Origin of the sequence: Sphingomonas sp. (assembly GCF_017744835.1) — a bacterium.
Taxonomy (GTDB): domain Bacteria; phylum Pseudomonadota; class Alphaproteobacteria; order Sphingomonadales; family Sphingomonadaceae; genus Sphingomonas.
In genome coordinates this window covers 113,357-1,020,863 of record NZ_JAGIAM010000003.1, presented here as the reverse complement: position 1 = coordinate 1,020,863, position 907,507 = coordinate 113,357, and the positions used below count along the sequence as shown (strand labels likewise).

860 protein-coding genes, 13 tRNA genes, 1 other RNA gene and 3 pseudogenes (2 of these 877 cut by a window edge) are annotated in these 907,507 nt (G+C 67.9%); 428 read left to right on the top strand and 449 right to left on the bottom strand.

The genetic code is table 11. The features are described from left to right. The 3 genes in view from J7500_RS12770 to J7500_RS12760 are tightly spaced (each overlapping or abutting the next) and all read right to left on the bottom strand, a layout consistent with a single transcriptional unit that may run on beyond the window. Window positions 1-667: the 5' portion of a hydrolase 1, exosortase A system-associated gene (locus tag J7500_RS12770; RefSeq protein WP_294062091.1), read on the bottom strand. The gene continues 125 nt to the left of window position 1, outside the view; the window shows 667 of its 792 coding nt (coding positions 1-667); it begins with the start codon at window positions 665-667; the stop codon falls past the left edge of the window. Beyond that, window positions 655-1,350 (bottom strand): hypothetical protein, encoded by a 696-nt coding sequence (locus tag J7500_RS12765; protein WP_294062090.1) that lies wholly within the window; start codon window positions 1,348-1,350, stop codon window positions 655-657. Before J7500_RS12765 ends, J7500_RS12770 begins: the two co-directional genes overlap by 13 nt. Next, on the bottom strand, window positions 1,347-1,625 hold the full coding sequence (locus tag J7500_RS12760; RefSeq protein WP_294062089.1) for an acyl carrier protein: 279 nt from the start codon (window positions 1,623-1,625) through the stop codon (window positions 1,347-1,349). Before J7500_RS12760 ends, J7500_RS12765 begins: the two co-directional genes overlap by 4 nt. Window positions 1,626-1,680: 55 nt before the next feature. Between J7500_RS12760 and J7500_RS12755 the strand changes: the two genes are divergently transcribed. From J7500_RS12755 to J7500_RS12700, 12 genes are all read left to right on the top strand, one after another. After that, entirely contained in the window at window positions 1,681-3,189 is a 1,509-nt protein-coding gene (locus J7500_RS12755) for an acyl-CoA ligase (AMP-forming), exosortase A system-associated (protein ID WP_294062088.1), read from the top strand. Between the two features lie 148 nt (window positions 3,190-3,337). Further along, complete coding sequence (locus J7500_RS12750) at window positions 3,338-4,513, top strand: pyridoxal-dependent decarboxylase, exosortase A system-associated (RefSeq protein ID WP_294062178.1); 1,176 nt, start codon at window positions 3,338-3,340, stop codon at window positions 4,511-4,513. Window positions 4,514-4,660: 147 nt separating this feature from the next. Next, window positions 4,661-5,257 carry an XrtA/PEP-CTERM system exopolysaccharide export protein gene (locus J7500_RS12745; protein ID WP_294062177.1) on the top strand — a complete coding sequence of 199 codons (597 nt, stop codon included), beginning with the start codon at window positions 4,661-4,663 and terminating at the stop codon, window positions 5,255-5,257. 12 nt (window positions 5,258-5,269) lie between these two features. Continuing rightward, a complete protein-coding gene (locus tag J7500_RS12740) occupies window positions 5,270-6,766 on the top strand; it encodes an XrtA system polysaccharide chain length determinant (protein ID WP_294062087.1) in 1,497 nt (498 codons plus the stop codon). A gap of 4 nt (window positions 6,767-6,770) precedes the next feature. Continuing rightward, window positions 6,771-7,751, top strand: a complete 981-nt coding sequence (locus J7500_RS12735; protein WP_294062086.1) for an AAA family ATPase — start codon at window positions 6,771-6,773, stop codon at window positions 7,749-7,751. Further along, window positions 7,748-9,352 carry a hypothetical protein gene (locus J7500_RS12730; protein ID WP_294062085.1) on the top strand — a complete coding sequence of 535 codons (1,605 nt, stop codon included), beginning with the start codon at window positions 7,748-7,750 and terminating at the stop codon, window positions 9,350-9,352. Before J7500_RS12735 ends, J7500_RS12730 begins: the two co-directional genes overlap by 4 nt. A gap of 13 nt (window positions 9,353-9,365) precedes the next feature. Continuing rightward, window positions 9,366-10,493, top strand: a complete 1,128-nt coding sequence (locus tag J7500_RS12725; RefSeq protein WP_294062084.1) for an AAA family ATPase — start codon at window positions 9,366-9,368, stop codon at window positions 10,491-10,493. Further along, complete coding sequence (locus tag J7500_RS12720) at window positions 10,493-11,341, top strand: XrtA system polysaccharide deacetylase (protein ID WP_294062082.1); 849 nt, start codon at window positions 10,493-10,495, stop codon at window positions 11,339-11,341. The genes J7500_RS12725 and J7500_RS12720 overlap by 1 nt, the downstream gene beginning before the upstream one ends. Beyond that, window positions 11,338-12,414, top strand: coding sequence for a FemAB family XrtA/PEP-CTERM system-associated protein (locus tag J7500_RS12715; protein WP_294062081.1), 1,077 nt, complete (start codon window positions 11,338-11,340; stop codon window positions 12,412-12,414). The genes J7500_RS12720 and J7500_RS12715 overlap by 4 nt, the downstream gene beginning before the upstream one ends. Next, window positions 12,414-13,655, top strand: coding sequence for a TIGR03087 family PEP-CTERM/XrtA system glycosyltransferase (locus J7500_RS12710; protein WP_294062176.1), 1,242 nt, complete (start codon window positions 12,414-12,416; stop codon window positions 13,653-13,655). The genes J7500_RS12715 and J7500_RS12710 overlap by 1 nt, the downstream gene beginning before the upstream one ends. Then, window positions 13,652-15,187, top strand: a complete 1,536-nt coding sequence (xrtA, locus tag J7500_RS12705) for an exosortase A (protein ID WP_294062080.1) — start codon at window positions 13,652-13,654, stop codon at window positions 15,185-15,187. The genes J7500_RS12710 and xrtA overlap by 4 nt, the downstream gene beginning before the upstream one ends. Window position 15,188: 1 nt before the next feature. After that, the gene (locus tag J7500_RS12700) at window positions 15,189-17,081 is read left to right on the top strand and encodes an XrtA/PEP-CTERM system amidotransferase (protein WP_294062079.1); all 1,893 of its coding nucleotides are present in this window, start codon (window positions 15,189-15,191) and stop codon (window positions 17,079-17,081) included. 3 nt (window positions 17,082-17,084) lie between these two features. Here J7500_RS12700 and J7500_RS12695 read toward each other — a convergent pair whose 3' ends face one another. Continuing rightward, the gene (locus J7500_RS12695; RefSeq protein WP_294062078.1) at window positions 17,085-17,519 is read right to left on the bottom strand and encodes an MAPEG family protein; all 435 of its coding nucleotides are present in this window, start codon (window positions 17,517-17,519) and stop codon (window positions 17,085-17,087) included. Between the two features lie 127 nt (window positions 17,520-17,646). Between J7500_RS12695 and J7500_RS12690 the strand changes: the two genes are divergently transcribed. Further along, on the top strand, window positions 17,647-18,144 hold the full coding sequence (locus tag J7500_RS12690) for a hypothetical protein (RefSeq protein WP_294062077.1): 498 nt from the start codon (window positions 17,647-17,649) through the stop codon (window positions 18,142-18,144). Window positions 18,145-18,153: 9 nt separating this feature from the next. Here the strand turns inward: J7500_RS12690 and J7500_RS12685 are convergent, their stop codons facing one another. Together J7500_RS12685 and J7500_RS12680 are read right to left on the bottom strand one after the other, a co-directional pair. Beyond that, the gene (locus J7500_RS12685) at window positions 18,154-19,140 is read right to left on the bottom strand and encodes an alpha/beta hydrolase (protein WP_294062075.1); all 987 of its coding nucleotides are present in this window, start codon (window positions 19,138-19,140) and stop codon (window positions 18,154-18,156) included. Window positions 19,141-19,201: 61 nt separating this feature from the next. Continuing rightward, complete coding sequence (locus tag J7500_RS12680; RefSeq protein WP_294062074.1) at window positions 19,202-20,359, bottom strand: aminotransferase; 1,158 nt, start codon at window positions 20,357-20,359, stop codon at window positions 19,202-19,204. Between the two features lie 97 nt (window positions 20,360-20,456). Here J7500_RS12680 and J7500_RS12675 point away from each other — a divergent pair, with 97 nt between their 5' ends. Further along, window positions 20,457-20,705 (top strand): hypothetical protein, encoded by a 249-nt coding sequence (locus J7500_RS12675; protein WP_294062073.1) that lies wholly within the window; start codon window positions 20,457-20,459, stop codon window positions 20,703-20,705. Between the two features lie 9 nt (window positions 20,706-20,714). Here J7500_RS12675 and J7500_RS12670 read toward each other — a convergent pair whose 3' ends face one another. Together J7500_RS12670 and J7500_RS12665 are read right to left on the bottom strand one after the other, a co-directional pair. Next, the gene (locus J7500_RS12670; RefSeq protein WP_294062072.1) at window positions 20,715-21,212 is read right to left on the bottom strand and encodes a type II toxin-antitoxin system VapC family toxin; all 498 of its coding nucleotides are present in this window, start codon (window positions 21,210-21,212) and stop codon (window positions 20,715-20,717) included. Further along, window positions 21,212-21,448: a type II toxin-antitoxin system Phd/YefM family antitoxin gene (locus J7500_RS12665; protein WP_294062071.1), complete on the bottom strand. Its 237-nt coding sequence runs from the start codon at window positions 21,446-21,448 to the stop codon at window positions 21,212-21,214. The genes J7500_RS12670 and J7500_RS12665 overlap by 1 nt, the downstream gene beginning before the upstream one ends. A gap of 202 nt (window positions 21,449-21,650) precedes the next feature. Between J7500_RS12665 and J7500_RS12660 the strand changes: the two genes are divergently transcribed. Beyond that, the gene (locus J7500_RS12660; RefSeq protein WP_294062070.1) at window positions 21,651-23,015 is read left to right on the top strand and encodes a cation:proton antiporter; all 1,365 of its coding nucleotides are present in this window, start codon (window positions 21,651-21,653) and stop codon (window positions 23,013-23,015) included. Between the two features lie 39 nt (window positions 23,016-23,054). On the opposite strand, the gene J7500_RS12655 is transcribed toward J7500_RS12660, so the two are convergent. The 6 genes from J7500_RS12655 to J7500_RS12630 all read right to left on the bottom strand — a co-directional run bounded on the left by J7500_RS12655 (window position 23,055) and on the right by J7500_RS12630 (window position 36,529). Continuing rightward, a complete protein-coding gene (locus tag J7500_RS12655; protein WP_294062069.1) occupies window positions 23,055-24,587 on the bottom strand; it encodes a tryptophan halogenase family protein in 1,533 nt (510 codons plus the stop codon). 41 nt (window positions 24,588-24,628) lie between these two features. Next, window positions 24,629-27,952 carry a DUF4450 domain-containing protein gene (locus J7500_RS12650; RefSeq protein ID WP_294062067.1) on the bottom strand — a complete coding sequence of 1,108 codons (3,324 nt, stop codon included), beginning with the start codon at window positions 27,950-27,952 and terminating at the stop codon, window positions 24,629-24,631. Window positions 27,953-27,954: 2 nt separating this feature from the next. Continuing rightward, a complete protein-coding gene (locus tag J7500_RS12645) occupies window positions 27,955-30,204 on the bottom strand; it encodes a glycoside hydrolase family 88 protein (RefSeq protein ID WP_294062066.1) in 2,250 nt (749 codons plus the stop codon). 66 nt (window positions 30,205-30,270) lie between these two features. Beyond that, on the bottom strand, window positions 30,271-33,006 hold the full coding sequence (locus J7500_RS12640; protein ID WP_294062065.1) for a TonB-dependent receptor: 2,736 nt from the start codon (window positions 33,004-33,006) through the stop codon (window positions 30,271-30,273). 161 nt (window positions 33,007-33,167) lie between these two features. After that, a complete protein-coding gene (locus tag J7500_RS12635) occupies window positions 33,168-34,517 on the bottom strand; it encodes an oligogalacturonate lyase family protein (RefSeq protein WP_294062064.1) in 1,350 nt (449 codons plus the stop codon). Window positions 34,518-34,531: 14 nt separating this feature from the next. Continuing rightward, complete coding sequence (locus J7500_RS12630) at window positions 34,532-36,529, bottom strand: hypothetical protein (RefSeq protein ID WP_294062063.1); 1,998 nt, start codon at window positions 36,527-36,529, stop codon at window positions 34,532-34,534. On the opposite strand from J7500_RS12630, the gene J7500_RS12625 reads away from it, so the two are divergent. From J7500_RS12625 to J7500_RS12615, 3 genes are all read left to right on the top strand, one after another. Then, window positions 36,529-36,789 (top strand): hypothetical protein, encoded by a 261-nt coding sequence (locus J7500_RS12625; RefSeq protein ID WP_294062062.1) that lies wholly within the window; start codon window positions 36,529-36,531, stop codon window positions 36,787-36,789. The genes J7500_RS12630 and J7500_RS12625 overlap by 1 nt on opposite strands. A 219-nt stretch (window positions 36,790-37,008) precedes the next feature. Further along, on the top strand, window positions 37,009-38,310 hold the full coding sequence (pelA, locus tag J7500_RS12620; protein ID WP_294062061.1) for a pectate lyase: 1,302 nt from the start codon (window positions 37,009-37,011) through the stop codon (window positions 38,308-38,310). A gap of 78 nt (window positions 38,311-38,388) precedes the next feature. Then, entirely contained in the window at window positions 38,389-41,724 is a 3,336-nt protein-coding gene (locus J7500_RS12615) for a TonB-dependent receptor (protein ID WP_294062060.1), read from the top strand. A 100-nt stretch (window positions 41,725-41,824) separates the two neighbouring features. Here the strand turns inward: J7500_RS12615 and J7500_RS12610 are convergent, their stop codons facing one another. Then, the gene (locus tag J7500_RS12610) at window positions 41,825-42,178 is read right to left on the bottom strand and encodes a hypothetical protein (RefSeq protein ID WP_294062059.1); all 354 of its coding nucleotides are present in this window, start codon (window positions 42,176-42,178) and stop codon (window positions 41,825-41,827) included. 640 nt (window positions 42,179-42,818) lie between these two features. Between J7500_RS12610 and J7500_RS12605 the strand changes: the two genes are divergently transcribed. Further along, window positions 42,819-43,841 carry a histidine kinase gene (locus tag J7500_RS12605; protein WP_294062058.1) on the top strand — a complete coding sequence of 341 codons (1,023 nt, stop codon included), beginning with the start codon at window positions 42,819-42,821 and terminating at the stop codon, window positions 43,839-43,841. 1 nt (window position 43,842) lies between these two features. On the opposite strand, the gene J7500_RS12600 is transcribed toward J7500_RS12605, so the two are convergent. The 7 genes from J7500_RS12600 to J7500_RS12570 form a co-directional block, all read right to left on the bottom strand. Beyond that, on the bottom strand, window positions 43,843-44,490 hold the full coding sequence (locus tag J7500_RS12600; protein WP_294062057.1) for a response regulator transcription factor: 648 nt from the start codon (window positions 44,488-44,490) through the stop codon (window positions 43,843-43,845). 271 nt (window positions 44,491-44,761) lie between these two features. After that, a complete protein-coding gene (locus tag J7500_RS12595; protein ID WP_294062056.1) occupies window positions 44,762-45,064 on the bottom strand; it encodes a hypothetical protein in 303 nt (100 codons plus the stop codon). Window positions 45,065-45,192: 128 nt separating this feature from the next. After that, window positions 45,193-45,576 (bottom strand): hypothetical protein, encoded by a 384-nt coding sequence (locus J7500_RS12590; RefSeq protein WP_294062055.1) that lies wholly within the window; start codon window positions 45,574-45,576, stop codon window positions 45,193-45,195. 161 nt (window positions 45,577-45,737) lie between these two features. After that, on the bottom strand, window positions 45,738-46,295 hold the full coding sequence (locus tag J7500_RS12585; protein ID WP_294062054.1) for a DUF308 domain-containing protein: 558 nt from the start codon (window positions 46,293-46,295) through the stop codon (window positions 45,738-45,740). A gap of 54 nt (window positions 46,296-46,349) precedes the next feature. Beyond that, window positions 46,350-46,811, bottom strand: a complete 462-nt coding sequence (locus tag J7500_RS12580) for a hypothetical protein (protein ID WP_294062053.1) — start codon at window positions 46,809-46,811, stop codon at window positions 46,350-46,352. Window positions 46,812-46,836: 25 nt separating this feature from the next. Further along, on the bottom strand, window positions 46,837-47,190 hold the full coding sequence (locus J7500_RS12575; protein ID WP_294062052.1) for a hypothetical protein: 354 nt from the start codon (window positions 47,188-47,190) through the stop codon (window positions 46,837-46,839). Beyond that, window positions 47,171-47,653, bottom strand: a complete 483-nt coding sequence (locus J7500_RS12570) for an META domain-containing protein (RefSeq protein ID WP_294062050.1) — start codon at window positions 47,651-47,653, stop codon at window positions 47,171-47,173. Before J7500_RS12570 ends, J7500_RS12575 begins: the two co-directional genes overlap by 20 nt. 319 nt (window positions 47,654-47,972) lie before the next feature. Between J7500_RS12570 and J7500_RS12565 the strand changes: the two genes are divergently transcribed. Together J7500_RS12565 and J7500_RS12560 are read left to right on the top strand one after the other, a co-directional pair. Continuing rightward, window positions 47,973-48,587, top strand: coding sequence for an HdeD family acid-resistance protein (locus J7500_RS12565; protein ID WP_294062048.1), 615 nt, complete (start codon window positions 47,973-47,975; stop codon window positions 48,585-48,587). Window positions 48,588-48,624: 37 nt separating this feature from the next. Then, entirely contained in the window at window positions 48,625-49,740 is a 1,116-nt protein-coding gene (locus J7500_RS12560; protein ID WP_294062046.1) for a trypsin-like peptidase domain-containing protein, read from the top strand. Between the two features lie 10 nt (window positions 49,741-49,750). On the opposite strand, the gene J7500_RS12555 is transcribed toward J7500_RS12560, so the two are convergent. Together J7500_RS12555 and J7500_RS12550 are read right to left on the bottom strand one after the other, a co-directional pair. Further along, window positions 49,751-51,337: a PQQ-binding-like beta-propeller repeat protein gene (locus J7500_RS12555; RefSeq protein WP_294062045.1), complete on the bottom strand. Its 1,587-nt coding sequence runs from the start codon at window positions 51,335-51,337 to the stop codon at window positions 49,751-49,753. A 42-nt stretch (window positions 51,338-51,379) separates the two neighbouring features. Next, window positions 51,380-51,456, bottom strand: a tRNA-Arg gene (locus tag J7500_RS12550). A gap of 57 nt (window positions 51,457-51,513) precedes the next feature. Here J7500_RS12550 and J7500_RS12545 point away from each other — a divergent pair. From J7500_RS12545 to J7500_RS12535, 3 genes are all read left to right on the top strand, one after another. Then, window positions 51,514-52,260, top strand: coding sequence for a queuosine precursor transporter (locus J7500_RS12545; RefSeq protein ID WP_294062044.1), 747 nt, complete (start codon window positions 51,514-51,516; stop codon window positions 52,258-52,260). Further along, window positions 52,257-52,577 (top strand): hypothetical protein, encoded by a 321-nt coding sequence (locus J7500_RS12540; RefSeq protein ID WP_294062043.1) that lies wholly within the window; start codon window positions 52,257-52,259, stop codon window positions 52,575-52,577. The genes J7500_RS12545 and J7500_RS12540 overlap by 4 nt, the downstream gene beginning before the upstream one ends. An 86-nt stretch (window positions 52,578-52,663) precedes the next feature. Further along, window positions 52,664-53,989, top strand: coding sequence for a methyl-accepting chemotaxis protein (locus tag J7500_RS12535; RefSeq protein ID WP_294062041.1), 1,326 nt, complete (start codon window positions 52,664-52,666; stop codon window positions 53,987-53,989). 11 nt (window positions 53,990-54,000) lie between these two features. On the opposite strand, the gene purQ is transcribed toward J7500_RS12535, so the two are convergent. The 6 genes from purQ to J7500_RS12505 all read right to left on the bottom strand — a co-directional run bounded on the left by purQ (window position 54,001) and on the right by J7500_RS12505 (window position 57,651). Then, window positions 54,001-54,666, bottom strand: a complete 666-nt coding sequence (gene purQ, locus J7500_RS12530) for a phosphoribosylformylglycinamidine synthase subunit PurQ (RefSeq protein ID WP_294062040.1) — start codon at window positions 54,664-54,666, stop codon at window positions 54,001-54,003. Further along, complete coding sequence (purS, locus tag J7500_RS12525) at window positions 54,663-54,893, bottom strand: phosphoribosylformylglycinamidine synthase subunit PurS (protein WP_294062039.1); 231 nt, start codon at window positions 54,891-54,893, stop codon at window positions 54,663-54,665. The genes purQ and purS overlap by 4 nt, the downstream gene beginning before the upstream one ends. Before the next feature lie 109 nt (window positions 54,894-55,002). Beyond that, a complete protein-coding gene (gene purC / locus J7500_RS12520; RefSeq protein WP_294062038.1) occupies window positions 55,003-55,782 on the bottom strand; it encodes a phosphoribosylaminoimidazolesuccinocarboxamide synthase in 780 nt (259 codons plus the stop codon). A gap of 141 nt (window positions 55,783-55,923) precedes the next feature. Beyond that, a complete protein-coding gene (locus J7500_RS12515) occupies window positions 55,924-56,697 on the bottom strand; it encodes a DUF4349 domain-containing protein (protein ID WP_294062037.1) in 774 nt (257 codons plus the stop codon). Between the two features lie 305 nt (window positions 56,698-57,002). Continuing rightward, a complete protein-coding gene (locus J7500_RS12510) occupies window positions 57,003-57,224 on the bottom strand; it encodes a hypothetical protein (RefSeq protein WP_294062036.1) in 222 nt (73 codons plus the stop codon). A gap of 106 nt (window positions 57,225-57,330) precedes the next feature. Next, window positions 57,331-57,651, bottom strand: a complete 321-nt coding sequence (locus J7500_RS12505) for a UrcA family protein (protein ID WP_294062035.1) — start codon at window positions 57,649-57,651, stop codon at window positions 57,331-57,333. A gap of 114 nt (window positions 57,652-57,765) precedes the next feature. On the opposite strand from J7500_RS12505, the gene gcvA reads away from it, so the two are divergent. From gcvA to J7500_RS12490, 3 genes are all read left to right on the top strand, one after another. Then, entirely contained in the window at window positions 57,766-58,662 is an 897-nt protein-coding gene (gene gcvA, locus J7500_RS12500; RefSeq protein ID WP_294062034.1) for a transcriptional regulator GcvA, read from the top strand. 98 nt (window positions 58,663-58,760) lie between these two features. After that, on the top strand, window positions 58,761-61,013 hold the full coding sequence (gene parC, locus J7500_RS12495) for a DNA topoisomerase IV subunit A (RefSeq protein WP_294062033.1): 2,253 nt from the start codon (window positions 58,761-58,763) through the stop codon (window positions 61,011-61,013). Window positions 61,014-61,075: 62 nt separating this feature from the next. Beyond that, window positions 61,076-62,791, top strand: a complete 1,716-nt coding sequence (locus tag J7500_RS12490) for a bifunctional diguanylate cyclase/phosphodiesterase (protein WP_294062032.1) — start codon at window positions 61,076-61,078, stop codon at window positions 62,789-62,791. On the opposite strand, the gene J7500_RS12485 is transcribed toward J7500_RS12490, so the two are convergent. The 4 genes from J7500_RS12485 to J7500_RS12470 are packed head-to-tail and all read right to left on the bottom strand — an operon-like array spanning window position 62,767 to window position 65,691. Next, window positions 62,767-63,975, bottom strand: a complete 1,209-nt coding sequence (locus J7500_RS12485; protein ID WP_294062030.1) for a CCA tRNA nucleotidyltransferase — start codon at window positions 63,973-63,975, stop codon at window positions 62,767-62,769. The two genes, J7500_RS12490 and J7500_RS12485, sit on opposite strands and share 25 nt — an antisense overlap. Next, complete coding sequence (locus J7500_RS12480; protein ID WP_294062029.1) at window positions 63,963-64,556, bottom strand: CoA pyrophosphatase; 594 nt, start codon at window positions 64,554-64,556, stop codon at window positions 63,963-63,965. Before J7500_RS12480 ends, J7500_RS12485 begins: the two co-directional genes overlap by 13 nt. Beyond that, the gene (locus J7500_RS12475) at window positions 64,553-65,119 is read right to left on the bottom strand and encodes a DUF1285 domain-containing protein (RefSeq protein WP_294062028.1); all 567 of its coding nucleotides are present in this window, start codon (window positions 65,117-65,119) and stop codon (window positions 64,553-64,555) included. Before J7500_RS12475 ends, J7500_RS12480 begins: the two co-directional genes overlap by 4 nt. Before the next feature lie 47 nt (window positions 65,120-65,166). Then, window positions 65,167-65,691, bottom strand: coding sequence for a GNAT family N-acetyltransferase (locus J7500_RS12470; protein ID WP_294062027.1), 525 nt, complete (start codon window positions 65,689-65,691; stop codon window positions 65,167-65,169). 161 nt (window positions 65,692-65,852) lie between these two features. Between J7500_RS12470 and J7500_RS12465 the strand changes: the two genes are divergently transcribed. Next, on the top strand, window positions 65,853-66,224 hold the full coding sequence (locus J7500_RS12465; RefSeq protein ID WP_294062026.1) for a dihydroneopterin aldolase: 372 nt from the start codon (window positions 65,853-65,855) through the stop codon (window positions 66,222-66,224). A 45-nt stretch (window positions 66,225-66,269) separates the two neighbouring features. On the opposite strand, the gene J7500_RS12460 is transcribed toward J7500_RS12465, so the two are convergent. Then, entirely contained in the window at window positions 66,270-66,728 is a 459-nt protein-coding gene (locus J7500_RS12460) for a hypothetical protein (protein WP_294062025.1), read from the bottom strand. Between the two features lie 600 nt (window positions 66,729-67,328). Here J7500_RS12460 and J7500_RS12455 point away from each other — a divergent pair. The 5 genes from J7500_RS12455 (at window position 67,329) to J7500_RS12435 (ending at window position 70,404) form a co-directional block, all read left to right on the top strand. Then, window positions 67,329-68,003, top strand: coding sequence for an energy transducer TonB (locus J7500_RS12455; RefSeq protein ID WP_294062024.1), 675 nt, complete (start codon window positions 67,329-67,331; stop codon window positions 68,001-68,003). 62 nt (window positions 68,004-68,065) lie between these two features. Then, on the top strand, window positions 68,066-68,860 hold the full coding sequence (locus J7500_RS12450) for a MotA/TolQ/ExbB proton channel family protein (RefSeq protein ID WP_294062023.1): 795 nt from the start codon (window positions 68,066-68,068) through the stop codon (window positions 68,858-68,860). Window positions 68,861-68,947: 87 nt separating this feature from the next. Further along, window positions 68,948-69,427, top strand: a complete 480-nt coding sequence (locus J7500_RS12445) for a biopolymer transporter ExbD (RefSeq protein WP_294062022.1) — start codon at window positions 68,948-68,950, stop codon at window positions 69,425-69,427. Between the two features lie 26 nt (window positions 69,428-69,453). After that, window positions 69,454-69,882 (top strand): biopolymer transporter ExbD, encoded by a 429-nt coding sequence (locus tag J7500_RS12440; protein ID WP_294062021.1) that lies wholly within the window; start codon window positions 69,454-69,456, stop codon window positions 69,880-69,882. Between the two features lie 171 nt (window positions 69,883-70,053). Next, window positions 70,054-70,404 carry a tetratricopeptide repeat protein gene (locus tag J7500_RS12435; RefSeq protein WP_294062020.1) on the top strand — a complete coding sequence of 117 codons (351 nt, stop codon included), beginning with the start codon at window positions 70,054-70,056 and terminating at the stop codon, window positions 70,402-70,404. A 76-nt stretch (window positions 70,405-70,480) separates the two neighbouring features. On the opposite strand, the gene dcd is transcribed toward J7500_RS12435, so the two are convergent. The 5 genes from dcd to J7500_RS12410 form a co-directional block, all read right to left on the bottom strand. Then, on the bottom strand, window positions 70,481-71,032 hold the full coding sequence (gene dcd / locus J7500_RS12430; protein WP_294062019.1) for a dCTP deaminase: 552 nt from the start codon (window positions 71,030-71,032) through the stop codon (window positions 70,481-70,483). A 59-nt stretch (window positions 71,033-71,091) separates the two neighbouring features. Then, a complete protein-coding gene (locus J7500_RS12425) occupies window positions 71,092-73,050 on the bottom strand; it encodes a sialate O-acetylesterase (RefSeq protein ID WP_294062018.1) in 1,959 nt (652 codons plus the stop codon). Between the two features lie 55 nt (window positions 73,051-73,105). Then, window positions 73,106-73,546 (bottom strand): cytidine deaminase, encoded by a 441-nt coding sequence (locus tag J7500_RS12420; protein WP_294062017.1) that lies wholly within the window; start codon window positions 73,544-73,546, stop codon window positions 73,106-73,108. A gap of 80 nt (window positions 73,547-73,626) precedes the next feature. Further along, on the bottom strand, window positions 73,627-73,794 hold the full coding sequence (locus tag J7500_RS12415; protein WP_294062016.1) for a hypothetical protein: 168 nt from the start codon (window positions 73,792-73,794) through the stop codon (window positions 73,627-73,629). A gap of 51 nt (window positions 73,795-73,845) precedes the next feature. Further along, window positions 73,846-74,328, bottom strand: a complete 483-nt coding sequence (locus J7500_RS12410) for a UPF0262 family protein (protein ID WP_294062015.1) — start codon at window positions 74,326-74,328, stop codon at window positions 73,846-73,848. Window positions 74,329-74,408: 80 nt separating this feature from the next. Between J7500_RS12410 and J7500_RS12405 the strand changes: the two genes are divergently transcribed. Continuing rightward, window positions 74,409-75,905: a replicative DNA helicase gene (locus tag J7500_RS12405; RefSeq protein ID WP_294062014.1), complete on the top strand. Its 1,497-nt coding sequence runs from the start codon at window positions 74,409-74,411 to the stop codon at window positions 75,903-75,905. A gap of 401 nt (window positions 75,906-76,306) precedes the next feature. Here the strand turns inward: J7500_RS12405 and J7500_RS12400 are convergent, their stop codons facing one another. From J7500_RS12400 to J7500_RS12390, 3 genes are read right to left on the bottom strand one after another with little or no spacing between them, the layout of a single operon-like run. Further along, window positions 76,307-76,930, bottom strand: a complete 624-nt coding sequence (locus tag J7500_RS12400) for a DUF4893 domain-containing protein (RefSeq protein WP_294062013.1) — start codon at window positions 76,928-76,930, stop codon at window positions 76,307-76,309. A 26-nt stretch (window positions 76,931-76,956) separates the two neighbouring features. Further along, entirely contained in the window at window positions 76,957-77,742 is a 786-nt protein-coding gene (locus tag J7500_RS12395; RefSeq protein ID WP_294062012.1) for a 3-hydroxybutyrate dehydrogenase, read from the bottom strand. A gap of 11 nt (window positions 77,743-77,753) precedes the next feature. Then, the gene (locus J7500_RS12390; RefSeq protein WP_294062011.1) at window positions 77,754-78,893 is read right to left on the bottom strand and encodes a patatin-like phospholipase family protein; all 1,140 of its coding nucleotides are present in this window, start codon (window positions 78,891-78,893) and stop codon (window positions 77,754-77,756) included. Between the two features lie 122 nt (window positions 78,894-79,015). Between J7500_RS12390 and J7500_RS12385 the strand changes: the two genes are divergently transcribed. The 9 genes from J7500_RS12385 (at window position 79,016) to J7500_RS12345 (ending at window position 86,410) form a co-directional block, all read left to right on the top strand. After that, window positions 79,016-79,930, top strand: coding sequence for a neutral zinc metallopeptidase (locus J7500_RS12385; RefSeq protein WP_294062010.1), 915 nt, complete (start codon window positions 79,016-79,018; stop codon window positions 79,928-79,930). An 85-nt stretch (window positions 79,931-80,015) separates the two neighbouring features. Then, a complete protein-coding gene (locus tag J7500_RS12380; protein ID WP_294062009.1) occupies window positions 80,016-81,092 on the top strand; it encodes a YjgN family protein in 1,077 nt (358 codons plus the stop codon). Then, window positions 81,076-82,152, top strand: a complete 1,077-nt coding sequence (locus J7500_RS12375) for a M48 family metallopeptidase (RefSeq protein WP_294062008.1) — start codon at window positions 81,076-81,078, stop codon at window positions 82,150-82,152. The genes J7500_RS12380 and J7500_RS12375 overlap by 17 nt, the downstream gene beginning before the upstream one ends. A 40-nt stretch (window positions 82,153-82,192) precedes the next feature. Beyond that, the gene (locus tag J7500_RS12370; RefSeq protein ID WP_294062007.1) at window positions 82,193-82,924 is read left to right on the top strand and encodes an alpha/beta hydrolase; all 732 of its coding nucleotides are present in this window, start codon (window positions 82,193-82,195) and stop codon (window positions 82,922-82,924) included. Beyond that, window positions 82,906-83,664, top strand: coding sequence for a tetratricopeptide repeat protein (locus J7500_RS12365; protein ID WP_294062006.1), 759 nt, complete (start codon window positions 82,906-82,908; stop codon window positions 83,662-83,664). The genes J7500_RS12370 and J7500_RS12365 overlap by 19 nt, the downstream gene beginning before the upstream one ends. Window positions 83,665-83,730: 66 nt before the next feature. After that, entirely contained in the window at window positions 83,731-84,186 is a 456-nt protein-coding gene (locus J7500_RS12360) for a VOC family protein (RefSeq protein ID WP_294062005.1), read from the top strand. After that, the gene (locus J7500_RS12355; RefSeq protein ID WP_294062004.1) at window positions 84,183-85,238 is read left to right on the top strand and encodes a nitronate monooxygenase; all 1,056 of its coding nucleotides are present in this window, start codon (window positions 84,183-84,185) and stop codon (window positions 85,236-85,238) included. The genes J7500_RS12360 and J7500_RS12355 overlap by 4 nt, the downstream gene beginning before the upstream one ends. After that, window positions 85,238-85,972 (top strand): hydroxyacylglutathione hydrolase, encoded by a 735-nt coding sequence (gene gloB / locus J7500_RS12350; RefSeq protein ID WP_294062003.1) that lies wholly within the window; start codon window positions 85,238-85,240, stop codon window positions 85,970-85,972. Before J7500_RS12355 ends, gloB begins: the two co-directional genes overlap by 1 nt. 36 nt (window positions 85,973-86,008) lie before the next feature. Next, the gene (locus tag J7500_RS12345; RefSeq protein ID WP_294062002.1) at window positions 86,009-86,410 is read left to right on the top strand and encodes a hypothetical protein; all 402 of its coding nucleotides are present in this window, start codon (window positions 86,009-86,011) and stop codon (window positions 86,408-86,410) included. Between the two features lie 24 nt (window positions 86,411-86,434). Here J7500_RS12345 and hslU read toward each other — a convergent pair whose 3' ends face one another. From hslU to yajC, 8 genes are all read right to left on the bottom strand, one after another. Then, window positions 86,435-87,730 carry an ATP-dependent protease ATPase subunit HslU gene (gene hslU, locus J7500_RS12340; RefSeq protein ID WP_294062001.1) on the bottom strand — a complete coding sequence of 432 codons (1,296 nt, stop codon included), beginning with the start codon at window positions 87,728-87,730 and terminating at the stop codon, window positions 86,435-86,437. A 128-nt stretch (window positions 87,731-87,858) separates the two neighbouring features. Further along, complete coding sequence (gene hslV, locus J7500_RS12335) at window positions 87,859-88,413, bottom strand: ATP-dependent protease subunit HslV (protein ID WP_294062000.1); 555 nt, start codon at window positions 88,411-88,413, stop codon at window positions 87,859-87,861. A gap of 53 nt (window positions 88,414-88,466) precedes the next feature. Beyond that, window positions 88,467-89,513 (bottom strand): glycosyltransferase, encoded by a 1,047-nt coding sequence (locus J7500_RS12330; protein WP_294061999.1) that lies wholly within the window; start codon window positions 89,511-89,513, stop codon window positions 88,467-88,469. Then, window positions 89,510-91,942, bottom strand: coding sequence for a DegT/DnrJ/EryC1/StrS family aminotransferase (locus tag J7500_RS12325; RefSeq protein ID WP_294061998.1), 2,433 nt, complete (start codon window positions 91,940-91,942; stop codon window positions 89,510-89,512). The genes J7500_RS12330 and J7500_RS12325 overlap by 4 nt, the downstream gene beginning before the upstream one ends. A 121-nt stretch (window positions 91,943-92,063) precedes the next feature. Beyond that, a complete protein-coding gene (locus J7500_RS12320) occupies window positions 92,064-92,435 on the bottom strand; it encodes an MTH938/NDUFAF3 family protein (RefSeq protein WP_294061997.1) in 372 nt (123 codons plus the stop codon). Between the two features lie 3 nt (window positions 92,436-92,438). Next, on the bottom strand, window positions 92,439-93,404 hold the full coding sequence (gene secF / locus J7500_RS12315) for a protein translocase subunit SecF (RefSeq protein WP_294061996.1): 966 nt from the start codon (window positions 93,402-93,404) through the stop codon (window positions 92,439-92,441). Between the two features lie 14 nt (window positions 93,405-93,418). Continuing rightward, window positions 93,419-94,999 (bottom strand): protein translocase subunit SecD, encoded by a 1,581-nt coding sequence (gene secD, locus J7500_RS12310; protein WP_294061995.1) that lies wholly within the window; start codon window positions 94,997-94,999, stop codon window positions 93,419-93,421. Further along, window positions 94,999-95,340, bottom strand: a complete 342-nt coding sequence (gene yajC, locus J7500_RS12305) for a preprotein translocase subunit YajC (protein WP_294061994.1) — start codon at window positions 95,338-95,340, stop codon at window positions 94,999-95,001. Before yajC ends, secD begins: the two co-directional genes overlap by 1 nt. Before the next feature lie 140 nt (window positions 95,341-95,480). Between yajC and J7500_RS12300 the strand changes: the two genes are divergently transcribed. Continuing rightward, window positions 95,481-95,557, top strand: a tRNA-Pro gene (locus J7500_RS12300). A gap of 58 nt (window positions 95,558-95,615) precedes the next feature. On the opposite strand, the gene J7500_RS12295 is transcribed toward J7500_RS12300, so the two are convergent. From J7500_RS12295 to J7500_RS12275, 5 genes are all read right to left on the bottom strand, one after another. Then, window positions 95,616-95,798 carry a hypothetical protein gene (locus J7500_RS12295; RefSeq protein ID WP_294061993.1) on the bottom strand — a complete coding sequence of 61 codons (183 nt, stop codon included), beginning with the start codon at window positions 95,796-95,798 and terminating at the stop codon, window positions 95,616-95,618. A gap of 57 nt (window positions 95,799-95,855) precedes the next feature. Next, entirely contained in the window at window positions 95,856-96,383 is a 528-nt protein-coding gene (locus tag J7500_RS12290; RefSeq protein WP_294061992.1) for a hypothetical protein, read from the bottom strand. Between the two features lie 59 nt (window positions 96,384-96,442). Then, window positions 96,443-96,643, bottom strand: a complete 201-nt coding sequence (locus J7500_RS12285) for a hypothetical protein (protein ID WP_294061991.1) — start codon at window positions 96,641-96,643, stop codon at window positions 96,443-96,445. A 73-nt stretch (window positions 96,644-96,716) separates the two neighbouring features. Next, window positions 96,717-97,913: a glycosyltransferase gene (locus tag J7500_RS12280; RefSeq protein WP_294061990.1), complete on the bottom strand. Its 1,197-nt coding sequence runs from the start codon at window positions 97,911-97,913 to the stop codon at window positions 96,717-96,719. A 55-nt stretch (window positions 97,914-97,968) separates the two neighbouring features. Continuing rightward, window positions 97,969-98,325: a glycine zipper 2TM domain-containing protein gene (locus tag J7500_RS12275; RefSeq protein ID WP_294061989.1), complete on the bottom strand. Its 357-nt coding sequence runs from the start codon at window positions 98,323-98,325 to the stop codon at window positions 97,969-97,971. Window positions 98,326-98,435: 110 nt separating this feature from the next. Between J7500_RS12275 and J7500_RS12270 the strand changes: the two genes are divergently transcribed. Beyond that, window positions 98,436-98,864, top strand: coding sequence for a cupin domain-containing protein (locus J7500_RS12270; protein ID WP_294061988.1), 429 nt, complete (start codon window positions 98,436-98,438; stop codon window positions 98,862-98,864). A gap of 749 nt (window positions 98,865-99,613) precedes the next feature. Then, window positions 99,614-100,012: a low affinity iron permease family protein gene (locus tag J7500_RS12265; RefSeq protein WP_294061987.1), complete on the top strand. Its 399-nt coding sequence runs from the start codon at window positions 99,614-99,616 to the stop codon at window positions 100,010-100,012. A 54-nt stretch (window positions 100,013-100,066) separates the two neighbouring features. Here J7500_RS12265 and J7500_RS12260 read toward each other — a convergent pair whose 3' ends face one another. Together J7500_RS12260 and J7500_RS12255 are read right to left on the bottom strand one after the other, a co-directional pair. Next, window positions 100,067-100,492, bottom strand: coding sequence for an OsmC family protein (locus J7500_RS12260; RefSeq protein ID WP_294061986.1), 426 nt, complete (start codon window positions 100,490-100,492; stop codon window positions 100,067-100,069). An 87-nt stretch (window positions 100,493-100,579) separates the two neighbouring features. After that, a complete protein-coding gene (locus J7500_RS12255) occupies window positions 100,580-100,999 on the bottom strand; it encodes a glycine zipper 2TM domain-containing protein (protein ID WP_294061985.1) in 420 nt (139 codons plus the stop codon). Between the two features lie 162 nt (window positions 101,000-101,161). Here J7500_RS12255 and J7500_RS12250 point away from each other — a divergent pair, with 162 nt between their 5' ends. The 11 genes from J7500_RS12250 (at window position 101,162) to J7500_RS12200 (ending at window position 109,366) form a co-directional block, all read left to right on the top strand. Further along, on the top strand, window positions 101,162-103,492 hold the full coding sequence (locus J7500_RS12250; protein WP_294061984.1) for a chemotaxis protein CheW: 2,331 nt from the start codon (window positions 101,162-101,164) through the stop codon (window positions 103,490-103,492). After that, the gene (locus J7500_RS12245) at window positions 103,492-103,935 is read left to right on the top strand and encodes a chemotaxis protein CheW (protein WP_294061983.1); all 444 of its coding nucleotides are present in this window, start codon (window positions 103,492-103,494) and stop codon (window positions 103,933-103,935) included. The genes J7500_RS12250 and J7500_RS12245 overlap by 1 nt, the downstream gene beginning before the upstream one ends. Window positions 103,936-104,001: 66 nt before the next feature. Further along, entirely contained in the window at window positions 104,002-104,367 is a 366-nt protein-coding gene (locus J7500_RS12240; protein WP_294061982.1) for a response regulator, read from the top strand. A gap of 64 nt (window positions 104,368-104,431) precedes the next feature. Continuing rightward, window positions 104,432-105,472, top strand: coding sequence for a chemotaxis protein CheB (locus tag J7500_RS12235; protein WP_294061981.1), 1,041 nt, complete (start codon window positions 104,432-104,434; stop codon window positions 105,470-105,472). Between the two features lie 11 nt (window positions 105,473-105,483). Next, the gene (locus J7500_RS12230; RefSeq protein ID WP_294062174.1) at window positions 105,484-106,320 is read left to right on the top strand and encodes a protein-glutamate O-methyltransferase CheR; all 837 of its coding nucleotides are present in this window, start codon (window positions 105,484-105,486) and stop codon (window positions 106,318-106,320) included. A 45-nt stretch (window positions 106,321-106,365) separates the two neighbouring features. Continuing rightward, on the top strand, window positions 106,366-107,067 hold the full coding sequence (locus J7500_RS12225) for an N-acetylmuramoyl-L-alanine amidase (RefSeq protein WP_294061980.1): 702 nt from the start codon (window positions 106,366-106,368) through the stop codon (window positions 107,065-107,067). Continuing rightward, entirely contained in the window at window positions 107,064-107,648 is a 585-nt protein-coding gene (locus J7500_RS12220; RefSeq protein WP_294061979.1) for a hypothetical protein, read from the top strand. The genes J7500_RS12225 and J7500_RS12220 overlap by 4 nt, the downstream gene beginning before the upstream one ends. Window positions 107,649-107,733: 85 nt before the next feature. Continuing rightward, the gene (locus J7500_RS12215; protein WP_294061978.1) at window positions 107,734-108,045 is read left to right on the top strand and encodes a hypothetical protein; all 312 of its coding nucleotides are present in this window, start codon (window positions 107,734-107,736) and stop codon (window positions 108,043-108,045) included. A 43-nt stretch (window positions 108,046-108,088) separates the two neighbouring features. Continuing rightward, window positions 108,089-108,454, top strand: an RNA gene (gene rnpB / locus J7500_RS12210) — RNase P RNA component class A. A gap of 52 nt (window positions 108,455-108,506) precedes the next feature. After that, window positions 108,507-109,043 carry a J domain-containing protein gene (locus J7500_RS12205; RefSeq protein ID WP_294061977.1) on the top strand — a complete coding sequence of 179 codons (537 nt, stop codon included), beginning with the start codon at window positions 108,507-108,509 and terminating at the stop codon, window positions 109,041-109,043. Continuing rightward, on the top strand, window positions 109,040-109,366 hold the full coding sequence (locus tag J7500_RS12200) for a (2Fe-2S) ferredoxin domain-containing protein (RefSeq protein WP_294061976.1): 327 nt from the start codon (window positions 109,040-109,042) through the stop codon (window positions 109,364-109,366). The genes J7500_RS12205 and J7500_RS12200 overlap by 4 nt, the downstream gene beginning before the upstream one ends. Here J7500_RS12200 and J7500_RS12195 read toward each other — a convergent pair. The 9 genes from J7500_RS12195 to pspA all read right to left on the bottom strand — a co-directional run bounded on the left by J7500_RS12195 (window position 109,357) and on the right by pspA (window position 112,803). Further along, the gene (locus J7500_RS12195) at window positions 109,357-109,761 is read right to left on the bottom strand and encodes a SufE family protein (RefSeq protein WP_294061975.1); all 405 of its coding nucleotides are present in this window, start codon (window positions 109,759-109,761) and stop codon (window positions 109,357-109,359) included. The two genes, J7500_RS12200 and J7500_RS12195, sit on opposite strands and share 10 nt — an antisense overlap. Window positions 109,762-109,835: 74 nt before the next feature. After that, window positions 109,836-110,018, bottom strand: a complete 183-nt coding sequence (locus tag J7500_RS12190) for a hypothetical protein (protein WP_294062173.1) — start codon at window positions 110,016-110,018, stop codon at window positions 109,836-109,838. An 82-nt stretch (window positions 110,019-110,100) separates the two neighbouring features. Then, complete coding sequence (locus tag J7500_RS12185) at window positions 110,101-110,370, bottom strand: hypothetical protein (RefSeq protein ID WP_294061974.1); 270 nt, start codon at window positions 110,368-110,370, stop codon at window positions 110,101-110,103. 163 nt (window positions 110,371-110,533) lie between these two features. Continuing rightward, window positions 110,534-110,806, bottom strand: a complete 273-nt coding sequence (locus tag J7500_RS12180; protein ID WP_294061973.1) for a hypothetical protein — start codon at window positions 110,804-110,806, stop codon at window positions 110,534-110,536. An 11-nt stretch (window positions 110,807-110,817) separates the two neighbouring features. After that, complete coding sequence (locus tag J7500_RS12175; protein WP_294061972.1) at window positions 110,818-111,129, bottom strand: hypothetical protein; 312 nt, start codon at window positions 111,127-111,129, stop codon at window positions 110,818-110,820. Between the two features lie 28 nt (window positions 111,130-111,157). Further along, entirely contained in the window at window positions 111,158-111,403 is a 246-nt protein-coding gene (locus tag J7500_RS12170) for a hypothetical protein (protein WP_294062172.1), read from the bottom strand. A 78-nt stretch (window positions 111,404-111,481) separates the two neighbouring features. After that, window positions 111,482-111,856 (bottom strand): PspC domain-containing protein, encoded by a 375-nt coding sequence (locus J7500_RS12165; protein WP_294061971.1) that lies wholly within the window; start codon window positions 111,854-111,856, stop codon window positions 111,482-111,484. Between the two features lies 1 nt (window position 111,857). Beyond that, entirely contained in the window at window positions 111,858-112,130 is a 273-nt protein-coding gene (gene pspB, locus J7500_RS12160) for an envelope stress response membrane protein PspB (RefSeq protein ID WP_294061970.1), read from the bottom strand. 4 nt (window positions 112,131-112,134) lie between these two features. Next, a complete protein-coding gene (gene pspA / locus J7500_RS12155; RefSeq protein ID WP_294061969.1) occupies window positions 112,135-112,803 on the bottom strand; it encodes a phage shock protein PspA in 669 nt (222 codons plus the stop codon). Between the two features lie 399 nt (window positions 112,804-113,202). On the opposite strand from pspA, the gene pspF reads away from it, so the two are divergent. Both pspF and J7500_RS12145 read left to right on the top strand, forming a co-directional pair. After that, complete coding sequence (pspF, locus tag J7500_RS12150) at window positions 113,203-114,237, top strand: phage shock protein operon transcriptional activator (protein ID WP_294061968.1); 1,035 nt, start codon at window positions 113,203-113,205, stop codon at window positions 114,235-114,237. Between the two features lie 104 nt (window positions 114,238-114,341). Then, entirely contained in the window at window positions 114,342-114,962 is a 621-nt protein-coding gene (locus J7500_RS12145) for a superoxide dismutase (RefSeq protein WP_294061967.1), read from the top strand. 152 nt (window positions 114,963-115,114) lie between these two features. On the opposite strand, the gene ispZ is transcribed toward J7500_RS12145, so the two are convergent. From ispZ to mtaB, 3 genes are read right to left on the bottom strand one after another with little or no spacing between them, the layout of a single operon-like run. Continuing rightward, on the bottom strand, window positions 115,115-115,729 hold the full coding sequence (ispZ, locus tag J7500_RS12140) for a septation protein IspZ (protein WP_294061966.1): 615 nt from the start codon (window positions 115,727-115,729) through the stop codon (window positions 115,115-115,117). Between the two features lie 11 nt (window positions 115,730-115,740). After that, window positions 115,741-116,688: a signal recognition particle-docking protein FtsY gene (ftsY, locus tag J7500_RS12135; protein ID WP_294061965.1), complete on the bottom strand. Its 948-nt coding sequence runs from the start codon at window positions 116,686-116,688 to the stop codon at window positions 115,741-115,743. Beyond that, a complete protein-coding gene (gene mtaB, locus J7500_RS12130) occupies window positions 116,685-117,911 on the bottom strand; it encodes a tRNA (N(6)-L-threonylcarbamoyladenosine(37)-C(2))-methylthiotransferase MtaB (RefSeq protein ID WP_294061964.1) in 1,227 nt (408 codons plus the stop codon). Before mtaB ends, ftsY begins: the two co-directional genes overlap by 4 nt. On the opposite strand from mtaB, the gene J7500_RS12125 reads away from it, so the two are divergent. Beyond that, window positions 117,911-118,489 (top strand): DUF924 family protein, encoded by a 579-nt coding sequence (locus tag J7500_RS12125; RefSeq protein WP_294061963.1) that lies wholly within the window; start codon window positions 117,911-117,913, stop codon window positions 118,487-118,489. The genes mtaB and J7500_RS12125 overlap by 1 nt on opposite strands. Window positions 118,490-118,505: 16 nt before the next feature. Here J7500_RS12125 and arr read toward each other — a convergent pair whose 3' ends face one another. The 3 genes from arr to J7500_RS12110 form a co-directional block, all read right to left on the bottom strand. Further along, entirely contained in the window at window positions 118,506-118,919 is a 414-nt protein-coding gene (arr, locus tag J7500_RS12120; protein ID WP_294061962.1) for an NAD(+)--rifampin ADP-ribosyltransferase, read from the bottom strand. A 94-nt stretch (window positions 118,920-119,013) separates the two neighbouring features. Next, complete coding sequence (locus tag J7500_RS12115) at window positions 119,014-120,084, bottom strand: trypsin-like peptidase domain-containing protein (RefSeq protein ID WP_294061961.1); 1,071 nt, start codon at window positions 120,082-120,084, stop codon at window positions 119,014-119,016. Window positions 120,085-120,354: 270 nt separating this feature from the next. Next, window positions 120,355-121,986, bottom strand: a complete 1,632-nt coding sequence (locus J7500_RS12110; RefSeq protein WP_294061960.1) for an EAL domain-containing protein — start codon at window positions 121,984-121,986, stop codon at window positions 120,355-120,357. Between the two features lie 280 nt (window positions 121,987-122,266). Here J7500_RS12110 and ffh point away from each other — a divergent pair, with 280 nt between their 5' ends. The 6 genes from ffh (at window position 122,267) to J7500_RS12080 (ending at window position 127,488) form a co-directional block, all read left to right on the top strand. Continuing rightward, a complete protein-coding gene (gene ffh, locus J7500_RS12105) occupies window positions 122,267-123,748 on the top strand; it encodes a signal recognition particle protein (RefSeq protein WP_294061959.1) in 1,482 nt (493 codons plus the stop codon). A 34-nt stretch (window positions 123,749-123,782) separates the two neighbouring features. Beyond that, window positions 123,783-124,250, top strand: coding sequence for a 30S ribosomal protein S16 (gene rpsP / locus J7500_RS12100; RefSeq protein WP_294061958.1), 468 nt, complete (start codon window positions 123,783-123,785; stop codon window positions 124,248-124,250). A 57-nt stretch (window positions 124,251-124,307) separates the two neighbouring features. Then, entirely contained in the window at window positions 124,308-124,457 is a 150-nt protein-coding gene (locus J7500_RS12095; protein WP_294061957.1) for a hypothetical protein, read from the top strand. Between the two features lie 54 nt (window positions 124,458-124,511). Then, complete coding sequence (gene rimM, locus J7500_RS12090; protein WP_294061956.1) at window positions 124,512-125,060, top strand: ribosome maturation factor RimM; 549 nt, start codon at window positions 124,512-124,514, stop codon at window positions 125,058-125,060. A gap of 83 nt (window positions 125,061-125,143) precedes the next feature. Then, window positions 125,144-126,661: a serine hydrolase gene (locus tag J7500_RS12085; protein ID WP_294061955.1), complete on the top strand. Its 1,518-nt coding sequence runs from the start codon at window positions 125,144-125,146 to the stop codon at window positions 126,659-126,661. Between the two features lie 101 nt (window positions 126,662-126,762). Then, window positions 126,763-127,488: a metallophosphoesterase family protein gene (locus tag J7500_RS12080; RefSeq protein WP_294061954.1), complete on the top strand. Its 726-nt coding sequence runs from the start codon at window positions 126,763-126,765 to the stop codon at window positions 127,486-127,488. 242 nt (window positions 127,489-127,730) lie between these two features. Here the strand turns inward: J7500_RS12080 and J7500_RS12075 are convergent, their stop codons facing one another. Next, window positions 127,731-128,642: an NAD(P)/FAD-dependent oxidoreductase gene (locus J7500_RS12075; protein ID WP_294061953.1), complete on the bottom strand. Its 912-nt coding sequence runs from the start codon at window positions 128,640-128,642 to the stop codon at window positions 127,731-127,733. Between the two features lie 36 nt (window positions 128,643-128,678). Here J7500_RS12075 and J7500_RS12070 point away from each other — a divergent pair, with 36 nt between their 5' ends. From J7500_RS12070 to J7500_RS12050, 5 genes are all read left to right on the top strand, one after another. Continuing rightward, window positions 128,679-129,059, top strand: coding sequence for a PIN domain-containing protein (locus J7500_RS12070; RefSeq protein ID WP_294061952.1), 381 nt, complete (start codon window positions 128,679-128,681; stop codon window positions 129,057-129,059). Beyond that, entirely contained in the window at window positions 129,056-129,379 is a 324-nt protein-coding gene (locus J7500_RS12065) for a hypothetical protein (RefSeq protein WP_294061951.1), read from the top strand. The genes J7500_RS12070 and J7500_RS12065 overlap by 4 nt, the downstream gene beginning before the upstream one ends. Further along, on the top strand, window positions 129,376-130,107 hold the full coding sequence (trmD, locus tag J7500_RS12060; protein ID WP_294061950.1) for a tRNA (guanosine(37)-N1)-methyltransferase TrmD: 732 nt from the start codon (window positions 129,376-129,378) through the stop codon (window positions 130,105-130,107). Before J7500_RS12065 ends, trmD begins: the two co-directional genes overlap by 4 nt. A 2-nt stretch (window positions 130,108-130,109) precedes the next feature. Then, on the top strand, window positions 130,110-130,499 hold the full coding sequence (gene rplS, locus J7500_RS12055; RefSeq protein WP_294061949.1) for a 50S ribosomal protein L19: 390 nt from the start codon (window positions 130,110-130,112) through the stop codon (window positions 130,497-130,499). Window positions 130,500-130,682: 183 nt separating this feature from the next. Beyond that, window positions 130,683-130,865: a hypothetical protein gene (locus tag J7500_RS12050; RefSeq protein WP_294061948.1), complete on the top strand. Its 183-nt coding sequence runs from the start codon at window positions 130,683-130,685 to the stop codon at window positions 130,863-130,865. Window positions 130,866-130,869: 4 nt separating this feature from the next. Here the strand turns inward: J7500_RS12050 and J7500_RS12045 are convergent, their stop codons facing one another. Then, the gene (locus J7500_RS12045; protein ID WP_294061947.1) at window positions 130,870-131,247 is read right to left on the bottom strand and encodes a VOC family protein; all 378 of its coding nucleotides are present in this window, start codon (window positions 131,245-131,247) and stop codon (window positions 130,870-130,872) included. Between the two features lie 90 nt (window positions 131,248-131,337). Between J7500_RS12045 and soxR the strand changes: the two genes are divergently transcribed. Next, entirely contained in the window at window positions 131,338-131,805 is a 468-nt protein-coding gene (soxR, locus tag J7500_RS12040; RefSeq protein WP_294062170.1) for a redox-sensitive transcriptional activator SoxR, read from the top strand. Here soxR and J7500_RS12035 read toward each other — a convergent pair whose 3' ends face one another. Further along, the gene (locus J7500_RS12035; protein ID WP_294061946.1) at window positions 131,806-132,456 is read right to left on the bottom strand and encodes a hypothetical protein; all 651 of its coding nucleotides are present in this window, start codon (window positions 132,454-132,456) and stop codon (window positions 131,806-131,808) included. A 147-nt stretch (window positions 132,457-132,603) separates the two neighbouring features. Here J7500_RS12035 and J7500_RS12030 point away from each other — a divergent pair, with 147 nt between their 5' ends. The 4 genes from J7500_RS12030 to J7500_RS12015 all read left to right on the top strand — a co-directional run bounded on the left by J7500_RS12030 (window position 132,604) and on the right by J7500_RS12015 (window position 137,979). Further along, on the top strand, window positions 132,604-134,790 hold the full coding sequence (locus J7500_RS12030; protein ID WP_294061945.1) for a DPP IV N-terminal domain-containing protein: 2,187 nt from the start codon (window positions 132,604-132,606) through the stop codon (window positions 134,788-134,790). A gap of 251 nt (window positions 134,791-135,041) precedes the next feature. After that, entirely contained in the window at window positions 135,042-136,070 is a 1,029-nt protein-coding gene (locus J7500_RS12025; RefSeq protein WP_294061944.1) for an aspartate-semialdehyde dehydrogenase, read from the top strand. Window positions 136,071-136,077: 7 nt separating this feature from the next. Continuing rightward, entirely contained in the window at window positions 136,078-136,512 is a 435-nt protein-coding gene (locus J7500_RS12020) for a GFA family protein (protein WP_294061943.1), read from the top strand. 78 nt (window positions 136,513-136,590) lie between these two features. Next, on the top strand, window positions 136,591-137,979 hold the full coding sequence (locus J7500_RS12015) for a DUF418 domain-containing protein (RefSeq protein WP_294061942.1): 1,389 nt from the start codon (window positions 136,591-136,593) through the stop codon (window positions 137,977-137,979). On the opposite strand, the gene J7500_RS12010 is transcribed toward J7500_RS12015, so the two are convergent. Genes J7500_RS12010 through J7500_RS12000 form a run of 3 tightly spaced genes read right to left on the bottom strand, consistent with a single transcriptional unit; the run spans window position 137,903 to window position 141,051 of the window. Further along, on the bottom strand, window positions 137,903-139,504 hold the full coding sequence (locus J7500_RS12010; RefSeq protein ID WP_294061941.1) for a DHA2 family efflux MFS transporter permease subunit: 1,602 nt from the start codon (window positions 139,502-139,504) through the stop codon (window positions 137,903-137,905). The genes J7500_RS12015 and J7500_RS12010 overlap by 77 nt on opposite strands. 1 nt (window position 139,505) lies before the next feature. Further along, entirely contained in the window at window positions 139,506-140,612 is a 1,107-nt protein-coding gene (locus J7500_RS12005) for an HlyD family secretion protein (RefSeq protein ID WP_294061940.1), read from the bottom strand. Continuing rightward, window positions 140,605-141,051, bottom strand: a complete 447-nt coding sequence (locus tag J7500_RS12000) for a MarR family transcriptional regulator (RefSeq protein ID WP_294061939.1) — start codon at window positions 141,049-141,051, stop codon at window positions 140,605-140,607. The genes J7500_RS12005 and J7500_RS12000 overlap by 8 nt, the downstream gene beginning before the upstream one ends. A gap of 85 nt (window positions 141,052-141,136) precedes the next feature. Between J7500_RS12000 and J7500_RS11995 the strand changes: the two genes are divergently transcribed. From J7500_RS11995 to J7500_RS11985, 3 genes are read left to right on the top strand one after another with little or no spacing between them, the layout of a single operon-like run. Beyond that, window positions 141,137-141,580 (top strand): GFA family protein, encoded by a 444-nt coding sequence (locus tag J7500_RS11995; protein ID WP_294061938.1) that lies wholly within the window; start codon window positions 141,137-141,139, stop codon window positions 141,578-141,580. Next, window positions 141,561-142,322: an alpha/beta hydrolase gene (locus J7500_RS11990; protein ID WP_294061937.1), complete on the top strand. Its 762-nt coding sequence runs from the start codon at window positions 141,561-141,563 to the stop codon at window positions 142,320-142,322. The genes J7500_RS11995 and J7500_RS11990 overlap by 20 nt, the downstream gene beginning before the upstream one ends. A gap of 57 nt (window positions 142,323-142,379) precedes the next feature. Beyond that, window positions 142,380-144,206 carry a M2 family metallopeptidase gene (locus J7500_RS11985; protein ID WP_294061936.1) on the top strand — a complete coding sequence of 609 codons (1,827 nt, stop codon included), beginning with the start codon at window positions 142,380-142,382 and terminating at the stop codon, window positions 144,204-144,206. A gap of 25 nt (window positions 144,207-144,231) precedes the next feature. Here the strand turns inward: J7500_RS11985 and J7500_RS11980 are convergent, their stop codons facing one another. From J7500_RS11980 to J7500_RS11965, 4 genes are all read right to left on the bottom strand, one after another. Continuing rightward, complete coding sequence (locus tag J7500_RS11980) at window positions 144,232-144,372, bottom strand: hypothetical protein (RefSeq protein WP_294061935.1); 141 nt, start codon at window positions 144,370-144,372, stop codon at window positions 144,232-144,234. Window positions 144,373-144,417: 45 nt separating this feature from the next. Further along, a complete protein-coding gene (locus tag J7500_RS11975; protein ID WP_294061934.1) occupies window positions 144,418-145,857 on the bottom strand; it encodes an AMP nucleosidase in 1,440 nt (479 codons plus the stop codon). Window positions 145,858-145,946: 89 nt separating this feature from the next. Further along, window positions 145,947-146,207, bottom strand: a complete 261-nt coding sequence (locus J7500_RS11970) for a hypothetical protein (RefSeq protein ID WP_294061933.1) — start codon at window positions 146,205-146,207, stop codon at window positions 145,947-145,949. A 72-nt stretch (window positions 146,208-146,279) separates the two neighbouring features. Beyond that, a complete protein-coding gene (locus tag J7500_RS11965; RefSeq protein ID WP_294061932.1) occupies window positions 146,280-146,762 on the bottom strand; it encodes a peroxiredoxin in 483 nt (160 codons plus the stop codon). A gap of 96 nt (window positions 146,763-146,858) precedes the next feature. Between J7500_RS11965 and J7500_RS11960 the strand changes: the two genes are divergently transcribed. The 4 genes from J7500_RS11960 to J7500_RS11945 all read left to right on the top strand — a co-directional run bounded on the left by J7500_RS11960 (window position 146,859) and on the right by J7500_RS11945 (window position 150,690). Beyond that, on the top strand, window positions 146,859-147,419 hold the full coding sequence (locus J7500_RS11960; protein ID WP_294061931.1) for a YqgE/AlgH family protein: 561 nt from the start codon (window positions 146,859-146,861) through the stop codon (window positions 147,417-147,419). Window positions 147,420-147,498: 79 nt separating this feature from the next. Beyond that, window positions 147,499-148,707 carry a glycosyltransferase family 4 protein gene (locus J7500_RS11955; protein ID WP_294061930.1) on the top strand — a complete coding sequence of 403 codons (1,209 nt, stop codon included), beginning with the start codon at window positions 147,499-147,501 and terminating at the stop codon, window positions 148,705-148,707. 43 nt (window positions 148,708-148,750) lie between these two features. Further along, a complete protein-coding gene (locus J7500_RS11950) occupies window positions 148,751-150,274 on the top strand; it encodes a hypothetical protein (RefSeq protein WP_294061929.1) in 1,524 nt (507 codons plus the stop codon). Beyond that, window positions 150,271-150,690 carry a DUF1810 domain-containing protein gene (locus J7500_RS11945; RefSeq protein ID WP_294061928.1) on the top strand — a complete coding sequence of 140 codons (420 nt, stop codon included), beginning with the start codon at window positions 150,271-150,273 and terminating at the stop codon, window positions 150,688-150,690. The genes J7500_RS11950 and J7500_RS11945 overlap by 4 nt, the downstream gene beginning before the upstream one ends. 7 nt (window positions 150,691-150,697) lie before the next feature. Here J7500_RS11945 and J7500_RS11940 read toward each other — a convergent pair whose 3' ends face one another. Continuing rightward, the gene (locus J7500_RS11940) at window positions 150,698-152,278 is read right to left on the bottom strand and encodes a hypothetical protein (protein WP_294061927.1); all 1,581 of its coding nucleotides are present in this window, start codon (window positions 152,276-152,278) and stop codon (window positions 150,698-150,700) included. Window positions 152,279-152,469: 191 nt separating this feature from the next. Between J7500_RS11940 and ahcY the strand changes: the two genes are divergently transcribed. From ahcY to trxA, 11 genes are all read left to right on the top strand, one after another. Beyond that, the gene (gene ahcY / locus J7500_RS11935; protein ID WP_294061926.1) at window positions 152,470-153,885 is read left to right on the top strand and encodes an adenosylhomocysteinase; all 1,416 of its coding nucleotides are present in this window, start codon (window positions 152,470-152,472) and stop codon (window positions 153,883-153,885) included. 199 nt (window positions 153,886-154,084) lie between these two features. Continuing rightward, window positions 154,085-157,066 carry a TonB-dependent siderophore receptor gene (locus J7500_RS11930; protein ID WP_294061925.1) on the top strand — a complete coding sequence of 994 codons (2,982 nt, stop codon included), beginning with the start codon at window positions 154,085-154,087 and terminating at the stop codon, window positions 157,064-157,066. A gap of 163 nt (window positions 157,067-157,229) precedes the next feature. After that, window positions 157,230-157,475 (top strand): hypothetical protein, encoded by a 246-nt coding sequence (locus J7500_RS11925; RefSeq protein ID WP_294061924.1) that lies wholly within the window; start codon window positions 157,230-157,232, stop codon window positions 157,473-157,475. 3 nt (window positions 157,476-157,478) lie between these two features. Then, a complete protein-coding gene (locus J7500_RS11920; protein WP_294061923.1) occupies window positions 157,479-157,739 on the top strand; it encodes a hypothetical protein in 261 nt (86 codons plus the stop codon). Window positions 157,740-157,830: 91 nt separating this feature from the next. Next, on the top strand, window positions 157,831-160,170 hold the full coding sequence (locus J7500_RS11915) for a PAS domain-containing sensor histidine kinase (RefSeq protein ID WP_294061922.1): 2,340 nt from the start codon (window positions 157,831-157,833) through the stop codon (window positions 160,168-160,170). After that, window positions 160,170-160,613: a tRNA (adenosine(37)-N6)-threonylcarbamoyltransferase complex ATPase subunit type 1 TsaE gene (gene tsaE, locus J7500_RS11910; RefSeq protein ID WP_294062169.1), complete on the top strand. Its 444-nt coding sequence runs from the start codon at window positions 160,170-160,172 to the stop codon at window positions 160,611-160,613. Before J7500_RS11915 ends, tsaE begins: the two co-directional genes overlap by 1 nt. Further along, window positions 160,610-161,584, top strand: a complete 975-nt coding sequence (locus J7500_RS11905) for a phosphotransferase (protein WP_294062168.1) — start codon at window positions 160,610-160,612, stop codon at window positions 161,582-161,584. Before tsaE ends, J7500_RS11905 begins: the two co-directional genes overlap by 4 nt. Next, window positions 161,581-162,342, top strand: a complete 762-nt coding sequence (locus tag J7500_RS11900; RefSeq protein ID WP_294061921.1) for a nucleotidyltransferase family protein — start codon at window positions 161,581-161,583, stop codon at window positions 162,340-162,342. The genes J7500_RS11905 and J7500_RS11900 overlap by 4 nt, the downstream gene beginning before the upstream one ends. A gap of 124 nt (window positions 162,343-162,466) precedes the next feature. After that, window positions 162,467-165,406 (top strand): double-strand break repair protein AddB, encoded by a 2,940-nt coding sequence (gene addB, locus J7500_RS11895; protein ID WP_294061920.1) that lies wholly within the window; start codon window positions 162,467-162,469, stop codon window positions 165,404-165,406. 146 nt (window positions 165,407-165,552) lie between these two features. Then, window positions 165,553-168,981, top strand: coding sequence for a double-strand break repair helicase AddA (addA, locus tag J7500_RS11890; RefSeq protein ID WP_294061919.1), 3,429 nt, complete (start codon window positions 165,553-165,555; stop codon window positions 168,979-168,981). A gap of 55 nt (window positions 168,982-169,036) precedes the next feature. Beyond that, on the top strand, window positions 169,037-169,357 hold the full coding sequence (trxA, locus tag J7500_RS11885; RefSeq protein ID WP_294061918.1) for a thioredoxin: 321 nt from the start codon (window positions 169,037-169,039) through the stop codon (window positions 169,355-169,357). Between the two features lie 157 nt (window positions 169,358-169,514). Here the strand turns inward: trxA and J7500_RS11880 are convergent, their stop codons facing one another. Both J7500_RS11880 and argJ read right to left on the bottom strand, forming a co-directional pair. Beyond that, window positions 169,515-169,928 (bottom strand): GFA family protein, encoded by a 414-nt coding sequence (locus J7500_RS11880; protein WP_294061917.1) that lies wholly within the window; start codon window positions 169,926-169,928, stop codon window positions 169,515-169,517. 2 nt (window positions 169,929-169,930) lie between these two features. Beyond that, window positions 169,931-171,160, bottom strand: coding sequence for a bifunctional glutamate N-acetyltransferase/amino-acid acetyltransferase ArgJ (gene argJ / locus J7500_RS11875; RefSeq protein WP_294061916.1), 1,230 nt, complete (start codon window positions 171,158-171,160; stop codon window positions 169,931-169,933). A gap of 167 nt (window positions 171,161-171,327) precedes the next feature. Between argJ and J7500_RS11870 the strand changes: the two genes are divergently transcribed. The 5 genes from J7500_RS11870 (at window position 171,328) to secA (ending at window position 175,915) form a co-directional block, all read left to right on the top strand. Beyond that, window positions 171,328-171,531, top strand: a complete 204-nt coding sequence (locus tag J7500_RS11870; protein ID WP_294061915.1) for a helix-turn-helix transcriptional regulator — start codon at window positions 171,328-171,330, stop codon at window positions 171,529-171,531. Then, entirely contained in the window at window positions 171,509-171,925 is a 417-nt protein-coding gene (locus J7500_RS11865; RefSeq protein WP_294061914.1) for a hypothetical protein, read from the top strand. Before J7500_RS11870 ends, J7500_RS11865 begins: the two co-directional genes overlap by 23 nt. Before the next feature lie 160 nt (window positions 171,926-172,085). Beyond that, the gene (locus J7500_RS11860; protein WP_294061913.1) at window positions 172,086-172,655 is read left to right on the top strand and encodes an energy transducer TonB; all 570 of its coding nucleotides are present in this window, start codon (window positions 172,086-172,088) and stop codon (window positions 172,653-172,655) included. A gap of 136 nt (window positions 172,656-172,791) precedes the next feature. Next, window positions 172,792-173,052, top strand: coding sequence for a hypothetical protein (locus J7500_RS11855; RefSeq protein ID WP_294061912.1), 261 nt, complete (start codon window positions 172,792-172,794; stop codon window positions 173,050-173,052). Window positions 173,053-173,167: 115 nt separating this feature from the next. Next, on the top strand, window positions 173,168-175,915 hold the full coding sequence (secA, locus tag J7500_RS11850) for a preprotein translocase subunit SecA (protein ID WP_294061911.1): 2,748 nt from the start codon (window positions 173,168-173,170) through the stop codon (window positions 175,913-175,915). Between the two features lie 77 nt (window positions 175,916-175,992). Here the strand turns inward: secA and J7500_RS11845 are convergent, their stop codons facing one another. The 3 genes from J7500_RS11845 to J7500_RS11835 all read right to left on the bottom strand — a co-directional run bounded on the left by J7500_RS11845 (window position 175,993) and on the right by J7500_RS11835 (window position 178,245). Then, complete coding sequence (locus J7500_RS11845; protein WP_294061910.1) at window positions 175,993-176,580, bottom strand: hypothetical protein; 588 nt, start codon at window positions 176,578-176,580, stop codon at window positions 175,993-175,995. 130 nt (window positions 176,581-176,710) lie between these two features. Next, complete coding sequence (locus J7500_RS11840) at window positions 176,711-177,232, bottom strand: phosphoribosyltransferase (protein WP_294061909.1); 522 nt, start codon at window positions 177,230-177,232, stop codon at window positions 176,711-176,713. After that, window positions 177,229-178,245, bottom strand: a complete 1,017-nt coding sequence (locus tag J7500_RS11835; protein WP_294061908.1) for an adenosine deaminase — start codon at window positions 178,243-178,245, stop codon at window positions 177,229-177,231. Before J7500_RS11835 ends, J7500_RS11840 begins: the two co-directional genes overlap by 4 nt. A 56-nt stretch (window positions 178,246-178,301) precedes the next feature. On the opposite strand from J7500_RS11835, the gene J7500_RS11830 reads away from it, so the two are divergent. After that, window positions 178,302-178,511, top strand: coding sequence for a KTSC domain-containing protein (locus tag J7500_RS11830; protein ID WP_294061907.1), 210 nt, complete (start codon window positions 178,302-178,304; stop codon window positions 178,509-178,511). Between the two features lie 172 nt (window positions 178,512-178,683). On the opposite strand, the gene J7500_RS11825 is transcribed toward J7500_RS11830, so the two are convergent. Further along, window positions 178,684-179,787 carry a LuxR family transcriptional regulator gene (locus J7500_RS11825; RefSeq protein WP_294061906.1) on the bottom strand — a complete coding sequence of 368 codons (1,104 nt, stop codon included), beginning with the start codon at window positions 179,785-179,787 and terminating at the stop codon, window positions 178,684-178,686. 141 nt (window positions 179,788-179,928) lie between these two features. Here J7500_RS11825 and pnuC point away from each other — a divergent pair, with 141 nt between their 5' ends. The 6 genes from pnuC (at window position 179,929) to J7500_RS11795 (ending at window position 187,903) form a co-directional block, all read left to right on the top strand. Beyond that, window positions 179,929-180,507 (top strand): nicotinamide riboside transporter PnuC, encoded by a 579-nt coding sequence (gene pnuC, locus J7500_RS11820; RefSeq protein ID WP_294061905.1) that lies wholly within the window; start codon window positions 179,929-179,931, stop codon window positions 180,505-180,507. A gap of 33 nt (window positions 180,508-180,540) precedes the next feature. Further along, window positions 180,541-181,767 carry a hypothetical protein gene (locus tag J7500_RS11815; protein WP_294061904.1) on the top strand — a complete coding sequence of 409 codons (1,227 nt, stop codon included), beginning with the start codon at window positions 180,541-180,543 and terminating at the stop codon, window positions 181,765-181,767. A gap of 77 nt (window positions 181,768-181,844) precedes the next feature. Continuing rightward, window positions 181,845-184,886 (top strand): TonB-dependent receptor, encoded by a 3,042-nt coding sequence (locus J7500_RS11810; RefSeq protein WP_294061903.1) that lies wholly within the window; start codon window positions 181,845-181,847, stop codon window positions 184,884-184,886. A 79-nt stretch (window positions 184,887-184,965) separates the two neighbouring features. Next, the gene (locus J7500_RS11805) at window positions 184,966-186,591 is read left to right on the top strand and encodes an alkaline phosphatase D family protein (protein WP_294061902.1); all 1,626 of its coding nucleotides are present in this window, start codon (window positions 184,966-184,968) and stop codon (window positions 186,589-186,591) included. Between the two features lie 38 nt (window positions 186,592-186,629). Continuing rightward, complete coding sequence (locus J7500_RS11800; protein ID WP_294061901.1) at window positions 186,630-187,103, top strand: low molecular weight protein-tyrosine-phosphatase; 474 nt, start codon at window positions 186,630-186,632, stop codon at window positions 187,101-187,103. Next, the gene (locus tag J7500_RS11795) at window positions 187,100-187,903 is read left to right on the top strand and encodes a fructosamine kinase family protein (RefSeq protein WP_294061900.1); all 804 of its coding nucleotides are present in this window, start codon (window positions 187,100-187,102) and stop codon (window positions 187,901-187,903) included. The genes J7500_RS11800 and J7500_RS11795 overlap by 4 nt, the downstream gene beginning before the upstream one ends. 9 nt (window positions 187,904-187,912) lie before the next feature. On the opposite strand, the gene J7500_RS11790 is transcribed toward J7500_RS11795, so the two are convergent. From J7500_RS11790 to J7500_RS11780, 3 genes are all read right to left on the bottom strand, one after another. Beyond that, a complete protein-coding gene (locus J7500_RS11790) occupies window positions 187,913-189,169 on the bottom strand; it encodes a DUF2264 domain-containing protein (protein ID WP_294061899.1) in 1,257 nt (418 codons plus the stop codon). 22 nt (window positions 189,170-189,191) lie between these two features. Further along, window positions 189,192-190,037: a DUF4861 family protein gene (locus tag J7500_RS11785; RefSeq protein WP_294062167.1), complete on the bottom strand. Its 846-nt coding sequence runs from the start codon at window positions 190,035-190,037 to the stop codon at window positions 189,192-189,194. Window positions 190,038-190,117: 80 nt separating this feature from the next. Then, window positions 190,118-193,345, bottom strand: coding sequence for a glycoside hydrolase family 2 TIM barrel-domain containing protein (locus J7500_RS11780; protein ID WP_294061898.1), 3,228 nt, complete (start codon window positions 193,343-193,345; stop codon window positions 190,118-190,120). A gap of 103 nt (window positions 193,346-193,448) precedes the next feature. Between J7500_RS11780 and J7500_RS11775 the strand changes: the two genes are divergently transcribed. The 4 genes from J7500_RS11775 to kduI all read left to right on the top strand — a co-directional run bounded on the left by J7500_RS11775 (window position 193,449) and on the right by kduI (window position 199,499). Then, window positions 193,449-194,210, top strand: coding sequence for a FadR/GntR family transcriptional regulator (locus J7500_RS11775; protein WP_367112978.1), 762 nt, complete (start codon window positions 193,449-193,451; stop codon window positions 194,208-194,210). A gap of 200 nt (window positions 194,211-194,410) precedes the next feature. Then, complete coding sequence (locus J7500_RS11770) at window positions 194,411-197,359, top strand: TonB-dependent receptor (protein WP_294061896.1); 2,949 nt, start codon at window positions 194,411-194,413, stop codon at window positions 197,357-197,359. Window positions 197,360-197,500: 141 nt separating this feature from the next. Further along, entirely contained in the window at window positions 197,501-198,652 is a 1,152-nt protein-coding gene (locus tag J7500_RS11765; RefSeq protein ID WP_294061895.1) for a glycoside hydrolase family 88 protein, read from the top strand. A 10-nt stretch (window positions 198,653-198,662) separates the two neighbouring features. After that, entirely contained in the window at window positions 198,663-199,499 is an 837-nt protein-coding gene (gene kduI, locus J7500_RS11760; RefSeq protein ID WP_294061894.1) for a 5-dehydro-4-deoxy-D-glucuronate isomerase, read from the top strand. A 7-nt stretch (window positions 199,500-199,506) separates the two neighbouring features. Here kduI and J7500_RS11755 read toward each other — a convergent pair whose 3' ends face one another. The 11 genes from J7500_RS11755 to J7500_RS11705 form a co-directional block, all read right to left on the bottom strand. Next, on the bottom strand, window positions 199,507-199,917 hold the full coding sequence (locus J7500_RS11755) for a hypothetical protein (protein WP_294061893.1): 411 nt from the start codon (window positions 199,915-199,917) through the stop codon (window positions 199,507-199,509). 41 nt (window positions 199,918-199,958) lie between these two features. After that, the gene (locus tag J7500_RS11750; RefSeq protein WP_294061892.1) at window positions 199,959-201,410 is read right to left on the bottom strand and encodes a hypothetical protein; all 1,452 of its coding nucleotides are present in this window, start codon (window positions 201,408-201,410) and stop codon (window positions 199,959-199,961) included. Window positions 201,411-201,535: 125 nt separating this feature from the next. Beyond that, complete coding sequence (locus tag J7500_RS11745; RefSeq protein ID WP_294061891.1) at window positions 201,536-202,453, bottom strand: DUF6683 family protein; 918 nt, start codon at window positions 202,451-202,453, stop codon at window positions 201,536-201,538. Window positions 202,454-202,532: 79 nt separating this feature from the next. After that, window positions 202,533-203,168: a hypothetical protein gene (locus J7500_RS11740; protein ID WP_294061890.1), complete on the bottom strand. Its 636-nt coding sequence runs from the start codon at window positions 203,166-203,168 to the stop codon at window positions 202,533-202,535. Window positions 203,169-203,321: 153 nt separating this feature from the next. Continuing rightward, complete coding sequence (locus J7500_RS11735; RefSeq protein ID WP_294061889.1) at window positions 203,322-203,711, bottom strand: helix-turn-helix transcriptional regulator; 390 nt, start codon at window positions 203,709-203,711, stop codon at window positions 203,322-203,324. Further along, window positions 203,708-204,535: a type III secretion system export apparatus subunit SctT gene (gene sctT / locus J7500_RS11730; protein ID WP_294061888.1), complete on the bottom strand. Its 828-nt coding sequence runs from the start codon at window positions 204,533-204,535 to the stop codon at window positions 203,708-203,710. Before sctT ends, J7500_RS11735 begins: the two co-directional genes overlap by 4 nt. Continuing rightward, complete coding sequence (gene sctS / locus J7500_RS11725; protein ID WP_294061887.1) at window positions 204,532-204,798, bottom strand: type III secretion system export apparatus subunit SctS; 267 nt, start codon at window positions 204,796-204,798, stop codon at window positions 204,532-204,534. Before sctS ends, sctT begins: the two co-directional genes overlap by 4 nt. A 12-nt stretch (window positions 204,799-204,810) precedes the next feature. Further along, window positions 204,811-205,506, bottom strand: coding sequence for a type III secretion system export apparatus subunit SctR (gene sctR, locus J7500_RS11720; RefSeq protein ID WP_294061886.1), 696 nt, complete (start codon window positions 205,504-205,506; stop codon window positions 204,811-204,813). Then, a complete protein-coding gene (locus tag J7500_RS11715) occupies window positions 205,503-206,444 on the bottom strand; it encodes a FliM/FliN family flagellar motor switch protein (RefSeq protein WP_294061885.1) in 942 nt (313 codons plus the stop codon). Before J7500_RS11715 ends, sctR begins: the two co-directional genes overlap by 4 nt. Continuing rightward, complete coding sequence (gene fliO, locus J7500_RS11710) at window positions 206,441-206,758, bottom strand: flagellar biosynthetic protein FliO (protein WP_294061884.1); 318 nt, start codon at window positions 206,756-206,758, stop codon at window positions 206,441-206,443. Before fliO ends, J7500_RS11715 begins: the two co-directional genes overlap by 4 nt. Before the next feature lie 28 nt (window positions 206,759-206,786). Next, on the bottom strand, window positions 206,787-207,965 hold the full coding sequence (locus J7500_RS11705; protein WP_294061883.1) for an EscU/YscU/HrcU family type III secretion system export apparatus switch protein: 1,179 nt from the start codon (window positions 207,963-207,965) through the stop codon (window positions 206,787-206,789). A 605-nt stretch (window positions 207,966-208,570) separates the two neighbouring features. On the opposite strand from J7500_RS11705, the gene J7500_RS11700 reads away from it, so the two are divergent. The 12 genes from J7500_RS11700 to J7500_RS11645 are packed head-to-tail and all read left to right on the top strand — an operon-like array spanning window position 208,571 to window position 219,196. Next, window positions 208,571-209,332, top strand: coding sequence for a lytic transglycosylase domain-containing protein (locus J7500_RS11700; protein WP_294061882.1), 762 nt, complete (start codon window positions 208,571-208,573; stop codon window positions 209,330-209,332). 2 nt (window positions 209,333-209,334) lie between these two features. Next, a complete protein-coding gene (locus J7500_RS11695; RefSeq protein WP_294061881.1) occupies window positions 209,335-211,299 on the top strand; it encodes a flagellar biosynthesis protein FlhA in 1,965 nt (654 codons plus the stop codon). After that, window positions 211,296-213,137 (top strand): type III secretion system outer membrane ring subunit SctC, encoded by a 1,842-nt coding sequence (sctC, locus tag J7500_RS11690; RefSeq protein WP_294061880.1) that lies wholly within the window; start codon window positions 211,296-211,298, stop codon window positions 213,135-213,137. Before J7500_RS11695 ends, sctC begins: the two co-directional genes overlap by 4 nt. Continuing rightward, entirely contained in the window at window positions 213,134-214,354 is a 1,221-nt protein-coding gene (locus J7500_RS11685) for a hypothetical protein (protein ID WP_294061879.1), read from the top strand. The genes sctC and J7500_RS11685 overlap by 4 nt, the downstream gene beginning before the upstream one ends. Continuing rightward, window positions 214,351-214,659: a hypothetical protein gene (locus J7500_RS11680; RefSeq protein WP_294061878.1), complete on the top strand. Its 309-nt coding sequence runs from the start codon at window positions 214,351-214,353 to the stop codon at window positions 214,657-214,659. The genes J7500_RS11685 and J7500_RS11680 overlap by 4 nt, the downstream gene beginning before the upstream one ends. Window positions 214,660-214,661: 2 nt before the next feature. Next, complete coding sequence (locus J7500_RS11675; RefSeq protein ID WP_294061877.1) at window positions 214,662-215,081, top strand: hypothetical protein; 420 nt, start codon at window positions 214,662-214,664, stop codon at window positions 215,079-215,081. Beyond that, the gene (sctJ, locus tag J7500_RS11670) at window positions 215,078-215,824 is read left to right on the top strand and encodes a type III secretion system inner membrane ring lipoprotein SctJ (RefSeq protein ID WP_294061876.1); all 747 of its coding nucleotides are present in this window, start codon (window positions 215,078-215,080) and stop codon (window positions 215,822-215,824) included. The genes J7500_RS11675 and sctJ overlap by 4 nt, the downstream gene beginning before the upstream one ends. Beyond that, complete coding sequence (locus tag J7500_RS11665) at window positions 215,821-216,294, top strand: hypothetical protein (RefSeq protein ID WP_294061875.1); 474 nt, start codon at window positions 215,821-215,823, stop codon at window positions 216,292-216,294. The genes sctJ and J7500_RS11665 overlap by 4 nt, the downstream gene beginning before the upstream one ends. Then, window positions 216,291-216,881 (top strand): FliH/SctL family protein, encoded by a 591-nt coding sequence (locus J7500_RS11660; protein WP_294061874.1) that lies wholly within the window; start codon window positions 216,291-216,293, stop codon window positions 216,879-216,881. The genes J7500_RS11665 and J7500_RS11660 overlap by 4 nt, the downstream gene beginning before the upstream one ends. Next, window positions 216,878-218,206, top strand: a complete 1,329-nt coding sequence (locus J7500_RS11655; protein WP_294061873.1) for a FliI/YscN family ATPase — start codon at window positions 216,878-216,880, stop codon at window positions 218,204-218,206. The genes J7500_RS11660 and J7500_RS11655 overlap by 4 nt, the downstream gene beginning before the upstream one ends. Continuing rightward, window positions 218,196-218,648, top strand: a complete 453-nt coding sequence (locus tag J7500_RS11650; RefSeq protein ID WP_294061872.1) for a hypothetical protein — start codon at window positions 218,196-218,198, stop codon at window positions 218,646-218,648. The genes J7500_RS11655 and J7500_RS11650 overlap by 11 nt, the downstream gene beginning before the upstream one ends. Further along, window positions 218,645-219,196 (top strand): hypothetical protein, encoded by a 552-nt coding sequence (locus J7500_RS11645; protein WP_294061871.1) that lies wholly within the window; start codon window positions 218,645-218,647, stop codon window positions 219,194-219,196. Before J7500_RS11650 ends, J7500_RS11645 begins: the two co-directional genes overlap by 4 nt. Here J7500_RS11645 and J7500_RS11640 read toward each other — a convergent pair. Both J7500_RS11640 and J7500_RS11635 read right to left on the bottom strand, forming a co-directional pair. Further along, entirely contained in the window at window positions 219,160-220,056 is an 897-nt protein-coding gene (locus tag J7500_RS11640) for a DUF1521 domain-containing protein (RefSeq protein WP_294061870.1), read from the bottom strand. The genes J7500_RS11645 and J7500_RS11640 overlap by 37 nt on opposite strands. Next, on the bottom strand, window positions 220,053-220,517 hold the full coding sequence (locus J7500_RS11635) for a hypothetical protein (RefSeq protein WP_294061869.1): 465 nt from the start codon (window positions 220,515-220,517) through the stop codon (window positions 220,053-220,055). Before J7500_RS11635 ends, J7500_RS11640 begins: the two co-directional genes overlap by 4 nt. A gap of 117 nt (window positions 220,518-220,634) precedes the next feature. Here J7500_RS11635 and J7500_RS11630 point away from each other — a divergent pair, with 117 nt between their 5' ends. Further along, window positions 220,635-221,027: a hypothetical protein gene (locus J7500_RS11630; RefSeq protein ID WP_294061868.1), complete on the top strand. Its 393-nt coding sequence runs from the start codon at window positions 220,635-220,637 to the stop codon at window positions 221,025-221,027. Here J7500_RS11630 and J7500_RS11625 read toward each other — a convergent pair. From J7500_RS11625 to J7500_RS11610, 4 genes are all read right to left on the bottom strand, one after another. Continuing rightward, window positions 221,021-221,335: a hypothetical protein gene (locus J7500_RS11625; RefSeq protein WP_294061867.1), complete on the bottom strand. Its 315-nt coding sequence runs from the start codon at window positions 221,333-221,335 to the stop codon at window positions 221,021-221,023. The genes J7500_RS11630 and J7500_RS11625 overlap by 7 nt on opposite strands. Further along, the gene (locus J7500_RS11620; protein ID WP_294061866.1) at window positions 221,332-222,663 is read right to left on the bottom strand and encodes a phage tail tip lysozyme; all 1,332 of its coding nucleotides are present in this window, start codon (window positions 222,661-222,663) and stop codon (window positions 221,332-221,334) included. The genes J7500_RS11625 and J7500_RS11620 overlap by 4 nt, the downstream gene beginning before the upstream one ends. Window positions 222,664-222,749: 86 nt before the next feature. Next, window positions 222,750-223,616, bottom strand: a complete 867-nt coding sequence (locus J7500_RS11615; protein WP_294061865.1) for a hypothetical protein — start codon at window positions 223,614-223,616, stop codon at window positions 222,750-222,752. Window positions 223,617-223,713: 97 nt separating this feature from the next. Continuing rightward, complete coding sequence (locus tag J7500_RS11610; protein ID WP_294061864.1) at window positions 223,714-224,637, bottom strand: Mbeg1-like protein; 924 nt, start codon at window positions 224,635-224,637, stop codon at window positions 223,714-223,716. Window positions 224,638-224,813: 176 nt separating this feature from the next. Here J7500_RS11610 and J7500_RS11605 point away from each other — a divergent pair, with 176 nt between their 5' ends. Together J7500_RS11605 and J7500_RS11600 are read left to right on the top strand one after the other, a co-directional pair. Next, the gene (locus tag J7500_RS11605) at window positions 224,814-225,665 is read left to right on the top strand and encodes a DUF1521 domain-containing protein (protein ID WP_294061863.1); all 852 of its coding nucleotides are present in this window, start codon (window positions 224,814-224,816) and stop codon (window positions 225,663-225,665) included. A 112-nt stretch (window positions 225,666-225,777) separates the two neighbouring features. Beyond that, window positions 225,778-226,218 carry a universal stress protein gene (locus J7500_RS11600; protein ID WP_294061862.1) on the top strand — a complete coding sequence of 147 codons (441 nt, stop codon included), beginning with the start codon at window positions 225,778-225,780 and terminating at the stop codon, window positions 226,216-226,218. 17 nt (window positions 226,219-226,235) lie between these two features. Here J7500_RS11600 and nagE read toward each other — a convergent pair whose 3' ends face one another. The 4 genes from nagE to J7500_RS11580 all read right to left on the bottom strand — a co-directional run bounded on the left by nagE (window position 226,236) and on the right by J7500_RS11580 (window position 235,379). Next, the gene (gene nagE / locus J7500_RS11595; protein WP_294061861.1) at window positions 226,236-227,876 is read right to left on the bottom strand and encodes an N-acetylglucosamine-specific PTS transporter subunit IIBC; all 1,641 of its coding nucleotides are present in this window, start codon (window positions 227,874-227,876) and stop codon (window positions 226,236-226,238) included. Beyond that, complete coding sequence (gene ptsP / locus J7500_RS11590; RefSeq protein ID WP_294061860.1) at window positions 227,873-230,344, bottom strand: phosphoenolpyruvate--protein phosphotransferase; 2,472 nt, start codon at window positions 230,342-230,344, stop codon at window positions 227,873-227,875. The genes nagE and ptsP overlap by 4 nt, the downstream gene beginning before the upstream one ends. Next, window positions 230,341-232,611, bottom strand: a complete 2,271-nt coding sequence (locus tag J7500_RS11585) for a family 20 glycosylhydrolase (protein ID WP_294061859.1) — start codon at window positions 232,609-232,611, stop codon at window positions 230,341-230,343. Before J7500_RS11585 ends, ptsP begins: the two co-directional genes overlap by 4 nt. Window positions 232,612-232,715: 104 nt before the next feature. Next, on the bottom strand, window positions 232,716-235,379 hold the full coding sequence (locus J7500_RS11580; RefSeq protein WP_294061858.1) for a TonB-dependent receptor: 2,664 nt from the start codon (window positions 235,377-235,379) through the stop codon (window positions 232,716-232,718). Between the two features lie 210 nt (window positions 235,380-235,589). On the opposite strand from J7500_RS11580, the gene J7500_RS11575 reads away from it, so the two are divergent. Genes J7500_RS11575 through nagA form a run of 3 tightly spaced genes read left to right on the top strand, consistent with a single transcriptional unit; the run spans window position 235,590 to window position 238,521 of the window. Then, the gene (locus J7500_RS11575) at window positions 235,590-236,333 is read left to right on the top strand and encodes a GntR family transcriptional regulator (RefSeq protein ID WP_294061857.1); all 744 of its coding nucleotides are present in this window, start codon (window positions 235,590-235,592) and stop codon (window positions 236,331-236,333) included. 2 nt (window positions 236,334-236,335) lie between these two features. After that, a complete protein-coding gene (locus J7500_RS11570; protein ID WP_294061856.1) occupies window positions 236,336-237,367 on the top strand; it encodes an SIS domain-containing protein in 1,032 nt (343 codons plus the stop codon). Next, window positions 237,367-238,521, top strand: a complete 1,155-nt coding sequence (gene nagA, locus J7500_RS11565) for an N-acetylglucosamine-6-phosphate deacetylase (protein WP_294061855.1) — start codon at window positions 237,367-237,369, stop codon at window positions 238,519-238,521. The genes J7500_RS11570 and nagA overlap by 1 nt, the downstream gene beginning before the upstream one ends. 11 nt (window positions 238,522-238,532) lie before the next feature. Here nagA and J7500_RS11560 read toward each other — a convergent pair whose 3' ends face one another. Together J7500_RS11560 and J7500_RS11555 are read right to left on the bottom strand one after the other, a co-directional pair. Continuing rightward, complete coding sequence (locus tag J7500_RS11560; RefSeq protein ID WP_294061854.1) at window positions 238,533-240,185, bottom strand: MFS transporter; 1,653 nt, start codon at window positions 240,183-240,185, stop codon at window positions 238,533-238,535. A 109-nt stretch (window positions 240,186-240,294) separates the two neighbouring features. Continuing rightward, window positions 240,295-240,648 (bottom strand): response regulator, encoded by a 354-nt coding sequence (locus J7500_RS11555; protein ID WP_294061853.1) that lies wholly within the window; start codon window positions 240,646-240,648, stop codon window positions 240,295-240,297. A 179-nt stretch (window positions 240,649-240,827) separates the two neighbouring features. Here J7500_RS11555 and J7500_RS11550 point away from each other — a divergent pair, with 179 nt between their 5' ends. From J7500_RS11550 to epsC (J7500_RS11535), 4 genes are all read left to right on the top strand, one after another. Then, a complete protein-coding gene (locus J7500_RS11550; protein ID WP_294061852.1) occupies window positions 240,828-242,051 on the top strand; it encodes a threonine synthase in 1,224 nt (407 codons plus the stop codon). Between the two features lie 122 nt (window positions 242,052-242,173). After that, complete coding sequence (locus J7500_RS11545; protein ID WP_294061851.1) at window positions 242,174-243,499, top strand: dicarboxylate/amino acid:cation symporter; 1,326 nt, start codon at window positions 242,174-242,176, stop codon at window positions 243,497-243,499. 11 nt (window positions 243,500-243,510) lie between these two features. Then, window positions 243,511-244,152: a peroxiredoxin gene (locus J7500_RS11540; protein ID WP_294061850.1), complete on the top strand. Its 642-nt coding sequence runs from the start codon at window positions 243,511-243,513 to the stop codon at window positions 244,150-244,152. 6 nt (window positions 244,153-244,158) lie between these two features. After that, a complete protein-coding gene (gene epsC / locus J7500_RS11535) occupies window positions 244,159-245,115 on the top strand; it encodes a serine O-acetyltransferase EpsC (RefSeq protein ID WP_294061849.1) in 957 nt (318 codons plus the stop codon). A 215-nt stretch (window positions 245,116-245,330) separates the two neighbouring features. On the opposite strand, the gene J7500_RS11530 is transcribed toward epsC (J7500_RS11535), so the two are convergent. After that, complete coding sequence (locus J7500_RS11530) at window positions 245,331-246,002, bottom strand: isochorismatase family protein (protein WP_294061848.1); 672 nt, start codon at window positions 246,000-246,002, stop codon at window positions 245,331-245,333. Between the two features lie 260 nt (window positions 246,003-246,262). Between J7500_RS11530 and J7500_RS11525 the strand changes: the two genes are divergently transcribed. After that, the gene (locus J7500_RS11525) at window positions 246,263-248,755 is read left to right on the top strand and encodes a PAS domain S-box protein (protein ID WP_294061847.1); all 2,493 of its coding nucleotides are present in this window, start codon (window positions 246,263-246,265) and stop codon (window positions 248,753-248,755) included. A gap of 123 nt (window positions 248,756-248,878) precedes the next feature. Here the strand turns inward: J7500_RS11525 and J7500_RS11520 are convergent, their stop codons facing one another. From J7500_RS11520 to J7500_RS11510, 3 genes are all read right to left on the bottom strand, one after another. Next, the gene (locus tag J7500_RS11520) at window positions 248,879-249,499 is read right to left on the bottom strand and encodes a response regulator transcription factor (protein ID WP_294061846.1); all 621 of its coding nucleotides are present in this window, start codon (window positions 249,497-249,499) and stop codon (window positions 248,879-248,881) included. A gap of 65 nt (window positions 249,500-249,564) precedes the next feature. Further along, entirely contained in the window at window positions 249,565-249,933 is a 369-nt protein-coding gene (locus tag J7500_RS11515; RefSeq protein ID WP_294061845.1) for a response regulator, read from the bottom strand. Continuing rightward, the gene (locus J7500_RS11510) at window positions 249,930-251,375 is read right to left on the bottom strand and encodes an ATP-binding protein (protein ID WP_294061844.1); all 1,446 of its coding nucleotides are present in this window, start codon (window positions 251,373-251,375) and stop codon (window positions 249,930-249,932) included. The genes J7500_RS11515 and J7500_RS11510 overlap by 4 nt, the downstream gene beginning before the upstream one ends. Before the next feature lie 275 nt (window positions 251,376-251,650). Here J7500_RS11510 and J7500_RS11505 point away from each other — a divergent pair, with 275 nt between their 5' ends. From J7500_RS11505 to J7500_RS11470, 8 genes are all read left to right on the top strand, one after another. After that, entirely contained in the window at window positions 251,651-253,156 is a 1,506-nt protein-coding gene (locus J7500_RS11505; protein ID WP_294061843.1) for an ATP-binding protein, read from the top strand. After that, the gene (locus J7500_RS11500) at window positions 253,149-253,793 is read left to right on the top strand and encodes a response regulator (RefSeq protein WP_294061842.1); all 645 of its coding nucleotides are present in this window, start codon (window positions 253,149-253,151) and stop codon (window positions 253,791-253,793) included. The genes J7500_RS11505 and J7500_RS11500 overlap by 8 nt, the downstream gene beginning before the upstream one ends. A 160-nt stretch (window positions 253,794-253,953) precedes the next feature. Next, the gene (locus J7500_RS11495) at window positions 253,954-254,328 is read left to right on the top strand and encodes a response regulator (RefSeq protein WP_294061841.1); all 375 of its coding nucleotides are present in this window, start codon (window positions 253,954-253,956) and stop codon (window positions 254,326-254,328) included. Between the two features lie 227 nt (window positions 254,329-254,555). After that, on the top strand, window positions 254,556-255,434 hold the full coding sequence (locus J7500_RS11490) for an alpha/beta hydrolase (protein WP_294061840.1): 879 nt from the start codon (window positions 254,556-254,558) through the stop codon (window positions 255,432-255,434). Next, window positions 255,431-256,204: an alpha/beta fold hydrolase gene (locus tag J7500_RS11485; protein ID WP_294061839.1), complete on the top strand. Its 774-nt coding sequence runs from the start codon at window positions 255,431-255,433 to the stop codon at window positions 256,202-256,204. The genes J7500_RS11490 and J7500_RS11485 overlap by 4 nt, the downstream gene beginning before the upstream one ends. Window positions 256,205-256,446: 242 nt before the next feature. Then, window positions 256,447-257,142 carry a dienelactone hydrolase family protein gene (locus J7500_RS11480; protein WP_294061838.1) on the top strand — a complete coding sequence of 232 codons (696 nt, stop codon included), beginning with the start codon at window positions 256,447-256,449 and terminating at the stop codon, window positions 257,140-257,142. Between the two features lie 119 nt (window positions 257,143-257,261). Further along, complete coding sequence (locus tag J7500_RS11475) at window positions 257,262-258,092, top strand: alpha/beta hydrolase (protein WP_294061837.1); 831 nt, start codon at window positions 257,262-257,264, stop codon at window positions 258,090-258,092. An 82-nt stretch (window positions 258,093-258,174) separates the two neighbouring features. Continuing rightward, window positions 258,175-258,984 carry an alpha/beta hydrolase gene (locus tag J7500_RS11470; RefSeq protein ID WP_294061836.1) on the top strand — a complete coding sequence of 270 codons (810 nt, stop codon included), beginning with the start codon at window positions 258,175-258,177 and terminating at the stop codon, window positions 258,982-258,984. A gap of 80 nt (window positions 258,985-259,064) precedes the next feature. Here J7500_RS11470 and J7500_RS11465 read toward each other — a convergent pair whose 3' ends face one another. Next, a complete protein-coding gene (locus tag J7500_RS11465; protein ID WP_294061835.1) occupies window positions 259,065-260,066 on the bottom strand; it encodes a LacI family DNA-binding transcriptional regulator in 1,002 nt (333 codons plus the stop codon). A gap of 125 nt (window positions 260,067-260,191) precedes the next feature. Here J7500_RS11465 and J7500_RS11460 point away from each other — a divergent pair, with 125 nt between their 5' ends. From J7500_RS11460 to J7500_RS11410, 11 genes are all read left to right on the top strand, one after another. After that, window positions 260,192-261,439 (top strand): MFS transporter, encoded by a 1,248-nt coding sequence (locus J7500_RS11460; RefSeq protein WP_294061834.1) that lies wholly within the window; start codon window positions 260,192-260,194, stop codon window positions 261,437-261,439. After that, window positions 261,436-262,494 (top strand): sugar phosphate isomerase/epimerase, encoded by a 1,059-nt coding sequence (locus J7500_RS11455; RefSeq protein WP_294061833.1) that lies wholly within the window; start codon window positions 261,436-261,438, stop codon window positions 262,492-262,494. The genes J7500_RS11460 and J7500_RS11455 overlap by 4 nt, the downstream gene beginning before the upstream one ends. 5 nt (window positions 262,495-262,499) lie before the next feature. After that, a complete protein-coding gene (locus J7500_RS11450; protein ID WP_294061832.1) occupies window positions 262,500-263,648 on the top strand; it encodes a Gfo/Idh/MocA family oxidoreductase in 1,149 nt (382 codons plus the stop codon). Then, the gene (locus tag J7500_RS11445; RefSeq protein WP_294061831.1) at window positions 263,645-264,034 is read left to right on the top strand and encodes a c-type cytochrome; all 390 of its coding nucleotides are present in this window, start codon (window positions 263,645-263,647) and stop codon (window positions 264,032-264,034) included. The genes J7500_RS11450 and J7500_RS11445 overlap by 4 nt, the downstream gene beginning before the upstream one ends. 13 nt (window positions 264,035-264,047) lie before the next feature. Next, complete coding sequence (locus J7500_RS11440; protein WP_294061830.1) at window positions 264,048-264,959, top strand: TIM barrel protein; 912 nt, start codon at window positions 264,048-264,050, stop codon at window positions 264,957-264,959. 26 nt (window positions 264,960-264,985) lie between these two features. Then, window positions 264,986-265,789, top strand: coding sequence for a DUF1080 domain-containing protein (locus J7500_RS11435; protein ID WP_367112982.1), 804 nt, complete (start codon window positions 264,986-264,988; stop codon window positions 265,787-265,789). Continuing rightward, complete coding sequence (locus J7500_RS11430; RefSeq protein ID WP_294061828.1) at window positions 265,786-266,346, top strand: gluconate 2-dehydrogenase subunit 3 family protein; 561 nt, start codon at window positions 265,786-265,788, stop codon at window positions 266,344-266,346. The genes J7500_RS11435 and J7500_RS11430 overlap by 4 nt, the downstream gene beginning before the upstream one ends. Next, window positions 266,346-267,188: a sugar phosphate isomerase/epimerase gene (locus J7500_RS11425; RefSeq protein ID WP_294061827.1), complete on the top strand. Its 843-nt coding sequence runs from the start codon at window positions 266,346-266,348 to the stop codon at window positions 267,186-267,188. The genes J7500_RS11430 and J7500_RS11425 overlap by 1 nt, the downstream gene beginning before the upstream one ends. Before the next feature lie 20 nt (window positions 267,189-267,208). Then, on the top strand, window positions 267,209-268,882 hold the full coding sequence (locus tag J7500_RS11420) for a GMC family oxidoreductase (protein ID WP_294061826.1): 1,674 nt from the start codon (window positions 267,209-267,211) through the stop codon (window positions 268,880-268,882). Window positions 268,883-269,318: 436 nt separating this feature from the next. Next, complete coding sequence (locus J7500_RS11415; RefSeq protein ID WP_294061825.1) at window positions 269,319-271,091, top strand: hypothetical protein; 1,773 nt, start codon at window positions 269,319-269,321, stop codon at window positions 271,089-271,091. A 230-nt stretch (window positions 271,092-271,321) separates the two neighbouring features. Continuing rightward, entirely contained in the window at window positions 271,322-272,632 is a 1,311-nt protein-coding gene (locus J7500_RS11410; protein ID WP_294061824.1) for an NAD(P)/FAD-dependent oxidoreductase, read from the top strand. A gap of 275 nt (window positions 272,633-272,907) precedes the next feature. On the opposite strand, the gene J7500_RS11405 is transcribed toward J7500_RS11410, so the two are convergent. The 5 genes from J7500_RS11405 to J7500_RS11385 are packed head-to-tail and all read right to left on the bottom strand — an operon-like array spanning window position 272,908 to window position 277,896. After that, window positions 272,908-274,320 carry an efflux transporter outer membrane subunit gene (locus J7500_RS11405; RefSeq protein ID WP_294061823.1) on the bottom strand — a complete coding sequence of 471 codons (1,413 nt, stop codon included), beginning with the start codon at window positions 274,318-274,320 and terminating at the stop codon, window positions 272,908-272,910. Beyond that, a complete protein-coding gene (locus tag J7500_RS11400) occupies window positions 274,320-275,201 on the bottom strand; it encodes an efflux RND transporter periplasmic adaptor subunit (RefSeq protein ID WP_294061822.1) in 882 nt (293 codons plus the stop codon). The genes J7500_RS11405 and J7500_RS11400 overlap by 1 nt, the downstream gene beginning before the upstream one ends. 4 nt (window positions 275,202-275,205) lie before the next feature. Further along, entirely contained in the window at window positions 275,206-275,433 is a 228-nt protein-coding gene (locus J7500_RS11395) for a DUF1656 domain-containing protein (protein ID WP_294061821.1), read from the bottom strand. Continuing rightward, window positions 275,430-277,439, bottom strand: coding sequence for an FUSC family protein (locus tag J7500_RS11390; protein ID WP_294061820.1), 2,010 nt, complete (start codon window positions 277,437-277,439; stop codon window positions 275,430-275,432). The genes J7500_RS11395 and J7500_RS11390 overlap by 4 nt, the downstream gene beginning before the upstream one ends. 4 nt (window positions 277,440-277,443) lie before the next feature. Beyond that, window positions 277,444-277,896 carry a MarR family transcriptional regulator gene (locus J7500_RS11385; RefSeq protein WP_294061819.1) on the bottom strand — a complete coding sequence of 151 codons (453 nt, stop codon included), beginning with the start codon at window positions 277,894-277,896 and terminating at the stop codon, window positions 277,444-277,446. A gap of 137 nt (window positions 277,897-278,033) precedes the next feature. On the opposite strand from J7500_RS11385, the gene J7500_RS11380 reads away from it, so the two are divergent. Further along, window positions 278,034-279,227, top strand: coding sequence for a serine hydrolase domain-containing protein (locus tag J7500_RS11380; protein ID WP_367112977.1), 1,194 nt, complete (start codon window positions 278,034-278,036; stop codon window positions 279,225-279,227). Window positions 279,228-279,374: 147 nt separating this feature from the next. Here J7500_RS11380 and J7500_RS11375 read toward each other — a convergent pair. After that, window positions 279,375-279,685, bottom strand: a pseudogene (locus J7500_RS11375) (KUP/HAK/KT family potassium transporter); the annotation flags it as partial. A gap of 303 nt (window positions 279,686-279,988) precedes the next feature. On the opposite strand from J7500_RS11375, the gene J7500_RS11370 reads away from it, so the two are divergent. The 10 genes from J7500_RS11370 to J7500_RS11325 all read left to right on the top strand — a co-directional run bounded on the left by J7500_RS11370 (window position 279,989) and on the right by J7500_RS11325 (window position 290,606). After that, window positions 279,989-280,270, top strand: a complete 282-nt coding sequence (locus J7500_RS11370; RefSeq protein WP_294061817.1) for a hypothetical protein — start codon at window positions 279,989-279,991, stop codon at window positions 280,268-280,270. A gap of 106 nt (window positions 280,271-280,376) precedes the next feature. Then, the gene (locus J7500_RS11365) at window positions 280,377-280,466 is read left to right on the top strand and encodes a potassium-transporting ATPase subunit F (protein WP_294061816.1); all 90 of its coding nucleotides are present in this window, start codon (window positions 280,377-280,379) and stop codon (window positions 280,464-280,466) included. Between the two features lie 10 nt (window positions 280,467-280,476). Beyond that, window positions 280,477-282,180, top strand: a complete 1,704-nt coding sequence (gene kdpA / locus J7500_RS11360) for a potassium-transporting ATPase subunit KdpA (protein ID WP_294061815.1) — start codon at window positions 280,477-280,479, stop codon at window positions 282,178-282,180. 11 nt (window positions 282,181-282,191) lie between these two features. After that, window positions 282,192-284,207 (top strand): potassium-transporting ATPase subunit KdpB, encoded by a 2,016-nt coding sequence (kdpB, locus tag J7500_RS11355; RefSeq protein WP_294061814.1) that lies wholly within the window; start codon window positions 282,192-282,194, stop codon window positions 284,205-284,207. A 133-nt stretch (window positions 284,208-284,340) separates the two neighbouring features. Continuing rightward, window positions 284,341-284,925 carry a potassium-transporting ATPase subunit KdpC gene (gene kdpC, locus J7500_RS11350; protein WP_294061813.1) on the top strand — a complete coding sequence of 195 codons (585 nt, stop codon included), beginning with the start codon at window positions 284,341-284,343 and terminating at the stop codon, window positions 284,923-284,925. Window positions 284,926-284,931: 6 nt separating this feature from the next. Next, window positions 284,932-287,610, top strand: coding sequence for a sensor histidine kinase KdpD (locus tag J7500_RS11345; protein ID WP_294061812.1), 2,679 nt, complete (start codon window positions 284,932-284,934; stop codon window positions 287,608-287,610). Next, window positions 287,607-288,290: a response regulator transcription factor gene (locus J7500_RS11340; protein ID WP_294061811.1), complete on the top strand. Its 684-nt coding sequence runs from the start codon at window positions 287,607-287,609 to the stop codon at window positions 288,288-288,290. The genes J7500_RS11345 and J7500_RS11340 overlap by 4 nt, the downstream gene beginning before the upstream one ends. A 149-nt stretch (window positions 288,291-288,439) precedes the next feature. Then, on the top strand, window positions 288,440-289,288 hold the full coding sequence (locus J7500_RS11335) for a CmcJ/NvfI family oxidoreductase (protein ID WP_294061810.1): 849 nt from the start codon (window positions 288,440-288,442) through the stop codon (window positions 289,286-289,288). A gap of 116 nt (window positions 289,289-289,404) precedes the next feature. Continuing rightward, a complete protein-coding gene (locus tag J7500_RS11330; protein ID WP_294061809.1) occupies window positions 289,405-289,995 on the top strand; it encodes a hypothetical protein in 591 nt (196 codons plus the stop codon). Window positions 289,996-290,240: 245 nt separating this feature from the next. Then, window positions 290,241-290,606 carry an endonuclease domain-containing protein gene (locus J7500_RS11325; RefSeq protein WP_367112981.1) on the top strand — a complete coding sequence of 122 codons (366 nt, stop codon included), beginning with the start codon at window positions 290,241-290,243 and terminating at the stop codon, window positions 290,604-290,606. Window positions 290,607-291,560: 954 nt separating this feature from the next. Here J7500_RS11325 and epsC (J7500_RS11320) read toward each other — a convergent pair. The 6 genes from epsC (J7500_RS11320) to J7500_RS11295 form a co-directional block, all read right to left on the bottom strand. After that, entirely contained in the window at window positions 291,561-292,496 is a 936-nt protein-coding gene (epsC, locus tag J7500_RS11320) for a serine O-acetyltransferase EpsC (RefSeq protein ID WP_294061808.1), read from the bottom strand. 66 nt (window positions 292,497-292,562) lie between these two features. Then, window positions 292,563-294,800, bottom strand: a complete 2,238-nt coding sequence (locus J7500_RS11315; protein ID WP_294061807.1) for a TonB-dependent receptor — start codon at window positions 294,798-294,800, stop codon at window positions 292,563-292,565. Between the two features lie 119 nt (window positions 294,801-294,919). Further along, a complete protein-coding gene (locus J7500_RS11310) occupies window positions 294,920-296,458 on the bottom strand; it encodes a sulfatase (RefSeq protein ID WP_294061806.1) in 1,539 nt (512 codons plus the stop codon). 13 nt (window positions 296,459-296,471) lie between these two features. Then, on the bottom strand, window positions 296,472-297,725 hold the full coding sequence (locus J7500_RS11305) for an MFS transporter (protein ID WP_294061805.1): 1,254 nt from the start codon (window positions 297,723-297,725) through the stop codon (window positions 296,472-296,474). Then, window positions 297,722-298,474, bottom strand: a complete 753-nt coding sequence (locus J7500_RS11300; RefSeq protein WP_294061804.1) for a phytanoyl-CoA dioxygenase family protein — start codon at window positions 298,472-298,474, stop codon at window positions 297,722-297,724. The genes J7500_RS11305 and J7500_RS11300 overlap by 4 nt, the downstream gene beginning before the upstream one ends. A gap of 3 nt (window positions 298,475-298,477) precedes the next feature. Beyond that, window positions 298,478-299,557: an LLM class flavin-dependent oxidoreductase gene (locus J7500_RS11295; RefSeq protein WP_294061803.1), complete on the bottom strand. Its 1,080-nt coding sequence runs from the start codon at window positions 299,555-299,557 to the stop codon at window positions 298,478-298,480. Between the two features lie 62 nt (window positions 299,558-299,619). On the opposite strand from J7500_RS11295, the gene J7500_RS11290 reads away from it, so the two are divergent. Further along, on the top strand, window positions 299,620-300,699 hold the full coding sequence (locus tag J7500_RS11290; protein WP_294061802.1) for a Gfo/Idh/MocA family oxidoreductase: 1,080 nt from the start codon (window positions 299,620-299,622) through the stop codon (window positions 300,697-300,699). Between the two features lie 62 nt (window positions 300,700-300,761). Here the strand turns inward: J7500_RS11290 and J7500_RS11285 are convergent, their stop codons facing one another. The 7 genes from J7500_RS11285 to J7500_RS11255 all read right to left on the bottom strand — a co-directional run bounded on the left by J7500_RS11285 (window position 300,762) and on the right by J7500_RS11255 (window position 307,079). Further along, entirely contained in the window at window positions 300,762-301,088 is a 327-nt protein-coding gene (locus tag J7500_RS11285) for a hypothetical protein (RefSeq protein WP_294061801.1), read from the bottom strand. A 161-nt stretch (window positions 301,089-301,249) separates the two neighbouring features. Further along, window positions 301,250-301,325 (bottom strand) — tRNA-Lys (locus J7500_RS11280). A gap of 115 nt (window positions 301,326-301,440) precedes the next feature. Then, entirely contained in the window at window positions 301,441-302,577 is a 1,137-nt protein-coding gene (rodA, locus tag J7500_RS11275; RefSeq protein WP_294061800.1) for a rod shape-determining protein RodA, read from the bottom strand. Further along, window positions 302,577-304,556, bottom strand: coding sequence for a penicillin-binding protein 2 (gene mrdA / locus J7500_RS11270; RefSeq protein WP_294062166.1), 1,980 nt, complete (start codon window positions 304,554-304,556; stop codon window positions 302,577-302,579). The genes rodA and mrdA overlap by 1 nt, the downstream gene beginning before the upstream one ends. 55 nt (window positions 304,557-304,611) lie before the next feature. Then, the gene (mreD, locus tag J7500_RS11265; protein WP_294062165.1) at window positions 304,612-305,115 is read right to left on the bottom strand and encodes a rod shape-determining protein MreD; all 504 of its coding nucleotides are present in this window, start codon (window positions 305,113-305,115) and stop codon (window positions 304,612-304,614) included. Between the two features lie 5 nt (window positions 305,116-305,120). Then, complete coding sequence (gene mreC / locus J7500_RS11260; protein ID WP_294061799.1) at window positions 305,121-306,020, bottom strand: rod shape-determining protein MreC; 900 nt, start codon at window positions 306,018-306,020, stop codon at window positions 305,121-305,123. Between the two features lie 18 nt (window positions 306,021-306,038). Next, window positions 306,039-307,079, bottom strand: coding sequence for a rod shape-determining protein (locus tag J7500_RS11255; protein ID WP_294061798.1), 1,041 nt, complete (start codon window positions 307,077-307,079; stop codon window positions 306,039-306,041). A gap of 152 nt (window positions 307,080-307,231) precedes the next feature. Between J7500_RS11255 and mutL the strand changes: the two genes are divergently transcribed. Both mutL and J7500_RS11245 read left to right on the top strand, forming a co-directional pair. Further along, a complete protein-coding gene (gene mutL / locus J7500_RS11250; RefSeq protein ID WP_294061797.1) occupies window positions 307,232-309,034 on the top strand; it encodes a DNA mismatch repair endonuclease MutL in 1,803 nt (600 codons plus the stop codon). Window positions 309,035-309,286: 252 nt separating this feature from the next. Then, a complete protein-coding gene (locus tag J7500_RS11245) occupies window positions 309,287-309,547 on the top strand; it encodes a hypothetical protein (protein WP_294061796.1) in 261 nt (86 codons plus the stop codon). 13 nt (window positions 309,548-309,560) lie between these two features. On the opposite strand, the gene J7500_RS11240 is transcribed toward J7500_RS11245, so the two are convergent. The 5 genes from J7500_RS11240 to J7500_RS11220 all read right to left on the bottom strand — a co-directional run bounded on the left by J7500_RS11240 (window position 309,561) and on the right by J7500_RS11220 (window position 312,574). Next, entirely contained in the window at window positions 309,561-310,256 is a 696-nt protein-coding gene (locus J7500_RS11240) for a CAP domain-containing protein (protein WP_294061795.1), read from the bottom strand. A 418-nt stretch (window positions 310,257-310,674) separates the two neighbouring features. Beyond that, window positions 310,675-311,268 carry a 50S ribosomal protein L9 gene (gene rplI / locus J7500_RS11235; RefSeq protein WP_294061794.1) on the bottom strand — a complete coding sequence of 198 codons (594 nt, stop codon included), beginning with the start codon at window positions 311,266-311,268 and terminating at the stop codon, window positions 310,675-310,677. A 12-nt stretch (window positions 311,269-311,280) separates the two neighbouring features. After that, on the bottom strand, window positions 311,281-311,505 hold the full coding sequence (gene rpsR, locus J7500_RS11230; RefSeq protein ID WP_010543816.1) for a 30S ribosomal protein S18: 225 nt from the start codon (window positions 311,503-311,505) through the stop codon (window positions 311,281-311,283). A 14-nt stretch (window positions 311,506-311,519) separates the two neighbouring features. Continuing rightward, on the bottom strand, window positions 311,520-311,915 hold the full coding sequence (gene rpsF, locus J7500_RS11225; RefSeq protein WP_294061793.1) for a 30S ribosomal protein S6: 396 nt from the start codon (window positions 311,913-311,915) through the stop codon (window positions 311,520-311,522). 311 nt (window positions 311,916-312,226) lie between these two features. Next, window positions 312,227-312,574 (bottom strand): RcnB family protein, encoded by a 348-nt coding sequence (locus tag J7500_RS11220; RefSeq protein ID WP_294061792.1) that lies wholly within the window; start codon window positions 312,572-312,574, stop codon window positions 312,227-312,229. A gap of 367 nt (window positions 312,575-312,941) precedes the next feature. Between J7500_RS11220 and fabD the strand changes: the two genes are divergently transcribed. The 7 genes from fabD (at window position 312,942) to mltG (ending at window position 318,434) form a co-directional block, all read left to right on the top strand. After that, window positions 312,942-313,877, top strand: coding sequence for an ACP S-malonyltransferase (gene fabD, locus J7500_RS11215; RefSeq protein ID WP_294061791.1), 936 nt, complete (start codon window positions 312,942-312,944; stop codon window positions 313,875-313,877). Between the two features lie 40 nt (window positions 313,878-313,917). Then, window positions 313,918-314,313: a GxxExxY protein gene (locus tag J7500_RS11210; RefSeq protein WP_294061790.1), complete on the top strand. Its 396-nt coding sequence runs from the start codon at window positions 313,918-313,920 to the stop codon at window positions 314,311-314,313. 47 nt (window positions 314,314-314,360) lie between these two features. Beyond that, window positions 314,361-315,101, top strand: coding sequence for a 3-oxoacyl-[acyl-carrier-protein] reductase (gene fabG, locus J7500_RS11205; protein ID WP_294061789.1), 741 nt, complete (start codon window positions 314,361-314,363; stop codon window positions 315,099-315,101). A gap of 24 nt (window positions 315,102-315,125) precedes the next feature. After that, complete coding sequence (locus J7500_RS11200; protein WP_294061788.1) at window positions 315,126-315,659, top strand: hypothetical protein; 534 nt, start codon at window positions 315,126-315,128, stop codon at window positions 315,657-315,659. A 102-nt stretch (window positions 315,660-315,761) separates the two neighbouring features. Continuing rightward, window positions 315,762-316,010, top strand: a complete 249-nt coding sequence (locus J7500_RS11195; RefSeq protein WP_294061787.1) for an acyl carrier protein — start codon at window positions 315,762-315,764, stop codon at window positions 316,008-316,010. A 167-nt stretch (window positions 316,011-316,177) separates the two neighbouring features. Next, window positions 316,178-317,437: a beta-ketoacyl-ACP synthase II gene (fabF, locus tag J7500_RS11190; protein ID WP_294061786.1), complete on the top strand. Its 1,260-nt coding sequence runs from the start codon at window positions 316,178-316,180 to the stop codon at window positions 317,435-317,437. 67 nt (window positions 317,438-317,504) lie between these two features. Continuing rightward, complete coding sequence (gene mltG / locus J7500_RS11185) at window positions 317,505-318,434, top strand: endolytic transglycosylase MltG (RefSeq protein WP_294061785.1); 930 nt, start codon at window positions 317,505-317,507, stop codon at window positions 318,432-318,434. Window positions 318,435-318,568: 134 nt separating this feature from the next. Here the strand turns inward: mltG and eda are convergent, their stop codons facing one another. From eda to J7500_RS11145, 8 genes are all read right to left on the bottom strand, one after another. Next, window positions 318,569-319,159, bottom strand: a complete 591-nt coding sequence (gene eda / locus J7500_RS11180; protein ID WP_294062164.1) for a bifunctional 4-hydroxy-2-oxoglutarate aldolase/2-dehydro-3-deoxy-phosphogluconate aldolase — start codon at window positions 319,157-319,159, stop codon at window positions 318,569-318,571. Between the two features lie 14 nt (window positions 319,160-319,173). Beyond that, window positions 319,174-320,142, bottom strand: a complete 969-nt coding sequence (gene glk / locus J7500_RS11175; RefSeq protein ID WP_294061784.1) for a glucokinase — start codon at window positions 320,140-320,142, stop codon at window positions 319,174-319,176. Window positions 320,143-320,244: 102 nt separating this feature from the next. Continuing rightward, the gene (edd, locus tag J7500_RS11170) at window positions 320,245-322,068 is read right to left on the bottom strand and encodes a phosphogluconate dehydratase (RefSeq protein WP_294061783.1); all 1,824 of its coding nucleotides are present in this window, start codon (window positions 322,066-322,068) and stop codon (window positions 320,245-320,247) included. Beyond that, window positions 322,068-322,775 carry a 6-phosphogluconolactonase gene (gene pgl, locus J7500_RS11165; RefSeq protein ID WP_294061782.1) on the bottom strand — a complete coding sequence of 236 codons (708 nt, stop codon included), beginning with the start codon at window positions 322,773-322,775 and terminating at the stop codon, window positions 322,068-322,070. The genes edd and pgl overlap by 1 nt, the downstream gene beginning before the upstream one ends. A gap of 48 nt (window positions 322,776-322,823) precedes the next feature. After that, window positions 322,824-324,281, bottom strand: a complete 1,458-nt coding sequence (gene zwf / locus J7500_RS11160) for a glucose-6-phosphate dehydrogenase (RefSeq protein WP_294061781.1) — start codon at window positions 324,279-324,281, stop codon at window positions 322,824-322,826. Between the two features lie 121 nt (window positions 324,282-324,402). After that, window positions 324,403-325,344 (bottom strand): N-acetyl-gamma-glutamyl-phosphate reductase, encoded by a 942-nt coding sequence (gene argC / locus J7500_RS11155; protein WP_294061780.1) that lies wholly within the window; start codon window positions 325,342-325,344, stop codon window positions 324,403-324,405. Next, window positions 325,341-325,610: an SH3 domain-containing protein gene (locus J7500_RS11150; RefSeq protein WP_294061779.1), complete on the bottom strand. Its 270-nt coding sequence runs from the start codon at window positions 325,608-325,610 to the stop codon at window positions 325,341-325,343. The genes argC and J7500_RS11150 overlap by 4 nt, the downstream gene beginning before the upstream one ends. 43 nt (window positions 325,611-325,653) lie before the next feature. After that, window positions 325,654-326,004: a MarR family transcriptional regulator gene (locus tag J7500_RS11145; protein WP_294062163.1), complete on the bottom strand. Its 351-nt coding sequence runs from the start codon at window positions 326,002-326,004 to the stop codon at window positions 325,654-325,656. Window positions 326,005-326,394: 390 nt separating this feature from the next. On the opposite strand from J7500_RS11145, the gene secG reads away from it, so the two are divergent. From secG to J7500_RS11130, 3 genes are all read left to right on the top strand, one after another. Next, complete coding sequence (gene secG, locus J7500_RS11140; RefSeq protein ID WP_294061778.1) at window positions 326,395-326,799, top strand: preprotein translocase subunit SecG; 405 nt, start codon at window positions 326,395-326,397, stop codon at window positions 326,797-326,799. 106 nt (window positions 326,800-326,905) lie between these two features. Beyond that, window positions 326,906-328,537 (top strand): CTP synthase, encoded by a 1,632-nt coding sequence (locus tag J7500_RS11135; RefSeq protein WP_294061777.1) that lies wholly within the window; start codon window positions 326,906-326,908, stop codon window positions 328,535-328,537. 9 nt (window positions 328,538-328,546) lie between these two features. Further along, the gene (locus tag J7500_RS11130; protein ID WP_294061776.1) at window positions 328,547-329,209 is read left to right on the top strand and encodes a peptidylprolyl isomerase; all 663 of its coding nucleotides are present in this window, start codon (window positions 328,547-328,549) and stop codon (window positions 329,207-329,209) included. Window positions 329,210-329,292: 83 nt separating this feature from the next. On the opposite strand, the gene J7500_RS11125 is transcribed toward J7500_RS11130, so the two are convergent. After that, window positions 329,293-329,760, bottom strand: a complete 468-nt coding sequence (locus tag J7500_RS11125) for an Hsp20 family protein (RefSeq protein ID WP_294061775.1) — start codon at window positions 329,758-329,760, stop codon at window positions 329,293-329,295. A 249-nt stretch (window positions 329,761-330,009) separates the two neighbouring features. Here J7500_RS11125 and J7500_RS11120 point away from each other — a divergent pair, with 249 nt between their 5' ends. The 8 genes from J7500_RS11120 (at window position 330,010) to J7500_RS11085 (ending at window position 343,596) form a co-directional block, all read left to right on the top strand. Continuing rightward, window positions 330,010-332,439: a TonB-dependent receptor gene (locus J7500_RS11120; RefSeq protein WP_294061774.1), complete on the top strand. Its 2,430-nt coding sequence runs from the start codon at window positions 330,010-330,012 to the stop codon at window positions 332,437-332,439. Between the two features lie 463 nt (window positions 332,440-332,902). Beyond that, on the top strand, window positions 332,903-334,153 hold the full coding sequence (locus J7500_RS11115; protein ID WP_294061773.1) for a lipoprotein-releasing ABC transporter permease subunit: 1,251 nt from the start codon (window positions 332,903-332,905) through the stop codon (window positions 334,151-334,153). Next, a complete protein-coding gene (locus tag J7500_RS11110) occupies window positions 334,146-334,820 on the top strand; it encodes an ABC transporter ATP-binding protein (protein WP_294061772.1) in 675 nt (224 codons plus the stop codon). The genes J7500_RS11115 and J7500_RS11110 overlap by 8 nt, the downstream gene beginning before the upstream one ends. Further along, window positions 334,817-335,413 carry a GNAT family protein gene (locus tag J7500_RS11105; protein ID WP_294061771.1) on the top strand — a complete coding sequence of 199 codons (597 nt, stop codon included), beginning with the start codon at window positions 334,817-334,819 and terminating at the stop codon, window positions 335,411-335,413. Before J7500_RS11110 ends, J7500_RS11105 begins: the two co-directional genes overlap by 4 nt. Then, complete coding sequence (locus J7500_RS11100; protein ID WP_294061770.1) at window positions 335,410-335,892, top strand: glutathione peroxidase; 483 nt, start codon at window positions 335,410-335,412, stop codon at window positions 335,890-335,892. The genes J7500_RS11105 and J7500_RS11100 overlap by 4 nt, the downstream gene beginning before the upstream one ends. Window positions 335,893-336,292: 400 nt before the next feature. Then, complete coding sequence (dnaE, locus tag J7500_RS11095) at window positions 336,293-339,772, top strand: DNA polymerase III subunit alpha (protein WP_294061769.1); 3,480 nt, start codon at window positions 336,293-336,295, stop codon at window positions 339,770-339,772. Between the two features lie 69 nt (window positions 339,773-339,841). Beyond that, window positions 339,842-341,425: a long-chain fatty acid--CoA ligase gene (locus J7500_RS11090; protein ID WP_294061768.1), complete on the top strand. Its 1,584-nt coding sequence runs from the start codon at window positions 339,842-339,844 to the stop codon at window positions 341,423-341,425. 62 nt (window positions 341,426-341,487) lie between these two features. Then, on the top strand, window positions 341,488-343,596 hold the full coding sequence (locus J7500_RS11085; protein ID WP_294061767.1) for an SGNH/GDSL hydrolase family protein: 2,109 nt from the start codon (window positions 341,488-341,490) through the stop codon (window positions 343,594-343,596). 4 nt (window positions 343,597-343,600) lie between these two features. Here the strand turns inward: J7500_RS11085 and J7500_RS11080 are convergent, their stop codons facing one another. Then, a complete protein-coding gene (locus J7500_RS11080) occupies window positions 343,601-344,671 on the bottom strand; it encodes a PA0069 family radical SAM protein (RefSeq protein ID WP_294061766.1) in 1,071 nt (356 codons plus the stop codon). 104 nt (window positions 344,672-344,775) lie between these two features. Here J7500_RS11080 and J7500_RS11075 point away from each other — a divergent pair, with 104 nt between their 5' ends. After that, complete coding sequence (locus J7500_RS11075; protein ID WP_294061765.1) at window positions 344,776-345,303, top strand: YbjN domain-containing protein; 528 nt, start codon at window positions 344,776-344,778, stop codon at window positions 345,301-345,303. Window positions 345,304-345,313: 10 nt separating this feature from the next. Here the strand turns inward: J7500_RS11075 and moaB are convergent, their stop codons facing one another. The 3 genes from moaB to J7500_RS11060 are packed head-to-tail and all read right to left on the bottom strand — an operon-like array spanning window position 345,314 to window position 348,382. Continuing rightward, the gene (gene moaB, locus J7500_RS11070; protein WP_294061764.1) at window positions 345,314-345,841 is read right to left on the bottom strand and encodes a molybdenum cofactor biosynthesis protein B; all 528 of its coding nucleotides are present in this window, start codon (window positions 345,839-345,841) and stop codon (window positions 345,314-345,316) included. Then, a complete protein-coding gene (locus tag J7500_RS11065; protein WP_294061763.1) occupies window positions 345,831-347,645 on the bottom strand; it encodes a lytic transglycosylase domain-containing protein in 1,815 nt (604 codons plus the stop codon). Before J7500_RS11065 ends, moaB begins: the two co-directional genes overlap by 11 nt. A 2-nt stretch (window positions 347,646-347,647) precedes the next feature. Further along, on the bottom strand, window positions 347,648-348,382 hold the full coding sequence (locus J7500_RS11060) for a uracil-DNA glycosylase family protein (protein WP_294061762.1): 735 nt from the start codon (window positions 348,380-348,382) through the stop codon (window positions 347,648-347,650). A gap of 130 nt (window positions 348,383-348,512) precedes the next feature. Here J7500_RS11060 and J7500_RS11055 point away from each other — a divergent pair, with 130 nt between their 5' ends. The 9 genes from J7500_RS11055 to J7500_RS11015 are packed head-to-tail and all read left to right on the top strand — an operon-like array spanning window position 348,513 to window position 358,687. Continuing rightward, the gene (locus tag J7500_RS11055) at window positions 348,513-350,168 is read left to right on the top strand and encodes an electron transfer flavoprotein-ubiquinone oxidoreductase (protein WP_294061761.1); all 1,656 of its coding nucleotides are present in this window, start codon (window positions 348,513-348,515) and stop codon (window positions 350,166-350,168) included. A gap of 43 nt (window positions 350,169-350,211) precedes the next feature. After that, window positions 350,212-351,741 (top strand): tetratricopeptide repeat protein, encoded by a 1,530-nt coding sequence (locus J7500_RS11050; RefSeq protein ID WP_294061760.1) that lies wholly within the window; start codon window positions 350,212-350,214, stop codon window positions 351,739-351,741. Next, window positions 351,738-352,559, top strand: coding sequence for a 4-(cytidine 5'-diphospho)-2-C-methyl-D-erythritol kinase (locus J7500_RS11045; protein WP_294061759.1), 822 nt, complete (start codon window positions 351,738-351,740; stop codon window positions 352,557-352,559). Before J7500_RS11050 ends, J7500_RS11045 begins: the two co-directional genes overlap by 4 nt. Further along, on the top strand, window positions 352,556-353,293 hold the full coding sequence (locus J7500_RS11040) for an enoyl-CoA hydratase/isomerase family protein (protein ID WP_294061758.1): 738 nt from the start codon (window positions 352,556-352,558) through the stop codon (window positions 353,291-353,293). The genes J7500_RS11045 and J7500_RS11040 overlap by 4 nt, the downstream gene beginning before the upstream one ends. Then, window positions 353,290-354,006 (top strand): N-formylglutamate amidohydrolase, encoded by a 717-nt coding sequence (locus J7500_RS11035; protein ID WP_294061757.1) that lies wholly within the window; start codon window positions 353,290-353,292, stop codon window positions 354,004-354,006. The genes J7500_RS11040 and J7500_RS11035 overlap by 4 nt, the downstream gene beginning before the upstream one ends. A gap of 29 nt (window positions 354,007-354,035) precedes the next feature. Then, window positions 354,036-355,757 carry a dihydroxy-acid dehydratase gene (ilvD, locus tag J7500_RS11030; protein WP_294061756.1) on the top strand — a complete coding sequence of 574 codons (1,722 nt, stop codon included), beginning with the start codon at window positions 354,036-354,038 and terminating at the stop codon, window positions 355,755-355,757. Continuing rightward, window positions 355,738-356,094, top strand: coding sequence for a hypothetical protein (locus J7500_RS11025; protein WP_294061755.1), 357 nt, complete (start codon window positions 355,738-355,740; stop codon window positions 356,092-356,094). The genes ilvD and J7500_RS11025 overlap by 20 nt, the downstream gene beginning before the upstream one ends. Further along, window positions 356,091-357,494, top strand: a complete 1,404-nt coding sequence (locus J7500_RS11020) for an NAD(P)H-hydrate dehydratase (RefSeq protein WP_294061754.1) — start codon at window positions 356,091-356,093, stop codon at window positions 357,492-357,494. Before J7500_RS11025 ends, J7500_RS11020 begins: the two co-directional genes overlap by 4 nt. Continuing rightward, window positions 357,485-358,687, top strand: a complete 1,203-nt coding sequence (locus J7500_RS11015) for a class I SAM-dependent RNA methyltransferase (RefSeq protein WP_294061753.1) — start codon at window positions 357,485-357,487, stop codon at window positions 358,685-358,687. Before J7500_RS11020 ends, J7500_RS11015 begins: the two co-directional genes overlap by 10 nt. Here the strand turns inward: J7500_RS11015 and truA are convergent. Together truA and fmt are read right to left on the bottom strand one after the other, a co-directional pair. Beyond that, window positions 358,678-359,418, bottom strand: a complete 741-nt coding sequence (gene truA / locus J7500_RS11010) for a tRNA pseudouridine(38-40) synthase TruA (RefSeq protein WP_294061752.1) — start codon at window positions 359,416-359,418, stop codon at window positions 358,678-358,680. The two genes, J7500_RS11015 and truA, sit on opposite strands and share 10 nt — an antisense overlap. Next, entirely contained in the window at window positions 359,415-360,332 is a 918-nt protein-coding gene (gene fmt, locus J7500_RS11005; protein ID WP_294061751.1) for a methionyl-tRNA formyltransferase, read from the bottom strand. The genes truA and fmt overlap by 4 nt, the downstream gene beginning before the upstream one ends. A 53-nt stretch (window positions 360,333-360,385) precedes the next feature. On the opposite strand from fmt, the gene recR reads away from it, so the two are divergent. Continuing rightward, on the top strand, window positions 360,386-360,982 hold the full coding sequence (gene recR, locus J7500_RS11000; protein WP_294061750.1) for a recombination mediator RecR: 597 nt from the start codon (window positions 360,386-360,388) through the stop codon (window positions 360,980-360,982). A gap of 215 nt (window positions 360,983-361,197) precedes the next feature. Beyond that, window positions 361,198-361,725 (top strand): peptide deformylase, encoded by a 528-nt coding sequence (gene def / locus J7500_RS10995; RefSeq protein ID WP_294061749.1) that lies wholly within the window; start codon window positions 361,198-361,200, stop codon window positions 361,723-361,725. Here def and J7500_RS10990 read toward each other — a convergent pair whose 3' ends face one another. Further along, complete coding sequence (locus J7500_RS10990; protein ID WP_294061748.1) at window positions 361,726-362,202, bottom strand: hypothetical protein; 477 nt, start codon at window positions 362,200-362,202, stop codon at window positions 361,726-361,728. It abuts the gene before it with no gap. Next, complete coding sequence (locus J7500_RS10985) at window positions 362,199-362,594, bottom strand: four-helix bundle copper-binding protein (protein WP_294061747.1); 396 nt, start codon at window positions 362,592-362,594, stop codon at window positions 362,199-362,201. Before J7500_RS10985 ends, J7500_RS10990 begins: the two co-directional genes overlap by 4 nt. A gap of 110 nt (window positions 362,595-362,704) precedes the next feature. On the opposite strand from J7500_RS10985, the gene J7500_RS10980 reads away from it, so the two are divergent. Beyond that, window positions 362,705-364,114: a DNA recombination protein RmuC gene (locus tag J7500_RS10980; protein WP_294061746.1), complete on the top strand. Its 1,410-nt coding sequence runs from the start codon at window positions 362,705-362,707 to the stop codon at window positions 364,112-364,114. 63 nt (window positions 364,115-364,177) lie between these two features. Then, window positions 364,178-364,873, top strand: a complete 696-nt coding sequence (locus tag J7500_RS10975) for a tetratricopeptide repeat protein (protein ID WP_294061745.1) — start codon at window positions 364,178-364,180, stop codon at window positions 364,871-364,873. On the opposite strand, the gene J7500_RS10970 is transcribed toward J7500_RS10975, so the two are convergent. From J7500_RS10970 to J7500_RS10935, 8 genes are all read right to left on the bottom strand, one after another. Continuing rightward, the gene (locus J7500_RS10970) at window positions 364,839-365,588 is read right to left on the bottom strand and encodes an META domain-containing protein (protein WP_294061744.1); all 750 of its coding nucleotides are present in this window, start codon (window positions 365,586-365,588) and stop codon (window positions 364,839-364,841) included. The genes J7500_RS10975 and J7500_RS10970 overlap by 35 nt on opposite strands. Window positions 365,589-365,657: 69 nt before the next feature. Beyond that, window positions 365,658-367,280: a pectate lyase gene (locus J7500_RS10965; protein WP_294061743.1), complete on the bottom strand. Its 1,623-nt coding sequence runs from the start codon at window positions 367,278-367,280 to the stop codon at window positions 365,658-365,660. 105 nt (window positions 367,281-367,385) lie between these two features. Then, window positions 367,386-367,598 carry a hypothetical protein gene (locus J7500_RS10960; protein ID WP_294061742.1) on the bottom strand — a complete coding sequence of 71 codons (213 nt, stop codon included), beginning with the start codon at window positions 367,596-367,598 and terminating at the stop codon, window positions 367,386-367,388. Window positions 367,599-367,657: 59 nt separating this feature from the next. Beyond that, window positions 367,658-368,920 (bottom strand): N-succinylarginine dihydrolase, encoded by a 1,263-nt coding sequence (locus tag J7500_RS10955; protein WP_294062162.1) that lies wholly within the window; start codon window positions 368,918-368,920, stop codon window positions 367,658-367,660. Beyond that, on the bottom strand, window positions 368,917-369,930 hold the full coding sequence (locus tag J7500_RS10950) for an arginine N-succinyltransferase (protein WP_294061741.1): 1,014 nt from the start codon (window positions 369,928-369,930) through the stop codon (window positions 368,917-368,919). The genes J7500_RS10955 and J7500_RS10950 overlap by 4 nt, the downstream gene beginning before the upstream one ends. Further along, window positions 369,927-371,135 carry a hydrolase gene (locus tag J7500_RS10945; RefSeq protein ID WP_294061740.1) on the bottom strand — a complete coding sequence of 403 codons (1,209 nt, stop codon included), beginning with the start codon at window positions 371,133-371,135 and terminating at the stop codon, window positions 369,927-369,929. Before J7500_RS10945 ends, J7500_RS10950 begins: the two co-directional genes overlap by 4 nt. 500 nt (window positions 371,136-371,635) lie before the next feature. Continuing rightward, window positions 371,636-372,526: a YdiY family protein gene (locus tag J7500_RS10940; RefSeq protein ID WP_294061739.1), complete on the bottom strand. Its 891-nt coding sequence runs from the start codon at window positions 372,524-372,526 to the stop codon at window positions 371,636-371,638. Window positions 372,527-372,585: 59 nt separating this feature from the next. Next, complete coding sequence (locus J7500_RS10935; protein WP_294061738.1) at window positions 372,586-373,080, bottom strand: RNA pyrophosphohydrolase; 495 nt, start codon at window positions 373,078-373,080, stop codon at window positions 372,586-372,588. Window positions 373,081-373,242: 162 nt separating this feature from the next. Between J7500_RS10935 and J7500_RS10930 the strand changes: the two genes are divergently transcribed. From J7500_RS10930 to J7500_RS10915, 4 genes are all read left to right on the top strand, one after another. Further along, on the top strand, window positions 373,243-375,195 hold the full coding sequence (locus J7500_RS10930) for a 2-oxoacid:acceptor oxidoreductase subunit alpha (protein ID WP_294061737.1): 1,953 nt from the start codon (window positions 373,243-373,245) through the stop codon (window positions 375,193-375,195). A gap of 23 nt (window positions 375,196-375,218) precedes the next feature. Further along, complete coding sequence (locus J7500_RS10925) at window positions 375,219-376,253, top strand: 2-oxoacid:ferredoxin oxidoreductase subunit beta (RefSeq protein ID WP_294061736.1); 1,035 nt, start codon at window positions 375,219-375,221, stop codon at window positions 376,251-376,253. A gap of 244 nt (window positions 376,254-376,497) precedes the next feature. Further along, window positions 376,498-377,739, top strand: coding sequence for a cyclopropane-fatty-acyl-phospholipid synthase family protein (locus J7500_RS10920; RefSeq protein WP_294061735.1), 1,242 nt, complete (start codon window positions 376,498-376,500; stop codon window positions 377,737-377,739). Beyond that, entirely contained in the window at window positions 377,736-378,920 is a 1,185-nt protein-coding gene (locus J7500_RS10915) for a serine hydrolase (protein WP_294061734.1), read from the top strand. Before J7500_RS10920 ends, J7500_RS10915 begins: the two co-directional genes overlap by 4 nt. 12 nt (window positions 378,921-378,932) lie before the next feature. On the opposite strand, the gene J7500_RS10910 is transcribed toward J7500_RS10915, so the two are convergent. After that, window positions 378,933-379,643: an SDR family NAD(P)-dependent oxidoreductase gene (locus tag J7500_RS10910; RefSeq protein ID WP_294061733.1), complete on the bottom strand. Its 711-nt coding sequence runs from the start codon at window positions 379,641-379,643 to the stop codon at window positions 378,933-378,935. Window positions 379,644-379,667: 24 nt separating this feature from the next. After that, window positions 379,668-381,125, bottom strand: coding sequence for an amidophosphoribosyltransferase (purF, locus tag J7500_RS10905; protein ID WP_294061732.1), 1,458 nt, complete (start codon window positions 381,123-381,125; stop codon window positions 379,668-379,670). Window positions 381,126-381,297: 172 nt separating this feature from the next. On the opposite strand from purF, the gene hisI reads away from it, so the two are divergent. From hisI to J7500_RS10885, 4 genes are all read left to right on the top strand, one after another. Beyond that, window positions 381,298-381,660: a phosphoribosyl-AMP cyclohydrolase gene (gene hisI, locus J7500_RS10900; protein ID WP_294061731.1), complete on the top strand. Its 363-nt coding sequence runs from the start codon at window positions 381,298-381,300 to the stop codon at window positions 381,658-381,660. Next, a complete protein-coding gene (locus tag J7500_RS10895; RefSeq protein WP_294061730.1) occupies window positions 381,657-382,157 on the top strand; it encodes a hypothetical protein in 501 nt (166 codons plus the stop codon). The genes hisI and J7500_RS10895 overlap by 4 nt, the downstream gene beginning before the upstream one ends. Window positions 382,158-382,516: 359 nt before the next feature. Next, window positions 382,517-382,942, top strand: coding sequence for a MerR family DNA-binding transcriptional regulator (locus tag J7500_RS10890; RefSeq protein ID WP_294061729.1), 426 nt, complete (start codon window positions 382,517-382,519; stop codon window positions 382,940-382,942). A 23-nt stretch (window positions 382,943-382,965) separates the two neighbouring features. After that, window positions 382,966-384,768, top strand: coding sequence for an acyl-CoA dehydrogenase C-terminal domain-containing protein (locus tag J7500_RS10885; RefSeq protein WP_294061728.1), 1,803 nt, complete (start codon window positions 382,966-382,968; stop codon window positions 384,766-384,768). A 194-nt stretch (window positions 384,769-384,962) separates the two neighbouring features. Here J7500_RS10885 and J7500_RS10880 read toward each other — a convergent pair whose 3' ends face one another. From J7500_RS10880 to J7500_RS10870, 3 genes are all read right to left on the bottom strand, one after another. Beyond that, window positions 384,963-386,357 (bottom strand): cell wall hydrolase, encoded by a 1,395-nt coding sequence (locus tag J7500_RS10880; protein ID WP_294061727.1) that lies wholly within the window; start codon window positions 386,355-386,357, stop codon window positions 384,963-384,965. Between the two features lie 190 nt (window positions 386,358-386,547). Then, window positions 386,548-387,468, bottom strand: a complete 921-nt coding sequence (gene cysK, locus J7500_RS10875; RefSeq protein WP_294061726.1) for a cysteine synthase A — start codon at window positions 387,466-387,468, stop codon at window positions 386,548-386,550. Next, window positions 387,465-388,787, bottom strand: a complete 1,323-nt coding sequence (locus J7500_RS10870; RefSeq protein WP_294061725.1) for an MFS transporter — start codon at window positions 388,785-388,787, stop codon at window positions 387,465-387,467. Before J7500_RS10870 ends, cysK begins: the two co-directional genes overlap by 4 nt. 199 nt (window positions 388,788-388,986) lie before the next feature. On the opposite strand from J7500_RS10870, the gene J7500_RS10865 reads away from it, so the two are divergent. After that, a complete protein-coding gene (locus J7500_RS10865; protein WP_294061724.1) occupies window positions 388,987-390,006 on the top strand; it encodes an HWE histidine kinase domain-containing protein in 1,020 nt (339 codons plus the stop codon). A 28-nt stretch (window positions 390,007-390,034) separates the two neighbouring features. Here J7500_RS10865 and J7500_RS10860 read toward each other — a convergent pair whose 3' ends face one another. Next, complete coding sequence (locus J7500_RS10860) at window positions 390,035-390,574, bottom strand: glycine zipper 2TM domain-containing protein (protein ID WP_294061723.1); 540 nt, start codon at window positions 390,572-390,574, stop codon at window positions 390,035-390,037. Between the two features lie 201 nt (window positions 390,575-390,775). On the opposite strand from J7500_RS10860, the gene J7500_RS10855 reads away from it, so the two are divergent. Next, window positions 390,776-391,129: a WYL domain-containing protein gene (locus J7500_RS10855; RefSeq protein ID WP_294061722.1), complete on the top strand. Its 354-nt coding sequence runs from the start codon at window positions 390,776-390,778 to the stop codon at window positions 391,127-391,129. Window positions 391,130-391,389: 260 nt separating this feature from the next. On the opposite strand, the gene J7500_RS10850 is transcribed toward J7500_RS10855, so the two are convergent. The 6 genes from J7500_RS10850 to J7500_RS10825 form a co-directional block, all read right to left on the bottom strand. Then, window positions 391,390-391,785 carry an STAS/SEC14 domain-containing protein gene (locus tag J7500_RS10850; protein ID WP_294061721.1) on the bottom strand — a complete coding sequence of 132 codons (396 nt, stop codon included), beginning with the start codon at window positions 391,783-391,785 and terminating at the stop codon, window positions 391,390-391,392. Between the two features lie 54 nt (window positions 391,786-391,839). Then, window positions 391,840-392,031, bottom strand: coding sequence for a hypothetical protein (locus J7500_RS10845; RefSeq protein ID WP_294061720.1), 192 nt, complete (start codon window positions 392,029-392,031; stop codon window positions 391,840-391,842). A 28-nt stretch (window positions 392,032-392,059) separates the two neighbouring features. Next, complete coding sequence (locus J7500_RS10840; RefSeq protein WP_294061719.1) at window positions 392,060-392,269, bottom strand: type II toxin-antitoxin system Phd/YefM family antitoxin; 210 nt, start codon at window positions 392,267-392,269, stop codon at window positions 392,060-392,062. A gap of 57 nt (window positions 392,270-392,326) precedes the next feature. Then, the gene (locus J7500_RS10835; RefSeq protein ID WP_294061718.1) at window positions 392,327-392,593 is read right to left on the bottom strand and encodes a hypothetical protein; all 267 of its coding nucleotides are present in this window, start codon (window positions 392,591-392,593) and stop codon (window positions 392,327-392,329) included. A gap of 141 nt (window positions 392,594-392,734) precedes the next feature. Next, a complete protein-coding gene (locus tag J7500_RS10830; RefSeq protein ID WP_294061717.1) occupies window positions 392,735-393,553 on the bottom strand; it encodes a MerR family transcriptional regulator in 819 nt (272 codons plus the stop codon). Between the two features lie 151 nt (window positions 393,554-393,704). Continuing rightward, window positions 393,705-396,014, bottom strand: a complete 2,310-nt coding sequence (locus J7500_RS10825) for an ATP-dependent helicase (protein ID WP_294061716.1) — start codon at window positions 396,012-396,014, stop codon at window positions 393,705-393,707. A gap of 102 nt (window positions 396,015-396,116) precedes the next feature. On the opposite strand from J7500_RS10825, the gene J7500_RS10820 reads away from it, so the two are divergent. Beyond that, window positions 396,117-396,518 carry a GFA family protein gene (locus tag J7500_RS10820; protein WP_294061715.1) on the top strand — a complete coding sequence of 134 codons (402 nt, stop codon included), beginning with the start codon at window positions 396,117-396,119 and terminating at the stop codon, window positions 396,516-396,518. A gap of 40 nt (window positions 396,519-396,558) precedes the next feature. Then, entirely contained in the window at window positions 396,559-396,741 is a 183-nt protein-coding gene (locus tag J7500_RS10815) for a hypothetical protein (protein ID WP_294061714.1), read from the top strand. Window positions 396,742-396,747: 6 nt separating this feature from the next. Here J7500_RS10815 and J7500_RS10810 read toward each other — a convergent pair whose 3' ends face one another. Then, window positions 396,748-396,924, bottom strand: coding sequence for a hypothetical protein (locus tag J7500_RS10810; RefSeq protein WP_294061713.1), 177 nt, complete (start codon window positions 396,922-396,924; stop codon window positions 396,748-396,750). A 181-nt stretch (window positions 396,925-397,105) separates the two neighbouring features. On the opposite strand from J7500_RS10810, the gene J7500_RS10805 reads away from it, so the two are divergent. Beyond that, window positions 397,106-398,389 (top strand): MFS transporter, encoded by a 1,284-nt coding sequence (locus tag J7500_RS10805; protein WP_294061712.1) that lies wholly within the window; start codon window positions 397,106-397,108, stop codon window positions 398,387-398,389. Here the strand turns inward: J7500_RS10805 and J7500_RS10800 are convergent. Both J7500_RS10800 and J7500_RS10795 read right to left on the bottom strand, forming a co-directional pair. Then, a complete protein-coding gene (locus J7500_RS10800; protein WP_294061711.1) occupies window positions 398,386-399,402 on the bottom strand; it encodes a glucokinase in 1,017 nt (338 codons plus the stop codon). The genes J7500_RS10805 and J7500_RS10800 overlap by 4 nt on opposite strands. A gap of 85 nt (window positions 399,403-399,487) precedes the next feature. Further along, window positions 399,488-401,257, bottom strand: coding sequence for a chloride channel protein (locus tag J7500_RS10795; RefSeq protein WP_294061710.1), 1,770 nt, complete (start codon window positions 401,255-401,257; stop codon window positions 399,488-399,490). 65 nt (window positions 401,258-401,322) lie between these two features. Between J7500_RS10795 and J7500_RS10790 the strand changes: the two genes are divergently transcribed. After that, window positions 401,323-401,730, top strand: coding sequence for a MarR family transcriptional regulator (locus J7500_RS10790; protein ID WP_294061709.1), 408 nt, complete (start codon window positions 401,323-401,325; stop codon window positions 401,728-401,730). A 6-nt stretch (window positions 401,731-401,736) separates the two neighbouring features. Here J7500_RS10790 and rsmD read toward each other — a convergent pair whose 3' ends face one another. Both rsmD and J7500_RS10780 read right to left on the bottom strand, forming a co-directional pair. Beyond that, window positions 401,737-402,276, bottom strand: coding sequence for a 16S rRNA (guanine(966)-N(2))-methyltransferase RsmD (rsmD, locus tag J7500_RS10785; protein ID WP_294061708.1), 540 nt, complete (start codon window positions 402,274-402,276; stop codon window positions 401,737-401,739). A 458-nt stretch (window positions 402,277-402,734) separates the two neighbouring features. Next, window positions 402,735-403,403 (bottom strand): annotated as a pseudogene (locus J7500_RS10780) (pseudouridine synthase); the annotation flags it as partial. Window positions 403,404-403,555: 152 nt separating this feature from the next. Here J7500_RS10780 and J7500_RS10775 point away from each other — a divergent pair. After that, the gene (locus J7500_RS10775) at window positions 403,556-403,987 is read left to right on the top strand and encodes a response regulator (protein WP_294061707.1); all 432 of its coding nucleotides are present in this window, start codon (window positions 403,556-403,558) and stop codon (window positions 403,985-403,987) included. 16 nt (window positions 403,988-404,003) lie between these two features. Here the strand turns inward: J7500_RS10775 and J7500_RS10770 are convergent, their stop codons facing one another. Next, complete coding sequence (locus J7500_RS10770) at window positions 404,004-404,144, bottom strand: hypothetical protein (RefSeq protein ID WP_294061706.1); 141 nt, start codon at window positions 404,142-404,144, stop codon at window positions 404,004-404,006. A 173-nt stretch (window positions 404,145-404,317) separates the two neighbouring features. On the opposite strand from J7500_RS10770, the gene J7500_RS10765 reads away from it, so the two are divergent. Further along, entirely contained in the window at window positions 404,318-405,709 is a 1,392-nt protein-coding gene (locus tag J7500_RS10765) for an MFS transporter (RefSeq protein ID WP_294061705.1), read from the top strand. A 13-nt stretch (window positions 405,710-405,722) separates the two neighbouring features. Next, window positions 405,723-406,217 carry a DUF2939 domain-containing protein gene (locus tag J7500_RS10760; protein WP_294061704.1) on the top strand — a complete coding sequence of 165 codons (495 nt, stop codon included), beginning with the start codon at window positions 405,723-405,725 and terminating at the stop codon, window positions 406,215-406,217. Here the strand turns inward: J7500_RS10760 and J7500_RS10755 are convergent. The 20 genes from J7500_RS10755 to purM all read right to left on the bottom strand — a co-directional run bounded on the left by J7500_RS10755 (window position 406,214) and on the right by purM (window position 420,800). Beyond that, window positions 406,214-406,639 (bottom strand): DUF6628 family protein, encoded by a 426-nt coding sequence (locus J7500_RS10755; RefSeq protein ID WP_294061703.1) that lies wholly within the window; start codon window positions 406,637-406,639, stop codon window positions 406,214-406,216. The genes J7500_RS10760 and J7500_RS10755 overlap by 4 nt on opposite strands. 82 nt (window positions 406,640-406,721) lie before the next feature. Next, complete coding sequence (locus J7500_RS10750; RefSeq protein ID WP_294061702.1) at window positions 406,722-408,038, bottom strand: folylpolyglutamate synthase/dihydrofolate synthase family protein; 1,317 nt, start codon at window positions 408,036-408,038, stop codon at window positions 406,722-406,724. A 120-nt stretch (window positions 408,039-408,158) separates the two neighbouring features. Further along, the gene (accD, locus tag J7500_RS10745; protein WP_294061701.1) at window positions 408,159-409,019 is read right to left on the bottom strand and encodes an acetyl-CoA carboxylase, carboxyltransferase subunit beta; all 861 of its coding nucleotides are present in this window, start codon (window positions 409,017-409,019) and stop codon (window positions 408,159-408,161) included. Continuing rightward, window positions 409,016-409,801, bottom strand: a complete 786-nt coding sequence (trpA, locus tag J7500_RS10740; protein ID WP_294061700.1) for a tryptophan synthase subunit alpha — start codon at window positions 409,799-409,801, stop codon at window positions 409,016-409,018. The genes accD and trpA overlap by 4 nt, the downstream gene beginning before the upstream one ends. Beyond that, window positions 409,798-409,995 (bottom strand): hypothetical protein, encoded by a 198-nt coding sequence (locus J7500_RS10735; protein WP_294061699.1) that lies wholly within the window; start codon window positions 409,993-409,995, stop codon window positions 409,798-409,800. The genes trpA and J7500_RS10735 overlap by 4 nt, the downstream gene beginning before the upstream one ends. Continuing rightward, window positions 409,992-411,236: a tryptophan synthase subunit beta gene (gene trpB, locus J7500_RS10730; protein WP_294061698.1), complete on the bottom strand. Its 1,245-nt coding sequence runs from the start codon at window positions 411,234-411,236 to the stop codon at window positions 409,992-409,994. The genes J7500_RS10735 and trpB overlap by 4 nt, the downstream gene beginning before the upstream one ends. A gap of 84 nt (window positions 411,237-411,320) precedes the next feature. After that, window positions 411,321-411,950, bottom strand: coding sequence for a phosphoribosylanthranilate isomerase (locus J7500_RS10725; RefSeq protein ID WP_294061697.1), 630 nt, complete (start codon window positions 411,948-411,950; stop codon window positions 411,321-411,323). After that, on the bottom strand, window positions 411,950-412,459 hold the full coding sequence (locus J7500_RS10720; RefSeq protein ID WP_294061696.1) for a GNAT family N-acetyltransferase: 510 nt from the start codon (window positions 412,457-412,459) through the stop codon (window positions 411,950-411,952). The genes J7500_RS10725 and J7500_RS10720 overlap by 1 nt, the downstream gene beginning before the upstream one ends. 42 nt (window positions 412,460-412,501) lie before the next feature. Next, the gene (pyrF, locus tag J7500_RS10715) at window positions 412,502-413,176 is read right to left on the bottom strand and encodes an orotidine-5'-phosphate decarboxylase (RefSeq protein WP_294061695.1); all 675 of its coding nucleotides are present in this window, start codon (window positions 413,174-413,176) and stop codon (window positions 412,502-412,504) included. Next, window positions 413,173-413,496 (bottom strand): LapA family protein, encoded by a 324-nt coding sequence (locus tag J7500_RS10710; RefSeq protein ID WP_294061694.1) that lies wholly within the window; start codon window positions 413,494-413,496, stop codon window positions 413,173-413,175. The genes pyrF and J7500_RS10710 overlap by 4 nt, the downstream gene beginning before the upstream one ends. A gap of 76 nt (window positions 413,497-413,572) precedes the next feature. After that, the gene (locus J7500_RS10705) at window positions 413,573-413,983 is read right to left on the bottom strand and encodes a DUF1801 domain-containing protein (protein WP_294061693.1); all 411 of its coding nucleotides are present in this window, start codon (window positions 413,981-413,983) and stop codon (window positions 413,573-413,575) included. Between the two features lie 52 nt (window positions 413,984-414,035). After that, window positions 414,036-414,449 carry a VOC family protein gene (locus tag J7500_RS10700; protein ID WP_294061692.1) on the bottom strand — a complete coding sequence of 138 codons (414 nt, stop codon included), beginning with the start codon at window positions 414,447-414,449 and terminating at the stop codon, window positions 414,036-414,038. Further along, complete coding sequence (locus J7500_RS10695) at window positions 414,428-414,928, bottom strand: helix-turn-helix transcriptional regulator (RefSeq protein ID WP_294061691.1); 501 nt, start codon at window positions 414,926-414,928, stop codon at window positions 414,428-414,430. Before J7500_RS10695 ends, J7500_RS10700 begins: the two co-directional genes overlap by 22 nt. Next, window positions 414,925-415,344, bottom strand: coding sequence for a DUF1801 domain-containing protein (locus J7500_RS10690; RefSeq protein WP_294061690.1), 420 nt, complete (start codon window positions 415,342-415,344; stop codon window positions 414,925-414,927). The genes J7500_RS10695 and J7500_RS10690 overlap by 4 nt, the downstream gene beginning before the upstream one ends. A 43-nt stretch (window positions 415,345-415,387) precedes the next feature. Beyond that, complete coding sequence (locus J7500_RS10685; protein WP_294061689.1) at window positions 415,388-417,670, bottom strand: patatin-like protein; 2,283 nt, start codon at window positions 417,668-417,670, stop codon at window positions 415,388-415,390. After that, a complete protein-coding gene (locus tag J7500_RS10680) occupies window positions 417,670-418,365 on the bottom strand; it encodes an endonuclease/exonuclease/phosphatase family protein (protein WP_294061688.1) in 696 nt (231 codons plus the stop codon). Before J7500_RS10680 ends, J7500_RS10685 begins: the two co-directional genes overlap by 1 nt. A gap of 43 nt (window positions 418,366-418,408) precedes the next feature. After that, on the bottom strand, window positions 418,409-418,609 hold the full coding sequence (locus J7500_RS10675; RefSeq protein WP_294061687.1) for a hypothetical protein: 201 nt from the start codon (window positions 418,607-418,609) through the stop codon (window positions 418,409-418,411). A 122-nt stretch (window positions 418,610-418,731) separates the two neighbouring features. Beyond that, complete coding sequence (locus tag J7500_RS10670) at window positions 418,732-419,115, bottom strand: MmcQ/YjbR family DNA-binding protein (RefSeq protein WP_294061686.1); 384 nt, start codon at window positions 419,113-419,115, stop codon at window positions 418,732-418,734. Beyond that, window positions 419,100-419,621: a phosphoribosylglycinamide formyltransferase gene (gene purN / locus J7500_RS10665; protein ID WP_294062160.1), complete on the bottom strand. Its 522-nt coding sequence runs from the start codon at window positions 419,619-419,621 to the stop codon at window positions 419,100-419,102. The genes J7500_RS10670 and purN overlap by 16 nt, the downstream gene beginning before the upstream one ends. An 84-nt stretch (window positions 419,622-419,705) precedes the next feature. After that, window positions 419,706-420,800 (bottom strand): phosphoribosylformylglycinamidine cyclo-ligase, encoded by a 1,095-nt coding sequence (gene purM / locus J7500_RS10660; RefSeq protein ID WP_294061685.1) that lies wholly within the window; start codon window positions 420,798-420,800, stop codon window positions 419,706-419,708. Window positions 420,801-420,864: 64 nt separating this feature from the next. On the opposite strand from purM, the gene J7500_RS10655 reads away from it, so the two are divergent. From J7500_RS10655 to J7500_RS10640, 4 genes are read left to right on the top strand one after another with little or no spacing between them, the layout of a single operon-like run. Beyond that, the gene (locus J7500_RS10655; protein ID WP_294061684.1) at window positions 420,865-422,157 is read left to right on the top strand and encodes a heavy-metal-associated domain-containing protein; all 1,293 of its coding nucleotides are present in this window, start codon (window positions 420,865-420,867) and stop codon (window positions 422,155-422,157) included. Next, window positions 422,154-422,768 carry a DnaA/Hda family protein gene (locus J7500_RS10650; protein ID WP_294061683.1) on the top strand — a complete coding sequence of 205 codons (615 nt, stop codon included), beginning with the start codon at window positions 422,154-422,156 and terminating at the stop codon, window positions 422,766-422,768. Before J7500_RS10655 ends, J7500_RS10650 begins: the two co-directional genes overlap by 4 nt. Further along, window positions 422,765-424,942, top strand: a complete 2,178-nt coding sequence (locus tag J7500_RS10645; protein WP_294061682.1) for an RNA degradosome polyphosphate kinase — start codon at window positions 422,765-422,767, stop codon at window positions 424,940-424,942. Before J7500_RS10650 ends, J7500_RS10645 begins: the two co-directional genes overlap by 4 nt. A gap of 2 nt (window positions 424,943-424,944) precedes the next feature. Then, window positions 424,945-426,444 carry a Ppx/GppA family phosphatase gene (locus tag J7500_RS10640; RefSeq protein ID WP_294061681.1) on the top strand — a complete coding sequence of 500 codons (1,500 nt, stop codon included), beginning with the start codon at window positions 424,945-424,947 and terminating at the stop codon, window positions 426,442-426,444. A gap of 6 nt (window positions 426,445-426,450) precedes the next feature. Here J7500_RS10640 and J7500_RS10635 read toward each other — a convergent pair whose 3' ends face one another. Continuing rightward, window positions 426,451-426,750, bottom strand: a complete 300-nt coding sequence (locus tag J7500_RS10635) for an I78 family peptidase inhibitor (protein WP_294061680.1) — start codon at window positions 426,748-426,750, stop codon at window positions 426,451-426,453. Beyond that, window positions 426,747-427,919, bottom strand: coding sequence for a ribonuclease D (rnd, locus tag J7500_RS10630; RefSeq protein WP_294061679.1), 1,173 nt, complete (start codon window positions 427,917-427,919; stop codon window positions 426,747-426,749). Before rnd ends, J7500_RS10635 begins: the two co-directional genes overlap by 4 nt. Before the next feature lie 95 nt (window positions 427,920-428,014). Between rnd and aspS the strand changes: the two genes are divergently transcribed. The 3 genes from aspS (at window position 428,015) to J7500_RS10615 (ending at window position 431,760) form a co-directional block, all read left to right on the top strand. Beyond that, window positions 428,015-429,811, top strand: a complete 1,797-nt coding sequence (gene aspS / locus J7500_RS10625; RefSeq protein ID WP_294061678.1) for an aspartate--tRNA ligase — start codon at window positions 428,015-428,017, stop codon at window positions 429,809-429,811. Between the two features lie 137 nt (window positions 429,812-429,948). Continuing rightward, entirely contained in the window at window positions 429,949-430,965 is a 1,017-nt protein-coding gene (locus J7500_RS10620; RefSeq protein ID WP_294061677.1) for a 2-hydroxyacid dehydrogenase, read from the top strand. 12 nt (window positions 430,966-430,977) lie between these two features. Further along, on the top strand, window positions 430,978-431,760 hold the full coding sequence (locus J7500_RS10615) for a polyphosphate kinase (protein ID WP_294061676.1): 783 nt from the start codon (window positions 430,978-430,980) through the stop codon (window positions 431,758-431,760). Here the strand turns inward: J7500_RS10615 and J7500_RS10610 are convergent. Continuing rightward, window positions 431,757-432,386 (bottom strand): carbonic anhydrase, encoded by a 630-nt coding sequence (locus J7500_RS10610; protein WP_294061675.1) that lies wholly within the window; start codon window positions 432,384-432,386, stop codon window positions 431,757-431,759. The two genes, J7500_RS10615 and J7500_RS10610, sit on opposite strands and share 4 nt — an antisense overlap. Before the next feature lie 92 nt (window positions 432,387-432,478). On the opposite strand from J7500_RS10610, the gene lipA reads away from it, so the two are divergent. Together lipA and J7500_RS10600 are read left to right on the top strand one after the other, a co-directional pair. After that, window positions 432,479-433,411 carry a lipoyl synthase gene (gene lipA / locus J7500_RS10605; RefSeq protein WP_294061674.1) on the top strand — a complete coding sequence of 311 codons (933 nt, stop codon included), beginning with the start codon at window positions 432,479-432,481 and terminating at the stop codon, window positions 433,409-433,411. After that, window positions 433,411-433,911, top strand: a complete 501-nt coding sequence (locus J7500_RS10600; RefSeq protein ID WP_294061673.1) for a type II toxin-antitoxin system RatA family toxin — start codon at window positions 433,411-433,413, stop codon at window positions 433,909-433,911. The genes lipA and J7500_RS10600 overlap by 1 nt, the downstream gene beginning before the upstream one ends. Here J7500_RS10600 and J7500_RS10595 read toward each other — a convergent pair. Next, entirely contained in the window at window positions 433,833-434,372 is a 540-nt protein-coding gene (locus tag J7500_RS10595; RefSeq protein WP_294061672.1) for a CinA family protein, read from the bottom strand. The genes J7500_RS10600 and J7500_RS10595 overlap by 79 nt on opposite strands. Window positions 434,373-434,438: 66 nt before the next feature. Further along, complete coding sequence (locus tag J7500_RS10590) at window positions 434,439-435,575, bottom strand: bifunctional 2-C-methyl-D-erythritol 4-phosphate cytidylyltransferase/2-C-methyl-D-erythritol 2,4-cyclodiphosphate synthase (protein ID WP_294061671.1); 1,137 nt, start codon at window positions 435,573-435,575, stop codon at window positions 434,439-434,441. Between the two features lie 84 nt (window positions 435,576-435,659). Between J7500_RS10590 and dusB the strand changes: the two genes are divergently transcribed. The 8 genes from dusB to J7500_RS10550 all read left to right on the top strand — a co-directional run bounded on the left by dusB (window position 435,660) and on the right by J7500_RS10550 (window position 445,538). Continuing rightward, window positions 435,660-436,658, top strand: a complete 999-nt coding sequence (gene dusB, locus J7500_RS10585) for a tRNA dihydrouridine synthase DusB (protein WP_294061670.1) — start codon at window positions 435,660-435,662, stop codon at window positions 436,656-436,658. Further along, the gene (locus tag J7500_RS10580) at window positions 436,634-437,728 is read left to right on the top strand and encodes an ATP-binding protein (RefSeq protein ID WP_294061669.1); all 1,095 of its coding nucleotides are present in this window, start codon (window positions 436,634-436,636) and stop codon (window positions 437,726-437,728) included. The genes dusB and J7500_RS10580 overlap by 25 nt, the downstream gene beginning before the upstream one ends. Then, the gene (gene ntrC / locus J7500_RS10575; protein WP_294061668.1) at window positions 437,725-439,167 is read left to right on the top strand and encodes a nitrogen regulation protein NR(I); all 1,443 of its coding nucleotides are present in this window, start codon (window positions 437,725-437,727) and stop codon (window positions 439,165-439,167) included. The genes J7500_RS10580 and ntrC overlap by 4 nt, the downstream gene beginning before the upstream one ends. A gap of 61 nt (window positions 439,168-439,228) precedes the next feature. Further along, on the top strand, window positions 439,229-441,535 hold the full coding sequence (locus J7500_RS10570; RefSeq protein WP_294061667.1) for an ATP-binding protein: 2,307 nt from the start codon (window positions 439,229-439,231) through the stop codon (window positions 441,533-441,535). Then, on the top strand, window positions 441,532-442,911 hold the full coding sequence (locus J7500_RS10565) for a sigma-54 dependent transcriptional regulator (protein ID WP_294061666.1): 1,380 nt from the start codon (window positions 441,532-441,534) through the stop codon (window positions 442,909-442,911). The genes J7500_RS10570 and J7500_RS10565 overlap by 4 nt, the downstream gene beginning before the upstream one ends. A gap of 125 nt (window positions 442,912-443,036) precedes the next feature. Further along, entirely contained in the window at window positions 443,037-443,528 is a 492-nt protein-coding gene (gene hfq / locus J7500_RS10560; protein ID WP_294061665.1) for an RNA chaperone Hfq, read from the top strand. A gap of 7 nt (window positions 443,529-443,535) precedes the next feature. After that, on the top strand, window positions 443,536-444,825 hold the full coding sequence (gene hflX / locus J7500_RS10555) for a GTPase HflX (protein ID WP_294061664.1): 1,290 nt from the start codon (window positions 443,536-443,538) through the stop codon (window positions 444,823-444,825). 2 nt (window positions 444,826-444,827) lie between these two features. Next, window positions 444,828-445,538: a hypothetical protein gene (locus J7500_RS10550; protein ID WP_294061663.1), complete on the top strand. Its 711-nt coding sequence runs from the start codon at window positions 444,828-444,830 to the stop codon at window positions 445,536-445,538. 4 nt (window positions 445,539-445,542) lie between these two features. Here J7500_RS10550 and mazG read toward each other — a convergent pair whose 3' ends face one another. Then, complete coding sequence (gene mazG, locus J7500_RS10545) at window positions 445,543-446,298, bottom strand: nucleoside triphosphate pyrophosphohydrolase (protein WP_294061662.1); 756 nt, start codon at window positions 446,296-446,298, stop codon at window positions 445,543-445,545. Window positions 446,299-446,450: 152 nt separating this feature from the next. Between mazG and J7500_RS10540 the strand changes: the two genes are divergently transcribed. Further along, window positions 446,451-447,467, top strand: coding sequence for a family 43 glycosylhydrolase (locus J7500_RS10540; protein WP_367112976.1), 1,017 nt, complete (start codon window positions 446,451-446,453; stop codon window positions 447,465-447,467). A gap of 30 nt (window positions 447,468-447,497) precedes the next feature. Here the strand turns inward: J7500_RS10540 and J7500_RS10535 are convergent, their stop codons facing one another. Continuing rightward, entirely contained in the window at window positions 447,498-447,905 is a 408-nt protein-coding gene (locus J7500_RS10535; protein WP_294061661.1) for a hypothetical protein, read from the bottom strand. Between the two features lie 393 nt (window positions 447,906-448,298). Between J7500_RS10535 and J7500_RS10530 the strand changes: the two genes are divergently transcribed. Next, window positions 448,299-449,885: an ABC-F family ATP-binding cassette domain-containing protein gene (locus J7500_RS10530; protein WP_294061660.1), complete on the top strand. Its 1,587-nt coding sequence runs from the start codon at window positions 448,299-448,301 to the stop codon at window positions 449,883-449,885. Here the strand turns inward: J7500_RS10530 and J7500_RS10525 are convergent. Together J7500_RS10525 and J7500_RS10520 are read right to left on the bottom strand one after the other, a co-directional pair. Next, window positions 449,787-452,633 (bottom strand): winged helix-turn-helix domain-containing protein, encoded by a 2,847-nt coding sequence (locus tag J7500_RS10525; protein ID WP_294061659.1) that lies wholly within the window; start codon window positions 452,631-452,633, stop codon window positions 449,787-449,789. The genes J7500_RS10530 and J7500_RS10525 overlap by 99 nt on opposite strands. Before the next feature lie 98 nt (window positions 452,634-452,731). Then, window positions 452,732-453,574, bottom strand: a complete 843-nt coding sequence (locus J7500_RS10520; protein ID WP_294061658.1) for an oxidoreductase — start codon at window positions 453,572-453,574, stop codon at window positions 452,732-452,734. Between the two features lie 207 nt (window positions 453,575-453,781). Between J7500_RS10520 and J7500_RS10515 the strand changes: the two genes are divergently transcribed. Together J7500_RS10515 and J7500_RS10510 are read left to right on the top strand one after the other, a co-directional pair. Continuing rightward, complete coding sequence (locus tag J7500_RS10515; RefSeq protein ID WP_294061657.1) at window positions 453,782-454,195, top strand: organic hydroperoxide resistance protein; 414 nt, start codon at window positions 453,782-453,784, stop codon at window positions 454,193-454,195. Between the two features lie 17 nt (window positions 454,196-454,212). Then, entirely contained in the window at window positions 454,213-454,989 is a 777-nt protein-coding gene (locus J7500_RS10510; protein WP_294061656.1) for an alpha/beta hydrolase, read from the top strand. 114 nt (window positions 454,990-455,103) lie between these two features. On the opposite strand, the gene J7500_RS10505 is transcribed toward J7500_RS10510, so the two are convergent. The 3 genes from J7500_RS10505 to J7500_RS10495 form a co-directional block, all read right to left on the bottom strand. Continuing rightward, on the bottom strand, window positions 455,104-455,628 hold the full coding sequence (locus J7500_RS10505; RefSeq protein ID WP_294061655.1) for a cytochrome P460 family protein: 525 nt from the start codon (window positions 455,626-455,628) through the stop codon (window positions 455,104-455,106). A 15-nt stretch (window positions 455,629-455,643) separates the two neighbouring features. Beyond that, a complete protein-coding gene (locus tag J7500_RS10500) occupies window positions 455,644-456,681 on the bottom strand; it encodes an alpha/beta hydrolase (RefSeq protein WP_294061654.1) in 1,038 nt (345 codons plus the stop codon). Between the two features lie 204 nt (window positions 456,682-456,885). Then, a complete protein-coding gene (locus tag J7500_RS10495) occupies window positions 456,886-457,602 on the bottom strand; it encodes a hypothetical protein (RefSeq protein ID WP_294061653.1) in 717 nt (238 codons plus the stop codon). Between the two features lie 369 nt (window positions 457,603-457,971). On the opposite strand from J7500_RS10495, the gene J7500_RS10490 reads away from it, so the two are divergent. The 4 genes from J7500_RS10490 (at window position 457,972) to J7500_RS10475 (ending at window position 462,606) form a co-directional block, all read left to right on the top strand. After that, window positions 457,972-458,499, top strand: a complete 528-nt coding sequence (locus J7500_RS10490) for a spore coat U domain-containing protein (protein WP_294061652.1) — start codon at window positions 457,972-457,974, stop codon at window positions 458,497-458,499. A 12-nt stretch (window positions 458,500-458,511) separates the two neighbouring features. Further along, window positions 458,512-459,255, top strand: a complete 744-nt coding sequence (locus J7500_RS10485) for a molecular chaperone (RefSeq protein WP_294061651.1) — start codon at window positions 458,512-458,514, stop codon at window positions 459,253-459,255. A 124-nt stretch (window positions 459,256-459,379) separates the two neighbouring features. Beyond that, window positions 459,380-461,650 (top strand): fimbria/pilus outer membrane usher protein, encoded by a 2,271-nt coding sequence (locus J7500_RS10480; RefSeq protein WP_294061650.1) that lies wholly within the window; start codon window positions 459,380-459,382, stop codon window positions 461,648-461,650. Continuing rightward, window positions 461,641-462,606: a spore coat U domain-containing protein gene (locus J7500_RS10475; RefSeq protein ID WP_294061649.1), complete on the top strand. Its 966-nt coding sequence runs from the start codon at window positions 461,641-461,643 to the stop codon at window positions 462,604-462,606. Before J7500_RS10480 ends, J7500_RS10475 begins: the two co-directional genes overlap by 10 nt. On the opposite strand, the gene J7500_RS10470 is transcribed toward J7500_RS10475, so the two are convergent. From J7500_RS10470 to J7500_RS10435, 8 genes are read right to left on the bottom strand one after another with little or no spacing between them, the layout of a single operon-like run. After that, entirely contained in the window at window positions 462,603-463,286 is a 684-nt protein-coding gene (locus tag J7500_RS10470; RefSeq protein ID WP_294061648.1) for a TIGR02281 family clan AA aspartic protease, read from the bottom strand. The genes J7500_RS10475 and J7500_RS10470 overlap by 4 nt on opposite strands. Next, entirely contained in the window at window positions 463,283-464,050 is a 768-nt protein-coding gene (locus J7500_RS10465; RefSeq protein WP_294061647.1) for an MBL fold metallo-hydrolase, read from the bottom strand. Before J7500_RS10465 ends, J7500_RS10470 begins: the two co-directional genes overlap by 4 nt. Window position 464,051: 1 nt before the next feature. Next, window positions 464,052-464,831 carry a TatD family hydrolase gene (locus J7500_RS10460; RefSeq protein ID WP_294061646.1) on the bottom strand — a complete coding sequence of 260 codons (780 nt, stop codon included), beginning with the start codon at window positions 464,829-464,831 and terminating at the stop codon, window positions 464,052-464,054. Further along, window positions 464,828-466,330 (bottom strand): methionine--tRNA ligase, encoded by a 1,503-nt coding sequence (gene metG / locus J7500_RS10455; protein WP_294061645.1) that lies wholly within the window; start codon window positions 466,328-466,330, stop codon window positions 464,828-464,830. Before metG ends, J7500_RS10460 begins: the two co-directional genes overlap by 4 nt. A 37-nt stretch (window positions 466,331-466,367) precedes the next feature. After that, a complete protein-coding gene (locus J7500_RS10450; protein ID WP_294062159.1) occupies window positions 466,368-467,345 on the bottom strand; it encodes an AAA family ATPase in 978 nt (325 codons plus the stop codon). 43 nt (window positions 467,346-467,388) lie between these two features. Beyond that, window positions 467,389-468,549 (bottom strand): D-alanyl-D-alanine carboxypeptidase family protein, encoded by a 1,161-nt coding sequence (locus J7500_RS10445; protein WP_294061644.1) that lies wholly within the window; start codon window positions 468,547-468,549, stop codon window positions 467,389-467,391. A gap of 30 nt (window positions 468,550-468,579) precedes the next feature. Next, window positions 468,580-469,434: an SPOR domain-containing protein gene (locus J7500_RS10440; protein WP_294061643.1), complete on the bottom strand. Its 855-nt coding sequence runs from the start codon at window positions 469,432-469,434 to the stop codon at window positions 468,580-468,582. Next, window positions 469,418-470,464 carry a lytic transglycosylase domain-containing protein gene (locus J7500_RS10435; protein WP_294061642.1) on the bottom strand — a complete coding sequence of 349 codons (1,047 nt, stop codon included), beginning with the start codon at window positions 470,462-470,464 and terminating at the stop codon, window positions 469,418-469,420. Before J7500_RS10435 ends, J7500_RS10440 begins: the two co-directional genes overlap by 17 nt. A gap of 126 nt (window positions 470,465-470,590) precedes the next feature. Here J7500_RS10435 and J7500_RS10430 point away from each other — a divergent pair. Then, window positions 470,591-470,680: transfer RNA gene (locus J7500_RS10430), tRNA-Ser, on the top strand. A 10-nt stretch (window positions 470,681-470,690) separates the two neighbouring features. Here the strand turns inward: J7500_RS10430 and J7500_RS10425 are convergent. The 12 genes from J7500_RS10425 to pyrH all read right to left on the bottom strand — a co-directional run bounded on the left by J7500_RS10425 (window position 470,691) and on the right by pyrH (window position 481,140). After that, complete coding sequence (locus J7500_RS10425; protein WP_294061641.1) at window positions 470,691-471,188, bottom strand: hypothetical protein; 498 nt, start codon at window positions 471,186-471,188, stop codon at window positions 470,691-470,693. 220 nt (window positions 471,189-471,408) lie between these two features. Continuing rightward, entirely contained in the window at window positions 471,409-471,639 is a 231-nt protein-coding gene (gene rpmE, locus J7500_RS10420) for a 50S ribosomal protein L31 (RefSeq protein ID WP_294061640.1), read from the bottom strand. Window positions 471,640-471,706: 67 nt separating this feature from the next. Then, a complete protein-coding gene (locus J7500_RS10415) occupies window positions 471,707-471,925 on the bottom strand; it encodes a hypothetical protein (protein ID WP_294061639.1) in 219 nt (72 codons plus the stop codon). A gap of 4 nt (window positions 471,926-471,929) precedes the next feature. Next, window positions 471,930-472,409 (bottom strand): 3-hydroxyacyl-ACP dehydratase FabZ, encoded by a 480-nt coding sequence (gene fabZ, locus J7500_RS10410; RefSeq protein WP_294061638.1) that lies wholly within the window; start codon window positions 472,407-472,409, stop codon window positions 471,930-471,932. Then, window positions 472,406-473,143 carry an OmpH family outer membrane protein gene (locus J7500_RS10405; protein ID WP_294061637.1) on the bottom strand — a complete coding sequence of 246 codons (738 nt, stop codon included), beginning with the start codon at window positions 473,141-473,143 and terminating at the stop codon, window positions 472,406-472,408. The genes fabZ and J7500_RS10405 overlap by 4 nt, the downstream gene beginning before the upstream one ends. Next, the gene (gene bamA, locus J7500_RS10400; RefSeq protein ID WP_294061636.1) at window positions 473,143-475,869 is read right to left on the bottom strand and encodes an outer membrane protein assembly factor BamA; all 2,727 of its coding nucleotides are present in this window, start codon (window positions 475,867-475,869) and stop codon (window positions 473,143-473,145) included. The genes J7500_RS10405 and bamA overlap by 1 nt, the downstream gene beginning before the upstream one ends. Before the next feature lie 112 nt (window positions 475,870-475,981). Beyond that, window positions 475,982-477,115 carry an RIP metalloprotease RseP gene (gene rseP, locus J7500_RS10395; protein ID WP_294061635.1) on the bottom strand — a complete coding sequence of 378 codons (1,134 nt, stop codon included), beginning with the start codon at window positions 477,113-477,115 and terminating at the stop codon, window positions 475,982-475,984. After that, window positions 477,112-478,269, bottom strand: a complete 1,158-nt coding sequence (locus J7500_RS10390; RefSeq protein ID WP_294061634.1) for a 1-deoxy-D-xylulose-5-phosphate reductoisomerase — start codon at window positions 478,267-478,269, stop codon at window positions 477,112-477,114. The genes rseP and J7500_RS10390 overlap by 4 nt, the downstream gene beginning before the upstream one ends. Beyond that, window positions 478,266-479,036, bottom strand: coding sequence for a phosphatidate cytidylyltransferase (locus tag J7500_RS10385; RefSeq protein ID WP_294061633.1), 771 nt, complete (start codon window positions 479,034-479,036; stop codon window positions 478,266-478,268). Before J7500_RS10385 ends, J7500_RS10390 begins: the two co-directional genes overlap by 4 nt. Continuing rightward, on the bottom strand, window positions 479,033-479,767 hold the full coding sequence (locus J7500_RS10380; RefSeq protein ID WP_294061632.1) for an isoprenyl transferase: 735 nt from the start codon (window positions 479,765-479,767) through the stop codon (window positions 479,033-479,035). Before J7500_RS10380 ends, J7500_RS10385 begins: the two co-directional genes overlap by 4 nt. A gap of 69 nt (window positions 479,768-479,836) precedes the next feature. Then, window positions 479,837-480,394, bottom strand: a complete 558-nt coding sequence (frr, locus tag J7500_RS10375) for a ribosome recycling factor (protein ID WP_294061631.1) — start codon at window positions 480,392-480,394, stop codon at window positions 479,837-479,839. Window positions 480,395-480,408: 14 nt separating this feature from the next. Continuing rightward, window positions 480,409-481,140, bottom strand: coding sequence for a UMP kinase (pyrH, locus tag J7500_RS10370; protein WP_294061630.1), 732 nt, complete (start codon window positions 481,138-481,140; stop codon window positions 480,409-480,411). A 188-nt stretch (window positions 481,141-481,328) separates the two neighbouring features. Here pyrH and J7500_RS10365 point away from each other — a divergent pair, with 188 nt between their 5' ends. Continuing rightward, complete coding sequence (locus tag J7500_RS10365; RefSeq protein WP_294061629.1) at window positions 481,329-482,396, top strand: transcriptional regulator; 1,068 nt, start codon at window positions 481,329-481,331, stop codon at window positions 482,394-482,396. Between the two features lie 230 nt (window positions 482,397-482,626). Here J7500_RS10365 and tsf read toward each other — a convergent pair whose 3' ends face one another. The 4 genes from tsf to J7500_RS10345 all read right to left on the bottom strand — a co-directional run bounded on the left by tsf (window position 482,627) and on the right by J7500_RS10345 (window position 486,443). After that, complete coding sequence (tsf, locus tag J7500_RS10360; protein WP_294061628.1) at window positions 482,627-483,556, bottom strand: translation elongation factor Ts; 930 nt, start codon at window positions 483,554-483,556, stop codon at window positions 482,627-482,629. A 78-nt stretch (window positions 483,557-483,634) separates the two neighbouring features. Then, on the bottom strand, window positions 483,635-484,468 hold the full coding sequence (gene rpsB / locus J7500_RS10355; RefSeq protein ID WP_294061627.1) for a 30S ribosomal protein S2: 834 nt from the start codon (window positions 484,466-484,468) through the stop codon (window positions 483,635-483,637). Window positions 484,469-484,929: 461 nt separating this feature from the next. Beyond that, complete coding sequence (gene pssA, locus J7500_RS10350) at window positions 484,930-485,718, bottom strand: CDP-diacylglycerol--serine O-phosphatidyltransferase (RefSeq protein WP_294061626.1); 789 nt, start codon at window positions 485,716-485,718, stop codon at window positions 484,930-484,932. Then, window positions 485,715-486,443 (bottom strand): phosphatidylserine decarboxylase, encoded by a 729-nt coding sequence (locus J7500_RS10345; protein WP_294061625.1) that lies wholly within the window; start codon window positions 486,441-486,443, stop codon window positions 485,715-485,717. Before J7500_RS10345 ends, pssA begins: the two co-directional genes overlap by 4 nt. A 238-nt stretch (window positions 486,444-486,681) precedes the next feature. Between J7500_RS10345 and J7500_RS10340 the strand changes: the two genes are divergently transcribed. Together J7500_RS10340 and J7500_RS10335 are read left to right on the top strand one after the other, a co-directional pair. Next, window positions 486,682-487,299, top strand: a complete 618-nt coding sequence (locus J7500_RS10340; protein ID WP_294061624.1) for a methyltransferase domain-containing protein — start codon at window positions 486,682-486,684, stop codon at window positions 487,297-487,299. Between the two features lie 77 nt (window positions 487,300-487,376). Then, on the top strand, window positions 487,377-488,597 hold the full coding sequence (locus tag J7500_RS10335; RefSeq protein ID WP_294061623.1) for an NADP-dependent isocitrate dehydrogenase: 1,221 nt from the start codon (window positions 487,377-487,379) through the stop codon (window positions 488,595-488,597). Between the two features lie 60 nt (window positions 488,598-488,657). Here J7500_RS10335 and J7500_RS10330 read toward each other — a convergent pair whose 3' ends face one another. After that, window positions 488,658-491,768, bottom strand: coding sequence for a TonB-dependent receptor (locus J7500_RS10330; RefSeq protein ID WP_294061622.1), 3,111 nt, complete (start codon window positions 491,766-491,768; stop codon window positions 488,658-488,660). A 579-nt stretch (window positions 491,769-492,347) separates the two neighbouring features. On the opposite strand from J7500_RS10330, the gene J7500_RS10325 reads away from it, so the two are divergent. After that, window positions 492,348-494,132: a cation:proton antiporter gene (locus tag J7500_RS10325; RefSeq protein ID WP_294061621.1), complete on the top strand. Its 1,785-nt coding sequence runs from the start codon at window positions 492,348-492,350 to the stop codon at window positions 494,130-494,132. A 68-nt stretch (window positions 494,133-494,200) separates the two neighbouring features. Further along, window positions 494,201-494,716: a hypothetical protein gene (locus J7500_RS10320; RefSeq protein ID WP_294061620.1), complete on the top strand. Its 516-nt coding sequence runs from the start codon at window positions 494,201-494,203 to the stop codon at window positions 494,714-494,716. A 12-nt stretch (window positions 494,717-494,728) separates the two neighbouring features. Here the strand turns inward: J7500_RS10320 and J7500_RS10315 are convergent, their stop codons facing one another. From J7500_RS10315 to J7500_RS10300, 4 genes are read right to left on the bottom strand one after another with little or no spacing between them, the layout of a single operon-like run. Further along, window positions 494,729-495,238, bottom strand: a complete 510-nt coding sequence (locus J7500_RS10315) for a hypothetical protein (protein ID WP_294061619.1) — start codon at window positions 495,236-495,238, stop codon at window positions 494,729-494,731. Between the two features lie 18 nt (window positions 495,239-495,256). After that, window positions 495,257-497,917 carry an alanine--tRNA ligase gene (gene alaS / locus J7500_RS10310; protein ID WP_294061618.1) on the bottom strand — a complete coding sequence of 887 codons (2,661 nt, stop codon included), beginning with the start codon at window positions 497,915-497,917 and terminating at the stop codon, window positions 495,257-495,259. Window positions 497,918-497,976: 59 nt separating this feature from the next. Continuing rightward, complete coding sequence (locus J7500_RS10305; protein ID WP_294061617.1) at window positions 497,977-498,879, bottom strand: diacylglycerol kinase family protein; 903 nt, start codon at window positions 498,877-498,879, stop codon at window positions 497,977-497,979. Then, window positions 498,876-500,126: a Xaa-Pro peptidase family protein gene (locus tag J7500_RS10300; RefSeq protein ID WP_294061616.1), complete on the bottom strand. Its 1,251-nt coding sequence runs from the start codon at window positions 500,124-500,126 to the stop codon at window positions 498,876-498,878. The genes J7500_RS10305 and J7500_RS10300 overlap by 4 nt, the downstream gene beginning before the upstream one ends. Window positions 500,127-500,224: 98 nt before the next feature. Between J7500_RS10300 and J7500_RS10295 the strand changes: the two genes are divergently transcribed. After that, complete coding sequence (locus tag J7500_RS10295) at window positions 500,225-501,556, top strand: dicarboxylate/amino acid:cation symporter (RefSeq protein WP_294061615.1); 1,332 nt, start codon at window positions 500,225-500,227, stop codon at window positions 501,554-501,556. Here the strand turns inward: J7500_RS10295 and J7500_RS10290 are convergent. The 3 genes from J7500_RS10290 to recA all read right to left on the bottom strand — a co-directional run bounded on the left by J7500_RS10290 (window position 501,547) and on the right by recA (window position 504,251). Then, window positions 501,547-502,173: a glutathione S-transferase gene (locus tag J7500_RS10290; protein WP_294061614.1), complete on the bottom strand. Its 627-nt coding sequence runs from the start codon at window positions 502,171-502,173 to the stop codon at window positions 501,547-501,549. The genes J7500_RS10295 and J7500_RS10290 overlap by 10 nt on opposite strands. After that, window positions 502,170-503,000: a trans-aconitate 2-methyltransferase gene (locus J7500_RS10285; RefSeq protein WP_294061613.1), complete on the bottom strand. Its 831-nt coding sequence runs from the start codon at window positions 502,998-503,000 to the stop codon at window positions 502,170-502,172. Before J7500_RS10285 ends, J7500_RS10290 begins: the two co-directional genes overlap by 4 nt. Window positions 503,001-503,180: 180 nt before the next feature. Then, the gene (gene recA, locus J7500_RS10280; protein WP_294061612.1) at window positions 503,181-504,251 is read right to left on the bottom strand and encodes a recombinase RecA; all 1,071 of its coding nucleotides are present in this window, start codon (window positions 504,249-504,251) and stop codon (window positions 503,181-503,183) included. 372 nt (window positions 504,252-504,623) lie between these two features. Here recA and J7500_RS10275 point away from each other — a divergent pair, with 372 nt between their 5' ends. The 4 genes from J7500_RS10275 to J7500_RS10260 all read left to right on the top strand — a co-directional run bounded on the left by J7500_RS10275 (window position 504,624) and on the right by J7500_RS10260 (window position 507,555). After that, complete coding sequence (locus J7500_RS10275; RefSeq protein ID WP_294061611.1) at window positions 504,624-505,412, top strand: hypothetical protein; 789 nt, start codon at window positions 504,624-504,626, stop codon at window positions 505,410-505,412. Beyond that, window positions 505,396-506,124: a metallophosphoesterase gene (locus J7500_RS10270; RefSeq protein ID WP_294061610.1), complete on the top strand. Its 729-nt coding sequence runs from the start codon at window positions 505,396-505,398 to the stop codon at window positions 506,122-506,124. Before J7500_RS10275 ends, J7500_RS10270 begins: the two co-directional genes overlap by 17 nt. A gap of 145 nt (window positions 506,125-506,269) precedes the next feature. Next, window positions 506,270-506,986 (top strand): MOSC N-terminal beta barrel domain-containing protein, encoded by a 717-nt coding sequence (locus J7500_RS10265; RefSeq protein WP_294061609.1) that lies wholly within the window; start codon window positions 506,270-506,272, stop codon window positions 506,984-506,986. A gap of 101 nt (window positions 506,987-507,087) precedes the next feature. After that, on the top strand, window positions 507,088-507,555 hold the full coding sequence (locus J7500_RS10260) for a hypothetical protein (protein ID WP_294061608.1): 468 nt from the start codon (window positions 507,088-507,090) through the stop codon (window positions 507,553-507,555). A 33-nt stretch (window positions 507,556-507,588) separates the two neighbouring features. Here J7500_RS10260 and J7500_RS10255 read toward each other — a convergent pair whose 3' ends face one another. The 7 genes from J7500_RS10255 to dapA form a co-directional block, all read right to left on the bottom strand. Next, window positions 507,589-507,942: a response regulator gene (locus J7500_RS10255; RefSeq protein ID WP_294061607.1), complete on the bottom strand. Its 354-nt coding sequence runs from the start codon at window positions 507,940-507,942 to the stop codon at window positions 507,589-507,591. A 39-nt stretch (window positions 507,943-507,981) separates the two neighbouring features. Beyond that, entirely contained in the window at window positions 507,982-510,369 is a 2,388-nt protein-coding gene (locus tag J7500_RS10250; RefSeq protein WP_294062158.1) for a response regulator, read from the bottom strand. 76 nt (window positions 510,370-510,445) lie between these two features. Continuing rightward, a complete protein-coding gene (locus J7500_RS10245; protein ID WP_294061606.1) occupies window positions 510,446-512,527 on the bottom strand; it encodes a M13-type metalloendopeptidase in 2,082 nt (693 codons plus the stop codon). 46 nt (window positions 512,528-512,573) lie between these two features. Further along, on the bottom strand, window positions 512,574-513,146 hold the full coding sequence (locus tag J7500_RS10240; RefSeq protein WP_294061605.1) for a DUF2062 domain-containing protein: 573 nt from the start codon (window positions 513,144-513,146) through the stop codon (window positions 512,574-512,576). After that, window positions 513,139-513,621 carry an SsrA-binding protein SmpB gene (smpB, locus tag J7500_RS10235; protein WP_294061604.1) on the bottom strand — a complete coding sequence of 161 codons (483 nt, stop codon included), beginning with the start codon at window positions 513,619-513,621 and terminating at the stop codon, window positions 513,139-513,141. Before smpB ends, J7500_RS10240 begins: the two co-directional genes overlap by 8 nt. A gap of 103 nt (window positions 513,622-513,724) precedes the next feature. Then, window positions 513,725-516,040: a TonB-dependent receptor gene (locus J7500_RS10230; protein ID WP_294061603.1), complete on the bottom strand. Its 2,316-nt coding sequence runs from the start codon at window positions 516,038-516,040 to the stop codon at window positions 513,725-513,727. Window positions 516,041-516,201: 161 nt separating this feature from the next. Then, window positions 516,202-517,083: a 4-hydroxy-tetrahydrodipicolinate synthase gene (gene dapA / locus J7500_RS10225; RefSeq protein ID WP_294061602.1), complete on the bottom strand. Its 882-nt coding sequence runs from the start codon at window positions 517,081-517,083 to the stop codon at window positions 516,202-516,204. 66 nt (window positions 517,084-517,149) lie between these two features. Here dapA and J7500_RS10220 point away from each other — a divergent pair, with 66 nt between their 5' ends. The 12 genes from J7500_RS10220 (at window position 517,150) to J7500_RS10165 (ending at window position 527,809) form a co-directional block, all read left to right on the top strand. After that, window positions 517,150-519,141: a lytic transglycosylase domain-containing protein gene (locus J7500_RS10220; RefSeq protein ID WP_294061601.1), complete on the top strand. Its 1,992-nt coding sequence runs from the start codon at window positions 517,150-517,152 to the stop codon at window positions 519,139-519,141. Window positions 519,142-519,178: 37 nt separating this feature from the next. Next, window positions 519,179-519,655 (top strand): transcription elongation factor GreB, encoded by a 477-nt coding sequence (greB, locus tag J7500_RS10215; RefSeq protein ID WP_294061600.1) that lies wholly within the window; start codon window positions 519,179-519,181, stop codon window positions 519,653-519,655. A 111-nt stretch (window positions 519,656-519,766) separates the two neighbouring features. After that, the gene (locus J7500_RS10210; RefSeq protein WP_294061599.1) at window positions 519,767-520,045 is read left to right on the top strand and encodes an acylphosphatase; all 279 of its coding nucleotides are present in this window, start codon (window positions 519,767-519,769) and stop codon (window positions 520,043-520,045) included. Between the two features lie 51 nt (window positions 520,046-520,096). After that, the gene (locus J7500_RS10205; RefSeq protein ID WP_294061598.1) at window positions 520,097-520,339 is read left to right on the top strand and encodes a hypothetical protein; all 243 of its coding nucleotides are present in this window, start codon (window positions 520,097-520,099) and stop codon (window positions 520,337-520,339) included. 240 nt (window positions 520,340-520,579) lie between these two features. Continuing rightward, window positions 520,580-521,062: a nuclear transport factor 2 family protein gene (locus tag J7500_RS10200; protein WP_294061597.1), complete on the top strand. Its 483-nt coding sequence runs from the start codon at window positions 520,580-520,582 to the stop codon at window positions 521,060-521,062. Then, complete coding sequence (locus tag J7500_RS10195) at window positions 521,059-521,379, top strand: DUF3088 family protein (RefSeq protein ID WP_294061596.1); 321 nt, start codon at window positions 521,059-521,061, stop codon at window positions 521,377-521,379. Before J7500_RS10200 ends, J7500_RS10195 begins: the two co-directional genes overlap by 4 nt. Further along, window positions 521,376-523,295, top strand: coding sequence for an acetyl/propionyl/methylcrotonyl-CoA carboxylase subunit alpha (locus tag J7500_RS10190; protein WP_294061595.1), 1,920 nt, complete (start codon window positions 521,376-521,378; stop codon window positions 523,293-523,295). Before J7500_RS10195 ends, J7500_RS10190 begins: the two co-directional genes overlap by 4 nt. Further along, window positions 523,292-523,717 (top strand): GFA family protein, encoded by a 426-nt coding sequence (locus tag J7500_RS10185; protein ID WP_294061594.1) that lies wholly within the window; start codon window positions 523,292-523,294, stop codon window positions 523,715-523,717. Before J7500_RS10190 ends, J7500_RS10185 begins: the two co-directional genes overlap by 4 nt. Beyond that, the gene (locus tag J7500_RS10180; protein ID WP_294061593.1) at window positions 523,718-524,566 is read left to right on the top strand and encodes a DUF817 domain-containing protein; all 849 of its coding nucleotides are present in this window, start codon (window positions 523,718-523,720) and stop codon (window positions 524,564-524,566) included. Between the two features lie 62 nt (window positions 524,567-524,628). After that, entirely contained in the window at window positions 524,629-525,201 is a 573-nt protein-coding gene (locus J7500_RS10175) for a CHAP domain-containing protein (RefSeq protein WP_294061592.1), read from the top strand. Window positions 525,202-525,235: 34 nt separating this feature from the next. Beyond that, complete coding sequence (locus tag J7500_RS10170; protein WP_294061591.1) at window positions 525,236-526,621, top strand: hypothetical protein; 1,386 nt, start codon at window positions 525,236-525,238, stop codon at window positions 526,619-526,621. Window positions 526,622-526,630: 9 nt separating this feature from the next. Further along, a complete protein-coding gene (locus J7500_RS10165; RefSeq protein WP_294061590.1) occupies window positions 526,631-527,809 on the top strand; it encodes a VWA domain-containing protein in 1,179 nt (392 codons plus the stop codon). On the opposite strand, the gene J7500_RS10160 is transcribed toward J7500_RS10165, so the two are convergent. Continuing rightward, window positions 527,806-528,099: an Hpt domain-containing protein gene (locus J7500_RS10160; protein ID WP_294062157.1), complete on the bottom strand. Its 294-nt coding sequence runs from the start codon at window positions 528,097-528,099 to the stop codon at window positions 527,806-527,808. The genes J7500_RS10165 and J7500_RS10160 overlap by 4 nt on opposite strands. A gap of 170 nt (window positions 528,100-528,269) precedes the next feature. On the opposite strand from J7500_RS10160, the gene J7500_RS10155 reads away from it, so the two are divergent. After that, a complete protein-coding gene (locus J7500_RS10155; RefSeq protein WP_294061589.1) occupies window positions 528,270-530,498 on the top strand; it encodes a hypothetical protein in 2,229 nt (742 codons plus the stop codon). Between the two features lie 112 nt (window positions 530,499-530,610). Here the strand turns inward: J7500_RS10155 and J7500_RS10150 are convergent, their stop codons facing one another. The 22 genes from J7500_RS10150 to ndhC form a co-directional block, all read right to left on the bottom strand. Then, a complete protein-coding gene (locus tag J7500_RS10150; protein ID WP_294061588.1) occupies window positions 530,611-530,877 on the bottom strand; it encodes a DUF1467 family protein in 267 nt (88 codons plus the stop codon). 1 nt (window position 530,878) lies between these two features. After that, window positions 530,879-532,513, bottom strand: a complete 1,635-nt coding sequence (locus tag J7500_RS10145; protein ID WP_294061587.1) for a ribonuclease J — start codon at window positions 532,511-532,513, stop codon at window positions 530,879-530,881. Window positions 532,514-532,635: 122 nt separating this feature from the next. Then, window positions 532,636-533,418 carry a type III pantothenate kinase gene (locus J7500_RS10140; protein ID WP_294061586.1) on the bottom strand — a complete coding sequence of 261 codons (783 nt, stop codon included), beginning with the start codon at window positions 533,416-533,418 and terminating at the stop codon, window positions 532,636-532,638. A gap of 11 nt (window positions 533,419-533,429) precedes the next feature. Then, window positions 533,430-534,164, bottom strand: coding sequence for a biotin--[acetyl-CoA-carboxylase] ligase (locus J7500_RS10135; protein ID WP_294061585.1), 735 nt, complete (start codon window positions 534,162-534,164; stop codon window positions 533,430-533,432). Beyond that, window positions 534,131-535,576 carry an NADH-quinone oxidoreductase subunit NuoN gene (gene nuoN, locus J7500_RS10130; RefSeq protein WP_294061584.1) on the bottom strand — a complete coding sequence of 482 codons (1,446 nt, stop codon included), beginning with the start codon at window positions 535,574-535,576 and terminating at the stop codon, window positions 534,131-534,133. The genes J7500_RS10135 and nuoN overlap by 34 nt, the downstream gene beginning before the upstream one ends. Continuing rightward, on the bottom strand, window positions 535,576-537,141 hold the full coding sequence (locus J7500_RS10125) for an NADH-quinone oxidoreductase subunit M (RefSeq protein WP_294061583.1): 1,566 nt from the start codon (window positions 537,139-537,141) through the stop codon (window positions 535,576-535,578). The genes nuoN and J7500_RS10125 overlap by 1 nt, the downstream gene beginning before the upstream one ends. Then, window positions 537,138-539,240: an NADH-quinone oxidoreductase subunit L gene (nuoL, locus tag J7500_RS10120; protein ID WP_294061582.1), complete on the bottom strand. Its 2,103-nt coding sequence runs from the start codon at window positions 539,238-539,240 to the stop codon at window positions 537,138-537,140. The genes J7500_RS10125 and nuoL overlap by 4 nt, the downstream gene beginning before the upstream one ends. Beyond that, on the bottom strand, window positions 539,240-539,545 hold the full coding sequence (gene nuoK / locus J7500_RS10115; protein ID WP_294061581.1) for an NADH-quinone oxidoreductase subunit NuoK: 306 nt from the start codon (window positions 539,543-539,545) through the stop codon (window positions 539,240-539,242). The genes nuoL and nuoK overlap by 1 nt, the downstream gene beginning before the upstream one ends. Beyond that, on the bottom strand, window positions 539,542-540,153 hold the full coding sequence (locus J7500_RS10110) for an NADH-quinone oxidoreductase subunit J (RefSeq protein WP_294061580.1): 612 nt from the start codon (window positions 540,151-540,153) through the stop codon (window positions 539,542-539,544). Before J7500_RS10110 ends, nuoK begins: the two co-directional genes overlap by 4 nt. Before the next feature lie 33 nt (window positions 540,154-540,186). Then, window positions 540,187-540,672 (bottom strand): NADH-quinone oxidoreductase subunit NuoI, encoded by a 486-nt coding sequence (nuoI, locus tag J7500_RS10105; RefSeq protein WP_294061579.1) that lies wholly within the window; start codon window positions 540,670-540,672, stop codon window positions 540,187-540,189. Further along, window positions 540,669-541,721 (bottom strand): NADH-quinone oxidoreductase subunit NuoH, encoded by a 1,053-nt coding sequence (gene nuoH, locus J7500_RS10100; RefSeq protein ID WP_294061578.1) that lies wholly within the window; start codon window positions 541,719-541,721, stop codon window positions 540,669-540,671. The genes nuoI and nuoH overlap by 4 nt, the downstream gene beginning before the upstream one ends. Then, window positions 541,718-543,739: an NADH-quinone oxidoreductase subunit NuoG gene (gene nuoG, locus J7500_RS10095; protein ID WP_294061577.1), complete on the bottom strand. Its 2,022-nt coding sequence runs from the start codon at window positions 543,737-543,739 to the stop codon at window positions 541,718-541,720. The genes nuoH and nuoG overlap by 4 nt, the downstream gene beginning before the upstream one ends. Continuing rightward, window positions 543,739-544,425: a hypothetical protein gene (locus tag J7500_RS10090; protein WP_294061576.1), complete on the bottom strand. Its 687-nt coding sequence runs from the start codon at window positions 544,423-544,425 to the stop codon at window positions 543,739-543,741. Before J7500_RS10090 ends, nuoG begins: the two co-directional genes overlap by 1 nt. Next, a complete protein-coding gene (locus J7500_RS10085; protein WP_294061575.1) occupies window positions 544,422-544,700 on the bottom strand; it encodes a hypothetical protein in 279 nt (92 codons plus the stop codon). Before J7500_RS10085 ends, J7500_RS10090 begins: the two co-directional genes overlap by 4 nt. After that, window positions 544,697-546,001 carry an NADH-quinone oxidoreductase subunit NuoF gene (nuoF, locus tag J7500_RS10080; protein WP_294061574.1) on the bottom strand — a complete coding sequence of 435 codons (1,305 nt, stop codon included), beginning with the start codon at window positions 545,999-546,001 and terminating at the stop codon, window positions 544,697-544,699. Before nuoF ends, J7500_RS10085 begins: the two co-directional genes overlap by 4 nt. Continuing rightward, the gene (locus J7500_RS10075; RefSeq protein WP_294061573.1) at window positions 546,001-546,669 is read right to left on the bottom strand and encodes an NAD(P)H-dependent oxidoreductase subunit E; all 669 of its coding nucleotides are present in this window, start codon (window positions 546,667-546,669) and stop codon (window positions 546,001-546,003) included. The genes nuoF and J7500_RS10075 overlap by 1 nt, the downstream gene beginning before the upstream one ends. Beyond that, window positions 546,669-547,028, bottom strand: coding sequence for a nuclear transport factor 2 family protein (locus J7500_RS10070; RefSeq protein ID WP_294061572.1), 360 nt, complete (start codon window positions 547,026-547,028; stop codon window positions 546,669-546,671). The genes J7500_RS10075 and J7500_RS10070 overlap by 1 nt, the downstream gene beginning before the upstream one ends. Continuing rightward, window positions 547,021-547,173 (bottom strand): hypothetical protein, encoded by a 153-nt coding sequence (locus tag J7500_RS10065; RefSeq protein WP_294061571.1) that lies wholly within the window; start codon window positions 547,171-547,173, stop codon window positions 547,021-547,023. The genes J7500_RS10070 and J7500_RS10065 overlap by 8 nt, the downstream gene beginning before the upstream one ends. A 23-nt stretch (window positions 547,174-547,196) precedes the next feature. Then, a complete protein-coding gene (locus J7500_RS10060) occupies window positions 547,197-548,432 on the bottom strand; it encodes an NADH-quinone oxidoreductase subunit D (RefSeq protein WP_294061570.1) in 1,236 nt (411 codons plus the stop codon). Continuing rightward, a complete protein-coding gene (locus J7500_RS10055; RefSeq protein WP_294061569.1) occupies window positions 548,429-549,337 on the bottom strand; it encodes an NADH-quinone oxidoreductase subunit C in 909 nt (302 codons plus the stop codon). Before J7500_RS10055 ends, J7500_RS10060 begins: the two co-directional genes overlap by 4 nt. Further along, a complete protein-coding gene (locus J7500_RS10050; protein ID WP_294061568.1) occupies window positions 549,334-549,891 on the bottom strand; it encodes an NADH-quinone oxidoreductase subunit B family protein in 558 nt (185 codons plus the stop codon). The genes J7500_RS10055 and J7500_RS10050 overlap by 4 nt, the downstream gene beginning before the upstream one ends. Continuing rightward, the gene (ndhC, locus tag J7500_RS10045) at window positions 549,861-550,235 is read right to left on the bottom strand and encodes an NADH-quinone oxidoreductase subunit A (RefSeq protein WP_294061567.1); all 375 of its coding nucleotides are present in this window, start codon (window positions 550,233-550,235) and stop codon (window positions 549,861-549,863) included. Before ndhC ends, J7500_RS10050 begins: the two co-directional genes overlap by 31 nt. Before the next feature lie 162 nt (window positions 550,236-550,397). Here ndhC and J7500_RS10040 point away from each other — a divergent pair, with 162 nt between their 5' ends. Next, window positions 550,398-550,886 carry a YbjN domain-containing protein gene (locus J7500_RS10040; RefSeq protein WP_294061566.1) on the top strand — a complete coding sequence of 163 codons (489 nt, stop codon included), beginning with the start codon at window positions 550,398-550,400 and terminating at the stop codon, window positions 550,884-550,886. A 12-nt stretch (window positions 550,887-550,898) separates the two neighbouring features. On the opposite strand, the gene J7500_RS10035 is transcribed toward J7500_RS10040, so the two are convergent. The 7 genes from J7500_RS10035 to thiE form a co-directional block, all read right to left on the bottom strand. Further along, window positions 550,899-551,714 (bottom strand): inositol monophosphatase family protein, encoded by an 816-nt coding sequence (locus J7500_RS10035; RefSeq protein WP_294061565.1) that lies wholly within the window; start codon window positions 551,712-551,714, stop codon window positions 550,899-550,901. Continuing rightward, complete coding sequence (locus tag J7500_RS10030) at window positions 551,715-552,032, bottom strand: AraC family ligand binding domain-containing protein (protein ID WP_294061564.1); 318 nt, start codon at window positions 552,030-552,032, stop codon at window positions 551,715-551,717. Continuing rightward, entirely contained in the window at window positions 552,032-552,595 is a 564-nt protein-coding gene (gene efp / locus J7500_RS10025; RefSeq protein ID WP_294061563.1) for an elongation factor P, read from the bottom strand. The genes J7500_RS10030 and efp overlap by 1 nt, the downstream gene beginning before the upstream one ends. After that, a complete protein-coding gene (locus J7500_RS10020) occupies window positions 552,592-553,143 on the bottom strand; it encodes a GFA family protein (protein WP_294061562.1) in 552 nt (183 codons plus the stop codon). The genes efp and J7500_RS10020 overlap by 4 nt, the downstream gene beginning before the upstream one ends. A 40-nt stretch (window positions 553,144-553,183) precedes the next feature. Further along, entirely contained in the window at window positions 553,184-553,720 is a 537-nt protein-coding gene (locus J7500_RS10015) for a M23 family metallopeptidase (RefSeq protein ID WP_294061561.1), read from the bottom strand. A gap of 70 nt (window positions 553,721-553,790) precedes the next feature. Further along, on the bottom strand, window positions 553,791-554,807 hold the full coding sequence (locus J7500_RS10010) for a L,D-transpeptidase (protein WP_294061560.1): 1,017 nt from the start codon (window positions 554,805-554,807) through the stop codon (window positions 553,791-553,793). 85 nt (window positions 554,808-554,892) lie between these two features. Beyond that, window positions 554,893-555,585 (bottom strand): thiamine phosphate synthase, encoded by a 693-nt coding sequence (thiE, locus tag J7500_RS10005; RefSeq protein ID WP_294061559.1) that lies wholly within the window; start codon window positions 555,583-555,585, stop codon window positions 554,893-554,895. Between thiE and J7500_RS10000 the strand changes: the two genes are divergently transcribed. Next, window positions 555,584-556,333 carry a DUF72 domain-containing protein gene (locus J7500_RS10000; protein ID WP_294061558.1) on the top strand — a complete coding sequence of 250 codons (750 nt, stop codon included), beginning with the start codon at window positions 555,584-555,586 and terminating at the stop codon, window positions 556,331-556,333. The two genes, thiE and J7500_RS10000, sit on opposite strands and share 2 nt — an antisense overlap. A gap of 4 nt (window positions 556,334-556,337) precedes the next feature. Here the strand turns inward: J7500_RS10000 and J7500_RS09995 are convergent, their stop codons facing one another. The 11 genes from J7500_RS09995 to J7500_RS09945 all read right to left on the bottom strand — a co-directional run bounded on the left by J7500_RS09995 (window position 556,338) and on the right by J7500_RS09945 (window position 569,436). Further along, a complete protein-coding gene (locus tag J7500_RS09995; RefSeq protein ID WP_294061557.1) occupies window positions 556,338-556,739 on the bottom strand; it encodes a putative quinol monooxygenase in 402 nt (133 codons plus the stop codon). Continuing rightward, on the bottom strand, window positions 556,736-557,641 hold the full coding sequence (locus J7500_RS09990) for a fructose bisphosphate aldolase (RefSeq protein WP_294061556.1): 906 nt from the start codon (window positions 557,639-557,641) through the stop codon (window positions 556,736-556,738). Before J7500_RS09990 ends, J7500_RS09995 begins: the two co-directional genes overlap by 4 nt. Before the next feature lie 143 nt (window positions 557,642-557,784). Then, window positions 557,785-558,336 carry a GNAT family N-acetyltransferase gene (locus J7500_RS09985; RefSeq protein ID WP_294061555.1) on the bottom strand — a complete coding sequence of 184 codons (552 nt, stop codon included), beginning with the start codon at window positions 558,334-558,336 and terminating at the stop codon, window positions 557,785-557,787. Further along, complete coding sequence (gene hemB, locus J7500_RS09980) at window positions 558,333-559,319, bottom strand: porphobilinogen synthase (RefSeq protein ID WP_294061554.1); 987 nt, start codon at window positions 559,317-559,319, stop codon at window positions 558,333-558,335. The genes J7500_RS09985 and hemB overlap by 4 nt, the downstream gene beginning before the upstream one ends. Window positions 559,320-559,336: 17 nt before the next feature. Continuing rightward, window positions 559,337-560,782, bottom strand: coding sequence for an MATE family efflux transporter (locus tag J7500_RS09975; RefSeq protein WP_294061553.1), 1,446 nt, complete (start codon window positions 560,780-560,782; stop codon window positions 559,337-559,339). A gap of 76 nt (window positions 560,783-560,858) precedes the next feature. Next, on the bottom strand, window positions 560,859-563,534 hold the full coding sequence (locus J7500_RS09970; RefSeq protein WP_294061552.1) for a valine--tRNA ligase: 2,676 nt from the start codon (window positions 563,532-563,534) through the stop codon (window positions 560,859-560,861). A gap of 88 nt (window positions 563,535-563,622) precedes the next feature. Continuing rightward, window positions 563,623-564,207 carry a hypothetical protein gene (locus J7500_RS09965; protein WP_294061551.1) on the bottom strand — a complete coding sequence of 195 codons (585 nt, stop codon included), beginning with the start codon at window positions 564,205-564,207 and terminating at the stop codon, window positions 563,623-563,625. 141 nt (window positions 564,208-564,348) lie between these two features. Continuing rightward, the gene (locus J7500_RS09960; protein ID WP_294061550.1) at window positions 564,349-566,403 is read right to left on the bottom strand and encodes a S9 family peptidase; all 2,055 of its coding nucleotides are present in this window, start codon (window positions 566,401-566,403) and stop codon (window positions 564,349-564,351) included. 259 nt (window positions 566,404-566,662) lie between these two features. Next, the gene (locus tag J7500_RS09955) at window positions 566,663-567,124 is read right to left on the bottom strand and encodes a DUF2497 domain-containing protein (RefSeq protein WP_294061549.1); all 462 of its coding nucleotides are present in this window, start codon (window positions 567,122-567,124) and stop codon (window positions 566,663-566,665) included. 39 nt (window positions 567,125-567,163) lie between these two features. After that, window positions 567,164-568,735: a TolC family outer membrane protein gene (locus J7500_RS09950; protein WP_294061548.1), complete on the bottom strand. Its 1,572-nt coding sequence runs from the start codon at window positions 568,733-568,735 to the stop codon at window positions 567,164-567,166. 17 nt (window positions 568,736-568,752) lie between these two features. Then, window positions 568,753-569,436, bottom strand: coding sequence for a protein-L-isoaspartate O-methyltransferase (locus J7500_RS09945; protein ID WP_294062156.1), 684 nt, complete (start codon window positions 569,434-569,436; stop codon window positions 568,753-568,755). A 227-nt stretch (window positions 569,437-569,663) separates the two neighbouring features. Between J7500_RS09945 and J7500_RS09940 the strand changes: the two genes are divergently transcribed. Further along, window positions 569,664-569,957 carry a hypothetical protein gene (locus tag J7500_RS09940; protein WP_294061547.1) on the top strand — a complete coding sequence of 98 codons (294 nt, stop codon included), beginning with the start codon at window positions 569,664-569,666 and terminating at the stop codon, window positions 569,955-569,957. Here the strand turns inward: J7500_RS09940 and J7500_RS09935 are convergent. After that, on the bottom strand, window positions 569,954-570,454 hold the full coding sequence (locus J7500_RS09935; protein ID WP_294061546.1) for a hypothetical protein: 501 nt from the start codon (window positions 570,452-570,454) through the stop codon (window positions 569,954-569,956). The genes J7500_RS09940 and J7500_RS09935 overlap by 4 nt on opposite strands. A gap of 166 nt (window positions 570,455-570,620) precedes the next feature. Between J7500_RS09935 and J7500_RS09930 the strand changes: the two genes are divergently transcribed. After that, window positions 570,621-570,694: transfer RNA gene (locus J7500_RS09930), tRNA-Cys, on the top strand. A 73-nt stretch (window positions 570,695-570,767) separates the two neighbouring features. On the opposite strand, the gene J7500_RS09925 is transcribed toward J7500_RS09930, so the two are convergent. After that, on the bottom strand, window positions 570,768-571,160 hold the full coding sequence (locus J7500_RS09925) for a glycine zipper 2TM domain-containing protein (RefSeq protein WP_294061545.1): 393 nt from the start codon (window positions 571,158-571,160) through the stop codon (window positions 570,768-570,770). 127 nt (window positions 571,161-571,287) lie between these two features. Between J7500_RS09925 and J7500_RS09920 the strand changes: the two genes are divergently transcribed. Further along, a complete protein-coding gene (locus tag J7500_RS09920; RefSeq protein ID WP_294061544.1) occupies window positions 571,288-572,766 on the top strand; it encodes a glycerol kinase in 1,479 nt (492 codons plus the stop codon). 13 nt (window positions 572,767-572,779) lie between these two features. Here the strand turns inward: J7500_RS09920 and J7500_RS09915 are convergent, their stop codons facing one another. Genes J7500_RS09915 through J7500_RS09905 form a run of 3 tightly spaced genes read right to left on the bottom strand, consistent with a single transcriptional unit; the run spans window position 572,780 to window position 575,071 of the window. Next, the gene (locus tag J7500_RS09915; RefSeq protein ID WP_294061543.1) at window positions 572,780-573,103 is read right to left on the bottom strand and encodes a type II toxin-antitoxin system RelE/ParE family toxin; all 324 of its coding nucleotides are present in this window, start codon (window positions 573,101-573,103) and stop codon (window positions 572,780-572,782) included. Then, window positions 573,100-573,330, bottom strand: coding sequence for a type II toxin-antitoxin system ParD family antitoxin (locus J7500_RS09910; RefSeq protein WP_367112975.1), 231 nt, complete (start codon window positions 573,328-573,330; stop codon window positions 573,100-573,102). Before J7500_RS09910 ends, J7500_RS09915 begins: the two co-directional genes overlap by 4 nt. A 55-nt stretch (window positions 573,331-573,385) precedes the next feature. After that, the gene (locus tag J7500_RS09905; RefSeq protein WP_294062154.1) at window positions 573,386-575,071 is read right to left on the bottom strand and encodes a class I adenylate-forming enzyme family protein; all 1,686 of its coding nucleotides are present in this window, start codon (window positions 575,069-575,071) and stop codon (window positions 573,386-573,388) included. A gap of 201 nt (window positions 575,072-575,272) precedes the next feature. Between J7500_RS09905 and J7500_RS09900 the strand changes: the two genes are divergently transcribed. From J7500_RS09900 to J7500_RS09880, 5 genes are all read left to right on the top strand, one after another. Beyond that, complete coding sequence (locus J7500_RS09900) at window positions 575,273-576,502, top strand: serine hydrolase (RefSeq protein WP_294062153.1); 1,230 nt, start codon at window positions 575,273-575,275, stop codon at window positions 576,500-576,502. 316 nt (window positions 576,503-576,818) lie between these two features. Continuing rightward, complete coding sequence (locus J7500_RS09895; protein ID WP_294061541.1) at window positions 576,819-578,849, top strand: 3-hydroxyacyl-CoA dehydrogenase NAD-binding domain-containing protein; 2,031 nt, start codon at window positions 576,819-576,821, stop codon at window positions 578,847-578,849. After that, window positions 578,842-580,005 carry an acyl-CoA dehydrogenase family protein gene (locus J7500_RS09890; RefSeq protein ID WP_294061540.1) on the top strand — a complete coding sequence of 388 codons (1,164 nt, stop codon included), beginning with the start codon at window positions 578,842-578,844 and terminating at the stop codon, window positions 580,003-580,005. Before J7500_RS09895 ends, J7500_RS09890 begins: the two co-directional genes overlap by 8 nt. Before the next feature lie 40 nt (window positions 580,006-580,045). After that, entirely contained in the window at window positions 580,046-581,152 is a 1,107-nt protein-coding gene (locus J7500_RS09885) for an acyl-CoA dehydrogenase family protein (RefSeq protein WP_294061539.1), read from the top strand. A 117-nt stretch (window positions 581,153-581,269) separates the two neighbouring features. Then, window positions 581,270-582,154, top strand: coding sequence for an acyl-CoA thioesterase II (locus J7500_RS09880; RefSeq protein ID WP_294061538.1), 885 nt, complete (start codon window positions 581,270-581,272; stop codon window positions 582,152-582,154). A gap of 606 nt (window positions 582,155-582,760) precedes the next feature. On the opposite strand, the gene J7500_RS09875 is transcribed toward J7500_RS09880, so the two are convergent. Then, complete coding sequence (locus J7500_RS09875) at window positions 582,761-583,963, bottom strand: serine hydrolase (RefSeq protein WP_294061537.1); 1,203 nt, start codon at window positions 583,961-583,963, stop codon at window positions 582,761-582,763. Window positions 583,964-584,094: 131 nt separating this feature from the next. Between J7500_RS09875 and J7500_RS09870 the strand changes: the two genes are divergently transcribed. Continuing rightward, window positions 584,095-584,874 (top strand): DUF1080 domain-containing protein, encoded by a 780-nt coding sequence (locus J7500_RS09870; protein WP_294061536.1) that lies wholly within the window; start codon window positions 584,095-584,097, stop codon window positions 584,872-584,874. Window positions 584,875-584,901: 27 nt separating this feature from the next. On the opposite strand, the gene J7500_RS09865 is transcribed toward J7500_RS09870, so the two are convergent. The 5 genes from J7500_RS09865 to J7500_RS09845 all read right to left on the bottom strand — a co-directional run bounded on the left by J7500_RS09865 (window position 584,902) and on the right by J7500_RS09845 (window position 589,651). Beyond that, a complete protein-coding gene (locus tag J7500_RS09865; RefSeq protein WP_294061535.1) occupies window positions 584,902-585,336 on the bottom strand; it encodes an NIPSNAP family protein in 435 nt (144 codons plus the stop codon). 41 nt (window positions 585,337-585,377) lie between these two features. Next, a complete protein-coding gene (locus tag J7500_RS09860; protein WP_294061534.1) occupies window positions 585,378-586,163 on the bottom strand; it encodes an SDR family NAD(P)-dependent oxidoreductase in 786 nt (261 codons plus the stop codon). A 109-nt stretch (window positions 586,164-586,272) separates the two neighbouring features. Further along, entirely contained in the window at window positions 586,273-587,289 is a 1,017-nt protein-coding gene (locus J7500_RS09855) for a phosphotransferase family protein (protein WP_294061533.1), read from the bottom strand. Beyond that, window positions 587,286-588,371, bottom strand: a complete 1,086-nt coding sequence (locus J7500_RS09850) for a Zn-dependent alcohol dehydrogenase (protein WP_294061532.1) — start codon at window positions 588,369-588,371, stop codon at window positions 587,286-587,288. Before J7500_RS09850 ends, J7500_RS09855 begins: the two co-directional genes overlap by 4 nt. Further along, entirely contained in the window at window positions 588,368-589,651 is a 1,284-nt protein-coding gene (locus tag J7500_RS09845) for an acyl-CoA dehydrogenase family protein (RefSeq protein ID WP_294061531.1), read from the bottom strand. Before J7500_RS09845 ends, J7500_RS09850 begins: the two co-directional genes overlap by 4 nt. Before the next feature lie 153 nt (window positions 589,652-589,804). Here J7500_RS09845 and J7500_RS09840 point away from each other — a divergent pair, with 153 nt between their 5' ends. Then, on the top strand, window positions 589,805-591,046 hold the full coding sequence (locus tag J7500_RS09840) for a TetR/AcrR family transcriptional regulator (RefSeq protein WP_294061530.1): 1,242 nt from the start codon (window positions 589,805-589,807) through the stop codon (window positions 591,044-591,046). Window positions 591,047-591,112: 66 nt separating this feature from the next. On the opposite strand, the gene J7500_RS09835 is transcribed toward J7500_RS09840, so the two are convergent. The 3 genes from J7500_RS09835 to J7500_RS09825 all read right to left on the bottom strand — a co-directional run bounded on the left by J7500_RS09835 (window position 591,113) and on the right by J7500_RS09825 (window position 596,411). Further along, window positions 591,113-593,839: a TonB-dependent receptor gene (locus J7500_RS09835; RefSeq protein ID WP_294061529.1), complete on the bottom strand. Its 2,727-nt coding sequence runs from the start codon at window positions 593,837-593,839 to the stop codon at window positions 591,113-591,115. Window positions 593,840-594,005: 166 nt separating this feature from the next. Continuing rightward, window positions 594,006-595,079 (bottom strand): acyl-CoA dehydrogenase family protein, encoded by a 1,074-nt coding sequence (locus J7500_RS09830; protein ID WP_294061528.1) that lies wholly within the window; start codon window positions 595,077-595,079, stop codon window positions 594,006-594,008. A 111-nt stretch (window positions 595,080-595,190) separates the two neighbouring features. Further along, complete coding sequence (locus J7500_RS09825; protein WP_294061527.1) at window positions 595,191-596,411, bottom strand: acyl-CoA dehydrogenase family protein; 1,221 nt, start codon at window positions 596,409-596,411, stop codon at window positions 595,191-595,193. A gap of 151 nt (window positions 596,412-596,562) precedes the next feature. Between J7500_RS09825 and J7500_RS09820 the strand changes: the two genes are divergently transcribed. From J7500_RS09820 to J7500_RS09795, 6 genes are all read left to right on the top strand, one after another. Then, a complete protein-coding gene (locus tag J7500_RS09820) occupies window positions 596,563-598,056 on the top strand; it encodes a class I adenylate-forming enzyme family protein (protein ID WP_294062152.1) in 1,494 nt (497 codons plus the stop codon). Further along, entirely contained in the window at window positions 598,053-598,826 is a 774-nt protein-coding gene (locus J7500_RS09815) for a thioesterase family protein (protein ID WP_294061526.1), read from the top strand. Before J7500_RS09820 ends, J7500_RS09815 begins: the two co-directional genes overlap by 4 nt. A 115-nt stretch (window positions 598,827-598,941) precedes the next feature. Continuing rightward, the gene (locus J7500_RS09810) at window positions 598,942-599,721 is read left to right on the top strand and encodes a hypothetical protein (protein WP_294061525.1); all 780 of its coding nucleotides are present in this window, start codon (window positions 598,942-598,944) and stop codon (window positions 599,719-599,721) included. A gap of 83 nt (window positions 599,722-599,804) precedes the next feature. Next, window positions 599,805-600,524, top strand: a complete 720-nt coding sequence (locus J7500_RS09805) for a response regulator (RefSeq protein ID WP_294061524.1) — start codon at window positions 599,805-599,807, stop codon at window positions 600,522-600,524. A gap of 8 nt (window positions 600,525-600,532) precedes the next feature. After that, window positions 600,533-601,894 carry an ATP-binding protein gene (locus J7500_RS09800; RefSeq protein WP_294061523.1) on the top strand — a complete coding sequence of 454 codons (1,362 nt, stop codon included), beginning with the start codon at window positions 600,533-600,535 and terminating at the stop codon, window positions 601,892-601,894. 31 nt (window positions 601,895-601,925) lie between these two features. Then, entirely contained in the window at window positions 601,926-602,534 is a 609-nt protein-coding gene (locus J7500_RS09795; protein WP_294061522.1) for a hypothetical protein, read from the top strand. Here the strand turns inward: J7500_RS09795 and ndk are convergent. Together ndk and J7500_RS09785 are read right to left on the bottom strand one after the other, a co-directional pair. Beyond that, the gene (gene ndk, locus J7500_RS09790; RefSeq protein WP_294061521.1) at window positions 602,531-602,953 is read right to left on the bottom strand and encodes a nucleoside-diphosphate kinase; all 423 of its coding nucleotides are present in this window, start codon (window positions 602,951-602,953) and stop codon (window positions 602,531-602,533) included. The genes J7500_RS09795 and ndk overlap by 4 nt on opposite strands. Window positions 602,954-603,046: 93 nt before the next feature. Beyond that, on the bottom strand, window positions 603,047-603,487 hold the full coding sequence (locus J7500_RS09785) for a DNA polymerase III subunit chi (protein ID WP_294061520.1): 441 nt from the start codon (window positions 603,485-603,487) through the stop codon (window positions 603,047-603,049). A gap of 232 nt (window positions 603,488-603,719) precedes the next feature. Here J7500_RS09785 and J7500_RS09780 point away from each other — a divergent pair, with 232 nt between their 5' ends. From J7500_RS09780 to rsmA, 4 genes are all read left to right on the top strand, one after another. Then, window positions 603,720-605,951: an LPS assembly protein LptD gene (locus J7500_RS09780; RefSeq protein WP_294062151.1), complete on the top strand. Its 2,232-nt coding sequence runs from the start codon at window positions 603,720-603,722 to the stop codon at window positions 605,949-605,951. Window positions 605,952-606,053: 102 nt separating this feature from the next. After that, complete coding sequence (locus tag J7500_RS09775) at window positions 606,054-607,406, top strand: peptidylprolyl isomerase (RefSeq protein ID WP_294061519.1); 1,353 nt, start codon at window positions 606,054-606,056, stop codon at window positions 607,404-607,406. Between the two features lie 16 nt (window positions 607,407-607,422). Next, window positions 607,423-608,430, top strand: coding sequence for a 4-hydroxythreonine-4-phosphate dehydrogenase PdxA (pdxA, locus tag J7500_RS09770; RefSeq protein ID WP_294061518.1), 1,008 nt, complete (start codon window positions 607,423-607,425; stop codon window positions 608,428-608,430). After that, complete coding sequence (gene rsmA / locus J7500_RS09765) at window positions 608,427-609,242, top strand: 16S rRNA (adenine(1518)-N(6)/adenine(1519)-N(6))-dimethyltransferase RsmA (protein ID WP_294061517.1); 816 nt, start codon at window positions 608,427-608,429, stop codon at window positions 609,240-609,242. The genes pdxA and rsmA overlap by 4 nt, the downstream gene beginning before the upstream one ends. A gap of 88 nt (window positions 609,243-609,330) precedes the next feature. Here the strand turns inward: rsmA and J7500_RS09760 are convergent, their stop codons facing one another. The 5 genes from J7500_RS09760 to J7500_RS09740 form a co-directional block, all read right to left on the bottom strand. After that, window positions 609,331-609,837 (bottom strand): tetratricopeptide repeat protein, encoded by a 507-nt coding sequence (locus tag J7500_RS09760; RefSeq protein ID WP_294061516.1) that lies wholly within the window; start codon window positions 609,835-609,837, stop codon window positions 609,331-609,333. A gap of 29 nt (window positions 609,838-609,866) precedes the next feature. Further along, window positions 609,867-611,054 carry an RsmB/NOP family class I SAM-dependent RNA methyltransferase gene (locus J7500_RS09755; RefSeq protein ID WP_294061515.1) on the bottom strand — a complete coding sequence of 396 codons (1,188 nt, stop codon included), beginning with the start codon at window positions 611,052-611,054 and terminating at the stop codon, window positions 609,867-609,869. Between the two features lie 27 nt (window positions 611,055-611,081). Next, window positions 611,082-612,539: an IMP dehydrogenase gene (guaB, locus tag J7500_RS09750; protein ID WP_294061514.1), complete on the bottom strand. Its 1,458-nt coding sequence runs from the start codon at window positions 612,537-612,539 to the stop codon at window positions 611,082-611,084. A gap of 62 nt (window positions 612,540-612,601) precedes the next feature. Continuing rightward, window positions 612,602-613,009, bottom strand: coding sequence for a hypothetical protein (locus J7500_RS09745; protein ID WP_294061513.1), 408 nt, complete (start codon window positions 613,007-613,009; stop codon window positions 612,602-612,604). Between the two features lie 79 nt (window positions 613,010-613,088). Continuing rightward, a complete protein-coding gene (locus J7500_RS09740; protein WP_294061512.1) occupies window positions 613,089-613,904 on the bottom strand; it encodes a CoA ester lyase in 816 nt (271 codons plus the stop codon). A 51-nt stretch (window positions 613,905-613,955) separates the two neighbouring features. On the opposite strand from J7500_RS09740, the gene J7500_RS09735 reads away from it, so the two are divergent. From J7500_RS09735 to J7500_RS09725, 3 genes are read left to right on the top strand one after another with little or no spacing between them, the layout of a single operon-like run. Continuing rightward, a complete protein-coding gene (locus tag J7500_RS09735; protein WP_294061511.1) occupies window positions 613,956-614,933 on the top strand; it encodes an SPFH domain-containing protein in 978 nt (325 codons plus the stop codon). A 4-nt stretch (window positions 614,934-614,937) separates the two neighbouring features. After that, the gene (locus J7500_RS09730; RefSeq protein WP_294061510.1) at window positions 614,938-615,399 is read left to right on the top strand and encodes an NfeD family protein; all 462 of its coding nucleotides are present in this window, start codon (window positions 614,938-614,940) and stop codon (window positions 615,397-615,399) included. Window positions 615,400-615,416: 17 nt separating this feature from the next. Then, window positions 615,417-617,231, top strand: coding sequence for a DUF885 family protein (locus J7500_RS09725; protein WP_294061509.1), 1,815 nt, complete (start codon window positions 615,417-615,419; stop codon window positions 617,229-617,231). A gap of 54 nt (window positions 617,232-617,285) precedes the next feature. On the opposite strand, the gene J7500_RS09720 is transcribed toward J7500_RS09725, so the two are convergent. From J7500_RS09720 to J7500_RS09705, 4 genes are all read right to left on the bottom strand, one after another. Further along, the gene (locus J7500_RS09720; RefSeq protein WP_294061508.1) at window positions 617,286-618,683 is read right to left on the bottom strand and encodes an efflux transporter outer membrane subunit; all 1,398 of its coding nucleotides are present in this window, start codon (window positions 618,681-618,683) and stop codon (window positions 617,286-617,288) included. A 102-nt stretch (window positions 618,684-618,785) separates the two neighbouring features. Further along, on the bottom strand, window positions 618,786-621,983 hold the full coding sequence (locus J7500_RS09715; RefSeq protein ID WP_294061507.1) for an efflux RND transporter permease subunit: 3,198 nt from the start codon (window positions 621,981-621,983) through the stop codon (window positions 618,786-618,788). 77 nt (window positions 621,984-622,060) lie between these two features. Then, the gene (locus J7500_RS09710) at window positions 622,061-623,317 is read right to left on the bottom strand and encodes an efflux RND transporter periplasmic adaptor subunit (protein WP_294061506.1); all 1,257 of its coding nucleotides are present in this window, start codon (window positions 623,315-623,317) and stop codon (window positions 622,061-622,063) included. Further along, a complete protein-coding gene (locus J7500_RS09705) occupies window positions 623,314-623,718 on the bottom strand; it encodes a hypothetical protein (protein WP_294061505.1) in 405 nt (134 codons plus the stop codon). Before J7500_RS09705 ends, J7500_RS09710 begins: the two co-directional genes overlap by 4 nt. Window positions 623,719-624,127: 409 nt before the next feature. Here J7500_RS09705 and J7500_RS09700 point away from each other — a divergent pair, with 409 nt between their 5' ends. From J7500_RS09700 to J7500_RS09675, 6 genes are all read left to right on the top strand, one after another. Beyond that, entirely contained in the window at window positions 624,128-625,003 is an 876-nt protein-coding gene (locus J7500_RS09700) for an NAD(P)-dependent oxidoreductase (RefSeq protein ID WP_294061504.1), read from the top strand. Between the two features lie 31 nt (window positions 625,004-625,034). Continuing rightward, a complete protein-coding gene (locus tag J7500_RS09695; RefSeq protein ID WP_294061503.1) occupies window positions 625,035-625,301 on the top strand; it encodes a DUF6356 family protein in 267 nt (88 codons plus the stop codon). Between the two features lie 4 nt (window positions 625,302-625,305). Further along, window positions 625,306-626,652 carry an FAD/NAD(P)-binding protein gene (locus tag J7500_RS09690; protein ID WP_294061502.1) on the top strand — a complete coding sequence of 449 codons (1,347 nt, stop codon included), beginning with the start codon at window positions 625,306-625,308 and terminating at the stop codon, window positions 626,650-626,652. A gap of 335 nt (window positions 626,653-626,987) precedes the next feature. Further along, window positions 626,988-628,028 (top strand): 4-hydroxyphenylpyruvate dioxygenase, encoded by a 1,041-nt coding sequence (hppD, locus tag J7500_RS09685; RefSeq protein WP_294061501.1) that lies wholly within the window; start codon window positions 626,988-626,990, stop codon window positions 628,026-628,028. Between the two features lie 280 nt (window positions 628,029-628,308). After that, entirely contained in the window at window positions 628,309-629,586 is a 1,278-nt protein-coding gene (gene hmgA, locus J7500_RS09680) for a homogentisate 1,2-dioxygenase (protein WP_294061500.1), read from the top strand. Between the two features lie 32 nt (window positions 629,587-629,618). Beyond that, the gene (locus tag J7500_RS09675; RefSeq protein ID WP_294061499.1) at window positions 629,619-629,972 is read left to right on the top strand and encodes a Rieske (2Fe-2S) protein; all 354 of its coding nucleotides are present in this window, start codon (window positions 629,619-629,621) and stop codon (window positions 629,970-629,972) included. Here the strand turns inward: J7500_RS09675 and J7500_RS09670 are convergent. Next, on the bottom strand, window positions 629,962-631,374 hold the full coding sequence (locus J7500_RS09670; RefSeq protein ID WP_294061498.1) for an amino acid permease: 1,413 nt from the start codon (window positions 631,372-631,374) through the stop codon (window positions 629,962-629,964). The two genes, J7500_RS09675 and J7500_RS09670, sit on opposite strands and share 11 nt — an antisense overlap. A gap of 106 nt (window positions 631,375-631,480) precedes the next feature. Here J7500_RS09670 and J7500_RS09665 point away from each other — a divergent pair, with 106 nt between their 5' ends. After that, window positions 631,481-632,632 (top strand): isovaleryl-CoA dehydrogenase, encoded by a 1,152-nt coding sequence (locus tag J7500_RS09665; RefSeq protein WP_294061497.1) that lies wholly within the window; start codon window positions 631,481-631,483, stop codon window positions 632,630-632,632. Here the strand turns inward: J7500_RS09665 and J7500_RS09660 are convergent. Next, window positions 632,629-633,816 carry an SGNH/GDSL hydrolase family protein gene (locus J7500_RS09660; RefSeq protein WP_294061496.1) on the bottom strand — a complete coding sequence of 396 codons (1,188 nt, stop codon included), beginning with the start codon at window positions 633,814-633,816 and terminating at the stop codon, window positions 632,629-632,631. The two genes, J7500_RS09665 and J7500_RS09660, sit on opposite strands and share 4 nt — an antisense overlap. 101 nt (window positions 633,817-633,917) lie before the next feature. Next, on the bottom strand, window positions 633,918-635,990 hold the full coding sequence (locus J7500_RS09655) for a M13 family metallopeptidase (RefSeq protein WP_294061495.1): 2,073 nt from the start codon (window positions 635,988-635,990) through the stop codon (window positions 633,918-633,920). A 123-nt stretch (window positions 635,991-636,113) separates the two neighbouring features. On the opposite strand from J7500_RS09655, the gene J7500_RS09650 reads away from it, so the two are divergent. Beyond that, window positions 636,114-637,715 (top strand): carboxyl transferase domain-containing protein, encoded by a 1,602-nt coding sequence (locus J7500_RS09650; RefSeq protein ID WP_294061494.1) that lies wholly within the window; start codon window positions 636,114-636,116, stop codon window positions 637,713-637,715. A gap of 96 nt (window positions 637,716-637,811) precedes the next feature. Then, window positions 637,812-639,266, top strand: coding sequence for a M48 family metalloprotease (locus tag J7500_RS09645; RefSeq protein WP_294061493.1), 1,455 nt, complete (start codon window positions 637,812-637,814; stop codon window positions 639,264-639,266). A 43-nt stretch (window positions 639,267-639,309) separates the two neighbouring features. Here the strand turns inward: J7500_RS09645 and ettA are convergent, their stop codons facing one another. Continuing rightward, entirely contained in the window at window positions 639,310-640,989 is a 1,680-nt protein-coding gene (gene ettA, locus J7500_RS09640; RefSeq protein ID WP_294061492.1) for an energy-dependent translational throttle protein EttA, read from the bottom strand. A 150-nt stretch (window positions 640,990-641,139) separates the two neighbouring features. Here ettA and J7500_RS09635 point away from each other — a divergent pair, with 150 nt between their 5' ends. From J7500_RS09635 to J7500_RS09620, 4 genes are all read left to right on the top strand, one after another. Then, a complete protein-coding gene (locus tag J7500_RS09635; protein ID WP_294062150.1) occupies window positions 641,140-642,513 on the top strand; it encodes a M28 family peptidase in 1,374 nt (457 codons plus the stop codon). Between the two features lie 182 nt (window positions 642,514-642,695). Continuing rightward, complete coding sequence (locus tag J7500_RS09630; RefSeq protein ID WP_294061491.1) at window positions 642,696-642,929, top strand: hypothetical protein; 234 nt, start codon at window positions 642,696-642,698, stop codon at window positions 642,927-642,929. 228 nt (window positions 642,930-643,157) lie between these two features. Then, a complete protein-coding gene (locus tag J7500_RS09625; protein WP_294062149.1) occupies window positions 643,158-644,444 on the top strand; it encodes a dicarboxylate/amino acid:cation symporter in 1,287 nt (428 codons plus the stop codon). A gap of 122 nt (window positions 644,445-644,566) precedes the next feature. Then, on the top strand, window positions 644,567-645,574 hold the full coding sequence (locus J7500_RS09620; RefSeq protein WP_294061490.1) for a transferrin-binding protein-like solute binding protein: 1,008 nt from the start codon (window positions 644,567-644,569) through the stop codon (window positions 645,572-645,574). 12 nt (window positions 645,575-645,586) lie between these two features. Here J7500_RS09620 and J7500_RS09615 read toward each other — a convergent pair. The 4 genes from J7500_RS09615 to J7500_RS09600 all read right to left on the bottom strand — a co-directional run bounded on the left by J7500_RS09615 (window position 645,587) and on the right by J7500_RS09600 (window position 648,776). After that, window positions 645,587-645,663: transfer RNA gene (locus tag J7500_RS09615), tRNA-Pro, on the bottom strand. 66 nt (window positions 645,664-645,729) lie between these two features. Next, window positions 645,730-645,805, bottom strand: a tRNA-Ile gene (locus J7500_RS09610). Next, window positions 645,796-646,863: a polysaccharide deacetylase family protein gene (locus tag J7500_RS09605; protein WP_294061489.1), complete on the bottom strand. Its 1,068-nt coding sequence runs from the start codon at window positions 646,861-646,863 to the stop codon at window positions 645,796-645,798. The genes J7500_RS09610 and J7500_RS09605 overlap by 10 nt, the downstream gene beginning before the upstream one ends. 2 nt (window positions 646,864-646,865) lie before the next feature. Then, window positions 646,866-648,776 (bottom strand): histidine kinase dimerization/phospho-acceptor domain-containing protein, encoded by a 1,911-nt coding sequence (locus J7500_RS09600; RefSeq protein WP_294062148.1) that lies wholly within the window; start codon window positions 648,774-648,776, stop codon window positions 646,866-646,868. Window positions 648,777-648,950: 174 nt separating this feature from the next. Between J7500_RS09600 and J7500_RS09595 the strand changes: the two genes are divergently transcribed. Then, the gene (locus J7500_RS09595; protein WP_294061488.1) at window positions 648,951-649,412 is read left to right on the top strand and encodes an Lrp/AsnC family transcriptional regulator; all 462 of its coding nucleotides are present in this window, start codon (window positions 648,951-648,953) and stop codon (window positions 649,410-649,412) included. A 54-nt stretch (window positions 649,413-649,466) separates the two neighbouring features. Here the strand turns inward: J7500_RS09595 and J7500_RS09590 are convergent, their stop codons facing one another. Continuing rightward, a complete protein-coding gene (locus J7500_RS09590) occupies window positions 649,467-650,720 on the bottom strand; it encodes a tetratricopeptide repeat protein (RefSeq protein WP_294061487.1) in 1,254 nt (417 codons plus the stop codon). A gap of 257 nt (window positions 650,721-650,977) precedes the next feature. Between J7500_RS09590 and gyrA the strand changes: the two genes are divergently transcribed. Both gyrA and J7500_RS09580 read left to right on the top strand, forming a co-directional pair. Continuing rightward, entirely contained in the window at window positions 650,978-653,737 is a 2,760-nt protein-coding gene (gyrA, locus tag J7500_RS09585; RefSeq protein WP_294061486.1) for a DNA gyrase subunit A, read from the top strand. A gap of 176 nt (window positions 653,738-653,913) precedes the next feature. Further along, on the top strand, window positions 653,914-654,261 hold the full coding sequence (locus J7500_RS09580) for a DUF952 domain-containing protein (protein ID WP_294061485.1): 348 nt from the start codon (window positions 653,914-653,916) through the stop codon (window positions 654,259-654,261). Here the strand turns inward: J7500_RS09580 and J7500_RS09575 are convergent. After that, window positions 654,251-655,189, bottom strand: coding sequence for a hypothetical protein (locus J7500_RS09575; RefSeq protein ID WP_294061484.1), 939 nt, complete (start codon window positions 655,187-655,189; stop codon window positions 654,251-654,253). The two genes, J7500_RS09580 and J7500_RS09575, sit on opposite strands and share 11 nt — an antisense overlap. 103 nt (window positions 655,190-655,292) lie before the next feature. Here J7500_RS09575 and J7500_RS09570 point away from each other — a divergent pair, with 103 nt between their 5' ends. The 4 genes from J7500_RS09570 (at window position 655,293) to chrA (ending at window position 660,064) form a co-directional block, all read left to right on the top strand. Continuing rightward, window positions 655,293-655,700, top strand: a complete 408-nt coding sequence (locus J7500_RS09570; RefSeq protein ID WP_294061483.1) for a hypothetical protein — start codon at window positions 655,293-655,295, stop codon at window positions 655,698-655,700. Window positions 655,701-655,751: 51 nt separating this feature from the next. Next, window positions 655,752-657,725 (top strand): TonB-dependent receptor, encoded by a 1,974-nt coding sequence (locus J7500_RS09565; protein WP_294061482.1) that lies wholly within the window; start codon window positions 655,752-655,754, stop codon window positions 657,723-657,725. 114 nt (window positions 657,726-657,839) lie between these two features. Next, the gene (locus tag J7500_RS09560; protein WP_294061481.1) at window positions 657,840-658,661 is read left to right on the top strand and encodes a sulfurtransferase/chromate resistance protein; all 822 of its coding nucleotides are present in this window, start codon (window positions 657,840-657,842) and stop codon (window positions 658,659-658,661) included. Beyond that, window positions 658,658-660,064, top strand: a complete 1,407-nt coding sequence (chrA, locus tag J7500_RS09555; RefSeq protein ID WP_294061480.1) for a chromate efflux transporter — start codon at window positions 658,658-658,660, stop codon at window positions 660,062-660,064. Before J7500_RS09560 ends, chrA begins: the two co-directional genes overlap by 4 nt. 18 nt (window positions 660,065-660,082) lie before the next feature. On the opposite strand, the gene J7500_RS09550 is transcribed toward chrA, so the two are convergent. Next, window positions 660,083-661,135, bottom strand: a complete 1,053-nt coding sequence (locus J7500_RS09550) for a phytase (RefSeq protein ID WP_294061479.1) — start codon at window positions 661,133-661,135, stop codon at window positions 660,083-660,085. A 70-nt stretch (window positions 661,136-661,205) separates the two neighbouring features. Here J7500_RS09550 and J7500_RS09545 point away from each other — a divergent pair, with 70 nt between their 5' ends. Then, window positions 661,206-663,470 (top strand): TonB-dependent receptor, encoded by a 2,265-nt coding sequence (locus J7500_RS09545; protein ID WP_294061478.1) that lies wholly within the window; start codon window positions 661,206-661,208, stop codon window positions 663,468-663,470. A 176-nt stretch (window positions 663,471-663,646) separates the two neighbouring features. Here the strand turns inward: J7500_RS09545 and J7500_RS09540 are convergent, their stop codons facing one another. Beyond that, window positions 663,647-665,329: an MFS transporter gene (locus J7500_RS09540; RefSeq protein WP_294061477.1), complete on the bottom strand. Its 1,683-nt coding sequence runs from the start codon at window positions 665,327-665,329 to the stop codon at window positions 663,647-663,649. A 147-nt stretch (window positions 665,330-665,476) separates the two neighbouring features. On the opposite strand from J7500_RS09540, the gene J7500_RS09535 reads away from it, so the two are divergent. Continuing rightward, window positions 665,477-665,641: a hypothetical protein gene (locus J7500_RS09535; RefSeq protein WP_294061476.1), complete on the top strand. Its 165-nt coding sequence runs from the start codon at window positions 665,477-665,479 to the stop codon at window positions 665,639-665,641. 18 nt (window positions 665,642-665,659) lie between these two features. Here J7500_RS09535 and J7500_RS09530 read toward each other — a convergent pair whose 3' ends face one another. From J7500_RS09530 to J7500_RS09490, 9 genes are all read right to left on the bottom strand, one after another. Further along, entirely contained in the window at window positions 665,660-667,696 is a 2,037-nt protein-coding gene (locus tag J7500_RS09530) for an acetyl/propionyl/methylcrotonyl-CoA carboxylase subunit alpha (protein WP_294061475.1), read from the bottom strand. 397 nt (window positions 667,697-668,093) lie between these two features. After that, entirely contained in the window at window positions 668,094-669,086 is a 993-nt protein-coding gene (gene bioB / locus J7500_RS09525; RefSeq protein WP_294061474.1) for a biotin synthase BioB, read from the bottom strand. Continuing rightward, complete coding sequence (locus J7500_RS09520; protein ID WP_294061473.1) at window positions 669,083-669,433, bottom strand: hypothetical protein; 351 nt, start codon at window positions 669,431-669,433, stop codon at window positions 669,083-669,085. Before J7500_RS09520 ends, bioB begins: the two co-directional genes overlap by 4 nt. After that, a complete protein-coding gene (gene scpA / locus J7500_RS09515; protein WP_294061472.1) occupies window positions 669,430-671,562 on the bottom strand; it encodes a methylmalonyl-CoA mutase in 2,133 nt (710 codons plus the stop codon). The genes J7500_RS09520 and scpA overlap by 4 nt, the downstream gene beginning before the upstream one ends. A gap of 105 nt (window positions 671,563-671,667) precedes the next feature. Then, window positions 671,668-672,453, bottom strand: a complete 786-nt coding sequence (locus tag J7500_RS09510) for an enoyl-CoA hydratase-related protein (RefSeq protein WP_294061471.1) — start codon at window positions 672,451-672,453, stop codon at window positions 671,668-671,670. After that, entirely contained in the window at window positions 672,450-672,875 is a 426-nt protein-coding gene (locus tag J7500_RS09505; protein ID WP_294061470.1) for an NUDIX domain-containing protein, read from the bottom strand. Before J7500_RS09505 ends, J7500_RS09510 begins: the two co-directional genes overlap by 4 nt. Continuing rightward, a complete protein-coding gene (gene mce / locus J7500_RS09500; RefSeq protein WP_294061469.1) occupies window positions 672,865-673,290 on the bottom strand; it encodes a methylmalonyl-CoA epimerase in 426 nt (141 codons plus the stop codon). Before mce ends, J7500_RS09505 begins: the two co-directional genes overlap by 11 nt. Beyond that, the gene (locus J7500_RS09495; RefSeq protein ID WP_294061468.1) at window positions 673,287-673,520 is read right to left on the bottom strand and encodes a hypothetical protein; all 234 of its coding nucleotides are present in this window, start codon (window positions 673,518-673,520) and stop codon (window positions 673,287-673,289) included. Before J7500_RS09495 ends, mce begins: the two co-directional genes overlap by 4 nt. A gap of 148 nt (window positions 673,521-673,668) precedes the next feature. After that, window positions 673,669-675,195, bottom strand: coding sequence for an acyl-CoA carboxylase subunit beta (locus J7500_RS09490; RefSeq protein ID WP_294061467.1), 1,527 nt, complete (start codon window positions 675,193-675,195; stop codon window positions 673,669-673,671). A gap of 179 nt (window positions 675,196-675,374) precedes the next feature. Between J7500_RS09490 and J7500_RS09485 the strand changes: the two genes are divergently transcribed. Further along, window positions 675,375-676,142 carry a class II aldolase/adducin family protein gene (locus tag J7500_RS09485; RefSeq protein WP_294061466.1) on the top strand — a complete coding sequence of 256 codons (768 nt, stop codon included), beginning with the start codon at window positions 675,375-675,377 and terminating at the stop codon, window positions 676,140-676,142. 140 nt (window positions 676,143-676,282) lie between these two features. On the opposite strand, the gene J7500_RS09480 is transcribed toward J7500_RS09485, so the two are convergent. Then, window positions 676,283-677,083: a class III extradiol ring-cleavage dioxygenase gene (locus J7500_RS09480; RefSeq protein ID WP_294061465.1), complete on the bottom strand. Its 801-nt coding sequence runs from the start codon at window positions 677,081-677,083 to the stop codon at window positions 676,283-676,285. Window positions 677,084-677,254: 171 nt separating this feature from the next. Here J7500_RS09480 and J7500_RS09475 point away from each other — a divergent pair, with 171 nt between their 5' ends. The 3 genes from J7500_RS09475 (at window position 677,255) to J7500_RS09465 (ending at window position 679,588) form a co-directional block, all read left to right on the top strand. Further along, a complete protein-coding gene (locus J7500_RS09475; RefSeq protein WP_294061464.1) occupies window positions 677,255-677,773 on the top strand; it encodes a (2Fe-2S)-binding protein in 519 nt (172 codons plus the stop codon). A 109-nt stretch (window positions 677,774-677,882) separates the two neighbouring features. Continuing rightward, the gene (locus J7500_RS09470) at window positions 677,883-678,743 is read left to right on the top strand and encodes an RcnB family protein (protein ID WP_294061463.1); all 861 of its coding nucleotides are present in this window, start codon (window positions 677,883-677,885) and stop codon (window positions 678,741-678,743) included. Between the two features lie 122 nt (window positions 678,744-678,865). Further along, window positions 678,866-679,588: a 2OG-Fe(II) oxygenase gene (locus J7500_RS09465; RefSeq protein ID WP_294061462.1), complete on the top strand. Its 723-nt coding sequence runs from the start codon at window positions 678,866-678,868 to the stop codon at window positions 679,586-679,588. 11 nt (window positions 679,589-679,599) lie between these two features. Here the strand turns inward: J7500_RS09465 and J7500_RS09460 are convergent, their stop codons facing one another. Together J7500_RS09460 and J7500_RS09455 are read right to left on the bottom strand one after the other, a co-directional pair. Next, window positions 679,600-680,808 (bottom strand): family 16 glycosylhydrolase, encoded by a 1,209-nt coding sequence (locus J7500_RS09460; protein ID WP_294061461.1) that lies wholly within the window; start codon window positions 680,806-680,808, stop codon window positions 679,600-679,602. Window positions 680,809-681,400: 592 nt separating this feature from the next. Further along, a complete protein-coding gene (locus tag J7500_RS09455) occupies window positions 681,401-681,793 on the bottom strand; it encodes a hypothetical protein (protein WP_294061460.1) in 393 nt (130 codons plus the stop codon). Window positions 681,794-682,085: 292 nt separating this feature from the next. Between J7500_RS09455 and recJ the strand changes: the two genes are divergently transcribed. The 3 genes from recJ to J7500_RS09440 all read left to right on the top strand — a co-directional run bounded on the left by recJ (window position 682,086) and on the right by J7500_RS09440 (window position 684,777). Beyond that, window positions 682,086-683,849, top strand: a complete 1,764-nt coding sequence (gene recJ, locus J7500_RS09450) for a single-stranded-DNA-specific exonuclease RecJ (protein WP_294061459.1) — start codon at window positions 682,086-682,088, stop codon at window positions 683,847-683,849. 53 nt (window positions 683,850-683,902) lie between these two features. Continuing rightward, window positions 683,903-683,977: transfer RNA gene (locus J7500_RS09445), tRNA-Glu, on the top strand. Window positions 683,978-684,126: 149 nt separating this feature from the next. Continuing rightward, window positions 684,127-684,777 carry a dihydrofolate reductase family protein gene (locus tag J7500_RS09440; RefSeq protein WP_294061458.1) on the top strand — a complete coding sequence of 217 codons (651 nt, stop codon included), beginning with the start codon at window positions 684,127-684,129 and terminating at the stop codon, window positions 684,775-684,777. On the opposite strand, the gene J7500_RS09435 is transcribed toward J7500_RS09440, so the two are convergent. The 4 genes from J7500_RS09435 to J7500_RS09420 form a co-directional block, all read right to left on the bottom strand. Next, window positions 684,774-687,839, bottom strand: coding sequence for an efflux RND transporter permease subunit (locus J7500_RS09435; RefSeq protein ID WP_294061457.1), 3,066 nt, complete (start codon window positions 687,837-687,839; stop codon window positions 684,774-684,776). The two genes, J7500_RS09440 and J7500_RS09435, sit on opposite strands and share 4 nt — an antisense overlap. 4 nt (window positions 687,840-687,843) lie before the next feature. Next, window positions 687,844-688,977, bottom strand: a complete 1,134-nt coding sequence (locus J7500_RS09430; RefSeq protein ID WP_294061456.1) for an efflux RND transporter periplasmic adaptor subunit — start codon at window positions 688,975-688,977, stop codon at window positions 687,844-687,846. Further along, window positions 688,974-690,455, bottom strand: coding sequence for an efflux transporter outer membrane subunit (locus J7500_RS09425; RefSeq protein WP_294061455.1), 1,482 nt, complete (start codon window positions 690,453-690,455; stop codon window positions 688,974-688,976). Before J7500_RS09425 ends, J7500_RS09430 begins: the two co-directional genes overlap by 4 nt. A gap of 213 nt (window positions 690,456-690,668) precedes the next feature. Further along, on the bottom strand, window positions 690,669-691,442 hold the full coding sequence (locus J7500_RS09420) for a hypothetical protein (protein ID WP_294061454.1): 774 nt from the start codon (window positions 691,440-691,442) through the stop codon (window positions 690,669-690,671). A 65-nt stretch (window positions 691,443-691,507) separates the two neighbouring features. Here J7500_RS09420 and J7500_RS09415 point away from each other — a divergent pair, with 65 nt between their 5' ends. Next, entirely contained in the window at window positions 691,508-694,246 is a 2,739-nt protein-coding gene (locus tag J7500_RS09415; protein WP_294061453.1) for an HAD-IC family P-type ATPase, read from the top strand. 263 nt (window positions 694,247-694,509) lie between these two features. Then, the gene (locus tag J7500_RS09410) at window positions 694,510-695,529 is read left to right on the top strand and encodes a LysR substrate-binding domain-containing protein (RefSeq protein ID WP_294061452.1); all 1,020 of its coding nucleotides are present in this window, start codon (window positions 694,510-694,512) and stop codon (window positions 695,527-695,529) included. Window positions 695,530-695,546: 17 nt separating this feature from the next. Here the strand turns inward: J7500_RS09410 and J7500_RS09405 are convergent, their stop codons facing one another. The 6 genes from J7500_RS09405 to J7500_RS09380 form a co-directional block, all read right to left on the bottom strand. Then, window positions 695,547-696,509, bottom strand: a complete 963-nt coding sequence (locus tag J7500_RS09405) for a hypothetical protein (RefSeq protein WP_294061451.1) — start codon at window positions 696,507-696,509, stop codon at window positions 695,547-695,549. Continuing rightward, entirely contained in the window at window positions 696,509-697,285 is a 777-nt protein-coding gene (locus J7500_RS09400) for a hypothetical protein (RefSeq protein WP_294061450.1), read from the bottom strand. The genes J7500_RS09405 and J7500_RS09400 overlap by 1 nt, the downstream gene beginning before the upstream one ends. Before the next feature lie 26 nt (window positions 697,286-697,311). Beyond that, window positions 697,312-697,719, bottom strand: a complete 408-nt coding sequence (locus tag J7500_RS09395; protein ID WP_294061449.1) for a DUF6152 family protein — start codon at window positions 697,717-697,719, stop codon at window positions 697,312-697,314. 11 nt (window positions 697,720-697,730) lie between these two features. Next, complete coding sequence (locus J7500_RS09390) at window positions 697,731-699,044, bottom strand: SMP-30/gluconolactonase/LRE family protein (RefSeq protein ID WP_294061448.1); 1,314 nt, start codon at window positions 699,042-699,044, stop codon at window positions 697,731-697,733. 170 nt (window positions 699,045-699,214) lie between these two features. Further along, window positions 699,215-700,045 carry a DUF6644 family protein gene (locus tag J7500_RS09385; protein WP_294061447.1) on the bottom strand — a complete coding sequence of 277 codons (831 nt, stop codon included), beginning with the start codon at window positions 700,043-700,045 and terminating at the stop codon, window positions 699,215-699,217. Beyond that, on the bottom strand, window positions 700,042-700,671 hold the full coding sequence (locus tag J7500_RS09380) for a DUF6644 family protein (RefSeq protein ID WP_294061446.1): 630 nt from the start codon (window positions 700,669-700,671) through the stop codon (window positions 700,042-700,044). Before J7500_RS09380 ends, J7500_RS09385 begins: the two co-directional genes overlap by 4 nt. 304 nt (window positions 700,672-700,975) lie before the next feature. On the opposite strand from J7500_RS09380, the gene J7500_RS09375 reads away from it, so the two are divergent. After that, complete coding sequence (locus tag J7500_RS09375) at window positions 700,976-703,639, top strand: TonB-dependent receptor (protein ID WP_294061445.1); 2,664 nt, start codon at window positions 700,976-700,978, stop codon at window positions 703,637-703,639. Continuing rightward, on the top strand, window positions 703,639-704,163 hold the full coding sequence (locus J7500_RS09370; RefSeq protein ID WP_294061444.1) for a hypothetical protein: 525 nt from the start codon (window positions 703,639-703,641) through the stop codon (window positions 704,161-704,163). The genes J7500_RS09375 and J7500_RS09370 overlap by 1 nt, the downstream gene beginning before the upstream one ends. 1 nt (window position 704,164) lies before the next feature. On the opposite strand, the gene J7500_RS09365 is transcribed toward J7500_RS09370, so the two are convergent. From J7500_RS09365 to manD, 11 genes are all read right to left on the bottom strand, one after another. Beyond that, on the bottom strand, window positions 704,165-704,416 hold the full coding sequence (locus tag J7500_RS09365; protein WP_294061443.1) for a hypothetical protein: 252 nt from the start codon (window positions 704,414-704,416) through the stop codon (window positions 704,165-704,167). Beyond that, the gene (locus J7500_RS09360; RefSeq protein WP_294061442.1) at window positions 704,413-705,804 is read right to left on the bottom strand and encodes a putative sulfate exporter family transporter; all 1,392 of its coding nucleotides are present in this window, start codon (window positions 705,802-705,804) and stop codon (window positions 704,413-704,415) included. The genes J7500_RS09365 and J7500_RS09360 overlap by 4 nt, the downstream gene beginning before the upstream one ends. A 116-nt stretch (window positions 705,805-705,920) precedes the next feature. Beyond that, window positions 705,921-707,483, bottom strand: coding sequence for a cellulase family glycosylhydrolase (locus tag J7500_RS09355; protein ID WP_294061441.1), 1,563 nt, complete (start codon window positions 707,481-707,483; stop codon window positions 705,921-705,923). Then, window positions 707,480-709,021 carry a tryptophan halogenase family protein gene (locus J7500_RS09350; protein ID WP_294061440.1) on the bottom strand — a complete coding sequence of 514 codons (1,542 nt, stop codon included), beginning with the start codon at window positions 709,019-709,021 and terminating at the stop codon, window positions 707,480-707,482. The genes J7500_RS09355 and J7500_RS09350 overlap by 4 nt, the downstream gene beginning before the upstream one ends. Next, window positions 709,018-710,580: a tryptophan halogenase family protein gene (locus J7500_RS09345; protein ID WP_294061439.1), complete on the bottom strand. Its 1,563-nt coding sequence runs from the start codon at window positions 710,578-710,580 to the stop codon at window positions 709,018-709,020. The genes J7500_RS09350 and J7500_RS09345 overlap by 4 nt, the downstream gene beginning before the upstream one ends. Before the next feature lie 55 nt (window positions 710,581-710,635). After that, window positions 710,636-713,668 (bottom strand): TonB-dependent receptor, encoded by a 3,033-nt coding sequence (locus J7500_RS09340; RefSeq protein ID WP_294061438.1) that lies wholly within the window; start codon window positions 713,666-713,668, stop codon window positions 710,636-710,638. A 303-nt stretch (window positions 713,669-713,971) separates the two neighbouring features. Then, window positions 713,972-714,799: a glycoside hydrolase family protein gene (locus tag J7500_RS09335; RefSeq protein ID WP_294061437.1), complete on the bottom strand. Its 828-nt coding sequence runs from the start codon at window positions 714,797-714,799 to the stop codon at window positions 713,972-713,974. Window positions 714,800-715,216: 417 nt separating this feature from the next. After that, window positions 715,217-717,511 (bottom strand): PAS domain S-box protein, encoded by a 2,295-nt coding sequence (locus J7500_RS09330; protein ID WP_294061436.1) that lies wholly within the window; start codon window positions 717,509-717,511, stop codon window positions 715,217-715,219. A 239-nt stretch (window positions 717,512-717,750) separates the two neighbouring features. Further along, on the bottom strand, window positions 717,751-719,142 hold the full coding sequence (locus J7500_RS09325) for a glycoside hydrolase family 28 protein (RefSeq protein ID WP_294061435.1): 1,392 nt from the start codon (window positions 719,140-719,142) through the stop codon (window positions 717,751-717,753). 4 nt (window positions 719,143-719,146) lie between these two features. Then, the gene (locus tag J7500_RS09320) at window positions 719,147-722,206 is read right to left on the bottom strand and encodes a sugar-binding domain-containing protein (RefSeq protein WP_294061434.1); all 3,060 of its coding nucleotides are present in this window, start codon (window positions 722,204-722,206) and stop codon (window positions 719,147-719,149) included. A gap of 43 nt (window positions 722,207-722,249) precedes the next feature. Next, entirely contained in the window at window positions 722,250-723,461 is a 1,212-nt protein-coding gene (gene manD, locus J7500_RS09315; RefSeq protein ID WP_294061433.1) for a D-mannonate dehydratase ManD, read from the bottom strand. A gap of 179 nt (window positions 723,462-723,640) precedes the next feature. On the opposite strand from manD, the gene J7500_RS09310 reads away from it, so the two are divergent. Beyond that, entirely contained in the window at window positions 723,641-724,381 is a 741-nt protein-coding gene (locus J7500_RS09310) for a FadR/GntR family transcriptional regulator (protein ID WP_294061432.1), read from the top strand. 197 nt (window positions 724,382-724,578) lie between these two features. On the opposite strand, the gene J7500_RS09305 is transcribed toward J7500_RS09310, so the two are convergent. Continuing rightward, window positions 724,579-724,974, bottom strand: coding sequence for a MerR family DNA-binding transcriptional regulator (locus tag J7500_RS09305; RefSeq protein WP_294061431.1), 396 nt, complete (start codon window positions 724,972-724,974; stop codon window positions 724,579-724,581). Continuing rightward, complete coding sequence (locus J7500_RS09300; RefSeq protein WP_294061430.1) at window positions 724,971-726,641, bottom strand: long-chain fatty acid--CoA ligase; 1,671 nt, start codon at window positions 726,639-726,641, stop codon at window positions 724,971-724,973. Before J7500_RS09300 ends, J7500_RS09305 begins: the two co-directional genes overlap by 4 nt. A gap of 142 nt (window positions 726,642-726,783) precedes the next feature. Here J7500_RS09300 and J7500_RS09295 point away from each other — a divergent pair, with 142 nt between their 5' ends. The 5 genes from J7500_RS09295 (at window position 726,784) to J7500_RS09275 (ending at window position 733,992) form a co-directional block, all read left to right on the top strand. After that, entirely contained in the window at window positions 726,784-727,917 is a 1,134-nt protein-coding gene (locus J7500_RS09295; RefSeq protein ID WP_294061429.1) for a thiolase family protein, read from the top strand. After that, a complete protein-coding gene (locus J7500_RS09290) occupies window positions 727,918-730,245 on the top strand; it encodes a 3-hydroxyacyl-CoA dehydrogenase/enoyl-CoA hydratase family protein (protein ID WP_294061428.1) in 2,328 nt (775 codons plus the stop codon). It abuts the gene before it with no gap. An 11-nt stretch (window positions 730,246-730,256) separates the two neighbouring features. Next, window positions 730,257-732,053 carry an acyl-CoA dehydrogenase C-terminal domain-containing protein gene (locus tag J7500_RS09285; protein ID WP_294061427.1) on the top strand — a complete coding sequence of 599 codons (1,797 nt, stop codon included), beginning with the start codon at window positions 730,257-730,259 and terminating at the stop codon, window positions 732,051-732,053. 165 nt (window positions 732,054-732,218) lie between these two features. Continuing rightward, a complete protein-coding gene (locus J7500_RS09280) occupies window positions 732,219-732,626 on the top strand; it encodes a DUF2147 domain-containing protein (RefSeq protein WP_294061426.1) in 408 nt (135 codons plus the stop codon). A gap of 64 nt (window positions 732,627-732,690) precedes the next feature. After that, a complete protein-coding gene (locus J7500_RS09275) occupies window positions 732,691-733,992 on the top strand; it encodes an OmpP1/FadL family transporter (RefSeq protein WP_294061425.1) in 1,302 nt (433 codons plus the stop codon). A gap of 111 nt (window positions 733,993-734,103) precedes the next feature. Here J7500_RS09275 and J7500_RS09270 read toward each other — a convergent pair whose 3' ends face one another. The 6 genes from J7500_RS09270 to otsB form a co-directional block, all read right to left on the bottom strand. Then, the gene (locus J7500_RS09270) at window positions 734,104-735,783 is read right to left on the bottom strand and encodes an SDR family oxidoreductase (protein WP_294061424.1); all 1,680 of its coding nucleotides are present in this window, start codon (window positions 735,781-735,783) and stop codon (window positions 734,104-734,106) included. Window positions 735,784-735,803: 20 nt separating this feature from the next. Then, a complete protein-coding gene (locus tag J7500_RS09265) occupies window positions 735,804-736,229 on the bottom strand; it encodes a thiol-disulfide oxidoreductase DCC family protein (RefSeq protein WP_294061423.1) in 426 nt (141 codons plus the stop codon). Window positions 736,230-736,385: 156 nt separating this feature from the next. After that, complete coding sequence (locus tag J7500_RS09260) at window positions 736,386-736,787, bottom strand: endonuclease domain-containing protein (protein WP_294061422.1); 402 nt, start codon at window positions 736,785-736,787, stop codon at window positions 736,386-736,388. Between the two features lie 249 nt (window positions 736,788-737,036). Further along, a complete protein-coding gene (locus tag J7500_RS09255) occupies window positions 737,037-738,428 on the bottom strand; it encodes a trehalose-6-phosphate synthase (protein ID WP_294061421.1) in 1,392 nt (463 codons plus the stop codon). Next, window positions 738,425-740,221, bottom strand: coding sequence for a glycoside hydrolase family 15 protein (locus tag J7500_RS09250; RefSeq protein ID WP_294061420.1), 1,797 nt, complete (start codon window positions 740,219-740,221; stop codon window positions 738,425-738,427). The genes J7500_RS09255 and J7500_RS09250 overlap by 4 nt, the downstream gene beginning before the upstream one ends. Further along, on the bottom strand, window positions 740,218-740,973 hold the full coding sequence (gene otsB / locus J7500_RS09245; protein ID WP_294061419.1) for a trehalose-phosphatase: 756 nt from the start codon (window positions 740,971-740,973) through the stop codon (window positions 740,218-740,220). Before otsB ends, J7500_RS09250 begins: the two co-directional genes overlap by 4 nt. Window positions 740,974-741,185: 212 nt before the next feature. Here otsB and J7500_RS09240 point away from each other — a divergent pair, with 212 nt between their 5' ends. Continuing rightward, the gene (locus tag J7500_RS09240; protein WP_294061418.1) at window positions 741,186-741,416 is read left to right on the top strand and encodes a hypothetical protein; all 231 of its coding nucleotides are present in this window, start codon (window positions 741,186-741,188) and stop codon (window positions 741,414-741,416) included. 4 nt (window positions 741,417-741,420) lie between these two features. Next, window positions 741,421-741,945, top strand: coding sequence for a gamma carbonic anhydrase family protein (locus J7500_RS09235; protein WP_294061417.1), 525 nt, complete (start codon window positions 741,421-741,423; stop codon window positions 741,943-741,945). A gap of 3 nt (window positions 741,946-741,948) precedes the next feature. Here the strand turns inward: J7500_RS09235 and J7500_RS09230 are convergent, their stop codons facing one another. Then, on the bottom strand, window positions 741,949-742,116 hold the full coding sequence (locus J7500_RS09230) for a hypothetical protein (protein WP_294061416.1): 168 nt from the start codon (window positions 742,114-742,116) through the stop codon (window positions 741,949-741,951). A gap of 194 nt (window positions 742,117-742,310) precedes the next feature. Here J7500_RS09230 and J7500_RS09225 point away from each other — a divergent pair, with 194 nt between their 5' ends. Then, window positions 742,311-743,252: a nitronate monooxygenase family protein gene (locus J7500_RS09225; protein ID WP_294061415.1), complete on the top strand. Its 942-nt coding sequence runs from the start codon at window positions 742,311-742,313 to the stop codon at window positions 743,250-743,252. Between the two features lie 119 nt (window positions 743,253-743,371). Here the strand turns inward: J7500_RS09225 and J7500_RS09220 are convergent, their stop codons facing one another. Further along, a complete protein-coding gene (locus J7500_RS09220) occupies window positions 743,372-743,830 on the bottom strand; it encodes a DUF1465 family protein (RefSeq protein WP_294061414.1) in 459 nt (152 codons plus the stop codon). 63 nt (window positions 743,831-743,893) lie between these two features. Further along, window positions 743,894-744,091, bottom strand: a complete 198-nt coding sequence (locus J7500_RS09215; protein WP_294061413.1) for a DUF465 domain-containing protein — start codon at window positions 744,089-744,091, stop codon at window positions 743,894-743,896. A gap of 169 nt (window positions 744,092-744,260) precedes the next feature. Between J7500_RS09215 and J7500_RS09210 the strand changes: the two genes are divergently transcribed. Continuing rightward, window positions 744,261-744,413, top strand: a complete 153-nt coding sequence (locus J7500_RS09210) for a YdcH family protein (protein ID WP_294061412.1) — start codon at window positions 744,261-744,263, stop codon at window positions 744,411-744,413. A 257-nt stretch (window positions 744,414-744,670) separates the two neighbouring features. Here the strand turns inward: J7500_RS09210 and J7500_RS09205 are convergent, their stop codons facing one another. From J7500_RS09205 to J7500_RS09190, 4 genes are all read right to left on the bottom strand, one after another. After that, window positions 744,671-745,048: a PilZ domain-containing protein gene (locus J7500_RS09205; protein WP_294061411.1), complete on the bottom strand. Its 378-nt coding sequence runs from the start codon at window positions 745,046-745,048 to the stop codon at window positions 744,671-744,673. Window positions 745,049-745,188: 140 nt separating this feature from the next. Further along, entirely contained in the window at window positions 745,189-745,656 is a 468-nt protein-coding gene (gene dksA / locus J7500_RS09200; protein WP_294061410.1) for an RNA polymerase-binding protein DksA, read from the bottom strand. Window positions 745,657-746,143: 487 nt separating this feature from the next. Next, the gene (locus J7500_RS09195; protein WP_294061409.1) at window positions 746,144-746,863 is read right to left on the bottom strand and encodes a hypothetical protein; all 720 of its coding nucleotides are present in this window, start codon (window positions 746,861-746,863) and stop codon (window positions 746,144-746,146) included. Window positions 746,864-746,907: 44 nt separating this feature from the next. Beyond that, a complete protein-coding gene (locus J7500_RS09190; protein ID WP_294061408.1) occupies window positions 746,908-747,366 on the bottom strand; it encodes a host attachment family protein in 459 nt (152 codons plus the stop codon). Between the two features lie 95 nt (window positions 747,367-747,461). Here J7500_RS09190 and serS point away from each other — a divergent pair, with 95 nt between their 5' ends. From serS to J7500_RS09150, 8 genes are all read left to right on the top strand, one after another. Next, window positions 747,462-748,742, top strand: coding sequence for a serine--tRNA ligase (gene serS / locus J7500_RS09185; RefSeq protein ID WP_294061407.1), 1,281 nt, complete (start codon window positions 747,462-747,464; stop codon window positions 748,740-748,742). Further along, window positions 748,742-749,506 carry a 5'/3'-nucleotidase SurE gene (surE, locus tag J7500_RS09180; RefSeq protein ID WP_294061406.1) on the top strand — a complete coding sequence of 255 codons (765 nt, stop codon included), beginning with the start codon at window positions 748,742-748,744 and terminating at the stop codon, window positions 749,504-749,506. Before serS ends, surE begins: the two co-directional genes overlap by 1 nt. Window positions 749,507-749,511: 5 nt before the next feature. Further along, on the top strand, window positions 749,512-750,645 hold the full coding sequence (locus tag J7500_RS09175; protein WP_294061405.1) for a M23 family metallopeptidase: 1,134 nt from the start codon (window positions 749,512-749,514) through the stop codon (window positions 750,643-750,645). Continuing rightward, window positions 750,645-751,655, top strand: coding sequence for a TrkA family potassium uptake protein (locus tag J7500_RS09170; protein WP_294061404.1), 1,011 nt, complete (start codon window positions 750,645-750,647; stop codon window positions 751,653-751,655). Before J7500_RS09175 ends, J7500_RS09170 begins: the two co-directional genes overlap by 1 nt. Before the next feature lie 30 nt (window positions 751,656-751,685). Continuing rightward, window positions 751,686-752,048, top strand: coding sequence for a DMT family protein (locus J7500_RS09165; protein ID WP_294061403.1), 363 nt, complete (start codon window positions 751,686-751,688; stop codon window positions 752,046-752,048). A gap of 41 nt (window positions 752,049-752,089) precedes the next feature. Continuing rightward, complete coding sequence (gene rimO / locus J7500_RS09160) at window positions 752,090-753,424, top strand: 30S ribosomal protein S12 methylthiotransferase RimO (protein ID WP_294061402.1); 1,335 nt, start codon at window positions 752,090-752,092, stop codon at window positions 753,422-753,424. Window positions 753,425-753,607: 183 nt separating this feature from the next. Beyond that, window positions 753,608-754,285: a hypothetical protein gene (locus J7500_RS09155; RefSeq protein WP_294061401.1), complete on the top strand. Its 678-nt coding sequence runs from the start codon at window positions 753,608-753,610 to the stop codon at window positions 754,283-754,285. Between the two features lie 91 nt (window positions 754,286-754,376). Then, window positions 754,377-755,276, top strand: coding sequence for a hypothetical protein (locus tag J7500_RS09150; RefSeq protein ID WP_294061400.1), 900 nt, complete (start codon window positions 754,377-754,379; stop codon window positions 755,274-755,276). A gap of 2 nt (window positions 755,277-755,278) precedes the next feature. On the opposite strand, the gene J7500_RS09145 is transcribed toward J7500_RS09150, so the two are convergent. After that, the gene (locus tag J7500_RS09145) at window positions 755,279-756,139 is read right to left on the bottom strand and encodes an aldo/keto reductase family oxidoreductase (protein ID WP_294061399.1); all 861 of its coding nucleotides are present in this window, start codon (window positions 756,137-756,139) and stop codon (window positions 755,279-755,281) included. 95 nt (window positions 756,140-756,234) lie between these two features. Between J7500_RS09145 and J7500_RS09140 the strand changes: the two genes are divergently transcribed. Beyond that, a complete protein-coding gene (locus tag J7500_RS09140) occupies window positions 756,235-757,152 on the top strand; it encodes a LysR family transcriptional regulator (protein WP_294061398.1) in 918 nt (305 codons plus the stop codon). Here J7500_RS09140 and J7500_RS09135 read toward each other — a convergent pair. Further along, window positions 757,134-759,527: a membrane-bound PQQ-dependent dehydrogenase, glucose/quinate/shikimate family gene (locus J7500_RS09135; protein ID WP_294062147.1), complete on the bottom strand. Its 2,394-nt coding sequence runs from the start codon at window positions 759,525-759,527 to the stop codon at window positions 757,134-757,136. The two genes, J7500_RS09140 and J7500_RS09135, sit on opposite strands and share 19 nt — an antisense overlap. A gap of 172 nt (window positions 759,528-759,699) precedes the next feature. On the opposite strand from J7500_RS09135, the gene J7500_RS09130 reads away from it, so the two are divergent. Continuing rightward, window positions 759,700-761,094, top strand: a complete 1,395-nt coding sequence (locus J7500_RS09130) for a M17 family metallopeptidase (RefSeq protein ID WP_294061397.1) — start codon at window positions 759,700-759,702, stop codon at window positions 761,092-761,094. Between the two features lie 34 nt (window positions 761,095-761,128). Here J7500_RS09130 and J7500_RS09125 read toward each other — a convergent pair whose 3' ends face one another. The 3 genes from J7500_RS09125 to tpiA form a co-directional block, all read right to left on the bottom strand. After that, window positions 761,129-761,731: a DUF937 domain-containing protein gene (locus J7500_RS09125; protein WP_294061396.1), complete on the bottom strand. Its 603-nt coding sequence runs from the start codon at window positions 761,729-761,731 to the stop codon at window positions 761,129-761,131. A gap of 163 nt (window positions 761,732-761,894) precedes the next feature. After that, window positions 761,895-763,826 (bottom strand): EAL domain-containing protein, encoded by a 1,932-nt coding sequence (locus tag J7500_RS09120; RefSeq protein WP_294061395.1) that lies wholly within the window; start codon window positions 763,824-763,826, stop codon window positions 761,895-761,897. An 82-nt stretch (window positions 763,827-763,908) separates the two neighbouring features. After that, on the bottom strand, window positions 763,909-764,661 hold the full coding sequence (gene tpiA, locus J7500_RS09115; RefSeq protein ID WP_294061394.1) for a triose-phosphate isomerase: 753 nt from the start codon (window positions 764,659-764,661) through the stop codon (window positions 763,909-763,911). Window positions 764,662-764,776: 115 nt separating this feature from the next. Between tpiA and J7500_RS09110 the strand changes: the two genes are divergently transcribed. Then, window positions 764,777-766,723: a peptidylprolyl isomerase gene (locus J7500_RS09110; protein ID WP_294061393.1), complete on the top strand. Its 1,947-nt coding sequence runs from the start codon at window positions 764,777-764,779 to the stop codon at window positions 766,721-766,723. A 1-nt stretch (window position 766,724) separates the two neighbouring features. Continuing rightward, window positions 766,725-768,230: an anthranilate synthase component I gene (gene trpE / locus J7500_RS09105; RefSeq protein WP_294061392.1), complete on the top strand. Its 1,506-nt coding sequence runs from the start codon at window positions 766,725-766,727 to the stop codon at window positions 768,228-768,230. 148 nt (window positions 768,231-768,378) lie between these two features. Here the strand turns inward: trpE and J7500_RS09100 are convergent, their stop codons facing one another. Further along, window positions 768,379-768,783, bottom strand: coding sequence for a hypothetical protein (locus J7500_RS09100; RefSeq protein WP_294061391.1), 405 nt, complete (start codon window positions 768,781-768,783; stop codon window positions 768,379-768,381). A gap of 106 nt (window positions 768,784-768,889) precedes the next feature. Between J7500_RS09100 and J7500_RS09095 the strand changes: the two genes are divergently transcribed. The 10 genes from J7500_RS09095 to lexA all read left to right on the top strand — a co-directional run bounded on the left by J7500_RS09095 (window position 768,890) and on the right by lexA (window position 778,511). After that, the gene (locus J7500_RS09095; RefSeq protein ID WP_294061390.1) at window positions 768,890-769,474 is read left to right on the top strand and encodes an aminodeoxychorismate/anthranilate synthase component II; all 585 of its coding nucleotides are present in this window, start codon (window positions 768,890-768,892) and stop codon (window positions 769,472-769,474) included. A gap of 366 nt (window positions 769,475-769,840) precedes the next feature. Further along, window positions 769,841-771,181 (top strand): choice-of-anchor tandem repeat GloVer-containing protein, encoded by a 1,341-nt coding sequence (locus J7500_RS09090; RefSeq protein WP_294061389.1) that lies wholly within the window; start codon window positions 769,841-769,843, stop codon window positions 771,179-771,181. Window positions 771,182-771,579: 398 nt separating this feature from the next. Further along, on the top strand, window positions 771,580-772,575 hold the full coding sequence (trpD, locus tag J7500_RS09085; protein ID WP_294061388.1) for an anthranilate phosphoribosyltransferase: 996 nt from the start codon (window positions 771,580-771,582) through the stop codon (window positions 772,573-772,575). A gap of 10 nt (window positions 772,576-772,585) precedes the next feature. Beyond that, window positions 772,586-773,356 (top strand): indole-3-glycerol phosphate synthase TrpC, encoded by a 771-nt coding sequence (gene trpC, locus J7500_RS09080; protein ID WP_294061387.1) that lies wholly within the window; start codon window positions 772,586-772,588, stop codon window positions 773,354-773,356. 163 nt (window positions 773,357-773,519) lie between these two features. Then, window positions 773,520-773,993 (top strand): cyclic pyranopterin monophosphate synthase MoaC, encoded by a 474-nt coding sequence (gene moaC, locus J7500_RS09075; protein ID WP_294061386.1) that lies wholly within the window; start codon window positions 773,520-773,522, stop codon window positions 773,991-773,993. Between the two features lie 2 nt (window positions 773,994-773,995). Beyond that, on the top strand, window positions 773,996-774,655 hold the full coding sequence (locus J7500_RS09070) for a glutathione S-transferase family protein (RefSeq protein WP_294061385.1): 660 nt from the start codon (window positions 773,996-773,998) through the stop codon (window positions 774,653-774,655). Window positions 774,656-774,735: 80 nt separating this feature from the next. Then, entirely contained in the window at window positions 774,736-775,686 is a 951-nt protein-coding gene (locus tag J7500_RS09065; RefSeq protein ID WP_294061384.1) for a PilZ domain-containing protein, read from the top strand. 139 nt (window positions 775,687-775,825) lie between these two features. Next, complete coding sequence (locus J7500_RS09060) at window positions 775,826-776,557, top strand: 2OG-Fe(II) oxygenase (RefSeq protein ID WP_294061383.1); 732 nt, start codon at window positions 775,826-775,828, stop codon at window positions 776,555-776,557. Window positions 776,558-776,603: 46 nt separating this feature from the next. After that, the gene (gene glp / locus J7500_RS09055; protein WP_294061382.1) at window positions 776,604-777,788 is read left to right on the top strand and encodes a gephyrin-like molybdotransferase Glp; all 1,185 of its coding nucleotides are present in this window, start codon (window positions 776,604-776,606) and stop codon (window positions 777,786-777,788) included. Window positions 777,789-777,845: 57 nt separating this feature from the next. Continuing rightward, entirely contained in the window at window positions 777,846-778,511 is a 666-nt protein-coding gene (gene lexA / locus J7500_RS09050; RefSeq protein ID WP_294061381.1) for a transcriptional repressor LexA, read from the top strand. A 102-nt stretch (window positions 778,512-778,613) separates the two neighbouring features. Here lexA and J7500_RS09045 read toward each other — a convergent pair whose 3' ends face one another. Both J7500_RS09045 and J7500_RS09040 read right to left on the bottom strand, forming a co-directional pair. Next, the gene (locus tag J7500_RS09045) at window positions 778,614-779,882 is read right to left on the bottom strand and encodes a hypothetical protein (protein WP_294061380.1); all 1,269 of its coding nucleotides are present in this window, start codon (window positions 779,880-779,882) and stop codon (window positions 778,614-778,616) included. Between the two features lie 101 nt (window positions 779,883-779,983). After that, entirely contained in the window at window positions 779,984-782,098 is a 2,115-nt protein-coding gene (locus J7500_RS09040; protein WP_294061379.1) for a ComEC/Rec2 family competence protein, read from the bottom strand. Window positions 782,099-782,177: 79 nt separating this feature from the next. On the opposite strand from J7500_RS09040, the gene gltX reads away from it, so the two are divergent. Next, window positions 782,178-783,608, top strand: coding sequence for a glutamate--tRNA ligase (gene gltX, locus J7500_RS09035; protein ID WP_294061378.1), 1,431 nt, complete (start codon window positions 782,178-782,180; stop codon window positions 783,606-783,608). 27 nt (window positions 783,609-783,635) lie between these two features. After that, on the top strand, window positions 783,636-784,919 hold the full coding sequence (locus J7500_RS09030; protein WP_294061377.1) for a citrate synthase: 1,284 nt from the start codon (window positions 783,636-783,638) through the stop codon (window positions 784,917-784,919). 425 nt (window positions 784,920-785,344) lie between these two features. Here J7500_RS09030 and J7500_RS09025 read toward each other — a convergent pair whose 3' ends face one another. Further along, window positions 785,345-785,932 carry a hypothetical protein gene (locus J7500_RS09025; RefSeq protein WP_294061376.1) on the bottom strand — a complete coding sequence of 196 codons (588 nt, stop codon included), beginning with the start codon at window positions 785,930-785,932 and terminating at the stop codon, window positions 785,345-785,347. 544 nt (window positions 785,933-786,476) lie between these two features. Between J7500_RS09025 and J7500_RS09020 the strand changes: the two genes are divergently transcribed. Next, window positions 786,477-786,773: a hypothetical protein gene (locus J7500_RS09020; protein ID WP_294061375.1), complete on the top strand. Its 297-nt coding sequence runs from the start codon at window positions 786,477-786,479 to the stop codon at window positions 786,771-786,773. A gap of 55 nt (window positions 786,774-786,828) precedes the next feature. Here J7500_RS09020 and J7500_RS09015 read toward each other — a convergent pair whose 3' ends face one another. From J7500_RS09015 to J7500_RS09005, 3 genes are all read right to left on the bottom strand, one after another. Further along, complete coding sequence (locus tag J7500_RS09015) at window positions 786,829-787,152, bottom strand: PilZ domain-containing protein (protein ID WP_294061374.1); 324 nt, start codon at window positions 787,150-787,152, stop codon at window positions 786,829-786,831. Window positions 787,153-787,231: 79 nt separating this feature from the next. After that, complete coding sequence (tyrS, locus tag J7500_RS09010) at window positions 787,232-788,458, bottom strand: tyrosine--tRNA ligase (RefSeq protein ID WP_294061373.1); 1,227 nt, start codon at window positions 788,456-788,458, stop codon at window positions 787,232-787,234. 34 nt (window positions 788,459-788,492) lie between these two features. Next, window positions 788,493-788,852, bottom strand: a complete 360-nt coding sequence (locus tag J7500_RS09005; protein ID WP_294061372.1) for a helix-turn-helix domain-containing protein — start codon at window positions 788,850-788,852, stop codon at window positions 788,493-788,495. Between the two features lie 105 nt (window positions 788,853-788,957). On the opposite strand from J7500_RS09005, the gene J7500_RS09000 reads away from it, so the two are divergent. The 6 genes from J7500_RS09000 to J7500_RS08975 all read left to right on the top strand — a co-directional run bounded on the left by J7500_RS09000 (window position 788,958) and on the right by J7500_RS08975 (window position 795,398). Continuing rightward, on the top strand, window positions 788,958-789,704 hold the full coding sequence (locus J7500_RS09000; protein ID WP_294061371.1) for a glucose 1-dehydrogenase: 747 nt from the start codon (window positions 788,958-788,960) through the stop codon (window positions 789,702-789,704). A gap of 102 nt (window positions 789,705-789,806) precedes the next feature. After that, a complete protein-coding gene (locus J7500_RS08995) occupies window positions 789,807-790,433 on the top strand; it encodes a DOMON-like domain-containing protein (protein WP_294061370.1) in 627 nt (208 codons plus the stop codon). Then, the gene (locus J7500_RS08990; protein ID WP_294061369.1) at window positions 790,430-791,626 is read left to right on the top strand and encodes a DUF1343 domain-containing protein; all 1,197 of its coding nucleotides are present in this window, start codon (window positions 790,430-790,432) and stop codon (window positions 791,624-791,626) included. The genes J7500_RS08995 and J7500_RS08990 overlap by 4 nt, the downstream gene beginning before the upstream one ends. 12 nt (window positions 791,627-791,638) lie before the next feature. Beyond that, complete coding sequence (locus J7500_RS08985) at window positions 791,639-792,838, top strand: hypothetical protein (RefSeq protein WP_294061368.1); 1,200 nt, start codon at window positions 791,639-791,641, stop codon at window positions 792,836-792,838. A 35-nt stretch (window positions 792,839-792,873) separates the two neighbouring features. Beyond that, window positions 792,874-793,989: a DUF2336 domain-containing protein gene (locus tag J7500_RS08980; RefSeq protein WP_294061367.1), complete on the top strand. Its 1,116-nt coding sequence runs from the start codon at window positions 792,874-792,876 to the stop codon at window positions 793,987-793,989. Next, entirely contained in the window at window positions 793,986-795,398 is a 1,413-nt protein-coding gene (locus tag J7500_RS08975; protein WP_294061366.1) for an ATP-binding protein, read from the top strand. The genes J7500_RS08980 and J7500_RS08975 overlap by 4 nt, the downstream gene beginning before the upstream one ends. Before the next feature lie 35 nt (window positions 795,399-795,433). On the opposite strand, the gene recG is transcribed toward J7500_RS08975, so the two are convergent. Both recG and J7500_RS08965 read right to left on the bottom strand, forming a co-directional pair. Then, the gene (gene recG, locus J7500_RS08970; protein WP_294061365.1) at window positions 795,434-797,485 is read right to left on the bottom strand and encodes an ATP-dependent DNA helicase RecG; all 2,052 of its coding nucleotides are present in this window, start codon (window positions 797,483-797,485) and stop codon (window positions 795,434-795,436) included. Between the two features lie 41 nt (window positions 797,486-797,526). Further along, complete coding sequence (locus J7500_RS08965) at window positions 797,527-797,730, bottom strand: hypothetical protein (RefSeq protein ID WP_294061364.1); 204 nt, start codon at window positions 797,728-797,730, stop codon at window positions 797,527-797,529. A 176-nt stretch (window positions 797,731-797,906) separates the two neighbouring features. Here J7500_RS08965 and J7500_RS08960 point away from each other — a divergent pair, with 176 nt between their 5' ends. The 5 genes from J7500_RS08960 (at window position 797,907) to J7500_RS08940 (ending at window position 803,527) form a co-directional block, all read left to right on the top strand. Beyond that, window positions 797,907-798,173, top strand: a complete 267-nt coding sequence (locus tag J7500_RS08960; protein ID WP_294062146.1) for a succinate dehydrogenase assembly factor 2 — start codon at window positions 797,907-797,909, stop codon at window positions 798,171-798,173. Window positions 798,174-798,273: 100 nt separating this feature from the next. Beyond that, window positions 798,274-801,729: a transcription-repair coupling factor gene (gene mfd, locus J7500_RS08955; RefSeq protein WP_294061363.1), complete on the top strand. Its 3,456-nt coding sequence runs from the start codon at window positions 798,274-798,276 to the stop codon at window positions 801,727-801,729. A gap of 212 nt (window positions 801,730-801,941) precedes the next feature. Continuing rightward, entirely contained in the window at window positions 801,942-802,559 is a 618-nt protein-coding gene (locus J7500_RS08950; RefSeq protein ID WP_294061362.1) for a VTT domain-containing protein, read from the top strand. A 175-nt stretch (window positions 802,560-802,734) separates the two neighbouring features. Beyond that, window positions 802,735-803,046 carry a helix-turn-helix domain-containing protein gene (locus J7500_RS08945; protein ID WP_294061361.1) on the top strand — a complete coding sequence of 104 codons (312 nt, stop codon included), beginning with the start codon at window positions 802,735-802,737 and terminating at the stop codon, window positions 803,044-803,046. Further along, entirely contained in the window at window positions 803,030-803,527 is a 498-nt protein-coding gene (locus J7500_RS08940; RefSeq protein WP_294061360.1) for an SRPBCC family protein, read from the top strand. The genes J7500_RS08945 and J7500_RS08940 overlap by 17 nt, the downstream gene beginning before the upstream one ends. 315 nt (window positions 803,528-803,842) lie before the next feature. Here J7500_RS08940 and J7500_RS08935 read toward each other — a convergent pair whose 3' ends face one another. Continuing rightward, entirely contained in the window at window positions 803,843-804,253 is a 411-nt protein-coding gene (locus J7500_RS08935) for a hypothetical protein (RefSeq protein ID WP_294061359.1), read from the bottom strand. Further along, window positions 804,250-806,232 carry a bifunctional diguanylate cyclase/phosphodiesterase gene (locus tag J7500_RS08930; RefSeq protein WP_294061358.1) on the bottom strand — a complete coding sequence of 661 codons (1,983 nt, stop codon included), beginning with the start codon at window positions 806,230-806,232 and terminating at the stop codon, window positions 804,250-804,252. The genes J7500_RS08935 and J7500_RS08930 overlap by 4 nt, the downstream gene beginning before the upstream one ends. A 91-nt stretch (window positions 806,233-806,323) precedes the next feature. Between J7500_RS08930 and moaA the strand changes: the two genes are divergently transcribed. The 4 genes from moaA (at window position 806,324) to J7500_RS08910 (ending at window position 808,355) form a co-directional block, all read left to right on the top strand. Beyond that, window positions 806,324-807,337 carry a GTP 3',8-cyclase MoaA gene (gene moaA / locus J7500_RS08925; protein WP_294061357.1) on the top strand — a complete coding sequence of 338 codons (1,014 nt, stop codon included), beginning with the start codon at window positions 806,324-806,326 and terminating at the stop codon, window positions 807,335-807,337. Further along, window positions 807,334-808,101 carry an NAD kinase gene (locus J7500_RS08920; RefSeq protein ID WP_294061356.1) on the top strand — a complete coding sequence of 256 codons (768 nt, stop codon included), beginning with the start codon at window positions 807,334-807,336 and terminating at the stop codon, window positions 808,099-808,101. Before moaA ends, J7500_RS08920 begins: the two co-directional genes overlap by 4 nt. Window positions 808,102-808,152: 51 nt before the next feature. Further along, a tRNA-Asn gene (locus J7500_RS08915) sits at window positions 808,153-808,227 on the top strand. Between the two features lie 53 nt (window positions 808,228-808,280). Beyond that, window positions 808,281-808,355: transfer RNA gene (locus J7500_RS08910), tRNA-Asn, on the top strand. Between the two features lie 172 nt (window positions 808,356-808,527). Here J7500_RS08910 and J7500_RS08905 read toward each other — a convergent pair. Both J7500_RS08905 and J7500_RS08900 read right to left on the bottom strand, forming a co-directional pair. Then, complete coding sequence (locus J7500_RS08905; RefSeq protein WP_367112974.1) at window positions 808,528-809,487, bottom strand: amidohydrolase family protein; 960 nt, start codon at window positions 809,485-809,487, stop codon at window positions 808,528-808,530. 135 nt (window positions 809,488-809,622) lie between these two features. Next, window positions 809,623-810,435: a helix-turn-helix transcriptional regulator gene (locus tag J7500_RS08900; protein WP_294061354.1), complete on the bottom strand. Its 813-nt coding sequence runs from the start codon at window positions 810,433-810,435 to the stop codon at window positions 809,623-809,625. A gap of 444 nt (window positions 810,436-810,879) precedes the next feature. Here J7500_RS08900 and J7500_RS08895 point away from each other — a divergent pair, with 444 nt between their 5' ends. The 3 genes from J7500_RS08895 to J7500_RS08885 are packed head-to-tail and all read left to right on the top strand — an operon-like array spanning window position 810,880 to window position 813,028. Then, entirely contained in the window at window positions 810,880-812,103 is a 1,224-nt protein-coding gene (locus J7500_RS08895; protein WP_294061353.1) for an acyltransferase family protein, read from the top strand. Further along, window positions 812,100-812,735, top strand: coding sequence for a hypothetical protein (locus J7500_RS08890; RefSeq protein ID WP_294061352.1), 636 nt, complete (start codon window positions 812,100-812,102; stop codon window positions 812,733-812,735). The genes J7500_RS08895 and J7500_RS08890 overlap by 4 nt, the downstream gene beginning before the upstream one ends. Continuing rightward, window positions 812,732-813,028 (top strand): transcriptional regulator, encoded by a 297-nt coding sequence (locus J7500_RS08885; protein WP_294061351.1) that lies wholly within the window; start codon window positions 812,732-812,734, stop codon window positions 813,026-813,028. Before J7500_RS08890 ends, J7500_RS08885 begins: the two co-directional genes overlap by 4 nt. A gap of 74 nt (window positions 813,029-813,102) precedes the next feature. Here J7500_RS08885 and J7500_RS08880 read toward each other — a convergent pair. Next, window positions 813,103-813,178, bottom strand: a tRNA-Glu gene (locus tag J7500_RS08880). A 174-nt stretch (window positions 813,179-813,352) separates the two neighbouring features. Then, on the bottom strand, window positions 813,353-813,718 hold the full coding sequence (locus tag J7500_RS08875) for a hypothetical protein (protein WP_294061350.1): 366 nt from the start codon (window positions 813,716-813,718) through the stop codon (window positions 813,353-813,355). A 176-nt stretch (window positions 813,719-813,894) separates the two neighbouring features. Between J7500_RS08875 and J7500_RS08870 the strand changes: the two genes are divergently transcribed. Continuing rightward, a complete protein-coding gene (locus J7500_RS08870) occupies window positions 813,895-814,290 on the top strand; it encodes a DUF3597 domain-containing protein (protein WP_294061349.1) in 396 nt (131 codons plus the stop codon). Here J7500_RS08870 and J7500_RS08865 read toward each other — a convergent pair. Both J7500_RS08865 and J7500_RS08860 read right to left on the bottom strand, forming a co-directional pair. Beyond that, complete coding sequence (locus J7500_RS08865; protein ID WP_294061348.1) at window positions 814,280-814,771, bottom strand: hypothetical protein; 492 nt, start codon at window positions 814,769-814,771, stop codon at window positions 814,280-814,282. The genes J7500_RS08870 and J7500_RS08865 overlap by 11 nt on opposite strands. Window positions 814,772-814,809: 38 nt before the next feature. Next, window positions 814,810-816,423 carry a phosphoenolpyruvate carboxykinase gene (locus J7500_RS08860; protein WP_294061347.1) on the bottom strand — a complete coding sequence of 538 codons (1,614 nt, stop codon included), beginning with the start codon at window positions 816,421-816,423 and terminating at the stop codon, window positions 814,810-814,812. A 180-nt stretch (window positions 816,424-816,603) separates the two neighbouring features. Here J7500_RS08860 and J7500_RS08855 point away from each other — a divergent pair, with 180 nt between their 5' ends. The 7 genes from J7500_RS08855 to J7500_RS08825 all read left to right on the top strand — a co-directional run bounded on the left by J7500_RS08855 (window position 816,604) and on the right by J7500_RS08825 (window position 821,843). After that, window positions 816,604-817,311, top strand: coding sequence for a response regulator transcription factor (locus tag J7500_RS08855; protein ID WP_294061346.1), 708 nt, complete (start codon window positions 816,604-816,606; stop codon window positions 817,309-817,311). Then, window positions 817,280-818,854: a stimulus-sensing domain-containing protein gene (locus J7500_RS08850; protein ID WP_294061345.1), complete on the top strand. Its 1,575-nt coding sequence runs from the start codon at window positions 817,280-817,282 to the stop codon at window positions 818,852-818,854. The genes J7500_RS08855 and J7500_RS08850 overlap by 32 nt, the downstream gene beginning before the upstream one ends. Beyond that, window positions 818,854-819,288: an HPr kinase/phosphorylase gene (locus J7500_RS08845; RefSeq protein ID WP_294061344.1), complete on the top strand. Its 435-nt coding sequence runs from the start codon at window positions 818,854-818,856 to the stop codon at window positions 819,286-819,288. The genes J7500_RS08850 and J7500_RS08845 overlap by 1 nt, the downstream gene beginning before the upstream one ends. Beyond that, window positions 819,285-820,205, top strand: coding sequence for an RNase adapter RapZ (gene rapZ, locus J7500_RS08840; RefSeq protein ID WP_294061343.1), 921 nt, complete (start codon window positions 819,285-819,287; stop codon window positions 820,203-820,205). The genes J7500_RS08845 and rapZ overlap by 4 nt, the downstream gene beginning before the upstream one ends. A 17-nt stretch (window positions 820,206-820,222) precedes the next feature. Continuing rightward, a complete protein-coding gene (locus J7500_RS08835; protein ID WP_294061342.1) occupies window positions 820,223-820,630 on the top strand; it encodes a PTS sugar transporter subunit IIA in 408 nt (135 codons plus the stop codon). Continuing rightward, window positions 820,627-820,899, top strand: coding sequence for an HPr family phosphocarrier protein (locus J7500_RS08830; RefSeq protein ID WP_294061341.1), 273 nt, complete (start codon window positions 820,627-820,629; stop codon window positions 820,897-820,899). Before J7500_RS08835 ends, J7500_RS08830 begins: the two co-directional genes overlap by 4 nt. Before the next feature lie 140 nt (window positions 820,900-821,039). Then, the gene (locus J7500_RS08825; protein ID WP_294061340.1) at window positions 821,040-821,843 is read left to right on the top strand and encodes an RNA methyltransferase; all 804 of its coding nucleotides are present in this window, start codon (window positions 821,040-821,042) and stop codon (window positions 821,841-821,843) included. 168 nt (window positions 821,844-822,011) lie between these two features. Here the strand turns inward: J7500_RS08825 and J7500_RS08820 are convergent, their stop codons facing one another. The 3 genes from J7500_RS08820 to J7500_RS08810 form a co-directional block, all read right to left on the bottom strand. Beyond that, window positions 822,012-822,779: a DUF72 domain-containing protein gene (locus J7500_RS08820; RefSeq protein WP_294061339.1), complete on the bottom strand. Its 768-nt coding sequence runs from the start codon at window positions 822,777-822,779 to the stop codon at window positions 822,012-822,014. A gap of 44 nt (window positions 822,780-822,823) precedes the next feature. Next, window positions 822,824-823,354, bottom strand: coding sequence for a dihydrofolate reductase family protein (locus J7500_RS08815; protein ID WP_294061338.1), 531 nt, complete (start codon window positions 823,352-823,354; stop codon window positions 822,824-822,826). Window positions 823,355-823,515: 161 nt separating this feature from the next. Further along, a tRNA-Arg gene (locus tag J7500_RS08810) sits at window positions 823,516-823,592 on the bottom strand. 83 nt (window positions 823,593-823,675) lie between these two features. On the opposite strand from J7500_RS08810, the gene J7500_RS08805 reads away from it, so the two are divergent. After that, window positions 823,676-824,167 (top strand): hypothetical protein, encoded by a 492-nt coding sequence (locus tag J7500_RS08805; protein ID WP_294061337.1) that lies wholly within the window; start codon window positions 823,676-823,678, stop codon window positions 824,165-824,167. Window positions 824,168-824,171: 4 nt separating this feature from the next. Here J7500_RS08805 and J7500_RS08800 read toward each other — a convergent pair whose 3' ends face one another. The 4 genes from J7500_RS08800 to tkt form a co-directional block, all read right to left on the bottom strand. After that, a complete protein-coding gene (locus tag J7500_RS08800) occupies window positions 824,172-826,397 on the bottom strand; it encodes a hypothetical protein (protein WP_294061336.1) in 2,226 nt (741 codons plus the stop codon). A gap of 165 nt (window positions 826,398-826,562) precedes the next feature. Then, complete coding sequence (pgk, locus tag J7500_RS08795; RefSeq protein ID WP_294061335.1) at window positions 826,563-827,750, bottom strand: phosphoglycerate kinase; 1,188 nt, start codon at window positions 827,748-827,750, stop codon at window positions 826,563-826,565. Window positions 827,751-827,888: 138 nt separating this feature from the next. After that, window positions 827,889-828,896: a type I glyceraldehyde-3-phosphate dehydrogenase gene (gap, locus tag J7500_RS08790; protein WP_294061334.1), complete on the bottom strand. Its 1,008-nt coding sequence runs from the start codon at window positions 828,894-828,896 to the stop codon at window positions 827,889-827,891. A 56-nt stretch (window positions 828,897-828,952) separates the two neighbouring features. Next, a complete protein-coding gene (gene tkt / locus J7500_RS08785) occupies window positions 828,953-830,938 on the bottom strand; it encodes a transketolase (protein ID WP_294061333.1) in 1,986 nt (661 codons plus the stop codon). A 207-nt stretch (window positions 830,939-831,145) separates the two neighbouring features. Between tkt and J7500_RS08780 the strand changes: the two genes are divergently transcribed. The 4 genes from J7500_RS08780 (at window position 831,146) to J7500_RS08765 (ending at window position 832,865) form a co-directional block, all read left to right on the top strand. After that, the gene (locus J7500_RS08780) at window positions 831,146-831,337 is read left to right on the top strand and encodes a hypothetical protein (protein ID WP_294061332.1); all 192 of its coding nucleotides are present in this window, start codon (window positions 831,146-831,148) and stop codon (window positions 831,335-831,337) included. After that, window positions 831,337-831,639: a cell division protein ZapA gene (locus tag J7500_RS08775; protein WP_294061331.1), complete on the top strand. Its 303-nt coding sequence runs from the start codon at window positions 831,337-831,339 to the stop codon at window positions 831,637-831,639. Before J7500_RS08780 ends, J7500_RS08775 begins: the two co-directional genes overlap by 1 nt. 465 nt (window positions 831,640-832,104) lie before the next feature. Further along, window positions 832,105-832,659, top strand: coding sequence for a 5-formyltetrahydrofolate cyclo-ligase (locus J7500_RS08770; protein WP_294061330.1), 555 nt, complete (start codon window positions 832,105-832,107; stop codon window positions 832,657-832,659). After that, on the top strand, window positions 832,641-832,865 hold the full coding sequence (locus J7500_RS08765; RefSeq protein ID WP_294061329.1) for a DUF2842 domain-containing protein: 225 nt from the start codon (window positions 832,641-832,643) through the stop codon (window positions 832,863-832,865). The genes J7500_RS08770 and J7500_RS08765 overlap by 19 nt, the downstream gene beginning before the upstream one ends. 67 nt (window positions 832,866-832,932) lie before the next feature. Here the strand turns inward: J7500_RS08765 and J7500_RS08760 are convergent. Together J7500_RS08760 and J7500_RS08755 are read right to left on the bottom strand one after the other, a co-directional pair. Beyond that, window positions 832,933-833,009 (bottom strand) — tRNA-Asp (locus J7500_RS08760). Window positions 833,010-833,055: 46 nt separating this feature from the next. Then, entirely contained in the window at window positions 833,056-834,165 is a 1,110-nt protein-coding gene (locus J7500_RS08755; protein WP_294062145.1) for an AI-2E family transporter, read from the bottom strand. Between the two features lie 336 nt (window positions 834,166-834,501). Between J7500_RS08755 and J7500_RS08750 the strand changes: the two genes are divergently transcribed. Both J7500_RS08750 and J7500_RS08745 read left to right on the top strand, forming a co-directional pair. After that, window positions 834,502-834,729, top strand: a complete 228-nt coding sequence (locus J7500_RS08750; RefSeq protein ID WP_294061328.1) for a hypothetical protein — start codon at window positions 834,502-834,504, stop codon at window positions 834,727-834,729. Window positions 834,730-834,800: 71 nt separating this feature from the next. Beyond that, window positions 834,801-835,076 carry a hypothetical protein gene (locus tag J7500_RS08745; protein ID WP_294061327.1) on the top strand — a complete coding sequence of 92 codons (276 nt, stop codon included), beginning with the start codon at window positions 834,801-834,803 and terminating at the stop codon, window positions 835,074-835,076. A 48-nt stretch (window positions 835,077-835,124) separates the two neighbouring features. Here J7500_RS08745 and J7500_RS08740 read toward each other — a convergent pair whose 3' ends face one another. Genes J7500_RS08740 through J7500_RS08725 form a run of 4 tightly spaced genes read right to left on the bottom strand, consistent with a single transcriptional unit; the run spans window position 835,125 to window position 837,875 of the window. After that, window positions 835,125-835,919, bottom strand: coding sequence for an SDR family oxidoreductase (locus tag J7500_RS08740; RefSeq protein ID WP_294061326.1), 795 nt, complete (start codon window positions 835,917-835,919; stop codon window positions 835,125-835,127). 13 nt (window positions 835,920-835,932) lie between these two features. Further along, window positions 835,933-837,117 carry a zinc-dependent alcohol dehydrogenase gene (locus J7500_RS08735; protein WP_294061325.1) on the bottom strand — a complete coding sequence of 395 codons (1,185 nt, stop codon included), beginning with the start codon at window positions 837,115-837,117 and terminating at the stop codon, window positions 835,933-835,935. A 27-nt stretch (window positions 837,118-837,144) separates the two neighbouring features. Then, window positions 837,145-837,696 (bottom strand): SRPBCC family protein, encoded by a 552-nt coding sequence (locus tag J7500_RS08730; protein WP_294061324.1) that lies wholly within the window; start codon window positions 837,694-837,696, stop codon window positions 837,145-837,147. Then, on the bottom strand, window positions 837,693-837,875 hold the full coding sequence (locus J7500_RS08725) for a hypothetical protein (RefSeq protein ID WP_294061323.1): 183 nt from the start codon (window positions 837,873-837,875) through the stop codon (window positions 837,693-837,695). Before J7500_RS08725 ends, J7500_RS08730 begins: the two co-directional genes overlap by 4 nt. Before the next feature lie 167 nt (window positions 837,876-838,042). On the opposite strand from J7500_RS08725, the gene cysS reads away from it, so the two are divergent. From cysS to J7500_RS08695, 6 genes are all read left to right on the top strand, one after another. Further along, a complete protein-coding gene (gene cysS, locus J7500_RS08720; protein WP_294061322.1) occupies window positions 838,043-839,485 on the top strand; it encodes a cysteine--tRNA ligase in 1,443 nt (480 codons plus the stop codon). Between the two features lie 75 nt (window positions 839,486-839,560). Next, window positions 839,561-840,367, top strand: coding sequence for a hypothetical protein (locus J7500_RS08715; RefSeq protein WP_294061321.1), 807 nt, complete (start codon window positions 839,561-839,563; stop codon window positions 840,365-840,367). 143 nt (window positions 840,368-840,510) lie between these two features. Further along, on the top strand, window positions 840,511-841,071 hold the full coding sequence (locus J7500_RS08710; RefSeq protein ID WP_294061320.1) for a hypothetical protein: 561 nt from the start codon (window positions 840,511-840,513) through the stop codon (window positions 841,069-841,071). 329 nt (window positions 841,072-841,400) lie between these two features. Then, entirely contained in the window at window positions 841,401-842,336 is a 936-nt protein-coding gene (locus tag J7500_RS08705) for an NAD(P)-dependent oxidoreductase (RefSeq protein WP_294061319.1), read from the top strand. A 322-nt stretch (window positions 842,337-842,658) separates the two neighbouring features. Further along, on the top strand, window positions 842,659-844,032 hold the full coding sequence (locus J7500_RS08700; protein ID WP_294062144.1) for a class II 3-deoxy-7-phosphoheptulonate synthase: 1,374 nt from the start codon (window positions 842,659-842,661) through the stop codon (window positions 844,030-844,032). A gap of 172 nt (window positions 844,033-844,204) precedes the next feature. After that, window positions 844,205-845,725 (top strand): PAS domain S-box protein, encoded by a 1,521-nt coding sequence (locus J7500_RS08695; RefSeq protein ID WP_294061318.1) that lies wholly within the window; start codon window positions 844,205-844,207, stop codon window positions 845,723-845,725. Here the strand turns inward: J7500_RS08695 and J7500_RS08690 are convergent. The 4 genes from J7500_RS08690 to J7500_RS18540 all read right to left on the bottom strand — a co-directional run bounded on the left by J7500_RS08690 (window position 845,722) and on the right by J7500_RS18540 (window position 850,376). After that, window positions 845,722-847,158 carry an amidohydrolase family protein gene (locus J7500_RS08690; protein WP_294061317.1) on the bottom strand — a complete coding sequence of 479 codons (1,437 nt, stop codon included), beginning with the start codon at window positions 847,156-847,158 and terminating at the stop codon, window positions 845,722-845,724. The genes J7500_RS08695 and J7500_RS08690 overlap by 4 nt on opposite strands. Before the next feature lie 158 nt (window positions 847,159-847,316). Continuing rightward, window positions 847,317-848,237, bottom strand: a complete 921-nt coding sequence (locus J7500_RS08685) for a restriction endonuclease (RefSeq protein WP_294061316.1) — start codon at window positions 848,235-848,237, stop codon at window positions 847,317-847,319. Then, window positions 848,234-849,211: a ParB/RepB/Spo0J family partition protein gene (locus tag J7500_RS08680; RefSeq protein ID WP_294061315.1), complete on the bottom strand. Its 978-nt coding sequence runs from the start codon at window positions 849,209-849,211 to the stop codon at window positions 848,234-848,236. The genes J7500_RS08685 and J7500_RS08680 overlap by 4 nt, the downstream gene beginning before the upstream one ends. Continuing rightward, window positions 849,198-850,376, bottom strand: a complete 1,179-nt coding sequence (locus J7500_RS18540) for a DNA adenine methylase (protein WP_367112980.1) — start codon at window positions 850,374-850,376, stop codon at window positions 849,198-849,200. The genes J7500_RS08680 and J7500_RS18540 overlap by 14 nt, the downstream gene beginning before the upstream one ends. Before the next feature lie 163 nt (window positions 850,377-850,539). Between J7500_RS18540 and J7500_RS08675 the strand changes: the two genes are divergently transcribed. Beyond that, a complete protein-coding gene (locus tag J7500_RS08675) occupies window positions 850,540-851,322 on the top strand; it encodes a hypothetical protein (protein WP_294061314.1) in 783 nt (260 codons plus the stop codon). 89 nt (window positions 851,323-851,411) lie between these two features. Here J7500_RS08675 and J7500_RS08670 read toward each other — a convergent pair whose 3' ends face one another. Together J7500_RS08670 and J7500_RS08665 are read right to left on the bottom strand one after the other, a co-directional pair. Further along, on the bottom strand, window positions 851,412-851,843 hold the full coding sequence (locus J7500_RS08670; RefSeq protein ID WP_294061313.1) for a DUF488 family protein: 432 nt from the start codon (window positions 851,841-851,843) through the stop codon (window positions 851,412-851,414). Further along, on the bottom strand, window positions 851,840-852,487 hold the full coding sequence (locus tag J7500_RS08665) for a lysoplasmalogenase family protein (RefSeq protein WP_294061312.1): 648 nt from the start codon (window positions 852,485-852,487) through the stop codon (window positions 851,840-851,842). Before J7500_RS08665 ends, J7500_RS08670 begins: the two co-directional genes overlap by 4 nt. A gap of 75 nt (window positions 852,488-852,562) precedes the next feature. Here J7500_RS08665 and trmFO point away from each other — a divergent pair, with 75 nt between their 5' ends. Together trmFO and J7500_RS08655 are read left to right on the top strand one after the other, a co-directional pair. Continuing rightward, window positions 852,563-853,906 carry a methylenetetrahydrofolate--tRNA-(uracil(54)-C(5))-methyltransferase (FADH(2)-oxidizing) TrmFO gene (trmFO, locus tag J7500_RS08660; RefSeq protein ID WP_294061311.1) on the top strand — a complete coding sequence of 448 codons (1,344 nt, stop codon included), beginning with the start codon at window positions 852,563-852,565 and terminating at the stop codon, window positions 853,904-853,906. 39 nt (window positions 853,907-853,945) lie between these two features. Next, window positions 853,946-854,509 (top strand): hypothetical protein, encoded by a 564-nt coding sequence (locus tag J7500_RS08655; RefSeq protein ID WP_294061310.1) that lies wholly within the window; start codon window positions 853,946-853,948, stop codon window positions 854,507-854,509. Between the two features lie 3 nt (window positions 854,510-854,512). On the opposite strand, the gene J7500_RS08650 is transcribed toward J7500_RS08655, so the two are convergent. Then, window positions 854,513-854,983, bottom strand: coding sequence for an EF-hand domain-containing protein (locus J7500_RS08650; RefSeq protein WP_294061309.1), 471 nt, complete (start codon window positions 854,981-854,983; stop codon window positions 854,513-854,515). Between the two features lie 62 nt (window positions 854,984-855,045). Then, window positions 855,046-855,711 (bottom strand): squalene/phytoene synthase family protein, encoded by a 666-nt coding sequence (locus J7500_RS08645; RefSeq protein WP_294061308.1) that lies wholly within the window; start codon window positions 855,709-855,711, stop codon window positions 855,046-855,048. A gap of 117 nt (window positions 855,712-855,828) precedes the next feature. Between J7500_RS08645 and J7500_RS08640 the strand changes: the two genes are divergently transcribed. From J7500_RS08640 to J7500_RS08630, 3 genes are read left to right on the top strand one after another with little or no spacing between them, the layout of a single operon-like run. Beyond that, window positions 855,829-857,910 carry a TadE/TadG family type IV pilus assembly protein gene (locus tag J7500_RS08640; RefSeq protein ID WP_294061307.1) on the top strand — a complete coding sequence of 694 codons (2,082 nt, stop codon included), beginning with the start codon at window positions 855,829-855,831 and terminating at the stop codon, window positions 857,908-857,910. After that, window positions 857,907-858,563, top strand: a complete 657-nt coding sequence (locus J7500_RS08635) for a TadE/TadG family type IV pilus assembly protein (protein WP_294061306.1) — start codon at window positions 857,907-857,909, stop codon at window positions 858,561-858,563. Before J7500_RS08640 ends, J7500_RS08635 begins: the two co-directional genes overlap by 4 nt. Continuing rightward, window positions 858,560-859,252, top strand: a complete 693-nt coding sequence (locus tag J7500_RS08630; RefSeq protein ID WP_294061305.1) for a pilus assembly protein — start codon at window positions 858,560-858,562, stop codon at window positions 859,250-859,252. Before J7500_RS08635 ends, J7500_RS08630 begins: the two co-directional genes overlap by 4 nt. Window positions 859,253-859,295: 43 nt before the next feature. On the opposite strand, the gene J7500_RS08625 is transcribed toward J7500_RS08630, so the two are convergent. The 4 genes from J7500_RS08625 to eno all read right to left on the bottom strand — a co-directional run bounded on the left by J7500_RS08625 (window position 859,296) and on the right by eno (window position 863,718). After that, complete coding sequence (locus tag J7500_RS08625; protein WP_294061304.1) at window positions 859,296-860,717, bottom strand: pyruvate dehydrogenase complex E1 component subunit beta; 1,422 nt, start codon at window positions 860,715-860,717, stop codon at window positions 859,296-859,298. A 1-nt stretch (window position 860,718) separates the two neighbouring features. Beyond that, window positions 860,719-861,768 (bottom strand): pyruvate dehydrogenase (acetyl-transferring) E1 component subunit alpha, encoded by a 1,050-nt coding sequence (gene pdhA, locus J7500_RS08620; protein WP_294061303.1) that lies wholly within the window; start codon window positions 861,766-861,768, stop codon window positions 860,719-860,721. A gap of 149 nt (window positions 861,769-861,917) precedes the next feature. Beyond that, window positions 861,918-862,235, bottom strand: a complete 318-nt coding sequence (locus J7500_RS08615; RefSeq protein WP_294061302.1) for a septum formation initiator family protein — start codon at window positions 862,233-862,235, stop codon at window positions 861,918-861,920. Between the two features lie 208 nt (window positions 862,236-862,443). After that, the gene (eno, locus tag J7500_RS08610) at window positions 862,444-863,718 is read right to left on the bottom strand and encodes a phosphopyruvate hydratase (protein ID WP_294061301.1); all 1,275 of its coding nucleotides are present in this window, start codon (window positions 863,716-863,718) and stop codon (window positions 862,444-862,446) included. Window positions 863,719-863,862: 144 nt separating this feature from the next. Between eno and J7500_RS08605 the strand changes: the two genes are divergently transcribed. From J7500_RS08605 to J7500_RS08585, 5 genes are all read left to right on the top strand, one after another. Then, window positions 863,863-864,423: a hypothetical protein gene (locus J7500_RS08605; RefSeq protein ID WP_294061300.1), complete on the top strand. Its 561-nt coding sequence runs from the start codon at window positions 863,863-863,865 to the stop codon at window positions 864,421-864,423. Between the two features lie 15 nt (window positions 864,424-864,438). Next, window positions 864,439-864,780 (top strand): phage holin family protein, encoded by a 342-nt coding sequence (locus J7500_RS08600; protein WP_294061299.1) that lies wholly within the window; start codon window positions 864,439-864,441, stop codon window positions 864,778-864,780. Continuing rightward, window positions 864,777-865,139, top strand: a complete 363-nt coding sequence (locus tag J7500_RS08595) for a hypothetical protein (RefSeq protein WP_294061298.1) — start codon at window positions 864,777-864,779, stop codon at window positions 865,137-865,139. Before J7500_RS08600 ends, J7500_RS08595 begins: the two co-directional genes overlap by 4 nt. Continuing rightward, window positions 865,136-865,489, top strand: a complete 354-nt coding sequence (locus J7500_RS08590) for a hypothetical protein (protein WP_294061297.1) — start codon at window positions 865,136-865,138, stop codon at window positions 865,487-865,489. Before J7500_RS08595 ends, J7500_RS08590 begins: the two co-directional genes overlap by 4 nt. A gap of 235 nt (window positions 865,490-865,724) precedes the next feature. Continuing rightward, entirely contained in the window at window positions 865,725-865,940 is a 216-nt protein-coding gene (locus J7500_RS08585) for a DUF4170 domain-containing protein (protein WP_294061296.1), read from the top strand. A 97-nt stretch (window positions 865,941-866,037) separates the two neighbouring features. Here the strand turns inward: J7500_RS08585 and J7500_RS08580 are convergent, their stop codons facing one another. From J7500_RS08580 to carA, 5 genes are all read right to left on the bottom strand, one after another. Next, on the bottom strand, window positions 866,038-866,661 hold the full coding sequence (locus J7500_RS08580) for a rhomboid family intramembrane serine protease (RefSeq protein WP_294061295.1): 624 nt from the start codon (window positions 866,659-866,661) through the stop codon (window positions 866,038-866,040). A gap of 5 nt (window positions 866,662-866,666) precedes the next feature. Continuing rightward, on the bottom strand, window positions 866,667-867,143 hold the full coding sequence (gene greA / locus J7500_RS08575) for a transcription elongation factor GreA (protein ID WP_294061294.1): 477 nt from the start codon (window positions 867,141-867,143) through the stop codon (window positions 866,667-866,669). A gap of 168 nt (window positions 867,144-867,311) precedes the next feature. Further along, a complete protein-coding gene (gene carB, locus J7500_RS08570) occupies window positions 867,312-870,641 on the bottom strand; it encodes a carbamoyl-phosphate synthase large subunit (protein ID WP_294061293.1) in 3,330 nt (1,109 codons plus the stop codon). Then, a complete protein-coding gene (locus tag J7500_RS08565) occupies window positions 870,641-871,051 on the bottom strand; it encodes a hypothetical protein (RefSeq protein WP_294061292.1) in 411 nt (136 codons plus the stop codon). The genes carB and J7500_RS08565 overlap by 1 nt, the downstream gene beginning before the upstream one ends. After that, window positions 871,048-872,223: a glutamine-hydrolyzing carbamoyl-phosphate synthase small subunit gene (gene carA / locus J7500_RS08560; protein WP_294061291.1), complete on the bottom strand. Its 1,176-nt coding sequence runs from the start codon at window positions 872,221-872,223 to the stop codon at window positions 871,048-871,050. Before carA ends, J7500_RS08565 begins: the two co-directional genes overlap by 4 nt. 137 nt (window positions 872,224-872,360) lie before the next feature. On the opposite strand from carA, the gene J7500_RS08555 reads away from it, so the two are divergent. The 5 genes from J7500_RS08555 to J7500_RS08535 all read left to right on the top strand — a co-directional run bounded on the left by J7500_RS08555 (window position 872,361) and on the right by J7500_RS08535 (window position 878,150). Further along, window positions 872,361-872,813, top strand: a complete 453-nt coding sequence (locus tag J7500_RS08555) for a GatB/YqeY domain-containing protein (protein WP_294061290.1) — start codon at window positions 872,361-872,363, stop codon at window positions 872,811-872,813. 1 nt (window position 872,814) lies between these two features. After that, window positions 872,815-873,423, top strand: coding sequence for an endonuclease domain-containing protein (locus J7500_RS08550; protein ID WP_294061289.1), 609 nt, complete (start codon window positions 872,815-872,817; stop codon window positions 873,421-873,423). Beyond that, window positions 873,420-875,291, top strand: a complete 1,872-nt coding sequence (gene dnaG / locus J7500_RS08545; protein ID WP_294061288.1) for a DNA primase — start codon at window positions 873,420-873,422, stop codon at window positions 875,289-875,291. The genes J7500_RS08550 and dnaG overlap by 4 nt, the downstream gene beginning before the upstream one ends. A 41-nt stretch (window positions 875,292-875,332) precedes the next feature. Continuing rightward, the gene (gene rpoD, locus J7500_RS08540; RefSeq protein ID WP_294061287.1) at window positions 875,333-877,360 is read left to right on the top strand and encodes an RNA polymerase sigma factor RpoD; all 2,028 of its coding nucleotides are present in this window, start codon (window positions 875,333-875,335) and stop codon (window positions 877,358-877,360) included. Between the two features lie 154 nt (window positions 877,361-877,514). Then, window positions 877,515-878,150 carry a DUF3606 domain-containing protein gene (locus J7500_RS08535; RefSeq protein ID WP_294061286.1) on the top strand — a complete coding sequence of 212 codons (636 nt, stop codon included), beginning with the start codon at window positions 877,515-877,517 and terminating at the stop codon, window positions 878,148-878,150. Between the two features lie 150 nt (window positions 878,151-878,300). Here J7500_RS08535 and J7500_RS08530 read toward each other — a convergent pair whose 3' ends face one another. Continuing rightward, window positions 878,301-879,194 (bottom strand): LysR substrate-binding domain-containing protein, encoded by an 894-nt coding sequence (locus tag J7500_RS08530; protein WP_294061285.1) that lies wholly within the window; start codon window positions 879,192-879,194, stop codon window positions 878,301-878,303. Between the two features lie 98 nt (window positions 879,195-879,292). Here J7500_RS08530 and J7500_RS08525 point away from each other — a divergent pair, with 98 nt between their 5' ends. Next, on the top strand, window positions 879,293-880,180 hold the full coding sequence (locus J7500_RS08525) for a PhzF family phenazine biosynthesis protein (protein ID WP_294061284.1): 888 nt from the start codon (window positions 879,293-879,295) through the stop codon (window positions 880,178-880,180). Window positions 880,181-880,791: 611 nt separating this feature from the next. Here J7500_RS08525 and J7500_RS08520 read toward each other — a convergent pair. After that, window positions 880,792-881,748 carry a toll/interleukin-1 receptor domain-containing protein gene (locus J7500_RS08520; protein ID WP_294061283.1) on the bottom strand — a complete coding sequence of 319 codons (957 nt, stop codon included), beginning with the start codon at window positions 881,746-881,748 and terminating at the stop codon, window positions 880,792-880,794. A gap of 145 nt (window positions 881,749-881,893) precedes the next feature. Here J7500_RS08520 and J7500_RS08515 point away from each other — a divergent pair, with 145 nt between their 5' ends. Both J7500_RS08515 and J7500_RS08510 read left to right on the top strand, forming a co-directional pair. After that, on the top strand, window positions 881,894-882,370 hold the full coding sequence (locus J7500_RS08515; protein WP_294061282.1) for a hypothetical protein: 477 nt from the start codon (window positions 881,894-881,896) through the stop codon (window positions 882,368-882,370). A gap of 457 nt (window positions 882,371-882,827) precedes the next feature. Beyond that, entirely contained in the window at window positions 882,828-883,430 is a 603-nt protein-coding gene (locus tag J7500_RS08510) for a hypothetical protein (RefSeq protein ID WP_294061281.1), read from the top strand. 55 nt (window positions 883,431-883,485) lie between these two features. Here J7500_RS08510 and J7500_RS08505 read toward each other — a convergent pair whose 3' ends face one another. Beyond that, complete coding sequence (locus J7500_RS08505) at window positions 883,486-885,456, bottom strand: TonB-dependent receptor (protein WP_294062143.1); 1,971 nt, start codon at window positions 885,454-885,456, stop codon at window positions 883,486-883,488. 262 nt (window positions 885,457-885,718) lie between these two features. Between J7500_RS08505 and J7500_RS08500 the strand changes: the two genes are divergently transcribed. Then, window positions 885,719-886,930 (top strand): serine hydrolase, encoded by a 1,212-nt coding sequence (locus J7500_RS08500; RefSeq protein ID WP_294061280.1) that lies wholly within the window; start codon window positions 885,719-885,721, stop codon window positions 886,928-886,930. On the opposite strand, the gene J7500_RS08495 is transcribed toward J7500_RS08500, so the two are convergent. The 3 genes from J7500_RS08495 to J7500_RS08485 all read right to left on the bottom strand — a co-directional run bounded on the left by J7500_RS08495 (window position 886,872) and on the right by J7500_RS08485 (window position 890,734). After that, window positions 886,872-888,596: a hypothetical protein gene (locus J7500_RS08495; RefSeq protein ID WP_294061279.1), complete on the bottom strand. Its 1,725-nt coding sequence runs from the start codon at window positions 888,594-888,596 to the stop codon at window positions 886,872-886,874. The two genes, J7500_RS08500 and J7500_RS08495, sit on opposite strands and share 59 nt — an antisense overlap. Window positions 888,597-888,789: 193 nt before the next feature. Continuing rightward, a complete protein-coding gene (locus J7500_RS08490; protein ID WP_294061278.1) occupies window positions 888,790-890,211 on the bottom strand; it encodes a terminase family protein in 1,422 nt (473 codons plus the stop codon). Further along, window positions 890,198-890,734, bottom strand: a complete 537-nt coding sequence (locus J7500_RS08485) for a hypothetical protein (RefSeq protein ID WP_294061277.1) — start codon at window positions 890,732-890,734, stop codon at window positions 890,198-890,200. The genes J7500_RS08490 and J7500_RS08485 overlap by 14 nt, the downstream gene beginning before the upstream one ends. Window positions 890,735-891,123: 389 nt before the next feature. On the opposite strand from J7500_RS08485, the gene J7500_RS08480 reads away from it, so the two are divergent. From J7500_RS08480 to J7500_RS08440, 9 genes are read left to right on the top strand one after another with little or no spacing between them, the layout of a single operon-like run. Next, window positions 891,124-891,795, top strand: coding sequence for a hypothetical protein (locus J7500_RS08480; RefSeq protein ID WP_294061275.1), 672 nt, complete (start codon window positions 891,124-891,126; stop codon window positions 891,793-891,795). A gap of 41 nt (window positions 891,796-891,836) precedes the next feature. After that, window positions 891,837-892,685, top strand: coding sequence for a MoxR family ATPase (locus J7500_RS08475; protein WP_294061274.1), 849 nt, complete (start codon window positions 891,837-891,839; stop codon window positions 892,683-892,685). Then, window positions 892,682-893,155, top strand: coding sequence for a GNAT family N-acetyltransferase (locus J7500_RS08470; protein WP_294061273.1), 474 nt, complete (start codon window positions 892,682-892,684; stop codon window positions 893,153-893,155). The genes J7500_RS08475 and J7500_RS08470 overlap by 4 nt, the downstream gene beginning before the upstream one ends. Beyond that, window positions 893,155-893,610 carry a MaoC family dehydratase gene (locus J7500_RS08465; protein WP_294061271.1) on the top strand — a complete coding sequence of 152 codons (456 nt, stop codon included), beginning with the start codon at window positions 893,155-893,157 and terminating at the stop codon, window positions 893,608-893,610. The genes J7500_RS08470 and J7500_RS08465 overlap by 1 nt, the downstream gene beginning before the upstream one ends. 21 nt (window positions 893,611-893,631) lie before the next feature. Beyond that, on the top strand, window positions 893,632-894,855 hold the full coding sequence (locus tag J7500_RS08460) for an NAD(P)/FAD-dependent oxidoreductase (protein ID WP_294061270.1): 1,224 nt from the start codon (window positions 893,632-893,634) through the stop codon (window positions 894,853-894,855). Window positions 894,856-894,912: 57 nt separating this feature from the next. Next, the gene (locus tag J7500_RS08455) at window positions 894,913-895,119 is read left to right on the top strand and encodes a ParD-like family protein (RefSeq protein WP_294061269.1); all 207 of its coding nucleotides are present in this window, start codon (window positions 894,913-894,915) and stop codon (window positions 895,117-895,119) included. Between the two features lies 1 nt (window position 895,120). Next, window positions 895,121-895,900: a type I methionyl aminopeptidase gene (map, locus tag J7500_RS08450; protein WP_294061268.1), complete on the top strand. Its 780-nt coding sequence runs from the start codon at window positions 895,121-895,123 to the stop codon at window positions 895,898-895,900. A gap of 49 nt (window positions 895,901-895,949) precedes the next feature. Then, a complete protein-coding gene (locus tag J7500_RS08445) occupies window positions 895,950-896,408 on the top strand; it encodes a DUF4279 domain-containing protein (protein WP_294061267.1) in 459 nt (152 codons plus the stop codon). A 41-nt stretch (window positions 896,409-896,449) separates the two neighbouring features. Continuing rightward, the gene (locus tag J7500_RS08440) at window positions 896,450-896,842 is read left to right on the top strand and encodes a GFA family protein (RefSeq protein WP_294061265.1); all 393 of its coding nucleotides are present in this window, start codon (window positions 896,450-896,452) and stop codon (window positions 896,840-896,842) included. 120 nt (window positions 896,843-896,962) lie between these two features. Here J7500_RS08440 and J7500_RS08435 read toward each other — a convergent pair whose 3' ends face one another. Both J7500_RS08435 and J7500_RS08430 read right to left on the bottom strand, forming a co-directional pair. Then, window positions 896,963-897,568 carry a YdeI family protein gene (locus tag J7500_RS08435; RefSeq protein ID WP_294061264.1) on the bottom strand — a complete coding sequence of 202 codons (606 nt, stop codon included), beginning with the start codon at window positions 897,566-897,568 and terminating at the stop codon, window positions 896,963-896,965. A gap of 105 nt (window positions 897,569-897,673) precedes the next feature. Continuing rightward, complete coding sequence (locus J7500_RS08430) at window positions 897,674-898,369, bottom strand: helix-turn-helix transcriptional regulator (protein WP_294061263.1); 696 nt, start codon at window positions 898,367-898,369, stop codon at window positions 897,674-897,676. 96 nt (window positions 898,370-898,465) lie between these two features. On the opposite strand from J7500_RS08430, the gene J7500_RS08425 reads away from it, so the two are divergent. Together J7500_RS08425 and J7500_RS08420 are read left to right on the top strand one after the other, a co-directional pair. Further along, the gene (locus J7500_RS08425) at window positions 898,466-898,795 is read left to right on the top strand and encodes an NIPSNAP family protein (protein WP_294061262.1); all 330 of its coding nucleotides are present in this window, start codon (window positions 898,466-898,468) and stop codon (window positions 898,793-898,795) included. Beyond that, the gene (locus tag J7500_RS08420) at window positions 898,792-899,148 is read left to right on the top strand and encodes an antibiotic biosynthesis monooxygenase (protein ID WP_294061261.1); all 357 of its coding nucleotides are present in this window, start codon (window positions 898,792-898,794) and stop codon (window positions 899,146-899,148) included. Before J7500_RS08425 ends, J7500_RS08420 begins: the two co-directional genes overlap by 4 nt. Here J7500_RS08420 and J7500_RS08415 read toward each other — a convergent pair. After that, window positions 899,136-900,028 (bottom strand): annotated as a pseudogene (locus J7500_RS08415) (LysR family transcriptional regulator). The gene J7500_RS08420 and the pseudogene J7500_RS08415 sit on opposite strands and share 13 nt — an antisense overlap. Before the next feature lie 156 nt (window positions 900,029-900,184). On the opposite strand from J7500_RS08415, the gene J7500_RS08410 reads away from it, so the two are divergent. Continuing rightward, window positions 900,185-901,237, top strand: a complete 1,053-nt coding sequence (locus J7500_RS08410; protein WP_294061260.1) for an NAD(P)-dependent alcohol dehydrogenase — start codon at window positions 900,185-900,187, stop codon at window positions 901,235-901,237. A gap of 27 nt (window positions 901,238-901,264) precedes the next feature. On the opposite strand, the gene J7500_RS08405 is transcribed toward J7500_RS08410, so the two are convergent. The 3 genes from J7500_RS08405 to J7500_RS08395 form a co-directional block, all read right to left on the bottom strand. Next, window positions 901,265-902,569: an erythromycin esterase family protein gene (locus tag J7500_RS08405; RefSeq protein WP_294061259.1), complete on the bottom strand. Its 1,305-nt coding sequence runs from the start codon at window positions 902,567-902,569 to the stop codon at window positions 901,265-901,267. Window positions 902,570-902,640: 71 nt separating this feature from the next. Continuing rightward, entirely contained in the window at window positions 902,641-904,107 is a 1,467-nt protein-coding gene (locus tag J7500_RS08400; protein WP_294061258.1) for an NAD(P)/FAD-dependent oxidoreductase, read from the bottom strand. A 108-nt stretch (window positions 904,108-904,215) separates the two neighbouring features. After that, on the bottom strand, window positions 904,216-907,507 hold the 3' portion of the coding sequence (locus tag J7500_RS08395) for a translocation/assembly module TamB domain-containing protein (RefSeq protein ID WP_294061257.1). It continues 965 nt past the right edge of the window; the window shows 3,292 of its 4,257 coding nt (coding positions 966-4,257); the start codon falls outside the window, past its right edge; its stop codon occupies window positions 904,216-904,218.

Genomic DNA, 907,507 nt, shown 5'->3' with positions numbered 1-907,507 from the left:
CACGATAGGCGTGGAGGAAGGCGACGGCCGTATTGTCCTGCTCGGCGATAAGGAGGGTGATCGGCACTCTGGCCTCGGCGAAGGCCGCGGCAACGCGTGCGGCGAGGCTCGAAACTTGTGAATCTATCTTCGAAGCCTTCGACAAACCTTTGACGAGTTTCCGTAAATTCACCTGTCCTCGGAGCAGCCGCAGCCATTCCCGAGGATCGCGCACGCGGCTCGCGTAGCGGGCGCGGATCGCGGCGGGGGAAGGGAGGCCGTCCTCGTCCTCGACGATCCAGGGATTGGCGAGCAGCAGCACGTCGATGCCTGCGGCGCCATGGAACAGCGCCAGCGCGGTCGCCGCGTCGCAATTGCCATAGGCCAGAATGCGGGTGAGGTGGGGAGCCTCCTGCCGGAAGGCACGGACGGCCGCCGCGATATCCTCGGCGCTGCTCTCGAACCCGCCATTCGCGCCGGTGGAGTCGCCGATGCCGCGGCGGTCGAAGCGGAAGACCGGATACCCCGCCTCGGCAACGCGCTGGGCGAGCAGCGCCATGCCGCGATGCGCCCCGATGCGGATCTCGTTGCCGCCCGAGACGATCAGCAGCCCCGTGGTGCCGGGGGCTTCGTCGAGCGTGCCCGCCAGCGTCTCGCCGGCGCAGGGGAAGGCGATCAGCCTTCGCACGAGCGGACCCAAGCGGCGATGTCGTCGGCGAGCAGCTCTGCGAGGGTGGGATCATTGCCGGGCTCGGCGCGGCGCCACAGGGGGGCGCCGGGAAACTTCGCATTGGCTTCCCCCGGATCGCTTTCGAGACGGGTCAGGCGATTGGGAGTCGCGCGGTCGGGAATCGCGTGGACAAGGGGATGGAGCAGGTCGACGGAAAGGCCGGTACCAGCAGCCTCGGTCCGTGTCCCGGCCGGTGCGGTCGTGGCGAGATCGATAAGCAATGGCGCATTGGGCTGGGTAATCTGGCGCGCCCGCTGAAGGTCGCGCACCAGTGTACTTCCATCTACCGGCGCGAAGACCCAACTACTCTTTCGCCGCGCGCCAAGCGTGACCAGCGCACCGCCCCGGATCGCCACCGTGTGGGGATTGCCAAGCCAAGCCGCCGCCGCGCCGAAGGCCTCCTGCCAGTCCGCTAGTGTAACCTCTTCCGTTGGCACGACACTCTCGCCCTGGCCCGGCAGGTCGGGCAGCGCGCTCGCGATCCCGCGCTCCGCCAGCGCGCGCAACATCGTCACCACCAACGCGCGCGTGCGATTGGCTTCCTCGAACAGCGGCAGCGCCGCGACTACGACCGGGCCGGTGTCGGGACCGAAGCGCAGCATCGCCTCGCGTCCCCCCGCCCAGTCATAGTGATCGATCACCCGAGCGCCTTGCCGGCCGCGAAGCGGGTGAGGGCGCCGAAGCTCTCGAGCATCTCGCCGTCGACCTCGTCGTCTTCGATCAAAATGCCGAGCCGGTCCTCGATCTCGGTCAGCACGCCCGCCACCGCGAGCGAATCGAGCTCGGGCAGCGCGCCGAACAGCGGCGTGGACTCGTCGAAGGCAGCGGCACGCGCCTCGCTCAGTCCCAGCACGTCGCGCAGCACCGCGCGCACCGTGTCCTCGACCTGATCATAGTCCTGACGCTGCAATTCCATTCCCCTGCGACGTTTTTTCGCTCCCGTAAGGGTTGGCGGGTGCGCTGCCAAGTATATGGGTATGGATGTGATCGCGCTCGACCCCGTTCCGTATCCGATCGATACGCTGCCCCTGCGCGGTGCGCCGGACGCGATTGCGCTAGAGGACAAGCGCGGGGCGCTGGACTTTGCCGCGCTGGAAGCCGCAGTGGGTGGGCTGGCGCACTGGCTCTCGCGGCTGGGGCTGGCACCGGGCGAGCGAGTGGCGACCTGGCTCCCCAAGACGCGCACTGCCTGCCTGATGCCGCTCGCAGCGCCGCGCGTCGGGCTGGTGCATGTGCCGATCAACCCGATCCTCAAGCGCGCGCAGGTGGCGCACATCCTCGCCGACAGCGGCGCGCGGCTGCTGGTGACTCAGGCGGCACGCACCGCCGCGCTCGAGCACGGCGACGTTCCGCCCGCGTGCCGGCTTGCCACCGAGGATGAACTCGAAGCGACCGACGCCCTGCCGCCGTCGCGTGCCGACACGGATGCGCTGGCCGCGATCCTCTACACGTCGGGCTCGACCGGCCGGCCCAAGGGCGTGATGCTGAGCCACGCAAATTTATGGCTCGGAGCCATCAGCGTGGCACATTATCTTAAGATCAAATATGAAGATCGCGTGCTCGCCGTGCTGCCGCTGAGCTTTGACTATGGCCAGAACCAATTGCTCTCGACCTGGGCCGCGGGCGCGCGCGTGGTGCCGCTCGACTATCTCACGGCGCGCGACGTGGTGAAGGCCGTCGAGCGCTTCGGCGCGACCACGCTGGCGGGCGTGCCGCCGCTGTGGGTGCAACTGCTCGAGGCCGAATGGCCCGCGGATACCGCGGCGAAGCTCAGGCGGCTGACCAACTCCGGAGGGGCGCTGACGCCGCGGCTGGTGCGCGGGCTGCGCGAGCGTTTTCCGGGTGCGGATCTCTATCCGATGTACGGCCTCACCGAGGCGTTCCGCTCGACCTATCTCGATCCCGCGCTGGTCGACGCGCAGCCGGATTCGATCGGCCGCGCGATCCCCTTCGCCGAAGTGATGGTGGTGCGCCCCGACGGCAGCCGCGCGGCGCCGGGGGAGGCGGGTGAACTGGTCCATGCCGGCCCGCTGGTCGCGAAGGGCTATTGGCAGGATGCCGAGCGGACCGCGCAGCGCTTCCGTCCGGCGCCGTTATTCGCCACAAGCAAGGGCATGGCGGTCTGGTCGGGCGATACGGTGGTGGAGGGCGCGGACGGGCTGCTGCGCTTCGTCGGCCGCGACGACGAGATGATCAAGAGCGCGGGCAATCGCATCAGCCCCACCGAGATCGAGGATGCCGTGCTGAGCGGCGGCGAGACGGCCGAGGCCGCTGCGTTCGGCGTGCCCGACGAGCGGCTTGGGCAGGCGATCCTGGTGGTGGCGCGCGGCGACGGCTCGCGCGAGCACGACTTGCGCGATCGGCTGCGGCGCGAGCTGCCGAGCTTCATGCAACCCACGCGCTATGACTGGCGCGAGACGCTGCCGCGCAACGCCAATGGCAAGCTCGACCGCACTGCGCTGAAGGCGGAACTGGCATGAGCAGGGCTTTTGTCATCCCAGCATTCTTTTTCGTCATCCCCGCGAAGGCGGGGACCCAGAGCCACGAGGGATGCTGCCTGCGATTCCTGGGCCCCCGCCTTCGCGGGGGTGACGGAGGATGAGCGTGCAAGCCAAACCCCACGGCCCGATCCCGCCCGAGTTCGCGGCGCTCGACGCGCTGCCGTGGCTCGGCGAGGCGACGCCGGCCTATGTCTATGACTTCGCGATCGTTTCCGCCCGGATCGCGCGGTTGCGGGCGGCGCTGCCCGCGCGGGTGGCGGTGCATTATGCGATCAAGGCCAACCCTTTCCCGCCGCTGCTCGCCGCGATCGCGCCGCTGGTCGACGGGATGGACGTCGCCTCGGCGGGCGAGCTCGACAAGGCGCTTGGCGTCATGGCGGAATCGCAGATCAGCTTCGCCGGACCGGGCAAGCGCGATTCCGAGCTGGAAGCGGCGATCCGCGCGGGCGTGACGATCAACCTCGAGTCCGAGAGCGAGGGCCAGCGCGCACTGGCGATCGGCGGGATGCTCGGCGTGACGCCCCGGCTGGCGGTACGGGTGAACCCGGACTTCGAGCTGCGCGGTTCGGGGATGAAGATGGGCGGGCGGGCGTCCCCCTTCGGCGTCGAAGCACAGCATGTGCCCGGGCTCGTCCGCCGCCTGATCGCGGGCGGCGCCGAGTGGCGCGGCTTCCACATCTTCGCGGGATCGCAGTCGCTCGACACCCAGGCAGTGATCGAGACGCAGGCGGCGACGGTTGCGCTCGCCGTCCGCCTCGCCGACGAAGCCGGAGTGGTCCCGCCGCTGGTCAATCTCGGCGGCGGCTTCGGCATTCCCTATTTCCCCGGCGACGCGCCGCTCGACGTCGAGGCGATCGGCGCCGCGCTCGAAGCGCCGCTGGGCGCGCTGCCGCACACCCAATTCGCGATCGAGCTCGGCCGCTGGCTGGTGGGGGAGGCGGGCGTCTATCTCGCCCGCGTGGTCGACCGCAAGGTGAGCCAGGGCGAGACCTTCCTGATCGTCGACGGCGGGCTCAACCACCATCTCGCCGCCACCGGCAATTTCGGCACCGTCGTGCGCCGCAACTATCCCGTCGCGCTCGCACACCGGATGCAGGACCCGCCCGAGGAAGTGGTGAGCATCGTCGGCCCGCTCTGCACTCCGCTCGATCGACTCGCCGACCGCGTCGCGCTGCCGGCCGCCAAAGTGGGTGACGTCATCGCGATCTTCGCGTCGGGAGCCTATGGCGCCAGCGCCAGCCCCGCGGCCTTCCTGGGCCACCCGCCCGCACGCGAGCTGCTCGTCAACGCCCCCGACGCCTAACCGTATCTTTACCTATACTGCCGCATAGCGACGCCAGGACCCGCATGTGTCCGCGGCCGAGACGTCGGCTGCCCAGGGGCGCGTGCGGCGGGGAGCTCGGGCATGAATTTCGATCGGTATTCCAGGATTTTCGCCGCTGTTGGCGTCATGGCGACAGCGCTCGGCGGGTGCGGCGAGGGTGGCCGTCCCGAACTGCCGGCAGCCACTGCCGTCGCCAGCCGCGAGGCGCCGAGCGACGAGTATGTCATCGGCCCGATGGACCAGCTCAACGTCTTCGTGTGGCGCAACCCGGAGCTGTCGGCGAAGGTGCAGGTGCGCCCCGACGGCCGGATCACCACGCCGCTGATCAGCGACATGCCCGCCGTGGGCAAGACGCCGGCGATGCTGGCCGACGATCTCAAGCTGGCGCTCAGCGAGTATATCAAGGACCCGATCGTCTCGGTGATCGTGGAGAATTTCTCGGGCACCTACAGTCAGCAGGTCCGCGTCGTCGGCGCGACCGAGAAGCCGGCATCGCTGCCCTATCGCGCCAACATGACGGCGCTCGACGCGATGATCGCGGTGGGCGGGCTTTCCGAATTCGCCTCGGGCAACCGGGCGCGGCTGGTGCGCTACGATCGCCAGACCGGCAAGCAGCGCGAATACAAGGTCCGCCTCGGCGACCTGCTCAAGAACGGGGATATCTCGGCGAACGTCCGGCTCGAGCCGGGCGACGTCATCATCATCCCCGAAAGCATGTTCTGAGGAGCGCCGGCGATGGGGGGCCTCTGGGAAGAGTTTCGCGCGGCGTTGCACGCGGTGTGGATGCGGCGCTGGATCGCGCTCGGCGTGGCCTGGGCGCTGTGCCTGGCCGGCTGGTTCGTGGTCGCGCAGATCCCGAACCAATATGAATCGCGGGCGCGCATCTTCGTGCAGCTGCGCCAGATCCTGCCGAGCGACGGCGTCGCCGCCGCGCAGCAGCAGAAGGACATCGATCGCGTCCGCCAGACGCTGACCTCGGCGGTCAATCTCGAGAAGGTCGTGCGCGGCACCGACATCGGGCGCACCGTCACCAGCGACCGTGACGTCGCGGACCGGATCGGCGGGCTGCAGAAGGCGATTAAGCTCACCGCGCAGCAGGACAATCTGTTCGAGATCAGCGTGACGGCGCCCAGCGGCAAGCTCGCGCGCCAGATCGCGCAGAAGCTGATCGACATCTTCGTCGAGGAGAACCTCGCCGACAATCGCGACCAGAGCAGCCAGTCGCTCGGCTTCCTCGACCAGCAGCTCGACGAGCGCCAGAAGCAGCTCCAGGAGGCCGAGGCCAAGCGCGCCGACTTCCAGGCGCGCTTCCTCGGTTCGCTGCCCGGTACCGGATCGCTCAACGATCGGATCGGCGCCGCTCGCACCCAACTCCAGCAGGTCCAGTCGGACCTCGCCGCGGCGCAGAGCGGCCTCAATGCCGTCAACGCGCAGATGGCGGGGGCGGGCGGCGGCACCACTACTGTGGTGGCGGGGCCGGCACGCGCGCGCCTCGCCGCGATCCAGGGCCAGATCGCCGAGGCCCGCACGCGCGGCTGGACCGACAACCACCCCGACATGATCGCGCTCCGCAACCAGCTCGCCGCCGCGCAGGCCGCTGCGAAGAGCGAGCCGCTGGGGGCGGGCGGGGAGAGCGGCAATCCGCTCTATCTCAGCCTCAAGTCGATGCAGGCGGACAAGTCGGCGCAGCTCGCCGCGCTGGTCGAGCGCCGCAACCAGATCGAGGGCGATCTCGCCCAGCTTCAGGCCAAGCTTGCCGAGGAGCCCGGCGTCGCCGCCGAGCAGGGGCAGATCGAGCGCGAGTATCAGGTGCTCAAGGACCAATATGACAAGCTGCTCGCCGACCGCGAGCGCGTGAAGATCACCAGCCAGGCGCAGAATGTCAGCGATTCGGCCAAGTTCAACGTCGTCGACCCGCCGACGCAGCCACGCGCGCCGACTTCGCCCAATCGTCCGCTGCTGCTCGTCGGCGTGCTGATCGCGGCGCTGGGAGCGGGCGTGGGCGCGGCGTTCGCGCTGGCGAAGCTCACCACCACTTTCTCCACCGCCGCGCGGCTGGAGAAGGCGAGCGGGATGCCGGTGATCGGATCAATCGGCGAAGTGCTCACCGCCGCGCAGCTGGCGACGCGCCGACGCGACCTGCGGCTGTTCGCCGGCGGCGCGGCGGCGCTGGGCGTCGCCTTCGTAGCAATGCTGGGGCTCGAGTTCGTCCAGCGCGGAATGGGGGCCTGAGGCGATGAACGACGAAACGCCGCGCCGGTACCGGGGCTCGCTGATCGAGCGTGCGGCCGAGCAGTTCCACTTCGCTCCGCAGCCGGTCCAGCCTGCTCAGCCGACGGCAGTCGATCCCGAGATCGTGCAGCCTGACATCGCGCCGGTGATGGAGCCCATCGCCGAATGGACGGCCGAGCCGGTCGAAGCCTGGGCGGACGAGCCTGGCTTCGTCCCCGAATCCGTCCTGCAGCCGATCGAAGGCATCGCCGCGATCGACCGCGAGCTGCTGCGCGAGTCCGGCATGCTGCTTCCCGGTGGGCCGGTCACGCCGCTGGCGGAGGAATTCCGCATGGTGAAGCGCCAGCTGCTGCTCACCGCGCGCGCCGTGGCGGCGGGCAGCGACGCCAAGGCCGCGGACCGCGCGCGGATGATCCTCGTCTGCTCGGCCAAACCCAATGAGGGCAAGACCTTCTGCGCGATCAACCTCGCGCTCTCTATGGCGGCCGAGAAGGACATGGAGATCCTGCTCGTCGACGCCGATTTCGCCAAGCCGGACGTGCTGGCGCGGCTCGGCCTGCCGAAGGGGCCGGGGCTGCTCGACGCGCTTTCGGGCGCAGTGGACGACGTCGAGGACTGCATCGTCGAGACCGACGTGCCCCAGCTGTCGGTGCTGCCCGCGGGCACGCGCACCAACAGCGATACCGAGCTGCTGGCGAGCGACCGCGCGCGTGCGATCCTCGACGGCCTCGCCGCGGCCAATCCGCGCCGCATCGTGATCTTCGATTCGCCGCCCGCGCTCGCCGCCTCGCCCGCATCGGTGCTGGCGCTGCACGTCGGCCAGGCGATGCTGGTCGTTCGCGCCGATGCCACCAGCGAGGGCGACCTGCGCGAGGCGGTGCAGCTGCTCGACGGCTGCGAGCATATCCAGCTCGTGCTCAACTCGGTTTCCTTCCAGCCCGGCGGCCGCCGGTTCGGAAGCTATTACGGCGAGATGGACGCGTGACGCGGCTGCGCTTCCTGCTGGCCGCAGTGGCGCTCGCCGGCGCGGCGCAGCCCGCCGTCGCCCAGCACGCGCAGGTCTCGCCCTATATCGAGGCGACCCAGGTGCTCGCGGCCGATCTCGGCGACGGCAGCGACGTGTTCACTTATACGACCGTCGGTGCAGGCATCGATGCGGCGCTCGATTCGCGCCGCGTGCAGGTGCAGGTCAGCTACAAGTACGAGCATCGCTTCTCCTACGACAAGCAGCTCGCCGACGAGGACATGCACACCGGCCTCGCCCAGGCCCGCGCGACGGTGGCGCCGGGCCTGACGCTCGAGGCGGGCGCGATCGCGGCGCATGCGCGCGCGGACGTGCGCGGCGACGCGTCGCTGACGGGGCAGGGCAATGTCCGAAACCGCAGCCAGGTCTTTTCGGCCTATGCGGGGCCGAACCTCGCGACGCATGTCGGTCCCGCCTTCGTCAACGCGGCCTATCGCTTCGGCTACACCAAGGTGGAAGCGCCTGACGCGACCGGCGTTCCCGCCGGCCAGCCCGCGCTCGACCGCTACGACGATTCCAGGGTCCATGTCGCGACCGCCAGCGTCGGCGTGAAGTCGGGCCAGGTGCTGCCGGTCGGCATCACTGCCAGCGGCTCCTACACGCGCGAGGACGCCGGCCAGCTCGACCAGCGCTTCGAGGGCAAGTTCGGCCGCGGCGACGTGGTGCTCCCGGTCGGCCGCGGCTTCGCGCTCACGGCGGGCGTCGGCTATGAGCAGATCGAGATCAGCCAGCGCGATGCGCTGCGCGACGGCGCGGGCAATCCGGTGGTGGATCGCAACGGCCGCTTCGTCACCGATCCGGCCTCGCCGCGCCGCATCGCCTATGACTTCGACGGCATCTTCTGGGACGCGGGCGTGATCTGGCGCCCCAGCCGCCGCACCTTCCTCGAGGCGCGCGTCGGCCGCCGTTACGACAGCTGGAGCTACACCGGTTCGTTCAGCTACCAGATGGGCCGCGGCAGCGGGATCCAGGTCGGCGTCTACGACAATGTCCAGACCTTCGGCCAGCAGCTGAGCGGCACGCTCGCGACCTTGCCGACCAGCTTCATCAGCACCACCGACCCCTTCGGCAACCAGTTCGGCGGCTGCATCTACGGCACGACTGGGGCGGCGGCGGGCGGCTGCCTCAACCAGGTCTTCGCTTCGACGGTGACCACGGCCTATCGCGGGCGCGGCATCGTCGGCGTGGCCGTGGCCAACACCGGGCGCAGCCGCTTCGGCATCGGCGCGGGCTATTCGCGCCGCACCTTTATCGCGCCTTCGACCGCGAGCGTGGGCGGCATCCGCATCGATGGCTCCTCCGACGATGCGCTGTTCGCGCAATTCTTCGCGTCGGAGGACGTCGGCACCAGCGGTGTGCTCAGCACTGCGGTGTTCGGCAGCTGGTACAACAGCAGCCTGCCGGGCGCCGAGGGCATCCTCGGTTACGGTGCGAACACCAGCTACACGCACAATTTCGGCCCACTTGGCGCGACTGCGTCGCTGGGCGTGTTCGGCTTCGAACGGGACGGTGACAGCAGCGCGCAGGCGCAGGCGCTCGTCGGCCTTCGCTACGGCTTCTAGGCGGAAACGGCATATGTACGACGATCAATATGGACTGACCGGGCGGCCCTTCCAGCTGACCCCCGATCCGCATTTCTGGTTCGATACCGCCACCCACCGCAAGGCGATGGCCTATCTCGGCTATGGCCTGAGCCAAGGCGAGGGCTTCGTGGTGATCACCGGCGATCCCGGCGCGGGCAAGACCACGCTGGTCGGGCATCTGCTGAGCGAGATCGACCGCGAGCGGCTCAACGTCATCAAGATCGTCTCCAGCCAGATCGGCGCCGACGATCTGCTGCGCATCGTGTGTGCGGGGCTGAACGTCGATGCCACCGGCGCGTCCAAGGCCGCGATGCTGGCCGCGATCGAGCGCGGACTCCATGCCATCGCGCGCTCGGGCCGGCGCACGCTGCTGATCGTCGACGAGGCGCAGGCGCTGCCCGTGGACAGCCTGGAGGAGCTGCGCATGCTCTCTAATTTCCAGGCGGGCGGCTATGCGCTGCTCCAGATCTTCCTCCTGGGCCAGCCGGAGTTCCGCCTGGCGCTGCAGGAGCCGCGGCTCGACCAGCTGCGCCAGCGCGTCATCGCGATGCACCATCTCGAGCCAATGGAGGCAAGCGAAGTCGAGCCCTATCTGATGCACCGCCTGTCGTGCGTCGGCTGGCGTGGCAGGCCGCGCTTCGCCCCCGACGCGATGGCGGCGATGCACCGCTGGTCCGGGGGTATCCCGCGTCGGCTCAACCAGCTCGCCAGCCGCGTGCTGCTGTTCGGCGCGGTCGAGGGGATCGACACGTTCGGCGGCCCCGAAGTGGCGGCGGTGATCGCAGACATGGAAAGCGATCTGCGTGCCGGCGCACGGCCGGCTCCGGCCCCGACGCCCGCACCGGCTCCTGCGCCGATGCCAATTTCGATGCCGGCGCAGGCCGCGCCCGAGCCCTATGAGCTACGCGACGTGGCACCCCCGGTACCGCAGCCGGTGCGCGCCGAGGCTTCGTTCCGCGAGCGCCGCGCTGTCGACCGCCGTATCGTCGAGCTCGAGCACCAGCTCCAGCAGCAGGACGAGGCGCTGCGTCGCGTGCTGACCGTGCTGGTCGACTGGGTGGAGTCAGGCGAACCCGGCCGCCGCCCGGACATCTCGCGGATCCGTGATACTGCGGGGTGATGAAGGTGCTCGTAAACGCCCTCTCGGTGGACGTCGAGGACTGGTTCCAGGTCGGGGCGTTCGAGACGACGATCGCCCGCGACGAATGGGACGGGCTCGAGCACCGCGTCGAGGCGAACACGGATCGGGTGCTCGCGCTGTTCGACGGGGCAGGGGTCAAGGCGACCTTCTTCACGCTGGGCTGGGTGGCCGAGCGCTATCCCGCGCTGATCCGCCGCATCGCCGAGGCGGGCCACGAAGTCGCCAGCCACGGCTGGGACCATGCGCGCGTCTTCACGCTGGAGCCCGACCAGTTCCGCGCCGACCTCGCCCGGTCGCGCAAGGCGCTGGAGGATGCCGCGGGCACGCCCGTCACCGGCTATCGCGCGCCGAGCTTCTCGATCGACCGCCGCACGCCCTGGGCGCACGCGATCCTGGCCGAAGAGGGCTATCGCTACTCGTCGAGCATCGCGCCGCTCCGCCATGACCATTACGGCTGGCCCGACGCGCCGCGCCGCGCCTTCCGGCCGCTGGGCGACGCCGAGCTGATCGAGCTGCCCATCACGCTCGCGCGCGTGCTGGGGCGCGAGATCACCGCCGGCGGCGGCTTCTTCCGCCTGCTCCCCAATGCCGTGACCGACGGCGCCGTGCGCGCCGCCAATGCGGACGAGGCGCCGGCGATCTTCTATTTCCACCCCTGGGAAGTCGATCCCGCCCAGCCGCGCGTGGCCAACGCGCCGCTCAAGTCGCGGCTGCGCCACTATGCGCGGCTCGGCGCGATGGCGGGCAAGCTCGAGCGGCTGATCGCCAGCCACAGCTGGGGCCGGATGGACGCAGTCGCCGCGCGCGAAGCGGAGCGGCTCAAATGAACGCGCCGCTGCTCGCGCGCCCGCTCGGGCTGCGTGCCGCCGACCTGTCCGATCCCGCCGAGTGCGCGCGCATCGCCGCCTGGGTCGGCGAACATCCCGAAGCGACACCCTTCCACTTGCCCGAATGGAGCGTCGCGGTCGCGCACGGCTGCCGCCAGCACAGCCATTACCTGCTCGCCCAGACGGGCGACGGCAGCATCGCCGGCGCGCTGCCGCTCACCGCGGTCCATTCCCCGATCTTCGGGCGGGCGCTGGTTTCCTCGGGCTTCGGCGTCGGCGGCGGGATCCTCGCGAGCCACAGGGACGCCGCGCCCGCGCTCGCCGATGCCGCCTGGACGCTCGCGGCGCGGCTGAGCTGCCCCGGCGTCGAGCTGCGCGGCGGCGCGCTTCCCGGCGAGGGCTGGCACGCGAACGACACCACCTATCTCGGGTTCGTCCGCGATCTCGCCGCCGATGCCGATGCCGAACTCCTCGCCATTCCCCGCAAGCAACGCGCCGAGGTTCGTCGCGCGCTCGATAACGCCGACCTCGAGGTCGAGACCGGCACCGACGGCGACCAGCTTCGCGACCATTACGGCGTCTATGCCGAGTCAGTCCGCAACCTGGGCACGCCGGTATTCCCCGCGCGGCTCTTCGCCGAGGTCGTCCGGAAATTCGGCAGCCATGCGGATGTGCTCATCATCCGGCACCGGGGGGTCGCAGTGGCAAGTGTGCTCAGCCTGTACTGGCGCGGTACCGTCTATCCCTATTGGGGTGGAGGCACTCGGGCTGCGCGCGCGCTGCGTGCCAACGACCTGATGTATTTCGCGCTGATGGGCCATGCCCGGGCACGCGGCTGTACGCGCTTCGACTTCGGTCGCTCGAAGGCCGGGACGGGCGCGGCGGCGTTCAAGAAGAACTGGGGATTCGAGGCCCGGCCGCTCGCCTATTTCACGCGCACCGCCGACGGCGCCGCCCCGCGCGCGGTCAACCCGCTCGATCCGCGCTACAGCCTGCAGGTGCGCGCCTGGCAGCGCATGCCGCTGTGGCTCGCCAACCGGATCGGCCCGTGGATCGCGCGAGGGCTGGGCTGATGGGCGACATATTGTTCCTAGCGCACCGCGTTCCCTATCCCCCCGATCGCGGCGACAAGATCCGCGGTTTCCACATCCTCAAGCGGCTGGCGCAGCACCACCGCGTCCACCTTGTCGCCTTCGCCGACGATCCGCGTGACCTGAAGGAGAAGAAGGGGCTCGCCAGATACCTCGGCAACCGCTCGATCGTGTGGCGCTCCAAGTCGCAGCTCAAGGCGGGCATCGAGGCGATCTTCTCGCGCCGCCCCTTGTCGCTGACGGCGTTCGACAATGTGGCGTTGCGCCAGTCGGTCGAGAACATCCTCGCGCGGCACCGGATCGACACGATCTACGTCTTCTCGAGCCAGATGGCGCAATATCTGCCGAGCAAGCCCCGCCAGCGCGTGATCATGGACTTCGTCGACATGGATTCGGCCAAGTTCGCGGCCTATGCGAGCGCGTCGCGCGGGCCGATGGGCTGGATGCTCCGCCGCGAGGCGAACCTGCTGCTCCAGCACGAGAAGTCGGTCGCCGCGCGCGCCGATGCCAGCCTGTTCGTCAGCGAGGCCGAGGCCGAGCTGTTCCGCAGCCGCTCGCGCGCCGATCGCGTCCATGTCGTCGAGAACGGGATCGACATCGATTATTTCGATCCCGGGGCCAGCTTCAAGCGCGTCGATGCGATCGGCTCGCTGATCGTCTTCACCGGGCAGATGGACTATCGCCCGAACATCGAAGGCGTGACCTGGTTCGCCGAGGCGGTCTTCCCGCAGATCCGCGAGGTCCATCCCGACGCGCGCTTCGTGATCGTCGGCCGTAACCCCACCGAGGCAGTGAAGGCGCTCACGCGCCATCCCGGCGTGATGGTGACGGGCGAAGTGGCGGATGTGCGCGGCTGGCTGGCGTCGGCGGCGGTTGTGGTCGCGCCGCTCAAGCTCGCGCGCGGCATCCAGAACAAGGTGCTCGAAGGCATGGCGATGGCGCGGCCGGTGGTCGTCTCCGAAGCCGCCGCGCAAGGCATCGACCATGGCGGCACGATCGAGGTCGGCGCGACCGAGCAGGGCTTCGCCGAGGCCGTGACGCGGCTCCTTTCCGATCGATCTGCAGCGGCCGAGCTGGGCGCGGCGGCGCGCCGGCAGGTGCTCGCGCATTACAGCTGGGACGCCAAGCTGGCCGCGCTCGACGAGGTGCTCCGCCTGCCGCTCCGCCCCGAGAAACAGGAACGCACCGCGCGCGCCACCAGGCCGCCGGCGCCCACGGCATGAGCGTCGCGCTTCCCGGCGCGGCGTTCGCGCCCGCGCAGCCGCGGTTCGATGCGCGCTGGCGGCTCCACGCCGCGCTGCTCACCGGCACCTGGGCGGTGCTGCTGCTCCTCTTCCGCCGCGACGTGGCGGACCTTGCCGCGATCTACTGGACCAACACCACCTTCGGGCACTGCCTATTCATCGCGCCGGTGATCGCCTGGCTCGTCTGGCAGCGCCGCGCCGGGCTGGCGCTGGTGGACCCCGCCGCCTGGTGGCCGGGACTGGCGCTGGTCGGGGCAGGGGGCTTCGGCTGGCTGCTCGGCGATGCCGCGGGAGTCGCGCTGTTCCGTCATGCCGGGCTGGTGCTGATGCTGCAGGGCGCGGCGGTGACGTTGCTCGGCCCCAATGTGGCGCGCGCCTTGCTCTTCCCGCTGGCGTACATGGCCTTCCTCGTCCCCTTCGGCGACTTCCTCGAGGCGCCGTTGCAGGCCGCCACCGTCGCGATGGTGATGCCGCTGCTGCACCTCTTCGGCGTGCCCGCGAGCGTGGACGGCGTGCTGATCGCCATTCCCAACGGGCTGTTCGAAGTCGCGGAGGCCTGCTCGGGCGCCAAGTTCGTGATCGCCATGGCAGCGTTCGGCGTGCTCGTCGCCAATGTCTGCTATGTCTCGTGGCGCCGCCGCGCCGCTTTCCTGGCGATGGCGCTGGTCGTGCCCGTGCTCGCCAACGGGCTGCGCGCCTTCGGGACGATCTACGCTGCCTGGTGGACCTCGGTCGAGCAGGCGACGGGCATGGATCATATCGTCTATGGCTGGGTGTTCTTCGCGATCGTGATGGCCGCCGTCCTTGCGATCGGCTGGAAATGGTTCGACCGTGATCCTGACGCTGCCTGGTTCGATCCGCTCGCGCTCCAGACGCCGGTCAGGCGGCGGATCGACGCACCCGTCGCGGCGCTGCTGGTGCTGGCAGTCGCGAGCGTCTTCCCCGGCTGGAGCAGCCTGATCGCCGCTCGCGCGACACCGCTCGCCGCCACGGCCGAACTGCCGCAGGTGCCCGGCTGGCACCGCATCGGCCCCGCCACGCCCGCTTGGTCACCCAATTTTCCCGGCGCCGACCGTTTCCTCGCGGCGCGCTACGCCGATGCGCAGGGCCGCACGGTGGACCTTGTCGTCGCGGCCTATGCCAGCCAGCGCGAGGGCCGCGAGCTGGTCGGCTTCGGGATCGGGGCGATCCGCGAGAATGATCGCTGGGTGCGCGTCGCCGACCTGCCACCCTATCGCGGCGGCCACGCATTGCGCATGACCGGCCCGGGCCGGGTGGAACGCGTCACCGTAACTTGGTACCGGATCGGCGACACGCTGACCGGGAGCGAAAAGCGCGTGAAGCTCGAGACGTTGAAGACCAGGCTGTTGGGCGGAAACCAGGCGGGGGCGGCGGTGCTGCTGTCGGCCGGGCAGGGCGCCGACGGCCATGCCGAAGCGGCGATCGTCGACTTCCTCGACGCGCTCGGCCCGGTCGAGGCGCTCGCCGACACAATCTCCGGCGCACGCTGACATGTGTGGCATCGCGGGGCTCTATTACCCCGCCATAGCGAAACCTGTGGACCCCGCCCGCGTCGCGCTGATGAGCGACGCGCTGGCGCATCGCGGGCCCGACGGTTCGGGGGTGTGGACCGCCCCCGGCGTGGGCCTGGGCCACCGCCGGCTCGCGATCATCGACCTGGAGGGCGGCGTCCAGCCGATGGCGACGCCCGACCAGCAGATCGTCACTGTGTTCAACGGCGAGATCTACAATTTCCGCGAGGTCCGCGCCGAGCTGGAGCGCAAGGGGCTGCGCTTCCAGACCGACAGCGACACCGAAGTGCTGCTCCACGGCTGGCGCGCCTGGGGGCCGGCAATGCTCGAGCGGCTCAACGGGATGTTCGCCTTCGCGCTCTACGACGTGCAGCGGCAGAGCCTGTTCCTGGCGCGCGACCGCTTCGGCGTGAAGCCGCTCCATTACGTCCAGCTCTCGGACGGCGCGATCGCCTTCGCTTCCGAGCTCAAGGGCCTGCTCGCGCACCCGTTGTTCCGCCGCGCCCCCGATTTCCGTGCGGTCGAGGATTACCTGGGCCTCGGCTATGTCCCCGACGACGCGTCGATCGTCGCGGGCGTGAAGAAGCTCCCTGCCGGCCATTTCCTGCTGCTCGAGCGCGGCCGCGCCGTGCCGCAGCCGAGCCGCTGGTGGGACATCGACTTCTCGAAGCGCGCCACGGGCAAGCGCCGCGATCTCGAGGCCGAGCTGATCGACCGGATGCGCACCGCGGTCCGATCGCGGATGATCGCCGACGTGCCGCTCGGCGCCTTCCTCTCGGGCGGCGTCGACAGCAGCGCGGTGGTCGCGCTGATGGCCGAGGCGAGCAAGTCCGCGGTCAAGACCTGCACGATCGGCTTCGACGAAGCCGACCACGACGAGACCGCCTATGCCCGCGTCGTCGCCGAGCGCTTCGCCACCGCGCACCGCACCCGCACGCTGATCGCCGAGGATTTCGCGCTGATCGACACGCTGGTCGCTGCCTTCGACGAGCCCTTCGCCGACGCCTCGGCGCTTGCCACCTATCGCGTCTGCGAGCTGGCGCGGGAGGGGGTAACCGTCGCGCTCTCGGGCGACGGCGCCGACGAGGCCTTCGCCGGCTATCGCCGCCACCGTTTCTTCGCCGCCGAGGAGCGCGTGCGCAGCCTGTTGCCCGAAGGGCTGCGCACGGGGTTGTTCGGCACGCTCGGCCGCCTCTATCCCAAGGCCGACTGGGCGCCGCGCCCGTTCCGCGCCAAGACGACGCTGCTCGCGCTCGCCGAGAACGGCGAGTTCGCCTATCCCAAGGCCGTGGGAGTCACCACGCCCGAGCTGCGGGCGCGGCTCTACACCAGCGCCGCGCGGCACACGCTGGCCGGCCACACCGCCGAGCAGCGCTATGTCGATGCGATGCGCCAGGCGCCCGCGCGCGACGCGCTCGACCGCGCCCAATATGCCGACATCCGCCATTGGCTTCCCGGCGACATCCTCACCAAGATCGATCGCACCAGCATGGCGGTGAGCCTGGAAGCGCGCGAGCCATTGCTCGACCACCGGCTCGTCGAGTTCGCCGCCACGCTGCCGCCGTCGCTCCGTATCCGCGCGGGGCAGGGCAAGTGGCTGATGAAGAAGGCGCTCGAGCCCTATCTGCCGAAGGAGATCCTCTATCGGCCGAAGATGGGGTTCGTCACGCCGGTGAGCGCCTGGTTCCGCGGCGCGCTCGCCGATCAGGCCGCCGGGCTGGCGCGCTCGAAGCAGCTCGCCGCCAGCGGCTGGTTCGATCTCACCGCGATCGAGAAGCTCGCCGCCGAGCACAAGTCCGGCCGCGCCGAGCACGGCCGGACTTTATGGCAGCTGCTGATCCTGGAGCGGAGCCTGGCCCGGCTGTTCGGCTGACGCTCAGCCGCCATGGACGAGCGCCATGCCGGCGTGGAGCGTCAGCGCCATCAGCACCAGCGTCGAGAGCACGAACAGCGAGAAGCGCACCGCGACCTTATTGAAGGTCGCTTGGACGATGCTGTGGAGCACGCGCAGGCCGACATAGGCCCAGGCCAGCGCAAGGTTGAACCCGCCGCCCTGGTCGAGCAGCGCGAGCGCCACGCAGATGGCGTAGAAGAGCGTCGGCTGCTCGACGAGGTGGATGTAGTTGTGCGCCGGCCACTGCTTCTTCTCGTCGAGCATCGTGTCGAGGATGCCCGGCCGTCCGCCACGCGCGCGCGACATGTCGATCCCCGCCTGCTTGAGCGCGGGCAGGCGGATCGCCATCAGCCACACCAGCATGACCAGCGTCCACGCCACGAGCGCCACCATCGGCGCCAGGATCGGGCTGTGCATTCGATTTCCCCCTTTTCGATTTGCGGCACGAAGCTGCGCCCATCAGTTCGGAAACGCAACCGAGTTGGGTGCCGGCGGTTCACCACTGGCGAACACTCGTCTAGGGAGGGGCGCACAGGAGATGGAAATGTTCGTTCTCGCCATGGCGCTCGCGGCCCAGGACGTTACCGAGGAGGTCCGCGGCTGGACCGTTACGACCGGCCTGGAGAAGGCCGACTGCACCATGTCGGCCAAGCTCGCGAGCGGCGGCGCGATCAGCTTTCACTGGCGGCCCCGCAAGCAGGTGGGCGTGATGGTCTACCGCGCGCCCGACTTCAAATCGGTCGAGCAGGGCAAGCGTTATGAGATCGAGGTCGGCTTCCTGAAGGGCAAGAAGCTCGACAACGGCTGGGGGAAGAAGAGCGCGACGGGCGACGTGGGGCCGGACGGCATGCAGGGGCTGATGATCACCTTCAGCGGCAAGGAGATCCTGGCCGACTTGGCGGCGAGCAACAAGATCGGCTTCTGGTATCGCGACAAGCTCGCCGGCGTCGTGCCGCTGGACGGCTCGGGAAAGGCCGTAGCGGCGCTGCGACGCTGCGAGGCCGCGGTGTTGCAGAACCCGCGCGACGTCTTCGAGGACTGAGGCTGGCGCTCAGGCCCTGACGGTTGCCGTCCAGCGCGCGAACACGTCGGGCCACAGGCGGCCGGGCGCGTCCGCCGGCAAGTGCAGCGCGCCGAAGCCGTGCCCGCCCTGTTCGAGCAGATGCGCCTCGACCGGCACCTTGGCTGCCCGGCACTTGTCGATGGTCAGCAGGCTCTGCGCGATCGGCACGGTGCCGTCGTCCATTGCGTGGACGAGGAAGATCGGCGGGGTCTGTGCGGTGATCCGGTCGGCGGGCGTGTGGCGGGCGAGGATGGCGGCGTCGCGATTGTCTCCGAGCAGCATCGCGGCCGACGCCGGCTCGAACCCGGCGGTGACGAACGAGACGACCGGATAGACCAGCCCGGCATAAAAAGGTCGCGCGCTCAGCCGGTCGGCGGCGTCTATGGGCGTGTAGACCGGGTCGGCATGGCCGGTGGCGAGGTCGGCGCCCAGGTGCCCGCCGGCCGAGAAGCCGACGATGCCGAGCTTTGCGGGGTCGATGCCGAACTCCGAGGCACGCGAGCGGATCAGCCGCATCGCGCGCTGCGCGTCCTGCAGCGGCACGTCCCATTGGTTCGCCCAGCCTTCGCCGGGGAGGCGATAGGCGAGGACGAACACGGTGATGCCGTGCGGCGTCAGCGCCTTGGCGACGTCGATGCCTTCGTTCTCGATCGAGACGAAGCGATAGCCGCCCCCGGGGATCGACAGCACGGCGCGGCCGTCGGGCCTGGCCGGGCGATAGACGGCGACCATCGGCTCGGAGACGCCGCGCAGCCACAGCTCGCGGAACTTGCCGTTGACGGTGAAGTCGTTCTTCGGAAGCGGGTTGGGAGCGCCCGGCGGGGAGCCCGGCCATAGCTTGAAGTGCTCGCGCGGCGGCCAGGCGGCAGTGCCGGTGCCGAGCACATAGGGAGTGGGAGCGTCCTGCGCGCGCGCCGCCGTTGCCATGGCCATGCCTATCGTCCCCCCAATCAGCGTGCGGCGGTCGATCGTCATCGGCGGCTCCTCTCGTGGTTTTTCATGATCCTAGCGGCCCATTCGGTTCGCGCCAGCCCGACTATCGTTCTAGTGCCGCCCGCGCGCCCGCGATCCGCTCGATCGCTGTGTCGAGCACCGAATCCTCCTTTGCGAAGCAGAAGCGCACCACGCGGGTCATCGGCCGTTCGGCATAGAAGGCGGAGACCGGGATCGCCGCCACGCCCGCCGCGTCGATCAGCCGGTCGCAGAAGGCGACATCGTCGAGTTCCACGCCCGAGGCGGCCAGGTCGACCGACAGGAAATAGGTGGCCGCGCTGGGCAGCACTGCGAAGCCCGCGCGCTCGAGCCCGGCACGCAGCCGGTCGCGGCCGTGCTGGAAGCGATGCCGCGCCTCCTGCACCCAGCCGTCCTGCGTCGCCAGCCCCTCCGCCACTGCCCATTGGAGGTTGGGCGGCGTAGTGAAGGTGAGGAACTGGTGTGCCTTGGCGAGCACGCGGGCGAGGGGAGGGGCCGCGCACATCCAGCCGACCTTGAAACCGGTCAGCGCGAAGATCTTGCCCGCCGACCCGATCTTCACCGTGCGCTCGCGCATGCCGGGGAAGCCGATCAGCGGCAGGTGCCGCGCGCCGTCGAAGGTGACATGCTCCCACACTTCGTCGCACACCGCGATCAGGTCGTGCGCCACGCAGAAATCGGCGATCGCGGCGAGCTCACCGGCGCTGCACATGCTCGCGGCCGGGTTGAGCGGATTGTTGAGCAGCAGCAGCCGCGTCCGCGGGCTCGCGACTGCCGCCAGCGCGGCCGCGTCGACCCGCCAGTGCGGCGGCTCGAGCCGGACGAAGCGCGGCACGCCACCGGCGCGGCGCACCAGCGGCACATAGGCGTCGTAGAGCGGTTCGAAGAGGACGACTTCGTCGCCCGGCTCGATCAGCGCCAGCAGCGCCGCGGCCAGCGCCTCGGTGGCGCCCGAGGTGACGATCACTTCATCCGGCGCAAGGTCGAGTCCCTGGTGGCGGACATAATGGTCGGCCACGGCCCGGCGGAGCTCGGGCAGGCCCGGCATCGGCGGATATTGGTTCGACTTCTCCAGCACCGCGCGAGCCGCGGCTTCCAGCACCGCCTCCGGGCCGCGGCCGTCGGCGAAACCCTGGCCGAGGTTGATCGCCCCGGTCGCACGCGCACGTGACGACATGGCCTCGAAGACGGTCGTGCCCATGGCTGCGTAGATCGGGTTCATCGCGCTCCTTGTGCCGTGCGCCTCGCGCCGCTTGCAAGTGCAGGCGAAACCCGCGCATTAGCGGGACGTTCAGTGCATCGGCCCAAGAAGGAAGACCATGAGCAAGCAGCCGCCCGTTCCAGCCGAGAACCAGTCACCCTTCCCGATCGAGGAACCGCCGCACGATCATGCCGTGGACAATGAGACGGTGAAGGCAGTCAAGGAAATGGCAGCCGCCAAGGCGCGCCGCGGCGGCGGCCCCAGCGCCCGCCAGCTCGGCATCGGCGCGGCAGTTGTCGGCGTCGGCTCGGCCGCGATCGTCGCGGGACTGCTCTACTGGCGCGGCAACCGCAAGGAAGGCAAATAAGCCGGCGCCTCAGCCGCGGATGAACAGGTTGCGCAGCCAGAGCGATCCGGTGCGCGCCGCGGTGCGCCAGTCGGCGTCGTCCTCGCCGGCGGCCAGCTCATAGCCGGTCGGATCGAAGAGCCGGACGCGCGTTCCCTTGAACGCCGCCTTGTCGCGCGTGACCAGAGTCAGGCCATGCTCCAGTGCCGTGGCGGCGAGCAGCGCATCGCGCGTGTCGGGCAGCGCCAGCTCGCCGCGCCGCCGCGCGACGGCGGCGTCGAGCGCCAGGACATGGCCGTCGAAGGCGGGAAGCACCTGCTGGTCGATCCACCCGCGTAGTGCCGCCCCCTCGGCCTTGTCGGCGCGCGCGGCCCTTGTCACCGCCGCCTCCAGCTCGACCAGGCTGATCGCCGACAGGAACAGCCGCTCGCGCGCGACTTCCGCCGCCCAGGCGGTGAGCCCGGGATCGGCCTGTCCCGCGCGCGCCTTGCGCAGCTCGAAGACGATCGGCGTGTCGAGCAGGTACATCAGCGCCGTTCCAGCCGATCCCAGCGCTCGGGCGCCAACTCGGCCTCGCCCGAATCGGGGAGGGCGAGCAGATCGACGATGCTCTCGCGTTGGCCGCTCAGCTGGCGGAAGGCCTGGATGCTCATCAGCACGTGCGTCGGCCGGCCGCGGTCGGTGACGAACACCGGTTCGAGCCGCGCGAGTCGCTTCGCGGCGCTCACGTCCTGATTGAATTCGCGGCTGCTGACGACCTTCATGGCGTGTCCATATCGCTGAATGTTCGCGCTACCATGTAGGTACGTTACTACTGTGTGTGCGACACGCAACAGAAACGAACCGCCAGGCCGAAAAATGCAGGTCTCTGCATGAATGGGAGTTGCGCAGCCGCCGAACGCCACGCTTCCTCTGGGGCGCGAGAGGCGAAACGATGCCCCGCGATGACATCATGGGGGAGGCTAGATGCTCGATTTGTTAGACAGTGCCTGGTTCGCGCTGACCGACGTGCTCAATCCGCACGGCCCGGCAATCAATGCCGCCAAGAGCTACGCGCCGGCGGATTACAGCGTTCATTTCTTCCTCCAGCTCGCGGTGATCATTCTCGCCTGCCGCGTCGTCGGCTGGCTGGGGCAGAAGCTGTTCAGGCAGCCGCAGGTCGTCGGCGAGATGGTTGCCGGCGTCGTGCTCGGGCCGTCGCTGCTCGGACTGCTCTTTCCCGATCTCCAGCTCGCGATCTTCCCCAAGGAAACGCGCAACGTCCTCTACGTCGGCGCGCAGCTCGGCGTCGGGCTCTACATGTTCATGGTCGGCCTGACGCTGCGGCTCGATCATTTCCAGTCCAAGGCGAAGAGCGCCGCGACCGTCTCGGCCGCGGGCATCGTCGCCCCATTCATCCTCGCCGCGCTGATCACGCCCTTCCTGCTCACCGTGCCGGGGCTGTTCACCGACGGGATCAGCCAGGCGAACGCGACGTTGTTCATGGGCGCGTGCATCGCGCTGACCGCCTTCCCGATGCTGGCGCGCATCATCAACGAGAACGGCCTCGCCAACTCGTCGCTGGGCACGCTGACGCTCACTGCCGGCGCGTTCGACGACGCGGCGTCGTGGTGCGTGCTCGCGCTGGTGCTGGCGACCTTCGGCTCCGGCCCGGGCGTCGCGGTGATCGCGATCGCGGGCGCCGTGCTCTACACCGGCTTCATGATCCTGTTCGGCCGCAAGCTGCTCGCGCCGCTCGGCCGCGCAGTCGAGGCGCGAGGCGAGATGAGCACCCAGGTGCTCGCGATCACGATGCTGCTCTTCTGCCTCTCGGCCTTCCTGATGGACGCGATCGGCATCCATGCGATCTTCGGCGGCTTCCTGATGGGCGTGTGCATGCCGCGCGGGCTGTTCGTCGAGGAGTTGAAGCGCAAGGTCGAGCCGATCGCGGTCGTGCTGCTGCTGCCGATGTTCTTCACTTATTCGGGGCTCAACACCCGGATCGACATGGTGAATTCGGTGTCTCTGATCCTGATTGCGGCCGGCATCCTCGTCGCCTCGATCCTCGCCAAGTTCGGTGCGTGCTGGGCCGCGGCGCGCGCGATGGGCGAGGACAACCGCACCGCGCTCGGCATCGGCGCGCTGATGAACTCGCGCGGGCTGATGGAGCTGATCATCATCAACATCGGCCTGCAGAAGGGCATCATCGGCCCGACGCTCTTCTCGATGCTGGTGCTGATGGCGATCATCACCACGGTGATGGCCACTCCGCTGTTCGAGGCGGTCTACGGCAAGAAGGCCCGCGAAACCGGCGAGCTCGACCAGCTCGACGGCCGCCTCGCCGCCGCCTGAGTTGCCCCCGGTGCCCGTCCCTGGGTCGTGGGACGGGCACTACCCCGCCAGCGACAGGCCTTCGTTGATCTGGCGGATGAGCGCGCGGTGCGTCGGCAGTTCCTGCGTGGCCTGCTCGCCGAAGTTGCGGATGCGCGCGAACTGCTTCTCGGCGGCGCCCATGTTGGGAAAGTCGTCTCGTGCCGCGCTCAGGTCGGTGCGGAATCCCATCCCGTAGAGGATGTACTGGTAGTTGAAGAAGGCGAAGCTCTCGAGATCGAGGATGAAGTCGAAGCGGCTGGGCGGGCGATAGCGCCACTGGCGCAGCAGTTCCTGCAGCCCCTCGGGGATCGACGCCGGGTCGACATTGTCGCGCCAGAAGGGCTCCTCGCGCCGGCTGAGGCAATAGTGGAGCTTCAGGAAAGCGATGATGTTCTCGTAGCGCGCGGCCATCAGCGCATTGAAGCGCCGCGCCGGGGCATCGGCCGGGCCGTTGTGCGGGAAGAGCTCGGCGATCATCGCCACCGCCGCCTCGATCAGCACCACACCGGTCGATTCGAGCGGCTCGAGGAAGCCTGCCGACAGCCCCACGGCGACGCAGTTCTTCACCCACTGCGCCTCGCGGTAGCCGGGCTCGAAGGGGATGATCCTGGCCGAATAGTCGTCATGGCCGATGTAGCTGCGCAGCAGCTCGGCGGCGCGATCGTCGCTCATGTGCGCGGCGGAATAAACGCAGCCGATGCCGCGCGCCTCCTGGAGGCCGATGTCCCAGGTCCAGCCCGCCTCGTGCGCGGTGGCGACGGTGAAGCTCTCGATCGGCGCGTCGGGGCGGTCGTACGGGATCTTGCAGGCGATCGCGCGGTCGGTGAACAGCTGGTGCTTCACCGAACGGAACGGGACGCCAAGCGCCTTGCCGATCAGCTCGGCGCGGAAGCCCGAGCAATCGACGTAGAGGTCCGCCGCCAGCGTTCCGTGCCCGCTGGTATGGACGCGGGCGATCTCGCCGTCCTCCCCCAGCTCGACGCCGGTGAGCTGACCCTGAAGGTGCCGCACGCCCAGCTCGACCGCGCGCGCGCCGATCACTTCGGCCAGCCGCGCGGCGTCGAAATGATAGGCGTAGTTGAGCGGCCCGCCATAATCGCCTTCGCCCGGCCGCTTGGGCGCGCGGCGCGCCTCGGCGACGCGGTTCTGGATCGTCATCGCCTCGGCGAAGGGCGGGCGGCTCGCCTCGTCCTGGAGCAGCCAATAGGGGACCAGGCTCGCCCCATCGGTGTAGAAGGGGGGCTCGAACGGGTGGAGATAATGGTGCCGCGCGCCGTCCGGGCCGGGGGCATGCAGCCAGTCGTTGAAGCGGATCCCCTGCTTGAACGTCGCCGACGCGGTGCGGACGAAGCGGGTCTCGTCGATGCCGAGGAACTGGAGCGTCGAGCGGATCGTGGGGAAGGCGCCTTCGCCGACGCCGATCACCCCGATGTCGGGCGCCTCGAGCAGCGTGACGGCGATCCGCCCCTCGAAGACGCGCGACAGATAGGCCGCGGTCAGCCAGCCCGCGGTGCCCCCGCCAACGATCAGTACTTCGCGCTTCCCCGCCATGCGACGGTGCTAGCGCACCAGCGGCGGCACGGGAACCTGCCTCATCGCACCAGCGTCATGCCGAGCGTGCCGATCACCACTTCCTGCGCGATCGCGCGGACCGTCACCGAGCGCAGCGGCCGCGCCGGATCCAGCGGCAGGCCGAGCACCGTCGCCGCGCCGCCGTCGATCGTCTTGCCGTCGCCCGAAGGGCTGCGCACCGCACCCGTCTTGAGGTCGACGCGGAGCGGCCGTTCGCCCGGCGCGCGGAACTGGTAATCGTCGATCAGATAATCCTGCTCGATCGGCCACCAGCTGGTGGGGTTGTGCAGCGGCAGCCGGGCGGTGCCGCCGTCGCGATAGGTGACGACCACCTCGCCATTGTCGATCCGGCTCTGCATCGGGTTGGTCGAGCCCGCCATCAGCAGCCGCAGGTAGCGCGCCTTGCCGGCGAGCGGCACGGTGACTTGGCGTGGATAGTTGCTCCACTGCGACACGAAGGCGGTGTCGGGTGCGTCAGCGGCGGCGAGGCGGAAGCTGCCGCCGTCGGGGAGGGCGAATATTCCGCCATGCTCCGCGGCGACGTTGCGCAGTCCGCTGTCGTCGATCGTGGCGGTGGCGTTGACGTGCCCGGCCCAGGCGCCGATCCCCTGCGCCGGCAGGCCAAGCGAGACGCCGGGCGAGCGGGGGCTGCGGTACTTGCCCTTGGCGAAGATGGCGGTCAGCCGGTCGTTGAATGCCCCGCGCAGGTCGACCGGGTCCTGCTTGCCCGCGGGCGGCTGCTGCGAGGGCAGCGCGGTCTCCGTAACCGCAGCGATGGACCCCGTCGGCACGCGATAGGCGAAGGCGCCGGCACGGGCCGGGACCAGCTTGCCGTCGCGCTCGACGGGCACGATCTCCCTGCCGGCCCAGCGCAGCACCAGCTCGGTGCTTGCCGTGGCCGGGAGCTCGATGGTCAGCGCGGGATGGCCGATCGCCTCCGGGGCCGCCGTCCACGCCACCGGCTTGCCTGCGACGGTTGCCGAGACGAGCGTCTCGCGCCGCGCGGGCAGGCGCAGCACGAAGCGATCGAAGCGGTGCTGCGGGTCGCCCAGCGTGTAGTGCTCGACGTCGCCCTCGCGCCGCCAGGCGAAGCGCGCACCGGGATGCGCGATCGAAGCATGGTCCCAGTCGCGCGGCAGCCCGGGCTCGATCCGCAGCGTGCGCGCGAGCGCGTCGGGACGCAGGCCGAACAGCCCTTCCACGAGCGCGCGCGAGAGCACGCCCGCGCCGTCGGCGAAGTCGCGCTGCGCCTCGCGGCGATAGACGTCGAGATAGTTGAGCGTCCCGACGTTGCCCGGAGTGATCCCCATGAACATGCTGGCAAGGATCGAGCTGCGGGCGAGCGTATAGGCGGATTCGGACCAGCCCGCCTGCCACAGCCCCAGCGCGGCATGGGCATTCTCGCCCATCACGACATTGTTGACCGACCAGCTGTAGGGCATCCAGTCGGTCGACGAGAGCATCGCATGCGCGCGGTCGCCTGGCACGCCGGGGCCGGTCACCGGCAGGCGCGGCATCTCGCGCAGCATCGCGCCGGCCATGCGCCACGCTTCCTCCGGGTTCGGCACGCCCGAATCGACGACATGGTAGAAGCTCCACAGCCCCGCCGAGGGATGCACCGCCTGCGCACCCAGCGTGTCGCGATATTCGGCGAAATGGCCGCGCTCGGGCAGCCACAGATAGGCGCGCATCGCCCGGCCGATGCGGTCGGCCTCCGCAGCATAGGCGCTGCCGTCCTTGCCGAGCAGCGTCGCCAGCCGCGCTGCCTGGCGGTTGGCGTAGAGGTTGTAGGCCGAGGCATAGGCTACCCCGCCGCCGCCATAGCCGATGTCGTCGCTCGCCCAGATCTGGGCATAGGCCTCGTAGAGCGGCAGCTTCTCGGGGCCCATCGGGCGGCGGAACAGCCGCTGCTGCCATGCCAGGTGCCGCTCGATCACCGGCCATGCCTCGCGCGCCAGCGCCCTGTCCCCGGTCCATTCGAGATGGCGCAGCAGCGCGTCGATGAAGACCGTGTTCATGTCGTAGTGCGAGCGCGACAGGTCGCCGTTCGAGTGGAGCGCCTTCTCACTGCGCGCGAGGTTGGCGTCCTCGTCGGGCGGCGGGATAGTCGCGGGGATCGGCTCGACATTCTGGTTGGGCAGCCAGCCGCGGACGTTCGCCGCCGCGCGGTCGTGCCAGCCGAGCGCGTCGAGCGCATAGGGCCCGCGCCAGCCGAGCAGCCGGGTGCGCCAGGCGATCGCGCCGTGCATGATCGACTTCTGCGGACCGTCCCACACGGCGTCGGCGGCGACGTTGAGCGCGGCCATGGCCGAATTGAGCCAGGGATCGGGCGTGTCGATGCGCACTTGCCCGCGCAGCGCGGCGAAGGCGGCACGGGTTTCGTCGAAGCGCCTGGCCAGCTGGTCGGGCGCGATCCGGGGGAGGGAGGCGGTCTCGGCGACCCTGGCCGCCGGGCCCTTGGTGACTTCGCTGTAATCGGCCAGCTCGCGCGTCGCGCCGCGCCCGATCACCTGCAGCGACAGATACGCCGGCTTGCCGCCCAGGTTGAGCGTTCCGGTGGCGACGGGGCGCGTGCCGGGGGCCACACCGGCCGAGAAGATCCGCTCGGCGCTGTCCCAGTCCTCGGCACTGGCGATCGGACCGACGGTACCGTTTGCGACGGCGCCGCTGAGGGTCGCGGGCCTGGCGGTGAGCGTGAAGCCCGCGCGATCGGCCGCGATGCGGTTGCCCTCGGCGAACTCGGGCTTGAGCGCGAACCACTGGCTGATCGGCACGGCCTCGGTGCCGATGTCGCCGTCGCGCTTGCCGCGCTGGCCGTTGACGCCGCCATAGGCCCAGCGCAGCGCCGTGCCCCTGGGTGCGTTCTTCGCCTCGGCGCGGAGCACCAGCCCCTCGGCATCGCGCCACGCCAGCACCGCCAGCCGCAGCGTCGCGCCGCCCAGCCGGGGATCGCGGATCTCGTACTGCAGCTCGCCGGGAAGATAGCGCGTGACGATGCTCGCGGCGTCGTGGAGCCACCAGCGCGGCTGACCCGGCCGCTCGACCGCGAGCCGCAGATTGCCGCCGCGCCCCGGCAAATAGAGCACGAACTCGGGCTTGTCGCCGCCGTCGACGCGGAAGGCAGTGTTGCCGCCGTAGAGCGGCCGGTTGAAGCGCTCGGCGCCGTTCTCGATCACGAACCCGCCCTCGCCATCGGGACGATAGCGCAGCGTGCCCGCGATCTGACCTGCGCGATTCGGGTGGATGCCGTCGGTCGCGGCGAATTGCGCCGTGGCTTGCACGGGGAGCAGCATCAGCCAGGCCAAAGATGCCGTCGCCAGCGCACGGGCCCCGCGGTTCGCCATGGTCAGAACGCGAACTTCTGTTCGGTCACATGCTTTTCCCACGCCTCGCGGTTCGCGAAATCACCGCCCCGGCTCCATGCCGAGCCGGTGTAGTAAGTGAACGGTTTGCCCGGCTCGACGCGCACCAGCATCAGGTAATTCTCGGCATCCTCGGCGAAGCCGACCACCATCGCGGGATCGGCCACCACCGCGATGCCCAGCTCGCCATGCTCGGGATCGGTCGGCTGCCAGTAGAGCATCCGGCCATGTTCCTTGTCGCGCGTGATCGCGCCCTTGGCACCGACGGGCACCTTGCCGATGCCGATGCCGACGATCAGCGGCTCCTTGCTGTCCGACGAGAGCGTCGAGCGCATCCGCGTGAAGTTGGAGCCCATCGGCAGCGCGAATTCGCGTTCCTCCCATACCTTGCGCACCACATCGACCGGCCAGGGCTTGTAGGTGACCGAGAAGCGCGCGGTGTCGCCGCCGGTCTCGAGCACCTTGTGCTCGGCATAGTTGCGGCTGGTCCACAGCTTGTTGTCGTACCAGATGCCCAGCCCGCCTGCGCCGCGGCTGCGGCCGACGTCGTAGAAGTCGAGCCCTTCGCCTCTGTCGACATGGTAGTTGGGGAATTTGAGCTGGCGGTCCATGAACGGCCAGCGCACGCGCTTCGCCCAGACGTCGATGCCCGAGCCCGAGGGCGGCTCCTTCGCTTCCAGCGCCGGGCCGTAGATGCGGTGCGCGACCCGGTCGTTCTCCCACAGCATGTCGTCAAGCCGATCGGGCGCGAAGCGTGCGACCGCGCGCGGGCGGCGCTGCTCCTCGGTCGGCGGCGCGATCTTCTCGATCGCCGAGGGACGGGCGAGGGTGGAAGGGTCGTAGGACAGGCTTTCGGTCGCCCGCATCTCCTGTGCGCGCCGGGCGACTTCCTGCGGTCCCACGACCGTGGGCGGCGGAGGGGGGACCGGCGTGGTCGCTGCGATCCGGGCGGGCGCGTCGGGCGCCGGCTCGGCATGAGGCAGCGCCTTGGCCGGCGCGCTCAGGTCGGCGATCTCGAGCGCGGCGAGGACATAGGCGCCGCTGGCATAGGGACCGGTCTCCTGCGGCTCGGTATGCACCGGCTGGTCGCCGGTCTTCTGCGCCGCGCCGAGCATGCCGCTCGGCAGCACCTGGCGGTTCAATCCCGCCCAGCCGCGCAGCACGTGGGGCAGATAGGTCTTGCGGTCGAGCAGGCCATGGTTGATCCCCCAGGCCAGCGCATAGACGAAGAAGGCCGATCCGGAGGTCTCGGGCTCGGGATAGGTCTCGGGCGCGAGCAGGCTGGTCGCCCACAGGCCGTTGGGCCGCTGCAGCTCGGCGATGCGCGGCGCCATCGTCCTGAAGGTGTCGACGTAGAAGCTGCGCCCGGCGAAGTCCGCGGGCATGGATTCGAGCAGCCGGGCCAGGCCGCCCATCACCCAGCCATTGCCGCGCGCCCAGTAGATCGGCTTGCCGTTGGCCTCGGTCCGGCCGGCGAAGCGCGCGTCGCGCAGGAACAGCCGGTCGCCCGGCACCCAGAGCCGCTCGGCGGTGCGCCGCCATTCCTTGTCGGCGGCGATCAGATATTTGGGATCGCCCGTGATCGCGGACATGCGCGCCAGCACCGGTGGGGCCATGAACAGCGCGTCGCACCACCACCAGATCAGCGCCGGCGTGTCCTCGGCGCGGGCGAGGTGGGGGACCTGCCAGTCGAGCCGCTGGCGAAGCGGCATCAGCACGCCCTCCTGCTGGCGGCGCGAATAGAGTTCTTCGTAGAGGTCGCCGATCGCGATGTCGTCGGCGTTGAGCATCGTCTTGCCCGAGCGCGCGCCGCGCAGGGAATAGTTGAAATGGTCGGCGACCATGGTGAGGAAGCGCAGCGTGCGTGGGTCGTCCGAGACGCGCGCCAGCCGCGCCGCGCCGACATAGAAGGCCGCCGAGACCCAGTTGGCCGAGATATGATCGAGCACGCCGCCATTCGCGGCCGGAATGGGCTTGCGCGCCATCGAGGCGATCTGCGCCGAGGAGACATATTCCGCCGCGGCCAGCGCCTCGGCCCGGGTCGGCAGGTGCTTCGGATCGGTGCTCAGCGCGGGGCGCGGGGTAGGGGTGAGCCACACCGGATCGATTCCCGCGACCGGTCCCTGCACCACCACCGGTGCCTGGGCCAGTGCCGCGGCGGGAAGGCCGAGCGCCGCGCCCGCGAGGAGCAGGGGAAGGAGCCTGGAGGAACGGCCGTTCGGAAGCAGGTTCAAGTCACTCTCCTCGAGTCATCGGCGCGATGCGGTGGGCCCGCGCGAACGGGCCCACCGTGCAAGGGGTCAGAAGTTGGCGCGGAACCCGAACAGGATCTCGCGGCCGAAGTGGCGGTAGTTGGACACGCGATCGGTGATGTCCACGTACCGGTCGTTGTACTCGTCGGTCAGATTCACGCCCTGGATCGAGAGCGTGATGTTCTTGGTGAGGTTGTACGAGAGCGACGCGTCGATGTTCAGCGTGCCGTTCACGCCTTCCTCGGTGTTGCCGTTGCCGCCGGGGAAGGAGAGCAGGTACTTGCCGCGATAGGCTCCCGAGACGCGGGCGCTGATCTTCTTCGTCTCGTAGTAGATCGTCGCGTTGTAGGCATGCTCCGACTGGCCGGTCAGCTTGTTGTGGCCGGCTGCGCCATAGTCCACGTCCGAGGTGACGTAGGTGTAGTTGCCGATGAAGCCCATGTGGCGGAGCGGTCCGGGCAGGAAGCTGAACGGCTGCTGGTACTGGACCTCGATGCCCTTCAGCGAACCGCCCAGACCGTTGATCTTGCGGCTGACGTCGAAGTCCATGTCCGGGCTCGAAGGCGTGCCGACCAGCAGGCTGTCCGGAAGGCCCAGGCTGCTCCACGGCACCGTCTCGGTCACAGACGAGGTGAACGATTTGATGTCCTTGTAGAAGGCCGCGACCGCGATCAGCGATTCCTTGGCGAAGTACCATTCGACCGACACATCGTAGTTGGTCGCGCGGAACGGATCGAGCAGCGGGTTGCCATAGGTCACCTTCTGCGTCGGCGTCGACAGCGATCCGCCCGGAGTCAGGTCGCCCAGCGAAGGACGCGACATCACCTTGGCTGCGCCCAGGCGGACGGTCACGTCGTTGGTGGGTTCGATCGCCAGGTTGAACGACGGCAGCCAGTCCTCGTAGTCGTTCTTCACCGTCACATTGGTGTTGGCGTTGCCGATCGCGAGATAGCCGGTCGAATCGACCGACGTGTGCGCATAGCGCAGGCCGATGTTGCCGCGCGCGGTCATCCCCGCGATCGTGGTGTGGAAGTCGGCCTGGACGAAGCCGCCGGCGTCCTTCTCGTTGACGCGGCGCGTGCCGTTGTAGGCCGGCACGAGCGGGTCGTTGTACATGCTGACGAAGCCGGCCAGCTTGTCGATGTCCGGCACCAGATAGGCCATGTCGGTCCCGGCCGGGATGTCCATGCTGCCGTTCAGATCGACGACCTTGCCCAGGTTGGTGACGTCGGTCGGCGCATTTGCGCCGCTCAGCTTGGTCACCGCGGCCTGGAAGCCGAAAGTGTCGAAGCGATAGGTGTGGTATTCGCCGCCGGTCTTGATCGTCAGCCCGTCGGTCAGGTCATATTCGAGCGCACCGCTCATGTTGGCCAGGCGGAAGTTGGTCCCGCTGCGGCTCTTGCTCCACTCGGTGAGCGCGAAGTTGCGCCCGTCGGTGACGTCGAAACCATAGGCGATGACCGGCAGCCGGTCGTTGCCGCGGAAGTCGAACATATAGCCGTCGCGGTCGTTCGCATCGAACTTGTACGCGACCGAGAGCGGGGTCCGCGCGCGGGTCTCCGATTCACCCACCTTCAGGCGACCGCGGAAGCGATCGGTGAAGTCGTGGCGCATGTTGAACGACACCTGGTGGAAGGTGCTCTCGTTGCGCTCGAAGCCGTTCTCCGAACGGATGTCGACATTGTCGAACACGCCATAGGAGAGGATGTTCTTGGTCGGATCGACTTCATATTCGTTGACGATCGTGTCGCGCACGCCGCCGGCGGCGCGGCTGAAGCCGATCGCCTCGATGTTCGGGCTCTCCGCCTCCTGGTTGAAGCGCGCATAGAGCACGTCGAGCGTCACGTCGGTGTGCTCGTCCGGGCGCCACTGGACCGAGCCGGTCAGGCCCAGCCGATCGATGTCGACTTCGCCGAAGGTGTAGCGCGGGATGCGCGGATAGGCGGCCGAGAGCAGCTCGCTGCGCTGCGCATCGGTGGTGCAGCTGAGACACCCGGCGAAATTGTTGCCCGCGCCATAGGGCTGCGAGGGGTCGCCGGCCTGCCAGCGCGTGGTGTTGAAGCTCTCGCTGATCGGGTTGCGCTTGCTGTAGGCGGCGGAGAAGAGCACGCCGAAAGTGTTGTCGGCATTGGCCCAGCTCACCAGCCCGGCGAGGCGCGGCTGCACGTTCTTGGCAAGGTCGTTGTACGATCCCTGCGCCGACACGGCGAAGTGGGTGCCCGAGCCGAAGTCGAGCCCGCGCCCGGTCTGGAGGTCGACGGTCGCGCCGAGCGAGCCCTCTTCGAGCTCCGCCGACTGGGTCTTGTTGACCTTGATGCTGTTGAACAGCTCGGACGCGAACATCGAGAAGTCGAAGCCGCGATTGGTGTTCCCGCCATAGGCGGCCTGGGTCTCCATGCCGTTGATGCGGACCTGGGTGAACTGCGAGCCGAGCCCGCGGACGCTGATCGTGCGACCCTCGCCGTTCTCGCGGTCGATCGTCACGCCCGGCAGGCGCTGGATCGATTCCGCCAGGTTGAGGTCGGGAAACTTGGCCATGTCCTCGGCCAGGATCGCGTCGACCTGGCCCGCCGAGCTGCGCTTGATGTTGAGCGCCTGGCTAAGGCTGGAACGGAACCCGGTGACGACGATCTCGTCCGCGCCGGCTTCCTGGGGCGCCAACTCGTCCGTGGAGTCTGCGGCCGGGGCCTCGGTCGTCGATGCCGGCGGGGTGGTCTGTGCGGCGGCGTTCGAAGCCGCCAGCAATGCGATCATCGATACGCCAAGCACTGAAGCGGTACGCACGTAAAACATCTAACTTCCTCTCCGAACAAATGATACCGGTGTCATATTCTTTAAAATTGTGGATATTCTCAGACGTTCAAAAAGTATTCCCCGAAGCTATTCATCAAATTTACTTACTCATATTGTCAAACGATCAGAGGTAGCGGCGCGGCGTTTCCGCACTATGTCCGCTGCGCCTTCGCCACCTCCACGGCATAGACATGGTTCTTCCCGTGCATGTTCGAGACGAAGAAGATCCACTTCCCGTCGGGGCTGAAGCTCAGGTTTGGCTCGAGCCGATAGTCGTGCGCGGACAGGTCGACGAGGCGCTCGGGCACCATCAGCTGCGTCGTGATCAGCTCGTCGCGATAGTTCGCCGGGTCGGCGTCGGGCACGGTCTCGGGGCGGAGCAGCACCAGCCATTTGCCGTCGGGTGCATGCGCGACCATGTCGGCGTCGCCGCCGTCGCCGGCGAACAGCGTCCCGTCGGGCGAGACGTTGAAGTGCACCGACCATTGGTCGCGCTCGACGCGGCGATAGACACGCCGCCCGGTCTCCAGATCAACCGAGGCGACCCAGAACACCTGCCCGCGCGGGGTCTGGAGGTCGTAATGCACCTGCCGTCCGTCCGGGCTGAACCATTCGTGCCCGAAGATCTCGAAGTTCATCGTCCGCTGGTGGAGTTTCCGGAGCCCGGTGCCGTCGGCGCGGATCGCCCACATCCGGTCGACGCGGTCCCACGGTCCTTCGTGCGAGAAGATGATCTGCATCGGGTCGGTCGGCGAGAATTGCGTGTGGCCGATCCACTCGTTGGTCTTGTGGATCACCCGTCGCTCGCCGGTGCGCGTGTCGATAGTGAAGATCTCCATCGGGTAGCGCGCGGCCCAGCGCTGGAGCATGCGCACGCCCTTGGCCTTGGCGAAGTTGAGCGGTTTCCCGTCGGGGCCGAGCGCGGCATATTCGGCCTGGTCGAAGCGCCGGTTGCGCGGATCCGGGACGTTGGGCTGGAGCGGCTTTGATCCATAGGCGACGAAGCCGAGCAGCAGCGTGTCGTCGGCGTTCAGCGAATTGAACTGACCATTGGGGATGCGGCACACCTTGCGCGTCCTGCCGCTGTCGGCATGGACCGCGAACACGGTGCGCGGCCGGTCCATCGGCTGCGCGTCGCCGGGATCGCTGATCGAGTAGTAGATCTCGCGCGATCGCCGTGCCGCGAACATCAGGTCGGCGCGCTCGTTCTCCACCAGCACGCGCGTACGGAAGGTCTTGAGGTCGACCAGCCCGATGCCTCCGGGCACCGAGATCGCCATCAGATCGCCCTCGGGCGTCCAGGCATTCTTGTAGAAATACAGCTTGCCGCCGCCGCCATCGGGGCTCACGCGCACGATACGGTGGCCGGTGCGGCGGTCGACCCACTCGCGCGGCGCCGGGCCCGCCGATTGCGCTGCGGCCGGGGTCTGGGCGAGCGCCGCGCCGGCGACCGATCCGCCGACCAGCCCCTTCAGCACTCCGCGCCGCGTCTCGATGGTCATTGCTTGCTCCCGCTTCATGGCGCCGGCGTCACTCCCTCGACGCGCACTTTCCAGCCCTGGCTCGGGAAGCCGGGCGCATGGCCCTTCGCGCCGTCCCAACCTGCCGCCATCATGCCCACCGCCATCAGCAGCGCGCCGTTCGAGGGGAAATAGGTCTCGGCCGCGCGGCGATAGCCCGGTCCGTCGGGGTTGACCGCCATCGCGACGCCGCCCGCGCCGCCCGAGACCGGCACCAGCTCGTTGGCATGCGCGTCGAGATGGACGCGCGGCGTCATGCCGGTCACGCCCCATTGGTTGTTCTTGCGGTCCGCGAACAGCCAGTCGACTGCCTTGTCGGGCTCGCCGAGCCGCGCCGCGGTCATCGCCATCATCGGGAAATCCCAGCCCCAGGTCTGGCGCAGGTCCCAGTTCGCCTCGACCGCATCGAAGGTGCGGCGCATCGCGGCCGGATCGATCCGCGCGCCCGGGATGAAGCCATAGGCCATCAGGAACGAAGGGTGGTCGCGGTTCGCGCATTGCTCCGCGGTCGCATCGCCCCGGCACGCGTCGGACTGCGCGACGGTCCAGAAGTCGGGGACCGACTGCGCCGGCAGATAGAGCCCGTCGCGCATCGCAGGCCTGGCGAGCCGGGCGAGCGTGCGGTCCCATTCGGGATTGCGCGGCCGGCCCTGCCGCTCGCGCCATTGCTGCGCCGTGGTCAGCGCCCAGCGGAAATATTCCAGCTCGAAGGTCGGGTTCTTCGTGCTGAGCGGCGGATAATTCTCCTGCGCCGGGATCATCGGCGGCCCTAGGTTGCGCTGCCCGTCCGCCTCGATCGGCCAGGAGGCGAGCAGGTCTGCGGTCGCCTCGACGACGTCGCCGTAGCGGGCGAGCACCGCGCGATCCTTGCGCGCGCGCCACACCAGCTCGGCGAGCAGGATCGGGTGCGGCTGCTGCCACATCAGGAAGGGCGAGACGAGGCTGGGGCTGTTGCGCCCCTCGGGCCCCACCATCTTGGGCCACCAGGCGCCCTTGACGCGGTGCCGCGCGGCCTCCTCGCGCGCCTTGGGAAGATGCTCGACGTACCAGTGCAGGCTGCGTTCGAGCAGGTCGGCATGGCCCCACATCGCCTGCCAGGCGGCGTGCCATGGGTGCATCTCGAGGTGGAACTTGCCGAACCAGCTGTTCGAGAACAGCCCTTCCTCCTGCGGCGGCAGCTCGCCGGCGCCATTGATCGCGGAGAGATATTGCGAGAGCACCACGCGGCGCTCGAGCTCGGGTGCGCGGGGATCGGTGCTGCCGGTGAAGTCCACCGCGCCGCCACTCGTCCAGAAGCGCCGCCAATGGTCCGCCACCTGCGTCGCTGCCGCGGCGGGGGAGGGCAGGCGCGGCGCCGCGGCGTTGCGGTCGAACGACAGGATCAGCGTCAGTCGCTCGCTTCCGCGTCCCTGCGCGCGAAGCTCGGCGGGGCCCGTCTCGCTGATCCGGCCGTTGGTGACCGCCGTCGACCAATAGCGAGTCGCGTCGAGCGTGCGGAGCAGATGGATGCGATCGGGCTGGCGCTCGAGCACCGTGGTCGTGCCGCCGCCGTCCCAGCGCGCGGGATCTGGATTGATCCTGGGATCGACCCCCGGATAGCGCGCCGCCAGCCCCAGCCGGCCCGAGGCGACCAGCGGCGAGGTTACTTCGACGAATACCGCGTCGTTGCCGGGCAGCACCCGGGTGACGACGCGGACCGGCTGGCCCTGGTAGCGGAAGCTGCTGCTGAGCGTCCCGCTCCAGAGGTCGAGCGTCTGGCGAGTCTGCGACACGTTCGCGAAGCTCGGCGCGGCGCCGTCGATCGTCATCGCGATCCGGCCCAGCGAGATGCGGTGCGGATTGGCGCGCAGCCAGTTGAGCGCGGGGTTGGTGTCCGCCGCGGCCCAGGATTCCATCCAGGCATAGGGCTGCTCGCCGCGTCCCGGCACGGCCACCTGCACCAGCCCGTCGCGCTCGGTGAAGCCCTTGGGATTGGGCAGGCTGTGCCACGCCATTGCGCCATGGTCAGCAGCGGCGCGAGCTCGGAATAGCGATCGGGAAAGGTCTGCAGCCCGGTGATGTCGGCGGTGAAGCCCAGATTGCCGTTGCCGAGCATGACGGGCGCGTGCGGATCGACTTTCTCCAGCACGACATTGTGCCGGCGTACCAGCGCCTCGCGATCGATCCGCTCGGCCGGCTGGGCGAGGGCGGGCGCGGCCGTGATGCCGAGGGCGAGCGCGGCCCACAACGCCCTGGATCCCGGCGAGGCTATTGAAATCACTGCGCGCATCCTCTTTCCTTGCGTCCCGCCCGAGCCGTGCGAATCACACGAATTTTTACGTGTGAATGCCTCTTTTACAAATGATCGTATAGTGCTATTTAGAACATAGTCCCGCATAATGGGAATGTGGCAAGGGGGCAAATTGCCGCGCGCTGATCAGAAACCGGTGTCATGGGCGGGCGCGCAGAATCGAACGAAAAGGAAGTGGAGCGGATGAGAAAGGCGTATCTCGTGGCGTTGCTGGTGGCGTGCACCGGCCTTACGGCATTGCCGGTCGCAGCGGGCGTGATCGGGATCAACCAGCCGGCGCTGCCCCTTACCGAAGGCCGTATCTCGACCCTGCCCGACGCCCAGCAGGCGCCGTGGCTCGCCTATCTCAAGCGCTCGCAGGCGCAGCACCTCGCCGATCGCGCCGCGCTCGCGGCCGAGCTCAAGCCCGGCCAGCCCGCGCCGCCGCCGCCCCAGGCCGTCGGCCCCGGCTCGTACAACATGCCCACCGACAAGCCGGACGCCTGGTACCGCACCGCCGAGGCCCGGCATGTCGCCGACACGATCCTGAGCTTCCAGACGCCCGCGGGCGGCTGGAGCAAGAACCAGAACCGCGCCGGCCCCGCGCGGCTTCCCGGCCAGCGCTTCTCGAACGACGCCGAGACCATGGCGCAGGACCCATGGAACTTCGACGCGCCCTATGACCGCTTCTGGACCTTCGTCGGCACCATGGACAACGGCGCGACGATCACCGAGATGCGCTATCTAACCCGCATGGCGAAGGTACTGCCCGGCGAGGCCGGCGAGCCCTATCGCGAGTCGATCATCCAGGGCGTGCGCTATCTGCTGGCCGCGCAATATCCCAACGGCGGCTGGCCGCAGATCTGGCCGCTGGAGGGCGGGTTCCACGATGGAATCACCTTCAACGACGATGCCATGTCGGAGGTGTCGATGCTGCTCGACGACGTGGCGCGCGACCCGGTCTACCGGTTCGTCCCCGGCCAACTGCGCCGCCAGAGCGCGGCGGCCGTCGAGGAGGCGCTGAAGCTGATCCTGGCCGCGCAGGTGAAGCGCGGCGGGCAGCTCACCGGCTGGCCGCAGCAGGTCGATCCGCTGACGCTCGAGCCGATCTCGGCGCGCAACTACGAGCCCCGCTCGGTCGCGAGCGCGGAGACCACCGACGTGCTCATCTTCCTGATGCGCCAGCAGCACCAGACGCCAGAGGTCCGCGCCGCGGTCGAAGCCGGCGTGGCATGGCTCAAGTCGGCTGCGGTCACGGGCTATGCCTTCACGCGCACGCCCCAGGGCCGCAAGCTGATCCCCCAGCCGGGGGCAGGGCCGCTCTGGTCGCGCAACTACGACATCGTCACCGGCAAGCCGATCTTCGGGGACAAGGACCGGACGATCCACGACGACGTCAACGATCTCTCGGAGGGACGGCGCAACGGCTACAGCTGGTGGGTCACCGTGCCCCAGCGCGCCCTCGATCGCTACGCCGAGTGGCGCAAGTCGTCAGCGGCGGGCTGAACCGCGGCCGCGGCACCAAAATACAAGAAAATTTCAGGGCGCCGGCAATGAATCGGCGCCCACCAAAAGGAGAGGAAAATGCAGAAAGTAACGGGGGTTACCAAGAGATTCATGCTGGGCGCCTCGATCGCTACCCTGGCGGTGGCGTCGAGCTGGGCGGGGCAGGCACGGGCGCAGGGCACGCCGTCGCAGCCTGACACCGGTGCCACGCAGGCGGCGCCGGGAGACGAGCAGGAACTGATCGTCACCGGCGTCCGCCAGGCCGAACAGTCCGCGATTCAGCGCAAGAAGCGCGCCGCGACCGCGCAGGACTCGATCGTCGCGGACGACGTCGGCCAGTTCCCCGACAAGAGCGCGGCCGAGGCGATCGCGCGCATCGCCGGCGTGGCGCTCGACGTCGACGACGCGGGCCAGCAGGGCGGCTTCACCATCCGCGGCCAGGCGGCCGACCTGATCCGCGTCGAAGTGGACGGAATGACCGCGCTGCCGACCAACGGCGACCAGGGCGGCCGCGCGGTCGGTATCGGCGACCTGTCGTCGGACCTCATCAAGAGCGTCGACGTGGTCAAGGGCCAGACTGCCGACATGACGCCGGGCGGCGTGGGCGGCACGGTGCGGATCGAGCAGCGCACCGCGCTCGACTTCAAGAAGCCCTTCTACCGGCTCAACCTGCAGGGCCAGTACAACACGCTGTCGGACCGAGTGACGCCGCGCATCAACGCGATCGCCGCGCACAAATTTTTCAACGACACCTTCGGCATCCTGCTCAACGCGACCTACGAGAACCAGCGGACCACGACCGACTTCGCGCGCGTCTCGGACAAGCAGTCGGGCTACGTCCCGATGGGCGACCTGGATAATTCGCCCGAGAAGAGCTTCACCACGCCCTATGATCCGATCGCCGCGGCGGTGACGACCAAGGCGGGTTGCGCTGCGCTGCCGACGACCGGAATCAACAGCAGGCTCAACTGCTATGCGCAGTGGGAAGACTTCGTGCCGACATTGCCGCGCTTCGGCCGCGGCGTGCGTGGCGACGAGCGCTTCTCGGCGCAGATCCGGGCGGACTGGAAGCCCGACGACCGCGTGTCGATGTTCGTCTCGTACAATCCGAACATCCGCCACTACAGCTCGCAGGACTATAACCTCAGCATCGCCAGCCCGACGGGATCGACCAATGCGAGCGGCGTGCTCGCCTCGAACATCACCAACGCAGTGGTGAACGAGAACCACTATGTCACCAGCTACGACATGGTGCGCGGCACCGGCGTTGGCACGGTGGGCTCGCTCAACTGGACGAACCAGGTCCGCGACATCTATCGCAACACCGCGCAATATTACACCCAGGCCGGCGTCGACCTGTTCCTGGGCAAGTGGACGACCAAGGCGCGCGTCCAGTACAGCCTCGCCAAGGCCTCGCGCGAGGACCGGGCGTTCAGCTTCAACGCCGCGCTTCCGTCCGCCTCCTTCTCGATGATCCCCGAGAACGGCCTGTGGACCTTCGCGCCGCCGAGCAGCGTCGATCTCTCGAGTCCGGCGGCCTATTATCCGCAGGTCGGCGCCAACGGGATCAGCGCCAACTCGCAGCTCGAATATACGCCCGAGGACAATCGCTCGAGCGAGTGGAACTACCAGCTCGACGTGACGCGCGAGTTCGACGATTTCGGGCCGCTCAAGTCGCTCAAGTTCGGTGCCCAGCGCCGCAAATACTTCAACACCGCGTATCGCTACAACGGCTTCCAGATCGCGCCGGGCGTGACTCTCGCCCACGCGCGAAGCCTGGACCTCATCCAGTTCTGCTCGCCGGCGCTGGCTCCCGCGAGCGCGCCCTGCCAGTTCGGCGAGACGCGCCGCAACACGGCGGCTAACACCACCGAGCTGCTCTACAAGGTCCATACGCTGACCGAGGCGCAGTATCAGGAGGTCATCAACAACAGCCTGATGCGGCTCCCGGGCGCGAACTTCTTCAGCGGCCTGCCCGATCGCGGCAACCTGCTGAACTCGTGGATGGGCTATGATTTCGACAAGTTCTGGAACACGCTGGGCAAATACGCCGACCTCAGCGACATGAACCTCGACTGCCTGTACGAATGCATCGCGTCGGACGGGAAGACCTATACCCGGCCGACGTACAAGACGTCGGAGATCAGCACCTCCGCCTACGCGATGATCGACTTCGAGCAGCCGATCCTGGGCATGACGCTGATCGGCAATGCCGGCGTGCGCTACCAGAAGGTCACGGTGCACGCGCAGCCCGTGATCGACTTCAGCGACCGCGTCGCGATCGCCGGCACCGACGCCAACGGGCTGCCGACCTACACGATCCAGAACAACTTCATTCGTCGAGAGATCGGCCAGGTGGACCGGACCAGCGAGGACTGGCTGCCCAGCCTCAACCTCGCGCTATGGCCGGTCGATGGCGTGCTGGGCCTGCGCTACTCGATCGGGCTGCAGCGCGCTCGCCCGAGCATTCTCCAGCTGACCGGCAATGCGACAGTGAACTGCGGCAAGGTCAACGAGGCGGATCGCGCGGCGCTCGAGGCGTTCCTCGCATCGCATCCCGGCGCGATCGACGACGGCGATCCCGCCACCGACGATGCCGATGAGGCGAGCGGGATCATGACCAGCTTCGTCAACCGCTGCTCGGGCCGGATCGGCAACCCCGAGCTCAAGGGCTATGGCGCGCTGACGCAGAACCTGTCGCTCGAATGGTATCCCAACCGCGACACCCAGCTCAGCGCGGCGGTCTATCAGATCAACGTGCGGTCGGGTCGCCCGGAAAGCGTGAGCTTCGGCAATTACGAGCTCGGCGGCGACGAATATGAAGTCGACACCTATCAGGACGGGCCGAGCGGGCTGCGCACGCGCGGCTATGAGATCGCGGGGCGCACCGCATTCACGTTCCTGCCCTGGATCTTCAAGCACACCGGTGGCGGCTTCAATTATTCGTACACCAAGTCGAACGAGCAGAACACCGCGATCGACCCGCTAACCGGCACGGCGCTGCCGCCCAAGGCCGAGTCGAGCTATTATTACAACGTCAATTTCTGGTACGACGACGGGCGGCTCAACGCGCGCGTCGCCTATCAGGCGCGCGACATCTACTATGACCGGACCGAGGCATCGAGTCTCAACCGCACGCCCACGACGCCGGGCGTCAGCGGGACGAACACCACCTCCTACTACAAGGTCGTGACTCCGATCTTCAAGGACTCGACCAACTCGCTCGACGCGCGCGCGTCCTATCGGCTGAGCGACATGTTCCAGCTGTTCGTCGAGGGGAAGAATCTCCTCAACGACAGCATGTCGCGCTTCACGCCCGATACGTACCGGACGATCGGCGGCGGTACGCCGTACATCTTCGATACCTATTACTCGGGTCGCACCTATTACGCGGGCGTGATCGCGACCTTCTGAGCTCGGGCCCCCTCCCGGCCCTATGGCCCGGTTCCCGCCAGCGGGGGCCGGGCCTTTTTTTGCCCGACCCCGCATGCGGGGCCGGGCAGGGAGGAAGGCGTCAGCGAAGGATGCGCAGCGTCCGCGGGTCGAAGCGTACCACTTCGAACACGTTCGCCGCCCGGCGCAGCACCACCGTGCCGCGGGGGAAGTCGACCGCGACGACGGTCAGCGCGCGCCCCGGATGGCGGGCCCCGGTCTTGTAATAGTTGTTGAGCAGAATGGTGCCCACGACGTTCGAGACGGTATTGCCGGCGACGGCACGCCGCTCGACTTCGGCGCGGGTCGGCCCGTCGAGCTGCGCGAGCAGCGCGGCGTCGAGGGAGGAACGGCCCTGGGCCGCTGCGGGCGTGGCCAGCACCGTGAGGCTCAACAGGATCGGGGCGGACCAGGCAACTGCACGACTGAGGTTCATCTTCCTATTCCTTCCGTGAAGGGCGAATGGAAAGGCGCTTCGTCGGAGGCAAGCCGAGGCGACGCAGCCCCAGAAGGTCTAAACGAGCGGGCAGGGGCGCTCCATCGGTGGCTATCCCTAGGAACCCCCCGGTCGCTCCCTGAGAAATACCGGGGCAAACCCCCTGCCGCGCGGATGCTGATCCCTCCGCAAGATGCCCCGCATCTCGTTCCAGATTGTAGGAGTTATACAGAGTTGTACCCAGTACGGATCCGTAACGAACGCCTTACGCGCTGTAATAGTGATGCGGTTGGATCGATGGATTCGTGAAAGTCCGGCCCTAACGCGCGGAATTGATTTGCCCCGCTGGTGCGATTGAGCGCTTTCATGAAGACAGGCCGATATTGAGAGTGTATGTTCAACAAATCGACTCTTGTTCAACAGGTGGCCCATTTTCCCGGTGGAAGATCTATTTTGACCTTCCGGAAACATGGAGTGGAACGGAGTGGCCGAGGTGAAGGTAAAGGGGCAGGTGCCGTCGCGGCGTGACGACGCTGGCCCCCCGGTTATGCCTGATATTGCCGACTGGCGGGGGCTCATCCTTTCGGCAGCCGCTCCAGCGCAACCCGCTCGCTCCCCGCACATCGGGTCCGAAACCGACATGCTGAACCTGATCGAGCTGATGCCGATGCCCATGGGCGTGGTTGACGGGGAGCTCACCACGGTCTTCGCCAATCGCGCCTGGTTCGAAGCGCTCAACCGAAGTGAGGCGCGCGACTCCGGGCATCTTCGCGACCTGCCCGAATGCTATCGCGTCGCCGCGTGCAGCGAGCATGGGCAGAAGGCGATCCGCGACGGAATCGAGCAGCTCCTGGCGCAGGACACGCACAGCTTCGTCCACCGCTACATCGCGATGCGGGGCACCCGGGCACCCACGGTGCTCCAGGCGCGGCGGCTGATCGGCGCCAAGCCGCACATCCTCTTCTGCTTCCACGAGACCGCCGAGCCGCCCAGCGAGACGCTGTTGCGCGGGCAGCAGGCGGCGATCCTGCGCGCCGAAGAGGAGGAACGGCGCCGTATCGCGCGCGAGCTCCACGACGAGACCTTCCAGCAGCTCGCGCTGATCCGCTTCGGGCTCGAATCGGCACGCACCGCGCGGCAGGAGCAGGAGTTCGAGACCGCCTTCGTCGCGATCGAGACCGCGCTCGCCGCGGTCCAGTACCAGGTCCGCACGCTGAGCTATGTGCTCCACCCGCCCGAACTGCACCGCGGCGGTCTCCCGTCCGCGCTGGAGAGCTTCATCCGCGGCTTCGGCCGGCGATCGGGGCTCGAGGTCGAGTTCCACGACGAGGCGGGCTTCGTCGAGAGCGCGCCGGACGTCGAGCTGGCGCTCTACCGCGTCGCGCAGGAGGCGCTCGCCAATGTGCTCAAGCACGCCCAGGCGTCGTGCGTGACGGTACGGCTGCGGCGCGAGGCGCGGCGGCTGGTGCTCGAGATCTGCGACGACGGAGTCGGCATTCCGCTCCGCGTCGTGCATGGCGAGGAGCCGCTCATCCTCGGCGTCGGCCTCGCCAGCATGCGCGAGCGGATGGAGGCGCTGTCGGGCGATCTCAGCGTCAGCCGACTCGATCCGGGCACGCTGGTCCGCGCATCGGTCCCGCGTCGCCGCCGACGCTCGCGCTGATTCAGGGCTCCACGATGTGGTTGCGCACGGCGTAGCGCACCAGCTCGGCGGTGGTGCGCAGCTTGAGCTTGTTCATCGCCGTCGCGCGGTGCGTCTCGACCGTCTTGACGCTGATGTCGAGCAGGTGCGCGATCTGCTTGTTGATCTTCCCCTCGGCGATCAGCTGGACGATCTCGCGCTCGCGCAGCGTCAGCGTCGATGCGCCGCTGTCCTCGTGGCTGTGGACGAAATGGTCGAGCAAGGTCTCGGAGATCTCGCTCGAGAAATAAGGTTTGCGCAGCGCCAGCGCCTCGACCGCGGCGACCAGGTTGGTGCCTGAATCGGACTTGAGGACATAGCCCCGCGCCCCGGCGCGCAGCACGTCGACGATCAGGTCCTCGCGCTCATGCATCGTGTAGATCAGTATCTCGATCCGCGGCAGCTCGTGCTTGAGCACGCGGGTGAGCGCCAGCCCGTTCATCAGCGGCAGCGAATAGTCGATGACGGCGATGTCGGGCTGCATCTCGCGCGCCAGGCGGAGCGCGGTGTGTCCGTCGGCCGCTTCGCCGACGACTTGCCAGTTGGCGTGCGCGGCGAGGAGGCTGCGCACCCCTTCGCGCATGGCCTGGTGATCGTCGACGATCAGGATACGGCGGGTCGGACTCGACATAGACCTCTCGCTCAGAACCCCGCTTTTCCGGCCGTCCGTGCCGGCCTTTACGCGGAACCGCGCCGGCCTGTCGGTGGCCCTTGCATCATTGCCTAACTGTGGCGGTACGCAATCGGGAATTTCCCTGTCTTCGCACCTTCCAAGGCTGACCTCGCAGCTCCGTCTCCGGCCCGCCGAGGTGTTCGGGGGGACATGGCGGACCGGAGACGGGCCGGGGCCCGTTGCTGCGTTGCAGGCCCGGCTCTGGAGTGCCCAGCAGGCAGCGGTAGCGTCAGCGCCTGCGGGCGCGCTTCTTGGCCTTCATCCCGCGCTCGTGGACCTGCAGGCACCCGTCGGTGACTTCGCGCGTGCAGGGCGGATAATTGCCGGCGCTCGGCTTGGGCGTGAGGTCCTGGGGCACGTTGCGCGTGGTGACGGTCCCGTCGGGCGCGCGCACCGTCTCGGTCAGCCCGCCCGGAAGCGGATTCGAAGTGACCGGATAGCCGCGCGCGTCACGCGCCGGCTCGGACTGGGCCATCGCCTGGGCGGGAAGCACGATCGCAGCCGCCACGATCAGAAGCCTGAGAGTTCGCATGTTCCATTTCTCCCTCTGTTGGCGGACCCCAGGGCGAGCGGGAGCCGGGGCGCCCGATGGACGCCCGGGAAAACCCGCTTCGGCTGCGGTCCATGCGGTCGCGCCGGATTGCGACGCGACCATTGCTGTCACCGCGCCTCGAAACGGATGACGGGGCGGGTGCCGTGCCGTAGCCGCACGAAATCCAGCCATACCGTCCGGATGCTCTGCGGTGCGCGGCGCAGGTTGGTGATGGCGGAGCAGGTGCCCGGGCGCAGGCGCATGCGCACCGGGACCCATTGCTCGCCGCCGCGAAGGAAGCCGACGCGATAGCTGTTGATGAACACCGTGTTCCGGGACACGCACAGGCGAACCTGGCGGTGGCGGCCGGAATTGCGGACGCGGATCGAGTCGTGATCCAGGCCGAGCCCGACGGTGGTGGAGCCGAGGGTCACCCAGCGGCGCTGGGCCTCGGCGGGGCTGCTCGTCAGCGCCAGGGCGGCGCCGGCGAGAAGGAAGACATACGCACGCATCGCTTTCCTCCATTTTCGTCAATGCTGCGGACGGATGGGAAGGCGATGGGGCCCCGCCACGCGGCTTTGCTCCGATTGTCTCGGATGGCGGGAGCTTAGGCGCGCGGGCTCTTGCCGCTCATAGAGAAAAACCCGCGTCGGAACCCGGGAAACTAAGGAGATTATGCCACCGGATTCCCGCGCGGTGCGCGCACTGCGGTGACGATCCAGACGACGCCGTGGACGAGCAGGTCGATCCCCAGCACCGCGGCCACGAAGCGGACCTCCGCTCCCCCCTCGGCGAGCAGGATCGCGGCGCCGCCGATCGCGCCCACTGCGCCCGACAACGGCAGCCAGCGATAGGCCCGGCGCGCCACGCCCAGCCAGATGCGCAATATGCCCGAAGCGACCAGCGCCGCGGCGAGGGCGAGCCTCAGGAACGCCGCCTGGAACTCCGGCCGGTAGATCAGCAGCAGCCCGAAGCTGATGTAGAGGATCCCGAGCGCGAGTCGCCACAGCAGCGATCCCCAGGAGCGGGTCGTCGCGCGCTGGAGCATCGTCACCAGCCCCGCGATCATGGCCAGGCCGGCGATCGCGATCACGCTAATCGTCGCGACCAGCGCTATGTCGGCGAGCACCAGCGCGCCGGCGATCAGCAGCACCGCGCCGAGCAGCAACTGGCCCTTGTTCCAGGCGCGCGGCGTTTGGCCGGGCTCGCGGAACCGTGCAAAGTCCGTCATGGCTTCCTTCCCCCTGGCGCCCTCTACGGGCGAGGCGTGACTCGGCCGCAGTGCCTAGCGGCGTACCACCCGCGCATTCTCGGCGGTGCCGATCACGCGAACCCGTTCGCCGACGCGGAAGTCGCGGGGATTGCCGGGCTGGATCACCGCCACGGCCTCGCCCGAGTCGAGTTCGACCGTCAGCTCCACGCCCTGGGTGCGGCCCGCACCGGCGAGCGTGCCGCCCACCGCGCCGCCCGCCACCGCCCCGGCGGTCGCGCCGATCACGTTCTGCGCGGTGTTCCCGCCGATCGTGCTGCCCGCCGCGCCGCCGATCACCGCGCCGGCGAGCGCCCCCAGCCGGGTCTGGCCTGCCCGGATCTCGACCCGGCGGACGCCCGCGACCGTGCCGAAGGCGACCGGCTGGCCGCGCATCGCCTGTTCGTCGGGGAAGCTGTGCGTCGATGCGGTCGGCATGCACCCGGTCACCATCGTCGCGGCGGCCAGGCACAGCAGCATAGTGGAAGTGGTTTTCATCACGACCTCCTTGAGGGCCCCGGCGTCACTCGTGCCAGCCCGGGGGAATGCGTCGGCCGCGCTCGCGGCACTGGATCGGGACCATCCGGCCGATGGTGAGCGTCAGCTGCGTGCCGCGCAAATGCGCCGACCGGGTGGGGGATTCGAACGCGAAGGTGCCGCGTGCGCGCCGCTCGAGCACCATCGGCCCGCCCTGGGCCCCGACGACATGCGCGGTGTTGCCACGGAAGATGACGACCACGCCGTCGCCGCGATCGCACGAGAAGAACACCCGCTCCTCCGGGTAGCGGTGATAGACGCAGCCGGTGAGCGCCACCGTCGCCGCGGCGGCGAGCGCCAGCGCACCGGCCCGGCGCCGCTTATTGGGGCGTCCAGACATAGTCGCCTCCGTCCATCATCAGGTTGAGATGCAGGCGGCCGTCGCGGATCACGAAGGTGCGGACGTTGGCCAGGTCCCGCGAAACCCGCTCGAGCGGCGAGGGGAGGCAGGCCGCCATCGTCACTGCCTTCAGGTTCAGCGACACGCTGCCCATCGTCTTGTCGATATCGGGCGAGGTCCAGCTGCCGGTGCCGCGGTTGCAGTAGAGCTGCGCGACCAGCGTCCCGTCGGGATCGAGGCGGATCGTATAGACTTCCTCCGCCCGGGGGCGGATCGTGCCGATCGCATCCTTGGGGGAAACGAACTCGACCAGCCGCCATTCGGTGCCGGTGAGCCGGGGCTCGGTGGAGGCCTCGGCATAGCGCTCGCCGGTGGTCGCGCAGGCGGCGGCGGCCAGCGCCAGCCCGCTCATCACGAACGCGCGTATCCGCCGCGCTCGTGCCGCGCCCGTCGTAGGGGACATGATTCCAGCCAATGGCCCGTTGCCTGCCATCGTTTCTCTCCCATCTACTGGCTATTCGATAGAAGTCAGATCGAGTTTTACTTTAGATGCAAAGATCCGTTGCCAGATAATCTAAGGGATTATTGGCGCGTCCCGATCGTGCGGACCGACGATCTCTGAACGTTGCATCAGGTATAGGTATCGCATGCCTGCAGCCATCGGGATTAATCCCGATACCTCCGCGAACTAATCCCAATTAGACCGGCGCGTCACCATAGGGCATCCCGCCCCCTGCGGCGGTTTGCCGTACGCGGCTGTGGGAGTTGGCATGAGCGCAACAATGAAAGCATCGCGTCTGGGCGGCCTCGAATACAACCCGAGGTACCGGCCCGGCTTCCTGGTCCTCGGCGTCATCCTGATGCTCTGCGGGATCTTCGCGGTCATGGCGCCGCTGCTGTCGACGCTGGCGGTGACGCTTGCGGTCGGCGTCTCCGCCGCTGTGGCCGGCATCGCGCAGGTCGTGCAGGCCTTCCGGGCCTCGGCATGGAAGGGCTTCTTCCTCAACCTGCTCATCGGCCTCGCCTTCCTGGCCACCGCAGTGATCTTCCTGCTGTGGCCGCCCAAGGGCGCGCTCGCGATCACGATCACCGTGTCCTGGCTGCTGCTCATCGCCGGCATCGGCGAGGTCGCGCTGGCCTTCCGCGTGCGGCCGGAGCGGGGCTGGGGATGGCTTGCCATCTCGGGGCTTGTGGCGATCGCCGCGGGCCTTTGGCTGATGTACCGCATTCCGGTGACCGGCTTCTTCGTGCCCGGCGTGGCGCTCGGAGTCGCACTGCTCTTCGAAGGTGCGGCCTTTGCCGCCATGGCCATCGCCGGGGGCGGGCCCGTGGTCGACGAAGCGCGTTTCGACGGCGCACCCGGGGTGCCGCCGGACCGCGAGCCGCCCGTGCTCTGAGGCGCGCCGCGACCGTTCGCGGCACAGGAGGCCGATCATGCGCCTGCCCACAGCGACGGTTCGCGCCGCCACCACCATCCTCGCGCTGGCCCTGCTGACGGGCGCCTGCCGCTCGGGGGAAGGCAATCAGCAGGAGCAGCGCGCGCCGCTCCCCACCGCCGAGCGTCAGCCGGTCGCGGCGGGGGGCGGCAACGACCCGACAAGCTTCGCCCCGCTCGTTCGCCACGCGGCGCCGGCGGTGGTGAGCATCGCCGTCGTCCAGGCGTCGCCGGACCAGCAGAATCCGCTGTTGCGCGACCCCTTCTTCCGCCGCTTCTTCGACGTTCCCGAGCAGGCGCCCCAGGCGCGCCTCTCCTCGGGATCAGGGGTGATCGTCGATGGCGCGCGCGGGCTGGTCATCACCAACCACCATGTCGTCACCAACGCCCGGATCATCGAAGTCGTGCTTCCGGACCGCCGCCGCTTCCAGGCCGAGCTGCTCGGCAGCGACGAGGCCGCCGACGTCGCGCTACTGCGGCTGCGTGGCGCGAACCTGCCCCAGCTCGCGCTCGGCGATTCCGACCGCGTGGAAGTGGGCGACCGCGTGCTCGCGATCGGCAATCCCTTCGGGCTTGGCCAGACGGTGACCTCGGGCATCGTCAGCGCAGTGGGGCGGGGGGTCAGCCGCGAAGGCTATGAGAGCTACATCCAGACCGACGCGCCGATCAATCCGGGCAATTCGGGCGGTCCGCTGATCGCGATGGACGGCACGGTGATCGGCATCAACAGCGCGATCTTCGGGCCAGGCGCCAACATCGGGATCGGCTTCGCCGTGCCTTCGGCGACGGTGCGCTTCGTCACCGACCAGATCTTGCGGCACGGCACGGTGCGCCGCGGGCGGATCGGCATCGGCTTCGCCAATCCGGCGATCGTTCCCGCCAATGCGACCATTCCGGCGGGCGCCCCGGTCGCCTCGGTCGAGCCGGGCTCCGCCGCCGCGCGCGCGGGCCTGCGCACCGGCGACGTCATCCTCACCGCCGGCGGCCGACCGACCCCCACCGGGGCCGAGGTCCGCAACATGGTCGGCCGCACCGAAGTCGGAGCCAGGCTCACGCTGCAGGTACAGCGCGGCGCGAACCGGTTCGACGTCCCGGTGGAGGTCGAGGCGCGCTGAGGGCGCTTCCTCAGTACAGACGATAGGCGACCAGGGTGCTGGGCATCACGGTGCCCGGGCGCTGGTTCGCGACGATCAGCATGCCGTCGGCGGTGATCGCCATCTCGCCGCCCGTCGGAGCCGTCCACACCGGCGCATGATTGCTGCCTTGCGTCGGAAGGGCGTAGATCGCCTTGTCGGTGCTGACGAAGACCAGGTTCTTGGTCGCCACGGTATTGAAGATGAATTGCTCGCCGGCTGGTGGCGTCCATGACCACTGGATCGCCCCCGTCGCCTCGCTCAGCGCGTCGAAGCGACCTGGGTTGTTCCGCGCGAGATACACCATACCCCCGGCGACCGCCGGCGAGGTCGTATAGGTGTCGGCGCTGCGCCAGGCATAGGCGCCGTTGGCGATCGACCAGTCGACCAGCACGGAAGACGAGGCCGACCCGCGCTGCCCGGAATAGGCGAGGACATTCCCGTTCGATCCCAGGATCGGCGCGCCGTAATAGCTGTATCCATTGGACTGGAAAAACGGATCGGGGATGCTCTTCTTCAGCGCGCCGCTATTCCTGTCGATGACCTGAAGCGCCGCGCCGGAATAGTAATAGACATTGTCGGCGTCGACCGCCGGGGTTTCCCCATCCCAGATCGAGCCGTTCGCGTCGAAGCTCCAGTACTGCAGCTTGGCGTAGTCGAAGCCATAGACAACGCTCCCGAAATAGCCGGCCGACATGTAGAGGCCTTGATCATAGGCCGTAGGAGGCAGGAAGAACGACCACTGCGACGCAAAGGGCGCGGTGGGGCCGGCGAACTGGCCCGTCTCGGCATCGAGCGCGATGATCGAGTTGTTCGACGACGACGACACCATCGAGGTGACGAACACCTTGCCGTTCGCGGCTGCCGGCGCGCTGGTATAGGAGGTCTGCCCGACGTTGTAGAACCAGCGCTGCTCCCCGGTGGAAGTCGCCAGCGCCCTGACGGTCGTCGTGCCGTCGCTTCCGAAGGTGGTCACATAGGCCCGATCGCCGGACGATGCGACGGTGGTGATGCGGGTTACCCCCGCCGGCACATAGTCCCACGCCTTCTTGAAGGCGGCGGGGTCGAAAGCGGCGCGGACATAGCCATCGTGCCCGGCGTTGCGCTGGAAGGTCTTCCAGTCGCCCAGTCGCACCGTGAGCTGATAGGTGAACGTCTTCGCCGATCCGGCGTAGACGTTGGAGCATGCGGCATCGCCGCACAGGCGAAACGTTACCGCTCCGCTGTAATTGCCGGGCTCCAGTGTCGCGAGCGGCTGCAGCCGAACCTGGTAGACTCCTCCCGCCCCCTGGGTGATCGTGCCCCCCTGCAGTGCCAGTTGGGTATGGTCGAATTGCGCATCCGCAATCACGGTCGTCGCCGGCAAGCCGGTCACCGTGGCATCGAACGCGATCGGCCCCCCGGATCCGTCCTCGGTCATCACCACGCTCTGCGAATCGACCGATAACGTGACCGCGACACTCGGTGTCGGGGTAGGGCTGGGCTGTGGCGTCACGACGCTCCCGCCGCCACCGCCGCTGCAACCGGCCAACATCCAGCAGAGCGCCGCCAGCGCGCCATTGCCTGCCCACTTCGACACGAATGTTTTCTCCCCCTTCGCGGCTCCCCTGCCGCTCGTGCTTGGCGCGCCCGGCAGGGCTCGAACCTGCGACCCCAAGCTTAGAAGGCTCGTGCTCTATCCAGCTGAGCTACGGGCGCGCGCGGGCCTCCCTAACGCGGATTGCGCCGCGGCGGAACCGCGATCATAACGCCCGCATGATCGAGGGGGAAAGCCGGCCGGCGCCAGTCGTCGCGCGCGAGATCGAGCGCGGACATTTCCGCTATTACGACTTCGTCATGGCGGCCTTCGTCGCCATCCTGCTGCTGTCCAACGTGCTCGGCGCGGGCAAGGTCGCCGAGGTCTGGCTGCCCGGCGTCGGCTATTGGCCGTTCGGCGCGGGCATCCTCTTCTTCCCCGTCTCCTATGTCATCGGCGACGTGCTGACCGAGGTCTATGGCTATGCCCGCGCGCGCCGCGTTATCTGGGCGGGCACCGTCGCGGTGCTGTTCATGGCGCTGATGTCGTGGGTGGTGGTCGCGCTGCCGCCGGCACCCAGCTGGAGCAACCAGCACGCCTATGAGACGATCTTCGGCCAGGTCCCGCGGATCGTCTTCGCCTCGATCTGCGCCTTCTGGGTCGGCGAGTTCGTCAACAGCTATGTCCTCGCCCAGATGAAGCTGTGGACCAAGGGTCGGATGCTGTGGACGCGCACGATCGGCTCGACCGTGGCGGGGGAGGGGATCGACAGCCTGATCTTCTACCCGCTCGCCTTCCTCGGTGCCGAGGGCTGGACGACGGCGCTTGTGATCCAGGTTCTCTTCACGCAATGGGCACTCAAGGTCGCTTGGGAAGTTGTGCTGACTCCCGTCACCTATGTGGTGGTCGACTTCCTGAAGCGGCGTGAGGGCGTGGACGTGTACGACGAAGGCACTGATTTTACTCCGTTCGCGACGCGCGTGTGAGCAGCTGGCAAGACGTAAAGGCCTGGGTGGGGCTGACCACCGGCCTTCCCGATTCGACGCTCCATGTGATCGGCGGCATGCTGCTGCTGCTCGGGGCCTCGGCGGTGCTGCGCCGGGTCTTCTGGGACTGGCGGCCGTGGCTCGTCGTGCTCGTGCTCGAGCTCGTCAACGAGACCTACGACATGCTCAACCCCGCCAGCGGCGAGAACCGGCTCGGCGCTTCGCTGCACGACCTCTGGCTGACGATGCTCTGCCCGACGCTGATCCTGCTTCTCGGCGGCTGGCTCGTGCGCCGCGCGGCGGGGAAATCGCGCTAATCCAGATTATTCAAAGGGATGGATGACCAGGCGCGTCGGGCCGCGTCTATAATACGGGCGGGGGATCTTCAGTCAGAGGCTTCGCCATGCGCTGGTTTACCGCGACCGCTCCCATTCGTCTCAAACTCCTCGTCGCGTTCGGATCGCTGGCGGCGCTGACCGCGGCGACGCCGCTCGCGCTGCTGGTTGCGCCTTCGATCGCCGGCTGGGTCGGCGCCGCCGCCGTCGCCGCCGCGATCCTGCTCGGCGGCTGGTACCGCCACGCGATCGCCACCCCCTATGTGGCCACCGTGGTCCGCATGGAGGCGCTCGCCGCCGGCGACCTTGCGGCCCCGATCGCGCACACCGATTTCCGGGACTGCGTCGGCCGGATGACCAAGGCGATGTTCGCTTTCCGTGACGCGGCGCAGGCGCAGATCCGCCAGAACCAGGAAGCGGAAAGCCATGGCACGATCGTCCGCGGGATGACCGCGAACCTGCGCCGGCTCGCCGAGGGCGACCTCACTGCCGACATCGTCGAGGACTATCCGGGAAGCTATGCGGAGCTGCGCGCCAACTTCAATGCCGCGCTCGCCTCGCTGCGCGCGCTGCTCGGCGCAGTGACCGAAAGCGCCGCCACGATCCGCACCGGATCGGGCGAGATCGCCCAGGCCTCCGAGGATCTGGCGCGGCGCACCGAAGCCAATGCCGCCAGCCTCGAGCAGACCTCGGCCGCCATCGCCCAGATGGACCAGCGCCTGCGCGCCACTGCAGAGGCCGCCGGCCGCACGGTCGAGCGTGCCGACGGCGCGATCGCGACCGTGTCGGGCGGGCGCGGCATCGCCGATGAGGCGGTGCAGGCGATGGCGCGCGTCGCCGATGGTGCCAAGGGCATCGACAGCGTGATCGAGGGCCTCGACAAGATCGCCTTCCAGACCCGCGTTCTCGCGATGAACGCCGCGGTCGAGGCGGGCCGGGCGGGCGAGGCGGGCCGCGGCTTCGCGGTGGTCGCCGATCTCGTCTCGGCGCTCGCGATGCGCGCCGAGGAGGAAGCCGGCCGCGCCCGTGACCAGCTCACCGCCACCCAGACCGACATCGTCGCGGCAGTGGAGATGGTTGAGAAGGTCGACGGCGCGCTCGCCGGAATTTCCGAGGGCGTGGGCGAGGTTCACACCCTGCTCGGCCAGATCGCGACCGACAACCAGGCGCAGGCCGCCGCGGTCGGCGAGATCCGGGCTGCGGTCGGCACGATGGACCAGGCGACCCAGCAGAACGCCGCGATGGTCGAGCAGACCTCGGCGGCGGCGCGCCACCTCAGCGCCGAAGTGGTGCAGCTCGCCGGCCAGGCCGCGCAGTTCACCATCGGCGCTCCGGCCAGGCGGCGTGCCGCTCCGGCGCGCGAAAATGTTGGAGCTGCCGTCTCGCTACATTGAGCGGGACGGGCTCAGCCCACGGCTTCGAGCAGACCTTCGAACAACCGACGCCCATCGGTGCCGCCGTGCGCGGCTTCGATGCGGCGCTCGGGGTGGGGCATCATGCCCAGCACATTGCCGGCCTTGTTGAGCAGTCCGGCGATGTTGCGTGCCGATCCGTTGACGTCCTCGGCATAGCGGAAGGCGACGCGGCCCTCGCCCTCGATCCGGTCGAGCGTCTCGGCGTCGGCGAAGAAATTGCCGTCGTGGTGCGCCACCGGAACGGTGATCGTCTCGCCCGCGTCATAGCCGCTGGTGAAGATCGACTGGCCGTTGTCCACCGTCAGCGCGACGTTGCGGCACACGAAGTTGAGCCCCGAGTTGCGCATCAGCGCGCCGGGCAGCAGCCCGGTCTCGGTCAGGATCTGGAAGCCGTTGCAGATGCCGATCACCGGCACGCCGCGCTCGGCCGCCTCGACCACGGCGCGGACCACCGGCGAGCGCGCCGCGATCGCGCCGCAGCGCAGGTAATCGCCATAGGAGAAGCCGCCGGGCAGCGCGATCACGCCCAGTCCCTCGGGCAACTCGCTCTCGCCGTGCCACACCATGTGCGGCTTGGTGCCGGTCACGTCCTCGAGCGCCACCGCGATGTCGCGGTCGCAATTGGAGCCGGGGAAGACGATGACCGCGCTCTTCACTGCTTTTCCACCCGGTAGTTCTCGATCACCGTGTTGGCGAGCAGCTTGCGGCACATCTCGTCGATCGCCTCGTCGGGCGTGCCGTCGGCCACTTCGAGCTCGAAGATCTTGCCGGCGCGGACGTCCTGGACGCCATCGAAGCCGAGACCGGCGAGCGCATGCTGGATGGCCTTGCCCTGGGGATCGAGCACGCCGTTCTTGAGGGTCACGATGATGCGGAGCTTCATGGGCAGGCCCTATGGCCCCGGCGGCGCGCCGCTGCAAGGCGAAAGCTGCCCGAAATCGCGTCTGGTCCCCGGTCTTTGCCGGGGAGCGGACGGCAGGAGCGACCGGAGCCTATTTGCCCCGGCGCTTGCGATGGCTCTCCAGGTCGAGCACCGCCGAGTCCGCGCCCTCGGGGAACAGCCCCAGCCGGCGCGCGACTTCCTGATAGGCCTCGACTTCGCCGCCCAGGTCGCGGCGGAAGCGGTCCTTGTCGAGCTTCTCGCCCGAGGCCATGTCCCACAGCCGGCAGCCGTCCGGGCTGATCTCGTCGGCCAGGATGATGCGGGCGTAGTCATTGTCCCAGATGCGGCCGAACTCGAGCTTGAAGTCGACCAGCCGGATGCCGATCCCGGCGAACAGCCCCGAGAGGAAGTCGTTCACGCGGATGGCCATGTCGGCCATGTCGTGCAGCTCTTCCTGACTCGCCCAGCCGAAGCACAGGATGTGCTCGTCGGTGACCATCGGGTCGCCCAGCGCGTCGTCCTTGTAGTAATATTCGATGATCGTGCGCGGCAGCGGCGTGCCTTCCTCGATCCCCAGCTTCTTGGCGAGGCTGCCGGCGACGACGTTGCGCACCACCACTTCGATCGGCACGATCTCGACCTGGCGGATCAGCTGCTCGCGCATGTTGAGGCGGCGGATGAAGTGAGTCGGGATGCCGATTCCGCCGAGCAGCGTGAAGACATGCTCGCTGATGCGGTTGTTGAGCACGCCCTTGCCGCTGATGGTGCCCTTCTTCTGGGCGTTGAAGGCGGTCGCGTCGTCCTTGAAATATTGGATGAGCGTGCCGGGCTCGGGACCCTCGTAAAGGATCTTGGCCTTGCCTTCGTAGATTTGCCGGCGGCGTGCCATGTCGGCTCGTGTCCCTGAAAAGCGTCGCCCCGGCGGCGCGGGGTCCGCGCAAGTGCCGGGGCTCTGGAAAGGACTGCGCCTATACCGGATGGGGGACGGGGGCGCAATCACGCTTAGGATGCGCCCTCCGTCCCCTTCGGATCAGCCCTGTCCGGCAGACTCGCGCTGCTTGCGCAGGGCCCGCATCGCGAGCACCGGCAGCGCCAGCAGCATGAGCCAGGGGAGCAGGTAGATCAGCAGCGACAGCAGCGCATCGAGCCCCATCAGGAAGACCGCGCCCGAGCCCTGCACCGCCTCGCCCAGCCGCACGCCGAGGCCCTGGGCCGTGGCGCTCGGGGCGATCGCCCCATAGCGTATCTCGAAGTCCGACATGGCGACACGGCCCTTCAGCTCGCCCAGCCAGCTGCGCGCACGATCGAGCTCCTCCTGTGCCTCGGTGACGCTGCGTTCGGCGGCGACCAGCTGGGGCGGCGTCCCGGCGCGAGTCCGCAGCGCTTCGGTGAGGCGCGCGACCAGCAATTCGCGCTGGCGGATCCGCGCTTCGGTATCGACGATCTGCTTCGATACTTCCTCGGTGGCGATCTTCGCATTTTCGGTGCGGCCGCCGGCTTCGGCGACGTCATGATCGAGCAGGATCTGGAAGCGTCGGGCCTCGGCGGTTGCGACGCGCATCTTGAGCAGCGCCTCGCCCCCGCGGTCGGTGCCGACGCCACGCTCCAGCGCCAGAAGCTGGCAGCGCGCAGGGCCCATTTCTTCGCACAGCAGGCGATGCTTGTCCTGCACCACGGGAATGCCGTCGTTCGGGAGGAGATAGGAGAGGCTGTAGGAATAGGCGAGCTGGGGCAGGCTGAGCTGGAGGCGCCCGGGGGCATCGCCAGCCGCCTTGACGGCGGCATCGGGCGCGACCCTCTCCACCTCCGCCGGAGCCGAGGCGCCTCTTTGAGGCATATCCTCGGCACTCGAACAGCCGGCAAGCATGATCAGGGTAGCAAGAGCAGCACGCACGCGCATGGCATCATCTCCCTCTTGAGGAGACATAATCCCATCATGGGCGTGGGAGATCGTAAAGACACAATTTGGCCATAATTAAGGCCAAATTGAGGCATTCCGATTTTATAGTCAGCTCAAAGAGTTAGGGTTGCTCCGCGCCGGGGATGCGGCGTCTTGGGCACGCCGCACCCTCTGGGGCGGATCGCCGCGGGTCCCGCGCGGCGGGGGGTTCAGCGGAACGTCGCCGCGCGCCCGATGCTCGGGTCTTCCGGGTGGTGCCGGTACGCAAGCGTATCGCAGGCGCGCTCGGCCTCCTTCTGCCAGGGCGCGTCATATTCGATCGCATTCAGCCGTCGGAAGGCGCCGGCGATGTCGTCGAACAGCTTTGCGAGGCCAGAGCTCACATGCTGATGATGGTCGGCCCATACGGCGTCGTCATAATCACGTGGCATGAGGTTTCTCCTTGGCAGGAGCGGCGCGGATCGTCCGCGGGCTCATCAGGATTCCTTGTTGAAAAGGCGGGCGGCACGAGGCCGCCCGCAGGGTCCGCCGAGCGAGTTATCGGGAGTCGGCGGCGAGGTTGGATGTCGTGGCGCTAGCGATTGCGCGGCTGCGCTGGAGCTGGGCGCTCGCCTTGGCCGCGGCCAGGCAGCGCACCGCTTCGACGGAGCGCGTCAGCTGCCCGGTCGGCACGAGCGGCGGGCATAGTTTTTCGGCAGCGCGCGTGACTCGCCGGTCGAGGATCTTGCGGTCAGCCGGCCGGGCGAGATCGAGATCGGCGTACGAGACGCGGGCCGCCGCGGACGTCTGGGGCGCCGCCACCGACGGCGTCGCCGCGGCCGCGGCTAGAAAAGCAAGGGCGATCAAGGGCTTCGACATGGCTCGTCTCCTGAGTTCGTGCCATCTGCGGCAGCCGTGCCGATGTGCGCCCGAATGCATTTCCGCGCCAACAAATCGTTGGACTTGGATAACAAGTAGAGCTTATGATTGGCCATGCGCCAGATTCCGCCGCTCTCCGCCGTCCGCGTGTTCGAGGCCGCCGCCCGGCACGGCAATTTCACGCGCGCCGCGGAGGAGCTGGGGATGACCCAGGCGGCGGTGAGCTATCAGATCAAGTTGCTCGAGGAGCGGCTCGGCACGTCGCTCTTCCGGCGCGAGGGGCGCCGCATTGCGCTCACCGATGCGGGCACGCGTGCTGCGCCGCAGGTTTCGCGCGCCTTCGACGCGATCGACTCCGCCTTCGCGCAAGTGCGGGCCGAGGACGAGAAGCTGCTCACCGTCTCGACCTCCAACACGTTCGCCAACGCCTGGCTCGCCTGGCGGCTCGGCAGCTTCCAGATGGGGCATCCCGAGATGGCGGTGCGGCTGGAGGCCACCGACAAGGTGGCCGATCTCTCCGCGGGCGAAGTCGATTGCGCGATCCGCGCCGGTCGGGGCGGCTGGGACGGGATGGTCATCGACAAGCTGCTGGAGATCGATTTCACGCCGATGATGAGCCCGGAGTTCCTCGCGCGCCACGGGCCGCTCGTTCCCGCCGACCTGCTGCGCCTGCCGCAGATCAGCCCGCACGATCCCTGGTGGGCGCATTGGCTGCGCGAGGCCGGCGTCGACGTGCCCGACGGTCCGCCCCGCCCGGGCGTGCGCCTCGACAGCCAGGCGCACGAGGGGCATGCCGCGATCGCGGGGCAGGGGGTGGCGATGCTGACGCCCTTCTTCTGGCGCCGCGACCTGGCCGAGGGGCGGCTGACGCGGCCCTTCGATCAGGTCTCGACCCGCGGCTACGCCTATTGGTTCGTGGTCCCCGAGACCCGGCGCAACCTCCCCAAGATCAAGCGCTTCCGCGAATGGCTGCTCGAGGAAATCGGCCGCGAACGCCCGCAGGGGGTGTGAGGGGAGGGCCGGCGTAACCGGGACCGCTTTCCCCAACCGCCTGGAAACCATCCGCCCCCGTGGCGCAGCGCGTCCGTGGCTGCTATCGCGGTGATCCGATGAGTCTCGATACCGAAACGCTCGACCCTGTTGGCGAACCCTCCGGCGCCTCCGACGTCCCCTTCGATAGCGCGCTTTCCGAACGCTATCTCGTCTATGCGCTGTCGACGATCACGGCGCGCTCGCTCCCCGATGTCCGGGACGGGCTGAAGCCGGTGCACCGCCGGCTGCTCTGGGCGATGCGGCTGCTGCGGCTCGATCCGGCCTCGGGCTACAAGAAGTGCGCGCGCGTCGTCGGCGACGTGATCGGCAAATACCATCCGCACGGCGACCAGTCGGTCTATGACGCGATGGTCCGCCTCGCCCAGACCTTCGCGCTGCGCTATCCGCTGGTCGACGGGCAGGGCAATTTCGGCAACATCGACGGCGATAACGCCGCGGCCTATCGCTACACCGAGGCGCGGCTGACCCAGGTCGCGATCGACCTGATGGCCGGGCTCGACGAAAATGCCGTCGATTTCCGCGCGACCTACAATGGCGAGGAGGAAGAGCCCGAGCTTTTCCCGGGTCTCTTCCCCAATCTGCTCGCCAATGGCGCCGCGGGCATCGCGGTGGGCATGGCGACCTCGATCCCGCCGCACAACGCCGCCGAGCTGATGAATGCCGCGGTGGCGCTGATCGACAACCCGCAGGCGAACGTCCTCGACTATGTCAGCGGCCCGGACTTCCCGACTGGCGGCATCGTCGTCGACAGCCCCGCCGCGATCGCCGAAAGCTATGCCACCGGCCGCGGAAGCTTTCGCGTACGCGCGAAGATCGAAAAGATCGTGGAGAAGGGCGGGGGCTGGCACCTCGTCGTCTCGGAGATCCCCTATGGCGTCCAGAAGGGCAAGCTGATCGAGGGGATCGCCGAGCTCATCAACGAGAAGAAGCTGCCGATCCTCGGCGACGTGCGCGACGAATCGGCCGAGGATATCCGCATCGTCGTCGAGCCGCGCAGCCGCACCGTCGATGCCGACACGTTGATGGAGAGCCTCTACCGCCTCTCCGACCTCGAAGTGCGCGTGCCGCTCAACCTCAACGTGCTCGACAAGAACCGCACGCCGCGGGTGATGAGCCTGGCCGAGGCGCTCGCGGCGTGGGTCGAGCACCAGTTCGTGGTGCTGCGCCGCAAGTCCGAGCACCGGCTGGACAAGATCGCGGACCGGCTCGAGCTCGTCGGCGGCTACATCATCGCCTTCCTCAACCTCGACCGAGTGATAGAGATCATCCGCACCGAGGACGAGCCCAAGCCGGTGATGATGGCCGAGTTCGCGCTGACCGACCGCCAGGCCGAGGCGATCCTCAACATGCGGCTGCGCTCGCTGCGGCGGCTCGAGGAGATGGAGCTCAGGCGCGAGCAGGACGCGCTGCTCAAGGAACAGGCCGAGCTGGAGACGCTGCTTTCGTCCGACGCGCGCCAGCGAACGCGGATGAAGCGCGACCTCGCCAAGATGATCGAGCGCTACGGCCTCGATACGCCGCTGGGCGCACGCCGCACCGCGATCCGCGAGGCGGGGCCGACGCGCGAGATCCCGCTCGAGGCGATGATCGAGCGCGAGCCGATCACCGTGATCCTCTCGCAGCGCGGCTGGATTCGCGCGATGAAGGGCCACGTCGAGCTGGCGTCGGCCGATACCGCCAAGTTCAAGGAAGGCGACGGCCCGCTCTTCGCCTTCCACGCGCAGACGACCGACAAGCTGCTGCTCGCGGCCGACAATGGCCGATTTTACACGCTGGGTGGCGACAAACTGCCCGGCGGGCGCGGCTTCGGCGAGCCGGTGCGGCTGATGGTCGATCTCGAGGGCGAGCGTCACATCGTCGCGCTGCTGCCCGCCAGTGCCTCGGAGAAGCTGCTGGTGGCGGCGAGCGACGGGCGCGGCTTCGTGGTCAAGACCGAGGATGTCGTCGCCGAGACGCGCAAGGGCAAGCAGGTGGTGACTCCGCGCCCCGGCGCGCAGCTCAAGCTGGTCCGCCCGATCGCGCCCGAGGACGACATGGTCGCGGCGATCGGCGACAACCGCAAGATGCTGGTCTTCCCCTTGTCCGAAGTCGCCGAGCTGGCGCGCGGGCAGGGGGTGCAGCTCCAGCGCTACCGCGACGGCGGCCTGTCGGATGCCAAGAGCTTCCGCATGGCCGACGGCCTCAGCTGGGCCATGGGCGGCGAGACCGGGCGCACGCGCACCGAGGCGGACCTCACCCCCTGGCGCGCCGCGCGCGGCGCCGCCGGCCGCATGCCGCCCACGGGCTTCCCGCGCGACAACCGTTTCTGAGGGGAACCAATTGTCGGAGGATTTCAGCGGGTTTTAACGAATCGGAGCTAGCTGTGCGGTCGATGGCGTTCCGGAAGTACAGCTCGGCCCGGCTCGCGTCCGTGGAGCCTGCTCCGCAGACGGCGACTGGCTGCGCCTTCGGTCCGGGGGAGTCGGCGGTGGTGCTGGACCTGCTGCCGGTCCCGGCTGCGCTGGTCGAGCTCGAAGGCAGCAAGGTCCATTTCGAGGCCGTCAACAAGGCCTTCCGTCAGGCCGGGCTCGGTACGATCGCCGCCGAATCGCCGCTGGTCCGGCTGCTCGGCAACCAGCTCCGCAATTTCCTCGACAGCGACGAGACTCGCCACGACATCGCCTGGCAGTTCGGCGACGAAGTCGATTGCCGTTATTTCCGCGTCACCTTCGCCCGCCGCGCCGCCCAACGCGCCACGCGCAAGTGCCTGGTGACGCTGGTCGACCAGACCTCCGAGCTGCGCACCGAATATAGCCTGCGCCGAGAGATGGCGACCGACAGCCTCACTGGCCTGCCCAACCGCTCGGGCTTCGGCGACGCGATCGAGGCCGCGATCGGCCCCGGCGACTGCCACGGTTTCGCGGTGCTGGTGATCAACCTAGACCGGTTCAGCCGCGTCAATGCCTGCATGGGCGGCCTCGCCGGGGACGAGTTGCTGATCTCGGTCGCACGACGTCTCAAGGGCGCGCTGCGGGCGCGCGACGTGCTGGGCCGGCTTGCGGGCGACGAGTTCGGCGTGCTGCTCCACCTCGACGACGGCGCCGAGGACGCGCTCCAGGTCGGCCGGCGCATCCACGCCGCGCTCGCCACTCCGTTCCGGCTCTCGGACTTCGAGATCCGCGTCGACTGCGCGATCGGCATCGCGATGGGCGCGGACAATGAGGGCGATCCGGAGGACCTGATCCGCAACGCCCAGTTCGCCGTCAAGCGTGCCAAGGCGAGCGGGCGCACCGAAGTCTATCACACCCGCGCCTTCGACATCGCCCGCGAGCAGTTCGGCATCGAGACCGAGCTGCGTCGCGCGATCGAGAACGGCCTGATGAACCTGGCCTATCAGCCGATCCACGATCTCGCCTCGGGCCGCATCACTGCGTTCGAAGCGCTTGCGCGCTGGACGACCGAGGACGGGACCAAGCTCTCGCCCGACGAGTTCATCCCGGTCGCCGAGGAATCGGGGCTGATCGTCCCGCTCGGCCGCTGGGCGATGGACGAGGCGATGAAGACGCTCGCCGCCTGGGATGCCGCGGCCGGCGGCGACTGCGGCGTCAAGGTGGCGGTCAATCTCTCGGCGATCCAGCTCCAGCGCGACCGCATTCCCGAGATGGTCAGCGAAGTGCTCGGGCGCCATTCGGTGGCCGGCTCGCGGTTGACGCTCGAGCTCACCGAAAGCGCGATCGTCAGCGATCCGGACCGGATCAGCCAGACGATGCTCGCACTCCGCGAACTGGGCGCGACGCTGGCGATGGACGACTTCGGAACGGGCTATTCGAACCTCGCCTATCTCCAGAAGCTGCCGATCGACGTGCTCAAGATCGATCGCAGCTTCGTCTCGGGCATGCTCGCCGATCGTGACAAGGTGGCGATCGTCCGCGCGATCCTCAGCCTCGCCCAGGCGCTCGGCATGCGCACCACGGCCGAGGGTATCGAAACCAACGAGCTCGCCCAAACCCTCGCGGCGCTGGGCTGCACCTATGGCCAGGGCTTCCTCTACGCCCAGCCGCTCAAGGCCGACGACGCGTACCGTTATCTGGCCGAGCGCAACGCCTGAGCCACGACTTCGTCGGCGATCGCCTCGGCGCGCGCCGCATCGGGAAAGCCCTCCGCCAGCCAGCGATCCTCGACCTGGCGGAGTGCGCGCGCGACTTCCGGACCCTTGCTGAGCCCTCGGGCCACCAGCGCCCCGCCCGACAGCGGCAGCGCCGGCGGTCGCCAGCCGGTCAGCTCGGCGACTGCAGCCTCGACCGGTCCGGCGCTCAGCAGATAGCGGTCGATCGCCTGCTCCACGCCGATTCGATAACCAAGCGCCCGCGCACCTTCGCTGCCGACGGGCTGGGTCGCGCTCTCGAGCCGCTTGCGCTGCGCGTTGGAGAGCTTGAGTCGCGCGCCGACGCTCTCCGCCACTCCGGGTTCTAACGGCAGCACCGCGGCGAGGCGGCGGATCGCGTGGGGCGGGGTTCCGGTCCCGGCTTCGCGTGCGGCGAGCGCCTCCAGCCGGGCGGCGCCCTCTGCGGTTATCTCGGGCAGCACGGGCTCGAAGATGCCGCGCTCGACCATCAGCTTCACCACCGCCACCGCGTCACGCGCGACCAGCAACTTGAGCAGCTCGTCGGCGATCCGCTCGCGCGACAGCGCCATCAGGTCCTTGGCGCGCGCGGTGCAGGCCTCGATCCCCTCGGGATCGGGGGTGTCGCCGAATCGGGCGAGGAATCGAAAGAAGCGCAAGATGCGAAGGTGGTCCTCGGCGATGCGGCGATAGGGGTCGCCGATGAAGCGCACGTGGCGCCTGCCCAAGTCGGCGAGCCCGCCGAAATAATCGAAGATCTCGCCGCTGAGCGGATCGGCGTAGAGCGCGTTCATCGTGAAGTCGCGCCGCGCCGCATCCTCGCGCCAATCGTCGGTGAAGGCCACGGTGGCGCGGCGGCCGTCCGTAGAGACGTCGCGCCGCAGCGTGGTGACTTCGACCGGGCCGCTCTCGAGCACCGCGGTCACCGTGCCATGTTCGATGCCCGTCGGCACCGCCCGGATCTCCGCCGCGCGCAGCAGCTCCAGCACCTGCTCCGGCGCATGGCGAGTCGCGATGTCGATGTCCGACACCGCCACGCCGAGCAGCGTATCGCGCACCGCACCGCCGACGAAGCGCGCCGTGCCCTCGCGCGCGCCGAGCACCTCCGCGAGCCGTACCAGCCCCGCGCGATGGCGCCATTCGACATCGGGCAGCGTCATGCGGTCCATCGCAGTCGTCGCGAGAGATTGACGATCATGGCCGCTGTCGCACCCCAAATCCGGTGATTGTCCCATAGGATCTCATAATAATGCCGCTCGCGCCCCTGATAGAGCGCGCTCGCCTGGCGGTGATTGGCGTGATCGAGGAGGAAGGAGAGCGGCGCTTCGAAAACCGCCGCCACCTCGGCCTCGGAAGGGACGAGCTGCAGATCCGGCGGCACTACGCCGACCACGGGAGTCACGTCATAGCCGGTAACGGTGCGATAGCGGTCCGCGGTGCCGACGACTTGGACCTGCGCGCGCGGAAGCCCGACCTCTTCCTCCGCCTCGCGCAGCGCGGCGTCGATCGGCCCTTCGCCCGGATCGATGCGCCCGCCCGGAAAGGCGACCTGGCCAGCATGGCGGCGCAGCGTCTCGGTCCGGCGTGTCAGGATCACGCCCGGATCAGGCCGATCGGTGACGGCAATCAGCACCGCCGCGGGGCTGCCGCGCACTTCGGGATCGAAGTCGAAATGGTCGCCGGGGAGCAGCACCGGTCCCTCCGCATGCGCCGCGTCGAGCGCGACGCGTAGCCGCTCGGCGAGCGTCATGCCTCGGGCTCCAGCGGGAAGAAAGCGCCGTCGCTCCACACGCCCGGCGGCGTGCTTCCATTGGCGAGGGCGATCTCGGCCAGCTCGTAATAGACGCTGCGCGCCACCAGCGCCTCGAGCCCGCGGCGGACGTGGAGATAGGGGCGAGGACCGTCCTCGCGCTCCTCGAAGCGAAGCGCGTGCTCGGGTCCCGCAGTCACCAGGTCGCCGGTGTTGAGCCGGAAGCCGAGGCGCATGCCCGCGCCTTCACCCTCGGCCTTCATTTCGACGGCGACGAAGGGTGCGTCCTCGACGTCGATGTCGAGCTTCTCGACCGGGGTGACCAGCACGAAGCGGCCATCGGGCTCGCGACGCAGGATCGTCGAGAAGAGCCGCACCATCGCGGGACGGCCGATCGGCGAGCCCTGGTGAAACCAGCTGCCATCCCGCGCGATTCGCATGTCGCTGTGCCCGCAGTGCTGCGGATTCCAGCTTTCGACGGGGGGCAGCCGGTTCTCCTCCGCCAGCCGCGCGATTTCGGCGAGCGACAGGCTGGCGAAATCGGGCGGGGGCGGGGAGGGCATGCGCAGTCCCTTAGTCGGATCGGGCCCGGTTTGTCGAAATCTGATCGTCAGGCTGCCGGTCGCGCGAGGCGAGGGCCCAGCATGCCGGCACAATCGGGCACCGCGTCGCCGCGCGCGAGCAGCCGCCGCGCTTCGAACGGACCCGGAAGGCGCCAGCCGGCGGTGCGTTCGGCGGTGAAGGCGAAGAAGCGGCCGTAATATTCGGGGTCGCCGACCAGCATCAGCTTGTCGGCTCCTTCGACGCCGCCCGCCGCCACCGCGTCGAGCATCCGGTCCATCAATGCGCGCCCGATGCCACCCTGCTGACGCCCTGGCTCGACTGCGACCGGGCCGACCATCACCATCGGCACCCGCGCGCCGTCGTCGCAGGCGAGCTCGACCGGCCAGCACTGGATCGCGCCGATCAGGCTCTCGTCCTCGTCGACCGCGGCGAAGCTCAGCTCGGGTACCGGTTCCAGGCCCTCACGCACGCGATAGGCCGTGCGCGTACGTCGATCCGGTCCGAAAGCATGGTCGAGCAGCGTCTCGACAGCTTGAGGGGAGACGTTCGCGAGCGGCACGAGTGCGATCAACGCATATGATCCTTGCGCAATTGTCCGGCGGGACTGCCGGGGTCGCGCGCTTTATCCGCGATCCGCGATCATGCAAGAGAGAATCGCGGAAAGACCGGGCGCGGCTTTCCCCCGCGGCGGCTTCTGCTATGGGGCGCCGGATTCCACGAAAGGCCCAAGATTTGCCCGATCTCCTCCAGCTCCAGGTCCATGACCTCGAGGTTCAAGTCCTCACCGGCATCTATTCCGAGGAGACGCACCTGCCGCAGCCGCTGCGCATCTCGGTGACCGCGGACCTGGACATGCCCGAGCGCTTCGACCCCGAGACGCCGCTCAGCGCGTCGAAGAGCTATATCGATCTCAAGCACGCCGCGACCACTGCGCTGCCCACCGACGTGCACTTCACGCTGATCGAAGCGGTCGCCGAGCACATCTGCGACACGCTGTTCGTGTCCGATGCGCGCGTGCAGCGCGTCGAGGTGCGGATCGTTAAGCTGGCGATCGCCGAGCATGGCGAATCGATCGGAGTGACGCTGGTCCGGAACCGGCGATAGGCGTCAGCGCTCCCCTCCCTCCCTGCAGGGAGAGGAATCGGCAGTTCAGGCGCACGGCCCCAGCGCCTTCAGGACCATCGCATAATCCTCGCGCGCGATCGCGGCGTTGGCGGGATTGTCCGATTCGATGCTGGTCGCCGGCAGCTCGCGCGGCAGACCGCAGGCGAGGCGATACCAGAGCAGCGTGTCGCGCGCCGGCGGGCCCGCCGATTCGTCGACGATGTCGCCCAGCGACACCGACCAGCGCGGTGTCTCCCCGGGTCGGCGCAGAATCTGGAGCGACACGGGAGCATTGTTCGCGGTCTGGAGGAAGACCTGGGTCTCGCCCTCGCCGGGAAGCGACCCCGGCACGTGGAAGGCATTGCCAGCTCCGGTGATGGCGGGAGGCGCGTTGGCGGCGATGACGTCGCGCGTGATCGCTCGGACCTGGGCGTCGAGCTCGGCCGACCAGATTCGCTGGCCGTCGAGGCCGGTGAGCTGCACCTGATCGGCGCGTCCCTCCACGGGACGTGCGAAAAGCAGGACGCGCTGCTTCTTGAGCTTGGGCTCGCGCCCGCGCGCGGCGAGCGGCAGGTCGGCCAGATATCCGATGCGCGCGGGGAGGGGATTCGCGCCGCGAATCAGCGCGAGAACATCGGCTTCTATATAGAAGCGCGCCCGGCCGGCAGGGACGTTTGCGGCCTCCGGGCCCTTGATTCGCGTCGCGCTGCGGATGCGCGCATCGATGATCGCGGGTGCGCCGATGACCTGCCCCGCAATAGTGGCGTAGCCGGGTAATACAGTTGTTGGTGCCGCCGAACTTTGTGTTGATTCTTGGGCAAAAACTTGAGGAGTCGTTAACGAGAGGGCGCAACAAAACGCCATAAAGAGTACGCGGATCATGCTTTTCGTTACCCCATGAGGGTGGCCTTATATAGAAATAATTCGGTCATGTGGCGGCGATAGGGCATTAATGTCCGACAAAGCGTTTGCGTACGCCGGATCGCCACGATAGAGACTCGCGCTCTGCCGAACGGGCGCATTAGCAAGCGCACGGCGGGCGGGCTTGTGCGCGTGGAACACCACCGCCCAGGGTCGCAGGTTTTAGAGGAGTGACGTTGCCGAATGGCTTACGCTGACCGGAATGTAAGTGGCAGCCGGTTCGTTGCGATCATCCTGGTCGCAGTGATCGTGGCTGGCATGGGTTATGCCTTCGTCACGGGTCTGGCATACCAATATATCAAGAAGAAGGCGGAAGAGCTTAAGACCTTCGAGGTCGAAGAGCCGCCGCCCCCGCCCGAGGAGGTGCCCCCGCCGCCGCCGCCGCCGGATACTCCGGTGCCGCCGCCGCCGACGCAGATCGTGACTCCGCCGGCACAGGTGCAGGTGCAGGTCCCGTCGCCGCCGATGCAGACGACGCAGACGATTCCGCCGCCCCCGCCGATCACCCCGCCGGCTCCGCCCGCGCCGCCGGCTCCGCCTGCGCCGCCGGCTCCGCCGCGCGTCAACAAGCAAGCCGGCGCCAAGGGCGATCCCGCGCAGTGGATCACCCAGGACGACTATCCCCCCGCGTCGCTTCGCAACGAGGAAGAGGGTACTGTCCGCATCGCGTGGGACATCAGCGAGCAGGGTCGCGTGGAGAATTGCCGCGTCACCTCTTCGAGCGGCCACCCGGCTCTCGACCAGGCGGCGTGCCGCGCGCTCACCCGCAAGGGCCGGTACTCGCCGGCGCTCGACCAGAACGGAAATCCGATCCGTTCTTCCTCGTCCCGCTCGGTGCGGTGGCAAATTCCGAAGTGATCAGTCCTGCCGGCCTTCAGGCCGGGGCTTAGGCAGCAACTCTCAATAGGAAAGACAAACCGATGTTCACGACCATTCTCGCCGCTGCGGCGCCCAAGGGCGGCAATCCGTACGGCCTGCTCCCCGCACTCCGCGAAGGCGGTCTCATCTCGCAGACCGTGTTCGGCATCCTCGTGCTGATGCTCTTCGTCTCGCTCTACATCCTGTTCACCAAGCTGTTCGAGCAGCAGAAGATCATCAACCAGGCGAAGCGCGTCCGCGCCAGCTTCTGGTCGTCGACCAGCCTGCGCGAAGGCGCTGCGAAGCTCGAGAAGAACTCGGCCTATCGCCAGATCGTCGACGACGGCATCGAGGCCCAGGAGCAGTACAAGCTGCTGACCGATCCGGTCGAAGCGCACGACTGGCTGCACGGCTCGCTGAAGCGCTCGGAAGACGCGATCAACTCGTCGCTCAACGGCGGCCTGGCGTTCCTCGCCACGACCGGCGCGACCGCGCCGTTCATCGGTCTGTTCGGTACCGTGATCGGCATCTACCGCGCGCTGATCAAGATCGGTGCGGCTGGCCAGGCCTCGATCGACGCCGTCGCCGGCCCGGTTGGTGAAGCGCTGATCATGACCGCGCTCGGTCTGGTCGTCGCCGTTCCGGCGGTGCTCGCGTACAACTTCCTGCAGCGCCGCAACAAGGCGATCGCCGAGAACCTGAACGCGTTCTCGAACGACGTGCTCGGCTACCTGGCTTCGGACGGCAAGGTTCGCCCGGCCGCCAACGCCGCTGCCAAGAAGGCTGCGCCGGTCGCCAAGCCGGCCGGGACCACCACGACCGCCGGCCAGGCCGGTGGCGTGCAGACCCGCGCGTAAGCAGAACGGAAAATGGGCCGCGCCGGTCGCGCGCGGCCCTGCCTCCGGCAATGTCCGGCGGCAGTTAGAAGGATAGGATAACGCCCAATGGCGATGAGCGTAGGCGAAGGCGGCGACGAAGCCCCGATGTCGGACATCAACACCACGCCCCTCGTGGACGTGATGCTGGTGCTTCTGATCATCTTCCTGATCGCCGTTCCCGTGGTGATTCAGACTGTCGATCTGCAGCTTCCCAAGGTGCAGTTCGAGCCGACCACGACCAAGCCCGAGAACGTGTCGCTTTCGGTGACCGGATCGAACGGCCAGTGCCAGGTCTTCTGGGGCATGACGCCGGTTTCGAGCAAGGAGCTGCTCGACCGCGCGGTCGCGAAGCTCAAGGCCGAGATCGACCGCCAGGGCGGACCGAACGCGGCCGGGCTGGAGCTGCCCGAAGTGCATATCCGCGGCGACGTGAACACGCCCTATCGCTGCATCGGTGGTACCATCTACACGATGCAGATGGCCGGGTTTGCCAAGGTCGGCTTCATCTCGGAGCCCGAGGCAGGTTCCGCCAACGTCCGGCTGTGACGCGCACCGTTTGAGGAGTTTTTGAAATGGCAATGAGCGGTGGCCGCGACGACGGCGAACCGATGATGGAGATGAACACGACGCCGTTGATCGACGTCATGCTCGTGCTCCTCATCATGTTCATCATCACGATCCCGATCCAGACGCATGCGGTGAAGGTTGACCTGCCCCAGAGCAACAACCCCACCCCGCAGACGCCGATCGAGCCCGAGAAGAACAAGCTCTACATCGACGCGAACGGCAACATCTTCTGGAACAGCGTGCAGATCGACGAGCTGACCCTGCGTCAGTATCTCGACGCATCGCTCCAGCGCGATCCGGAGCCCGAGCTGCACTTCCAGCCCGATCCGAACGCCCGCTACGATGTGGTCGACAAGGTGCTTGCGATCGTGAAGCGCGCGAACGTGACCAAGCTCGGCTTCGTCGGCAACGAGCAGTATCGCAACGACTTCTGATCGGCCGCGCTTCGGCGCAGCCTAGGGAATTCGGAAAGGCGGTCCTTCGGGACCGCCTTTTTTTTGTGCCCGGGTCCAGGCAGCCTTGCTGCGGAGAAACAAAAGTGTCACACAGGAGTCATGGAAATGTCACGAGAATGAAATCGTGACGTAATGGATCGAGAGGTTGCCATGCGTATCGCTCTGCTACTTCTTGCCGCCGCGCCGCTGGCGGCAGCCCTGCCGGCCCAGGCCCAGGAAAGCACTGCGGCTCGCGAGATCGTGGGCGGCGCCTATGACAAGGCCGAGCTCAAGCTGGCCTCCGAGCTGCGCGCGCGCCCTGACCAGCCCGAGCTGCTGCTCAACCTGGCTGCGGTCTATTCGCAGACCGGCCGGTCGGCCGAGGCACGTGCGGTCTACAACAAGGTGCTGGCGCAGGACGAAGTGCTGCTCGACCTCGCCTCGCGGCGGACCACCAGTTCGCACGCGATCGCGCGCGCGGGCCTCCAGCGCCTCCAGACGGTGCAGTTCAGCGCGCGCTGACGCACCCGCCGGGAAGGCAAGGCAAGCGGCTGCGCATGCGGAATGCATGCGCGGCCGTTTGCGTTTTTGACGGGCTTCAGAGCCGCGGCAGCGTCACGCCGCGCTGGCCCATGTACTTGCCGGCGCGGTCGGCATAGCTCGTCTCGCAGGGCTGGTCGCCCTTGAGGAAGAGGAACTGGCACGCGCCTTCGTTGGCGTAGATCTTCGCCGGCAGCGGCGTGGTGTTCGAGAATTCGAGCGTGACGTGCCCCTCCCATTCGGGCTCGAGCGGAGTCACGTTCACGATGATCCCGCAGCGCGCATAGGTCGACTTGCCGAGGCAGATCACCAGCACGTCGCGCGGCACGCGGAAATATTCGACCGTCCGCGCCAGCGCGAAGCTGTTGGGCGGGATCACGCACACGTCGGTCTTGCGATCGACGAAGCTATTCGCGGCGAAGTCCTTGGGATCCACCACGGCGCTGTCGACATTGGTGAAGATCTTGAACTCGTCCGCCACGCGCGCGTCATAGCCGTAGGAGGACAGGCCGTAGCTGATGCATCCCTCGCGCCGCTGCGCCTCGACGAACGGCTCGATCATGCCGTGGTTGAGGGCCTGCTCGCGAATCCAGCGGTCGGAAAGGATCATTCGGGGCTCCGGACGGATGAGGAGAGTCGTTTCGCGGGAAGCGCGGCGCTCCGCAAGGCCTAACGGACCGGCAGCTCGAACGGCGTCGCCGGCAGGCCGGTCCCGTCGTAGAGGTTGCAGATCGGGCTGTCGCCCCAGCAGAAGCGCACGCGCTCGGCGGGCCCTGCTCCGGCGGCGACCAGCACGTCGGTGCCCGAAAGCACCGCCGTGGCGAAGCGGCAGCTGCCGGGCGCGGCGCCGCAGAGCTCGAAGCCGATCGGCTGCGCGGCGCTGTAGGTCACCAGCCCCTTGTCCGCGCCGGTGAAGCGGACGCGGATGACCGATCCCTCGTAACGCGCCTCGACCGGCCAGGGGCCCGAGGGCGATGCCTTGCCGCCATAGGTCAGCGCCTCGGCGCCGCGGGCGAGGCGATGGCCGACGTCGAGCTTGTTGGCCGGGTGGATGTCGACGACGTCGCCGAGATCGATCGTGACCGCGAGCGCGGCATGCGGATCGGCGGCGACCGCGCGGCGCTGCTCGTCGCGGATTTGCGCGAAGCCGCTCTCGACCGGCTGGGGCACGCGCGGTCCCCAGCCCGAGAGCTGGGCGACGAGGAAGGGCATCCGCGCATTGCCGAACTGGCTGCGCCACGCCGTCATCATGCTGCCGAGCTTGCCGGCATAGCCGCCGGGCGATCCGGCGTTGGCCTCGCCCTGGTACCAGGCCGCGCCGCGCAGGCCATAAGGGCCGATCGGCGCGATCATCGCATTGTAGATGCCCGAAAAGCCCGCGATCGCTTCCCAGGGCGCGTGCGGCGGCTCGCCGATGCCATCGGGCGCGCGGCGCCAGCGCCAACCCTCGGGCCCGGCGAGCGGCACGCTGGTGCCGTCGGCAAAGCGAATCGCACGCTGCTCCGGCGTGCCGGTCAGCCCGCCTTCGCCCCAGGTGTCGAGCACGCCCACCGCGATCACGTTCCGGCCGGCCTTGAGCGTGCCCGGTGCGAGCGCATAGTTCCGCGGCTCGCCCCAGGCATAGGTGACGCCCACGGGCACGCCATTGACGAAGCTCGCGTCCATGTCGTCGGCGGGGCCGAGCGCCAGCGCGGCGCCTTTCGCGGCCTGCTCGGCGGTCAGCGTCACTTCGGTGCGGTACCAGAGCATGCCGTTGTATTGAGCGAGCTCGGCGACGCCCCATTTCTCCCAGGCTTCGAACGAGGGCAGGGGGCGCCATTCGCCGGGCGCGTCGATCTGCCACGGCTCGGTGCCCGCCGCATCGCCCGTCTTGCCGCGATACCAGGCCATCCAGCGCTGGCCGAACAGCGCGCTCGCCCGCGCAGGATCGGCGCGATAGGTGCGCAGCAGCTCGAGATCGGCCTGCGCGCCCGGATCGGTGGCGAGGGCGCTCTCGGGCCGCCAGGCGTCGATTGCCGTGCCGCCCCAGCTGGCGTCGATCAGCCCCATCGGGACTTTCTGCGAGGCACGCAGGTCTCGCGCCATGAAATAGCAGGCCGCGGAGAAGTCGCGCACGCTCTCCGGCGTGGTCGGCTGCCACTGGACCGGTGCTGGGAATTGGCGCTGCGGCGTGAGGGCGGTCTTCTTCTCCACGGTCATCAGCCGCAGTTCGGGGTCGTTCGCCCGAGCGATCTCGCCGGCCGCGCCCAGCACGCCGCTCACCGGGAATTCCATGTTGGACTGGCCCGAGCAGAGCCAGACGTCCCCCAGCATGACGTCCTCCGCGCGTTGGGTCTTGCCGCTGCCCGTGGTCACCGCAAGCGTGTAGGGGCCGCCGGCGCGCATCGCGGGCAGGTCGACGCGCCAATGGCCCGCCGGATCGGCGCGCACCTGCGCCTTGCGCTCCCCCAGCGTCACGCGCACCGTCTCTCCCGCCGGCGCATCGCCCCATATCGCAATCGGGCGGTCGCGCTGGAGCACGGCATGATCCTGGAACATCGGATGGAGCAGCGGCGCTGCCTCCTGCGCGGCGGCGGGATGGGCGAGCAGGATCGGCAGCGCGAGCGCGCTCCAGCGTGGCGTTTTCATGGAATCTCCTCCCTGCCGCCACAAGAGCATGGCGGCGAAGCGCTTGGCAAGCCGCTCAGGCGAGGCCGAGATCCGCGGGGCCGAAGGCGTGGGGGAGGAGTTCGGAGAGGCGATAGACGGCGATTTCTTCGCCGGCAGCGCCGCCGCAATAGACCGGGATGTCGCGCCCGCCGAGCTGCGCGGCCTCGTTGATGATCTGGCGGCAGCGGCCGCAGGGGCTCACCGGCGCGGTGTCGGCATGGCCCATGCGTCCGCCGATCACGCCGATCGCGACCACTTCCTTGAGCCGGCCCTCGCTGCTCGTCTTCGCCAGCGCCACCGTCTCGGCGCAGAGCGACAGGCCGTAGCTGGCGTTCTCGAAATTGGCGCCGGTGACGACGCTGCCGTCGCTGAGCAGCACCGCTGCGCCCACGGCGAAGTTGGAATAAGGGGCATAGGCGTTGCGGGCAGCCGCGCGCGCCGCATTGATCAGTGCCTTCGCGCCTTCGTCGATCATCGTGTCGTCATGTCCCTGCGCCGCGGATCGGCGGAAGGGCGACGCCTGCCACATCGCGAGGTCAGGAGCCAGAGCTTCGCTCAGGGCGCGGGCGCGGCGGCGTTCTCGGTAATGAGCTCGTTCTTCAGTGCCCGGTCGTGGGAGAGGTTGAAGGTGATGAAGATCACCACGACGATCGCCACCACGAGCACCGCGATGATGGTTGCTGCGCGCCCGAGGCGCCGGTCGCTGGGTCTTGGCTCGGCCATGGGTGTTCAATGTCGGGGCGGCGGAGTCGTTCCGCCACGTGAGCGCGGGCTTCACCCCTTGATGTGCAGCACGCAGACCAGAGTGAACAGCCGCCGCGCGGTGTCGAAATCGACGTCGATCTTGCCTTCCAGCCGCTCCTTGAGCAGCTCGGCGGCCTGGTTGTGGATGCCGCGGCGGGCCATGTCGACGGTCTCGATCTGCGCCGGGGTGGCGTTGCGGATCGCCTGGTAATAGCTGTCGCAGATCGCGAAATAGTCGCGGATCGGGCGGCGGAAACGGGCGAGGCCGAGCACCAGCGTCTCGAGGTGCGATCCGTCCTCGCGGCGGATCTCCATCGCCAGCCGGCCTTCCTGCACGCTCAGGTGGAGCTTGTAGGGACCTTCATAGCCGTCGGGATGGCGGCGCTGCGGGGCGAAGCGATTCTCCTCGAGAAGGTCGAAAATCGCGATCCGGCGCTCCTGCTCGATGTCCGCCGAGCGCCACAGGATCGTGCGCTCGTCCAGCGTGACGTCGATGATCCGCGGATCGGCCATGCACGGCTCCTATCCGTTCATGCCCATTATCCACAAGGCTATGGAGTTGCTGCCGAGCCCGGGTTGCGCGACAAGGGGGCATGGCACAGCCGATACCGTTTCCCGCCCCGGAGCAATCCGAGGGCGTCACCCTTCCTGCCAATGTCGAGGCGGAAGCCGCGCTGCTCGGCGCGATGATGATCGACAACCGCGTGGCCGAGGACGTGCTGCAGAAGCTGCGTCCCGAGCATTTCTTCGAACCGCTCCACGGGCGGATCTATGAGACGATCGCGGCGATGGTCGGCGACAACCGGCTGGCGACGCCGGTGACGCTGCGTCCGCTGTTCGCCAACGATCCGGCGATGAAGGAGCTGGGCGGACCGGCCTATCTCGCGCAGCTCACCGGCAACCCGGCGAGCCTGATCGGCGCGCGCTCGTTCGCGGACCAGATCTACGACCTGGCGATGCTGCGCGCGCTGGTCAGCGTCGGCCGCGACCTGGTCGAGGGTGCGCTCGACACGAGCCAGGACATCAATCCGGCCAAGCAGATCGAGCAGGCCGAGCTGAAGCTCTACGAAGTCGCCGAGAAGGGCGAATCGGACAGCGGGCTCAAGTCGTTCACCCGCGCGGCGACGCTGGCGGTGCGCCAGGCCGAGAAGGCGATGAACTCGGGTGGCGGCATCTCGGGCATCACCACGGGCCTGACCGACCTCAATGCCTCGACCGGCGGGTTCAACCGGTCCGACCTGCTGATCCTCGCCGGGCGCCCGGGCATGGGAAAGACCTCGCTCGCGACCAACATCGCGTTCAACGCCGCCAAGCGCTGGGCCGACGATCTCGAGGCGGGGATTCCGGAAGAGAAGTCGATCGGCGCGCCGGTGGCGTTCTTCAGCCTCGAAATGTCCGCCGACCAGCTGGCGATGCGTATCCTCTCGGAGCAGGCCGAAGTCGTCTCGGAGAAGCTGCGCACCGGACAGATCAGCCATGCCGAGTTCCAGAAGTTCGCGCGCGCGGCCGGCGATCTCGAGCGGCTGCCGCTCTACATCGACGACACGCCGGGCCTGACCATCGCCGCGCTGCGCACCCGCGCGCGCCGGATGAAGCGCCAGCACAAGATCGGCATGGTCGTGGTCGACTATCTCCAGCTGCTGACCGGCAGCGCCAAGGCCTCGGGCGACGGGCGCGTGCAGGAAATCTCGGAGATCAGCCGCGGCCTCAAGACGCTCGCCAAGGAATTGAACGTGCCGGTGCTCGCGCTGTCGCAGCTCAGCCGCGGCGTCGAGAGCCGCGAGGACAAGCGCCCGCAGCTTTCCGACCTTCGCGAATCGGGCTCGATCGAGCAGGACGCCGACATCGTGCTGTTCGTCTATCGCGACGAATATTATCACGACTTCAAGGCGCCGACGAAGGTGCCCGACGGCACCGAGACCGCCGAGGAGCGCATCGCATACGAGCAGTGGCAGGCGCGCCAGCTCGAGGTTGCGAACAAGGCGACGGTGATCATCGCCAAGCAGCGCCATGGCGCTACCGGATCGGTGCACATGCGCTTCGACCGCCAGTTCACCAAGTTCAGCGACCTGGCGCCCGAGGGGTATTGAGTGCGGACCCGGGGCTGAATGGCGATACGTCCTGAGGCCAAGAAACCGTCCGGCCGCACTGAGACGCTATTGCGCCGCCCCGCGCATCCCGCGCGACCAAAGGTCACACCAAGGTCACACTATCGCGGCGGTTCGAGCGGGCCTGACCATCGGTCGATCCGGCGGCGCGATGCCGGAAGTGGACACGGCGGAAGTGGACAAAGCGGACACCCCAACGCGGGCGCATGCGCGTGCGTACGTGCCTGCGCGCGTGCGTGTGCGCGCGAGACGCCGATTATATTCAGATTGAGAAAGATCGTTCCCGTTTTGTTTCAGGCCAAATCCTATTTTGCAAGCGGCAAGATCGTGCGGCCTGGGTTGTATCGACATTCCTCTCCCCTTCCTTTCACGGAGGGGGGAAGTCAGGCCGGCACAAGCTCCACGACGTCGAGGATCGATTCGAACCGCGGGCGCGGGAAGACCAGCCGCCAGCGGCTGGTGTCGATCCGCTCGATATAGCCGATCAGGTCGCGGGTATCGTCGAGGCCGTAGCGCAGCGGCGCATTCTCGTCGCCGAGCACCAGCGTGCCGAGGAAGATCGCGCGCGACTCGCTGTCCGGGAAGATCAGTCCGGTCGGGCGCTGCGAGCCGGTGCGCTTGTGCAGGCTCTTCACTTCGCCTTCGTCGGCGATGACGCATTCGAACCAGGGATAGGCCGTGAACTCGCGCATCGCCGGGCCGGCGGCGCCGAGCTTGAAAGTGCGGCAGCGGTAGCGGCCCGGGGGCGGGGTGGCGCCGGCGAGCGCGCGGTCGGGATCGAAGAGCTTCGGGTCGGCCGCGATCGCGCCGTCATCGGCCTTGCGCGCGCGCGGCAACGCCTCGTCCCAGGCGCGGCGCCACTGGCGCAGCCGATCGCGGTCGGTGTCGGTCGCCACGCGCTGCCAGCGCACGCCCTCGGGCAGACTCGTCGAGGTCGCTTCGCGATAGACACTGCAGCCGGTGAGGCCGATCGCCAATAGCCCCAGGACCGGCAGCATGCGCTTCATCTTCATCTTCCCCTTGAAGCGGGTCTTCAGGCCGCGGTCCAGCCCCCGTCGATCGTATAATTGGCGCCGGTGATCGCGGCCGCTTCGTTCCGGCAGAGAAATAGCGCGAGGGCGGCCACTTGTTCCGGCTGGACGAACTCCTTGGTCGGCTGGGCGTCGAGCAGCACGTCGTTGATCACCTGCTCGCGCGTCATGCCGCGGGTCTTCATCGTGTCGGGGATCTGGTTCTCGACCAGCGGGGTCCAGACATAGCCGGGCGAGATGCAGTTGACAGTGATGCCGTGGGTCGCGACTTCGAGCGCCACGGTCTTGGTGAGGCCGGCGATGCCGTGCTTGGCCATCACATAGGCGGACTTGTTGGGGCTCGCGACCAGGCTGTGCGCCGAGGCGGTGTTGATGATGCGACCCCAGCCCTTGGCCTTCATGTGCGGGATCGCCGCGCGCGTCATGTGCCAGGCCGAGGACAGGTTGATCGCGATGATCGCGTCGTATTTCTCGACCGGGAACTCGTCGATCGGCGCGACATGCTGGATGCCGGCATTGTTGACGATGATGTCGACCGATCCGAGCTCGCTCGCCGCACGCTCGATCATCGCCGCGATCTGGTCGGGCTTGGTCATGTCGGCGGCGTCGTAGAGCGCCTTTGCGCCGCTGGTCGCCTCCAGTCCGGCGCGCTCGGTCTCGATCGCGGCGGCGTCGCCGAAGCCGTTGATCACCACATTGGCGCCCTCGGCCGCGAAGGCCTTGGCATAGGCGAGGCCGATGCCGGAGGTGGAGCCGGTGACGATCGCGGTCTTGCCTTTGAGGAACATGGTCTACTCCCTTAGCGCCGAGTGAGGTCGAAGGCGGCGGTCTTGCCGTCGAGGATGTTGCTGGCGACGAGCTGGGCATTGGCCATGGTCTCGGCCACGGCGAGCTGGCCCGCCTGCCAATGCTCGCGCATCGAAAGCTCGGAGAATTCGAAGTCGCGCGAGCCGCGCTCCCAGGTGTTGGCGCGGTAGATCAGATGGACGAGCGACAGCGGCTGCTCGGCGGCCATGGCCTCGAGCCGGCGCACATCGGCATCGTCCTTGAGCTCGGGCGGCAGCTTGTCGAGCACCTTGCGGATCGCCTCGCGTTCGCGGCGCAGGCGCATGCGCTCGTCGGTTATGGTCCGCGTGCGGCTGGAGTAGCGGATCTCCTTCTCGCGCGCGAAGACGTCGGTGAGCGTACGCGGCCGATCGCCCGCGGCGGCGAAGAGGTCGACCTGGAAGACGAGCAAGGGCTCGACCTGGTTGTCGAGGACATGGGTGAGCGGCGTGTTGGAGACCAGCCCGCCGTCCCAATAGAGCCGCCCGTCGATCTCGACCGGCGGAAGCCCCGGCGGAAGCGCGCCCGAGGCCATGACGTGGCGCGCGTCGAGCCGCTCGTGACGCGTGTCGAAATAGCGGAAATTGCCGCTCTCGATGTCGACTGCGCCCACCGCCAGCCGGATCGGGCCGTCATTGAGCAGGTCCCAGTCGATCAGCGCGTCGAGCGTGCCGCGCAGCGCGGCGGTGTCGTAGAAGCTCAGTGCCTCGGGGCTGCCGGGGAGCGCGAAGACGGGCGGGAAGATTCGCGGCGCGAAGAAGCCGGGCACGCCGGCCCAGAGCACTGCGGCGGCGGAGGCCTCGTGCGCCCATTCGCGGGCATGGTCCTCGAGCGGGATCGGCAGCGAGGGCAGCGCGCTCGACACTATGTTCCAGAACTGGTGGAGCCGCTCGATCCGGCGCCCGGGCGGATTGCCGGCGACGATCGCGGCGTTGATCGCGCCGATCGAGATGCCGGCGATCCAGTCGATCTCTATCTCGGCCTGGCCCAGCGCCTCGATCACGCCGGCCTGATAGCTGCCGAGCGCGCCGCCGCCCTGCAGCACCAGCGCCACGCAATCGGGCAGCGGCATGCCGCGCGCGCGGCGCGGGCGAGTCGATTCGGCATCGGCCATGCGCGGGGGTTTGCGGTAGCGGCGCGACAGTGGCAAGGCAGAGCGCGCGGGGAAAAAGGGGAATGCAACGCTATGCCCGATCGGGCATTGTTGCGAAGCACGAACGATGAGGAAGTCCCCCGATGCGTCTCGACGATTTCGATCCCAATATTAACGTCGAGGACCAGCGCGGCCGCGGCGGCGGCATGTTCGGCGGCGGGGGAGGCCTGGGCGGCGGGGGCATGTTGTTCGCCTTCCTGCCGATGGTCTTCAGTCGCTTCGGTTGCCTGGGCGTGGGCGTGTTGCTGGTCGTCGCGCTGTTCTTCAGCGGCGGGCTGGGGATGCTCGGCGGGCTCGGCACGCAGCAGGGGGCGCCGACCCAGGTTTCGCAACAGTCGGGGACCGACGCGCAATCGAGTTGCGCGGTCAACGCCGAGAGCAAGGCGTCCTGCAACGCCTTCAGCTCCGCCCAGACCACCTGGGCGCGGATATTCCAGGCGAGCAACGCGCGTTTCCAGGCGCCCAAGCTGGTGTTCTACAGCGGCCAGGGCCAGTCGGGCTGCGGCGCCGCGCAATCGGCGATGGGCCCCTTCTACTGCCCGACCGATCAGGGCATCTATCTGGACACCGACTTCTTTCAGGAACTGTCGCAGCGCTTCCATGCGCAGGGCGATTTCGCGCAGGATTATGTGATCGCGCACGAGTTCGGCCATCACATCCAGAATCTCCTTGGCACGTCGGACCAGGTGGCGCGGATCCAGCGGCAATCGAGCGAGCGCGAGGGCAATGCCGCGTCGGTGCGGCTCGAGCTGCAAGCCGATTGCTATGCCGGCGTCTGGGCCGCGGCGAACAAGGATCGGCTCGAGGCCGGCGACGTCGAGGAAGGCATGACCGCCGCCAATGCGATCGGCGACGACACGCTCCAGCGCGAGGCGCAGGGCAGGGTGGTGCCCGACAGCTTCACCCACGGCAGCTCGGCGCAGCGGATGCAATGGCTGAAGCGCGGCCTCGAATCGGGCGATCCGTCCGCCTGCGATACCTTCGCGGATGCGCAGTAGAAACGCAGTTAATCCCGATTTGGTAACAGCTTGATACTTGACGCTCCCCTTTGGCTCGGCTGAGCTGAGCAAAAGGGGGGCAATCATGGACAGTGAAACGACGAACGCGCGCGCGTTCGCATTCGACGGCAATTGGCGCGAGTTCGCGCCGATCGCCTTTACCAACCTGCTGCTCAGCGCGGTTACGCTGGGAATCTACGCTTTCTGGGCCAAGACGCGCGAGCGGCGCTATCTGTGGAACCGGACGCGCTTCATCGACGACCGGCTCGAATGGACCGGCACCGGGCTGGAGCTCTTCATCGGCTATCTGATGGCGATGGTGCTGTTCGCGATTCCATTGGGCCTGCTGCAGTTCGGCATCCAGGCGCTGGCGATCCGCGGCCACGGCGGCACTGCGGTGCTGCTCGTGCTCGGCCTCTACCTGCTGCTGATCTATCTGGTCGGCGTCGCGATCTTCCGCGCGCTGCGCTACCGGCTGAGCCGAACCTATTGGCACGGCATCCGCGGCGGGAGCGACGATCAGGGCTTCCGCTATGCGCTCTCGCACCTGTGGAAGACGATTGCGGGCGCGGCGGTGTTCGGCCTGCTCGTGCCCTGGTCGATGGTCGAGCTGTGGAAGGAACGCTGGAACGCGATGAGCTTCGGCCCGCATCGCTTCGAGGCGGGCGGCAGTGCCTCGCCGCTGATGATGCGCTACCTGCTCTACTATCTGCTGCCGATCGTGCTGATCGTGGGCGGCGTCATCGCCGCAGCCTTCGTCGGGCCGGAGCTTGGCGGTTCGCCCGAGGACATGCAGGTCCGAATGCTCGGCTTCGTGATCGTCGGCTATGTCGTCTTCTTCGTCCTCGCCGGGCTGATCGCGCTGATCTTCTACGCGGCCTATTTCCGTGAGGTGGTCAGCAACCTGTCGCTCGGCGACCTGGAGTTCGGCTTCACTGCCGGCACGATGGACTGGATCAAGCTGACGCTGGGCAACATCGCGCTGGTGGTGTGCACGCTCGGCGTCGGCTTCATCTTCATCGGCTATCGCAACTGGTCGTTCTTCATCGGCCACATGCACGCCTATGGCACCGTCGCGGTCGACGAGCTCACGCAATCGACCACCCGCGCGCCGCGCCAGGGCGAGGGGCTGCTGGATGCCTTCGATGTCGGAGCGATCTGACGCTGCGGCCGTCTGGCACTATGACGGGGCGAGCGGCCTGCGCCGCGAACCCCTGCTGGTGGCGGACGGCAGCGGCTTCGAGCTGGTCGAGGGCGATCGGCGCGAGGGGCCCTATGCCTTCGCCGACCTGATCGCCCAGGCCGCGCCCGGCGACCCGCAGTTCGGACTGCGCGGCCGCCCGGGCTGGCGGATCGGCTTCGGCGAGGGCGTGCCGGCGGCGCTCGCCGATCGCCTGCCGGGCGCGCGGCGCTACGGCGGGTGGATCGACCGCATCGGGCTGTGGCCCGCGGCGGGTGCCTTCGCGCTGCTCTCCGCGCTCGTGCTCTTCCTGCTCGCGACGACGCCGGCGATGCTGGTGCGTGTGATACCGCGTTCGGCCGAGGCGCGGATCGGCGACCTGATGGTGGGCGATTTCGGCGGCCGGATCTGCAGCACCGACGAGGGCGATGCCGCGGTGGCGGCGCTCAAGGCGCGGATGGGGCCGCCGGCGATGCTCGCCGACGTGCGCGTGGTCGACATTCCCATGGTCAACGCAATCACGCTGCCCGGCGGCCATGTGCTGATCTTCCGCGGGCTGCTAGACCAGGCCGCTTCGCCCGACGAAGTCGCGGGCGTGCTGGCGCATGAGCTCGGGCATGTCGAGCATCGCCACGTGCTCCAGGCGCTCTTCCGCCAGCTGGGGCTGAGCGTGGTGCTCGGCGGGCTCGACGGCAATGTCGGCGGCTATACCAACGTGCTGCTCTCGGCGAGCTATTCGCGCTCGGACGAGGCGCAGGCGGATGGCTATGCGATCGATGCGCTCGACAGCGCCCGGATCTCGCCGATGGGCGTCGCGGGATTCTTCGACCGCCTGTCCAAGGTGGAAGTGAAGGCGAAGGGCGCCGCTGCGCTGATGGGCTATCTCGCGAGCCATCCGATGTCGTCCGAGCGCAAGGCGCGCTTCGCTGCAGGCGCCAAGGGAAGCTATTCGCCTGCGCTCGACGCTGCGCAATGGGAGGCTCTGCGCGAGATCTGCGGGGGCCGGCCCGCGGAGGACTGGAAGGACGCTTTCGCGCTTTGAGGCGCTTTCCATGCGCGGCGGCGGACACTATCCCCGCCGCATGACAGAACCGCGCCCCAAGCTTGCCCATCACCACACGCCCGGCCGCGGGCCGACGGTGGTGTTCCTCTGCGGCTATGCGTCGGACATGAACGGCACCAAGGCGCTGGCGCTCGAGCAATGGGCGCAGCGTAGCGGCCAGGCCTTCCTGCGCTTCGACTATGCCGGCTGCGGCGAGAGCGAAGGGCGGTTCGAGGACCAGACGCTTGTCGACTGGCGCGACGACGCGCTGCGGATCATCGACGACGTGATCGACGGGCCGGTGGTGCTTGTCGGCTCCTCGATGGGCGGGTGGATCATGCTGCTCGTCGCGCGCGCGCGGCCCGCGCAGGTGAAGGGGCTGGTGGGCATCGCCGCCGCTCCCGACTTCACCGACTGGGGCTATAGCGCGGAGGATAAGCGCCACCTCGCCGAGCATGGACGGCTGGAGCAGCCTTCGGACTATTCGGACCAGCCGACGCTCACGACGCGGGCTTTGTGGGAATCGGGACAGGCCAATCTGATGATGACCGGCCCGATCGCGTTCGACGGGCCCGTGCGGCTGCTGCAGGGGCAGCGCGACGCCGAAGTGCCATGGGAGCGCGCCCCGGCGCTCGCCCAGCTTTTCCGTTCAGACGCGGTGCAGACTTGGCTCGTCAAGGACGGCGATCACCGGCTCTCGCGCGAGGCTGACATCGCGCTGATCCTTCGGGCCGTCGAGGATGTACTGACCCTATGTTCGTCTCGCTGCTGATCCTGGGCCTGCAGGCCGCGCCCGCTGCGGCCAAGCCGCAGGCCGCCGCCGAACCGCCGCGCTATGCCCAGTGCATGGACCTCGCGACCGGCGACCCTTCGACCGGCGTGACCAACGCCACGCGCTGGCACATGGAAGGCGGCGGCATGTGGGCGCGCCAGTGCCTGGGCGTCGCCTATGCCAACCAGGGGCGCTGGGCTGCTGCCGCGAGCGCGTTCGAAGAGGCGGCGCGCGAGGCCGAGCGCGCGAAGGACGGGCGCAGCGCCAATTACTGGGCGCAGGCGGGCAATGCCTGGCTCGCGTCGGGCGACGTGCCCAAGGCGCGCGCGGCGCTCGACGCGGCGATGGCGACGGGTGCGCTGTCCGGCCTCGCGCTCGGCGAGGCGCGGCTCGACCGCGCGCGCGTGCTGGTGGCGCAGGGCGACATGCCGGGCGCGCGAACCGACCTGGACCGGGCGCTGGCAGATGCGGGCAAGGACCCGCTGGCCTGGCTGCTCTCCGCCACGCTCGCGCGGCGCATGAACGACCTGCCGCGCGCGCAGACGGACATATTGCAGGCGCTCAAGCTCGCGTCGGACGATGCCTCGGTCCACCTCGAGGCCGGCAACATCGCCGCGGCGGCCGGCGACGGCGAGGGCGCGCGTGCGGCCTGGTCCAAGGCGGCCGAGCTGGCGCCCGGCAAGCCGGCCGGGAATGCGGCGCAGAAGGCGCTGGCGCAATTCTCGGAAGTCGCGAAGTAGCGCAGGGCTGGCGGGACGAAAGCCACGCGCCTATCTGGGCCTCCGAAGCTTTCAGCGGAGTCCCCCATGCAATATCTCCACACGATGATCCGCGTCTCGGACCCGGACGCGACGGTGCGTTTCTTCGAGCTGCTGGGGCTGAAGGAAGTGCGGCGGATGGAGAATGAAAAGGGACGCTTCACGCTGATCTTCCTCGCGGCGCAGGAAGACATGAACGCGCCCGGCGCGCGCGCCAATGCCGAGGTCGAACTCACCTATAACTGGCCCGCCGAGGACGGCAGCGCGCCCGAGCAATATTCGGGCGGGCGCAATTTCGGGCACCTCGCCTACCGCGTCGACAATATCTACGAGACTTGCCAGCGGCTGATGGACGGCGGCGTGACCATCAACCGTCCGCCGCGCGACGGCCATATGGCCTTCGTGCGCACGCCCGACGCGATCTCGATCGAGCTGCTCCAGGCCGGCGACCCGCTGCCGCCCGCAGAGCCCTGGGCGTCCATGCCCAACACCGGCAGCTGGTGAGCGCGCCGGGGGCCCGCTTCCGGGAGCTGACCGGCGCGGCGCTGCCGATCGTGCAGGCGCCGATGGCGGGCGCCGCGGGCGTGCCGCTGGCGGTGGCGGCGATGCGGGCAGGCGCGCTCGCCTCGCTACCCTGCGCGATGCTGGCGCCCGAGCAGGTCCGCGAGCAGGCGGGGCAGGTGCGTGCGAGCGGGGAGAGGCCGCTCAACCTCAACTTCTTCTGCCACACGCTGCCCGAACCGCCCGACGAGCGCGAGTGGCGCGCGTTGCTCGCACCCTATTATGCCGAGGAAGGCGTGGCGCCCGGCGAGCCCGCGCCGCTGCGCCGTCCGTTCGATGCGGCGATGGGCGCAGTGGTCGAGGCGCTGCGGCCCGAAGTGGTCAGCTTCCATTTCGGGCTGCCCGAGCCCGCGCTGCTGGCGCGGGTGCGCGCGAGCGGGGCGCGCGTGTTCGGCAATGCCACCACGCTGGAGGAAGCCGTTTGGCTGGCCAAGCGGGGCTGCGACGCAGTGATCGCACAGGGTGCCGAAGCCGGTGGCCATTCCGGCTGGTTCCTGGACGGACATCGCCCCGTGCCGCTCGCCGAACTGCTGCGGCAGATGGTGGCTGCGGCTGCGGTACCGGTGATCGCCGCGGGCGGCATCGTGGACCGCGCGAGCGCCGCGGCTGCCTTTGCCGCGGGCGCTGCGGCGGTGCAGGTGGGGACGGCCTTTCTGGCCACTCCCGAAAGCGCGATCTCCACGGCGCACCGCGCGCTGCTCGGAACGGAAGCGGCAGGGGATGCGGCCTTCACCAACCTCTTTTCGGGCCGCGAAGCGCGCGGGATCAGCAACCGGCTGATGCGCGAGCTCGGCCCGATCCGCGACGAGGCGCCGGCCTTTCCCTATGCCTCCAACGCGCTCGCGCCGCTGCGGGCCAAGGGGGAGCGCGAGGGGCGGGGGGATTATTCGCCGCTCTGGGCGGGCGCGGGCGCGGCGCGGGTCCGGACGACTTCGGTGGAAGCGCTGGTGGCGGAATTGGCGGCGGTGCTAGAAACGACGCGAGGAGAAGGCTGATGGCAGAGCTCGAGATCGTCCGCATCCCTGCGCTCAGCGACAATTACATCTGGCTGGTCCATGCGCCCGAGAGCGGCGAGACAATGGTGATCGATCCCGCCCAGGCCGAGCCCGTGCTCGTCGAGGCCGAGCGGCGCGGCTGGCACATCTCGGCGATCTGGAACACCCACTGGCACCCCGATCACACCGGCGGCAATGCCGAGATCAAGGAAGCGACCGGCGCCACGGTGATCGCGCCGGCGGCCGAGGCTGCGCGCATTCCGACGCTCGATTTGGGCGTGCACGAGGGCGACGAAGTGCGGCTGGGCGGCCATGTCGCGCGCGTTTGGGAAGTCCCGGCGCACACCGCCGGGCACATCGCCTATCATTTCGCCGAGGATCGCGTGATCTTCGTCGGCGACACGCTGTTCGCGATGGGCTGCGGGCGGCTGTTCGAAGGGACGCCCGAGCAGATGTTCGCCAACATGCAGCGGCTCGCCGCGCTGCCGCCCGAGACGCGGGTCTATTGCGCGCACGAATATACGCTGTCGAACGGCCGCTACGCCCGCGTCGCCGAGCCCGACAATGCCGCGGTCGCGGCGCGGCTGGAGCAGGTCGAGCGCGCCCGTGCGGCTGGCGAGGCGACGGTGCCGACGACGATCCGAGAGGAGCTGGCGACCAACCCGTTCCTGCGCGCCGATAGCGCGGAAACGCTGGCGGAGCGCCGCGCGGCCAAGGATGCGTTTCGCGGCTAGAAGTGCTATATCCGCGCCGCAATCAGGAGAGACAGGATGCGGCTCGCGATCATCATGAGTCTGGGTGCGCTCGCGCTGGCGGGATGCACGGGCAACGAGGAATTCCGGCAAACGCGCCAGGCGCGCGCCGAGCGCGATCTGGCGGCGGCGCTCAAGGGCCGCGTCCCGGGCGAGCCGCGCGACTGCATCAGCAATTTCGGCCTCAGCGGCCCGCAGATCATCGACAGCCGCACGCTGCTCTATCGCGAAGGCCGCCGCGTGTGGCGCAACGACCTGGCGGCGGACTGTCCCGGAATGTCGCCGGGCGACATGCTGATCGTCGAGGTCCACGGCTCGCAACTCTGCCGCAACGACCGTTTCCGCGCAGTATCGCCCGGAACGCGGATTCCGGGCGCTTTCTGCCTGTTGGGCAGGTTCACGCCCTACGAGAGGAAGTGACCGGCGCGCTTCGAGGCTTGAAGGTCAGAGTACGTAGCGGCTGAGATCGGTGTTGCGCGCCACAACGGCGAGCTGCTTCTCGACATAGGCGGCGTCGATCGCGAGCGTGGTGCCCGAGCGGTCCTCGGCGTCGAAGCTCACTTCCTCGAGCAGCTTCTCCATCACCGTCTGAAGCCGGCGGGCGCCGATGTTCTCGATCTCTGCATTAACCTCTGCGGCGATTTTTGCGACGGCACGGATGCCGTCCTCGGTGAAATCGATCTGCACGCCCTCGGTCCCGAGCAGCGCGGCATATTGCTGCACCAGGCTGGCCTTGGTGTCCGAAAGGATCGCGACGAAATCCTCCTCCGTCAGCGCCTTCAGCTCGACGCGGATCGGCAGGCGGCCCTGGAGCTCGGGGAGCAGGTCGCTCGGCTTGGCGACATGGAAGGCTCCGCTCGCGATGAAGAGGATGTGATCGGTCTTCATCGGGCCGTATTTGGTCGCGACGGTCGTGCCCTCGATCAGCGGCAGCAGGTCGCGCTGGACGCCTTCGCGGCTCACCGAACCGCCGCGCACGTCGCTCACCGCGATCTTGTCGATCTCGTCGAGGAAGACGATGCCGTTCGCCTCGGCGTCGGCGAGCGCCTGACGGCTGACTTCATCCTGGTCGAGGCGCTTGTCGGCCTCTTCCTCGACCAGCTTGTCCCACGCGGCGCGAACATTGAGCTTGCGGCGCTTGAGCGGCGCTCCGCCGCCCAGACCCTTCATCATCTCGCTGAGATTGATCATTTGCATCGGCGCACCCGGAATCTCGAAGGGTGCGGTCGGGGCCTGCTCCACTTCGATTTCGATCTCGGTATTGTCGAGCACACCGTCGTGGAAGCGCTGCTTGAACGCCTCGCGCGTCGCAGTGGAGCTGTCCTTCCCGGTGAGCGCGTCGAGCAGCCGGCTCATCGCCGCTTCCTCGGCCTTGTCCTTCACTGCGGCGCGGCGGCGCTCCTTTTCGAGCCGGATCGCTTCCTCGACCAGGTCGCGCGCGATCTGCTCGACGTCGCGGCCGACATAGCCGACCTCGGTGAACTTGGTCGCCTCCACCTTCACGAAGGGCGCATCGGCGAGCTTGGCGAGGCGGCGGCTGATCTCGGTCTTGCCGCAGCCGGTCGGTCCGATCATCAGGATGTTCTTGGGCGTGACTTCGTCGCGCAGATCGGCGCTGAGCTGCTGGCGGCGCCAGCGGTTGCGCAGCGCGACCGCTACGGCCTTCTTGGCGTCGTGCTGGCCGATGATGTGCGCGTCGAGTGCTGCGACGATGGCTTTAGGGGTGAGGTTGTCGTTCATTTTCTTCTCTAAGCCCCTCCCCTTCAGGGGAGGGGTTGGGGGTGGGGCAGTGTTGGCCTCGCAGAGACCGGTGTGGGTGGAGAGTCCCCCACCCCAACCCCTCCCCTGAAGGGGAGGGGCTTTTGAGCTCAGGTAGCGCTGTCGAGCGTCTCCACGGTCAGCCGGTCGTTGGTGTAGACGCACAGCTCGCCGGCGATCGCCATCGCCTTGCGCGCGATCTTCTCGGGATCGTTCTCATAGTCGACCAGCGCGCGCGCGGCGGCGAGGGCGAAATTGCCGCCCGATCCGATCGCGGCGACCCCGCCTTCGGGCTCGAGCACGTCGCCGTTGCCGGTGACGACCAGCGTCACTTCCTGGTCGGCGACGATCAGCATCGCCTCGAGGTTGCGGAGGTACTTGTCGGTGCGCCAGTCCTTGGCGAGCTCGACCGCGGCGCGCATCAGATGGCCGTTGTGGCGTTCGAGCTTGGCCTCGAGCCGCTCGAACAAGGTGAAGGCGTCGGCCGTGGCGCCCGCGAAGCCCGCGATCACCTTGCCGTCGCCCAGGGGTCTAACCTTGCGGGCATTGGGTTTCATCACGGTGTTGCCGGCCGAGACCTGGCCGTCGCCCGCGATCACCACCTTGCCCGATTTGCGCACGGAGAGAATGGTCGTGCCGTGCCACGCGCTGGAGTTTCCGCTCATCGCCAGCGCATATGGGATGGGCGAGCCGCCGTGCAAATCCCCTGCGGCGAAATCTAGTGGGCGGCGCCGATCCGCAGAGCCCGGGCCTGACCCACGACGGCGGAGAGGAACTGGTCGGTTCTCGCCGGAGCGGCGCCCGCGGGCCGCGTCGCAAGCGCGTGACGCAGGCCGATCGTGCCGCGACGGATCGCGGGCCGGGCGACCAGCCACCAGAGGCGCGCATGCTCTCCGTCGATCCGCGCGCGCGTCTCCGGGTCGAGATCGCGCGTGGCGACGAAATGGCGATGAAGCGCAGCGAGCGTGTCGGCGAGCCGTTCGAGCGTCGCGCGATCGGGAACGGGATCGCGCGCGAAGAAATGGCGGACGACCAGCGCGGCGCGGGAAGGGGCCTCGTCGCCGAAGACCGGGGCGTAATGCTCCTCCAGCACCCGCGCGGCGCTGGCGCCCATCGTTTCGCGGTACTTCTGCGAGGCGCCGCCCGGATGGCAGCGATAGAGCAGCAGCTCCTCCTCGATCCGGTCGAGCGTGCCGAAGCGGCGGAGGCGGTGGTAGAGGTCGAAATCCTCGGCGTAGCGAAGCTCGGGCCGCTCGAACGGATCGAGCCGGCGCGCGGCGTCGGCGCGGAACATCACCGAGGACCAGACCAGCGGGTTCTGGACCAGCATCAGCCAGTCGATCATCGCCGACGTGAGGTCGTCGGGGCCCGGCCAGCGCGCCGTCTCGCCATCCTCCAGCAGCAGCGCGCGCGAGCCGACGAGCACCGTTTCCGGATGCGCGTCGAGCCAGGCGATTTGGCGCTCGAAGCGGTGGGGGAGGCAGATGTCGTCCTGGTCGAGCCCGGCGATGTACCGCCCGCGCGCTTCGGCGAAGGCGCGGTTGCGGGCGTGGACCGGCCCCTGGTTCACTTCCGCGGCGATGACGCGGATGCGCGGATCGTCGAAGCGGGCGAGCACCGCGCGCGTGTCGTCGGTCGAGCAATCGTCGACGACGATCAGCTCGAAATCGCCGAAGCTTTGCGCGAACAGGCTGTCGATGGTCTCCGTGACGAAGGCGGCGCCGTTATACGCCGCCATGATTACGCTGACCGCAGGCGCGCTCATGCGGCCTGCCGGGCCCGGGCGTCGAGCAGCTGGCCGACGATCCGCTGGCCAACGTCGTTCTGCCACAGCCACAACCCGTTGGCCTTGCCCTTGAAGCTCGGCTCGCCGCCCAGCGCGCCTTCGGGGACGAAACCCGCGGCGAGGCCGATGCCATAGGCCCCTGGGAGTGGGCGACCCTCGGCATCGATCACGCGGCACTGCTGGTCGACCAGCCGCGGCCGGCCGGGCCCGTGGGCGGAGAGCGCGATCCGCTCGCCCGCCTCGTCGAGCAGCGGCAGCGCATGCGGCCGATAGCCGAGCGCGCCGATGACCAGGTCCGCACCGTCGAGGATGCGGCCGGCCTCGGCATCGTCGGCTCCGGCGATGCGGTGCAGGCGGAAGCGCGGATCGGGCGCGCGGCCGCCGACGCCGAGCATCCGCAGCACCAGCTCGCGCGCCTCGAGCCGGAAGCCCGCGAGACGATAGACGAAGCCGCTGACCGGGCAGATGTCGTCGGGTCCGAAATCGGTGAAGCCGTCGGCATGCGCGGCCTCGACCGAATGGTAGAAGGGCCGCAACGGCTCGCGGTGGAGCAAGGTCAGCGCGCCTTGGCCGAGCGGCAGGCCCGACTTGAGCAGCAGCGCGGCGGCGGCCATCGCGCTGGTCGAGGCGCCGATGATGGCGATGCGCGGCGCGCGGACCTCGGCAAGGCGCACGCGCAGGCGATCGATCCCGCCGAGGCGCAGCGCCTCGTCCGACAGGATCAGCCGGCTGCCGAGTCGCTCGCCGAGCGGGCGCCCGGCGACCACCGAGGCGGCGACTTCGCTCGGCGACTGATAGCCGCCCGTGGCGATGACGATGTTGTGCGAGAGGATGTCGCGCTCGGCACCGGTCGCGCATTCGCGGACGCGGGTCTGCCACAGCCCGGCGGCGGTGCGGCGCGATTCGACGACTTCGTGACGCGTGAGCAGGCTGCCGCCATTCTCGGCGACGACCTGCCCGACGCGCGCGCCGATCGCTTCGAGGAAGGGCCCGGAGCGGGCGAGCGGCACGCCGAGCGCGCCGATGTACTCGGCGATCTCGCGGCCGGTAGGGTGGTCCATCAGCTCGGCGATCGGCGCATGGACATTGTCCTTCACCGCGCTGAGGAAAGTCTCGGCGGTGCTGTCCGAGGTGATAGCATAGGAGCCGAGCTCGCCGCCGCCCAGGCTCGCGCTGCGCTCGACCACCACCAGTCCGGCGCGGGCGAGTTCGGCGAGCCGTTCCTGCTTGCTGGCCGAGATCAGCATCGCGACTCCCGCGGGGCCGCCGCCGACGAGCAGGGTCGAATGGATCGGCGGCGTAGCGCGCGCGGCGGCGCGGGCAGGGTGGGCGGCCGTGCAGGCGCTGGCGAGCGCGTCGCACACGGTCTCGACGTCCTCGGCGGTCATCCGGTCGGTGACGGGAAGCGACAGCATCCGCGCGCCGATATCGTCGGCCACCGGGGTCGGGTTCAACAGGCAGGTGCTGCGGAAATAAGGCTGCTCGGCCAGATGCGGGCTGAAATAGCGGCCTGAGCCGATGCCGCGCGCAGCGAGCGACGCCCCGATCGCGTCGCGCTCGCTCGCCAGCTCGCGCGGCAGCAGCAGCGGCAGGAACTGGGCGTTGAGCCGCGTCGCATGCACTTTCTGCAGGGTGAAGCGGCCGCCGAGATAGTCGCGGTACAGCGCGTTGAGCGCGGCGCGATGCTCGGCCACCTTTTCGATCTCGTCGAGCTTGGCGAGCGCGAGCAGGCCCGCGACTTCGGAGAGCTTGGCGTTGAGCCCCGGGCCCATCGCCGATCGGCTGCCGGCAAAGCCATAGTTGCTCATCCGCCGCATCGCCTCGATCGCTTCCGGATCGGCGCTGTAGATCAGCCCCCCTTCGCCGGTGGCGAAGGGCTTGGTCGCGTGCATCGAGAAGACCGTGGCGAAGCGCGCGCCGGTGGCAAAGCCCCGGCCACTGGCGTCGAGCGTGCCGAGCGAACTCGCCGCGTCGACCACCACGCCCGCGCCATGACGGTCGGACAGGCGCACGTAGCGATCGAGGTCGATTGCCGTGCCGAAGGTGTCATAGGGAACGATCACCGCGATTTCGCCGCGATGGCGGGCGAGGGCTTCCTCCTCCGCCGCGGCCGAGGCGGCCCAATCGTCGGGATCGCTGTCGACGAGCAGCGGCGTGAGCCCGGCCCAGATCGCCGCATGCGCGGTGGCCGCGAAGGTGAAGCTGGGCATCAGCGCATAGCGGCCGGTGCGGCCTTCGCGCGCATGGCGGATCGCGACCATCAGCCCAAGCGTCGCGCTCGGTACGGTGAGGCAGGCGCCGACGCCGCCGAACATCTGCCCGGTCGCCGCGGCTTCGAAGCGGCGGACGATCGGCCCATGGTTGGTGAAGATCCCCGACGCCTCGAGCGCCCGAAGCTCGTCGATCATGGTGCTGAGCCGCGGCGGGCAAGTCGAAATCAATGGCAGTTTGTGCATGTTCGCGGCGTCCGCTTCCCCCAGACTGGGGTGCGGTCATGGCACGATGCGTCCTAAGATTTGGGTAACGGGCTCAGCCCAGCGGGTAGAGTGCGCCTGCGATCCAGCGCAGCTCGGCGCGGAGCACACCCCAGGCGCGCGCGGCGGCGCGGCTGTCCATCGCTTCGACGCCGATGCCGCGTGCGCCGAGCGCCCTGGTCAGCGCCAGCGGCGGGCGCACCAGCGTGTTGCCGGTGCCGAGCAGCAGGAATTCGGGCTGCGGATCGAGCGCGAGGAGCGGCGCAAGGTCGGCCTCGCTCAGCTCGGCGATCGGGGGAGGGGACCAGCCGTCGGCGCGCAGGGGCGTGATCAACAGCCCCTCGTACACGCCCTCGTCGACCTTGAACCCGCGCCCCGAGAAGCCGGAGATCACCGGCCCCTCGGCGCTGCGGCGTTCCATCTTCATGGCTCAGCTACGCGGCTGGATGCGCTCGGCGTTGCTCTCGGCCGCTGCCTTGCGGTCCTCGCGGAAGCCGGGCTTGAGGCCGAGCGTGATCAGCAGCGACGACGAGACGTAGATCGACGAATAGGTACCGACGACGATGCCGAGCATCATCGCCGCGGTGAAGCCGCGCAGCACGTGCCCGCCCCAGATCAGCAGCGCCGCGAGCGCGAGCATGATCGTGACCGAGGTCATCACGGTACGCGGCAGCGTCTCGTTGACCGACAGGTCGATCAGGTCGCCCATGTCCATCTTGCGGTATTTGCGCATGTTTTCGCGGATACGGTCGTCGATCACCATCTTGTCGTTGATCGAATAGCCGATGATCGTGAGCACCGCCGCGATGATGTTGAGGTCGAACACCAGCTGGGTGAGCGCGAAGAAGCCGAGCGTCATCAGCACGTCGTGGATGATCGCGACCGCGGTCGAGACGCCGAACTGCCATTCGTAGCGCAGCCACGAGAAGATCGCGATGCCGATGATCGCGAGCAGCACGGCGAGCGCGCCGTTCTGGATCAGCTCGCCCGAGACCTTGCCCGACACGGTCGAATAGTTGCTGAAGGTCGCGCCCGGGAACTCGGCCGCGAGCGCCCCCTTGACCTGCTCGACCATGCGGTCGGTCGCGCCCGGATCGTTCGAATCGGGAAGCGGCAGGCGGATCGTGACGGTGTCGGCGCCGCCGAGCTGCTGCAGCGTCGCCTCACCCAGGCCGAGCCGGTTGACCGCGGCGCGCACCTTGTCGAGCGGCGGCGTCGAGGTGAATTTCTCCTCGATCGAGACGCCGCCGACGAAGTCGACGCCCATGTTGAGCCCGCGCGTGAACACGAGGGCCAGCGCGGCGATGGTGAGCAGCAGCGTTACGCCAAAGGCGATGTGGCGGATGCGGACGAACCCGATGTTCGTGTTGTCCGGGATGATCTTGAGGAGCCGCATGGTTCGGGCGTCCCTTAAATGTGGATTTCGCTGGGCCGGTTACGGCGCAGCCAGATCGTGACGAGCATGCGCGTGAAAACCACGGCAGTGAACACCGAAGTCGCGATGCCGATCAGCAGAACGACCGCGAAGCCGCGCACCGGGCCGGAGCCCAGGATGAGCATGATCACGCCCGCGATCGCGTGGGTGACGTTGGCCTCGAAGATCGTGCGGCTGGCTTCCTTGTAGCCGAGCTCGACCGACTGCATCACGCTGCGGCCGCGCCGCCGCTCTTCGCGGATACGCTCGTTGATCAGCACGTTGGCGTCGACCGCGGTGCCGATGGTGAGCACGAAGCCCGCGATGCCGGGCAACGTCAGCGTGGCGTTGAGCATGCCCATCACTGCCAGGATGACCAGCACGTTGATGACCACCGCCATCGTCGCATAGATGCCGAAGCGACCGTAGGTGAGGATCATGAAGGCGATCACGGCCACCACGGCGATGATCGACGCAGTGATGCCGGCCTTGATCGAATCGGCGCCGAGCTCGGGGCTGACGGTCGATTCCTGGACGACGCGGAGCGGCACCTTGAGCTTGCCCGAGCGCAGCGCGATCGCGAGCTCGTTGGCGCTCTGGACGGTGAAGCCCCCGTTGATCACCGCGCTGCCGCCGAGGATCGGCTCGTTGATGCGCGGTGCCGAGATCACGACATTGTCGACGATGATCGCGAAGGGCTTGCCCGAATTCTCCTGGGTGACCTTGGCGAAGCGGCGCGCGCCGGCGCCGTCGAGCTGGAGCGTGACCGAAGGTTCGCCGGTCTGCGGATCATAGGTCTGCGACGCGTTCACCAGCATGTCGCCGGTGATCATCACTTCGCGGTGCACCGCGACCTGGCCGCCCGCCGCATAGGGGAGCAGCTCGGATCCCGGCGGGGCGACGCCCGGCTGGGTGGCGGTGGTGTCGACGAGGCGGAACTCGAGCTTGGCGGTCTTGCCTAGCAGGTTCTTGAGCGCGGTCGGATCGTTGAGGCCCGGGACCTGGACGACGATGCGGTTGCCGCCTTCGCGGACCACGGTCGGTTCGACCGTGCCGAGCGCGTTGATGCGGCGCTCGACGACTTCGCGCGCGTCGCTCATCGCAGTGTCGATCGCCTGGTTCAGCCCCGCCTGGGTGGGGGTGAGGACGAATCGGCTCGTGTCGACGACGGCGATGTCCCATTCGCGCTGGCCGGTGGTGCCCACGCCGCTACCGGTGATGGTCAGCAGCTTCTCGCGCGCGGCGTCGACCTTCGAGGGGTCCCGCACCATGAAGCTCAGCCGCCCGCCCTGGACCGAGATGTCGCCGATCTCGATCTTGGGATCGCGGCGCATCTCGGCGCGAACCTGGTCGCGCATCTGCTCGACGCGCGATTCGGCGACGTCCTTGGTATCGCCCTCGAGGAGCAGATAGGAACCGCCGGCGAGGTCGAGGCCGAGGTTGATCGCGGGAGTCGGGATCCACGAAGGCCAGGTCTCGCGCACGCTCTTGGGCACGAAGCTCGGAATCGAGAGCGCGATCATCACCGCCAGGAAAAGGCTGATGGAGACGATCTTCCAGCGCGGGAAATCGAGCATCAGTCGTTCGCAGGCTTGCCGCCCAGCGGGCGGACTTCGGTGAGCGTCGCCTTGACCGCGCGCACCTTCACGTTCGGGCCGAGCTCGAGCTCGACTTCATGGTCCTCGACCTTGGTGACCTTGCCGATCAGCCCGCCGCCGGTGACGACGGTGTCGCCCTTCTTGACCGCCGCGACCGCGTCCTGAAGCGACTTCATGCGCTTCTGCTGCGGACGGATCATCAGGAAGTAGAAGACGACGAAGATCAGGACGAGCGGCAGCAGCGAAACGATCGCGCCGGCCGGGCTTCCGCCCTGGGCGGCCGCGCCTGCGGCCTGTGCATATGCTGGGGTGGCGAACATGGGTTCCCGATAGCCTGGATCGGGGGCCGGAAGAGGCCCCGTTCAAGCGGCGCGCGCTAACATGCGTTACCGGGACGTGCAACTATTGTCAGAGTGGCTTGCATCCCGCGCCGGACGCGCCTAAGTGCGCCTCCCTCGGTCGGGGCGTAGCGCAGCCTGGTAGCGCATCACACTGGGGGTGTGGGGGTCGCAGGTTCGAATCCTGTCGCCCCGACCAGCCACACCCAAGTCCGCACAAGGCGGACTCCTAATCCCCAGCACGCACGAATCGCCGCTCAGTCGGTGGGGTTGCCGCTCGGCGTGGCTTTGCCCGCGTCCTCCGCCGGATCGAAATCCTTGGCCCAGTGCGCGGAGTCGTTGGGGCTGTCGAGCGTGTCCTCGGGGCGCTTGGCGTCGCCCTGCTTCTGATGCTCGGTCGAGAGATTGTGCGGGCTGGTGCCCGTATCTGCGTCTGCCATGGAATCAGCTCCTGCTATCGCGACCATCAACGGATGGCCGCGCCGGCAGGTTGCGCTTCATTCGGACGGAGCGGGGGCCTTGGGCGGCTGCGGCTTCTTGGGAGTGGGACGACGCGCCGCGCGCGGCTTGGCGGGAGCAGCGCCTTCGGCCCTGGGCTTGGAGCTGGTTTTGGCGGCCCCGTCCGGCTTGGCGGCTGCCCGGGCCGGCGCCGGAGGCGGGGAAGCGACTGCCTTGCGCACGCGCTTCACCACCGGCTTGGCGACCGCGATGGCGATCTCCGCAGCGGCCTGGGCGATGTCCTCGCCGGTCTCTTCGACCTTTTCCGCACCCTCGGCAGCGGCGTCGCCCAGATCGGCGGCGGCCTGCTTTACCTTGGGTTCCTTCTTGAGCCTTGCCGCCAGCGCGACGAGACCGGCTGCGAGCAGATCGGCGACGATCGGATGCCTGGCGAGATCGAGCAGCTTGCGCCGTGCTTCCTTGGGAATCTTGGAGCCCGCGATGTCCTTGGGCAGCTTCAAGCCCTTCTTGCCCTTCGCGTCCTTCTTCTTGCCTGCCATCGTGCCGGTCTCCGCGCTGGATTCCATCAGTGTCGCGGAGAAGCGCCGCACATGTCAACGCGGCGCCTTTCCGGCCCTGGCGCGGTTCAATGTGCCCCGTACGGATGCGGTTCCAGCTCGAACAAGATTTCGAAGCCGCCGTCCTCGTCCAGCGCGTCGTCGAAGTCGTCGCATTCGGCGGAAGGCGGCGGGCTGGTCGCCTTGTGCGTGTCGTTGGCGGCAGTTTCCGGGCGCGGTGCGGCATCGGCGTCGCGGCCAACGATCGACTTGTGCTGGCGGTCGTCCATTATTTCTCGTCTCCGTCGCCCGCCCATGCGGTCCGAACGGGTGGAGCGTCGCCTGCGTTCCGGCGCGCGCGGCCTAGGCGGCAGTACGGTCGCCCGCTGCGGCGCGGCGATCGACCAGTTCGCGCAGGAAGCCGTGCAGCGCGACGCTGTTCGCCGACCAGGTGAACGGCTCGGCCGCGGCGCGCACCATCCCGGCTTCCGGAGGTGCCGCGATCAGCGCGCGAATCGCCTCGGCGAACGCCTTTGGCTCGGGATCGACGATGCGCCCGGCCGCGGGGCCCCGCACCACCTGGCGGGCGCCACCGACATCGGTGATCACCACCGGCGTCCCGCTCGCCAGCGCTTCGAGCCAGGCGTTCGCCAGCCCCTCGAATCGCGATGCGAGCGCCATCACGTCGGCGGCGGCGAGGAGCGGGGGCAGGGCATCGTGCGCGACCGGGCCGAGCAGCCGCACGCGGTCGCCGACACCCAGCCGCGCGATCTGCGCCTCGAGCCGCGGCCGCTCGGGCCCTTCGCCGGCGATGTGGAGATGGACGCCGGGAAGCGCGGCGACGGCGTCTATGACGATCGCATGGCCCTTGCGCGGGATCAGCGCGCCAACCGACGCGATCAGCGGGCCGTCGATTCCCAGCGCAGCCTTTGCTGCCGCGCGGTCCGCCGGCGCGAAGCGAGTCAGGTCCACGCCGGTGTAGATGCATTCGATCCGCTCGCGCGGCATGCCGAGCGCGGCCATGTCATCGCGCAGCGCCTGCGAGACCGAGAGCAGCCCGTCGGCCCGGTTGGCCGCGGCGACCACCTGCGGCCCGGTGACCGGGCTGCGCGCCCAATGGTCGATGTCCGAACCGCGGGCCTTGATCGCGACCGGCACGCCGAAGCGCCGGCCGAGCTCGACCGCGGCGACGCCGTCGGGGAAGAAATATTCGGCGTTGATCACGTCGAAGGGAAAGTCGCGGCGGATCGCGGTGAGCAGCGGCACGAGCGCGCGCACGAGCATCGCGGCGTGGTGCCGTCCGCCGGTGCCGGGGAAATTGGCGAAGCGCGGGCGGTGGACCGTCAGGCCCTTCCATTGCTCCTGCGCGGGCAGCGCGCTCAGGCTGCGGTAGTGGCCGAAGCTGCCGAGCGGCCAGGGCGGAATGCCCAGCGGCGCCACGACCTGCAGCGCAACATCCTCGCGAGCGGCGAGACCCAGGGTCTGCCGCTCCACGAAAACGCCGAAATTGGGGCGCGACGCGTCCGGAAACAGCGTCGAAAGAATGAGCACGCGGAGCATGGGCGTGCTTCTAGCGACTAGAAGTTAACTCCATGCTCCGCGGATCGGTCAGGCCTTAACGGCAGCGACGGCCGCCGCGGTCGCTGCGCTCGAGCTCGCGGCCGGCGAGACCGCCGACCACGGCGCCGAGCACGGTGCCCGCCGCGCGATCACCGCGGGTGTCGATCGTGCGGCCGACCAGCGCACCGGCGACGCCGCCGACGATCAGGCCGGTCGTGCCGTCGGGCTTGCGGCAATACATGCGGCCGTCGCGGCCGCGCCACTCGCGATAGGCATACTGGCGATGGCGGCGACGCTGGTCGCTGTCCTTGTAGGAAGAATAGCTCTTCGCTTCGGCCTTGGCGGCGGGGAGGGCAGCCACCGTGGGGATCGCGAGCGAGATCGCCGCGGCGGTCAGGAACAGGTTACGCATTATCAACTCCCGTCATTATCGTGGACAAAAAGGGTCGGAACCGAAACGTCCCCCGGCTAAGCTGGGTTGCATGAACCTGAAATTACAATTTGCTCATCGGAGAGACAGGTTTGGACGAGGCGCGCAGGATCATCGAGGCACTGGGGCTTTCGCCGCATCCCGAGGGCGGCTGGTACCGCGAGACCTGGCGCGCGGACGCGGCTGAAGGCGCACGCGCCGGCGGTACCGCCATTTATTTCCTGCTCGAGAGCGGGCAGCGTTCGCACTGGCATCGTGTCGATGCCGACGAGATCTGGCTGTGGCACGCCGGCAGTCCGCTGGCGGTGCTGGTCGAACAGGAATCGGGTGAAATCCGCGAGTTGGGGCTTGGCGGCGACGTGACCCGCGGCTATGCGCCCCACGTCCTGGTGCCGGCGAATCGCTGGCAATCCACCGAGGCGCGGTCCGGCTGGGCGCTGGTGAGCTGCGTGGTGGTCCCGGGCTTCCGGTTCGACGGATTCGAGCTCGCACCTCCCGGCTGGACGCGAGGCGCGGCATAGCGCCGCTTTGTCCCCGTTATCCACGTTATCAACAGGCACGAAGCCCCATTTCGTGCTTTGCGCGACTCGCGATCGGTGAGAGCATCCAACCTGTAAGAAGGCGGTTCGGCAGAGGGAAACCTAAGCAGGATCAAGGGCTTACACGGATAGATTAGAGCGCTGGTGCCTTCGGGAAACCGCAATCCGATCCATCCGGGGATGCCAAGGGCTTTTGTGGTTACGAGGCAATGCGACGCCCGCGTCGCGACGCTTCGAGAGACGCAGGAGCTGCCGTTCCGGACCGAAGATCGGCGCGCAAGCGCAGGACGAAGGCGAGGGAAGGCCGGGAGCGATCCCGACGCTCTGTCGCCGCGCAAGCGGCAGCACGGCGCCAGGGTCACGCTCGATGGACGAGCAGGTTGCTTTCCCGCGCAAGCGGCGGAGCTGATCTGGTTCGAACCGGGTATCCAGCAAGGCTTCGTTGCGCTGCCCCCTGGTGGCGATCACGACGAAGCGGGTCATCGCGGAGCGGAAAGCGTCTGGGTTCCCCGGAATCCGGATGTGGACCACCGAGATGACTGACGCAAAGCTCGCATGCCCTTGCCGGCGCGAGCGGAGCATGCCGCCGAAACCAGGCCCGACGATCCGCCCGGATCCAGGGCCGTAGTCCGGCGACACGGGGGCTGGCAGCAATGCCGGCCCCCTTTTGCGTTTTCCACGCTCTCTTCTCCCGCTAGCAATGGCGCATCGAAAAAGGAGGGGAGTGGCGGATGGGCCGGATTTTCGAGCATTTCGCGCAGCAGGTGGCCGGCTGGGCGGGGCGTCCGCCGGCCTTCATCATCGCGCTTGCGGTGGTCCTCGGCTGGGGGATCAGCGGACCGCTGTTCCATTGGTCGGATACCTGGCAGCTGGTGATCAACACCGGCACCACCATCGTCACCTTCCTGATGGTGTTCCTGATCCAGAATGCGCAGAACCGCGATGCCGCCGCGATGCAGGCCAAGCTCGACGAGATGATCCGTGCGCTCAGCGATGCGCGCAATGCCTTCATCGGCATCGAGCATCTCGGCGAGCATGACCTGATCGATATCCGTGAGCGGCTGGAGCAGGAATTCGGCCGCGACGATCCGCGGCATCAGGGGATCGGCCGAGTCATCCTTCGGCGATAGAAGTCAGATAGCAAGGCGGCCGATCCTCCCCGGGGGAGGACCGGCCCGCGGCATTTACGCCAGCTTGTGCTCGAGCGTGATCTCCGCGTTGAGCAGCTTGGAGATCGGGCAATTGGCCTTGGCGCCGGCCGCCAGCTCGGCGAACTGCTCGGGCGAGATGCCCGGCACCTGCGCTTCGAGCACCAGGTCGGATCGCGTCACGGCGAAGCCTTCGCCCTGCTGCTCGAGCTTCACCTTGGCGGTGGTCTCGAGGCTGCCCTCGCTGAAGCCGGCGCGGGCGAGCGCGAAGCTCAGCGCCATGGTGAAGCAGCCGGCATGCGCGGCGGCGATCAGCTCTTCGGGGTTGGTGCCCTTCTCGTCGCCGAAGCGCGTGTTGAAGCTGTAGGGCGTGGCTTCGAGCACGCCCGAAGGCGTGGTGAGCTGGCCCTTGCCCTCCTTGCCGAAGCCTTCGTAGCGGGCGGTGGCGGTACGGGTCGTCATGGGCATTCCCTTTCGGCAAAAAAATCGGTGCGGCGCCGAAATGGGTGCCGCACCGCCAGGTTCAACCTGTACTCGCGTATATCCCGCTCAACGGCAGCGGATATTCCGATCCTTGCGATCGGCCTCGCGTTCGATCGCGGTGCCGGCGACTGCGCCCGCGACTGCCCCGAGCACCGTGCCGAGCGTCTCCGAGCCGCCGGGCGCAATGATGTTGCCGAGCACGCCGCCTGCCACTCCGCCGACGATCAGCCCGGTCGTTCCGTCCGACCGGCGGCAATAATAGCGGCCGTCCTGCCCGCGATAGATCCGGTCGTTGCGTGAGAGGGTTCGCTCGCTGTAGCGCCGGTCGTCGCGATAATAGCGATCGGCATAATAGCCGCCGTAGGACGGATCGGGGCGGTTCCAGTCATAGGCCGAATAGCCGTAGCCGCCGCCGAAGCCGCTGCCGTAATCGGTGCATCCGGCGAGTGCCGTCGCTGCCGTCAGGCCGAGGACAAGCGCGCGCATCGTTTCTCTCCTGTAATTTCGTGGCTGCTGGGGGGAATGCGCGAACCGCGGCAAAGGTTTCGCTGCCGGCCCGAGCCGCGGACCGGCCGGCGGCGTTCGCTAAACGCCCTTTTAACCCTCTCGCGCGCATGGTGCCGGTGCAAATCCGTACCTTGGGGCCCCATGGACGACCTGATTCAGGAATTCATCGCCGAGACGCGCGAGACGCTCGAGGCGCTTTCGGGCGAGATCGTCGCCTGGGAAGCCGAACCCGGTGACCGGGCGCGGCTCGATGCGATCTTCCGCTTCGTGCACACCGTCAAGGGAAGCTGCGGCTTCCTCGACCTGCCGCGCCTCGGGCGCCTCAGCCATGCGGCCGAGGACGTGCTTGCGCAGGTGCGGGCCGGCGAGCGCGTTCCCGATCGCGCGCTGGTCAACGCCGTGCTCGCGGTGGTCGACCGCATCGGCGAGCTGGTCGAGGCGATCGATTCGGGCACCAGCCTCGACGACAGCGGCGACGAGCTGCTGATCGCCGCGCTGGCCGAAGGCGCGGAAGAGATCAGCCAGTCGCTCGGCAACGGCGGCACGCGCGCCGCGTCGCGCAGCGTGCGCCTCAACGTCGACCTGCTCGACCGGATGATGTCGGGCATGTCGGACATGGTGCTTGCGCGCAATGAGCTCGCGCGCCGGCTGCGCGGCGGCGACATCGATCCGACGATCGAGGCGGCGCTCGAGCGGCTGTCGCTCACCGTCGGCGAGATGCGCGACACCGTCACGCGCACGCGCATGCAGAAGATCGACGCGCTCTTCTCCGCGCTGCCGCGGATGGTGCGCGATACCGCCGCCGGGCTTTCCAAGTCGGTGCAGCTCCACGTCGAGGGCGCCGACGTCGAGCTCGACCGCGAGATGATCGAGATGATGCGCGATCCGCTGGTCCACATCATCCGCAACGCGATCGACCACGGCATCGAATCGCCGGCCGAGCGCCGCGCCGCGGGCAAGCGCGAGACCGGCCGGCTCAGCGTCTCGGCGCGCCAGTCGGGCAACCAGATCATCATCGAGATCGTCGACGACGGCCGCGGCATCGATACCGAGAAGCTGATCCGCAAGATGGCCGCCATCGGCCCGCGCTCCGAGCGCGAGCTGCGGGCGCTTTCGGAGCGCGCCAAGCTCGACCTCGTCTTCCAGCCCGGGCTTTCGAGCAAGGACGAAGTCACCGAAGTCTCGGGCCGCGGCGTCGGCATGGACGTGGTCCGCGCCTCGATCGAGCAGATCGGCGGCCGGGTCGATCTCGACAGCACGCTCGGCAAGGGCCTGCGCATCGCGATCCATGTGCCGCTGACGCTGTCGATCATCTCGGCGATCGTGGTCGGCGCCGGAGGGCAGCGTTTCGCGATCCCGCGCCAGGCGATCGAGGAAATCGTCACCGATCGCAGCGACGCGATCCGCATCGACACGCTGGGCGCCACCCCGATCGCGACGGTGCGCGAGCGCCGCATGCCGCTCATCGACCTCGGCGATATCCTCGGGCTCGAGCGCGGCGGCGAGGGCGGGCCGCAGATGCTCGCGATCGTCAGCGTGAGCGGCGGCAGCTATGCGCTGTCGGTCGATACCGTGCTCGATAACGAGGAGCTGGTGATCAAGCCGGCGTCGCCCGCAGTGATGTCCACCGGCCTCTACGCCGGCCAGACGCTCCCCGATTCGGGGCTGCCGATGCTGCTGCTCGACTGTGCGGGCATGGCGAGCGTCGCCGGGCTCAACTTCAATCGCGATGCCAACCAGGGATTCGAGGTGGAGGAAGCCGAGCAGGAGGAGACGGGCACGCCCGCGCTGCTGTTCCGCGACCTCGACGGCGTGCGCCGCGCAGTGCCGCTGGTCGCAGTCGACCGCGTCGAGCAGGTCGAGGCCGCTGCCGTGCGCTTTGCCGGCGGCCGCTTCCGCGCGACGATCGACGGGCGCATCCTGCCTGTCGCCGCGCAGGGCGAGATCGAAGGCCGCGGACGGCTCAACGTGCTCCGGCTCAAGGACGGCGCCAACGAAGTCAGCTACGCGATCGACGAGGCGCTCGACATCATCCTGCTGCCCGAGGAAGTCGTGGCCGCGCGCGAGCCCGGCCCGGTTGCCGGCGTGGCGCTGGTCGGCGGCGAGCAGATCGAGCTGCTCGACGTCTTCTGGGTGTTCGACGAACATGCCGACCGCGAGGAGGACGACGACGCCGAGGCGCCGCTCTGCCTGATCGCGGATACGACCGACGGCTGGATGGCCTCGTTCGTCCGCCCGCTGCTCGAATCGGCCGGCTATCGCGTCACCGCGCAGCTCGCGCCGGGCGAGTCGCCGGCGATCGTGCTGTCCTCCGACGAAGCGCCGCCGGAGCTTGCCGAAAAGGCGCCCGTGGTGCGCCTGCGCCGCCGCCGTGCCGCGAGCGGGGCAGGGGACGACAGCGTCTATCGCTATGATCGCGTCGGGCTGCTCTCCGCGCTCGAGGCCCGCATGTCGAGCCGGGGAGGCCGCTGATGACGCATCTCTATCTGATCGCGCAGGTCGCCGGTCGCCCGGTCGCGATCGATTCGGACCAGGTCGAATCGGTGGTCGACATCGGCGAAGTAACCGCAGTGCCGCGCGCCTGCGCGCACGTTCGCGGTCTTGCCGCGCTGCGCAGCCGCGTGGTGACGGTGGTCGACACGCAGTCTGCGCTCGGCCTCGAGCCCGCGGCGCAGGCGAAGCGCGCAGTGATCACCATGGTCGACGGGCATCATTATGCGATGCTGGTCGACGCGCTCGACGATGTCGCGCCCTTCGACCTGCTGCCGATGGCCGCGGGCGTCGCGCTCGATTCGGTGTGGGAGGATGCGGGCCGCGGCGTGGTCGAGCGCGACGGCGAGCCGATCCTTGCGATCGATCTTGCATCGCTGGTGCCCAGCTATGCGTCTGCGGCCGAAGCCGCGGTCGCCAATTAACGCGAAGCTTACACCTTCCGTGCAGATTGCGCGGCCTAGACACCTGGCTATCGGGGAACAGGGGAAATGAAGACTTGTCTCGTCGTTGACGACTCGAAGGTGATCCGCAAGGTCGCCCGCCACATTCTCGAGACGCTCGATTTCCAGGTCCGTGAGGCCGGAGACGGGCGCGAGGCACTCGATTCGTGCCTGGAGACGCCGCCCGACGTGATCCTGCTCGACTGGAACATGCCCGTGATGAGCGGCATGGACTTCCTGCGCGCGCTCAAGGATTCGGGGCTGCCGCAGCGCCCCAAGGTGGTGTTCTGCACCACCGAGAACGGCATGGCCTATATCCGCGCCGCGATCGAGGCGGGCGCCGACGAATATGTCATGAAGCCGTTCGATCGCGAGACGCTGGAAAGCAAGCTGCAGATCGTCGGCGTCGCCTGAACCGCGTGTAGGAGGCGCAGCGGTGGCGCGCACTGCAACCCTGAACGATACGGGGACAGCCAGGATGCCACCTGCGCCGGCGCACGTGCTGATCGTCGACGATTCGGTGGTCGCCCGATCGGTCCTCGGCCGCATGGTCGAGGCGACGCGGCGCTTCCGGGTCGCCGCGGCGGTGCCCGATATCCGCGCGGCGCTCGACTATCTCCATATGCACCGCGTCGACGTGGTGCTGCTCGACATCGACATGCCCGGTATCGACGGGCTCACGGCGCTGCCCGACGTCATTGCGGCGGGCAACGGCGCCAAGGTGCTCGTCGTCTCCTCCGCGGTGGATGAGGGTGCGGCGGTCACCGTCCAGGCGCTCGCGCTCGGCGCGGCGGACACGCTCGTCAAGCCCGGCACCGGCGCCTTCGGCGGCCGCTTCGCCGGTGTGCTCGAGGACCGGCTCTCCCGGCTCATCGAGACCGTGGCGGAAACCGGGCCGCACCATCATCACGCGACCAGCTTCGGCCCGGTCACTGCGCCAGACGACTTCGACATTGTCGCGATCGGCGCCTCGACCGGCGGCATCCACGCGCTGAGCCAGCTGCTCCGCGCGATCCCGGCGAGCTTCCGCGTGCCGATCCTGGTGACGCAGCATCTGCCGCCCGCCTTCATGACCTATTTCTCCACGCAGCTCGCCGTGCTCGGCAGCCGGCCGTGCGACGTGGCGTGCGATCGGATGCGCCTCCAGCCGGGCCGCATCGTGGTCGCGCCGGGCGACGCGCACATGCGCGTGGTGCGAACGGCGGACGGGACGGCGATCCGGCTTACGCGCGAGCGATCGGTCAGCGGCTGCCTGCCCTCGGTCGATCCGATGTTCGAATCGGTCGCCGATGTCTTCGGCAATCGCGCGCTCGGCGTCGTGCTGAGCGGCATGGGCCGCGACGGGGCCGAGGGCGCCGGCCGCCTGATCGACGTCGGCGCGCGGATCTTCGTGCAGGATCGCGGCACTTCGGTGGTCTGGGGCATGCCCGGCTCGGTCGCGAACGCCGGTCATGCGAGCGCGGTGCTGCCGCCCGACGAGATCGGCCGGCTGATCGCACGTGGGCGGAGGGGCGCATGACGCGGCTCTCCATGACAGGTCTCGCGGCCCCTTCGGGCGCGATGAACATGATCGCGGCGCTGCTCGAGCAGCGCACCGGTCAGCAGATTGCGGCGAACCGCGCCTGGCGCATCGAGACGGCACTCAAGCCGCTGCTGCGGGCGCACGGCCTTTCCACGCTCGACGAGCTGGTGAGCCGGCTGATCGCGGCACGAACAGGGGAGTTGGCGGATCAAGTGGTGGACGCGCTGTTGAACCAGGAGACGAGCTTCTTCCGCGATGCGGCAGTGCTCGATACCCTCGCCGAGGCCGCATTGGAGATGCAGGCCGAAAATCCCGATCGCAAGGTGCGGATCTGGTCCGCCGGCTGCTCGACAGGCCAGGAGCCTTTGTCGCTCGCGATGCTCTTCGCTGAGAAGGACGCCGCGCCCGAGATCGTCGCAAGCGACATCTCGCCCGCCGCGATCACCCGGGCGCGGGCCGCACGCTATTCGCAGTTCGAGATCCAGCGCGGGCTTCCCGTGCGCCGGATGATGCTGTGGTTCGACAGCGCCGGCGGCGACTGGGTCGCCCGGCCCGAGCTCGTCCGCCGCGTCCAGTTCCGCCAGCACAACCTCACGGCCGACGCGCCGCCGCCGGGTCGGTTCGACATTATCCTGTGCCGCAACGTGCTGCTCTATTTCTCGCTCGACCTGCGGCGCCAGGTGTTCGAGACGCTCGCCGCGGCGATCCGGCCGGGCGGCGTGCTCGTGCTCGGCGCGGGCGAGACGGTGATCGGGCTCACCGATCATTTCGTGCCCTGCGAGAAGTTGCGCGGCTTCTACCGCGCGGTGGAGCCCAAGCCCCAGGCGCGCCTCGCGGTCGGCTGATCGCGCGCTTGCCGGGGCGGGCGGCCTCCCTCTAAACCTGCGCCCATGCCCAGCGACCTGCCCATGATCGACGCGCCGTCGCCCAATTTCGACACGCGCGCGCTGCCGGTCTCGATGATCGTGCTCCATTATACGGGCATGGAGAGCGGCCAGGCCGCGATCGACCGCCTCCGCGATCCCGAGGCCAAGGTCTCGGCGCATTATCTGGTCGAAGAGGACGGCAGGATTTTCCACATGGTCGACGAGGGCAAGCGCGCCTGGCACGCCGGCCGCTCGCACTGGCGCGGCATCACCGACGTCAACTCGGCCTCGGTCGGCATCGAGATCGTCAACCCCGGCCATGAGTTCGGCTATCGCCCCTTTCCCGAGGCGCAGATCTCCGCGCTCATCCCGCTCGTCGCCGAGATCAAGGAACGCCACGGCATCACGCGGGGCAATGTCGTCGGCCATTCGGACGTCGCGCCCGCGCGCAAGCAGGATCCGGGCGAGCTCTTCCCCTGGGGCAGGCTCGCGCGCGTCCGCCTCGCGCTGCCGCGCCCGACCAGGAACCTCGTCGATCCCGGCTGGCCCGACGCAGGCTTCATGCTCGCGCTCGAGCGCTTCGGCTATGACGTGAGCGATGCCGAGGCCGCCGTGGTCGCTTTCCAGCGCCGCTTCCGCCCGGAGCTGGTCGACGGCGAGATCGACATGGAATGCCGCTGCCTGCTGCTCGCGCTGCTGCTCCCCAAGCCGCAAGGCGACGAGTGAGCCTGCTCGACTTCGATCGCTCGCCGTGGCGGGAATTGCGCGGCGGCCTCGTTCTGTTGTTGCTCTTGCCGTTCTTTGTGCTCTTCCTGCTGATCAAGCTGGTGCTACTTCCGTTCGAGCGCCCATCGCATCGGCCTGCCGAGGACATCGCCGAAGCCCTCCGTCATACCGTCGACAGCACGGGAAGCGGATGGGAGTTCGATGACTTTATTTCGGTTCCGCTGGCCGATCCCCGTCTGGAATCGATCCGCGAAAGAGCCTTGCAATGGGATGGCGGCGAGGACGTGCAGGAATTGGAGGTGCTCGCGGACGAGGCTGAGGCCATAGCTTTGGCGGACAGGACGAGCCTTGTCGAATTGCTCGACCGCGCCCTCTCGCCAGAGAATGTCGTTCCTGAGGATCTGGATAGCGCGATTCCATACCCGCGTTCGTTGGGGAGGCTGGAGACGAAGGCGTTCGAAGCGCTTTCGCATTGGCTCGATGATGGAGACATCCGCGCGCGCGATGCTGCCTATGCCTCGCGGCAGCGCGAGGGGTTGCTGCGGTGCCTTGATCCGCTGCGGGCCGAGGTTCGCCGCTGATTAAGATAGGTTGCCGATTCCTTCACCAACTCCGGTTACGCCCCGATAGCCGTGTGGGTTTTAGCCTCCGCCGCGGAGGACGCGCATGTCGAGCAGCGGAATAGGGCATTCGAAGATCGAGCTGGGGCCGGTGCGCGCGCGCCTGGCCGGTATTGCACGCGCCGATGAGGCGGGCGAGGAGATCCCGTCGCTCGCGACGCCCACCGTCGCCGAAGCCACCGAAGTGCTCAACCGTACTGCCCGCGTCTCCGGCGCGGACGCTGTCGAACGCATCGGATCGGACTATCGCCGCACCATGCTCGCCTCGGGGCTGACTCCGCAGATCCTGGTCGAGGTCCAGGCCTGGGGCACCGCAATCCGGCATGCGGCGGACCCGGAGAAGCCCCGCGAAGACTGATTGCCCTTGTCCTTGGCGCATCCTGCGCTAGATCGGGCGCATGCCAGAGGGTCGGGCGGCCGCGGGTGCGCAAGCACGCGAGGAAAGTCCGGGCTCCACGGAACGACGGTGCCGGGTAATGCCCGGCGGGGGCGACCCCAGGGAAAGTGCCACAGAGAGCAGACCGCCTAAGCCCCTCGGGGCCGGCAAGGGTGAAAGGGTGCGGCAAGAGCGCACCGCGCGACCGGTAACGGAAGCGGCATGGTAAACCCCACCGGGAGCAAGACCGAATAGGGACGGCACATGGGCCTCGTTCCGGCCCGTCGTCCGGGTTGGTTGCTTGAGCGGCGGAGCGATCCGTCGCCTAGAGGAATGGTCGCCCATCCCCGAAAGGGGTGGACAGAACCCGGCTTACAGACCCTCTGGCATACGACTTCTACTTACTGGCGGAATCCAGCCCGCCACCCTATCTGCGAGCCTCTATGCCACGTCCGACCCGATCCTCCGACTGGGGCTTCCCCCGCTGGCGCGCCTATGGCGCCGAGCGCGAGGCCGTGAAGGTGCGGCTGTGCGACCGGCACGGCTGCGAGGAGCCCGGCGACCGGCCCGCGCCCAAGTCGCCCAACAGCCGCGAGCGCTGGTATTTCTGCGAGACGCACGCGGCCGAGTACAACCGCAACTGGAATTATTTCGAGGGCCTCAACGCCGAGGAAGCCGCCGCGCGCGAAGCCGAAGAGCGGCGCGACGCCTCGGGCTTCGCCCAATCGAAGCACAACAGCTGGGCCGGTCCGGGCGACGGCAGCCGCTCGCGCGACGAGATGCGCGCGCTCGAAGTGCTCGATCTCGAGACCGACGCCGATTTCGACAGCGTCAAGCTCGCCTGGCGCCGCCTTGCCAAGTCGAACCACCCCGATGTCCGCCCTGGCGACGCCGAGGCGGCCAAGCGCTTCCAGGCGATCCAGGCGGCGTACGAGGTGCTCAAGGCCGCCGAGGAGCGGCGGACGTGGAAGCCCGATTGAAGACCGTTCGCTCGAACTGGTCCGACACCGTCCTGGTCTGCGCGAAATGCTCGAAGAAGCTCCACGGCGGCTTCGGGCCCAAGGGCAAGACCCCGCTCGCCAAGGCGCTGCGCAAGCATCTGGGCCTCAAGAAAGGCCGCAAGGGCGGGGCGGGGATCGTCGAAGTCAAATGCCTGGGCGTCTGCCCAAAGGCCGCAGTAACGGTGGTCAACGGCGCGCAGACGCGCGAGTGGCTGATCGTGCCGGAAGGGGCTGATCTCGATTCGGTCGCTGAGGAGCTGGGTTTGGGCAGCAATCCGGCGCGAGCAGCCTCTCAGGCGTAGCGCCGCGCCGTCTCGCGGATCAGTGCGATCATGTTGGGGATGCCCTGGGTCCGGTTCGAGCTGAGCTGGTTGCGCAGGTCGAAGGGTGCGAGCGCGGCTTCGATGTCGGTGGCCAGGATCTCCGCCGGGGTGCGGTCCTGCACGGCGAGCAGGACGAGCGCGATGATGCCTTTGGTGATCGCGGCGTTGGAATCGGCGAGGAAGTGGAGCGTGCCCGTATTGGCGCGGGTCGGATAGACCCAGACCGACGCCGAGCAGCCGCGGACCAGCGTCGCATCGGTCTTGAGCGCTTCGGGCATCGCTTCCAGCGCGCGACCCAGGTCGATCAGCAGCCGGTAACGGTCGTCCGCGTCGAGGAATTCATATTCGTCCTGCAGGTCGGCGATGCTGGTCATGCCGGGCGCTATAGCGTGCTCCGCCGCCAAGCCAACCTCGTCACCCCCGCTTTCGCGGGGGCGACGGTGAGAAGTCAGAGATCCACCCCCGCGGCGATCGCTTCGAGCTTGCGGATGCGCTCCTTGAGATCGGCGATCTCGATCCGCGAGCCCGCGGAAGCGACCGGGGTGGTGTCGGCGGTGTCGCGGCGGTCGAGCTCGCGGCGCTTGAGTTCCAGCCATCCGCGCCAGCCCGAGAGGCCGGCCGCCGTCACCATCGCCAGGCCGGCGAGGCCCGAGACGGAGAGGGTGATGTAGAGATTGGGATCGATGGTCACGTCATGCCTCCCTGGTCAGACGTTATTTCCGGTCGCGCAGCGCTTCGATCTCGCGTTCGAGCTGGGCGCTGCTGGCGTTGCTGTCGGTGATGACGCGTTCGAGCACCTGGACGCGCTCCTTGAGCGAGCGAACCTCGTCGCGGAGCCGGGCGTTCTCGGCCGTCGCGGCATTGTCTCCGCCGCGATAGACCTCGTTGCCCTGATTGTCCTTGTGGATGCCGTAGCGGGCCTTGAGGACGCCGCCGATCGTCACCACGACGATGATCGCGACAACCATTTCGAACGGGTTCATTCCCTCTTACTCCCTCGATGCGTTTTGTTCAGTTGCCCTGGACGCCCTGGGCCAGTCGCTCCGCGCGGCGGCGGGGTCGATCCCGGCATTCGGCGAGGACAATACCTCCCACGCACAGTGCCGTCAGCACTGCGAACACGATGATCATGGCGATTTCCTTTTCTTAGTTCAGCGGCGCGTCGCGCAGCTTCTCGATTTCTTCCGCGACTTCGGCGCCGCCGTTGGTGACGATCCTTTCGAGCACCCGGACCCGCTGCTCGAGCCGCTCGACGTGCGATGCATATTGCGCGGCCTGCTCGGCGGTCTGGGCGGCGACGACCTGGGTCATCGCTTCCTTGTGCTTGAGCCAGCGCTTGAACATCTCCAGGCCGATGCCGAGGACGATTGCGATGATGCCGGCGGCGATGCCCAGCACGGGAATGGCGATCGGGTCCATCGTTCTGCTCCTCAGTTGTTCTTGCCGCGCAGCTGCTCGATCTCGCGGTCGAGCGTCAGCGAGCTGTCAGTGACGATCCGCTCGACATTGGCGAGCCGGTCCTTGATCGCGCCGAGCTCGGCGCGGAGCTGCGCATTCTCCTGGCTCAGGAGCTTGATCCGCTCCATCGCCTCGTCGTTCTTCTGCGGATAGATCGCCTGGCCCCAGGCTCCATCGAGCGGGTAGCCGTGCTTGATCCGCATCCAGGTGGTGAAGATCCACCCGGCCACCGCGGCAAGGCCGACCAGGGCTGCCACCGGTGCGAAGGTCTCGAACAGAAACATCCCTCTTCTCCCTCTTCCTCGACCGTGCTCAGCGCAGGCTGTCGATCTCGCGGGCCACCCGCTCGGCGGGATCGGTCGCGATCCGCTCGAGCACTGCAATCCGCTCTTCCAGCCGGCTGATCTGGCCGGTGAGCCGCTCGTTCTCCGAAGAGAGCAGCGCGATCTTGCGTTCGGCTTCCAGGTCGCCGCCGGCGTGGCTGTGGCGGCCGCGGCGGTCTTCCATCGGATAGCCGTGCTTGGCGCGGACCCAGGTCTGGAAAGCCTTGGAAGCCATGATCGCCGAGACGATCAGCACCGGCACGAGCCAGCTCAATTCCCTCATTGTCCAATCTCCCCGTTGGACGCCTGCGCCTCAGCGCAGGCTGTCGATTTCGTCGGCGAGGCGCGTGTTGCGGCTCGTATAGTACATCTCGATGTCGGCCAGGCGACGATCGATGTCGCGGAACTTCGAGCGGACCTCGGCGGTCGAGCGGCTCGGGTTCGAGCGGACGCCCTGCCAGAACTTCGCTTCCTCCGGGCCGTCGTACAGGCCGGCCGGGCGGCTTGGCGCCATCCAGGCGATCAGCAGGTAGCCGATCAGGCCCATCGGGAAGGTCGTGAAGGTGAGCAGGGCGACGCCGACACGGAGCCAGATCACGTCGATCCCGGTGTAATCCGCCAACCCCGAGCAGACGCCCAGCCACTTGGCATTGGCCTTGTCGAGGTAGAATTTGGTGCGGACGGACATCTCAGTTCCTCCTGGAGAGATCGTAAGGGCTCGGCTCTTGGCGCTGGGTCGAGAGCGGCCGGAAATCGGGGTTGTCGGCGGCGATGATGCGTTCGACGGTGACCAGCCGCTCCTCGAGCTGCCGGGCGGTGTAGTAGAGCTCGTCGAGGAGCTTCTCGTCCTCGCCGGTGATCGTCGCGGCGGTCTTCCACCGGGTGATGTAGTGCATGATCACCCAGGGGAGGCCGACGAACAGTATTCCGACGATGACGATCGGAAGGAAGACTTCCTCCATCGCCTCAGGCTCCCTTGCTCATGCGCGCCTTCAGCGCTTCCAGCTCGGCATCGACCTTCTCGGACGAGCGCAGCTCGGCGATCTCTTCCTCAAGCGTCTTCGGCTGGCCGCCCAGGCCCGCTGCATCGGCGCGGCCCTCGGCCATGTCGACCCGGCGTTCGAGGACGTCGAAGCGCGAGAAGGCGTCGTGCATCTTCGAGCCGTTCGTCATCTCGCGAAGGCGGGCGCGGTTGTTGGCGCTCTCCAGCCGGGCAACGATCGAGTTCTGGCGGGTACGCGCCTCGCGCAGCTTGTTCTGGAGCTTGGTGATGTCCTCTTCGGACGCCTTCAGCGTCTCGTCGAGCACCGCGATCTCCTGGCTCAGCTGCTCGCACATGTCGGCGGCCTTCTGCTTCTCGACCAGCGCGGCCTTGGCCAGGTCCTCACGGCCCTTGCTCAGCGCCAGCTCGGCCTTCTCGGTCCAGCTCTCCTGGAGCTTTTCGAGCTTGGCGATGTGGCGGCGCATTTCCTTCTGATCGGCGATGGTGCGGGCGGCAGAGGCGCGAACCTCGACCAGCGTCTCCTCCATCTCGAGGATGATCATGCGGATCATCTTGGCCGGGTCCTCGGCCTTGTCGAGCAGGTCGGTGACGTTGGCGGCGATGATGTCGCGGGTTCGCGAGAAGATACCCATTCTAACACTCCTTCGTAGTGGGGATCCGCCGGGAGGGAGCTAGGGGGTGAACCCTCCCGGCGGGTTTCCGCTCGCCGGGGCATTGGCGAGCGGGGAGACCAAGTGGCGCCTCAGGCGATCGCCGGGCCCACCGCGCCGGCCATGAAGACCGTGCTGGCGAGGAGGGCGAAGGCGGCTGCGACAAAGGCATTGCGGACATTTGCGAACTGGTAGGTCATTGTCTGTGTTTCCCTGAACCTTGGTGTTGTTTCCTGCCCGATTGCCGGGCTTGCCAATGTCTCAGCAGGATGCGTGCCAAATTAAAAAAGTGGCGGTTTTCCGCCGTTTTCCGCGTTCATCGGGCATTCAGTCGATGATTGTGGCTTGCCAAGAGTTGGGAAAATACGCCAAGCATTCGGCATGGAGCGCACTACCCAGGTCATCGGCCAGTCCGGCGCCTTTCTCGACGCGCTCGAGCGGGCCAGTCGCGCCGCGGCGCTCGACCGTCCGGTGCTGGTGATCGGCGAGCGCGGCACCGGCAAGGAGCTGGTTGCCGAACGCCTCCACCGCCTCAGCCCGCGCTGGGACCAGCCGCTCGTCATCATGAACTGCGCCGCGCTCCCAGAGACGCTGATCGAGGCAGAGCTGTTCGGGCACGAGGCGGGCGCCTTCACCGGCGCCACCAAGGCGCGCGCCGGGCGCTTCGAGGAGGCAGACGGCGGCACGCTGTTCCTCGACGAGCTCGGCACGCTCTCGATGGCCGCGCAGGACCGGCTCCTGCGCGCGGTCGAATATGGCGAAGTCACGCGCATCGGCTCGTCGCGGCCGCTGCGCGTCGACGTGCGCATCGTCGCCGCCACTAACGAGCATCTTCCCGAGCGGGTGGAGAAGGGCGGCTTCCGCGCCGACCTGCTCGACCGGCTCTCGTTCGAAGTCGTGACGCTCCCGCCCTTGCGCGCGCGCCGCGGCGACATCGAAGTGCTCGCCGAATTCTTCGGCCGCCGCATGGCCGCCGAGATCGGGCTGGTCGAATGGCCGGGCTGGGGCCCCAACGCGCTCGATACGCTCAACAATTACGACTGGCCCGGCAATGTCCGCGAGCTGCGCAACGTCGTCGAGCGCGCGGTCTATCGCTGGGAGCAGGAAGGGCCGATCGACCATATCGAGATCGACCCGTTCAATTCCCCCTATCGCCCGCGCCCGATGCCGGGCGCCGCACGGGGCGCCGATGCTCCCGCGCCGTCTACACCCGCCGAACAAACGACAGTCCCCGTCTTCGAACCCAGCGGCGGCGACTTCAAGTCGCGTGTCGCGGCCTTCGAGCGCCAGCTCCTGTCGCGGGCGCTCGCCGAGCATCGCTTCAACCAGCGCACTACCGCCGAGGCGCTCGGCCTCACTTACGACCAGCTCCGCCACGCTCTCAAGCGCCACGAGCTGCTCGGCGCGGGCGGCTGACCGCACGATCGCTTCATTCGATCAGGCCCCAACAAAAATTGTTGCGGCGTCGACTCGCTCCATGCGTTAGGCGGGCGGAGCATAACACCCCCATGGAGGATGACATGGCCTTCGAACTTCCCGCACTTCCCTATGCCCCCGACGCGCTCCAGCCGCACATGTCGGCCGAGACGCTCGAATTCCATCACGGCAAGCACCACAAGGCCTATGTCGACAACACCAACAAGCTGGTGGCCGACATTCCCGATCTCGCTGGCGCCAAGCTGTCGGACGTGATCAAATATGCCAAGAAAAGCGGCAACAAGGGGCTGTTCAACAACAGCTCGCAGGTGTGGAACCACAGCTTCTTCTGGCAGTGCCTGTCGCCCACGAAGCAGGCCCCCTCGGGCAAGCTTGCCGAGCTGATCACCGCCGGCTTCGGCAGCCATGAGGCGCTGCTCGAGAAGCTCAAGACCGAGTCGGTCGGCCATTTCGCCAGCGGCTGGGGCTGGCTGGTGCTCGATCAGGGCGCGCTCAAGGTCACCTCGCTCCACGACGGCGATTCGCCCGTCGCGCACGGCATGACGCCGCTGCTCACGATCGACGTGTGGGAGCACGCCTATTACATCGACTATCGCAACGCCCGCCCGGTGTTCGTCGACACCGTGCTCAACAACCTGATCAACTGGGACTTCGTCGCCCAGAACCTCGACGGCCAGGGCGTCAGCCGCGCCGATCAGGGCTGATTTCCAGAACTCCCTCTCCCCTTGTGGGAGAGGGAGGGAGCCGACTTTAGTCGGCGGAAGGGTGAGGGTGAGGGAGTCTCAGTCCCCCTCATCCTTCCCACGCCCTCGGCGTGGGCCCCTTCCTTCTCCCACAAGGGGAGAAGGAAATCCGCTCATCCCTCGGGCGGAATCGGCGTGTCTTCGGGCTTGTCGAGCTGGAGCCCGTGCTTGAGCAGCATCGGGATGTTCAGCACCGCGAAGAGCAACGTCAGCGGGATCACTGCCCAGGTCTTGAAGCTCACCCACTGGTCCCAGTTGAGCACCTGGCGCATCACTTCGTTGAGCACCGCCATCGCGACGAAGAAGCCCGTCCAGTTGATCGTCAGCAGCCGCCAGCCCTTCGCCGACAGCCCGGGATAGGCCTGTTCGAGCAGCATCTGGAGCAGCGGCTTGCCGGTCACCAGGCCATAGGCCAGGATCACCGCGAACATCGTGTAGACGATCGTCGGCTTCATCTGGATGAAGCTCTGGTCGTGGAAATAGATGGTCAGCGCGCCGAACGGCAGGACCAGCGCTGCGGTGATCCACAGCATCGGCGAGATGTGCCGCGCCTTCCACCACGAGAGCAGCATCGCGGCGACCATCGCGACCATGAATGCCGCGGTGGCGGTGATGACTCGCTGGATCTGGATTCCCGGCGCGAAGCTGTTGACTGCGAAGAACACCGCCAGCGGGCCGAAATCGATCAGCATCCGCAGGCCGGGGGAGAGGGGACGGGGTTCGGACATGGTTGCTCCGTTCAGCGCGTGCGCGGGGAGACGAGCGCGTCCACCCCGGCGATGATCCGCGCGACTTCCTTGGCATCGAAGGGGCGCAGGTCGTCGACCTTCTCGCCCACGCCGATCGCATGGATCGGCAGCCCGTATTTCTCGGCAGCGGCGACCAGCACGCCGCCGCGCGCGGTGCCGTCGAGCTTGGTCATCACCAGCCCGGTCACGCCCGCGACTTCCTTGAACACCTCGATCTGGTTGAGCGCGTTCTGGCCGGTGGTCGCGTCGAGCACCAGCACCACGTCGTGCGGTGCCGCCGGGTTGAGCCGACCGAGCACGCGGCGGACCTTGGCCAGCTCGTCCATCAGCTCGCGCTTGTTCTGCAGCCGCCCGGCGGTGTCGACGATCAGCACGTCGATGCCCTTGTCGGTCGCCTGCTTGACTGCCTCGAACACGATCCCCGCCGCGTCGCCGCCTTCGGGCCCCGAGACGATCGGCACCCCGATCCGCTCGGCCCAGGTGCGCAGCTGGCCGATCGCGGCGGCGCGGAAGGTGTCGCCCGCGGCCAGCATCACGCCATAATCCTGCTCGAGCAGGCGGTTGGCCAGCTTGGCGATCGTCGTGGTCTTGCCCGATCCGTTGACTCCGATGACGAGGATCACCTGCGGCCGCGGAAAGGCCTCGATCTCGATCGGCTTGGCGACGCGCTCGAGGACCTTCTCGATCTCCTCGGCGACCACCAGCCGGATGCCGAGCTCCTCCATGTTGCGCTCATACTGCCCCTCGGCGAGCCGGGTGCGGACGCGCGCCGCGGTCTCCGGCCCCAGGTCCGAGGCGATCAGCGCCTCCTCGATCTCGTCGAGGGTCGCGTCGTCCAGCCGTGCGGCGGAAAGGCCGGCGAGGTTTCCGAGCAGCCGGTCCGAAGTCTTGCGGAAGCCGCCCAGCAGCTTCTCGTGCCAGGAAGGATTGGTGCTCATGCGATCAGCTTTCCGTCCTGCACGCCCTTGATGTTCACGCTCACGATTTCTCCGACTGGATGGGAGGCGAGGCGGACCTCGGCGAAATTGCCGGCATGGCCGCGGTCGCCCGGGCGCTCTACCAGCACTTGCTGGCTGCTGCCAACGAGGCTGTGCAGCCAGGCCGTGCGCCGCCGCGCCGCCGCCTCGCGCAGCCGGCCGGCGCGGGCCTTGACCAGCTTCGGCGCGACCTGCGGCATCCGCTCGGCCGGGGTGCCAGCACGCGGGGAATAGGGAAAGATGTGCGCATGGACGATGTCGCAATCGTCGATCAGCGCCAGCGTGTTGGCGAACATCGCGTCGCTCTCGGTCGGGAAGCCCGCGATCAGGTCCGCACCGACTGCGATCTCGGGCCGCGCCGCCTTGAGCCGCTCCACCAGCGTTACGGATTGCGCGCGGCTGTGACGCCGCTTCATCCGCTTGAGCACCAGGTCGTCGCCGGCCTGGAAGGATAGGTGGACGTGCGGCATCATCCGCGGCTCCTCGGTGAGCAGCGCGAACAGCCGGTCGTCGACTTCGATCCCGTCGAGCGAGGAAAGCCGCAGCCGCTTCAGCCGCGGCACGTGCCGCAGCACGCGCTCGACCAGCTGGCCGAGGCTCGGCCCGCCGGGCAGGTCGGGGCCGTAACTGGTCAGGTCGACGCCAGTCAGCACCACTTCGGCATGGCCCGCATCGACCAGCTGCGCCACGCGATCGACCACTGCGCCCGCCGGCACCGAGCGGCTGTTGCCGCGGCCGAAAGGGATGGCGCAGAAGGTGCAGCGGTGGTCGCAGCCGTTCTGCACCTCGACGAAGGCGCGGGCGTGGGTGGAGAAGCTCGCGGCGAGGTGGGGCGCGGTGTCGCGCACCGCCATGATGTCCTGCACCACCACGGGCTCGGGCGCGGACCAGGCCTCTGGCCGCAGCTTCTCGGCATTGCCGATCACCCGGTCCACCTCGGGCATCGCCGCGAAGGAGGCGGGGTCGATCTGCGCTGCGCAGCCCGTCACCACCAGCTCGGCGCCGGGCCGTTCGCGGCGTGCGCGGCGGATCGCCTGGCGCGTCTGCTTGACGGCTTCGTTGGTCACGGCGCAACTGTTCACCACGACTGTGTCTCGACCGGACAGCAGCGCACGGATCGTCTCGCCCTCGGCGAGGTTGAGGCGGCAGCCCAGGTTGACGACATGCGGCGAGGAGAGAGCCATTGACGCGCGATCTAGGAGCGGCGGCACCGGAAGTCCACGCGAAGGCGAAGGAAGTCCTCGGCTTCTGGTTCGACGGACTGATGTCCGAGCAATGGTTCGCGCATTCGGATTCGGTCGACGACGCGATCCGCGACCTCTTCACGCCCCTGCTCGAGGAGCTGAAGGCGAGCCGCGCCGAAGGGTGGCAGGACGACCCCGAGACGCTGCTCGCCGCCGTGATCGTGCTCGACCAGTTCTCGCGCAACATCCACCGCGGCACTGCCGAGGCCTTCGCCGCGGATCCGCTCGCCCGCACCCTGGCGCTGTCCGCCCTCGACCGCGGCTGGGACGCACGGCTCGCGGTCCAGAAGCGCCACTTCCTCTACATGCCGCTGATGCACGCCGAGGATAGCGAGCTGCAGACGCTCTGCCTCAAGTGCTTCGACCAGCCGGGGCTCGAACAGGGCCTCGACTTCGCCCGCCAGCACGCCGAGGTCATCGCCCGCTTCGGCCGCTTCCCCACGCGCAACGCCGCGGTGGGGCGCGAATCCACTGCCGAGGAGCAGGCTTATCTCAGCCAGCCGGGCGTGGGGTGGTGAGGGAAGGGACATTCCCTCAGTCGATGATCGCGGCGCCCTCGGCGCTCAGACGGGCAATGCCGCCTTTCATTTCCTGCAGCCGCTCGGGCGGGTGTCCTTGCCACCCCGTCACCTCCGCGATGACTCGTAGCGGATCGCGGGAGCGATAGGATAATGTGGGGTTACCGGGGAACTTCTTGTCCGTGAGGTTGGGGTCGTCCTCGACCGGTCCGGTCGGCTCCACGACATAAATCCGTTCGCGCCCGCCGCCCGCGGCCAGTTCGGCGCCCCAGATCGCAGCGTCCAGCGTGCCTGAGAAATAGACCCAGGACAGCGGCTTGGCTTCCGTGAAGTTGGACTGGTAGCCCACGACGATCAGGTCCCCGGGCTTCAGATCGGCCTTGGTCCCGTGGAAGAAGGATTGCGAAAACATGCTGGCGATCGCCGACATGGGCTTGCGGCTCCTTTGACGTAAGTCGTGGTCCTGGGTGGATAATGGCAAGAGTGGCGCAGTGGCTACCGGACCGGTCGCGTGCCCCAACCCCTCACGTACCGTCCGGCCGCTGCGCCGCAACGACCGTCACGTCGGAGGTCTGCCCGCCGCGGAGCACGCGCAAGTCGAGCCGCGTGCCGGGCCGGGCCGACGCGATCGCGCGGGTGAGGGTGCCGGCACCTTCGACTTCGGTGCCGTTGACCGCCACCACGACATCGCCCGGCCGAAGCGCGCCCGCTGCGGGTCCGGTCGGCGAGACGGTGGAGATCACCGCGCCGCGCTGCCCGCGCAGGTTCATCCGTGCGGCCAGCGCAGGCGTCAGGCCCTGGACGCCGACGCCGAGATAGCCGCGGACCACGCGGCCGCTGCGGATCAGCTCCTGCGTGATCTCGTTCGCCAGGTCGGCAGGCACAGCGAGGCCGATGCCGACAAAGGCGCCGCTGGGCGAGATAATCGCGGTGTTGACGCCGACGACATGGCCCTGGAGGTCGAACGACGGGCCGCCCGAATTGCCCGAGTTGATCGGGGCGTCGATCTGCAGGAAGCCGACATGCGCCTCGCCGATCTCGCGGCCCTGGGCGGATACGATGCCCGCCGTCGCTGTGCCGCCGAGGCCGAAGGGATTGCCCACGGCGACCACCCAGTCGCCCACATCGGGCTGCGCCGCGCTCGAGAAGCTGACGAAGGGCACGCCGCTGGCCGCCACCTTGAGCACCGCCAGGTCGGTCGGCGCGTCCCGTCCGACCAGCCGCGCCGGGAACTGCCGGCCGTCGCCCATGCTCACGGTGATCTCGCGCGCGCCGTCGATCACATGGTTGTTGGTCACCACATAGCCGTCGGCGGTGATGAAGAAGCCCGATCCCGCGCCCATGCGCACCGGCGTCGCCAGCCCGGCCACCGTGCCTTGCGGAGTCTCCTGGATCCAGGGCACTGGATCGCCACCGGGCCGGACCGTGTCGATCGAGACGACGGCCGGAGAGACGCGTCTGACGATCGGAGCGAAGGAACTGGGCGCGGCGCCCGATGCGGAAGTCACCTGGCCGGTCGCGGTCCCCGTGGCGGCGCAGGCCACCAATATGGGGGAAATGCTCGTAAGGACGGACAACGAAAGGAGTCGCGACATGATCGCCTCCGATTCTTGCAGCACGTCAGCAAAGCACAAATGGCGATTTCTCTCCACTGCCGAGGTGGATTTGCCGATATTTTCGCGATCAATGGGTGAACTGGCCAAAATCCCTCTCCCCTTGTGGGAGAGGGAGGGAGCCGACGCAGTCGGCGGAAGGGTGAGGGGGAGTGAGTCTTGAGTCCCCCTCATCCTTCCCACTCGCTGCGCGAGCGGGCCCCTTCCTTCTCCCACAAGGGGAGAAGGAGCTAAGCAACGATCTTCGTTATTCTAACCCGCGAAACGCTGCCCCGCGTTGTCCGGCGCCTGCGCCGGCTCTGCGTCCTGGGCCAGCTGCGCCTGGAGCAGCCTGCGCTCGGCCAGCAGGCGGCGCGCGCCCGTCACCGACAGCGGCTTGCCATAATACCAGCCCTGCGCCTTGGCGCAGCCGATCGCGCGCAGCCGCTCCTCGATCGCGGCGTCCTCGACGCCCTCGGCGGTGATCGGCAGGTTGAGGCTCTCGCCGAGCCCGACGATCGCATTGACGATCGCCGCGGAATCGGGGTTCTCGTTGAGCGAAAGCACGAAGCTCTTGTCGATCTTGATCCGGTCGAATGGTAGCGCGCGCAGGTGCGCGAGGCTCGAATAGCCCGTGCCGAAGTCGTCGAGCGCCAGCCGCACGCCCTGGTTCTTGAGGCTGCCGACGATCGACTGGGCGAGCGCGAGATTCTCGAACAGCGAGCTTTCGGTGATCTCCACTTCCAGCCGGCTCGCGGGGAAGCCGGTCTCGGTCAGCACCTTGATGATCTTCTGCGCCAGCCAGGCGTCGCGGAGCTGCCAGGGCGAGATGTTGATCGACAGGCTGAGCGACGGGTCCCAGTCGCGCGCGGCGAGGAAGGCCTGGCGCATGATCGAGAGCGAGAGCTCGGCGATCATTCCGGTCTCCTCCGCGATCGGGATGAACAGCTCGGGGCTGATCAGCCCGCGCTGGGGATGCTCCCAGCGCGCAAGCACCTCGAACCCGTGGAGCCGACCGGTGGAGAGGTCGATCTGCTGCTCGAAATAGGGGACGATCTCCTGGCGCGGGATGGCGAGACGCAGCCCGCTCTCCAGCTCGTTGCGCGCCTGGAGCTCGCGCTCCATCGATTGGTCGAACCAGGCGAAGCGGTTCCGCCCCGCCTTCTTGGCTTGGTACATCGCGATGTCGGCCGAGCGCATCAGCGCCTCGATGCCCGCGCAGTCGAAGTCCGAGCGCGCGATCCCCAGCGAGCAGCTGATGTGGAGCTTGAAGCCCTCGGCGTCGAAGGGCTGGGCCATGCGGCTCACCAGCTTCTCGGCGATGCGCTCCACCGTCGCCGGCTCGGCGGGGTCGAACAGGAAACCGCAGGCGAATTCGTCGCCGCCCAGCCGCGCGGTGATCGAGACGGGGGGCATTACCGCGGCGATCTCGGCCGCCACGCCGCGCAGCAGCGCGTCGCCCACGGCATGGCCGTGCATGTCGTTGATCGTCTTGAAATGGTCGAGGTCGAGCATGATCAGCGCCATCGCGCGGCGGCGGCGCTGGGCGCGCACGAACATCGCCGCGCCTTCCTCGGAAAGGCTGCGGCGGTTGAGGAAGCCGGTCAGCGGATCGCGGCTGGCGAGCTGCTGCGCGCGCTCCTCGGCGGCGGCACGGATCTGGACTTCCTGGCTCAGCTCGCGGTGGCGGCGCCACCCGAACAGGATCAGCGCGACGTTGAGCAGCAGCGCGATCACCAGCGACCGGTCGGCAGGCTGTCCGCCCGCGAAGTAGAAGGCCAGCGTCTTGGAAAGCACGCCGCTGCCGGTGCCCACGAACAGCAGGATCGCCGCGACGCTGACTGCGCCCGCGAGCAGATTGGTGCGCGGCTGCGCTTCGCCGTTGTTGTCTGAGTCCAGAGGCATGGCCTGGACGAGCTCCCTCAGTGCATCGCAGGCTTTCCCACGCGGATAGTGTAGATCAGGTTAAATACGGAGCTTTCCAAAACCTTGCATGCGACGGGCGGCGGGCGTGGGCCAGGGGAGGTTGCGCATCGCGCGGTTCGTCGCTATGTGCCCGCCCGACCGTTCTTCGCAGAACGCGGAACTTGGACGCCCCAAGGGGTGACGCCGGCCGACGAGGTTTCGTCCGCCGGCGCGTTTTGCGTTTGGCGAGTCGCGGCCGGAATGGAGTGATGTTGGTCCCATGTTCGAGAGTCTGAGCGATCGGCTAGGCGGCGTCTTCGAGCGCCTGCGCGGACGTGGTGCGCTCAATGAGGGCGACGTCCGCACCGCGATGCGCGAAGTGCGGATCGCGCTGCTCGAGGCCGACGTCGCGCTCCCCGTCGCGCGCGAGTTCGTCGACAAGGTCACCGAGCAGGCCGTCGGCCAGCAGGTGCTGCGCTCGGTCACGCCGGGCCAGCAGGTGGTCAAGATCGTCCACGACGCGCTCGTCGACATGCTCGGCCCGGACACTGCCGAGCTCGCGATCGACGTGACGCCGCCCGCGGTGATCATGCTCGTGGGCTTGCAGGGCTCGGGCAAGACCACCACCACCGCCAAGCTCGCCAAGCTTCTCAAGAAGCAGGGCAAGAAGGTGATGATGGCGTCGCTGGACGTGAACCGTCCGGCCGCGCAGGAGCAGCTCGCGGTCCTCGGCACTCAGACCGAAGTCAACACGCTGCCGATCGTCGCCGGCCAGCAGCCGGTCGACATCGCCAAGCGAGCGCTCCAGTCGGCGAAGCTCCAGGGCTTCGACGTGCTGATGCTCGATACCGCCGGCCGACTCCATGTCGACCAGGCGCTGATGGACGAGATGAAGTCGGTCGCCGACATCGCGCGGCCGCAGGAAATCCTGCTCGTCGTCGACAGCCTCACCGGCCAGGACGCCGTCAACGTCGCGTCGAGCTTCTCCGAGCAGGTGCCGCTCACCGGCGTGATCCTCACTCGCATGGACGGCGACGCCCGCGGCGGCGCGGCGCTGTCGATGCGCGCGGTCACCGGCAAGCCGATCAAGTTCGCCGGCATGGGCGAGAAGCTCGACGCGATCGAGCCCTTCCATCCCAAGCGCGTCGCCGGCCGCATCCTCGGCATGGGCGACGTGGTGTCGCTGGTCGAGAAGGCCGCGCAGGCGATCCAGGAGGAAGACGCCGAGCGCATGGCGAACCGGCTCGCCAAGGGCCAGTTCGACATGAACGACCTGCGCGCGCAGCTCGCCCAGATGCGCCGCATGGGCGGCATCGGCGCGCTGGCCGGCATGCTCCCGGGCATGAAGAAGGCCCAGGCCGCGGTCGACCAGGTCGGCGGCGACAAGGTGCTGCTGCGCATGGACGCGATGATCGGCTCGATGACGCCCAAGGAGCGCGCCAAGCCCGAGCTGCTCAACGCCAAGCGCAAGATCCGCATCGCCAACGGCAGCGGGACCACGGTGCAGGAAGTCAACAAGCTCCTCAAGATGCACCAGGAAATGCAGACCGCGATGAAGCGGCTGAAGAAGATGGGTGGCCTCAAGGGCATGCTGGGCATGCTCGGCAAGGGCGGCCCCGGCGGCGGCATGGGCGGCATCGGCAATGCGCTCGGCGGCCCCGAGATGGGCGAGATGATGGGCAAGGTAGGCGGCGGCCTGCCGGGCCTGCCGGGCGGGGCGAACCTGCCTCCCGGCTTCGAGAATTTGCTGAAAAAGAAGTAACTTGTAACCGAATTGATAAGAAGGAAGTGAAGTAATGGCTCTCTCTATGCGTCTTTCGCGCGGCGGTTCGAAGAAGCGCCCGTACTACCGGATCGTGATCGCCGACGCGCGCAGCCCGCGTGACGGCAAGTTCATCGAGAAGATCGGCACCTACAACCCGCTCCTCGCCAAGGATTCGCCCGAGCGCGTCAAGCTCGACACCGAGCGCGCCAAGCACTGGCTGAGCGTCGGCGCGCAGCCGACCGATCGCGTCCTGCGCTTCCTCGACGTCCTCGGCGTCAAGGAGCGTGCGGCCCGCAACAACCCGAAGAAGGCCGAGCCGGGCGAGAAGGCCAAGGAGCGCGCCGAGGAGCGTGCCGAGAAGGCGAAGGCCGCCGAGGAAGCCGCTGCGGCCGCCGCGGCTGCTCCGGTCGTCGAGGAAGCTCCGGCCGCCGAAGAGGCTCCGGCCGAGGCGCCCGCCGAGGAAGCTCCCGCCGCTGCTGAGGAAGCTTCGGAAGCCTGAGGCAATTGGCGGCCGTCATGCGTTCCCTCGGGCAGACAACAGCCAGAGGAGCGCATGATGGCCAGCCGACCCCCGAGCGGACCGGACGATATCGAGCGTGAAGAGCCGGGTGACACCCAGACCAATCCCAGCGGCGCCTCGACCGAAGAACCGGCCGAAGGCGACGAGGACTCTGCGCCCCGTCAGCCCGATTCGCCGCAGGGTTGAGATGTGCCTTAGCCCCTCCCCTTCAGGGGAGGGGTTGGGGTGGGGGACTCTCCAATGAGCACCTCGCCCGGCAACTCTGCCCCACCCCAAACCCCTCCCCTGAAGGGGAGGGGTTTTGACAAGCCCGTCACCCTGGCAGTGATCATCGGCGCGCACGGTATCGCCGGCGAAGTGCGCCTCAAGGTCTTCGCCGACGACCTTGCCAGCTACAAAAGCTTCAACGCCGGCGCGCTCACGCTCAAGGGCCTGCGCAGCGGCTCCAATGGCGCGATCGCGCGCTTCGCCGAGGTCGCCGACCGCAACGCCGCCGAGGCGCTGCGCGGCACCGAGCTCACCGTCCCGCGCTCGGCGCTCCCGCCGCTGGGCGAGGGCGAATATTATCACGTCGACCTGCTCGGCCTCCCTGCCGTCTCGGCCCAGGGCAAGCCGCTGGGGCAGGTGATCGCGGTCGACAATTACGGCGCCGGCGACGTGCTCGAGATCGAGCGGCCGGCCGATGAAACGGGGCGCAGCAAGCGCTTCATGGTCCCGATGCGCCCCGAAGCGGTGCCCGAATGGGATGCCGATCGGCTGGTGATCGCCGAAGCCTTCATCGAAACCTGAAAGATCCTTCCCAGCGTGCTGGGGAAGGATTTTAATTACCGCCGCAAACCGCCATGCTGAACCCGTTTAATCGGGGGGAACACATGGCCCGGCTCTTCACTGCGATCGTCGCCGCAATCGTCTTCACCACGGCGCCCGCCGCCGCGCAGACCAGCGCCGCGCAGCTCGCGCCGCAGTTCGACGCGATCGACCGCCAGTTCGAGGCCTTTCAGCACGACACCCCCACGCCGGGGCTGGTCTATGGCGTGGTCGCCGAGGGGCGGCTCGTCCATGTCCGCGGCTTCGGCGTGAAGGACCTCAAGAGCCGCCGCCCGGTCACGCCGGACACGCTGTTCCGCATCGCCTCGATGACCAAGGCCTTCACGGCGCTCTCGATCCTCGCGCTGCGCGACGCCGGCAAGCTGTCGCTCGACGATCTCGCCGAGAAGCATGTGCCCGAGATGCGCGGCTGGACCTATCCCACTGCGGACAGCCCGCGCATTCGCATCCGCGACCTGCTCTCGCACGTCGCCGGCTTCGTCACCGACGATCCCTGGGGCGACCGCCAGACTCCGATGCCCGACGCCGAGTTCACCCGCATGCTCCAGGCCGGCGTGCCGTTCAGCCGCGCGCCGGGCATGGCGCATGAATATTCCAACTTCGGCTATGCGCTGCTCGGCCGGATCGTCGCCAATGCCTCGGGCATGCCCTATCGCACCTATGTCGAGCGCACGATCCTGAAGCCGCTGGGCATGACGTCAAGCGGCTTCGAGGTCGCCGAGGCCCCGGCCGAGAGCCGCGCGATCGGCTATCGCTTCGAGGACGGCGCCTGGGCCGAGGAACCGACGATGCACCACGGCGCCTTCGGCCCGATGGGCGGGCTCCAGGTGAGCGCCAACGACTATGCCAAATGGATCGCCTTCCTGCTCTCCGCTTGGCCGCCGCGCGACGCGCCCGACACCGGCCCGGTCAAGCGCGCCACCGTCCGCGAGCTGGCGCAGGGCCTCAACTTCGTGCGCATGACGCCGCGCATCGGCGCCTCGGCCCAGGGCGGCTGCATGCAGGGCACCGCCTATGGCAAGGGGCTGCGCGTGTCGCAGGATTGCGAGCTCGGCATGATGCTCCACCACGGCGGCGGCTATCCGGGCTACGGATCGCACATGCTGCTGCTGCCCGAGGCGGGAGTGGGCATCTTCGTCTTCACCAACCGCACCTACACCGGCGCCTCGGGCACCGCCTGGGATGCGATGTTCGCGCTCCACAAGGCCGGCGCGCTCCATTTCGCCGAGACTTCGGTCAGCGCCGATCTCGCGGCCGCGCAGGAGACGGCGCGCGCCGTCTACAAGGCGGGCGACATCATGGTCGCGGGGCCCGGACTCGCGATGAACATGCTGCTCGACCGCTCCGCCGACGGCTGGCGCCGCGACCTCGCCGCCCTGCGAGCGCAGCTCGGCGCCTGTGAAGGCCCGGTCGAACCGCTTCACGCCACCGGAGCGCTCTCGGGCGGCTTCCGCTGGCAATGTGACAAGGGCAGCCTCGAAGGCACGCTCCTCCTCGCGCCGACCCGCCCCGTGACGATCCAGGCCCTGCGCTTCCGACCCGTCCCCGCAGCCCGGCCCTAGGTCGGACCGACCTTCACTCAATACACTCCCCTCCCTTTCAGGGAGGGGAGATAGATATCGACACTTGGCACGCACGCGATCGACCCGATAATCCCACTGGCATGCGCACCGCGATCCTCTCCGACGTCCACGGCAACCTCCTCGCGCTCGAGGCAGTGATCGCCGATGCCGAGGCGCGCGGCTGCACGCGCTTCGTCAATCTCGGCGACATCCTCTCGGGCCCGCTCTGGCCCGCCGAGACCGCCGAGCTGCTCATGGCGCGCGACTGGCCGACGATCGCCGGCAATCACGAGCGCCAGGTGCTCACGCTTGCGCCCGAGCGGATGAGCGCCACCGACGCCTTCACGCGGCCCCGGCTGTCCGACGCCCAGCTCGCATGGATGGCCGCGCTGCCGGCGACGCTCACCCTCGACGCCGTCTTCCTCTGCCACGGCACCCCTGCCAGCGACGTCGAACCCTTCCTCGAAACGGTCGAACCCGCCGGCCTGCGCCGCGCCACCCAGGCCGAAGTCGCCGAACGCCTCGGCGACCGCCCCGAGCCGCTGACCCTCTGCGGCCATTCGCACCTGCCCGGCCGGATGCAGCTGCCCGACGGCCGCACCGTCGCCAATCCCGGCAGCGTCGGCCTCCAGGCCTTCGACGACGACCGCCCCTTTCCCTACATCGTCGAGACCGGCGACCCGCACGCCCGCTACGCGATCCTCGAAGCCGGCACGCTCAGCTTCCACGCCGTGGCCTACGACCACGCCGCCGCAGCCGCCAAGGCAGCCGACGAAGGCCGCCCGGACTGGGCGCATGCGCTCGCGACGGGCGGGGTAGGGCACTGATCGCGCCACTTTACTTGTAGGATTTGTTCTGTAAATGTTCTAAAATGCGCCTGTGCCTGCCCCTTGCTCCAGCACACCGCTCCGGCGGAGCAGAAGGGCGCGACGAATTTTCGCGTGAATCCGCGTTTCGTGTCCACTTCCAGACCGCCATTTTCACCGAAACCCGCAGGAATCCGCGCTTTTTCATTCAACCAAAGGGTTTGGCGTCGCGCCCCGCTAACCCAATGGTTGAATGTCGCTTCTCACCGCCACAGTGGGCGCTGTTCGTTGAGCATGTTGCGGATCGTCGTCGCCGCGACGCCCGCCTCGCCCATCGCATGGCTGATCTGGTCGAGTCCCTTGGCGACGTCGCCCGCAGCGAACAGCCCGGGGACCGAGGTGCGCTGGTGCGAGTCCACTTCCAGGCACCCGTCCTCCGCCGCCCGCGCGCCGGCCTGGATCGCCAGCCCCGATCGGATGCGCGAGCCCAGCGCCGGATAGATGCTGTCGAACGCCAGCCGCGTATCGTCGGTACCCGCGCGCACGCTGATCCGCTCGTCCTCGACTCGATAGTCGCCGCACGCGCCATCGACGCGCACGACTCCCGCCTCGTCGAGCTCGGCGATCATCGCCGGTTCGAGCGCGTGCGGTCCCTCGGGCGCGATCAGCGTCACGTCGCGGGTGAAGCCGCGCAGGAACAGCGCCTCGCGCGCGGCATGGTCGCCGGTGCCGATCACGCCCACGCGCTTGTCCGTCACTTCATAGCCGTCGCACACCGGGCAATAGCGGATCAGCCCCTGCGCCAGCGCCTCGTCGTGGATGCCCTCGGCCATGTCGGGGCGGTTGTTGACCACGCCGGTGGCGAGCAGCACCGAACGCGCCGGATAGTCACGCTCGCCGACGCGAACGACGAAGCCGTGATCGGCGCAGCGCAGCCCGGTCACTTCGGCCAGCTCGCGCACCGCGCCATATTTCTCGGCCTGGACCAGCATCAGCCGGAGCAGCTCCTTGCCCGCGATGCCGTCGGGATAGCCGGCGTGGTTGTGCGTGCACGGGATCAGCGCCGCGCGGCTCGATCCGCAGTCGAACAACCGGATGCTCAGGTGATAGCGCGCGAGATAGATCGCGGCGGTCAGTCCCGCCGGCCCGGCGCCGATGATGATGCAGTCGTCCATCCGTGTCCGAAAGCCGCGGGACGGCGCCGGGTTCCGTTGCGCGCGCGCGCCGCCTATGGCGGACAGGTGATCCGCTACCTGCTCGACGCCAATGTGTGCATCCGCATCGCGCGCAACGCCGAGTGCCGCGTCGCGCATCGCGTGCGGCGGCAGGCGTCGGGCAGCGTCGCCATTTCGGCAGTCGCGCTGGCCGAGATCGCGCGGCTCGAATCGCTCGACGCGCTGATCGAAAGCATCGGCGTCGTCCCGTTCGACACGGCAGCGGCGCGCGCCTTCCCGGCGGCGGCGCGGGCGCGTGGAAAGTTCGACCGGCTGATCGCCGCGCACGCACTGGCGCTCGGCGCGACCCTGGTCACCAGCAACACCCGCGACTTCCGGGACGTGCCCGGGCTTCGCATCGAGGATTGGACGTTATGAGCGCGATCGAGTGGCTCGAGGTTCTCGCGCTGGGCGTCGTACCGGCGGTGCTGGCAAGCCTGGGTCTCCACTGGTGGCGACCGGGCTGGTCGCGCACCCGCAAGACGTTGATCGCCGCAGCGATCGTGCCAGGAGCGATAGTCGCTTTATGCGCTTTCGTCTTCTTCAACGCCGCGATGAGCTCGGCTGAGTCATGCGGGGTTGATGCGTGCGGCATGGCAATAGGGGCGGCGATGTATGTCGCCTTCGCGGCGGGAATCGCATTTCTGCTGGGTTGGGCTTGCGCTTACGGCCTGCTCCGGCTGATGGACCGCCGATGACTTTCTCTGCCACCGTCCTGACGCTCTACCCGGAGATGTTCCCCGGCCCGCTGGGCGCCTCGCTCGCCGGCCGCGCGCTTCGCGAAGGGCTGTGGAGCCTCGACACCGTCCAGATCCGCGATTTCGCCACCGATAAGCATCGCTCCGTCGACGATACGCCCGCGGGCGGCGGGGCGGGGATGGTGATGCGCGCCGACGTGCTCGCCTCGGCGCTCGACAGCGTGCCGGCGGGGCGACCGGTGCTCGCGATGACGCCGCGCGGGCGCCCGCTGGCGCAGGCCCGCGTCCGCGAGCTTGCCGGAGGGCCGGGAGTCACGATCCTGTGCGGCCGGTTCGAGGGGATGGACGAGCGGCTGTTCGAGGCGCGCGACATCGAGCAGGTGTCGATCGGCGACTATATCCTCTCGGGCGGCGAAATGGCGGCCCTGGTGGTGCTCGACGCTTGCATTCGCCTCGTTCCCGGAGTAATGGGCGCGCCTTCCAGCGGCATGGACGAGAGCTTCGAAACGGGGCTGCTCGAATATCCGCAATATACCCGACCTGTCGAATGGGAAGGGCGCACGATCCCCGAAGTGCTGCGATCGGGGGATCATGCGAAGATCGAGGCCTGGCGACGCCAGCGAGCCGAGATCGACACACGGTCACGGAGGCCGGACCTTTGGGAGCGCCATGAGGGCGCTCGGGTCCAGTCTCCCTCTGGCGCGCGGCGACGTAAACAGGACGATTGAAAATGAACCTGATCCAGACGCTCGAAGCCGAGCAGATCGCCAAGTTCAACGAGGCGGAGAAGATTCCGACGTTCCGCCCGGGCGACACGCTCAAGGTCGGCGTGAAGGTCGTCGAAGGCGAGCGCACCCGCGTCCAGAACTATGAGGGCGTGTGCATCGCGCGCTCGAACAAGGGCATGGGCTCGTCGTTCACTGTCCGCAAGATCTCGTTCGGCGAGGGCGTCGAGCGCGTCTTCCCGCTCTATTCGCCGAACATCGAGTCGATCGAAGTGGTCCGCAAGGGCGTCGTGCGTCGCGCGAAGCTCTATTATCTGCGCGGCCGCACCGGCAAGTCGGCCCGCATTGCCGAGCGCCGCGACGTGCGCCCGACCGAGGTCGCTGCTGCCGAGTAAGCCTCTGGCTTTTCGAGACAAAAAGGGGCGCGGTGGCCAGGCTGCCGCGCCCTTTTTCTATGCAATGTGGAATGCGCGAACGCGCGCGGACCCGCCGCCGGCGAAAAGATTCACGGGCGCGATGCTCCAGCCTCCGTATCTGCACCTATAATGGTGAATAAGATGCTAACGAAAGGCGCGCCCATGCTCGAAGCGACGATTTCCCGGCCCCGGACCCTCAGCCGCCGCGCCGCAGCCAGGATGCTGCGCGACGAGCTGAAGCATTTCGAGCGCTGCCCGATGTGCGGCCAGGTGATCGACCGGCGCGACATCCACGCCGTGATGCACCACCTGCCTGTCGGTCATCAGCCGACGCCGCGGCACTGAGGCGTCAGGCGTAGCTGACGATCTCGAACTCGGTTCCGTCATAGTCGAGGAAGTAGAAGCGCCGGCCCGGATCATAATCGGCGTGGGCGAAGGGCACGAGCCCCGCCGCCACCACCCGCCGCTCGATCTCGTCGAGATCGTCGACGAGGATCCCGACATGGTTGAGCGGACGGCCCTTCGCGAACGTATCGGCCTCAGGGGCCTCCGGGGGCGTATAGACCGCCAGATAGGTGCGCTCGTCGCCGATGTGGATCACGCGACCGTTGTCCCGGGCAGGTCCTTCCCAGCGGACGTGCCAGCCAAACAGGCGATGGAGCAACTGCGCCATCCGCTCGGGATCGCTGACGGTCAGGTTGACGTGCTCGATATAGGGCTGCGGCATGGGTTTCCTTTCGCATTTGGATGCCATGCCGCGAGCAGCTACAACCTCAACCAAGGTTGAGGTCAAGCGCGATTTTGAGGAGGTGCGATGCTGCGCGGGAACGAGCTGCTGACGATCGGCGAGCTGGCGGCGCGCACCGGGCTGTCGGTCTCGGCGGTGCGCTTCTACGAGCGCAAGGGGCTCGTCCATCCGATCCGCACCAGCGGCAATCAGCGGCGCTTCCTCCGCTCCGACATTCGCCGCATCTCCTTCGCGCTGATCGCCCAGCAGCTCGGCTTCACGCTGCCGCAGCTCGCCGAGGAACTGGCGAAGCTGCCCGAGGGGAGGGCGCCCACCGCCGCCGACTGGCAGCGGATCAGCGCGAATTTCCGCAAAGTGATCGAGCAACGCGTCGCGCAGCTCCAGCGCACGCTCGACGATCTCAACGGCTGCATCGGCTGCGGCTGCCTCAGCCTTAAGAAATGCGCGCTCTACAACCCCGACGACCGCGCCGGGCTCAACGGCGTCGGTCCGCGCTTCATCCTCGTCTCGCGCAAGGTCGCGCTCGGACTCGATTGATCAGCGGAACGAGAAGTTGGCGGGGCGGATGGTGTCGTGGTTGCCGTCGAACGCCTTGTCGGCGAACCGCCCGCCGCGCTCGACCCAGTGGAGGAAGAGGTGCGCCGACCAGCCATTGGGGTTGGGGGTGATGCGGCCGTGGCGGCGGTGGACGCCCTGGTAGAGCACTGCATCGCCGGGATTCATCGCAATCGAGGCGAAGGGGGCGTCGCCGAAATCCTCCTGCGTCGAGGCATTGGGCTCGGTCGGCTCGCGTGCGACTTCGAGCGGCCAGGGCACGCCGTCGCTATAGTCGAGCGTCAGCGAGACGCTGTGCTCGCACGACAGCCGGTCGCTGTGGACCAGGCAGACGTCGCCTTCGCGGTAGATGCGGAAATAGCTGTAGCTCGGCATCAGGTCGCGCCCGGCAAGGCTCGCGATCGTCGGCGTCAGTCCCCAGAGCAGCGTCAGCATCGGCGGGAAGTGATAGCCGTACATCTCGACTGCCTCACGGCGGAGCAGGTGGTTGGCACGGGCCAGCTTGGACAGCGGGGTGCCGCTCTGCTGGACCGCGGCCTGGAACTGGTTGAGGAAGGCGTTGCACACTTCGGGGGCGAGCAGGCCGCGGATCACGGCATACCCGTCGGTTTCGTAATTGCCGCTGGTCTGCATCCGCCCTGCATAGGCAGGCGATCCGCGCCGAACAAGCTGGCCCTTTACCCGCGCCTTTCGCGCCGCGATAACGCACCCCCAAGGAGATAGATGGGTATGCGCAAATGGTTGGTTGGGCTTGCTTTAATTTCGTCAGTGATGCCGGTCATGGCCGTTGACGCCGTGGCGCAGCCGCAGGATCTGACGCTGGAGCGGGTCTTCGCCAGCCCGGATCTCAACGGTCTTCAGCCGCGCAAGATGACGCTCTCGCCCGACGGCAAATGGCTGACCCTGCTGCGCAACCGGCCCGAGGAGAAGGAGCGCTTCGACCTGTGGGCGATGGACACCGCCACGGGGCAGTGGCGCGTGCTGGTCGATTCGAAGAAGGTCGGCAGCGGCGCCGAGCTCTCGGAGGCCGAGAAGATGCAGCGCGAGCGAGCGCGCATCGGCGGGACCAAGGGCATCGTCGCCTATGACTGGTCGCCTGACAGCAAGTCGATCCTGGTGCCGCTCGAGGGCGATCTCTACCTCGCGACGCTCGACGGCAGCGTGCGCAAGCTTCCGGCGGGCGCCGGCGCCAAGCTCAACGCGAGCGTGAGCCCGGGCGGGCGCTTCGCCAGCTACGTGCTCGACCAGAATCTGGTGGTGATGGAGCTGGGCTCGGGCAAGGGCGAGCGCGTCACGCAGGACGGCGCCGACACGGTGCACTGGGGCGAGGCCGAGTTCGTCGCACAGGAGGAAATGGACCGCTTCAACGGCTATTGGTGGTCGCCCGATGACCGACGCATCGCCGTCGAGCGCTTCGACGAGGCGCAGGTCGGCGTGGTCACCCGGGCGGCGATCGGGGCCGAGGGGACCAACATCTACCAGCAGCGCTATCCCAAGGCGGGGACTCCCAACGCGCTGGTCGAGCTCTATCTGATGGATCCCAACGGTGCGAACCGCGTCAAGGTGGACCTGGGCAGCGAGATCGACGTCTATCTCGCCCGCGTCGACTGGTCGCGGGATGGCAAGACGCTCTACGTCCAGCGCCAGAACCGCGACCAGACCGTGCTCGATGTGCTCAAGGTCGATCCGGCCACCGGCAAGTCGGCGGTGCTGTTCAGCGAGAAGTCAGGGCCCAAGAGCTGGGTCAACCTCTCCAACGCGCTCACCCCGCTGGCGGACGGCAGCCTGATCTGGTGGTCCGAGCGCGACGGCCACGGCCATCTCTATCGCTTCAAAGCGGGCAAATGGACGCAGCTCACCAAGGGCGACTGGGAAGTCACGCCTGACGTGGTCGGCGTGGACGAAGCCGCGGGCCGCATCTTCTTCCTCGGCAACAAGGACGGCGTGCTCGAGCGGCACCTCTATTCGACGAGCATCGCCAATCCGGGCACGGTGACGCGCCTCACCGAGGCCGGGTGGTGGAACATGGCGACGATGGACGATGCCGCGCACCGGATCATCGTCACGCGCTCGAACGTGAACCAGCCCGCGCAGGCCTATCTGGCCGATGCAAAGGGCAAGCGGATCGCCTGGGTGAACGAGAATGCCGTCACCGCGGCCGATCACCCCTATCATCCGTACCTCGCCAGCCACCGCGAGCGCAGCTTCGGCACGCTCACCACCAAGGACGGGGCGGTGCTCCACTGGGAAATGGTCACGCCCAAGCTGGAGCCCGGCAAGCGCTATCCGGTGTTCTTCCAGCATTATGGCGGCCCGCACAGCCAGACGGTGAGCCGCGCCTGGGGCGGGGCGCTCCAGCAATATCTGGTCGACCGCGGCTATATCTGGTTCCAGATCGACAATCGCGGCTCGCCCAACCGCGGTAAGGCGTTCGAGGACGCGATCTGGCACGCGATGGGCTCGATCGAAGTGCAGGACCAGGTCGAGGGTGCGAACTTCCTCAAGACGCTCGACTTCGTCGATCCGAAGCGGATCGTCACCTATGGCTGGTCCTATGGCGGCTATATGACGCTGAAGATGCTCGAGGCGGCGCCGGGGACCTTCGCCGCTGGAGTTGCCGGCGCGCCGGTGACCAAGTGGGAGCTGTACGACACCCATTACACCGAGCGCTACATGGGCGATCCGAACAAGGTGCCCGATGCCTACAGGACCTCGGACACCATTTCCGACGCAGCGAAGATTTCCGATCCGCTGCTGATCCTGCACGGCATGGCCGACGACAATGTCGTTCTCGAGAACACCACGGCGATGGCGGCGACGCTGCAGCAGCAGAAGGTGCCGTTCGAGATGATGCTGTACCCGGGTCATACCCACCGCGTCGGTGGGCCGGGGATCAGCGAGCATCTGTGGGGGACGATCCTGGACTTCCTCGATCGGCGCGCCGGCGGCGAGGCCGGGCAACGCTGAGCTAGGGTAAGGCGAGCCCGCTTTCGCAATTTTTCGCGAAACGGGCTCGCCACGCAGCTTTTGTTCTGTTAACGGCCGCCCATGCTTCGAAAACCGCGCACCACTACGCGAATTACGACCCGCGCCTGACCAGGGCGCGTGAAGCAACGCTTTGCTTCGAAGCAACAGGAATGCGCTGGCATTCCGCAACATCCACCACCAAATGCACTCTTCGTCGCCGTGCGCGCGACGATCCTGATGGAAGGACGGAAATGGGCTACCGTGTCGTCGTCGCAGGCGCCACCGGCAATGTCGGGCGCGAAATGCTGAACATCCTCGCCGAGCGCGAATTCCCGATCGACGATCTCGCGGTCGTTGCCTCGTCGCGCTCGACCGGTGACATGGTCGACTTCGGCGAGACCGGCAAACAGTACAAGATCCAGAACATCGAGCACTTCGATCCCACCGGTTGGGACATCGCGCTGTTCGCGATCGGATCGGACGCGACCAAGGTCTATGCCCCCAAGTTCGCCGCGGCGGGCTGCACGGTGATCGACAACAGCTCGCTCTACCGCATGGACCCGGACGTGCCGCTGATCGTGCCCGAAGTGAACCCCGAGGCGATCGACGGATACACGGCCAAGAATATCATCGCGAACCCGAACTGCTCGACCGCGCAGATGGTGGTGGCGCTGAAGCCGCTGCACGACGCCGCGAAGATCAAGCGTGTGGTCGTGGCGACCTACCAGTCGGTCTCGGGCGCCGGCAAGGCGGGCATGGACGAGCTGTTCGAGCAGAGCCGCAACATCTTCGTCGGCGACCAGGCCGATCGGGTGAAGTTCACCAAGCAGATCGCGTTCAACGTGATCCCCCACATCGACAGCTTCCTCGAGGACGGCTCGACCAAGGAAGAGTGGAAGATGGTGGTCGAGACCAAGAAGATCCTCGATACCAAGATCAAGGTGACCGCCACCTGCGTGCGCGTGCCGGTGTTCGTCGGCCATTCGGAAGCGATCAACATCGAGTTCGAGGACGAGATCTCGGCCGAGCAGGCGCAGAAGATTCTGCGCGAGGCGCCGGGCGTGATGCTCGTCGACAAGCGCGAGGACGGCGGATACGTCACCCCGGTCGAGTGTGTGGGCGAATACGCCACCTATGTCAGCCGCGTGCGCGAGGATTCGACCGTCGACAACGGCCTGTCGCTCTGGTGCGTCTCGGACAACCTGCGCAAGGGCGCGGCGCTCAACGCCGTGCAGATCGCCGAGCTGCTCGGCCGGCGTCACCTGAAGAAGGCGGCGTAAGCACGTGATGGCGGGCGGCTGCCGCTGCGGCGCCGTCCGCTACACGGTCTCGGTGGAGGAGACTCCGCCGATTTATTGCTGCCACTGCCTGATCTGCCAGACCGGATCGGGAAGCGCGTTCGCGATGCAGGCAATGGTCGCGGAGGAAGCGCTGCAGGCGAGCGGCCCGATCGAGGCCTATCGCCTGACAGCGCTCTCTGGCGCAGAGGCCGCGCACATGGTGTGCGGCACCTGCCACACGCGGCTGTGGAACGTGAACAGCGCGCGGCCGGGACTGGCAATCCTCCGCGCGGGAACACTCGACGCGAGCGACACGCTGGTGCCGCGCGCGCATATCTGGACGAGGCGCAAGCAGCCCTGGATCGTCATCGCCGACGATGTGCCGCAATATCCGGAAAATGCTCCCGTGGCGGAACTCGCCGCGCTGCTGTTTCCGCGCTGACCGCCGCGCGCGCCTTTACCGGGCGTTGACTGATCGCCGTTAAGCTGGCCTCCTCTTCCGGAGGGTGGCTGCGTTAAAATGGTCGGGTCGAGCAATGCCGCACTGGCGCCGGTGGCCGGCCGCGCGCGCATCGACGTGCTCGACGTGCTTCGCGGCATCGCGATCCTCGGCATCTTCTACATCAACGTCCCCTATATGGCGGCGAGCGTCGCCAGCTTCTCGGCGGACATCAGGCTGATCGGTTGGACCCCGGCGGACCGCGGGGCCTGGGTGCTGGTCAACCTCTTCCTGGCGGGCACGCAGCGCGGCCTGCTCCAATTCCTTTTCGGCGCCGGCATGATGGTGATGGCGCGCAAGGCGATGGAGCCCGACGGCCCCGTAGCGGTCGCCGATCTCTATTACCGCCGCAACTTCTGGTTGCTCGCCTTCGGGCTGTTCGACGTGTTCGTGCTGCTGTGGCCGGGCGACATCCTCCACATCTACGCGCTCGCCGCGCTGTTCCTCTTCCCCTTCCGAAGGTTGAGTCCGCGGGTGCTCGTGACGCTGGGGCTCGGCTGGGCGGTGCTCACCGGGATCGGCATCCCCGAGCATGGTGCACGCGAATATGCCGAGCGCACCGTGCTCGCGCGCCAAGTGGCGGCTGCCGAGGCGAGCGTTCATGCAGGCGCCACGCTCTCGCCCGAGGAGGCCAAGACGCTGGCCGAATGGCGCAAGCACCAGATCCATGCTCCGGACGCTGCGCTGCTCGCGCGCGAGCATACCGCGCATCAGGGCGGCTGGCGTCCCTATGCCGCACTGGCGTGGAGCAGCTGGAACCGAGTTACCGACGAGTGGCTGTTCTGGAACGTGCTCGAGGCCTTCTGCACGATGCTGATCGGTGTCGCGCTGTGGAAATGGGGCGTGATCCAGGGGCTGCGGACTGCTCGCTTCTATTGGTGGCTGCTGGCTGCGGGCTATGGCTTCGGTCTCACCGCGCGCGTGATCGGCGTTGCGGAGACGCTGAGCTTTGCACCCGGCCCGCGCAGCCTGTGGATCACCGGCGAGTTCGCGCGGCTCGCGATCGCGCTCGGCCATCTCGCACTGGTCAATCTCGCGGTCAGGAGCCGGCTGGGCAATGCGATCCTCGCGCCGTTCAAGTCGGCGGGGCGCATGGCCTTCTCGCTCTATTTCCTGCAGCAGTTCGTCGGCATGTACCTGGTCTTCGCCCCTTGGGGGCTCAACCTGTGGGGGCGGTTCGGCTGGGGCGCGATGGCCGCGGTCTCGACGCTGGGCGTCGTCCTGCAGCTGGTTCTTGCCAATCTGTGGCTCCGTCGCTTCGCCAGCGGCCCGCTCGAATGGGCGTGGCGGAGCCTCGCTTATGCGAAGCTCCAGCCATTCCTGCGGCCCGGGATCAGTGCCCCGCTGCTGCCGGATCGTTCTCCATCCGCGTCCGGGGCTTTTGCAGCAGCAGCACAAGCGGAACGCTGATCGCCGTCACGATCGCCATCAGCCAATAGTCGTTGATATAGGCGATCATCGCCGCCTGGCGGTTCACTTCGGCGTCGATCATTCCCGTCACCGCCGCGCCTTGCACACCGAGCGCCTGCGCCACGGCGCCGAGCCCGTTCATCGTCGACGTAGTGACGTGCTCGCCAAGATACTGATGGCTGCGCTGAATGTTCTGAGCGAGAATCGCACTGACCGCCGAGATGCCCACCGATGCGCCGATGTTGCGCGTGAGGTTGAGCAGGCTCGACCCCTCGGTGCGATAGTGCGGCGGCAGCCCGGCGAAGGCGAGGCCGTTGAGCGGCATGAACACCAGGCCCAGACCGAGGCCCTGGACGAAGCCCGAGATGATGAAGGGCGTACTACCCATCACCATCGTCCAGCCGGACATTTCCCACAGCGACACCGCCGCGATGGTGAGGCCGACGCCCACCGACCAGCGCGGATCGAGCCAGCCGCGCTGGATCAGCTGCGCGCCGACGAACATCGTCAGCACCACGCCGAAGCCGCGCGGCATCAGCAGCATGCCGGTCTGGAACACCGAATAGCCGTAGAGATTCTGCAGCATCGGCGGGAGCAGCGCCATCGTCGCCATCATCACCAGGCCGATCACCAGCATGAAGAAGATGCCGGTCACCAGGTTGCGGTGGCGCCACAGCTCGCGCTCGAACATCGGGTTCTTGCCGGTGAAGAGGTGGACGACGAACATCCACAGCGCGATCACCGCGACCAGCATCTCGATCCAGATCTCGATCGAGGAGAACCAGTCCTGGTCCTGGCCGCGATCGAGCATGAGCTGGAGCGCGGCAATGCCGATGGCGAGCAGCGAGAAGCCGAACACGTCGAACTGGCGCTTGCGGATCGGGCGGCTGGGCAGCAGCCACCAGAGGATTGCGAAGCAGATCACGCCCACCGGCAGGTTCACGTAGAACACCCAGCGCCAGTCGAAATTGTCGGTAAGATAGCCGCCGATCAGCGGGCCCATGATCGGGCCGACCATGATGCCCATGCCCCAGATCGACATCGCCTTGCCCTGGTCCTCGGGCTTGTTGATGTCGAGCATCACCGTCTGGCTAAGCGGATTGAGGAAGGCGGCCGAGATGCCCTGAAGGATGCGGAACAGCACCATTTCCTCGAGCGTCTGCGCGGCGCCGCACAGCGCCGAAGCGACGATGAAGCCGACGGTCGCGATCAGGAAGAGCCGACGCGAGCCGATCCGGTCCGAGAGCCAGCCGGTGATCGGGATCGCGATCGCCGAGGCGACGATATAGCTCGTCAGCACCCAGTTGATCGTATCGCGCGTGGCGCCCAGCGACGCCTGCATATGAGGGATCGCGACATTGGCGATCGTGGTGTCGAGGATCTGCATGATCGTCGCCATCATGACGCCGAGCGTGAGCAGGCCCTTGTACTTTACCGGGAGCGCGGCGCCCGTTTGGGGGCGGGGAGGCGAAGGGGGCGACGCCTCACCCGCCCGGCTGGCGCGGCCGGGGGCAGCCGTCGCCATATCAGTTGCAGCTTCCCTGGAACTTCACTTCGACGTCGGCCGAGAGGCCGGCGATCATCTCGCGCGGGCTCTTCTGGTCGATCGCGATGCGCACCGGGACGCGCTGGGTAACCTTCACCCAGTTGCCGTTGGCGTTCTGCGCCGGGAGCATCGAGAACTCCGACCCGGTGCCGGCGCCGATCGATTCGACATGACCCTTGAGCTTCATGTCGGGATAGGCGTCGAAGCTGACGATCGCGCACTGGCCGACGCGCATCTTGTCGAGATCGGTCTCCTTGAAGTTCGCGTCGATCCAGGCCGGCTTGTCCGAGACGATCGTCACGGCGGCAAGGCCGGTGATCATCTGCTGGCCGACCTGCAGGCTCTTGGTCTGGCTGACGATGCCGCTTACCGGCGCGCGCACTTCGGTGCGCTGCAGGTCGAGCAGGGCCTTGTTCAGCTGGACGCGCGCGGCGGCGATCGCGGGATTCTCGCCGGGCACCGCGGCACCGGTGGCGAGCTTGGCGCGTGCCTCGGCGGCATCGGCTTGGGCGTTCTGCAGTTGCGCACGTGCCTGCTCCAGCGCGTGCTCGGCGGCCTGATAGTTGGCTCGCGTGGTGAAGCCGCGCTTCATCAGCGCCGCCTGGCGCGCGAAATCTTCGTTCGCCTGGGCGATGCGGTCACGTGCGGCCTGAATGTCGGCGCCCGTACCCTGGAAGCTCACCTTATCGGTGTTGAGCTGCACCTGCGCGGCGGCGATCGCGGCCTGCGCCTGCGAAACGGCGATGCGATAGGGCTCGGGGTCGATGCGGAAGAGCAGGTCGCCCGCCTTGACCCTCTGGTTCTCCTTGACGCCCACTTCGACAATGCGCCCGGCGACATCGGTCGAGACCGAGGTCTTGTCCTGCTGGACATAGGCGTTGTCGGTCGACACGCTCTTGCCGCCGGTGAGATAGAAATAGCCGGCAACCGCGACGATGAGCAGCGGTACGCCGAACATCAGCAGCGGTCGCAGCAGGCTGCGCTTGGGCTTGGCCGGCACCTCCGGCGCCTCGGGCGTGGGGGCGGCTTCGGGCTGGACCGTGATCTGGTCCTCCGCCTTCTGAATCTTCGGATCTGCGTCAGCCATGTGCGGCCTCTTTCCCCTCTGGAACGCTGGTAAGGTTCGACCGGATCGTCTGAAGCGATTCGATCAACTGCTCGCGCTGCTCAGGGTTCAGCCCCTGGAGCGCGTCTTCGATCATTTCGCCGGCCAGCTTGTGCAGGTCGGCGAGCACCGGGCTTGCGGTGTCGGTCAGATGGATGCGCCACGCCCGGCGGTCGGCGGGATCGCGGCGGCGCTCGACCAGCCCCGATTCCTCCAGCCGGTCGATCATGCGGCAGCACGAGATCGGCTCGACCTCGAGCAACTCAGCGATCTGGCCCTGATTTAGGCCCGGCTGACGCTGGAGGATCTTGAGCACGCGCCACTGCGCCACGCTCGCGCCGCTCTTGCGGGCGCGTTCGTCGAAGCGACGGCGCATCAGGCGCGATACATCGCTAAGGAGGAAGCCCAGACTCTCGGTCATTTGCGCGCACATAATAAGTAGGCTTATTGATTGCAATCTGGGACTGAGTTGCATTGTGCGTCGCGGCAGTTGCAGGAGAAGCAAGATGAGCGAGGAAGTGACGGGTGGGTGCCAATGCGGGCGGATCCGCTATCGTGCCACCATCGAGGATGACGATGCCTATCTCTGCCATTGCCGGATGTGCCAGCGCGCGACCGGCGGAGTCTCGATCGCCTTCAAGAACCTGCCCAAGGAGGCGGTTCACTGGGAGCGCGAGCCCGACCGTTATGCCTCGTCTCCCATCGCGCAGCGTGGGTTCTGTGCGCACTGCGGCACGCCGCTCACCTATGAGGCGCACGATCATGACCGCATGGACCTGACGGTCGGCAGCTTCGACGATCCCTGGCGTTTTCGCCCCACCGAGCATTCGGGTTGCGAGAGCTGGCACCGCGACTGGCTTGACACGAGCCATCTGCCCGCCTCACGGACCGACGAGAACCCGAGCATGGTTCGCCGCTGGATGGATAAAGTTGGCAGACTTCCCGACTGAGACGCACCGCTTCCAAAGCTTCGACGGCGTCGAGCTGGCATGGACCGAGATGGGGGAGGGCAGGCCCGTGGTGCTAATCCACGGCTATTTCTCCACCGCCCAGGTCAACTGGATCAAATATGGCCATGCCGCCAAGCTCGCCGCGCGCGGCTTCCGCGTGATCATGCCGGACCTGCGCGCGCATGGCGAAAGCGGCAAGCCGCACGATCCCGCGGCCTATCCGCCCGACGTGCTGATGCGCGACGGCATGGCGCTGATCGAGCATCTGGGGCTCAGCGACTATGACCTGGGCGGCTATTCGCTCGGTGCGCGCACTACGGTCCGGATGCTCGCCAACGGCGCGAGCCCGCGCCGTGTGGTCCTTTCCGGCATGGGGCTGCAGGGCCTGCTCCATACCGACGGACGTGGGCAATATTTCCGCCGGGTGCTGACCAATCTGGGCAGCTTCGAACGCGGCAGCTCCGAATGGCTGACCGAGGCCTTCCTCAAGACCACCAAGGGTGATCCCGAGGCGCTGCTGCTGATCCTCCAGACCTTCGTCGACACGCCCCAGGCGGCAGTGGCGGCGATCGTCCAGCCCACCGAAGTGATCTCCGGCGTTGACGATTACGACAACGGCTCCGCACAGCAAGTCGCCGACCTTCTGCCGCACGGCCATTTCGTCGAGGTGCCGGGCAATCACATGAGCGCGGTGACGCGGCCGGAGCTGGGGGATGCGATCGCGGCCTTCCTCGCCGCTTGACGCACCAAGAACCCCGCGCGACTGTCGCGCATCCAAAAGTTCAGGGGTTCCTACACCATGATCCGCACCGGCATTTCGATGCTCGCGCTCGTCTCGTTCCTCGCGGCACCCGCGATCTCGCAGACTGCGCCGACGGCCAGCGCCACGCCCACCGCCGCAGAGGCGCAGGCGTTCCTCGATCGCGCGCAGAAGGAAGTCACCGAGTTCAACCTGATCAGCCAGCGCGTGGCTTGGGTGAACGCGACCTTCATCACCGACGACACCGACGCGCTCGCCTCCGAATATGGCGCGCGCGGCACCGAGATGGCGGTGCGCTATGCCAGCGAAGCCGCGCGCTTCCAGAAGGCGCCGGGGCTGAGCGCCGAGCAGCGCCGCCAGCTCGACATGCTGCGCACCGCGATCACGCTGCCCGCTCCGACCACGCCGGGCGCCGCGACGACGCTCGCGGAGCTCTCTACGCGGATCGGCTCGATGTACGGCAAGGGCAAGGGCACGCGCGGTGGCCAGCCGATCAGCGGCAGCGACATCGAGGCCGCCATGGGCGAGAGCCGCAACCCTGACGAGCTCAAGGAAATGTGGGTGAGCTGGCACGACCAGGTCGGCGCGCCGATGCGTGGCGACTATGCCAAGATCGTCGGTCTCGCCAACCAGGGCGCTACCGAGCTGGGGTTTGCCGACACCGGAACGATGTGGCGTTCCGCGTACGACATGCCGCCCGAGGAGTTCGCCAAGCTCACCGACCGGCTGTGGAACGAAGTGAAGCCGCTCTATGTCGCGCTCCACACCTATGTCCGCCGTAAGCTGAACGAGAAATACGGCGATGCCGTCCAGCCGAAGACCGGTCCGATCCGCGCCGACCTGCTCGGCAACATGTGGGCGCAGGAATGGGGCAACATCTATGACGTCGTCGCGCCGCCGGGCGCGGGCGACCTCGGCTACGACATCGGCGAGCTGCTCAAGGCCAAGGACTATGACCATCTCAAGATGGTGAAGGCCGGCGAGAATTTCTATTCATCGCTCGGCTTCGCGGCGCTGCCCGATACCTTCTGGACGCGCTCGCAGTTCCTCAAGCCGCGCGACCGCGAAGTCCAGTGCCATGCCTCGGCCTGGAACGTCGACGAGAAGGACGATCTGCGCATCAAGATGTGCATCAAGGTGAACAGCGACGACTTCGTCACGATCCACCACGAGCTCGGCCACAATTATTACCAGCGCGCCTACAAGGATCTGCCGCAGCTCTATCGCAACGGCGCCAACGACGGCTTCCACGAGGCGATCGGCGACTTCGTCGCGCTTTCGATCACGCCGGAATATCTCGTCCAGATCGGCCTGCTCGATCGTGCGCAGGTGCCGAGCGCCGACAAGGACACCGGGCTGCTGCTGCGGCAGGCAATGGACAAGGTGGCGTTCCTGCCCTTCGGCCTGCTGGTCGACAAATGGCGCTGGGGCGTGTTCGACGGATCGATCCCGACCGGCGGCTATCAGGCGGGCTGGGACAAGCTGCGGCTGCAATATCAGGGCGTGGTCGCGCCGGTGGCGCGCGACGAGAGCAAGTTCGATCCCGGCGCGAAATACCATATTCCCAACAACGTGCCCTACGCGCGCTACTTCCTCGCGCGGCTGCTCCAGTTCCAGTTCTACAAGGCGGCGTGCGAGCAGGCCGGCTGGAAGGGGCCGCTCCACCGTTGCTCCTTCTACGGCAACAAGGAAGTGGGTGCGCGGCTCAACAAGATGCTCGAGATGGGCGCCTCCAAGCCCTGGCCCGACGCGCTGCAGGCCTTCACCGGGACCCGCGAGATCTCGGGCAAGGCGATGGTCGAATATTTCGCGCCGCTGAAGAAGTGGCTCGACCAGCAGAACAAAGGCCAGCCGCAGGGCTGGTGAAGGGCGCCTCCCGAAGTGGCTGCGGCTACTCCGGGATCTGGTCCGGGATCATGTTCTCGTCGGCGATGTTCGCGTCGAGCTGGGCCGAGGAATCGGTGCCGTCGGGCTGGTGCGCGTGGGCGCCTTCCTCGGTTTCCAGCTCTGGCTGCTTTTCCGGATCGGTCATGCGGGGTCTCCTTCAAGGCGCCAACGCATGACCGTCCGTGGTGGCTCAGCGGAAAGGCGGCTCGTTGAACGCGCGCAGTTTCCGCGAGTGGAGCTTGGCGCCTTCGCGGCGGAGCTCCTCGACCGTCTCGATGCCGATCTTGAGGTGCTCGGCGATCGCTCGCTCGTAGAAGCGGTTGGCCTGGCCGGGCAGCTTCAATTCGCCGTGGAGCGGCTTGTCCGAGACGCAGAGGAGGGTGCCGTAGGGGACGCGAAAGCGATAGCCTTGCGCGGCGAGCGTGGCGGACTCCATGTCGATGCCGACGGCTCGGCTGAGCGAGAAGCGGAGTGCGGATTTGGAGTAGCGCAGCTCCCAATTGCGGTCATCGGTGGTGACGATCGTGCCGGTGCGCAGCCGCTGCTTGAGCTCCTCGCCCGACTGGCCCGAGACCGTCTCGGCCGCCCGGGCGAGCGCGAGTTGGACCTCGGCGATCGCCGGGATGGGGATCTCGGGCGGCAGCACGTCGTCCATGATGTGGTCGTCGCGCAGATAGGCATGGGCGAGGACATAATCGCCGATGCGCTGGCTGGGGCGCAGCCCGCCGCAATGGCCGATCATCAGCCAGGCTTCGGGGCGGAGCACCGCGAGGTGATCGGTGATCGTCTTGGCGTTCGACGGGCCCACGCCGATGTTGACCAGCGTGATGCCCGTGCCGTCCTCGGCCATCAAATGATAGGCGGGCATCTGGTGCCGGCGCCAGGCGCTGTCGGTCACCAGCCGGTCCATCTCGGCCGGATCCTCGATCACGATGCCGCCCGCGCCCGACACGCCGGTGTAGCGGCTGCCCGGCCCGAGCTGGCTGCATGCCCAGCGGACGAACTCGTCGACGTAGCGGTGATAGTTGGTGAAGAGGATGTACTGCTGGACGTGCTCGGTCGGCGTGCCGGTATAGTGGCGCAGCCTGGCGAGCGAGAAGTCGGTGCGCAGCCCGTCGAACAGCGCGAGCGGGCGCGTGCCGTCGTGCGACAGCCACAGACCGTCGGCGATCTCGTCGCCGATGTGCGCGAGCTCGGTCGCGGGGAAGTGGCGGGCGAGGTCGAGCACCGACACCTGGTCGAGGCTCAGCGCATGGCCGGGATCGAGGACATAGGCGAAGGGGATTTCCTGCCGTCCCTCTCGCGCTTCGACCTCGACGTCGTAATCCTCGACGAGGAAGGTCAGCTGCTCGGTGAGATAGTCGGCGAACATCGCCGGCTTGGTGACGCTGATGCGATATTCGCCGGGTTCGACCAGCCGGCCGAACGAGCGGCGCGGCGTTCTGGCGCGGCCGGTGCCGCCGGCATAGCGTACGACGATTTCGGGATAGGCGAAGGAGCCGTCGGTACGGCTCTTCGGGTCCGGCGGCGTGCCGTCGGTGAGATAGCGGGTGAGCGCGGCCTGGAGGCGGTCGACCGAGGCGCGATAGAGGCGATCCAGCTCGGCGACGATGTCGGATGCTTGCGTCATCCTCCGCCGCTAAGCCCGGCGACCGCGGCTGGCAAGATGCCTCGCGGGAAAAGCCCCTCCCGCCGGCGAACCGGGGAAGGGGCGCGAGGTTATTTCTTGCTGCTGCTCTTGCTGCTGCTGCTGCCGGAGTCGTTGCCGCGCAGCTGCGTCGCGGCATAGACCGCGCCGCCGACTGCGGCCGCGGCGCCCGCCGCGATCGCCGCCGCGGCCACCGGATGCTCCTTGGCCGCGCCGACGGTCGCATTGAATGCGCCGCCGAGCGTCTCCTGGGCAGACGCAATGAACGGCCGGCCCGCTTCCTGGTTCTGGTTGGGGCTTCCGCCCTGACTGGTGCTGTTGTTGTTGGCCATCACGGTTCCTCTCGAAAACTCCGGGCGATTCAACTCCATCGCGCCGCCGCAGGTTCCGTTACGGCTCCGGCGTTACAGCCGGTCGAGCAGATAATCGGCCGAGCTGACTTCGAACTGGCCGGGCGCCTCGACGTGGAGCTGCTCGACGACGCCGTCGTTCACAACCATCGAATAGCGCTTGCCGCGCGTGCCCAGGCCGAAGCCGCTGCCGTCCATCTCGAGGCCTGCCGCCTTGGCGAAGGCGCCATTGCCGTCGGCGAGCATCGTGACCTTGCCGTCGACGTTCGAGGCCTTGCCCCACGCCGACATCACGAACGCGTCGTTGACGGCGGTGCAGGCGATCTCGTCGATGCCCTTGGCCTTCAGTTCGTCGGCCTTCTCGACGAAGCCCGGCAGGTGCTTGGCCGAGCAGGTGGGAGTGAAGGCGCCGGGGACCGAGAAGAGCGCGACCTTGCGGCCGGCGAAGAAGCTTTCGGTATCCACTTGCTCGGGACCGTTCTCGGTCACCTTGACGAGCTGCGCCTGCGGAATGCGATCGCCAACCTGGATGGTCATGTTTCTCTCCCGATATGAGTCCCGCCTCCAATCGGCGCGGACGATGACATTTTCAAGCGTGGCGGAGCCGAAATGCCGTCGGTATGTTGTCCGGGCATGGATTCGGCGCAGTATCTCACCGGTCAGTTTCTTCTGGCGATGCCGGGCATCGGCGACCCGCGCTTCGAGCGCGCGGTGATCGCGATGTGCGCGCACGACGACGCCGGCGCGCTCGGCATCGGGCTGGGCGAGACGATCGAGGGGCTGAGCTTCCACGACCTGCTGCGCCAGTTCGAGATCGAGACCGAGGACGCGCCCGACGCGCCGGTGCATTTCGGCGGACCGGTCGAGCCGCGGCGCGGCTTCGTACTCCACTCGACCGACTGGAGCGGACAGGACACGATCAGCGTCGGCGGGCGCTGGTCGCTCTCGGGCACGATCGACGTGCTGCGCGCGATCTCCGAGGGCAAGGGGCCGAGCCGCTGGCTGGTCGCGCTGGGCTATGCCGGCTGGGGCGAGGGGCAGCTCGACGAGGAGCTGCGCCATCATGGCTGGTTCAGCACCGAAGGCGACACGCGGCTGCTCTACGACGTCGCGGCGCAGGAGCGCTGGGCCAAGGGCTTCACCACCGCGGGGATCGACCCGCGGCTGCTGGCGAACAGCACCGGCACCGCCTGACCGGGAGGGTGTAGCGAAGGGACATCGTCGACCTGGTTCGGCATTGGTGGGGTGACTTCTATCATGGTAATCGAAGAACATGACCGCCGCTCCTATCGATTATCCTGTGAGCATTCAGGACGAGAAGAGCCATAAGTTCGGCTTCAAGTCGCTCGCGCTAATTTCGGTCGATGCATTCTGCTTTCTCAACTATCGCGCCGAGTTCATCCGGTCGCTAGTGAGTGAAGGGGTGCGCGTTTATGCAATCGGACGCTTCGACGACGTGGGGCATGCCCGAGTTGCCGAACTAGGCGCGGAGCCGATCCATCTGGATATTCAATCCACCGGAATGAGCCCAATCGAGGACTTGCGTTACGTCGTTCGTCTGAAGAGCACCCTCGAGCAATTGCGACCTGACGCTACCTTTGCTTTCTTCACCAAGCCGCTCGTCCTGGGCAGCATCGCCGCGCGTGCCGCCGGCATTCCCCGGCGATTCGCCATGGTCAGTGGCGCTGGCTATGCCTTCACTGCCGACGGACCGCGCCAGCGTATTGCACGATGGGCTTTGACGTCGGGTACCCGGTTTGGTTTGCGCCATTGCCATCGGGTGATCTTCGAGAATGACGATGATCTGGTCGCCTTCGTCGCGCGGGGATCGGTGCGCGCCGGCCGGGCTTCGCGTGTCAGCGGATCGGGCGTGAGCTTGGAGCGCTTCGAGCCGGCCCCTTTCCCCGAAAGCCCGCTGTTCCTGATGCTTGCCCGTCCTCTGGTCGAAAAGGGAGTCCGCGAGTTCGTCATCGCTGCACGCGCCGTCCGGAGGGCGCATCCGGGGACGCGCTTCGTGTTGCTTGGCGGAACGACTGGAAACCCAGGTTGCTTGTCCGCAGACGCGCTGGCAGATGTCGCGCCCGTCGAGTGGCCGGGCCATGTGGACGATGTTCGTCCCTGGATCGCGGCCGCCACTACCGTGGTCCTCCCGTCCTATCGCGAGGGTCTTCCTCGCTGCCTTCTGGAAGCCATGGCGATGGCCCGTCCAGTCATCGCCTCGGACATAGCAGGATGCCGAGACGCGGTTTCGGACGGCGAAACGGGAATCCTAGTTCCTGCGCGCGATCCGCGCGCGCTGGCAGCGGCGATGTGCTGGCAGCTCGAAAATCCCGAACGAGCGAAGCGAATGGGTTTGGCCGGTTTGGCTCGTGTCCGCGACCGCTTTGACGTTCATTCTGTCAACGCCGCGATCTTTCGAGCCATAACGGCGGAGGAACCGCGCAAAGCGCAGCCCCTCGCTCAATATTTCGGCCGGCGTTAGGCTGCGGTGTGCCGGACTTCGGTTCAGGACGCGGAGAGGCCAAATGAAGCAGCGGATCGCGATCTGTGCACTGGTGCTGGCGCTGGCGGGAACACCGGCGGCGGCGCAGACCGTCGGCAGTTTCGCCAACCATGCCGACATCGGGGCGACCGCGACGGCCGGCACCGCGGTTCACGATGCCGGCCGCTACCGGGTCACTGCGAGCGGGGCCAACATCTGGGGGAGTGAGGACGCCTTCCACTATGTCTGGACGCAGCGTTCGGGCGACCTGCACATAGCGGCCGACATCGCGTGGGAAGGGCAGGGAGTCGATCCGCACCGCAAGGCGGGGCTGATGATCCGGCAGAACCGCACGCCGGGTTCGCCCTATACCGATGTGATGGTGCACGGTGACGGGACAGTGGCGCTCCAGTACCGGACCGAGCAGGACGGACCCACCCACCAGATCGTCTCCGCGGTCGCGCATCCGCGCCGGGTGCAGCTCGAACGCGAAGGGGATTTCGTCTATTTCTCCGTGGCGGGCGCGGACGGGAAGCTGCGCCACGCCGGCGGGAGCTATCGGATCGCGTTCCAGGCGCCGTATCTCGTCGGGCTTGCGGTATCAGCGCACAACAACACAGTGACCGAGACCGCGGTCTTCTCCAATGTCGAGATGGCGGTGCCGCGCCTCGCTTACGTGCCCGACACCGGCTACGCGGCCAAGGTCGAGAGCACATTGGAAGTGATGGACGTGGGCGGAATCCAGAGCCGCCGCGTTGTCCGCCATTTCGACGGCAAGATCGAGGCGCCCAACTGGACGCGCGACGGCAAGGCGTTGGTCTACAACGCCGATGGCCGGATCTGGCGGATCCCGGTGGAGAGCGGCGAGCCCACAGCGATCGATACCGGCAGGCATGTGAAGAACAACAACGATCACGGCCTTTCACCCGACGGCACCCAGCTGATCATCTCGGACCAATCCGAGCCGGACAATCTCTCGCGCATCTTCGTGCTGCCGCTCGCCGGGTCGAAGGCGCCGCGCGAAGTAGTGAGCGACCCGCAGGCGCGCTCCTATTGGCACGGCTGGTCGCCCGACGGCAGGACGATCGCCTATGTCCGTGTCGGCACCCGGGACGACAGCTACGACATCTGGGCGAAGGACCTGGCGGGCGGGCCGGCGCGGCCCTTGATCGTGGCGCCGGGATCGGACGACGGGCCCGAATATTCGCCCGACGGGAAGTATCTCTATTTCAACTCCACGCGATCGGGCGCGATGCAGATCTGGCGGACGAACGCCGACGGCACCAACCCGGTGCAGCTCACGCACGATCCCGATCGGCGCGACTGGTTTCCGCACCTTTCGCCCGACGGCAAGTCGATCGTGTTCATCTCCTTCGGGCTCGACGTGGCGGCGACCGACCATCCGCCCAACCGCGAGGACGTGGTGCTCAAGATCATGCCGGCCGACGGCAGCGCGCCGCCCAGGGTGTTGACGCGGCTGTTCGGCGGGCAGGGGACGATCAACGTGCCGAGCTGGTCGCCCGACGGGACGCAGATCGCGTTCGTCAGCTATCGACTGGTGCGGTGAACGCGGCGCTCGAGCGGTTCGTCGGGGCGCAGGCGCCCGTCTATGCCACGGTGCTCGCCGAGCTGTGCGCCGGGCGCAAGCGGACGCACTGGATGTGGTTCGTCTTTCCGCAGCTTGCCGGGCTAGGCCGCAGCGAGACGGCGCGCTTCTATGCGATCGGCTCGATCGAGGAGGCGAGGGACTATCTGGCGCATCCGCTGCTCGGGCCGAGGCTGCTGGAATGCACCGCCGCGGCGCTTTCGAGCGGCAGGGCGGCGGAGGCGCTGTTCGGCTATCCCGACGACCTCAAGTTCCGATCGTGCATGACGCTGTTCGAGCGTGCGGCCGCGGATGCGCACCCGTTCGCGGAGGCATTGGCCCGGCTTTGCGACGGGGAGCGTGACGCCGTCACGCTCCGCCTTCTCGAAGCCGGCTGAGGCCGCGCTATTTGGTGCGCGCGGCTTTGCGGGCCTTGAGCGTCTCCGGATCGGGGAAGAGGGGCGACAGTTCGGCGATCACTTCCGCGGCATCGTTGAACAGCGGCTCGCTCATCCCTGCATCGCCACGATTGCCGGTATGGATCATCGCGCCGATCACGCCGCTCGCGATGAGCGGCGTGATCACGAAGCCCTGGTGCCCGCGCGACCGCGCGAGCAACGCGGCGTGCAGCGTATAGGCCTCGAGCGCGATGTTGGGGCTGACTGCATAGAGGTAGAGCGTCTCCATGCTGGTCGCGCGCTTCTCGGGGTCGCCTCCCTTGAGCAGGATCTGCGACTTATCGGTGCGCCAGACCTGCTTCGATACCGCCTCATAGGCCGAGGCGCGGTGATAGGCGGGCAGCAGTCCGAACAGCGTGCGATTGTCGGAGTCGTTGGCCAGCGCCACTGCGGTGCGGGCTGCGGCCCGGTCGCTCCACAGCGTTGCCGGATCGCGGGCGAGGCCGCCGATCAGGTCTGCCGCGGGCGCACCCTGCCGCAGGCGACGTGCCATCTCGACGACGCATCCGAACGAGGCCGCGACCCATTCCGACCGCGCGGCAAACAGCCGACGCGCGCCTGCGGCGTCCCCGTCGGCGGTCATGCGGACGATCCCGTAGAGGTCCATAAGCTCGACATATTCGGCGGCGTTTGCCTCGGGCTTGCCCTCCGCCTTGCGCTTCTCGAAATTGGCGCGTGCATCGGCGGCCAGCGTCGCGGCGCGATCGGCGTTGCCGGCGATGGCGTTGGTCACGGCGGCCTCGGCGAGCCAGATCGAAGAGATGTTCTTGGTCGAGACCGCCTTGTCATGGGCGACGAGCGCCTCGCGGACTTCGGCGGCCCTGGCGAACTCGCCGAGCTCCTCGAGCCGCTCGGCCTCCAACCCGCCGATCACCACTGCCGAACGCGTCCGGCGTCGCAGGAATTCGCGCTCGCCCGGCGTCTCGCTCGCCGTGGTGAACAGATAGTTCGGCATCGTGAGCCCGAGCAGCGAACGGTCGCCACTGCCGATGCTGCGCAGCGCGGCGACGCGCGCCTCGTCGGGCTTGCCCATGCGGTGCAGCGCGGTGGCTTCGACCAGATCGAACGCGCGCGTCTGCGAGTGGGCGTAATAGGCATCGGCGAGCAGGCCCGCCGAGGCCGCCTCGGAGCGGGCACGCTGCACGTCGGCGAGCGCCGCCGCGTAGTCCTTGGCCTCGATCTGGTGGACGGCGCGGCCCAGGATCAGCCGCACGCGGCGCTCCGGATTGCCTTCCTTCTTGTCGCCGTCGATCAGCCCCGTGCAGGCGGCGACGCCGTCGGCGGCCAGCTTGCGCTTCGAGCTGTCGGCAGATTCGACGCGCGGTGCAAACAGGCCGAGCAGGGTAACGGCGCCGAGCAGGCGCGCCGCCGTTTCGCCGCCGGTCATGTTGTTGGGCTCGCCGTCGCACTGGAGATAGAGCGAGCCTTCCTTCTCGGCGCCGGGCGCCGCCTGCGCGGTCTGCGCGCAAGCCATCGCAAGCGCCGCGAATGCGCAGCCGGCAAGGCGCGCACGAATAGTCTTCGGCATGATTTCCCCCCTCATTGCCCCACTGTCAGGCTTAGTGGGGGTGCAAACGAAGTCAACGACGCCCGCCGCGACGACATATAAAGATATCTTTATATCCGACTTGCGCGTTCCCATCTGAGGCTGTAGGGCGCCCCAATCGCGGCCGGCGATTCCGGCGCGCTGACCCTTTTACACTGCTGGAGATGCAGCCCGTGGCTACCGTGCTCGACAAGAACGATTACGTCATCAAGGACATCAGCCTCGCCGATTTCGGCCGCAAGGAAATCGAGATCGCCGAGACCGAGATGCCCGGCCTGATGGCGCTGCGCGAGGAGTTCGGCGCGTCGCAGCCGCTCAAGGGCGCGCGGATCACCGGCTCGCTCCACATGACGATCCAGACCGCGGTGCTGATCGAGACGCTCGTGGCGCTCGGCGCGCAGGTGCGCTGGGCGACCTGCAACATCTTCTCGACGCAGGACCATGCCGCCGCCGCCATTGCCGCTGCGGGCATCCCGGTGTTCGCGGTGAAGGGCGAGAGCCTGGCCGAGTACTGGGACTATGTCGGCGACATCTTCAACTGGGGCGCCGATGGTGACGGCACCACCGCGAACATCATTCTCGACGACGGCGGCGATGCGACCATGTTCGCGCTGTGGGGCGCCAAGCTCGAGGCGGGCGCGACGCTCGGCGAGCCGGAGAATGACGAGGAAGTCGAGTTCCAGCGCGCGCTCAAGGCGTTCGTGGCCAAGTATCCGGGCTATCTGACCGAGACCGTCAAGAACCTGAAGGGCGTGTCGGAAGAGACCACCACCGGCGTCCACCGCCTGTACGAGATCGCCAAGAAGGGCGAGCTGCCGTTCCCGGCGATCAACGTCAACGACAGCGTCACCAAGTCGAAGTTCGACAATCTCTATGGCTGCAAGGAGTCGCTGGTCGACGCGATCCGTCGCGCCACCGACGTGATGCTCGCCGGCAAGGTCGCTGTGGTCGCCGGCTTCGGCGACGTCGGCAAGGGCTCGGCCCAGTCGCTCCGCAATGGCGGCGCGCGCGTGCTCGTCACCGAGATCGACCCGATCTGCGCGCTGCAGGCGGCGATGGAAGGCTTCGAGGTCGTGACGATGGACGAGGCCGTGAAGCGCGCCGACATCTTCGTCACCGCGACCGGCAACGCCGATGTGATCACTGCCGATCACATGAAGGCGATGAAGCCGATGTCGATCGTGTGCAACATCGGCCACTTCGACAGCGAGATCCAGATCGCGGCGCTCAGCAACTATGAGTGGACCGAAGTGAAGCCGGGCACCGACCTGGTGAAGTTCCCCGACGGCAAGCAGATCATCGTGCTCGCCAAGGGCCGCCTGGTGAACCTGGGCTGCGCCACCGGCCACCCGTCGTTCGTGATGTCGGCGTCGTTCACCAACCAGACGCTGGCGCAGATCGAGCTCTTCACCAAGGGCGAGAACTACAAGAACCAGGTCTATGTGCTGCCCAAGCACCTCGACGAGAAGGTCGCGGCGCTCCACCTCGAGAAGCTCGGCGTCCAGCTCTCGAAGCTCAGCCAGAAGCAGGCTTCCTACATCGGCGTGCCGGTGGAAGGGCCGTTCAAGCCGGACCACTACCGCTACTGAGGCATTTCTGCATCAGAAGGAAAGGCCGCGTCTCCCCTCGGAGGCGCGGCCTTTTTCGTTGGGTCCTCTCCGTACAGTGTTGCGTCGGTGCCACACCAGTCGCAAAACCGCCACGTCATGTTGCGCTGCAGCGGCGTTGGAAACATAGTGGAAACGTAATCCGGAAAAGCCCTCTCGATTGTTTCACGAGGAAATCGCCATGGCGTATTCTGTTGTTCGTTTCCCGCGGCCGGCTGGTCGCGCCCGTCTTGCCTTTGCATCGTCGCTGCTCGCCATGACGATCGCCGCGCCCGCCTATGCGCAGGATGCTCCCGAGGCCCAGGCGACCGAGGTGCAGGATGCCCCGGACACCGAGATCGTCGTCACCGGTTCGCGCATCGCGCGTCCCGAGCTCTCGTTGCCGAACCCGGTCCAGGTCGTCACGAGCGAGAACATCGAGCAGTCGGGCAAGGTCAACCTGACCGACTTCCTCGTCAACAATCCGGCGCTGCTGGGCTCGCAGAGCAGCATCTTCTCGGCCGGCTCGAACCTCGCCAACGCACAGAGCACCGGCATCAACCTGCTCAACCTGCGTAACCTCGGCACGCAGCGTACGCTGGTGCTGGTGGACGGTCGCCGTCACGTCGCCGGCGTGCCGGGCATTGCGGCGGTCGACATCAACACGATCCCGACCGACCTGGTCGAGAAGATTGACGTGCTGACCGGCGGCGCCTCGGCCATCTATGGCGCGGACGGCGTCTCGGGCGTGGTCAACTTCATCCTCAAGAAGGACTTCGACGGCCTGCGCGTGCGCGGCCAGACCAGCATCTCGCAGCGTGGTGACGCGGGCGAGCGCTACCTCGCGGTGACGGGCGGCAAGAACTTCGCCGACGGCCGCGGCAACGTGACGCTTGCCTATGAATACAACCAGACCGACCGCTTCAGCCAGAGCGATCGTCTGAACTATGGCAAGACCGGTCCGTCCTACGCCTTCGTGCGCAATCCGGCCGATTTCCCCGACGATCCCAATGTTCCGGACCGTCTGCTCTTCACTAACCTGCGCTGGGCCGACAGTTCGCCGGGCGGCGCGATCGACCTCGACGGCGACGGCGTTCCCGATCGCACGGGCGAGGGCGGCATCTACGATCTCGGCACCTATCTGCCCGGTTCGGCCTACACGATCGGCGGCTCGAGCACGCCGCGCGAGAGCTATTACGGCGACTTCACGCCCTATTCGGAACGCCACATCGCCAATGTGATGGCGCACTACGACTTCAGCCCCGCGTTCCAGCTCTATGCCGAGGGCAAGTACGTCCGCTCGAAGGCCTATACCTTCGCGCAGCCGACCTACGACTTCTACACCGAACTCGCTCCGGACAATGCCTATCTGAGCCAGCGTTTCGGCGCGGATGCGGCGAACGGCGCGTTGTTCAGCCGCGACAATTTCGACTTCGGCATCCGCCGCTACGAGATGGAGCGCGAGCTGTTCCGCACCGTGGTGGGCGCGAAGGGCGATATCGCGTCGAACCTCAGCTATGACGTGTCCTACGTCTTCGGTCAGTCGACGCAGGAGAGCACCAACCGCAACGACCGCATCACCGACCGCTATTATGCGGCGCTCGACGCGGTGTTCGATGCGTCCGGCAACATCACCTGCCGCATCAACCTGCCTGGCCAGACCAGCGTGCAGGGCAACAACTATGGCGGCCAGCCGGTCTTCAACGGCGCTCCGGTCACCTTCGCGCCGGGCCAGTGCGTCCCGCTCAACATCCTGGGCCAGGGTTCGCCCTCGCAGGCGGCGCTCGACTTCGTGACCGTCGATCACAGCGACTGGGCGCGCATCAAGCAGCACGTCGTCACTGCGGCGCTGTCGGGCAACACCGGTGCGTTCTTCAACCTGCCGGGCGGCCCGGTCGGCTTCGCGATCGGTGCGGAGTATCGCAAGGAAAGCAGCGACTATATCCCGTCGGACTACAGCCTGGCCGGCCAGCTGATGGACAATGCCCCGGCACGCCGCGACAAGGGCAGCTTCGACGTCAAGGAAGCCTTCGCCGAGATCAACCTGCCGATCCTCGCCGACACGGCGTTCGCGAAGAATCTGTCGATCGGCGGCGCAGTCCGTCTGTCGGACTATTCGACGGTCGGGCAGACCACTACGTGGAACGTCAACGGCAGCTACTCGCCGGTTCGCGACATCACTTTCCGCGGTACCTATTCGGAAGCGGTCCGTGCGCCGAACATCACCGAGCTGTTCGCCGGCGGCAGCGGCACCTATGAGTTCATCACCGATCCCTGCGGCCCCGAGCGGATCGCCGAAGGCACGCAGTATCGCGCCGCCAACTGCGCCGCGGTGCTGAGCGGGCTGGGCGTCGATCAGGCGACCTTCGATCCGGCGAACGACTTCACTTCGCCGGCCAACAGCAGCCTGCTGGGCTTCCAGGGCGGCAACCCCACCCTGCGCGAAGAGACGGCGAAGACCTGGACTGCCGGCGTCGTGTTGCGCCCGAGCTTCGTACCCGGGTTCAGCCTGTCGGCCGACTGGTACGACATCCGCCTGAAGCAGGCGATCCAGTACTCGACCGCGCAGGACGTCGTCGACCTGTGCGTCGACCAGCCGGACCTCGACAACATCTATTGCAACGTCATCGACCGCAGCCCGACCACCGGCTTCGTTTCGTTCTTCACGATCATTCCGGAGAATGTGGCGTCGTTCGAGACCGCGGGCCTCGACGTCGAACTCAATTATCGATTCGAGCCGTTCGACAATGCCGGCACGTTCAACATCAAGCTGGTCGGCAACTACCTGAACAAGCTGCAGTTCGTGCCGACCGCGGGTGCGGATCCGGAGAACGAGCTGGATTCGTGGGAATATCCGGCACCCAAGTACAGCGCCAACTTCGACCTCACCTGGGTCAAGGGGCCGCTGACGATGAACTACGGCATCAACTGGCAGACCAAGACCCGCCGCGTGACCCGCGAGCAGGAAGCGGCGAACGCCGACTACGTGCCGGCGGGCTATTTCTGGTACAAGGAAAAGTGGGAGCACGAGTTCTACGTCAGCTATGACGTGAACGACCAGTTCAACCTCTATGCCGGCGTGAACAATCTGTTCGACTCCAAGCCGGACGTGGGTGCGGTCGCCTATCCGATCAGCGCGGTGGGCCGCTCGTTCTTCCTCGGCATCAAGACCAAGCTCTTCTGAGGCGCCGCGGGCCGAGCGAGCAAGCTGCCGTTCGGTTCGAGGTTCTGGAAGACAGGCGAAAGGGCTCGGCAACCGCCGGGCCCTTTTTCCTTTCGGCTCAGGGTAGTAGTCGGAACGCGCCTCCCCTGCCGCTCGTTGATGCGGCAACAGGGGAGACGAGAGGATGCGACGCGAGCTTGTGGCCAAGCTGGCGCTGGGATGCGCCGTCATATGCATGGGAGGCAGCCTGCTGGGGCTGGAGCTCGCCAACTATGCTACGTCCGGCTCGTTCGACTTCTATCGCGACGCGAGCCTGCGCCAATGGACGGCGCGATCGGACGATCTCCGTCCGTCGGACTTCCCCATCGAGGCGGCCGTCGTTCCGCCCCTGGACGGGGCCTTGCTGCAACGCGCGGCATTCGGGCCGTGAACCATGGCGCCGGCGCGCGAGCCTCCTCCCGAAACGGATCCGGTCGGCGCCCGCGAACGGCTGGCCGTGGCATTGCGCGAGGCATTGTACGGCACGGAGGACGCTCCGCTGGAGGAGGAAACGCAGCGGCTCATGCTCCACCTGGCGATCGAGCCCTATGAACGGCCGCTGCTCGCCGAAGCGCCCTCGGTCAAAGCCCCGCGTCGGCGGCGATCGCTGCTGCGGCGCCTGTTGAGACGAACCGCCCCGCACGCGCGGGCCTAGCCTTCGCGCTGCCGCTCTATCCGCTTCCCGATCGGCCGCGCTTTGCCTAAGGGATGGCCATGATCGCGCAGCGCGGCCGCGGAGGGGCGGCTTGATCGAGATTCCGCAATCCGCGGCCGTGGCGGCCGGCGCGATCGTCGCGCTGCTCGTCATCGCCGCGACCTGGGTGCTGCTCGCTGGGCTGCGCGCCCGTGCGGCCGGCCGCGAATTCGCCGAGCGCGATGCGCGGCTCGCGGCGCTTGTTCGCGAATCGCCGGCCCAGGCAATGGTGGTGCGCGCCGATGGCCGCATCGAGCTGTCGCGCCGGCTCGGCGACTGGCTGGGCTTGGCCGAGCTTCCGCGCATGCTCGACGGTCTCGCCGGCGAGGACGAAGGCCTCAGGATCGAGGATCTGGAGGCGCTGGCTGCGCACGTCACCGCAGCGCAAAAGGCGGGCCAGCCCTTTCGGCTGCCGGTCCATGCGCAGGGATCGGACCGCGCGCTGCTGGTGGTCGGCGAGCGCGCGCCGGACGCGCTGCAGGCGCCCGGTGGCGTGCTGCTCTGGTTCCTCGACGCTACCGAAAGCCAGGGCGAGATCGTGCGGCTGCAGCGTGACGGGAGCCGGCTGCGCGCGGCGTTCGACGCGCTGACCGCGCTGATCGAGGCGGCGCCGATGCCGATGTGGTATCGCGGATCCGACCTCAGGCTGCTGATGGTCAACAGCGCCTATGTCGAAGCCGTCGAGGGCAAGGACAGCGAGGATGTGGTCGCGCGCGGCCTCGAACTGGTCGAGGGCGCGGGGCTGGGCGGGCCACTCGCCAATGCCGCGATCGCGCGCGACACCGGCGAACCCCAGACGGCGGCGATGCCTGCGACGATCGGCAGGGCGCGGCGGATGCTGCGCCTCCATGACGTGCCGCTCCCGACGGGCGGTGTCGCCGGCTTCGCAATCGACATCGAGGATCTCGAGCAGGCACGCGGCGGGCTGAAGCGCTTCGCCGAGGCGCAGCGCGCGATGCTCGACCGCGTCTCCGCGGGCGTCGCCCAGTTCGGCGGCGACCGCAGCCTGGCCTTCTGCAACCAGCCCTTCCGCCGCATGTTCGCGATGAAGACCGAATGGCTCGCCGACCGGCCCGAATTCGATCGCGTGCTCGATCGCATGCGCGAGGCGAACCGGCTGCCCGAGGTTCGCGACTTCCCGGCGTGGAAGGCCGAGCGGCGCGAATGGTTCACGGCGCCCGACGCGGTCGAGGAGACCTGGAGCGTCGGCGGCACCCATCTGCGCGTCGTCGCCCAGCCGCTGCCCGAAGGCGGGCTCCTGCTGATGTTCGAGGACCGCACCCAGCAGTTCGAGCTGCAGCGCGAGCATGGCGAGATGCAGCAGGTGCGCACCGCCACGCTGGAGAGCCTGGCCGAGGCCGTCGCGGTGTTCGGCAAGGGGCGGCTCCAGATCTGGAACCGCAAGTTCCGCCAGGTCTGGGGCTTCGAGGACGGCTTCCTCGACGCCCATCCGCAGATCGCTTCCCTGGTCAAGGCAGTGGGATCACGGCTCGCCAATCCCTCGCGCGCCGAAGTGCTCGGCGACCTGATCCGCATGGCGGCGAAGGACCGCCAGCAGCGCGGATCGAGCGTTGCCTTCAAGGACGGCCGCCATTTCGACGTGACTGCGGTGCCGCTGCCCGACGGCAACGCGCTGGTCACGATGCTCGACACGACCGACCATCACCGCGCCGAGCGCGCGCTCAGGGATCGCAACGAGGCGCTGGAAGCCGCCGATCGAGTCAAGACGGCCTTCGTCGCCAACATGAGCTACGAGCTGCGCACCCCGCTCACTTCGATCAAGGGCTTCGCCGAGATGCTCCACGGCGGCTTCGCGGGCGAGCTGACGCCCAGCGGATGCGAATATGCCGAGGCGATCCTGGCTTCGGTGGAGCGACTGAGCGGACTGGTGGACGACGTGCTCGACCTGACCCAGAGCGAAGGCGCACCGCTCGAGCGCGTGCCGGTGGATATCGAACTGGTCGCCAACAACGCGGCCGAGGCGATCGCGCCGCTGGCCAAGGGCAAGTCGATCGAGCTGGTGGTCGAGGATACGGGCACCGCGGGCACCGTGCAGGGCGATCCCCGCCGGCTGCGACAGGTGATCGAGCATCTGCTGCGCCATGCGGCGACGGGCACGCCCGAGAAGGGCAGGGTGCTGCTCCACCTCGACGGCAATGCCAAGGTCGCGCGCGTGATCGTCTCCGACAACGGGCCGGGGATGAGCCGTGAAGCCGCCGCCCGGGCATTCGATCGCTTCGCCCAGAGCGACGCTGCGCGCGGGGATCAGCGCGCGCTGGGCCTGGGGCTGCCGCTCGCCAAGCAGTTCGTCGAGGCGCACGGCGGCCGCATCGAGCTGATCTCCGAACCCGGTGAGGGAACGCTGATCACCGTGGAATTGCCGCGCAAATGATGCGGCTGGAAAGCGTCGAGGACAATCTGGCGCTGGGCGCGCGGCTGGCGGGGCTCGCGCAGCCGGGCGACGTGATCGCGCTCTCCGGCCCGCTTGGCGCGGGCAAGACGAGCATCGCGCGCGGGCTGCTCGCCGCGCTGGGGCTGGAAGGCGAGGCTCCCAGTCCAAGTTTCGCGATCGTCCAGCCTTACGACTCGCCCGAAGTGCGCTTTCCCGTGCTCCACGTCGATCTCTACCGGATCGAGGAACCCGAGGAGGCGGAGGAGCTGGGGCTCGATGACGCACGCGGCGAGGCGCTGCTGCTCGTCGAGTGGCCCGAGCGGCTGGGGGCGGAGTACTGGCGTGACGCCCTGTGGCTGACCCTGGAAGTGATGCCGGACGGCGCGCGCGCCTTGACAGCGCAGGTGCCGGCGGCATGGAAGGACCGATGGCCCCCGACATGAACCCGCCCGCTGCGGCGCCCGATTTCCTGATTGCCGCCGGATGGGAGGGAGCCGAGATCCGGCCGCTCGCCGGCGACGCCTCGTTCCGGCGCTATTTCCGCGTCGTCCACCATGATCGCAGCGCGATCCTGATGGACGCGCCGCCGCCGCACGAGGATCCGCGGCCCTTCATCAAGATCGCGCGCTGGCTCACCGAGCGTGGCTTCGCGGCGCCCGAGATCTTCCACGAGAACCTCGAGCACGGGCTGGTGCTGATCCAGGACTTCGGCGACGCGCGGCTTCGCGAGACCGTCGACGCGGCGCCCGAGAGCGAACTCCGGCTCTATGCGGAGGCCGTCGATCTGCTGATCCGGCTGCGCGACCATGCGGCGGCGGACGTGCGCCCCTATGACCTGCCCGAATATCACCGCGAGGCGGCGCTGCTGCCCGAATGGTATTGCCCGGCGGTGGGGCTCGATGTGGACGCGGCGGGCTATACGGAGGCATGGAACCGCGTGCTGGCGCCGGTGCTGGACGGTCATATGCCGGTCACGGTGCTGCGCGATTACCACGCCGAGAACATCATGCTGATCGAGGGCAGCGAGAGCTTGGGCCTGCTCGACTTCCAGGATGCGCTGGCGGGGCATCCCGCCTACGACCTCGTCTCGCTGCTGCAGGACGCGCGGCGCGACGTGGCCGCGGAGCTGGAGACTGCGATGCTCGATCGCTACAAGCGGATCACCGGCACCGGGGACGCTTTCGACGTGGCCTATCATGTGCTGGGCGCGCAGCGGAACGCCAAGATCATCGGCATCTTCACGCGGCTGTGGAAGCGCGACGGCAAGCCGCGCTACCCGGGCATGTGCCCGCGCGTCTGGGCCTATCTGGAGCGCGACCTCGCACACCCGGCGCTCAAGCCGGTGGCGGACTGGTTCGATGCGAACGTGCCCGCCGAGCTGCGCGGCGACCCGCTGGCGATTACGGGCGAATGAGCAGCAGCACCACCTATTCGCTGCGCCCGCAGCCGGAGGCCGCAGTGCCGGAGACGGCGATGGTGATGGCCGCGGGGCTGGGCAAGCGGATGCGCCCGCTCACCGCGACGCGTCCCAAGCCGCTTGTAGAAGTTGCCGGCAAGCCCTTGATCGATCACGTCTTCGATCGGCTGCGTAGCGCGGGCATCAAGCGCGCGGTAGTCAACGTCCATTATCTCGCCGACCAGATGGAAGCCCATCTGAGGGCGCGGGTGAAGGATATCGAAGTGCTGATCTCCAACGAGCGCAAGCAGCTCATGGAGACGGGCGGCGGGTTGGTGCAGGCGCGCACGCTGATCGGCGACAAGCCTTTCGTCTGCGTCAACAGCGACAATCTCTGGGTCGACGGGCCGGTCGACGCGATCCGCCAGCTCGCCGAGCAATGGGACGACGATCGCATGGACGCGCTGCTGCTGGTGGTGCCGCTGGCGCGCGCCAACAGCCACAAGGGGCAGGGCGACTTCCGCCTCGATCCCGCCGGGCGCATCGTCGAGCGCCGCAAGCCGGGCCGGCTCGCGCCCTTCGTGTTCACCGGCGTGCAGATCCTCTCGCCGCGCGTGATCCGCGACTGGCCCGAGGGACCCTTCTCGACCAACCTCTTCTGGAACCGCGCGATGGAGGCCGGGCGCCTGTGGGGCGCGGTTCACCAGGGGCTGTGGTTCGACGTCGGCTCGCCCGATGCGATCAAGGCGACCGAGGCGGTGCTGGCGGAGATGTGACTGCCTGGTTCCTCCCTTCAGGGGGAGGGGTTGGGGTGGGGCACTCTTTTCAAAGCCCGCCCTCTGTGAGACTCTTCCCCACCCCAAACCCCTCTCCTGAAGGGGAAGGGGCTTTAGAGTTCCGATGCCCGAACGCCTTCACCTCTACACCATCCCCCCGCACCGCGCCTTTGCCGATGCGCTGGCGATCGGGCTGATCCGGCGCTTCGGGGGCGATCCGATGCGGTTGGCGCGCGGGCTGGTGCTGGTGCCCAACAATCGTGCCAAGCGGTCGATCCAGGAGGCGTTCGTGCGTGCGAGCGGCGGCGGCCTGCTGCTGCCGCGGCTGGTCGCGGTCGGCGATCCCGAGCTCGACGAGACGCTGGGCGCGGTGTTCGATCCTGCCGGCGACGGCGATCCGGTGCCGCCCGCGGTCGCCCCGCTCCAGCGGAGGATGATCCTCGCGCGGCTGATCGGCGAGGCGGGGGCGCAGGCAGACGCTGCCGAGGCGGTGCGGCTCGCGGGCGAGCTGGGGCGGACGCTCGACCAGCTGCTCGTCGAGGAAGTGCCGCCGCGGAAACTTCGCGAGCTGGAGCTGAGCAAGGAGCTGTCGGCGCATTGGGAGCGCTCGCTAGCGTTGTTCGAGCTGGTGCTGTCGCGCTGGCCCGGTGAGCTGGAGCGGCTGGGGCGGATCGACCTGGCCGAGCGGCGGCGGCGCCTGCTTGACAAGGTCGCGGCGCATTGGCGGCACAATCCGCCCCAGGGCTTTGTCTGTGCGGCGGGCATCACCACTTCGGCGCCTGCGGTCGCGCGGCTGCTGCGCGTCGTCGCCGAGCTGCCGCAGGGGATGGTGGTGCTGCCGGGGCTCGCGACCGGAATCAGCGACGCCGAATGGGATCTGCTCGGGCCGCATGCGCCCGACCCCGTCACCGGACGGCGGCGGCGCAGCATCGAGACGCACCCGCAATATCATCTCAAGCTGCTGCTCGACCGGATGGGCGTGCATCGCAGCGAGTTCGATCCGTGGCGTGCGACGAGCGAGCACGATGCGCCGCCGGCGCGCAGCAAGGCGATCGCATCGGCGATGGCGCCGCCCGAGCTCACCCACGGCTGGACCGCGCTGCCGGCGGCCGAGCGGCGGCTCGACAAGGTGCGAGCGCTCGACGTCGCGACGCCGGCCGAAGAGGCGCAGGCGATCGCGCTGGCGCTGCGCGAGGCGCTCGAGACGCCCGGCCGCACCGCGGCGCTGGTGACGCCCGACCGCGCGCTCGCCCGGCGCGTCGCGGCGCATTGCGCGCGCTGGGGACTGGCGATCGACGACACCGCGGGCCAGCCGTTGTCGATGCTACCGCCGGGCACGCTGCTGCTCGCGCTGGCCGATGCGGGCGCGCAGGGCTTTGCGCCGCTGCCGCTGCTCGCGCTGCTCAAGCACCCGCTGGTGATGCCGGACACGCGGCCCGAATGGCTCGAAGGCGCGCGCGCGCTCGACCGGGCATTGCGCGGGCCGCGGCCCGCGGCGGGGCTGGCGGGGATCGACCGGCATCTCGCCGAGCAGGAGGGACGCGAAGGACCGATTCGCCGTGCGGCGCAGCGCTGGTGGGGCGAGGCGCGCGTGCTGCTCGCGCCGCTGGAAACCGTGTTCGGGGGTGGCGCCCGGCCGATCCCCGAGCTGCTCGCCGCGCTGCGCGAGACGGCGCAGGCCCTGGGTGGCGACGCGTTGTGGAGCCGGGCCGACGGACGCGCCGCCGCGGACCTGCTCGATACCCTCGAACGCGAAGCCGAACATGGGCCGCCGTGCGCCGAACCCGCCGCGCTGGTGCCGATGCTGCGCACGTTGATGGACGAGGCTGCGGTGCGCCCGCCGCAGGGCGGGCATCCGCGGCTGGCGATCCTCGGCCTGCTCGAGGCGCGGCTGCAGACCGCCGACCTGATGATCCTCGGCGGGCTCAATGAAGGCGTGTGGCCGGGCCTGCCCGCGCCCGACCCGTGGCTGGCGCCGCGCATCCGCGCCGAGCTGGGACTGCCGGGGCTCGAACGCCGGATCGGGCTCGCCGCGCACGATCTTGCCGGGGCGCTGGGGGCTCCCGAGGTGCTGCTCACCCGCGCGCGGCGGGACGCCAGCGCGCCGACGATCGCTTCGCGCTTCTGGCTGCGGCTCGAGGCGCTGTCGGGCGGGCTGGAGCGGGCAGGGGAGCTGGAGGCCTGGCTTCGCGCTGTCGACGAAGCTGGAAAGCCCAAGCCGAGCGACCGGCCCGAACCGTGCCCGCCAGTGGCGCAGCGGCCCAAGGCGATTTCGGTCACCGAAGTCGACCGATTGAAGGCCGATCCTTACGCCTTCTACGCGCGGCGAATGCTGCGGCTGATGGCGCTCGACCCGGTCGATGCCGATCCGAGCGCGGCGTGGCGGGGCACGGCGGTACATGCCGTTCTTCAGAAATGGTTCGAACTCGACGATTGCGCGCCCGAGAAGCTGCGCGCGCGCGCGGAGGCGATGCTGGCCGACGAGCGCACGCACCCGATGATGCGCGCGCTGTGGCAGCCGCGGCTGATGGAGGCGATCGACTGGATCGCGTCCGAGATCGCCGCCGATCCTGCGCGAAAAGTGCTGGCGGTTGAGAAGCGCGGGGTGATCGACTTCGCCGGCGTCGAACTGAGCGGCACCTTCGACCGCATCGACCGGCTGAGCGACGGCAGCCTTGCGATCGTCGACTACAAGACCGGCAAGCCACCCAGCCTCGCGGCGGTACGCGAAGGGTTCAGTCTTCAGCTCGGACTGCTCGGGCTGATCGCCGAGCGTGGCGGGTTCGACGGTATCGAGGGGCGCGCCAACGGGTTCGAATATTGGTCGCTCTCGCGCAACCGCAGCGGCGGCTTCGGCTATGTCGAGAGCCCGTGCGATCCCAAGCGCCGCGACCATCTGCCGGCCGACGATTTCGTAGATCGGGCAGTCGACGAGTTCGGGAAGGCGGCGAGCCGGTGGCTGACGGGTGAGGAGCCTTTCACTGCCAAGCTCCACCCCGATTACGCGCCTTACGCCGAGTATGACCAATTGATGCGCCGCGACGAGTGGTACGGTCGTGAGTGACGCCCAGGCTGCCTTTTTGCAGTCCTGTACCCCGGCGAAGGCCGGGGCCCAGTTTCTGCTCGGGTTCGAGAGCCGCACTGCGCCTCCGCGAGCGCGCCGCAGCTGGGCCCCGGCCTTCGCCGGGGTACTGATGGGGCCGGAAATCCATGGCTGAGCTTCGCCCCCTCCACCCGCTCAAGGGCAACCAGCGCAGGGCCAGCGATCCCGCGCGCCATGTCTGGCTCTCCGCCTCGGCGGGCACCGGCAAGACGCAGGTGCTGGCGGCGCGCGTGTGGCGGCTGCTGCTCGCGGGCGTCGATCCCGGCGCGATCCTGTGCCTTACCTTCACCAAGGCGGGCGCGGCCGAGATGTCGGAACGGATCACCGGGCGGTTGGCGCGCTGGGTGCGAGCAAGCGACGCCGAACTCGTCGCCGATCTGGAGGCGCTGGGAGAGAGCATTTCGCCCGACGGCCGCGCGCGCGCCCGCACGCTCTTCGCCAAGGTGCTCGACGCGCCGGGCGGCGGCATCCGCATCCAGACGATCCACAGCTTCTGCCAGTCGCTGCTCGCCGCCTTCCCGGTGGAGGCGGGGCTGGTGCCGGGCTTCCGCCCGCTCGACCAGCGCGAGGAAGCGGTGCTGGCGCGCGAGGCGCTGGCCGAGATGCTCGTCACCGCCGAGCGCGAGGGGCGCGAGCATCTGATCGACGCGGTCCGCGCGCTCAGCATCCGGCTGGGCGAAGGCAAGGCCGAGGCGTTCCTCAAGGCCTGCGCCGGCGCTGCCGAGGCGATGGAGGCGCTGCCCGGCGGCGTCCAGCCGTTCCTCCGCCGCACGCTCGACCTGCCAGACGGCGATATCGGCGCCGAGATCGAGCGCTGCTGCGCCGACGATGCGTTCGACCTCGCCAGCCTTCGCCAGATCGCTGTGATGAACGCCGACTGGGCCACCACACGCGGCCTCGAACGCGCCGATATCGTCGCGGCCTGGCTCGGCCAGTCGCCTGCCGAGCGTGCGGCCCGGCTCGCCGAGCTCCACCTCGTCTGGGCCACCGCCAAGGGCGACCCGCGCTCCTTCGCCAAGGGGCAGGCGCCGCAGGATGCCGCCTACGCCGACTTGGCGATGCGGCTCCACACCCGCTGCGACGAGCTGCTGGCGATGAAGGTCCGGGCCGACTTCGCCGACCTGCTCGCCCAGGGGCTGGAGGCGGGACGCGCCTATGCCGACACCTATGCGCGCGCCAAGCGCCGCACCGGCGCAGTGGACTTCAACGACCTGATCCGTCGCACCGTCGAGCTGCTCGCCGAGCCGGGCATGGGCGAATGGGTGCGCTACAAGCTCGACCAGGTGACCGAGCATGTGCTGATCGACGAGGCACAGGACACCAACCCCCAGCAATGGGCGATTGTCAGCGCGATTGCCGACGAGTTCTTCTCGGGCGAGGGCGCGCGGGGACAGGCGATCCGCACGCTCTTCACCGTAGGCGACTACAAGCAGGCGATCTTTGGCTTCCAGGGCACCGACCCGATCTATTTCCGCGCCGCCTTCGAGCGCTTCCGCGAGCGCGCGCGGGTGCGGGCCGAATATGAGGTCGATGCGCGGGGGCTCGAGTCGCTTTCGCTCACGCACAGCTTCCGATCGACGCGGCCGGTGCTCGAATTCGTCGACGCGGCGATCGGGGCGCTGCCCGAGCCGGGCATGGGCGCGTTCAGCGACGCCGAGGAACATGCCAGCGAAGTGCCTGGCCCGGGCACCGTCACGCTCTGGCCGCCGGTAGTCGAGGGCGGCAGCGACGAGGATGAGGAAAGCTGGGTCAGCGACGCCACGCGCAAGCTTGCCGGCAACATCGCCCGCGAGATCAAGGGCTGGCTCGGCCAGGGGCTGATGCTCGAGAGCAAGGGCCGGGCGCTGCGGCCCGAGGATGTAATGATCCTGGTCAAGCGCCGCGGCGAGCTCGCTTCGCTGATCGTCGCGCGGCTCTATGCCGAGGGCGTGCCGGTCGCGGGGGTCGACCGGCTGCGGCTCAATGCGCCGCTTGGCGTTCAGGACCTGCTCGCCGCGGTGCGTTTTGCGCTCCAGCCTGAGGATGACCTGTCGCTCGCGTCGCTGCTGGTCTCGCCACTGATCGGCTGGAGCCAGGACGAGCTGATGGCGGCGGCCCTGCGCGAGCGCGGCGGGCTGTGGCGGCACCTGCGGGCCACGCAGCCGGAGGAGCGGCTCGCCCCGCTCCACGCGCTGCTCCGCCGTGCCGATATCGCGACGCCCTACCGTTTCCTCGAGGAGATCCTCTCCGGACCGATGCAAGGGCGGCGCAAGCTGCTCCACCGGCTCGGCGAGGAAGCGCGCGATCCGATCGAGGAACTGCTCAACGCGGCGCTCAACTTCGAGAGGGTCGCCACGCCCTCGCTCCAGCGCTTCCTCGACTGGTTCGATCGCGGCGATGTCGAGATCGTGCGCGACGCTGCCCAGCCGCAGGCGGCGGTGCGGGTGATGACCGCGCATGGCGCCAAGGGCTTGCAGGCGCCGCTGGTGATCCTTGCCGACGCCACCGTCGATCCGACGCGCAACCCGCGCGACATGCTGCTCTGGGCGCCCGAAGGGCATGACGGCCCGGCCTTCCCGATCTTCCGCCCGCGTGCCGCCGAGCGCGGCGGGCAGCTCGACACGCTGGTGGCGGCGCAGGACGCGCGCGAGCTCGAAGAGCATTGGCGGCTCTTCTACGTCGCCGCGACTCGCGCCGAGGAACGGCTGGTGGTCGCGGGCGCGCTCGGGCCGATGGCCAAGGGCGTGCCGCCGGCGAAGAGCTGGTACGCTGCGAGCGCTGCGGCGCTTGATGCGTTGGGCGTGGAGCAGGGCGAGGGCGTCCGCGAGTTCCGCGGGCGCATTCAGGCGGCTCCGGTAGCCGCGAAGCCGCAGCTTCGCCTGGCTGAGACGCCGCACCAGCCGCTTCCCGACTGGGCGGGGCGGCCCGCGCCCGTGGAGGCGCGTCCGCCGCGTCCGCTCGCACCGTCGTCGCTCGGCGAGGACCTGGTCGCCGATCCGCCGCCCACGCCGGCGATGCGCCTCGCCGCCGAGCGCGGCCGCCTGCTCCACGCGCTGTTCGAGCGCCTCCCCGCGGTCGAGCCTGCCGCGCGCGCAGGTGCTGCCGAGCGCTGGCTGGCGGGGGCAGGGGGCGTCGCCGATGCCGGGCTGCGCGCCGCGCTGGTCGCCGATGCGCTGGCAGTGACCGAGGACCCGCGCTTCGCCGAGCTCTTCGGCCCCGATGCGCTCGCCGAGGCGCCGATCGCCGCAGTGGTCGAGGGCGGGCATGTCGTCTCGGGCACCGTCGACCGGCTGGTGGTGCTGCCCGATCGCGTCCGCGTGGTGGACTTCAAGACCGGCCGGCGCGCGCCTGCGGATCTCGACGCCGTTCCGCCCTATCACCTGCGCCAGATGGCCGCCTATGCCGCGGCGCTGGCAGTGATCTTCCCCGGCCGCGCGATCGAGGCAGGGCTGCTCTACACCGCCGGGCCGGTGCTCCATATGCTGCCCGATAGGCTGCTGGCTGCGCACAAGCCGGGCTTCGCAGCGGCGGAGCAAAGCTTGGCCTCGGGCGCTTGAGCAAGGCGCACTGGCCACATAAGTAAGGCCTCAAGACACTTCAGGAGACACTGCCATGGCCACCTCGGCTGTTACCGACGCAAGCTTCGAAGCGGATGTGCTGCGCGCCGACAAGCCCGTGCTCGTCGACTTCTGGGCCGAGTGGTGCGGGCCGTGCCGCATGATCGCGCCGGCGCTCGAAGAGCTGGCGGCCGAGCTGGGCGACAAGGTCGAGATCGTGAAGATCGACATCGACGAGAATCCCGATGCTCCGACCAAGTACGGCGTGCGCGGCATCCCGACGATGATCCTGTTCAAGAACGGCCAGCCCGCCGCGACTCAGGTCGGCGCGATGCCCAAGAGCGGCATCAAGCAGTGGATCGAACGCGAGCTTTGATGCAGCGCTAGAACAAGACTGTGCCTGTTCCCCGGCGAAGGCCGGGGCCCGGGTGCCATCCTTCGCGGCTCCAGCCGGGAAGGGCATCTCGAAAAATTATCGCAACTGGGCCCCGGTCTCCGCCGGGGTACAGCTTTGGTTCGAGCGAATCCTTCTGTCAGCTCAATCCGCGCGTGTCCGGCCGGAACCGTTCGTGCCGCGGCAGTTCATCGCCCGGCTCGGCCCAGGGAATGCGGCTGGCGTAGAAGATGTGGAACCCGGGCACGACTTTCGCCGGCTCGTCGAGCGTGGCGATGCTGAAATCCAGCGTCTCGGGTTGGTGGTTCACGCGCATGTAGAGCGGCGTGCCGCAGCGCGTGCAGAAGCGGCGGTGGCCGAACTCGCTCGACGCCACGCTGCCGACTAATGCCTCGCCGTCAATGAAGACGAAATCGCCCAGCGGCACGGTGGCGAAGGCCATCGCCGGGCTGCCCGAGTTGAGCTGGCAGGTGCGGCAATGGCACCAGCCTGCGTCATAGGGTGCCGAAAGCAGCCGGTAGCGCACCGAACCGCAGAGGCACCCGCCCTCCATGCTCAGCTCCGATAATCGGCGTTGATCGAGATGTAGCCGTGGGTGAGGTCGCAGGTCCACACCGTGGCGCGGCCTTCGCCCAGCCCCAGGTCGACCCCGATCTCGATCTCCCGGCCCTTGAGATGCGCGGCGACCGGCGCTTCGTCATAGCCCTCCACCGCAAGCCCGCCCCGCGCCACCTGCGTCGCGCCGAAGCGAATTCCGAGCCGGTCGCGCTCGGCGGGCTCGCCGGCCTTGCCGACGGCCATCACGACGCGGCCCCAGTTCGCGTCCTCTCCCGCGATCGCGGTCTTCACGAGCGGCGAATTGGCGATCGACATCGCGATCCGGTGCGCGCTGCGGTCGCTCTCGGCGCCCTCGACGGTGATCTCGATGAGCTTCTGCGCGCCTTCGCCGTCGCGCACGACGAGCAAGGCGAGCTGGTGGCAGAGATCGGCGAGCGCGGCGCAGAAGGCGTCGGCGCCGGCATCGTCATCGTTCGCCAGCGGCGCATTGCCTGCCTTGCCGGTGGCGAAGGCGAGCACGGTATCGCTGGTCGAAGTGTCGCCATCCACGGTGATGCAGGAGAAAGTCTTGCCGTTGGCGTCGCTTAGCGCACGTTGCAGAAACTCGGGCGTAACTGCGGCGTCGGTGAAGACGAAGCCGAGCATCGTCGCCATATCGGGCGCGATCATCCCCGAGCCCTTGATGATGCCGACGAGGTTGACCGTGCGCCCGTCGACCACTGCCTGCGTCACCGCCGCCTTGGCGAAGGTGTCGGTGGTCATGATCGTCGCGGCAGCGTCCTCCCAGCCGCAGGGCTCGGCCGTGAAGGCGGCGGCGAGGCCGGCCTCGCTCTTGTCGATCGGCAGTGGCACGCCGATCACGCCGGTCGAGGCGAGGAAGACGTCCGAAGGCTCGCAGCCGAGGTGCTGCGCCGCCTTGGCGGCGAGATTCTCCACCGCGGCGCGGCCGCGGGCGCCGGTGAAGGCGTTGGAATTGCCCGCGTTGACGACCAGTGCGCGTGCCCGGCCGAGCACCAGCGCCTTGCGGCACCATTCGACTTCGGGGGAGGGGCAGCGGCTCTGCGTCAGCACGCCCGCGACGCTGGTGCCTTCGTCGAGCGTGACGAAGGTCAGGTCGCACCGATCCCACGTCTTGTACCGCGCGCGGGCGACGCGAAGCGTCACGCCGGGGATGGCGGGCAGGGCGGGAAAGGCGGCGGGGGCGAGCGGGGAGCGGGTCTCGGACATCGCGTCCGGATAGGCGCAGAGCGCCGCCAAGGGAAGCGGCAGGTTGGTCAGCTATGGCTGACGAATTGTCAGGTGTTATTGACATCGCGCGTGCTGAGCCGCACAGATGTCACGCTCACCTGACATCGAGTCGCGTGAGCCTGACGGCGGATGGAGGCAGCTGAGGGATGAAGAACCGGCTCAAGGTGCTGCGCGCGGAACGGAAATGGAGCCAGGCCGAACTGGCCGGGCGGCTCGACGTGTCGCGCCAGGCGGTCAATGCCGTGGAGACGGGCAAGTTCGATCCCTCGCTGCCGCTGGCGTTCAAGATCGCCCGGCTGTTCCAGCTCCCGATCGAGGAGATTTTCGATGACGAGCACGCGGATGACTGACGAGAATTGGGGTGAGCGGCGGGCAGCAACCCGTCGGCGGCGGCAACGGACTGTCCATATCGCGCTGGTGGCAGCGGCGATCGCTTTCGGCGTCTTCGCGCCCAGGTTTGTGCCGCCTGGCCCGGGCGCGGCGCAAACCAAATTAATCCTGGCGCTGGGCTATATGGTAGTGATCGCCTTCGGTGCCGGGATGCTGTGGCGCCTTTCGGACGAACTGGAGCAGCGCAGGACCCGCAACGCCTTCGCCGCGACGGGTGTCGTGACCTTCTTCGCCGGGGTGGCGGTGCCGCTTGCGGTGCCCGTGCTCGGGATTGCCTATCCGCTGATGACTGTCTGGGTGCTCGGGCTGGCGGCGTGGGGTATTGCCTATCTCGTCCAGTGGCTGCGCGGCTGAGGCTCCCGCCTGGGGAGCGGGTGGGGGCAATGTATTTTCTGGTGAAGGGCCTTTCGATTGCTGCAGCAGTCCCGGCTTTGCCGATGCAGATCGACTGTGCAAGCTGCGTACTCGACGATTGCCTCGCGTTTCGCCGCTGGCATTCCTTCAGGGGGAATTGATGACGATCGATCCGGACGAGAATGGACCCGAAAACCGTGCCGGCCCCGGCGTGCTTTGGGGAGATAGCCCGGCGCTGCGCAATGCAGTGATCGTCTTGATGGGACTGCTCTTGGGGGTGATCCTCTACGGCGCTGGCATGGCGGTGATGGTGATCGGCAAGCGAGCCTCCGCGAGATGGGGCAGCCTGACCAAAATTGCTGAGAAATTCACCGAAACTGCCGAGGAAGCGCCCCAACGGGTCGAAATCGACCCGGTGCCGGCAGACCTGACCGCTCTACCTCCGGCTCGGCCGCAGGGTGACCCCGCGACATGGTTCTCGACGGACGACTATCCGACAGCAGCGCTGCGGCATGGAACCCAGGGAACCGTGGCATTCGGTGTCGAGGTGGATCGGAGCGGCAATCTGACGCGCTGCTTCATAGTGAAGTCGAGCGGGTCACCGGTACTGGATTCGGCAACCTGTGCGATCATGAGGGAGCGCGCGCGTTTCGCTCCCGCGATCGATTCCGCCGGGCAGCCGGTCCGCAGCCGCTATCTCAGCCGCGTCCGCTGGCAAAGTCCAGAATAGCCGGGCCCTGAGAATGTGGCATCGCCGCCACATTTGTCGGCGAAGTGGAGCTTTTGATTAGACGAAGCGTCTACCAGTCACTATGTCCGCTTCGGTCGCGCTTCGGGCGCGATGCAAGTGGAACGCCGGAGCCGAATTGAACCTGCTTCTCCTCCTGACTGCGCTCTTCGCGAGCCTCACCGGTGCCGGTGCGGGCGATGGCGCAGTGCGTCAGGCGCAGGGCGTTGCAGTGGTGCAGGCGGCCGAAGTCGCGCACGCGGCGGTCGATCCGGCGCGGCGGGCGATCCCGGCGCTGGCGGCTCCGGCCGCTGCGCGCGTCGAGCGGAGCATCCTGCCGGCGAGCGCCGCGCAGCCGCTCGTTGCAACCTATCTGCCTTTCGAGCGTCGGCTCGAATAAGGCCCGGCGCGGCCCGCCGAGGCGCGGCCGCCCTCCCATTCGTTTTTCGCGAACCGCGGGCGCCGGCCAAGGCTGCGCCTGCCCGACCAACATTCAGATACGACAGGAAACACCCATGTTCGGCGGCCTGGCCAAGACCATTTTCGGTTCCTCCAACGAGCGTTACGTCAAGTCGCTCGGAACGATCGTCCAGAAGATCAATGCGTTCGAACCGACCATCTCGGCGATGGACGACGCGACTCTGGCGAACCAGACGGCGGTGTTCCGCGAGCGGCTCGCGAACGGCGAGAAGCTCGATTCGATCCTGCCCGAGGCCTTCGCCACGGTGCGCGAGGCGGCCAAGCGCACGCTCGGCCAGCGTCACTATGACGTGCAGATGATCGGCGGCATCGTGCTTCACCGCGGCGAGATCGCCGAGATGCGTACCGGCGAGGGCAAGACGCTGGTGGCGACGCTCGCCACCTATCTCAACGCGCTGCCGGGGCAGGGCGTGCACGTGGTGACGGTCAACGACTATCTCGCCAAGCGCGACGCGGAATGGATGAGCCAGGTCTATGGCTTCCTGGGCCTCACGACCGGCGTGATCATCCCGAACCTAACCGATCAGCAGCGCCGCGACGCCTATGCCGCGGACATCACCTATGGCACGAACAACGAGTTCGGCTTCGACTATCTGCGCGACAACATGAAGTACGACCGCGCCTCGATGGTGCAGCGGCCCTTCAACTTCGCGATCGTCGACGAGGTGGACTCGATCCTGATCGACGAGGCGCGTACCCCGCTGATCATCTCGGGCCCGACCGACGACAAGTCCGAGCTCTACATGGGCGTGGACGCAGTGGTGAAGCAGCTTCGTCCGGAGGATTACGAGAAGGACGAGAAGCAGCGCACCGTGGTGCTGACCGAGGACGGTACCGAGAAGATCGAGCGTATGCTCGAAGCGGCCGGGCTGCTCGTCGGTGCGAACCTGTACGACTTCGAGAACACCCAGGTCGTCCACCACCTCAACCAGGCGCTGCGCGCGAACGTGATGTTCAAGCGCGACATCGATTACATCGTGAAGGACGGCAAGGTCGTCATCATCGACGAGTTCACCGGTCGCATGATGGACGGGCGCCGCTGGTCCGAGGGCCTGCACCAGGCCGTCGAGGCCAAGGAAGGCGTCAACATCGAGCCCGAGAACCAGACGCTCGCCTCGATCACCTTCCAGAACTATTTCCGCATGTACCCCAAGCTCTCGGGCATGACCGGAACGGCCGCCACCGAGGCGCCCGAATTCTACGACATCTACAAGATGAACGTCGTCACCATCCCGACGAACCTGCCGATCAGCCGCGTCGACGAGGAAGACGAATTCTACAAGACGACCGAGGAGAAGTTCGCGGCGATCGCCAAGAAGATCCGCGAGCATTCGGCCAAGGGCCAGCCGGTGCTGGTGGGCACGGTATCGATCGAGAAGTCCGAGCTGCTTTCCGAATTCCTCAAGAAGGAAGGCGTTGAGCATGCCGTGCTCAATGCCCGCCACCACGAGCATGAGGCCCATATCGTCGCGCAGGCGGGCCGCCTCGGCGCCGTGACGATCGCCACCAACATGGCGGGCCGCGGCACCGACATCCAGCTCGGCGGCAACCTCGAGTTCCGCGTCCATGACGAGCTGGACGGCATGGAGGAAGGCCCCGCGCGCGATGCCGCGATCGAGCAGATCAAGGCCGAGATCGCCGCAGAGAAGGAGCGCGTGAAGGAAGCGGGCGGCCTGTTCGTGCTCGGCACCGAGCGCCATGAGAGCCGCCGCATCGACAACCAGCTGCGCGGTCGCTCGGGCCGCCAGGGCGATCCGGGCCTCAGCCGTTTCTACCTGAGCCTCGACGACGACCTGCTGCGCATCTTCGGTTCGGACACGCTGTTCGCGCGCATGATGCGCTCGAACATCGAGGACGGCGAGGCGATCGGTTCGAAGTGGCTCACCAAGGCCATCGAGACCGCGCAGAAGAAGGTCGAGGCGCGCAACTACGACATCCGCAAGCAGGTCGTCGAGTATGACGACGTGATGAACGACCAGCGCAAGGTCATCTACGAGCAGCGCGCCGACATCATGGACGCCGATGCCGTGGGCGAGGTCGTCGAGGACATGCGCCACGAGACGGTCAATGCGATCGTCGGCGAAGCCTGCCCGCCCAACAGCTATCCCGAGCAGTGGGACGTGGCCGGGCTCAAGGACAAGGCTGCGCTGATGCTCGCGGTGGAAGTGCCCATCGAGGAGTGGATCGCCGCCGAGGAAGCGATCGAGCCCGAAATGGTCGAAGAGCGCATCCGCGTGATGGCCGACGAGCTGGTAGCCTCCAAGGCCACGGATCTCGAGCCCGAAACCTGGACGCAGATCGAGAAGTCGATCCTGCTCCAGAACCTCGACCATCACTGGAAGGAGCATCTCGCGATGCTCGACGCGCTGCGCCAGGTCATCCACCTGCGCGCCTATGCGCAGAAGACGCCGATCAACGAATACAAGCAGGAGGCGTTCGCGCTGTTCGAACGGATGCTCGCCAACATCCGCGAGGATGTGACGCGCACGCTGGCGCATGCCCAGTTCCGCATGGCGCCGCCGCCCGATCTCCCCGAGTTGCCGGACTTCCTGACGACGCACATCGATCCGCTGACCGGCGAGGACAACAGCGGCGACTACGACGCCGCCGCGATGGGCCTGATCGCCAACACGCTGCCGCAGATGGGCATCCCCCAGCAGCCCTCTCCCGAGGAGCTGGGCAGCGATCCGGCGCAGTGGGAAGGCCTGGTCAGCCGCAATGCGCCGTGCCCGTGCGGCTCGGGCCGCAAGTACAAGCACTGCCACGGTGCGCTGACGGCATAAAAAACCTCCCCCGGCGAAGGCTGGGGGAGGCGGTATTTTCGGACGTCCTCCCCGAGCGAACTCGGGGAGGAGCCGTATCAGCGCGACGACGGCATCTGGATCTGCGGACCGAGCCGGTTGAGCACCTCGCGTGCGTCGAAGGCACGGACGTTGTCGCCCGGCTTGGGGCCATGGCCCAGCACGATCTCGGCGACGGCCTCATATTGCCGCACGGTGCGATAGTCCCAGTCGCGGTCGCGCCAGAAGGGATCGTCCCAGAAGGGATCCCAGCTGCGCCAGCCCCAGCGCGGACGATAGAAGCGCCAATAGGGGCTCCAGCCGCCCCACGGTCCGGGTCCGAAGGCGCCGGGCGTACGATAGGTCTCGGTGCGGGTCTCGGTGTCGCGGCTGACCAGGATGAAATGGTCGAAGCCGTGCTGCACGGTGAGCTCAGCGGCGCGGTAGAGCAGATAGCGCTCGACCGTCTCGCGCGCCGTGAGCGTGTTGCCGGCGAAGCTGACGCGGAAGCGGTTGCTTTCGATCTGCTCATCCCAATAGCCGAGCCGCGAGGCGGCGGTCGCGGGCTGATAGGGCGTGGCGGTCATGCAGCCTCCCAGCGCCGCGCTGCCCGCCAGGGCCGCTGCGAGCGCCGCGAGGCGGGGACGCCTGATGATGGCTTTCAGCATGGTTCCTCCGATAATTAGGCGAGGGGCGGGTGCCGATCGCCGAACGAACGCGCGCAGGTGGCCGTTGGCTCCCGCGAGCTGTACGGTAAAGCGTGCTCCTGGCGCGATTGACCGCGCGTGAACAGGGTCTTCACGCGATCCTTTCCGGCACCTCCATCGCGTCTTCGGCCTGTTTTTCAGGGGAGGCCATGGCCTCCCAGGGGAAGATGAACCAGTCCTTCATTACATGGCGGTCGATCTCGCGGAAGTGATAGTCGACGCGCTGCTCCGAGCGGATATTGTCGAGCAGTACGGCGAAGCGGATGTTCGCCGCCTCCGCACCCTGCGCCGCCAGCGCGCCGCGGATCTCGCCGATCGTGCGCCCGCTGTCGTTGATGTCCTCGACGAACAGCAGCCGGTCGCCCGCGCGGGTCCGCGCCGCGAGCACCGTCACCAGCTCCTCGCCGAACTGCGCGATGCGCGCCGAATGATCGATCGAGACCAGCGGCAGGTCCATGCGGTGCGAAAGATACACTGCCGGCGCCAGCCCGCCGCGCCCGACGCCCACCAGCAGCGAAGGGCGCCAATCATCGCCCTCCATCGCCGCGGCGAGCGCGTGGATTCCCTCCACCATCGCATCGTGGGTGAAAGGCGTGAAGACGATGTCGGTCATGCGTGCGCTTCCACATAGGCGTCGAGCCTGGCGAGGTGCGCGGCGACCGCCTCGTCCGGCAGGAAGGAGCCGAGGAAGCTGTTGCGTGCCAGCGTGACGAGCGCGTCGCGCCCAAGCCCGCGGCCCCGTGCGGCGGCGCGATAGTTGTCCGCCACATAGCCGCCGAAATACGCGGGGTCGTCGGAATTGATCGTGGCGCGCAGGCCCAGCGCGAGCATCCGGTCGATCGGGTGCTGTTCCATCGAGTCGACGACGCACAGCTTGAGGTTCGAGAGCGGGCAGACGGTGAGCGTCATCGCCGAGCGCGCGAGCCGGGCGACCAGCCGGGAATCCTCGAGGCTGCGGTTGCCGTGGTCGAGCCGGTCGACATGGAGCAGGTCGAGCGCCTCGTGGACATATTCGGGCGGGCCCTCCTCGCCAGCGTGCGCGACTCGCTTGAGGCCCATTGCCGCGGCTGCCGCGAAGACGCGCTCGAATTTGGAGGGCGGATGGCCGACTTCGGACGAATCGAGCCCCACGCCTTCGATCCGGTCCGACCAGGGCTGGGCCTGGCTCAGCGTCTTGAACGCGTCCTCCTCGTCGAGATGGCGCAGGAAGCAGAGGATCAGCTTCGACGTGATGCCGTGCTTCGCCTCGGCCTCCGCCATGCCGGCGAGCAGGCCATTGGCGACGACGCCGAAAGGCACGCCGCGGTGCGTGTGCGTCTGCGGATCGAAGAAGATCTCGGCATGCACCACGCCGTCGGCCGCGACGCGGTCGAAATAGGCGAGCGCGAGGTCGCGGAAATCCTCTTCGGTGCGCAGCACGTTGGCACCGGCATAGTAGATGTCGAGGAAGTCCTGGAGATTGGAGAATTGATAGGCGGCGCGGACCTCCTCGACCGAGGCGAACGGGATGTCCACGCGGTTGCGCCGGGCGAGCTCGAACATCAGCTCGGGCTCGAGGCTGCCCTCAATGTGAAGGTGCAGCTCGGCCTTGGGCAGGCCGGTGATGAAGGCGTCGAGGTCGCTCATGGTCCGAACATCGCAGGGGCGCCGCGCGCGTGCAAGCGGGAGCACGGGGCTGCTGCGTGCGTTTTCGCCATATGCCTTCAAGCGTGATCCGCAACTGGGACTATGACGCGGCAGCGCACCGCCTCGACATCACCTTCGTCAGCGGCAAGCGCTACAGCTATCACGAAGTCCCGCCGCGCATTGCACAGGGAATGCGCCAGGCGACCTCCAAGGGCGGCTATTTCAACCGCCGCGTGCGCGACCATTTCGCCTTCACGCAGCATTGACGCGCGGACAGCGAAAGGGCCGCACCGGGGCAAGCAGTGCGGCCCTTTCTTTCCGTGAGGACATCCCCCGAAGGCGGGCGGCTTTCCCCTCGTCGCCCGCTCCCTCCCGGAACCGGCTTCGAGATACTGCGCGCGCTGCAGCGAGTCATATCCCATTCGGGGTATGCGGAACCTAGGGCGCCAGCTTCGGGAGGTTGAGCACCGCGCGGACGATCTCCGACTGGCGGCTGACGTCCATCTTCGCGGCGATCGATTTTATCTGGACGCGGATCGTGCCGATGCTGGTCGCGCGCTGCTCCGCCACCTCGGTGGGGGAGAGGCCGCCCGCGAGGAGCGTCGCGATCCCCGCCTCGGCTTGGCTGAGGCCGTATAGCGCGCGCAGATTCCGCTCGGTGCGCGGGCCGCGCTGTGCCGCATCGCTGACCACGAGCACGAGCTGGCGCGCGCCACCGCTCCACACCGGCATCAGCACCGCCGAGCGCCAGCGCCCGTCCGTTCCGCCCAGGAGCAGCGCGCCGCTGTCGGGCTTCGCGCCGACTGCGGCTGCGATCGCATCGGAGAGCTTGGATTCGTCCGAAACGGAAAGCGCGTGGAGGCGTCCATGACGCACCCGGAAAAGCACGCCGCCATCGACCATCGTCTGGGCGAGCCGATTCATGTGCAGGATGCGACCGTTCGAAGCGAGCGTGAAGGTGGCATCGCCGACCTGGTCCAGCGCGTTGGCGGCGGCGTCGCTCCGGCCCGCGCGCAGCTTGCGCCGAACGAGGATCATGCGCCGGATGGGCGAGATGCAGCGCGTCAGCTTCGCGAGCGCCTCCGCATCGAACGGCTGCTGGGTTCGCCCGCGATGGACGGCGATGTCGATACGGATCTCGGGCGTGCGGATCGCTGCGGCGAGCGCATGCATGGTGTCGTCACCGATCCCCCGGATCCACTCGTTGTAGATGCGGCTCGCCTCGAAGCGTTCTCGCGGCACCAGCGTTTCGAGAGTCCAGACCCGGTTGTGCGCCTCGGGCCGCTCGACCGCTGCCGCCCATAGATCGTCGCGAGCGAAATCGCCTTCGAACCGCGCCATGTCTTCGGGGGAGAAATGCCCCGAATAGGAGATTTCCTGCTCCTCTTCGTCGTCGGGCAGGCTCCAGTGCAGCACGCCCGAACGCGCCCCGAGATTATGGGCAAGCCTGGTGGATAGCCGCTGGAACTGCGCGTCGTCGTCGACAGCGTCGAATATCTCTTCGAGAAACAATCCCGCGAACATCATGGGCTTGTACCGCAATGTCGTTGCCTGCGCGAGCGGGGAAAAGACCGGGCTGTTTGGATACGAGACAGGGCTTCGGGTGGAGTCCGGCGTCCTTCCCTTGCTATAATGGGGCGTGGTGGAAGCCGGGGCTTCCCCGGGGCTTGGGGGCTGCGTGGCGTGACGGCGATCGAAGGCGCGGGCGTGATTGCCGTGATCCTTAATCTCATTCTGATCGAGCGGCGCAGCCTGTGGAACTATGCGTTCGGCATCCTGGCATCGGCGCTCTACCTGTTCGTCTTCTACCAGGCGAAGCTCTACAGCGGTGCGCTGCTGCAGCTGATCCTGATCGGGCTGCAGATCTGGGGCTGGTACGACTGGCGCAATGCGCGCGAAGCGGAGAGCGGCGAAGTTCCCGTCGACAACATGGGCAATCGCGCGCGCGTGCTGTGGCTGTGCGGGATCGTGCTCGGCTCGCTGCTCTGGGGCAGCGCGGTCGCGGTGCTGACCGATGCGAGCTTCCCGCTCGCCGACGCGCTGCTCTCGGGCCTCAGCATCGCGACCCAGGCGCTCGTCTCGCAACGCAGGGTAGAAGGACTGCTGCTGTGGGTGGTCGTGAACCTGGGCGCGATCGCATTGTTCGCGGCGCAGGGCCTCTATGCCACCATGGGCCTCTATTTCGTGCTCCTCGGCCTGTCGCTGCATGCGCTTCGGAGCTGGGTCCGTGCGCGTCATACATCCGTCATCGCCGTGCCCTAGCCGCCGCGGCCACGCGGAAAAGGGAGAGGCGCGATGTCGAGCGTGATCAGGAACATCCGTGGCGCCTTCCTTCTCGCCACTATGCTCCCCGCAAGTCCCGCGCTCGCCCAGCCGGCGCCGCTGCCGCTCACGCAGAACGGCGGTACGTGGGACTCGGGCCATGTCCAGGGGATCGCCGTCGACCTGAAGGGCGGCTACATCTATTATTCCTTCACCAACTTGCTCGCCAAATATGACTTCGGTGGGAAGCTCGTCGGTACGCTGGTCGGCTGGACCGGCCATCTGGGCGACCTCGACTTCAACGCAGCCGACGGCAAGGTCTATGGCTCGCTCGAGTACAAGAAGGACCGCGCCTTCTACATTGCCGTGATCGACGTGCGCCGGCTCGACCGCGTCGGCATGGAGGCGGGCAAGACCGACATCTTCCGCACCGTCTATCTTGCCGAGGTCGCGAGAGACTATGCCGCCGATGTGAACGGCGATGGCCGGTTCGACGGTGACGACGGCAAGTTCAGCGGGGATGCGGCCCTCTCTCCCGACCACCGCTACGGCTGCTCTGGAATCGACGGCGTCGCCTTCGGTCCGGCGTTCGGCAGTACAGGCGGCAAGCGCTATCTGACGGTCGCCTATGGCATCTACGGCAATGTCGCGCGCGGCGACAACGATCACCAGGTGCTGCTCCAATACGATGTCGCCGATTGGGCGCGCCATGCCCGTGCGCTCATCGAGGCCGCTCCGCACCATCAGGGACCCGCGGCGGTGCACGGCAAATATTTCGTCGGCACCGGCAACACGACCTACGGCGTGCAGAACCTTGCCTATGACGAGGCGCAGCGGCGCTGGTTCATGGGCGTGTACCGGGGGAAGAAGCCGGGCTTTCCCAATTATGGCCTGTACGCGGTCGACGCCCGGACGCGGCCGGTCCTCGGCCGGCTGACGGGGGTGCCGGGCTCGGGCGGGAAGGGCTGGGAGCGGGGACTGGTGCTCGCGCTTGCCGACGACGGGCTCATAGACCCCGCGACGGGCATCCGGGGGTGGAACCAGAAGGCCGACGTGGGCCTCCAGCCCATAGGCGGCGGCCTCCATTATGTGGCGGCCAATTCGGGCGGGAAGGGGCACCAGACTGCCGACCTGACGCTGATGCGCTGGACGGGCGATGCGCAGACGCCGTTCGTTCCGGTCAAGCCCGGCGAGTTGGCGCGAGTTCCTGTCACCGGTGTCACGGAAGAGTCGCCAAAATTGCCGGGAAGTGCCTTCTAACTGTCTCGGCCGATACGCGTTCGCTTCACAAAGGCCCCCTACCGCGCCTCCCAACATTCAAAAGGGGGGCGCAAAAAATGCACATTCGGCAACAATTCTATGCTCGTACGTCGGCGCTGGCGATCGCGGCGCTGGCCGCATCCTGCGCGCCCGCGCTGATCGCGGCGGCGCAGGCGCAGACCGTCGGCACCGGCAGCGTGCGCGGTCGCGTGGTCGATACAACGACGGGCGAATATGTCCGCAACGCCGAGATCCGCGTCGAAGGCACCACGATCGCAACCTATTCGGAGGATGGCGGCAACTTCCGTCTCACCGGCGTTCCGGCGGGCCCGGTCACGGTCGTGGTGAAATATACGGGCCTGCAGGAGGCGCGGGCGACTGCCACGGTCACCGCGGGCGAGACGGCCACGCTCGATTTCGCGCTCGAGGCGCCCTCCTATGCGGACGCGGGCCATGACGGTGCCGACGCATCGATGATCACCGTCACTGCGTCGCGCGGCGGACAGGCGAGCGCGATCATGGAGCGCCGTGCCGCGCTCAACGCCAAGAACGTCGTGCCCGCGGACAATTTCGGCGCGCTCACCATGGGCGATGTCGGCGAGTTTATGAAAAACATGCCGGGCCTGTCGATCGACTATACCGAGGTGGACGCCACCGCGGTGCGCATCGGCGGCCTCGATCCCAAATATTCGACCTTCACGACCGACGGCGCGCGCATGGCGACCGCCACCTCGAACAACAACAACGGCCGGCAGAACTCGTTCGAGCAGATGTCGATCACCGGCATCGCCGCGATCGAGCTCAACAACACGCTGACTGCGAGCATGGACGCGGATTCGCCCGGCGGCAGCATCAACCTGCGCAGCAAATACGCGTTCGAGCGCGACGGCCGGCAGCTCCGCTTCCAGCTCGGCGGCGTGGGCACGTCGGATTCGGGGCTTTCCTCGGCCTATTTCCCCGACGACAAGAAGCACGCGCGCATCTACCCCTCGGCGCAGATCGGCTATGCCGACGTGTTCCTCGACGGGCGGCTCGGCATCTCGTTCAACGCCAGCTACAACGCCAACTACGTCCAGCAGGACCGGCTCCAGGTCGACTGGTCCTACCTCACCAACGGCAGGGTCATTCCCTATCAGGTGATGTGGCGGCCGGGCCCAAAATTCACCCACCGCATCGCCGCCAACCTTGCGACCGACTACAAGATCACCGACGATCTCACCTTGTCGCTGCGGGGCAGCTATTCCTTCTACGACGTCGAATATTTCAACCAGTACACCTATCTGATCTTCGGCACGACCACGACGACGCGCGCCACGGCGGACTCCTCGCCGACACATATCGTGGTCAACCCGAACGGCACCAACACGCGGCTCCACACCCAATATTCGCACCGCTATGCCGGCACGCCGGCCAAGCTCGTGGCGCCGAAGCTCGAGTATAAGGGCGAGACCTGGGAAGCGGCGCTGCGCGGCAGCTATTCGACGTCGGAGTTCAACTTCCGCGACAACAGCAAGGGCTTTTTCCAGCGTACCGACAGCTGGCTGACGCGCATCGGCTTCACGCTCGACCGCGCGTCGGCGGATTCGACCGAGTGGTATCTCACCCAGACCGCCGGCCGTTCGTGGAGCGATCCCGCCAACTTCAATCGCGACGACGACATCGGCAACAACGTCCGCACGTCCGAATCCGACGCGCGCAACGTGATGTACGGCGGCAACCTCGACCTCAAGAAGAAGCTCGACATCGACAGCGCGCGGATCACCCTGATGGGCGGGCTCGGCGCGCGGAGCAACGACTGGAAGACCAACGAGGGCTCGTACGACCAATTCCAGTACGTCGGCCCGTCGGGCAATCTCGCGCAGACCGGGGCCGACGCGGTCATTCCCTGGACGCAGAATTACGATTTCCAGATCCTCGGCTTCGATGCGGGCAACCTGAATGCGCAGGGATGGCGCGCCGACAGCAACTACGCGATGTACGACATCTACAAGGCGCACCCGGAATATTTCGTGGCGGACGAGCTGGGAAACCTGAAGCGCGACCTCGACAACAACAAGCGCGTCAAGGAAGACATCTATTCGGGCTATCTCGAATTCCAGACCCGGATCGGCGCGGCCGCGTTCGACTTCGGCCTGCGCTACGAGAAGACCAAGACGGCGGCGCAGGTCGCCGACACGCGCACGATCGCGGAAGTGGCTGCGGCCGGCTTCGGAGTGAACGCCGCTCGTACCGCGGCGACCACCGTCGACGGGCTGCTCTACCAGTATAACGGCGGCACCTACACCACCCGTCGCGGCGAATATGACGACTGGTTCCTCAGCGGCGGGATCAAGTACGACATCACGGAAAACCTGGTCGCGCAGTTCGCCTACAGCCAGTCGATCCTGCGGCCGGACTACGGCAATCTCGGCGGCGTCGTCTCGATCAACGACGACTCGCTGACCGTCACCGTGCCCAACCCGCAGCTCAAGCCCGAGCACTCGACCAAGTTCTTCGGGCGGCTCGAATATTTCCTCGAGCCCTCGGGCATCGTCGCGGTGTCGGCGTACAAGCTCGACATCAAGGACATGCAGGTCACGGGCATCACCGTGAACCCCGAGGACGTGGGCTACGACCCCAACGACTATGCCGGCTACGTCTTCCGCAGCGCGCAGAACGCACCGGGCATCAGCACCAACAACGGCGTGATCCTGGAATATGACCAGCAGCTCACCTTCCTGCCCGGCGTGCTCAAGGGGCTGGGCCTGCGCGGCTCGGTGACCTTCGTCGATCCGGACGGGGAGCGGGTGAACATGCCCAAGACCGCGGCCAATTGGGGCCTGCGCTACCGCCGCGGCCCGGTGGACTTCCAGCTCAGCGGCAACTGGCAGGGGAAGTATCGCACCAGCGCGCTGAGCAATACCGCCACCACCGCCAACAACGGCATCCTCTACCACGCCGATCGCGAGCTGTGGAACGTCAGCGCCAGCTACAAGGTGAACCGCAACTTCGAAGTGATGCTCGCCGGCCGCAACATTTTCAACGCGCCCGACGTGATCTATTCGAACGTGCCCGATCGGCTGCAGCAGTACAGCATCTACGGATCGATGTGGAACCTGGGGGTCAAGGGCGTCTTCTGATCGCCGCCTGACCCCGACCCCGCGGCCGCGCACGAACACGCGGCCGCGGGGCACTCCCTCCTGCGTCAAGGAAAAGCCGATGGCTCTCAATATCGATCGTCGCAGCCTCATTCTGGGGGGCAGCATGGGGCTGGGCGCGCTCATGCTTCCTGCCGGCCGCGGCCTGGCCGCCGAGCTGCTCGGCGCGCGCGGATTCACGCACAATGTGGCGAGCGGCGAACCCGGCGCCGACACGATGCTGTTGTGGACGCGCTATGTGCCCGCGGCGGGCGACGGCGAGATCCGGCTCGACGTCGAAGTAGCGCTGGATCCCGAATTCACCCGGCGCGTGTCGGGCGGTAGCGTCCGCACCGGCGCACATCGCGACTGGACCGCCAAGATCACGGTCGACGGGCTCAAACCGGGCACGGTCCACTGGTACCGCTTCATCGCGCCGGACGGCACCAAGTCGCCGGTGGGCCGCACCAAGACGCTGCCCGAAGGGGAGGCGCCCAGCTTCAAGCTCGCGCTCTTCTCCTGCGCCAACCTGCCGATCGGCTGGTTCAACGCCTATGGCCATGCCGCGCAGCGCCAGGACCTCGACCTGTGGCTGCACGTCGGCGATTATCTCTACGAATATGGCACCGCTTCCTATCACGACCGGCTGGTCGCGGGGCGCGTGCTCGAGCCCGATCACGAGATGATCGCGCTTGCCGACTATCGCCTGCGCTTCGGCTGCTATCGCTCGGACCCGGACCTCCAGCGGCTGCACCAGATGGCGCCGATGGTGGCGCTGTGGGACGATCATGAATCCGCCAACGACAGCTGGGAAGGCGGTGCGCAGAACCACCAGCCCACTACCGAAGGCGAGTGGAACACGCGTCGCGCCGCCTCGATGCAGGCCTATCGCGAGTGGATGCCCGTCTCGGACGAGCCGTGGAAGGCCTATGCGCTGGGCAATCTCGCGACGCTCTATCGCACAGAATCCCGGCTGCTCGCCCGCACTCGCCAAGCCGATCTCGCAGCGGTCTTCCAGGCCGCCAACCCCGAGGCCGCACTCAAGGCGTTCCGCGACGGGGCCTGGCAGGATCCTTCGGCCACGATGCTCGGCACGACGCAGGAAAGCTGGCTCGCGCATGCGTTCAAGGCCAATGCGCGCTCGACCGCCTGGCAGCTCGTCGGCATGGGAACGATCCTCGGGCGCACGGTGATGCCCAGGGACGCGCTCGGCTGGCTTCGCCCCGAGACCAACGCGCGCACCGCCGAGCGCTTCCGCAACGACATTCGCGCGGCGGCGCAGGACGTGCCGATGTGGATGGATCGCTGGGACGGCTATCCGGCGGCGCGCTCGCGGCTGCTCAAGGCCGCGCAGGCGGCCGATGCGGACTTGGTGATGCTCTCGGGCGACAGCCACAATGCCTGGGCCTATTCGCTCGCCGAGGACGGGCGCCCCGCCGGCGTGGAGTTCGCCGGGCAGGCAGTCACTTCGGGCGGGATGGAGGGCAGCTTCGCCGCCGATCCGCGGACCGTGGCGCAGGGCTTCGTCGCCGCGAACCCCGAGCTGAAATGGGCCGACACCAGCCGGCGCGGCTATATGACGCTCGAGATCACGCCCCAGCGCGTGACCGGCGAGTGGCTGTTCCTGCGGACGATCCAGGCGCGCGACACGACGATCGCGGATACCCATCGCATGCACGCCGAGCGCGGGCGGCGGGCGTTCGCCTGACGTTGCGAGGCTTGGGCATCGATCCTAGGGTCCAGCCCATGCCGACTTCGTCCAAGCCCGCCGTCCTGTTCGTCTGCCTCGGCAACATCTGCCGCTCGCCGCTGGCCGAGGGCGCCTTCCGCGCCCGCGCGCAGGCGGCGGGGCTCGACGTCGATGCCGATTCCGCCGGGACGGGCGAGTGGCACGTCGGCCACGCCCCGGACCGGCGCGCGCAGGCCGTCGCGCGGCGGCACGGGATCGACATTTCCGGCTATCGGGCGCGCCAGGTCGAGGCTGCGGATTTCCTGCGGTTCGACCATATCCTCGCGCTCGATCATTCGAACCTTTCCAATTTGCGCGCGCTCGCGCCGGCCAAGGCACGCGCCCGGCTGGGCCTGCTGCTCGACCTCGTGCCCGGGATGGAGGGACAAGCCGTCGCCGATCCCTATTATGGCGGAGAGGAAGGCTTCGAGGCGACCTGGGCGCAGGTGGACCTGGCCGCGCAGGCGCTGGTCGAGCAATTGTCGCGGTGAGCCGGATCGCCCGCGACGCCGAGCGCCTGCTGGGCGCCAGCGTCGTCGCGGCGCGGCCGCTGGCGGGCGGCGATCTGTCGAGCGTGTTCGAACTCGAGCTGGCCGGGGGCGAGCGGCTGGTCGCAAAGCCCGGGCCGGCGGCCGAGGCGGAGGCCGCGATGCTCGCAGCGATCGCCGGTGCCGGTGCTCCCGCGCCCTCGGTCGTCGCAGTGGGACCCGAACTTCTCCTGATGGAGCGGCTGCCGTCCGGGGGCCGCCTCGTGGGAGCATGGTCGGATCTCGCAACGGTCCTCAACCAGCTCCACGGTCGCCGGGCGGACCGGTTCGGCTGGGACACGGATCACCGCTTTGGTGCCGTCACGGTCCGCAACGGCTGGAGCGACGATTGGCCAGCGTTCTGGGCCGAGCGCCGGCTGCGCTGCCATCTCCCGCATGTCGACACCGAGCTCGGTCGCCGGATCGAAAGGCTGGCCGGCGATCTGTCCGGCCGGCTTCCGGCGCACCCGCCGGCGTCGCTGCTGCACGGCGATCTGTGGGGCGGCAACATCCTGGTCGAAGACACGCGCGTCAGCGGGCTGATCGACCCCGCCTGCTATCATGGCGATCGCGAGGTCGACGCCGCCATGCTGACGCTGTTCGACCATCCGCCGCCGGGTTTCTTCGACGCGCTCGGGCTGGAGCCCGGCTGGCGCGAGCGGCAATCCATCTACCGGCTCTGGCCGCTGCTCGTGCATCTGCGGCTGTTCGGGCGCGGCTATGCCGGATCGGTCGCGGAGGCGCTGGCGGCGCTGGGGGTCTGAGCCGCGCGGCTAGTAGTTCGCATAATAATCCTTGGGGAAAGGCTGGCCGCCGAACGCCTTCCGGGTCGTCCAGGGCAGGGCGGGGACGATCCAGTAGCTGTCCTGCGCCGGAAGGCCGAGGGCGATCAGGCTCTCCGCCGCGATATACATGCTTCCGGCGTTGGAATAGATGTCGCCCAGCGTCGCCTGATGCCCGGCGAAGCCGATCGTAAGATAGCCTTCGGGCGTGAAGTTCGAAGGATTTCGGAAGATCGCGCGCTGCGCCGCCAGCGTCGCCGCGCGGACCTGACCCTCGGGCAGCGACTGGGGCAGCTTCTTGCGCCAGGCGAGCAGCCCCAGCGGCTGGAACACCGCGGTGCGGTAGGTGAGCGAGCGGCCGATCGGGGCATAGGCGCCGTCGGGGCCGATCAACCGCTCGAGATGCTCGCCGAAGCGCTGCATCCGCTTGGTCGCCTGATCGAGCAGCTCCGGCGGGTTGAGCGCGTTGAACTTGGCGCCCGTCGCGACGAGCACTTCCAGGATTTCCACCAGCATCGGCTGGATCACGTAGGAATTGTAGTGATCGAAGTGGAAGTGCGGCCCGTCGGCATACCAGCCGTCGCCGACGTACCATTCGTTGATCTTGCGCACCGCCAGGTCGATGCGGATCGGGTCCCATTGCTCGCCGATCGAGAGCAGGAACGCCTCGTTCATCGCCGCGAAGAGCAGCCAGTTGGTGTAGGGGGGCGGTACGCGGCGCAGGCCCTTGATCTCCTCGACCACGCGTTTCTTCGTCGTCGGGTCGAGCGGGTCCCACAGCTGCTTGGGCGCGCGCAGGAAGGCATTGGTGAAATAGGCCGAATCGACCAGCGGCTGGCCTTCGGCGCGCCACAGCAGATAGTCGGGGCTCGCCGGATCGACCGAATGGGCATAGCTCGCCAGAGCCTGGCGGCGCAGCTTCGCACGGAGCTTGCCCTCGGCGCTGTCGTCATCGGGAAGCGCGAGCCACGGCGCGATGCCCGAGATCAGACGGCCGAACGCCTCGAGATAGCCGACCTTGGGATTGCGCCCGTCCCAGGTGGGGCTGAGCTCGGGCTTCCAGCCGGCCTGGAGCCTGCCCTCGGACATCGGTCCCAGCACCGGCGCCGCCATCTTCTCGAGCAGGTCGACCATGTAGCGGCGGTCGGACGCGCCCTCCGCAACCGGAGCGCGGGCAGCGGCGGGCGCAGCCGCGATGGCGGCGGTGCCGGCGCCGAGCGCCGACGCGAGGAAATGGCGGCGTTCCATCGGAAGTCTCCGTCCAGGTCGGTCAGCGGGGAAGGGCGAAGTCGAGCTTCGCGGTGGTGGCGTAGCGATCCCAGGCTTCGCGCGTGCGGAAGCCGCCATTGCCGAGGTTCCAGGCCGAGCCCGAGTAATAGACGAAGGGCTTGCCCGGCGTGACCTTGAGCAGCACCAGGTTGTTGTCCGCGTCCTGCCGGATCTCGGCGATCATCGCGGGATCGACGCGCAGCGCGATCGCCATGCGGCCGTGGTCCGCGCTCTGCGGCCCCCACCAGGAGAGCAGCCCGCGCGCGCGATCGACGGTCAGTTCGCCGCCGTCCCCGGCGGTGCGCTTGCCGATCCCGATGCCGACGAGCAGCTCGCCCGGCTTGTCCGAGCTGATCGTCGAGACGAGGCGCGTGAAATGGGTGCCCAGCGGCAGCGTGAAGCGGCGCGTCTCCCACACCTTGCGCTCCACATCGATCGGCCACGGGGCATAATCGACCTGGAAGTCGGCGACGTCGGGACCGTTCTTGAGGATCCGGTAGCTGCGGTAGTTGCGGCTGGTCCACAGCTTGTTGTCGAACCAGATGCCGAGGCCGCCGGCGCCCCGGCCGGTGCCGACATTGTAGAAGTCGAGCCCCTCGCCATGATAGCCGTGCTGGTCGCCGCTGCGCAGCTGGCGATCCATGAACGGCCAGGCGACATTCTTGCCCCAGCTGTCGATGCCCGAGCCCGATGGCGGCTCATAGGCTTCGAGCGCGCGGCCATAGATGCGGTGCGCGGTCTTGTCGTTCTCCCACAGGAGATCGTCGTAGCGATAATCGGCGAGCATCACCGTCGCCCTGGGCGTCTTGTCGGCCGCCGGAGGCAGCGGCTTGTCGATCGCGGGCATCCGCTCGGGCGCCGGTGCGTCCTGCGCGAGCACGGGACCGGCAAGCAGGGCGACAGCGGCGGCGGCGTAGAGGCGGATGCTCACATCAATTCTCCTGCGGCAGCGGGCTTGGCGCGATCGGGCGTGGTGCCGTCGCCCGAAAAGGGTCGGAGCGTGAAGCCGTAGCGGAGCGGCTTCAGCGGCACGCGATATTGCGGCAGCGGGCGGCCACCGGCGTCCCAGGCATTGTCTCCGCCGACGCCCGACTGGATGGCGTCGATCATCAGCGAACCCTCGCCGTGCGGGACGATGTCGGTGCTCCGCCGCGTGCCCGGCGGGCGGCGCGAGAGGTCGTCATAAGGGAAGGCGAGCGCATTCATCGAGAGCGGGGCATCGCCATCGACACGCACCCCGCCGCGGCCGGGCTGGAGCAGCTCCATCCAGCGTACGTCGACCTTGTTGCCGGTCTCCTGGGGTCGCATGTAATCATGGTTCTGATCGGCGATCCGGCCGCGCCACAGGCCGAGCGCCGCGCTGGTCTTGCGGTCCTGATAGCTTTCGTGCGGCCCGCGCCCATACCATTCGAGCGTGTCGATGCGCGCGGGCATCGAGAAGGCCAGCCCCACGCGCAGCGGCTCGGGGATACCGGTCTTGAGCGGAGTGAAATCGCCCTCGACGCGCACCGAGCCGTCGCCGGCCATGCGATAGCGCGAGACGAAGGTCGCTGCGCCGCCGCCTACCGAATAGCGCACGGTCACTTCGGCGCCGTCCCCGGTTCGGCGTGCCTCGACGCCCTGTACGGTGCGTTCGGCTGACGCCTGTTTCCAGATGCCGTGCGACTTCTCGACGCCGGTGCCGATGTCGTTGTCGGTGACCGCGCGGTAGAAATTGGGCGCGCCGCCCCGAAGCAGCATCTCGCCGTTCGCGGCATAGCGTTCGACCAGTCCCGACTTGCGGTCGAGCACCAGCTCGGCGCTGTGCGCGGCGAGGCGGATCTTGCCGCCCTTGTCGGAGAGCGCGACTTCGCCCGAGAGTTCGGGCGCCGTGGCGGTTTCGCGGCCGAGCACGAACTGCTCCCAACCGACCACCGTGCCCGCGTCCACCGCCGGGATCGTACCGGCCCTGGCGCGCGCGCTGACGGTGAGCACATATTCGGCACCGGGCTTGCGCGCGAAGGCGGGGAGGGGGAGCGCCACCGTCTCGCGGCCGTGCGCCGCTGTGTGAAGCGCGGGAAGCTGGCCGCTCGCCACCGCCACGCCGTCCTCCAGCACCTCGAAGCCGAAGTCGTAGCCCGAGAGATCGGTGAAGTCGTGGCGGTTGATCACCGTCAGCCTGCCCGCCGCCGGATCGAAGCCCGCGAACTGGATCGGCGAATAGACCTTGCGAACTTCGAACAGATGCGGGTTGGGCGTGCGATCGGGCTGGTTGAGCCCATCGCCGAATTCGATGTCGCCGCCCGGATTGGGGCCGTATTCGCCGCCGGTGCCCCAATAGCGCCGCCCGTCGGCGGTGTAGCGGTACATCGACTGGTCGACCCAGTCCCAGATGAAGCCGCCCTGCAGCTTGTCCGGATGCGCGTAGATCGCGTCCCAATATTCCTTGAGGTTGCCGCCCGAATTGCCCTGCATATGGGCATATTCGCACTGGATCATCGGCTGGCGGAACGCCCAGTTCTCGGCATAGTCGACCAGCTTCTCGACGCTGTCGTACATCGGCGCATAGATGTCGGCGTAATCGTTGGGCTTGTGGTCGTGCACGCCCGGCCAGGTGCCCCAGCCGAGATAGCTGACCAGCCGGCCCGGGTCGCGCGCCTTCACTGCCGCCGCGGCCTTGTTGAAGGTCGGGCCGATCCCCGCCTCGTTACCCAGCGACCAGAAGATGATCGAAGGGTGGTTCTTGTCGCGCTCGACCATGTTGAGCACGCGGCTCTTGTGCGCCTCTTCCCAGGCGGGGTCGAAGCCGAGCTGGTACTTGCCGCGCAGCTCGGGCCGCCTGTTCGACCAGTCCATGTAACCGTGGCTCTCGATATTGGCCTCGTCCATCACATAGAGGCCGTATCGGTCGGCGAGGTCGTAGAGGCGCGGGTCGTTCGGATAGTGCGAAGTGCGCAGCGCGTTGATGTTGGCGCGCTTCATCAGCTGGATGTCGCGCTCCATCGATTCGAGCGAGATGACGTGGAAGGTCTCGGGGTCGTGCTCGTGGCGATTGACGCCGCGGATCGTGATCGGCTTGCCGTTTACCGTCACCAGGCCGTTCCGGATCTCGACGGTACGGAAGCCGATCCGGCTGTAGGTCGACTGGAGGATCTTGCCGTCGGCGCCGTAGAGCTCGACCAGCAGCATGTAGCGGTTGGGCGTTTCCGCGGTCCATTGCTTAACGCCAGGGACGGTGCCGGTCAGGGTAGCTGAGCGCTCGGCATCGCCCGGCTGGACGCGCTGAGAGAGTTCGAGCACCTGCCGGTCTCCGTCGAGCAGCACCGCGCGGGCGGTGGTGGCGCTCTTCGAAGGCGTCACCGCCACATCGACTGCGAGCTTGCCGTCCTTGTACGCTGCGTCCAGCCCGGCACGGACGAAGAAGTCGCGCACCCGCGTCCTGGGTGCCGCCATCAGGAACACTTCGCGCTCGATGCCCGAGACGCGCCAGAAATCCTGGTCCTCGAGATAGCTGCCGTCGGACCAGCGATAGACCTGGATCGCGATCGTGTTGCGCCCCGGCCGCACGAAGCGGGCGACGTCGAATTCGGAAGGAAGCTTGGAGTCCTCGGAGTATCCGACCTTCTGCCCGTTGACCCAGACATAATAGGCCGATCCCGCGGCGCCGATGTGCAGGATCACGTCCGATCCGCTCCAGTCCGCCGGCAGCTCGACGTCGCGGCGGTACGAGCCGACCGGGTTAGTCGCGTGCGGGATCAGCGGGCGGTTTGCGGGGAAGGGGTAGGTGATGTTGTTGTAGCGGGGCTGGTCATAGCCCTGGGTCTGCCAGTCGGCGGGGACCTGGATCTCCTTCCAGCCCGATACGTCGTATCCGGGCTGCTCGAAGCCGGCGGGCAGCTTGTCCGCGTCGGGAGTGAAGGCGAACTTCCACGCCCCGCTCAGCAGCAGGAAGCGCGCGGACTTGGTGCGGTGCCCCGCAATTGCCTTTTCGCGCGATTCGAAGGGGAAGCCGGTCGCCCGCGCCGGCTCCTTGCCGATCGCGAAAACGGCGGGGTTCTCCCAGTCGGGACGATCGGGGGAGACCTGCGGCTGGATCGGCGGCGCGACTCCCTGGGCGAAGAGCGCCGAGGGCGCACAGGCAAGCAGCAAGGCCGAAACGCCCGTAAGTGATCGCATAAATCCCCTCTTCGCCGGTCTTGCGCCGGATCGACTGTTCCCTTCGCGGATGATAGAGGAGTAGCCATCGGAGATTCGTATGACAAGTCGGCAAGATGCGTTGGTGACCGGGACTCGCTCGAGCGGAACGGAAGAGCCCGCGCGCAGCGGGTCGCTCACCGACGAGCTGTTCGCCAAGCTCGAGGAGCAGATCCGCACCGGCCAATTGCCGGCCGGCGCGCGCCTGCCGTCGCAGAAGGAAATCGCGCTCTTGGAGAATGTCAGCCGCACCGTGGTGCGCGAAGCAGTGGCGCGGCTTGCGGCGCACGGGCTGACCGTGTCGCGGCAGGGCGCCGGGGTGTTCGTGGCCGAGACCGCCGAATATCGCGCCTTCCAGATCACGCGCGACGAAGTCCAGGAACTCGCCGACGTCATCAAGCTGCTCGAGATGCGCATGGCCGTGGAGACCGAGATGGCCGGCCTCGCCGCGGCGCGGCGCACGACCGACGACATCGCCGCGATACAGGACGCGCTTGCCGAGATGATCGCAGTGGGCGACGATCCGATGGCCGCGGCCAATGCCGACGCGGCCTTCCACATGGCGATCGCCCGTGCGACCCAGAACGAATATTATGCGCGCTTCGTCGAGTTCCTGGGCCTGCGCCTCGTGCCCTCGCGCAGCCTCTATCTCGGCGACAAGCCACATGAGGCGCACCAGGCCTATGCCGCCAAGGTGCTCGCCGAGCACGAAGCGATCGTCGATGCGATCATCCGCATGGACTCGGCGCGCGCGCGCGAAGCCGCACGCCAGCACATGCACGAAAGCCTGACGCGGCATTCGACGCTGAGCGCCAACCTGCGGATCCGCAAGCGCGCAGAGGACTGAGCGAGTTCGGTTCTACTCCGCGAATCTATCGTACCAATTTTTCAATCCGTTCGGCGCAACTTAGCACCGCTCTACCATATGGCGGTGGGAAGTCGCTGGAATCGCTGAAACAAGTCAGACAATTGACGCTCGGTGGAAAACTTATCATACAAGCTGCGCACTGACGGCAAAAGCCGCGAACGTGAACTGGGAGAGGGAAAATGGGGAAGACGATTCTCGCGTCGGCGGTTTCGGCCGGCGCGCTCACATGCATTCTCGCCGCGGCGCCCGCCTATGCGCAGGCCGCCGGCTCTACCGAACCCGCTAGCCAGAACGCGCCCTCCGACAGCGCCCAGGCGGAGGGCGCGGCGGAGCAGGAAATCGTCGTCACCGGCTTCCGCGGAAGCCTCAGCCAGGCGATCGAGCTCAAGCGCGACTCGATCGGTTTCCGCGACTCGATCGTCGCCGAGGACATCGGCAAGTTTCCCGAAGCCAATGTCGCCGACTCGCTCCAGCGCATCCCCGGCGTGATCCTGTCGCGCGACGGCGCGTCGAACGAGGGACAGCGGATCAGCATCCGCGGCCTCGGCTCCGAATTCACCGTCACCACGATCAACGGCGCGCCGGTGCGCACCACCTCGGCGATGAACGTCGGCGGCTCGAGCCGCGACTTCAACTACGACGTCTTCCCGTCCGAGCTGTTCGGCCGTGTCGACGTGTACAAGTCGCCGCAGGCCAATCTCGAGGAAGGCGGGATCGGCGGCAACGTCGACCTGCAGACCCCGCGTCCGTTCGACAACAACGGCCGAGTGATCCGCTACAGCGCGCAGGCCAACTACAATACCCAGTCCAAGGAATGGCGCCCGCGCGGCTCGCTGCTGCTCAGCGACACCTGGGGCAATTTCGGCGCATTGTTCGGCGTCGCTTACGCGCAGAACGTCAACGAGCGCTCAGGCTTCCAGTCGACCGGCGGCGGCACCAGCGGCTACAACAGCTCGGCGCTCGGCCGCCGGCCATATTATGGAACGGTCCCCGCCAACACGAGCGGCCCGTTCAACTTCGAGCTCAACCTCGACAGCCCGCTCGCCAATTTCAGCGGCCTCACCCGATCGCAGATCGAGAACGCCTATCTGCCGCGCTTCTATCGCGTCTTCGCCTCGAACAACGAGCGCGAGCGCCTGGGCTTCGTCGGCTCGCTCCAGTACAAGAGCGACCGGTTCGAGGCGAGCATCGACGGCATCTACTCCGAGCTGACCGACCAGACCGACGAGTTCACCTTCGGCGTGCCGGTGCGCAACTCGCGCACGGTCTCGGGCAGCACTTCGGCACCCGGCACCGGCACCAATTCGGGCCTGATCCCACTCGACGTGCACATCGACGAGTTCAACAACCTCTACGGCACGTTCGGGAATTCGAGCCTGCTGACCGAGAGCTTCTACCGGGACTCCCACACCAAGTTCAAATACGGCATCGTCCGCGCGGCCTATGACATCACCGACACGCTGAAGCTCTCCGCGCAGGGCAACATCAGCGAGAGCACGGCGGTCTATTCCGAGAACCGCATCGTCTCGAACATCTACAGCGTCACGACGACCTTCGATCCGTCGGACAACATCACCTATCCGACGATCAGCTCGCCGGTCGATTTCACCGATACCTCGCTCTATCGCGCCCCGTCGCTGGGCTTCGCGATCAACGACGAGTTCGACCGGGAAAAGACCGCGCGGGCGGTGCTCGACTGGAAGCCGGTCGACGGCGGCGACCAGATGCTCGCGCTCAAGCTGGGCGCCAGCTATGTGTCGACCACCAAGCGGGTCCAGCGCCAGGACGGCAGCAGCATCGCCACCAACACGCACGCGCTTCCGAGCGGCGGAACCCTGGCGACCAACCCGCTGGGCGTGTTCGCCTATATGGACCCGTTCGTGCAGTTCGGCGAATTGGCGAACGGCGGCAACTCGGGATACCCGTCGCAATTCGCGACCTTCTCGCGCGATTTCGTGATGGACGTGCTCGACGCGAACGGCGCGAACCGCGCGGCGACGCCGGCGCTCAACCAGGCCTTCACGGCAGAGGAGATCGTCAAGTCGGCCTTCTTCGAAACCAGCTTCAAGATCCCGATCGGCAGCCACGCGCTACGCGGCAACTTCGGAATCCGCTATTCGGACACCAAGACGCTCATCAACAACTATCAGTCCGCCCCCGGCGGCGGGTTCACTCCCGCCGAGCGCGAGGGCGGCTATTCGGATCTCCTTCCTTCCGCGAGCTTCGCCTTCGACATCACGCCGAAGCTGGTGCTGCGCGGATCGGCGGGCCAGACGATCACGCGCGGTTCGCTGGCGACGATCGCCGCCGGCACGCGGGTGCCGAACATCTTCAATCCCCAAGTGACCGTCGGCAATCCGGACCTACGGCCGCAGCTCGCAACCACCTTCGACGCGGCCCTCGAATGGTATTTTGCGCCGGGCGGGCTGCTCAGCGGCGGCGTGTTCCAGAAGAATATCGTCGACCGGCCGTTCTCGGTCACCGAGCAAGTGCCGTTCGGCACGCTGGGGCTGCCGTCCAATCTCTTCAACTGCGCTTCGCTCGGCGCGGGAGCGTGCCCGCCGGCACTCGGCGGAAGCACGATCGATCCCAACTTCCTGTTCGACCGCACGATCACGGTGAACCAGAACGAGCTCAAGCTTAAGGGGCTGGAGCTCGCCTATCAGCAGAACTTCACTTTCCTCCCCAAGCCGTTCGACGGCCTCGGCATCACCAGCAGCTTCACGCTGATCGACCAGGAGGGCGACGACTTCGTCCTGACGACCGGTGACCGCATCGCGATGCAGGGCGTGCCGGACTATACGTACAGCGTGACCGCCTTCTACGAGAAGGGGCCGCTCTCGATCCGCGGTTCGTACAACTATCGCGCGAAGACCGGACAGAACTCGACGAACACCGGCAACAACCAGGTCCCCTATCTGGCGCCGCAGGCGTTCCTCGACGGCACGATCAGCTACAAGGTCAACGACCTGATCGAGCTGCGCATCGATGCGCTGAACATCACCAACGAGAACGTCTATTTCTATTACGAGGACCCGACCGGCCCGGACGGCAACGGGCAGAGCCGGCGCGACAACTCGTTCTTCAACGGCACGACAATCTCGTTCGGCGTTCGCGGACGGTTCTGACCTCCCTGGGGGGCGCTCGGGTTCGACGGGCGCCCCGTTTTTTGCCGGAGCCGGCACGCTGGCTCAACGGCGTTCGGGCATATAGCCTCGGCGATCCGCCGCGGCGCGAGCCCGGTTCGAATGATCTGGAGTAGGGCAAAAATGAAGCATCTCGCCTTGGCATCGGCATTGCTGGTCGCGACGCCGACCGCGGTTCTCGCGCAGGGCCCGGTCGCGGCGAAACCTGCGTCGTCGCCGATGGAGGCGGCGGCGCGGCTCGCCGACTGGCAGCTCAAGCAGATGCACGGCGGCACCGTCTCGCGCGCGACCGGCGAGACGCGCAACCCGCGCGCCTGGGAGCAGGCGGCGTTCTGGGTCGGGATGACGGCGCTCGCCGACGCTGGCGGCCCGCCGCGGATCCGCAAGGCGATCCTCGACATGGGCGCCGCCAACCAGTGGCTGCCCGGCGAAAAGCCCTATTTCGCCGACGATCACGCCATTACCCAATCCTACCTCTGGGCCGCGCGGAATGGCGCCGGAGAGGCGGCCCGGATCCCCGCGCAGCGCACCTTCGATCGCGTGATCAACGAGCCCGCCGTCACCTCGCTCGCCTTCTTCGTGCCGCCCCAGGGCTATGGCGCGGCCGAGTGCCTGAAGCGCTGGTGCTGGTGCGACGCACTGTTCATGGCGCCCGCCGCGTTGGTCGACTTGTCGCTCCAGACCGGCGACCCGCGGTACCGCGATTTCGCGATGCGCGAATTCTGGGCGACCACCGATTTCCTCTACGATCCCGCCGAACGCCTCTTCTATCGCGACAGCCGCTTCTTCGAGCGCCGCGACGCGCAGGGCCGCAAGGAATTCTGGAGCCGCGGCAACGGCTGGGTGTTCGCCGGCATGGCGCGGACCATCCCGCTGCTCGCCAGGGGCAGCGCCGACCGGGTCCGTATGGAGGGGCTGTTCCTCCAGATGGCGAGCCGGCTCAAGGCGCTGCAGAAGCCCGACGGCTATTGGTCGCCCTCGCTGCTTGCTCCCGAAGGCTCCCCGCCCGAGACGAGCGGTACCGCCTTCTACACCTATGGTCTCGCGTGGGGGATCAACAACGGGCTGCTGCCTCGGGGCGAATATGAGCCCGCAGTCCGGCTCGGCTGGGCGGCGCTGCAGCGCGCGATCCAGCCCGACGGACGGCTCGGCTATGTGCAGCAGGTGAGCGATCGTCCCGAGAAGGTCGACCCCGGCGACACCCAATATTATGGGGTCGGCGGCTTCCTGCTCGCCGCCACTCAGGTCGCCGCGCTCGACAAGAACGCGCGCTGAGGCCGTCGGCTTGTTCGAGAAGATCTATCACGCCGCGCATCCGGAGATGATGGACGGCGCCTCCAACCAGGCGCTGCGCGACCGTCACCTCGTCTCCGGCCTGTTCCGCCCGGGCGAGTTGGTGCTGACCTATTCGCACGGCGAGCGGTTCGTGATCGGCGGTGCGGTGCCCGCGGGCGCGGAGCTGCCTCTGCCGGTCCAGACCGAACCCGAGAGCGCCGCGGGCCATCCGCTGCTCGAACGCCGCGAACTTGGGGTGGTGAACATCGGCGAAGGCGAGGGTACCATCACCGTCGATGGCGAGGCGATCCGGCTCACCAAATATGAAGCGCTCTACGTGCCGATGGGCTCGCGCGACGTGCGGTTCGCGGGCGAGGGCGCGCGCTTCTATCTGCTCTCGGTCCCGGCGCACGCGGCCTTTCCGCTGCGCAAGATCACCGCGGCCGATACCAGTCCGATGCGGCGAGGCAGCCTGGAGACTTCCAACGATCGCACGATCTACCAGCTCATCCTGCCACACGTCTGCCAGAGCGCCTCGCTGTGCCTTGGCCTGACGCGGCTCGAGCCCGGCAGCGTCTGGAACACCATGCCGCCGCACGTCCATGAGCGACGCTCGGAGATCTACCTCTATTTCGACCTCGAGGAGGACGCGCGGCTGTTCCACTATATGGGTCGCCCCGACGATCTGCGTCACATCGTGATGCGCAACGAAGAAGTGGTGATCTCGCCGCCCTGGTCGGTCCATATGGGCGCGGGCACGCGCAGCTACAGCTTCATCTGGGCGATGGCGGGCGAGAACCTCGACTATAACGACATGGACGTGATCGACGTCTGCCAGCTGCGCTAGCGAACGATCAGCGGTCGAAGCGGACCACGTTGACCGGAACCGCTGGCGAGTCCGTCCTGGGCGCGATCCAGACTACGGCGAACGCCGAACTCCCGGAGCTGTAGGCGATCGCATTCTCCCTTAGCGACAGCACACCCTGCACGTCGCCGATCGCCTGCCAGCCCGCGGCATTCGCCCGCGCATCGTAATAGGTTCGCAACTGGCCGAGGTCCGCACCGGCGCGCGCTACGTAGCGCGTCACCTGCGGGCTGCCGTAGCGCGGCGCCAGCAGGTCGATGACATGCGCCAGCGCAGCTTGATCGGCGGCGGCGATCGTGTCCCCGAAGCCATATTCGGCGGAGCTGGCCAGCATCGCCGGAGGCTCGGGCACCTGGGCCGGGGAGGGCGCGCAGGCGCCGAGCATCGGCGCCGCCAGCATGGGCGCGCGCCACCGCCATGCCGAAGCGGGCGCCGCCCGCCTCAAGGCTGGGCGGTCCGCTGCACGGTGCTCAGCGTCGTGTTGAATGCGTTGCGGATGTCGTCGCCCACCGCGAGCTCCTGCGTGCTCGGATCGACCGGCAGCGCCGCGCGCTCGAGCCGCTGCGCCGGTGCCAGGCCATGATCCTCGAGCGCCCAGCGGATCGCATAATGCGTCCATTCCTTGGCGACGCTGGCGGTGGTGCCCACCGCGGTGGCGGCCGGCCCGCCGATCTTCGCCTTGTCGACGAGCGTCAGCGTCGAATCGAGCACCGAGGTCATCAGCTCCTGCTGCTTCTTCACGTCGGTCGACCAGGATTGCGCGCCGGCATAGGTCGCCCCGACGAAATAGCCGAGCGCGCCCGCGTTCTCGCGGCGGTCCTGCGAGCCGCCGTTGGCGACCTTTACCTGGCTCACCTGGTCGAGCCGTGCGGCCGGATTCTCATTCAGTCCGTTTCCGAGCTGGAGCTTGGCCATGATCTCGCCCAGCTTCTTCTCCTCTCCGCCCTCCATCAGCGCCCGCGAGTAGGTGGCGAGATCGGAGCCGTCGAGCGTCTCGCTGTTGTAGGCGAGCTCGCGGACCACGCCGGTGGTATCGCTGTCGAGGATCTTGGTTAGGCTGTCGGCGATGGTTTTCATCGTCTCGTCCTTGCCGCTGATGACCGGCTGTCCCATGAAGCCGCTGGTCTCGCGCACGCCGCGCAGCGTGTCGGCGCCGGCATCGAAGATCCGGGCCTTGATGTCGGGGTCGGAGATCGACGCGGCGGCGTCCATCAGCCCGGTGAACTTCTCGGCATTCCAGCTGACGCTGGGCGATCCCATGCCGGAGGTCATCGTCTCGTCGATCGATGCCGACATCACTGCGCGCAGTTGGTCGGGGCTCAGCGTCTTGAAGGCATCGCCGGCATAGGCGCTGCCCTTCAGACTGGTGAGCACCTTACCCACCGCCGCCGCTTCGGGATCGGCCTTGTGGCTCTCGGTGCTGAAGACATGGCTCTCGATCCAGTCCTTGCCGCCGGTGACCTTGGCCTTCATCGCCTCGACATATTGGACCTTGTCGTAGCTTGAGGCGTGCGTCGCCACGGCGTCGGCCAGCTCGCCGACGCGATTGAAACCGTCGGTCCCGTCATCGGTCCTGGCGAAGGCGTCGCTCACTGCCGCCAGGCTCTGGCCGTCGAGCTTCTGGGCGAGGTCGGTGAAAAGGTCGCGCCGCTCGTCCGCCGAATAGCCGCCGTTGCCGAACCAGTCGCCGTCGACCGCTTCGCTCGCGAACTTGTCGAGCTGGCCCTGGCGCTGCAGCTCGTCGATCACGGCGTCGGCGTCGCTGGCGGAGAGGCCTTGGAGCTTGCTCCGGATGTCGTTCATCTCGCCATGACTGGTCGTGTTGAACCAGCCCGAGCTGTCGAGCTTTCCCTTGATATAGTCGACGGCGGCCTGTTGGACGGGGCTAACCATGGTCTTCTCCTCGCGGGAACGCACCGGAGCGGCTCCGGCATCGCCCCTTCATGACCTTGGTCGAGCCCCGGGGCCCTCCACGATTCGATTAGACCGCCTAAACGATTCGATTAGTGCGCCAGGCGTCAGCCGCGCCCGCGCGTGAGCCAGATAAGGCCGCCGACGCCACCCAGCGCGGCGAGGGCAGCAGGTGCGTAGAGGAGCGTCGTGGCGTCGGACCCGAAGGCTGCCCGCGCCTTCCTTGATTCGCCGGGCAGCGCAGGCGCGACAGTGCTGCCCGCGCTGGCCGGAACGAAGCCATGCTCGGTCAGGGCCATCGTCGTCAGATCGATGCCCATGCGCTTGGCGCCCTGGTTCACGGCCGCGCCGAACTGTTGCATGCGCCCGGGATTGCTCCTGTTCTGGTCGACCGCGGCGTCGACCAGCGCCGTCTGCACCAGCAGCGCCTCGGCAAGCTCCTGTTTCGCCGCATCATTGGCGGAAGCTATCTCGCGGGCCGAGCCCAGCGCCCGCGCCATCTGCGCGCGCACAGCCTGGGCCGTGCCCCGGCTGGGCGTGTCGTTGCGTCCCTGGGTGGCATTCCAGGCGCTGATCATCCAGATCGCATAGGCGTCGGCAACATTGTCCACGCCTAGTCCGAGCGGCGCGAGGGACTTGCCCAGTCGCTCGATGAAATCGCCCTGCGCGAACAGCCGTTCGAGATCCTGCGCGTTACCGGCGTCGATCTTGCGGGTCTTGCTGACGAACTGCGCCAGGTTCGCGGCGCGGCGCGACTTGGATGGGCTGAAGCGCAGCTCTGCCAGGTCCGCCGCCGCCGGCGCTCCGGTCGGCGCAGCGAAGAAGCGTTGCTGCTCCTGCGCGCTGCCCCGTCGCCGTGCCTCGCCGCGCGGCGCATCCCCGCGCATCTGGTCGCGCAGACGCAGGCCCAGCGTATCGGTTCCAGTCACCGAGGGAATGATCGTGCTCCAGCCCATGTCCTGTGCCGAGGCCGCCGCCGGCCAGAGCAGCGTCAGGCCGAGCAGGAGTGAGAGCGCGCGCTTCATGGGACCCTCCGTTCAAAAACGAGTGGGGAGGGCGAGTATAGACCCGCCCTCCCGGTACGTGAAAGCTTGGGATCGAATGTTACTGTTTGCGGGCCATGCTGCTGAGGCCTTCGCCGATCGTCTTGATGACCGTGCTGCTGGCGTTCATCAGATAGGAGAATTCCTGGCCGGCGACCTGCAGGTCGGTGGAGGCCTTGACCGACTTGTTGCTGCCCTGCTTGTCGAGCGCCTGGGCCATCTTGTCCATGTCCTCGACCTTCTTGTCGAGCGCCTCGGCCATCGAGTCGGCGATGACCTGCAGCCAGCTGCGTTTGCCGCCCGCCGCAGCCTTCTTGGCCTCGGCCATGTCGTGGCCGCTCTTGAAGGCATCCGCGAGCTGCTGGAACATGTCCTTCGAGTCCTGCTCGGCGGCGCGCTGCAGCTGGCCCTGCTGGGCGGGGGTCAGGTTGCCGGACTGCGCGAGCTGCGACACCGCTTCGGCGATCGAGGCCGGGCCGCCGATCGTGCCGGTCGAGGCCGAGAAGGCGTTCTGCGCCAGGTTGATGACGCCCTGCGGGAGGCCGAGCTGCTGTCCAAGCTGGCCGATGACTTCCTTCATGATCGCCGCGCCCAGCGTGCGCGTCGCCAGCGCTGCCCAGCCGCCGGGCCCCGTCAGCGCCAGGCCGAGGTTGACAGGATTGAAGAGTGAACTGCCGATACCGAAGATGCCGCTCATGACGCTTCCCTTCCGCTGAGAATTTCGGGCTCCTCGCGGGGAGCCGGCCGGTTGCGGCTTCCCACCGCGACAGTCGGAAAAGTGCCGCAGAGCTCGCGGCGGCGCGCTCGACGATTCGTTTAGGTCGCCTAAACGATTCGCTTAGGGAGGCGCTCATTCGAGCGGCAGGAAGAGCAGTCCCGCCAGGCTGTTGAGTTCGCGCACGCCGTCGAGATCCAGCTTGCGGATCGCATTGTTCATGTGCGTGCGGACCGTGTTCTCGGTCATGTTGAGCAGCGTGGCGATGTCGCCGTTGGCGCGGCCCCAGCCGAGGAAGCGCAGCACCGCCGCCTCGTTGCGAGTGAGCGTCTGGAGGCCCGTCAGGTGGAGCAAGGGCACGCGCCATCCGGCAACGACGAACTCCCCGATCGTGATCTCGCGCGCATGGGCGTCACGGCGCGCCTCGGACTCTCGCAGCAGCTCCACGAGCCGCGCAAGCTCCTCTGCGTCGGTCGGCCCTTCGGGCGCGCCGAGCGCCGGCCGCGGGGCCTGCGCACCGCTCATCGCGGCTGCCCGGTGCGCTGGAGCACGCCGCCGGCGATCTCCGCGCGCGTGCCGAGCTCGGCGACGATCGCCTGACCGAGCAGCGGAAGCGTCAGGATGATCACGAACACCGCCGCCGCGGCCTTGATCGGCATCGCCATGGCGAAGACGTTGAACGACTGGGCGAAGCGGTTGAGGAAGCCGAGCGCCGCGTCGATGACGTAGAGCACGGTCAGCACCGGCGCGGCAAAGATGAAGGCGAGCGCGAACAGCCGCCCGAACTCGCCCTCGAAGAACTGCACTGCGCGCATGTCCACTGCGATCCCGCCGGGCCCGAGTGGCCAGACGATGTAGCTCGCCATCACCGTGCCGACGAGCAGTGTCAGCCCGCCCGCCGTGACGAACACCACTTCCGCAAAGCGCCCGAGCAATATGCCGGTGAGCGAGGTGGTGGTGCCGCTCAGCGGATCGATCAGCTGTCCGATGGTCGCACCCACCTTGGTGTCGATGATCTCGCCCGCGGCGCCCATCGCCCACATCACCGTGCCGAAGAACAGGCCGATGATCCCGCCTGCCGCGGCTTCCTTGAACAGCATCCGCACCCAGTCCATCGCGCTCAGCGTGCCGGGTGCGAAGTCCGGCTGGACCGCGAGCGCGACCAGCCCGAAGGTGACGATGATGCTGTTGCGCACCGTCCCCGGCATCACTTCGCGCGAGAAGATCGGCACGAACACGAAGGCAAAGGCGAAACGTGTCGCCGCCACCCCGACGGTGAGCAGCTGGTCGAGCCAGGGCATCGCCGCGAACAATGGGATGCCGACTCCGTGGGGCGCCGCCTCGATCATCGGCCGACTCCGGCCAGGCCCGAGAAGATCGAGTCGGCATAGCCGTAGAGCGTGCCTGCCATCAGGCTGGCGGTGACGAAGATGCTCACCACGATCGCGAAGAATTTGAGCGTGTACTGGAGCGTCTGCTCCTGGAGCTGGGTCGCCGCCTGGACGACCGCGACGAGCAGGCCGACCACCGATGCTGCGATGATCGGCGGCGCCGAGAGCAGCAGCACCAGCCAGAGCGCCTGAGTCGTCAGCGTGACGATGTCGTCGCTCATCGTGCGCCTCCGTCAGGCATAGGACAGCACCAGCCCGTGGCTGAGCTTCACCCACCCGTCGACGAGCACGAACAACAGGATCTTGAACGGCAGCGAGATGGTGACCGGCGAGAGCATCATCATGCCCATCGCCAGCAGGATGTTCGAGATCACCATGTCGATGACGAGGAAGGGCAGGAAGATCAGGAAACCGATCTGGAAGGCGAGCTTGAGCTCCTTGACCACGAACGAGGGGATCACGATCACGAAGTCGCTCTCCTTGAGCTCGTTCGCCTTGGCCGGATCGCCGATGCGCTGCTGGGTGCGCAGGAAGAAGGCCCGCTCGCGCGGGTCGCTGTGCTTCATCAGGAACTCGCGCAGCGGCTCCTTGGCGCGGTCGGCGGTGGCGAAGATGTCGCCGGTGCTCTCGATCGGATTCTCCACGGACTGCGGCTCGCCGGGCATGGTCGGCGTCGCCGGGCCCTGGATCGCGGCGGCGGCCTGCATCTTGCCCAGCGTCGGGTACATCACGAACAGGCTCAGGATCAGCGCCAGGCCGTTGAGCACCAGGTTCGGCGGCACCTGCTGGAGGCCGAGCGCGTTACGGACCAGGCTCAGCACCACGACGATCTTGGTGAAGCTGGTGACCATGACTGCGAAGAACGGCGCCAGCGCGATCAATATGACCGTGATCAGCGCCGAGCCGGGAGTGAATTCGGCCAGGTTCACGCTTGCGCCTCCGCCCCATCGACTTCGACTTCGATTGGCCGGGCATCCACGTCCTCGATCCCGGCGCGTTCCTCGATCAGCACCGCGAACCTGTCGCCCAGCTGGACCAGTTCGCCGCGCGCGAGCAGTCGGCCCGCGACCAGCAGCTCGACCGGCATTCCCTCGGTGATCGGTCCTAGCGGCAGCGCGGTGCCGGGACGCAGCGTGGCAAGGCTTGCGGCGCTGGTCGCCCGTTCGGGCAGGCGCACGGTGAGCGGCACGGCGAAGTCGCGCGGAGCAGCGGAGTCGGCAGCCATCGGGTTTCCTTCGGGATGCAGAGTGAAGCTTCCGGAGAAGAGATCGAGCTGGCCGGTCCGCGCCGCGCCGTCGCTCGCCTCGATCGTCGCGCCCGGGCGGGCGCCGATCAGCACCAGATCGCCCGCGGCGAGCGCGCCGGCCTCGTCGACGCCGATCCGCGGGCCGGCGACGAGCAGCCGCAGCACCAACGGGAGCTGCGACTCGGCGGGGCGCAACGCGCGCGCCTGGGCTTCCCATTGCGGGCCGGCACGGTGATCGAGCGGAAAGGCGATCGTCACGCCGACGTCCTCGGCCGCGAGCGAAAGGATGAGGCCCGGCTCGGGCTCGCCGTCGTCGACTGTCTCGGGTTCGAACGTGACGCCTAGCGCGCGCTCGATGCGCATAAGCAGCGGGTCAGCGCGGTCGAGCAGCGCCACCGCATCGCCCACGCGTTCGGGTGCGAGCGCCGGGCCTCCGGGAACGCGGAAGCGCACGCCGTCGGGACAGGCGAACCAGGGGCCGGCAGGGGCATCCCGAACGATCGAGGCGCCGATACCGTCGGCCTCGAGCAGCGCGACCAGCGCCTCGGCAAGCGCGGCGCTGCCCGGCGCGACTCGCGGCAAGGCATGGAGCGCTTCGGGGCGTAGCACGGTCGCCATCATGGCCGCACCCGCCGCAGCTCGTCGGGCGGCGGCGATCCGCCCGGCCAGCGCGCGAGCAGGGTGATCGAGCCCGTCGTCACGCCGACGAGCATCGTCTCGCCGCGCGCCTCGATCAGCACCACTCGCTCGCGCTGGCCGAGCGGCATCGAACGCAGGAAGCGGATCGGCTGCTCGCCCTCGCCATCGGCGCGCACGCCGAGCTGGCGGTCCTGGAACTTCTTGAGCAGCCAGATCACGCCCCACGCCATGCCGAGCACCAGCGCGAGTGCCAGCACGACGGCCAGGATCGACGAGACTACGGCTCCGATACCCATGCGCTTCTCGATCTCCTTGCTTTGCGGGTCAGTGCGCCGGGGCGGCGGCAGGGACAGGTGGTGCCGGGTTCGGCCGTGAGGGACCGTCCATGTCGTGCCACATCGGCGCCTCGCCTCCGCGCGCCTTGGTCGCCCAGAGGATCACGGCGGCGATCGCGTCGAACATGTCCTCGGGCACGATCTCGCCGATCTCGCCGCGGGCCCATAGCGCGCGCGCGGTCTTGACGTTGCGGATGATCGGGACGCCCGCCTGCTCGGCCTCGGCGCGCATCGACGCAGCCAGCGCGCCAGCGCCCTTGGCGGCGATCACCGGGACCGGGCAGGTTTCGCGATCATAGTCGAGCGCGATCGCGATATGGGTGGGATTGACCAGCAGCGCGGCCGATCCGCGCGTGGCGCCCAGCATGTTCTGGCTTGCCCATTCCTGGTGCAGGTCGCGACGCATCGACTTGATCTGGGGATCGCCCTCGTCCTCCTTGTGCTCCTGTCGGATGTCGCGGCGGCTCATCTTCATCTTCTTGATGAAGCTGTGCTTGGCGTAGATTCGGTCGGCGACTGCGACGAACAGGAAGACGGCGACTGCCATCGCCAGCATCCGGATCGTGAGCGACCAGGTCTGGCCCAGCGTTGCCATGGCCGCAACCGGGCCCGAGTCGTCGATCGGCGATGCGCCGGCCAAGCGGATGATCTGGCCCGAACCCGCGACCGCGCTGCGGAACACGGCATAGCCGATCGCGCAGATCAGCGCCGCTTTCACCAGCGTCTTGGCGAGCTCGAACAGCCCGTCCTTGCCGAACATCCGCTTCAATCCCTCCATGGGATTGAGCTTCTCGAGCCCGAACTTCATCTTCTCGGTGGTGAGGACGGGGCCGATCTGGAGGAATTCGGTGATCGTCGCGATGGCGGCGATCGGCACCAGCGTCACGAAGGTGATGCGCACCAGCGTCTCGGCGGCGTCACGGCCGATCGCCGTCGCCGCGCTTTCGAAGGGGAGGGTGGTGGCTCCCTCCAGCGCGCTCGAAGCCAGCCGCGCGATCTCGCCGGCCGCATAGCCCGACACGCCAAGGAAAACGATCAGCCAGGCAAGCGTGAGCAGTCCAGTGCCCAAGTCCTTGGACTTGGCGACATCGCCCTTCTTGCGCGCGTCGCGCAACTTCTTGGGTGTCGGAAGCTCGTTCTTGTCCCCGCCGTCTTTGCCTTGGGCCATGCTTGCGCATTCTCCCGCGTCGACATCCGCCAACGGCAGTAAAAGCCGCGGCATGATCTCGTCAGCCCGAGCAGGACTATGGATGACTGCCCGTGGGGCGGGACAGCCAAGCTCCTATTACTTCCCGCAGGCACGGCACTGCGGTCAACCGCTGGAATCGTGCGCCGAGTCGATCAGGCAAAGTCTAAGCCATTGTAAAATATGGTTAACAAGTGATTCGCCGAAGATGAACCGTGCATCGAACGCGTTGGTCGGCCCGTCGATTCTCGTTTCGAATACGTAATAAAAAAAAGTTCCGGCCGTTTTAGCGCAATTCATCGTGACACGAACACAACTGACCGCGATATGCGCGATTTCAAAAAAACCCAATCAATGACTTGAAACTGAAAGAAAAGACCGACAGGCTTTAAGTGTTCCCGGACGGGCAGGACGGGGGCTGTGGGGCATCGTGCTGAGACAATTGTCGGCCGCAAAGGTCGACAGGTGGTTCGGGGAGCGATGCAACTATGGTGTCTGCGTTCGGTAAAGCGTTTGCCCTTGGGCTCGTCACCGGAATTGCCGCGCTGCCGGCGCCGGCGAGCGCGCGGGACGATCCCCCGCCACCCATGCCCTGTCCCCTGACCGCGCCGCTTCGCGTGCCCGACGGTGCGTCGGTAGCGGGCCTGCGTACCTTGAGCCAATGCTCGGCCATCCTAGTCGCGCCAGCGACTCCAGGCGAGGTCGCGCCGCTCGAGGACAGGCGGATCAGCCCGGAGGCGCCGACGCTGCGCCGTAGCAGTGGCGCCCGGCTCGCCGCGGTCGGCGGCGGCGTACCGGTTCCCGCCGAGCCTGCCGCGAAGGGCCCGATGCGCGTCGCGGCGATCGCCCCGACCAAGCCCGAGCCGGTCGATCTCGGCGCCGCGCTCGGCCCGGTGAGCGGCGAGTCGATCCTGGCGATGCGGCCGGTTTCCTACACCACGCGCTATGACGCTATGATCAGCCGCGTCGCGGCGAGGCACCGGATCGATCCGCTTCTCCTCCACGCGGTGATCGATCAGGAATCGCGCTACCAGGCCAATGCGACGAGCCCGGCGGGCGCCCGCGGGCTGATGCAACTGATGCCCAGCACCGCCCGGACGCTGAATGTTCCGGGCGCCGCGATCGCGGATGCCGAGGCGAACGTTGACGGCGGCGCACGGTTGCTCCGCCACCTCCACGGCCGCTTCAACGACTTCAATCTCACCCTTGCGGCGTACAACGCAGGCGAAGGTGCGGTGCGCAAATACGGGAACCAGGTGCCGCCCTATCCCGAGACGCAGAACTATGTCCGCAGCGTGATGACCCGATACGAGCGGCTCGTCGCCGAGCAGGCATCCGGAAGCCGCTGATCGTGATCCGCGGCATCCCCCTCCAACGCATCGGCGCGTTGCCCATCCGGGTGGCGGACATCTTGCTTGTCGGCGTGCTGGTCACGGTCGTCATGCTGATGATCGTGCCGATGCCGCCGCTGGCGCTCGACCTGCTGATCGCGACCAACATGACCGTCGGCATCCTGCTGCTGTTGAGCAGCATGTACGTCGCGAAGCCGCTCGACTTCTCGACCTTCCCGACGGTGCTGCTGCTCTCGACGCTGTTCCGGCTGGCGATCAGCATCTCGACAACGCGGATGATCCTCACCGAAATGAACGGCGGCCATATCGTGCGCCAGTTCGGCGAGATGGTCGCCGGCGGGAATCTCGTCGTCGGGCTCGTGGTGTTCCTGATCATCACGGTCGTGCAGTTCATCGTCATCTCGAAGGGCGCCGAGCGCGTCGCCGAAGTCGCGGCGCGGTTCAGCCTCGATGCGATGCCGGGCAAGCAGCTCTCGATCGACAGCGATTTGCGGTCGGGCATCCTCAGCAAGGACGAGGCGCGCGAGAAGCGCCGCACGCTCGAGCTGGAGAGCAAGCTCCACGGCAGCCTCGACGGCGCGATGAAGTTCGTGAAGGGCGATGCGATCGCCTCGATCGTGATCGTGCTGGTCAATCTGATCGGCGGCCTGGCAGTGGGGATGCTCTACCACGAGATGTCGGCGACGGAGGCTGCGGCGACCTTCTCGATCCTGACCATCGGCGACGGGCTGGTGGCGCAGGTGCCCGCGCTCTTCTCGGCGATGGCGGCGGGCCTGCTCGTCACGCGCACCACCGACGAGGAGCGCGACCGCGACCTGGGGCCGGCGATCGCCCGCCAGATCTCGGGCAAGCCGCACGTGCTGATGATCGCCGGCGGACTCGCGATCCTCCTCGGGCTGGTGCCCGGTTTTCCGACGCTCGTCTTCTTCACGCTCGCAGCCGCACTGCTCGCCGGCGGTATCGCCAGCCACCCAACCTCGGGCGCATGGGTGCGCGCCAAGCTTGGCCTCGTGCCTGCCGGCAGCCCGATGCTTTCCGGCGAGACAGTGATCGAAACGCGTGCGCTCCCCGCGCTTGACGCGCTGCGCCTGACCGTAGGCATGACCGCCGACCGTCCGGAGTTCCGTGCCCTCGCCGAGCTCGTCCGCACGCGGATCGCGGCGCTCCAGGAACGCAGCGGCATTCCAATCCCAGATCTGCGGATCGTCTCCGGACCGGCGGCCGGGCACGAGGGAAGTTGGGCGCTCTCCGCGCACGATGCCCCGCTCGGTGCCGGTGTGGTCGAGAGCGGCGATCCGGCGACGACGATCGGCACGCGCGTCGAGCAACTGCTCGATCGCAATCTGGTGCTGTTCCTGGGACTGCAGGAAGTCACCGATCAGCTCAACCGGCTCGGCGAGAGCCATCCCGAGGTGGTCAAGGAAGCCGTGCGCGCCGTACCCACCGGCCGTATCGGCGAAGTCCTGCGCCTGCTCGCCGAGGAGCGCGTGCCGCTGCGCAACTTCCGTGACGCGATCGAGGCGATCGGCGAGGTCGGCCAATATGAGCGCGAGGCCGTCGCCATGGCCGAGCGTGTGCGGATCGCGATGCGCCGCCATTTGATCGCACCGCTCTGCGATCAGGGCCGGCTGCGCGTGCTGATCGTCGGCGCCGAGCTCGAGGACATCATCCGCCAGACGCTCACCCCGGTCGACGGCCAGATGCGGCTGGCGATCAATCCGCACCAGATGCGCGCGCTCAACATGCTGCTCGCCGAGCAGATAGCCGCCTCGAACGCTCGCGCCGTGCTCACCGCACAGGACCTGCGCCGGCCGCTGCGCCTGCTGATCGCGGGCGATCTGTTCGACGTGCCGGTGATCTCCTTCAACGAACTGAACCCGGCGGTGCCGCTGGACATCGTGGGCGAGCTAAATTCCGTCCCCGAGAGCCTGGCGAACCAGCTGCAGGACGAGCTTGCTCTATGACGATCCGGCCAATGCATTTCTGGACGATGCTCGCCTGCGCGGCGCTGGCGGCGGCCTCCGCGCCTGCCTCCGCCGAAGTGCCGCCGTTCCCCGAGAAGACGATCACGCTCACTGCGCGCAACCAGCGCGTCGACGCCGCCGTGACCGACCTGTTCGGCCAGGCGGGCCTCAAGGTGAAGGTCAGCTCGGCGGTGTCTGGCAAGATCAACGGTGTCTTCGTCGGCAGCCCGCGAAAGATCTGGGACCAGCTTTCGCGCGCCTTCAATCTGGTCGCCTATTATGACGGCGCGGTCGTCCGTATCTATTCGAGCAGCGAGATCCAGTCGCGCAGCTTCAACGCCGCCGATCCTTCGGGCGTGGTGCGCAACGCGCGCAAGATGCGCATCCTCGACGGCGCCAATACCGTCATTGCCGCGTCGAACGCCGTGAGCGCCACCGGCGTGCCCGCGTTCCTCGATCGCGTGGCGCAGCTCGCCGGCATGACCCAGCCCAATCCCGCGATCATCCAGGCCTCGACCACGCCGTCGGACGCCGCGGTGATCTCGCCGCTGCTGGGTCCGGCGCCGCTCGGCACCGTCAGCAGCGCGCCGATGCGCTCGCGCGTGCTGAGCGGCGCCAGCACGCGGTCGCCCTATGAAGTGCGGATCTTTTATCTCCGCTATGCGCGCGCCGACGACACCATCCAGAAAAGCTTCGACCGCACCGTCACCATCCCCGGCGTCGCCTCGATCCTGCGCGGGATGATGGGGGACGGGCGCCCGTCGGAGACCGTCTCGACGAGCGGCGCCAATTTCGACGTCCAGCGCCAGTCGTTGCCGCGGCTCGGCGGGCGCGGGCTCAACGCCATCCCGCCGGACGAGTCGCAGCGCAGCTTCGATCAGCAGGGCACGCCGGGGCTCGACACGGTCGTGGTCAAGGAAGCGCCCGTGCGCGACGTCAACGGCCCGCGCGTCGAGGTCGATCCGGCCAACAACGCCGTGCTGATCCGTGACCGGCCGGAGTCGATGGGCGTCTATGAAGACATCGTCCGTGCGCTCGACGTCGAGCCGCGCGGCGTCGAGATCGAGGCGACGATCCTCGAGCTCGACACCACTCGGCTCAAGGAGCTGGGGCTCGACATCGGTCTGCGCGTCGGCGGCTTCGCGGCGCTGTTCGGCGGCAAGGCGAGCAACCCGGCGGAGAATTTCTCGAGCGGGAACGCCGCGGCCGCCTATCTCACCGGTTCGCTCGACCTGTTCGCAGTCCGTATCACTGCGCTGGAGAAGAGCGGGGCGCTGCACGTCGTCTCGCGCCCGCGGCTCAGCACGCTCAACAACATCCCGGCGGTGTTCAACAACCAGGTCCAATATTATGTCCGCGTCGCCGGCGACCGACAGGTCGATCTCTTCCCGGTGACCGCGGGTATGGTGATGCGCGTCAATCCGTCGATCCTGTACGACGGCGGCGAGCTGCGCACGCGCATGTCGATCGAGATCCTCGACGGCTCGCCGACCGGCATGGTGGTCGACGGCATCCCGGCCGTGAAACAGTCGAGCATCAACACCAGCGCCGTGGTCAAGCAGGGCGAGAGCCTGCTGATCGGCGGGATGACGATCGACACCCAATATGACTTCAAGTCCAAGACCCCGGGCCTAGGCGACATACCGGTGCTCGGCCAGGCGTTCCGCAAGCGCAAGAAGGGCGGGCAGCACCTCGAGCGGCTGTTCCTGATCACCCCGCGCATCCTGTCGCAGCGCTCGCAGGTCGCCGCCCAGCCGACCTCGACCACGCCGATCCCGCTCGATCAGCTCCAGGCGATCGCCGAGAAGGGCAGCAAGTCGCACAGGAGGCGGCGGTGAACGCGCCCTTCCTCTCGCCCACGGTCGGCACGCCGGTGCTGCGCGTGCTCAGCGGCCGGCTAAGCGGCGCCGAGCACCGGCTGCACTCGGGCAAGTTCGTGCGCATCGGCCATGGCTTCGACCATGACATCGTGCTGCGCGACGCGACCACGCGCGGCCTCTCGATCGAGCTCGACCTGGGCGAGGAGATGGCCAATGTCCGCGTCGTTGCGGGGCAGATCGGCCTGCTCGGCCGGCCGGTCGCGGCGGGCGAACAGGTGGCGCTGCCCGCCTATGTGCCGATGATGCTCGGCGGCTTCGCCGTCGCGATCGGCGACCCCGCATCCGAACGCTGGGAAGAGGCGGCGCGGCTCTCGACGATGATCGCCCCGGCGGGCGAGCCGCAGGAGATCGCGGCCCATGCGCATGCGGCGCTCGGCGAGCGCGTGGCGACGCGGCTGTACCCGATGCGCGGCGCGCTCGCGCTCGACCGCCATTGGCCGGTGTACGCGCTGTTCGCGGCGGCGTTGCTGCTGCTCCTGGCGCTAGCCGGCCCGGCGACCAAATGGGTCTCGAGCCAGTTCCACGACGGCGCCGCCGATCAGTCGGTGCTCGCCGCTGCCGGCTTTGGCGGCCTGACCATCACCGAAGGACCCGCGGGGCCGGTGATCAAGGGGATCGTCAAGGACGATGCTGCGCTCGCCCGGCTGCGCCTGCTCGTCGCGCAGCGCATCGGCGCCGCGACGCTCGACGTCGACACGATGGACGGGCTCGCCGCCGCTGCCACCGATCTGCTTCGCGCGCAGGGCGTGGACGGGGAGGCGGTGCCGCGTCGCGGCAATGCGCTGCTCGTCACCGCCGAGTTCCTGCCGGCCGATCGCCAGGCCGAGCTCGCGCGGCTGATCCGCGAGGACGTGCCGGGAATCACCCGCGTCCAGTTCGCCGCCGATCCCGCGCGCGGCGACCGCGACCTGCAATATTTCTTCTCGGGCTCGGAATATGGCCTCGCGACCTTCGTCGACGGCGATCCGGGTTACATCACCACTGCCGATGGCACGCGCTGGTTCGCCGGCGCGCAGGTGCCGACCGGGCACCGGATCATCGCCATTGGCAACGGCCGCGCCAGCTTCGAGCGCAACGGCCAGATCGAGGAACTCGTCCTGGGGCCGCAGACGCCGCCCGCCCCGGGCCAGCCAGTCGCAAAGGGTGGCGCAGCAAGCGAAGGGACGGAGTCATGACCAATCCGATCAACAGCGCGTCGCTGGGCACGCTCATCTCGCTCGGCAACATGGGCACCACCGAGACGCGCACCGGCAAGGGCAATTGGTTCGAGGCGTTCGGCGAGGCCTGGGGCAAGGCGCTCGACAATCAGGCCGATGCGATCACTGCCCAGTCCGACGTCGTCTCGCAGGGCGGGGACAAGCCCTCGGACATCACGCAGCTCACCACCGAATCGATGCGGATGAGCTTCATGGCCAACAGCTCGCACAGCTCGATCGACAGCGTTTCCAAGGCGCTCGAGACCATGGCACGGAAGAACTGATCATGAGCATCGAATCCATCGGCGCGCTCGTCGCCTCCGTCGCCGGTCCTGCCGGCGCGGGGCCGACCAGCGGGCGCGCGTTCGACCTCCTGCCGCCGGGGGAAGCCGGATTGAGTCCCCGGCTTGAGGGCCGCTTCGAAGCCGCGCTTGAACGCGCCGGCGGCATCGAGGCGACCGTACCCGCCGGCCCGATCCCGCCAGCGCTCAAGGGCATGTTCAATGCGCTCGACCAGGTGAACGTCCAGGCCCGCTCGGTCTCGCGCTACGCCCAGGCGGCGGAGGCGAGCGGCGGCCAGCTCACGCCGGGCGAGATGGTGCAGCTCACGATGAAATGCTCGGAGTTCATGTTCCAGGCGCAGCTAACTTCCAACATCGCCAACCGCAGCTCGGACGGCGTGCAGCAACTGTTCAAGCAGCAATGACGCGCTGGCAGGCCCGCGCCGCGCCGCTATTGCTGCTGCTCGCTGCGGCCGGCCTGGGAGGCTGCGGCAGGCAGGAAGTCTATGGCAAGCTGAGCGAGGCGAGCGCCAACGAGATGATCGCCGTGCTCCACCAAGCCGGCATCTCGGCGAGCAAGGTCGCCGGCGAGAAGGAGACGTGGAGCATCGCGGTGGCGCAGAGCGACTTCGCCCGCGCGGTCGAGACGCTCCGCGCACACGGGCTGCCGCACGAGGAATATGATTCGCTGGGCTCGGTGTTCAAGAAAGAGGGCTTCACCTCCACGCCGCTCGAGGAGCGCGCCCGGCTGATCTATGGCCTGTCGCAGGAGCTCAGCCGCACGATCAGCGACATCGACGGCGTGGTCCAGGCGCGCGTGCATTTGACCATGCCCGAAGCCGATCCGCTCTCGCGCGAGGCCAAGCCTTCGGCCGCGTCGGTGTTCGTCAAGTACCGCACCGGCTTCGACCTGCGCAGCCAGACCGGCGCGATCAAGGCGCTGGTCACCAACGCGATCGAAGGGCTAACCTACGACCGTGTATCGGTGGTGATGGTGCCCGCCCAGACGCTGCCGATGCTTCCGCAGGACCAGGGCATGGTCTCGGTCACGACGCTGGTCCGCGGCCTGGCGGCGCTCGCCGCGCTGGTCGTGCTCGGCTTCGCGGGCAGGGCGCTGTTGCGGATGCGGCGAGTCAAGCGCGGCCTTCCGGATACGGTGCGGTCATGAGGGGCGAAGCGCTGCGGCAGCGCCATGCGATGCTGGCGGCGCTGGCGCCCGATACGCGCGGCGAGCGCTTCGCCCGGCGCGTCGCAGGGGAGGCGGGGCCGAGCTTCGCCGATCTCGCCAAGCTCCCGGACTGGCTCTGGGCCGGCCCCGAGCAGCGCCGACGGATCGCCGCGCTCGCTGCGCTCCTCAAATATCGCGCCGCGATCGACGCCGAGCTCTCCGGCCCACGCCTCGCCCGGCTCGCCGAAACCGTAGGCGAGGATCTGCTCGACGCTGCCTGCGCAGCCGAACCCCCGGAGGAGAGCGCCACTACACTACCTCCGCCCGAGCAACTGCTTGCCGCCGGCGAGTCCCTGCTCGAGGCCGGACTGCCCGCCTGTCTCGCACCCTGCTTCCCCGGCGCCCGCGACGAACCCCGCGCCCGCGCGCTGGCAGCACAAGCGAGCGCGATCGCCGAGGCACTCGCATGACCTTCCACCTCATCCACACCGACGGCGCCACGCTGCTGGGCAGCGACACCCCGGTGATCAAGTGTGCCGAGCGTTCGGACTTCCGCAACGCGATTGCGCTTTTCCAGGCCGCCGCCGCAATCCGCGACCAGGCCTCCGCCGCCGTCGAAGCCGCCCGACTCAACGCCCGCGCCGAAGGCCTCGCCGAAGCACGCGCCGCCGTCGACGCTGCGTTTACCGAGCAGATCGCAACCTTTGCCGAAGCAATTGAGCGGCACGAGATAGCTCGCCGCGCCGACATCGCCGCCGCCGCGCTCGCCGCCGTCCATGCGATTCTCGGTACCCTCGAAGACGAGACGCTGATCGCCGGCATCGTCGAGCGCACGCTGGCGCGCTTCCCGGCCGAAGGGTTGGTCACCGTGCAGGTTGCGCCTGCGACGGCCGAGCCACTCGCCGCCGGGCTGGCGGGCCTCTCGCATGTCGTCGTCGCCGCCGATCCCGCGCTCGGTTCTACCGACTGCGTGCTGCGCACCAGCGCCGGCCAGGTCATCGCCAGCCTCTCGGTCCAGCTCGACGCGCTCGCCAAGCGCTGGGGCCTCGCCGCATGACGCGCCCCGCCGACACGCTTGCTTTGGTCCGCGCGCTCGATGCCGCGCCGATGTTCGAGCAGCACGGCCGTATCACCGGCGCGCTCGGCACCACGCTGCGTGTCACTGGCGTTCGCGCGCGGATCGGCGAGAGCTGCGAGATCGTCGACGCCGAGACCGGCTATGCGCTGTGGGCCGAAGTCATCGGCCTCGCCGAGGGCGGAGCAATCCTGACTCCGCTCGGCGACTTGCGCGGCCTCTCGCTCGACAGCGATGTGATCCTGCGCAGCGGCGAGGACCGCACGCCGTACGGCGCCGACATGTTCGGCCGCGTCCTCGACGCACGACTCCAGCCGCTCGACGGGCTCGGGCCGGTACGGCGCGGCGCCGACCGGCCGATCCACGGCGTCGCCCCCAATCCGATGCACCGCCGCCCGGTCGACCGCGCTATGGAAACCGGCATTCGCGCGATCGACGGGCTGCTCACCATCGGCGTCGGCCAGCGCGTCGGCATCTTCGCGAGCGCCGGCGGCGGCAAGTCGACGCTGCTCGCTAATCTCGCCCGCCAGGCGAAGTGCGACGCGATCGTGATCGCGCTGATCGGCGAGCGCGGCCGCGAGGTCCGCGAGTTCATCGAGGAGACTCTCGGCGAGGAAGGGCTCGCCCGCTCGGTCGTTGTCGTCTCCACCTCCGATCGCCCGGCGATGGAGCGCGTCCGCGCTGCGCACGTCGCCACCGCCATTGCGGAGGGGCTGCGTGACGAAGGCCGGCACGTGCTGCTGCTGATGGACAGCGTCACTCGTTTCGCCCGCGCGCTGCGCGAGATCGGGCTGGCGGCCGGCGAGCCTGCGGTCCGGCGCGGCTTTCCTCCTTCGGTCTTCGCCGAGCTGCCGCGGCTGTTCGAGCGCGCCGGCGCCTCGGCCGAAGGCGCGATCACTGCGCTCTACACCGTTTTGCTTGAGGACGAGGAAGGCGATCCGATCGGCGAGGAAGTCCGCTCACTGCTCGACGGGCACATCGTCCTGTCGCGCAAGCTCGCGGCGCGCGGCCATTATCCGGCGATCGACGTGCTCGGCAGCCTCTCCCGGCTCTTCCCTCGGCTTGCCACCACCGGGCAGCAGCGCGCCGCGGCGGGGCTGCGTGCGATGCTCGCCAAGCTCGACGAGATCGAGCTGCTCGTCCAGCTCGGGGAATATGCGCCAGGTAGCGACCCGCTCGCCGACCGCGCGCTCGCCGAGCGCGGCGCTATTCAGGCCTTTTTGCGCCAAGCCCGCGACGATGTCGCGCCGCCCGCTCAGACCGTCGCCCGCCTGCGCACATTCGAGGAGATCGACCATGGCCGTTGACCGCCAGGCAGCAACATTGGCGCGCGTCGCGGAAATACGCGGCACACGGCTCGCGCGCGCCGCCGGCGAGACCAGGGCAGCCGCGGACGAGACCGCCGCCGCTGCCGAGCGTGCCCGGATGCAGCGCGCCGCCGCCGCCACGGCGCGGGACGAGGCGCGCCAGGCCTTCGTCGCCACGCCGACCTGCAGCCAGGCCCGGCTGTGGCTCGATCGCACCATCGCGCTCGAAGCCGGCGCCACCGCCGACATGGCGGACCGGGCGGCACGCGCGGAACTGGCGCGCGAGGCGCATGACGCTGCGCTGGCTGCCGTCGGCCGGCACCAGGTCCGCAGCGACACGATCGCCAATCATCACCGCGCGCTGCTGCGCACCGAGGCGCGCCGCGCCGAGGACCACGTCGAGGCCGAGGCGCCGATGCCGCTCGGCACGAGGATATTGTGAACGACGCCCCGCCGCCGCGTCTCGCCTCCCGGCCAGCGCCGCAGCCGCGCCGAGCCGAGAGCGCGCCGGCCGAGCCCTCGCCCAATCATCGCCGCGCCTTCGCCGAAGCACTCGCGCGACACGACGGCAAGCCGCGCGGCAGGAATCCCTTCGAAGATACGTCCCCAGGGCTCGCCGCGCTGGCCATCCCGCGCGAGTTCGCTGCCGCCATGCTTGCCGAGGCGCGGACGATCCCCGGCGAAGTCGACCCCGCCTTCCATGCCCAGCTCGACCGCATCGCCGCGGCTATCGCCGAGTTCGCCGCCAAGGGCGCCGAGCCCGAAGTCCATCTCCAGCTCCCGCTCGGCGGCTACAAGGTGGAGGGGGCGGTGCTCGGCCGCGATCTCGCTGGCCAGCTCAATGTGCTGCTCATCCCGTCGAGCGCGGTCCCGCCTGCGCTCGCCGCGCAGTGGAGCGAGCAGCTTCAGGAGCGGCTGGTCCGTCGCGAGCTGCGCGTCGGCAAGGTCGCGGTTCAGGCTGGCGCGCGGCGCGCGGTCGCGCCTGCATAGAGCGCGAGCTGCCGCTGGATCTCGGCCCCGGCGCGGCGGCCGCCCGTGTCCACTCGGTTGCGGCCGATCGTCAGCATCAACGAGTCGATCTGGTTGTAGGTGACGAAGCTCGTGATCGCCCTGGAGATCTCGCCCAGGCTCAAAGTCCGCTTGCCCGGGCCATATTGCCGCCCGGGCGCGGTCTGGTCGAACACCGCCTGGGTGACATCATTGCCATATTCGTCGCTCCAGCGGCCGGTGAGATCGTTGACGATCGTCAGCCCGTCGCGCGTGGCGGCATCGACTGCCTCGCCGTCGAGGCTCTGCGCCACCGCCAGATCGCCGAGCACGGTCTCGGCGATGCCCGTGATCACCATTGCCCGCGTGTCCCTGGTGACCGTCAGCCGGTCGAGCCGGAACAGGTCGGCGACCGCGGCGTCTGCGACGGTCTCCATCGTGATCTTGGTGCCGTTGCCCAGCTCGACGCTGGTGGTGCCCCAGAAGCGCGCGGCCTGCGCGCCGTCGAGCGCGATCATCGCCGCGCCCCATACCAGCATCGTCTCGCCGGTCTCGCCATTGGCAACGAACACTGCCGATTGCGCCTCGTCGATCGAAAGCGAATAACCGTCGCCCAGATCGAAGAGCACGCTGCCGATCGCGATTGCCTTCACTTCGAACGCCGGCTCGCCCGAAATAGCGGGAAGGCCCTCCGCGGGCGCGACGAAGATCGCGACATCGGCGGTCTGGGGCAGCAGCGCGGCGCTGTCGGCAGGGGCGGCGATGGGATCGACGAGCACCACTTCCGCCACCAGCAACGTCGCGTCGCCAGGCAGCTGTGCCGGGATGCTGTCGACCGCCGCGGACGCGACGGGCGCGGTCACGCTGGGATTTCCTCGCGCAGGCGGAAGATGCCGGCCTCGATCGCCGCGAAGGCGTAATCGGCATCGGTCGAGCCCGGCCGGCCGTCGTGGTCGACTAGGTTGAAGTGCAGCCCCGCTACCGCGCCTAGGACCGAGCTGCGCGGCTTCGCCGCGAGCAGCGATGCCGCCTCGCTGGTGAATTCATGGAGCGCGCGCGCGATACGGCCGGCGTCGGCGGGGGTGCAGCCCAGCGCGCTGGTCAGCTCGCGGGAGATCTGCTCGACTCCGTACAGGTCGCCGGTCAGCCCGCCGGAGCGGCCGCGGCCCTGGCCGGTCAGCCCGAGCTCCTTCGCAAGCGTGGTTGCGACGCGGCTCGCGAGCGTGGTCATCGCGGTCGCCGCCAGTTCGCCGGGGGGCGCTACGCTGCCGGTGGCGCCAAGCGAGGCGCCCTGGACGCGGCCGGCGCCGATGGGCTGGATCATCTCGGATACTCGTCGGGCAAGTGGAACATGTCGTCGTAGATAGCGCTTCGGGCTACTTCGCGCGCTCAACGAATCGCTTAGGCAGAGTTACGGAACCTCGAGCCACGGAGCTGCCCGATGATCGTCACTCTGGTCGCGAGCGTTGCAGCCAGTCTCGCCCAGGGCGGGCCGGTGGATCGCGTCGCGATCCTCGACAGCGCGCGCGCTCCGGCGACCAAGCGGCTGGGCAAGCCGGTCAAGTTCAAGGTGCGCACGATCCGGCGCGAAGGCGATTGGGCATTCGTAATTGCCGCGATGGTCGACGCCGCCGGGCGCCCGATCAGCTATGCCGGCACGCCGCTCGCCTCCGCCGAGGCCGAGGGCGCGGTCTCGAAGGATTTCGTCGCGTTGCTGCGACTTTCGGGCGGGCGCTGGCGCGTCGTGGATCATGCGCTGGGGCCGACTGACGTCGCTTGGATGGACTGGGCGGACAAGCACGGAGCGCCGCCGTCGCTGTTCGATCTTCAGTAGCTGCCGTGCTCGTTGCCGCGCGTCCAATATTGGAAGCTGCGGTCGAGCGCTCGGGTCGAGAAGACCACGTTCCCGCGGTTGAGTTCGCGCCCCATCGCCTGCGCACCGTCGAGTGTGCCGGACCACCAGCCCGAGTTGCGCCGGCCGACGAAAGTCACGCGCTTGCCGCTGCGTCCGCGCGCCACCATCCGCGTGTTCCCGCGATCGACCGTGAAGACGATCTCGCACGGCTCGGGCGGCGCAGTGTCGAACACGCAGGTCGCGCTCTCGGCCGCGAGCATCCCCGCCAGGAACAGGAAGGCACTCACCGCTGGAAGATCGTGTTCGCCAGTTGCGCGCGATGCGCCGAATCATCGACGATGTCCGCCGGCCGCTCGTAATAGCGGCACACGATCGCGGCGGCGTCGCCGGCGCTGCTCGACTGGCGCAGCCGATTTCCGGCGCCGCTTTCGGAGGTGGTCAGCTCGTGCTGGATGAAGCGAAGCTGCTCCTGGAAGGTCGAGCTGCGGATGTCGTGCCCGGCCCAGGCGGCGAAGTCGGCCTGGCGCGGCCCTTCCCATTGGGCCAGCCCATAGCCGGGGCCGCCGCCATGCTGGCGGATGCCGGCATCCATCCCGCTCTCGGCGTCGAGATTGGCGACGATCCCGGCCGCCTGGGCGCGCGTCCAGCCCTGGCTCTGGAAGAAGGTCATCGCCTGGTCGATGCGGCCCTGGCGCGACGCTGCGGGGGCACCGACCTTGCCGCTGTCGTTGGCGGCCGCTGGCGTGCTCGTCTCGCGCACGCTGGCCGGCGCGCGCAGGATCTTGCCGCCGTTCGACAATGCCCAGGACAGGCTGCCATAGCTCACCTTCTGGGTGCCGTCGGCATTGCGGTTGTTCGATCCGATCGTCTGGCCGTTGCCGGCATAGAGCACGGTGTGCGAGACGCCGCCGCCCTGGATGATCACCACGTCGCCGGGCCGCGCATCGGCGGCGCTCACTTCGGTCCAGCCGCGCGAGCGCAGCGTGGAATTGAGCTGCGAGACCGAGTCGGTGTGGAGGTTGCCGGGGAGCTGGCCCGACTCGGTCAGCACCGCCGAGACGAAATTGGCACAGCAGACGTTCGCCGGCACATTGGCGTTCATCGGGAGATTGTCGCTCCGGTCGCCGCGCAGGTCGGTGGCATCGCGTCCGAGATATTGTTTCGCGACATCGGCCGGGTTGCGGCCGTTGCTCGATCCCGCGCGCGTGCTGCCCTCTACGCCGCCCGTGCCGTTGCTCCCGCGCGTGGAGGGGCCGCTGAGGCGGATCGTCTGGCCGGCAAAGATCAGATTGGGGTTGGCGAGGCCATTGTCGAGCGCCAGGTCGTGCCAGTCCAGCCCATAGCGCGCGGCGATGCCCGACAGCGTGTCGCCGGGTTTTACGGTGTAGCTGCCCCTCGCCGCGCCGTTTCCGCCGGTGGGGATGCGCACTTCCTGGCCCGGAAAGATCAGGTTCGGATGGGTGATCTGCGGATTGGCCACGAGCAGCGCACTCAGCGAGACGCCGTTCTGGGCGGCGATCTGCGACAACGTGTCGCCGCGCTTCACGACGTGCGAACCCTGGCCCGTGCTGCCGCCGATCGGCTGCGCCCGCGCGGCCGTAATCGATTCGACCATTTCTGCCTCCATCGATCCTCGTGCCTTGGCTCTCACGGAGGTGCGTCCTTGTCTCTCAACGATTCGTTTAGGGCCGGCGGCGAGCCTCAGTCCGCCCCGCGTATCGCCTCGAGCACCGACGCGGAAACGGTCATCCCTTCGCTCGCCATCGCCGCCGTGGGCCAGGTGCCGGCGGCGACCATCTGCTTCACCGTGGCGCGGTCGGGCGGCGGCCAGGGCAGGCCGCTCGCCTTCGCCCGCTCGATCAGGCGCGCGCGCGCCGCCTTCATCTCGGCCGATCCGAACACTGTCGGTTGGCCCAGCAATTCATGCACCGCCATGCTGCCGTCGCTCGCCACGCTCCACAGCGTCCCGCCCTTCTCGACCAGCAGCTCGGCGATGTCGGCCTGCTCGGCATCGAGCGCCAGCCGGACGCGGTCGATCCCGAAGGCGTCTTGCCATCGCGGATCGGCGCCGTGCCGCAGCAGCGTCATCACTGCGCCGGCGTGCGAGAAGGCGATCGCCGAGCGCATTGCATCCTCGTCACCCTGCTTCTGTGGATCGGGCGACGCGCCGGCGCCGAACAGCCGCTCGGCAAGTTCGGGCGTGTCGGCGAGCACCGCCAGCGCCAGCGCATTGCCGCGCTTCACGCCGTCGGGCGGCATCCCCGCTGCAAGCAGCATCGCCACTGCCTCTCCGTCGCACCGCGAAACCGCGAGCGTCAGCAGGTCGCCATATTGCCCCGCCGGGGCCTCCGGCATGCGCGGGTCATGCGTCACCACCGTGTCCATCAGGCGGGGATCGCGCGCCAGCATCGCCCGTGCTTCCTCGATGCGCCCGTCGAGCAGCGCCTCGGCGATCGCGCGTCCCGAGGCGCCGTTGGTGACATTGGCCAGTACCCGGTTGCGATCTGGAAGCACGACCGAGGGTCGCTTGGTGAAGCAGCGCGCGTCGGCGCGAGTGTTGGCGGCCATGCATCCCCCGATAGGTCCGATCGCCAGCATCGCTGCGATGCCGATGAGCAGGCGGCGTGTCATCTAGGTGGGATGTACCCAGCGGGCGCGGCGGGGGTCAATTGACCGGAAGGCTGCTCAGCACCCAGTCCATGCCGTGGCGCGCGACGGGATTGTCCTGATACCAATGCTGCCCCTGCGGCCGCACCGCGTCGAGGGCGGTGCGGTCGCCATAGGCCTCGGGCGCATCGGCAAGCACGCCGCCGAGCGGTCCGCCGAAGATGGCGCCCAGCACGCGGTCTCCGCCGTCCTGCACCGCCGAGAGGATCTCGCCGCGGACATAGAAGGCAGCGATCTCGGGGGCAGGGGCGTCGGTCGTGTCGCGGATCGCCTCCGCCCGCTCGATCGTCGCGTCGCTGAGCCCCGCGGCGTTAAAGGTCGTCGCGTCGCGCCCGCTCGCCAGCGCCGCGGCCGACGCGAGCCCGCCGCCCAGCGAATGGCCGGTGATCGTCACATTCGCCTCGGGGTGCCGCCCTAGCGCCTTGGCTACCATCAGCGCGCGCGCATATTGGTCCGAGGGCAGGCCCAGCGCCTGCTGCGCATTGGCCTTCCAGTCGCTCGCGTCGGTCGAGCCGCGGAAGCTCACCACATATTGTGTACTCGCGCCTTCGCCGCGCAGATAGACGCGGGCGCGGAAGGCGCTCTGCGGGGACGACAGGTCCTGCGGCGACAGGCCGATCCGCGCGAGGTCGGGGTCGGTGGCCACGCAATAGCCGGGGGGCGGGGCAGGGACGTCGTTGTAGACGTCCTGCGCCAGCAGCGCGAGCTCGCGGGTGGCAGGTGCATCGATGCTGCCGGTAGTCAGCGGCGTGGGTGCCACCGGAGCGGTCTGCACCGGGGGAGCCGGCTGCTGCCACGCCAGCGCCTCGCGCGCCGGGATCAGGTGCGACTGGAACTCGTCGCTCACCGCCTCGCGCAGGCGCGCGCTCACTGCACTGGAAGGCGCTATGCCTGCCGATCGCACGGGGTCTGCGAAAGTCATCCTGTCCTCGCGCACTGGTCCGCAGCCTCGATGCCATCGCGGAGCAGGCCTGTACCTAGACGATTCGTTTAGGCGCTCTAAGCGATCCGCTGAGTGCGGTCGCCGCCCGGCCGTGAGACCTGTTGCAGCAAGGAAGGCCGATCTCCGGCCCCGACCAGCGCAAGAGGAGCAAGGGCATGACCTCGATTTCCGCCAACGCGACCCTGGTGGCCAACGGCAGCGCTCTGATGATGGTGGCGGGGATGCTCGCCGGATCCTTCCGCCCGCTCGGCGCTGGCCCGCTCGCCTTCGCCGCGCTTCCCTCCGCGTTCGCCGTTCGCCTGGGGCTGCTCGCGCAAGGCTCTTCGCTCGGCCAGCTCCAGCAGACCGCCGGCTTCACGGCGCAGGTGACCGGCCAGAACACCGCCAAGATCGACCTCGGCGACGGCTATCGTCTCGAGATCGACGAACGCAACAGCCAGATGACGATCTTCAACGAGAAGACCGGCCAGAGCACGCGCGTGTGGGGCGATCCGCACGTCGAGGTGAACGGCAAGCACCAGTTCGACTTCTACGGCACGACCACTTTCGAGCTCGACAATGGCACCAAGCTCACGATCAACACCGAGCCCTGGAGCCAGAACCCGAATGCCTATGTCGCGAGCCAGGTGGTGATCACGCGCGGCGACAATGCGGTGGTTATCGACGGGATCAGCCAGAACCAGCTCGGCGACCTGTCCGTGAGCGTCTCGACCAACGGCTACGCGCTCGATGCCGCGACGCGCGACGGCTTCACCGTCCACGAAGATGCGGCCGGCTGGCAGACCGAGTTGGGCCAGACCGTCACCCAGGCACAGGCCGATATCACCCGACCCGGCCATCTCTACGGCCCCGGCAGCGAGGCGCTGAGCCTTGCCGAGGCAGGTACTACGATCGGCAACTTCCTCTTCTTCGGCAGCCTCCTCGGGTTGAGCTTCGAAGCGGCGGCGCGGGCACCGGCACGCGAGCTCCAATCGACCAACATGCTGCGCTCGCTCCTGCTGGCCTGAGGGCCGAGCACCCACCGGCCGGGGATCGCTCGGCCGGCCCGCTCGGTGAAAACCCCGATATTCGTGGCGTCTTGCGGCGCTACGCTGGGGCGAACATCGGCGAGGGGTGCGCATGTACCAGCATATTCTGATCTCCACCGACGGGTCCGAAATCGCGCAGAAGGGGCTCGACCACGGCCTCGATCTCGCCAGGACGATCGGGGCCGCGGTCACGCTCGTATCGGTTGCCGAGGGCGTGATGCCCTATACCAGCGACGACATGGGCCTGAGCATGTCGGTGTACCTCGAATATGCGACGAACCAGAAACGTGCGGCCGAAAAGATCCTGGCCGATGCCAAAGCGTCTGCGGGCCTCGTCGGCGTGGCGGTCGACACGGTCTGCCTCGACAATGTCCTGCCGGCCCAGGCCATCGTCGATACCGCCGGCGAGCGCGGCTGCGACCTGATCGTCATGGCATCGCACGGGCGCCGCGGGATCCGCCGGCTGCTCCTCGGCAGCGTGACTTCGGAGGTGCTCGTGATCAGCACGGTTCCGGTGCTGGTGGTGCGCTAGAGCGGCGAGCGTGCTGGCTAGGCCGCCGATGGGCCGAGGATCAGATGGAGCTTCTCGCCGCGGCGGATCGCCCGCACGCCCGCTGCCCGAAGTGCCGCCTCGTCGAGCGGCGCTTCCGGCGGCAGATCGGCCAACAGGCGCGTGCCTCTTGCGGATATCTGGCGAGCACCTGCAGCTTGCAGCAGCGCGTGTAGGGCCGTCAGGTCTGCAGTGGGAGAGGGGGCCAGTGCCGAGGAAAGCTCCGTGCGTATCTCGCCGGCGACCTGGTCTGCAATCGGACCCAGGATCACTTGCAGGCCACCGTTCGCGAGATGGAGCACGCCGCGGGCGCCCTGCGCTTTGAGCGCGGCATCGTTCACCTTGCCCGGCTCGGCGACTTCGAGCCGCAGTCGCGTGGTGCAGGCGCCCACCGAGCGGATGTTGGCGCTGCCGCCGAGCGCCGCGACCAATGCGGTGGCGCGGGTCCCGGCGCTGGAGGTCGGCGCGGCGCCCGGTCCTTCGGCGTCGCGCCCCGGCGTCTTGAGGTCGAAGCGGCGGATGCACCAGCTGAAGGCGAAATAATAGATCGCGAAATAGGCGGCGCCGACGGGCAGCAGCACCCAGGCGCGCGTTGCCAGCCCATAGTTCAGCACATAGTCGAACAGCCCCGCCGAGAAGCCGAACCCCAGCTTCACGCCCAACGCGTCCATCAGCACCATCGACAGGCCGGTGAGGACGGCGTGCACGAGGTAGAGCAGCGGCGCCAGGAACATGAAGGTGAACTCGATCGGCTCGGTCACCCCGGTGAGGAACGATGTGAGCGCAAGGCTCGCCAGCAGTCCGCCCACTGCCTTGCGTCGCCCGGGAGGCGCGGCGCGGTACATGGCGAGGCACGCGGCCGGCAGCCCGAACATCATCACCGGGAAGAAGCCTGCCATGAACGATCCCGCGGTCGGATCGCCCGCGAAGAAGCGGGCGATGTCGCCGGTCGTGCCGTGATAGTCGCCGAGCAGGAACCAGGCGATGTTGTTGATGATGTGATGCAGCCCGGTGATCAGCAGCAGCCGGTTGAGCAGGCCATAGGCGAACAGCCCGAAGGGCCCCGCGCCCAGCACCCAGTGGCTCAGCGTGTCGACCCCGGCCTCGATCCAGGGGAAGCCGAGACCGAAGAGCAGCGCACCGACGAGACCCGCGAAACCCGCGACGATCGGTACGAAGCGCCGTCCCGCGAAGAACGCGAGATAATCGGGCAGCTTGATCGCGTGGAAGCGGTTGTAGAGCAGGCCGCCCACGATGCCCGCGGCGATGCCCACCGGAACGCCCAGCTTGACGATCTCCTTGGCGCGCCAAGCGGCCTGGTCTGCGGGAGTCAGCACATCGGCGGGCACGTGCAGCAGCACCTTGGCGCCCTCGGTCGCGACAAGATAGGCGACCACCCCGGCGAGCGAGGCCGCGCCATGGTTCTCGCGCGCCAACCCCACGGCCACGCCCGCCGCGAAGATCAGCCCCAGGTTGGAGAAGATCGCGCTGCCCGCCGCCGCGACGAAGGGAATGTCGAGCATGTCGGCCTGGCCGAGGCGAAGCAGCAGCGCCGCGATCGGCAGCACCGCGACCGGGAGCATCAGCGCTCGGCCGAGCGGCTGGAGCCGCGCCAGCGCGCGGGAGAACAACGCGCTCATCGGACGATCTCCCGGGCAATCACGCGCACGGCTTCTGGCGATTCCGCATCGCAGGCGCGTGCCGCGACCTCGGTGCATGTCGCCATGTCGAGCCCGCGCACCACGGCCTTGAGCCGCGGGATCGCGGCAGGCGGCACCGAAAGCTCGGCGATACCGAGCCCGATCAGGATCGGTGCCGCGAGCGGATCGGCGGCGAGCCCGCCACACATCCCCGCCCATCGCCCCGCCTTGCGCGCGCCGCGGCCGACCTCGCGGACCAGCCGCAGCACCGCCGGATGCATCGCGTCGATCCGCTGCGAGACGCCGGCATTGCCGCGGTCCGCGGCCAGCGCATATTGGGTGAGGTCGTTGGTGCCGATCGAGAGGAACGCCGCCTCGCGTGCGATCTGCCCGGCGAGCATCGCGGCGGCGGGCGTCTCGATCATCACCCCCAGCGGCGGCGGCGCAAGGCCCAGCTCGGCCGCTGTCTCATCAAGCAGTACGCGCGCCGCGCGATAGTCTCCAAGATCCGCCACCATGGGCAGCATGATCCGGCATTGGAGGGCGGGCACGCCGCGAAGCGCTGCGCGAAACTGGAGCCGCAGCAGGTCGGGCCGCGCCAGGCTCAGGCGGATGCCGCGCACGCCCAGCGCCGGATTCTCCTCGGCGGGCATGGGCAGATAGGGGACGGGCTTGTCGCCGCCGATGTCGAGCGTGCGCAGGATCAGCGGCCGGTCGCCCAGCGTCGCTGCGATCCGCGCATAGCAGTCGCGCTGCTCCTCCTCGTCGGGCGCGGTTTCGCGGTCGAGGAACAGGAATTCGGTGCGCAGCAGCCCACAGCCCTCGGCGCCTGCGCGCACCGCCGCCGCCGCATCGGCGACCGATCCGAGATTGGCGAAGACTTCGATCCGGATCCCGTCGGCCATGCGCGCCTCGTCCTGCGCGGAGCGAAGCTCGGCGGCGCGGCGGCCACGGGCCTCGGCCAGCCGTTCGCTTGCCGTCGCGAGCGCTTCGGCATCGGGATCAACGGCGATAGTCGCGGCATCGGCGTCGAGGATCAGCGTGGTGCCGTCGGCTATGTCGAGCACTGCATTCCCTGCGGCCACGACCATCGGAATGCCCGCGGACGCGGCAAGGATCGCAACATGCGCGGTCGGTCCGCCCGCGGCCGTGCAGATCCCCGCCAGCCGGCTCTTGTCGATCGCGAGGAACTGCGACGGGAGCAGGTCCTCGGCGATCAGGATCGTGTCGGGCGGAAGGACAGGGGCAGCGGCCCCGCCGTCGCCGGTCAGGGCAGCGATCACCTGGCGCTCGAGGTCGGTCAGGTCCGCTACCCGCTCCATTAGCAGCGCGTCGCCGGTGGCGAGAATCGCCGTCGCCGCCTCGCGGCTCGCCGCGCGCCAGGCATAGGCCGCGCTGCGACCCAGCGCGATCTCCCGCTCGGCCGCAGCCGCGAGCTCGGGATCGGCGAGCAGCGCGCGATGCGCCTCGGCCACCGCCGCGGTCGTCCCGCTGCCGCCGCCGAGTCCGGCGGAGACACGCGCGATTGCATCGGCAAGCGCGACGCGCTCCTGCGCAACGCCCGAGCCGTCCTCGGCCACTTCGATAGCCGCAAGCCGCATCTGGAGCGCCCGACCGATCGCAAGGCCAGGCGAAGCCGTCACCGGCCCCGCGGCTCGCGCCGGCGGTGCGGCAGGGGAGGGCTCCGCCGCCTCTTCCTCGGCGATCCGGTCAAGCAGTGCCGCCACCGCGTCCACCGCCGCGCGCGCGTCGGGGCCGGTGGCCGCGACGGTGACGCGCTGGCCGTGCGTCGCGCCCAGCCCGAGCAGCGCCACCGTGCTGCGCGCATTGGCGCCGCGCTCGCCATGGCGGAAGGTGACTTCGGCGGTGAAGGGCTTGAGCGCCGCGGCGATTCGCGCGGCGGGGCGGGCGTGAATGCCGTTGGGCGCGGCGACGACCAGATCGCGGGAATGGCTCTCGGTCAGGCGGCCCTGCGCCGCTTCGGCCGTCGCCGGCCAGGTCCGCACGACGCGAGCCACCGGATCGCCCGCCGCGACTTCGCGTCCCGGCTGGTCGAGCGTGACGGCGTAGCCTTCGTTCGCCACGACCAGCGGCGTGATCAGCGCCTTGGCGACCTCGGCGACGGCGTCGATGTCGAAGGCGATCAGGGGGTCGCCTGCGCGGACGCGCGCGCCCACGGCGACCTTCGGCGCGAAGCCCTCGCCCGCCAACGCCACCGTCTCGAGCCCGATGTGGATCAGCAGCTCGGCACCGTTGTCCAGCCGCAGCGAAACCGCATGCGCGCTTGCCGGGATCGCGATCACTTCGCCGTCGGCGGGCGCGCGGAGCAGCCCCTCGACCGGGTCGATCGCAAGTCCGTCGCCCATCATCCGCTCGGCGAAGACCGGGTCGGGCACTTCCTCCAGCGGTCCGAGCCAACCGGCGAAGGGCGCGACCAGCGTGACTGCAGCATCGGCGCCTCGGCTCAAGGAACCAGCTCCACCGCGTCGATCGCCCACATCGGCTCGACGCCCTTGGCGGTGTAGGTGATGCACAGCGTCTCGTTGCCCAGGCGCCGAGCAAGCGGGGCGACTAGCCGCGTGATCCCCGGATTGCCCGCAGCCGGGGCAAGCGGAAGCACCGCCACCCGCGGCCCTTCGCACCCGCCGGCGCGCACTTCGAACTCTCCCTGGGGCGTCGCGGGAGGAGCGAACTTGATGCCTTCGACATCCTTGCCGACCTGGAAGTTGAATGGAATCTGCCCGACGCTGAGCGCGATCTGCTTCGCGCCGCCGACCGGTGCCTTCTCCCATAGCCAGCAGGGATTGAAGATGTCGGTGACGAAGGTCGCACGCTTCCCTGTCGCCGGATAATCATCCTCGAGCGCGAGCACGACGCGGCTGGTGCAGGTCTTGAGCGTCTCGTCGCTGCGCCAGCGCAGGCTCTGCGGCGTTATCCTCTGTGCGATCGCACCCGGCGCCGCCGTGCCGCGGTGGAAGCTCGCCGCCTTGAGCTCGACGGGCAGGCGCACGGCGATCGGCTTCGAATAGACCGGCGACGTCGCGGTAACTGCGCTGCCGTCGGTGGTGTAGCGCATCTCGAGTCCCGCCTGGTTGTCGAGCGTCACCGTCACCGTGTCGCTGCCCGGCGCATAGTCGTAGCTCGGCCGCACCGCGAATGCGCTCGATGCCGCGGTCAGTCCCAGCCCGCGCATCCGCTCGATCTGCGGCAACAGCCGGTCGACGAACCCGTCGAAGCTGCGCCCCTGCGCTGCCGACCACCCGGTCTCGGCGACCGCCGAAGCGCGCGGGAAGGTCATCCACGCCGCGCGCTGCTCGGTGCGGATATGCTCGGTCCACAGGTTCGCCTGGAGCCCGAGGATATGCTTGCGCTGCTCGGCCGTCATGTCGGTGGGCACCGGCTCGAAGGCGTAGACGGTCCGGAGGTCGACCAAGCCGCCGTGACTCGGCGGCTCCGCGTCGCCGAACGCCTGTCGATTGTTGAGGTAGAGCGTCGGTGCCGGGCTCAGCACGGCATCGTGCCCCGCCTTCGCGGCCGTGATCGCGCCCTCGACCCCGCGCCACGACGTGATCGTCGCGTCGGGCGGCACGTCGCCTTCCAATATCTCGTCCCAGCCGATCAGCCGGCGGCCGTGCTTCGACAGATATTCGCCGATCCGGTGCATGAACCAGGCTTGCAGCGCGGTCTCGTCCTTGAGGCCCAGCGCCTTGATCTTTGCCTGGATCGCCGGTGAGGCCTTCCATTGGTCCTTCACGGCCTCGTCGCCGCCGACGTGGATGTACCTGGACGGGAACAGCGCCATCACTTCGCCGAGCACGTTCTCCAGGAAGGCGAAGGTGCCGTCCTCGACATTGTAGAGCCACGGGAAGACCCCCCAGTCGCTCTCCGTGCCCGGCGGGATCGGCGTGCCGGTGCCGAGCTCGGGATAGGCGCGGATCGCCGCGAGCGCGTGGCCGGGCATCTCGATCTCGGGGACGATCGTGATCCCGCGCTCGGCGGCATAGGCCACGATCGCGCGGATCTGGTCGTGCGTGTAGAAGCCGCCCACCTGCGGCAGCTGTGGCGCGCCCGGCGCCGTCGCGGGATGCCGCCAGCCGGAGATCCGGGTGAGCTTCGGATATTTGGGGATCTCGATCCGCCAGCCCTGGTCGTCGACCAGGTGCCAGTGGAGCGTGTTGAGCTTGTTCGCCTCCATCCAGTCGATCAGCTTGCGGACATAGTCCGGCGACTGGAAGTGGCGCGCGCTGTCGAGCATCAGCCCGCGCCAGTGGAAGCGCGGCGCGTCGCGCACGGTGAAGCCGTCCAGCCGTACCGCGCCACGACCGGCATCCTGCGTCATCGCTTGCCACAGCGTCACGCCGCCGTAGAGCAGCCCCGAATCGTCGCCGGCAGTAATCGTCGCGCCCTGACTCCCGACTTCCAGCCGATAGGATTCCGCATCCCCCGTCGCCGCGCGCCGAAAGCGGATCGCAGGCCCTTTGGCCGCCGAGACCAACCGGAGCTCCAGCCCCCGGGTCTGCCGCACCAGCTCGGCGAAGCGCAGCGCGGCATTGCGGGCGCCGGCATCGCCTGCCTCGGCGACCAGCGGCGTCGCCGCGCCGATCGCGAAGCTGCCCGGCGCGACGGCAAGCTCGGCGGGCAAAGGGAGGAGGCGGGGAAGCTGCGCGGCGGCGGGAGAGGCGCTTGCGGCCAGCAGCAGGGCACAGAGCCAGCGAAGACGGTCGAACGACGGCATGGGCATCAGCTTACGCGGCTTTCTCTTGGCGACAACATGGGCGGCGGAGCCGGGTCATCGTTCCGCCGCCCGAGGAGGGTTCCCCCTTTATCCCTGGCGCACCGTCAGAAGTTGACGTTGAGCGTCGCGAGCAGCCGCTTGCCCGCGCGATAGACGCCGCGCGGCAGGCGCTGGGTGTTGGCATAGGCGTAATATTCGCTGTCGGTCAGGTTCATGCCCGAGAGCGTCAGGCCGATGTTCTCGGTGACGTTGTACGTGACCGAAGCGTCCAGATTGGCCGCGTCGCGCACGTACATCTGGTCGCCGCGGTCGATGCCGGTGAAATATTTGGAGCGCCAGGTATAGGTGACGCGTGCCGCGAACGGGCCGCTCTCGAAGAACGGGCTCAGGCTCGCCTGATGCTTCGAATTATACGGCAGGTCCGCGCCGTCGATCCCCTGGCCGTCCGAATAGGTGTAGTTGGCGAGGAGGCCGAAGCCGAGCGGCAGGTTCTGCTGATAGGCGATCGCAAAGCCTTTCACGTCGGCGGAGCCGGCATTGTACGGGCGCGAGATCTGGTAAGTGGTAACTCTGCCCTGCGACTGGTTGAAGAACTGCTCGGGGCCGGAGCGCCGCAGGATGTAGTTGCTGATGTCCTTGTAGAAGACCTCGGCTGCCAGCACGGCGTGCGGCGCGAAATACCATTCGAGCGATGCGTTAAAGTTCGCCGATTTGTACGGCTTGAGGTCGGGGTTGCCGCCCTCGCCGGTCAGGATGCCGTCCGACAGCCAGAAGAAGTTGGTCATGTCCGCATAGTTCGGCCGGGCGATCACCTGCGCCGCGGCGAAGCGAAAGAGCAGGTCCTGCTTCAGGTTGATCGCGAAGTTCAGGCTGGGGAGCACATTGTCGTAGCTGCGGCGGGTGGTTTCCAGGTTCCAGTTCGCCTCGCTGTTGCACGGGGTGCCGGTCTCGCACACCAGGCCGGCGCTGGTGGTATCGGTGTGGACGTAGCGCACGCCGAAATTGCCGCGCACGCCTTCGGTCTCGATGTTCACCTGGCCGTAGACCGCATGGATGTCCTCATCGACTTCCCAGTTGCCCGCCGCGAATTCGGGCGCGGCGAAGGGTGAGGGCGTCGGCAGCGTGCGGCCCTCCAGGAACCCTACCATCGCCGGGCCGCTGATGATGAAGCGGTTGGCCATCTGGTCGTTGATACCGTTGAAGCCCGACAGGTAATTGTCGGCCACCTGCCTGGGATCGAATTGCCCCGCCGGCACGGCAAGGCCGCCCAGCGCGATTCCGGCATATTGCTGCGCGGCTTCGTGGCGGCGGAACTTGTAGCCGAGCTGGACGCGTCGGACGGCCCCGTCCAGGTCGAAGCCGAGGTCGGCCTGGGCGAAGCGTTCCTTGTCGCTGGTAGGCTTGCTGACGGTGTTGCCGCTCCAGCCCGGATCGGTGACGAACGCCGCGGGATTGCCCTGCACGTCGGTGGTGTAGCTGAGCGAGCCGGGGCTGTCGGGTGCGCCCGAGATGTCGACGGTATAGTCCGCCCAGTTCAGGAACTCGAGGAACACCTGGCGCTTGGTGCCGCCGTTCGCGTCGGAGAGGCCGGCTTCCAGGTTGAGGTCCCAGGTGCCGCCGTCCCAGCCGATCTTGCCGTGATAGGTGTCGGACTGCATTTCGGCTTCGCGATACTGTACGTCGAGCACGCTCAGCCCGTTGTGGAGCGTCGCGCTGGTGACGACGCCGTCCTGCACCTGGATGCCGGTCAGGGCGCCCAGGCTGTTCCAGGTGTTGCCCTGGAAGGCGTACATCGACTGGTTGAGGTTGTCGTAGGTCGCATCGATCTTGAGCCAGTTGAACTCGAGCGTGAGCTCGTCGACCGGCTTCCACTGCGCGGTCGCCGAATAGGTGAGGCGCTCGCGGCCCTGTTCGAAATAGGACGTGCCGAACGCATTGGGGCTGCGGGCGTCGAGGTTGGCCGTCAGGGTGGCGGCGCAGCTGCCGGTGCAGCCGAGATTGCGCGAATCGACCGGATTATCGGGATTGCCCCCGGCCCATTGGTTGGCCGCCATCGTGCCGTAGCTTTCCAGGCCATCGCGGCGCAGCCGGTCCTTGGCGCGCTGGAAGGAGGCGAGGATGCCGAAGGTCCGGGCTTCGTTGCGCCAGCTGACCAGCGCCGAGCCCTGGATGTCGCCCTTCTCGGAACGCGTGTTGTAGAGATAGCCGAGCGAGCCCGCGATCGTCAGCGGCTCCAGGTCGAGCGGCTTGCGCGTCACCACGTTGACCGTGCCGCCGATCGAACCCTCGTCGATCCGCGCCTCGGGCGACTTGTAGACGTCGACGCGGCCGACCAGCTGCGGCGCGAGCAGCGCGTAGTTGAAGGTGCGACCCGGCGAATCGAGGATGAACCAGTCGGCCGAAGCGACGGTCTGTCCGTTGAGCAGGGTGCGGTTGAGCGCCGGGTCGGTGCCCAGGATCGACACTTTCTCGCCCTGGCCGAACTGGCGATCCACGGTGACGCCCGGCACCAGCGTCAGCGCCTCGGCGACATTGGTGTTGGGGAATTTGCCCACGTCCTCGGCCGACACCGAGTCGACGATGGCATCGGCGTTGCGCTTGGTGTCCAGCGCGGCGGCAAGCGCGGCGCGGTAGCCGGTGACGACGATGTCCTCCTGCGAATCCGCGGCGGCGTCATCGGCCGGTGTCTGCGTGGTTTGCGCCTCGGCGGCGGTGGCAAGAAGCGCCAGGCCGCTGGCGGTGGCTGCGAGAAGTCCCCGAATCCGCATGTCTCTTCCCCTCTTCCGAAATCTCGGTGGTATGCCTGTTGTTGTACCAGTTACATACCAATAACTAGACCATCCGTCAGAGGTCCTGAGCCGTCAAGAGGGATTCTTTCACAATTATGACCAAGGCCGCTACATTTTTTGCTGGCGCGTGGTATCTAATTGGTATTAGTGTTGCGTCCGAAGCCCTTACGCCCAATGGTGGGAGCCGAAATGCCGCTTCTGGCCGAAAAGATTAACGTGCTCGATCAACCTGGTGGGGGTCCCCTCTACCGGCGGCTGGAGGATGCGCTGCGCACGGCGCTGCGCGACCAGGTGCTCAAGCCCAACGAGGCGCTTCCGGCCGAGCGCGACCTTGCCGCCGAGCTCTCGGTGTCGCGAATCACGCTGCGCAAGGCGCTCGATGCGCTGGTCGAGGAGGGGCTGCTCATCCGCCGCCACGGCGCAGGCACTTTCGTCGCCGGGCGCGTCGAGAAGCAGTTCGCCAAGCTCTCCTCCTTCTCCGAGGACATGGTCGCGCGCGGGCGCACGGTGCGTAGCGAATGGCTGGGCAAGACCGAGGGCCAGGTGACACCCGACGAGGCGCTGACGCTGGGTCTCAGCCCGGGCACGCCCGTCTACCGCTTCCACCGCATCCGCTTCGCTGACGACGTGCCGATGGCGATCGAGCATGCCGTGGTCCCCGGCTTCGGCCTCGACGGCGCTTCGGTGGTCGAGAGCTCGCTCTATGCCGCGCTCGAAGCGAACGGCAACCGGCCGGTGCGCGCGCTCCAGCGGCTGCGCGCAGTGTTGTTCGATGCCCGCCAGGCGAAGCTGCTCGAGATCGAGGCAGGGGCGCCCGGACTCTACATCGAGCGGCGCGGCTTCCTCGCCGACGGGCGCGTGATCGAGGCGACGCAGAGCTGGTACCGCGGCGACGCCTATGATTTCGTCGCCGAACTCGACGCCCGGGCCTGAGGATGGTCGAGCCCTCCACGACGCGCATGTTCGCCGAAGCCGCCGAAGCCGGCGATGCGGTCGCGCGCCAGCTCGCCGCCAATCGTGACGCGGTGGCGGCGCTGGCCGAGCGGTTGCGGACCCAGCCTCCACGCGGCGTCGTTACGTGCGCGCGCGGCAGCTCGGACCATGCGACGACCTTCGGTCGCTATCTGATCGAGACGCATCTCGGCCTTCTGACCACTTCGGCCTCCCCGTCGGTGGCCTCGGTCTACGGCGCATCGCCCGACTATTCGGGCATGCTCGCGATCGGCGTGTCGCAGTCGGGCCGCAGCCCGGACATCCTCGCGGCGATGCGGGCCGCGCACGAAGCAGGCGCGCACCGGCTCGCACTGGTCAACGTGGCGGACTCGCCGCTCGCGCTCGAGGCCGAGACCTGCTTGCCGCTCCACGCCGGCCCCGAACTTAGTGTGGCGGCGACCAAATCCTACATCGCCGCCGTCGCAGCCTTCATCCATCTCGTCGCGGCCTGGAGCGGTGACGAGCTGCTGCTCGCCGCGCTCGACGAATCCGCGGCGCTCCTCCGCCAGGCGTGGGAAGCGGACTGGTCGCCGCTGGTCGAGCGGCTCGCCGGCGCGCGCGGGCTCTACGTCATCGGCCGCGGGCTGGGCTTCGGCATCGCGCAGGAGGCTGCGCTCAAGTTCAAGGAGACCTGCGGCCTCCACGCCGAGGCATTCAGCGCCGCGGAGGTCCGTCACGGCCCGATGGCGCTGGTCGGGGCCGATTTCCCGCTGCTCGTGTTCCGCCAGGGCGACGCGACTGCCGATGGCGTGGACGAGCTGGTCGCCGACGTCGTCGCGCGCGGAGGCGAGGTGCTGGTCAGCGGCGGCCATGTGCCGGGCGCAATCCAGCTGCCGCACCCGAACGCGCATCCCGCGATCGAGCCGATGCTGCAGATCCAGGCCTTCTACCGCGCGGCGAACGCGCTATCGCTGCGCCGCGGCTTCGATCCCGATCGCCCGCCGCAGCTCGCCAAGGTGACCGAGACCCTTTGATGCGCAAGGCTCTGGTCCCCGACCGCGTGCTCGTAGACGGCGAGTGGCTGGATCGCACCGCCGTGGTGATCGACGGCGCGCGCATCGCCGCGATCGTGCCAGAGGCTGCGCTGGACGGGGAGGGCGCGATCGAGCGCGAGCGCCTGTCCGGCAGCCTCGTGCCGGGCTTCATCGACGTTCAGGTGAACGGCGGCGGCGGCGTTCTGTTCAACGACCAGCCCAGCGTGGAGGGAATTGCCGCGATCGCGGCGGCGCACCGGCGCTTCGGCACCACGGGTTTCCTGCCCACTTTGATCAGCGACGATCTCGAGGTGGTCCGGCGCGGCGTTGCGGCGGTCGATGCCGCAATCGAGGCCGGCGTGCCCGGCGTACTCGGCATCCATATCGAGGGGCCGTTCCTCAATGTCGAGCGCAAGGGCATCCATTCGGCGGGCAAGATCCGCGCGCTCGACGAAGAGGGCTTGGCAGTGCTCACGTCGCTGCGGCGCGGCCGAACGCTCGTCACGCTCGCGCCCGAGTGCACGTCGCCGGCGATGATCCGGCGGCTCGCCGATGCCGGAGTGATCGTCGCGGCCGGGCACACCGATGGCAGCTACGAGGATGCGAGCGCCGCGATCGACGCGGGCGTGCGCGGAATCACGCACCTGTTCAATGCCATGTCGCCGCTCGGTGCGCGCCGTCCCGGCGTGGTGGGCGCGGCGCTCGAGCGCGACGAAGTGACCTGCAGCGTCATCGTCGACGGCCATCACGTCAGCGCGACGGCGCTCAAGCTGGCGCTGCGCTGCAAGCCGCGCGGCAGGATCATGCTGGTCACCGACGCGATGCCGCCGGTGGGCACGGGCCTTTCGGAATTCCAGCTGCAGGACAAGCGCATCCTGGTGCAAGGCGACGTGCTGACCGACGCGGCCGGAACGCTGGCCGGCTCGAACCTCGACATGGCCGGCGCGGTCCGCAACGCCGCATCGCTGCTTGCCCTGCCGCTGCCGGAAGCAGTCGCCATGGCCAGCGAAGTGCCTGCGGCTTTCCTCGGGCTAGGCGAAGTCACGGGCCGGATCGCGCCCGGCCTCGCCGCCGATCTCGCGCTGATCGAAGGCGATGTCGGGGTCGCGACGACCTGGATCGCCGGTGTTGGTTTGGGGACGGATCGCTACTGAAGCGTAAGGCTTCAAGTCGAGCGGGTCGCGTCCGTGATCGGATCGAGCTCGCGCGCGTCGGGGCTGCGCGAGCGAGGCAGCGAGCCGGTCTGGCGCTCGATGCGGCGATGGATCACCGGGTCCGCATTGTCGATGTGCAGCTGGCGCAGCGCCTCGCTGTTGGCGTCGTCGGCGTGCGTGCGGCGGCGATTGTGCCGCACATATTCGACCCAGGTCGAGACATGGTAGCGCTCGATCCACAGCTGCGGATCGCCCAGGTCGCGCAGCAGCGCCCAGTGCCGCGCCCCGTCGCGCATGCGGATGCGGCGCCGCTCGCTCATCACGGCAAGGAAGGCGTCGACGTCCTTTTCGGCGATGCGGTGCTCGATCGTGATGACGATCGGGCCGCTGCGCGCCTCGACCGGGACTGCGGTGTGCGGCTCCTCCCAATTGTCGCGGGCGTCCATGTTCAGCTGGCTGATCGGCGCAAGGCGCCAGAACCGCCCCGCGACGACGCTCAGCAGCTGCACGCCCGCCGCGATGAGCAGCGCGGTTCCGGCGCCATGGTCCGTCGCGATCGTGCCGAACGCCCAGCTTCCGAACGCCATGCCTCCGAAGGCGCACATCTGGTACAGCGCCAGCGCCCGTGCCACGACCCAGCGCGGCGAGGCCATCTGGACGCTCATGTTGAAGGTCGACAGCGCCAGCACCCATCCGGCGCCGCACAGTGCCAGCGCGACCAGCGCCGGCGCCATGTGCCCGCTCACGCCGGTAGCCGCGGCGCCGAGCGCCAGCCCCAGCGCCGCCAGGCTGACCAGGCCCTCGATCGAAAGCCGCCTTCGGATCCAGCGGCTTCCGAATGCCCCGCCCACCGCGCCGAGCCCGAACCCGCCGAGCAACAGGCCGAAGGTCAGCGGACCGCCGCCGACGATGTCGCGCGCCACCACCGGCATTAGGGCGGGCACGGCGCTGGCGGCGAAGCCGAACAGCGCGGCGCGTCCCAGCACAGTGCGGATCGGCGGCGACAGCGCGACATAGCGGATTCCCGCTTGCATGGCGTCGCCGATGCGCTCGCGCGGCAGGCGGGAGGGAGGCAGGTCCGGGCGCCAGCGCGCGAGCACGCCGATCAGCCCCACATAGCTTAGCGCGTTGACCAGGAAGGCCGTCGCTGCACCCGCCGCAGCCACGATCGCGCCGCCGACCGCCGGGCCCACGCTGCGGGCCACGTTGAAACCCATGCTGTTGAACGCCACCGCGTCGGGCAGGATCGCGCGCGGCACCATGTCGCCGACCGATGCCTGCCACGCCGGTCCGTTGATCGCCGTCCCGCAGCCGATCAGGAAGGTGAAGATCAGGAGCAGCCACGGCGTGAGCACGCCCGCCCAGGCGCCGGCAGCGAGCAGCGCCGACACGACCAGCATGAACGTCTGCGCGGCGAGCATCACGCGGCGGCGGTCGAGATTGTCGGCGACCGCGCCTGCCCAGAGCGAGAGCAGCATGATCGGCAGGCTGGTCGAAGCCTGTACCAGCGCGACCATCCGCGGTGAGCCGCCGAGGTTGATCATCATCCACGAAGCGCCGACCGACTGGATCAGCCCGCCGAAGTTCGATGCGAGGCTGGCGATCCAGACCGATCGGAAAAGCGGGATGCTGAACGGAGAGTCGTGCTCGTTGCTGGCGCGCATGACCGTTCAATACATCAGCGCCTGCACCGATCCACACCCGCAACGAGTTTACGAGAGGTCGCGGGGGGCGGCGAGCAGGCCGCACCGCACCGCATCCGCCCGGCCGCGGCTATGCGCGCTCGCGGCTGGTTGCCTGCGCGATCGCGGCCATGAGCTCATCGGCCTTGATCGGCTTCTGGATGACCACGGCTGCCGGGTGCCGCTCGCGAAGCTCGTCGGCATAGGCCGTGATGAAGACGACCGGGATATCGCGCCGCGCGCAGATCGCCTCGACTGCCCTGAGCCCGTCGCCCGGCAGCAGCCGTACGTCCGCCGTGATCAGGTCGATCTTGGCGTCCTGGGCACCCGCTATGGCGGCGTCTTCCGACCGGGCGAAGCCGAAGGAAGTGAAGCCGGCGTCCTCCAGCATGTCCCTCAGGTGCTGGCTGATCAGATAGTCATCTTCGACGATGAAGGCGTGCATACTCAATTACTCGCTGTCAGCCGTCAGATGGACGGCCGCTTCACCGGCGGCAAGCCGCCACGCCTTGAACGAGCCACAGCTGAGCGCAGATCCATGGCACAGGCGCGTCCGCCAGGCGCAGGCCGGCCATCCCAGCCGATCAGGTGACGCCGCTTGGTTTCGATCGTAGATCAGAGCGCATGAACAGGAACATCTCGGTCGAGCGTCCGACCTTCGTCACGCATCTCGAATGCTCGCTCACCGGCGAGATCTATGCCGCGGACACGCTGCACGGCCTTTCGCGGGCTGGCCGGCCGCTGCTGGTCCGCTACGATCTGGACGCTCTGGGCCGGGCGCTGTCCCGCGCGAGCCTCGAAGCGCGGGAAACCGATCTCTGGCGCTGGCGCGAGCTGCTGCCGGTGCGCCGGCTCGAGAACATCGTCTCGCTCGGCGAGATCGAGACTCCCCTCGTGCCGATCCCGCGCTCGGGCGGCGCCAAGGTGCTCGTGAAGGACGAAGGCCGGCTGCCTACCGGTTCGTTCAAGGCGCGCGGACTGGTGACGGCGGTCAGCATGGCGCGCGAGCTGGGCGTCACGCGCATCGCGATGCCGACCAACGGCAACGCCGGCGCGGCATTGGCCGCCTATGCGGCGCGCTGCGGGATCGAGACGGTGATCCTCTGCCCCGAGGAAACGCCCGAAGTGAATGTGCGCGAGATGGCGGCGCAGGGAGCGCGCGTCTGGCGCGTGAACGGCCAGATCGACGATTGCGGCGCGATCGTCGGCAGGGGCGCGGCCGAAGGGCGCTGGTTCGACTTTTCGACCCTCAAGGAGCCCTATCGGATCGAAGGCAAGAAGACGATGGGACTGGAGCTCGCCGCGCAGTTCGGCTGGGAGCTTCCCGATGCGATCTTCTACCCGACCGGCGGCGGCACGGGGCTGATCGGCATGTGGAAGGCATTCGACGAGCTCGAGCGCCTTGGCTGGATCGGGCCCGAGCGGCCGCGCATGTATGCGGTGCAGGCGTCGGGCTGCGCGCCGATCGTCCGCGCGTTCGAGCAAGGCGTCGAACATGCCGAGCGCTGGGAAAACGCCGCCACCGTCGCCGCCGGCATCCGCGTGCCGCGCGCAGTGGGCGATTTCCTGATCCTGCGCGCGGTACGCGAATCGGGCGGTCGCGCGCTCGCGGTCGACGATCCCGCGATCCTCGCCGCCGTCGACGCCGCCGCGCGGGAGGACGGGCTGCTGCTCTGCCCGGAAGGCGGCGCGACGCTGGCGGCTTATCGACAGGCCCTGAGCGACGGCATCGTCGGCGAAGGCGAACGCGTGGTGCTGTTCAATTGCGCCACGGGGCTCAAGTACCCGATGCCTCCCGCCGGCGAATGGCTCGACCGGAACGCGCCCGTCGATCTCGAAGCCCTGTGAGGGGGTGGCGTCACGCGGATCGTCCCTGCCGAGAAGTTGGATTTTCCTACTGACTAGATAGGGTATCTTGCCTCTGCGTCCGCAGTGAGGTCTCAAGGACCTTGAGTTTTGCGAGTGTAGTCATGAGTCTCGATATCCGCCCTCGATCCCTAGGCTTTGGTACCCAGGTGCTGCTCGGCATGGGGACCGGGTTGGCGCTGGGCCTGCTCGCGCGTGGCGCCGAGCCGGCGGTCGCGACCGCACTCGGAGAGACGCTGCACACGCTCGGCCAGATCTTCGTCCAACTGCTGAAGGCGCTGGTGCCGCCGCTCGTCTTCACGGCAATCGTCGCTTCGATCGCGGCGCTGCGCGACCTCGAGAATGCGGCCAGGCTGGTGGCGCAGACTTTGCTCTGGTTCGCTGCCACCGCGCTCATCGCAGTCTCGATCGGCATCGTCCTGGGGCTGGTCATCCAGCCCGGGCTGCACGCCGGGATCGATCCCGCGGCGGCCAAGGCGCCCTCGAGCACCGGCTCATGGCTCGATTTCCTGAAGGGCCTGGTTCCGGCCAATTTCCTCGGGCTGACCGCCTCGACCGCGCTCGTCGACGGCAAGCCGGTGACGTCGCTGTCGTTCAACGTCCTCCAGATCATCGTCGCGGCGATCGCAGTCGGCGCGGCGGCGGTGCGGATCGGCGAGCAGGGCAGGGCGTTCCTCGCCTTCAACGCATCGGCGCTGACGCTCTTCCGGCGGCTGCTGCGCTGGGTGATCGCGCTCACGCCGATCGGCACTGCCGCGCTGATCGGCGACGCCGTGATCCGCTACGGGTGGGACGCGCTGGGGGCGCTCGGTTCCTTCACCGGCGCCATCTACCTCGGCCTCGCGCTGGTGCTGTTCGTCGTCTACCCGCTGCTGCTCGCTGCGCATGGGCTCAGCCCCTTGCGGTTCTTCGCTGCCGCCTGGCCTGCGATCCAGCTCGGCTTCGTGTCGCGCTCGTCGGTCGGCACGCTGCCCGTCACCGAGGAAGTGACCGAGCAGCGCATCGGCGTGCCCCACGCCTATGCCGCCTTTGCCGTGCCGCTCGGCGCCACCACCAAGATGGACGGCTGCGCGGCCATCTATCCGGCGATCTCGGCGATCTTCGTGGCGCAGTTCTTCGGCTTGTCGCTGCACCTTTCGGACTATGGCCTGATCGCCTTTGTCTCGGTCGTCGGCTCGGCCGCGACGGCGGGGCTCACCGGCGCCACCGTGATGCTCACGCTCACGCTGTCGACGCTCGGGCTGCCGCTCGAAGGTGCCGGGCTGCTGCTCGCCATCGATCCGATCCTCGACATGGGCCGCACCGCGGTCAACGTCGCGGGCCAGGCGCTCGTCCCCACCATCGTGGCGAAGCGCGCCGGCATCCTCGACCTGGAGCGCTTCCGCGGCACGGCGGCACCCGTTCTCGAACCGGCCTTAACCCCAGCCTGAAGGTGATCGTTATGTCGCTCAAGCTCTTGGATATCATCCCCGATTTCACGCAGGAATCGACCGAGGGTCCGCTCAACTTCTACGGCTGGGCCGGCAAGGATTGGGTGGTGCTCTTCTCGCATCCCAAGGACTTCACGCCCGTGTGCACCACCGAGCTCGGCGCGGTCGCCCGGCTCAAGCCCGAGTTCGACAAGCGCGGCGTCAAGGTGATCGGGCTGTCGGTCGATCCGGTCGACCAGCATCTGCGCTGGGCAAGCGACATCGAGCGCACCCAGGGCGCGGCGCTCAACTTCCCGCTGATCGCCGATGTCGACAGGCGCGTGGCCGGGCTGCTCGACCTCATCCATCCCAACGCGTCGGACACCGCGACCGTGCGCAGCGTCTTCGTCATCGATCCGGCCAAGCGCGTGCGGCTGACGCTGACCTATCCCGCATCCACCGGGCGCAATTTCGACGAGATCCTGCGCACGATCGACAGCCTTCAGCTCACCGACCGGCACAAGGTCGCCACTCCGGCCGACTGGCAGCAGGGTGAGGATGTCATCATCCTCCCGTCGCTCGGCACCGAGGAGGCGCGGGCGCTGTTTCCCGACGGCTGGACCGAGCACACGCCCTATCTGCGCACGGTGGCGCAGCCCGGGTCCGCGGACTGAGCAGCGATGGCGGCGAACCTCCTCTCCTCGCCCTTCGCAGCGGAGATCGCGGATGCGGTCTCCGCGCTCAACGCGGCGCGCTCGGCCTGGCGGGAACGCCAGGTCGGGCGTCGGGGCGTCGCGCGCTTTCCGACGCCCGACACGCTCGCCCGCGCACTGGCGCATCTCTCCGCGGCGCTGTTCCCCGCGCGTCTCGGCGGGTTTCGGGGCGGCGCTGCCCGCGAGGACGATTTCGTCGCCGAACAACTCACCCAGGGGCTGGCGATCCTGCGGGAGCAGGTCGCGAGCGAGCTCGACTATTGGCAGGCCGAGGCGACGCAGCCTTTCGACTCCGATCAGAGCGACACGATCGTCCGGCTGTTCGCCGCGGCGCTGCCCGAGATCCGCGCGCTGATCGACGAGGATGTCGAGGCCGCCTTCGTCAGCGATCCCGCGGCCCGCAGCACCGACGAGATCTTGATCAGCTATCCCGGCGCGATCGCGATCCTGCACCACCGCATCGCGCATCAGCTGCACATGCTGGGCGCGGTCATCGTGGCGCGGTTCATTTCCGAGCTGGCCAATGCCCGCACCGGCATCGACATCCATCCGGGCGCGACGATCGGCCCGCGCTTCTTCATCGATCACGGCACGGGAGTGGTGATCGGAGAGACCGCGATCATCGGGAGCAACGTGCGCCTCTACCAGCATGTGACGCTGGGCGCGCGCAGCCCGCTCGGCCTCGCCACCCATGGCCCGCGCGAGCGCCTGGCACGTCATCCGATCGTCGAGGACGACGTGATCATCTATGCCGGCGCGACGATCCTCGGCCGCGTCACGATCGGCCGCGGCAGCACGATCGGCGGCAACGTCTGGCTGCTCGAGGACGTCCCGCCCCACAGCGTGCTCGTCCAGCCTCCCGCCACGCAGGCGAAAGACAAGGATGGCGCGATCGGAGCGAGGAGCGCCGGCCTGGCTGCATAGTCAGGCGCGGCTGACGTTAGGACAGAGGTTCGGACGCAGCGGGTGACGTGCCACAATCAACGTTCCACCCAGGACGAGCGGCGCCGCCAGCGCCAGCGGCTCGAACAGACCCTAGTGAAGCAGCATCATCAGCGCCGCGGGAATGCCGACCAGCATCCCGGCGCCGGGCGACAGCAGGTAGGGCTTCGTCGCCGGTCTCCCCGTGCGAGCTCGGCTCAGGCCGCCTCGGCGTGGCCGCCTTCCTGCGCGCCGAACATCGCCTTGGCGTAGACGATGCCGATGCCATAGCCGCCGGCATATTTGCGCGCGATGCCGGTGGTGAGGCCATAGGTCTCGCCGCGCGCCCAGTCGCGCTGGAGCTCGAGCAGATATTGGAGCGCGGTCATCGGCCGCGCGCCGCGCTGGATCATCCGCTCGACCGCGCGCTCGTGCGCCTCGCTCGAGACGTCGCCGCAGATGTCGGTGATGACATAGACCTCGGCACCCTGCTCGAGCGCCGAGAGGACCGGCCCGACGATGCAGACCGAGGTCCACAGCCCGCCGATGACGATCCGCTGCTTGCCGAGCGCGTTGACCCGGTCGATTACCGTCGCGTCTTCCCAGGCGTTCATCGTGGTGCGGTCGATGATCTCCGTACCGGGAAACGCGTCGAGCACTTCGTCGAAGAAGGGTCCCGAAAAGCCCTTGGCCGCAACCGAGGTCAGCACGGTCGACACGCCGAACCCGGCGGCGGCTTCGGACACCAGCCCGGTGTTGAGGCGCAGCACTGCGACATCCTGCGAGCGCACCGGGAATGCCATCTGCGACTGATGGTCGATCAGCATCAGCACGTGATTGTCGGGCGTGAGCAGGTCCGCGGCAGGGGCGGGGGTGAATGCGATGGACATGGGTCTCTCCCTCGTGGCGTTCGCGGTGCTGATGGACCCGCCGGGCGTCCGCTGCGATTTGCCCATGAGGTTGGAGAGCCGATACCTTGGTTTGATCTGCGGCCCCGCGGCCAAGTTCATGCTTGCGCAACCGCATCGCCGGGGGCGATGGGCGCTGCAGGGGCAGGCCGGGGCGGCGGCTTGCGGATGGCAGCGAATGTGACATGATCGAGAGGATGGCGAGCCCACCCTTGGATGCGCCCCTCAGCGGGCATTCCCCGGTGGCGTTCGACACGTCGGCGCTGGCCGATCTCGTGCCCGACAGCATCATCGTCACCGATGCGGAAGGCCGTGTGCTCCAGTGGAACGCGGGCGCGGGCGCGCTCTATGGCTTTTCGGTCTCCGAGGCTTGCGGGAAGCGGCTCGACGCGCTGCTCGCGAGCCGCCACCCGTTCGGCCTGGATGCGATCGCAGCCGAGCTTGTCGAGACCGGCAGCTGGCAGGGCGAGGTCTATCGCCGCGCGGCGGACGGTCGCGCGTTCTGCGCACAGGTGCGCCGGGTCGCCCGCCGGACTGCGGCGGGTGCCGCGGAAATCGTCGAATGGAGCCGCGACGCGGGCGAGGTCAGCCCCGGCGAAGTGGCGGCGCATCGCTACACCAATGTCTTCCACGCGATGGCGGCGTCCTTCTGGGAGCTGGACTTCGCGGACGTACGCAAGGCGATCGGCGATCTGGTCGCGGGCGGGGAGGCGGATCCGATCGGCCGGCTCCGCACCGATCGCGCCTTCATCGATCGCGCGATCGACATGGTGCGCGTCGTCGACGTCAACGAGAAGACGCTCGAGCTGTTCGGCATCGCCTCGCGCGAGGCCGCGCTTGCCGGGCCGATGAGCTGGGCCTGGCCCGAGGAGAGCCGGCACGTCTTCACCGAGTCCCTCGTGGCGGCGATGCAGCGCCGCGACAGCTTCAGTACCGAGACCGTGCTCGCGCGCACCGACGGCAGCCGGATCGAAGTGCTGTTCACCGTATGCTGGCCCGCCGACCACAAGGCGCAGGGCACGGTGCTGGTCGGCGTGACCGACATCACCGAGCAGCGGCGGGCGTTCCGTGAACTCGAAGCCAGCGAGCACCGCTATCGCGACCTGTTCCAGCACGTGCCGGTGGCGCTGCTCCAGCTCGACATGAAGCCGCTGATGGCGCGGCTGGAGGCGTTGGGGCAGGGAGGCGTCGAGGACTTGGCCGACTATGTCGAGAACACGCCCGAGTTCCTCGACGAAGTGCTCCAGCTGCCCCGGATCGAGCAAGCCAATGTCGAGGCGCTGCGCCTGTTCGGCGTCGACAGCGTCGATGCGCTCAAGGGCCCGATCGCCTGGGGATGGCACGAGCGGCCCGAGACGATCCGCCGGTCGCTCTGCGCGCGGCTGCGCGGAGAGCCGCGCTATTCGGAGGAGACCCGCGTCAATCGCCGCGACGGTTCGCCCATCGACGTGCTCTACACCATGACCTTCTCCGAAGCGCTGACCGATCGCGGGATCAACGTGGTCGGCTTCGTCGACATCTCGGATCGCGCGGTCGCCGACGAGGCGCTGCGCAAGAGCGAGCGGCGTTACCGCGACCTGTTCCACCATGTGCCCATGGCGCTGTGGCAGGTCGACACATCCGGGCTGGTCCAGCTGCTCGGCGACTTGCGGGCGCAGGGCGTCACCGATCTGTCGGCTCATATCGATGCGCATCCCGAGTTCTTGCGCGCCTGCATGGACGCAGCGACGGTGCAGGAAGTGAATGCCGCCACGGTCGAGCTGTTCGGTGCCGCATCGGCAGAGGAGTTCGCCGGGCACAGGGTGACCGAATATTGGGAGCTCAGCCCCGACACTTTCCGCCGATCGATCGAGGCGCGCTTCGCGGGTGCTCCGGGCTATGCCGAGGAGACCGTCCTCCAGGCGCAGAACGGCGAACGAGTGGAGGTGGTCTATTCGATTTCCTTCCTCCCCGCGCTGCAGGAGCTTGGCATCACGCTCATCGGGACGGTCGACGTGCGCGACCGCAAGCGCGCCGAGGCACGGCTGCGGCAGGTGCAGGCCGAATTCTCGCACGCCGCCCGGGTCTCGACATTGGGCGAGCTGACCGCATCGATCGCGCATGAGGTCAACCAGCCGTTGGCGGCGATCAGCGCCTTCGGCCAGGCGAGCCTGCGCTGGCTCCAGAAGCCCGAGCCCGACCTGCAGGAAGTGATGGCGCTCACCGGCGACATCGTCGCCGACGCCCGCCGCGCGAGCGACATCATCGCGCGCATCCGCGGCATGGCGCTCAAGCGCGATCCCGATCCGCAGCCGCTCTCCGTCAACGCGCTGATCGAGGAGTCGCTGCTGATCGTGCGGCACGAGGGGCTGGACAAGGGCGTGACGGTCGAGACCGTGCTTGGCGACGCATTGCCGCCGGTCATGGCCGATCGCGTCCAGCTTCAGCAGGTGGTGGTGAACCTGGCGATGAACGCGATCCAGGCGATGGCCGGAGCAGGCGTCCGCGAACGCGTGCTGACGGTGACCACGCGTGCGCATGCGGGCGAAGTCGAGATGCTGGTCGAGGACACCGGCGGCGGTATCGAGCCCGGGCATCTGGAGCGGCTCTTCTCCGGCTTCTTCACCACCAAGGAAAACGGCATGGGCATGGGGCTGCCGATCTGCCGCTCGATCGTCCAGGCACACGGCGGCCGCATCCGCGCGGAGAACAGCGGAAACGGCGCCCGCTTCACCGTCGCGTTGCCCACGGCCTGAGACCGGGCTGTATCGCTCCCCTCCCAACGCGCTCCCCTCCCTGTGTGCAGGGAGGGGCCAGGGGTGGGGTGCGCGTCTGCGCGCCTCAAAGACTCAGAGAGGGGGACGTGAAAGTCGACGCGCTTAGGCCGCGGCGCCGATCTTCAGCTTCTCGGCCATCTTGACGAGGTCGGCCAGGGTGCGCGCCTCCATCTTCTTCATGGCGGAGGCGCGGTAGAGCTTCACCGTGATCTCGCTGAGCCCCAGGTCGAAGGCGGCCTGCTTGTTGAGCCGGCCGGCGGTGACGAGCTCCATCACTTGCTTCTCGCGCGTCGACAGCGTCTCGTAGCGGCGCGTCAGCTCGTGGATCTTCCCGCTCGCCTCGAGCAGGCGGGCATGGCGCTCGACCGCGGCGCTGACGGCGTCGAGCAGGTCCTGGTCGCGGAAGGGCTTGGTGAGGAAGTCGACTGCGCCCGCCTTCATCGCCTGCACCGACATCGGAACGTCGCCATGGCCCGTGATCACGATCACCGGAAGGTCGATGCCGTGCGAGGCCAGCTGGTTCTGGAAGTCCAGTCCGCTCGTCCCCGGCAGCCGGACGTCGAGCAGCAGGCAGGAAGGGACGGGCGCGATCTCGGCGTCGAGGAACTCGCTGCAGGATTCATAGGTGACCGAATCGATCCCCACCGAGCGCAGCAGCGCGGCGATCGCGCGGCGTATCGAGGGGTCGTCGTCGACGACATGGACGATCGGGGCCTGCTCCATGCCCCCTTATTCTCCCGAACCGGCCGGGGCGGAAACAGTACCTTGGTATGACGGACCGGCCGGCGTCACCCCTGCAGCGCCCGAGTGACGCAGCGGAGCAGCTCCTCGGCGTCGAACGGCTTGCTGAGGAAGCAGATCGCGCCCGCCTCCATCGCGCGGGCGCGCAGCGCGGGCTCGGGGAAGGCCGTCATCACGATGATCGGCAACGCCGGATAGCGGCGGACGAGCAGCGCCTGCAGGTCGAGGCCGTTCATACCCGCCATCTGGATGTCGGTGATCACGCAGTCGAACCCGGGACCGGGGAGGGCGGCAACCAGCGCCTCGGCGCTTTCGAACAGCGCGACCGCATAGCCCATCGAGCGCAACAGGCTCGAGACGCCGGCCAGGATGGCGGTGTCGTCGTCGACGATGGCGATGCGCGGGGCGCCGGTCACAGGACCTCCTTCGGAAGCGCGATCGTGAAGGTCGCGCCCGCGCCGGGCTCGCTTCGCGCCAATAGGCTGCCGCCGTGCGCCTCGATCGTCGTGCGGCAGATCGAAAGCCCCATGCCCATGCCTCCGCCCTTGGTCGAATAGAAGGGCTCGAAGATGCGGCGCATGTCCTCCTGCGCGAAGCCCGGGCCGGTGTCCTCCACTGCGATGCGAATACCGTCGGCGCCGTGCGCGGCAGTCACCGCCAGCCGCCGCTCGGTCTCGATGTCGGCCATCGCCTGGATCGCGTTAAGCAGGATGTTCACCATGGCTTGCTGGAGCGGGATCGGCTCGCACCGGATCGAGCCGAGGTCGGTCGCGAGGTTGAGGCTGATGCTGATCCCGTGGCTATGCGCCTGGCGTTCGACCAGCCGCACCGATTCGCGAACGAGGGTGCGCACTTCCGCCGTTTCTTCCTTCCGCTCGTCGCGCTGGAGATAGGCGCGGGTCCGGTCGATCACGGCGCGCGCGCGTTCGGCCTCCGCGATCGCTGCCGCGGCCGCTTGTCGCGCCTCGTCGAGGTCCGGCTCGGGGCGGTCGAGCCACCGCAGGCAGGCCGCGGCGTTCGACGATATGGCCGCGAGCGGCGAGTTCACTTCGTGCGCGATCGAGGCAGTCAGCGCGCCGACGGTGGCGATCCGCTGCGTGCGCGCGATCTCGTCGCGCACGTTCGCCAGGCTGGTCTGGTCGCGCTTGTATGCGGTTACATCGAGGATGCTGACGATGACCTCGCGCAGCTCCTCGGGCCGGCGCGGGAGTGCTGCGGTAACCAGGCAGTCGAAGGGCTCGCCGTCGCATCGCTGGATGACGCTCTCCCCGACATAGGCCTGGTCGCCGCGCTCGAGCGCTTCCAGCCACCGGCCGAACGCCCGCGCGCTGCCCGGCAGGACCGCCGCGAGCGATCCGGTCAGTTGCTCCTCCGAGCCTGCGCGCATCAGCTCCAGCGAATAGCGGTTCACATCGGTGATCATCACCTCCGCATGCAGCGCCCGCGCTTCCTCGGGGCGTGCCGCGTACCAGGCGGTGACGTCCTCGACTCCCGCCTGGCGGAGGCGGGCGAAGGCCTTGCCGACCGGCGACCAGTCCTCCTTCCAGATCGAGATGCCCGCGCGGCCGAACAGGTCGGCATATTCGCGGCGGGCCCGCGCCAGGTCGCTGCGCATCCGCAGGTCGATCTTCCACGACCGGTAGAAGAATCCGAACGATGCTGCTCCGGCGGCAACGACGATGAGCCAGGCGGCGGCATGGTGGCCGTCTGCGTCGAGGATGAGCGCGCCGGCGATCAGCGCGGCGGAGAGCGATGCCGCCCCGACGAGCGTCCAGGCCTGATGCGCGGACCAGAACGGCAGGCGTTCGGATTCGACCTTGTACAGCGCACCTTCCCCCTCCGAGACCGGGCTGGGCATCAGGCGCGCATGTGCAGCGCCTTCCGGCTCCGGTTTCCTGTCGGCGGGGTTTTGAATCACTTTTTGGTCCAAGTCACGCCGCGGGTACCGATACTGGCCGCCGGCGGCGGGGGGCGCGATGCGTCCGGCGGACAGGGCACCCCTTGGTCGGCGGCTGGAGTCGTTGATTTCACGACCGACTTTGATGTGGAGCTACACCGCGAACAACTATACGATCGTTCAGCGACGCCCCTCATTGACACATCCGGGGCGATCGCAGTCCGGGGGGACTTTAAGTGCAGCATGTATTTTCCCTCTGGCCCAGCGACGCCACCGCCGCTCCGGGTCAGGGGCTCGATGCCGACGGCATGCCGCTGTGGGCGAGCGGACGCGACGGATGTACGCCGCAGCCGCGGTGGACCGGCCGCGACTGGTTGATGAGCGGCCTGATCGTCGTGCTGGTCGCGGCGCTCGCGCTCATCGTTCCCGCGGATGCCGCTTCCACGCTTGCCGCCGCGGGCCTCGCTGCGCTTGCGATCAGCCTCGCGATAGCGGGCCTCTTCTTCCACCGGCGCAAGGTGGGGGAGCTGCAGCGGCGCCTGGACGAATCGCTACGATGGAACGAGACCATCTTCGAGCGATCGGGCATCGCGCTGTGGCGCGAGGACTGGTCGGACGCCCGGGACGCGGTACTCCGCCTGCTGCGCTCCGGCGTGCGCGACGTGCAGGCCTATTTTGCCGCGCATCCGGACGAGCTTCGGGCGATCCGCCGTTCGGTGATCATCAAGGACGTGAATGGCTTCGCGGTGGTGCGGGCGGGCGCATCCAGCAAGGACGAGCTGCTCGGTTCGCTGGACCGGATCCTCCCCGATACCGATCAGACCTTCGTGCAATGGCTGATCGCCTTTGCGCGTGGAGACAGCCTCTATCGTTCGGAGACGCACCTCACGGCGGCGAATGGCGAAACCACGCACACGCTGTTCACCGCGGGCCTGCCCACCGACATGCGCGGATTCCAGGACATATTGGTCAGCGACCTTGACATCACCGAGTACAAGGCCACGCAGGAACGGCTCGCCAAGGCCGAGATCGAAGTCGCCCGCGCGGCGCGGGTGACGACGATGGGCGCGCTGTCCGCCTCGATCGCGCATGAGGTCAATTCGCCGCTTGCCGCCATCATCTCGAGCGCCGAGGCGACGCTACAATGGCTGGGCCGCGAGAAGCCGGACCTGGACGAAGCGGCGGCGAGCGTGCGCAACGTGCTCGACGCCGCGCGCCGTGCCAAATCGGTGGTGGAGAGCACGCGCGCCTTCCTGAGCAAATCGCCCACCACGCTCGGACGCCATGATATGGCGCGCCTGATTCACGAAGCCGTGAGGCTCGTCGACGGTGAGATCCGCGCGCTCGGCGCCTCGGTCCATATCGACGCGATAGACGGCGTGCCGCCAGTGCTGGCCGATGCAGTCAACATCCAGCAGGTCGTCGTCAATCTGGTACTCAACGCTGCCCAGGCGATGAACCGACAGAGCGGACCGCGCGACATCACGATCAGCGTTCGGCCCGACGATGCGCGCGTCCGCGTCGAGGTCTCCGACAAGGGCCCGGGTATCGGCCCAGCGACGATGAAGGCGATGTTCGACCCGTTCTTCTCGACCAAGCCCGGCGGGATGGGGATGGGCCTGGCGATCTGCCGCACCTGCATCTCGGCCTATGGCGGACGACTGTGGGCGACGAGCAGCGTGGGGGAGGGCTCGACCTTCCACTTCGACCTGCCCGTGGCGACCGGGGAGCAGCATGGCTGACCTGATCCGCTCGGCGACGCCGCCAGGCGCGCCGGTCGTGCACATCGTCGACGACGATCAGGGCCTTCGCGAGGCGCTGGTCCGGCTCGTGCGCTCGGTCGGCTACGAGGCGCGGCCGCACGGTTCGGTGAAGGCGTTCCTCTCGGCTGCGCGCGCTGCAGTGCCGAGCTGCATCCTGCTCGACGTGCGCCTGCCAGACATGAGCGGGCTGGAGCTGCAGGCCAACCTGGTGAAGGCGGGGATCGAGCATCCGGTGATCATGATGACGGGCTATGGCGACATCCCCATGTCGGTCCGGGCAATGAAGGCCGGCGCGATCGATTTTCTTACCAAGCCCTTCCGCGACCAGGACCTGCTCGACGCTGTCGCTGCGGCGACGGCGCGGGATCGGCTGCGGCTCGATCAGCAGCATGTCCGCTCCGAGCTCGACGCGCGGTACGGCAGCCTGAGCCAGAGGGAGCGCGAGGTGCTTGCCGGCATCGTCGACGGGCTGATGAACAAGGAGATCGCCGACCGGCTCGGCCTGAGTATCGTCACCGTGAAGGCGCACCGCGGCTCGCTCTCGCGAAAGATGGGCGCAGCCGGAGCCGCCGACTTGGTGCGCGCCGCCCAGTTGCTGGGGCTGGACGCGCGCTGAAATGGGGTCGTTCACCTATACGAACGTATGGTCTCGATTGAGGGACATTGGTAACGCGAGTAACGTTCAGGCCTGATCAGTCGCGATCGGAGCCAGGGTTTGTTCCAGCATTTCCATTCCAGCGTGCCGTCCCTGGGGGATGTGCGCGCGGAGCGTCCCCGTGGTTGAGAAATCCGCCCCGCTGATCTCCGTGATCGACGATGACGCCTCGCTGCGGCGGGCGATCATGTCGCTGGTGCGCTCGGCCGGCTATTCGGCCAGCGGACATGAATCTGCCGAGGCGTTTCTGGCATCGAACGAAGCGGGAAGGAGCGCCTGCATCGTCACCGATCTCCAGATGCCCGGCATGAGCGGCATCGATCTGAAGGCGGAACTCGACAACCGGGTGGTGGAGACGCCGGTCATCATGATCACTGCGCGCACCGAAGCGCCACTGCTGGCACAGGCGGAGGCGAGCGGGGCGGCTTGCCTTCTGCGGAAGCCGTTCGAGGCTGAGGCCTTCATCAAATGCCTGGACCGCGCGCTCGCCGCCTGACTTAGACCAACGTTTAGTGCCGTCCATCTCTCGTCTGATGGATTGGACCCCGCCTTCTCCGCGATAACGAAGCCGCACCCCGCTGCCATCCCCGGTGGTGCAGCATCGGATCGTGCCCCCCGATGCGGAGCGGGCCGGCTTGGTCCCCAAAGAGCCGGCCCGCTCCCCCAGCTTCTCCTCCACACCGGCGGAAGCTGCCCGGGCGTGCAACTTGAGAGGACCCCATCATGGGCTTGACCGTCGAAACCGAGACCGCATCCAACGTCCGGACCCGCTTCGTGGAAACGAACGGGCGCACGCTCGCCTATCGCGAGCTGGGGGAGGGTGCGCCGCTGATCCTGTGCCTTCGGTTCCGCGGCGTCCTGGATAGCTGGGATCCGGCCTTCCTCGATGCGCTTGCCCGCAGCTTCCGGGTCATCACCTTCGACTATTCGGGCATGGGCCAGTCGACCGGCAAGCCGAGCTACCAGGGCGAGATCATGGCGCGCGACGTCATCGAGCTGGCAGACGCGCTGGGCATCGACAGCTTCGCGATCGGCGGATGGTCGCTGGGCGGCATCGCCGCGCAGGTCGTCACTGCGACCGTGCCGGAGCGGATCACCCACGCCGTGCTGATCGGGACCACGCCGCCGGGCCCGGTCGAGCATGGCTCCGAGCCGGTGTTCCTCGAGCGCGCGCTCAAGCCGTTCAACGATCTCGACGACGAGACCGTTCTGTTCTTCGAGCCCGAGTCCGCCTCCAGCAGGGAAGCCGCCGCGGCCTCCAATGCCCGCATCTCCGCGCGGACCACCGACCATTCGACGCCGATTCCGCCCGACATTTTCCTGACCCTGCTCAAGGAGCGGCAGGAGTCCGACATCTTCCCGGACCGAGGCGGCTATCGCGACTTCCTCGCTACCTGCGGCATCCCGATCCTGGTGATCGCCGGCGATCATGAGATCGTCTTCCCGACGCCCAACTGGTTCGCGCTCAACCGGGTGTGGAAGTCGCTGCACCTGCTCGTGCTGCCGCAGATGGGCCATGGGCCGCAGCATCAGGCGCCCGAACTCGTCGCCGACCTGATCGCCAGCTTCCTCCGCAATCGTTCGCGGTCCGACGTGGCGTGACGCGACCGATCGTCCTCGTTCACGGCGCCTGGGTCACGGCCGAAAGCTGGGACCCGTTCAGGCGCCGATACGAGGCAAGAGGCCGGGAGGTGCACACGCCCTCTTGGCCGCTGATCGAAGCGAAGCGCGCTGCCGAGATCAACCGCGCGGTGCCCGAGGGGTTCGGGTCGCTGACGCTCGGGCGGATCGTCGATCATCTGCAGGTCGCGATCGAGAGGCTGGCAGAGCCACCGATGCTGATCGGCCATTCGTTCGGCGGATTGCTGGTCCAGCTGCTGCTCGACCGCGGTGTCGGTGCGGCTGCCGCGGTCATCAACCCCGCGCCGATCGCCGGCGTGGTCCCGGACGCGGCGGCGATAAGCGCGATCGCGCCGATCCTGTTTCGCCCGGCGGGCTGGCTGCGACCCTATGCCTTCGACCGCGAACGCTTCGGGCGGCTGTATGCGACGGGTGCACCCGCCGACCTGGTCGACCGGGTCTTCTCCGACTGGGTGATCCCGGCGCCGGGCATGATCTTCCACCAGGCGGCGTTCCGCGCCGGCAGCCGCGTGCAGCCGGCACGGCGGACGCAGCCGCTGCTCATCACCGCCAGCGACTGCGATCGGCTGATCACTCCCGGTGTCGCGCGCGCGGCCTTCCGTCGCCAGTCCCGCGCGGGCGCGCCGACCGAATTCCACCAGTTCGCGGGCCGCTCGCACCTGCTGATCGCCGAGCCCGGCTGGGAGGAAGTCGCCGATGTCGCGCTCGGCTGGCTGGACGGCGTCGCATGACCCAGCTCGTCGCCTGGGTCAGCCTCGATTGTCGCACCTGGCTGTACATCGATTTGAGCCCCCGTGACGACCACGCGCTCGATCGACGGCCCGGGCGCCGCGCGTCTCGACCCCGGCTGATCGTGATCGAAGGTGGAGGGGTAGGGGCCTCGCTCATACCAAGGTCTAGTCCCGGCCATCCCTCGTCTGATTGAGCCGTCCGCCGTGATTGCGACAATGGCCGCTCAACATTGGAGGATCGAATGGGCGAGTACATCGGCATCACCGTCGCGGATGGGGCATTCCAGGCCTATGTCGAGCGGCCGGAGCTGGAAAGCGCGCCCGTCGTGGTCGTGCTGCACGAAGTGTTCGGCGTGAACGACGACATGCGCGCAAGCTGCCGCGAGCTCGCCGAGCAGGGCTTCATCGCGCTCGCGCCCGATCTGTTCTGGCGGCAGGAGCCGGCGCTCGACCTTTCGCACTGGACCGAGAGTGAATGGCAGAAGGGCCTCGCGCTCTACCAGGCCTATGACCGCGACCAGGGCGCACGCGACATCGCCGACGTGCTGCGCTTCGCGGCCGGACTGCCCGGCTCGACCGGCAAGGTCGGCGTGATGGGTTATTGCCTGGGCGGGCTCATGACCTTCCTGGTCACGGCGCGGTCGGGTGCGGACGCGAGCGTCGCTTACTATCCGGGCTCCGCCGAGGACTATATGGGCGAAGCGCCGGCGGTGCGCACGCCGCTGATGGTCCACTTGGGCGAAGAGGACGAGTTCATCTCGAAGGACGCGCAGCGGACGATCCGCGAAGCGCTGTCCGGCAAGCCCAACGTCCAGGTCTTCTCTTATCCCGGCTGCGGCCACGCTTTCGCGCGCCACACCGGCACGCATTACGATGCCGATGCCGCGGCGCTCGCCAACGGCCGGACCTGGGACTTCCTCGCGGAGAACCTCAAGTGACTGCCGACTTCGTGCTGACACGGCGCGGCGCGATAGGTGCTGGTCTGGCGGTCGCCGGACTTGCGTCCCTGCCTGCCGAGCTACTCGCCACCATTCCCTCAAAAGAAGGAACCACACCCATGACTTTCATCAAGACCAGCGACGGCACCGAGATCTTCTACAAGGACTGGGGTCCCAAGGACGCGACGCCGATCGTGTTCCACCACGGCTGGCCGCTCACGGCCGACGACTGGGACAACCAGATGATGTTCTTCCTGCTCCAGGGCTATCGCGTCATCGCGCACGACCGCCGCGGCCATGGGCGCTCGACCCAGACCTGGACGGGCAACGAGATGGACACCTATGCCGCCGACGTCGCGGCGCTCACCGACGCGCTCGACCTGAAGGGCGCGATCCACATCGGCCACTCGACCGGCGGCGGCGAAGTCGCGCATTATGTCGCGCGCGCCAAGCCCGGCCGCGTCGCCAAGGCGGTGCTGATCGGCGCGGTGCCGCCGATCATGGTCAAGTCCGAGAAGAACCCCGGCGGCCTGCCGATCGAAGTGTTCGACGGCTTCCGCAAGGCGCTGGTCGACAACCGCGCCCAGTTCTTCGTCGATGTGCCCTCGGGTCCCTTCTACGGCTATAACCGGCCCGGCGCGAAGGTCGATCAGGGTGTCATCGACAACTGGTGGCGCCAGGGCATGATGGGCGGCGCCAAGGCGCATTACGATTGCATCAAGGCGTTCAGCGAGACCGACTTCACCGAGGACCTCAAGCGCATCGAGGTGCCGACGCTCGTGATGCACGGCGACGACGACCAGATCGTGCCCTACGCGGACTCCGCGCCGCTCTCGGCCAAGCTGCTGAAGAACGGCACGCTGAAGACCTATGCCGGGCTTCCGCACGGCATGTGCACCACGCATCCCGATATCGTGAACGCCGATCTGCTCGCCTTCATCAAGGGCTGACCGGCGCTCCTCTCCCGCATCGCTCAGCCCGGGGGCAGGGCGATGCGGGTCGGCGGCAGCAGCCCCCAACAGGAGACCTCCCATGTCGAAGACCGTCGTTCTCGTTCACGGCGCCTGGCTCAATTCGCGCAGCTGGGAGCGCTTCAAGGAGCGCTACGAGCAGGCCGGCTACACCGTGATCGCGCCGGATTGGCCCTATGACGACCGCGAGCCCGCCGCGCTGCGCCAGTCGCCGCGGGCCGAGCTGGCGGCGCTGTCGCAACGTCAGATCGTCGACCATTATGAGCAGATCATCCGCGCGTTGCCGGAGGAGCCGATCCTGATCGGACATTCAGTGGGCGCGGTGTTCGTGCAGCACCTTCTCGACCGGGGGCTCGGCGTCGCTGGTGTCGCAATCAACCCCGCACCGACGCCAGGCGTGCCGCTCTATCCGCATGCGATCCGATCGGCGCTTCCGGTGTTCATCGATCCGTTCAGCTGGCGGAAGGCGAAGGTGATGTCGCGGAAGTTCTTCCGCACCCGCTTCGCCCAGACCGCGCCCAAGGCCAGGGCGGACGCGCTCTACGATCGCTACATCGTGCCCACGCCCGGCCGGGTTTATTGGAACGGCGTCGTCAATCCGATGAAGATCCGGTGGGACAATCCCGAGCGCGCGCCGCTGCTGATGATCGGCGGCGAGCTGGATCTGATCGCCGACGCGGCGATGACCGCGGCGATCTACAAGAAGCAGGCGAGGGCACGCTCGAAGACCGAGCTCAAGATCTTCCCGGGCCGTTCGCACTGGACGTGCATGGACGCTGGCTGGGAAGTCGTTGCGGATACCGCGCTGCAATGGGCGGTCGCGAACGCTCGACCCGGTGCCACGGCGGCCGACGGCGCGCGCGCCGCATAGGACATTGCCTGATAATGCCGGGCATCGGGAGGCAGGCGAGGGCTCAACCGCCAGCGGGAGCAGTTTTGCAGGGATGCGCGTCAACGGCGGACGCGTGATGTGCTTTCCCTGACAACGAGTTCGTGGGGTAGGGTGATTTGCCTCAATTCGCTCCCCGATCCGCGCAGGATGTCCACGAGCAACTCGACGGCATGTCGGCCAATTCGCCCCTTGGGTTGCGCGATGGTGGTAAGCGCCGGCTGAAAGAAGCCGGCCAGCGGTAGATCGTCGAAACCCACCACGGACACGTCTTCCGGGCAGGACAGGCCTGCCTGGCGGATCGCACTGATGGCGCCGATCGCCATCTCGTCGCTGAAACAGAAGATGGCGGTCACCCCCTGCGCAAGCAGATCGGCAGCCTGAGCGGATGCCGAGGGCGCGGAATAATCGCCGCCTCGCACCTGCAGGCGATCACGCAATCCGTGGCGCTCGGCGGCGCGCGTCGCGCCGGACAGGCGGTCGCGAGTGAGCGGGCTTATCGCGGGGCCGGTGATCACGCCGATGTCGCAGTGGCCGAGCCCTATCAGGTGCTCGATCGCCTCTTCCCCGGCGGCTGCATTGTCGATGTGGACGCTCGGGACGCCGAGTTCGGGGCTGTATTCGCAGCCGTTGACGATCGGCGCAGCGGCGCCCTGGCGCGACAGCAGTGGCTCGAGCGTGCCGGGCAGGCGATGGCCGAGAAAGATCAGTCCATCGACCTCGCGCCGGGCGAGCATCTCGGCATATTGATCCTCGAGCTGCGGATCATGGCCCGTGTCGCCCAGCACCACCGCATATCCTGCGTCGCGCGCGGCTTCTTCCGCGCCGCGGATCACGCTGGCGAAAAAGGGGTTGGAGATGTCGGGCACGGTCAGCAGGATTTTGGCGGCGCGAAGCGTGCGCAGCATGCGGGGAATCACGCTGGGCGTATAGCCGAGAGAGTGGACGACCTCGAGCACGCGCTCGCGGGTTTGCGCCGACACGCGCTCAGGCTGGCTCAGCACGCGCGAAACCGTGGCTGTGGAGACGCCGGCCTGGGCGGCGACTTCGACGATTGTCGGCATCAAAGCTTCATGTAGCCGTTTGCGACGAGTGTCGAGGGCAATTCAATGTAACGCTTTACATCGCTCGAAACCCGCGTATCGTTGAGTCGAAATGCAGGCAAACTGCATAAAGGGGAGGCTGCGATATGGCAGTTGCGGAAGGCGTGCGCCTGGATGAGGCGCGCCCCGGGTCAGGGATGCTGACGGCGCGATTGAGCGCGCTGATGTTCATGCAATTCTTCGTTTGGGGAGCCTGGGCCGTCACTCTTGGTCTGGTGATGCAGACCGTGGGCATCGGCAACCTGATCGACGACGCCTTCTCCGTCGGCCCGATCGCGTCGGTCGTCGGATCCTTCCTGCTAGGCATGGCGGCAACGCGCTACCTGAGCCCGCGGATGCTGATGGTGATCCTGCATCTCGTGGGCGGCGCGATCCTGTTCGTGCTGCCCTCGCTGGTCACACCGCAGGGCGGCACCACCTTCGTCTGGCTGCTGCTCGGTTACATGATCCTCTACATGCCGACGGTGGGTCTCGCGAACACGATCGCGCTCAAGAGCTTCGGCGATCGAGTCGACAATTTCCCCTTCGTCCGCGCGTTCGGTACGCTGGGCTGGATCGTCGCCGGGCTGATCATCGGTTGGGCCGGCCTCTCCGCCAGCCCCGAGATCTTCCGCGTTGCGGCGGTGGTCTCGATCGCGCTCGGCCTCTACAGCTTCACGCTGCCCAACGTCGCGCCTGACGCGCCGAGCGGAGAAGGGCTAGTGCGCCAGGTGCTCTGCGCCGAGGCATTCGGGCTGCTCAAGCAGCGCTCGTTCCTGGTCTTCATCGTCTGCGCGACGCTGATCTCGATCCCGCTGGCGATGTACTATGCCTATGCCTCCGCTTTCATCGGCGTGGCGGGGATCGAGAATGTCGGCGGCACCATGTCGATCGGGCAGATGTCCGAGCTGGCCTTCATGTTCGCGATGCCGTGGCTCTACCGCCGCTTCGGAGTGAAGCCGCTGCTGCTCGTAGGCATGATCGCCTGGGCGCTGCGCTATGCGCTGTTCGCGATCGGCGACGGCGGCGATTCGCTCTGGGCGATCTATCTGGGCGTGGCGCTGCACGGCGTCTGCTACGACTTCTTCTTCGTCGCGGGTGCGATCTACACCGGCACGATCGCGTCGCCCAAGGGAGTCAACGCGCAGGCGCAGGGGATGCTGACGCTGTTCACCTACGGTGTGGGCATGTTGCTCGGTTCACAGATCGGCGGGCTGCTCTATGCTCGCATGCCCGAGGTCGCGAGCATCGCCGACTGGCAGCAGATGTGGTGGTACCCGGCAATCGCGGCGGCGCTGATCGCGCTGCTTTTCGTCTTCACCTTCCGCGACGACAGCAGGGAGGCACAGGCATGACCGCGATGAAGGGGCCGGCGATCTTCCTTGCCCAGTTCATGGGGGACTCCGCACCGTTCGATACGCTCGAGGGGCTGGCGAAATGGGCGGCGGACCTCGGCTATGTCGGAATCCAGATCCCGTGCGATTCGCGGCTGATCGACCTGAAACGCGCCGCCGAGAGCCAGGACTATTGCGACGACCTGAAGGGCATGCTCGCCCGACACGGCATCGAGCCGACCGAGCTCTCTACGCACCTGCAGGGCCAGCTCGTCGCAGTGCATCCGGCGTACGACACGTTGTTCGACGGCTTCGCGCCGCCCGAGCTGCGCGGCAAGCCGGTCGAGCGCCAGGCCTGGGCAGTCGAGCAGGTCAAGCTCGCCGCGCGGGCGAGCGCCCGGCTGGGTCTTTCGGCGCACGCGACCTTCTCGGGCGCGCTGGCATGGCCCTATGTCTATCCCTGGCCGCAGCGTCCCGCGGGGCTAGTCGAGGAAGCCTTTGCTGAGCTGGCGCGGCGCTGGATCCCGATCCTCGACGTGTTCGAGGAAGCGGGGGTCGACTGCGCCTATGAGATTCATCCGGGCGAGGACATCCACGACGGCGCGACCTGGGAACGGTTCCTCGACGCGGTCGGCGGCCATCCTCGCGCGCGCATCCTGTTCGATCCGTCGCACTATGTGCTGCAGCAGCTCGACTATCTCGACTTCATCGATCGCTACCACGACCGGATCTCGTGCTTCCACGTCAAAGATGCCGAGTTCAACCCGACCGGACGCTCGGGGGTCTATGGCGGCTATCAGAGCTGGGTCGATCGCGCCGGGCGCTTCCGCTCGCTGGGTGACGGGCAAGTCGATTTCGTCGGCATCTTCAGCAAGATGGCGCAATATGGCTATTCGGGTTGGGCGGTGCTCGAATGGGAATGCGCGCTCAAGCATCCAGAGGACGGCGCGCGCGAAGGCGCTCCGTTCATCCGCGACCACATCATCCGCCTGACGGAACATGCCTTCGACGACTTCGCGGCGAGCGGTGTCGACCGGGGGGCGATCCGCGCGGTCCTCGGGCTCTCGGCGGAATAACCAACATGGCTCGACGCGCGCTTCGGCTGGGCATGGTTGGCGGCGGGGAGGGGGCCTTCATCGGTGCCGTCCACCGCATGGCCGCCGCGATCGATGGCGACTGGCAACTGGCGGCGGGTGCCTTTAGCACCGATGCGGGACGCAACACCCGCACCGGCGAGGCGCTGGGGCTGGATGCGGCGCGAGTCTATCCGAGCTTCGGCGCGATGCTGGCGGGCGAGCAGGCGCTTGCCCCCGCGGCGCGCATCGATGCGGTCGCCGTGGTGACGCCCAACAATCTCCACGCGCCGATGGCGATCGCCGCGCTCAACGCCGGTTTTCACGTCTTCTGCGAAAAGCCGATGGCGATGAGCGTCGCCGAGGCTGAGGCGATCGCGGCGGCGGCCAGCGCCAGCGGCAGGCTGTTTGCGCTGGCTTTCACCTACAGCGGCTATGCGTTGGTCGAGGAGGCGCGGGCGCGGGTGGCGCGCGGCGATTTCGGCAAGATCCGGCTGGTGCAGGCCGAATATCTCCAGGGCTGGCTGAGCGAGCCGATCGACACCACTGGCAACAAGCAGGCCGAATGGCGGACCGACCCGGCGCGCGCTGGCCTCGGCGGGTGCCTGGGCGATATCGGCACGCATGCCTTCCAGCTTGCCGAGCATGTCTCGGGGCTCCGCGTAGAGGCAGTCTCCGCCGATCTGATGATCCATGTTCCCGGCCGCCGTCTCGACGACGACGTCAGCGCGTTGCTGCGCTTCGAGGGCGGCGCGCGCGGCGTGCTCAAGGCGAGCCAGGTCGCGGCGGGCGAAGAGAACGGACTCAAGCTGCGCATCCATGGCGAGCGCGGCGGCCTCGAATGGGCGCAGATGGAGCCCAACACGCTGATCCTGCGCTGGCTCGACCGGCCGGCCGAGATCATCCGCGCCGGCGGGCCAGGGTTGCACCCTCGCGCCGCGGCGCTGCTGCGCACACCGTCGGGGCACCCCGAGGGTTATATCGAGGCCTTCGCCAACCTCTATCGGGGCTTCACTGCTGCCATCCGCGGCGGCGGCAACCCGTGGTTTCCGGGCGTAAGCGACGGACTTCGCACGATGAAGTTCATCGAGGCGGTCATCGCCAATGCCGCTTCGGATCGGAAATGGACAAGCGTAAATCCGGGAGAGAAAGAATGAAGCTTCTCGCGTGCCTGGGAGTGGGGGGCGTCGCAGTATCCGCGCTCGCCGTCGCCTGGTCGCCCACCGTTGCGCAGACGGGAACGAGTACCGTGCCGGCCGCCTTCAATGCGTGCAAGGCGTGTCACACCGTCCAGGCGGGCGGCAAGAACGGGGTGGGTCCCAATCTCCACGGCGTGGTCGGGCGCCCCGCGGCATCGGCGCCGGGCTTCAACTATTCGCCTGCGCTCAAGACGGCGAAACTGCGCTGGGACGACAAGACGCTCGACGCCTTCATCGCGGCGCCCGGCAAGACGGTGCCCGGCACGCGCATGCCGATCGGCATGGCCGATCCGGCCAAGCGCGCGGCGATCATCGCGTATCTGAAGGCCGAGGGCGCCAAGTGATCGAGGCGCGGGCATGAGCGTCTCGCGCCGGACGCTCCTCGCCGTGGGCGCGGCATCGGCGGTGGCGCCGCCGCTGGCGCGCGCGCAGGGCGGCGGATCGAACGCCGCGCGCTTCTCGCTGGGCTATGCACCGCACCAGGGTAGCTTCGCCAGCCGCGGCGGGCTGATCGAGCAGATCGCCTTTGCCGCCGACCAGGGCTTCACCGCCTGGGAAGACAATGAGGCGTCCAGCCGCCCGGTCGCCGAGCAGGAGCAGATGGCCAAGGCCTTGCGCGATCGGGGCATGACCATGGGCGTGTTCGTCGCCAGCATGCCCAAATGGGCGCAGTCGCGTCCGCTGCTCGGGGCGAACGATGGGGCTGAGCGCGAGGCGTTCCTCGCGGATATCCGCACTTCGATCGACGTCGCCAGGCGGCTCGACGCGAAGCACATGACCGTCGTCACCGGCTTCCTCGACCCCAAGGTCCCGCTCGACATCCAGACCGCGCGGATCATCGACGTGATGCGCCGCGCCGGCGATATCGTGGCGCCGCACGGCATCGCGATGGTCATGGAGCCGCTCAACACGCGGACCGATCATCCCGGCGTCTACATGCAGACGATCACGCAGGGCTATGCCGTGGCGCGCGGGGCGAACAGCCCGGCGGTGAAGATCCTGGCCGACCTCTATCACGCGCAGATCCAGTCGGGGGACCTGATCCCCACGATGGAGGCCTGCTGGAGCGAGATCGGCTATCTTCAATTCGGCGACAATCCGGGCCGCAAGGAGCCGGGCAGCGGCGAGATCAACTATGCCAACATCGTCAAATGGCTGCGTGCGCGCCGCTATTCCGGCGTGATCGGCATGGAGCACGGCAATTCCGTCGCAGGGCGGGCGGGCGAGGAGCGGCTGATCGCCGCCTATCGCCAGATCGACATGCTATGAAGGGAGGGAGGATGACTGGCATCCGCATGGTCTGCGGGCTGCTCGCGGGGGCGGCTTCGCTCATCGCCACGGGCGTCGCCGCGCAGGAGAAGCCGGGCTTCAAGGACACGCCGATGCTGCCCGGCGGGCAATGGCACGTCCATGATTCCGATCGCCCTGCGCCGGTGGTGGTCACGCCGGCGACCAATCCCGGCGGTGCGCCCTCGGACGCGATCGTGCTGTTCGACGGCCGTTCGACCGACGCCTGGCGCGCCGAGCGGACGCCCTGGCCAGTCAAGGACGGCGCGTTGACCGTTCCGGCGCGTATCGGGGGCGAGAGCAATCTGATTTCCAAGCAGAGCTTCGGTGACGTCCAGCTTCATCTCGAATTCCGCTCGCCCAACCCGCCCACCAAGAGCTCGCAGGATCGTGGCAACAGCGGCATCTGGTTCATGCAGCGCTACGAGGTACAGATCCTCGACGGCTATCAGAACCCCACCTATGCCGACGGGGCGGTGGGTGCGGTCTATGGCTGGAAACCGCCACTGGTGAATGCCGCGCGCAAGCCCGGCGATTGGCAGAGCTACGACATCGTCTTCGAACGCCCGCGCTTCGGCCCCGACGGCAAGCTGCTGCGCCCGGCCTATGTCACGGCCTTCCTCAACGGTGTGCTGGTGCAGAACCACCAGCCGATGCTCGGCACCACGATCTGGCGGCAGGTGGCGAGCTACACGCCGCATCCCGATGCTGCCCCGCTGCAGCTCCAGGACCATGATTCCCCCGTATCCTTCCGCAACATCTGGGTGCGTCCGCTCCCGGAGGCGGCCATCGATCTCGGAGAAGGCAAGTGATCGATCGTAGAACCGCGCTCGGCGGCGTGGCGGCCATGTTCGGGGCGACTCTGTTCGCGCCGATCGCCCGTGCCGCCCAGGCGTCCAAGATACCGGTGATCAGCGACGGACCGCCCAGCGTGGCGGTGTTCAACCCCGTCCAGCGCGCGTCCATGACCGCGCTGGCCGAGCGCGTGCTGCCCGCCACCGACACGCCGGGCGCGATCGCCGCGGGCGTACCGGCCTTCATCGAGAAGCTGCTTGCCGATTGGGCCAGGCCCGACGAGCGGATTCCGATCCTCGCGGGGCTCGATGCGATCGAGGCGCGCAGCCTGAAGGACCACAAGGTCCCGGCCGCGCAGGCGACGCCGGCGCAGCAGGACGCGCTGCTCACGCTGGCGATGAACGACGAGCTGCAGGGCGGCGCCGAATTCTTCGAGGCGTTCCGGCAGCTGGTGATCGCCGGCTACTACACCTCGGAGATCGGCATGACGCAGGAGCGCGAATATCTGCCCGTTCCCGGCGAGTACAACGGCGCTTTCCCCTATTCCCAGGTCAACAAGGTGTATTCCGCATGATGATCAGCCGCAGAAATCTGCTCGCGGGCGCCGGAGGCGTTGCCGGGCTCGCGCTTGCCGGCGTTTCCGCCCGCCCCGCGGCCGCCGCGCAGCTCAAGGCGGTCGGGCTCCAGCTCTACACCGTCCGGGATATCTTCTCGAAGGACCCGGTGGGCACGCTCGAGCAAGTCGCGCGCATCGGCTACCGCGAAGTCGAGTTCGGCGGCGGCGGCTATGACGCCATGGACCCCGCGATGCTGCGCAAGACGATGGACCGGATCGGGCTTCGCGCACCTTCGGTCCATATCGGCTATGACGCGCTGCTTCAGAAGTTCGACCAGTCGGTCGTGATGGCCAAGACGCTGGGCGCCGACACGGTCGTGCTGCCCTACATGACGGACGAACACCGTACCGAGGCCGGCTGGCAGGCCGCGCTGCCCAACTTCAACCGCTTCGCCGAAGGGCTGAAGAAGGCCGGGCTGGGCTTCGCCTATCACAATCACGATTTCGAGTTCACCAACAAGCCTGGCGGCGTCTCGCTGTACGAGCGCCTGTTGAAGGCGACCGATCCGGCGCTGGTGAAGGTGGAGCTCGATCTCTACTGGGCCGGCTTCGCCGGGGAAGACGTGCCCGGGCTGATCGATCGGGTGGCCGACCGGCTCTACGCCTATCACGTCAAGGACATGCGTGCCGATCGCAAGATGGCCGCGGTGGGCGAGGGCACGACCGACTTCGCCGCGCTGTTCAAGCGCAAGGGCAGCGCGGGCGTGCAGCACTTCTATGTCGAGAACGACCAGGCGCCCGCGCCCTACATCCCCGACATCACCACCAGCTACCGGACGCTCAGCGCGCTGCGCTTCTGATAAGAGAATTGGAGAGGGAAATGGCAGCGACCAACAGGTTCGACGCGATCGTCGTGGGGTCGGGCGTGAGCGGGGGATTTGCCGCGAAGGAGCTGACCGAGAAAGGACTCCGCGTCCTGATGCTCGATCGGGGCGTGATGGTCGAGCATGGCGAAGGCTATGCCTATGACGGCAAGCCGGCCTATGAGATCCCGGCGCGCAACCGTATGCCCGAGGCACTGGTCGATAGCGACTATTTCATCGCCAAGCACGGTTATGTCGCGCCGAGCAACCAACGTTTCTACAACAACGACCGGCTGAATCCCTACGCCTTCGACGAAGGCGAGAAGTTCTACTGGATCCGCCCCGGCGCGGTGGGCGGAAAGTCGCTGATCTGGGGGCGGTGGAGCTTCCGCTGGTCGCCCGAGGACTTCGAAGCCAACAAGCGCGAGGGGATCGATGGCGAATGGCCGATCGGCTATGACGACGTCGCGCCGTGGTACAGCTATGTCGAGAAGTACATCGGTGTCTCGGGCTCGCGCGAGAAGCTGCCCTATCTGCCCGACAGCGAGTTCCAGCCACCGATTCCGATGAATATCGCCGAGAAGTGGCTCAAGCAGCGGCTCGAGACCGAATTTCCGGGGCGCAAGCTGATCAACACGCGGCTCTCGAACATGACCGAGGACAAGCCCGAGCAGAACCGCACCAAGTGTCAGTTCCGTGCGCAGTGCAGCAACGGCTGCTCGTTCGGTGCCTATTTCTCGACCCAGGCAGTGACGCTGCCGGCGGCACGTGCGACGGGGCGGCTGACGCTCCAGTCCGATGCGGTGGTCACCAACCTCGAATATGATCCCGCCCGCAAGCGCGTCAGCGGGGTGCGCTATATCGATGCGAAGACCGGCCAGGCGCAGGTGGTCAACGCCGATCTGGTGTTCCTCTGCGCATCGGCGATGGCGTCGACGCAGATCCTGATGAACTCGCGCGCGCCGGGCAGCGGCCGGAGCCATTTCGATTCGAGCGGTACGCTCGGCCGCTATGTGATGGACCACATCTTTCGCGTCGGCATCTGGGGCGAGATTCCCGGCATGACCGACTATATCGAATATGGCCGCCGGCCGGGCGGGGTCTATATCCCGCGCTTCCGCAATATCGGCGGCGAGGAAGGCGTAGGGTTCAAGCGCGGCTACGGCTATCAGGGCGGCGCGCGGCGCGATCCCGCCACGCCCGTGGGCTTCGGCGCTTCGATGAAGGAGGGCATGCGCAAATACGGGCCCTGGACCTTCGGCATGGGCGCGTTCGGCGAATGCCTGCCCTACAAGGACAACCACGTCTCGCTGCACCCGACCAAGGTCGATCGCTTCGGAGTGCCGCTGATGCGTTTCGATGTCCGGTTCCGCGAGAACGAGTTGCGGATGATGGCCGACGCGCGCGAGCAGGGCGAGAAGATGCTGAGGGCGGCGGGGCTGCTCAATGTCGGAAGCTCCGAGGACGAGCATGTGCCCGGTGACGCGATCCACGAGATGGGCGGCGCGCGCATGGGCAAGGATCCGGGCAAGTCGGTGCTCAACGGCTGGAGCCAGGCGCATGACGCGCCCAACCTCTACGTCACCGACGGCGCGCAGATGGCCTCGGTCTCGTGCGTCAATCCGTCGCTCACCTTCATGGCGCTCACGGCGCGTGCCGCTGATCATGCGGTGCGCACCCGCGGCGCCTGAGGCCGATACCTATCCGAGAACGCGCGCGCAGCGGCAATCAAAGCTGCGCGGTAGCGCGTCGGCGCGCTCCCGCTGGCGCAGCCCGCTTCATGGTTCGGTCCCCGGCTGGTCTACGACGAGGTGCATAGAGACGGATTGTTGATCTAGTAGCACGCAGCCCCATCGCCGGGTCGAAGAGGTTGAAACGCTCGGCATACCGCAAAATCTGCTGTCCGTGCTGCAGGAATTGTATCGCCTCCTGTCACGGGCTTATCCGACGAAATAGAGCGACCTCCTCACGCGCAGTCTTCCGCTGCCTGATGGCCGATCATACGTGAAGTGGCCTTCTTACGAACGTCGTGTAGGGTCTCTCTGCAGCAACAACTTCTCGGAGTGACTTGATTTTTGGTCCGGTCAGGTGGCCAATGCTGATCCGGTGCTTGGGGGAGGCTGCAAAATGATGCGATGGTCGTTTTTGGTCGTTGGAATGGCCCTGAGCCTCCCGGCGCACGCGCAGCTTACGGGGCCGGTGAAGAATGGTGACACCACCATCACGGTCACCGGTACCAAGCCGCGCGATTCCAAGGTGGAGATGAGCGACTGGCGGATGGCGGAAACGCCGCACGTCGTGGTTTTCAGCAAGGATGACGAGAAGGACCTTCTGCGAACCGCGCACAATCTCGAGAAGCTCCACTTCCTCCTCTCCGCCCTGACCGGACGGGTGGACGAGCCCGATGAGACCATCAAGATCGCCGTCACCATGATCGGAGATGCCGGGGAGTTCGAGCGGCTCCGTTTGACCGACCTTCGCTGGCAATATGGCCCGTTTCCGGAGGCGTTCGCCAAAACGATCTACTATGATCCGCGCGAAGACGGATCGGTGCTCGCCACAACCAGGGACGGCGTAAATCTGATTCTTCGCCCGTCGTACGGCGCTCCGACCAGCCGCAATTGCACCGGCGACCGCGACCCCTACATAGCTAGCGTCGTCGTGAGCCCCCGGGTGACGGGCGATGGAGGGCTTACGGTGGATCCGGATCAGATCCTCGCCCAGCTTCCCGTGAACGAGCTTGCCTTCTGCCAGTCGGCCGAATCGCGCCTCTATGCCGGCTTCGCGCAGAATTTCCTGATGACCTATTTCCCGGCGGCTTACCCGCGCTGGTACCTGCAGGGCTTCGGCGAGATGTTCGCGACGATGGAGGCAGGCGACGACTTCGTCGAATATGGCCACCTTCCGCCCGGCTACTTCCAGGTCATGGATTCTTACAACGCCTATCCGGTGTCGGACATCCTGGACGGCCGCTATCTTTCCGGGCGGCGGGCCTGGACGCCCTACCACGCCTGGCGGCTCGTCCATCTTCTGTATTTCTCGGACGCGTGGAAACCGCGGTTGCTCGCTTACCTCAATGCCATGGCGCGGGGCGCCGATTCGAAAAGCGCCGCGAGCGCCTTCGGCGATCCGGCAGAGCTCCAGAGGGCAATGACGGCGTACCGGGGGCGCAAGCTGCAGGGCGAGCGGATGACCTTTCCGGCCGAGCGTGCGCCGGCTCCCACCGTCCGCCGACTGACCCGGGCGGAGGCCGGCCTGATCCGCGGCCGGCTGGAGCTGGGCGCCCGGATCGAGGTTCCGGCCGAAGCCGGTCCCCAGCGTTCGGCAGCGCTCGCCCGGCGCGCGGCCTGGCTCGACGGGCTTCGCGAGAATGCGCGGCGTTTCCCCAACCTGGTCGAACACCAGCTGCTCTTGGCCGAGGCCGAATGCCGCGCGGGCAATCCGGGGGAATGTCTCGAGGCCGCCGAACAAGCGCTTGCACAGTTACCGACGGAAACAAGGGCGCTGATGTGGAAGGGCACGGCGCTGACGCAGCTCGCCGCGCGCGCGCCCGCCGCCGAACGTGCGCGGCGGTTCAAGGAAGCGAGAAGCTTCATCATCAAGGCCAACCGCCTCGATCCCGAGGGCATCCTTCCGCTCATCGCCTATTACAACAGCTTCGCCGTTGCCGGGGAGCGAGCCCCGGACCCAGCCATAGAAGGGCTGGCCAAGGTCGTTTATTCTGCGCCCGCCGCGCCCGGCCCAAGGCTGAAGCTCGGCCAGGAGCTGATCGGGCGCGGTCTCAAGGATAAGGCGCGCAGCACGCTCCTGCCCGTCGCCAAGGGGCCGTTCGCATCGCCCGAACAGCCGGCCGCCGCCGCCTTGCTTTCGAGAGCGGAGATTGGGAAGCCCGCGCGATAGACGTCCGCCCTCGCTTCTGAAGACTGTCCACGAACGTGTCGGGCGGCAGCATGAAATCTGTCCGCTCCCGGCCCGATTTTTTCGGACGTCGGACTTCAAGCACAAGGGCCGAAATCGGCCGATGGCGAATGATCTGCCCATTGTGTGAAACGCGCGGATAACAGACAGTCGCTTGCGGGGTATGGCCACTCATTGGAGGTGCTCCGATTTTACGGGCAGGGGGCTACCGGATGCAGCGCAAGACGCAGATCGTCGTGGTCGGGGGCGGCGCCGGCGGGCTCGAACTGGTCCGCCGCCTCGGCGCGCGCTTCGGCCGCAGGCGCCACGATATCATCCTGCTCGAGCGGAATCGGACGCACATCTGGAAGCCCCTGCTGCATGAAGTCGCCGCCGGGTCGCTCGACGCCAATCTCGACGAAGTCGGCTATCGCAGCCACTGCCATCGGTGGGGCTACCGCTATTTCCACGGCACGCTCGAAAGCGTGGATCGCGCGAACCGACAGGTCATCGTCGCTCCGCTGCTCGATGACGACGGCAGCGAGATTATCGCCCGGCACCCGATCCGATACGACCATCTGGTGATCGCGATAGGCTCGATATCGAACGACTTCGGGACCCCCGGAGTGGCCGAGAACTGCATGCGGCTTGACGATCGGGCCGGAGCCGACCGCTTCCGCAACCGCCTGCTGAATCATTGCCTGCGGGTTTCGCGCGAGATGAGCGCGAACCCCTCGTGCGATGCCCATGTCCGGGTGGTCATCGTCGGCGGCGGCGCGACCGGGGTCGAGCTGGCTGCGGAACTCTACAATTCCGCGGCTGCGCTGAAATATTACGGGCTAGAGGTGTTCGACGAGAGCCGGCTCGAGATCACGCTGATCGAGGCCGGTCCGCGCATCCTTCCGGCGCTGCCCGAACGCCTCGCCGAAGCTGCCCAGGCCGAGCTCGAGGCGCTCGGCGTCAGGGTCCTGTCCGGCGTGCGCGTCGTCGAGGCTCAGCCGCACGTCATCATCACCGGGAGCGGCGAGCGCATCGAAGGCGATCTGCTGGTGTGGGCGGCCGGGGTGAAAGCATCGCCGGTATTGGCGGGTCTCGACCTCGAGAAGAACCAGCTCAACCAGCTTGTCGTGCAGGACAGCCTGCAGACCACACGCGACCCGCGGATTTTCGCCATGGGGGACTGCTGCTCGTGCACGCCGAGCGGCCGCGACCGGCCGGTGCCCCCCAGGGCGCAGGCCGCCCATCAGATGGCGAAGACGGTTTTCGACAACCTTGTTCGCGACATGGAAGACAAGCAGCTCAAGTCGTTCGTCTACCACGATCACGGATCACTGGTCTCGCTGAGCCGCTTCTCGACCGTGGGCAGCCTGATGGGCAGCCTGGTCGGCGGCAGGATGGCCATCGAGGGCCGCCTGGCGCGCCTGGTCTACACCTCGCTCTACCGAATGCATCTGATCGCGATCCACGGATGGCTGAAGGGTAGTGCGCTCCTCGTGGTCGGCCGGGTGAACCGCATCGTCCGTCCGCGGCTCAAGCTGCATTGATCGCCGCGATACAGCTCGGCGGCTTGTGGCCTTGGACAGGCTTCGAGCCGGAACATTTCGCAGCAATCGGCCGGCGAACACAGCTATCCTCGGATCTCGAGCGGAATGCGGAATGTCGGACAGCGGCCCGAAAGCCGCTTGGCAGGGGTTCGTCTGAGCTGCCGGTCAGCAATGCACCCCAATCTCTGCCGTTCGTTATCCGTGATACCTGCGTCGAGAGCTGTCGTCGCTCATCGGGAATCTGCGCGCGTCCGCCGAGGCTGTGGCGTGCCGTTTTAGTCCTGCCACCCTCCGCCGAGCGCGAGGAACAGTTGGACCTGATCTGCCGCGAGCCGGCTGTCGGCGGCGGCGAGTGTCTGCTCGGTGCCGATCAGCGTGCGCTGCGCGTCGAGCACGGGGAGAAAACCGGTGCGGCCCGCGCGGAACAGCTTTTCCGCATCTCCTGCCGCTTGGGCAGCCTGATCGCGCGCCTGCCGAAGCGCCGCGCGCCGGTCGAGATCGCGTGCATAGACGGTCAGCGCCGTCTCCGTCTCGCGCAGCGCAGCGAGCACTGCGCCGTCGAACCGCGCGAAAGCCGCGTCGGCCTCGGCTTGGGCACCGGCGATGCGGGCCCGCACCCGTCCGCGATTGGGGAATTCCCAGCTGATCAGCGGTCCGAGCGAGAATTTGTAGGTGTCGCTGCTGAAGGCGTTGCGCATGAGCCCGACAGACCCCAGCGAGGCGCCGAGCGTGACATGTGGGTAGAGCTCCGCCTCGGCGACGCCGATCCGCGCAGTAGCGGCGTGTAGCTCGAACTCGGCACGTCGCACGTCGGGGCGGCGGCGCAGCAATTGCGCGCCGTCGCCGATCGGGATCTGCCGGGTCAGGTGCGGCTCGGCCGAGCACGCGGCGACGATATGATCGAACGCGACGGGCGGGTGGCCGGTCAGTGTCGCCAGCCGGTAGAGCGCGACTTGCTTCGCGCCGAGGAGGGTCGGCAGGGTTGCGCGTACCTGCTCCTCCTGCACGTGCGAGCGCGTCGTATCGAGCGAGATGCCGCGGCCGGCGCGGACCAGCTTGCCGGTGAGCGCCGTCGTCCGCTGCTGCAGCTCGAGCGAACGCTGTGCCACCTGGACCTCGCGTCCTGCCGAACAGGCATCGAGATAGGCGCGGGTGGTGTCCGCGACCACCGTGACCTTCACGGCGTCATAGGCGGCGTGCGTCGCGGCGACGTCGGCGTCGGCCGCTTCGATCGCGCGCCTCACCTGGCCGGCAAGGTCGAGCTGATAGGAGACGCTGGCGCCCGCCGAATAGACCAGCGCGGAGGGCAGGGGAGCACCAGGCACCATCTCCTCCTCGGCGGAACGCTGCGCATAGCCCGGCGCGACCTGGATCCCGGTCTGCGGCTTGCCAGCATCTTCGATGAGATCGCGCGCCGCATTGGCGTGCGCGATGTTGGCGGCCGCTACGCGCAGATCGGTGTTGTGCGCGATCGCCTCCGTCACCAGCCGGTCGAGCGTGGGATCCTGATAGAGCCGCCACCAATGGTCCGGAAGCGGGGCCGCGGTATAGGGCCTTTCAGCCGCGCCCAGGAAGGCGCCGGTGGCCGCCGGATTATCGGCAATGGCCTGGGGCGGACGGCGGTAATCGTGGCCGGCGGTGCATCCCGCGAGCAGGGTTGCCGTCAGGACGGGAGCGAAGCGGCGCATCACGCATGCGCTCCCGGCTTGGCCGGCGCGACGATCTCCACCGTCGCAGTGCGCCCGACGACGAGCTCCGCCCCGGCCGGCGCCTGGTCGATCGCCACCCGTACGGGAATGCGCTGGGCGAGCCGGACCCAGCTGAAGGTGGGGTTCACATTGGCGAGCAGATTCGCGCCGGGGCTGCGGTCGCGATCCTCGATGCCGCCGGCGACGCTCTGGACATGGCCCTGGATCACGCGGTCGTCGCCCATCAGCTGGACCCGCACCGGATCGCCGACATGGATGCGCGGCAGCTTGGTTTCCTCGAAATAGCCGATGATATGGAGCGAGCTGCGGTCGATGACCGCAAATTCGGGATGGCCGGCAGTGGCATAGTCGCCGGGGCGGAGCGTCAGGTTGGTGACGGTGCCGGCGACGCTCGCGCGCACCAGGGTGCGACTGAGGTTGAGCTTCGCAGTGTCGAGCGCGACGCGCGCCTGGGCAAGCGAGGCCTCGAGCTGCGCAACCCGCGCCAGGCCCTGCTCGCGCACTTCGCCGGCCACCAGCTCGCCGAGTTCCTGGTTGCGCGCCGCCTCGCGCCGTGCCTGGGCGAGCTGAACCTGCTGCGCGGCGACCGCCGATGCGGCCTGGGCGACGGCCAGGCGGTAGCGCGGCCGGTCGATCTCGAACAGGGGCGTGCCGGCGCTGACCTGCTGGTTGTCCTTGACCAGCACCGCCGTCACCAGGCCGGAGACGTCTGGGGCGACCTGCACCACATCGGCGCGGATCCGCCCGTCTCGCGTCCAGGGTTCCTCCTCGTAATGGGCCCAGAGGCGCTGGCCCGCGACGGCTGCCAGTGCCACGACGAACAGCGTCACCACGACGCGCAGGATGACAATCTTCTTCATGTTCCTAGCCGGTGAAGGCTGCAGCCAGGCTGCCGCCGGTGATGAGCGCGGCAAGGCCGGCCCAGAGGAGGATGGTGAGCGCCACGTCGAACAGGCCGCGATGCCAGACGAAACGGTAAAAGCCGAGCCGGCCGAGTCCCCAGGCGACGAGCTCTGCCAACAGGAAGGCGAGCACCGCCGCGATCAGGAGCGGGTGGACATAGACGCCCGCGATATCGATCTCACCGGTCATGCGGCTTCCTTCAGCGGTTCCCAGCCGGGGACGGCGGGAAAGAAGTTGCGCCGCAGCCCGGTGAGCGCAGCCAGCCGCGCACGGCGGGCGGATCCGTCGGGCAGCGTCCAGCTTGTCGTGATCGCGGCGTCGATGCGCGCGAGTAGCGGCTCGGCGGGGAGGTCCGTCCCGGCACGCTGCCGGGCCCGGAAATGGGCGGCGATGTCGGCGCGCAGCGCGTCAAGGTCACCGGCTTCTTCGGCCGGATCAGGAACGAGTTGGGCGAGATTTACCCCCATGCGCAGCTCGCGTAGCGCCGCCATGCCAAGGTCGCGATCCGCTTGTTCGACGTCGCCGATGCGCGCGGCGAGCAGGCCGACGCGGTCGAGCATCCGGCTCCGCCAGGCAGCGATCGGCAGCGCCCCCGATTGTGCGCTCAGTTCGGCAAGATCGCGCCAGCCGGCCCGGCGCAGGCGGCGGATCGCAGTGCCCGCGCCCAGGCTGCGGAAGGTGCGCGTGACCAGGACCGATGCGCCGATCCCGATCAACTGCGCGATGCTGCCGTTGAAGAAGCTCGCGGCATTGGCGGTGAAATTGTTGGTCAGCGCCAATCCGCCGGCGAAGCCGATGACCAGCGGCATCATGCGGCTATACCAGTGCGGCAGCGCCATCAGCGCACCGCCCACGAGCAGCGGCGGGGCCAGGACGAGCGCCAGGGTCTCGAAGCTGTGCACCATCGGCAGCAGCGCGAAGAGATAGAGCGAGGCGAGCGGGAGCGAGACGGCGGTCCAGACGAGGAAACCGCGCTGCGCCGGGACCGGATCGTCCATGGTCGCGAAGAAACAGCAGACGACGGCCGCGATCATCGCTGCGACGCCGCCTTCCGGCCAGCCCGTCGCGATCCAGAAGGCGCAGCAGCCCAGCACGGCGATCACCGTCGCTGCGGCCGACAGCAGCGCCAGCGGCGCGTCGCGGTGGAGCGGGCGTTGCTGGCGTTCGCGCAGCAGGTTGCGGATTCGTTCGGGCGTGGGCCGGTCTGGCGCGATCGCCTGCGCCGCGACCAGGCGAGTCGTGTCCAGCGCCTCGACCAACTCCCGCAATCGTGACACGAGATTGCCGGCGAGCAGGCCCGCCCAGTCCGCCGACGGCGGCTGCGCCGACAGGGTGCCGCAGCGAGCGATCAGCGCTTCCGGCGAGATGCTTTCAGGCGCGTGCGCCCAGGTGCGGATATCCGCCACCAGCCCGGCGATCGGGGGCGGCGTCGCGCCGAGCGCGGCGAGGCTCTGGATGCGGTCCTCGACTGCGGAAACCAGCGGCAGGAGCAGCACGAACCGGTCCTGCAGTGCCGCTAGCACCGCCTGGGTCGGGCGCGCGGCGGCGGTGTCGAAGGGAACATGGGCCGCCATGCTGTGCAGTTCGGTGACGTCGCCCGCCAGGCGGCGGCGCTTGGCGTCGGCGCCTTCGGCAGGCGTTGGCGCGAGTACGTCCGAGATCCAGTCCTCCGCCTCGTCGAGCAAGGTGCGGATCCGTGTGCCGAGCAGGGTGGTGACGCTACGCGGCCAGATCACCGCATGGACGATGGCGGCGCAGGCGACGCCGATGCCGATCTCCTGCGTCCGCAGCACCGCGGTTTCGAAGATTGTGTCGGGTTGGGTGACCGCCGGGAAGCCGATCAGCGCGGCTGTGTAGCCGGCGAGCATGAAGATATAGGAGCGCGGCGTGCGGTCGAACAGCGAGATGAACTGGCACAGAGCCACCCACAGCGCGAGCGCGAGCGACAGCAGCAACGGAGCATCGACAAGGGCCGGCACCATCACCACCGCGGCGGCGCCGCCGATCACCGTGCCGAGCAGGCGGAACACTGCCTTGGAACGCACCGCGCCGCTCAGCGGCTGGCTGGCGATGTAGACGGTTGCCACCGCCCAGAAAGGGCGCTCGAGCCCGAGGGTGAACGAGATGAACAGCGCCAGCATCGCGGCAACGAAGCAATTGGCCGAAAACACGGCCTCGCGCACACCGATCCGCACCGGCTCAGTCCGAATGGGCGGCGTCGAGCGCCTTTTGCAGCTGTTCGATGACCTTGGCGGCGATCGCGAGGTCGCCCGCGTCGACTCCGGCAAGCAGCGCGGCGCGCACTTCGGCGGAGCGCTCCTCCGCGCGGGCGGCGAGTGCTTGCCCAGCTTCGGTCAGGTGGATCGTCTTGGCGCGTCCGTCGGTAGGATCCGGGCGGCGCTCGGCCAGGCCAGCGCGCTCGATCTGGTCCACGATGGGCACGACCGACGGCCCCTCGATGCCGAGCTGCTCGGCAAGCATGCCCTGGCGCATATCTCCTTCGCACCGGCCAAGCAGCATCACTGCGACCGCCGATGCATGCGATAGCGCCAACCCGGCGAGCTCGCGGTCGAGATGATGCCGATAGGCGCGTGCCGCCGGAACGAGCGTCGTCGCGAAGCGACGTTCGAGGGCGGAGCGCAATTCGATCATGACAGGGTCAATAGATAGCTATCTACCTTTGTGCAACTCTTCCCGCAGTTGCTGAAAACGCCGTTGCTGTGTGTTTTCGATCGGTTAGACTTCACGCTTGCCGCTTCCGCGATTGCGGTTTCCGTCGTTTAGCGAGGATGCCGGTTTCGTCTCGGGGCCGACAGGGGGACATGATGCGTAAGCGAGTGCGCTTTGGACTTCTCGGCCTGCTGGCGCTCGTTGGAGGCGGAACGGCGCCTGCCGGATCTCGGCCGGCGCGCAACATCGACGCAGCCGTCGAAGCCGCCATGACGAGGACAGGCGCCAGGGGCGTGGCCGTGGCGCTGATCGACAACGGGGAAGTCGTTTCGGTCCGGACTTATGGCGCGCGCAATGCAGCTGGAGAGCCGCTGACGCCGGAGACGATCATGTATGGGGCGTCCCTGACGAAGGCCGTGTTCGGATATCTGGTTACGCAGCTGGCCGCGGAAAAGAAGCTCGACCTCGACCGGCCGATCGCGCTGATGCTGCCCCAGCCGATCCCTGCCTATGGGAACATCGACGCCTACGGAGCGTGGGGCGACCTGGCGGGAGACGATAGATGGAAGCAAGTGACTCCGCGGCATGCGCTGAACCACTCCACGGGTTTCGCGAATTTCTCGTCCCTCGAGCCTGACGGAAAGCTGCGTTTTCACTTCGACCCTGGCAGCCGGTACGCATATTCCGGTGAGGGCATCTCGCTCCTGCAATTCGGGCTGGAGAGGGGCCTGGGGCTGAGCGTCGAGGAGGAGCTGCAACGCCGCTTCTTCCGGCCACTCGGGATGACCAGGACTTCACTGATCTGGCAGGACGGTTTCGGAAAGAACCTCGCGGACGGATGGGATGAGAGCGGCAAGGTCGAACCCCATGATGATCGTAGTCGGGTGCGCGCCGCAGGATCGATGGACACGACGATCAGCGACCTGGCGCGAATGGCGGCTGCAATGGTCCGGGGATATGGGTTGCCCGAAAAATGGCGGGCAGAATTCTCCCGCGGGACGCAGATCATTACCAGCAAGACTCAGTTCCCGACGCTGGAGAACGAAGCGCCGGCTGGTGAGCGGACGCGTGCGAAGGCGGCCCTCGGGGTAATCGCCTTCACCGGGCCTCAAGGCCCCGGCTGGCTGAAGGGCGGGCACAACGACGTGACGGCCAATACCCTGGTCTGTCTGCAGCGCGGTCGCCGGTGCGTCCTTGTCTTGGGCAACGATGTTAGGATCGAGAAAGCATTTCCGGCTCTGGTCCGTGCGGCCTTGGGAGAAACCGGAGTGCCGTACCGGTGGGAATACGGCCCTGAAAGCAACGGCAGCTGAGCGCCTTCATTGCCGCCATTCCACGTGGCGCGGCGATTGGTCGGCAGCTTGAAGAACTCCACCGCGCTTTCGGCATTGCGGACCATCGCCGCGAACAGCCGCTCGCGCCACAGCGCCATGCCGGGCCGGTTCGAGGCGATCAGCGTGGACCGCTTGTTGCGTCACCGAAAAGGCACCGGAGATCACTGCCTGGCTGGCGATGATCGTGGCTGCCATCGCCAGGATCACCAGCGGCAGCCGCGCCCAGTCGGGTGCCATGAGGAAGAAGGGGTTCTGCGCCGCCGCGGGGTCGTGGAGCAGCAGCGCCGATTGCCCGAGATAGTTGAGCATCAGGCAGGGGAAGGCCAGATAGAACCAGGCGACGCTCATCGCCTTGCGCCCGAAATGGCCATATCGGCATAGAGTGCTTCGGCGCCGGTGACCGACGACACCACAGATCCCAGCGCGAGGAACGCGAGCTCCGAACACCACGTCGAACGCGCCGAGCGCGAGCGCGGCAAGGCTTTCCTGATGCGTGTGTGAGAATTCGGCTGGTTCGGCTGTCGCGGTGGTCAACGCGGGATCCTCCGATGGTCGGCGCCGCTTAGTGAAGTCGCAAGACCGCCGCCACGAACTCTACGGAATCTTTATGCCGGCCCGGCCCCGCTCCCGCGCGGGCTCACTTCACGCTTCCTTTATGCGCCCGGCCCAACTTCCACATGGAAGCTTTATCGGGCTCCGCACCACATCCCGGGCGTCGATTCACGCCGGGAGCAACATCCATGACTGGGGCCGATCGCGCGGCCGGGGCGCGGCGTTCGATGGGGAAGGAGATCGCGATCCGCCTGTGCGGAGTCGCGTCGCTCGTCCTGTGCGCCTTCGCTGCGCGGACCCTGCACCGGCTGGTGCATCCGCCTCCGCCGCATCAGGCCACCCTATCCGAGCTGCTGCTCGGCGCCGCGACGTTCCTGACCTTTGTCGGCGGACTCGCGCTGCTGATCGAGGGCGGCGGATTGTTCGAACGCATCGCGGTGCCGCAGCGCAACCGCTTCACCGGCTTCTGAAGGCTAATCCCATGAACGACCTGATCTGGCTCGCCGCGCTCGCCGGGCTCTTCCTGCTAACGCTCGCCTATGTGCGCCTTTGCGACAAGGCCTGAGGACCATCGCCATGACGCTCCAGCTCGCGCTCGCCGGGGTCACCGCCCTCGGCCTTCTTCTCTACCTCGTCGCCGTGCTCGTGCGGCCCGAGAAATTCTGAGGATTCCACGATGACCGTCCAAGGCTGGATGCTGATCCTCGTCTTCGTCGCCGTCCTGCTCGCGCTCGCAAAGCCGATGGGGATGTGGCTGCACGCCGTCTATGCGGGCAACCGCACGCTGCTCCACCCCCTGCTGGGACCGGTCGAGCGCGGCTTCTACAGGCTCGCGGGCGTCGACCCGAACGCCGAGCAGGGCTGGCGCCGCTACGCGGTGCACATGCTGTTGTTCCAGCTGACGACCTTCCTGCTCACCTATGCCATCCTTCGCCTGCAGCACGTGCTGCCGATGAACGACCGCGGCCTGGCCGCGATCGGCGCGGACGGCGCGTTCAACACCGCGGTGAGCTTCGTCGCCAACACCAACTGGCAATGGTATTCGGGCGAGGTCGTGCTCTCGAACCTCAGCCAGATGCTGGGGCTGGCGATCCACAATTTCCTCTCGGCCGCTACCGGCATCGCGATCGCCTTCGCGCTCTTCCGCGGCTTCGCGCGGCGGCAGGTGAGCGGGATCGGCAATTTCTGGGCCGACATGACGCGCGTCACGCTCTACGTGCTGCTGCCGATCTGCCTGGTCTATGCGATCTTCCTGATCGCGAGCGGGGTTCCGCAGACCTTTTCGAGCATCGTCGATGCGACCACGCTCGAGGGCGCCAAACAGTCGATCGTGGTCGGCCCGGTCGCCGGGCAGGAGGCGATCAAGATGCTCGGCACCAACGGTGGCGGCTTCTTCAACGCCAACAGCGCGCATCCGTTTGAGAACCCCGGCGCGCTGACCAACTTCGTGCAGATGCTGTCGATCCTGCTGATCGGCACCGGCCTCACCTGGACCTTCGGAAAGGCAGTGGGCGACCAGCGCCAGGGCTGGGTCATCCTCGCCGCGATGCTGGTGATCTTCCTCGCCGGCGTGGGCATCACCTATTGGCAGGAAGCTGCCGGCAATCCGAACCTCCATGCGCTGGGCGTCCCCGGCGGCAACATGGAGGGCAAGGAAGTCCGCTTCGGCATCGCCGCGAGCGCGCTCTTCTCGGTCGTCACCACCGCGGCCTCTTGCGGCGCGGTCAATGCGATGCACGACAGCTTCACGGCGCTGGGCGGGATGATCCCGCTGATCAACATGCAGCTGGGCGAGATCGTGATCGGCGGCGTCGGGGCCGGCATCTATGGCTTCCTGCTCTTCGCCATCCTCGCGGTGTTCGTCGCCGGGCTGATGGTCGGCCGCTCGCCCGAATATGTCGGCAAGAAGATCGAGGCGAAGGAAGTCAAGCTGGCGGTGCTCGCGATCGCAGTGCTGCCGCTGTGCATCCTCGGCTTTACCGCTCTCAGCGCCGTGATGCCGCAGGGGCTGGCCGGGCCGCTCAACAAGGGTCCGCACGGCTTCACCGAAATCCTCTACGCCTTCAGCTCGGGCACCGGAAACAACGGTTCGGCCTTCGCCGGCCTCACCTCGGGCACGCCCTGGTACAATGGCCTGCTGGGCGTCGCGATGTGGATCGGCCGCTTCTTGGTGATCGTGCCCGTCCTCGCGATCGCCGGGAGCCTCGCCGCCAAGAAATACCACCCCGAATCCACCGGCTCGTTCCCGACCACGGGCGTGCTCTGGGTCTCGCTGCTGGTCGGCGTGATCCTGATCCTGGGCGGCCTCACTTTCCTGCCGAGCCTCGCGCTCGGGCCGATCGCCGATCATCTCGGGATGATCCGCGGCCAGCTCTTCTGAGGGCAATTCTCATGACAACCGCATCCTCCATGTTCTCGGCAAAGCTGGTCGTCCCGGCGATCGGCGACGCCTTCGCCAAGCTGAACCCGCGCGCGCTGGTGAAGAACCCGGTGCTCTTCACCACCGCCGTGGTCGCGCTGCTGCTGACCGTGCTGCTCGCGATCGGCGGCGAGACGCTGTCGATCCCGTTCCAGCTCCAGTTGATCGTCTGGCTGTGGCTGACGGTGCTGTTCGGTACCTTCGCCGAGGCGCTGGCCGAAGGGCGCGGGCGAGCACAGGCGGCGTCGCTGCGCGCGACCAAGTCCGAGCTTACCGCCAGGCTGCCCGACGGCCGCACGATCGCCGCGTCGCAGCTCCGCAGGGGGCAGGAAGTGCTGGTCGAGACCGGCGACCTGATCCCGGCCGACGGCGAAGTGATCGAAGGCGTCGCCTCGGTCAACGAAAGCGCGATCACCGGCGAAAGCGCGCCGGTGATCCGCGAGGCAGGCGGCGACCGCTCGGCGGTGACTGCGGGCACGCGCGTCATTTCGGACCGGATCAAGGTCCGCGTGACGCAGGAGCCGGGGCAGGGCTTTCTCGACCGGATGATCGCGCTGGTCGAAGGCGCCGAGCGGCAGAAGACGCCCAACGAGATCGCGCTGACCATCCTGCTCGTCGGGCTGACGATCATCTTCCTGATCGCAGTCGCGACGATCCCCGGCTTCGCCTCCTATGCCGGCGGCAGCATCCCCGTCGCGATCCTCGCGGCGCTGCTGATCACGCTGATCCCGACCACGATCGCGGCGCTGCTCTCGGCGATCGGCATCGCGGGGATGGACCGGCTGGTGCGCTTCAACGTGCTCGCCAAGTCGGGCCGCGCGGTCGAGGCTGCGGGCGATATCGACGTGCTGCTGCTCGACAAGACCGGCACGATCACGATCGGCGACCGCCAGGCGAGCGAATTCCGTCCCCTAACCGGCGTCGGAAGCGATGCGCTCGCCCGCGCGGCGCTGCTCGCCAGCCTGGCCGACGAGACGCCCGAGGGCCGTTCGGTCGTGGCGCTGGCGCAGGGCCGGTATCATGTCGCGACCCAGGCGCTTCCGGACGGGGCCGAGATCATCCCCTTCACCGCGCAGACCCGCATCTCGGGCATCCGCGCCGATGGAACGCTGATCCAGAAGGGTGCGGTCGACGCGATCCTGCGCGCGAACCCCGGACTGGGCGAGACCCCTGCCGCGACCGAGTTGCGCAAGATCTCCGACGAGATCGCGCGCCTCGGCCAGACGCCGCTCGCGGTCGCGCAGGACAGGCGGCTGCTCGGGGTGATCGCGCTCAAGGACGTGATCAAGGCGGGCGTGCGCGAGCGTTTCGCCGAGCTGCGCCGCATGGGCATCCGCACGGTGATGATCACCGGCGACAACCCGCTCACCGCCGCGGCGATCGCGGCCGAGGCGGGGGTCGACGACTTCCTCGCCGAGGCCACGCCCGAGGACAAGCTCGCGCTGATCCGCGAGGAGCAGCAGGGCGGTCGGCTGGTCGCGATGTGCGGCGACGGCACCAACGACGCGCCCGCGCTCGCCCAGAGCGACGTCGGCGTGGCGATGAACACCGGCACCCAGGCCGCGCGCGAGGCCGGCAACATGGTCGACCTCGACAGCGATCCGACCAAGCTCATCGAGATCGTCGGCCTGGGCAAGCAGCTGCTGATGACGCGCGGCGCGCTCACCACTTTCTCGGTGGCGAACGACGTGGCCAAATATTTCGCGATCATCCCGGCGATGTTCGTCGCGCTCTATCCGGGGCTGGGCGTGCTTAACGTCATGCGGCTGAGCTCGCCCGAGAGCGCGATCCTCTCTGCGATCATCTTCAACGCGCTGATCATCCCGTGCCTCGTCCCGCTCGCGCTCAGGGGCGTGAAGTACCGGCCGATCGGCGCAGGGCCGCTGCTTGCCCGCAACCTGGGCATCTACGGCATCGGCGGTCTGGTCGCGCCCTTCATCGGCATCAAGGCGATCGATCTGCTGGTGAGCGGACTGGGCCTGGCCTGACGCAATCTAGCCCCTCCCCTTCAGGGGAGGGGTTGGGGTGGGGCCTGTCCACGCAGGCCTCGGTCTCGGTGAGACTGACACGCCCCACCCCCACCCCTCCCCTGAAGGGGAGGGGCTTAGAAGGACGAAGACAATGCTCAAGGATTTCACTTCCGCCATCCGGCCCACCGTCGTGCTGACGTTCCTGTTCGCGGCGCTGCTCGGCCTCGTTTATCCAGCGGTGCTGACCGGGATCGGCCAGGCGCTGTTCGCGCACCAGGCCAACGGCAGCCTGATCCGGGAAGGGGGCAGGGTGATCGGCTCCGAGCTGATCGGCCAAGGCTTCGTTTCTCCACGCTATTTCCACCCGCGCCCCTCTGCCGCCGGCGCCGGCTATGCGGCGGACAACAGCTATGGCTCCAATCTCGGCCCCACCAGCCAGGCACTGATCGATCGCGTCAAGGCCGATGTCGAGGCCAACCGAAAAGCACCAGGAACATCGGTCCCCGCCGATCTGGTGACGACCTCCGCCTCGGGGCTCGATCCCCATATCAGCCCCGAGGCGGCCTTTTTGCAGGTTGATCGCGTGGCAGGCGCGCGCAGGCTCGAGCCGGCGCGGGTACGTGCGCTGGTGGAACAGCATGTCGAGCGGCCGTTGCTCGGTTTCCTCGGCGAGCCGCGCGTGAATGTGCTCGCGCTCAATCGGGCTCTCGACCGGATCGCCGCGGGGGCGCAGTAAGGCGCGGTGAGCTCGACCGATCCGGAACTGCGGCCGTCCCCCGAGGCTCTTCTGCGCGCCGCCGCGCAGGAGGGCCTCGGCCGACTCAAGGTGTTCCTCGGCGCCGCGCCCGGGGTCGGCAAGACCTACGAGATGCTGAGCGAAGGCATGGCGCGCCGGCGCGCGGGTGTCGATGTCGTGATCGGCATCGTCGAGACGCACGGGCGCGCCGAGACCGAGGCGCTCACCCACGGCCATGAGATCATGCCGCGCCTCCAGGTCGACTATCAGGGGCGCGTGCTCGGCGAGATGGACATCGACGCGATCCTCGCGCGGCGTCCGCAGCTCGTGCTCGTCGACGAGCTCGCGCACACCAATGCGCCGGGAAGCCGGCACCCCAAGCGCTATCAGGACGTCGAGGAGCTGCTCGCCGCGGGCATCGACGTCTATACGACGGTCAACATCCAGCACCTCGAGAGCCTGAACGACGTCGTCGCCTCCTTCACCAAGGTGCGCGTGCGCGAGACGCTGCCCGACCGCGTGCTCGAAAATGCCGAAATCGAGATCGTCGACATTCCACCCGACGAGCTGATCGAGCGGCTGAAGGAAGGCAAGGTCTACATCCCGGAGGAAGTGACGCGGGCGCTCGGCAGCTTCTTCTCCAAGTCCAATCTCTCGGCGCTCCGCGAGCTGGCGCTGCGGCGCGCGGCACAGGCAGCCGATGCGCAGATGCTCGACTATGTCCGCGCCCATGCGCTCGCCGGCACCTGGGCGGGCGGCGAGCGGATCGTGGTGGCGGTGAGCGAACTGCCCGGCGCGGCCGAGCTGGTTCGTGCCGCCAAGCGCATGGCCGATGCGGCCCGCGCACCCTGGACCGCCGTGCATATCGAGACCGCGCGCGCCGGCCAGTTCGGCACTGCCGAACGCAGCCGCATCGCGGACACGCTCCAGCTGGCGAGCCAGCTGGGTGCGCGCGTTGCCACCGTGCCGGCGGAATCGGTGGTGGAAGGCCTCAAGCGCTTCGCCGCAGAGGCGCGGGCCACGCAGCTGATCGTGGGCAAGTCGGCGCGCTCGCGCTGGTTCGAGCTGCGCCACGGCTCGGTGGTCGACCGGCTGGTGCGCGAGACGCCGGGGCTGGCGGTGCAGGTGCTGCCGATGGCGGCGGAAAAGGCGCGGCCGCGACCGGAGCCCCGCCAATCGCTCCGGACCAGCCCCTGGGGCGCTCCGCAGGGCTATGCCGTGTCGCTCCTGCTGGTCGCGCTGATCACCGTGCTGGGCACGAGCATCTTCGTGTTCGGCAACGTCACCAACACCGGCCTGCTCTACCTCGTTCCGGTGATGGTCGCCGCGACGCGCTACGGGCTGCGGACGGGTATCGTCACCGGCCTGGCGTCCTCGCTCGCCTACAACTTCTTCTTCATTCCGCCGCGCTTCACCTTCACGATCCAGGATCCGCAGAACATCATCACCTTCCTGGTGCTGCTCGGCGTCGCCATTTTCGCCAGCCAGCTCGCGTCGCGCGTGCGTGCGCAGGCCGATCTGGCGCAACGGAGCGCTGCCCAGAACTCGTCGCTCGCGGGCTTCGCGCGCATCCTCACCGGGCTCAGCACCCAGGACGAGCTCGGCCAGACGCTATGTGCCGAAGTGTCGCGGCTGCTGGACGTGAACACCGTGCTGCTGACACCGGACGACGGCCAGCTGGCGGTGAGCGCGGCTTTTCCTCCCGACGACCGGCTCGACGCGATCGAGCAGGCGGCGGCGCGCTGGGCGTTCGACAATGGCCAGCCCGCCGGGCGCGGGTCGGACACGCTCACGGCCTCGGAATGGCTGTTCCACCCGCTTGCGGCGGGCGGCACGGTGCTGGGCGTGCTGGGGCTGGCGCGGGAGGACGCGGGAGAACCGATCCGCTCGGACCAGTTGCCTTTGCTCCTCAGCCTGCTCGACCAGGCCGCGCTCGCGCTGCAGCGCATCGCATTGGTCGAGGAAATGGCGACCGTGTCCCAGCTCAAGGAGCGCGACCGTCTGCGCGCGGCGCTGCTGTCTTCGGTCAGCCACGATCTGCGTACGCCCCTCACGACGATCCTCGGCACCATCCGCGAGCTGCGCGCCGCGGGTGCGGGCAACGACGCCCAGGTCACGCTGCTGGAAGCCGAGGCGGAGCGGCTCAATCGCTTCGTCGCGAACCTGCTCGACATGGTGCGGGTCGAGGCAGGGGTGCTGCGCCTTTCGACCGAGCCGGTGGATCTGACCGACGCGGTGGCGACGGCAGTCCACGACCTGCGGCACGCGCTTGAGGGCCGCCCCATTCACCTCGACGTTTCCCCCGAGCTCCCGCTGGTGAGGGTCGATCCCCAACTCTTCCACCATTGCCTGATCAACCTGCTCGAGAACGCCGGCAAATACGGCAGCCCCGGAACGCCGGTGACGGTGAGCGCGCGGAGGCTGCCCGACGGCATGACTCTCTCGGTGCTCGACGAAGGTCCCGGCATCCCCATGGGCGAGGAAGCGCGCATCTTCGAGACCTTCACGCGGATCGAGGGCTCGGACCGCAAGGGCGGCACCGGGCTGGGGCTTGCGATCGTGAAGGGCTTTGCCGAGGCGATGGGACTGCGCGTAGAGGCCGCCAACCGCGACGACGCGGCGGGTGCCCGTTTCACGCTCCGCTTCCCGGAGGCGTCGCTGGTCAAGGGAGGGGGCGGGGAATGAGCGGACAGGCCAAGCTTCTGGTCGTCGACGACGAGCCGGCGATCCGCCGCTTGCTCGGCACCGCGCTGGAACGCGCCGGCTATGCCGTGGTCGAGGCCGCTTCGGCGCGCGAGGCGCTGAACGGATTGCAGATCGACAAGCCCGACGGCGTGCTGCTCGACCTGGGCCTGCCCGATCGCGACGGGCTCGAGATCGTGCCGCAGGTCAAGGCAGCCGGCGCGGCGTTGATCGTCGTCTCCGCGCGCGAGGCCACCGAGCAGAAGGTGACGGCGCTCGATCTCGGCGCCGACGACTATGTCACCAAGCCCTTCGACACCGAGGAAGTGCTGGCGCGCGTGCGCACCGCGCTGCGCCACCGGCTCCGCGCCGAGGCGGACAATGAAGTGGTCCGCGTGGGCGACGTCGAGATCGACCTCGGCGCCCGGCTCATCCGCCGCGGCGGCGACGAAGTCCATCTGACGCCGAAGGAGTTCGGTTTCCTGCGCGAGCTTGCCAGGCACCCCGGTCGCGTCGTCACGCACGCGCAGCTGCTGCGAAGCGTCTGGGGCCCCGGCCACGAGAACGACGTCGAATATCTCCGCGTCGCCGCGCGCGGGGTGCGCATGAAGCTCGAGGCGGACCCGGCCCGCCCGTCGCTCATCCGCAACGAGCCGGGGGTGGGTTACCGGCTGATCGTGTGAGCGGGACGGCTACTGCCGAGGGGCGTTCCTCCGAAGCCTCCATTCATAAGGAAAGCTTATGACTTCCGCCGCGAATTTTGCGCTGCGGAGGGGCAGAAACAAGGCCCGTCATCAGCCATATTCCGCGTGGACGCAATCGCGAGGTGACCATGTCTTTAGCTCTTGCCGTTGATGCGAACCCGCTGCCGCCGCGCTCGGTCGAGGCCATGCTGACTTTCGCCGAGCGGGGCCCGGACAAACCCTATGCCTATGCCGGCGAGCCGCCGGAGGGCGTACCGCAAATGCGCGGGGAGTATCGCGCGCGCAGCGTTCGGCTCGAGAACGCGCGTCCGTTCGCCGATCAACTCAGCCTCGATGTCGAGGGCTTTGCCGTGGCGACCCGGCCGAGCGCGGTCGGCGATTTCTGGGACGAAGCGCAAACGCTCGCGCTGGGGCACCCCGAAACCGCGGAACTGGTGCGTGAGGTCACCGGTGCATCGCGGGTCGTGGTGTTCGATCACACGCTGCGGCGCCGGAGCGTCGACGTGAACGATCGCGAGCCCGGCCAGCCGCGCCAGCCTGCGCTTCGAGTGCATGTCGATCAGACGGTCTGGTCGGGCCCCAAGCGCGTCCGCGAGATCATGGGCCGCCAGGCCGAGGCGCTGCTCGCCCGGCGCGCGGCGATCATCAATGTCTGGCGCCCGATCGCCTATCCTGCGCGCGATTGGCCGCTCGCGTTGGGCGACGCCTCGACGTTCCGGCCAGAGGATCTGATCGCCACCGATCTCATTTTCCAGCATCGCCGCGGCGAAACCTATGGCGTCGCCTGGAACCCGTCCCAGCGCTGGCTCTACGTTCCCGATCTGGGGCCGGAAGAGACGATCCTGATCAAGTGCTGGGATTCGGACGAATCGGTGGCCCGCTTCACGCCGCATAGCGGCTTCGAGGACCCGTCGACGCCGGCCGGAACGCCGCCGCGGCAGAGCATCGAGTTCCGTACCATGGCCTTCTGGGACTGACGGCCATCGGAAGTCCTGGGCCGTGGACTCATGAAAGCAGCCCGGCGGCAAGCGCCCCGATAGCGGACGATCAGGCGGTAACGTTTCTCTAATCGGCGGCCGGCTAGGCGATCACGATGATTCAATCGACGCCAGCGGTTACATTTTCTGGAAGCAGGTTGAAGCTCGTCCCGCAGGCCATCATGAATTTGGCGTTCATTCTGCCCTTCGGACTTCTCTGGATCGGGCTGGTTTTTGAAATTGGCAGCAACGCCGGCACGACACCGCGCATTCTCGCCGGCGGGATGCTCGTAACGCTCGTCGTGGCTGTTTTCATCTGGTTCCAACTTCTTACACTGCGGCGGATGGCGAAGCCGGACCTCCTGACGGTGACACCGGCAGGTCTGGATTTAATCATGGCTGGAAGACGGCAGCATCACCTGTGGGCGACGCTGGGGGAGCCTGAGATACGGCTGCTTGGCGGCAAGAGCGCCGCTCGTTCCATCGTTTTGCCGCTTCGTGCCGGCGGCAGAGTCATCATTCTGGCCGAGGGATATTCGAGCCGGGCCGAGGACATACTGAGGGCTCTCAGGCAGGCGAAGGCCGGACTTGCGATTGAACCACCGCGGCGATCGTCCCAAGCCCTTTATATCTTCCTCGCCATCCCGGCGTCATGCTTCGTCCTTGGCATCGTCCTCGCAGGGCTCGGAGCAATCCTCTTCAATTGATCCGCGAACCGTCGCAATCGCGTCTGGAACTCCGACGGTCGATATTCGAAGGCCGAATGGCGCCTCCACGCAATCCCGTACATCGGCAGCGAGTTGGCGGCACGAAAAGCTGTCCGGCGGCTAACGCCCCAATTGCGGACAACAAGGCTCCCCTCCCTGAAAGGGAGGGGCTGGGGGTGGGTTGGCGAGCGAAGCGAAGCCACGCTAACCTCGCCGCATGCAGCGTCGCATCGATCCGCGCCTGACTGCCCGAGCGCGCGCTGCGCAACAATTCCACGCCCGCCGAACTCGCCGTCTGGCACCGCATCTCGCGTTTCCGGCCAGCCTTCACGCGGCAGCTGGTCGAGGCACCGTTCATCATCGATCTCGCCTGTCGGCAGGCCAAGCTTGCTGTGGAGTTCGACGGCAGCCAGCATCTGGATTCAGTTGAAAGGGACGCGCGCCGGACCGCCTATCTCCAGTCGAAAGGCTGGACGGTCATTCGCCTGTGGAATTCGGACGTGCTTGCCAATCCCGATGGCGCCACTCTCCACGTTCTGGAAAAAGCCGCCGAGTGCCTCGGCGGCACCCACCCCCAACCCCTCCCTTCCAGGGAGGGGAGAGAAAGATGACCGCGCTATCGCTGAACGCCCGCTTCCCACCCGATCTCGGACATTTCGAGCTGGAAAGGGACGCCCATAGAGCGGACCGGCAGGAAACGCCCCGATAGCGGCCATAGCGGGGCGCCCTTGCTGCCCCCTGATTGCGGATATGGGTAAGCGATGGCATGTTCCGAGCATGATGCTCCCAGTGCTCTTCACAGCTATGGCAGCCTACGTGGCCTGGGTCACGATCAACGGATTCCGCAGCGGCGCCATGGAGCCGATTACCAAGGGGCTCAACCTCTCGGCTGAGCGCAAGGCTCAACCGGTGTGGTTTTGGACGGCCGCGATTTGGAACGTCCTACTCGTTGGCCTCTGTCTATGGGGAGCGGTAGGTTCGGCGGCCAATCGATAGGCGATCGCGAATACAAGCAGGTGTTCCTGAGGCAACTATCGCCCGATAGCGGACCTCACGAAAGTCGAGTTGTCCCGCCCGGCGTAGATAAGCACGAACGCGCTTTCTCGACCCGCTGCAGAGCAGATGTTTGCACTCCTTCTCGGCTGTCTCGGTCGATCATTCCATATGTTTCCGCTCGCACCTCGCGCTCGATGCGGTCTGATGAAAGCCCAAGGTCGCGGCCCGCTGCGAGTGTTCGTGCACGGAGAATTTGAACGCGGTTGCCATCTTCGGGCAGCATCAAGGCTGGTTCGGTCTGCTGATCGACGAACCGATGCCACGCTAGCTCGTTGGCTAGGCAAGTAGCGGCAGACCGGTATTCCGACGCATCATAACCGCCACATGCCGACACCAGTATCAATCCGGCGATTGGCGCGAACGCCTGCGGATGATGCACCCTCATCAGCTACTTGTAAGCGTCTCCCGTAGGTCCAATCAATTCAACAATTGGGCGATAGACGGCCAGTCCGTAGCGGCCGCTTTCCACCGATCCCGGCCGTTCAGCCCCTTGCGCCGAAAGCGGTCGTTTAGGGGTTCGCGACCTGGACGTCGCCCGCCACGCCGATCCTGGTGCCGTTCGTCTCGACGAAGCTGTCGGGCGGGACGTCCTGCCGGAGCCAGACGTTGCCGCCGATGCGCGAGCGCCTCCCCACGGTGATCGGGCCAAGCAGCACGGCGCCGGCAAAGATCACGACGTCGTCGCCGATATCGGGATGGCGGCGTACCCCGGCTACGCCGTCCTGCGCGGTTCCGGCGGCGATCGGTTCGCCCCCCAGCGTCACGCCTTGATGGACACGGACGCGATCCCCGATCACGGCGGTCTCGCCGATCACGATTCCGGTCCCGTGGCCGATGAAGAAGCTGCGGCCGATCCGCGCGCCCGGGTGGATGTCGATGCCGCTTTCGCCATGGGCCACCTCGGCGATGACGCGAGCGGTCAGGGGTGCGCCGAGCTGATGCAGCCGATGCGCGATGCGATGGTGGATGATCGCTCCGATCGAAGGATAGGAGAGCAGCACCTCATCGACGCTGCGCGCCGCGGGATCGTTCGCATAGCCCGCTTCGACATCGGCATCGAGGGCGCGGCGCAGCTCCGGGAGGCTGGCCGCGAATGCCCCGACGATGCGCTCCGCTTCGCGCCCTTCCTCGACGCTGCCAATGCCCGCGCGGGCGATGCGGAGCTCGAGCCCGATCTGCGCACCAAGCTGGGACAGCGTCGATTCGAGCGTCGCGGCCACCCAGGCGTTCTCGTTGCTCGCGGTGAGCTCCGGTGGGCCCAGGCGCAGCGGAAACAGCGCCGCGCCGAGTTCGCGCAGGATGCGCGCGAGCGCACGACGCGACGGGAACTCGATACCCTGCTCGGTGTGTCGTGCATGTCTTGCGCGCCAGTCGTGCCGCGCCTGTTTCAATCCCTCGACGACGCTGTCGAGTTCGCGCGGGAAATCGATCGCTGCCTCGGCCATGCCCGGGCCCTTTCGTTGGACAGTTGGGTTTCGGGCGCGCGGGAGAGGAGCGCGCGCCCGAACTCGTCAGAAGTCGAAGCTCGCGTTCACGCCGAAATATCGGTCGTTGTCCCGGGGCACGAAGCGCGAGACGCCGGCGACCGCGCCGTAGGAAATGAACGGCGAGTAATGCGTGTTCGATATGTTCTTGACCACGCCTCGGACCTGCCACTTCCCTTCGTGCACCAGCGCGATCGAAGCGTTCCAGATGCCATAGGCAGGCTGGATCGTGTCAGGGGTCTGCGTGATCGAATATTGGGTTTCGTCCTTCCAGCTATAGTCGGTCTGGAGCTCGAGGCCGAGGCTCTCGGACAGCGGAATCGTATAGCTTCCGTCCAGGTGGAGCTTCCATTTCGGCGCAAAGGGCAGGGGCTGCCCGTTGACGTTCGCGCACGCCCCGCCCGCCGAGGCCGGGCACAGGAAATCGTCGATCTGCGCGTCGGTATAGGCGAGGCTGCCCGACAGCGAGAGGCCGCGAGCCGGGCGCAGCGTCAGATCGCCTTCGATGCCCCGCGAGGAGACCTCGCCTGCGTTGATGAGCCGCGTGACGAGCGAGCCCAGAAACGTGTCCTGGAAATTTGCCTGGAAGCCCTGGAACTTGGTGAGGAACAGCGCCAGGCCCAGCGAGGCGACGCGATCGGGGCTGCTGGCCTTGAGGCCGATCTCGTAGCTGTCCGATGTCTCGGGGGCGAGCGGCTCGACGTCGAACGCCTGCATGTTGAAGAAGACGTTGTATGCCGGCCCCTTATAGCCCCGCGAATAGGTGGCGTAGAGATTGACCCATTCGCTCGGTTCATATTGGAGGCCGGCGCGCAGGCTGTAGTCGGTGGCGCTGGTGTCGCCGCTGCTGGCGAACGAGGGGCGGATTCCGGGGACGCCGGTTGCCGTCGTTGCCACGCGGGCGTGACGATAGGCGAGATCGTCGTGGATCAGTCGTGCGCCGAGGATGCCGCGGAACTGCGGCGTGAAGTTTAGATTCGCCTCGCCGAAGACCGAATAATTGTCGAGTTCCGTCCGGTAGTTGGCGACGCCCTGGTTATCGACCGGCGCGCCCCCGACGATCTGCGTCACGTCGCGCTGGTAGCGTTCGCGGGCGATCGCCTTGAAATAATAGAGGCCGACCACGTAATCGATGAACCCGCCTCGCGGCGATGTCAGCCGCAGTTCCTGCGAGAACTGGTCGGCATCGACGGTACCGACATCCTCGCCGCGCGCGATCGCGGGGGTCACCGTGCCCGTCGAATCCCAATCCTGGTGCTGGCGATTGCGCCATTTGCGCCACGCCGAGATCGAGGTGAGCTGGTGCTCGCCCAGCCCGATCTCCGCCGTGAACGACGCGCCGAAATTCTTGTCGCGCACGTCCGCGTCGAAGCTCGGGCGCACTTCGGTGTTGTTCGGCCCCGGCGTGATGCCGTCGGCGGCCAGCAAGGCCGCCAGCGCCGGATTGGGCGTTACGGTGCCGCTCGGAAAGGCGACGCGATCGGTCGAGCGGAAGATGCCCGTCGGCACGTTCTCGAAGCTGTAGACATAGTCGCCGGCGAGCGTGAAACGCAGGTCCGCAGCAGGTTCGTATACCAGCTTTCCGCGCACGCCGCGGCGCTTGTAGCCGTTGACGTTCTCGCCGGTGTCGAGGTTGCGAACATTGCCGTCATAGTTTGCGAACAGGCCGGTCAGCGCGAAGGACAGGTCCTTGGCGATCGGTCCGGACGCGCCGAGCCGCACGCGATATTCGTCGCCTTCATAATAGCCGAACTGGCCATTGACGCTCAGCTCCTGCGTCGGCGCTCTGGAGACGATGTTGATCACGCCGGCCGACGCGTTCTTGCCGAACAACGTCCCCTGCGGGCCGCGCAGCACTTCGATCCGCTCGACATCGACCAGGTCGAGCGTCGCCTGGCCGGGCCGCGAAAGCACGACGCCGTCGATGACCGTCGCAACCGACGGCTCGACTCCCGGCGATGTGGTGATCGTGCCGATACCGCGGATGAAGATCGATCGATCCTTGTTCGAGGATCCAGTGCGGAAGTCGACGGTCGGGACAGTCTGCGCGATGTCCTGCAGCGTGTTGAGGTTCCTCGAGGCGAGATCCTCGCCGCTGAGCGCAGTAATGGCGATGGGCACGTCGGCGAGCGATTCCTCGCGGAAACGCGCGGTCACCACGATTTCGTCGCTCTCCCGCGCCGCCGTTTCCGCCCGGGGCGCATCCTGTGCCTGGGCGGCGGCCGCCGCAACCGGCGCCGTGCCTGCAAGAAGGAGCGCGCGCACCAGCGTAGCTTGTATCGACTTCGACAGCATATTCTTCCCTTTTGACGGCCGGAAGGGAAGAATATCCTACCAGTTTAGTGGGTGAACAAACTTTTGCTTCGCTCGGGTGCGGCGCTGCTTCATCGGGCCGGCCGGAGAAAGCGGGGCGGGAAGGGCGCGCCCTTTGGCCCCTGCGGGTCGCGCAATTCGTTGCGCTCTCCGGCATCGGGGCTGAGCGGAATTTGCATGCCGCCCGTCTCCTCCAGGATCCGGAACAGGCTGGCGCTCATTCGCTCGGCCAGCGCCTCATGGCCCGGGCGCGCGAGCAGGTTGTCGCTCTCCTGGGGGTCGGCCTGCAGGTCGTAGAGCTCGTCCAGGTCCCAGATGCCGTGGAAGTGCATATATTTGTACCTGTCCTCGCGCAGCGCGTGGACCGTGGGAGTCTGCGGGAAGTTTCTCTCCCAGTAATATTCGTAGAGGAGCTCGCTGCGCCACGGCACCTGGCGGCCCTGGGCCAGGGGGAGCATGTTCGCTCCTGCCAGCCCGGCCGGCGCCTCGAGCCCGGCGGCGGCGAGCATGGTGGGGGCGACGTCGATGTTGGCGACGACCTGCTCGACGGTGCGATGGCCGAAGAGCGACGGGCAGCGCGCGATCATCGGAATCCGCATCGATTCCTCGTACGCTGCGCGCTTGTCGATCAGCCCGTGCTCCCCGAACATGAAGCCGTTGTCCCCCATGTAGAGGATCAGCGTGTCGTCGAGTTCGCCTCGCCGCTCGAGCAGGTCGAGGATGCGCGCCAGCCCTTCGTCGACGGCGAGCAGCGTCTCCATGTAGCGCTTGTAATAATCGGCGACGTCGAGCGTCGAGTGATAGGGGAAGTCGACGCCGTGCCAGCTGTTGCGCTGGTTCTCGACCCACATCGGCCTGCCCGGCACGCCCGCCGCCATTGTCTTCGGGTAGCGATAGGTCTCGTTGGCGTAGCGGCCCTTATGGCGTTCGGCGGGGATGAACTCCGAATGCACTGCCTTGTGCGCGAGGTGCATCATCCAGGGCCGCTTGCGACCGCGTTGGCCGATCCACTCGAGCGCGTAGTCGGTCAGCTCGTCGGTGATATAGCCCTTCTGCGCAACCTTGTTGCCATTGACGTTCAATCCCTCAGCGCTTGGAAGATAGGTTCCTTGCCCCTTGAAGCTTACCCAGTGGTCGAAGCCCGGCTGCGGTGCATCGCCTTCGTCGCCCATGTGCCATTTGCCGATGAAGGCCGTCTCATAGCCGGCGCGCTGGAGATATTCGGGGTAGAAGGTGAGGCCAGGCGGGATCGGGTGGTTGTTGTCCACGACGCGATGCTGATGCGCAAAGAGGCCGGTGAAGATCGATGCACGCGACGGCGAGCAGAGCGCGGTGGTGACGAAAGCGTTTCTGAAATGCACGCCTTCGGCCGCCAACCGGTCGAGCGTCGGCGTGTCGCCGAAATCCTGCGCCTTCATGAAGCCCATGGCGTCATAGCGGTGATCGTCGGTCAGCACGACGAGGATGTTCTTCGGCCGTACGCCCGGGATGCGTTTGAGTCGCAGGTCCTTGGGCTTGGCCTGCTGCGCCGCGGCCGCCCAGCTATAGAGGCTGAAGGCGCCGCCGCTTCCGGCGAGCAGCACGCCGCGGCGATCGATTTCGTCGGTCATCGAACGATCCTCTTCAATGCGCAATCGCCAATCCGGCGAGATTCTCGTGGGGCTCGGCGCGGCGGATGCGGGGAAGCAGCAGTTGGATCCATCCGAGCGCGAGCAAATAAGAGATGGCCGCGAACAGGAACATCGGCAGGTAGCCGAGCCCGGCCGCGAGCACGAGACCTGCGATCTTGACGATCGCCATGCCGCCGAGATTGCCGCAAAACGCCCCGAACGCAGTCACCCGCCCCACCTTGGCGCCCGGCGTGATGTCCGCGATGGTAGCGAACAAGGTTGCCGAAAAGGCCTGGTGTCCCGCCATGGTGAGCGCGAGGATTGCGGTCGCTACCCAGAGTTCGGTGGTGAAGAGCGCGAGCGGCACCGGCACCACCGCGAGCGCGGAGACCAGCATCGTCCCCTTGCGCACCCGGTCGAGCTCGCGCCCCCGCACCAACAGGCGGCTTGCGATCGTGCCGGCCACCAACGCGCCAATTGCTGCGCCGGTATAGGCGACGGCCAGGGGAGGACCCAGCGTGGTGCCGGCGAGGCCGAATTGCCGGTGGAAGAAGTCGGGCATCCAGAACAGCATCAGCCACCAGGTGGCGTCCGAGAGCACCTTGGCTCCGGCAACCGTCCAGGTGCGGCGTTCCCGCAGGAGCGGACCATAGGCCGGGGCCCCGTGCGGTGTGGCGGAAGGGTCCCCTTCGTCGCCGAAGCGTATCCCCCGCACCGCGCACAGCCACAGGATCGCCCACACCAACCCGGCGGCGCCTGCGATGATGAAGGCCGAGCGCCAGCCGTAGAATGCGGCGAGCAGCGGGATCAGCAGCGGCGCGAGGATGCCGCCGATGCTTCCTACGGCGTTCAGGATGCCGTAGCCCGTCGAGCGCTGGTCGGGCGGGAAGATCGTCGCGATGGTCTTGATCCCGTTCGGCGTGCCCATGGCCTCGGTGGCGCCGAGCGCCGCGCGTACGAACGCGAATTGGCCCATGGTTGCCGCCCAGGCATGGGCAATTGCTGCCACGCTCCAGGCAGAGACGCCGAGCGCGTTGGCCCATTTGACGCCTGCCTTGTCGGCGATCCAGCCCGTGATCAGGAATGCGAACGCCGCCGAGCCCTGGAACCAGGCGGCGAGCGTGCCATAATCGTCGTCGCTCCAGCCGAGATCGGCCGAGATCACCGGCTTGAGCACCGCGATGATCTGCCGGTCGATCAGGTTGAGGATACCCGCCATCAGCAGCAGTGCGAACAGCGCCCAGCGGCGCTTGGGCGACAGGGTCATCCGAACGTCACCTGTCGGCCGCCCTGCAGCAGCGGGATCGCGTTCCGCCGCAGTTGCCTGGTGCCGGGATTGAGCATCGCCTCGACTGTATATTGCGCAAGATAGACGCGTCGCGGCCTGTCGGTGCGGTTCGCGCCGGTCGCGTGGAGCGCGCGGCTCGAAAAGGCGACGATGCTGCCGGCCGGCACTTCGATCGCAACGCTCTCGGCTTCGTCGACTTCTGCGGCGAGGTCGTTGCTGTCGGCGCGGCGCGCATGGTCGACGATGCCGTTCAAATGGCTTCCCGGCACGAGACGGACAGTGCCGTTCTCGACGGTGGCGTCATCGAGGGGGCACCAGCAGGTGAGGTAGGGCGCATGGTCGAGCGGCCCGCCGTTAGCGACGACATAACCCGAATCCTGATGCCAGCTGAACGGCAGCCCGCCCTCGGGGGCCTTCACGACATATTGGTCGAAGAAGAAATAGGCGATGTCGCCGATCGTCGTGCGGCAGACCTCGGCCATTACCGGGCTGAACAATATTTTCCTGAGAGCGGGCTGCTCGCGCTGGCACTCGCTGGCGAAATAGCGCTTGCCCCGATGACTGATGCCAAGCGCGTCGACGCCGGCTGCATCCATCCGCGCATTTTCCCGAGCGACAAAGGCATCGCACTGGGAGCGGAGAAGGTCGAGGTGCTCACCCGCGAACGCATGCTCGAAGACGGCATAGCCCTGTTCGGCGAACTGCGTCGCTTGTCTGGCGAAGCGCATGGTTCAGGCCAGCGGCGCGTGGTCGAGCCGCGGCAGCACATGGCGCGCGAACAGATCGGCCTCGGCGGCATGCGGGTAGCCCGAGAGGATGAAGGCCTCGATCCCCTCCGCGCGATAGGCGTTCAGCTTGGCGAGCACCTGATCGGGGTCACCGACGATCGCCGCGCCACAGCCCGAGCGCGCGCGGCCGATGCCGGTCCACAGATTGTCCTCGACATATTCGCCGCCCGACGCTTCGCGCAGCTCGGCCTGGCGGCGAACGCCCGCCGAGCGGCTGTCGAGCGAATTGGCGCGAATGCGGGCGCCGGTATGATCATCCAGCTTCGATACGAGCCGGTCGGCGGCGGCGCGTGCTTCCTCCTCCGTCTCGCGCACCACGACGTGGACGCGATAGCCGAAGCGCAGCGTCCGGCCTTCCTTCGCCGCCCGCGCACGCACGTCGGCAATGGTGTCGCGTATGGCAGGCAGCGTGTCGGGCCACATCAGATACACATCGGCACCCTTGGCCGCGGCGTCGCGCGCATGCTCTGAAAGGCCGCCGAAATAGAATTGGGGGCAGCGGCCAGACACCGGGGCGACGCGCGGAGGCGCTGTCTTCACCTTCCAGAATTGGCCATCGTGATCGATCGCTTCTCCGTCGAGCAATTGGCGCAATATCGCCATCGCCTCGATCGTGCGCGCATAGCGAGGGCCGCTCTCGAGCGTTTCGCCCGGCAGGTCGCTCGAGATGATGTTGATGGCAAGCCGTCCGCCCAGCATCTGGTCGATGGTGGCGATCTGGCGCGCGAGCTGTGGCGGCCAGCTCTCGCCCATGCGCAGCGCCACCAGCAGTCGAATGCGGCGGACCCAGGTGGAGATCGCAGCCGCGAATGCAGTGGTGTCGATGCCGAGCGCATAGCCCGATGGGCAGAGGACATTGTCGAAGCCAAGGCTTTCCGACTGCAGCACCAGGTCGCGGCAATGCTCCCAGCTCGACTGGAGCCTGGGCTCGGCAACGCCCAGGAATTCATAATCATCGTCGCACAGCGCCGAGAACCAGCTTACCTCGCAGGGGTTCATCTCAAGCCCTTCGTCGATCACCATCCCCTCTTGCCGCGCGCCGACATTTGCGCGAAGCAAGATTTCCTACTGGTCGCATAGGAATTATGGTCGAGACAATCCGCTACGGACTCGTTGGCACCGGGATGATGGGCTGCGAGCATATCCGCAACATCCAGCTGATCCCGGGAGCCCGCATCACTGCGATCGCCGATCCGGTGGACAACTCGCTCGCCTGGGCGGCCGCGGCGCTCGGCGCGGAGCGGCCGGCGAGCTTCGGAAGCGCCGAGGCGCTTGCGGAAAAGGGAGAGGTGGACGCAGTGGTCGTCGCTTCTCCCAATCACACGCACCGCGCGGTGCTTGCGCCGCTGTTCGAGCGCGGCGTGGCGATCCTGTGCGAAAAGCCCCTGGCGACCACGATCGCCGACGCACGCTGGATCGTCGAGCGGGCGGAAGCGGCGAGGGCGCCGTTCTGGACCGGCATGGAATATCGCTACATGCCTCCCGTCGCGCGGTTCGTCGAGCAGGTGCACGCCGGGCGCATCGGCCGGCTTCATATGCTTTCGATGCGAGAGCACCGATTCCCGTTCCTTGCCAAGGTCGGCGACTGGAACCGCTTTTCGCGCAACACGGGCGGCACGATGGTCGAGAAGTGCTGCCACTTCTTCGATCTGATGCGCCTGATCGTGCGCAGCGAGGCGGTCCGGGTCTATTGCTCAGGTGCGATGGACGTGAACCATCTCGATGAGCGCTACGGCGCAGAGGTGCCCGATATCATCGACAACAGCTATACCATCGTCGACTTCGCCGACGGTACGCGGGCGATGCTCGACCTGTGCATGTTCGCAGAGGGTGCCGAGCATCAGGAGGCGATTTCCGCGACTGGCGACAGGGCCCGGCTGGATGTCCTCGTGCCGCCGGGCGAGCTGGTCTTCTCGCCGCGGGTTCCCTTGGGTGCGCTCAAGCAGGTCGAGCGTGAGACGGTCGCGGTCGATCCTGCGGCGATGGCGGCCGGATCGCATCATGGAGCCACCTTCCATCAGCATGAGGCTTTCGCGCGCGCAGTCCGCGGCGAGGGACCCGTGGAAGTGACCGCGCGCGACGGATTGCTGGCGGTGATGATCGGCGTGGCCGCGGAAATCAGCGCCCGTGAACGCCGCGTCGTCGAAATGCGGGAGCTCGACTGAGCCAAGCGTCGGGGTACTCCGCCATATACGGCGAGCGAGTTCGCGCGCGGAGCCTGCGCGCCTCAGGGTACGCGGCGTACGACGCGGTGGTGTTCGACGTACGCCGGGCGTTCGAGGAGGAAGCGATCGTCGTCGGGATAATAGCGCGCGACCTCGATATCCTCGCCGGCAAAGCCGCGGATTGCCTCGAGCGATTGCCACCAACTGAGCGTGCTCACCTCGCTGCGGCCGTCGCCGAGGGCGCGGAAGAGCATCTGGACGCCTTTGTTGCCTGGAGTTGCCGCATAATCGGCGAGCCCGGTGGCATCGATATAGGCCGCATAGGCTTCCTCGTCCGCGGTGCGGATCACCCCGGTCCATTTCCGCAGGATCATCACGTCATGGGACATGTCTTGCTCCCCTTGGTTCAGCGCCGCGCGGCTGCAGGATTCGGCTTTCCGCGATGATTCTGCGCGAAGGTGCGCAAACTTGGGCAAGGCAGGTTTTTGAAGCGCTACCAAGCCCAACGCACTGAAAAGCCTGGTATAACTTGGTGCTGGAGCAGGGGGAATGGTGGACGCACTAGGGCTCGAACCTAGGACCCGCTGATTAAGAGTCAGCTGCTCTACCAACTGAGCTATGCGTCCATTCCGGGCTGCTTGAGGTGCATATGGTGTCTGCACCGCCGCGTTTGGAGGCGCGCCGTTAGCACCCGGATTCGGATATTGTAAACCCCAAAATCGAAACTTTTTCGCGAAAGGCCTACCAGCGCTGCACGCGGCGGCTCTGGCGGTCGATCGACATCAGGATGCCCAGGCAGATCATCACCGTCATCAGCGCCGTGCCGCCGAAGCTGATCATCGGCAGCGGGATGCCGACGACCGGGGCGAGGCCCATCACCATCGCCATGTTGATCGCCACATAGAAGAAGATCGTCGCCGAAAGCCCGGCCGCGGTCAGCCGGCCGAAGCGGCTCTTGGCGCGCATGCTCACGCTGATCCCCCAGCCGATCAGGAAGGCGTAGGCGGTGATCACGAACAGCCCGCCGAGCAGCCCCCATTCCTCCATCATCGTCGCCAGCGCGAAGTCGGTATGGCCCTCGGGCAGATAGTCGAGGTGGCTCTGCGTGCCCTGCAGGAAGCCCTTGCCGAAGATGCCGCCCGATCCGATCGCGATCTTGGACTGGCTGATGTGATAGCCGGTGCCGAGCGGATCGCTCTCGGGGTTGAGGAAGATCAGCACGCGGTTGCGCTGATATTCGTGGAGCAGGAAGTTGACTGCGAGCGGGATGAACACCGCCGCGCCCAGGATCCCGCCGATGAACAGCCGCAGCGGGATGCCCGCCAGGAACATCACCGTCGCCCCGCCGAAGCAGATCATCAGCGCGGTGCCGAGGTCGGGCTGGAGCATCACCAGCGCCGCCGGGATGCCGACCAGCACCGCCGCGGGCCAGATCGCGCCGAACTTGCGGATCTCGCCCACCGGCAGCATCTCGTAGAAGCGGGCGAGCGCGAGCACGATCACCGGCTTCATCAGCTCGGAGGGCTGGAGCCGGATGATGCCCAGGTCGAGCCATCGCTGGCTGCCGCCCGCGACTGCGCCGAGCAGCTCCACGCCGAGCAGCATCGCCACGATCAGCACGTACATCGGCAGCGCGCCCAGCGCCCAGAAGGTCTCGGGCACATAGGATAGGCCCACTGCGCCGGCCAGGCATACGAAGAAGAGCAGCGCCTGCTTCGCCGCCCAGGGCTGCAGGCTGCCGCCGGCGGCTGAATAGAGCACGACGAAGCCGAACATGCCGATCGCGATCACCAGCCCGATGATGCGCCACGGCAGCTGTGCCAGCGGGCCCGGGACGATTCCCGAAGGGCCGAGGCCGGAAGATTGAAGCGTGGCCATTACTCTGCCTCCACGCTGCCGCGTTCGGCCGCGCTGCTGTCCATCGTGTTGCTGGTCGTCGCGTTGGCGGCGTCGGAGGCCACCGTGCTGGCGGCCTCGGCGGCGTCCTCGGGCGCGGGCGGGGGCGGGGCGCTGTGCGCTGCCTTGAACGCCTTGGTCTGCTCGGCCATCCGCGTGCGATAGTCGCCGCCCCAGGTCGGCTCCTCGCGGTGGAGCGAGTCCATCGCCACCTTGCGGTCGAACAGGAAGGTCATGATGTCGCGGCCGATCATCGGCGTGTCGAGGTTGCGGATCGTGTGGCCGTTGTGCTCGAGCACGATCGCCGCGGCATATTTGGGATTGTCCGCGGGCGCGAAGCAGACGAACAGCGCGTGGTCCCTCAGCTTGAAGGGCAGCGAGGCGTTGTTGAGCACGCCCGAGCGCCGCTCCGCCATGGTGATGCGGCGGACCTGGGCGGTGCCGGTCTTGGCTGCCAAAGTGACGCCAGGAATCTGGATTCGGCTCGCGCCGCCGGTGCCGCCCGAGTTGACCACGCCGAACATCGCGTCGCGCACGATCGCCAGCTGCTCGGGCGTGACGGCTAGCGGTTCGGCCTGCTGCGCCGGCCCGCCGGCAATCAGCCGCGGCACCAGAGCGCGGCCCGATGCCAGCCGGCTCGCCATCACGGCGAGCTGGAGGGGGTTGGCGAGCACATAGCCCTGGCCGATCGACGCATTAAGCGAATCCGCCACGGTCCAGGCCTGCTTGTAGCGCTTCATCTTCCACGCGCTGTCGGGCACCGTCCCGAAACGCTGGGTGGTGAAGGGCAGGTCGAACTTCTGGCCGAGCCCCACCGATCGCGCGATCGGCGCCACGGCGTCATAGCCGATGCGGCGGACCATCTCGTAGAAATAGATGTCGCAGCTCTGCATAATCGCGTTCTTGAGGTCGAGCGGACCATGGCCGCGGCGCTTGTGGCAGTGGAATATGCCGTTGCCGACGCGCATCGCGCCCGAGCAGTTGACGCGCATGTGCGGGTCGATGCCCGCGTGCATCAGCGCCAGCCCGTTCATCGGCTTGACCGTCGAGCCCGGCGGATAAAGGCCCTGCAGCACCTTGTTCATCAGCGGGACGTGGTCGTCCTCGCTGAGCATCTTCCATTCGCTCTGGCTGATGCCGTCGGAGAAGCTGTTGGGGTCGTAGGCCGGCATCGACACCATGGCGAGGATGTCGCCGCTGGCGACGTCGATCACCACCGCCGAGCCCGAATTGGTGCCCAGCCGCCGTGCGACATATTCCTGGAGCAGCGCGTCGATGGTGAGCTTCACCGTCTTGCCCGGCGCGTCGGGGCGCGTCGCGAGCTCGCGGACCAGACGGCCGTGCGCGGTCACTTCGATCCGCTTGGCGCCCGGCGTCCCGCGCAGCGTCGTCTCGAGCATCTTCTCGAGCCCGTCCTTGCCCAGCTTGAAGCCGGGCGCGAGGAGGAGCGGGTCCTTCTCTTTCTTGTACTGCTCGGCCGAGGCCGCGCCGACATAGCCGATCAGATGGCCCACGGCGGCGCCGAGCGGATAGTTGCGCGCGAAACCGCGGGTAGGGGAGACGCCGGGAAGCTCGGGCAGGCGCACGCTCACTGCCGCGAACCGCTCCCAGTCGAGATTCTCGAGCACAGGCACCGGGCGGAAGCCGGCGGCGCGCTTCAGGTCGGTGCGGATCCGCTCCATGTCCTCGGGCGTGAGCCGCAGGATCTGCTGGAGCGCGGCGAGCGTCTTGTCCTTGTCCTCGATCCGGTCGGGGATCAGGTCGACGCGGAAGTCGGTGCGGTTGTTGGCGAGGGGGATGCCGCTGCGGTCGACGATCCAGCCGCGTCGCGGCGGCGTGAGCGTCAAATTGACGCGGTTGCTCTCCGCCATCAGCCGGTAATGCTCGTTCTCGTAGACCGAGAGCCAGGTCATCCGCCCGGCGAGCGCGAGCGCGATCGTGCCCTGCACGCCGCCGAGCATCAGTGCCCGCCGCGAGAAGCTATAGGTCTGGGTTGCCTCGGTGATCTTGGCCACGTCAGACCTTCTTCACGTCACGGTCCAGCCAGGCGCAGAAGCGATAGACCAGTGGGAAAAGCGCGCAGGAAATCACGGCCTGGAGCAGCAGCGCGGTGTCGACATGCGCGCCGAACGGCACCGCGAGCAGCCGTCCGGCGATCAGGCAGAAGCCGATGCCGCCGGATGCGATCAACCAGTCCTGCCAGAAGTCGCGCCATACCAGCCGCGTATCTAGCACGTCCATCATCAGGACGCACACGGTCCAGAGCACCATCGCGCTGCCGAGCGGCTGGCCGCTCACCAGGTCGTCGAACAGCCCCAGCGGCACCGGCGCCCAGACGCGCATCGAATCGCCGCGCGTCATGCGCCAGCCGAGCAGCATCATCAGCCCGAAAGGGGGCAGATAGGGCACCACTGCGATCAACGGCAGCAGCGTCATCAGCGAGCCCAGCATCACCGACAGGGGGGCGAGCCAGACCGCGCGTGGGCGCCTTTCCGATTGTCCGAGCGGAATGAACTCCATCGGGCTCACGGCTTGGGCGCAGCCTCCGGCTCGGCCGGCGGGCCCGAGGGTTCGGGCGAGGGCGGCGGAAGGAAGGTCTGCTGGACCAGCGCGAAATCGAGCGAGTCCGGATTGGCGGCGGGCTGCGCGATGGCGATGTCGCCGGTGGTGCGGATCACGCGGCCGAGCGGAATGTTCGGCGGAAAGATGCCGCCCGTGCCCGAAGTCACGAAGCTGTCGCCGGGCTGGAAGGTGAGCACCGCCACGCTGGCCGAGCGGATGTCGATCAGCCCGTCGCCGCGGCCCGAGGCGATCGCGGGCAGCCCGTCGCGCACGCGGCGCACCGGCACGATGCTCTCCGGATCGACGATCAGCAGCACGCGCGATGTGTTGGGGCTGGTCTCGACCACCTGGCCGATCAGCCCGGCGGCCTCGCGCACCGGCATCGTCCGCCGCACGCCCTGCCAGGCGCCGGCGTTGAGCGTGGCGAAGCGGCGCGTGCTCGATGCGGTGCTGTTGACCAGCCGCGCGATCACCACCGCGTCGGTGGTCACGTCGCGCAGCTTGAGCATGGCGCGCAGCCGCAGGTTCTCCTGGGTGAGCATCCGCGCTTTCGCAACGACTTGCGCGTCACTCTCGATCTTCGCTTTCAGCTGCGCATTCTCGGTGCGGACGTTCAGATAGCTACCGATGCCCCGGGGCACGCCCGCGATCCCGCCCCATACCCAGGCAAGCCCGGAGGAGACCGGCGTCGTGGCTTCGGACACGACGCCGCGGACGGCCGAATAGGCGGCGGGGTTGAACGTCGAGAGCAGCAGCAGGACGCCGCCGATCAGCACGCCGCCGACCGCGCCCACATAGCCGAGGAAGAGCCCGTATTGCGCCCGCCGCGAAAACCCGGGGCGCCGGTTACGTGGCGGCGCCATTTACCCCTATTCTCCCGATCAGACGGCGAGAAGAACGCCGCGGAACACCGGATCCTCGAGCGCGCGGCCGGTGCCGAGCGCGACGCAGGTCAGCGGGTCCTCGGCGACGGTGACCGGCAGGCCGGTCTCGTCGCGCAGCACTTCGTCCAGGCCCTGCAGCAGCGCGCCGCCGCCGGTGAGGACGATGCCCTGGTCGACGATGTCGGCGGCCAGCTCGGGCGCGGTGTTCTCCAGCGCGATGCGCACGCCCTCGACGATCGTGCCGACCGGCTCCGAAAGCGCTTCGGCGATCTGGCCCTGGTTGATCTGGATTTCCTTGGGCACGCCGTTGACCAGGTCGCGGCCCTTGATGTGGATCGTCGTGCCGATGCCGTCCGCAGGCGGCTTGGCGACGCCGACTTCCTGCTTGATGCGTTCGGCGGTGGCTTCGCCGATCAGCAGGTTGTGGTTGCGGCGGACGTAGGAGACGATCGCCTCGTCCATCTTGTCGCCGCCGACGCGGACCGAAGTCGAATAGGCGAGGCCGCGCAGCGAGAGCACCGCGACTTCGGTGGTGCCGCCGCCGATATCGACGACCATCGAGCCGATCGGCTCGGTCACCGGCATGTCGGCGCCGATCGCGGCGGCCATCGGCTCCTCGATCAGCCACACCTGGCTGGCACCGGCGTTCGACGCGGCGTCGCGGATCGCGCGGCGCTCGACCGAGGTGGAGCCCGAGGGCACGCAGATCACGATCTGGGGCCAGCGCATGAAGCGGCGCTGCCCGTGCACCTTCTGGATGAAGTGCTTGATCATCTGCTCGGCGACATCGATGTCGGCGATCACGCCGTCGCGAAGCGGACGAATCGCCTCGATCGAGCCGGGGGTCTTGCCCATCATCAGCTTGGCGTCGTCGCCGACGGCCTTGACCTTCTTCACGCCGTTGAGCGTCTCGACCGCCACCACCGACGGCTCGTTCAGGACGACGCCCCGCCCGCGGAGATAGACGACCGTGTTCGCGGTACCGAGGTCGATCGCCATGTCGTGGGACATGAATTTGAAAAAGCGGGAGAAAGCCATTCGTTGTTCCGTCCTGCCACCGGGGGCCCGCCGCCGGCTGTTCGCACCAAGATTTCTATGTCCGGACCCGTCCGGGGCAGATCGAAAAAATCCGCTCGGTGCCATGCGGTTGCGGGTCGCGGGATGCCGCCCGTTGGGCTAGACGGACAGCCATGTCAATACGTCGCTTGCCGGAGCATCTTGTCAACCGAATTGCAGCGGGAGAGGTCGTCGAACGCCCCGCGAGCGCGCTCAAGGAACTGGTCGAGAACGCCATCGACGCCGGCGCCACGCGGATCGCCGTGCGCCTCGCCGCGGGCGGCACCGAATTGATCGAAGTCATCGACGATGGCTGCGGCATGCTGCCCGCCGAAATGGCGCTGGCGCTCGAGCGGCACGCCACCTCCAAGCTTCCCGACGATGCGATCGAGCACGTCACGACGTTGGGTTTTCGCGGCGAGGCGTTGCCCTCGATCGCCAGCGTCGCGCGGCTGACGCTGGAGAGCCGCGTGCGCGGCGGCGACGGCTGGGCGCTGACCGTCGACAATGGCGAGCGCCTGGCGGAGGGCCCCGCCGCGCTGCCGCCCGGCACGCGCGTGCGCGTCGAGGCGCTGTTCGCCCGCGTGCCCGCGCGCCGCAAGTTCCTGCGCTCGGCCCGTGCCGAATATGGCGCCGCGCTCGATGTGGTGAAAAGGCTGGCGATGGCGCGGCCCGACATCGGCTTCTCGGTCGAGCATGACGGCCGCCGCGTCCTCTCGGTCCAGGGCGGCGAGACCCGGCCGCAGCGCGTCGCCGCGCTCACCGACCGCGACCTGGCCGAGAACAGCGTCGCCGTGGACCTCGAGCGCGAGGGCCATGTGCTCGGCGGGGTCGCCGGCCTCCCCACCTTCAACCGCGGTGTCGCCGATCACCAATATCTCTTCGTCAACGGCCGCCCGGTGAAGGACCGGCTGCTCGTCGGCGCGGTCCGCGGTGCCTATGCCGAGATGCTCGCGCGCGACCGCCACCCCGTCGTCGCGTTGTTCCTCGACGTGCCCGCCGACGCGGTCGACGTGAACGTCCACCCCGCCAAGACCGAAGTCCGTTTCCGCGATCCGGCGCTCGCGCGCGGGCTGATCGTCTCGGGCCTCCGCCGCGCGCTCGACGAGGCCGGCCACCGCAGCGTCCAGCGCCCGAGCGAAGCCGCGCTCGGCATGTGGCAGCCGGGATACCTCGACAGCCCCTCCCCTTCAGGGGAGGGGTTGGGGTGGGGCAGTCAGGTTTCACCCAGCCCGTCGTTCGAAGATCTGAAACGCTATTCCGGCGCCGCCCTCCACGATCCCCGCACGACCTTCTTCACTCCGCCGCCCCAGGCCCGTGCAGAGGCCGCGCACGCGCCGGTCCCCGCGACCACCGACTTCCCCCTCGGCGTCGCCCGCGGCCAGGTCGCCAAGACCTATATCGTCGCCGAGGCCGAGGACGGGCTCGTTCTGGTCGACCAGCACGCCGCGCACGAGCGGCTCGTGCTCGAACGGATGCGCCGCGCCATGGCCAATGGCGGGGTCGCCTCGCAGGCGCTGCTCCTCGCCGAAGTCGTCGAGCTCGACGAACCCGGCTGCGACCGGCTCGAGGCGCGCCTGGAGGAACTCGCGCAATTCGGCCTCGAGCTCGAGCGCTTCGGCCCGCGCGCGATGCTCGTCCGCGCCACGCCCGCGGCGCTGGGGCAGGGCGACGTCCACGGCCTGGTCACCGACCTTGCCGACGAGCTGGCCAGCTATGACGAGGCGCTGAGCCTCAAGGAACGCCTCGACCATGTCGCCGCGACCATGGCCTGCCACGGCTCGGTCCGCGCTGGCCGCATCCTGTCGGTCACCGAGATGAACGCGCTGCTGCGCGAGATGGAGGCGACGCCCCACTCCGGCCAGTGCAACCACGGCCGCCCCACCTGGGTGAAGCTGGCGCACGGCGACATCGAGAAGCTGTTCGGGCGGAAATGAACTTGCCGGAAGACTGATCTCTCGGAGTCGGCAGGGAATATGCCGGGAAGCTGATGGCTGCGAGCCGCTCGGCACGCAGGCGGTGGCGTCTTCGTGTGCCGGCCTGGGCCAAGCTCGCCCATGGCGATCATCAGAAACTTTTCGGACGCAAATGACCTATAGTCATCGGTAATATCTTGCGATCATCAAGCTCTCGCGACGATGGTTGCCTTTACTTAGTCGCGTATTACGCTGGCCCTTTGGTCTCGAGGTGTGCCGATGTCGTTGAAGTTTTCGCTCGTCCTTGCCGTTTCATTGGTGGCAGCTCCCGCGCTGGCGCAGGATGCGGGAAATCCTGCGCCGGTCGAGGCCAAGGAAAAGAAGGTGTGCCGGCGCGTGACTCCCACGGGCTCGATCGTTGCCAAGAGCGTCTGTCACACCAAGGCGGAATGGAAGCAGATCGAGGAAGAGAATTCCCGCAATACCGAGGCTTTCCGCAATCGCGGCAAGGGGCGACCCACCGACCTCGAATGAGACGCGCCGACCGTCAGCGTCCCGCGCCCGAGGCGCGTACCGCCCGGCCGCTGCGGGCGCCCGCCGATTGTGGCAGCACGGGCGTTCCGTCGGGGGTGCCGCTCATGTCGACCACGCACATATGGCGATAGGCGCGGTGCCCGCCGCAGCCGACGCCGGCATAGCGGAAGCCCCGGTCGAACAGCAGCGCGCGATGGCCGCGGCCCGGCACGCCGTCGTCGACGATGAGCTGGCGCACCACTTCCTGCGCGCTCGAATAGCCATAGGAAATGCCCTCGCCGACATAGATGTCGCCGCCGCGCCGGCGGACGCGCTCGCCGGGCGAGTTGCCCGCGCGCGAGCTGTGGCCGATGCTTCCCTGCGGCCCTTGCGCCGCGGCATGGTCGCCCGCGGCCAGCGCGAGCAGCGCGCCGTGGCCGAGCGGGGGCAGGGGCGCCTGGCGTTCGAGGAAGGCGATCGCTTCGTCCACCGCGCGCGTGCCCTCGTTGGTGATGATGCCGTTGTCGTCGCCGGGGAGATAGAGCAGCCGCCCTTCGAAATAGCGGCGATACTCGCGCAGGTCCTGCGCATATTCGCGCGGATGCTGGCGGGCGAAATTGATCTCGGTGAGCACGTCGGATTCGAGCGAGCGGCTCTGCGCCTGGACCGAAACGCTGCCGAAGAGCGCGCAGCACGCGCCTAGCGCCGCGAGAATACGCCGTGACACCATGAATACTCCCCCCGGGATACTCCTGCCGGACGCCATGCCCCGCAGCGTGGGAAGTTGCGCTTAAGCCTTGGGGAAGATGGGCGGATATTCCGCAATCAACCTTACGGGTTTGCCTCGGTATGGCCGCCCGGCGCGCGCCGCCGCTGAACGGCGGAGAAACGGAACTGCGTTTTTCAGCAACTTCCGTCGCGCGGCTTCGTTCTTGCCGCGAATGGACTCAGGAGGCTCGGTACAGGTGAGCAGCAAATTGGTACCCGTAATGCTGGCACTCATCCCGCTGGTCGCGGTGATCGGAGCCTGTGTCACGTGCCCGTAACGGCGTAGCGCGCCGGTTCTCCCAACTGGCTCGGCAGCCAAACGAAAAAGGCCGCCCCGGTCTCCCGGAGCGGCCCTTTTCTTGTCGGCAGTTGCCGGTGGCTCAGGCTTCCTCGCCCTCGGCCGCCGGAGCTTCCGCGGCGATCTCGCCCGGCTCGAGGTTCGGGTCGCGCTCCTCGGTGAAGCCGGCCTCGTCCTTCTCGAACATAGCGGCCATCACGTCGACGCCCTGCGACTGCATCTCGGCCTCTTCCGGCGAGCGGGCGACGTTGACCTTGACGGTCACCGACACCTCGGGGTGCAGCGCGACGCGGATCTCGTACACGCCGATCGACTTGATCGGGCGGTCGAGCACGACCTGCGCCTTGTTGACCTTGTGGCCGTCGGCGACCAGCGCCTCGACCAGGTCACGCACTGCGACCGAGCCGTAGAGGTGGCCGGTGTTCGACGCCTGACGGATCAGGGTCACCGAAACGTCGTTGAACGACGCGGCTTCCTTCTCGGCATCCGTGCGACGCGCAGCGTTCTCGGATTCGATGCGGGCGCGGTTGGCCTCGAAGACCTTGCGGTTCGCTTCGTTGGCGCGCAGCGCCTTCTTGCGGGGAAGGAGGTAGTTGCGGGCGAAGCCGTCCTTCACCTTCACCACATCGCCGATGCCGCCGAGCTTCTCGACGCGCTCTAGCAGAATAACGTCCATGGGGTGCGCTCCTTACTTAACGATGTAGGGCAGCAGGCCCAGGTGACGGGCGCGCTTGATGGCCTGGGCCAGCTCGCGCTGCTTCTTGGCGCTCACCGAGGTGATGCGCGACGGGACGATCTTGCCGCGCTCAGAGACGAAGCCCTGGAGCAGACGGACGTCCTTGTAGTCGATCCGGGGAGCGTCCTTCGCGGAGAAGGGGCAGCTCTTGCGACGGCGGAAAAAGGGTCGTGCCATGATCTATAAGCTCCTTACTCGCCGCCGAAACCGGTGTTGCTGCCGGCATCGTCGCGCTCGCGACGGCCACGGCCGCGCTCGCGGTCGGCACCCTTGCGCATCATCACCGACGGGCCCTGCTCATGCGCGTCGACCTTGACGGTCATGTAGCGGATGACGTCCTCGTTGATCTGCGTCTGGCGCTCGAGCTCGGCGACCACGCCTGCCGGCGCGTCGATCTCGAGCATCACATAATGCGCCTTGCGGTTCTTCGCGATGCGATAGGCGAGGCTGCGAAGACCCCAGGTCTCGGTCTTGACGACCTTGCCCTGATTGTCCTCGACGATCTTGGTGGCGGCTTCCGCCAGTGCGTCCACTTGCGCCTGTGCCAGATCCTGGCGCGCAAGGAACACGTGCTCGTACAGAGCCATGCGTTCTCTTCCTGTTGGCCGATCGCTGACGTGCACCCCATGTGCAGCGCCCCTCCGGCTGTCGTCTACGTGCAATGATTCGTGCAGCCGGAAGCGGACTCCCGGCGTCGCGAAGGCGGGCCCATAGCGCTGCGGGGCAGGATTGGCAAGCGTGAGCCATAGCCCATACCTCAAAACCGTCATCCCCGCGAAGGCGGGGACCCAGGGCCACGAGCGACGTCCGTGCGATTCCTGGGTCCCGGCCTTCGCGGGGATGACGACAGTGCTCGGGCCGGGTCGGATTTGATCCGTCCCGGCCCGGCAATGGTCGATTAGTTCAGGATGTTCGCGAACACCGCCGCGACGATCCCGCTGGTGATGCCGACCAGCAGGGCGTCATTGCCCGACTGGACATAGTGGTAACCACGGGGCGGAACCCGCAGGCCGCGGTAGCTGCGATAGTCGATCTGGCGATAGTTGCGGGCGTAGCGGCTGTCGAACCGGTCACCGCGGTTCCAGCTGCGGTACTGGTTGCTCTGGTACTGGCGCCCGAACTGCTGGTGGCCGTTGTACGAACGCTCCACCTGATGGCCGCGATGCTGCGGCGCGGGGGCGGCGGAAGCGACTGCCGGCACGGTGGCGATCGAAGCGGCAACCAGGCCCATGATGATCTTCTTCATGACTAACTCCTCTTGTCTGCGCCGTCATCCGGCGTTGAAGACTAAATAGGAGTCGGTTGTCGCAGCCCCGTCCCGAACCACCCCCGAAATGGTCGCGAATTGTCGCAACCGACAGAAGTGAAAATTTCAGGCGGAGGCGCGGAGGCACGGAGAGAGGCTTGTGGTGCACTGCCGCGCCAGCGGCAGCAATATTCTCGGTGAACGATCGTCCCCCGCTGCGCGCCGAACCTCCGCGTCTCCGCGTGAAATCTCAAAGTCTTCGCGCCTTCGCGCCCTTGCGTGAACAAAACCAGGACCGGCCCCCGAACCCTTGCCCGTACGGCGCAACCGCACTAACCCGCGCCGCCTGAACTCCAAGGATAGGCATATGCGCGCATTCATCTTCCCCGGGCAGGGCAGCCAGTCGGTCGGCATGGGGAGCGCGCTCGCCGCCGCCAGCCCCTACGCCCGCGAAGTCTTCCAGGAAGTCGACGACGCGCTGGGCCAGAAGCTCTCGCAGCTGATGGCGGACGGTCCCGAGGACCAGCTGACGCTCACCGCCAACGCCCAGCCCGCGATCATGGCCAACGCCATCGCCGTGCTGCGCGTGCTCGAGAAGGAAGGCGGCATCCGCCTCGCTGACAAGGCCGATTTCGTCGCGGGCCACAGCCTGGGCGAATATACTGCGCTGTGCGCCGCGGGCGCGCTCGATCTCGCCACCACTGCCCGGCTGCTGCGCAAGCGCGGCGACGCGATGCAGGCCGCGGTGCCGGTCGGCGTCGGCGCGATGGCCGCGATTCTCGGCGCCGACCGCGAAAAGGCGCAGGCGATCGCCGACGCCGCGGCCGAGGGCCAGGTCTGCACCGTCGCCAACGACAACGACCCCTCGCAGGTGGTGATCTCGGGCCACTGCGAGGCGATCGAGCGCGCGATCCCGCTCGCCAGGGAGATGGGCGCCAAGCGCGCGCTGCTGCTCCCGGTCTCCGCGCCTTTCCACTGCCCGCTGATGCAGCCCGCCGCCGACGCCATGGCCGAGGCGCTCGCCGCCGTCGCGATCCAGGCGCCTTTGGTCCCCGTCTACGCCAACGTCACCGCCGCCCCCGTCGCCGACCCCGCCACGATCCGCACCCTGCTGGTCGAGCAGGTCACCGGAATGGTCCGCTGGCGCGAATCGGTCCTCGCGATGCACGCCGCCGGCGTGACCGACTTCGTCGAGCTCGGCGGCAAGGTCCTCGGCGGCATGGTAAAGCGCATCACCCCCGACGCCACCGCCACCAGCATCGTCACCATGGAAGACATCGAGACGCTGGCGAAATCACTCTGAAGAAGTAAGTTGGTTCACGCAAAGGCGCAAAGGCGCGAAGATGGACCTGCTTGAGGCAACTGCATCCGACGTCGTCGACGCCGCCCTGATGCTGCATCGGGAGATCGGTCCGGGTCTGCTCGAGAGCGTCTACGAAAGCCTTCTGGCGGCCGAGCTGACCCGGCGTGGCCATTCGGCGCTTCGGCAGCAGCCGATCGACTTCGAGTTCAACGGGTCGCGCTTCGAAGGCGCATTTCGCGTCGACCTGCTCGTGAACGCTCGGCTTGTGGTTGAAATCAAATCTGTCGAACGCTTGAGCGGCGTGCATTCGAAACAGCTGCTGACCTATCTCAGGCTGATGAAGCAGCCCCTTGGGCTGCTTATAAATTTTGGCGGCGAGACGCTGAAGGAAGGCCTCAAGCGGGTTGCCAACAACTATGTCCCCTTTGCGCCTTAGCGCCTTTGCGTGAACTATTTTTCTTTCTCAAAGACCGGAGCTCTAGAATGTTCGACCTCACTGGCATGACTGCCCTCGTCACCGGCGCTTCGGGGGGGATTGGTTCGGCGATCGCCAAGGGCCTCGCCGCGCAGGGCGCGCGGCTGGCGGTTTCGGGCTCGAACGCCGAGAAGCTCGAGGCCTTCCGCGCCGAGCTCGGCGGCGATCATGTCGCGCTCGCCTGCAACCTCTCGGACAGCGCCGCGGTCGACGCGCTCGTCCCCCAGGCGGTCGAGGCGCTCGGCGGCAAGCTCGACATCCTCGTCAACAACGCCGGCGTCACGCGCGACAACCTCGCGATGCGGATGAAGGACGAGGAGTGGGAGCAGGTCATCAAGGTCAACCTCGAAGCCGCCTTCCGCCTGATCCGCGCCGCCGCCAAGCCGATGATGAAGGCGCGCTTCGGCCGCGTCATCTCGATCACCTCGGTCGTCGGCGCCACCGGCAATCCCGGCCAGGCCAATTACGCCGCGTCCAAGGCCGGCCTCGTCGGCATGTCCAAGGCGCTCGGCCAGGAGCTCGCCAGCCGCAACATCACCGTCAACTGCGTCGCTCCCGGCTTCATCCGCTCGGCGATGACCGACGTGCTGCCCGAAGCGCAGAAGGAAGCGCTGCTCGGACGCATTCCTGCGGGGAAGCTCGGCGAGGGCGAGGACATCGCGGCCGCCGTGGTGTATCTCGCCAGCAGGGAAGCGAGCTACGTCACCGGCCAGACGATCCACGTCAACGGCGGGATGGCGATGCTCTGAGCCTCGCGGGCGGGAGACGAGTATATGCGTAAAGCGGGAATCGCGGTCGCGGCCGCACTGGCATGGGCGGCGCCCGCCCATGCCGCGGACCTCGCGACGATCGGCTGCGTCGCGCAGAAGGTCGACGCGGCCGTGCGTTCGCAGATCGAGGCGGACGTCGAGCGCAACCTCACCGAGAGCGGCAAGCGGCCGAGCTACGGGCCAGGAGTGGGCGCCGGCCTCAAGACCGCTGCCGCGGCCTGCGCCAAGGAACATGGCTGGACGGCCGCCGCGGCGAGCGCCGCCGCGCGCTACACTCTCGCGAAGATCGGCATGCCGGTCGCGCAACGCGTGATCACCCAGCGGGGATTCGACCCCGCGGCGCTCGAGGATCAGTTCCAGGCGCTCCCCGAAGAAACGCGCAATCGTCCGCTCACGGCACAGGAAAGCCAGGGGCTGGTCCGCGACGCGGCGATCGAGGACGTCCAGAAAACCCGCGAGAATGCGGAGCTTCTGTCGGAGTTCTTCGCTTTCGTCGGCACGATCCAGTACGCTGCCTTCGAATTTTCGGCAGCCTGACGTTCGGCAACCCGCCGCGTCTCCCTCTTGCAACGGCACCAGCGGCATTCTAGGTGCGTTCCAACCGAAACAGAGCCCCAGTCACAAAGGAAAACAGGGACCATGGCCACTCAGGAAGAGATCACCCAGCGCGTGACCGCCCTCGTCGTCGACCATCTCGGCGTCGATGCCGGCGAAGTGAAGCCCGAAGCGAGCTTCATCGACGATCTGGGCGCGGACAGCCTCGACATCGTCGAGCTGGTCATGGCCTTCGAGGAAGAATTCGGCGTCGAGATCCCCGACGACGCGGCCGAGAAGATCACCACGGTCGGCGACGCGATCTCGTACATCAGCGAGCATCAGGAAGGCTGATCGCCTTCCCGGCGACGCGGGCCTGATGGGCCGGCAATGCCATTGAGCGGCTTCCCGTCCATGCTCGCAAGAGAGGGCGGGGGGCCGTTTCGTTTTTACACCGGGGGCCCCCGCGTATCCGATGCCCCCTGTGCGCGAAGTTAGTGAAGTTTGACGGAGAAAACGCCATGCGCCGCGTAGTCGTGACCGGCCTTGGGCTCGTCACCCCCCTGGGTGCCGATGTCGAGACCGCCTGGAAGAACATCATCGCCGCGAAATCGGGCGCTGCCACGATCACGCGCTTCGACGCGACCGATTTCCAGAGCAACTATGCGTGCGAAGTGAAGCCGGCCGATCATGAGTACGGCTTCGATCCGGGCAAGCGCGTCGATCACAAGATCCAGCGCCAGGTCGATCCGTTCATCGTCTATGGCATCGACGCCGCCGGCCAGGCGATCGAGGACGCGGGCCTGCTCGACATGAGCGAGGAAGAGCGGCTGCGCGCCGGCTGCTCGATCGGCTCGGGCATCGGCGGCCTGCCGGGCATCGAGAGCGAATCGCTCGTGCTGGCGGAGAAGGGCCCCAAGCGCGTCTCGCCGCACTTCGTCCACGGCCGCCTGATCAACCTCATCTCGGGCCAGGTCTCGATCAAATACGGTCTGATGGGCCCGAACCATGCCGTGGTGACTGCCTGCTCGACCGGCGCCCACTCGATCGGCGACGCTGCGCGCATGATCGCGATGGACGACGCCGACATCATGCTCGCGGGCGGCGCCGAGAGCGCGATCTGCCCGATCGGCATCGCCGGCTTCGGCCAGGCGCGCGCGCTTTCGACCAATTTCCGCGACGATCCCACTCGGGGCAGCCGCCCGTATGACAAGGACCGCGACGGCTTCGTCATGGGCGAGGGTGCGGGCGTGGTCGTGCTCGAGGAATATGAGCATGCCAAGCGCCGCGGCGCCAAGATCTATGCCGAAGTGGTGGGCTATGGCCTGTCGGGCGACGCCTATCACGTCACGGCGCCGCATCCCGAGGGCTCGGGCGCGTTCCGCTCGATGCAGATGGCGATGCGCAAGTCGGGCCTCGAGCTGTCGGACATCGACTATATCAACGCCCACGGCACCTCGACCCCGCTCGGCGACGAGCTCGAGCTGGGCGCGGTCCGCAAGCTCTTCGGCAACAACATCGGCCAGCTCTCGATGAGCTCGACCAAGTCGGCGATCGGGCACCTGCTCGGCGGCGCCGGCGCGGTGGAGAGCATCTTCTGCATCCTGGCGATGCGCGACCAGATCGTCCCGCCGACGCTCAACCTCGACAATCCGAGCGACAATTGCGCCGGCGTCGACCTGGTCCCGCACAAGGCCAAGGAGCGCAAGGTCAAGGCCGTGCTCAACAACAGCTTCGGCTTCGGCGGCACCAACGCCAGCCTGGTGATGAAGGCTGTCTGACGCGCGCGAACCGGTTCGTCCGCCGCGTCGGCGGAGAGGCGGCTGCACGATCATCGTCGCGGCCCTGGTGGTGCTCGCCCTCATCCTGGGCGTGCTCCATCTCTGGGGCGGGGCGGGGCCCGCACGCGCCAATGTGACCGTGCTGGTGCCCGAAGGCGCCACGCTCACGCGCGCAGCGCAGGAGCTGGAGAAGGCCGGGGCGATCGGCTCGGCGCGGCAGTTCGTGCTGCTCTCCAAATTCCTGGGCGGCAGCGGCGCGATCAAGGCGGGCGAATATCGCATCCCCGCGCGGCTGAGCCAGTCGGACATCCTCAAGCTGATGCAGGGCGGGCGCACGCTCCAGCGCTTCGTGACCATCCCCGAGGGCACGCCATCGATCATCGTCTACGAGACGCTGATGAAGGCCCCCCAGCTCGGCGGCGCCGTGCAGGTGCCGGCGGAGGGATCGGTGCTGCCCGACAGCTATTCCTACAATCGCGGCGACACGCGCCAGGCGGTTCTCGCCCGCATGCAGAAGGCGATGAACGACTATCTCGCCAAGGCCTGGGCGAAGCGCAAGCCGGGCATTGCAGTGAAGACGCCGCAGGAAGCGCTGATCCTCGCCTCGATCGTCGAGAAGGAGACCGGCAAGCCGCAGGAGCGCCGGATGGTCGCCGCGGTCTATTCCAACCGGCTCAAGCAGGGCATGCGGCTCGATGCCGATCCGACGATCATCTACCCGATCACCAGGGGCAAGCCGCTCGGCCGCCGCATCCTCCAGTCGGAAGTGCGCGCGAAGAACGACTACAATACCTATGCGATGACCGGCCTACCCATCGGCCCGATCGCCAATCCGGGCCGCGCCAGCATCGACGCGGTGCTCGATCCCGCACCGTCCAACGCGCTCTACTTCGTCGCCGACGGCACCGGCGGCCATGTGTTCGCCGACACGCTCGAGCAGCACAACGCCAATGTGCAGAAGTGGTACGCCATCAGGCGCGCGCGTGGGGAGATGTAATCAAACTCCCGCTCCCGGTGGGAGCGGGAAGGAGCCCGCGAGGCGAAGCCGAGTGGGGAGGGTGAGGGCAGGTTTCGATCCTCACCCTTCCGCCGCCTATGTCGGCTCCCTCCCTCTCCCAAAGGGAGAGGGAATTACCGCCCCAGCCCCGCCGCTTCGCGCGCCAGCGCCTCGACCTGCTCGAAGCTCGCGCCCTTGGGCGTCACCCAGCTGCCGCCGACGCACAGGATCGGGTCGAACGCCAGCCACTCGGGCGCGGTCTGGGCGCTGATGCCGCCGGTCGGGCAGAATTTGCACTGGTAGAAGGGCGCGGCGAGCGCCTTGAGCGCCTTGAGCCCGCCCGAGGTCTCGGCCGGGAAGAACTTGAAATGCGTCAGGCCCAGGTCGAGCCCGCGCATGATGTCGCCGGCGGTCGCAATGCCGGGCAGGAACGGAACGCCGCTCTCGAGGATCGGCTCGGCCAGCGTCTCGGTGAGGCCGGGCGAGACGATGAACTCGACGTCGGCGTCCATCACCTGGCGGAACTGGTCGGGGTTCACCACCGTGCCCGCGCCGACGATCGCGCCTTCGACCTGCTTCATCTCGCGGATGGCATCGAGCGCGGCAGCGGTGCGCATGGTGACTTCGAGCACGCGTAGCCCGCCCTTGACCAGCGCCTCGGCCAGCGGGCGCGCCTGGGCGGCGTCGTCGATCACCAGCACGGGGATGACGGGCGCGGTGCGCATGATGGCTTCGATGTTCACTGGGCGTGCTCCTGGGCAAAGGCCGCGGCTGCGCCATAGAGGCCCGGCTGCGGGTGCGTGATCAGCTTGACGGGGATCGACGCCATCAGGTTCCGGAACCGGCCCTTGGCGACGAAGCGTTCCCCGAAGCCCGATTGCAGCAGATGGTCCTTCAGGCGCAACCCCAGACCGCCCGCGATCACCACGCCGGTGGGGCCGTGCGCGAGGGCAAGGTCGCCCGCGACTGCGCCGAGGCTGAGGCAGAAGCGGTCGAGCGCGGCGACCGCCAGGCTGTCCTCGCCCTCGAACGCCAGCTCCCAGATCTTCTTGTCGTCGAGCCGGGGCACGGGCTTGCCCTCGATCTCGGCCAGCGTTTCGTAGATCGAGACGATCGCGGGGCCTGCGACGACGCGCTCCTTGGAGACGCGGTTGTAGGTCTTGCGCAGCCGCTTGAGCAGCGCGTCCTCGATCGGATCGAGCGGCGCGAAGTCCGAATGACCGCCCTCGGTGGCGATCACGTCATAGCCCGCGCGGTGGCGGAAGACCTGCGCGACGCCGAGCCCGGTGCCCGGTCCGCAGACAGTGATCGAGCCCTTGTCGGGTAGCGGGATTTCGGGCCCGCAGAGGTGCTGGAAGGAATCATCGCCGAACTGCGCGACTGCATGGCCGATCGCGGCGAAATCGTTGACCAGCGTCCAGGTCTCGGCGCCCAGCCGCTCGGGGATCAGCGCCGGGCGGATGATCCAGGGATTGTTGGTGAGCTTGATGACGTCGCCGGCGATCGGCGAGGCGACCGCGATCGCCGCCGCCCGCGGCATCGGACGGCCGAGCCCTTCGCCATAGGCCTGCCAGGCGAGCTGGAGGCTCGGATGCTCGGCGACCTTCTGGGTCACTGGCTCGCTCATCGATACGACGCGGCCGTTCGCGACCTCCGCCACAGCGAAGCGCGCGTGGGTTCCCCCGATATCGACTGCGACGACTTCCATGGACGCTCCCAAACTCTCCCCCGGGGGCCGCCTGTCAACGTTGGCAGCCCTCCGCGCGGCCCTTCTCTCCGCAACCGTGACGCTTGTAAAGCGGCGCTTCGCCTAGAGGCCGGCTTCCGCCAGCATCGCCGACGCGCCGAGCTCCGCCTCGTCGGCGTGGTGGCGCATCATCGCGAACAGCTCGCGCCCGGTGCCGAGCGGCGGGGGCGGGGCGGCCGCCAGCTCGCGCGCGTCCCATTCGGCGAGATCGACCAGCGCCTCGAGCACGCCGGCCTCGGCATCCAGCCGGATGATGTCGCCGTCGCGCACCTTGCCGATCGGTCCGCCGCCGAGTGCCTCGGGTGAGAGGTGGATCGCCGCGGGGACCTTGCCCGACGCGCCCGACATGCGGCCGTCGGTGACCAGGGCCACCCGGAACCCGCGGTTCTGGAGCACGCCGAGCGGCGGCGTGAGCTTGTGGAGCTCGGGCATGCCGTTCGCCTTGGGGCCCTGGAAGCGGACGACGACGATCACGTCGCGATCGAGCTCGCCGGCCTTGAACGCCGCCTGCACCTCCGCCTGGTCTGAGAACACGCGGGCAGGGGCCTCGATCGTCCAGCGGTCGCGCTCGACGGCGGAGACCTTGATGCACGCCCGGCCGATATTGCCCTTGAGGATGCGGAACCCGCCCTCGGGCGAGAAGGGCGCGTCGATCGTGCGCACGATCGAATCGTCACCGCTCTCGGCGGGCAGGTCCTTCCACACCAGCGCCTCGTCGTCGATCTGCGGCTTGCGGCCATATTCGGCCATGCCGCCGGCCGCGACGGTGAGCGTGTCGCCGTGCATCAGCCCGCCGCGCAGCAGCTCGCGGATCACGAAGGGCGGGCCGCCCGCGTCCTCGAAGCCGTTCACGTCGGCCGAGCCATTGGGATAGACGCGCGTGAGCAGCGGGACGACGCGCGACAGCCGGTCGAAATCCTCCCAGTCGATCACGATCCCCGCCGCACGCGCGAAGGCGGGGACGTGGATCAGATGGTTGGTCGAGCCGCCCGTCGCGAGCAGCACGATCGCGGCGTTCACGATCGCCTTCTCGTCGACGACATGGCCGATCGGGCGGTAATCGTTGCCGCTCCAGCCGATATCGGCGAGCCGGTGGACCGCGGCGCGGGTGAGCTCCTGGCGCAGCTTGGTGCCCGGATTGGCGAAGGCGGCGCCCGGCATGTGGAGGCCCATCGCCTCCATCATCATCTGGTTCGAATTGGCGGTGCCGTAGAAGGTGCAGGTGCCCTTGGAGTGATAGGCGGCGATCTCGGCCTCGAGCAGCTCGTCGCGGCCGACCTTGCCCTCGGCATAGGCCTCGCGCACCGCGGCCTTGTCCTTGTTCGCCAGCCCCGATCGCATCGGCCCACCCGGAATCATCACCATCGGCAGATGCCCGAAGCGCAGCGCGCCCATCAGCAGTCCCGGCACGATCTTGTCGCAGATGCCGAGCAGCGCCGCGCCTTCGAACACGCGGTGCGATAGCGCGACCGCAGTGCCCAGCGCGATCGTGTCGCGGCTGAACAGCGAGAGCTCCATGCCCGAATAGCCCTGGGTCACGCCGTCGCACATCGCCGGCACGCCGCCCGCCACCTGCGCGGTGGCGCCGGCCTCGAGCGCCCAGACCTTCATCTGCTCGGGGTAGCGATAATAGGTCGCGTGCGCCGAGAGCATGTCGTTGTACGAGGTGACGATCCCGATGTTCATCCGGTTCGCCGGCTTCATCAGGTCGCGCTGCTCGTCGGTGCCGGCATAGGCGTGCGCCAGGTTGGCGCAGCCGAGCTTGGGCCGGTCCGCGCCCGATTCCAGCTCGCGGCGGATCAGGTCGAGATAGGCGGCGCGCTTCGGCTTCGACCGCTCGATGATGCGATCAGTGACGGCGGCGATTTCGGCGTGAAGATTGGCCATCAGGCGCTCCAGTGGATGTCGACCGGCAGCTCGACGTCGGCGAGGACGCGGCCGACCGGATAGTTGGACGAGGCCCCCTGTTCGATCGCGGCCTCGAGCACGTCGCGCTTGGCCTGGCCGGTGACTGCGATCATCAGCGCGCGGGCCGAGACGATCGCGGCGCGGCTGAGCGTCACGCGCGCGACGGGCGCCTCGGGCGGCAGCGGATCGGGCATCACGCCCAGCGCGCGGCGCTCGCGCGGGCCGTTGAGCGCCTCGTCATAGTCCGGGCCCGGGAAGATCGACGCGCAATGCCCGTCGCCGCCCACGCCGAGCAGGCAGAGGTCGAGCGGCCAGTGCACGTCCTGCAGCAGCGCATCGGCCGAGCGGCCCGCCGCCTTGTAGTCGGGGGCCTTGTCGCTCACCAGCGGGATCACCCGCGCGCCCTTGGGGATGAAGACCTTGCCGATCGCAGTGACGTTCGACAGCGGGTCGCCCAGCGGCACGATGCGGTCGTCGCCGGGCACGATCGTCACGCGCTTCCAGTCGAGCTTGGCCTTGGCGAGCTTCTCGTAGATCGGCAGCGGAGTCTTGCCGCCCGCCAGCGCGATCACCGCGGCGCCGCGCGCGTCGATCGCGCTCTCGATGATGAACTGCACGTCGCCCGCGACCGCCTCGGCCATCTCGTCGGCGTCGTCATAGTCCCACCATTCGATCTCAGTGGTCATTGTAGCTCCTGCTCTGGTGGGTTCTCGAAATCATATGGGGCGGGGCGGCTATTCGTTCCACGTCACGCCGTCGCGCTCGGTGAGCGCGATCGCCGCCGAGGGGCCCCAGCTGCCCGAAGCATAGGGGCGGGGCTTCATGTCCTGCGCATCCCAGCCCGCGCGGATCGCGTCGACCCATTCCCATTGCGCCTCGACTTCGTCGCGCCGGACGAACAGCGTCGGGTCGCCTTCGATCAGGTCGAGTAGCAGCCGCTCATAGGCGATGCGGCGGCGCGTGCCGGCGAACTCGGTGTCGAGGCTGAGGTTGAGCGGCACTTCGCGCAGGCGGATGCCTTCGCGGTCGAGCCCGGGTTGCTTCGCCATGACGAGCAGCTGGATATATTCCTCGGGCTGCAGCCGGATCACCAGCGTGTTCGGCTGGAGATGGCCGCCGCGGTCCTCGAACATCGAGTGCGGCACCGGCTTGAACTGGATCACGATCTCCGAGCGCCGCTCGCCCATGCGCTTGCCGGTGCGCAGGTAGAAGGGGACGCCGTGCCAGCGCCAGTTGTCGATGTGCGCCTTGATCGCGACGAAGGTCTCGGTGTTCGAGGGCTGCCCCAGGTCGGTCGCATAATCGCGGACGATCTCGCCCTTCACTGCGCCGCCGCCATACTGGCCCGTCACGGTGAGGTGCGGCGCGTCGGCCGCGGTGATCTTGCGCAGCGAGCGCAGCACCTTGACCTTCTCGTCGCGGATCGCAGTGCCGTCGAAGCGGGCAGGGGGCTCCATCGCGATCAGCGCGAGCAGCTGGAGCATGTGGTTCTGCACCATGTCCCGCAGCGCGCCGGTCTCGTCGTAGAAGCCCGCGCGGCCCTCCAGGCCCACCGTCTCGGAGACGGTGATCTGGACATGGTCGATCCCCTGCGCGTTCCACACCGGCTCGAACAGCGAATTGCCGAAGCGCAGCGCCAGGATGTTCTGGACGGTTTCCTTGCCCAGATAATGGTCGATCCGGAAGGTGCGGTCCTCCGGGAAGGCGCCCGCGACCAGATCGTTGATCTCGCAGCTCGAGGCGAGATCCTTGCCCAGCGGCTTTTCGAGGCTGATGCGGACATTGTCGCCGGTCAGTCCCGCGCTCTTGAGTCCCTCGATCGTCGGGCCGAACAGCCAGGGTGCGGTCGAAAGGAAAATCGCGAGCCCGCCCGAGATATCGCCCAGCTTGTGCTTGAGCGCCGCGAAGCCCTCGATCTGCGACGCGTCGAGCGGCTGGTAGTTCAGCCGCTCGAGAAAGCTCCCGACAGCGCTGTCATCCTTCCGGTCTGCAGGAAGGAATTGGTCGAGCGCCGCGCGGGCGAATTCGCGGAACGACGCGTCGTCCTTGTCGGAGCGCGCAGTGCCGGTGATCGTCAGCCCCGCGGGAAGCAGCCCATCGGCATGGAGCGCATAGAGCGACGGGAGCAGCATCCGCTGCGCAAGGTCCCCGGTCGCGCCGAACAGCAACAATTTGCCAACAGGCTGGTGCATCACATGCCCTCTCGATCTGTTTGTCCTGCCGAGACACTAAAGGGCGACAAAGATCAAGCGGCAGCAGGGCGGGGTGGGGCAATGCAGCAAAATCCGCCCGCGCCCGGGCGAGGATTATTGCCTAGAGCACCAGCCCGGCGGTCGGATCGAGCCCGGCCATGATGTTGAGGTTCTGCACCGCAGCGCCCGCCGCACCCTTGCCGAGATTGTCGAGCGTCGCGACCATGCGCGCCTGGCCGGTCTCGGCATTGCCGAACACCCGCAGCGACAGTCGGTCGGTCCCCGCATCCTCCTCCAGCGTCACCGTGGCGGCATCGCCCGGCAGCACGCGGATCAGCGGGCAATCCTTGTACGCCTCGCGCAGCGCGTTCTCGAGCGCCTCGATCGACGGGCGCCGCGTGAAGACGTGGAGCGGCAGCGGCACTTCGACGATCATGCCGCGATAGGTGCGCGCTACCGCGGGCAGGAAGATCGGAGGATGCTCGATCCGCGCGTGCTTCTGCATCTCGGGCACATGCTTGTGGGCGAGGCCCAGGCCATAGGTCCGGAACGCGGTCTCGGTATGGCCCGGCGCCTGCGCGTCCTCGAAGTCGGCGATCATGCTCTTGCCGCCGCCCGAATAGCCCGAGATCGCATTGACGCTCAGCGGATGGTCGTGCGGCACGAGCCCCGCGCGCACCAGCGGGCGTACCAGCGCCAGGAAGCCGGTGGGGTAGCAGCCCGGATTGCTCACGCGCGATGCCTCGGCGATAGCGGCCATCTGGCCGGGCTCGAGCTCGGCAAAGCCATAGACCCAGTCGGGCGCGACGCGGTGCGCGGTCGACGCGTCGATCACGCGGACGCGATCGTTGCGAATCATCTCGACTGCCTCGCGCGCGGCGTCGTCGGGCAGGCACAGGATCACGAAGTCGGCCGAATTGAGCGCATCCTCGCGCTTCTTCGGGTCCTTGCGGTCGGCGTCCGCCAGGATGATCTGCTCCAGCTCCGAACGGCCCTCCAGCCGCTCGCGGATCTCGAGCCCGGTCGTGCCGACGGCGCCGTCGATGAAGACGCGGACGCTCACTGCGCGGTCTCGTGCAGCGCATCGGCGTCGACATAGCCGACCAGTCCGGCGCCCGGTGCCACGCCCCAGGCGTTGCCTCCGGCGAATTCGAGCACTTCGAACAGGTCGCCCTGCTGCAGCTGCGCCAGCACTTCGGAATCGGCGTCGCGGGACGCGCGCAGCGCCACGCCGCGGACGAGCGCGCGCGGCATCGGCGCGGCATAATGCGGGGCGAAGACGCGCTCGGCCAGGCGCACGTCGGCCAGGTCGCGGCGGACCGCATCCACTCGCGGATCGAAGGTCGCGGAACGGCCCTTGAGCGAAAATCGCTTACGCGTTGGCCCGGCGGGCGGCTGGCTCGAGGTTGTCGCCAGCGAGGAAATGCCCGAATTCTGCAAGAAAATCAGCCCCTTCAGGTGTGCGGGCGACGAAGATGTTCCGCTTGTCGGTATCGTCGCGTTGGCGGCGCAGATAGCCGAGCGTGCCCAGACGATTCAAGGCGCGCGTGACGACAGGCTTCGAAACATTCAGCGCGCGCGCCAGTCCACGCACCGTATGGGGCCCCGGATCGAGATAAACAAGGAGCAGCAGCGCCATCTGACGATTGGTGAGGTCGGGCTCGCCCGATCGCACATAGTCGATCAGAGTGTTCTTCCAGGACGACAGGGACTGGTCCATCATCGCGTTCACGGCACCAACTCATCCGCTGCGACCCGCGCTTGCCGGGATCAATATCAGTAACGCAGGCGGAAGCTTCCGGTTTCAGTGCGTTGGCGAAATGTTACAGCATTGTTTTGCGGCGCCTGCCGCGGTGCCGATCGCGGCTCCGCCGATCGCGCGCCGGAGCAGGCAAATCGGCGCTGGCCTGCTCTTGCAAAATAGGATTTCGCCCGAACCAAGGCGCGGACGTCCTTTCTCATGCTGACCATCGTTCCGTCTCGCGCGCGTGCGCCCGCGTCGGGGTGTCCACTTTGTCAACTTCCGCCCCCGGGACGATGCTTCGGGCAGACTCAGGTTGATCGCGCGGGCCCGCTCCCCTATGTCGCCGCTTTCTCAACAGGTCCGGCATAAATGTTCACTTTCCTGCTCGTCGTCCAAGCCATCATCGCGGCGCTTCTCGTGACCGTGATCCTTCTGCAGAAGTCGGAAGGCGGCGGCCTCACGACCGGCGGCAGCCCCTCCGGCCTGATGTCCGCGCGCGGCGCGGCGGACTTCCTCACGCGCTCGACTGCGATCCTCGCGACGCTGTTCATCGCGATGAGCATCTTCCTCGCGGTGCTCGCGGCGACTCGCCACTCGAGCGAGATCGACACCACGCTGCAGCGCGCTCCGGCGGCCGCGGCTCCCGCCGCGCTTCCGACCGCGGCGCCGGGTGCGGTTCCGTTCGGCGGCGCGCAGGGCAATGCCACGGCTCCGGCCGCGGCGCCCGCCAATGCGGCCGCGCCTGCCAATTCGCAGGTCCCGCTCGCGCAATAAGCGCTTCGCGGCTCCGGATTTCGCCGGGGCTTGACCAAAATTTATGCGCCGACCCGGATTCGGGTGCTTGTCGGCGCGCGTTCAAACACGTTAGGCGTTCTCTCCCATGGCGCGGTACATCTTCATCACCGGCGGCGTGGTCTCCTCGCTCGGCAAGGGTCTCATGGCAGCGAGCCTCGCGGCTCTGCTCCAGGCTCGTGGCTATCGAGTCCGCATCCGCAAGTTCGATCCCTATCTCAACGTCGATCCCGGCACGATGTCGCCGCACCAGCATGGTGAGGTCTATGTCACCGACGACGGCGCCGAGACCGATCTCGACCTCGGCCATTACGAGCGCTTCACCGGCGTCGCCTCGCGCCAGTCGGACAACGTCACGTCGGGCCGGATCTACAAGACGATCATCGAGCGCGAGCGCCGCGGCGACTATCTGGGCGCCACCGTCCAGGTGATCCCGCACGTCACCGATGCGATCAAGGCGTTCGCGCAGGACGAGACCGACGACCTCGATTTCGTGCTCTGCGAGATCGGCGGCACGGTGGGCGACATCGAGTCGCTGCCCTTCATCGAGGCGATCCGCCAGCTCCGCAACGACCTCGGCCGCGGCCAGACCGTCAGCATCCACGTCACACTGGTCCCGTTCATCGCGGCGGCGGGCGAGCTCAAGACCAAGCCGACCCAGCACAGCGTGCGCGAGCTCGCGGCGCTCGGCGTCCAGCCCGACGTGCTGGTGTGCCGCTCGGAGCGCGACCTGCCCGCGGGCGAGCGCGCCAAGATCGCGCAATTCTGCAACGTCCCCGCATCGGCCGTCATTCCCGCGCTCGATGCAAAGAGCATCTACGCCGTGCCGCTCCAGTATCACCGCGAGGGGCTGGACGTCGAAGTGCTCAAGGCCTTCGGCATCGATCCCGGCGAGCCGCCCCGGCTCGACCGCTGGGACAATATCGTCCGCCGGCTCGAGAATCCCGAGGGCGAGGTCACGATCGGCGTGGTCGGCAAATATATGGGCGTCCCCGATGCCTATAAGTCGCTCCACGAGGCGCTGGTCCATGGCGGCATCGCCAACCAGGTGAAGGTCAACATCCGCTGGCTCGACGCCGAGCTGTTCGAGAAGGACGAGGAAGAAATCGCCTCGCAGCTCGAGCCGATGCACGGCATCCTGGTGCCGGGCGGCTTCGGCGAGCGCGGCAGCGAGGGCAAGATCGCCGGCGTCCGCTTCGCGCGCGAGCGCAACGTGCCGTTCTTCGGCATCTGCCTCGGCATGCAGATGGCGTGCATCGAAGGTGTCCGCGCCGGCGGCATCGCCAATGCCTCGACCACCGAGTTCGGCCCGACCGAGGAGCCGGTGGTCGGCATGATCACCGAATGGATGACCGCCGAGGGCCTGCAGAAGCGCGAGGAAGGTGGCGATCTGGGCGGCACGATGCGGCTCGGCGCCTATCCGGCCAAGCTCGCGGGCAACAGCGTGGTCGCCTCGATCTACGGCTCGGGCGAGATCAGCGAGCGGCACCGCCATCGCTACGAAGTGAACACGCACTACAAGGACGTGCTGGAGCAGGGCGGCCTCGTCTTCTCGGGCATGTCGCCCGACGGCTCGCTTCCCGAGATTGTCGAGCGGCCTGATCATCCCTGGTTCGTCGGCGTGCAGTTCCATCCCGAGCTCAAGTCCAAGCCCTTCGATCCGCACCCGCTGTTCGCCAGCTTCATCGAGGCGGCGGTCAAGCACTCGCGGCTGGTCTGAGGGGGCGCCATGCTGCGGCGGACGCTGCTGGGCGCGCTGGCGCTCGTCGCGCTGACTGGCGCGGCACCGGGAACGCCGCAGTCGCGGCCGATCCCGGGCATGGTCCGCGTGCGGATCGTCACGTCGCAGGGCAACATCGTGCTCGCGCTCGACGCGAAGCGTGCGCCTAAAACTACGGCGAACTTCCTCGCCTATGTCGATGACGGACGGCTCGACGGCACCGAATTCTACCGTGCCTCGCGCCGCAAGGCCGATCCCAGGTTCGGCTTCATCCAGGGCGGCATCGGCACCGACGCGCGCCGGATCCTCCCGTCACCGCCGCTCGAGCAGACCAACGTCACCGGGATCCGGCATCTGGATGGCGTCGTCTCGATGGCGCACGGCAGCAACCCGGATTCGGCCACGGGCAATTTCTCGATCATGGTCGGCGACAACCCGTCGCTCGACGCGCGCGGCCCCAATCGCGGCTATGCGGCCTTCGGGCGCGTGGTCTCGGGGATGGACGTGGTGCGGCGCATCCTCGCCAAGCCGACGGGCGGGGGCAGGGGTCCCATGCGCGGCCAGATGATCCTGCCGCCGGTCAGGATCCTGCGCGCCGAGCGGCTAGACGGCACGCCGCGGCCGACCGGCGGACCCAAGCCCTGGCTGCTGGGATTGCCCGCGCGCCCGTAAAGCAAAGAGCGCCCGGACCGGGGTCCAGGCGCTCTCCGCTGCGGCACCCAAAGGGAGCAAAGCGCCGCTAGCCGTGGTCGCTTCTAGGCCGCACTGCGGTGCTCGATCGCCGCCGCCTGCTGGCTGCCGGTATTCACCGGGATCTTCTTGGGCTTCATTGCCTCGGGCACTTCGCGGACCAGCTCGATCGTGAGCAGGCCGTCGGCAAGGTCGGCCTGCTCGACGCGCACGAAGTCGGCGAGCTCGAAGCGTCGCTCGAAGCTGCGGTTGGCGATGCCCAGATGCAGGTAGGAGCCCGGGTTGTTCTCGTTCTCCTCGCGCTTCTTGCCCGAGACCAGGAGCAGGTTCTGCTGCGCGGTCACGTCGATCTCGTCGGGCTTGAAGCCCGCGACCGCCAGCGTGATCCGATACCGGTCCTCGGCGAGGCGCTCGAGGTTAAACGGGGGATAATTCTCGCTGCTCGCCTGGCGCGCGCTGGCTTCGAGCAAGTCGAACAGCCGGTCGAAGCCGATGGTCGAGCGGCGGAAGGGCGTGAAGTCAAACTGACGCATTTCAAATCCTCCTAAGAGCAAATTGAATGTCGTCCGGCACCCGGAGCGCCGTGGCGCCGGATTTCGCGCGGCCCTCTCAGGCACCGCACGCGACACGGATTTGGGTAGCGGCGCATCGGATTTCAAGCCGCGGATAGTTCTGGTTTGCGGTTCGCAAGCGCAAATCCCTTCAACTCGGTAGGAATTGAATCTAAACTCCATCTTGTCGGTGGGAATTCAGGAGCCGGCGATCTAGGGGAATTTATCGAGATGAGCCTTTCTTCGCTGACGCTTGCGCTGCTTGCGAGCACCGCGCCGGGGACCGAGTCGGTTCGGGCGCCCGATCCCGTGCCGGTCGTCGTGCCCGCGGACGAAGTCGGTGCGGCGGCTGAAGACGACGGCCAGTCCGGGGACATCGTCGTCACGGCGCGCCGCCGCCAGGAGCGCGTGCAGGAAGTGCCGATCGCGGTCTCGGTCATCACCGGCGAACAGCTTTCCGACAGCGGAGCGTTCAACACCAACCGGCTCCAGCAATCGCAGCCGGCGCTGCAATTCTATTCGAGCAACCCGCGCAACTCGGCGATCAACATCCGCGGCCTCGGCGCGCCGTTCGGCCTCACCAATGACGGCATCGAGCAGGGCGTCGGCTTCTATGTCGACGGCGTCTACATCGGCCGCGTCGGCGCCTCGACCTTCGACTTCGTCGACGTCGAGCGCGTCGAGGTGCTGCGCGGGCCGCAGGGCACGCTCTACGGCAAGAACACCACCGCCGGCGCCGTCAACATCACCACCCGCGCGCCCAGCTTCACGCCCGAGGCGCGCGTCGAGCTGAGCGTCGGCAACTATGACTTCCTCCAGGCCAAGTCCTCGGTGTCGGCGCCGCTGACCGACGACCTGGCCTTCCGCCTCTCGACCTCGGGCACCTATCGCCGCGGCACGATCGAGAATGTCCGCACCGGTGAGGACCTGCACCGCCAGCGCAATTTCGGCGTCCGTGGGCAGCTGCTGTGGAAGCCGACCGGCAACCTCGATCTCACGCTCTCGGGCGACTTCAGCCGCCAGAATCCCTTGTGCTGCGTGCAATATTACGCGCGCGTCGGCGCGACGCAGCGGCCGCTCAACCGCCAATATGCGACGCTCGCCGCTGCCTTCGGCTACGCGCCGCCGAGCACCGACCCGTTCGACCGCAAGACCGATCTCGATGCCGACCTCAATTCGCGCCAGGAGATCGGCGGCGCCTCGTTGGTCGGCAATTGGGACGTCGGCGGCGCGACGATCACGTCGGTGACCGCGTGGCGCTATTGGGACTGGCAGCCCGCCAACGACCGCGACTTCACCGGCCTGCCGATCACCACGGTCTCGCAGAACCCGTCGCAACAGAAGCAATTCTCGCAGGAGCTGCGGATCGCGTCGAACGGCGGAGGGCGGCTCGACTACACGCTCGGCGCCTTCTTCTTCCACCAGACGATCGACACCCAGGGCTCGCAGGTCCAGGGCCCGGCGGCGAGCCGCTGGCTGCTCAACCCGACCAGCGCCAACGCCCAGAACCCCGCGGTGCTCAACGGGCTCACCTCGACCAACGATATCGGCTTCGACAACACCAGCTTCGCGGTGTTCGGCAAGCTCAACTGGGAGCTGATCGACGGCTTTCACATCCAACCGGGTCTCCGCGTCAATTATGACAAGAAGAGCGGCTCCTACATCGCGACGGTGACGACCGGCACCGGCAGCACCACGCTCAATTCGGACCAGCGCGGCGTGCTCGCCCCGCAGAGCTACGAGCCGCGGTTCAGCGACTGGAACGTCTCGGGCGACCTGACGCTCTCCTACGACCTGTCGCCGGACGTCCATGCCTATGCGACCTATGCGCGCAGCTTCAAATCGGGCGGCATCAACCTCTCGGGCCTCCCGCTCGACGCGAGCAACAACCCGATCCTCAGCGCGGCGACGGTGAAGCCCGAGAAGGTCAATCACTTCGAGCTGGGCCTCAAGACCCAGTTCCTCGACCGGCGCGCGACCTTCAACCTCGCCGGCTTCTGGACCGAGATCGACGATTATCAGGCGACCGTCACCAACGGCCAGCTCGGCGTGATCCGCGGCTATCTCGCCAATGCCGAGAAGGTCCGCGTCCGCGGCGTCGAGTTCGACAGCAGCTTCCGCCCGAGCCCGCGGTTCAATTTCTACGTCAACGGCGCCTTCACCGACGCCAAATACGCCCGCTTCCGCGACGCGCCGTGCCCGCCCGAGCTCGCCGGCGGCACTGCGCTGCCGGTGGACGGCAACGGCAACGTCGTCGGCACCCCCGCGCCTGCAGGCACGCCGGGCGCCAGCCTGCCGTTCTGCAACATCTCGGGCCAGTCGCTGCCCGGCATCTCCAAATGGGCCTTCTCCTACGGCGGCGAATATAATCTGCCGGTGAGCGACGGCGGGCAGGTCTACCTGGGCTACGACGGCAACTACCGCTCGCGCTTCTCGTCCAACCCGTCGCCTTCGGCCTACACCTGGATCGACGGCTATTCGCTGTCCAACTTCCGGCTGGGCTACCGCAAGGACGATCTCAACATCTTCGCCTGGATCCGCAACGCGTTCGACGAGAAGTATTTCGAGCTGCTCTCGGTCCAGTCGGGCAGCACCGGGCTGATCATCGGCCAGCCCGGCGATCCCCGGACCTGGGGACTCACGATCAGCAAGTCGTTCTGAACGGACTAGCGTCCCGCCATGGCCGGGGGACGTTGGGGGAAGGGAGGCGGCGCCCGCACCGCCTCCCTTCTTCGTTCGGAATTGCGGAATTGGGATTGCGGGGAGAGTGCGGGGCCTGGAAACGGCAAACGCCCGGGCTGTTTCCAGCCCGGGCGCCTGCGTGACGACTGCTCGTCAGCCCCCTTGTAAAGGCCTCGCCCGCACGCTCGTACTTGCCTACGAGCGGGGCAGAAGCCCTCCCCGAACCACGGCCATTTGCTGCCTGCGTTTCGACGGGGGCCGTGCTACGTCGCCGGGCCGCTTTTGTCACCGGATTAACGCCAGATGACTCCAGTTTGGCGCGACCCTGTGTCCAATCGGCAACATGGCCGAAACACGCGGCAGAGCGCGCCGCCATTGCCAGCACCCCCGGCCTTGCCTAGAGCTTGCGCCAAGCATCCATGTCAGGACAGCACCGGCCGCAATGCTAATTTCACGCTACGAGCGAATGATCGCCCGCCGCTATCTGCTGCCGGGCCGCAGCGAGGCGTTCATCGCCGTCGTCGCAGGGTTCAGCCTTGTCGCCGTCATGCTCGGCGTCGCGGCGCTGATCGTCGTGATGAGCGTCATGAACGGCTTCCGCGCCGAGCTCTTCGACAAGATCACCGGGCTCAACGGCCACGCCGTGGTCCAGGGCTATGGCGGCCAGCTCCGCAACTGGCGTGACATCGTCGCGCAGGCGAAGGCAACCCCGGGCGTGACCAGCGCCACGCCGCTGATCGAGCAGCCGCTGTTCGCCAGCCTCGGCGGGCGAGTCGAGTTCGCCCAGGTCCGCGGCATGCGCGTCGAGGACATCCGCAACAATCCGACGCTCAAAGGCAAGGAAGTGCTCGGCTCGCTCGCCAGGCTCCAGCCGGGGCAGGAGCAGGTGGCGATCGGATCGCGGCTCGCCGAGAAGCTGGGCGCGACCATCGGCAGCAAGATCACGATCATCAACCCGGCGGGCAGCAGCACACCCTTCGGCACCATGTTCCGCACGGTGAGCTACACCGTGACTGCGATCTTCGAGGTCGGCGTCTATGACTTCGACCAGATCTTCGTGATCATGCCGATCGAGGATGCGCAGACGCTGCTGCTCCTAGGCGACGCGGTGAGCATGGTCGAGATCGACACCGTGGACCCCGATCGCGTCCAGCAGATCATCGCGCCGCTCAACGACAAGGTGCAGGGCGTCGGCCAGATCACCGACTGGCGCCAGATGAACCGCGAACTGTTCGAGGCGCTAGCGGTGGACCGGATCGTCTCCTTCACCATCCTCTCGATCATCCTGGTGGTCGCGTCGTTCAACATCGTCTCGTCGCTGATCATGCTGGTGCGCTCCAAGACGCGCGACATCGCGGTGCTGCGCACGATGGGCGCCACGCGCGGCGGGCTGATGCGCATCTTCGTGACCGTCGGCACCACGATCGGCGGGCTGGGCGTGGCGGCCGGCACCGTGCTCGGCTTCCTGTTCATCACTTTCCGCGCGCAGGTGGTGCAGCTCATCGGCCTCGTGACCGGTCAGCAGATATGGGACCCTTCGATGCGCTTCCTCACCGAGCTTCCGGCGAAGACCGATCCGTTCGAGACGATCGGCATCTGCGTGATGGCGCTGCTCTTCGCCTTCCTCGCGACGCTCTACCCGGCCTGGAAGGCCGCGAGCACCGATCCAGTGCAGGTGCTGCGCTATGAGTGAGCCGATCCTCCAGACGCGCGGCCTCAAGCGCAGCTTCAGACAGGGTGAGGCCGTCATCCATGTGCTGCGCGGCGTCGATCTCGACGTGCAGCCCGGCGAGATCGTCGCGCTGCTCGGCCCCTCCGGGTCGGGCAAGTCGACCCTGCTCCAGGCAGTCGGGCTGCTCGAGGGCGGGTTCGAAGGCTCGATCCGCATCGCCGGCAAGGAAGCGTCGCAGCTTCCCTCGGGCGGGCGCACCGAAGTGCGGCGCGACAGCCTGGGCTTCGTCTATCAGTTCCACCATCTGCTGCCCGATTTCAACGCGATCGAGAATGTCGTGCTGCCGCAGATGATCCGCGGCGCCGAGCGCGCCGCCGCCGACACCCGCGCCGAGCAGCTGCTCACCGCGCTCGGGCTCGGCGACCGGCTGACGCACCGGCCGAACCAGCTTTCGGGCGGCGAGCAGCAGCGCGTCGCCGTGGCGCGTGCGCTGGCGAACCGGCCCGCGCTGGTGCTCGCAGACGAACCCACCGGCAATCTCGACGAGGCGACCTCGGATCGGGTGTTCGACGAGTTCCTCAAGCTGGTGCGCACCGAAGGCTCGGCCGCGCTGGTGGCGACGCACAATGAGCGACTGGCGGCCCGCATGGACCGCATCGTCCGGCTCCACGACGGCCATCTCGAATGAGCGTGTGGACCGAGACGCCGACGCTCTCGGGCCGCCACGTCACATTGCGCCCGATGGTTCGCGAGGATCGCGCGGCGCTGCTCGCTGCCTTCGAGGGGCTGCACCACCTGTTTCACACCACGGTGCCCGATGCCGATACGATCGACGGCTGGCTGGACCGGATCGAGGGAGAGCATAGGGCCGGCCGCGGTTTGCCCTTCACGGTGCTCGATGCCGAAGGGCGCGTCTCGGGCACCACGCGGCTCATGCGGATGAGCGAGCAGCATCGCCGCGTCGAGATTGGCGGCACGCTCTACGCGCCCCGCGTCCAGCGAACCGGCCTCAATACCGAGGCCAAGTACATGCTCCTCCGCCATGCCTTTGAGGTGCTGGGCGTCAATTGCGTCCAGATCCGCACCGACTTCCTCAACCACGCGTCGCGCCGGGCAATCGAACGACTGGGCGCGCGGATGGATGGGGTGCTGCGCGGGCACCTGATCCTCAAGGGGCATCTGCGCGATAGCGTCGTCTATTCGATCATCGCGCACGAATGGCCGGGCGTCCGGCGGAACATCGAGCTGCTGATGGCGCGCTACGACGGGGAAGCTGCATGACTGCGATCACCGAAATTCCGGTCGCCCGGCCGGGAGCCTCCGAGGAAACGACTCTCGCGCCCTTTGCCGGACAGGTGCTGCTGATCGTCAACACCGCCTCCAAATGCGGCTTCACGCCGCAATATGCCGAGCTCGAGGCGCTGTATCGCCGCCATCATGCGCGCGGCTTCTCGGTGCTCGCCTTCCCGTGCAACCAGTTCGGCGCGCAGGAGCCGGGCGACGCGGAGGAGATCGCGAACTTCTGCTCGCTCACCTATGACGTGAGCTTCCCGATCTTCGCCAAGGTCGACGTCAACGGCGCTGACGAAGCGCCGCTGTTCGCGCATCTGAAGCGTGAGGCGCCGGGGCTGCTCGGATCGAAGGCGATCAAGTGGAACTTCACCAAGTTCCTCGTGGACCGCCAGGGCAGGGTGGTCCGCCGCTACGCGCCGACCACGGCGCCCAGCGCGATCGAGGCCGATATCGAGGCGCTCCTGTAGGGACGGCGCATGGGGGTCCCGAACTCCTGCCCCGAAGAAGCTCTTGCCCCGAAGAAACGCTTGCAAAATGGGATTTTGCCTGAAACAAATCGGGAACGCTCTTTCTCAATCTGAATATAATCGGCGTCTCGCGCGCACACGCACGCGCGCAGGCACATACGCACGCGCATGCGCCCGCGCCCGCGCCCGCGTTGGAGTGTCCGCTTTGTCCACTTCCGCCGTGTCCACTTCCGGCATCGGCCCACCGGATCGGCCGGCTGTCAGGCCCCGCTCGAACCGTCGCGATAGTGTGACCCTGGTGTGACCTTTGGTTGCCGAGTCCCCGCACTCCGGCGCGCAAAGCTGTTGATAAGCCGCTGGCGCGCTGGCGAATCCCGCGCGCTTGCCGCATAGGTCGGCGATGGCGCATTCGGGGTTCGTTCCACTTCGGGTTTTTTCGTCCTACACGATGCTGGAAGGCGCGATCGAGCCCAAGGCGATCGCCAAGCGCGCGCGCGAACTGGGCTTCCCCGCCGCCGCGGTCGCGGATCGCAACGGCCTCTACGCCGCCATGTCCTTCTCCGACGCCGCGCGCAAATCAGGTGTCCAGCCGATCATCGGCGCGCTGCTCGCGGTCAAGCGGCCCAACATGCCCGACGGCGTCGCCGCGCCGATCGACTGGCTTGCGCTCTATGCGCAGGACGAGGCCGGCTACGAGAATCTTTGCCACCTCGTCTCCGCCGCGCATCTCGATCGCCCGATCGAGGAGGACGCGCATGTCACGATCGACAAGCTGGAAGGGCATACCGGGGGGCTGATCGCGCTCACTGCCGGCGCCGAGGGTGCGCTGGCGCGGCTCTATGCCGAGGGGCAGGACAGCGCCGCGCGCGCCTATGGCGAGATGCTCGAGCGGCTCTTCCCCGGCCGGCTCTATGTCGAAGTCGCGCGCCGCAACAACGATATCGAGACGCGCGCCGAGGCCAAGCTGGTCGATCACGCCTATGACCGTGACCTGCCGCTGGTTGCGACCAATCCCAGCTGCTTCGCCGAGGAGAGCTTCCACCAGGCGCACGACGCGATGCTGTGCATCGCCAACTCGTCCTACATCGCCAGCGACGACCGCCCGCGCAGCTCGCCCGACGACTGGATGAAGCCCGCCGAGGTGATGCAGTCGCTCTTCGCGGATCTGCCCGAGGCGATCGCCAACACGCTGGTGGTGGCGCAGCGCTGCGCGGTCGCGGCGCCCAAGCGCAAGCCGATCCTGCCCAGCCTCGCCGGCGACCGCGAGGGCGAGGCGGCGATGCTGCGCGAACGGAGCTGGGAAGGGCTCAACAAGCGGCTCGAAAAGGCCGGCATCACCGATCCCGCCGAGCGCGAGATCTATGAGAAGCGGCTCGAGTTCGAGCTGGGGGTCATCATCCAGATGGGCTTCCCCGGCTACTTCCTGATCGTCGCCGACTTCATCCAATGGGCCAAGTCGCACGACATTCCGGTGGGGCCGGGCCGCGGTTCGGGCGCAGGCTCGGCGGTCGCCTGGGCGCTGACCATCACCGATCTCGACCCGATCAAGCTGGGCCTGCTGTTCGAACGCTTCCTCAACCCGGAACGCGTGTCGATGCCCGACTTCGACATCGACTTCTGCGAAACCCGGCGCGGTGAAGTCATTCGCTACGTCCAGCAGAAATACGGCCGCGACACCGTGGCGCAGATCATCACCTTCGGTACGATGAAGGCGCGCGCGGTGATCAAGGACGTCGGGCGCGTGCTCCAGATGAGCTATGGCCAGGTCGATCGCCTCGCCAAGCAGATCCCCAACCTGCCGACCGACCCATGGACGCTCGAGCGCACCCTCAACGGCGTCGCCGAGTTCCACGCCGAGTACAAGAACCACAGCGACGTCCGCCATCTCGTTGACCTGTCGATGCGGCTCGAAGGCCTGCCGCGCCACTCGTCGACTCACGCCGCCGGCGTGGTGATCGGCGATCGCCCGCTTGCCGAGCTGGTGCCGCTCTATCGCGATCCGCGCTCGGACATGCCCGTCACGCAGTTCGACATGAAATATGTCGAGGCGGCGGGACTGGTGAAGTTCGACTTCCTGGGCCTCAAGACGCTGTCCGTGCTCAAGAAGGCCGTCGAGCTGCTCGCCGACCGCGGGGTCGAGGTCGATCTCGACGCGCTCGCCTGGGACGATACCGAAGTCTACGACCTGCTCCAGCGCGGCGACACGGTCGGCGTGTTCCAGCTCGAATCGGAAGGCATGCGCCGCACGCTCACTGCGGTGCGCCCGACCAATTTCGGCGACATCATCGCGCTCGTCTCGCTCTATCGCCCGGGCCCGATGGACAACATCCCGAGCTTCGGCGCGCGCAAGGCGGGCCGTGAGGAGATCGTCTATCCGCATGCGCTGCTCGAGCCGATCCTGAAGGAGACCTACGGGATCTTCGTCTATCAGGAACAGGTGATGCAGGCCGCGCAGATCCTCGCGGGCTATTCGCTCGGCGGCGCGGACATGCTCCGCCGCGCGATGGGCAAGAAGATCAAGGCGGAGATGGACGCCCAGCGCGCGACCTTCGTCAAGGGCTGCGCCGAGCACAACAAGATCCCCGCGGCCAAGGCCAACGAGCTGTTCGACTTGATCGACAAGTTCGCCGGCTATGGCTTCAACAAGTCGCACGCCGCGGCCTATGCGCTGCTCGCCTATCAGACCGCGTGGCTCAAGGCGCATTACCCGCACGAGTTCTTCGCCGCCTCGATGGCGTACGACATCCATCAGACCGACAAGCTGGCGATCTTCGCCGACGACATGCGGCGGCTCGAGATCGAGTGCCTGCCGCCCGACATCAACGCCAGCCTCGCCGACTTCCATGTCGAAAAGGCGGGCGAGGGGCTGGCGGTGCGCTATGCGCTGGGCGCGCTCAAGGGCGTTGGCGAGCGCGCGATGGAGCTGCTCGTCGAGGAGCGCGAGGGGCAAGGCCGGTTCAAGTCGCTCGACGATTTCGCCAAGCGCGTCGACCCGCGGCTGCTCAACAAGCGCCAGCTCGAGACGCTGGCCGGCGCCGGCGCCTTCGATGGGATCGAGGCCAATCGCGCGGGCGTGCATGCCGCCGCCGAGACCATCCTCGCGGTCGCCCAGCGCACGCACGAGAGCCGCGCGACGGGGCAGGGCGGGTTGTTCGGCGATTCCGAGCCGAGCGGCGGGGCGGTCACGCTTCCGCGCGACGCCAATTGGACGCTCGCCGACAAGATCGCGGCCGAGAAGGACGCCTTCGGCTACTACTTCTCCTCGCACCCGCTCGATCGCTATGCGCAGGTCGCCCGCTCGCAGGGCGCACGCTCGATCGCGAGCCTAGCCGACATGTCGATCCCCGAGGGCGCGCGCGTCGGCACGACGATCGCCGCGCTGATCGAGGACGCGCGCTGGCGCACCTCGGCGCGCGGCAATCGCTATCTGATGGCCTCGATCTCGGACCAGACCGGCCAGGTGCTCAGCACCTGCTTCGACGAATTCGCCTCCAAGGACCTGGAGGAAGCCGCCAAGACAGGCGGCTGCGCGGTGCTGACGATCGAGCTCGACAAGCGTGCGGGCGAGGATACGCCGCGCGTGAGCATCAAGCGCGTCCAGCCGCTCGAGGGGCTGGCCGACACCGCGCGGCTTCAGCTCGATCTCACGATCGACGATGCCGCGGCGCTGCCCCGGCTCGCCGAGATGATCGGAGAATTGCGCGGCGGCCGCGGCACCGTGCGCCTGTGGCTGCCGCTCGGGCCCGAGGGCCGCGCGGAGGTCGTGCTCGGCCGCAACTTCCGTCTCGACGAGGAGCTGGTGGCGCGGATCGGGGCAATGCCCGGCGTGCGCTCGGCCGAGTTCGCCAGCCAGCACGCGATCCTCGCCGCGGCCGCCTGACCTTCACCTCTCGACTCGGGCGCCTCTCCGGGCTTACGTTTGCGTAAAGCCGTAGAGCGGAGAGAGACGATGCTGGGTGGGATGCAGGATTTCGAGCTGCGCGTGATGCGCCTGCTCGACCATGCGGCGCGCGAACATGGGAGCCGCGAGATCGTCTCGCGCTGGGCCGACGGAACCGAGACGCGCACCAACTGGGCCGGCGTGGCGCACGACGCGCGCCGGCTCGCCCAGGCGCTCGAACGGCTGGGAATCAAGCCGGGCGACCGCGTCGCGACGCTGGCGATGAACCACGCCCGCCACCTCGTCGCCTGGTACGGCGTCGCGGGGATGGGCGGGATCATCCACACGATCAACCCGCGGCTGTTCGACGATCAGCTCGCCTTCATCGCCAACCATGCCGAGGACCGCGTGCTGCTCTACGACCGCGCCTTCGCGCCCCTGGTCGAGAAGATGAAGCCGCAGTGGACGACGATCGAGCACTATGTCTGCTTCGACGACGGAAGCTTCGACGCACTGCTCGCGCCCGAGAGCGGCGACTATGCCTGGGTCGAGGGCAGCGAGCGCGAGCCGTGCATGCTCTGCTATACCAGCGGCACCACGGGGAACCCGAAGGGTGTGCTCTACACGCACCGCTCGACCGTGATCCATGCGATCACCGAGCTCCAGCCGGCCGAGTTCGATCTTTCCACCCAATCGGTCGCCATGCCGATCGTGCCGATGTTCCATGCGGTGGGCTGGGGCCTTCCCTGGGCGGGCGCGGCGGTGGGCCTCAAGTTCGTCTTCTCGGCAGTCAACGAGCCCAAGGTGCTCTGCGAGCTGATGAACCGCGAGAAGGTGACGCACTCGGCCGGCGTGCCCACCGTCTGGTTCGGCATGTTCCAATATATGGATGCGACCGGCGAGGCGCCGCAGCACCTGAAGATCGTCACGATCGGCGGCTCGGCGGCGCCGCGCGCGATGATCGAGCGGCTGATGAAGATGGGCATCCGCGTCAACCATGCCTGGGGCATGACCGAGACCAGCCCGATCGGCACCATGGGCGCGCCGAGCCCCGACTGGGACGAACTGAGCTTTGACGCGCAGGTCGACCAGGTCTCCAAGCAGGGCAAGGTTCCCTTCGGCGTCGAGCTGCGCACCGTCGACGACGAAGGACGCATGCTGCCGCGCGACGGCAAGAGCGCGGGCCGGCTGCAGGTGCGCGGGCCTTGGGTCGTGAGGCAATATTTCGGCGATCCGAACCCGGCGGTGGATGCCGACAACTGGTTCGACACCGGCGACGTCGCGGTGCTTCACGCCGACGGCACGATGCAGATCACTGACCGCGCCAAGGACGTGATCAAGTCGGGCGGCGAGTGGATCAGCTCGGTCGAGCTCGAGAATGTATCGGTGGGTTGCGACGGCGTCGCCGAGGCGGCGGCGATCGGCGTGCATCACCCGCGATGGGAGGAACGCCCGATCCTGCTCGTGGTGCGTAAGTCCGGCAGCGACGTGACGCCCGAGGCGATCCGCGCGCATCTGGAGAAGCATGTCGCCAAATGGTGGCTACCCGACGAGATCCATTTCGTGGAGTCGCTTCCGCATACCGCCACGGGGAAGCTGCTCAAGACCGCAATCCGCGAGCAATACAAGGACTTCAAGCTCGCCGCCGCCTGACTCCGTTTGCCACGCCCGGTTCGGCGGCTATGGCAGCGGTATCAAATTCACGGAGGGGATGGATGCGCAAGTGGAGCGCGCTCGTGGCGTTGCTGCTGTTGGTGATCGGGCTGGCGCCGGTCGCGCACGCGCAGCAGCAGCCGAACTGGGTGGGCGCCTGGGCCACGTCGCAGATCGTACCGGTCGACAATAATGCGGCGCCCGTCGAGGACCTGACCGACGCCACGCTGCGCCAGGTCGTCCGGGTCACGCTCGCAGGCAAGCAGCTGCGCGTGCGGCTGTCCAACGCGTTCGGCAATGCCCCGCTCGCCATCGGCGCCGCCAGCGTAGCGCGCTCGGCGGGCAACGCCACGTCGCGGATCGATCCCGCCACGCTCAAGCCGCTCACCTTCGGCGGCCATACGCAGGCCTTGATCCCTGCGGGCGCCGACTATTGGTCCGACCCTGTGGCGCTCCCGGTCGGAGCGGGCACCGACCTCGCGATCACGCTCTTCCTGCCCAAGGCGCCCGATCGTCAGACCGGCCACCCCGGCTCGCGCGCGACCAGCTATTTCGTCCATGGGAACCAGGTGACCACAGTCGAGCTGCCCGGCGCCAAGACCGCGCCGCGCTGGTTCGTGATTGGCGGCGTCGAGGTCGATGCGCCCGGCGCCTCAGCGCTCGTCGTGCTGGGGGATTCGATCACCGACGGCTACGGCGTCCAGCCCGACACTAATCTGCGCTGGCCCGACGCGCTGTTCCGCCGAATGCAGGCCGATCCGGCGACGCGCAACATGGCGGTGCTCAACGCCGGCATCGGCGGCAACCGGCTGCTGCTCGACGGCACTGGCCCCAATGCGCTCGCCCGCTTCGAGCGTGACGTGCTCTCGGTGCCGGGCGTCAGTCACATGATCGTGCTCGTCGGCGTCAACGATCTCGGTGTGCTCACTCGCGATGCACCCGCCACGCCCGAGCAGCACCACGCGCTCGCCGAGGCGATGATCGACGGGCTCCGCCAGATCGTCGCGCGGGCACGCGCGCACGGCATCAAGGCTATCGGCGGCACGATCACGCCCTATGGCGGCTCGAACTATTACCATCCGGATGCAGCCAACGAGGCCGATCGCGCCGCCGTCAACAACTGGATCCGAACCCCCGGCAATTTCGATGCCGTGATCGATTTCGATGCGGTGATGCGCGACCCCGCCAACCCGCGACGGCTGCGCGCCGATCTCGATTCGGGCGACGGGCTCCACCCGGCGATGGCCGGCTATCAGGTACTGGCCGATGCCGTGCCGCTGTCACTGCTCTCGCCCAGGTCGAAGGACAAGGGAAGGGGGACGCCGCCGCCGCCGCCCGCGATCGCGATCACCTTCGATGATCTACCCTCGCATGCCGCGCTGCCTCCGGGCGAGACTCGCGTCGGGGTTGTCGAGCGCATCCTCGCCGCGCTCAAGGCGGCGCATGCGCCCGCGACCGGCTTCATCAACGGCGTCAAGCTGGAGAGCGAGCCCGAGTCCGCCGCCGTGCTCGATCGCTGGCGCGCGGCGGGGCTCCCGCTCGGCAACCACGGCTGGCGCCACGCCAATCTCAACGATCTCACCGATGCGCAATTCGCCGAGGAGCTCGCGCGGAACGAGCCGATCCTGCGCGACAAGATGGGCACCGCGGACTGGCACTGGTTCCGCTATCCGTTCCTCTCCGAAGGCAAGGATACGGAACGCCGCGCCCGCGTCCGTCGCCTGCTCGCCGCCAAGGGCTACAAGGTCGCCTCGGTGACGATGGACTTCGGCGATTGGGCCTATAACGACACCTATGCCCGCTGCATGGCAAAGGGCGACACGGCCGCGGTCGCCGAGATGGAGAAGGCCTGGCTCGCCGGCGCCGCCGCCAATGCCGATCGTTCGCGCGCCATGTCGCAGGCGCTTCACGGCCGCGACATCCCCTATGTGCTGCTGATGCACCTCGGCGCCTTCGACGCGCGCATGCTCCCGCAGCTCCTCGATCTCTACAGGCGCAAGGGCTTCCGGCTGGTGAGCCTCGAGGAAGCCGAGCGTGATCCCTATTACCGTGCGGAGGTGAATCCCGCGCTCCCGCCTGCACCGCTGGGGCTCGAAGGGGCGCTTGCTGCCAGGGGAATGCCCGTGCCAGCCTCGCCCGAGCGCTTGCCGCTCGACACCATGTGCCGCTAGCCGATCAGAACAGCTCGCCCTGCGGGCCGGCGGGCGGGCGGAACAGGTCGGTCCTCAGGCGCAGCCGCTCGCCGTCAAGGCCATAGCGTCGCACAGCATGCTGGAAGCGCGTGCGCAGCAGGTCGGCCCAGGGTCCCTGGCCGCGCATCCGCGTGTGGAAATCGGGGTCGTTGTCGCGCCCGCCGCGAAGCGACTGGATCGTCGCCATCACCTTGCCCGCGCGATCGGGAAAATGCGTGTCGAGCCAGGCGCGGAACAGCGGCGCGACTTCGTGCGGCAGCCGTACTGGCAGGAAGAAGGCCCCCCGCGCGCCTGCCTCCGCCGCGCGCTCGAGGATATGCTCGAGCTCGTGATCGGTCACTTGCGGGATCACCGGTGCCAACGAGACGAACACGGGCACTCCGGCCTCGTGGAGCTTGCGCACAGCAGCCAGGCGCTTCTCGGGATGCGGCGCGCGCGGCTCGACCGTCATCGAGATCCGCGGGTCGAGCGACGTGACCGAGACCATCACCGCCGCCAGCCCTTTGGCCGCCATCGGCGTGAGCAGGTCCAGGTCGCGCGTGACACGATCGGACTTGGTGGTGATCGTCACCGGATGATCGCATTCGGCGAGCAGCTCGATGCAGCCGCGCGTGATCCGCCACTTGCCCTCGATCGGCTGATAGGGATCGGTGTTGGTGCCGAAGGCGATCGGCCGGCACACATAGCCGCGCTTCGAGAGCGCTTCGCGCAGCAGCCGCGGTGCGTCCGGCTTGGCGAAGAGCCTGGTCTCGAAGTCCAGCCCAGGCGACAGATCGTGATAGGCGTGGCTGGGCCGCGCGAAGCAATAGATGCAGCCATGCTCGCACCCGCGATAGGGGTTCACCGATTGATCGAAGGCGATGTCCGGCGAGTTGTTGCGCGTCAGGATCGTCTTGGGTTTCTCGACCGTCACGGTGGTGCGCAGCCGCGGCGCCTCGCCGTCGATCGCCTCGCGTTCGTCGAGCCAGTCGCCATCGGCTTCGCGCGCGGGCAGGCTGAAGCGGTGGCTTTCCCGATTGAGCGTGGCGCCGCGTGTCGGACGAGTCTTCGCCATGTCGAGAGCGTAGCCCCCGGGTGCGAACATAGCAAGAACATGTGCCACATTGCGGCGACCAGGGAGAGGCTGCTAGGCTGGATGTCTAACTTGGGGGGAATTCGATGCGCCTGTCTTCACTCGCCGCGGCCGCGATTGCCGTCGCCTGTTTTTCGTCTCCGGCAGCCGCCGAAGACACAGCCCCCTGCGAGGCGGGGATGGTCTGCGCGAGCAAGCCGGAGACCGTGCTAGCTGCGCTGGCAAAGGGCGGGCTCAAGCCGAAGCTCGACAAGGACAGCGACGAAGACCCGATGCTCGAAGTGGACGGGGACGGCTATCATTACGAGGTCTATTTCTACGGCTGCAAGGAGCACAAGAACTGCGATTCGCTCCGGTTCGAGGTGCTCTTCAAGAAGGAGCCGGAGAACACGGTCGAGCTCGCCAACAAATGGAACAGCACCAAGCGCTTCCTCCAGATGTCGGTGAAGCCCGACGGCAAGCTCGGGGCCGCCTACGACGTCGCGACGATCGGTGGCGTGAATTCGAAGAATTTCGCGGACGTGCTCGAATGGTGGTCGTCGATGCTCGGCGAGCTGGGCGAATTCTTCGATGCGGAGGTGCCGAAACCCGCCACGCCTGCGCCCAAGAACTGACCGCGAAGTCTCAGCGCTCGCTCAGCCGCGGCATCAGCTCGACGAAGTTGCAAGGCTTGTGGCGGCTGTCGAGCTGGTCCTTGAGGATCAGGTCCCAGGCATCGGTGACAGCGCCCGTCGAACCCGGCAGCGCGAAGACATAGGTCCCTCGCGCGACGCCGGCGGTGGCGCGCGACTGGATCGTCGAGGTGCCGATCGTCTGATAGCTCAGCCAACGGAACAGCTCGCCGAAACCCGGAATCTCCTTGTCCCAGACGCGCGCCAGCGCCTCGGGCGTCACGTCGCGCCCGGTGACGCCGGTGCCGCCGGTGGTGAGGATCACGTCGACCTGCGGATCGTCGATCCAGGCGTGCAGCCGCGCGACGATCAGATCAGCGTCGTCGCGTACGATCGCCCGGTCGGCGAGCTCGTGCCCCGCGCTGGTCAGCCGCTCGACGAGCCGGTCACCCGAGCGATCGTCGGCAAGCGTGCGCGTGTCGGAGACGGTCAGGACGGCGATCCGGACCGGCCGGAACGCCAGGCTCTCGTCAATTGCCACCGGCGACCTGCACCTGCCGCGGCACGAAGGGGACAGCAGGCGCGGTGGTGGCGCTGACCTTTACCGCCGGCGCCCCCGGAAGGCCCGGGAAGCGCGGCCACAACCCTTGCGCGAGCGCTGAGCGGCTCGTCGACTTTCGGCCTTCCTGCTGCTCGTACATCCAATAGTTGCGCAGCACGGTCATCACATAGCCGCGCGTCTCCCAATAAGGGATGCTCTCGATGTAGAGCAGCGGGTCGCCATTGTCGCGCATCTGGCTGTTCCAGAGCTGCACCGGAGTAGGACCTGCATTGTACGCGGCGATCACCTTGGGCAGCAGCCCCTGGGTGAAGGGCTGGTCGCGCAGCTGCTCGAGATAGGACTGGCCGATCTCCATGTTGACCGACGGCTTGGTCAGGTCGCCCGGCGCGTAGAAGACGCCGTTGCGGCGGCCGATGTCGACTGCCGCGCCCTGCTTCACTTGCATCAGTCCCATCGCGCCGGCGGCGCTGCGAATCTCGGAGTTGAAGCGCGATTCCTGGAGCGTGTGCGCGAAGACCAGGGCCTTGTCGACGCGCCAGCCGCCGGCCGGCGTCCAGTTCGGCGCCGGGTACCGCGCCTGGACGAGCGCGCGGGCGCCGACCGGGCCGTTGTGCGACAGCCACAGCTCGACCGCGGCCAGGTTGAGCCGCCCGGCGAGGCGGGTCAGCGCGGCATGTTCGTCCGGGGTGCAGAACTTCGCCTGGTGGCGCAGCACGTCGCCAGCGAGGCCGTCCTCGCCAATCTCTGCGAGCGCCGCGGCGACGCGAACGTTGGGCCGGCGCTCGAGCGTGCGCCAATCCTCGGCGACGAAGCGCTCGGTCGCGAGCGGCTTGTCTTCGATGCCCAGCGCCGCCTTGGCGAGCAGCCCGTAATAGGTCTCGCCATATTGCGAGGCGGCACGCAGCTTGGTGCTGACCTTCTCGGGCCGGCCGCATGCCATGTCGGCGCGCGATGCCCAATAGAGCCCGGCAGAGCGCATTTCGGTGTCCGCGGCGCGCGTCGAGACCTGGTCGAAGGCCGCGGCAGCGCCGTTGCAGTCGTGCTGGCGCCAAGCGGCGAGGCCTTGAACCCAGTCGGCCTGGCTCGCCCAGTCGCCGATGCCGAGCTGCGCCTTGGCCGCGACACGGCGCGCGTTGGTGTCGTCGCCCGCGGTGTAATAGATCCAGGCGACCTTCTGCTGCCATTCGGTCAGCGCATCGGGCGTGAGCTCGGGCGCGAACTTGTCGACCAGCAGCTCGGCGTTGACGCCGTCGTCTGCCTTGACGAACGGCTGGATCGCGAGCGCCACTTCGGTCGCGGCGGTGTCGCTGCGAACCGATCGTGCGCGCTGGCGCACCGGCGACGAGCCCAGCCAGGCCAGCCGCTGCGCTTCGGGCAGGGGCGGGGTGTCGATCGCCCCGCGCATCTTCGCCAGCCGCGCGACCTGCTCGGCCTCGGGAAGCTCGGGAGCCTCAGCGAGCAGCGCGAGCAGCGGCGCCGCGTCGACCTTGGGCGAGTTCTTGGCGGTGAAGAGCTCGGCGCGCGCGATCGCGTGCAGCGGGCCAGGCTTCATCGAATCGAGCTGGATCTGCGCGTCGGTCCAGCGCTCGTCGCGGATTGCAGTGAACACCGCGCGATAGCCGGCGCGCTGCTCGGCATCGAGCTGGTCGGGAATGCCGTCGCCCTCGCGCAGCGGCGCTGCAGCGGGCGCGCTCACACCCGGCGCGGCGGGCGTTGCCGGGCCGTCTTCGGCATGGGCTGCGACGGGCGCTGCGATCAGCGCCGCCGCAAGGAAGATACGCATCGTCAAACCGTGTCCCCCCGGTGCAACAGCAGCAGGTGTCTCCAGGCCTCGCTCTTGAACGCCGGGCGTTCGAGCAGGAAGCGTGGGTGATGAGTGGCTACTACCGCACAATCTGGGCCAAAGTGGTTTACGACGATTAGGGTTTTGCCCGTGAAGCTGCCACCCGTCTCGGGAACGGCACGGCTCGCCGCTTGGCCGAGCAGCAGCAGCTTTTTCGGCTTCACCAGCGAAAGATGGTGGCGCGCCAGCTCGACCAGTCGGGGACCTTCGTCCGCGCCGATCTGGCCGGTCACCGGCCGCGCCACGGCGAGCGATGCGAGATGGACGTTCGCGCGGCTCAGCCCCACTGCCAGCAGCATCCGGTCGAGAAGCCGTCCCGCCGGACCGCTCATCAGCGTGTCGCTGTCTTCAGCCTCCGGCATGTCGACCAGCACGGTCCATTCGGCATCGGCGGGACCCGCCGACGGCACGCGCGACGTCATCCACTGCGCCTCTGGCGCGGCGTCGCTCATCCGCCAGGCGACGAACGCCTCGAGCGTATCGGGCAGCGCTTCCGGAGCCTGGGGCTGCGGTACCGCGGAAGCCGGAGCGGCGGCAACGCTCTCGGGGCGCGGCGCCGGGCGCGCGGTCCAGTCGCGCGCCTCGTCCTCCACGAGCATGTCGACACCCGCATCGCGCCACCATTCGAGTGCGCTCGCCAGCGTCTTGTGCCAATCCTGTAGCGGTTCCGCCCCCATACCCGATATTTGAATCCTAGTTGACGCCGCGGTCAATCTGCCTTCATCGACAGATGGACAGGACGTTGCCGGAGCACGATGACAGGCGCGACGCTACGTCCGCCGAAGAGACTCGCAAGGGATTAAGAGGATGAGCGAACGAGAGTCCATGCCCTATGACGTCGTGATCGTCGGCGCGGGCCCCGCGGGCCTCTCCGCCGCGATCCGATTGAAGCAGCTCGCGGGCGATGCCGGCCAGGAATTGTCGGTCTGCATCCTCGAGAAGGGCTCCGAAGTCGGCGCGCACATTCTTTCGGGCGCCGTGATCGATCCGCGCGCGCTCGACGAGCTCCTGCCGAACTGGCGCGAGGACGGCTGCCCGCTCGCGCGCACGCCGGTGACCGAGAACCACCATTGGATGCTGAGCGCCAAGGGCAAGGCCAGCTTCCCCGAATTCCTGACGCCTCCCTATCTGCACAACAAGGGCACCTATACCGGCAGCCTCGGCAACCTCTGCCGCTGGCTGGCCGACAAGGCGCAGGAGCTGGGCGTCGAGATCTTCCCTGGCTTCGCCGCCGCCGAGATCCTCTACAATGACGACGGCAGCGTGAAGGGCGTGGCGACCGGCGACATGGGCGTGGCGCGCGACGGCACGCACAAGCCCGATTACCAGCCCGGGCTCGAGCTCCACGCCAAATACACGTTCTTCGCGGAAGGCGTGCGCGGGCACCTGTCCAAGCAGCTCCAGCGCCAGTTCGACCTGTGCCGCGACGCGCAGCCGCAGGTCTATGGCATCGGCATCAAGGAGCTGTGGGACATCGATCCCGCCAAGCACGTGCCCGGCCGCGTGATCCACACCCAGGGCTGGCCGCTCAAGGAAGGCGAGTCCAATGGCGGCGGCTTCCTCTACCACCAGGCCGACGGCCAGGTCGCGCTCGGCTTCGTCGTCTGGCTCAACTACAAGAATCCCTATCTCTCGCCCTTCCACGAGATGCAGCGCTGGAAGACCCATCCGGCGATCGCCGAGATCCTGCAGGGCGGCAAGCGCGTCTCCTACGGCGCGCGCGCGATCTCGGACGGCGGCTGGCAGTCGGTGCCCAGGCTGACGATGCCGGGCGCGGTGCTGATCGGCGACACCGCCGGCTTCCTCAACGTGCCCCGCATCAAGGGCACCCACACCGCGATGAAGAGCGGCATGATGGCCGCCGAGGCCGCCTTCGCGGCGGTGCAGGCCGGGCGCACCAGCGACGAGCTCACTGCCTATACCGATGCCTATCGGTCGAGCTGGGTCGAGAAGGAGTTGCGCGGCGTCCGCAACGTCGTTCCGCTGGTCAAGAAGTTCGGCGATACCTGGGGCACGCTGTTCTCGGGCGTCGCGATGTGGATGGAGCTGATCGGCCTGCGCTGGCCCTTCACGATGAAGCACCATCCCGACCATGAGAGCCTGCTGCACGCCAGCGAAGCGCGACCGATCGAATATCCCAAGCCCGACGGGGTGCTGACCTTCGACCGGCTCTCCTCGGTGTTCGTCTCGAACACCAATCACGAGGAGGATCAGCCGGTCCATCTCACGCTCAAAGATCCGGACATTCCGATCCACTATAATCTGCCGGTGTACGCGGAGCCGGCGCAGCGCTACTGTCCGGCCGGCGTGTATGAAGTCGTGGGGGAAGGCGATGATCTGCGGTTCCAGATCAACGCGCAGAATTGCGTGCACTGCAAGACCTGCGACATCAAGGATCCCACACAGAACATCAACTGGGTGGTCCCCGAAGGCGGCGGCGGCCCCAATTATCCGAACATGTAGCCTGGCGCTGGCGCTCGCCGCGGCGCTGCCCGCGGCCGCGCAGGTGCCGGGCGATCCGGCCATCTTCGTTCGCGCCCGGGCTGCCGATGCGGAGGGCGCGGCCGATCTCGCCGCCGCCGGCTATGCCCAGGCGCTCGCCGCCGCGCCCGACGACGCGGTGATCGCGCGCCGCGCCTATCGCCAGGCGCTCGCGGCGGGGGACTATACGCTCGCCTCGCGTTCCGCCGCCGTGCTCGTGCGTGCCGGCAACGCGCCGCCCGACACCGCCATTCTCGCGCTCGGGCTGGCGCTGCGTGCCGGCGACGCGGCAGGCGCGGGCCGGGCGGTGGACCGGATCGCCCACGGGCCGTTCGACTTTCTCGCGCCCCCCCTGCGCGCCTGGCTCGCCTTCGACCGCGGCGAGGATGCCGTCGCCCAGCTCGATGCCGAGCCGCCCAATGCGCTCGCCCGGCGCTACACCGCGCGCCACCGCGCGCTCCTGCTGATCGCCGCGCATCGGCGCGACGAGGCACTGGTCGCGCTCGCGCCGCTGCTCGCCACCGGTGACGCGGCGGACCTGCGCATCGACGCTGCCCAGCTGCTCGCACGCACCGGCGATCGGAAGGCGGCGCGCAAGCTGCTCGACGCTGCGGGGGAAGGCGCCTGGGCCAAGCGGCTGGTAAAGGGCGCCAAACCCGGCGCATCGTTCGGCGCCGCCCGGCTGTTCCTCGATCTCGCAGCCGAGATCGGCGAGGAGGACATGGCCGATCTTTCGATCGTGCTGGCCCGCGCCGCGTTGCTGCTCGATCCCGAAGAGGATCGCGCCCGGCTGCATCTCGCCAGCGCGCTCTCCGTCCACGGATCCAGCGCGCTCGCGCTCGCGGAGCTCGCGGCTGTCGATCGCAAGAGCGCCGCATCGCACGCCGCGGGAGCAGTCGAGATCGCGGCGCTGCGCAGCGCCGGCCGGCTTCCCGAAGCGCTCGAGCGTGCCCGTGCGCTGGCGGAAAGGCGCGGCGCGACGCGCGACGACTTCGAAACCTATGGCGACGTGCTGGCCGAGAGTGGGGACCAGGCCGGTGCGGCGCGGGCCTATGCCGCGGCGCTCGCCCGCAGCGGCGACGGCTCGGAATGGCGGCTTCACTATCTCCAGGGTCGCGCGCTCGACCGCTCGGGCCAGTGGGAGGATGCGCGCGCGGCGCTTCGCCGGGCAGTCGCGCTGGGCCCCGATCAGGCCGATGCGCTCAGCTATCTGGGCACCGCCGAAATCGAGCGCGGCGGCGATCTCGTGGAGGCCCAGACGCTGCTGGAGCGCGCTGCCAGGGTCGAGCCCGAAGACCCGCACGTCGCCGATTCGCTCGCCTGGGCCTATTTCCAGCGCGGCGACGCAGCGCGCGCTCTGCCACTGCTCGAGCGGGCGGTGCAGGGTGACCCCGCCGGCGCGCGGGCGAACGAACATCTCGGCGACGTTTATTGGCGGCTCGGGCGCCATTACGAGGCGCGCTATGCCTGGCGCGCCGCCGCGGTTCAGGCCGAAGGCGACGCCGCGGCCCGCCTCCAGGCCAAGCTCGCGGGCGGCGCGGAGGCGCGGCCATGATCGTCGAGCCTGCCCGCGCCAAGCTCAACCTTGCGCTCCATGTCCGGGCGCGCCGTCCCGACGGCTATCACGAGCTGGAGACGCTGTTCGCCTTCGTCGAGCATGGCGATCTGGTCCATGTCGCGGCTGCGCCGGAGCCGGCCTTTGCGCTGAGCGGCCCCTTTGCCGGTGCTCTGGCTGCCGAGGGCGACAATCTGGTAACCCGCGCCGAGCAGCGGTTCGTGGAGACTTTCGGCGGCGGCGCGCACGCGATCCTGCTGGAGAAGCACCTGCCCATAGCCTCCGGGATCGGCGGCGGATCGGCCGATGCGGCGGCGACGCTGCGCGCGCTGGCGCGGCTTCATGACGCCGACCTGCACGACCCGCGCCTCTTCGCCATCGCCGCTGGGTTGGGATCTGACGTCCCCGCCTGCCTGCTCGGCACCACTGCGATCGGCCGCGGCAGGGGCGAGCGGCTCGAGCCGATCGAGGGGCTGCCCGGCATGCCCGTGCTGCTGGTTAACCCTGGCGTCGCGGTGTCGACCGCCGACGTGTTTCGACGCTGGGACGGCGGGGATCGCGGCCCGATCGGCGAGGGGCCGCTGCTCGACGTGGCGCTCGCCGGCCGCAACGACCTGGAAGCCCCCGCGCTGGCCATCGCTCCGGTGATCGGCGAAGTCCTCGCGGCGCTCGGCGCCCGGCCCGGCGTCCGGCTCGCGCGCATGTCGGGATCGGGGGCGACCTGCTTCGCCCTCTTCGACAGCGTTGAGGCACGCGCCGCCGCTGCCTCCGCCCTGGCAAGGCCAGGCTGGTGGGTCGCCGGGACCAGCCTCGCATGAGTGCGATGATCCGCGTCCAGCATGACGGCTTCGTCGCCACGATCAGCCTTGCGCGCGCCGAGGCGAAGAACGCGCTGCCGATCGCGGCCTGGGAAGCGCTCTCCGAGGCCGTCCGAGCGTGGGGCGCGGCGCGCGTAGTGATCCTCAAGTCCGCCGTGCCCGGCATCTTCTCGGCCGGCGCCGACGTGCGCGAGTTCGAGCAGCTCCAGGCCGAGGCCGCGCTGCGTCCGCATTTCCGCATGGCGATGCGCGAGGCGATCGAGGCGATTGCCGCGCTGCCCGTCCCGGTGATCGCTGCGATCGACGGCGGCTGCTTTGGTGCCGCGGTGGCGCTCGCGCTCGCGGCCGATGTGCGTATCGCGGGCGACGGTGCCGAATTCGCGACGCCGCCCGCGCGGCTCGGCCTCGGCTATCCCGAGCAGGATGTCGCGCGGCTGTCGGCGCAAGTGGGGAAGGGGATGGCCGCGCTCATGCTCTTCACCGGCGATCGGCTCGGTGCCGAGGAAGCGCGGCGCATCGGCCTGGTCGAGCTGCGCGCCAGCGATGCCGGCGAGATGGCTGCCTCGATCGCGGCGACGATTGCCGCGAACGCGCCGGGTGCGGTGCGCTTGCTCAAGCGCACGCTCGCAGGCCGGCAGGGGCTCGATGCCGCCTTCGAGGATGCCTTCGGCGGCGCCGAATTCGCCGAGGGGCTCCGCGCCTTCCGCGAGCGCCGGAAACCCGATTACAAATGAACGCACCTGCCGAGATAATCGAGGGAAAGCAGCGGGATATATTGTTTCTCTGCGATCACGCCTCAAATAGGGTCCCGCCCGATATCGACTTGGGCGTGGCGCCCGAGCTGTTCGATCTTCACATCGGCGTCGACATCGGCGCCGGGCCGCTCACGCGCAGCCTCGCCGAGCGGCTCGACGCACCCGCGATCCTCGCCACCGTCTCGCGGCTGGTGATCGACCTGCACCGCGAGCCCGATCATGTCGGCCTGATTCCCCACCGCAGCGACGGGCATGCGATCCCCGGGAACGATCCCGTCGACCGGGAGGCGCGGATCGCGCGCTTCCACGCGCCCTATCACCGCCTGCTCGCGTCGCGGATTCGCGCGCAACGGCCGCGGCTGATCCTGTCGATCCACAGCTTCACGCCGTGCCTCGAGCATGGCGGCACCGATCGTCCCTGGCATGTCGGCGTGCTCTACAATCGCGATGCCCGCGCCGCGGCGCCTGCGATCGACTATTTCCGCGCGCGGGGCATCGAGACCGGCGACAACGAGCCCTATTCGGGGCGGCTGCTCAACGCGACGCTCAACCGTCATGCCGAGGCGAACGGCATTCCCTCGGCTGCGATCGAGGTCCGCAACGATCTCATTCGCGATACCGCGGGCGTCGCGCGCTGGACTGACATCCTCGCTGGCTTGGCAGAATTTTTGCGCAATAGTCTTGCGTCGTAGCGCTTGTTTGCGCAATGGCCTGTCGCGCCATGACCAATCGCTTTGACAAATCCAAGCTCCCCAGCCGCCACGTCTCGGTCGGCGTCGAGAGCGCTCCGCACCGCAGCTATTACTACGCCATGGGCCTCACCGAAGAGGAGATCGCCCGGCCGTTCGTCGGCATCGCCTCGGCGGGCAACGACAGTGCGCCCTGCAACACCACGCTCGACATGCAGGCTGACTGGTGCCGCACCGGCGTGAACGAGGCCGGCGGCATGCCGCGCCGCTTCAACACGATCACCGTGACCGACGGTATCGCGATGGGCCATCAGGGCATGAAGTCCTCGCTGGTCAGCCGCGAAGTCATCGCCGATTCGGTCGAGCTCAGCGTCCGCGGCCATTGCTATGACGCGCTCGTCACCTTCGCGGGCTGCGACAAGTCGCTCCCCGGCATGATGATGGCGATGCTCCGCCTCAACGTGCCTTCGATATTCGTCTATGGCGGCTCGATCCTGCCCGGCCGCTGGCACGACCGCGACCTGACGGTGATCGACGTGTTCGAAGTCGTCGGCCGCTATGCCGCCGGCAAATGCCCGCTCTCCGAAGTCACCGAGATCGAGAAGGCGGCCTGCCCGGGACACGGCGCATGCGGCGGCCAGTACACCGCCAACACCATGGCCTGCGTGGGTGAGGCGATCGGTTTGTCCTTGCCTAACAGTAACATGGCGCCAGCTCCTTACAAATCACGTGAGGAGATCGCGGTCGCCGCGGGCCGTCAGGTGATGGAGCTGATCGCGCGCAACATCCGTCCGCGCGACATCTGCACCCGTGAAGCCTTCGAGAATGCCGCACGCATCGTCGCGGCGACCGGCGGTTCGACCAACGGCGCGCTCCATTTGCCGGCGATGGCGAACGAGGCCGGGATCGAGTTCGACCTGTTCGACGTCGCCGAGATCTTCAAGACCACGCCCTACATCGCCGATCTCAAGCCCGGTGGCCGCTATGTCGCCAGGGACATGCACGACGCGGGCGGCATCTATATGCTGATGAAGACTCTCGCCGCCGAGGGCTTCCTGCATCTCGACTGCATGACCGTCACCGGCAAGACGCTGGGCGAGAACATCGACCAGGTCACCTGGAACCCCGACCAGAAGGTCATCTACGACGCCAAGACGCCGATCACGCCCACCGGCGGCGTCGTCGGCCTGCGCGGCTCGCTGGCGCCCGACGGCGCGATAGTGAAGGTCGCAGGGATGAAGCGACTCCAGTTCACCGGCACGGCCAAGGTGTTCGAGCGCGAGGAAGACGCCTTCGCCGCGGTCGAGGCCAACGAAATCAAGGAGGGGACGGTCGTCGTCATCCGCTACGAAGGGCCCAAGGGCGGCCCCGGCATGCGCGAGATGCTGGCGACCACCGCGGCGCTCTATGGTCAGGGGTTGGGCGAGAAGGTGGCGCTGATCACCGACGGCCGCTTCTCGGGCGGCACGCGCGGCTTCTGCATCGGCCATGTCGGCCCGGAAGCGGCCGAAGGCGGCCCGATCGCGCTGGTCGAAGACGGCGACGAGATCAGCATCGACGCCGAAGCCGGCACGGTCGACCTCAACGTTCCCGAGGAGGTGCTCGCCGAACGCCGCGCCAAGTGGCAGCCGCGCACCAATGATTACCAGTCCGGCGCCCTCTGGCGCTTTTCCCAGAATGTCGGCCCTGCCTATAAGGGCGCGGTGACGCACCCGGGAGCCAGCGCCGAACGCCATGTCTACGCGGACATCTAGCGCCACGATATTGCTGCTGCTCGCCGCCTGTGACCGCGTGCCGTCCCGAGAGGCGGCCGCGGAGCCGGCCAATGCGACGACCGCCGACGCCGCCGAGCGGATCGAATGCGCGGCGGCGGGCGAGACCGCGTTCGGGCGAACCTGCGTTGTGGAGCGCGAGGGGGCGGGGCTCACGCTGCGCCACCCCGACGGCGGCTTCCGCCGGCTGCTGCTGACGCAGGACGGTCAGCTGCGCGCCGCCGACGGAGCCGAAGCCGCGGTGGTGACGCCGCTCGGGGGAGGCAAGGTCGAAGTCGCGCTCGGCGGCGCGCGCTACAGGCTGTCCCTCGCGCAATGAGCCCTTCCGACGCCCCGATCGTCACTGCGGCGCAGATGGCGGCGGCGGAGCAGGCGCTGTTCCGTAGTGGCACGTCGCAGGACTCGCTGATGGAGCGGGCAGGGGCCGCTGTCGCGCGCGAGACTGCCCGCTTCGCGTTCGGCCGCCCGATCCTGGTGCTCGCTGGGCCCGGCAACAACGGCGGCGACGCCTATGTCGCGGCGCGATTGCTCAAGAAATGGGGCCATGACGTCACTCTCGTGGGTGTCGGCGAGCCCAAGGCCGGTGCCGCCTCGCGCATGGCGGGGCAATGGGACGGGCCGACCAGCTCGCTCTATGCCGCGCGTCCGCGCCCGGTGCTCGTCGACGGGCTATTCGGCACGGGCATGGCGCGTCCGCTCGATCGCGGGCTTGCCGCGGTCTTCGCCGAGCTTTGCGCGGGCGCCGATTTCGCGCTGGCGATCGATCTCCCTTCAGGCATCGCCGCCGATAGCGGCGCGGACCTCGGTGCTCCACGCGGGATCACCGCTACGCTGGCGCTGGGCGCGCTCAAGCCGGGGCACCTGCTCGACGCCGGGCTCGAGCGCAGCGGCCGGCTCCTGCGCACCGACATCGGCGTTCCGATCGAGACTCAATGGCGCACGGTCGCGCGACCGCAGTCGTCGAGGCCCCGCGCGCACAGCCACAAATACAGCCGCGGGCTCGTCGCCGTGGTCGAAGGCGCGATGCCCGGCGCCGCGCGGCTCGCGGCGCGTGCGGCAATGGCAGGCGGCGCGGGCTACGTCGTGCTTGCTGGCAATCGACCCTGGAGCGATGGTCCCGACGCGCTCGTCCGCCGCGAAGTCCACAGCAGCGAGGATCTCGCCGAGTTTCTCGCCTGGGACCGGGTGGACGCTATCGTCCTCGGTCCCGGACTCGGCCGAGACCGCCGCGCGGAGGCCTTTCTCCGCACTGCCTTCGCCGTTCCCAAGCCGCTGGTTGTTGACGGCGATGCGCTGACGCTGCTCGGCGAAGGGGCGGCGCAGTGGCTCGGCACGCGCACCGCGCCGACCTGGTTGACCCCGCACGGCGGCGAGTTCGACCGGATGTTCCCCGGCGAGGGGAGCAAGATCGATCGCACGCTCGCCGCAGCGGCCGCGACCCGCGCCACGATCCTCCACAAGGGCGCCGACACGGTAATCGCCTCGCCCAAGGGCGAGGTACGCGTGCTTTCCGGCGCCTCGCCCTGGCTCTCGACCGCCGGGACGGGCGATGTGCTCGCAGGCTTGCTCGCGGCGCAGGTGGCGCAGGGCGGCAAGGGGCTGGCGCCCGCCGCGGCGGCCGCATGGCTCCACGCGCGCGCGGCGCAGCTTGCGGGACCGGCGTTCATCGCCGATGGGCTGATCTCCCATATCCCAGAAGCGGTCGCGGAATGTCTCTAAACCAAGCCGAAGTCCTGCGCGTCGCCGCCCGCGGCGATGGCGTCACTGCCGACGGGCGCCACGTCCCCCTCGCCGCGCCGGGCGACACGGTGCGCGAGGACGGCAGCGTCGTCCCCGGCCCGCACCACCAGCAGCCCCCGTGCAAGCATTTCCCCGAATGCGGGGGTTGCCAGCTACAGCATCTCGACGATGCGGCATGGAGTCGCTTCATCGTCGATCGCGTCGCGGGCGCGCTCGCCGCGCAGGGGCTCAAGGCCGAGATTCGCGAGCCCATGCTCTCGCCGCCCAACACGCGCCGCCGCGCCACACTCCATGCCGAGCGACGCGGGCGGCAGATACTGATGGGGTTCACCGAGCAGAACAGCCACAAGCTGATCAACCTCGAGGAATGCTGGATCCTCGCGCCCGAGCTGTTCGCGCTGGTGGCGCCGCTCCGCGGGCTGCTCGCCGCGCTGCTGCCCGGCACGCGCCGCGTGAACGTCCACCTCGCCCAGGCCGACCAGGGACCCGACGTGCTGATCGACGGCATGGAGGCCGAGGGGCTCGCCGCCGCCGAGGCGCTCACCGCCTTCGCCAGCCGCCACAAGCTCGCGCGGCTGTCGCTCGACGAGGGGTTGGGGCCTACAGCGCGCTGGGAGCCCGATCCGGTCACGGTGACGCTGGGCGGTGTTCCCGTGCCGCTTCCCGCGGGCAATTTCCTCCAGGCGACGCCCGAGGGCGAGGCCGCACTGGTCGCCGCGATGCGCGAGGCGGTGGGCGAGGCGCGGACGATCGCCGACCTGTTCGCAGGCCTCGGCACCTTCACCTTCGCGCTGCCCCACGCCCGCGTCTATGCCGCCGAGGCCGCACGCGACTCGATCCTGTCGCTCAAGGCCGCAGCGGGCCTGGCCCAGCGCGCGGTGTTCGCCGATCACCGGGACCTGTTCCGGCGCCCGGTGTCGCGTGCCGACCTGGGCAATTTCGATGCCGTGGTGCTCGATCCGCCCCGCGCAGGTGCCCGCGAGCAGGTAGCGGAACTGGCGGATTCGAGGACGCCGGTGATTGCCTATATCTCCTGTAATCCCAGCACATTCGCACGCGATGCCGAAATTCTATCTGAGGGTGGTTACACGCTCGACTGGGTACAGCCGGTCGGCCAGTTCCGCTGGTCGACGCATGTCGAGCTGGCCGCGCGGTTCACGCGTCAGGGATAATCCGCGCGCAGGAAGAACAGGCCGTCCGAAGGCGCATTGAGCCCCAGCCTCGCCCGGTCCCGCGCCTCCAGCGCCTCTCCGATATCCTCTGGCGCCCATCGGCCCTGGCCGACCAGCGCGAGGCAACCGACCATCGAGCGCACCTGGTGGTGCAGGAACGACCGTGCCGAGGCACGCACCAGCACGCGCTCGCCCACGCGCACCACGCTCAACCGGTCGAGCGACTTGACCGGGCTCTCCGACTGGCAATGCACCGAACGGAAGGTGGTGAAGTCATGCCGCCCCACCAGCAGGTCGGCGCCTGCCTGCATCGCCGCCTCGTCGAGCGGCAGCGCGATCCGCCATGCCAATCCCTTCTCCCAGGTGAGCGGCGCGCGGCGATTGACGATGCGATATTCGTAATGGCGCCCGAGGCACGAGAAGCGCGCGTGCCAGTCGTCGGGCACCGGCACGCAATCGAGGATCGCCACCGGGTTGGGCCGCAGCCTCGAATTGAGCGCCTCCATCAGCCGGAAGGGCGTGATCGGCTTTTCGATCTCGAGATGCGCGCGCATCCCCGTCGCGTGGACGCCGGCGTCGGTGCGCCCCGCGGCATGGACGACCACGGTCTCGCCGGTGACCGCGAAGGCGGCTTCCTCGATCGCTTGCTGGACGCTGGGGCCGTGATCCTGCCGCTGCCAACCCATGAACGGGCGGCCGTCAAATTCCACGGTGAGGGCGAAGCGCGTCAAAGTCGGCTCCCTGCGGGGATAGTGAAGCCGCGTAGCAACTCCTCTGACGTCATGACGCCGCGCCCCGCGCGCTGGACGAGGATCGGACGGATCGCGCCGGCCGCGCAGGCGATGACGAGACCCGGCGAGGCCAGGTCGAGCACTAGCCCGCTCGTGCCGCCCGCGGGGAGAGGAAGAACCTCGGCGCTATGCACCCGGATCCGCTCGCCCGCGTATTCGAACCATGCCCCCGGCGCCGGGTTGAACGCGCGCACCTGCCGTTCGACCTCGACCGCGCTGCGGGTGAAATCGAGCCGCGCCTCGGCCTTGTGGACCTTGGGCGCATAGGTGACGCCATCCTCGGGTTGCGGCACCGGCGGATGCGCTTCGGGGTCGGCGAGCACCTGCACCATCAGCCGCGCACCCATGGCGCTGAGCTCGGCGGCGAGTTCGCCCGCCGTCTTGGCGTCGACCGGGGTGCGCTCCTCGAGCCGCACCGGGCCGGTATCGAGCCCGGCCTCCATCTGCATGATTCCCACGCCGGTCTCGGCGTCTCCCGCCAGGATCGCGCGCTGGATCGGCGCGGCGCCCCGCCAGCGCGGCAGCAGCGAGCCATGGACGTTGAGACAGCCGAGCCGCGGCGCGTCGAGCACCGCGCGCGGCAGGATCAGCCCATATGCGGCGACCACCGCGACATCGGCCTCCGGCGCCGCGAACGCCGCCTGCGCCTCGGCGTCGCGCAACGTCAGCGGCGTGCGCACCTCGATCCCCAGCGCTTCAGCCCGGGCATGGACCGGGGAAGGGGTGAAGGCCTTGCCGCGCCCGGCGCGCCGCGGCGGCTGGCTGTATGTCGCCACGACGTCGTGCCCCGCCGCGACCAGCGCATCGAGCACCGGCACCGCGAATTCGGGGGTTCCCATGAAGATGATCCGCATATGTCCCCTCAACCGCTTGGCAGGCGCATGCGCAAGCCCCTATGTCTCGCGCCATGGCTTCTCCTGAAATCGAGGCGCTCACCCAGGCCCTGTCGCGCCTGCCCGGGCTCGGGCCGCGTTCGGCGCGGCGCGCGGTGCTCCACCTGCTCAAGAAGCGCGAGACGGCGCTCGATCCCCTGCTCTCCGCGCTGAGCGCAGTGAGCCGCAATCTCGCCACCTGCGGCACCTGCGGCAACGTCGACACCTCCAACCCCTGCGCGATCTGTGCCGACCCGCGTCGCGACGCGCGTTCGCTCTGCGTGGTCGAGGAAGTCGCCGATCTCTGGGCGCTCGAACGCTCGCGGCTCTTCCCCGGCCGCTTCCATGTGCTGGGCGGGCGGCTTTCGGCGCTCGAAGGCGTGCGGCCCGAGGATCTGCGCGTCGACAGCCTCGTCCGCCGCATCGCGGAGGGCGGGGTCGACGAAGTCGTGCTGGCGATGAACGCCACGCTCGAGGGTCAGACCACCGCTCACTATCTCGCCGAACGGCTCGAGGCCTATCCGGTCCGCATCACCCAACTCGCGCACGGGCTGCCAGTGGGCGGCGAGCTTGACTATCTGGATGAAGGTACCCTGGCGCAGGCGCTCCGCGCGCGGCGGCCGGTGGCCTGAGGATTTCTCACGCAAAGGCGCGAAGGCACAAGAGCGTTCGCGCAGAGCCGCGTCAGCGGCTGGAAAATGTGGAAGGGTCGATCGCTGCCGCTGTGTGGCGAACCCTCTGCGCCTCTGCGCGAACCAAATCTTCTTCGCGCCTTAGCACCTTTGCGTGAACCAAAAACCTCCACCCCAAGCTTGCGACAGCCGCCATCCGCGCCTATTTCGGCCCGATGGCCGTACTCCCGATTGTAGAAGTTCCTGATCCACGCCTGCGCCTCATCTCCGAACCGGTGGAGAAGGTGGATGACGAGTTGCGCGCGCTCATCGCCGACATGTTCGACACGATGTACGACGCGCCCGGCATCGGCCTCGCCGCTATCCAGGTCGGCGTGCCCAAGCGCGTGATCGTAATGGACCTTCAGGAAAAGGAAGACGAGGAAGGCAAGCCGATCCGCGAGCCGCGCGTCTTCATCAATCCCGAGATCCTCGATCCCGCCGACGAGCTGTCGGTCTATACCGAGGGCTGCCTGTCGATCCCCGAGCAGTTCGCCGACGTCGAACGTCCCGCGCGCTGCCGCGTCAAGTGGCTCGACGAGCAAGGTCAGGCGCATGACGAGGTTTTCGAGGGTCTACTCGCCACCTGCATCCAGCACGAGATGGATCACCTGCAGGGCATCGTCTTCATAGACCATCTCTCGCGCCTCAAACGCGACATGATCCTCAAGAAGTTGGCCAAGGCGCGCAAGACCGCGGCCTGATCAATCGGGGCAGGGGATCAGCCCCACCTCCCGGAAGGTCGGCGATTCGACCAGCATCGCGCGTGCGGATTCGGCGAAGCGGACCTTGATCACTTCGGTGGTGCGGTTGCCTTCGGCCAGGCATTGCGCGTGGATGTCGTAACCGCCGGAGACCTGCGTCACTCGGTCGAAGTCGCACGATACTTCGCCCGCGGTTGCCAGATGGCGCTCCTCGAAGCGCCAGGCGCCGTCCTTGCACAGCCCTTCGTTCGCCGCCCAGCGGCCGACATAGCGCGCCGCCGCGCCCTCGGGGGCGGCCGCCTCGACGTTGACCGGGTGCTGGTTCTCGAGCGGCGGCGGTTCCGGCGGCATGGCGGCACCGGGAGCGACATCACCCGCCTGCGACTGGGCGAGCCCATTGTCGAGTACGTTGCTCTCGGTCGCAGGCGAGCAGGCCGCGAGCGCCGCACCCGCGAGGAGCGCCACCCGCGCTCTCATCCAAACGTCTCCAGCGCCTTGCGGCAATCGCGCGCGCATTCGCGGCACATTTCGGCGCAGCGCCGGCAATGGTCGTGGTCGTGGCGCTCGCATTCCTCGGCGCAGATCTGGCACGCTTCGATGCACAGCCGGAGCGCCGACTGAGTCAGCGCTTCGTTCGTTCCGGTGCGCCGCGTCGCGACCTTGTAGAGCATGGTGCACACATCGGCGCAGTCGAGATCGGTGCGGATGCATTGGCGCATCTTCTCGACATGCGACTCGGCCAGGCACGCATCGGCGCAGCTCGTGCAGATGGCGGAGCAGAACATCGCGTGGCGCACTGCCAGCGCCAGCGGCTCGTTGGGGTTTCCGGCGACGTCCGGATGCGACTTGATCATCTCGGCGATGGACATGGACGCTCTCCCGATCGGCTTTTGCGGCCAACGGCCCGGCGTGGCGTCATGTTCCGCTTGCCCCCGAATCCTTCGCCTTATAGGTTCGCGGTCTGTTCTTGGAGGCGGCGGTGGAACCCCTTGCGATTGTGTTGATCCTCGTTGCGCTGCTCGGCGGGCTGGCCCTGGGCTGGGTGCTGGCGTCCCGCGGCGTGGCCGAGCTGCGCGTCGAGCGCGACCGCTATGCGAGTGACTTCAAGGCGGCGATCGCCGATCTTGTGGCAGTCGAGGAGCGGGCGAAGGACGTGCCAACGTTACGCGAAGAGGTCGCTCTACTTCGTGATGAGAGGGACATCGCGCGCCTTGAGTTGACTGCCGCTCGCGCCCGGGAAAATGCCTTCGAGGAGCGGCTCGCCGAGTTCAAGGGCGCGCGCGAAATGATGGCAGGTCAGTTCCGCGAGCTGGCGAGCACGATGCTCGGCGAGACGCAGAAAGTCTTTCTCGAGCGCGCCGAGGCCCGCTTCTCCCAGTCCGGCGAGCAGAACGAAGCCAAGCTCAAGGCGCTGCTCCAGCCGGTGGAATCCACGCTCAAGCGCTATGAGGAAGGCCTTCAGCGTGTCGAGAAGGAGCGCAACGACAGCTATGGCGTGCTGCGCGAGGCGATCACCGAAGTGAAAGCGCAGCTCGGCGAGACGCGCACCGAGACCGCCAAGCTCGTCAACGCGCTGCGTGCCGCCCCCAAGACGCGCGGCCGTTGGGGCGAGCAGCAGTTCCGCAACCTGATCGAGCTCGCCGGGCTCGACGGGCATGTCGATTTCGCGGCCGAAGTGTCGGTCGCGACGGAGGACGGGACGCTGCGCCCCGACTTCATCATTCGCCTGCCGGGGGACCAGCAGCTCATAGTCGATGTGAAGTGCGTGCTGGATGCCTATCTACAGGCGGCCGAATCCACCTCACACGAGGATCGCCAAGCAGCGCTCGCCGCGCATGCTCGCGCAGTCCGCAACCACGCCGAGGCGCTGTCGCGCAAGGCCTATTGGGCGCAGTTCGAAAAGGCCCCCGACTTCGTCATCATGTACATCCCCGGCGACAATTTCCTGTCGAGCGCGCTCGAAGTCGACATGGATCTCTGGGAGCGCGCTGCGCGCAACCGCGTGATCATCGCCGGCCCCTCGGCCTTCCTGCCGCTCGCGCGCACCGTCGCCTCGATGTGGCGCCAGCAGAAGCTCACCGAGGATGCGCGCGAGGTCGGCAAGCTCGGCAAGGAGATGTACGAGCGGCTCGCGACGGCGGCGACGCACCTGAAGCGCGTCGGCGGCGGCCTCAACAGCGCGGTCGAGAACTACAACAAGTTCGTCGCCAGCTTCGAAGGCCGCGTGCTGGTCTCCGCGCGGCGCTTCCAGGCGCTCAACGTCGATACGGGCAATGCCAGCCTCGACAGCATCGACAGCGTCGACGTCATCGCCAAGTCGCCGTCGGTCGAGCTTCTGCCCTCAGCCGAGACGCCGCCAGACGAGCCCGAAGTCGAAGCTGCGGAATAGCCTCGCGTACAAAGACATGAAACCGGAAAGCTGATAGCCTCCCTTATGACAAGGGGGTAGATCATGATTCGATTGGATTGTGCCGCGGCTCTGGCGCTGATCTTAGCAAGTCCCGCGCTCGCTCAGGACAAGCCCGATCCCGCGCAGGCGGCGCGCGACGCCAAGCTGCGTGAAGTGGTTCTGGCCGTCAGTGGCAAGCAGCCGCAGCAGGCAGTGTCGCTCGTCGATCCGCTGCTGGCGGAATATGAGAGCCTCTACGGCGGCGCCAAGACTCCCGTCTATTGCGACACCGAAGATGCCGAAACCGCGGCTTACAAGACGCTCCCCGGCGGTGCCGGCGCACGCGTCGTCGATGGCGGCTGGTGCATCGCGCTCTGGGCCAAGGGCTTTGCGATGATCGATCTCGAGCAGCTCGATGGCGCAGTGCCGTATCTCGAGCGGTCGGTGGCGCTATCGCCGCTCCACCCGCATTATCTCTCCGAGCTCGGCTACGCATATCAGGCGCAGAAGAAGTGGCAGGCGTCCTACGATCTCTATGCCCGCGCGGCAGAGGCCGCGAAGCGCGAGGTCGGCGAGCAGCAGAAGAAGTCGTTTCGACGCGCCTGGTTTGGCATGGGCTTCGACCTGATCGAGCTCGGGCGACTCGACGAGGCCGAGGCGCTGATGAAGAAATGCCTCGAGCTCAATCCGGACGATCCCAAGGTGAAGGGCGAGTTCGACTATATCAGCGAGCAACGCGCCAAGCAGAAGAAGAGCTGAGCGGCCGCTGACGCCCCGCGACCGGTGCGAGCACGATCGTCTGGCGGTTGGGCGCGGTCAGCACCAGCCGCCCATCGCGATTGCGGCTGACGGTCAGGCGCTGACCGAGCAGCTCGACCAGCTTCTGCTCTTGCTGATTCACTTGCGCCACGCAGGCGCGCCTGGTGGTAGCGAGCGGCCCCGCGATCAGCCGGCCGTTCTGGAAGCGGTAGCTGCCCCGAAAGCTGTTGCAGCCGGTGGTGCCGCTCAATGTCGTGGCGTCGAAGGCGGCGCGCGGGTTGGTGCCCGGCACCACATTGCGCCCGGCGATCGATCGGATCGCCCATTCGCCCTGCAGGAGCGAAGCGCCCTTCGCCGGTCGACCGGAGAGCACTGCGCCGCCGCATCCCTTGAAGCGGCGCCCGCCGACCTGCACCGATACCGTGTCATGATAGGTGTGGTCGCTCATCCCGTCGCTGCATTCGACATGAGTGATGTCGACCGTCATCGGGCGCGTGACGTAACGCTCGCCGTTAAAGCCGACGATCGGCCGCGGCCGCGAGACGCTTACTGCTCGGCCGTCGCTCGGCTGGAAGCGCATCGTGCTTCCGTCGATCGTCAGCGACCAGAAGGGCTCGGTGCCTCGCGCCTGGAAAGGCGAGGCGTCGGACTGCGCCTGAGCGGGCGGGGCAGCCAGCGCGATCAGGCTGGACGCAGCGAGTATGGCAAAGCGCATCGTACGGCTCCTCTCGCCCCTCGTTGCGCCTCGTCGGCTGAACCCTTGCTTAGCGGTCGATACGCCTGCTCAACGATGCAGCGCGGCGATCAGCACCTTCATATTCTCGATATAGGTGCCCGTCGAAATCCCGATCACCGGCTTGTCGGTGGTATAAGGCGAGGTGTCCGTGGCGTCACCGACATGCGCGCGGCTGTAGTCGCCCGGTGCCGGCGTGGCGGAGCCGTCGCCGGCATAAGGATGGCTCGTCGCGCGCAGTTCGGTTGGCCACCAGCCCTGTGCATTGAGCGAGCGTACCACCGCCTGGGGTGAGCGCTCACCCTCCGCCAGGTTGAGGTCAGACGTCCCCGAGATGTCCGCCAGGAAATAGCGCGGCAGCGGCTGTGCGGCGCCCGGACGCAGCGGCGAATCCTTGCTGATCTCGGCGGGATTGGAGGCCTTCAGCGTCTCATATTCGCGCCTGAGCGCCGGCACGTCGATCGCACGCGTCGAGCCATAGTGGGTGATCGTGTTGGCGGGATCGTAGTCGACATAATATTCGCCGTTCACCACGTTCGATCCGCGGCGATGGACGTAGAGCGGCTTGTTGGTGCCGATCTCGACGAAGGTCGGATAGGCCCTGCCGTTCTTCACCTGGTCCGCGGGCAGCTTCACCGATTCGAGCCAGTCGAGCGCCTCTGGGATGCGCGCCAGGAACTTGGTGTCGCCGGTGAGGCGATAGAAGCGCATCAGCTGGCGGATATTGGTGGCGGTAGTGTGCGTGACGAGCGCGGTCGGCTCATAGGTGCGGGCACCAACCGGCTTCAGGTCCAGCGTGTACTGCAGCCCCCATCCGGGCTGGGGCTGTCCCTGTTGCGTCACCAGGAAGACGTTCATCGCGCGGACGATCGCGTCGCGGACGCGCGCGTCACCGCCCAGCGCCTGATAGGCCATGATCAGGAAGTTGATGTTCTCGCCGGCGACATCGTCGTTGAAGGTGATGAAGCTGGTATAGTCGGGCTTGCCGTGATGCGAGAATTCACTCTTCAGCGGATAGCGCTGCGGCCAGCCGCCGATCGGATACTGGCTCTCCAGCACGAAGTTCAGCGCCTTCTTGAGCGCCGGCAGATATTTAGGGTCGTGCTTCTCGACATAGAGGCGCAGCAGGAACTGCATCGATTCCGAGGTGCCCGCGTCGTCGAAGGTCGCATTGCCCCAATAATGCTGGAATTCCTCCAGCCGCCACGCGTTCTTCCCGATCGTGTCGTACCAGCGCCGGGTGGAAGCCTCGCCGCCGAAATCGCCGAAGTAATGCCAGCCGCCATTGTCCTGCTGCACGGCGATCAGGGCGTTCGCGGTCTTCTCGGCCGCCTGGTAGTAATAATTGTCGCCGGTCGCGTGATAGGCATCAAGGAAAAGGTGGCCCATCGTTGCCGTGCCCGGCGGTTGGATCCAGATCATCGTGGGGTAGGCCTCCATCTCGCCCCAGCGACGCGACATGTCGGGCAGGTACGACCAGACATAGCCGCCGTTGGTCGAGGCCTTCTCGACCATGAAGCGAGTCGCCCGCTTCATGGTGTCCTCGATGCGGCGCTGGTCCGGTGCGGGAGCGGAAGTACGACCCGGGGCCGCGATTGCGACGCCGGGCACGGCGATACTCGCCACCGCCGCCGCCAGCCCAAAACGCACGATCTTCGAACCCCGCCAACCCATGCATCCACTCCTCGATTCTCTTTTCGGGGAGCGGCTTAGCAAAGCAAGGATGACACCGGTAGCATAAACAGCACGTTTAAACCGCGACAGATGCCGCGGCGCTCCTCATTCCGGAACGTCGAAACTGTCGAGAATCTTGGCACCCGCCATGAACACCGCGACCGGGCAGAGCAGGAACAGCATCCACCCGCCGATGCCGGGGAAGCGGTGCAGATAGTGCATGCCGCGCTCCACGGCTCCGGTGCCAAGGCCATAGATCACCAGATAGGCCTCGAACTTGTTCTTGATCGTGAAGAGGCGGCGCACGCGGTGGAACATGCCCGTAGTTAAGCAAGCTGCGGGCCAAGCCCGGATTTCCGCCGTTTCCGCGTTAACGGCTATGGTAAACTGTCAATTAATTCGACAACCCCGAGCGTCTGCAGCAGCGCAGCCCGTGCCATCTCGATGCGCGCGATCAACGCAGGGTCATTGATGTCGTCCGGCGCGATCACCTCGGGCCAATGCGCCTCGATCACCGCGGCGATCCTGTCCAGCTGGGCCTCGTCGACCAGGAAACGTGGATCGATCGTGGCCGGATCGGCGACCACGCGCAGCCGCAGGCAGGCGGGGCCGCCGCCATTAGCCATGGATTGGCGGACGTCGACCACTTCGATCCGGCGGATCGGACCGTTGCCGGCGACATGGTCCTGCAGCCATGCCCAGACGCTCGCCGTCTCGCGCGCTTCCTCTGGCACCACCAGCGCGTTCTCGCCCGAGCGGAGCGTCACCAGCTGGGCGTTGAACAGATAGGAAGCGATCGCGTCTTCCAGGCTCACCTGCGCCGCGGGCACCTCGACGATCTCGACCTCGGGCATCAGCCTGCGCAGGTCGGCGTAGAAGCGCTCCTTGTCGGCAAAGGCCTGTTCGTGCGCGAACAGCACCCTGCCGTTCGCCACAGCTACCACGTCATTGTGGAAGGCCCCGGCCGCGATCGCCGCCTCGGACTGCTGTACGAACAGAGTGCGGTCCGGATCGAGCCCGTGCATCCGCGCTACCGCACGGCTCGCCTCGATGTGCTGGCGGGCAGGGAAGGGGCCGCCCGTCACGCCATAGACGAAGATCTCCACGCCGGGGGCGCCGTGCGCCGGAGCGAGCCGCATGTGATTGGCGGCGCCTTCGTCGCCGAACGGCGCCGGCACGGGCTCGTGCACCGCGAAACAGTCCGCGGCGAAGGCCAGGCGGAGCTGCGCGAGCGTCTCGGGCCATTCGTGGCTGCGATGGGGCATCGTCACCAGATTGGCGACGGTCAGGTGGCAGCGCCCGTCGGCCGTGTCGGGCGCCGGCGAGACAGTCGCCGCATTCGCCGCCCACATCGCCGAGGCCGAGAGCGCCTGCGCCTGCAGGTGCCGCGGCGCCTCCGCGAAGCCGGTGCCGAGCCGTGCCACCCAGCGGTGGTCGGGCCGCGCGTGGGGCAACAATATCCCCTGCACCAGTCCAAGCCGCAGGTTGGCACGCATCTTGGCGACGCCCTGCAGCGCCGCGGCGCGGGGGTTGGAGGCGCGGCCCTGGTTGCGCGTCGCGGCCAGGTTGCCCGGGCTCAGCCCGGCATAATTGTGGCTGGGGCCGATGATCCCGTCGAAATTGATCTCGGTCAGCATCAGCGCTCCGCGTACACGATCTCGTCGCCGATCTTGATGTCGAGCAGCTTTGCCGTCGCGGCGTCGATCACGACGCCGTCGCCATTCGGCGACACCTTGCCATACCCGGTCCGGAAACTTTCCAGCCGGCCGGCAGCGACGATGGCGGAGCCGGTCGCGTCGCCGATCGCCAGCACGTATGAGACTTGCGAGTCCCGGATCGTCTTCACCTGGTCCGTGCGCGCGGTCATGGTCGGGCCGCCGTCGAAGATGTCGATATAGTTCTCGAAGGCGAAGCCCTCGGCCTCGAGCATCCGCATCGCCGCGCGGCCCGAGGGGTGGGGCAGGCCGATCACTGCGCGCGCGCTCTCGGAGAGCATTGCGGTGTAGATCGGGTGCTTGGGCATCAGGTCGGCGATGAACTGGTTGCCGTGGGTGGCATTGAATTCGTCGGCCTGCTGGAAGTTCATTCCGAAGAAGCGTCCGGCGACGCCGTCCCAGAAGGGCGATCCGCCCGCCTCGTCGATCACGCCGCGCAGTTCGGCGAGCACGCGCTCGGCGAAGCGCGGACGGTGGCGCCGGATGAACAGGTAACGGCTGCGCGCGAGCAGCATGCCCAGCCCTCCGGCGCGCTCCGACGGATGCAGGAACAGCCCGCCGACTTCGCTGCAGCCCTCCAGGTCGTTGACCAGGCTCAGTATCTCCGCGCGGAAGGTGCGCTCGAGCTCGCGGCTGTGCTTGGTCACCGTGCCGATGCGATAGCTGTAGAAGGGCCATGTCTGGCCCACGCGCGTGAAGATCTGGCAGGTGCCGCGCACCTCGCCGGTGTCCGCATTCTCCAGGATGAGCACGAACAGGTCGTCGACCAGCTCGTCGTTCGTGTCGCGCGCGAAGGCGGCGTGGCTGCGCACCAGCTTGGCGCGCAGGGCGTCCTTTTCTGGCGGCAGGTTGGTGAAGCCGCCGCCGGTGAGCTTGGCCATTTCGTAGAGCGGCTGCAGGTCCTCGTCGCGCGCGGCGCGGATGCGGAAGCTCACAGGCGCCCCCGTTCGGCGAGCCTGAGGATCGTGAGCGCTGAGAGCGCGGCGCGTTCGGGAAGCGATTCCGGGATCAGATATTCCTCCGACGAATGAATGGCGCCGCCCCGGGCGCCCATGGTGTCGACGACGGGCACGCCGCACGCCGCGATATTGTTGCCGTCGCACACGCCGCCCGTGTCGCGCCGCCCGATGGCGAGCCCCAGGTCCGCGCCCGCGTCGCCGACGAGCGCGAACAGGCGCTCGGCGCCCGCGTCGATCGGCTTGGGCGGGCGATTGAAACTGCCGTGGACCTCCACCTGCACTTCGTGTGACGTCATGACGGCAGCTGCTGCAGCCTCCAGCGCCGCGCGCGCCGCGTCGATCGCGTGCTGATCCCTGGGGCGAAAGTTGACGCGCAGCACCGCCATCTCGGGCACGACATTGTTGGGTCCGCCGCCGTCGATCCGCGCCGGATTGACCGCGAGTCCCGGCGCCTTGGCCCGCGCCAGCCGCACCGCCAGGTCGGCCGCTGCGACCAGCGCGTTGCGTCCCTCCTCGGGATTGCGCCCGGCATGCGCGCTGCGCCCGCGCACCAGCAGCGAGAAATTGCCGGTGCCCCCACGCGCCCCCGCCAGCGTCCCGTCCGGCAGCGCGGGCTCATAGGTCAGCGCCGCCAGCTTGGCGCGCGCCGCCCGCTCGATCAGGCCGCGGGAGGAAAGCGAGCCGGTTTCCTCGTCCGAATTGATCAGGACTTCATATCCGATGCGAAGTGCGAGCGGGCTCGCCTCGACGGCCTCGAGCGCTGCCAGCATCAGCGCCAGCCCGCCCTTCATGTCCGCCGCGCCGGGCGCATTGTAGCTGCCGTCGTCGCGCCAGCGGCCGGCCTGAAAAGGATGGTCAGCGGGGTACACGGTGTCCATATGCCCGGTGAGCAGCAGCTGCACCGGCGCCTCGGCCCGCACCTTGAGGTGGAGATGCCGTCCGTGGCCGATCGCCTCGACTCGTCCGTCGGCGGTCACCGCTTCCACGGGCTCGGGTTCGACCAGCGCCAGCGCCCCCGGCAGCACCGAAAACGCGTCCGCCAGCGTGTCCGCCATCTGCGCGAGCCCGACAAGGTTGCGCGTCCCGCTGTTGATCGCCACCCATTGCTCGGTCCGTGAGAGCATCGGCGCGGCCCTGACATGGTCCACCGCGGCGCGCTCGTCTCGGGTCAGCTCGGTCATTACGAATGGGTAGCGACAAAGCGCGCCGGGTTGAACCCCGCCTGCCGAATGCGCCTATAGCCGGGGGTTCTGGGGCTTAGGTTGTATCGACATTCATCTCCCTTTCCTTTCAGGGAGGGGAGCGCGTTACGCTATCGCGCCGCCCCGCGCATCCTGCGCGGCCAAAGGTCACACCAGGGTCACACTATCGCGGCGGTTCGGGCGGGCCTGACCATCGGCCGATCCGGCGGGGCGATGCCGGAAGTCGACACGGCGGAAGTGGACAAAGTGGACACCCCAACGCGGGCGCATGCGCGTGCGTACGTGCCCGCGCGTGTGCGTGTGCGTGTGCGCGCGAGACGCCGATTATATTCAGATTGAGAAAGAGCGTTCCCGTTATGTTTCAGGCCAAATCCAATTTTGCAAGCGGCAATATCGTGCTCCGGGGGCCTGGGTTGTCTCGACATTCATCTCCCCGCCATTTCAGGGGGAGAGCGCGTTAGGCCGAATTTCGATACGCTCTAGAAATCCACCACCAGCGCCGCGCGGCTGGTCGTGTCGGTGTTCTTGCGGCCGACCGGCGGCAGGCTCTCGTACTGGAGCGTGTAGGAGAATTGCGCCGACAGCGGCCCGATCAGCTTCGCGAGCAGTGCGGACTTGCTCGCCACGGTCGAGTTGGCGTCCTGCAGATAGGCGGAGGCGTTCTGCCGCACGGTGATCCCGCGGCTCAGCTTCCAATCGAGGTCCACCGATCCGCGCGCGGCCAGGTTGCTCTCGGTCTTGCTGTCGATGAAGCGCGTGAGGCGGTACGCCGGCCCCAGTTCGACGTCGAGCTTCACACTCGGCGTCTTGATCGCGCTGTATCCGGTGCCGGTCGAGACCGAGACGCGGTCGTGGAAGCCCGAGAAGCGGTCGCTCTCATATTGCGCCGCGCCGTAGAGGTAGGCGCGGTCGTCGAACTTCCAGTTGGGCTCGTAGGCGGCGAGATAGCGCTCGCGCGTAGCCACGCCCAGGCTCTCCTGGTAATCGGCCTGCAGCCGCAGCTTGTGGCGCCATTCCAGCGCCTCGCGCTTCACTTCCACCGTCGCGGTCAGCCCGACATTCTCGGTATTGCCGCTGCTGACATAGCCGCCCACTTCGGCGCGGCCCTTCACCAGATCGAGGAAATCGGCCTCGCGCAGCTTCTCCTGCGCCCGTGCCATTCGGTCGTTGCGCCAGTTCTGCGCGATCTTCTGGACGAGCGGGGCGCTCTCCGGATCGGCCGCCTTGGCATATTTGACGATGACCGAGACGTCGCCCTCGCTGCCCGACGCCATGGCCGAATCGAGCATCGCCTTTATGGCGGGAGGGATCGCCGGCTCCGGATCGGTGTTCGCGGCGAGCAGCGGCAGGGCAAGGAGCAAGGCACGCATGGGGCGGGCCTTAACCAGAGCAATGCGGCGTGAAAAGGGCAGCAGACGTAGCGGAAGCGTCAGGCTTTTTCCGCACGGCCGAGGGCGTCGGCGAAAATATCGAGGATCTGCCGATAGAGATCGCGCTTGAACGGCACGATCAGCTCGGGAAGCTCGGAGGGCTCCACCCAGCGCCAAGCGCGGAACTCGGGCTCGGCGGTCTGGATGTTGACGTCATCGTTCTGCCCCAGGAAGCGGAAGAGGAACCAGCGCTGCCGCTGGCCGCGCCACTTGCCCTTCCACACCGTGCCGATCAGGTCGTCGGGCAGGTCGTAGCTCAGCTCGTCGGGCGCCTCGGCCACCAGCTCGACATGCTCGCGCGCGACGCCGGTCTCTTCCCACAGCTCGCGATAGGCAGCGTCGAGCGGCGCCTCGCCCGGATCGATCCCGCCCTGGGGCATCTGCCAGGCCTCGAGCTTCGAATCGAGCCGCTGGCCCACGAAGACGCGGCCGTCGCGGTTGACCAGCATCACGCCGGCACAGGGGCGATAGGGAAGGTGGGAGAAGTCGGTCATGCAGTTTCCGTAGCTTGCGCACCCGATACTGTCACGCCGGCCCGGGCATCTGCATTGCGGAAAGCCCGCATTGCAAAGACGGTGTCATTTTCTACCTTGGGATAGGCGCATGTGGGGCGTAGAGCGCTCTGCACGAACGAAAACCGCAGGAATATCGTTACAATGGCAACTGCCGCCCATGAGGTCACGCCGAGCGAGGCGTCGGCCCACCCCCAGCCTGAAGCTATCGTCGTCCGGTTCGCGGGCGATTCAGGCGATGGCATGCAGCTCACCGGGGGGCAGTTCACGCTGTCGACCGCACTCGCGGGCAATGACCTCGCGACCTTCCCCGATTTCCCCGCCGAGATCCGCGCGCCGCAGGGCACGTTGTTCGGCGTCTCGGCCTTCCAGATCAACTTCGGCTCGGCGCAGATCGACACTGCGGGCGACCAGCCCGACGTGCTGATCGCGATGAACCCGGCCGCGCTCAAGGTGAACGTCGAGTCGCTCAAGCCCGGCGGACTCATCATCGCGGACGAAGGCGAGTTCACCCAGCGCAACCTCGACAAGGCCAAGTATACGGCCAACCCGCTCGAGGACGGCAGTCTAGCCAAGTGGCAGCTGCTCAAGCTCAACATCTCGCAGCTGACCCTCGACGCCGTGAAGCCCTTCGGGCTCGGCAACAAGGAAGCGCTGCGCTGCAAGAACATGTGGACGCTGGGCCTCGCGCTCTGGATGTTCGATCGTGAGCGCGGTCCGCTGGTCGACTGGCTCAAGGCCAAGTTCGCCAAGGCGCCCGAGCTGGCCGAGGCCAACATCGCCGCATTGAACGCCGGCCACGCCTATGGCGAGACCGCAGAGCTCGGCGCGATGGGGATCAACAAGCACAGCGTCGCCGCTGCGCCGGTCGAGCCCGGTCTCTACCGCACCGTGACGGGTGCCGATGCGATCTCGCTCGGCCTGGTCGCGGGCGCGCAGCTCGCCGACCTGCCGATGTTCTTCGGCGGCTACCCGATCACCCCGGCCTCGGCGATCCTCCACGCGCTGTCGCGCTTCAAGGAATATCGCGTCACCACTTTCCAGGCGGAGGATGAGATCGCCGCGGTCGCTTCCGCGCTCGGCTCTTCCTATGCCGGCAGCCTCGGCGTCACCTGCTCCTCGGGCCCCGGCATCGCGCTCAAGGGCGAGGCGATCGGCCTCGCGATCATGACCGAGCTGCCGCTCGTCATCGTCAATGCCCAGCGCGGCGGCCCTTCGACCGGTCTGCCGACCAAGACCGAGCAGTCCGACCTCTACCAGGCGGTCTATGGTCGCAACGGCGACGCGCCGCTGCCGGTGATCGCCGCGCGCTCGGCCGCCGACTGCTTCGACTGCGCGATCGAAGCGGTGCGCATTGCCACCCAGTATATGACCCCGGTGATGCTGCTCACCGACGGCTATCTCCAGAATGCTGCCGAGCCCTGGAAGGTGCCGGACATGAGCAGCTACAAGCCCTTCCCGGTGAAGCACCATACCGAAGTGCCCGCCGAGGGCGAGAAGTTCCTGCCCTATGCCCGCAACGAGCGCGGCGCGCGTCCCTGGGTGAAGCCGGGCACGCCCGGTCTGCTCCACCGCATCGGTGGCATCGAGAAGGCGGCGGGCACCGGCAACATCGACTATTCGCCCTCGAACCACCAGCTGATGACCGACACGCGCCGCGACAAGGTGCTCGGCATCGACGTGCCCGACCAGCAGGTCGAGCAGGGCCAAGCCGGCGGCAAGCTGGTCGTGGTCGGTTGGGGCTCGACCTATGGGCCGATCGCCCAGGCGGTCCGCCGCGCGCGCCGCAACGGGCTCGACGTCAGCCATGTCCATCTCCGTCACATCTGGCCGACGCCCAAAAATCTCGGTGATCTGCTCAAGAGTTACGAGAACATCCTCGTGCCGGAAATGAACACCGGCCAGCTCAAGACGCTGTTGCGCGACCAGTTCCTGGTGGACACCAAGTCGCTCACCAAGGTCTCGGGCCAGCCCTTCCGCATCGCGGAGATCGAGGCAGCCATCAGCGCCTTCTTCGACAATATCCCGGACAACGAAGGCGGCGAACTCCCGCCCGACAACAGCCAGTTGCCGAGCCCCGAAGCGGTCAACCCGTAAGCGCAGGGCCGAAGGACAGAAGAATGAACGAGATCACCACCATCCGCCCCTCGACGCCCAAGGATTGGGAGACCGATCAGGAGGTCCGCTGGTGCCCGGGCTGCGGCGACTATGCGATCCTCAAGGCGGTGCAGCGCACCATGCCCGAGATCGGCGCCACGCCCGAAAACACCGTGTTCGTCAGCGGCATCGGCTGCTCGAGCCGCTTTCCCTATTATATGGAGACCTATGGCTTCCACACCATCCACGGCCGCGCGCCGGCGGTGGCGACGGGAGTCAAGCTCGCCAATCCGGACCTCGACGTGTGGATCATCACCGGTGACGGCGACGCGCTGTCGATCGGCGGCAACCACACGATGCACCTGCTGCGCCGGAACCTGAACTGCCAGGTGCTGCTGTTCAACAACGAGATCTACGGCCTCACCAAGGGGCAATATTCGCCGACCAGCCGCGAAGGCACGCGCTCGCCCTCGACGCCGTTCGGCTCGGTCGACCACCCCGCCAAGCCCTGCGCGTTCGCGCTCGGCAGCGGCGCGCGCTTCGTCGCGCGCGGGATCGACGTGCACAAGAATCTGCCCTCGGTTCTCAAGGCCGCGCATGCGCACCAGGGCGCGGCGTTCGTCGAGATCTTCCAGAACTGCATCGTCTATAACGACGAAGTGTTCGAGCCCTTCGCTGCCAAGCCCAATGCGGCGCTCAACCAGCTCTGGGTCGAGAACGGCAAGCCGTTGCTCTTCGCCGGCGGCACCAAGGGCATCGCGCTCGACACCAGGTCGCTGACGCTCAAGGTCGTCGACGTGACCGACGGCGATTGGGAAGGTGCAGGCGTGCTGGTCCACGACCACACCAACCGCACCATCGCGCACCTGCTCGTCGAAATGCCCTTCGGCCCGTTCCCCATGGCGCTCGGGGTGATCTACGACGATCCCGCTCCGACCTTCGAGAGCGCCGTCGTGGAGCAAAACAAGGCCGCGAGCGAGGGCAAGGCCCCCGACCTGCAGAAGCTGGTCGCCAAGGGCCAGACCTGGATGGTCGACAAGGCGCCGCACGCGATTTGAGTTGATCCCTCCGGGATATCCGTTCGTCCCCTCGACCTTGTGCCGGGGTCCACGGGTCGGCGGGACCATGCCGTTGCGGTTCTTGCCTGAACGCGGCAGCATTTCGCACGTCGCGGACCTTCCGGAAGTGGAGCCACTGCCGGCATGACTGTGGCATGGACCCCTGCACAAGGCCGGGGTGACGAAGTGGGTAGCGCTACAGAATCGCTTGCTCCCTCGCGATAACGGTGCATGAAAGCGCGCGATGAACGCGCCGACGCGGGAACAGGAAGGGGGGCAGAGGGCACGCGCAGGCGGCCTGCTGAACCTGTTCGCGCCCGTCTTCCATCGCCAGCTCGATCGCCTCGATCGCGGCATCGTCGAAGGTGGCCTCGAGCTGACCCTGCCGGGCGGCGCCACGCGGATGCTCGGCGGCCGCGCACCCGGTCCGGCGGCGGTGGTCGATCTCCGGAGCTGGCGTGCGCTGCTCCGCCTGGCGCTCGGCGGCTCGGCGGGATGGTACGAGGCCTGGGCGGCCGGCGAATGGGCGAGCCCCGATCCGGTCCAGCTCTTCGCACTGTTCAGCCGCAATCGCGCCGGCCTCGCCGCGCAGTCGCGCGCGCACGGCGTCTCGCTCTGGCCGCGCAAGATCGCGCACTGGCTGCACCGCAACAGCCGCGCTGGCTCGCGCCGCAACATCCATTTCCACTACGATCTGGGCAACGACTTCTATCGGCTCTGGCTCGATCCGGGCATGACCTATTCGAGCGCGCTCTTCGCCGACGCCGCCCAGTCGCTCGAAGCCGCGCAGGCCGCCAAGCTCCAGGCGATGCTCGACCGCACCGCGACTGGCCCGCGCGACGAGATCCTCGAGATCGGCTGCGGCTGGGGCAGCTTCGCCGAGCTTGCGCTGCGCGCAGGCCGTCGCATCCACGGCATCACGCTCTCGACCGAGCAAAAGGCCTGGGCCGAGGCGCGGACGCAGGGGCTGGAGGGCGCACGTTTCAGCCTCACCGACTATCGCGACGTCACCGACAGCTATGATGCCGTGGTCAGCATCGAAATGGCCGAGGCCGTCGGCCGCGCATATTGGCCCGCCTATATCGCCGCGATCGCCCGCGCGCTGAAGCCAGGCGGCCGTGCCGCGCTTCAGGTCATCAGCTTCGATGATGCGATGTTCGAAGGCTATGCCGCGAACGTCGACTTCATCCAGACCTATGTCTTCCCCGGGGGCCTGCTGGTTTCCGAGCGCGCCTTCCGCGAACTCGCGGAGGCCAATGGCATGGCGTGGCGCGACGAGGCGCGTTTCGGCGCCAGCTATGCCGAGACGCTGCGCCGCTGGCGCGAGGCTTTCGATACGGCGGCGGAGGCGGGATTGCTTCCGGCACAATTCGACCGCAAGTTCATCGACTTGTGGCGTTATTATCTGATGTATTGCGAAGGCGGATTCCGCGGGGGCGGTATCGACGTGCTGCAAGTGACGCTGGTGAAGGGGGAACGGGGATGACCAAGGCTTGGCTGTTGGCGGGCGCGCTCGCGCTCGGGGCGTTCGCGGGGAATGGCGCGGCGGCGCAGGCGGTCGACTCGCCCGAGGTCCAAATAAACCCGAACGATACCAGCGGCCTCCGCAAGGTCGGCGCCGAGGTGCTGTTCTGGAGCCAGGCGCAGCGCGACGCCAATTTCCCGCACATGGAGAAGATCTTCCCCGGCCATATCGTCAAGGCCGGCGGCAAGGTCCGCGCGCTGCCCGCTGGGAAGCCGCTTCCGGTCGACGCGGCCGCGCTAGACGCCTTCATCGCCGCGCAGAACGTCGCCGGGCTGATCGTCGTGCAGGACGGCAAGGTCCGCCTCGAACGCTATGCCCGCGGCTATGGGCCGGAGGGGCGCTGGACCAGCTTCTCGGTCGCCAAGTCCTTCACTTCCAGTCTCGTGGGAGCGGCGATCAAGGACGGCTACATCAAGTCGCTCACCGATCCGGTCACTCGCTACATCCCCGAGCTCGCCGGCAGCGGCTATGACGGCGTCACCGTCGAGCAGCTCCTCACCATGACCTCGGGGGTCAAGTGGAACGAGGATTATACCGACGCGAAGTCGGACGTGGCGCGCATGTTCCTCGAACCCGTGCCTGCGGGTCAGGACCCCACGGTCTTCTATATGAAGAAGCTGCCCCGCGAATCGGCGCCGGGCACCAAGTGGGTCTACAAGACCGGCGAGACCAACCTGATCGGCGTGCTGGTGATGCGCGCCACGAAGAAGCCGCTCGCCACCTATCTCGGCGAGAAGATCTGGCAGCCCTATGGCATGGAGCGCGACGCCTTCTGGATGGTCGATCCCGCCGGGCACGAAGTGAGCGGTTGCTGCCTGTCGGTTTCGCTGCGCGACTATGCCCGCATGGGCCAGTTCGCGCTCGAGGGCGGGGCAGGGGTGGTGCCTGCCGACTGGTTCCGTAACGCCACGCGCCCGCACGCCGAGGTCGGCCAACCCGGCTTCGGCTACGGCTACCAGTGGTGGACCTACCCGCAGGGCCGTTTCGGCGCCTCGGGCATCTTTGGCCAGACCATCCGCGTCGACCCGAAGACGCGCACGGTGATCGCGATCTCCAGCGCGCTTCCCAAGGCGACCGACCCCGAGCTCAGCCGCGCGCGCACGGCGTTCATCGATACGCTGTTCGAGGCAGCGGCGCGCTAGGCCGCCGGCGGGTTACTCCACCCGCTCGAAATGCCCGGTCTCGAACCCCGAGACCAGCAGCGCCGCGATCCGCTCCGCCACCACTTCAGGCGGCTTGACGCTCTCGGGCGCCTCGCCCGGGAAGGCACGCGCGCGCATCTTGGTGCGGGTCGCGCCGGGATCGACGATGCCGACGCGCACCCCGCTGATGTGGCGTACTTCCTCGCCATAGCTGAGCAGCAGGTTCTCGAACGCCGCCTTGGACGCACCATAGCTGCCCCAATAGGCGCGCGGCGTACGGCCGACGCTGGAGGTCAGGCCGATCACGCGCGCCTGCTTCGCCGCCTTGAGCAGCGGATCGAACGCCGCGAGCATCGCCGCCTGGGCAGTGACGTTGAGCGTCAGCACCTTGGCGAATTCCTTGAAGTCGATCGCCGGCACTGCGCTCAGCGAACCCAGCGACGCGGCGTTGAGCACCAGCATGTCGAGCGACTTCCAGCGCTCGGCCACCGCCGCGGCCAGACGCGAGACGCTTTCGTTCTCGGTCAGGTCCATCGGCGCGATCGTCGCCGATCCGCCGGCCCGGTAGATCGCTTCCTCGACTTCCTCGAGCCCGCCGGCGGTGCGCGCGGTCAGGATCACATGCGCGCCCGCTGCGCCCAGCGCCGTGGCGGTCGCGGCGCCGATGCCGCGGCTGGCGCCGGTGACGAGCGCGGTTCGGTCGGCGAGGGGCTTGTCGGTCAATGTGCTACTCCGAAAGGAACGGGATCAGCCGACCCGTTCCTCCAGAAGCGCGAATTGGTCAACCGGCTGGAGCTCGTCCTGGTCGGTGAGCGTGGTCGGATAGTCGCCGGTGAAGCAGGCGTCACAATATTTCGGACGGATATCGGGCCGGCCCTGCTCGCCCAGCGCCTTGTACAGCCCATCGATCGAGATGAAGGCGAGGCTGTCGGCATGGATGAAGTCGGTCATTCCGCCCACGTCGAGCTTGGCGGCGAGCAGCTTGGCGCGCTCGGGCGTGTCGACGCCGTAGAAGCAGCTGTGCCGCGTCGGCGGCGAGGCGATGCGCATGTGCACCTCTGCGGCGCCCGCCTCGCGCATCATCTGCACGATCTTGAGGCTGGTGGTGCCGCGCACGATCGAATCGTCGATCAGCACGACGCGCTTGCCCTTGATCAGCTCGCGGTTGGCGTTGTGCTTGAGCTTGACGCCGAGGTGGCGGACCTTGTCGCCCGGCTGGATGAAGGTGCGGCCGACATAGTGGGAACGGATGATGCCGAGCTCGAATGGAATGCCGCTCTGCTGGGCATAGCCGATCGCCGCGGGCACGCCCGAATCGGGCACGGGCACGACGAGATCGGCCTCGACCGGCGCCTCGATCGCTAGCTGCGCGCCGATCGCCTTGCGCACCGAATAGACCGAACGGTTGTCGCTGATCGAATCGGGCCGCGAGAAATAGACGTACTCGAAGATGCACGGCCGCGCCGACACCGGCGCGAAGGGCTTGTGCGAGTGAATCTCGCTGCCCTTCACGATCACCAGCTCACCCGGCTCGACGTCGCGGACATATTCGGCGCCGACCACGTCGAGCGCCACCGTCTCCGATGCGAAGATTACCGAATCGTCGAGCTTACCCATCACCAGCGGGCGGATGCCCAGCGGATCGCGGCAGGCGATCATGCCCTCGGGGGTCATCACGATCAGCGAATAGGCGCCTTCGACCTGCTTCAGCGCGTCGATGAAGCGGTCCATCAGCGTGCGGTACTGCGAGGTCGCGACGAGGTGGATGATCACCTCGGTGTCCGACGTCGACTGGAAGATCGCGCCGCGGCGAACGAGGTCGCGCCGCAGCCGCATCGCGTTCGAGATGTTGCCGTTGTGCGCCACCGCGAATCCGCCGCTCGCCAGCTCGGCATAGAGCGGCTGGACGTTGCGGATCGCCGAGCCCCCGGTCGTCGCGTAGCGGACATGGCCGCACGCGGTCGTGCCCTGGAGCGAGCGGATCACTTCGTCGCGGTCGAAGTTGCCCGCGACATGCCCCATCGCGCGATGCGTGTGGAACTGGTGACCGTCCCAGCTGGTGATGCCGGCCGCCTCCTGGCCACGGTGCTGCAGCGCGTGCAGGCCCAGCGCCACGAGCGCAGCCGCGCCCTCCGCACCGGAAACGCCGAAAATGCCGCATTCCTCACGCAGCTTGTCGTCATCGAACGGGTGTGTGGTAAGCATCGTCCCTCAATGGGGTTCGCAACTGTCGCGCGCCATATAGTGTCTCTACGGGCGTTTGTCGCCGGGTTGTCACAAACAAATATGGCCATGCCCTTTGCCCGCCGGGCATGGGCGCGCAAGCCGCGGCTGTCCCCCGCTTTCGCGAGCGCACCCGCGCGGCTAAGAGGGCCGGATGGCCGACGATCGCGACACCACGCTTGCCCTGAACCCGAACTATGACGCCGCAGGGCTGATCACTGCCGTCGCGACCGATTCCCGCACCGGCGAGCTGTTGATGCTCGCCCACATGAACGCCGAGGCACTCGCGAAGACGCTGGAGACCGGCGAGGCGTATTTCTGGTCGCGCAGCCGCGCGCGCCTGTGGAAGAAGGGCGAGACCTCGGGCCATGTCCTGCGCGTCATTGAGGCGCGCATCGATTGCGACCAGGACGCGCTCTGGCTCAAGGTCGAGCCGCAGGGCCCCGCCTGCCATACGGGTGAGCGCAGCTGCTTCTTCCGCCGAATCGAGGGCGGCCGGCTGGTCCGCGACGCATGAGGGCAGGGGCGGCGCTCGCCGCGCTGCTGCTCGCCGCCTGTTCCGGCAGGGGCCAGGCGCCCGGCAACGCACAGCAGCCTCAGGACCTGGAGACCGCCGCAATCGAGCGTGGGCTGGTCCGCGATCCCGCCGAGACCGAGCTCGCCGGCGTCTATTCGCGGGACACCGACCGGCTCTGCATCGTGCCGACGAACGCGGGCTACCGCATCGGTGCGCATGTCGATTATGGCGACGGGATCACTTGCAGCGGCTCGGGCAACGTCACACGCGCCGGCAGCGCGCTCCACATCGAGCTGGGCGGCAACGACGCGTGCAGCTTCGACGCGCGCCTCGACGGTGACCGGATCGCCTTCCCCGGCGCACTCCCCGACGGCTGCAAGGCCCTCTGCCGCAGCCGCGCGTCTTTCGCGGGGCTAGAAGTCACGCGGATGAGCGATTCGGTGGCCGAGGCCCGCGCCATGCGCGACACCGCGGGGCGGAGGTTGTGCTCGGATTAACGTTGTGGGCGCATCCGAGCTGTCTGGACGGAGCAAAAGCGAAATAGCGAGGATGTTTGACCTTGAGCAGTGCCAGCAGGATGAAGAATGGAGCCAGGCCTGCAAGCGATGCACCCTCGAACCCCAGGGCCGGTGCAAGATATGCCGCGGCCGTGTATTGGCACCATTTGCCGATCGTGACGCCAAGCGCGACAAAAAGAATCGAATAGGAAAGCCGCCGCAAAAGATCCGCTCCTCGGTTTGGGCCGAGCTTACAACTGGGGCGCGCCCCACCTCAACGGTCCGCAGTTCGGAATGGAATGACTGCGTGCTTTCCTGCTGCTTGACGTTCACGTAAGGGGAAATCTATACTCCTCTGCATGTCCGCAGCTGCCTTCCGCATCGAGGCCCTGGCGCCTATCGAGCAGCATCCCGACAAGGATGCCTTCTCCATCACCGATCTCTGCACCGAGTTCGCCGTCACGCCGCGCGCGCTGCGTTTCTACGAGGACGAGGGGCTGATCTCGCCCGAGCGGCGGGGCACGCAGCGCATCTATTCGCACCGCGATCGCGCCCGGCTCGCCTGGATCCTGCGCGGCAAGCGCGTCGGGTTCAGCCTGGGAGAGATCAAGGAAATGATCGACCTCTACGACCTGGGCGACGGCCGCAAGCTGCAGCGTCAGGTGACGCTCGAGCGTTGTCTCGATCGGATCGCGCTACTCGAGAACCAGAAGCGCGACATCGACGCCGCCATCGCAGAGCTCCAGCAGTTCGTGGACCTGCTCAAGAACACCGACGCCCAATAACCGACGTCCAGTAAGGATCATCCATGCCGCAGTATACGCCGCCCGTCCGCGACACGCGTTTCCTCCTTCAGTCGGTGATCGGCGTCGATCGCTACGCCAACCTCCCCGGCTTCCAGAATGCGACTCCGGACATGCTCGATGCGGTGCTGGAGCAGGGCGGCCAATTCGTCGCCGAAGTGCTCTTCCCGCTCAACCAGGTCGGCGACCAGCACGGCTGCACGCGCAACGACGACGGCAGCGTCATCACGCCGCCGGGGTTCAAGGAAGCCTACCAGCAGTTCGTCGAGAGCGGCTGGGGCACGCTCAGCGCGCCCGAGGAATTTGGCGGGCAGGGGATGCCGCACTTCGTCTTCACGGCATTCCAGGAATATATGATCTCGGCCAACATGGCCTTCTCGATGTACCCCGGCCTCACCCACGGCGCGATCGCCGCGCTGCTGGTCAAGGGGTCGGAGGAGCAGAAGGCCAAATACGTCCCCAACATGGTCTCGGGCCAGTGGGGCGGCACGATGAACCTCACGGAGCCGCAGTGCGGCACCGATCTCGGCCTGATCCGCACGCGCGCCGAGCCCAATCCGGACGGTTCCTACAGCATCACCGGCACCAAGATCTTCATCTCGTCGGGCGAGCACGACCTGACCGAGAACATCATCCACCTCGTCCTCGCCAAGACCCCTGGCGCGCCTGAGAGCACCAAGGGCATCTCGCTGTTCGTTGTGCCCAAGTTCCTGGTCAACGACGACGGATCGCTCGGCGAGCGCAATGCCGTCTCCTGTGGCTCGATCGAGCACAAGATGGGCATTCACGGCAATTCGACCTGTGTGATGAACTATGACGGTGCCAAGGGCTGGCTCGTCGGCGAGGAGATGAAGGGCCTCGCGGCGATGTTCATCATGATGAACGCCGCGCGTCTTGGCGTCGGGCTGCAGGGGCTCGGCATCGGCGAAGTCGCGCTGCAGAACGCCGTTCACTATGCGCACGATCGCCGCCAGGGCCGTGCGCTCACCGGTCCGGCCGATCCGAACGAAAAGGCCGACACACTCTTCGTCCATCCCGACGTCCGTCGCATGTTGATGGAAGGCAAGGCGCTGGTCGAGGGGCTGCGCGCGCTGTGCCTCTGGGGCGCGCTCCAGGTTGATCTCGAGCATTCGGCGCCGAGCGAGGAGGAGCGTCAGCTCGCGGCCGATCTCGTCGGGCTGCTCACTCCAGTCATCAAGGGGGTGGGCACCGACATCGGCTACAAGGTCGCGACCGACGCGCAACAGGTCTATGGCGGCCATGGCTACATCGCCGAATGGGGCATGGAGCAATATGTCCGCGATGCCCGTATCGCGATGATCTACGAGGGCACCAACGGCGTTCAGGCGATGGACCTGGTCGGGCGCAAGCTCGCGCAGAACGGCGGCCGCGCGGTCCAGGCCTTCTTCAAGCTGGTCGCGGGGGAGGCTGCCTCGGCCAAGGCGAACGAGAAGCTGGCGCTGCTGGCCGAAGGGCTGGAGAAGGCACTGGGCCATCTCCAGGGTGCGACGATGTGGCTTGCCGCCAACGGTTTCCAGAACCCGAACCATGTCGGCGCGGGTGCCTATCCGTACATGCAGCTCACCGGCACGGTGGCGCTCGGCCTGATGTGGCTGCGCATCGCCAGTGCCGCGGCCGAAGCGCTGGAGGCCGGTGGCGAGAACGCGAAGTTCCTCGAAGCCAAGCTGGTCACCGCGCGCTTCTACGCCGAGCGCTTTCTCCCGGAAGCGAGCGCGCTCCGCCGCAAGGTCGAGGCGGGCGGGGACACGGTGATGGCGCTCGATCCGGAGCTGTTCCGGGCCGCCTGATCCCGCTTGCAATGTAGGATTTCATTTGATCTGGCCGGCGCTGCCGCAGCGCCGGCCGCTCTTTGACGTGCTCGAAACAAAGACGCAATTTCGTGTGTCACGCTGTTTCGAAATGCGTGGAAACCACCGTGGAAGGTGTCAACTTTGTCAACTTCCACACTGTCAACTTCCAGCCGGCGAGCTGAGGTTGGGTGTCAGCGTGCGTCGGGTGCCGGCGTTGAGATGGGCTTGGGCGCAGGCAACGTGAAGCTCACGGCCGGCTTGGCGGTCGCAGGCGCGGGATCGCCCTTGCGGCGTACGCCCGAGAGCGCGGCCGGGCCGGGTTCCGTCGGCTGGACCGTTCCCGGCGCTGGCGCCGCGGCCGCCGACGGAGGCGCGAGCGAGACGACCGGCGGCTGGACGCGCATGCACTGGAGCGGGCTCGGCCGTTTGAACTGCTGGCAGTTCCACAGCGCCTTGGCATAGCCCTGTGCGGTGTCGCGCAGATAGCTGAACGACATGGCGGCGGACTGCGCAGGCGTGGCGGGCAGCTTGGCCGGGGTCTGCTTGGCGTCGGTCCAGGCCATGAACTTGCAATAGAGCCGCTCGCCGCAGGTCTTGATCGCCAGCGCTGCGAAGGCGTCGGGGTTCATGCTCCGGCTGAGGGTGACGAGGAAGTGATTGGCGTCGAGCCCGGTGCCCGCGGCCTTGGGCACGGCGCTGTCGGGGATCGTCGCCGGATCGATGATCGACCCGTCGCCCTCCAGTGCCGCCTCGATCGCGGTGCTGCCGTCGTCGTGGTGCGCCGGCGAGAGTCGCGCCATCTTGGGCACGTTGGGCTCAGCCGCGATATAGCCGCGGTCGAACGCCGGCGGCGTGCCCCACCAGCCCGCCCAACGGAAGAACAGGTGCGTGTGGACCGCGGTGATCTTCTCGAGGCTCGAGCTCCAATAGGGCACCACCCAGTCGGTGTGGTAATGGGTGGCGTGACCCACGGCCTTGTAGACTGAGCCGTTGAGCGCCAGCCGAGCCACCTCGCGGGCGCGCTGCCAGGCGGCGGGGCTGGGCGAATAGCGCAGCAGCGCCCCGTCGCAAGTGAAGGTGAACTGGCAGCCGGTGCTGCGCTCCGAGCCCTGGAAGACAACGCCGCACACTGTCTTGGGGAAGGCCGGATGGCGGACGCGGTTGATGACCACCTGCGCCACGGCGCGTTGCCCGACCGCGTCGTCGCCTGCCTCGTAATAGACCGCTGCGGCAAGGCAATCGACCGCGCGCGCCTGACTGTCGACCGCGCCATAGAGGCGGAAGGCTCGGGCGGCGGGGTTGGGGGCGGAAGAGAAGGGGATGGCCGCATTGATCTCGCGCGCATCCTCGGGCGCCACTTGCTGGAGCTTGACGGGCTCGACCGGCGGCAGCTCCGCCTTGGGGACCACGCGCTTAGAGATCACTACCGGCGGCCGCTTGTGCACCACCGTCCGGGGCGCGTTGATGACGATCAGCGCGGGGACCACGATCGCGGCGAGCGCGATGAGGCCCAGTATTAAGCGCAGCACTAGATTGCGGCGCGGTTCGGGCGCAGGGGTGATCAGTTCGGCGTGGGGCGCTTGCATCAGCATGGCGTCGACTCGCTCTCAGCCCAGCCGTGCGGCGCGGCACGAGGCGCGAGAGGAAAGGGCATGGGACAGGGACAAGGGCGGTTCCATGGCGGTCGCCGCCCATAACGCAGAAGCGCGCCAGAGGGAACCGTTGCGGCGCCGGATGGCCGCAACGGCGGGACCAGCCCAGCGGTGCGCGTGGCGCTCAGCTCTCCGGAAGGAAGTCCGGAACGCTCAGGTAGCGCTCGCCCGTGTCGTAGTTGAACCCGAGCACGCGGGTGCCCGCGGGCAGCTCGGGGAGCTTCTGCTGGATCGCGGCGAGCGCGGCGCCCGAGCTGATGCCAACCAATATCCCTTCCTCGCGCGCAGCGCGGCGCGCCATCTCCTTGGAGGTGTCCGCGCTCACCTGGATCACGCCGTCGAGCAGATCGGTGTGCAGGTTCTTGGGGATGAAGCCTGCCGCCAAGCCCTGGATGGGGTGCGGTCCGGGCTGCCCGCCCGAGATGACCGGCGAGAGCTCGGGCTCGACGGCATAGACCTTGAGGTTGGGCCAGCGCTGCTTGAGCACCTGCGCCACGCCGGTGATATGGCCGCCGGTGCCGACGCCGGTGATGATCACGTCGATCGGCGAATCCTGGAAGTCGCGAAAGATCTCCTCCGCGGTGGTGCGGACGTGCACCTCGACGTTCGCCGGATTCTCGAACTGCTGCGGCATCCAGGCGCCCGGGGTCGACTCGACGATTTCCATTGCCCGCTCGATCGCGCCCTTCATGCCCTTCTCGCGCGGGGTCAGGTCGAATGTCGCGCCATAGGCGAGCATCAGGCGGCGGCGCTCGAGGCTCATGCTCTCGGGCATGACGAGGATCAGCTTGTAGCCCTTGACCGCGGCGACCATCGCCAGGCCCACGCCGGTATTGCCGCTGGTCGGCTCGACGATCGTGCCACCAGGCTTGAGCTCGCCCGAAGCCTCGGCCGCCTCGACCATCGCAAGCGCGATGCGGTCCTTGATCGAGCCGCCGGGATTGGAGCGTTCGGACTTGATCCAGACCTCGGCGCCCGGAAACAGCTTCTGCACGCGGATGTGCGGCGTGTTGCCGATCGTCTCGAGGATCGTATTGGCCTTCATGTCGAAGTCTCCTTTGGCGTGAATTCGAGTGTGGCCGGAGGATCGAAGGTGCGAGCCTGCCTGAGTTCGGGGAATAGCTTGGCCCATAGCGCCGTGACAAGGATCGCGCCGATGCCGCCGCCGATAACGGCCGCGACGGGCCCGATCAGTGCGGCGAGGAAGCCCGATTCCGCCTCGCCCAGTTCGTTCGATCCCGAGACGAACAGCGTCGAAACCGCGCCGACGCGGCCGCGCATCTCATCGGGCGTGTAGAGCTGGATCAACGACTGGCGAACATAGACCGAAACCATGTCGGCCGCGCCGAGCACGAAGAGCGCGACCAGCGACAACAACACCGCCGGGGCAAGATCATGCCCCACCGCCGCCGGTCCGTAGATTCGCGTGAGCAGCGGCGCCGATACGCCGAACACCACGGTAGCGACGCCGAAGCCGGCCACTGCGAACAGCATCTTCAGTCCTACTTCGCGCTTCAGCGGGCGGAAGGAGAAGATCGTCGCGGTCGCCACTGCCCCGATGGCGGGCGCGGCGCGGAGATGGCCCAGTCCCTCGGCGCCGACCTGCAGGATGTCGCGGGCATAGACTGGCAGCATTGCAGTCGCGCCGCCGAGCAGCACGGCGAACAGGTCGAGCGAGATCGCTCCGAGCACCAGCCGGTTGCGCCGCACGTAGCGTAGCCCGTCGATCATTTGCGACCAAGGATTGCCGGGGAAGCGCGCGGCGCTACGCGGCACCGGGCCGATGAGCAGCAGCATCGCCAGCGAAAGCAGGAACAGCCCCGCCGAGACGGCGTAGGGCAGCCAGGCCGCGGCGGCGTAGAGATAACCGCCCATCGCCGGGCCGACTACGGTGCCGCCCTGCCATGCGAGCGAGCTCAGCGCGATCGCTGTCGGGAGGATTTCCTTGGGCACGAGATTGGGCGAGAGCGCCTGAAGCGCAGGGCTCGCGAACGCACGAGCCACGCCGAGCAGGGCGGCGATGCCGAACAGCCAGGGCAAGCTGATCGTGCCCGACCAGGTTAGCCAGGCGAGGCTGAGCGCGCACAGCGCTTCGAGCGAGACGGCGGCCCGCGCGATCCAGCGTCGGTCGACACGGTCGGCTACCCAGCCCGCAACCAGCGACAGGACCAGCAACGGCAGGAACTGGGCGACGCCGATCAGCCCGAGCTGGAAGGCGGCGGCCTTGATGCCCATCGACTGGCGGGCGAGGTCATAGACCTGCCAGCCTATGACGATGACCATCGCCATCTGCCCCAGCGTGGCGGCGAGGCGGGCCACCCAGTAAGCGCGGAAGTTCGGGATGGAGAAAGGATGTGCGACCATGTGCGCCACTCCCTTGGCGGCCCCGGCGCCGCTGCGCAACAAAGATCGCGCGGCATCCGTGCCAATCCAGGTTAGTGCCGAGGCCCCGCGGAGCCCCTATGCACGCGGTTTCAAGAGGTATAAAACTCAACGGGTTGGCAGCTCCTCGCTGCCGGCGAACAGGGGCAGTATGACGCAGCTCGCGCCAGGCGGCGGAAGCATGGGCGAAGCGGTTCGCGCCTTCGACTGGGCGTCGACTCCGCTCGGCCACTGCGAGAGCTGGCCGCCCGAGCTCAAGACTGCCGCGGCGCTCGTCCTCGAATCGCACTTCCCGATGGCGCTCATCTGGGGCGCCGAGCTGACGACCATCTTCAACGACGCCTTCCTGCTGATCCTCGGCGGCAAGCGGCACCAACTCGGCCGCAGCTTCCGGGATGTCTGCGGGAGTTCCTGGCCCAAATTCGGCCCGCTCGTGGAGCGTGCGTCCGGCGGCCAAGCGACGTTCCTTCAGGATTTCGAAGTCGAGTTCGAGCGCGGCGCCGGAGTCGAGAAGACGTGGTTCACCTTCTGCTTCTCGCCGGTCCGGATGGCGGACGGCAGCGTGGGCGGGACGATCGACACGGTGGTGGAGACCACCGAGAGCGTCCGCGCGCGCCGCGAGAGCGAAGTGCTGCGCGAGGAGCTGGCGCACCGACTCAAGAACACCATGGCGATGGTCCAGTCGCTTGCATGGCGGACCCTCGAAGGCGTCAGCGAGCGCGAGGCGGTGGAGACCTTCGAGAAGCGCGTCATCGCGATGGGCCGGGCGCACGAGGCGCTGGCGCGCGGCGGCTGGGAGAGCGCGTGCCTGGGCGAGCTTTCTGACCAGCTGCTCGCGATGCACGGCGACCGCTTCGACCTGGAGGGGCCCGACATCGCGCTCGGGCCCTCGGCCGCGCTGCGGCTCTCGCTGATCCTCCACGAGCTCGCCACCAACGCCTCCAAATATGGCGCGCTGTCGGTTCCCGAGGGGCGCGTCGAGCTGCGGTGGCACCGTGAGCCCGGACCGCAGGGCGAGGAACTGGTGCTCTGCTGGCGCGAGCATGGCGGGCCGCCCGTCACGCCGCCCGAGCACACCGGCTTCGGCACCCGGCTGATCGACATGGGGCTGATCGGCGGGTGCAAGGTCGAGCGCCGCTACCCGCCGCACGGCGTGGAAGTGGACCTGCGCGTGGCGATCGCCCAGCTCGAGGAGCGGTGACCGCGGCGGCGCAGGCCCGTGTCCAGTATCAGCGGCAGCGGATCTGCTGCTGCTGGTTGCGCTCGACCTGGCTGCCGAGCGCGCCGCCCGCGATCGCGCCGAGCAGCGTGCCGACGGTGCTCGAGCGACGGCCGGCGATGACGTTGCCGAACAGCCCGCCCGCAGCCGCGCCGACGATCAGGCCGGTCGTGCCGTCGCTGCGGCGGCAATAATAGCGGCCGTCGTCGCCGCGATAGACGCGCTCGTCGGGACGGAGCACGCGCTCCTGATAATTGCCCGTGCGATAGTCGCGCGACGGATCGTAGTTCGGCTGGTCGAAGCGGTCGTCGGGCCCGCGATCGTCGCGGTCATACCCCTGGTCGTCGGCGCGCGTCGCCTGATAGCGCTTGTAGCGCTCGAGCGCGTCCTGGAAGCTGCGGTACTCGTTGTCGAACCGGCGCTGCGCCGCTTCGAACCGCGCTTCCTCGTCCTGCGACTGGCTGTCGTAGCGAGTAGCGGTCTGCGCCCCCGCGGGCATCGCGGCGGCGAGCGTGGCGGCAGCGGCCGCGGCGAGGATGACGGACTTCATGCGTTGCTCCTGTTGTGTGGTCGGCCCCTTTTGGCCCCTCAGCCGCTGATCGACCAGAGCGGCTGTAGCTTCGATGAACGCGCCTGCGGGGGCTTGCGCATTGCGGCGGCTTGCGAAATCACTCGGTTGCCGAAGGGCTTGCCAAGGCCTCGGTGAGTCTCGCCTCTTGCTGCAGCGCAGCATGGCGGTCATAGGGGAGCGATGAAGTTGAGCCTCGAAGCCGATCCCCCCAACCCGCAGGCGATGATTCCGACCGTTCTCGAAGCGATCGTGCGCCTGCGCTGCCTGTCGATCACCTACAACCGCACGCGGATGATCCTGGCGCCGCACATCCTCTACGGCCGCAACGGCGGGCTGTATGTCGACGGCGTGGTGATCTCGCGCGAAGGCATGATCCCGCGCGAGGAGAAGGTGGGAAGCTTCAAGCTGGACGGGCTCAAGGACCTGACCCTGCTCGAGCGCGAATTCTCGATCAGCGCGCTGTTCGATCCCAGCCTTGAGAAATACCAGCCCGAGACGCTGATGAAGGTGGAGCCACAGGCGCCGCAGGACTGAGCGCCGGAACCGGGGCCCTCTCGCTGGCAGTGGCTGGGGACCCGGGCAATAGCGCAGGTTCAGGTGGCGATCCGAGGGAAGGCGATAGGATTTCGTGCGCCTAACTTCCCACTTTTCCCGCGAATCGAGCAGGAAAATTGCGCGCCCGAGCAATAGCGTTGCGCCGGCGGCCATGCGCTGAGCGAAGCAGGGAAGGCGTGCGGCTGACTCGTCCACGACGAGTCTATCCCAAGCGAAATCCTACATTGGAAGCGGAATGTTCAGCCCGCGGGCGGGCGCGCGACATCGGTGTGGCGGAGTAGCCATTCGCGGGCATGCGCTTCCTCGTGCCGCTCATAGACTTCGTAATGGACGCCGGGAATCACCGCGCCTTCGATCCGCGAGGCCGTGCGGATCCACTGCGCATCGGCGACGATCGCGACGCGCTCGATCTGGCGGATCATGCGGAAGACCAGAGGCAGCCGCTTGAGCTCCTCGGTGATTGCGGAGAGCGCGATCGACGGCGAGCCGCGGACATCGGCCAGCACGTCGAGCTTGGGCATGTCGTCGAGGATCGCAGTCATGCGGTTGAACGCGTCGCCGACCTCGGCGGAGGTGAAGCGGCCTTCGGCGACGATCTCGATCGCGCGATCGGTGAGGGGGGTGATGGTCAGCATGGGGATCCTCCCTTTGCGGTTCCGCAGTAACGCACGTCCGCCCTGCGGGTGCCGCTATGGCTGCTCGACCGGGATGCCCAGCTGGAGCGCGGAATAGGACATGACGCGGGCGCTGGCGACTTCAGTCACGGTCCAGCCGCTGCACAGGATCGGCTCGGCGGCATGCTCGCCGAGCCATCGCATCGCCTCGCTATGCCCCCCCTTCGTGACTGCGGCCATGGCGGCGGAGGCATCGAGATAGAACATCAATAGCCGTTGTCGCGCATCTTGCGGATCACCTCGGCACCGCTCTCATGCTGATAAGGCAGCTTGTTCGCGGCGAGCCGCAACGCCGCGACATCGACGGGCTTCTTCTCGGGCAGGGCGGGACGAGCCGCGCGACGGGCTTGCCTCGACGGACGATCTCGATGCTCTCGCCCGCCTCGACTCGATCGACGATCGCGCTGAGGCGCGCCTTGGCGTCGGCTAGGTTGATGCGTTCCATGGGAGAGTGCTGGCTCCTGACTAGGGCGTGAACTCATAATGGGAGCGGCTGACCGATCTACATTCCGCCCATCGCATCGCCGACGATGGTAGTTGCGATCAGGGAAGCGAAGGGCAGCGCGAGGGCCATCACGAGTTGCCTGACACCTCCATTGAGCGCGAGGCCGAGGAGAGCAGGCAAGGCGACCATCCAGAGCAAATTCCATAGACTCGGAGGAACACTCAGGACGATGGTGCCGTAGGTGCATAGCGCGCTGAGGAGTAGGGCCAGCACAATCTGCGCTGAATACCGGTGCCGAAGCAACACGTTCTCGGTATCAGTCATGTGCTCAGTTTCGTCCCTTTTGAGAGGATTCACAGGCGGATGCCCGCTGGCGGCTTTCCAAGCTTGCTCGAAGTCGTTCAGGTCGTATCGGCTCATACCGACGCTGAATCAAAAATCAGCGTCGATATGAAAGCCTCCGCATCAGCCCTCGTCGGGCTTGGGCATAATGCCCGCTGCGATCGCCGCACAATAAGCTTGTGCGACAAAGTCCATCATTTCATTCGATGACCTTGACACTGCAGCAAAGGCGGGCTGCTGATGGATCTCGCGAGCTACCGCCTTCATCTTCCTGGTCAAGGCTGGATTGCCACCTGTGGCTTCGAAAACCTTCTCCATCCAGCGCCGGGCGAAAACCATCGCCTCCGCCGAGCGAGGGTTGCCGGTTTTCATCAGTTGCGCTGCCTCTTCATGCAGTGCTTCCCAGCTGGTGTCAGGCTGGCTCATTCCGCGGTAGCCGTTGGCATCCAGGGTCGCCTGATCAGCGGAGGAGAAATGCTTCGCCGCTACAGCTTCATAGGCGGCGCTCAGATCATCGGTGCGCTTGTCGGTCATAGCCGTTTCCTTGGTGAGGTTCATCAGTTCGTCCGAGGAAAGGGCGCCTTGTTGGGCGAGCTTGGCCCTTGCAGCCGAAAGTAGTCGCAACGCCTCGCCAACTCGCTTTGCTTCCCGACGCAGCACCTGCTCGTGCAGTTCCAGGAATGTCGCGAGGTCAGGAAGACCGCCAGCCAGAAGCTCGGCTATCCGGCTGAGGGAGAAGCCGAAACTCTTCAAGGCGATCACCTGGTGCAGACGACTGATCTGGTCGGGTCCATAGACCCGCCAGCCCGCCGCCGTCCGCTCGGCGCGGACCAAGCCATGTGCCTCGTATAGCCGTAATGCCTTCCCGCTAACGCCAAGCCGGCGGGTGACTTCTGCGGAACGGAGATAAGGCTCAGTCTTCGTCAACATGCTGCCCTTCATCGAACGTTCTGCTCTATCGGACCGGCCCCAGGGGCCGGTGCAAGAGGAAATTGTCAGAAGGATCGACAGCTCGTCCGCGTCCGCGCGGTTATGGGTTCACGACCTAGCTTCTAGAAAGCGCCTTCGGCGATTTTTGGCTTCTCCCAATTTCTCACCCGACACTCACGAAACTATCCATAACCCGCTTGCGCCCGGCCTGCTCGAAGTCGATCTCGAGCTTGTTGCCTTCGATCTCGGCGATCGTGCCGTAGCCGAACTTCTGGTGGAACACGCGCATGCCCAGCGACAGGTCGGCGCGGGGCTTGGCGCCGAAGCTGACCGCCGAGGCGCGGCTTTCCAGCACGCGGGCGGGCTCGCGGGTGAAGGTGCGTTGGGTGAAGCTGCCGCCGGGGTTCTTCGCATCCACGCCGGCGGCGCGCTGCCAGCCGGGGCCGCGGCCGGTGCCGCGGGAGACGTCGGCAAAGGGGTCGGCACGTTCGGACCAGTTGGCGCGCCACAGGCTCTCGCCGCCCGACATGGTGGACTCGCTCTCGACATGCTCGCCCGGCAGCTCGGCGATGAAGCGGCTGGGCAGGCTGCTCGTCCATTGGCCGTAGATGCGACGGTTGGCGGCGTGGAGGATGGTCGCCTGGCGGCGCGCGCGGGTGATCGCGACATAGGCGAGGCGGCGTTCCTCCTCGAGGCTGGCGAGCCCGCCTTCGTCGAGCGCGCGCTGCGAGGGGAAGATGCCTTCCTCCCAGCCCGCGAGGTACACGGTGTCGAACTCGAGCCCCTTGGCGGCGTGGATCGTCATGATCGTGACCTTGGGCTCCTCGGCCGAGGCTTCGTTGTCCATGACGAGGCTGACATGCTCGAGGAAGGCGGTGAGGGACTCATACTCCTCCATCGCGCGGACGAGCTCGCCCAGGTTCTCGAGCCTCCCGGCAGCCTCGGCGGTGCGATCGGCCTGCCACATCGCGGTGTAGCCGCTCTCGTCGAGGATGATGCGCGCGAGCTCGGGGTGGGGGAGGGTGTCGCCCATGCTGCGCCAGCGGGCGATGTCGCCTATGAGGTTGCCGAGGCTGCGGCGGGCCTGGGGCGTCAGCTCGTCGGTGTCGAGGATGCGCGCGCCGGCGCTGGTGAGCGGCAGGCCCTGCGCGCGGGCATATTGGTGGACCTTGGCGAGCGCCTTGTCGCCCAGGCCGCGCTTGGGGACGTTGACGATGCGCTCGAAGGCCAAGTCGTCCGAGGGCTGGGCGACGACGCGGAGATAGGCGAGCGCGTCGCGGATTTCCTGGCGCTCGTAGAAGCGGAAGCCGCCGATGATGCGATAGGGCAGGCCGATCGCGATGAACCGGTCCTCGAACTCGCGCGTCTGGTGCTGGGCGCGGACGAGGATCGCCATGTCGTCGAGCGACAGGCCGCCGCGCTGGAGGCTCTCGATCTCCTCGCCGACGCGGCGCGCTTCCTCGGGGCCGTCCCAGATGCCGAGGACCTTGACCTTCTCGCCCTCGGGTTTCTCGGTCCAGAGTGTCTTGCCGAGGCGGCCGCCATTGTTGGCGATGACGCCCGAGGCGGCGGCGAGGATGTGCGGGGTGGAGCGGTAGTTCTGCTCGAGCCGGATCACCTTGGCGCCGGGGAAGTCCTTCTCGAACTTGAGGATGTTCTCCACCTGCGCGCCACGCCACGAATAGATCGACTGGTCGTCGTCGCCGACGCAGCACAGATTCTTGCGCTCCTGCGCGAGCAGGCGGAGCCAGAGATACTGGACGCTGTTGGTGTCCTGATACTCGTCGACCATGATGTAGCGGAAGCGCTGCTGATATTGCTCGAGCACGTCGCGGTGCTTCTTGAGGATCACCAGCATGTGGAGCAGCAGGTCGCCGAAATCGCAGGCGTTGAGCGTGCGCAGCCGCTCCTGATACTGGGCGTAGAGCGACTGGCCGCGGCCATTGGCATAGGCTTCGCTCTCGCCGGCATCGACGTCCGCCGGGCTCAGGCCCTTGTTCTTCCACTGGTCGATCAGCCCGGCGAGCTGCCGCGCGGGCCAGCGCTTCTCGTCGAGGTCGTTGGCGGTGATCAGCTGCTTGAGCAGGCGGAGCTGGTCGTCGGTGTCGAGGATGGTGAAGTTGGACTGGAGGCCGACGAGCTCGGCGTGGCGGCGGAGCATCTTGGCGCCGATCGCATGGAAGGTGCCGAGCCAGGGCATGCCCTCGACGGCCTGGCCGACAAGCCGGCCGACGCGCTCGCGCATCTCGCGCGCGGCCTTGTTGGTGAAGGTGACCGCGAGGATCTCCGACGGATAGGCGCGGCGGGTCCAGAGCAGGTGGGCGAGGCGCGCAGTGAGCGCGGCGGTCTTGCCCGTGCCGGCGCCGGCGAGGACGAGGACGGGCCCCTCGGTGGTCAGCACCGCCTCGCGCTGGGGGGCGTTGAGGCCCTGGAGATAGGGGGCGTCGTCAGGGGAAGGCGCGGGCAGGCTCATGGCGAACAGTTAGGGAACGTGGGGACGCAGGGCAACCGCAAAACGGGTTGCGTCAGCGGGTGGGGTCGAGTAGAACAAAACGGGATCATGGAGGAGGATGTCATGGAGATCACCGGTAAATGCCATTGCGGCGCGATCCGCTATTCGGCGGAGGGAACGCCCGAGCACCATGCGCTGTGCCATTGCACCGATTGCCGCGGCTGGTCGGGAGCGCCGATGGCGGGCTGGATCGCCTTCAAGGAAGAGCAGGTGACGATCGAGGGCACGCCGGCGAGCTACAAATCCTCCGAATATGCCGTGCGCCAGTTCTGCCCGGCGTGCGGGACGGGGCTGTTCTACCGCAACCCGACCTATCTGCCGGGGATCATCGACATCCAGTCGGGCACGCTCGACGACGGCGCGGGCAATCCGGCGGGCGCGCAGATCATGGTCAAGGAGCGGCTGCCGTGGATGGAACGGGTGAGCGAGCTGCCCGAGTTCCGGAGTTATCCGGGGATGGATTGAAGCGATTGCGGGGGCGCGTGGCAGCGCCTAATCGGTCGGCATGAACTGGCGGAACCGGAAACTGCGCCTGGCCCTGGTGCTGGCGCTCGCGATCTTCAGCGCATGGACGGCGTGGCGCAGCAGCCAGGCGCCGCAGCGTCAGCCCTGCGTGCCCGGGCGGCACGAGGAGAAGGACGACAGTGGCAAGGTGGTGAAGATCACGCGGATCGAGTGCCGCAGCTGAGGCGGCTCAGACGCGGGTCTCGATCGCGTGGGCTGCGAGCTCGACGCTGACGCGGATGCCCTGGGTGTCGGCGCGCAGATCGGCCTTGAGGTGATCGACCGGGTTCCAGAAAGCGACCAGCGCGCCCGCGGCGAGCGCGAGCAATGTTGCGAAGAGGAACCGCCGTCCCGCCGACTCACGCATCGCCCGACTCTCCCTTTTCGGCGCGTTGAGGTGGCGCTTTGCTACGCGCGCGAAACTGTCGCGGGGATGAATGGCGGGAGGGAGTTCGCGCTGGTTTCCGGCTGCTCGCGCAATATCCGGAATGCGGGCATTCCGATCCGCGCAATTCCACGCTAGGGCACGTGGCGGAGAGGGGACCTGAATGACCGCAATCGCCGCCGCCGCACCCGTTTCGCATCGCCGCATCCTGTTTGCGAGCCTGGTCGGGACATCGGTCGAGTTCTACGACTTCTACATCTATGCGACCGCCGCGGCGCTGGTGTTCCCGCGGCTGTTCTTCGCGGGGATCGACGAGCAGTGGCAGCTGCTCTTCTCCTATGCGAGCTTCAGCGTGGCCTTCTTCGCCCGGCCGCTCGGCGGCGTGGTGTTCGGCCATTTCGGGGACCGGATGGGTCGCAAGTCGACGCTGGTCGGCTCGCTGTTCCTGATGGGCCTGTCGACGCTGCTGATCGCGTTCCTGCCGACCTATGCGATGGCGGGCGTGGTCGCGCCGGTGCTGCTCACGCTGCTGCGTTTCGGCCAGGGGCTGGGGCTGGGCGGCGAATGGGGCGGGGCGAGCCTGCTGGCGGTGGAGAATGCGCCGCCGGGCTGGGCCTATCGCTACGGCAGCTTCCCGCCGCTGGGCGCGCCGGTGGGGTTCATCTTCGCAAACGGATTCTTCCTGCTGCTCGGCGGCTTCCTGACCGAGGCGCAGTTCGCCGACTGGGGCTGGCGGCTGCCGTTCCTGGCGAGCGCGCTGCTCGTCGGGCTGGGGCTGTGGGTGCGCCTGCGGTTGACCGAGACGCCGGCCTTCGTCGAGGCGGCCGAGACCGCGCCGCCGCCGCGAGTGCCGCTGGGCGAGCTGCTGCGCAACCACTGGCTGCCCACGCTGGCGGGCACGGTGGGGACGATCGCATGCTTCGCGCTCTTCTACATCTCGACCGTCTTCATCATCGGCCACGGCACCAAGGCGCTGGGCTATGACCGCGAGGCGTTCCTGGGCGCCGAGCTGGTCGCGATCCTGTTCATGGCCGCGGGCATCGGCCTTGCGGGGTATCGCGCGGACAAGTCGACCGCAGCGCGCGTGCTCGCCTTCGGCTGCATCGTGACGATCGTGGTGGGGCTGACCATGCCCGTGCTGCTGGTGCCCGATGCGCTTCCGCGGGTCTTCTTCTGGCTGGCCTTCGCCCTGTTCATCATGGGCTTCGTCTATGGCCCGCTGGGCGGATGGCTGCCGAGCCTGTTCCCGGCGCGCGTGCGCTACACGGGGGTGTCGGTGACCTTCAACATCGGGGGGATCATCGGCGGCGGGCTCACGCCGCTGATCGCAGAGGCGCTGGTGACGCGCGGCGGGCTGGCGCTGGTCGGCTATTACCTTGCTGGCGCGGGAGTGCTGAGCCTGATCGGGCTCGGAATGGTCTCGCGCCGGGGAAGCACTACCGCCTAGCGATAGTTGAAGATCGAAGGGCGCGGGGCTGGTTCGGCGAAGGGGGCGGGGCCGGCCACCGGTGTCACCGCCGGAGAAACGGGTGCCGTGGTCGGCGCGAGGGCCGGCACGGCGGTGCGTGCCAAGGCCTCAGCCAGTCCCGAGAAGGTCAGGTCCGAGCCAGTGAGCCGCCAGCGCGGCGCCGACTGGATCGGACGGCCGAACTTGGCGCCTTCCTCGAACGCGCGGTTGAGCCGGTCGGTGAGCCCGGCGCTCTGGAACTCGACGATCCGCTTGCCGGTGATCATCACGCCGCCCCAGGCACAATGCGCGGTCACGGCATCGGCGAGGAAGCGTCCGACATTGTCGGCGAGCATCGCCAACCGGTCGGTGCGCGTCACCTCGGGCAGATGCTGCGTCCAGATCGGCGAATCCACCGAGACGGTGAGCACCATTTCCCAGCGCGTCGCCGGCACGCGCGGCAGCGCCACGGCCTCGGCAAGGCGGCGGTCGAGCGCAGAGGCCGGCGCGAAGCCGCAATGGCCCATTTCGCTCTCGGTGATGCGCAGTGTGCCCGAGCCGTCGGAATCGATCACCGCGAGGCCGACGCCGCGCTCGACGTTGATCGCGAGCCAGCGATTGCGCGCAGTGAAGTCGGGCAATCCGCCATGGCGCGAGAGCGGCGCGAGCTGGATTCCGGTGCCGCCGACCGCGGCCCAGCCCTTGGCGGCGACATGGTTGATGATCGTCGGCGGGGTGCCGAGGATCGAGGCAAGCCCGGAGCGGCTGATCGTCCAGCGCCCGCGATGGAGCGAGATCGATTCGCCGTAAGTAGCGCCGTAGATCGCGATCGCCGCGGCGGCCTGCCACAGGGGCTGGCCGGTCTCCGCCTCGAACCGCAGCATCGCCTCGATCAGAGTCGAAAAGCGGTCGAGCGGCCATGCCGTCTCGTTGCGCACTTCGCCGCCCGCACCGATCCAGGCGAGGCGAACTTCGGAATCGTCAATCGCGACCGCGAGCCTGCGATTTTCCACCGCTCTCTCCGAATGTTTCGGAGCAGGCATGGCCCAACAGATTTAAGAACCCATTACGCCAGCGACATGTTCTCGCGAGTTGCGGTCAGCGGAGCAGTCCGCCGCCGGCGCGCTCGACTTCGTCGCGGCGACGGAGGCTCCGCGCCTTGAGCAAGTCGTGGCGCGAGAGGATGCCCACCACGCGCGCCGTGCCGGGTTCGACGATCGGGATGCGGCCGATACCCGTCTCGACCATCAGATCGGCGACCGCGCCGATCGGCGTGGCGGGGGCGGCAGTGGGCTGGGAGGCGTCCGAGAGGATCTCGCCGAGCGGGATCTCGTCGCTGCCGCCGAGCGTCTGCCAGCGGAGCGCATCGCTGCGCGAGACCAGCCCGAGGAGCCGCCCGCGCTCATCGACCACCGGATAGCTGCGATGGCGGGCAGTGGTGGCGAAAAAGGCGATCGTCTGCGCGACCGATTGCGCGCCGGGCAGCGTCTCGGGCTCTGACGTCATGACGTCACCGGCCTGGAGGAAGTCGAGCGGATCGACGGTATATTCCTGCAGGATGTGGCGGCCGCGGCGCGCGATCTTCTCGGTGAGGATCGAGCGGCGCATGACGAGCACGCTGACCGCATAGGCACCGGCCGATCCGATCGCGATGAGCGGCAGCGCGTTGAAATGGCCGGTCAGTTCGGCCGCGAACAGCGCCGCGGTGAGCGGCGCGCGCATCGCTCCGCTGAGGATCGCCGCCATGCCGATCATCGCCCAGAAACCGGGCGCCCCCGGAAGGAAGGTGCCGAGCAGATAGCCGAGCGCGCCGCCGAGGATGAGCAACGGCGCGAGCACGCCGCCCGAGGTCCCCGAACCAAGCGCGACCAGCCAGACCAGCGCCTTGACCGCGGCGAGCGCGAGCACGACGCGGATCGCGAGCGAGCCGTCGAGCAGCGCCTGGATATTGGCATAGCCGGCGCCGAGGACATGCGCGTCGACGAGGCCGCCCGCGCCGACCACCAGCCCGCCGATCGCCGGCCACCACATCCAGTGGACGGGCAGGCGCGCGAACAGATCCTCGATCCGGTAGAGCAGCACCGAGAGCAAGGCCGCCTGGAGCCCGACGAGGATACCGACGCCGAGCGCCGCGCCGGACACCGGCCAGGGGCTGGCGAAATGCACCGCGGGGAAAGGGAAGAGCGGACCGGTGCCAAGCAGCAGCGGCCGCCAGGCGAAGGCGACCGAGGCGGCGACGACGACGGGGACGAAGCTGCGCGGCTTCCATTCGAACAGCAATACTTCGATCGCGAGCAGGATCGCGGCGATCGGAGTGCCGAAGATGCCGGTCATGCCCGCGGCGGCGCCGGCGACGAGCAGCGTCTTGCGCTCCGCGGCGCTCAGATGGAAGCATTGGGCGAACAGCGATCCGATCGCCCCGCCGGTCATGATGATCGGCCCCTCGGCGCCGAACGGGCCGCCGCTGCCGATCGAGATGGCGGAGGACAGCGGCTTGAGCACCGCGACCTTGGGCGAAAGGCGGCTCTCGCCATAGAGGATCGCCTCGATCGCCTCGGGGATGCCGTGGCCGCGGATCTTCTCCGAGCCGAAGCGCGCCATCAGTCCGATGATCAGCCCGCCGATCGAAGGGATGGCGAGGATCGCGAGGCCGACATTGTTGTCGACGATCTCGGCGGGAGCGGCGGAAAGACGGCCGAACCAGAAGAGGTTGGTCGCGATCGCGATCAGCTTGAGCAGCACCCAGGCGCCGAGCGCGCCTCCGGTCCCCACGAGCAGCGCGGCGACGGAGAGCATCAGCATGCGCCAATCGGCGCTGTGATCGGCGAGCGGACGGACGTGCGGGGCTTGCGTGGCGGTGTCGGACATAGGACCTTGAGAGCGTTGCGGCGGCGCAGTTATATCGTGCCGCGATATAATTCAACGGGAGTATCATGCCCGCCGATCCGCTTTCCGACGTCGACTATGCCGCGCTTGCCGACTTCCGCCATGCGCTACGCCGCTTCCTGGTGTTCAGCGAAGGCCATGCGGCGGAGTGCGGGCTGACGCCGCAGCAGCACCAGGCGCTGCTCGCGATCCGTGGCGCCGAGAGCGAACAAGTGACGATCGGCTGGCTCGCGGAGCGGCTGGTGGTCAAGCCGCACAGTGCCTCAGGGCTGGTCGACCGGCTGGAGGCGCTGGGGCTGGTCGAGCGCGCGGTCTCGTCCACGGATCGGCGGCAGGCACTGGTGGCGATCACGCCCAGGGCGCGAGACTTACTGGCGCGGCTGTCCGAGACGCATCGCGAAGAGCTGCGGCGGCTGCGGCCGCTGTTCACCAGCCTGCTGGCGCGGCTCGACTGAAGGCGTTCAGGCCAGGCGGAGCAGAGTGAGGCGTGCCTTGCCGTGGACGCGGGTCGTGTCGACCGCGAAGCCGGCGACGTCGACTTGCTCGTCGCGGGCGGTCTCGATGCTGATCCAGCTGCCGGGACCGGCCCAGCCGAGGCGGCCGAGCTTGTCGAGGGCGACCGCGCCCGCACCGGTGCCATAGGGCGGATCCATCAGGATCAGGTCGAGCGGCTTGGGAGCGGGGCCGAGCGCCATGACCGAGCCGGGGCGAATGTCCGCCCCTTTGGCGCCGAGCTTGGCGATGTTGACGCGGAGCGCGTCGAGTGCCGCCTTGTCCTGCTCGACGAACAGGCAGGAGGCGGCGCCGCGCGACAATGCCTCGAGCCCGAGCGCGCCCGAGCCGGCGAAGAGATCGGCGACGGCGAGCCCCTCGAAGCTGCCGAGGCGCGAGGCGAGCATCGAGAACAGCGCCTCGCGCGTGCGATCGGCAGTGGGGCGCGTAGTGTCGCCCTTGGGCGCGGCGAGCGGGCGGCCGCGCCATTCTCCGGCGATGATCCGCATTACTTGCGCGTCCTGGGCGGGCGCTTGGGACCCGAGGGTTTGCCGCGGCCGCCTGCCGGGCCGCGCGACGGACGAGGGCCGCGGGGCCGATCGACCAGATCGCCTTCGCGCGGGCCCTGCGCCTCGCGGTGCGCCCTGGCGCGCTGGGCGCGGGCGGGGTTCACCGGCTTGAGCGTTTTGCGATCGCGCGGGCCGGTACGTTCCTCCTCGCGAACCTCGGGGACGCGCTTGGCCGCAGGGGTGGCGCGCTCGGTGAAGCGCGGGGCCTTGGCCGCGGCGGGCTTGGCCGGGGCGCGGCGGAGGCGACGATCGGGCTCGACCGCGGACTTGGGCTGGGGCGAAGGCTCGGGAGCCGGTGCAGGCACGCGCTCGCGCACCGCGAACTGCAGGTTCGACGCCGCCTTGCCGCCGCCGGGCTTGGAGAGGACTGTGCGGAAGGTGATCAGGTCGTGCCGGCGGATCTCGTCGACATCGCCCGCGGGCAGGTCGCCGAGATAGAAGGGGCCGTAGCGCGTGCGGATCAGACGGTTCACCTCGAGCCCGAGATATTCGAGCACACGGCGGACCTCGCGGTTCTTGCCCTCGGTCAGCGTGAGCTCGATCCAGACATTGGCGCCGGTGCGCCGCTCGATATTGGCGTCGATCGGGCCGTAGCGCACGCCCTCGATCTCGACGCCGAGCATCAGCTCCTCGAGCTGGGGCTGGCTGACCTGGCCATAGGCACGGGCGCGGTAGCTGCGCTCGACCCCGGTCGCCGGCAGCTCGAGCTCGCGCTTCAATTCGCCGTCGGTGGTGAGGAGCAGCAGTCCCTCGGTGCTCAGGTCGAGCCGGCCGACGGGCATCACGCGCGGCAGGCCGTCGGGCAGGCGATCGTAGATGGTCGGGCGGCCCTTGGGATCGCGCTCGGTGGTGAGCAGGCCGGCGGGCTTGTGATAGCGGAACAGCCGCGCCGGGGCAGGCGCCTGGACCGGCTTGCCGTCGACGGTCACCCCGTGGAGCGACGCGAGCAAAGTGGCGGGCGTATCGAGCGTCTTGCCGTCGAGCGCGATGCGCCCTTCGGCAATCATGCGCTCGATTTCACGGCGCGACGCGATTCCGGCACGCGCGAGCAGCTTGGCGATGCGCTGGGGTTCGCGCTCGGGCTTGGAGGGGTTGGAGGCGGACACCGCGGCGATATAGCGATTATGCCCGGCGGCGCAAAAATTATTGCGGTGCTGAAAGGGGTTTCGCGCGTTAGGCGTGCAAATGGGGGCGCATAGACCCCCGAGTGAGGCGAGTGATGCTGTTCGGTCGGAAGAAGCGGTCTATCCAGCGGGTCCTGGTTGTGGAGGACGAGCCGCTGGTGGCGTTCGACACCGAACATTTCCTCCATTCCGAGGGCTTCGAGATCGTCGCGACGGTCGATTCGGTTGCCGAAGCGCTGCGCGTGATGGACGAGGACGATGCGATCGATCTGGTGCTGGCCGATGTGAACCTGTCGGACGGGAGCGGCGTGACCGTGGCCGAGGCGGCGCAGGAGCGCGCGGTGCGGGTGCTGTTCGTGACCGCCGACTGCCCGAAGGAGGCGCGGGCGCTGGCGGTAGGATGCTTGGCCAAGCCCTATCCGCAGAAGGACCTGCTGGCGGCGATCGAAGCGATCGAGACGGTGATCGAGGGCAGGCAACCGCGCAAGCTGCCGGTGAGCTTCAGCCTGTTCGGAGCGCCCGCCTGAGCAGGGCGCGCTCGGGTCAATGCCAGAACAGATAGACGATCACGACCGCCCAGGCGAGGAGCGACGTGAGGACAGCGAGCAGCACGCCTGCGCCCGGCGGGGCGCGTCTGGAGTCGTCGACGCTGACGAGGCTCGAAGGGGGCAGCGGCAGGGGCATGAGTCACCTGGATTCCGAAGGACTTGATTCCATTGTAGAATGGCCAGGTTCGGTCCGCCCTTCGTGGCGCTTCCTGATCCGGGATTCACCCTAAGCCGACCGGCAGGCGCGAGCCTGCTTCCTCTCCGTAACTTTTCGGCTAGTGTCGCGCCAACACCGGACGGGAGCATGGGATGGCGGCGGGAGGCACGTTGGAGGAAGGAACGCGTGGCGGGTTCAGGGCGACGATGGCGCCCTATTTCCGGCCGCGGCCGATAGCGGCGCTGCTGCTCGGAATCTCGAGCGGCTTCCCGCTCGCGCTGCTGCTCGGCACCATGACCTTCTGGCTCGCCAAGGTGGGCATCGAGAAGAAGACCATCGGCTTCGCAGTAGGGCTGACTACGCCCTATACGCTCAAGTTTCTCTGGGCGCCGCTGGTCGACCGGCTGCGGCTGCCGCTGTTGACGCCGCTGTTCGGCCAGCGGCGCGCCTGGCTGTTCCTCGTCCAGGCGCTCCTGTTCGTCTCGGTGTGGATGCTCGGTGCCAGCCAGCCCGAGCTGCACATCGGCGCATTCGCCTTCTGGGCGATCGTGACGGCCTTTCTCGGCGCCACCCAGGACATCATCATCGACGCCTATCGCATCGAGATCCTGCCCGAGGACGAGCTCGCGCACGGCACGGCGAACAACCAGTTCGGCTATCGGCTCGGCGCCTTCCTGGCGGGTGTGGGGACGATCGCGATCGCCTCGCCCGAGGGGCTGGGGCTGGGCTGGGCGATGGCCTATGGCCTGACCGGCTTCTGCGTGCTGCCGGGGGCGCTCGCGGCTCTCTGGGTCGGGCGCGGGCTGCACGACCATGTCGTGCGCGACGAGGCCTGGCAGGGCATCGGCCGCTGGCTCGAGACGACTTTGGTGGGCCCGTTCCGCGAGTTCCTCGCCCGGCGCGGCGCGCTGCTGATCCTGTTGTTCGTGCTCGTCTACAAGCTCGGCGACGCCATGGGTCAGGCGATGCTGAACCCGATGATCGTCGAGCTGGGCTTCAGCGACACCGAATTCATCGCGATCAACAAGGTGATCGGTTTCTGGGGGCTGATCCTCGGGACCGCGCTCTCGGCGCCGCTGCTCGCCTGGCTGGGCATGGGACGCGCGCTGTTCGTCTCGGGCATGTTGATGATGTTGAGCAACCTCACCTTCGCAATGCTCGCGAGCCAGGGCCATTCGACGCTGTGGCTGACGATCGCCGTGGCGACCGAGCAAGTGACCAGCGGCCTGGGGCTCACGATCTTCGTGACCTATCTCTCGGGGCTTTCCAGCCTCGCCTATACCGCGACTCAATTCGCGCTGCTCTCCTCGCTTGCGGGCGTGGGCCGGACCTGGCTCGCGGCGCCGGCGGGGCTGCTTGCCGAGGGGCTGGGGTGGGTCGGCTTCTGGGTGATGACCGCCGTCGTTGCGATCCCCGGCATGCTGCTGCTCTGGATCCTGTGGAAGAAGGGCTTCGTCGTCGCGAGCGTTCGCGAGGCGCGAGCCATGGCCGAGGCGCCGCATGACGACGAAGCGCCGGCGGCCGCCGCGCCCGCGGCGCGCTGAGAGAGGAAAAGCAATGCGCCGCTGGTTGCTGATCCTGATTGTCGTTGCGCTGCTCGCCGCGGGCGGTTGGGCCTGGGGTTCGCCCTATCTGGCGGTGCGCTCGATCGAGCGGGCGGCCGAGGCGCGCGATGCTGAGGCGCTGTCTGCGCGGGTCGACTATCCGGCGCTGCGCAAGAGCATGAAGACCCAACTCCGCGCGCGCTTCGCGTCCGGCGACGACGGTGCGCTGGGCGCGCTGGTCGCGACGGGGATCGCCGACAGCATCGTCGACGCGGCGATCACCCCCGAGGGCATCCGCGCGATCTTCGCGACGGGCGTGGCGGAAGCTGCGCGCGAGCGACGTCCGGTCGATCTCGATGCCCGTGACATGACGCTGAGGCGGGATGCGCTCGATCGCTTCCGGCTGGTGCGCCGGGACGGCAAGGGCGGCGCGCTGCTGTTCGGGCTGCGCGGGCTCCAGTGGAAGCTCGTCGGGATCGAGCTGCCGCCGGAGAGGAAAGGCCGCTAGTCGAGCGGCAGCCCGAGGTCGGCGAAGGCGAGGGACAGCGCCTCGGCGGTTACCGCGATGCTCGTCGCGTCGCGCACACCCAACAGGTCGGCGAGCAGCACCGCGGCAGCGATCTGGTTGGTCCGCGCACGGCCGATCACTTCAAGCAGCGTCGCCTCGGCCCCGGTCATGCGCGGGCAGCACCAGGGCGCGATCTGGATCGGACCGGCGGAGGCGGCGGACATCTCCGCCATCAGCGCACGCAGCAGCACCAGCGGGCGCTGGAAGCCACGACCGAATGCCGTGACGAAGGCGTGCGCGGCGCAGGCGTCGTGCAGCCCGTGCGCGCCCATCTGGCGGATGGCGAAGAGCAGCAGCCGCGCACCGGCATCCTGAGGCTGGAGCGCGGGGAGGGCGGCGGCAAGGCTCTGGGCGTGGGACATGGGCGACTCCCGCAACTGGTGACGGGAGAAGTCTTGCTGGTTCGCTATTGCGAGTCAATCGCAATAATGCGCGTGCGCCGCCTCAGTCGGGCAGTTGGCCGTTCGCTTCGAGCACCGTGCCGGCAAGATAGAGCGAGCCGCAGATCAGCACCACCGGGGGTTCGGCAGGGTCCGCTGCGGTGGCGATGGCCGCCAGCGCCTGGGGTACATCGCCGGCTTCGCGGCCGATTGCGCCTGCGAGCGCGGCGATCCGCTCGGGCGAATGGAAGCTGTGGCCGGGCACGGGGACGCCGGTGACGCTGCGCGCGAGCGGCGCGAGGCGCTCGACCATCGCGCCGGCATCCTTGTTGTCGAGCATGCCGAGCACGATGTGGAGCGGCCTGCCGCCCGCGGCGCTCTCGATTGCGGTGGCGACGGCGTCGGCGGCATTGGCGTTGTGCCCGCCGTCGAGCCAGACTTCGCTGCCCTGGGGCAGCAGGCGCGTGAGCGGGCCGGGATCGAGCTGCTGCATTCGCGCGGGCCAGCGCGCATTCTTCGCGGCGGCGGAATAGGCGCTGTCAGGGATGTCGAGCGCGCGCTGGTGGCGCAGCACGGCGATGGCAAGCGCGAGATTGGCGGGCTGGTGGGCGCCGGCCAGCGCGGGGAGCGGCGTCGTCAGCGAGCCTGCGCCATCGGTATAATGGAGCGCGCCGTCGCGTACCTCGAACCACCAAGCCCGGTCAGTGGCGAAGACGGGCGCGGCGACGGTCTCGGCGAAACGCTCGACGACGTCGGCGATCTCCGGCGGATAGGCCATGGTCACCAGCGGCACGCCGGGCTTGGCGATCCCGGCCTTCTCGGCAGCGATCTGGGCGAGCGTGTCGCCGAGGAATGCCTGGTGGTCGATGCCGAGCTGGGCGATCGCGCAGGCCGCGGGTGCGGCGAGGACGTTGGTCGCGTCGAGCCGGCCGCCAAGGCCGACTTCGATCACGCAGGCGTCGGCGGGCGTGCGCGCGAAGCCGAGGAAGGCGGCGGCGGTGGTCACTTCGAAGAAGCTCGCGCCGATGTCGCCCCCGGCGTCGAGGACTTCCTCGAGCAGCAAGGCGAGTTGCGCGTCCTCGACCAACCTGCCGGCGAGGCGGATGCGTTCGTTGAAGCGGACGAGGTGCGGGCTCGAATAGACGTGCGTGCTCAGGCCCGCCGCTTCGAGCGCGGCGCGCAGGAAGGCGCAGGTCGAGCCCTTGCCGTTGGTGCCGGCGACATGGAGCACCGGTGGCAGGCGAAGATGCGGATTGCCGACGCGATCGAGCAGCTGCGTGATCCGCTCGAGACCGAGGATGTCAGCGCCGGGCGAGAGCGCGGCGAGGCGATCGAGCTGGCGCTGGACGGCGGGGTCCGAGGAGGTGGCGGAGTCGGCCATGCTCTCAGCCCCTCCCCTTCAGGGGAGGGGTTGGGGTGGGGCAGTGCGGCTGGGCGAGGCGCTTGTGGACATGCCCCACCCCAAACCCCTCCCCTGAAGGGGAGGGGCTTACGTTCGTGCTCACGCCGCCTTCTTTCCCTCGCAGAGCAGGCCGATCAGCTGGCCGAGCGTCTCGCGCAGCTCCTTGCGGTGGGTGACCATGTCGACCAGCCCGTGCTCGCGATAATATTCGCTGGTCTGGAAATCGTCGGGCAGCTTCTCGCGGATCGTGTTCTCGATCACGCGGCGGCCGGTGAAGGCGAGCGTCGCGCGCGGCTCGGCGATCTGGACGTCGCCGAGCATCGCATAGGCCGCCATCACGCCGCCGGAGGTGGGGTCGGTGAGCACGACGATGTACGGCAGCCCCGCATCGTGGAGCATCTCGATCGCCACGGTGGTGCGCGGCATCTGCATCAGGCTGAGGATGCCCTCCTGCATGCGCGCGCCGCCCGATGCGGTGAAGACGATATAGGGCGCTCGTACAGCGATCGCCGCTTCCACGCCGGCGATGAATGCCTCACCCACCGCCTGGCCCATCGACCCGCCCATAAAGGCGAAGTCCTGCACGCCGATCACCGCAGTGCGGCCGAGGATCTTGCCCTGGGCGTTGAGGAAGGCATCGGGCTCGCCAGTCGACGCGCGCGCGGCCTTGAGACGCGCCGGATAGGGCTTCTGGTCGCGAAACTTGAGCGGATCGTCGACCACGCGCGGGCTCGGCAGCTCGGTGTAACTGCCCTCATCGAACAGATGCTCGAAACGCAGCTTGGGGCCGATGCGCTCATGATGGTCGCAATGCGGGCAGACGTGGAGGTTCTCCTCCAGCTCCTTGGTGAAGACCATCGTCCCGCATCCCTTGCACTTGTGCCAGAGATTGTCGGGCGTCTCGCTCGACTTGGTGGTGACATAGGCGAGCGCGTTGCGGACGCGGCTGATCCAGCTCATGCGACTTCCTTGCGGGCAGCGGCCAGCGCTGCGGATAGGGATTGAATATAGGCGCGGACGTGCGCCGGCGCATCGGCGCCATGCCTGCCCACCAGATCGACGATCGCCGATCCGACCACCACGCCGTCGGCGACACGGCCGATCGCCGCGGCCTGCTCGGGCGTGCGGACGCCGAAGCCGACCGCGACGGGCAGGTCGGTCGCGGCCTTGAGCCGCGCGACGGCATCCTCGATCGAGGCCTGGGCGGCCTGCTGGAGACCGGTGATGCCGGCGACCGAGACATAATAGAGGAACCCGCTCGCGCCCTCGAGCACCGCGGGCAGACGCGCGGCATCGGTGGTGGGGGTGGCGAGGCGGATCACGTCGATGCCGCTCGCCTTGAAGGGCGCGACTTCGTTCGCTTCCTCGGGCGGGATGTCGACGATGATGACGCCGTCCGCGCCGGCCTCGGCAGCGCGCGCTGCGAAGTCGGCAGGCGTGGGCCGCGTCATCGTGTTGGCATAGCCCATCAGTACCAGCGGCACCTGAGGGTGACGCTCGCGGAAGGCGGCTGCGATCGCGAGAACGTCGGCAGTGCGCGTGCCCGCGCCGAGGCTGCGCAGGTTCGCTGCCTGGATCGCAGGGCCGTCGGCCATCGGATCGGTGAACGGCATGCCGAGTTCGATGACGTCAGCGCCGCCCGCAACCAGCGCGTCGAGAATCGCAGCGGTGTCCCCGTCACCCGCGGTGATGAAGGTGATCAGCGCGGGCCGCTTTGAAAATGCGTCGGCCAGACGGGTCATTCCGCCCACCCCTTCATCGGCTTCGGCCAGAGGCGGTTGAACCATTTAGAACCGTACATCACTGTCAGCGCACCGAACCCGCCAGCCACGCCACCATGCAAACCGTAAAGCCAGGGCTTGGCCAGAACGGAAAGCACAATGCTGCCGGCGGCCAATAAGAGGAAAAAAGCGATGCGGGCGATCGAGCGGCTCACAGCTCGAATCCCAGTGCTTCGGCCACCGTGAAGATGTCCTTGTCGCCGCGGCCCGAGACATTGACGACGATGATCTGATCCTCTCGCATTTCCCGTGCCTTGGCGGGCACCGCTGCGAGCGCGTGCGAGCTTTCGAGCGCCGGGATGATGCCTTCGAGGCGGCAGCACAGCTGAAACGCGTCGAGCGCCTGTGCGTCGGTGATCGGGACATATTCGACGCGGCCGCTCTCGTGCAGCCAGCTATGCTCGGGGCCGATGCCCGGATAGTCGAGCCCCGCCGAGATCGAATGCGCCTCGGTGATCTGACCGTCCTCGTCCTGGAGCAGATAGGTGCGGTTGCCGTGGAGGATGCCGGGCGCGCCGCCGGTGAGGCTGGCGGCATGCTCGCCGGTCTCGATGCCCTTGCCGGCGGCCTCGATGCCCAGCATCGCCACGCCCGGATCGTCGAGGAAGGGGTGGAACAACCCGATCGCGTTCGATCCGCCGCCGACCGCCGCGATCAGCAGGTCGGGGAGCTTGCCTTCTGCCTTCATCAGCTGTGCGCGCGCCTCGGTACCGATCACCGACTGGAAGTCGCGGACCAACTCGGGATAGGGGTGCGGGCCCGCGGCGGTGCCGATGATGTAGAAAGTGTCGTGGACGTTGGCGACCCAGTCGCGCAGCGCCTCGTTCATCGCGTCCTTGAGCGTCTCCGCGCCCGATGTCACCGGCGTGACCTCGGCACCGAGCAGCTTCATGCGGAAGACGTTGGGCTTCTGCCGCTCGACGTCCTTGGCGCCCATGAAGATCGTGCAGGGCAGGCCGAAGCGCGCAGCCACGGTGGCGGTGGCGACGCCGTGCTGGCCCGCGCCGGTCTCGGCGATGATCCGCGTCTTGCCCATGCGGCGGGCGAGCAGGATCTGGCCGATGCAATTGTTGATCTTGTGCGCGCCGGTGTGGTTCAGCTCTTCGCGCTTGAAGTAGATCTTGGCGCCCATGCCGGGGGCGGCGCCCTCGCGCAGCGCCTCGGTCAGCCGCTCGGCATAGTAAAGCGGGCTGGGGCGGCCGACATAATGTTCGAGCAGATCGTCGAACTCGGCCTGGAAGGCGGGGTCCGCCTTGGCAGCGCGATATTCGCGCTCGAGGTCGAGGATCAACGGCATCAGCGTCTCGGCGACGAAGCGGCCGCCGAACTGGCCGAAATGCCCGCGCTCGTCAGGCAGGTTGCGCAGCGAATTGGGCAGGGTGACGGTGTCGGTCATGTCTCTCTCAGGGGTTCGAGTGCGTCGCTGGCTCCGGGGCTAGCGATCAGCGCCATCGAAATCCGATGCGGACAGGGCAGGGCCTCAACATTGCGCCACCGCTTGGAGGAATGCGGCGATCTTGGCAACATCCTTGACGCCCGGGGCGCGCTCGACTCCGGAGGAGACATCGACCAGCCGCGCGCCGGTCACGCCAACGGCCTCGCGGACATTGGCGGCGTCGAGCCCGCCGGACAGCGCCCAGGGGAGCGGCTGGGGGAGGTTTTCGAGCAGTTTCCAGTCGAAGCGCAAGCCCATGCCGCCCGGCAGCGCCGCGCTGTCCGGCGTCTTGGCGTCATAGAGGATGCGGTCGGCCGCGCCGCGATAGGCAGCCGCCTGGTCGATATCGGCGCGGGTCTTGACGGCCACCGCGGCCCACACAGGGACCCGGCTGCGGATCGCGCCGGCGCGATCGGCGCCGGTCTTGTGGAGCTGGACCGTCCGGATGCCGGTGGCGAGCGCGGCGTTCAGCAGCACCTCGTCGGGATCGACGAACACGCCCACCGTGCCGACATGCGCCGGCACCCGTGCGACCAGCGCGCGCGCCTGATCGAAGGTCACGTGGCGCTGGCTGGGCGGGAAAAAGACGAAGCCGACATGGCTCGCCCCGCCGGCGATCGCCGCGTCGAGCGTCTCGGGCGTCGAAAGGCCGCAGATCTTGGCGGTGACCGGCATCACAGGTCCTTGACCAGCACGTCCATGAACAAGGGCGGGTCGAGCGGGATGGGGAAGTCGCGCTTCTCGCCCGAGACGACGTAGCCGCGGCGCTCGTAGAAAGCGATCAGCCTGCGCCGGACGTCGATCACGGTCATCTCCATGCGCCGTGCGGCGAAATCCTCGCGCGCGCAGGCCTCGGCTGCCGCTACGAGCTGCTTGCCATGACCGCCGGCCTGCAGGGTCGGATCGATGCAGAGCAGGCCTAGATAGGCCAGGCCGTCGCCCTTGTCGCTCACCTGCACGCAGCCGATGATCGTACCGCCCTGCAGCGCGACGAGCAGCCGTTGCCCGGGATCGTCGACGATCCCGGCCAGCGTCGGGATGTCGGTACGGTTGCCTCCGACCAGATCGGCTTCGTGCGTCCAACCGGCGCGTGCGGACTCGCCGCGATAGGCGCGCTCGATCACTGGATGGAGCGCGGGCAGGTCTTCGTGCGTGGCGACGCGGATGGTCAGGCTGGCGAGCATGCGCGCCCTCTCGGACTCGCGCGCGGCTTTGGCAAGGGGGTGCTAGATCGTCGCCTCGATCTCGCGCGCGGCCTGGTCAGGGTCTGCAGCCTGCGTGATCGGGCGGCCGATGACGAGGATCGAGGCGCCGGAGTCGAGCGCGGCGCGGGGCGTCACCACGCGCTTCTGGTCGCCAATGGTGCCGTTGGCGGGACGCACGCCGGGGACGACGAAGAAGCCATCGTGCCAGGCTGCCTTCGCCGCGGCGACCTCTTCGCCCGAGCAGACGATGCCGTCGACACCCGCGCTCTTGGCCAGTTCGGCGAGGCGGACGACCTGCTCGTGGGGATCGGGTGTGAGGCCGATCGAACTCAGGTCGCTGGCGTCGAGGCTGGTGAGCATCGTCACGGCGACCACCTTGGTGCCTGCGGGGGCTGCCGCCTTCGCGTCCTCGAGCATCGCGCGGCCGCCCGAGGCGTGGACCGTCAGGATCGAAGGTTCGAGCGGACGGAGCGCCTGGATCGCCTTGGCGACGGTGTTGGGGATGTCGTGGAACTTGAGATCGAGGAAGATCGGCAGACCGATCTCGGCCATTTCGCGCACGCCGTGGCGCCCGTTCGCCATGAAGAATTCGAGGCCGAGCTTGATGCCGCCGACATGGTTGTGGACGCGCTGGGCGAGTGCCTTGGCACGCTCCAGGTCGGGCGTGTCGAGCGCTACATAGACCGGCGAGCTCATTGCTGGGGCTCGGCGGTCAGCGAGGGTTCCGGCGAAAGCACCGCAGGTTCGGCGGGCGGCTGGTTGACGGCGCGCAGATCGGCGAGCGCGCGCTCGAGGCTCGCGAAACGTTGCCGCATCCGCCAGCGCAACGTCTGATATGCGATCACCGGCGGCAGCAGCCCGGCGAGGAACACCAGGATGAGCAGCAGCGGCAGGCTGAAGTCGGCGATCAGGCCGCCCCAGAGATGGATGCTCACGCGCTCGTCGCCATTGTAGATGACGAAGCCCGCGACCAGGCCGCCAAGCAGGAGCCAGATCAGCACCTTCAGAAACCGCATTCCGCTCCCTTCGCGTCGGTGAAGTGCGCCGACTGTAGGGCGAAGCGCGGCGTTTTGCCAACCTCCCTCGCCGGTTTCAGGCGCCGCGGAGACGCTTCTGTGCGCGTATCTCCACGTTGAGCGCCGCCGCCGCGCGGACCAGCGCCTTGAACGCCGCCTCGTCCAGCGCCGCATCCTCGTGCAGGTCGATCGCGCGGCGCGTGCCGCCGGTGAGGCTGGCGTTGAACAGCCCCGCGGGGTCCTCCAGCGCAGCGCCGCGGGCGAAGGTCAGCTTGATTGCGTTCTTGTACGTCTCGCCGGTGCAGATCAGCCCGGCATGTTCCCACACCGGCACGCCCGAGAGGTCGTTGGACGGCTTGCGCCACTTGATGTCCTCGGTCACCTCAGGGACGGCGTCCTTGATGAGCGCTCGCACGCGGGCGAGGGTGGCGCCTCGCCAGTCATCCCGTGCCGCGATCCGTGCATCGATCTCTTCGGAAGGGGTCATGGTCGCTGCATTTCCTCTCAAAACCAGCCAGCTGGGTACCGGGCACATCGTCCTAGCCCCACTGCCGCGCCTCGATCATCTTCCAGCCGTTGCCGGAAGGATCGCGGAAGCTGGCGTCGATGCTGCCGTAGCGCTCGACCGGTTCCTGGGTGAATTCCACGCCGCGCGCATGCATCGCCGCATAGGCGGCGCGGCAATCCTCGACCACCAGCACGAGCGGCGGCATCGCGCCCTTGGCGACCGCCTCGCGCAGCATCTGTGCAGTGCCGGCGTCGACCAGGGGTGCCTGGGGCGTGAACAGGCCGAGCTGGAAGTCGGGCTGCTCGGGGTGCTGCACCGTCAGCCAGCGATAGTCGCCGTTGCGGGCGTCGGTATGGACGCGGAAGCCGAGCTTCTCGACATAGAAATGCAGGGCCTCGTCCTGATCGTGGACGTACAGGCCGGCTACTTGGACACCTTGGCGCATGGGACCTCCGTTGGTTGCGCCACGCTGATAGGCGCGCCTTCGCGCCGGCGCTTCTCCGAAACTGCTATGTTGAGGTCCGGCCGATAGGCGGCGGCGACGAAGCAGTGCGGCACCCGCTCTAGCGCGTGCGCGGTGGCCTGCTCCCGCGCCCGCAGCTCGCCCGGGTTCTCTCCGGTGATGTCGCGGAAGGTGCGGCCGAAGGTGCCCAGACTGTTCCAGCCGGTCTGGAAGGCAATGTCGGTCACCGGCAGGTCGGTGTCGCGCAGCAGCGCCTTGGCGCGCTCGATGCGCCGAGTGAGGAGGTAGCGATGCGGCGGCAGCCCGAAGGCCTGTTTGAACGAGCGCGCGAAATGCGCCTCGGAGACACCACTCACCTGCGCGAGCCTGCGCACGGGCCATTCCTCGTGCGAAGCTGCATCCATCCGGTCTCGCGCGCGCAGCAGGCGGCGCAGCAGCGCGGGATCGGTACCCGCGCTCACATTCGCTCGCCGGGCAGTCGGCTCGCCTGCCACACCCAGTCGGCCAAGCGATCGTCGTCGATCGTGTCGCCCTCATGCACGTGGAAATAGCGCGTATCCGCGTTCTTGGACTGGACCGGAGGTACGGGGTCGAGCTGCGCCCCACGGAAGAAGGCGAGTTTCACATAGCGATCGAAGCAGTGGAAGTTGAGGAACCAGCAATCGTCCTCCATGCCATAGAAGGGCGAATTCCACTTGACCGCCTTGCGCACCCCCGGGACGGTGCTGGTGACGAGCGCATCGATGCGGCGCCCGACGTCGCGCTTCCAGCCTGGCATCGCCGCGATATAGGCCTGCACCGGCGCATCGCCGTAGCCCTTGGGAATCTGCGGATTGCCGCCGGAGAGCAGGGCGGGCGGCTTGGATTTCTCGGCCATTTGCGTTCGCTCCAACGCTGCAGGGATAGAGCAGCGCGCGCGCCTAGCCAATCTCCTCGCGCAGCTCGCGGAACAGCCCGGGTATCGCCTTCAGCTGCTTCTCCTCCTCGTCGAGGATCGCATGGAAGGCGCGGCGCTTGATCGCGGCGACGCGCTCGTCCGCGAGGCGCGCCTCGAGCGGCAGGGTGGACAGGACGATGTCGATCAGCCGGTCGGCGCCGTGCAGGCGACCCCAGAGATAATCATTCTCGCGATAGGCACGGCTGAAGAAGGCGCCGAAGCCATTGAACTGGATGCCCTTGAGAGTCGCGTTCGCGCCGCCCGTCCGGATCGCGCAGGCGTCGTTTGGCGCGATCCGATCAACGCGGATCGGGTCGAACTCGTCGAGCCCTTCGCCTTGGAGCAACGGCAATGTGGCGATATCGAAGAAGGGGAAGCCCAGATGCGCGAGAAGCATCGGCCGGCGAAGCTCCTTGGAGAGCGCGCTGAAGCCCTGCGAAAGCCGAATGTCGGTCTCCACGTCGAGCGCCCGCAGCCCCATGCGCTCGCCGATCTGATCGAGCAGCGGCCCGGCGTCGTCGGTCATCGCCCGGATCGAGTCGCGCATGTCGGCGAAGGTGTCGGAGCGCTGGAGGTCCAGATAGGGCGCCAGCGAATCGTAGATCGCGTCGCGCATGGGGAGGAGTTCGGCATGATTACTCGGCTCGTCAATTTCGGTCAGGCGACGCGCGAGCAGGCGGAGGCGGCGGATGCGGAAGCCCAGGTCGTGGGTGCGCAGGAAATCGAGCGTCTGCGGCGTGGCGCCGTTCGACAGCGTCGCGCCGAACCGGTCCGCCCCGCGCGACTGCACCGCATGGGCCATCGCCTCGCGGATCTCGTGCAGCCGCTCGGGACTGTGCAGGTCGCCGATCGCATGGAGCAGGTGCGCGATCCTGTCGACCGCGCCGTCGACCTTGAGCAGCCCATAGGCCGTGTGCCCATAGCCCGCCTTGGCCGCGGCGACGATCTGCGCGCGCCGGCGCCAGGCTGCGAGGCGCTTGGCGGTGGGATAGTCGAGCCACAAGGTATAGCCGAACAGCGACTCGACCTGGGTCTCGATCTCGGCGCGTATCTCGCCGACGATCGCCAGCATGCGTTCGATCTTTTCCGACCGCTCTGCGATCGCCTCCAGATTGTCGCGGATCGGCTGGTGGCGCGGCAGCTCCGAAAGCGCGCCGATGATCGTCTGGAAGAAGCCGGGGTTCTCCTGCGGCTTGCCGTAGAAATCGAAGCGGTGCCCGGGCTGGGGATCGATGAAGACGAAGCGCCGGTCGACGTGGCGGCGTGCGGGGCGTTCGCGCAGCGCCTCCACCGCCGGACCGAAGGGCGCGTTGGCGAGCACCGACCCGTCGATGAGGATCGCCTTCTCGGCGCGGTTGTCGGCCCATTGCTCGGGCAGGACATGCTCGAGGAAGGCGTCGCGACCCGGCCATTTGACCTTGCGCTCGGCGAGCGCAGTGTCGAGCTCGCCGACCGTGGCGGGCGGAAAGGCACCTGGAAAGCTCGACGTCGCGCGCGCGGCAAAGGCGAGGCCCACCGGGTCGCCCAGCCCCTGGGCGCCGTGATCGGTGAAGGAGAAGACCAGCCGATGCTCGGTCTCGCTTACCTGCGGCGGCGAGTTGAGGCGCAGCGTCTCGGCATGGCCGCGGAAATCGGTGACGGTGACGAACAAGTCGAGCGGCTGTTCGGGCGGCAGCAGCCGGCGGTAGGCGGGCTCGCGCGCCATCGCGTCGAAGGCGTCGATCAGGTTGTGGAGCAACCGCTTGCCCCCGAAGGGCGGCTCGAACCAGCGCGAGCGCACGAAATGCTCGAGCTTGAGCCGCACTTCCTCGCGCGCGCCCGCCTCGACGGTCTCGTGGATCGTCTTGCTGCGATTGGCGAACAGCCAGGCGATCGGCGTCGCCCAGATCTTCTGGAACCGGTGCGCGGGGGCCTGGTGTGGGTCGAGCAGCGCCTGCACGTCGCCGTGGGTCAGCCACAGCTCGGTCAGCGGATCGAGCGACTGGCCGGTCGAGATCGCCTGGGCGAGGAAGATCGCGTTGATCCCGCCCGCGCTGGCACCCGAGAGGATGTCGACCAGCACGCGCACATTGACCCCGGTCTCTTCGCGTATCTCGTCGAGCAGCGCGCCATAGACGTCGGACGGGCCATCGCCCTCGCGCGCCGCGCAGCTCGCACGGGCGAGACGCCATATCTCCTTGCTGATCCCGTGCATGTAGATCGCAAGGCTGATGCCACCGTAGCAGACGAGCGCGAGCCGCAGTTCCTTGTCGCGGGGCTGGTGCATCAGGCGCGCTGCAGCGTCGCCCAAATGGGCAGGTGATCGGAGGCGGTGCGGGCGTTCATGCTCTCGTGCACACCGGCCTCGGTGATGCGCAGGTCGCGGCTGGCCATGATCCGATCAAGCCGCGCGACCGGGCGGCGCGCGTGAAAGCTCTTGCCGGTCTGGGCGAAGTCGAAATGCTGGGCGAAGTCCCGCAGGCAGCCGTTCTGGCCGCTCCATTCGTTGAGATCGCCCATCAGCACCGTAGGCACCTGCTCGGTGCTCGATTCGAGGTGCGCGAGGATCGCGTGTGCCTGGCGCCGTCGCCAGAGGCCCGAGAGGTCAAGGTGCATGCCGATGACGCGCAGCCGCTCGCCGCGCACGCGCAAGTCGGCCATCACCGCGCCGCGCGGTTCGAGCGCCGGCAAGTGGATCGCCTCGTAGTCGAGGATCTGCGTGTCCTTACGGACGAGCAGCGCGTTGCCATGCCAGCCCATCGAGCGCGCGCGCATCCCGATCGGCACCGGCTTCCAGTCGCTGTGCTCGGAAAGCAGGTGCGCGGTGAGCACGGCCTCACGCGCGCCGAAGCGGCGATCGGCCTCCTGCAGCGCGACCACATCGGCATCGATCTCACAGAGCACCTGCAGGGTCCGCTCGGGCCTTCGCCGCCGATCGGTGCCGATCGACTTGCGCATATTGTAGCTGGCGACCTTGATCATTGTGGCCCCTTATCGCGGGGCAGAAGGGGGCAGGGCAAGGGGGTCAGCTCGGATGCGCCTCTGCGCCGCGCTGGTTCGCCGCTTCCTCGGCGGCGGCGATCAGGCTCCGCCCGGTCGATTCGGCCGCTTCGGGGGTCATGGCCACCGCCACGCCGTCGGGACCGTCGAGCATCACCAATCCTTCTTCCGCCGTTGCGATTCCGCCGACGCCGAGCGGTTCGCGGGGCGAGGTCTCCCTGGCCATCGCGCTCTCCTGTGCGCAGATGCCGCGCAACCGCATTTGCCTGCGCGCAGCTTGGCTTCCCCAACTCGGAAGCGACGTTAAATATCCGCTGGACTCAAGAATTAGCGGAGGAAAGTTCCCAGTCAGCGGCCACCCGCCTCGAGCAGCCGGCGCGGCGCGGCGAGTTCCCAGCTTCGCGCGATCCGATCGCCGACATGAGCCCAGTCGGTATCGGAGCCGCCGATTGCCAGCCCGACCCATTCGGCACGAAAATAGGCGACGCGCGAATAGCTCCCTGGCGCCGCTTCGATCAGCATCCGCGCCTCGTCCGCGTCGGCAGTCTTGACCGCGACGATGGTGCGCCCGTCGCCGTGGTGATCGTGGCGGAACTGCGCGAACATCTTGCCCGCGACGAAGAAGGTCGGCTGGCCGTGGCTGGCGCGTTCCTCTGCCTCGGGCAGCTCGAGCGCGAGCGCCCGGACCTGCCCGAGCGCCGAATCGGGATCGTTGCTCAGCGACTCAGCCATTCCGCGACAACCGCGGGATAGAGCCGATGTTCCTCGGTCAGCACGCGCGCGGCGAGGGTGTCGGGGGTGTCGCCGGGCAGGATCGGCACTTCGACCTGGCCGAGCAGTTCGCCGCCGTCGAGCTCCTCTGTGACGATGTGCACCGAGCAGCCCGCCACCATGTCGCCGGCGTCGATCGCCCGCTGGTGCGTGTCGAGCCCCTTGTACTTGGGCAGCAGCGACGGGTGGATGTTGACGATCCGCCCGCGCCAGCGCGCGACGAAATCATCGGAGAGCAGCCGCATGTAGCCGGCGAGCGCGATGGCCTCGACGCCGGCCTCGCGCAGCGCGGCGTCGATCCTCGCCTCGTAATCGGCCTTGGGCATGCCCTTGGGCGACTGGGCGAAGGTGGCAATGCCCTGTTCGCGCGCCCAGGCGAGGCCGGCGGCTTCGGGCTTGTCGCTGGCGACGAGCGCGACCTCATAAGGGCAATCGGGCACGCGCGAGGCCTCGACAAGCGACGCCATGTTTGATCCGCGGCCGGAGATGAGGATGCCGAGGCGCTTCCTCACTTGTTCCCCTCCCGCAAGCGGGAGGGGAGCGCAACAGCCTCAGCCATTGTGCGTGGCGCTCCACCCCGCCCGCGCACTCCACGTCTCGGCCAGGCCGAACACGGTGCAGCCGCGCGCGCCTTCTTCTATCGCACCGATCCGGAAGACGGTCTCGCCCGCTTCCGCGAGCTCGGCGGCGACGGCGTCCGCCTGGTCGGGGGCTACGACCGCGACCATGCCGATTCCACAGTTGAAGGTCCGCGCCATTTCCTCGGGCTCGATATTCCCCTGCGCCTGGAGGAAGGCCATCAGGCGGGGCAGCGGCCAGGATGCGGCGTCTATCCGGGCATGGCAGTTCTCAGGCAGCACGCGCGGGACATTTTCGAGCAGCCCGCCGCCGGTGATGTGAGCGAGGCCGCGGATGCTGCCTTTGCGGACCTGCGGCAACAGGCTCTTCACATAGATTCGCGTCGGCGCCATCAGAGCGTCGATCAGCAGCCGGTCCTGGTCGAACAGCGCCGGACGGTCGAGCTTCCAGCCCTTGTCCGCGGCGAGTCGGCGCACCAGCGAGAAGCCGTTGGAATGGACGCCGGTCGAGGCGAGGCCGAGCAGGACGTCGCCTGCGCGGATCGCAGTGCCGTCGAGCAGCCGGTCGCGTTCCACGGCGCCCACGCAGAAGCCGGCGAGGTCGTAATCGCCATCGGCATACATGCCCGGCATCTCGGCGGTCTCGCCGCCGATCAGCGCGCAGCCGGCCTGACGGCAGCCCTCGGCGATCGAGGCGACGACGCGCTCGGCAACGGCATTGTCGAGCTTCCCGCTCGCATAATAATCGAGGAAGAACAGCGGCTCGGCGCCCTGGACGATCAGATCGTTGGCGCACATCGCGACGAGGTCGACGCCGACTCCGTCGTGCGCGTTGTGCTCGATCGCGAGCTTGAGCTTGGTGCCCACGCCGTCGTTCGCCGCGACGAGCAGCGGATCGTTGAACCCCGCCGCCTTCAGGTCGAACAGCCCGCCGAATCCGCCGAGGTCGGCGTCCGCGCCGGGGCGGCGGGTCGATTTGGCAAGCGGGCCGATCGCGCGGACGAGGGCGTTTCCGGCGGCGATCGAGACGCCCGCCTGGGCGTAGGTATAGGCTTCGGGTTCGCTCATGGTTGATGCGCCTAGCCAGATCGCGCTTGGATTTCCACGCCCGCTTCGCCAAAAGAGCGCCCGCATGCACCGCAAACGCATTTTCCTCGCCGCCGGACTGACCAGTGCGCTCCTGATCGCAGGCGCGGCGGGCGTTGGGCTGGCGCAAGGCTCGGGTGGGGGCGGCAGCCCCGTTCCGATCGACCCCTCGGGCAGCTTCGAGATTTCGGGCGTCCAGGTCGACGTGAAGGGCAAGGATGCGGAGGCCGCGCGCCAGGGCGGCTGGCGGATCGCGCAGCGCAAGGGCTGGGAGGTGCTGTCGCAGCGACTCACCGGCAAGAAATCCGAGCTTTCCGATTCGGTGCTCGATTCCCTCGTCACCGGAATCGTGGTCGAGAACGAGCAGATCGGGCCGACTCGCTACATCGCGCGTCTCGGCGTGCTGTTCGATCGCGGCAAGGCGGGATCGATCCTGGGCGTCTCCACCGTGGTGAGCCAGTCGCCGCCGATGCTGCTGGTGCCGCTGCAATTCTCGGGCGGGGCAGGGCGCGTGTTCGAGCGCGAGACTGCCTGGGTGCGCGCATGGAATCGCTTCCGCAGCGGCGGCAGCACGATCGACTATGTCCGCCTCCAGGGCTCGGGCCCCGATGCGCTGCTGGTCAACGCCGGCCAGACGCTGCGCCGCGGCCGCAACTGGTGGCGCACGATCCTCGACCAATATGGCGCGTCCGACGTGCTGGTCGCCGAAGTGCAGCTTCGCCGCGACTATCCGGGTGGACCGGTGGTCGGCATCTTCTCGGCGAACCATGGGCCCGACCGGGTTCCGGTGACGAGCTTCGCGCTGCGCGTCGACAATGGCGATTCGCTCGATGCGCTGCTCGACGCCGGTATCCAGCGGATCGATCGCGCCTTCCAGAACGCGCTCGCCACAGGCCAGCTCGGCACCGACCGGCTGCTCGCCGCGCATCCGCCCCGGCCCAAGACCGAGGAAGAGAAGCGGGCCGAGGCCGAAGCCGCGGCTGCCGCGGCAGCTGCCACCGCCACGGCGAGCCCGACTCCGGACGCAACCTCGACTTCGACCGCCAGCTTCACCGTGCAGGTCGAGACGCCCAGCGCGGCATCGGTTACGGCCTCCGAATCCGCGGTGCGCGGCGTGCCGGGCGTGCGCTCGGCGACCACGACCAGCCTGGCGCTGGGGGGAATCTCGGTGATGCGCGTCACGTTCGACGGGCCGATCGCGAGCCTGCGCGCGGCGCTCGAAGCCCGCGGTTGGCAGGTGCAGGAAGGCCCCGGCGTGCTGCGCATCCGCCGTGCCGGCGGTAGCGCGCCGGCGCCGCAGCCGGCGCCGCAGGGCGCGGACGCTCCCAAGGCGCAATGAGCCAGCTTCGCCTGCCGCTCGGTCTCCCCGAGGCGAGCGAAACCGATTTCCTCGTGAGCGATTCGAATGCGCGCGCAGTGCGGCAGCTCGAACATTGGGCGACCTGGCCGGTGATGGCGGCGCTGCTGATCGGGCCGCGCAAGTCCGGTCGTAGCCTGCTCGCGCGCATCTTCGCGGCGAAGAGCGGCGGCGCGATCATCGATGACGCCGAGCGCGTGCCCGAGGCCGACATCTTCCATGCCTGGAATCGGGCGCAGCAGGAGCGGCATCCGCTGCTCATCGTCGCCGACGCCGCGCCGCCCGAATGGCAAGTGACGCTCCCCGACCTGCGCTCGCGGCTCGCCGCCTCGCCGCTGCTCGAGATCGAGGCGCCCGACGACGCGCTGATCCCGCAGCTCCTCGAACATGCCTTCGCCAAGCACCTGCTGCACGCCAAGCCGGAAGTGATCGCCTGGTTGGCCAAGCGGATCGAGCGCAGCCATGTCGCGATCCTGCGCGTCGCCGATGCGCTGGAGACGGCGGACGAGACGCGCTTGTCGATTCCCGTGGTGCGGTCCACATTGGCCGCGGCGGGGCTTCTCAACCTCAGCGACGAAGACGCGGGCCAATGACCAAGCGAATCAAGGAACAGCCTGCGACCCAGGAGGAGCAATCCCCCGCCGCCGCGGCGGAGCGCTATTTCAACCGCGAGCTTTCGTGGCTCGCGTTCAATCGCCGGGTGATGGAGGAGGCGCAGAACCCCGCGCATCCGCTGCTCGAGCGGCTGCGCTTCCTGTCGATCTCGGGCACCAACTTCGACGAATTCTTCATGGTCCGCGTCGCCGGGCTGATGGGGCAGCAGCTCCAGCGCGTCGAGGCGCGCTCGACCGACGGCATGACGCCGGACCAGCAGCTGATCGCCATCTCGGAGGAAGCTGCAGTGCTCGCCGACGGGCAGCAGGCGCTGTGGGTCGCGATCCGCGCCGAGCTGGCCGAGGCCGGCATCCATGTGCTCGAGGCCGACGCGATCGAGGGCGAGGTCGAAGCCTGGCTCGAGGGGCATTTCCGCGAGCAGATCTTCCCGATCCTGACGCCCCAGGCGCTCGATCCGGCGCATCCTTTCCCGTTCATTCCCAACCAGGGATCGAGCGTGATCTTCGACCTAGTCCGCAAGTCGGATCATCAGCCGATCCGCGAGCTTGTGCTGCTGCCGACCACCATGCCGCGCTTCGTCCGGCTGCCGGGCACGCCGGCGCGCTATGTGGCGGTCGAGACGGTGCTCAAGCGCTTCTCGCACCTGCTTTTCCCTGGATACGAGATGCGCGGATCGGCGGCGTTCCGCGTGCTGCGCGACAGCGACATCGAGATCGAGGAAGAGGCCGAGGACCTGGTCCTCACCTTCCGCTCGGCGATCAAGCGGCGGCGGCGCGGCCGCGTCATCCGTCTCGAGATGGAGGAGTCGATCGCCCCGGCGCTCGAGGCGGTGCTCAAGGAGGAGCTGGGCGGCAGCGAGGCGCTGCTGACCGAGACCGGCGGATTCCTGGGCGTCGGCGATCTCGCGGCCCTGGTAGGCGAGGACCGGCCCGAGCTCAAGTTCCAGCCCTTCGCGGCGCGCTTCCCCGAGCGAATCCGCGAATATGGCGGCGATTGTTTCGCGGCGATCCGCGCCAAGGACATCGTCGTCCATCACCCGTATGAGACCTTCGACGTGGTGCTGTCCTTCCTGCAACAGGCGGCGGCGGACCCGGACGTGGTCGCGATCAAGCAGACGCTCTATCGCGCGGGCAAGCAGCCGGCGGTGATCAACGCGCTGATCGCCGCGGCCGAGGCGGGCAAGTCGGTGACCGCGGTGGTCGAGCTCAAGGCGCGCTTCGACGAGGAGCAGAACCTCTATTGGGCGACGGCGCTCGAGCGGGCCGGCGTGCAGGTCGTCTATGGCTTCATCGACTGGAAGACCCACGCCAAGGTGTCGATGGTGGTGCGGCGCGAGGGAAATGGTTTCCGCACTTATTGCCACTTCGGTACGGGCAACTACCACCCGATCACTGCGCGGATCTACACCGACCTGAGCTTCTTCACGGCAGACCCCCGCATCGGCCGCGATGCGGCGCAGATCTTCAACTATGTCACCGGCTATGTGGAGCCCGCGGGGCTCGAGCTGCTGGGAATCAGCCCGCGCGACCTGCGCAACCGGCTGATGGAGCTGATCGACGCCGAGATCGCGCATGTGCGGGCGGGCCGGGCCGGCGCGCTCTGGGCCAAGATGAACTCGCTGGTCGATCCCGCGATCATCGCCAAACTCTACGAGGCGAGCAGCGCCGGCGTGGAGATCGACCTGATCGTGCGCGGCATCTGCTGCCTGCGTCCCGGCGTGCCGGGCATGAGCGAGAACATCCGCGTCAAGTCGATCGTCGGCCGCTTCCTCGAACACAGCCGCATCTGGGCGTTCGGCAACGGCAAGACTTTGCCCAACGACGGCGCGAAGCTGTTCATCTCCTCGGCCGACTGGATGCAGCGCAACTTCGACCGGCGAGTCGAATTCATGCTGCCGATCCTCAACAAGACCGTGCACGATCAGGTGCTCGACCAGGTGATGGTCGCCAATCTGCTCGACAACGAGCAGAGCTGGTGGCTCCAGCCCGACGGCCGCTATATCCGCGCGGTGCCCGAGGACCGCTCGTTCAACCTCCATCGCTATTTCATGACCAACCCGTCGCTCTCCGGGCGCGGCGCGGCGCTCGAGCAGCGCCAGCCGGTGCCGAAACTATCGCTCAAGCGTCGTCGTTCTCCGAAGAAGGAGGACTGAGCATGGCGACCCAGCTCGCCCCCGTTCCGCGCGGCGCAGGTGCCGCGGCACGGCCGCGCATCGGCATCATCGACATCGGTTCGAACTCGGTGCGCCTGGTCGTCTATGAGGGATCGGCGCGGCTGCCCGCCATCCTGTTCAACGAGAAGGTGATGGCGGGGCTCGGCCGTGCGCTCAACGAGACCGGGGCGATCGACGCAGGCGCGCTCGCGACCGCGCGCGGCGCGCTGGCCCGCTTCGCGCTGCTCGCGCGCGAGATGCAGGTGAGCGAGCTGCGCACCGTCGCCACCGCCGCGGTGCGCGACGCCTCCAACGGCCGCCAGCTGATCGACGCCGCCGCCGCGCTGGGTCTGGAGGTCGAGCTGCTCTCGGGCGTCGAGGAAGCCACCGCCTCGGGCATGGGCGTGCTCTCGGGCATTCCCGATGCCGACGGCGTGGTCGGCGATCTCGGCGGTGGCAGCCTGGAGCTGGTGCGCGTGGTGGCCGGCACCATCACCGACCGCGTCTCCTTCCCGCTCGGCGTGCTGCGCATCGGCGCGATCCGCACGCAGGGAAAAGGTGCGCTGGACCGGCGCGTCGGCCGGCTGCTCGAGGAGGCAGGCTGGAAGGGAAGGGGGGAGAAACTGCCCTTCTATCTGGTCGGCGGATCGTGGCGCGCGCTTGCCCGGCTCGACATGCACCGCTCCGGCTATCCGCTGCCGGTGGTGCACCAATATCCCATCGCGCTCGACCGCGTCGCCGAACTGCAGCAGCTCATCGCCACCATGCCGCGCAACGCGCTGCGGGCGATCCCCGACGTGTCGAGCGCGCGCGTCACTGCGCTTCCCGACGCGACCGCGCTGCTGATCAGCGTCGCGCGGCATCTGGGCAGCAGCGCCGCGATCGTCTCGGCCTATGGCCTGCGCGAGGGACTGTTGTTCCAGCGGCTGACCCCCGAGCAGCGCCGCGAGGACCCGCTGATCGTGGCGGCGCGCGACGAAGGCGAGCGGCTCGGCCGCTTCGCCGAGCACGGCGACTTGCTCGACGCCTGGATCGCCCCGCTGTTCGACGGCGAGTCGGCAGAGCTGGCGCGGCTGCGCCACGCTGCCTGTCTGCTCGCCGATGTGGGCTGGCGCGCCAACCCCGAGTTCCGCGCCGAGCGCGGCATGGAGATCGCGCTCCACGGCAATTGGGTGGCGATCGACGCCGCGGGCCGTGCGACGCTCGCCCAGGCGCTCTACACCGCGCTCGGCGGCGGGCTGGGCTCGCCCGAGCCGCTGACCCGTCTCGCCGATCCCGCGGCGCTCGAGCGCGCCCGGCTATGGGGGCTCGCGATCCGGCTGGGGCAGCGGCTGAGCGGCGGCGTCGCCGCACCGCTCAAGCGCTCGCGGCTCGCGTTGGAACGCGGCCGCGTGGCGCTACGCCTCGAAGCCGATGACAAGGCGCTCTACGGTGAGCCCGTCGAGAAGCGCCACAAGGCGCTCGCTACCGCCTTCGGCAAGGAAGCCGCTCTGGGCGGCTGAAGCGGTTCAGCCGCAGCGGGCGGAGACGATCCGGTCGTTGCGGTCCAGGTTCAGGTTGAGCCGATCGGTGCGGAAATCCATGGTCGCGGCCGAATTGGGCCGCAGCCAACGCACCGTCCGCGCGCCGGACAGCTGCCGGGCCCTGCGCTCCACGCCCGGGCTGCGGCGCTGGCCCATCAGCGAGCCGAGCCCACGGTCGGTGCACTGGCGGTCGAGATGCGGCGGACGCGGTCGGTGGCCGGGCCGGTGGTCATAGGCGCAACCGGTGACGACGAGAGCGATGAGCGGCAAGGCGAGACGTATCATGACGGCACCTCCGTACGCGTCATCTTAAGCTTTCCGCCGCGAACCGTGAAGCCCAGCTGTCCCTCGACCAGCGCGAGCGCATCCTTGCCGAATTGCTCGAAGCGCCAGCCCTGCAGGATCGGCAGCCCGTCGCGAACGCCCGCGGCAAGCGCTTCGAGATCGTCCGAACGCGCGAGCAGGCGCGCGGCGACATTGATCTCCTTGGCGCGGATCTTGAGCAGCAGCTTCAGCAGATCCGCCACCAGAGCGCCGTCCTTGCCCAGGCCCGGCTTGCGCTCGTCGCGCGCGGGCATTTCGTCGGCGGACATTGGAGTCGCGGCTTCAAGCGCGGCCATCATCCGGGCGCCGATATCGTTGCCGCCCCAGGCGGCCGACAGGCCGCGCACGCGCGCCAGGTCCGCCTGCTTGCGCGGGGGATTGCCGGCGAGGTCGGCGAGCGTCTCGTCCTTGACGATGCGGCCGCGCGGCAGGTCCTTGCCCTGCGCCTCCAACTCGCGCCATCGCCCCAGCGCCTTCAGCCGCCCGAGAACTTCGGGCTTGCGGCTGGAGATACGCACGCGCTGCCAGGCGAGGTCGGGGTCGTTGACGTAATTGTCGGGGTTGGCGAGCCGCTCCATCTCCTCGTCGAGCCAGGCGCCGCGGCCGGTCTTGATCAGCTTGTCGAGCATCTTGGGGAAGATGCGCGACAGGTGGGTCACGTCGGCGATCGCATAATCGATCTGGCGCTTGTCGAGCGGCCGCCGCGCCCAGTCGGTGAAGCGCGCGCCCTTGTCGACCTGGATGCCCAGATAGGTATCGACGAGGTTCGAATAGCCGATCTGCTCGCCCTGGCCGAGCGCCATCGCCGCGACCTGCGTATCGAACAGTGGATGAGGCGTCTTGCCGGTGAGATTATAGACGATCTCGATGTCCTGCCCGCCGGCGTGGAAGACCTTGAGCACGTCTTCGTTGTTCACCAGCAGATCGAGCAGCGGCTGCATGTCGATTCCGCCCATCGGATCGATCGCGGCGGCTTCCTCGTCGTCGGCGATCTGGATCAGGCAGAGCTCGGGCCAGTAGCTGTTCTCTCGCATGAACTCGGTGTCCACGCAGATGTAGGGCTTGGTGGCGAAGCGCGAGCAGAGATTGGCGAGGGCGGCAGAGTCCTCGATCAGGCCATGTATGTGCATCGGGGGGCCATATACCGGTCTTCGGGTTGACAAAAGAGTGCGTGGGTTGAAAGCGCACGCGTCTGTTGACTCTCACCAAAAAAGTGAAACTTGCGATGCACGCCTACCGCACCCACAATTGTGCCCAGCTCCGCGCCGCCGACGTCGGCCAGCAAGTCCGCCTCTCCGGCTGGGTGCATCGCAAGCGCGATCACGGCGACCTCGTCTTCATCGACCTGCGCGATCATTATGGCATCACCCAGATCGTCACCGATGTGAGCGGCCCGGCGTTCGCGGTAATCGAGTCGCTCAAGAGCGAAGCGGTCATCACTGTCACCGGCACCGTCATCGCGCGCGATCCCAGCGTGGTGAACGCCAACCTGCCCACCGGCGAGATCGAGGTCCGCGCCGCCGAGGTCGTCGTGCAGAGCCACGCGCAGGAGCTGCCGATGCCGGTGTTCGGCGACGCCGAATATCCCGAGGACATTCGTCTCCGCTATCGCTTCCTCGATCTGCGCCGCGAGAAGGTCCACAAGAACATCCTGCTGCGCAGCCAGGTGATCGCCTCGCTCCGCCGCCGCATGATCGATCAGGGTTTTACCGAGTTCCAGACCCCGATCCTGACTGCGTCGAGCCCCGAGGGCGCGCGCGACTATCTCGTCCCGAGCCGCGTCCATCCGGGCAAGTTCTATGCGCTCCCGCAGGCGCCGCAGATGTTCAAGCAGCTGCTGATGGTCGCCGGCTTCGATCGCTATTTCCAGATCGCACCCTGCTTCCGCGACGAGGACGCCCGCGCCGACCGCTCGCCCGGCGAGTTCTACCAGCTCGATTTCGAGATGAGCTTCGTCACGCAGGAAGACGTGTTCGCCGCGATCGAGCCCGTGCTCCACGGCGTGTTCGAGGAATTCGCCGACTGGGAAGGCAAGGGCCGCACCGTCTCGCCGCTACCGTTCAAGCGCATCCCGTTCCGCGAATCGATGCTCAAGTACGGCAACGACAAGCCTGACCTGCGCAACCCGCTGCTGATCACCGACGTGAGCGACTTCTTCAAGGGCTCGGGCTTCGGCCGCTTTGCCTCGATCGTCGAGGGCGGAGACGTGGTCCGCGCGATCCCCGCGCCGAACACGCACGAGAAGAGCCGCAAATTCTTCGACGACATGAACAACTGGGCGCAGTCGGAGGGCTTCCCCGGCCTGGGCTATGCGACGCGGAAGGACGGCGTGTTCGGCGGCCCGATCGCCAACAACCACGGCCAGGAAGGCATGAAGGCCATTGCCGAAGCGATGGGCCTCGGCCCCAACGACGGCATCTTCTTCGCCGCCGGCAAGGAAGCGCAGGCCGCCAAGCTCGCCGGCCTGGCGCGTACCCGCGCCGCCGAGCAGCTCGACCTCATCGACAAGAGCCGCTTCGAATTCTGCTGGATCGTCGACTTCCCGATGTTCGAGTATGACGAGGACGCCAAGAAGGTCGACTTCAGCCACAATCCCTTCTCGATGCCCCAGGGCGAGCTCGAGGCGCTGGAGACCAAGGACCCGCTCGACATCCTCGCCTACCAGTACGACATCGTCTGCAACGGCATCGAGCTGTCGTCGGGCGCGATCCGGAACCACAAGCCCGAGATCATGTACAAGGCGTTCGAGATCGCCGGCTACAGCCAGGCCGATGTCGATGCGAACTTCTCGGGCATGATCAACGCCTTCAAGTTCGGCGCCCCGCCGCACGGCGGCTCGGCCCCGGGCGTCGACCGCATCGTGATGCTCCTCGCCGACGAGCCCAACATCCGCGAGGTCATCACTTTCCCGATGACCCAGAAGGCCGAAGACCTGATGATGAGCGCACCCTCGGTGGTGAGCGAAAAACAGCTGAAGGAACTCCACATCCGGCTTGCGCCGGGGGTGCAGCCTCAGGGTTAACCGCGATGGTGGCGGGCATCGCGCGAAGCTAAGGCTTCGCGGACGATGCCCGTGAGCGGCTTTCGCGATGCCGACTTCAGGGCACGAACGTTGCGGGCGAAGCGCCTGCGCGCGAGGTCAGCTGAAGGAGGCATGGGATGCGTGTCGCGGTCTTCAACACCAAGGCGTACGATCGGCGCTTCCTCGACCAGGCCAACCGCGATTTCGGGCACGAGCTGCGCTATCTCGACGCGCGGATGGACGTGACGACTGCGTCGCTCGCGCACGGCTGCCCCGCCGTGTGCGTCTTCGTCAACGACGTGGTCGACGCCCCGGTGATCGAAGCGCTGATGGCGGGCGGCACGCGGCTGCTCGCGCTGCGGAGCGCCGGGTTCAACAATGTCGATCTGGCTGCTGCCGAGCGGCTGGGGGTAGATGTGGTGCGGGTGCCCGCCTATTCGCCGCACGCCGTCTCGGAGTTCACCATCGGGCTGCTGCTCGCGGTCGAGCGGTATATTCCGCGGGCCTGGGCGCGGGTGCGCGACAATAATTTCTCGCTCGACGGGCTGATCGGCCGCAACCTCCATGGCCGTACCGTCGGCGTGGTCGGCACCGGCAAGATCGGTGCGCTGGTGGTCCGCGCGCTCCGGCTCGGCTTCGGCTGCACCGTGCTCGCGAACGACGTGGCCGAGGACCCCGATCTGGTGGCAATGGGCGTGCGCTACGTCGACCGGCGCACGCTGCTGGCGGAATCGGACATCGTGACGCTCCATTGCCCGCTCACGCCCGATACGCGCCACCTGATCGACCTCGACGCGATCGAGCATGCGCGCGACGGCTTCACCATCGTCAACACCAGCCGCGGCGCGCTGATCGACACCACCGCGCTGATCGAGGGGCTGAAGCGCCGCAAGATCGCCGCGGTCGCGCTCGACGTCTATGAGCAGGAAGCCGATCTGTTCTTCGAGGATCTGTCGAGCGAGATCGTCTCGGACGACGTCTTCCAGCGGCTGCTGACCTTTCCCAATGTGCTGATCACCGGCCACCAGGCTTTCCTGACCGAAGAGGCGCTGGAGGCGATCGCGCGCACCACTCTGCAGAGCATCGCCGATGCCGAGGCGGGCCGGCCGCTTGCCAATCGCGTCGACACCAGCTTGATTGTGCCCTCGCATTAAGGAGGTGCACGCATGGCGATCGACCTTTCGGACTTTGAAGCCGGCAAGCCGTTCGAAGGGGATTACGACAAGGCGCTCGCCAAGCTGCAGAAGCGGCTGAGCCACATCCATTTCGCGCACATCGTCCATGGCCGGCGTGCGATCATCCTGTTCGAAGGCTGGGACGCGGCAGGGAAGGGCGGCATCATCAAGCGGCTCACCGCCGAATGGGACCCGCGCTATTTCGAGGTCTGGCCGATCGCCGCGCCGACGCCCGAGGAGAAGGCGCATCACTTCCTCTGGCGCTTCTGGCGCCGCCTGCCGCCCGAGCACAACATCTCGGTCTTCGATCGCAGCTGGTACGGCCGCGTGCTCGTCGAGCGCGTCGAGGGCTATGCGACGAAGGACGAGTGGAAGCGCGGATACGACGAGATCAACGGCTTCGAGGCGCAGCAGGTCGAGAATGGCGCGACGCTGGTCAAGGTCTTCGTCCATGTGACGCAGAAGGAGCAGGACAAGCGGCTCAAGGACCGGCTCGAGCATCCCTGGAAGCGCTGGAAGACCGGGCTCGACGACTATCGCAACCGGGCCAAGCGCGGCGAATATCTCGAGGCGATGCACGACATGTTCCGCGAGACCGATACGCGCCACGCGCCCTGGACGGTGGTCGACGGCAACGACAAGAAGGCCGGCCGCATCACCGCGCTCACTGCGATCGCCGACCAGCTGGAGGCGAGGGTGCCGATGGATCCGCCCGCGGTCGACCCCGCGGTGCTGGAGGCTGCGCGCAAGGCGCTGGGGAAGATCGACGTCTAGGCCGGCCCGAACCCGCCGTTCGCGTCCATCACGTGGAGCACGCCCTCGGCGATCGCGAAATAGGCGCCGTGGATCTTGAGCCTGCCCGCCGCCTCGCGCTCGGGGATGCAGGGGAAGGTGCGCAGGTTGGCGATCGAGACGCGCACCGTCTCGAGCTCGAGCGCACGGATCGCCTCCGGGCCCTCGCCATGCTCGGCCACGATGCGTTCACGCGCCTCGTCGAGCATGTCGACCCAATGCGCGATGAACCCGCCCGCCCCGGGCGCCTTGCCCTGGAAGCTGCGCGTCATCGCGGCATGGACGCCGCCGCACATGCCATGGCCCATGACCACGATCTCGGGCACTTCGAGCTGAGTGACTGCGAATTCGAGCGCGGCCGAGACGCCGTGGCGACCGCCGCCGAGCTCGAACGGCGGCACCAGGTTCGCGATGTTGCGGACCACGAAGATCTCGCCAGGCGAAGTGTCGAAGATCTGCGCGGGATCGACTCGGCTGTCCGAGCAGGCGATCACCATCACGCGGGGCGACTGGCCCTCGGAGAGCTCCGCCCATCGTTCGTGCTGGCGCCGATATTCGGTGGAGCGGAAACGGTGGTAGCCGGTGATCAGGTCGCTGAAATCGGTCATGACGCTTCCATACCGATGCGTTCGCCGGCTGCAAGCGCAAGTGCCGTAGCGGGTTGTTGTGCCTTGGGTGCGGGATCGCTATCTGGCCTGCCATGAACGAGATGGCACCGCTTCCCCGCCCCGAACGCGTCCGCAAGCCCGATTGGATCCGGGTCAAGGCGCCCACGTCGGAAGGGTTCGCGAATACGCGCGCGCTGATGCGGTCCAAGAACCTCGTCACGGTGTGCGAGGAAGCCGCCTGCCCGAACATCGGCGAGTGCTGGACCAAGAAGCACGCGACGGTGATGATCCTGGGCGACACCTGCACGCGCGCCTGTGCCTTCTGCAACGTCAAGACCGGCATGCCGCGCGCCGTCGATCCGATGGAGCCGCAGAATGTCGCCGATGCCTGCGCGCAGATGGGACTGGAGCACATCGTGGTCACTTCGGTCGACCGCGACGACCTGCCCGATGGCGGCGCCAGGCAGTTCGTGAAGGTGATCGAGGCGATCCGCCGCACCAATCCCACGACCACGATCGAAATCCTGACGCCCGACTTCCGCAACAAGCACGAGGCCGCGGTGGAGATGATCGTCGCGGCGCGTCCCGACGTCTACAACCACAATCTCGAGACCGTTCCGAGGCTCTATCCGACGATCCGCCCCGGCGCGCGCTATTATGCCTCGATCCGGCTGCTCGAGACGGTGAAGAAGCTCGATCCCTCGATCTTCACCAAGTCGGGCATCATGCTCGGCCTGGGCGAGGAGCGGCTCGAGGTCCATCAGGTGATGGACGACATGCGCTCGGCCGACATCGATTTCCTGACGATGGGCCAGTATCTCCAGCCCACGCCCCGCCACGCCAAGGTCGCCGAATTCGTCACGCCGCAGGCTTTCCAGGCCTATGGCGCGATCGCCCGCGCAAAGGGCTTCCTGCTCGTGGCCTCCTCGCCGCTGACCCGCTCGAGCTATCACGCCGGCGACGACTTCCAGAAGATGCGCGCCGCGCGCGAGGCCAAGCTGGCGAAGGCGACGGCACAGGCCTGATGCCCAAGCATAGCGAGACGCGCGCGCTGCCCTATACGCCGGAGCAGATGTTCGATCTGGTCGCGGACGTGGCGCGCTACCCCGAGTTCCTGCCCTGGGTGACTGCGATCCGCGTGCGCTCGAACAGCGACACGCAGATGGTCGCGGACATGATCGTGGGCTTCAAGGGACTGCGCGAGACCTTCACCTCGCGCGTCGAGAAGCAGCGCCCCGGCCATATCCGGGTCGACTACCTCGAGGGGCCGCTCAAGCACCTCAACAACGACTGGAAGTTCCGCGCCGACGGCAAGGGCGGCTGCCTGGTCGATTTCTGCGTCGACTTCGCGTTCAAGAACCGGGTGTTCGAGATGCTGGCGGGGCAGGTCTTCGACCGTGCGCTCCGCAAGATGATCAACGCCTTCGAGGAGCGTGCCGCGCGCCTCTACGGCGACTCGGCGACTGGCTCCTCGGCGACGGGCTCGCCCGGCATCAGCAGCTCGAGCGCGCACAGCGCGGCCTGAAGCCGCACGCCGCCGCGGCCGGTGTCGTCGATCTGGCGGGTGTCGGCGACCACGTTCTGCGGATCGGCACCGCGCTCGGCACGCGCGAACACCACGGTGCCAACCGGCTTTTTCTCGCTGCCGCCCTCGGGCCCGGCGATGCCGGTGATCGCCACCGAAACATCTGCCTCGCTCTTGATGAGCGCGCCCTGTGCCATGCTCCAGGCGACCGCGATCGACACCGAGCCGAAGGTCTCGAGCACGTCGTTGCTCACCTTGAGCACGGCGGCCTTGGCCTCGTTCGAATAGGTGACGAATCCGGCGTCGAACACGTCCGACGAACCCGGAATTTCGGTGATGGCAGCCGATACCAGGCCACCGGTGCAGCTCTCTGCAACGGCGATCCGGCGGCCGGCGGCACGGTTGGCCTCGACCACGCGACGCGCGGATTCGACGAGCTGGGACGGGAGAATCGTGTCCATGGGGAGCGGCCTTTGCCACCACATTGTTGCCGACGCGAGTCAGTTCCTTTCCGGAACCCGGGCCACCTATCCCTGAGGGAGACGGACGGTCGCGATCGCCTGTGCGGCCATGCCTTCGCCGCGGCCGGTAAAGCCCAGCCGCTCGGTGGTGGTCGCCTTCACGCTCACGCACGACTCGGGGAGCTTGAGGATCGCGGCGATGCTCGCGCGGATCGCCTCGCGGTGCGGACCGATCTTGGGCGCCTCGCAGATGATCGTCAGGTCGACGAAGTCGATCACGCCGCCCTCGGCTGCGAGCAGGCCGGCGGCATGCTCCAGGAACCGCGCCGAAGCCGCGCCGCGCCATTTGGGGTCACTCGGCGGGAAGTGCATCCCGATATCGCCCGCGCCGATCGTTCCGAGCAGCGCATCGGTGATCGCATGGAGCACGACGTCCGCGTCGCTGTGGCCGGAAAGGCCCATGGAGTGGGGGATGAGGACGCCGCCAAGCCACAATTCCTCGCCCTCGGCGAAGCGATGGACATCATAGCCCGTGGCGGTGCGGACGCGCATCGAGGCGGCGTGGCGCGCCTCTGCCGCTGCGAAGTCGGCGGGGTGTGTGACTTTCTCGAGCATCGGATCTCCGGGGACGATCGCCACTTGGTGGCCGAGCGCGCGGACCATCTGGGCATCGTCGGTAGCTTCGTGCTCCGTGGGCCAGTCGCGATGCGCTTCCATGATCGTGGCGTAGCGGAATGCCTGCGGCGTCTGCACCCGCATCAACCCCTCGCGCGGAACCAGATCACCCGCCGCCGAGATCAGGGTATCGGCGACCGGAAGGCCGGGTATTGATCCTTCATGGGTATCGAGAGCCGCCAGTAGCCGGTCAATCACCGCGGCGGTGAGGAAAGGGCGGGCGGCATCGTGGATCAGCACGCGATCGACATCTCCGAGCGCCTCCAGCCCGTTCCGCACCGACTCGCGCCGCGTGGCCCCGCCGATCACGAAGGGCACAGGCCCCAGCGCCGCCGCCAGCGCCTCTTCCTGCCCCTCGCCGATCACCACCAGCACCTCGTCCACCGCGGGATGCGCCGACAGAGCGGCATGGCTGTGCGCGAGCATTGGCTTGCCGGCGAGCGGCGCGAATTGTTTGGGCACGCTCCCGCCCGCCCGCAGGCCCTGCCCGGCGGCGACGATCAGTGCGGCGGTTCTCGGCTGCCCCATGGGCGCGCGGCCTAGCGGGGAACACCTGCCTTGCCAATCGCCGCTTGTGCGGCTACGCGCCTCTGCCTATTTTTCAGGCAGATCATGAGCGAACTCGCCCCCATCCAGATCGGTCCCGTGCGGATCGAAGCGCCGGTGTTGCTCGCGCCCATGACGGGCGTGACCGACCTGCCGTTCCGTCGCGCCGTGCGCCGCTATGGCTCGGGGCTCAACGTCACCGAGATGATCGCGAGCGCCGCGGCGATCCGCGAGACGCGCCAATCGGTCCAGAAGGCGGCCTGGGATCCGATCGAGGAGCCGGTGTCGATGCAGCTCGTCGGCTGTACGCCGCACGAAATGGGCGAGGCCGCCAAGCTCAACGAGGATCGCGGCGCGGCGATCATCGACATCAACATGGGCTGCCCGGTCCGCAAGGTGACCAACGGCGACGCCGGATCGGCGCTGATGCGCGATCTCAAGCATGCTGCCGCGATCGTCGATGCCTGCGTCAAGGCGGTGAATGTGCCGGTGACGCTCAAGATGCGCATGGGCTGGGACCATGACAGCCTCAACGCCCCCGAGCTCGCGCGCATCGCCGAGGATCTGGGGTGCAGGATGGTCACCGTCCACGGCCGCACGCGCAACCAGATGTACCGCGGCAGCGCCGACTGGAGCTTCGTGCGCCGGGTGAAGGACGCGGTGTCGATCCCCGTGATCGTCAACGGCGACATCTGCTCGGTCGAGGACGCGCGCGAGGCGCTGCGCCAGTCGGGCGCCGACGGGCTGATGATCGGCCGCGGTGCCTATGGAAAGCCCTGGATCCTGCGCCAGGTGATGGACGCGCTCACCGGCCAGGGCGAGCGCGCCGACCCGGGCATCGACGAACAATATCGCGTGATGGTCGCGCATTATGTCGAGAGTCTCGAACATTATGGCGAGATGACCGGCGTCAACATGATGCGCAAGCATCTGGGCTGGTACACCAAGGGCATCCACGGCTCGGCCGAGTTCCGCAACAAGGTGAACCAGGTCGCCGACGCCAAGACCGTGCTGGCGATGCTCGACGAATTCTACGCGCCATGGCGTTCGCGCGAAGCGGCCTGAAGCGCGTGAAGCCTGAGCCTGTGGGCCCGGGCTTCGCCGAGCTGTTCGCAGCGCTTCCCGTCGCCGTGCTGGTGATCGATCCCGACGGGCGGATCGCGCATGCCAATGCCGCGTGCGAGCTGCTGCTCAACCACAGCGAAAAGGCGATGGTGGGCCAGCCCTATGACGCGGTGCTGCTCCCGCCCGAGGATTATGTCGAGCGCCGCGACGGGCATGGCTTCGCCGCCTTCGACGTCGAGATCGCCGCCGTCCGCGGCCCCCGTATCCGTGTCGACTTCGTCGAGAGCCAGATCGTTGACCAGCCCGGCTGGCGCATCGTCACGCTCCACCACGCTCCCCAGGCGCGGCGGATGAACCAGGGCGCCGAGCGCACCGCGGGCGCGCGCGCGGCGGTGGGCGCGGCGGCGATGCTCGCGCACGAGATCAAGAACCCGCTCTCGGGCATCCGCGGCGCCGCCCAGCTGCTGCGCAGCGGCGGGGAGGACGAGGAGCTCACCAGCCTGATCACCACCGAAGTCGATCGCATCGCATCGCTGATCGACCGGATGCAGGACTTCACCGACACGCGCCCGCTCAAGCTGGCGCCGACCAACGTCTATCCGCTGCTCGACCATGCGCGGCGCGTGGCGCTCGCCGGCTTCGCGCGCGGCATGGTGGTCGAGGAACGCTTCGATCCTTCGCTCCCGCCGGTACTGATCGATCCCGATGCCTTCCTGCAGGTGATGCTCAACCTGCTCAAGAACGCCGCCGAGGCGCTGGCGGGACTCGCGCAGCCGCGGATCACGCTCGCCACGGCCTATCGCCACGGCATGTCGGTGAGCGCGGGGCAGGGGCGTCCGCGCCGGCCGCTGCCGATCGAGATACTGGTGATGGACAATGGCCCCGGCGCCCCCGCCGACATCGCCGAGCATCTGTTCGAGCCGTTCGTATCGGGCAAGCCGGAGGGCAAGGGGCTGGGCCTGCCGCTCGTCGAGAAGCTGGTCCGAGACATGGGAGGGATCGTCCAATATGCGCGCGAGCGCGACCCCGAAGTGACGGTATTCCGCATCCTGCTGCCGAGGGCGGCATGACCGGATCGGTGCTCATCGTCGACGACGACGCCGCGATCCGCACCGTGGTCGCCGCCGCGCTGAAACGCGAGGGGCATCGCGTCGCCACCGCTGCGAGCATCGCCGAGCTGCGCCGCGCGATCGGTGCCGGCCTGCCCGACGTGCTGGTGACCGATGTGGTGCTTCCCGACGGCAACGGGCTCGATGTGGTCGCCGCGCTCACAGCCGACCATCCGCACCTGCCGGTGATCGTCTTCTCGGCGCAGAACACGCTGGCGACCGCGGTGCGCGCGACCGAAGTCGGCGCCTTCGACTATCTGCCCAAGCCCTTCGACCTCGACGTACTCGCCCATGCCGTGCGCGGGGCGATCGCGCGCGGGCGGCGCCAGCCCGCCGACCTGCCGGTGGCGGAAGCCGGGGGCGGCTCGTCGCTGATCGGCCGCTCGCCGGCGATGCAGGAAGTCTATCGCGTGATCGCGCGGGTCGTCTCGAACGACCTGACCGTGCTGATCTCGGGCGAGTCGGGCACGGGCAAGGAGCTGGTCGCCAGCGCGATCCACGAGCTGGGTCCGCGCCGCCGCGCCCCCTTCGTCGCGCTCAACATGGCCGCGATCCCGCGCGAACTGATCGAGGCCGAGCTGTTCGGGCACGAGCGCGGAGCCTTCACCGGCGCCCAGGCGCGCGTCGCCGGCAAGTTCGAGCAGGCGGCGGGCGGCACGCTGTTCCTCGACGAGATCGGCGACATGCCGATGGACGCGCAGACGCGGCTGCTGCGCGTGCTCCAGTCGGGCGAGTTCACCACCGTCGGCGGCGCACGCACGATCAAGGCCGATGTCCGCATCGTCGCCGCGACCAACAAGGACCTCGCCCAGCTCGTCCAGTCGGGCCAGTTCCGCGAGGACCTGTTCTACCGGCTCAACGTGGTGCCGGTGCATCTGCCGGCGCTGCGCGAGCGCCGCGAGGATGTGGCGCTGCTCGCGCGGCACTTCCTCGATCGCGCGGCCGAGGCGGGGCTGCCGCACAAGCAGCTCGATCGCGACGCGGTGGCGGTGCTCGAGGCCTATGACTGGCCAGGCAACGTCCGCGAGCTCGAGAACCTCATGCGCCGCATCGCCGCGCTCTCGCGCGACGAGTGGATCGACGCTGATGCGATCCGCCGCGCGCTCGGCGAGACGGGCATGCCGCAGCCGGTCGCGCGCGATGCGGGGATCGAGGCGGCGGTGCGCGCCCGGCTTGAGCGCATGGCCATCGAGGAGCCGCGTACGCTCGACGACGGCACGCTCTACGATCGGATCATCGGCGAGGTCGAGCGCCCGCTGATCGAGGCGATGCTCGCGCGGCACCAGCACAACCAACTCCGCGCCGCCCGCGCGCTGGGGATCAACCGCAACACGCTGCGCAAGCGGCTCGGCACGCTCGGCATCGACATGGGCGGCGCGCGCCCGGAAGGTGTCGAATAGCGACAGGTTGACGCATTTTTATGTGTTTTCCGAGCAACGACTGTGTTGTAATCGGGCAACGATGGACGCCGTAACCGAGCAGACTGCCGAGTCCGCGCCGCGCAAGCGGCGGTTTGGCGTCACGTCGCTCGCGGCGCTCGGAGGCGAGGCGCCGAGAGCTTCGCTCCTGTCCCGGCATGTTCGTGTTCTGGAGTTCGTCGTGGTCGCGCTGGCGATCGCGACTCCGATCGGAACCTATCTCATCCTGCGCAGCGCCGATGCGCGCGACCAGCTCTTCAGCCCGGCGATGGCGGCGTTGCTGCTGCTCGCGAACCTTCTTCCGTTCGTCGCGCTGATCGTGCTGATCGGCAGGCGCATCGCAATCCATCGTGCGCTGAAGTCGGCGCTCGCCGGCGGCGGGCGCCTGCACGTGCGGCTGGTGGCGATGTTCACGCTGATGGCGAGCGTGCCGATCGTGCTGACCGTGATCGCGGCGTCGGTGATGTTCCAGTCGGGTGTCCAGCTCTGGGGTTCCGATCGCGCGGTGAGCGCATTCAACGCCACGGTGGATCTGGCCCGCGAGGGGCAGCGCGTGGTGCTCCGGCGCTGGACGGGCGAGGCCCGGGCGATGGCGGACGATCTCCTCAACAAATTCCCCACGCTGCCGCAGCGATCGCCGGCGTTCCAGGACCTGTTCCTGCGCCAGACCTATTACCGCAATCTCTTCCAGTCGGTGCTCTTCCGCGTCGTCGACGGCAAGCGGGTCGAGGTGCTCTACGCCTATGAGGCCCCCGAGGCGACCGAGTTCGCGGCGCGAGTGACCGGTCAGGTCCTCAACCTCAAGGACGACGAGATCTACACCAATTTCGACGCCCAGATGCTCTGGGTCGTCACGCCGGTCGATCGCGCGCGGAACGTCTTCCTCTATGTGGGGACGCCCAACGACGTGGTGTTCCTGCGCAACCAGGACGTCTCGGCGAGCAAGGTCGTCGCCGACTATCAGGGCCTGCGGGCGCGGGCGCGCGCGCTGCAGTTGCAGTTCAACGCGCTGCTGTTCGGCGTGGCGCTGCTGATCGTAGGCATCGCCACCTGGATTGCGCTCGCGGTCGCCGACCGGCTGGTGCGGCCGGTGGACCAGCTCGTGACTGCGGCGCGCCGCATCGCCGGCGGCGATCTGACCGCGCGCGTGCATACGCCCCAGTCCGACGACGAGATCGGCACCCTGGGTGTCGCGTTCAACAGCATGACCGAGCGGCTCGAGGAGCAGACGAGCGCGCTCGTCGCGGCCAACGCTCAGCTCGAGAGCCGCAGCGCGCTGATCGAGGCAGTGATGTCGGGCGTGTCGGCCGGAGTCATCTCGATCGGCGCCGATCGCCGCGTGCGCCTGATGAACGCCTCGGCGCGCGAGCTGCTTCGCCAGGCCGAGGGCGATCCGGAAGGGCGCGAGCTCAAGGAGATCGTGCCCGAGCTCGACGCGCTTCTCGACGGCCAGGAACGCGAGGCCGTGGTCCAGATCGGTGTCGGCGGGGAGGCGCGCACGCTGGCGGTCAAGATCACCACCGACGAAGCGGGCAAGGTCCTGACCTTCGACGACATCACCCAGCAGCTGCTCGACCAGCGCCGCGCCGCCTGGTCCGACGTGGCGCGCCGGATCGCGCACGAGATCAAGAACCCGCTCACGCCGATCCAGCTCGCCGCCGAGCGGCTCCAGCGACGCTACGGCAAGCAGATCGAGGGCGGGGCGGGCGTGTTCGCCCAGCTCACCGAGACGATCGTGCGTCAGGTGGGCGACCTCAGGCGCATGGTCGACGAATTCTCCTCCTTCGCGCGCATGCCCAAGCCGCTGTTCCGGCAGGAATCGCTGTTCGACATCGCGCGCCAGGCGCTGTTCCTGCACGAAGTCGCGCACCCCGCGATCCGATTCGAGCTCAAGGCCCCCGACAATGTCCCGCCGCTCGTCTGCGATCGGCGCCAGATCGGCCAGGCGCTCACCAACGTCGTCAAGAACGCCGTCGAGGCGATCGAGGCGCGCGGGGAAGGGGAGGCGCTGCCCCAGGGCGAAGTGGTGATGACGATGGAAGCCGACGATCCGCGGCGCATCCAGGTGATCGTCGAGGACAATGGCATCGGCCTGCCCGTCGAGCGCGACCGCATCGTCGAGCCCTATATGACCACGCGCAGCCGCGGCACGGGCCTGGGCCTCGCGATCGTCAAGAAGATCGTCGAGGAGCATTTCGGCACGATCGCCTTCGCCGACCGGCCGGGCGGCGGAACGATCGTCACCATCTGCTTCGACGCCGAGCAACTCGCCCCGCTCGCCGCGCGCGACAGCCAACCCGAAGACGAGCCGCGGCCTGCGGCGCTGACAAGAACCGGAAGCAAGAAATGAGCCTCGATATCCTCGTAGTCGACGACGAACGCGACATCCGCGAACTGGTGGCGGGCGTGCTCGAGGACGAAGGATATTCGACCCGTGGCGCCGCCGACAGCGATTCCGCGCTCGAAGCGATCGCCGAGCGCCGCCCGAGCCTGGTGCTGCTCGATGTCTGGCTCCAGGGCTCGCGGCTCGACGGGCTCGAGCTGCTCGACGAGATCAAGCGGCGCGATGCCTCGCTTCCGGTGCTGGTGATCTCGGGCCACGGCAATCTCGACACCGCCGTCGCCGCGATCCGGCGCGGCGCTTCGGACTTCATCGAAAAGCCCTTCGAGGCCGAGCGGCTGCTGCTCCTCGTCGAGCGGGCCACCGAGACCGAGCTGCTGCGCCGTGAAGTGGCGTCGCTGCGCGCGTCGGCCGGCCGCGAGACAGACCTCACCGGCACTTCGGGCGCGATCAACTCGGTCCGCGCGACGCTCAAGCGAGTCGCCTCGACCGGCAGCCGCGTGCTGATCACCGGCGGCCCGGGCGTCGGCAAGGAAGTCGCAGCGCGGCTGCTCCACGGCTGGAGCCAGCGCGCGACGGCGCCCTTCGTCATCGTCAGCGCCGCGCGCATGACTCCCGAGCGCGTCGACGAGGAGCTGTTCGGCGTCGAAGAGGGGGGCGATCTCGTTCGCCCGGGCCTGCTCGAGCAGGCGCACGGCGGCACCTTGTTCCTCGACGAGATCGCCGACATGCCGGTGGCGACCCAGGCGCGGATCCTGCGCGTGCTCACCGATCAGAGCTTCAACCGCGTCGGCGGTACGCGGATGGTCAAGGTAGACGTCCGCGTCGTCTCCGCCACGGCACGCGACCTCCAGGCCGAGATTGCCGGCAGCCGCTTCCGCGAAGACCTCTACTATCGGCTCAACGTCGTGCCGGTGAGCATCCCGTCGCTCACCGAGCGCCGCGAGGACATTCCGGTGCTCGTCGAGCATTTCGTGGCGCATTACGCGAGCGAGCGGCGCGTGCCGACGCCCGAGATCGCGCCCGATGCGATGGTGGCGCTGCAGAGCTATGAATGGCCGGGGAATGTCCGCCAGCTGCGCAACGTGGTCGAGCGCACCGTGATCCTCGCGCCCGGCGACCGGATCGGCCGCATCGACATCGACCTGTTGCCCCCCGAAGTGCTGGGCCCCCAGGGCGAGCTCGGCAACGGCATGGGCGCCAACGCGATCATGGGCGCGCCGCTCAAGGAAGCGCGCGAGACCTTCGAGCGCGAATATCTCCGCGTCCAGATCCGCCGTTTCTCGGGCAACATCTCGCGCACCGCGACCTTCATCGGGATGGAGCGTTCGGCGCTCCACCGCAAATTGAAGCTGCTCGGGATCACCGACACGCGCGAGGAATAGGTTGGACGCGCAGCTGCGGAAAATCTAAGATGTGGGCCATCCGCGCCGGGGTGGCGCGGTACTCCGACGCCGGGAAAGCGGCGCGCCGCGGGACAGGATCCCGCCAAGAATAGAAGGACAATGGCATGGCAGAGAAGCAGACTTCGCTTCAGGACCTGTTCCTCAACTCCCTCCGGCGTTCGAAGGCGCCGGTCACGATGTTCCTGGTGAAGGGCGTGAAGCTGCAGGGCATCGTCACCTGGTTCGACAATTTCTCGGTGCTGCTGCGTCGCGACGGCCAGTCGCAGCTCATCTACAAGCACGCCATCTCCACGATCATGCCATCCGGCCCGGTGGACCTGACCCAACTCCTCGACGCAGTTGGAGAATATCAGGCCAAGAACCCGGTTTTGCAGGAGATTTTCCTGAACGCGGTGCGCCGCCAGCAGGAGAATGTGACGATGTTCCTGGTGAACGGCGTCATGCTCCAAGGCCAGATCGCAGCGTTCGACCTTTTCTGCATGCTGCTCCAGCGCGAGGGCATGGCCCAGCTCGTCTACAAGCACGCCGTCTCCACGATCCAGCCTGCGCATCCGCTCAACCTGGCCGAGGAAACGAACGCCTCCGACGGCGATTGATGCAGGCATGACCACCGGTTTCGAACGCGACCCCGACGAGTTCACGCGGGGCGCGCGGGCAGTCGTCGTCTATCCCGACATGGGCGCGAGCTCGCGCGATGCCGAGGCGCGCCTCGAGGAGACTGCGGGCCTTGCCGCCGCGATCGGCGTCGAGGTCCGCGAGAAGGTCGCGATCAAGCTGCGCCAGCCCAAGCCCGGCACGCTGATCGGCTCGGGTCAGGTTGATGCGCTGGCCGAGACGGTGCGCGACCAGGAGCTTCAACTGGCCGTGTTCGACGCGGCGCTCACGCCGGTGCAGCAGCGCAATCTCGAGACCGCGCTCGGCTGCAAGGTGATCGACCGCACCGGGCTGATCCTCGAGATCTTCGGCGAGCGCGCGCGCACCGCCGAGGGCCGGCTCCAGGTCGAGCTGGCGCACCTCGACTATCAGGCCGGCCGCCTCGTGCGCAGCTGGACGCACCTCGAGCGCCAACGCGGCGGCTTCGGCTTCCTCGGCGGCCCGGGCGAGACCCAGATCGAGGCCGACCGAAGGCTGATCCGCGACCGCATGGCGCGGCTCCGCAAGGAGCTCGACCAGGTCAGCCGCACGCGCACGCTTCACCGCGATCGGCGCCAGCGCGCGCCCTGGCCAGTGATTGCGCTGGTCGGCTATACCAACGCCGGAAAGTCCACGCTTTTCAACCGCCTGACGGGTGCTGACGTCATGGCGGAAAACCTGTTGTTCGCCACGCTCGACCCTACGCTGCGGCAAGTCTCGCTTCCCGGCATCGACAAGGCGATCCTCTCGGACACCGTCGGTTTCGTCTCCGAACTGCCGACGCAGCTCGTCGCGGCGTTCAAGGCGACGCTCGAGGAAGTCGTGTCGGCCGACCTGCTGATCCATGTCCGCGACATCGCGCATCCGGACACGGAGGCGCAGCGCGCCGATGTCGAGAAGGTGCTGGGGGAGATCGGCGTGTCCGAGACCACTCCGCGGTTCGAGGCCTGGAACAAGCTCGACCTGCTCGACGAAGAGAGCCGCGAGCAGCTGCTCGAGGATGCCGCGCGCCGCAGCGACGTGATGCCGATCTCGGCGATGTCGGGGGAGGGCGTAGAAGCCTTGGTCGAGGCTGTGGCTGCGCGGCTCACCCAGGGCCATCGTCGCTACACGATCACGCTCGATCCCGCCGATGGCGCCGGCGCCGCCTGGCTTCACCAGCACGGCGAAGTGCTCGATCAGCGTGTCGAGGACGACAAATCGGTGTACGAAGTGCGGATGGCACCGCGCGATTACGAGCGGTTCGCAATGCGAGGGTAGCGATGCGGCAACCCGACGGGTTCACGGTACGCTGGACGATAGCGATCACGCTCTCGCTGCTTGCCTCCGTCGCAATCATGGTTGCCGCCGCCAAGCACGACCATGAAGGGATCTGGGGGGAGACCACCGCGGCCTGGCTCCAGGCCGTCGGCTCGATCCTCGCCATCCTCTTCGGTATCGCGATGGCCAATGCCGAAGCGCGCCGCGCCGGCGCCGATGCGCGGACCGAGAAGATCGAAGACGCCCGCGCGGCGATCGCCCTCGCGCACAAGACGCTCGAGCTGGTGGCCGACCGGCTGATGGTCGCCTGCGACCCTGCCACCGAAGCGATGCACGGCATGGCGCTGCGCGAGCATCGGACCAACGAGCTGGTGGAGGGACTACGCCAGATCAGCGTCGGCGATCTTCCGCCCGAGATCGTCGTGCCTTTCTCGAGCATCCGCAGCAACCTTCACGCGGTGAACGCGCGGATCACCGAGATCTACGAAAGCGAGGAGGAGGATGGCATTCCTGCCGAGCGCCGCCGGGTGCGCCTCGGCAGCGGGCTGATCATATATGCGCATGCGGTCAACGATTATGCCGATCTGTGCACACTGCTGCGCACCCAGGTCGACGTGGAGTTCCCAGCGTTCCGCGAGCCGCCTCAGCTTGCGGCCTATGTGGCGGTGGCGCGCATCGCGGCATCCTCCGGGCAGGATGCCTCGGACGAATAGGCGGTCAGCGCGTGCCGCGAGCCTTCGCCGCCTGCCAGAGCGCTTCCTTGCCATCGAGGTCGAGCCCCGCGAAAGCTTCTCCAGCCTCGGTCTCCATTGCCTTGAAGCGCCGTTCGAACTTCGCGTTCGCCGCACGCAGTGCCGCCTCGGGCTCTACGCCCAGCTTGCGTGCCCAGTTGACCACGGCGAAGAGCAGATCTCCGATTTCCTCCGCAACCTCTTCTGAAGGCGCCGATTCCACCTCGGCGAGCTCCTCGTCGATCTTGGCGCGCGCGCCGCCGGGATCGGGCCAGTCGAAGCCGGTCCGCGCCGCGCGCTTCTGCAGCTTTTCGGCGCGGAGCAGGGCAGGGAGGCCCACCGCGACGCCGTCGAGCGCGCTCTCGTGCCCCTTGGCGTCGCGCTCCTCGGCCTTGATCTGCTCCCAGAGATGATGTCCGCCCTCGGCCAGGTCGCCGAAGATGTGCGGGTGGCGGCGCTCCATTTTGTCGCTGATCGCCTCGATCACGTCCTGGAGCGCGAAATGCCCGGCTTCCTCGGCCATGCGGCTGTGGAAGACCACCTGGAGCAGCAGGTCGCCGAGCTCGTCCTTGAGGTCCGCCATGTCGCCGCGCAGACAAGCGTCGGCGACTTCATAGGCTTCCTCGATCGTATAGGGCGCGATCGTCGCGAAGGTCTGCACGGTATCCCATTCGCAGCCCCGCTCCGGATCGCGCAGCCGCGCCATGATCGACACGAGGCGATCGATATCGACAGTCTTCATCGGTGGAGAGTCCCTCGGGCGCTGGTCGCTGGAGGCTGCTCCATGCCACCCCGCGCGCGCCGATCCAAGGCGTCGTCACCGGCGACGGCCCTTTCCATTCGTAGAAAAGTCAGACTATTGGCAGTTGACGTGGAGCAGCGGGAGGCAAGGCAATGATCCGTCGGCGTGACCTGATTGCGGCAGGGGCGGCACTGCCCATCGCGGCGGCGGTTCCCGCATCGGCAAGGGCGGCGGCGCTGCGCAACCCGCTGATCCTGCAGCGCGCCGATCCGCAGGTCCTGCGCGCCGGTGGCTGGTATTACTTCATGGCATCGGTCCCCGAATATGACCGGCTCGCGCTCCGGCGCGCGCGCACGATCGCGGGGCTTGCGGAGGCGCCGGAGACGGTGGTCTGGCGGCGTCCGGTCAGCGGCAAGATGGGCGGCTATATCTGGGCGCCCGAGATCCACTGTTTCGACGGCGCCTGGCACATCTATTTCGCGGCCGGGGATTCGGACGAGAAGTTCCGCATCCGCACCTATGTGCTGCAGGCGAGCGGGCGCAACCCGCTGACCGCCGAATGGACGCTGCTCGGGCAGTTGCAGACGCCGTGGGACAGCTTCACGCTCGACAGCACGGTCTTCGAGCACAAGGGCCGGCGCTACATCTGCTGGGCGCAGCACGAGCCCGGCATCGCGACCAACAGCAACCTCTATCTCGCGCCGCTGGCGACCCCGACGACGCTCGGCGCGGCACCGGCGCGGCTGACGGTGCCCGAGCTCGACTGGGAGACCCGGAAGTTCAAGGTCGCCGAGGGGCCGGCGCTGCTCGCCCGCAACGGCCGGCTGTTCCTCACATACTCGGCGAGCGCCACCGACGACCGCTATTGCATGGGCATGCTGACCGCGCAGGACGACGCGGACATCATGGATCCGAAGTCCTGGTCCAAGTCGCCCGTGCCGGTGTTCGCGTCATCGGAGGCCAATCAGGTCTATGGGCCCGGGCACAACAGCTTCGTCGTCGACGAGCACGGCCGCGACCTGCTGGTCTATCACGGCCGCGACTATCGCGAGATCCAGGGGGACCCGCTGTTCGATCCCAACCGCCACACGCGCGTGCAGCCGATCCGCTATCGGCCCGACGGGACGCCGGACTTTGGCGCACCGGTGAAGAACGGGCCACTGGTCTAGACGGCGGGGGCTTCGACTGCCCGCAGCGCGTTAGCGGCGCGGACGGGTATAGGGCACGAACCTGTCCAGGATCACGAAACCCCGCTGGAATCGGGTGCCGCGATCAACGAGGCGTACCGTGTCCAGCCGGCAGAGCTGACTTCCGGTCGTGCGGGTGACGAGCACCGAATCGCTGTCCAGCGAAGATGCGCCGGACCGCGGCCGGTTGACGAAAAGCGTGCGCCCCGTGTCGTAGACGATCGCCGTTCGGCTGATGATCCGGCTCGAGCGGATCGCCGACAGTCGGATACAATTGACCGGCCGTCCGGCCGTCCGGCCGGCAACCGTTCGGGCGAGCTCGGCTTCGCCGCGCTGGCCGTTGCGCTGCGCCTCGGCCGGGGTCGGCGCCGCAAGGAGCACGGTCAATCCTCCTGCCAGAACCAGAACAGATCGCTTCATCTCTCATCTCCTGCTTGGCCGGGAGCTACTCGGGACCGGGTCGTGACATCTGGCCGTTCGAGACATGTGTGCGCTCAACGACGGGAAGCTCAATGGGTTCACGCCCGACGAATAGGCGTGGGGGCGTCGACAACGCATTCCAAGTCCGCAATGCGGCCCGAAGTGGCATTCTGCTGCTGGCATGTGCCGCTTGAAACCGCCGTTCGCGCGCGATTGCCAATGGATCCCAAGAGGTATCGACCCCAAAATTTGCCTCGTCGACCGCACCTGCGAGCCTTGTCCGGCCCTAGCAGGGCGCCTATCTCCGCCCAACCCCAAATGGAGTTCGCACCGACATGGATCTCTTCCTGACCGCAGCGCCGTCAAATCCCGCCGTCAGGAAAGTCTCGACCCATGTCCGCCTCCATCTCGCTCGCAAATCTCAGCTGGTCCACGCCTGACGGGCGTCCCGTCCTCAGCGACGTCTCGCTTTCGATCCAGCAGGAACGCGTCGGCATCGTCGGCCGCAACGGTGTCGGCAAGAGCACGCTGCTGAAGCTCGTCTCCGGCGAACTGGCGCCGACGCGCGGCCGGGTCATCGTGGACGGAACGATCGGCACGCTGCGCCAGATCACGCAGGTCTCGCCGCAGGAGAGCGTCGCCGACCTGATGGGCGCGGCCGCCGGGCTGGCGCTGCTGCGCAAGGCCGAAGCGGGGCTGGCGTCGATCGAGGAGCTATCCGAGGCCGACTGGATGCTGGAGGCGCGCGCGGCGGAAGCGCTCGCCCAGGTAGGGCTCGACGTTGCGCTGGACGCGCCGCTCGTGCGGCTTTCGGGCGGGCAGCGGACGCGTGCGGCGCTTGCGGGGGCGCTGTTCCGCCGGCCCGACTTCCTCCTGCTCGACGAGCCGACCAACGATCTCGACCGCGACGGCCGCCGTGCGGTGCGCGAGCTGATCGAGGGCTGGCGTGCGGGGGCGCTGGTCGTGAGCCACGACCGCGAGCTGCTCGAAACCATGGACGCGATCGTCGAGCTGACATCGCTGGGCGCGGCGCGGTTCGGCGGCAACTGGAGCGCCTATCGCGCGCGCAAGACGATCGAGCAGGAGGCCGTCGAGCGCGATCTGGCCTCGGCCGAGCGCCGGGCGGCGGAAGTCGCGCGCAAGGCGCAGCAAGCCGTCGAGCGCCAGCAGCGGCGCGATGCCGTCGGCAACCGCAAGGGCGCGCGGGGCGACTTGCCGCGCATCCTGGTCGGCGCGCGGCGCGATCGTGCCGAGAAGACCGGCGGCGAGGGGGCGCAACTGGCGCAGCGGCTGCGCGCCGAGGCCGAGCAGTCGCTGGCCGAGGCGAAGAGCCGAGTCGAGCGCGTGTCGACGATGACCGTGCAGCTGGCCTCGACCGGCCTTGCCGCCGGGCAGCGCGTGCTCGACGTGGAGGCGCTGCGGTTCGGGCATGTTCCTGGTGAGCCGGTGCTCGATGGTCTTTCGTTCGGGATCGCGGGGCCCGAGCGCGTGGCGATCCGCGGGCCCAATGGATCGGGCAAGTCGACTTTGCTGGGGCTGATCGCCGGGCAGCTGGTGCCCTGGGAGGGAAGGGCGGCGGTCCATGTCCGCTTCGCCTATTTCGACCAGCGGGTGAGCATCCTCGATGCGCGGGCGACGGTGGCGGAGAATTTCCGTCGCCTCAATCCGGCGATGACCGACAATGACTGCCGGGCGGCGCTGGCGCGGTTCCAGTTCCGGGCCGAGGCTGCGGACCGGCGCGTGGAGACGCTCAGCGGCGGGCAATTGCTGCGGGCGGGGCTCGCCTGCGTGCTCGGCGGCCCCACGCCGCCGCCGCTGCTGCTGCTCGACGAGCCGACCAACCACCTCGACCTCGATTCGATCGCGGCGGTGGAGGCGGGGCTAAGGGCGTTCGACGGGGCGCTTCTGGTCGTCAGCCATGACGATGCGTTCCTGGAGGCGATCGACGTGACGCGGCGGATCGATCTCCTCGGCAGCTAGCGGGGGCTGGCGTAGATCGGTGGCGACTTTCAGCGCCCAGGCGTGCGCGCCCTGCTGCCGGCTGAGCGCCAGCGCCTCGTCGAGCAGGGCCAGGACCGCCTGGGCCTGCGCCCCGGACAGGCGGAGCACCTGCGCCTTGAGGCGGAGCAGCTCGGGCATCGCGAAGCGCTCGCCCCTGGCTTCGCAGGTCGCGAGCGTGGCGTCGACGAGGTCGCGGGCTTCGTCGAGCCGCGCGTCGAGGATGAGGCCGCGTACCAGCGCGATGACGAAGGGGGTGGTGAGCAGCTCGTAGCGGGCGGCGCGCAGGCGGGCGAGGCTGTCCTCGACCGCGACCAGCGCCTCGCCGGTGTGCCCGTGCTGGATCGCCAGCTCCCCGCGAAAACCCGCCGCGGCCGCCATATAGGGGCCGAGCGCATTGATCTGCGCGAGCTCGGCGAAGGCGGCGAGATCCTCCTCCGCGGCGGCCCAATCCTCTATCCAGAGATGGACGGCGAGCGACCAGATCAGCGCGATGCAATGGGTAACGGCATGATCGAGGCCGGCGGCTTCGCGGACGGTCTGCCGCGCCAGGCGCTGGGCCTGCTCGGCATGGCCCGAGAGCCATAGCGTTCGCGCCAGCGCGATGCCCGAGCGGTTCCGGTGATCGAACCCGTAGTGGATCGTCCGGCTGCGGGTCGAGGGCGGGCTTTTCTGGAGCGACAACTCGAGCTCGCGGCGTGCCCTGATCTGGTCGCCGCCGAGGTGTTGCGAGATGCCCGAGAGCGAATAGGCCACGCCGATCGCCTCGGGCTCGCCGAGGGTCTGGGCGACTTCGACCGCGCGTTCGGCATGGCCGAGCGCAACCGCATATTCGCCGATGCGCTCGTGGAAGATATGGAGGCGGCCGAGCAGGCGCAGCTGGTTCCAGCGATCGTCGAGTGCCGTCGCGATCTCCAGCGCGCGGGCGAGGGCGTTGCCCGCGGCTTCGCTGTTGCCGCGCGTGAACATCAGCGTGATGCCGAGCGCTGCCTGCAGTTCCAGCTCGAGCGCGGTGCCGCGCTGGGCTTCCTCGATCGCGTCGAGCGCGCGGCCGCACCAGGTGCGGCATTCGACGAGGTGCGACAAAGTGAGGAACACCGGCGCGCTCGCGGCAGCGAAGCGAACGCCGATCTTGAGCTCGCCATGCCCGCCGAAGCTCCAGTCGAGCGCGCTGCGAATGTTGCCGAGCTGCTGGCGCAGCGGCTTCACGTCCTGCAGCACGCTCTCGTCCTGTCGTAGCACGGCTTCGAGCTCGGCCAGGTAGAAGGCCGCGTGGCGGCGCGCGACGGCGTCCTGCTCGCGCTGGCCGCGGGCGAGCAGCTTCTCGCGGGCATAGGCGCGCGTCATCTCGAGCAGGCGGTAGGTGCCGGTGCGGCGCGCGCGATCGGGTACGATCAGCGACTTGGAGGCGAGCTCGTCGAGCGCGATCGCCACTTCGTCCGATCCGATCGCGGCATCCGCCGCCACTTCCAGCGCGGCGTCGAGCGAGAAGGGGCCGACGAACACCGAAAGCCGATCGAGTACCATCCGCTCGGTTTCGGAGAGCAGGTCATAGCTCCAGTCGAGCGTCGCCTGCAGCGTCTGCTGGCGCGGCCCCGCCGTGCGCCTGCCCGACCAGGCGAGGCTGAACCGTTCGCCGAGCTGGCGCGCAGTGGCGGCGATGCCATGCGTCCCGACGCGCACCGCGGCGAGCTCGATCGGCAGCGCCATGCCGCCGAGCCGTGCGCACATCTCCGCGATCAGCCGGGCAGCCTCTTCGTCGATCACGAGGCCGCTGTCGGCCGCCGTTGCGCGCTCGCAGAAGAGCTGGACCGCGGGGTAGGCGAGGAGCTGGTCGCGAGACAGCCCGTCGGGTTCCTCGGGGTAGCGCAGCGCGTCGAGACGCAGCACATGTTCGGCCCGCGCGCGCAGCGGCTCGCGCGAAGTCCCAAGGATACGCGTCATCGGTGCCTCCTCGATGACGCGCTCGACGATGCCGGCCACCGGCGCGAGGACATGTTCGCAATTGTCGAGCAGCAGCAGGAACCGCTGGTCGCGGATATGGCCGAGGATCACCGCCAGCGGATCATCGCTCTGCACGGCGATGCCCATGGCGCCCGCGATCATCGCCGGCACCACTGCGCGATTCTCGATCATGCTGAAGTCGACGAAGGCGACGCGACCGTCGAAGGCAGGCGCCAGCCGGTGACCGATCTCGATCGCGAGCGAGGTCTTGCCCACGCCAGCCGCGCCCGCGATGGTGAAGAGCGGCGTGTCGACGACGCGTTCCGCCAGGAACGCAACATCGTCATCGCGCCCGATCAGATGCGGCAGGCGTGCGGGCAGGTTGGTGCCGGCCGGGATGCTCCTGCCGGCGTCGTCGGGAGCCTGGCGCGGCGCCGGTCCGGGCGCGCCCTGCCGCTCGATCGGGGCGACGAACGCATAGCCGACACCGACCTGCGTCGCGATGTAGCGCGCGCCGTCGGTACCGTCGCCGAGCAGCCGGCGAAGGCCGGCCATGTGGAAGCGCAAGCTGCCGTCCTCGACCACCACGTCCGACCAAACGCGCTTGAGCAGCTCGCGCTTGGAGAGCACGCGGCCAGGCTGTTCGGTCAGCACCACTAGCAAGTCGAAGGAGCGCCCACCGATCTCCACCGGCGCGCCGTCCCTGGTCAGCAGCCGCTCGCCCGGCGACAGGCAGAAGGGCCCGAAGCAGATGCGCTCGCCCTGGATTTGCTTCGCTGCGTCCACCACGATCGCGCCGTTCCCTGTGTCTGGTCGGGCGCAGTCATGCCGCGAGAGCCGGCGGGCCTCAATCCTACCAAAGCACAATGCGTTCGATTTCCGCGTCAGCCGCCGGAGCCTTGCGGGAAGTCGGTCGACAGGCTGAGGGCGCGCCACCGCTCGAGCTCGTCGAGGCGCGCGCGGTCGCTGCGCTCGATCGCAGCGACGGCATCGCTGCCGAGCGGCAGCCGCAGCGGAGGCGTTTCGGCGGCGACGATCTGGAGAATCGCGCCGGCCCCGCGCCGCGGATCGCCGGGCTGCCGGCCGTCATAGGCCGCCTGCATCCGCGCGGCATTGCCGACCACTGCGTCATATTCGGCGCGGCCCGCCTCGATCCTGGTCGAGGATCCGGCGAAGTCGGTGCGGAAGCCGCCGGGCTCGATGATCGTGACGCGCACGCCGACCAGCTTCATTTCCTGCGCGAGCACTTCGGAAAATCCCTCGACGCCCCATTTGGCTGCCGAATAGGGCGCGCGGCCGGGTGCGCCCAGCCGTCCGCCGACCGAGGAGAATTGGACGATATGGCCGCTGCGGCGCTCGCGCATGTGCGGGACGACTGCCTTGGTCATGATGATCGTGCCGAACAAATTGGTCGCGATCTGCTGGCGGAATGCCGCGATCGGCGTGTCCTCGACCGAGCCGATATCCCCATAGCCGGCATTGTTGACGAGCACGTCGAGCGCGCCGAACCGCGCGATGGCAGCCGCCACCGCGGCGTGCGCTTCTTCTTCGTTGGTCACGTCGAGCCGCGCAGTGGCGAGCTGGCCGGGCCGGCCGTCACCCAGACCCAAAAGCTGCTGCGGATCGCGCGCGGTGGCCAGCAGATTGTCACCGGCGTCGAGGATCGCCTCGCACAGGGCGCGGCCGAAGCCCCGCGAGCTGCCGGTCACCAGCCAGGTCCTTGCCATCGTCCATGCTCCTTTTCGACGCGCTTTGCCCATTCACCGCTGCTCTAGACCGTCCGCCGGACAATGCGTGTTAGCCCCCGTCGGGCCGCTGTTAGTTGCTGCCAGCCCCGTTGCTCCGCGCGGGCGGCATGACGAGGGCTAACGGCGGATAACGGGCGTATCGGCGCGGATTCTCTACCTTGGGGACACCCTTCAGGGAGAATAGCCATGTCCGATACCAAGACCCTCTACACCGCCAATGTCCATGTGACCGGGGGACGCGAAGGCGCCGCCCGCAGCTCGGACGGACGGCTCGACCTCAAGCTCTCGACGCCGGGCAGCACCGGGCAGGGGACGAACCCCGAGCAGCTGTTCGCGGCCGGCTGGTCCGCCTGCTTCGAAGGCGCGATGGCGATCGCCGCGCGAGCCAAGGGCATCACTCTGCCGAGCGATCTGGCGATCGATGCGCAGGTCGACCTGCGCCAGGGCGAGGACGGCTATTCGCTGGCCGCGCGGCTGAACGTCAGCGCGCCCGGCCTCGACCCGGCGATCGCGCGCCAGATCATCGAGACCGCGCACCGGACCTGCCCCTATTCCAAGGCGATCAAGGGCGATATCGACGCCCTGGTCACACTCGCCTGAGCCGGGGGAGATAGGAAATGCGGAAGCGCATCATCGGCGGGCTGACGCTCGCCGCAGCCCTGGCGGCGCCGGCGGCGCAGGCGCAATCGGCCAAGCCCACCGTCGTGCTCGTCCATGGGGCGTTCGCGGACTCGTCGAGCTGGAACGGGGTCATCACCATCCTCGAGGGCGACGGCTACACAGTGGTCGCCGCGCCCAATCCGTTGCGCGGCGTGCGCGCCGATGCCGAGGTCGTCGGCGATCTCGTCAGGAGCATCGCAGGGCCGGTAGTCCTCGTCGGCCATTCCTATGGCGGATCGGTGATCAGCGAGGCGGCCGAGCGGGCACCCAATGTGAAGGCGCTGGTCTATGTCGCTGCCTTCGCGCCCGAAGCCGGCGAGACCGCGCTTGGCCTGACCGGCAAGTTCCCCGGCAGCACGCTGGCGCCGGCGCTTGCGCCGCCGGTGCGGCTCGCCGGCGGCGGCAACGACCTCTACATCCTCCAGGCACGCTTCCACGACCAGTTCGCAGCGGACGTGCCTGAGGCCGAGGCGCGGCTCATGGCGGCGGGGCAGCGCCCGATCGCCGACGCCGCCTTGTCCGAGGGGTCCACCGCGCCGGCGTGGAAGCACGTCCCGTCGTGGTTCATCTATGGCGACGCCGATCGCAACATCCCGCCCGCCGCGCTGGCGTTCATGGCCGATCGCGCCAGGTCGCGCGGAACGGTGGTGGTGAAGGGCGCTTCGCACGTGGTGATGGTGTCCAACGCGCCGGCGGTGGCCGGCCTGATCGAACGCGCGGCGACCGCCCGCTAGCCCAAAGCGCCGGCGCGCCTTCCCCCAGGCAGCCCCCAGGCGCCGGCGCCTACGCCCACGGTCGGCACCGCATTCGCGAAGCCGACCGTGGGCGATTTTTCGTGGGGGAAGCGCCTATCGCGCGTAATCGGTGAAGACGAGATCGGCGTTCTTCGCGAGCGCGTTGAGCTTCGAATGGCAGGCGAAGCAGGCGCGGGTGAGCGCGGGATCCGGGTTCGGCACGCCACTCTCGAACTGGCCATAGCCCCAGCCGGCGCTCGCGGCGTAGCGCTTCGAATCCTTGACGCTGACCTGTACGTTGATGGGCGGCCCCGCCACGAAGGACTGGGGCGCCGGGAAGACCGCGTCGTTCCGCGCGGAGGAGTCGAAGCGCCAGGCAAGTCGCACGATCACCGCGCCGTCGGGGAAGGGGCGCACGCCGTCGCGGAAGGCCTTCACGGCTATGTCGTTGCCCAGGATGGCGCGGATGTCGTTGTTCTTGCCCGCCTCGTGCGCGACGCTGATTAGCTTCCAGTCGCGATAGCCCCGCGGGAGCTTCACGCCATAGATGGGCGAGCCCGCCTGCTCGTGCGGCAGCGCCGCGGAGATGCCGAACACCAGGCTCGCGAGCGCAAGGCTACAGGTTGCAAGTCGCTGCATGGAGGCTCCCCGGTTTCAGCCGGCCAGCCTGGCGGCGTCGAGCACGGCGCGGGCAAAGTCGGCGGGGGCCTCCTGAGGGAGGTTATGGCCGATGCCGCCGGTGACCAGCCGGTGGGCATAGGGGCCGGTGAACTTGGCGCGATATTGCGCGGCCTCGGGATGGGGTGCGCCATTGGCGTCGCCTTCCATGGTGATCGCGGGGATCGTGACCGGCGGCGCCGCTGCGAGCTTCGCCTCGACGGCGTCATATTGCCGCTCGCCGTCCGCGAGCCCCAATCGCCAGCGGTAGTTGTGGATCACGATGGCGACATGCTGCGGATTGGCGAACGAGGCGGCGGAGCGCGCATAGGTGGCGGCGTCGAACTGCCAGCGGGGCGAGGCGAGCTTCCAGATCAGCTCGTTGAAAGCGTTGAGGTTGGCGGCATAGCCCGCCTGGCCGCGCTCGGTCGCGAAATAGAATTGATACCACCATTGCAGCTCGGCCTTGGGCGGAAGCGGCTTGGCGTTGCCGGCCTGGCTGCCGATCAGATAGCCGCTGACCGATACCAGCGCCTTGCACCGCTCGGGCCAGAGCACGGCCATGATGTCCGCGGTCCGGGCGCCCCAGTCTAACCCGGCGACGATTGCCTGGCGGATCCTCAGCGCGTCCATCAGCGCGAGCCCGTCTGCGGCGAGCGCGGCCTGCTGCGCGTTGCGCGGCGCCTCGGGCGAGCGGATCAGCGTGGTTCCGAAGCCGCGCAGATGCGGGATGATCACGCGGTAGCCCTGCGCGACGAGCAGCGGCGCGACTTCGGCGAAGGCGTGGATGTCGTAGGGCCAGCCGTGGAAGAGCAGGACGGCGGGACCGGCGGCCGGCCCCATGTCGACATAGCCGATGCTGAGCACGCCTGCCTCGATCTGCCGGATCGGGGGGAAGGGGCTGGCTGCCGCCCTGGCGCGCGGTGCGGCGAGCGCACGGCCTGCGGCAGCCCCGCCGATCAGCGTCGCGGCGGTTGCGGCTGCGCCACGGACGAAGCCGCGGCGATCGGGATTGACGGTCTCGGGAAGCGGCACGGCTCTGTCCTTTCGGTGCTTGCGACGCACCGCAGATACGCCCGCCCGGCGAGGACTGCCCGTTAATCGCTGTGATCCGCTGTGAGTTGCGCGGGAACGAGCCATTGGACGCTCCGGCGAGTCGACGCGTTCGCCTTTTCCTTCGAGTTGGCGTCAGCCGGGGTCTGGCTACCTATATGAGTTCAACGTCGTCGGGCGCCCGTTCTAATCATATTTGAGCTCCAGATAACGCCCGAACACCTGGATTTCATCAATGGATCCTCGGCCGAGTTGCTCGCTTGCTTGCCCAAGTTCAGCCTCGATCAGCTGTAGCCCGTTGATCAGGTGGTCGTCGGGGGTACGGCCATCGGCCCCCGGCGCGCGCCGGGCCGATACGGGGATGGTTCGCCAGCCATCGACCAGCCTGGGCATTTCCTCCGCGATCAGCTTGCGGACGGCCGCGGCCGCCGGGCTGCGAGGATCCAGGCGCCCGAGTTGCGGAGCCAGAACGTCGAGCTTTGAGATCATGGAATCCGCAAGCTGCGCGGCGGGGGCCGGCAGGCCACGCCTTTGCGCCGCGAGCCAGACGACCGACTCTTCGGCCAGGCGGGGGAGTGGGGCCCCGGCCAGAGCCTCGCCTCCCCGCACGGGGCGGTCGGCGCGGACGAAGATCAATAGAGTTAACAGCAGCATCACCGCCGACGCCGCGGCAAAGGCGACGGCAAGCGCGCTGACGGTCGCGAGCAGGGCCCAGGCGAACAAGGCTGCGATTGCCGCCACGACCAGCCGAAGCATGAGCCGCCTCTGACGTCTTGCCTTCGCCTCGCGCTCGCGGCGTGCCTGCTCGCGACCCTCGGGCGACAAGCGGCGAAGCATTTCCTCGGCATGGGTGAGTCCGACGTCGGCGAAGCCCGCAGCGACTTTGCGCGCACGGTGGATCATCGGCTCGCCAGGACCAGCATCGTGGTTCATTCCGGCAAGATGGCGTTGCCCGGCACCAGAATCTAGGGCCGGGCGAAGCCTTGGACGAACCCCATGCTTTTTTATCCCCGGGCAACTTCCACGCTCGTCCTGTGGCTCATTCGCTCACGACCCAGCTCCTGGGCGCCTGAATGAGGCGAGTCTCATTTAATCTGGGGCTCACATTCCGTCGGGACGATAATATACATTATGTAAAATTAACTCAGTGTTCGGAAGCGGGCATCGGGTCTGTCCGGCGTCCGACTGAGGGTTCTCCCCTAGAGACGCTGAAGCCGTCCGGCCGTACCCTTCCGTGTACAGATCGCTCTATTGTGATGGGAGTCCCCGCACATGGATCTTCGGTTCGCCGCCGCAGCGCTCTTCGCCTTCGTTCCCTTTGGAGCCGCCCACGCTCAGATCACCAATCCCAGCGGCACGCTGGATGTCAGGCTGGTGGTCACCCAAGCATGCGAGGTCACCTGGCCCGGCGGGAGCGGCGGCGCCGGCTCGGCGGTGCTCGACTTCGGAACGACGGCTACGATCGATGCGCCGATCGATGCGGATATTGGCACGGGCGCTGCCGGCGGGATCGAGGTGCGTTGCAATGCCGGCACGGAATATACCGTCAGCTTCGATGCGGGGCTGCACGCCAGCGGGAACACGGCCAATCGCGCCATGGCCGGCGAGACCAACACGAGTCAGCTGATACCCTATCAGATCTACACCACTGCCGGTCGCACCACGCCTTTGACCACGGTGACGATCACTGCGAACGGCTCCAACCAGCCCATTCCGATCTACGGCCGCGTCCCGGTGCTCACCCCGACGCCGCCGGCGGATACCTATACCGACACGGTGACCATAACGATCTCCTTGTAAGGGAGGATTGCGATGCGCCTTTTCCTGCCGATCGCCGCCAGCCTGCTCGCTCTTTCCGGGCCAGTCGCCGCCAGCCTGCTCGCTCTTTCCGGGCCAGCCTTTGGTCAAAGCTCGCTGCGCGTCCAGCCGCTGATGGTGGCGGTGGCGCCGCCGTCGCAGGCCTCTGCCATCACGCTCCAGAATACGAGCCCCAACCCGATCTCGCTTCAGCTCCGCGCCTTCGAATGGTCGCAGGCCGGGGGCGCCGACAGGCTCAAGCCGGCGACCGATGTGGTCGTCAGCCCCCCCGCCACGGTCATTCCGGGCGGCGCCGCCTACACGATCCGCATCGCGCGCACTTCGGGGCCGGTGACGACCGGCCAGAAAAGCTACCGGCTGTGGATCGACGAGCTGCCGGCCGCCGGGGCCAAGCGCGCCGCCGGCCGCGCGGTGGAGGTCCGCATCCGCTACGATCTGCCCGTGATCTTCGGCATGCCGACGGCGGCCTCGAACCTCTCCTGGCGCGCGCGCCGTTCGGGCGGGGACGTCGTGGTCGAGGCGACCAACAACGGCACGGGCTATGGCCGCGTCGAAGGGCTGCGGCTGGGGGATGTCTCGTTCGGCCGGGGCCTGAACGGCTATGTCCTGCCCGGTTCCACGCGGCGCTGGACCGCGCCGGCTTCCGCCTCCCAGCTCGCTGCGAACGCGAACACCGCGCTGGTGGCCACGGTCGGTACCAGTGAAACGCGCGTGCCGATCACGATTGCTGGCAATTGAACAGCGCCTCCTCTCTGCGGCAGCTCTGATTGCGGGTTGCGCGGTGTGCGCCCCTGCCCAGGCCTCGACGGCGCCGGAGCCGCCGCAGGAGGCCCAGGCGACACAGCTCATTTTGGAAGTCAGGTTGAACGGAATCCGCTCGCCCTTGTGGTGGGAATTCGACCTTCTCCCTGACGGCAGCCTGGCGATCAGCGCCGAGCGCCTCCGCCTGCTCGGCTTCGCGCTACGAGGCATTCCCCCGGATGCGCAGCAGGTGCGGCTGAGCGACCTGCCCGGCGTCACCTATCGATATGTCGAGGCGCAGCAGATGGTCGAGATCGACGCGGGTGACCAGTCGCTCGTCCCGGTGGTGCTGGACGCAAGTGCGGCACCGCGCCCGCTGGACCTCGATCGCGTCACCAGGAACACCGGCGCGGTCCTCAACTACGGCATCTATGCCGACGGCTCCGAAGACGGCGTACGAGCATCGGCCCAATATGATTTCCGGCTCCTCACTGGCCTAGGTGTCGCATCGACGTCAGGCTATCTCGCCTATGACGATTACCTGACGCGGCGGCTGGACCATATCCGGCTCGACACGAACTGGCGCAGCACCGATGTCCGGCGGGCCATCACGCTGACGATCGGCGACACCGTGGGCGAAGGCGGCCAGCTCAACACAGCCTATCGGCTCGGCGGCATCCAGCTGCGTCGCGATTATGACATGCGCCCCGACCTGGTGACGACCGCCCTCCCCACCCTCAATGGATCGGCCGCGGTGCCTTCGGCGATCGACCTCTATATCAACGGCTTGCGCTATTACACCGGCGAGGTCCGCCGTGGCCCGTTCCAGTTCCGTTCTCTGCCCAGCCTGCGCGGCGGCGCGACCGCGACGATCGTGCTGACCGACGCCAACGGCCGAGTCACCCGCTTCGACAAGCCCTTGTTCTTCGTCCCCGGCCTGCTGCCGCAGGGAAAGCTCGACTTCTCGGTCGAGGCAGGGTTTCCGCGGCTGAACTATGGCTCGGAGTCGTTCGACTATTTCGATGGCCCCGCGGCTTCCGCCAGCGTTCGCTACGGTATCACCGATGCGCTGACGCTTCAGGGGCATGCGGAAGGCATGGGCGACCTCGTCAATGGCAGCCTGGGCGGCACCTTGCGCCTGGGCACATTGGGTGCAGTCACCGCCGGGTTCGGCGCCAGTCGCTTTCGCGGCAAGACCGGCACACGCTACCTGCTCGAGGCGCAGACACGGCTGCTCGGCGTCGATCTCTATGGGAGCATCGAACGCTCGGACTCCGACTTTCAGACGATCGTCACTGCCACCGAGCTCAAGGTCCGCGACAAGCGAGTGGACTCGCTCCCCGAACCCCTGCCCGGCGATCCCATGAACCCCTTCCTCGTGGCCTTCTCGCGCAGGACCGAACGCGCCGGAGCGAGCTTCAGCTTGCTCGGGACCGGCTTCAACCTCGCCTATACGCGCGTGCGGATCGCGGACCGGGACATGCGGATCGCCAATGTCGGAGTCCAGCGAACCCTGGGCCGCAACGTCTCGCTATGGGGAAACGCCTATAAACGGTTCGGAGACAGCAGGGATTACGCCGTCGTCGTCGGACTCAGCATGCAGTTGGGCCGGCGATCCTGGGCCTCTTCGAACGTCTCCTATTCGCCTGATTCGACGCGGATTTCGTCGCAGTACACGCATAATACCGGCAGCGGCGAGGGATCGTGGAGCTGGAGCCTGGCCAGCAGCGAAGTGGTTTCAGGCTCGGGCAGCGGCTACGCGGCTGCCGACGTGGTCTATCGGGCGCACCACGCCACTTTGGGCGCGGGGCTGGAATATTCGCGCGGGTCGCTGCGCGTGAACGGATATGCGGAGGGCGCCATCGTCGCGATGGGCGGCGTGTTCCTGACGCCGTCGATCGACCGGAGCTTTGCCGTGGTGCGCGGCGCCGGGCCCAACACGCCGCTGTTCGTCGACACGCGCGCCGTGGCGCACGCCGACTCGCGCGGCCGCGCCCTCCTCCCGTCGCTGCGGTCGCTCGCCACCAATACGATCGCCATCGATCCCAGCAACCTGCCGGTCGATCTCCAGGCGCCCCGGACCGAGATCGAAGTGGTCCCAGACGATCGCGCCGGGGTGATCGTCGATTTCCGCGTCGCACCCGAGGCCGCAGCGGTGGTGATCCTGGTCGACGACGCGGGCACCCCCCTCCCCGTCGGATCGACGGTGGTCCTCGAAGGCGGCGGCGAGCCGGCCGTGGTCGGCTTCGACGGGCGTACCTTCCTGACCGGGTTGAAACCGCAGAACCGCGCCCTGGTACACCGCGCCGAAGGTGCCGATTGCAGTGTCAGCTTCGATTTCAAGCCGGTTGCCGGCCAGCAAGTCGTGATCGGGCCGCTGCCATGCCGATGAGCGCCCTCCTTCGCCTGGTCTCGAAACGCGGCCTTGCGGCGCTGCTGCTCGCGCTGGCCGGGCTGCTGGCGGTGGACGCGCTACTGTTCGCACCGCCGGCGCAGGCGAATGTCTTCTGCAGGTCGACCGACCCGGAGGTGCCACTCAATTTCGGCAACGGCCGCACCGCGACCGGCGAGATCCACTACAGCTGCCAGAATTTCGACCCGACGCCGACAAGCTTCACGCTGTGCGCCGGCTTCGGCGAACCCAGCTACCCGGGCACCGCAACCCAGCCGCGGCTGCAGGGCCCTGGCGGTTCCACGATCGACTACAATGTCTACGTCAATCAGGCCGCGACCCAACTGTGGACGGTCACCAACCCCATAACACTGAGCCTGACGGTCCCGCCGAGCGCGACGGTCACGGGCACCATCACCTTCTACGGCGTGATACCCGCGGGCCAACCCGCGCCGACGGCGGCCTATGAGGCCTATATCTATCAGACGATCCTGGGGTTTCGGGCCAGCGGTGCGACGACCTGCGTTGACAATCTCACCGGCTTCCAGGGCCAGCGCATCACCGTCCACACCACCGCCACGGTCGCCCCCTCGTGTACGCTCGGCACGATCGCGGCGATCGACTTCGGCACGCCCAGCGGCGTCTGGACCCAGGTCGACGCGGCGGGTTCGGTACAAGTCACCTGCCCCACCGGCACGCCCTGGACGCTGCGCTTCGACGGCGGACAGCAGCCCCTCAGCGGCGAGCGGCGAATGCGAAGCGCGCAAGGCAACTATATCCCCTACCGCCTCTATCGCGACAACGGACGCACCCAGCTGATCGCGATCGACGGGACGATCACCGGCACGGGAACGAGCGCGGTGCAGACGAGCCCGGTCTATGGGCGCGTCACGGTGAGCCAGATCCCGCCGGTCGGCAATTATTCCGACGCGGTGATCGTCGTCCTCAGCTTCTAGGCGTCGTCGTCGCGAACCCGCGCCCGTCCCTTGCGCTGCCCGGCGGGCGTGGTCGTTGCGTCGCTGCCGTCGTCGGTGGCGCCACGCTTGGGTTCGAGCACGAGCACGTTGTTCTCGACGCGCCAGCTGTGCAGCCGCGACAGGAAGTTCATGCCCAGCACGTCCATCTCGCCGAAGTTGCTCGAGATCACCACGCCCAGGTCCTCGGTCTTGAGCGGACCGACCGCAAGGTGCTGGATGCGCCCGCGCTGTGCGGCGACGGTGCCGTTGGCGGTCTCGATCATCACCGGCAGGCCGGTGATCGGCTCCACCCCCGCCGCCGCGGCGGTTTCCCCGGAAATCGCCGTGATCGTGGCGCCGCTGTCGATCAGCATGCGCCGCTCGGTGCCGTTGAGCGTCACGCGCGCCCAGAAATGCCCGTCGGGGCTCATCCGGATGCGGACCGTGCGCCCTTCGACCTGCTGGTCGTCGATCCCGAGCCGCTCGGTGACCGACGTGAAGAGCGCGCTCAGCTCATGACGGTGCGTCACTGCCAGGAAGGCGAGCAGCGCGATCACCGCCCAGCTGATCAACGAGCGCAGGAGGAAGCCGAGCGACAACCGTCGCACCGATAGCGCGCTGAGCACCAGCACGAGCACGCCGACGAGCCAGATCAGATCGATGCCCTGCCAGGCGTTCACGCGCGTATCTCCAGCCCGTCATGGCCCGGCTCCACGCCCTGCGGCAGCTCCGCGGCCAGGCGCGCATAGTCCATCGAATTGTCCATATGAACAAGTGCGGAACGCTTAGGCCCGAGCTCGGCGACCCAGCCGAGCACTTCGTCGAGGTGGGGATGCGTGGGGTGCGGCGCGCGGCGCAGCGCGTCGACCACCCAGACATCGAGCCCGGTGTAGAGCGCGCGCATGTCGCTCGTCATCTGGTTGAAGTCTGTCGCATATCCGATTGATTTACCGCCATTCTCGAAACGGAGTCCGGCGGAGGTGATGCCCCCGTGCGGCTGGTCGGTCACGCTGATGCGGATGTCGCCGATCTCGAGCGTGTCCGGCAGCGGTTCGATCGCGACGGTCGGCCGATACCCGCCCCGCCCGAAAAAGACATAGGGGAACTTCGCCTGGAGCTGCTCTAGTGTGAACGGCCGCGCCAGGCCGCGGACCGGCTCGCCTCCGCGCAGGTGCATGAGTTGGCGCAGGTCGTCGATGCCATGGGTATGATCGGCGTGATCGTGCGTCCAGATCACTGCATCGACGTCGCTCACCCCCGCCGCGAGAAGCTGCTCGCGCATGTCCGGACTGGTATCGACCAGGATCGTCGTGGTCTCGGTCGAGACCAGCACCGAAGCGCGCGTGCGGCGATTGCGCGGATCTTTCGGGTCGCAGGTGCCCCAATCATTGCCGATCCTCGGAACGCCCGAGGATGTGCCCGAACCGAGGATGCGGATTTTCACGTCAGGCCAGCGTCTTGGCGAATAGCTTGTGGAAGTTTTGTCGCGTCGCCTCGGCGAGCATCTCGGGATCCTCGCCTCGCAGCCCTGCCAGGAAGCGGCAGGTGTCCGCGACGAATGCCGGCTCGCCGGTCTTGCCTCGGTGCGGCACGGGGGCGAGGAAGGGCGCGTCGGTCTCGATCAGCAGCCGGTCGAGCGGCAGCCGGGACGCGGTCTCCTGCAGGTCGCGGGCGTTCTTGAAGGTCACGATACCCGAAATCGAGATGTAGAAGCCCAGTTCCAGCGCGATCTCCGAGAACTCGCGGCTCGCGGTGAAGCAATGGATGACGCCGGGATAAGCCCCCTTCCCCATTTCGTCACGCAGGATGTCGGCGGTGTCGGCCTCGGCGTCGCGCGTATGGACGATCAGCGGGAGCTGGGTCTCGCGGCACGCGGCGACGTGTGCGCGGAAGCTCGCGCGCTGCCGATCGCGGTCGCTATGGTCGTAATAATAGTCGAGCCCGCTCTCGCCGATGCCGACGACGCGGGGGTGCGCGGCGCGTTCGACGAGCTTGGCGGTGTCGACATCGGGGTGCTGGTCGGCCTCATGCGGGTGGATGCCCACCGACGCCCAGACATCGGGTTCGCGTTCGGCGACGGCAATGACCTGGTCCCATTCGTTCTCGCGCGTCGAGATGTTGAGCATCGCGACCACTCCGGCTTCGCGCGCACGCGCCAGCACTTCGGGCTGCTGCTCGCCGAGGCCCTTGTAGATCAGGTGGCAATGGCTGTCGGCCAGTCTCACGCTTCCTCCGTCTTGAGCTCGAGCCTCGGAAAGATGGGGGTCGGCGTACCCACGCGGAAGCCCTCGTCATCGGCCGAAGGCAGTTGCGCGAGCAGCTTGGAGGCCGAAGTCGGAATGACCGGCAGGATCGCCACGGCGAGCTGCCGGATCGCGCGGATGAGCGTGCGCAATACCGCGCGCATACGGTCCGGATCGGTCTTCCTGAGCGTCCAGGGCGCCTGGGCGTCGATATATTGGTTGCACGCGAAGACGCCCGTCATCCACGCCTCGACGCCCTGGCTGAGCGCGAGATCGTCGAAGGCGGTGCGGAACGCCGCGCAGGCGGTGTCGACCTCCGCGAGCAGCACGGCGTCTGCCTCTTCGGCGCGCCCCTCGGGCACATGGCCCTCGCAATTCTTGGCAATGAAGGCGAGCGTGCGCTGGGCGAGGTTGCCGAAGCTGTTGGCGAGATCGGCGTTGGCGCGCGTCACGATCGCTTCGTCGCTGAACGTCCCGTCCTGTCCGAAGCTGACGTCGCGCAGCAGGAAGTAACGCAGCGCGTCGACGCCGTAGAGCTCGACGAGTGCCATCGGATCGACGACATTGCCCACCGACTTGGACATCTTCTCGCCGCGGTTGAGCAGGAAGCCGTGGCCGAAGACCTGCTTGGGAAGCGCGATCTTCGCCGACATCAGGAACGCCGGCCAATAGACCGCGTGGAAACGGACGATGTCCTTGCCGATCAAGTGGATGTCGGCGGGCCACCAGGTCGCGAAACGCTCGGGATCGTCGGGATAGCCGGCCCCCGTGATGTAGTTGGTCAGCGCGTCGACCCAGACGTACATGACGTGGCCCGGGCTGTCGGGCACCGGCACACCCCAGTCGAAGCTCGTGCGGCTGACCGACAGGTCGGAGAGCCCGCCCTCGACGAAGCGCAGGATCTCGTTGCGGCGGCTCTCGGGGCGGATGAAGTCCGGATTGGCGGCATAGAAATCGAGCAGCGGCTGCTGGTATTTGGAGAGGCGGAAGAACCAGGTTTCCTCGGCGGTCCATTCGACCGGCGTGCCCTGGGGCGAAAGCTTCTGCCCGCCCTCTCCTTCGACCAGCTCCTTCTCTTCATAGAAGGCCTCGTCGCGCACCGAATACCAGCCTTCGTAGCGATCGAGGTACAGGTCGCCGGCCTCGGCCATCGCCTTCCAGATCGCCTGGCTGGCCTTGTAATGCTCGGCCTCCGACGTGCGGATGAAGCGATCGAACGAAATGTCGAGTTTGTCGGCCATCTCGCGGAAATAGCCGGACATCTCGTCGGCCAGCGCGCGCACCTCTATGCCGCGCGCCCGCGCGGTCTGCACCATCTTCAAGCCGTGCTCGTCGGTGCCGGTCTGGAAGAAGACGTCGCGGCCGTGCTGGCGCTGGAAGCGCGCGATCGCGTCGGCGGCGATCATCTCATAGGCATGGCCGATGTGCGGCCGGCCGTTGGGGTAGTGGATCGCGGTGGTGATGTAGAAAGGCTCGGCCATGCCGGCGCTTTACGGGCGCGGCGGAGCCGTAGCAACCTCAGCGCCGCGCCAAGCGCGCGATCAGCCCCGACATTTCGAACACCGTCGCTCCGGCGTCGAGCGAAAGGCCGATCGCTGCGCCGCCCAGCTCGCGCGCGGCGGCATAGGCATCGAGCGCCGTGCGCAGCGCTTCGCCGGACAGCCCCTTGGCACGCTCGGCGATGAAGCTCGGCGCGCGCTCGAGAAATGCTTCGTATCGTGGCTGCGCGGCCTTGGGTCCCAGCAGCTTGGCAAGTCTTCCGCGGATCGCGTTGGAAGGGTCGCCGGTTTCCGCCAGCGCCGCCATCTCGGCCTCGAGCGCCGCGATGTCGAGCCCGCCGAAATGCAGCGCACGGCCCGGGGAGCCCTCCCCCGCCCGGACTAGCGCGTCGATCTCCCCCGCGGTCGCGTCGGGAAGCTCGGCGCGCACGATCTGCGCTACCTGCGCGTCCGCCAGCGGCTCGAAGCGGAGCAGTCGGCAACGCGAGCGGATCGTCGGGAGCAGCCGGCCCGGCGCATGGCTCACCAGCAGGAAGATCGTCCCCGCGGGCGGCTCCTCGAGGCTCTTGAGCAGCGCATTGGCGCCGGCGCGCTCGAGATCGTCGATCGCATCGATCACGATCACCCGTCGACCCGAGAGCGCCGGCTTGGTCGCGAACAGCGCCTGCAGGCCGCGGACCTGGGCGATGGTGATCGACCGTGCCAGCGCCTCGTCGGGCTTGTCCGGATCCTTGGGGAGCCGAACGAGCTCGCGATAATCGGGATGCGCGCCCGCCTCGATCAGATGGGCGGTGCGCGTGCCGCCCGGCACGTCCCAGCCGGGCGAGAGCTTTTCGAGCTCGACCGCCTCGGCCAACATCCTAAGCGCCGCGATGCGCGCGAAGCTGCCCTTACCCACGCCCTCGGGCCCGGCGATCAGCCAGGCGTGGTGCAACGCGCCGCTCGCCATGGCGGCAGCCAGCGCCTCGCGGGCGGGTTCGTTGCCGATCAGGCGCATGGGCCGCAAGGACGATCCTCCCCGCAAGGGGGAGGACCGGCGATCACGCGAACAGCGACCAGAAGCCGAGCCAGATGCGGCGGAAGAAGCCCGCCTCCCCGACGTCGGTCTCGGCCACCAGCGGCAGCGTCTGAGTGGGCATGCCGGGGGTCTCGACGACCAGGTCGGCGATATGGTCGCCCGCCTTGATCGGCGCCTTGACCGGGCCCTGGTAGACGATCTTGCCCTGCATCTGCGGCGACGTGCCCGCGGGCACGGTGGCGTTGAGGTCGCGCGGCGCGATCACGCCCACGGTGCTCGATCCGCCGCCCTGCACTTCGACGTCGCCGATCCGGCGCCCCTTGGACGCGATCGGGCGCGCCTTCCATGCGCGGAAGCCCCAGTCCATGAAGCGCACCGATTCCGCGGCGCGGCCGTTGTAGCTGTCGAGCCCCGCGACCACCATCACCAGGCGGCGGCCGTTCTGCTCGGCCGAGCCCGTGAAGCCATAGCCGGCCTCCTCGGTGTGGCCGGTCTTGAGCCCGTCGGCGCCCTGCACCTTGCCGAGCAGCGGATCGCGGTTGGCCTGGCTGATGTCGGCGCCCGCGCCCAGCGTCTTGCCCCAGGTGAAGCTCGGCAGCGAATAGAACTGCTTGTAGAGCTGCGGATGATCCTGGATCGTCGCCTTGGCGAGATGCGCAAGGTCGCGCGCGGTCACGAAGGTGCGGCCTTCGTCCGGCCAGCCGTTCGAATTGCCGAAGTGGCTGTTGGTGAGGCCCAGCCGCTGCGCCTGCTGGTTCATCAGATTGGCGAAGGCCTCCTCGGTGCCCGCCACGCCCTCGGCCAGCACGACGCAGGCGTCGTTGCCCGAAAGCGTGACGATGCCCTTGAGCAGGTCGGAGACGGTCGGGCGCTCGCCCACCGCAAGGAACATGGTCGAGCCCTGCGAATGCCACTTCTTCCAGGTCTCGGGGCGCACCTCGATCTGCTGGTCGAGCTTCACCTCACCCTTCTTGATCATGTCGAAGACGACATAGACCGTCATCATCTTCGCCATCGATGCCGGCGGGATGCGGCGATCGGCGTCCTTGGCATAGAGCACCGCGCCCGAGGACAGGTCCTCCATATAGGCGATCGGCGCAGGCGTATCGAAGGGCGGCGAGGCAGCAGTCGTCGGATAGGCGACGGCAATGGCCAGGAGCGAGGCGGCGATCAGCTTCTTCATGGGTCTTTGGGGTCCCCGGTTACGCATTGTTCACGGCAAGACGCGCGCGTCTCGATAACCCGCGCGTGCGGCCTTTGCCCGCGCCTGCTCCGCCTCCTGCCGCGTGGCGAAGGGGCCGAGCTGGACGCGATGAAGGCCTCCCCCCTGCTTTACGAAGCCCCCCATGGATTTCGCAAGCGCTTGTGCGTTGCCCGCGTTCGAAAGTGCCGCGATCTGCACCGAATATCGTCCCTTCGCGGCCGGAGCAGCGGCTACCGCCGCGGTTTCGGTCCGTCGGACTGGCGGCTTGGGCGCCTCGGGACGTGGAGCGGGGGCAACAATCGGCTGCGGCGAAGGCGCGACCGCGATCGCAGGCAGCAGCTTGCGTAGCGGATTGAGCAGCACCGGCGGCGTGTCGGGCCGGTCTCCCGCGGGCCTGCCGGCGCGCAAGGCTGTCATGTCGGGCGGCGTGGCGCTGACCTTGCGGACGCGCACGGCGACCGCTTGCTGGACCTCCGCCTGGCCGAGCTGGCGCGCGGCGCCCGCGGAGAGTTCGGCAACATGGTTCGCCGCCGGAGCCTCGCCTGCGGCGACCAGCGCCAGGATCGTGCGCCCCGTGGCGAGCGAAGTCACTTCGACCACGGTGTCGGGCGCGAGCGTGCGGTGCGTCACCGTGACGCCACGCCCCGCGCCGATGCCGGCATAGCCGACCTCGTCGTAACGCGGCGCCTCGCCGTTCTGCTGCGAGGTCGCACGCGGTCCGGTCGCACCTGCGGTCGGATCCGCCTCGGGCCGTGAATAGACGAGCTGCGGCTGCGCCTGGGTGGCGAGGTTCGATTGGCTCCACGCCTCGCCGGGACCGGCGAGGAGAGCAAGGGCAGCGACGGCGCTAGCGTTCCACTTCATCGGCCAGCAGGCCTACCGACAAAGCGTAAAAATTCGAGCAATTATAGTCGAGGATCACGCGGTAATTGCCGGTGAGCAGATAGCCGGTCTTCCCCGGCCCGTCGGGCTCGAGCAGCGTCGCCTGGACATTGTCCGCCGGCCAGGCGCGCCCGATCGGCAGCACGCCGAGCGCGCGCCATTCCGCCATTGTCTTCCACTGGCTGTGACGCTCGTGGACGCGCGGGCAGCGCGGCGAGATCGTCCGCGTCGTCAGCGCCCCGCGATTGAGCCCCGCCGGCACCTGCACCGCAAAGCCCCAGGGCTGCCCCGGCCGCCAGCCGGCGTTGACGAAATAATTGGCGATCGAGGCGAGCGTATCCGCCTCGCTGTTCCAGATGTCGGCCATGCCATCTCCGTCGCCATCGACGGCCAGGCGCAGATAGACGCTCGGCAGGAACTGCGGCCCGCCGAAGGCGCCCGCCCAGCTCCCGACCAGCTTCGCGCGCGGCACGCCGCGGTCGATCATCTTGAGCGTCGCGATGAACTCGCTCTCGAACAGGTCGCGGCGCCGGCCCTCATAGGCCAGGCTCGCCAGTGCGCGCGGCAGGTCGAAATTGCCCATCACGCGGCCGTAGTTGGTCTCGTGCCCCCAGATCGCGACCATGATCGATTCGGGAACGCCGGTCTCGCGCTCGATCCGGGCGAGCCGCGAGCGCTGGCGCTGATAGGCCGCCCTGCCCTGCGAGATCCGCGCCGCGTCGACATGGCGCACGCGATAGGGTTCGAACGGCGAGATCGGCGCATTGGGCCGGCTCTCGGGCTGCTGCTGGTCGAGCTCGACGACGCGCGAATTGAAAGTGAGCGTCGGGATCACCGAATCGATCGTGCGCCGGCTGACTCCCTGGGCTTCCGCCTTGGTCGCCACGGTGCGCAGATAGGATTGGAAGCCGATCTCGTCCTGCGCCGCCGCGGGAGCCCAGGCAGGCGATGCCGCCAGCACCGCGGCAACCAATGCACCGAACTTACCGAACGCGTGACCCCAAACCGACATGCCTATCCTGTGCCACAGCCGCGCGCGGGGCTGAACCCCTTGCGCGAGAAAAACTGCCGCTGGCCCGCCGGGCTACGCGCCGCCTCTTGCGCTTCGGCGCCTGCGCAGGATAGCGGGGTGCGGCGCGGAGAGGTGGCCGAGTGGTTTAAGGCAGCGGTCTTGAAAACCGCCGTGGGTGCAAGCTCACCGTGGGTTCGAATCCCACCCTCTCCGCCAGTTTTCCGGATCACTGGCGCGGAAGCAGCCGCCACATGGCGCCGGCCACGCCGCCCCCGCCCACGCTCAGCGGGGGGCTGTCGCTGTTGCCGTCGATCCTGAGCACCAGCGCCGTGCTGAGCGCCGATCGCGGCTGGCGCGGCTTGCGGTGGTCGTCGAGCGTGTCGCGAACCGCGCGGTCGGCGCCCTGACCGAGCTCGATCGACGGATCGCCGGGAACACGCTCATCGCGCGATCGGCGTAGCAGAATGTCCGCCGCGCGAAGGTCGACGCGGGTGACGAAGGCTCCACTTCCCCTGCGATCGAGCGGTGTCGAGCGCGACGGGAGCACGAACGGCGCCGGCTGCAGCGTGACGACACGCGCCCTGCCCGCGCTCGGTTGTACATCGGGAAGCAGTGTCGCGCGTGCCTCAGGCACCAACGCGACGGCCTTGCGCTCGCCGGCAAGCGCAGGCTGCGCCACCACAGCAGTCAGTAGAACGGCACAGCCGAAGGTCGTTCCAAGCATCACTGGGTCCCTCAGTGAAGTGCGAAGCATGACGCAGTTGCCGCAGCTGTGCAACGGGCGTCATGCGCACTGAACGCACCAAAACAGCATTCGGACGTAAACGGCTGAAAAATCGTGGGGCGGGACACTCGAAACAGAAAACGGGCCGCTCCGTCGCCGGAGGGCCCGTTTGCTTTGGATCGTAGCGAAGCCGGCTCTTTTGAAGAGCGGCCCTGCCCGATTACTTCTTGCCGAGCGAGAGCCCGCCGAAGCGCTTGTTGAAGCGCGCGACCTGGCCGCCCTGGTCGAGCAGACGCTGGCTGCCGCCGGTCCAGGCCGGGTGCGCCAGCGGGTCGATGTCGAGCTGCATCGTGTCGCCTTCCTTGCCCCAAGTGGAGCGAGTTTCGAACACGGTGCCGTCGGTCATCTGCACCTTGATCATGTGGTAATCGGGATGGGTGTCAGTCTTCACGATCAAATTCCTTGGAAAAGGCCGCCGGTTTCCGACCGGTAGCGAAGGCGCGCGCCCTAGCAGGACCTCAGGAAAAGCGCAACCGCGACCATTTGCGCAGCGCCACCAGCGCCCAGACCGCCTCGACCAGTCCGAACGGCCATGCGCCCTGCAGGAATCCATAAGTGGAGCCCAGCCCGCAGGCTGCGGCGAACCCCAGCGTCCACCAGGATGAGCGGCTCTCGAGCGCATAGCAGAGGAGCATGGCGCTGACCGCGAACAGGCCGAACGCGGTCAGCAGTTCCATGGCGTCAGGCGCTGGGCGGATCCGCGATCATCGCAGTGAACTCGCACTCGGTCGCCACGTCGTCGCCTAGATAGGCCTTGCCCGCGAACTTGCAGACGCGCGCGCGCTTCTGGACGAATTCGACCTCGAGACGGAGCAGTACGCCCGGCTCGACCGGCTTCCTGAACTTCACGCCGTCGATCGACATGAAATAGACGAGCTTGCCCGATCCCGCGAGGCCCAGGCTCTCGACCGCGAGCACGCCGGCGGCCTGGGCGAGCGCCTCGACCTGGAGCACGCCGGGCATGATCGGCCTTCCGGGGAAATGCCCCTGGAAGAACTCTTCGTTCATCGACACCGCCTTGATCGCGACGATCCGCTGGTCGACGACGAGTTCTTCGACCCGGTCGACCAGCAGCATCGGATAGCGGTGCGGGAGCGCCGCCATCACCCGCCCGATATCGAGCGGGCCGATGTTGACGCCCCCTGCCTTCTCCTCGCTCAACGCGGCTCGGCCGGCTTGGCCGGCTGGCCTGCGGGCGCCGCCGGAGCCTGCTGGCTCTGCGCCGCGCGCTGCTGGGCGGCAGCCGCCTGGTAGGAGCGGATCTGCGCGATCTGCTGCTGGATCGCGAGCGTCTCGCGCGCCGGCTGCCAGTTGGCGGGCGGCTGGATGCCGACGGTCGGCGTGGTCTTGTCGATCTCGGCCGCGATCGCCTGGCTGATGTCGACCGAGTCCGGCGCGTACATGAACACTTCGGGCGAGAGCACGACGTTGATCTTGCGCGCGTTCACGACGCTGAGCTGCGCAGCCTCATACTTCTGCAGGATCGATTCGATCGCGAACAGCTCGGCGCGCTGCGCCGGATTGCCGAGGCGAGCCATGTCGTTCTGCGCGTTGGTCTGCGCGGTCTGGATCTTCGCGATCGCCGGGTTCTTGGCGTTCTGGGCGGTTTGGAGCTCCGCGTCCGAGACCTGGCCGTCCTTGTTGGTGTCGAGCTGAGTCAGCAGCGGCTTGACTTCGTTCTCGAGCGCCTGGCGGCGCTGCGCGAGCTGCTCGAAGGCCGCCTTGTACGTGGTCGAGATCTGCTGCTGCGCGGCACCGAACGCCTTGGTGCCGGCGATCACGCGGACGGGGGTCGCCGAGGCGATACCGCCCACCTGGGCATTCGCCGGCGCCGCGAACGCGAACGCCACGGGCGCGGCGATCATCGCGGCAAGAACATGCTTCTTGGTAGTCATCAGAACTGGGTCCCTACGTTGAAAGTAACAAGCTTGGTGTCGTCGCCCTTATCGTGGAGCAGCGCCTTTGCGACGTCGATGCGGAGAGGTCCGAACGGCGAGTTCCAGTTCACGCCGAAGCCGACCGAGAGGCGCGGACGCGCCGAGTCCCCGACGAAACGCTCGAAGAACGGCTGCGTCGGGACGTTGTAGATGGTGTTGATCGAAGTGCCGACGCAGTTCGCGGTCGTCGTCCCGAAGCCGACGGAGCATGGCGTCGACGCCTGCGCACCCGTCGTCGGATCGGTGAAGATGAAGAGCTGGTTGCCGTCGGCATCCTTGATGAAGTTGTCCTTGGGCAGCAGCGTCGGCGAGCCGTCGGCGTTGAAGACCGGGTTGCCGCTCGAATCGGTCAGCTGCTGGAACTCGATCGTCTTGCCAGGTCGCGTGATGCCAAACAGACCGCCCGCCTGGACGAAGATCGACGGCCGCAGGCCCATCTCGGCCGCGCCCGCACCCAGCGGAATCTCGAGCTCTGCCTTGGCCAGATAATAGGCCTTGCCGCCCAGTGCGTCGTCCATGATCTGGTCACGGTCGGTGATCAGCATCTGCGTGCCCGCGAGCGGATCGCCGGTATAGGAGAAGCGCTGCACGCGCGGGCCGACGCCGCGGATGTCGAAGCCGCGGAACTGCGGCTCGCCGAGGTAGAAGCGATCGGTGATGCGCACCGGATCGATCCCCGGGCCCTTGTCGCCTTCGAGGCTGTGGATGTAGCCGCCCTCGGCCGAAAGCGAGAAGATGAAGCCCTTGCCGACGTTCCAGTATTTGTCGCCGTCGAAGCGGGCGCGCAGGTAGCGGACGTCACCGCCCAGGCCCGCGAAGTCCACGCCGGCGCTCATCCGCTGTCCGCGCGTCGGGCGCAGGCGGCTGTTGAGGCTGTCGTAGATCAGCGAGACGCCGAGCAGCGAGGTCAGGCGCTTGCCAACCGCCTCGCAATAGTAGCGGCCCGCCTTGAGCGGATCGCACTCCAGCGTGCCGTCGCCGTCGATGTCCGAATAGAAGCTCGATTTGTCGAGGCTGACGTCGTCCTGCATCAGCGTGTAGCGGCCCGACACCGTCCAATATTCGGTCAGCGGCATCCCGGCGACGAGCTGGAAGCCGGTCGAGACCTGGCTGTAGGTCGTGTTGCGGTCGCTGCCGATATAGTTGAACGCGTTGTAGTCGCGGCGGAAGATCGTGCCACCCAGCGCGATGTTCGTGTCGAACAGATAGGGTTCGGTGAACCCCAGCTCGACCGACTTCGAATAGCTCGAATAGTCGACCGACGCCGAAAGCGTCTGGCCCATGCCGCGGAAGTTGCGCTGGCGGATCGCGGCCTGCAGGATGAAGCGCTCGAGGCTCGAGAAGCCGGCCGACAGCGTCAGCTCACCGTTGGGCTTTTCCTCGACGTTCGCGGCGAGCACGATCCGGTCCGGCGACGAGCCTTCCTTGCGCTCGATCTCGAACTTGTCCTGGAAATAGCCGAGCGAGTTGATGCGGTCCTGCGAACGCTTGACCAGGAAGGTGTTGAAGGCGTCGCCTTCCGCCACGCGGAACTCGCGGCGGATCACCTTGTCCTGCGTCACGCGGTTGCCGGTGATGTCGATCCGCTCGATATAGGTGCGGTTCGTCTCGCCGATGTTGAAGTTGATCCCCATGGTGAGCGCGTCGCGGTCACGCTGGAAATCGGGCTGGACGTTGGCGAAGGCATAACCGAACGCGCCCGCGGTCTCGCTGAGCTGCTCGACCGTGTCCTCGACGGCCTTGGCGTTGTACCACTGGCCTTCCTTGATCGGCAGCGCGGCAGCAAGCTTCTTCTCGTCGAAGTCGCGGATGCCGCTGTCGACGGTGACCGGGCCGAATTTGTAGCGCGGGCCTTCCTCCACCACATAAGTGATGATGAAGTCCTTCTTGTCCGGCGTCAGTTCGGCGACTGCCGAGATCACGCGGAAATCGGCATAGCCGTTGGTCAGGTAGAACTGGCGCAGCTTCTGCTGGTCATAGGCCAGACGGTCCTGGTCGTAGCTCGTGTTCGAGCTCATCAGGTGCCAGAGGTTGGCGGTCTTGGTCGCCATCTCGCCGCGCAGCTTGTCGTCCGAGAACACTTCGTTGCCGATGATGTTGATCTGACGGACCTTGGACTTGGGACCCTCGTTGATCTCGAAGATCACGTCGACGCGGTTCTGGTCGAGGCTGACCATCTTGGGCTCGACCGTCGCGGCGAAGCGGCCCTGGCGGCGATAGAGCTCGATGATGCGCGCGATATCGGCGCGTACAGCGGTCCGGGTAAAGATCTGGCGCGGCGCCAGCTTCACTTCCTTCTGGATCTTGTCCTGCTTGAGCCGCTTGTTGCCCTCGAAGATCACGCGGTTGATCACCGGGTTCTCGCGGATGCGGATCACCAGGTCGCCGGTCTCGACGCCCTCGATCGACACGTCGGCGAGCAGGTCGGAGGCAAGCAGGTCCTTGATCGCCTGGTCGATCGACTCGTTGGTGTAGGTCTCGCCGGTGCGCAGCCGGGTGTAGGAGAGCACCGTCTCCGGTTCGATGCGCTGCGAGCCCTCGACTCGCAGCGAGCGGATCGTGCGGACCTCCTGCGGCGGCGCCACGGGAGCGACCTGCACCGGCGCGGTCGGCGCGGGCTGGGCCGGAGTGGTCTGCGCGTGCGCGATCCCCGAGAGCATTGTGCCCGCGAGAAGGGTGGCCATTGCGCGTGCGCCGAGTGTGTTTGCCTTGATATTCACATCCCACCCCAAAGTCGGATTACGAGTTTTGCCGCTGCCCAAGCGACGCCGGACGTACGCCCCTGCCTTAACCGCATCAGCCGATCAAGCCGGCCAAATTCCTCCACACGCCGAATGCGCCGAGATCGTTCAACGTCACCAGCAGCATCAGCGCAAGAATAGCGATCAGACCACCCCGGAAGGCCCATTCCATCACCTGTGGCTCCACCGGGCGGCGACGCACGGCTTCTACTGCGTAGAACAGTAGATGCCCGCCATCCAGCACCGGGACTGGCAATAGGTTGATGAATCCGAGATTAATGGAGATGAGCGCGATCAAAAACACGAACTCGGTCGGTCCCATCGCGAGACGTTCGCCCGAGACCTGCGCGATCTTGAGCGGACCGCCGAGCTCCGCGACCGAGCGGCGCCCGGTAATGATCTGGCCCAGCCCGTCGGTCATCATGCGTATGATGCTGACCGTCTGGCCGATGCCGACGAGCGGCGCCTCGAGGATGCCGACCGATTTGAGCACGGGCGTGCTGTTGCCGATGCCGAGCACGCCGATCCGATATTTGTTGCCGAAGCGGTCCTGCTCCTCGCGGACGCCGATGACGGCGTCGGCGGTCATCGTCCGGCCGCTACGCTCGAACTCGATGTCCACCGCCTCGCCCGGGCGAAGCTGGGCAAACTGAGCGATGTCGCCGAAGGTCTCTACCGGACGCCCGCCGAGCGCGGTGAGCCGGTCGCCCGGCTGCAGCCCCGCCGCCGCGGCGGCGCTGCCCGGCTGGACCACACCGACCACCGACGGCGTCACGTTCTGCCCATAGAGGGTCGCAAACGCCGAGAGGATGACGATCGCCACGATGAAGTTCGCCAGCGGCCCCGCGAGCACGATGATCGCGCGCTGCCACAGCGGCTTGGACTGGAAGGTCTGCGCGCGCTCCCTGGCCGGCAGCGCGAGCCATTCGGGCGTGGGCTGGCTCGCCGGGTTCATGTCGCCCGCGAAGCGCACATAGCCGCCGAGCGGCAGCCAGCCGAACTTCCAGCGCGTGCCGCGCCTGTCGGTGAAGCCCGCCACTTCGCGGCCGAATCCGATCGAGAAAGCCTCGGCCTTCACGCCGAACCAGCGGCCGGCGAGATAATGTCCCATCTCGTGGAGAAAGACGAGCGGCCCGATCACCAGCACGAATGCGAGTACGGTGAGCAGGATGCCGGGCGATTGGATCAAACGACGCAGTCCTTCACACGCTCCGCCGCAAACGCCCGCGCCTCGGCATCGATAGCCAGCACGGCGTCGAGCGAGTCCGGAGCCGCCGGATCATAGCGCGCCAGCGTATCGGCAACGATTGCGGCAATTTCAAGAAAGTTGACGCGTCCGCCCAGGAAAGCGGCGACCGCGACTTCATTGGCGGCATTGAGGATCGCCGGCCTCGCCCCGCCCGCGGCAAGCGCATCGCGCGCGAGGCCGAGCGCCGGGAAGCGCCACGCCGCCGGCGCCTCGAAGTCGAGACGGCCGATCCGCACCAGGTCGAGCCGCTCGCACGGCGTCTCCAGCCGATCGGGCCAGGCCAGCGCATAGGCGATCGGGATGCGCATATCGGGGGCGCCGAGCTGCGCCAGTACCGAGCCGTCGACATATTCGACCATCGAGTGGATCACCGACTGGCGGTGGATCACCACGTCGAACTGGTCGGGACGCAGCGGGAACAGGTGGAACGCCTCGATCAGCTCGAGGCCCTTGTTCATCATCGTCGCCGAATCGACCGAGATCTTTGCGCCCATCGACCAGTTGGGGTGCGCCACGGCCTGCGCGGGAGTGATGTTCCCCATCTGCTCATGGCTATAGTCGCGAAACGGCCCGCCGCTCGCCGTGAGGATGATCCGGCTGACGCGCTGCGGCGCCGTGCTGTCGAGGCACTGGAAGACCGCATTATGCTCCGAATCGACCGGGAGCAGCGTCGTCCCATGCGCCTTGGCCGCCGCGGTCATCACGTCTCCGGCGGAAACCAGCGCCTCCTTGTTGGCGAGCGCCACCGTGCCGCCGGCCTCCAGCGCGGCCATGACGGGCTTGAGCCCTGCCGTGCCGACGATCGCCGCCATCGTCCAGTCGGCGCCCATCCGCGCGGCGTCGCATACCGCATCCGCCCCGCCCCGCGCCTCGATTCCGGTCCCGGCAAGCGCCTCGCGCAGCCGCTCGAGCCGGCTCGCGTCCGCCACCACGACGAGCCTGGCATTGGTGCGGATCGCCGCCGCCGCGAGCTTGTCCGCGTCGCAATTGGCCGTGAGCGCGAGGACTTCGAAGGCTTCGGGATTGCGCTCGATCAGGTCGAGCGTCGAGCTGCCGACCGATCCGGTCGCGCCCAATATGGTGATGCGTTTCATCGCGCCAGCACCAGCGCGAGCAGCGCCGCCACCGGTGCCACCGCGACCAGCCCGTCGAGCCGGTCGAGCACGCCGCCATGGCCGGGAAGCAGGTTGCCCGAATCCTTGACTCCCGCGACGCGCTTGAGATGGCTCTCGAACAAATCCCCCGCCTGCGAGATCGCCGCCAGCACCGGCGTCGCCAGCGCGAGCGGCAGTGCCAGCCCGAAGGGCACCAGCAGCGCGGCGAACAGGCCCGCCGCCGCCACGCCGCCCAGGAAGCCCGCCCAGGTCTTGTTCGGGCTGATTGCCGGCGCGAGCTTGGGCCCGCCGATCGCGCGCCCGGCGAAATAGGCGCCCGTGTCGCACGCCCAGACCAGCGCCATCGCCCAGAAGGTGGTGAGCAGCCCGAATTGCTCGCGCAGCAGCACCAGCGCCAGCACCGGCAGCCCGATGTAGAGCGCGCCGCCGGCAAGCTGCGGTCGCCGCGTCACGGCGCCGATGAAGAAGGCCGCGCCGATCGTCAGCCCCAGCGCCAGGAACCCCGGCCCCGCCGCCAGTCCCGGCGCCAGGATCGCGAGCGGCACGCACAGCGCATATTGGGCGAGGCGTTTCTGTCCCTCGGGCGCGTGGGCGAGGTTCGCCCATTCGCCCATCATGAGCACCCCGGCCACCACGACCAGCAGCCAGAAGCCCAGCCCGCCGACCCAAAGCGCCGCCAGCGCCAGCGCGATCAGCGCCACGCCCACCACCACGCGGGTGGCAAGTTCCGATCCGCGCTTGGTCACAGGCCTCCGAAACGCCGTTCGCGCCGCCCGAACTGGCCGACGGCTGCGGCGAGCGCCTTTTCGTCGAAGTCGGGCCACAGCATGTCGACGAACATCAGCTCGGCATAGGCCGCCTGCCACAGCAGGAAATTGGAGAGCCGCTGCTCGCCCGAAGTGCGGATCAGCAGGTCGAGCGGCGGCAGGTCGGTGGTCTCGAGCGCGCTCTCGAAGCGCGCCGCGTCGATCGCCTCGGGCGCCAGCTTGCCGTCCTGCACGTCGCGCGCCAGCCGCTGCGCCGCCGCCACGATCTCGGCCTGCGAGCCATAGTTGAGCGCGATCACCAGCGTCGGGCCGGGATTGTCCGCGGTGCGCGCCATCGCGGCGTCGATCATGCCGGCGAGGTCGGGCGCCAGGCTGCGCCACTCGCCGATCACGCGCAGCTTCACGCCCTCGGAGACCAGCTCGTCGAGCTCGCTCGCCAGGAAATGGCGCAGCAGACCCATCAGGTCGCGCACTTCCTCCTGCGGCCGCCGCCAGTTCTCGGACGAGAAGGCGTAGAGCGTGAGCACCTCGATGCCCAGCTTGCGCGCCGCGCGGCTCACGCGGCGCACCGCTTCCACGCCCTGGCGATGCCCGGCGATGCGCGGCAGGAAGCGCTTCTTCGCCCAGCGCCCGTTGCCGTCCATGATGATGGCGACGTGGCGGGGCAGCGGCGGCTCCGAGCCGGAGACGGGAGCGGGATTAGCGGCCATGATTCTGGCCCCGGAGTGCCGGGCCGGTCATGCCCCCGGCATGACCTGAACAGCGATGCTGTTCGCCCGTCACTTGCCCAGGATTTCCTTTTCCTTGTTCGCCGCCGCCGCGTCGATGTCGGCGATCGTGCTGTCGGTCAGCTTCTGGACCTCGGTCTCGTGGCGCTTGCGCTCGTCCTCGCCGAACACGCCCTTCTTCTCGTCGGTCTTCAGGCTGTCCATGCCGTCGCGCCGCACGTTGCGCGCCGCGATGCGGGCCTTTTCGGCGTACTGGCCGGCGAGCTTGGCGAGCTCCTTGCGGCGCTCCTCGGTCAGGTCGGGGATCGGCAGGCGCAGCGTCTGGCCGTCGACGATCGGGTTGAGCCCCAGCCCCGCCGAGCGGATCGCCTTGTCGACCGGGCCGACGTTGGACTTGTCCCACACCTGCACCGACAGCAGCCGCGGCTCGGGCGCCGACACGGTCGCCACCTGGTTGAGCGGCATCTGCGCGCCGTATACCTCGACGTTGACCGGGTCGAGCAGCGTCACCGACGCACGGCCCGTGCGCAGGCCTGCGAGATCGTGCTTCAGCGCCTCGACTGCGCCGGCCATGCGGCGCTCGAGATCTGCCTTGTCGTAAGCGGCCATTTACGGCTCTCCTCTTATGCGGATACGGTTTCGTTCTGGACGATCGTGGAGGTCCCCTCGCCGCGCAGCACGGCGGCGAGATTGCCTTCCTCGCGGATGTTGAACACCACGATCGGGATATGGTTGTCGCGGCACAGCGCCACGGCAGAGGCGTCCATGACCTTCAGATTGTCTGCGAGGACACGGTCGTAGCTCAGTGAATCGTAACGCTTCGCGCTCGCCACCTTCTTGGGATCGGCGTCATAGACGCCGTCGACCGAGGTGCCCTTGAACAGCGCGTCGCAGTTCATCTCGGCGGCGCGCAGCGCGGCGGTGGTGTCGGTGGTGAAAAACGGCAGGCCGGTGCCCGCGGCGAAGATCACCACGCGGCCCTTCTCCATGTGGCGCTCGGCGCGACGGCGGATGAAGGGTTCGCACACCGACTGCATCGGGATCGCCGACTGGACGCGCGTGTCGACGCCGACCTTCTCGAGCGCGTTCTGCATCGCCAGCGCGTTCATCACCGTCGCCAGCATGCCCATGTAATCGGCCGAGGCGCGGTCGAAGCCCTGGGCGGCCCCCGCCAGCCCGCGGAAGATATTGCCCCCGCCCACGACCATGCACACCTGCAGCCCGGTATCGATCGCTTCCTTCACCTCGTCGGCGACGCGCGCGCAGGTGGCGGGATCGATGCCGAACTGCCCCTGGCCCATCAGGACTTCGCCCGAGAGCTTGAGCAGGATGCGTTTGAAGCGTGGAACTGTCATGGAAGCCTTGAATCGGGGGGAGTGGAGCGGCGCGGACCTTAGAGGGGTGGCGCCATGGTAACAAGCGCGCAGCACGGGATTATCGACGGCGCATTTGGCATTGCCTTGCTCTCCGGCATGGGGGAGGCTCCTGCCCTGAACCCCGCGGCCGTGAGCCACATGAGCAATTCCTGAGGTTTCGCTGAAGAATGGCGCCCGGCTGCTTCCGTTTCGACCGCTTCCTGCTCGACACCGCCGACCGCCAGCTCCGGCGCGACGACGTTCCGGTCGAGCTCAACGCGCGCTATCTCGACGCGCTTGCGCTGCTGGTGCGCGAACATGGCCGGCTGGTCTCCAAGGACCGCTTCATGGACGAGGTCTGGCGCGGCGTGCCCGTCACCGACGAGGCGCTCACCCAGTGCATCCGCACCCTCCGCCGCCAGCTCGGCGACGACGCCACCCGCGCGCGCTTCATCGAGACGGTCCCCAAGCACGGCTATCGCTTCATCGCTCCGGTGAATGTCGATGCCGATGCGCTTGTGCCCGGCGCCCCCGCCCCGCCCCCGATCGCCTGGCGCCAGGCACTGCTGCTCGCCGGAGCGGGCACTGCGGGCGCCGGCCTCGCCGGACTGCTCGGCGGACTCTTCTATGGCTTCACCGGCGCGTCGCAGCCGCTCCAGCCCGGCATCGGCGCCGCCTCGGTGTTGCTCGTGCTGCTCAGCGCCACGCTGCTGGTCGCGCTCGTCGGCGGTGCCGGCGTGAGCTTCGGGATCGCCGCCGCGGCGCTGGCCGCGCCCGATCCGCGCTGGCGCATCCTCGGCGGCGCCATCGGCGGGCTGGTGACCGGCGCCGTCGTCAAGCTGCTCGGCCTCGACGCCTTCAACCTGCTGCTCGGCCAGGACCCGGGCAACATCACCGGCGCGCCCGAAGGGCTGTTGCTCGGCAGCGCAACGGGCCTGGGCGCCTGGCTCGCTGCCCGCAAAGCTGCTCCGCCCACGCTCCGGCGCAGCGGCGGAATCGCAGCGCTGGCGGGCGGCGCATCGGGCATCCTCATCGCACTGCTCGGCGGCCGGATGATGGGCGGCAGCCTCGACCTGCTCGCGCACCACTTCCCCGGCTCGCGCCTGCGCCTCGATCCGATCGGCCGCCTGTTGGGCGAAACCGGCTTCGGACCGGTCAGCCGCGCCGTGACCGGCGCCCTCGAAGGCGCGTTGTTCGCCGGCTGCGTCGTCGGCGCGATGATCCTCGCCGCAAGAACCATCCGCGCGAAGGATTAGGCACCGAAGCGCCCCTCACTGAAAGGGAGGGGCAAAGGGTGGGTGTAGCGCGGGGCGAGGCTCGATGCCTCGTCCGGCGCCTTTCTGGCGAACGGCAATTGGGTCTTTGAAGCGCGCAGGCGCCCGCCCGCTGCAAGCAGGGATGGGAGCCAAGGCTCGCGTCCCCAAAAGCAAACGGGCGCGGCCACCACTGGTGACCGCGCCCGTTCTTCAGGTCCGGGAAGACCTTGTTACTTGGTGAGGCCCGCCGTCGCCGCCACTTCGGCAGCGAAGTCGCTCTCTTCCTTCTCGATGCCTTCGCCGAGCTGGAAGCGGACATAGTCCTTGAGCACGATCGAGGCACCGGCGTCCTTGCCCGCCTTCGCGACGACGTCGGCGATCGGGGTCTTGCCGTCCATCACGAAGAGCTGGCTGAGGAGGGCGTTCTCCTTGGCGAACTTCTTCACCGAGCCTTCGACCATCTTCTCGATGATGTCGGCCGGCTTGCCGCTCTCGGCTGCCTTTTCCTTGGCGATGGCGCGCTCGCGCTCCAGCGTCTCCTGGTCGAGGCCGGTCTCGTCGAGCGCCAGCGGGAAGGCCGCAGCGATGTGCATCGCCAGCTGCTTGCCGAGCGGCTCGAGCACGTCGACGCCCGCGTCCGATTCGAGCGCGACGAGCACGCCGATCTTGCCCAGGCCCGGAGCCGCCGCATTGTGGACGTACGGGATCACCGCGCCCTTGGCGACTTCGACCTTCTTCGCGCGACGCAGGACCTGGTTCTCGCCGATGGTCGAGATGTTGGCGGTCAGCACCTCGTCGACGGTGCCGCCCTGCGGCATCTTCGCGGCCTTGATCGCCTCGATGTCGTCACCGGTCTCGAGCGCGAGCGCGGTCACGTCGCGCACGAAGCCCTGGAAGATGTCGTTCTTGGCGACGAAGTCGGTCTGCGAGTTGACTTCGACGGCCACGCCCTTGGTGCCCGCGACGGCGACGCCGACGAGGCCCTCGGCCGCGGTGCGGCTCGACTTCTTGGCGGCGGCGGCCAGGCCCTTGGCGCGCAGCCAGTCGGCCGCGGCTTCCATGTCGCCGTTGGTCTCGGAGAGCGCCTTCTTGCAATCCATCATGCCGGCGCCGCTCTTTTCACGGAGCTCCTTCACGGCTGCTGCAGTGATCTCGGCCATGTTCGTTTCCCTCAGCTAAAATTCGGGCGGAGCAGTGCCTGTGCCCTGCCCCGCCCCGATTACGGTTCGATGACGGGCTTAGGCGTCGATCTGACGCTCACCCTCGACCGCCGTTTCCGGCTCGGTCGAAGCGGCGGGCGCTTCCGGCTCGCCGGCAACTTCGGTCAGGGCGGGCTCGATCGGAGCCTCTTCCTGGGCGCCCAGGTCGACGCCGAAGCTCGCCTGGCGGTCCTGGTTGCCGCGGGTCGCCGCGATGGCGATCGCCTCGCAGTAGAGGCGGATGGCGCGCGACGCGTCGTCGTTCGCGGGCACCGGGAAGGCGATGCCGTCCGGGCTCACGTTCGAGTCGAGGATCGCGACGACCGGGATACCCAGCGTGTTGGCTTCCTTGATCGCCAGCTCTTCCTTGTTGGCGTCGATCACGAACATGATGTCCGGGATGCCGCCCATGTCGCGGATGCCGCCGAGCGAGAGCTCGAGCTTGTCGCGCTCGCGGGTGAGCTGCAGCACTTCCTTCTTGGTCAGGCCGTGCGTGTCGCCCGAAAGCTGCTCCTCGAGCGTCTTGAGGCGCTTGATCGACTGCGAGATCGTCTTCCAGTTGGTGAGCATGCCGCCCAGCCAGCGGTGGTTGACGAAGTGCTGCCCGGCGCGGCGCGCAGCCTCGGCGATCGGCTCCTGCGCCTGGCGCTTGGTGCCGACGAACAGCACCTTGCCGCCGGCGGCGACGGTCGAGTTCACGAACTCGAGAGCGCGCGCGAAGAGCGGCACGGTCTGCGAGAGGTCGATGATGTGGACGCCGTTGCGGTCGCCGAAGATGTAGGGCTTCATCTTCGGGTTCCAGCGGTGGGTCTGGTGACCGAAGTGCGCGCCCGATTCGAGCAGCTGCTGCATGGTGACGACAGGTGCCGCCATAGGGATAACTCCTTCCGGTTGAGCCTCTGGGAAGCGAGTGACCGCGGTTTCGCGGCACCGGTTTATGATGCTTCCCATGCGGGTTGAGGCGGCGCCCTTAGCCGAGCGCGCCACGATGCGCAAGTAGGTGGCCGGGCCGCGATTTTCCAGCCGCGCCTCGGAGGAGGCGGAACAATCGCGGAACATGCGCTTGACAGCGGAACGTTCGTGGAACATACAGCGTCCAGAACGCGGACAAGGAACGTCCGATAGAGCCAAGCGGTTGAGAATCCTGTGATTCTACCGCCCAGCGAATTGGGAGCGAGTGATGATTGGATTTGCTGTTCTGCTGCTCTTCGCCGCCGCCTTCACGCTTTCCATATGCGCGATGTTCGTAAGCATTCGCCCCCAGCTCCACCGCTTCGCCGAGCTCGTCCGCCCCGCCTCCACGCTTCCGGCGCTTCCGCCGCGCCTCGCCCGGCTTACGGTGCGTGCGGTCCCAGCCCGGATGCCTGCACGTCTGCCGCTGCGCGCAGCCGCCTGACGCGGCGATAGCTGCGCACGCTGAACGGGATCATGGCCAGATAGGCGAAGGCGAGCAGCGCCAGCGTCGGCCAAGGCGCGGAGACCAGCGCCGCCACCAGCACCACCAGCATCGCCACGGCCTCGAATCGGATCCGTTGCCGCAGCCGGACCGTCGGCGCGAACGTTGCGATGCTCGAGATCATCAACACCGCGACGAAGGCGGTCCAGGGCGCGATCATCAGCGGTGCGCGGAACTGCGGCAGGTCGATCCACAGCCACAGGAACAGGGGCGTGAGCGCGAGCACTGCGCCCGCCGGCGCCGGCACACCGGTCAGGAAGCCTGCCGATTTGTGCGGCTGGTGCTCGCGGTCGATGTTGGCGTTGAACCGCGCGAGGCGCAGCGCGCAGAACAGCGCGAGCAGCAGCGCGATCATCCAGCCGAAGCTGCCCAACTCGTTGAGAGACCAGAGGTAGAGGATCAGCGCCGGTGCGACGCCGAAGGAGATCGCGTCGGAAAGGCTGTCGAGCTCGGCGCCGAAGCGGCTCTCCGCACGAACCCATCGCGCGATCCGGCCGTCGACGCCGTCGAGCACGGCGGCGAGCAGCACCATCAGCACCGCCAGCTCCCATTTGCCGAGCATCGCGAAGCGGATCGACGTCAGGCCCGAGCAGAGCGCGAGCGCCGTGACGGTGTTCGGAAGCACCGCGCGAAGCGGGATTCCCCGCTCGCGCCGCGGCGGCCTCATTGCGAGATCCCGGTCGCGGCGGTGCCGCCCTTGCGCGCCAGGATGGTCTCGCCGGCAATCGCGCGCTGGCCGAGCGCCACCTGGCAGGCATAATCCTCAGGAATGAACACGTCGACGCGGCTGCCGAAGCGGATCAGACCGACGCGCTGCCCGGCCACGACCATGTCGCCCGACTTGACGAAGGCGACGATGCGCCGCGCGACCAGCCCGGCGATCTGCGTGAAGCCGATGCGCAGCCCGTCGCGGTCCTCGACCACGATGTGCTGGCGCTCGTTCTCGTCGCTCGCCTTGTCGAAGTCGGCGTTCATGAACTTGCCGGAAATGTAGATCACGTGCTTGATCGTGCCGGTGATCGGCGTGCGGTTCACATGGACGTCGAACACGCTCATGAACACCGATACGCGCACCATCGGCGCGTCGCCCAGCGCGTGCGGCCCGGTGAGCTCGGGCGGCAGCGGCACGCGCTCGATCATCGTGATCAGGCCGTCGGCGGGCGAGACGATCAGCCCCTCGCCCTGCGGCGTGACGCGCACGGGGTCGCGGAAGAAGGCCGCCACGCCCAGTGTCAGGAACACGAGCGGCCAGGTGATGAAATCCCAGACGAACAAGCTCAGCAGCGCGATCGCGGCTGCGATGAGCACATATTTGCGTCCTTCGGGGTGAATGTCCGGAAAGCGCCACTTCACCGTGGAAGTGACGACGGGAGGCTTGTCGAGCGATGCCATGCGCGGGGGTTTAGCCGCGTCGCCGCGACTTTCCTAGACCGGCATTCATCGCGCCCGCCGCCACTGTCCTATCCGCCTAACACATAGCGTTTGAGGAAAGGCCGTGGCTCGTATATTGGACCTGCCGAGCCCGATTCAGCGCGTCTTGCGTTCGGACGGATATCGTTGGGGCGCTTGAATCCGGCCGGATTTTTGCGCAGGCGCGGTTCACGACCGCCATTTTACTCGAAGGATTAGCATGCCCGCATCCACCGCAGAGGCCAAGCGCCGCACCCGTGCCCGCGGAGCGCATGTGCCTTCGCCCTGGCTGATGTTCTTGAAGGGCTTCTTCAAGCACCCCGTAATGGTCGGCGCCGTCGCCTCGTCGTCGCAGGCGCTGGTGCGGCACATGCTGAAGCCGGTCGATTGGGCCAACTGCAAACTGTTCGTCGAATATGGCCCGGGAGTCGGCACCTTCACGCGCCCGATCCTCGAGCGCCTCGCGCCCGACGCGAAGCTGATCGTGATCGACACCAATCCCGACTTCATAGACTATCTCAGCGCCACGATCGACGATCCGCGCTTCATCGCGGTCAACGGTTCGGCTGCCGATGTGCAGAAGATCGTCCGCGAACATGGCTTCGAGCAGGCGGACTTTATCGCCTCGGGCCTGCCCTTTTCGACGCTTCCTCCGGGCGTGGGCGACCAGATCGCCAAGGCCACGCAAGAGGTGCTGCGCCCCGGCGGCGCATTCCTCGTCTACCAGTACAATCCCAAGGTGAAGAACTTCCTCACCCCGCACTGGAATCACATCGACCATGCGGTCGAATGGTGGAACCTGCCCCCCGCCCAGCTCTGGTGGGCCTGGAAGGAGTGATTGCGCGGGATCGGCTTGATCCCCCTTCCCCATCCTCCTAGACGCTCGCCCAAACCCATAAAACAGGAAGCGAGCACATGGCGAAGATCAAGGTTGCAACGCCGGTCGTGGAGATCGACGGCGACGAGATGACGCGGATCATCTGGCAGTGGATCCGCGAGCGCCTGATCCTCCCCTATCTCGACATCGACCTGAAATATTACGACCTCGGCGTCGAGAAGCGCGACGAGACCAACGACCAGATCACGATCGATTCGGCCAACGCGATCAAGCAATATGGCGTGGGCGTGAAGTGCGCGACGATCACTCCGGACGAGGCGCGCGTCGAGGAATTCGGCCTCAAGAAGATGTGGAAGTCGCCCAACGGCACGATCCGCAACATCCTCGGCGGCGTGATCTTCCGCGAGCCGATCGTGATCTCTAACGTGCCGCGCCTGATCCCGGGCTGGACCAAGCCGATCGTCGTCGGTCGCCATGCCTTCGGCGACCAGTACAAGGCCACCGACTTCAAGGTGCCCGGCAAGGGCAAGCTGACGATGAAGTGGGAAGGCGAGAATGGCGACGTGATCGAGCACGACGTGTTCGACTTCCCCGCCGCCGGCGTCGCGATGGGCATGTACAATCTCGACGAGTCGATCCGCGACTTCGCCCATGCCAGCATGAATTATGCGCTCGGCCGCGGCTGGCCGCTTTACCTCTCGACCAAGAACACGATCCTCAAGGGCTATGACGGCCGCTTCAAGGACATCTTCGCCGAAGTGTTCGAGACCGAGTTCAAGGACCAGTTCCAGGCCGCGGGCATCGTCTACGAGCACCGCCTGATCGACGACATGGTCGCCTCGGCGCTCAAGTGGCACGGCGAGTTCGTGTGGGCCTGCAAGAACTATGACGGCGACGTCCAGTCGGACCAGGTCGCCCAGGGCTTCGGCTCGCTGGGCCTGATGACGTCGGTGCTGATGACTCCGGACGGCAAGACGATCGAGGCCGAGGCGGCGCACGGCACCGTCACGCGCCACTATCGCCAGCACCAGCAGGGCAAGGCGACCTCGACCAACCCGATCGCGTCGATCTTCGCCTGGACCGGCGGCCTCAAGTATCGCGGCAAGTTCGACAACACCCCCGAGGTGACTCGCTTCGCCGAGACGCTCGAGAAGGTCTGCATCGAGACCGTCGAGAGCGGCAAGATGACCAAGGACCTCGCGCTGCTGATCGGACCGGACCAGGCCTGGATGACCACCGAGCAGTTCTTCGAGGCGATCCGCGTCAACCTCGAGACCGCGATGGGCAGCTGGCAGTAAGCCAGCCGGCTGAACCGAAGAACGAGAGGGGGAGCGGAAACGCTCCCCCTTTTGCTTTGCCTAGAAGTTGAACTTCGTGCCGACGCGGAATGACCGACCGAAAATGCCCGTGCCGCCCTGGACGGGGTTATAGTTGTTCGCACCGTAAGTGATCGGATCGATCGGCGGCAGGTTATCGAACAGGTTGAGCACGTTCATGTAGATCGTGAACTTGTCGGCGACCTTGTAGCTCGCCGACAGGTCGACGGTGATATAGTCCGGTACGTCGCACGCCACGAATTGCTCGGACAGCATGCCGCAGTCGCCCGGTTCGGTGCCCTGGTCGGCCGCCGAGAGATTGTAGCCGCCGAAGAAATCGGCAGTGGCGGTCAGCGTCAGCTTGTCCCACTCGAGCGTGTTCTGCCAGCTTCCGCGCCACTCGGGCGTGCCCGACCCTGCGGTCAGGTTGAAGTTGCCGAGCGTGCCTTCGTAGGATTCGACCGTCCCGTCCGGGAACTCGGTCTCAAGGTTGATGATCCAGCTCGCCTCGAGCGCAGAGATGAAGCGGACCGAGGGCGACAGGTCGACTTGCACCCGCGCCCCGAAATCGAGCCCTTCGGCGCGGATCGTGTTGGCGTTGATCAACTGCGACTGCACGAACGCAACCCGCGGACGCGCGTTCGGGAAGTTGGGATCGGGCGAGTCGGGGATCACGTTGAATCCCGGCGGGATCGGTTGGCCCTGATAATAGGCGAGCAGCGCCGGGCGGTTGCTCGGGGTGGTGATCGCACCGGTCTTCTTGATGTTGTAGTAGTCGACCGTGAAGCTCAGGTTCCGGATCGGCTCGAACAGCACGCCCGCGGTATAGCTGGTCGAACGTTCGGGCTCGAGGTCCGGGCTGGCCAGCGTCGTCTGGCCGTAGCTCGCGGTGCGGATGTAGGTCGGGCAGGTGTTGAATGTCGCCAGCGAGCAATTGTACTGCGCCAGGAACGTGTCGTTGAAGAGCGACTGCGTCGCGGTCACGAAGCCGGTGGTCGGAATGGCATTCGCTTCGGCGAAGCTCGGTATGCGGAAGCCGCGCGACCAGGTGCCGCGGATCACCAGCTGGTCGATCGGCGTGAACTTCACACCCACCTTGGGCGAAAAGGCGTCCTGCCCGCTCGAATAGCTGTCGTAGCGTCCCGAGAGATTCACCTCGAGCGCACGAATGATCGGCGCCTTGAGCTCGGCATAGGCCGAGCGGACGCTGCGGCTGCCGCTGGTGCCGAACGCGTTCAGGACGAAATAACGCTGCGTCGGACCGTTGGAGTCCGGATTGGCGCTGGGCGCATTGATCGACTCCCAGCGCAGCGCCCCGCCGACGCCGATCTCCAGCGGACCGCCCGGAAGATCGAACAGCTTGCCAGCCACGCTGGCATCGATCGCATACAGCTCGGACCGGGATTCGTTGATATTGTCCGGCGAGAGATAATCCAGCGTTTCTTGGGTGTTGGCAAACGGATTGACGAAATTGTAGCGGCCGTCGGCGACTACGTTGAGCAGGTTCTGGATGTAGACATAGCCGTTCTGGATCCGCGTCAGATCGGTACGCATCGCAACGCCTTCGATCGAGAAGTTCCAGTCATCCGCGAAGGAGCCGGAAACCCCACCCGCCGCGCGATACGTGCGGCTGCGCGTCTCGTTATATTCCTGAATGTTCGGAAGCCGCCCGAGGATGCGCGCCACCTGCCCTTGGCCGGCGAAGGGATTGTTCGGATTGAGCCTGGCGTTCGGATTCGCCGCGTTGCAGTTCGGGTCCGGCAGATTGTTGATGAGTGGACAGACATAGACCGGCAGCGCCAGGATGAACGACCCGACCGCATTCGCGCCCCCGGCCGGCGCCGCGGTGCTGAAGCGCGGGAAGTCGATGCCGGTCGGGCCGTTCCGGCGGATGCTCGCCGGCAGGCCGTTGAAACTCACGTTGCTCTGCAGGAAATTGCCTTCGAAATAGGCCTCGATGTCGTCGCTGATCCGGCCGGTAGCGCGGAACGACCCGCCCCAGCGCGTAATCTCCGGCGAGATCACGCCATATTGCGTCACCAGATCACCCTGGCAGACGGTGCGGGGCGCGCGCGGATCGGCGGCGAACTCGGCGTCGGTGAGCGTATAGGGCGTCTCACCGGTGATGCAGCCCGCGGCCGGATTGAGGAACTGATAGCGCCCGGTCTCGGCCGCATTGTCCGGGCCCGCGGGCGCGACGAAGAAGGTCGTCGCGAACAGACTGGAATCGGTTCCCGTCGAAAAGCCCGAGAAGCCGCCGGTCGACGGATTGATCGAGCCCCCGTTTGGTCCGATCGACGGCCCGCACACGCCGTCGCGGCAGATCCCCGACTGGTTCTGCGAGTTGTAGGGATAGGGCCGCTCACGATTGTAGAGCGCTTCCTGGTGGTAGTAGAAGCCGCTGAGATAGGCGTTGAAGCCTTGCTCACTCAGATCGCCGAAGCCGCCAGTCAGGCTGAACCGGTGGTTGGCGCCGTCGCCGCGCTCGGTGATCCCCACCTCGGCACGTCCGCTGATCCCCTTGATCTCCTTCTTGGTGATCACGTTGACCACGCCCGCGATGGCATCCGCGCCATAGGTCGACGAAGCGCCGTCGCGCAGCACTTCGATGCGGTCGACGATGTCGTCGGGGATGGTGTTGAGATCGACGAAGTTGCGCGTCGCATCGTCAGCGAGCGGATAATAGGACGCGCGCAGCCCATCGAAGAGCACCAGCGTCGAATTGGTGCTGAGCCCGCGTAGCGACACCGCGGAGGCGCCGGCCGCAAACGCGCCATTCGCCGAGAAGGAGTTGGTGAGCGCGGGACCATTGTTAGAGGCGAGCCGCTGGATCGCTTCCTGCGTGGTGTTGATGCCGCGCTGGTCGAGCGTCTCGGCATTGAGCACCGTCACCGGCGACGGTGTCGCGGCCCGGGTGCGGAACAGCGTGCCGGTCACGACGATCTCGCCGCCCTCTTCCGCTTGCGCCGCGGTTGCTCCTTGGTCCTGTGTGTCCGCGGGCGCGGGCTCCGTCTGGGCGGGGGCCGTCGTCGGCGCCGCGGGATCCCGGGCGCTGGTGTCCTGACCATAGGCGGGAACCGCCAAGGCGATCGACAGGGGCGCGGCGGTGGCCAGCAAGGCGACCTTGCCCACGAAGTGGATGCTGCTGCTCACGTCTCTTTCCTCGCTGCTGCTGCCTCGTCCGAGGTCGCGTGACGCCGCCGAGGCTGTTTTCCACTCGCAGCTCGTTGCCTACCCGCAACGCCTGCGCATGGTGGCTCCAAAAGATTGAGCCGCCCGCAGGAAGCTGTAAAGCAAGCATTGCTTGCTCTATTTACCTTTCATTTGGCCTGTAGCAAAAATGCTACATGGCATGTTACAGTAGGCTCACAAGAACACGTATCAGTGCATTGGCAAACATATGGAACTATAGTTTCATACATATGCGGGGCATGCTCTGTTAGCTGATGTCAATGGCGACGCACATCTTAAGATTAGTTACGCATACGTAATAAATTACGCATCACTCCGGCGCGCGACTCATCTGGCAAGTCGCGGTCTCCTCGCGAGCGCGGCGCTATTCGAGGGCAGCTGGCAAGAAACCTGACCGCCCCGCCTTGCAAAAAGGGGGCGCCCGTGCTGCCGTTCGGGGATGATGGCTGGCATGCTCCTCTCGTTTGTAAATTTCCGAAGAAGGTCGAGCGCTGGACGCGCTGGCTCCGGCCTCGGTTCTTGTAACCCGCTGGGCCGCGCATGCTGAGCCTGCAGAACAGCGGCTTCAGCGATGCGCTGGTGATCCTCGGTGCGGCGGGGCTCGTGATCCCGGCGTTCGCGCGCTTCAGGATCAGCCCGGTCATCGGGTTCATCCTGGTGGGCGCGCTGGTCGGCCCCCGCGCGCTCGGCGCCCTCGTCGGCCAGCATCCCTGGCTCTTCTACGTCACCATCTCCGACCCGCATGCGATCGAGCCGTTTGCCGAGCTCGGCATCGTGCTGCTGCTCTTTTCGATCGGCCTCGAGCTCTCGTTCCGGCGACTCTGGGCGATGCGCAGGCTGGTGTTCGGCCTGGGCGCGGCCGAGCTGGCCTCGTCCGGGCTCATCCTCGCCGCGCTGCTCTACCTGACGGGGCTGAGCACCGCAGGGGCGATCGGCCTCGGGCTGGCGCTCGCGCTTTCCTCCACGGCGCTGGTGCTCCCGATCGCCGGCACCACCAGCGCCGTCGGCCGCGCTGCCTTCGCCATGCTGCTGTTCGAGGATCTCGCGCTGGTCCCGATCATCTTCATGCTCGGCGCCATGTCGCCCGCACCCGGCGTGGCGGGGCTCACCAACCTGTTCGTGACGCTGGCGATGGGCGTCGCCACGGTCGCCGCGCTCTTCCTCGGCGGGCGGCTGCTGCTGCCGCGCATGTTCGCCCAGGCCGCACGCACCAAGAGCCCCGAGCTGTTCCTCGCCGCCAGCCTGCTCGTCGTGATCGTCGCGAGCCTCGCCACCGCCGCCGCCGGCCTGTCGCCGATCGTCGGCGCGCTGATCGCGGGGCTGCTGATCGCCGAGACCGAATATCACGGCGCCGTCGAGGCGATCACCGCCCCCTTCAAGGGCCTCGCGCTCGGCGTCTTCCTGATCACCGTCGGCATGCGCCTCGAGCTCGGCTTCCTCGCCACCAATTGGCCGATGCTGCTGGGCGCGACCGTGATGGTGATGGTGGTCAAGGTCGCCGTCACCACCGGGTTGCTCAAGCTCTCGGGCGCGCGCACCGGCACCGCGGCGGAGACCGGCGTGCTGATGGCCAGCCCGTCGGAGACCACGCTGATCGTGCTCGGTGTCGCGGGCACGGCGGCGCTGATCTCCCCCGCTACCACAGCCTTCTGGACCGCCGTGACTGCGATCGGCCTCACCGCCACGCCGGTGCTCGCCAAGGTCGGCCAGTTCGCCTCCCGCTTGATCGAGGCGCAGGAGAAGGACGATCCCCCCGCCACCGATCCCGGCCAGCTGAGCCACGGCACGGTGATCCTCGGCTTCGGCCGCGTCGGCCGCACCGTCGCGGACATGCTGCGACGCCACGGTCAGCCCTATCTCGGCGTGGACGCCGATATCGACAACGTCAACGCCGCCCGCCGCGACGGCTACACCGTCCTGTTCGGCGACGTGACTCGCACCGAACTCGTCGACCAGCTCAAGCTGGGCCATGCCAGGGCGCTGGTGCTGACCATGGATGATCCGGTGCTCACCGTGCGGCTGACGCGGCGGGTGCGCGGCTGGGTGCCGAATTTGCCGATCATCGCCCGCGCCCGCGACGCCGCGCACGCCGCCGAGCTCTACAAGGCGGGCGCGAGCGACGCCGTGCCGGAGACGCTCGAAAGCTCGCTCCAGCTCTCGGAGGCCGTGCTGGTCGACGTCGGCATGGCGGTGGGCCCGGTGATCGCTTCGATCCACGAGAAGCGCGACGAGATGCGCAAGTCGATCAAGGAAGCCGCGGGCCTCGAGCGCGAGCCGCGGTTGCGCCGGACGCGGCTGGGCGAGGCGGAAAGCTCGCCCGGCTGATCGCCCTTCGCACTTGCCCGCCGCAAGTGCCGAGCGCATGCTGCCGCCAATTGGGGAGATGAACGCGCATGTTCGGAACGCTTCTGCTTCTGCTCGCCGCCACGCAAAGCCAGGCCGCAGCCGATCCGCTGGCGTCCGCGCGTGAGGGCAAGATCCAATGCATCCAGCCCAATAAGGAAAAGAAGACGTGCCTCGGTCTCGCCTCGCTGACGGTGCGGCCCGACGGCTCGTTCGACAGCGTGGCGCGCGTGATGATCGCGCCCACGCCTGCGATCGTGATGGAAACTCGCAGCTCGGGCAAGGCGGAGGGCGATGCGCTCTGCGCGGTCATCCGCCAGCAGGACTATGCCAATGCCAGGATCACGATCGAAGGGGCGCCCGCGGATGCCGCGACCGGCGACGCGATTCGAGGACAGCTCGTCGGGGCGGTCGCCCCGCTCGACGGCAAGAAGGCGTGCTCGCGCGCAGTGCCTGAAGGCGACGTGCTGCGGCTCGATGTGACCGTGGAGGGCACCGCCCGTCCCGATCTCACTCGGCGCGCGATCTGGGTGCGCCCCGACGAGGGCTATAAGCTCGGGATGTAGTTCCCGGCCGGATTATTCGACCTTGTAGCCGTCGCCGGGCGCGACCCAGCGTACCGGGCGGTCGAGGTCCGGCTGCGCGACACCGTCGAGCGTCGTCCGGGCAATCAGCACGGCATTGTCGATCTGGTCGCGGTAGCAGCGCTGGCGGCCATTGAGCGGCGCCATCGCCGCCGCAAGGTCGCGGCGCAGCGTCTCCTGCAGCGACTGGGCAAGCCGCGCATTGGGCTTGGTGAAGGTCGCGCTCGCCAGCGTATCGGTGCGGTGCACGAAGCACGCCGCGCCGCCGACGATCTTGCCCGGCATGCGATAATGGACCTGGATCCCCGCCGGTCCGCCGATGCCGGTCACCTCCGCCTCGAAGCTGCCGTCGGGCCGAATCGTGAAGCTTGTCAGCGAGCTGCAGGTCTTGCGCGCGGGATCGGGCGAAGTGCAGCGGAGCAGGCCCTCGCGCGCCGGCGTGAGCGTGTCTTCATCCCCCCCGGCCTGAGCCGCGATGGCGAGAAGGACGGGAAGGATGATCATCTTGCTTGCTCCCTTGCCTCAGGCCGCAGCCTTCTCGGCGGCGATCGCGCCGCGCACCGCGGCGAGCGCGTCGGACGCCTTGCTTCCGTCGGGGCCGCCGCCCTGCGCCATGTCCGGCCGGCCGCCGCCGCCCTGCCCGCCCAGCACTTCGACCGCGCGCTTGACCAGCTCCACGGCATTCTGCGCGCCGGCGAGATCGTCCGTGACCCCCACCGCGACGGAGGCGCGGCCCTCGTTGACCGCGACCAGCGCGACCACCCCCGAGCCGATGCGCGCCTTGGCCTCGTCGACCGCACCCCGCAGCGCCTTGGCCTCGAGCCCGTCGAGCACCTGGCCGACGAAGTTCACGCCGCCGACCTGCTCCGGCCCGGCCGGCGCAGCCGAACCGCCGCCGCCCAGCGCCAGCGCCTTCTTGGCCTCGGCCAGCTCGCGCTCGAGCTTGCGGCGTTCCTCGACCAGCGCGGCGACGCGCGCCGGGACTTCGTCGGGCGAAGCCTTGAGTGCGGCCGCAGCCTCCTTGAGACGCTCGTCGCGGGCGTTGAGCCACTGGCGCGCGCCCTCGCCGGTCAGCGCCTCGATGCGCCGCACGCCCGAGGAGACGGCACTCTCCGAGATGATCTTGAAGATCGCGATGTCGCCCGTCGCATTGACGTGCGTGCCGCCGCAGAGTTCGACCGAGTAGGAAGCGTCCTCGCCGCGGCCCATCGAGAGCACGCGAACCTCGTCGCCGTACTTCTCGCCGAACAGCGCCATGGCGCCAGCGGCGATCGCGTCGTCGGGCGTCATCAGCCGCGTCGTCACCGCTTCGTTGTTGCGGATCTGGGCGTTCACGTCGGCCTCGATGTCGGCGATCTCCTCGGCGGTCAGCGCCGAGGGATGCGAGAAGTCGAAGCGCAGCCGGTCGGGCGCAACCAGGCTGCCCTTCTGGGTGACATGGCCGCCAAGCCGCTTGCGCAGCGCTGCGTGGAGCAGGTGGGTGGCGCTGTGGTTGGCGCGGATGCGGTCGCGGCGCTCGGCATCCACGACCAGATGCACGGTGTCGCCGACCGCGATCTCGCCGGCCTCGATCTTCGCGTGATGCGCGTGGAGCCGGCCGAGCGGCTTCGACGTGTCCTCGACGATCGCGCGCAGCCCCTTCTCGTTCGAGATCGTGCCCGCGTCGCCCATCTGGCCGCCGCTCTCGCCGTAGAAGGGCGTCTGGTTGGTGAGCAGCGTCACGGCGTCGCCGGGCTTGGCGCTGTCGACGCGCGCGCCGTTCTTGACGATCGCGACGATCTGGCCTTCGCCCTGCGTTCCCGAATAGCCGATGAACTCGGTGCTCCCGAGTTCGTCCGCCAGATCGTACCACAGCTCGTCGGACGCCTTCTCGCCCGAGCCCTTCCAGGCCGCGCGGGCAGCGCGCTTCTGCTCGGCCATCGCCGAATCGAAGCCGTCGCGATCGACGCTGATCGACTTGGACCGCAGCGCGTCCTCGGTCAGGTCATAGGGGAAGCCAAAGGTGTCGTAGAGCTTGAAGGCAGTCGCGCCCGGCAGCGTATCACCTTCGCCCAGACCCTGCGTCGCCTCGTCCAGCAGGCGCAGGCCGTTCGCCAGCGTCTGGCGGAAGCGCGTCTCTTCCTGGAGGAGCGTCGCCTCGATCAGCGGCTGCGCGCGGACCAGCTCGGGGAAGGCAGCCCCCATCTCGGCGACCAGCGCCGGCACCATGCGGTGCATCATCGGCTCCTTGGCGCCCAGCAGGTGCGCGTGACGCATCGCGCGCCGCATGATGCGGCGGAGCACATAGCCGCGGCCTTCGTTCGCCGGCAGCACGCCATCGGCGACCAAAAAGCCCGACGAACGCAGGTGATCGGCGATCACGCGATGGCTCGCCTGATTGTCACCGGTCGTGGCCGCGCCGGTGAGCGCCCCCGATTCGGCGATCAGCGCCTTGAACGTGTCGGTGTCGTAATTGTCGTGCACGCCCTGCAGCACCGCTGCGACGCGCTCGAGCCCCATGCCGGTGTCGATCGACGGACGCGGCAGGTCGCCGACGATCTGGTCGTCCGCCTGCAGGAACTGCATGAAGACCAGATTCCAGATTTCGACGAAGCGGTCGCCATCCTCTTCCGGCGATCCCGGCGGGCCGCCCCAGATGTGGTCGCCATGGTCGAAGAAGATCTCCGAGCAGGGGCCGCATGGGCCGTCCGCGCCCATCACCCAGAAATTGTCCTTGGTCGGGATGCGGATGATGCGGCTGTCGGGCAGGCCCGCGATCTTCTTCCACAGGTCGAACGCCTGGTCGTCGTTATGATAGACGGTGACGGTCAACCGGTCCTTGGCGATACCCCATTCGCGGGTGATCAGGTTCCACGCCAGCTCGATCGCGCGGTCCTTGAAATAGTCGCCGAACGAGAAATTGCCGAGCATTTCGAAGAAGGTGTGGTGGCGTGCCGTGTAGCCGACATTGTCCAGGTCGTTGTGCTTGCCGCCCGCGCGGACGCACTTCTGGCTACTCGTCGCCGTGCTGTACGGACGGCTCTCCAGCCCCGTGAACACGTTCTTGAACGGAACCATGCCCGCGTTCGTGAACATGAGCGTGGGGTCGTTGTGCGGAACGAGCGGCGCCGAAGGCACGCGCGCATGGCCCTCGCGCTCGAAATAGTCGAGGAACGAACGGCGGATATCGTTGGTGGACGTCATGAGCAGCGACTTAGTTGCGCGCGGCGCTTCGCTCAAGCGAAACACTTCGATCAGGACGATCAATCCGTCCGAGTTGTGTCCGCGGGAGGCGCGACGACGGTGAGCGCACCCGGCTCTATCGCGAATTCCAGCGGCACGCGCAGCCTCCGCACTTCGCCGTCGAGCGCGACGTGGATGCCGTCCACCGGCCCGGTGACGCGGAGCTCCGCTGTGTCGCCGATCGCGGCGAAGTCGCGCTCGGGATCGGCCCGCCCCAGAAGCGCACGGATCGCGAAGCCGATCAGCGCCAGGCGGCGGCGCGACGCCACCGCATAGACCGAGAGCACGCCATCATCGAGCGCCTTGCGCTGCCCCAGCTTGCCCGCGTCCAGCACGTATCGATTGTTGCCGACGAACAGCATCGGCGTGACGACTTCGCGGTCCACGCCCGGCATCCGCAGATGCAGCCGGCGATGGCGCATCCGCTTGAGCGCCGCCGCGGCAGCCGGAAGCGCCGCCAGCTTCTTCGGCAACGCCAGGCCCTCGCGCTCCTCGACCATGTCGGGATAGAGGCCGATCGAGGCGTTGTTGACGAACGCCTCGCCGTTCACGCGCGCCAGATCGATCTGGCGCCGCCTGCCCGAAGCGATCAGCTTCGCGGCTTCAGCCAGGTCGAGGGGAATGCCCAATTCGCGCGCGAGGTGGTTGCGCGTGCCGAGCGGCAGGATGCCGAGCGCCGAGCCGCTCCGGGCCAGGGCGGCCGCGGCGCTGCCGAGCGTGCCGTCGCCGCCGCCCACCACCAGGATTTCGGCACCGGCAGCCGCTTCGATCGCGGGCTGCATCGCTTCCCCTTCAAGCAGCTTGAGGTCGATCTCGACGCCTGCGTCCGCGAACGCCTTCTCGATCTCTGCGCGCAGGCCCTCGCCCTTCGCGGCGGCGGTACCCCCGCTCGCATTGACCAGGACGGGGACCGGGGCGCTCATTCGACGGGCCGGTCGATCGAGCGCGGCGGCGTGCTGAACCACTTCGGGCCAGTCTCGGTCATGTGGAAGCAATCCTCGATCCGCACCCCGAAGCTGCCCGGGATGTAGATGCCCGGCTCGTTCGAGAAGCACATTCCCGGCGCGAGCCGCGTCTTCTCCCCGCGAACGAGATTGACCGGCTCGTGTCCGTCCATGCCGATGCCGTGGCCGGTGCGATGCGACAGGCCCGGCAGCTTATAATCCGGCCCGTAACCAAGGCTCGCATAATAGCGGCGCACCGCGTCATCGACTTGCCCAGCCGGCGTGCCCAGCCGCGCCGCTTCGAACGCGACCTGCTGGCCGCGCGCGACCTGATCCCACACCTTGCGCTGCTCGGAGGTGGCGGTGCCGTGCACCCAGGTGCGCGACACGTCGGATTGATAGCCCTGCACCGTGCAGCCGCAGTCCATCAGCACGATTCGCCCGTCCGCCACCGGCGAGGGTACCTTGGTGCCGTGCGGATAGGCGGCACCCTCGCCCACGAGCACCATGCTGAACTCGGGCGCGCCGCCCAGCTTGATCGTCGCGGCGTCCATCAGCGCGGAGACGTCGTGCTGCGTCATCCCCTTCTGAACGCGCGGATGGACCCAGCGATAGGCCGCGATCGTCACGTCGGTGGCGAGTTGCATCAATGCGATTTCGGCGGGCGTCTTGATCATCCGGCAGCCACGGACGACCGGATTGGCCGAGACCACCTGCAACCCCGCCTTCTGCAGCCCGTCGACTGCGAAATAGCGCACCGTCTCCTCGATCCCGACGGGCAACCGCGCAAGCCTGCGGTCCTCCAGGAACCCGGCTACCGTCTTGAGCGGGTCTTCATCCTCCTGCCACACGCGGACCTCCGCCGGGATCGCCAGCGTCTCGCGGGTGCGCGGCTCCTCGAAGAACGGCGTGACGATGCACGGCTCGCCTTCCACCGGCAGGATCGCAGCGGTGAGCCGCTCGCTGCGGCCCCAGCGCACGCCAGTGAAATAGAGCAGCGACGAGCCCGGCTCGATCAGCACCGCGCCGATGCCGTTCGCCTTCATCAGCTTCTGCGCACGGGCGATCCGCGCGAGCCGCTCCTCGGCCGGGATCGGCTGCGCACCCTGCGTGATGTCCTTGAGCTCGGAAAGGTCGGGCTCGGCCGCACGGAGCACGGCAGGGATCGAGAGCAGAGGTGCAGTGCCGGCGGCAGCAAGCAGCGCGCGGCGAGTGAGGATCGGCAAGGGTTTCTCCCCGGAAAAGCTATGGCTGCGAGCGATAGGGTTCTTGACCCGGCGGCGACAATCCCCTTCCGTAGCAGGTGAAACCAAAGGGGGTCCGTGTGGGCAAGCGTTTGACGTGGTACATTCTGGCGGGCCTGGTGCTCGGGGGGCTGCTGGGCTGGGCGCTGAACGCCGCCTATGACGACGGCGGCGGCGCGGGCACCAAGTTCGTCGAGAACATCGCCTATTACCTCGACATTCCCACGCAGATGTTCCTGCACCTGATCAAGATGATCATCGCCCCGCTGGTGGTCTCGACGCTGACGGTGGGCATCGCGCACATGGGCGGCACCGGGGCGATCGGGCGTGTCGGCGTCCGTGCCTTCCTGTGGTTCGTCTGCGCGAGCCTCGTCTCGCTCACGCTCGGCCTCATCCTGGTCAACCTCCTCCAGCCCGGCGTCGGGCTGAACCTGCCGCTCCCCGACGTGGCGGCGTCGAGCGGAGTCGATCGCTCGGCCTTTGACGCAGCGAAGTTCTTCACGCACCTCATTCCCACCTCGGCAATCGAGGCGATGGCGAGCAACGACATCCTCCAGCTCGTCATCTTCTCGCTCTTCTTCGGCGTGGCGATGGCCGCCGTGGGCGAGCGCGCCAAGCCGTTGCTCGACGGGCTGGAGTCGCTGGTCTCGGTGATGCTCACCGTCACCGGCTATGTCATGCTCTTCGCGCCGGTCGCGGTGTTCTGCGCAGTGGCGCGGACGCTCGCGACGCGCGGGCTAGGCGTGGTGGGTGACCTCGCCTTCTTCATGGGCAGCTTCTACATCGGGCTCTTCGTCCTCTGGGCGGTGCTGCTCGGCGCCTGCTACCTCGTCGTGGGGCGGCGCACCGGGCTGCTGCTGCGCTATCTGCGCGACCCGATCCTCCTGGGCTTCTCCACTGCCTCGTCCGAAGCCGCCTATCCGCGCACGCTCGAGGCGCTCGACAAGTTCGGCGTGCCGCCGCGGATCGCCAGCTTCGTGCTGCCGCTCGGCTATTCGTTCAATCTCGACGGCTCGATGATGTACATGACGTTCGCGTCGATCTTCATCGCCCAGGCCTATGGCATCCACCTCGATTGGGGGACGATGATCACGATGCTGCTGATGCTGATGATCACCAGCAAGGGCATCGCCGGCGTGCCGCGCGCCAGCCTTGTGGTGATCACCGGCACGCTGTCGCACTTCCAGATCCCCGAGGCGGGCGTGCTGCTGATCCTGGCGGTCGACCATTTCCTCGACATGGGCCGCACCGCAACCAATGTGATAGGCAATGCGGTGGCCGCCACGGTCGTAGCGCGCTGGGAAGGCGGGTTCGACGCTCCCGAATCGCCCGACCACAAGATCGTCTTCCCCTCGGCGCCCGCGCCGGGGGCGGACGACAGCTTCGAGGATTACGGCAAGCCTCAGGCGTAGGCGTAGGGTCCTCCCCGTTCGAGCGCGGCGCGATAGGCGGGCCGCGCGTGGATGCGGGCGAGCCAGTCGGCGATGTGCCGTCGCCCCTCGGTCGCGGCGGCGCGGGCCACGGCGGCTTCGAGCGGGAAGCTCATCATCACGTCGGCGGCAGTGAATTCCCTGCCCGCGAACCAGGGGCGCTGCGCCAGCTCGGCTTCGACATAGTCGAGGTGGACGTCGATCATCGGCTGGAACCTCTTCTGTGCCACCTTGCCGAGCACCGGCACGCGGCCGAGCACGAGCTTGACCAGCAACGGGGGCATCAGCGACCCCTCGGCATAATGGAGGAAATGGCGATAGCGCAGCGTGTCGTCGCGGTGCGCGGGCGGGCCGAGCCTGCCATCGGCGAGCTCGACCAGATATTCGATGATCGCGCCGGTTTCCGCGACGACGCGGCCCTCGCGCTCGATCACCGGCGACTTGCCGAGCGGATGGATGCGCCGGAGCTCGGGCGGGGCGAGCATCGTCGCCTTGTCGCGCTGGTAGCGCCGGACCTCGTAGGGCAGGCCCAATTCCTCGAGCAGCCAGAGCACGCGCTGCGAGCGGCTGTTCTCCAAATGGTGGACGATGATCGTCATGCGGGCTCTCCGGCGGTCGCGGTCCAGATCCAGGCGCCCGCGCCGAACGCCACGACTTCGTCGGCTGCACGGGCGGCGAGCATGGCGCGGAGCGACTCGCGCATGGCTCCCCGGCGATCGGGGGCGGCATCGATCATCGCGCGCGCGGCAGGCCCGATCCGCGAGAAGAAACCGAGCGCATCCTCGACCGGGTCCTCGCCCTCGCCGGCTACGTAAGTGAAATCGATCGACTGGACCTCGGCCTCGGTCCATCCGGCGCGGGCGAACACGTCGGCAGTGAAACCGGGGTCGGAGAGGCCGAAGGGGCCGGGCGTATAGCCTTCGGACGGCGGAACGTCGTTGCCGACCGCGTCGTCGACCGCGACGGCCCATTCGTTGCTCGTGCGGGCGCGGAAGCAGGAGAAGACGAGCCTGGCGCCGGGATTGGCGGCATCGCGGAGCGCCGAGAAGCCAGCGACCGGATCGTCGAAGAACATGACGCCGTGGCGCGAGACGAGCAGGTCGGCGCCCGCCCCGCCCAAGCTCTGCGCATCGGCGACGCGGAAGGCGAGATTGGGAATGCCGGCGGCGCGCTCGCGGGCGATAGCGATCAGCGAAGGCGACAAGTCGATGCCGGTCACCGCGAGTTGCGGACGGGCAGTGGCGAGCGCGATCGAAGTGCCGCCTGCGCCGCAGCCCAGGTCGATCGCAGTGCCTCCGTGGGGCGCAACCGCCAGGATCGCGGCGTCGAGCCGGCGCGCGAGTCCGGCCAGGCTGCGGTCGGTCCGCTGCCATTCCTCTGCCCAGACATCACCGACGCGGCCGGTCCAGTCGAAGTTCGTCGTCATCCGCTCCCCTTCCCGCGATGCCGGCCGGTGGCCGAAACTTTTCGATCATTGCGCATGTGACAGATAAACCCGCAGCGTTCCGCCGCAAAACGCGAAAGACCCGGCGCGGGGTGCGCCGGGTCTTCCAGTGGGATCGTCTCCCGCGACCGCCGCTCGCGACGAGGCGGCCAAATCAACGCGTCAGAGGTCGTCGTCGGGCTCGGGGCCGGTCATCAGCCCCTCGGCGACCTGCTCGGTGCGGCCGCGGATCGCAGCCTCGAGCCGGTCGCACAGCTCGGGATTTTCCTTGAGGAAGGTCTTGGCGTTCTCGCGGCCCTGGCCGATGCGGACGCTGTCGTAGCTGAACCAGGCGCCCGCCTTCTCGACCAGCCCCGCCTTGACGCCGAGATCGAGTATCTCGCCGATCTTGGAGATGCCCTCGCCGTACATGATGTCGAACTCGACCTGCTTGAACGGCGGCGCCACCTTGTTCTTGACGACCTTCACGCGCGTCGAGTTGCCGATGATGTCCTCGCGGTCCTTGATCTGGCCGGTACGGCGGATGTCGAGGCGGACCGAGGCGTAGAACTTGAGCGCGTTGCCGCCGGTCGTGGTCTCCGGATTGCCGTACATCACGCCGATCTTCATGCGCAGCTGGTTGATGAAGATCACCATGCAGCGCGAGCGGCTGATCGAGCCGGTGAGCTTGCGGAGCGACTGCGACATCAGGCGCGCCTGGAGGCCGACGTGGCTGTCGCCCATCTCACCCTCGATCTCGGCGCGGGGCACCAGCGCGGCGACCGAATCGACCACGAGAACGTCGATCGCGTTCGAGCGGACGAGCGTGTCGGTGATCTCGAGCGCCTGCTCGCCGGTGTCGGGCTGCGAGACGATCAGCTCGTCGATGTTGACGCCGAGCTTCTTGGCATAGACCGGGTCGAGCGCGTGCTCGGCGTCGACGAAGGCCGCGGTGCCGCCGTTCTTCTGCGCCTCGGCGATGACGTGGAGCGCGAGCGTGGTCTTGCCCGAGCTTTCCGGACCATAGACTTCGATGACGCGGCCGCGCGGCAGACCGCCGACGCCCAGCGCGATGTCGAGCCCCAGCGAGCCGGTCGAGATCGCCTCGACCTGCATCGTCTCCTTCGAGCCCAGCCGCATCGCCGAGCCCTTGCCGAACGCGCGGTCGATCTGCGCGAGTGCGGCGTCGAGCGCCTTCTGCTTGTCCGTGGAAATGGCCATGTTGCCGTCGATCACCTTTAGGGAAGCCGCCATGTTGAAGTCCCGTTCGCTAGAGGGTTTGGGCCGCACGTTCAACGCGTGAGTTGGGTCCGTACAGCATTTGTTCTCATGGAACAAGAGGGGAACTTCGGGGCGGTGCGTTTTGGGACGCGTCGTCTCGGGGTGGAGTGTCTTGAGGAAGGCTCGCGTCCTGTTCCCTTCCGTCATCCCCGCGCAGGCGGGGACCCAGAGCCACGAGCGACGGTGCCCGTGATTACTGGGCCCCCGCCTTCGCGGGGGTGACGGTCAAGGTATGGGTAACGGGTAACAGTGGGGAGCAGCGCGGGCGGGCAGGCCGGCGGAACCTCCCCCTCCCCGCTTCCGTTATCCGGTCTCCCCGCGCCCCGGCGCCAGCCTGCGAGCATCATGTCGGACCTGCCCGAGCCCTTCGATACCAGTGTCTTCGATCCGCCCGAGGACGCCGTCGAATTCTATTCGGACAGCCTGAAGCTGCTGAGCAGCTGGGACATCCCCTTCCTGCTCTCCGGCACCTATGCGCTGACCTGCCACACCGGGGTGATCCGCCCGACCAAGGACATCGACGTCTTCTGCAAGGCCGGCGACGCGCCGCGGCTGCTCGCGCATTTCAAGGCGGCCGGATACCGGATCACGATCGAGGACGACCGCTGGATCGGCAAGGTCTGGCAGGGCGAGAACTTCTTCGACGTGATCTACAACATCTCCTCTGCCTCGATCCCCGTCACCGACGCCTGGTTCACCGAAGTCTATGAGGCCGAGGTCTATGGCAGCACGGTGCGGATCACCCCGCCGACCGAATTCATCCTCTCCAAGATGTTCATCCAGGACCGCTATCGCTACGACGGCGCCGACGTCGCGCACGTGATCCTGAAGAAGCACGACGAGATCGACTGGCACCGGCTGCTCTCGGCGATGGAGCTCTATTGGGAGGTGCTGCTGATGCACCTGCTCAACTTCCGCTTCATCTACCCCACCGAGCGCGACCGGGTGCCGCGCTGGCTGTTCGACACGCTGATCGAGCGCCTCCAGGCGCAGGCCGAGCTGCCGCCGGCGAACGTGCGCGTCTGCCGCGGCCGGCTGCTGTCCCCGCGCGACTATGTGATCGACATCAGCAACTGGGGCTTCGCGGACGTGGTCGGAAAGGGGCTGGAGGAGAAGCATGAGCGACACTTCTGAGCCGCTCCGGCTCGCGGCGATCGGCGACCTGCACGTCACCGAGCAATCCGAGCATCGCTACCGCGACCTGTTCGCGCGGATCTCCGAAGAGGCGGACGTGCTGGCGCTGTGCGGCGACCTGACCAATTTCGGCAAGACCAGCGAGGCCGAGCATCTGGCCGAGGATCTGCGCGCCTGCACCATCCCGATGGTCGGCGTGCTCGGCAACCACGACTATGAATGCGGCCAGCCCGAGCAGGTGGCGCACATCCTCCACCAGGCGGGCGTGACGATCCTCGACGAGCAGGCCGTGGTGGTGAAGGGGGTGGGCTTCGCCGGGGTGAAGGGCTTCGTAGGCGGGTTCGGCCGCGGTGAGCTGGGTGCGTTCGGCGAGCAGGCGATCAAGGCGTTCGTCGAGGAATCGATCAACGAGGCGCGCAAGCTCGAGAACGGGCTGCGCTCGCTGCGCACCGATCGCACCGTCGCGGTGCTCCATTATTCGCCGATCGCCGAGACGGTGGAGGGCGAGCCGCCCGAGATCCACCCCTTCCTCGGCTCCTCGCGGCTGGCGGACGCGGTGGACCGGTTCGACAATGTGAAGGTCGTGGTCCACGGCCATGCCCATCGCGGCCGCTACGAAGGGCGCACGCGGCGCGGCGTGCCGGTGTTCAACTGCGCGCAGTTCGTGGTCGCCGAGCGGTTCGACCGGCCCTACGCGCTGCTGGAGATTTAGGGCTTCGCTCGCTTGACCGTCATCCCCGCGGAGGTCGGGAGCCGGGTCTCGTCGACATCGCCTGGGGCTCTGGGTCCCCGCCTTCGCGGGGATGACAGTGGGGGAGGCGATTGCGGCCCCCGCCCCTCCCCGCTAACCCGCCCCCATGTCGCAGATCGTCGGCCGCATCGCGGCGCTCAATCGTTTTCCGGTGAAGTCGATGGCGGGCGAACCGCTGTCCGTGGCCGAAGTCGATTGGCAGGGAATCGAGGGCGACCGGCAATATGCCTTCGTGCGCAGCGCCAACGGGACGCGCTTTCCCTGGATGACGGCGCGCGAAGTGCCGGCGATGGTGCTCCATCGCGCGCGCTTCGCCGATCCGGCAAAGCCGCGCACCAGCACGGTGATGGTCGAGACGCCCGACGGCGCGCTGGTGCCGCTCCACGATCCGCTCCTCAAGGCGAATCTCGAACAGGCAGCAGGCGAGCCGACGGCGCTGATCCAGGTGGCGCGCGGCGTCTATGATTCGATGCCGATCTCGATCCAGACAAGCGCCGGCCACGCCGCACTCGAGACCGCGCACGGAAGCCGGCTCGACACGCGCCGCTTCCGGATCAACGTGGAGATCGAGAGCGACTTGCCCGCAAGCGAACTGCAGGGGCTGCGCCTGGACTTCGGCGGCGACGAAGACGGGGCGCGCGTGCAATGCGCCGATCCGATCGCGCGCTGCGTGATCGTGACGATCGACCCCGACACCGGCGCCAGGGAGCCGCGCGTGCTGCGCACGATCGCCCAGGGCTTCGGCAATGGCTATGGGGTGTACGCCAGCCCCGCGCGGCCGGGGCTGATCCGGCTGGGCGATGTCGTGCGGGTGGTGGATTAGCATCGCATCTGGTTGACCCTCTCGCTGACGGAGAGAGGATCAGGGTTCGAAACCGACTGTTAAGCCGCCCGATTTACCCTCGACGCATGATTGACCGGTCTGTGCCCCTTCGTTTCGGCCCGCATGCGATCGCCGTGCTCGCCGCAGCCATGCTCACCTCGACGCTGTTCGCGTTGATCTGGACCGCCGCGACTGGATTTGCAGCGAGCGGCCGCGTGCCGAGCGTGGCGTGGCTCGCAGCGCTGGCGCCGCTCTTCTGGATCACGGTGTTCCTGTTTGCCTTGCCGAGCGCGGCGATCGTGCTTTCGGTGCTCTGGCCGGTGACGCGTCGCGGCACTCGGGCCGGGGGGTGGATCTGCATGATCGCCGGCGCCGCCACCGGTATCGCGGTTTCCCCGCTGGCAAGCCCGGGCGGTCTCGGCGCAGGGTGGATGCAAATGGGCGTCTTCGCCGCGACGGGTGCGACGCTGAGCGGCCTGTACCTGTTGATGGCAAGGCGGCACATGCGCGCGGGCCCCACACGCGCCGCCCGCGCGAGCTTCCGCCACCGATTGCCGCAGGTCAGCTAGCCAACGCCGAAGAACAGGAGCCGCCCCGGGCTCCTAGCCAAGCGCGTCGATCGCCTTTTCGACGCCGTCCATGGTGAACGGCTTGGAGAGCACCGGGCGATCGCGGAAGGCTTCCGCGATCGTGTCCCCCGCCCCGCCGGTGGCGAGGACGAAGGGGATGTTCTTCTCGGCCAGCCGCTCGGCGACGGGCCAGCTCTGCTCGCCGCCACGCAGGTTGACGTCGAGGATCGCGGCGTGGATTTCGTGCTGCTCGATGCACTCGAGCGCCCCCGCGACATTGTCGGCGACGCCGGCCACCTCGCGATCGAGCATGTCGATGAAATCCTCCAGCATCATCGCGATCAGCGGTTCGTCCTCGACGATCAGGATACGATGCGGAGCTGCCATGCCCTGCCCTTCGCAGAAACATTCGCGGTCGCCAAGGGCTTATTTGGCGGCGAGAACGTCGCGAGTCGCCTCGGCAAGCTGTTGAACCGAAAAGGGTTTTGGCAGGAAAGCGACGTTCGCCAAGTCGATCGAGCGGCGGAGCTGCTCCTCGGCATAGCCCGACATGAACAGGATCGGCAGGTCCGGATAGCGCGCGCGGATCTGGCGGGCCATGGTCGGCCCGTCCATCGAGGGCATGACCACGTCCGAGATGAGCAGGTCGGGCTTGTCCATCTCGGCGAGCGTCTCGAGCGCGACCTCGCCGTTCTCGGCCGTGACCACGGTATAGCCCTGGCGAGTGAGCGCGCGCTCAGCGACGGCGCGGACCATGTCCTCGTCCTCGACGAGCAGGATCGTGCCCGATCCCCAGAGGTCCCCCTGCTTCTCGCGCGTCATCGGCGTCTTGGCGACCGCGGCCTCTGGGGCGGTGTGGACGGGCAGATAGATGGTGAACTCCGCGCCGCCGCCGCGCGCATTGTCGGCGAAGATGAACCCGCCCGACTGCTTGATGATGCCGTAGACGGTCGAGAGGCCGAGCCCGGTACCCTTTCCGACTTCCTTGGTGGTGAAGAAGGGCTCGAAGATCTTGGGCAGGATCTCGGGCGGGATGCCGGTGCCGGTGTCGGCAATGCGGAGTGCGGTATAGTCGCCCACGGGCAGGACGTCGTCGTCCATCCGGCGCACTTCGGAGGCCGGGACCGCCATGGTCTCGATCGTGAGCGTGCCGCCGCCGTGCGGGTTCTTCGAAAGCATCGCGTCGCGGGCGTTGACCGCGAGATTGACCACGACCTGCTCGAGCTGGCCGGGATCGGCGCGCACCGGGCCGAGATTGCGGCCGTGCTTGACCTCGAGCCGCACGGTCTCGCCGAGCAGCCGCTTGAGCAGGTTGGAGACTTCCGAGATGACGTCGGGGAGCTGGAGCACCTGCGGGCGCAGCGTCTGCTGGCGCGAGAAGGCGAGCAGCTGGCGCGTCAGCGATGCGGCGCGGTTGGAATTGGCGCGGATCTGCTGGATGTCGTCATAGTCGCTGTCGCCGGGCGAATGGCGCATCGCCATCAGGTCGCAGTGGCCAATGATCGCAGTGAGGATGTTGTTGAAATCGTGCGCGACGCCGCCAGCGAGCTGGCCGACCGCCTGCATCTTGGTCGCCTGGGCGATCTGGCGCTTGAGCTTGCCCTCCTCGCCCGAATCCTTGAGGCTGAGCAGCACCGCGGCGTCGCCGAGCCCCCGCGCACCGGCGATCGAGAGCGCCACCGGCTCGTCGGGGATATCGGTGAAGCGCACGGTCATCTCGGCCGATTGCGGCGCGCCGCTGGCGAAGCGACGGACGGCGTCGGCGAGCGCGGCCTTGTCCTCGCGCACGACCAGGTCGATCGGATAGAGCGGCGGCGCGGCGGGGTTGATCCGCGCGGCGCGGACGAAGGCGTCGTTCATGTGGACGAAGCGGCCGTCGCGGTCGACCAGCGCCATCGCCGAGGGGAGCAGCGCGATCAGCGATCGGACGTGCGCCGAGGCGCTCGCGCCGATCGCGGGCGTGGCCGCGGCGGCGTTCTCCTCGTCGAGCAGCGCGACGAGCATCGGCGCCTCCTCGCCGTCGAGGAAGGGGATCTGGAGGACGCGGAGCGGCGTCCCGTCGAGCCCTTCGCGCTCGAAGCGGACGAGGCCCATCGAATCGGTGATCAGGAAGCGTGCGAAGTCGCGGCCCTCTACCGGCGCGTCGGGGCTGCCCATTGCGCGGGCGCGGAACACGCGGTTGGCGGCGCGGACGCGGCCCGAAGGTGTCACCATCACGGTCATCAGCCCGGCGGTGCCGAGCCGGTCGCCGGTCGGGCCGCCGATCAGCGCCTGGACCTGCGCCGTCACGTCGAGCGCCTGGACGCCGATGAAGCGCCAGACGAGCGATTCCTCGCCGACGCGGGCGATACGGGTGGAGACCGGCGCGCCGAACACCTCGACATCGTCGAGCCGCGCCTCGCCGTCGCGCCAGGCCGCGCGCGCGGCGGCGCCGAGCGCGGCGACGGCGTCCTCGCTCACCGGGAGGTTGGGCGGAGTCGGCCAGCCGGCGAACAGCGCCTCGAAACGCGCGTTGGCGCAGACCAAGCGGCCGGCGCGGTCGGTGACCGCGAGCGCGTCGTCGGAGGCCGCGGCGAGCGCGTGCGCGACGCGCCAGTCGACCGGCGCCTCCTCCACGACCTGGGTGCGGAAGAGACGGCGCGCAGCGAAGAGCAGGCCGGCGGCGAGGATGCCCGCCGCGGCGAAGCCGATCGCGACGGCGCGGTCGTTGAGCGTGACCAGCACCAGCGCGCCCGCCGCGATCCCGGCGAGGATCGCGGCGGCGAACGGCAGGAAGCCGCGCGACGCGGAGGGTGATGCGGGCAGGCTCGCCATGACGCTACCGATGTTCGGTGCGGCGCGCAGGGTCAAGCAGCCAATTCCCTCTCCCGGGCGGGAGAGGGAGATTCGCTCACCAGATGCGGACGCGCTGCTCGGGCGTCAGGTAGAGCTTGGCGCCCGGCTCCGGCGCGAAGGCCGAGTACCAGGGGTCGAGGTTGCGCACGACCCAGGCGCGCTGCTCGGACGGCGAGTGCGGGTCGGTGAGCAGGCGCTGCTGGAGGTTGGCCTCGCGGTAGTTGCGCCGCCAGACCTGCGCCCAGCCGAGATAGAAGCGCTGGTCGCCCGAGGTGCCGTCGATCACCGGCGCCGGCTGGCCGCCGAGCGAGGCCTTGTAGGCGTCATAGGCGACGGTGAGGCCGGCGAGGTCCGCGACGTTCTCGCCGAGCGTCAGCGCGCCCTGGACGTGCTTGCCGGGGAGCGGCTCGTACTTGTCGTACTGCGCCACCAGCGCGTCGGTGCGCGCCTTGAAGGCGGCGACGTCGGCCGGAGTCCACCAGTCGGTCAGGCGGCCCTCGGCGTTGTACTTGGCGCCCTGGTCGTCGAAGTGGTGGCTGAGCTCGTGCCCGATCACCGCGCCGATGCCGCCGTAGTTGACCGCCGGATCGGCATTGGGATCGAAGAACGGGGGCTGGAGGATCGCCGCGGGGAAGACGATCTCGACCATGCCGAAATTGGCATAGGCGTTGATCTCCATCGGCGTCATGCCCCACTCCCAGCGCCGGATCGGCTGGCCGAGCTTCGAGACATTGTCCTCATGCGCCCAGTTGTTGGCGCGGATGTTGTTGCCCAGCGCGTCGCCGGCGGTGATCGTCAGGCCTGAATAATCGTGCCAGCGATCGGGATAGCCGATCTTGGGGGTGAAGGCGGCGAGCTTGGCGTGCGCCTTGGCCTTGGTCTCGGGCGCCATCCAGTCGAGCTGGTCGATCCGGCGGCCCATCGCCTCGATCACGTTCTTCACCAGCTTGTCGGCCGCCGCCTTGGTCTCGGGCGGGAAATACTTCGCGACATAGGCCTGGCTGACTTCGTCCGAGATCGCGTCGGTGGTGAAGTTCACCGCACGCTTCCAGCGCGCTTCCTGCTCCGGCGTTCCCGAGAGCGTGGTGCCGTAGAAGGCGAACTGCTCCTTGTCGAACGCGCTCGGCAGCACGTCGGCGAAGCCGTCGAGGCTGCGGACCAGCAGCTGGTCCTGCAGCACCGGCACCGGAGTCGCCTGGATCAGCTTGGCGATTCCCGCCACCGCGCTCGGCTGCGCGACGATCACGCTGTCGACCGGCGCGCCGATACCCTTGAAATAGGCCGGGAAATCGAAGCCCGGCGCGAGCTTGCGCAGCTCGGCGACGGTCAGCTTGTTGTAGGTCTTGTTGGCGTCGCGGCTCTCGACTCGCGTCCAGTGCGCCTGCGCGATCTTGGTCTCGAACGCGACGATCGCCTTGGCGCGCGCAGCCGCATCGGGCTCACCGGCCAGCGTCAGCACATTGGCGAGGTGCTTCTCATAGGCCGCGCGGGTCTGGGCGAGCTTGGCGTCATTCGAGAGATAATAGTCGCGATCCGGCATGCCGAGACCGCCCTGGAACAGGTTCAGCGCATAGGCTTCCGGGTTCTTGTCGTCCTGGCCGACGAAGCTGCCGAAGGGCACCGGCACGCCGTTGCGATCGGCCTGCGCGTAGAGCGGCGCCAGCGCCGCCTTGGTCTTCGCCGCCTTGATCTGGTTCAGCCAGGGCTGGATCGGCGCCAGGCCCTTCGAGTCGATCGCCGCCTGGTCGAGATAGGTCGAATAGGCGACGCCGATCTTCGAATTGGGATCCGCCTTCGCCGCGTCGAGGATCTCGCGCGTGCGCTGCTTGGACAGGTCGTCGAGCAGGTTGAACGCGCCATAGTTGGACTTGTCGGCCGGGATCGGCGTGGTCTTGGCCCAGGTGCCGTTCGCATAGCCGTAGAAGTCGTCGCCCGGCGCGATCGAGCGGTCCATGCCCGCATCGTCGAAGCCATAGGTGCCGAAGGTCGGCTTGGGCGCCGCCGGCGCGACCGCTGCGGTGGCGACCACCGGGGCAGTCTGCTCTGCGACGTTCGGCGAAGGCGCGTCCGCGCGGGTGCAGCCGGCGAGCAACGCAGGCGCAGCGAGGAAAGTGGTGGCGAGCAACGGGAGACGCATCAAACGACCCTTCATGAGTAAGATTATTGCCTGTATTAGGCTGCTATCACGCCGCGTCAATCTGTCGCGCGGAACGCTCGCTCGAGCGCTTGCGCCACTTGCGCAGCACCCAGAGCCGCCAGACCAGCGCCGTCACGACATAGCCGATAACGGCCCCGGCGACCGAGCAGATCGCCATTCCCGCGAGCGTCGGCAAGCCCACGTCGGCGGCCGCCCAGTGCAGCCAGCTTCCGTCCGCCACCGCCGTCTTCGCTTCCGCGGGCGAAGTGCCCGAGAAGTGCAGCGTCCAGAGCCCGACCTTGTAGTAGAGCAGGAGCAGGAAGGGCGTGGTGAAGGGATTGGTGAAGAAGGTGGTGAGCGCGGCGGCGGGCACATTGGCGCGCAGCGGCAGCGCCAGCACCGCCGAGGCCGGGATCTGACCCATCGGGATCAGGATGCCGGTGAACATGCCGAGCGCAACGCCGCGCGGCACCGAACGGCGCGTCATCCGCCACAGCGACGAATGCAGGATGCGATGCGAGATCGGCTTGAGCCAGCGGTTCGATTCAAAGCTCTCGCGCGTCGGCTTGTTGCGGTCCGCCCAGGCGAGCAGCCGCTCCGAGGCGCGGCGGTCAGCCACGGTCGCGGAGGAGCCGCTGCTGCTCGCGCTTCCAGTCGCGTTCCTTGATGGTCTCGCGCTTGTCATGCGTCTTCTTGCCCTTCGCCAGCGCCAGCTCGACCTTCGCGCGTCCCCGTCCGTTGAAATAGATCGACAGCGGGACGAGCGTCATGCCTTCGCGGGCAACCGCCCCGTGAAGCTTGTTTATCTCGCGCTCATGAAGCAGCAATTTACGAGGCCGCTTGGGCTCGTGGTTGAAGCGGTTGCCGTGGCTGAACTCGGGGATGTTGGAGTTGACCAGCCACACTTCCTCGGCAGTCACTTCGGCATAGGCCTCGGCGATCGATCCCTCGCCGAAGCGCAGCGACTTCACCTCGGTGCCGGTCAGCGCGATGCCGGCTTCATAGGTGTCCTCGATGAAATAGTCGAAGCGCGCGCGCCGGTTCTCGGCGACGATCTTCTTCTTGTCGAAAGTGGCAGGACGCGGACGAGGCATGGGAGGGCGCATGTAGGCACGCCGCGCGACGAAGGGAAGCGATTGTATGCGCTTCCCCCGCCCGAAAAGACGGCCCGGCGGCACGCGGCCGCCAGGCGCGTGCTCAGCGCAGCCGGCCGCTGAACGAGACGCCGATGATCCGCGGCTCGTTAAACACCGCAGCCATGTAGTTCTCGATCACGCCCTTGAGGTTCTTCTCGTTCGTGATGTTGCGCGCGAAGGCGGCGATTTCCCACGCGCCGTCGCCACCCTCATAGCCCAGCTTGAGCCCGCCTTCGAAGTTGCCGTTCGAAGTGAACTCCTTGGTCTTGTAGAGAACGAAGCTGGTGTAGCCCTGCAGGTTCCAGTCGGTCGAGACGAACCACTTGCCGTCCGGACCCGAGGGAATGTCCCAGCGCGCGGCGGCGTTGAGGTTGTATTCGGGCGCGTTGGGCAGCGGATTGCCGTCGATGTGCGCGAAGACGCCGCGGCCCGGGATGGTGACCGTCGGGTTCTGGACCGTGCAGACCACCACGCCGTTCAGCGCGCAGACCTGCGCGAGCGCGGCATCGTCCTTGATCTCGGTGTGCAGCCAGCTCGCGCCGAGCGACAGCGCGAAATTGGTGACCGGGTGCACGTCCAGCTCGGCCTCGACGCCGTACGCCTGAGCCTTGTCGGCATTGAGCAGCACGCCGTTGCCGTTCTCGTCATTGGCGTTCAGCTGGATGTCGTCGACGGTATAGTAGAAGCCGTCGAGGTTGAACCGCACCCGATTATCGAGGAAGCCACCCTTCACGCCGGCCTCCCACGACAGGATCGTCTCCGAATCCGCCGTGGTGAAGTCGGAGTTGAACACTGCCGAACGACCCTGGATGGTCGGCCCGCGGAAACCGCTGGCGACGCGGGCATAGAGGCTGACATCGTCGCTGAGCTTGTAGAGCGCGCTGACGTCCCAGCTCTCCCTGGTGTCCTCGAGCTCGACATAGCGCCGGCCGGCGTAGGTCACCTGGCCGGTGCCGCTGTCCGCGGTCTTGAGCAGGCGCGTGTTCTTGCTGTCGTTGGTGACGCGCGCGCCGGCGGTCAGCGTCAGGCGGGGCAGCAGCTCATAGCTCGCCTGGCCGAACACCGCCCAGCTGGTGTTGACGTTGTGCAGCCGCACCCAGTTGTTGGGATTGTTGCTGTTGGCGTCGGTGCCGCTGAACGGCGCGCTGAGGAAATAGCGGCGCTGGTAGAAGTCGGTGATGTCGCGCGAGTCGAAATAATAGCCGCCGAACTGCCAGTTGAACTTGCCCGTGCCCGGGCTGGCGAGGCGCAGCTCCTGGCTGAACTGGTCGAGATTGCGGACATTGCCTTGCGACTGGCCGTAGAAGAGCGGGCCCGAGAAGAGCGTGGCCGCGCCGCCGTCGGTGTCGCCGCGGCTGTAGCCCGAGGTCGTCTCCCACGCCGAGATGGAAGTGAGCACCGCGCCGCCGAAATCGTAGCTCGCACGCATCGACGCGCCATAGGTGTCGTACGCCTGCGGGTTGTTCATCGCCTCGTCATAGGCGACGCGGTCGCGCGGCTCGGCCGAGACGTCGTTCGAGCCCTTGATGAGCGCGCCGCGGTGGAACAGCGTCGAAGTGCCCTTGTACCAGCGGCCATGGCCCGAGAAATCGACCGTGAGCCGGTCGCTGGGCGTCAGGCGCAGCTGGAGGCGAAGGTCGCGCTCGTCGAAGCCGCCCATGGTGCCGAAGCCGCCGCGGGTGCCGTCATAGGACTGGCCGAAATAGGTGTTGTCGACCCAGTCGTCGCGATGCTGGTAGAGGCCCGAGACGCGGAAGGACAGGAGATCGTCGGCGATCGGGCCGCCGAAGCCGGCGTCGATGTTGCTGGTCGCATAGCTGCCGACCGACGCCGAGATGCGGCCCTGGAAGGTGTCGCTCGGGCGGATCGTGTCGAACTTGACGATGCCGGCAGTGGTGTTGCGGCCGAACAGCGAGCCCTGCGGACCGCGCAGCACTTCGATCCGGTCGACGTCATAGACCGGGTTGGACTTGAGCACGACATGCTCGAGCACGACGTCGTCCTGGATGATCGACACCGGCTGCGAGGCGCCGAGATAGAAGTCGATGTTGCCGAGGCCGCGGATGTAATAGCGCGGGAAGATGCGGCCCGTGGTGGTCTCCGCATAGAGGCCCGGGACGCGGCCCGAAAGCGCGAGGCTGTCCTCGCCGGCGGCCTGGAAGTCGCGAAGCTGATCGCCCTGCACCACGCCGACCGACACCGGAACGTCGCGCAGCCGCTCCTCGCGGCGCTGGGCAGTGACGATGATGTCGCCCTGCCCCTCTTCCTGCGCAGCCGGGGCGGCCGGCGCATCCTGCGCCTGGGCGGCGCCCGCCGCGAGCACGACACCGAGGGCCGCGCCCATCAGAAGGGCGTGGCGAGCCGAAAGCAACTTCATGAACAGCCTCAAGATCCAGTCGTGGCCGAAGGCGCGCGCGGGTGGCCGCTGCAATCGCGGGTCGAGGCGCGCTTCCGGGCGAAGCGGGGCCTCGCGTCGGCGCGGCTAGGCCGGCATTATGAAAATCTTGTTACACCAGCGCACCGAAAGCGCGCGGCACTTCAGACCAGGCCGGCGTGCGCCAGCGCGGCGTCGACGGCCTTGCGGCTCGCCTCGCTCGCCTCGGTCATCGGCAGGCGCAGCTCGCCCGGGAAGTCCGGGCGGACGCGGCCGACGGCATATTTCACGGGGCCCGGCGAGGCATCGGTGAACATCGCGACATGGAGCGGATAGAGAAGGTCGTGGAGCTCGAGCGCGCGCGCACTGGCGCCGGCGGCCCAGGCCGCCTGGAACTCGGCGCACAGCTTGGGCGCGACATTGGCCGAGACCGAGATGCACCCCACCCCGCCCATCGCATTGAAGGCGAGCGCGGTCTCGTCATTGCCCGAAAGCTGAGTGAAGCCCGCGCCGCAGCCTGCGCGCTGCTCGGAGACGCGCGCGAGCTGGCCGGTCGCGTCCTTCACGCCGATGAACGTGTCGGGGAAGGCCTGGACGATCCGCGCCATCGTGGCGGGCTGGATGTCGGTCACGGTGCGGCCGGGCACATTATAGAGCACGATCGGCAGCTCGGTCGCCTCGGCCACCGCGGCGAAATGGCGGAAGATGCCTTCCTGGCTCGGGCGGTTGTAATAGGGCGGCACCATCAGCGCGGCGTCGGCGCCGGCATCCTGCGCTGCATGCACGTTCTCGATCGCGACGCGCGTGTCGTTCGAGCCCGCCCCGGCGAGCACGGGCACCCTGCCCTTCGCCTGCTCGGCGCAGACGCGCACGACGTGGAAATGCTCGTCTTTCGGCATGGTCGCGGCCTCGCCGGTGGTGCCGCACGGCACCAGTGCAGCCGAGCCCTGCTCGATCTGCCAGTCGACGAATGCACGAAACACCTCTTCCGCGAACGCACCGTTGCGGAAAGGAGTCACCAGCGCCGGGATCGAGCCGGAGAACATGCGGAAATATTCCTTAGGTGATAATCGGGGGTGGCAGATAGGCCGCGGTTGCGTATCATGTCCAGCATGCTCGGTTCTGCGTTGAAGAGTGGGCTGCTGTTGGCGGGGGTTTCGGGGTTGGCGGCCTCGTCCCAGGTCGTGCAGGAGCAAGTGGGGTTGTATCGGACGGCGTTCGAAAGCAGCGCCCAAAGCTACGCCCAGTCCGGCGACCTTTCGCAGGTGCTGGTCGAATGGAAGCGGCTCCAGCAATCGGACAACTGGCCCTTCTCCGACTATGCCAATTTCATGCTCGCCCATCCCGGCTGGCCGGGCGAGACGAGTCGTCGCGCGGCCGCCGAGACGGTGCTCGACAGCGGCACCTGGGCGCCGGGGCTGGTCGTCCGGTTCTTCGAGCGCTTCCCGCCGATCACCCCTGCCGGTCACATCCGCTATGCCGAGGCGCTCGCAGCATCGGGCCGCCGCACCGAAGCCGAGGAACAGGCGCGCCGCGCCTGGCGCTCGGGCGTGCTGCGCACCAGCGACGAAGCCAAGCTGATCGGCGCCTTTTCCGCCGCGCTGACGCCGGCCGACCATGACGCGCGAATGGACATGCTGTTGTGGCAGGGATCGTTCGCCGCCGCACAGCGCCAGCTGCCCTTCCTCACGTCGCCGCGACGGCCGGTGTTCGAGGCGCGGCTCGCCTATCGCACCGCCGCTCCCGACGCCGCGACTCGCGGCGCGGTCGCGCAGGCGCTGGGCGCGGGCGATCCCGGCTATATCGCCGATCGCGCGACCTGGCTGCGCAACAGCGGGCAGGAGCAGGCGATGCGCTCCTACCTCGCCAACCGGCCGGTGCTGACGTCCTATCCGGGCGATGCGGAGGAATGGTATGAAGTGCTGCTTACCGCGGCCAAGGGGGCGAGCGCGGACAGCCAGCACAGCCTGGCCTATCAGATCGCGAGCCGCGTCGACGACGCCTTCGCGCCGGGCACCGACATCAGCGCGCTGCCGCTGGGCGAGCGCGATGACTATACCAGCCTCGTCTGGCTGGCGGGATCGACTGCCTATTACCAGCTGATGCGCCCGCGCGACGCGATCGGCATGTTCGAGCGCTATTCGCGCGGCTCCAAGACCCCGCAGACCCAGTCCAAGGGGCTCTATTGGGCCGGCCGCGCCGCCGAGGCGGCGGGCGATCAGGTCGCGGCGCAGGGCTTCTTCGCGCGCGCCGCCGGCTTCCCCGACCTCTATTACGGCCAGCTCGCCGCCGAGCGCACCGGCCAGCCGCTGCGCGCGCCGGCCAGCGTCCAGCGTCCAATCGACCCGGCGGTGCGCCAGGCCTTCTACGCCAAGGAAACGGTGCGCGCCGCGCAGCAGCTCGGGGCGATGGGCAACCATGCCGACCAGGGGCTGTTCGTCCGCCAGATCGCGCGCGACGCGACCAGCGACACCGACCATGCCCTCGCCGCCGAGCTCAGCCGCACGATCGGCCGGCCGGACCTGGGCGTCATGGTGGGCCGCAGCGCGCTGCAGAACGGGCTGTCGGACTATACCGCCGCCGGCTTCCCCTCGATCAGCGTGCCCGCGGGGCATCAGGATTACTGGTCGATGATCCACGCGATCGCGCGCCAGGAGAGCCAGTTCGACCGCGCCGCGGTGAGCCACGCCGGCGCGCGCGGGCTGATGCAGCTGATGCCCGGCACCGCGCGCGAGACCGCGACCAAGCTGGGGCTGAGCTACGATCCGGGCTCGCTCACGCAGAACACCGATTACAACATCCAGCTCGGCTCGAGCTATTTCCAGCGGATGTTCAACCTCTACGGCAGCTATCCGCTGGCCGTGGCGGCGTACAACGCGGGGCCCGGCAACGTGAACAAGTGGATCCGCGCCTATGGCGACCCGCGGCTCCCGGGCGCCGACGTGCTCCGCTGGGTCGAGCAGATCCCGATCTTCGAGACCAAGAACTATGTCCAGCGCGTGCTGGAGAACGCGGTGGTCTACGACCTGATGAACCCCCAGCACGCACGCTCGCGCGGGCCGAACAACATCAGCTGGTACCTGGGCAAGAGCCGGCCGGGCTGAGCTTCGCGCGAACGCCGGTTTGGACTATCGGGCGAGCATGGACCGTCCCAACTACATCACGCCCGCGGGCTATGCCGCGCTCAAGGCCGAATATGACGCGCTGTTCGCGACCGAGCGTCCGCAGCTGGTCGAGACGATCGCCTGGGCCGCGGGCAACGGCGACCGCTCGGAAAACGGCGACTATATCTACGGCCGCAAGCGGCTGCGCGAGATCGACCGCCGGCTCGGCTGGCTGTCGAAGCGGATGAAGGCCGCCAAGGTGGTCGACCCCGCCCGCCAGGAGGACCGCAACCGCGTCTTCTTCGGCGCCACCGTGACGATCGCCGACGAGGACGACAACCAGCGCATATTGACGCTGGTCGGCGACGACGAGGCGGACGCGGGCAAGGGACTGATCGGCTGGAACGCGCCGCTCGCGCGCGCTCTGCGCGGCGCGGCGCTGGGCGACCTCAGGCGGGTCGCGCTGCCCGGCGGCGAGCGCGAATATGAAGTGATCGCAATTTCTTACCCCTGACACGTGCCTGGCCTGCGGCGAACCGAGGGATCGATCTCCTGCGTCTGGCGTAGGCCGTGCTACAAAACGCCCCTGAGCCCGCAGAATGCGGCTCGAGTGAGCGTGGGGTTTATGACGACAAAGCGTATCTTCGTTTCCGGGCGCGTGCAGGGCGTCGGCTTTCGCGACTGGGTCGTGCGCAACGCGCAGCGCACCGGCATCACCGGCTGGGTCCGCAACACGCGCGACGGGCGCGTCGAGATCCTCGCCTCGGCCGAAGACGAAATGCTCGACCGGATGATCGAGGGTCTCGACGGCGGCCCGCCGCTCGCGCGGATCGACCATGTCGAGGCCTATCCGGCCGACGACGAGAAGTCGCACAAGGGCTTCACCAAACGCTTCACCGCTTGAGCGGGAACGCCTCCCCTCCCCCGGCATTGACCCGGGATCAGGAGGCGCATGATGGAACATCCCCGTACCACCGCCGCGCGCGACCATGACGACAGCGCGCTGATCGAAAGCATGGAGCCCGGCCCGTCCTATGGCGGGTCGAGCGGCGGCACCATGGCGCGCGACATCGGCGCGCAGGACGAGATCGCGCACGTCGCCGAGCCGGGCGCCGCGACGCGCGTGCACAAGGGCGACGCGATCGAGCATGCGCAGGAGCGCCGGCCCGACCGCCCGCGCGCGCCCGACAACGAATAGGCGGCTGGCCGACCTTCTCCCCTCCCTGCAGGGGAGGGGCAGGGGGTGGGTTGAGCGGCGGACGAGGCTCGATGCCTCGTCCGGTGCTTTTCAGCGGAAGGCTATCGAGTTTTTGGGCGCGCAGACGCGCGCACCCACCCCCCACCCCTCCCTGCAAGCAGGGAGGGGAGCGCGCACCCCGGTTGACCCGTTTCCATGGCTGTGTGACCGTGCCTCCTCGGAGAGGGATTTCACACACTCATGACGCTGATGCTCGCCCTGCTGCTGGGGCTCCAGACCACGCCCGTCGCCCCGATCGTCAAGGGCACTGCCCTGCCCCCGCCCGGCGACGAGGAAGCGGCCGTGCTCGCGCCGATCCGCGCGATGTTCGCGGGCCTTGCCGCGCGCGACGGCGCCGCCATCGCGGCGCAGGTGCGGCCCGAGGGGCATGTCGCGGTCGCGGCCGAGAAGCCCGACGGCATGCGCAGCCTGCGCCATCTCAGCTGGAGCGAGTTCACCGGCAACATCAAGCCGGGGCCGGAGAAATATGAGGAGCGCCTCCTCAATCCCGCGGTCGAGATCGACGGCGACATTGCGATGGTCTGGGCGAACTACAGCTTCCTGATCGACGGCAAGGTCCACCACTGCGGCGTCGATCATTTCGACCTGGTTCGCGAGAACGGCCAGTGGAAGGTGCTCAACATCACCTGGTCGCAGCGCACGACGGGATGCACCGCCGAATGACGCGCGACCGGCTGTTCCTCCTGCCTTCCGAGTTCGTCGACCCCGATCTTCCGGGGCGCAGCTTCTATTGCCAGGACTGCATCACGATCGAGGGGCTGCTCGCCGCCTTTCCCGAGCGCGCCGCCAACATCGAGGTGATCCGCGCCGACTATCCGCGGCCCCGGCCCGAGGTCGTCGCCGCGATCGGCGAGGCGAACCAGAATTTGCCCGCGCTGGTGTGGCCAGCCGAGGACGGAGGCTTCGGCTTCGCCAACGACATGCCCGGCCTGCTGCGCGCGCTGCACGAACGCCACGGCTTTCCGGAGCGCCATCCATGATCACCTCACTCCTGATCGCGAACCGCGGCGAGATCGCCTGCCGCGTGATCCGCACCGCCCGCGCGATGGGCATCCGCACCGTCGCCGTCTATTCGGACGCCGACACGCAGGCGCTCCATGTCCGCCAGGCCGACGAGGCGGTGCACATCGGCCCCTCGCCCGCACGCGAGAGCTATCTCGTCGGCGAGAAGATCATCGCCGCCGCCAGGGCGACCGGCGCCGAGGCGATCCACCCCGGCTATGGCTTCCTCTCCGAGAATGCCGATTTCGCCCAGGCGGTGATCGACGCCGGGCTGGTCTGGGTCGGGCCGAAGCCCGACAGCATCCGCGCGATGGGACTGAAGGACGCCGCCAAGGAGCGGATGATCGCCGCCGGCGTGCCGGTGACGCCCGGCTATCTGGGCGAGGACCAGGCCCCCGAGCGGCTGCAGGCCGAGGCCGACGCGATCGGCTATCCGGTGCTGATCAAGGCCGTGGCAGGCGGCGGCGGCAAGGGCATGCGCCGGGTCGATGCCGCCCCCGACTTCGCCGACGCACTGGCGAGCTGCAAGCGCGAAGCGGCGAGCTCGTTCGGCGACGACCGCGTGCTGATCGAGAAGTACATCCTCTCGCCGCGCCACATCGAAGTGCAGGTGTTCGGCGACAGCCACGGCAATGTCGTCCACCTGTTCGAGCGCGACTGCTCGCTCCAGCGCCGCCACCAGAAGGTGATCGAGGAGGCCCCCGCCCCCGGCATGGACGAGGCGACGCGCGAGGCGATCTGCGCCGCCGCGGTGCGCGCGGCGCAGGCGGTGGACTATGTCGGCGCAGGCACGATCGAGTTCATCGCCGACGCCAGCGAGGGTCTCCGCGCCGACCGCATCTGGTTCACGGAGATGAACACGCGGCTGCAGGTCGAGCATCCGGTGACCGAGGAGATCACCGGCGTCGATCTGGTCGAGTGGCAGCTGCGGGTGGCGAGCGGCGAGCCGCTGCCGAAGCGGCAGGACGAGCTTGCGATCCATGGTTGGGCGATGGAAGCGCGGCTCTATGCGGAGGACCCGGCCAAGGGGTTTCTGCCAAGCGTCGGCAAGCTGGAAACGCTGTTCCTGCCCCCAAGCGTGCGGATCGAAATCGGCGTGGAGGAAGGAGACACGATCTCGCCCTTCTACGACCCGATGATCGCCAAGCTGATCTCCTCGGGACCGGATCGCGAAGCTGCGCGTGCGCGGCTGGCGGAAGCCTGCGACGCTACGCTGGTCGCGCCGGTCAAGACCAACGCCTGGTTCCTCAAAAGGCTGGTCGAGCATCCCGCTTTTGCGGAGGAGGAACTTTCGACCAACTTCATCGCCGCCCATGAATCGGACCTCACCGCGGCTCCCCAGCCCAGCGCCCTGCTCCTGCAGGAAGCAGCCGAGCGGCTGATCGTCGACGGGTGGAAAGGCGCTTCGGAATGGCGACCACGCCAGCTCGATCGAGCATTGGGCTTGGCCGGCTTCCGCCTGAACCGCGCGCCGCAAACGACCGTGACTCTCCACCTGGACAATCAGCCGATCCCGCAATTCTCGTACGATCTCGACCTCTATGACAGCGGGCGCGCCTATGAGGTGAGCGCGGGTGCCGTATATTACGAGTCCGAGGCCACGCTGTTCGAGGGTGGCGCCGCGTTCACCTTCACACGCTTCGCGGACGTGGCCCGCAGCGGTGCCACAGCTGACGGCGCCATCCTCGCCCCCATGCCCGGCCGGATCACCGCGGTCGACGTCACCCCCGGCGCCGCCGTCGCCAAGGGCCAGCGCCTCGTCACGCTCGAGGCGATGAAGATGGAGCACGGCCTCACCGCCCCGTTCGATGGCACCGTCGCCGAACTCAACGCCGAGCCCGGTGCGCAGGTGAGCGAAGGCGCGCTGCTCGTCCGCGTGGAGGCCGGCGAATGAGCGAAGCCCCTTCGCACGGCGGGGGCTGCCTCTGCGGCGCGGTGCGCGTGACGATCACGGCCGAGCCGCTGCTCGCCCGCGCCTGCTGGTGCCGGCTGTGCCAGTACCTCGCCTCGGGCAATGCGACGGTGAACGTCGTCTTCCCGGCCGATGCAGTGGCGATCACCGGCGAGGTCCGCTGGCGCCGCGACGTCGCCGACAGCGGCAACGTCATGCGCCGCGGCTTCTGCCCCGAATGCGGCACGCCGATCTTCAGCAAGTCCGACGCGCGGCCGCATCTGCTGATCGTTCGCGCCGGCGCACTCGATGATCCCGAATTGCTCGCGCCGCAGACGACGATCTGGACCGATGCGGCGCCGAGCTGGGCGTGCATCGACCCCGAGCTCCCGCGCTTCGAGCGCCAGCCTCCGCCGATCGGCTGAATGCTGGCAGGCGGCCCCGGCGCCACGCGCTTCGCCCGCGTCCGCGCGCGGCTCGAGGCGGCGCAGCCTCAGTCCGGCTGGAAGGCCGGCGTCTATGAGTTCCTGCTGTTCGGCTTCAAGCAGGGCTGGGCCTGCCTGTTCGGCGCCCTGCTGCTGGGGCTACTGCTCGCCACCCACCTCTTCTACCCGGCCGACGCGCCGCTGGCACGCTACGACTTCCTCGTCATCGGCGCCGTGGCGATCCAGCTCGGCATGCTCGCCTTCCGGCTGGAGAGCCTCGACGAAGCCAAGGTCATCCTGGCGTTCCATGTCGTCGGCACGGTGATGGAGATCTTCAAGACCGCGCACGGATCGTGGCTCTATCCCGAGCACAATCTGCTCCGCATCGGCGGCGTGCCGCTCTTCTCCGGCTTCATGTACGCGGCGGTGGGCAGCTATATCGCACGCGTCTGGCGCATCTTCGCCTTCCGCTTTCCGGGCGACCCGCCGCGCTGGACGACCTGGCTGCTGGCGGCGGCGATCTACCTCAATTTCTTCACGCACCACTGGCTGCCGGACATTCGCCTGATCCTGTTCGCGGCGACGGGCCTGCTCTTCTGGCGGACGCGGGTATGCTTCACCGTCTGGCGCACCGAGCGCTGGATGCCGCTGCTGCTCGGCTGGTTCCTCGTCGCGCTGTTCATCTGGCTGGCGGAGAACATCGCCACCTTCTCGCACGCCTGGGTCTATCCGAGCCAGCAGGACGGATGGGAGATGGTGTCCCCATCCAAGTTGGGCGCATGGTTCCTGCTGATGATCATCTCCTTCGTGCTGGTCGAATGGGTTCACGGCCGCAACGATCATGGTTGACGCGCCACTAACTCTTCAGCGATACCTTTGCTTGGGTGGGGTTATAGTAACGGCTCCCTTGTATGCGTCATGCGTTCGTCCTGGCATTGTTCGCGACCGTCACCACGGCGTCGGCGGCGCATGCCGATTCATTGCTCGACTATCAGGGCCAGTGCGTCCCCTTCGCGCGCGAGGCTTCCGGCATCCAGATCTACGGCGACGCATGGACGTGGTGGGACCAGGCCAAGGGCCGCTATGCACGGGGCGCCAAACCCCGGGTGGGCGCAGTGATCGCCTTCGCGCGGAGCGACCGGCTGCGGCTGGGGCATGTCGCGGTGGTGAGCCGGATCGTCGACGATCGCGTGCTGATGATCACCCACGCCAACTGGTCGCGCTTCAACGGCGAGCGCGGGCACCCCGAGCAGGACGTGACGCTGTTCGACGTGTCGCCGCGTGGCGACTGGAGCATGGTCAAGGTCTGGTACCGCGACCGCAATGGACTGGGCAGCTCGGTCTATCCGGTCAACGGCTTCATCTATGGCGCGCCGGATCGCTCGGCGGGCAAGTCGGTGCGCAGCGCGAGCCCCTCGCCCGAGCTCAGCAGCCCGCAGCCGGACTATGTCGGCTCGCTGATCGACGCCTACGTCGCCGAATAGGGGCGCGCCCCTTCCCCGCACATGAAGGATCGCGATGACCGCTGACCGGCGCTGGTGGTGGCTGCTCGCCGCGATCCTCCTCCTCGGTTTCGCGCTGCGGCTCGCAGGGGCGCAGGGCGGGCTGTGGCTCGACGAGGCCTGGTCGGCAGTGCAGGCGCGCGACGCGGGCACGCCGATCGGCGTGTTCCTCAACATCAACCATGACAACAACCACCATCTCAATTCGCTGTGGATGCAGCTGGTCGGGTTCGGCGCGCCGTCGCCGCTGGTCCGCGGGCTCTCGATCGCGACCGGAACGGCCTCGATCTGGGTCGCGTGGCTGATCGGCGCCCGGCGCGGGCTCGGCGTGGCGGCAGTCACCGCGGCGCTGTTCGCGGTATCGCCGGCGATGGTGACGATGGGATCGGAGGCGCGCGGCTATGCGCCGATGATGCTTGCGCTGCTCGTCGCGATCCTGCTGGTCGACCGCAGGCTCGACGGCGCGGCCGAGCGCAGCCCGGCGACGGCGCTGGCGCTGTGCTTCTTCCTCGGCGCGCTGGCGCAGCTCACCATCTTGTTCGGCTTCTTCGCGGTCGCCGGCTGGGCGTTCTTCACTTTGTGGAAGCGCGAGGGGCTGCGATCGGCGCTGGTCGAGACGCTCAAGCTGTTCGCGCCGTCGATCGTCGCGATCGGGCTGGTGTTCGCGATCCTTGCCGCCGGGGCGATGCACGGCAACGGCTTCCACTTCGGCAACTACGATCCCTTCACCTGGGTTCAGTTCGTCCGCGGCGTATCGGTGCTGGTCCAATATACTCTGGGCTTCCCGATCGTGACCGTCTGGTGGATCGCGCTGGTCCCGGCGCTGGTGATCCTGGCGCCCGGCATGGGGGTGACGCGCATCGCCTTCCACCGGCTGGCGATCCTCGCCTTCCCGCTGGTGCTGGCGCTGCTCCACTCGGGCAATGTCGCGCACCCGCGCTATTATCTGCTCGTCGGCGTGGCGCTGCTGATCCTGCTCGGCGAGCTGCTGTGGCACGGGCTGGCCGCGGGCGGCTGGCGGCGCTGGGCGGCGGGCGGAGCGCTGGCGGCGATCGTGGCCGCGAGCCTGTTCCACGACATGGACCTGGCGACCAATCGGCGCGGCGACACTTCGGCGGCGATCCGGGCGATGCAGGCCCGGGCGCCGCACGGCGCGCGCGTGCTGATCGACCGCGACACCGCGCTCGCCGCGCTCGAGGTCGGCTCCGCCCAGGCGCATTACCGGCTCGAGATCCGCAAGGACGCCTGCGTGCCCGCGCAGTTCCTGCTCGCCGACCGGTTCCAGGGCGAGGAGCCGCCACCCACGGCCGATCGCTGCGGGCAGCATTATCGCCCGATCGAATCGATGCGGGCGCATGGCCTATCGGGCACGCACTGGACCTTGTACGAGCACGCGCCCTAGAGTGGGGCGATGTTCCTCGCCTTCCTCGACGCGCTGCGCGCCGCCGGCATCCCGGCGAGCCTCAAGGAGCATCTGCTGCTGCTCGAGGCGCTCGACCGCGACGTGATCGAGCGCACGCCCGAGGCTTTCTATTATCTCGCCCGCGCCACCTATGTGAAGGACGAGGGGCTGCTCGACCGCTTCGACCAGGTGTTCGCGCAGGTCTTCAAGGGCGTCGAGACCAGCTACGGAGCCGCGCCCGCCGACATCCCCGAGGAGTGGCTGAAGGCCGTCGCCGAGAAGTTCCTGACGTCCGAGGAGATGGCCGAGATCAAGGCGCTCGGCTCCTGGGACGAGATCATGGAAACGCTGCGCAAGCGGCTGGAAGAACAGCACGAACGCCATCAGGGCGGCAGCAATTGGATCGGCACCGGCGGCACCTCGCCGTACGGGAACGCGGGCTACAATCCCGAAGGCGTGCGCATCGGCGGCGAGTCGAGGCACGGGCGCGCGATCAAGGTCTGGGAGCAGCGCGCGTTCCGCAACCTCGACAGCAGCCGCGAGCTGGGCACGCGCAACATCAAGCTCGCGCTACGCCGGCTGCGCCGCTTCGCCCGCGAGGGTGCGGCCGACGAGCTCGACATCGACGCGACGATCGACGGCACCGCGCGCCAGGGCTGGCTCGACGTGCGGATGCGCCCCGAGCGGCACAACGCCGTCAAGCTGCTGCTCTTCCTCGACGTCGGCGGATCGATGGACCCGCACATCAAGCTCTGCGAGGAGCTGTTCTCGGCCGCGACCAGCGAGTTCAAGAACCTCGAATTCTTCTACTTCCACAATTGCATCTACGAGGGCGTGTGGAAGGACAACGCTCGCCGCTTCACCGAGCGGACGCCGACCCGCGACATCCTCCACAAATACGGCCACGACTATAAGCTGGTGTTCGTCGGCGACGCCTCGATGAGCGCCTATGAGATCACGCATCCCGGCGGATCGGTCGAGCATTTCAACGAGGAAGCCGGCGCGCTGTGGATGCAGCGGCTGGTGAGCACCTATCCCGCCGCGGTGTGGCTCAACGTGCTGCCCGAGGCGCACTGGAGCTATTCGCAGTCGGTGCGCCTGATCCGCGAGCTGATGCACGACCGCATGTACCCGCTCACCCTCGCCGGGCTCGACGACGCGATGCGCGAGCTGAGCCGGAAGCGTTAGAGCCGCTCGATCGCGCGCTGGATGCGGCGGAGCATTTCGGCGTCGCGGGTCTGGCCGGCGGCGGCTTCGGAGGCGAGCGCCATCAGCCGGATCGCGCCGAAGCTTGCCGCGAGGCCCTTGAGGCGCAGCGCCGCGGCGGTCCAGCTCTCGGGCCCGTCGGCGGCCTTCATCGTCGCGAGGCAGCGCTTCACGCTCTCGAGGAAAGCCTCGCGCAGCTCGACGATCAGCGCGGGCTCGTCGCCCACCGCCGCCGCCAGCGTCGCATCGATCGCACCAGGGTCATAAGCCATGGTCGCCATGCTACGCCACGGCTCTTAACCATTCGTTGCGTTCGCGCTGTTGGTGCCCCGGCGATTTGTGATACACAAACTGTATGATTGGGGGACAGCCCGCAGAATTCGCCAAACGCGCCGCGGCCGGCGGCAACGCGCAACATCAGCCGGTCGAGGTCGGTGCCTTCGTGCACGCCGAGCCGGAGCCCGAGCCCGAGACGATGTACGAGATCGACGAAGAAGAAGACGAGGCCCGCGGCGGCGCAGGCTGGCTGGTGCCGGCGCTGGCGGTACTTGCCGCGCTTGCCTGGATCGGCGTGGCCACGTGGCTGGTGCTCCCGGCGCTGCAGGGGCCGATCGAGCCTGTTACATTGGTGCAGCTGCTCGCGGCGATGTGCGTGCCACCGGCGCTGATCGGCATCCTCTATCTTCTGGGCCTGCGCACGAGCCGCGCCGAGGCGAAGCGCTTCGGCGCCACTGCCCGCGCGATGCGCGCCGAGGCAGCGAGCCTCGAGCGAGTCGTCGCCACGCTCGCGCGCAAGATCGCCGAGAACCGCGAGATGCTCGCCGAGCAGACCAATCTGCTGATCGCGATGGGCGACCGCGCCGCCGAGCAGCTCGAATCGGTGGCCAATACCGCCGACCGGCATGCCCGTGCGATCGACACGAGCAGCCGTGCGCTCGGCGATGCCACCGCAGAGGCCGAGCGCCGCGTCGAAATCGTCCTCTCCTCGCTACCCAAGGCGCATGACGAGATGCGCGAGATGGCCGGGCGGCTCGATTCCGCCGGGCTGGCCGCCAGCCAGCGTGCGGCGTCGCTCGACACGCAGCTCACCGCGCTTGCCGAGCGCGGGCGCGACGCCGACGCGATCGCCGGGGGCGCCGCCGAGCGGCTCGCCGCGCACATCGCTCGCATGGAGGCGACCAGCGAGACCGCCAGTGCGCGGCTCGAGCAAGTCACCGGCGAGATGTCCAACGCCGTCGACGGCGTGCTCGACCGCGCCGCCCAGGCCGTGGACGAGGCGCGCAAAGGCATCGCCGCGCAGGGCGAGGCGATCCTCGCCATGCTCGGCGCCAACCAGGCCGCGCTCGACCGTGCGGGTCGCGACAGCGCCGAGGCGCTGGGCGCGCGCATGGCCGAGATCGAGGAGCGGATCACGCGCATCGGCGCCCGGCTCGGCGAGGAGCAGGGTCGCGGCGAGGCGCTGTTCGAGGGGCTCTCGGGCGGCGTCGACCGGATCGACCGCGAGCTCGACGCGCTGCACGCCAGCGGCATGGAGCGGACCCAGGCGCTCGCCGCGTCGGTGAGCGCGCTCCACGGGTCGATGGATGCGATGGGTCACGCCCTGCGCGCCGGCGAGGATCTGGCCCGCAAGGTGATCGGCACTTCCGAGGACCTGCTGACGGCGCTCGACGCCTCGGCGCGCGAGATCGACGAGACGCTCCCCGCGGCGCTCGAGCGGCTCGACGACCGGATCGTCGCGAGCCGGCAGGTCGTCGCCGGCGCCAAGCCCGAGCTGCTCGCGCTGGTCACTGCCGCCGAGAGCACGCACGACGCGATCGAGGCGATCGCCGGCGTCGTCTCGCAGCAGCGCGACACGCTCGCCAAGACCCAGGCCTCGCTGCTCGAGACGCTGGCCACCGGCGGCGAGCAGGCGCATGCGCTCGGCACCATCGTCGACGAGACGATCGACACCACCCGCCGCTTCGCCGAAACCGCCGCCCCCCAACTTGTCGACGCGCTGCTCCAGGTGCGCGAGACCGCGACCGCCGCGGCGGATCATGCCCGCAAGACGCTCGCCGGTGTCGCGCCCGAGGCGGCGCGCGCGCTCGAGGATGCGAGCAACGCCGCGCTCAAGCGCGCGGTCGACGGATCGGTGCGCTGGCAGCTCGCCGAATTGGCCGAGGCTACCGAGGCCGCGATCGCGGCTGCGACGCTCGCTTCGGAAAAGCTCACCCAGCAGATGGTGACGCTCGCCAACACCACGTCCAAGGTCGAAGCGCAGATCGCCGACGCGCGCGGCGAGATCGAGAAGGCCGACAGCGAGAATTTCTCGCGCCGCGTCTCGCTGCTCGTCGAGGCGCTCAACTCGGCGTCGATCGACATCGCCAAGGCCTTCTCGGCCGAAGTCGCAGACAGCGCCTGGGCGGCCTATCTCAAGGGCGACCGCGGCGTCTTCACGCGGCGCGCAGTGCGGCTGCTCGACCCGTCACAGACCCGCGAGATCGCGCGCCTCTATGACGAGGACGAAGGCTTCCACGAGAACGTCAACCGCTACATCCACGACTTCGAGGCGATGTTGCGGCACATCCTGACGCTGCGCGACGGCTCGCCGCTGGGCGTGACGCTGCTTTCGTCCGACATGGGCAAGCTCTACGTCGCGCTGGCCCAGGCAATCGAGCGCCTGCGGACCTAGGCGTCCCGTCATCCCCGCGAAGGCGGAGCCCCGGAGCCATCAGCGACGTCGCTCGTGATTCCTGGGTCCGCGCCTTCGCGGAGATGACAACTGGTCTGCCGATCGGGTTGGCTCAGTCGCGATGCGCCCAGTCGAGCATCTCGGGGGTGACCCAGCCATAGACGTAATTGGCGTAATAGAGCCCGAACAGCACGGTCGCGACGATGGTCGTGCGCAGCAGTACCTTCTTCACCGAGAATTCGTGCGGCGCGCTTTCGGCCTGACCGGGGACCAGCTCGCCGCCCACTTCGTGCGCCGTGCGGACGCCGAACGGCAGCACGAAGAAGACCGAGAAGGCCCAGAACAGGAAATAGATCGCGAGCGCCGACTGGAAGCGCATCTCAGATCTCGATGATCAGCACGTCGACCACGGGCTTCTTGCCCGTGAAGCGCGTGGCGGCGCGGCGGACGGCGAGGCGCAGGCTCTCGCGCAGCTTCTCGGCGTTGCGACCGTCGCTGCGCACCGCTTCGCGCGCGGCAGCCACGGCATCGGCCAGGAACAGCTCCTTGTCCTCCTCCACCGGCACGCCCTGGATGCGGACCTGCGGCTCGCCGGCCAGCTTGCCGCCGCGGATCGCGACCGCGACCGAGATCTGGCCATAGAGCGCAACGCGGCGGCGCTCGTTGATCGTGGTACCGTCGGCGGGAAGGATCACGTCGCCGTCGAGCACGAGCCGGCCCGCGGCGGCGAAGCCGATCCGCTCGGGCGCGCCCGGCGCGAGGCGCCAGATCTCGCCATTGACCTGATTGATCGCGCGCGGGACGCCCAGCGACAGCGCGAAGCGCGACTGTTCGTGCATGTGACGAACCTCGCCGTGAACCGGCAGGATGATCTCGGGGCGGATCCAGCGGTACATCTCGGCGAGCTCGGGGCGGCCGGGATGGCCCGAGACGTGGATGAACGCCTGGCGATCGGTGACGATGTCGACGCCCTTGGAGGCGAGTGTGTTCATGATCTTGCCGATCGCGATCTCGTTGCCCGGGATCTGGCGCGACGAGAAGACGACGAGGTCGCCCTCGGTCAGCTTGAGCTGGTGCGTCCCCTCGGCGATGCGGTTGAGCGCCGCGCGCGGCTCGCCCTGCCCGCCCGTCGCGACGATCAGCACCTTGTCCCGCGGCATCGTCATCGCGGTGTCGAAATCGACCGTCTCGGGAAAGTCGCGCAGATAGCCGGTCTGTCGCGCAACGCGCAGAATCCGGTCGAGCGAGCGGCCCGCGACGCACAGCGCGCGGCCGGTGTCGGTCGCCACTTCGCCCAGGGTCTGGAGCCGTGCGGCGTTGGAGGCGAAGGTGGTGACGAGCACGCGCCCCTTGGCGGCGCCGATCACTTCGTCGAGGCCCTTGCGGACGTCGGCCTCGGACCCCGATGCCTCGGGATTGAAGACGTTGGTCGAATCGCAGACCAGCGCGAGCACGCCCTTGTCGCCGATCGCAGTCAGCTCCGCGGCGGTCGAGGCGCCGCCGAGCGACGGCGCGTCGTCGAGCTTCCAGTCGCCGGTGTGGAAGACGCGGCCATAGGGCGTCTCGATCAGGATCGCGTTACCCTCGGGGATCGAATGGGCGAGCGGGGTATAGGTCATGGTGAAGGGGCCGACGGTGAACGGGCCCTCCTCGTCGACGATGTGGAGCTCGACCTTGTCGGTGATCCCCTCTTCCTCGAGCTTGCCGTAGATCAGCCCCGCGGTGAACGGCGTCGCATAGAGCGGCACTCCCAGATCGGCGGCGAGATAGGGCAGCGCGCCGATATGGTCCTCATGCCCGTGGGTGAGGACGATGCCGAGCAGGTCGTCGAGCCGCTCCTCGATGAACTGGAGGTCGGGCAGGATCACGTCGATGCCCGGGTAATTGGCGTCGCCGAAGGTGATGCCGCAGTCGACCATCAGCCACTTGCCCTGCGTGCCGTAGAGATTGACGTTCATGCCGATCTCGCCCGAGCCGCCGAGCGCGAGGAAGAGGAGTTCGTTGCCGGGTTTCACGTGTTTCCTGTCTTTTGCTTTTCGTCATCCCCGCGAAAGCGGGGACCTATCTCCTGCGGGGCGCGAGGCACCGCCTTTCGGGAGATGGGCCCCCGCTTTCGCGGGGGTGACGGATAAATGTATCAAGCCTGTGTCTGGCTCCGCTCCCACAGCATCGCCAGGCCTTGAATCGTGAGGTCGGGCTCGATCGCGTCGAACACGTCCGTATGCTTCTCGAACAGCACCGCCAGGCCCCCGGTCGCGATCACCTTGGATGGGCGGCCGATCTCGGCCTTCATCCGCGCGACGAGCCCCTCGATCATCGCGACATAGCCCCAATAGATGCCGATATGCATCTGGTCGACGGTATTGCGGCCGATCACGCTGGTGCTCGCCGGCGCGGTGATCGCGATGCGCGGCAGCTTGGCGGCGGCAGTGACAAGCGCGTCAAGCGACAGGTTGATCCCCGGCGCGATGATCCCGCCCTTGTACGCGCCGCGATAGTCGACGATCTCGAAGGTGGTCGCGGTGCCGAAATCGATGATGATCAGGTCGCCCGAATGGCGCGCGTGCCCCGCGATCATGTTGAGCGCGCGATCGGCGCCGAGACCCTGCGGCTCCTCGACGTCGAGCGGGAATCCCCACTCCGCGCTCCCCTGCCCCGCGATCACCGGCTCGGTCTTGAAATATTTCTGCGCCAGCACTTCCAGATTGTGGAGCGCGCGCGGCACGACGGTGCTGATGATCACCCCGGTCACCACCGAGCGGTCATAGCCCTCGAGGCTCAGCAGCTGGCTCAGCCAGACGGCATATTCGTCGGCGGTGCGGCGCGGATCGGTGGCGATCCGCCAGCGGCCGCGGATCTGCTCGCCGTCGAGCAGCGCGAAGACGACATTGGTGTTGCCGGCGTCGACCGCGAGCAGCATCGATTTCCCTTTCAGAGCAGGAACACGTCGCCTGCGTGAATGACATGACGCGTCCCGTCGGCCAAGCGCAGGATGAGCGCGCCGTCGCGGTCGAGGCCGTCGAACAGCCCCTCGCGCGCGCTGCCGTCGGCCAGGCGGGCAGTGAGCGCCGTGCCGAGCGGGTGCGCGCGGGCGAGCCAGCGGTCGCGGACCGGCGCGATCCCCTCGCCCCGCCAGCGCGCGAGCCAGCGCTCGAAGGCCTCGGCGAGCGTCTCGGCGAAGAGTTGCGGGTCGGGCGCGGCGCCATAGACGCGCATGCTGGTCGCCGCACGGTCGAGCCCTTCGGGGCAGTGGTGGAGATTGACGCCGAAGCCGATCACCACGGCCTCATCGGCACGCTCGAGCAGGATGCCGGAGAGCTTGGCGCCATCGACCAGCAGGTCGTTGGGCCATTTGAGCACCGCCTGGACGCCGTGCGTGCGCACCGCTTCTTCCAGCGCCACCGCCGCGACGAGCGCGAGTGTCGCGGGCGGCGGATCGCTGGGCCGAAGCCGGACCAACGTGCTCGCATAGAGATTGCCGACGGGCGATTCCCAGGCGCGGCCCTGACGGCCCCTGCCCGCGGTCTGGCGCTCGGCACGGAGCCAGCTCCCCTCCGCGGCGCCCGCGCGGGCGAGCTCGGCCATGTCTGCGTTGGTCGAGCCCGTCTCCGCGACGGTACGGACGCCGTGGCTCAGAAGAGCGCCCTTGCCGCGGCCGCCGACCACAGACCGAGCGGCCCGAGCAGCAGCCAGCCGATCGGCGAGATCGCCGCGGCCGTGAGGACGATCAGTCCGCCCTCGACGGCGTCGGCGCGGCCGGCGAAGGCCGGGGCCGGCTCGTCGAAGTACATCGTCTTGACGATCTTGAGGTAGTAGTACGCGCCGATCACCGATGCGGCGGCGGCCAGTGCCGCAAAGATCCACAGCCCGGCCTGCACCGCCGCCATGAACACGCTCAGCTTGGCGAAGAAGCCGAGCAGCGGCGGGATGCCCGCGAGGCTGAACATGAAGATCGCCAGCGCGAGCGCGAGGCCCGGACGGGTGCGCGACATGCCCGAGAGGCTCTCGATCGTCTCGATCGAGCGGCCCTCGGCGTCGCGCATCTGGAGCACGACGAGGAAGCTGCCGAGCGTCATCACGACGTAGATCGCCATGTAGATCAGCACGCTCGACACGCCCTCGGGCGTGCCCGCCGCGAGCCCGACGAGCGCGAAGCCGACATTGTTGATCGACGAATAGGCGAGCAGTCGCTTGATGCTGGTCTGGCCGATCGCGCCGACTGCGCCGAGCACGATCGAGGCGAGCGAGGCGAAGATCACGATCTGGCGCCAGTCGTGCAGCGCCGGGTGCATCGCCTCGACAGCGACGCGGACCGCGAGCGCAACCGCCGCGACCTTGGGAGCCGAGGCGAAGAAGGCAGTCACCGGGGTCGGCGCGCCTTCATAGACGTCGGGCGTCCACATGTGGAACGGCACCGCGCTGATCTTGAACGCCAAGCCCGCGAAGACGAACACCAGGCCGAACAGCAGCCCCATCGAGCGGCCGCCGGCATAGGCTTCGGCCACGCCCGAGAAGAGCGTCGTGCCAGAGAAGCCATAGACCAGGCTGATGCCGTAGAGCAGGATGCCCGAGGCAAGCGCGCCGAGGACGAAATACTTGAGGCCCGCCTCGGCCGAACGCGCGTCGCGGCGCATGAAGCTGGCGAGGACGTACGCCGAAAGGCTCTGCAGCTCGAGACCGACATAGAGCGTCAGCAGGTCGCCGGCGGAGACCATCATCCCCATGCCCGCGGCCGAAAGCAGGATCAGCACCGGATATTCGGGGCGCAGGTCGTCACCCGAGGTGCGCTGGAAATAGCGCGGGGCGATCACGATCGACACCGCCGCGGCGGCGAAGATCAGCACCTTGGAGAAGGCGGCGAACATGTCGGGCCGGTAGAGCCCGTCGAACGCCTCTCCGCCCGCCGACGCCGGACCCGCAAGCGAAATGCCCGCGCCGATCAGCACTGCGACCGACGCCCAGCTCACCAGGCGGGTGGAGGCCTGGCCGCCCCATGCGGCGACCAGCATCAGCAGGATTGCGCCCGACGCGAGCACCAGCTCGGGAAGCGCAGCGAGAATTTGCATCGAGTTGCCCATCAGTGCGCCTCCCCGTGGGGGGCGGCTTCAGCTTCGCCATGGCCGTGCGCGGCCGCGGCGGCGGGGTTGCCGGGGGTCGGCTGCGAGTCACCCTTGGGCGCCGCGCGCGAGACGCGCTCGACCAAGCGCGCGGTATCGGCGCGCATCGGGGCGAGGAAGCTCTCGGGATAGACGCCCATCCACAGCACGACCGCGGCGATCGGCCCGAGAAGCCACAGCTCGCGCATCGACAGGTCGGGCATCGCCTTGACGTCTTCCTTGGTCAGGTCACCCCAGACCACGCGGCGGAACAGCCAGAGCATATAGGCCGCGCCGAGGATGATGCCGGTGGTGCCGAGCAGCACCGCCACGGTCGAGACCTTGTAGACGCCGGCAAGCCCAAGGAATTCGCCGACGAAGTTGCTCGTGCCCGGCAGGCCGACCGAGGCCATGGTGAAGAGCAGGAACAGCGTCGCATAGCGCGGCATGTTGATCGCGAGGCCGCCGTAGCGGTCGATCTCGCGGGTGTGCAGCCGGTCGTAGATCACGCCGACGCACAGGAAGAGCGCGCCCGACACCAGGCCGTGGCCCAGCATCACCATCATCGCGCCGTCGATGCCCTGCGGGTTGAGCGCGAACAGTCCCATCGTCACGATCGCCATGTGCGCGACCGACGAATAGGCGATCAGCTTCTTCATGTCGGTCTGCACCAGCGCGACCAGGCTGGTGTAGATCACCGCCACGCTCGAGAGCGCGAAGATCAGCCAGATCAGCTGCGCCGAAGCCTCGGGGAACATCGGCAGCGAGAAGCGCAGGAAGCCATAGCCGCCGAGCTTCAGCAGCACGCCCGCCAGGATCACCGAGCCCGCGGTCGGCGCCTGCACGTGCGCGTCGGGAAGCCAGGTGTGGACCGGCCACATCGGCATCTTCACCGCGAAGCTCGCGAAGAAGGCCAGCCACAGCCACGTTTGCACCTGCGGCGCGAAGTCATACGCCATCAGCGTCGGGATCGAGGTGGTGCCGGTGGTCAGCACCATCGCGATCATCGCGACGAGCATCAGCAGCGAGCCGAGCAGCGTGTAGAGGAAGAATTTGTACGACGCGTAGATGCGGTTCGCCCCGCCCCAGATGCCGATGATCAGGAACATCGGGATCAGGCCGCCTTCGAAGAAGACGTAGAAGAGGAACAGGTCCTGCGCCGCGAAGGTGCCGATCATCAGCACTTCGGTCGCGAGGAACGCGGCCATATACTCGGGCACGCGCTTCTCGATCGCCTGCCAGCTCGCCCCGATGCAGATCGGCATCAGGAAGACCGACAGCAGGATCAGCATCAGCGCGAAGCCGTCGATGCCCAGCGCCCAGGCGAACTCGGCCGAACCGAGCCGGAAGAGCGTGAAATGCTCGACGAACTGCCACTGGTCGCCACCGACCTGGAAATTCGCCCAGAGCAGCCCGCCCAGCGCGAGATTGACCAGCGTCGCGACCAGCGCGATCCAGCGCGCGCTCTGCGCATTGGCGAACAGGCACGCCACCGCCGCGATGGCGGGAACGGCGAGCATGACGGAGAGGATCGGGAAGCCGCTCATCCTGCGATCACCCAGGTCAGCGCCGCAGTGAGGCCGATCAGCATGATGAAGGCATAGGTGTAGAGGTATCCCGATTGCAGTCTGACCGCGCCGACGCTGCCCAGGCGGACAAGGTTGGCCAGGCCGTTGGGGCCGAAGCGGTCGATCGTCTTCTCGTCGCCCGCCTTCCAGAGCACGCGGCCGATGGCGAATGCCGGGCGCACGAACAGGAAGTTGTAGAGCTCGTCGAAGTACCATTTGTTGAGTAGGAAGGTGTAGAGCACGCGGAACTGGCTCGCGACCTCGCCGGCGAAGCTCGGCCGCTTGATGTACGCGTACCAGGCAGTCACCAGCCCCAGCAGCATCGCCGTGGTGGCCGAGAGCTTCACCCACAAGGGCACCTCGTGCATCGCGTGCATCAGATGCTCGTTGAAGGCGAGCGCGCCGCGCCAATAGGTCTCGCCCGCGGTCGGATCGATGAAGGCGCCGTGGAAGACGAAGCCCGCGGCGATCGCGCCGAGCGTGAGCAGCAGCAGCGGGATCAGCATCACCAGCGGACTCTCGTGCGGGTGATAGCCCGCCGTGCCCTCATGGCCGTGATCGTGCAGGATCTCGTCTGCAGTGGGCGCATGGCCCGCATCTTCCTGCGACGCCGGATTGTCATGGGCGTGATCATGCGCATGCGCGTCATGGCCGTGGCCGTGCGCGTCGTGCACTGCGTGCTGGATATGCTCCGAGCCGGCCCAGCGCGGCTTGCCGTAGAAGGTGAGGAACACCAGGCGCCACGAATAGAAGCTGGTGAGCAGCGCGACGAACACGCCGACCCAGAAGGCGCTTGGCACGCCCGCGGCCCAGGCCGCCTCGATGATCGCGTCCTTCGAGTGGAAGCCCGCGAAGCCGATTGCCAGCGGGTTGCCGAACACCGCCGGGATGCCCACGCCGGTGATCGCGAGCGTGCCCGCCATCATCGTCCAGAAGGTGACCGGGATGTGCTTACGCAGGCCGCCGTAGAAGCGCATGTCCTGCTCGTGGTGCATCGCATGGATCACCGAGCCGGCGCCGAGGAACAGCAGCGCCTTGAAGAAGGCGTGCGTGAACAGGTGGAACATCGCCGCGCCATAGGCGCCGACGCCCGCGGCGAAGAACATGTAGCCGAGCTGCGAGCAGGTCGAATAGGCGATCACGCGCTTGATGTCGGTCTGCACCAGCCCGACGGTCGCGGCGAACAGGCAGGTCGCGGCGCCAACGAAGGTCACCACGCCCATCGCGGTCGGGCTCACTTCGAACATCGGCGACAGGCGGCAGACCATGAACACGCCCGCGGTCACCATCGTCGCGGCGTGGATCAGCGCGGAGACCGGCGTCGGGCCCTCCATCGCGTCCGGCAACCAGGTGTGGAGGCCGAGCTGCGCCGACTTGCCCATCGCGCCGACGAACAGCAGCAGGCAGAGCAAGGTGATCGTGTCGACACGCATGCCCCAGAAGCCGATCGTCGAGCCGGCCATGCCGGGCGCCGCGGCCAGGATCGCGGGGATCGAGACGGTGCCGAACACCAGGAAGGTGCCGAAGATGCCAAGCATGAAGCCAAGGTCGCCGACGCGGTTGACGACGAACGCCTTGATCGCCGCGGCATTGGCGCTGGGCTTCCGGAACCAGAAGCCGATGAGCAGGTAGGAGGCGAGGCCCACGCCTTCCCAGCCGAAGAACATCTGGACGAGGTTGTCGGCCGTCACGAGCATCAGCATCGCGAAGGTGAAGAGCGACAGATAGGCGAAGAACCGCGGCTGGTCCGGGTCCTCGCTCATATAGCCCCAGCTATAGAGGTGGACGAGCGCCGAGACGCTGGTGATCACCACCAGCATGACCGCGGTCAGCGCGTCGACGCGCAGCGCCCACTCGGCGTGGAAGTCGCCCGAGGTCATCCAGGTGAGCACGGGGACGACGGTCGCCTCTGCGCCATGCAGATACTGGATGAAGATCGGCCAGGAGAGCGCGCAGGAGACGAACAGCGCGCCGGTGGTCACGACCTTGGGGAAGACCGTGCCGAACGCCTTGTTCGACAGCCCGGCGACCGCGGCTGCGATCAGCGGAAGGAATACGATGAGGAGAATCGGCGACATCAGCCCTTCATCCGATTGACGTCGTCGACCGAGATCGTGCCGCGACCGCGGAAATAGATGACGAGGATAGCGAGACCGATCGCCGCCTCGCCGGCAGCGACGGTGAGCACGAACATCGCGAACACCTGGCCGACCAGGTCACCCAGGAAGGCCGAGAAGGCGACGAGGTTGAGGTTCACCGCGAGCAGGATGAGCTCGATCGCCATCAAGATGATGATCAAATTCTTCCGGTTCATGAAGATGCCGAGCACCCCCATGGTGAACAGGATCGCCGAGACGACCAGATAGTGGGTTACGGTGATCACAGCTCCACCCCCTGCCCGACCGGCGGGTTCGTGTTGCGGGTAGCGTCCTTCGCGCGGCGCGTGACCTGGCGGTGGATGCTCTGCGGGCGGACGTCGCTGCGCTGGCGCCAGGTGAGCACGATCGCGCCGATCATGGCGACGAGCAGCACCAGCCCTGCGCCTTCGAAGGCGAACAGGTAGCGCGTGTAGAGCAGCCGCCCGATCGCCTCGATGTTGGGCACGGCGGCGTCCACCGGTGCGATGCGGCGGCCGAGGGTCAGCGCGCCGGCGCTCCAGGCACCGATCGCGACGATGATCTCGGCCACCAGCGCCACCGCGAGCAGCAGCCCGACCGCGGCATAGCGCATCACGCCGGCACGCAGCTCGGCGAAGTCGATGTCGAGCATCATCACGACGAACAGGAAGAGGACCGCGACGGCGCCGACGTACACGATGACGAGCAGCATCGCGATGAACTCGGCGCCCGCGAGGACCATCAGCCCGGCCGCGTTGAAAAAGGCGAGGATCAGCCACAGCACGGAGTGCACCGGGTTGCGCGACAGGATCGTCATCGCACCCGATACGACCACCACGGCCGCGAACAGATAAAAGGCGAGAAGCTGGATCACGGAATCGGATGGCCCCTTTGGATGGTGCGGCGCTTAACGGTACGGCGCATCGGCGGCAAGGTTCGCGGCGATGGCGCGTTCCCAGCGGTCACCGTTCGCGAGCAGCTTGTCCTTGTGGTAGATCAGCTCCTCGCGCGTTTCGGTCGAGAACTCGAAGTTCGGCCCCTCGACGATCGCATCGACCGGGCAGGCTTCCTGGCACAGGCCGCAATAGATGCACTTGGTCATGTCGATGTCGTAGCGCGTGGTACGGCGGCTGCCGTCCTCGCGCGGTTCGGCCTCGATCGTGATCGCCAGCGCCGGGCACACCGCCTCGCACAGCTTGCACGCGATGCAGCGTTCCTCGCCGTTGGGATAGCGGCGCAGCGCATGCTCGCCGCGGAAGCGGGGCGAGATTGGGTTCTTCTCGTACGGATAGTTGATCGTCGCCTTGGGCTTGAAGAAATACTTCAAGGTCAGCCAGTGCGCCTTCACGAACTCCCAGAGCGTGAAGGTACGGATCAGGTGAGCGGCGCTCATGCGGGCACTCCCACTCGGGTAAGCATCAGATACCCGGAAACAAGGACGACGAAGATCAGCGACAGCGGCAGGAAGATCTTCCAGCCGAGGCGCATCAGCTGGTCGTAACGGTACCTGGGCACCGTCGCCTTGATCCAGCTGAATACGAAGAAGAAGAAGGCGATCTTGGCGAAGAGCCAGAGGATGCCCGGCACCGCATAGAGAGGCGCCCAGTCGACCGGCGGCAGCCACCCGCCCCAGAAGATGATCGCGTTGAGCGAGCACATCAGGATGACGTTGGCATATTCGCCCAGCCAGAAGAGGGCGAACGCCATCGAGCTATATTCGGTCTGGTAGCCGGCAACGAGCTCGGACTCCGCCTCGGTCAGGTCGAACGGCGGGCGCGCGGTCTCGGCGAGCGACGAGACCAGGAACACCACCCACATCGGGAACAGCAGCGGATTGAAGCCGAAGCCGTTGAGGAAGCCGAGCACGGTCCCCTGCTGCGCGGTGACGATGCCTGAAAGGTTGAACGTCCCCGCCCAGAGCACGACCGACACCAGCACGAAGCCGATCGAGACTTCGTAGCTCACCATCTGCGCCGACGCGCGCAGCGCCGAGTAGAAGGGGTATTTGGAGTTGGACGACCAGCCCGAGATGATCACGCCATAGACGCCGAGCGACGAGGCGGCGAGGATGTAGAGCAGGCCGACGTTGATGTCGGCGAGCACCACGCCTGCCTGGAACGGGATCACCGCCCAGACGATCAGCGCCACCGTGAAGGTGATGATCGGCGCGAGCAGAAACAGGCCGCGGTTCGCCGCCGACGGGATGATCGTCTCCTGCAGGAAGACCTTAAGGCCGTCCGCGAAGCTCTGGAGCAGGCCGAGCGGACCGACCACGTTGGGGCCGCGGCGCAGCGCCATCGCCGCCCAGATCTTGCGATCGGCATAGATCACCATCGCGACGGTGAGCATCAGCGGCAGCGCGATCACGAGGATGCCGACGATCGTGGCGACGAACCACGCCCAGCCGTAGGACATTCCCCAGGATTGGAAGAAGGCGGTCATTCCGCGGCCTCCGCAAAGTCTTCGCCGTGGATCAGTTCGGCCGAGCAGCGCTGCATCGTCGGCGAGGCGCGGCAGATGGCGTTGGTGAGGTAGAAGTCGGCGATCGGATAGCTGACCGGGCCGCTGGCCGTGGTCTGCAGCTTGGGCGCCTTCCACTCGTAGCGGACGAGGCCTTCCTCGCCGAGCGCCGGCACGTCGGACGCCATCGCGGCACGCAGTTCGTCGAAGCTGTCGAACGGCAGCGTGTGGCCGAGCTTCTCGGAGAGCGCACGCAGGATCGTCCAGTCCTCGCGCGCGTCGCCGGGGGCGAACACCGCGCGGTTGGCACGCTGCACCCGGCCCTCGAGGTTCACATAGGTGCCCGGCTTCTCGGCATAGGTCGCGCCGGGGAGGATCACATCGGCGTGATGCGCACCCTTGTCGCCGTGATGGCCGATGAACACCTTGAAGCTGTTCTCGAACTTCGAGAAATCGACTTCGTCGGCGCCGAGGAAGAAGGTCAGCTTGGGCGCCGCCGCAACCACGTCGGCGATGCCGCCGCTCTGCGCGAAGCCGAGCATCAGCGCGCCCATGCGGGCGGCGGCGGTATGGATTACGCCGAAGCCGTTCCACGCGGTGCCGTCATCGAGCGTGCGCACGAGCTTCATCGGCTCGACCAGCGCGAGCGCCGGGCCGAAGCCGTCCTTGAGCGCGCCGGGACCGACGATGACGATCGGGCGCTTGGCGCCGTCGAATGCCTGGACGACATTCTCGGGGAGCTTGCCGAGCGTGGCGAGATCGTTGCCGATCCACTCGAGCTTGTAGGTTAGGTCGACCTCGGGCCCGAGCGCGAAGACCTTGGCGCCCTTCTTGATCGCCTTGCGGACGCGCGTGTTGATCAGCGGCGCCTCCCAGCGGAGGTTGCTGCCGATCAGCAGGATCGCGTCGGCATCCTCGACGCCGGCGATGGTCGGGTTGAACGCGACCGCGCCGAGGCTGGTCACGTCATAGGCCATGCCGGTCTGGCGGCTCTCGACGAGCGTCGAGCCCAGCTCCTTGAGCAGCGCCTTGGCGGCGAACATCGTCTCGCAGTCGAGCAGATCGCCGGCGACCGCCGCGACGCTGCTGCCCGCGGCCCGGGCGGCCGCTGCGACGACGTCGAACGCCTCTTCCCAGCTCGCTTCGACCAGCTTGCCGTCCTTACGGATGAACGGGCGGTCGAGGCGGCGGCGGACCAGGCCGTCGACATGGTAGCGCGCCTTGTCGTGCGCCCATTCCTCGTTGACGTCCTCGTTGATGCGCGGAAGCACGCGCATCACCTGGCGGCCGCGGCTGTCGAGGCGGATGTTGGTGCCGACGGCGTCGGTCACGTCGATCGACAGGTGCTTGCGCAGCTCCCAGGGGCGGTATTCGAACGCGACCGGCTTATGGGTGAGCGCGCCGACCGGGCAGAGATCGACCGTGTTGCCCGAGAGCTCGCTCTTGAACGCCTTCTCGAGATAGGTGGTGATCTGCATGTTCTCGCCGCGATAGATCGCGCCGATATCCTCCACGCCGGCCACTTCCTCGCCGAAGCGGACGCAGCGGGTGCACTGGATGCACCGGGTCATCACCGTCTTGATGATGGGGCCCATGTACTTCTCGGTCACCGCGCGCTTGTTCTCGGTGTAGCGGCTGTGGCTGCGGCCGTACGCAAGGCTCTGGTCCTGCAGGTCGCACTCGCCGCCCTGGTCGCAGATGGGGCAATCGAGCGGGTGGTTGATCAGCAGGAATTCCATCACGCCTTCGCGCGCGGCCTTGACCATCGCGCTGTCGGTGCGGACTTCCTGGTTGTCGGCCGCGGGCAGCGCGCACGAAGCCTGGGGCTTGGGCGGCCCCGGCTTAACCTCGACCAGGCACATGCGGCAGTTGCCGGCGATCGACAGCCGCTCGTGATAACAGAAGCGGGGGATTTCCTTGCCGGCAGCTTCACAAGCCTGAAGCACGGTGGCGCCCTGCGGCACCTCGACTTCGATTCCGTCTACTTTGAGCTTGGGCATTATTTGACTCTCGAAGGTTCAGAGGCCGCCGCACGCTTGTAAAGCGCTTCGGCAAGTACCCCTTGCAGCACTGCTCGACTGAATCTCATCTGGTTCTTCGGCGCCACGCAGCTGCCAAGCGCCGGGCCGAGACGCGCAATCGCGCTGCGCTCCGTCTGTGTCGCGGCAGTAGCCAGGACCAGCGCTCGTGCGTCGTCCGGGTCGGCGACAACAACGCAGTCGCCGAAACTCTGCAGCAGATTCGCGGACGTGGTTACGGCAGGCTCAGCGACAGCGGCCGGCGCTTGCGATACCTGGCCGAAATCACGGATATAGAGCGCCCGGTACACCGCGCCGCGAAAGAGCGGCCGCGACATGGTCAATTCGCCACTCCCGAGGCACTCGCTGATTGCGATCTTCGCCAGCGCGGCATCGATCGCCTCGTCGCTAGGTTTGGACAGCGCGCGCTTTACCGCGACGCTCTTCATTCTGACGACGCAAATGCCATAGCGGTTCATCGTATCGCGCGCCTGGTCCGCCGCCGACACGTCTCGCGTGGAGACCTCGGCAGCGTGGTCCGCGATGATGTGGCCGGTTTGCTGAGCCTGCGCAGCGGGCGCACCCAAGACAAGGCAGGCGCCGAAAAGCATCGCGATGCCGTACATTGCCGGACCGGCAGCGCTGATCGAGGCGATCGCTCGCGTCATTGCGCCGGAGTCTCGCCGCGCAGCTTCAGCATGCCCTCGGCAACCAGCGCGTGGAGCTGGTCGCGGTTGAAGCCGAGCTTGGCACCTTGGGGAGCGCAGTTGCCGACGGCAGGGACGACGCGCGCCAGCGCGAGCAATGCCCGCGCGCGAGCGGCATGGGCGGCGACCGAGCAGCGCGCGAATTGGTCGATCGGGGTCTCGGCGTCCTGCGCCACCGCGGGCAGTGCGACGACAAGGGCAGCGAAAGCGGCCGTGGTGAAAGCTGCGCGGATCATTCCGCCGCCTCCATCATCGGGCCCTCGCCCGCGCCGCGGCGTTCGTTGATGCGGCGCTCGAGCTCGGGACGGAAGTGGCGGATCAGGCCCTGGATCGGCCAGGCGGCGGCGTCGCCGAGGGCGCAGATCGTGTGGCCTTCCACCTGCTTCGTCACCTGCTGGAGCGTGTCGATCTCGGCAATGTCGGCGTCGCCGGTGCGCAGCCGCTCCATCACGCGCCACATCCAGCCGGTGCCCTCGCGGCACGGCGTGCACTGGCCGCAGCTCTCGTGCTTGTAGAAGTAGGACAGGCGGCTGATCGCGCGGACCACGTCGGTCGACTTGTCCATCACGATCACCGCGGCGGTGCCCAGGCCCGAGCCGAGCGCACGCAGGCCGTCGAAGTCCATCGGCGCGTCCATGATCTGCGCCGCCGGCACCAGCGGCACCGAGGAGCCGCCCGGGATCACCGCGAGCAGATTGTCCCACCCGCCGCGGATGCCGCCGCAATGCTTCTCGATCAGCTCGCGGAACGGGATGCTCATCGCTTCCTCGACCACGCAGGGCTTCTCGACATGGCCCGAGATCTGGAAGAGCTTGGTGCCCTTGTTGTTCTCGTTGCCGAAGCTCGAGAACCATTCGGGGCCGCGCCGCAGGATCGTCGGCGCGACGGCGATCGACTCGACGTTGTTGACGGTGGTCGGGCAGCCATAGAGGCCCGCGCCCGCCGGGAACGGCGGCTTGAGGCGCGGCTGGCCCTTCTTGCCCTCGAGGCTCTCGAGCATCGCGGTCTCTTCGCCGCAGATGTAGGCGCCCGCGCCGCGGTGGACGAAGACGTCGAAGTCATAGCCCGAGCCGCAGGCGTTCTTGCCCACCAGCCCGGCGTCGTAAGCCTCGGCGACTGCCGCGAACAGCGTCTCGGCCTCGCGGATATATTCGCCGCGGATGTAGATGTACGCAGCCCGCGCGCGCATCGCGAAGCCGGCGATCAGCGCGCCTTCGATCAGCTTGTGCGGATCGTGGCGGATGATCTCGCGGTCCTTGCACGAGCCCGGCTCGGACTCGTCGGCGTTGATGACCAGGAAGTTCGGCCGGTTGGGCGTCGGCTCCTTGGGCATGAACGACCATTTGGTGCCGGTCGGGAAGCCCGCCCCGCCCCGCCCGCGCAGGCCCGAGGCCTTGATGCGGTCGATGATCGTGTCCTGGCCAAGCGCCATCAGCGCCTTGGTATTGTCCCAGTCGCCGCGCTTGAGCGCAGCCTGGAGGTTCCACGGCTGATAGCCGTAGAGGTTGGTGAAAATGCGGTCCTTGTCCTGAAGCATCACCATTCGCCCCGGTAATCGTGGTTCTCGGTGACCATCGCGGTGAGCGACGTCGGCCCGCCGAGCGGCTCGACCGTGTGGCGGCCCGGCTCCTGCGTGCCGGTCTTGGGGCTATCGCCCTTCGCCAGCGCGTCGAGGATCGCGAGCGTGCGATCGTAGGTCAGGTCCTCGTAGTTATCGTCGTTGATCTGCACCATCGGCGCCGAGGAGCAATTGCCCATGCACTCGACCTCGGTGAGCGTGAACAGCCCGTCCTCGGTGGTGTGGCCCTTCTTGAGGCCGCGCGCCTTGCAGGCGTCCAGCACGTCGTCCGATCCGCGCAGCATGCACGGCGTCGTGCCGCAGACCTGCACATGGTAGCGGCCGACCGGCACCAGGTTGAACATGGTGTAGAAGGTCGCGACCTCGAACACGCGGATGTACGGCAGGCCGAGCTCGCGCGCGACGAACTCGATCACCGGGATCGGCAGCCAGCCCTGGGTGTTGGTCTCCGCCCCCACCTGGCGCTGGGCGAGGTCGAGGAACGGAATCGTGCACGACTGCTGGCGGCCCGCGGGATAGCGCCCGAGAATCTCGCGCGCCTTCTCGGCGTTCGCCGGCGTCCACTGGAAATTGCCCCAGCGCGCGCGGACTTCCGCTTCGTCGGGGAGTTGGGGTGCGTCAGCCATCAGCGGATAAACTCCACCCGATCGACCTTGTCGTCGGTGAAAGAATAGATCGACATCACTTCGAACGGCTCGGCCTCGGGCGAGCGCGCCACCTTCTCGTGCAGCACGACGGTATCGCCGAGCGCATAGGAGGTGAGGATGTCGGCACGGTTTCCGGGAAATTCGGCGAACATCGCCTTGAGACCCGAGCGGACGCCTTCGCGCCCCTCGCGGAGCACGGCGCCGCGATAGGTCGCCTCGCAGGCGCCCTCGGTCATCAGCGCGACATAGGCGTCGGCGTCCTGCGCATTGTAGTGCGCGATCATCTCGTGCGCGACGGCGATGCGGTCGCCGCCAGTAAGTTGGAGTGCGTCAGCCATTGGCGACCTGTCGAATCTTTCTGTCCTGAATCAAGCGCCCAAGCGCGGCGACGACGATGCCCAGCGCCGCGATGCCCATGACGACCGTCTTGCCCGGCCAGGATGTTGCGGCCTGCGTCGCCACGATCGCGCCGAGCGAGATCATCCCGAGGTCGCGGAACTCCCCCCTCACCGGTCGCACTCCCCGAACACGATGTCCATCGCACCCAGGATCGCGGTGGTGTCGGCGAGCATGTGGCCGCGCGACATGAAGTCCATCGCCTGGAGGTGGCTGAACGCCGTCGGGCGGACCTTGCAGCGGTACGGCTTGTTGGTGCCGTCGCTCACCAGATAGACGCCGAACTCACCCTTGGGGCTCTCGGTCGCGACATACACTTCGCCCGCGGGCACGTGATAGCCTTCGGTGAAGAGCTTGAAGTGGTGGATCAGCGCTTCCATCGACTGCTTCATCGCGGCGCGGCGCGGCGGCGCGACCTTGTTGTCGAGTGTCAGCACCGGGCCTTCGGGCATTTCCTGGAGGCACTGCTTCATGATCCGCGCGGACTGGCGGACCTCCTCGACGCGCACCATGAACCGGTCGTAGCAGTCGCCGCGCGTGCCGACGGGCACGTCGAACTCCATCCGGTCGTACACGTCGTAGGGCTGCGAGCGGCGCAGGTCCCAGGGGATGCCCGCGGCGCGGATCATCGGGCCAGAGAAGCCCCAGCGCATCGCGTCCTCGCGGCTCACCACCGCGATGTCGACGTTGCGCTGCTTGAAGATGCGGTTCTCGGCGACCAGGCTGATCGCGTCCTCGAACAGCCGCGGCAGGCGCGTGTCGAGCCATTCCGCGATGTCGGTGAGCAGTTTGAGCGGCACGTCCTGCCGCACGCCGCCGACGCGATAATAGTTCGAGTGCATGCGCGCGCCCGAGGCACGCTCGAAGAAGTTGAGGCAGTCCTCGCGCAGCTCGAACAGCCACAGGTTCGGCGTCATCGCGCCGACGTCCATCACGTGCGAACCGAGGTTCAGCATGTGATTGCAGATGCGAGTCAGCTCGGCGAAGAAGACGCGGAGATACTGGCCGCGTAGCGGCACCTCGAGGTCGAGCAGCTTCTCGACCGCAAGCACGAAGCTGTGCTCCATTGCGAGCGGCGAGCAATAGTCGAACCGATCGAAATAGGGCAGCGCCTGGGTGTAGGTCTTGTACTCGATCAGCTTCTCCGTGCCGCGGTGGAGCAGCCCCACGTGCGGATCGACCCGCTCGACGATCTCGCCGTCGAGTTCGAGCACGAGGCGGAGCACGCCGTGCGCCGCCGGGTGCTGCGGGCCGAAGTTGATCGTGTAGTTCTGGATGGCGACGTCGCCGGTCGCGGGATCCTTGACGGTCTCGCGCGCCATCATCGCTTCGACGGTGTCGGTCATTGGTTCTGCCCCTTGCCGGGCGCCACGTCAGGGTCGGCGGGCTTTTCCTCGGGCTGGTTGCCGGGGTGATCCTGGCCAGCGCCGGTCTCGGCCGTGCTGTCCTTGGTCTTGGCACGCTTGGCGCGCGGCTTGACCGTCTTGGCGGCCTTCTCGCCCGCCTTCATCACGTCGTCCGCAGTCGCAGGCGTCGGCGCGCCCTTCTCTTCGGGGACGGGCGGCGGAGGCGGCGGTGCCGGAGCAGGCGTTGGCGCCGGCTTTGCCTGAGGCGTGTCGGCGGGCCCGGGTCCGGGTGCTGCCTTCTCGTCGCCGGGGAGCACATAGGCCGCGCCTTCCCACGGGCTCATGAAATCGAAGTTGCGGAAGTCCTGCGCCAGCTTCACCGGCTCGTAGACCACGCGCTTGGCGTCTTCGGAGTAGCGCAGCTCGACATAGCCGGTCTGCGGGAAGTCCTTGCGCAGCGGATGGCCCTGGAAGCCATAGTCGGTGAGGATGCGGCGCAGGTCCGTGTTGCCCTCGAACAGCACGCCGTACATGTCATAGACTTCGCGCTCGAGCCAGCCGGCGACCGGCCAGATGCCCGTCACCGACGGCACCGGCTTTTCCTCGTCGGTGCTGGTCTTGACCTTGATGCGGTGGTTCCGCGTCAGGCTGAGCAGGCAATAGACGACGTCGAAGCGCTCGGGCCGCGCGGGATAGTCGGCGCCGGCGATCTCCATCAGCATCTGATATTCGAGGCCGGGCGTGTCGCGCAGCACCGTCAGCCCCTCGACCAGACGGGTGCGGTCGAGCGTCAGATTGACTTCGCCGACCTTGTCCTCGGCGTGGACGAGGATCGCGCCGAGCGCGGCCTGCGCCGCCTCGATCACGCCGTCGTTGGCGGCGTAGCGGGGAGCGGAAGACCTCATCGTTCGAGCGTCCCGATCCGGCGGATCTTACGCTGGAGCTGCATCACGCCGTAAAGCAGCGCCTCGGCGGTCGGCGGGCAGCCGGGAACATAGATGTCCACGGGCACGATCCGGTCGCAGCCGCGTACGACGCTGTAGCTATAGTGATAATAGCCGCCGCCATTGGCGCAGGAGCCCATCGAGATGACGTATTTGGGCTCGGACATCTGGTCGTAGACGCGACGCAGCGCCGGGGCCATCTTGTTGCAGAGGGTCCCTGCGACGATCATCACGTCCGACTGGCGCGGGCTGGCGCGCGGCGCGGCGCCGAAACGTTCCATGTCATAGCGCGGCATGTTGACGTGGATCATCTCGACCGCGCAGCACGCGAGGCCGAAGGTCATCCACCACAGGCTGCCGGTACGCGCCCACTGGAACAGCTCCTCGGTCGACGTGACCAGGAAGCCCTTGTCGCCGAGCTCGGCGTTGATGTCGTCGAAGAACGCCTGATTGGGCAGCGTTCCCGCGGGCGGGGGGCTAAGCTCTACTCCCACTCCAGCGCACCTTTCTTCCATGCATAGACGAGGCCGAGAGCGAGCTCGGCAATGAAGACGATCATCGAGATCCAGGCGACCCAGCCGAGGTCGAACACCGTGACCGCCCAGGGATAGAGGAAGGCGGCTTCGAGATCGAAGACGATGAACAGGATCGCGATCAGATAGAAGCGGACGTCGAACTGGCTGCGCGAATCCTCGAATGCGGGGAAGCCGCACTCATATTCGCTGAGCTTCTCGGGCGTCGGCTTGTGCGCGCCGGTCAGGCGGCCCACCAGCATCGGCAGGAACACGAAGGCGCTCGACAGCACCAACGCCACGCCGAGGAACAGCAGGATGGGCAGATATTGCGATAGATCGACCAAAGTGCCTTCTCGCGGATGCGGAATTTGGAGCGGCTTTAGGCCCGTCGACCCGGTGCGGCAAGGCCCGGAAGGCCTGAGAATCACTCGCAATAACACCCGACATCGCCATTGCGCGCGCCGCGCTTTGCGTTAGGCTCGCCGCGGGGAAACAAGGGGGAAACAATGATCAAAATTCGTACCGTCGCAGCCGCTGCGCTGCTCACCTGCACCTTGGGCGCATGGGCGGCGCCCGCGCAGGCCCAGATGGTGAAGGCGCAGGACCCGCAGGGCATCATCCGCGCGCTCCAGGCAGCGGGCTATTCCGCGACTCTGGGCGTGGACGGCACCGGCGACCCGATGATCACCTCGGGCGTCGGCGGATCCAAGTTCCAGGTGTTCTTCTACAACTGCACCGACCACAAGGCCTGCGCGACCGTGCAGTTCCACATCGGCTACGACCTGTCGACCTCGCCGGGCCTGCAGTCGATCAACGAGTGGAACAGCAGCCAGCGCTTCGGGCGCGCGCACCTCGACAAGGAGAATGATCCCATCCTCGAGATGGACCTCGACCTGGACGACGGGGGCATGTCGCAGGCGCTGTTCGAAGACAATCTCGAGTTCTGGGCTTCGGTCGTCGGCAGGTTCGAGAAGCACATCGGCTACAGCAAATAGCCGAGGCGCGGGTCAGCGAAGGGCGTTCGCGACCAGCTTGTGCAGCTTCGAGTGGAGCCCGTCGTTCGCGGCGAGGAACTGGTTGCGTTCGCGCGCCAGGTCCTGGCCGCGATAGTCGGTGACGAAGCCCCCGGCTTCCTTGACCAGCAGCATGCCCGCCGCGACGTCCCACGGCTTGAGGTCCGATTCCCAATAGCCGTCGAAGCGGCCCGCGGCGACCCAGGCAAGGTCGAGTGCGGCCGAGCCGAGTCGGCGGATGCCGGCGACTTCGGGCGCTACCGCGCCGAAGATGCGAGTCCATTCGACGAAATTGCCATGGCCCAGGAAGGGAATGCCGGTCGCGATCAGCGCGTCGGCCAGGTCACGTCGCGCCGAGACGCGCAGGCGCTGGTCCTGCAGCCAGGCCCCCCTGCCCTTTTCGGCCCAGAAGCTCTCGTCGGTGAGCGGCTGGTAGACATAGCCGTGGGTGATCTCGGGCTTGCCCTGCGCGCCGCGCGGGTCCTCGACTGCCACCGAGATGCAGAAGTGCGGGATGCCGTGGAGGAAGTTGCTGGTGCCGTCGAGCGGATCGATGATCCAGCGCGGCTTGTCCGGATCACCTTCGATCTCGCCGCGCTCCTCGACCAGGAAGCCCCAGTCGGGACGTGCCTTGCGGAGCTCCTCGATCAGCGTGTCCTCGGACCGCTTGTCGGCGAGGCTCACGAAGTCGGCGGGCCCCTTGCGGCTCACCTGGAGGTGCTGGACCTCGTTGAAGTCGCGGCGCAGGCGCGGGCCGGCCTTGCGGCAGGCGCGCTCGATGACGGTGATCAGGCCGGAATGGGCTACCATTTAAACAGAGCCTTTGCGCTCGAATACCAGGATGCGGGCTTCGCCCACGGGATGCGCGACATGTTCGTCGCCTTCTTCGGCCACGAACATGTCGCCGGCGCCGAGCCGTACGACGTGCTCGCCGCCATCGATACGATAATGCATGTCGACGTTGCCATCGATGACGCAGAACAGCTCCGCGCCGTCGTTGACGTGCCAGCGGTACGGCTGGTCAGTCCAGTGCAGCCGCGCCGTGGCGCCTTCGATCTCGACCAGATCGCGCGCGCCCCACGCCGCATTGGCGCGGAAGCTGCGCGCGTCCTGGACGATCCGGGGCATCAGTCCGCCCGGCGGACGTAGGTCTGCTCGTACACGTCGACCACGATGCGCGTGCCCGACGCGATGTGCGGCGGCACCATGATGCGCACGCCGTTGTCGAGCACCGCGGGCTTGTACGAGGACGAGGCCGTCTGGCCCTTCACCACTGCATCGGCCTCGACGATCGTCGCTTCGATCGTGTCGGGCAGCTGCACGCTGATCGGCTCTTCGTCGTAGAGTTCCATGATCACGTCCATGCCGTCCTGCAGGAAGGCAGCGGCATCGCCGAGCAGGTCGCGCGGGAGCGTGGTCTGGTCGTAGGTTTCCTTGTCCATGAACACCAGGCTGTCGCCCTCGGCGAACAGGAACTGGAAGTCCTTGGTGTCGAGCCGCACGCGTTCCACGGTCTCGGCCGAGCGGAAGCGGACATTGTTCTTGCGGCCGTCGCGCAGGTTCTTGAGTTCGACCTGCATGTACGCCCCGCCCTTGCCGGGCTGGGTGTGCTGGATCTTCACGGCGCGCCAGATGCCGCCTTCATATTCGATGATGTTGCCGGGACGGATGTCCACGCCGCTGATCTTCATGGGATCGAGACCTGTCGCTGAGAAAGAGCTGAGCCGCGCCCCTTAGCTTCGGATGCGGCATCGGGCAAGTCGCCCGCTCGGCGCGCGAGCACGGCGTCGATGCGGCGCTGCCCCGCCTCGCCCCAGGGCGGCGGTTCGTGCGGCTCGGGCAATCCCTCGAAAGCGGGCACGTCGCCGGGCAGCGCGATCCAGGGGTGCTTGGTCACCGTGAAGAAATGCGCGGAGGGCTGCACCTCGCGGCTGAAGTCGAGCGTGCCGGCACGGACGAAGCAGAAATCCAGGCCGAACGCCCGGTGATAGCCCCACAGCACCGTCGCGCACCGGGGGCAGCGCGCGCTCCCCTGCGCCGCGGAGTCGGTGGATTCGGGCTCGAACAGCTCGGGCGCGCCCTCGCCCGCCATCTCGACATGCTCGGCCTCGATCATCACGTTGAGCGCGAAGGCGCTGCCCGAGCTGCGCTGGCACATGCGGCAATGGCAGCAGTTGACGACGATCGGCTCGGCGGTCAGCCGATAGCGCACGTGACGGCAGTTGCACCCACCCTGCATCGAACCCTCTCCGGAAGCGGATGGGAACATTGTACGAACATCAGCGCGCGCCGACAAGCATCGGATAGGGATTGACGGCCTGCCCCTGCCACCAGCGCTCGTTCGGCTGCATCCGCGCCACGCCGAAATGCAGGTGGAAATTTCCCGCGCCGGCGTTGCCCGTGTCGCCGACGAAGCCGAGCAGGTCGCCGGGCTTCACCGCCTGCCCCTCGGCGATGCCCGGGGCATAGCCCTGGAGATGGGCGTAATAATAGCTCCACAGCCGGTCGGGCGAGCGGACGTAGAGCGTGATCCCGCCGCCCCCGTGGCTGAAGAACAGCTTCTCGACCGTCCCCGGCGCCGCGGCGATCACGGGGGTTCCGGCCGGCGCCATGATGTCGGTCCCCTCATGCGCGCGCTGACCATTGGCGCGCGACTGGCCCCAGGTGTCGACGATCTGCGCGCTTGCCACGCCGCGCACTGGAATGGCGAGCTGCCCGGGCGTCAACGGCTCCGGCTCCGGCGCCTGCGCCGGCGCGTCGGCGGCAACGGGCCCTGCCGGTGGCGCGACCGGGGACGGCGGGATGAACCGCACCATCGAGATCAATCCGGCAAGTACCAGAAGCAGTAGAAGTCCTACCCCCCACGCCAGCCGCCGCAGCACCGCGCTACTCCTGGAACACGGCCTGGGTGCCGGGCTTCACCATCAGCGCGAGCCGGGCGGCGTCCCAGTTGGTCAGGCGGATGCAGCCATGGCTCTGCGTACGGCCGATCGTCTGCGGCTCGGGCGTGCCGTGGATGCCGTAATGCTCCTTGGAGAGATCGAGCCACACCACGCCCACCGGCCCGTTGGGCCCGGCCGGCAGCAGCGCCTTCTTGTCGTCGGCATCGGCATCCCAGAACAGGTCCGGATTGTAGCGGAACTTGGGGTTGGTATCGACGGCGTTGATCTTCCATGTGCCGATCGGGAGCGGATCGTGCTGGCTGCCCATGGTGGCGCTGAACTGCGCGACCAGCCGGTTCTCCGCATCATAGACCTTGAGCGCCTTCTCGGACTTGTCGACCACCACATGATCGGCCTTGGGCTGGCGCGCGTCGACGTTGAGGTCGCTCAGGGTCTGGCGCCATTCTGGCTTCCAGTCGCCCTGATAGTCGCGGGACTGCGTCACGACATTGGGAAAGCGGAAGGTGGCGCCCGGCTTGATCGTGCCGCCGCCGGGATTGAGCTCGACCAGCACCTCGGGCGTGGTGTGGAACATCTCGGCGAGCTTCTCGAGCGGGCGCGTATAGGCGAGCGCGGGCAGCTTCGCCTGGTCCTCCGGCTCCTTTGGCAGCGGATTGATGAACGGGCCCTGCAGCCACGCATTCTCTATCTTCACCTGCGCCAGCGGCCGGCGCTCGCGATAGGCGTGGAGCGCACCCAGCGTCGCGCGGTCGAGCTCACCCGTCACGGGAAGGTTGCGCGTCTCCTGAAACGCCCGGAGCGCCGCGGTGAGCGACTGGCCTTCGCGCCCGTCGACGATCCCCGGCGAGAAGCCGAGCGAATCGAGGATCACTTGCGCGTGCATCACCGTCCAGTCGATCGGTGGTTTGCCCTCCTTCGGTGCCTTGGACTCGGGTTCGGCGGCGAGCGGCGCGAACGCGATGGAAGCGAGCAGAACGGCGACACCAATGGATTTACGCAAGGGCAAGCTCCTGACCTACAAAGGTTGGCCAGAAGAACGAAGCCGATGCGCGGATGTTTCCTCGCCGCCGCCGCGCGCGGAGGCGTCAGCCCCCGAGCAGCGCGTGGAAAGCCTTCACCGCCGCAGCCTCGTCGCCGCCCCACACGGCGTTCGATACGGCAAGGAAATCCGCCCCTGCGTCGATCAGCGGCTTGGCATTGGCAGGGGTGATCCCGCCGATCGCGACGCAGGGCAGCTCGAACAGCGCGGTCCACCAGCTGAGGATCGCCGGCTCGGGCTTGTGGCGGGTCTCCTTGGTCGTGGTCGGGTAGAAGGCACCGAAGGCGACATAGTCCGCCCCTGCCTCGCCCGCTTCCATCGCCAGATGGCGGCTGTCGTGGCAGGTGACGCCGATCTGCACCGTCGGCCCCAGGATCGAGCGCGCCTCGCGCGCGTCGCCGTCGTCCTGCCCCAGATGCACGCCGTCCGCGCCGAGGCGCTTCGCCAGGCTCACGCTGTCGTTGACGATGAAGGCGACCTCCCGCTCCGCGCAGATGCGCTGGAGCGGCTCGGCGAGCCGCGCCGCCTGATGCTGGTCGACGTCCTTCACGCGGAACTGGAAGGCGGCAACCGGCCCGGCATCGAGCGCGCGCGCCAATCGGTCCGGAAAGGTCCCGCCCACTTCGAGCGGCGAAATCAGGTAGAGCTGGCACGGCGGCCGGCGATCGTCGCGCACGAACTGATCCGCAAAGCCCTCCAGCGCGTTGTCGGCGTCGAGGTCAGTTTCGGGATCGTTCATGTCTCACTCCGGTTTCGCGGCGGTCCGCATCGGTTGTTCGGGCTGGATCTACCGCCATTGGCGTGGCCGCTTCTACCCCGAGAAGCTCGCGGTCAAGAAGTGGTTCGCCTTCTATGCCGAGCATTTCGACACCGTCGAGATCAACAACAGCTTCTATCGCCTGCCCAGAGCCGAGACCTTCGACGCCTGGGCAGCGCAGGCGCCGCCCGGCTTTCGCTATGCCGTGAAGGCCAATCGCTTCCTCACCCAGGCCAAGAAGCTCAAGGACTGCGAGGAACCGCTGCAGCGGATGATGCCGCCCTTCCGGCACCTGGGCGAGACGCTGGGGCCGATCCTCTACCAGCTCCCGCCGCGCTTCCGGCTCAACCTCGAGCGGCTGGAGAGCTTCCTCGAACTCATCCCAAAGGACGTCACCAACGTCTTCGAATTCCGCGACAAGAGCTGGTACGACGACGCAGTGTTCGCGCTGCTCGCACGCCACGGCGCCGGCTTCTGCGCGCACGACATGCCGGGGCTGGAAAGCCCGCGCCTGGCCGTCGGCCCGGCCGCCTATCTCCGCTTCCACGGCGGCCAGGGCAAATATTGGGGCCGTTACGCGGACGAGGCGCTGCTCGCCGCTGCGGACTGGATCGCCGCCGAGGCGCGCGGCGGTCGCGAGGTCTGGGCCTATTTCAACAACGACACCGAAGGCGCCGCGATCGACGACGCGCTCACGCTCAAGGCAATGGTGGCGCAGGCGATGCGATAGGCGTTCAGCGCGGCGGCGGAGTCAGCCGCCCCACGGGCCGCGTCTCGGCGCTGATCTCGAACGCCGCGATCAGCGGGCGACCCTTGGCAATGGCGGCGCGGACCGCCGGAAGCTGGAGCGACGCCGCATGGCTGGCCGCATTGTCCCAGATCTCGGTGATCCAAATCGCGTCGGGGTCCTTGGCATCCTCGGCGATCAGATAGGCGAAACACCCCGGCATCGACTCGGTGCCGCTGGTGAGAAGCCCGACCAGCTCGGCACGCTTGCCGGGTTGCGCCTTGATCTTGCCGATCATTCCGAAAGTGGGGAGCGTTTCTTCCATCGCGCGTGCCTCCTGCGCAAAGGCGGCGCCGCCCAGCATCGCGATCGCCAGGCCGGCGAGCACGGGGCGGCGCGCGCTGATCACGCCGGCACCGCGACCTTGTCGGTCGAAGCGGCGTAGATTTCATCGATCGCCTCGCCGAGCGCCTGGTCGAACTCGGCGTCGCTCATCTGGTGACGCAGGTCCTCGAGCAGCGCGCGGCTGAAGCTCGCGATCATGCCGCGGTTCTTGGCGAGCTCGGCGCATGCCTCGGGCCGCTTGTAGCCGCCCGAAAGCGCGACCACGCGCAGCACGCGCGGATGCGCGACCAGCGGGTCGAACAGTCCGGCCTCGGCGGGGATCGAGAGCTTGAGCATCACCTTGTCGTCGCCGGGCAGCGCGTCCAGCACCTTGAGCAGCTCGTCGAGCAGGATGCTGTCGGCCTGGGCACGCTGGGGGCTCTTGATGTTCACCTCGGGCTCGATGATCGGCATCAGACCGGCGGCGAGCACCTGGCGCGCGACGTCGAACTGCTGCGCGACGATCGCGGCAATGCCCTCGCGGTTGGCGAGATTGATCACCGAGCGCTCCTTGGTCCCGAACACGCCGAGGTTGCGGGCGCGAACGAGCAGCGCGTCGAGCTCGGGCATCGACTTCATCAGCTGCACACCGTTGGCTTCGGCCTCGAGGCCCTTGTCGATCTTGATGAAGGGCACCACGCCCTTGTCGATCAGCGCCTGCGGAGTGGGCTTGCCGCCCACTTGCCCGTCCATCGTGCGCTCGAACAGGATCGCGCCAATCACCTTGTCGCCGGTGAAGGCAGGCGAAGAGATGATGCGGCTGCGCATCTGGTGGATCAGGTCGAACATCTCGGCGTCGTTCGACCAGGCGCCTTCGTCGATGCCATAACCCTTGAGCGCCTTGGGCGTGGAGCCGCCGCTCTGATCGAGCGCGGCGATGAAGCCTTTGCCGTTGGCGATCTTGGCGGTCATCTCGGAAGCGTTCATTGCGTTCTCCAGCCGGTTGTCAGGTCGCGAGCCGAAACGCGCCACCACGGGCCGCGCTCCGATTCGTCTTGAAACCATTTCGCTATTGCAGCGAGAATCGCGACACGGAAGGCTGACAACGATAGCCAGCGGCCCGGCGACCGTTACGTGCGATGATTTGCTTGCGTGAACGGCCGATCGATCGCGTAGGTCACGGTGTCGCCCAGCGGGTCGTCGGCCGCGAACAGCGGATGGTGGAAATCCAGCCCTGGGACATAGGCCATGCCCAGCCGCAGCATCAGCGCTCTGCTCTTCGCGTTGCGGGCCGAGGTAATCGCGACGACGCGCGCGGCATCGGTGTTCGCCCAGGCCCATTCGATGCACGCGGCCGCAGCCTCGCGGGCATAGCCCCGGTGCCAATAGGGCACGGCGAGCATCCAGCCGATCTCCAGCTCGTCTTCGATCGGCGTCTCCTCGGCGCCGGGCTTGAGCCCGCAGAAGCCGATCACCGCGCCGTCCTCGCGTCGTTCGACCGCCAGAAAGCCGAGGCCCTGCGCCCGGTACCGGTCGTGCTTCGCCAGCACCGCATCGCTCGCAGCGGCGTCCTTCACGGGCCCTAGGTCCGCCATAACTTCCGGATCGGCCCACATCGCATGGAGCGCGGCCCGATGCCGCGGCTCGGGCACGCGCAGGATCAGCCGTTCGCTCTCGATCACGCGCCCAGCAGCCGCGCGGCAAGCGGTGCATGATAGGTCAGCACGCCCGAGCAGCCGGCGCGCTTGAACGCCATCAGCGTCTCGAGCACCAGCGCCTCGCGGTCGCCTGCGCCGGCCGCGGCGGCAGCCTCGATCATCGCATATTCGCCCGAGACCTGGTACGCGAAAACCGGCACCTGGAACTCGCTCTTCACACGCAATATGATGTCCAGATAGGGTAGCCCGGGCTTGACCATCACGCTGTCCGCGCCCTCGGCCAGGTCGAGCGCCACTTCGCGCAGCGCCTCCTCGGCATTGGCCGGGTCCATCTGATAGGTCTTCTTGTCGCCCTTGAGCAGCCCGCGGCTGCCGACCGCGTCGCGGAAGGGTCCGTAGAAGCCGCTCGCATATTTGGCGGCATAGGCCATGATCTGGACGTTGACGTGGCCGTTCGCCTCCAGCGCGGCGCGGATCAGGCCGATGCGGCCGTCCATCATGTCCGAAGGCGCGACGATGTCCGACCCCGCCTCGGCCTGGACCAGCGCCTGGTCGGTCAGCACCGCCGCGGTGGTGTCGTTGAGGACATAGCCGGCTTCGTCGACGATTCCGTCATGGCCGTGGCTGGTATAGGGATCGAGCGCGACGTCGGTGAGCACGCCGACCTCGGGCACCGCATCCTTGATCGCGCGGATCGCGCGGCACATGAGATTGTCCGGATTGAGCGCCTCGCGTCCGTCGTCGCTGCGCAGGTTCGCCGGCGTGTTGGGGAAGAGCGCGATGCAGGGGATGCCCAGGTCACGGGCCTCGCGCGCGCGCTCGACGATCCCCTTCAGCCCCCAGCGCGACACGCCGGGGAGCGAGGCGATGGGCTCCTCCGCGTCGCCCTCGGTGACGAACAGCGGCCAGATCAGGTCGGCGGGGGTCAGGACCGTCTCGGCATGGAGCCGGCGGCTCCAGGCGGCGGCGCGCGTGCGGCGCAGGCGAAGCACAGGATAGTGACTCATGCGCGGCAGATGCGCCCTCAGCCCGTGGGTTGCAAGCGTCCCGCAGGCTCGGTCGCGGCGTGCGCCTGTTCCTCGGCTTCCGGCTCGGGCGGCACTTCGAGCACCACGCTGCGCCAACCGCCATAGCGATAGTAGAGGACCGCCAGCACCAGCGAGCAGAGCGACCCGATCGGGAAGGACAGCCACAGTGCGTCGGTGCCGAACCAGCGCTGGCCGAGCAGCGCGAAGCCGATGCGGATCGGGAACAGCGTGATCGCCAGGATGATCAGCGGCGGCACCATCGCGCCGTTGGCGCGCACGGTGGAGAAGATCACCATCGTCGCGCCGAACATCACGAAGGTCCAGCTCGCGAGGAGCTGGATGTGCCGCGCAATTGCGATGGCCGGGCTCTCGCCGCCCAGGAACAGTGCCATCACCGGGCGATCGAACAGGATGATCGCAACGATCACCACCAGCGTGATGATCGTGTTGTAGACCAGGCCCGATCGCGTGATCGCGCCGACGCGGTCCCACCGGCCGGCACCGATGTTCTGCGCCGCCATGCTCGAGACGGCGACGCCGATCGCCATCGCCGGCATCTGGATGTAGGTCCAGAGCTGCTGCGAGACGGCATAGGCCGCAGCGGTATCGACGCCGAGCCGGTTGACCAGCCCGATCATGGTGATGCCGGCGGTCGACATGACCAGCATCTGCGCGCCCATCGGCAGGCCCTTGGCGATGATCGTGCGGATCAGCGCGTGCTCGGGGATCAAATAGCGCAGCTCGTGGCCGCGCAGGCGGATCGGCAGGTCGCGCCAATAGACATAGACGAGCAGCCCGGCCGAGGAGACGATCCCGGCGAGCAGCGTCGCGGTCGCCGAACCCGCGATCCCCATGCGCGGGAACGGCCCGATGCCCGCGATCAGCAGCGGATTGAAGGTCGAGTCGATCAGCACGCTGAGCACCATGAACCATAGCGGCGTCACCGCGTCGCCCGTGCCGCGCAGGCTCATCTGGATGAGCACGCCGAGCATCGAGAAGGGCAGCCCGAGGAAGATTACGCGCAGATAGGCCAGCGCCATCGCCTGCGCGTCGCCGGGGGTCGCTAGCAGGTGCAGGATCTGCGGTGCGAGCAGCCAGCCGAGGATGGCGATGCCCACTGCGCCCGCCATGACGAGGCCGACCGCCGAGCCGAAGGCGCGCCGTGCCGCCTCGACGTCGCGCCTGCCCATAGACTGGCCGATCAGGATCGTCGCCGCCATGCCGAAGCCGAACACCGCCGAGAACATCAGGAACATGATGATGTTGGCGTTGCTCGTCGCGGCGAGCGCCTGCTCGCCCAGGAAGCGGCCGACCCAGATCGAATTGATCGAGCCGTTGAGCGACTGGAGGATGTTCGAGCCGAGCGTCGGCAGCGCGAACAACAGGAGCGTGCGGCCGATGGGACCTTGCGTCAGGTCGCGGCGATTGGCTGGTCCCGGCATGGCTCCCCCTACTCTCCCGGCGCTTTGGAGTTCCGCCCATTCGTCATCCCCGCGAAGGCGGAGATGACGGAATGGATCAACCCAGCCGCGCCAGCGCCGCGGCCAGCCGTTCGGCCTCGGCGGCCTTTTCGGCGTGGTCCGCACGCGCCTTCTCCACGGCTTCGGGCTTGGCGCGTTCGACGAAGCTGGGGTTGTTCAGCCGGCCGGCGAGCCCGTCGCGGTCCTTCTCGGCCGCGGCGATCGCCTTGGTCAGCCGCGCGCGCTCGGCTTCAAGGTCGACCACGTCGCCCAGTGGCAGCACGAAGGTCGCCTCGTCGACGATGATTTGGAGCGCGCCGCCCGCGGGGGCATCGCCGCTCGCCTGGTCGACGCGCGCGAGGCGAGCCAGTGCCGCCTCCTGCCGCGCGAGCCGCGCCGCCGTCTCGGCCGAGGCGTCGCGGACATGGACCGGCAGCCGCGCGCCCGGCGGCACGTTGAGCTCGGTGCGCGCGGCGCGGATCTCGCTCACCAGCCGGATCAGCCAGTCGACTTCCTGCGCGGCGGCCGGATCGAGCGCGCGCGCGTCGGCCATCGGCCACTTCGCGACGATCAGCTCGTGCTCGCGCGGGCCCATCTTGGACCAGAGCTCCTCGGTGATGAAGGGCATGAACGGGTGGAGCATGACCAGAATCTGGTCGAGCACCCAGCCCGCGACCGCGCGGGTCTCGTCGGCGCCTTCCGCGCCTTCGCCCTGCAGCACCGGCTTGATCAGCTCGAGATACCAGTCGCAGAACCGGCTCCAGACGAACTGGTAGATCGCGTTCGCCGCCTCGTCGAAGCGCAGCTCGGCGAGCGCGAGGTCGATCGCCTGGACGGTGGCGACGGTCTCGGCGACGATCCAGCGATTGACCGCGAGGCTCGCCGCGGGCGGCTCCAGCGTAGTGCTCGCGCCGATCCCGTTCGACTGGCAGAAGCGCGCGGCGTTCCAGAGCTTGGTCGCGAAGTTGCGATAGCCCTCGATCCGCTTCTCATCCATCTTGATGTCGCGGCCCTGGCTCTCCATCGCCGCCATGAAGAAGCGCAGCGCATCGGCGCCGTACTTGTCGATCAGACCCAGCGGATCGACCGTGTTGCCCTTGGACTTGGACATCTTCTGCCCATCCGCGGCGCGCACCAGGCCGTGGAGATACAGGGTCTTGAACGGCACTTCTTTCATGAAGTGCAAACCCTGCATCAGCATCCGCGCATCCCAGAAGAATAGGATGTCGAAGCCCGAGATGAGCACATCGTTCGGGTAGCGGCCCTTGGCCTTCACGTCTTCGTCGGGCCAGCCCATCGTCGCGAAGGGCCAGAGCGCGGAGGAGAACCAGGTGTCGAGCACGTCGTTGTCGCGGGTGAGCGCAACGCCCTGCCCCGCCTGGACCTGCGCCTCTTCCTCGGTCTCGGCGACGAACACGCTGCCGTCCTCCGCGAACCACGCCGGAATCCGGTGCCCCCACCAAAGCTGGCGGCTCACGCACCAGGGCTGGATGTTCTCCATCCAGTTGAAATAGGTCTTTTCCCAGCTCTTCGGCACGACCTTGGTCGCGCCCGAGCGGACCGCCTCGATCGCCGGCTTGGCGAGCGTCGCGGCGTCGACATACCATTGGTCGGTCAGCCAGGGCTCGATCACCTGGCCCGAACGGTCGCCGAAGGGCGTCGCGATGGTGCGCGGCTCGGCGTCGTGCTCCACGCCTTCCTTGTCGATGTGCGGCACGAGGAAGCCCTCGGCCTTGAGCCGCTCGACGACGAGCTTGCGCGCCTCGAACCGGTCGAGCCCGAGCAGTTCCTCGGGGATCAGCCCGTCGCTCGTCTGGGCGATCTGCGCCTTGGCATCGAGCATGTTGAGCATCTCGCCCGGCTTGATGCCCGCGCGCTTGCCCACCTCGAAGTCGTTGAAGTCATGCCCCGGCGTGATCTTGACCGCGCCCGAGCCGAGCGCGGGATCGGCATGCTCGTCGGTGACGATCGGCACCAGCCGGCCGGTGATCGGCAGGCGCACCTTCTTGCCGACCAGCGCCGTGTAGCGCTCGTCGTCCGGGTGCACCGCCACGGCCATGTCGGCGAGCATCGTCTCGGGGCGCGTCGTCGCGACCTGGATGAAGCCGCTGCCATCCTCGAGCGGGTAGCGCAGGTGCCAGAAGCTGCCCTTGACGTCCCGCGTCTCGACCTCGAGGTCGCTGATCGCGGTGCCCAGGCCCGGGTCCCAGTTCACCAGGCGCTTGTCGCGATAGAGCAGGCCCTGGCGATAGAGCTCGACGAACACCTTGAGGACGGCCTTGGAGAAGCCCTCGTCCATCGTGAAGCGCTCGTTGGCCCAGTCCATCGAGCAACCGAGCCGGCGGAGCTGGCGGGTGATCGTACCGCCGCTCTCTTCCTTCCACTCCCACACCTTCGCGACGAATTCCTCGCGCGTGAAGTCGGTGCGCTTCTGCTGGCGCTCGTTGAGCTGGCGCTCGACCACCATCTGCGTCGCGATGCCGGCGTGATCGGTGCCGACCACCCAGCGCGCGTCCTTGCCCTTCAGCCGCGCGTGGCGGACCAGCACGTCCTGCAGCGTGTTGTCGAGCGCATGGCCGATGTGCAGGCTGCCCGTGACGTTGGGCGGCGGGTTCACCAGCGTCCAGGGATCGGCGCCGGGGCGCTCGGGCGCGAACAGGCCGCCCTCCTCCCAATGCTGATACCAGCGGGATTCGATTTCGGCGGGGTCGAAGGTCTTGGGAAGCTCGGTCATGGTGCGGCGGCTCTACCGGGGCCTCGCGGAAATGAAAAGGCGGCCCCCGAAGGGACCGCCTCCTTGGACTGGACGAGAGCCCGAAGTTCTACACGGTGTTGCGGTCAACCGTCTTGCGCGGTGCCGGCTTCGCGGCGGGAACCGGCGGAGCCGAAGCCTTGATCACAGGATTTCCCACCGCCGAGCAGTCGCCCGAACTCTGCGACACCACCTTGGGTTCCGCGCCGGCGCCATAAGAAATCATCTGAACCGACTGGGTGCAGCCCGTGCCGTTGCCGCTGCTGGTCGAGACATAGGTATAGCGCACCGTGCCGCCCGCAGGCATCCTGGCCAGCGACGCGGTGTCGGGCCTGACCCCGGCGGCCGCGGGCTGGCGCGCGAGCATCTGCGCCTGCTGCATCATCGCGGCCATCTGCCGGTCCATCTCGTCGAAGACTCGGTCGAACTCGGCGAATCGCGCCGCGATCGGATCGGCCATCACCACTGGCACGGCGACGCGCTGCATCGGCACCACTGATACCTGCGGCGCCTGGTCGCCGGTGTAGCGGACCTGGACCACCGAACCTTCCGGCACCGCCAGCTTCACGGTCCGCATTTCCTGCGCCGCGGCAGCGCCGCCGGTGAGCAGGATCAGACCGAGGCCGGCACCCGCCAGCTTCGAAATTTTGCGCATGGATATCCTCCGCTCAGCTGTCGAACAGGGAGCGCCGAAGCTAGTCCGCCAAGCTGAACGCAGGATGAAATCCGAAGCCGGAGCGGCGTCGGCGCGAGCGCTTCGTCGAGCCCGCGCGACGCCTCGTCGCCACCTGCCGCGTCAGCGCCCGGCCTCGGCCTTGCCCGTCCAGCGGTTCAGCCAGCCGAGCACTTCGCCATACCATTGCAGCGAGTTGCGCGGCTTGAGCACCCAGTGGTTCTCGTCGGGGAAGACGAGCAGCCGCGAGTCGATGCCGCGGCGCTGGAGCGCAGTGAATGCCGCGAGCCCCTGGGTATAGGGGATGCGGAAGTCGCGCTCGGAGGTGATGACGAGCTGCGGCGTCCGCCATTCGGTGACATGGTTGACCGGGTTCCAGCGCTCGAAGGCCTGCGGGTCCTCATAATAGGCCTTGCCGCCATGCTCCCACTCGTCGAACCACAGCTCCTCGGTCTCATAGGCCATGGCGCGCGCGTCGAAGACGCCGTCGTGCTGGACGATGCACTTGAACCGGTCGGGCCATTTGCCTTCGATCCAGTTCATCATGAACCCGCCATAGGAAGCGCCGAGCGCGCAAGCCTTGTCCGAATCGAGCCATGCGAACTTGCCCGTCGCCGCGTCGAGACCCTTCTGCAGGTCCTCGAGCGGCCACCCGCCCCAATTGTTGCGGATCGCGTCGGTGAAGCCCTGCCCGTATCCGGTCGATCCGTGAAAATCGACCGAGACCACCGCAAAGCCGGCGCCGGCGAACACCGCGGGGTTCCAGCGATAGGACCAGCTGTTGTTGCTCGATCCCTGCGGCCCGCCATGGACGACGAAGGCGATCGGCGCCTTCTGCCCCTCGGCGAGCGCGGTCGGGCGTACGGCATAGCCCCACACCTTGTCGTTGTTCGCGCCGGTGAAGCTGAAGCGCTCGACCTTGGGCATCTCGATCCCCGCGAGCCGTGCCGCGTTGACCGAAGTCAGCCGCTCGCTCTTCGTGCCAGAGAGCCGGAAGAAGTCGTCCGGCGCGGTGAGGCTGTTCATCGAATAGACGACGCCGTTCCTGGTCGGCACCACCGCGGAGACCGCGCCTTCGCCGGTCAGCCGCGTGACCTTGCCGCTCGTCGGGTCGACCGCGAAGATTGGCTCTTCCTGCGTATCCATCGCCGTGACGTAAATGCGCTTGCCGTCGGGCGCCCAGGCGATCGACGCGACGGAACGATCCCAGTCCTGCGTCAGCGCGCGGACTTCGCCGGTCGCGAGGTTGCGCAGCTTGAGAACCTGCCGGTCCGACTCATATCCCGCGCGCGCCATCGATGCCCATGCGAGCCATTTGCCGTCGGGCGATACCGTGGGCAGCGTGTCGGTGCCGTCATTATCGGCGGTGAGGTTCACGGGCGCGGTCGAGCCGTCCGCGGGTGCGGCGAAGATGTCGAGGTTGGTCGAGGTCGGCTCGATCCGCCCCGCCTCGCGCAGCGCGAAATAGACGGTCTTGCCGTCGGGGGACCAGCTCAGCTCCTCGCCGCCGCCGAACGGCCGCGACGGCGTGTCGCCGATCAGCTGGCCGACGATCGGCGTGCCGTTGCCGGTCGCGCCCTGCGCGCCGAAGGGCAGCACGAAGAGCTGCGAGCGATTGCCGTCGGCCCAGGTGTCCCAATGGCGCACGAACAGCTGGTCATAGACGCGGCCCGAGCCGGCATAGGGGTCCTTCTTGACCACCGGCGGCTCGAGGCTGGGCGCGCCAGGCTTGCGGTCGGCCCAGACGAGCAGCTTGTCGCCGGTGGGCGCGACCTTGAAGCCGCTGAAGCCGCCGGGGATATGGCCGAGCTGCACCGGCGTTCCGCCGGTCACCGCGACACCCCATACCGCATCCTCGCCGCCCTTGTCGGACTGGAACCAGATCGTCCTGCCATCGGCCGAGAATTGCGGGCTGGTCTCGTTGACCTCGGCCTCGGCGACCAGTTTCTCGGGCGCGGCGCCCTTTTTCGTCAGGTCGAGCCGCCAGAGATCGTAGCGCCCCTTGTTGGCCGCGAGATCGGTCTCGCGCTGCTGCCAGACGAGCCAATGCCCGTCGGGCGAGACTGCGGGCGCCCCGACTCGCGAGAGCGTGACCACGTCCTGGATGGTGATGTCCCGGGCCGCGGCCGGCGCGGCAGTGAAGGCGAGCGCGACGCCCGCGAGCAGGAGATGCTTCATGGCAGCGAGATAGAGCAAAGCGGCGGGCCGTGCGCAATATATGTTCAAGGGCTTTCGCGCCGCGCCCGCCCCTTCTTGATCGTCTCGGCCTTGTGCCGGGGCCACCGTGCAGGCGGATCATGCCGCGCGGGCTCGTGCCTCTACGCCGCAGCCGGCACCCGACGAACCGCAATCGCACCGCATGACTCGCGGACAAGTGAACCCCGGCACCAGGCCGGGGTGACGAAGATATCGGTGCGCAGGAAAGTCCCGGCCGGGCTCAGCGCCCGCCGGTGATCCGGGAGATTTCGCGCGCGACCATCGCCTCGACGATCTGCGGCAGATTGGCGTCGAGCCAATCGCGAAGCATCGGCTTGAGCAGCTCGCGGACCAGCCCCTCGAGCGTGTCCGAGCCAGGCACTTCGGGCTTCACGACGATGCGCGACAGTGCCTCGAGCGGCTGGCGAGTCGCCTCCACCGCCTGTTGGGAAAGGATCGGCTCGGGCGCGGTGCGCGGCTTGGGCGCGGCGGGCTTCGCGCGCTCGTCGGCCACGGCCTGGCTGAGCTCGAGCACTTCGTGCGTGCCCTCGTCCTCGGGAGCCTCGGCCTCTTCGACGGGCGCAGGCGCGGCGCGGCTGCGGCGCGCGCGCGCGCCGACTGCCGCATCGCCTTCCTCGGCGATGATGCGCTTGATGGAGGAGAGGATCTCCTCCATCGAAGGCTCGGCGCTGATATCCCCCATAGCCGGCACCTTCTCCTCAAATGGCCCCGGCCGTCTCAATCAGGGATTCGAGCCGTTCGTGTCAACGGGGCGCTGCAACAGCGGGTCCAACCCGCCAGAGGTCACATTGGCTCCCTGGGCCGGCGTATCGCGCGTCGGAGTCCCCACCGGCTTGGGTTCCGGATCGTCGTTCCAGTCGCTCCAGCTGCGGCGGACGCGCTTGTAGTTGGCAGCCGGATCGTAGAGCGGACCGCCCTCCAGACCCAGGTCCTTCGCCTCGGCACGGCCCATCGCCGCGAGCAGCGTGAAGCCCGCGACATAGGCATCGCGCTCGGCGGTCACATAGTTGACCTGCGCGTTGAGCAGTTCCTGCTCGGCGTTGAGGATGTCGAGGATGGTGCGCGTGCCGACGCTGTTCTCGGCGCGGACGCCCTCGAGGCTCAGCCGGTTGGCTTCCACCGCGACGCGTGACGAGGAGATCACTTTGAGCGCGCTCTCATAGGCGGCGAAGGCCGAACGTGCCTGGGCGACCACGCCGCGCTCGGTGAGCGTCACCTGCTCGATCGCCGCGGCCTGGCGCGCCTGCGCCTGGCGGACCTGCGCGGCCGGGCGGCCCCCCTGGAACAGCGGCAGCGAGACCTGCGCGCCGATCGTGGTCGACAGGCCGTCGCTGTTAGCGCCGAGCGCCGCCTGGCTGGCCGGAAGCGAGCCGAGGTAATTGTAGTAGCTGCCGCCCACACCCACGCTCACCTGCGGCAGGCGGCCGGCACGCGCGACGCTCACGTCATAGCGACTCGCGTCGCGGGCGAGCTGCGCGGCTTCGAGGAACGGATTGTTGGCGAGCGCGATCTGCTCGGCGGTCACCACGTCCTCGGGCAGGTTCGGCAGCGGCGTCGGCTGCGCGAGCACGCCCGGGGGCGAGCCGATGACGCGGATGTAGTTCTCGCGGCTGCCGATCAGCCGGGCCTCGGCGCTGCGCAGCTGGCTCTGCGCGAGCGCGAGTCGCGCTTCGGACTGGGCGACGTCGGTGCGAGTCAGGTCGCCCACTTCATAGCGGTCGCGCGTGGCCTGGAGGTTCACTTCCAGGACATGGACGTTCTGCTGGTTGAGGCGGACGATCGCCTCGTCGCGGATCACGTCGACATAGGCGGTCACGGCCTGGGTGAAGACGTCCGACTCGGCGCCGCGCAGGTTCGCCTGGCCGGCCTCGACTCGCGTCTCGGCCGCACGGACCGAATTGCGCACCGCGCCGCCGCTGTAGACCGGCTGCGACAGGTTGATGCCGAGCTGGCCCTGGCGCGAGGGGGAGATCGTGTTGGCGTCGGTATTGTACAGGCTCGAGCTCACCGAACCGGTGGCGTCGGCGCCCGGAAGCCCGCGCGAACGTGCGATCGGCACATTCTCGTCATTTGCGCGCTGGTTGGCGCGCTCGGCCTGCAGGTCCGGGTTTGTGTTGTACGCCTGGACCAGCGCGTCGCGCAGCGTCGTGTCGGGCGCGGGCGCAGGAGCCGGCGCGGCGGTGCGGACCGTCACCGGAGTGGAGGTGCCCTGACGCGTGGTCGTGGTCTGCGCGGCGGCAGGCATGGCGAGCGCGGTCAGGCTGACGCCCAGGAAAAGAGAGCAAAATCGCATCAGCGTCTTCTTCTTGTTCAGAATTGGAAGGTCCGTAGGCGTCGGAAACCAGGCAGTTCGGCACATTCGATATCGAGGAAATCGCGGAGGCCGAAGCCCCCTTCGGTACGGCGGCCCTTGGCGAGGCGGGTCACGCCCCGGTCGATCACGCCGGTGACGACACGGCCGCCGATTTTGACCTGCTCGACCAGTGTGTCCGGGATATGTTCGACGGCGCCGTCGATCACGAGCAGGTCATAGGGCGCAGCCGCCGGCCAGCCGGCCGCGAGCGGCCCCTGCACCAGCTCGACCTTCGCCTCCCCCGCGAGACCGCCGCGCGCGATCGCGACGAGCGCATCCTCTTCCTCCAGCGCCACCACCGACTTGGCGAGCAGCGCGAGCACCGCCGCGGCATAGCCCCCGGCTGCGCCGACCAGCAGGACATGGTCGGTCGACTGGACCTGCGCCTCGGTGATCAGCCGGCCCGTGGCGAGCGGCGAATTGTGGCGCCGGCCGCCGACGAGCGGCAGCAGCGTGTCGCGATAGGCGATCGCGCGATGCTCGGTCGGCAGAAAGGCTTCGCGCGGGACCTTGGACATCGCTTCGACCACACGCGGGTCGTTGACCGCGTTGGTGCGCAGCTGGCTCGCCACCATGGCGTGGCGCATCGCCTCGAAGCGGTTCGCCTCGGCGGGCGCAGGGTCGACCGAAAGGGCCATCATCACTCCGGCTATCTGGCACAGCCGTATTAGCTGCGCAATACACTTGTTGAAGTCGTTGCGCTTCTATCGCGGTGCAGCGTGATCGCCAAGCGACTTGCGCCGGTGCCGCCACAAGGCGCAGATTGGCGGCACCGGGATCGCCTCGCGTTAACCTTTTGTTGAGAAAGGTTACGGCAGAGTAAAGAAAGATTAACGCCGCAGCGGACGCTGAACGCAGGAAAGGCATGATGGAGCAGGGCAGCGACCCTCTGGTTTCGCCGATCGCGCGCCGGGTGCTCGAGCATCTGGTGGACTGGTGGCCGGCGCCCCGCGACGCCGATGCCCTCGCCTTCGGGCTGACCGGCCCCGACGGCGACCGTCACTTGCTGACGGTGATGGAAGCGCTCTGCGACGCGGGCCTGGTGATGTACGAGGCGATCGTGATGCGCGACGGCGCACCCTGCTTCCGCGATACGGTGATCACGCAGAGCGGCTTCGCGGCGCTCCAGGCGATGCAGCGCCGGCACCCAGGCCGCGGCTAGCCGCGCGCTTCGAGCTCGGCCTTGGCTGTGAGGCGCAGCTCGAGCGACTCGGTCACCAGCCTTGCGAGCAGCTTGAGGTCGGCGATGGTCGGCGCGTCGATGTCGCGGACCGACTCGTCCAGCACGGCGAGCATGCCGAGCTTGCGCCCCTCCCCCGCCGCGATCGGCACGGCGGCGTAGAAGGGCACCGAATTCTCCATCGCAGTCTCGGGATCGGCGAGCAGGCCGGGCTCGGCGTGGCGCGGAGTCGTGCCCGGGCGGACGAACACCGACGTGCTCACCGGCTGGCGGGGCGAACCCCCGCCTGCTTCCGACCAGAATCCCTCGGCATCGGTCAGGTTGACGATCGCCATCGCGGTGCCGCAGCGGTTGGCGGCCAGCTCGGCGATTGCGGCAAAGGCGCCGTCGCGCGGCGGCGACAGCAGCTCGGGCCGCTCCGCGACCGTGTCCCATGCCCTAACCGCACGCCCTGCGGGCGAATTTTCGTCTGCGACCACAATGCCCCCCGGTATTGTTTATAGCCGTAATGATTAGCGAATCTTCCCCTCGCCGCAATCGATGCGCCGAGCATGCGCCTCATAACGGCACAGTCGGCGTGACTTGAACCTAGGAGTTGACACGAGGCGATCCGGCAGCGCATTGGCGCGCCTCACCATATCGGATGGCCCGATGGCGGAGTGGTGACGCAGCGGACTGCAAATCCGTATACGCCGGTTCGATTCCGGCTCGGGCCTCCATCTCCATGTTCCCCCAAAACGAAAAAGGCGCCTGCGGTTTAGCGCAGACGCCTTTCCTGAATGTTTCTGCAGATTAGCGGCAGCGGCTGCCGCCCCGCTCGATCTCGCGGCCGGCGAGCGCACCCACGCCCGCACCGACGATCGTGCCGGTGGTGCTGCGGCCCCGCCACGAGTTGCCGCGGCCGATCTCGCCGCCGAGCAGGCCGCCGGCGATCGCACCCAGGATCGTGCCCGTGGTGCCGTCGCTGCAGCGACGATAGCGATAGCGATACGAGCGGTTGTCGCGATAGCTGCGATAGCCCTGGCGGTAATCGCGGCGATAGCCGTCGCGGTACCCGTCGCGATAGTCGCGCTGATAGCCGTCGTAATAGCCGCCGCCGTAGCGCTGCGCCGCGGCCGGCGTGGCAGCCATGCCGCCGATGGTGACGCTCGCGGCAAGCGCTGCGGTGATCAGGTGCTTCTTCATCTCGTCCTCCTTCGGGGGCTTCGACTGCCTCCATCGAAGACGCTTGTGCCACGAGTCGCGTGGAGCGCCCCTGAACGCACCCGTTAGCCATTGTTAATGCGCAATCTTCCGGGCTAGCCTGCGCCGCATGGGCGAACTGCTGCTGGTCATCGACGAAGGCACCACCTCCACTCGCGCGATGCTGTTCGAGCCTTCGGGCAAGTGCCTGGGCTGGCAGGCCGCGGAGCTGACCCAGCATTATCCCGCACCTGGGCTGGTCGAGCATGACGCGGCCGAGATCTGGGAGCGGACCCGCGCCTGCGCCGCGACGATGGTCGAGAAGGCCGGCGGCGCGGACGCCATCGCCGCGATCGGCATCACCAACCAGCGCGAGACGATCGTCTTCTGGGACAAGACCACCGGCGAGCCGCTCGCCCCCGCGATCGTCTGGCAGGACCGGCGCACCGCCGCGATGTGCCGCGAATGGCGCGAGGCCGGCGAGGAGCCGGGCGTCCAGGCGCGCACCGGGCTGCTGCTCGACCCCTATTTCTCCGGCACCAAGATCGCCTGGGCGATGGCCAACTGGCCGCAGCTGCGCGAAGCCGGCGATCGACTCGCGATCGGCACGATCGAGAGCTGGCTGGTGTGGAAGCTTACCGCCAAAGAGAATCGGGGCGGCCTCCACGTCACCGACGCGACCAACGCCTCGCGCACGCTGCTGATGGGCCTCGGCTCAGGCGGCTGGAGCGACGGGCTGCTCGCCATGTTCTCCGCCCCGCGCGACGCGCTGCCCGAGATCGTCGACTGCGCCGGCCGCTTCGGCACCACCAGCCTGTTCGGCGGCGCGATCCCGATCTGCGGGCTGGCCGGCGACCAGCAGGCAGCGACGATCGGCCAGGCCTGCCTCGCCAGGGGCGAGACCAAGGCGACCTATGGCACCGGCGCGTTCATCCTCGCCAATGCCGGCACCGCCCCGCCTTCATCGAAGAACCGCCTGCTCGCGACCGTGCTGTGGCAGCTCGGCGGGCGCCGCACCTATGCGATCGAAGGCGCGGTGTTCGTCGCGGGCAGCCTGATCCAGTGGCTGCGCGACTCGGTGGGTCTGATCGCCACCGCCCCCGAGACCGAGGCGCTCGCCCGCTCGGTCCTCGACAATGGCGGCGCCTATCTGGTGCCGGCGCTCAGCGGCCTGGGCGCACCCTGGTGGGAACCCGAGGCGCGCGCCGCGCTCACCGGCCTCAGCTTCGCCACCACCCGTGCGCACATCGTCCGCGCCGCGCTCGAGGCGATGGCCCACCAGAGCCACGACCTCAAACAGGCCTTCTGGGCCGACGGCGCCGACTGGGCGCGGCTGCGCATAGACGGCGGCATGGTGGCCAACGACTGGATCGCGCGGGACCTCGCCGACATCCTCGGAATCCCGGTGGACCGCCCCGACTTCGCCGAAACGACCGCGCTGGGCGCGGCGATGCTCGCGGGCGTCGGCTGCGGGATGTTCGCCGGGCTGGAGGAAGCAGCGGCGATGCGGGGTACGGGTACGGTGTTCGAGCCGGGCCTCGATGTCAGTGCTCGCGAGGCACGTCTCCAAGGCTGGAAGCACGCCGTGGAAGGCGTGATCCGCAGCTAACCGATCGAGGCGCTCAATCGCTTTCCTGCAGCGTCGCGGGGATGTCGCGCCGATTGTGGAGCATTCGCCAGACCTGGATCTCCTCCGGGCCCTCCAGATAGAATAGCAGATAGGGGAAGCGCCCGGGTCTCGCGCAACGCAGGCCATCGATGCGCAAGACCACGGCATAACGCAGCGAACCAAGCCCGGGACTTTGCGCTATCGCTTCGAGCTGCTGGGCAACTGCTTCCACGAGGCGCAACGCCACATCCCCGCCGGCCTCATGACGATAGAAAGCCACTGCGCCTGCAATATCGTCCTGCGCTTGGGGCAGAATTCGCAGCGGCTTGGGCTTCACTCCGCCGCTTCGTCCCGCGCCAGTGCCCGCAGCTCGGCGAAGTAGGCATCGTCAACCAGCCGGCCAGGCCCGGAATTGGCGCCGGCCAACAGCATCGTCCGCAATTCTTCCTTGTCGCGCTCGCGTCGGATCAGTTCGCGGACATACTCGCTGCTCGTGCCATAACCGCGGTCCGCGACCTGCTCGTCGACGAAGGATTTGAGCACATCGGGCAGCGAAATGTTCATCGTAGCCATGCGCGCAACATGCCATCAATGGCAAAAATTGGCAAGATCACCCCTGTCAGAACAGCCCCTTCAGCTCGGTCTTCAATATCTTCCCGTTCGCATTGCGCGGCAGCGTCGCCTCGACGAAGCGGATCGCCACCGGCACCTTGAAAGCCGCGATCCGCGCGCGAACCCAGTCCTGCAGCTCGGCTTCGGACGCCTCTGCGCCCGGCGCGAGATGCACCACCGCCGCGGGCTCCTCGCCCAGGATCTTGTGGGGGATGCCGACCAGCGCGCAGTCGGTCACCGCCGGATGCGCGTAGAGCACGTCCTCGACTTCGGACGAATAGATGTTCTCCCCGCCGCGGATCACCATGTCCTTGGCGCGGTCGACGATATAGAGGAAACCCTCCTCGTCGAGCCTCGCCAGGTCGCCGGTGCGCACCCAGCCGTCGACGAAGGTTTCGGCGGTCGCCTCGGGCTTGTTCCAATAGCCCTTCACGATCATCGGCCCGCGCGCCCAGAGCTCGCCGACTTCGCCGACGGGCAATTCGCGGTCACCCTCCAGCGTCATGATCTTGAGGTCGGCGGTCGCGACGGGCAGCCCGGCGCTGGTCGGGCGCGCCAGATAATCCTCAGCCGAATGGCTGGTCACCGTCGCCATCGTCTCGGTCATCCCCCAGCCGTTGCCCGGGAGCGCGCCGAACTCTTCGTGGATGCGCTTGACCAGCTCGGGCGCCGAGGGGGCGCCGCCATAGGCGATGCTCTCCAGGCTCGAGAGGTCATAGTTGTGGCGCTCGGGATGCTCGAGCAGCTGCCAGGCGATCGTCGGCACGCCACCGGTCATGTTGACGCGCTCGCGCTGGATGATCTCCATCGCCTGCACCGTATCCCAGCGGCGCATGAAGACGATCGTCGCGCCTGCCGCCATCATCGACATCAGCCCCGCGCTGCACGCCGTCACATGGAAGAGCGGGATCACCAGAAGCGAGGTCTTGTGATCGGGCACCGCGGGCGGCGTCTCGCCCCGGCGCAGCAGCGTGCGCGCGGCCGAATAGCCGCCCGAGAGAATGTTGGTGACGATGTTGCGGTGCGTGCCGAGCGCGCCCTTGGGTGATCCGGTGGTGCCGCTCGTGTAGAAGATCGTCGCGTCGTCGTCGGGCGCGATTTCGGCCTGGGGAAAGGAAATGTCGGGCAGCGCCGCCCAGTCCGCGGTTCGTCCGATCAGCGCCTCGAGCCGCACCGCCTTGCCGCCGGGCGCGTCGCCGGCGCGGCTCACCACCACGCGGTCGAGCCCGGCAAGGTCCTCGTAGCAATGCTTGAGCCGCTCGTGCCGCTCGGCATCGACGAACAGCAGGCGCGCACCCGAATCGCGCAGGCCATATTCGAGCTCGCCGCCGGTCCACCAGGCATTGAGCGGCACGACGATCGCACCCAGGCTGGCGATCGCGAAGAAGATCGTCGGCCATTCGGGCAGGTTGCGCATCGCCAGCGCGACGCGGTCCCCCTTGCCCACTCCCATTTCCGCGAGCTTGCCCGCCAGATGGCAGACCGCGCGGTAATTGGCTTCGTAGGTGACGCGCTCGTCCTCATAGATGGTGAAGACGCGCTCGCCATAGGCGCGCACCAGCTGCTGGAGCGCGGCGAGCGAGGGCGGCGCGTTCTTCCACACCCGCGTCGGCACGCCGCGGATCTCCACCGTCTCCATCTCGAAGCGCGCGCCGGGCGCGGTGAGCAGCGCCCTGGCCTGTTCCAGCGACATTCTGGGCCAATCGGGGTCCAGCGGCACGATCGGGTCGAGGGCCAAGGCGCGGTCTCTCCGTTGTCTTTTCCGAATGTCGGGTTTGGCCGCGAAAGCCTCCCGCAGCCCCAACGTTAGTGTTGATTCGCGCCGCGCTCAAGGCAATAGATAGGCAAGCCCGCCCGGACATGGGACGGACACGATTCGAAAGAGAGGTATGCCCTGAGCACCCCGGCCGCCACGCCCGAAAGCCATGGATTCTCGGCCGCGCGGCTGGCGCGGATCGATGCGCTGGTCAAGGAGCGCTATCTCGACTCGGGCAAGCTCCCCCATGCTCAGCTGCTGATCGCGCGCGACGGCGAGATCGTCCATTTCTCGCACCAGGGCCCCGCGCGCGAAGGCGGAGCTCCCGTAGACGAGTCCACGCTGTTCCGCATCGCCTCGATGACCAAGCCGGTAACCAGCCTGGCGTTCATGATGCTGGTCGAGGAGGCGAAGGTCGCGCTCGACACGCCGGTCCATCACATATTGCCCGAGCTCAAGGGGCTCGGCGTCTATGCCGGCGGCGGGGGCGGCGTGCCGTTCGCGACGCGACCCACCGCCGAACCGATGCGGATGATCGACCTGCTTCGGCACACCTCGGGGCTCACCTACAGTTTCCAGAACCGCACCAATGTCGACGCGGCCTATCGCGAGGGACGGATCGAGAATTGGCACGGCAACCTGACGCTGGACGAATTCGTCGTCGCGCTGGGCAAGCTGCCGCTTGAATTCTCCCCCGGCACCGAGTGGAATTATTCGGTATCGACCGACGTGCTGGGCGCGGTGGTCGAGCGCCTCTCGGGCATGTCGCTCGACCGCTTCTTCGAGATGCGCATCTTCGCGCCGCTGGGAATGCACGACACCTTCTTCCAGGTGCCCGCGGACAAGCTCGACCGGCTCGGCGACTGTTGGACGCTGGGACCGGACAAGCGCCCCAGGCTCTACGATCGCGGCGCGGAATCGGCCTGGGCGAAATTCCCGCGGCTGGTCTCGGGGGGCGGAGGGCTGGTATCGACCGCGCTCGACTATCATCGCTTCAACACCATGCTCCTGAACAAGGGCGCGCTCGACGGCACGCGCCTCGTCAGCCCCAAGACGATCGAGCTGATGACGACCAACCATCTGCCCGGCGGTTCGGACCTCGCGGCCATGTCGCGCGCGCTGTTCAGCGAGACGACCAACGCGGGCGTCGGCTTCGGGCTGGGCTTCGCAGTCACCACCGACGTGGCGCGGACGATGATGCCGGGGTCGGTGGGCGAATTCTACTGGGGCGGCATGTTCTCGACGGCGTTCTTCGTCGATCCGGTCGAGCGCATCTCGATGGTCTTCATGACCCAGTTCTCGCCCTCGATGCTCTACCCGATCCGGCGCGAGCTCAAGACGATGATCTATTCGGCGCTGGAACGCTGATGCGCTGCATCGTGCTCTTGTCGTGCGCACGGGGTAGCGGGGTCGCGGGCGGTGTCCGCCTACCCGGAAGAGGCAGAAATTCGTTCACGCAAAGGCGCAAAGACGCGAAGAATGCAGCCCGCCGCGCGCGCGGCGGCTTGAACGGCGAGCTGCTGCGAAAGCCTGCCGCTGACGCGGCGTTCGCGCCCGCCCCCAAGCAATCTCTCCTCGCGCCATCGCGCCGTTGCGCGAATCCCTCTTTCTTCGCGCCTTTGCGCCTTTGCGTGAACCGCCTTCTTTCCACGCCGCTGTGTGAACCCATCAACTGGAGACCAGCATGACCTCCCCCATCACCATCAGCCATCAGGGCGAAATCCTGATCCTCACTTCGGACAATCCGCCGGTGAATGCGCTCGGCGCCGCGGTGCGGCAGGGGCTGCAGGCCGGCATCCGCGAGGCCGCGGCCGACGAGAGCGTCAAGGCCGTGGTGATCACCTGCGCCGGCAGGACCTTCTTCGCCGGCGCCGACATCACCGAGTTCGGCAAGCCGATGCAGGAACCCTCGCTCCCCACTTTGGTCGACGCGATCGAGGCGCTCGACAAGCCGGTGGTCGCCGCGATCCACGGCACGGCGCTCGGCGGCGGGTGCGAAGTCGCGCTCGCCTGCCATTATCGCATCGCCGTGCCCTCGGCGAAGCTCGGCCTGCCCGAGGTCAAGCTCGGCATCCTGCCCGGCGCGGGCGGCACCCAGCGGCTGCCGCGCGTCGCCGGCGTCGCGCTGGCGCTCGAGATGGCGGCCAAGGGCGACCCGATCCCCGCCGGCAAGGCACAAGAGGCGGGGCTGGTCGACCGGCTCGCAGGCGAGAACAGCCTGCTCGACGAAGCCGTCGCCTTTGCCCGAGAGGTAGCGGATCAGCGCCCCCTGCCCCGCGCCTCGACCCGCAGCGTCGAGGCCGATCCGACGGTGTTCGAGCAGTTCCGCAAGGCTAATGCCAAGCGCTTCCGCGGCTTCGAGGCGCCCGAGACGATCGTCTCGGTGATCGAGCAGACCATCGCCAAGCCCTATGCCGAGGGCGTCCAGGTCGAGCGCGCCAATTTCATGAAGCTGATCATGGGCACCCAATCGGCGGCCCAGCGCCACATCTTCTTCGCCGAGCGCAAGGCGTCGAAGATCGACGGCATCGCCGAGGACATCCAGCTTCGCGACATCCGCCGCGTCGGCGTGATCGGCGCGGGCACGATGGGCGGCGGGATCAGCATGAACTTCCTCTCGGCGGGCATCCCGGTGACGATCGTCGAGATGGCGCAGGAAGCGCTCGACCGCGGCACCGGCGTGATCCGCAAGAATTACGAGGCGACCGCCGCCAAGGGCCGGATGACCGCCGAGCAGGTCGACGGCGCGATGGGGTTGCTCCGTCCAACGCTCGACTTCGACGATCTCGCCGAATGCGACCTGGTCATCGAGGCGGTCTATGAGAGTATGGACGTCAAGAAGGACGTTTTCGGCCGGCTCGACAAGATCGCCAAGCCGGGCGCGATCCTCGCCTCCAACACCAGCTACCTCAACATCGACGAGATCGCCGCGGTCACGTCGCGCCCGCAGGACGTGCTCGGCCTCCACTTCTTCTCGCCCGCCAACGTGATGAAGCTGCTCGAGATCGTGCGCGGCGCGAAGACGGCGGACGACGTGCTCGCCACCGCCATGGCGGTGTCGAAGAAGATCAGGAAGGTCGCGGTGGTCGCCGGCGTGTGTCACGGCTTCATCGGCAACCGCATGCTGATGCCGCGCCAGGTCGAGGCCAACAAGCTGCTGCTCGAAGGCGCCAGCCCCGAGCAGATCGACCGGGTCCATGTCGAGTTCGGCATGCCGATGGGGCCATTCCAGATGGCCGACCTCGCCGGCGTCGACATCGGCTGGCACCGCGACCCCAACCGTATCGACAACATCCGCGACGCGCTCTGCGCCGAGGGCCGCTGGGGGCAGAAGAAGGGCGCGGGCTTCTACGATTATGACGAGAAGCGCACCCCTTCGCCCTCGCCGCGCGTCGCCGCGATCATCGACGAGTTCCGCGCGAAGACCGGCACGCCGCAGCATGCGGTGACCGACGAGGAGATCGTCGAGCGCACGCTCTACACGATGGTCAACGAAGGCGCGAAGATCCTCGCCGAGGGCATGGCCCAGCGCGCGAGCGACATCGATGTGGTGTGGATCTACGGCTATGGCTGGCCCGTCTATCGCGGCGGCCCGATGTTCTGGGCGGACACCGAGGGGCTGGCCAAGACCGTCGCGGGGCTCGAGAAGCACGGCTTCGAAGTCGCCCCGCTGCTCCGCGAGAAGGCGGAGAAAGGCGGGAAGTTCAATGGCTGACGCCGCGGACCTCGACCGCTTCCGCGCCGAGACCCGCGCGTGGCTCGAGGCCAATTGCCCGCCCTCGATGCGCGAGCCCGTGCGATCGGACAAGGACGTGGTCTGGGGCGGCCGCAACGCCGGCTTCGCCCACCCCGACCAGAAGCTCTGGCTCGACCGCATGGCCGCGCGCGGCTGGACCGTGCCCGACTGGCCGAAGGAGTACGGTGGCGGCGGACTGAGCCCGGCCGAGGCCAAGATCGTCCGCGAGGAAATGGCGCGGCTCAAGTGCCGCAACCCGCTCAACAGCTTCGGCATCTCGATGCTCGGCCCCGCGCTGCTCAAATACGGCAACGAGGCGCAGAAGCTGGAGCATCTGCCGAAGATCGCCCGCGGCGAAATCCGCTGGTGCCAGGGCTATTCGGAACCCGGCGCCGGCTCCGACCTCGCCGGCCTCCAGACCAGCGCGGAGGACAAGGGCGATCATTTCCTCGTTAACGGCCAGAAGGTCTGGACCAGCTATGCCGACAAGGCCGACTGGATCTTCTGCCTCGTCCGCACCAGCAAGGACTCGAAGCAGGGCGGCATCAGCTTCCTGCTCTTCGACATGGCCTCGCCGGGGGTCTCCACGCGCCCGATCCAGCTGATCAGCGGCAATTCGCCTTTCTGCGAGACCTTCTTCGACAATGTGAAGGTGCCCAAGGAGAACCTCGTCGGCGAACGCAACAAGGGCTGGGACGTCGCCAAATATCTGCTCGGCCATGAGCGCGAGATGATCTCGGGCATGGGGCTCGGCGCCCGCGGCGGCGACGCGCTGGCCGATGCCGCGCGCGCCGGAGTCGACCCGCTGCTCCGCGCACAGATCGCGCTGTTCCAGGTGCGGGCCAGGGCCTTCGCCGCGATGTCCGAGAAATTCCTCGACGAGCTCAAGGCCGGCAAGGCGCATCCCGCCCAGCCCTCGATGATGAAATATTACGGCACCGAGCTGAACAAGGCGCGCCACGAGCTGCTGATGGCCGCGGGCGGCACCGACGCGCTCGAATGGGAAAGCACGGACTCGCGCGAAGGCGCCGCCGCCCGCGCCTGGCTGCGCACCAAGGCCAATTCGATCGAGGGCGGGACCAGCGAGATCCAGCTGGGCATCATCGCCAAGCGGATATTGGAATTGCCGTCCTAAGCCCTCTCTCCGAAGGAGAGAGGGAGCAAGGAAGAACGAAATGCCCCTCTACCTCAACGACGACCAGACCCTGCTCCGCGACACGGCGAAGGACTTCGTCGCCGAGCACGCGCCCGTCTCCCACCTCCGCGCGCTCCGCGACGCCGACGACCCCGCCGGCTTCTCGCGCACCCTGTGGAAGCAGTTCGCCGAGATGGGCTTCACCGGCATCCTGATCCCCGAAGCCCAAGGCGGCCTCGGCCTCGGCCATGTCGAGGCGGGCGTGGTGCTCGAGGAGATCGGCCGCAACCTCTCGCCCTCGCCCTTCCTCACCACCGCCGTCGCCGCGGTCGAGGCGCTCCGGGGCAGCGCGCATGCCGATCGCTGGTACCCCGGCATCCTCGCCGGCGAGACCGTCGCCGCGCTCGCGATCGACGAGGGCCCCAAGCACGACGGCAGCATTGCGATGCAGGCGACACGCGCCGGCAACGGCTTCCGCCTCTCGGGCGCCAAGGCCTTCGTCCACCACGCCCATGTCGCCGACCTGCTGCTCGTCGCCGCGCGGACCGAGGGCGGCACCACGCTCTTCGCGGTCCCCGCCGACGCGCGCGGCCTGACGATCGATCCACGCCGCCTCGCCGACTCGAGCATCGCGTCGCGCCTGACCTTCGACGGCGTCGAAGTCGATGCCGACGCGGTGGTCGGCGAGGTCGACGCCGGCGGCGGCCCCCTCGCGCGCCTGCTCGCCGCGGGCCGCACCGGCGCCTCTGCCGAGCTGCTCGGCGTCGGCGGCGGCGCGATGGCGATGACCGTTTCCTATCTCAAGGACCGCAAGCAGTTCGGCGTCGCCATCGGCAGCTTCCAGGCGCTCCAGCACCGCGCCGCGCACCTCTACAGCGAGATGGAAGTCGCGCGCGCCGCAGTGCTCAAGGCGCAGCAATTGCTCGATGCCGGCGAGGACGCCACGGAGGCGGTCGCAGTCGCCAAGGCAATGACCGGGCTCGCCACCACCCTCGCGGTGCAGGAGGGCATCCAGATGCACGGCGGCATCGGCATGACCGACGAGTACGACATCGGCTTCTACATGAAGCGCGGCCGCGTGCTTGCCGAGATGTTCGGCGACGCCAATTTCCACGCCGATGCGCTGGCCAGGGCGGAGGGATTTTGATGCGCCCGTCTCCCGCCCCCCTATCCGTCATCCCCGCGGAGGCGGGGACCCAGGGCCATAGGGGCCATCGCTCGGTTACTCTGGGTCCCCGCCTTCGCGGGGATGACGGAGCGTCGAATGGCTGACGAAATGCCCCAGCCCACTCCCCAGCAGCTCGTCGACCAGCTCACCGCGCTCCTCGACGTCGAGGAGCTCGACACCGATCTCTATCGCGGCGAGCGCCAGCCCGGCGGTGTCGGGCGCGTGTTCGGCGGGCAGGTGATCGCCCAGGCGCTCCAGGCCGCGCAGCGCTCGGTCGAGGACAAGGGCGCACACTCGCTCCACGCCTATTTCATGCGGCCGGGCGACGAGGACCATCCGATCCTCTACCGCGTCGAGCGCGACTTCGACGGGCGCAGCTTCGCCACCCGCCGCGTCATCGCGATGCAGAAGGGCGCGCCGATCCTCAACATGGCGGCGAGCTTCCAGCGCCCCGCCGAGGGGCTGCACCACCAGGACGCGATGCCCGAGGTGCCCGATCCCGAAAGCCTGCGCTCCGAGCGCGACTTGCGCGAGGCGATGCGCGACCAGGTGCCCGAGAAGCTGCGCCGCTTCTTCCTGCGCGCGCGCCCGATCGAGATCCGCCCGGTCAGCCCGCGCAACTGGTTCCAGCCGGTGCCGACCGAGCCGGTGCAGTACAGCTGGTTCCGCGTCGTCGCCCCCCTCCCCGACGACCCCGCGCTCCACCGCGCGATGCTCGCCTATGCCACCGACATGACCCTGCTCGGCACCTGCATGCTGCCGCACGGCGTGAGCTGGATGACCGGCCAGGTCCAGACCGCAAGCCTCGACCATGCCGTCTGGCTCCACGAGCCCTTCCGCTTCGACGACTGGCTGCTCTACGCAACCGACAGCCCCTGGTCCGGCCACAGCCGCGGCTTCAACCGCGGCCGCATCTACAGCCGCGACGGCCGGCTGGTCGCCAGCGTCGCGCAGGAGGGGCTGGTGCGGGTGAGGCGATAGGCGGACTCTTCCTCTCCCCTTGATAGGGGAGAGGATAGCGGAGCTTGGTGCCCCGGCTTGCCGGGGTGCCTAGCGCAGCTTGGAGAGGGGTAGAGCGGAGCGCAGCTCCGCGCGGCTGCCGTGCAGCCGCACACCCCTCACCCAGCTCCGACTAAGGCCCGGCTTCGCCGGACCTAAGTCTGCGCAACCCTCTCCCCTCCTCCGGAGGGGCGAGGGAAATTTAATCCCCTCACTCCCCCGCCAGCGCCTCGCACATCCGGTCCGCCGCCGCACACCCCGCGCATCCGCCCCACACCCGTCACCCCGGACTTGTTCCGGGGCCCACTCAGCCTCGCCGGATGCCATGGAGCCTCTTGTCCCGCCCCTTGTCCCGGTGGGGCCCGGAACAAGTCCGGGGTGACGGTGTCGTTCGGAGGAACCGCGCCAAAATCGATGCCGATACAGCCCCGATCTGATCTCCCCTCCCTGAAAGGGAGGGGCAAGGGGTGGGTGTAGCGCCAGGCGAGGCTCGATGCCTCGACCGGCGCTTTATCGGAGGAGTCTTTGAGGCGCGCAGACGCGCGCACCCACCCCCGCCCCCTCCCTTTCAGGGAGGGGAGATATCCCTCACTCCCCCGCCAGCGCCTCGCACATCCGGTCCGCCGCCAGCGCGATCCGCGATTCCGCCGTCTCGCGGTTCGATGGATCGTTGCGCACCGCGCGCGTCTCGGTGTTGAACGCCAGCAGGCTGCCCGCGTGCTGGTCCGGGCACAGGCTCAGATAGGCGCGGAAGCCGTTCTGGTCGCCATTGTGCCCGATGAAGCGCATGCCGCGCGGCCCCTGGTCGATGAAGAAGGATAGCCCCGCCTGCGTGGTCGCGGCCATGCGTCCCTGGCTGAAGTCCTCGCCCGCGGAGATCTGCGGCCGCCACATCTCCTCCAGCGACGCGCGCTTGAGCACCAGCGCATACTCGGGCCGCGCGGGATCGCCGATCAGGAAGCCCAGATATTTCGCCATGTCGGGCAGCGGCGCATTGAGCCCGCCGTTCGACACCGTCACGCCGGTATCCACGTCGAACGGCGCCGCCTCGCGCTTGCCGTCGTGGATGTAATAGCTGTGCGAACGGTGCGGCAGCAGGTGCGGCGGCGTGCGGTCGAAATAGCTGTCGTGCATGCCCAAGGGCTTCAGGATGTTCTTGTCGACATAGACTTCGAAATCCTCGCCCGTCAGCCGCTCGATCACCTGGCCGAGATAGACGATGCCCGGGTTCGAATAGCTGAAGCGCGTGCCCGGGCGGTAGAGCACCTCGGTATAGGGCAGCATCGCCGCGAGCTGCGCCCAGCCCGGCGGCTCGAACGGCTGCCATTCCTTGTCGCGCCACGGCCAGGTGCCGTTCCGGAAGCCGGCGCTGTGGCTCATCAGCTGCCTGAGCGTGATCGCGTTGGTGTCGCCGAACGGATTATGCACCTGCGCCAGCTCGGGCACGTAGCGGACGATCGGATCGTCCAGCGACAGCAGCCCGCGGTCGCGCAGCTGCATGATCGCGATGCCCGTCATCGTCTTGGTGATCGACGCCCAGTGATAGATCGTCCGCGCATCCACCGGCACATGCGCATCGGCATCCTGCTCGCCCAGGTGATCGGCCGCCACCGTCTTGCCGCCGCGCAGGAAATAGAAGCTGCTTCCGGCGATGCCGGCGCGCTGCACCTCGGCGCGGTGGAACTGGCGGAAGTCGCGGAGCGCGTGCTGGAAGCCGCGTTCCTGCGCCGCTGCTGGAGCAGCGCTCGCCAACACTGCCGCCGCGAGGGCAAGCCTGCCGATCGAACCCATCATCCCTCCCCTGATCATTCCGGCAGCGTGTCTGGGCACTCCGGGGCTGTCAATCGCGGCCGCTTGATCGCCGCAGCACGGGGCCTATGGTCTGGTCCGCGCACCCCCGCCACGCAGGAGCTGCTCGCCGCATGAAGACCCTCGCCCTTCTCCCGTTGCTCGCGCTGCTTGGCGCCCCGCCTGCCCCCGAGCCCCAGGCCCAGCCAAAATGGGAGCGCATCTTCGACGGCAAGACGCTCAACGGCTGGACGCCCAAGATCACCGGCCGCGCGCTGGGCGAGGACCCGCTCCACATGTTCATCGTGCATGACGGCACGATCCGCGTGTCGTACGCCAACTATCCCAAGTTCGAGGGCGAGTTCGGGCACCTCTTCTGGAAGGCGCCGCTGGGGGCCTATCGCATCCGCTTCGAATATCGGCTGTTCGGCGAGTCCCTCCCGGGCATCAGCGTCTGGCAGGCCACCAACTCGGGGCTGATGTTCCATTCCCAGGCACCCGCGACGATGCGCCGCGACCAGGATTTCCCGGTTAGCCTGGAATTTCAGTTGCTCGCCGTTCCACGCCCGCAAGCAGAGCCGAGCGGCAATTTGTGCACCCCGGGCACCACGGTGGTGGTCGATGGCACGCGCGATCCGCGCCACTGCATCCCTTCCTCCGCCCCGCTGCTTCCCGCCGGCCGCTGGACGCGCGCCGAGCTGGAGGTGCTGCCCGATGGCCGGATCACGCATTTCATCGACGGCAAGCCCGTGTTGCGCTTCACGGCGCCCGAGCTCGATCCCGCCGACAAGGACGCGCAGCCGCTGATCGCTGCCGCGGGGGGCAAGCTGGCGCTGCACCGCGGCTATATCGCGCTCCAGAGCGAGGGCCATCCGGTCGAATTCCGCAACATCGAGCTGCAGCGGCTCGACTGAGCGCCCGAACCGGGCAGCCGCGGTCTTTTAGGGTCGCGGCGGAGCTAAGGGCGGCGAATAGTCGGTCAGCGTCATGAACACGCTCTCCACCTTGGCCACCAGCTTGCCGCCCGCTTCCGAGCGCGCGGCCACCGTGCGCCATTCGGGGTCCGCCGAGAACGCCGCCCAACTCGCCTCCCGCGCCTCGCGGCTGGGATAGGCGAGCACATAGATCACGCGCCCCTCGGGCGCTTCGCTGGTCGGCTGCTCGTTCCAATAGGCGACATTGCGCATGCCGTGCTTCTCGAACAGCTTGAGCGTGTGCTCGCGAAACCGCGCGTTGAGCGCAGCAAGCTTGCCGGGCGCGGGATAATAGGTGCGCAGCTCATAGAGTTCCGCGCGCGGACCGGGCGCCGCCTGTTGCGCCGACGCCGGCGCCGCGATCGCGGCCAGAGCGAAGCAGGCGAGCAAGGCAGGGCGCATGGCGGGTCTCCAGAACGGGATAGCGGGATGCAGGATCGAAGCTAGAAGGCCGGCTTGCCGAATTCCTGCCGCGTCACCGGATGACTCGACGAGAGCCCGCCATCGACGACCCAGGCCTGGCCGTTGACATAGCTCGCCTCGTCGGAGGCGAGGAACAGCGCCACCCGCGCGATCTCTTCGGGCAGGCCCGCGCGGCGCAGCGGATTGAGCTGGCCGAGCTTGTCCTCCTTGCCGCGCTCGCGGGCATAGTCGAAGGCGCGCTGGGTCATGCCGGTCTCGATCAGCCCGGGGCAGATCGCATTGACTCGCACGTTCGAGGTCGAAAGCTGCTGCGCCGCGCTCTGGACGAGGTTGATCACCCCGGCCTTCGACGCCGAATAGGCCGGCCCGCCCGCGCCCGAGCGCAGCCCCGCCACGCTCGCGGTGCACAGGATCGCACCGCCGCCCCGTTCGACGATGCGCGGCGCGGCGTGCTTGATCGCCAGCGCGGGGCCGATCAGGTTCACCCGCAGCACTTCGGTCCACAGCTCGACGGTGGAATCGAAGATGCCCGCCGCGCCGCCCGAGATGCCGGCATTGGCGTGGAAGACGTCGAGCCCGCCGAAGCGCGCGCACGCGGTATCGACCAGCTGCGCGACATCCGCCTCGGCGCCGGCGTCCATCTGTACTGCCAGCGCGCCGTCCAGCCCCTCGATCGTCGCATGCACCGTCTCGCTGAGATCGGCCGCGACCAGCTTCGCGCCTTCGGCCGCGAACGCCCGCGCCGTAGCCCGCCCGATCCCCGACCCCGCGCCGGTGACGATGACGACCTTGTTCTCGAAGCGCATATCGATCTCTCTGCTCAAAATCGTCATCCCCGCGAAGGCGGGGACCCAGGAATCATAGGCGGTGCGGCTGCTGGCTCTGGGTCACCGCCTAGGCGGGAATGACGGCTGGCTACGATGCCCCCGCCGCCTGCGCAAACCCCCACGCCGCCGTCGCCAGCCCCGGCAGCTTCTCCACCGTCGCCGCCGCCTGCGCGCTCGAGGCATTGCCGTCGAGCATTCGTTTCTTGATCCCCTGCACGATGCCGGTGAGGCGGAACAGGTTGTAGGCGAAATACCAGTTGAGGTCGGGCACGCCGTCGCGCCCCGTCGCCACGCAATAGCGTTCGGCCATCTGCGCGATCGTCGGGATGCCGGTCTCCGGGCCCGCCAGCCCCTTCACGCCTGATCGGCCCTCGGGCTCGGTCACCCAGCTCATCAGGAAATAGGAGAAATCGGCGAGCGGATCGCCGAGCGTGGAGAGCTCCCAGTCGAGCACCGCCAGCACGCGCGGGTCTTCGGCTGCGAAGATCATGTTGTCGATGCGATAGTCGCCATGGACGATTGCGGTGCGTGTCTGCGGTGGCACGGTGCGCGGCAGCCATTCGATCAGCTTCTCGACCTCGGGCACGTCGTCGGTCTGGCTTGCGCGATATTGCTTGGTCCAGCGCGCGACCTGGCGCTCGAAATAATTGCCCGGCTTGCCGTAATCGCCGAGCCCCACGGCCTCGTAATCGACGCTGTGGAGCGCCGCGAGCGTGTCTACGATGGCGTGGTAGTGCGCGGTCCGCTCGGCGGGCGTCATGCCGGGGAGCGAACCGTCCCACAGCGTCCGTCCCTCGACCAGCTCCATGACGTAGAAGGGCGCGCCGATCACCTCGGGGTCCTCGCACAGCCCGTATGGCCGCGCGACCGGGAAGCCGGTCGGGTGCAGCGCGGCGATCAGCCGATATTCCCGCTCCACGGCATGCGCCGAGGGCAGGATCGGCCCGAACGGCTTGCGCCGCAGCACATAGAATTTTTCATCCGTATCAATACGATACGTCGGATTGCTCTGACCGCCTGCGAACTTCTCGACCCGGATCGGCCCCACGACCCCCAGCTCGGCGGCCAACCACGCCTGTGCGCGATCTTCGGGAAGATCGCTCATGCGAACTGGATCACCGAACGCACGCTGTGCCCCTCCCGCAGCTTCTGCAAGGCCGAATTGACGTCCTCCAGCCCGATCCGCTCGGCGACCATCGTGTCGAGATCGAGCAGCCCGTCGAGGTACATGCGCACCAGCCGCGGCATGTCGATCGGGAAGCGCGTGGAGCCGAGCAGCGAGCCCTGGATCTTCTTGCCCGTGAGAAAGGTCGGCCCCGGAATGCTCACGCTGTTGCCCGGCGCGATCATCCCCAGGATCGTCGCAGTGCCGCCGCGGCGCAGGATGTTCCAGGCGAGCTCGGCGGTGTTGGACCGCCCCACCGCCTCGATCGCATAGTGGACCCCTCCATTCGTCCGCGCGAGCACGTCCTTGACGATCGTCTCAGAACTGGGATCAAGCGTCTCGGTCGCGCCGAGCTGCATCGCGAGCCCGCGCTTCTCGGGCATCGGGTCGATCGCTACGATCTGCCCTGCCCCCGCGATCTTGGCGGCGTTGATGGCGGCGAGGCCGATCCCGCCCGCACCGATTACCGCAACGCTCTCGCCTGGGCGCACCCGGCTGTCGTTGAAGATCGCCCCCGCGCCGGTGATCACCGCGCAGCCGAGGAGTGCCGCGCGGTCGAGCGGCATCGCCTTGTCGATCGCGACACAGGCATTCTCGTGCACCAGCATCAGCTCGGCGAAGGCGGAGAGATTGAGGAAGGGCGCGAGCGGCGTGCCGTCGGCGAGCGAAAGCCGCGGCTCGGCACCCTGCGGCCGGCGCGTCGAGGAATCGACGCATAGCGACGGACGGCCGGTCACGCACATCTCGCACGAGCCGCAAAAGGCGGTGAAGAAGGTGATGACATGGTCGCCGGGCTTGAGATGCGCGACGTCGCTTCCGACCGCCTCGACCACGCCCGCCGCTTCATGCCCCGGCACGGTCGGCATCGGATGCGGGAAGGCGCCGTCGACGAAGTGCAGGTCGGAGCGGCACACGCCCACCGCCGCGGTGCGGATCAGCACCTCGCGCGGCGCGGGCGCGGAGACGCGGACGTATTCGATCTGGAGCGGTTTGCTCGCTTCGAAAAGGACCGCCGCTTTCACCGGCTCACCCCCACATCGCCCGACGACGCCCGATCCGCCTTGGACTCGGCGTGCTTGCCGAACTCGTGCCGTGCGATCGTGCGGTTGTGGACTTCGTCGGGCCCGTCGGCGAGCCGCAGTGTGCGGACGTTCGCCCAGGCGCTCGCCAGCCCGAAATCGCCCGAGACACCCGCGCCGCCATGTGCCTGGATCGCATCGTCGATGATCTGCAGCGCCATCTGCGGCGCCTGGACCTTGATCATCGAAATCTCGAGATGCGCCGCCTTGTTGCCCGCCTTGTCCATCATGTCGGCAGCCTTGAGGCAGAGCAACCGCGTCATCTCGATGTCGATCCGCGCGCGCGCGATCCGCTGCTCCCAGATCGAATGATCGGAGATGCGCTTGCCGAAGGCGACGCGGCTCACCAGCCGCTTCGCCATCGCCGCGAGCGCTTCCTCGGCGACTCCGATCGTGCGCATGCAATGGTGAATGCGGCCCGGCCCCAAGCGGCCCTGCGCGATCTCGAAGCCCCGCCCTTCGCCGAGCAGCATGTTCCTCGCTGGAACGCGGACATTGTCGAGCACCACTTCGCCGTGCCCGTGGGGCGCATGATCATAACCGAAGACCGAGAGCATCCGCTCGATCCGCACGCCCGGCGCGTCGATCGGCACCAGGATCATGCTTTGCTGGGCGTGGCGCGAGGCGTCCGGATCGGTCTTGCCCATCACGATCGCGATCTTGCACCGCGGATCGCCGGTGCCCGAGGACCACCATTTGCGGCCGTTGATGACGTACTCGTCGCCATCGCGCTCGATCCGCGTCTCGATGTTGGTCGCGTCGGACGAGGCGACCGCGGGCTCGGTCATCAGAAAGGCCGATCGGATCTCGCCATCCATCAGCGGCCGCAGCCAAGCCTCCTTCTGCTCGCGCGTGCCGTAGCGGTGGAAGACTTCCATGTTGCCAGTGTCGGGAGCCGAGCAGTTGAAGCATTCGGACGCCCAGCCGATCCGCCCCATTTCCTCCGCGCAGAGCGCATATTCGAGGTTGCTGAGCTGGGTGCCTTCGAACACGAAGGTCTCGTCGACATGCGCCTGGCCGGAGTGCGGCGGCATGAAGAAGTTCCACAGCCCTTCGGCGCGCGCGCGCGCCTTGACCTCCTCGATGACCGGCAGGACCCTCCACCGTTCGCCTTCGCCGAGCTGTGCGCGATACTCGCCGTCGCGCGGACGGATGTGTGCGTCTATGAAGGCCCGCACGCGATCGCGGAAATGGGTCTCGCGCTCGGTCAGCGTGAAATCCATGGCGTCGCTCTCCTGCTTGCGTTCGCAACAGGCTTAGAGCGTACCGGATATTCGGTAAAGGGCGCTGGCCGCATAAGGCACACGAAATCGCAGCCATCCCCAAAACCCAAAAAACCGCTTTGGCTTGTGACGGATTGGAGTAAGTTGCCGAACATGCAAGCGCCGGAGACGACAGCCGAGGGCATCAAGGGAACGAAGCGGTTCCAGGCCAAGCGGGACGCCATCCTCGCCGCCGCCGCCGATGCGATCAATGAGCAGAGCGCAAAGGGCATGACCTTCGCCGACGTCGCGCGGCGCGTCGGGCTCAACACCACCAGCGTCACCTATTATTTCAAGCGCAAGGAGGACCTTGCCGCCGCCGCCTTTGAGCAGACGCTCGAACGCCTCGAGGCAATGCTCGACGAGGCGGCGGCCGAGACCACGCCCGAAGCGCGCGTCGCACGCTATCTCAACATCAACATGGAACGGCTCGTCCGCATCCGCCGCGGCGAGGAGCGCGATTTCGCGATTCTCTCCGACCTGCGCGCGATGGAGGAGCCGATGAAGGGCCGGCTGCTAGCGGGCTGGCGCAACATCTTCCGCAAGACCCGCGCGCTCTGGGGCAGCGACGGCAGCCGCGCCGAGACCGACCTGCGCGGCGCGCGCGCACATGTGCTGCTCGAGAACAGCTTCTGGCTCATGGCCTGGCTGCCGCGCTACGAAGTCGACGAATATCCGCGGGTCGAGGCGCGGCTGATGGACGTGTTTCGCCACGGCATCGCCGCGCACGGCCAGGCATGGGCACCGCGCCTGCTCGACCTCGAGCATGACGAGCCCGAGCCGGGACGCGAGGCCTTCCTGCTCGCTGCCACGCGGCTGATCAACGAGCTCGGCTATCGCGGCGCCTCGGTTCAGCGCATCGCTTCCGAGCTCAACGTCACCAAGGGCAGTTTCTACCACCATCTCGACGCCAAGGACGAGCTGGTGATCGCCTGCTACAAACGCAGCTTCGACATCATCGCCGAGACTCAGCGCCTCGCCGAGGCTGTCGAGGGCAGCCATTGGGACCGACTGGAGGCGACCGTAGGGACACTGCTTGACTATCAGTTCTCCGATCGCGGGCCGCTGCTGCGCACCACCGCGCTCTCCGGACTGCCGCCGCAGGTGCGATCGACAATGATCGACCGCTCGAATCGAATCGCGCGCCGCTTCGCGGGCATGCTCTCCGACGGCATCGCCGAGGGCTCGATCCGCGCGATCGATCCGCTGGTCGCGAGCCAGGCGCTGATGGCGCTCCAGAACGCCGCCTTCGACATGCGCAAATGGGCGAGCACCATGCCGCGCGAGAAGGCCGTGGCCTTCTATGCCTCGACGCTGGCCTTCGGGCTGTTCGACGACCGGGTGCTCGAAGGCTGAAACCCATATGGAAATCGGGCCCGCAGGTAATCCCGCGAGCCCGTCCCACACCCTCCCCTGGTGAGGTCAGAAGCGCGTGCGCAGTGTAACGCCATAGGTGCGCGGCTCGGCGAGATAGGCCGAGAAGATCTGCCGCCCGCCCGGGAACTGCGGATCGGTGAACGGCGCCCCCGCGGCACCTTCCTGGAAGGGCGAGTTGAACGCGACCTGGGTATAGTTCTGGTTGAGCAAATTCTGCGCCCAGAGTTCGATCGCCCAGCGCTCGTCGCGCCCGCGGATGCCGATGCGGCCGTTGACCAGCACATAGCCGTCCTGCTCCTTCTGCGGGAACAGGTCCGAGCCGGTGTTGTAATCACTGGTCATGCGGGTGTCGAAATAGACGAGGCCGCTGAGTCCCGATCCGCCGAGCTCGGGAGTCCAGGCGACCGACGCCGTGGTAACGAACTCGGGCGCGTTCGACAGGTTGTCGCCCGGCAGCTTGCGCAGCGCCTGGTCGAGCGGCGCGCCCGAAGCGTTGCCGACGAGCTGGTCGCGGTACTTGGTGTCCGAATAGGTCAGGCCCAGCCCGATGCGCAGGTCGCGCGCCGGACGCAGTGACGCCTCGAGCTCGATGCCCTGCGAGAGCACGCCATAGGTCACGTCGCTGCACGCGCCCGTGGTTGCCGCCGCGGGATTGTAGTTGGATGCCGTCGGGAACTTGCTCTGGTCGCGATCGCCGCCGTTCAGATCGGTGCTGCAGCCATTGACATTCTGCACCAGGAAGACGGTGCCGTTGAACGTGTTGAGCTGGAAGTTCTTGAACTCCTGACGGAAGGCGGCGACGTTCAGGCTGAACGGCCCGGTCGAATATTTAAGCCCGATCTCGAACGCGTTGACGATCTCGGGGTCGAACTGGAGGTTGCCGACCAGCGCCTGGGTGCCCGCCTGCCCACCGAAGGGAAGGATCGGCACCTTGAGCGCAGAGCGATCGAGGTTGAACCCGCCCGCCTTGTAGCCGCGCGAATAGCTGCCGTAGACCATCAGGTCGTCGGTGGGCTTGTACGAGATCACCGCGGTGCCGGTGAATTCGTCCTCCTTGCGCTCGTCGTGGATCGAGACGCCGTTGAGCTCGGCAGTCGAATTGCCCTGGCACGAGAGGCCGAGCAGCGCGTCCACGATTGCCGTGAGCGCCGCATTGGGGCGCAGTGGCAGCAGCGCGGCCTGGTTCTGGGTACAGGCGACATTGTCATTGCCGAAGGTCGCGCTGAAGCGCTTGCGCTCGTTGGTGTAGCGCAGGCCCAGGGTCACATCGAGGCCCTTGGTCACGTGCACGATGTTGTGCGTGAAGAGCGCCCAGTTGCGGCTGTTCTGGAAATAATCGTCGCGCGTGGTACCGCGGTCGTTGATGCCGTCGAGCCGGTCGAACGCCGCATAGATCAGCGGAGACGCCGCACCGAAGGCCGCAGGGCGCGCGGCGAGACAGCCTGCCGACGTCGGCGAATAAAGCGCCGACAGCGCGCTGCCGGAGATGATGCGGCACGTCGCGAAGCGGCCGTACTGGTTGCCGAAGCGCAGATTGTCGGTGACCGTCAGATCCTCATCGGCGTAATAGCCGCCGATCAGCCAATCGAGCGTCTCGTTGAACGCCGTGCCCTGCAGGCGCAGCTCCTGGCTGAAGGTCTTGAACTGGCGCGCCGAATTGCCGTCGGCCGCACGATAGAGGATGTCGACATAGCTATAGTCGGTGTCCGAGCCCTGATCGCTGCGATAGTCGCGATAGCCGGTGATCGACGTCAGCTTGGCGCCGCCGAGATCCCAGTCGACCTGGAGCGAGACGCCCCAGTCCTTGGTGATGCCCGAATAGCTGCGGCCCGGGCTCACATAGATGTCGCGGCTGTAGGGATCGCTGAACGCTGCCATCGGCTGGCCTAGGTCGCGCAGCACGCGGACGATGTTGTTCTGCGCCGGATCGTTGAGCCCGCCGATAAACTGGTTGATGTCCGAATTGACGTAGACCGCGCCGCAGCACTCCTCGTCCCGGCGGGTATAGTCGCCGATGAGCCGGACGGTCAGGTCGCTCGACGGCTCGAACAGCAGTTGGCCGCGCAGGAAATAGCGGTTGCGGTTGTTGACGTCCTGATCGTTGGTCACATCCTGGTAGAAGCCGTCCCGGCGGACATAGACACCGTCGATGCGCCCCGCGAGCGCCTTGCCCAGCGGCACGTTGAGATAGCCCGAGAGGCGCAGATGGTCGTAATTGCCATAGGTCGCCTCGGCCCCCGCGCCGAAATCGAACGACGGCGCCTTGCTGACGATGTTGATGATGCCGGCCGAGGCATTGCGGCCGAACAGCGTCCCCTGCGGCCCGCGCAGCACTTCGATGCGCTCGATCTCGCCGAGCTCGTTGAGACCGATGCCCGAGCGCGAGCGATAGACTCCGTCGATGAACACCGCGACCGAGCTTTCGAGGCCGGGGTTGTCGCCGACGGTGCCGATGCCGCGGATCCGGGCGGAGCCGTTGGCTTCGCTGCCGGTCGAGGAGACGAGCAGCGACGGCGCCACCTGGTTGAGCTGGCGGATGTCGGTCGCGCCCGATTGCTGGAGCGTCTCGGCGCTGATCGCCGAAACGGCGAGCGGAACGTCGGCAAGCACCTGCGCGCGGCCCTGAGCCGTCACCACGATCTCGCTGTCCTCATAGGGGTCGGTCTGGTCCTGCCGCGCCGGCGCCGAGGCATCCTGGGCATATGCGGGGGCGGCGAGCGCCACGAGCAAGGCAGGCGCCGCGCAGGCGGACAAAAGGCGGATCCGCTTCATCTTTTCCTCTCCCACCACGGGCTGGAGCACTCAGCGGCTCCATACCCTATCCTCGAATAGGACCTGTTTCCCTAAGGGCCGTCAAGCATAACAAGCGTTGCAAAAAAGGACGGGGCGGCGGTGTTGCCTGTTTGCAATAGTTCGCAGGAACGCAAACGCAGGCAGTTCAATAGCCACCCAGCCGCGCGAAGCGGTCGCGATGCCACGCGGCATTCCCCCACATCGCCTCGAGCACACGCGCGCGCTTGAGGTAGAAGCCCGCATCATGCTCGTCGGTCATGCCGATGCCGCCATGGAGCTGGATCATCTCGCGGCTGACCCGATGGAGCGTCTCGCCGGCGACTGCCTTGGCAAGGCTCACGTCCTGGCTGACGTCCTTCTTGCCGGAGTCGATTGCCTCCAGCGCACCCTCGACCACCGAGCGCATCAGCTCGAGCTCGGTGAACATCTTCGCCATGCGATGCTGAAGCGCCTGGAACGAGGCAAGCACCTGGCCGAACTGGACGCGGGTCTTCAGATAGTCGTTGGTCTGGGCAAAGGCAGACTCGGCCATGCCGAGCATCTCCGCGCAGAGCGCCACTGCCGCGCGGTCGGTGACCTGGGTGAGCAGGTCTGGGCCGCCGGCAGCCAGCCTCTCCGCCGGGGCGCCGTCGAAACGGATCTGCGCATGGCTGCGTGCGTCGGTCAGGTGACGCGGCGAGCGCGAGACGCCCTGTTCGCCCCGGACGAGATAGAGGCCATCCTCGGCCGCCACGACGAAAAGCTGCGCGCTGTCGCCCTCGGCTACGAACTCCTTGGTGCCGGTCAGGCGACCGCCTTCAACCCTGGTTGCGATCTTCTCGGGGGCGAAACGGGGGCCTTCGTTCACTGCCAGCGCGGCCACGATCTCGCCGGCTGCGATGCGGGGCAGCCATTCGGCCTGCTGCGCTTCCGAGCCGCCGAGCAGCAGCGCGCTGGTCGCCGCTGCACTCGCTGCAAGCGGAGTCGCCACGAGGTTGCGGCCGAGCTGCTCGAGCACCAGCCCCAGCGAGAGATAGCCCATCCCCGCCCCGCCCTGCGCCTCGGGAATCAAAATGCCCGCCCAGCCCATCTCGGCCTGCGCGCGCCATGCCACGGGATCGTAGAATTCGGCCGGCGCGCTGTCGCGCATGCGGCGGAACGCGCTCACCGGCGCCTCATTGTCCGCCCACTCGCGCGCCATGTCGCGGAGCATCGTCTGTTCTTCGGTAAGCACGGCCATAAAACTCCCTCTCCCCTCTGAGGAGAGGGCTGGGGAGAGGAGCACGAGCCGCCCACTCTCCACACTTCCCCTCTCCCAACCCTCTCCCCGGAGGGGAGAGGGCTTCTTGGGCTATTGATGATCCAGCATCCCGAGGATGCGCTTGGCGATCACGTTGTTCTGGATCTCGGTCGAGCCGCCGTAGATCGACACTGCCTTGCCGAAGAGCCAGGTGCGCACATCCTTGAGCGCATCCTCCTCGAACCCCTCGCCTTCCCAGCCGAGCCCGGCGAGGCCGCGGATCTCGATCAGCAGCTCGGAGCGCTCCTGCGTGATCCGCGCGCCGACGTTCTTCATGATCGACGATGCCGCCGACGGCCCCTGGTTCGACTTGGCCTCCAGGCTCGCCCGGCGCAGCGTCAGCATGAAGGCGCGCAGGTCCATCTCGTGCCGCACGATCCGCGTGCGCAGGTCGGCATCGGCGATCCGACCCTGCTCGTCGATGCCGACATATTTCTTGGCGAGCTGCGAGAGCGGCGTGCCGGCGAACATCCGCCCCGCAGTCGATCCACCCCCCGACAGGCTGGTACGCTCGTGCTGGAGCAGCCGCTTGCCGATCGTCCAGCCCTGCCCTTCCTCGCCCACGCGATTGGCCTTGGGCACCTTCACGTCGGTGAAGAAGGTCTCGCAAAATGGCGAAGAGCCCGAGATCAGCCGGATCGGGCGGACTTCGACGCCCGGCGCATCCATGTCGCAGAGCAGGAAGGTGATACCCTCATGCTTCTTCGTCTTGTCCGTGCGGACGAGCATGAAGCACTTGTCCGCCCATTGGCCGCCGCTGGTCCAGGTTTTCTGACCGTTGACCAGATAATGGTCGCCCTTGTCCTCGGCGAAAGTCTGCAGGCTCGCCAGGTCCGATCCCGCGCCCGGCTCCGAATAGCCCTGGCACCAGCGAATCTCGCCGCGCGCGATCGCCGGGATATGCTCGCGCTTCTGCGCTTCGCTGCCATATTCGAGCAGCGTTGGGCCGAACATCATCACGCCCATGCCGCCGATCGGATTCCAGGCGCCGATCCGCGCCATTTCCTCCTGCAGCACGCGCGCCTCGTTACGACTTAGCCCGCCGCCGCCATATTCCTTGGGCCAGGTCGACACGCCCCAGCCCTTCTCGCCCATCGCGAGGCGCCAGGCGCGCTGCTCGTCGTCCTCCTCGGTCGGACCTTCGACCGCCGACATGGCATTGTCCCTGCCCTTGAGGCCCGGCGGGAAATGCGCCGCGAGCCATTCGCGGGCCTCGGCGCGAAACGCCGCCAGCAGGTCCACAGGCGCATCGACTTCAGGTACGCTCGCCAATCCACCTCTCCTATGGTGCAAATTGCCGTTTCGAAGATGCGGTACGGATCGATTATCGTCAAGCAGGTTGCGGCGTAGGGGCGTTCTTTCGAAACTGGCGTATGGCGTTTCCAGAAATAGCCGCTAGCCTGCCGGAATGGACACCAGGGGGATGACCGCAGAGGCGATGCTCGCCGGAGACTTTGCGACACTGTCCGATCTGCTGCGCGCGCACGCCGCCGAACGGCCAGCGAAACCGGCCCTGATCTGCGACGGCGCAGTGCTCGACTATGCGGACCTGAACCGGCGCCTCGATCGCTTCGCGGCCGCGCTCCAGCGTGACGGCATGCAGGCGGGAGAGGCCGTGGCGATCGTCGGCGGCAATTCGATTCCGGTCGCGCTGGCGTTCCTCGGAGCGCTCCGCGCCGGCTGCGTCCCCGCTCCTCTCGCGCCTTCGGCGACCGATGAGCAGCTCACGGCGATGGTAGCCGACTGCGCCGCGCCGATCCTGTTCCACGACGCGGCGCATGCCGGGCTCGCCGTCGCCGCACGCAAGGTGCCGCTCGACACAATTGGGGGCTGGGTGGCTCCCGAAGGCGCAGAGCCCGATCGCGCTGAGGTATCGCCCAGCGATCCGTTCAACATCATCTATTCCTCGGGCACCACGGGCGTGCCCAAGGGTATCGTCCAGCCGCACGCGATGCGCTGGGCGCATATCGCCCGCGCCTCGGCGGGGTTCGGCGAGGCAGTGACGATGATCGCCACGCCGCTCTATTCGAACACCACGCTGGTGAGCTTCCTCCCCACGCTCGCCTGGGGCGGCACCGCGGTGCTGATGGGGAAGTTCGACGCGGCGACTTTCCTCCAGCTCTCCGAGCTCCACCGCGCCACCCACGCAATGCTGGTGCCGGTCCAGTATCAGCGCATCATGGCGCTGCCCGATTTCGACCGGTTCGACTTGTCGAGCTACAAGCTCAAGACCTCGACCAGCGCCCCCTTTTCCGCCGCGCTCAAGGCCGACGTTCTGCGCCGCTGGCCTGGGCTGCTGATCGAATATTACGGGATGACCGAAGGCGGGGGCACCACGCTGCTGGTCTGCAACGCGCATCCGGACAAGCTCCACACCGTCGGCCAGCCGATCGAAGGCCATGACATCAGGCTGATCGACGAGGCAGGCCATGAAGTACCTCGCGGCGAAATGGGAGAGGTCATCGGCCGCTCGCCCGCGATGATGACCGGCTATCACGGCCGCGAACAGGCGACCGACGCGGCGACCTGGTACGACGCGAAGGGCAATCGCTTCATCCGCCACGGCGATATCGGCCGCTTCGACGAGGACGGATTCCTGGTCCTGATGGACCGCAAGAAGGACCTGATCATTTCGGGCGGGTTCAACATCTACCCCTCCGACCTCGAAGCCGTGCTCGCGCGGCATCCGGGCGTGGCGGACTGCGCCGTAGTCGGCATACCCTCCGAGCAATGGGGCGAGACGCCGGTCGGCTTCTACACCGGCAGCGCCGATCCCGCCGAGGTGCAGGACTGGTTCAACGCCAATGTCGCCAAGACCCAGCGTCTGGCCGCGATCGAGAAGCTCGACGAGCTGCCCCGCAGCGCGATCGGCAAGATACTCAAGCGCGAGCTGCGCGACGCCTGGCTCGCCCGATGACGCCGATCGCCGACCTGCTCGCCGGCGCCGAGCGCACCGGAACCGGCTTCCGCACCCGCCTGTCCGCCGACTGGATGCAGGGCCGCACTGCTTATGGCGGACTCTCCGCCGCGCTTGCGCTCCAGGCAGCGCTGGAGCTCGAGCCCGACCTGCCGCCGCTACGCTCGGCGCAGGTGGCGTTCATCGGGCCGCTCGCCGGAGAGGTCTCGGTCACCGCCACCAGACTCCGGCGCGGGCGGAACGCCGCCTTCCTCCAGGCCGATGTCACATCCGACGCCGGCCTCGGATTGCGTGCGACCTTCGTCTTCATGGCCGAGCTCGCTTCGGCCATCGAGCATGACGAGGCGTCGAGAGCTCCCGCTCCGCCGCCGCGCACAGATGCCGAGCTTTACACGGGCCCGGACGACTTCTTCATCGGCAACTTCAACTTCTTCGATCCCAAGACATCGCTCGGCCCCGCCGAATGGCTGCGCTGGGCGCGGCTGCGGGCGCGCGACGGACTTCACCCGATGGTCGAGCTGATAGCGATCGGCGACGCGCTGCCGCCGGCCGCCTTCAAGCTCGCACCCGAGCGCGGCACCCCGCTCAGCTCGCTCAACTGGCAGATCAACTTCCTCACCGATGCGCCGGAGACCAGCGACGGCTGGTGGCTGCTCACGACACGCGCCGAAGCCGCCCGCCACGGCTACAGCAGCCAGCGCATGGCGATCTGGAACGCCGCAGGGGAACCCGTGGCCGAAGCGATGCAGGGTGTCGCGATCTTCGGCTGATCCCGCGACAATTTGCGACACTTCCCCCGCGCCATGACAAAGTGGTGCGACAGCCGGGCTCCAATTGGGTCACGACCGCGGGATGGCCGCGGATGCGTATGGAGTTTCGTGAGCCATGAAGAAGAAGATCGTCGCGGCCCTGCTCGGCGCCAGCCTGTTGGCGGGCGGCGGAGCCTATGCCGCGCAGCAAGTACAGGGTGGCGCCCCGCGCGGCCCGATGATGCACGCCGATGCGAACAATGACGGCGTCATCACGCGCGAAGAAGTGCTCGCCGGCGTCGACGCACGCTTTGCGAAGGCGGACACCAACAAGGACGGCCAGCTAAGCGCCGAGGAGCGCCGCGCGGCGCATCCGGGTCGCGACGGCCGGCACCGTCGTTTCGGTGGCCAGGACGGCGGCGAGCGCCACGCCAAGATGCTCGAGCGTTTCGACGCCGACAAGGACGGCAAGCTCAGCGATGTGGAGCGCCAGGCGGCCCGCGAGGCGTTCCGCGCCCAGTTCGGCGAGCGCAAGGGCGGCCACGGCGACATGCGCGCCAAGCTGCTCGAGCGCTTCGATACGGACAAGGACGGCAAGCTGAGCGATGCCGAGCGTCAGGCCGCGCGCCAAGCCCGGCAGGCGATGCGCGGCGGCGAAGGCGGCGGGGGCTTTGGCGGCGGCCATCGGGGTCATGGGGCCCGGATCCACGCCAATGGCGACAAGCTGATCAGCCTCGCCGAGAGCCGCACCGCGGCGCTGGCGATGTTCGACCGCGTCGACGCCAACAAGGACGGCCGCATCGACGCGTCGGAGCGCGAGGCGGCGCACGCCAGGATGAAGGCGATGCGCGGCCATCATCGCGGCGGCATGCAGGCTCCCTCGCCCGAAGCTCCCGAATCTCCCGACGGGAACTGAACCAGGTCGCACTCGCCCGGGCCGGCTCCTCCTCGCCGGCCCGGGCACTTCCCTGTCGCGAATGCGTTGCCTAGGGTTCCTACATGGCAGAAATCCCGCACCTCCTGCTCGTCGACGACGAGCGCTCGATCCGAGAGCCGCTGGCACAGTATCTCACCAAGCAGGGCTTCCGCGTCACCCAGGCCGGCGACGCCGAGGCCGCGCGCGCTCGGATCGCGGCCTATGCGATCGACCTGGTGATCCTCGACATCATGATGCCGGGCGAGGACGGGCTGAGCCTGTGCCGCCACATCCGCGAGACGAGCGACACGCCCGTGATCCTGCTCACTGCGCGCAGCGAAGAGACCGACCGCATCGTGGGACTTGAGATGGGCGCCGACGATTATGTCGTGAAGCCCTTTTCCCCGCGCGAGCTGGCGGCACGGATCAAGGTGGTGCTCCGCCGCATGGCCGCGGGCGGCGCCAAACAGCACGCGCCCGAGACCGGCAGCTTCGCCTTCGCCGGCTGGGTGCTCAAGACCGGTGAGCGCGCCTTGGTCGACCGCGAGGGCGTGTCCGTCCCGCTATCGACCGGCGAATACAACCTTCTGCACGCGCTGGTGACGCGCCCGCGCCAGGTGCTGACGCGCGACCAGCTGCTCGACCTGACCCAGGGCCGCGAAGCCGCGGCGTTCGATCGCGCGATCGACAACCAGGTCAGCCGGCTTCGCAAGAAGATCGAGGCCGATCCGAAGAACCCGAGCCTGATCAAGACGGTCTGGGGCGGTGGCTATACGCTGGCAGCGGAGGTCACGCGCCTGTGAGCCGCCTGATGCCCAAGAGCTTGGCCGGGCAGATGGCGCTGCTCGTGGCCATCGCGCTGTTCCTCGCCCAGGCGATCAACTTCGCGATGCTGCTGCGCGAACGCCAGGCATACCGCTACGGGCAGGTGATCGGCCCCGCCGTCACGCGGCTGGTGGACGCCGGCGACCGGCTGGCGAACCCGACGCCGACGCCACGCCCGCGCGCCCCGCGCGGTCCGGGTCGTGGGGCTCCGTGGAACGTCCAGCTGATGCCGGCCAATCCGATCGCCGCCGGCCAGCCGCGACGCGAGGATATCGAGGGCGACATCCGCAAGGCGTTTCAGGATGCCGGCATCCCGGTCGGACAGGTGATCGCGACGGTGCAGCGGATCGATGAGCAGCATCCGCTGCCCGGCGTCAGTCCCGACCGCGCCAAGCGCCTGCGGCAGATCGGAGGCGAGCTTCGCGTCGCAGTCGAGCTTCCCGGAAAGGGATGGCTGACGCTCCGCTCCGGCTGGTCGCGCGCCGAACGCGGCCTGATCTGGCAGCTCGCCGCGCAGACGCTGATCCTCTACATCGTCGTGCTGATCCCGCTGCTGCTCGCCGGCCGCCGCATCGCGCGTCCGCTGCGCACGCTTGCCCAGGCCGCGCGCGGCTTCCGCCCCGGCGAAGGCGCCGAGCCGCTCGAGGAACGCGGCCCCAGCGATGTGCGCGCCGTGATCGGCGCGTACAATGCGCTCAGCCTTCGCGTGAACGCGATGCTCGATGAGAAGGACCGGATGCTGGGCGCGATCGGGCATGACCTGCGCACGCCGCTGGCCGCATTGCGCGTGCGGATCGAATCGGTCGAGGACGACGACGATCGCGCACGGATGGCCGACATCATCGACGAGATGAACCGCACGCTCGAGGACATCCTCTCGCTCGCCCGCCTCGGACGGCCGAGCGAGCCGCCGACCGACGTCGATCTCTCCGCGCTGATCGACGCCGTCGTGGAAGATTTCCGCGACCTCGATCAGGACGTGACGTTCGAAGAAGCCCCGCGGCTGCGGATGCGAATGCGCCCGGGGCTGATGCGCCGCGCCGTGCGCAACCTGATCGAGAATGCTGTCAAATATGGCGGAGGTTCCGCCGAGGTCCAGCTGCTGCCCGGGGAGAAATCGGTCGCGATCGAAGTGGCCGACCGAGGCCCCGGCATCCCCGAGGACAAGCTTGCCGCGGTCTTCGATCCCTTCACTCGGCTCGAGACCTCGCGCAATCGCGAGACCGGCGGAATCGGGCTAGGGCTGGCACTGGCGCGGGCGATCGTGCGCGACGCAGGCGGCGACATCGCGCTCGCCAATCGCCAAGGCGGCGGCTTGACGGCGACTATCACGCTGCCGAAGACATAGGCCGCAGAGGCTTCTGAACGGGCGATCGGCGATGAACGAGACACCAGCGGAAATGGCCGAGGCACGCGCGATCCGGCGGCGCTGGCTGACGATCGGCGAACTCGTCGCGGTGGCCGGCGTGATCATCGCCGCGCTGACGCTGTGGAACAACTGGTCCGATCAGCGCAGCGAACGTCTGGAAAAGACCGAAGCCGATGCCAGGGCGGTGGCGACCCAAGGACGGCTCGAGCTGCGCGCGAGCGTGATCGAGGAGGGGCATCAGGTCGCGCTCGAAGACCCGGCGCACGAGATATTGGAAACCACCGTGGCCTTCCCCGCGCCGCTACGGATCGGGACGCAAAACCCGGTGCTGCCTCGCATCGAGGGCGGCTGGTTCGCCTCGCAAGTACTCGGCGCCACCGATGGCGGGCCGGATGTGCGGGAAGGTCGATTGCCCGCGCTGGTGACGGTCACCTATCGCGCAGGCGATTCCACCAAGCGCGATCGCGCGATCGTGGAGCTGGTATGGCGCACCAGCGGGCGCCTGCTCGCAGGCCGGACGCTTCGAATCGAAGCCGCCCGGATCCGCGAGCGCGGAGGCGACCAGGCGCGCATCGACGCGCTCTGGTCGCAGGAATTCGCCCGATTGAAGGCGCGTTAGCCGACGATCTCTTCGGGCTTGAAGAAGAACGCGATCTCGATCGCCGCATTCTCTTCCGAGTCCGAACCGTGGACCGAATTGGCTTCGATCGACTCGGCCAGTTCCTTGCGGATCGTGCCCGCGTCGGCGTTCGCCGGGTTGGTCGCGCCCATGATGTCGCGATTGCGCTGCACGGCGTTCTCGCCCTCGAGCACCTGCACGACGACCGGGCCCGAGATCATGAACTCGACGAGGTCGTTGAAGAAGGGGCGCTCTTTGTGCACCGCGTAGAAGCCTTCGGCCTGCTCGCGGGTCATCTGGATGCGCTTGGAAGCGACGACGCGCAGGCCGGCCTCCTCTAGCATCTTGGTGACCGCACCGGTCAGGTTGCGACGGGTGGCATCGGGCTTGATGATCGAAAAGGTCCGGGTCGCGGCCATGGCCGTGCGGCTCCTGTTTTATTGGTGGTGGAGAGGTGGCGGCTCCCTAGTCGGGCCGTCCCTTCAATGCAAGGACATGCAGCCTGTTTCGGGTCAGGCGGCCTGTTCCCAGCGTCCGGACTCATTCTGCTTCCAATAGCGGCGCTCGATGCCCTCGCGGCCCGCGAGCCCCTTCCACGCGGCGCGCGCCTCGGTGATCCGCTCCGCGTCGAAAAAATGGAAGACGCGTTCGAAGCCCAGCGCCTCGTCACGCCAGGCCCCGTCGGCCAGCGCCACGTTGCGCGCGTCATTGGGCGCGGCAAGCTCGGCGGAGATCAGCACCGGCTGCTCGGCATCGAAGCCGCCGCCGGCCTGGGCATGCGGCAGGAAGCTCTCGGGCGCATAGCTCCACAGCATCTGGTCGAGCGCAGCGCGGCGCCCCTCGTCGGCGGCGACCACGAGCAGCCGTTCGCCCTGCTCCAGCACCCGCTCGGCAATGCGCGGCAGCACGCGTTCGAGCGGCTGGCGCGTGAGATGATAGAAATCGACCTGCATGGCTCCTGATAGCGTCGCCAAGCGTTCGGGCCAACGCACGTGACGTTGCGGTGCCGCAACCGCTGCGATAGTGCGGGAACGCCGCGTGCCTGGGAGTGAAAGAAAAAAGGTGGGAATCGGAGTGACGCGCAAGGCTCTGCTCGTGTCGGCCGCGGTGGGACTGTGCCTTGCCGCGCAGGCGCGGGCGCAGGAGACGGCGGACCCGCGCGAGGCGCCGACGCGCCAGCCGGACTTGCCGCAGACACCCCCCGCTCCCCCCGCGCAGGTACCGTCCACCGCACCCGCTCAGGGCCCGGACCTCCAGGACCGCGGCGTCGCCCTTCCCCCTCCCTCGCCCGTGTCGGTTCCCGAGAACCCCGACGAGATCCAGTTCACCTCCGACCAGCTGATCTACGATTATGAGCAGGACGTAGTCACTGCTAGCGGCGACGTGCGCCTCTACCGGCGCAGCGACCGGCTGCGCGCGGACCGCGTGGTGTGGAACCGTAAGACCGGCCAAGTGGTGGCCGAGGGCAATATCGTCGTCACCAACCCCGAAGGAGACGCGGCGTACGGCGACCGCATCGAGCTGACTGACACGCTGCGCGACGGCGTGGTTGAGAACATGCTCGTCGTACTCGACGCGGGCGGCCGCCTGGCCGCGCAGCGCGGGCGGCGCGACAACGGCATCATCACCGTCGAGAACGCGGCCTACACCCCATGCGCGGTTACCGATTCGGAAGGGTGCCCCAAGGAGCCTTCGTGGAAGATCACCGCCGACCGAGTGGTCTATGATCCTAACAAGAAGCGCATCCGCTATACCGGCGCGCGTGTCTCGGTGTTCGGCTTCGCGACGATCCCGCTTCCCGTCTTCTCGCATCCAGTGGGCGGCAGAAGCGATGACGGCTTCCTGACGCCCGATCTCCGCTACAGCCGCACCAACGGCTTCCAGATTGCGCTGCCCTATTTCTTCAGCCTGGCGCCCAACCGCGACCTGACCGTCACGCCGCGCGTGTTCACCGACACGCTGCCGATGCTCCAGGCCGAGTATCGCGCACTAACCAGCAAGGGCGCCTATCGTGTAACCGGCTATGGCACCTACAGCCGCCGCGCCGACGACCTGACCGTTCCGATCACGCCAGCTACCTCGCGCAACGACTTTCGTGGCTATCTGGACGCGGTCGGCAATTTCCAGCTCGACCCAAACTGGAGCGCCAGCGCCTCGCTGCGGCTGACCACCGACCGCACCTTCCTGCGCCGCTACGACATTTCGCGCGACGACCGGCTGCGCAACAATTTGCGCGTCGAGCGGATCGACCAGGACAGCTATTTCTCGATCAATGCCTGGGCGGTGCAGACGCTGCGCGTCGGCGAGCGCCAGGGGATGCAGCCGATCGCACTTCCCGAGCTCGACTATCGCCGGCGCCTCGACGACGGGCTGATTGGCGGGCGAGTCGAGCTGCAGGTGAACACGCTCGCAATCGGGCGCGCCGACGGGCAGGATTCGCAGCGCGCCTTCGCCAGCGCACGCTGGGATCTGCGCCGGCTGACTGCCTGGGGGCAGGAAGTCACGCTGACCGCCTATGCCCGCGCCGACGCCTACAACACGCACGACACGCTGGAGACCGACGTGGCCAGCTATCGCGGGCTCGAAGGGTTCCAATTCCGCGGCGTGGGCGCCTTGGCGCTCGACGTCAAATGGCCCTTCGTCGGCGAACTGTTCGGCGGCACCCAGCGGATCACGCCGCGCGTGCAGGTGGTCGCGGCGCCCAAGATCGAGAATCTCGACGTCCCGAACGAGGACGCGCGCGCGGTCGACCTTGAGGATTCGAATCTCTTCGCGCTCAACCGCTTCCCCGGATACGACCGGTTCGAGGATTCGACCCGCTTCACCTGGGGCGTCGACTATGCGCTCTATCTGCCGGGGCTGAGCATCGACGCGAATGTCGGCCAGAGCTACCGCCTCTCCTCACGCCCCACGATCTTCCCCGACGGCACCGGGCTCACCGATCGCGTGTCGGACATCGTCGGGCGCACCGTGGTCCGTTTCCGCGACTTCATCAGCTTCACGCACCGCTATCGCCTCGACAAGGACAACCTCGCGATCCGCCGCAACGAGATCGATGCCACGGTCGGCTCGCGCAGCACCTATGTCCAGCTCGGCTATCTGCGGCTCAACCGCAACATCGGCCCGGCACTCGAGGATCTGCAGGATCGCGAGGAAGCGCGGCTCGGCGCACGCGTGCAAGTGGCGCGCTTCTGGTCGGTTTCGGGCTCAATCCTGGTCGATCTCACCGATCAGGAAGAGGACGTGACCTCGCAGGCCGATGGGTTCCAGCCCGTGCGCCACCGCCTCGGCGTCGCCTACGAGGATGACTGCCTGCGGCTCGGCCTCACCTGGAAGCGCGATTATGAGACGACCGGCGACGCGGTGCGCGGCAACAGCTTCCTTTTGTCGCTGGCGTTCAAGAACCTTGGACGCTAACCCTTGCGTCAGGAGGGGCGCTGGGGATCGCTAAGCCTTGGTTCAGGCACAATTGGCGATTAGGCGCCTCTATCTTCCGGCAGGATGAGGGTACGGGTTCACGTGAACATCGGTGTTGCAAAGGCGGTCCGCATCGGCCGCAAGGCGATTTTGGCGGCGGCGCTCGGCGGAATCGCCACGGTCGCTGTGTCGCAGACGGTGCAGGACCAGCAGGTGCCCGAGGCGGGACTCGACCTGCCGGCCAATCTCCAGATCTTCGGCAAGGCCGATCCCAACATCCGCAAGCCGACCGCGATCGTCAACGACACGGTCATCACCGGCACCGACGTCGATCAGCGCGTGGGCATGATCGTCGCGATCAACAAGCTCAAGCTCAAGCCTGAGGAGCATGACCAGCTGCGCCTCACCGTGCTGCGCCAGCTGATCGACGAGACGCTGCAGATCCAGGAGGCCAAGGCCAACGAGATCACCGTCGAGCCGCGCGAGATCGAGACGAGCTTTGCCCGCGTCGCGCGCAACTTCCAGCAGACGCCCGACCAGTTCCGCACCTGGCTCAAGCAGTCGGGCTCGTCGGAGCGCACCGTGCGCCGCCAGATCGAGGCCGAGATCGCCTGGAGCCGCCTGCTCCGCCGCCGCGTCAACATCAACGTGGGTGAGGCCGAGGCGAACGCCGTCATCGAGCGCCTCAAGCAGCAGAAGGGCGGCGAGGAGTTCCACGTCTACGAAATCTATCTGAACGCCACGCCGGATCGCGCCGCCGAGGTTCGCGCTGCGATGACCAAGATGATCCAGCAGATGCGCGAGGGCGCGCCCTTCGACTATATCGCGCGCACCTATTCGGAGAGCTCGACCAAGTCGCAGGGCGGCGATCTCGGCTGGGTCCGCCCGGGCATCCTCCCCGAGGCACTCGCCCAGGCGGCGCAGGAAATGCAGCCTGGCCAGATCGCCGGCCCGATCGAGCTGCCGACCGGCTTCTCGATCCTCTACGTCGCCGAGAAGCGCAAGGTGCTCGAGCCCGACCAGCACGACGCCAAACTCAACCTGCGCCAGCTCTCGATCAACTTCGCCGCCGGCACCACCAAGGAGCAGGCGACCGCTCGCGCCAGCCAGTTCGCCGAAGCGACGCGGGCGATTCGCGGCTGCGGCGACGTGGCCAAGGTCGCGACGGCGCAGAACGCCGAAGTGGTCGACCGCGATTCCATCAAGGTGCGCGACCTGCCGCCGGCGCTCCAGAACATGCTCCTCGATCTGCAGGTCGGCCAGGCGACCCAGCCCTTCGGCTCGGTCGAGGACGGCGTCCGCGTGCTCGTGCTGTGCGGCCGCGACGATCCGCCCCCGCCCAACCTGCCCACCGTCGAGCAGGTCCAGGGGCAGATCGAGGACGAGCGTGTCAACCTGCGCGCCCAGCGCATGCTGCGCGACCTGCGCCGCGACGCGCTGGTCGAATATCGCTGACGTGTCGGCCGGGCCGATGATCCGGCCGCTGGCCATCGCAATGGGTGACTCGGCCGGGATCGGCCCCGAGATCACCGCCAAGGCCTGGAAGGCGCGCGAGCTCCATTCGCTCCCGACCTTCTTCGCCGTGGGCGATCCGCGTGCGGTCGAAAAGGCCTGGAGCGGCCCGGTGGCGCGGATCGACGATCCGTCCGAGGCCGCGCGCGTCTTCCCCGACGCGCTCCCGATCCTTTCGCTCGGCGACATGGGCGAGGTCATGCCCGGCACGCCCGACCTCGACAGCGCACGCGCCGCGCTCCAGTCGCTTGAGGTCGCCGTCGGCCTGGTCCGTTCGGGCGCCGCAGACGCGCTCGTCACCGGCCCGGTGTCCAAGGCGCAACTCTATCACATTGGCTTCCCCCACCCCGGGCAGACCGAGTTCGTCGCCGAGCGCTGCGGCGTAGCCGACGAGAACACCGTGATGATGCTCGCCGGCCCGACGCTGCGCGTGGTGCCGATCACGGTCCATGTCGCGCTCGCCGAGGTGCCGCATCTCATCTCGCAGGAGCTGATCGTCGCCAAGGCGCGCGTCACTGCGCGCGGGCTGTTGCGCAACTTCGGGATCGAGAAGCCGCGGCTCGCCTTTGCCGGGCTCAACCCCCACGCCGGCGAAGGCGGAGCGATCGGCCGCGAGGAGATCGACATCCTCACCCCCGCGATCGCCCAGCTGCGCGAAGAGGGCATCGACGCGACCGGCCCCTTCTCCGCCGACACCATGTTCCACGCCCGCGCCCGCGCCGGCTATGATGCGGCGCTCTGCCTCTATCATGATCAGGCGCTGATCCCGATCAAAACGCTCCATTTCGACGACGGCGTGAATACCACGCTCGGCCTGCCGATCGTCCGCACCTCGCCCGACCACGGCACCGCTTTCGGCATCGCCGGGCGCGACGAGGCCAATCCCGGGGCGATGATCGCCGCGATCCGGATGGCGGCCATGCAGGCCGAGCGGCGCGCAGCGCTCGCCGCCGCGGGAGCACCGTGAGTCAGCTTCCGCCACTCCGCGACGTCATCAAGAAATATGGTCTCAGCGCGAGCAAGGCGCTCGGGCAGAATTTCCTGTTCGACCAGCAGCTCCTCGCGCGCATCGCCCGCGTCCCCGGCGAGCTCGTCGGCGCCGAGGTGTTCGAAGTCGGCCCCGGTCCGGGGGGGTTGACCCGAGCGCTCCTCGAAGCCGGAGCCCGCGTTACCGCCGTCGAGCGCGACCGGCGCTGCATCCCCGCGCTGGAGGAGCTTGGCGAGCATTTCGCCGGCAAGCTGCGCGTCATCGAAGGCGACGCGCTCGAAGTCGATGCGCCTGCGCTGTTCGCCGGCAAGCCGCACGTCGTCGCCAACCTGCCGTACAACGTCGGCACCGCGCTACTCATCGGCTGGCTCTCGGCCGAATGGGCGCCGTGGTGGCAGAGCCTGACCCTGATGTTCCAGAAGGAAGTCGCGGAGCGGATCGTCGCGACGGCCGGCAGCGACGCCTATGGCCGGCTGGCGGTGCTGGCGCAGTGGCGCTCGACTCCGCGCATCGCCATGCCGGTGCACCGCTCGGCCTTCACGCCACCGCCCAAGGTGATGTCGGCCGTGGTGCACATCGTGCCCGCCGAGGCTCCCGAGGGCGTCAAGCTCGCCACGCTGGAGAAGCTCACAGCGGCCGCGTTCGGCCAGCGCCGGAAGATGCTCCGCCAGAGCCTCAAGCCCATCCCTGGCGCGATCGAGGCGATGGAGACGCTGGGCATCGATTCGAGCCGGCGTGCCGAGACGGTCACCGTCGCCGAATTCGTCGCCTTGGCGAGGGCGCTGGGCTAAGCGCCAAATCGTACCCCGGCGAAGGCCGGAGCCCGGCTTTCGACTCGTTTCAGAAGCCAAGCAAACCAGGCTCCGGCCTTTAAGCCCGTCAGGGCTTGGCAGGCGCCGGAGTAGCGGGCTCGGCCTGCGCGGTAGCGGTGGCCGGCGGCCCCTTGGCGATCGACGCAGCGAGCGCATTGGCTTCGCCACATTGCGCGCCGCAGATGGTGCGGACCTTGGCGAGCACTTCCTTGGCCTTCTCGACCGCGCCCTTGGCGACCAGCGCCTCGCCCTCGCCGTGCAGCGCGGTGAGGTCGTTGGGCTCGAGCGCCAGTGCCTCGCGGTAGAGGCGCACGGCCTTGCCCGGCAGCCCGCGGTTGCGCGCGACGTCGCCGAGCACGACGAACGCCTGGCGATTGCGCGGATCGACGGCGAGCGCGCTCTCGATCGCGTCCTCGGCAGCGTCGAGGTTTCCGGCGGCAAGCGCGGCCCGGCCCTCCTGGAGCAGCGCGAGCGACTTGGGATCGATCTGATTGTCGGGGCGCTGGGCCGTCAGCGACGTGGAAACCGTCAGCAGCATCAGCGCCGCAGCAGCCGAGATCGCAGTGATCCGCATCAAAATCTCCGACATTGAGGTTCGCGCAGCTAGCATGGCCGCACCATCTTCGCGACAAAAAAGCCGTCGGTCGAATCGTTTAGCGGGGTGAGCCGCACTCCCGGACCGCGCGGCGTGCCGAGCCCGAGCGACAGCGGCTCGGCCTGCCAGCCCGGATGGCGATCGAGAAAGGCCTGCGCCTGCCCCGCGCCTTCGGCATCGAGCACCGAGCAGACGATATGGATCAGCGTCCCGCCCGGGCGCACCAGCGCCGCGGCAATGTCGAGCAACCCGACCTGGGTCGCGACATAGCGCCCGAGCCGTTCGGGCGTCAGCCGCCAGCGCGCCTCGGGATTGCGGCGCCAGGTGCCGGTGCCCGAGCAAGGCGCGTCGACCAGCACCACGTCCGCCCTGTCCTGCTGGTCCGCGAGCATTGTGGCTTCGCGGCCGGGATCGAGCAGCCGTGTCTCCACGATCGTCACTCCTGCCCGCTCGGCGCGCGGGGCGAGGCGCGAGAGCCGCGGGCGATCGACGTCGCAGGCCAGGAGCTCGCCGGCATTGTCCATCGCCGCTGCGAGCGCGAGCGTCTTGCCCCCCGCGCCCGCGCAGAGATCGATGACCCGCATCCCCCGCCTCGCGCCTGCGGCAAGCGTGACGGCCTGGCTGCCGGCGTCCTGCACCTCGAGCTTGCCTTCGCGAAAGGCAGGGAGCTGCTCGACCGGCGTGTCGGAGGGAAGCCGCAGGCCGTCGGGAATGCAGGGCAGCGGGACGGCGCCCGGAATGCCCGCGGCGATCGGCGCTGGATCAGCCTTTAGGCGATTGATGCGAACGTCGAGCGGCGCGCGCTCGAGCAGCGCGGATTGCTCGTCGGACCCGAGCCCGGAGGCCTCGAGCGCGGCACGGAGCCAGGCCGGCGCCGTTCCCGCCTCGGCGATCGGCTCGCCGGACGCGATCGGCGCGGGGCCGTAAGGCGAGCCGTCGAAGGCGTCCCCCAGCTCGGGCCGACGCTCGACCAGCGCGAGCAGCGCGGCACGCCCGCTCTCTGGGCGCTCCCCACATAACCGGATCGCCTCGTAGATCAGCTCGCGGATCGCGCGGCGATCCTTCGATCCCGCATAGCGACGTTCGGCGAACCAGCGCGCGATCAGCGTGTCCGCCGCCGCGCCTTGCTCGCGCGCCGCAGCGATGATGCGGTCGAGCAGGTCGATCGCAGCCTGGGTACGCGCGGCCGGGGTCATGCGTGCCGCCCCTTCAACCGATCGGGCTCAGCGCGTCGGATAGTTGGGCGCCTCGCGCGTGATCGTCACGTCATGGACATGGCTCTCGCGCAGGCCCGCGCCGGTGATCCGCACGAAACGGGCCTTCTTCTGGAATTCGGGGATCGTCGGCGCTCCGACATAGCCCATCGCCGCCTTGATGCCGCCGACGAGCTGGTGGATCACGTCCCGGGCAGGGCCCTTGAACGGCACCTGGCCCTCGATCCCTTCGGGGACGAGCTTGAGCTGGTCCTTGATGTCCTGCTGGAAATAGCGGTCGGCCGAGCCACGCGCCATCGCCCCGACCGAGCCCATGCCGCGGTACGATTTGTAGGCGCGGCCCTGGTAGAGGAAAGTCTCGCCCGGAGCTTCCTCGGTGCCCGCGAGCAGCGATCCGACCATGCAGGTCGCTGCGCCGGCCGCCAGCGCCTTGGCGAGGTCACCCGACGTGCGCAGGCCGCCGTCGGCGATGACCGGAACGCCCGACTTGGCAGCCTCGTTCGCCGCCTCCATGATCGCGGTCAGCTGCGGCACGCCGACACCCGCGACGACACGCGTCGTGCAGATCGAGCCCGGGCCGATGCCGACCTTGAGCCCGTCCGCGCCCGCATCGATCAGCGCACGCGCCGCTTCGGCGGTGGCGATGTTGCCGGCGATCACCTGGACATGGTTGGAAAGCTTCTTCACGCGCTCGACCGCGCGGCCGACGTCCTTGTTGTGGCCATGCGCGGTATCGATCACCACTACGTCGACTTCGGCATCGACCAGCGCCTCGGTGCGCGCGAAACCCTTGTCGCCCACGGTGGTCGCGGCGGCGACGCACAGGCGGCCCGCGGCGTCCTTGGTGGCGTTCGGGTAGGTGACAGCCTTTTCGATGTCCTTGACCGTGATCAGGCCGACGCAGCGATAATCGTCGTCGACGACCAGCAGCTTCTCGATGCGGCGCTGATGGAGCAGGCGGCGCGCTTCCTCCGAGCTCACGCCGACCTTGACGGTGGCGAGATTCTGGTGGGTCATTAGCTCGGAAACCGGCTGGTTCGGGTTGCCCGCGAAGCGGACGTCGCGGTGCGTCAGGATGCCGACGAGCCTGCCGTTCTCCTCCACGATCGGGATGCCGCTGATCCGATGCACCGCCATCAGCTCCTGCGCGGTGGCGAGCGTGCCGTCGGGAGTCATGGTGATCGGATTGACCACCATGCCGCTCTCGAAGCGCTTGACCTGGCGCACCGCCTCGACCTGCTGCTCGATGTCGAGATTGCGGTGGAGCACGCCGATGCCGCCCAGTTGCGCCATCACGATCGCCATGTCGGCTTCGGTCACCGTGTCCATCGCCGAGGAGAGGATCGGGATGTTGAGCGCAAGGCTCTTGGTCACGAAGGTGCGGGTGTCCGCCATGCTGGGCAGCACCTCGGACTCGCCCGGATAGAGGAGGACGTCGTCGAAGGTGAGACCGAGGGGGATTTCCATGGGATGCGCCAAGTCCTGAGTCGGAGGTTGGCGGCCCATGTAACCGCGAGGGTGGGAATGCGCTAGGGGGTGGCGTCCACTGCGTCGATCAGCGGGTACAGCACCATTCGTTCGCGATTGATCTGCTCGCGCATCGCACGGCGCATGTTGAACGAGGCGTGGCAATAGCCCGACCAGTCCCGCACGATGTCGTGCATGCCCCAGCTGCCGACATGCTCGGCCGAATGAGTCATCACCCGGCCGACGCTTGCGCGCAACGCGCGGACGGGTTGGACAGAGGCGGCGGGCAGTTCGGACTCGAAGCACGCGCAGAGCGTCTCGATCAGCTTGCGGCGCGCGCCGCTCGCGCGGCTGAGCTTGTAGCGGAGAGCGGCGAGCGCGGATTCATCGGGTGTCGACTGCGCGGTCAGCGCTTCGAGTTCGTCGAGCAGCTCCAGGATCCGCCGGTGATGTTCGCGCAGGTCTGCCATGGTCCCCCTCCGCGCATCCATACGCGGCTGCAATGAGAAGTAACTTCGGCAAGCACCTGACACACTGCAGGAATTTTCCCTAGCCGAGTGCCACGCGCTCCAGCAGCGCGCGTGCCTGCGCGACGTGCATCGCCTCGATCATCCGCCCGCGGAAGCGCTCGGCGCCGCCCGTAGCGGCGTCGATCAGCGCTCGGGCATCCGCGACTTCGGCTTCGCTCGGACCGAACGCGCGCGCGGCGATCTCGACCTGGCCCGGATGGATCAGCGACTTGCCGTCGAAGCCGAGGGCGCGGCCGTGGCGACATTCGGCGGCGAGACCGTCGGCATCGTCGAGCGCGTTGAACACGCCGTCGATCGCCCAGACCTGGCTCGCACGCGCGGCGAGCACGATGGTCTGGAGCGAGAGCGAAAGCCCTTCGCGCGACGCACCGGCGGGAATGCCCAGGCAGGCGCGCAAGTCGTTCACCCCCGCGATCAGCCCCGAGACACCCGGCACCGCGGCGATGTCTGCGGCGGCGAGCACTCCTAGCGGAGTCTCGATCATCGCGAGCAGAGGTTTGCCCGCTGCCTCCGCGACCGCCGCGGCATCAGCAGCGGTTTCCGCCTTGGGCAGCACCACGAAGTCGCAGGTCGAGCTGGAAACCGCATCGAGGTCGGCCGCATGTTCGGGGCTCTCGATCCCGTTGACGCGGATCGCGCAGAGCCGGTGGCCGAAGCCCTCTCCGGCCGCCGCGACTGCCGCTTCCCGCGCCCCGGCTTTGGCGTCGTCGCGCACGGCGTCCTCCAGGTCGAGGATCACCATGTCGGCGTCGAGCGTGCGCGCCTTGGCGATCGCGCGCGGATTGGAAGCGGGCAGGAACAATGCGGTCCGGGGCGCCAAGCGGGCTGTGGTCATGACCCCACTCTATGCTAGCAAGATACAGAATTTACGAGGGGGAGTCGGGGAATGGACGTGGTTTCCGCATTTCTGGTCGTGCTGGCAGTGCTGGTGTTTCTCTACATCGTGTCGAGCGTGAAGATCGTCACCCAGGGCTATCAGTACACGATCGAGCATTTCGGCCGCTTCACCACCGTCGCCGCGCCGGGCTTCAACTTCTACCCCGCCTTCTTCTACCGGGTGGGACGCAAGGTGAACATGATGGAGCAGGTGATCGATATCCCGGGGCAGGAGATCATCACCAAGGACAACGCCATGATCTCGACCGATGGCGTGGTCTTCTTCCAGGTGCTCGACGCGGCCAAGGCGGCTTATGAGGTCAGCGACCTCTATGTCGCGCTGCTCCAGCTCACCACGACCAACCTGCGCACGGTGATGGGCTCGATGGACCTCGACGAGACGCTGTCGAAGCGCGACGAGATCAACGCGCGGCTGCTCTCGGTGGTCGATCACGCGACCACGCCCTGGGGCGTCAAGATCACGCGCGTCGAGATCAAGGACATCCGCCCGCCCGCCGACATCGTCAATGCGATGGGCCGCCAGATGAAGGCCGAGCGCGAGAAGCGCGCTAACATCCTCGAGGCCGAGGGCACCCGCGCCTCCGAGATCCTGCGCGCCGAGGGCCAGAAGCAGGCGCGCATCCTCGAGGCCGAGGGCCGCAAGGAATCCGCCTTCCGCGACGCCGAGGCCCGCGAACGCCAGGCCGAGGCCGAGGCCAAGGCGACGCAGGTGGTGTCGGAGGCGATCGAGCAGGGCGGCACCCAGTCGCTCAACTATTTCATCGCCCAGAAGTACGTCGAGGCCGTCGGCAAGTTCGCGACTTCGCCCAATGCCAAGACGATCCTCTTCCCGGTCGAGGCGACCCAGCTGATCGGCACGCTGGGCGGGATCGGCGAGCTCGCCAAGGAAGCGCTGGGCAAGGGGACGGCCGAGCCGACTGCCACCCCGCCGCAGCGCCGCGTCGGGCCGTTCGAGCAGCAGGGCTGAGGCGATGGACTGGCTCGACAATTCGGGCGTGCTCTGGCTGATCGCGGGCGTGCTGCTCGCGATCACCGAGTTGCTCGTGCCGGGTGTCTATCTGGTGTTCTTCGCGGTCGCCGCGGCGATCACCGGCGCCATCGCCCTGCTCTTCCCCGAGCTTTCGGTCGGTGGCCAGCTGATCGGCTTCGCGGCCTGGTCGCTCGCCGCGGTGCTGATCGGCAAGCGCTGGTACCGCGACTTCCCCGTCGCGACGAGCGATCCGCTGCTCAACGACCGCGTCGCGCGGCTGGTGGGCGAGACGGTGACCGTGGTCGAGGCGATCGAGGGCGGCCGCGGCCGGGTGCGCGTCGGTGACGGCGAATGGCCCGCGCGCGGCCCCGACCAGCCCGTCGGCGCGCGCGTCCGCATCACCGGCGGCAGCGCCGGCGCGCTCGACGTCGAGCCCCTGCCCGCGCTCCCCACCCAGAATTGATCCCTTCGGAGTTCCCCATGCGTACCGACCGCCGCCAGTTCCTGCTCGGCAGCACCGCCCTTGCCGCCTCCGTGCTCGGGCCGACCCGCGCGTTCGCCCAGAGCGGTGATTCGCACGCTGCGGTGCTGCTCGACCGGATCGCCGAGACCTATCTCGCGGACTATCCCGAAAGCGCCACGGCCCTCGGCATCGACAAGGACCAGCGCGCGCCGCTCAAACACCGCCTCAAGGACGCCACGCCCGCCGGCCAGGCGAAGATCGCGGCCCACCTCCGCCAAGCCCTCGCCGACGTCGCCAAGCTCGACCTCAATGCGCTGAGCCCCGTGATGCGCACCAATGTCGAGGTCGTGCAGGCGAGCTACGGCAACGCCCTCCAGGGCTTCGCCTTCCCCTATGGCGACGTCGCCACCGGCAACTGGCGCAACTCCCCCTATGTCGTGGTGCAGAACGTCGGCGCCTTCCTCGACGTGCCGCGGATGCTCGACACCGATCACCAGGTGAAGACCCAGGACGACGCCGAGGCCTATCTCGACCGGCTCGAATCCTATGCCGAGGCGCTCGACGGTGAGACCGAGCGGCTCAAGATCGCCGCGGGCCAGGGCGTGATCGCGCCCGACTTCCTGCTCGACAAGGCGCTCAAGCAGATCCGTCTCGCGCGCAGCGGCAACACCGCCGGCTGGGGCCTCGTCACGTCGCTCGCCAACCGTACCGCGGGGATGGACGGCGATTATGGCGAGCGCGCCTGGCTGCTCGCCAACGATAAGATCGCCCCCGCGCTCGACCGCCAGATCGCCGAACTCGAGCGCCACCGCGCCCGCGCGACGAGCGACGCCGGCGTGTGGAAGTTCAGGGACGGCGATGCCTATTACGCCTGGGCGCTCAGCGCCGGCACCACCACCCGGATGACTCCCGACGAAGTCCACAAGATGGGCCTCGACCAGCTCGCCGCGATTCAAGCCGAGATGGACTCGATCCTGAAGAAGGAGGGGTACAGCCAGGGCAGCGTCGGCGCGCGCATGGCCGCACTCGCCAAGGACCCGCGTTTCGCCTTCGCCGAGGGCGATCCGGGCCGCGCCGAGATCCTCAAGTTCCTCAATGAACGCATCACCGACATCCGCAACCGCATGCCCCAGGCGTTCCACACGCTGGTCAAGGGCAATGTCGAGGTCCGCCGCCTGCCGCCCGAGGAAGAGCCCGGCGCGCCCGGCGCCTATGGTGGCGCCGGCTCGATCGACGGCACGATCCCGGGCAAGTTCTGGATCAACCTGCGCACCACCGAGCTGCACACGCGCTTCAGCCTGCCCGATCTCGCCTATCACGAGGCGATCCCCGGCCATGTCTGGCAGGGCGAATATGCCAACAAGCTGCCGCTGATCCGCTCGGTGCTGTCGTTCAATGCCTATTCGGAAGGCTGGGCGCTCTATGCCGAGCAGCTCGCCGATGAGCTGGGCGTCTATGCCGACAATCCGGCCGAGAAGCTGGGCTATCTCCAGTCGCTGGGCTTCCGCGCGTGCCGGCTGGTCGTCGACACCGGCCTCCACGCCAAGCGCTGGACGCGCCAGCAGGCGATCGACTGGTTCGTGAACGCCAACGGCTCCTCGGTCGAGGAAGTCTCGGGCGAAGTCGATCGCTATTGCTCCTGGCCGGGCCAGGCGTGCGGCTACAAGGTCGGCCACAGCGAGATCAACCGCCTGCGCGACCGCGCCAGGGCGGCGCTGGGCCCGCGCTACGATTTCCGCGCGTTCAACGACGCGGTGGTACTCGGCGGCAATGTCCCGATGACCGTGCTCGGAAGCGTGATCGACCGCCACATCGCCGAACGGAAGGGCTGACTCCCTTCGCTTCCTCCCTGTGATCTCCCCTCCCTGCGCAGGGAGGGGAGTTACTCAAGCCTGCCACCCTCCGCCGAGCGCGCGGAACAGGTCCACCTGGCGCCCGGCGATATCCGCGTCCGCCGTCGCAAGCGCCGCCTGGGCATCGGCGAAGGTGCGCTCCGCATCGAGCAGCTGGAGCGAGTCGATGTCCCCTTCCCGCTGCCGCGACCGCGCGATGTCGGCCGCCACCTTGGCTTCGTTGAGCGCCGCCTGCAGCGCCGTGCGCCGCTCGAGCGCATGGGCATAGGCCGATAGCGCCGTCTCGGTCTCCTGCAGCGCGCGCAGCACCGTGCCGTCGAAGGTCGCGAGCGCTTCCTGGGTATCCGCCTCGGCAGCCTGAACGCGCGCACGCGCAGGCTCGGGGTTCACGGCCCAGTTTATCAGCCCCCCAAGCAGCCACCGCAACGGACCCGCGCCGAACAGATCGCCCACGTCGTTGCCAGTCGAGCCGACCGACCCGCCCAGCGTGATCCGCGGATACAGGTCCGCCGTCGCCACGCCGATCCGTGCGGTCTGCGCCGCCAGCCGCCGCTCGGCCGCGCGCACGTCCGGCCGTCGGGCAAGCAGGGCCGCGCCGTCGCCGACCGGGATCGGCTTGTCGAGCCGCAGCGTCGCGGTGCGCGTGCGTACCTCCGCCGGCAGCTCGGCCGGGGCGCGACCGGTGAGCGTCGCGAGCGCGAACAGCGCGGCGTCGCGTTCGGCGGCGAGCGCGGGCACCTCGGCCTGGCGCTGGTTGCGCAGCGCCGCGATCCGCGCGGTGTCGAGCCGCGTCGCGAGACCGACGCCGCGGCGCCGCTCGGTCAGGTCGAGCGATTGGTCGAGCAGCTGCACGATCCGCTCGGCCACGCCCAGCCGCTCGGCCGCCGAGACGGCATCGGCATAGGCGCGCGCGGTTTCCGCGGCGACGACGACGCGGACGGCATCGGCATCGGCCTGCGCCGCGCCCACATCGGCGCGTGCCGCCTCGACGCCCCGGCTCACCCGACCGAACAGATCGACTTCATAGGAGACGTCGAGCCCGGCATCGATCTGCCAGTCCTCGCGCGGGGCGCCGGGCGCGCGCTGCCCCTCGGGAAGTCGGCCATAATTAGCACCGGCCGAGACCTGCGCCTGCGGCAGCCGCTCCGCCCCTGCGCCGCGCAGCGCCGCGCGGGCCCGGGCGATCCGCGCGGTGGCGGCGCGGATGTCGGTGTTGGCGGCGAGCGCGTCGGCGACGAGACGGTCGAGCACGGGATCGTCGTAGAGGCGCCACCAGTCGCCCTGCACCGGCTCGGGCGTAACGGCCGCGCTGGTGGAGAGAAAGGGGCCGGCTGCCGCCTGGGGTCTGGCAGGGGCGACATAGTCCGGCCCCGCCGCGCACGCCGCAAGGGCAAGCGCGGAAGCGGTTATCAGGATGTTGCGATAGGTCATTTCCATTTCCTCCTCCCCGTCGCCCCGCGAAAGCGGGGGCCCAGGGTCACAGGCGGTTCATTCTTGGCTCGGGGTCCCCGCTTTCGCGGGGATGACGGCTGATCACTCCGCCGGCAGCACCTCGGGCTCGGCCCCGGGCGCGGCGCCCGATCCACGCCGCCTGCGCGCGAGGCGCTGTCCCAGCCCGCGGCAGACGACGTAGAAGGTTGGCGTGAAGAGCAGGCCGAAGGCGGTCACTCCCATCATCCCGAAGAAGACGGCGGTGCCGAGCGCCTGGCGGAGCTCCGCCCCTGCGCCGGTCGCGATCAGCAGCGGCACGGCGCCGAGGATGAAGGCGAACGACGTCATCAGGATCGGCCGCAGGCGATCGCGCGCGGCGCGGACCGCGGCGTCGACCGGCGAGAGCCCGTCGATGTCCTCGGCTTGCTTGGCGAATTCCACGATCAGGATCGCGTTCTTCGCCGCGAGTGCGATGAGCACCACCAGGCCGATCTGCGTCAGCACGTTGTTGTCCATGCCGCGCAGGTTCACGCCCGCCATGGCCGCCAACAGGCACATCGGCACGATCAGGATGATCGCGAGCGGCAGCGTCACGCTCTCATATTGCGCGGCCAGCACTAGGAAGACGAACAGTACCGCCAGGCCGAACACCAGCGGCGCGGTGTTGCCCGCGGCTTCCTGCTGATAGGCGATGCCGGTCCACTCGTGGCTGTAGCCCGCCGGCAGCGTGTCGTCGGCGATCTTCTCCATCGCGAGCAGCGACTGACCGCTCGAAGAGCCGGGTGCCGTGTCGCCATCGACCTCGACCGCGGGGAAGAGGTTGTAGCGAACCACGCGATACGGGCCGGTCTTGTCCTGGAAGGTCGAGACCGAACCGATCGGCACCATGGCACCCGAATTGGAGCGGGTCTTGAGGTTGGCGATGTCCGCCTCGGTGGCGCGGAACGGTGCGTCCGCCTGCGCCGTCACGCGATAGGTGCGTCCGAGCAGGTTGAAGTCGTTCACGAACGCCGAGCCGAGATAGACGTTGAGTGCCTCGAAGACGCGTTCCGGCGGCACGCCCAGCAAGTCGGCCTTGCGTCGGTCGATGTCGGCGAAGACGCGCGGCGTCATGGTGTTGAACAGCGTGTAGACCTGGCGAAGTCCCGGATTCTGGTTCGCCTTGCCGATCACGGCCTGCGCCTGCTTGCCGAGCGCTTCATAGCCGTTGCTGCCGCGATCCTGGATCATCATCCGGAAGCCGCCGGCCGAGCCGATACCCTGAATGAGCGGCGGCGGGACGATCAGCAGCATCGCTTCGTTGATGTCGGCGGTGCGCTTGCGCGCCTCGTCCATGATCTGCTGATAGCTGACGCCGAGCTCCTTGCGCTTCTCGAAGCTCTCGAGCGGCACATAGGCGGCGGCGGCATTGGGGGCGAGCGTCTGCGATGCGCCGTCGAAGCCGGCGAGCATCACCGAGCCCTTCACGCCGGGGATCGGCAGCAGGCGCGCCACCACCTTGCGCATCACTTCATCCGTGCGCTCGAGCGACGAGCCGGGCGGAAGCTGGATGACGGTCAGGAAATAACCCTGGTCCTGCGCCGGGATGAAGCCGGTCGGCGTGGCCCAGAACAGCCCGACGGTGGCGGCGATTAGGCCGGCATAGGTGACCATCATCCGCTTCGGACGCGTGACCAGCCGGCGGGTCAGGTTCGCATAGCCCTCGCTCATCCGCTCGAAGCCGCGGTTGAACCAGTCGCCCGCGCGATAGACCGCGCGCATGACCGGGTTGGTCGGCTGATGCTCGTGGTCGTGCGTGCGCAGCAGCACCGCGGCAAGCGCCGGGGAGAGCGTGAGCGACACGATCAGCGAGATCACCGTCGCCGCCGAGATCGTCAGCGCGAACTGGCGATAGAAGGCGCCGGAGAGGCCCGAGAGGAAGAAGGTGGGGATGAACACCGCGCAGAGCACGAGCACGATCGCCACCAGTGCGATCGACACTTCGTCCATCGAGGTCTTGGCAGCCTCCAAGGGCGTTAGTCCCCGCGCGAGGTTGCGCTCGACATTCTCGACCACGACGATCGCGTCGTCGACGACGATGCCGATGGCCAGGACGAGGCCGAAGAGTGAGAGGTTGTTGATCGAGTAGCCGAAGGCCGCGAGCACGGCCATGGTGCCGATCAGCGAGACCGGGATAGCCGCGACCGGGATGATCGCCGCCCGCCAGCGCTGGAGGAACACCAGGATGACGAGCACGACCAGGACGATCGCCTCGCCCAGCGTGTGCATCACAGCGTCGATCGACTGCTCGATGAACTCGGTGGGATTGTAGATGATCCGATACTCCAGGCCCTTGGGGAAGGACTTGGACATCGTCTGGAGCTCTTGCTTGACGGCATCGGCCGCCGCGAGCGCATTGGAGCCCGGCCGCTGGAACACGCCCAGGATCACGGTCGGCTCGTTCGAGAGATAGGTGTTGGACGAATAGTCGGCGGCGCCCAGCTCCACGCGCGCCACGTCCGATACGCGGACCTGGCGGCCGTCGGCATCGGTGCGGATCACGACGTTCGAGAATTCGGCCGGGTCCTTGAGCCGGCCCTGGGTCTCGACGTTGAGCTGATAGGCCTGCCCCGTGTTGCTCGCGGCAGGCTGGCCCAGCGCGCCGGCGGCGACCTGGACGTTCTGCGCGCGCAGCGCCTGGACGATCTCGCCCGCGGTCAGGTTGAGCGCGGCCGCGCGACCGGGGTCGATCCACACGCGCATCGCATAGTCGCGCGCGCCGAACATGCGGACGTCGCCCACCCCGTCGATACGCGCCAGCCGGTCCTTCACCTGGGTGAGCGCATAGTTGGAGATATAGCCGCGATCGAGCGAATGGTCGGGCGAGACGAGATTGACCACCAGCAGGAAGTCCGGGCTCGTCTTGCGCGTGACGACGCCGAGCCGCTGCACTTCGTTGGGCAGGCGGGGCAGCGCGATCGCGACGCGGTTCTGCACCAGCACCTGTGCGGCATCGAGGTCGGTGCCGGGCTTGAAGGTGACGGTGATCGTCAGGTTACCGTCGCCGGTCGACTGCGACGACTGGTAGATCATGTTGTCGACGCCGTTGATTTCCTGCTCGATCGGAGCAGCAACGGTTTCGGCCACCGTCTCGGCGGAGGCGCCGGGATAGCTGGCCGCCACGGTGACGGTGGGCGGCACGATGTCGGGATATTGCGACACCGGCAGCCCGAGATAGGCGAGCGCGCCGACGATGGCGATCGTGATGGCGATCACCGCCGCGAAGATCGGGCGCGTGATGAAGAACCGTGAGAGGCGCATGGCCTTCTCCTCGTAAAAGGATTTCCGAATGGGGTTCCTGCCGCCGGGCCTTTGGGGACCGCCCGGCGGCAGGCCGGTCAGCGGGCTAGGGTCGCCTCGCCCGTGACCGGAGCGGCGATCACCGGAGTTTCAGGAGCCGCGAGTGGCTGGATCGTGCCGGGCTTCACCTGGACCTTGACGCCGGGGGGCGCAGTCATCGCACCGGCGATGACGACGCGGTCCTGCGGAGTCAGGCCCGAACGGATGACGCGCAGACCGTTGACGGTGGGGCCGACCTGCACCGGGCGCGGCTGAACCGTGCCGTCCTTGCCGATCGTCATCACCAGCTTGCGGGCCTGGTCGGTCATCACGGCCGCGTCGGGCACCAGCAGCGCCTTGGTCGTGCCGCCGGCGGAAAGCCGCATATTGCCGAACATGCCGGGCGTCAGGAACATGCCCGGGTTCGACAGCACCGCGCGACCGCGGATCGTGCCCGACCGCGGATCGAGCCCGTTGTCGGTGAAATCAAGATGGCCCTTCCAGCGATATTCGGCTTCGTCCTGCAGGCGGATCTCGACCGGCGATTCCTTGGCTCCGGCGGCCTGGGCGCGCTTGGCCTTGAGGAACAGCGCTTCCGATCCGTCGAAGGTGAAGTAGATCGGGTCGAGCGCATTGATCGTGGTGAGCAGGCTGCCGCCCGCCCCCTCGCCCGCCGCGACCAGATTGCCCGGATCGACCTTGCGGTCCGAGATGCGGCCCGAGATCGGGGCGCGGACCTGGGTGAACTCCACGTCGAGCGCGCGGCTGCGGACGCGTGCCTCGGCGGCGGCGACCGCCGCGCGGGCGGCGCGGACGCGGGCCTGGAGCCGCTCGACATCGCTCTTCGACACCGCCTCGACCGAGACCAGCCGCTCGGCGCGGCCAAGGTCGGACTGGGCGAGCGCGAGGTCACTCTGCGCGCTGGCCAGACCGGCGCGTGCCTCGGCGAGCGCCGCGGTGAAGGGCCGCGGGTCGATCGTGAAAAGCAGCTGGCCCTTCTGGACGACGGCGCCGTCGGTGAAGTGGACCCCGACGATCGCGCCCGAGACGCGCGGACGCACCTCGACCGAGCGGCTCGGCTCGAAGCGGCCGACGTAATCGTCCCATTCATTGACGTCGCGGACCAGCGGCGTGGCCGCGGTGACGGTGGGCGGCGGCGGCGCGGCGACGGCCGGCGTACCCTTGTTGGCGAAAGTCAGTCCGCCGCCGACGAGTGCGACCGGCAGGAGGAGCAACCCGCCGCGCTGCCACAGCGGCAGGCGCTGGAAACGGGCAACCGCGCCCGTCTCGGGCTCGATCTTGGTGATCATGTTCATTGACGTGTCCCCTGGTTGAGCGCTGCCCGCCCGCGACTGATGCTCGCGAGCAGCGTTTCATATTGTTCCGGCGTGAAGCCCGCTTCGTGGAAGGCGCGGATCTCGTGGCGCGGCAGCGCGTAGCCGCGGTGCCAGGCGAGCACCGCGATGCGGCGCAGCGCCTCGAGCCGAGTATCGGCGAGCTTCGGATTGGGGCGCTGCCCGCCGAAGATCATGCCAAGCGCCACCGACAGCTTGCCCGGCTCTTCGAGCGAGGAAAGCCGATCCTGCTGGGCAAGCGCTACGACTTGCCATTCGAGTGCCGATAATCCGCTTTCAGCTCGACTGCGCGACGGCCAGGCGATGTTCGCCGGAGAGGCGGTGGCAGTGCCTTGCAGTGCTGCGAAGTCCATATAGGCCATGGTCATTCTCCCTGCGTTTTGGCCGGCGGGCGGACGCACCGCTCCCTTCCGCGCAGCACCTGGCTGGCGGTCACCGGCGAGATTCGTGTCGCGAAGGCGCGGAAATCCTGTCGCGGGAGCGATGCTCCCGCGGCGTCGTTCGATGCCTCGAGCTGTGATGGCGCGCGGACGCGCCCAGGTCAGGCCGTGGCCTGACCTCGATCTTTATGAAGTTTGCGCATAGGCGGCTCCTTCAGCTGGTCCCCGATCCGAAGGTTGGATCATTCCATACCGACTGGTATAGAAGTCGTGCTGCGCCGCGTCAAGAAGCTTTCTATACCGGCTGGTATTTTTTTGTCCAGCAGTGGTTGCGGCTGCGTTCCGAGGAGCTATTTGGCCAGCCACCAGCACGCATGCAGGAGATCAAGCGATGCAGCTCGCCTTCCTCGGACTCGGCCAGATGGGACACGGCATCGCCGCCAACCTGCTCAAGGCCGGACATCAGCTAAACGTCTGGAATCGCACGGCCGAACGCGCCAACCCGCTGGTCGCCCAGGGCGCCGTGCTCGCCCCCTCCCCGCGCGCCGCGGCCGAAGGCGCGGAGGTTGCCTTCACCATGGTCGCCGACGACACGGCACTGACGCAAGTGCTCGAAGGACCCGACGGCCTGCTCGCCGGACTGCCCGAAGGCGCGCTGCATATTTCGCACAGCACGATCTCGGTCGAGGCGGCCGAGCGCGCGAGTCGCCTCCACGCCGAGCGCGGCCAGCGCTTCGTCTCGGCGCCGGTGTTCGGCCGCCCGGCAGTGGCCGAGGCCGGGCAGCTGTGGATCGTCGCGGCCGGCGAAGCCGATGCGATCGATGCCGCGACGCCGCTGTTCGACGCGATCGGACGCACCGTGTTCCGTATCGGCGACACGCCCTCGGCCGCAAACCTGGTCAAGCTCGCGGGCAATTTCATGATCCTCGCCACGGTGGAGGCCTATGGCGAAGCGGTGGCGCTCGCCGAGCGCGGCGGGATCGCACGCGACAAGCTGATCGAAGTGCTGACCGGCACGATCTTCGACGGGACGATCCACAAGATCTACGGCCCGCTGATCGCGGAGGAACGCTATCGCCCCGCCGGTTTCGCTGCGCCGCTGGGCCTGAAGGACATGCGGCTCGCCGGCGAGGCGGCCGCCACACTAGGCCAGCAGATGCCGCTGCTCGACCTGCTCAAGGCGCACCTCGCCGAGACGGTGGCGACCGAAGGCGAGGACGTAGACGTTACGGCACTGGCCGCCACGATTGCAAAGAAGGCGGGTTGACGCAGGCGGCGCGGAAAGGTTCATCAAGACCATGATCGATCGCATCTTCCTCTCCCATCCGCGCAGCGTGGGCGAAAGCTATGGCGAGCATGCCCGTACCGCTGCGCGCTTCGGCTTCACGATGATCGCAGGGGGCGCGGCGTGCGTCGTGCACGCCGTGCTGCCCTTCCTGTTCGTCCGCACGGCGAGCGACTCGGTCAAGAAGCTCTATGCCCAGATGAAGGCGCGCCAGCCGGCCTTCTCGCAGGAACGCCCGGCCTTCCAGCAGCCCGAGTGGCAGATCGAATACGAGATCTAGGGGCGTGATCGAGCACGTCGCCATCATCGGCGCGGGCTTTTCGGGCACGCTCCAGGCCATCAACCTGCTGCGCCACGAAGGTCCCCGCGCCACGCTGATCGAGCGCGCCCCGGTCGCGGGCACCGGCCTTGCCTATGGCGCCGCGCACCCGAGCCATGTGCTCAACGTGCGCGCGGCGAACATGAGCGCCTTTCCCGACGACCCTTCGCACTTCGTCCGCTGGCTCGAGGCGCGCGGCGTGCAGGATGCGCCGGGCGCCTTCATCCCGCGCGTGACCTATGGCGAGTATCTGCGCGAGCTGCTCGAGGCGGCGCTGCGCGACTCGAACGGCCGCCTCACCCTGGTGCGCGACGAGGTGCAGGACCTGGAATTCGGCAATGACGTGAAAGTGCGGCTGCGCGACCGGACGATCGATGCCGACGCCGCGGTGCTCGCGGTGGGCAACCTGCCGCCCCACGATCCGCCGGGGCTCGATCCCAAGAAACTATCGGGCAAACGCTACAAGGGCGATCCGTGGGACGCGAGCGTTCCCGAGGATCTGGGCGACGACGACACGGTGCTGGTGATCGGCACCGGGCTGACGATGATCGACGTCGTGCTGTTGCTCGATGCGCGAGGATTCCGGGGCAAGATCGTCGCCCTTTCCCGTCGCGGGCTGCTGCCGCGAAGCCACGCACCGGGCGGCGAATGGGAGAAGATCGCCGATCGCCCGGCGACCGTCGCCTCCAGGCTGGTGCAGCAGGTCCGCCAGCGCGGCGAGGCAATCGGCTGGCGCAACGCCGTCGACGAGCTCCGGCCCTTCACCCAGGCGATGTGGGGCAATGCGAGCGAAGCCGAGCGCGGCCGCTTCCTGCGCCACCTGCGTCCGTGGTGGGACGTCCATCGCCACCGGCTGGCGCCCGAAGTCCATGCCCGGCTGATGGCGGTGATCGAGCGCGGGCAGCTCGAAGTGATCGCGGGCAAGACCCTTGGGTTCGAGGAAGTGCCGGACGGCGTCGACGTGGCGCTCCGCCGCCGCGGCGCCGACGGGGCCGAGACGATGCGGGTGCAGCGGATCGTCAACTGCACGGGCCCGCTCGGCGATCTCGCGCGCACCGACGAGCCGCTGCTCCAGAAGCTCGCTGCGCGCGGCACGATCCGCCCCGACGCCGCGCATCTGGGGATCGACGTCGACAACCAGGGCCAGACGATCGACGCCGAGGGCCGGCCGAACGGCAACCTCTATGCGCTGGGGCCGATGACGCGCGGCGCCTTCTGGGAGATCGTCGCGGTGCCTGACATCCGCACCCAGACCTGGAGCGTCGCCCGGCGGCTGTCGAATGCCCATTGGGTGGGTGGCGAAGGGCTATAGGTTCGCGCTGAGGCGCAGAGAACGAAGAGAGATTTGTTCACGCAAAGGCGCAAAGGCGCGAAGAGAATTGCGCACGCGGAGACGCGGAGACGCGGAGGTTTAGGGTGGGAGACTTGCTGCCTGATCCTCCGCCCAAGCCTCCGAAGATTTTCTGCCGCTTTCGCGGGCTGCCTCACTCCGCGCCTCCGCGCCTCCGCGTGAACCTGAATCGTCGCGCCTTTGCGCCTTTGCGTGAACAATCTTTCTTCTCCCCCTGCGCACCCCTGCGGCCAAGAGTGCGCACTTCCCGTTAGTATCATTTGACACTATCGAGCCGTGGGCGGTACAATCGCCCCATGACCGACGCAGCAAATCCTCTCGGCCTCAATGGCTTCGAGTTCGTCGAATTCACCTCCCCCGATCCGGAGGCGATGGCCCGCCAGTTCGAGCAGATGGGTTTCGTGGCCAGCCACCGGCACCCGCGCAAGAACATCACGCGCTACAAGCAGGGGCGCATCAACCTGATGCTCAACCGCGACGATGCGGGCCGAGTCGCGAAGTTCCGCGGCGAGCACGGCCCCTCGGCGAGCGCGATGGCGTTCCGCGTCGCCGATCCGGCCAAGGCGATGGAATGGGCGCTCGCGCACGGCGCCGAACGCACCGAAGAGGACGACACCGTGATCCAGGGGATCGGCGGCTCGTACCTCTATTTCATCGAGGACGGCCGCGATCTCTATGCCGACTGGGCCGAGTTCCCGGGCTGGCGCGAGGCGGAGGCCGAGAACAATGTCGGGCTCGACCTGCTCGACCACCTCACCCACAACGTCCGCCGCGGCCAGATGCGGGTGTGGTCGGAGTTCTACAAGACGCTCTTCGGCTTCGAGGAGCAGAAGTATTTCGACATCAAGGGCCAGGCGACCGGGCTGTTCAGCCAGGCGATGATCGCCCCCGACAAGGCGATCCGCATCCCGCTCAACGAGAGCCAGGACGACAAGAGCCAGATCGAGGAGTTCATCCGCGAATATCATGGCGAGGGCATCCAGCACCTCGCGCTGACCACGGACGACATCTACGACACGGTCGAGCGGCTGCGCGCGCGCGGCGTGAAGCTGCAGGACACGATCGAGACCTATTACGAACTGGTCGACAAGCGCGTGCCCGGCCACGGCGAGGATCTCGAGCGGCTGCGCAAGAACCGGATCCTGATCGACGGTTCGGTGGAGACCGGCGAAGGCATCCTGCTCCAGATCTTCACCGAGAACATGTTCGGCCCGATCTTCTTCGAGATCATCCAGCGCAAGGGCAACGAAGGCTTCGGGAACGGGAACTTCCAGGCTTTGTTCGAGAGCATCGAGCTGGATCAGATTCGACGCGGGGTGATCAAGGTCGACGCCTGAGGCCGGAAGAACGAGAAGAGATTGTTCACGCAAAGGCGCGAAGGCGCGAAGATGCCTGGACGCGCTCCCGGAGCGTGTCGCTCCGGCGTCAGGGATTGACGTGACTCGGATGCGGAAGGCCGCTAGCGGGCAGGCGGAACTTCTTCATGCCTTCGCGATTTTGCGTGAACCGCATTCTTCTTCTCGGAACGTCGAGCTAGAGTTGGAGAGGAGAGCCGGGGGAAGCGGCGCCAGTAGCGCTTGCGTTGCTTCACCCCGGCCAAAATCCGAGGATGCAGGAATGACCAGCTACTTCCCCGGTTTCGGCAACCATGTCTCGACCGAGGCAGTGTCGGGCGCCCTGCCCCAAGGCCGCAATTCGCCGCAGAAGCCCGCATTCGGCCTTTACGCCGAGCAGCTTTCGGGGACGGCCTTCACCGCACCGCGACACGAGAACCGGCGTTCGTGGCTCTACCGGCTGCGGCCCACGGCCGAGCATCCGCCCTACACGCGCTACCAGGGCGCCCCGCGCTTCGCTCCAGGGACGGTGCAGGAGCCGCTCGCGCCCAACCGGCTGCGCTGGGATCCCCTGCCCGCCCCGACCGGGCCTGTCGACCTGATCGACGGCATGACCACGATGCTCGCCAACCGCGACCCCGCCGAGCTGGAGGGCGTGGCGGTGCATGTCTATGCCGCCAACAAGGACATGGACGCGCGCGTCTTCGCCAATGCCGATGGCGAGCTGATGTTCATTCCCCAGGCCGGTAGGCTGGCGCTGCTCACCGAGCTCGGGCGCATCGACGTGGCCCCGGGCCAGATCGCGCTGGTGCCGCGGGGGGTGAAGTTCCGCGCGCTGCTGCCCGACGGCGCGGCGTCGGGTTATGTCGCCGAGAACCACGGCGCGCTGTTCCGTCTCCCCGACCTCGGCCCGATCGGCGCCAACGGGCTCGCCAATCCGCGCGACTTCGAGACGCCCGCGGCCTGGTTCGAGGATCGCGACGAGCCGTTCGAAGTGGTGCAGAAGCATCTCGGCAGCCTGTGGACCACGACACTCGACCACAGCCCGCTCGACGTGGTCGCCTGGCACGGCAATCTCGCGCCATGGCGCTACGATCTATCGCGGTTCAACACGATCAACACGGTGAGCTTCGATCACCCCGACCCGTCGATCTTCACGGTGCTGACCTCGCCGAGCGACGTGCCGGGCCGGGCGAACGCCGATTTCGTCATCTTCCCGCCGCGGTGGATGGTCGCCGAAGACACGTTCCGCCCGCCCTGGTTCCACCGCAACGTGATGAGCGAGGCGATGGGGCTGATCACCGGCGCCTACGACGCCAAGGCCGAGGGCTTCGCGCCGGGCGGGCTCTCGCTCCACAACATGATGGCGGGGCACGGTCCCGACGTTGCGAGCTGGAAGGGCGCGAGCGAGGCGGAGCTCAAGCCGCACAAGACCGAGGGGACCATGGCCTTCATGGTCGAGACCTGCTGGCCGTATCGCCCCACGGCTTTCGCGCTGGAGCGGGCGCAGCCGGATTATGACGCGGCCTGGGCAGGATTCCCGAAGGCGCAGCTGCCTTGATCTTTCCCCAGCTTTGCCGGGGGAGGACTTAGATGGACCGCCTCTCGGCCACGCCGTCGGGCATCGCGCTCGGGCCGCTGGCGCTGATCCCCGACGGCAAGGCACGCAACTTCGTGCTCGAGATGCGCGCCGGGCGCTTCCACGGCTTCGTCGTCCGCCGGGGCGAGACGGTGCATGGCTATGTCGATCGCTGCCCACACATGGGACTGCCGCTCGCGCAGACGCTCGACCAATATCTCACCGACGACTCGCGCCTGATCGCCTGCTCGTGGCACGGCGCGCTGTTCCGGATCGAGGATGGCCGCTGCGTCGGCGGCCCCTGCGCGGGCGCGGCGCTTCAGCCCTGGCCGGTCGAGGTCCGCGACGGGACGATCGTCACCGGCTGAGCGTCGCCCGCCGCCGCGCATAGAGCAGATAGACCGCGAGCCCGAACAGGTTCCACACCAGGAACGACCATTGGGTCACGGCCTGGAGGCTGACGAACAGATAGAGGCAGCCGAGCACTGCGAAGGGCGCGACGATCCAGGGAAGCGGCGTGCGGAACGGGCGTCGTGCGTCGGGATCGCGGCGGCGCGAGACGAGCACGCAGATCGCGACAGCGATGAAGGCGCACAGCGTTCCGGCGTTGGCGAGGCTCGCGATCATGTCGAGCGGCGTGAGCGCGGCGAGCACCGCGACGAGGATCGCAGTGATCGCGGTGATCCGCGCCGGCGTGCCGCGCGACGAGACCCTGGCGAGGCTCGCCGGCAGGAAGCCGTCGCGCGCCATCACCAGGAAGATGCGGCTCTGGCCGTAAAGGAAGGCGAGCAGCACCGTGGGCAGCGCGATCGCCGCCGAGGCCGCGACGATGGTGGCGATGCGCTCCTGCCCGATCTCGCGCAGGATCAGCGCGAGCGGCTCGGCGCTGTCCGAGAAGCGCGTGTAGCTGAGCGCCCCCACCGCCGCTGCGGCGACGATCATGTAGATGAGCGTGCAGGCGACCATCGATCCGACGATGCCGATCGCAAGGTCGCGCTCGGGGTTCTTGGCTTCCTCGGCCGCGGTCGAGATCGCGTCGAAGCCGTAGAAGGCGAAGAAGATGATCGCCGCGGCGCCCATCACGCCGTATTTCACGCCGTCCGCGCCCGGCGTGCTTGCGAAGCCATAGGGCGTGAAGGGATGGAGGTTGGCCGCGTCGAAATGCGGCAGCGCCACGGCGACGAACAGCGTGAGCGTCACCAGCTTGAGCACCACCAGCGCCGAATTGATCCGCGCGCTCTCCCGCGTGCCGAGCATCAGCAGCCCGGCGACCACGGCGATGATGACGATCGCGGGCAGGTTGATGCCGATCGCACCGTCGGCGGTCGGCCCGTGAGTGAGCCAGTCGGGCAGATGGATTCCCAGACCGCCGAGAAAGCCCACGGCATAGCCCGACCAGCCGACCGCGACGGTCGCGACCACCAGCGAATATTCGAGGATCAGCGACCAGCCGACCACCCAGGCGATCACTTCGCCGAGCGTGGCATAGCTGTAGGTATAGGCGCTGCCCGAGGCGGGGATCATCGTCGCCATCTCGGCATAGCAGAGCGCGGCGGCGGCGCAGACCAGCCCCGCCACGGCGAAGCTCAGCAGCACCGCGGGCCCGGCGCGGTCGGCGCCCACACCGATCAGCGTGAGGATGCCGGTGCCGACGATCGCACCGACGCCCAGCGCCACCAGATGCGGCCAGGAAAGCGTGCGCGCCAGCCGGTGCGCCTCCGGCTGTTCCTCGGCGCCGGTCACGATCTTGCGTCTGAAAAGGCTTGTCACCCGATCCCCCTGAAGCGCCCGCGCTTGTCGAAGCGGCGCGGTTTCTCCAAGCCTAGGGACATGCACCGCGCCTCGACAAGGCCGGAACGATGATTCGGAGAGAATGATGGAACCCACCCTCGACTTCGGGCTCGGCGAGACCGCCGACATGATCCGCGAGACCACCCAGCGCTTCGCGAAGGAGCGGATCGAGCCGCTGGCGGCGCGGATCGACGCCGAGGACTGGTTCCCGCGCGACGAACTCTGGGCGGCGATGGGCGAGCTGGGGCTGCACGGCATCACGGTGGACGAGCAGTGGGGCGGGCTCGGGCTCGGCTATCTCGAGCATGTCATCGCGTGCGAGGAAGTCAGCCGCGCCTCGGCGTCGATCGGGCTGAGCTATGGCGCGCACTCGAACCTGTGCGTCAACCAGATCCACCGCTGGGCGAACGAGGAGCAGAAGGCGAAGTACCTGCCCAAGCTGGTCTCGGGCGAACATGTCGGCAGTCTCGCGATGTCCGAGGCGGGCGCCGGATCGGACGTGGTCTCGATGAAGCTGCGCGCCGAGAAGAGCGACCGGGGCTATGTGCTCAACGGCACGAAGTTCTGGATCACCAACGCGGCCTATGCCGACACTTTGGTGGTCTATGCCAAGACCGGCGAGGGATCGCGCGGGATCACGACCTTCATCATCGAGAAGGACATGCCCGGTTTCTCGATCGGGCAGAAGATCGACAAGATGGGCATGCGCGGCTCGCCGACGGCCGAACTGGTGTTCAACGACTGCGAGGTGCCGGACGCGAACGTCATGGGGCCGGTCAACGGCGGCGTCGGCGTGCTGATGAGCGGGCTGGACTATGAGCGCACCGTGCTCGCCGGCATCCAGCTGGGCATCATGCAGGCCTGCCTCGACGTGGTGCTGCCCTATATCCGCGATCGGAAACAGTTCGGCCAGCCGATCGGCCATTTCCAGCTGATGCAGGCCAAGGTGGCGGACATGTACGTCGCGCTGAACAGCGCCCGCGCCTACGTCTATGCCGTGGCGAAGAGCTGCGACGCCGGGCGCACGACGCGCTTCGATGCCGCGGGGGCGATCCTGCTCGCGAGCGAGAATGCCGTGAAGGTCAGCCTCGAGGCGATCCAGGCCCTGGGCGGCGCCGGTTACACCAAGGACTGGCCGGTCGAGCGCTTCGCCCGCGACGCCAAGCTGCTCGACATCGGCGCGGGGACCAACGAGATCCGCCGCATGCTGATCGGGCGCGAGCTGGTTGGCGCCTAGCGGAACAGCTTGAGGTCGATCGCCTCGCCCATCCTGGTCTCGCCGCGGCCATCGGGGTGGAGGTTGTCGCCGCGCTGGAGGTCGGCCGCCAGCCGCTTCGGATTGGCCGGGTCGGCGACGACCTCCTCCATGTCGATCACACCGTCGAAGGTGCCGGAGGTGCGGATCCATGCGTTGACGCGCGTCCGCATCGCCTCGCCCGCCTCGGTGTAATAGCCGGCACCTTCATAGGGCAGCACGGTCATCGCGATCACCTTGATCCCGCGGTCGTGCGCGCGCGTGACGAGCTGACGATAGCCCTGGATCAGCTGATCGGCGGTGATCGTCGGCGCCGCCACGCCGTCGCGCACGCGGCCCGATCCGCCGATGTCGTTGATCCCCTCGAGCAGCACGATCGTGGTCACGCCCGGCACCGCGAGCACGTCGCGGTCGAGACGGGCCAGCGCGCTGGGGCCAGTGCCGTTCGCGAGGATGCGGTTGCCCGAGATCGCCTGCGTCACCACGACATGCGGCTTGCCCGCCGCCGCGAGCCTGCGCGCGAGCACGTCGCTCCAGCGGCACACCGGCACTGCGTCGTTGGCGCAGCCGGTGTTGTCGGTGATCGAATCGCCATAGGCCACGACGATCGGCCGGGGCTTCGGCGTCAGCACGTCGATCCCCGCGAGCAGCGGCCGCGAATTGTGCTTCGCCACCGGGGTGAATGCCTCCCCGCTGCGGTCCCCCGGCGCGGAGACATAGGTCGGGGCGCCGCTCGCAGCATGGACGGTGGTCAGATCGGCCTTGCCGGGGAAGTAGATCGACACTTCGACGATGTCGAAGGCCTTCACCGGCAGCGGAACGGGATCGCTCACCAGCGGGGCGCCCTCGGGCACCGAGGTGGCGCCCTGCCCATCGAAAGTCACGCGTACCGCCGGGCCGCCGGCGACGCGCGCCGTCACTGCACCGATGCTCAGCGCGGGCCCATAGTCGTTGACCAGCCGCAGCCGGATCTTGCCCCCGCTCGCGCCGACGCGCACCGCCGAACGGATTGTGGCGTTGTCGACGCTCACCATCTGCGCCGGAACCGGCGCGGCCTGCCACATGCTCGCGGTCCAGGCGCGCGTCCAGGTCCCCTGCGGCGCCGGCGCCGCCCCGATGAGCGACACGGCCCCCGCCGCAATCCCGAGCCTCAGCTGCCAGCGCATCCCCGTCTCCCGATGTTTTCACATTGGGAGACGGGATACCACATGCTGGGTCGTTCAAGGCAAGAGGCAAAATCCTCCCCGGCAGCCCGGGGAGGATCGGATCACCAGACCTTCACGCGCTTGTCGGGCGCGAGATAGAGCTTCTGCCCTTCCTCCACCTTGAAGGCGGGATACCAGGCATCGAGGTTGCGCACCGTCTGGGCGCGCCAGCGGGCCGGCGCATGCGCGTCGGTGGCGACGCGGGCGCGGAGCTGCTGCTCGCGCGTCTTCTCGCGCCAGCTCTGCGCGAAGGCGAGGAAGAAGCGCTGGTCGCCGGTGAGGCCGCCGATCACCGGCGCTTCCTTGCCGCCGAGCGACGCCTTCCAGGCGTCATAGGCCGCCGACAGCCCCGCGACGTCGGCGATGTTCTCGCTCAGCGTCTGGCGACCGTTGATGTGCAGGCCTGGCAGCACCTCATAGGCATCGAACTGCTTCACCAGCGCCTCGCCGCTCGCCTTGAAGCGCGCGAGATCGGCAGGGGTCCACCAGTTGCGCAGGCGGCCGGTCGAATCGAAGTTCGCGCCGAGATCGTCGAAGCCGTGGCTGATCTCGTGCCCGATCACCGCGCCGATCGAGCCGTAATTGGCCGCCGCATCCGCGCCCGGATCGTAGAAAGGCGCCTGCAGGATCGCGGCGGGGAAGTTGAGTGCGTTCTGGAGCGGCAGGTTGACGGCGTTCACCGTCTGCGGCGTCATCCACCATTCGCCGCGGTCGACCGGCTTGCCGATCTTGGCAAGCTGGTGGCGATATTCGGCGAGCTGGGCGCGGCGGAGGTTGCCCACCGGATCGTCCGCCTTCACGTCGAGCCCGTCATAGCTGCGCCAGGTCTCGGGATAGCCGATGCCGACCTTCATCGTCGCGATCTTGCGGCGCGCCTCGGCCTTGGTCGCGGGCGCCATCCAGTCGAGCGCGGCCACGCGCTTGTCGAAGGCGCCGAGGATGTTCTTCACCATCCCCTGGATGTCGGCCTTGGACGAAGCGGGGAAATAGTCCTTCACATAGAGCTGACCCACCGCATCGCCGAGCCAGGCGTTGATGCTGGCGATCGCGCGCTTGTCGCGCGGGCGCGGCTTGGGCTGGCCGTTGAGCGTCTGGTTATAGAATTCGAAATGCGCCTGGTCGAAGGCAGCGGGAAGCACGTCGGTGACCTGGTTGATCCGGTGGAAGGTCAGCCAGTCCTGCCAGACCTGCAGCGGCTCACTGCCGACCAGCCGCGCGATGCCGGCGATGGCGGTCGGCTGCCAGACGATGAAGTCCTGCTGGTTGCCGAGCTGCGCCGCGTTCCAGAAGGCGTCCCAGTCGATCCCGGGGGCCTTCTTCGCGAAATCGGCCTTCTTCCAGGGGTTGTTCGCCTTGTTGGCGTCCTGGCTGGCGACGATGTCGAGATGCGCATGGGCGATCTTGGTCTCGAGATCGAAGATCCGCTGTGCGCGCGCATCGGGTTCGGTGACGTTGGCGAGGCTCAGCAGCTTGCCGATATAGGCTTTGTACTGGTCGCGGATCTTCGCCATCTCGGGCTTGGGGGAAAGATAATAATCGCGCTCGGGAAGCCCCAGCCCACCCTGCAGGACATAGGGGACCGTGGTCTCCGGCTGGTTGAAGGCCTGAGTCACGAAGATGCCGAAGACGTTCTCGGTCTCGAAATTGGTCGCGTTGAGCGGATCGACGTCGGCGCGCACGTCGCCACCAAGCATCGCCGAGAGCGCCTTCTTGTCGGCGAGCTGCGCGATCGCGTCGAGATCGCCGCTGAGCGGCGCGAGCCCGCGCGCCTCGATTCCGGCGGTGTCGGTGAAGGCATGATACCAGTCGGCGATGCGGCGCTGGTCGGTGCCCGCTGCGGCATTGGCCTGGACCGCGGCTTTCATGATCGCGGCGTTGTTCGCCTCGGCCTTGTTGAACACTTCGAGGAACACGCCGGTGCTCGAGCGATCCGCCGGGATCTCGGTGCGGGCGCGCCAGCCGCCGTTGGCGAATTCGTCGAAGTCGTCGCCGGGGCGGACCTGCTTGTTGAGGCCGGCGAGATCGACGCCGATCGTCGGAGTGGACACCGCAGTGGCGTTGTTCCCGGCATCTCCGCCGGTGGTGCAGGCAGTGGTGGCGAGAAGCACGGCCAGCAGGATCGCGCGACTATTCACTTGGCAACTCTCCGATAGTTCCTTGCTTCGCTGCTACTCCGCCGCGCGGCGCCGCGCCAGTGCCTTCCCAAGCGACCCGTCGCGGTGTAAGCACAGCCAAAATAGGTCAGGAGAGGTGCCCTAATGAGCGCTCCCGTGCTCGATACCAGGGTGATGCGCGAGAGCGAGACGTTCCGCTCCAACGCGGCGCACAACCGAGCGCTGGTCGAGCGGCTGCGCGCCGACGTCGCCCGCGCAGCGCTCGGCGGGAGCGAGGCGTCGCGCGAGCGCCACACCAGCCGCGGCAAGCTGCTGCCCCGCGATCGCGTCGAGCGGCTGCTCGATCCGGGCTCGCCCTTCCTCGAGATCGGCCAGCTCGCCGCCTGCGACATGTACGAAGGCGAAGTGCCCGGCGCCGGCATGATCGCCGGGATCGGCCGCGTGTCGGGCCGCACCGTCATGATCGTGTGCAACGACGCCACGGTGAAGGGCGGCACCTATTATCCGATGACAGTGAAGAAGCATCTCCGCGCGCAGGAGATCGCCGAGCAGAACCGCCTTCCCTGCATCTATCTGGTCGATTCGGGCGGCGCCAACCTGCCCCACCAGGCCGAGGTATTCCCCGATCGCGATCATTTCGGCCGAATCTTCTTCAATCAGGCCAATATGTCGGCGCTCGGCATCCCGCAGATCGCCTGCGTGATGGGAAGCTGCACCGCGGGCGGCGCCTATGTCCCGGCGATGAGCGACGAGAGCGTGATCGTGCGCAACCAGGGCACGATCTTCCTTGCCGGCCCGCCGCTGGTGAAGGCCGCGACGGGCGAAGTCATCTCGGCCGAGGATCTGGGTGGCGGCGACCTGCACGGGCGCAAATCCGGCGTGGTCGACCATGTCGCGGAGAACGACGAGCATGCCCTGACGATCGTGCGCGACATCGTCAGCCACTTGCCCGCCGACCGCACGCCCGACGTCGCGCTGCTGACGCCCCGCCCGCCCCGCCATGCGCCCGAGGAGCTCTACGGCATCGTCCCCCAGGACGTCCGCGCGCCCTATGACGTGCACGAAGTCATCGCGCGCATCGTCGACGGCAGCGAATTCCACGAGTTCAAGGCGCTCTACGGCACCTCTTTGGTGTGCGGCTTCGCGCATATCTGGGGCATGCCGGTGGGCATCATCGCCAACAACGGGGTGCTGTTCAGCGAGAGTGCCGTGAAGGGCGCGCATTTCATCGAGCTCGCCTGTCAGCGGCGCATCCCCCTGCTCTTCCTGCAGAACATCTCCGGCTTCATGGTCGGCGGGAAGTACGAAGCGGAAGGTATTGCGAAACATGGCGCCAAGCTGGTGACCGCCGTCGCCACCGCCACCGTGCCCAAGATCACCGTGCTGATCGGCGGAAGCTTCGGCGCGGGCAATTACGGCATGTGCGGCCGCGCCTATTCGCCGCGGTTCCTGTTCAGCTGGCCCAACAGTCGGATCAGCGTGATGGGCGGCGAGCAGGCCGCATCGGTGCTCGCCACCGTCCATCGCGACGCCGACAAATGGAGCGAGGCCGATGCCGAAGCCTTCAAGGCACCGATCCGCCAGCGTTACGAGGACGAAGGCAATCCCTGGCACGCGACCGCGCGGCTATGGGACGATGGCATCATCGATCCCGCCCAGACGCGCGACGTGCTCGGCCTCGCGCTCGCGGCAAGCCTCAACGCGCCGATCCCCGAGAGGCCGGCCTTCGGCGTCTTCCGGATGTGACATAGGGCCCGGGCGTAGGAGCCCGCCCCTTCGAGCGACTGGACCGCGCGCGCCGCACAGGGCAAAACTTGTCCCGGGGGGACGACAGGAGGGACCATGAAGCCCCGCAAAGCGCTTCTCCTATGTGCCATTCCGGCCGCCCTGTTCTGTGGCGCGAGCGCGCCACCGCAGGGCCGCGGCCAGATCGCACCGATCTCGCCCGCCGAGCGAAGCCAGGGGCAACAGGCCAGCGCGTCGCTGGTCGCTGAATATGGCGGACACTATGAAGGGCGCCAGGCCGGCTATGTCGCCACGGTCGCCCGTCGCGTTGCGGTTCAATCGGGGCTCTCGTCCAACCCTTCGGATTTCACCGTGACGCTGCTCGACAGCCCGGTCGACAATGCCTTCGCCACCCCGGGGGGCCATGTCTATGTCACGCGCGGGCTGCTCGCGCTGATGAACGACGAAGCCGAGCTTGCCGGCGTGCTCGGGCACGAAGTCGCGCATGTCGCGGCGCGGCACAGCCAGAGCCGCCAGAAGGCGGCGCAGCGCAATTCGATCCTGAGCGTGCTGGGTCAGGTGCTGGTGGGCGCCGTGGCGGGCAATTCAGGGTTCGGCGAGCTGCTCGGCCGCGGCATCGACACCGGCGCCCAGCTCGCCACGCTCGGCTATTCGCGCGGGCAGGAGACGCAGTCGGACGATCTCGCGGTCAACTATCTGCGCGGCGCGGGTTACGACACCGACGGGCTCGCGACGATGCTCGCCAGCCTTGCGGCGCAGAACCAGCTCGACCAGCAGCTCGCCGGCAGTGCGCGCTCGACGCCCGAATGGGCAAGCACGCATCCCGATCCGGCCTCGCGCGTCCGCCGCGCGGCGCAGCGCGCGCAGTCGGTGGGCGGCACTGCCAATCCCCGCAACCGCGACGCTTTCCTCGCGGCGATCGACGGCATGCTCTACGGTGACGATCCGCGGCAGGGGATGATCGTGGGCCGCGACTTCCTGCACCCCGGCCTCAGGCTGGGATTCACCGTTCCCCAGGGCTTCAGCATGACGAACGGCGCGCGCGCCGTGACCATCACCGGGCCGAACACCCAGGCGCAATTCTCGAGCGCGACCTATGCCGGCAATCTCCGGAACCATGTCGACGGCATCTTCCGGGCGCTGCTCGGCCAGGGCGTCGACGATGTGCGCACCACCACGATCAACGGCGTGCCCACCGGCTATGCGCAAGCGCGCGCCAACAGCGGCAATTCGCAGGTCGACGTGACGGTCTTCGCCTACCCGATGGGAGGCAACGCCTATCACTTCATCGTCCTGACCCCTGCCGGACAGGGGCTCGGGGCGGCGACGTCCCTGGTCGAATCCTTCCGTCCGCTGAGCAACGCCGAGGTCGCCCGCGCGCGCCCGCGCTATCTACGCGTGGTGACGGTGAAGCCCGGCGACACGATCGCGTCGCTCGCCCGGCGCATGGTGGTCGACCAGGCACCCGCCGACCATTTCCGCGTGCTCAACGGCCTTGCTCCCGACGCCGTGCTGCGGCCGGGGGACAGAGTGAAGATCGTGACCTATTGAGCGCGGGAGCCCGGCGGAGTCTCCCCCGCCGGACGCATCCGCATCAGCGCGTCAGCTTCTTGTACGCCAGCGCGGTGGGGCGGTCGGCCGCGTCGCCCAGGCGGCGGCGCTTGTCTTCCTCATAGGCTTCGAAGTTGCCCTCGAACCATTCGACATGGCTGTTGCCCTCGAAGGCGAGGATGTGCGTGGCGAGACGGTCGAGGAAGAAGCGGTCGTGGCTGATCACCACCGCGCAGCCGGCGAAATTCTCGATCGCTTCCTCGAGCGCGCCGAGCGTCTCGACGTCGAGGTCGTTGGTCGGCTCGTCGAGCAGCAGCACGTTGCCGCCGCGCTTGAGCATCTTGGCGATGTGGACGCGGTTGCGCTCACCGCCCGACAGCTTGCCGACGTTCTTCTGCTGGTCCTGGCCCTTGAAGTTGAACGCGCCGACATAGGCGCGAGTCGACATGTCGTGGCCGTTGACCTTCACATAGTCGAGCCCGTCGGAGACTTCCTCCCAGACGTTCTTCTTGGGGTCGAGGCTGTCGCGGCTCTGGTCGACATAGCCCAGGCGCACGGTGGTGCCGACTTCGATCGTACCCGAATCGGGCTGTTCCTGGCCGGTGATGATCTTGAACAGCGTCGACTTGCCGGCGCCGTTGGGACCGATCACGCCGACGATGCCGCCGGCCGGGAGCGTGAAGCTCAGATTCTCGAACAGCAGCTTGTCGCCATAAGCCTTCGAGATGTCCTTCACCTCGATCACCTTGCCGCCCAGGCGCTCGGGTACCTGGATGACGATCTGGGCCTTGCCGGGCGTGCGGTTCTGCTGCGCTTCGACCAGCTGGTCGAACTTGGCGATACGCGCCTTGGACTTGGTCTGGCGGCCCTTGGGTCCCTGCCGGATCCATTCGAGCTCGTCGCGGATCGCCTTCTGGCGACCCGATTCCTCGCGGGATTCCTGCTCGAGGCGCTTGGCCTTCTTCTCGAGATAGGTCGAGTAATTGCCCTCGTACGGGAAGTACTTGCCGCGATCGAGCTCGAGGATCCAGTCGACCACATTGTCGAGGAAATAGCGGTCGTGGGTGATCATCAGCACCGCGCCCGGATATTCCTTGAGGTGGTTCTCCAGCCACTGGACGCTCTCCGCGTCGAGGTGGTTGGTCGGCTCGTCGAGCAGCAGGATCGACGGCTTCTGGATCAGCAGCCGCGTGAGCGCGATGCGGCGCTTCTCGCCGCCCGAAAGATTGTCGACGGGCCAGTCGCTCGGCGGGCAGCGCAGCGCTTCCATCGCGATCTCGAGCTGGTTGTCGAGCGTCCAGCCGTCGACGGCGTCGATCTTCTCCTGGAGCACGCCCATCTCTTCCATCAGGGCGTCGAAATCGGTGTCGTCCTTGGGATCGCCCATCTCGGCCGAGATCGCGTTGAAGCGGTCGACCATGTCGGCGACGGCACGGGCGCCGTCCTTGACGTTCTCGAGCACGTTCTTGCTCGGATCGAGCTGCGGCTCCTGCGCCAGATAGCCGACGGTGATGTTCTCGCCCGGCCATGCCTCGCCGGCGAAATCGGTGTCGATGCCCGCCATGATCTTCATCAGCGTCGACTTACCGGCGCCGTTGGGGCCGACGATGCCGATCTTCGCACCCTGGTAGAATTGCAGGTTGATGTTCGACAGCACCGGCTTCTGCGCGCCGGGGAAGGTCTTTGTCATGTCCTTCATCACGAAGGCGTATTGGGCGGCCACGGGCTGGTCTCCGTTTCGAACTCTGGGATGCGGGAAGTTTGGCGGCGATGTAGCGATCGAAGCGCCAAATGGCAACGCGGGGGAGCGGGAAACAAAAAGGAAACGCGTGGGGCATTGGCAAATATTACGCGGGTGGCTAGCACGCTGACCATGACCAAGCGCATCCTGTTCGCGGCCGCCGCCGCGCTCGCCCTTCCCCTTCCCGCCCTTGCCCAGCACGACGCCGCCGCGCTGCGCGATGCGGCGCTCAAGGACGACGTGGCGTGGGAGATCACCGAGGGGCTGACCACCGAAGTGGGGCAGCGGCTCGCCGCGACCGAGGCGGAGGCGCGCGCACGCGCCTGGGCGGTCAAGAAGCTGACCGCGCTGGGCTTCCAGAACGTCCATATCGAAACCTACAAGATGCCCGTCTGGGTGCGCGGCGAGGAGAAGGCCGAAGTCGTCGGCGCCTCCGCGCAGAAGCTGACGATCGCAGCGCTCGGCAATTCGGGATCGACCGGCGCCAAGGGGATCGAGGCCGAGGTGGTCTATTTCCCGACGCTTGCCGATCTGCAGGCGGCGCCCGCTGGCAGCCTTACCGGCAAGATCGCCTTCGTCAGCCACGCGATGACGCCGACGCAGGACGGCTCGCAATATGGCTATTACGGCGGCGTGCGGCGCATGGGCCCGGCGCTGGCAGCGGGCAAAGGCGCGGCCGCGGTGCTGATCCGTTCGATCGGCACCGACCATCACCGCAATCCGCACACCGGCGTCACCAACTGGCCGACGGGCACCAAGCCGATCGCGGCCGCGGCGCTCTCCGTTCCCGATGCCGAGCAGCTCGAGCGGCTGCTCAAGCGCGGCCCGGTGCGGCTCAAGCTGCTCGTCACTCCGCAGTTCAAGGGCGAGGCGGAATCGGGTAACGTCATCGCCGACGTGCCCGGCACCGATCCCAATGCCGGGATCATCCTGATCGGCGGCCATCTCGACAGCTGGGACCTGGGCACCGGCGCGATCGACGACGCATCGGGCGTTGGCATCACCACTGCCGCGGCCAAGCGGATCATGGACGCTGGCCACCCGCGCCGCACGATCCGCGTCGTCTGGTTCGGCGCAGAGGAAGTCGGCGGCTTCGGCGGCGAGGCCTATGCCAAGGCGCATGCGAGCGAGCGCCATGTGCTCGCGATGGAATCCGATTTCGGCGCCGATCGCGTCTGGAAGTTCGAAGCCAACCTGCCCGACAGCGCCAAGCCGGTCGCGGATCGCGTCGCGACGGCGCTCGCCCCGCTCGGCATTTCGCGCGGCCGCGGAGTCGCCAGCGGCGGCACCGATGTCGGGCCCGTGCTGGCGACGGGCGTCGGCGGCATCGACCTCGATCAATCGGGCCTGCGCTATTTCGACTACCACCACACGCCCGACGACACGCTCGACAAGGTCGACCCCGAGCAATTGCGGCAGAATGTGGCAGCCTGGACCGCGATGCTCGCGGTGGCTGCGAATGCGCCGGAGGACATCGGCCCGGTCCAGCCGTCCGCAGGGCACTGACGTTACGGACACGTAGCGTAAGCCGGCTCCGAACGGGCGCAATTGTGGCAAAAAAGGGGCCGAAATTTTGCATCTCGTCGCATTTTGGATTGACGCACGCGCAACGACCGTTATGTCAGCGGCTTCGCGTCGGCTCGGGCCGGGTGCGAAACGTGTTTAATGTTCCAATGGGAGCAAACCGAATGAAGAAGATCCTCATTGTTGCGGCGACCGCCGGCCTGATGTCGCTCGCGGCTTGCAACGGCGGCACCACCAACACCACCGCCGAGAACGTGGCCGACTCGCACGAAGCGAACGCCGCGATCTACGAAGAGGCCGCTGACAACGCGACCAACGCCGTTGCCGAGAACGTTCTCGAGAACGCTGCCGACGTCGAAGAGAACGCCGCCGACGCCGCCGAGGCGAACGCGAACTGATCTTCTTTCCGGCCTCTTGGGCCGGAACCGAGACATCGGAAAAGGGCGCTCCGCAAGGGGCGCCCTTTTTCGTTGCAAGCAATCCGCTCCCCCGCCCCTCGCGGCCATTGAATAGCGCTTTGGCCCACGCCTCTCCCGCCCTATGACCCGAGCAAAGGGGGGCGAATGGCGACAGGTACGACAACAGCGGAATCTCGGCCGGTCGAGCGTCGCCCGGCGCTGCCGCGGATGCTCGCCAGCCTCTATGTCCAGGTGCTGATCGCGATCGCTGCAGGCATCACGGTGGGCGCCTTCTGGCCGGCGACCGGCGCCGCGCTGCAGCCGCTCGGCGACGCCTTCATCGCGCTGGTGAAGATGGTGATCGCGCCGGTGATCTTCCTCACCGTCGTGACGGGAATCGCCGGCGGGCATGGCCTCGCCTCGACCGGCCGCGTGGCGGTCAAGGCGCTCGCCTATTTCCTGTTCTTCTCGACGATCGCGCTCATCATCGGCCTCATCGTCGCGCATCTCGTCCAGCCCGGCGTGGGAATGAACGTCGACCCCACCACGCTCGACGCTTCCAAGGTCCGCGACTACGGCGAAAAGGCGCATGAGACGAGCGTGACGGGCTTCCTGATCGCAATCATCCCGACGACTTTGCTCTCCGCCTTCACCAGCGGATCGATCCTGCAGGTGCTGCTCGTCGCAGTGTTGTTCGGCGTCGGCCTGGTACTCGTAGGCGAGCCCGCGCGACCGGTGACTGACATGCTCGAGCGCGTCGCGCTGGTGGTGTTCCGCATCGTCGCGATCGTGATGCGTGCGGCGCCGATCGGGGCATTCGGAGCGATGGCCTTCACGATCGGCAAATATGGCCTCGGCACGCTGCTCAACCTCGGCGCGCTGGTCGCGACCTTCTATTTGACCTCGCTCCTCTTCGTGCTGGTCGTGCTCGGCGCGGTCGCCGCGCTCAACGGCTTCTCGATCCTCCGCCTCATCCGCTATCTCAAGGCCGAGCTGCTGCTGGTGCTCGGCACTTCCTCGTCCGAAGCCGCGCTGCCTGCGCTGATCGAGAAAATGGAGCGTGCCGGTTGCCGCAAGGAAGTCGTAGGGCTGGTGGTGCCCACCGGCTATTCGTTCAACCTAGACGGCACCAACATCTACATGACGCTCGCCGCGCTGTTCATCGCCCAGGCGACCGGCGTGCAGCTGACGCTGGGCGAGCAGATCGGGCTGCTGGCAGTGGCGATGGTCAGTTCGAAGGGCGCTGCGGGCGTGACCGGCGCCGGCTTCATCACGCTGGCGGCAACGCTCGCCATCGTCCCCAAGGTGCCGCTCGCCGGCATGGCGCTGATCCTGGGCATCGACCGCTTCATGAGCGAGTGCCGCAGCCTCACCAACTTCATGGGCAATGCCGTTGCGACAGTGGTGGTGGCGCGCTGGGAGGGCGCGCTCGACCGCGATGCGCTGGCCCGCGCGCTCGCGGGGGCACCCGACGAATTGCCTGCGCGGCCGCCGGTGGAGATGGATACCGATTAAGGTTCCGACAGCCAGGGGCATGTCTCGCTCGCCGAATATCGGAGAGTCCTGGGAACTTCTGTGGTATTCCTAAATAAAAACAGCTAGTTTTCACCTATTTTCCGACCGTTGAGGAGCGCTCGATGACTTATCGCCCCACCGCAATGATCGCCGCCGGGATGCTTCTGATGTTGGAATCATGCAATGGAGGCAGCCCGAGCCCGACGCCCTCCCCCACGCCCTCGCCGTCCCCAACGTCGAGCCCGGCGCCCACGCCTTCGCCAACGGCGACACCAACGGCGTTCCCGCTCACCTCCGCCGCCGAGTTCGATTCGATCAGTGCCAGGGTGAACTACACCGGTGACCCTGCGGCCCATATCGTGATCGAAGCCGGCAGCGTTGCGGGCCTCTCGAACGCCGTTCGGGTGAGCCTGACCGGCGCCATCGCGACCGGCAGCTTCGGCGTCAAAGACAATGGCGAGCAGACGTTCTTCACGAATGCGAACGTCACCTTGGCTCCGGATCCGACGGTCACCGAATATATGTTCCGCATCGAGGACAGCGCCACCGCCGGCAAATTCTCTCAACTCGATTTCCTCAACAACAGCATTGCCTCCCAAGTGACGAGCAACGCAGTTTTCGCCCGGTCACACGTGAGCTACGCGAATTGGTGGCGTAGCGACTCCACGGCGGGCCAAAAGCGCTTCACGACCAGCGTGTTCGGCTATTCGACAGCCGCGGCACAGGTGCCGACCAGCGGCACTTCGAGCTATGCTAGCGGCGCAACTGGGCGCGTGATCCGGGCCTTCGCGGATGGCTCGTCCACCGAGCGGGTGACGGGAACGGCGACGGTTTCGGTCAATTTCGCTACGGGATTGATCGATGCGACGATCAGCCTGTCCACCTGTCCATTCCCGCGTTGCGCCAACGCGCTGGTGATCGGCACCTTCAGCGGACAGGCTTCGATCCCCGCGGGCGGCAACGCGTTCACCGGCACTATCAGCTCGGCTGATGGTGCCACCGGCTCCTTCACCGGCACCTTCTTCGGGCCCCAGGCAAAGGAAATCGGAATGAGCTTCGTAATCCGCGGCACTTATGGCGCTGGCGCCGATCAGCGCATCGTCGGCGGCATCGTCGGAGCAAAACCCTAACCGCCGGAAAGATGGTCGGGGAGACAGGATTCGAACCTGCGACATCCTGCTCCCAAAGCAGGCGCGCTACCAGACTGCGCCACTCCCCGACGCGAAACGCCGCCTAGGCGCTTCCTGCCGCTGCTACAAGCCCGCGCTTGTGATGGCCGGCGCGCTGGTGGGCCCGGCAGGACTCGAACCCGCAACCTAGCCGTTATGAGCGGCCAGCTCTAACCGTTGAGCTACAGGCCCCCAGCGCCGCCCGCACTAGCGGAGGTGGCGGGCTCGCCGCAAGCCGCCTCGAGGATTTGGGCGAGCGAGGCCGACGTGACGCCCAATCGGTCTAGAAGCGTAAGCACCTGGTCCCACCAGTGCCAAAACGCCGCCAGATCGGCAGCGTCGCGGACATAGGGCGTGTGGCCGGGTTCGAGCGAGGGCGAATGGAAGCCGAAGTTGAGCAGGCGCACTCCCTCTCCCACCGCGACACGTATGGCTTCGAGTGCCTCGTCCAACGGCATGTCCTCGGGCGTCAGCGCGACGCGGGAGAGCAGCCCCAGCCGCGAAGCCAGGCCGCGTCCGCGCGGCACGCTTCCCAGCCGCCGGTAGAGCTCTGTTCCGGCCCGGCGCGCTCGCCCGGTGAAGACCGTGGTGAGCGGCAGCTCGACCAGCGCGTTGTCCGGTCCGGTGCGGAAGGCATGCGGCGTGACAGCAGTGAAGTCGGGTCCGCCGTCCGGCCGATAATCATAGCGCGCGCGCATCGAGGTATCGATGCGATAGCCGTGCCTGGCGAGCATGGCGAGCGTGTGCGGGCCCAGCCCATAGCGCCCCGCGCGATAGGCGCGCGGCCGAACGCCCGTCGCGCGCTCGATGGCGTCGGTGAGCACCAGCAGCTTCGCTTCTTCGAGCGCAGGCGCAAGGTTGCCCGCGAAGCTGTTGAACGCGTTGAGCTCTTCCTCGAAGGGCGGATTGACCCAGCTGTGAAGCTGGGTGCCGATCCCGGTGCTCCCGTCGGCGAGGAGCTCGCGCAGGATTTCGGCCGCGGCGGGCGCCGCCACAATCGGATAGTCGACGAGATAGGTGAGCGCCGCCCCCTGCGCCGCAAAGCGTCCGTGCGCGGCGGGCACCGCGGCCATGTGGCTCGTGCCGTGCCCCTCACGCACGAAGGGTCCGTTCCAATCGAACTCCTCTTCGGTGTCGATGAAGATGGTGAAGCGCCTACCGAAGGAATCCGGCCAAGCGACCAGGGCAGCCGGATCGGGAGCCGGCACGCGATAGGCGCTGCCGGGCGCGGGTTCGTCCCCCTCCCCCACGATCAGCTCAGATGCGCCTGCCCCATGTGGAAAGCTACGGACGCCGGAAGGCGCAAAGTCAAGCTCTCGGGCTCGATCACCAGGCTGCCGCCCAGCTCACGCGCCAGGTTGCGCGCAAGGCGCAGCGCAAAGCCGGTGCCGAGCAGCGAGGTATCCTCGCGCTCATCGTCGATGCCGAGCACCGAATCGCCGGGATATTCGGCGAGCGCACGCGGGCGATCGATCGCGATCGCAACAGTCTCGCCCTCCAAGGCGGTCCGCACGCCGACGCGCTCGCCTGCCGCGCTGGCCGAGAGCAGCGTCGCCATCAGCCGCGACAACAGCCGCTCGACGGCGCGCTTGTCGCCGATCACCGCGAAATCGTCGATCGGAAGCGCGATCAGGGCGCCACGCAGCGCAGCGAGCGGGGAAAGCTCGTCGGCGATCGCCGCAAACAGCGGGCGCAGCGGCACGGGACCCGGCACCAGCGCCAGCGCGGCGCTGTCGATGCGTGCGGCGAGATCGAGGTCGTCGATCGCGCCCAGCAGGACGCGGGCCTGTTCGCGGATCACCTGCGCGCGCTCGCGATAGACGTCCGGGACCGGGCCGAGCATCTGCGCGTCGATCATCTCGGCGAAGCCCGCGATCGCGTTTGTCGGCGTGCGCAGCTCATGGACGAGCTGGCGCAGCGAGTCGGCAGAGGCAGGCTGCGGCGCGGGAGCGCGCTCGGCGCGCTCGTCGGCGCGCGGTCGGCGGCCGGTGCCGCGATAGCCGGCGAAGCGGCCGTTGACGGAGTCGAACACCGGCACGGCGGAGATCAGCCAGTCGCCGGCAGCATCGGATTCGCCCTCGATCACCATCCGCGCATTCGAGAAGCCGGCGCGGTGGCGAAAGGCTCCGGCCGCGCTCGCGTCGATCCGCGAGCCCTCCGGCATTCCCTGGGTATCGAGCCCCAGCCCGACCAGCGCCGCGCGGTTGGCGCCCTCGACCCAGCGGATCACGCCCTTCGCATCGGTTTCGAAGCGCAATTCCTCGGCGACCAAAGGTCCACGCGGCGCCGCGGCATCGGTCTCGCGGTTGCGCCAGAAGGCGTCGATCCGTGCCATCACCTCGGAGATCTCGAACGTGCCCTCGGGACCCTGCGGGACCCCATGCGCGGGCGTTGCCGCAACGGGCGCGCCCGCCTTGCCAACGTCGATCGCCGGTGTGGGCTCTGGCGGCAGCTCGGCGACGGGAGGCGCATGGACACCGGCCGCACCGAAGAAGGCGCCGGGCTCGGCCGGCGGCAACGCGTCGGAGTCGTCGTCGACCGCAGCGAAGAGGAAATCCTCATTCGGGGAGAGGCTCGTGGGCATCTCGACCGGCTGCGCCGCGGGCGCTGCGACGTCGTCGAGCGCTCCGTGCCAATCAAGCGGTTCCGACAGGGCTTCCGGCGCCACCGGAGTGGTCGCGGGTTCCACGGCGACCAGCGGCACCTCGGGCGCTTCCAGCTTTTCGCTCGCGTCGGGCAGGACGAAATCGGCCGGGCCGTAGCTCTCGAGCGCACGCCCGACCACGGGGCTCAGGTCGCGGCGGTTGCGCAGCACCGAACGCCCCGCGGGCGAGAGATCGGGTATCAGCTGAACCCATTCGGCCGAGCTCAGCCGCGCGCTGCGCAGCACCGGCAGGGCGATTTCAAGATCGTCGAGCGCCAGCAGGCGGACCAGCGGCGCCGGGGGGTTACCGAATTCCAGTGCGCGCGCGCTCGCCGCACGGACTGCGACGGGCACTTCGGGACGCAGCGCCTTGAGTGTCGCCATGGTGCGCGTGTCGGGGGGCACGCGCCGACGACCGACCAGGTCGACGAGCTGCCGCCACGCCGATTGCACGCCCTGCGGCGTGCTCAGATCGGCTGCGAGCACCGTCTCCAGAGTGTCGTCGAATCGCAAATTCACCCTCATCAAGCGCACCAGCGAAATGTGCGCTGTAACGATTCCTTAACCCCCGACTGCAGCCGTCGGAACCGCCCATTTCGGCACGTCGCAATGTGGGACAATTGCGTTGCCCTGAAATAAAGTTGCGGTTATCGCACGTTCACTGCAACGAACCCAAAGTGGAGAATCAAAATAATGCGGTTCGACGACATCGACGTTCGGATTCTGGGTCTGCTACAGGACAACGGCCGCATGACCAACGTCGAACTGGCCGAACGCGTGGGGTTGACTGCCCCGCCCTGCCTGCGCCGCGTTCGCGCGCTCGAGCAGCAGGGAGCGATCACCGGCTATCATGCCGCGCTCGAACCGGGAGCGCTCGGCTACAACCTGACCGTCTTCGCGATGGTGAGCCTGAAAAGCCAGGCCGAGAGCGACCTGCGCGCTTTCGAGGAGCTGGTGGCCGGCATTCCCGAGGTGCGGGAGTGTCATATGTTGAATGGGGAAATCGACTTCATCCTCAAGATCGTTGCGCAGGATCTGCAGAGCTTTCAGCAGATCCTGACGACGCGGCTGACCACTGCGCCCAACGTCGAGCATGTGAAGACCTCGCTCACCATCCGCACGTCCAAGGCGCTGCCCGGCGTACCCGTGGCATAAAAAAGGGGCGGTCGCCCGACCGCCCCTTTCCTTCAATATTGGCGCTGTTGCCGCTCAGGCGAGCGGCGGGAAGTCGACCGAAGCCGCCCAGAGCAGCGCGAGATTGGCGTAGGGGCCCGTCTTCACCTGCTGGAACGCCGCCCGCGCCTCGTCCTTGCGGCCGAGCCGCTGGAGCGCCACGCCGCGGTTCAGATTGACCTGATCCGCATTCACGCCGCCCTTCTGGAGCGCGAGGTCATAGAGCTCGACCGCGCGCGCGTTGTTGCCCGACGCCAGATAGGCGTCGCCGGTGCTCACGGCATTCTTGCCGTTCGCCGCACCGGCTGCCTGCTTGGCGAGCCCGTCGAGCGAGCCCTCGGCGCGCGCGGCGTTCTGCGACGCGGTGTAGATCTGCTGCGTGTCCGAATCGCCCGCCGGGATGACGCCCGACTTGCGGCCTTCGTCGATCACCGCGACGGCTTCCCAGGGCAGACCGGCCTGCTGCGCCGTATAGGCGTAGGCGGCATAGTCGCTGCGGCCCGCGAGCGCGTGCGTCGAGCGCATCAGGCGGAAGAGGCTGAGCTTCTCGGCCTTGTCGTCCGAAGCGCCGAGCCCGAACACCGAAACCGCCCAGCGCCAGTTCTGCACCGACGGATATTCCTGGATGTAGCGCGACAGCCAGGTGGCGGTCGCGGCGCGATCCCCGAGCTGGTTCACGCGCGGAATCGCGAACTTGTACCACTCCTGCGGCGGCTTGCGGCCCGCACCCTTGCTCGCCTGGATCGCGCGGTCGACCTCGGCCACCGCCTCGGCCTGCTTGCCCGTGCCGGCATAGGCATTGGCGAGCAGAACCGGCAGATCGGGCTGGTCCGAGCCGAGCTCGCGCGCCTTGAGCAGCGCCGGCAGCGCCTCGGCGGGCTTCTTCGCCGTCAGAAGCTGGTCGCCGAGCATGTAATTGTACACCGCGCCGTAGAGCCGGACCTTGTCGGCCGGAACCTTGGGGCTGGTCGAAAGAACCTGGAGCGCCTTCATCTGGCCCGGCGTGTTCTTGCGGGCGAGCTCGATCTGGAGGCGGAGCGACGCGGCGAAATAGCGCTCGTCGTCGTTCTTCGCGACGGCTTCGGCCGCGGTGAGCTGGGTGTCGGCAGTCGCCAGATCCTGCGCCTTGAACGCGGCTTCGGCCGCAGCGGCCGGGGTCCGGAACTCGGGGCTGACCTTGATCTCGGGCGCCTTTTCGCCCTTGTTCTGGGCAGCAGCCGGCGCCGCGACAAGCACGGGGGCGCCGAGCGTCAGCACCGCGGCGAGCGCGAGCTTGGAAACGAACGTCATCTAGAACTCTCCTAGTGGGGCGGGAGACGGGACTCCGCCGCCCTCTAGATGGCGGCATCGCCCCGTTCAAGCGCGACCAATCGCACGTGCGATGCCGATTGCCGCATGAACGCTGTTTGAATAGGCGCACAAAAGGCACCGCAGGACCCTGCCGCCTCCCCTCGCGTACGCGTACGCGCGGGCGCGCGGGGTTGGCAGGATGCATCGGGCTCGCTAGAGCCATTGCACGACTAGATTCATTCCGAAAGCATCATAACTTGACCGACGAGACGCTGCTCGCCGACCCCTCCGACATTACCCCCATCTCGATCGTCGACGAGATGAAGACCTCGTACCTCGATTACGCGATGAGCGTGATCGTGGCGCGCGCGCTGCCCGACGTCCGGGACGGCCTGAAGCCGGTCCACCGCCGCATCCTCTATGCCGCGCAGGAAGGCGGCTATGTGGCGGGTCGCGCGTATCGCAAGTCGGCCCGCCTCGTCGGCGACGTGATGGGCAAATACCACCCGCACGGCGACAGCTCGATCTACGACGCGATGGCCCGCATGGCCCAGGACTGGGCGATGCGCGTGCCGCTGATCGACGGCCAGGGCAACTTCGGCTCGATGGACCCCGATCCGCCCGCGGCGATGCGCTACACCGAAGCGCGACTCGCCCGCGTGGCCTCTGCCCTGCTCGACGACATCGAGAAGGACACGGTCGACTTCCAGGACAATTACGACGGCTCGGAAAGCGAGCCCTCGGTCCTCCCCGCCCGCTTCCCGAACCTGCTGGTCAACGGCGCCGGCGGCATCGCGGTCGGCATGGCGACCAACATCCCGCCGCACAACCTGGGCGAAGTGATCGACGCCTGCCTGGCGTACATCGAGAATGGCGGCATCTCGATCGAGGAGCTGATGGAGATCGTGCCGGGGCCGGACTTCCCGACCGGCGCGATGATCCTCGGCCGCACCGGCTGCCGCAACGCGTACCAGACCGGCCGCGGCTCGATCATCGTCCGCTCGCGCCACAGCTTCGAGCAGCGCGGCGAGCGCCGCTCGATCGTGCTCACCGAAATCCCCTATCAGCAGGGCAAGAACGCGCTCGTCGAGAAGATCGCCGAGGCGGCGAAGGAAAAGCGCGTCGAGGGCGTCAGCGACATCCGTGACGAATCGTCGCGCGAAGGCGTGCGCATCGTCATCGACCTGAAGCGCGACGCCACGCCCGAAGTGGTGCTCAACCAGATCTGGCGGAACACGCCAGCGCAGTCGAGCTTCCCGGCCAACATGCTCGCGATCCGCGGCGGCCGGCCCGAGCTGCTCAACCTGCGCGACATCATCGAGGCGTTCGTCAAGTTCCGCGAAGAGGTCATCACCCGGCGCTCGAAGTTCGAGCTCGCCAAGGCCCGCGAGCGCGCGCACATCTTGCTCGGCCTGGTGATCGCCGTCACCAACCTCGACGAAGTGGTGAAGATCATCCGCGGCTCGTCGAGCCCGGCCGACGCCCGCGACAAGCTGCTCGCGCGCGAATGGCCGATCGCGGAGATCGCCCAGTACATCAAGCTGGTCGAAGCGGTCGAAACCGAAGTCACCGGCGACATCTATCGGCTGAGCGAAGTCCAGGTCCGCGCGATCCTCGACCTGCGCCTCCACCGCCTGACCGCGCTCGGCCGCGACGAGATCGGCGACGAGCTCAAGCAGCTGGCCGATTCGATCGCCGAGCTGCTCGAGATCCTCGGCAACCGCGCCAAGCTCTACGAAGTGATGCGCGAGGAGCTGACCACGGTCCGCACCCTCTATGCCACGCCGCGCCGCACCGAGATCGCTCCGGCCGCCGACGGCATCGAGGACGAGGACCTGATCGAGCGCGAGGACATGGTCGTGACCGTCACGGTCCAGGGCTATATCAAGCGCACCAGCCTCGACAGCTTCCGCGCGCAGAACCGCGGCGGCAAGGGCCGCGCCGGCATGGCGACCAAGGAAGAGGATGCCGTCACCGAGCTGTTCGTCACATCGACGCACACGCCGGTGCTGTTCTTCTCGACGCTCGGCAAGGTCTATCGCATGAAGGTCTGGAAGCTGCCCGAGGGCGGCCCGGCCACGCGCGGACGGCCGATGGTCAACATCCTGCCGCTCGCGGCGGGCGAGACGATCTCGACCGTGCTGCCGCTCCCCGAGGACGAGAATGAGTGGGGCAAGCTCCACGTCATGTTCGCCACCGCCAAGGGCAGCGTGCGCCGCAACTCGATGGACGCGTTCACCAACGTGCCCTCGAACGGCAAGATCGCGATGAAGTTCGAAGGCGAGGATGCCGACGACCGGCTGATCGGCGTCGCGCTGCTCGACGAGCAGGACGACGTGCTGCTCGCGACGCGTCAGGGCAAGGCGATCCGCTTCCCCGGCGACGACGTCCGCGAGTTCCAGAGCCGCAATTCCACCGGCGTGCGCGGCATGCGGCTGGCCGAGGGCGACGAAGTCATCTCGCTCTCGATCCTCCACCGCGCGGGCATCCGCGACCAGGAGGAGCGCGAGGACTATCTCCGCCACGCCCCCTGGAAGGGCGAGGACGCCGATCGCGCGCCGCGCCTGATGGACGATGCGCGCTATGAGGAGCTCAAGGAACGCGAGCAGTTCATCCTCACCGTCTGCGCCAACGGCTATGGCAAGCTCTCGTCGTCGTACGAGTATCGCCGCACCGGCCGTGGCGGCCAGGGGATCACCAACATCGACAACATCGGCCGCAACGGCCCGGTGGTGGCGAGCTTCCCTGCGAGCAAGGGCCACCAGCTGATGCTGGTCACCGACCAGGCCAAGATGATCCGCATGTCGCTGGGCGACCTGCGCGTGATCGGCCGCAACTCGGCGGGCGTGCGTCTGTTCAACGTGGCCGACAACGAGCATGTCGTCTCGGCCGCGCGGATCGAGGAGAGCGAGGACGAGGCCGAGGTGAACCTGGCGGACGGCCCGACGGTTGGCGACGCGACGCCGGATGGCGACACGGGCGAGGATCTCGCCGCGGGTCCGGCGGACGGGGAATAATCCCAACCGTCACCTCCGCGAAAGCGGGGGCCCATCTCCTGCCGTCTCAAGACAATCCAACGACCGTTTTGCGGGCGGCGCGTGTCGGAGATGGGCCCCCGCTTTCGCGGGGGTGACGGCGGAAGGAACAACCGCGGCGGAACGGTGTAATCTCCTCTGAAGTCACGGAGCGTTTGATGCCCGAATCCACTGCCTACAAGGTCCTCACCGCCGAGCAGATGTCCGAGCTCGAGCATGCCCGCGTGTTCAACGGCGCGCCGGTGGACCTGGCCGACGGCTTCATCCATCTCTCGACCGCCGACCAGCTCCAGGAAACGCTCGACAAGCATTTCGCCGGTCAGGAGGGCCTCTGGCTGGCCGCGGTCGATCTTGATGCGCTGGCCGAGACGGTCAAATGGGAGCCCTCGCGCGGCGGCCAGCTCTTCCCCCACATCTATGGCCCGCTGCCGCTCGACGCCGTGACGGCCTACAGCGAGCTCCATTACGAGCCCGACGGCAGCCTAAGGCTCCCCGTTACCGGCTGAGCAGCGCGTCGATCGCCTCGCGGCTGACGCGCGCCATGTCGCTTTCGGGGATGCGCGCGATCTGAGGCAGCGTCATGCCGTTGGCGCGCAGTTGCTCGATCACCCACCAGCCTGCGGCATAGGCTTCGCGGCGAACCCCCGCCCCGCCCTCGCCGATCGTGTATTTCCACACCGTCGCGCCATCCTTCGCCTCGAGCACCGGGCGGATGTCGGCGAGGACCGCGGCCTTGCGCGGCTGCACGGAGTCCCACCAGCCGGGCGCGTGCGAGACATAGGCGCTGACCGGCCTGCCGGGCGCGACTTCGCGCGCGACGTGCATCGCCAGCCCCTCCTGCAGCAGCGTCTGCGCGATCGAGCGCTCCCAGCCGCCGCCGAGCCCGGCCGCGCGGCCGTGCACGGCGTGCGCGAACTCGTGCGCCTGGGCGAGCGCGTGGTCGTCGTCGCTTTCGACCGGGAAGTGGACGTAATAGGTGCCGCCCATCGAGAAGGCGAAGGCGTTCGCCTCGAACCCGCCGACGAACAGGGTCGCTCGCACGTCGACCGCCCCCGAATAGTCGAGCACGCGCACGACCGCCGCCAGGCTGTCGAGCGGCGCGGGCTGCCAGGTCGCGGCAGCGCTGCGGATGCGCGGGAGCGCGGCGTCGTAGCGATCCCAGGCGCCCGCGAGCAGCTGCCGCGCCAGCGCCTCGCCGCGCGGACCCGGCGGCACCGCGGCGAAGCCGTAGCGCTGCTTCCACAGCGCGAACCGCGCTTCGGCATCGGCGGGCGGCGCGGCCTTTGCGGCATCCCAGAAGGCCAGGAACTTGGGCGTGAGGTCGATCAGCTCGACGCAGGCCTGGCCGGCGCATTGCTTGCGGGGCGCCTCCTGCGCCTCGGCGGCGACTGGAACGAGAAGGAGCAGGAAGGGAAGAACGGCGGTTCGGAGCATCGGCATCTCTTTTGTGTGTTATAACAATAATACACATGGACATATTGTCCACAAGAGACGTGCAGGCTTGTCGGGCCGTGTCGGGTGGGCCAAGGGCATAGGCATGTCCGGAACGGTTCGCCAGCAACGGGGAGGCACGCGGCTTGCGCTGCTGCTCGTCGCCTGCGCGTTGCTGTTCCGCGTCGCGGTGCCGGCGGGCTGGATGCCCCAGCTCGGCACGCAGGGGCTCTCGCTCAACTGGTGTAGCGAAAGCGGCATGGGCGCCCCCGCCGAGGCGCATGCGCTGCTCGCCAAGGCGCTGGGCGACAAGCCCGATCCGGTGCACAAGGCGCCCGACCAGCCCTGCGCCTTCGCCGCCGCCGCCCAGCCGCTCGCTAGCGCCGAACAGCCGCAACTGCCGCTCCCCCGTGCCCGGCCCGAGCCGGTGCCGCCGGTGGTGTTGACTGCCCTGCCCGGCCGCGGGCTTGCCGCCCCGCCTCCGCTTTCGACCGGTCCTCCGCACCTCGCCTGATCTCTTTTCGCGCCCCCGTGCGCGTTCCCGGTTCATGTGAGGAATTTCGAAATGCGTACTCTCGTTCGCGCGCTCTACGGAGCGCCGTTCATGCTTGCCGCCCTCCCCGCGCTCGCGGAGGACACTCCGCCCGACACGCAGGAAATCGTCGTCACGGCGCGCCAGCGCGTCGAGGAGGCCATCCAGCGCGTCGGCGAGACGCCCGGCGGCGCCGATGTCGTCTCGGCCGAGGACTTCGACGACAAGGCCGCGCTGTCGCTGCGCGACGCGCTCGCCTTCTCGCCCGGGGTCTATGCCCAGCCGCGCTTCGGGCAGGAAGTGCGCCTCTCGATCCGCGGCTCGGGGATCAGCCGCGGCTATCACATGCGCGGGCTGACGCTGCTGCAGGACGGCGTGCCGATCAACCTGGCCGACGACAATGGCGATTTCCAGGAGCTGGACCCGAGCTTCCTCGAGCACCTCGAAGTGTTCCGCGGCGCCAATGCGCTGCGCTTCGGCGCCTCGACGCTGGGCGGGGCAGTGAACGGGGTGACGCCGACGGGGCGCTCGTCGAACGGCTTCCGCGTCCGTATCGACGGCGGCAGCTTCGAGACGCTGCGCGCGCTGGCGAGCGCGGGCTATGCCGATGCGCGCGGCGACGCCTGGCTGGCGGTGGCGGCCGACTCCTCCGCGGGGGACCGCGATCATAGCGCGCGCAAGGCGCTGCGTTTCAACGGCAATGTCGGGCTGCGGCTGAGCGAAGGCGTGGAGACACGCTTCTATGTCGCCGCGCAGAGCATCGAGCAGGAGCTTCCCGGCGCGCTCACCTATGCCGCGGTGCGCATCAGCCCGCAGAACGGCAGCTTCGCGGGCGACCAGCACCGCGACATCGACTCGCTGCGCGTCCAGAACCGCACCAGCTTCGAGATCGAGCGCGGCAGCCTCGACGTCGGGCTGTTCCTCAACGCCAAGCAACTGCGCCACCCGATCTTCGAGTTCACCGACCAGAAGTCGACCGACTGGGGCAGCTATGCGCGGCTTGAGCAGGATTTCGGCGCTTTCGGGCTCACGGCGGGGGTGACCGCGCGGTTCGGCACGGTCGATTCGAAGCGCTTCCGCAACATCGACGGCGAGCGGGGCGACAGGACCTTCGGCGCGGATCTGACCGCGCGCACGATCGACACCTATGCGGAGGCGCGGGTGCGGCCGGTGCAGGGGCTCACGCTGATCGCCGGCGCAATCTACACCTCGGGGATGCGGCGGCAAGAGCGCTATTTCCCGAGCGTCGCGGAAGGTCGCGCCGAGTTCGACCAGCTCTCGCCCAAGCTCGGGCTGCTGTACGAGCCGGTGAAGGACGTGCAGCTCTACGCCAACTACAGCCGCAGCCACGAGCTGCCCGGCTTCATCGAGCTGGCGCAGCTCGCGAACTTCGTGCCGCTCGACGCGCAGCGGGCGTGGACCGCGGAGATCGGCGGGCGCGGGCGGATCGGGCCGCTGCGCTTCGACCTGAGCCTCTACCGCTCGGACCTCGACGGCGAGCTGCTCCAGTATACGGTGCGCGACGACATTCCGGTATCGACCTTCAACGCCGGGCGGACGCGGCACCAGGGGATCGAGCTGGGGCTCGATCTGGAGCTCGCGCCTTGGGCACGGCTGCGGCAGGTGTACCAATATTCCGACTTCCGCTTCCGCGACGACGTGCAGTTCGGCAGCAACCGGCTGCCGGTGGTGCCCGAGCATAGCTATCGTGCCGCGATCGAGCTGGGGCGCGAGGGGCTGAAGCTCACGCCCAATGTCGAATGGGTGCCGCGTGGGGCCTGGGCGGACTATGCCAACAGCCTGCGGACCGGCGGCTATGCGCTGCTCGGGCTGAGCGGCGAGGCGACGCTGCGCAAGGGGCTGACCGTCTTCGCCGACGCGCGCAACCTTGCCGATCGCAAGGCGGCGGGCGACATTTCCGCTGTCGTCAGTGCTACGCCGGCGAGCGCGATCTTCTATCCGGTCGAGCGGCGGAGCGTCTTCGCGGGGGTGCGCGCGGCGTTCTGACGCCCGGTTGACATCGTCCGCGCTTTGCGGCGAATTGCGCCTCATGGGGAACGCGATCTCCCCACGAGGCGTAAGCCGAAGCATCGCGTCCTGTGCTTTTGAGAAGGACGCATCGTGCCCGCATTGAACAGCATCGCCGCCGACAAGCTCCTGCGCCTGGTCGGTACACCGGCAGCCCCTGCGATCGTCGACGTCCGCGCCGAACCGGGCGATGCGCTGATCCCTGGATCAATCGCCCTGCCCGCCGCCTCGGTCGAGCAATGGGCGTGTGAGCTGGCCGGTGCCGTCGTGGTCGTCGACGAGGATGGCGACACCGGCGCGCAGGGCGTGGCCGCATGGCTGCGCAGCGAAAGACTGGAGGCCGAGGCACTCGAAGGGGGGATCGCCGCATGGCGCGCGGCGGGGCATCCGCTGGTCGCGACCGCGCGGCTGCCGCGCCGCGACGCCGAGGGCCGGACGCTCTGGGTCACGCGGGCACGGCCCAAGGTCGACCGGATCGCCTGCCCCTGGCTGATCCGCCGCTTCGTCGATCCGCGCGCCCGCTTCCTGTTCGTCCCGCCCGCCGACGTGCTCGCGACCGCCGAGCGCTTCGGCGCCGCTGCGTTCGACGTGGCGGACGAGGCGGTGTTCTGGAGCCATCGCGGCGAGCGCTGCACCTTCGACCTGATGGTCGAGGAATTCGGGCTCGGCTCGATCCCGGCGCTGGCGCATCTCGCCACGATCGTGCGCGGCGCCGACACCGCGCGGCCGGACATCGTACCCGAGGCGGCGGGGCTGCTCGCCGTGTCGCTCGGCCTCTCGCGCATCCATTCGGACGATCTCGATCAGCTCGAAGCGGGCATGCTGATCTACGACGCGCTCTATCGCTGGTGCCGCGACGCGCGCGCCGAGACGCACGACTGGACGGCGCACCAGCCGCGGGCGGTGCGGGCATGAGCAGCGTCGCGCTCGACTCCGCCGCGGCCGCTCCCGCGCGCCCGGCCCCCGTCACACTCGGCCAGGCCTTCTGGGTCTGGCTGCGCATCGCCGCGCTCTCGTTCGGCGGGCCTGCCGGACAGATCGCGGTGATGCACCGCATCCTGGTCGAGGAGAAGCGCTGGATCGGCGAGCACCGGTTCCTCCACGCGCTCAACTATTGCATGCTGCTGCCGGGCCCCGAGGCGCAGCAGCTCGCCACCTATATCGGCTGGCTGATGCACAAGACGAAGGGCGGGATCGTCGCCGGCGCGCTGTTCGTGCTGCCCGGCCTCGTCTCGATCATGGCGTTGAGCTGGGTCTATGTCCTCTATGGCAAGGTCGGCTTCGTCTCGGCGCTGTTCTTCGGACTGAAGGCCGCGGTGCTGGCCGTTGTGCTCCAGGCCGTGGTGCGGATCGGCAGCCGGGCGCTGCGCAGCACCGCGGCGCGGCTGCTCGCGGCTGCGGCGTTCGTGCTGATCTTCTTCCTCGGCGTTCCCTTCCCGCTGATCGTCCTCGGCGCGGGGCTGATCGGCTGGGCCGCCGGACGCACGGGCCATCCTGCGTTCAGGGCCGGCGGGCACGGCCCCACCGCCAAGGGCGCCGTGGTCGAGGACGCCGACACGCTGCTCGGCGAGGAGCTCCCCGACCACGCCCGCCCCGGCTGGCGCGAGACGCTGCGAACCGCGCTTGTCTGGTTGGCGCTGTGGCTGGTCCCGGTCGCGGCGCTCCTGCTGCTGCTCGGGCCCACGAACGTGTTCACCAGCATCGCCACCTTCTTCTCGACGCTCGCGGTGGTGACCTTCGGCGGCGCCTATGCGGTACTCGCCTATGTCGCCCAGCAGGCAGTCGAGGCGCGCGGCTGGCTGACTGCGCCCGAGATGCTCGATGGGCTGGGCATGGCCGAGACCACGCCGGGGCCGCTGATCATGGTGCTCCAGTTCGTCGGCTTCCTCGGCGCCTATCGCAAGTCCGGCGCGCTGCCGCCGCTGCTCGCGGGCACGCTGGGCGGGCTGCTCGCGACCTGGGTCACCTTCGTGCCCTGCTTCCTGTGGATCTTCCTGGGCGCCCCCTTCATCGAGCGGCTGCGTGGCAACCCCGCGGTGGCCGGCGCGCTCTCGGCGATCACCGCCGCGGTGGTCGGCGTGGTGCTCAACCTCGCGATCTGGTTCGCGCTCCACACGCTGTTCCGCCAGACCGCCCGGTTCCACGCGGGTCCGCTGGATTTCGACGTGCCGGTGTTCGCCAGCCTCGATCCCTGGGCGTTGCTGCTCGCGGCAGGCGCGATCGGCGCGATCTTCGTGCTGCGCGCGGGCGTGATCGTCACGCTGGCGGCGACTGCGGCCGCGGGCGTGGCGCTGCACCTGCTGGGGCTGATCGGATGACCAGCCCCAGGTCCAGCCTCAAAGGTTCAGCCTGGCGCGGACCGTCGCCCAGTCGACCAGCTTGAAGTTCTGCGCGCCGCCTTCGTTGACGTCGTCCTGCATCACGACCAGCCCGCGCGAGAACGGCCCGATCGGACCCGACCAGGCATCGACGCCGTCGGTGCCACTCACGCCGTCGACGCCGTTCGCCGCCGCCACTCGGAAGCGGCCGATGTAGCGTTCGCGGCCTGCCGGCCCGCTCACGTCCCACACCGAGAAGGCGCTGTCGCCCTGGCTCGAGACGATCAGGAAGGTCTGGCCGCCGTCGCGCAGCAGCGTCATGCCTTCGACATCGGCGACCAGCCGCCCGTCGCCGACGCCTGCCATCAGCGTGCGCGTGCCCGGCTCGCCGCGCAGCGAATAGCGCCATACGCCCTTCACTTCCTCGCCGAGGAACAGCGTCGCGGTGGCATCGTCGATCGTGCAGCCTTCGGCCTGCGATCCGACTGCGAACCGCTTGCGCTCGGTACCGGTGATCGTCGTGCCGTCGTCGGTCAGCGCATATTCGCGGACCTGCCCGTCCTTGCCGATCAGCACCGCGACGAGCGTGCCGTCGATCCGCCCCATGCAGAAGCCATAGGGTTCGGCGACGTCCGACTTGACGAAGCCCGCGGGCTTGAGCTCGCCCTCTCCGGTGAAGCGGTAGAGCGCGACGCCCATCCGTCCGCGATCGGACGCACCTGCGACGAACCCGGCGCCCTGTGCGCGCAGGTCGACATTGTTGAGCAGCCCGTCCGGCAGGAACTGGAGCGACTGGCCGTCGAGCCCGAAGACATAGAGCCCGGCCTTCTTGTCGGTGCCCAGGATGATGCCGGGAAGCTGCTTCCCCGCGAAATTCACGCCGTTCGCGCCGGTCCAGATCGCGGGATCGTCCGCGGCGTCGGCGAGCTGCGTCGCCACCGGCACGGTCTCGCCCGCCGCGGGAACCTCGACGGTGGGCGCCGAAGTCACGCCGCCGAGCTGCGCCGTCCCGGCACAGCCGCACAACAGCAAAGAAACCGTAACCGAAATGACTCCGAAGCGCCGCCGCATTTTCATGTCCATCCTGTTGAGACCCCTGTGAGCGGGAGCCGACCGGTTCCGGTTGCAAGGGGATTATGACATGAACGTTTCACGCCTGTTGGGCGGCGCGGCGATGGCTGCGCTAGCGACCTGCCTCGTACCTGCGGCGGCTTCCGCCCAGACCGACGGCACCCAGCCCGCCGCTGACACCGCCGGCCAGGCCGAGCAGCGCGCGAGCGACATCATCGTCAATGGCGAGATCGCCTTCCGCAACCGCACCTCGGATCCCAACCCGGTGCTGAGCTACGACCTGGAATATTTCCAGAAGTTCGAGCCGGTGTCGGTCGGCGAGATGCTCAAGCGCGTGCCCGGCGCCACCTTCACGTCCGACGTGCTCGAATATGATCAGGTACAGTTCCGCGGCCTTCCCGGCGGCTTCACCAACGTGCTGATCAACGGCCGCCGCGCGCCCGGCGGCGAGGCCGACGGCAGCTTCTTCGTCGATCGCTTGCCCGCAGAGCTGGTCGAGCGGATCGAGATCGTCCGCGCGCCGCGTCCGGACCAGCCCAGCGACGGCATCGCCGGCACGCTCAACGTGGTCACCAAGGAAGCGGCCTCGTTCGAAGGCGGCTTCCTCAAGGCCGGCGCGCTGCTCAACACCCGCGACGGCGTGTTCCGCCCCTCGGCCGCCGCGGCCTATGCCGGCAAGATCGGCGACCGCACCGATTACTGGATGGCGCTCAACTATCAGCAGCGCCGCAATCCGAAGCAGAAGGTCTCCTATCGCTTCGACGACACCCCGGTCACCGACGACGAGCGCTTCCCGCGCGACGCCGCCACCAGCAACTATGTGACCGACCCCGAATTCAACAATTTCGAGGCGCAGAGCGATATCCGCGACGGCACCGACCTTTCGGGCAGCGCCGAGATCACGACCGAGATCGGCGACGGCGGCCGCCTGCGCCTCAACGGCTTCTTCGTCGACACCGATCGTGACGAGGACGAGCAGTCGGTCACGCTCGACGGCGCCGATCTCGATTTCGACGGCGTCGAAATCCAGCAGGAGCGGATCAGCCAGCAGACCTATGCGATCACCAGCGACGCGCGGATCCCGCTGGGCGGCTTCGAACTCGGCCTAGCCAGCGGCTGGAACCAGTATCGCGAGAACACCAACACCACCACCTTCGAAGGCGACAACGAAGACGATCTGACCGACGTCGAGCTCGACGAGGAGGAGTCGCTCCACATCAAGGACGACGAGTTCAGCGCCACCGTCTTCGGCCAGGTGGGCGGCGACGCGCTCAAGCTCAAGTTCGGCTCGGACTTCCTGTTCAAGACGCGCAACGGCCTCAACGACGGCGACTTCGTCACCGACACTTTCCGCATCCGCGAGAACCGCTACTCGCCCTACTTCCGCCTCACCTACGAGGCCGGTCCGCTGACGATCGACGGCGGCGCGCGCTACGAGATCGTCGACCGCAAGGTGACCGCGACGACCGAATCGGGATCGTATGACGACAAGCTGCTCAATCCCTCGCTGAGCATCCGCTGGGCGCCGACTGCCGACGGCCAGTTCCGCGCCTCGGTCGCGCGCACGGTGCGCCGCCCCGACTATGACCTGCTCTCGCCGGTCGAATATGACGAGACGCCGGAGGACGACGACACCACCACCGGCAACCCCAATCTGCGCAACCAGCGCGCCTGGGGCGTCGACGTCGGTTACGAGCACCGCATCGGCCACAGCGGCATCGCGGGCGTCAATTTCTTCTATCGCGACATCACCGACCTGATCGAGCTGGTGCCCTTCGCCGACAATGGCGCGGGCCAGGACTTCCGCCCGCAGAACGTCGGCGACGGCAGGACCTGGGGCGTGGAGTTCGACCTGTCGGCGCCGCTGACCTTCCTTGGCCTGCCGGACACCGGCATCTTCGCCAACTACACCTATCTCGACAGCGAGACGGCCGACCCGTTCACGGGCGAGAAGCGCCGGTTCAACAACCAGCCGCACCATGTCTACAACCTTGGCTTCATCCACAACGTCCGCCCTGCCGACCTAAGCTTCGGCGCGACGATCTCGGGCCGCAGCGGGGCGCGCGAGTTCAACTATGACGAGGAAGTCTACCTCCGCTACGATCCGGACCTCGAGGCGTTCATCGAGAAGCGCTTCGGCAAGAACTTCGTCTTCCGCATCTCGGCGCAGAACCTGCTCGACCGCGTGAAGTACGAGGATTTCCGCAAGTACGACGGCGGCGATTCGATCGAGAGCTTCCTCGAGGCGCGCGCCAACGGCGACCTCGACGAATATGAGATCGAGCGCGAGCATTCGGGCCCGCTGGTCCAGTTCACGCTGCGCGCGGCGTTCTGATCGGCGAAACACCCCTCCCTGCTTGCAGGGAGGGGCTAGGGGTGGGTGCGCGCGTCTGCGCGCTCAAGAGATTCATGCCGCGGCGATGAAGCACCGGCCGAGGCATCGAGCCTCGCCCGCTGCTGAACCCACCCCTTGATCCCCTCCCTTGCAGGGAGGGGAAAATGGTTCACGCCTCACCCGTCGATATTGCGGCGGAAGGTCTCGGGCAGGAAGAACAGCCCCACTCCCAGCGTCAGCAGCGCGACGATGATCGGGTACCAGAGGCCGTAATAGATATCCCCCGTCGCCGCGACCATCGCGAAGGCCACGGTGGGCAGGAAGCCGCCGAACCAGCCGTTGCCGATGTGATAGGGCAGCGACATCGAGGTGTAGCGGATCCGCGTCGGGAAGAGCTCGACCAGCAGCGCGGCGATCGGCCCGTAGACCATCGTCACATAGAGCACGAGCACGAACAGGACCGCGACGACCAGCGGCTTGTTGATCGCAGCCGGATCGGCCTTGGCTGGATAGCCGGCTTCGCTGAGCGCCGCCTGCAGCTCCTTCTGAAACGCCGCGATCACCGGCTTGCGCCCCGTCGGATCGCGAAGCGCCTCGGTGGTGGGCGGGACGATGACCCTGTCGCCGACGCGCATCATCAGCGTATCGGGCACGCGGTCGCTCCATTCGTCCGGCACGACGCGATAGGGCACGCCCGCCTTGGCGAGCCAGGCCTTGGCGACGTCGCACGGCGTGGTGTCGAAGCTCTGCTTGCCGATCGGATCGAACTGGAACGAGCAGTGCGTCTGGAAGGGCGCGAGCACCACCGGCGCCCGCTCGCGCGCCTCAGCCAGCGCCGGATTGGCGGCATGGGTCAGCGCGTTGAACAGCGGGAAATAGGTCACCGCCGCAAGCAGACAGCCCGCGAGGATGATCGGCTTGCGCCCGATCCGGTCCGACAGCCAGCCGAAGAAGACGAAGAAGGGCGTGGCGAGCGCCAGCGCGATGGCAATCAGGATGTTGGTGGTCGCGCCGTCGACCTTGAGCATCTTCTCGAGGAAGAACAGCGCGTAGAACTGCCCCGTGTACCAGACCACCGCCTGCCCCGCGACCGCGCCGAGCAGCGCGAGGATCACCACGCGAAGGTTGCTCCATTGGCCGAACGCCTCGGTCAGCGGCGCCTTGGAGGTCTTCCCCTCCTCCTTCATCTTCTGGAAGACCGGGCTTTCGGAAAGCTGGAGGCGGATCCACATCGACACGCCGAGCAGCAGGATCGAGACGAGGAAGGGCACGCGCCAGCCCCAGGACGCGAACGCCGCCTCGCCCACCAAAGTGCGCACGCCGATCACCACGAGCAGCGCCGCGAACAGCCCCAGCGTCGCGGTGGTCTGGATCCAGCTCGTGTAGAAGCCGCGCCGATCGTTGGGCGCATGCTCGGCGACATAGGTCGCGGCGCCACCATATTCGCCGCCCAGCGCCAGCCCCTGCAGCAGCCGCAGCAGAACGAGCAGCACCGGCGCGGCGACGCCGATCGAGGCATAGCTCGGCAGCAGCCCGACGACGAAGGTCGAGAGGCCCATGATGCCCATGGTCACCAGGAAGGTGTTCTTGCGCCCGACGAGGTCGCCGATCCGGCCGAACACCAGCGCGCCGAACGGCCGTACCGCAAAGCCCGCCGCGAAGGCCGCGAGCGCGAAGATGAAGCCGGTCGTTTCGTTCACGCCCGAGAAGAATTGCGAGGTGATGATCGTCGCCAGCAGGCCGTAGAGGTAGAAATCATACCATTCGAAGACCGTGCCCAGCGACGAAGCGGTGATCACCAGCTTCTCGCTCTGCGTTGCCTGATGGTGCCTGGGCACGTCGCCCGCCGTCGTGGCCATTGGTTGCTCCCCTCTCCGCAAGCGGTCGCGCCGCCCTTTGGCGCGACTATCTCCGGGAAAGCCGCGCGCGCCAAGCCCCGCGCGAGAAAAGGCGTGGCGCGGGCGCGAAAGGGCCGAACAAAGCGAGGTGCCGGGGGTTATTCCTCCATGGACCGGATGCGCCAACAAATCGAACGCCTCGAAGCGCGCGCGCGCGAGGCCCGCACCCTGGCGGAGGCCCAGGCGCTTTCGGCCGAGGCCGACCGCCTGCGCGGCAATCTGCGCCAATGGGGCCCAGGCGGCTGGCCGCTGCCGCCGATCTTCAGGAACTGATCCCCGCCCGGGCGGGCGTTACTCGAACTCGAGGATCGCCGCGTCCACCGCCAGGCTGTCGCCCGCCGCGAAGTTGGCCGCCTTGACCGTGCCCGCGCGTTCGGCGCGCAGGATGTTCTCCATCTTCATCGCCTCGACCACCGCGAGCGGCTGGCCGGCCTCGACCTTGTCGCCCGGCGCGACATGAAGCTGGGTGAGCAGCCCCGGCATCGGCGCGAGCAGGAACTTGGAGAGGTCCGGCGGCACCTTCTCGATCATGTGGTGCCGGTACTGCGCGATGTGCGGGGGCAGCACCTCCACCTTGTGCGTCGCGCCGTGCGCCGTGAGGCGCCAGGTCGAGCCCTTGCGTTCGACGCCCACGGTCAGCGGCACGTCGTCGATCCGCGCGGCGAACAGCGGCTCGCCCGGGCGCCAGCGTCCGACCAATTCCATCGGCTCGCCCGCGCCGAGGACGATCTGCCCGCCGGCGTGGCGCTCGACCGAGAGCGCGAACCGCTCGCCGTCGATCGTCACGACGCGCTCGGGCGTGCCCTCGACCGGGCCGTTGAGCTGGCCCGAGATCGCCGAGGCGCGGCGCTGCCGCTCGAGATCGACCACCGCCGCCACGGCCGCGAGCTTGCGCTGGAGCTCAGGCGTGGCCGGCGCGCCGTGGAAGCCTTCGGGATATTCCTCGGCGATGAAGCCCGTGGTCAGCGCGCCCTGCCGGAAGCGCGGGTGCTGCATGATGGCGGAGAGGAAGTCGATATTGTGCCCGATGCCGTCGATGCGGAAGCGGTCGAGCGCCGCCACCTGCGCGTCGGCGGCCGCCTCGCGCGTGGGTGCCCAGGTGACCAGCTTGGCGATCATGGGATCGTAGAACATCGAGATTTCGGAGCCCTCGGACACGCCGTCGTCGACTCGGACCACAGACTCCCCTCCTGCTCCCCCTAACCCCTCGCGCAAGCGGGAGGGGGACGAAGAAGGCGGCATGTAGCGCACCAGCCGCCCCGTGCTCGGCAGGAAGCCGCGATACGGGTCCTCGGCGTACACCCTGTTCTCGATCGCCCAGCCGGTGAGCTTCACATCGTCCTGGCCGAAGGCGAGCTTCTCGCCCGCCGCCACGCGGATCATCTGCTCGACGAGGTCGAGCCCGGTGACTTCCTCGGTCACCGGATGCTCGACCTGGAGCCGGGTGTTCATCTCGAGGAAGTAGAAGCCCTCGCCGCTCGTGTCGGCACCCGAGACGATCAGCTCGACCGTGCCGGCGCTGTAGTATCCCACCGCCCGCGCCAGCGCGACGGCCTGCTCGCCCATCCGCCGCCGCATCTCGGGCGTGACGAAGGGCGACGGCGCCTCCTCGACCACCTTCTGGTGGCGGCGCTGGATCGAGCATTCGCGCTCGCCGAGATAGACGATGTTGCCGTGCTGGTCGCCGAGCACCTGGATCTCGATGTGGCGCGGCTGCTCGATGAATTTCTCGATGAAGACGCGGTCGTCGCCGAAGCTCGCCAGCCCCTCGCGCTTGGTCGCCTCGAAGCCCTCGCGCACATCCTGCTCGCTGTACGCGAGCCGCATGCCCTTGCCCCCGCCACCGGCCGAGGCCTTCATCATCACCGGATAGCCGATCTCGGACGCGATCTTCACTGCATGTTCTGTGTCCACGATCTCGCCGACGAAACCGGGGACGACGTTCACGCCGGCCGCCTTGGCGAGCTTCTTGGACTCGATCTTGTCGCCCATCGCCGCGATCGCCTCCGGCGGCGGCCCGACAAAGGCGATCCCTGCCTCGGCGCACGCCTTGGCGAAGCTCTCGCGCTCGGAAAGGAAACCATAGCCCGGGTGGATCGCGTCGGCGCCGGTCTCCTTCGCGGCAAGCAGGATCAGCTCGGCCTTGAGATAGCTCTCGGCCGCAGGTGCCGGCCCGAGCCGCACCGCCTCATCGGCCATCCGCACATGCGGCGCGCGCGCATCGGCATCCGAATAGACTGCAACGGTCGCGATCCCCATCTTCTTGGCGGTGCGCATCACCCGGCACGCGATCTCGCCGCGATTGGCGACCAGGATCTTCTTAAACATCAGCGCTTCGCCCGTTTGACGGGTGTTTGAGCATCGACGGTGAAGGCCCCATCGGCACCCTTTCGGAGAAAAAACCTTCCGCGGGGATATTGCGAGTTGGGCTGCCAGACGGGACAGTTGGCTCCGTCATCCACCCAGCTTGCATCCCAGGAGATCGATAGCGTCTTTTCCCTAGGCCATTTCTTCCGGTCCTTGGGCCACTTCCGCCGACGAATTACTTCGATGGTTCCGGCGCCCGGCGTCGTGCCCGGCACATAGGTTCCCCAAACTATCGCATCGCTCCGGCGAACGGCGTCTTGCTCATTCCAGATAATCGTACAGGCTTGGGCACCGCCAAGCGGAATCGCGACGGCCAAGGCGGCAACCGCCAATAGCGACAGTCGGCCAGCGGTCGACCTCACTCCGCCGCCTCGAGCTCAGCCTTCACCTCGGCCTGCATCGCCGTCAGCCCTAGCCGAGCGAACAGCCCCGCGTCCTTGTCGTCGCCGGCATTGCCGGTGGTGAGCAGCTTGTCGCCGGTGAAGATCGAATTGGCGCCCGCGAGGAAGCATAGCGCCTGGGTCGCATCGCTCATGCTCTCGCGGCCGGCCGATAGCCGCACCATGCTCGTGGGCATGGTGATGCGCGCCACGGCCACGGTGCGCACGAACTCGATGTCGTCGATCTTCGCCAGCGGCGTGTCGGCGAGCATGTCCCCGAGCACGGTGCCCTTCACCGGCACCAGCGCGTTGACCGGCACGCTCTCCGGGTGCCGCGGCAGGGTGGCTAGCGCATGGACGAAGCCCACGCGGTCGGCGCGTGTCTCGCCCATGCCGACGATCCCGCCGCAGCAGACGTTGATGCCCGCCTCACGCACATGGTCGAGCGTCTCCAGCCGGTCCTCGAAGCTGCGCGTCGAGATGACGTTGGCGTAATTCTCCGGCGAAGTGTCGATATTGTGGTTGTAATAGTCTAGCCCCGCCTCCTTGAGCCGCGCCGCCTGATCTGCGGTCAGCATGCCCAGCGTCATGCAGGTCTCCAGCCCCATGCCGCGCACGCCGCGGACCATCTCGACGATGGCGTCCATGTCGCGGTCCTTGGGGTTGCGCCACGCCGCGCCCATGCAGAAGCGCGAGGAGCCGTTGTCCTTGGCCTGCGCCGCCGCCTGTAGCACTGCGCGCACGTCCATCAGCTTCGTTGCCTTCAGCCCCGTCTCGGCCGAGGCGGACTGGCTGCAATAGGCGCAATCCTCGGGGCATCCGCCGGTCTTGATCGAAAGCAGCGTGGAGAGCTGCACTTCATTCGGCGCGTGGTGCGCGCGGTGTACCTCGGCGGCGCGGAAGACGAGCTCGGTGAAGGGCAGGTCGAACAGCGCGGCGATTTCGTCGCGGGTCCAGTCGGTACGGGTCATGATTGCAGGGTCCGGGCAAAAAGATAGACGAACATGCCGATCCCGAGGGACAGCAGCACGGGCGCCGCGACGCGGCAGGAATTGACGCTCTTGTGCATCCGGCTCCGCAGGAAGCCCGCACGCACGATCTCCGAGGTGCCGCCGAAGGAGAGCAGCGCCGCAAAACCGATGACCGCGAGCACTCCCATGATCAGCCCGGGTTTCAGGTCCCTGGCATTGGGGACCAGCGCCAGCACGCCGCCGAGCGACAGGACGCACAGCGAGGTCAGATGCTTGAAATAGTCGTAAAGCAGAGTCGTGCTGTCCGCCCCTGCTTCGACGGCCTCGTCTTCGGCGATTTCGCTCATTCAGCGGCTTCCCCCATCGGCGGCAGATTGTGCCCCAGCAGCCGTAGCACTTCCGCGGCGGCATTCACCAGATTGGTCCCCGGGCCGAAGATCGCCTGCACGCCATGCTCGCGCAGATACTCATAGTCCTGCGGCGGGATGACGCCACCCGCCACCACCTTGATGTCCGCCCGTCCGGCGTCCTTCAGGGCACGCACCAGCTCCGGGATCAGCGTCTTGTGCCCCGCCGCGAGGCTCGACGCGCCGACCACGTCGACTTCTTCCTCGAGCGCCAGCGCGCAGGTCTCGGCGGGAGTCTGGAACAGCGGGCCCGAGATCACTTCGAACCCCAGGTCGGCAAAGGCACTGGCGACGACATTCGCGCCGCGATCGTGCCCGTCCTGTCCCATCTTGGCGACGAGCACGCGGGGCTTGCGGCCGATCCGGCGCTCGAAGGCGGCGACGCCCTCTTCCGCCTGCAGCCAGCCTGCATCCGCCGCATGCGCGGGGCCATAGACTCCGCGGATCGGCGTGACCGCGACGCCATGACGCCCGAACACATCCTCCATCGCCTGGCTCATCTCGCCCAGCGTGCAGCGCGCCCGCGCCGCCTCGACGCAGAGCGCCAGCAGGTTCCCGCTGGCCTTCGCGCCGTCGCGCAGGGCGTCGAGCGCCGCTTCGGCCCTCGCGGCATCGCGCTCGGCGCGCGTCTTCTCGATCCGGCGGATCTGGTCGGCGCGCACCCGTTCATTGTCGATGTCGAGGATGTCGATCGGCTCCTCGGCGGCGAGGCGATATTTGTTCACCCCGACGATCACGTCCTCGCCGCGATCGACGCGTGCCTGCCGCGCGGCGGCGGCGCGCTCGATATGCTCCTTGGGGATGCCCTTCTCGACCGCATGGGTCATGCCGCCGGCCGCCTCGACTTCCTCGATCAGCGTCCAGGCCCTGTCCGCCAGCTCTCTGGTAAGGGCCTCGACATAATAGGAGCCGCCCAGCGGATCGACGACATGCGTCATCCCCGTCTCTTCCTGCAGGATGAGCTGAGTATTGCGCGCGATCCGGGCCGAGAAGTCGGTGGGCAGCGCCACCGCCTCGTCGAGGCTGTTGGTGTGGAGGCTCTGCGTGCCGCCGAAGGTCGCCGCCATCGCCTCGATCGTGGTGCGGACGACGTTGTTGTACGGGTCCTGCTCCTGGAGCGACACGCCCGAGGTCTGGCAGTGCGTCCGCAGCATCTGGCTGCGCGCATTGCCGCCGAACCCCGCGATGATCCGGCTCCACAAAGTGCGCGCCGCGCGGAGCTTCGCCACCTCCATGAAGAAGTTCATTCCGATTCCGAAGAAGAACGACAAACGTCCTGCGAAATCGTCGATATTGAGCCCGCGCTTCTGCGCTGCGCGGACATAGGCCATGCCGTCCGCCAGCGTGAAGGCCAGCTCCTGCACCGCCGTCGCCCCCGCCTCGTGCATGTGATAGCCCGAGATCGAGATCGAGTTGAACCGCGGCATGTGCTCGGCGGTATAGGCGATGATGTCCGCCACGATCCGCATGCTCGGCTCGGGCGGGTAGATATAGGTGTTGCGGACCATGAACTCCTTGAGGATGTCGTTCTGGATGGTCCCGGTGAGCTGGTCCTGCGAAACGCCCTGCTCTTCCGCCGCGACGATGTAGAAGGCCAGGCACGGCAGCACCGCGCCGTTCATCGTCATGCTGACGCTCATCTCGCCGAGCGGGATGCCGTCGAACAGGATCTGCATGTCGGCGAGCGTATCGATCGCGACCCCCGCCTTGCCGACGTCGCCCACCACGCGCGGGTGATCGCTGTCATAGCCGCGGTGCGTGGCGAGATCGAAGGCGACGCTGAGCCCTTTCTGCCCGGCGGCGAGGTTGCGGCGATAGAAGGCGTTCGATTCCTCGGCGGTCGAGAAGCCGGCGTACTGGCGGATCGTCCAGGGGCGGCCGGCGTACATGGTCGCCTTCACGCCGCGGGTGAACGGCGCGAAACCGGGGAGGCCAGGGTCGCCGGCATCTTCCTGCGTGTACAGTGGCTTGACCGCGATGCCTTCGGGCGTGTGCCAGGTCAGGTCGGCGTCGCGCACTTCCTTGGCGGCGAGCTTTGCCCAGTCTTCGAGGGTGGGTTTATCAGCCATGCGCCATATCCAGTGCTCCTGCGAAAGCAGGAGCCCAGGGCCGCAAGCGACACCCCCTGTTACCCTGGGCTCCTGCTTTCGCAGGAGCACGACGACTACGAACGGTCACTGCCCCTTGAACTCCGGCTTGCGCTTCTGGAGGAAGGCCATCCCGCCCTCCATCGAATCCTGCGTCCCACGCGCCGTGCGCTGGTTCTCCGCCTCGCGCGCCATTGCCTCGGCATAGCTCGAGCCCAGCGCGCCGTGGAGCTGGCGGCGGATCATGCCCAGCGCCACCGTGGGACCCGCGGCCAGACGCTGGGCGAGGCGGCCGGCCTCGTCCTCCAGCACGTCCTCGTGCACCACCTGGTGGACCATGCCCCAATCGCGCGCCTTGTCGGCGGGGACGCGCTCGCCGAGCATCATCATCTCGAGCGCGCGGTGGCGGCCGATCAGCCGCGGCAGCATCCAGCTCGCGCCGCCGTCAGGCACCAGCCCGATGTTGACGAAGGCCTGGAGGAAATAGGCGGTGTTCGCCGCCACGCAGAAGTCCGCCGCCAGCGCCAGGCTGCAGCCGATCCCCGCCGCGGGGCCGCGTACGGCGCTGACCACCGGCACGGGCAGCTCGGCGATCGCCTCCAGCGTCGGGTGGTAATGCTCGGTGAGCGCGGCATGCGTCGCAGCACCCGGATCGCCGGCCGAGAGCGCCCCGCTCGCCACGTCGGCGCCCGAGCAGAAGGCCTTGCCCGCCCCGAGCAGCAGCACCGCGCGCGCGCCGTCCAGCGTATCGATTGCCGAGCGGATCTCGTCGAACATCGCCGGCGGCGCGGCATTGAGCCGGTCGGGCCGGTTGAGCGTGATCGCCAGCACGTCGCCGCGCCGATGGGTGAGGATATGATCGAAGCCGCTCATGCAGCGTCCTTGGCTCGGCGCGCCGCGGCCTTGACCAGCGGCAGCACATGGTTGCGGGAAAGCGGTGCGATCAGCGCCGCCTCGGCTTCGTCGGCCGTCAGCCAGAACAACGCCTCGATCTCCTCCCCGGCTGCAGGCTCACCGGCGATTTCGACGCGGAACAGCTCGGATTCGACATGCCGGCCGGGCTGGTGCGCGGCGGGCGCGGTGAAGCGCCCGAGCGGCTCGGCGCTGATCACCGTGCAGCCGAGTTCCTCGCCGATCTCGCGCACCACCGCCTGGACCGCGGTCTCGTCGGGTTCGATCTTGCCGCCGGGCTGGATGAGTGCCTCGGCACCGCGTTTGCGGACCATGAGCGTGCGCCCCTCGCCGTCGAGGATCAGCGCGGTCGCCAGCCGGATCGGGTCTGGCTCAATGGTCATGGTCGCCCTTCTGCGTTTCCATGATCTCAGTCAGCACCCCGCCCATATCGCGCGGGTGGACGAAGAAGATCGGCGTGCCGTGCGCGCCGATCCGCGGCTCGCCGAGCACCTTGCACCCCTTGGCCTCGAACCAGGCCTTGGCTTCGTGGATGTCGGGGACTTCGTAGCAGAGATGATGCTGCCCGCCCGCCGGGTTCTTGGCCAGGAAGCCGTGGATCGGCGAGGCTTCGCCGAGCGGCTCGATCAGCTCGATCTGGCTGTTGGGCGTATCGACGAAGCACACCTTCACCCCCTGCGCGGGCAAGTCGAAGGGCTCGCGGATCACCTCCGCGCCCATCACCTCGCGGTAGAAGGCGATCGAGTCAGCGATCGAAGGCGTGGCGACACCGACATGATTGAGGCGGCCGAGCTTCATCTAAATTCTCCGCGTGAAATCATCGTGATCGCCACCGCGCAGAGCCCCAAAGTGAAAGCGACATTGAAGACCGAAGCATACCACCAGTGGAATGTGTAACGCGAAAGGCGATGCCAACCCGAGCGCCCCACCATCCGAAACTCTTCGCGGGAAATACCGCGCCAGCTCATATAGCCGCCGGCCACGATCAGCAGAGCCAAGACCAAAGCGACAACAACGCCCTTAGTCATAGCGGCACATCGCCAAGCCTCTTCCACGGTTCATCTGCGCTCCCCTCCCGCTTGCGGGAGGGGTCGGGGGAGGGGCTGACCACAAGCGAGAAGCTCCGAAGGAGGGCACACCCCCTCCCCTAGCCCCTCCCGCAAGCGGGAGGGGAACTTAGAGCGGAATATTGTCATGCTTCTTCCACGGGTTCTCGAGCTGCTTGTTCCGCAGCTTCCGCAGTCCCAGCGCCAATCGTCGCCGCGTCGAGTGCGGCATGATCACTTCGTCGACGAACCCCTTGCTCGCCGCCACGAACGGGTTGGCGAAGCGCGCCTCATACTCGGCGGTGCGCTCGGCGATCTCCTCGGGCGTCTTACCCCGGAAGATGATCTCCACTGCGCCCTTGGCGCCCATCACCGCGATCTCGGCGGTCGGCCAGGCATAGTTCAGGTCGCCCCGCAGATGCTTCGACGCCATGACGTCATAGGCGCCGCCATAGGCTTTCCGGGTGATCACGGTGATCTTGGGCACGGTCGCCTCGGCATAGGCGAAGAGCAGCTTGGCGCCGTGCTTGATGATGCCGCTGTGCTCCTGCCCCACGCCCGGCAGGAAGCCCGGCACATCGACGAAGGTCAGGATCGGGATCTCGAACGCGTCGCAGAAGCGCACGAAGCGCGCCGCCTTCTTGGACGAATTGATGTCGAGCACGCCGGCCAGCACCATCGGCTGGTTGGCGACCACGCCCACGGTGCGCCCCTCCACCCGGCCGAAGCCGATGATGATGTTGCCGGCATGGCTCGGCTGGAGCTCGAAGAAGTCGCCTTCGTCGACCACCTTCCGGATCAGCTCGTGCATGTCGTAGGGCTGGTTGGCGGAGGGTGGGATCAGGCTGTCGAGGCTGTCCTCGACGCGGTCCCACGGGTCCTCGCACGGCCGCTCGGGCACGCTCTCGCGGTTCGAGGCGGGCAGGAAGTCGATGAAGTCGCGCGCCGCGAGCAGCGCCTCGATGTCGTTGTCGAAGGCGACGTCGGCGACGCCGGACTTGCTGGTGTGCGTCACCGCCCCGCCGAGCTCTTCCTGCGTCACGATTTCGTTGGTGACCGTCTTCACCACGTCCGGGCCGGTGACGAACATGTAGGACGAGTCCTTCACCATGAAGATGAAGTCGGTCATCGCCGGCGAATAGACCGCGCCGCCCGCGCAGGGGCCCATGATGAGCGAGAGCTGCGGCACCACGCCCGACGCCAGCACGTTGCGCTGGAACACCTCGGCATAGCCGCCGAGCGATGCCACGCCCTCCTGGATGCGCGCGCCGCCGCTGTCGTTGAGTCCGATCACCGGAGCGCCGACCTTCATCGCCATGTCGATGATCTTGCAGATCTTCTGCGCGTGCCGCTCCGAGAGCGAGCCGCCGAAGACGGTGAAGTCCTGGCTGAAGACGAAGACGAGCCGGCCGTTGATCGTGCCGCTGCCGGTGACCACCCCGTCGCCGGGGATCACCTGCGCCTCCATGCCGAAGTCGACGCAATTGTGCTCGACATACATGTCGAGCTCCTCGAACGATCCCTCGTCGAGCAGCACCTCGACTCGCTCGCGCGCAGTCAGCTTGCCCTTGGCGTGCTGCGCGTCGATGCGCTTCTGGCCGCCGCCTGCCCGCGCGGCCGCACGGCGACGCTCCAGTTCCTCGATCGTGGACGACATCGGGTCCGCCTCTCCTCTCCGGTTGCCATCAACCAGAGTTGGGGGCCCGGCGCAACATTATTGCGCGCCATTCCTCCCCCGAGATCGCTCGGGGAGAGGGACCGCCGCCGAAGGCACCGCGCGGTTGCCGCCTGCCGGGACGGCATGCATAATCGCGCGACGACATAAGGAGAGGATCGATGGCCACCGCGCTCCAGCCCGGCAACAAGCTGGGCGTCAGCGACGCCGAATGGGAGGCGCGCCAGCAGCTCGCCGCCTGCTACCGCGTCTTCGATCATCTCGGCTGGTCCGAGATGATCTACAACCACATCACGGTGAAGGTGCCGGGCGAGGACAACGCCTTCCTGATCAACCCCTTCGGGCTGCATTTCAGCGAGGTCTGCGCCTCGAACCTCGTCAAGATCGACATCGACGGCAACAAGCTGTCCGAGAGCCCCTATGGGGTCAATCGCGCCGGCTTCGTCCAGCACGCGCTGTTCCACCGCCATCTGCCCGACGCGCATTGCATCGCGCACACCCACACCACGGCGGGCATGGCAGTCGCGAGCGTCGAGGGCGGGCTGCGGCCGACCAACTTCTATGCGTGCAGTTTCGCCGGCCAGATCGCCTATCACGACTTCGAGGGCGTGACGGTGCGCGACGAGGAAGGCGAGCGGCTGCTCGCCAACCTCGGCGACAAGCGCGTGATGCTGCTGCGCAACCACGGCATCCTGGTGATGGGCCGCACCATCCCCGAGGCGTTCATCAAGCACTGGTCGCTCCAGCGCGCCTGCGAGATCCAGGTCGCGACGGCATCGATGGGCGAGCCGCTGGTGGTGCCGGACGAAGTCGTCGCGGTCCACCAGCGCGACCTCCACATGGCGCAGGTGCCGGGCGGCCCCGGCGCCGCGGACTTCGCCGCGATGGTGAGACTGGTCGACCGCGTGGACCGGAGCTGGCGGGACTGAACCCCTCTCCCGTTGGAAGAGGGAGGGAGCGCCGAAGGCGCGGAAGGGTGAGGGCAGGCTCGGAACGGTAGCTGCTCTCACCCTTCCCACTCGGCTCCGCAGAGCGGGCTCCTTCCCGCTCCCAAAGGGAGCGGGAGTTGCTAGCCGAACTTAAATCCGCTCACGCCCCAGCCCATCACATGGTCGCGGTAATCCGCGACCACCGGGCCGTCCCCGCCGGCCCCGAGCGCGACCATCAGCGGCAGCAGATGCTCCTCGCGCGGATGGGCGAAGCGGGCGTGGGGCAGCTGGTCCCACGCCGCGACACGCGCGGCCCGGCGCGCCGGATCGGGATCGGTCACCGCGTCGATCAGCGCCGCGTCCCATTCGTCCGCCACCGGCGTGACCTGAGGCCCACGCGCGCGCAGATTGTGGAAGCTCATGCCCGATCCGACGATCAGCACCCCCTCGTCCCTCAGCGACGCGAGCGCCCGGCCGATCGCGACATGCGCGGCGGGATCGAGGTCCTTGCGGAGCGAGAGCTGCGCCAGCGGAATGTCCGCGCCCGGCACGGCCACTTTCATCGGAATGAACACGCCGTGATCCCAGCCCCGCGCCCGCTCGACGCCGACCGGAAAACCGGCCCCTTCGAGCAGCGCCTTGGCCCGCATCGCCACCTCGGGCGCGCCGGGCGCATCCCACCGCAGGCGATAAGTGTGCTCGGGGAAGCCGTAATAGTCGAACAGCAAGGGCTGGCCGTCGCCCGCATGGACGGTGACCTGGTCCTCCTCCCAATGCCCCGAGACGAGCAGGATCGCCGTGGGCCGCTCGGGCAGGCTGTCGATCAACCCGGCGAGATAGGCCTGCATCGGCCGCCACATCGGGTCGGGCGGCCCGCCATCAGGGTCCATGAAGAAGCAGGGTCCGCCGCCGTGCGGGATGAAGAGTGTGGGAAGTGTCATCTCAGCGATGTCGTGCTCCTGTGCGCATGCCGCAATGGCGGTTTCGGAAACGCGCGGTTTCTCTGCGCTTCCCTTCCGCTTGCGGGAGGGGTCGGGCGAGGGCATGGTCGAAGCCATGGCTCCCACGAACAGCCCCTCCCCTAACCCCTCCCGCAAGCGGAAGGGGAACAAGTGACTCGCTTCACCGTCAACAACCAGCCGGTCGAATACAAGATGGACCCGCGCACCCCGCTCCTCTGGGCGCTGCGCGACGCCTCCAACCTCACCGGCACCAAGTTCGGCTGCGGCACCGGCGATTGCGGCGCGTGCACGGTCGACGTCGACGGCACCGCGCGGCTCGCCTGCCAGGAGACGATCGGCGCGCTAGAGGGTACCTTCGTCACGACGATCGAGGGGCTGCCGCGCGATCGCAGCCATCCGGTCCAGCAGGCGCTGATCGCCGCCAACGTCCCCCAATGCGGCTATTGCATCCCCGGCGTGGTGATGGCAGCATCGGTGCTGCTGCGCGCCAACCGCAACCCGTCCGAGGACGACATCAAGGCCGCGATCCCCAACATCTGCCGTTGCGGCATCTATCCGCGGCTGCTCGGCGCGATCGGCGATGCGGCACGGATCGCGCGCGGCGACGCCGCGCCCGAGCCCGATGCCGAACCCCAGGCCGGGAACCCGGAACCCGCTGGAGAGCAATGATTCTTTCACATCGCTTTCACCGCAATTCAGCAACCGCTCATCGGCCGACTGATAGCAGGGACATATCTGGTAGCCCGGCGCTTCGCCGGACCAGCGGAGACTTTGTTCGATGAAGAAGACCTTGCTCGCGGTGCTCGTCGCCGCAACGGCCCTGGTCCCGCCGGCGGCGCTCGCCCAGGACCGGGGAGGCCGCTGGGGCGGCCGTGGCGGTCAGTCCGAGGCCCGCCAGCAGTCCGCACCCCAAGCCCGCGAGAGCCGCGGTTCGTGGCGCCAGCAGCAGAGCCAGCCCTCGGCCCCGCAACCGCAGCAGCAGCGTTCCTGGGGCGGCCTCGGCGGCGACGGCAACTGGCGCCAGCAGCGCCAGCAGCAGGCCGCGCCGCAGCAGTATCAGCCGCAGTACCAGCGCCAGCAGGCGGTTCCGCAGCAGGCCCCGCAGGCCGAGCAGCGTCGCCAGTGGAGCGGCCAGCGCAGCTTCGGCGGCCAGGACGGCGCCCGCACGCGCTGGAGCGGCGATCGCCAGCGCCCCGAGGCCTATCAGCAGCGCCAGCAGTCGCAGCAGTATCGCGGCGACCGCGGCGACTGGAACCGCGGCAACCGCGACTGGAACGACCGCCGCGCCACCTCGGACCGCCGCTGGGACGGCAACCGCAGCTCGGGCCGGTGGAACAACAACTGGCGCAACGACAATCGCTATGACTGGCGCGGCTATCGCGCGCAGAACCGCGGCATCTATCGCCTGCCGCGCTACTATGCGCCGATGGGCTGGGGCTATGGCTACCGCCGCTTCTCGATCGGCTACACGCTGAGCTCGCTGCTCTTCGCGCCGCAGTACTGGATCAACGATCCCTTCTACTACCGCCTGCCGGACGTGTACGGCCCTTATCGCTGGGTGCGCTATTACAACGATGCGCTCCTGGTCGATGTCGACACCGGCGAAGTGGTCGACACGATCTACGACTTCTTCTGGTAAGCGCACCTGCGCCCCTGCCAGGGGACATGGGGGTCCGGCGGAGACGCCGGGCCCCCTCGTCGTTTCAAAGCCTTGCAATCCGGCGATCTCCGCGCAATTCGGACTCCGTGGTGGACAAGAAAGTGATCGCGAAGATTTCGGGCGGCCCGTCGCCGCACCGCTCCCGCATCGGCCGCGAAGTCGCGGCCCGGCTCGAGGCGAACCCAGGCGTGCGCCGCGCCAGGACCGATGCCGCGCAGATGTACACCTATCCGGATTTCCTGACCGACGCCGAATGCGACGCGCTGGTCGCGCTGATCGACGCCAATTCGCGCCCCTCGACCCTGCTCGCCAAGAGCGAGGACCCCGAATATCGCACCAGCGACAGCTCGGATCTCAATCGCTGGGACGACACCGTCGGCCCGATCGACCTGCGCATCGCCGGGCTGCTCGGCATCCCGGCCGAGAACGCCGAGACGCTCCAGGGCCAGCGCTACGCGGTCAACCAGCAGTTCCGCGCGCACTGCGACTATTTCCACGAATCCAGCGCCTATTGGCCCAAGATGCAGGAGACAGGCGGCCAGCGCACCTGGACCGCCATGGCCTATCTCAACGACGTGACCGAGGGCGGCGCCACCTGGTTCCCGCGCGCGGGGCTGCGCTTCAAGCCGAAGAAGCGCCTGCTCGTCATCTGGAACAACATGCTCCCCGACGGCAGCCCCAATTACGACACGCTCCACGAGGGCATGCGCGTGATCGAGGGGACCAAGTACATCGTCACCAAGTGGTTCCGCGAGGAAGCCTGGCTCCGCCAGCCGATCGACACCTATGTGTCTCCCGGCGTCGAGACCGCCACCGACGAATAGAGCGCCGGCCGTCAGTTCGAATAGACCCGTACGTCCTTGACGATCATGTCGCCCGAGCCCTCGTCATAGTCGCTCGAGGTCTTCACCGCGACGTTCATGATCGGATACCAGCGGAACCCGTCGAACGGATTCACCGCCTGATAGGTTTCCACCCCGTCGATGAACCAGGTGATGTAGTCGGGCTGGATGTCTACCGCGAAGCGATGGAAGCCCTTGCTGAACCCACCCACGCCATAGACCTCCTGCGTGTCCAGGAAGGTACCCTGCTGGAAGCTGCGTGTCGCATTGGCCCCGCCATGGATGGTGTGCGCGACGTGGCGATCGAAGTTCCACCAGTCGTCGAAGCCGAAGCCTTCGTAGATGTCGATCTCGGGCGGCCAGCCGGAGGTGGAGATCAGCCACAGCGCCGGCCAGGAGCCATGCCGCGACGGCATCTTCGCGGTGAATTCATATTGACCATAGCCGATCTGCAGCGGGCGGGTGTTGTGCCCGCTCAGCACGATCGCGCCATAATGATAGCCGATCCGGTCCCAGTACATCGGCTCCTTGAGCTTCTGCGTGTGCATCACCAGCCCGCCGTCGGTGTAGCGGAGCGGCGCCTCGATGTCGTGACCGCGGTACACCCATCCGTCGAGGTACATGCCGGTCTCCTGGTTGCCCGGCTGCGAGCGGCCGTTGGGAAGCTGGGTCGACCAGGCCTTGTCATGCCCGGCGTCGGACCATTTCATCGTCTCGCGGCTCATCTTCCACTGAAGCGTGCCGGTCGCGGCAAACGTCCGCGGCGCGCGCCCCTCGGTCTGCTCGGGCGTGGGCTCCTGCACGATATCGCACTGCACCGCCGCGCGGTCGGTCCCCATCTTGCCGCCCCAGGGCGCCTCGACGAAGCGGACGGTGAAATCGGCCTGGGGAATGCCGAGCAGGATCGGCACATCGACCGTCTTGGTGAGCGGATCGCCCGGGCGGAAGACCACTGACTTGTAGATGCTCTGGTAATTGACGCCCGCCACACCCTTGACCGGCCCGGTCCCGTCCTCGGTCGTCACGCGCGCGATGACTGTGTTCGGCGACGGCCGATCGAGCGAGATCGGCACATGGGCGACATTGGAGCCCGGCCGATAGAAGGCGGGCCCGACCGAGGCCGTCGCCTGCTCGGGATATTTGGTCCCGTTCGCGAAGTCGAAGTCGGCGAAAGCCGAAGCGCTGGCGAGCGGCCCGGCCACTCGTGTCGTGGATTCCGGCACCGCGGTGGGGGTTGGAGTGGGGATCGCAGGCGCAGCCACGACGACCTTGCCGCTTTCGGCCGTTTGCGAGGAATCTCCCCCGCTCGAACAGGCCGAGATCGCACAGGCAGACACGGCGCCCAAAAACGAGCGTGAATACAAGATACGCATGAGCACGCCTCCTGTTGTCCGGCGACAAACGCGTCGCCGTTACCGACCTCTCCTTTTGAATCGACAGACGTTCTCAGGCAGCTTCGTTTAACGGAGCGGCGCGCAACACTCCGTTACTAGGAATCGCACAATGATTGCTGATGATATCCCGAAGCAAGCCTCACACGGCTGAATTGCTGCGATACCCCATTATAGCCTTTGGCGGATTTTTGATCCTCCACTCGTCGCAAAACTGTCAGACCGGGGAACAAATGCGACGGACCGCATCCGGCCCGTCCGCTCCACGGCCTCTCAGCCGGGCCAGGCGTCCGCCATCGCGTGCATCGAAAGGAAGGCCATCAGCGGCAGCGCGGCGAACAGCGCGGTCTTGGCCGCGAGCAACCGGGGTCGGCGGAGCCGACATGAGGGTCATTGCCGAAATTCAGCGCTTCTCGACCTTCACGAGCCGTTCGATCAGCACGGTGCGGTGGCCGTCCCCGAGATAGCGCGGTTCGCGCCGCGGCCCCACGCGCCCATGGAATTCGACGGTGAACGTTCCCGTGACCGGCTCCCTCTGCTTCCAGCCGGCCACCTTCCGCGCCTCTGCGTCGAGCTGCTCACAGGCCCGCCCAGCGCATTCGATGGACGCTCCGTCTTCGAACCCCGGTACCGTCCGTCCCCCGACCTTACAGTGCCCGAGCCGGCTATTCTCGAAGTTGGTGAACCAGTCGCAGACGAGCCGCTGCCGCGGCCCGAAGGCCGTTCCCTTGGCCGTCACGCCTTGCCCCGAAGGCGCGGCGGCGGACGCCAGACCGAGTGCGATGACCAGCCACATCGGGACAGCATATCTCCGATCCGGATGTGCGCAAATGGGCGATCCGGTCCCGGTGAGATCCGCGCCCGCGGCCGCCGGGTGCTCCCCGGAGCCGGCGCTCCTGCACAAAGGCTCTGGCAAAATAGGATTTCGCCTGCCACTCCAGCCCGATGGCAAGCGGGGCGGACAGGCGAATCACGGGTGGCGATTCCTTTCGCGCGCGCAAGGCCGCGAAAATGAGAAACCCTGCGGAGGGTGCAAACTTTGTCAACTTCCGCGGCACTGTAAACTTCCGCGGCGCGGGCATTCCGGCATGACCGCCGTGCTCAACATCCACCGCTCGATCCTCGGCCAGCCCTGGCGCTGGCGCGGGCTCGCCGCCGACGCGCGCGACCCCGGCTTCGCCCCCGACGATCTCGTCACCCAGCTCCTCCTCGCCCGCGGCTGCCCGCGCGACGCGGTCGAGGCGCACCGCGCGCCCAGCATCCGCGCCTTCATGCCCGATCCGTCGATCTTCAACGACATGGACAAGGCCGCCGATCGCCTCGCCGACGCCGTCGAGGCGCGCGAGCAGGTCGCGATCTTCGGCGATTACGACGTCGATGGCGCCACTTCCGCCGCGCTGCTCATCCTGCTGCTGCGCGACCTCGGGCTCGAGGCGCGTCCCTATATCCCCGATCGGCTGATGGAGGGCTATGGTCCCTCGGGCGAGGCGCTGGTGCGGCTCAAGTCCGAAGGCGCGAGCCTGATCGTCACCGTCGATTGCGGCGCCCAGGCGTTCGAGGCGCTCGCGATGGCGCGCGCGGCGGGCGCCGAGGTGATCGTCTGCGACCATCACAAATGTGCCTCCGAGCTTCCCGAGGCCTATGCGCTGATCAACCCCAACCGGCTCGACGAGACCGAGGGCGCGGCGCACGGCCATCTCGCTGCGGTCGGCGTCGCCTTCCTGCTCGGCGCCGCGCTGATCCGATCGCTCCGCGCGCGCGGCTTCTTCGCGTCGCGCTCCGAGCCGCGGCTGCTCGACTTGCTCGATCTCGTCGCGCTCGGCACCGTCGCCGATGTCGCGCAGCTCAAGGGCCTCAACCGCGCCTTCGTTGCGCAAGGCCTCAAGGTCATGGCGCAGCGCCGCAACATCGGCCTCGCCGCGCTGATCGAGGCTTCGCGCCTCACGCGCGCGCCGACCTGCACCGATCTCGGCTTCGCGCTCGGGCCCCGCATCAACGCCGGCGGCCGCGTCGGTCGTTCGGACCTCGGCGTGCGCCTGCTCACCACCCGCGACCCCGCCGAGGCGCGCGCGATCGCCACCGAGCTGGACGCGCTCAACGAAGAGCGCCGCGCGATCGAGAGCCAGGTCCAGCTCGGCGCCGAGGAGCTCTGCCTCGCCAAGGGCAACCGCGCCGTCGCGGTGATCGCCGCGCGCGGCTGGCATCCGGGCGTGATCGGCATCGTCGCCGGCCGACTCAAGGAGAAGCTCGGCCGCCCGACGATCGTCATCGCGCTCGACGAGGACGGCGTCGGCAAGGGCTCGGGCCGCTCGATCGCGGGCGTCGACCTCGGTGCCGCGGTGCTCGCCGCCAAGGACGCCGGGCTGCTCCATGCCGGCGGCGGCCATGCCATGGCCTGCGGCGTGACGATCGCCGAATCGCAGCTCGATCCCTTCGCCGATTTCCTCGAGGAACGGCTCGCCGCGCGTGTCACCGAGGCGATGGGCGAGCGCGCGCTGCTGGTTGACGCGGTGGTGGCTCCGGGCGGTGTCTCGCCCGATCTGGTCAATGCGATGGAGGCCGGCGGCCCCTATGGCATGGGCTGGCCTGCGCCCCGCGTCGCCGCCGGGCCGCTGTCGGTGATCAAGGCCGATGTCGTCGGCAATGGCCATGTTCGCGTGATCGTGGCGGGCGACGACGGGCGCAGCATCAAGGCGGTCGCCTTCCGCCAGGCAGACAGCGAGCTGGGCGCCGCACTCCTTTCGGCCCCGCGCCACCGCAAGCTCTGGCTCGCCGGCCGGGCCAAGATCGACGACTGGGGCCCCCGCCCCGCCGCCGAGCTCCACATAGAAGATGCGGCCTGGGCGGATTGAGGTGTTGACCCGGCGGCGATCCTTGCCTAACGGGCGCTTCCACGCTTCGGCATGGCCCCTTCGTCTAGCGGTTAGGACGCGGCCCTTTCACGGCTGAAACACGGGTTCGATTCCCGTAGGGGTCACCACCTTGAAAACGCACGGTTTTTCAGGTGATCACTGCCTCATCGGCAGCCGCTCCACCCCTCATCTTTCGGCGCTTGAGAGACGCTTGACGTCGCGATTGCGAAGCCGAGCCCGGCAGGGCAGCATGGTCCCCGCAACAGAGGAGGCTGGTGTGGGGCGTGTCAGAGTCGCGGGGTTTTCCCTGTCCCTGGACGGGTTCGGAGCCGGTCCCGAGCAGACGCTCAAGGATCCGCTGGGCAAGGGCGGCGAGGAGCTCCACAACTGGCTCTTCGGGACCCGGACCTTTCAGGCGATGATCGGCAAGAGCGGGGGTTCCGAGGGCGTGGACGAACGCTTCGCCCATCGCTCGATGGACGGCTTCGGCGCCTTCATCCTCGGCCGCAACATGTTCGGCCCCGTGCGCGGCGAATGGCCGGACGAGAGCTGGAAGGGCTGGTGGGGAGACAACCCGCCCTATCACGCCCCGACGTTCGTGCTGACCCATCATGCCCGCGATCCGATCGTGATGGAGGGCGGCACCGTGTTCCACTTCGTCACCGACGGGATCCATGCCGCGCTCGATTGCGCCCGCGAGGCGGCGGGAGGAAAGGACGTCAAGATCGGCGGCGGCGTCTCGACCGTCCGGCAATATCTGCAGGCGGGCCTGATCGACGAGCTGCACTTTGCGATTTCGCCGATCCTGCTCGGACGCGGCGAGGCGATGTTCGAGGGGCTCGACCTGCAGGCTATGGGCTTCGAAGTCATCGAATCCACCGCCACCGAACTGGCGACCCACTTCGTGCTCGGGCGCCCGACCGGCTAGGTCGGTCGCGCGGGGCCGGGCTCGATCTCCGGCGTCCTCGGCGTCGCCAGTCGCGCCAGCCGCGGACGGACCTTCATCTCGATGTCGTCGATGAATTCATAGACCACCGGGACCAGCACCAGCGACAGCGCGGTGGACGAGATGAGCCCACCGATCACCGCCAGCGCCATCGGCACGCGGAACTCCGAACCCTCGCCGATGCCCAGTGCCGTCGGCATCATGCCGGCGACCATCGCAAAGGTCGTCATTACGATCGGCCGCGCGCGCTCGCGGCACGCTTCGATCAGCGCGTCGTGCTGGCTCGTGCCGGCGCGCTCGGATTCGATGGCATGCTCGACCAGCAGGATCGAGTTCTTGGCCGCGAGCCCCATCAGCATGAGCAGGCCGATCATCGCCGGCAGATTGAGCTCCGCGCCCCCGACGAGCAACCCTACGAAGGCACCGGCGAGCGACAGCGGCAGCGCCGCGATGATGGTGATCGGCTTGAAGAAGCTGCGGAACAACAGCACCAGCACACCGACCACCATGCCGATACCCGCCAGCATCGCCGCGCCGAAGCTGCCGAACAGCTCGGCCATATTCTCGGCCTGGCCGTAGGCGGGCTGAGTCACGCCTTCGGGCAGGTTGCGCATGATCGGCAGCGCGTTGATCTTCTCCATCGCCTGGCCGAGCGAGACGCCGTTGAGCTCGGCCTCGATCGTCGCGCGCCGCTCGCGGTCGAACCGCTCGATCCTCGCGACGCCCGGCTGGAAGGTCAGGTCCGCGACCGCGGACAGGGGTACGGCCGCGCCGCTGGCGGTGGGCACGCGCAGCGCCTGGATCACGTTGAGGTCGGCGCGGGCATATTCGGGCAGGCGCACGCGGATGTTGAGCCGCTGCTCGCCCTGGTTGAACTTGGGCGTGTTGGCGTCGATGTCGCCGAGCGTCGCCACCCGCGCGATCGAGGCCACGCTTTCGGAGGTGACGCCCAGCCGCGCCGCTTCGTCGGGCCGCAGCCGGATGATCAGCTCGGACCCCGGCCGCGGCGTCACCTGGTGGACGTTGGCCAGTTCGGGAAGACGCCGCATCTGCTGCTCGAGCGTCGCCGCTGCCTGGGCGAGCCGCTCGCTGTTCTCGCTCGACAGCAGAATCTGCACCGTGCTGCTGCCCCCTGCCCCGGACTGGCCGAAGCCGAGCCGGACGTCGGGCACGTCGAGAAGCAGCGGCCGGATCGCCGCCTGAAATTCCTGCGTGGTGAGGTTGCGATCCTCCTTCAGCACGACCGTGGAGTTGCCCGCACGCGTATCCCCTCCGCTGCCCACCGAGGTGAAGACCAGATCGACGTCCTGGCGCTTGCGCAGTTCGCGGGTCAGCACGGCATTGGCGTTGCGCATGTCATTCAGCGTCGCGCCGGGCGCGCCCTCGAGCGTGAGCTGGACGATGCCGTTGTCGCTCGGCGGGGTGAAGCCGGTGGGCAGCAGCGTCGCGAGGAACAGCGAAAAGACGAAGATCGCCAGGCCGCTCCCCAGCGACTTCCAGCGATTGGTGAGCGCCCATTCGATCATCTTGCGATAGCGGCCGGTGAAGGGCTTGCGCGGATGCGGGTCGCCTGCGGGCTTGAGGAAATAGGCCGCGAGCAAGGGCGTCAGCAGGCGCGCGACGAGGAGCGAGCAGAGTACCGAAATGGCGACCGTGAGGCCGAATTCCCGGAAGAACTGCCCGACCACCCCGCCCAGGAACGAGACCGGCAGGAAGACGACGACGATCGTCATGGTCGTCGCCACGACCGCAAGCCCGATCTGGTCTGCCCCGACTAGTGCAGCCTGATAGGGCGACTCGCCCGTCTCGATGCGCTTCTGGATATTCTCGATCTCGACGATGGCGTCGTCGACGAGGATGCCGATGACCAGCGTCAGCGCGAGCAGCGTGATCATGTTCAGGCTGAAATCGAGCAGGGCCATAGCCGCGAAGGTCGGGATCAGCGAGATCGGCATCGCGAGTGCCGCGATCAGCGTGCTGCGCCAGTCGCGCAGGAAGAAGAAGACGACAATCGCGGCGAGCAGCATGCCTTCGATCAGCGTGTGGAGCGTCGCGCTGAAGCTGTCGCGCGTGTTCTGCGCAGTCGACACGATCTTGCGGAAGGTGACGTCGCGACGCTCGGTCTGGAGCTGCGCGACCGCGGCGGCGACATTGTCCTCGACGGCGACGTCCGACGCGGTCTTGGTCTTCATCACCTGGAAGGCGACCACCGGCTCGCCGTTGAGCTGGGCGAAGCCGGTGCGTTCGGCGGCGCCGCTCGCCACTGTCGCGACGTCCCCCAGGCGGATGCGGTTGCCGCCGCCGGTGGGCACCATCAGTTCGCGCAGGCTCGCCTCGGTCTCCGCGGCACCGAGCACGCGCACCGTCTGCTCGCGCCCGCCGATCTCCGCGCGGCCGCCCGGCGCGTCGAGATTGACCCCGAGCAGCGCGTTGTTGACCTGCGGCGCCGTGAGCCCCAGCGCCTCGAGCCGCGCGGGATCGAGCGTGACGTTGATCTCGCGGTCGACGCCGCCGAGCCGCGTGACCTGCGCGACGCCGCTGGCGGTGATCAGCCGCCGCGCAACCGTGTCGTCGACGAACCAGCTAAGGTCGACGTCCGACATGCCCGGCGCGGAGACCGCGTAGGTGACGATCGGCTGGCTATCGATGTTGAACCGCTCGACGATCGGCTCCTCGATCCCACGCGGAAGGTCCTGCCGGATCCGGTCGACCGCGGCGCGCACCTCGTCGGTGGCGCGCTGCGGATCCTCGCCGACTTCGAACTCGACCGTGGTCGAGGAGACGCCGAGCGACACGGTGGACTGGACGTGATTGACGCCCGCGACGTTCGACACCGCCGCCTCCACCTCGCGCGTGATCTGGGTCTCGACCTCGCTGGGCGCGGCGCCGGAGAGCGAGACGGTGACCTGGACGACTGGAAAGGACACGTCGGGCAGCAGCTTGATCGGCAGCGAGCGATAGCCCGCGGCGCCTGCGATCAGCAGGATGATGAACAGCACCGAGACCGGGATCGGGTTGCGGATCGCCCAGGCCGAAATGTGCATCGCCCTAGCCTCCCCCCGCCTTGGGCGTGGCGGCCGGCGCCGGGCCGTTGACCTGCTCCTCTACGGGGCGCACGAGGTCGCCTTCGAGCAGGAAGGCGCCGCCGCCGAGCGCCACGCGGCTGCCCACGCCCGGCCCTTGCACCAGCTCGACCCAGCCCTCCGAACGAACCCCCGGGCGGATCGCCTGCCGGTGCGCGCGGTTCTGCTGGTTGATCAGGATGACGCTCGGCCCGCTCGCCTCGAACTGGATGGCGCGCTCCGGGACCGCGGGCACGGGGCGGGCCGGCCGGAGGAACTCGGCGCGCGCGAAGCCGCCTGCGCGAAGGTCCGGATGTACCGGCAGACGGACCCGAACGCGCCCGAGCTTGGTCTGCGGATCGACGCGCGGCGAGACGAAGCGGACGCTGCCCGTCAGCGTGGCGCCCGAGGGTAGAGTGACGCGCGCCGTGGTGCCCGGGCGGATCGACACGAGCCCGTCCTCCGGCACCTCGGCGTCGAGCTCGATGAGGCGGTTGCGCGCGATGCGAAACATCGGATCGCCCCCGGGCGCCGCGATCTCGCCTGGACGCGCGTTGCGCTGGAGGATCACGCCGTCGACGGGCGAGCGGATCATCATCCGGCTCTGCTGCGTCTGCAGGTCCTGCAGCGACGCGCGCGACACACCCACGGCGGCCGCAGCGCTCTTGGCCTGGAAGCGGCGAGCGGCGATCTGCTCGTCGGCGAGCACGCCGGTCCCGTCGAGGCCGCGCACGCGGGCCGCCTCCCCTTGCGCCTGCGCCGCCTGCGCCTGGGATTGCGCGAGCTGCGCGCGCGCCTGCGCGATCCGCGACTGGAGCAGGGTGTCGTCGAGCCGCGCGAGCGGCTGGCCGGCGCGCACGACATCGCCTTCGTCCACCAGCACCTGGGCGACGCGGTAGCCCGACAGCTCCGAGTCCACCGCCGCCTCCTCGCGCGCCAGGAGCAGGCCCGAGGCGGCGAAGGTGCCGGTCATCGGGCGGAGCTGCACATGCGCGACGGTCACGGCCCGGGCTGTCCCGGCCTCGCTCGCGTTGGTCGTCTCGCCGCCGTTGCCGGAGCAGGCGGCGAGCGCCGCTGCAAGTCCGAGCGCCCATGTCTTTGCTGAAGATCCTGCGATCATCTCATACCCCGGATATCGCTGCCCGGCAGGCGGGTATCCCAGCCCCCACCGAGCGCCTGGAATGCCTGGACCGAACGCTGCAGCGCATCGACGCGCGCGGTGGTCCGCGCCGTGCGCGCGGCCCGCGCGACGCGCTCGGCGTCGAGCACTTCCTGCAGGTCGGAGAAGCCCAGATCGAAGCGCTTCAGCGCCGCGTCATAGGCGCGCTGCGCCGCCGCGACGCCGCGCTCCAGCCTTGCGATCCGGTCGCGATCGGCGACGAGGCGGATCAGTGCCTGATCGGCTTCCGAATAGGCGCCCTGCACGGTGCGTTCATAGGCAAGCACCGCCTGTTCGGCGCGCGCGCCCGAGACGCCGAGCTGCGCGCGCAGCCGTGCCCCGTCGAAGATCGGCGCGGTCAGCCCCGCCCCGAGTCCGGCGACCGCGGACAGGCCCCCGAGCGCGCCCGAGGCATAGTTGAGCCCCAGCGAGGGCTGGAGCGTGATGCGCGGGAAGAAGTCGAGCTCGGCGAGCCGCACATTGCCCGTCGCCGAGCGCAGCCGCGCCTCGGCCTCGCGCACGTCGGGGCGCCGCTGCAGCAGGTCGCCGGGCACTGCCGCGGGCACCTGCGGCGGCGAGGCCACCGCAGGCGAGATCGCGAGCGCGCCGATCGGCCGGGTTCCCGATCCGACGAGCAGCAGCAATGCCCGGCGCGACGCGTCGAGCGCAGCCGTCAAGTCGGTCGCCTGGGCCTCGGCCTGTGCGACGTCGGCACCGACCCGATCGGCCTCGGACCGCGCGGCGAGCCCCCGATCCGCGCGGCGGCTGAGCAGGTCGAACAGGCGGCGCTGGATCGTCGCGGTGGCACGCGCGTCCTCGAGTTGGGTGGCAAGGCCCCGCGCCTGGAACAGCGCGCGCGCTACCTCGGCGGCCGTCGCCGCCCGAACCCCCTCGTAGTTGAACCGCGCCGCGGCGAGATCGGCATTGGCCGTCCGCTCGGTGACGCCGCGCCGCCCGAACAGGTCGAGCTCCCAGCTCACCGGCAGCGTCACTCCGGCCGAAGTGCTCGTCCGGCTGCTCCCGCCGAGCGAACCGAGATCCACGCCCGGCACGTCGACGCTCGCGCCTCCGGTGATCTGCTCGGTCCGCTGCACCTGCGCGTTGGCCGACAGGCTCCCCTGCAGCCCGAACTGGCTGAGCGCGCCCGAACGTATCGCCCGCGCTTCCTCCAGCCTGGCGAAGGCCTCGCGCGTATCGAAGCCGCGGCTGAGCGCCTGGTCGACGAGCTGCGTCAGCTGAGGGTCGCGATAAAGGTCCCACCAGCGATCGAGCGCCACCGCCGGCAGCGCCCCGCTAGTGGGCGTATAGGAGACCGGAAGCGCCGTGTCGGCGGTGCGAACGGGCGGCGCGCTCACGCAAGCGGAAAGCGTCGAGCAAGTCACGACGGCAAGGACGAGCCGGCCGCGTTGCCCTTTCCTGACCTTGGTGGTCTCGTCCATCAGCCACCCGCACCATGATATAAATGCGTGCGCGGACCTGCCGGAGAGAGGATCCGAAGCTTCCCTCCCCATGTCGTTTCGCCAGCGAATCGCGTGTTTGGTAGCGCGGCGGGAACGGATTGGTTCCCGGCTGGGGTCTTTCAATCCCGCGGATCAGGGCAAACCCCTACTGCACCGCGCGTGCTAGGGGCAGCGCAGCAGCAAATCGCCAGTTCACGCCGCCGCGACGCTCGCCCTGATCCACCCCGCCGCCTTTTCGGGAAAGCTCCCGCCGCGCGAGAGAAAGCCACCGATCTCGCGCCTGGCAACGGCCTCTTCGCACAAGGCCAGCGCTTCAGCCATGCGGCCCGATGCGACCAGCGTCGCGACCGTGGTCGGCATGAGCCGTGGCGGATTGACGTCGGCGGCGATCCTTCCGAGGAATTCGTCGACAGTCCAGCCGGCAACCTCCTGGAGTGTCGCCTCTCCCAATTCGAGCAGACGGCGCGCGATCGCCGGGACCCCACCCTCCTCGCTTATCTCGGGCTCGCCCAGGATCAATCCGGGGCAGGCGAGCGCACCGAAATAGCGAAAGGACAGCGGCTGCATGCGCAACTGCGGCTCGCCCACCAGATCCCAGAAGACCGGATCGGCGACCATCGGTTTGACGATCAGCCTGGCCGAAGTCTCTTCGCGGAGAACATTGGTCATCTCGGCGACGGCGACGAACCAGGCGCCCCGCTCCGCAAACAGCACGCCCTGCGACGAACGCCATTTCTTTCCCCGGATGAGATCGCGACACGCGGCGTTGAGCGCGCGGCGCTGGGCGTGCCGCGCGGACGTGAATGCACGCTTCGAAACGGCCGTCATGCTGGGCTTCCTCGCTTTTGGCGACCGGAGCATGGCGGAGCAAAGGTAACGATCGGCTGAAGAACGCGTGTTGCTGCGCTTCCTACGCGAACCCGGGGAATAAACCCCGCCGACCAAGGGTTGCGGATAGCTGCCCATATCGATCCGATCGGCTATCATCCGGTCGAGCCGACCAGAGGGCCGCGCGCCCGGAAGGAGCAGGCATGAGCCCAGCCGAGACCGCGGTATCGGAAACGGATTCGCTGCCATGGCACGCCCTGCCCGCCGAGGAGGCAGCCAAGCGGCTGCACGTCGATCCCGCGCTTGGCCTCGACGCGGACGAAGCCGCCGGGCGACTGCAGACCTATGGCCCCAATCGCCTTCCGCATGGCCGGAAGAAGGGGCCGCTGCTGCGGTTCCTCTCGCAGCTCGACAACATCCTCATCTACGTGCTGCTCGTGTCGGGCTTCATCAAGCTGATGCTCAGCCTGTGGCTCGATGCGTCGATCATCTTCGCCGTGGTGATCCTCAACGCGCTGCTGGGGTTCCTGCAGGAGGGCCGCGCCGAAAAGGCACTCGAGGCGATCCGCGACATGCTGCCGGCCCAGGCGCGCGTGCTGCGCGGCGGCGACACTCGCCTGGTCCCCGGCGAATCGCTGGTGCCGGGCGACGTCGTGCTCCTCGAATCCGGCGACAAGATCCCCGCGGACCTCCGGCTGATCGACGCCCGCAACCTTCGCGCCGAGGAAGCGGCACTGACGGGGGAATCGGTCCCGGTCGACAAGACCGTCGAGCCGGTCCCCACCCGGGCCACCATCGGCGACCGCGCGAACATGGGCTTCTCCGGCACCATGGTGGTCTCCGGCCGCGCCACGGGCATCGTCATAGCGACCGGCAACCGCACCGAGCTCGGCCGGATCAACCAGATGCTCGCCGAAGTGAGCGCGCTCCAGACGCCGCTGCTGCGCCAGATCAAGCGCTTCGGTTATGTGATCACCGCCGCCATCGTCATCCTCGGCGTCGTGCTCTTCGCCTGGGGGCACTGGCTGAGCGAAATGAGCTATGTCGCGCTGTTCCAGGCGGTGGTCGGCGTCGCCGTCTCGGTGATCCCCGAGGGGCTGCCGGCGCTGATCACGATCACGCTCGCACTCGGGGTGCAGCGCATGGCCCGGCGTAATGCCATCATCCGGCGCCTGCCCGCCGTCGAGACGCTCGGCTCGGTGTCGCGGATCTGCTCGGACAAGACCGGCACGCTGACGCTGATGGAGATGATGGTGACCTCGGCGGTGACCGCGGACGGAGTCTACACGGTTGCCGGCGAAGGCTATGCGCCCGAGGGACAAGTCACCGTCGACGGCGAACCCGTCTCCGCCGTGCCGGAGCCGCTCGCGCTGATGGGGCGCGTGTCGATGCTGTGCAACGATGCCGAGCTGCTCCAGCAAGAGGGCAAGTGGAAGGTCGAGGGCGATCCCACCGAAGGCGCGCTCTATCCCTTCGCCGCCAAGCTCGGGCTGGACCGGGCGAGCGAGACCGCCGCCTCGCCGCGGATCGACGCCATCCCGTTCGAGTCCGAGCACAAGTTCATGGCGACGCTCAACCGGTTCGCGGGCGGCGAGATGCTGCTTGTCAAGGGCGCGCCCGAAGTGATCCTCGACCATTGCGACCGCCAGCAGACTGCGGCCGGGCCGGCGCCGCTCGACCGCGAGCGCTTCATGCGCGAAGGCGACCGGCTCGCAGCGCAGGGCGAGCGCGTGCTGGGCCTCGCCTGGCTGCCGAACCCGGGGCTCGCTGCCGGCAATCTCGGCCCGCAGGATCTGCCCAGGACGCTCGTGCTCCTCGGGCTCGTCGGCCTCATGGACCCGCCGCGCAAGGAAGCCATCGACGCGGTGCGCGAATGCCAGGCCGGCGGCATCCGCGTGACGATGATCACGGGCGATCACAAGATCACCGCGGCGGCGATCGCGAATATGCTCGGGATCGGTGACGGCAGGACCGCCGTGGCCGGCACTGCGATCGAGACGATGAACGACGCCGAGTTGCAGGACTGCGTCCGCGAAGTCGACGTCTTCGCCCGCGCCAGCCCCGAGCACAAGCTGCGGCTGGTCAAGGCGATCCAGGCCGATCGCCAGATCGTCGCGATGACCGGCGACGGCGTGAACGACGCGCCCGCGCTCAAGAAGGCCGACATCGGCGTCGCCATGGGCATCAAGGGGACCGAAGTGACCAAGGAAGCCGCGGCGATGATCCTCGCCGACGACAATTTCGCTTCGATCTCCGCGGCGGTGAAGGAAGGGCGCACGGTCTACAACAACATCGAAAAGGCCATGCTCTTCATGCTGCCCACCAACATCGCGCAGGGCGCGGTGATCGCGGTGGCCATCCTGTTCGGCCTGACGCTGCCGATCACGGCACCGCAGGTGCTGTGGGTGAACATGATCACTTCGGTCGCGCTCGGTCTCGTCATCGCATTCGAGCCGCACGAGGCCGACGTGATGCGGCGTCCGCCGCGACCCATCGATCGTCCGATCATCACCGGCTTCGGGATCTGGCGCATCCTCTTCGTCGGAGCGGCGCTGCTGCTCTACACGCTAGCCACCTTCTTCTGGATGAAGGCGCAGGGCGCCTCCGATCCGCTGGCGCGCACCGCGGCTGTCAATGCCATCACCATGGGGCAGGTCTTCTATCTGCTCAACAGCCGCTACCTGCTCGATTCCTCGCTGTCGCTGCGCGCGCACACGGGCAATCCGGTGCTCTGGGCGGGGATCGGCGGGGTGGTCGTGCTCCAGCTGCTGTTCACCTACACTGCCCCGCTCCAGGCGGTGTTCGATACCGAGGGGCTGCCCTCGCGCACCTGGCTCTGGCTGTTTGCCGGGGGCATCGTCTTCTTCCTCGTGGTCGAGATCGAGAAGCTCGCCATCCGGTCGATCCCCGCGTTGCGCGCGGCGGCGATTTCGCGCGCCTAGCCGCCGCTGGCCAAAACGGTGCTTGAGCGCATCGCGGAGTCCAGGACGAAGGACACGTCATTTCCTCTGGAAACCATCGGCATGCGGTCCGGCAAACCTGCCCTTGCGCCCACCAAACAAACAATGGTTCCCAATTTAAATCCCACTTTGTAGATAGGATTTAAACACACGACGTGGGGAATTCGGATGTCCTGTCGGTCGCAAGCAGTCGCAGCGAGCCCCAGCCCTCGAGGCCAGAGCCCCTCTATCCCCGGGACGCGCCGATGAATTTCCAACAGCTCAAATATGTCCGCGCCGCGGTGCAGAACAATCTGAACCTGACCGAGGTGGCGAACGTGCTGTTCACTTCGCAATCGGGCGTGAGCAAGCAGATCAAGGAGCTCGAGGCCGAGCTGGGGATCGAGATCTTCGTCCGGCGGGGCAAGCGGCTCGTGGGCATCACCAAGGCCGGCGAGAACGTCGTCAAGGTGATCAACAGTCTCCTCGCCGAGGCCGACAATCTCAAGCGGCTGTCGCAGCAGTTCACGCAGGAGGACCGCGGCCGGCTGGTGGTCGCGGCGACGCACAACCAGGCGCGTTACGTCATCCCGCCCGCGCTGCTCCACTTCACTCGCCTCTATCCCGAGGTCGAAGTGGAACTGCGCCAGGGCTCGCCGCAATATGTGGCGGACACGCTCGCGCGCGGCGAAGCCGATATCGGCATCGCCACCGAGGCGGTCGACGACTTTCCCGAACTCGACACGCACCCCTGCTTCACCTGGGAGCATGTGGTGGTGGTGCCGGCGCACCATCCGTTGCTGCGCATCGGCAACCCCGGCCTCGCCGACTTCGCCGCCTATCCGATCATCACCTACAATCCCGGCTTTTCCGGCCGCTCGAAGATCGACGCTGCCTTCGCCGCGGCCGGGCTGCGTCCCGACATCCGGCTGACCGCGACCGACGCGGACGTGATCAAGGACTATGTCCAGCTCGGACTCGGCATCGGCATCGTCGCCGAGATGGCAGTGACGGGCGAAGTCCGCGAAGGGCTGGTGCCGGTGCCCGGCTCGAACGCGCCGTTCGGGGTGAGCACCACCAAGGTAGCGATCCCGCGCGGCGTGCTGCTTCGCAACTATGCCTATCGCTTCGTCGAGGAACTGGCGCCGCATCTCGATCATGCGGTGCTGAGCGGCGCCTCGCGGCGTCCGTCGCCCGCGGCACGTCCGCAGGCGCCCCTGCCCTTCGTCAATTGGCGCGAACTGCACGCGCCGCGCGGCAATTTGACGCTGGTGTCGAGCGGCTGAGCCACTCGACACCTGTGTCAGCGCGCGATCACCGGCTCGTCGGAGGGGACGCCCACCGCGCCGCCGCCGAACGGGCCGTTGTTCTCCGCGCAGATCCGCTCGGAATGCTCATAGCGCAGTGACCCCGGCGCGTTGACCTTCTGCACGTCGAAGTTCCAACCGTCGGGCTCGTCCGCCGCGGTGTAGCGCCGCACCGGAATCGTCGCGGTCCAAGGCCGCGAATAGACCGTGGGGTCGGTGAAGGTCGCGACATAGTTGAAGCGCTTCTGGTTGTTGTCGAAGACGTAGCGCTCGGCGACCGTGCCGTTCTCGCTCATATAGTCGCCGTAGCGGCCGAACAGCGCCTTGCCGTTGTTGTTGGTGACTTCGACCACCAGCGTATTGCCTTCCCAATGCCCGCGCGACGCACCGTTCCACAGCTTGATCGACGGCGCGAGCCGGGGCGCATCGTCCAGTCGCACCAGTCGCCAGCCGGAATCGAACAGGAACAGCACCGCGCCCGGATATTGGCGCACCTCGAACCCGTGCCACATGAACGACTTGGGCACCCCCGCCGGCGCGCAGCGCGCCAGCGGCTCGATGTAGCGGGGCTTGGTCGGATTGGGGAAGTTCTTCGCGAAATCCTGCTGGAGCGCGCGCGCCGCCGGCAGATAGGGGATCTGCCCGTCGGCGGGGTCGGAGACGCGGCTCGGCGCGCGCTGGTCGCGCGGCAGGGCAGCCGCCTTCGACGGCTCGCCCGGTGGACCTGCCTCGGGGTCGGTGAAATTCGAGTGGTTGCTGATCGTGTTCGAATAGAAGCCGGCGATGTCGGGCTGGCCGTCCGCCGTACGCGGGCCGGTCCATTCGCCCGAGGCGATCACCGGCACTTCCTTGCTACGCCGCGGCTCGGACGACGTGGCGGGCGCCGCCTGCTGGGCCGCGAGCGGCTGCGCGAGCGCGACCGAGGCGAGCAGGATCGGGAAAAGGGTCTCGCGCCGCATCATTTCCCCTCCTTGTGCGGATAGAAGCCCTCGTATTCGAGGGTGTAGCAATAGTCCTCGATCAGCTGGAAATCGCGGTCGCGGCGGCGGTGCAGCAGGACGTCGACCGTCCAGGGCTTGCTGAACACCTTTGGGTCCTCCAGCGTCGCCGAATAGGAGAGCGTGTCCTTGTCGACGAAGCGCCACTTCTCGACCACGTGCAGCTGGTCGCTGTGGAAATCGCCGGCCCGATCGAGCCAGGTCTCCTCGTTGAAGTCGTTGACGTCGACGACCAGCGTATCGCCTTCCCAATGCCCGCGGGAGTCGCCCAGCCACAGGTCCTGGTCCGCGCCGGCAGGATGCTGCGATCCGTCGGTCGGGATCGTACGAACCTGATTGCCGAACTGATGCACCAGCGTCAGGTCGGCGTCGCGCTGGAAGATCTGGAACGGCGCCGGATAATAGACGCCGCGCGGCACGCCGAGCACCCAGCATTTGAGACGCGGGTCGTCCTTTGATCGCTTTGCGAAATTGTCCTGCTTCCGCGCGAGCGCCTCGGGCAGGTAGGGGATCGTTCCGCCCTGAACCACGCCCGGCCCCGGCGGCGCGTCGCGCCGGCCGGCATGGGGCTCGAGGTCGTAATCGGCCTCGCTCAGCGTCTCCCAGATCCCCGAGAAATCGGGCTTGCCGCTCGCGAGCCTCGGGATGGCCGAGGCCGCCGGTGCGGCCTGGGTCGCGGAGGGCGCCGTACGGTCGCCGGCCAGTGCGGCCGGTGCAGCGAGCGGCGCTGCCGCCACCGCCGCCGCCAGCAATAGTCCCCGCCTCACCGCGGCGCGTCCGGAGCGCTGCCGGTCTGCACCTTGCGCCCGCCGGGGAGCGTGACCGACACGGCATAGCCGAAGGGCCCGCCGTTCTTGGCGCGGAAGCCGTCGATGTGGACCTTGGTCCCGAACGCGACATCGGTCTTGTCGAGCCCCTTGGCGCGCAGCGAGCTCGGCGTGCCGAACTCGAAGCCCCAATTGGTCACCTTGCCGGTGCGGTCTCGCACATCGACATAGACCCAGCTGTGCGGGTTCACGAAGCGTGCCTTGGTGATCGTCCCGTCCAGCGCGACCGGCTTGGACGAGTCGAACTCGGCGGCGAAGGCGTGATGCGCGATGCTCGGCGCGGCAGCGGTGATGGCGGCGAGCGCCGCCCCGGTGGCGATCCAGCTCAGTTGCTTGCGGTTCATGACGGCTCCTTTCACTTGCCCGGCCGCGCGACGCCGTGCGTTTCGGTCGCAATGCGGAACACCGACCCCCGGCCCACCGCATAGAGCTGCGAGCGGTCCTTGCCGGCGAAGGCGAGGTTCTGCGGCTTCTTGGGCAGCGCGATCGCGCCCAGGGGCTGGCCTTCGGGCGAGAAGACTTCGATCCCCGCGTTGGTCGCGACATAGACGCGGCCCGCTTCGTCCACGGTGATCCCGTCGGCGCCGCTGCTGGCCGAATTGCCCTCCTGCTTGAAGCCCGCCAGCTTGGCGAAGTCGTGCCGCTCGCCCAGGCTGCCGTCGGGCTTCACTGCAAAGGCGATCAGGCTCTCGCCGGCGGTGTTGGCGACATAGACGGTCTTCTCATCGGGGCTCAGCGCGACGCCGTTGGGCCGGCGGATGTCTTCGGCGACCAGGTGAAGCTTGCCACGGCGGTCGAGCCAGTAGAATCCCGGCTTGGGGGGCGCGCCCTGCGCACCCGCGGCGGCATTGGCGCCGGGATCGGAGAAATAGATGTCGCCGCTGCGCGCCACTGCGAAATCGTTGGGCCGGTTGAGCGGCTTGCCTTCGTAATTGGCGGCCAGCACCTTCGCCTTGGGCTGCAGCACGGCGATGCCCGAAGGCGCCGTCTGCACCGCCAGCAGCTCGCCCTTCGCATTGAGCGCGAGGGCATTGGCGCCGCCGGTCTTCTCCAGGTAAGTCGAAGGCGTGCCGTCGGCGCCGATCTTGACGATGCGGTCGGCGCGGTTCTCGGTGAAGAGCAGCGAGCCGTCGGCCAGCGCGATCGGTCCCTCGGTACCCTCGAAGCCCTCGCGCACCACCTGGACGCGCGTGTCGGCGGCCACCACGCCCGGGATCGCCGGGGTCACGACCTTCTTGCCGTAGAGCGTTCCGCCCTTGGCGACATAATCCTCGACGCCGAAGGCGCCGGCGACGTTGAACCCCTGTTTGCGCAGCAGCTCGACCGCGCGGCCGGCGCGGCCCGCGTGGTTGGAGATCGTCACGATCTGCCGGTCGCGCGGGATATAGTTCAGGAAGCGGTCGAGCTCGGAGATCTGGATGTTCAGATAGACGGGCACGCTGCCGCTCGCCGCGATCTCGTCGGCGCGGCGGACGTCGATGAAGGTTACCTTGTCGGGCGTGGCGAGCAGCGCATCGACCTGCTCGCGAGTGAGCGCGGGCTCGCGGGCCTGCGCGGGCGCCGCGGCGGGCGCGGTCTGGGCGACCGCAGTGCCGCCGGCCACGACCAGCGCGGCGGAAGCGAGGAGCTGCTTGCAGAAACTGACGGCCGGAACGCGATTGTCAAACATCCATACCCCCATCGGTGGAAACGGTAGGAGATCGAGCTATGGGCGTTCGCCGGCGAACGGAACGAACCTGTTGTTCGATCTATATGCACCCCGGCGCTAAGCTCGGTGCGCACAAAAAAACGGCGCCGGAGATACCGACGCCGCTCAGGAGGAGGAGGCGGAAGCGCGCCTCAGGTGAAACCGATCCAGCGTCCCGCCGCAGCGACGGTGATCCAGGAGAGCATGGACGCAAAGGCGGCGAGCCGCGCCGGCTCGATCCGCGGCCTGCCGGCGGCCCGCCGTTCGAGCAGGCCGATCAGGATCGCGAAGCCGAGCGCGGCGCCCAGCGGGGCGAGCACCAGCCACAGCGGCTCGTCGCCGCGTGCCTCGGCGATCCGCTCGGCCACGAAGAAGCCCCCGCCCAGGATCGTGACCAGCCCCAGCGCATAGATGCGGCGCAAGCGGCGCGTGAACGCGGCGAAGATCGTGAAGCCGGCGAGCGCCACCAGGAACGCGCCCGATCCGAGCCCGCTGCCCGTCGCGAAGAGCAGCAGCGACGCGAGCCACCATGCCAGCCCGGCCAGCGCGAGCAGCCGGGCGCCGCGCGGCGCTACCAGCTCGCCCTCGCGCCGCGCCTCGCGCGCCACCGCCAGGCTGAACAGGATCGCGCCGACCAGCGCGACCATCTTCACCAGGAAGGCCGTGCTCGACATGAGCGTGTTCATCGTGGTGAGGCCCATCGCGGTCCCGGTCAGGATCGTGCCCCCGATACCCAGGATCAGCCATGGCCGCGTCGCCCGCTCGACGTCGCGCGCGGGCAGGCCCGTCAGCGTGACGCCGAGCAGCCTCAGGTTCAGGATCAGCACCGCGCCGCCCAGGATCGCCAGGAAGAGCAGGTGCATGGTCTCGACGATCGCGAAGATCCACGCGGTCTCGTTCACATATTTGATGACCGGCAGCTGCGAGATCCGGTCGAACGTCTCGGCGACGGCGGGAGCGAGTTCGCGAAAACTGAGGCTCATTGCGCAAGCTCCGGCTGAAGGGCGGCGAGCGTGGCGTTGTGCTCCTTGCACTCGGACACGGCGGCAACCAGGCCCTGCGCATTGTCGCAGCTGAACCAGTCATAGGCGACGTAGCGGCCGGCGACGATCACGGCGATCCACAACCCCAGCGACACGCCCGCGGCAATGCGTGCTCCGCGCGGCGTGCGCTGGGCATTGTCCCAGCTCGCAAGGTTGGACTGCACCCGGTAGTGGAACAGGAAGATGTTGATCGCTGCGGCGAGCAGGAAGCCGATCTTCACGCGGAACACGACGTTGTGATAATATTCGAACGGGTTGGCGAAGAAGAGCGCGAGCCCGGTCAGGATCATCACGACGAACCCGCCCACGGTATAGGGCAGCACGGTCGAGGTCACTTTCGACACCGGCGTGCGGGGCAGCACCACGCCGAGCAGCCGCAGGTCGACGAACAGGATCGTCCCCGCGAACAGCATCAGCGTCAGCACATGCGTGCCCTCGAGCAGCATCCACAGCCGCTCCGATGACTGGAGCTGCGCGCTCAGCGACGTGTCGGACAGGACGTGCCCGGCCGCGTCGCGCTGGGCCCCCAGCTCATACTGCAGATAGGCCATCAGCTGCGACAACATGCGCTTCCCCCGTACGGACGACAGGGAACGGCCATTAGGCTCCGCCCAGGCCGCGCAGAACGAAACAATCCTCATTAGAATGTGACGGGAAGTGCTTTGCCCGCCGCCCCCCGGCGCGCTTCGATCGCGATAGGCGCAAATCTTCTATCCAAATGAACAATAATCGGTTCCGCAGCCCCGCAGGCCGACTTCATAAGCCCTCCCGCCACTGACCCGAAGCGCAGTTCTGCCGCGCATATATCGATGCCGATTTCTTGATCGGCGCGCCGGCGACTTGCGCCCTGCTGATGGGGAACAAGAAAAAATGACGAACCAAAAGGGCCGCGCGCCTCTTCGTGCCAGCAAGGCGCTGCTCTATGCCGGCGTCGCCGCGATCGGTGCGCTCACGGCGATGCCCGCGCAGGCGCAGACCGCCGCCGAGCTCCAGGCCGAGAACCAGAAGCTGCGCAGCGAGCTCGAGGAGCTCCGCCGCCGCCTCGGCGAGCAGCAAACCGCGCCCGCTCCCGTCGCCATCGCCTCCGGCCCGGAAACCCCCATCGCCACCACGGTGGCTGCCGTCGCGATCGTCTCGCCGGATCCGGTTGGAGGCGACGACATCGTCGTCTCCGCGCGCAACCGGCAGGAGCTGGCGCAGGACGTGCCCCTCCCGGTCACGGTGCTGGGCGGCGAGACGCTCGAGCGCGATGACATCAAGTCGATCTGGGATCTGCCGGCCCGCGTGCCAAATCTCCAGCTCAACAATCCGGGCGAGAATGCCCGCAAGGTGAGCCCCTCGATCCGCGGCCTCGGCCGGGGCAGCGCCAATGACTCGATGGAGCAGAGCGTCGCCGTGATCGTCGACGGCGTGACGCTCTATTATTCGGGCCAGGCCTGGGCGGATTACGTCGATCTCGACCGGATCGAAGTGCTCAACGGCCCGCAGGGGACGCTGCTGGGCAAGAACTCGTCGCTCGGCGCGATCAACATCGTCACCCGCGCGCCCAGCTTCACGCCGCAGCAGAGCTTCGAGATCTTCGCGGGCGACCTCAGCACGCTCAGCGGCAAATTCTCGGCCGCCGGCCCGCTGATCGGCGACACCCTCGCCTATCGCGTCAACTTCGTCGCCGATCGCACCAACGGCATCTACACCAACACCTATCAGTCGATGGGACACGCCAAGGAGACATGGCGCGAGACCAACCGCCTGGCGGGCCGCGCCCAGCTGCTATGGAAGCCGTCGGACGCGCTCTCGGTGCGCGTCATCGCCGACAAGCTGCGCTCCGACGAGCGCGTGAACACCGGCAACACGCTGATCTCCAACGGTCCCGCGACCTATGCCGACGGCACGCCGCGCCCGCTGACGCCGCCGATTGCCTACACCCCGACCGGCAGCTACGCGACCTATGGCTATCTCGGCCGCTTCGCGCAGAAATCGGCGTGGTTCCACAACAGCGACGGCACCGTCTACCAGCCGCCGCTCAACACCACCGACATCGCCAATTCCGAAGCGCGTCCCCAGGTCACCAACCAATGGGGCGTCCAGAGCACGGTCGACTGGCAGGTGGCCGGCCACACGCTGACGTCGATTACGGCCTATCGCTACCAGGATTTCGACATCAAGAACGGCGGCCAGTTCGGCCAGTTCTACATCAGCAACAGCGGCCAGCAGCTCTGGAACCGCCAGTTCTCGCAGGAGCTGCGGATCACCTCTCCGGGCGGCAAGGTTTTCGACTATCAGGCCGGCATCTATTATCTGAACGCGCGCGTCTACAGCGACGACCCGAGCTATTACGGTCAGGACGCGGGCGCCTGGTACGCGACCGCCGGCCAGTTCAATACGCTGATCGCCAACGCCGCGGGCCGGATGCTGCTCCAGAAGTCGCTCGACGGGGTCTACAACTCGCGCGTCACCGATGCCCGCGTCCAGAGCCTCGCCGCCTATGCCCAGGCAGACTGGCGCGTGCTTCCGAAGACCACCCTCACCTTCGGCGTGCGCCAGACGCACGAGAAGAAGACCAACCGCGTCTCGCACGAGCTCGACCGGCCCGGCGAGAATCTGTCGGTGCTCGGCGCCACGTTGGGCGCGACCACGGCGCAGATCGCCGCAGCCCAGGCAGTGCGCGACGGGCAGATCGACCCCGCCTTCGCCTGGCGCGACGGCGATCCGATCGAAGCCGATCTGACCGCCTATAATGTCGGGCTGAGCTACGACCTGACCGACGACGTGCTGCTCTATTCCTCGTTCGGCAAGGGCGTGAAGTCGGGCTTCATCTTCTTCGCGACCGACGAGACCGCGACCGAGAGCCACATCAAGCCCGAGCAGACCTATGACATCGAGCTGGGCGCCAAGGCGACGCTGTTCGATCGCCTGCTCCAGCTCAACGTCAACGCCTATCGGACGCGGATCCACAATTACCAGGCGTCGTGGCAGCGCGATGATCCGCGCCGTCCGGGCAGCTTCATTAGCGGTTGGGGCAATGTCGAGCGGATCGGCGCCAAGGGCGTCGAGCTGCAGGCGCTGTTCCGCCCGACGCGCAACTGGAGCATCGACTTCGCCGGCGCCTACAACCTTGCGCGCTACGAAACCCAGTGGCTCGCCCAGACGCCCGAGATCGCCGCTACGCAGTTCTTCGACCTGAAGGGTGAGCAGGTGTCGGGCGTGCCCAAGCTGACCCTCAGCTATGGCTTCAACTACAGCCTCCCGCTCGGCAGCTATCTCGCGCGCGTGACGTTTAACAACGCCTATCGCTCGGGCTATTACCTCGCCGACAACCACGCGCCCTTTACGTATCAGGACGCGTATAACGTCACCAACCTGGGCGTCGGCATCGGCGCGGAGGATCGCAGCTGGGAGCTGTCGGCGCTGGTCCGCAATCTCTTCGACGCCGAATATTATACGAGCGCCAGCACCTGGTCGAACAGCGCCGCGCAGTCCGTGACCTGGGGCATGCCGCGCACACTTGTCTTCTCCTTCCGGTCGCGCCTGTGATGCGCCGGATCGCCCATATGCGCCCTGCCGCCGCAACGCTGCTGCTCGCCCTCGCCTCGTGCTCGCCTGCTCCGGCGGGCACGAACGACCAGGCCGCCAATACCGCGCAAGCGGCGGCGGTCGGCGACGCGCCGTACGACGCCAGCCTGCCGATGCCGGAGCTGATGACGCATGTCGTCCAATATTCGGCCGACGGGATCTGGGATCGGCAGGGCTATGTCATCGACGCGACGGGCGAGCATTCGCTCTTCCCGAAGAATGACGAGGAATGGGAAAAGGCGGAAAGCGCCGCGCGGACGCTCGCGGAAGTGACCAACACGCTGCTCGTCCCTGGCCGCCGTATACCCGAACCCGAATGGGACAGGGCCGTGGCGTCGGTCCGAAAGCTGGCAGCCGAGGCCGCCGCTGCCGCCGAGAAGCACGACAAGCAGGCATTCTTCCACGTCGGCGAGAAGCTCGACGCGGCCTGCGACGAGTGCCACAAGCGCTACGATCCGAACTTCGACCCGCGCTATCAGCACTGATCTAGGCGGCGCTATTCGCCTCGCGCGCCGTGAAGCGCGGGCAGCGCCGCGCGCCGCTCGTCACTACGTCGTGCTCGAGGCAGAGGCCGTCGCGCGCGCGGACCGAGGCGTGCGCCGAGGACAGCACCGCCAGCCCCGGCAACGCCGCCTCCACTTCCGCCGGATCGCTGCGGAAGTGCGCGCAGGCCGCGCAGGCCCCCTCCCCAGCGTCGCGGCCGGAGAGGAGCGCCCGCAGCGACGCCAGCGCGCTCATTCGCCGAGCCTCGCCCAATAGTCGCCGAACACATAGACCGAGAGGACGAAGCCCAGGATCACGTTGACCACCACCCCGGTGGTGAAGGCGGCGAACGGGCGCCGTCCGACCGTCGCCAGCTCGCGGAAGCGCGTGGTCAGGCCGATGCTGAAGAAGCAGAAGATGAAGGCCCAGGTGCGCAGATCCTTGATCGGGCCGACCAGCCCCGCGACCGCGACGCGGTTATATTCCTCGAGGCTGTAGCTCGCGGTGACCGCAGTAATGATCGCCGAGGTCACGAAGAAGCCCAGCACGAACTTGGGGAAGCGGCGCCACACTTCGCCCACGTCCGCCCCGCCGCCCGCCGGCCGTGCTTCCCAGCGCGTCGTCGCCACGATCGCGAGGCCGACCGCCCAGATGCCGATCCACATGTCGCGGCCGACCACCTTCATCAGCGTGAACGCCTGCAGCGCCTGCTCCGAGGTGCCAGTGATCCCCTCGACCTTGCCGGCGAGCCCGCCATAGGCTTGGGCTGCGGCGATGCCTGCGGCGTCGGCGAATTCGGACGTTCCGATCCACGCCCCCGCGACTCCCGTCGGCAGCAGCAGCAGCCGGCTCACGAACGGCAGCGCGAAGATCATCATGATCGCCCAGACCACCACGGTGGTGATGGTGATCGCCGTATCCTCCTTCTTGGCGCCCACTGCGCCCGCGACGGCGATCGCCGCCGAGACGCCGCACACCGCGCCGCCCACGCCCAGCGTCGCCGCGAAGCGCCGGTCGAGCCCGAACCGCAGCGCCGCCCAATAAATGACTCCGAAGGTGACGATCGAAACCACGCCCGCCTGCAGGATGGCGACAGGCCCCGCGAGCACGATCAGCGAGAGCGGAAGCGTCGCGCCGAGCAGCACGATTCCCGTCTTCACATAGAATTCACCGCGAAAGCCCGCGTCGAGCCAGCGCGGCAGCCGAACCGAATTGGCGATCACCAGCCCCAGCAGCAGCGCGACCAGCGGCGGCTCCAGATTGTAGCGGACCGAGCCTTCCCACTGGCCGATCACGAAGATCGCGTAGGCGGCGAGATAGAGCAGCGTGAAGGCCGGGACGAAGGCTCGCACGCGCTGCCCGAGCGCGCGCAAGGCGATCGAGAAGGCGCCGAGCCAGAAGACGAACTGCGCGAGGTAGCGGGTCCAGTTGGATCCGAGGTCACCGGTGACTTGCGAGAAGCTCGCCCAGCGCGGCGGCAGCACCGCCAGCCAGCGCAGATTGCCGCCCGCCCAGAACAGCGCGCAGCCGGCCAGCACCACCGCCAGCCCGATCCAGATCGCCCACCAGTCTTCCTTGCGCCAAAGCTCGCTCCACCGCGATGGAGCCGCAGGCGCCTCGGCCTGCCCGGTTATCGTCGCCATAATTCGTCCCCTTCTATACGCGCTCTGGCAATCACGCGGGCCGGGGGAAGGCAAATGGTCGTTCGATATATGCTTATGCGCAGAACTGCGCTGCGATCGGATGGAACCGCTCGCCCCTATTTTCCCCTGGACCCGATCGGCTCGACGAGCGCTAGGACGACGTCGTTGGTGCGCATCGGTATCCGCAGCGTGTAGCGGCCGTCGGCGCCGACGCGTGCAGTTACGCTCATCTCGGGCAAGTCGCGCGTCAGCCGCTGGAGCTCGTCGATCTGCGCGGCGCTCAGCGTCTCCGGCGAGCCCATTTCCAGGTAGCGCGTCTGCGCGTCGTTCGCGCGGAAGCCGGTGCGGCGCACCGTCACGCGGTAGGTCCCCCGCGCCAGCCCCGAGAAGCGGACCTCGGCGGCGGGCGCGGGGCTGGCGGGCAATATCTTGGTGTAGAAGGGCCGGTTGCTGAGCTTCTGCTCGGGCTGCTGCCATTGCCACAGCAGCACGCCCGTCCGCCTCGCCTCGGTGGCGATCAGTGCCTGCGTGTCCGCCGAGGACACTTCGCGGCCGTGCAGCAGGTTCAGATATTTGTACGCGAACCAGGCCGGCTTGCGGACGCCCTCGCGGTTCATCAGCCCGAAGCCGCCATGGAAGGGCGTCGGCGGCGGCCCCGGTTCCTCGAACAGGTCGCTGTAGGTCCAGTAGCTCATGCCCTGCGCATAAGGCCGCGCCGCCTTGAGCTTGCCCAGGATATAGGCGGCGCTGATGTAGCTGTCGTGGACCGGATCGCGCGGGTTGTAGCTCGTGCTCCACTCGGTGAAGAACAGCGGGATGCCCGCGAACTTGGTGCGCTCGATCTGCTCGCGCACGCGCCGCACGTCAGCCGTCACTGCATCGGGGTTGGTCGACAGCTTGTTGTCGTCATGGCCATATTCGTCGAGGAACCCGCCCTCCACGCCATAGGTGTGGGTGCTCACGAAATCGACCGGCAGGCCGCGCGTCGCGGCGAAGCCCAGCAGCTCGGGCACCCAGGCCGCGCCCGCAGTCGACGGCCCGCCGACCTTCAACTGCGGGTCGACCGCCTTTATCGCCCGCGCCGAATTCTCGTAGAGATCGAAATAGGCCTGCTGGTCGGCGCCCTCCCAGAAGCCGGCGAGGTTGGGCTCGTTCCACACCTCGAAATACCAGCTGCGCACCTCGCGCTCGCCATAGCGCGCGATCAGGTGGCGGACGAAGGCGTCGACCAGCGCGCGCCACGCCTCGGGTTTGGGGTGCGAGGTGTTGCCCTTCCAGTAGAAGATCGTCTGCGGCGAGGATGCCATCGCCTCGGGCGTGAAGCCCAGCTCGACGAAGGGTTTGATCCCCATGGCGAGAAAGGCGTCGTAGAGCTGGTCGATCCTGCTCCAGTCGTAACGCGTCTTGCCGTTCTCGACGCGCACCGTGCCCAGCACGTCGTGGAAAATCGCGTGGAAGCGGACGTAGCGGAACCCCAGCTCTCCCGTCGCCGTCCGGAGCTGGGCAAGGCTCTCGGGCCGGATCAGCGTCCCCGGATAATCGGCGCCGACCGAGAAGTTGAACGAGCGATCGAGCGGCTCTCCGGCCCGGGAAATATCGACGTCGATCAGGCGGACCGTCTGCGCCTGCGCAGGCGTCGCCGCGGCGAGCAGTGCCAGCGCCCAGGCCGCAAGCCTCATTGCGCCGGCACCGGCTGCGCGGCGCAATGCTGCGCGATATAGTCCTCGTGCCGGGGCATCGCCTCGGCGGTTCGGGCGACGATGTCGCGCATATGGTTCAAGAATCGGATGGTCTCCCCTATGGGCAGCGCCGCGGCCAGCGGATCGGCGGCGCGTGGAACCACGTTCTGGCCGAGGAGGACCGCGATCCAGCTTTCCTCGGTGAACAGAGAATTATGCGCGCGGAAGATGCGCCCCTTCTCGCGCCACAGCGCGATCCGCGCCGCCAGGCTGTCGGGGACGTCCATCGTCCGGCAGTGGTTCCAGAAGTCGGAATCACCGCGCGCGGTCGCGTGGTAGTGAAGGATGATGAAGTCGCGGATGTGCTCATATTCCTCGACGAGCCAGCGATTATATTCGTTGATCTCGATTCGACTGAACCCGCGGTCGGGAAACAGCGCCATCAGCCGGAAAATGCCCGACTGGATCAAGTGGATGCTCGTCGATTCGAGCGGCTCGATGAACCCGCCCGCCAGCCCGATTGCGACGCAGTTCTTCTCCCACAGCTTCTCGCGCCGCCCGGCGGTGAAGCGCAGCAGCCGCGGGTCGCCGATCGCCGGCGCGTCGAGCCCGTCGAGAAGTCGCTCCAGCGCGGCGTCGGGGTCGACATGCGCGCTCGAGAAGACATGGCCGTTGCCGACGCGGTGCTGCAGCGGAATCCGCCAGCGCCACCCCGCGCTCCCGGCCGTCGACCGGGTATAGGGAACTGCGGGCGCCGCGCTCGCGCTCGGTAGCGCAATGGCGCTGTCGCACGGCAGCCAGTGCTGCCAGCTGCGATAGGGAACCCCCAGCGCCTCCCCGAGCAACAGCGCGCGGAAGCCGCTGCAGTCGACGAAGAAATCGCCCTCGATCCGCCGCCCGTCCTCGAGCACCACCGCGGTGATATACCCGTCGAGCGGCGTCTGCTCGACGCGCGCGATCTTGCCCTCGATGCGCACCACCCCGCGCGCCCCGGCGTGGTTGCGCAGGAAGCGCGCATAAAGCCCGGCGTCGAAATGATAGGCATAGTTCAACCCGGAAAGCACTGCCCCGGGATTGGTCGAGGGCTTGGCGAAGCGGCCTCGCCGCGCCGCCGCGATCGAGATGGCATAGTCGTCGATCCGCCCAGGATCGGCTTCGCGGCCCCCCAGCAGATGCTGGCGCAGCCAGATCTGGTGGAAATTGAGGCCCAGCACCGATCGGCCATATTTGCCGAAGGGATGGATGTAGCGATCGCCGACCCTGCCCCAGTCAGTGAACTCGATCCCGAGCTTGAACGTCCCCTGCGTCGCCGCGACGAATGCATCCTCGTCGATCCCCAGCGCCGCGTTGAAATCGTGCAGCGAAGGGATCGTCGCCTCGCCCACGCCGACGGTGCCGATCTCGTCCGATTCGACCAGGGTCACCGTCACGCCCGCGTCGGTCAGCCGCGAGACCGCGGCCGCGGTCATCCAGCCGGCCGAGCCGCCGCCGACGATCACCAGCCTGGTGACCGGCCCCTCGCTCCCTGCCCGCGTCACGCCGCGTTTGCGCCCCGGCCGAACCCCGATCGTTGCGCGAAGCGGACCAGCTCGCGGTTCGAGGGTAGCTGGCGCACGGCGAACTCGCCCTGCTGCCGGATCGTGGCGAAGGCCGCCCTGGCTTCCTCGGCATAGCGTAGCGCGCCGGTCCGGGCCGAAAGATCCGTCTTCCAGCCCATGCCATAGAGCACATATTGCCAGCTGGATTCGGTGAAAATGTCGACGTTTCGGTCGACGTCGATCTCGTTGGGCGGGCGGAAGCGCCAGCGGTCGAGCAGCTCCTTCAGATTGTCGGGGATCGAGGCGGGGTCGACATTGTCGATCCAGAAGCGGCTGTCGCGGCGCTCGGACAGGCAATAGTGCAGCTTGAGGAACGCCAGCGTCCGCTCGTAGCGCCGCCGCAGATTGTCGTTGAACTGCCGCGCCGAGGTCTCATGGTCGCCGGCCCAGGGGAAGAGATTGGCGATCATCCCCGCGGCGACTTCGGAGAAGACGATCCCGGTCGCCTCCAGCGGCTCGAAGAAGCCGCTCGAAAGCCCCACCGCGACGCAGTTCCTGTACCAGCTCACCTCACGATAGCCGGCCTCGAAGCGGAAGCGGCGCGCCTCCAGTCCTTCGGCGGCGGGCCCGATATAGGCGCGCACCGCGCGTTCGGCCTCTTCCGCATCGCTGTGCGTCGACGAATAGACATGGCCGATGCCACGCCGCGCCTCGAGCCCGATGTCCCAGATCCACCCCGCCTGCTGCGCGGTCGAAATGGTGTAGGACGCGATCGGATCGTCGGGCTGCGCATAGGGTACCTGGATCGCCACCGCGCCGTCGCAGAACAGCACGTCCCGGCACGATTTCCATGGCTGGCCGAGCGCCTTGCCGATCAGTTCGGCGCGAAAGCCCGTGCAGTCGATGTAGAGGTCGGCGGTCAGTACGCCCTGCTCGGCGCAGCGCACCCCGGCGATCGCACCGTCCTCGCCCAGCAGCACTTCCTGCACGGTATCGACCAGGTGCGTCACGCCATTGGTGATCCCCTGCTCGCGCAGCAGCGCGGCGAGCGACACCGCGTCGAAGTGAAAGGCGTAGTTGAGCGGCCCGACATAGTTGGGATGGCTCGGCAATTTGGGCGCGCGGTGAGCGTCGGCTGCGCGCTTCTGCGGCGTGTTGACTTCATCCCAGCCCGCATCACCGGCCTGGCCGAGCAGCCAATAGGGAAGCAGCTCGGGGCCGGCGCGATCGTCGGTCTCCTGGAAGGCGTGGAGATAATGGTCGCGCCCCGACATGCCCGGCGCGCGTTGCCAGTGGACGAACTTGGCACCCTGCTTGAAGGTGGCGCCACAGCGGCGGACCAGCTCGGCCTCGTCGATTCCGATCCGCGCCAGCGTCTTGCGGATCGTCGGAAAGGTCCCCTCGCCCACGCCCAGGATGCCGATGTCCTGCGATTCAACCAGCGTGATCACGATCCCGCCCGGTCGTCCCGCGCCGAGCATCCGCGCCAGATAGCCGGCCGTGATCCAGCCTGCGGTCCCGCCGCCCACGATCAGGATTCGCCGGCCCTGGGTAACCATCGCCCCACTCCGAAAAAGTGGTGGCGGGCCGGGTGCGGCCCGCCACGAGGAGGGTTCAGAATGCCAGATTGATGCCGGTGCTGATACGCCTGTCGGTCTGGAACCAGCTACGCCCGAGCAGCGCTCCACCCGGATAGCCGCCCATCAGCGTGCGCTGCATCGAATTGAGCAGGTTGGTCCCCTGGATGCCGAACGAGAAATTCTCGGTGACCTTGAAGCGCACGCCCGCCTCGAGCTGGCCATATGCCCCGCCATAGATCGGCAGCGCGATCTGGATCGGCGTGGCCGCAGCGCCCGGCGCGGCGTAATAGTTGTAGGTCGGGTTGGTGCCGTTGCTGTTGGTCGACTGCAGGTAGCGCGAGCGCCACGAATAGGCGATCCGCGCCGACACCGCCTTGCGTTCGTACATCAGCGTGGCGTTGAAATTGTGCTTCGACAGCCCGACGAGCGGCGCATCGTTGCGTATGACGCCGTTGATGTCGCGATACAGGTCGCCCGGATTGTCGCTGTCGATGAAGGTGTAATTGCCCTCGAAGCCGAAGCCGCCAAGGAAGCCGGGCAGCATGTCGAAGAAGATGCGCCCCCCGACCTCGACGCCCTTCACCGTCGCCGCCTCGGTCGCGTTGACATAGTCCGTCGCGGCGGCCGCCGCGGTCTCGGTGGATCCGTCGGTGTAGACCACCGTCACGTCCCGCGTCGTCAGCGAGTAGATCGGCAGGTTGGTGATGCGTTTGTAGAAGGGCGCCAGATGGAACATGGTGCCTGCCCGCGGATACCATTCGAACGACAGGTCGAAATTGTTCGACAGCGTCGGCTTGAGCAGCGGATTGCCGGTATCGGCGGTGAAGTTGGTGAAGAAATCCGGCGCGTTGGGGTCCGTTGTGTTGTCCGTCGTGGCTACGCCGATCGATCCCGACGCGCGCAGCGCCTGGAAGGTCGGCAGATCGAGCGTGATGTTGTAGCTGGCACGCAGCTTGGTGTCGGCGCTTGGTGAAAAGTCCACGTTGATCGACGGCAGCGCGTAGGTGAAATTGGTCTTGCCGCCACGCGGGATCGCCTGCGCGCCCAGCGTGTACGTCTGCCCGTTGCGCACGAAACTCGTGGCGTTCTGCTGGATGTAGCCGCTTCCCTCGTTGCGGATATTCACCACGCGCACGCCGACGTTGCCCGAAATCTGGCCGGGATCGGTCGAACCGAAGCGCGCGAGCACATAGCCCGCCAGGTTGCGGGTCTTGTTGTCGGTCCGATCGCCCGGCAGGATGAAGCCGACCGCCCGGTAGCCGGGACCGCCATAGGTCGAATCGGGCAGTGGGCCCGAAGCCGAGCAGTCGAACTCGCGCCCGGCGCAGAAGCCGGCGGGCGGCGACGAATGCAGAAGCACGCGATCATATGTTCGGACCAGATCGTCGGTCGCGAACATCAGGTTAGCCGGCAGCACCGCCTCGCCGTGGAAGAAGTTGCGGAAGACGTGCAGCTCGACGTCGCCAGGGGCGGCGTTGGCATAGGTCATCTGCGGGTCGCCGTTCCAGCCGCGGCCCAGCGCCGACCAGTTGTACCCGTTGGTAAAGTCGCGCTCGGTCCGCTCGGCATAGCGCGCGCCGGCCTTGATCGAACGGAAGAAGCTGTTGTCGAACTCATATTCGACATCAAGGTTCGCCGAATCGAGACGCCCCTTGTTGTCGTCGTTGTGCGGCATCGTCGCGGTCCAGAAATAGTTCGCCGGATTGAGAAACGCCGCCTGCGTGCCCGCCGGCACGCTTACCACCGGCAGGTCGCCGCTCAGGTCTAGCCCGAAGCCTGAGGGGAAGGCGACGTCGCGGAACACGTCGAGGCGATCGTAGATCTGCGTCGATTCGACACGCTGCAACGCGCCCCTGAGCGACAGCGGGCCGTCCGCCGGCGACCAGTCGAAGGCCAGCGAATAGTCGCGCGTCCGCGTCGTGCTGTCATAGGCGCCCTTGTTGCCGCCCGTGGTGATCGATCCGCCGGGAAGGAAGGTGGCGGGATCGCGGTTGTACAGCGACGGCGTCGAAATCAGGATGTTGTTCTCGTCGAAGTCGCTGTTGGCGGGGTCCACCGCCAGCGTCTGCGACGACACGAACGAACCCCAGTCGCCCGACCGGTTCTTGTAGCGCGACTGGAAGAAAGTGCCGGTCAGCGTCAGGTCAGGCGACGGTGCCCATTGGATCGCGCCATAGATGCCGGTGCGCGTCCGCTGGAACTGCTCCTCGCCGAAGGTATAGCCGCCGGGCACGTAATAATCGGCGCCGCTGATGCGCGTCCGGTAATAGGGCTCGACGCGGAAGAAGTGGGAGGCCGAGTTGAGGCGGCTGTAGGCGACGTCCGCCAGGATGCCGATGTCGCCGATCGGCGTCGACCAGCGGTCGGTCACCAGGATCGAGCCCGAAAGGTCCGCCTTCTCGGCCAGGTCGCCCAGGCTCAGGTCACCCGTGGCAGCGACGTGGAAGCCGCCCGAATAGTCGAACGGCACCTTGGTGCGCAGGTCGATCTGGCCGCCGGTGCCGCCCTCGATCAGGTCGGCGGTCGACGCCTTGTACACGTCCACCGCGGCCATCAGCTCGGGAGTCACGTCAGCGAACTGGAGCGCGCGGCCGTTGTTGGCGCTGAAGATCTCGCGGCCGTTGAGGCGCGAGGCGACGCCGGTGAGGCCGCGGACCTGGATGCCCGCGCCTTCCACCGAATAATGGTCGGGGTCGTTGAGCGCGGCGAAGCGCACGATGGTGACGCCCGCCACGCGCTGCAGCACTTCGGTGATCGAATTGTCGGGAAGCTTGCCAGCATCGTCGGCGACGACCGAGTCGATGATCGTCTCGGCGTTGCGCTTGCGCTCGTCGGCCGACTGGAGCGCGGCGCGGCGGCCGGTGACGACGATCGCCCCGTCCTCCTGGCCAGCGGCGGGCGCTGCCTGCGCGCTTTGCTGCGCGTCGCCGGCGGACGGAGTCTCGTCCCGCTTCGCAGCCCATGCCGGGACCGCGGCCGTCATCGCCATTACGGCGACCAGCGAAACGCCCGTGCGTGCCAATGTGGATTCGCCGAGCCCGGCGTTGGTCGATCGAAGATTCGCCATCCGATCCTCCCCTTCCTGATGCGGCAAGGACGATCATCCGTGCCGAGTCACCGGCTCCTCTGACGGGTGCACGATTCGTGACTGGAACATTTCTAGTCATACTTATTTCAATCTGGCAACGGTGTCAGCGATTTTTACCTGTGAAGATGCGACGACCCGTTTCCGCCGTTGTCAGCGGTTACCTACGCGCGGGAACGGCGCTCCCTCTCGATGCGCAGAAAGTCCCCAGAATTCCGGAGTAATCAGACGAAGATAGCCGAGCGGCAGAGCAAACCGCCGCAGGCAACGGTCAGGGCAATTCGGTCAGACGATCCGGAAGATGAACGGCGAGGCCGTTTCGTATGCGCCGCCCTGGCTGGTCGTGAAGAGATAGGCCGGATGGCCGTTCCGCAGCAGCAGCTGCGGGCGCTCGAAGCGGCCGTATTTGCTCAGATGCTTGGGCGCCGGCGGCTGCTGGACGTAATCGGCGACCGGGCCGAAGGCGACCTTGGGGGCCGACCAGGAAAGCCCATCTCTCGACTCCATGTACAGCCCGACCTTGTGGCTGAACACGCCCATGTCGCGCGACACCAGCCGGAAGCGCCCGTCCTCGAGCCAGAAGAACGCATCCTCGATCTGCTGGTTGTTGCCCATGCCTGAGAAGTCGATCACCGGTCGCGGCGAGTGGCGATGATACGGCCCTTCGAGCCGGTCGGCGACTGCCAGCCCATATTTGCGATTGCCGCGGACCGGCGGCACGCCATGCTCATATTCGGCCGTGTTCCAGGACTTGTAATAGAGCCAGAACCGGCCATCGGGGTGCTGGATGAGCGACGGATTGGTGGTGCAATGGTCGTCCCACGCGCCTGCCGGGCCGGGCTGCAGCAGCGGCGCGTCCATGCGCGTCCAGGGCCCGTCGAGCGAGTCCGCCAGCGCCAGGCCGATGCGCTTGGTGTCGGTGCGTCCGTTGGAATTGCCCATGTAGAAGAGCGCGTACCGGTTTCCCACCTTGCGGATGTGCGGGTTGTGGCAGGTCGTGGCGTCCCACATGCCCGGTCGCGGGCTGAGCACCGTTCCGACCATCGTGTACGGCCCCTCGGGCCGCTCGGCGACGGCGTGCGCGATTTCGCACGCACTGATCCAGCCGGCCATCCCGCGCGCCTTGGGCCAGCGCGAGAAGAACAAGTGAACCTGGCCCTTTTCGTCCTCGATGGGCGTTGCACCACACATAGGTATCGGGCAGCTCGAGCACCCGGCCGATGGGGCGGAGTCGCTTCGAGAATTCGGACCAGGCCTCGGGCGGGATCGGTTGTTCCGCTCCGTGTGCAGCCTCGGGCAGGAACGGCAGGCCGGCGAGCAGGCCCAGAGTCGTACGGCGCGAAATCATGCCGGCATCTCACCGGTCCCCGCCGCGCCGGTCAAGCGCGTGTCGGTCATTTCGGCAGGACCTTGGTGCCATGCAGGACGAGCTGTGTCGCGACTCCGGCAACCGGCGCCCGCGACGAACCCCGCGTGCCGCGAACGGTCGCGCGCTTCAATAGGCCGGAGAAGGCCTCCCTTGATCTCCCATCATTCCAGGTCGATGTTCGGATCGAGGGTCGGCAGGGTGAAGCGGAACGAAGCGCCGCCTCCAGGAGAATTCTCCGCCACGAACGCGCCGCCATGCGCGTCGATGATGCGCCGGGAAATCGACAGGCCGATGCCCATCCCTGCCTCACCCTTTGTGGTCGTGAAGCGCGTGTAGAGCTGGTCGATCACCTTCTGCGGAAGCCCCGGTCCATTGTCCGAGACCGTCACTTCGGCGAACCCGTCGCCCTTGCGACGCGTCTCCAGCCGGATGTGCGGATCGGCGGTGCGCTGCTGCCGCATCGCTTCGATCGCATTGCGCATCAGGTTGAACAGCACCTGCTGCACCTGGATGCGGTCGGCGAGCACGAACTCGGCCTCGGGGTCGAAGGCGCAGCTGAACTCGATCGCAGTGCGGGTGGTGCCCACCAGCGCCAGGTTGACGGCCTCGCGCACCATCGGCGCCAACGGCTCGAGCTGCATCTCCACGTCGTGCCGCGACAGATAGTTGCGCATTCGGCGGATGGTTTCGCCTGCGCGTTGCGCCTGCTCTCCGGCCTGGTCGATCAGCTCGACCGCCCCTTTGCTCCCTTCGCTCGGCACTGCGGCGCGCGCCGCCGCGAGGAAATTGGAGACAGCGCAGAGCGGCTGGTTGAGCTCGTGCGCGATGTCCGCGGCGAGCTCGCTCATCGCGTTCTGGCGCGAGACATGGGCAAGCTCGGCGCTCAGGTCGGCGAGATGCGCCTCATTGTCCAGCCGCTCGCTCACGTCGCGGAACAGCAGCGTGAACAGCGTGGTGCCGTCGACGGGCGCCACGCCCATCCGGACCTCGACGGGGAAGGTCTGGCCGCTGGCCGAGCGCGCAGTCGCCGAAACCACATTGCCCGCAGTCGCGGTGCCCCGCGCCTCGCCCAGCCGCGCCATCGCGGCCGCGAGCTTGCCGCGTTCGCCGTCCGCGATCAGTGCGTCGAGCCGCTTGCCGACTATCTCGTCTTCGGACCAGCCCCACATGCGCTCGGCCGCGCGGCTGAAGCGGAGAATGGCCCCCTCGCCGTCGAGCACCACCAGTCCGTCCGGCACGACTTCGAAGACCGAGCTGAGATGCCGCTCGCGCGCGGCGACCGCTTCGACCCGGGCAGTGATGTCGTGGATCGAATGGACTCGGATCGGCCCGCGCACCGGGCTGTCAGTCTCCTCGACATGCTCGCTGACGTGGATGCGGCGCCCGTCCCGGCCAGTCTGCACCAGGTGCAGCGCCCCCGGCAACGCTGCGCCGTCGGGCAGCGGCGATGGCTCCACGGTAGAGAGCAGCAAGCCGGACTTGGCTTGTCCCAGCACTTCGCTCTCGGTCCAGCCATAGAGTCTTTCGCAGCCTTTGGACCAGAAGAGCAGCCGGTCCTCGGGATCGGTGATCGCCACCGTCGCTTGGTCCAGTGCCTGGCCCAACTCGATCCGCTGCGCATGCCCCCGCGCGCCCTGGACGAAAACCCAGAAAAGCACGAGCGTGATCAACAGCACGTTGATCAGCAACACCGCCATCGTGCCGGTATAGTTAGCGTCTGATTTCGAACGCGCGACCAGCAACAGGTGCAGCACGGACGGCACCGGCGGCAGGATCATCAGCACGATCAGCACCATGCGCACGCGGCGCCAGTGGCGGGCATTGGAGCCAAGCGAAGCCCGCCAGTCGAACCCGCTATAGGTTCGAAGCAGCGCAGCGCCGGTGAGCATCGCCATCACCGCAGTCGGCATCGATATCGAAATATAAAAGGAATGGGGATCTCGGTCGGCCATCGGCACCGTCAGGAACAGCGTGGCCTCCAAGGTCATGGCGATAACGACGAGACCGAGCGCGAAGGTGCGCGCCGTATCTCGCGCAACGCCCTCGCGCCGCGATGCGATCGCCCAGCACCAGCCGCTCGCCACCAGCAGGACGAGCGCGATCGACGGGTTGGTGCTGGTCCGTCCAGGATGGGATATGCGATAGTCCAAGACGATCCCGCCCCAGAGCAACCGGTCTGTTCCCAAATCAATGCCGCCAAAAGACTGAATCGCAGAGAGCAGGACGATCAGCAGCGCGACCGCCCATAACAGCGACGCGAGCGTCCGCTGCCCGAACCCGGCGGAGAGATGGCCGAGCGAGAGGCAGCAGAAGGCGACGGCGGTCAGCGGCCAGATCGGAACGCGCAGGAAGCCGAAGGTGCGCAGCAGCGGCAAATCGAGCGCCCAGCCGGCGAGTGCCGCCGCTCCGCATGCAACCGAGGCGAGCAGCAGCAATACCGCGACGCGATCGGGCACGGGGCGTGGTCCCCAGTTTCCGCTGATCCCGCTGTGGACTCCATCGCGACTCGACACATCGCGCGCGATCGGACCCAATATTTCGCTTTTATTCTTTCGCTTGTCCGGCATCAGCCTTGGTTCTTGGCCACGGGTCCGATGGCTTCACTATGACGCACATTTGAAGACGCGTGAACTCTGCTCAACTTTGGCTTGGCTCGCACGGTTCCCTGCGCGGGACGTTCGGCGGGGGCAGGCGGTCAGCGGATACTGAATTCCTCGACATGCTCGGTAAGCACCGGGGTGCCCGAGAAGCGCCCGACCTTGACCCCCTTGAGCGCCACGCTTCGCACCGGCAGCTCGGCCTGCCCCTTGATGCTGCACAGGAACTTCGCTTCGTCGACGCAGACATTGTCCACCAGGATGTTCTCGATCGGCGTCAGCCGCCGTTCGCGCGTCGGCACGAGGTTGCGCCACTGGTAAAGCACGTCGGTGTCGATGCTCAGCACGCCGCCCGCCACCTTGGTCGCCGTGACGTTCGAGACGAAGACGTTACGCACGAAGCCGCCGCGGCGCTCGTTGGTCTTGATGAACAGGATGTTGTTGATCGGCGTCGGCGCCGCGACTTCGCCGCGCTCGAAATGGCAGTCGGTGACGAAGACGTTCTCGATGCCCGCGGAGAGCTCGCTGCCGATCGCGCAGAGCTGGTGGCCGTTCTTCACGCGGCAGCCGCGCATCACGATGTTGCGGCTCGGCACGCCCAGCCGCCAGCCGTCCTGGTTGCTGCCCGACTTGATCGCAATGGCGTCGTCGCCCTGGTCGAACACGCAATCCTCGATCAGCACATTCTCGCTCATCTCGGGATCGACGCCGTCGTTGTTGTGCCCGTGCGCGCGCACCTTCACGCGGCGGATCACCACGTCGCGGCACAGGAAGGGGTGGAGCACCCAGAAGGGACTGTCCTCGATGCTGATATCCTCGACCAGCACGTTGCGGCAGCGGTTGAACTGGACGAAGTGCGGCCGCAGATGCGCCTCGCCCACCGCCATCTGCCGCTCCGCCACGGGCACGCCGCGCGCCGCCATGTCGTCGAGCCGCACCAGAGCGTCGAGGTGCGGCTTGGGCCGCGCATACCAGAGCTGCCAGACATCGAGCCGCGCCTTCAGCCGCCCCTCGCCGCTGATCGCGACATTCTCGCAGTCATAGGCATAGACCAGGGGTGAATAATTGTAGCACTCGAACCCTTCCCAGCTCGTCGGCACCGCCGGCAGATAGTCGCCGGGGTTGGAGGAGAAGAGCAGCGTCGCGCCCTTGGCCAGGTGGAGGTTGACGTTGCTCTTGAGATGGACCTTCCCCGTCGGCCAGACGCCCGCGGGCACGACCACCACGCCTGAGCCCGCGGCATTCGCCGCCGCGATCGCACGCGCGATCGCCGCGCCGGTTTTCGCCTGGTCGCCGGGGTCCGCCCCGAAGTCGGTGATCGGGAAACGCCGGCTCGCGGAGAAGTCGGGCACAGCGACGCTCGGCATGTCGAACGGCGCCGCGACCCCGACGGACCGCCGCGGAAGGCGCAGCGCGGCACGCGCCGGGACCGCGGCGAGCAGCGGGGCGGTCAGCCCCGCCCCCAGGAGCGCGCGGCGGTCGAGCTGCATCCGCCTATTTCCCCTGCCCGGCCGGGCCGTTGAAATCGGCCTCGACGATGCCGAGCCGCCAGCCGGGCGGGACTTCGTTCGCGCCGGTGTCGCCGGCCTGACGCGCAGTGCTGAGCTCCACGATCTTGCCGAAGGCGTCGCGGTCGGTGACCGGGCCGGTCTGAACGATCCGCAGCACGCGGCCGGTCGCCGCGGGGAAGGACTGGCCGACATAGCCAAGGCTGCGCTCGGTGGTGCCTTCCCAGACGGTGCGGCCATCGAGCACGAAGCGCAGCGGGTAGCTCCGCGACCGCCAGCCGACCAGCTTGAGATCGATTTCGTCCAGCGTCACCGGCCGATCGAACCGATATTCGATCCATGCGGTCTCGGGCTTGCCGTCGCTCGCCCAGCGCGAGAGTTCGTTGTCGTCGATGCTGCGCTCGGCCTCGCCCTGGTTCGACCCCGCGACCACTTGCGCGGGCAGATAGCCGGTGCGCGTGACGCGATAGGAGGGGCCGGCCGGCGTCGGCCCGCGCGTGAGCAGCCCGGGTTGATGCTCCTCCGGGAAGTCGGTGGAGAGGCCATTCTTCGCCGCGGTGGGCAGCACCACCGGGATCGTCACCGTCGCCCCCTTCAGCCCCTCGGCGCTCGCAGTGAGGCGCACCATGCCCCTGGCGGTACCGGCACGCAGCAGCACTCGGTTGACGCCTGCCTCGACCGGCAGCGTGCGTGACAGGACATAATTGTCCTCCTGGCGCGCGGTACCGGCATAGCTGGTGGTGCCGGGGATCGATTGCTGCTCGACCGCGACTTCGGCGCGCGGCTTACCCGAGGAATCGCCCTGCGCGATGCCGCCGCGCCATTCGGCCGGGCCGTCGAGCGTGAACGAGACCTTGTTGTAGGCAGTCGGCACGCGCCGCCCTTTGGCGTCGACCACCTCGACGTCGACCAAGGCGATGTCCGCGCCGTCCATCACGAAGCCCCGCGGGCTCGTGCGCGGGGTCAGGCGGATCGCGGTGGGCTCGCCGACGGTCTCGACCTGATGCTCGGAGGTGCTGCCGTCGGCATGCGTCGCGACTGCGCGCAGCGTGCCCGGCTCCCATTTCACCTTGGGCCAGCTGAACAGGAAGCCGCTGCTGCGCTCGCCCTTGCCCAGCGAGCGGCCGTTGAGGAACAGCTCGACGCTCTCGCCGTTCGAGACCACCGTCTCGTCCTTCACCGTGCCCGCGGCATAGTTCCAATGGCCGATGATGTGCGTGGCCGGCGTCTCGGGATCGACCCAGCCGTTCCACATCACCTGATGCGCGTAGAAGCCCTGCTTGGGCAGCCGGACCGGATCCACTTCGCCCGAGCGGCGATAGTTGTTGTCGCCGCGGAAATGGGTGTTGCTGTCGGCCCAGATGATGTTGACCCCGCCTGCGCTCACTCGGCGGCCGGTGCCGGGGCGCACCCGGTAATAGTCCCACCAGCGCCGCACGTCCTCGGCGGCATGGCTGTCCTGGTTGCGGTTATAGTCGGGCGAATCCTTGTGGAAGGGCGGCGTATATTCGTCCTGATAGGCGCGCGCGGCCTCGTCGCGGCTGTATTCCATCGCCCACATCGGGATGTGCGCACTCTTGTTGATGTAGAGCATCTCGCCGCCGTACTCGGCGATCTTGCTGTCGAGCATCTCGCGCGATCCGATCGCGCGGCCTCCGTGCGGGTCGTACTCGTCACGGATGGCCTTGAGCTCGGCCATGTGCGCTTCGCTGATGCTCTCGTTGCCGCCCTCGAAGAACAGGATCGAGGGATTGTTGCGGTTATAGACGATCGCGTCGCGCATCACTTCCTTGCGCTGCTCCCAGCGCCGACCCTCGACATCATGCTCGGCGTCGCCCGCGGGCATCGCCTGCATCAGCCCGACGCGATCGGCGGACTCGATGTCCTGCTTCGACGGCGTGATGTGCATCCAGCGCACCAGGTTGCCGCCGCTCTCGACCATCAGCGCGTTGGAGAAGTCGCTGATCCACGGCGGGATGGAGACGCCCACCGCCGGCCATTCGTTCGAGGTGCGCTGGGCGTAGCCGTGGACCTGGATCACCCGCCCGTTGAGCGTGATCATGCCGTCGGCGAAGCGCGTCTGGCGGAAGCCGGTGAGCGTGTCGACTGCGTCGATCACCTTGCCGCGCTCGACCAGGCTGGTGGTCACGCGATAGAGATAGCCATAACCCCAGCTCCAGAAGTTGAGCCCGTCCAGCCGCCGCTCGGCCGCCAGCGTGCGCGTCTCGCCCGGGGCGATCGTCGCCGCCGGCCCCTCGAACCGGCCGACCACGCGCCCGTCGCGGTCGCGCACCTCGACACGGTAGCCGATGCTGCGCGGCCGGCCGTCGTCGTTGCGCACCTGCGTCTCGGCATGCACCGTCGCGGCGCGGCCCGCGATGTCGAAGCCGTCGGCCCAGACATATTGGCCGGTCGTCCCCAGCGTCGAATAGAGCGGCAGCGTCTGGTAGAGCCGCCCCGCCAGGTGCAGCCGGACGTTCTTGGTGATGCCGCCGTAATTGACGTTGAAATTGCGGTCGTTCCACTGGAACCCGCTGCCGGTGGCGCGCTCCTTGTACTTCCAGTCGTTGTCGACGCGCACCGCGATGACGTTCTCGCCGGGCCGGAGCATCGCCGTGATGTCCGCCCCGAAGCCCGTCACGCCATGTTCGGAGAGCACCACCGAGCGCCCGTTGACCCACACCTCGGCCGCCTGGCGTACGCCCTCGAACTCGAGGAACGCCTTGCCCTTCTCCGCCCCGGCGGGGAGCGTCACGCGCTTGCGGTACCAGGTGATCCCGGTCGAGAGATCGCGAATGTCGCGCGCGAAGGCCTCCTTCTCGTTGAAGGCGTTGGGCAGCGACACCGTCCGCCACTTGGCGTCGTCGAACCCCGGCTGCTCGGCGCCGGCGACGTCGCCCGTCGCGGTCCGCCAGCCGGGATTGAGGTTGTAGGTAGCCCGCGGCGAGGCGACGACGGTCGATGCGTCATGCGCCATCGCCGGCACGGCCATAGCCACCGCACAAGCCGCGCCAAGCAGCGCGAGCGCCTTCGTTCCGATAGTCATGACCCCTCCGCAACCTATTGATTTTTTTGCGACTCGGCTGGCTTCACCAGCTCCACATCGTCCCGTCCTCGAGCCGGTTCACCGGCAGATAGGCGCGCTTGTATTCGTGCTTGGCGGCCAGCACCTCGTCGATGTCGACGCCCAGCCCCGGCTTGTCGCCCGGATGCATCAGCCCCTGCGAGAAGCTGTAGGCGTGCGGGAAGACTTCGTCGGTCTCCGCGGTGTGGCGCATATATTCCTGGATGCCGAAATTGGGCACCGAGATGTCGAAGTGCAGCGCCGCGGCCATGCACACCGGCGACAGGTCGGTCGCCCCGTGGCAGCCGGTGCGCACCTGGTAGAGGTCGGCCAGCGCCGCCACCCGGCGCAGGTGCGTGATCCCGCCCGCATGCACCACGGTCGCGCGGATATAGTCGATCAGCTGCTCCTCGATCAGCTGCTTGGCGTCCCACACCGAGCTGAAGATCTCGCCCACCGCCAGCGGCGTGGTGGTGTGCTGGCGGATCAACCGGAAGCCGGCCTGGTTCTCCGCCGGCGTCGCATCCTCGAGCCAGAACAGGCGATACGGCTCCAGGTCCTTGCCCAGTCGCCCCGCCTCGATCGGCGTCAGCCGGTGGTGGACGTCGTGGAGCAGGTGGATGTCCCAGCCCAGCGAATCCCGTCCGCGCTCGAACAGCTTGGGCACATGGTTCATGTACTTCGAAGTCGACCAGAGCGTCTCCTCGGGGAGCGAGCCCTTGGCCGGCTCGTAGTAGAAGCGCTCGCCCGACACGCCATAGGTCGCCGCCAGTCCCGGCACGCCCGACTGCAGCCGCACGGCCTTGTAGCCCTGCTCCAGATATTCGTGCGCGCGCTCGATCGTCTCCTCAATGTCCGATCCGTTGGCGTGGCCATAGACCATGCAGCCCTCGCGACTCGCTCCGCCCAGCAGCTGGTAGACGGGGAGCCCGGCGACCTTGCCCTTGATGTCCCACAGCGCCATGTCGACCGCGGCGATCGCCGTCATGGTGACCGGCCCGCGCCGCCAGTACGCGCCCTTGTAGAGATACTGCCAGATGTCCTCGATCCGGTGCGCGTCCCGGCCGATCAGGCACGGGATCACATGGTCCTCGAGATAGCTCACCACCGCCAGCTCGCGGCCGTTGAGCGTCGCATCGCCGAGGCCGTACACGCCTTCGTCGGTTTCGATCTTGAGCGTCACGAAGTTGCGGCCGGGGCAAGTGACGATCACGCGGGCGGAAGTGATGCGGGGCATTTTGGTCTCGCTAATTGGTATGACGTCTCAATCCGCATTGGTCGGCCAGCACCAACGCCTTGTCAAGCCACTCTGCCGCTCCGTTCGGGTTGCAGCGCCTCTCCCCGATAGTGAGACGCGCGCCAAAGTGGTAAGGCCAATACTTGTCCCGCGTCCCGGATTATGAGATAGCTGCGGCCATGCAGACCAGTCCGCGCAAGCTCTACCAGGCAATTGCCGAGAAGATCGCCGAAGCCATTGCCCACGGCCGCTTCCCCGCGGGCAGCCGCTTGCCCAGCGAGCGCGAGTTGGCCGAGGATTTCGACGTCAGCCGCCCAACGATCCGTGAGGCGATGATCGCGCTCGAGATCCGCGGGCTGGTCGAGGCGCGCCACGGCTCGGGCATCTATGTGACCAATCGCCCCGCCACCGGCCTGTCCCCCGAGCTCGACGTCGGCGCCTTCGAACTGATCGAGGCGCGCGTGCTGTTCGAGGGCGAGGCGGCGGCGCTCGCCGCCACGTCGATCGACGCCCCCGCCCTCGCCGAGCTCGACGGCCTTCTCGATCGCATGGAAGCCGAGGGACCCGACGCGCTCGACGCCGACCGCCACTTCCACCTGCTGGTCGCCGAGGCGACCGGCAACAGCCTCGTCCGCTCGGTGGTCGAGATGCTCTGGGAGGCGCGCGAGCGCTCGCCGCTCTGCCGCAACATGTTCGCCCGCGCCCGGCGCGAAGGCGTCACCCCGCGCGTCGGCGAGCACCGGCTGATCGTCGAGGCACTCAAGGCCCGCGATCCCCAGCGCGCCCGCGAGACGATGCGCGCCCACCTCTCGCGCGTGACCGAGGACCTGCTCGAAGCCACGCGCCTCGATCTGCTTCAGCGCGCCGAAGCCGAAGCCGAAGCCCAGCGCAGCCGCATCGCCCAGCGCGTGATCGGGTGAGGGGTTAGGGCGGCCTGACGTGCTCCCCTCCCTGAAAGGGAGGGGTTGGGGGTGGGTGCGCGCGTCTGCGCGCTCAAAAAGACTTAAAGTCGTTCGGCCAGAAAGCGCCGGTCGAGGCATCGAGCCTCGCCCGCCGCTACACCCACCCCCTACCCCTCCCTTGCAGGGAGGGGAGAATATTCAACCGAACGCGCGCCCTACCCCCGCCCCACCTGCTCCACCCGCGCGAGCGCCTCGCGCTCGATCGCGGCAAGCTCGGTCAGCGTCTGGTCCAGCGCGTCGCGCTGCGCCTCCAGCTCCGCCATCCGGTCGCGGCATCGTGCCGCCAGCGCGCGCATCTGCTCCAGATGCTGCGGGTCGGCGTCGTAGAGGTCGAGGAATTCCTGGATGTCGCGCAGCGAGAAGCCCAGCCGCTTGCCGCGCAGGATCAGCTGCATCCGCGCGGTCTCGCGCTTGGTGTAGATGCGCGCATTGCCCACGCGCCGCGGCTCGATCAGCCCCTTGTCCTCATAGAAGCGCAGGGTGCGCGGGGTGACGCCCAGGCTGTCCGCAACTTCCTGGATTCCGTGCAGCTCCTGCTCGCCCTCGCTCAATCCCCGCCCTCCGTGCGCGACGCCGCCTTGGCCCGTTCCTCTTCGACCAGCTCCTTCTTGGAAAGCTTGCCGATCAGCGTCTTGGGCAGAGTTTCGCGAATTTCGATCTCGCGGGGAAGCTCAATCTTGCTGACCTTGTCCGCCAGGAAGGCGCGCAGCCCCTCGGGCGTCGCGGCGCCGCCAGGCGCCAGCGTGACGAATGCCTTGGGGGATTGGCCGCGATAGGCGTCGGGCACGCCGATCACCACCGCCTCGGCCACCGCCGGATGCTCGTACAGCGCTTCCTCGATCACGCGCGGATAGACATTGTAGCCGCCGCACAGGATCACGTCCTTGATCCGGTCGACGATGAACAAATAGCCCTCGGCGTCGAGATAGCCGACGTCGCCGGTGCGCAGCGCACCCTCGACGAACACCTCCGCGGTCGCCTCCGGCCGATGCCAATAGCCCTGCATCACCTGCGGGCCGCGCGCGCAGATCTCGCCTACCTGCCCCGGCTGGACGATGCGCGCGGGATCGTCGCGGTCGCGGATCTCGATCGTCGTGCCGGGATAGGGCCGCCCGGCCGAGCCGCGCTTGCTGACGCCGCCGATCGGGTTGCACGCCAGGATCGGCGAGGCCTCCGACAGGCCATAGCCCTCGACCACCAGCGCCCCGGTGGTGCGCTCGAACGCGACGCGCACTTCCTCTGGCAGCGGCGCGCCGCCCGAGATGCACGCGCGGATCTGCGACAGGTCGACGCGCCGCTCCGCCGCGGCCTTGGCGATCGCGCCATAGATGGTCGGCACCGCGGGGAAATAATTGGGTCGCGTCCGCGCGATCGTCTTGAGCACCTGGTCGAGCTGGAAGCGCGGCAGCAGGATCATCTCGCTGCCCGTGCGGATGCCGAAGCCCAGCACCGTGGTCAGCGCAAAGACATGGAACAGCGGCAGCACGCCCAGCACCCGGTCCTGCTCGGGATGGTCGCCGCCGGCATGCACGAACGTGGCGTCGGCATTGGCGACCAGATTGGCATGGCTCAGCATCGCCGCCTTGGGCTCGCCGGTGGTGCCCCCGGTATATTGCAGCACCGCCACCGCGTCGGGCGTGACCGTCACCGGCCGCGGGGCGCTTCCCTTCCTGAGCAGCTCGGCGAACAGGATATGCCGCGGATCCTTGGGAACCCGCGCGATCTCGCTGCGCTTGAGCAGGCGATAGGCAATGGCCTTGAGCGGCGGCAGCGCGTCGGCGGTGGGGCAAGTGATCACGTGCCGCACGCCCATTCGTTCCGCTACCTTGGAGACTCGGGCATGGATGTCGGGCACGTCGCAGGTCGCGATCACCTCTGCGCCCGAGTCCTCGAGCAGATGCGCCAGCTCGCGCTCGACATAGAGCGGATTCACGTTGACGACGATGCCGCCGATCTTCAGCGTGGCAAGGAACAGCACGGGATAATAGGTGATGTTGGGCAGGCACAGCGCCACGCGCGTACCTTGCTTCACGCCGAGCGCCTGGAGCCCCGCGGCCGCGCGATCCACCATCCGCGCGAGCGCGTCGTACCGCGTGACTCGCCCCATGAAGTCGATCGCGGGCCAGGCGCCGTGCCGCGCGACCGTGTCTTCGAACACTTCGGTCAGCAGCCTCGGCGGCGAGTGGAGCGCCTCGCCTTCGGCGCGTGCGATCTGCATTTCGGCGGCTTCCTTTCCACTTTTTTGTGCGGCGCCCCGTTGCCCCTAGACACGCGGCGCCTTATACCGTTGACGTAAACGTCAGGTAGCGCACCTTTAGGTGATGCGGCAAGCCCTGGCTTGGTTCGACTGAGAGGAAACGATGACCAATATCGTGATCGCGGGCTATGCCCGTTCGCCGTTCCACCTCGCCGGCAAGGGCGAGCTTGCCCGTGTCCGCCCCGACGATCTCGCCGCCCAGGTGATTCGCGGGCTGATCGAGAAGACCAAGGTCGATCCGGCCGCGATCGAGGACATCATCCTGGGCTGCGCCTTCCCCGAGGGCGAGCAGGGCCTCAACGTCGCACGGCTCGTCGGGTTGCTCGCGGACCTGCCGCTTTCGGTCGGCGGCATGACCGTCAATCGTTTCTGCGGTTCGTCGATGAGCGCGATCCACATCGCCGCGGGCCAGATCCAGATCGGCGCGGGCGAGGCGTTCATCTGCGCCGGTCTCGAGTCGATGAGCCGTATCCCGATGGGCGGCTACAACCCCCTTCCCAACCCCGCGCTGGCCAAGAAGAGCGCCGCGTACATGGGCATGGGCGAGACGGCTGAGAACGTCGCCCAGAAGTACCAGATCACCCGCACCGAGCAGGAAGCCTTTGCGGTGAAGAGCCAGCAGAAGGCCGGCGCCGCGCGCGCCGCAGGCAAGCTCGCCGACGAGATCGTGCCGATCACCACCAAGACCGGCACGGTGAGCGAGGACGGCACGATCCGTCCCGAAACCACTGCCGAGGTCCTCGCCGGCCTCAAGCCCGCCTTCAGCCAGGAAGGCACCGTCACCGCCGGCACTTCCTCGCCGCTCACCGACGGCGCCAGCGCCGTGCTGGTGACTTCGGAGGAATTCGCGAACAAGCACGGGCTCAAGATCCTCGCCCGGATCAAGTCGGTCGCGATCTCGGGCTGCGAGCCCGAGACGATGGGTCTCGGCCCGATCCAGGCCTCGACCAAGGCCCTCGAGCGCGCGGGGCTCAAGGTCGGCGACCTCGACGTGGTCGAGATCAACGAGGCCTTCGCCAGCCAGGCGATCGCCTGCATCCGCGACCTCGGCCTCAAGGAAGAGACGATCAACCTCGACGGCGGCGCGCTCGCGATCGGCCATCCCCTCGGCGCCACCGGCGCGCGCATCGTAGGCAAGGCGGCGGCGCTGCTCGACCGCGAGGGCGGCAAGTACGCGCTCGCGACGCAGTGCATCGGCGGGGGCCAGGGCATCGCCACGGTGCTGGAGCGCGCATAAATGACCGAGCCCGTCAAAAAGGTGTGCGTGATCGGTGCCGGCGTGATGGGCGCCGGCATCGCCGCCCAGGTCGCCAACGCCGGCGTGCCGGTGCTGCTGCTCGACATCGTGCCCAGGGAAGGCACTGACCGCGACGCGATCGCCAAGGGCGCGGTCGCCAAGATGCTCAAGACCGATCCCGCACCCTTCATGTCGAAGGCGGCGGCCAAGCTGGTCGAGACCGGCAATATCGAGGATCACCTCGATCGCGTCGCCGAGTGCGACTGGATCGTCGAGGCAGTGGTCGAGCGGCTCGACATCAAGCAGTCGCTCTACGCCCAGCTCGAGACGCTCAAGCGCCCCGGCACCGCGGTCTCGTCGAACACGTCGACCATTCCGCTCGGCCATCTGGTCGAGGGCCGCTCGGACCAGTTCAGGCGCGACTTCCTGATCACCCACTTCTTCAATCCGCCGCGCTACATGCGGCTGATCGAGATCGTGCGTGGCATGGACACCGACGCCGCGGTTGCGGAGAAGGTCGAGGATTTCGTCGACCGGATGATGGGCAAGCGCATCGTCCGCGCCAAGGACACGCCCGGCTTCATCGCCAATCGCATCGGCACCTATTGGCTCGCGGTCGCGATCAACGCGGCGATGGACCAGGGCCTCACCGTCGAGGAGGCCGACCAGATCGGCGGCCGGCCGATGGGCGTGCCCAAGACCGGCATCTTCGGCCTCGTCGATCTCGTCGGCGTCGACCTGATGCCGCTGCTTTCGAAGAGCCTTTCCTCGACGCTCCCGGCGGGCGATCCCTATTTCGACACCGTGCGGCCGATGCCGCTTGTCGACAAGATGATCGCGGAGGGCTTCACCGGCCGCAAGGGCAAGGGCGGATTCTATCGGCTCGACAAGGGCGCCGACGGCACCCGTACCAAGCTGTCGCTCGACCTCGCGACTGGCGAATACCGTCCCGAGCGCAAGCCCGAGTCTCTCCCCTCGTCCGCCGAGCGCGATCTTGCCGCGCTGGTCAGCCTGCCCGGCAAGGCGGGGACCTATGCCTGGACGATCCTCGGCAACGTCCTCTCCTATGCCGCCAAGCTGGTCGGCGAGGCCGCGGACGACGTCGTCGCGATCGATGACGCGATGAAGCTCGGCTACAACTGGAAGTTCGGTCCCTTCGAACTGGTCGACCGGCTCGGCCCGGGCAAGTTCGCCGAGCGGCTGCGTGCCGAGGGCCGCGCCGTCCCGCCGATCCTCGATACCGCGGGCGACCGGCCCTTCTACCGTGTCGAGAACGGCAAGCGTCAGTATCTCACTGCCGCTGGCGAATATCGCGACGTGGTGCGACCCGAGGGCGTGCTGCTGCTCGAAGACGTCAAGCTCGCGAGCCAGCCGCTGGCGAAGACTGCCTCCGCCGCGCTGTGGGATGTGGGCGACAGCGTCGCCTGCCTCGAGTTCACCGGCAAGATGAATGCGCTCGACGAAGAGGTGATGAAGCTCATCCAGCAGGCGATCCCGCTGGTGAAGGCGCAGTTCAAGGCGCTGGTCGTCTACAACGAAGGCTCGAACTTCTCCGCCGGCGCCAACCTCGGCCTCGCCATGTTCGCCGTGAACATCGCCGCCTGGAGCGAGATCGACAAGCTCATCGCCGCCGGCCAGCAAGCTTACAAAGCGCTTAAATACGCCCCCTTCCCCGTCGTCTCCGCACCTGCGGGCATGGCGCTGGGCGGCGGCTGCGAGATCCTGCTCCATTCGGACGCGATCCAGGCACATGCCGAGAGCTATATCGGGCTCGTCGAGGCCGGCGTCGGGCTGGTCCCCGGCTGGGGTGGCAATGGCGAGCTGCTCGATCGCTACGCCAAGGCGCCGATGGTCCCCAAGGGCCCGATGCCCCCGCTCGCCAAGGTGTTCGAGATGATCTCGACCGCCCAGGTCTCCAAGTCGGCGGCCGAGGCGAAGGAGATGCTCTTCCTTCGCCCCTCGGACGGCATCACGATGAACCGTGACCGCCTGCTCGCCGACGCCAAGGCGAAGGCTCTGGCGCTGGTCGACGGCTATGCTCCGCCCGAGAAGCCGGTCTTCCGTCTCGCCGGCGAAAGCGGCCGGACCGGCGTCGCCGGCGTCGTCCACGACTTCCGCGCCAAGGGGGTCGCCACGGCCTATGACGAAGTCGTCGCGGGCCGGCTCGCGACTGTGCTCACCGGCGGCGAGGCCGATCTGGTGGACACCGTCACCGAGGAGCAGATCCTCAAGCTCGAGCGCCAGGCCTTCATCGCCAGCGTCAAGGACAGCCGAACCCAGGCGCGGGTCGAGCACATGCTCGAGACCGGCAAGCCGCTGCGCAACTGATCGGAAGAACGATGCAAGTCTATCAAGCTCCCCTGCGCGACATGCGCTTCGTCCTCCACGAGCTGTTCGACGAGGCCGAGTTCGGCGGGATCGAGAAGTTCGCGGAGTTCACGCCCGATCTTGTCGACGCGGTGCTCGACGAGGCGGCGCGCATGGCGCAGGAGGTTCTCCTGCCCCTCAATGCCACGGGCGACATCGAGGGCTGCACGCTCGAGAATGGCGTCGTGCGCACGCCGGCGGGGTTCAAGGCGGCCTATGAGCGGTTCCGCGAGGCCGGCTGGGCCGCGCTCGCCTCCGACCCCGAATGGGGCGGCCAGGGCCTGCCCGAGAGCGTCAACAAGCTCGTCGAGGAGATGATCTGCGCAGCGAACTTGTCGTTCAGCCTCTATCCGGGCCTCACCCACGGCGCGACCACTGCGATCGAGGGCCATGGTTCAGAGGCCCTCAAGCGCGCCTATCTGCCCAAGATGGTCAGCGGCGAATGGTCGGGCACCATGTGCCTTACCGAGGCGCATTGCGGCACCGATCTCGGCCTGCTGCGCACCAAGGCGGTGCCGCAGGGCGACGGCAGCTACAAGATCAGCGGCTCGAAGATCTTCATCTCGGCCGGCGACCATGACCTGACCGACAACGTCATCCACCTCGTCCTCGCGCGCCTTCCCGATGCGCCGGCCGGCGTGCGCGGGATCAGCCTGTTCCTCGTGCCCAAGTTCCTGCCGAAGGACGACGGCACGCCCGGTCCCCGCAACGGCGTTTCGGTTGCCGGGATCGAGCACAAGATGGGGCTCAAGGCCTCGGCCACCTGCCAGCTCGCCTTCGACGATGCGACCGGCTGGCTGGTCGGCGAGCCCAACAAGGGCCTCGCAGCGATGTTCACGATGATGAACACCGAGCGCGTCTCGGTGGGCATTCAGGGCCTCGGCGTCGGCGAGATCGCCTATCAGTCGGCGGTCGCCTATGCCCGCGAGAGGCTCCAGGGCCGCGCGCTCGCCGGCGCCGCCCGGCCCGACCTTCCCGCCGATCCGATCATCGTCCACCCAGACGTTCGCCGCATGCTGATGACGATGCGCGTTCATGCCGAAGGCTGTCGCGCCCTCGGCCAATGGGTCTCGCGCGCGCTCGATGCCGAGAAGCACGCCACCGACCCCGCCGAAAAGGCGCGCGCTGCCGATTTCGTCGCGCTTATGACTCCGGTCGTGAAGGCATTGTTCACGGATCTGGCTTCGGACAATGCCAACCTCGCCGTCCAGACCTATGGCGGGCACGGCTATATCCGCGAGCATGGCGTCGAGCAGTTCGTCCGCGACGCGCGCATCACCCAGATCTACGAAGGCACCAACGGCGTCCAGGCGCTCGACCTGGTCGGGCGCAAGATGGCCGCGAACATGGGCCGGGCGCTGCGCCCCTTCTTCCACGCGGTCTCGGGACTGTGCGAGGAGATGACCGGCAACCCCGACAAGCAGCTCGCCGCCTTCACCGCCGCGCTCTACCAGAGCTTCGGCGCGCTCCAGCTCACCACCGCGACGATCGCGCAGAAGGGCATGAAGGACCCCGAGGAAGCCGGCGCCGCCGCGACCGAATATCTGCGGATGCTCGGGCTGGTCGGCATGGGCTTCACGTTCCTCAAGGCCGCGCGCATCGCCAAGGCGAAGCTCGAGGCCGGAACCGACGAGCCCGGCTTCTACAAGGCCAAGCTCGCCACCGCCGCCTTCTTCTTCGATCGCGTCCTTCCGCAGGCGACCGCGTTGTTCGTCGCGATCAAATCGGGCAAGCGATCGGTAATGGGATTGGAACCGGAAGCCTTCTGACGCGCTCCGGCTGTCGGGAATCCACGACGGCCGGGCGTATTTGGCTTCCGCTTACGTCAAGATTCGAACGCTAACGTTTGACTTTTGACGAATAGGGGAAACAAACGGCGCCCATAGGCCGAGGGTGCCGTGCCCTCGCATAAGGCCGTTAGGAGAGAGAAAGACATGATGCTGCTTCTGGCCGGACTCGCGCTCGCCAGCGCCCCCCAGCAGCCCGACGCGGTCGTCGGCCGCTGGAAGACCGAGACGCGCAATGCGATCGTCGAGATCCAGCGCTGCGGACCCTCGATCTGCGGGCGCATCCTCACCTCGGACGCGCTGCGCACCAATCCGAACCTCAGGGACGCGAAGAACAGCAACGCTGCGCTGCGCAACCGCCCGCTCAAGGGCCTGCAGATCCTCGGCGGCTTCCGCCAGGAAGGCCAGGGCTGGTACGGCGGCAAGATCTATAATGCCGACGACGGCAAGACCTACAGCGCCGAGATCACGCTCGCCGGGCCCAACCAGCTCAAGCTGCGCGGCTGCGTGTTCAAGCCATTCTGCAAGACCCAGACCTGGACCCGCGTCGGCTGACGCGGCACAGGCATCCACGTTGGTTGCGTAACTGCTTTCAGTAACTGCTTAAGGGGAGAGTATCATGTCGTACCTCAAGGCATCGCTTGCCGCCGCTTCGTCGCTCGCGTCGCTGGTCGCCTTCGCCGGCACCGCAAACGCCCAGGCCTTCTACCTCCAGGAACAGTCCGCCCGCGGCGCCGGCCGCGCCTTCTCGGGCGAGGTTGCCGACACGGGCGCCCAGTCGCTCTGGTGGAACCCCGCCGCGATCGCCGGCTCGACCGCAGCCGAGGCCGCCATCGCCGCCGCGGCGATCCTGCCGCGCGGCGAAGTCGTCGACACCGGCACGACCATCCGCCGCCCCGGCCAGCCCTTCGCGCCCGTCGGCGGCAATCCGATCGCGCGCAACCCGATCAACAACGGCGTGCTGCCCTCGGGCGCGATCTCGGTGCCGCTCGGCGACCGCGTCGCGGTGGGCCTCGCGGTGACCTCGCCCTACAGCTTCACCACCGACTATGACGCCGACAGCTGGACCCGCTACAGCGCGGATCGCACCAAGCTGCTCACCATCGACGTCCAGCCCTCGGTCGCCGTCGCGCTCACCGACTGGCTGCGCGTCGGCGCCGCGCTCAACGCCGAATATACCGACGCCAGCCTGAGCAATGCGCTGCCCAACGTGCTCGCGACGCTTCCCGACGGCCAGCAGACGCTCAAGGGCAATGGCTGGGACTTCGGCTGGAGCGCCGGCTTCCAGATGCACAATGATTTCCTGACCGTCGGCGTCGCCTACAAGTCGGGCATCAAGCACAACCTCAAGGGCGACCTGGAGATCAGCGGCCTGCTCGGCCCGCTCGCCGGCTCGAACATGCAGCTCTCGGACATCGAGGCGAGCTTCTACACGCCGGCGCAGATCATCGTCGGCGCGCGCTTCCGCGTGACTCCGCAGCTCACCTTCAACAGCCAGGTGGTGCGCTACACCTGGGCCGATTTCGACGCGATCCACCTCGGCGAGCCGCTCAACACGTCGCTCCCCGAGAATTATCGCAACACCTTCAGCGTGGCGGGCGGCTTCGACCTGGCCGCGACGGACAAGCTGACGGTGCGCGCCGGCGTGCAGCGCGGTCTCACCCCCACGCAGGACGGGCTGCGCGACGCGCGCGTGCCCGATTCCAACCGCTGGAACTTCGGCGCGGGCGCGACCTACAACTTCACCCCGCACTTCGCGATCGACGCGGGCGCCAACTATGTCTCGTTCGACAACGCCCCGATCGACCGCCCGACCGCGGCCTTCGCCGGCACCGCCGCGCAGACCACGATCCTCACCAAAGGCCAGCTCGCCAACGCGCATGCGGTGGTGCTGTCGCTGGGCGGCAAGGTGACGTTCTAAAGGGTTGATCCAGGCGCCGCGTCCAGCGGCGCCTGACGGAGGGGGAGGAAGCACGCCGACTGGCGTGGCGCCCTCCCCTTCATGCCGCTTTCCGGCCCGCCGACAGGCCCGCTAGGCAGCCGTTCGGACGAGGTCGTCGGCCCTGCGCAGCGTGCCCCGATACGCCACGATACGCCCGATCAAGGGCATCGAGATTTCGACGTCGAAGCAGAATTGGCCCTCCCGTTCGGTCTCGAAGCTCAAGCCGGTGGGAAGCAGGAATTTCGGCATCGGAATTCCGAAGAGCGACCATCGCCTCGGGACCAACGCCAGACGGCCGCTCTCCACGACCAAGGCAAGCGCGAACCTGGCCGGCCCGAATTGTTCGACCAGAAGATGCTCATTCCTGCCGGTGCCGACCGATTGGACCGATGAGAAGCGCCGGCCGCCGAAATTGCGGACCCAGCGCTCGGCATCGCCCTGCGGCGAGAACCGCACCGTGACCGGCACCTTCGACGCGCCACGCGGAAAGCCGAACAGCGCAGCCACGATCGCGGCAGCCGGCCCGCGGCCGCGTCGAACTTCGGCGAAGCCCGTCCATTCGCGCGCGGCGGCGCTGCCGTGAAGCTCCCGAAGCCGCAGCGGCAGCGTGGAAAAGGCCGATCCCAGGATCCTACGGTACAGCGGGGCGTCGTCCTCCGGCGCGCGAAACCCGGTGTAGATCCGCCGGCCCTGGAACAACCGGTCATAGTCTTCGAGTTCCAGCGCCCGGACGCCCGATCGGGCGCCCGGCTCGGGGCGGGTTCCCGCCAGCATCTTGCGGACCACCGCCTCGACCGCCATCGACGGGATGTAGGGGCCGTCGTCTCCCTCGGCCAACAGATGCCAGCTCCGCTCGACCGCCCGCCCATGGGAAATGCCTCGCGCGCGAACGAACATGCCCCCGCGATGCTCTCCAAAGCGCATCCGGTTGAGCACCGCGTAGAAGAGCCGGGAAAAGGGCTCGAGCGAGGGCAGCCCCAGCCTGGCCCGGGCCATCGCGAGCAGATTGAGAATCCGGTGCAGGATTTCTGGCACCGGACCGGCGCCCATCCAGATGTCGGTCATTGTGGGATGTTCCGGGGGGATCACTTGCAGGTCCGGCACATCGACGAGCGAGAAATGGATGTTGCGAAGCGGCAGCCGGCCGGGAACCGCGATCGTCGCGCGCAGGCTTTCCGCAAGACCGATACCCTGCGATGGCCCTCCGTCGCGCCACAGCTTCACCGGAGCGCCGGCATAGCCGACCACCGCGCGCATGACGTTGAGCCCGATCCCGGCGTAGGGCGAAGGCGCGATGCCGCCATCGACCGAGACGATGTCCATCGTCGTCGCGATCTCGCGCAGAACGGCGGCAGTGAGCACCGGAAAGCTGCTGACGCCCGACAGCACGAATACTCCCGCCGCCTTCGCCTGTGCATCGAATTGGGGAACGCCGAACACGAAATCCGCGGCGTCCGCGAAATCGAGATAATCGATCCCGGCGTCGATGCATGCCGAAATGACGCCGTACCGATCGGCTCCGTAATCCTGGAACGGTCCGGAAGCATCGACGACGAGATCGGGCCTGTGCACGCGCAACCCGGCGACGATGTCCGCGCGGTCCAATGCGACCGGGTGGACTCGCGCCTGTCCATCGTATCGCGCGCAGAAAGCCGCGGCGCGCGACAAGTCGCGACCGCAGATGAGAAGCTCGACTTCCCGCAGGTCGGCAAGAAGCTCCGCCAGGCGTCCGCCGAACACGCCGTAGCCGCCGAGGATCAGGATTTTCATCTTGGCCGGGTTCGCTCTACTCACAGGAGCCTGTGCCGATATTCCGACGGCGCGACCCAGCAGGTCTCGCGCTTGCCGAACAGGCGGTAGCGATTGCGTGCCACCCACCGATACAGCGGATCGCGAAGGATCGCCGGCACGATGCGCAGGATCCCGAGCAGGCGCCAGGGAAAACCCAGCCTCTCGTAGATGCTCAGCACGGCGTCGCTGTCCTGACGCATCCGGTCGGCTTCGACGACGAGCATGCTGCTGGGATTGCGCGGGTCCATCCCGTGCCGGCGGTAGACCGCCGCGCCGACTTCGCCTTGCATGGAGGCCAGCCGAAAGACGCCGGCCTTGTCGTGCGTCAGCACGAACCGGGCGTTGGCCGAACAGAGCACGCACTCGGCATCGAAGAGGATGATCGGCCCTTCCGCTTCCCGCGCGGCTTGATCCTCGTTGCGCACATCCCCCTCCCGCAGCCCGAAGCAGAGGCTAGGACGGCTTGGCGTGGTCCTCAACCCGAAAGCTGATCGAGCACCTCCACCCGATCTCAGACATTCGAACCCGCAATCCGGACGCCAAAAGCGGCCTGGCGGCTAATGCCCCGATTGCGGACGTCTTCAATCCTCCCCCGGAGGGGGAGGGGGACCGGCGAAGCCGGTGGAGGGGTATTCGCCGCGAGCGACGTTGGTGATGTGGAGCACGACGCCATCAAGGTTGGAGAGGACTTCGGCGGCCGGTATCCTGAGCACGCGCACGCCTTGTGATCGCAGCCACGCGTCCCGGGCAGCGTCATGCTCCGGCTGATTGCCGCGATCATGGGCTTCGCCGTCGACCTCGATCGCCAGCTTGTAGCGGGCACAGAAAAAATCGAGCGAATATCCGCCGGCAGGGTGCTGGTGCCTAAATCGCAACCCGCCGGGGCGCGTGCGCAATTGCTGCCACAACAGCACCTCCGGCAGGCTCATCTCGCGGCGCAGCTTTGCGGCGCGTTTTTGGGTTCGCTTCGGCCCGTGCAGCATGCGGCGACCTACCCCTCCACCAGCCTCCGGCTGGTCCCCCTCCCCCTCCGGGGGAGGATCAAGAGAGCAAATGCGCTGTCCTCACGCAACGTCGGCTTCCCACCCAAAATCGGACATTGCGTCTCGGAGAGCATGCGCCAAATGCTGCCAGGCCGCTAACGCAACAAGGCGCCCCTCCCTGCAAGGAAGGGGAGAGAAAGGCGACCGCGGTGCCGCTGAACGCACCGAGCGCCTGCCGCTGAGCGAGCGCTACTCCGCCGCCACCGGCACCGCGGTCAGCGCGTCGGTGAAGCGCTTGCGCCACCACATCACGTCCTCGCGCTCGATGCCGTCCATCATCGCGCGCCAGCGGCGGATGCGTTCGTCGCGGGGCATCTGCAGCGCGGTCAGGATCGCGTCGCTGATCTCCTCGGCACTATAGGGGTTCACCAGCACCGCCTCACGCATCTGCTCGGCGGCGCCCGCGAAGCGCGATAGGATCAGCACGCCGGGGTCCTCCGGGTCCTGCGCCGCGACATATTCCTTGGCGACCAGGTTCATCCCGTCGCGCAACGGAGTCACCAGCCCGATCCGCGACGCGCGGTACACGCCGGCCAGCACGTCGCGCGGATAGCCCTGGTTGACGTAGCGGATCGGCACCCAGTCGAGATCGGCATGCGCGCCGTTGATCCGGCCCGACAGCCCCTCGAGCGCGTTGCGGATGTGCTGGTAGCTCTGCACCGAGGCGCGCGAGGGCGGCGCGATCTGGAGCAGGAAGACCAGCTTGCGCTCCTCGGGATGCTCGGTGAGGAAGCGCTCATAGCCGAGAAAGCGCTCCTCGAGCCCCTTGGAATAGTCTAGCCGGTCGACGCCGACTATCATCGCCCTGCCCACGGCACTCAACTGCATCTGCTCGCAAGTGCGCCGCGCGGTCTCGCTTTCGGAGAGCTTGCGGAACGCGTCGGCGTCGATGCCGATCGGGCAGATCATCACCCGCACGCTACGCCCGCGATAGCGGATGACGTCGCCGCCCTCCTCGCTCGTCGCGCCCATTTCGATCGTCGCGAAATCGCAGAAGGACTGGAGCCATTCCTCGGTGTGGAAGCCGATCACGTCATAGGCGAAGAGCGTCTCGACGAGCTCGTGCGCCTCGGGCAGCGTCGCGAGCAGACGGCGCGGCGGCCAGGGGGTGTGGAGGAAGAAGCCGATGCGGTTGCGGCAGCCGCGCTTGCGCAGCTCCTGGCCGAGCGGGATCATGTGATAGTCCTGGATCCACACCGAATCCTCGGCCTCGACCAGCGGCCGCACCGTCTCGGCGAAACGCTCGTTGACGCGCTGGTATCCGCCCGCGAAGCCGCGCTCATATTCGGCGAGGTCGATGCGATAGTGGAACAGCGGCCACAGCGTCCGGTTGGCGTAGCCGTTGTAATATTCGTCGATGTCCTGCTCCTCCAGGTCCACCGTCGCGGTGGTGTAGCCGTCGCCGCGCTGGAGATTGACCTGGCCGCTGAAGCTCTCGATCTGCTCGCCCGACCAGCCGAACCAGATGCCGCCCATTTCGCGCAGCGCCGATTCGAGCGCCACGGCGAGGCCGCCCTGGGCCCCCGAGTGCGAGCCCTGCGGGGCGCTCACTCGGTTCGAGATGACGATCAGCCGGCTCAACGGATCGAGCTCCAGCCCTTGCTGAGCAGCACCGCGCAGTTGATCATGCCGACCAGCGAATAGGTCTGGGGGTAGTTGCCCCACAGCTCGCCGGTGATCGGGTCGATGTCCTCGGAGAGCAGCCCCGCCCCGGTGCGGCGGGTGAGCATCTCCTCGAACAGCGCGCGCGCGTCGGCGCCGCGGCCGGTGAAGTGGAGCGCCTCGATCAGCCAGAAGGTGCAGACGTTGAACGCGGTCTCGGGCAGGCCGAAATCGTCCTCGGTGGCGTAGCGCAGCATGTGCGAGCCGCGCCGCAGCCCCGCCTCGACCGCCTCCAGCGTGCCCTTGAAGCGCGGGTCCTCGGGCGAGAGGAAGCGCAGGTCGAGCAGCTGGATCAGGCTGGCGTCGAGATCGTCGCCGCCGAAGGTGGCGGACATGCGCTTGCTGTCGTCGCGCCACGCCGATGCCTCGATCCGCGCGCGGATGCGGTCCGCTCGGTCCTGCCAGAAGGCGCGGCGCTCCTCGAGCCCCAGCGCCTGCGCGGCATTGGCGAGCCGGTCGCACGCCGCCCAGCACATCGCGGCCGAATAGGTGTGGACGCTCTGGCGGGTGCGCAGCTCCCACAGCCCGGCGTCGGGCTGGTCGTGGTTCTCCCAGGCGCGCTCGCCGACCTTCTCCAGCGCCTCGAAATCCTCGACCCCGGCCATGCGGAACAGCCTTTGGTCGAAGAAGGCCTGGGCGTTGGAGAGCACGATCTGGCCATAGGCGTCGTGCTGGATCTGGCTGTAGGCAGCGTTGCCGACGCGGACCGGGCCCATGCCGCGATAGCCCGCGAGGTTGCCGGCGAACCGTTCCTCGAGCACTGCCTCGCCCAGCACGCCGTAGAGCGGCTGGATGTGCCCGCCGCGCGCGCCGTCGACGATGTTGCGCAGATAGCCGAGATAGCCCTCCAGCACGTCGAGCGCGCCGAGGCGGTTGAGCGCCTGGACGGTGTAATAGGCGTCGCGGATCCAGCAGTAGCGATAGTCCCAGTTGCGCTGCGAGCCGGCATGTTCGGGGATCGACGTGGTGAGCGCGGCGACGATCGCGCCGGTCTCCTCGTGCTGGCAGAGCTTGAGGCTGATCGCCGAGCGGATCACCACCTCCTGCCATTCGAGCGGAATGGCGAGCCCGCGCACCCATTCGCGCCATTCGGCGTCGGTGTCGCCGAGCATCGCGTCGAGCGTCGCGGCGATGTCGCCTTCGAAGCTCTCGTCGGGGCCGAGGAAGAAGTGCAGCGGCCGCTCGACGCGGAAGAAGCGCTCCTCGTGCATCATGCCCACCGGCGCGGTGGTGGTGAGGCGCATCGTCATCTCGTCGAGCGGATAGCGGATGTGGTTCGATCCGCCGATGCGCTGCTGGCCGCAGCTGCCGCCCCATCCGCAGGTCGGCCGCAGCCGCACGCGGATGCGCGGGCTCCCGGCGACCGGCCGCACGATCCGCGCGAAGGCGACCGGACGGTAGCTGCGGCCCTTGCGGCGGAAATAGGGGCAGAAGTCGATCACTTCGACGGCGTTGCCGTCGCTGTCGGTGTGGCGGCTGACCAGGATCGGCGTGTTGCGCAGATAGCGCTGCTCGATGCCGACGACATGCTCGAGCTCGATTTCCCAGAAACCGGTCGCGCCTTCGTCCGCCGGCTCGCGGCCGCCGACCAGGGCGGAGAAGATCGGGTCGCCGTCGACGCGCGGGACGCAGCCCCACACGAAGCGGCCGGCGCGGTCGACGAGCGCGCTCACCTGGCAATTGCCGATCGGCCAGAGGTCGAGGTTCATCACGCCGCCGGGCCGGACGCAGCTTCGAGCCAGGCGAGCACCGCCTCCACATCGTCGAGCCGGTAGCGCGCCGCCGTGGCGCGCGGCGGTCCGACCAATATGCCGGCGCCGCCCAGCGCCTCGGCCGCGGCGAGGCCGGCTTCGTCGGTATGATCGTCACCCATGAAGATGGGACGCGTGGACGCCAGCTCGGGTTCCGCCATCAGCGTGCGGACCGCGCTGCCCTTGTCGCCCGCGGGCGCGCGGACCTCGAACATCATCTTGCCCGGCTGGAGCCGCAGCCCGTGCTCGCGCGCCAGCGCCTCGGCCAGCGCCTGCGACGCCGCCTCGGCCTCGGGCGCCTGGCGGAAATGGAGCGCGATGCCGAGCGGCTTTTCCTCCACCAGCAGCCCCGGCCGCTCGGCGGCGAGCCTGCGCATCGCGTCGAGCACCGCATCGAGCCCCGCGGGCCGGTCGATCGGCGCGGGCCGCCCGTCGGCCCAGCGATATTCCATGCCGTGGCTCCCGACGACGGTGACGAGCTGCTCGCCGAACAGCGCCACCACTTCGCCCGCCGGCCGTCCGCTGATCAGCGCCACCCGCCCGTCGAGCCGCGCGATCAGCCGGCGCAGCAGCATCTGCAGCCGCGCGTCGACCACCACCGCGTCGGGCCGCTCGGCGACTTCGACCAGGGTGCCGTCGAAATCGAGGAACAGGCTGGCGCCGTCGAGCAAGTCGATCGGCGGCGCGTGGGTGACAAGGGGTTCGGAAAGCACGGAGTCTCGCTGGATCATTTCGCTTGCGACAGGAACGCAGCCGAGGCCTTTCCGTTGCCGCGCGACTGCCCTTGGTCCTTCGGAAAGCGCGCTGGCTACCCCGCCCGCGACCAGCTCTTGCTGCAGTGCGACGATCCGCAGATTCCCGGCATTGATGCGGGGAACCGCCCCCGGTAACGAGCTATCGGGGCCGTTGTTCGGGGTGGGAGTAAATGACCGAGTTCTTTCTTTTCGTCTATGCGATGCTCACGCTGTTCGTCATCGCGGCGATCCAGCGCAATCGGCGCGCGCAGCGCCCGAGCCCGCAGATGGTGACGATGGTCGGCTGGGGGCTCTTCTCGCTTTCCTCGACGCTCGCGGTGCTGCTCGGCGCCGTCGCGCTGGCGCTCGCCCTGGGGCTGCACATGCAGCTTCCCCCGGGCTTCGACGCGCCGATCTTCTAAGGCCGTGCCGCTCTACGCGATCGGCGGAAAGGCACCCCGGATCGCTCCGGACGCCTGGGTCGCGCCGAGCGCGGACCTGATCGGCGAAGTCGAGCTGGCGGCGCTCGCCAGCGTCTGGTTCGGTGCCGTGATCCGCGCCGACAACACACCGATCCGCGTCGGCGCACGCACCAATGTCCAGGACGGGGCGATGCTCCACTCCGATCCCGGCGCGCCCTGCACGCTAGGCGACGACGTGACCGTCGGTCATCACGCCATCCTTCACGGCTGCACCATAAGCGACCGCACGCTGATCGGCATGGGGGCGACGATCCTCAACCGCGCGGTGATCGGCGAGGACTGCCTCGTCGGTGCCGGTGCGCTGGTCACCGAGGGCAAGGTCTTCCCCGCCGGCCACCTGATCGTCGGCGCGCCCGCCAAGGCGATCCGCCCGCTCGACGATGCGCAGAAGGCACTGCTCCGGGCCTCGGCCGCGCTCTACGCCGCCAAGCAGCGCGACTATGCCGCGGGGCTCACGCGCATAGACTGACGTTCAATTATCGGCGCGCTTGGTGACCTCATAGCCCGCCTTGCGCAGCGCCATCACCGCGGCGAGCGCCTGGTAGTGGCTCTCCTGCCCCGCTTCGTACAGCTTGCCGCTCTGCTGCCCCGCCGCCCGGATCGCGTCGCGGACGATGATATAGATTTCATTGGTGACCATGTGGCGTTCCCCGAAGCGAAGCTGACCGGCCGATAATGGGTGCGCCGGCGGGCAGGTTCAACGACCGGTGGTCCGATGTGCCCTCCCGAGTCGGCGGATAGCGCGCCGAACGCCGCCATCGGGGCTTCGTGGTTGCCGTAGCGTCCCCGGCCCCACCCTCGACACACCCCGCCGTGCCGCTAACATCGCGGGCCATGGCCCTTCCTCCGCTCTTCGATCGCCTGCGGCTTCCCGTCATCGGATCGCCGCTGTTCATCATTTCGGTGCCCGAGCTGGTGATCGCCCAGTGCAAGGCGGGGATCGTCGGCTCCTTCCCCGCGCTCAACGCGCGGCCCGACACCAGGCTCGACGAATGGCTCCACCAGGTGACCGAGGAGCTCGCCGCCTGGGACCGCGCCAATCCGGACACGCCCGCCGCGCCCTTCGCGGTCAACCAGATCGTCCATCGCTCGAACCCGCGGCTCGAGCATGACGTGGCGGTATGCGCCAAGTGGAAGGTGCCGATCGTGATCACCTCGCTCGGCGCGCGGCCCGAGCTCAACGAGGCGGTGCACGGCTGGGGTGGCATCACGCTGCACGACGTGATCGATAATCGCTTCGCCCATAAGGCAGTCGAGAAAGGCGCCGACGGGCTGATCCTCGTCGCCGCAGGCGCAGGCGGCCATGCCGGGCGGCTCAATCCCTTCGCCTTCGTCGAGGAAGTGCGCGAATGGTTCGACGGGCCGGTCGTGCTCTCGGGCGCGATCGCTACGGGCCGCGCAGTGCTGGCGGCGCAGGTGGCGGGCGCCGATCTCGCCTATATCGGCTCGCCCTTCATCGCGACCGAAGAGGCCAACGCCCTTCCTGCCTACAAGCAGGCGATCGTCGACGGCACCGCCGAGGACATCGTCTATTCGAACCTCTTCACCGGGGTGCACGGCAATTACCTGCGCAGCTCGATCGTCAACGCCGGGCTCGACCCCGACAATCTTCCGGTGAGCGACCCCAGCGCGATGAACTTCGGCGGCGCCAAGGCGTGGAAAGACATCTGGGGATCGGGCCAGGGCATCGGCGCGGTCCACGACATCCAGCCCGCGGCGGTGCGGATCGAGCGGCTCAAGGCGGAATATGCCGCGGCCAAGGCTGCGCTGGCCTGATCTACCGATACATCGTCACCCCCGCGAAGGCAGGGGCCCAGGAATCGCAGGCAAGTCTGTCGTGGCTCTGGGCCCCCGCCTTCGCGGGGGTGACGGGAAGTTCAGCCTGAGGGCAGAGGTCAGAACGACGAGGCCAGCCGTTCGAACATGCTGCGCGCCGGGCTCGCCACGGCCTGGGGCTCGTCGAGCGACTCGTCCAGCCGCGCCACGCGGCGATGCAGGTCGATGCTGGTGCGAATGATCGATTCCGCCTGGACGGGCATCGAGGCGAGCAGCGACTCGTCGGTCTCGGGCGCGGTGCCCAGCCGGCGCGAAGGCACGCGGGCGTCGCGCGGGGCCAGCTCGCCTGCATCGACGGCGCGCTGGGTCAGCAGCCAGGCAATGACGTGCATCAGCCGCGTGGTCACCTTGAGCGACTCGCACGAGAAGGCGACGCGCCCCAGCCCGTCGAGCGTGTCGCGCTCGGTGCGGCCCAGCTCGTCGAAATAGCCGCGCGCCTCGTCGGCGAGCAGCATGGCCTCGACATAGAGCGAGTCGATCAGCCGACGATGAATCTGCGATGTCGCCTTGCTCTCCATCGCGGTCTTGGTGCCACAGCCGCCACGGCAACAAAATGGATAATTTCGTCCGCGGCGGGCCGGTCAGGCGATGATGTCGGGGATGAGCTGGTCCTCGAGCGCCGAAATCTCGTCGCGCAGCTTGAGCTTGCGCTTCTTGAGCCGCGCCACCTGGAGCTGGTCCGCGCCGCTCAGCGCGAGCAGCGCGTCGATGGCCGCGTCCAGGTCGCGATGCTCGGATCGCAGCGCCTCGAGCTTCCGCAGGATCTCGCTCTCGTCCATCGCGCCACCCCCAACCGGGCCCTCCCTGCCCGATGCGCGAGGCATCGGCAACGGACCATCCCGCCTTTTCCGCAAACCATCGATTCGGGGCAAGATTCGACTCGCGACAGGGGCGCCGAATCGTGTTTTAATCCGTTCCCCCGGCGAACCTTGAAGGAGGACTGCATCCATGCAGAACGCGCATCTGACGGCACTCAGCACCAAGCATTCTATGCTGGATCAGCGAATTGCCACCGAGTCGCAGCGCCCCCTCCCGGACCAGATGCTGATCGCGCAGCTCAAGAAGGAAAAGCTGCGAGTCAAGGAAGCGATGGCCCGCTAAGCCAAGTACCAAGACCGACTGCCCTTCCCTGCTCGCAGGGAGGGGGTTTCGGGTGGCGCGCACGAAGCGCGAGACGCCACACGCGTGCTTGCAAAATAGGATTTCGCATGGAACGAACGTAGAACGTTCTTTCTCATGCTGAATATAATCCCGCCTCGCGCGCGTGCAGGCGCGCGCCCGCGCGTTTGGGTGTAAACTTTGTCCACTTCCGGACTGTCAACTTCCGCGCTGCGGTGACCCGCCGCGTCGAGTCGGCCTCAGCGGCGCGTGACGAGCGGCTTGACGAAATGCGGCGTCTTGGCGCCCGTGCCCACGGGCTTGCGTGCGAGCAACGGATCGATGCCGTGGTCGAACGCGACGCCGACGCGGCCCTCGGCCGACCAGGCGATCCGGCCCGAGACCCAGCCCACGCCGCGCACTTCGATCTCCACCGGGGTGTCGCGCTCCACGGCGGCAGCATATTCGGCCATCAGCCCGCCCGACGAAAGATTGCGGACCCGGACCTGCTCGACCTGCGCCGACTCGCCGACGCGGAACTGCGCGACCAGCAACAGGCTGTCGCGCGATCCCGTACGCTGGCCGACGAAGTCGTCCGCCGAGAGCGCTGTCAGAGGGGCTTGGCTATGCTGGTCCATTTTTTCCGTGCTGCTCGAACGCAAAGTGTTTGCGCGACACTAGAGCAGCAATCCTTATCCAATCCGTTAATTCGGCGCCTGTTTGCGCCGTTTCGGACGGATCGGCGCCCCGGCCGGAGCCGGAGCGCCGGAACCCGCGACTATTCGTCGCGCGAGACCTTCTCGTTGCGCTCGTGGCGCTCCTGCGCCTCGACCGTCATCGTCGCGATCGGCCGCGCCTCGAGCCGGGCCAGCGAGATCGGCTCGCCGGTGACTTCGCAATAGCCGTACTCGCCTTCGTCGATGCGGCGCAGCGCCGCGTCGATCTTGGCGATCAGTTTGCGCTGGCGGTCGCGCGTGCGCAGCTCGATCGACCAGTCGGTCTCGCTCGACGCGCGGTCGGTGAGATCGGCCTCGCGCAGCGAGTCGGTCTGTAGCTGGTTGAGCGTTCCCGCTGCCTCGCGATAGATCGCGTCCTTCCACGCCAGCAGCTTTTCGCGGAAATACTCCTGCTGCCGCGGGTTCATGAAGGGTTCGTCGTTGCTGGGCCGGTAGCCGTCGGCGCCGTCATTCGCGGCTGCGGGCGGTTCTTTTCCGGGTTCCTCGAAACGGTCCAATACAGTCGCCATCCCCACTCTCCACGCACCGGTCGCCCAGTAGCAAGCCGCTGGATGACCGCCTGTCTGCCCGACGGCGCTATACTTACGCGCGCGTCCGTTAACAAGCGCAGGATTTGCAATCGCTCTGCGCCGAATCCCCCATATTCAGCAGGATATTAGCCATTCCTGAACCGAGTCGCGGCGGGCGCGCGAAAAAACAAAGCTCTCGCAAACTATTGATTCGAGTCGGCAGGAAATGTCCCGCCGTCGGACATTAACCATAACCCATCCGGTTTCGACGCCCAAAATACTCCAAGAACAAGGTAAACGCGCGCTAATCGGCTTGCGCTTATTGGCTGGTTCTGCGCTTTCCAGAGAGATCGGAAGACGAAGGTTGCCAGGGATTCCGCTGGGGAATGCATGGCAGCGAGGGGATAGATCTCATGTCGGTTCGCATGGCCTTGGCGAAACTCTGCGGATTAGCCTGCGGCGCCGCATTCGTGGGCGGCAGCGGCGTCTATGTCGCCGAACGCATCGAGCAGCCGCGAGTCATCCACAAGCAGATGGCGACCAAGAAGCGCGTGATGCACAAGACCGCGCGCGCGCTGCCGACCAAGCTGATCCCGCGAGTCGTCACCACCACGACCACCACGACGCCGCAGCCGCCCCAGGTGGTCGTCGTCGCGCCCCAGGCCACCATCCCGCTTCCGCCCGAGCAGGTGATGCCGGTCGCGTCGAGCCTGCCCGCCACCCCGGCGGCCGTGGTCGGCGGATCGAGCGGCGGCGGCTTCTTTGGGGGCTTCTTCGCCGGCGGCTTCTTCGGGAGCACCGGGAGCTCGAGCAGCTCGGGCACGAGCAGCGGCATCAACATCGAGATTTCCTCGACCTCGAGCAGCAGCGGCGGTTCGACCTCGACCTCAACGTCGAGCGGGACGGTGAGCAGCACCTCCTCCTCGAGCGGTGACGTGTCGTCCTCGACCTCGTCGTCGACTTCGTCCTCCACCTCCTCGTCGACGTCCTCCTCGACGTCGTCGTCGACTTCCTCCTCGACCTCGTCCTCGACGTCGAGCGGCTGGAGTAATTCGAGCGGCTGGGGCAGCAGCGGCTGCAAATACGGCAAATATTGCGGCGGCGGCCACCACGGGTCGAGCAGCTCCTCGGGCGGGCCCGAGCCGGTGCCGGCCCCGCCGATGGTGCTGCTGTTCGGCGGCGCGGCGGCGGCGCTCGTCGCCCGCAAGCGCCTGGCCAAGCGCAAGGCCGACGCCGCCGCCTGAGCCTAAGCTATTCGGTCTTCAGCAGCAGCTGCTCGATCTGCGGCACGGTGTGGCCGGTCAGGTCTTTGCCGATCTCGGCCGTGATCCGCTCGCTCACTTCCTTGTGATAATGCTTCCGCAGCTCGCCCAATGTCCGGGGCGGGGCGACGATGATCAGCGACTCGAACTCGTTGCGCAGTGCGCGCTCCTTGAGCAGCGCCGCGGTCTCGGCGGCGAAGCGGTCTTCCTCCTGCTGGTGGAAGTCGACTTCCTCCATGTTCCCGCCGCCCCATTGCGCGCCCGCTGTCCGCGTGCCCATCGCGCCGCCGGCCAGGTCGGTCGCCTGTTCGTTGTGGTCGGGGTTGTGCTTGTCGACCACCTTCTTCTCGACCTGCAGGTTGGGAATGGTGGCGTCGCCCTCGTTCCTCAGCAGCAGCATCTTCCGGCCATCCGCGACCACGATCATGGCATCGTGCGGAACCCGCATCGCAACTCTCCTCATTCTGGCTCGCTCGGGCACATGAACGCGGGGCTTCGGCTCAGGGTTGCGCGGCCCCTGCCCCGCCGCCATAGGCAGGCGCCATGCACGACATCCGCTCCATCCGCGAAAACCCCGAGGCCTTCGATCAGGGGCTGCGCAAGCGCGGCCTGGCGCCGCTGTCCGCCGAGCTGCTCGCGCTCGACGAGCGCCGCCGCGCGCTGCTGACCGAGCTCCAGACGGGTCAGGCGCGGCGCAACGAAGCCTCCAAGGCGATCGGCGCGGCCAAGGCGCAGAAGGACGAGGCGACCGCCGCGGCGCTGATGGCCGAAGTCGCCGAGCTCAAGGATCGGCTGCTCACCGTCGAGCAGGAGGAAACCGCGCTCGGCACGCAGCTCGAAGCCCAGCTCGCGAGCATTCCAAACCTGCCGCTCGCCGACGTGCCCGAAGGCGCCGACGAGAACGACAACGCGCTGGTCCACGAGCTCGGCACGCCGCCTGCCCTCGGCTTCGAGGCGAAGGAGCATGACGCGATCGGGCCGGCGCTCGGACTGGATTTCGAGACCGGCGCGCTGCTCTCGGGCTCGCGCTTCACCTTCGTGCGCGGCGCCGCGGCGCGGCTGCACCGCGCGCTCGGCCAGTTCATGCTCGACACGCTGACGCGCGAGCATGGCTATGAGGAAGCGGTGCCCCCGGTGCTGGTGCGCTCGGAGTCGATGTACGGCACCGGCCAGCTTCCGAAGTTCGCCGAGGACAGCTTCCAGACCACCGACGGCCGCTGGCTGATCCCGACCTCGGAAGTGAGCCTGACCAACAGCGTGCGCGACCAGATCCTGAGCGAGCAGGAACTGCCGATCCGGCTGACTGCGCTCACTACCTGCTTCCGCTCGGAAGCCGGCGCCGCGGGACGCGACACGCGCGGCTTCATCCGCCAGCACCAGTTCGAGAAGGTCGAGATGGTCTCGATCGTGACGCCCGACGCGTCCGAGGCCGAGCACGAGCGGATGACGGGCTGCGCGGAGGACATCCTCACCAAGCTGGGCCTCGCCTTCCGCCGCATGAAGCTGTGCACCGGCGACATGGGCTTCTCGGCGGCGCGCACCTATGACCTCGAAGTGTGGCTGCCCGGCCAGGCGCGCTTCCGCGAAATCTCGTCCTGCTCGACCTGCTCGGACTTTCAGGCGCGCCGCATGAACGCGCGCTACCGGCCCGAAGGCGAAAAGGGCACGCGCTTCGTCCACACGCTCAACGGCTCGGGCCTCGCGGTCGGCCGCACGCTGGTCGCGGTGCTGGAGAACTACCAGCAGGCGGACGGATCGGTGGCGGTGCCTGCGGTGCTGCAGCCCTATCTCGGCGGGCTCGATCGGCTCGAGCCCAAGCGCTGATGCGCATCCTCGTTACCAACGACGACGGCATCCATGCCCGCGGTCTCACGGTGCTCGAGCGCATCGCGGCCAAGCTTTCGGATGACGTGACCGTCGTCGCGCCGGCCGAGGAGCAATCGGGCAAGAGCCGCTCGCTCACGCTCACCGAGCCCTTCCGCGTTCGCCGGCTCGGAGACAAGCGCTTCGCAGTGCGCGGCACGCCCACCGACTGCGTGATGTTCGCGCTCGCCGACGCGATGAAGGACGGCAAGCCCGACCTGGTGCTCTCGGGCGTCAACCGCGGCGGCAACCTGGCCGAGGACGTGAGCTATTCGGGCACGGTCTCGGCCGCGATGGAAGGCGCGCTGGCGGGTATCCGCTCGATCGCGCTCAGCCAGCGCTATGCGCAGACCGGCGCCGGCGACCGCGTGTCGTTCGACACCGCCGAGACCTGGGGCGAGCGCGTGCTGCGGCCGCTGCTCGACATGGAATGGGCGCCGCGGACGCTGGTGAACATCAACTTCCCGCCGGTCGCGCCCGATCAGGTGAAGGGCATCCGCGCCGTCTCGCAGGGTCTGCGCGACTATGGCCGGGTGGGAATCGAAAAGCGCACCGATCCGCGCGGCTTCGACTATTATTGGCTCGCAATGGGACGCCTGCCCCAGCAGTTGCTGCCCGATACCGACCTGGACGCCATCGAGCAGGGCTTCGTTACGGTAACGCCACTACATCTCGACCTGACGCATCGGGACTCGCTCGAAAGGTTAAAGTCCGTATATAGTTAACGGCGATGGCTAGCAGGGGGGCGGCAATCGTATCGATCGGGGCGGTGCTGCTTGGCGGCACGGCTCTTGGCGGCTGCATTCCGCCGGCGCGCGAATATGGCCCCGCGATCGAGCAACCGCGCCGCGCCCTTCCGCCCGAGCAGCCGCGCGCCCAGCGCGAGCCCCGGCCCGAACCGCAGCGCTCCGGACGTCCCGTTATCGACGCCCCGGTGATCGACGCCAATGTCCGCGCGCTCCCCGCGCCGCCGCCCGCCTGGGTCGCGCGCCCGGTCACGCCCGACGCGAAGCTGATATCCGCCTTCACCTATGTCGTGCAGCGCGGCGACACGCTTTCCTCGATCGCGAACAAGACCGGCGCCTCGGCCGAGGCGATCGCGCGCGCCAACGGAGTCACTTCGCCGCACAGCATTTCGACGGGCCAGCGGCTGACGATCCCCGGCGGGCGCTACCATCTGATCCGCGCTGGCGAATCGGGCATCGCGATCGCGCGGGCGTACAATGTCGCCTGGTCGAGCGTTGTTGCTGCGAACATGCTCGAGGAACCCTATATCCTGCGCACCGGCCAGCGGCTGCTGATCCCCGGACCCGGGCCGGAGACGCTCGAGGAACGCGCCGCGCGCTTCCACATCGACATCGACGACATCCTCACCGGCGGCGAGCCCGCGCTTGCCGAGAAGGCGGTGCCGGCCAAGCCCATAGCCTCGTCCGCGCGCGTTCTCCCGGCGACCACGCCAGTCGCCGCGCCGAGCAGCCGCGCGCCGAGCCAGTTCGTCTGGCCGGTCAGCGGCCCGTTGGTGAAGCGCTTCGGGCCCGGCAAGAGCGGCGAGCGCAACGACGGGATCAAGATCGCCGTGCCGCTCGACACGCCCGTGCGCGCCGCCGCGGATGGCGTCGTCGCCTATGTCGGCAGCGACGTGCCCGCGCTCGGCGGGCTGGTGATCGTCAAGCACGGCAACGGGCTCACCACTGTCTATGGCCATGCCGGCCAGCTGCTCGTCCAGCGCGGCCAGGCCGTGAAGCGCGGCCAGACGATCGCTCGATCGGGCAAGACCGGCTTCGCCGACCGCCCCGAGCTGCATTTCGAGATACGCCAGGGCCGTACCCCGCTCGATCCATTGACCAAGCTACCGGCACGCTGATGCCGGCCCGCCTCCCCGGCACGCTCAAGCGCAAGTCGAGCCTGCCGGTCTGGCTCTCGATCGGCTGGCGTGTCGCCGGCGTGCTGGGGCTGGTCGCGCTCGCCATCGGCGTCCACTGGATCGAGCGCGACGGCCTCCGCGACAATTATGACGGCCAGGTCAGCTTCCTCGACATCCTCTATTTCACGATGATCTCGATCACGACGACCGGCTATGGCGACATCGTGCCGGTGAGCAACCAGGCGCGGATGTTCGACGCGCTGGTGGTGACGCCGATCCGCGTGTTCGCAGTGCTCTTCTTCATCGGCACCGCCTATAATTTCATCCTCAAGCGCACATGGGACAGGTGGCGCATGGCAATCATCCAGCGGAACCTCACCGATCATATCGTCGTCGCGGGGTTCGGCCAGACCGGCTCGGAGGCAGTCAACGAGCTCATCGCGCGCGGCATCGAGCCCAACCGCTTCGTGGTCATCGACCCGGACGAGACCGCAATCGCCGAGGCGCAGGCGTGCGGCTGCACCGTGATCCAGGCCGATGCCACGCGCGACGCAGTGCTCGAGGACGTGCGCATCTCGCAGGCCGAGGCGCTGATCGTCTCCGCCGGCCGCGACGACACCGCGATCTTGATCACCCTCACTGCGCGCCATCTCGCGCCCGGCCTGCCGATCAGCACGATCGTCAAGGCGGAGGACAATGAATTCCCGGCCCGTGCCGCCGGCGCCACCACGGTGATCAACCCGGTGAGCTTCGCCGGGCTGCTGCTCGCCAGCGCCTGCAACGGCACGCACCTGTCGGACTATCTGATGGATCTCGCCTCGGTCCGCGGAAAGGTCGCGCTATCCGAACGGCCCGCGCGCGCTGACGAGGTCGGCAAGCCGCTCGCCGCGACCACCAAGGGGCTGGGCGTTCTCATCTACCGCGACGGTGCATCGTACAGCTTCGGCGAGGCGGAGGCGCAGGCGCTGCGCGAAGGCGACGTGATCGTCGAGATACTTCCCACGGCTTGACGCGCGGCGCGGCACGGGGATGAGGGCGGCATGACCAGCCCCATCCTCCTGCGCCTCATGCCCATAGCGCTGCTCCTCGCCTCGAACGTCTTCATGACCTTCGCCTGGTACGGGCACCTCAAGTTCCGCCACGCGCCGCTGCTGCTGGTGATCGTCGTCAGCTGGGGGATCGCCTTCTTCGAATATTGCCTCGCCGTGCCGGCCAACCGGATGGGCAGCAGCGTCTATTCGGCGGCGCAGCTCAAGGGGATGCAGGAAGTGATCACGCTCAGCGTTTTCGCGGTCTTCTCGGTCCTCTACCTCGGGCAGAAGATCACGGTGAACCATCTGATCGGTTTCGCGCTGATCGCAGGCGGCGCCTGGTTCCTGTTCCGGGCTCCGGTTTCGGCCTGAGCTAGTAATTTTGCCAGAAATCCTTATGTGGCGCGCCAATCATGGCAACCAAACTTCCTGAGGCCCCTCGCGTAGGGATGGTGTCGCTCGGCTGTCCGAAGAACCTCGTCGACAGCGAACGCATCCTCACCAAGCTGCGCAGCGACGGCTATGCGATGTCGCCCGACTATGCCGGCGCCGACGTCGTGCTGGTCAACACCTGCGGCTTCCTCGACAGCGCCAAGGAAGAGAGCCTCGAGGCGATCGGCGAGGCAATCGCCGAGAACGGCCGCGTGATCGTCACCGGCTGCATGGGGAAGGAGGCGGAAGTCATCCGCCAGCGCTTCCCCAACGTGCTCGCGGTCACCGGCGCGCATCAATATGAGGAAGTCGTCGGCGCGGTGCACGAGGCGGCGCCTATGCCGCCCTCGCCCTTCGTCAACCTGGTGCCCGACGCGGGCCTGAAGCTCACGCCGCGCCACTACAGCTATCTCAAGATCTCAGAAGGCTGCAACCACCGCTGCGCCTTCTGCATCATCCCCAGCTTGCGCGGCGACCTGGTCAGCCGCCGCCCCGATGCGATCCTGCGCGAGGCCGAGAAGCTGGTCGAGGCGGGCACCAAGGAACTGCTGGTCATCAGCCAGGATACCTCGGCCTACGGCGTCGACATCCGCAAGGAGCCGCGCATGTGGAAGGGACAGGAAGTGGTCCCCCACATGACCGATCTCGCCCGCGAGCTGGGCAAGATCGCGCCCTGGGTGCGCCTACACTATGTCTATCCCTACCCGCATGTCGACCACGTCATCCCGCTGATGGCCGAGGGGCTGGTGCTCCCCTATCTCGACATTCCGTTCCAGCACGCCTCGCCCTCGGTCCTGCGATCGATGAAGCGCCCGGCCAACGAGGCCAAGGTGCTCGAGCGGCTCAAGAACTGGCGTTCGATCGCGCCCGACATCACGATCCGCTCGACCTTCGTGGTCGGCTTCCCCGGCGAGACCGAGGCGGATTTCCAGTACCTCCTCGACTGGCTCGACGAAGCCCAGCTCGACCGCGTCGGCGCCTTCCGCTTCGAGCCGGTCGAGGGTGCCTCGGCCAACGACCTGCCCGGCGCAGTGCCGGAGGAGATCAAGGAAGAGCGCTACGCCCGGATCATGGAGAAGACCGCCGCGATCTCCGCCGCCAAGCTCCAGGCCAAGGTCGGCCGCACGCTCGAAGTGATCGTCGACGAAGTCGATCCCGAAGGCGGCGCCACCGGCCGCAGCCAGGCCGACGCGCCGGAGATCGACGGCCAGGTGTTCCTGCGCGACGCGGGTCATCTGAAGCAGGGCGACATCATCCAGGTCGAGATCGAGGACGCCGACGAGCACGACCTCTACGGAGCGCCCGTCGCGGGCTGAGCCCGGGCGGGACCAAGCCTCGCGCAGCGCCGCTTAGACAGCGCGCCTAGCCGTCCCGACAGGCTCGTCCTCTCAACCCGGACCTTCTCCATCCCGTTGCGCGTCGATTGTCGCGCTCGCACCGCGCGCGTGCTATTGTCCCTCAACGCCGCGATATCTTGCCCTGGCCTGCGAGGAGGACCCATGCTCGCCCGCTTGTTGCTTTCGATCGCGATCCTCGCGCCCTTCCCTGCTGCGGCCCAGATAGGGGGTACCGCACATCTCTATGCCTATCGGATCGCAGACGTTCCGGCGTTCGAGGCGGGCTATCGCAAGCACCTCGAATGGCACGCCGCGCGGGGCGATCGGCTGGTCTGGTACGGCTGGTATGTCGCGGCCGGCGACCGTGCGGGGGCTTTCGTCGACGGCACCTTCGGCACCACACCCGAAGCGCTCGCCGGGCGGCCAGATCCGGACGGCGACGGCGCCGACTTCCGTGCCAACGCCGCGCCCTTCGCGACTGCGATAGGAGACGAAGGCTGGGAGTTGTGGCGCGAGGCGAGCACCGCGACGCCGCTGGAGGAGCGCCGTCCGCAGGCGATCGTGCAGGTCCATCGCCTGGTTGCGCGCGATCCGCAGGCTTTCGAAACGGCGCTTCGTGCGCAGCCGCTGGCGGGTGCGAGCTGGTATCGGGCGATCGAGGGTGAGCCCGGCACGTATCTGGTGATCGCCCCCGCCGGCTCCGCCGATGCGCCGCCCCGGCCGGAAGCATTATTCGGCAGAACCCACCCTGCGCTGGCGCTCGTGAGGGCGACGCGCTCCGAGACATGGCGCTATGCACCGCGCCTGGCGCTGCTGCCGGGGACGCCGCTGGCGCGCTGACCCATTCCCTGAAGGAAGAGGTTTCGCAGCGATTGCGAGATGATCGGGACTTTCGGGGCGGATAAGCTACGGCGTTCGCTCGGGAGGCCCGATGTTTCGCATGTTCTTCGTCGCGCTCGCCTGGGCCGGCCTGTCCGCCGCCTCTCCGGTGACCCGCGTGACGCCGGTCGATCCGCTCCGCGTGTCCGACGACGATTTCGCGCGCCACCGCGATCCGACGGAATGGCGCGGGCTCGCCGTCTCGCAACTCGAATTCCGCGAGGAACGGGCGGCGTGGCGGCTATGGCGCATCGTCAACAGCCGGCACCGTCATGGGCCGCTCTGGTTCGTGCCGCACGACAACGAGAATGCGGGCTTCGAGGCAGCCTTGGTCGCAGTGCGCCGCTACGGCGGTACCGTGATCGCCGTCGACGCCGGCGTGGCCGAGGACGGGGTACGCACCAACCGTGCCGTCGATTACGGCCGGCCGGTCGATCCCAATCGCAATTTCGACTCTGCGCTCCCCGGCTATGCGCGGCGTATCTTGGCCGACCTGCCGCCCGACATGCCGGTGATCGCGCTCCACACGAACAGTCGCGGCTTCGATACCTCCGAATCGCGCTGCAACCGCTCCGATCCGCCGGGCAGCGGCGTGATCTCGATCCGCTATTGCGACGACGTGCTGACGCCGAGCGCTTCGAGGAACCGTGCCTGGCCCTGGGACGACGACGATACCGTCGCCTTCGCCACCTATCGCACCGGCGCCCCGCGCAGCAGCGCCTTCTGCGGCCCCGAGATGGTGCAGGCCGACTTCAACGTCGTGTTCGAGCGCGTCGTCACCAGCGACCGCTCGCTATCCAACTATGCCGTGCTCCACGGCATCCGCTACCTGAACTTCGAGACGCGCGAGCGCGGAGACGCGGGGCTCGCCGAGAGCCGCAACCGGCTCACCCACATCGTCGACCGGGCGCTGGCCCTGTGCGTGCCGAGGGTGAAGCCGGTCGGGCCCTGAGCTCAGCCCGCGATCGCGTCGAGCGTCTTCACTGCCTCCGCCGGCAGCGCCAGATCGCGCGCCGCCAGATTTTCGCGGAGGTGCGCGAGCGACGACGTGCCGGGGATCAGCAGGATGTTGGGCGAGCGTTGGAGCAGCCAGGCCAGCGCCACTTGCATCGGCGTCGCGCCGAGTTGCTTCGCCACCGCGTCGAGCTGCCCCGATTGCAGCGGCGAGAATCCGCCGAGCGGGAAGAAGGGCACAAAGGCGATGCCGGCCTCGGCAAGCGTGTCGACCAATGCGTCGTCGTCGCGGTGCGCGAGATTATACTGGTTCTGCACACAGACCACCGGGGCGATCCCCCGCGCTTCGGCGATCTGCGTGGCAGTTGCGTTGCTGAGACCGAGATGGCGGATCAGCCCCTGCTCGCGCAGACTCGCCAGCCGCTCGAACTGCGGCGCGATCGAGCCTTCGCTCGGGGCATGGACGTCGCCCATCACGCGCAGATTGACCACCTCGATCGCGTCGAGCCCGAGATTGCGCAGATTGTCGTGCACCGCCGCCTCGATCTCGTCGGGGCTGAAGGCGGGCAACCACGACGCATCCTCGCCGCGTCGCGCGCCGACCTTGGTTACGATCACCAGATCGTCGGGATAGGGATGCAGCGCCTCGCGAATGATCTGGTTGGTGATGTGGGGGCCATAGAAATCGCTGGTGTCGATGTGATTGACGCCATTGGCCACGGCTTCGCGCAGTACAGCCAGCGCCTGGTTGCGGTCGCGCGGCGGGCCGAACACGCCGGGTCCGGCGAGCTGCATCGCGCCATAGCCGAGCCGGTTCACGCTGCGGTCGCCGAGCTGGAAGGTAAGTGGAAACTGAGCCATTTGACGAACTCCTCTAAAGACCTCGCCTAGCTAGGCCTTGCGGGCTCGATCGATAATCCGGCATAATCTGCACAGGCTGTACGGATTATCGAACAATGCGCATCGATCTCGGCGACTTGAACGCATTCGTCACCGTGGCCCGGGCAGGCGGGTTCCGCGAGGGCGCGCGGACGAGCGGCGCGAGCGCATCCGGGCTGAGCGAAGCGGTGCGGCGGCTTGAGGAGCAAGTCGGTGTGCGCCTGCTCCACCGCACAACGCGCAGCGTCGCGCCGACCGAAGCGGGTGCACGGCTGCTCGAACGGCTCGGCCCGGCGCTCGGCGAAGTCGAGGCCGCGCTCGATGTGGTCAACATCTTCCGCGACCGGCCCGCGGGCACGCTCAAGCTCAACGTGCCGGTGATCGCCGCGCGGCTGGTACTGCCCGCCATCGTGCCCGGCTTCCTCGCCGCCTATCCCGAGATCCAGCTGGAGATCATCGCGGAGGACAATTTCGTCGATCTGCTCGCCTCGGGCTGCGACGCCGGCATACGCTATGACGAGCGGCTGGAGCAGGACATGATCGCAGTGCCGATCGGTCCGCGAACCCAGCGCTTCGCCGTCGGCGCCGCACCGGAATATCTTGCGCGATGCGGTACACCCGAGCATCCGCGCGACTTGCTCTCGCACCGGTGCCTGCGCGGCCGCTTCGCCAATCGCAGTCTTCCCCCGTGGGAGTTCGTGCGCGACGGCGAGACAGTGCGGGTCGAACCCAACGGCCCGCTGGTCGTGAGCATGAGCACTGCGTTCGACCTGCTGATCGCCACTGCGATCGGAGGGGCCGGGATCGCCACGTCCTTCGAGGAACTGCTGCGCCCGCATTTCGAAACCGGCGCGCTGGTGCCGGTGCTTGAAGACTGGTGGGAAAGCTTTCCCGGCCCCTTCCTCTATTATCCCGGCCGCCGGCTCGTCCCCGCGCCGCTGCGCGCCTTCATCGACTTTGTGAAGGCGCATCCGGCTCAGGTCGGCAGCGCATAGGCCACGACTTCGTCGCTCACCGGCGTCTCCATGAAATGGTGCCCGCCGGCATAGATGACGAGATACTGCCTGCCGTTCATCTCATAGGTCATCGGGGTCGCCTGGCCGCCGCCGGGCAGCACGTCCTTCCACACCGTCCTGCCCGTGCGCAGGTCAATCGCGCGGATCAGATTGTCGGTGGCGGCAGCGATGAACACGAGGCCGCTCGCGGTCACCACCGCACCGCCATTGTTGGGCGTGCCGATCGTGATCGGCAGCATCGAGGGGATGCCGAACGGACCGTTGGTGCGGGCCTCGCCGAAGGCACGGTCCCAGATCGTCTTGCCGGTAGCGATGTCGATCGCGCGGATCCCGCCATAGGGCGGCTGCTTGCACAGCATGCCGGTGAAGGGCAGTCGCCAGCCGGCGTTCACGCTGATCGCATAGGGCGTGTTGGCCTGCGGGTCGCCCGCGCCCTCGGCACCGCCGATCTTGCCCCTAGCCTGGTCGCGCGGCGCCCAGCCCAGCTTGTCGGCCTCGGCGCGCGGCACGAGTCGGACGTAGTTCGGCATGTCGTTGTAGTTGGCGACGATCACGCCACGCTGCGGATCGACGGCAATCCCGCCCCAATCGGTCCCGCCGTTATAGCCGGGATATTGGATCGAGCGGCGGCTGCTCTCCGGCGGCGTGAAGAAGCCCTTGTAGCTCGCGCGGCGATACTGGATGCGGCAGACCATCTGGTCGATCGGCGACATGCCCCACATGTCGCGCTCGGTCAGGTCGGGCTTGCGCAGCGTGTGCCATAGCGACACCGGCTGGCTGGGCGCGCGCTGCTGGGGCTCGACCCCGCCGCCCGGCGCACGGATTTCACCGACCGGGGTGAGCGGACGCCCGGTGCGGCGATCGAGCACATAGATGTCGCCCTGCTTCGAAGGCAGCACCAGCGCCGGCGTGCCGTGATAGTCGATCAGCGTCGCCTGGGCCCCGAAATCATAGTCCCACACGTCGCGGCGGACGGCCTGGAAGCGCCAGCGCGGCTTGCCGGTGGTGACGTCGAGCGCGACCAGCGACGTGGCGAACATATTCTCTTCGGGCCGACGCAGGCTCGAATAATAGTCCGCCGCGGCGTTGCCCATCGGCAGATAGACGAGGCCGAGCTGCTCGTCGCCGCTCGCCAGCGTCCACATGTTCGGGGTGCCGCGCGCCCATTCCTGGCCGGCCGGGGGCGCGCCGTTCCACGTCGGGTGCATCATGTCCCACGCCCAGCGCAGCTGGCCCGTGCGCGCGTCGAAACCCTGGATCACGCCCGAAGGCGCCCATCGGTCCTGTCCGTCGAGCACTTGGTGCCCGGTGACGAGTATGCCGCGCACAAGCGTCGGCGGCGAGTTGATCGAGACGAAACCGGCGGGGACATTGCCCATGCCGACCTTGGCATCGACCTGGCCATTGGTTCCGAAATCGGCGCAGAGGCGACCGGAGCGCGCATCTACCGCGATCAGCCGGGCGTCGAGCGTGCCTTCGATGATCCGCGTGGCGCAAGGCTGGTCGGCCGCCATGCCGGGCACTGCGTAATGGACCACGCCGCGGCACGCCGCCGTATAGGGGATTGCGGTGTCGGGAACCTTGGGATCGTAGCGCCAGCGCTCCTTGCCCGTCGCCGGATCGAGCGCGATCATGATGTTCTTGGGCGTGCAGAGATAGAGCGTGTCGCCGATCTTGAGCGGGGTATTTTCGGCACCATAGGTATTGCGGATCTGCGCCGAGGACGGGAGGTCGCCGGTGTGGATCGTCCAGGCGCGCCTGAGCTTGCCGACATTCTCGGCGTTGATCTGAGTGAGTGCCGAATAGCGCCGCGCGCTGACGGTGCCGCCGTAGGAAGGCCAGTCGGCGCCGACATTCTGCCCTGAGGGATCGGCCATCCCACGTGTTCCCGCAGCAGGAAGCGCGGCAAGTACAGGGTTGGGCTGGTTGGCAGCCGCAACCCAGAAGTCGACCGTCGTGACCAGCAGCGCCGCTATGATGCCGATCACAGCCAGCCGCCAGCGGTCGGCGCGGGGGCTCAGCGTCGCCATTGCGAGGATGACGCCGAGCAGCAGCACCACCGGCGCGATCACGCGCGGCACCTGCGCCCAGGCATTGGCGCCGACTTCCCACCACGCCCAGACCATGCTGAGCACCACGATCACCACATAGATCCAGCCGCCGGTGATGCGCCCGCGGACCAGCAGCGCGCCCGCCGCAACCATCGCGACACCGGTGACCAGATAATAAAGCGAGCCGCCGAGCGCCGCGAGCCAAGCGCCGCCTAGGGCGAGCACCAGCCCGATCACCGCGACGATCCCACCGATCACGATCGCAAGCCAGCTTCCCCATCGGCGCGCGGGGGGACCTACGATCGGTTCGTCGGCCGCAGGCGGCACGGTTTCGTAACGGGCATCGGTCAAGGCAGGTCTCCCGCAGACGCGTGGGGCCAACCAGCCTCGGCCGGGCACGGTTCCGAAATGAACAAAATTTCATTGAGGCCAAAGGGCTAGGCGCGAAGGCCTCGCGTCCCTAGATCGGTGCACCATGACCGATCTCGCCACGCTGATTCAGCCCGATCGCGGCCAGGCCGCGCGCACCATCCACCTGATCGACGCCAAGGGTTTCGACGCCTGGCTTTCGGCGCAGCCACCGCGCCACCGCGCCGCCGCCACCGCCCAGAAGCTCGCGCCCACCGGCTATTCGAGCGCCATCCTGCCCGGCGACAATCCCGACGACTGGTCGGTGGTGACCGTGGTCGCCAATGTCGAGAAGCTCTCGCCCTGGTGCCTCGCCAAGCTCGCCGAGACGCTGCCCGAAGGCACTTACCGCGTCGAGGGCCGCGAGCCCGGCAAGGCGCTCTACGGCTGGCTCGCCGCGCAGTACAAGTTCGACCGCTATCGCAAGAAGGACGACAAGGCGCAGGGCCCACGCGTCCTGCTCACCGGCGATCCCGCCAAGATGGACGAGGCACTGCGCCTCGCCACCGTCACCTTCAAGTTGCGCGACCGAATCAACACCGGGGCCAACGACATGGGCCCCGCTGATCTCGAGGCCGCCGCCGCCGAGCTCGCCAAGGCGCATGGCGCGACGCTCTCGGTCGCCAAGGGCAGCGAGATCGCCAAGGGCTATGGCCTGATCTGGGCAGTCGGCAAGGCCGCCGGCGAAGGTCGTGAGCCGCGCTTGATCGAGCTCGAATGGGGCAATCCCGAGCATCCGCGCGTCGCGATCATCGGCAAGGGCGTGTGCTTCGACACCGGCGGGCTCGACATCAAGCCGGCTTCGGGCATGCGGCTGATGAAGAAGGACATGGGCGGCGCGGCGCACGCGCTTGCGCTCGCCGAGCTGGTGATGCTGGGGCGCCTGCCGATCCGCCTCCACATGCTCGTTCCCGCGGTCGAGAACTCGATCAACGGCGAGGCCACCCGCCCGGGCGACGTGATGATCTCACGCAAGGGGATCAGCGTCGAGAACAGCAACACCGACGCCGAGGGCCGGCTGATCCTCGCCGACGCGCTCACCAAGGCCGCCGAAGCGGAGCCCGAGCTGGTGTTCGACTTCGCCACGCTCACCGGCGCCGCGCGCGTCGCGCTGGGGGCGGACCTGCAGGCGCTGTTCGCCAACGACGACACGCTCGCCGCCGAGCTGCTCGCCGCCGCCGAGGCGGAGGCCGATCCCATGTGGCGCCTGCCGCTCTACGATCCGTACAAGGATATGCTGAAGTCCGACGTGGCGGACATGGTCAACGCGGCCGAGGGTCCGTACGGCGGCGCGCTCACCGCGGCGCTGTTCCTCAAGGAATTCGTGCCCGAGAAGGCGCAGTGGGCGCACTTCGACATCTTCTGCTGGAACGGCGCGAGCAAGCCGGGCCGCCCCAAGGGAGCCGAGGCCGTGAGCCTGCGCGCCACCTGGAAGCTGCTCAAGGATCGCTACGGCGGCTGACCCCGGGGGGGCCGGCGGCCGCCGGCCCCTCAGCCTATCTGCCGCGCACCATGCCCAATATGTCGTCGAGCGGATTGCCGTCGTGATCGGCGTCGAGCATCGACGCGAGCCCGCCCAGCCCGCCGAGCGGGCCTGCCGTCTGCGGCATGGGCGCCGCGCTTGCCGCGCTGCCGCCCATCACCGATGCAAGCACGCTGCCGGCGAGCCCGCCCAGGATGCCGCCACCCATTTTCTTCGTGACCATCTGCGCGGCGAGCCCCGCAACCATCGGCAGCATCGCCTTCAGGATCGTGTCGCTGATCCCGGTCTGCTGCGAGGCGTGCGCGGCGACCGACCGGCTCACATCCTTAGAACCGAAGATCTGGCCGAGGATCGCATTGCCGGCGTCGACGTCGGCCGCGGGCGCCGTTGTGTTGCCCGCGATCTCGGCGACCTGGCCCAGCGCGCCGCCCTGCTCCGCCTTCTTGAAGCCGCCGAGCACCGCCGGAAGCAGCGCGCCGACCGCGGCATTGGCCTGTTCGGGGCTCAGCCCGAACTGCGAGGCGATTGCGCCGATGTCCGCCTGACCGGCGGGTGCACTCGGCTCGGCGGACTCCCCCTGGAGCGCGCCCCGCAGCAACTGACCCAGAATATCCATGACCCCATCTCCTCGGATGCGCGGCCGGACGGGCCGCTGCGACGCCGCACTGCCTGCGCCAGTCGAGGATAGCGCCGGGTTGCTGCGCGCGGTCGTTAAATAGCATCAAATCGCGGCCGGCGCCCGGCCGATCGAACCGAATCCTGGCGGATCGGACGCGCGACTAGGCCGGCTGAGCGAGGCCACCCGCCAATCGCGCCTCCACTTCGTCGCGCGACATCGGCTGGCCAAAGTGGAAGCCCTGGCCGAGCGCGCAGCCCAGCGCGAGCAGCGCCTTCGCGGTCGAGGCGGATTCGATCCCCTCGGCCACCACAGGCAGGCCCAGCGTCGATGCGAGGCTGACGATCGCATGGACCATCCGCTCCGCCTCCGGGTCGCACTCCATCGCGGTCACGAACGAGCGATCGATCTTGAGCTTGTCGAACGGCAGCATCCGCAGGTGCTGGAGCGACGAATAGCCGGTGCCGAAATCGTCGAGCGCCAGCCGGATGCCCTGGTTCTTGAGCGAATCGATCGCGAGCTTGGCGCTGTCGGCATCGACGATCAGCGCATTCTCGGTGATCTCGATCGACAGGCGCTGCGGCGGGAAACCCTCGGCAGTCAGCACGCCGAGCAGCTTCTGGCTGAACCATGGGTCGCGAAGCTGGAGCGGCGAGACGTTGATCGCGATCGCGGCGCCCCAGCCGCGCGTCTCGATGCAGGCGCGGCGCAGCAGGCGCAGCGTCAGTTCGTTGATCAGCCCGCATTCCTCGGCGATCGGAATGAACTGGTCGGGGCCGATCTCGTCGCCCGCGGCGCGCCGCCAGCGCGCGAGCAGCTCGAAGCCATAGGTCGCGCCCGTCTTCAGGTCGACGATCGGCTGGTAATAGGGAACGAAGGCGTCGCGCTCCATTGCCTCGCGCATCTCGGCTTCGATCGCGGCGCGGCGGCGGATCTCGGCGTCGAGCATCGGCTCGAACGCGCAATGCCGGTTCCGCCCCTCCTGCTTGGCCTTGTAGAGCGCGATGTCGGCGCGGCGCATCAGCGCCTCCCGATCGGCGGCGTCCTGCGGATATAGCGAGATGCCCACGCTGGCGCCGATGTGGTGGACGCGGCCATCGTGTGCGAAGGGGCGGCTCATCGCCTCCACGATCGCGCGCGCCAGCCTACGCGCGCTGCCTGCTCCGGCATCGACCACGACGGCGAATTCGTCGCCGCCCAGCCTGTAGCTCTGGCCTGCGCCTTCGACGATTCCCGAGAGCCGCACCGCCACGGTCCGCAACAGCTGGTCGCCCGCGGGATGGCCGTGGACGTCGTTGATGAGCTTGAAGCGATCGAGATCGACGATCAGCAGCCCGAAGGGCGCCTCGCCGCCCCGGGCTTTCGCCTCCAGCGCTTCGGCAAGCGCGCGGCGGTTCGGCAGTCCGGTCAGCGGATCGTGATAGGCAAGCTGGTGCGCGCGCTGCTCGGCGCCCTGCGCGCGGCGCTGCTCGGCCGCCATTTCGGATCGCGAGGTGATGACCTCGACGAACCCGGCATAGCTCGTCCGCAGCATCCGCATGATCACGATCGCGACCACGATGATGTTGAAGCCAACTCCGCGCAGCAGCCAGTCGTCCGATACGATCAGGCAGGCGGTGACCGGCATCGCGCCGCAGAGCAGCACCAGATAGCCGGCGCGCGGCAACGCCTGCAGGCAGTAACAGCAGCTGATCGCCCCCACCGAAATGTAGAGCGCGATGCAGGCGCGGCGAATCAGATCGGCCTGTGCGTAAAGCGACAGGCCCCAGCCGCCGAAGCCGAGCCCCAGCACCGCTGCGACGACGGTCGTTCCGAGCAGGTAGCGGGAGATAGCCTCGGGGGTGACGGTGTTCGATTTGCGCCGCAGCCAGAGCAGGGCGCGCGTCCCACCGGCGATGCACAGCGCGGCCGGCACCATCAGGCTCCAGCCGACGCCGACCGTACCGAAGGAGACGACTGCGAGGAATGCGGCGTCGACCAGCATCAGCGCGTACATCAGCGGCACTTGCTGGCGGAGCGTGCGATATTGCTCGAACAGGATGGCGCGGCCCTGCTCGGTCCGAACGGAAGCAGCAGGGAGGGACGCGGCGAACATCCTTCCTTTATAGGAGATTCGCGCGCGTCAGCGGTGCAATCGAGTCGGCCGTTGCCGTGATTTCAGAAGCTTGCGGGTTCGCTCAGCGTGAGGCGCGCGCCGCTGCCTCGATGATCGGCACGAACTTCTCGGCCGTCAGGCTCGCGCCGCCGACGAGCGCGCCGTCGACATTCTCGACGCTGAGGATCGCCTCGGCATTCGCGCCGGTCACCGAGCCACCGTAGAGAATCCGGATACCCTCGGCGGCGCCGTTGCCCGCCATCATCTTCAGCTTGGCGCGCGCGATCGCATGGATCGCAGCGATGTCCTCCAGTGTCGGCGTGCGGCCGGTGCCGATCGCCCAGCGCGGTTCATAGGCGATCGTCAGCCAGTCGGGCGCGGCGCCGTCGGGCAGCGACTTCTCGATCTGCGACTGGACGATCCGCTCGGCGCGGCCGGCGTCACGCTCGGCCTCGGTCTCACCGCAGCACAGGATCACCTCCAGCCCGTGGCGATGCGCCGCCGCCGCCTTGGCCCAGGCGTCGTGGCTCGTCTCGTGCTGGTCAGCGCGTCGCTCCGAATGGCCGACGATGGTGAGCGTGGCGCCTACATCGCGCAGCATCTCGGCCGAGATGCAGCCGGTGTGCGGGCCCTTCTCTGCCTCGTGCACGTCCTGCGCGCCGATCGGCAGCCCGGCAGCGACCGCAACCGCCGGCTCGATCAGCGTGAAGGGCACGCACAGCGCCACATCGACTTCAGGGTTGGCGCGCGCGGCGGCGGCGATCGCCTCGATCTCGCCGAGTTGCGCCTTGACCCCGTGCATCTTCCAGTTTCCGGCGACCAGCTTGCGGCGCATCTTCGTCTCTCCCTCTTCGCCGGACCGCGATAGCAATCCGACCGCGCGGCACAAGCTTGATGGCGGCGAGATGCGGCCCTAAAGACCCCGAACTTCCTCTTGCGAACGGGCCTTCATGCTCAATTTCTTCCGGAACCTGACCAAGTCCCGCTACGGCGTGATCGCGGTGTTCATCTTCCTCGCGATCATCGCGATCGCCTTTGCCGCCGGCGACATCACCGGCGTGCGCAACATGGGCGGCGGTGCCAAGGGCAACGTCCTGGTCCGGGTAGGAAATTCGCAAGTCACCGATGCCCAGCTGCGCGACCGGATCGACCGGTTCCTGCGCAACGCCCAGCGTGACGGCCAGAACATCACGATGGAGCAATTCCTGGCGCAGGGCGGGCTCGACCTCGCGCTCGACGAGATGGTCAACGCCACCGCGCTGGCCGAGTTCGCGCAGGATTCGGGGATGAAGGTCAGCAAGCGGCTGATCGACGGCGAGATCGCCAGCACCCCGGCCTTCTTCGGCCTCGACGGCAAGTTCAGCCAGAAGGCGTTCGAGGATCTGCTCGCACAGAACCGCATTTCGCCCGCGATGCTGCGCGAGGGCATGACGCAGGACCGCTACGGCAACTGGCTGGTCAATCGCGTGACCATCGGCACGCAGGTGCCCGAAGGCGTCGCGCTTCCCTATGCCTCGCTCATGCTCGAGCGTCGCACCGGCACCGTCGGCCTGATCCAGTCGGTCGCGATGGACCCCGGCCCCGATCCCAACGACAAGACGCTCGCCGCCTTCTTCACTGCCAACCAGGCGCGCTACATGGTGCCGCAGCGCCGCGTCGTCCGCTATGCGCTGGTCAAGCCGGATGCGCTCCGCGCCGGCGCGGCCGCGACCGAGGCCGAGATCGCCGACGCTTTCCGCAAGCAGCAGGCCACCCGCTTCGCCGCCACGCAGAAGCGCAGCGTCGAGCTCGTGACCACGCTCGACCAGGCGACCGCCGCCCAGGTCGCCGCCAAGGCCAAGGGTGGCTCGCTCGCCGCCGCTGCGACCAGCTCGGGGCTCGAGGCGCGGACCTTCACCGCGCTCGAAAAGTCCGCGCTCGCGCAGCAGGTTTCGGATGCCTTCGCCAATGCGGCCTTCGCCGCGCAGCCCAACGCCGTGGTCGGCCCCACCCGCGTCGGCGGCAACTGGCTCGTCTTCCGCGTGACCGGCGTCGAGCAGGTTGCGGCCAAGACGCTCGACCAGGTCCGCGGCGACCTCGCCACCGAGATCACCACGCGCAAGACCACCGAGGCGCTGGCCGCCAAGCGCCAGGCGCTCGACGACGGCCTGGGCGACGGCAAGACCTTCGACGAGGCCGTGCGCGACGCCGGCCTGGCCGCGGTCCGCACGCCCGCGCTCACGGCGCAGGGCACCAACCCCGACGATCCCAACTTCAAGCCCGATCCGCTTCTCGGCCCGGTGCTCCAGAGCGCCTTCGCCGCCGAGGAAGCCGGTGGCGATCCCGAGATCGTCCAGGTCGCACCCGACGGCAGCTTCGCCGTGGTCGCGGTCGATCAGATCGTCCAGGCCGCCCCGCGCCCGCTCGCGCAGATCCGCGACAAGGTGAAGGCCGACTATCTGATGGACAAGGCGCACCAGAAGGCGCGCGCCGCCGCCGCCGCGGTGGTCGCCAAGCTCCAGAAGGGCGTGCCGATGCAGCAGGCGCTGGCCGAGGCGGGCGTCACCAAGGGCGCCCCGCCCAAGCCCTTCGACATGAAGCGCGCCGACGTGCTCGGCAAGCAGGTGCCGCCCTACGTGCAAATGGCGTTCACCATGGCGCCCAAGACCGCCAAGCTGGTCGAGGGTCCCAACCGCATGGGCTTCTACGTCGTCCAGCTCGACGCGGTGGAAGAGCACAGCGCCGCCGGCGATCGTGCCGCGATCGCCCGGGTGCAGGCCGAGATCGGCCAGCAGGCCGGTGCCGAGCAGGCCAGCCAGTTCGTCGCGTCGATCCGCAACCACCTGAAGGTGGTGCGCAACGAGGCAGCGATCGCTCGCCTGCGCGCGGATCTCACCCGCACGGGCTCGGCGCGCTGAGGTGAGCGAAGGCGCCGAAGCCGCGCGCGCGGCGCTCGCCGCGGGGCGGCCGGCGCTGCTCTGGCGCCGCCAGGTCGCGGACACCGAGACTCCGGTCGCCGCCGCGCTCAAGCTGATCGAGCCGGGGCGCGGAGACTTCCTGCTCGAATCGGTCGAGGGCGGATCGGTGCGCGGGCGCCACAGCCTGATCGGCCTGGCTCCCGACCTGGTCTTCCGCGCGACTGCCGGCGCTGCCGAGATCAACCCGCACTGGCTCACCGATCGCGAGGCCTTCGCGCCTTGCACGGAGCCCGCTCTCGAGGCGCTGCGCAATCTGGTGGCACGCTGCCGGATGGACGTGCCCGCCGAACTGCCGCGCGCGCTCGCCTGCCTCGTCGGCTATTTCGGCTATGAGACCGTCGGGCTGGTCGAGAAGCTGCCGCGGCCGCCCGAGAACCCGATCGGCGTGCCCGACATGCTGTTCGTGCGCCCGACCGTGGTGCTGATCTTCGACCGGCTGGCGGATGCGCTGTTCCTCGTCGCGCCGGTCTGGCCCGATGCGGAGCGCAGCCCGGATGCGCTGATCGAGGCCGCGTCCGACCGGATCGATGCGGTTGCCGCACGGCTCGCCACTGCGGCGCTCCCGGCGCCAGTGCGCGCCGATCCGCTCGACATCGTGCCCGAGCCGGTGCTGCCCCCCGGCCGCTATGCCGAGATGGTCGCGCGCGCCAAGGAGTACATCTCGGCCGGCGACATCTTCCAGGTCGTGCTCGCCCAGCGCTTCACCGCGCCGTTCGCGCTGCCGCCCTTCGAGCTCTATCGCGCGCTGCGGCGGGTGAACCCCTCACCCTTCCTCTATCACCTCGACCTGCCCGGTTTCGCGCTCACCGGCTCGAGCCCCGAGATCCTCGTCCGTGCCCGCGACGGCGAGATCACCATCCGCCCGATCGCCGGCACGCGGCCCCGCGGCAAGACCGCCGCCGAGGACGAGGCCAACCGCGCCAGCCTGCTCGCCGATCCCAAGGAGCGCGCCGAGCATCTGATGCTGCTCGACCTCGGCCGCAACGACGTCGGCCGCGCGGCGGAAGCGGGCAGCGTGCGCGTGACCGACAGCTATACGATCGAGTTCTACAGCCACGTCATGCACATCGTCTCGAACGTGGTCGGCCGGCTGCGGCCCGGCGCCGACGCGCTCGACGCGCTGTTCGCGGGCTTCCCCGCCGGCACCGTGAGCGGCGCGCCCAAGGTGCGCGCCTGCGAGATCATCGCCGAACTCGAGGCGGAGACGCGCGGTCCCTATGCCGGCGGCGTGGGCTATTTCTCGCCCGACGGATCGATGGACAGCTGCATCGTGCTGCGCACTGCGTTGGTCAAGGACGGCGTCATGCACGTCCAGGCCGGCGCCGGCATCGTCGCCGACAGCGTGCCCGAATATGAGCAGCGCGAATGCGAGGCCAAGTCCGGCGCCCTCTTCGCCGCCGCGCGCGAGGCCGTGGCGCGGGCCAGCGAGGCCGGGTTCGGCCAGTAGAACTCTCCTTCTCCCCTTGTGGGAGAAGGAAGGGGCCCGCTCGCGTAGCGAGTGGGAAGGATGAGGGGACTGAGTCTCACTCCCCCTCACCCTTCCGCCGACTTCGTCGGCTCCCTCCCTCTCCCACAAGGGGAGAGGGAACACGCAATCACGGCACGCGCGAAGCCTTGGCCTTGGCGTCGAGGCGTTCCTGGTACCATTGGCGGATCATCGCGCGGCTGCAGCCGGTCTGGCCGCCCGTGCCGATCGGCGAGCAGCTGTTGGGCAGGCCGGCGCGGTTGACTTCCTCGACGGTCTCGACGCGGTTGGTCCAGGCCTGTGCCGCGGCGCCTTCGTCGGGCTGGTTCCGGAAGCGCTTCGGAATGCGATAGGGCGATTCGCCGGCATTGGCGCACACGACGATCTCGTCCGGGCTCTCGGCCTTGGGGCATTCCTCGTTGCCGTAGAGCAGGATCGAGCGGACGCGCTTGGGCGCCTCCTGCGACGCTTTGCTGTCCTGCGCGGCAGCGGGCGCGGCGAGCAGCGCCGTGGCAAGGATCAATCGGGCGAGCATTCGGACTCCTCGGCTAACGTTACGCCCCTGTGGCACGCGTCTCGCCCCGGACTGTGGCCGCGCCAAGGCAATTGTGGGATTAAGAGAAACGCCCTACCTCGGCGCCATGATCCTCGTCATCGACAATTACGACAGCTTCACCTGGAACCTGGTCCATTATCTGATGGAGCTGGGCGCCGAGGTGCAGGTGGTGCGCAACGACGCGCTGAGCGCCCGCGACGCGATCGCGTCCAACGCCCAGGCCTTCCTGATCTCGCCGGGACCCTGCACCCCCAACGAAGCGGGGATCAGCCTCGACCTCGTCGCGGCCTGCGCCGAGCTCAAGAAGCCGCTGCTCGGCGTGTGCCTCGGCCACCAGTCGATCGGCCAGCATTTCGGCGGGCAGGTGGTGCGCGGCGGGCTGATGCACGGCAAGACCAGCCCCGTCGAGCACGACGGCACCGGGCTGTTCGAGGGCCTCCCCTCGCCCTTCACAGCGACACGCTACCACTCGCTGATCGTCAAGGACATTCCGGACGAGCTGGTGGTCAACGCCACCGCATCGGACGCCTCGGTAATGGGCGTCCGCCACCGCGAGCTGCCGATCCACGGCGTCCAGTTCCACCCGGAGAGCATCGCCACCGAGCATGGCCATGCGATGCTGGCGAATTTCCTGAAGCTGGCGGGGATCGAGGCCAAGGCGCTGGCGTGAAGGCCCGCTGTTCGTACCTCCGGCCACACACACCGTCCTGCTGAACTTGTCTCGGCATCCTTCGCACCACGAGCGGCGTCGCTCGAGAAACGTTGGGGCGGAAAGCAAGCCGAAGTAGGTTTGCGCCGGTAATTACGGACTCAAATCGAACGGCTGCTACCGGGTGGATAGCGGAACGGCGGCCTTTTGCGCCCAAGGTCCGATATCCGCCGTTTGCGTCGCAAATAGTTAAGGAGTCAGCCGACCCTATCGCTGCCGAGACCTGGAGGTACGCACAACGGAATCCCGCGATGGTTGCAGGCCTCCAGTTGAGCGCTGGCGGATGTCCCTGCCAGCTGTATGATGACGCGATTAATGGGGGATTCAATGAAGCGTTCGCGTTGGTGTAGTGCCGTCGTTTCACTCGGCCTGCTCACGGGCTGTGGCGGCGGAAGCAGTGGCGGCGGATCGGTGATTGCACCAACGCCATCTACTACGCCGACGCCGAGCCCGACGCCTAGCCCAACTCCAACGGCGAGCATCTCTTTCCTCCACATTTTTGGGGTTGGCGAAACCGACGGCTTCCAGCCCAACGGCCCGCCGCTTCAAGCGAGTGACGGTAATTTCTATGGAACAACCCGAAATGGCGGCGCCAACACCTGTCGGCCGGTTTCCCCCGTACCGTGCGGGGTCATTTTTCGCATAACCCCGACGGGCGAGGAATCGGTTCTGCATACATTTGGCGCAGGAGCCACCGACGGCTACTCGTCGCTAAGTGCGTTAATCCAAGGAGGCGACGGCGCCCTGTATGGCACGACCTCGAATGGCGGAGCATATGGAGGCGGGGGAACCGTATTCCGTATTTCCCTCGACGGTTCGTCGTACCGCACAATCTATTCGTTTAGCGGCGCTAACGGCGAAGGGGACACGCTGCCTGGTTCGCTCGTCTTTGGCAAAGACGGCAACTTATACGGTGTGACGTCTTCGGGCGGCGCAAATCACTGCGCGCAGATTCCGCGTTCGGGGCCAAATTGCGGTACTGTTTTCAAGCTGACGCCGTCGGGGACGCTGACAACCCTGCAGTCCTTTGGCCGAACCGCGACCGATGGAGTTCAACCCAATGGTCCGCTGGTTCAAACTTCGGATGGTTCGCTTTACGGTACGACCGGTCTGGGAGGAGCCAATGATCGGGGAACCATCTTCCGGATCTCCCCGGATGGTAACATGAGCATCATCTATTCTTTTGGTGCGACTACGGGCGATCCCTCAAGCCCTCAGGGATCATTGCTCGTGGGAGCGGACGGCGCGCTCTATGGCACGACGCCGTCTGGCGGGGCGGGCGCCTGTCAGTACGGATGTGGAGTTGTCTATCGGCTTGACCCAGCCACCGCCAAGCTCACGATCGTGTATGCATTCGGAAGGGATGGAATCAATGACGGGCAGGGCCCCTCCCCATTCCTTGCAATGGGCCGCGACGGCAATCTCTATGGCACGACGCGGAGCGGCGGTGCCAACGGCGGTGGCACGGCGTTTCGCCTGACCCTTGAAGGCGCGATAGGCACCTTGTTTGCCTTCGGGCCCATACAGAAGCAACCGTATGACCCCGAAATGGGTCTTATCGAAGGTCAAGACGGAGCGTTGTACGGCATGACCTTCTACAATGAAGGCTTGGGCGGCGTGGGGAATCGTCCCGGATTCGGTGCGATGTACAAACTCACTATCCGCTGAGTAGCTCCGCGACGACCGTTGCCTCCGTCGATGGACGGGCGTCCGCTTCCGGGCACCACGGTAAGCAACTCGAACGGCCGACTTCGGGTAGCTGCGGTTACAAATCCGCTGGTAAAATAGGATTTGTTCTGCTTTCGTTCGAACATGCCCGAGCTGCAATCCCTCTGCCTGACCGCCGCGTCACCGCCACATGCGGCCCGGGCAGGTGCCGCTTGGGCGCCGCTTCACCGGAGCGTCGCTGCCGCTTCGTTGCCGCCTCGCTGTAGCATCCCCGTCGCTTCCGGCGAAAATCACGCTATCGAGTCAACCGGAGTCAACCGCGCGCGCCGCAGCCCAGCTTGCCCGCGCGCCAGCAGGATTTGCTCGACTCGGCCGCGCCCCGCCGGGATAGAGGCAGCGTGACCACCTATACCGCCCTTCCCGATCCCGCATCGCCGCTCAGCCGCGAGAACGCCGCGCAGGCCTTTGCCGACATCCTCGACGGCAGCGTCGCCGAGGAGGCGATCGAGCGGTTCCTGATCGACCTGTCGATCCGCGGCGAGACCAGCATCGAGATCGCCGAGGCCGCGCGGGCGATGCGCGAGCGGCTGATCCCGATCACCGCACCGCCGGGAGCCATCGACGTCTGTGGCACCGGCGGCGACGGGCATCACACGCTCAACGTCTCGACCGCAGTCAGCCTGGTCGTCGCCGCGGCGGGGGTTCCGGTCGCCAAGCACGGCAATCGCGCCGCCTCGTCCAAGGCCGGCGCCGCCGACACGCTCGAGGCATTGGGGCTCAACCTCGATCGCGCCGCCGCGCGCGCCGAGGAGAGCCTGCACGAGCTGGGCATCGCCTTCCTCTTCGCGCAGCATCACCATCCGGCGATGGCGCGGATCGGCCCGCTGCGCCGCCGCATCGGCCGCCGCACGATCTTCAACCTGATGGGGCCGCTCGCCAACCCGGCGCATGTCACGCGCCAGCTCATCGGCATCGCTCGGCCGGACTATGCGCCCATCTATGCCGAGGCGCTCGCGCAATTGGGCGCCGAGGCGGCCGCGGTCGTCTCGGGCGAGGAAGGGCTCGACGAGCTTTCGACCGAGGGGACGAGCGTGATCGTCAACATCGGCAGCGCACGCCTGCCCGAGCGGATCTCGCCCGACGACGCCGGCCTTCCCCGCCACCCTCTCGTCGCGATCCGCGGCGGCGACCCCGAGTATAATGCGCTGGCGCTGCGCCGGCTGCTGCAGGGCGAGACGGGCCCCTATCGCGACGCGGTGCTGCTCAACGCCGCCGCCGCGCTGATGGTCGCCGGCCGCGTCGACAATCTCGCCGACGGTGTCGAGGAAGCCGCCGAAGTGCTCGACAACGGGCTTGCCAACGCGCTGCTCGACTGCTGGATCGCGTTCGCATGAGTATTGGCGCATGAGCAACGTGCTGGACCTTATCCTCGCCACCAAGCGCGCCGAAGTCGCCGAGCGCCGCGCGGCCCCGCGCGCCTGGCCCGCGCCGACGCCTCCCCGCGGCTTCAAGGCAGCGCTCGACGCGAAGGCGGCCGCGGGCGGCTATGGCCTGATCGCCGAGATCAAGAAAGCGAGCCCTTCCAAGGGGCTGATCCGCCCGGACTTCGACCCCCCGGCGCACGCCCGCGCCTATGCCGCCGGCGGCGCGGCCTGCCTGTCGGTGCTCACCGACCGCGACTATTTCCAGGGCGACGAGGCGTTTCTGATCGCCGCCCGCGCCGCCTGCGACCTGCCGGTGCTGCGCAAGGACTTCATGGTCGATCCCTGGCAAGTCGAGGAGGCGCGCGCGATCGGCGCCGATGCGATCCTGATCATCGTCGCCGCGCTCGAGGATGGCGCTATGGCGGAGATCGAGGCGGCTGCGATCGAACGCGACATGGACGTGCTGGTCGAGGTGCACGACGCCGAGGAGCTCGAGCGCGCGCTCCGGCTCAAGTCGCGGCTGATTGGGGTGAACAACCGCAACCTCAAGGACTTCACGGTCGATCTCAACAACACCTATGAGCTGGTTCGGCTCGCGCCCGAAGGCTGTACCTTCGTCGCCGAGAGCGGCCTCACGACGCGCGGCGACCTGGACGCGATGGCCGAACATGGCGTGCGCTGCTTCCTGATCGGCGAGGCGCTGATGCGCCAGGACGACGTCGAGGCGGCGACGCGGGCGTTGGTGGGGTGACGATGGGGGGCGCCATTTCCCTGTCCCCTCTGGGGAGAGGGAGGGAGCCGACGAAGTCGGCGGAAGGGAGAGGGGCAGTATTGCGCGCTCTCCACCTGCCCCTCTCCCTTCCCACCGCTTCGCGGCGGGCCCCTTCCCTCTCCCCGAAGGGGAGAGGGAGCAAATGAGTCTCACTCACCTCGACGAAGCCGGCGCGGCGCGCATGGTTGATGTCGCGGGCAAGGCCGTCACGCGGCGCGAAGCCGTCGCCGCCGGTCGTATCGCGATGTCGGCGGAGGCCGCCGCCGCCATTCGCGACGGCAGCGTCAAGAAGGGCGACGTCCTCGCCACTGCGCGCATCGCCGGGATCATGGCGGCCAAGAAGACCGCCGAGCTGATCCCGCTCTGCCACCCGTTGCCGCTCGCCAGCGTCGTGGTCGATCTCGCAGTCGACGAGACCGGAGTTACCGTCACCGCGACCGCCGCCACCGAGGCGCAGACCGGCGTGGAGATGGAGGCGCTCACCGCGGCCAGCGTCGCGCTGCTCACGCTCTACGACATGGCCAAGGCGCTCGACAAAGCCATGCTGATCTCGGACGTCCGTCTGCTCTCCAAGACGGGCGGCAAATCGGGCGACTGGCACCGCGACGGAGACTGACGATGAAGCCGATCCTCTACGCACACCCCTTCTCCTCCTATTGCCAGAAGGTGCTGGTGGCGCTGTACGAGAACGGCGTCGATTTCGACTATCGCATGGTCTCGCCGGACAATCCCTCCGCCGGCGAAGAGCTTTATGCCCATTGGCCGATCGGCAAGTTCCCGCTGCTGGTCGACGACGGGCGCGCGGTGCTCGAATCGAGCACGATCATCGAATATCTCCAGAACCGTCATGCCGGGCCGGTGCGGCTGATCCCCGACGAGCCGGATGCGGCCGTGAAGGTGCGGATGATGGATCGCGTCTTCGACAATTATGTGATGACGCCGATGCAGAAGCTGGTCGGCGACGCGCTGCGGCCCGAAGAGTCGCGCGATCCCTATGGCTGCGAACAGGCACGCGCGACGCTCGACACCATCTATGCCTGGCTCGACCAGCGGCTGGCGCCCGACGGCTGGGCGACGGGCGTGGACTTCACGCTCGCCGACTGCGCGGCCGCGCCGTCGCTCTTCTATGCCGATTGGGCACATCCGATCGCGGAGCAGCACGCCAGGCTGCGCGGCTATCGCGCCCGGCTGCTCGCGCGTCCCTCCTTCGCGCGCGCCGTTAACGAGGCGCGGCCCTATCGCCCCTTCTTCCCCTTGGGCGCGCCCGATCGCGATTAGGGAATCCACAACCTTCCCTGTTAACCGGGTCTTCAATCGCTGCGCCCAAGGTTCCCGGACGATCGGGGCCGGAAATGGAAATGACACAGGCAGCAGCGTCCGCAACCATCTTCAGCCTTGCGGGCGATCCGCCTCGCGCGCTCGTGCATGACGGTGACGGGCATGCCGAGTTCGATTCCGCGCACCTCCACGACGGCGGCGACCGCCACGCCTGCGCGCTCCACAAGCTGAGCGCGGTCGGCGCGACGCTGCGCGTGGCCGAGGCGCTGCGCGAGGATTCGCCGATGCGGCTCGAACTCGCCAACGGCCAGAGCATGGACGGGCGGCTCGCCTGGCATAGCGCCGGCGAGGCAGGCTTCGTGTTCGACCAGCCGATCGACGTGGTCGGCGCGCTGGCGCGAAACCTCGCCAACCTTCCCGCCGAACGCCGCCGCGTACCTCGCGTCGAGACCCAGCAGGCGGTCTCGCTGCGCCACAAGGGCAATGTCGAGCTGGCGCGCAGCCGCAACATCTCGCAAGGCGGCGCGGGGATCGAAACCCGGCTGGAGCTGGCGATCGGCGATCCGGTGCAGCTTGTCTTCGACGGGCTTCGTCCGCTCGATGGCACCGTGCGCTGGACCGGACCGCGCCTCGCCGGCGTCGCCTTCCACGAGGAGCTCGGCTGGCAAGTGCTGATGCCCTGGCTGCGCCAGATGCAGCAGAACGGCAGCGCGGGCACCCACGCTGACGCGCCGCACGGCGAGGGGCTGATGCCCGACAAGCACGCGATCCGCATCGACGCACCCGCACGCGTTCGTGAAGGCGTGCGGTGGTGGAACGCGCGGATCCGCGCGCTCACCGCGCATCTGGTCGAGCTGGAGACGCGCGCGCCGGTGGCCGCCAAGAGCCAGCTCTGGGTATCGCTGCCGCACGTCGGCGGCGGCCCGGCCAGCGTGCTCGAGGTACGCGGCGGCCGCATCCTGTGCGAGTTCCGCCTGCCGCTGCGCCCCACCGACCTGGGCATCATCACGAGCCAGCGCCGCCCGAACTAACCTTCGCGCGACCAGTTGTGCGGCGGATCGTAATCTATTTTCCCAACACTGGAGGCATTCGCCAGCAGCGTATCAAAATGATCATCCCGCGATGAATTCTGCGGACTTTTCTCAAATCCAATGCATGTTATCATGCAGCATGACTACGACGCAGATCGACGATCTTCATAATACTTACGCGAATTCTGCCCCATTTCCGCACATCGTCATAGACGACCATTTTGACCGGTCTCGCGTCATTCGCATTGCCGAGGAAATTCAAGGTACAGTCGCGGATGCGAGTGCGGAGTTCTACGGCCAGCACCGCAAGGGCGGCACGCAGGACCGCAGCCGCATGGGCTCGGACACGGTCGCGCTGCTGGAGGAACTGAACGGTCCCGCGTTCGTCGCCTGGCTTGAATGGGTCACCGGGATTCACGGGCTGATTGCCGATCACTCCATGTTCGGCGGCGGAGTCCACCAGGTTGGTCGCGGCGGCTTTCTCAAGATCCACACCGACTTCAGCTGGCACGAAGGTTTGCGGCTCCATCGTCGAGTGAACGTCCTGCTCTACCTCAATCCGGACTGGCGCGAGGAATGGGGCGGCCATCTTGAATTATGGCCTGCTAGTATGGAGGGCTGCGCCGTCAGGATCGCGCCCCTGCTCGGTCGCATGGTGGTGTTCAGTACCACCGACGAGAGCTTCCACGGCCATCCCGAGCCACTGGCTTGCCCCGCGGACGTCACGCGCAATTCGATCGCGCTCTATTATTACACGCAATGCCAGGGACGCAGCCGGTCTACGCTGACCAATTACCGCCCCCGTCCAGGGGAGCGATTTAGTGGAGCTCGGCGGTTATTGCACAAGGCAAAGCGCGTCCTGCACGGTTAACTGACGCCTCTTGCTTTCGGCCCGCCCGTCGCGCCAAGACCCGGGCATGAGCCCGTTGCTGCCCGTCGCCGAAGCCCAGTCGCACCTGCTTGCGCTGGCGGGCCGTGTCGGCGTCGAAACCGTGCCGCTCGCCGACGCCGCCGGGCGCTGGACGGCCGAGCCGGTCGTCGCGCGCCGCACCCAGCCCTCGGCGGACCTTTCGGCGATGGACGGCTATGCGATCCGCTTCGCCGACATGCCGGGGCCGTGGACGGTGATCGGCGAGAGCGCCGCGGGCCGCGCCTTCGCCGGGAGCGTCGTCGCGGGACAGGCAGTCCGCATCTTCACCGGCGCGCCGCTGCCCGCGGGCGCCGACACGGTGATGGTGCAGGAAGAGGCCGGGCGCGAGGGCGCGCGGCTCACCCTGGAGGGCGAAGGCCCGCCCTTCGCCGGCCGCAACGTCCGCCGCCGCGGGCTAGACTTCGGCGAAGGCGATCCCCTGATCGCCGCGGGCGAGCGGCTCACCCCCGCCCGGCTCGCGCTCGCGGGTGCCGCGGGGCATGGCGCGTTGACGGTGCATCGGAAGGTTCGCGTGGCCATCGCCGCCACGGGCGACGAGCTGGTGCCGCCGGGCGCCGCGGTCGGCGAGGCGCAGCTTCCCGAGACCAACCGGCTGATGCTCGCCGCCCAGCTCGCCGACCTGCCGGTCGACATCCTCGACCTCGGCATCCTGCCCGACAGCGCCGCGGCGCTCGAATCCGCCTTCCGCAGCGTCGATGCCGACCTTCTCGTCACCACCGGCGGTGCATCGGTGGGCGACCATGACCTTGTGCGTCCGGCGCTCGAGGCGGCGGGCGCGTCGATCGATTTCTGGCGGATCGCGCTGCGCCCGGGAAAGCCGATGATGGCCGGCCGGCTCGGCGGTGCGGTCGTGCTCGGGCTTCCGGGCAATCCGGTCTCGGCGTTCGTCACCACATTGCTCTTCGTCCGGCCCCTGGTGGCGCGCCTGGCAGGCGCCACCGATCCATTGCCGCGCACGCGCTCGGCCGTCCTCGGCGAACCGCTGCCGGGCAACGGACCGCGCACCGATTACATGCGTGCCGAGCTGCGCGATGGACAGGTGTTTGCCGCCGCGCTGCAGGACAGCGCAATGCTCGCCACACTCGCCCGCGCGACCTGTCTGGTGGTGCGTACGCCCGGTGCTCCGGCGGCCCGAACGGGCGACTCGGTGGAAATCCTCGACATCGCTTGACAAGCCCCAAGAACATTGCGTAAACGTTCCCAGTCTGTTCTAGACAGGAGGACCCGGATGCTCACGCGCAAGCAGCACGAGCTCATCTGCTTCATTGCCGATCGCCTTGGCGAGACCGGCGTATCGCCTTCGTTCGAGGAAATGAAGGAGGCGCTCGATCTCAAGTCCAAGTCCGGCGTCCACCGGCTGATCAGCGCGCTCGAGGAGCGCGGCTTCATCCGGCGCCTGCCCAACCGGGCGCGCGCGCTGGAAGTGCTCAAGCTTCCCGAGCGCGGCGATACCAAGCCGGTCAAGGCGAGCGCGCCCAAGGCTGCGCCCGCCGCGCCGCCCCCGCCCGCCAACGACGTGGTAGAGATCCCGCTCCACGGCCGCATCGCCGCGGGTACGCCGATCGAGGCGCTCGAAGGCTCGACGATGCTCCCCGTCCCTGCCGCGCTGCTCGGCGCCGGCGAGCATTATGCGCTCGAGGTGGCGGGCGACTCCATGGTCGAGGCGGGCATCCTCGACGGCGATTATGCGCTGATCCGCCGCACCGAAGTGGCGCGCGACGGCGAGATCGTCGTGGCGCTGGTCGACGACGCCGAGGCGACGCTCAAATATTTCCGCAAGGAAGGCGCGATGGTCCGCCTGGATCCCGCCAACCGCGCCTATGATCCCCAGCGCTACCGCCCGGACCAGATCCGCGTCCAGGGCCGGCTCGCGGGGCTGCTGCGACGCTACTGAGCGACTATGGGCCGGATGAGCGGTAAGCCCATCCGGCCCATAGCCTTGGTGGAAGCGCCTGCCGTGATGGGGCTTTTCACGCTGGCGCTGCCTGTTCCCCGATCAGGCGCCGATCAGGCCGTGCGCCGTCAGATCCTCGATGAGCGCCTTGAGCCGCTCGGCGAGCTGCTGCACGGTGAGGCTGCTTGAAGCGCTGTCGAACGCGGCTTTACTCGAGGGACCGGCAGGCAGGGCCCAGCCGGTCCGGCGTGCGCCCACCACCGGCTTCCCGTCGACATGATATTCGTGCGACGAGGTCGTAGGCGAAGCGCCCGAACCGACCCGCGCGCCGATCCGCGTGAAATGAGTCTCCTTGCCGCTGGGCCAGTCGGGATTCCCGTTCACGAAGACAATGCTGCCGGGTTCGAGCGGCTGGTGGCCGGGATCGTTGGTCACCACGTCCACATAATGTGCGCCGTTGGTCATTGCCGCGACGCTGCTGAAGTCGATCACCGTACCTCGCGATCCGGCGAAGGTCAGCAGGTTCTTGTCGGCATCGGGATTGATGATCCGCGGGGCGATGACCGTGAGTTCAAGGCAGCGCTGGAAATAGAAGGGGAGCCCGCCGCCTTCATGGCCGCAGCCGATCAGCTGGAGCGCCACATTTGCCGCCGTCGGGCCGTTCCAGTCGCCGAGCAGGTAAAACCCGATGCCGCCATGACCGCTCGGGGCCTGCGAGACGCAATTGATGAAGCTGGAATAGGCGAGCGCGCCGACCTGGAATCCGTAGCTCGCCGATTCGTTTGCCCAGCAATTGGTGAAGGTCGTCGATGTGCCGGACTGGCCATCGGGAGAGGCGGCCACAAGGAAGCCGATCTCGCATCGGAAGGCATAGATATTCTCGATCCTGCTCCACATCGGCATCTCAATGTTCATGCCGCAATAGAGATACTTCAGGACGACGCTGCTGCTGTTGTTATAGGCGAAGGATTGCAGACCGCTACGTCCCGATCCTTCGCTGTCGCTACCGAGCACGGCGCCGTCGAGCGTCATGCTCTCGCACCAGCCGGCACCGCTCGTATTGGTCGTGAACCCGTCGACGTCGATCTTGGCGTTGAGCATATACTCGCCACCGGCGCCGCTCGAATAGGCTTTGAGGACCGTTCCCGAGGTACTCTCCCCGACGACCTTGATCCTGCCGATGCCGATGCTCGTGACATGATACAGGCCGTTCGGGACGAACAGCGTTCCCATCTCCATTTCAGGTGCGAGCTCGCCGAAAGCGGCCTGGGCGGCGAGCTGGAAATAAGAGGTGAGGTCGTCGGTGTTGACGCCGTCCTTGATGCCCTGATGCATCGCCGCCGGAATGTAATCCAACACGGAAATCGTCATTAGCTGGTCTCCTTTTTGCTCCGAAGATCGGAACAAAAGGTGAACTATGCCCCAAAATCCAACATTGCAAACAGGAAAAACGCGCCGCTTGTCGGCGCCATTCAGCGCTGCGAACCGTAGCTCGCAGCGGGAGGCTGCACCGTCGGCGGATTGATCCAGGGATGCGCGCCGCCGCCCAGCACGGTGGTGACACGGCCGGCGGCGAAGCTGATCGCGACGCCGCCGGTGGTCGCCAGCGTGGTGCGGTCGAGCGCGAGCCAGCGCGGGGTGCAGCCGGGCGGCAGGCGGCGATCGCTGACCATGATGTCCGCTGCGGCGCACAGGTGCATCATTTCCTTCCAGGGCACGAGATAGCTGCTCCGCGTCGCCACGACGCGCCAGCTTCGCTCGCCTGAGCGGAAGTCGACCAGGCAGAGATCGGGGCTGCAGCGCGCGTCGGGACTCGACACGAGCTCGTCGAGCGTATCGCCGGCACCGCTGTTCTCGCCGAGCATCGAGCGGACATAGTCCCCGGCGCGCTCGCGAAGCAGCGCGAAGCCACCGTCGCGCGTGCGGATCGCGAGGTGCCGGCCATCGCCGGTCACGAGCAGGTCAGGCGCGGGGGTGAGCAGCGCCCAGACGAGGCCCGCTGCCAGCGGGAGCGCGCCCGCCCAGCGCACTCGCGTCCGCCACAGCGCGATCCACAGCCCGCCGGCGAGCATCGTCGCATAGGCGCCGACCGGCATCGCGGGCAGCGCCGCCATCGCGCCGGGCGCCGCGGCGGTCAGGTGCGCGAGCCAGAGCAGCAGATCGAGCGCGCGTGCGGTCAGCCACCAGAAGGGCATTCCCGCTCCCGCCGTGTCGAAGAGCAGCGCCGCGGCTTCGAGCGGCATGATGACGAAGGTGGTGAGCGGTATCGCGACGATATTGGCGAGCGCACCGTAGAGGCCGGCCTGGTGGAAATGGAACAGCGCGATCGGCATCAACGCGAGTTCGACCACCATCCCGGTGAGCAGCAGCGACCCCGCATGCCGGAGCAGCCGGGCGGCAAGCGATTCCTCGCGTCGCGCGAACCAGCCGCGGATCCGGGGGCTCTCGTGCAGCGCGACGATCGCAGTGACCGCGGCGAAGCTGAGCTGGAAGCTGGGGCCCGCCGCTGCCTCGGGCCAGAGCAGCAGCACCGCCACCGCGCCGGCGGCGACCAGCCGCAGCGTGATCGCCTCGCGGCCCAGGCTGAGCGCGAGCAGCACGAGCAGCGCGGCGATGCACGAGCGGACCGTGGGAACCTCGGCGCCGGTGAGCAGAGTATAGCCGATCGCGGCGAATGCCCCCGCCCCCGCCGCCACGAGCGGCAGCCGCCAGCGGAGTGCGAGCGTGGGGCTGAGCGCGAGCAGGCGGAGCACGATCAGCATCGCCGCCGCGGTCACCGCGCTGACGTGCAGCCCGCTCACCGAGAGGAGATGCGCGAGGCCGGAGCGCTGCATCGCCTCGGCATCCTCGTCCGAGATCGCGCCGCGGTCGCCGGTAGCCAGCGCGCTCGCGATCCCGCCGCCGCTGCCTTCGACGCGCGACTCGATATGCGCCGAGAGCCGGGCGCGGAGATCGGTTCCCGGCGCGCTGCCGGGGCGGATCAGCGCGACCGGAGCGAACCCCTTGCCGCTGGCGCCGAGGCCCGCGAACCAGGCCAGGCGTGCGAAATCATAGGCGCCGGGGACCGCGGGCGGCGCGGGAGGCATCAGTCGCGCCCGCAATCGGATCACGGCGCCCCGCCCCAGCTCCGCCGGCGCGTCGCTCTCGGCAAGGTTCACGCGCACCCGCGGTGGCAGCCCGGCCCCGGCGCGCGGCGCGAGCGTGACGCGGACCATGTCGCGCGCAGGCAGCGGCTCGACTAGCTCGACTTCGCCTTCGAAGGCGACGATCGCCGGTCGGGCGAGCACCGGGGCAGCGACTCGCTCGGCGCGCCACCACACCAGCGCGCAGCCGAGCGCCATGGCGAGCGCGGCGATAGCGATCGCGCGCGGTGCCCGGCCGATGCCCGGCACGGCGAGCCCTGCCACGCCCAATCCACCCGTCGCGCAAAGGAACGCCAGCCAGCGCGCCGAGTCGGGAAGCAGGAACCAGGCGGCAATTCCGGCGGCGAGCATCACCGGCAACCACAGCACGAGCTGCTCGCGCTCGGCCTCGAGCCAGCGCTCGATCGCCCAGCCCGCGTGGCGAAGCGCCGCCCCCGCCCCCATTTGAAGGGAGGATAACCCCGTGCTAGGGGCCTCGGCGGCTGAGCTGGCCATCGACCATCAATTCTGGGAGCATGCGCGGTTGAGCGCAATATCTGATACCGGCGCCGAAACGAGCGTCGTCACCCGCTTCGCGCCTTCGCCCACCGGGTTCCTCCACATCGGCGGCGCACGCACCGCGTTGTTCAACCTGCTGTTCGCGCGCAGGCACGGCGGCAAGTTCCTGCTGCGCATCGAGGATACGGACCGCGTCCGCTCGACCCAGCCGGCGATCGACGCGATCCTCGACGGGATGCGCTGGCTCGGGCTCGATTGGGACGGCGAGGTCACCTACCAGTTCTCGCGCGCCGCGCGCCACGCCGAGGTGGCGCACCAGCTCCTCGCCGCGGGCCATGCGTATAAATGCTTCGCGACCGCCGGGGAGCTCGAGGCGATGCGCGCCGAGCAGAAGGCCAACAAGCAGCCGCTGCGCTACGACGGCCGCTGGCGCGATCGCGACGCGAGCGAGGCGCCCGAGGGCGCGCCCTTCGTGATCCGGCTCAAGGCGCCGCGCGAAGGCAGCGTGACGATCGAGGACCGCGTCCAGGGCGCAGTCACGGTCAACAACGCCGAGCTCGACGACTTCGTCCTGCTCCGTTCGGACGGCACGCCGACCTATATGCTCGCAGTGGTGGTCGACGATCACGACATGGGCGTCACCCATGTCATCCGCGGCGACGACCATCTCAACAACGCCTTCCGCCAGCTGCCGATCTATCGTGCCATGGACTGGCCCGAGCCGACTTATGCGCACATCCCGCTGATCCACGGCGCGGACGGGGCCAAGCTCTCCAAGCGCCACGGCGCGCTGGGGGTCGACGCGTATCGCGACGAGCTGGGCATCCTGCCCGAGGCGCTGTCCAACTATCTGCTCCGGCTCGGCTGGGGCCATGGCGACGACGAGATCATCAGCCGCGAGCAGGCCACCGAGTGGTTCGATCTCGCGGGCGTCGGCAAGTCACCATCGAGGTTCGATCTGAAGAAGCTCGAGAACCTTAACGGCCATTATATTCGCGAAGCCGCAGATGCCCGGCTCGCGGATCTGGTCGCCGCGCGGCTCGGTTTCGAAATCAGCGACTCGCAGCGCCATCTTCTGCAGCGCAGCATGGCCTTCCTGAAGCCGCGAGCCGCGAATCTCCTCGAACTCGCCGAAGGAGCGATGTTCCTTTTTCGCACACGCCCACTCGAATTGGACGAGGGCGCCAAGGCTCTGCTAGAGGGCGACGCGCGAGCCCTGCTGGCCCGACTCCACGCCGCGCTTGACGCGAGCGTAAGCTGGGATACGGAGACGCTCGAAGCGGCGGTACGGACCGTCGCCGACGATGCGGGCGTGAAGCTCGGCGCGGTCGCGCAACCGTTGCGCGCGGCGCTGACCGGGCGACGCACCTCACCCGGCATCTTCGACGTTCTGGCGCTGCTGGGACGCGAGGAGAGCCTGGCACGCATCGCCGACCAGATGACCGTGCCCGCCTGAAAATCGGGTCATAGAAGGAAGACGAGAATGAGCGATACCGCGAAGCTGCAGGTTCCGGGGAAGGATGTCGAATACCCGATCCTCTCGGGCAGCGTCGGGCCGGACGTCGTCGACATCCGCAAGCTCTATGGCCAGACCGGCATGTTCACCTACGACCCCGGCTTCACGTCGACGGCGTCGTGCGAATCGGGCCTGACCTACATCGACGGCGACGAGGGCGTGCTGCTCCACCGCGGCTATCCGATCGGCCAGCTCGCCGAGCATTCGAGCTTCATGGAAGTCAGCTACCTGCTGCTCAACGGCGAGCTGCCGAGCCAGGAAGAGCTCGACAAGTTCACCCACACGATCACGCGCCACACGATGCTGCACGAGCAGCTGGCGACCTTCTACCGCGGCTTCCGCCGCGACGCGCACCCGATGGCGGTGATGTGCGGCGTGGTCGGCGCGCTCTCGGCCTTCTACCACGACTCCACCGACATCACCGATCCGCAGCAGCGGATGATCGCCAGCCACCGGCTGATCGCCAAGATGCCGACGATCGCGGCGATGGCGTACAAGTACAGCATCGGCCAGCCGTTCCTCTATCCGAAGAACGACCTGTCCTACACCGGCAACTTCCTGCGCATGACCTTCGGCGTCCCCGCCGAGGAATATGAAGTGAACCCGGTGGTGGAGAAGGCGCTCGACCGGATCTTCATCCTCCACGCCGACCATGAGCAGAACGCCTCGACCTCGACCGTGCGGCTCGCCGGCTCGTCGGGCGCCAACCCGTTCGCGTGCATCGCGGCCGGCATCGCCTGCCTGTGGGGCCCGGCGCACGGCGGCGCCAACGAGGCGGCGCTCAACATGCTCCATGAGATCGGCCGTCCCGAGCGCATCCCCGAGTATATCGCGCGCGCCAAGGACAAGAACGATCCGTTCCGTCTGATGGGCTTCGGCCACCGCGTCTACAAGAACTACGACCCGCGCGCGACCGTCATGCAGAAGACGGTGCGCGAGGTGTTCGCGGCGCTCAAGGTCAACGATCCGGTTTTCGACGTGGCGCTCCAGCTCGAGGAAATGGCGCTCAAGGACTCCTACTTCATCGAAAAGAAGCTGTTCCCGAACGTCGACTTCTATTCGGGCGTGATCCTCTCGGCGATCGGCTTCCCGACGACGATGTTCACCGCGCTGTTCGCGCTCGCCCGCACCGTGGGCTGGGTCGCGCAGTGGAACGAGATGATCTCGGACCCCGAACAGAAGATCGGCCGTCCGCGCCAGCTCTACACCGGCCCGACGCAGCGCGACTACGTGCCGGTCGGCCAGCGCTGAGGCGACGCGCCGCGCCGGCCCGGGGTCGGCGCGGCTCCGCCCGTGAAGGGTTTGGGTGGGCCCTAACTTCCCACTTTTCCCGCGTTTTCGGCAATTTCGTTACGCGCGGATGTAATGGAATTTCGTGAGCCGGCATGGAGCGCGCGCTCGAGCCATCTCCACTGGAAGTGGACTCCCCGCTGGAAGTGGACAAAGTGCACACCCTCCCCCGGGGTTTTCGCAAGCGTGTTGCTGTCGGTGCGGCGGAGCGAAGTTCAGTAAAGTTCAGGCGGTCGAAGAGTTCGCGGCCTTGCTCGACGGTTTCAAGTTTCAAAGAGTGCGGTCGGTCCCCAGTAGGCGGAGAGCCTGGCAAGCAAGCAAAATCCCGCCTTTAGAAGGGGCTTGCACCGCCTCAGCGGAAAGTCCGTACTTGGTGGAAAGCGGAACTAAGCGCGCCCTTGCGCTAGGATCGTTGACAACTCTTGCAGGCCGTCAGGCGCGAACTCCCAAAAGGAAGACATATCACCGGGAAACCGCCGTTGCATGTCTGCGAGCACTGGTCTTGCGTCCGGCGCAGATAAACGGAGCAGCCATGGTCGCAATGTCATTCCCGCTCGCGCCGCGCCGCACAGCACACCTTCCCCATCCGTGCCGATCCAGCCCTCATCAGGTTCGGCCATGTCGCTTTTAAGGGCTATTTCGAACCAAGCATCGACGAATCTCTCGATCGCGCGCTGCTCGTTCGGTGCCCATGACCGCCAGTCCGCAAGTGAGAGTTTGCCAAGCACGATTTCAGGATCGTTGGCATTCCCCGGATCGGAGACTGACACGTCCAGGATACGAGGCAGCAGATAACGGAAGTCCTGCTTGTCCCCGATCGTCAGTAACGCGCCAGACACGTAGCGCCAGAGGGCCTGTCCTGTGATTTGTCGGAGCGGTGTCGTGAGCAGGACGTCAGTGCCGCGCGTCGAGATGCAGCATGGGCAGCCTTCGATTGCCGACGGCGGCGGTGTCTCAAACGTACGATAGAGCACCTCAACCGCTTGGCGAACGCGCTGATCCGCTTCGGATGTTGCCCTACGATCCATTCGTGCAACCTGACGAGTCACGCTACCCAAGGCAACGGCAGTGATTAGGTGGAACGTCCGCTAATCGGGCGTAACCCGCGATCATCCTTGCCGCGCTCGCGCCGACCTGTTTAACCCGCGCCAACGCCTCGGACGGGTTTAGGTCGCGCTGTCGGCCGTGAGTTCGGTGCATCGGCGCGCTGCGAAGCTGCCTCCGGAAGTTGACAAAGTTGACACTCTCCGCGGGTTTTTCGGCGTGCCGATCCGCGGGATGAGGCGCGGCGGCCGCATGCCGAAGTCCAGTAAGGTTAAACGGTCGACTGGTGGCACCAGGGCCGACGGGTTCAAAGAGCGCCGCCGCTCCGAAGTCGGCGGAGTGCCAACGAAGCAAGCGAAATCCTACATTGCAAGATGGGTTTTCCGGCTTGCGGGGACGGGCCGGAAATGGTGGTCGGCCGCCATTGACAGCTGAAGTAATTGGACCATCATTTCCGTTCAGGGAGGAGTGATCATGGGCATTTACAGGTGGTCGATGAAGCATGCATCGATGGTCCTGTTCGTGATCAGCGCAGGCATCTTCCTCATCGGCTTTGGCCAAGCGCTGCTACTGCTCAAGGATACCGGGGGTGATTCCGTCATCGGCGGGAAGCCGATCAGCGCGGAATTGACGTCCATTCTCATGTTTCTGCTTCGAACGTTCGGCACCCTGAGCTCGGCTGCCATCCCGTTCATCGGCGCGGTCGCAATCAATCGCTGGGACGCCCTACAGGCTGCGTCGCCGTCCTCCCTTTCCGTCATTCGCCGCTGACGCGGCGAATGCCACCACCGCCCTGGCGGCGGAGGATTGCGGGAGAGTCTGCGTCCTACTTGTTCCGAACCAGCGCCGCGAGCAGGTCGTAATAGGCCGCCAGCTCGACGAGCTTCTCGAACTCGCAGCCCAGACGGCCGCCCAACGACCAGCGGACTTCGGCGGCGATGGTGCCGACGGCGGGGAGCGTCACGCGGATGCGGTCGCCCGCCTGGAGCTCCTGGTCGCAGCGCGCCATCAGGCCGTGGGGCGAGATGTTGACGATCAGCAGCGCGAGCGGCTTGCCGTCCGCCGCCTGGGCGCGCGCGCGATAGTGGACGTCTTCGCGCTCTACGCGCCGCGGATCCGAAAACGCCAGATTTTCCCGCCCAAAGCCCATACTTCGGCCCCCATGGATACCGGACCGAAGCTAGGCAATGGACGTAAAGGTCCAGCCAACGAAGCTGCTTAACAGCGGCTTACGCGGGATTAAGGATACCGTGGTGCTTCTTGCCGGCCGAAACGCGCACCGGCGCGGCGACGGCGACGAGCTGCGCCTCGTCCTCGACCTTCTCGCCCTCGACACGTGCGCCGCCGCCCTTGATCAGCCGGCGCGCCTCGCCCTTGGAGGCGCAGAAGCCCAGGCCGACGAGCGCGTCGACGATGGCGATGCTGCCACCGGAGACCGAGAGGCTGGGCAGCGCTTCGCCCGCGGCGCCTTCCTCGAAGGTGCGGCGCGCGGTCTCGGCGGCTTCGACCGCCGCCTCGGCGCCGCGGCACATGGCGGTGGCTTCGTTGGCGAGGATCTTCTTCGCCTCGTTGATCTCGGCGCCCTCGAGCGCCTCCAGCCGCGCGATCTCGTCGAGCGGCAGATCGGTGAACAGGCGGAGGAAGCGGCCGACGTCGCGGTCGTCGGTGTTCCGCCAGAACTGCCAATAGTCATAATGCGAGAGCTGGTCGGGGTTGAGCCACACCGCACCCGACATGGTCTTGCCCATCTTGCCGCCGTCGGCGGTGGTGATCAGCGGCGTGGTGACGCCATAGACCTCGGCGCCGTCGACGCGGCGCGCGAGCTCGATGCCGTTGACGATGTTGCCCCATTGGTCCGACCCGCCCATCTGCAGGCGGCAGCCGGCGCGGCGCGACAGCTCTAGGAAGTCATAGCCCTGGAGGATCATGTAGTTGAACTCGAGGAAGCTGAGCGACTGCTCGCGATCGAGCCGCAGCTTGACCGAATCGAAGCTCAGCATCCGGTTGACCGAGAAATGCCGGCCGATGTCGCGCAGGAACGGGATGTACTCGAGCTTGTCGAGCCAATCCGCATTGTCGACCATCACCGCGTCGGTGGGGCCGTCGCCGAAGGTCAGGAAATTCTGGAAGACCGTCTTGATCGAGGCGATGTTGCTCTTGATCGACTCGTCGGTGAGCAGCTTGCGCGCCTCGTCCTTGAAGCTCGGGTCGCCGATCTTGCCGGTGCCGCCGCCCATCAGGACGATCGGCTTGTGCCCGGCCTGCTGGAGCCGGCGGAGCAGCATGATCTGCACCAGGCTGCCGACGTGGAGCGACGGCGCAGTGGGATCGAAGCCGATATAGCCCGGCACCACCTGCGTGCTGGCGATTGCGTCGAGGCCCTCCGCATCGGTGACCTGGTGGATGTAGCCGCGCGTCGAGAGCAGGCGGAGCAGATCGGACTTGTATTCGGTCATGGTGCGCGCCGCATAGCGGAGCCGAGGGGCAGTGTCATGCCTGTGGCGCAGCCGACACGCATGCCGCGCCCGAACTTGCCGCATAGGCATTGAGGATGGCCGCGATCAGGCCCGGATAGCGCGCATCCACTTCGCCGCAGCGCGAGGTGTTGCGCATCTCCACGCCCTGCCGCTCCGAACGGATCAGCCCGGCCTCGCGGAGCACCTTGAAATGCTGCGAGAGCGAGGACTTGGGGATCACCCGGTCGCCGATATTGGCGAAGACCGAGCATTTGCTGACGGAATCGACGCCCGCGATCCCGGCGAAGATCGCCACGCGCGCCGGATCGGACAGCGCGTGCAGGATCGCCTCCACCGGAACGTCCTCGATCGAAGGATGAAAGAGCGGTCGCATGAAAATTTAAGTAGGCGCCCTTGACGGGCGGTTCAACAGTTCCGAATTCCTGAACTACGGGACTATGGTGCCATCCCGGCAGCCGGCCCGTGGAGAAGTTCAGCTATGTCGAAGCTCGCAAACAAGGTGGCGATCGTTACCGGGGCATCCAAGGGCATCGGTGCCGGCATCGCCAAGGCACTCGCGGCGGAGGGCGCCGCGGTGGTGGTCAATTATGCGTCGAGCAAGGCCGGCGCGGATGCGGTGGTGCAGGAGATCACCGGTGCGGGAGGCAAGGCGATCGCCGTGCAGGGCGACGTCTCCAAGGCCGATCAGGCACAGGCGCTGGTCGATGCGGCGATCCAGGCGTTCGGCCGGCTCGACGTGCTCGTCAACAATTCGGGCGTCTATGCCTTCTCGTCGATCGGGACCCTGACCGAGGAGGAATATCGCCGGATGTTCGACGTGAACGTGCTGGGCGTGCTGCTGACCACCCAGGCGGCCTCGAAGCACCTCGGCGAAGGCGGCAGCGTGATCAACATCTCGTCGGCGGTCACCAGCATCTATCCGGCGGAGTCGGCGATCTATACCGGAACTAAGGGCGCGGTGGACGCGATCACCGGCGTGCTGGCCAATGAGCTCGGCCCGCGCAAGATCCGCGTCAATGCGATCAACCCGGGCATCGTCGAGACCGAGGGCACCGATGCCGCGGGCTTCACCGGATCGGAGTTCTTCGACGCGATCGTGGCGCAGACCCCGCTCGGCCGACCGGGCAAGCCCGCCGACATCGCCTCGATCGCGGTCTTCCTGGCATCGGACGATGCGCGCTGGCTCACCGGCGAGAAGCTGACCGCCAGCGGCGGGCTGCGCTGAGCGAAGGAAGGGGTCGCCCTGCCCAGCCGGGCATGGGCGACCTGTTCGCGCGGCGGCGGGGATGCTTCGCCATCCCCGCGATTTGCGCTATCGCAGACGCGCATGACGATCCGCGTACCGCTCCAGCGCCATCCCGATTTCCCCTGCTCGCTCGAGCGCATCGAAGTGGAGGTGGCGCGCACGATCGGGCGCGGCGGCGCGCGCAAGCTGCTGCTGACCTATTTCGCCGAAGGGCCGATGCGCACGCTCGTCCTCCCGCGGTGGCGGGGCGGCGGGGGAAAGCGGCGTGACGAGCTGTGGCGCACGACCTGCTTCGAGGCGTTCCTGCGCGTCGAGGGCGAGCCGGACTATTACGAGTTCAACTTCGCGCCCTCGCGCGATTGGGCCGCCTATCGCTTCACCGGCTATCGCGAGGGGATGGCGCCGGCACGCGTGGACGCGGACGAAGTGCAATGGGCGCAGATGCACCCGCCCCGGCCCGGCGAATCGTACAGTTCGGCCGAGCATGACGACTATGGCCGCACGCACGGCTGGCAGAGGGCCGAGGTGGACCTGAGCCAGCTCATGGACCTGCCGGTCGACCGGCCCTGGCGGCTCGGCCTCTCGGCAGTGATCGAGGAGCAGAACGGGCGCAAATCCTATTGGGCGCTGGCCCACCCGCCGGGCGCGCCCGATTTCCACCACGAGGCTTGCTTCGCGCTCGAACTCCCGGCAGCGAGGGCGGCATGAAGTTCGGTATCGATCGCCTGCTCGCCGACCCGTCGCTCCGCGCCCCGCTGGAGGGCAGGCGCGTCGCGCTGCTCGCCCACCCCGCCTCGGTGACGGCGGACCTGACACATTCGCTCGACGCGCTGGTCGCGAGCGGGCTCAATGTCTCGGCGGTGTTCGGCCCGCAGCACGGCGTGCGCGGCGACCTGCAGGACAATATGATGGAGTCGCCCGACTTCACCGACCCGACCTATGGCATGCCGGTGTTCAGCCTCTACGGCGAAGTGCGCCGGCCGACCGGCCAGTCGATGGGCACGTTCGACGTGATGCTGGTCGACCTGCAGGACGTGGGCTGCCGCATCTACACCTTCGTGACGACGCTGCTCTATGTGCTCGAGGCCGCCGCGGAGCATGGCAAGAGCGTGTGGGTGCTCGATCGCCCCAACCCCGCCGGCCGCCCGGTCGAGGGGCTGACGCTGCTGCCGGGCTGGGAGAGCTTCGTGGGCGCGGGACCGATGCCGATGCGCCACGGCATGACGCTGGGCGAGATGGGCGGCTGGTTCATCGATCATTTCAAGCTCGACGTCGATTACCGCGTGATCGAGATGGAGGGCTGGCAGCCCGATGCCGCGCCCGGCTTCGGCTGGCCGCCCGAGCGGCCGTGGATCAACCCCAGCCCCAACGCCGCCAACGTCAACATGGCGCGGGCCTATGCCGGGACGGTAATGCTCGAGGGGACGACGCTCTCCGAAGGCCGCGGCACCACCCGCCCGCTCGAGCTGTTCGGCGCGCCCGACATCGACGCCAAGGCAGTGATCGCCGAGATGCGTCGCTTCGCGCCCGAATGGCTGGCGGGCTGCACGCTGCGCGACCTGTGGTTCCAGCCGACCTTCCACAAGCATGTCGGCCAGCTCTGCTCGGGCGTGTTCATCCATGCGGAGGGGCCGGGTTACGACCATCAGGCCTTTCGCCCGTGGCGGCTGCAGGCGCTGGGGTTCAAGGCGATCCGGCGGCTCTATCCCGACTATGACCTGTGGCGCGACTTTCCGTACGAATATGTCTTCGACAAGCTCGCGATCGACGTGATCAACGGCGGTCCGGCCTTGCGCGAATGGGTCGACGATGCGGGCGCGACGCCTGCCGACCTCGACGCGATCACGCGTGCCGACGAGGCCGCCTGGCTCGAAGCGCGACAGCCGTTCCTTCGCTATTGATTGCGTACGCCGATGCCAGGTTCTAACCACCCCAACATGCTGGCGGGGCTGATTTTCGCGATCGACGAGGCGAGCGACCGGCCGGGCACGCTCGTGGCGACGCTGCCCTTCGGCGGCATGACTCTGCTCGAATACCAGATCCGCCTGCTCGCCTCGGCCGGCGCCGAGCAGGTGCTGATCGCCGTCGGGCGCATGACCCCTGCCCTGCTCGCCGCGGTCAATCGCGCGGGCAGCCGCGGACTTTCGGTCGAGATCGTCCGCTCGGCCGAGGAAGCCGCCGAGAAGATGCAGCCCGAGGCGCGGGTGCTGGTGATGGCCGACGGGCTGGTCACCACCGACCCGGTGCTCGACCGCATGGCGGCCGAGGGCGGGCACGCGCTGCTCGTCACCGACGACGCCGCCTCGCCCGCCGCGATCGAGCGGCTCGACATGCGCGACTGCTGGGCGGGCATCGCTTCCATCTCGGTGGGCCAACTCGGACAGATCGCGCAGATGCCCGAGGATTACGACTTCCAGTCGGCGCTGCTCCGCGTCGCCGCGCAATCGGGCGCCGAGCATGTGCCGCTGACTGCGAGCTGGCTGCGCGGCGGCCATGCCGTCGAGCGCAGCGCCGAAGGACTGGCCTCGCGCAACACCGGCGTGCTCGCCGCGCTCACCGAGCGCCGCAGCGACTGGGCCGACCGCTGGGTCTTCACTCGCATCGCCCGCGCACTGCTGCCCGAGCTGGTGAGCCGCAATGTACCGAGCTGGACGCCCGTCGCGCTGGGCGGCGTGCTGGGCCTGGGCTCGATCGGCGCGATCCTCAAGGGCTGGGAAGGCAGCGGGCTGGCGACAGCACTGTTCGCATGCGCGGGGCTGGCGACCGGATCGGCGATGGCGACGCTGCGCGGAGAGGAGCGGCGCGCACGCGCACTCGAACGCGCGATCCTGGGCCTGTTCGCGCTGGTTGCGCTGGCGAGCGGCTGGATCGAGCGCGGACGGATCGATTCCACGACGCCGCTGGTGCTGGCGCTGGGCGCAGTGGCGGCGCAATTGCTGGTCGAGCGCGCACCCTCGCGGCACCGCCGCTGGTGGGCGAGCCCCTCGGCGCATCTGCTGCTGCTCGCGCCCTTCGCCTTTGCCGGCTTCGCGCACTTCGGGCTGGGTGCGGTGGCGCTCTATGCCTTCGCCACGCTGGCGGCCGCGGTTGAGGGCACGCGCGAAAAGGCTTAGGCTCGCATTAACGAGACCTCGGCTAGTCGGGGATCATGTCCGGCCATTCCGTCGACATGGATGATGGCGTCGCCGTCGGCGCCCAGGAGCTGCTCGCGCGCGCGGCGGCTGCGGAGGCGCGCGCCCATCGCGGATTACGCGTCGCAGTCGAGGATTTCTTCCTTCCCGAAGAGGGCCGCCTCGACGAGCGCGCCCGGCGCGCGCTCGCCGCGCTGCTGGAGCGACTGATCGACGGCATCGAGGCCGAGATCCGCGAACACGGCGTCCGCCAGCTCTCCGGCCGCGGCGAGAATGCGCTGGCGCATGCGCTGGCGACTCCGGGCCCGTCGCTGGTCGAGCGGCTGGGCCGCGCCGGGGTGTTGCGCGATCCGGCGCTGATGGCCGAACTGATCGCGCGCGTCCGCCAGGAGCTGATCGGCGCCGCGCTGCCGATGCTCGCACCCGACGAGCCCGAGCGCCCCAGCCTGATCAACCGCTTCGTCCAGCACCTCGACCGCGTGCTGGCTTCGAGCGCCATGGCCGTGCTGGTCGCGGAGAGCCGCCGCCGCGCGATGCCCGAGACCGGGCAGATCACCCAGGCCGAGCTGCCCGCCGATCTTCATCACCGCCTCGTCTGGTGGGTCGCCGCCGCGCTCGCCGAGCGCACGCCTGCGCCGGCCGACGCCCAGCCGCTGCTCGACCGCACGCTTTGCGACGCCGCCCAGCGCAGCCTTGCCGCCTATGACGAGGGCGACCGGCTGGAGGCCGCGGCGCTGCGCTTTGCCGCCGCGATCGACGCGCGGCCGCAGGAACTTGGCGAGCTGCTCGTCGAATCGCTGGGCGACCAGCGCATCGTCATCTTCGTCGCGCTGCTCGCGCACGCGCTGGGGACCGGATACGACGCCGCGCGGGCGCTGGTGCTCGATCCCGCCGCCGAACGGCTGTGGCTCGCGCTGCGGGGCCTCGACCTCAGCCGCGAGACGATCGCGCAGATCGGCTATGCGCTGTGCGAGGCCGATCCGCGCCGCGACCTGGAGCGCTTCGCCGATACGCTCGACGCCGTGATGACGATCCCGCCGGCCGAAGCGCGCGCGACGCTCGATACGATCCGGCTCCACCCCGACTACCGCGCCGCGCTGCTTGCGCTCCGGCACCCGGAGCGGCCGGCATGAACGTGATGGACCCCGTCCTTCCCGTCGCGATCGGCCGCCTCGACAATCGCGGCCGGCTGCTCGACGCCGAGGCGCGGCTCGCCGAGCTCAACGAGCGTGCCGGCGGGCGGATCGGTACCCCGATTGCGGTGCCGCCGATCGCTACGATCGCGCGGCTCGCCCAGCGGCTGGGCATCGCGATTTCGCGCAGCGTCATCGTCGCCGACGGCGAGGACGACCTCGACCTGTGGGTGCGCGCCGAGCCCGAGGACGGTGGCATTCGACTGGAGATCAGCGGCTGGCGCGCGCGCCCCGCCTGGCATCCGCCCGCGGCCGAGCCCGGACGCGACAGCGACTTCTTCCGATCGGCCGCCGACTGGCTGTGGGAGACCGACGCGGCGCTGCGCATCACTTTCCTCTCGGTCGATGCGGGATCGCGCTACGGGTTCGATTCGAGCGCGCTGCTCGGCCAGCCACTCACGCGCCTGCTCAGCCTGGCGCAGGACGAGGAGGGCAATCTGCCGATCCTCACCGCCGTCGCCGCGCAGGCGCGCTTCGACGGGCAGAAGGCAGAGATCCGCGGCACCGGACGCAGTGTCCGGCTGGAGGCGACGCCGCGCATCGACGCCGCAGGCCGCTTCGCCGGCTTCGTCGGCGGCGCCTATATGCTCGATCCGGCGCCCGAGCCCGAGGCAGACGCCCCCCTTCCCGCCCCCGCCGCGCCGTTCGGCGGCTTCCCCGATTCGTTCAGCCAGCGGCTCGACCGCGCGCTGCGGGCGCCACTCGGCAAGATCATCGCCAATGCCGACAGCATCAGCGCGCAGACCGACGGGCCGCTGCGCCCTGACTATGCCGAATATGCGAACGACATCGCCAGCGCCGGGCGCCACCTGCTCGGGCTGGTCGATGACCTGGTCGACCTGCAGGCGATCGAGCGGCCGGACTTCGCGCCGGCGGCCGAGGCGATCGACCTGGCCGACGTCGCGCGCCGCGCCGCCGGGCTGCTCGCGGTGCGCGCGGCGCAATCGGACGTGCGGATCGATAAGCCGGGGCTCGACGAGCGGCTGCCCGTCACCGGCGAGTTCCGCCGCACGCTGCAGGTGCTCGTCAATCTGATCGGCAATGCCGTGCGCTATTCGCCCGCGGGTGGGATGGTGTGGATCCGGCTGGAGCGCGACGGGGCGATGGGCTGCGTGATCGTCGCCGACCAGGGCAAGGGCATCGCGATCGAGGACCAGCAGCGCATCTTCGACAAGTTCGGCCGGGTCGACCCCGCCGAGCAAGGCGGCAGCGGGCTGGGCCTCTACATCGCCCGGCTGCTCGCGCGCGCGATGGGCGGCGAGCTGCAGGTCGACAGCGCCCCCGGCATGGGCGCGCGCTTCGTGTTCAAGCTGCCGCTGCGGGATGATGGGGCGCGGACGCAGGCCTGAATTCACTATCGTGTGGTTACCGGGTGACGGTGGGATTACCCCGAACGCAGCAGGCCCACCGCTGCATCGCGCTCGAACAAATAGAGTGCCAGCCGCGCCGCCTGGCCGCGCGGCGTGCCTAGCCCGCGGTCCTGATCCACCAGCAGCCGCGCATCGGCATTGGCGGCGACCATCAGCGACTGGAGCATCTCGGGTGCGGCGAGGCGGAACTGCATCTCGCCCGACTGGCGCGTGCCGAGCAGCTCGCCGGCGCCGCGCAGCTCGAGGTCGCGCTCGGCGATGACGAAGCCGTCGGTGGTATCGCGCATCAGCGCGAGGCGCGCGCGGGAAGTCTCGCTCAGCCGATCGCCGCGCAGCAGGATGCAATGCGAGCGCCCCCCGCCCCGCCCCACGCGGCCGCGGAGCTGGTGGAGCTGGGCGAGGCCGAAGCGGTCGGCATGCTCGATCACGATCAGCGTCGCATTGGGCACGTCGACGCCGACTTCGATCACCGTGGTAGCGACCAGCACGCCCAGCTCGCCGCTGGCGAAGCGTGCCATCACTGCGTCCTTTTCGGGGCCCTTCATCCGGCCATGGACCAGCCCGATCCGCCCGCCGAAGCGCGCCTGGAGCTCGGCCGCGCGCGCCTCGGCAGCGGCCATGTCGGTCTTCTCGCTCTCCTCGACCAACGGGCAGACCCAATAGGCCTGCTTGCCCGAATCCAGATGTCGGCCCAGTGCCTCGACGATCTGCCCCAGCCGGTCCTCGGCGATCACGCTGGTCTCGATCGGTTGGCGGCCCGGCGGCATCTCGTCCAGCCGGCTGACGTCCATCTCACCGTGCGTCGCGAGCTGGAGCGTGCGCGGGATCGGGGTGGCGGTCATTACCAGCAGGTGCGGCGGCACCTTGGCCTTGGACTGGAGCATCAGCCGCTCGGCGACGCCGAAGCGATGCTGCTCGTCGACCACCACCAGCCCGAGATCCTTGTAGGCCACGCCTTCCTGGAAGATCGCGTGCGTGCCCACGAGGATGTCGATCGATCCGTCGGCGAGCCCCATCAGCGTTGCCTCGCGCGCGCGGCCCTTGTCGCGGCCGGTGAGGATGGCGACGTTGACGCCGAGTCCGGACAGCGTGCGGGTGAGCGTCTCGAAATGCTGGCGCGCGAGGATCTCGGTCGGCGCGAGCATCGCTCCCTGCGCGCCTGCCTCGGCCGCGATCAGCAGCGCCATGGTCGCGACCAGCGTCTTGCCCGAACCGACATCGCCCTGAAGCAGCCGCAGCATCGGCTGGCTCTGCGCCATGTCGCCCTCGATCTCGCGGATCGTGCGCGCCTGGGCGCCGGTGGGGGCATAGGGAAGCTGCAGCCGGTCGCGCAGCCGCCCGTCGCCTGCGAGCGGCCGGCCGCGCTTGGCGCGCGCCTCGCCGCGGACCAGCAGCAGCGCGAGTTGGTTTGCGAAGATTTCGTCATAAGCGAGCCGCTCGCGCGCCTTGGCGTCGGCGGGATCGACGTGGATGCGGGCGAGCGCCGCCTTCCACTCGGGCCAGCCATGCCGCGCCTTGAGGCTCGGCTCGATCCACTCGGGCAGCTCGGGCGCGCGCTCGATCGCCTGCTCGACGAAGCCGGCGATGCGCTTCGACGTTATGCCTTCCGAGAGCGGATAGACGGCCTCGCGGCCGCCGCCGTCGGCGGTCTCCGAGACCTCGGGATGGACGATCTGCAGCTCCTGGCCGTACTGGTCGAGCCGGCCCGAGACCCAGCGCTGCTCGTTGAGCGGCAGCAGCTTCTTGGCCCAGCCGGAGCTGCCTCCGAAGAAGACGAGGCTGACGTAATTGCCGTGCGCGTCCACCGCCTGGACCCGCGCCGGCGCCCGCGCGCTGCCGCTCATCTTGTAGCTCACCGGCGTGAGCGTGATCGCGATCACGCGGCCGACATCGGCCATGTCGAGCTCGTCGCGGGGCACGCGGTCGATCCAGCCGGTGGGCAAGTGGAACGCCACGTCGACGACGCGCGCGAGGCCCAGCCGTTCGAGCGGCTTGGCAAGGCCGGGCCCCACGCCCTTGAGCGCAGTGATCTCGGCGAACAGGGGATTGAGAAGCTCGGGCCGCATCGGCGCCGGACTATACGCCCGGCCCGACAAAGGCCAATGCGTTAGGCGCGCGCGGCTTCGATCGCGGCGCTGACCTCGGGGATCGTCGAGCCGACCACCACTTCATGGTCGCCCGCGAAGGCGATGACGCTGACTTCGTCGCCGGCCATGGTGATCGTCGAGACCGCGCGGATCGCGTGGAGGTTCACCAGCATGGGATCGCCGTTGATCGACTTGAGCATTACGAAACGGGGTTTGTCGTCCACGAGAGTTCCTTTCAGTCCCTCCGAATATAGGACGACCGGCGGGTGAGCGGTGCGTGGGCGCGAAGTTATGCGGTGGGCCGATGCTGGCTTTCGCGCGCGCGAGGGCCTATCTGGGCGCCAACCCCTTTCGCCGACTGCGCATTCCCGCGCTGCCGGCCCTTTGCCGTTGGAGCCCTATGGACCGCGAACACCGTCTCAAGCGCCTGCGCTTCCGCGCCTGGCACCGCGGCGTGAAGGAAGCCGACCTGCTGATCGGCGGCTTCTTCGATACCCATGCCGAGGGCTGGACCGACGCGGAAATCGACCTGTTCGAGACGCTGCTGGAGGAACAGGATGTCGACATCATAGCCTGGGCGATGGGAACGCAGCCCGTGCCCGAACGCTATGCCGGGACCGTGATGCAGGCCCTCAAGACACTGAACTACGTGCCGATTTCGAGATAACCACCGTCATCCCCGCGCAGGCGGGGACCCAGAGCCCCAAACGACGTCGCCGGTGATTCCTGGGTCCCCGCCTTCACGGCGATGACGAAGCAGAGAACAGATGCCCGAGCTGAAGACTATCCTCTCCGCCACTCGCCCCCTCACGCTGTCGGGGGTTCCCACCGGCTTCCTGCCCTGGATGCTGGCGGACCTGGCGCGCGCGGGCGACACGGCGGTGTTCATAGCGCCCGACGAGGCGGCGATGCGCGCGGTGGCTTCGACCGCGCCCTTCTTCGCGCCCGAGATCGAGGTTCTCGCCTATCCGGCCTGGGACTGCCTTCCCTATGACCGCGCCTCGCCGACGCTGCGCGTGATGGCCGAGCGGCTGGCGACGCTGCACGCGCTCCAGAGCAAGGCGGACAAGCCCCGGCTGCTCGTCACCACCGTCAACGCCGCGAGCCAGCGCACGCTCACGCCCTTCCGTATCCGCCAGCTCGTCGCGAAGCTGGCGCCCGGCGAGCGGATCGGGCTCGATCGGCTCGCGGCGCTGCTCCAGGCCAATGGTTACGTCCGCGTCGACACCGTCAACGATCATGGCGAGTTCGCGGTACGCGGCGGGCTGGTCGATCTCTTCCCCTCGGGTGCCGAACAGGCGCTGCGGCTCGACTTCTTCGGCGACGAGATCGAGAGCGTGCGCACCTTCTCGCCCGAGGACCAGCGCACCACCGGCCGCGTCGACGGCTTCACGCTCCTTCCGGCCTCCGAAGCGCTGCTCGACGAGGAGTCGATCAAGCGATTCCGCACGCGCTATCGCGAGAAGTTCGGCGCGACCGCCACGGGCGACCCGCTCTACCAGGCGATCAGCGACGGACGCCGGCTTGCGGGCATGGAGCATTGGTTGCCCCTGTTCGAGGAGCGGCTCGAGACGCTGTTCGAGCACCTGCCCGAAGGCGCAGTGATCGTGCGCGACGTGGCGGCAGAGGGCGCCGCGCAGCAACGCTTCGAGGCAATCGCCGACTATCACCAGAACCGCGTCCGCGCCGAATCCGCGGCGCCGGGAAGCTATCGTCCGCTCGCCGCCGACACGCTCTATCTGTCACCCGAGCAATGGGAGCGCGCGCTCGACGCGGCCGCGGTGCATGTCGCGACGCCGTTCCACGAGCCCGAGAGCGATCGGGTGCTGGAATTCAACGTCGACGGCCCGCGCGATTTCGCACCCGAGCGCGCATCGGGCGCCAATGTCTATGAGGCCGTGACCGCGCATCTGGCCAAGGTCCGCAAGGACGGGCGCAAGCCGGTGCTCGCCAGCTATTCCAAGGGGGCGCGCGAGCGGCTCGCCGGGTTGCTGGCCGATCATGGGCTCAAGGGCGCGCGCAACGCCGAGAGCTGGCAGGAGGCGCTGGGCGCGGCGGACAAGGGCGTCGCGCTGGTCGTGCTGCCGCTCGATCACGGCTTCACGGCGCCCGACGTCGCGCTGCTTACCGAGCAGGACATGCTCGGCGACCGGCTCGTCCGCCGATCGAAGCGCCGCAAGAACACCGACGCGTTTCTCCAGGAGCTGGCGACGCTCTCGCCGGGCGACCTGGTGGTGCACATCGACCACGGCATCGGCCGCTACGAGGGCCTGACCCAGATTCCGGTGCAGAAGGCGCCGCACGATTGCGTCGCGCTCGAATATGCCGGCGGCGACAAGCTCTACGTGCCGGTCGAGAACCTCGAAGTGCTGAGCCGCTATGGCTCGGGCGAGGAAGGCGCGAGCCTCGACAAGCTGGGCGGCGAGGCGTGGCAGCGGCGCAAGTCGAAGATGAAGGAGCGGATCCGCGAGATCGCGGGCGAGCTCATCGCGACTGCCGCCAAGCGCGCCACTCGCCCCGCCGAAGTCGCCGAGCCCGACAGCGGCGGCTATCCGGCGTTCGTCGATCGCTTCCCCTATGAGGAGACCGACGACCAGGACCGCGCCATCGGCGACGTGCTCGAGGATCTGGGCGCAGGCCGGCCGATGGACCGACTGGTGGTCGGCGACGTGGGCTTCGGCAAGACCGAAGTCGCGCTGCGCGCCGCCTTCGTCGCGGCGATGGCCGGGATGCAGGTGGCGATCGTCTGCCCCACCACCCTGCTCGCGCGCCAGCACCACCGCAATTTCGTCGAGCGCTTCCAGGGCTTCCCGATCGAGATCGGCCGCCTCTCGCGCCTCGTCCCCGCGGGCGAGGCCAAGGCGACCAAGGAAGGGCTCGCCGAGGGCAAGATCGACGTGGTGATCGGCACGCACGCGGTGCTCGCCAAGGGCGTCGAGTTCAAGCGGCTCGGGCTCGTGGTCGTGGACGAGGAGCAGCGCTTCGGCGTGACGCACAAGGAGCGGCTCAAGTCTCTCAAGACCGACGTCCATGTCCTCACCCTCACCGCCACGCCGATCCCGCGCACGCTGCAGATGGCGATGAGCGGGCTGCGCGAGCTTTCGGTGATCCAGACGCCGCCGGTCGACCGCCTGGCGGTGCGCACGTACGTGATGCCGTGGGACCCGGTGGTGCTGCGCGAGGCGCTTCTCCGGGAACATTATCGCGGCGGCCAGGCCTATTTCGTCACGCCGCGCATCTCCGACCTGCCCGATATCGAGGAGTTCCTGCGCGAACAGGTGCCCGAGGTCCGCTACGTCGTCGCGCACGGCCAGATGTCGCCGACCGAAGTCGAGGAGCGGATGTCCGCCTTCTACGACAAGAAGTTCGAAGTGCTGGTCTCGACCACGATCGTCGAGTCTGGGCTCGACATCCCCTCGGCCAACACGCTGATCGTCAACCGCGCCGACAAGTTCGGCCTCGCCCAGCTCTACCAGCTGCGCGGGCGCGTCGGGCGGTCGAAGACGCGCGCCTATGCCTATATGACCACGCCCGCCCAGCGGGTGATGACCGAGGCGGCGGAGAAACGCCTGAAGGTGCTCTCCGACCTCGAATCGCTGGGGGCGGGCTTCCAACTCGCGAGCCACGATCTCGACATCCGCGGCGCGGGCAATCTGCTCGGCGACGAGCAGTCGGGGCACATCAAGGAAGTCGGCTACGAGCTCTACCAGTCGATGCTCGAGGAGGCGATCCTCGACGCCAAGTCGGGCGGGCTTCGCGACGAGCGGCCCAAGGACCTGTCGCCGCAGATCACGGTCGACGCGCCGATCCTCATTCCAGAGGAATATGTCCCCGACCTCGACCTGCGCATGGGGCTCTATCGCCGCCTCAACGAAGTCGAGGACAAGCAGGGGATCGAGGAATTCGCCGCCGAACTGATCGATCGCTTCGGCAAGCTGCCGGCGTCGACCGAGAATCTGCTTCGGCTGATCGAGACCAAGCTCAACGCCAAGAAGGCGTGCATCGCCAAGATCGACGTGGGCCCGAAGGGTGCGCTCGTCTCGTTCCACGAAGACACGTTCCCGAACGTTCCCGGGCTGCTCGCCTATGTCGACAAGCTGGGTGAGACGGCGCGGCTGCGGCCGGACATGAAGCTGGTGATCAACCGTGCCTGGGCGGACCCCAAGGCGCGGCTCCACGGAGCACTGCAATTGTCGCGCGGGCTCGCCAAGGCTGCCGGATAAAGGCACCCCGCATAATCGCAACCGGCACCAAGTTTTGGCGCACGCGCGATCGCCCATTGACCGCGAGGCGCCGCTTGCCCCAGAGGCGGCGCCGTTCCGGCCTGCTGGCATAATCCCTGCATCCTCCCCGCAGGGTAGCGCACGCGCCGCCGGGACATTCGGGAGGGTTGGGTGAACGACAGCAAGCGGCCGATCGGCAAGGGGCGCAGCGCATGAGCCTCGTCTCGCATTCGATCGTGCCCGTTGCGGAGATCGCCGGCTATGGGCTGGGCGGCGCGATGGCGCTGGCGATGCTCGAACGGCTGGTGCCGGTCGTCCCCTCCTATGCGCTGTTCATCTTCCTCGGCACCACGCTGGCGGCGACGCCCGCGGACCTCGCCTGGCTGGCTCTCGCGGTCACCCTGGGCACTGCGATCGGCGGAACTTGCTGGTACGGCCTCGGCCGGCTGCTCGGCGCGGAGCGGACCGAGGCATTCGTCCGCCGCTTCGGCCGCTACATCTGGCTCTCCGAGCGGCTCTATCATTCGCTTGGGCAGCGCTACCAACGGCACTATTTCGCGGCGACCTTCATCGGCCAGGGCGTGCCGGTGGTGCGGATTTATCTCTCGCTCCCCGCCGGAATCCTGCGCGTGCCGCTCCTCGGCTTCGTGCTCGCGCTGACGCTGGGCAGCACTCTGTGGGTGAGCGCCTTCCTGCTGCTCGGCTATTGGCTGCGCGGCACCGGCTGGAGCCCGGTCACCGCCACGATCATCGCCGTGCTCGCGCTGCTGGTGATCGAGACCGCAATCGTCATGGCCTGCCGCCGCATCGCAGCGCGGCGGGCGGCCTAGACAGCTCCACTCACCCGCCAATTCCCGAACGCGCTCCCCTCCCTGCTAGCAGGAAGGGGAGGTTTAACGTCGATCAGCTCGGAGGCGACGCTGTTGCATTTGGCGCGCCCGCGAGCTAATACTGAACCATATGGTTCAGTTAATAGCCCCTAGCCTCGATCTTTCGTTTGCGGCGTTGTCCGACCAGACGCGGCGCGGCGTGCTCGAGCAACTCGGCCGGGCGGACGCATCGATCACCAGCCTGGCTGATCGGTTCCACATGACGCTGACCGGCATGAAGAAGCACATCGCCGTGCTCGAGCGTGCAGGCTTGGTCGTGACCGAGAAGGTCGGGCGGGTGCGGACGTGCAGGCTCGGGCGGCGCAGCCTCGAGGCCGAGGCCCAATGGATCGAGGCGCACCGCAAGCTCTTCGAAGCGCGGTTCGATGCCCTCGACAGGATCATTCTCGAAATGAAGCAGGAGGAAGAAGATGGACCAGCAAGCTAGTCACCCCGTTGCGCCGAACCCCACGGCGGTCGAGCGCAAGTCCGACCGCGAGCTGGTCGTCACGCGCCTGTTCGACGCCCCGCCGCGAATCGTGTTCAGGGCATGGGCCGAAGCCGAGCTGTTCAGCCGCTGGTGGGTGCCCGAGGGCGCCGGGATCACGCTCGTCTCGTGCGAGATGGACGTCCGCACCGGCGGCAAATACAGGCTCGAGTTCGGCGCCGGCGGGACCGACACCATGGCCTTCTACGGCAAATATCTGGAGGTGGTGCCGAACGAGCGCATCGTCTGGACCAACGAAGAAGAGGATGACGGCGCCGTCACTTCCGTCACCTTCGAGGACCAGGGGGGAAAGACGCTGCTGACCTTCCACGAGCGTTATCCATCGAAGGAAGCGCTCGACGAAGCGATGACCGGATCGGCGGCCGGACTGCCGACGCAGCTGGATCAGCTGGCCGAGCTGCTTCCGGCGATCGGGGAGTAGTCGCGGGTTGATGGGGCGCTCCGGATTTCCGGGCCGCTCTTGGATGCTGCTCCAATTACGAGCGCCCTCCGGTTGCTGGATTCCCTCTCCCGTCAGGAGAGGGTTGCGCAGACCTAGGTCTTGCGCAGCAAGGCCTTAGTCAAAGCTGGGTGAGGGGATTACCCTATCGATGGCGCCAATCCCCTCATCCAACCTCCGCTAGGCACCCCGGCGAAGGCGGGGTACCAAGCTGCGGTATCCTTCTCCCTCCGGAGAAGATTTGGACGCGTCCGCCTTCCACCACGGTCAGCCATTCACCGATTTGAACGCCGCCGCCTAGAACCGCTGATCCACAGGGTCGCGCATCACCACCTCTTCCTCGTCCTCGAGCTCCTCGGCCGAGAACTTCTCGCGCTGCATGGTGAAGCTGCCGGTCAGGGCCTGGACGACCCAGCGGCCGGCGACGAGCACGCCTTCGCCGTCGACATGGCCGTTATAGTCGACCGAATGGCTCCAGCCGCCGCTGCCGTCATAGTGCTTGACGAAGGCCAGCGTGCCGCCTTCGCGCCGTCCCGCCACCGTCGCGCGGCGCGTGTCGCTTCGCCCGGTGTCGTCGGGCTCGGTGATGGTGCCGGTGATCGCGCCGAAGGTTTCCTCCAGCACCGCGATGAAGCTGTTCGACTGGTTGTGGCGATCGGCGTCGTAGCTGCCGTACCAGACGCCGCTCAGATCGCGCGGATCGCTCATGCGGCGACCGTCAGCAGCGCCGGCACGTCGATCGGGCCGGCGCAGAGATAGCCCTGAAAATATTGGCAGCCCTCCTTGGCAAGCAGGTCGAGCTGCGCGTCGGTCTCCACCCCTTCCGCAATCACCGCGAGCCCCAGCGAGCGCGCCATGTCGATCACGCCGCGCACCACCACGCGATCGCGCGGGGAGCCGGCGATGTCCTGGCTCAGCCGCTTGTCGATCTTGAGATAGTCGAGCGGCAGCGCCTTGAGATAGGCGAGGCTCGAATAGCCCGTGCCGAAATCGTCGATAGCGACGCGGCAGCCGGCGGTGCGCAGCTCGGAGAGCAGCCGCGCCGCCTCGCCCAGGTCCGCCATGATGCCGCTCTCGGTGATCTCCACCGTCAGCCGCCCGCGCGGGAAGCCGCTCGCGTCGATCCGGCCGAGCAGATTGTCGACGAAGCCCGGCCGCGCGACATCGGCCGCCGTGACGTTGATCGAGAGCCGAAGGTGCGCGAGCCGCGACGGCCATTGGGCGGCCCCCGCGAGCGCACGCCGCTGGACATGGTCGCTGAGCGCCGCATCGAGCCCGGCGCGCTCGGCCGCGGCGAACAGCGCCTCCGCGCCGACTTCGCCGAAGCCTGGGTGCTGCCAGCGCGCGAGCGCCTCGACGCCCACCACCTTGCCCGAGGCGATCGCGACCTGCGGCTGGTAGAGCACGCCGATCTCGCCGCGTTCGAGCGCGCGGTGCAGGTCGGCGACCAGCGCCTCGACCGGCGGGCTGCCGTCCTCGGCGCGGGGCGCGTCGCCGATCAGCAGCTCGCTCGCGCGGCGGAGCAGGCCGGCGGCGGTGTCGCCGCGCTTGCCCGCGACGCTGACCAGCCGCGCGCCGAGCGGAGCGATCTCGCCTGCAGTGACGAAGGGCCGGCCGAGCGCCTCCTCCAGCCGCGCGCGCGCCTGGTCGAGCAGCGGCTCGCCAGCAATCTCGCTCGCCACCAGGAATTCCGAGCCGGCGATCCGCGCGACGATCGCGCCGGTGCCGAGTGCGTCGCGCGCCACTTCGGCGAGCCGGCGCGAGACCCCGCGCAGCAGCTCGTCGCCCGCGGCGCGGCCATAGGCGCGGTTGACCGTGTCGAAGCGCGTGAGCCCGATCAGCACCACGCCGATCGACGCGCCCTCGGCCAGCCGCCGCTCGATCCAGCGCCGCGCGCTCGGGGCGTCGCGCGCGCCGGTGAGCGCGTCGCGCACCGCGCCGCTCGCATCGGGCGCGACGCCCAGCGGCTCGACCAGCGCGTGCACGCGGCCGGTGTCGCTGTCGCGCTGGAGATGCTGCACGACCCGCCCAACCCCCGCCAGATCGTGCGCAAAGGCCGTCGAGTGCGTGCCCGAGGCGATCCGGCGCAGCGCGCTCCAGCCGAGCTCACGGTCGGCCGGATCGAGCCGCCGCATCGCGCCCCGCACCCCCGGCGCCTCACTCAGCCCGAGCAGGTTGGCGAGGCCGGGAGTGAGCTGGAGCGAGCGCATCTCGCTATCGTAGTGCCAGCCCAGCGGCTCGGCGGGGCCGCTCGCCTGGCTGTTCCAGCCCGCCAGCCGCTCGACATGGCGCTGGGCGAAGCGGATCGCATGCGCCATCGCGGCGGAGGACATCGGGCTGCTGAGGAAATGCGTGGCGCCCGCGTCGTGGAAATGGCGCATGTGCACCGTGTCGCTCTGCGAGACGAGGACCAGCATGGCGCCGCCGTGCGCCTCGATCGTAGGGCCGAGCGCCTTGGCGGCGTCGAGCCCCTCGGTCATCGCGCCGCGCGCGTCGATCACCGCCACGCTCGCGCCGCTCGCCAGGAAGCGCTGGTCGACGCCGTCGCCGCGCCGCGCCGCGACCACGCGCCAGCCGCCGCCCGCGGCAGCCGCGGCGACTTCGTCCCGCTGGCGGAAGGAGAGCACGAAAACGGGAGTGTCGGGGGCAGCGGCGGCGCTGTCGATGATCGCGAAATCTTCATCCATCGCACCATCGATAGCGGCAAGCTTTGCGCGCCGCCATCGGCAAGGCCATCCAAGGGTTGTTTGGCGAAGCCGAAGTGCGTACCCCACGCCCATGGCCTGCGCCCCCGCCATGAGCCCGGACCTTCTGGTGGACCGTTACGGCCGCGCCATCACCTATTTGCGCATCTCGGTCACCGATCGCTGCGACTTGCGCTGCCGCTATTGCATGGCCGAGCAGATGAGCTTCCTGCCGCGCAGCGCGCTGCTGAGCCTGGAGGAGATCGCGCTGATCGCCGAGCGCTTCATCGCGCGGGGCGTCCGGAAAATCCGGCTGACCGGCGGCGAGCCGCTGGTGCGGCGCGACATGATCGAGCTCGCTCGCCGGCTCGGCCGCCATGTCGGCAGCGCGCTCGACGAGCTGACGCTGACCACCAACGGCACGCGGCTGGCCGAGCATGCCGAGGATCTGTTCGATGCCGGCATGCGGCGAATCAACGTCAGCCTCGACAGCCGCGATCCGGGCACCTTCCGCTACATCACGCGCCACGGCGACGTGGGCCAGGTGCTGAACGCCATCGCAGCGGCCAAGGCGGCGGGATTGCGGATCAAGATCAACATGGTTGCGCTCAAGGGGCTCAACGAAGCCGAGATCGCGCCGATGCTCGGCTGGTGCGCGGACGAAGGGCACGACCTGACGCTGATCGAGACGATGCCGCTCGGCGCGATCGACGAGGACCGGACCGACCGCTTCCTCCCCCTCCCCGCCGTGCTCGAGTCGCTGAAGCACGCGTTCGACCTCGCGCCCGATACGCACGCCACCGGCGGCCCGGCGCGCTATTGGCGGCTCGCCGGCAGCGGCACGCGGCTGGGGCTGATCTCGCCGCTCACGGGCAATTTCTGCGCGACCTGCAACCGCGTGCGCCTGTCGACCGACGGCAAGCTCCACATGTGCCTGGGGCATGAGGATTCGGTCGATCTGCGCGCCGCGATCCGCAGCGGGGGCCTGGCGGCGGTCGACGCCGCGCTCGACGGCGCGATGCGCGCCAAGCCCGAGCGGCACGACTTCCGCATCGAGGCGGGTGCGGCGCCTGCGGTCTCCCGCCACATGAGCGTGACCGGCGGATGACCGCACGCGCGCTCGTGGCCTCCAACACCCAGCCCGCCCAGCTCGCCGAAGCCGAGCTGCGCCAGGCTTATGACTGGGTTCCGATCGAACAGGCCGAACAGGTCGTGGCGCTGGGCGGCGACGGCTTCATGCTGCAGACGCTCCACGCGATGCTCGGTCGCCGCCGCATCCTGCCGGTGTTCGGCATGAACCTCGGCACGGTCGGCTTCCTGATGAACGACTGGCGGCTCGAAGGACTCGAAGAGCGGCTGGCACGCGCAAGGCCCTTCCGCGTCTCGCCGCTCACCATGACCGCAACCACGGTCGGCGGCGAGCATATCGTTCTGCCCGCGATCAACGAAGTCTCGCTGCTGCGCGAAACCCGCCAGACCGCCAAGCTGGAAGTCACGATCAACGATCGAATCGTGCTGCCCGAGCTGGTGTGCGACGGCATATTGGTCGCCACGCCTGCAGGCTCGACTGCCTATAATTTCTCGGCGCAGGGTCCGATCCTCCCGCTCGGCTCGGCGCTGCTCGCGCTCACGCCGATCAGCCCCTTCCGTCCGCGGCGCTGGCGCGGGGCGATCCTGCCCGAAAAGACGCGAATCGGCATCCGCGTGCTCGAGGCCGACAAGCGCCCGGTGAGCGCCGTCGCCGATCAGCGCGAAGTGCGCGAAGTGACGCATGTGCATGTCGAGATCGACCATATGCGCGACCTCACTTTGCTCTTCGATCCCGAGCACGCGCTCGACGATCGCATAACGATGGAACAATTCATCGCCTGAGGTGCTTGCATCGCGGGAATCTGCAGCTATAGACGCCCGCCTACGGCTTGTTCCCTGATAGCTCAGCGGTAGAGCTCTCGACTGTTAATCGAGCGGCCGTTGGTTCGAATCCAACTCAGGGAGCCAGCCGGCGGATCGCCGGCCGAGGCACAAGAAAACCTCCGCCGCGCGAGAGGCGATCCCTGATAGCTCAGCGGTAGAGCTCTCGACTGTTAATCGAGCGGCCGTAGGTTCGAATCCTACTCAGGGAGCCACCTCGCGCCATACGGCGCTCCTGGCCCTTCATTCACCGACAAGGGCAAGGTGCCGGCATGTCCCGCCGGTTCCGCCAGGCTCCTATCCTTGCTGCGCTGGCCGCTGAGCGGCACGGTGGCGGTCTCCGCCCAGCCCGGGCAGGAACGTAAGTATTTTATAGTTATATAGAATTTACGAATTGCTCGACAATTTATAGAACCGCATCGCGTTGTTGTAGAAAATATCGCGCTTCTGGGTCTCGGTCAGGAAGGCGGCAGTCTCGATCCCCTCGATCGCCAGACCGATCCCGTCCGGCCAATACATATGGTCCGAACCGAACATGATGCGCTTGCTGAACCCGGCCTCCACCAGCGTCCGCAGATAGTCGTGGAAATGCGCGCGGGGCAGCAGCCAGTCGCCCGCGCCGGTATCGACGTAGACGTTCGGATACAACATCAGCATGGCGATGGTGTCGTCGAGATAGGGCCAGCCGCAATGCATCAGGTTCAGGCGCAACCTGGGGTGACGATTCAGCGCTTCCTCGACGTTCTCCGGATTGCCGAACCCCGCTCGCGCAGGGCGGCAGCAAGGATCGAAGGTCGTGCCTTCGGGCATGGTGCCGGTGTGGAGCGCCACCGGAATGTCGAGTTCCTCGGCCATGGCGAGATAGGGTTCATATTTGGGATCGCTGAGCGACAGGCCCGCATATTGCGAGGTGACTTCGCCGAGCACTTTCACCTTGCCGTCGACAAAGGCCTTTCGCAGCACGTCCAGCGGCGGCAGCGGCGTGTCCTCCGACCCACGCACTCCTGCACCGGCGATGAAGCGGTCGGGATCGCGATGATGCCAGTCGATCGCCGCCTGCAGCCGGTCGCCGTCACCGCCGCTGACGATGCCCTTCACGACATTGTGCCGCTTCATCTCGGCGATGCACGCAGTCAGATGGTCCGCGCCAGTGACGATGGGGCTCCTCACCCCGGATATCGGATTGATGACCGGCCCGGGCAGTCGCATCGTTGCCGGATAAGCATGCATATGGACATCGATGATCGGTCCACGCTGCACTGCCCGCGACAAGGCTACGCTCGGCACTGCAAGCGCGGCAGCGGCGCCCCCGCCCATCTTCAGAAAATCCCTGCGTCCAAATTGCATTTGCGATCCTCCGCACTGCCGGCCGGGAGGTCTGGGGTCCGGCACGCCGGATCGGCCAACTAGGGCCTGTGATGCGGTTACGAAACTACCTGGGAGGTCGTTGAAGCGCGGATGCCTATCGGGTGACGCTGATGTTCATGCCGCTCCATCGGCCGCAAGTCGGGCGCACACCGAAGCGGTCAGTTCGTCGGCTGGAAAGGCACAGTCGATGCAAAGCTCGTCCAGCGTCACATCGAGGGGGGCGGCGAACCTGGTGATCGTCTCGAAGAATCGCAGCGGACCTGCCGGACTGCGAAAATCGAGAGTCAGCACCGGCTCAATCGCATCACCGATCCTCCGATACCGCCATTCCTGCGGCACGTCGGGATAGCTCAGCAGTTCGGCCAGCAGCGCCCGCCCGGGCCCATCGCCCGGGGTGGCTGCAAGATGATCGTGCAGGCGCCGCAGGAAGCCCGTCGCGACCTCGGTCCAATTCAGGATCACCGGCCGGAAATCTTCCGGGTCGAAGATCTGTCGCAGCAGGTTCGCGTGACGGCTCTCCCGGCCCTGCATCACCAGTCGGTTGATGCGCATTGCACCCTCGTTTGCCGCGAGCACGTCGAAATGGCGGTTCAGTACGAATGCCGGATAGGGGTTTTGATGGCGAAGGATCAGGTCGACCGCGCTGCAAGCCTGTTCGAGCGCGGGCGTGGCCAAGTCGCGTTCGGCATATTGCGGCGCGAAGCCCGCGGCCAGCAGCAGCGCGTTACGTTCGCGCAGAGGCAGGGCAAGCGCATCGGCAAAGCGGCCGATCGCATCGCGCGACGGCTTGGTCTTGCCCGTTTCGACGAAGCCAAGGTGCCGCGCGGACATGCCGCACTCGAGCGCCATGTCCAGCTGGCTCATTCCGCGCGCACCCCGCCATTCGCGGAGCAAAAGCCCGATCGGCGGATACGGGCCGTCACCCATTGTCGCTGCCATGAGATCCCCCAGAGAATAGCTCCCTCCCGCGCCGGCGGGCAGCCTGGTTCCGCAATCACGATTCGTTGGCAGCCCTCTTTCGGTACCCCTTCCGATCAATCAACCCAAATGCGCCCTGCATCACCCTGCGCTTCTCCGCGGAGCAGGAAGCGGTCGGCGAATACAGGGAGGCGATCTTCGCCCTCTTTTTAATGGTCACCGACTTCGCAAGTGCGGATCCGGCGCGCATCCGCTTTCCCCCCAATGCGTAACGGCGGGTTCGGGAGGCGCGGCGCCATGCGTCGGGTCGGACCCCGTTTCGGGTTTGCCGAGAATGGTCCCGCCCCCACCGGAGGCGATGCATGCCCCTCAACATCAACTAGTTTGTATTATAAACCAGTTGATGTACGCTCCCCCATCGGAACTCGTTCCCGAGTCTGACGGAGATGAGCAATGACCCAGATCACCCTCGGCCATACGCCCGAGCGCCTGCATGCCCTCGACGGGGTACGCGCGGGCGCACTACTTTTGGGCGTAGCCTTCCACGCCTCGCTGAGCTTTCTGCCCGGTCCCCAGTTCTGGGTCGTGCGCGACGCGCCGAGCGACGCGCTCGGGACATTCTCCTTCGTTGCGCACATCTTCCGGATAGCCGCCTTCTTCCTGATCGCGGGCTTCTTCGGCAGGATGCTTCTGGGGCGCCGCGGCCTTGGCGGCTTCGTGCGCAACCGGCTGGCCCGCATCGCGCTGCCGCTGCTGGTCTTCTGGCCGATCGCCATCACGGGGATCATCGCAACCTTCATCTGGGGCGCGGCGACGATGGCCGGGGGCAGCCTGCCGCCGGGACCTCCGCCACCCCCGCCGACGCTGGCGACCTTCCCGCTCACGCATCTGTGGTTCCTCTACCTGCTCCTGCTCTTCTACGCGGCGACGCTCGCGATCCGCGCGGTGCTGGCATTGGTCGACCGCGAAGCTCGGGTACGGGGCGCGCCGGTCGACCGCGTCATGCGCCTGATCACCGCGACGCCCGCAGCGCCGCTCTTCCTCGCGGCGCCGCTTGCCGTCGCGCTGGCGCTACGCACCCCCTGGTATGCATGGAGCGGCATTCCGACGCCCGACATCGGTTTCGTGCCCAATGGCGCCGCCGTCACTGGATTCGGCACCGCCTTCGCGTTCGGCTGGCTGCTCCACCGCCAGACGGGCCTGCTCGATTCGATCCGCCGTTGGTGGGCGGTTCAGCTTGCGGCGGGCGTCGTTCTCGCCATCTTGTGCCTGGTACAGCTTCATGGAACGCCAGCGTCGGTCCCGATGCCGCAGGGCGCGGCCAAGCTCGTCCTAGCGTGCACCTATGCGCTCGCCGTATGGTCCTGGACGCTTGGCATCACCGGCGCCGCGCTGCGCTTCCTGACGCGCGAGCAACCGGCCTTGCGCTATGTCGCCGACGCTTCGTACTGGATCTACCTGATGCACCTGCCGGTGGTGATGGCGCTGCAAGTGGCCATCTATCCGGTCGGGGTGCCGGGCCTGGTGAAATGGGCGCTCGTCACGGCGGCTGCTTTCCTTATTCTGATCGCGAGCTACCATCTGCTGGTGCGCCATAGCTGGCTCGGCCGCTGGTTGAACGGGCGCAAGCTTCCCTGGCGCGCTCCTGCGCCCGCGTTGGAGACGCACGCCGCATGACCGACAATGCCGATACGGCCCGCGACGACCTGGCCTTTGTCCGCGCGCTGGTGAGCGAAGGGGGCCAGGTCCAGGCCTCGCTCGGACAGGCCCTGCTCGCCGCCGGGGGATGCTATGGCCTGCAGTGCCTCCTCCAGGCGCTGTTCGCCTCGGGAGTCCAGGCGCCGTTCGCCGTGCAGCTGACGGTGGGAATCTTGCCGACGCTGCTGTTTCTGGCGGCGATCACCTGGATCACCGTGCGCGACAAGAACAGGAGCCGGAACAGCGTGGGCGCGCGCGCGATCAACGCAGCCTTCGGAGGGGGCGGGCTGGCGGCGCTCGCCACCGCCCTGATCTTCGGATATCTGGCGTATCGAACGCAGAATATGGGAACCTGGCTGCTCCACCCCGTCATGATCTGCGTCGTACAGGGAACGGCCTGGTACACTGCCTATGCGATCCGGCGCCGCGGCTGGTACGCACTCGCATCGGCGGGCTGGTTCGCGACCTCGCTGCTGCTGGCCTGGCTGCTCGGCAGCGGCGGTCCCGACATCGCCACGCCGTTCCTGCTGGTGCTGGCCTTTGCCTTGCTCGGACTGATGGCGCTGCCCGGCTGGGTGCTGATGCGCACGGGCGCCCGCCTCGCGGCATGACGGGCTTCGACATCGGCCAGATCGACGACGTCATCCACGGGCGCATGCGCCTGGGGATCATGGCATATCTCGCCGATGCCGAAACTGCCGATTTCAACGAGTTGAAGGCGCTGCTCCAGGCGACGCAGGGCAATCTTTCGGTGCATCTGCGCAAGCTCGAAGAAGCGGGCTACATCGCGATCGAGAAGAGCTTCCTGAACCGCAAGCCGCTCACCCGCGCGACGATCACGAGCAAGGGACGAAAGGCCTTCGCGGCGTATCTCGAGGCGCTTGGCAAGCTCATCGGTCCCTGACCTTTCCGATCGGGCGGCGCAGAAAACCGAGATTTCGTGCCAACATCGCAGCACTGGAGCATTCTTGCGAATGCTGGTGACCCCTACGGGACTCGAACCCGTGTTTTCGCCGTGAGAGGGCGACGTCCTAGACCGCTAGACGAAGGGGCCGGCAGCGGAAGGCGCGCAATTAGGGACAGTGGACCGAGCCGTCAAGCGCAGATCTTGCGATTTCGCACCGCGGCTCGGCTGCTCCCGACCGGCGCGTCCCGGGACAGCGCTCCCGCCCTCTCCGCGCCCCTGCACGAACGCGAAGACAGACGGGCGTGGAGCGCCCCCTGCGGGCTATTTCTTGCCGAGCAACCCGCCGGCCAGTCCCCCGATGTCGTCGATCACGCTGCCGTCGTGGTTGCGGTCGAGCATCGAGCCGAGACCGCCCAGCACGCCGGCGCTCTGGCCCTGGATCAATTGCGCGAACTGGCCGAGCGAACCCTCGCCGCCGATGTGCCCGATGATGTCGTTGATCTTGTCGAGCGGCAGGCCGGTCGAGGCGGCCGCGCTCTGCGCCGTGTCGCCGGGCTCCGGATGCGCCTTGGCGAGCGCGCCAATCGCGCCTTCGACCTGCTTCGGGTCGAGACCGATCTTCTCGGCGAGGTTCACCACGTCGGACACGCCGCCCAGCTGCCCGAGCAATCCGTCGAAAATACCCATTTGAAGCACTCCAGGATGGCCCCCGCCGGAGACGATCCTACCACTCCGCGGGCGGCGGCGCGAGCACTGCGCGGGCCGCGAAACAGCTTGTTGCAATTGGGGTCCTTTCAATTGTCGCAATTGCGGATCATGAAGAGGGCGCGGGGTGGGGCGAACGCCAGTTCAGGAGTCGTTCCATGGGTATCTTTTCTTCGATCAAGAACGCCATCTTCGGCCACAAGAAGGCCGCGCCGGCTCCGGCTCCCCAGGCTGCGCCTGCCGCCGCTGCGCCTGCAGCCGCGCCCGCGCAGCCCCAGCCGGCGCCCGCGCCGCAGCCCGTCGACATCGAGGCGGTGCTGACCGCCCTCCAGCAGGAGAAGGGCACCAATCTCAACTGGCGGTCTTCGATTGTCGACCTGATGAAGCTGGTCGGAATGGAATCGAGCTATGCCGAGCGCAAGGAGCTGGCGCAGGAGCTCGGTTACACGGGCGAATATGACGGCAGCGCCGACGACAATATCTGGCTCCACAAGCGCGTGCTGCAGGAGCTGGAGAAGAACGGGGGCAAGGTGCCCGCCGGTCTCATCGACTAACCGCGCGAGGGGGCGCGCCGTCGCGTCCCCTCAGCCCTTCCAGCGGCGCCACGTCCGGCGCCGCCAGGCCGCGGCGGGCCTCCACCGAGAAGAGCAGCTCGCGCGAATAGAAGCGAAGCGGCCATTCCCGCGCGCCCATCGGCGACGCGAGCAGCGCGTTGACGCGCTCGGCGAGCCCCTCCCCGCCCCGCCATTCGCGGAGGAAGCGCCGCACCCCCGCGACATAGGCGCGCGTGATCGTGTCGTGATAGCCGCCGTGATCGTCGTTCACCCCGCCCACGCTCTCGTTGAAGCGCGAGATGATGCCGGCGATCTCCCCATCCACGTCGACATCGGGCCGCTCGGCGAGCAGCCACAGGCAGGCGGCGAGATGCGCCTCGTGCGTCCATTCCTCGCGCGCGAGCGTGCACGCGAGCAGCCCTTCGCCGATGTGGACCACATCGGCGTCGGAGGCGAAGAAACGGGGCGGGAATTCGGTCATCGATCGGGCTCCAATGACCCGATCGACGACCGGGCAGTTCAGGCGGGGAGCGGCGTTCGCGGCGCGGCCTGGCGCACCTCTTCGTCCACATGCTCCGCGAATTGGGCGAAATTCTCGTTGAACAGGTCGACCAGCCTCGCCGCAGTGGCGTCATATTGCGCCTTGTTCGCCCATTGCTCGCGCGGGTCGAGCAGCGAGGGATCGACGCCCGGCACACTCACGGGCACGCGGAAGCCGAAGTTCGGATCGGTGCGGAACTCGGCCTGGTTGAGGCTGCCGTCGAGCGCGGCGTTGAGCAGCGCGCGCGTCAGCTTGATCGGCATGCGCTTGATGCCGGGGTCGGTCGCCTTGCCGCCCGCCCAGCCGGTGTTGACCAGCCAGCAATCGACTCCGCCCTTGGCGATCCGCTCCTTGAGCAGGTTGCCGTAGATCGAGGGATGGCGCGGCATGAAGGGCGCGCCGAAGCAGGTCGAGAAGGTCGCCTCGGGCTCGGTCACGCCGATCTCGGTCCCCGCGACGCGCGCGGTATAGCCCGAGAGGAAGTGGTACATCGCCTGCTCGGGGGTGAGCTTGGCGATCGGCGGCAGCACGCCGAACGCGTCGGCGGTGAGCATCACCACGTTGCGCGGCACCGGCCCCATGTTCTCGGCCGAGGCATTGGGAATGAAGTCGATCGGATAGGCGCCGCGGCTGTTCTCGGCGAGGCTGTTGTCGTCGAGGTCGAGCTCTCGCGTCTCGGCGTCCATCACGACATTCTCGAGCACCGTGCCGAAGCGGCGCGTGGTCGCGTAGATCTCGGGCTCGGCTTCCTCCGAGAGGCGGATCATCTTGGCGTAGCAGCCGCCTTCGAAATTGAAGACCGCGGTGTCCGACCAGCCATGCTCGTCGTCGCCGATCAGCGTGCGGCTGGCATCGGCCGAAAGCGTGGTCTTGCCTGTCCCCGAAAGGCCGAAGAACACCGCCGTGTCGCCGTTCGGCCCGATATTGGCCGAGCAGTGCATCGGCATGATGCCATCCACCGGCAGCAGATAGTTGAGCAGCCCGAAGACGCTCTTCTTCATCTCGCCGGCATAGGCGGTGCCGCCGATCAGGATCAGCTTCTCGCTATAGTTGACCGCGATCACCGTCTCGCTGCGCGTGCCGTGACGCGCGGGATCGGCGCGGAAGCTCGGCAGGTCGATGATCGTATATTCGGGAACGAAGCCCGCCAGCTCGTCGGCGGTCGGGCGTACCAGCATCGTGCGGATGAACAGGCTGTGCCAGGCGAATTCGTTGATCACGCGCACGTTGACGCGGTGCTCGGGCTGCGAGCCGCCGAACAGGTCCTGGACGAACAGCGTCTCGCGCTCGGCCAGCTCGGCGAGGAAATCGGCCTTGAGCGCGGCGAAATGCGCGGGATCCATCGCCTTGTTGGTCTTGCCCCACCAGACGCTTGCGTCGGTCTCGGCATCGCGGACGATGAACTTGTCCTGCGCCGATCGGCCGGTGTGCTTGCCCGTGGCGACGACGAGCGGACCGTCCTTGGCTAGCCTCCCCTCACCGCGGCGTACCGCCCGCTCGACGAGCGGCGCGGTACCCAGATTCCAGAAAAGCTCGGCGTTGGTCTCGATACCCTGCATCTCGAGACCGTGAGACGATCGACGTTCCGTCACTCAAATTCTCCCATGGGCGCAACTTTACGTCCCGGTTTCTGGGCCCGGGTACGCGTCTGCTCCCGCCATATGAGAGCCCGGAAAAAAGGGTCAATGCAGGTAAACGCTGTCAGCCGATTGAGCGTGCAGGAAAGTTGGTCTAACTCCCTTTTCGATGCTTCGAAGCCCCCCGCTGTCCGCATGACTGCGACGATCGCGCTGGTCGATGACGACCGGAACATCCTCACTTCGGTGTCGATCGCCCTCCAGACCGAAGGCTTTCTGACGCGCGTCTATTCGGACGGCGAGAGCGCGCTCAAGGCGCTGATCGACAATCCGCCCGATCTGGCGGTGCTCGACATCAAGATGCCCAAGCTCGACGGGCTCGAGCTGCTGCGCCGGTTGCGCGAGAAGAGCGCGATCCCGGTGATCTTCCTCACCAGCAAGGACGACGAGCTCGATGAGGCGCTGGGCCTGGCGATGGGCGCGGACGACTATATCGCCAAGCCGTTCAGCCAGCGGCTGCTGATCGCGCGCATCCGGGCGATCCTCAGGCGCACCGAAGCCGCGCAGCCGAGCGTCGACGGCGCCGAGGCGGAGCCGGCCGAAGTGCTGGTGCGCGGCAGGCTCACGATGGATCCGGCGCGCCACCGCGTCACCTGGAACGGCACAAACGTGACGCTCACCGTCACCGAGTTCCTGATCCTCGAGACGCTGGCGCAGCGCCCGGGCATCGTGAAGACGCGCAACCAGCTGATGGACGCGGCCTATCAGGACGACATCTATGTCGACGACCGCACCATCGACAGCCACATCAAGCGCGTACGGCGGAAATTCCGGCAGGTAGATCCCGAGTTCGATGCTATCGAAACGCTCTATGGCGCCGGATACCGTTTCTCGGACGAATAACGAGCGCGACCTCGCGCTCAAATGGTCGAGCCGCGTCAGCCTCACGCCGAGGATCCTGGCGGTGAACATCTTCGCCCTCGCGCTGCTGGGCGGGGGCTTCTCCTATCTCGATTCCTATCGCAGCCGGATGGTCGACAGCCGCGTGGCGCAGGCGCGGCGCGAAGTGCGGCTGATCGCCCAGGCAGTGGCCTCCGCCACCGCCGAGCGCCGCGACCTGCTCGTCCTCAGCCTGGCGCGCGACACGGGCAACCGCATCCGCCTGTTCGACGAGGACGGCAGGATGATCACCGACAGCCATGAGCTGGGGCTGCGCAACCTGGTGCTGCGCGATCCGGACAAGGACCCCTGGGGCCAGTCGGTCGCGCGCTTCCTCGACGCGGTGATCGACACGGTGGCCGGCGCCGCGCGCGCGCCGCTCTATCGCGAGCGCCCACGCGACGCGGGGCTCGAATGGCCCGACGTCGAGACCGCACGTGCTACGCACGGCACACCCGCCACCGTCTGGCGCGCGCCGGACCGGACGCCGGTGATCACCGCGGCGGCGCCGATCACCCAGCTCGGCGTGGTGATGACCACGGCGAATGCGCGCGACATCACCCGCACGGTGCGCACCGAGCGGCTGCGGCTGAGCGTGGTGCTGGCGATCGTCGCGCTGGTTTCGGTCCTGCTCTCGCTCTTCCTCGCGCGCACGATCGTGCGGCCGCTGCGCCGGCTCGCGCGCGCGGCGGTGCGCGTCCGGCTGGGGCGCGCGCGCGAAGTGGTGGTGCCGCGGCTTCCCGAGCGCAGCGACGAGATCGGGCTGCTAGCGCGCGCGATTTCGGACATGAGCCAGGCGCTGCGCGCACGGATCGACGCGACCGAGAGCTTCGCCGCCGATGTGACGCACGAGCTCAAGAACCCGCTCGCCTCGCTGCGCTCCGCGGTCGAGGGGCTTTCCAACGTCAAGGACCCCGACCTGCAGGCGCGGCTGCTCGCGATCGTGCGCGACGATGTCCACCGGCTCGACCGGCTGATCACCGACATCTCCGACGCCTCGCGGCTCGACGCGCAGCTGAGCCGCGCGACGTTCGAATCGGTCGACATGGGCGCGATGATCGCGGCGCTGATCGATCAGCGCGAGACCCGCGGCCTGCCGCGCGGCGTGCGGCTGCTGTTCGAGCATCGCCCGCGCGAGCCGCTGTGCGTGCTCGGCGAAGGCGCGCGGCTGGAGCGCGTGTTCGAGAACCTGATCGAGAATGCGATTTCCTTTTCCCCCGATGGCGGTTTGGTCACCATTTCGGCCTACAGCGACGACGACATGATGACCGTGTGGGTCGAGGACGAGGGACCGGGAGTGCCGGAGGAATCGCGCGAGGCGATTTTCCGCCGCTTCCATTCGGTGCGGCCGGAGAGCGAAGCCTTCGGCCAGCATTCGGGGCTCGGCCTTGCCATCGCGCGGACGATTGTCGAAGGCCATCAGGGGAGCATCGGGGTGGAAACTCGGGAGGATCGATTGGGGGGAGCACGGTTCGTGGTTCGATTGCCTCTGGCGGAGCGCGACTGATGGCGCTCCCGGAAGTCTCATCGGAAACGGTGCACGGCGCCTGCGTCGCGATCGACGGGCGCGCGGTGCTGATCGAGGGCCGCTCGGGCGAGGGCAAGTCCGACCTCGCGCTGCGGCTGATCGACCGCGGCGCCAAGCTGGTCGCCGACGAGCAGGTCATCTGCCAGCGCCAGGGCGGCGGGCTGATCGCCAGCCCCACTTCGCAGGGTGCCGGCAGGATCGAAGTGCGCGGGCTGGGCATCGTCGAGATGCCTCACGCCGAGCGCGTACCCGTGGAGCTGCTGATCGTGATCCTCGATTCGCCGCCGCGCTTCCCCGACGATGCGCGCAAGCGACGCGTCGCCGGGGTGGATGTGCCGGTGCTGCCGCTCGCGGCGCTCGAGCCCTCGGCGCCGATCAAGGTCGAGCTGGCGCTGGGACGCATCCCCAAGTGAGCAGCCGAAAGCCCAAGAACATCCTGCTCGTCACCGGCATGTCCGGCGCGGGCAAGTCGACCGTGCTGCGGACGCTGGAGGACCTGGGCTGGGAAGTCGTCGACAACCTGCCGCTGCTCCTGCTCAACCGCCTGCTCGACACCGCCCCCGGCGAAGGCAGCGACGACGGCGACCGGCCGCTCGCGATCGGCATCGGCACCCAGACGCGCGGCTTCGACGCCGAGAGCATCGTGCGGCGCATCAAGAAGCTGAGCAGCGAATATGGCCACCATGTCGGCACGCTGTTCCTCGAATGCTCCGAGGCCGAACTCGAGCGCCGCTATTCGGAGACGCGCCGGCGCCACCCGCTGGCGCAGGACCGGCCGGCGACCGACGGCATCGCCCGCGAGCGCGAGCTGCTCGCGCCGCTGCGCCGCTGGTCGAACCGGCTGATCGACACGACCAACATGGGCTCGAACGAGCTGGCGCAGCAGATCCGCTCGACCTTCGCGCCCGATGGCCTGGGCCGGACGGTGATCACCGTCGCCTCGTTCGGCTTCGCCCGCGGGCTGCCGCGCGACGCCGACCTGGTGTTCGACATGCGCTTCCTGCGCAATCCGCACTGGGTGCAGGCGCTGCGTCCCGGAACGGGCCAGGACGCCGACGTCTCCGCCTATATCGTCGAGGACCCGGCCTATGCCGAGGCGATGGCGCAGATCGAGGCGCTGCTGCTGTTTCTCCTCCCCCGCTACCAGGCCGAAGGAAAGGCCTATGTGACGATCGCCTTCGGCTGTACGGGCGGGCGGCACCGCTCGGTACACGTCGCCGAGCGGATGGCGCGGCGGTTGCGCGAGGAAGGTTTTTCGCCCACGGTGCGGCACCGCGATCTGCAGACCGCGCCGCAGGACTCATTGGAAGGGGCCCCGGTCACCATATGATGGGGTCGGAGTAGAGAATGATCGGTTTGGTACTCGTGACGCACGGGCGACTCGCGGAGGAGTTCGTCGTCGCGATGGAGCATGTCGTCGGCAAGCAGGAGCGGATCGAACCGATCTGCATCGGCCCCGAGGACGATATGGAGAGCCGCCGCGCGGATATCGCCGCGGCGATTGCACGGGTCGACGAAGGCCGCGGCGTGATCGTGCTCAGCGACCTGTTCGGGGGCACGCCGTCGAACCTCGCCATCTCGCTGATGGAGGCGGGGCGGATCGAAGTGATCGCCGGCATCAACCTGCCGATGCTCATCCGCCTGGGCGGCGCGCGCAAGACGATGAAGGTCACCGAAGCGGTGGCCGCCGCGCGCGACGCGGGCCGCAAGTACATCACCGTAGCGTCCGAAGTATTGGGAGAAGCCGCCGCGTGAGTCGCGCCATCCGTACGGTCACGATCGAGAATCGCCGCGGCCTCCATGCCCGCGCCTCCATGGCTTTCGTAACGCTGGCGACCAGCCAGCCGGTGGAACTCGTCGTAGAGAAGGACGGCAACAGCGCCTCGGGCACGTCGATCCTCGACCTTATGATGCTCGGCGCCGCCAAGGGCGACTGCATCACGATCAGCGCGGAAGGCGACGGCGCCGAGGCCGCGGTGCAGGCGATGGCGGAGCTGGTCGAGGCGCGCTTCGGCGAGGAATAACTGGTCCTACGCCGCTTTGTCCCGCTCCCCTCGCGCTTGCGGGAGGGGTCGGCGGAGGGCATGGGATACTCCGTGAACGACGCAAATCTCTGCAGGGCCACCCCCTTCCCCAACCCCTCCCGCGAGCGGGAGGGGAATTGATGCCTCGCGAAATCACTGCCTATTCCAACCCCCTCATCAAGCGCGTCCGCAACCTGCGCGACAAGCGGCATCGGCGCGAGGAAGGGCTGTTCCTCGCCGAGGGGCTGCGCATCCTCACCGAGGCGCGCGAGGCCGGGCGGCTGCCCGAATATCTGTTCTTCGCGCGCGACAACGGCCGGCACCCGCTGGTCCAGGCGCTGGTCGAGGCCACCGAAGCCGCCGGCGGCGAGGCGATCGAGACCAATGCCGACATCCTCTCCAAGCTCTCGGGCAAGGACAATCCGGGCGCTGTCGTCGGCGTCTATCCCGAATTCGCGCTGTCGCTGACGGATCTCGACCGCGCGGCCGCGCCGATCTGGCTGGTCGCCGAGCGGCTGCGCGATCCCGGCAATCTCGGCACCATCCTGCGCACCGGCGACGCGGTGGGCGCAGGCGGGCTGATCCTAGTCGACGAGTGCGTCGATCCCTTCTCGGTCGAGGCGGTGCGCGCGAGCATGGGGGCGCTGTTCACCGTGCCCGTCGCCAAGGCGAGCTGGGACGAATTCAGGGCCTGGCTGCGCAGCGGTCCCGGCCAGCTCGTCGGGCTGAGCCTCGATACCGAGCACGACTATCAGGCCCCGCGCTACGCGGCGCCGACCTTCCTGCTCACTGGCAACGAGGCGCAGGGCATGCCCGACTTCATGGCCGAGGAATGCGACCTGCTGGTCAAGATCCCGATGCTCGGCAAGGCCGACAGCCTCAACGCGGCGGTGGCGACCGCAGTGATGGCATACGAAGTGCTGAGCCAGCAGCGGCGGGGGTGATCCGCGGCGGAAGTTGACACAAGTTGACCGAAGTTGACACTGTGGAAGTTGACAAAGTTGACACCTTCCGCGGGGGATTTCGCAAATCGCTGACTTCGCGGCTTGCTGTTGCGACGGTTCAAAGAGCGGCCGGGACACCTCGGCGCGGCGAGCAGAGCAAAGCAAATCCTACATTGCAACCGCGCGATCGCCCCGGAGCAGCGCGTCGAGTTCGAGCGCATTGGCGGCGGCCGCGCCCGATGCGGTGTTGTCGAAGATGACCCAGACTTCGGCGCCGTCCTGCGCCGCCGCGCTCGCCCGCTCCGCCAGACCGGCGATCTGCGCCGCGTCATACGAGGACCAATAGACCCGCGGCGCGCCGTGCAGCCGGAAATAGGCGAGCGCCGGCGTGCCGCGCGGCGCGGCTGCCTGGGGCACCGGTGCCGGGTCGGCCGCGACGCCGGCGATGTGGAAGGACGCGAGCAGCGCCTCGGCATCGGGGGCGAACCAGCTCGGGTGCCGCGCCTCGAGCGCCACCGGTCCGCCGAGCGTCCGCGTCACGGCCTCGAAGAAGGGCTCGGCGACTTCGGCCGACCAGGACAGGCTCGGCGGAAGCTGGACGAGCAGCGGTCCGCGCTTGCTGCCGAGGCCGGCGATCTGCTCGGCGAAGACCTCGAGCTCGGCCTCGCAGCCGACCAGCCGCGCCTTGTGGGTGATGGTCTTGGGGAGCTTCACCGAGAAGCGGAAGTCCTCGGGCACGCTGGCGGCCCAGCGCGCATAGGTCGTGGGGCGGTGCGGGCGGTGGAAGCTGCTGTTGATCTCGGCCGCGTCGAACCGCCCGGCGAAACGCTCGAGGCTGCTGCCCTCGCCGGCGAAATCCCCGGCGACCGCGCGCGGGATCGACCAGCCCGCCGTGCCGATCCTCAGCCTGCCGTGATGGGGAAGTTGGCGCGCCACGCCGAGTAAACCGGGCGAAGGCGCTTACCGTTCCCCGGCGCAGGTCAGGCGGGCACGTAGCGCAGCCGGAGCACGTCCTCGCCGATCCGGTCGTGGCCCAGGAGCCGGAGCGGCGGCCGGGCCTCCGCGAAATAGGGCGTGCCATGGCCGAGCACGACGGGGTGGAGGTAGATCCGGTATTCGTCGATCAGGCCGAGTTCGCCCAGGCCGTGCGCGAGCGTGGGGCCGGCGAGGCCGATCTCGCCGTCATGTTCGGCCTTGATCGTGCGGATCGCGCCTTCCAGATCGTCGCCGAGCAGCGTCGCGTTGGGGCCGACCGAAGTCAGCGTGCGCGAGACGACCCATTTGGGCTGCCTCCGCCACGCCGCCGCAAAGGCACGGCGGTCCGCATCCCAGTCCGGCTGATCCTCGTCCCAATAGCGCATCAGCTCGTACAGCACGCGGCCGTAGACGCTGCCCGCCGCCTGTTCTGCCTCCTGCACGAAATGGCGGAAGAGCGTGGCGCCAGGCGCGAAGCGCATATGGTCGACATAGCCGTCGAGCGACTGGTTCATCCCGAACACGAGCCTGGCCATGGCGGCCTCCTTTCGTCCGTGCGACATCCGTGCGCCGCGCGGATCGCATTATGCAATCGCCGGTGGGCTGGATCGACTGATTTGTGCGGAGGGCGCGCCGGACACGAAAAAGCCGGGCCAAATCTGACCCGGCTTGGACCACTTTTCCGTGGTTTATCCACTGGCGCGCCCGGAACGATTCGAACGTCCGACCCTCAGATTCGTAGTCTGATGCTCTATCCAGCTGAGCTACGGGCGCGCTGTGGAGCGGCGCTGATAGGCGGAGCTTTTCAGGAACGCAACCCCGTTGCGCAGGGTTTTTCACAGGAATAGAGCGAGCCCATGCGCAGACCCGCCATTTTCGTGCTCATCGCCCTAGCGGGCTGCACCGAAACCCCGAATCGATACCCCTCGCTGCTGCCGAGGCCGATCGAATCGCAGAGCTTTGCGGAGCCGGAGCGGCCGGTGCCGGTGGCGACGCCCGACGCGGCGCTCGATTCGCAGATCGCCGAGATCACGGCCTCGCTCGACGCCAACAACCAGAAGTTCGTCGCCGCGGCGCAGGATGCCGAGGCCAAGGTGGCGGTGGCGCGCGGCGTGGCGCCGGGATCCGAGGCGTGGCTGACCGCGCATGCGGCGCTCAGCGCGCTCGAATCGCTGCGTGCGCCGACGCTCAATGCGCTGTCCGAGCTCGACCGGCTGATCCTCGATCGCGGCAAGGCGGGCGAGCCGCCCTATCCCGCGCTGGCCGCCGCTTCCGAGCGCGCCGAGCAGCTCTCCAACACCCAGAGCGACCGGATCGGCGCGCTCAACGCGGCGCTCGCCGGGGCCTGAGCCGCTATTCCTCGACCATCGAGGGCTGGAACACCCGCATCACCGGCATGACCGAGGCGTAATCGTCGGTCCAGGGGCGGAAGCGCGGCCAGGGGGCGAGCGGCTGCCACTCCTGGCTATGCGCGGTCAGCCGGTCGAGCACCGTCTTGTCGCGCGACAGCGCGATCCAGTCCGATGACGTCGCCTCGTCGAGCTCCTCGAGCGCGCTCGGCACATATTCCATCCGCGCCGCGTGCCAGCCGCCCCGGTCGGCGGCGCCCGCCACCACGCGCGCCAGCGTGAGGAAGCGATTGGAGATATGGACGAGCAGCAGCCCGTGCGGCCCGAGCACGCGGCCATAGGTGTCGAACGCCTCGGTCGTCATCAGGTGCATCGGCACCGTATCCGACGAGAAGGCGTCGAGCGCGAGCAGGTCGAGACTCGCGTCGGGCATCTCGCCGATCCTGAGCCGCGCATCGCCGAGCACGATCTGCGCCCAGGGCGCGCAGCGGCTGAGGAAGGTGAAGGCGCCGCTGTCGCGCGAGAGCTGGACCACCGCGGGGTCGATCTCGAAGAAGCGCCATTGCTGGCCGGGCACCGCGTAGCAGGCGAGCGTACCGGTGCCGAGCCCGACCACCCCGACGCGCGCGCCCGGGCCGTAGAGCGCAGGCAGCGCCTCCATCGCCTGGCCTACGCCCGATCCGGGGACGTAGTAAGTGGTCGGCATCGTCGCGCGATTGCCCTTGAGCTGGATGCCGTGGAGCGTGGTGCCGTGCGCGAGGCGGCGCTCGGCGGGCAGATCGGTGACGGTATAGACGCCGAAATAGCTGCGCGTGCGGTCGCCGCTGAGCGAGGTTTCGACGGCACGCCAGCCGCCGAACAGGAACAAGCCGCCGGCGAGCGCGACGACGAAGGGCAGCCGCATGCCGACGGCGACCAGCCCGAGCAGCGCGACCGCGACGAAGGCGAGCTGGTCGTGGAGCGAACCGAGGGAGTTGCCCGGATTGATCAGCCCCCAAGCGACGATCACCGCGATGAGCAGCATCAGCACCGCGGCCTTGAGCCAGCGGTCGCGGCCCTGCCAGAAGCGCGCCGTGAGGCGGAGGAGGAAGCTCTGCGGCACGAGCGCGCCGGCGGCGAGGATCAGCAGCGGATATTCATAGGTCCAGTCGAACACCACCGGCGCGACCAGCCCGGCGAACACGCCGCCGAGCGCGCCGCCGACCGACATGGCGAGATAGAAGCCGGTCAGCCGATCGGGCGCCGGGCGGAGCTGATACATGCGCCAGTGCAGCGCGACCGCTACCAGGAACAGCAGCGCCAGCCCGATCAGCGCATTGAAATAGGCGTATTTCTGGTCGCCCGCGATCAGCGTCGCGCCGAACAGCAGCACCACCACCGGCGCCAGCTTGCCGATCAGCTCGGGCATCAGCTCGCCGTCGCGGAACGCCACCGAGAAGCTCAGGAGATAGAGGCCGAGCGGCAGGACCCAGAGCATCGGCATCGCGACGATGTCGGTGGTAAGGAAAGTGGTGGTCGCGAGCATCAGCCCCGAGGGGACGAAGGCGAGCGTCACCCACAGCAGCACGCGCCGGAGCCCGGGCGGCGGGCTGGTGTGCGGGACGTGCGCCTCGCCCCGGCTCCCGCGCGGCAGGCGCGTGGCGCAGGCGATGATGAGCAGGAAGACCAACGCATAGCCCGCGGTCCACAGCCAGCTCTGCGCCTTGAGCGCCATGTTGGGCTCGACGAGCAGCGGATAGGCGATCAGGCCGCCGAAGCTGCCGATGTTCGACGCGGCGTAGAGCGCATAAGGGTCCCTTCCCCCGCTCGCGACGCTGTACCAGCGCTGGAGCAGCGGCGCCTGGGCCGAGATCGCGAAGAACAAGGGGCCGATCGAGGCGCCGAACAGCCAGGGCACCCAGAGCGCGGGCTCGGCGCTGCCGGGGAGCTGGGTAGCGATGAGACCGATCGGCAGCCACAAGGCGGCGAGCGCGAGCACGCCCATGTGGATCCCCGCCTGGGTCCGCGGCGGCACGCGGCTCAGCCAATGCGCATAGGCATAGCCGCCGAGCAGCAATGCCTGATAGACCAGCATCGCCGAGTTCCACACCGCTGGCGCGCCGCCGACGCGGGGCAGCGCCATGCGCGCGACCATCGGCTGGACGAGGAACAGCAGGAACGAGCCCGAGAGGATCGCGACGACGAACAGCCAGCGCAGCCGGGGGCGGTCCTTGCCGTTCCGCTCTTCCATTCGCGCCTTCCCTTGCTGCCGGCGTAATTGGGCGACCCTACCCACAACGTCACCCCCGCGAAAGCGGGGGCCCATCTTCTATCGTTGCAGCAAAATGCACCGGCGCGTTAGTGGATAGCGCGGGAGATGGGCCCCCGCTTTCGCGGGGGTGACGGATTGGCCAGACTATTCCGTCAGCGCAGCGACGCCGGGCAGTTCCTTGCCTTCCATCCACTCGAGGAACGCGCCGCCGGCAGTCGAGACGAAGCTGAAATCGTCCGCCACGCCGGCCTGGTTGAGCGCCGCGACGGTGTCGCCGCCACCCGCCACGGACACCAGCGATCCTTCCTTGGTCAGCGCCGCCGCGGTCTTGGCGAGGCTCACCGTCGCCACGTCGAACGGCGGCGTCTCGAACGCGCCGAGCGGGCCGTTCCACACGAGCGTGCGGCAGGTCTTGAGCACGTCGGCCAGCGCCTCGGTCGCGGCGGGGCCGACGTCGAGGATCATCTCGTCCTCGGCGACTTCGTGGACGTTGACGGTGCGCGTCGCAGGGTTGGGCTTGAACTCCTTCGCGACCACCACGTCATAGGGCAGATGGACGGTGCAGCCGGCCTTGTCGGCGGCGTCGAGGATTTCCTCGGCGGTGCCGGTCAGGTCATGCTCGCACAGCGACTTGCCGACATTGACCCCGCGCGCGGCGAGGAAGGTGTTGGCCATGCCGCCGCCGATGATCAGGTGATCGACGCGGGCGACGAGGTGCTTGAGCACGTCGAGCTTGGTCGACACCTTGGCGCCGCCGACCACCGCGGCGACCGGATGCTCGGGATTGCCGAGCGCCTTGTCGAGCGCGTCGAGCTCGGCTTCCATCTGCCGCCCGGCAAAGGCGGGGAGCCGATGCGCCAGCCCCTCGGTCGAGGCATGCGCGCGGTGCGCGGCGGAGAAGGCGTCGTTGACGTAGAAGTCGCCGAGCGCGGCGAAGCGATCGACCACGGCGGGATCGTTCTTCTCTTCGCCGCCGAAGAAGCGCGTGTTCTCGAGCACTGCGATGTCGCCCGGCTGGAGCGATGCGACGCTTTGCGTATCGCCTTCCCAGTCGACGTAGCGCACCGGCCGGCCGAGCACCGCCTCATAGGGCTTGACGATCTGCGCGAGCGAGAATTCGGGCGACGGTGTCTTGGGGCGACCGAAGTGGGCGAGGATGAGCACGATCGCGCCGCGGTCGGCGAGTTCGGTCACCGTCTGCAGCGTCGCGCGCAGCCGCGTGTCGTCGGTCACCGCGCCGTCGGCCATCGGCACGTTGAGATCCTCGCGGACGAGCACGCGCTTGCCGGCGATGTCGCCCATGTCGTCGAGCGTCTTGAAGTTGCGGGCCATCGTCATCCCCTAACGTTTTCGATGATCGCTCCCCTCCCGCTTGCGGGAGGGGTCGGGGGAGGGCCTGATCATGAGCCGATCGGCCTGCGGCGCTCCCCTCCCCTAACCCCTCCCGCGAGCGGGAGGGGGATGAAGGGCTCAGCCCAGCTTCGCCATCGCCGCGGCGGTGTCGACCATGCGGTTCGAGAAGCCCCATTCATTGTCGTACCAGCTCACCACGCGGACGAGCTTGCCGTCGATCACCGCGGTCTCGAGGCTGTCGACGGTCGACGAAGCCGGGGTGTGGACGATGTCGATGGAGACGAGCGGCTCGTCCGAATAGACCAGCACGCCCTTGAGCGGGCCGCTCTCCGACGCCGCCTTGAGGATCGCGTTGATCTCGTCGCGGGTCGTGTCGCGCTTGGGCGTGAAGGTCAGGTCGACCAGGCTGCCGTCCGGCACGGGCACGCGGATCGCCGAACCGTCGAGCTTGCCCTTGAGCTCGGGAAGCACCTCGCCGACGGCGCGCGCGGCGCCCGTGGTGGTCGGGATGATGTTCATCGCCGCGGCGCGGGCGCGACGCAGGTCGTTGTGGATCTGGTCGAGGATCTTCTGGTCGTTGGTATAGGCATGGACCGTGGTCATCAGCCCCCGCTCGATGCCGACGCTGTCGTTGAGCACCTTGGCGACGGGCGCGAGGCAGTTGGTGGTGCACGACGCGTTCGAGACGATCGTGTGCCCGGCCTCGAGCCTGTCGTGGTTGACGCCATAGACGACGGTCAGGTCGACATTCTTGCCCGGCGCCGAGATCAGCACCTTCTTGGCGCCCGCGGCGATGTGCTTCTCGCAGCTCGCGCGGTCGGTGAAGAAGCCGGTGCATTCGAGCACCAGCTCGACGCCGTTGGCGGCGTGCGGCAGGTTGGCCGGGTCCTTCTCGGCGGTCACATGGATGCGCTTGCCGTCGATGATGATGTCGTTGCCGTCGGCTTCGACCGTGCCCGGATACTTGCCGTGCACGCTGTCGCGGCTGAACAGCCACGCATTCGACTTGGCGTCGGCAAGGTCGTTGATCGAGACCAGCTCGAGCCCGGAATCGGGACGCTCGAGGATCGCGCGCGCCACCAGACGGCCAATGCGTCCGAACCCGTTGATCGCAACCTTCGTCATAGTGCTTCCCTTTCCTGCTTGGGTCGTTCGAGCCGTTCGGCCCGTCATATGGGTGCTCAGCCGAGCGCCGCCAGCACCTGCGGCGCGATCGCCGCGGCGGTGAGGCCGAAATGCGCGTAGAGCTTGGGCGCCGGGCCCGATGCGCCGAATTTGTCGATGCCGAAGCGCAGCCCGTTGGTGCCGGTGTAGCGCTCCCAGCCGAAGGTCGTGCCCGCCTCGATCGAGACGATCAGCGCATCGGCGGGGAGCAGGTCGGCGCGATAGGCGGCGTCCTGCGCGTCGAACAGCTCGGTGCAGGGCATCGAGACCAGGTCCGCGCCCACGCCCTGCGCTTCGAGCGCATCGGCGACTTCGGCGGCGAGCGAAACCTCCGAGCCGGTGGCGACCAGCACCACCTTGCGCGCAGCCTTGGCGGCACGCAGGCGATAGCCGCCGCGCGCCGAGCGGTTCGACGCCGCGGTCCAGGCCTCGTCGCTTTCCCCGCGAAGCTGCGGCAGATTCTGGCGCGACAGCGCAAGAACCGACGGCGTGTTCGGCGTCGCAAGCGCGAGCGCCCAGCATTCCGCGGTCTCGATCGCGTCGGCGGGGCGATAGACGTTGAGGTTCGGGATCAGCCGCAGGCTCATCACATGCTCGATCGGCTGGTGCGTCGGGCCGTCCTCGCCCAGGCCGATCGAATCATGCGTCATCACATAGACGACGCCGGTGCGCTGCAGCGCCGAAAGGCGGATCGCATTGCGGCAATAGTCGCTGAACACCAGGAAGGTGCCGCCATAGGGCACCACGCCGCCGTGCAGCGACATGCCGTTCATCGCGGCGGCCATGCCGAACTCGCGGATGCCGTAATAGAGGTAGCGGCCCGAATAGTCGTCGGCCGTCAGCGGCTTGGTCGAGCCGGTCTTGGTATTGTTCGAGCCGGTGAGGTCGGCCGAGCCGCCGATCAGCTGCGGCAGCTTTTCGGTGAGCGGTCCGAGCGCCATTTCGGACGCCTTGCGGCTCGCGACATTGGCGGGCTCGGCGGCGAGCTTGGCGATATAGGCTTCGAGCGCGGGGCCGGCCTTGTCGGCGATCGAGGCGATGCGCCCCTCGAACTCGCCGCGAAGGCTGCTCGCGGCCAGCCGCGCCTGCCAGGCGGCGCGCGGCTCGGCACCGCGCTTGCCGGCGCGCAGCCAGGTGTCGCGGATCTCGCCCGGCACTTCGAACGCCGGATAGGGCCAGCCGAGCGTCTCGCGCGCGGCGGCGACTTCGGCGGCGCCCAGCGGCGATCCGTGCGAGCCCGAGCTGTCCTGCTTGTTGGGGGCGCCCTTGCCGATGATCGTGGTGCAGCGGACCAGCGACGGTCGGTCGTCGGCCAGCGCCGCGTCGAGCGCCGCGCGGACGCTGTCGGGATCGTGCCCGTCGCACTCGACGACGTGCCAGCCGGTCGCCCGATAGCGCGCCGGAATGTCCTCGCTCGACGAGAGCGAGACGCGCCCGTCGATGGTGATGCGATTGTCGTCCCACAGCACGATCAGCCGGCCGAGCTTCAGATGCCCGGCAAGGCCGATCGCCTCATGGTTGATGCCTTCCATCAGGCAGCCGTCGCCGGCGATCACCCAGGTGCGGTGATCGACCAGCTCGTCGCCGAAGCCGGTGTTGAGGTGCCGCTCGGCGATCGCCATGCCCACTGCCATCGCCACGCCCTGGCCCAGCGGGCCGGTGGTGCATTCGACGCCGGGGAGCTCGAAATTCTCGGGGTGGCCGGCGCAGGGACTGCCGATCTGGCGGAAGGCCTTGATGTCCTCCAGCGTCGGGCGCGCATAGCCGGTCAGATGGAGCAGCGAATAGATCAGCATCGATCCGTGCCCGGCCGAGAGCACGAAACGGTCGCGATCGGGCCAGTGCGGATCGGCCGGATCGAACTTCAGATATTCCTGGAAGAGGACGGTCGCGACGTCGGCCATGCCCATCGGCATGCCGGGATGCCCCGAATTGGCGGCCTCCACGGCGTCCATCGATAGCGCCCGGATCGCGTTGGCGCAGTCGGTGAAGGATGCGGACACTGGAACTCCCGGGATGGCTGAAGGGGCTGATGGTTTCGCCGACGCCTTTGGGACGCACGGGCGCGCGCGTCAACCGGCTCGCCTGCACGCTTCCGCAAGCGCAGCCCGCCTCAGGAGATTTTCTCGCGCAGACGCGGGTTTTTCCGTGGACTGTTTGCCGCATCGGGCTTGCCGCCCCGCGCAGGCGTGCCTAATCCCCGTCGTAACATGGTTGACACACCCGCAGCCCGCATCGAACAGGCGCTGGCCCGGATCGAGGCCGCAGCGCACGCCCGCGCCTATGCGACCGAGCGTCTCGCACGCCGCCATTCGGTGCTCCGCCAACGGATCGAGGAAGCCGTCACGTCGCTCGACGCGCTGATCGCGCGCGAGACCGCGGCGCGGGCGGAGCAGGACTGATGGCGGATCTCAACATCACCATCGCCGGCCGCAGCTATTCGGTCGCCGCGCGCGACGGCGACGAGGCGCACCTGCGCCATCTCGAATCGATCCTGCAGAAGCACGCCGACACCGCGCAGCGCGCCTCGGGCGGGCTCAGCGCCGAACGGACGCTCGTCTATCTAGCGCTGATTCTCGCCGACCTGCTCGACGAGGCCGAACGCAACCCGCCGCAGGGGGTCTCCCCCGTGCTGCTCGACCGCATCGCCGACCGGCTGGAGGCAGTGGCGGCGGCGCTGGAGGAAGACGCCGCGGCAGCGTGAGCGGTAGGTCTTCGGCCTTATCTTCCCTCTCCCCTCGAGGGGAGAGGGTTGCGCAGACTTAGGTCCGGCACCGCCGGGCCTTAGTCGGAGCTGGGTGAGGGGTGTGCGGCTGCGCAGCAGCCGCGCGGAGCTGCGCTTCGCTCTACCCCTCACCCAACCTCCGCTAGGCACCCCGGCTAAAGCCGGGGCACCAAGCTGCGGTATCCCTCTCCCCTATCAAGGGGAGAGGAGGTTTGAACGCCCGTTGCAGATACCCCGCACAGACCCTAGATAGTCCCACGGCGGGCACTGCCCGGTGCGAGCCTTGGCATTATCCCTGAGGCTATTCATCATCCATGGGGGCTGTCCCTGTGCAGATCCTGGTCTGTCGCATATGGTCCCCACCTGACGTAACGGGCGTCAGAGGATATTCTGGCAAACGGCCACGGCGGTCCCGCCACCCCGCCGCGCAATGATTCGAGGCGCATGATCATCGACAAGCCCGCCCTGCGCGCGAAGCTGCGCGCCGACCGCGATCGCTTCGCGGCCGAATCGAGCGCGGCGATCCTCGCGCCGGAAGCCTTCGTCGAGCGGCTGAAGCCCGGGCTAACCGTCGCCACTTATTGCCCCGTCGGCAGCGAAGCCGATCCCACCCAGCTCGCCGCCGCCGCGGCCGAGCAGGGATGCCGGCTCGCCCTCCCCCATGTCGTCGATCGCGCGGCACCGATCCGCTTTCTCGCCTGGGAGATCGGCGAGCCGCTGGTCCCCGGCCCCTTCGGCCTCCGCCAGCCCGATTCGTCGCGCGAGGAAGTCGCGCCCGACGTGATCCTGACTCCGCTGGTCGGTTTCGATGGGAGGCTGAATCGGCTCGGCCAGGGCGCGGGCCACTACGACCGGGCCTTTGCGCGATTCGAATCGGCCTGGCGCGTCGGCGTCGCCTGGTCGGTGCAGGAGGTTCCTGCAATTCCCGCCGACATCTGGGACGTGCCCTTGCACGCGATCATCACCGAGGAGGGCATGTTGTGGCACGCGGGCAAGTGAAGGCGACGTGGCGCAAGCCCGCGGGGATGTTCGCGATCCTGGCGCTGATCCTGTTCTGGGTGGTCGTGGTCGCCAGCTTCTCGGTCCAGATCGGCGCGCTGCCGGTGCTGGTGCAGGCGCTCGTCTATGTGGTGCTGGGGATCGTCTGGATCGCGCCGCTGAAGCCGTTGCTGCGCTGGATGGAAACGGGCCGCTGGCGCGCCTGAGCCGCCGCCTGACATTCTGATTTCGCTGGGAAAATCCGCTGCCGCCAATCCCTGCTCTTGCAAGGGATGGCGCGAGTGACGGGGCTCGAACCCGCGACCTCCGGCGTGACAGGCCGGCGCTCTAACCAACTGAGCTACACCCGCTCTCTCGAAGCGAGGAGGCGGCCACTAGCCGCCGGATTCGGGGGTGTCAACCGGATAGGTCACGACTTTTTTGACGATGTGCACGATGTTCGCTCGGATCGGACACCAGCGTGCCGTGTTCGAAGAGGAATCCGGCGATATCCGGCTTGCCCGCAGCGTTGAGCACGGTCTGGATGATGATCAGCAGCGGCACCGCCAGCAGCGCGCCCGGCGTGCCCCACACCCATCCCCAGAAGCTCAGCGAGACGAGAATCAGAAGCGGGCTGATCGTCAGCCGGTGCCCGACGATCAGCGGAGTCACCGCATTGGCCTCGATCAGATGCGCGACGATCATGATCGCGGCGGGCAGCAGCGCGACGCCGATGTCGCCGAAGCTCATCAGCCCGCCGAGCGCGAGCAGCAGCGCGGCCATCACCGGGCCGATATAGGGAATGTAGTTGAGCAAGGTGACGATGCCGCCCCACATCAGCGGCGTCGGCATGCCCAGCATCCAGAGCGCGGCCGCGACGATCAGGCCCAGCGTCACGTTGATGAGCGTGATCGTGCCGAGATAGGCCGAAGTGTCGTCGACCACGTCCTGGATCACCCGCGCGGTCGCCATCGCGCCGCCGAAGCTCGCGCGGCTGGTGATCGCGTTGCGCCGCAGCCGCGTCCAGCCCGAGAGGAAGAAGTAGATCACCAGGATCGCGAAGAACATCTCGATCAGCGCCGACGGCGCCGAGGTGGTGAACAGGTCGAGCAGCGAGGTCGGCGGCGCGGCGGCGGCGATCATCTGGGGCTGGCTCACCGGTGCCGCGGCGAAGCTGGTCAGCGTCCGGTTCACGAAATGCTCGAGGTGCGCATAGAAGCGGATCAGCGGCTCGAGATTCTGCTGGATCCTCGGGATGCTCTCGGGCAGCCGCTGCATCCATTGCCACGCCGGCACGACGATCGAGGCGAGCGCGGCGTTCGCCACCACCAGGAACAGGAAGACGCAGATCAAAGCGGCGAGCGGCGCGGGCGCACCGCGGCGCTCGAGCCATTCGAGCAGCGGCACCAGCGCGATCGCGATCACCAGCGATGCGGTCAGCGGCAGGAAGAAGGGGGAGCCGGCGCGGAGCGCGAAGGGGGTGGCGAGCAGCAGCCCCAGCCCCGCCATCAGCGCCAGCGCGGCCATCAGCCGGTCGCGCCGCAGCCCGTCGCCCGGATTCTCGTGCGGCTCGGGCGCGAGGATCGGCTCGCGCGGCGCCGCCTCGGGAACCGTGTCGTCGCTCGTACCGCCCATTGCCACGCCCTGTTCGTCCACGCTGATTCAGCCTCCCGGTTCGTCTCAATCTAGAGCCGGTGTATCCCGCGGGCAACGGCGCTTGAGGGGTGCTTACTGTGGCAATTCTGCAACTTGTCGCAGCGAAACAACATTTTACCGCCAAGTCGTTGACGCCTGATCTATACGGATCGGGAACAAACCCCGAGTCGAAAGTGTTAACGGCCTGGGTTCTTTGGGAGACGAAGCATGTATAACTTCGGCATCCGTCAGGCACACACCGGGTACCGCGTCGCATATCGTCCGGATCAGACCAACCATTGCCCTGGCTGCGGCCAGTCGCACTGGATGCTCGGCCGCCTCACCGCCGAATGCGCCTTCTGCGGCACTGCGCTTCCGCTGAACGCGGGGGGAGCGTCGGGCACGGGCCTGTTCCGCCGGAGCACCGGCAAGACGGTTCCGCCGCTCGCAGCCTGAGCGTTCCGCAACCGGAACGCCCGTCGAACCCTGCGCGTTGCACGTCGCGAACCCGCGATAGGAGCAACCCAATGACCGATGTTTCCGTCACTTCGCCTGTCGAGCGCATCGCCCGCGTGATCGCGGCCGAGGCGCTCAGCATCAACGGCGAGGGTGGCGATCCGAGTGCCGGTGGCGAAGTCGATGCGGTGTGGGAGCAGGAAGTCGACCGCGCCCTCGCCGTGCTGCGCACGCTGCGCGAACCCACGCCCGAAATGGTAGAGGCCGGCCGCGCCGCCGGCGGCGATCCGGCCGCCGTGTGGAACGCGATGGTCCGCGCCGCGATCGGGCAGGAAGAGACGGTTTAGATACGGGAACTCCCCTCCCCTTTCAGGGAGGGGAATGGATGAGCAATCCTACATCCCTCCCCGCGCCTCCTCGACGTCCTCGGGCTTGGCCTGCGCCGTGTGCATCTTCGCGAGCAGCGTATCGGGCGTGATGTGGCTCATCGCCGCCTGTAGCTTGTTGACGAAGCCCGAGACGATGTGCGGCTTGCCGCCGGTCATCGCCGCCCAGCCGTCCTCGGCGACCTTGGCAGGATCGGCCTTCTCGGCCTCGCCCACCGGCGTGTCGAGCAGCCCGGCGCGGCGGAAGAACTCGGTCTCGGTCGGCCCGGGCATCAGCACGGTGACATTGACCTGCGTGTCCTTCAGCTCCTCGCGCAGCGCATAGGCGAAGCTGTCGAGATAGGCCTTGGTGGCATTGTACACCGCCTGCCATGCCCCGGGGATCAGCCCTGCGATCGAGCCGGTGATCAGCACATTGCCCGAATCGCGCGCCACCATCTGCTGGAGCACCTTCTGGAGCAGATAGGTCGTGCCGGTGACGTTGGTGTCGATCACGCGGCGCCACTCGGCCGGATCCTGCGCGAGGAAGCCCTGGCCGAGCCCGCGGCCCGCATTGGCCACCAGCACGTCGATCTGCCGCCCGCCGCACGCCGCGAGCAGCCGGTCGTTGCCTTCGAAGGTCGCGAGGTCGGCCTCCACTGCCTGCACCTGCACGCCATAGCCATTGAGCTCGCCGGCCGCGGCGTCGATCGCCGGCTCGTCGGCGACGAGGATCAGGTCGTATCCCTCGCGCGCCGCGATCTTCGCCAGCTCCTTGCCGATGCCCGTCGAGGCACCGGTGATCACTGCCAGTTTGTCCGCCATCGTTCGGTCTCCCTCAGGCAAGCTCGAGGCCGGGCTTCAGCACCACCTTGGTGCAGCTGTCCTGCTCGTCATGGAACATGCGGTAGCCCTCGGGCGCCTGCTCGAGCGTCAGCCGGTGCGAGATCAGGAAAGTCGTATCCAGCTCGCCCTCGCCGATCATCTCGAGCAGCCTGGCGGTGTAGCGCTGGACATGGGTCTGGCCGGTCTTCACCGTCAGCCCCTTCTCCATCATCGCGCCCGCCGGGAACTTGTCGAGCAGCCCGCCATAGACGCCGGGGATCGAGACGCGCCCGCCCTTGCGGCAGGCGACGATCGCCTGCCTGAGCGCATGCGGCCGATCGGTGCCGAGGAAGGTCGACGCCTTGACCTGGTCGACGACATTGTCGACGAACAGGCCGTGCGCCTCCAGGCCCACCGCGTCGATCACTGCGTCGGGGCCGATCCCGCCGGTCATCTCCATCAGCGCCTCATAGGTGTCGGTCTGCTCGAAGTTGATCGTCTCGGCGCCGAACTTCGCCGCCAGCTCTAGCCGGTGCGGGAAATGGTCGATCGCGATCACGCGGTGCGCGCCGAGCTTGAACGCCGACTGGACCGCGAACAGCCCCACCGGCCCGCAGCCCCATACCGCGACCGTATCGCCGGGCTCGATGTCGGCATTCTCCGCCGCCATCCAGCCGGTGGGCAGGATGTCGGAGAGGAACAGCACGTCCTCGTCGGGAACGCCGTCGGGGATCACGATGGGCCCGACGTCGGAGAAGGGCACGCGGACATATTCCGCCTGGCCGCCCGGATAGCCGCCGGTCAGGTGGGTATAGCCGAACAGCCCGCTCATCGGCTCGCCGTAGAGCGTCTGGCCGAGCTCCTGGTTTTCCACCGGATTGCCGTTCTCGCACGCCGAATATTGCTGCTTGGAGCAATGAAAGCACTGGCCGCACGAGATGGTGAACGGCACCACCACGCGCTGTCCCTTCCTGAGCGAGGACTTGGGGCCCACATCCTCGACCACGCCCATGAACTCGTGGCCCAATATGTCGCCCTTCTCGAGCGTGGGGATATAGGCGTCGTAGAGGTGCAGGTCCGATCCGCAGATCGCGGTCGAAGTGATCCGGATGATCGCGTCGCGCGGATTGAGGATCTCGGGGTCCGGGACCGTCTCCATCCGAACGTCATGCTTGCCGTGCCAGGTGAGTGCGCGCATCGCTTCGTCTCCGATGGAGGGATGGGGTCAGGAAATCGACGGACGGTTGGGCGGCGAGGTGGTCGCGATCTCGCCCGTCTCCATCAGCTGCTTGAAGCGCCTGAGGTCGCGCGTGGACTGGATCTGCGGCTCCTTCTGCATGACCTTGGCCACCGCCTTGCCGATGAAGCCCATCGGCGGGTCATAGGCGAGGATCGCGCGCACGAAGGTGCCGTGCCCCGGCGGGCCGTCGAGGAACTCGACGCGTCCGCTGTTGCGCACGTCGCCGTCCTCGGACTGCCAGGCAATCACTTCGCCCGGCCGGTCCTCGGTGATCGCGGAGGTCCATTCATATTCGCCGTTGGGACCCTTCACCTTCCAGTGCGAGCGGCGGTCGTCGAGCGGCTCGATCGAGACGATGTTCTCCATGAAGCCGGCGAGGTTCCGGAAGTCGCGCCAATAGGCATAGAGCTCGTCGCGGGGCCGCAGGATCGAGACGGTGCGGCCCCATACGGTGCCCTCGCCGCCCTTGCCCTCGTGCCGCTGCAGCTCGCTATCCTTGGAGACATAGGTCGGGGCGTCGTCGTGGAGCTCGCTCATGACCCGGTCGTCCGTCGTGCGGCTACATTGGCCTCGGGATAGTCGTCGGGCGTCGCCTTGCCCTGGTTCTTGACTGCCTGGCGGCCCTCGTTGCGCAGCGCGGGATCGTCGTCCGGCCCCTCCAGCGCGGAGCCGCGGTCCTTGGCGCCGCCTTCGGAAAGATCCTTGCGATCGGCCATGTCTCATCTCCTTGGAAAGCGGGACACCCGGCTATCCATTTGACGTGGATCGGTTTTTACAGGCGCTCAGCGAACGGGCGCTTCCGCGGGATCAACCGATGGCAATCGCAGGCGTTCCCTCAATTCCGCTCCTTGCAGGCGGGGGCGCAGATGGTATTGCCCTGCGCATGCCCAGCACCGCACTCACGCTCTACAATTCGCTCACGCGCAGCATCGAGCAGTTCCAGCCGCTCGATCCGGAGAAGGGCGTGCGCGTCTATTCGTGCGGGCCGACGGTCTACAACTACGCGCACCTGGGCAATCTGCGCGCCTATGTCTTCACCGACACGCTGAGCCGCGTGCTGGCGTGGAAGGGCTACGGCCTCACCCATGTCATCAACATCACCGACGTCGGCCATCTGACCAGCGACGCCGATGCCGGCGACGACAAGATGGAGGCCGCCGCGCGCGCCCAGGCGAAGAGCATCTGGGACATCGCCGCGCACTATACCGCCGCGTTCAAGCAGAACATCGCCGACCTCAACATCCGCGAGCCTTCGCGCTGGTCGGTCGCCACCGATCACATCGCCGAGATGATCGCCTTCGCGGAGAAGATCGCGCCCGAGCATTGCTACGAGCTCGATTCCGGCCTCTATTTCGACGTGTCGACCGTCCCCGATTACGGCCGCCTCGCCGGCGCGCAGGACGATGCGGCGGAAGGGCGGATCGATCCCGTCGCCGGCAAGCGCCACCCGCAGGACTTCGCGATCTGGCGCAAGTCGCCCCCGGGCGAGCAGCGCCAGATGGAATGGGACTCGCCCTGGGGCCGCGGCGCGCCGGGCTGGCACCTCGAATGCTCGGTGATGAGCCTGAAGTATCTCGGCGCGCCGTTCGACATCCACACCGGCGGGATCGACCACCGCGAGATCCACCACCCCAATGAAATCGCGCAGAACCAGGCGTTCTGCGGCTGTGCCGACACCGGCGCGCATTTCTGGATGCACAACAACTTCCTGGTCGATCGCCAGGGCAAGATGTCGAAGTCCAAGGGCGGCTTCACCACGCTCCAGTCGCTGATCGACGCGGGCGTGCACCCGCTCGCCTATCGCCTGCTCTGCCTCCAGGCGCAGTATCGCAGCGAGCTCGAGTTCAGCGCCGAAAACCTGGCGGCGGCGCTGACCCGCCTCAAGCGGCTGGTGATGACGGTCACGAACCTCAAGGCCCGCGCCGAGGGTGAAGGCACCGCCCCGGCCGCCTGGCTCGAGCGGCTCGACGAGGCCGTCTCGGACGATCTCAACACGCCCAGGGCGCTCCCCATTCTCGACGAGCTGCTCGCCGACAAGCGCACCTCGCCCGCCGACCGGCTCGCGGGGCTGGCCGAATTCGACAAGGTGCTCGGCCTGCGCCTCGCCGAGCTCAGCCGCGAGGAACTGCGCCTCCGCCCCGTCGGCGCGACGCTCACCCCCGAGGAGATCAGCGACCGGCTGGTCGAGCGCCAGCAGGCGCGCGTGGTCAAGGATTTCCAGCGTTCGGACATGATCCGCGACGAACTGGCCGCTTCGGGCGTCGAAGTGATGGACGGCGATCCGCTCGGCTGGGATTGGCGGCCGGCGTTGCTCGATCAGGGATAAACAGGGGACACTTGCGCATTGCACTTGCCGGGCCGCTGCCGATCCAGGTCGGCGGGCCATAAGTGGAGTAAAGCAATGCGTAGTGTTTCCCTCGCCGCCCTGACCGCCGCGCTGGCGCTCGCCGCCTGCAACAAGCCGGCCGAGACCACCGACAATGCGCTGGTCAGCGCTGACAACGCCGTCGAGCTCGACGACGCCACGATCGAGAACGACGAGACTCCGCTGATCGAGGATGTCGCCGATCCCGCCACGCCGGCGGTGGCGGTCCCCGCCGTCCCCGCCCCCGCCGCGGGCACGAGCGCCGCGGACGCCGCGCCGCTAACAGACGCCGCGCAGGTCGAGGAGGAAATCCGCGCCGGCCGCGGCATCGAGCGCATCCGCCATGGCGACGGCTGGGCCTGGATGCGCGACGGACAGATCCTGCGCACCGCCGATCGCGACGGCGACAATGTCGCCTATTTTCGCCCGGGCAGCGACCAGCCCTTCCTCGTCCAGCGCGGCGACCGCGCCTTCGCCTATCAGGGCGACCGCGCGACGCGCGAGTTCGACCGGCAAGGCCGCGCCCGCACGCCCGACGCGGATCACAGCCGCGACGCCGCCGAAGCCGTGCGCGACGCCCGCCAGCAGCGCCAGAGCGCCGAGCAGGCGCGGCAGAATGCCCGCGCGCCCGATCGCACCGACAATCGCCGGCCGGGCACTCAGCCGACGCCGGGCACGCGGCCGACGCCGACGCCCACTCCGCACGCCACGGCGACTCCGGGCCGCGACGGCCGCGATCGTGACCGTACCGAGGGCCGCCGCCCCCGCGCCACCCCGACGCCGACTCCCACGCCGACACCCACTCCCGATCGAAACCGCGATCGCCGCGACCGCGACCGCTGAACCCTGCGCCGGCCTGTGCGGGAGGACACTCCCGCACAGGCGTTGCAAGGCGATCCGATCGGTTGGGACTGGAAACCGGCGCTCGACTGGCGCATGCATTGGAGGCCTCGACCCGAATTCGGGGCTAGAAGCGGAGTAATGCGATGCGCACACTTCCTCTAACCGCTCTCGTCGTGATGCTGGCGCTGGCCGGCTGCAATCAGCGGAGCGAAACCAATGACACAGCGCTGACGAACGCCGAAAATGCCACCGAGGTCGCGAACGGCGATGCCGGAGACGGCAATGCCGCGGATGCCGTGGTGGTGCCCCCGGTCCCCACTGCCGCGGCCGATGTCCCGCCTGCGGATTCGCAGACGCTCGCCGAAGCCGCCGAAATCGAGAAGAAGATCAACGCCGGCGAGGGGATCGAGGAAGTCCGCTTCGAGCAGGGCTGGGCATGGGTGCTCAACGGCCACATCGTGCGCACCTCCGACGAGCACGGCAGGAACGTCGCCTATTTCCGCGAGGGCAGCACCACGCCCTTCCTCGTCCAGGTCCAGGGACAGACCTACGCCTATGCAGGCGAGACGGCGCACGTCTATGACGCGACCGGCCATGCGGCCACGCCCGATGCCGCCGCCGGCCAGCAAGCCGCCGACGCCGCGCGCGCGGCCGGCGAGCAATATCGCCAGGCGGGAGAGGCCGTGGCGGAGCATGCGCCCTAGGGGCTCATTCCCTCGCCCCTCCGGAGGAGGGGAGAGGGTTGCGCAGACTTAGGTCCGGCGAAGCCGGGCCTTAGTCGGAGCTGGGTGAGGGGTGTGCGGCTGCACGGCAGCCGCGCGGAGCTGCGCTCCGCTCTACCCCTCTCCAAGCTGCGCTAGGCACCCCGGCAAGCCGGGGCACCAAGCTCCGCTATCCTCTCCCCTATCAAGGGGAGAGGAATTTTTTCGCGGGAACGTGATTCATCTCGGGTGCGCATGTCCCCCTCAAATAGCCAGCTCCAGCCCACCCCGAAATTTGAACCCGCAGCCGCGGCACGCTACGCCTCCGGTGCATGAAGGCCGTCCTCCCCGCCCTCGCCCGCCCGCTGGTCGAGCCGCAGCTCCCCGCCGGGCTCGACGTCGCCTGGTTCGCCTCGCGCGAGGAGGCGCTGGCGCTCGCGCCGACGGCCGAGATCGGCTGGCTCGACAACAACGATCCGCGCGTCTGGGCCGAGACGGTGGCGGCCGCGCGCAACCTCAAATGGCTCTCGACCATCTATGCCGGGCTCGATCCGCTCGATAAGGCGCAGCTGCTCGCGCAGGGCACGCGCGTTACCAACGGCAGCGGAGTCAATGCGCACACCGTGGCCGAATATGCCGTGATGGGCGCGCTGGTCGCCGCCAAGCGCTTCGACCAGGTCGTCCGCGCCGCCGATCGCCACGAATGGCCGCTCGATGCGCCGGGCAAGCTCGAGCTGTTCGAGAGCCACGCGCTGGTGATCGGCTATGGCACGATCGGCCGGCTGATCGGCGAGCGGCTTGCGGGGTTCGGCGTCACCGTCACCGGCGTGACGCGCACCGCGGCGCCCGGCACGATCGGCCCCGACGACTGGCGTCCCCGGCTGCCCGAGTTCGACTGGATCTTCCTCGCCGCTCCCGGCACCGACGCCAACCGCGCGATGATCGGCGAGGCCGAGCTGCGCGCGATGAAATCCTCCGCCTGGATCATCAACGTCGGCCGCGGCGCGCTGATCGACCAGGACGCGCTGGTCGAAGCGCTCCACAAGCGCCGGATCGGCGGCGCCTTCCTCGACACCGTCACCCCCGAGCCCCTGCCGCCCGAACATCCTCTGTGGACCGCGCCCAACGCGATCCACTCGATGCATCTCTCGGGCCGCAGCCAGACGCGGATGTTCCTCCGCGCCGCCGCGCTGTTCGTCGAGAATGTCCACGCGTTCGTGGAAGGGCGTGCGCTCAGGAACGAAGTGAACCTGGAAGCGGGGTATTGATCGCATTCCCCTCCCTTCCAGGGAGGAGCGGCAATCACGCTTACCCCGCCCGGGTAAAATTTCACCTTGCATCGCTTTACCCCGCCGGGGTAAAGGCCGGCACATGACGACTCTAGCCGGTTCCAAGATCCGCCGCTTCCGCGAGGAACGCTCCCTCTCCCGTGCCGCCTTCGGCGCGTGGTTCGGCACGCCCGGATCGACCGTCCAGGGCTGGGAAGAGGAAGGCAAGCGCGCCTCCGCCGCGGTGCTCAACCAGATCGCGGCGTACGGCATCGCGCATCATCAGGACTGGTTCGTCCACGTCCGCCAGGTGGAGCAGGACATGGCCCGGCAATGGTCCCCCGAAAGCTGGAAGCAGGCGGAGGCCCGCCAGCTGCCGATTTACCCCGATGCCGCCGCGCTCAATGCCGCGACCAGGCAGATCGAGTCCTTCCCGCCGCTCGTCTTCGCGGGCGAGGCGCGCCAGCTCACCCAGGAGCTAGCCAAGGTCGCGCGCGGCGAGGCCTTCCTGCTCCAGGGCGGCGACTGCGCTGAGAGCTTCGCCGAGTTCCACCCGAACAACATCCGCGACACCTTCCGCGTGCTGCTCCAGATGGCGGTGGTGCTCACCTTCGCCTCGAAGCTGCCGACGGTGAAGCTCGGCCGCATGGCGGGCCAGTTCGCCAAGCCGCGCTCGGCCGATACCGAGACGATCGACGGCGTCGAGCTGCCCAGCTACCGCGGCGACAACGTCAACGACATCGCGTTCACGCCTGAAGCGCGCGTCCCCGATCCGCAGCGGATGATCCAGGGCTATTCGCAATCCGCTGCGACGCTCAACCTGCTGCGCGCCTTCGCGCAGGGCGGCTATGCCAACCTGCACCAGGTCCACAAATGGACGCACGATTACATGGGCAAGAGCCCCTGGGCGGCGCGCTACAAGGATGTGGCGGACCGCATCGGCGAGGCGCTCGACTTCATGGCCGCGTGCGGGATCGACGCCGACAGCGTGCCGCAGCTCAAGGCGACTAACTTCTACACCAGCCACGAGGCGCTGCTGCTCCCCTATGAGCAGGCGCTCACCCGGCAGGACAGCCTCACCGGCGACTGGTACGACACCAGCGCGCACATGCTGTGGATCGGCGACCGCACGCGCTTCGACGGCTCGGCGCATGTCGAGTTCCTGCGCGGCATCGGCAATCCGATCGGCATGAAGTGCGGCCCCAGCCTCGAGCCCGACGCGCTGATCCGTCTGCTCGACACGCTCAACCCCGCGCGCATCCCCGGCCGGATGACGCTGATCACCCGCTACGGCCACGACAAGATCGAGGCGGGCCTGCCCGCGCTCGTCCGCGCGGTGAAGCGGGAGGGGCATCCGGTGGTGTGGAGCTGCGACCCGATGCACGGCAACGTCGTCAAGGCCGCCAACGGCTACAAGACGCGCCCCTTCGAACGCATCCTGGCCGAGGTCCGCGGCTTCTTCGCCGTCCACCGCGCAGAAGGAACCTTCGCGGGCGGCATCCATGCCGAGATGACCGGCCAGAACGTCACCGAATGCACCGGCGGCGCGGTCGAGATCACCGAGCAGGGCCTGGCGGACCGCTACCACACCCACTGCGACCCGCGTCTCAACGCGGGACAGAGCCTCGAGCTCGCCTTCCTCCTCGCCGAGATGCTCAACGAGGAAATGGCGGAGCGCCGCAAGGCCGCTGCCTGAGGTCGAACCAGGTCGTTACGGGCGCGTATGAAGTAAAACTTCAAATATCCGACGTGTTTACTTGCCGCCGGAATTGCCCGAATGTCCTCTACGCAAGCGGCTGCGAAGTGCAGCGCGCCGGGAGTCCTTCCCGGCGCCGCTCGCGGAGGGGGCAGGGATCGTCGGCACCGGCATGGGCAGAAGGATCAGCGACGACGACATCGAAGCACTCCGCCGGCTCGAGCGCGCCGAGGAACGCTATCGCGCGGTGTTCGAGCAGGCCGGCGTCGGCGTCGGGCTGCTGTCGCTCGACGGCGTCTATCTCGAAGTCAACGACCGCAGCGGCGAGCTCACCGGCTATGCGCGCGAGGAAGTCGTCGGCCACAGCTTCAAGCTGATCTGCAACCCGCCCGACTGGGAGGTGACTGCCGGCGCGATCGCCGCGCTCGCCGAGAGCCGCATCCCCTATTATTCCGCCGACCGCGTGATCCGCACCAAGAGCGGCGAGCTGCGCCCGGTCCACGCCACCGCCAACCTCGTGCGCAAGCCCGACGGCACGCCCGACCACATCATCTCGATCCTCCAGGACATCTCCGACCGCGTCGAGGCGGAGCGCGCGCTGACCGAGAGCGAGAAGCGCCTCCGCCTCGCGCAGGAGGCCGCCGGCGTCGGCATGTGGGAGATCGACCTCACGACCGACACTGCGCGCCAGTCGCCCCAGAGCGCGCGGCTGTTCGGCATGGAATGGCACGAGGCGCCCTATACGCTCGCCGAATTCGAGGCGCCGCTCGGCTCGGCGCAGCTTGCCCGCGTCCGCGACGCCATCACCCAGGCGGTGCGCGCCCGCGGCCCGCTCGAGATGACGCTCACCCTCTGCCTCCCCGACGGCAGCGAGCGCTGGGTGACGCTCCAGGGCCGCTACGATCGCTATGACGGCCAGCCGCGCATGCTCGGCCTGACGATCGACATCACCCGCGAAGTCGAGGCGCAGGCCCAGCTCCGCGAGGCACACGACAAGCTGCTGCGCGTCGCCCGCCTCAGCGCGATGGGCGCGATGGCCTCCACGCTCGCGCACGAGCTCAACCAGCCGCTCTCCGCGATCGCCAATTTCGTCGAGGCCTCGCGCGCCCGCATCCGCATGGGGCCGGACCCCGATCCCGCGATCGTCGAGGCGCTCGATCAGGCGCGCGCCCAGACGCTGCGCGCCGGCGACATCATCCGCCGCATCCGCGCCTTCAGCGTCTCGGGCGACGTCGCGTCCGAGGCCATCGACCTCGCCGCCGTGATCCGCGCCGCCTGCGATTCGGTGCGCCAGCTCCGCCTCGCCGCCGGCGTTGCTATCCAGATCGACATCGACCCGCGACCCGCCCGGCTGATCGGCGATCCGCTCCAGATCGAGCAGGTGGTCGCCAACCTCGCGCGCAACGCGGCCGAGGCGACCCAGGGCTGCCCCGAGCGCACCGTCACCGTCTCCACCCGCCTGCGCGCCCGCGACGTGCTGGTCCGCGTCCGCGACACCGGCCGCGGCATCGCCCCCTGTGCCTTCGACACGCTGTTCGAGCCCTTCTACACCAGCAAGGAGACCGGCACCGGCCTGGGCCTGCCGATCTGCCGCACGATCGTCGAGGCGCACGGCGGCCGCCTCTGGGCAGAGAATTGCAACAGCGGCGGCGCCGAGTTCAGCTTCACCCTGCCCATGGCCGAGGAGCCCTAGCGCCCGCCCCCGCCGAGCGTGTCCTTGTAGATCCTCCCGTCCTTCATGATCACCACGAAGCTCCGCGCCGGATCGGCGACCAGCGCGATGTTCTCCAGCGGATTGCCGTCGACCAGCAGCAGGTCGGCCAGCGCCCCCTCCTCCACCACGCCCAGCCGCCCGCGATAGGGGCTGCGCTTGCCCGAGAGCGCGAGCAGCTCGGCATTGGTCGAGGTCGCCATGATCAGCGCCTCGCCGGGCGTGTACCACTGCGTCAGCGAGGCAAGGATCGCCCCCTGCTGCTGCGCCAGCGCGCGCGAGAACAGCACGTCGGTCCCCCAGGCGGTCTTGATCTTGTACTTCTTCGCCAGCGCATAGGTCCGCGCCACGCCCGGAAACACTTCGTCGGCCTTCTCGCGCTGGACCGAGCCGACCGGGAAGCCGGTGCGCAGCGCGTCGGGGAGCGGCTGCAGGCTTAGCCAGATGCCCTTCTGCGCGATCAGCTTGGCGGTGTCCTCGTCCATCAGGAAGCCGTGCTCGATGCACGTCACCCCCGCCTCGATCGCCTGGCGGATCGCCTCGGGCGTGAAGGCGTGGACGGTGACATAGGTACCCCAGTTGTTCGCCGCCTCCACCGCCGCGCGCAGCTCGGGCACGGTGAAGGTCACCGCGTCGATCGGGCTGAACGGCGAGGAGACGCCCCCGCCCGCGGTGAGCTTGATCAGCGCGGCGCCCTGCATCAGCTGCTCGCGCACCCGCATGCGCACTTCGTCGGGGCTGTCCGCCACGGCGAAGGCGCCCATCTGCTCGCCATGCGTCAGCGCGCCGCCGGGGTGGCGCGGCAGGTCGGTGAGCTGGCGGAAGTCGCCATGCCCGCTCGTCACCGTGATCATCGCGCCGGAGGGATAGATGCGCGGGCCCGGCATCGATCCGTCGTCGATCGCCTCCTTGAGCCCGAACGAGGGCCCGCCGACGTCGCGCACGGTGGTGAAGCCGCGCATCAGCGTGTCGTGCGCCTCGGCGCCGGCGATCAGGTAGAAATAGCCCGGATCACCGGTCAGCGCCTCGGCCGGCGTCGGGCGGATCAACATCGTGTGCCAATGCGCGTCGATCAGGCCGGGCATCAGCGTGCGCCCTCCCCCGTCGATCACGCGCACCTCCGGCCCCGCCGCGATCGGCCCCGCCGAGATGCGCTCGATCCGGTTGCCGCGAACGAGCACGCTGGAGGGCGCCGACAGCGTCGCATGCTTCCCGTCGAAGACCCGCACGTTCTGGAAGAGCGTCGCCTCGACCTGCGGCGGCGGAGGCGGCGCCGCCTGCTGCGCGCGCAGCGGCGACGGCCCCAGGCTCAGCAGCACCAGCAGCGCGAGCAGCATCAGGATCAGCGGGAGCAGGCTGCGGCGGGCATCCGGGCGGATGCAGGCCGCCGCCTTCGACGAGGCGCGAGACGTCATGAGGTTCCTCCTGTTCCGCGCGCGGCTCCGGCCCTGATGGAGCGCGTGCGCGAGACGGGAGGCTAGGCGGCCCTGTGGGGCCGAAATATCGGGGTAAGTCCTGAGACTGGCGGCGCGGGTTTCCTATGGGGTGGGGAACGGGGCGCTATCCGCCCACACTAATCCCCTATGGTCGCTTCCAACGTCACCGCTTCGAGGCGCTCGGTTATTGTGCCCGAACCGCGCCACAATGACGTAAAATCTGCACCATCCAGCAGCACAACCAAAACATCGCGCGTTGACTCCCGGCGACGTTCCAGGCTCACACCATCCGTGAATCTGCCGCTTGTGATCAAAAAGCCCAGCTTAGCGCGTCCGTGTCTCGACTGAAGCTTTCTCAGAAACTCTGCATACTCCGTAGGTGTCACAGGGCCCCTCCAGTTCTTGACTTCAGCAAGGACTACCGGACTCCCCCCTAGCGCACCCCCCGTGTTCCGATTTTGGACTATAACATCCATCTGCTGTGAACGGTTCGAAATACCAATCGCATGAACCTCAAAACCTCGCACCTGACTCAACATTAGAGCCACGGCAACTTCCAACAGCACACCTTTTCTGTTTGTATCAATCTCTTCAATAGCTCTAGCATAGGCTCTATCGAGAAGATTGCGCGCAGCAGGTTGCGAGAGTTGCACTCTGGTCTCCACAACATATTCTGGAGCAGAATAATATAATTTCGCGTTTATATTCGATGATGGATCGACGCCATTCGTATATACAATAATTGCAGCGCCTAACTCATCGCATGTCTGGATAAAATCCTCGTCTAAAAAGACGTCCAAAGGCGCCACAACTCCAACGCGAATGTCCGAATCAATAGCTTTGGCCCTCCGAATTCGACGAGACCAAGAATCCGAATCTGGCGCTAGCACGTGAATGTGCCAAGCACGCTTTATATCCGGCTCAAAAAGATGAGGACGCCACGGAATATCCTCGTGTATTTCCGCGTCGACTAACGCCTCGCGCCCATTTGACTGTTCAGCCAAAAACGCGGCAAGCTCAGGCTGGATCTTCCTCAGAGGGTCGCCAACAAACGTCATGAGAGATTGGAAAGCGCCCCATCAACTCTTAGGCGCAGCTCAAGTAGGGCCTCTCGGAGCTGTCCACGCTGGTCGGCGTCTGTGGTAATCGCTAAGAAGTCCGAAATCCTTCCTGGTAAAGCCGCAATATCGCGCAGAACCTTACCAAGTTCCACGTTCGATGCCGCACCTAACTCATAGGCTTCATCGATCGATAGGTCAGGCTCGGTAAAAAGGCGCGATAGAGCGGAACGAGCACGCTCACCTACCTTCCCTTCACTTTTAGCCGTATCAAAAAGAGTACCAACAAGCCTAAGATTTACAACGTCTGCCTCCACGTTTTCATCGTACCGCTTAAGTAACTCATTGCGAGCTTTATCAGCAGTAAGACCTGGAACAGGAGCCTGCCCCTCAGAGCTTTCCCTTCTAAGTTTGGAGGATACGTTCTTATCTAGCTCTACGAGTAGTTGGTATTTAATTTCTCCAGCGGCCACGCGCTCTTGTGTCTCTCGAGGGTAGCTCAGCACCCGACGCATATTTCTGATACGATCAATCGATAGACCTGTAATTCTCTGAAGATCTCGATCAGAGGTTAAGCCAGTCTCATCAATGATCTGCTCAAGCGCCCAAGCGGTTTCAATCTCCTCCCATTCTTCCCGCAGCATATGAATGTTAAACATCCGAACCGCGTTCTCATTAGAAGAGGGCTCGGCTACGACTAAAGCCGGAATTGTTTTCCAGTTTATTGACTGCGCAGCCCTAAATCTACGTTCTCCATCCAAGAGAATAAAACTCGGCCGGTCTGGGGACCGATATACGGTAATAGGAACCTGTAACCCAATCTCCTCCATCGAGGCAGCCAACCTTTCGATGGTTCTCGGATTAAAGGTTTGCCTAGGATTACGAGGATTCGGAAGTATCTCTTTTATCTCAATCGACCGCAAATCTCCGGCCGGCGTCACATCACGATCCGCAGTTTTATTAGAATCGGGCACGGTAAACATCCTCCGTCACCATGATCGACGCGTTCCCTGGCGCGCCCCCCATGGTTGAATGCTTTAACGGTACGCTCGCTATCCTTTCGACAAACGGATAACTCTCTCTAAGAACATCTTCCACAGAACTTCCAGCCTTATAGAGCAGGCCGTTAGTGGGGTAGCTCAAGTATAACTGCGCACCTATGGACGAGGATGCCTTAGCGAATCGCCGCATCTCTTCCGTAACTTTAGCCCTCAAAGAAAACCCCGTGGAGAATCGATCTGTACGATAGCGCCCCTTACCCAGGCAATCTGGGTAGTCATACTTTACCAGCGTTTCCAGCACATGATAGTATCTGCTATATTGCGCCCTAGAGTACGGAGGATCAGCGTATATGACGAGTCCGTCAATGTTACTTACATCGCCAGCTTCCAAGAGCGCTGTGGCGTCGCCGCAATAGGCAATATTATTTTCTCGATCCGCACAGTCAACCTGCTTGAACTCATCCAGGGCGCGATAAAAACGATCTAATATTGAGCGCGTTCGCATCTTTGCGATGTAAGCAGCCGTGCGCTTATCACGAGGCACAAGAAACTGGGCGAAGTGCCCGGGTGAGGCAGCACACTCGCTAGCGGCTCGTAGAAGGCAACTGAGATAATATGGTCTCCGCTCCGGGCAGGCCGCGTCGATAGCACAGCGAAGCGAGTCTAGTTCTATGGACTGCGCAAGCCCGAAGTAACCGAAAGAAAAATATCCCGTTACGAGCTGATATATTTTGGCCCCTGGCGCCGGAAGATTCGGAACGCGGATCTCAAGCTGGGCATCATTAAATGCAACCAACTTTCGCCACCCACTGGCCTCGGAAACTCTTCCCAGGACCTCAGCTTCCTGCCGAAGCTCCTCTCTGACCGCTTGCCGGAGGGCGCTAGCATTTTCTGCGTATACATCCGCGAGTTCATCGCGCGCATGCAAGGAAGTAGGCGGAGGTCCATCACAAACAAACAACGCCTCGGCTACAGTCTTCGCAAAGCTATGTGCATCGTTTGTAAGCAATCGATGGCGAGGTGCCAGTTCAGCCCCCACAGCACACATACCTGAGAAGACGTCCAGAACCGGGGCGCCCGGGTTTTCATCACTTATGTGCGCACATATCTGACCAGCAAGAGATCGCTTGCTGCCCATATAGCGCACTTGAAAAGCCATGCTTCCCCTCACCCCCTTTGGCACCTGATAGTGCTCAAAGCCCCTTGGCGCAACTTTCGGGACTCGACAAATTTACAACTTTCCTACACCCCCCAATCTATGGCATGTTCCTGTTTTGTTCGCAACGACGGGAACCCGGAACATGGCACGCTCCCCCCTCCCCGATCTCCTCCTGCGCTTCACGCCGCACATCCCCGATCGGCCCACCGCCACCGGCTGGACGGCCGAGCGGCAGATCGCCTTCATCGCCGCGCTCGCGCGCATGGGGGTGGTGCGCGCGGCGGCGGAGTCGGTGGGGATGTCGGCGCGCTCGGCCTATCAGCTGCGCGCCCGCGTCCGGCAGCGCACGCACAATCTCGCCGACGTGCCGATGACGCCCGAGCAGGCCGCGGCGCTCGGGCCCGGCTATGTCTACAGCTTCGCCGCCGCCTGGGATCTCGCGCTCGATGCCGGGCTCCAGCTCCAGATGGAGGCGGCGCTGCCGGTGGCGCTGGTGGGCGAGCGCACGCCCGTGATCCGCCGCGGCAGGATCATCGGCTGGCAGCACAAGTACAATATGCGCCTCGCGATCGCCGCGCTCGGCGCGTGGCGGCGCAGCGCCGAAGGCAGCTGGTACGATCACGAGGTCCGCACCGCCGAGCGCACCCATGTCTTCGCCGAGAAGATCGAGGCACTGTTCCGCCGCGGCCCCGCGCACTGGCCCGAGCTCGCGCCCGCCGAGAGCCGCGAGGAGCGGCTCGCGCGCCAGGCCCGCGAGCGCGAGGAGAAGCGCATCTACGGCCCGCGCAGCCACGGCCTGCTCGATGCCATGGGCCCCGCCGATCGCCCGCCGCGCACGCTCGCGCAGATCGCCGAGGAAGCGGCCGCCGCGCGCCGCTCGCCCGCCCCGCCCAGGGCCGCCTCGCCACGGGTGCAATGGTTATGATGTTGCTCGGCCACGCAACGAAATGTCACGATTCGCGGGAAAAGTGCGAAGTTAGCCGCGTTGGGGCGGCCGCGCGGGGGTTCGGCCGGTCAGGGGACCAGGTCGATCACTTCGGCGTCGGGCGCCTCGGCGCGGAGCAGCAGCGTGCGGTGGCAATGCTCGGGGTTGCGCTCGAAGCAGAGCAGCGCGCTCGGCTTCTCCTCGGCCAGCGCGCGCATCTTCGCCGCCTCGGCCTGGGCCTCGGGGAGCGCGAGCTGGTTCTCGTAGACCGCGCGCAGCGTCTTCACGTCGCCCTTCTTGGCGGCGTCGCGCCCCGGCTTGGGCGTGCCGAGGTTCTTGAGGTGGACATAGTCGATGCCCGCGTCGCGCAGGCTCGCGGCGAGGATGTTCTTGGAGAAGCCCGGCCGACGCGACAGCGGCAGCGCGCGGACGTCGATCAGCCGCTCCACCCCGGCCGCCTTCAGCGCCGCCAGGAACTCGCCCATGGTCGTCGCCTCATAGCCGATGGTGAAGATCCTCATCCCCTCAGCCTCCCGCGTTCGCGCACCAGCGTGCGCACCACGCCCCAGGCGATCAGCGCCTGCGCGGCGATGTACGTCGGCCATACCAGCAGTCGCGGCACGATCGAACCCTCGAGCGGGCCGATCCGCGCGAAAATGAGCAGGTCGGAGACGATGAAGAGCAGCGCGCCCAGCCCCACCGTCTTCAGCGGGAAGCGGCTGGTGAGCGCGGTCCCCGCCATCGCGCCGAGCCCGGCGGCGTACAGCGCGATGCCGGGGGCGACGCTGCGGTCGGTGGGGAGCGACCAGGCCGCGAGCGCAGTGAGCGCGGCCACCGCCAGCGCCGGCGCGATCGGCGCGGTGCGGTTGCGCAGGTACAGCGTGGCGGCGGTCAGGTGCCCGGCGAGGAAGGCGATGCCGCCGATGGTGAAGCCGTGCGTCTCGAGCAGCACGTCGCCCGCCGCGCCCAGCGCCAGCGCGGCGGCGATCAGCCAGCCGTCGGTCCGCCGCGCCTGGAGCGCCGCCCATAGCGCGAGCAGCCCGACGCACACGCCCTTTTCGGCGACCATCCACGCGCCGGACAGCTCCAGCAGCGCGTTGGAGAAATAATTGGCGGAGACGAGGAGCGAGAGGACGAACAGGGCGTCGACGGGGCGAAGGCGCATGGCCGGACCATAGCGTGGGCGAAAGCCTTGCCAACGGCTTTGTCATATGGGTCCGGCATCGCTATCTGCCCCGCCGTGACACACGACATCCATATCATCGGCGGCGGGCTCGCCGGATCCGAAGCCGCCTGGCAGCTCGCGCAGGCCGGCTTCAAGGTGAAGCTCTCCGAGATGCGCGGCTCGGGCGAAATGACGCCGGCGCACCAGACCGACCATCTCGCCGAGCTGGTCTGCTCGAACAGCTTCCGCTCGGACGATGCCGAGCGCAACGCGGTGGGGCTGCTCCACGCCGAGATGCGCGCGCTGGGCTCGCTGATCCTCGCCGAGGGCGACCGGCACAAGGTCCCCGCCGGATCGGCGCTCGCGGTCGACCGCGACGGCTTTTCGGCCGGCGTCACCGCGGCGCTCGAGAGCCACGCCAACATCACCATCGTCCGCGAACGCATCGACGCGCTCCCGGCCGAGGGCCTCGCGATCGTCGCCACCGGCCCGCTCACCGCTCCGGGCCTCGCCGAGAGCATCGGCGCCGCGACCGGCAAGGAAAGCCTCGCCTTCTTCGACGCCATCGCCCCGATCGTCCACCGCGACACGATCGACATGGACGTCGCCTGGTTCCAGTCGCGCTGGAACAAGGGTTCGGGCAAGGACTACATCAACTGCCCGATGACCAAGGACCAGTATCTCGCCTTCCACGCCGCGCTGCTGGCGGGCGAGAAGACCGAGTTCCGCGAGTGGGAGAACGTCCCCTATTTCGAAGGCTGCATGCCGATCGAAGTGATGGCCGAGCGCGGCGTCGACACGCTCCGCTACGGCCCGATGAAGGGCGTGGGCCTAGACCAGCCGAGCACCGGCCGCTGGCCCTATGCCGTGGTCCAGCTCCGCCAGGACAATGCCTCGGGCACGCTGTGGAACATGGTCGGCTTCCAGACCAAGCTGAAGTACGCCGCCCAGGTCGAGCTCTTCCGCACCATCCCCGGGCTCGAGAAGGCCGAGTTCGCGCGGCTCGGCGGGCTCCACCGCAACACCTTCATCAAGAGCCCCGAGCTGCTCGACGGCACGCTGCGGCTCAAGTCGCGCCCCAACATCCGCTTCGCCGGCCAGATCACCGGCTGCGAGGGCTATGTCGAGAGCGCCGCGATCGGCATGCTCGCGGGCCGCTTCGCCGCCGCCGAGCTGGGCGGCAAGACGCTGACTGCCCCGCCCCGCGAAACCGCGCTCGGCGCGCTCCTCGCGCACATCACCGGCGAGGCCGAGGCCGAGACCTACCAGCCGATGAACGTCAACTTCGGCCTGTTCCCCCCCATCGAGGGCCGCAGCAAGAAGGCCGACCGCAAGCTGATGTACACCGATCGCGCCCGCACCGCGCTCCAGAGCTGGTTCGCGGCGCACGACATTGCCGGGAGCGCCGCCGAGGCGTAGCATCGCGCGCGAGCGGGGGATGTCTAAGGAGGACATCCAATGCACTTGCGTCCCCTATCCGGCCTCGCGCTCGCGGCGGGCCTGCTGCTCGTCCCCGGCGCCTCGGCGCAGCGCGCGGGCGAGATCACGGTGTTCAGCGGCATCGGCTTCACCGGCCGCGCCTTCACCCTGTCCGGCCAGCGCGACACCCTCAACCTCGGCTGGACGGTCCGCAGCGTCCGCATGGGCGGCGGCCCGGCGTGGGACCTGTGCACGCGCACCAATTTCCGCACGCCGTGCAACCGCGTGACCCGCAACGTCACCAATGTCCGCTGGACGGTCGCCTCGGCGCGCCCGACCGTCGCGACACCGGGGCCCGAGCCGATCCCGCCCCAGGGCGGCGGCGGCGCGTCGCTGCGCGGTATGACCGCCGAGTTCTTCGTCGCGCCCGCGGATGCGCGCGGCCGGATCGAGACGAGCCGCCAGGGCACCGCTGCCGCGGCATCGGAAGCCGCAAACCGCTTCTGCCGTTCGCGCGGCTGGGTCGGTTCCTCCTATGAGCGCCAGGAAACCGTCGGCGGCCGCAACTTCCTCGCCGACGTGCTCTGCACGCGCACGGGCTAGGTCTCAGTCCTCGTCCTTGTCGGCGGCGGGCGGGCAGGCGCATTTGGCCGCCGCCCGCCGCTTGGGCGCAGTGGTCGCGAACTCGGCGCGAGTGAGCGTGCCGGACTTGTCCTTGTCGGCCTCGGCGAACTTGTCGGTGGTGCGCTTCGCCCATTCCCCGAAGTCGAGCCGCCCGTCGCCGTTGACGTCGAGCTTGGCGAAGGCCTTGCGCCGCGAGGCGAGATATTCCTCGCGCGCGACCTGGTCGTTGCGGTCCTTGTCGTAGCGGTCGAAGCGCTTCTGCTCGCGCGTGCGATCGCTTGCGCGCGGCGCCTCCGCGGGAAGCGCCGCCTCGCCGTCTGCCGCCGCCGCAGCCTGGGCCGGCGGCGGGGCCGCGAGCCTCGGCTTGGTCTCGGCCGAACCACGGAAGAGAAAGATCCCCGCCCCCACCAGCAACAGGGCGGCAACGGCACCCGCCAGATAGCGCCACGTCATCGGCTTCCCCCCGAGAGCCACGATCAGCGACAGGCTAGCCGCTGTCGGCACGGAGGCAAGCGCTATCGGCCGGTCAACCTGTGCCAGAACAGGCGCGCCACGCGGCGGGGCGCGCCATGCGGTACCGGCGCATCCTCGGCCAATGCCAGGTCCATCCGCGCGAGATGCGCCAGCGCGCCCAGCGCCCTCCCCCGCGCGCTCCAGCGCTGCCGCAGCGCCTCGTCGAGCAGCCGCCCGGCCTGCGCCCGCGCCTCGCCGGCCTCCTCCGCCCCGCGCAGATTCCGCGCCAAGTCCGCGAGCGCCCAGCCGCGCCCCGCGTCCTCCACCGGATCGCCCGGCGTAGCGCCCAGCGCCCGCCCGCCGGCCACGAACAGCGCCCCTCTCCCCGCACCGAAGCGCGCGAGAGCATCGGCGTCTAGCGCCTCCTCTTCGATCAGCACTTCCCAGCCATGGACGATCGGCACCAGCGACGCGCCGGTCACGCCCAGCGGCAGCAGCGCCTGCGCGATGCCCTGCAGCACCGGCTCGGCGGGCGCGGGCTCGGTATCGAGCCTGGCCAGCGCTTCGCGCCACCAGGCGAGACGCATCTGGCCGAGCGCAGGCTCGCGGGTGGTGCGCAGCAGCAGCGCCAGCGCATCGTCGAGTGCGAGCAGCGCCGCCAGCGCGGCGCGCCGATCGCCCGGCGCATAGGCGAGCACCAGCGCGCGTTCGGGGGATTCGTCGCTCATCGGCATCCGGTTCCCACCGGAGCCGGAGATAAGAATCGCGTTAACCACATGACTTTAGCGCCGGTTAGCCAGACGCGCCGCATAGCGCTGCGCTGATAGGGGACCGGGAACGCATCCATGGGGCAGAAGCAGGCAGGCTGGACCAAGGCACGGGGCTTCCTGAGCGCCCTTGGACGCGACACGCGCGCCAACACGCTGGCGATTATGGCGATCGCGCTGATCCCGCTGGCGGGCATGGTGGGCGGCGGCGTGGACATCAGCCGCATGTACATCGTCAAGACGCGGCTGCAACATGCCTGCGACGCGGGCGCCCTGGCCGGACGCAAGGCGATGGGCGGCGGCAGCTGGACGGACGCCGATGAGGGCACCGCCGAACAGTTCTTCGACGCGAATTACGACAAGACTGCCTATGGCCTGAACCCGGACAACGTCGACCGCGAGTTCGAAGAGAGCGCGGGCAAGGTGACCGGCACCGCCTCGGCCGTGGTGCCGATGACGCTGATGCGCATCTTCGGAAAGACCGAGGAGACGCTTTCGGTCAGCTGCGACGCCGAGATGCGGCTGCCCAACACGGACGTGATGTTCGTGCTCGACGTCACGGGGTCGATGGCACAAAAGGCCTCCAACAGCGATCCGAACACCAAGATCGTGGCGCTGCGCAAGGCAGTGAAATGCTTCTACGAGATCGTTGCGCGCCTCGATACGGATGCGCAGTGCGAAGGCGATGCCCCGAGCGGCGGCACCGCGGAGGACGTGCAGATCCGCTTCGGGTTCGTGCCCTATGACGTGAACGTCAACGTCGGCAAGCTGCTGCCCAACGAGTATCTTGCCGACAGGTGGAACTACCAGACGCGCCAAGCCAATCATACGGTGACCGGCAGTACCAACACCTACCCCAACACCGTCGACAGCACCGGCCCATCGAGATCGGGTACCAGCGCATGGGGTAGCTATACCGATACGGGAACCAGCTCCTATTATGGCTGTCCGCAGGTTCCGGCCACCAAGAACAATGTCGCCGAAACCTTCACCATCGACACCGCGGTGACTACGGCGGCCAACGGAACCCGCACCTGGGAAACCCGCACCTATTCGACCATCAGCATCTCGTATCGCACCAACGGTTCCTCGCCCTGCAAGCTCCAGCAGCGCAAGCAGGGCACGGGTACCTATACGGTGGTCGTCCACACCCAGGTACCGGTGCCTGCCAATACCTATAAGTTCGACAATTGGACCTATGGCAACCTGTCGATCGACGTTAGCGGGCTCAAGGCGGGCGGAAGCAACTGGAACGATTCGGTCCGAGTGAAGAAGCTGACCAACTCGGACGACCCCAATGCGACCACCACGATCAATTGGGAGGGCTGCGTCGAGGAACGCCAGACGGTGAAGCAGGACAGCTATCTGCCGATCCCCGCGAACGCCAAGGACCTCGACATCAACACGCCGCCCACGCCGGGCAACTCCGCGACGCAATGGGGGCCGTCGCTGCGGGGTCTCCTCTATCTCTACAAGTCCACTAGCGGCAGCGGGAACTGGACCCGAACGCCGATCGATGGGGTGAAGGATTCCACCAGCTACAGGAACGGCCTCGATTCGAATTCGGGCGTGAGCTATTCCTGCCCCACCGCGGCCCACAAGCTGGAGAAATGGAGCGATCCGTCGGTCTTCTCCAACTATGTCGACAACATGTGGGGCGGCGGCAATACCTATCACGACATCGGCCTGATCTGGGGCGGTCGTCTGATGTCGCCGCACGGCATCTTCGCGGCGGAGAATGCGCACACCGCCAAGGGCGGCGAGATCGAGCGGCACATGATCTTCATGACCGACGGTGACGCCTGCACCAACGGGACCAATTACAATGCCTATGGTCTCGCCTGGTTCGACCGCCGTCAGACCGATGCCTCGATTGATCCTGGGAAAACGCAGACCTGCTCGTCCGACAGCGGCGGCGGCGGCATCCTCACCAAGCAGGTCGAGGCGCGCACGGCCGCGGTTTGCGACGCCATTAAGAAAGAGAAGATCACTCTGTGGGTCATCTATTTCGGCACGATCGCCACGACCGACATCCGCGACAAGATGAAGGCCTGCGCGACGTCCGAAGACCATTTCTTCGAGGCGAAGAAGGAGGCGGACCTGCAGGAGAAGTTCCGCTCGATCGCCAACCAGATCTCGCAGCTGAGGCTTACCCAATGATCCGGCCGGTTGCCCGGAAACGCGCTCAAGCGAGGGGGCTCCGTCTTACGCGTGCCCTCGGGCGCGACGAACGCGGCATCACCGTCGTCGAGTTCGCGATCGTCGCGCCGGTGATGTGCCTGATGCTCGCCGGCGCATTCGACATAAGCCACACGCTCTACATGACCGCGCAGCTTCAGGGCGTCATTCAGAAGGTGACGCGTGACTCGGCGCTCGAATCCGGCGCGGCGACGACGCGCCAGGAAGCGCTCGACGCGAAGCTAACCCGAGAGGTCAAGGTCCTCGCCAACAATGCCGACGTGCAGATCACGCGCAAATGGTATCGCACCTTCTCGGACGCCGCGGCCGCGAAGTTCGAGCCCTTCACCGACGCCAACGGGAACGGCACCTGCGACGGGCCGCAGGGCGCGACGCCCGGCGAGCTCTATGAGGACAACAACAACAACGGCAATTGGGACCGCAACGGCGGCAACGGCGGCCAGGGCGGCGCCAAGGACGCCGTCGTCTATACCGCGACGATAACCTACCCGAGCTTCTTCCCGCTCTTCAAATTCATCGGCGGCTCGGGAACGACGATCGTCAAGGCCTCCACCGTGCTGCGCAACCAGCCCTATGGAGACCAGGCCCCTCCCACCGTGCGGAACTGCACATGATCCAGCAACGCCGCCCCAAGATCCGCCGGCTGCTGCGGCGCCTGGCCAGCGACACCAGCGGTCTCGCGCTGCTCGAGTTCGCATTCTCGCTGCCGATCCTGCTGGCGCTGAGCCTCAGCGGGGCCGAGCTGACCAACTTCGTGATCACGCGCATGCGGGTCAGCCAGCTCGCGCTCCACATCGCGGACAACGCCGCGCGCATCGGCTCCGGGACGCAACTCGAAGCCAAGAAGATCACCGAAGCCGACATCAACGACCTGCTCATCGGCGCCGGTCTTCAGGCAAACGATCTGAAGCTGTTCGACAACGGGCGCGTCATCATCTCGAGCATCGAGCCCGACCCGGCGCACGAGGGCAAGTCGATGATCCGCTGGCAGCGCTGCAAGGGCGCGAAGACCGCCTGGACCTCCAGCATCGGCGCCGCCCGGACGGACAACAAGACGGGTTTCGGCCCCGCGGGTCGCCAGGTCAGCGCGCCCGAAGACGTCGTCGTGATCTTCGTCGACGTCCGCTATCAATATACGCCGCTGATCGAGACTTCGATCTCGCCGGCGACGGAGATCCACGAAACCGCCTCGATGATGGTGCGCGATCGTCGCGACACGGGCGGTGACGAGGACAAGGGTTCCGCCGCCACGCATCCGTACGGCATCTACAAGGTCGACGGCGTCGTAGCCTCGACCTGCTGAGCAGGGCGGCCCCCTCCCCCGCGGGAGGAAGCCGCCTGCCAGTTCACCCCTTGTAGGTGACCTTCTTCACCGCCGCGACCACCTTGTCGGCGGTGATCAGCGCCAGCTTCTCCAGGTTCGCCGCATAGGGAAGCGGCACGTCCTCATTGGTCACGCGCAGCACCGGCGCGTCGAGGTCGTCGAAGCCCTCTTCCATCGCGATCGCGGCGATTTCCGACGAGATCGAGCAGACCGGCCAGCCTTCCTCGACCACCACCATGCGGTTGGTCCTCTTCAGGCTCTCGAGCACCGTCGCCTTGTCGAGCGGGCGCAGCGTGCGCAGGTCGATCACTTCGGCGTCGATCCCCTCGCCCGCCAGCGTCTCGGCGGCTTCCAGCGCCAGCCCGACGCCGATCGAGTAGCTGACGATCGTCACGTCCTTGCCCGGCCGCACGATCCGCGCCTTGCCGATCGGCAGCACGTAATCGTCGAGCTTGGGCACGTCGAAGCTGCGGCCGTACATCAGCTCGTTCTCGAGGAAGACCACCGGGTCCTCGCTGCGGATCGCAGCCTTGAGCAGGCCCTTGGCGTCGGCCGCGTCATAGGGCGCGATCACGATCAGGCCGGGGACCGCGGCGTACCACGGGCCGTAATTCTGGCTGTGCTGCGCGCCGACGCGGCTCGCCGCGCCGTTGGGGCCGCGGAACACGATCGGGCAACGCATCTGGCCACCCGACATGTAGTTGGTCTTGGCGGCCGAATTGATGATGTGGTCGATCGCCTGCATGGCGAAGTTGAACGTCATGAACTCGACGATCGGCTTGAGGCCGCCCATCGCAGCGCCCGTGCCGATGCCGGCGAAGCCATATTCGGTGATCGGCGTGTCGATCACACGCTTGTCGCCGAACTCCTCGAGAAGGCCCTGGGTGACCTTGTAGGCGCCCTGATACTCGGCGACTTCCTCACCCATCACGAAGATGCGCTGGTCGGCGCGCATTTCCTCGGCCATCGCGTCGCGCAGCGCCTCGCGGACGGTGGTCTTGACCATCTCGGTGCCCGCGGGGATCGCCGGATCGGCGACGGTCGCCGCCTTGTCGCTGGCGAGTTGCTTAGTGCCGCTGTCGGCCTTCTTGGGGCCGCCGTCCTCGCCCGCTTCGGACTCGGCCGCCTTCTGCTCCTGCGCCGGCGCTTCGGCCTGCGTGGCAGCTGCGGGAGCGGGTGCCGGAGCCGCGGAGGCATCCTCGCCTTCGGCCGCGATCATCGCGATCACGGTGCCGACCTTCACATTATCGGTGCCCTCGGCGACCAAGATCTGGCTGATCGTGCCTTCGTCCACGGCCTCGAATTCCATCGTCGCCTTGTCGGTCTCGATCTCGGCGAGAATGTCGCCCGACTTCACAGTGTCGCCTTCCTTGACGAGCCACTTGGCGAGCGTGCCCTCTTCCATCGTGGGCGACAGCGCCGGCATCTTCAATTCGATCGCCATCTCAGTAAGTCTCCACCAGCACGTCGGTGTACAGTTCGGCCGGATCGGGCTCGGGCGTCTGCTCGGCGTAATCGGCTGCTTCGTTCACGATCTTGCGGATCTCCGCCTCGATCGGCTTGAGGTCGTCCTCCTTGAGGCCCAGCGTCTCGAGCTCGCGCTTGACCGCCTCGATCGGGTCGGATTTCTCGCGGACCGACTGCACTTCCTCGCGCGAGCGGTACTTGGCAGGGTCGGACATCGAGTGGCCGCGATAGCGATAGGTCTTCATCTCGAGGATGATCGGGCCCTTGCCGCTGCGCACCCATTCGAGCGCCTCTTCCGCGGCACCGCGGCAGGCAAGCACGTCCATGCCGTCGACCTGGATGCCGGGGATGCGGAAGCTTTCGCCGCGCTTGTAGAGCTGGTCCTCGGACGAGGCGCGGTTGACGCTGGTGCCCATGGCGTACTGGTTGTTCTCGATCACGAAGATGATCGGGAGCTTCCACAGCTCGGCCATGTTGAAGGCTTCGTAGACCTGGCCCTGGTTGGCCGCGCCGTCGCCGAAGTAGGACATGGCGACGCCGCCGTCCTCATTGTACTTGTGCGCGAACGCCAAGCCCGCGCCGAGCGAGACCTGCGCGCCGACGATGCCGTGGCCGCCGTAGAACTTCTTCTCGGTCGAGAACATGTGCATCGAGCCGCCCTTGCCGCGGCTGATGCCTGCCGCGCGGCCGGTCAGCTCGGCCATGATGATCTTGGGGTCGATGCCGTAAGCCAGCATGTGGCCGTGGTCGCGGTAGCCCGTGATCACCGAGTCCTTCTCGCCGTCGAGCGCCGACTGCAGGCCCACCGCCACGGCTTCCTGGCCGATGTAGAGGTGGCAGAAGCCGCCGATGAAGCCGAGACCGTAGAGCTGCCCGGCCTTCTCCTCGAAGCGGCGGATGAGCAGCATCTGCTTGTAGAATTCGAGCAGCTCCTCCTTGGAAGCTTTGTACCGCTGCGGTTCGTTGGGGCGCTCGCGGTTCGATGCCGCGGGTGCGGGGGACGCTTTACGTGCCGGTGCTTTGGCCACAGGAAATCCTCATGCCCGGGGAAGGTAGTGCGGGGCCTATAGGCGGGTTCTTGGCCCGGACGCAACGTCAACGCGCAAGCGCAGGGGACGTTCGGCCCCAGCTGTTGCGCGAGTGCACTGACGTAGGGGAAAGCGCTCCCCGCCTGCGCCTATTTCTTGAGCGGGATGATCACTTCGTCGGGACGTGCGACGTTGAGCTGCTTGCGGACCAGCTCCTCGACCATGTCGGGGTCGGCGCCGCGCCGCGGATCGAGCAGATCGACGCGGTTCTTGAGCGTGGCGCGCTTCTTGTCGAGCGCGGCGAACTCGACGTTTTTCTGCGCGAGCTCGGCCTGGAAGTCGCGCGCCGCCAGGATTCCCGTCGGCCCCAGCACCGCATTGTAGCCGAAGAAGCTCACGGCGATCAGCACCGCGGCGGGCAGGCCCGCGCGGCGAAGCAGGGTACGAATTGGCGAAGTGCGCGACATGACTTGACTCTTCGCGCAAGCCGAGTCGCGAATCAACCCCGCATGTGTCCGGATTGTTACTTCAGCGCGGATTTTCCGGGATAAAATCGGCGAATCGATTCGCGAGTCCCGTGCGCCTTCACTCCCGGGAAGGGTCGGGGGGAAGGGTTCCAACCTATGGCAGAGCCCATCCCCTCCCCTAGCCCTCCCGCAAGGGGGAGGGGAACGGTTATCGCAGCACCGACCGCCCGGCGTACACCGCCGCGTCGCCCAGCTCTTCCTCGATGCGGATCAGCTGGTTGTACTTGGCGAGCCGGTCCGAACGCGCCAGCGAGCCGGTCTTGATCTGCCCGCAATTGGTCGCGACCGCGAGGTCGGCGATAGTCGCATCCTCGGTCTCGCCCGAACGGTGCGACATCACCGCGGTGTACGACGCGCGCTGGGCCAGGCTCACGGCCTCCAGCGTCTCGGTCAGCGTGCCGATCTGGTTGACCTTCACTAGCAGCGAATTGGCATAGCCGCCCTCGATGCCGCGCTTCAGGCGCACGGGATTGGTCACGAACAGGTCATCGCCGACCAGCTGGACCTTGCCGCCGAGCGTCTCGGTCAGCGCCTTCCAGCCTTCCCAATCGTCCTCGGCCATGCCGTCCTCGATCGAGAAGATCGGATATTTCGCCACCAGCTCGGCGAGGAACTCGACATTTCCCTGGCTCGAGAGCGTCTTGCTCTCACCAACCATCCGATAGGCGCCGTCCTTGTAATATTCGGTCGCGGCGCAATCGAGCGCGAGCATCACGTCGTCGCCGGGCTTGTACCCCGCTGCCTCGATGCTCGCCATGATGAAGTCCAGCGCCTCGGTGGTGCTGGCGATGTTGGGCGCGAATCCGCCCTCGTCGCCCACGCCGGTCGCCAGCCCCTTTTCGTGGAGCTTCTTCTTGAGCGTGTGGAAGATCTCCGATCCGCAGCGCACCGCCTCGACGATGTTCTCCGCGCCGACGGGCACGATCATGAATTCCTGGAAGTCGATCGGATTGTCGGCATGTTCGCCGCCGTTGATGATGTTCATCATCGGCACCGGCAGCACATGCGCGTTGACGCCGCCGACATAGCGATAGAGCGGCAGCCCGCGCGCGTCGGCGGCCGCCTTGGCCGCGGCCAGGCTCACGCCCAGGATCGCGTTGGCGCCCAGCCGGCCCTTGTTGGGGGTGCCGTCGAGCTCGACCATCGCATGGTCGAGGTCGGCCTGGTCCTCGGCCTCCATGCCGACGACTTCCTCGAAGATCTCGCCGTTGACGGCCTCGACGGCGTCTTCGACGCCCTTGCCGCCCCAGCGCGACTTGTCTCCGTCGCGCTTTTCGACCGCTTCATGGGCACCCGTCGACGCGCCCGAGGGCACTGCGGCGCGGCCGAAGCTGCCGTCCTCGAGCATCACATCGACCTCGACCGTGGGGTTGCCGCGGCTGTCGAGGATCTGGCGGGCATGGATGTCGATGATTGCGGTCACGTAATGGTCTCCCTAACTAAGGGGTTCGGATTGCTCCGGGGCGCGCGCGAGCCTCTAGCCAGTCGCGCGGCCTCGGGCAACGGCGAGGATGGAACCCGGGATCATGGCTGTGGTTCTGATCTGAGCAACGGAAAGGGCTTCGGCATGGCTGACGAGAGCAAGACCACCCAGGCGGGTACGACCAAGGGGACCAATGCATCCGGCGAACAGGTGACGTTCGACGCCGATGCCAAGCTGGAGGCGGATGCCGGCGGCGTCGGCACCGCTGACATCGAATTCGAGCCGGACGACGAGCTGGCGCAGTCCAGGCGCGGCACCAAGCAGACGCTCAAGGACGAGGCGGGCAGGCTCGGCAGCCAGGCTGCCGAACGCGCGCGCGCCTATGCCGGCGAAGGTGTGGAACGCGCGACCGGCGCGCTCGACGAAGTCGCCAACATGATGCGCGGCGCCGCCGACGACGTCGACGCCAAGCTGGGCGAGCAATATGGGCGCTATGCCCGCTCGGCCGCCGACGGCATCGCGGGCTTCGCCGAAAATCTGCGCGGCAAGGACGTCGACGAGCTGATCGACCAGGCCTCCGACTTCGTGCGCAAAAGCCCGGCGATCGCAGTGGGCACCGCGGCGGCGATCGGCTTCGTGCTGGCGCGGCTGATCAAGTCCGGCATCGACGCCTCCGGCGACGGCGCCGACGCGTCCAAAGCCTGATCGGGACGCCGGGGGGTGGAAGAGCCGGGCGCGCAGGAAGAGAGCATCGGCGAGCTGTTCGGCCGGCTGGTCGAGGACGGCAAGGGCTTCGCGCGCGCCGAGCTCGGCTATTATCGCGCCGTCGCAGCCGACAAGCTGGCGCAGGCCAAGGCGGGGCTCATCCTCGCGGGCGTGGCGCTGCTGCTCGCCCTCGCGGGCGCGATCGCGCTGGTCGTGGGGCTGGTGCTGACGCTGGCCGCGCTGATCGGGCCGGGCTGGGCGACTCTGGTCGTCGTGCTGGCGACCCTGCTGGTCGCGGCGCTGCTCGGCTGGCTCGCGTGGCGGCATTTCCAGCGAATGACGGGATCCGGCCAATGACCTCCTCCCCTCGCCTGCTCGCCGCCCAGGCCGATGTCGCTGCCGCCCGTGCGCAGCTCTTCGGGACGCTGGGCGAAGTCCAGCAGCGGCTCAAGCCCTCGACGCTCACGCACAATGCGATCGAGACCGCGACTCAGGGCGTCGCCTCGGCGGCGCGCAAGGGTGCTGAGGCAGTGCGCACGCGGCCCTATGCCGTGGCGGCTTTTGCCGGCGCGGTCGGCCTGGTCATGGCGCGCGGCTGGATCTTCGACATCGTGCGGGGCCGCCGGCGCGGCGATGCAACCGGCGCTCGCACCACGGGTTTGAACAACAACGAAACGAAACGCGCCAGGCACGCGAAGAAAGGAAAGCAAGGATGAGCAACGGCAAGGGTGGCGGCGCCGCCAACCAGAACGGAGCCTCGAATCGCAGCAGCGCGCGCCGGACGGTCGAGGAGCTGGGCGAGAACCCGGTGGCGCTGGTCGCCGGTGGCGTCGCGCTCGGCGTGCTGATCGGCATGCTGGTGCCGCGCGTGGCGAAGGAGCGCGAGCTGCTCGATCCCCTCGGCCGCCAGCTCGCCGACCGGGCCACCGCGGTGGCGCAGGCCGCCAAGGAAGCGGGCAAGCAGGAGATCGACACGCTGCTTCCCGGCAAGGACGCCACCAAGGAACGCGTCTCCGCGCTGTTCGGCAACGTCCTCAACGCAGCCAAGGAAGCGGCGAAGAGCTGAGGCGGGGAGCGGGCGCGCTTCCGTCCTCCGTCCCGCAAACAGCACCGTCACCCCCGCGGAGGCGGGGGCCCAGGAATCACAGGCGATGTCGTGGGTGACTCTGGGTCCCCGCCTTCGCGGGGATGACGGTAGTCAGCGCCGGAACGACGCACTCGCCCCCTCCGGCGTACTTCGGGGTTGAGCCCACAGCGGGCCTGACGTTAAGGGCAGCCCAACGCTCTTCCCAGGAGTAGACATGAGCAAATTGCACCTCGTCTTCGGCGGCCGCGTGACCGATCCGCAGACGCTCGACTTCCAGGACCCGTCGCAACTCGACGTGGTCGGCATCTTCCCCGACTTCGCCAGCGCCGAAAAGGCGTGGCGCGCCGCGGCGCAGCGCACCGTGGACGACGCCGAGATGAAGTACGTGGTGGTCCACCTGCACCGCCTGCTCGAGCCCGAGCTGGGCTGAACTTGACTGTCACCCCCGCGAAGGCGGGGGCCCAGGAATCACGAGCGACGTCCTCCGTGGCTCCGGTCCCCGCCTTCGCGCGGATGGCGAGTTGTCGTCAGGCCTTCCGCCAGTGCCAGCGCAGGAGCGGCCTGGCGAGCAGCAGCCCGGCGATGAAGCCGCCGATATGCGCCCAGGCCGCCACCGCGAGCCCCGCGCCCAGGAAGGCGAACGCAACCAGCAGGTTGATCACGATCCACGCGGCAGCGAGCCACAGCACGTGCACCACCTGCGCAGGGATCGGCCCGATCGCCTTGGCACGCGAGCGGCCGAAGAGCAGCGAATAGGCGCCGACCACCGCTGACGCCGCGCCGCTCGCCCCCACCATCGGCGTCACCGATTGCGGATCGGGCAGCCACTGCGCGAAGGCCGCGGCATAGGCGCCGACCACGTAGAGGATCACGATGCCCAGCGGCCCTACGGCGCGCTCGGCCTGCCGGCCAGTGAAGCCCAGCATCACCATGTTCATCGCCAGGTGGAGCACGCCCGCGTGGAGCAAGGTGCAGCTCAGCGGCGTGAGCCACGTCGGCACCGCCGCGAAATCGGTGGGAAGCCCGCTCGCCCGCGCGGGGATGAAGCCGCCGCGCATGCTCGCCTGATACAGGCCGAAATAGAAGGTGACGGCAAGGCTCACCGCCGCCGTCACCAGCACGATCACGCCCGTCGCCGTAACGCGGCGCATCGCCGTCAGATGAATTCGATCTGCGAGACCAGGTAATAACGGTCGCCGGCGGGGACCGAGACCTCGACCTCGTCGTCGACCTTGCGGCCGATCAGCGCACGGCCGAGCGGCGAGTTGTACGAGATGCGGCCCTTGCTGGCATCCGCCTCGGTTTGCCCCACGATCTGGTAGCGGATCGGCTTGTCGTCCTCATCGAGCAGCGTCACCGTCGCGCCGAACACGATCTTGTCGCCCGAAAGCTCGCGCGGATCGATGATCTGGGCGCGGCTGAGCTTGTCCTCGATGTCGGCGATCGACGCCTCGATCTGGCCCTGGCGCTCCTTGGCGGCATGATATTCGGCGTTTTCCGAAAGATCGCCATGCGCGCGCGCTTCCTCGATCGCATCCACGATCTGCGGACGCTCGGCTTTCAGGCGTTTCAGCTCCTCGTTGAGCTTCTCATAGCCTTCCTGCAGCATCGGCATCTTTTCGACCGTCGCCATAACTCAGCCGTCCTTCGTAAAACGCCCCCAAGATCAGCCGCCTCCGAAGGAGACGCCCGCACATCAATACCGATTGGGGAGATCAATTGTGCGAATGCGAATTGTAAGGTTCCGCCGGGCAAACTTCAAGCGGCGTCGGGAGGGCACGTCGGCGCCCTCCCCCTTGCCTCAGCGCTCGGCGTAGAAAGCCTGGAGCGGCTTCACGTCGAGCGTACTCTTGCCCAGCGCCTCGATCGCCCGCGCCGCGGCGACGCTCGCCTGCGCGGTCGTGAAATAGGGGATCTTGAGCCCCAGCGCCGATCGGCGGATGTCCGACGAGTCCTTGAGCGACTGCCAGCCTTCGGTGGTGTTGAAGATGATCGCGATCTCGCCGTCGACGATGCGGTCGACGATGTGCGGCCGCCCCTGCGCCACCTTGTTGACGCGCTCCACCGTCAGCCCCTGCTCGGTCAGATAGTCCGCGGTGCCCCCGGTCGCGACGATGGTGAAGCCCATCTCCGCCATCAGCTTCACGCCCGGCATGATCACCGGCTTGTCGGTGTCCTTGACGCTCACGAACAGCGTGCCGCCGCTCGGCAGCGTCACGCCCGCGCCCATCTGAGCCTTGGCAAAGGAAGTGGCGAAATCGCTATCGATACCCATCACTTCGCCAGTGCTCTTCATCTCGGGTGAGAGCACCGGATCGACGCCGGGGAAGCGATTGAACGGGAAGACGGCTTCCTTGACTGCGATATAGTCGATGTCGCGATCGATCCTGGGCAGGTCCTTCAGCTTCTCGCCCGCCATCACGCGGCTCGCGATCTTGGCGATGGGGGCGCCGATCGCCTTGGCGACGAAGGGCACAGTCCGCGAAGCGCGCGGATTGACCTCGATGAGGTAGACCACGCCGTCCTTGACCGCGAACTGGATGTTCATCAGCCCCTTGACCTTGAGCGCGCGCGCCAGCGCCTGGGTCTGGCGCTCGATCTCGGCGACGATCTCGGCCGGCAGGCTATAGGGCGGGATCGAGCAGGCGCTGTCGCCCGAATGGACCCCCGCCTCCTCGATATGCTGGAGCACGCCCGCGACGACCACATCGTCGCCATCGGCGATCGCATCGACATCCACTTCGATCGCGTCGCGCAGATACTGGTCGATCAGCACCGGCGAGTCGCCCGAGACCTGCACCGCGGTCTGGATATAGTCGTCGAGCTGCTGGACGGTGTCGACGATCTCCATCGCCCGGCCGCCGAGCACATAGCTCGGCCGCATCAGCACCGGATATCCGATCCGCTCGGCCACTGCGACTGCCTCGTCGCGGCTGCGCGCGAGGCCGTTGGCGGGCTGCTTGAGCCCCAGCTTGGCGACGAGGTTGGCGAAGCGCTCGCGGTCCTCAGCCAGGTCGATCGCGTCGGGCGAAGTGCCGAGGATCGGGATCCCCGCCTCCTCCAGCGCCTTGGCGAGGTTGAGCGGCGTCTGCCCGCCGAACTGGACGATCACGCCGACGAGCTCGCCCTTCTGCTGCTCGACATGCAGGATCTCGAGCACGTCCTCGGCGGTCAGCGGCTCGAAATAGAGCCGGTCGCTCGTGTCATAGTCGGTGCTCACCGTTTCGGGATTGCAGTTGACCATGATCGTCTCATAGCCCGCGTCCGCCAGCGAGAAGCAGGCGTGGCAGCAGCAATAGTCGAACTCGATCCCCTGTCCGATGCGGTTCGGCCCGCCGCCCAGGATCACGATCTTCCTGCGCCCGCTCGGCTGGCTCTCGTCCTCGGGCTCGCCGAAGCTCGGCGCCTCATAGGTCGAGTACATGTACGGCGTCTTGGCCTCGAACTCGGCCGCGCAGGTGTCGATCCGCTTGAACACCGGCCGCACGCCCAGCTTGTGGCGATGCTTGCGCACCTCGGCTTCGGTCACCCCGCCGGTCATCGCATGGACCACGTCGTGGACCAGCCCCGATCCGCGCGCGATCGGCCGCTCCATCTCCTTGTGGAGATTGGCCGACTTGAGCGCCAAATACGCCAAACGCTTGTCGCTGAAGCCCATCGCCTTGAGCTTGCGCATACCCGCGGCGTCCTGCGGCAGGCCCTGGCGGCACACCCGCTCCTCGGCCTCGATGATCTCGGCGATGCGCTCGATGAACCAGGGGTCGTATTGCGCGATCGCGCAGACCTCGGCGACGGTGAAGCCCTCGCGCAGTGCCTGCGCCGCGATCAGCAGCCGTTCGGGCGAGCGGATGGCAAGCGCCGCCTCGATATCGGCGCGCGGCGCGCCGACCAGCCGGTCGACCTGGTTGAACCCCGAAAGCCCGGTCTCAAGGCCCCGCAGCGCCTTCTGCAGGCTCTCGTGGATCGAGCGGCCGATCGCCATCACTTCGCCCACCGACTTCATCGCGGTGCCCAAAGTCGCCTCGGCGCCCTTGAACTTCTCGAAGGCGAAGCGGGGGATCTTGGTGACGATATAGTCGATCGTCGGCTCGAACGACGCGGGCGTGGCGCCGGTGATGTCGTTGGTGATCTCGTCGAGCGTGTAGCCCACCGCCAGCTTGGCCGCGACCTTGGCGATCGGGAAACCGGTCGCCTTGGACGCGAGCGCCGACGAGCGGCTCACGCGCGGGTTCATCTCGATCACGATCAGCCGGCCATCCTTCGGATTGACCGCGAACTGCACGTTCGAACCACCTGTTTCGACGCCGATTTCCCGGAGCACCGCGATCGATGCGTTGCGCATGATCTGGTATTCCTTGTCGGTCAGCGTCAGCGCCGGCGCGACGGTGATCGAGTCGCCGGTGTGCGTGCCCATCGCGTCGACATTCTCGATCGAGCAGATGATGATGGCGTTGTCGGCGCGGTCGCGCACGACTTCCATCTCATATTCCTTCCAGCCGAGCAGCGATTCCTCGATCAGCACTTCGTTAGTCGGCGACAGGTCGAGCCCGTTGCGGACGATCGAGAGGAATTCCTCGCGGTTGTAGGCGATGCCGCCGCCGGTACCGCCCAGCGTAAAGCTGGGGCGGATGATCGCGGGGAGGCCCACTTTCTCAAGCCCCTCGAGCGCCTCGGCCTCGGTGTGCGCGATCGCCGAGCGGGCGCTCTCGAGCCCGATCTTGTCCATCGCCGCCTTGAACTTCTGGCGGTCCTCTGCCTTGTCGATCGCCTCGGCATTGGCGCCGATCATCGTCACGCCGAACTTCTCGAGCGTGCCGTCCTGCGCCAGCGCCAGCGCGGTGTTGAGCGCGGTCTGCCCGCCCATCGTCGGCAGCACCACGTCGGGGCGCTCCTTCTCGATGATCTTCGCGACGATCGCGGGCGTGATCGGCTCGACATAGGTCGCATCGGCCAGTTCGGGATCGGTCATGATCGTCGCCGGGTTCGAATTGACCAGGACGATGCGATAGCCCTCTTCCTTGAGCGCCTTGATCGCCTGCGTGCCCGAATAGTCGAACTCGCACGCCTGGCCGATGACGATCGGACCGGCGCCGATGACGAGGATGGAGGAGATGTCGGTGCGTTTGGGCATTAGTTCTGGCTCACCGGCTTGCCGTCCGCGTCGACGGACTTACCGTCGGGGCCGAGCAGTTGCATAGTAAAGTGGCAGGGATTGGCAGCATCGACGTTGCTGATCGCATCAAGACCATCAATCAGGGCCCGAAATCGACCTTCGTCATATGGTCTCGGAGCAAGAACGAGGAGCGTATCGCTGGCCTCTTTGCGTATGTCGGCCCAACCGGCGTCGCGTGCAATTCGCTCAAGCACCTTCAACGTCTCGTCGTCCGCTTTGAACCGAACAGCGCCAAGGTCAGGATAGAGGTTCGGCTTCCCTATCGCGGTTTCCGCACGATTGGCGCCGCTCAGCTGGCCGAACGCTTCAGGGCTGGCACACGAGACGCAAAGAAGCGCGACCGCAGCCGTTGCGCTCCATGATTTCACCGCATCATCCCCACGAACCGCTCGAACAGATACAGGCTGTCCTGCGGCCCCGGGCTGGCCTCGGGGTGGTATTGCACCGCGAACACCGGCTTGTCGGTCAGCTCGAACCCGCAGTTCGACCCGTCGAACAGCGACACATGCGTCTCGCGCGCGTTCGCGGGCAGCGTCTCGCTCAGCACCGCGAAGCCGTGGTTCATGCTGGTGATCTCGACCGCGCCGTCCTCGATCCGCTTGACCGGGTGGTTGGCGCCGCGGTGCCCCTGGAACATCTTGCTCGTCTGCGCGCCGACCGCGAGCGCGAGCAGCTGGTGGCCCAGACAGATGCCGAACACCGGCTTGCCGCTGTCGATCATCTCGCGGATCACCGGCACGGCATATTCGCCGGTCGCGGCGGGATCGCCGGGACCGTTCGAGAGGAAGAAGCCGTCCGGATTGAACGCCATCGCCTGCTCGAAGGTCGCGTTCGCCGGCAGCACCGTCACATCGGCGCCTGCGCGGACGAGGTTGCGAAAGATGTTGCGCTTCGAGCCGTAATCGATCGCCACGACATGCGGTCGCCCGCTGTCGCCCGCGCTGGTGTCATAGCCCGCACCGAGCCGCCACACCCCGTCCTTCCAGCCGAAATGCGTCTCGCACGATACCGTGATCGCCAGGTCCATGCCTTCCAGCCCCGGCCATTCCTGCGCCATCTTGAGCAGCAGCGGAATGTCGAACTTGCCGTCCTGCGAATGCGCGATCACGCCGTTGGGCGCCCCGCCCAGCCGGATGCGGCGGGTGAGCGCGCGCGTGTCGATGCCCGAAAGCCCGATGCGCTCGTGCTTGCGCATCCACTCGTCGAGCCGCTCGACCGCGCGGAAGTTGCTCGGCTCGGTCACGTCCTCGCGGACGATCATGCCCAGCGCGTGCGGGTCGTCGGCCTCGATATCCTCGGCATTGGCGCCGACATTGCCGATGTGAGGAAAAGTGAAGTTGATGATCTGACCGGCGAAGCTCGGATCGGTCATGATCTCCTGATAGCCGGTCATCGCGGTGTGGAAGCACACTTCGCCAACAGCCTGCCCCTCGGCGCCGAAGCCCCTGCCCCACACCACATCGCCTGATGCAAGCACCAATACGCCGGTAGCTCCTTCGGGCGCTGGACTGGACGCGTGCAGGGGTTTGGCGTCGGCCATTTTGGGCGGGCACTCCTTGGGGTTGCTGCGATGTCGCTAAGGCCCGCCCGCTAGACCCCGCAGCCGGTTGCGTCAATCTGTTAATCCGGAAAGGGTGCGGCTATCCTCCCCGGCTTTCCGATCAAATGAGAGATGAGATGATTCGCGACGATATCAAGGCCGCGCAGATCGCCGCCATGAAGGCCGGCGACAAGACGAGCCGTGCAGCCATCAGCCTGATCCAGAGCGCGATCAAGAACCGGGACATCGAAGCCCGCACCGGCGGCGCCCCCGCCGACGACGACGCGCTGGTGGTCGAAGTGCTGCAGAAGATGGTCAAGCAGCGCCGCGAATCGATCGAGATGTACGAGAAGGGCGGTCGCCAGGAGCTCGCCGACGCCGAGCGCGCCGAAGTCGATGTGATCGAGCGCTTCCTGCCGCAGCAGATGAGCGAGGAGGAGACCAAGGCCGCGATCGAGGCGATCAAGGCCGAGCTGGGCGCCTCGGGCATGAAGGACATGGGCCGCGTCATGGCCGAGCTGAAGGCCCGCCACGCGACCACGCTCGACATGAGCAAGGCGAGCGGCCTGGTGAAGGCGGCGCTGGGCTGAGATGAAAAAGGACGGGGACAGCTCTGCGCTTCCCCTCCCGCTTGCGGGAGGGGATCGAGGGGTGGGCCCCCGCTCTCCACGAGCAAACCCGGCGGGGGGAAATCCGTCGAGCTCCGCGCGCTTTCGCCTGGGCCGTCCGACACAGAGAGCCCGCGAACTGCGCAACAATTCCACCGCCGCCGAAGCGCTCCTCTGGTCGAAGCTGCGCAAATCCCAGCTCGCCGGGCTGTTCACTCGCCAGCTCCCCGTGGCGGGCCTTTTCGGCGATTTCGGCTGCCGTAGCGCCCGGCTGATCGTCGAACTCGACGGCAGCCAACATGTCGAAGCCGCCGAAGCCGATGCCGAACGCACCCGCCGCATCGAAGCCGAGGGCTATCGCGTGATCCGCTTCTGGAACAATGATCTGACGAGCAACATGGACGGAGTGCTGCAGGCTATCCTTCTGGCCGCCTTGCCCAGAGGAGAGCGGGGGCCCACCCCCCAGCCCCCTCCCGCAAGCGGGAGGGGGAGCGCAGATGGCGCCCCTATCGCTTCCCCTCCCGCTCGTGGGAGGGGACCGAGGGGTGGGCCCCGGGCATCCGCAAGCGACTCCCGCGAAGAAAAGCAATGAGCCTCACCCCCGCCTTCCTCGACGAGCTCCGCGCCCGCACCCTGCTCTCGGGCCTGATCGCCAAGACCACCAAGCTGCAAAAGGCCGGCCGCGAGTTCCGCGCCTGCTGCCCCTTCCACAACGAGAAGACCCCGTCGTTCTACGTCAACGACGACAAGGGCTTCTATCACTGCTTCGGCTGCGGCGCGCATGGCGATGCGATCCGCTGGCTCACCGACCAGCGCGGACTGCCCTTCATCGATGCGGTCAAGGAACTCGCCCAGGCCGCCGGCATGGACATGCCCGAGCAGGACCGCCGCGCCGCCGAGAAGGCCGAACGCGCCAAGGGACTGCACGAGGCGTGCGACGATGCCGCCAAATGGTTCACCGAGCGGCTGAACGGCATCGAAGGCGCCGAGGCGCGCGCGGTGCTCAGGAAGCGCGGCATCTCGGAGGAGACCGCGCGCAGCTTCGGCCTCGGCTTCGCGCCTGATTCGCGCGGCAAGCTCAAGGAGGCACTGAAGAGCTACGGCGACGCCATGCTCGTCGAAGCCGGCCTGCTCATCGCGGTCGACGACAAGGACCCGTACGACCGCTTCCGCGGTCGCCTCATGATCCCGATCCGCGACGCGCGCGGCCGCACGATCGCGTTCGGCGGCCGCATCATCGGCGACGGCGAGCCCAAGTACCTCAACTCCCCCGAGACCCCGCTCTTCGACAAGGGCCGCACGCTCTACAACCTCGATCGCGCCCAGGCCGCCGCGCGCAAGGCGAACCGCATCATCGCGGTCGAGGGCTATATGGACGTGATCGCGCTCGCCCAGGCCGGCTTCGGCGAGGCAGTCGCCCCGCTCGGCACTGCGCTGACCGAGCACCAGCTCGAGCGACTGTGGCGCATGGCCGAGGTCCCCCTGCTCTGCTTCGACGGCGATGCCGCCGGCCAGAAGGCCGCGCTCAGGGCCGCCCACCGCGCGCTCCCGATGCTCCAGCCGGGCCGCAGCCTCGCCTTCGTGACGCTGCCCGATGGCCTCGATCCCGACGATCTGGTGCGCAGCAAGGGTGCGGCGGCGTTCGAGGCGCTGCTCAAGACGCCCCAGCCTCTGGTCGACCGGCTCTGGGCCAGCGAAGTTGCCGCCGAGCCGCTCGACACCCCCGAGCAGCGCGCCGGGCTCAAGCGCCGCCTGGCCGCGCTCGCCGAGAGTATCGCCGATTCCAACGTCAAGCACGAGTATCTCGCAGAGTTCCGCGCCCGCACCGACGCGCATTTCGGCCGCGGCCCACGCGCCTTCGAGCCCCGCGGCCAGCGCGGCCCCGCGCCCGCGCGCGGCAAGCGCGATCGCCGCGGCGTCTGGCAACCTCCCGAGCCCCCGCCCTCCTCCACGGCACGCAGCCTCGGCGCCGCCGGGCTCGACCCCGTGCTCGCCAGGGCGGTGCTCGCCGGGCTGATCCGCCACCCCGCCGAGATCGCGCGCCACATGGAGATATTGGGGTCGCTCCGCAGCGCCTCGGGCGCGCTCGGCAAGCTGTTCGAGGCAGTCATCGACGTGGCGCTCGAGGACCGGCAGCTTGATAGCGGCAAAGTGCTTACCATATTGGCGCGGTCTGGTTTCGATCAGATGGCAGGCGATCTGCTGCGGGCCGATACGCTGCCCTTCTCCTTCACGCGGTCCAGGGCCGATGCGGAGAAGGCGCGCGAGGACCTGGGCGAAGCGATTGCGGTGATGGTGGCGTTACCCGCGGTAGACGCGGCGCTCGCCGAAGCCACAATAGGGGCGGATGCCAATGATGCGGCTTTTGCTCGGCAACAGGCGTTGATGCAGCAGCGGCGGGCACTTGGTGAGCGCCTCGCGAATCTGATGCTTGCGGACGAAGACGATTTGGACGAATAGGGCGGCGTATAATAGCCGCCATTGGATTTTCGAGGGATTTGATGGCCAAGGCGAACATGGCGGACGTCACCGAGACGAACGAGGCGGGTGACGCGCCGCTGATCGATCTCAACGAGGGCTCGATCAAGAAGCTCATCGCGCGGGCCAAGAAGCGCGGCTACATCACCGTCGACCAGCTCAACGAAATGCTCCCGCAGGACCAGATGTCCTCGGAGCAGATCGAGGACATCATGTCCGCGATCAACGACATGGGCATCAACGTGGTCGAGTCGGAAGATGCCGGCGAGGACGCCGAGCCCGAGGACGAGGTCGAGGAAGTCGATGCGTCCGATTCGGGCGACGACTCGGCCCCTGCGTTCGAGACCAAGAAGAAGGAAACGGTCGACCGCACCGACGATCCGGTGCGCATGTACCTGCGCGAGATGGGCGCCGTCGAGCTGCTCAGCCGCGAGGGCGAGATCGCGATCGCCAAGCGCATCGAGGCCGGCCGCGACACGATGATCCTCGGCCTCTGCGAGTCCCCGATCACCTTCAACGCGATCATCGGCTGGTCGAACGCGCTCAACGAAGGCACGATGCAGCTGCGCGAGATCCTCGATCTCGACGCGATGCTCTCCAAGGGTCCCTCGGCCGAGCAGGTCGAGGGCGCCGAGGACGATGACTCGGGCGAGATCAGCGAGAAGACCGCCGGCGCGACCTTCAAGGAAGAGGAAGAGCCCGAGGAAGTCGCCGAGGACGAGGACGAGGATTCGATGACCGAGCGCCGGGCTCCCCGGATCTCGGACGACGAAGAGGAAGACAACACCCTCAGCCTCGCCCAGATGGAGGAGACGCTCAAGCCGCAGGCGCTCGAGAAGTTCGCCAACATCACTTCGGCCTACAAGAAGTTCGCCAAGGTCCAGCAGCAGCGCCTCGACGCGATGGCGTCGGGCGGCGAGCTGCCCGCGGCCGAGGAGAAGAAGTACCAGAAGCTGCGCGAGGAGCTCACCGCCGAGGTCGAGTCCGTCCAGTTCCACCAGGCGAAGATCGAGTATCTCGTCGACCAGCTCTATGCCTTCAACCGGCGCCTCACCGCGCTGGGCGGCCAGATGCTGCGCCTCGCCGAGCGCCACAAGGTCTCGCGCAAGGATTTCCTCGATCGCTATGTGAACCATGAGCTCGACGAGCAGTGGCTCCAGTCGGTCCAGGGCCTCGACAAGAAGTGGAAGGCCTTCGCCGAGAACGAGGGCGCCGCGGTCGACCGCATCCGCACCGAGATCGCCGAGATCGCCCAGCAGACCGGCATGGCGCTCACCGAGTTCCGCCGCATCGTCAACATGGTGCAGAAGGGCGAGCGCGAGGCGCGCATCGCGAAGAAGGAGATGGTCGAGGCCAACCTCCGCCTCGTGATCTCGATCGCCAAGAAATACACCAACCGCGGTCTGCAATTTCTTGATCTAATTCAAGAAGGTAACATCGGCTTGATGAAAGCCGTAGATAAATTTGAATACCGCCGCGGGTACAAGTTCTCGACCTATGCCACCTGGTGGATCCGCCAGGCGATCACGCGCTCGATCGCCGACCAGGCACGCACGATCCGCATCCCGGTGCACATGATCGAGACGATCAACAAGCTGGTCCGCACCAGCCGCCAGTTCCTCCACGAGCAGGGCCGCGAGCCCACGCCCGAGGAAATGGCCGAGCGCCTCTCCATGCCGCTCGAGAAGGTGCGCAAGGTGATGAAGATCGCCAAGGAGCCGATCAGCCTCGAAACGCCGATCGGCGACGAGGAGGACAGCCACCTGGGCGACTTCATCGAGGACAAGAACGCCGTCATCCCCGTCGACGCCGCGATCCAGGCGAACCTCAAGGAAACGGTCACCCGCGTCCTCGCCAGCCTCACCCCGCGCGAGGAGCGCGTGCTGCGCATGCGCTTCGGCATCGGCATGAACACCGACCACACGCTCGAGGAAGTCGGCCAGCAATTCTCGGTCACCCGCGAACGCATCCGCCAGATCGAGGCCAAGGCGCTCCGCAAGCTCAAGCACCCGAGCCGCAGCCGCAAGATGCGCAGCTTCCTCGACCAGTAAGCGCGCTCCCCGCGGGGAACGCCCCGCCAAAACCATAGTGCGAGACACCAAGGGCCGGGGCGATCCCCCGGCCCTTTGCTTGCGGCCGCACGCACGCCCGGGAAACCCGGAGGCCCGAGAACGTTATGCCCGCGAAACCAGACAGGAACGCAGCATGACTCACCAGCCGCCGGTCCCCGAGGGCAACACCTCGCCCTACCCGATCCACCCCGACCCGATCCCCGAGGAGGTCAAGCAGCGCCACGCCGAGGAGGCGCGCGCGGCGGAGGAGCAGAAGGCACGCGAGGAAGCCGAGGCGCAGCAGCGCAGCGCGCGCACCAGGCTGCTCGGCGCCGGCGCCGCGCTCGCCGCCGGCGCGGCCGCAGTGTCCGGCCTGCTCTTCGCGCGCCGCCGTTCGGGCAAGCAGGACGCGGGCGCCTCCGCGAAGCCGAAGGCGACGGCGGCGAAGCCCAAGCCGGCAGCCAAGCCCAAGCCCGCGGCCAAGCCGAAGGCGACAACCAAGCCCAGGACCTCAGCCGCGCCCAAGGCCGCTCCGGCCAAATCCGCACCGGCAAAGCCCGCAGCAGCCAAGCCGGACACGCCCGCCAAGCCCAGGCCCAGCGGCGGCGACGACAAGGCCAAGCAGGGCGCCGCGGACCGCGGCCGGGTCGCCGCGAACCAACCCTATGAAGTCAGCTACTTCGCCCGCAAGCACGGCCTCACCGCCGACGAAGCGCGCGCGATCATCCAGGAGGCAGGCCCCGACCGCAAAGCCGCCAACGCGCTGGCGGAGAAGCGCAAGGAGAAGTGAGGGTGAGCCGGGGCTGAGTCGGGCGGCGCTGCCGGGAGCGCCCGCTTCGCGCCCTGATTTCGGACGTTCAGCACGTCGCGTGGTACCGAAAGCGGCCATTTGGTCCGCCGACAGCGAACGACAGCCAGGGGCGGTTTGCGGAGCGTCCGCCTAAAGGCTGGCTTCCAACTGCTGCGACAACCACATACGGAATGCACCTACTTCCGGCCTCCGCGCGGTTCGTGCGGTGGAGATCATGAAGTAGGTCGCACCTTGCAGTGACTCGCGGATCGGGCGTGTCAACAGTCCGGCGCGAAGTGCATCGCTCACAAGAAGGTGGCTGACAATCGCGACGCCATGGCCGGCGAGCGTCGCCTGGATCGCAAGGGCGACATCGGTAAACCGCAGTCCGCCGCTCACATCCAGGTCGGCTGGCCCGAAGCGAGAGCGCCATAGTGTCCAATCGGCTGGCGGCGCAGGCATCGTCTGACCTTCGACATGGATCAATGCCGCATGCTTCAGATCCGCCACCGTGCCGATCGGACTATTTGCGTGCGCAACGACCACGAACTCGTCCACCAGCAGCGGTGTCGCCTCAAGTCCGGGATACGGCCCATGGCCATAGCGGATCGCGAGATCGACATCGCCCGCGTTCAGATCGATGGCGGCATTGCTCGCGTGCAGCCGCACGTCGAGGCCGGGCAGCGCGCGGTGCAGGCTCGCCAGTCGGGGAACCAGCCACGCCGACAGGAAGGCCGACGTCGCTGATACGGTCAGGACGCGAGGATCTCCCGATTTTCGTACCGCCGCCACGCCGGACCGGATCGCGCCAAAGGCCAAGGTAGTCGCTTCGTGGAGCGTCCGCCCCTCGGGCGTGGGCCGCACCTGCCGCGGCGTACGCTCCAGCAGCCGGACGCCCAATTGCTCCTCCAGATTTCGAACGAGGTGGCTGACCGCGGTCGAGGTCACAGCGAGTTCCGACGCCGCAGCCTTGAAACTGCCCAGGCGCGCCACGGCATCGAAGGCCCGTAGCGCATTGAGCGATGGCAGCGGTCCGGGCAGCATGTTGAGATTACCTCAGGATGCGATGAGATCTCATCGGTTTATTGGACTTCATTCGCGCTCCATAGTCCATGCATATTATCTCATCCAGAATATGGAGCATGGCCGTGCGTGAATTGAAGTTCGGATTTGTCGATGTGTTCGCCGAACATGCGCTCCAGGGCAATCCGCTCGCAGTGGTCGAGGGTGGTGAGGACCTGTCCGACGAAACGCTGCGAGCGATCGCCCGTGAGTTCAATCAATCCGAGACGACCTTCCTCCAGTCACCCACGCTGTCAGCGGACTGGCGGCTACGGTCCTTTACGGCGAGCGGCGTCGAGGTGGGCGGCGCTGGACACAATGCGCTGGGCGCTTGGCTGTGGCTTGGATACCAGGGCAAGCTGGGCAATCTGGAGGAACCCCGCGAATTCACCCAGGAACTGCGCAACGTCGTGCTTCCGGTGCGGATCGAGCAGCGGGATGATCTGCTGCACGGGACGATGACGCATTCGGCACTGCAGATAAGCGATTTTGAACCCGACCTTGCGTTGCTTGCAGCCGCGTTGGGCTTGCGATCAGAGGACATCGAGACCCATCCGATGCCGCGGGTGGCGTGGACGGGTGCCGGGCACTTGCTGGTGCGCGTTCGCGATGCGGCGGCGGTCGACCGGGCGGCTCCAACCGCCGAGGCGCTGCTGGCGGCATTGGGCGCCGAGGAGGATCGTGGCTGCTATATTTATGCGCTGGACGAAGGAATCGAAGCGCGTGCCTATGCCAGGTTCTTCAACCCCTCCGTCGGTCTGCACGAAGACCCGGCGACCGGCAGCGCGGCTGGCCCGCTGGGGGGATATCTGAGTCACTCCGGCCTGCTGGAACGCGAACAGGTGCTGACAATCGAACAGGGCACTAAAATGGGGCGGCGCAGCTTGCTGGAAGTACGGGCAGGAGAGAACATCACGCTGAGCGGCGCCGGCGTCGTCGTTCTGGAGGGCAACTTGCGCATCACGTGAGGGCAAACTCTCTCCACGCGCGATATCCGCAGAGGGGGCGCAACTGCCTATTCGCCGGGCCGCCTAGCGCCCTCATGTCGGTCTTCCCGAGCGCGCCAGTCACTCCGATACCTGCCGTTTGTTCGTCACCAGGGAAATTGCTGGCTCACCGAAGACTTGGCTGACAATTCAGTGGCCGCCTCGTTCCGGGAGGGTCGAGCAGCAACCAGACCATCCCTTTTGACTTCATCGATCCTGCCGTGCTCCCCAAAACTCCTCCAGTCATAACTGGAGTCTGGGGTTATTATCGTGCCCTTGCGGGCGGGGCTGCACAACCCGCCTGGCAGCATCGGCGGGCGTCAGCCCTACCGCTATGCGGCCGTACATGGTTGTGATCGGCGCGCCATGCCCGCAGCACCGACAACTCATGGCTCAGTTATCGCCGGCAACGGTTTCGTCGAAGGTGTGTGCCTCGCTAGTCCCAACCTCGCCGCGTGTCGGTCCGGCGGCAGATCGGACAAGCGATCGGAGATGTGGGTCGGTCCTCGCGACGCGCTTTCAGCCTCTCCTCCTGCGTGAGCACATCCTGTTCGAACCGATGCCCGCAGTTCAGGCATCTGAGACGAACCCGCTCAGTCATGTGCGATCCCAGCCCTTTGGAGCATGTCGTTCCACATCAAGGAAGCGGCTTCCCGCCAGCTCATCTTCCGACGCTCGTCCGAGCCGAAGCCGAAGGATTGCGCCTTCAGGAACAGTTCGAACTCGTCGTGTTCTATCGAAAGCCAACCGTTGGCCGTATTAGAAGCCGCATTCTCCTCGAACGACCAGTAGATATCGCCCACCCCGGAGCGACTGTTGGTTTGGCGATGGACCGTCAGGTGCGCCGTACCGCGGCTCAAGGCGCGGTTGACGATTGTGCACCCGAACGCAGTGGGTGAGATGTCGACCACGCGTGCTCGGAAATCGTCGAGGGAGTCGAGTTCCGACGAAGCCTCCTTGAAATATCCCTTGATCTCTTCAAAGGCCCGATCTCGGAACTCGCTTCTGTCGATGTCGTCGAAGTCGCGTTTCGCGCGATATCGGCTGGCGCTCGCGGGTGGCCGAGAGACCGAGGCGGACGCGGCATCCCTGGCGTGTGCCGCCGAACCGACTTGGCGATCCTCTTGGATCGCCCGCCTGATCTCCTGGACGACGTTCAGCCATGCACTATTCGCATTGATCCACTCGGCGACAGGCTTGCCGTCGCGCGGAAGTACCTTGATGGCGCGTAGCGGCGTTGACTGCCAGTCGCAGGGTTCGACGATAATGCCGATGACGCGGGCCTCGCCAGCCTTTTGCCTCTCCAGCGCCCGGGCCATTTCCCGCTCGACACAGTAGTCGGAGTTAAGAAAGTCGGGCGTGATGATCAGCAGGAAGAGGGAGCTGGACTCCAGCCTATCGGCGATCCGGCCGTCCAAATCGTCGCCCGCGAGAATGTCGCGGTCGAACCACTCGCGGATCAGACCGTCACGCCGCAGGACCGCGAGATGCACGTGAAGGCGCTCCAGCGCCGAGGTATCGTGGTGCGAGTACGAAATGAAGGCGTCCAAAGCGGCCTCTTTGCTAGCTACATTCCCGGATCATACCGGGAACAATCGAGACTCGCAATCGTGCTCCGAACTCGGAGAATGGCTCTGCCTTCGCGCTGAGCGGAATGCTAAATGGGCCTTTGCGGATACGCTGAGGGGAGAACGCATGCTTCAAGCGTCTGAATTTTCCGTCGGCTTTGTGGCCGACGCCCAGCCGCTAAGCTTGATGCTGCCGCGCGGAAAATACGAACAGCCTCTCCTGATTGTCCGGCGGGAGGAGGAGGCAATCGCGGTATTTATTGGCACCGAGCATCGCTTCCACGCCATGCCGTGCGCCGGTAACACGCACTGGAAGGGGGTGATTGTCCCGAACGTTGCCATCGAAATGGACCAGGCCAGCATGTTCAATCCTGAAGAAGGCAATCTATCTGAAGGATGCCTTGTTCGGCGCGATACCCGGCTTGTGTTGGCCGCCCTGAAGCAGGAGCGTTTTTCCTATGGTGGCTACGACTGGCTCACCGTCGTTGACGGCTTGAGCAGCTGCGCCGAAGGAATGGAGGTCGCATTTCGCGCATGGTCGGTGACCCTGGGCCTTGGACGCGACAAACAGACTCTGTTCAAGATCGCGCTTCCCACAGCATAGCTGGCTGGCGAGCATGATCATCGGTTTCGAGTGCTATATCGTTGCGCCCCAAAGCCGTGAGGCAGCTCATGGCCCCATCCCAGGCCGTCCCTGATCGAACGGACAGATCGTCCCTTTCGCACTACCTCAGCCCGAAAGCTGCTTGGCCACAATCGGCCCAGTAGCAGCCCCCCACGGAGGGCCATCTCGCCGGGCGGCCCTTTTCCGCTGGAACCGCACCCGAGCCGCCGCCGCGGGATGCGCAGCTTCCTCGACCAGTAAATCGCTCGACGAACAGAAAAGATAACGGGTCCGCCCCGCCGGACCGGCCCTTTTTTTCTTGGCGGCGAAGGACGGGTTTCGCGCTTGCCGCCAAAATATGCGCCATAACTGGACGGCGCGCGCCAAAGCTCAAATTGACGGACTCCCGGCAAGGCGTCAGCTTCGCGCTCCACTTTCGTGGATTAGGGGGAAATACATGCGAGTTATGTTGATCGCGGCCGCCATTTCGGCGGCCCCTTGTGCTGCCATGGCCCAGACCGCCGGCGCCGCCGCCGACGCCGCGCCCGCCGCGGCTGCGACCGTCGAGGCCGCGCCTGCCGCTTCGGCCGCGCCCGCCGCGCTGGTCGCGCAGCCGAGCAATAGCGGCAACGTGCTGCCCGCGAACACCAAGGTGTTCATGACGCTCGACGAGGAGCTCAGCTCGAAGCGCGTCGAGAAGGGCCAGACCTTCCGCCTGACGCTGTCGGGCGACGTGATGCAGGGCAATTACGTCGTCATCCCGCGCGGCACGCCGGCGTTCGGCGAAGTGACCTGGAAGACCGGCCGCGCGATGTTCGGCAAGTCGGGCAAGATGACGATCGAGCTGCGCTACGTCGAGCTCAACGGGCAGAAGATCCCGCTCACCGGCGAATATCGCCAGGAAGGCGAAGGCAATACGCTGGCCGCGGTCGGCGCGGTGGTGCTCTCGGCGCCGCTGATGTTCGTCACCGGCAAGAGCGCGCGCATCCCCAAGGGCCGCGAGCTGACCGGCTATACGCGCGAAAGCCTGCCCTTCACCATGCCCGCCGGAACCCAGTAAGCCGAGGGCAACGCAAGGGCCGTCCCGCGCGGGGCGGCCCTTTTGCCTCGGCCGATCAGAAGCTCACCCGCGCGCCCAGCCGCAGCGTGCGCGGCTCGACCACGCGGCTCAGCCGGCCCTCGACCGGCGCGGCGTCGAAGCCGGGGACGTAGGACGAATACCAATAGGCGATGTCCTTGTCGCCGCTGTCCAGCAGGTTGAGCGCCTCGGCATAGAGCTGGAGCCGGCCCAGCCGCCGCGCGGCGCGCAGGTTGACGACGTTGCTGCCGCGGTCGCGCTGCGCATTGTCCTCGACCAGCGGATAGGGGCCCAGGTGGCGCAGCCGCACGCTCGCCTCCCACTCGCCCAGCACCAGCGACGCGCCGGCCGATGCGGCATTCTCGAACGCATTGGGGATGAAGTCGCCATTGTCGTAGCGCGCGTGGCTGGCGGTGTAGTTGGCGTCGAGCGCGAGCCATGGCGCGGGCCGCCAGAAGGCGACGAGCTCGTAGCCGTGCCGCCGGCTCGCGCTGGTCGGCTCGACCGCGTTCGAATCGCCGACGAACTTGAGCTCGCTGCCGAGGCGCAGCCACCAATAGGTCGCGGTGAAGGAGAAGCTGCCCGACTGCACCCGCGCGCCCAGCTCCTTGCCCGTGCCCGGCACCAGCACCGGCACCGGCGTGGCGGTCACGGCGCCGCGCACGTCGTTCGAGTGGAAGCCGCGCCCCCAGCTCGCATAGAGCTCCAGCCCCGCGCCGACGCGATAGGCGAGCTGCGCGCGCGGCGAGAGGATCGCGTCGCTCCCCGATCCCTCGCCCAGCGCCGCCGCCTCGGCATCGAGCGCGCGCGCGGTGAAGCGGTAATAGTCCCCGCGCAGCCCGCCGATCAGCCGCAGCCCGGCCAGCGGCTCCAGCGTCGCGGTGCCGTAGAGCGCCGCCGACGCCTCGCGCACGCGGTACAGCCCCAGCGAGCGCACGAAACGCCGCGCGACGCTGTGCTGCACCCCCACCCGGCCGATGTCGTCGTAGCGGTTCTCGGTTCCGACCGTCAGCTCGGCGCCCTCGCCCAGCTGCCAGCGCTTCTCCGCGGTGAGCCCATAGACGCGCCGCCGGTCGATCTGGTGGATCTGCGCGCTCGCCCCGTCCTCGGTGAAATATTCGGGGTTGGAGAACATGTTCCAGTCATAGACCTGCGCATAGCCATTGGCCCGCCAGCCGCTGCCCGAGAGCTGGGCGTCGACCACCAGCCGCGTCGTCTCGCCGGTCGCGGTCGGATCGGGGGAGCAGAAGACCGTGGCGCACAGCGCCGATCCGATGATCCGCTCGGGGATCTGCTCGGTCGGCCGCCAGGTGCCGCGATAGAGATGCGCGGAGAGATCGAGCTGCCCCAGGCCGGTCGCGCGCGCATATTTGACGAATCCGGCATAGTGGCGGAGCGCCTCGGGCTGCTGCCACGGGCCGTCATAGCTGCGGAACTCGCCGACGAGCGTCAGCGCGCCCCCGCCCCGGTCCTCCACCGTGCCCCCCGCCGCCAGCCGCCGGCTGCCGCGCGATCCGATCTCGGCCGAGACCCAGGGCCGCTCGAAGCGCGCGATCGTGGTCATGTAGGCCGCGCCCGCCAGCGCGAAGTCTCCCCCGTCGGCGCGATAGGGGCCTTTGCGGAAATCCTCGCGCTCGACGATCTCGGGGATCAGCCCGTTGAGGTCGAGATAGCCCTGGCCGTGCCCGTGGGTGCGCAGGTTCATCTGCACGCCGTCGATATAGGTGGTGAAGTCCGAGCCGTGATCGAGGTTGAACCCGCGCAGGAAATATTGGTTGGCCTTGCCGCTCCCCGAATGCTGCGCGGCGACCATGCCGGGCACGGCCTCGAGCAGCTCGGCGGTGCGCAGCAGCGGCCGCACGAGCAGGTCCGATCCGCCGACGCTCCCCTCGCTCGCCGCCTGCGCGACGCCGATCTTGCGCTCGCCGCGGCCGAAGACGACAATCTCGGGGCCGTCCGGCCCCTCGGCGGAGGGCGCATCCGCGGCCGGGGCCTCGGCGTCGGACACGGGACCGGCACGCCCGTCCTCGGCGCGCGCAGTGCCGGCATGGAGCAGAAGGACGGCGGCGGCCCAGAGCGGGCGGCGGGAACGACGGCGCACGAAATTCCCCCGGAGGAACGGTCAGCCTCGCCGCTTGCCCCACGCCGCCTCCGCCGCGAACCAATGTCTCGCGCTAAGCTTATGCCGGCTTGGGCCGATCCGAGCCCCGGCTACATCGCCGCCGCGAATTCCGCTAAGCTCCCCGCCGAGCAGCAGGAGGAAGACTGGCGTGCCCGATAGGCGAACTTGGCTGCTCGCAGCGCTCGCCGTGCCGCTCGGCACAGCCGGTGCCATGCCCTCGGACAATCCCCGTGCGACTGCGCTCGATCGCGCCGTAGACGCCGCGGTCGGCGCCGAGTTCACCGGCAAATGCCATGTCGGCCTGTCGATCGCGGTGGTGCGCGGCGCCGACACGCGCTTCTACGACTATGGCACCGCGTCGCGCACCGGCGCGCGGCTGCCGCGCCCGACCGACATCTATGAGATCGCCTCGGTCACCAAGAGCTTCACCGGCGCGCTCGCGGCAAAGGCGCTGGTCGAGCGCAGGATGACGCTCGACGGCGATTTCCGCCGGCTGCTCCCCGGCGCCTATCCCAATTTGGCGTGGCAGGGCCGGCCGATCACGCTCCGCACGCTCGCCGCGCATCGCTCCGGCCTGCCGCGCGACATCCCCGACTCCGACGCGGTCTTCGCGCGCGCCGACTATTCGACGATCGCCCGCGACCTGATCGCGCTCGAACGCGGATACGGCCGCAGACGCTATCTCGCCGAGCTCCACGACCTCCGCCTGCGCACCGCGCCGGGGGAGGGTTTCGCCTATTCCAACATCGGCATGAAGCTGATCGGCTTCGGGCTGGAGACCGCCTATGGCACGCCGTTCGACCGGCTGCTCGACCGCGCGATCCTGCGGCCGCTCGGCATGAAGGACACCGGCTTCGCAGTGCCGCCCGCCAGCGCCGCGCGGCGCATGATTCCCTATGGCCGCGACGGCACGGTGCAGCCCTATCATCTCGCCAATGCCGGCGCGGCCTATGGGCTCTATTCGACCGCCGCCGACATGGCCAACTATGTCCGCTGGCACCTCGACGAGCGCGACCCGGTGGTGCGGCAGGCGCATGCCCGGCTCTACGGCAGCGATTCCGACGGCCAGGCGCTGATCTGGAACCTCGGCCGCGACGGCGGCGAGCGCCTGCTGTGGCACGGCGGCGGCACCTTCGGCATGTCGAGCCAGGTCGTGCTCTATCCCCATGCCCGCGAAGGCTATGCGCTGCTCGCCAACGACAGCTGCGCGGGCACCGAAGCGGCGCTCAAGCAGATCGCGCTGGACGTCCATTCCGGGCGATCGGCAGATGCCCTCGGGAAGGCAATCGAGGCTAGGATGTCTAGACGGCCGGCTTCGCCACCGTTACTTCGAATGGATAGGCCGGCAACCGTACGCTGATGGTCGACTGCCCGGTAATGATCCGCAGCGGCCCCTGCGCCATTGCCGCCGTGCAGCCGACGGTGGCGCCCGCGGCGACCCCCTGGAACAGAGTGACGGGAAGCGTGTAGGCTATCTGGACGGCCTCGGGGCTGGAATCCGCTTTGAACGTGAAGCTGCCGTTCACAACGGCTGTCTTTGAACCGCAGGTAATCGTCATGGCCTCTACGGTCGTATAGACCCCAACAACTGCGCGGTCCCGCGCGACGATCATATAGTTTGCCTGTCCGGGAATCGATTGCGCACCGACCGGTAGGGTCAACGGAGTCAGTGATCCGTTTACCAATGGCCTGAACTCCGAGCGTCCGTCGGCCACCGTGAACGTGGGCGGCGGCGTGAGGACGAGATCTATAGGCGCGGCGCCGCCGGGCAACACGATCCGTGAGACGAGCGCGGGTGTGATCGCAATCTCGCCGTTCGTTGACTCCGCCGGCGGAGTGACTCGGAAGACGAAGCGACAGACTGTCCGATCTTCCGTGGTGACGCTCTCCGTGCTCACGAGATTGTAAGCCGGCTGATTGTTGGAAACGGCCGGCGCTCGGTGAGTCCAATAAGCCTGACAAAAGGCTGGCGGGATGTGGCGGATATCAATGGTGTAATTGAACGCTTCGCCATCAGTCCGCACGGGATTGCCGCTTCCCTTGTCGAACTCAGCACGCTTTTCGAGCTCCCCAGCGATCCACGAGGGCGGCTTGAGGTTGATCCGTGGTGTCGAGTCCCACACCGCGACGGAAAAGTTCTGGAATCTGCTCTTTACGCCAATCGTACCATTAACTTCGGCGTCTCCGCCCACCTTCAGGAAAGGGAGTGACAGGCCGAATCCTCCGTTGCCAGAGAGCATCGAATTCTGGGTGAGGCCACTTGCCCGGTAAACGGCCAGCCCGCTGACTGCATCTTCCACCCACAGCGTGTTCGCATTGCTCGCACTGACCAGTTCAGGGCGATTCTTGTACCAGTCCCATATCGAGAGAAGCACTGTGAAGCGCGACAACGGCAATTTGTCGAATATCGCGTCGCCCAGCCCCATTGCCGCCGCGAGCGGGGAATTCATCTTGCCTGCATAAAGGAAGGCGGTTTCAGATCTCTCGTCGCTACGACTTGCTTCGAGCGCGGCGTTGATGCCGATGAAATCGATCTTGAGGCTGGAGTCGAGCCGGCCAGACATTAGCGTTGCACAATTGTGCGCCCGCGACGCCTGCGCCAGATCGCGCGACATGAGCGGCGGCCCATCTGAGCCCCAAGGGAACGGGATGCTGCCTGTCTCGGTCATGGGCCCGTTGGGCGCGCTCTGATAAACTTTGCTGAAAAGGGCATTCAGTGAAAAGGTGGGATAGATTTTGACTTGGCTGCCCCACACGGCGGGTGGAACAGCTCCCCATTGAGTGAAGACGTCGCCAGGAATCGCGCTCCTGCCGTTCTTCACCTTGAAGCGTCCGCCCGCGCACGTGGTTCCGAGGGAGCGGAACTGATTCTCCATCCACCCACTCAATTTCCACGTCTCGAAGGTCGGCGCGACAGGCGCCGTCTGAGCCTGCGCCAGCGCGGGAAAAAATGTGCAGAGCGCGACTGTGTACAGCAGTGACTTTCTCATGATGATGATCTCCCCCAAAAAGCTGTCGTTACGCACGAAACGAGCTATGGCGCAGGGCGACCGGATCTACGCTCCCTCCCAGTTTGTTTATAAATGTTCACGATGATGTCGATCAGTCAATTGATCTAGATGACTGCGCACGTACCAAATAGCGACATGATGCAGTCGTCGTAGTTGATCGTACTATACTCGTGAGTTTGCGCCGCGCGACTGCCGACAATTGCCCCCTTCACAACTCCCGCACCCGCGCCGCGCCCCTGCCCTCGAGCATCAGCTCGGTGAGCCCCCAGACCATCGCGTCGGCGCGGTCGGGGCTGGTGCCGGGGCCTTCGTAGCCGCCGCCGGCGATCAGGCCGCGGAGCTCCTCCTCCAGGTCGGGCCAATGGCCGTGGAAGCGGACCCTGCCTGCCTCGAACAGATGCGCGACCGGCTCGGCGCGCGCCGCCTTGCCCTTGCTCGCGGTGCGCAGCCGGACCTTGAGGCGCGGCTCGCTGGTGTGGAGCACCGCGCGGACCATGTCGCCGCCCTGGTTGCGCTCGGCGACCACGTCGCGGGTGCCGTGCGCCTCCGCGGCGGCGGCGACCGCGCGCGCCCACCCCTCGGGCGAGCGGCCGGTGACGCTGTGGTCGGCAAGGACATGGCCGATCGCCTCCACCCCCTCGCCTTCGCGCGCGCAGGCGATGATGCCGCAGGTGCCGTCGCCCGAGGGCGGGTCCACGGCGATAAGGGTGGGGAGAAAGAAGCCCCTCCCCTTCAGGGGAGGGGTTTGGGGTGGGGCCTGTTCGCCGGGCAGCTCGCTTGCCTCACTGCCCCACCCCAACCCCTCCCCTGAAGGGGAGGGGCTTGCCACCCGACACCGCTCGATCAGCTCCACGCTCCAAAGCGCCCCCGCCGCATCGGGCAGCAGCTCGCCCTCCAGCTCCTGTCGCCCCAGCCGCGTGCCGGCATAGAGCGCCTCCACTCGGCGTTTGAAGCTCGCCGAGGTATGCGGATTGGCGCGGGTCGAGCCGCCAGTGGTGATGGTGCCGGGCGTGTCCATGATCGCCTTGAGCACCGGCCCGGGCACCGGCGTGGTGGTGACGAGCACGCGCGGCTGGGCGCCCAGACGCAGCCCGAGCTGGAGCATGTCCCAGCAGTCCTTGGCCTTCTCCCACTTCGCCAGCTCGTCGCACCAGGCATAATGATGCTCGGGGCCGCGCAGCATCGCCGGCGACGCGCCCGAGAAAAGCTGCGCCTCGGCGCCCGTGCGAAAGCGCAGGCGGCCGAGGCTGGGCTCCCAGTCCGAAACCCAGCCAGCGCCCACTTCGATCAGGCCGCTGCGTCCCTCGACCATGACGCGCCGCGCGTCTTCCAGCGTCGCCCCGACCAGGGCGATGCGGATGGCCTGTTCCCCGGCGATCCGCCCGACGATCCATTCCGCGCCGGCCCGGGTCTTGCCGAAGCCCCGGCCTGCCTTGATGACCCAGGTCGACCAGCCACCATCCGGCTCCTGTTGTCCCTTGTGCGCCCAGGCGGACCAGGCGCGATCGAATGCTTCGCGGGCCTGGGGGCCGAGCGCATCGATCGCACGGACCCGCCAGTGCGGCGGCAGGCCGAGCAGATATTCGCGGATGTCGAGATCGGGCGGCAGGAAGCGCTCAGGCTTCGCCATCCGGCTCGTCCTCCGTTTTCCCGCGGGCCTCGGCGCGGCGGGCGGCTTCGATCGATTCGAGCTTCTCGAGGATTGAATCGCGCACTTCCTCGAGCGATCGCGGGCGCGCCTGGAAGCGGCCGCCGCGCGCGGAAGGATTGCCGCCGGGGCCGCCATGGCGGCGGAGCAGGCTGATCGCCTCGCGGACGCTCATGTGCTTGAGCGGAAGCTCGGGATCCTCGCGCAGGCGCTCCACATAGTCGGTGGCGGTGCCGAGCAGCTCCGTCTCCAGCCGGATATAGCCCTCGTCGAGCGCTTCGCGCCACTTCTGCGCGAACGCCGCATCGGTACGGCGATGATTGTACACGGTGACTGCGGAAAAGCCGCATTGCGCGGCCGCCCAGGCGACGTTGCAGCTGGCGGCGAGATGATCGAGGAAGACGCCTTCCGATTGCGGCGTCCACCATTTGCCTTTGACGCGAATGCGCTGCGGCCCATCCTTGCCCGAGGCGCGCAGAACGAGCCCGGCCTTCTGTTCAGCCATGTCATCGACTCCCCTGAATGTTCCGCATTTGTTCCACAACTCGGGCGCTTTGTCAAGCAAAATGTTCCAGATGGGTTCGCAGCGAGTCGAGGCTATGCGCAGGACGCGCGCTGCCCCGCTGCCCTGACTCGCCGTGGTCGAGCGCAAGCAGCCCGAGTCGCGGGCCAAATCACGCGGCTGCGAAGATCGCGCTTCACTTGTACGATTACTGTCGCAAGTCATTGCGCTACTTGGCGCAGGACCCTCGCCCGCCTGCCCGCGGCGCCGTGCCAACCGCGAGTCGTCCACAGTAAATTTCCCGTCAACCATGTCTTTACGTGGTTCGGTATCCCCCCTTGATGCATGAAGCTGCATCGGCCGTCTTGGCCGGTGGTAAGCGTTGGGGTCTTATGGCGTTTGATTCCGCACAGATCGCCCGCCTGGGCGGCACCTGGGGACCGATGGGCGCGCTCGCCGCGTCGGACGGCAGCGCCACCCATGCGCATCTGCTTGGGCTCGCCGAGAGCGGCGCGTCGATGCGCGACCTGGCCGACGCGGTCCATTACATCTGCATGCTCCACGGCCGCCATCCCGGCGCGATCGACCATGCGCTGGGGCAGGCGCGCAGCCCGCTCGAGCGCGGCTGGCTCGAGGCTGCGGCCGATGCCTTCGTGAGCGAGCGCGCCTTCATGGTGCGGCTGGCGGCGGCGGCGGGTCCGCTGCCGAGCACGCCGGGCCAGGCCGAGTGCGAGGCCGCGGCGGCGGCGCAGCGCCACGCGCTCGACATGCTCGCCCAGTCGGCCCGCGCCGGCTGCGCGGTGGGCGCGGCAGTGGCGGTGGTGCTCGACTGGACGGTGATCCGCGGGGTTCTGGAGGCTGCGGCGACGCGGCTGGGGCTCGAGGCGCCGGCGGTCACGCTGCCGCTCGCCGAGGAGACGGTGACCGTGGTCGACACGCTGGCGCGCGAGGGCATGATGGAGCGCGCGATGCTGTTCGGCGCGCAGCAGGTCTTCGCGCAGCACCGCGGGCTGTGGGATCTGCTCGAGGCGCGCGCAAGCGCGCGGGCGCTCGTCCTGGCCTGATTGCTTGCGCCGGGGGCCCCTGCCCCTCTACCACTGCGCCCATGCGCTTCGAAGGCACCCAAAGCTATGTCGCGACGGAGGACCTGAAGGTCGCCGTCAATGCGGCGGTGACGCTCCGCCGCCCGCTGCTCGTCAAGGGCGAGCCGGGGACGGGCAAGACCGTGCTCGCCTATGAGATCGCCAAGGCGCTGGGCGCGCCGCTGATCGAGTGGAACGTCAAGTCGACGACCAAGGCGCAGCAGGGGCTCTACGAATATGACGCAGTGGCGCGGCTGCGCGACGGCCAGCTCGGCGATCCGCGCGTGCACGAGATTGCGAACTATATCCGCCGCGGCAAGCTGTGGGACGCGTTCACCGCGCCGCAGCTGCCGGTGCTGCTGATCGACGAGATCGACAAGGCCGACATCGAATTCCCGAACGACCTGCTCCAGGAGCTCGATCGGATGGAATTCCACGTCTACGAGACCGGCGAGACGGTCCGCGCCGCCGAGCGCCCGGTGGTGGTGATCACCAGCAACAACGAGAAGGAACTCCCCGACGCGTTCCTCCGCCGCTGCTTCTTCCACTTCATCCGCTTCCCCGACCGCGAAACCATGATCGAGATCATCGACGTGCACTTCCCCGGCATCCAGAAGCTGCTGGTGAGCCGCGCCCTCGACCTGTTCTACGAGATCCGCGAAGTGCCGGGGCTCAAGAAGAAGCCGAGCACGAGCGAGCTGCTCGACTGGCTCAAGCTGCTGCTGCACGAGGACATGCCGCTCGACGTGCTCCAGTCGCGCGATCCGGCCAAGGCGATCCCGCCGCTGCACGGGGCGCTGCTCAAGAACGAACAGGACGTGATGCTGTTCGAGCGGCTGGCGTTCATGGCGCGGCGGCAGGGCAAGGCGTGAGCGCGGCGCTGGCCTTTCGCGACGCGCGCGCGGAGGACCTGCCGGCGCTGGTCGCGCTGCTCGCCGACGACGCGCTGAGCCGGGGCCGCGAGGACCCGTCGCTGCCGCTCGATGCGCGCTATCTGGCGGCGTTCGAGGCGATCGACGGCGATGCCAACCAGCGGCTGATCGTGGCCGAGAGCGACGGCGCGATCGTGGGGATGATGCAGCTGAGCTTCCTGCCCGGCATCGCGTTCCGCGGCGCGTGGCGCGGACAGATCGAGGCGGTGCGGATCGCGGGTTCGCAGCGCGGGCAAGGGCTCGGCACGCGCATGGTCGAATGGGCAGTCGAGCAATGCCGCGCGCGCGGGTGCCGCATGGTGCAGCTGATGTCGAAACAGGACCGGGTCGACGCGCACCGCTTCTATGAAAACATGGGCTGGGAGAAGAGCCACTTCGGCTTCAAGCTCCGGCTCGCGGAGGCAGAGTGATGGCGGGGCGTTTCTTCGACGAATGGCAGGTCGGCGACCGGATCGCGCACGAATTGCGGCGGACGGTGACCGAGACCGACAATCTGATCTTCTCCACGCTGACCCACAACACCCAGCCGCTCCACATCGATGCCGAGGCGGCGCGGGCGAGCGAGTTCGGGCAGATCCTCGTCAACGGCACCTTCACCTTCAGCCTGATGGTGGGGATCACCGTGGGCGACACGACCGCGGGGACGCTGGTGGCGAACCTGGGATACGACAAGCTCGTCATGCCCAGGCCGGTGTTCATCGGCGACACGCTGCGCGCCGAGAGCGAAGTGGTGGAGACGCGGCCGTCGAAGTCGAGGCCCGGACAGGGGATCGTCACCTGGCGGCACCAGATGCTCAACCAGCGCGGCGAGCCGGTGTGCGAGTGCCTGCGCTCGGCGCTGCTGCGGAGCCGCCCGACGACCTGAGGCGTTGGCCGGGCGGAGGTGATGCGGATGCAGGCACGGGTCGCGGTGATCGGCGGCGGTGCGGCGGGGATCGCGGCGACGCACCGGCTCGGCCAGGCGGGCGTCGACGTGCTGCTGGTCGAGGCCGGCGACCGGCTCGGCGGGCGGGCGCATACGGTGGTGCGCGGCGGCATGGCGCTCGACCTGGGCGCGGGCTGGCTCCATTCGGCCGAGCGCAACCCCTGGGTCGGGCTGGCGGGCGAACATGGCTTCACCGTTGACCGTACGCTTCCGCGGTGGCGCGAGCAGTGGCGCGACCTGGGGTTTTCGCCCGAGGAGCAGCGTGCGGCAGCCGGTGCCTATGCAGCCCTCGAACGACGCATGCGCGCGGATCCGCCAGCGAGCGACCGGGCTGCCGACGCGATCGAGCCGGGCGGGCGCTGGACGCCGTATCTCGACGCGCTGAGCGGCTTCATCAATGGCGCCGCGACGGCCGAAGTCTCGATCGCCGACTATCTCGCCTATGCCGACGCCGCGACCGAGACGGACTGGCGCGTGGCCGAGGGCTATGGCGCGCTGGTCGCGGCGCATGCGGCGGGGTTGCGCACCGCGCTCGCGACGCCGGTGACGGCGATCGACCGCACAAGCGCGCGGCTGCGGATCGTCACGCCGCGCGGCGACATCGCAGCGGACGCGGCGATCGTCACCGTCTCGACCAATGTGCTCGCAGGCGGCGCGATCGACTTTGGCGCGGGCTTCGACGCGGTGCTCCACGCCGCCGCCTGCCTGCCGCTGGGTTTTGCCGACAAGCTGTTCCTGGCGCTGGAGGGCGGCGAGGAGATACCGGCCAACGCGCATCTGCTCGGCAATCCGCGCGCGAGCGTGACCGGCACCTATACGCTGCGCCCCTTCGGGCGACCGCTAGTCGAGGCGATGTTCGGCGGCGAAGGGGCGCTGGCGATGGAGGCTGCGGGGCTCGACGGTGCGGCGGCCTTCGCGATCGACGAGCTTTGCGCGCTGCTCGGGAACGACTGGCGCAAGCGGCTGCGGCTGGTCGCGGGATCGGCCTGGGGCCGCGAGGACCATATCCGCGGCGGCTACAGCCATGCGCTGCCGGGGCATGCGGAGGCGCGCGCGGTGCTGGCGGCACCGGTGGACGAACGGGTGCACTTCGCTGGCGAGGCCTGTTCGGCGACGGCCTTCTCGACGGTGCACGGCGCCTATGAATCGGGAATCGCCGCGGCGAAGGCGCTGCTGGCGGATTGACTTGCTGGCATATGATCCATATACGATTCGTATATTGTTTATCTATCGGAGATCGCCATGGGCATCGTGAAAATCGACGACGAGCTGCACGAGGAGGCGCGCCGCGCCAGCGCGGTAATGTGCCGCTCGATCAATGCCCAAGCCGAGTTCTGGATGACGATCGGCATGCTCGCCGAGGCCAATCCCACGCTCTCCTTCAACGAGATCGTCCGGATGCAGTTCGCCGCTGCGAACGTTCGCATGCCCGAGGCCGCGGCCGCCTGAGATGGTGAAGACCCCGGACGAGCTTGCGCTGATGCGCGTGTCGGGCAAGCTGCTCGCATCGGTGTTCGAGATGCTCGATGGCCAGCAGCTCGCGGGCATGTCGACGCTGCAGGTCAACGACCTGGTCGAGCGGTTCATCACCGAGGATCTGGCGGCGCGCCCCGCGAGCAAGGGGCAGTACGGCTTCAAATATGTACTCAACTGCTCGATCAACCACGTCGTCTGCCACGGCGTACCTAGACCCGACGACATCATCCGCGACGGCGACATCATCAACCTCGACATCACGCTCGAGAAGAACGGCTTCATCGCGGATTCGAGCAAGACCTATATGGTCGGCGAGGTCTCGCCCGCGGCGCGGCGGCTGGTACGGGTGACGCAGGAAGCGATGTGGAAGGGCATCGGCCAGGTGCGCCCGGGCGCGCATCTGGGCGACATCGGCTTCGCGATCGAGCGCCACGCCAAGAAGCACGGCTATTCGGTCGTCCGCGACTATTGCGGGCACGGCATCGGCCGCGAGATGCACGAGGAACCCCAAATCCTCCATTTCGGCCGGCCGGGCACGGGGATGAAGCTGCGCGAGGGCATGGTCTTCACCGTCGAGCCGATGCTCAACCAAGGCACGCGCAAGGTGACGACCGAGGACGACGGCTGGACGGTGGTCACCAACGACCGCAAGCTCTCGGCGCAGTTCGAGCATACGGTGGCGGTGACTGCCGACGGCGTAGAGGTGCTGACGCTGCGGCCGGACGAGCGGCCGGTGCTCGCGAGAAGCGCGTGAGCCTTCGCGATCATTGACGAAAGGCAGACCCGTTCGGCTATATCCGGGGATGCAAGATTTCCCGCCCGATGCAGATGCGGAGCAGACCTACTACGCCTACAGCGCCACGCTGCGCATTCATGGCGACTGCCTGCCACTGGATCAGATAACAAAGCATCTGGGCATCCAGCCGACCCACCAACATCGCAAGGGTGATCCTCCCAAGCCGGGCGGGCGCGGGGCTAGCTCTGACGCATGGCACCTCACCGCTGCCGTTCCGGAAGAGGTCGAACTGACAGAGCATCTTCGAGAATTGTGGCGGACGATCAAGCCGGGGATCGAATATCTGCGTTCGCTCGATGCGAAGGTCGACGTCTTTTGTGGCTACCGCTCGAATGATGGGATTGTCGGATTCGAGGTCGCGCCGGACGCGCTGGAGATTTTCCGCGCTCTGAACGTGCCCTTTGGAGTCTCGGTGATTATCGAAAGCTGGCTCGAAGAACGGCTGGGCACGCCAACCCTCCAGTAGCCGTTCTCGCTCCCGGAGATTCAAATCAACGGAGACGATGCATGGACCAGGTCACCGGCGGATGCCTGTGCGGCGATGTCCGGATCGTGGCGACGGGGCAACCGTATCGCGTGGGGCTGTGCCATTGCCTCGACTGCCGCAAGCATCATGGCGCGCTGTTCTTTGCTGCCGCGATCTTCCTGCAGGAGTCCGTGGCTGTGGAAGGCGAGACGCGCGACTATGCCGGCCGCAATTTCTGCCCGCGTTGCGGCTCTTCGGTGTTCGCGCGCTTCGGCGACGAAGTGGAAGTACACCTGGGCACGCTCGATGCGCCCGACCGGTTTGTCCCGAGTTATGAATGCTGGACCGTGCGACGGGAGGGCTGGTTGCCGCCCTTCCCGCTCGCGCATCGCTATGCGCACAACCGCGAGGGCGGCGGGCGGAGCGAGGATTAGGGCGTGTCGGGTTCAGCCGGCACGTTAGCGCAACCGGAAGGGCGGGCAGTGGGGTTCAGCTGACCTCGCCCCTTCTCCCATTGAGGAAGGGACCCGCTCGGCATGGACAACCGCTGATCTCTAGGTCGGTTTTTTCGAGCCGTGAACGGTCTCGCCGCGTTCCAGCATGGACACGAACTCTGCAATGCGTCGCGCCCGCGTGTTTGACTTCTTGGCGGCATCGATCCGATACAGGATGGCGTACCGGTTGGCACCGGTGAGCGTTGCGAAGAACTCTGCCGCGGCAGGAGAGCGATCGAGAGCGGCCTGCAAGTCCGCAGGTACCTGCGCTCGGCTCGCAGGCGCATAGGCGGCTGCCCAGCGTCCGTCCGCTTGGGCAGCTTCGATTTCGGCGAGCCCGGCTGGGGCCATGCGTCCGGCGTCGATCAGTTCGAGCGCGCGCTGGCGGTTCACCGCCGACCATTTGCTCGCTCGCTTGCGGGGCGTGAACCGGACGATCCAGCTTGCATCGTCATATTTGTCGAGTTGCCCGTCGATCCAGCCGTGGCACAGCGCGGCATCGATCGCCTCGGACTTCGAGACGCTGGCGAGGCCGGCCCCCTTTTTCGCAAACCTGAGCCACGCTCCCTTGCTGGTCGGCGGCTCCGTCGACAACCAGTCTTCCAACGCGGCGCGATCTTCAAACAGCCGGATCGGCAGCCCGTCGCGATGTTCGTTTTCGTCCACCGCAGGAAACTGAACGACCGTCCGCTCCCGGGCAAGTCCATCTCGTGCGTGGGCGGGCGCTCCGTTGGGATCAGTCTCGAGATTCCCTGGGTCTGCCCTCCGCCCCTACCCCAGCGCGATGCCGAAGTGGCGGTGCAGTTCCATCTGGCCGAGCGGCGTGACCGTGACGGCGCGGCCGGTGCGGGGCTGGCGGATCCAGCCCTTGGCGGCGAGCGCGGCATAGAGGGCGCGGCCGACGGTGCCGGCGAGGTGCGGGCGGCGCTCGCTCCAGTCGAGGCAGGGGCGGCAGAAGGCGGCGCCTCCCCTGCCCGCGTCCAGCTCGACCCCGAGCGTGGCGAGGAAGTCGAGACCGGCTTCGGTGACCAACCCGCCGTCGGTGCCGAAGCGGAGATGGTCGCGGGCCTCCAATGCGTCGGCGATGCCGACCGCGACTTCGCCCGCGAGGTGATCGTAGCAGCGGCGCGCGCGGCGCAGCGCCGGGTCGCGCGGGCCGGTGCGGACCGGCTTGCAGGTCGCAGTGGCGAGATCGCTGCCGAGCGCCATCAGCCCTTCGAGCGTGGCGGCTACGGGTGCGCCGGCGATGCGGTAATAGCGGTGCCTCCCCTGGCGCTCGACCGCGAGCAGCCCGGCGTCGAGCAGGCGGGCGAGATGCCCGCTGGCGGTGGGCGGCGCGACGCCGGCGGCCCCGGCCAGTTCACCGGCGGTGAGCGCACGACCGTCCATCAGGCTCACCAGCATCGCGGCGCGCGCGGGATCACCGATCAGGGCGGCGATGCTGGCAAGCGATGCGACGGTGGTCATCGCGCACCATTAGCGCGAACGCGGGCGAAATGCTTCGGCGCCGAGCGAAGCATCGGGGGCGGCGGCGGGGCTATCCGGCGTGCCGAGGAGGACGCCATGATCGCCTGTTTCATCCGCTACGAGCTCGATCCGTACAAACTCGCCGCCTTCGACGACTATGCGCGCAACTGGGGCCAGGCCATCCCGCGCTGCGGGGCCGATCTGATCGGCTATTTCGCGCCGCACGAGGGGTCGGCTACTGCGGCTTATGGTGTCTATATGGTGGACAACCTTGCTGCGTATGAGGCCTATCGCGCGCGGCTGCGCGAGGATCCGCTGGGGCGCGAGAATTATGATTTCGCGCAGCGCGAGCGGTTCATCCGGCGCGAGGACCGGCTGTTCCTGCGGCTCGCCTCGGCGCCGCACGCCGCTCTGGTGCGGCCATGATCGCGGTGCTGTTCGAGGTCTGGCCGGCCGAAGGCGAGCAGGCGCGCTACCTCGAGCTGGCGGCGGCGCTGCGGCCGCAGCTGGAGGCGATCGACGGCTTCGTCTCGATCGAGCGGTTCGAGAGCCTGGCCGAGCCCGGCAAGCTACTCTCGCTCTCCTTCTGGCGCGACGAGGCGGCGGTGGCGGCATGGCGCAACACGCCCGCCCACCGCGCGACGCAGGCGGAAGGCCGCGGCGGCGTGTTCCGCGACTATCGGCTGCGGATCGCCGCGGTGGTGCGCGACTATGGCATGACCGACCGGGCGCAGGCGCCGGCGGACAGCCGCGCGGCGCACGATTCTCAGCCGCGGTAGCGAAGCGCCTCGACGAGGAGGGCGAAGGCCGGCGTGGGCTGGCGGCGGCTGGGGTAATAGAGGTGGTAGCCGGGAAACGACGGCGACCACTGGGTCAGCACTGCCTCCAGCGCGCCGCTTTCGAGGTGCGGCGCGATCATCGACAGCGGCAGATAGGCGATGCCGAAGCCGTCGAGCGCGGCCTGAAGGATCGGCAGGATCGACGAGAAGACGAGCTGCCCCTCGACGCGCACGCGCAGCTCGCGCCCGTCCTGCTCGAATTCCCACGCATAGAGGCCGCCATAGGTCGGCAGCCGCAGATTGATGCAGCGATGCTGGTCAGCTCCTCGAGCGTGCGGGGCCGGCCGTGCGCGGCGAAATAGCCCGGCGACGCGACCGCGAGCATGCGCGCCTCCGGCCCGATCGGCACCGAGATCATGTCGCGCGCGACGATCTCGCCGAAGCGCACGCCGGCGTCGAACCGCTCGGCGACGATGTCGGTCAGCGTATAGTCCGTGACGATCTCGACATGGATGTCGGGATAGTCGGGCAGCACGCGACGGAGCGCGGGCCAGAGCACGCTGGTCATCGAATTCTCGTCGGCGCTGATCCGCACCGTTCCCGCGGGCCTGTCACGCAGCGCGCTGAGCCCCGCTACTTCGGCGTCGATCTCGTCGAGGCGCGGGCCGACCGAGAGCAGCAGCCGCTCGCCGGCTTCGGTGGGCGTGACGCTGCGCGTGGTGCGGTTGAGCAGCCGCAGGCCGAGCCGCTCCTCCAGCGCGCGCATGCCGTGGCTGAGCGCCGAGGGCGTGACGCCGAGCTGGGCGGCCGCGCGCGTGAAGCTCCGCTCGCGCGCAACGGTGATGAAGGCGGAAAGCTCCGCCAGATGCTGCCGGTTCATTGCTGAGCCCTATTCACAACTTCGTGGAGATCATAGCGGCTAATCGCCGGACCGGCGCTGGCCTATTTGCACCGGCACAGGAAGCCGCGCCGCCCGTTGTAGCGACGGCGGCAGCAGCTTCGCGCCAGTTCAATCCGCAGACAGGGAGCACCCCAAATGGCCACCAAAGCCTATGGCGCCTATGCCGCCGACAAGCCGCTCGAGCCGATCGATATCGAGCGCCGCGCGCCGGGTCCGCATGACGTGCAGATCGAGATCGCCTATTGCGGGGTCTGCCATTCGGACCTGCACCAGGTCCGCTCCGAATGGGCGGGGACGATCTATCCGTGCGTGCCGGGTCACGAGATCGTCGGGCGGGTGAGCGCGGTCGGCGACGAAGTCACCGGCTTCGCGGTGGGCGAGCTGGTGGGGGTCGGCTGCATGGTCGACAGCTGCCAGCATTGCGCCTCGTGCGCCGAGGGGCTCGAGCAATATTGCGAGAACGGGTTCACCGGGACATACAACGGCGCGACGGCCGATGCGCCGGGCCATACGCTGGGCGGCTATTCGCAGCGGATCGTGGTCAGCGACAAGTTCGTGCTCAAGGTGCGCCATGGCGAGGAACAGCTCGCCGCGGTGGCGCCGTTGCTGTGCGCCGGCATCACCACCTGGTCGCCGCTGCGCCACTGGAACGTCGGGCCCGGCAAGAAGGTGGGGATCGTCGGCATCGGCGGGCTCGGCCATATGGGCGTGAAGCTGGCGCATGCGCTGGGCGCGCATGTCGTCGCCTTCACCAGCTCGGACAGCAAGCGCGAGGACGCCAGGGCGCTGGGCGCCGACGACGTGGTGGTCTCGCGCAACCCCGAGGAAATGGCGGCGCATGCCGGCAGCTTCGATTTCATCCTGAACACGGTCGCCGCGAGCCACCAGCTCGACGCCTATACGGCGCTGCTGAAGCGCGACGGGACGCTGACGCTGGTGGGGGTTCCCGAGCATCCCCACCCCTCCCCCGACGTGTCCGCGCTGATCTTCAAGCGCGCGGCGATCGCGGGCTCGCTGATCGGCGGCATCGCCGAGACGCAGGAGATGCTCGATTTCTGCGCCGAGCACGGCATCGTCGCCGATATCGAGATGATCCGGATGCAGCAGATCGATGACGCCTATGCGCGGATGCTGCGCAGCGACGTCAAGTATCGCTTCGTCATCGACATGGCGACGATTGCGGAGTGAGCGAAGCCGCGGAGCGAGCGGCGGGCGCTAGAGCCCGAACGGCCAGGTCTCCTCGTCCCCGGCGCGCTCCATGCCGGGGATGGGGGTGACCGCGCTGGTCTGGTCGAACCAGACGAAGGCGTCGAACTGCTCGGGCAAAATGGCCGTGGAGTAATGGCTCCAGCGTTCGGTGTCCGGGCGGTAGATGACGCCGATGAAGCGCTCGAGCCGCGGCGTGGTGAGCGCCTCGCGAACCTCGCGCTCCTCGCGGAGGTCGAGGAGGAAGCGCGGCACGCCCGAATCGTGGCAGACGCGTTCGTAGCTGTCCGGGCGCGAGGGATTGACCTGCTTGATCTTCATCGGCGCGTCCCAGTCGTCCGCGGCGGCGACGGTGCCGCTGTGGGTGCCGAAGCCGATCAGCCGGGCGGCATCGCCATAGCCGGTGCGGGCGAGCTGGCCGAGGTTCAGCTCGCCGCGCTCCATTCCCATTTCGGTGAAGCGCGCGTCGCCGATATGCGAATTGTGCGCCCAGACCACGGCCTTGGCGTCGCTTTTGCTGCGCAGCATCAGGTCGAGCGTGTCGAACATATGCTCGTCGCGCAGGTTCCAGCTCTCGGCCGAGCTGTAGTACATGGCGCGATAATAGGCCTCGGCATTGGCGACGATCCGGGCGTTCTGGGTGGCGTCGAGGAAGTCGTCCCCGTCGGCGGCGATCAGCCTGGACTGTTTCTCGACCAGCTCGCGCAGCACCGCGACCACCGCCTTCTCGCAGCGCGCATAGCCTTCGGTGATCGCGAGCCGGCCATAGGCGTGCGGAGCGTCGCGCCAGGGGGCGAGGCAGCCGTAGCGCTCGCGCGCGATCGCGGCGGAGTCCGGGTCGACGCGGTCGAGATAGTCGATCACCGCGCGGATCGAGCTGTTGAGACTGTAGAGATCGAGCCCGTGGAAGCTGGCGCGCCGATCCTCGGGCAACGCGGCATTGTGCTCGCGCAGCCAGAGGACGAATTCGAAGAACTCCTGGTTGCGCCACATCCAGGTGGGGAAGCGCTGGAACGGCGGATCGAGCCTGCCGAGCGGGCGCTGGCGGACGTGGCGGTCGATCGCGGCGGCATCGGGCCAGTCGGCCTCGACTGCGACCATGTTGAAGCCGTGGCGCTCGATCAGCCGGCGGGTGATCGCGGCGCGGGCGCGGTAGAATTCGGACGTGCCGTGGCTCGCCTCGCCAAGCAGCACGATGCGCGCCTCGGCGAAGCGATCGAAGGCATCGGCGAAGGCGGGATCGTCGAGCGGCGGGAGCGCCTCGGCAGCGGATTCGACCAGCGCGGCGGTAGTGTCGAGAAGGACTTCGGCCATGCGGGTAGAACGAAAACGGCGGGGGATGGTGCCGCTGCGCGAGGACCGCCCCTCCCTTTCAGGGAGGGGAATTAGGCTGCGCGCTGTTCGCCCGGCTCGGGATTGGAGAATTCCATTTCCTCGTCGATGCCGCCGAACTTCAGCGCGAGGACGTCGCGGGTGTAGTTCTGGTGGAGGCGCCAGGGCTTGCGGCTGCCCTGGCGAGGGAATTGGCGCATCGCGCGCTGGACATAGCCCGACGTGAAATCGAGGAAGGGCAGCTCCTCGACCGGCGCCTCGAGCCGCGGCGTGACCTGGCGGAGGCCGCGCTTCTTCATCGCATTGAGCAGGCGCGTGACATAGGAGGCGGTGAGATCGGCCTTCAGCGTCCAGCTGGCATTGGTGTAGCCGAAGGAGATCGCGAAATTGGGCACATCCGAGAACATCATGCCCTTGTAGGTCATGCACTGCGACCAATCGACCGCGCGCCCATCGACGCTGACCGGGATGCCGCTCATCAGCTGGAGCTCGAGCCCGGTGGCGGTGACCACGATATCGGCGGACAGCTCCTTGCCAGAGGCGAGGCGAATGCCGGTCCGGGTGAAGCGATCGATGCCGTCGGTGACGACCTCCGCCTGGCCTTCGCGGATCGCGGCGAACAGGTCGGCGTCGGGGACGAGGCAGAGGCGCTGGTCCCAGGGATTGTAGCGGGGCGTGAAATGCGTGCCGACGTCATAGTCGGGGCCCAGCTCCTGGCGGACCATGTCGACGATCCGCTCCTTCGCCTTCTCCGGGTGCTTGCGCGCGGCGCGGTAGAAATATTGCTGGAGCAGCACGTTCTTCCAGCGGGTGATCGCATAGGCGGTCTTGGACGGCAGCTTCGAGCGCAGCCAGTTGGCGATCGAATCCTCGGACGGGCGCGCGACGATATAGGTGGGCGAGCGCTGGAGCATGGTGACGTGCGCAGCCTGCCTGGCCAGCTCGGGCACCAGCGTCACCGCAGTCGCGCCGCTGCCGATCACGACGATGCGCTTGCCGGCATAGTCGAGGTCTTCGGGCCAGAACTGCGGGTGGACGATGCGGCCGCCGAAGTCCGATGCGCCCTCGAACTCGGGGAGATAGCCGCGCTCGTAGTTATAATAGCCGGTGCACATGAAGAGGAAGGCGCAGGTGAAGCGGCGTTCCTCCCCATCCTGCTCGGCGACCACGGTCCAGCGCGCCTCCTCGCTCGACCAGGCGGCGCTCTTGACGCGGTGCCGATAGCGGATGTGGCGATCGACGCCGGTCTCGCGCGCGGTGTCCTCGAGATATCGGAGGATCGAGGGACCGTCGGCGATCGCCTTGGCATCGGTCCAGGGGCGGAAGGAGAAGCCGAGCGTATACATGTCCGAATCCGAGCGGATGCCCGGATAGCGGAACAAGTCCCAGGTGCCGCCGAGGCGCTCCCGGCCTTCGAGGATGACGTAGGAGCGATCGGGGCTGTTCGCCTGGATGTGATAGCCCGCGCCGATGCCCGAAAGGCCGGCGCCCACCACCACCACATCGAAATGCTCGATCATCAACCTCTCCCCATGCTTACAGGAATGTAAGTAGGGGGGTGGGAGGCAGTCAACGAGTCATTCTGGACACTCCCTTCCCTGCAAGCAGGGAGGGGAGGTTTTCTGGGGCTAATAGTCGCGCGAGTAGCGCAGGCTGACGCTCGAGCCGCCGAACGAGCCGGTCTGCGAGAGCAGGCTCAGCGTGCGCGAGAGGGATATCTCGAGCTGGGTGGCGGTGAAGCCGCGGGCGTCGGTGATGATCTCGATATAGATGTCGCTGGTTATGTACTTGCCCGCGGCGAGCGACGTGCCGCGGCCGGTCGCGTCGTCGGCGCCGAGGATGCGCAGCCGGTCGATCCCGGTGGCCGACTTGAGCTGGCCGAGCGGATTGAGCCCGCCGCCCGAGCCGCTGAGCGAATTGACCGCGGCGGCGAGCTGGATCGCCTCGGTGGCGGACAGGTTGGTGACGTTGGTGCCGAAGAACAGCCGCGCGAGCACTTCCTCCTGCGGCAGCGCGGGCGTCGACGAGAAGACGATCTGCGGCCGCTGCGCGGTGCCGCTGACGTCGAGCACGGCGGTGATCCCCTCCGCCGTGGTGTTCGCCGAAATGTGGATCGTCGGGTTGGACAATTCGGCGCCCTGGAAGGCGATGTCGCCCTGGGTGATGTCGAAGCGGCGGCTCGCGAAGCTGTAGGTGCCGCGCACGATCTGGAGGTTGCCGCGGATCTCCGGATTGGTGGTGGTGCCGCGGACATAGATGCGCGCGCCCCATTCGGACTCGAGCCCCATGCCCGAGACGTAGATCTGGTTGTCCGCGACCAGGCGGATGTTGAGGTCGAAGTCGGTCAGCGCACGCACCGGCGCGCGCACCGGGCGCGGATTGGCGGCGGCTTCGGCCACTTCGCTGCGGCGCCGGACGCCGGTGAGTTCGGGCACTTCGGCGGCGCCCTGGCGGATGATCTCGTACCGCGCCTCGGGGATGGTCAGCCGCCCCTCGATCCGCTGGACCTGCGCGTTCTTGATGAGCGTGAGCTTGCCCGTGGCGGTGGCGCCGAGCGACTGGCTGCGCGCGAGCTGGGCGCGGTCGAGATTGACCTCGATGTTCATCGGATAGTTGTTGGCCGCCGACAGGCCGACCGTGCCCTGCGCAGTCACCGTCCCCTCGCCTGCCCGGGCGCTCGCCTGGGTGAGGATGAGCTCATTGTCCGAGAAGCGGCCATCGATCTTCAGATTGGTGAGCCGCGTGCCCAGCGTGTCGTGGCCGTAGGTGAGGTTGTCGGCGCGAACCACGCCGGCGAGGTGCGGATCGAGCACGCGGCCCGAAAAGTCCGCGGCGATGCCGATCGCGCCGTCGAGATGCTGGTTGGAGAGACCGGCCAGCGAGAAGGGCACGGCCGCCGGGCCGTTGTAGCGCACGCCGCCGGCGAGCGGCGCGGCCATCAGCCGCTGGGTCCAGGTCCCCGCCTCCGGCCCGAGCGGCCGCAGCGTCACCACGACCCGGCCGATCGGGGTGGTGCCGCGGCGGATGATCGCGCGCGCGTCGCCGCCGTCGGGCAGCAGCTTGCCGACGAAGCTGATGTCGACCGGCGTCGAGACGGTGGCGAGGCTCGAGCGAGTGAACTGGTCGATCTCGAGCCGCACGTCGGCGCGCGGGAAGGCCGAGGGGCTCGACTGGGCGAAGTCGATGCTGCCGCTAGCGGTGCCGTCGACGCCGAGGCCGGTGGTGAAGGCATTGACGACGGCGAGATCGAGCCGGTCGAGCCGCGCCTGGAGCACGGTGCCGTCGCCATAGCTGCCGGCGAGGCGGACGGTGCCATGGTCGAAGTCGACGCGGGTCGGGAGGAGGCGATAGGTGCCGCCGGTCGTCGCGATCCGTGCCGGCTGGGCGGTGCGGAAACGGATGCCGGCCGCCTGGCCCTGCAGCGCGGCGAGCCACTGGCCGGGTGCCATGCGGGCGTTGAGGCCGATCTGGAAGGGCACGCCGGTCGAGCCGGTGGCGACTGCCTGGGCGGTGCCCGAGCCGCCCTGATAGTTGATCTTGGCGCGCGCGGTCTTGAGCACGAAGTCGCCGCGGCGCAGGCCCGCGATCTGCGCGTCTGCGACGATCTGCGGCGTCTGGGTCAGCACGACGCTGGCCGAGACGAGCGCGCGGCCGATAGTGAATTCGGTGTTGCCCGGAATCGTGGCGTTGGTCGCCGTCGCGCGCAGGTCGGCGCGCTGGAAACGGCCCTGCGCCGAGAGATCGGCCGTGCCGACCACGCCGGAGCCCTGGAAGTTCACATTGCCGGCGAAGGGGCCGGCGCGCGTCTGTCTGAGCCGGCCGGTGATGTCCATTCCGGCGAAGCGGGCGGATTCGATGTCGATCGCCATGGTCGCGCCGGTGCGGAGCAGCACGTTGGCGCTGAACGGGCCATAGTCGGTGCCGCCGGTCGCCGCGATCGCGAAGGCCGAGCCGCGACCGCGCACCCGCGCCTCGAGATTGACCAGCCCGACGCCGAGCCCGGGCCGCGCGGCGCGCAGCAGGACTTGCGGGGCGGCCATGGTGCCGGTGACGCGCGCGGTGAGCGGGCCATAGGCCGTGGAGACGGCATTGGCGTTGATCAGGATCGGGCCGGCGGGATCGTAGCGCCCCGAGCCGCTGAGGATGCGGAACTGCGGCGCGCGCAGCCGCAGGTCAGTGACGTCGATCACGCCGCTGGGCCCGAGCGTGACATGCGCCGAGGCGACGGCGTTGCCGCCGAGGAAATTGCGGACCGAGGCATTGGTGAGCTTGCGGGTTTCCGCTGCCACGGTGCCGCGGATGCCCCAGCCGCCGCCGCGCGGGGCATAGAGCTCGGCGTTGGTGGTGAGGTTGACCACGCCGACGCCGTTGATCGCGAAATCGTTGATCCGGCCCTTGATCGCGCCGGTGTAGCGGCCCTTGGCGATGTCCGCCGCGACGATCGCCGTCGCGTCGACCCGGTCGGAGCGCAGGCGGAGATTGTCGGACAGGACCTGGGTGCCCGAGATGGCGAGGTCGCCGTTGATCGTCAGGTTGGTGACGAGCCCGCCGACCGCCGCGTTGAGCCCGCTGACGCGCGCGGCGCGGGCGCGCACGGGCACCATGATGCGGTCCGCGTCCACCCTTGCCCTGCCCTCGGCATAGAGCTGCTCGACCACGGTGGTGCCGAAGCCGAGCGCGGCGGCCTGGATCTTGTAATCGACCACCGGCCGATTGAACGCGCCGTTGAGCGCGAGCGCGGCGCGCACCGAGCGGCCGCTGAGATTGGGTGCGATCGCGCCGGGCGTGAGCAGGATCGCGTCGGCACGCAGATTGTCGAAGCGGTTGTGGCCGAGGTCGACCCCACCTTCCATCTCGACCGAAAGCGCGCGCGAGCGCAGCTTGAGCTGGCCGTTGGCGGTGCGGTTCTTCCACACCGCA

Coding starts and splice junctions, on each gene's coding strand:
- J7500_RS09725 (WP_294061509.1), top strand. CDS start 615,417: ATGCGTACCGACCGCCGCCAGTTCCTGCTCGGCAGCACCGCCCTTGCC.
- J7500_RS09435 (WP_294061457.1), bottom strand. CDS start 687,839: ATGCACATTTCGGCCTGGGCGATCCGCAACCCGATCCCGGTCTCGGTG.
- J7500_RS12580 (WP_294062053.1), bottom strand. CDS start 46,811: ATGAAAACCACTTCCACTATGCTGCTGTGCCTGGCCGCCGCGACGATG.
- J7500_RS09300 (WP_294061430.1), bottom strand. CDS start 726,641: ATGCAGATCGCACGCGCCGAAGGCGAGGCGCTCCACTCGCCGCCGAGG.
- J7500_RS12195 (WP_294061975.1), bottom strand. CDS start 109,761: ATGACCAGCATCGCCGACCTGCAGGACGAATATGAATTCCTCGACGCG.
- pgl (WP_294061782.1), bottom strand. CDS start 322,775: ATGACCACTGAGATCGAATGGTGGGACTATGACGACGCCGACGAGATG.
- J7500_RS10975 (WP_294061745.1), top strand. CDS start 364,178: ATGATTCGATTGGATTGTGCCGCGGCTCTGGCGCTGATCTTAGCAAGT.
- J7500_RS10570 (WP_294061667.1), top strand. CDS start 439,229: ATGGACGCCGTAACCGAGCAGACTGCCGAGTCCGCGCCGCGCAAGCGG.
- hisI (WP_294061731.1), top strand. CDS start 381,298: ATGGCCGACGATCGCGACACCACGCTTGCCCTGAACCCGAACTATGAC.
- J7500_RS08405 (WP_294061259.1), bottom strand. CDS start 902,569: ATGGCCGAAGTCCTTCTCGACACTACCGCCGCGCTGGTCGAATCCGCT.
- J7500_RS09385 (WP_294061447.1), bottom strand. CDS start 700,045: ATGAGCCTCAGTTTTCGCGAACTCGCTCCCGCCGTCGCCGAGACGTTC.
- J7500_RS10655 (WP_294061684.1), top strand. CDS start 420,865: ATGCACCGCAAACGCATTTTCCTCGCCGCCGGACTGACCAGTGCGCTC.
- J7500_RS10270 (WP_294061610.1), top strand. CDS start 505,396: ATGAGCGACACTTCTGAGCCGCTCCGGCTCGCGGCGATCGGCGACCTG.
- J7500_RS11845 (WP_294061910.1), bottom strand. CDS start 176,580: ATGCTGAAAGCCATCATCAGGCGTCCCCGCCTCGCGGCGCTCGCAGCG.
- J7500_RS10805 (WP_294061712.1), top strand. CDS start 397,106: ATGACCGCAATCGCCGCCGCCGCACCCGTTTCGCATCGCCGCATCCTG.
- J7500_RS12670 (WP_294062072.1), bottom strand. CDS start 21,212: ATGTACCTGCTCGACACGCCGATCGTCTTCGAGCTGCGCAAGGCGCGC.
- J7500_RS08425 (WP_294061262.1), top strand. CDS start 898,466: ATGATCGCCTGTTTCATCCGCTACGAGCTCGATCCGTACAAACTCGCC.
- J7500_RS08980 (WP_294061367.1), top strand. CDS start 792,874: ATGTCCGGCCATTCCGTCGACATGGATGATGGCGTCGCCGTCGGCGCC.
- cysK (WP_294061726.1), bottom strand. CDS start 387,468: ATGAAGGCCAATACGATCCTCGAGACGATCGGCAACACGCCGCACATC.
- J7500_RS10930 (WP_294061737.1), top strand. CDS start 373,243: ATGGCAACTGCCGCCCATGAGGTCACGCCGAGCGAGGCGTCGGCCCAC.
- J7500_RS09535 (WP_294061476.1), top strand. CDS start 665,477: ATGGACCGGATGCGCCAACAAATCGAACGCCTCGAAGCGCGCGCGCGC.
- J7500_RS08815 (WP_294061338.1), bottom strand. CDS start 823,354: ATGGCCAGGCTCGTGTTCGGGATGAACCAGTCGCTCGACGGCTATGTC.
- J7500_RS08850 (WP_294061345.1), top strand. CDS start 817,280: ATGGCGCCGGATACCGTTTCTCGGACGAATAACGAGCGCGACCTCGCG.
- J7500_RS08475 (WP_294061274.1), top strand. CDS start 891,837: ATGCGCTTCGAAGGCACCCAAAGCTATGTCGCGACGGAGGACCTGAAG.
- J7500_RS11110 (WP_294061772.1), top strand. CDS start 334,146: ATGAGTGAGCCGATCCTCCAGACGCGCGGCCTCAAGCGCAGCTTCAGA.
- J7500_RS09510 (WP_294061471.1), bottom strand. CDS start 672,453: ATGAGCGGCTTCGATCATATCCTCACCCATCGGCGCGGCGACGTGCTG.
- J7500_RS09855 (WP_294061533.1), bottom strand. CDS start 587,289: ATGAGCGATCTTCCCGAAGATCGCGCACAGGCGTGGTTGGCCGCCGAG.
- J7500_RS12365 (WP_294062006.1), top strand. CDS start 82,906: ATGTTCGTCTCGCTGCTGATCCTGGGCCTGCAGGCCGCGCCCGCTGCG.
- J7500_RS11220 (WP_294061792.1), bottom strand. CDS start 312,574: ATGAAGAAGATCATCATGGGCCTGGTTGCCGCTTCGATCGCCACCGTG.
- rpoD (WP_294061287.1), top strand. CDS start 875,333: ATGGCCAAGGCGAACATGGCGGACGTCACCGAGACGAACGAGGCGGGT.
- J7500_RS10885 (WP_294061728.1), top strand. CDS start 382,966: ATGCCGCAGTATACGCCGCCCGTCCGCGACACGCGTTTCCTCCTTCAG.
- J7500_RS11750 (WP_294061892.1), bottom strand. CDS start 201,410: ATGGTTAGCCCCGTCCAACAGGCCGCCGTCGACTATATCAAGGGAAAG.
- hslV (WP_294062000.1), bottom strand. CDS start 88,413: ATGAGCGGAAACTCCAGCGCGTGGCACGGCACGACCATTCTCTCCGTG.
- J7500_RS09550 (WP_294061479.1), bottom strand. CDS start 661,135: ATGCGGCGGCGCTTCGGAGTCATTTCGGTTACGGTTTCTTTGCTGTTG.
- J7500_RS11085 (WP_294061767.1), top strand. CDS start 341,488: ATGCGCAAGTGGAGCGCGCTCGTGGCGTTGCTGCTGTTGGTGATCGGG.
- J7500_RS10550 (WP_294061663.1), top strand. CDS start 444,828: ATGCGGCAACCCGACGGGTTCACGGTACGCTGGACGATAGCGATCACG.
- J7500_RS09485 (WP_294061466.1), top strand. CDS start 675,375: ATGGCCACCGCGCTCCAGCCCGGCAACAAGCTGGGCGTCAGCGACGCC.
- lexA (WP_294061381.1), top strand. CDS start 777,846: ATGCTCACGCGCAAGCAGCACGAGCTCATCTGCTTCATTGCCGATCGC.
- J7500_RS08480 (WP_294061275.1), top strand. CDS start 891,124: ATGGCGTTTGATTCCGCACAGATCGCCCGCCTGGGCGGCACCTGGGGA.
- J7500_RS12020 (WP_294061943.1), top strand. CDS start 136,078: ATGGCGGGCGGCTGCCGCTGCGGCGCCGTCCGCTACACGGTCTCGGTG.
- J7500_RS12025 (WP_294061944.1), top strand. CDS start 135,042: ATGGGCTACCGTGTCGTCGTCGCAGGCGCCACCGGCAATGTCGGGCGC.
- J7500_RS10710 (WP_294061694.1), bottom strand. CDS start 413,496: ATGCGGTTTCTGAAGGTGCTGATCTGGCTCCTGCTTGGCGGCCTGGTC.
- dapA (WP_294061602.1), bottom strand. CDS start 517,083: ATGTTCTCCGGCTCGATCCCGGCGCTGGTGACTCCTTTCCGCAACGGT.
- recG (WP_294061365.1), bottom strand. CDS start 797,485: ATGCGGCCCGAGCTTCTCAATCCCCTGTTCGCCGAGATCACTGCGCTC.
- J7500_RS10880 (WP_294061727.1), bottom strand. CDS start 386,357: ATGCAAGCGCCCCACGCCGAACTGATCACCCCTGCGCCCGAACCGCGC.
- nuoF (WP_294061574.1), bottom strand. CDS start 546,001: ATGCTTCAGGACAAGGACCGCATTTTCACCAACCTCTACGGCTATCAG.
- J7500_RS10190 (WP_294061595.1), top strand. CDS start 521,376: ATGATCACCTCACTCCTGATCGCGAACCGCGGCGAGATCGCCTGCCGC.
- J7500_RS11765 (WP_294061895.1), top strand. CDS start 197,501: ATGAAGCATCTCGCCTTGGCATCGGCATTGCTGGTCGCGACGCCGACC.
- J7500_RS12615 (WP_294062060.1), top strand. CDS start 38,389: ATGCAGAAAGTAACGGGGGTTACCAAGAGATTCATGCTGGGCGCCTCG.
- J7500_RS10180 (WP_294061593.1), top strand. CDS start 523,718: ATGCTGGCAGGCGGCCCCGGCGCCACGCGCTTCGCCCGCGTCCGCGCG.
- J7500_RS08555 (WP_294061290.1), top strand. CDS start 872,361: ATGATTCGCGACGATATCAAGGCCGCGCAGATCGCCGCCATGAAGGCC.
- hslU (WP_294062001.1), bottom strand. CDS start 87,730: ATGAACGACAACCTCACCCCTAAAGCCATCGTCGCAGCACTCGACGCG.
- J7500_RS11020 (WP_294061754.1), top strand. CDS start 356,091: ATGAGCCCTTCCGACGCCCCGATCGTCACTGCGGCGCAGATGGCGGCG.
- J7500_RS08705 (WP_294061319.1), top strand. CDS start 841,401: ATGAAGGCCGTCCTCCCCGCCCTCGCCCGCCCGCTGGTCGAGCCGCAG.
- J7500_RS11555 (WP_294061853.1), bottom strand. CDS start 240,648: ATGCACGCCTTCATCGTCGAAGATGACTATCTGATCAGCCAGCACCTG.
- rodA (WP_294061800.1), bottom strand. CDS start 302,577: ATGGCCACGCTTCAATCTTCCGGCCTCGGCCCTTCGGGAATCGTCCCG.
- alaS (WP_294061618.1), bottom strand. CDS start 497,917: ATGACGTCCACCAACGATATCCGCCGTTCGTTCCTCGACTATTTCGAG.
- sctC (WP_294061880.1), top strand. CDS start 211,296: ATGACGATCCGGCCAATGCATTTCTGGACGATGCTCGCCTGCGCGGCG.
- trxA (WP_294061918.1), top strand. CDS start 169,037: ATGGCCACCTCGGCTGTTACCGACGCAAGCTTCGAAGCGGATGTGCTG.
- J7500_RS08635 (WP_294061306.1), top strand. CDS start 857,907: ATGATCCGGCCGGTTGCCCGGAAACGCGCTCAAGCGAGGGGGCTCCGT.
- J7500_RS10820 (WP_294061715.1), top strand. CDS start 396,117: ATGGAGATCACCGGTAAATGCCATTGCGGCGCGATCCGCTATTCGGCG.
- J7500_RS11145 (WP_294062163.1), bottom strand. CDS start 326,004: ATGATGGACCAGTCCCTGTCGTCCTGGAAGAACACTCTGATCGACTAT.
- J7500_RS09360 (WP_294061442.1), bottom strand. CDS start 705,804: ATGGCGACGATAACCGGGCAGGCCGAGGCGCCTGCGGCTCCATCGCGG.
- J7500_RS08640 (WP_294061307.1), top strand. CDS start 855,829: ATGGGGCAGAAGCAGGCAGGCTGGACCAAGGCACGGGGCTTCCTGAGC.
- J7500_RS09835 (WP_294061529.1), bottom strand. CDS start 593,839: ATGAAGCGGATCCGCCTTTTGTCCGCCTGCGCGGCGCCTGCCTTGCTC.
- J7500_RS12320 (WP_294061997.1), bottom strand. CDS start 92,435: ATGAAGATGGAACGCCGCAGCGCCGAGGGGCCGGTGATCTCCGGCTTC.
- J7500_RS09225 (WP_294061415.1), top strand. CDS start 742,311: ATGGCCCTTCCTCCGCTCTTCGATCGCCTGCGGCTTCCCGTCATCGGA.
- J7500_RS09880 (WP_294061538.1), top strand. CDS start 581,270: ATGGCTGACGAAATGCCCCAGCCCACTCCCCAGCAGCTCGTCGACCAG.
- J7500_RS11470 (WP_294061836.1), top strand. CDS start 258,175: ATGTCGAAGACCGTCGTTCTCGTTCACGGCGCCTGGCTCAATTCGCGC.
- J7500_RS09785 (WP_294061520.1), bottom strand. CDS start 603,487: ATGCAGGTCGATTTCTATCATCTCACGCGCCAGCCGCTCGAACGCGTG.
- map (WP_294061268.1), top strand. CDS start 895,121: ATGGTGAAGACCCCGGACGAGCTTGCGCTGATGCGCGTGTCGGGCAAG.
- J7500_RS10015 (WP_294061561.1), bottom strand. CDS start 553,720: ATGGTGCGGTTCATCCCGCCGTCCCCGGTCGCGCCACCGGCAGGGCCC.
- J7500_RS10650 (WP_294061683.1), top strand. CDS start 422,154: ATGAGCCAGCTTCGCCTGCCGCTCGGTCTCCCCGAGGCGAGCGAAACC.
- J7500_RS10725 (WP_294061697.1), bottom strand. CDS start 411,950: ATGCCGGTCACCGCCAAGATCTGCGGCCTTTCGACGCCCGAGACGCTC.
- J7500_RS08400 (WP_294061258.1), bottom strand. CDS start 904,107: ATGATCGAGCATTTCGATGTGGTGGTGGTGGGCGCCGGCCTTTCGGGC.
- J7500_RS09760 (WP_294061516.1), bottom strand. CDS start 609,837: ATGCGGATCACTGCGATCTCGGCTGCTGCGGCGCTGATGCTGCTGACG.
- J7500_RS08445 (WP_294061267.1), top strand. CDS start 895,950: ATGCAAGATTTCCCGCCCGATGCAGATGCGGAGCAGACCTACTACGCC.
- J7500_RS10670 (WP_294061686.1), bottom strand. CDS start 419,115: ATGGCTGAGTCGCTGAGCAACGATCCCGATTCGGCGCTCGGGCAGGTC.
- J7500_RS09580 (WP_294061485.1), top strand. CDS start 653,914: ATGCCCGAATCCACTGCCTACAAGGTCCTCACCGCCGAGCAGATGTCC.
- J7500_RS08730 (WP_294061324.1), bottom strand. CDS start 837,696: ATGAGCGAGCTCCACGACGACGCCCCGACCTATGTCTCCAAGGATAGC.
- J7500_RS11975 (WP_294061934.1), bottom strand. CDS start 145,857: ATGACGCAAGCATCCGACATCGTCGCCGAGCTGGATCGCCTCTATCGC.
- J7500_RS09455 (WP_294061460.1), bottom strand. CDS start 681,793: ATGTGGCTGGTCATCGCACTCGGTCTGGCGTCCGCCGCCGCGCCTTCG.
- nagA (WP_294061855.1), top strand. CDS start 237,367: ATGCGCAAGGCTCTGGTCCCCGACCGCGTGCTCGTAGACGGCGAGTGG.
- J7500_RS09805 (WP_294061524.1), top strand. CDS start 599,805: ATGGCAGAAATCCCGCACCTCCTGCTCGTCGACGACGAGCGCTCGATC.
- dcd (WP_294062019.1), bottom strand. CDS start 71,032: ATGATCCTTTCCGACCGCTGGATTCGCGAGCAGGCCCTCAACCACGGC.
- J7500_RS12740 (WP_294062087.1), top strand. CDS start 5,270: ATGGGGGGCCTCTGGGAAGAGTTTCGCGCGGCGTTGCACGCGGTGTGG.
- J7500_RS09205 (WP_294061411.1), bottom strand. CDS start 745,048: ATGGACCAGCATAGCCAAGCCCCTCTGACAGCGCTCTCGGCGGACGAC.
- J7500_RS11905 (WP_294062168.1), top strand. CDS start 160,610: ATGAACCCGCCCGCTGCGGCGCCCGATTTCCTGATTGCCGCCGGATGG.
- J7500_RS11960 (WP_294061931.1), top strand. CDS start 146,859: ATGGATTCGGCGCAGTATCTCACCGGTCAGTTTCTTCTGGCGATGCCG.
- J7500_RS11395 (WP_294061821.1), bottom strand. CDS start 275,433: ATGACCGGTGAGATCGATATCGCGGGCGTCTATGTCCACCCGCTCCTG.
- J7500_RS08875 (WP_294061350.1), bottom strand. CDS start 813,718: ATGGGTATTTTCGACGGATTGCTCGGGCAGCTGGGCGGCGTGTCCGAC.
- J7500_RS08995 (WP_294061370.1), top strand. CDS start 789,807: ATGACGATCCGCGTACCGCTCCAGCGCCATCCCGATTTCCCCTGCTCG.
- J7500_RS11405 (WP_294061823.1), bottom strand. CDS start 274,320: ATGCGCCGCTTCGCTCCCGTCCTGACGGCAACCCTGCTCGCGGGATGC.
- J7500_RS12005 (WP_294061940.1), bottom strand. CDS start 140,612: ATGGCTGACGCAGATCCGAAGATTCAGAAGGCGGAGGACCAGATCACG.
- J7500_RS09430 (WP_294061456.1), bottom strand. CDS start 688,977: ATGATCGCAGGATCTTCAGCAAAGACATGGGCGCTCGGACTTGCAGCG.
- J7500_RS09410 (WP_294061452.1), top strand. CDS start 694,510: ATGAATTTCCAACAGCTCAAATATGTCCGCGCCGCGGTGCAGAACAAT.
- J7500_RS12445 (WP_294062022.1), top strand. CDS start 68,948: ATGGCGATGAGCGTAGGCGAAGGCGGCGACGAAGCCCCGATGTCGGAC.
- purS (WP_294062039.1), bottom strand. CDS start 54,893: ATGAAGCTCCGCATCATCGTGACCCTCAAGAACGGCGTGCTCGATCCC.
- J7500_RS08525 (WP_294061284.1), top strand. CDS start 879,293: ATGGCCGTGCGTGAATTGAAGTTCGGATTTGTCGATGTGTTCGCCGAA.
- J7500_RS12085 (WP_294061955.1), top strand. CDS start 125,144: ATGGCCCGGCTCTTCACTGCGATCGTCGCCGCAATCGTCTTCACCACG.
- J7500_RS10435 (WP_294061642.1), bottom strand. CDS start 470,464: ATGTCGGTTTGGGGTCACGCGTTCGGTAAGTTCGGTGCATTGGTTGCC.
- J7500_RS09040 (WP_294061379.1), bottom strand. CDS start 782,098: ATGGGGGCGGGGGCGGCGCTTCGCCACGCGGGCTGGGCGATCGAGCGC.
- J7500_RS09320 (WP_294061434.1), bottom strand. CDS start 722,206: ATGACTATCGGAACGAAGGCGCTCGCGCTGCTTGGCGCGGCTTGTGCG.
- zwf (WP_294061781.1), bottom strand. CDS start 324,281: ATGCACCAGCCTGTTGGCAAATTGTTGCTGTTCGGCGCGACCGGGGAC.
- J7500_RS11755 (WP_294061893.1), bottom strand. CDS start 199,917: ATGCTGGCGGCGCCGATGCTCGGCGCCTGCGCGCCCTCCCCGGCCCAG.
- J7500_RS09635 (WP_294062150.1), top strand. CDS start 641,140: ATGACCAAGCGCATCCTGTTCGCGGCCGCCGCCGCGCTCGCCCTTCCC.
- J7500_RS10775 (WP_294061707.1), top strand. CDS start 403,556: ATGCTGTTCGGTCGGAAGAAGCGGTCTATCCAGCGGGTCCTGGTTGTG.
- J7500_RS10940 (WP_294061739.1), bottom strand. CDS start 372,526: ATGCGTGCCTTGCTCCTTGCCCTGCCGCTGCTCGCCGCGAACACCGAT.
- J7500_RS12250 (WP_294061984.1), top strand. CDS start 101,162: ATGGACGACCTGATTCAGGAATTCATCGCCGAGACGCGCGAGACGCTC.
- J7500_RS12455 (WP_294062024.1), top strand. CDS start 67,329: ATGGCTTACGCTGACCGGAATGTAAGTGGCAGCCGGTTCGTTGCGATC.
- secA (WP_294061911.1), top strand. CDS start 173,168: ATGTTCGGCGGCCTGGCCAAGACCATTTTCGGTTCCTCCAACGAGCGT.
- J7500_RS09140 (WP_294061398.1), top strand. CDS start 756,235: ATGCGCATCGATCTCGGCGACTTGAACGCATTCGTCACCGTGGCCCGG.
- J7500_RS09125 (WP_294061396.1), bottom strand. CDS start 761,731: ATGGATATTCTGGGTCAGTTGCTGCGGGGCGCGCTCCAGGGGGAGTCC.
- J7500_RS12325 (WP_294061998.1), bottom strand. CDS start 91,942: ATGATCGACGAGCTTCGGGCGCTCGAGGCGTCGGGGATCTTCACCAAC.
- J7500_RS09595 (WP_294061488.1), top strand. CDS start 648,951: ATGCGGTTCGACGACATCGACGTTCGGATTCTGGGTCTGCTACAGGAC.
- J7500_RS11440 (WP_294061830.1), top strand. CDS start 264,048: ATGAGCGTCTCGCGCCGGACGCTCCTCGCCGTGGGCGCGGCATCGGCG.
- J7500_RS09970 (WP_294061552.1), bottom strand. CDS start 563,534: ATGACCGAGCTTCCCAAGACCTTCGACCCCGCCGAAATCGAATCCCGC.
- J7500_RS08430 (WP_294061263.1), bottom strand. CDS start 898,369: ATGACCACCGTCGCATCGCTTGCCAGCATCGCCGCCCTGATCGGTGAT.
- J7500_RS12115 (WP_294061961.1), bottom strand. CDS start 120,084: ATGTCGCGACTCCTTTCGTTGTCCGTCCTTACGAGCATTTCCCCCATA.
- J7500_RS09620 (WP_294061490.1), top strand. CDS start 644,567: ATGACTTATCGCCCCACCGCAATGATCGCCGCCGGGATGCTTCTGATG.
- J7500_RS10590 (WP_294061671.1), bottom strand. CDS start 435,575: ATGGGGCAGCCGAGAACCGCCGCACTGATCGTCGCCGCCGGGCAGGGC.
- J7500_RS08745 (WP_294061327.1), top strand. CDS start 834,801: ATGACCGATGTTTCCGTCACTTCGCCTGTCGAGCGCATCGCCCGCGTG.
- J7500_RS11735 (WP_294061889.1), bottom strand. CDS start 203,711: ATGAGCGGTGCGCAGGCCCCGCGGCCGGCGCTCGGCGCGCCCGAAGGG.
- J7500_RS12735 (WP_294062086.1), top strand. CDS start 6,771: ATGAACGACGAAACGCCGCGCCGGTACCGGGGCTCGCTGATCGAGCGT.
- J7500_RS11065 (WP_294061763.1), bottom strand. CDS start 347,645: ATGCGTATCTTCCTTGCGGCGGCGCTGATCGCAGCGCCCGTCGCAGCC.
- J7500_RS08845 (WP_294061344.1), top strand. CDS start 818,854: ATGGCGCTCCCGGAAGTCTCATCGGAAACGGTGCACGGCGCCTGCGTC.
- J7500_RS12600 (WP_294062057.1), bottom strand. CDS start 44,490: ATGTCGAGTCCGACCCGCCGTATCCTGATCGTCGACGATCACCAGGCC.
- J7500_RS11950 (WP_294061929.1), top strand. CDS start 148,751: ATGAAGCAGCGGATCGCGATCTGTGCACTGGTGCTGGCGCTGGCGGGA.
- pyrF (WP_294061695.1), bottom strand. CDS start 413,176: ATGAGCTCGCCGGTCTATGTAGCGCTCGACACGCCCGACCTGGAGCGT.
- rpsF (WP_294061793.1), bottom strand. CDS start 311,915: ATGGCTCTGTACGAGCACGTGTTCCTTGCGCGCCAGGATCTGGCACAG.
- J7500_RS09165 (WP_294061403.1), top strand. CDS start 751,686: ATGACCAGCCCCATCCTCCTGCGCCTCATGCCCATAGCGCTGCTCCTC.
- J7500_RS10635 (WP_294061680.1), bottom strand. CDS start 426,750: ATGATACGTCTCGCCTTGCCGCTCATCGCTCTCGTCGTCACCGGTTGC.
- J7500_RS10160 (WP_294062157.1), bottom strand. CDS start 528,099: ATGGCTTATGACCCTGGTGCGATCGATGCGACGCTGGCGGCGGCGGTG.
- J7500_RS08550 (WP_294061289.1), top strand. CDS start 872,815: ATGAAAAAGGACGGGGACAGCTCTGCGCTTCCCCTCCCGCTTGCGGGA.
- J7500_RS10335 (WP_294061623.1), top strand. CDS start 487,377: ATGGCGAAGATCAAGGTTGCAACGCCGGTCGTGGAGATCGACGGCGAC.
- J7500_RS12505 (WP_294062035.1), bottom strand. CDS start 57,651: ATGTCGAAGCCCTTGATCGCCCTTGCTTTTCTAGCCGCGGCCGCGGCG.
- J7500_RS12185 (WP_294061974.1), bottom strand. CDS start 110,370: ATGAACCCGTTCGAAATGGTTGTCGCGATCATCGTCGTGGTGACGATC.
- J7500_RS10510 (WP_294061656.1), top strand. CDS start 454,213: ATGCGGAAGCGCATCATCGGCGGGCTGACGCTCGCCGCAGCCCTGGCG.
- trmD (WP_294061950.1), top strand. CDS start 129,376: ATGACTTTCTCTGCCACCGTCCTGACGCTCTACCCGGAGATGTTCCCC.
- J7500_RS09905 (WP_294062154.1), bottom strand. CDS start 575,071: ATGTCGCTGGAACAGGCCAGGGCGCTGCTCACCGCGCCCGGCGCGCGC.
- J7500_RS12375 (WP_294062008.1), top strand. CDS start 81,076: ATGTCGGAGCGATCTGACGCTGCGGCCGTCTGGCACTATGACGGGGCG.
- J7500_RS10380 (WP_294061632.1), bottom strand. CDS start 479,767: ATGGCCGCTAATCCCGCTCCCGTCTCCGGCTCGGAGCCGCCGCTGCCC.
- epsC (WP_294061808.1), bottom strand. CDS start 292,496: ATGGCCGAGGCAGCGATCGATTTCCCGCGCGAACTCGACAGCGTCGTC.
- J7500_RS10140 (WP_294061586.1), bottom strand. CDS start 533,418: ATGCTGCTCGCGGTCGACGCCGGCAACACCAATGTCGTCTTCGCGCTG.
- J7500_RS09965 (WP_294061551.1), bottom strand. CDS start 564,207: ATGCGCAAAATTTCGAAGCTGGCGGGTGCCGGCCTCGGTCTGATCCTG.
- J7500_RS11045 (WP_294061759.1), top strand. CDS start 351,738: ATGATCGTCGAGCCTGCCCGCGCCAAGCTCAACCTTGCGCTCCATGTC.
- ntrC (WP_294061668.1), top strand. CDS start 437,725: ATGACCGGATCGGTGCTCATCGTCGACGACGACGCCGCGATCCGCACC.
- J7500_RS11545 (WP_294061851.1), top strand. CDS start 242,174: ATGAGTCTCGATATCCGCCCTCGATCCCTAGGCTTTGGTACCCAGGTG.
- glk (WP_294061784.1), bottom strand. CDS start 320,142: ATGGAAGTCGTCGCAGTCGATATCGGGGGAACCCACGCGCGCTTCGCT.
- recJ (WP_294061459.1), top strand. CDS start 682,086: ATGACCGCCGTGCTCAACATCCACCGCTCGATCCTCGGCCAGCCCTGG.
- J7500_RS09795 (WP_294061522.1), top strand. CDS start 601,926: ATGAACGAGACACCAGCGGAAATGGCCGAGGCACGCGCGATCCGGCGG.
- J7500_RS11125 (WP_294061775.1), bottom strand. CDS start 329,760: ATGCGTCAGTTTGACTTCACGCCCTTCCGCCGCTCGACCATCGGCTTC.
- J7500_RS08800 (WP_294061336.1), bottom strand. CDS start 826,397: ATGGAAGAGCGGAACGGCAAGGACCGCCCCCGGCTGCGCTGGCTGTTC.
- J7500_RS09505 (WP_294061470.1), bottom strand. CDS start 672,875: ATGACCATTGAGCCAGACCCGATCCGGCTGGCGACCGCGCTGATCCTC.
- J7500_RS10990 (WP_294061748.1), bottom strand. CDS start 362,202: ATGAGAGCGCGGGTGGCGCTCCTCGCGGGTGCGGCGCTCGCGGCCTGC.
- J7500_RS09015 (WP_294061374.1), bottom strand. CDS start 787,152: ATGGGCTTTGGGCGGGAAAATCTGGCGTTTTCGGATCCGCGGCGCGTA.
- J7500_RS10645 (WP_294061682.1), top strand. CDS start 422,765: ATGACCAAGCGAATCAAGGAACAGCCTGCGACCCAGGAGGAGCAATCC.
- J7500_RS11780 (WP_294061898.1), bottom strand. CDS start 193,345: ATGCGATCACTTACGGGCGTTTCGGCCTTGCTGCTTGCCTGTGCGCCC.
- J7500_RS11060 (WP_294061762.1), bottom strand. CDS start 348,382: ATGGGGGCGGAACCGCTACAGGATTGGCACAAGACGCTGGCGAGCGCA.
- rplS (WP_294061949.1), top strand. CDS start 130,110: ATGAACCTGATCCAGACGCTCGAAGCCGAGCAGATCGCCAAGTTCAAC.
- J7500_RS08960 (WP_294062146.1), top strand. CDS start 797,907: ATGGACCGCGAACACCGTCTCAAGCGCCTGCGCTTCCGCGCCTGGCAC.
- fliO (WP_294061884.1), bottom strand. CDS start 206,758: ATGGGTATCGGAGCCGTAGTCTCGTCGATCCTGGCCGTCGTGCTGGCA.
- J7500_RS12440 (WP_294062021.1), top strand. CDS start 69,454: ATGGCAATGAGCGGTGGCCGCGACGACGGCGAACCGATGATGGAGATG.
- J7500_RS09740 (WP_294061512.1), bottom strand. CDS start 613,904: ATGACCACAGCCCGCTTGGCGCCCCGGACCGCATTGTTCCTGCCCGCT.
- mce (WP_294061469.1), bottom strand. CDS start 673,290: ATGAAGCTCGGCCGCCTCAATCATGTCGGTGTCGCCACGCCTTCGATC.
- J7500_RS11335 (WP_294061810.1), top strand. CDS start 288,440: ATGTCTTTAGCTCTTGCCGTTGATGCGAACCCGCTGCCGCCGCGCTCG.
- J7500_RS12610 (WP_294062059.1), bottom strand. CDS start 42,178: ATGAACCTCAGTCGTGCAGTTGCCTGGTCCGCCCCGATCCTGTTGAGC.
- J7500_RS08710 (WP_294061320.1), top strand. CDS start 840,511: ATGCGCACACTTCCTCTAACCGCTCTCGTCGTGATGCTGGCGCTGGCC.
- J7500_RS09885 (WP_294061539.1), top strand. CDS start 580,046: ATGCCCCTCTACCTCAACGACGACCAGACCCTGCTCCGCGACACGGCG.
- aspS (WP_294061678.1), top strand. CDS start 428,015: ATGCACGCCTACCGCACCCACAATTGTGCCCAGCTCCGCGCCGCCGAC.
- J7500_RS08515 (WP_294061282.1), top strand. CDS start 881,894: ATGCTTCAAGCGTCTGAATTTTCCGTCGGCTTTGTGGCCGACGCCCAG.
- frr (WP_294061631.1), bottom strand. CDS start 480,394: ATGGCCGCTTACGACAAGGCAGATCTCGAGCGCCGCATGGCCGGCGCA.
- J7500_RS09030 (WP_294061377.1), top strand. CDS start 783,636: ATGAGCGATACCGCGAAGCTGCAGGTTCCGGGGAAGGATGTCGAATAC.
- J7500_RS11310 (WP_294061806.1), bottom strand. CDS start 296,458: ATGACCGACGAAATCGATCGCCGCGGCGTGCTGCTCGCCGGAAGCGGC.
- J7500_RS08725 (WP_294061323.1), bottom strand. CDS start 837,875: ATGGCCGATCGCAAGGATCTTTCCGAAGGCGGCGCCAAGGACCGCGGC.
- tsf (WP_294061628.1), bottom strand. CDS start 483,556: ATGGCCGAGATCACTGCAGCAGCCGTGAAGGAGCTCCGTGAAAAGAGC.
- hemB (WP_294061554.1), bottom strand. CDS start 559,319: ATGAGTCACTATCCTGTGCTTCGCCTGCGCCGCACGCGCGCCGCCGCC.
- J7500_RS10965 (WP_294061743.1), bottom strand. CDS start 367,280: ATGGGTTGGCGGGGTTCGAAGATCGTGCGTTTTGGGCTGGCGGCGGCG.
- J7500_RS12710 (WP_294062176.1), top strand. CDS start 12,414: ATGGGCGACATATTGTTCCTAGCGCACCGCGTTCCCTATCCCCCCGAT.
- J7500_RS09390 (WP_294061448.1), bottom strand. CDS start 699,044: ATGTTTGACAATCGCGTTCCGGCCGTCAGTTTCTGCAAGCAGCTCCTC.
- J7500_RS08690 (WP_294061317.1), bottom strand. CDS start 847,158: ATGACGTCTCGCGCCTCGTCGAAGGCGGCGGCCTGCATCCGCCCGGAT.
- J7500_RS08940 (WP_294061360.1), top strand. CDS start 803,030: ATGGACCAGCAAGCTAGTCACCCCGTTGCGCCGAACCCCACGGCGGTC.
- hflX (WP_294061664.1), top strand. CDS start 443,536: ATGACCACCGGTTTCGAACGCGACCCCGACGAGTTCACGCGGGGCGCG.
- J7500_RS12190 (WP_294062173.1), bottom strand. CDS start 110,018: ATGGTGACGGCGGCCGGCCTCTCGGGCTGGCGCGGATGGCTGGAACTC.
- J7500_RS12720 (WP_294062082.1), top strand. CDS start 10,493: ATGAAGGTGCTCGTAAACGCCCTCTCGGTGGACGTCGAGGACTGGTTC.
- J7500_RS08595 (WP_294061298.1), top strand. CDS start 864,777: ATGACCTCCTCCCCTCGCCTGCTCGCCGCCCAGGCCGATGTCGCTGCC.
- J7500_RS12410 (WP_294062015.1), bottom strand. CDS start 74,328: ATGGCCGATCCGCGGATCATCGACGTCACGCTGGACGAGCGCACGATC.
- gcvA (WP_294062034.1), top strand. CDS start 57,766: ATGCGCCAGATTCCGCCGCTCTCCGCCGTCCGCGTGTTCGAGGCCGCC.
- J7500_RS08625 (WP_294061304.1), bottom strand. CDS start 860,717: ATGGCGATCGAATTGAAGATGCCGGCGCTGTCGCCCACGATGGAAGAG.
- J7500_RS10615 (WP_294061676.1), top strand. CDS start 430,978: ATGGCGATCGACCTTTCGGACTTTGAAGCCGGCAAGCCGTTCGAAGGG.
- mreD (WP_294062165.1), bottom strand. CDS start 305,115: ATGGAGTTCATTCCGCTCGGACAATCGGAAAGGCGCCCACGCGCGGTC.
- J7500_RS11075 (WP_294061765.1), top strand. CDS start 344,776: ATGCGCCTGTCTTCACTCGCCGCGGCCGCGATTGCCGTCGCCTGTTTT.
- J7500_RS09310 (WP_294061432.1), top strand. CDS start 723,641: ATGCAGACCAGTCCGCGCAAGCTCTACCAGGCAATTGCCGAGAAGATC.
- J7500_RS10520 (WP_294061658.1), bottom strand. CDS start 453,574: ATGGCAAGGACCTGGCTGGTGACCGGCAGCTCGCGGGGCTTCGGCCGC.
- J7500_RS09425 (WP_294061455.1), bottom strand. CDS start 690,455: ATGGACGAGACCACCAAGGTCAGGAAAGGGCAACGCGGCCGGCTCGTC.
- J7500_RS09840 (WP_294061530.1), top strand. CDS start 589,805: ATGCAAGCGCCGGAGACGACAGCCGAGGGCATCAAGGGAACGAAGCGG.
- J7500_RS11540 (WP_294061850.1), top strand. CDS start 243,511: ATGTCGCTCAAGCTCTTGGATATCATCCCCGATTTCACGCAGGAATCG.
- fabG (WP_294061789.1), top strand. CDS start 314,361: ATGTTCGACCTCACTGGCATGACTGCCCTCGTCACCGGCGCTTCGGGG.
- J7500_RS09365 (WP_294061443.1), bottom strand. CDS start 704,416: ATGAGCGCGCTGGCGTCGCTGCGGGCGCTCCTCTCCGGCCGCGACGCT.
- J7500_RS08755 (WP_294062145.1), bottom strand. CDS start 834,165: ATGGCCGCGCTGGCGCTGATGGCGGGGCTGGGGCTGCTGCTCGCCACC.
- J7500_RS09155 (WP_294061401.1), top strand. CDS start 753,608: ATGCTCGCCCGCTTGTTGCTTTCGATCGCGATCCTCGCGCCCTTCCCT.
- J7500_RS09695 (WP_294061503.1), top strand. CDS start 625,035: ATGATCGATCGCATCTTCCTCTCCCATCCGCGCAGCGTGGGCGAAAGC.
- J7500_RS11940 (WP_294061927.1), bottom strand. CDS start 152,278: ATGCCGAAGACTATTCGTGCGCGCCTTGCCGGCTGCGCATTCGCGGCG.
- J7500_RS10195 (WP_294061596.1), top strand. CDS start 521,059: ATGACGCGCGACCGGCTGTTCCTCCTGCCTTCCGAGTTCGTCGACCCC.
- J7500_RS11290 (WP_294061802.1), top strand. CDS start 299,620: ATGGTCGAGACAATCCGCTACGGACTCGTTGGCACCGGGATGATGGGC.
- J7500_RS18540 (WP_367112980.1), bottom strand. CDS start 850,376: ATGGGCAGCAAGCGATCTCTTGCTGGTCAGATATGTGCGCACATAAGT.
- J7500_RS10825 (WP_294061716.1), bottom strand. CDS start 396,014: ATGAGCCTGCCCGCGCCTTCCCCTGACGACGCCCCCTATCTCCAGGGC.
- J7500_RS08490 (WP_294061278.1), bottom strand. CDS start 890,211: ATGGCGAAGCCTGAGCGCTTCCTGCCGCCCGATCTCGACATCCGCGAA.
- J7500_RS12695 (WP_294062078.1), bottom strand. CDS start 17,519: ATGCACAGCCCGATCCTGGCGCCGATGGTGGCGCTCGTGGCGTGGACG.
- guaB (WP_294061514.1), bottom strand. CDS start 612,539: ATGGAAATCCCCCTCGGTCTCACCTTCGACGACGTCCTCCTCTATCCG.
- J7500_RS08855 (WP_294061346.1), top strand. CDS start 816,604: ATGACTGCGACGATCGCGCTGGTCGATGACGACCGGAACATCCTCACT.
- J7500_RS11790 (WP_294061899.1), bottom strand. CDS start 189,169: ATGGAACGCCGCCATTTCCTCGCGTCGGCGCTCGGCGCCGGCACCGCC.
- J7500_RS09295 (WP_294061429.1), top strand. CDS start 726,784: ATGACCAATATCGTGATCGCGGGCTATGCCCGTTCGCCGTTCCACCTC.
- J7500_RS10680 (WP_294061688.1), bottom strand. CDS start 418,365: ATGATCAAGGTCGCCAGCTACAATATGCGCAAGTCGATCGGCACCGAT.
- J7500_RS12045 (WP_294061947.1), bottom strand. CDS start 131,247: ATGCCGCAGCCCTATATCGAGCACGTCAACCTGACCGTCAGCGATCCC.
- dnaG (WP_294061288.1), top strand. CDS start 873,420: ATGAGCCTCACCCCCGCCTTCCTCGACGAGCTCCGCGCCCGCACCCTG.
- J7500_RS09920 (WP_294061544.1), top strand. CDS start 571,288: ATGGGCGAACTGCTGCTGGTCATCGACGAAGGCACCACCTCCACTCGC.
- J7500_RS12255 (WP_294061985.1), bottom strand. CDS start 100,999: ATGCGCGCGCTTGTCCTCGGCCTGACGGCAGCGACGGCACTCGCCGGA.
- ispZ (WP_294061966.1), bottom strand. CDS start 115,729: ATGTCCGAACCCCGTCCCCTCTCCCCCGGCCTGCGGATGCTGATCGAT.
- J7500_RS11255 (WP_294061798.1), bottom strand. CDS start 307,079: ATGGCTTTCTCCCGCTTTTTCAAATTCATGTCCCACGACATGGCGATC.
- J7500_RS09070 (WP_294061385.1), top strand. CDS start 773,996: ATGAAGCCGATCCTCTACGCACACCCCTTCTCCTCCTATTGCCAGAAG.
- J7500_RS09890 (WP_294061540.1), top strand. CDS start 578,842: ATGGCTGACGCCGCGGACCTCGACCGCTTCCGCGCCGAGACCCGCGCG.
- J7500_RS12680 (WP_294062074.1), bottom strand. CDS start 20,359: ATGAACCCGATCTACGCAGCCATGGGCACGACCGTCTTCGAGGCCATG.
- J7500_RS10040 (WP_294061566.1), top strand. CDS start 550,398: ATGATCAAAATTCGTACCGTCGCAGCCGCTGCGCTGCTCACCTGCACC.
- nuoI (WP_294061579.1), bottom strand. CDS start 540,672: ATGAGCGCCGCTCACCTGATCCGTACCTTCACGCTCTGGGAGTTCGTG.
- J7500_RS11615 (WP_294061865.1), bottom strand. CDS start 223,616: ATGGCCGCCAACACTCGCGCCGACGCGCGCTGCTTCACCAAGCGACCC.
- J7500_RS08885 (WP_294061351.1), top strand. CDS start 812,732: ATGACGGGCTTCGACATCGGCCAGATCGACGACGTCATCCACGGGCGC.
- J7500_RS11665 (WP_294061875.1), top strand. CDS start 215,821: ATGAGGGGCGAAGCGCTGCGGCAGCGCCATGCGATGCTGGCGGCGCTG.
- nuoN (WP_294061584.1), bottom strand. CDS start 535,576: ATGGGCAACTCGATGCAAATTCTCGCTGCGCTTCCCGAGCTGGTGCTC.
- J7500_RS12685 (WP_294062075.1), bottom strand. CDS start 19,140: ATGACGATCGACCGCCGCACGCTGATTGGGGGGACGATAGGCATGGCC.
- J7500_RS09950 (WP_294061548.1), bottom strand. CDS start 568,735: ATGCGATTTTGCTCTCTTTTCCTGGGCGTCAGCCTGACCGCGCTCGCC.
- pspA (WP_294061969.1), bottom strand. CDS start 112,803: ATGGGTATCTTCTCGCGAACCCGCGACATCATCGCCGCCAACGTCACC.
- J7500_RS11080 (WP_294061766.1), bottom strand. CDS start 344,671: ATGGCGAAGACTCGTCCGACACGCGGCGCCACGCTCAATCGGGAAAGC.
- J7500_RS12230 (WP_294062174.1), top strand. CDS start 105,484: ATGACAGGTCTCGCGGCCCCTTCGGGCGCGATGAACATGATCGCGGCG.
- dnaE (WP_294061769.1), top strand. CDS start 336,293: ATGGCGCATTCGGGGTTCGTTCCACTTCGGGTTTTTTCGTCCTACACG.
- J7500_RS12330 (WP_294061999.1), bottom strand. CDS start 89,513: ATGAGCGCGCCTGCGGTCAGCGTAATCATGGCGGCGTATAACGGCGCC.
- J7500_RS08735 (WP_294061325.1), bottom strand. CDS start 837,117: ATGCGCGCACTCACCTGGCACGGCAAGCATGACGTTCGGATGGAGACG.
- J7500_RS09875 (WP_294061537.1), bottom strand. CDS start 583,963: ATGGGTTCGATCGGCAGGCTTGCCCTCGCGGCGGCAGTGTTGGCGAGC.
- J7500_RS09570 (WP_294061483.1), top strand. CDS start 655,293: ATGTCCGGAACGGTTCGCCAGCAACGGGGAGGCACGCGGCTTGCGCTG.
- greA (WP_294061294.1), bottom strand. CDS start 867,143: ATGGCGACGGTCGAAAAGATGCCGATGCTGCAGGAAGGCTATGAGAAG.
- J7500_RS09575 (WP_294061484.1), bottom strand. CDS start 655,189: ATGCTCCGAACCGCCGTTCTTCCCTTCCTGCTCCTTCTCGTTCCAGTC.
- J7500_RS10405 (WP_294061637.1), bottom strand. CDS start 473,143: ATGACTACCAAGAAGCATGTTCTTGCCGCGATGATCGCCGCGCCCGTG.
- J7500_RS09110 (WP_294061393.1), top strand. CDS start 764,777: ATGCTCAATTTCTTCCGGAACCTGACCAAGTCCCGCTACGGCGTGATC.
- J7500_RS08775 (WP_294061331.1), top strand. CDS start 831,337: ATGGCGGATCTCAACATCACCATCGCCGGCCGCAGCTATTCGGTCGCC.
- pssA (WP_294061626.1), bottom strand. CDS start 485,718: ATGAGGCCGCCGCGGCGCGAGCGGGGAATCCCGCTTCGCGCGGTGCTT.
- J7500_RS10035 (WP_294061565.1), bottom strand. CDS start 551,714: ATGGTAGCCCATTCCGGCCTGATCACCGTCATCGAGCGCGCCTGCCGC.
- J7500_RS12260 (WP_294061986.1), bottom strand. CDS start 100,492: ATGACGACCCGTACCGCCACCGCCCGCTACGAAGGCTTCGGCAAGGAG.
- J7500_RS12690 (WP_294062077.1), top strand. CDS start 17,647: ATGTTCGTTCTCGCCATGGCGCTCGCGGCCCAGGACGTTACCGAGGAG.
- J7500_RS10450 (WP_294062159.1), bottom strand. CDS start 467,345: ATGCGCCTGATCGGCAACGAACCCGCCCGCGAGGCGCTGGCTGCCGCC.
- J7500_RS08985 (WP_294061368.1), top strand. CDS start 791,639: ATGCCAGGTTCTAACCACCCCAACATGCTGGCGGGGCTGATTTTCGCG.
- J7500_RS09285 (WP_294061427.1), top strand. CDS start 730,257: ATGCAAGTCTATCAAGCTCCCCTGCGCGACATGCGCTTCGTCCTCCAC.
- purF (WP_294061732.1), bottom strand. CDS start 381,125: ATGCTTACCACACACCCGTTCGATGACGACAAGCTGCGTGAGGAATGC.
- sctT (WP_294061888.1), bottom strand. CDS start 204,535: ATGATCGAGGCGGCGCCCCACGGAGTCGGCATCCCATTGTTCGCGGCG.
- J7500_RS10610 (WP_294061675.1), bottom strand. CDS start 432,386: ATGACCGATTTCAGCGACCTGATCACCGGCTACCACCGTTTCCGCTCC.
- J7500_RS11550 (WP_294061852.1), top strand. CDS start 240,828: ATGAACAGGAACATCTCGGTCGAGCGTCCGACCTTCGTCACGCATCTC.
- J7500_RS08580 (WP_294061295.1), bottom strand. CDS start 866,661: ATGCGCCGCGTTACGGCGACGGGCGTGATCGTGCTGGTGACGGCGGCG.
- J7500_RS08440 (WP_294061265.1), top strand. CDS start 896,450: ATGGACCAGGTCACCGGCGGATGCCTGTGCGGCGATGTCCGGATCGTG.
- J7500_RS10305 (WP_294061617.1), bottom strand. CDS start 498,879: ATGAGCGCCCCGGTCCCCGTCCTGGTCAATGCGAGCGGGGGTACCGCC.
- nuoH (WP_294061578.1), bottom strand. CDS start 541,721: ATGACCGCCTTCTTCCAATCCTGGGGAATGTCCTACGGCTGGGCGTGG.
- J7500_RS12280 (WP_294061990.1), bottom strand. CDS start 97,913: ATGCTCCGCGTGCTCATTCTTTCGACGCTGTTTCCGGACGCGTCGCGC.
- fabF (WP_294061786.1), top strand. CDS start 316,178: ATGCGCCGCGTAGTCGTGACCGGCCTTGGGCTCGTCACCCCCCTGGGT.
- J7500_RS08715 (WP_294061321.1), top strand. CDS start 839,561: ATGCGTAGTGTTTCCCTCGCCGCCCTGACCGCCGCGCTGGCGCTCGCC.
- J7500_RS10810 (WP_294061713.1), bottom strand. CDS start 396,924: ATGCGTGAGTCGGCGGGACGGCGGTTCCTCTTCGCAACATTGCTCGCG.
- J7500_RS12675 (WP_294062073.1), top strand. CDS start 20,457: ATGAGCAAGCAGCCGCCCGTTCCAGCCGAGAACCAGTCACCCTTCCCG.
- J7500_RS10540 (WP_367112976.1), top strand. CDS start 446,451: ATGATCCGTCGGCGTGACCTGATTGCGGCAGGGGCGGCACTGCCCATC.
- J7500_RS12000 (WP_294061939.1), bottom strand. CDS start 141,051: ATGACCGAGAGTCTGGGCTTCCTCCTTAGCGATGTATCGCGCCTGATG.
- J7500_RS12660 (WP_294062070.1), top strand. CDS start 21,651: ATGCTCGATTTGTTAGACAGTGCCTGGTTCGCGCTGACCGACGTGCTC.
- pyrH (WP_294061630.1), bottom strand. CDS start 481,140: ATGACAGTTCCACGCTTCAAACGCATCCTGCTCAAGCTCTCGGGCGAA.
- J7500_RS11450 (WP_294061832.1), top strand. CDS start 262,500: ATGGCTCGACGCGCGCTTCGGCTGGGCATGGTTGGCGGCGGGGAGGGG.
- J7500_RS11785 (WP_294062167.1), bottom strand. CDS start 190,037: ATGCCCGCGATCGACAAGCCGCTGCCTCCGGCGGCCGACAAGACGCCC.
- J7500_RS09100 (WP_294061391.1), bottom strand. CDS start 768,783: ATGCTCGCCCGATTGATCCTTGCCACGGCGCTGCTCGCCGCGCCCGCT.
- J7500_RS11530 (WP_294061848.1), bottom strand. CDS start 246,002: ATGTCCATCGCATTCACCCCCGCCCCTGCCGCGGACCTGCTCACGCCC.
- J7500_RS10345 (WP_294061625.1), bottom strand. CDS start 486,443: ATGGCATCGCTCGACAAGCCTCCCGTCGTCACTTCCACGGTGAAGTGG.
- J7500_RS11860 (WP_294061913.1), top strand. CDS start 172,086: ATGACGATCGATCCGGACGAGAATGGACCCGAAAACCGTGCCGGCCCC.
- J7500_RS09090 (WP_294061389.1), top strand. CDS start 769,841: ATGAAGCGTTCGCGTTGGTGTAGTGCCGTCGTTTCACTCGGCCTGCTC.
- J7500_RS09665 (WP_294061497.1), top strand. CDS start 631,481: ATGGAACCCACCCTCGACTTCGGGCTCGGCGAGACCGCCGACATGATC.
- J7500_RS11705 (WP_294061883.1), bottom strand. CDS start 207,965: ATGGCCCAAGGCAAAGACGGCGGGGACAAGAACGAGCTTCCGACACCC.
- J7500_RS10830 (WP_294061717.1), bottom strand. CDS start 393,553: ATGAAGGGCAGCATGTTGACGAAGACTGAGCCTTATCTCCGTTCCGCA.
- J7500_RS12050 (WP_294061948.1), top strand. CDS start 130,683: ATGCTCGAAGCGACGATTTCCCGGCCCCGGACCCTCAGCCGCCGCGCC.
- parC (WP_294062033.1), top strand. CDS start 58,761: ATGAGTCTCGATACCGAAACGCTCGACCCTGTTGGCGAACCCTCCGGC.
- J7500_RS12510 (WP_294062036.1), bottom strand. CDS start 57,224: ATGCCACGTGATTATGACGACGCCGTATGGGCCGACCATCATCAGCAT.
- trpB (WP_294061698.1), bottom strand. CDS start 411,236: ATGACCGACACCGTCACCCTGCCCAATTCGCTGCGCAACCTGCCTGAC.
- purM (WP_294061685.1), bottom strand. CDS start 420,800: ATGAGCGAACCCGAAGCCTATACCTACGCCCAGGCGGGCGTCTCGATC.
- J7500_RS09375 (WP_294061445.1), top strand. CDS start 700,976: ATGACGAACCAAAAGGGCCGCGCGCCTCTTCGTGCCAGCAAGGCGCTG.
- J7500_RS09005 (WP_294061372.1), bottom strand. CDS start 788,852: ATGCGACCGCTCTTTCATCCTTCGATCGAGGACGTTCCGGTGGAGGCG.
- J7500_RS10055 (WP_294061569.1), bottom strand. CDS start 549,337: ATGAGGTCTTCCGCTCCCCGCTACGCCGCCAACGACGGCGTGATCGAG.
- J7500_RS09340 (WP_294061438.1), bottom strand. CDS start 713,668: ATGGCGAATCTTCGATCGACCAACGCCGGGCTCGGCGAATCCACATTG.
- J7500_RS10050 (WP_294061568.1), bottom strand. CDS start 549,891: ATGGAAGAAAGGTGCGCTGGAGTGGGAGTAGAGCTTAGCCCCCCGCCC.
- J7500_RS11955 (WP_294061930.1), top strand. CDS start 147,499: ATGACCGCCGCTCCTATCGATTATCCTGTGAGCATTCAGGACGAGAAG.
- J7500_RS08665 (WP_294061312.1), bottom strand. CDS start 852,487: ATGCGCCTTCGCCCCGTCGACGCCCTGTTCGTCCTCTCGCTCCTCGTC.
- J7500_RS10530 (WP_294061660.1), top strand. CDS start 448,299: ATGTCCGCCTCCATCTCGCTCGCAAATCTCAGCTGGTCCACGCCTGAC.
- J7500_RS12225 (WP_294061980.1), top strand. CDS start 106,366: ATGCCCAGCGACCTGCCCATGATCGACGCGCCGTCGCCCAATTTCGAC.
- J7500_RS11385 (WP_294061819.1), bottom strand. CDS start 277,896: ATGATCGAATTGCGCTCCGCCCTCGAACGTCGCTTCGCGACGACGCTC.
- J7500_RS11800 (WP_294061901.1), top strand. CDS start 186,630: ATGCCGACTTCGTCCAAGCCCGCCGTCCTGTTCGTCTGCCTCGGCAAC.
- J7500_RS12715 (WP_294062081.1), top strand. CDS start 11,338: ATGAACGCGCCGCTGCTCGCGCGCCCGCTCGGGCTGCGTGCCGCCGAC.
- J7500_RS10640 (WP_294061681.1), top strand. CDS start 424,945: ATGGCGACCCAGCTCGCCCCCGTTCCGCGCGGCGCAGGTGCCGCGGCA.
- J7500_RS11210 (WP_294061790.1), top strand. CDS start 313,918: ATGGACCTGCTTGAGGCAACTGCATCCGACGTCGTCGACGCCGCCCTG.
- J7500_RS09860 (WP_294061534.1), bottom strand. CDS start 586,163: ATGCGCTTCGAGAACAAGGTCGTCATCGTCACCGGCGCGGGGTCGGGG.
- J7500_RS08700 (WP_294062144.1), top strand. CDS start 842,659: ATGGCCCGGCAATGGTCCCCCGAAAGCTGGAAGCAGGCGGAGGCCCGC.
- J7500_RS10750 (WP_294061702.1), bottom strand. CDS start 408,038: ATGGCCGACTCCGCCACCTCCTCGGACCCCGCCGTCCAGCGCCAGCTC.
- J7500_RS10770 (WP_294061706.1), bottom strand. CDS start 404,144: ATGCCCCTGCCGCTGCCCCCTTCGAGCCTCGTCAGCGTCGACGACTCC.
- J7500_RS11400 (WP_294061822.1), bottom strand. CDS start 275,201: ATGAAGAAGATTGTCATCCTGCGCGTCGTGGTGACGCTGTTCGTCGTG.
- J7500_RS10960 (WP_294061742.1), bottom strand. CDS start 367,598: ATGTTCCACCGCGTGCGCCGCCTCTTCACGATCAAGAACAAGTTCGAG.
- J7500_RS10320 (WP_294061620.1), top strand. CDS start 494,201: ATGTTCGGAACGCTTCTGCTTCTGCTCGCCGCCACGCAAAGCCAGGCC.
- J7500_RS11865 (WP_294061914.1), top strand. CDS start 171,509: ATGACGAGCACGCGGATGACTGACGAGAATTGGGGTGAGCGGCGGGCA.
- J7500_RS09170 (WP_294061404.1), top strand. CDS start 750,645: ATGCCGGCCCGCCTCCCCGGCACGCTCAAGCGCAAGTCGAGCCTGCCG.
- J7500_RS12385 (WP_294062010.1), top strand. CDS start 79,016: ATGCGTCTCGACGATTTCGATCCCAATATTAACGTCGAGGACCAGCGC.
- J7500_RS10150 (WP_294061588.1), bottom strand. CDS start 530,877: ATGCGCTTCCAGTCGGCGCTCGCGATCTATTTCCTGTTCTGGGCCTTC.
- J7500_RS11370 (WP_294061817.1), top strand. CDS start 279,989: ATGACTGGGGCCGATCGCGCGGCCGGGGCGCGGCGTTCGATGGGGAAG.
- gap (WP_294061334.1), bottom strand. CDS start 828,896: ATGACGAAGGTTGCGATCAACGGGTTCGGACGCATTGGCCGTCTGGTG.
- smpB (WP_294061604.1), bottom strand. CDS start 513,621: ATGCCTCGTCCGCGTCCTGCCACTTTCGACAAGAAGAAGATCGTCGCC.
- J7500_RS11500 (WP_294061842.1), top strand. CDS start 253,149: ATGGCTGACCTGATCCGCTCGGCGACGCCGCCAGGCGCGCCGGTCGTG.
- J7500_RS11410 (WP_294061824.1), top strand. CDS start 271,322: ATGCAGCGCAAGACGCAGATCGTCGTGGTCGGGGGCGGCGCCGGCGGG.
- ilvD (WP_294061756.1), top strand. CDS start 354,036: ATGACCAATCGCTTTGACAAATCCAAGCTCCCCAGCCGCCACGTCTCG.
- J7500_RS08805 (WP_294061337.1), top strand. CDS start 823,676: ATGCGCAGACCCGCCATTTTCGTGCTCATCGCCCTAGCGGGCTGCACC.
- J7500_RS12345 (WP_294062002.1), top strand. CDS start 86,009: ATGCGGCTCGCGATCATCATGAGTCTGGGTGCGCTCGCGCTGGCGGGA.
- J7500_RS10595 (WP_294061672.1), bottom strand. CDS start 434,372: ATGGACACGATTCTCCCGTCCCAGCTCGTCGAATCCGCGCGTCGCGTG.
- J7500_RS09895 (WP_294061541.1), top strand. CDS start 576,819: ATGACCTCCCCCATCACCATCAGCCATCAGGGCGAAATCCTGATCCTC.
- def (WP_294061749.1), top strand. CDS start 361,198: ATGGCCGTACTCCCGATTGTAGAAGTTCCTGATCCACGCCTGCGCCTC.
- J7500_RS12485 (WP_294062030.1), bottom strand. CDS start 63,975: ATGGACCGCATGACGCTGCCCGATGTCGAATGGCGCCATCGCGCGGGG.
- J7500_RS08695 (WP_294061318.1), top strand. CDS start 844,205: ATGGGCAGAAGGATCAGCGACGACGACATCGAAGCACTCCGCCGGCTC.
- J7500_RS09540 (WP_294061477.1), bottom strand. CDS start 665,329: ATGGCCACGACGGCGGGCGACGTGCCCAGGCACCATCAGGCAACGCAG.
- J7500_RS08770 (WP_294061330.1), top strand. CDS start 832,105: ATGATCATCGACAAGCCCGCCCTGCGCGCGAAGCTGCGCGCCGACCGC.
- J7500_RS10165 (WP_294061590.1), top strand. CDS start 526,631: ATGTTCCTCGCCTTCCTCGACGCGCTGCGCGCCGCCGGCATCCCGGCG.
- J7500_RS09415 (WP_294061453.1), top strand. CDS start 691,508: ATGAGCCCAGCCGAGACCGCGGTATCGGAAACGGATTCGCTGCCATGG.
- metG (WP_294061645.1), bottom strand. CDS start 466,330: ATGGCCGAGCCTTTCTACATCACCACCGCGATCCACTACCCCAACGGC.
- J7500_RS09705 (WP_294061505.1), bottom strand. CDS start 623,718: ATGGCCTATATGGACTTCGCAGCACTGCAAGGCACTGCCACCGCCTCT.
- rimO (WP_294061402.1), top strand. CDS start 752,090: ATGGCAACCAAACTTCCTGAGGCCCCTCGCGTAGGGATGGTGTCGCTC.
- J7500_RS11240 (WP_294061795.1), bottom strand. CDS start 310,256: ATGGTGTCACGGCGTATTCTCGCGGCGCTAGGCGCGTGCTGCGCGCTC.
- J7500_RS11100 (WP_294061770.1), top strand. CDS start 335,410: ATGACTGCGATCACCGAAATTCCGGTCGCCCGGCCGGGAGCCTCCGAG.
- kdpC (WP_294061813.1), top strand. CDS start 284,341: ATGCTCAAGGATTTCACTTCCGCCATCCGGCCCACCGTCGTGCTGACG.
- J7500_RS12370 (WP_294062007.1), top strand. CDS start 82,193: ATGACAGAACCGCGCCCCAAGCTTGCCCATCACCACACGCCCGGCCGC.
- mfd (WP_294061363.1), top strand. CDS start 798,274: ATGCCCGAGCTGAAGACTATCCTCTCCGCCACTCGCCCCCTCACGCTG.
- J7500_RS09190 (WP_294061408.1), bottom strand. CDS start 747,366: ATGCGGGTTCCGCACGATGCCATGATCGTGGTCGCGGATGGCCGGAAG.
- J7500_RS11575 (WP_294061857.1), top strand. CDS start 235,590: ATGCCGCTTCTGGCCGAAAAGATTAACGTGCTCGATCAACCTGGTGGG.
- J7500_RS11715 (WP_294061885.1), bottom strand. CDS start 206,444: ATGATGGCGACCGTGCTACGCCCCGAAGCGCTCCATGCCTTGCCGCGA.
- J7500_RS08630 (WP_294061305.1), top strand. CDS start 858,560: ATGATCCAGCAACGCCGCCCCAAGATCCGCCGGCTGCTGCGGCGCCTG.
- yajC (WP_294061994.1), bottom strand. CDS start 95,340: ATGTTCGCCACCCCAGCATATGCACAGGCCGCAGGCGCGGCCGCCCAG.
- purN (WP_294062160.1), bottom strand. CDS start 419,621: ATGGCGTCGCTTGTCGAGGCCTCGCGCGTGCCCGATTGCCCTTATGAG.
- J7500_RS12165 (WP_294061971.1), bottom strand. CDS start 111,856: ATGTCCGTCCGCACCAAATTCTACCTCGACAAGGCCAATGCCAAGTGG.
- J7500_RS09645 (WP_294061493.1), top strand. CDS start 637,812: ATGAAGCCCCGCAAAGCGCTTCTCCTATGTGCCATTCCGGCCGCCCTG.
- J7500_RS08410 (WP_294061260.1), top strand. CDS start 900,185: ATGGCCACCAAAGCCTATGGCGCCTATGCCGCCGACAAGCCGCTCGAG.
- J7500_RS09215 (WP_294061413.1), bottom strand. CDS start 744,091: ATGGACGAGAGCGAGATCCTGCGGAAGCTCGAGGCGCTGCGATCCGAG.
- J7500_RS10835 (WP_294061718.1), bottom strand. CDS start 392,593: ATGACTGATACCGAGAACGTGTTGCTTCGGCACCGGTATTCAGCGCAG.
- J7500_RS11305 (WP_294061805.1), bottom strand. CDS start 297,725: ATGACCCTGTCGCCCAAGCGCCGCTGGGCGCTGTTCGCACTGCTGCTG.
- eda (WP_294062164.1), bottom strand. CDS start 319,159: ATGCGCACCGCGCCCGTCATCCCCGTGCTGGTGATCGACGACGCCGCC.
- J7500_RS12395 (WP_294062012.1), bottom strand. CDS start 77,742: ATGTTCCTCAAAGGCAAGACCGCGATCGTCACCGGCTCCACCTCCGGC.
- J7500_RS08535 (WP_294061286.1), top strand. CDS start 877,515: ATGACTCACCAGCCGCCGGTCCCCGAGGGCAACACCTCGCCCTACCCG.
- J7500_RS10075 (WP_294061573.1), bottom strand. CDS start 546,669: ATGGCTGACGCACCCCAACTCCCCGACGAAGCGGAAGTCCGCGCGCGC.
- J7500_RS10760 (WP_294061704.1), top strand. CDS start 405,723: ATGCGCCGCTGGTTGCTGATCCTGATTGTCGTTGCGCTGCTCGCCGCG.
- J7500_RS08905 (WP_367112974.1), bottom strand. CDS start 809,487: ATGCAATTTGGACGCAGGGATTTTCTGAAGATGGGCGGGGGCGCCGCT.
- cysS (WP_294061322.1), top strand. CDS start 838,043: ATGCCCAGCACCGCACTCACGCTCTACAATTCGCTCACGCGCAGCATC.
- J7500_RS11570 (WP_294061856.1), top strand. CDS start 236,336: ATGGTCGAGCCCTCCACGACGCGCATGTTCGCCGAAGCCGCCGAAGCC.
- secD (WP_294061995.1), bottom strand. CDS start 94,999: ATGCTCGATTTCCCGCGCTGGAAGATCGTCTCCATCAGCCTTTTCCTG.
- J7500_RS09700 (WP_294061504.1), top strand. CDS start 624,128: ATGCAGCTCGCCTTCCTCGGACTCGGCCAGATGGGACACGGCATCGCC.
- J7500_RS12745 (WP_294062177.1), top strand. CDS start 4,661: ATGGCGACAGCGCTCGGCGGGTGCGGCGAGGGTGGCCGTCCCGAACTG.
- J7500_RS12095 (WP_294061957.1), top strand. CDS start 124,308: ATGGCCAGCCGACCCCCGAGCGGACCGGACGATATCGAGCGTGAAGAG.
- J7500_RS09020 (WP_294061375.1), top strand. CDS start 786,477: ATGGGCATTTACAGGTGGTCGATGAAGCATGCATCGATGGTCCTGTTC.
- J7500_RS10860 (WP_294061723.1), bottom strand. CDS start 390,574: ATGAAGTCCGTCATCCTCGCCGCGGCCGCTGCCGCCACGCTCGCCGCC.
- mreC (WP_294061799.1), bottom strand. CDS start 306,020: ATGGCGCCGCCACGTAACCGGCGCCCCGGGTTTTCGCGGCGGGCGCAA.
- J7500_RS11055 (WP_294061761.1), top strand. CDS start 348,513: ATGAGCGAACGAGAGTCCATGCCCTATGACGTCGTGATCGTCGGCGCG.
- J7500_RS11135 (WP_294061777.1), top strand. CDS start 326,906: ATGGCGCGGTACATCTTCATCACCGGCGGCGTGGTCTCCTCGCTCGGC.
- J7500_RS12205 (WP_294061977.1), top strand. CDS start 108,507: ATGCCACGTCCGACCCGATCCTCCGACTGGGGCTTCCCCCGCTGGCGC.
- J7500_RS12655 (WP_294062069.1), bottom strand. CDS start 24,587: ATGGCGGGGAAGCGCGAAGTACTGATCGTTGGCGGGGGCACCGCGGGC.
- J7500_RS08835 (WP_294061342.1), top strand. CDS start 820,223: ATGATCGGTTTGGTACTCGTGACGCACGGGCGACTCGCGGAGGAGTTC.
- J7500_RS11835 (WP_294061908.1), bottom strand. CDS start 178,245: ATGAGCGACCTCGACGCCTTCATCACCGGCCTGCCCAAGGCCGAGCTG.
- J7500_RS10000 (WP_294061558.1), top strand. CDS start 555,584: ATGTCTCACTCCGGTTTCGCGGCGGTCCGCATCGGTTGTTCGGGCTGG.
- rpsB (WP_294061627.1), bottom strand. CDS start 484,468: ATGGCGGCACCTGTCGTCACCATGCAGCAGCTGCTCGAATCGGGCGCG.
- J7500_RS11490 (WP_294061840.1), top strand. CDS start 254,556: ATGGGCTTGACCGTCGAAACCGAGACCGCATCCAACGTCCGGACCCGC.
- mrdA (WP_294062166.1), bottom strand. CDS start 304,556: ATGCTCGGCGGCGTGCAGGGCACGATCGCGCTCGCGCTCGCCGGGCGG.
- J7500_RS12415 (WP_294062016.1), bottom strand. CDS start 73,794: ATGGCCGAGCCAAGACCCAGCGACCGGCGCCTCGGGCGCGCAGCAACC.
- J7500_RS11295 (WP_294061803.1), bottom strand. CDS start 299,557: ATGGTGATCGACGAAGGGCTTGAGATGAACCCCTGCGAGGTAAGCTGG.
- J7500_RS08975 (WP_294061366.1), top strand. CDS start 793,986: ATGAACGTGATGGACCCCGTCCTTCCCGTCGCGATCGGCCGCCTCGAC.
- J7500_RS09480 (WP_294061465.1), bottom strand. CDS start 677,083: ATGACACTTCCCACACTCTTCATCCCGCACGGCGGCGGACCCTGCTTC.
- J7500_RS12560 (WP_294062046.1), top strand. CDS start 48,625: ATGCGCCTGCCCACAGCGACGGTTCGCGCCGCCACCACCATCCTCGCG.
- J7500_RS10970 (WP_294061744.1), bottom strand. CDS start 365,588: ATGCGCTTTGCCATACTCGCTGCGTCCAGCCTGATCGCGCTGGCTGCC.
- J7500_RS10390 (WP_294061634.1), bottom strand. CDS start 478,269: ATGAAACGCATCACCATATTGGGCGCGACCGGATCGGTCGGCAGCTCG.
- J7500_RS10925 (WP_294061736.1), top strand. CDS start 375,219: ATGAACGAGATCACCACCATCCGCCCCTCGACGCCCAAGGATTGGGAG.
- J7500_RS12290 (WP_294061992.1), bottom strand. CDS start 96,383: ATGGAATCCAGCGCGGAGACCGGCACGATGGCAGGCAAGAAGAAGGAC.
- J7500_RS09490 (WP_294061467.1), bottom strand. CDS start 675,195: ATGTCGTCCACGATCGAGGAACTGGAGCGTCGCCGTGCGGCCGCGCGG.
- J7500_RS12595 (WP_294062056.1), bottom strand. CDS start 45,064: ATGCGAACTCTCAGGCTTCTGATCGTGGCGGCTGCGATCGTGCTTCCC.
- J7500_RS11330 (WP_294061809.1), top strand. CDS start 289,405: ATGATTCAATCGACGCCAGCGGTTACATTTTCTGGAAGCAGGTTGAAG.
- J7500_RS11480 (WP_294061838.1), top strand. CDS start 256,447: ATGGGCGAGTACATCGGCATCACCGTCGCGGATGGGGCATTCCAGGCC.
- J7500_RS09395 (WP_294061449.1), bottom strand. CDS start 697,719: ATGAACCGCAAGCAACTGAGCTGGATCGCCACCGGGGCGGCGCTCGCC.
- J7500_RS09275 (WP_294061425.1), top strand. CDS start 732,691: ATGTCGTACCTCAAGGCATCGCTTGCCGCCGCTTCGTCGCTCGCGTCG.
- dusB (WP_294061670.1), top strand. CDS start 435,660: ATGAGCGAACTCGCCCCCATCCAGATCGGTCCCGTGCGGATCGAAGCG.
- J7500_RS09230 (WP_294061416.1), bottom strand. CDS start 742,116: ATGGTCACCAATGAAATCTATATCATCGTCCGCGACGCGATCCGGGCG.
- chrA (WP_294061480.1), top strand. CDS start 658,658: ATGAGCAGCGTCGCGCTCGACTCCGCCGCGGCCGCTCCCGCGCGCCCG.
- J7500_RS09370 (WP_294061444.1), top strand. CDS start 703,639: ATGCGCCGGATCGCCCATATGCGCCCTGCCGCCGCAACGCTGCTGCTC.
- edd (WP_294061783.1), bottom strand. CDS start 322,068: ATGGCCAATCTTCACGCCGAAATCGCCGCCGTCACTGATCGCATCATC.
- J7500_RS12180 (WP_294061973.1), bottom strand. CDS start 110,806: ATGGACCCGATCGCCATTCCCGTGCTGGGCATCGCCGCCGGCATCATC.
- purC (WP_294062038.1), bottom strand. CDS start 55,782: ATGGCACGCCGCCGGCAAATCTACGAAGGCAAGGCCAAGATCCTTTAC.
- pdxA (WP_294061518.1), top strand. CDS start 607,423: ATGATCCGGCCGCTGGCCATCGCAATGGGTGACTCGGCCGGGATCGGC.
- J7500_RS11995 (WP_294061938.1), top strand. CDS start 141,137: ATGAGCGAGGAAGTGACGGGTGGGTGCCAATGCGGGCGGATCCGCTAT.
- J7500_RS12545 (WP_294062044.1), top strand. CDS start 51,514: ATGATCGAGGGGGAAAGCCGGCCGGCGCCAGTCGTCGCGCGCGAGATC.
- J7500_RS09175 (WP_294061405.1), top strand. CDS start 749,512: ATGGCTAGCAGGGGGGCGGCAATCGTATCGATCGGGGCGGTGCTGCTT.
- glp (WP_294061382.1), top strand. CDS start 776,604: ATGAGCCCGTTGCTGCCCGTCGCCGAAGCCCAGTCGCACCTGCTTGCG.
- J7500_RS10020 (WP_294061562.1), bottom strand. CDS start 553,143: ATGCAGGGTGGGTGCAACTGCCGTCACGTGCGCTATCGGCTGACCGCC.
- J7500_RS10705 (WP_294061693.1), bottom strand. CDS start 413,983: ATGACCCCTTCCGAAGAGATCGATGCACGGATCGCGGCACGGGATGAC.
- J7500_RS09745 (WP_294061513.1), bottom strand. CDS start 613,009: ATGGCAGACCTGCGCGAACATCACCGGCGGATCCTGGAGCTGCTCGAC.
- J7500_RS08465 (WP_294061271.1), top strand. CDS start 893,155: ATGGCGGGGCGTTTCTTCGACGAATGGCAGGTCGGCGACCGGATCGCG.
- J7500_RS09290 (WP_294061428.1), top strand. CDS start 727,918: ATGACCGAGCCCGTCAAAAAGGTGTGCGTGATCGGTGCCGGCGTGATG.
- J7500_RS12700 (WP_294062079.1), top strand. CDS start 15,189: ATGTGTGGCATCGCGGGGCTCTATTACCCCGCCATAGCGAAACCTGTG.
- J7500_RS10030 (WP_294061564.1), bottom strand. CDS start 552,032: ATGCCCCGGATCGTCCAGGACGCGCGCAGCTTCCGCGCCAATGCGGCG.
- J7500_RS12360 (WP_294062005.1), top strand. CDS start 83,731: ATGCAATATCTCCACACGATGATCCGCGTCTCGGACCCGGACGCGACG.
- J7500_RS09120 (WP_294061395.1), bottom strand. CDS start 763,826: ATGTTCGCCGCGTCCCTCCCTGCTGCTTCCGTTCGGACCGAGCAGGGC.
- arr (WP_294061962.1), bottom strand. CDS start 118,919: ATGTCGGCGATCGCCAGCATGTTTTCGCAATCCTTCTTCCACGGGACC.
- J7500_RS12240 (WP_294061982.1), top strand. CDS start 104,002: ATGAAGACTTGTCTCGTCGTTGACGACTCGAAGGTGATCCGCAAGGTC.
- J7500_RS12295 (WP_294061993.1), bottom strand. CDS start 95,798: ATGGCAGACGCAGATACGGGCACCAGCCCGCACAATCTCTCGACCGAG.
- J7500_RS08615 (WP_294061302.1), bottom strand. CDS start 862,235: ATGTCGCGCACTTCGCCAATTCGTACCCTGCTTCGCCGCGCGGGCCTG.
- J7500_RS12405 (WP_294062014.1), top strand. CDS start 74,409: ATGGCACAGCCGATACCGTTTCCCGCCCCGGAGCAATCCGAGGGCGTC.
- J7500_RS10175 (WP_294061592.1), top strand. CDS start 524,629: ATGCGTCATGCGTTCGTCCTGGCATTGTTCGCGACCGTCACCACGGCG.
- J7500_RS11985 (WP_294061936.1), top strand. CDS start 142,380: ATGATCCGCACCGGCATTTCGATGCTCGCGCTCGTCTCGTTCCTCGCG.
- ftsY (WP_294061965.1), bottom strand. CDS start 116,688: ATGAGCACCAATCCTTCCTGGCACGAGAAGCTGCTGGGCGGCTTCCGC.
- J7500_RS11970 (WP_294061933.1), bottom strand. CDS start 146,207: ATGGCCAACAACAACAGCACCAGTCAGGGCGGAAGCCCCAACCAGAAC.
- J7500_RS10065 (WP_294061571.1), bottom strand. CDS start 547,173: ATGATCTCGCTCGGCGCGATCGTGGCGACGCAGGCCGCAACATCCTGG.
- J7500_RS11925 (WP_294061924.1), top strand. CDS start 157,230: ATGCGACGCGAGCTTGTGGCCAAGCTGGCGCTGGGATGCGCCGTCATA.
- J7500_RS09045 (WP_294061380.1), bottom strand. CDS start 779,882: ATGACGATTTCCGTGTTGGATTACATTCCGGCGGCGATGCATCAGGGC.
- J7500_RS09660 (WP_294061496.1), bottom strand. CDS start 633,816: ATGCGCTGGCAGCTGAGGCTCGGGATTGCGGCGGGGGCCGTGTCGCTC.
- J7500_RS12490 (WP_294062032.1), top strand. CDS start 61,076: ATGGCGTTCCGGAAGTACAGCTCGGCCCGGCTCGCGTCCGTGGAGCCT.
- J7500_RS11880 (WP_294061917.1), bottom strand. CDS start 169,928: ATGGAGGGCGGGTGCCTCTGCGGTTCGGTGCGCTACCGGCTGCTTTCG.
- sctS (WP_294061887.1), bottom strand. CDS start 204,798: ATGAGCGACGACATCGTCACGCTGACGACTCAGGCGCTCTGGCTGGTG.
- J7500_RS10425 (WP_294061641.1), bottom strand. CDS start 471,188: ATGCTTGGAACGACCTTCGGCTGTGCCGTTCTACTGACTGCTGTGGTG.
- J7500_RS11675 (WP_294061877.1), top strand. CDS start 214,662: ATGAGCATCGAATCCATCGGCGCGCTCGTCGCCTCCGTCGCCGGTCCT.
- J7500_RS12565 (WP_294062048.1), top strand. CDS start 47,973: ATGAAAGCATCGCGTCTGGGCGGCCTCGAATACAACCCGAGGTACCGG.
- J7500_RS11740 (WP_294061890.1), bottom strand. CDS start 203,168: ATGAGCGGCATCTTCGGTATCGGCAGTTCACTCTTCAATCCTGTCAAC.
- J7500_RS09495 (WP_294061468.1), bottom strand. CDS start 673,520: ATGACTAAGGGCGTTGTTGTCGCTTTGGTCTTGGCTCTGCTGATCGTG.
- J7500_RS11465 (WP_294061835.1), bottom strand. CDS start 260,066: ATGCCGACAATCGTCGAAGTCGCCGCCCAGGCCGGCGTCTCCACAGCC.
- J7500_RS10285 (WP_294061613.1), bottom strand. CDS start 503,000: ATGACGACGAACTTCGACTGGACCGGCCGCGTCGGTGATGTCTGGGCA.
- J7500_RS12725 (WP_294062084.1), top strand. CDS start 9,366: ATGTACGACGATCAATATGGACTGACCGGGCGGCCCTTCCAGCTGACC.
- J7500_RS11035 (WP_294061757.1), top strand. CDS start 353,290: ATGAACGCACCTGCCGAGATAATCGAGGGAAAGCAGCGGGATATATTG.
- J7500_RS09325 (WP_294061435.1), bottom strand. CDS start 719,142: ATGCAGCTCGACCGCCGCGCGCTCCTGGGGGCGGGGCTGACCGCCCCG.
- J7500_RS09650 (WP_294061494.1), top strand. CDS start 636,114: ATGAGCGCTCCCGTGCTCGATACCAGGGTGATGCGCGAGAGCGAGACG.
- J7500_RS10755 (WP_294061703.1), bottom strand. CDS start 406,639: ATGTCCCACGCCCAGAGCCTTGCCGCCGCCCTCCCCGCGCTCCAGCCT.
- J7500_RS11130 (WP_294061776.1), top strand. CDS start 328,547: ATGCTGCGGCGGACGCTGCTGGGCGCGCTGGCGCTCGTCGCGCTGACT.
- epsC (WP_294061849.1), top strand. CDS start 244,159: ATGGCGGCGAACCTCCTCTCCTCGCCCTTCGCAGCGGAGATCGCGGAT.
- J7500_RS09420 (WP_294061454.1), bottom strand. CDS start 691,442: ATGGGCAGCTATCCGCAACCCTTGGTCGGCGGGGTTTATTCCCCGGGT.
- J7500_RS11200 (WP_294061788.1), top strand. CDS start 315,126: ATGCGTAAAGCGGGAATCGCGGTCGCGGCCGCACTGGCATGGGCGGCG.
- J7500_RS11810 (WP_294061903.1), top strand. CDS start 181,845: ATGCACATTCGGCAACAATTCTATGCTCGTACGTCGGCGCTGGCGATC.
- J7500_RS11630 (WP_294061868.1), top strand. CDS start 220,635: ATGATCGTCACTCTGGTCGCGAGCGTTGCAGCCAGTCTCGCCCAGGGC.
- J7500_RS10840 (WP_294061719.1), bottom strand. CDS start 392,269: ATGGAACGCATCAACCTAGCCGACGCCAAGGCGCGCCTCAGCGCGATC.
- J7500_RS12650 (WP_294062067.1), bottom strand. CDS start 27,952: ATGGCGAACCGCGGGGCCCGTGCGCTGGCGACGGCATCTTTGGCCTGG.
- rpsR (WP_010543816.1), bottom strand. CDS start 311,505: ATGGCACGACCCTTTTTCCGCCGTCGCAAGAGCTGCCCCTTCTCCGCG.
- J7500_RS12760 (WP_294062089.1), bottom strand. CDS start 1,625: ATGGAATTGCAGCGTCAGGACTATGATCAGGTCGAGGACACGGTGCGC.
- J7500_RS08935 (WP_294061359.1), bottom strand. CDS start 804,253: ATGAGCGATCCGCGCGATCTGAGCGGCGTCTGGTACGGCAGCTACGAC.
- J7500_RS11900 (WP_294061921.1), top strand. CDS start 161,581: ATGAGCAGCAGCACCACCTATTCGCTGCGCCCGCAGCCGGAGGCCGCA.
- rpsP (WP_294061958.1), top strand. CDS start 123,783: ATGGCTCTCTCTATGCGTCTTTCGCGCGGCGGTTCGAAGAAGCGCCCG.
- J7500_RS09130 (WP_294061397.1), top strand. CDS start 759,700: ATGACCGATCTCGCCACGCTGATTCAGCCCGATCGCGGCCAGGCCGCG.
- J7500_RS09960 (WP_294061550.1), bottom strand. CDS start 566,403: ATGAAGCATCTCCTGCTCGCGGGCGTCGCGCTCGCCTTCACTGCCGCG.
- J7500_RS09940 (WP_294061547.1), top strand. CDS start 569,664: ATGGAGCAGGGCAGCGACCCTCTGGTTTCGCCGATCGCGCGCCGGGTG.
- J7500_RS08585 (WP_294061296.1), top strand. CDS start 865,725: ATGAGCAAATTGCACCTCGTCTTCGGCGGCCGCGTGACCGATCCGCAG.
- J7500_RS12755 (WP_294062088.1), top strand. CDS start 1,681: ATGGGTATGGATGTGATCGCGCTCGACCCCGTTCCGTATCCGATCGAT.
- J7500_RS08890 (WP_294061352.1), top strand. CDS start 812,100: ATGACCGACAATGCCGATACGGCCCGCGACGACCTGGCCTTTGTCCGC.
- nuoL (WP_294061582.1), bottom strand. CDS start 539,240: ATGTCGCCGATTCTCCTCATCGTATTCCTTCCGCTGATCGCAGCCGCG.
- J7500_RS09270 (WP_294061424.1), bottom strand. CDS start 735,783: ATGAAAATCCTGATCCTCGGCGGCTACGGCGTGTTCGGCGGACGCCTG.
- J7500_RS10170 (WP_294061591.1), top strand. CDS start 525,236: ATGACCGCTGACCGGCGCTGGTGGTGGCTGCTCGCCGCGATCCTCCTC.
- J7500_RS10600 (WP_294061673.1), top strand. CDS start 433,411: ATGCCCAAGCATAGCGAGACGCGCGCGCTGCCCTATACGCCGGAGCAG.
- J7500_RS10325 (WP_294061621.1), top strand. CDS start 492,348: ATGCTGAGCCTGCAGAACAGCGGCTTCAGCGATGCGCTGGTGATCCTC.
- J7500_RS09625 (WP_294062149.1), top strand. CDS start 643,158: ATGCTCGCCAGCCTCTATGTCCAGGTGCTGATCGCGATCGCTGCAGGC.
- J7500_RS12585 (WP_294062054.1), bottom strand. CDS start 46,295: ATGACGGACTTTGCACGGTTCCGCGAGCCCGGCCAAACGCCGCGCGCC.
- J7500_RS11805 (WP_294061902.1), top strand. CDS start 184,966: ATGGCTCTCAATATCGATCGTCGCAGCCTCATTCTGGGGGGCAGCATG.
- J7500_RS12475 (WP_294062028.1), bottom strand. CDS start 65,119: ATGCCCTCCCCGCCCCCGCCCGATTTCGCCAGCCTGTCGCTCGCCGAA.
- J7500_RS12030 (WP_294061945.1), top strand. CDS start 132,604: ATGGCCGTTGACGCCGTGGCGCAGCCGCAGGATCTGACGCTGGAGCGG.
- J7500_RS08645 (WP_294061308.1), bottom strand. CDS start 855,711: ATGAGCGACGAATCCCCCGAACGCGCGCTGGTGCTCGCCTATGCGCCG.
- J7500_RS11415 (WP_294061825.1), top strand. CDS start 269,319: ATGATGCGATGGTCGTTTTTGGTCGTTGGAATGGCCCTGAGCCTCCCG.
- trpA (WP_294061700.1), bottom strand. CDS start 409,801: ATGACCCGTCTGGCCGACGCATTTTCAAAGCGGCCCGCGCTGATCACC.
- J7500_RS11620 (WP_294061866.1), bottom strand. CDS start 222,663: ATGGTCGAATCGATTACGGCCGCGCGGGCGCAGCCGATCGGCGGCAGC.
- J7500_RS12605 (WP_294062058.1), top strand. CDS start 42,819: ATGCTGAACCTGATCGAGCTGATGCCGATGCCCATGGGCGTGGTTGAC.
- rplI (WP_294061794.1), bottom strand. CDS start 311,268: ATGGACGTTATTCTGCTAGAGCGCGTCGAGAAGCTCGGCGGCATCGGC.
- moaA (WP_294061357.1), top strand. CDS start 806,324: ATGGCCTGCGCCCCCGCCATGAGCCCGGACCTTCTGGTGGACCGTTAC.
- J7500_RS11650 (WP_294061872.1), top strand. CDS start 218,196: ATGGCCGTTGACCGCCAGGCAGCAACATTGGCGCGCGTCGCGGAAATA.
- J7500_RS12065 (WP_294061951.1), top strand. CDS start 129,056: ATGAGCGCGATCGAGTGGCTCGAGGTTCTCGCGCTGGGCGTCGTACCG.
- J7500_RS08670 (WP_294061313.1), bottom strand. CDS start 851,843: ATGAGGATCTTCACCATCGGCTATGAGGCGACGACCATGGGCGAGTTC.
- J7500_RS11455 (WP_294061833.1), top strand. CDS start 261,436: ATGACCGCGATGAAGGGGCCGGCGATCTTCCTTGCCCAGTTCATGGGG.
- J7500_RS10985 (WP_294061747.1), bottom strand. CDS start 362,594: ATGTCCATCGCCGAGATGATCAAGTCGCATCCGGACGTCGCCGGAAAC.
- J7500_RS09345 (WP_294061439.1), bottom strand. CDS start 710,580: ATGGTTACCCAGGGCCGGCGAATCCTGATCGTGGGCGGCGGGACCGCA.
- mtaB (WP_294061964.1), bottom strand. CDS start 117,911: ATGGCTCTCTCCTCGCCGCATGTCGTCAACCTGGGCTGCCGCCTCAAC.
- surE (WP_294061406.1), top strand. CDS start 748,742: ATGCGCATCCTCGTTACCAACGACGACGGCATCCATGCCCGCGGTCTC.
- tsaE (WP_294062169.1), top strand. CDS start 160,170: ATGCGGCTGGAAAGCGTCGAGGACAATCTGGCGCTGGGCGCGCGGCTG.
- J7500_RS10250 (WP_294062158.1), bottom strand. CDS start 510,369: ATGGCGAGCCTGCCCGCATCACCCTCCGCGTCGCGCGGCTTCCTGCCG.
- J7500_RS12080 (WP_294061954.1), top strand. CDS start 126,763: ATGCGCACCGCGATCCTCTCCGACGTCCACGGCAACCTCCTCGCGCTC.
- thiE (WP_294061559.1), bottom strand. CDS start 555,585: ATGAACGATCCCGAAACTGACCTCGACGCCGACAACGCGCTGGAGGGC.
- J7500_RS08825 (WP_294061340.1), top strand. CDS start 821,040: ATGCCTCGCGAAATCACTGCCTATTCCAACCCCCTCATCAAGCGCGTC.
- J7500_RS10070 (WP_294061572.1), bottom strand. CDS start 547,028: ATGGCTGACGCACTCCAACTTACTGGCGGCGACCGCATCGCCGTCGCG.
- J7500_RS11605 (WP_294061863.1), top strand. CDS start 224,814: ATGACCTCGATTTCCGCCAACGCGACCCTGGTGGCCAACGGCAGCGCT.
- J7500_RS12400 (WP_294062013.1), bottom strand. CDS start 76,930: ATGAAGCGCATGCTGCCGGTCCTGGGGCTATTGGCGATCGGCCTCACC.
- J7500_RS08740 (WP_294061326.1), bottom strand. CDS start 835,919: ATGGCGGACAAACTGGCAGTGATCACCGGTGCCTCGACGGGCATCGGC.
- J7500_RS11120 (WP_294061774.1), top strand. CDS start 330,010: ATGAGCCTTTCTTCGCTGACGCTTGCGCTGCTTGCGAGCACCGCGCCG.
- J7500_RS11660 (WP_294061874.1), top strand. CDS start 216,291: ATGACCTTCCACCTCATCCACACCGACGGCGCCACGCTGCTGGGCAGC.
- J7500_RS11600 (WP_294061862.1), top strand. CDS start 225,778: ATGTACCAGCATATTCTGATCTCCACCGACGGGTCCGAAATCGCGCAG.
- secF (WP_294061996.1), bottom strand. CDS start 93,404: ATGCGGCTCCTCAAGATCATCCCGGACAACACGAACATCGGGTTCGTC.
- J7500_RS09060 (WP_294061383.1), top strand. CDS start 775,826: ATGACTACGACGCAGATCGACGATCTTCATAATACTTACGCGAATTCT.
- J7500_RS11340 (WP_294061811.1), top strand. CDS start 287,607: ATGAGCGGACAGGCCAAGCTTCTGGTCGTCGACGACGAGCCGGCGATC.
- J7500_RS11365 (WP_294061816.1), top strand. CDS start 280,377: ATGACGCTCCAGCTCGCGCTCGCCGGGGTCACCGCCCTCGGCCTTCTT.
- J7500_RS08895 (WP_294061353.1), top strand. CDS start 810,880: ATGACCCAGATCACCCTCGGCCATACGCCCGAGCGCCTGCATGCCCTC.
- hppD (WP_294061501.1), top strand. CDS start 626,988: ATGACCGACGCAGCAAATCCTCTCGGCCTCAATGGCTTCGAGTTCGTC.
- J7500_RS08530 (WP_294061285.1), bottom strand. CDS start 879,194: ATGCTGCCCGGACCGCTGCCATCGCTCAATGCGCTACGGGCCTTCGAT.
- bioB (WP_294061474.1), bottom strand. CDS start 669,086: ATGACCCGTACCGACTGGACCCGCGACGAAATCGCCGCGCTGTTCGAC.
- J7500_RS08460 (WP_294061270.1), top strand. CDS start 893,632: ATGCGGATGCAGGCACGGGTCGCGGTGATCGGCGGCGGTGCGGCGGGG.
- J7500_RS11090 (WP_294061768.1), top strand. CDS start 339,842: ATGCTGGGTGGGATGCAGGATTTCGAGCTGCGCGTGATGCGCCTGCTC.
- argJ (WP_294061916.1), bottom strand. CDS start 171,160: ATGTCCGAGACCCGCTCCCCGCTCGCCCCCGCCGCCTTTCCCGCCCTG.
- J7500_RS10890 (WP_294061729.1), top strand. CDS start 382,517: ATGTCCGCAGCTGCCTTCCGCATCGAGGCCCTGGCGCCTATCGAGCAG.
- carA (WP_294061291.1), bottom strand. CDS start 872,223: ATGGCCGACGCCAAACCCCTGCACGCGTCCAGTCCAGCGCCCGAAGGA.
- J7500_RS10440 (WP_294061643.1), bottom strand. CDS start 469,434: ATGAAGTGGAACGCTAGCGCCGTCGCTGCCCTTGCTCTCCTCGCCGGT.
- J7500_RS08485 (WP_294061277.1), bottom strand. CDS start 890,734: ATGGCTGAACAGAAGGCCGGGCTCGTTCTGCGCGCCTCGGGCAAGGAT.
- J7500_RS09280 (WP_294061426.1), top strand. CDS start 732,219: ATGATGCTGCTTCTGGCCGGACTCGCGCTCGCCAGCGCCCCCCAGCAG.
- J7500_RS12110 (WP_294061960.1), bottom strand. CDS start 121,986: ATGCCTCTGGACTCAGACAACAACGGCGAAGCGCAGCCGCGCACCAAT.
- J7500_RS10505 (WP_294061655.1), bottom strand. CDS start 455,628: ATGCAGCGACTTGCAACCTGTAGCCTTGCGCTCGCGAGCCTGGTGTTC.
- J7500_RS09830 (WP_294061528.1), bottom strand. CDS start 595,079: ATGGCCGTGCTTACCGAAGAACAGACGATGCTCCGCGACATGGCGCGC.
- J7500_RS11840 (WP_294061909.1), bottom strand. CDS start 177,232: ATGACCGACATCGTCTTCACGCCTTTCACCCACGATGCGATGGTGGAG.
- J7500_RS12075 (WP_294061953.1), bottom strand. CDS start 128,642: ATGGACGACTGCATCATCATCGGCGCCGGGCCGGCGGGACTGACCGCC.
- pelA (WP_294062061.1), top strand. CDS start 37,009: ATGAGAAAGGCGTATCTCGTGGCGTTGCTGGTGGCGTGCACCGGCCTT.
- J7500_RS09210 (WP_294061412.1), top strand. CDS start 744,261: ATGCAGAACGCGCATCTGACGGCACTCAGCACCAAGCATTCTATGCTG.
- J7500_RS10490 (WP_294061652.1), top strand. CDS start 457,972: ATGGATCTTCGGTTCGCCGCCGCAGCGCTCTTCGCCTTCGTTCCCTTT.
- J7500_RS12215 (WP_294061978.1), top strand. CDS start 107,734: ATGTCGAGCAGCGGAATAGGGCATTCGAAGATCGAGCTGGGGCCGGTG.
- J7500_RS09630 (WP_294061491.1), top strand. CDS start 642,696: ATGAAGAAGATCCTCATTGTTGCGGCGACCGCCGGCCTGATGTCGCTC.
- xrtA (WP_294062080.1), top strand. CDS start 13,652: ATGAGCGTCGCGCTTCCCGGCGCGGCGTTCGCGCCCGCGCAGCCGCGG.
- J7500_RS10915 (WP_294061734.1), top strand. CDS start 377,736: ATGACCAAGGCTTGGCTGTTGGCGGGCGCGCTCGCGCTCGGGGCGTTC.
- J7500_RS09730 (WP_294061510.1), top strand. CDS start 614,938: ATGGACTGGCTCGACAATTCGGGCGTGCTCTGGCTGATCGCGGGCGTG.
- J7500_RS09095 (WP_294061390.1), top strand. CDS start 768,890: ATGATCCTCGTCATCGACAATTACGACAGCTTCACCTGGAACCTGGTC.
- J7500_RS11025 (WP_294061755.1), top strand. CDS start 355,738: ATGTCTACGCGGACATCTAGCGCCACGATATTGCTGCTGCTCGCCGCC.
- efp (WP_294061563.1), bottom strand. CDS start 552,595: ATGAAGATCAGCGGCGTGGACATCCGTCCCGGCAACATCATCGAATAT.
- J7500_RS11635 (WP_294061869.1), bottom strand. CDS start 220,517: ATGATCCAGCCCATCGGCGCCGGCCGCGTCCAGGGCGCCTCGCTTGGC.
- J7500_RS09545 (WP_294061478.1), top strand. CDS start 661,206: ATGAACGTTTCACGCCTGTTGGGCGGCGCGGCGATGGCTGCGCTAGCG.
- J7500_RS12575 (WP_294062052.1), bottom strand. CDS start 47,190: ATGTCTGGACGCCCCAATAAGCGGCGCCGGGCCGGTGCGCTGGCGCTC.
- J7500_RS09530 (WP_294061475.1), bottom strand. CDS start 667,696: ATGTTTAAGAAGATCCTGGTCGCCAATCGCGGCGAGATCGCGTGCCGG.
- J7500_RS10535 (WP_294061661.1), bottom strand. CDS start 447,905: ATGAAGCGATCTGTTCTGGTTCTGGCAGGAGGATTGACCGTGCTCCTT.
- J7500_RS09975 (WP_294061553.1), bottom strand. CDS start 560,782: ATGCCGGGACCAGCCAATCGCCGCGACCTGACGCAAGGTCCCATCGGC.
- J7500_RS09865 (WP_294061535.1), bottom strand. CDS start 585,336: ATGCGCCCTGCCTTGCTCGCCTGCTTCGCTCTGGCCGCGATCGCGGCG.
- J7500_RS09405 (WP_294061451.1), bottom strand. CDS start 696,509: ATGCGGCGCGAGACCCTTTTCCCGATCCTGCTCGCCTCGGTCGCGCTC.
- kdpB (WP_294061814.1), top strand. CDS start 282,192: ATGACAACCGCATCCTCCATGTTCTCGGCAAAGCTGGTCGTCCCGGCG.
- J7500_RS11015 (WP_294061753.1), top strand. CDS start 357,485: ATGTCTCTAAACCAAGCCGAAGTCCTGCGCGTCGCCGCCCGCGGCGAT.
- J7500_RS10675 (WP_294061687.1), bottom strand. CDS start 418,609: ATGGCCAGGGAGACCTCGCCCCGCGAACCGCTCGGCGTCGGCGGAATC.
- J7500_RS11510 (WP_294061844.1), bottom strand. CDS start 251,375: ATGCCCAGCCCGGTCTCGGAGGGGGAAGGTGCGCTGTACAAGGTCGAA.
- J7500_RS11445 (WP_294061831.1), top strand. CDS start 263,645: ATGAAGCTTCTCGCGTGCCTGGGAGTGGGGGGCGTCGCAGTATCCGCG.
- secG (WP_294061778.1), top strand. CDS start 326,395: ATGTTCACTTTCCTGCTCGTCGTCCAAGCCATCATCGCGGCGCTTCTC.
- J7500_RS12170 (WP_294062172.1), bottom strand. CDS start 111,403: ATGGCTTCCAAGGCTTTCCAGACCTGGGTCCGCGCCAAGCACGGCTAT.
- J7500_RS10125 (WP_294061583.1), bottom strand. CDS start 537,141: ATGAGCGGCTTCCCGATCCTCTCCGTCATGCTCGCCGTTCCCGCCATC.
- J7500_RS12665 (WP_294062071.1), bottom strand. CDS start 21,448: ATGAAGGTCGTCAGCAGCCGCGAATTCAATCAGGACGTGAGCGCCGCG.
- J7500_RS10315 (WP_294061619.1), bottom strand. CDS start 495,238: ATGATCATCCTTCCCGTCCTTCTCGCCATCGCGGCTCAGGCCGGGGGG.
- J7500_RS12145 (WP_294061967.1), top strand. CDS start 114,342: ATGGCCTTCGAACTTCCCGCACTTCCCTATGCCCCCGACGCGCTCCAG.
- J7500_RS12245 (WP_294061983.1), top strand. CDS start 103,492: ATGACGCATCTCTATCTGATCGCGCAGGTCGCCGGTCGCCCGGTCGCG.
- J7500_RS09710 (WP_294061506.1), bottom strand. CDS start 623,317: ATGAACATGATCACCAAGATCGAGCCCGAGACGGGCGCGGTTGCCCGT.
- J7500_RS08870 (WP_294061349.1), top strand. CDS start 813,895: ATGGGTATCTTTTCTTCGATCAAGAACGCCATCTTCGGCCACAAGAAG.
- J7500_RS11300 (WP_294061804.1), bottom strand. CDS start 298,474: ATGCGCTTCGCCAGACAAGCGACGCAGTTCGCCGAACAGGGCTATGCC.
- J7500_RS09925 (WP_294061545.1), bottom strand. CDS start 571,160: ATGAAGAAGCACCTGATCACCGCAGCGCTTGCCGCGAGCGTCACCATC.
- J7500_RS10085 (WP_294061575.1), bottom strand. CDS start 544,700: ATGATCCGCGCAGCTTTCACCACGGCCGCTTTCGCTGCCCTTGTCGTC.
- J7500_RS10200 (WP_294061597.1), top strand. CDS start 520,580: ATGACGCTGATGCTCGCCCTGCTGCTGGGGCTCCAGACCACGCCCGTC.
- J7500_RS12425 (WP_294062018.1), bottom strand. CDS start 73,050: ATGAAAACGCCACGCTGGAGCGCGCTCGCGCTGCCGATCCTGCTCGCC.
- J7500_RS11115 (WP_294061773.1), top strand. CDS start 332,903: ATGCTAATTTCACGCTACGAGCGAATGATCGCCCGCCGCTATCTGCTG.
- J7500_RS11930 (WP_294061925.1), top strand. CDS start 154,085: ATGGCGTATTCTGTTGTTCGTTTCCCGCGGCCGGCTGGTCGCGCCCGT.
- J7500_RS11920 (WP_294061923.1), top strand. CDS start 157,479: ATGGCGCCGGCGCGCGAGCCTCCTCCCGAAACGGATCCGGTCGGCGCC.
- J7500_RS11435 (WP_367112982.1), top strand. CDS start 264,986: ATGGTCTGCGGGCTGCTCGCGGGGGCGGCTTCGCTCATCGCCACGGGC.
- nuoG (WP_294061577.1), bottom strand. CDS start 543,739: ATGCCCAAGCTCAAAGTAGACGGAATCGAAGTCGAGGTGCCGCAGGGC.
- J7500_RS12380 (WP_294062009.1), top strand. CDS start 80,016: ATGGACAGTGAAACGACGAACGCGCGCGCGTTCGCATTCGACGGCAAT.
- J7500_RS09945 (WP_294062156.1), bottom strand. CDS start 569,436: ATGATGGCCCTTTCGGTCGACCCTGCGCCCGCCGAGGCGAACCGCTTC.
- rnd (WP_294061679.1), bottom strand. CDS start 427,919: ATGCACATACATGGCCTGATCGAGGACTCTGCCGCCCTCGCCAATCTC.
- J7500_RS09845 (WP_294061531.1), bottom strand. CDS start 589,651: ATGGATTTCACGCTGACCGAGCGCGAGACCCATTTCCGCGATCGCGTG.
- J7500_RS10365 (WP_294061629.1), top strand. CDS start 481,329: ATGGCGCCCGGCTGCTTCCGTTTCGACCGCTTCCTGCTCGACACCGCC.
- J7500_RS12390 (WP_294062011.1), bottom strand. CDS start 78,893: ATGGCCGATGCCGAATCGACTCGCCCGCGCCGCGCGCGCGGCATGCCG.
- J7500_RS10690 (WP_294061690.1), bottom strand. CDS start 415,344: ATGGCCGAGAAATCCAAGCCGCCCGCCCTGCTCTCCGGCGGCAATCCG.
- J7500_RS10340 (WP_294061624.1), top strand. CDS start 486,682: ATGCCCGCATCCACCGCAGAGGCCAAGCGCCGCACCCGTGCCCGCGGA.
- serS (WP_294061407.1), top strand. CDS start 747,462: ATGCACGACATCCGCTCCATCCGCGAAAACCCCGAGGCCTTCGATCAG.
- J7500_RS12450 (WP_294062023.1), top strand. CDS start 68,066: ATGTTCACGACCATTCTCGCCGCTGCGGCGCCCAAGGGCGGCAATCCG.
- J7500_RS08900 (WP_294061354.1), bottom strand. CDS start 810,435: ATGGGTGACGGCCCGTATCCGCCGATCGGGCTTTTGCTCCGCGAATGG.
- J7500_RS12535 (WP_294062041.1), top strand. CDS start 52,664: ATGCGCTGGTTTACCGCGACCGCTCCCATTCGTCTCAAACTCCTCGTC.
- J7500_RS09150 (WP_294061400.1), top strand. CDS start 754,377: ATGTTTCGCATGTTCTTCGTCGCGCTCGCCTGGGCCGGCCTGTCCGCC.
- J7500_RS11655 (WP_294061873.1), top strand. CDS start 216,878: ATGACGCGCCCCGCCGACACGCTTGCTTTGGTCCGCGCGCTCGATGCC.
- J7500_RS09755 (WP_294061515.1), bottom strand. CDS start 611,054: ATGACCCCGGCCGCGCGTACCCAGGCTGCGATCGACCTGCTCGACCGC.
- J7500_RS10255 (WP_294061607.1), bottom strand. CDS start 507,942: ATGGCAGCTCCGCATCGTATCCTGATCGTCGAGGACGAACCGCTGATC.
- J7500_RS10485 (WP_294061651.1), top strand. CDS start 458,512: ATGCGCCTTTTCCTGCCGATCGCCGCCAGCCTGCTCGCTCTTTCCGGG.
- J7500_RS09815 (WP_294061526.1), top strand. CDS start 598,053: ATGACGCCGATCGCCGACCTGCTCGCCGGCGCCGAGCGCACCGGAACC.
- J7500_RS10795 (WP_294061710.1), bottom strand. CDS start 401,257: ATGTCCGACACCGCCACGCAAGCCCCGCACGTCCGTCCGCTCGCCGAT.
- J7500_RS12235 (WP_294061981.1), top strand. CDS start 104,432: ATGCCACCTGCGCCGGCGCACGTGCTGATCGTCGACGATTCGGTGGTC.
- J7500_RS09590 (WP_294061487.1), bottom strand. CDS start 650,720: ATGACGTTCGTTTCCAAGCTCGCGCTCGCCGCGGTGCTGACGCTCGGC.
- J7500_RS09955 (WP_294061549.1), bottom strand. CDS start 567,124: ATGGGGGATATCAGCGCCGAGCCTTCGATGGAGGAGATCCTCTCCTCC.
- J7500_RS08650 (WP_294061309.1), bottom strand. CDS start 854,983: ATGACGTGGCGCTATCTGGCGGGTGCCGTTGCCGCCCTGTTGCTGGTG.
- fmt (WP_294061751.1), bottom strand. CDS start 360,332: ATGCGGATCATCTTCATGGGAACCCCCGAATTCGCGGTGCCGGTGCTC.
- J7500_RS11745 (WP_294061891.1), bottom strand. CDS start 202,453: ATGAAGCGCGCGCTCTCACTCCTGCTCGGCCTGACGCTGCTCTGGCCG.
- ffh (WP_294061959.1), top strand. CDS start 122,267: ATGTTCGAGAGTCTGAGCGATCGGCTAGGCGGCGTCTTCGAGCGCCTG.
- ndk (WP_294061521.1), bottom strand. CDS start 602,953: ATGGCCGCGACCCGGACCTTTTCGATCATCAAGCCCGATGCCACCCGT.
- J7500_RS09355 (WP_294061441.1), bottom strand. CDS start 707,483: ATGAGGCTTGCGGCCTGGGCGCTGGCACTGCTCGCCGCGGCGACGCCT.
- J7500_RS10290 (WP_294061614.1), bottom strand. CDS start 502,173: ATGACGATCATCGTCCACCATTTGGAGAACAGCCGCTCGCAGCGCGTG.
- J7500_RS11380 (WP_367112977.1), top strand. CDS start 278,034: ATGCCGGTTTCGTCTCGGGGCCGACAGGGGGACATGATGCGTAAGCGA.
- J7500_RS11700 (WP_294061882.1), top strand. CDS start 208,571: ATGCCCTGTCCCCTGACCGCGCCGCTTCGCGTGCCCGACGGTGCGTCG.
- manD (WP_294061433.1), bottom strand. CDS start 723,461: ATGCCCCGCATCACTTCCGCCCGCGTGATCGTCACTTGCCCCGGCCGC.
- J7500_RS09565 (WP_294061482.1), top strand. CDS start 655,752: ATGCGTACTCTCGTTCGCGCGCTCTACGGAGCGCCGTTCATGCTTGCC.
- J7500_RS09065 (WP_294061384.1), top strand. CDS start 774,736: ATGACACAGGCAGCAGCGTCCGCAACCATCTTCAGCCTTGCGGGCGAT.
- J7500_RS12590 (WP_294062055.1), bottom strand. CDS start 45,576: ATGCGTGCGTATGTCTTCCTTCTCGCCGGCGCCGCCCTGGCGCTGACG.
- J7500_RS11980 (WP_294061935.1), bottom strand. CDS start 144,372: ATGACCGATCCGGAAAAGCAGCCAGAGCTGGAAACCGAGGAAGGCGCC.
- J7500_RS10935 (WP_294061738.1), bottom strand. CDS start 373,080: ATGACCGACTTCTCCCACCTTCCCTATCGCCCCTGTGCCGGCGTGATG.
- J7500_RS12275 (WP_294061989.1), bottom strand. CDS start 98,325: ATGCGTAACCTGTTCCTGACCGCCGCGGCGATCTCGCTCGCGATCCCC.
- pspF (WP_294061968.1), top strand. CDS start 113,203: ATGGAGCGCACTACCCAGGTCATCGGCCAGTCCGGCGCCTTTCTCGAC.
- J7500_RS12435 (WP_294062020.1), top strand. CDS start 70,054: ATGCGTATCGCTCTGCTACTTCTTGCCGCCGCGCCGCTGGCGGCAGCC.
- J7500_RS09335 (WP_294061437.1), bottom strand. CDS start 714,799: ATGGCCGGCTGGATCAGTGCGTGCGAAATCGCGCACGCCGTCGCCGAG.
- J7500_RS11870 (WP_294061915.1), top strand. CDS start 171,328: ATGAAGAACCGGCTCAAGGTGCTGCGCGCGGAACGGAAATGGAGCCAG.
- nagE (WP_294061861.1), bottom strand. CDS start 227,876: ATGAGCGCGTTGTTCTCCCGCGCGCTGGCGCGGCTCCAGCCGCTCGGC.
- greB (WP_294061600.1), top strand. CDS start 519,179: ATGGACCGTCCCAACTACATCACGCCCGCGGGCTATGCCGCGCTCAAG.
- accD (WP_294061701.1), bottom strand. CDS start 409,019: ATGAGCTGGATCAGCCGCGTCCGCAACGCGCTCGCCTATGTCACCACC.
- J7500_RS10620 (WP_294061677.1), top strand. CDS start 429,949: ATGCGTGTCGCGGTCTTCAACACCAAGGCGTACGATCGGCGCTTCCTC.
- J7500_RS10845 (WP_294061720.1), bottom strand. CDS start 392,031: ATGTTCTATCTCGATGCCTCCGCCGCCATGGCCGCAGTCACGAAGGGG.
- J7500_RS10865 (WP_294061724.1), top strand. CDS start 388,987: ATGGGCGAAGCGGTTCGCGCCTTCGACTGGGCGTCGACTCCGCTCGGC.
- J7500_RS08655 (WP_294061310.1), top strand. CDS start 853,946: ATGCACTTGCGTCCCCTATCCGGCCTCGCGCTCGCGGCGGGCCTGCTG.
- J7500_RS08750 (WP_294061328.1), top strand. CDS start 834,502: ATGTATAACTTCGGCATCCGTCAGGCACACACCGGGTACCGCGTCGCA.
- J7500_RS09145 (WP_294061399.1), bottom strand. CDS start 756,139: ATGGCTCAGTTTCCACTTACCTTCCAGCTCGGCGACCGCAGCGTGAAC.
- J7500_RS11425 (WP_294061827.1), top strand. CDS start 266,346: ATGATCAGCCGCAGAAATCTGCTCGCGGGCGCCGGAGGCGTTGCCGGG.
- dksA (WP_294061410.1), bottom strand. CDS start 745,656: ATGGCGACTGTATTGGACCGTTTCGAGGAACCCGGAAAAGAACCGCCC.
- J7500_RS10230 (WP_294061603.1), bottom strand. CDS start 516,040: ATGAAGTTGCTTTCGGCTCGCCACGCCCTTCTGATGGGCGCGGCCCTC.
- J7500_RS10945 (WP_294061740.1), bottom strand. CDS start 371,135: ATGACCGAGCTGACCCGAGACGAGCGCGCCGCGGTGGACCATGTCAGG.
- J7500_RS08510 (WP_294061281.1), top strand. CDS start 882,828: ATGCGAGTTATGTTGATCGCGGCCGCCATTTCGGCGGCCCCTTGTGCT.
- J7500_RS10265 (WP_294061609.1), top strand. CDS start 506,270: ATGTCGCAGATCGTCGGCCGCATCGCGGCGCTCAATCGTTTTCCGGTG.
- J7500_RS10895 (WP_294061730.1), top strand. CDS start 381,657: ATGAGGGCAGGGGCGGCGCTCGCCGCGCTGCTGCTCGCCGCCTGTTCC.
- J7500_RS08930 (WP_294061358.1), bottom strand. CDS start 806,232: ATGGATGAAGATTTCGCGATCATCGACAGCGCCGCCGCTGCCCCCGAC.
- J7500_RS08420 (WP_294061261.1), top strand. CDS start 898,792: ATGATCGCGGTGCTGTTCGAGGTCTGGCCGGCCGAAGGCGAGCAGGCG.
- J7500_RS08990 (WP_294061369.1), top strand. CDS start 790,430: ATGAAGTTCGGTATCGATCGCCTGCTCGCCGACCCGTCGCTCCGCGCC.
- J7500_RS10060 (WP_294061570.1), bottom strand. CDS start 548,432: ATGACCGACACCGTCGAAGCGATGATGGCGCGCGAGACCGTCAAGGAT.
- fabD (WP_294061791.1), top strand. CDS start 312,942: ATGCGCGCATTCATCTTCCCCGGGCAGGGCAGCCAGTCGGTCGGCATG.
- J7500_RS09220 (WP_294061414.1), bottom strand. CDS start 743,830: ATGGAGAGCAAGGCGACATCGCAGATTCATCGTCGGCTGATCGACTCG.
- J7500_RS10850 (WP_294061721.1), bottom strand. CDS start 391,785: ATGCTGACCATCACCCCCCTCACCGATCGCGCGATCGAGATCGTCGCC.
- J7500_RS09520 (WP_294061473.1), bottom strand. CDS start 669,433: ATGAGCGAAATCGCCGAAGACGAGGCCGTCGAAGCAGGGGCGGACAGC.
- bamA (WP_294061636.1), bottom strand. CDS start 475,869: ATGGCCACCCTTCTCGCGGGCACAATGCTCTCGGGGATCGCGCACGCG.
- J7500_RS10205 (WP_294061598.1), top strand. CDS start 520,097: ATGGAACATCCCCGTACCACCGCCGCGCGCGACCATGACGACAGCGCG.
- rsmD (WP_294061708.1), bottom strand. CDS start 402,276: ATGCGGATCATCGCCGGAGAATGGCGCGGCCGCCCGCTCGCCGCGCCC.
- J7500_RS11475 (WP_294061837.1), top strand. CDS start 257,262: ATGACTTTCATCAAGACCAGCGACGGCACCGAGATCTTCTACAAGGAC.
- J7500_RS11815 (WP_294061904.1), top strand. CDS start 180,541: ATGTCGAGCGTGATCAGGAACATCCGTGGCGCCTTCCTTCTCGCCACT.
- J7500_RS10475 (WP_294061649.1), top strand. CDS start 461,641: ATGCCGATGAGCGCCCTCCTTCGCCTGGTCTCGAAACGCGGCCTTGCG.
- J7500_RS10090 (WP_294061576.1), bottom strand. CDS start 544,425: ATGACGCGAGCGATCGCCTCGATCAGCGCTGCCGGTCCGGCAATGTAC.
- J7500_RS10700 (WP_294061692.1), bottom strand. CDS start 414,449: ATGCGCCAAGGTGTCCAAGTAGCCGGCCTGTACGTCCACGATCAGGAC.
- J7500_RS10870 (WP_294061725.1), bottom strand. CDS start 388,787: ATGGTCGCACATCCTTTCTCCATCCCGAACTTCCGCGCTTACTGGGTG.
- J7500_RS09870 (WP_294061536.1), top strand. CDS start 584,095: ATGAAGACCCTCGCCCTTCTCCCGTTGCTCGCGCTGCTTGGCGCCCCG.
- J7500_RS12175 (WP_294061972.1), bottom strand. CDS start 111,129: ATGTTTCTGTTCGAGACCTTCGCACCGGTGGCAGCCCTGGTCGGCCTT.
- J7500_RS12010 (WP_294061941.1), bottom strand. CDS start 139,504: ATGGCGACGGCTGCCCCCGGCCGCGCCAGCCGGGCGGGTGAGGCGTCG.
- recA (WP_294061612.1), bottom strand. CDS start 504,251: ATGGCGGCTTCCCTAAAGGTGATCGACGGCAACATGGCCATTTCCACG.
- J7500_RS09720 (WP_294061508.1), bottom strand. CDS start 618,683: ATGACCTATCGCAACATCCTGATAACCGCTTCCGCGCTTGCCCTTGCG.
- J7500_RS11965 (WP_294061932.1), bottom strand. CDS start 146,762: ATGACCATCCAGGTTGGCGATCGCATTCCGCAGGCGCAGCTCGTCAAG.
- J7500_RS11520 (WP_294061846.1), bottom strand. CDS start 249,499: ATGGAGCAGGCCCCGATCGTCCATGTCGTCGACGACGACCCCTCGATA.
- J7500_RS10815 (WP_294061714.1), top strand. CDS start 396,559: ATGAACTGGCGGAACCGGAAACTGCGCCTGGCCCTGGTGCTGGCGCTC.
- J7500_RS08675 (WP_294061314.1), top strand. CDS start 850,540: ATGGCACGCTCCCCCCTCCCCGATCTCCTCCTGCGCTTCACGCCGCAC.
- J7500_RS12265 (WP_294061987.1), top strand. CDS start 99,614: ATGGGCCGGATTTTCGAGCATTTCGCGCAGCAGGTGGCCGGCTGGGCG.
- J7500_RS08950 (WP_294061362.1), top strand. CDS start 801,942: ATGAGCCTCGTCTCGCATTCGATCGTGCCCGTTGCGGAGATCGCCGGC.
- J7500_RS11560 (WP_294061854.1), bottom strand. CDS start 240,185: ATGCGCGCCAGCAACGAGCACGACTCTCCGTTCAGCATCCCGCTTTTC.
- gloB (WP_294062003.1), top strand. CDS start 85,238: ATGGCAGAGCTCGAGATCGTCCGCATCCCTGCGCTCAGCGACAATTAC.
- carB (WP_294061293.1), bottom strand. CDS start 870,641: ATGCCCAAACGCACCGACATCTCCTCCATCCTCGTCATCGGCGCCGGT.
- J7500_RS10685 (WP_294061689.1), bottom strand. CDS start 417,670: ATGCACCAGCCCCGCGACAAGGAACTGCGGCTCGCGCTCGTCTGCTAC.
- J7500_RS12035 (WP_294061946.1), bottom strand. CDS start 132,456: ATGCAGACCAGCGGCAATTACGAAACCGACGGGTATGCCGTGATCCGC.
- J7500_RS11680 (WP_294061878.1), top strand. CDS start 214,351: ATGACCAATCCGATCAACAGCGCGTCGCTGGGCACGCTCATCTCGCTC.
- trpC (WP_294061387.1), top strand. CDS start 772,586: ATGAGCAACGTGCTGGACCTTATCCTCGCCACCAAGCGCGCCGAAGTC.
- J7500_RS10580 (WP_294061669.1), top strand. CDS start 436,634: ATGGCGTTCGCGCGAAGCGGCCTGAAGCGCGTGAAGCCTGAGCCTGTG.
- J7500_RS12480 (WP_294062029.1), bottom strand. CDS start 64,556: ATGACGCTCGCCGAGCGGCTACGCGTCGCGCTCGACGCGGCGCATGCG.
- hfq (WP_294061665.1), top strand. CDS start 443,037: ATGGCAGAGAAGCAGACTTCGCTTCAGGACCTGTTCCTCAACTCCCTC.
- rimM (WP_294061956.1), top strand. CDS start 124,512: ATGAGCACCTCGCCCGGCAACTCTGCCCCACCCCAAACCCCTCCCCTG.
- J7500_RS11105 (WP_294061771.1), top strand. CDS start 334,817: ATGAGCGTGTGGACCGAGACGCCGACGCTCTCGGGCCGCCACGTCACA.
- J7500_RS11285 (WP_294061801.1), bottom strand. CDS start 301,088: ATGTCCCATGACGTGATGATCCTGCGGAAATGGACCGGGGTGATCCGC.
- J7500_RS09000 (WP_294061371.1), top strand. CDS start 788,958: ATGTCGAAGCTCGCAAACAAGGTGGCGATCGTTACCGGGGCATCCAAG.
- J7500_RS08780 (WP_294061332.1), top strand. CDS start 831,146: ATGGTTGACACACCCGCAGCCCGCATCGAACAGGCGCTGGCCCGGATC.
- addA (WP_294061919.1), top strand. CDS start 165,553: ATGGCTGAGCTTCGCCCCCTCCACCCGCTCAAGGGCAACCAGCGCAGG.
- sctJ (WP_294061876.1), top strand. CDS start 215,078: ATGACGCGCTGGCAGGCCCGCGCCGCGCCGCTATTGCTGCTGCTCGCT.
- J7500_RS10720 (WP_294061696.1), bottom strand. CDS start 412,459: ATGCTCGCCAGCCTGACCATCCGCGTCGCCACGCACGAAGACCTGCCC.
- J7500_RS09990 (WP_294061556.1), bottom strand. CDS start 557,641: ATGAACGCTTCCGAGATGACCGCCAAGATCGCCAACGGCAAAGGCTTC.
- J7500_RS09675 (WP_294061499.1), top strand. CDS start 629,619: ATGGACCGCCTCTCGGCCACGCCGTCGGGCATCGCGCTCGGGCCGCTG.
- mazG (WP_294061662.1), bottom strand. CDS start 446,298: ATGAAGACTGTCGATATCGATCGCCTCGTGTCGATCATGGCGCGGCTG.
- J7500_RS10855 (WP_294061722.1), top strand. CDS start 390,776: ATGAAGTTGAGCCTCGAAGCCGATCCCCCCAACCCGCAGGCGATGATT.
- J7500_RS11420 (WP_294061826.1), top strand. CDS start 267,209: ATGGCAGCGACCAACAGGTTCGACGCGATCGTCGTGGGGTCGGGCGTG.
- J7500_RS11770 (WP_294061896.1), top strand. CDS start 194,411: ATGGGGAAGACGATTCTCGCGTCGGCGGTTTCGGCCGGCGCGCTCACA.
- J7500_RS10445 (WP_294061644.1), bottom strand. CDS start 468,549: ATGAAGAAGCTGATCGCCGCCTCGCTCCTGGCCATTGCCGTCGCCTAT.
- J7500_RS10495 (WP_294061653.1), bottom strand. CDS start 457,602: ATGATCCACCGTGCGCGCAAAGTCGCTGCGGGCTTCGCCGACGTCGGA.
- J7500_RS10210 (WP_294061599.1), top strand. CDS start 519,767: ATGACGACAAAGCGTATCTTCGTTTCCGGGCGCGTGCAGGGCGTCGGC.
- J7500_RS10185 (WP_294061594.1), top strand. CDS start 523,292: ATGAGCGAAGCCCCTTCGCACGGCGGGGGCTGCCTCTGCGGCGCGGTG.
- J7500_RS10275 (WP_294061611.1), top strand. CDS start 504,624: ATGTCGGACCTGCCCGAGCCCTTCGATACCAGTGTCTTCGATCCGCCC.
- J7500_RS10220 (WP_294061601.1), top strand. CDS start 517,150: ATGCTCGGTTCTGCGTTGAAGAGTGGGCTGCTGTTGGCGGGGGTTTCG.
- J7500_RS10790 (WP_294061709.1), top strand. CDS start 401,323: ATGCCCGCCGATCCGCTTTCCGACGTCGACTATGCCGCGCTTGCCGAC.
- J7500_RS09260 (WP_294061422.1), bottom strand. CDS start 736,787: ATGCTGCACGGGCCGAAGCGAACCCAAAAACGCGCCGCAAAGCTGCGC.
- J7500_RS10415 (WP_294061639.1), bottom strand. CDS start 471,925: ATGGAACTGCTGACCGCGTTCGGCCTGTTCGCGGTCAGCGCCATGCTC.
- J7500_RS09810 (WP_294061525.1), top strand. CDS start 598,942: ATGAAGAAGAAGATCGTCGCGGCCCTGCTCGGCGCCAGCCTGTTGGCG.
- J7500_RS09735 (WP_294061511.1), top strand. CDS start 613,956: ATGGACGTGGTTTCCGCATTTCTGGTCGTGCTGGCAGTGCTGGTGTTT.
- J7500_RS08605 (WP_294061300.1), top strand. CDS start 863,863: ATGGCTGACGAGAGCAAGACCACCCAGGCGGGTACGACCAAGGGGACC.
- addB (WP_294061920.1), top strand. CDS start 162,467: ATGCCCGAACGCCTTCACCTCTACACCATCCCCCCGCACCGCGCCTTT.
- J7500_RS11195 (WP_294061787.1), top strand. CDS start 315,762: ATGGCCACTCAGGAAGAGATCACCCAGCGCGTGACCGCCCTCGTCGTC.
- J7500_RS11580 (WP_294061858.1), bottom strand. CDS start 235,379: ATGCGGATTCGGGGACTTCTCGCAGCCACCGCCAGCGGCCTGGCGCTT.
- J7500_RS09820 (WP_294062152.1), top strand. CDS start 596,563: ATGACCGCAGAGGCGATGCTCGCCGGAGACTTTGCGACACTGTCCGAT.
- J7500_RS08685 (WP_294061316.1), bottom strand. CDS start 848,237: ATGACGTTTGTTGGCGACCCTCTGAGGAAGATCCAGCCTGAGCTTGCC.
- J7500_RS09910 (WP_367112975.1), bottom strand. CDS start 573,330: ATGAACATTTCGCTGCCCGATGTGCTCAAATCCTTCGTCGACGAGCAG.
- mutL (WP_294061797.1), top strand. CDS start 307,232: ATGTCAATACGTCGCTTGCCGGAGCATCTTGTCAACCGAATTGCAGCG.
- tyrS (WP_294061373.1), bottom strand. CDS start 788,458: ATGACCGAATACAAGTCCGATCTGCTCCGCCTGCTCTCGACGCGCGGC.
- J7500_RS08920 (WP_294061356.1), top strand. CDS start 807,334: ATGACCGCACGCGCGCTCGTGGCCTCCAACACCCAGCCCGCCCAGCTC.
- J7500_RS09380 (WP_294061446.1), bottom strand. CDS start 700,671: ATGTTGTCGCAGCTGATGGCCTATCTGCAGTATGAGCTGGGGGCCCAG.
- J7500_RS11040 (WP_294061758.1), top strand. CDS start 352,556: ATGAGTGCGATGATCCGCGTCCAGCATGACGGCTTCGTCGCCACGATC.
- J7500_RS11610 (WP_294061864.1), bottom strand. CDS start 224,637: ATGACTTTCGCAGACCCCGTGCGATCGGCAGGCATAGCGCCTTCCAGT.
- J7500_RS12015 (WP_294061942.1), top strand. CDS start 136,591: ATGGTCGGGTCGAGCAATGCCGCACTGGCGCCGGTGGCCGGCCGCGCG.
- J7500_RS09800 (WP_294061523.1), top strand. CDS start 600,533: ATGCCCAAGAGCTTGGCCGGGCAGATGGCGCTGCTCGTGGCCATCGCG.
- J7500_RS12285 (WP_294061991.1), bottom strand. CDS start 96,643: ATGGACGACCGCCAGCACAAGTCGATCGTTGGCCGCGACGCCGATGCC.
- pspB (WP_294061970.1), bottom strand. CDS start 112,130: ATGGAGGAAGTCTTCCTTCCGATCGTCATCGTCGGAATACTGTTCGTC.
- J7500_RS10245 (WP_294061606.1), bottom strand. CDS start 512,527: ATGCGTCTCCCGTTGCTCGCCACCACTTTCCTCGCTGCGCCTGCGTTG.
- J7500_RS09470 (WP_294061463.1), top strand. CDS start 677,883: ATGAAGAAGACCTTGCTCGCGGTGCTCGTCGCCGCAACGGCCCTGGTC.
- J7500_RS11460 (WP_294061834.1), top strand. CDS start 260,192: ATGGCAGTTGCGGAAGGCGTGCGCCTGGATGAGGCGCGCCCCGGGTCA.
- recR (WP_294061750.1), top strand. CDS start 360,386: ATGGCTTCTCCTGAAATCGAGGCGCTCACCCAGGCCCTGTCGCGCCTG.
- J7500_RS12635 (WP_294062064.1), bottom strand. CDS start 34,517: ATGACCATCGAGACGCGGCGCGGAGTGCTGAAGGGGCTGGTCGGCGGA.
- moaC (WP_294061386.1), top strand. CDS start 773,520: ATGAGTCTCACTCACCTCGACGAAGCCGGCGCGGCGCGCATGGTTGAT.
- hmgA (WP_294061500.1), top strand. CDS start 628,309: ATGACCAGCTACTTCCCCGGTTTCGGCAACCATGTCTCGACCGAGGCA.
- J7500_RS09240 (WP_294061418.1), top strand. CDS start 741,186: ATGACCGAGTTCTTTCTTTTCGTCTATGCGATGCTCACGCTGTTCGTC.
- J7500_RS10515 (WP_294061657.1), top strand. CDS start 453,782: ATGTCCGATACCAAGACCCTCTACACCGCCAATGTCCATGTGACCGGG.
- J7500_RS11585 (WP_294061859.1), bottom strand. CDS start 232,611: ATGCCGTCGTTCGACCGTCTTCGCTGGCTCTGTGCCCTGCTGCTGGCC.
- J7500_RS12420 (WP_294062017.1), bottom strand. CDS start 73,546: ATGATCGACGAAGGCGCGAAGGCACTGATCAATGCGGCGCGCGCGGCT.
- J7500_RS10920 (WP_294061735.1), top strand. CDS start 376,498: ATGAACGCGCCGACGCGGGAACAGGAAGGGGGGCAGAGGGCACGCGCA.
- J7500_RS08455 (WP_294061269.1), top strand. CDS start 894,913: ATGGGCATCGTGAAAATCGACGACGAGCTGCACGAGGAGGCGCGCCGC.
- J7500_RS09715 (WP_294061507.1), bottom strand. CDS start 621,983: ATGCGCCTCTCACGGTTCTTCATCACGCGCCCGATCTTCGCGGCGGTG.
- kdpA (WP_294061815.1), top strand. CDS start 280,477: ATGACCGTCCAAGGCTGGATGCTGATCCTCGTCTTCGTCGCCGTCCTG.
- lipA (WP_294061674.1), top strand. CDS start 432,479: ATGAACGAGATGGCACCGCTTCCCCGCCCCGAACGCGTCCGCAAGCCC.
- scpA (WP_294061472.1), bottom strand. CDS start 671,562: ATGGCTGATAAACCCACCCTCGAAGACTGGGCAAAGCTCGCCGCCAAG.
- pgk (WP_294061335.1), bottom strand. CDS start 827,750: ATGGCCCGCAACTTCAAGACGCTCGACGACATGGGCGACATCGCCGGC.
- J7500_RS10565 (WP_294061666.1), top strand. CDS start 441,532: ATGAGCCTCGATATCCTCGTAGTCGACGACGAACGCGACATCCGCGAA.
- J7500_RS10765 (WP_294061705.1), top strand. CDS start 404,318: ATGGCGGCGGGAGGCACGTTGGAGGAAGGAACGCGTGGCGGGTTCAGG.
- J7500_RS08865 (WP_294061348.1), bottom strand. CDS start 814,771: ATGACCGAATTCCCGCCCCGTTTCTTCGCCTCCGACGCCGATGTGGTC.
- J7500_RS12630 (WP_294062063.1), bottom strand. CDS start 36,529: ATGGCGTGGCACAGCCTGCCCAATCCCAAGGGCTTCACCGAGCGCGAC.
- J7500_RS08590 (WP_294061297.1), top strand. CDS start 865,136: ATGAGCAACGGCAAGGGTGGCGGCGCCGCCAACCAGAACGGAGCCTCG.
- J7500_RS12570 (WP_294062050.1), bottom strand. CDS start 47,653: ATGTCCCCTACGACGGGCGCGGCACGAGCGCGGCGGATACGCGCGTTC.
- tpiA (WP_294061394.1), bottom strand. CDS start 764,661: ATGCGCCGCAAGCTGGTCGCCGGAAACTGGAAGATGCACGGGGTCAAG.